General features: G+C 45.5%; 810 protein-coding genes, 4 tRNA genes, 1 other RNA gene, 10 pseudogenes and 2 riboswitches (2 of these 827 running past the window's edge). Of the genes and pseudogenes, 661 read left to right on the top strand and 164 right to left on the bottom strand.

Translation table 11 applies throughout. From position 1 onward, the window contains the following. The 9 genes from OM416_RS13950 to OM416_RS13910 all read left to right on the top strand — a co-directional run. Positions 1 to 997: the 3' portion of a DUF58 domain-containing protein gene (locus OM416_RS13950; RefSeq protein WP_264930139.1), read on the top strand. 119 nt of this gene lie to the left of the window's left edge; the window shows 997 of its 1116 coding nt (coding positions 120-1116); the start codon falls outside the window, past its left edge; its stop codon occupies positions 995 to 997. After that, a complete protein-coding gene (locus tag OM416_RS13945; protein ID WP_264930138.1) occupies positions 994 to 2307 on the top strand; it encodes a hypothetical protein in 1314 nt (437 codons plus the stop codon). The genes OM416_RS13950 and OM416_RS13945 overlap by 4 nt, the downstream gene beginning before the upstream one ends. Before the next feature lie 83 nt (positions 2308 to 2390). Beyond that, positions 2391 to 3347, top strand: a complete 957-nt coding sequence (locus tag OM416_RS13940; RefSeq protein WP_264930136.1) for an aldolase catalytic domain-containing protein — start codon at positions 2391 to 2393, stop codon at positions 3345 to 3347. 411 nt (positions 3348 to 3758) lie between these two features. Further along, positions 3759 to 5885, top strand: coding sequence for an EAL domain-containing protein (locus OM416_RS13935; RefSeq protein ID WP_264930135.1), 2127 nt, complete (start codon positions 3759 to 3761; stop codon positions 5883 to 5885). Positions 5886 to 6047: 162 nt separating this feature from the next. After that, positions 6048 to 6118: transfer RNA gene (locus tag OM416_RS13930), tRNA-Gly, on the top strand. Between the two features lie 452 nt (positions 6119 to 6570). Next, positions 6571 to 8463, top strand: coding sequence for a ribosomal protection-like ABC-F family protein (gene abc-f / locus OM416_RS13925; RefSeq protein ID WP_264930134.1), 1893 nt, complete (start codon positions 6571 to 6573; stop codon positions 8461 to 8463). 414 nt (positions 8464 to 8877) lie between these two features. Next, complete coding sequence (pheS, locus tag OM416_RS13920; protein WP_264930133.1) at positions 8878 to 9912, top strand: phenylalanine--tRNA ligase subunit alpha; 1035 nt, start codon at positions 8878 to 8880, stop codon at positions 9910 to 9912. A gap of 89 nt (positions 9913 to 10001) precedes the next feature. Further along, positions 10002 to 12455, top strand: coding sequence for a phenylalanine--tRNA ligase subunit beta (gene pheT, locus OM416_RS13915; RefSeq protein ID WP_264930132.1), 2454 nt, complete (start codon positions 10002 to 10004; stop codon positions 12453 to 12455). A 138-nt stretch (positions 12456 to 12593) separates the two neighbouring features. Beyond that, the gene (locus OM416_RS13910; RefSeq protein WP_264930129.1) at positions 12594 to 15335 is read left to right on the top strand and encodes a cell division protein ZapA; all 2742 of its coding nucleotides are present in this window, start codon (positions 12594 to 12596) and stop codon (positions 15333 to 15335) included. Between the two features lie 104 nt (positions 15336 to 15439). Here the strand turns inward: OM416_RS13910 and OM416_RS13905 are convergent, their stop codons facing one another. Both OM416_RS13905 and OM416_RS13900 read right to left on the bottom strand, forming a co-directional pair. Next, a complete protein-coding gene (locus tag OM416_RS13905; protein ID WP_062833443.1) occupies positions 15440 to 15826 on the bottom strand; it encodes a cytochrome C oxidase subunit II in 387 nt (128 codons plus the stop codon). 221 nt (positions 15827 to 16047) lie between these two features. Beyond that, positions 16048 to 16407 carry a phage holin family protein gene (locus tag OM416_RS13900; protein ID WP_036610114.1) on the bottom strand — a complete coding sequence of 120 codons (360 nt, stop codon included), beginning with the start codon at positions 16405 to 16407 and terminating at the stop codon, positions 16048 to 16050. Positions 16408 to 16594: 187 nt separating this feature from the next. Between OM416_RS13900 and OM416_RS13895 the strand changes: the two genes are divergently transcribed. From OM416_RS13895 to OM416_RS13880, 4 genes are all read left to right on the top strand, one after another. Continuing rightward, positions 16595 to 18961, top strand: a complete 2367-nt coding sequence (locus OM416_RS13895; protein WP_264930123.1) for an endonuclease MutS2 — start codon at positions 16595 to 16597, stop codon at positions 18959 to 18961. A 113-nt stretch (positions 18962 to 19074) separates the two neighbouring features. Then, a complete protein-coding gene (locus tag OM416_RS13890) occupies positions 19075 to 19452 on the top strand; it encodes a DUF350 domain-containing protein (protein ID WP_248278027.1) in 378 nt (125 codons plus the stop codon). Positions 19453 to 19572: 120 nt separating this feature from the next. Then, positions 19573 to 20139: a hypothetical protein gene (locus OM416_RS13885; RefSeq protein WP_264930117.1), complete on the top strand. Its 567-nt coding sequence runs from the start codon at positions 19573 to 19575 to the stop codon at positions 20137 to 20139. A 129-nt stretch (positions 20140 to 20268) separates the two neighbouring features. Then, on the top strand, positions 20269 to 21483 hold the full coding sequence (locus OM416_RS13880) for an MFS transporter (RefSeq protein WP_264930114.1): 1215 nt from the start codon (positions 20269 to 20271) through the stop codon (positions 21481 to 21483). 127 nt (positions 21484 to 21610) lie between these two features. Here the strand turns inward: OM416_RS13880 and OM416_RS13875 are convergent, their stop codons facing one another. Next, positions 21611 to 22831, bottom strand: coding sequence for an NAD(P)/FAD-dependent oxidoreductase (locus OM416_RS13875; RefSeq protein ID WP_264930112.1), 1221 nt, complete (start codon positions 22829 to 22831; stop codon positions 21611 to 21613). A gap of 97 nt (positions 22832 to 22928) precedes the next feature. On the opposite strand from OM416_RS13875, the gene OM416_RS13870 reads away from it, so the two are divergent. From OM416_RS13870 to OM416_RS13840, 7 genes are all read left to right on the top strand, one after another. Continuing rightward, complete coding sequence (locus tag OM416_RS13870; protein ID WP_062833449.1) at positions 22929 to 23162, top strand: hypothetical protein; 234 nt, start codon at positions 22929 to 22931, stop codon at positions 23160 to 23162. Positions 23163 to 23197: 35 nt separating this feature from the next. Continuing rightward, entirely contained in the window at positions 23198 to 23593 is a 396-nt protein-coding gene (locus OM416_RS13865; RefSeq protein WP_062833450.1) for a spore coat protein, read from the top strand. Between the two features lie 160 nt (positions 23594 to 23753). Beyond that, entirely contained in the window at positions 23754 to 24254 is a 501-nt protein-coding gene (locus tag OM416_RS13860; RefSeq protein WP_024628343.1) for an Lrp/AsnC family transcriptional regulator, read from the top strand. 13 nt (positions 24255 to 24267) lie between these two features. After that, positions 24268 to 25476: an aminotransferase class I/II-fold pyridoxal phosphate-dependent enzyme gene (locus OM416_RS13855; protein ID WP_145146723.1), complete on the top strand. Its 1209-nt coding sequence runs from the start codon at positions 24268 to 24270 to the stop codon at positions 25474 to 25476. Positions 25477 to 25663: 187 nt separating this feature from the next. Continuing rightward, on the top strand, positions 25664 to 25885 hold the full coding sequence (locus OM416_RS13850) for an aspartyl-phosphate phosphatase Spo0E family protein (protein ID WP_176872852.1): 222 nt from the start codon (positions 25664 to 25666) through the stop codon (positions 25883 to 25885). Positions 25886 to 26053: 168 nt separating this feature from the next. After that, on the top strand, positions 26054 to 26605 hold the full coding sequence (locus tag OM416_RS13845; protein WP_264930096.1) for a hypothetical protein: 552 nt from the start codon (positions 26054 to 26056) through the stop codon (positions 26603 to 26605). 37 nt (positions 26606 to 26642) lie between these two features. Beyond that, complete coding sequence (locus OM416_RS13840) at positions 26643 to 27185, top strand: bifunctional adenosylcobinamide kinase/adenosylcobinamide-phosphate guanylyltransferase (RefSeq protein WP_264930093.1); 543 nt, start codon at positions 26643 to 26645, stop codon at positions 27183 to 27185. An 87-nt stretch (positions 27186 to 27272) separates the two neighbouring features. Here the strand turns inward: OM416_RS13840 and OM416_RS13835 are convergent, their stop codons facing one another. Beyond that, the gene (locus OM416_RS13835) at positions 27273 to 27884 is read right to left on the bottom strand and encodes a DedA family protein (RefSeq protein ID WP_145146724.1); all 612 of its coding nucleotides are present in this window, start codon (positions 27882 to 27884) and stop codon (positions 27273 to 27275) included. Between the two features lie 148 nt (positions 27885 to 28032). Here OM416_RS13835 and OM416_RS13830 point away from each other — a divergent pair, with 148 nt between their 5' ends. From OM416_RS13830 to OM416_RS13790, 9 genes and pseudogenes are all read left to right on the top strand, one after another. After that, the gene (locus tag OM416_RS13830; RefSeq protein ID WP_169478806.1) at positions 28033 to 28608 is read left to right on the top strand and encodes a cob(I)yrinic acid a,c-diamide adenosyltransferase; all 576 of its coding nucleotides are present in this window, start codon (positions 28033 to 28035) and stop codon (positions 28606 to 28608) included. Next, the gene (locus tag OM416_RS13825; protein ID WP_264930088.1) at positions 28605 to 29588 is read left to right on the top strand and encodes an RluA family pseudouridine synthase; all 984 of its coding nucleotides are present in this window, start codon (positions 28605 to 28607) and stop codon (positions 29586 to 29588) included. The genes OM416_RS13830 and OM416_RS13825 overlap by 4 nt, the downstream gene beginning before the upstream one ends. 409 nt (positions 29589 to 29997) lie before the next feature. Further along, positions 29998 to 30363 carry an arsenate reductase family protein gene (locus OM416_RS13820; protein ID WP_264930086.1) on the top strand — a complete coding sequence of 122 codons (366 nt, stop codon included), beginning with the start codon at positions 29998 to 30000 and terminating at the stop codon, positions 30361 to 30363. A 193-nt stretch (positions 30364 to 30556) separates the two neighbouring features. Then, positions 30557 to 30799, top strand: a pseudogene (locus OM416_RS13815) (5'-3' exonuclease); the annotation flags it as partial. A gap of 1764 nt (positions 30800 to 32563) precedes the next feature. Further along, entirely contained in the window at positions 32564 to 34441 is a 1878-nt protein-coding gene (locus OM416_RS13810) for a TIR domain-containing protein (protein WP_264930084.1), read from the top strand. 28 nt (positions 34442 to 34469) lie between these two features. Then, positions 34470 to 35150, top strand: coding sequence for a TIR domain-containing protein (locus tag OM416_RS13805; protein ID WP_264930082.1), 681 nt, complete (start codon positions 34470 to 34472; stop codon positions 35148 to 35150). A 30-nt stretch (positions 35151 to 35180) separates the two neighbouring features. Then, a complete protein-coding gene (locus OM416_RS13800; RefSeq protein WP_264930080.1) occupies positions 35181 to 36317 on the top strand; it encodes a toll/interleukin-1 receptor domain-containing protein in 1137 nt (378 codons plus the stop codon). Between the two features lie 30 nt (positions 36318 to 36347). Then, positions 36348 to 37226 carry a toll/interleukin-1 receptor domain-containing protein gene (locus OM416_RS13795; protein ID WP_264930079.1) on the top strand — a complete coding sequence of 293 codons (879 nt, stop codon included), beginning with the start codon at positions 36348 to 36350 and terminating at the stop codon, positions 37224 to 37226. Positions 37227 to 38579: 1353 nt separating this feature from the next. Beyond that, complete coding sequence (locus tag OM416_RS13790) at positions 38580 to 39458, top strand: 5'-3' exonuclease (protein ID WP_264930078.1); 879 nt, start codon at positions 38580 to 38582, stop codon at positions 39456 to 39458. 1047 nt (positions 39459 to 40505) lie between these two features. On the opposite strand, the gene OM416_RS13785 is transcribed toward OM416_RS13790, so the two are convergent. The 4 genes from OM416_RS13785 to OM416_RS13765 all read right to left on the bottom strand — a co-directional run bounded on the left by OM416_RS13785 (position 40506) and on the right by OM416_RS13765 (position 47459). Beyond that, entirely contained in the window at positions 40506 to 41597 is a 1092-nt protein-coding gene (locus tag OM416_RS13785; RefSeq protein WP_264930076.1) for a GerAB/ArcD/ProY family transporter, read from the bottom strand. Positions 41598 to 41615: 18 nt separating this feature from the next. Then, positions 41616 to 42893, bottom strand: a complete 1278-nt coding sequence (locus OM416_RS13780) for a Ger(x)C family spore germination protein (RefSeq protein WP_264930074.1) — start codon at positions 42891 to 42893, stop codon at positions 41616 to 41618. After that, positions 42850 to 44460, bottom strand: a complete 1611-nt coding sequence (locus OM416_RS13775) for a spore germination protein (protein ID WP_413775783.1) — start codon at positions 44458 to 44460, stop codon at positions 42850 to 42852. The genes OM416_RS13780 and OM416_RS13775 overlap by 44 nt, the downstream gene beginning before the upstream one ends. Before the next feature lie 2159 nt (positions 44461 to 46619). Beyond that, positions 46620 to 47459, bottom strand: coding sequence for an oxidoreductase (locus OM416_RS13765; RefSeq protein WP_264930073.1), 840 nt, complete (start codon positions 47457 to 47459; stop codon positions 46620 to 46622). Positions 47460 to 47670: 211 nt separating this feature from the next. Between OM416_RS13765 and OM416_RS13760 the strand changes: the two genes are divergently transcribed. Both OM416_RS13760 and OM416_RS13755 read left to right on the top strand, forming a co-directional pair. Next, positions 47671 to 48057 carry a MerR family transcriptional regulator gene (locus tag OM416_RS13760; RefSeq protein ID WP_264930071.1) on the top strand — a complete coding sequence of 129 codons (387 nt, stop codon included), beginning with the start codon at positions 47671 to 47673 and terminating at the stop codon, positions 48055 to 48057. A gap of 193 nt (positions 48058 to 48250) precedes the next feature. Beyond that, positions 48251 to 49417 (top strand): annotated as a pseudogene (locus tag OM416_RS13755) (IS3 family transposase). Between the two features lie 273 nt (positions 49418 to 49690). Here the strand turns inward: OM416_RS13755 and OM416_RS13750 are convergent. Then, a complete protein-coding gene (locus OM416_RS13750) occupies positions 49691 to 50500 on the bottom strand; it encodes a MerR family transcriptional regulator (RefSeq protein ID WP_264930069.1) in 810 nt (269 codons plus the stop codon). Between the two features lie 426 nt (positions 50501 to 50926). Between OM416_RS13750 and OM416_RS13745 the strand changes: the two genes are divergently transcribed. Then, a complete protein-coding gene (locus OM416_RS13745; RefSeq protein ID WP_264930067.1) occupies positions 50927 to 51787 on the top strand; it encodes an arginase family protein in 861 nt (286 codons plus the stop codon). 96 nt (positions 51788 to 51883) lie between these two features. On the opposite strand, the gene OM416_RS13740 is transcribed toward OM416_RS13745, so the two are convergent. Beyond that, positions 51884 to 52255, bottom strand: coding sequence for a winged helix-turn-helix transcriptional regulator (locus tag OM416_RS13740; protein ID WP_413775782.1), 372 nt, complete (start codon positions 52253 to 52255; stop codon positions 51884 to 51886). Between the two features lie 521 nt (positions 52256 to 52776). Continuing rightward, positions 52777 to 54060 carry an agmatine/peptidylarginine deiminase gene (locus OM416_RS13735; protein ID WP_264930064.1) on the bottom strand — a complete coding sequence of 428 codons (1284 nt, stop codon included), beginning with the start codon at positions 54058 to 54060 and terminating at the stop codon, positions 52777 to 52779. A 199-nt stretch (positions 54061 to 54259) separates the two neighbouring features. Here OM416_RS13735 and OM416_RS13730 point away from each other — a divergent pair, with 199 nt between their 5' ends. Both OM416_RS13730 and OM416_RS13725 read left to right on the top strand, forming a co-directional pair. Next, on the top strand, positions 54260 to 54943 hold the full coding sequence (locus OM416_RS13730) for a response regulator transcription factor (protein ID WP_264930062.1): 684 nt from the start codon (positions 54260 to 54262) through the stop codon (positions 54941 to 54943). Then, positions 54940 to 56694: a sensor histidine kinase gene (locus OM416_RS13725; RefSeq protein WP_264930060.1), complete on the top strand. Its 1755-nt coding sequence runs from the start codon at positions 54940 to 54942 to the stop codon at positions 56692 to 56694. Before OM416_RS13730 ends, OM416_RS13725 begins: the two co-directional genes overlap by 4 nt. An 85-nt stretch (positions 56695 to 56779) precedes the next feature. Here the strand turns inward: OM416_RS13725 and OM416_RS13720 are convergent, their stop codons facing one another. Continuing rightward, positions 56780 to 58927: an amidase gene (locus OM416_RS13720; RefSeq protein WP_264930058.1), complete on the bottom strand. Its 2148-nt coding sequence runs from the start codon at positions 58925 to 58927 to the stop codon at positions 56780 to 56782. A gap of 516 nt (positions 58928 to 59443) precedes the next feature. On the opposite strand from OM416_RS13720, the gene OM416_RS13715 reads away from it, so the two are divergent. The 8 genes from OM416_RS13715 to OM416_RS13680 all read left to right on the top strand — a co-directional run bounded on the left by OM416_RS13715 (position 59444) and on the right by OM416_RS13680 (position 69030). After that, entirely contained in the window at positions 59444 to 61243 is a 1800-nt protein-coding gene (locus tag OM416_RS13715; protein WP_264930056.1) for a M20/M25/M40 family metallo-hydrolase, read from the top strand. Between the two features lie 469 nt (positions 61244 to 61712). After that, positions 61713 to 62966, top strand: a complete 1254-nt coding sequence (locus tag OM416_RS13710; RefSeq protein WP_264930054.1) for an agmatine/peptidylarginine deiminase — start codon at positions 61713 to 61715, stop codon at positions 62964 to 62966. 2 nt (positions 62967 to 62968) lie between these two features. Beyond that, positions 62969 to 63562 (top strand): hypothetical protein, encoded by a 594-nt coding sequence (locus OM416_RS13705; RefSeq protein ID WP_264930051.1) that lies wholly within the window; start codon positions 62969 to 62971, stop codon positions 63560 to 63562. A 129-nt stretch (positions 63563 to 63691) separates the two neighbouring features. Beyond that, positions 63692 to 64903: an MFS transporter gene (locus OM416_RS13700; protein ID WP_264930049.1), complete on the top strand. Its 1212-nt coding sequence runs from the start codon at positions 63692 to 63694 to the stop codon at positions 64901 to 64903. A 44-nt stretch (positions 64904 to 64947) separates the two neighbouring features. Continuing rightward, positions 64948 to 66216, top strand: a complete 1269-nt coding sequence (locus OM416_RS13695; protein WP_264930047.1) for a M20 family metallopeptidase — start codon at positions 64948 to 64950, stop codon at positions 66214 to 66216. 319 nt (positions 66217 to 66535) lie between these two features. Beyond that, the gene (locus OM416_RS13690) at positions 66536 to 67024 is read left to right on the top strand and encodes a DedA family protein (RefSeq protein ID WP_264930045.1); all 489 of its coding nucleotides are present in this window, start codon (positions 66536 to 66538) and stop codon (positions 67022 to 67024) included. 55 nt (positions 67025 to 67079) lie between these two features. After that, a complete protein-coding gene (locus tag OM416_RS13685; RefSeq protein ID WP_264930043.1) occupies positions 67080 to 68219 on the top strand; it encodes an AI-2E family transporter in 1140 nt (379 codons plus the stop codon). A gap of 235 nt (positions 68220 to 68454) precedes the next feature. Next, positions 68455 to 69030: a TetR/AcrR family transcriptional regulator gene (locus OM416_RS13680; protein WP_264930041.1), complete on the top strand. Its 576-nt coding sequence runs from the start codon at positions 68455 to 68457 to the stop codon at positions 69028 to 69030. Between the two features lie 164 nt (positions 69031 to 69194). Here OM416_RS13680 and OM416_RS13675 read toward each other — a convergent pair whose 3' ends face one another. Beyond that, a complete protein-coding gene (locus OM416_RS13675; protein WP_264930039.1) occupies positions 69195 to 70691 on the bottom strand; it encodes an MFS transporter in 1497 nt (498 codons plus the stop codon). A 124-nt stretch (positions 70692 to 70815) separates the two neighbouring features. Here OM416_RS13675 and OM416_RS13670 point away from each other — a divergent pair, with 124 nt between their 5' ends. Beyond that, a complete protein-coding gene (locus OM416_RS13670; RefSeq protein ID WP_264930037.1) occupies positions 70816 to 71637 on the top strand; it encodes a MerR family transcriptional regulator in 822 nt (273 codons plus the stop codon). Positions 71638 to 71732: 95 nt separating this feature from the next. On the opposite strand, the gene OM416_RS13665 is transcribed toward OM416_RS13670, so the two are convergent. Further along, positions 71733 to 72590 (bottom strand): LysR family transcriptional regulator, encoded by an 858-nt coding sequence (locus OM416_RS13665; protein WP_264930034.1) that lies wholly within the window; start codon positions 72588 to 72590, stop codon positions 71733 to 71735. Positions 72591 to 72723: 133 nt separating this feature from the next. Between OM416_RS13665 and OM416_RS13660 the strand changes: the two genes are divergently transcribed. The 3 genes from OM416_RS13660 to OM416_RS13650 all read left to right on the top strand — a co-directional run bounded on the left by OM416_RS13660 (position 72724) and on the right by OM416_RS13650 (position 75941). After that, positions 72724 to 73830: an NADH:flavin oxidoreductase gene (locus tag OM416_RS13660; protein ID WP_264930031.1), complete on the top strand. Its 1107-nt coding sequence runs from the start codon at positions 72724 to 72726 to the stop codon at positions 73828 to 73830. A gap of 309 nt (positions 73831 to 74139) precedes the next feature. Further along, positions 74140 to 75027: an arginase family protein gene (locus OM416_RS13655; protein ID WP_264930030.1), complete on the top strand. Its 888-nt coding sequence runs from the start codon at positions 74140 to 74142 to the stop codon at positions 75025 to 75027. Positions 75028 to 75089: 62 nt separating this feature from the next. Beyond that, a complete protein-coding gene (locus tag OM416_RS13650; RefSeq protein ID WP_264930734.1) occupies positions 75090 to 75941 on the top strand; it encodes an arginase family protein in 852 nt (283 codons plus the stop codon). Between the two features lie 2170 nt (positions 75942 to 78111). Here OM416_RS13650 and OM416_RS13645 read toward each other — a convergent pair. After that, a complete protein-coding gene (locus tag OM416_RS13645) occupies positions 78112 to 78681 on the bottom strand; it encodes a hypothetical protein (protein WP_264930029.1) in 570 nt (189 codons plus the stop codon). Between the two features lie 622 nt (positions 78682 to 79303). Here OM416_RS13645 and OM416_RS13640 point away from each other — a divergent pair. The 6 genes from OM416_RS13640 (at position 79304) to OM416_RS13615 (ending at position 86165) form a co-directional block, all read left to right on the top strand. Then, the gene (locus tag OM416_RS13640; RefSeq protein WP_264930028.1) at positions 79304 to 80059 is read left to right on the top strand and encodes a zeta toxin family protein; all 756 of its coding nucleotides are present in this window, start codon (positions 79304 to 79306) and stop codon (positions 80057 to 80059) included. An 83-nt stretch (positions 80060 to 80142) separates the two neighbouring features. Continuing rightward, a complete protein-coding gene (locus tag OM416_RS13635) occupies positions 80143 to 80298 on the top strand; it encodes a hypothetical protein (RefSeq protein WP_264930027.1) in 156 nt (51 codons plus the stop codon). A gap of 208 nt (positions 80299 to 80506) precedes the next feature. After that, positions 80507 to 81682, top strand: a complete 1176-nt coding sequence (locus OM416_RS13630; protein ID WP_264930025.1) for an AAA family ATPase — start codon at positions 80507 to 80509, stop codon at positions 81680 to 81682. Beyond that, positions 81669 to 84041 carry a S8 family peptidase gene (locus OM416_RS13625; RefSeq protein ID WP_264930022.1) on the top strand — a complete coding sequence of 791 codons (2373 nt, stop codon included), beginning with the start codon at positions 81669 to 81671 and terminating at the stop codon, positions 84039 to 84041. The genes OM416_RS13630 and OM416_RS13625 overlap by 14 nt, the downstream gene beginning before the upstream one ends. Positions 84042 to 84204: 163 nt before the next feature. After that, complete coding sequence (locus OM416_RS13620; protein WP_264930020.1) at positions 84205 to 85932, top strand: ATP-dependent nuclease; 1728 nt, start codon at positions 84205 to 84207, stop codon at positions 85930 to 85932. A gap of 53 nt (positions 85933 to 85985) precedes the next feature. Further along, positions 85986 to 86165 (top strand): hypothetical protein, encoded by a 180-nt coding sequence (locus OM416_RS13615; protein ID WP_264930018.1) that lies wholly within the window; start codon positions 85986 to 85988, stop codon positions 86163 to 86165. Between the two features lie 79 nt (positions 86166 to 86244). On the opposite strand, the gene OM416_RS13610 is transcribed toward OM416_RS13615, so the two are convergent. Next, positions 86245 to 86589 (bottom strand): helix-turn-helix domain-containing protein, encoded by a 345-nt coding sequence (locus tag OM416_RS13610; protein WP_264930016.1) that lies wholly within the window; start codon positions 86587 to 86589, stop codon positions 86245 to 86247. A gap of 135 nt (positions 86590 to 86724) precedes the next feature. On the opposite strand from OM416_RS13610, the gene OM416_RS13605 reads away from it, so the two are divergent. Next, entirely contained in the window at positions 86725 to 87714 is a 990-nt protein-coding gene (locus OM416_RS13605) for a DGQHR domain-containing protein (protein WP_264930014.1), read from the top strand. Positions 87715 to 88161: 447 nt separating this feature from the next. Here the strand turns inward: OM416_RS13605 and OM416_RS13600 are convergent, their stop codons facing one another. The 4 genes from OM416_RS13600 to OM416_RS13585 are packed head-to-tail and all read right to left on the bottom strand — an operon-like array spanning position 88162 to position 94828. After that, entirely contained in the window at positions 88162 to 88974 is an 813-nt protein-coding gene (locus OM416_RS13600) for a cell division protein ZapB (RefSeq protein ID WP_264930012.1), read from the bottom strand. After that, a complete protein-coding gene (locus tag OM416_RS13595) occupies positions 88975 to 90771 on the bottom strand; it encodes a hypothetical protein (RefSeq protein WP_264930010.1) in 1797 nt (598 codons plus the stop codon). Continuing rightward, the gene (locus tag OM416_RS13590; RefSeq protein WP_264930008.1) at positions 90768 to 93545 is read right to left on the bottom strand and encodes a hypothetical protein; all 2778 of its coding nucleotides are present in this window, start codon (positions 93543 to 93545) and stop codon (positions 90768 to 90770) included. Before OM416_RS13590 ends, OM416_RS13595 begins: the two co-directional genes overlap by 4 nt. After that, positions 93545 to 94828 (bottom strand): hypothetical protein, encoded by a 1284-nt coding sequence (locus OM416_RS13585; protein ID WP_264930006.1) that lies wholly within the window; start codon positions 94826 to 94828, stop codon positions 93545 to 93547. The genes OM416_RS13590 and OM416_RS13585 overlap by 1 nt, the downstream gene beginning before the upstream one ends. Before the next feature lie 431 nt (positions 94829 to 95259). On the opposite strand from OM416_RS13585, the pseudogene OM416_RS13580 reads away from it, so the two are divergent. The 5 genes and pseudogenes from OM416_RS13580 to OM416_RS13560 all read left to right on the top strand — a co-directional run. Continuing rightward, positions 95260 to 95937: pseudogene (locus OM416_RS13580) on the top strand (5'-3' exonuclease); the annotation flags it as partial. 5 nt (positions 95938 to 95942) lie between these two features. Next, a complete protein-coding gene (locus OM416_RS13575; RefSeq protein WP_319951906.1) occupies positions 95943 to 97049 on the top strand; it encodes a phosphodiester glycosidase family protein in 1107 nt (368 codons plus the stop codon). Positions 97050 to 97079: 30 nt separating this feature from the next. After that, a pseudogene (locus OM416_RS13570) lies at positions 97080 to 97766 on the top strand (MOSC domain-containing protein). Between the two features lie 72 nt (positions 97767 to 97838). After that, on the top strand, positions 97839 to 98717 hold the full coding sequence (locus OM416_RS13565; RefSeq protein WP_047842269.1) for an ROK family protein: 879 nt from the start codon (positions 97839 to 97841) through the stop codon (positions 98715 to 98717). A gap of 177 nt (positions 98718 to 98894) precedes the next feature. Further along, a complete protein-coding gene (locus tag OM416_RS13560; RefSeq protein ID WP_264930002.1) occupies positions 98895 to 99896 on the top strand; it encodes an HRDC domain-containing protein in 1002 nt (333 codons plus the stop codon). A 71-nt stretch (positions 99897 to 99967) separates the two neighbouring features. Here the strand turns inward: OM416_RS13560 and corA are convergent, their stop codons facing one another. Then, positions 99968 to 100903 carry a magnesium/cobalt transporter CorA gene (gene corA / locus OM416_RS13555; protein WP_062833460.1) on the bottom strand — a complete coding sequence of 312 codons (936 nt, stop codon included), beginning with the start codon at positions 100901 to 100903 and terminating at the stop codon, positions 99968 to 99970. Between the two features lie 451 nt (positions 100904 to 101354). Then, positions 101355 to 101478: riboswitch (SAM riboswitch) on the top strand. A gap of 235 nt (positions 101479 to 101713) precedes the next feature. On the opposite strand from corA, the gene metA reads away from it, so the two are divergent. The 6 genes from metA to OM416_RS13525 all read left to right on the top strand — a co-directional run bounded on the left by metA (position 101714) and on the right by OM416_RS13525 (position 108610). Continuing rightward, positions 101714 to 102631: a homoserine O-acetyltransferase MetA gene (gene metA / locus OM416_RS13550; RefSeq protein ID WP_264930001.1), complete on the top strand. Its 918-nt coding sequence runs from the start codon at positions 101714 to 101716 to the stop codon at positions 102629 to 102631. 24 nt (positions 102632 to 102655) lie between these two features. Next, a complete protein-coding gene (locus OM416_RS13545) occupies positions 102656 to 103843 on the top strand; it encodes a PLP-dependent transferase (protein WP_264930000.1) in 1188 nt (395 codons plus the stop codon). After that, positions 103840 to 105012, top strand: coding sequence for a trans-sulfuration enzyme family protein (locus OM416_RS13540; protein ID WP_264929999.1), 1173 nt, complete (start codon positions 103840 to 103842; stop codon positions 105010 to 105012). The genes OM416_RS13545 and OM416_RS13540 overlap by 4 nt, the downstream gene beginning before the upstream one ends. A 241-nt stretch (positions 105013 to 105253) precedes the next feature. Next, positions 105254 to 106390: a cyclic dehypoxanthinyl futalosine synthase gene (gene mqnC / locus OM416_RS13535; RefSeq protein ID WP_264929998.1), complete on the top strand. Its 1137-nt coding sequence runs from the start codon at positions 105254 to 105256 to the stop codon at positions 106388 to 106390. Between the two features lie 232 nt (positions 106391 to 106622). Next, positions 106623 to 107600 carry an aldo/keto reductase gene (locus OM416_RS13530; protein WP_264929997.1) on the top strand — a complete coding sequence of 326 codons (978 nt, stop codon included), beginning with the start codon at positions 106623 to 106625 and terminating at the stop codon, positions 107598 to 107600. Further along, positions 107597 to 108610, top strand: a complete 1014-nt coding sequence (locus tag OM416_RS13525) for a zinc-binding alcohol dehydrogenase family protein (RefSeq protein ID WP_264929995.1) — start codon at positions 107597 to 107599, stop codon at positions 108608 to 108610. Before OM416_RS13530 ends, OM416_RS13525 begins: the two co-directional genes overlap by 4 nt. A gap of 75 nt (positions 108611 to 108685) precedes the next feature. Here the strand turns inward: OM416_RS13525 and OM416_RS13520 are convergent, their stop codons facing one another. From OM416_RS13520 to OM416_RS13505, 4 genes are all read right to left on the bottom strand, one after another. Next, a complete protein-coding gene (locus OM416_RS13520; protein WP_062833466.1) occupies positions 108686 to 109591 on the bottom strand; it encodes a YitT family protein in 906 nt (301 codons plus the stop codon). Positions 109592 to 109703: 112 nt separating this feature from the next. Further along, positions 109704 to 110942, bottom strand: coding sequence for a cation:proton antiporter (locus OM416_RS13515; RefSeq protein ID WP_264929992.1), 1239 nt, complete (start codon positions 110940 to 110942; stop codon positions 109704 to 109706). A gap of 4 nt (positions 110943 to 110946) precedes the next feature. Beyond that, on the bottom strand, positions 110947 to 111441 hold the full coding sequence (locus OM416_RS13510; RefSeq protein WP_062833468.1) for a cation:proton antiporter regulatory subunit: 495 nt from the start codon (positions 111439 to 111441) through the stop codon (positions 110947 to 110949). A 293-nt stretch (positions 111442 to 111734) separates the two neighbouring features. Then, positions 111735 to 112139, bottom strand: coding sequence for a hypothetical protein (locus OM416_RS13505; protein WP_264929989.1), 405 nt, complete (start codon positions 112137 to 112139; stop codon positions 111735 to 111737). A gap of 171 nt (positions 112140 to 112310) precedes the next feature. Here OM416_RS13505 and OM416_RS13500 point away from each other — a divergent pair, with 171 nt between their 5' ends. The 16 genes from OM416_RS13500 (at position 112311) to OM416_RS13425 (ending at position 130545) form a co-directional block, all read left to right on the top strand. Next, positions 112311 to 113264 (top strand): putative sporulation protein YtxC, encoded by a 954-nt coding sequence (locus tag OM416_RS13500; RefSeq protein ID WP_264929987.1) that lies wholly within the window; start codon positions 112311 to 112313, stop codon positions 113262 to 113264. A 414-nt stretch (positions 113265 to 113678) separates the two neighbouring features. After that, positions 113679 to 115616: a threonine--tRNA ligase gene (gene thrS, locus OM416_RS13495; protein ID WP_264929985.1), complete on the top strand. Its 1938-nt coding sequence runs from the start codon at positions 113679 to 113681 to the stop codon at positions 115614 to 115616. Between the two features lie 176 nt (positions 115617 to 115792). Continuing rightward, a complete protein-coding gene (locus OM416_RS13490; RefSeq protein ID WP_264929983.1) occupies positions 115793 to 116584 on the top strand; it encodes a 3D domain-containing protein in 792 nt (263 codons plus the stop codon). A gap of 111 nt (positions 116585 to 116695) precedes the next feature. After that, positions 116696 to 116905: a hypothetical protein gene (locus OM416_RS13485; protein WP_076330277.1), complete on the top strand. Its 210-nt coding sequence runs from the start codon at positions 116696 to 116698 to the stop codon at positions 116903 to 116905. 198 nt (positions 116906 to 117103) lie between these two features. Beyond that, a complete protein-coding gene (gene liaF, locus OM416_RS13480; RefSeq protein ID WP_264929980.1) occupies positions 117104 to 118132 on the top strand; it encodes a cell wall-active antibiotics response protein LiaF in 1029 nt (342 codons plus the stop codon). 3 nt (positions 118133 to 118135) lie between these two features. Next, positions 118136 to 119161 carry a HAMP domain-containing sensor histidine kinase gene (locus OM416_RS13475; protein WP_264929978.1) on the top strand — a complete coding sequence of 342 codons (1026 nt, stop codon included), beginning with the start codon at positions 118136 to 118138 and terminating at the stop codon, positions 119159 to 119161. 18 nt (positions 119162 to 119179) lie between these two features. Further along, positions 119180 to 119842: a response regulator gene (locus OM416_RS13470; RefSeq protein WP_264929976.1), complete on the top strand. Its 663-nt coding sequence runs from the start codon at positions 119180 to 119182 to the stop codon at positions 119840 to 119842. Positions 119843 to 119990: 148 nt separating this feature from the next. Further along, positions 119991 to 121658: a S1C family serine protease gene (locus tag OM416_RS13465; RefSeq protein WP_264929974.1), complete on the top strand. Its 1668-nt coding sequence runs from the start codon at positions 119991 to 119993 to the stop codon at positions 121656 to 121658. Between the two features lie 172 nt (positions 121659 to 121830). Continuing rightward, positions 121831 to 122520 (top strand): response regulator transcription factor, encoded by a 690-nt coding sequence (locus tag OM416_RS13460; RefSeq protein ID WP_062833477.1) that lies wholly within the window; start codon positions 121831 to 121833, stop codon positions 122518 to 122520. 1 nt (position 122521) lies between these two features. Beyond that, complete coding sequence (locus OM416_RS13455) at positions 122522 to 123982, top strand: sensor histidine kinase (protein ID WP_169478784.1); 1461 nt, start codon at positions 122522 to 122524, stop codon at positions 123980 to 123982. A gap of 67 nt (positions 123983 to 124049) precedes the next feature. After that, positions 124050 to 125003, top strand: a complete 954-nt coding sequence (locus OM416_RS13450) for a 4-hydroxy-3-methylbut-2-enyl diphosphate reductase (RefSeq protein WP_264929970.1) — start codon at positions 124050 to 124052, stop codon at positions 125001 to 125003. Between the two features lie 283 nt (positions 125004 to 125286). Then, positions 125287 to 126351 (top strand): 3-deoxy-7-phosphoheptulonate synthase, encoded by a 1065-nt coding sequence (gene aroF, locus OM416_RS13445; protein ID WP_264929968.1) that lies wholly within the window; start codon positions 125287 to 125289, stop codon positions 126349 to 126351. 413 nt (positions 126352 to 126764) lie between these two features. Beyond that, on the top strand, positions 126765 to 128189 hold the full coding sequence (gene glnA, locus OM416_RS13440) for a type I glutamate--ammonia ligase (RefSeq protein ID WP_169478782.1): 1425 nt from the start codon (positions 126765 to 126767) through the stop codon (positions 128187 to 128189). A 239-nt stretch (positions 128190 to 128428) separates the two neighbouring features. Beyond that, positions 128429 to 129517, top strand: a complete 1089-nt coding sequence (gene serC / locus OM416_RS13435; RefSeq protein ID WP_017689590.1) for a 3-phosphoserine/phosphohydroxythreonine transaminase — start codon at positions 128429 to 128431, stop codon at positions 129515 to 129517. A gap of 138 nt (positions 129518 to 129655) precedes the next feature. Then, positions 129656 to 130123: a tRNA (uridine(34)/cytosine(34)/5-carboxymethylaminomethyluridine(34)-2'-O)-methyltransferase TrmL gene (gene trmL, locus OM416_RS13430; RefSeq protein WP_264929962.1), complete on the top strand. Its 468-nt coding sequence runs from the start codon at positions 129656 to 129658 to the stop codon at positions 130121 to 130123. Positions 130124 to 130290: 167 nt separating this feature from the next. Continuing rightward, complete coding sequence (locus OM416_RS13425) at positions 130291 to 130545, top strand: AbrB/MazE/SpoVT family DNA-binding domain-containing protein (protein ID WP_036610032.1); 255 nt, start codon at positions 130291 to 130293, stop codon at positions 130543 to 130545. Positions 130546 to 130650: 105 nt separating this feature from the next. Here the strand turns inward: OM416_RS13425 and OM416_RS13420 are convergent, their stop codons facing one another. Further along, entirely contained in the window at positions 130651 to 131562 is a 912-nt protein-coding gene (locus OM416_RS13420; protein WP_264929958.1) for a serine hydrolase domain-containing protein, read from the bottom strand. Positions 131563 to 132034: 472 nt separating this feature from the next. On the opposite strand from OM416_RS13420, the gene OM416_RS13415 reads away from it, so the two are divergent. The 6 genes from OM416_RS13415 (at position 132035) to OM416_RS13390 (ending at position 139697) form a co-directional block, all read left to right on the top strand. Continuing rightward, positions 132035 to 132799: an alpha/beta hydrolase gene (locus OM416_RS13415; protein WP_264929956.1), complete on the top strand. Its 765-nt coding sequence runs from the start codon at positions 132035 to 132037 to the stop codon at positions 132797 to 132799. An 11-nt stretch (positions 132800 to 132810) separates the two neighbouring features. After that, entirely contained in the window at positions 132811 to 133770 is a 960-nt protein-coding gene (locus tag OM416_RS13410) for an ABC transporter permease (protein WP_062833485.1), read from the top strand. A gap of 18 nt (positions 133771 to 133788) precedes the next feature. Then, the gene (locus tag OM416_RS13405; protein WP_169478778.1) at positions 133789 to 134691 is read left to right on the top strand and encodes a carbohydrate ABC transporter permease; all 903 of its coding nucleotides are present in this window, start codon (positions 133789 to 133791) and stop codon (positions 134689 to 134691) included. A 53-nt stretch (positions 134692 to 134744) separates the two neighbouring features. Next, positions 134745 to 136343 (top strand): ABC transporter substrate-binding protein, encoded by a 1599-nt coding sequence (locus OM416_RS13400; RefSeq protein WP_264929952.1) that lies wholly within the window; start codon positions 134745 to 134747, stop codon positions 136341 to 136343. A 94-nt stretch (positions 136344 to 136437) separates the two neighbouring features. Beyond that, positions 136438 to 138603, top strand: a complete 2166-nt coding sequence (gene bglX, locus OM416_RS13395) for a beta-glucosidase BglX (protein ID WP_264929949.1) — start codon at positions 136438 to 136440, stop codon at positions 138601 to 138603. Between the two features lie 77 nt (positions 138604 to 138680). Beyond that, positions 138681 to 139697 (top strand): LacI family DNA-binding transcriptional regulator, encoded by a 1017-nt coding sequence (locus OM416_RS13390; protein WP_264929947.1) that lies wholly within the window; start codon positions 138681 to 138683, stop codon positions 139695 to 139697. A gap of 296 nt (positions 139698 to 139993) precedes the next feature. On the opposite strand, the gene OM416_RS13385 is transcribed toward OM416_RS13390, so the two are convergent. Then, positions 139994 to 141058, bottom strand: coding sequence for a phosphodiester glycosidase family protein (locus OM416_RS13385; protein ID WP_264929945.1), 1065 nt, complete (start codon positions 141056 to 141058; stop codon positions 139994 to 139996). After that, the gene (locus OM416_RS13380) at positions 141055 to 141465 is read right to left on the bottom strand and encodes a uroporphyrinogen-III C-methyltransferase (protein WP_062833490.1); all 411 of its coding nucleotides are present in this window, start codon (positions 141463 to 141465) and stop codon (positions 141055 to 141057) included. The genes OM416_RS13385 and OM416_RS13380 overlap by 4 nt, the downstream gene beginning before the upstream one ends. Positions 141466 to 141904: 439 nt before the next feature. Here OM416_RS13380 and OM416_RS13375 point away from each other — a divergent pair, with 439 nt between their 5' ends. The 3 genes from OM416_RS13375 to OM416_RS13365 all read left to right on the top strand — a co-directional run bounded on the left by OM416_RS13375 (position 141905) and on the right by OM416_RS13365 (position 144735). Continuing rightward, positions 141905 to 142561 carry a response regulator transcription factor gene (locus tag OM416_RS13375; protein ID WP_264929941.1) on the top strand — a complete coding sequence of 219 codons (657 nt, stop codon included), beginning with the start codon at positions 141905 to 141907 and terminating at the stop codon, positions 142559 to 142561. Positions 142562 to 142696: 135 nt separating this feature from the next. Beyond that, positions 142697 to 143920, top strand: coding sequence for a PLP-dependent aminotransferase family protein (locus OM416_RS13370; protein ID WP_062833492.1), 1224 nt, complete (start codon positions 142697 to 142699; stop codon positions 143918 to 143920). 188 nt (positions 143921 to 144108) lie between these two features. Further along, positions 144109 to 144735 (top strand): FMN-dependent NADH-azoreductase, encoded by a 627-nt coding sequence (locus OM416_RS13365; RefSeq protein WP_264929939.1) that lies wholly within the window; start codon positions 144109 to 144111, stop codon positions 144733 to 144735. 111 nt (positions 144736 to 144846) lie between these two features. Here OM416_RS13365 and OM416_RS13360 read toward each other — a convergent pair whose 3' ends face one another. Further along, on the bottom strand, positions 144847 to 145692 hold the full coding sequence (locus tag OM416_RS13360; RefSeq protein ID WP_264929937.1) for a DUF2161 domain-containing phosphodiesterase: 846 nt from the start codon (positions 145690 to 145692) through the stop codon (positions 144847 to 144849). Between the two features lie 361 nt (positions 145693 to 146053). On the opposite strand from OM416_RS13360, the gene OM416_RS13355 reads away from it, so the two are divergent. The 5 genes from OM416_RS13355 (at position 146054) to OM416_RS13335 (ending at position 156173) form a co-directional block, all read left to right on the top strand. After that, positions 146054 to 147949 carry a PrkA family serine protein kinase gene (locus OM416_RS13355; protein WP_264929935.1) on the top strand — a complete coding sequence of 632 codons (1896 nt, stop codon included), beginning with the start codon at positions 146054 to 146056 and terminating at the stop codon, positions 147947 to 147949. A gap of 243 nt (positions 147950 to 148192) precedes the next feature. After that, a complete protein-coding gene (locus tag OM416_RS13350; protein ID WP_264929933.1) occupies positions 148193 to 149200 on the top strand; it encodes a globin-coupled sensor protein in 1008 nt (335 codons plus the stop codon). A 129-nt stretch (positions 149201 to 149329) separates the two neighbouring features. Continuing rightward, positions 149330 to 150334 carry a LacI family DNA-binding transcriptional regulator gene (locus tag OM416_RS13345; protein ID WP_264929931.1) on the top strand — a complete coding sequence of 335 codons (1005 nt, stop codon included), beginning with the start codon at positions 149330 to 149332 and terminating at the stop codon, positions 150332 to 150334. A 265-nt stretch (positions 150335 to 150599) separates the two neighbouring features. Then, the gene (locus OM416_RS13340) at positions 150600 to 153425 is read left to right on the top strand and encodes an endo-1,4-beta-xylanase (protein ID WP_264929929.1); all 2826 of its coding nucleotides are present in this window, start codon (positions 150600 to 150602) and stop codon (positions 153423 to 153425) included. Positions 153426 to 153692: 267 nt separating this feature from the next. Continuing rightward, positions 153693 to 156173 carry an EAL domain-containing protein gene (locus tag OM416_RS13335; protein ID WP_264929928.1) on the top strand — a complete coding sequence of 827 codons (2481 nt, stop codon included), beginning with the start codon at positions 153693 to 153695 and terminating at the stop codon, positions 156171 to 156173. 133 nt (positions 156174 to 156306) lie between these two features. On the opposite strand, the gene OM416_RS13330 is transcribed toward OM416_RS13335, so the two are convergent. Together OM416_RS13330 and yhbH are read right to left on the bottom strand one after the other, a co-directional pair. Further along, positions 156307 to 157743, bottom strand: a complete 1437-nt coding sequence (locus OM416_RS13330) for a SpoVR family protein (protein ID WP_264929926.1) — start codon at positions 157741 to 157743, stop codon at positions 156307 to 156309. Further along, positions 157740 to 158909, bottom strand: coding sequence for a sporulation protein YhbH (yhbH, locus tag OM416_RS13325; protein ID WP_062833500.1), 1170 nt, complete (start codon positions 158907 to 158909; stop codon positions 157740 to 157742). Before yhbH ends, OM416_RS13330 begins: the two co-directional genes overlap by 4 nt. Positions 158910 to 159166: 257 nt before the next feature. On the opposite strand from yhbH, the gene OM416_RS13320 reads away from it, so the two are divergent. The 9 genes from OM416_RS13320 to OM416_RS13280 all read left to right on the top strand — a co-directional run bounded on the left by OM416_RS13320 (position 159167) and on the right by OM416_RS13280 (position 169160). Beyond that, positions 159167 to 160504 (top strand): MFS transporter, encoded by a 1338-nt coding sequence (locus tag OM416_RS13320; protein ID WP_264929922.1) that lies wholly within the window; start codon positions 159167 to 159169, stop codon positions 160502 to 160504. Positions 160505 to 160922: 418 nt separating this feature from the next. Beyond that, positions 160923 to 162191 (top strand): sulfotransferase family protein, encoded by a 1269-nt coding sequence (locus OM416_RS13315; RefSeq protein ID WP_264929920.1) that lies wholly within the window; start codon positions 160923 to 160925, stop codon positions 162189 to 162191. Then, positions 162188 to 164119 (top strand): asparagine synthase-related protein, encoded by a 1932-nt coding sequence (locus tag OM416_RS13310; protein ID WP_264929918.1) that lies wholly within the window; start codon positions 162188 to 162190, stop codon positions 164117 to 164119. Before OM416_RS13315 ends, OM416_RS13310 begins: the two co-directional genes overlap by 4 nt. Before the next feature lie 29 nt (positions 164120 to 164148). Next, positions 164149 to 164286: a paeninodin family lasso peptide gene (locus OM416_RS13305; RefSeq protein WP_179132238.1), complete on the top strand. Its 138-nt coding sequence runs from the start codon at positions 164149 to 164151 to the stop codon at positions 164284 to 164286. Between the two features lie 140 nt (positions 164287 to 164426). After that, complete coding sequence (locus OM416_RS13300; protein WP_264929915.1) at positions 164427 to 165374, top strand: aldolase; 948 nt, start codon at positions 164427 to 164429, stop codon at positions 165372 to 165374. After that, positions 165371 to 165670 (top strand): lasso peptide biosynthesis PqqD family chaperone, encoded by a 300-nt coding sequence (locus OM416_RS13295; protein ID WP_264929913.1) that lies wholly within the window; start codon positions 165371 to 165373, stop codon positions 165668 to 165670. The genes OM416_RS13300 and OM416_RS13295 overlap by 4 nt, the downstream gene beginning before the upstream one ends. Before the next feature lie 4 nt (positions 165671 to 165674). Continuing rightward, a complete protein-coding gene (locus OM416_RS13290; RefSeq protein ID WP_264929910.1) occupies positions 165675 to 166157 on the top strand; it encodes a lasso peptide biosynthesis B2 protein in 483 nt (160 codons plus the stop codon). A 52-nt stretch (positions 166158 to 166209) separates the two neighbouring features. Next, entirely contained in the window at positions 166210 to 167343 is a 1134-nt protein-coding gene (locus OM416_RS13285) for a nucleotidyltransferase family protein (RefSeq protein ID WP_264930732.1), read from the top strand. Then, positions 167343 to 169160 (top strand): ABC transporter ATP-binding protein, encoded by a 1818-nt coding sequence (locus OM416_RS13280; protein WP_264930729.1) that lies wholly within the window; start codon positions 167343 to 167345, stop codon positions 169158 to 169160. The genes OM416_RS13285 and OM416_RS13280 overlap by 1 nt, the downstream gene beginning before the upstream one ends. 82 nt (positions 169161 to 169242) lie before the next feature. On the opposite strand, the gene cysC is transcribed toward OM416_RS13280, so the two are convergent. Continuing rightward, on the bottom strand, positions 169243 to 169881 hold the full coding sequence (gene cysC / locus OM416_RS13275) for an adenylyl-sulfate kinase (protein ID WP_264929908.1): 639 nt from the start codon (positions 169879 to 169881) through the stop codon (positions 169243 to 169245). A 149-nt stretch (positions 169882 to 170030) separates the two neighbouring features. On the opposite strand from cysC, the gene OM416_RS13270 reads away from it, so the two are divergent. Together OM416_RS13270 and pdaA are read left to right on the top strand one after the other, a co-directional pair. After that, on the top strand, positions 170031 to 170441 hold the full coding sequence (locus OM416_RS13270; protein WP_062833510.1) for a hypothetical protein: 411 nt from the start codon (positions 170031 to 170033) through the stop codon (positions 170439 to 170441). A gap of 97 nt (positions 170442 to 170538) precedes the next feature. After that, the gene (pdaA, locus tag OM416_RS13265) at positions 170539 to 171318 is read left to right on the top strand and encodes a delta-lactam-biosynthetic de-N-acetylase (RefSeq protein ID WP_264929905.1); all 780 of its coding nucleotides are present in this window, start codon (positions 170539 to 170541) and stop codon (positions 171316 to 171318) included. 196 nt (positions 171319 to 171514) lie between these two features. On the opposite strand, the gene OM416_RS13260 is transcribed toward pdaA, so the two are convergent. Then, positions 171515 to 172363 (bottom strand): DegV family protein, encoded by an 849-nt coding sequence (locus tag OM416_RS13260; RefSeq protein ID WP_264929904.1) that lies wholly within the window; start codon positions 172361 to 172363, stop codon positions 171515 to 171517. Positions 172364 to 172471: 108 nt separating this feature from the next. Then, positions 172472 to 172921, bottom strand: a complete 450-nt coding sequence (locus tag OM416_RS13255; RefSeq protein WP_264929902.1) for a hypothetical protein — start codon at positions 172919 to 172921, stop codon at positions 172472 to 172474. Between the two features lie 281 nt (positions 172922 to 173202). Here OM416_RS13255 and OM416_RS13250 point away from each other — a divergent pair, with 281 nt between their 5' ends. Beyond that, positions 173203 to 173589, top strand: a complete 387-nt coding sequence (locus OM416_RS13250; protein ID WP_017689551.1) for a DUF423 domain-containing protein — start codon at positions 173203 to 173205, stop codon at positions 173587 to 173589. A 115-nt stretch (positions 173590 to 173704) separates the two neighbouring features. On the opposite strand, the gene OM416_RS13245 is transcribed toward OM416_RS13250, so the two are convergent. Beyond that, positions 173705 to 174283, bottom strand: coding sequence for a hypothetical protein (locus tag OM416_RS13245; protein WP_264929898.1), 579 nt, complete (start codon positions 174281 to 174283; stop codon positions 173705 to 173707). A gap of 267 nt (positions 174284 to 174550) precedes the next feature. Here OM416_RS13245 and OM416_RS13240 point away from each other — a divergent pair, with 267 nt between their 5' ends. The 26 genes from OM416_RS13240 to OM416_RS13115 all read left to right on the top strand — a co-directional run bounded on the left by OM416_RS13240 (position 174551) and on the right by OM416_RS13115 (position 211535). Continuing rightward, positions 174551 to 177271, top strand: a complete 2721-nt coding sequence (locus tag OM416_RS13240) for an RNA dependent RNA polymerase (RefSeq protein WP_264929896.1) — start codon at positions 174551 to 174553, stop codon at positions 177269 to 177271. Next, positions 177268 to 178038 (top strand): hypothetical protein, encoded by a 771-nt coding sequence (locus tag OM416_RS13235; protein WP_264929894.1) that lies wholly within the window; start codon positions 177268 to 177270, stop codon positions 178036 to 178038. The genes OM416_RS13240 and OM416_RS13235 overlap by 4 nt, the downstream gene beginning before the upstream one ends. A 300-nt stretch (positions 178039 to 178338) precedes the next feature. Further along, a complete protein-coding gene (locus OM416_RS13230) occupies positions 178339 to 178821 on the top strand; it encodes a hypothetical protein (RefSeq protein ID WP_264929892.1) in 483 nt (160 codons plus the stop codon). Continuing rightward, complete coding sequence (locus OM416_RS13225; protein ID WP_264929890.1) at positions 178821 to 179537, top strand: hypothetical protein; 717 nt, start codon at positions 178821 to 178823, stop codon at positions 179535 to 179537. The genes OM416_RS13230 and OM416_RS13225 overlap by 1 nt, the downstream gene beginning before the upstream one ends. Positions 179538 to 179592: 55 nt before the next feature. Next, the gene (locus OM416_RS13220) at positions 179593 to 180336 is read left to right on the top strand and encodes a hypothetical protein (RefSeq protein WP_169478745.1); all 744 of its coding nucleotides are present in this window, start codon (positions 179593 to 179595) and stop codon (positions 180334 to 180336) included. Positions 180337 to 180591: 255 nt separating this feature from the next. After that, the gene (locus OM416_RS13215; RefSeq protein WP_264929887.1) at positions 180592 to 181074 is read left to right on the top strand and encodes a hypothetical protein; all 483 of its coding nucleotides are present in this window, start codon (positions 180592 to 180594) and stop codon (positions 181072 to 181074) included. Positions 181075 to 181103: 29 nt separating this feature from the next. After that, complete coding sequence (locus tag OM416_RS13210; RefSeq protein WP_264929884.1) at positions 181104 to 181514, top strand: hypothetical protein; 411 nt, start codon at positions 181104 to 181106, stop codon at positions 181512 to 181514. Between the two features lie 50 nt (positions 181515 to 181564). After that, a complete protein-coding gene (locus OM416_RS13205; RefSeq protein ID WP_264929882.1) occupies positions 181565 to 188113 on the top strand; it encodes a phage tail tape measure protein in 6549 nt (2182 codons plus the stop codon). Positions 188114 to 188247: 134 nt separating this feature from the next. After that, on the top strand, positions 188248 to 191616 hold the full coding sequence (locus tag OM416_RS13200) for a phage tail protein (RefSeq protein ID WP_264929880.1): 3369 nt from the start codon (positions 188248 to 188250) through the stop codon (positions 191614 to 191616). Positions 191617 to 191635: 19 nt separating this feature from the next. Beyond that, positions 191636 to 192253 (top strand): distal tail protein Dit, encoded by a 618-nt coding sequence (locus OM416_RS13195; RefSeq protein ID WP_264929877.1) that lies wholly within the window; start codon positions 191636 to 191638, stop codon positions 192251 to 192253. A gap of 19 nt (positions 192254 to 192272) precedes the next feature. After that, a complete protein-coding gene (locus OM416_RS13190; protein WP_264929875.1) occupies positions 192273 to 192908 on the top strand; it encodes a hypothetical protein in 636 nt (211 codons plus the stop codon). Positions 192909 to 192916: 8 nt separating this feature from the next. After that, the gene (locus tag OM416_RS13185) at positions 192917 to 193558 is read left to right on the top strand and encodes a phage tail domain-containing protein (RefSeq protein ID WP_264929872.1); all 642 of its coding nucleotides are present in this window, start codon (positions 192917 to 192919) and stop codon (positions 193556 to 193558) included. 8 nt (positions 193559 to 193566) lie between these two features. Next, positions 193567 to 194013, top strand: a complete 447-nt coding sequence (locus tag OM416_RS13180) for a hypothetical protein (RefSeq protein ID WP_264929871.1) — start codon at positions 193567 to 193569, stop codon at positions 194011 to 194013. 25 nt (positions 194014 to 194038) lie between these two features. Next, positions 194039 to 195193: a hypothetical protein gene (locus OM416_RS13175; protein ID WP_264929870.1), complete on the top strand. Its 1155-nt coding sequence runs from the start codon at positions 194039 to 194041 to the stop codon at positions 195191 to 195193. Between the two features lie 18 nt (positions 195194 to 195211). Next, positions 195212 to 195754: a hypothetical protein gene (locus OM416_RS13170; RefSeq protein ID WP_264929869.1), complete on the top strand. Its 543-nt coding sequence runs from the start codon at positions 195212 to 195214 to the stop codon at positions 195752 to 195754. A gap of 67 nt (positions 195755 to 195821) precedes the next feature. Continuing rightward, positions 195822 to 196442, top strand: a complete 621-nt coding sequence (locus OM416_RS13165) for a hypothetical protein (RefSeq protein ID WP_264929868.1) — start codon at positions 195822 to 195824, stop codon at positions 196440 to 196442. Between the two features lie 33 nt (positions 196443 to 196475). Further along, on the top strand, positions 196476 to 197048 hold the full coding sequence (locus OM416_RS13160) for a hypothetical protein (protein ID WP_264929867.1): 573 nt from the start codon (positions 196476 to 196478) through the stop codon (positions 197046 to 197048). 4 nt (positions 197049 to 197052) lie between these two features. After that, the gene (locus OM416_RS13155) at positions 197053 to 197745 is read left to right on the top strand and encodes a hypothetical protein (RefSeq protein ID WP_264929866.1); all 693 of its coding nucleotides are present in this window, start codon (positions 197053 to 197055) and stop codon (positions 197743 to 197745) included. Between the two features lie 3 nt (positions 197746 to 197748). Next, positions 197749 to 201165, top strand: coding sequence for a hypothetical protein (locus tag OM416_RS13150; protein ID WP_264929865.1), 3417 nt, complete (start codon positions 197749 to 197751; stop codon positions 201163 to 201165). Positions 201166 to 201310: 145 nt separating this feature from the next. Then, positions 201311 to 202267, top strand: a complete 957-nt coding sequence (locus OM416_RS13145) for an IS30 family transposase (protein ID WP_264929864.1) — start codon at positions 201311 to 201313, stop codon at positions 202265 to 202267. 48 nt (positions 202268 to 202315) lie between these two features. After that, a complete protein-coding gene (locus tag OM416_RS13140; RefSeq protein WP_264929863.1) occupies positions 202316 to 203866 on the top strand; it encodes a hypothetical protein in 1551 nt (516 codons plus the stop codon). Positions 203867 to 203925: 59 nt separating this feature from the next. Continuing rightward, complete coding sequence (locus OM416_RS13135) at positions 203926 to 205254, top strand: LamG-like jellyroll fold domain-containing protein (protein WP_264929862.1); 1329 nt, start codon at positions 203926 to 203928, stop codon at positions 205252 to 205254. Between the two features lie 55 nt (positions 205255 to 205309). Continuing rightward, positions 205310 to 206494 carry a hypothetical protein gene (locus tag OM416_RS13130; protein ID WP_264929860.1) on the top strand — a complete coding sequence of 395 codons (1185 nt, stop codon included), beginning with the start codon at positions 205310 to 205312 and terminating at the stop codon, positions 206492 to 206494. Between the two features lie 47 nt (positions 206495 to 206541). Next, positions 206542 to 208650 (top strand): hypothetical protein, encoded by a 2109-nt coding sequence (locus tag OM416_RS13125; protein ID WP_264929859.1) that lies wholly within the window; start codon positions 206542 to 206544, stop codon positions 208648 to 208650. 23 nt (positions 208651 to 208673) lie between these two features. Continuing rightward, positions 208674 to 210620 (top strand): DNRLRE domain-containing protein, encoded by a 1947-nt coding sequence (locus tag OM416_RS13120; protein WP_264929858.1) that lies wholly within the window; start codon positions 208674 to 208676, stop codon positions 210618 to 210620. Between the two features lie 612 nt (positions 210621 to 211232). Beyond that, positions 211233 to 211535, top strand: coding sequence for a YunC family protein (locus tag OM416_RS13115; RefSeq protein WP_017689545.1), 303 nt, complete (start codon positions 211233 to 211235; stop codon positions 211533 to 211535). Positions 211536 to 211667: 132 nt separating this feature from the next. Here OM416_RS13115 and mtnA read toward each other — a convergent pair whose 3' ends face one another. Beyond that, a complete protein-coding gene (gene mtnA / locus OM416_RS13110) occupies positions 211668 to 212741 on the bottom strand; it encodes an S-methyl-5-thioribose-1-phosphate isomerase (protein WP_062833520.1) in 1074 nt (357 codons plus the stop codon). A 23-nt stretch (positions 212742 to 212764) separates the two neighbouring features. Further along, positions 212765 to 213982, bottom strand: a complete 1218-nt coding sequence (mtnK, locus tag OM416_RS13105; RefSeq protein WP_264929857.1) for an S-methyl-5-thioribose kinase — start codon at positions 213980 to 213982, stop codon at positions 212765 to 212767. A gap of 297 nt (positions 213983 to 214279) precedes the next feature. Between mtnK and OM416_RS13100 the strand changes: the two genes are divergently transcribed. The 10 genes from OM416_RS13100 to OM416_RS13055 all read left to right on the top strand — a co-directional run bounded on the left by OM416_RS13100 (position 214280) and on the right by OM416_RS13055 (position 223801). Then, positions 214280 to 214741 (top strand): Dps family protein, encoded by a 462-nt coding sequence (locus OM416_RS13100; RefSeq protein ID WP_264929855.1) that lies wholly within the window; start codon positions 214280 to 214282, stop codon positions 214739 to 214741. Positions 214742 to 214867: 126 nt separating this feature from the next. Further along, positions 214868 to 215443, top strand: coding sequence for a DUF1802 family protein (locus OM416_RS13095; RefSeq protein ID WP_145319637.1), 576 nt, complete (start codon positions 214868 to 214870; stop codon positions 215441 to 215443). 376 nt (positions 215444 to 215819) lie between these two features. Beyond that, positions 215820 to 216602, top strand: a complete 783-nt coding sequence (sufC, locus tag OM416_RS13090; RefSeq protein ID WP_062833524.1) for a Fe-S cluster assembly ATPase SufC — start codon at positions 215820 to 215822, stop codon at positions 216600 to 216602. A 25-nt stretch (positions 216603 to 216627) separates the two neighbouring features. Beyond that, the gene (gene sufD, locus OM416_RS13085) at positions 216628 to 217932 is read left to right on the top strand and encodes a Fe-S cluster assembly protein SufD (protein ID WP_264929854.1); all 1305 of its coding nucleotides are present in this window, start codon (positions 216628 to 216630) and stop codon (positions 217930 to 217932) included. Beyond that, positions 217929 to 219149: a cysteine desulfurase gene (locus OM416_RS13080; protein ID WP_076330320.1), complete on the top strand. Its 1221-nt coding sequence runs from the start codon at positions 217929 to 217931 to the stop codon at positions 219147 to 219149. The genes sufD and OM416_RS13080 overlap by 4 nt, the downstream gene beginning before the upstream one ends. Next, complete coding sequence (sufU, locus tag OM416_RS13075; RefSeq protein ID WP_017689537.1) at positions 219139 to 219570, top strand: Fe-S cluster assembly sulfur transfer protein SufU; 432 nt, start codon at positions 219139 to 219141, stop codon at positions 219568 to 219570. The genes OM416_RS13080 and sufU overlap by 11 nt, the downstream gene beginning before the upstream one ends. A 20-nt stretch (positions 219571 to 219590) precedes the next feature. Continuing rightward, on the top strand, positions 219591 to 220988 hold the full coding sequence (gene sufB / locus OM416_RS13070) for a Fe-S cluster assembly protein SufB (RefSeq protein ID WP_076209130.1): 1398 nt from the start codon (positions 219591 to 219593) through the stop codon (positions 220986 to 220988). 243 nt (positions 220989 to 221231) lie between these two features. Then, complete coding sequence (locus tag OM416_RS13065; RefSeq protein ID WP_264929850.1) at positions 221232 to 222581, top strand: jacalin-like lectin; 1350 nt, start codon at positions 221232 to 221234, stop codon at positions 222579 to 222581. Positions 222582 to 222790: 209 nt separating this feature from the next. Next, positions 222791 to 223510: a M23 family metallopeptidase gene (locus OM416_RS13060; protein WP_264929848.1), complete on the top strand. Its 720-nt coding sequence runs from the start codon at positions 222791 to 222793 to the stop codon at positions 223508 to 223510. Positions 223511 to 223660: 150 nt separating this feature from the next. Beyond that, complete coding sequence (locus tag OM416_RS13055) at positions 223661 to 223801, top strand: hypothetical protein (protein ID WP_017689533.1); 141 nt, start codon at positions 223661 to 223663, stop codon at positions 223799 to 223801. 119 nt (positions 223802 to 223920) lie between these two features. On the opposite strand, the gene OM416_RS13050 is transcribed toward OM416_RS13055, so the two are convergent. Both OM416_RS13050 and OM416_RS13045 read right to left on the bottom strand, forming a co-directional pair. Next, a complete protein-coding gene (locus tag OM416_RS13050) occupies positions 223921 to 224970 on the bottom strand; it encodes an HD-GYP domain-containing protein (protein ID WP_062833529.1) in 1050 nt (349 codons plus the stop codon). 125 nt (positions 224971 to 225095) lie between these two features. Next, complete coding sequence (locus OM416_RS13045; protein ID WP_264929843.1) at positions 225096 to 225842, bottom strand: molybdenum cofactor biosynthesis protein; 747 nt, start codon at positions 225840 to 225842, stop codon at positions 225096 to 225098. Between the two features lie 120 nt (positions 225843 to 225962). Between OM416_RS13045 and OM416_RS13040 the strand changes: the two genes are divergently transcribed. The 7 genes from OM416_RS13040 (at position 225963) to OM416_RS13010 (ending at position 232792) form a co-directional block, all read left to right on the top strand. After that, positions 225963 to 227396, top strand: a complete 1434-nt coding sequence (locus OM416_RS13040) for a bifunctional metallophosphatase/5'-nucleotidase (RefSeq protein ID WP_264929841.1) — start codon at positions 225963 to 225965, stop codon at positions 227394 to 227396. Between the two features lie 67 nt (positions 227397 to 227463). Beyond that, positions 227464 to 228585 (top strand): HD-GYP domain-containing protein, encoded by a 1122-nt coding sequence (locus tag OM416_RS13035; protein ID WP_264929839.1) that lies wholly within the window; start codon positions 227464 to 227466, stop codon positions 228583 to 228585. A gap of 220 nt (positions 228586 to 228805) precedes the next feature. Then, positions 228806 to 229942 carry a radical SAM/CxCxxxxC motif protein YfkAB gene (gene yfkAB, locus OM416_RS13030; protein WP_155985059.1) on the top strand — a complete coding sequence of 379 codons (1137 nt, stop codon included), beginning with the start codon at positions 228806 to 228808 and terminating at the stop codon, positions 229940 to 229942. 46 nt (positions 229943 to 229988) lie between these two features. After that, positions 229989 to 231341, top strand: coding sequence for a hemolysin family protein (locus tag OM416_RS13025; RefSeq protein WP_264929834.1), 1353 nt, complete (start codon positions 229989 to 229991; stop codon positions 231339 to 231341). A gap of 274 nt (positions 231342 to 231615) precedes the next feature. Beyond that, entirely contained in the window at positions 231616 to 231855 is a 240-nt protein-coding gene (locus tag OM416_RS13020) for a spore coat associated protein CotJA (RefSeq protein ID WP_036609912.1), read from the top strand. Then, positions 231845 to 232120: a spore coat protein CotJB gene (locus OM416_RS13015; RefSeq protein WP_264929830.1), complete on the top strand. Its 276-nt coding sequence runs from the start codon at positions 231845 to 231847 to the stop codon at positions 232118 to 232120. The genes OM416_RS13020 and OM416_RS13015 overlap by 11 nt, the downstream gene beginning before the upstream one ends. Positions 232121 to 232222: 102 nt before the next feature. After that, complete coding sequence (locus OM416_RS13010) at positions 232223 to 232792, top strand: manganese catalase family protein (protein ID WP_017689524.1); 570 nt, start codon at positions 232223 to 232225, stop codon at positions 232790 to 232792. 168 nt (positions 232793 to 232960) lie between these two features. Here OM416_RS13010 and OM416_RS13005 read toward each other — a convergent pair whose 3' ends face one another. From OM416_RS13005 to OM416_RS12990, 4 genes are all read right to left on the bottom strand, one after another. Then, entirely contained in the window at positions 232961 to 233953 is a 993-nt protein-coding gene (locus tag OM416_RS13005; protein WP_264929827.1) for a 3-oxoacyl-[acyl-carrier-protein] synthase III C-terminal domain-containing protein, read from the bottom strand. A gap of 54 nt (positions 233954 to 234007) precedes the next feature. After that, on the bottom strand, positions 234008 to 234358 hold the full coding sequence (locus OM416_RS13000; protein ID WP_264929825.1) for a hypothetical protein: 351 nt from the start codon (positions 234356 to 234358) through the stop codon (positions 234008 to 234010). Between the two features lie 188 nt (positions 234359 to 234546). Next, a complete protein-coding gene (locus OM416_RS12995) occupies positions 234547 to 234915 on the bottom strand; it encodes a carboxymuconolactone decarboxylase family protein (protein ID WP_264929824.1) in 369 nt (122 codons plus the stop codon). 12 nt (positions 234916 to 234927) lie between these two features. Beyond that, positions 234928 to 236559 carry a thiamine pyrophosphate-binding protein gene (locus OM416_RS12990; RefSeq protein ID WP_264929822.1) on the bottom strand — a complete coding sequence of 544 codons (1632 nt, stop codon included), beginning with the start codon at positions 236557 to 236559 and terminating at the stop codon, positions 234928 to 234930. Positions 236560 to 236969: 410 nt separating this feature from the next. On the opposite strand from OM416_RS12990, the gene OM416_RS12985 reads away from it, so the two are divergent. Next, positions 236970 to 237941 (top strand): Gfo/Idh/MocA family protein, encoded by a 972-nt coding sequence (locus OM416_RS12985; protein ID WP_264929821.1) that lies wholly within the window; start codon positions 236970 to 236972, stop codon positions 237939 to 237941. A 179-nt stretch (positions 237942 to 238120) separates the two neighbouring features. Here the strand turns inward: OM416_RS12985 and OM416_RS12980 are convergent, their stop codons facing one another. Next, on the bottom strand, positions 238121 to 239839 hold the full coding sequence (locus tag OM416_RS12980; protein ID WP_264929820.1) for a methyl-accepting chemotaxis protein: 1719 nt from the start codon (positions 239837 to 239839) through the stop codon (positions 238121 to 238123). Between the two features lie 292 nt (positions 239840 to 240131). On the opposite strand from OM416_RS12980, the gene OM416_RS12975 reads away from it, so the two are divergent. After that, positions 240132 to 240818: an HAD family hydrolase gene (locus OM416_RS12975; RefSeq protein WP_413775790.1), complete on the top strand. Its 687-nt coding sequence runs from the start codon at positions 240132 to 240134 to the stop codon at positions 240816 to 240818. A gap of 95 nt (positions 240819 to 240913) precedes the next feature. Here the strand turns inward: OM416_RS12975 and OM416_RS12970 are convergent, their stop codons facing one another. Genes OM416_RS12970 through OM416_RS12950 form a run of 5 tightly spaced genes read right to left on the bottom strand, consistent with a single transcriptional unit; the run spans position 240914 to position 247277 of the window. Next, entirely contained in the window at positions 240914 to 242092 is a 1179-nt protein-coding gene (locus tag OM416_RS12970) for a YheC/YheD family protein (RefSeq protein WP_264929817.1), read from the bottom strand. A 36-nt stretch (positions 242093 to 242128) separates the two neighbouring features. Beyond that, positions 242129 to 243235, bottom strand: a complete 1107-nt coding sequence (locus tag OM416_RS12965) for a YheC/YheD family protein (RefSeq protein ID WP_264929816.1) — start codon at positions 243233 to 243235, stop codon at positions 242129 to 242131. Then, a complete protein-coding gene (locus OM416_RS12960) occupies positions 243235 to 244608 on the bottom strand; it encodes a YheC/YheD family protein (protein WP_264929815.1) in 1374 nt (457 codons plus the stop codon). Before OM416_RS12960 ends, OM416_RS12965 begins: the two co-directional genes overlap by 1 nt. A gap of 60 nt (positions 244609 to 244668) precedes the next feature. Next, the gene (locus OM416_RS12955; protein ID WP_264929814.1) at positions 244669 to 245859 is read right to left on the bottom strand and encodes a YheC/YheD family protein; all 1191 of its coding nucleotides are present in this window, start codon (positions 245857 to 245859) and stop codon (positions 244669 to 244671) included. 50 nt (positions 245860 to 245909) lie between these two features. After that, complete coding sequence (locus OM416_RS12950) at positions 245910 to 247277, bottom strand: YheC/YheD family protein (RefSeq protein ID WP_264929813.1); 1368 nt, start codon at positions 247275 to 247277, stop codon at positions 245910 to 245912. A gap of 236 nt (positions 247278 to 247513) precedes the next feature. Here OM416_RS12950 and OM416_RS12945 point away from each other — a divergent pair, with 236 nt between their 5' ends. The 3 genes from OM416_RS12945 to OM416_RS12935 all read left to right on the top strand — a co-directional run bounded on the left by OM416_RS12945 (position 247514) and on the right by OM416_RS12935 (position 249831). Beyond that, on the top strand, positions 247514 to 247861 hold the full coding sequence (locus OM416_RS12945; RefSeq protein WP_036609862.1) for a YlbF family regulator: 348 nt from the start codon (positions 247514 to 247516) through the stop codon (positions 247859 to 247861). A 98-nt stretch (positions 247862 to 247959) separates the two neighbouring features. Next, complete coding sequence (locus tag OM416_RS12940) at positions 247960 to 248244, top strand: hypothetical protein (protein ID WP_139331819.1); 285 nt, start codon at positions 247960 to 247962, stop codon at positions 248242 to 248244. A 252-nt stretch (positions 248245 to 248496) separates the two neighbouring features. Next, the gene (locus OM416_RS12935; protein ID WP_264929812.1) at positions 248497 to 249831 is read left to right on the top strand and encodes a DRTGG domain-containing protein; all 1335 of its coding nucleotides are present in this window, start codon (positions 248497 to 248499) and stop codon (positions 249829 to 249831) included. A gap of 145 nt (positions 249832 to 249976) precedes the next feature. On the opposite strand, the gene OM416_RS12930 is transcribed toward OM416_RS12935, so the two are convergent. The 3 genes from OM416_RS12930 to OM416_RS12920 all read right to left on the bottom strand — a co-directional run bounded on the left by OM416_RS12930 (position 249977) and on the right by OM416_RS12920 (position 251241). Then, the gene (locus OM416_RS12930) at positions 249977 to 250318 is read right to left on the bottom strand and encodes a YtpI family protein (protein ID WP_264929811.1); all 342 of its coding nucleotides are present in this window, start codon (positions 250316 to 250318) and stop codon (positions 249977 to 249979) included. 83 nt (positions 250319 to 250401) lie between these two features. Continuing rightward, positions 250402 to 250890, bottom strand: coding sequence for a hypothetical protein (locus tag OM416_RS12925; protein WP_017689500.1), 489 nt, complete (start codon positions 250888 to 250890; stop codon positions 250402 to 250404). A 21-nt stretch (positions 250891 to 250911) separates the two neighbouring features. Continuing rightward, on the bottom strand, positions 250912 to 251241 hold the full coding sequence (locus OM416_RS12920; protein WP_249911215.1) for a YtrH family sporulation protein: 330 nt from the start codon (positions 251239 to 251241) through the stop codon (positions 250912 to 250914). A gap of 266 nt (positions 251242 to 251507) precedes the next feature. On the opposite strand from OM416_RS12920, the gene OM416_RS12915 reads away from it, so the two are divergent. From OM416_RS12915 to OM416_RS12875, 9 genes are all read left to right on the top strand, one after another. After that, positions 251508 to 255647 (top strand): DNA polymerase III subunit alpha, encoded by a 4140-nt coding sequence (locus OM416_RS12915; RefSeq protein WP_264929810.1) that lies wholly within the window; start codon positions 251508 to 251510, stop codon positions 255645 to 255647. 306 nt (positions 255648 to 255953) lie between these two features. Next, positions 255954 to 256445: a phosphatidylglycerophosphatase A gene (locus OM416_RS12910; RefSeq protein WP_062833545.1), complete on the top strand. Its 492-nt coding sequence runs from the start codon at positions 255954 to 255956 to the stop codon at positions 256443 to 256445. A gap of 282 nt (positions 256446 to 256727) precedes the next feature. Then, complete coding sequence (locus OM416_RS12905; RefSeq protein ID WP_017689496.1) at positions 256728 to 256916, top strand: hypothetical protein; 189 nt, start codon at positions 256728 to 256730, stop codon at positions 256914 to 256916. 87 nt (positions 256917 to 257003) lie between these two features. Further along, complete coding sequence (locus OM416_RS12900) at positions 257004 to 257258, top strand: hypothetical protein (protein WP_264929809.1); 255 nt, start codon at positions 257004 to 257006, stop codon at positions 257256 to 257258. Between the two features lie 63 nt (positions 257259 to 257321). Beyond that, complete coding sequence (gene accD / locus OM416_RS12895; protein WP_036609844.1) at positions 257322 to 258215, top strand: acetyl-CoA carboxylase, carboxyltransferase subunit beta; 894 nt, start codon at positions 257322 to 257324, stop codon at positions 258213 to 258215. Next, a complete protein-coding gene (locus OM416_RS12890; protein ID WP_264929808.1) occupies positions 258216 to 259247 on the top strand; it encodes an acetyl-CoA carboxylase carboxyltransferase subunit alpha in 1032 nt (343 codons plus the stop codon). 105 nt (positions 259248 to 259352) lie between these two features. Beyond that, positions 259353 to 260780, top strand: coding sequence for a pyruvate kinase (pyk, locus tag OM416_RS12885; protein WP_017689492.1), 1428 nt, complete (start codon positions 259353 to 259355; stop codon positions 260778 to 260780). Positions 260781 to 260881: 101 nt separating this feature from the next. After that, complete coding sequence (locus OM416_RS12880) at positions 260882 to 261418, top strand: acyl-CoA thioesterase (RefSeq protein WP_413775781.1); 537 nt, start codon at positions 260882 to 260884, stop codon at positions 261416 to 261418. Between the two features lie 7 nt (positions 261419 to 261425). Next, complete coding sequence (locus OM416_RS12875) at positions 261426 to 261824, top strand: FxsA family protein (RefSeq protein ID WP_062833549.1); 399 nt, start codon at positions 261426 to 261428, stop codon at positions 261822 to 261824. A 100-nt stretch (positions 261825 to 261924) separates the two neighbouring features. On the opposite strand, the gene ytvI is transcribed toward OM416_RS12875, so the two are convergent. Then, positions 261925 to 263043 carry a sporulation integral membrane protein YtvI gene (gene ytvI / locus OM416_RS12870; RefSeq protein WP_264929806.1) on the bottom strand — a complete coding sequence of 373 codons (1119 nt, stop codon included), beginning with the start codon at positions 263041 to 263043 and terminating at the stop codon, positions 261925 to 261927. A gap of 498 nt (positions 263044 to 263541) precedes the next feature. Between ytvI and citZ the strand changes: the two genes are divergently transcribed. From citZ to OM416_RS12850, 4 genes are all read left to right on the top strand, one after another. Then, positions 263542 to 264654: a citrate synthase gene (gene citZ / locus OM416_RS12865; protein WP_264929804.1), complete on the top strand. Its 1113-nt coding sequence runs from the start codon at positions 263542 to 263544 to the stop codon at positions 264652 to 264654. A 147-nt stretch (positions 264655 to 264801) separates the two neighbouring features. Next, positions 264802 to 266094 carry an NADP-dependent isocitrate dehydrogenase gene (gene icd / locus OM416_RS12860; RefSeq protein ID WP_036609828.1) on the top strand — a complete coding sequence of 431 codons (1293 nt, stop codon included), beginning with the start codon at positions 264802 to 264804 and terminating at the stop codon, positions 266092 to 266094. A gap of 15 nt (positions 266095 to 266109) precedes the next feature. Next, entirely contained in the window at positions 266110 to 267051 is a 942-nt protein-coding gene (mdh, locus tag OM416_RS12855; protein WP_211081069.1) for a malate dehydrogenase, read from the top strand. 134 nt (positions 267052 to 267185) lie between these two features. Continuing rightward, positions 267186 to 267611: a hypothetical protein gene (locus OM416_RS12850; RefSeq protein ID WP_264929802.1), complete on the top strand. Its 426-nt coding sequence runs from the start codon at positions 267186 to 267188 to the stop codon at positions 267609 to 267611. Between the two features lie 259 nt (positions 267612 to 267870). Here the strand turns inward: OM416_RS12850 and OM416_RS12845 are convergent, their stop codons facing one another. Next, the gene (locus OM416_RS12845; RefSeq protein WP_264929801.1) at positions 267871 to 269430 is read right to left on the bottom strand and encodes a histidine kinase N-terminal 7TM domain-containing protein; all 1560 of its coding nucleotides are present in this window, start codon (positions 269428 to 269430) and stop codon (positions 267871 to 267873) included. Positions 269431 to 269782: 352 nt separating this feature from the next. Here OM416_RS12845 and OM416_RS12840 point away from each other — a divergent pair, with 352 nt between their 5' ends. The 11 genes from OM416_RS12840 to OM416_RS12790 all read left to right on the top strand — a co-directional run bounded on the left by OM416_RS12840 (position 269783) and on the right by OM416_RS12790 (position 281801). Next, entirely contained in the window at positions 269783 to 270130 is a 348-nt protein-coding gene (locus OM416_RS12840; RefSeq protein ID WP_264929800.1) for a cupin domain-containing protein, read from the top strand. Between the two features lie 44 nt (positions 270131 to 270174). After that, a complete protein-coding gene (gene pnpS, locus OM416_RS12835; protein ID WP_264929799.1) occupies positions 270175 to 271995 on the top strand; it encodes a two-component system histidine kinase PnpS in 1821 nt (606 codons plus the stop codon). 116 nt (positions 271996 to 272111) lie between these two features. Further along, on the top strand, positions 272112 to 272840 hold the full coding sequence (locus tag OM416_RS12830; RefSeq protein ID WP_062833557.1) for a response regulator transcription factor: 729 nt from the start codon (positions 272112 to 272114) through the stop codon (positions 272838 to 272840). A 152-nt stretch (positions 272841 to 272992) separates the two neighbouring features. Further along, positions 272993 to 274174: a methyl-accepting chemotaxis protein gene (locus OM416_RS12825; RefSeq protein ID WP_264929798.1), complete on the top strand. Its 1182-nt coding sequence runs from the start codon at positions 272993 to 272995 to the stop codon at positions 274172 to 274174. A gap of 229 nt (positions 274175 to 274403) precedes the next feature. Beyond that, positions 274404 to 275159 carry a phosphate ABC transporter ATP-binding protein PstB gene (gene pstB, locus OM416_RS12820; protein ID WP_036609821.1) on the top strand — a complete coding sequence of 252 codons (756 nt, stop codon included), beginning with the start codon at positions 274404 to 274406 and terminating at the stop codon, positions 275157 to 275159. A 63-nt stretch (positions 275160 to 275222) separates the two neighbouring features. Continuing rightward, positions 275223 to 275882: a phosphate signaling complex protein PhoU gene (gene phoU / locus OM416_RS12815; RefSeq protein ID WP_264929797.1), complete on the top strand. Its 660-nt coding sequence runs from the start codon at positions 275223 to 275225 to the stop codon at positions 275880 to 275882. Between the two features lie 237 nt (positions 275883 to 276119). Continuing rightward, positions 276120 to 278774 (top strand): DNA polymerase I, encoded by a 2655-nt coding sequence (gene polA / locus OM416_RS12810; protein WP_264929796.1) that lies wholly within the window; start codon positions 276120 to 276122, stop codon positions 278772 to 278774. Between the two features lie 118 nt (positions 278775 to 278892). After that, positions 278893 to 279729 (top strand): DNA-formamidopyrimidine glycosylase, encoded by an 837-nt coding sequence (gene mutM / locus OM416_RS12805; RefSeq protein WP_264929795.1) that lies wholly within the window; start codon positions 278893 to 278895, stop codon positions 279727 to 279729. A 132-nt stretch (positions 279730 to 279861) separates the two neighbouring features. Beyond that, positions 279862 to 280635, top strand: a complete 774-nt coding sequence (locus OM416_RS12800; RefSeq protein WP_413775780.1) for a manganese efflux pump — start codon at positions 279862 to 279864, stop codon at positions 280633 to 280635. Positions 280636 to 280644: 9 nt separating this feature from the next. Next, on the top strand, positions 280645 to 281241 hold the full coding sequence (gene coaE / locus OM416_RS12795) for a dephospho-CoA kinase (RefSeq protein WP_264929794.1): 597 nt from the start codon (positions 280645 to 280647) through the stop codon (positions 281239 to 281241). Continuing rightward, on the top strand, positions 281238 to 281801 hold the full coding sequence (locus OM416_RS12790; RefSeq protein ID WP_169478688.1) for a lytic transglycosylase domain-containing protein: 564 nt from the start codon (positions 281238 to 281240) through the stop codon (positions 281799 to 281801). Before coaE ends, OM416_RS12790 begins: the two co-directional genes overlap by 4 nt. 82 nt (positions 281802 to 281883) lie before the next feature. Here the strand turns inward: OM416_RS12790 and OM416_RS12785 are convergent, their stop codons facing one another. Then, positions 281884 to 282105, bottom strand: coding sequence for an alpha/beta-type small acid-soluble spore protein (locus tag OM416_RS12785; protein ID WP_053783555.1), 222 nt, complete (start codon positions 282103 to 282105; stop codon positions 281884 to 281886). A gap of 116 nt (positions 282106 to 282221) precedes the next feature. Between OM416_RS12785 and nrdR the strand changes: the two genes are divergently transcribed. The 4 genes from nrdR to OM416_RS12765 all read left to right on the top strand — a co-directional run bounded on the left by nrdR (position 282222) and on the right by OM416_RS12765 (position 285833). Next, positions 282222 to 282689, top strand: coding sequence for a transcriptional regulator NrdR (gene nrdR, locus OM416_RS12780; RefSeq protein ID WP_062833564.1), 468 nt, complete (start codon positions 282222 to 282224; stop codon positions 282687 to 282689). A gap of 185 nt (positions 282690 to 282874) precedes the next feature. Further along, a tRNA-Ala gene (locus OM416_RS12775) sits at positions 282875 to 282947 on the top strand. Between the two features lie 505 nt (positions 282948 to 283452). Beyond that, positions 283453 to 284748, top strand: a complete 1296-nt coding sequence (locus tag OM416_RS12770) for a DNA cytosine methyltransferase (RefSeq protein WP_264929792.1) — start codon at positions 283453 to 283455, stop codon at positions 284746 to 284748. Positions 284749 to 284750: 2 nt separating this feature from the next. Continuing rightward, the gene (locus tag OM416_RS12765; RefSeq protein ID WP_264929791.1) at positions 284751 to 285833 is read left to right on the top strand and encodes a hypothetical protein; all 1083 of its coding nucleotides are present in this window, start codon (positions 284751 to 284753) and stop codon (positions 285831 to 285833) included. 568 nt (positions 285834 to 286401) lie between these two features. Here the strand turns inward: OM416_RS12765 and OM416_RS12760 are convergent. Together OM416_RS12760 and OM416_RS12755 are read right to left on the bottom strand one after the other, a co-directional pair. After that, positions 286402 to 287373, bottom strand: a complete 972-nt coding sequence (locus OM416_RS12760) for an FAD:protein FMN transferase (protein ID WP_264929790.1) — start codon at positions 287371 to 287373, stop codon at positions 286402 to 286404. A 9-nt stretch (positions 287374 to 287382) separates the two neighbouring features. After that, a complete protein-coding gene (locus OM416_RS12755) occupies positions 287383 to 288312 on the bottom strand; it encodes a LysR family transcriptional regulator (protein ID WP_264929789.1) in 930 nt (309 codons plus the stop codon). Positions 288313 to 288492: 180 nt separating this feature from the next. Between OM416_RS12755 and OM416_RS12750 the strand changes: the two genes are divergently transcribed. The 7 genes from OM416_RS12750 to OM416_RS12720 all read left to right on the top strand — a co-directional run bounded on the left by OM416_RS12750 (position 288493) and on the right by OM416_RS12720 (position 296926). Then, positions 288493 to 289107, top strand: a complete 615-nt coding sequence (locus OM416_RS12750) for an NADPH-dependent FMN reductase (RefSeq protein WP_264929788.1) — start codon at positions 288493 to 288495, stop codon at positions 289105 to 289107. Between the two features lie 11 nt (positions 289108 to 289118). Then, positions 289119 to 291542 carry a flavocytochrome c gene (locus tag OM416_RS12745; protein ID WP_264929787.1) on the top strand — a complete coding sequence of 808 codons (2424 nt, stop codon included), beginning with the start codon at positions 289119 to 289121 and terminating at the stop codon, positions 291540 to 291542. 248 nt (positions 291543 to 291790) lie between these two features. Continuing rightward, complete coding sequence (locus OM416_RS12740; RefSeq protein ID WP_264929786.1) at positions 291791 to 292600, top strand: alpha/beta hydrolase; 810 nt, start codon at positions 291791 to 291793, stop codon at positions 292598 to 292600. A gap of 46 nt (positions 292601 to 292646) precedes the next feature. Continuing rightward, complete coding sequence (locus tag OM416_RS12735; protein ID WP_264929784.1) at positions 292647 to 293174, top strand: MarR family winged helix-turn-helix transcriptional regulator; 528 nt, start codon at positions 292647 to 292649, stop codon at positions 293172 to 293174. A 189-nt stretch (positions 293175 to 293363) separates the two neighbouring features. Next, entirely contained in the window at positions 293364 to 294713 is a 1350-nt protein-coding gene (locus OM416_RS12730; RefSeq protein ID WP_264929783.1) for an FAD-binding oxidoreductase, read from the top strand. 138 nt (positions 294714 to 294851) lie between these two features. Next, positions 294852 to 295685, top strand: coding sequence for a helix-turn-helix domain-containing protein (locus OM416_RS12725; RefSeq protein ID WP_264929781.1), 834 nt, complete (start codon positions 294852 to 294854; stop codon positions 295683 to 295685). A gap of 191 nt (positions 295686 to 295876) precedes the next feature. Beyond that, complete coding sequence (locus OM416_RS12720; protein ID WP_264929780.1) at positions 295877 to 296926, top strand: NAD(P)/FAD-dependent oxidoreductase; 1050 nt, start codon at positions 295877 to 295879, stop codon at positions 296924 to 296926. A gap of 112 nt (positions 296927 to 297038) precedes the next feature. On the opposite strand, the gene OM416_RS12715 is transcribed toward OM416_RS12720, so the two are convergent. From OM416_RS12715 to OM416_RS12705, 3 genes are all read right to left on the bottom strand, one after another. Further along, complete coding sequence (locus OM416_RS12715) at positions 297039 to 297335, bottom strand: putative quinol monooxygenase (RefSeq protein WP_169478680.1); 297 nt, start codon at positions 297333 to 297335, stop codon at positions 297039 to 297041. A 90-nt stretch (positions 297336 to 297425) separates the two neighbouring features. Beyond that, positions 297426 to 298076, bottom strand: coding sequence for a nitroreductase family protein (locus OM416_RS12710; protein ID WP_264929779.1), 651 nt, complete (start codon positions 298074 to 298076; stop codon positions 297426 to 297428). A gap of 27 nt (positions 298077 to 298103) precedes the next feature. After that, positions 298104 to 298523 (bottom strand): MarR family winged helix-turn-helix transcriptional regulator, encoded by a 420-nt coding sequence (locus tag OM416_RS12705; protein WP_264929776.1) that lies wholly within the window; start codon positions 298521 to 298523, stop codon positions 298104 to 298106. 387 nt (positions 298524 to 298910) lie between these two features. Here OM416_RS12705 and OM416_RS12700 point away from each other — a divergent pair, with 387 nt between their 5' ends. The 4 genes from OM416_RS12700 to OM416_RS12685 all read left to right on the top strand — a co-directional run bounded on the left by OM416_RS12700 (position 298911) and on the right by OM416_RS12685 (position 304520). After that, the gene (locus OM416_RS12700; protein ID WP_319951905.1) at positions 298911 to 300965 is read left to right on the top strand and encodes an AraC family transcriptional regulator; all 2055 of its coding nucleotides are present in this window, start codon (positions 298911 to 298913) and stop codon (positions 300963 to 300965) included. Between the two features lie 51 nt (positions 300966 to 301016). Continuing rightward, positions 301017 to 302618: an AraC family transcriptional regulator gene (locus tag OM416_RS12695; RefSeq protein ID WP_264929774.1), complete on the top strand. Its 1602-nt coding sequence runs from the start codon at positions 301017 to 301019 to the stop codon at positions 302616 to 302618. 108 nt (positions 302619 to 302726) lie between these two features. After that, a complete protein-coding gene (locus OM416_RS12690; protein ID WP_264929772.1) occupies positions 302727 to 303707 on the top strand; it encodes an ABC transporter substrate-binding protein in 981 nt (326 codons plus the stop codon). A 33-nt stretch (positions 303708 to 303740) separates the two neighbouring features. Further along, positions 303741 to 304520: a (2Fe-2S)-binding protein gene (locus OM416_RS12685; protein ID WP_264929769.1), complete on the top strand. Its 780-nt coding sequence runs from the start codon at positions 303741 to 303743 to the stop codon at positions 304518 to 304520. Between the two features lie 61 nt (positions 304521 to 304581). Here the strand turns inward: OM416_RS12685 and OM416_RS12680 are convergent, their stop codons facing one another. After that, positions 304582 to 305076, bottom strand: coding sequence for a hypothetical protein (locus OM416_RS12680; protein ID WP_264929766.1), 495 nt, complete (start codon positions 305074 to 305076; stop codon positions 304582 to 304584). 132 nt (positions 305077 to 305208) lie between these two features. On the opposite strand from OM416_RS12680, the gene OM416_RS12675 reads away from it, so the two are divergent. The 6 genes from OM416_RS12675 to OM416_RS12650 all read left to right on the top strand — a co-directional run bounded on the left by OM416_RS12675 (position 305209) and on the right by OM416_RS12650 (position 316245). Next, positions 305209 to 305730 carry a TetR/AcrR family transcriptional regulator gene (locus tag OM416_RS12675; protein ID WP_264930724.1) on the top strand — a complete coding sequence of 174 codons (522 nt, stop codon included), beginning with the start codon at positions 305209 to 305211 and terminating at the stop codon, positions 305728 to 305730. A 119-nt stretch (positions 305731 to 305849) separates the two neighbouring features. Next, positions 305850 to 306803, top strand: a complete 954-nt coding sequence (locus tag OM416_RS12670; RefSeq protein WP_264929764.1) for an NAD-dependent epimerase/dehydratase family protein — start codon at positions 305850 to 305852, stop codon at positions 306801 to 306803. A gap of 352 nt (positions 306804 to 307155) precedes the next feature. Further along, positions 307156 to 313506, top strand: a complete 6351-nt coding sequence (locus OM416_RS12665) for a beta strand repeat-containing protein (protein WP_264929762.1) — start codon at positions 307156 to 307158, stop codon at positions 313504 to 313506. A gap of 111 nt (positions 313507 to 313617) precedes the next feature. Further along, a complete protein-coding gene (locus OM416_RS12660; protein WP_036670038.1) occupies positions 313618 to 313857 on the top strand; it encodes a DUF896 domain-containing protein in 240 nt (79 codons plus the stop codon). A gap of 335 nt (positions 313858 to 314192) precedes the next feature. Further along, a complete protein-coding gene (locus OM416_RS12655; protein ID WP_264929757.1) occupies positions 314193 to 315620 on the top strand; it encodes an NAD(P)-binding domain-containing protein in 1428 nt (475 codons plus the stop codon). A gap of 139 nt (positions 315621 to 315759) precedes the next feature. Continuing rightward, entirely contained in the window at positions 315760 to 316245 is a 486-nt protein-coding gene (locus tag OM416_RS12650; protein WP_264929755.1) for a hypothetical protein, read from the top strand. A 147-nt stretch (positions 316246 to 316392) separates the two neighbouring features. Here the strand turns inward: OM416_RS12650 and OM416_RS12645 are convergent, their stop codons facing one another. Further along, positions 316393 to 317076: a G1 family glutamic endopeptidase gene (locus OM416_RS12645; RefSeq protein WP_264929753.1), complete on the bottom strand. Its 684-nt coding sequence runs from the start codon at positions 317074 to 317076 to the stop codon at positions 316393 to 316395. 189 nt (positions 317077 to 317265) lie between these two features. On the opposite strand from OM416_RS12645, the gene OM416_RS12640 reads away from it, so the two are divergent. The 4 genes from OM416_RS12640 (at position 317266) to OM416_RS12625 (ending at position 321935) form a co-directional block, all read left to right on the top strand. Further along, the gene (locus OM416_RS12640; RefSeq protein WP_017689448.1) at positions 317266 to 318012 is read left to right on the top strand and encodes a DeoR/GlpR family DNA-binding transcription regulator; all 747 of its coding nucleotides are present in this window, start codon (positions 317266 to 317268) and stop codon (positions 318010 to 318012) included. Positions 318013 to 318014: 2 nt separating this feature from the next. Further along, positions 318015 to 318926 (top strand): 1-phosphofructokinase, encoded by a 912-nt coding sequence (gene pfkB / locus OM416_RS12635; RefSeq protein ID WP_264930721.1) that lies wholly within the window; start codon positions 318015 to 318017, stop codon positions 318924 to 318926. Positions 318927 to 319017: 91 nt separating this feature from the next. After that, positions 319018 to 320985 (top strand): PTS fructose transporter subunit IIABC, encoded by a 1968-nt coding sequence (locus OM416_RS12630; RefSeq protein ID WP_264929749.1) that lies wholly within the window; start codon positions 319018 to 319020, stop codon positions 320983 to 320985. Positions 320986 to 321146: 161 nt separating this feature from the next. Beyond that, positions 321147 to 321935 carry a class I SAM-dependent methyltransferase gene (locus OM416_RS12625; RefSeq protein ID WP_264929746.1) on the top strand — a complete coding sequence of 263 codons (789 nt, stop codon included), beginning with the start codon at positions 321147 to 321149 and terminating at the stop codon, positions 321933 to 321935. A 124-nt stretch (positions 321936 to 322059) separates the two neighbouring features. Here the strand turns inward: OM416_RS12625 and OM416_RS12620 are convergent, their stop codons facing one another. Next, positions 322060 to 323223, bottom strand: a complete 1164-nt coding sequence (locus OM416_RS12620) for an oxalate decarboxylase family bicupin (RefSeq protein WP_264929744.1) — start codon at positions 323221 to 323223, stop codon at positions 322060 to 322062. Positions 323224 to 323396: 173 nt separating this feature from the next. Continuing rightward, the gene (locus OM416_RS12615) at positions 323397 to 324017 is read right to left on the bottom strand and encodes a GntR family transcriptional regulator (RefSeq protein ID WP_264929742.1); all 621 of its coding nucleotides are present in this window, start codon (positions 324015 to 324017) and stop codon (positions 323397 to 323399) included. A 200-nt stretch (positions 324018 to 324217) separates the two neighbouring features. On the opposite strand from OM416_RS12615, the gene garR reads away from it, so the two are divergent. The 3 genes from garR to OM416_RS12600 all read left to right on the top strand — a co-directional run bounded on the left by garR (position 324218) and on the right by OM416_RS12600 (position 328045). Further along, positions 324218 to 325114, top strand: coding sequence for a 2-hydroxy-3-oxopropionate reductase (gene garR, locus OM416_RS12610; RefSeq protein ID WP_076318389.1), 897 nt, complete (start codon positions 324218 to 324220; stop codon positions 325112 to 325114). Between the two features lie 55 nt (positions 325115 to 325169). Further along, entirely contained in the window at positions 325170 to 326594 is a 1425-nt protein-coding gene (locus OM416_RS12605) for a four-carbon acid sugar kinase family protein (protein ID WP_264929738.1), read from the top strand. 92 nt (positions 326595 to 326686) lie between these two features. After that, a complete protein-coding gene (locus tag OM416_RS12600; protein ID WP_264929736.1) occupies positions 326687 to 328045 on the top strand; it encodes a GntP family permease in 1359 nt (452 codons plus the stop codon). 146 nt (positions 328046 to 328191) lie between these two features. Here OM416_RS12600 and OM416_RS12595 read toward each other — a convergent pair whose 3' ends face one another. Beyond that, entirely contained in the window at positions 328192 to 329070 is an 879-nt protein-coding gene (locus OM416_RS12595) for an SDR family NAD(P)-dependent oxidoreductase (RefSeq protein ID WP_264929734.1), read from the bottom strand. Between the two features lie 170 nt (positions 329071 to 329240). On the opposite strand from OM416_RS12595, the gene OM416_RS12590 reads away from it, so the two are divergent. After that, positions 329241 to 329675 (top strand): MerR family transcriptional regulator, encoded by a 435-nt coding sequence (locus tag OM416_RS12590; protein WP_264929732.1) that lies wholly within the window; start codon positions 329241 to 329243, stop codon positions 329673 to 329675. A gap of 63 nt (positions 329676 to 329738) precedes the next feature. Here OM416_RS12590 and OM416_RS12585 read toward each other — a convergent pair whose 3' ends face one another. Next, entirely contained in the window at positions 329739 to 330674 is a 936-nt protein-coding gene (locus OM416_RS12585; protein ID WP_264929730.1) for an AraC family transcriptional regulator, read from the bottom strand. Positions 330675 to 330832: 158 nt separating this feature from the next. Between OM416_RS12585 and OM416_RS12580 the strand changes: the two genes are divergently transcribed. From OM416_RS12580 to OM416_RS12560, 5 genes are all read left to right on the top strand, one after another. Beyond that, positions 330833 to 331108: an Atu4866 domain-containing protein gene (locus tag OM416_RS12580; RefSeq protein ID WP_264929728.1), complete on the top strand. Its 276-nt coding sequence runs from the start codon at positions 330833 to 330835 to the stop codon at positions 331106 to 331108. A 24-nt stretch (positions 331109 to 331132) separates the two neighbouring features. Next, entirely contained in the window at positions 331133 to 331870 is a 738-nt protein-coding gene (locus OM416_RS12575) for an SDR family oxidoreductase (RefSeq protein ID WP_264929726.1), read from the top strand. A 59-nt stretch (positions 331871 to 331929) separates the two neighbouring features. Continuing rightward, positions 331930 to 332832: a LysR family transcriptional regulator gene (locus OM416_RS12570; protein ID WP_062833595.1), complete on the top strand. Its 903-nt coding sequence runs from the start codon at positions 331930 to 331932 to the stop codon at positions 332830 to 332832. Between the two features lie 162 nt (positions 332833 to 332994). Beyond that, positions 332995 to 333738 carry a spermidine synthase gene (locus OM416_RS12565; protein ID WP_264929723.1) on the top strand — a complete coding sequence of 248 codons (744 nt, stop codon included), beginning with the start codon at positions 332995 to 332997 and terminating at the stop codon, positions 333736 to 333738. 160 nt (positions 333739 to 333898) lie between these two features. After that, positions 333899 to 335515, top strand: coding sequence for a sensor domain-containing diguanylate cyclase (locus OM416_RS12560; protein ID WP_264929721.1), 1617 nt, complete (start codon positions 333899 to 333901; stop codon positions 335513 to 335515). 93 nt (positions 335516 to 335608) lie between these two features. Here the strand turns inward: OM416_RS12560 and OM416_RS12555 are convergent, their stop codons facing one another. Continuing rightward, the gene (locus tag OM416_RS12555; RefSeq protein ID WP_264929719.1) at positions 335609 to 336004 is read right to left on the bottom strand and encodes a DoxX family protein; all 396 of its coding nucleotides are present in this window, start codon (positions 336002 to 336004) and stop codon (positions 335609 to 335611) included. A 49-nt stretch (positions 336005 to 336053) separates the two neighbouring features. Next, positions 336054 to 337046, bottom strand: coding sequence for a Gfo/Idh/MocA family protein (locus OM416_RS12550; RefSeq protein ID WP_264929717.1), 993 nt, complete (start codon positions 337044 to 337046; stop codon positions 336054 to 336056). Between the two features lie 221 nt (positions 337047 to 337267). On the opposite strand from OM416_RS12550, the gene OM416_RS12545 reads away from it, so the two are divergent. Continuing rightward, a tRNA-Leu gene (locus tag OM416_RS12545) sits at positions 337268 to 337352 on the top strand. 104 nt (positions 337353 to 337456) lie between these two features. Here the strand turns inward: OM416_RS12545 and OM416_RS12540 are convergent. Beyond that, complete coding sequence (locus OM416_RS12540) at positions 337457 to 337648, bottom strand: hypothetical protein (protein WP_264929715.1); 192 nt, start codon at positions 337646 to 337648, stop codon at positions 337457 to 337459. A 159-nt stretch (positions 337649 to 337807) separates the two neighbouring features. Here OM416_RS12540 and OM416_RS12535 point away from each other — a divergent pair, with 159 nt between their 5' ends. Next, positions 337808 to 338956: a sn-glycerol-1-phosphate dehydrogenase gene (locus OM416_RS12535; protein WP_264929713.1), complete on the top strand. Its 1149-nt coding sequence runs from the start codon at positions 337808 to 337810 to the stop codon at positions 338954 to 338956. 226 nt (positions 338957 to 339182) lie between these two features. On the opposite strand, the gene OM416_RS12530 is transcribed toward OM416_RS12535, so the two are convergent. Then, the gene (locus OM416_RS12530; protein WP_017689431.1) at positions 339183 to 339779 is read right to left on the bottom strand and encodes a helix-turn-helix domain-containing protein; all 597 of its coding nucleotides are present in this window, start codon (positions 339777 to 339779) and stop codon (positions 339183 to 339185) included. Between the two features lie 439 nt (positions 339780 to 340218). Here OM416_RS12530 and OM416_RS12525 point away from each other — a divergent pair. From OM416_RS12525 to OM416_RS12480, 10 genes and pseudogenes are all read left to right on the top strand, one after another. Next, positions 340219 to 340611 (top strand): annotated as a pseudogene (locus OM416_RS12525) (holin family protein); the annotation flags it as partial. Positions 340612 to 340896: 285 nt separating this feature from the next. After that, positions 340897 to 341184, top strand: coding sequence for a Dabb family protein (locus OM416_RS12520; protein WP_264929710.1), 288 nt, complete (start codon positions 340897 to 340899; stop codon positions 341182 to 341184). 173 nt (positions 341185 to 341357) lie between these two features. Next, positions 341358 to 341819: a DUF86 domain-containing protein gene (locus OM416_RS12515; RefSeq protein ID WP_264929708.1), complete on the top strand. Its 462-nt coding sequence runs from the start codon at positions 341358 to 341360 to the stop codon at positions 341817 to 341819. 10 nt (positions 341820 to 341829) lie between these two features. Then, entirely contained in the window at positions 341830 to 342744 is a 915-nt protein-coding gene (locus OM416_RS12510; protein ID WP_264929706.1) for a DUF4261 domain-containing protein, read from the top strand. Positions 342745 to 342924: 180 nt separating this feature from the next. Further along, the gene (locus OM416_RS12505) at positions 342925 to 343302 is read left to right on the top strand and encodes a YtxH domain-containing protein (protein WP_264929704.1); all 378 of its coding nucleotides are present in this window, start codon (positions 342925 to 342927) and stop codon (positions 343300 to 343302) included. Positions 343303 to 343523: 221 nt separating this feature from the next. Further along, entirely contained in the window at positions 343524 to 344333 is an 810-nt protein-coding gene (gene racE / locus OM416_RS12500) for a glutamate racemase (protein WP_062835969.1), read from the top strand. Positions 344334 to 344569: 236 nt separating this feature from the next. Then, the gene (locus tag OM416_RS12495) at positions 344570 to 345778 is read left to right on the top strand and encodes a M14 family metallopeptidase (RefSeq protein ID WP_264929701.1); all 1209 of its coding nucleotides are present in this window, start codon (positions 344570 to 344572) and stop codon (positions 345776 to 345778) included. 202 nt (positions 345779 to 345980) lie between these two features. Continuing rightward, on the top strand, positions 345981 to 346238 hold the full coding sequence (locus OM416_RS12490) for a hypothetical protein (RefSeq protein WP_017689423.1): 258 nt from the start codon (positions 345981 to 345983) through the stop codon (positions 346236 to 346238). Positions 346239 to 346380: 142 nt separating this feature from the next. Further along, on the top strand, positions 346381 to 346683 hold the full coding sequence (locus tag OM416_RS12485) for a heme biosynthesis protein HemY (protein WP_036609727.1): 303 nt from the start codon (positions 346381 to 346383) through the stop codon (positions 346681 to 346683). 21 nt (positions 346684 to 346704) lie between these two features. Beyond that, the gene (locus tag OM416_RS12480) at positions 346705 to 346926 is read left to right on the top strand and encodes a DUF1450 domain-containing protein (protein ID WP_017689421.1); all 222 of its coding nucleotides are present in this window, start codon (positions 346705 to 346707) and stop codon (positions 346924 to 346926) included. A gap of 99 nt (positions 346927 to 347025) precedes the next feature. Here OM416_RS12480 and OM416_RS12475 read toward each other — a convergent pair whose 3' ends face one another. Next, positions 347026 to 347424, bottom strand: a complete 399-nt coding sequence (locus OM416_RS12475; RefSeq protein WP_264929695.1) for a hypothetical protein — start codon at positions 347422 to 347424, stop codon at positions 347026 to 347028. 149 nt (positions 347425 to 347573) lie between these two features. Here OM416_RS12475 and OM416_RS12470 point away from each other — a divergent pair, with 149 nt between their 5' ends. Beyond that, entirely contained in the window at positions 347574 to 347855 is a 282-nt protein-coding gene (locus OM416_RS12470; RefSeq protein WP_076330379.1) for a hypothetical protein, read from the top strand. Between the two features lie 175 nt (positions 347856 to 348030). After that, positions 348031 to 348861, top strand: coding sequence for an aldo/keto reductase (locus OM416_RS12465; RefSeq protein WP_264929692.1), 831 nt, complete (start codon positions 348031 to 348033; stop codon positions 348859 to 348861). A 354-nt stretch (positions 348862 to 349215) separates the two neighbouring features. Here OM416_RS12465 and OM416_RS12460 read toward each other — a convergent pair whose 3' ends face one another. The 4 genes from OM416_RS12460 to OM416_RS12445 form a co-directional block, all read right to left on the bottom strand. Continuing rightward, positions 349216 to 349941, bottom strand: a complete 726-nt coding sequence (locus OM416_RS12460; protein ID WP_264929690.1) for a DsbA family oxidoreductase — start codon at positions 349939 to 349941, stop codon at positions 349216 to 349218. Positions 349942 to 350026: 85 nt separating this feature from the next. After that, positions 350027 to 350452 carry a cytidine deaminase gene (locus tag OM416_RS12455; RefSeq protein WP_264929688.1) on the bottom strand — a complete coding sequence of 142 codons (426 nt, stop codon included), beginning with the start codon at positions 350450 to 350452 and terminating at the stop codon, positions 350027 to 350029. 79 nt (positions 350453 to 350531) lie between these two features. Beyond that, a complete protein-coding gene (locus tag OM416_RS12450) occupies positions 350532 to 352532 on the bottom strand; it encodes an LTA synthase family protein (RefSeq protein WP_264929687.1) in 2001 nt (666 codons plus the stop codon). A gap of 213 nt (positions 352533 to 352745) precedes the next feature. Continuing rightward, a complete protein-coding gene (locus OM416_RS12445) occupies positions 352746 to 353900 on the bottom strand; it encodes a THUMP domain-containing class I SAM-dependent RNA methyltransferase (RefSeq protein ID WP_264930715.1) in 1155 nt (384 codons plus the stop codon). A gap of 239 nt (positions 353901 to 354139) precedes the next feature. On the opposite strand from OM416_RS12445, the gene OM416_RS12440 reads away from it, so the two are divergent. After that, the gene (locus OM416_RS12440) at positions 354140 to 354772 is read left to right on the top strand and encodes an O-methyltransferase (protein WP_264929685.1); all 633 of its coding nucleotides are present in this window, start codon (positions 354140 to 354142) and stop codon (positions 354770 to 354772) included. A 100-nt stretch (positions 354773 to 354872) separates the two neighbouring features. Here the strand turns inward: OM416_RS12440 and OM416_RS12435 are convergent, their stop codons facing one another. Continuing rightward, positions 354873 to 356081, bottom strand: a complete 1209-nt coding sequence (locus OM416_RS12435) for an asparaginase (protein ID WP_264929683.1) — start codon at positions 356079 to 356081, stop codon at positions 354873 to 354875. A 518-nt stretch (positions 356082 to 356599) separates the two neighbouring features. Here OM416_RS12435 and OM416_RS12430 point away from each other — a divergent pair. Further along, the gene (locus OM416_RS12430; RefSeq protein WP_264929681.1) at positions 356600 to 357793 is read left to right on the top strand and encodes a cytochrome P450; all 1194 of its coding nucleotides are present in this window, start codon (positions 356600 to 356602) and stop codon (positions 357791 to 357793) included. A 116-nt stretch (positions 357794 to 357909) separates the two neighbouring features. Here OM416_RS12430 and OM416_RS12425 read toward each other — a convergent pair whose 3' ends face one another. After that, a complete protein-coding gene (locus OM416_RS12425) occupies positions 357910 to 359121 on the bottom strand; it encodes an MFS transporter (protein WP_169478639.1) in 1212 nt (403 codons plus the stop codon). Between the two features lie 204 nt (positions 359122 to 359325). Here OM416_RS12425 and hemE point away from each other — a divergent pair, with 204 nt between their 5' ends. From hemE to OM416_RS12395, 6 genes are all read left to right on the top strand, one after another. Further along, positions 359326 to 360390, top strand: a complete 1065-nt coding sequence (gene hemE, locus OM416_RS12420) for a uroporphyrinogen decarboxylase (protein ID WP_264929678.1) — start codon at positions 359326 to 359328, stop codon at positions 360388 to 360390. Further along, positions 360383 to 361333, top strand: coding sequence for a ferrochelatase (gene hemH, locus OM416_RS12415; RefSeq protein WP_264929676.1), 951 nt, complete (start codon positions 360383 to 360385; stop codon positions 361331 to 361333). Before hemE ends, hemH begins: the two co-directional genes overlap by 8 nt. After that, positions 361333 to 362757: a protoporphyrinogen oxidase gene (gene hemY, locus OM416_RS12410; RefSeq protein ID WP_062833620.1), complete on the top strand. Its 1425-nt coding sequence runs from the start codon at positions 361333 to 361335 to the stop codon at positions 362755 to 362757. Before hemH ends, hemY begins: the two co-directional genes overlap by 1 nt. 185 nt (positions 362758 to 362942) lie before the next feature. Next, on the top strand, positions 362943 to 364364 hold the full coding sequence (locus OM416_RS12405) for a CapA family protein (protein ID WP_264929672.1): 1422 nt from the start codon (positions 362943 to 362945) through the stop codon (positions 364362 to 364364). A 24-nt stretch (positions 364365 to 364388) separates the two neighbouring features. Beyond that, positions 364389 to 365141: a glycerophosphodiester phosphodiesterase gene (locus OM416_RS12400; protein WP_169478634.1), complete on the top strand. Its 753-nt coding sequence runs from the start codon at positions 364389 to 364391 to the stop codon at positions 365139 to 365141. Positions 365142 to 365188: 47 nt separating this feature from the next. Continuing rightward, complete coding sequence (locus OM416_RS12395) at positions 365189 to 365821, top strand: fumarylacetoacetate hydrolase family protein (protein WP_264929669.1); 633 nt, start codon at positions 365189 to 365191, stop codon at positions 365819 to 365821. A gap of 128 nt (positions 365822 to 365949) precedes the next feature. Here OM416_RS12395 and OM416_RS12390 read toward each other — a convergent pair whose 3' ends face one another. Continuing rightward, positions 365950 to 366357, bottom strand: coding sequence for a hypothetical protein (locus OM416_RS12390; RefSeq protein WP_264929666.1), 408 nt, complete (start codon positions 366355 to 366357; stop codon positions 365950 to 365952). A gap of 373 nt (positions 366358 to 366730) precedes the next feature. Between OM416_RS12390 and OM416_RS12385 the strand changes: the two genes are divergently transcribed. The 9 genes from OM416_RS12385 (at position 366731) to OM416_RS12345 (ending at position 376182) form a co-directional block, all read left to right on the top strand. Then, on the top strand, positions 366731 to 367288 hold the full coding sequence (locus tag OM416_RS12385) for a MarR family winged helix-turn-helix transcriptional regulator (RefSeq protein ID WP_264929664.1): 558 nt from the start codon (positions 366731 to 366733) through the stop codon (positions 367286 to 367288). Positions 367289 to 367351: 63 nt separating this feature from the next. Next, entirely contained in the window at positions 367352 to 368800 is a 1449-nt protein-coding gene (locus OM416_RS12380; RefSeq protein WP_264929662.1) for an aryl-sulfate sulfotransferase, read from the top strand. Between the two features lie 12 nt (positions 368801 to 368812). Beyond that, positions 368813 to 369868, top strand: coding sequence for an ABC transporter substrate-binding protein (locus OM416_RS12375; protein WP_264929660.1), 1056 nt, complete (start codon positions 368813 to 368815; stop codon positions 369866 to 369868). A 27-nt stretch (positions 369869 to 369895) separates the two neighbouring features. Beyond that, entirely contained in the window at positions 369896 to 370672 is a 777-nt protein-coding gene (locus OM416_RS12370) for an ABC transporter ATP-binding protein (protein ID WP_074094443.1), read from the top strand. A gap of 17 nt (positions 370673 to 370689) precedes the next feature. Beyond that, the gene (locus OM416_RS12365; protein ID WP_091017536.1) at positions 370690 to 371463 is read left to right on the top strand and encodes an ABC transporter permease; all 774 of its coding nucleotides are present in this window, start codon (positions 370690 to 370692) and stop codon (positions 371461 to 371463) included. Positions 371464 to 371690: 227 nt separating this feature from the next. Then, positions 371691 to 372500, top strand: coding sequence for a DUF92 domain-containing protein (locus tag OM416_RS12360; protein WP_264929651.1), 810 nt, complete (start codon positions 371691 to 371693; stop codon positions 372498 to 372500). 12 nt (positions 372501 to 372512) lie between these two features. Continuing rightward, positions 372513 to 373091, top strand: a complete 579-nt coding sequence (locus OM416_RS12355; RefSeq protein WP_017689402.1) for a TetR/AcrR family transcriptional regulator — start codon at positions 372513 to 372515, stop codon at positions 373089 to 373091. 60 nt (positions 373092 to 373151) lie between these two features. Continuing rightward, positions 373152 to 375083 (top strand): ABC-F family ATP-binding cassette domain-containing protein, encoded by a 1932-nt coding sequence (locus OM416_RS12350; RefSeq protein ID WP_264929647.1) that lies wholly within the window; start codon positions 373152 to 373154, stop codon positions 375081 to 375083. 160 nt (positions 375084 to 375243) lie between these two features. Beyond that, positions 375244 to 376182, top strand: coding sequence for a hypothetical protein (locus tag OM416_RS12345; RefSeq protein ID WP_264929645.1), 939 nt, complete (start codon positions 375244 to 375246; stop codon positions 376180 to 376182). Between the two features lie 124 nt (positions 376183 to 376306). On the opposite strand, the gene OM416_RS12340 is transcribed toward OM416_RS12345, so the two are convergent. The 5 genes from OM416_RS12340 to OM416_RS12320 all read right to left on the bottom strand — a co-directional run bounded on the left by OM416_RS12340 (position 376307) and on the right by OM416_RS12320 (position 380400). After that, on the bottom strand, positions 376307 to 377347 hold the full coding sequence (locus tag OM416_RS12340) for a M42 family metallopeptidase (RefSeq protein ID WP_264929643.1): 1041 nt from the start codon (positions 377345 to 377347) through the stop codon (positions 376307 to 376309). Between the two features lie 112 nt (positions 377348 to 377459). After that, positions 377460 to 377840 carry a lipopolysaccharide assembly LapA domain-containing protein gene (locus OM416_RS12335; protein ID WP_264929641.1) on the bottom strand — a complete coding sequence of 127 codons (381 nt, stop codon included), beginning with the start codon at positions 377838 to 377840 and terminating at the stop codon, positions 377460 to 377462. A gap of 132 nt (positions 377841 to 377972) precedes the next feature. After that, positions 377973 to 379763, bottom strand: a complete 1791-nt coding sequence (pepF, locus tag OM416_RS12330) for an oligoendopeptidase F (RefSeq protein ID WP_264929639.1) — start codon at positions 379761 to 379763, stop codon at positions 377973 to 377975. 214 nt (positions 379764 to 379977) lie between these two features. Next, positions 379978 to 380163, bottom strand: a complete 186-nt coding sequence (locus tag OM416_RS12325) for a hypothetical protein (protein ID WP_062833637.1) — start codon at positions 380161 to 380163, stop codon at positions 379978 to 379980. Between the two features lie 3 nt (positions 380164 to 380166). Continuing rightward, the gene (locus OM416_RS12320) at positions 380167 to 380400 is read right to left on the bottom strand and encodes a hypothetical protein (protein WP_017689395.1); all 234 of its coding nucleotides are present in this window, start codon (positions 380398 to 380400) and stop codon (positions 380167 to 380169) included. A 162-nt stretch (positions 380401 to 380562) separates the two neighbouring features. Here OM416_RS12320 and OM416_RS12315 point away from each other — a divergent pair, with 162 nt between their 5' ends. Beyond that, the gene (locus OM416_RS12315; RefSeq protein WP_017689394.1) at positions 380563 to 380760 is read left to right on the top strand and encodes a cold shock domain-containing protein; all 198 of its coding nucleotides are present in this window, start codon (positions 380563 to 380565) and stop codon (positions 380758 to 380760) included. A 153-nt stretch (positions 380761 to 380913) separates the two neighbouring features. Here OM416_RS12315 and OM416_RS12310 read toward each other — a convergent pair whose 3' ends face one another. Continuing rightward, a complete protein-coding gene (locus OM416_RS12310) occupies positions 380914 to 382086 on the bottom strand; it encodes an MFS transporter (RefSeq protein WP_264929632.1) in 1173 nt (390 codons plus the stop codon). 40 nt (positions 382087 to 382126) lie between these two features. Next, on the bottom strand, positions 382127 to 383467 hold the full coding sequence (locus tag OM416_RS12305; RefSeq protein WP_264929630.1) for a multi antimicrobial extrusion protein MatE: 1341 nt from the start codon (positions 383465 to 383467) through the stop codon (positions 382127 to 382129). A 179-nt stretch (positions 383468 to 383646) separates the two neighbouring features. Here OM416_RS12305 and OM416_RS12300 point away from each other — a divergent pair, with 179 nt between their 5' ends. Then, positions 383647 to 384726 (top strand): tetraprenyl-beta-curcumene synthase family protein, encoded by a 1080-nt coding sequence (locus OM416_RS12300; protein WP_264929628.1) that lies wholly within the window; start codon positions 383647 to 383649, stop codon positions 384724 to 384726. A gap of 53 nt (positions 384727 to 384779) precedes the next feature. Then, positions 384780 to 385751 carry a 6-phosphofructokinase gene (pfkA, locus tag OM416_RS12295; protein ID WP_169478620.1) on the top strand — a complete coding sequence of 324 codons (972 nt, stop codon included), beginning with the start codon at positions 384780 to 384782 and terminating at the stop codon, positions 385749 to 385751. 85 nt (positions 385752 to 385836) lie between these two features. On the opposite strand, the gene OM416_RS12290 is transcribed toward pfkA, so the two are convergent. The 4 genes from OM416_RS12290 to OM416_RS12275 all read right to left on the bottom strand — a co-directional run bounded on the left by OM416_RS12290 (position 385837) and on the right by OM416_RS12275 (position 389934). Continuing rightward, positions 385837 to 387189: an MATE family efflux transporter gene (locus OM416_RS12290; RefSeq protein ID WP_264930713.1), complete on the bottom strand. Its 1353-nt coding sequence runs from the start codon at positions 387187 to 387189 to the stop codon at positions 385837 to 385839. A 217-nt stretch (positions 387190 to 387406) separates the two neighbouring features. Then, complete coding sequence (locus OM416_RS12285) at positions 387407 to 388588, bottom strand: putative glycoside hydrolase (protein ID WP_264929625.1); 1182 nt, start codon at positions 388586 to 388588, stop codon at positions 387407 to 387409. Positions 388589 to 388748: 160 nt separating this feature from the next. Continuing rightward, positions 388749 to 388937 carry a hypothetical protein gene (locus OM416_RS12280; RefSeq protein WP_029880762.1) on the bottom strand — a complete coding sequence of 63 codons (189 nt, stop codon included), beginning with the start codon at positions 388935 to 388937 and terminating at the stop codon, positions 388749 to 388751. 175 nt (positions 388938 to 389112) lie between these two features. Continuing rightward, positions 389113 to 389934, bottom strand: a complete 822-nt coding sequence (locus OM416_RS12275) for a YitT family protein (protein WP_145319319.1) — start codon at positions 389932 to 389934, stop codon at positions 389113 to 389115. A gap of 305 nt (positions 389935 to 390239) precedes the next feature. Here OM416_RS12275 and OM416_RS12270 point away from each other — a divergent pair, with 305 nt between their 5' ends. The 4 genes from OM416_RS12270 (at position 390240) to OM416_RS12255 (ending at position 393677) form a co-directional block, all read left to right on the top strand. Continuing rightward, positions 390240 to 391838 carry a DEAD/DEAH box helicase gene (locus tag OM416_RS12270; RefSeq protein ID WP_264929621.1) on the top strand — a complete coding sequence of 533 codons (1599 nt, stop codon included), beginning with the start codon at positions 390240 to 390242 and terminating at the stop codon, positions 391836 to 391838. A gap of 208 nt (positions 391839 to 392046) precedes the next feature. Beyond that, on the top strand, positions 392047 to 392859 hold the full coding sequence (locus OM416_RS12265; RefSeq protein ID WP_076330474.1) for a YesL family protein: 813 nt from the start codon (positions 392047 to 392049) through the stop codon (positions 392857 to 392859). 51 nt (positions 392860 to 392910) lie between these two features. After that, a non-coding RNA gene (ssrS, locus tag OM416_RS12260) (6S RNA) lies at positions 392911 to 393102 on the top strand. Between the two features lie 182 nt (positions 393103 to 393284). Then, on the top strand, positions 393285 to 393677 hold the full coding sequence (locus OM416_RS12255) for a DUF1499 domain-containing protein (protein WP_017689382.1): 393 nt from the start codon (positions 393285 to 393287) through the stop codon (positions 393675 to 393677). 72 nt (positions 393678 to 393749) lie between these two features. On the opposite strand, the gene tpx is transcribed toward OM416_RS12255, so the two are convergent. Next, positions 393750 to 394268, bottom strand: coding sequence for a thiol peroxidase (gene tpx, locus OM416_RS12250; RefSeq protein ID WP_017689381.1), 519 nt, complete (start codon positions 394266 to 394268; stop codon positions 393750 to 393752). A gap of 148 nt (positions 394269 to 394416) precedes the next feature. Here tpx and OM416_RS12245 point away from each other — a divergent pair, with 148 nt between their 5' ends. Further along, positions 394417 to 395043: a rhomboid family intramembrane serine protease gene (locus OM416_RS12245; protein ID WP_062833646.1), complete on the top strand. Its 627-nt coding sequence runs from the start codon at positions 394417 to 394419 to the stop codon at positions 395041 to 395043. Positions 395044 to 395112: 69 nt separating this feature from the next. After that, positions 395113 to 396024 carry a LysR family transcriptional regulator gene (locus OM416_RS12240; protein ID WP_062833647.1) on the top strand — a complete coding sequence of 304 codons (912 nt, stop codon included), beginning with the start codon at positions 395113 to 395115 and terminating at the stop codon, positions 396022 to 396024. A gap of 36 nt (positions 396025 to 396060) precedes the next feature. On the opposite strand, the gene OM416_RS12235 is transcribed toward OM416_RS12240, so the two are convergent. Both OM416_RS12235 and OM416_RS12230 read right to left on the bottom strand, forming a co-directional pair. Further along, positions 396061 to 396741 (bottom strand): zinc metallopeptidase, encoded by a 681-nt coding sequence (locus tag OM416_RS12235; protein WP_062833648.1) that lies wholly within the window; start codon positions 396739 to 396741, stop codon positions 396061 to 396063. 28 nt (positions 396742 to 396769) lie between these two features. Beyond that, complete coding sequence (locus OM416_RS12230; RefSeq protein ID WP_017689377.1) at positions 396770 to 397198, bottom strand: MerR family transcriptional regulator; 429 nt, start codon at positions 397196 to 397198, stop codon at positions 396770 to 396772. 352 nt (positions 397199 to 397550) lie between these two features. On the opposite strand from OM416_RS12230, the gene OM416_RS12225 reads away from it, so the two are divergent. The 3 genes from OM416_RS12225 to OM416_RS12215 are packed head-to-tail and all read left to right on the top strand — an operon-like array spanning position 397551 to position 400812. Beyond that, positions 397551 to 398951, top strand: a complete 1401-nt coding sequence (locus OM416_RS12225) for an ammonium transporter (protein ID WP_264929613.1) — start codon at positions 397551 to 397553, stop codon at positions 398949 to 398951. Positions 398952 to 398992: 41 nt separating this feature from the next. Next, a complete protein-coding gene (locus tag OM416_RS12220) occupies positions 398993 to 400078 on the top strand; it encodes a DUF294 nucleotidyltransferase-like domain-containing protein (protein WP_413775789.1) in 1086 nt (361 codons plus the stop codon). Then, positions 400075 to 400812: an exonuclease domain-containing protein gene (locus tag OM416_RS12215; RefSeq protein ID WP_264929608.1), complete on the top strand. Its 738-nt coding sequence runs from the start codon at positions 400075 to 400077 to the stop codon at positions 400810 to 400812. Before OM416_RS12220 ends, OM416_RS12215 begins: the two co-directional genes overlap by 4 nt. Here the strand turns inward: OM416_RS12215 and OM416_RS12210 are convergent. Next, a complete protein-coding gene (locus tag OM416_RS12210) occupies positions 400798 to 401289 on the bottom strand; it encodes a M67 family metallopeptidase (protein WP_264929606.1) in 492 nt (163 codons plus the stop codon). The genes OM416_RS12215 and OM416_RS12210 overlap by 15 nt on opposite strands. A 226-nt stretch (positions 401290 to 401515) precedes the next feature. Here OM416_RS12210 and OM416_RS12205 point away from each other — a divergent pair, with 226 nt between their 5' ends. After that, a complete protein-coding gene (locus tag OM416_RS12205; RefSeq protein ID WP_264929604.1) occupies positions 401516 to 402067 on the top strand; it encodes a TlpA family protein disulfide reductase in 552 nt (183 codons plus the stop codon). A gap of 84 nt (positions 402068 to 402151) precedes the next feature. Here OM416_RS12205 and cimA read toward each other — a convergent pair whose 3' ends face one another. Continuing rightward, a complete protein-coding gene (gene cimA / locus OM416_RS12200) occupies positions 402152 to 403771 on the bottom strand; it encodes a citramalate synthase (protein ID WP_264929602.1) in 1620 nt (539 codons plus the stop codon). A gap of 534 nt (positions 403772 to 404305) precedes the next feature. Between cimA and OM416_RS12195 the strand changes: the two genes are divergently transcribed. The 3 genes from OM416_RS12195 to OM416_RS12185 all read left to right on the top strand — a co-directional run bounded on the left by OM416_RS12195 (position 404306) and on the right by OM416_RS12185 (position 407630). Beyond that, a complete protein-coding gene (locus OM416_RS12195) occupies positions 404306 to 405607 on the top strand; it encodes a DNA polymerase IV (RefSeq protein ID WP_264930711.1) in 1302 nt (433 codons plus the stop codon). A 117-nt stretch (positions 405608 to 405724) separates the two neighbouring features. Beyond that, positions 405725 to 405967 (top strand): ferredoxin, encoded by a 243-nt coding sequence (locus OM416_RS12190; RefSeq protein ID WP_017689369.1) that lies wholly within the window; start codon positions 405725 to 405727, stop codon positions 405965 to 405967. A gap of 220 nt (positions 405968 to 406187) precedes the next feature. Further along, the gene (locus tag OM416_RS12185; protein WP_264929596.1) at positions 406188 to 407630 is read left to right on the top strand and encodes a L,D-transpeptidase family protein; all 1443 of its coding nucleotides are present in this window, start codon (positions 406188 to 406190) and stop codon (positions 407628 to 407630) included. Between the two features lie 42 nt (positions 407631 to 407672). Here the strand turns inward: OM416_RS12185 and OM416_RS12180 are convergent, their stop codons facing one another. Next, positions 407673 to 407810 (bottom strand): hypothetical protein, encoded by a 138-nt coding sequence (locus OM416_RS12180; RefSeq protein ID WP_017689367.1) that lies wholly within the window; start codon positions 407808 to 407810, stop codon positions 407673 to 407675. Positions 407811 to 408064: 254 nt separating this feature from the next. On the opposite strand from OM416_RS12180, the gene OM416_RS12175 reads away from it, so the two are divergent. From OM416_RS12175 to OM416_RS12165, 3 genes are all read left to right on the top strand, one after another. Continuing rightward, entirely contained in the window at positions 408065 to 409162 is a 1098-nt protein-coding gene (locus OM416_RS12175) for a quinone-dependent dihydroorotate dehydrogenase (protein ID WP_264929593.1), read from the top strand. Between the two features lie 134 nt (positions 409163 to 409296). Further along, positions 409297 to 410112, top strand: coding sequence for a GTP pyrophosphokinase family protein (locus tag OM416_RS12170; protein ID WP_017689365.1), 816 nt, complete (start codon positions 409297 to 409299; stop codon positions 410110 to 410112). After that, a complete protein-coding gene (locus OM416_RS12165; RefSeq protein WP_264929588.1) occupies positions 410099 to 410581 on the top strand; it encodes a DUF309 domain-containing protein in 483 nt (160 codons plus the stop codon). Before OM416_RS12170 ends, OM416_RS12165 begins: the two co-directional genes overlap by 14 nt. Before the next feature lie 130 nt (positions 410582 to 410711). On the opposite strand, the gene OM416_RS12160 is transcribed toward OM416_RS12165, so the two are convergent. Next, positions 410712 to 411260, bottom strand: a complete 549-nt coding sequence (locus tag OM416_RS12160; protein WP_264929586.1) for a thioredoxin family protein — start codon at positions 411258 to 411260, stop codon at positions 410712 to 410714. Between the two features lie 221 nt (positions 411261 to 411481). Between OM416_RS12160 and OM416_RS12155 the strand changes: the two genes are divergently transcribed. From OM416_RS12155 to OM416_RS12130, 6 genes are all read left to right on the top strand, one after another. Beyond that, positions 411482 to 413179 carry an RsmB/NOP family class I SAM-dependent RNA methyltransferase gene (locus OM416_RS12155; protein WP_264929584.1) on the top strand — a complete coding sequence of 566 codons (1698 nt, stop codon included), beginning with the start codon at positions 411482 to 411484 and terminating at the stop codon, positions 413177 to 413179. Beyond that, complete coding sequence (locus tag OM416_RS12150) at positions 413176 to 413922, top strand: pseudouridine synthase (protein ID WP_264929583.1); 747 nt, start codon at positions 413176 to 413178, stop codon at positions 413920 to 413922. Before OM416_RS12155 ends, OM416_RS12150 begins: the two co-directional genes overlap by 4 nt. A 46-nt stretch (positions 413923 to 413968) precedes the next feature. Next, entirely contained in the window at positions 413969 to 414772 is an 804-nt protein-coding gene (locus tag OM416_RS12145) for a Cof-type HAD-IIB family hydrolase (RefSeq protein ID WP_264929581.1), read from the top strand. Positions 414773 to 414869: 97 nt separating this feature from the next. After that, the gene (locus OM416_RS12140) at positions 414870 to 415910 is read left to right on the top strand and encodes a hypothetical protein (RefSeq protein ID WP_264929579.1); all 1041 of its coding nucleotides are present in this window, start codon (positions 414870 to 414872) and stop codon (positions 415908 to 415910) included. Between the two features lie 107 nt (positions 415911 to 416017). After that, a complete protein-coding gene (locus tag OM416_RS12135; RefSeq protein WP_264929577.1) occupies positions 416018 to 416566 on the top strand; it encodes a GNAT family N-acetyltransferase in 549 nt (182 codons plus the stop codon). Positions 416567 to 416874: 308 nt separating this feature from the next. Next, the gene (locus tag OM416_RS12130; protein ID WP_264929575.1) at positions 416875 to 418005 is read left to right on the top strand and encodes a glycosyltransferase family 4 protein; all 1131 of its coding nucleotides are present in this window, start codon (positions 416875 to 416877) and stop codon (positions 418003 to 418005) included. A gap of 133 nt (positions 418006 to 418138) precedes the next feature. On the opposite strand, the gene OM416_RS12125 is transcribed toward OM416_RS12130, so the two are convergent. Then, entirely contained in the window at positions 418139 to 419194 is a 1056-nt protein-coding gene (locus tag OM416_RS12125) for a hypothetical protein (RefSeq protein WP_062833666.1), read from the bottom strand. 204 nt (positions 419195 to 419398) lie between these two features. Between OM416_RS12125 and OM416_RS12120 the strand changes: the two genes are divergently transcribed. From OM416_RS12120 to OM416_RS12105, 4 genes are all read left to right on the top strand, one after another. Continuing rightward, entirely contained in the window at positions 419399 to 419980 is a 582-nt protein-coding gene (locus tag OM416_RS12120; protein ID WP_062833667.1) for a xanthine phosphoribosyltransferase, read from the top strand. A gap of 97 nt (positions 419981 to 420077) precedes the next feature. Beyond that, positions 420078 to 420407 (top strand): hypothetical protein, encoded by a 330-nt coding sequence (locus tag OM416_RS12115; RefSeq protein WP_024629266.1) that lies wholly within the window; start codon positions 420078 to 420080, stop codon positions 420405 to 420407. 118 nt (positions 420408 to 420525) lie between these two features. Beyond that, positions 420526 to 420744 carry a hypothetical protein gene (locus OM416_RS12110; RefSeq protein ID WP_264929565.1) on the top strand — a complete coding sequence of 73 codons (219 nt, stop codon included), beginning with the start codon at positions 420526 to 420528 and terminating at the stop codon, positions 420742 to 420744. A 142-nt stretch (positions 420745 to 420886) separates the two neighbouring features. Next, positions 420887 to 421216 (top strand): carboxymuconolactone decarboxylase family protein, encoded by a 330-nt coding sequence (locus OM416_RS12105; RefSeq protein WP_017689352.1) that lies wholly within the window; start codon positions 420887 to 420889, stop codon positions 421214 to 421216. Between the two features lie 98 nt (positions 421217 to 421314). Here OM416_RS12105 and OM416_RS12100 read toward each other — a convergent pair whose 3' ends face one another. After that, positions 421315 to 421779 (bottom strand): C40 family peptidase, encoded by a 465-nt coding sequence (locus OM416_RS12100; protein WP_264929563.1) that lies wholly within the window; start codon positions 421777 to 421779, stop codon positions 421315 to 421317. Between the two features lie 5 nt (positions 421780 to 421784). Continuing rightward, positions 421785 to 421916, bottom strand: a riboswitch (cyclic di-AMP (ydaO/yuaA leader). Between the two features lie 428 nt (positions 421917 to 422344). On the opposite strand from OM416_RS12100, the gene pelA reads away from it, so the two are divergent. Together pelA and OM416_RS12090 are read left to right on the top strand one after the other, a co-directional pair. After that, positions 422345 to 423298 carry a pectate lyase gene (pelA, locus tag OM416_RS12095; RefSeq protein WP_413775779.1) on the top strand — a complete coding sequence of 318 codons (954 nt, stop codon included), beginning with the start codon at positions 422345 to 422347 and terminating at the stop codon, positions 423296 to 423298. A 178-nt stretch (positions 423299 to 423476) separates the two neighbouring features. Next, a tRNA-Leu gene (locus OM416_RS12090) sits at positions 423477 to 423561 on the top strand. Between the two features lie 84 nt (positions 423562 to 423645). Here OM416_RS12090 and OM416_RS12085 read toward each other — a convergent pair. Beyond that, positions 423646 to 425334, bottom strand: a complete 1689-nt coding sequence (locus tag OM416_RS12085) for a carbohydrate-binding protein (RefSeq protein WP_413775778.1) — start codon at positions 425332 to 425334, stop codon at positions 423646 to 423648. Positions 425335 to 425702: 368 nt separating this feature from the next. On the opposite strand from OM416_RS12085, the gene OM416_RS12080 reads away from it, so the two are divergent. After that, a complete protein-coding gene (locus OM416_RS12080) occupies positions 425703 to 426542 on the top strand; it encodes a divergent polysaccharide deacetylase family protein (RefSeq protein ID WP_264929557.1) in 840 nt (279 codons plus the stop codon). Here OM416_RS12080 and OM416_RS12075 read toward each other — a convergent pair. Next, on the bottom strand, positions 426517 to 427305 hold the full coding sequence (locus OM416_RS12075; protein WP_264929555.1) for an N-acetylmuramoyl-L-alanine amidase family protein: 789 nt from the start codon (positions 427303 to 427305) through the stop codon (positions 426517 to 426519). The genes OM416_RS12080 and OM416_RS12075 overlap by 26 nt on opposite strands. A gap of 193 nt (positions 427306 to 427498) precedes the next feature. Here OM416_RS12075 and OM416_RS12070 point away from each other — a divergent pair, with 193 nt between their 5' ends. Next, on the top strand, positions 427499 to 427717 hold the full coding sequence (locus OM416_RS12070) for a YqzE family protein (protein WP_264929553.1): 219 nt from the start codon (positions 427499 to 427501) through the stop codon (positions 427715 to 427717). Positions 427718 to 427822: 105 nt separating this feature from the next. On the opposite strand, the gene OM416_RS12065 is transcribed toward OM416_RS12070, so the two are convergent. The 3 genes from OM416_RS12065 to OM416_RS12055 all read right to left on the bottom strand — a co-directional run bounded on the left by OM416_RS12065 (position 427823) and on the right by OM416_RS12055 (position 431950). Beyond that, positions 427823 to 428779: a hypothetical protein gene (locus tag OM416_RS12065; RefSeq protein ID WP_264929551.1), complete on the bottom strand. Its 957-nt coding sequence runs from the start codon at positions 428777 to 428779 to the stop codon at positions 427823 to 427825. Between the two features lie 213 nt (positions 428780 to 428992). Continuing rightward, entirely contained in the window at positions 428993 to 430186 is a 1194-nt protein-coding gene (locus OM416_RS12060) for a YqhG family protein (RefSeq protein ID WP_264929549.1), read from the bottom strand. A gap of 3 nt (positions 430187 to 430189) precedes the next feature. Continuing rightward, positions 430190 to 431950 carry a DEAD/DEAH box helicase gene (locus OM416_RS12055; protein ID WP_264929547.1) on the bottom strand — a complete coding sequence of 587 codons (1761 nt, stop codon included), beginning with the start codon at positions 431948 to 431950 and terminating at the stop codon, positions 430190 to 430192. A 463-nt stretch (positions 431951 to 432413) separates the two neighbouring features. Between OM416_RS12055 and OM416_RS12050 the strand changes: the two are divergent. From OM416_RS12050 to OM416_RS12005, 9 genes and pseudogenes are all read left to right on the top strand, one after another. Next, positions 432414 to 436182, top strand: a pseudogene (locus tag OM416_RS12050) (LAGLIDADG family homing endonuclease). A 601-nt stretch (positions 436183 to 436783) separates the two neighbouring features. Further along, positions 436784 to 438877 (top strand): acyltransferase family protein, encoded by a 2094-nt coding sequence (locus tag OM416_RS12040; protein ID WP_264929541.1) that lies wholly within the window; start codon positions 436784 to 436786, stop codon positions 438875 to 438877. Between the two features lie 258 nt (positions 438878 to 439135). Then, entirely contained in the window at positions 439136 to 440449 is a 1314-nt protein-coding gene (locus tag OM416_RS12035; protein WP_062833682.1) for an extracellular solute-binding protein, read from the top strand. A gap of 102 nt (positions 440450 to 440551) precedes the next feature. After that, entirely contained in the window at positions 440552 to 441433 is an 882-nt protein-coding gene (locus tag OM416_RS12030) for a carbohydrate ABC transporter permease (protein WP_264929537.1), read from the top strand. Positions 441434 to 441448: 15 nt separating this feature from the next. Then, positions 441449 to 442324 (top strand): carbohydrate ABC transporter permease, encoded by an 876-nt coding sequence (locus OM416_RS12025; RefSeq protein WP_413775777.1) that lies wholly within the window; start codon positions 441449 to 441451, stop codon positions 442322 to 442324. Between the two features lie 30 nt (positions 442325 to 442354). Continuing rightward, positions 442355 to 444136, top strand: a complete 1782-nt coding sequence (locus tag OM416_RS12020; protein WP_264929535.1) for a sensor histidine kinase — start codon at positions 442355 to 442357, stop codon at positions 444134 to 444136. Continuing rightward, on the top strand, positions 444133 to 445716 hold the full coding sequence (locus tag OM416_RS12015; protein WP_264929533.1) for a helix-turn-helix domain-containing protein: 1584 nt from the start codon (positions 444133 to 444135) through the stop codon (positions 445714 to 445716). Before OM416_RS12020 ends, OM416_RS12015 begins: the two co-directional genes overlap by 4 nt. A 91-nt stretch (positions 445717 to 445807) precedes the next feature. Continuing rightward, a complete protein-coding gene (locus OM416_RS12010; RefSeq protein ID WP_264930705.1) occupies positions 445808 to 448384 on the top strand; it encodes a beta-mannosidase in 2577 nt (858 codons plus the stop codon). Between the two features lie 222 nt (positions 448385 to 448606). Next, complete coding sequence (locus tag OM416_RS12005) at positions 448607 to 448837, top strand: hypothetical protein (protein WP_264929531.1); 231 nt, start codon at positions 448607 to 448609, stop codon at positions 448835 to 448837. A 148-nt stretch (positions 448838 to 448985) separates the two neighbouring features. On the opposite strand, the gene OM416_RS12000 is transcribed toward OM416_RS12005, so the two are convergent. Then, a complete protein-coding gene (locus tag OM416_RS12000) occupies positions 448986 to 450101 on the bottom strand; it encodes an FAD-dependent monooxygenase (protein WP_264929529.1) in 1116 nt (371 codons plus the stop codon). A gap of 270 nt (positions 450102 to 450371) precedes the next feature. On the opposite strand from OM416_RS12000, the gene OM416_RS11995 reads away from it, so the two are divergent. Continuing rightward, positions 450372 to 450854 carry a MarR family winged helix-turn-helix transcriptional regulator gene (locus OM416_RS11995; protein WP_145319214.1) on the top strand — a complete coding sequence of 161 codons (483 nt, stop codon included), beginning with the start codon at positions 450372 to 450374 and terminating at the stop codon, positions 450852 to 450854. Between the two features lie 97 nt (positions 450855 to 450951). Here the strand turns inward: OM416_RS11995 and OM416_RS11990 are convergent, their stop codons facing one another. Beyond that, positions 450952 to 451251 carry a hypothetical protein gene (locus tag OM416_RS11990; RefSeq protein WP_264929526.1) on the bottom strand — a complete coding sequence of 100 codons (300 nt, stop codon included), beginning with the start codon at positions 451249 to 451251 and terminating at the stop codon, positions 450952 to 450954. A 214-nt stretch (positions 451252 to 451465) separates the two neighbouring features. Here OM416_RS11990 and OM416_RS11985 point away from each other — a divergent pair, with 214 nt between their 5' ends. From OM416_RS11985 to OM416_RS11965, 5 genes are all read left to right on the top strand, one after another. Next, positions 451466 to 453490: a Na+/H+ antiporter gene (locus OM416_RS11985; protein ID WP_264929524.1), complete on the top strand. Its 2025-nt coding sequence runs from the start codon at positions 451466 to 451468 to the stop codon at positions 453488 to 453490. Positions 453491 to 453602: 112 nt separating this feature from the next. Then, entirely contained in the window at positions 453603 to 454541 is a 939-nt protein-coding gene (locus OM416_RS11980; protein ID WP_264929522.1) for an aldo/keto reductase, read from the top strand. A 66-nt stretch (positions 454542 to 454607) separates the two neighbouring features. Further along, positions 454608 to 455396 carry a polysaccharide deacetylase family protein gene (locus OM416_RS11975; RefSeq protein ID WP_264929520.1) on the top strand — a complete coding sequence of 263 codons (789 nt, stop codon included), beginning with the start codon at positions 454608 to 454610 and terminating at the stop codon, positions 455394 to 455396. 211 nt (positions 455397 to 455607) lie between these two features. Beyond that, positions 455608 to 455814 (top strand): YwbE family protein, encoded by a 207-nt coding sequence (locus tag OM416_RS11970; protein ID WP_264930703.1) that lies wholly within the window; start codon positions 455608 to 455610, stop codon positions 455812 to 455814. 2 nt (positions 455815 to 455816) lie between these two features. Next, the gene (locus tag OM416_RS11965) at positions 455817 to 456419 is read left to right on the top strand and encodes a DUF4269 domain-containing protein (RefSeq protein ID WP_264929518.1); all 603 of its coding nucleotides are present in this window, start codon (positions 455817 to 455819) and stop codon (positions 456417 to 456419) included. A gap of 222 nt (positions 456420 to 456641) precedes the next feature. Here OM416_RS11965 and OM416_RS11960 read toward each other — a convergent pair whose 3' ends face one another. Next, positions 456642 to 458051, bottom strand: coding sequence for a hypothetical protein (locus tag OM416_RS11960; RefSeq protein WP_264929516.1), 1410 nt, complete (start codon positions 458049 to 458051; stop codon positions 456642 to 456644). 563 nt (positions 458052 to 458614) lie between these two features. On the opposite strand from OM416_RS11960, the gene OM416_RS11955 reads away from it, so the two are divergent. The 20 genes from OM416_RS11955 to OM416_RS11860 all read left to right on the top strand — a co-directional run bounded on the left by OM416_RS11955 (position 458615) and on the right by OM416_RS11860 (position 487980). Next, positions 458615 to 460414 carry a sensor histidine kinase gene (locus OM416_RS11955; protein WP_264929514.1) on the top strand — a complete coding sequence of 600 codons (1800 nt, stop codon included), beginning with the start codon at positions 458615 to 458617 and terminating at the stop codon, positions 460412 to 460414. Then, positions 460389 to 462002 carry a helix-turn-helix domain-containing protein gene (locus tag OM416_RS11950; protein ID WP_264929512.1) on the top strand — a complete coding sequence of 538 codons (1614 nt, stop codon included), beginning with the start codon at positions 460389 to 460391 and terminating at the stop codon, positions 462000 to 462002. The genes OM416_RS11955 and OM416_RS11950 overlap by 26 nt, the downstream gene beginning before the upstream one ends. Before the next feature lie 185 nt (positions 462003 to 462187). Continuing rightward, on the top strand, positions 462188 to 463174 hold the full coding sequence (locus OM416_RS11945) for an ABC transporter permease (protein WP_264929510.1): 987 nt from the start codon (positions 462188 to 462190) through the stop codon (positions 463172 to 463174). Between the two features lie 17 nt (positions 463175 to 463191). Beyond that, complete coding sequence (locus tag OM416_RS11940; protein ID WP_169478570.1) at positions 463192 to 464100, top strand: carbohydrate ABC transporter permease; 909 nt, start codon at positions 463192 to 463194, stop codon at positions 464098 to 464100. 133 nt (positions 464101 to 464233) lie between these two features. Next, entirely contained in the window at positions 464234 to 465763 is a 1530-nt protein-coding gene (locus OM416_RS11935; RefSeq protein ID WP_264929507.1) for an ABC transporter substrate-binding protein, read from the top strand. Between the two features lie 183 nt (positions 465764 to 465946). Beyond that, the gene (locus OM416_RS11930; protein WP_264929505.1) at positions 465947 to 466645 is read left to right on the top strand and encodes a hypothetical protein; all 699 of its coding nucleotides are present in this window, start codon (positions 465947 to 465949) and stop codon (positions 466643 to 466645) included. 302 nt (positions 466646 to 466947) lie between these two features. Then, a complete protein-coding gene (locus OM416_RS11925; RefSeq protein ID WP_264929503.1) occupies positions 466948 to 468702 on the top strand; it encodes a sensor histidine kinase in 1755 nt (584 codons plus the stop codon). 72 nt (positions 468703 to 468774) lie between these two features. Further along, a complete protein-coding gene (locus OM416_RS11920) occupies positions 468775 to 470403 on the top strand; it encodes a response regulator (protein WP_264929501.1) in 1629 nt (542 codons plus the stop codon). 123 nt (positions 470404 to 470526) lie between these two features. Beyond that, positions 470527 to 472212 carry an extracellular solute-binding protein gene (locus tag OM416_RS11915; protein ID WP_264929499.1) on the top strand — a complete coding sequence of 562 codons (1686 nt, stop codon included), beginning with the start codon at positions 470527 to 470529 and terminating at the stop codon, positions 472210 to 472212. Between the two features lie 190 nt (positions 472213 to 472402). Further along, complete coding sequence (locus OM416_RS11910; RefSeq protein ID WP_062833706.1) at positions 472403 to 473293, top strand: ABC transporter permease; 891 nt, start codon at positions 472403 to 472405, stop codon at positions 473291 to 473293. Between the two features lie 29 nt (positions 473294 to 473322). Then, positions 473323 to 474201, top strand: a complete 879-nt coding sequence (locus OM416_RS11905) for a carbohydrate ABC transporter permease (RefSeq protein ID WP_062833707.1) — start codon at positions 473323 to 473325, stop codon at positions 474199 to 474201. 33 nt (positions 474202 to 474234) lie between these two features. After that, the gene (locus tag OM416_RS11900) at positions 474235 to 475320 is read left to right on the top strand and encodes an arabinogalactan endo-beta-1,4-galactanase (RefSeq protein ID WP_264929494.1); all 1086 of its coding nucleotides are present in this window, start codon (positions 474235 to 474237) and stop codon (positions 475318 to 475320) included. A gap of 46 nt (positions 475321 to 475366) precedes the next feature. Beyond that, positions 475367 to 477439, top strand: a complete 2073-nt coding sequence (locus OM416_RS11895; protein WP_319951904.1) for a beta-galactosidase — start codon at positions 475367 to 475369, stop codon at positions 477437 to 477439. A 211-nt stretch (positions 477440 to 477650) separates the two neighbouring features. Beyond that, positions 477651 to 479090, top strand: coding sequence for an NAD-dependent malic enzyme (locus OM416_RS11890; RefSeq protein WP_264929492.1), 1440 nt, complete (start codon positions 477651 to 477653; stop codon positions 479088 to 479090). A 1-nt stretch (position 479091) separates the two neighbouring features. Further along, entirely contained in the window at positions 479092 to 479817 is a 726-nt protein-coding gene (locus tag OM416_RS11885) for an HD domain-containing protein (protein WP_264929490.1), read from the top strand. A 387-nt stretch (positions 479818 to 480204) separates the two neighbouring features. Next, entirely contained in the window at positions 480205 to 481272 is a 1068-nt protein-coding gene (locus OM416_RS11880) for an FUSC family protein (protein ID WP_264929488.1), read from the top strand. A 135-nt stretch (positions 481273 to 481407) separates the two neighbouring features. Beyond that, the gene (locus tag OM416_RS11875; protein WP_264929486.1) at positions 481408 to 481869 is read left to right on the top strand and encodes a pyridoxamine 5'-phosphate oxidase family protein; all 462 of its coding nucleotides are present in this window, start codon (positions 481408 to 481410) and stop codon (positions 481867 to 481869) included. A gap of 248 nt (positions 481870 to 482117) precedes the next feature. Next, the gene (gene helD, locus OM416_RS11870; RefSeq protein ID WP_264929484.1) at positions 482118 to 484493 is read left to right on the top strand and encodes an RNA polymerase recycling motor HelD; all 2376 of its coding nucleotides are present in this window, start codon (positions 482118 to 482120) and stop codon (positions 484491 to 484493) included. Between the two features lie 313 nt (positions 484494 to 484806). Further along, entirely contained in the window at positions 484807 to 486666 is a 1860-nt protein-coding gene (locus OM416_RS11865) for an adenine deaminase (protein ID WP_264929482.1), read from the top strand. A 393-nt stretch (positions 486667 to 487059) separates the two neighbouring features. After that, positions 487060 to 487980 carry a hypothetical protein gene (locus OM416_RS11860; protein ID WP_264929479.1) on the top strand — a complete coding sequence of 307 codons (921 nt, stop codon included), beginning with the start codon at positions 487060 to 487062 and terminating at the stop codon, positions 487978 to 487980. Positions 487981 to 488145: 165 nt separating this feature from the next. Here OM416_RS11860 and OM416_RS11855 read toward each other — a convergent pair whose 3' ends face one another. Further along, positions 488146 to 489066 (bottom strand): AraC family transcriptional regulator, encoded by a 921-nt coding sequence (locus tag OM416_RS11855; RefSeq protein WP_076330522.1) that lies wholly within the window; start codon positions 489064 to 489066, stop codon positions 488146 to 488148. A 172-nt stretch (positions 489067 to 489238) separates the two neighbouring features. Between OM416_RS11855 and yicI the strand changes: the two genes are divergently transcribed. The 4 genes from yicI to OM416_RS11835 all read left to right on the top strand — a co-directional run bounded on the left by yicI (position 489239) and on the right by OM416_RS11835 (position 497064). Continuing rightward, entirely contained in the window at positions 489239 to 491557 is a 2319-nt protein-coding gene (yicI, locus tag OM416_RS11850) for an alpha-xylosidase (protein ID WP_264929476.1), read from the top strand. Between the two features lie 74 nt (positions 491558 to 491631). Beyond that, positions 491632 to 492642, top strand: coding sequence for a phosphotransferase family protein (locus OM416_RS11845; RefSeq protein WP_264929474.1), 1011 nt, complete (start codon positions 491632 to 491634; stop codon positions 492640 to 492642). Positions 492643 to 492661: 19 nt separating this feature from the next. Continuing rightward, the gene (locus tag OM416_RS11840; protein WP_264929472.1) at positions 492662 to 495604 is read left to right on the top strand and encodes a glycoside hydrolase family 3 C-terminal domain-containing protein; all 2943 of its coding nucleotides are present in this window, start codon (positions 492662 to 492664) and stop codon (positions 495602 to 495604) included. Positions 495605 to 495762: 158 nt separating this feature from the next. Then, positions 495763 to 497064: an MFS transporter gene (locus OM416_RS11835; RefSeq protein ID WP_264929470.1), complete on the top strand. Its 1302-nt coding sequence runs from the start codon at positions 495763 to 495765 to the stop codon at positions 497062 to 497064. 160 nt (positions 497065 to 497224) lie between these two features. Here the strand turns inward: OM416_RS11835 and OM416_RS11830 are convergent, their stop codons facing one another. Continuing rightward, positions 497225 to 498571: an MFS transporter gene (locus OM416_RS11830; protein WP_264929468.1), complete on the bottom strand. Its 1347-nt coding sequence runs from the start codon at positions 498569 to 498571 to the stop codon at positions 497225 to 497227. A gap of 30 nt (positions 498572 to 498601) precedes the next feature. After that, positions 498602 to 499024, bottom strand: a complete 423-nt coding sequence (locus OM416_RS11825; protein ID WP_264929466.1) for a MarR family winged helix-turn-helix transcriptional regulator — start codon at positions 499022 to 499024, stop codon at positions 498602 to 498604. A gap of 256 nt (positions 499025 to 499280) precedes the next feature. Between OM416_RS11825 and OM416_RS11820 the strand changes: the two genes are divergently transcribed. The 3 genes from OM416_RS11820 to OM416_RS11810 all read left to right on the top strand — a co-directional run bounded on the left by OM416_RS11820 (position 499281) and on the right by OM416_RS11810 (position 501217). Then, positions 499281 to 499754, top strand: coding sequence for an RbsD/FucU family protein (locus OM416_RS11820; protein ID WP_264929464.1), 474 nt, complete (start codon positions 499281 to 499283; stop codon positions 499752 to 499754). Between the two features lie 265 nt (positions 499755 to 500019). Then, complete coding sequence (locus tag OM416_RS11815; RefSeq protein WP_264929462.1) at positions 500020 to 500553, top strand: GNAT family N-acetyltransferase; 534 nt, start codon at positions 500020 to 500022, stop codon at positions 500551 to 500553. A 43-nt stretch (positions 500554 to 500596) separates the two neighbouring features. Further along, on the top strand, positions 500597 to 501217 hold the full coding sequence (locus tag OM416_RS11810; RefSeq protein ID WP_264929459.1) for a conjugal transfer protein TraX: 621 nt from the start codon (positions 500597 to 500599) through the stop codon (positions 501215 to 501217). Positions 501218 to 501336: 119 nt separating this feature from the next. On the opposite strand, the gene OM416_RS11805 is transcribed toward OM416_RS11810, so the two are convergent. After that, on the bottom strand, positions 501337 to 505011 hold the full coding sequence (locus OM416_RS11805) for a non-ribosomal peptide synthetase (RefSeq protein ID WP_264930699.1): 3675 nt from the start codon (positions 505009 to 505011) through the stop codon (positions 501337 to 501339). A 79-nt stretch (positions 505012 to 505090) separates the two neighbouring features. Beyond that, complete coding sequence (locus OM416_RS11800; RefSeq protein WP_264930698.1) at positions 505091 to 506833, bottom strand: methyl-accepting chemotaxis protein; 1743 nt, start codon at positions 506831 to 506833, stop codon at positions 505091 to 505093. Positions 506834 to 507345: 512 nt separating this feature from the next. On the opposite strand from OM416_RS11800, the gene rpiA reads away from it, so the two are divergent. The 13 genes and pseudogenes from rpiA to OM416_RS11735 all read left to right on the top strand — a co-directional run bounded on the left by rpiA (position 507346) and on the right by OM416_RS11735 (position 521036). Beyond that, positions 507346 to 508017, top strand: a complete 672-nt coding sequence (gene rpiA, locus OM416_RS11795; RefSeq protein ID WP_264929457.1) for a ribose-5-phosphate isomerase RpiA — start codon at positions 507346 to 507348, stop codon at positions 508015 to 508017. An 11-nt stretch (positions 508018 to 508028) separates the two neighbouring features. Then, positions 508029 to 508225 (top strand): annotated as a pseudogene (locus tag OM416_RS11790) (GNAT family N-acetyltransferase); the annotation flags it as partial. A gap of 15 nt (positions 508226 to 508240) precedes the next feature. Further along, on the top strand, positions 508241 to 508702 hold the full coding sequence (locus OM416_RS11785; RefSeq protein WP_062833727.1) for a MarR family winged helix-turn-helix transcriptional regulator: 462 nt from the start codon (positions 508241 to 508243) through the stop codon (positions 508700 to 508702). Positions 508703 to 508986: 284 nt separating this feature from the next. Then, on the top strand, positions 508987 to 510075 hold the full coding sequence (locus OM416_RS11780) for a B12-binding domain-containing protein (protein ID WP_264929455.1): 1089 nt from the start codon (positions 508987 to 508989) through the stop codon (positions 510073 to 510075). A gap of 15 nt (positions 510076 to 510090) precedes the next feature. Then, positions 510091 to 511803, top strand: a complete 1713-nt coding sequence (locus OM416_RS11775; protein WP_264929452.1) for an ATP-binding protein — start codon at positions 510091 to 510093, stop codon at positions 511801 to 511803. A 37-nt stretch (positions 511804 to 511840) separates the two neighbouring features. Then, positions 511841 to 512818, top strand: a complete 978-nt coding sequence (locus tag OM416_RS11770) for an alpha/beta hydrolase (RefSeq protein ID WP_264929449.1) — start codon at positions 511841 to 511843, stop codon at positions 512816 to 512818. A 125-nt stretch (positions 512819 to 512943) separates the two neighbouring features. Next, positions 512944 to 513657, top strand: a complete 714-nt coding sequence (locus OM416_RS11765) for a class I SAM-dependent methyltransferase (RefSeq protein WP_264929447.1) — start codon at positions 512944 to 512946, stop codon at positions 513655 to 513657. Between the two features lie 67 nt (positions 513658 to 513724). Continuing rightward, entirely contained in the window at positions 513725 to 514711 is a 987-nt protein-coding gene (locus tag OM416_RS11760) for an N-acetylglucosamine kinase (protein WP_264929445.1), read from the top strand. A gap of 63 nt (positions 514712 to 514774) precedes the next feature. Beyond that, positions 514775 to 515212: a GNAT family N-acetyltransferase gene (locus OM416_RS11755; protein ID WP_264929443.1), complete on the top strand. Its 438-nt coding sequence runs from the start codon at positions 514775 to 514777 to the stop codon at positions 515210 to 515212. A gap of 221 nt (positions 515213 to 515433) precedes the next feature. Continuing rightward, positions 515434 to 515892: a MarR family winged helix-turn-helix transcriptional regulator gene (locus OM416_RS11750; RefSeq protein ID WP_145146894.1), complete on the top strand. Its 459-nt coding sequence runs from the start codon at positions 515434 to 515436 to the stop codon at positions 515890 to 515892. After that, positions 515889 to 519056, top strand: a complete 3168-nt coding sequence (locus OM416_RS11745; RefSeq protein ID WP_264929438.1) for an MMPL family transporter — start codon at positions 515889 to 515891, stop codon at positions 519054 to 519056. The genes OM416_RS11750 and OM416_RS11745 overlap by 4 nt, the downstream gene beginning before the upstream one ends. A gap of 199 nt (positions 519057 to 519255) precedes the next feature. Beyond that, positions 519256 to 519882: a GDSL-type esterase/lipase family protein gene (locus OM416_RS11740; RefSeq protein WP_062833735.1), complete on the top strand. Its 627-nt coding sequence runs from the start codon at positions 519256 to 519258 to the stop codon at positions 519880 to 519882. A gap of 92 nt (positions 519883 to 519974) precedes the next feature. Beyond that, positions 519975 to 521036, top strand: coding sequence for a phosphotransferase (locus OM416_RS11735; protein WP_264929434.1), 1062 nt, complete (start codon positions 519975 to 519977; stop codon positions 521034 to 521036). Positions 521037 to 521148: 112 nt separating this feature from the next. On the opposite strand, the gene OM416_RS11730 is transcribed toward OM416_RS11735, so the two are convergent. The 3 genes from OM416_RS11730 to OM416_RS11720 all read right to left on the bottom strand — a co-directional run bounded on the left by OM416_RS11730 (position 521149) and on the right by OM416_RS11720 (position 524888). Further along, positions 521149 to 521826, bottom strand: a complete 678-nt coding sequence (locus OM416_RS11730; RefSeq protein WP_264929431.1) for a tetratricopeptide repeat protein — start codon at positions 521824 to 521826, stop codon at positions 521149 to 521151. Between the two features lie 14 nt (positions 521827 to 521840). After that, positions 521841 to 523829, bottom strand: coding sequence for an elongation factor G (locus OM416_RS11725; protein ID WP_264929429.1), 1989 nt, complete (start codon positions 523827 to 523829; stop codon positions 521841 to 521843). Positions 523830 to 524012: 183 nt separating this feature from the next. Then, complete coding sequence (locus tag OM416_RS11720) at positions 524013 to 524888, bottom strand: AraC family transcriptional regulator (protein WP_264929427.1); 876 nt, start codon at positions 524886 to 524888, stop codon at positions 524013 to 524015. Positions 524889 to 525079: 191 nt separating this feature from the next. Between OM416_RS11720 and OM416_RS11715 the strand changes: the two genes are divergently transcribed. After that, complete coding sequence (locus OM416_RS11715; protein WP_264929425.1) at positions 525080 to 526597, top strand: tagaturonate reductase; 1518 nt, start codon at positions 525080 to 525082, stop codon at positions 526595 to 526597. Further along, complete coding sequence (locus OM416_RS11710; RefSeq protein ID WP_264929423.1) at positions 526594 to 528108, top strand: UxaA family hydrolase; 1515 nt, start codon at positions 526594 to 526596, stop codon at positions 528106 to 528108. Before OM416_RS11715 ends, OM416_RS11710 begins: the two co-directional genes overlap by 4 nt. A 113-nt stretch (positions 528109 to 528221) precedes the next feature. Here the strand turns inward: OM416_RS11710 and OM416_RS11705 are convergent, their stop codons facing one another. The 3 genes from OM416_RS11705 to OM416_RS11695 all read right to left on the bottom strand — a co-directional run bounded on the left by OM416_RS11705 (position 528222) and on the right by OM416_RS11695 (position 532370). After that, a complete protein-coding gene (locus OM416_RS11705) occupies positions 528222 to 528908 on the bottom strand; it encodes a hypothetical protein (RefSeq protein WP_264929421.1) in 687 nt (228 codons plus the stop codon). 38 nt (positions 528909 to 528946) lie between these two features. Continuing rightward, on the bottom strand, positions 528947 to 529900 hold the full coding sequence (locus tag OM416_RS11700; protein ID WP_264929419.1) for a helix-turn-helix transcriptional regulator: 954 nt from the start codon (positions 529898 to 529900) through the stop codon (positions 528947 to 528949). A 442-nt stretch (positions 529901 to 530342) separates the two neighbouring features. Further along, positions 530343 to 532370, bottom strand: a complete 2028-nt coding sequence (locus tag OM416_RS11695) for a beta-galactosidase (RefSeq protein ID WP_264929417.1) — start codon at positions 532368 to 532370, stop codon at positions 530343 to 530345. Positions 532371 to 532498: 128 nt separating this feature from the next. On the opposite strand from OM416_RS11695, the gene OM416_RS11690 reads away from it, so the two are divergent. The 16 genes from OM416_RS11690 to coaD all read left to right on the top strand — a co-directional run bounded on the left by OM416_RS11690 (position 532499) and on the right by coaD (position 552417). After that, positions 532499 to 533332, top strand: a complete 834-nt coding sequence (locus OM416_RS11690; RefSeq protein WP_264929415.1) for an AraC family transcriptional regulator — start codon at positions 532499 to 532501, stop codon at positions 533330 to 533332. Between the two features lie 144 nt (positions 533333 to 533476). Next, positions 533477 to 534265, top strand: coding sequence for an alpha/beta hydrolase (locus OM416_RS11685; protein WP_169478528.1), 789 nt, complete (start codon positions 533477 to 533479; stop codon positions 534263 to 534265). 36 nt (positions 534266 to 534301) lie between these two features. After that, the gene (locus OM416_RS11680) at positions 534302 to 534964 is read left to right on the top strand and encodes an SGNH/GDSL hydrolase family protein (protein ID WP_264929410.1); all 663 of its coding nucleotides are present in this window, start codon (positions 534302 to 534304) and stop codon (positions 534962 to 534964) included. Between the two features lie 15 nt (positions 534965 to 534979). Next, positions 534980 to 535864, top strand: coding sequence for an SMP-30/gluconolactonase/LRE family protein (locus OM416_RS11675; RefSeq protein WP_264929408.1), 885 nt, complete (start codon positions 534980 to 534982; stop codon positions 535862 to 535864). 389 nt (positions 535865 to 536253) lie between these two features. Further along, positions 536254 to 539334 (top strand): X2-like carbohydrate binding domain-containing protein, encoded by a 3081-nt coding sequence (locus tag OM416_RS11670; protein WP_413775776.1) that lies wholly within the window; start codon positions 536254 to 536256, stop codon positions 539332 to 539334. A gap of 273 nt (positions 539335 to 539607) precedes the next feature. Continuing rightward, on the top strand, positions 539608 to 541155 hold the full coding sequence (locus OM416_RS11665; RefSeq protein WP_264929406.1) for a response regulator transcription factor: 1548 nt from the start codon (positions 539608 to 539610) through the stop codon (positions 541153 to 541155). A gap of 18 nt (positions 541156 to 541173) precedes the next feature. Next, positions 541174 to 542943, top strand: a complete 1770-nt coding sequence (locus tag OM416_RS11660; RefSeq protein ID WP_264929404.1) for a sensor histidine kinase — start codon at positions 541174 to 541176, stop codon at positions 542941 to 542943. A gap of 350 nt (positions 542944 to 543293) precedes the next feature. After that, positions 543294 to 544577 (top strand): extracellular solute-binding protein, encoded by a 1284-nt coding sequence (locus OM416_RS11655; protein ID WP_235599472.1) that lies wholly within the window; start codon positions 543294 to 543296, stop codon positions 544575 to 544577. Positions 544578 to 544718: 141 nt separating this feature from the next. After that, the gene (locus tag OM416_RS11650; RefSeq protein WP_062835980.1) at positions 544719 to 545609 is read left to right on the top strand and encodes a carbohydrate ABC transporter permease; all 891 of its coding nucleotides are present in this window, start codon (positions 544719 to 544721) and stop codon (positions 545607 to 545609) included. Then, entirely contained in the window at positions 545602 to 546432 is an 831-nt protein-coding gene (locus tag OM416_RS11645; RefSeq protein WP_076330551.1) for a carbohydrate ABC transporter permease, read from the top strand. Before OM416_RS11650 ends, OM416_RS11645 begins: the two co-directional genes overlap by 8 nt. A gap of 159 nt (positions 546433 to 546591) precedes the next feature. Next, positions 546592 to 549639 (top strand): glycoside hydrolase family 2 TIM barrel-domain containing protein, encoded by a 3048-nt coding sequence (locus OM416_RS11640; RefSeq protein ID WP_264929401.1) that lies wholly within the window; start codon positions 546592 to 546594, stop codon positions 549637 to 549639. Between the two features lie 186 nt (positions 549640 to 549825). Beyond that, the gene (locus tag OM416_RS11635; RefSeq protein WP_017689244.1) at positions 549826 to 550131 is read left to right on the top strand and encodes a hypothetical protein; all 306 of its coding nucleotides are present in this window, start codon (positions 549826 to 549828) and stop codon (positions 550129 to 550131) included. A gap of 108 nt (positions 550132 to 550239) precedes the next feature. Beyond that, a complete protein-coding gene (locus OM416_RS11630; protein WP_264929398.1) occupies positions 550240 to 550521 on the top strand; it encodes a hypothetical protein in 282 nt (93 codons plus the stop codon). Between the two features lie 44 nt (positions 550522 to 550565). Next, positions 550566 to 551000 (top strand): hypothetical protein, encoded by a 435-nt coding sequence (locus OM416_RS11625; RefSeq protein ID WP_264929397.1) that lies wholly within the window; start codon positions 550566 to 550568, stop codon positions 550998 to 551000. A 300-nt stretch (positions 551001 to 551300) separates the two neighbouring features. Further along, the gene (rsmD, locus tag OM416_RS11620) at positions 551301 to 551909 is read left to right on the top strand and encodes a 16S rRNA (guanine(966)-N(2))-methyltransferase RsmD (protein WP_264929395.1); all 609 of its coding nucleotides are present in this window, start codon (positions 551301 to 551303) and stop codon (positions 551907 to 551909) included. Between the two features lies 1 nt (position 551910). After that, complete coding sequence (gene coaD / locus OM416_RS11615) at positions 551911 to 552417, top strand: pantetheine-phosphate adenylyltransferase (RefSeq protein ID WP_085981453.1); 507 nt, start codon at positions 551911 to 551913, stop codon at positions 552415 to 552417. Here coaD and OM416_RS11610 read toward each other — a convergent pair. Next, positions 552395 to 553732 carry a nucleoside recognition domain-containing protein gene (locus OM416_RS11610; protein ID WP_264929393.1) on the bottom strand — a complete coding sequence of 446 codons (1338 nt, stop codon included), beginning with the start codon at positions 553730 to 553732 and terminating at the stop codon, positions 552395 to 552397. The genes coaD and OM416_RS11610 overlap by 23 nt on opposite strands. A gap of 314 nt (positions 553733 to 554046) precedes the next feature. On the opposite strand from OM416_RS11610, the gene OM416_RS11605 reads away from it, so the two are divergent. Beyond that, on the top strand, positions 554047 to 555087 hold the full coding sequence (locus tag OM416_RS11605) for a SepM family pheromone-processing serine protease (protein WP_264929391.1): 1041 nt from the start codon (positions 554047 to 554049) through the stop codon (positions 555085 to 555087). Positions 555088 to 555403: 316 nt separating this feature from the next. On the opposite strand, the gene OM416_RS11600 is transcribed toward OM416_RS11605, so the two are convergent. Beyond that, on the bottom strand, positions 555404 to 556636 hold the full coding sequence (locus OM416_RS11600; RefSeq protein ID WP_264929388.1) for a nucleotidyltransferase: 1233 nt from the start codon (positions 556634 to 556636) through the stop codon (positions 555404 to 555406). Between the two features lie 306 nt (positions 556637 to 556942). Then, positions 556943 to 558177: pseudogene (hmpA, locus tag OM416_RS11595) on the bottom strand (NO-inducible flavohemoprotein). A gap of 463 nt (positions 558178 to 558640) precedes the next feature. On the opposite strand from hmpA, the gene OM416_RS11590 reads away from it, so the two are divergent. The 21 genes from OM416_RS11590 to OM416_RS11490 all read left to right on the top strand — a co-directional run bounded on the left by OM416_RS11590 (position 558641) and on the right by OM416_RS11490 (position 578865). Continuing rightward, positions 558641 to 559147: a YceD family protein gene (locus OM416_RS11590; RefSeq protein ID WP_264929386.1), complete on the top strand. Its 507-nt coding sequence runs from the start codon at positions 558641 to 558643 to the stop codon at positions 559145 to 559147. A gap of 67 nt (positions 559148 to 559214) precedes the next feature. Further along, the gene (gene rpmF / locus OM416_RS11585; RefSeq protein ID WP_017689233.1) at positions 559215 to 559388 is read left to right on the top strand and encodes a 50S ribosomal protein L32; all 174 of its coding nucleotides are present in this window, start codon (positions 559215 to 559217) and stop codon (positions 559386 to 559388) included. 373 nt (positions 559389 to 559761) lie between these two features. Then, positions 559762 to 560310: a transcription factor FapR gene (gene fapR / locus OM416_RS11580; protein WP_264930689.1), complete on the top strand. Its 549-nt coding sequence runs from the start codon at positions 559762 to 559764 to the stop codon at positions 560308 to 560310. Continuing rightward, on the top strand, positions 560307 to 561302 hold the full coding sequence (plsX, locus tag OM416_RS11575; RefSeq protein ID WP_017689231.1) for a phosphate acyltransferase PlsX: 996 nt from the start codon (positions 560307 to 560309) through the stop codon (positions 561300 to 561302). The genes fapR and plsX overlap by 4 nt, the downstream gene beginning before the upstream one ends. Positions 561303 to 561310: 8 nt before the next feature. Then, the gene (locus OM416_RS11570) at positions 561311 to 562300 is read left to right on the top strand and encodes a beta-ketoacyl-ACP synthase III (RefSeq protein ID WP_145319004.1); all 990 of its coding nucleotides are present in this window, start codon (positions 561311 to 561313) and stop codon (positions 562298 to 562300) included. Positions 562301 to 562325: 25 nt separating this feature from the next. Next, positions 562326 to 563267, top strand: a complete 942-nt coding sequence (fabD, locus tag OM416_RS11565) for an ACP S-malonyltransferase (RefSeq protein WP_264929380.1) — start codon at positions 562326 to 562328, stop codon at positions 563265 to 563267. Between the two features lie 249 nt (positions 563268 to 563516). Beyond that, the gene (gene fabG, locus OM416_RS11560; RefSeq protein ID WP_017689228.1) at positions 563517 to 564266 is read left to right on the top strand and encodes a 3-oxoacyl-[acyl-carrier-protein] reductase; all 750 of its coding nucleotides are present in this window, start codon (positions 563517 to 563519) and stop codon (positions 564264 to 564266) included. Positions 564267 to 564418: 152 nt separating this feature from the next. After that, entirely contained in the window at positions 564419 to 564652 is a 234-nt protein-coding gene (acpP, locus tag OM416_RS11555) for an acyl carrier protein (RefSeq protein WP_017689227.1), read from the top strand. Positions 564653 to 564832: 180 nt separating this feature from the next. Next, positions 564833 to 566071 (top strand): beta-ketoacyl-ACP synthase II, encoded by a 1239-nt coding sequence (gene fabF, locus OM416_RS11550; RefSeq protein WP_062833763.1) that lies wholly within the window; start codon positions 564833 to 564835, stop codon positions 566069 to 566071. Between the two features lie 13 nt (positions 566072 to 566084). Next, entirely contained in the window at positions 566085 to 566789 is a 705-nt protein-coding gene (gene rnc / locus OM416_RS11545; protein ID WP_036670338.1) for a ribonuclease III, read from the top strand. Between the two features lie 371 nt (positions 566790 to 567160). Continuing rightward, positions 567161 to 570730, top strand: a complete 3570-nt coding sequence (smc, locus tag OM416_RS11540; RefSeq protein ID WP_264929373.1) for a chromosome segregation protein SMC — start codon at positions 567161 to 567163, stop codon at positions 570728 to 570730. Between the two features lie 108 nt (positions 570731 to 570838). Further along, positions 570839 to 571852, top strand: a complete 1014-nt coding sequence (ftsY, locus tag OM416_RS11535; RefSeq protein WP_264929371.1) for a signal recognition particle-docking protein FtsY — start codon at positions 570839 to 570841, stop codon at positions 571850 to 571852. A gap of 146 nt (positions 571853 to 571998) precedes the next feature. Next, positions 571999 to 572646, top strand: a complete 648-nt coding sequence (gene trhA, locus OM416_RS11530) for a PAQR family membrane homeostasis protein TrhA (protein ID WP_264929369.1) — start codon at positions 571999 to 572001, stop codon at positions 572644 to 572646. A 262-nt stretch (positions 572647 to 572908) separates the two neighbouring features. Further along, positions 572909 to 573259, top strand: a complete 351-nt coding sequence (gene ylxM / locus OM416_RS11525; RefSeq protein WP_017689221.1) for a YlxM family DNA-binding protein — start codon at positions 572909 to 572911, stop codon at positions 573257 to 573259. Between the two features lie 63 nt (positions 573260 to 573322). Next, positions 573323 to 574702: a signal recognition particle protein gene (gene ffh / locus OM416_RS11520; RefSeq protein ID WP_017689220.1), complete on the top strand. Its 1380-nt coding sequence runs from the start codon at positions 573323 to 573325 to the stop codon at positions 574700 to 574702. Positions 574703 to 574754: 52 nt separating this feature from the next. Continuing rightward, complete coding sequence (rpsP, locus tag OM416_RS11515; protein WP_017689219.1) at positions 574755 to 575027, top strand: 30S ribosomal protein S16; 273 nt, start codon at positions 574755 to 574757, stop codon at positions 575025 to 575027. A 23-nt stretch (positions 575028 to 575050) separates the two neighbouring features. Further along, a complete protein-coding gene (locus OM416_RS11510) occupies positions 575051 to 575281 on the top strand; it encodes a KH domain-containing protein (protein ID WP_017689218.1) in 231 nt (76 codons plus the stop codon). A gap of 330 nt (positions 575282 to 575611) precedes the next feature. Continuing rightward, positions 575612 to 576124, top strand: a complete 513-nt coding sequence (gene rimM, locus OM416_RS11505) for a ribosome maturation factor RimM (RefSeq protein ID WP_076208924.1) — start codon at positions 575612 to 575614, stop codon at positions 576122 to 576124. 1 nt (position 576125) lies between these two features. Next, a complete protein-coding gene (gene trmD / locus OM416_RS11500; protein WP_264929362.1) occupies positions 576126 to 576893 on the top strand; it encodes a tRNA (guanosine(37)-N1)-methyltransferase TrmD in 768 nt (255 codons plus the stop codon). A 193-nt stretch (positions 576894 to 577086) separates the two neighbouring features. After that, the gene (locus OM416_RS11495) at positions 577087 to 577461 is read left to right on the top strand and encodes a VOC family protein (protein ID WP_264929360.1); all 375 of its coding nucleotides are present in this window, start codon (positions 577087 to 577089) and stop codon (positions 577459 to 577461) included. Between the two features lie 156 nt (positions 577462 to 577617). Then, positions 577618 to 578865 (top strand): hypothetical protein, encoded by a 1248-nt coding sequence (locus OM416_RS11490; protein ID WP_264929358.1) that lies wholly within the window; start codon positions 577618 to 577620, stop codon positions 578863 to 578865. Positions 578866 to 578868: 3 nt separating this feature from the next. Here the strand turns inward: OM416_RS11490 and OM416_RS11485 are convergent, their stop codons facing one another. Beyond that, positions 578869 to 579834: a polysaccharide deacetylase family protein gene (locus OM416_RS11485; protein WP_264929356.1), complete on the bottom strand. Its 966-nt coding sequence runs from the start codon at positions 579832 to 579834 to the stop codon at positions 578869 to 578871. Positions 579835 to 580183: 349 nt separating this feature from the next. Here OM416_RS11485 and rplS point away from each other — a divergent pair, with 349 nt between their 5' ends. The 10 genes from rplS to OM416_RS11435 all read left to right on the top strand — a co-directional run bounded on the left by rplS (position 580184) and on the right by OM416_RS11435 (position 588907). Then, on the top strand, positions 580184 to 580525 hold the full coding sequence (gene rplS, locus OM416_RS11480; protein ID WP_017689212.1) for a 50S ribosomal protein L19: 342 nt from the start codon (positions 580184 to 580186) through the stop codon (positions 580523 to 580525). A 361-nt stretch (positions 580526 to 580886) separates the two neighbouring features. Further along, the gene (lepB, locus tag OM416_RS11475; RefSeq protein ID WP_062833773.1) at positions 580887 to 581507 is read left to right on the top strand and encodes a signal peptidase I; all 621 of its coding nucleotides are present in this window, start codon (positions 580887 to 580889) and stop codon (positions 581505 to 581507) included. 30 nt (positions 581508 to 581537) lie between these two features. Then, positions 581538 to 582401 (top strand): ribosome biogenesis GTPase YlqF, encoded by an 864-nt coding sequence (gene ylqF / locus OM416_RS11470; protein ID WP_062833774.1) that lies wholly within the window; start codon positions 581538 to 581540, stop codon positions 582399 to 582401. A gap of 463 nt (positions 582402 to 582864) precedes the next feature. Next, positions 582865 to 583566 (top strand): ribonuclease HII, encoded by a 702-nt coding sequence (locus OM416_RS11465; protein WP_264929353.1) that lies wholly within the window; start codon positions 582865 to 582867, stop codon positions 583564 to 583566. Positions 583567 to 583596: 30 nt separating this feature from the next. Continuing rightward, positions 583597 to 585654 carry a DNA ligase gene (locus OM416_RS11460; RefSeq protein WP_264929351.1) on the top strand — a complete coding sequence of 686 codons (2058 nt, stop codon included), beginning with the start codon at positions 583597 to 583599 and terminating at the stop codon, positions 585652 to 585654. After that, positions 585651 to 585962 carry an EscU/YscU/HrcU family type III secretion system export apparatus switch protein gene (locus tag OM416_RS11455; protein WP_169478501.1) on the top strand — a complete coding sequence of 104 codons (312 nt, stop codon included), beginning with the start codon at positions 585651 to 585653 and terminating at the stop codon, positions 585960 to 585962. Before OM416_RS11460 ends, OM416_RS11455 begins: the two co-directional genes overlap by 4 nt. Beyond that, positions 585956 to 586354, top strand: coding sequence for a YraN family protein (locus OM416_RS11450; RefSeq protein ID WP_264929349.1), 399 nt, complete (start codon positions 585956 to 585958; stop codon positions 586352 to 586354). Before OM416_RS11455 ends, OM416_RS11450 begins: the two co-directional genes overlap by 7 nt. Positions 586355 to 586673: 319 nt before the next feature. Further along, complete coding sequence (locus OM416_RS11445; protein ID WP_264929347.1) at positions 586674 to 586835, top strand: paeninodin family lasso peptide; 162 nt, start codon at positions 586674 to 586676, stop codon at positions 586833 to 586835. A 61-nt stretch (positions 586836 to 586896) separates the two neighbouring features. Continuing rightward, positions 586897 to 588069: a carboxypeptidase-like regulatory domain-containing protein gene (locus OM416_RS11440; RefSeq protein WP_264929345.1), complete on the top strand. Its 1173-nt coding sequence runs from the start codon at positions 586897 to 586899 to the stop codon at positions 588067 to 588069. Positions 588070 to 588355: 286 nt separating this feature from the next. Then, entirely contained in the window at positions 588356 to 588907 is a 552-nt protein-coding gene (locus OM416_RS11435; protein WP_264929343.1) for a nitroreductase, read from the top strand. 228 nt (positions 588908 to 589135) lie between these two features. On the opposite strand, the gene OM416_RS11430 is transcribed toward OM416_RS11435, so the two are convergent. Beyond that, complete coding sequence (locus OM416_RS11430; RefSeq protein ID WP_264929341.1) at positions 589136 to 590746, bottom strand: YifB family Mg chelatase-like AAA ATPase; 1611 nt, start codon at positions 590744 to 590746, stop codon at positions 589136 to 589138. A 481-nt stretch (positions 590747 to 591227) separates the two neighbouring features. Between OM416_RS11430 and OM416_RS11425 the strand changes: the two genes are divergently transcribed. The 104 genes from OM416_RS11425 to OM416_RS10910 all read left to right on the top strand — a co-directional run bounded on the left by OM416_RS11425 (position 591228) and on the right by OM416_RS10910 (position 698569). Next, entirely contained in the window at positions 591228 to 591683 is a 456-nt protein-coding gene (locus tag OM416_RS11425; RefSeq protein ID WP_169478495.1) for a MarR family winged helix-turn-helix transcriptional regulator, read from the top strand. 244 nt (positions 591684 to 591927) lie between these two features. Next, positions 591928 to 593088 carry an ADP-forming succinate--CoA ligase subunit beta gene (gene sucC / locus OM416_RS11420; RefSeq protein ID WP_036609384.1) on the top strand — a complete coding sequence of 387 codons (1161 nt, stop codon included), beginning with the start codon at positions 591928 to 591930 and terminating at the stop codon, positions 593086 to 593088. A gap of 63 nt (positions 593089 to 593151) precedes the next feature. Then, positions 593152 to 594081 carry a succinate--CoA ligase subunit alpha gene (sucD, locus tag OM416_RS11415; protein WP_074094556.1) on the top strand — a complete coding sequence of 310 codons (930 nt, stop codon included), beginning with the start codon at positions 593152 to 593154 and terminating at the stop codon, positions 594079 to 594081. A 247-nt stretch (positions 594082 to 594328) separates the two neighbouring features. Beyond that, positions 594329 to 595459 carry a DNA-processing protein DprA gene (gene dprA / locus OM416_RS11410; protein ID WP_264929336.1) on the top strand — a complete coding sequence of 377 codons (1131 nt, stop codon included), beginning with the start codon at positions 594329 to 594331 and terminating at the stop codon, positions 595457 to 595459. A gap of 117 nt (positions 595460 to 595576) precedes the next feature. Then, positions 595577 to 597676 (top strand): type I DNA topoisomerase, encoded by a 2100-nt coding sequence (topA, locus tag OM416_RS11405; RefSeq protein WP_062833784.1) that lies wholly within the window; start codon positions 595577 to 595579, stop codon positions 597674 to 597676. A 15-nt stretch (positions 597677 to 597691) separates the two neighbouring features. After that, a complete protein-coding gene (trmFO, locus tag OM416_RS11400) occupies positions 597692 to 599035 on the top strand; it encodes an FADH(2)-oxidizing methylenetetrahydrofolate--tRNA-(uracil(54)-C(5))-methyltransferase TrmFO (RefSeq protein WP_373428235.1) in 1344 nt (447 codons plus the stop codon). Positions 599036 to 599061: 26 nt separating this feature from the next. Next, a complete protein-coding gene (hslV, locus tag OM416_RS11395) occupies positions 599062 to 599604 on the top strand; it encodes an ATP-dependent protease subunit HslV (protein WP_062833786.1) in 543 nt (180 codons plus the stop codon). Between the two features lie 115 nt (positions 599605 to 599719). Continuing rightward, positions 599720 to 601120, top strand: a complete 1401-nt coding sequence (gene hslU, locus OM416_RS11390) for an ATP-dependent protease ATPase subunit HslU (RefSeq protein WP_264929332.1) — start codon at positions 599720 to 599722, stop codon at positions 601118 to 601120. 982 nt (positions 601121 to 602102) lie between these two features. Next, the gene (gene flgB, locus OM416_RS11385) at positions 602103 to 602510 is read left to right on the top strand and encodes a flagellar basal body rod protein FlgB (protein WP_036670359.1); all 408 of its coding nucleotides are present in this window, start codon (positions 602103 to 602105) and stop codon (positions 602508 to 602510) included. A gap of 6 nt (positions 602511 to 602516) precedes the next feature. Continuing rightward, entirely contained in the window at positions 602517 to 602966 is a 450-nt protein-coding gene (gene flgC / locus OM416_RS11380; RefSeq protein WP_264929328.1) for a flagellar basal body rod protein FlgC, read from the top strand. 58 nt (positions 602967 to 603024) lie between these two features. After that, on the top strand, positions 603025 to 603336 hold the full coding sequence (gene fliE, locus OM416_RS11375; protein WP_264929325.1) for a flagellar hook-basal body complex protein FliE: 312 nt from the start codon (positions 603025 to 603027) through the stop codon (positions 603334 to 603336). Between the two features lie 139 nt (positions 603337 to 603475). After that, positions 603476 to 605059: a flagellar basal-body MS-ring/collar protein FliF gene (fliF, locus tag OM416_RS11370; RefSeq protein ID WP_264929323.1), complete on the top strand. Its 1584-nt coding sequence runs from the start codon at positions 603476 to 603478 to the stop codon at positions 605057 to 605059. An 11-nt stretch (positions 605060 to 605070) separates the two neighbouring features. Beyond that, on the top strand, positions 605071 to 606087 hold the full coding sequence (fliG, locus tag OM416_RS11365) for a flagellar motor switch protein FliG (protein WP_047842476.1): 1017 nt from the start codon (positions 605071 to 605073) through the stop codon (positions 606085 to 606087). Then, a complete protein-coding gene (locus OM416_RS11360) occupies positions 606080 to 606943 on the top strand; it encodes a FliH/SctL family protein (protein ID WP_264929320.1) in 864 nt (287 codons plus the stop codon). Before fliG ends, OM416_RS11360 begins: the two co-directional genes overlap by 8 nt. Continuing rightward, a complete protein-coding gene (gene fliI / locus OM416_RS11355) occupies positions 606930 to 608249 on the top strand; it encodes a flagellar protein export ATPase FliI (RefSeq protein WP_264929318.1) in 1320 nt (439 codons plus the stop codon). Before OM416_RS11360 ends, fliI begins: the two co-directional genes overlap by 14 nt. 11 nt (positions 608250 to 608260) lie before the next feature. Beyond that, positions 608261 to 608713, top strand: a complete 453-nt coding sequence (gene fliJ / locus OM416_RS11350) for a flagellar export protein FliJ (RefSeq protein WP_062833792.1) — start codon at positions 608261 to 608263, stop codon at positions 608711 to 608713. A gap of 43 nt (positions 608714 to 608756) precedes the next feature. After that, complete coding sequence (locus OM416_RS11345) at positions 608757 to 609698, top strand: MotE family protein (RefSeq protein ID WP_264929314.1); 942 nt, start codon at positions 608757 to 608759, stop codon at positions 609696 to 609698. Between the two features lie 39 nt (positions 609699 to 609737). After that, complete coding sequence (locus OM416_RS11340; RefSeq protein WP_264929312.1) at positions 609738 to 611126, top strand: flagellar hook-length control protein FliK; 1389 nt, start codon at positions 609738 to 609740, stop codon at positions 611124 to 611126. A gap of 18 nt (positions 611127 to 611144) precedes the next feature. Next, positions 611145 to 611702, top strand: coding sequence for a flagellar hook capping FlgD N-terminal domain-containing protein (locus OM416_RS11335; protein ID WP_264929310.1), 558 nt, complete (start codon positions 611145 to 611147; stop codon positions 611700 to 611702). 50 nt (positions 611703 to 611752) lie between these two features. Continuing rightward, positions 611753 to 612082 carry a TIGR02530 family flagellar biosynthesis protein gene (locus OM416_RS11330; protein WP_371327926.1) on the top strand — a complete coding sequence of 110 codons (330 nt, stop codon included), beginning with the start codon at positions 611753 to 611755 and terminating at the stop codon, positions 612080 to 612082. Between the two features lie 81 nt (positions 612083 to 612163). Beyond that, the gene (gene flgG, locus OM416_RS11325) at positions 612164 to 612979 is read left to right on the top strand and encodes a flagellar basal body rod protein FlgG (RefSeq protein ID WP_264929307.1); all 816 of its coding nucleotides are present in this window, start codon (positions 612164 to 612166) and stop codon (positions 612977 to 612979) included. A 67-nt stretch (positions 612980 to 613046) separates the two neighbouring features. Further along, positions 613047 to 613268 (top strand): flagellar FlbD family protein, encoded by a 222-nt coding sequence (locus OM416_RS11320; RefSeq protein WP_264929306.1) that lies wholly within the window; start codon positions 613047 to 613049, stop codon positions 613266 to 613268. Further along, on the top strand, positions 613268 to 613726 hold the full coding sequence (locus OM416_RS11315) for a flagellar basal body-associated FliL family protein (RefSeq protein WP_264929305.1): 459 nt from the start codon (positions 613268 to 613270) through the stop codon (positions 613724 to 613726). The genes OM416_RS11320 and OM416_RS11315 overlap by 1 nt, the downstream gene beginning before the upstream one ends. Positions 613727 to 613766: 40 nt before the next feature. Continuing rightward, positions 613767 to 614765 carry a flagellar motor switch protein FliM gene (gene fliM / locus OM416_RS11310; RefSeq protein WP_264929303.1) on the top strand — a complete coding sequence of 333 codons (999 nt, stop codon included), beginning with the start codon at positions 613767 to 613769 and terminating at the stop codon, positions 614763 to 614765. Then, positions 614755 to 616029: a flagellar motor switch phosphatase FliY gene (gene fliY / locus OM416_RS11305; RefSeq protein ID WP_264929301.1), complete on the top strand. Its 1275-nt coding sequence runs from the start codon at positions 614755 to 614757 to the stop codon at positions 616027 to 616029. The genes fliM and fliY overlap by 11 nt, the downstream gene beginning before the upstream one ends. Before the next feature lie 28 nt (positions 616030 to 616057). Continuing rightward, entirely contained in the window at positions 616058 to 616423 is a 366-nt protein-coding gene (locus tag OM416_RS11300) for a response regulator (protein ID WP_017689175.1), read from the top strand. A gap of 11 nt (positions 616424 to 616434) precedes the next feature. Beyond that, positions 616435 to 616971: a flagellar biosynthetic protein FliO gene (locus tag OM416_RS11295; RefSeq protein ID WP_264930687.1), complete on the top strand. Its 537-nt coding sequence runs from the start codon at positions 616435 to 616437 to the stop codon at positions 616969 to 616971. Further along, the gene (gene fliP / locus OM416_RS11290) at positions 616968 to 617723 is read left to right on the top strand and encodes a flagellar type III secretion system pore protein FliP (RefSeq protein WP_062833802.1); all 756 of its coding nucleotides are present in this window, start codon (positions 616968 to 616970) and stop codon (positions 617721 to 617723) included. Before OM416_RS11295 ends, fliP begins: the two co-directional genes overlap by 4 nt. 25 nt (positions 617724 to 617748) lie before the next feature. Further along, complete coding sequence (gene fliQ / locus OM416_RS11285) at positions 617749 to 618018, top strand: flagellar biosynthesis protein FliQ (RefSeq protein WP_169478477.1); 270 nt, start codon at positions 617749 to 617751, stop codon at positions 618016 to 618018. A gap of 10 nt (positions 618019 to 618028) precedes the next feature. Continuing rightward, entirely contained in the window at positions 618029 to 618817 is a 789-nt protein-coding gene (gene fliR / locus OM416_RS11280; RefSeq protein ID WP_169478476.1) for a flagellar biosynthetic protein FliR, read from the top strand. Between the two features lie 23 nt (positions 618818 to 618840). Then, positions 618841 to 619923, top strand: a complete 1083-nt coding sequence (gene flhB, locus OM416_RS11275) for a flagellar biosynthesis protein FlhB (protein WP_264929292.1) — start codon at positions 618841 to 618843, stop codon at positions 619921 to 619923. Between the two features lie 25 nt (positions 619924 to 619948). Further along, on the top strand, positions 619949 to 621982 hold the full coding sequence (gene flhA / locus OM416_RS11270) for a flagellar biosynthesis protein FlhA (protein ID WP_264929289.1): 2034 nt from the start codon (positions 619949 to 619951) through the stop codon (positions 621980 to 621982). Beyond that, complete coding sequence (gene flhF, locus OM416_RS11265) at positions 621979 to 623331, top strand: flagellar biosynthesis protein FlhF (RefSeq protein WP_264929287.1); 1353 nt, start codon at positions 621979 to 621981, stop codon at positions 623329 to 623331. Before flhA ends, flhF begins: the two co-directional genes overlap by 4 nt. Next, the gene (locus tag OM416_RS11260; RefSeq protein WP_264929285.1) at positions 623328 to 624215 is read left to right on the top strand and encodes a MinD/ParA family protein; all 888 of its coding nucleotides are present in this window, start codon (positions 623328 to 623330) and stop codon (positions 624213 to 624215) included. The genes flhF and OM416_RS11260 overlap by 4 nt, the downstream gene beginning before the upstream one ends. Before the next feature lie 32 nt (positions 624216 to 624247). Then, positions 624248 to 625690: a chemotaxis-specific protein-glutamate methyltransferase CheB gene (gene cheB, locus OM416_RS11255; RefSeq protein ID WP_264929283.1), complete on the top strand. Its 1443-nt coding sequence runs from the start codon at positions 624248 to 624250 to the stop codon at positions 625688 to 625690. A gap of 32 nt (positions 625691 to 625722) precedes the next feature. Next, positions 625723 to 627795 (top strand): chemotaxis protein CheA, encoded by a 2073-nt coding sequence (locus OM416_RS11250; RefSeq protein ID WP_264929281.1) that lies wholly within the window; start codon positions 625723 to 625725, stop codon positions 627793 to 627795. A 41-nt stretch (positions 627796 to 627836) separates the two neighbouring features. Then, positions 627837 to 628298 (top strand): chemotaxis protein CheW, encoded by a 462-nt coding sequence (locus tag OM416_RS11245; RefSeq protein WP_062833811.1) that lies wholly within the window; start codon positions 627837 to 627839, stop codon positions 628296 to 628298. 10 nt (positions 628299 to 628308) lie between these two features. After that, positions 628309 to 628929, top strand: a complete 621-nt coding sequence (locus OM416_RS11240; protein ID WP_139331862.1) for a chemotaxis protein CheC — start codon at positions 628309 to 628311, stop codon at positions 628927 to 628929. Then, positions 628922 to 629419 carry a chemotaxis protein CheD gene (locus OM416_RS11235; RefSeq protein ID WP_017689162.1) on the top strand — a complete coding sequence of 166 codons (498 nt, stop codon included), beginning with the start codon at positions 628922 to 628924 and terminating at the stop codon, positions 629417 to 629419. The genes OM416_RS11240 and OM416_RS11235 overlap by 8 nt, the downstream gene beginning before the upstream one ends. Before the next feature lie 4 nt (positions 629420 to 629423). Beyond that, complete coding sequence (locus OM416_RS11230) at positions 629424 to 629867, top strand: hypothetical protein (RefSeq protein WP_264929276.1); 444 nt, start codon at positions 629424 to 629426, stop codon at positions 629865 to 629867. A 15-nt stretch (positions 629868 to 629882) separates the two neighbouring features. After that, the gene (locus OM416_RS11225) at positions 629883 to 630671 is read left to right on the top strand and encodes a FliA/WhiG family RNA polymerase sigma factor (RefSeq protein ID WP_017689160.1); all 789 of its coding nucleotides are present in this window, start codon (positions 629883 to 629885) and stop codon (positions 630669 to 630671) included. A 61-nt stretch (positions 630672 to 630732) separates the two neighbouring features. Then, positions 630733 to 632142, top strand: coding sequence for a DUF342 domain-containing protein (locus OM416_RS11220; RefSeq protein ID WP_264929273.1), 1410 nt, complete (start codon positions 630733 to 630735; stop codon positions 632140 to 632142). A 52-nt stretch (positions 632143 to 632194) separates the two neighbouring features. Further along, positions 632195 to 632509 (top strand): hypothetical protein, encoded by a 315-nt coding sequence (locus OM416_RS11215; RefSeq protein ID WP_264929271.1) that lies wholly within the window; start codon positions 632195 to 632197, stop codon positions 632507 to 632509. Between the two features lie 65 nt (positions 632510 to 632574). Continuing rightward, complete coding sequence (locus tag OM416_RS11210; protein WP_264929269.1) at positions 632575 to 633159, top strand: hypothetical protein; 585 nt, start codon at positions 632575 to 632577, stop codon at positions 633157 to 633159. A gap of 3 nt (positions 633160 to 633162) precedes the next feature. Then, positions 633163 to 633789: a hypothetical protein gene (locus OM416_RS11205; protein ID WP_264929267.1), complete on the top strand. Its 627-nt coding sequence runs from the start codon at positions 633163 to 633165 to the stop codon at positions 633787 to 633789. Between the two features lie 296 nt (positions 633790 to 634085). Then, complete coding sequence (rpsB, locus tag OM416_RS11200; RefSeq protein ID WP_017689155.1) at positions 634086 to 634784, top strand: 30S ribosomal protein S2; 699 nt, start codon at positions 634086 to 634088, stop codon at positions 634782 to 634784. Between the two features lie 115 nt (positions 634785 to 634899). After that, positions 634900 to 635550: a translation elongation factor Ts gene (tsf, locus tag OM416_RS11195; RefSeq protein WP_169478464.1), complete on the top strand. Its 651-nt coding sequence runs from the start codon at positions 634900 to 634902 to the stop codon at positions 635548 to 635550. 231 nt (positions 635551 to 635781) lie between these two features. Continuing rightward, positions 635782 to 636510: a UMP kinase gene (pyrH, locus tag OM416_RS11190; protein ID WP_017689153.1), complete on the top strand. Its 729-nt coding sequence runs from the start codon at positions 635782 to 635784 to the stop codon at positions 636508 to 636510. Then, on the top strand, positions 636510 to 637064 hold the full coding sequence (gene frr / locus OM416_RS11185) for a ribosome recycling factor (RefSeq protein ID WP_017689152.1): 555 nt from the start codon (positions 636510 to 636512) through the stop codon (positions 637062 to 637064). Before pyrH ends, frr begins: the two co-directional genes overlap by 1 nt. 89 nt (positions 637065 to 637153) lie before the next feature. Next, positions 637154 to 637921, top strand: a complete 768-nt coding sequence (locus OM416_RS11180) for an isoprenyl transferase (RefSeq protein WP_017689151.1) — start codon at positions 637154 to 637156, stop codon at positions 637919 to 637921. 16 nt (positions 637922 to 637937) lie between these two features. Beyond that, positions 637938 to 638732 (top strand): phosphatidate cytidylyltransferase, encoded by a 795-nt coding sequence (locus tag OM416_RS11175; protein WP_264929262.1) that lies wholly within the window; start codon positions 637938 to 637940, stop codon positions 638730 to 638732. A gap of 74 nt (positions 638733 to 638806) precedes the next feature. Then, the gene (locus OM416_RS11170) at positions 638807 to 639946 is read left to right on the top strand and encodes a 1-deoxy-D-xylulose-5-phosphate reductoisomerase (RefSeq protein ID WP_264929260.1); all 1140 of its coding nucleotides are present in this window, start codon (positions 638807 to 638809) and stop codon (positions 639944 to 639946) included. Between the two features lie 113 nt (positions 639947 to 640059). After that, positions 640060 to 641331, top strand: coding sequence for an RIP metalloprotease RseP (rseP, locus tag OM416_RS11165; RefSeq protein WP_062833823.1), 1272 nt, complete (start codon positions 640060 to 640062; stop codon positions 641329 to 641331). A 62-nt stretch (positions 641332 to 641393) separates the two neighbouring features. Continuing rightward, positions 641394 to 642848, top strand: coding sequence for a proline--tRNA ligase (proS, locus tag OM416_RS11160; RefSeq protein WP_169478461.1), 1455 nt, complete (start codon positions 641394 to 641396; stop codon positions 642846 to 642848). 153 nt (positions 642849 to 643001) lie between these two features. Continuing rightward, on the top strand, positions 643002 to 647321 hold the full coding sequence (locus OM416_RS11155) for a PolC-type DNA polymerase III (protein WP_264929256.1): 4320 nt from the start codon (positions 643002 to 643004) through the stop codon (positions 647319 to 647321). A 256-nt stretch (positions 647322 to 647577) separates the two neighbouring features. Then, the gene (rimP, locus tag OM416_RS11150) at positions 647578 to 648039 is read left to right on the top strand and encodes a ribosome maturation factor RimP (RefSeq protein WP_091017262.1); all 462 of its coding nucleotides are present in this window, start codon (positions 647578 to 647580) and stop codon (positions 648037 to 648039) included. Between the two features lie 123 nt (positions 648040 to 648162). Next, positions 648163 to 649260, top strand: a complete 1098-nt coding sequence (gene nusA, locus OM416_RS11145; RefSeq protein ID WP_062833827.1) for a transcription termination factor NusA — start codon at positions 648163 to 648165, stop codon at positions 649258 to 649260. Between the two features lie 25 nt (positions 649261 to 649285). Continuing rightward, the gene (rnpM, locus tag OM416_RS11140) at positions 649286 to 649591 is read left to right on the top strand and encodes an RNase P modulator RnpM (RefSeq protein WP_017689143.1); all 306 of its coding nucleotides are present in this window, start codon (positions 649286 to 649288) and stop codon (positions 649589 to 649591) included. Continuing rightward, positions 649584 to 649913 carry a L7Ae/L30e/S12e/Gadd45 family ribosomal protein gene (locus OM416_RS11135; protein WP_017689142.1) on the top strand — a complete coding sequence of 110 codons (330 nt, stop codon included), beginning with the start codon at positions 649584 to 649586 and terminating at the stop codon, positions 649911 to 649913. Before rnpM ends, OM416_RS11135 begins: the two co-directional genes overlap by 8 nt. Next, on the top strand, positions 649906 to 652491 hold the full coding sequence (gene infB / locus OM416_RS11130) for a translation initiation factor IF-2 (protein WP_264929255.1): 2586 nt from the start codon (positions 649906 to 649908) through the stop codon (positions 652489 to 652491). Before OM416_RS11135 ends, infB begins: the two co-directional genes overlap by 8 nt. A 25-nt stretch (positions 652492 to 652516) precedes the next feature. Next, a complete protein-coding gene (gene rbfA, locus OM416_RS11125; protein WP_264929254.1) occupies positions 652517 to 652876 on the top strand; it encodes a 30S ribosome-binding factor RbfA in 360 nt (119 codons plus the stop codon). Positions 652877 to 652895: 19 nt separating this feature from the next. Beyond that, on the top strand, positions 652896 to 653873 hold the full coding sequence (locus OM416_RS11120; protein WP_264929253.1) for a DHH family phosphoesterase: 978 nt from the start codon (positions 652896 to 652898) through the stop codon (positions 653871 to 653873). Continuing rightward, positions 653867 to 654790: a tRNA pseudouridine(55) synthase TruB gene (gene truB / locus OM416_RS11115; protein ID WP_264929252.1), complete on the top strand. Its 924-nt coding sequence runs from the start codon at positions 653867 to 653869 to the stop codon at positions 654788 to 654790. Before OM416_RS11120 ends, truB begins: the two co-directional genes overlap by 7 nt. A 70-nt stretch (positions 654791 to 654860) precedes the next feature. After that, positions 654861 to 655799 carry a bifunctional riboflavin kinase/FAD synthetase gene (locus OM416_RS11110; protein WP_413775775.1) on the top strand — a complete coding sequence of 313 codons (939 nt, stop codon included), beginning with the start codon at positions 654861 to 654863 and terminating at the stop codon, positions 655797 to 655799. Between the two features lie 158 nt (positions 655800 to 655957). Beyond that, a complete protein-coding gene (gene rpsO, locus OM416_RS11105; RefSeq protein WP_056700672.1) occupies positions 655958 to 656227 on the top strand; it encodes a 30S ribosomal protein S15 in 270 nt (89 codons plus the stop codon). A 258-nt stretch (positions 656228 to 656485) separates the two neighbouring features. Then, positions 656486 to 658588, top strand: coding sequence for a polyribonucleotide nucleotidyltransferase (gene pnp / locus OM416_RS11100; RefSeq protein ID WP_264929249.1), 2103 nt, complete (start codon positions 656486 to 656488; stop codon positions 658586 to 658588). 174 nt (positions 658589 to 658762) lie between these two features. Then, positions 658763 to 659758: a polysaccharide deacetylase family protein gene (locus tag OM416_RS11095; RefSeq protein WP_264929248.1), complete on the top strand. Its 996-nt coding sequence runs from the start codon at positions 658763 to 658765 to the stop codon at positions 659756 to 659758. A 99-nt stretch (positions 659759 to 659857) separates the two neighbouring features. Continuing rightward, complete coding sequence (locus tag OM416_RS11090; protein ID WP_264929247.1) at positions 659858 to 661141, top strand: M16 family metallopeptidase; 1284 nt, start codon at positions 659858 to 659860, stop codon at positions 661139 to 661141. Beyond that, entirely contained in the window at positions 661101 to 661547 is a 447-nt protein-coding gene (gene dut, locus OM416_RS11085; RefSeq protein WP_264929246.1) for a dUTP diphosphatase, read from the top strand. The genes OM416_RS11090 and dut overlap by 41 nt, the downstream gene beginning before the upstream one ends. 157 nt (positions 661548 to 661704) lie before the next feature. Further along, positions 661705 to 662604, top strand: coding sequence for a dipicolinate synthase subunit DpsA (gene dpsA, locus OM416_RS11080; RefSeq protein WP_264929245.1), 900 nt, complete (start codon positions 661705 to 661707; stop codon positions 662602 to 662604). Beyond that, complete coding sequence (locus OM416_RS11075; protein WP_062833836.1) at positions 662601 to 663197, top strand: dipicolinate synthase subunit B; 597 nt, start codon at positions 662601 to 662603, stop codon at positions 663195 to 663197. Before dpsA ends, OM416_RS11075 begins: the two co-directional genes overlap by 4 nt. Positions 663198 to 663575: 378 nt before the next feature. Then, positions 663576 to 664793, top strand: coding sequence for an aspartate kinase (dapG, locus tag OM416_RS11070; protein WP_264929244.1), 1218 nt, complete (start codon positions 663576 to 663578; stop codon positions 664791 to 664793). Between the two features lie 47 nt (positions 664794 to 664840). After that, entirely contained in the window at positions 664841 to 665719 is an 879-nt protein-coding gene (gene dapA, locus OM416_RS11065) for a 4-hydroxy-tetrahydrodipicolinate synthase (protein WP_264929243.1), read from the top strand. Positions 665720 to 666196: 477 nt separating this feature from the next. Next, on the top strand, positions 666197 to 667876 hold the full coding sequence (locus OM416_RS11060; RefSeq protein WP_062833839.1) for a ribonuclease J: 1680 nt from the start codon (positions 666197 to 666199) through the stop codon (positions 667874 to 667876). A 213-nt stretch (positions 667877 to 668089) separates the two neighbouring features. Further along, positions 668090 to 668863: a ClpP family protease gene (locus OM416_RS11055; RefSeq protein ID WP_264929242.1), complete on the top strand. Its 774-nt coding sequence runs from the start codon at positions 668090 to 668092 to the stop codon at positions 668861 to 668863. Beyond that, positions 668860 to 669090 (top strand): YlzJ-like family protein, encoded by a 231-nt coding sequence (locus OM416_RS11050; RefSeq protein WP_036609282.1) that lies wholly within the window; start codon positions 668860 to 668862, stop codon positions 669088 to 669090. Before OM416_RS11055 ends, OM416_RS11050 begins: the two co-directional genes overlap by 4 nt. Positions 669091 to 669180: 90 nt before the next feature. Next, entirely contained in the window at positions 669181 to 671919 is a 2739-nt protein-coding gene (locus tag OM416_RS11045; protein WP_264929240.1) for an FtsK/SpoIIIE family DNA translocase, read from the top strand. Positions 671920 to 672117: 198 nt separating this feature from the next. After that, positions 672118 to 672948 carry a spore cortex-lytic enzyme gene (gene sleB / locus OM416_RS11040; protein WP_264929239.1) on the top strand — a complete coding sequence of 277 codons (831 nt, stop codon included), beginning with the start codon at positions 672118 to 672120 and terminating at the stop codon, positions 672946 to 672948. Positions 672949 to 673073: 125 nt separating this feature from the next. Beyond that, positions 673074 to 674354 carry an EF-P 5-aminopentanol modification-associated protein YfmF gene (gene yfmF, locus OM416_RS11035; RefSeq protein WP_264929238.1) on the top strand — a complete coding sequence of 427 codons (1281 nt, stop codon included), beginning with the start codon at positions 673074 to 673076 and terminating at the stop codon, positions 674352 to 674354. A gap of 3 nt (positions 674355 to 674357) precedes the next feature. Continuing rightward, on the top strand, positions 674358 to 675638 hold the full coding sequence (gene yfmH, locus OM416_RS11030; protein ID WP_264929237.1) for an EF-P 5-aminopentanol modification-associated protein YfmH: 1281 nt from the start codon (positions 674358 to 674360) through the stop codon (positions 675636 to 675638). 1 nt (position 675639) lies between these two features. Beyond that, positions 675640 to 676410 carry an elongation factor P 5-aminopentanone reductase gene (gene ymfI / locus OM416_RS11025; RefSeq protein ID WP_062833845.1) on the top strand — a complete coding sequence of 257 codons (771 nt, stop codon included), beginning with the start codon at positions 675640 to 675642 and terminating at the stop codon, positions 676408 to 676410. Between the two features lie 163 nt (positions 676411 to 676573). Continuing rightward, a complete protein-coding gene (locus tag OM416_RS11020; protein WP_062833846.1) occupies positions 676574 to 676837 on the top strand; it encodes a DUF3243 domain-containing protein in 264 nt (87 codons plus the stop codon). Between the two features lie 197 nt (positions 676838 to 677034). Next, the gene (locus OM416_RS11015) at positions 677035 to 677802 is read left to right on the top strand and encodes a DUF3388 domain-containing protein (protein WP_036609270.1); all 768 of its coding nucleotides are present in this window, start codon (positions 677035 to 677037) and stop codon (positions 677800 to 677802) included. A gap of 66 nt (positions 677803 to 677868) precedes the next feature. After that, the gene (locus tag OM416_RS11010) at positions 677869 to 678915 is read left to right on the top strand and encodes a helix-turn-helix domain-containing protein (protein WP_169478449.1); all 1047 of its coding nucleotides are present in this window, start codon (positions 677869 to 677871) and stop codon (positions 678913 to 678915) included. 73 nt (positions 678916 to 678988) lie between these two features. After that, positions 678989 to 679153 carry a hypothetical protein gene (locus OM416_RS11005; RefSeq protein ID WP_167350848.1) on the top strand — a complete coding sequence of 55 codons (165 nt, stop codon included), beginning with the start codon at positions 678989 to 678991 and terminating at the stop codon, positions 679151 to 679153. Between the two features lie 154 nt (positions 679154 to 679307). Next, on the top strand, positions 679308 to 679799 hold the full coding sequence (locus OM416_RS11000; RefSeq protein ID WP_017689115.1) for a YajQ family cyclic di-GMP-binding protein: 492 nt from the start codon (positions 679308 to 679310) through the stop codon (positions 679797 to 679799). A gap of 320 nt (positions 679800 to 680119) precedes the next feature. Then, positions 680120 to 680707, top strand: a complete 588-nt coding sequence (pgsA, locus tag OM416_RS10995) for a CDP-diacylglycerol--glycerol-3-phosphate 3-phosphatidyltransferase (protein WP_017689114.1) — start codon at positions 680120 to 680122, stop codon at positions 680705 to 680707. Positions 680708 to 680815: 108 nt separating this feature from the next. Continuing rightward, positions 680816 to 682072 carry a competence/damage-inducible protein A gene (locus OM416_RS10990; RefSeq protein WP_091017238.1) on the top strand — a complete coding sequence of 419 codons (1257 nt, stop codon included), beginning with the start codon at positions 680816 to 680818 and terminating at the stop codon, positions 682070 to 682072. 243 nt (positions 682073 to 682315) lie between these two features. Then, the gene (gene recA / locus OM416_RS10985; protein ID WP_062833851.1) at positions 682316 to 683380 is read left to right on the top strand and encodes a recombinase RecA; all 1065 of its coding nucleotides are present in this window, start codon (positions 682316 to 682318) and stop codon (positions 683378 to 683380) included. Positions 683381 to 683675: 295 nt separating this feature from the next. Beyond that, on the top strand, positions 683676 to 684413 hold the full coding sequence (locus tag OM416_RS10980) for a regulatory protein RecX (RefSeq protein ID WP_264929235.1): 738 nt from the start codon (positions 683676 to 683678) through the stop codon (positions 684411 to 684413). Positions 684414 to 684723: 310 nt separating this feature from the next. After that, entirely contained in the window at positions 684724 to 686265 is a 1542-nt protein-coding gene (gene rny / locus OM416_RS10975) for a ribonuclease Y (RefSeq protein WP_036609258.1), read from the top strand. Between the two features lie 154 nt (positions 686266 to 686419). Continuing rightward, on the top strand, positions 686420 to 687214 hold the full coding sequence (locus OM416_RS10970) for a TIGR00282 family metallophosphoesterase (RefSeq protein WP_062833853.1): 795 nt from the start codon (positions 686420 to 686422) through the stop codon (positions 687212 to 687214). Between the two features lie 117 nt (positions 687215 to 687331). Continuing rightward, entirely contained in the window at positions 687332 to 687592 is a 261-nt protein-coding gene (locus OM416_RS10965; protein ID WP_007430104.1) for a stage V sporulation protein S, read from the top strand. An 86-nt stretch (positions 687593 to 687678) separates the two neighbouring features. Further along, complete coding sequence (locus OM416_RS10960) at positions 687679 to 688674, top strand: dipeptidase (protein WP_264929231.1); 996 nt, start codon at positions 687679 to 687681, stop codon at positions 688672 to 688674. A gap of 184 nt (positions 688675 to 688858) precedes the next feature. After that, a complete protein-coding gene (gene pduL, locus OM416_RS10955; RefSeq protein WP_062833854.1) occupies positions 688859 to 689431 on the top strand; it encodes a phosphate propanoyltransferase in 573 nt (190 codons plus the stop codon). Positions 689432 to 689744: 313 nt separating this feature from the next. Next, complete coding sequence (gene miaB, locus OM416_RS10950; RefSeq protein ID WP_264929229.1) at positions 689745 to 691301, top strand: tRNA (N6-isopentenyl adenosine(37)-C2)-methylthiotransferase MiaB; 1557 nt, start codon at positions 689745 to 689747, stop codon at positions 691299 to 691301. A gap of 344 nt (positions 691302 to 691645) precedes the next feature. Continuing rightward, complete coding sequence (locus tag OM416_RS10945) at positions 691646 to 692059, top strand: RicAFT regulatory complex protein RicA family protein (protein ID WP_371327927.1); 414 nt, start codon at positions 691646 to 691648, stop codon at positions 692057 to 692059. Between the two features lie 211 nt (positions 692060 to 692270). Continuing rightward, the gene (locus OM416_RS10940; RefSeq protein WP_036609249.1) at positions 692271 to 692675 is read left to right on the top strand and encodes a PaaI family thioesterase; all 405 of its coding nucleotides are present in this window, start codon (positions 692271 to 692273) and stop codon (positions 692673 to 692675) included. A 78-nt stretch (positions 692676 to 692753) separates the two neighbouring features. Further along, positions 692754 to 693557 carry an NUDIX hydrolase gene (locus OM416_RS10935; RefSeq protein ID WP_264929228.1) on the top strand — a complete coding sequence of 268 codons (804 nt, stop codon included), beginning with the start codon at positions 692754 to 692756 and terminating at the stop codon, positions 693555 to 693557. 66 nt (positions 693558 to 693623) lie between these two features. Then, on the top strand, positions 693624 to 694181 hold the full coding sequence (locus tag OM416_RS10930; RefSeq protein WP_264929227.1) for a cysteine hydrolase family protein: 558 nt from the start codon (positions 693624 to 693626) through the stop codon (positions 694179 to 694181). Positions 694182 to 694379: 198 nt separating this feature from the next. Beyond that, positions 694380 to 695834, top strand: coding sequence for a nicotinate phosphoribosyltransferase (locus OM416_RS10925; protein WP_062833859.1), 1455 nt, complete (start codon positions 694380 to 694382; stop codon positions 695832 to 695834). Positions 695835 to 696154: 320 nt separating this feature from the next. After that, on the top strand, positions 696155 to 696802 hold the full coding sequence (locus tag OM416_RS10920; RefSeq protein WP_264929226.1) for a hypothetical protein: 648 nt from the start codon (positions 696155 to 696157) through the stop codon (positions 696800 to 696802). A gap of 118 nt (positions 696803 to 696920) precedes the next feature. Beyond that, a complete protein-coding gene (locus OM416_RS10915; protein WP_264929225.1) occupies positions 696921 to 697940 on the top strand; it encodes an oxidoreductase in 1020 nt (339 codons plus the stop codon). 74 nt (positions 697941 to 698014) lie between these two features. Then, positions 698015 to 698569 carry a hypothetical protein gene (locus OM416_RS10910; RefSeq protein ID WP_264929224.1) on the top strand — a complete coding sequence of 185 codons (555 nt, stop codon included), beginning with the start codon at positions 698015 to 698017 and terminating at the stop codon, positions 698567 to 698569. A 73-nt stretch (positions 698570 to 698642) separates the two neighbouring features. Here OM416_RS10910 and OM416_RS10905 read toward each other — a convergent pair whose 3' ends face one another. Then, a complete protein-coding gene (locus OM416_RS10905; protein ID WP_264929223.1) occupies positions 698643 to 699161 on the bottom strand; it encodes a molybdenum cofactor biosynthesis protein B in 519 nt (172 codons plus the stop codon). A gap of 171 nt (positions 699162 to 699332) precedes the next feature. Between OM416_RS10905 and OM416_RS10900 the strand changes: the two genes are divergently transcribed. The 8 genes from OM416_RS10900 to OM416_RS10865 all read left to right on the top strand — a co-directional run bounded on the left by OM416_RS10900 (position 699333) and on the right by OM416_RS10865 (position 706160). Continuing rightward, positions 699333 to 700451, top strand: a complete 1119-nt coding sequence (locus tag OM416_RS10900) for a CobW family GTP-binding protein (RefSeq protein WP_264929222.1) — start codon at positions 699333 to 699335, stop codon at positions 700449 to 700451. A 73-nt stretch (positions 700452 to 700524) separates the two neighbouring features. Then, on the top strand, positions 700525 to 700860 hold the full coding sequence (locus OM416_RS10895) for a four-helix bundle copper-binding protein (RefSeq protein ID WP_169478435.1): 336 nt from the start codon (positions 700525 to 700527) through the stop codon (positions 700858 to 700860). A gap of 119 nt (positions 700861 to 700979) precedes the next feature. Then, entirely contained in the window at positions 700980 to 701114 is a 135-nt protein-coding gene (locus tag OM416_RS10890; RefSeq protein WP_017689094.1) for a hypothetical protein, read from the top strand. 279 nt (positions 701115 to 701393) lie between these two features. Continuing rightward, entirely contained in the window at positions 701394 to 703124 is a 1731-nt protein-coding gene (gene argS, locus OM416_RS10885) for an arginine--tRNA ligase (RefSeq protein ID WP_264929221.1), read from the top strand. A 5-nt stretch (positions 703125 to 703129) separates the two neighbouring features. Next, entirely contained in the window at positions 703130 to 704185 is a 1056-nt protein-coding gene (locus OM416_RS10880) for an ATP-binding cassette domain-containing protein (RefSeq protein ID WP_264929220.1), read from the top strand. Beyond that, complete coding sequence (locus tag OM416_RS10875; protein ID WP_264929219.1) at positions 704182 to 704892, top strand: hypothetical protein; 711 nt, start codon at positions 704182 to 704184, stop codon at positions 704890 to 704892. Before OM416_RS10880 ends, OM416_RS10875 begins: the two co-directional genes overlap by 4 nt. A gap of 99 nt (positions 704893 to 704991) precedes the next feature. Beyond that, complete coding sequence (locus OM416_RS10870) at positions 704992 to 705537, top strand: hypothetical protein (protein WP_062833868.1); 546 nt, start codon at positions 704992 to 704994, stop codon at positions 705535 to 705537. After that, complete coding sequence (locus tag OM416_RS10865) at positions 705534 to 706160, top strand: YdcF family protein (protein ID WP_264929218.1); 627 nt, start codon at positions 705534 to 705536, stop codon at positions 706158 to 706160. The genes OM416_RS10870 and OM416_RS10865 overlap by 4 nt, the downstream gene beginning before the upstream one ends. A 185-nt stretch (positions 706161 to 706345) precedes the next feature. Here OM416_RS10865 and OM416_RS10860 read toward each other — a convergent pair whose 3' ends face one another. Together OM416_RS10860 and OM416_RS10855 are read right to left on the bottom strand one after the other, a co-directional pair. Beyond that, entirely contained in the window at positions 706346 to 708436 is a 2091-nt protein-coding gene (locus tag OM416_RS10860; protein WP_264929217.1) for an ABC transporter ATP-binding protein, read from the bottom strand. 12 nt (positions 708437 to 708448) lie between these two features. Beyond that, positions 708449 to 710194: an ABC transporter ATP-binding protein gene (locus tag OM416_RS10855; protein ID WP_169478428.1), complete on the bottom strand. Its 1746-nt coding sequence runs from the start codon at positions 710192 to 710194 to the stop codon at positions 708449 to 708451. 485 nt (positions 710195 to 710679) lie between these two features. Between OM416_RS10855 and OM416_RS10850 the strand changes: the two genes are divergently transcribed. Both OM416_RS10850 and OM416_RS10845 read left to right on the top strand, forming a co-directional pair. Further along, complete coding sequence (locus tag OM416_RS10850; protein ID WP_036609218.1) at positions 710680 to 710976, top strand: HesB/YadR/YfhF family protein; 297 nt, start codon at positions 710680 to 710682, stop codon at positions 710974 to 710976. Between the two features lie 76 nt (positions 710977 to 711052). Beyond that, positions 711053 to 711502: an NUDIX domain-containing protein gene (locus OM416_RS10845; protein ID WP_264929216.1), complete on the top strand. Its 450-nt coding sequence runs from the start codon at positions 711053 to 711055 to the stop codon at positions 711500 to 711502. A gap of 97 nt (positions 711503 to 711599) precedes the next feature. On the opposite strand, the gene OM416_RS10840 is transcribed toward OM416_RS10845, so the two are convergent. The 3 genes from OM416_RS10840 to OM416_RS10830 form a co-directional block, all read right to left on the bottom strand. After that, a complete protein-coding gene (locus OM416_RS10840; protein ID WP_062833873.1) occupies positions 711600 to 712112 on the bottom strand; it encodes a hypothetical protein in 513 nt (170 codons plus the stop codon). Positions 712113 to 712488: 376 nt separating this feature from the next. Further along, positions 712489 to 712932, bottom strand: a complete 444-nt coding sequence (locus tag OM416_RS10835) for a DUF441 domain-containing protein (RefSeq protein WP_062835986.1) — start codon at positions 712930 to 712932, stop codon at positions 712489 to 712491. A gap of 5 nt (positions 712933 to 712937) precedes the next feature. Next, positions 712938 to 713936: a YpdA family putative bacillithiol disulfide reductase gene (locus tag OM416_RS10830; RefSeq protein ID WP_264929215.1), complete on the bottom strand. Its 999-nt coding sequence runs from the start codon at positions 713934 to 713936 to the stop codon at positions 712938 to 712940. Between the two features lie 178 nt (positions 713937 to 714114). Between OM416_RS10830 and OM416_RS10825 the strand changes: the two genes are divergently transcribed. From OM416_RS10825 to OM416_RS10800, 6 genes are all read left to right on the top strand, one after another. After that, a complete protein-coding gene (locus OM416_RS10825; RefSeq protein ID WP_264930681.1) occupies positions 714115 to 714708 on the top strand; it encodes a metalloregulator ArsR/SmtB family transcription factor in 594 nt (197 codons plus the stop codon). A 452-nt stretch (positions 714709 to 715160) separates the two neighbouring features. Further along, on the top strand, positions 715161 to 716270 hold the full coding sequence (gene rsgA / locus OM416_RS10820; RefSeq protein WP_264929214.1) for a ribosome small subunit-dependent GTPase A: 1110 nt from the start codon (positions 715161 to 715163) through the stop codon (positions 716268 to 716270). A 56-nt stretch (positions 716271 to 716326) separates the two neighbouring features. Continuing rightward, entirely contained in the window at positions 716327 to 716665 is a 339-nt protein-coding gene (locus tag OM416_RS10815; protein WP_264929213.1) for a L,D-transpeptidase, read from the top strand. Positions 716666 to 716803: 138 nt separating this feature from the next. Beyond that, entirely contained in the window at positions 716804 to 717343 is a 540-nt protein-coding gene (locus OM416_RS10810; RefSeq protein ID WP_264929212.1) for a GNAT family N-acetyltransferase, read from the top strand. A 168-nt stretch (positions 717344 to 717511) separates the two neighbouring features. Beyond that, positions 717512 to 718987 carry an aldehyde dehydrogenase family protein gene (locus OM416_RS10805; RefSeq protein ID WP_264929211.1) on the top strand — a complete coding sequence of 492 codons (1476 nt, stop codon included), beginning with the start codon at positions 717512 to 717514 and terminating at the stop codon, positions 718985 to 718987. Positions 718988 to 719230: 243 nt separating this feature from the next. Next, positions 719231 to 719383, top strand: coding sequence for a hypothetical protein (locus tag OM416_RS10800; protein ID WP_264929210.1), 153 nt, complete (start codon positions 719231 to 719233; stop codon positions 719381 to 719383). A 124-nt stretch (positions 719384 to 719507) separates the two neighbouring features. On the opposite strand, the gene OM416_RS10795 is transcribed toward OM416_RS10800, so the two are convergent. Then, complete coding sequence (locus OM416_RS10795) at positions 719508 to 719747, bottom strand: hypothetical protein (RefSeq protein ID WP_076330720.1); 240 nt, start codon at positions 719745 to 719747, stop codon at positions 719508 to 719510. A 421-nt stretch (positions 719748 to 720168) separates the two neighbouring features. Here OM416_RS10795 and OM416_RS10790 point away from each other — a divergent pair, with 421 nt between their 5' ends. The 11 genes from OM416_RS10790 to OM416_RS10740 all read left to right on the top strand — a co-directional run bounded on the left by OM416_RS10790 (position 720169) and on the right by OM416_RS10740 (position 735490). Beyond that, positions 720169 to 720489, top strand: a complete 321-nt coding sequence (locus OM416_RS10790) for a hypothetical protein (protein ID WP_062833878.1) — start codon at positions 720169 to 720171, stop codon at positions 720487 to 720489. A gap of 52 nt (positions 720490 to 720541) precedes the next feature. Beyond that, positions 720542 to 724546, top strand: coding sequence for a type VII secretion protein EssC (gene essC, locus OM416_RS10785; RefSeq protein WP_264929207.1), 4005 nt, complete (start codon positions 720542 to 720544; stop codon positions 724544 to 724546). Between the two features lie 16 nt (positions 724547 to 724562). After that, positions 724563 to 725393, top strand: coding sequence for a hypothetical protein (locus OM416_RS10780; RefSeq protein ID WP_264929206.1), 831 nt, complete (start codon positions 724563 to 724565; stop codon positions 725391 to 725393). A 6-nt stretch (positions 725394 to 725399) separates the two neighbouring features. Then, positions 725400 to 725948: a WXG100 family type VII secretion target gene (locus OM416_RS10775; protein ID WP_062833881.1), complete on the top strand. Its 549-nt coding sequence runs from the start codon at positions 725400 to 725402 to the stop codon at positions 725946 to 725948. A gap of 186 nt (positions 725949 to 726134) precedes the next feature. After that, positions 726135 to 726410, top strand: coding sequence for a WXG100 family type VII secretion target (locus OM416_RS10770; protein WP_017689071.1), 276 nt, complete (start codon positions 726135 to 726137; stop codon positions 726408 to 726410). 158 nt (positions 726411 to 726568) lie between these two features. Further along, the gene (locus OM416_RS10765; protein ID WP_264929205.1) at positions 726569 to 728647 is read left to right on the top strand and encodes a hypothetical protein; all 2079 of its coding nucleotides are present in this window, start codon (positions 726569 to 726571) and stop codon (positions 728645 to 728647) included. 33 nt (positions 728648 to 728680) lie between these two features. Then, a complete protein-coding gene (locus OM416_RS10760) occupies positions 728681 to 729433 on the top strand; it encodes a vWA domain-containing protein (protein ID WP_017689069.1) in 753 nt (250 codons plus the stop codon). Between the two features lie 10 nt (positions 729434 to 729443). Next, on the top strand, positions 729444 to 730286 hold the full coding sequence (locus OM416_RS10755) for a hypothetical protein (protein ID WP_264929204.1): 843 nt from the start codon (positions 729444 to 729446) through the stop codon (positions 730284 to 730286). Positions 730287 to 730697: 411 nt separating this feature from the next. Beyond that, entirely contained in the window at positions 730698 to 731504 is an 807-nt protein-coding gene (locus OM416_RS10750) for an SDR family oxidoreductase (RefSeq protein ID WP_264929203.1), read from the top strand. Between the two features lie 144 nt (positions 731505 to 731648). After that, on the top strand, positions 731649 to 734168 hold the full coding sequence (hrpB, locus tag OM416_RS10745) for an ATP-dependent helicase HrpB (protein WP_264929202.1): 2520 nt from the start codon (positions 731649 to 731651) through the stop codon (positions 734166 to 734168). A 719-nt stretch (positions 734169 to 734887) separates the two neighbouring features. Beyond that, positions 734888 to 735490: a general stress protein gene (locus OM416_RS10740; protein WP_264929201.1), complete on the top strand. Its 603-nt coding sequence runs from the start codon at positions 734888 to 734890 to the stop codon at positions 735488 to 735490. A gap of 173 nt (positions 735491 to 735663) precedes the next feature. Here the strand turns inward: OM416_RS10740 and OM416_RS10735 are convergent, their stop codons facing one another. Further along, positions 735664 to 736065, bottom strand: a complete 402-nt coding sequence (locus tag OM416_RS10735) for a YidH family protein (RefSeq protein ID WP_145146967.1) — start codon at positions 736063 to 736065, stop codon at positions 735664 to 735666. 64 nt (positions 736066 to 736129) lie between these two features. On the opposite strand from OM416_RS10735, the gene OM416_RS10730 reads away from it, so the two are divergent. The 7 genes from OM416_RS10730 to OM416_RS10700 all read left to right on the top strand — a co-directional run bounded on the left by OM416_RS10730 (position 736130) and on the right by OM416_RS10700 (position 742380). Next, complete coding sequence (locus OM416_RS10730; RefSeq protein ID WP_264929200.1) at positions 736130 to 737278, top strand: acyltransferase; 1149 nt, start codon at positions 736130 to 736132, stop codon at positions 737276 to 737278. A gap of 355 nt (positions 737279 to 737633) precedes the next feature. Then, positions 737634 to 738008 (top strand): helix-turn-helix transcriptional regulator, encoded by a 375-nt coding sequence (locus OM416_RS10725; RefSeq protein ID WP_036609188.1) that lies wholly within the window; start codon positions 737634 to 737636, stop codon positions 738006 to 738008. Positions 738009 to 738010: 2 nt separating this feature from the next. Beyond that, positions 738011 to 739018 carry a Gfo/Idh/MocA family protein gene (locus tag OM416_RS10720; RefSeq protein WP_264929198.1) on the top strand — a complete coding sequence of 336 codons (1008 nt, stop codon included), beginning with the start codon at positions 738011 to 738013 and terminating at the stop codon, positions 739016 to 739018. A 267-nt stretch (positions 739019 to 739285) separates the two neighbouring features. Next, entirely contained in the window at positions 739286 to 739726 is a 441-nt protein-coding gene (locus OM416_RS10715; protein ID WP_264929197.1) for a ribonuclease, read from the top strand. Between the two features lie 14 nt (positions 739727 to 739740). Continuing rightward, on the top strand, positions 739741 to 740016 hold the full coding sequence (locus OM416_RS10710; protein WP_264929196.1) for a barstar family protein: 276 nt from the start codon (positions 739741 to 739743) through the stop codon (positions 740014 to 740016). A gap of 248 nt (positions 740017 to 740264) precedes the next feature. Further along, positions 740265 to 741554 carry an MFS transporter gene (locus OM416_RS10705; protein WP_264929195.1) on the top strand — a complete coding sequence of 430 codons (1290 nt, stop codon included), beginning with the start codon at positions 740265 to 740267 and terminating at the stop codon, positions 741552 to 741554. Positions 741555 to 741687: 133 nt separating this feature from the next. Continuing rightward, positions 741688 to 742380 (top strand): ArsR/SmtB family transcription factor, encoded by a 693-nt coding sequence (locus OM416_RS10700; RefSeq protein ID WP_264929194.1) that lies wholly within the window; start codon positions 741688 to 741690, stop codon positions 742378 to 742380. Positions 742381 to 742567: 187 nt separating this feature from the next. Here OM416_RS10700 and OM416_RS10695 read toward each other — a convergent pair whose 3' ends face one another. Further along, positions 742568 to 743134: a TraR/DksA C4-type zinc finger protein gene (locus OM416_RS10695; protein ID WP_264929193.1), complete on the bottom strand. Its 567-nt coding sequence runs from the start codon at positions 743132 to 743134 to the stop codon at positions 742568 to 742570. A 199-nt stretch (positions 743135 to 743333) separates the two neighbouring features. Between OM416_RS10695 and OM416_RS10690 the strand changes: the two genes are divergently transcribed. The 10 genes from OM416_RS10690 to OM416_RS10645 all read left to right on the top strand — a co-directional run bounded on the left by OM416_RS10690 (position 743334) and on the right by OM416_RS10645 (position 751645). Beyond that, complete coding sequence (locus tag OM416_RS10690; RefSeq protein ID WP_024630343.1) at positions 743334 to 743711, top strand: DivIVA domain-containing protein; 378 nt, start codon at positions 743334 to 743336, stop codon at positions 743709 to 743711. 51 nt (positions 743712 to 743762) lie between these two features. Beyond that, positions 743763 to 744197 carry an Rrf2 family transcriptional regulator gene (locus OM416_RS10685; protein WP_264929191.1) on the top strand — a complete coding sequence of 145 codons (435 nt, stop codon included), beginning with the start codon at positions 743763 to 743765 and terminating at the stop codon, positions 744195 to 744197. A gap of 217 nt (positions 744198 to 744414) precedes the next feature. Next, complete coding sequence (locus OM416_RS10680) at positions 744415 to 744912, top strand: metallophosphoesterase family protein (protein WP_264929190.1); 498 nt, start codon at positions 744415 to 744417, stop codon at positions 744910 to 744912. A 330-nt stretch (positions 744913 to 745242) separates the two neighbouring features. Continuing rightward, positions 745243 to 746157: a sugar phosphate isomerase/epimerase family protein gene (locus tag OM416_RS10675; RefSeq protein WP_264930680.1), complete on the top strand. Its 915-nt coding sequence runs from the start codon at positions 745243 to 745245 to the stop codon at positions 746155 to 746157. Then, positions 746154 to 747326: a Gfo/Idh/MocA family protein gene (locus OM416_RS10670; protein WP_264929189.1), complete on the top strand. Its 1173-nt coding sequence runs from the start codon at positions 746154 to 746156 to the stop codon at positions 747324 to 747326. The genes OM416_RS10675 and OM416_RS10670 overlap by 4 nt, the downstream gene beginning before the upstream one ends. Positions 747327 to 747384: 58 nt before the next feature. Next, positions 747385 to 748482: a Gfo/Idh/MocA family protein gene (locus OM416_RS10665; RefSeq protein ID WP_264929188.1), complete on the top strand. Its 1098-nt coding sequence runs from the start codon at positions 747385 to 747387 to the stop codon at positions 748480 to 748482. Positions 748483 to 748791: 309 nt separating this feature from the next. Then, on the top strand, positions 748792 to 749181 hold the full coding sequence (locus OM416_RS10660; RefSeq protein ID WP_264929187.1) for a DUF6979 family protein: 390 nt from the start codon (positions 748792 to 748794) through the stop codon (positions 749179 to 749181). Positions 749182 to 749375: 194 nt separating this feature from the next. Next, on the top strand, positions 749376 to 749684 hold the full coding sequence (locus OM416_RS10655; protein ID WP_264929186.1) for a hypothetical protein: 309 nt from the start codon (positions 749376 to 749378) through the stop codon (positions 749682 to 749684). 189 nt (positions 749685 to 749873) lie between these two features. Further along, positions 749874 to 750869 (top strand): phosphotransferase enzyme family protein, encoded by a 996-nt coding sequence (locus OM416_RS10650; protein ID WP_264929185.1) that lies wholly within the window; start codon positions 749874 to 749876, stop codon positions 750867 to 750869. 326 nt (positions 750870 to 751195) lie between these two features. Continuing rightward, the gene (locus OM416_RS10645) at positions 751196 to 751645 is read left to right on the top strand and encodes a hypothetical protein (RefSeq protein WP_264929184.1); all 450 of its coding nucleotides are present in this window, start codon (positions 751196 to 751198) and stop codon (positions 751643 to 751645) included. 220 nt (positions 751646 to 751865) lie between these two features. Here the strand turns inward: OM416_RS10645 and OM416_RS10640 are convergent, their stop codons facing one another. Further along, positions 751866 to 752153, bottom strand: a complete 288-nt coding sequence (locus OM416_RS10640) for a hypothetical protein (protein WP_064639839.1) — start codon at positions 752151 to 752153, stop codon at positions 751866 to 751868. Between the two features lie 171 nt (positions 752154 to 752324). Between OM416_RS10640 and OM416_RS10635 the strand changes: the two genes are divergently transcribed. The 27 genes and pseudogenes from OM416_RS10635 (at position 752325) to OM416_RS10505 (ending at position 768361) form a co-directional block, all read left to right on the top strand. Further along, a complete protein-coding gene (locus OM416_RS10635) occupies positions 752325 to 752528 on the top strand; it encodes a helix-turn-helix domain-containing protein (RefSeq protein WP_064639837.1) in 204 nt (67 codons plus the stop codon). A 205-nt stretch (positions 752529 to 752733) separates the two neighbouring features. Further along, positions 752734 to 753135, top strand: a complete 402-nt coding sequence (locus tag OM416_RS10630) for a DUF4279 domain-containing protein (RefSeq protein ID WP_264929183.1) — start codon at positions 752734 to 752736, stop codon at positions 753133 to 753135. A gap of 161 nt (positions 753136 to 753296) precedes the next feature. Further along, positions 753297 to 753896, top strand: a complete 600-nt coding sequence (locus tag OM416_RS10625; RefSeq protein WP_264929182.1) for a hypothetical protein — start codon at positions 753297 to 753299, stop codon at positions 753894 to 753896. A 254-nt stretch (positions 753897 to 754150) separates the two neighbouring features. Then, positions 754151 to 754888, top strand: coding sequence for a barstar family protein (locus OM416_RS10620; RefSeq protein ID WP_264929181.1), 738 nt, complete (start codon positions 754151 to 754153; stop codon positions 754886 to 754888). A 339-nt stretch (positions 754889 to 755227) separates the two neighbouring features. Continuing rightward, on the top strand, positions 755228 to 755653 hold the full coding sequence (locus OM416_RS10615; protein WP_264929180.1) for a hypothetical protein: 426 nt from the start codon (positions 755228 to 755230) through the stop codon (positions 755651 to 755653). Positions 755654 to 755843: 190 nt separating this feature from the next. Next, the gene (locus OM416_RS10610) at positions 755844 to 756470 is read left to right on the top strand and encodes a Type 1 glutamine amidotransferase-like domain-containing protein (protein WP_264929179.1); all 627 of its coding nucleotides are present in this window, start codon (positions 755844 to 755846) and stop codon (positions 756468 to 756470) included. Between the two features lie 57 nt (positions 756471 to 756527). Beyond that, positions 756528 to 757289 (top strand): nucleotidyltransferase domain-containing protein, encoded by a 762-nt coding sequence (locus tag OM416_RS10605; RefSeq protein ID WP_264929178.1) that lies wholly within the window; start codon positions 756528 to 756530, stop codon positions 757287 to 757289. A gap of 441 nt (positions 757290 to 757730) precedes the next feature. After that, positions 757731 to 758081: a hypothetical protein gene (locus tag OM416_RS10600; protein ID WP_264929177.1), complete on the top strand. Its 351-nt coding sequence runs from the start codon at positions 757731 to 757733 to the stop codon at positions 758079 to 758081. A 180-nt stretch (positions 758082 to 758261) separates the two neighbouring features. Beyond that, entirely contained in the window at positions 758262 to 758492 is a 231-nt protein-coding gene (locus tag OM416_RS10595) for an NUDIX domain-containing protein (protein WP_264929176.1), read from the top strand. A gap of 76 nt (positions 758493 to 758568) precedes the next feature. Then, on the top strand, positions 758569 to 759111 hold the full coding sequence (locus tag OM416_RS10590; RefSeq protein WP_413775788.1) for a GrpB family protein: 543 nt from the start codon (positions 758569 to 758571) through the stop codon (positions 759109 to 759111). 208 nt (positions 759112 to 759319) lie between these two features. Then, on the top strand, positions 759320 to 759973 hold the full coding sequence (locus OM416_RS10585; protein ID WP_264929175.1) for a DUF4304 domain-containing protein: 654 nt from the start codon (positions 759320 to 759322) through the stop codon (positions 759971 to 759973). A gap of 188 nt (positions 759974 to 760161) precedes the next feature. Continuing rightward, positions 760162 to 760806 carry a lysozyme inhibitor LprI family protein gene (locus OM416_RS10580; protein WP_264929174.1) on the top strand — a complete coding sequence of 215 codons (645 nt, stop codon included), beginning with the start codon at positions 760162 to 760164 and terminating at the stop codon, positions 760804 to 760806. Positions 760807 to 761011: 205 nt separating this feature from the next. Continuing rightward, entirely contained in the window at positions 761012 to 761479 is a 468-nt protein-coding gene (locus OM416_RS10575) for a hypothetical protein (protein ID WP_264929173.1), read from the top strand. A 67-nt stretch (positions 761480 to 761546) separates the two neighbouring features. Further along, on the top strand, positions 761547 to 762083 hold the full coding sequence (locus OM416_RS10570; RefSeq protein WP_264929172.1) for a hypothetical protein: 537 nt from the start codon (positions 761547 to 761549) through the stop codon (positions 762081 to 762083). Positions 762084 to 762227: 144 nt separating this feature from the next. Beyond that, complete coding sequence (locus OM416_RS10565) at positions 762228 to 762794, top strand: histidine phosphatase family protein (RefSeq protein WP_264929170.1); 567 nt, start codon at positions 762228 to 762230, stop codon at positions 762792 to 762794. Beyond that, a pseudogene (locus OM416_RS10560) lies at positions 762788 to 762961 on the top strand (DUF4180 domain-containing protein); the annotation flags it as partial. The gene OM416_RS10565 and the pseudogene OM416_RS10560, both read left to right, overlap by 7 nt. A gap of 147 nt (positions 762962 to 763108) precedes the next feature. Next, positions 763109 to 763651, top strand: coding sequence for a chloramphenicol phosphotransferase CPT family protein (locus OM416_RS10555; RefSeq protein WP_264929169.1), 543 nt, complete (start codon positions 763109 to 763111; stop codon positions 763649 to 763651). 66 nt (positions 763652 to 763717) lie between these two features. Further along, positions 763718 to 764515, top strand: a complete 798-nt coding sequence (locus OM416_RS10550) for an aminoglycoside N(3)-acetyltransferase (RefSeq protein WP_264929168.1) — start codon at positions 763718 to 763720, stop codon at positions 764513 to 764515. Between the two features lie 42 nt (positions 764516 to 764557). Further along, the gene (locus OM416_RS10545) at positions 764558 to 765037 is read left to right on the top strand and encodes a DinB family protein (protein WP_264929167.1); all 480 of its coding nucleotides are present in this window, start codon (positions 764558 to 764560) and stop codon (positions 765035 to 765037) included. Positions 765038 to 765042: 5 nt separating this feature from the next. Beyond that, positions 765043 to 765318: a hypothetical protein gene (locus OM416_RS10540; protein ID WP_264929166.1), complete on the top strand. Its 276-nt coding sequence runs from the start codon at positions 765043 to 765045 to the stop codon at positions 765316 to 765318. A gap of 114 nt (positions 765319 to 765432) precedes the next feature. Continuing rightward, entirely contained in the window at positions 765433 to 765684 is a 252-nt protein-coding gene (locus OM416_RS10535; RefSeq protein ID WP_264929165.1) for an HAD-IA family hydrolase, read from the top strand. After that, the gene (locus OM416_RS10530; RefSeq protein ID WP_264929164.1) at positions 765681 to 766013 is read left to right on the top strand and encodes a hypothetical protein; all 333 of its coding nucleotides are present in this window, start codon (positions 765681 to 765683) and stop codon (positions 766011 to 766013) included. Before OM416_RS10535 ends, OM416_RS10530 begins: the two co-directional genes overlap by 4 nt. Positions 766014 to 766051: 38 nt before the next feature. Further along, entirely contained in the window at positions 766052 to 766588 is a 537-nt protein-coding gene (locus OM416_RS10525) for a GNAT family N-acetyltransferase (protein WP_264929162.1), read from the top strand. 82 nt (positions 766589 to 766670) lie between these two features. Next, positions 766671 to 767201: an AAA family ATPase gene (locus OM416_RS10520; RefSeq protein WP_264929161.1), complete on the top strand. Its 531-nt coding sequence runs from the start codon at positions 766671 to 766673 to the stop codon at positions 767199 to 767201. 29 nt (positions 767202 to 767230) lie between these two features. Then, positions 767231 to 767584, top strand: a complete 354-nt coding sequence (locus OM416_RS10515; protein ID WP_264929159.1) for a DUF952 domain-containing protein — start codon at positions 767231 to 767233, stop codon at positions 767582 to 767584. 74 nt (positions 767585 to 767658) lie between these two features. After that, positions 767659 to 768144: a GNAT family N-acetyltransferase gene (locus OM416_RS10510; protein WP_264930676.1), complete on the top strand. Its 486-nt coding sequence runs from the start codon at positions 767659 to 767661 to the stop codon at positions 768142 to 768144. Between the two features lie 64 nt (positions 768145 to 768208). Further along, complete coding sequence (locus OM416_RS10505) at positions 768209 to 768361, top strand: hypothetical protein (RefSeq protein ID WP_264929158.1); 153 nt, start codon at positions 768209 to 768211, stop codon at positions 768359 to 768361. A 104-nt stretch (positions 768362 to 768465) separates the two neighbouring features. On the opposite strand, the gene OM416_RS10500 is transcribed toward OM416_RS10505, so the two are convergent. Next, complete coding sequence (locus tag OM416_RS10500; RefSeq protein ID WP_264929156.1) at positions 768466 to 769053, bottom strand: SMI1/KNR4 family protein; 588 nt, start codon at positions 769051 to 769053, stop codon at positions 768466 to 768468. 452 nt (positions 769054 to 769505) lie between these two features. Here OM416_RS10500 and OM416_RS10495 point away from each other — a divergent pair, with 452 nt between their 5' ends. From OM416_RS10495 to OM416_RS10435, 13 genes are all read left to right on the top strand, one after another. After that, complete coding sequence (locus OM416_RS10495; protein WP_264929155.1) at positions 769506 to 769628, top strand: hypothetical protein; 123 nt, start codon at positions 769506 to 769508, stop codon at positions 769626 to 769628. 28 nt (positions 769629 to 769656) lie between these two features. Continuing rightward, on the top strand, positions 769657 to 770154 hold the full coding sequence (locus OM416_RS10490; RefSeq protein ID WP_264929154.1) for a GNAT family N-acetyltransferase: 498 nt from the start codon (positions 769657 to 769659) through the stop codon (positions 770152 to 770154). 2 nt (positions 770155 to 770156) lie between these two features. Next, a complete protein-coding gene (locus OM416_RS10485) occupies positions 770157 to 770714 on the top strand; it encodes a GNAT family N-acetyltransferase (protein WP_264929153.1) in 558 nt (185 codons plus the stop codon). Positions 770715 to 770754: 40 nt separating this feature from the next. After that, entirely contained in the window at positions 770755 to 771291 is a 537-nt protein-coding gene (locus OM416_RS10480) for a hypothetical protein (protein ID WP_264929152.1), read from the top strand. A 27-nt stretch (positions 771292 to 771318) separates the two neighbouring features. Then, entirely contained in the window at positions 771319 to 771588 is a 270-nt protein-coding gene (locus OM416_RS10475) for a GNAT family N-acetyltransferase (RefSeq protein WP_264929151.1), read from the top strand. Positions 771589 to 771935: 347 nt separating this feature from the next. Beyond that, a complete protein-coding gene (locus OM416_RS10470; protein ID WP_264929150.1) occupies positions 771936 to 772469 on the top strand; it encodes a GNAT family N-acetyltransferase in 534 nt (177 codons plus the stop codon). Beyond that, a complete protein-coding gene (locus tag OM416_RS10465) occupies positions 772466 to 773101 on the top strand; it encodes a hypothetical protein (RefSeq protein ID WP_264929149.1) in 636 nt (211 codons plus the stop codon). Before OM416_RS10470 ends, OM416_RS10465 begins: the two co-directional genes overlap by 4 nt. A 50-nt stretch (positions 773102 to 773151) precedes the next feature. Further along, entirely contained in the window at positions 773152 to 774192 is a 1041-nt protein-coding gene (locus tag OM416_RS10460; RefSeq protein ID WP_264929148.1) for an alpha/beta fold hydrolase, read from the top strand. A gap of 17 nt (positions 774193 to 774209) precedes the next feature. Then, positions 774210 to 774626, top strand: coding sequence for a hypothetical protein (locus tag OM416_RS10455; RefSeq protein WP_264929147.1), 417 nt, complete (start codon positions 774210 to 774212; stop codon positions 774624 to 774626). A gap of 206 nt (positions 774627 to 774832) precedes the next feature. After that, positions 774833 to 776020: a glycoside hydrolase family 5 protein gene (locus OM416_RS10450; protein WP_264929146.1), complete on the top strand. Its 1188-nt coding sequence runs from the start codon at positions 774833 to 774835 to the stop codon at positions 776018 to 776020. A 205-nt stretch (positions 776021 to 776225) separates the two neighbouring features. After that, positions 776226 to 776765, top strand: coding sequence for a GNAT family N-acetyltransferase (locus OM416_RS10445; RefSeq protein WP_264929145.1), 540 nt, complete (start codon positions 776226 to 776228; stop codon positions 776763 to 776765). Positions 776766 to 776922: 157 nt separating this feature from the next. Beyond that, positions 776923 to 777723, top strand: coding sequence for a phosphotransferase (locus tag OM416_RS10440; RefSeq protein WP_413775774.1), 801 nt, complete (start codon positions 776923 to 776925; stop codon positions 777721 to 777723). 32 nt (positions 777724 to 777755) lie between these two features. After that, entirely contained in the window at positions 777756 to 778178 is a 423-nt protein-coding gene (locus tag OM416_RS10435; RefSeq protein WP_062833956.1) for a DUF1801 domain-containing protein, read from the top strand. A gap of 263 nt (positions 778179 to 778441) precedes the next feature. Here OM416_RS10435 and OM416_RS10430 read toward each other — a convergent pair whose 3' ends face one another. Beyond that, positions 778442 to 780706 carry an FAD-dependent oxidoreductase gene (locus tag OM416_RS10430; RefSeq protein ID WP_264930674.1) on the bottom strand — a complete coding sequence of 755 codons (2265 nt, stop codon included), beginning with the start codon at positions 780704 to 780706 and terminating at the stop codon, positions 778442 to 778444. A gap of 145 nt (positions 780707 to 780851) precedes the next feature. Here OM416_RS10430 and OM416_RS10425 point away from each other — a divergent pair, with 145 nt between their 5' ends. From OM416_RS10425 to OM416_RS10365, 13 genes are all read left to right on the top strand, one after another. Beyond that, positions 780852 to 781619, top strand: a complete 768-nt coding sequence (locus OM416_RS10425) for a helix-turn-helix domain-containing protein (protein ID WP_264929143.1) — start codon at positions 780852 to 780854, stop codon at positions 781617 to 781619. 204 nt (positions 781620 to 781823) lie between these two features. Further along, positions 781824 to 783644 (top strand): histidine kinase, encoded by a 1821-nt coding sequence (locus tag OM416_RS10420; protein ID WP_062833959.1) that lies wholly within the window; start codon positions 781824 to 781826, stop codon positions 783642 to 783644. Positions 783645 to 783716: 72 nt separating this feature from the next. Further along, complete coding sequence (locus OM416_RS10415; protein ID WP_062833960.1) at positions 783717 to 784568, top strand: response regulator transcription factor; 852 nt, start codon at positions 783717 to 783719, stop codon at positions 784566 to 784568. A 168-nt stretch (positions 784569 to 784736) separates the two neighbouring features. Beyond that, positions 784737 to 786053: an ABC transporter substrate-binding protein gene (locus tag OM416_RS10410; protein WP_264929142.1), complete on the top strand. Its 1317-nt coding sequence runs from the start codon at positions 784737 to 784739 to the stop codon at positions 786051 to 786053. A 309-nt stretch (positions 786054 to 786362) separates the two neighbouring features. Then, on the top strand, positions 786363 to 787244 hold the full coding sequence (locus OM416_RS10405) for a carbohydrate ABC transporter permease (RefSeq protein WP_264929141.1): 882 nt from the start codon (positions 786363 to 786365) through the stop codon (positions 787242 to 787244). Positions 787245 to 787322: 78 nt separating this feature from the next. Further along, complete coding sequence (locus OM416_RS10400; protein ID WP_264930672.1) at positions 787323 to 788153, top strand: carbohydrate ABC transporter permease; 831 nt, start codon at positions 787323 to 787325, stop codon at positions 788151 to 788153. A 94-nt stretch (positions 788154 to 788247) separates the two neighbouring features. After that, the gene (locus OM416_RS10395) at positions 788248 to 788757 is read left to right on the top strand and encodes a GyrI-like domain-containing protein (protein ID WP_264929140.1); all 510 of its coding nucleotides are present in this window, start codon (positions 788248 to 788250) and stop codon (positions 788755 to 788757) included. 173 nt (positions 788758 to 788930) lie between these two features. Then, positions 788931 to 789479, top strand: coding sequence for a glutathione peroxidase (locus OM416_RS10390; RefSeq protein ID WP_264929139.1), 549 nt, complete (start codon positions 788931 to 788933; stop codon positions 789477 to 789479). Between the two features lie 79 nt (positions 789480 to 789558). Beyond that, positions 789559 to 790407, top strand: a complete 849-nt coding sequence (locus OM416_RS10385; RefSeq protein ID WP_264930669.1) for an AraC family transcriptional regulator — start codon at positions 789559 to 789561, stop codon at positions 790405 to 790407. A 137-nt stretch (positions 790408 to 790544) separates the two neighbouring features. After that, positions 790545 to 790799, top strand: a complete 255-nt coding sequence (locus tag OM416_RS10380) for a hypothetical protein (RefSeq protein ID WP_264929138.1) — start codon at positions 790545 to 790547, stop codon at positions 790797 to 790799. A 148-nt stretch (positions 790800 to 790947) separates the two neighbouring features. Continuing rightward, complete coding sequence (locus OM416_RS10375; protein WP_036670536.1) at positions 790948 to 791547, top strand: nitroreductase family protein; 600 nt, start codon at positions 790948 to 790950, stop codon at positions 791545 to 791547. 181 nt (positions 791548 to 791728) lie between these two features. Next, positions 791729 to 793360, top strand: coding sequence for an S-layer homology domain-containing protein (locus OM416_RS10370; RefSeq protein ID WP_264929137.1), 1632 nt, complete (start codon positions 791729 to 791731; stop codon positions 793358 to 793360). Between the two features lie 158 nt (positions 793361 to 793518). After that, a complete protein-coding gene (locus OM416_RS10365) occupies positions 793519 to 794436 on the top strand; it encodes an NAD(P)/FAD-dependent oxidoreductase (protein ID WP_264929136.1) in 918 nt (305 codons plus the stop codon). Positions 794437 to 794556: 120 nt separating this feature from the next. Here OM416_RS10365 and OM416_RS10360 read toward each other — a convergent pair whose 3' ends face one another. Next, the gene (locus OM416_RS10360) at positions 794557 to 794766 is read right to left on the bottom strand and encodes a hypothetical protein (RefSeq protein ID WP_264929135.1); all 210 of its coding nucleotides are present in this window, start codon (positions 794764 to 794766) and stop codon (positions 794557 to 794559) included. Positions 794767 to 795025: 259 nt separating this feature from the next. On the opposite strand from OM416_RS10360, the gene OM416_RS10355 reads away from it, so the two are divergent. From OM416_RS10355 to OM416_RS10340, 4 genes are all read left to right on the top strand, one after another. Further along, the gene (locus OM416_RS10355; protein ID WP_264929134.1) at positions 795026 to 795379 is read left to right on the top strand and encodes a DUF3243 domain-containing protein; all 354 of its coding nucleotides are present in this window, start codon (positions 795026 to 795028) and stop codon (positions 795377 to 795379) included. A 245-nt stretch (positions 795380 to 795624) separates the two neighbouring features. Beyond that, positions 795625 to 796191 (top strand): hypothetical protein, encoded by a 567-nt coding sequence (locus OM416_RS10350; RefSeq protein WP_264929133.1) that lies wholly within the window; start codon positions 795625 to 795627, stop codon positions 796189 to 796191. Between the two features lie 157 nt (positions 796192 to 796348). Then, the gene (gene cyoE, locus OM416_RS10345; protein ID WP_264929132.1) at positions 796349 to 797206 is read left to right on the top strand and encodes a heme o synthase; all 858 of its coding nucleotides are present in this window, start codon (positions 796349 to 796351) and stop codon (positions 797204 to 797206) included. A gap of 293 nt (positions 797207 to 797499) precedes the next feature. Further along, complete coding sequence (locus OM416_RS10340) at positions 797500 to 797982, top strand: tetratricopeptide repeat protein (RefSeq protein ID WP_264929131.1); 483 nt, start codon at positions 797500 to 797502, stop codon at positions 797980 to 797982. A gap of 271 nt (positions 797983 to 798253) precedes the next feature. Here OM416_RS10340 and OM416_RS10335 read toward each other — a convergent pair whose 3' ends face one another. After that, on the bottom strand, positions 798254 to 799129 hold the full coding sequence (locus OM416_RS10335) for a LysR family transcriptional regulator (RefSeq protein ID WP_264929130.1): 876 nt from the start codon (positions 799127 to 799129) through the stop codon (positions 798254 to 798256). A 165-nt stretch (positions 799130 to 799294) separates the two neighbouring features. Between OM416_RS10335 and OM416_RS10330 the strand changes: the two genes are divergently transcribed. The 4 genes from OM416_RS10330 to OM416_RS10315 all read left to right on the top strand — a co-directional run bounded on the left by OM416_RS10330 (position 799295) and on the right by OM416_RS10315 (position 806392). After that, a complete protein-coding gene (locus OM416_RS10330) occupies positions 799295 to 800242 on the top strand; it encodes a DMT family transporter (protein WP_264929129.1) in 948 nt (315 codons plus the stop codon). 199 nt (positions 800243 to 800441) lie between these two features. Continuing rightward, positions 800442 to 801473, top strand: coding sequence for a LacI family DNA-binding transcriptional regulator (locus tag OM416_RS10325; RefSeq protein WP_264929128.1), 1032 nt, complete (start codon positions 800442 to 800444; stop codon positions 801471 to 801473). 247 nt (positions 801474 to 801720) lie between these two features. Next, positions 801721 to 804267, top strand: coding sequence for a beta-mannosidase (locus tag OM416_RS10320; protein WP_264929127.1), 2547 nt, complete (start codon positions 801721 to 801723; stop codon positions 804265 to 804267). Positions 804268 to 804481: 214 nt separating this feature from the next. Beyond that, the gene (locus tag OM416_RS10315) at positions 804482 to 806392 is read left to right on the top strand and encodes an AraC family transcriptional regulator (protein WP_264929126.1); all 1911 of its coding nucleotides are present in this window, start codon (positions 804482 to 804484) and stop codon (positions 806390 to 806392) included. Between the two features lie 109 nt (positions 806393 to 806501). Here OM416_RS10315 and OM416_RS10310 read toward each other — a convergent pair whose 3' ends face one another. Next, the gene (locus OM416_RS10310; RefSeq protein ID WP_264929125.1) at positions 806502 to 808493 is read right to left on the bottom strand and encodes a beta-galactosidase; all 1992 of its coding nucleotides are present in this window, start codon (positions 808491 to 808493) and stop codon (positions 806502 to 806504) included. Positions 808494 to 808663: 170 nt separating this feature from the next. On the opposite strand from OM416_RS10310, the gene OM416_RS10305 reads away from it, so the two are divergent. After that, on the top strand, positions 808664 to 809530 hold the full coding sequence (locus OM416_RS10305; protein ID WP_264929124.1) for a helix-turn-helix transcriptional regulator: 867 nt from the start codon (positions 808664 to 808666) through the stop codon (positions 809528 to 809530). Positions 809531 to 809678: 148 nt separating this feature from the next. On the opposite strand, the gene OM416_RS10300 is transcribed toward OM416_RS10305, so the two are convergent. Continuing rightward, complete coding sequence (locus OM416_RS10300) at positions 809679 to 810350, bottom strand: hypothetical protein (RefSeq protein WP_264929122.1); 672 nt, start codon at positions 810348 to 810350, stop codon at positions 809679 to 809681. A 42-nt stretch (positions 810351 to 810392) separates the two neighbouring features. Then, positions 810393 to 810914, bottom strand: coding sequence for a hypothetical protein (locus OM416_RS10295; protein ID WP_264929121.1), 522 nt, complete (start codon positions 810912 to 810914; stop codon positions 810393 to 810395). Between the two features lie 227 nt (positions 810915 to 811141). On the opposite strand from OM416_RS10295, the gene OM416_RS10290 reads away from it, so the two are divergent. The 5 genes from OM416_RS10290 to OM416_RS10270 all read left to right on the top strand — a co-directional run bounded on the left by OM416_RS10290 (position 811142) and on the right by OM416_RS10270 (position 815172). Further along, positions 811142 to 811819, top strand: a complete 678-nt coding sequence (locus tag OM416_RS10290) for an SOS response-associated peptidase (RefSeq protein WP_264929120.1) — start codon at positions 811142 to 811144, stop codon at positions 811817 to 811819. Positions 811820 to 812008: 189 nt separating this feature from the next. Then, on the top strand, positions 812009 to 813139 hold the full coding sequence (locus OM416_RS10285) for an NADH-dependent flavin oxidoreductase (protein WP_264929119.1): 1131 nt from the start codon (positions 812009 to 812011) through the stop codon (positions 813137 to 813139). A gap of 137 nt (positions 813140 to 813276) precedes the next feature. Next, positions 813277 to 814044, top strand: coding sequence for a DeoR/GlpR family DNA-binding transcription regulator (locus OM416_RS10280; RefSeq protein ID WP_264929118.1), 768 nt, complete (start codon positions 813277 to 813279; stop codon positions 814042 to 814044). Positions 814045 to 814064: 20 nt separating this feature from the next. Then, positions 814065 to 814523: an OsmC family protein gene (locus OM416_RS10275; RefSeq protein ID WP_264929117.1), complete on the top strand. Its 459-nt coding sequence runs from the start codon at positions 814065 to 814067 to the stop codon at positions 814521 to 814523. A 109-nt stretch (positions 814524 to 814632) separates the two neighbouring features. Next, the gene (locus OM416_RS10270) at positions 814633 to 815172 is read left to right on the top strand and encodes a DUF2062 domain-containing protein (RefSeq protein WP_413775787.1); all 540 of its coding nucleotides are present in this window, start codon (positions 814633 to 814635) and stop codon (positions 815170 to 815172) included. On the opposite strand, the gene OM416_RS10265 is transcribed toward OM416_RS10270, so the two are convergent. Beyond that, on the bottom strand, positions 815150 to 816079 hold the full coding sequence (locus tag OM416_RS10265) for an AEC family transporter (RefSeq protein ID WP_264929115.1): 930 nt from the start codon (positions 816077 to 816079) through the stop codon (positions 815150 to 815152). The two genes, OM416_RS10270 and OM416_RS10265, sit on opposite strands and share 23 nt — an antisense overlap. Positions 816080 to 816293: 214 nt before the next feature. On the opposite strand from OM416_RS10265, the gene OM416_RS10260 reads away from it, so the two are divergent. From OM416_RS10260 to OM416_RS10200, 13 genes are all read left to right on the top strand, one after another. Then, positions 816294 to 817376, top strand: coding sequence for a lactonase family protein (locus OM416_RS10260; RefSeq protein WP_264929114.1), 1083 nt, complete (start codon positions 816294 to 816296; stop codon positions 817374 to 817376). 413 nt (positions 817377 to 817789) lie between these two features. Further along, on the top strand, positions 817790 to 818422 hold the full coding sequence (hxlA, locus tag OM416_RS10255; protein ID WP_036670570.1) for a 3-hexulose-6-phosphate synthase: 633 nt from the start codon (positions 817790 to 817792) through the stop codon (positions 818420 to 818422). Positions 818423 to 818426: 4 nt separating this feature from the next. Next, complete coding sequence (hxlB, locus tag OM416_RS10250) at positions 818427 to 818990, top strand: 6-phospho-3-hexuloisomerase (RefSeq protein ID WP_062833988.1); 564 nt, start codon at positions 818427 to 818429, stop codon at positions 818988 to 818990. A 271-nt stretch (positions 818991 to 819261) separates the two neighbouring features. Then, positions 819262 to 819621, top strand: coding sequence for a winged helix-turn-helix transcriptional regulator (locus OM416_RS10245; RefSeq protein ID WP_062833989.1), 360 nt, complete (start codon positions 819262 to 819264; stop codon positions 819619 to 819621). A gap of 370 nt (positions 819622 to 819991) precedes the next feature. After that, positions 819992 to 821794 carry an oligoendopeptidase F gene (gene pepF / locus OM416_RS10240; protein WP_264929113.1) on the top strand — a complete coding sequence of 601 codons (1803 nt, stop codon included), beginning with the start codon at positions 819992 to 819994 and terminating at the stop codon, positions 821792 to 821794. Between the two features lie 108 nt (positions 821795 to 821902). Continuing rightward, the gene (locus OM416_RS10235; RefSeq protein WP_264929112.1) at positions 821903 to 822418 is read left to right on the top strand and encodes a DUF2500 domain-containing protein; all 516 of its coding nucleotides are present in this window, start codon (positions 821903 to 821905) and stop codon (positions 822416 to 822418) included. 235 nt (positions 822419 to 822653) lie between these two features. Beyond that, positions 822654 to 824147: a rhamnulokinase gene (locus OM416_RS10230; protein WP_264929111.1), complete on the top strand. Its 1494-nt coding sequence runs from the start codon at positions 822654 to 822656 to the stop codon at positions 824145 to 824147. Position 824148: 1 nt separating this feature from the next. Beyond that, positions 824149 to 824910 carry a DeoR/GlpR family DNA-binding transcription regulator gene (locus OM416_RS10225; RefSeq protein WP_264929110.1) on the top strand — a complete coding sequence of 254 codons (762 nt, stop codon included), beginning with the start codon at positions 824149 to 824151 and terminating at the stop codon, positions 824908 to 824910. Between the two features lie 113 nt (positions 824911 to 825023). Continuing rightward, positions 825024 to 825752 carry a (Fe-S)-binding protein gene (locus OM416_RS10220; RefSeq protein ID WP_264929109.1) on the top strand — a complete coding sequence of 243 codons (729 nt, stop codon included), beginning with the start codon at positions 825024 to 825026 and terminating at the stop codon, positions 825750 to 825752. Beyond that, on the top strand, positions 825749 to 827266 hold the full coding sequence (locus OM416_RS10215) for a LutB/LldF family L-lactate oxidation iron-sulfur protein (RefSeq protein WP_264929108.1): 1518 nt from the start codon (positions 825749 to 825751) through the stop codon (positions 827264 to 827266). Before OM416_RS10220 ends, OM416_RS10215 begins: the two co-directional genes overlap by 4 nt. Further along, a complete protein-coding gene (locus tag OM416_RS10210) occupies positions 827256 to 827981 on the top strand; it encodes a LutC/YkgG family protein (protein WP_264929107.1) in 726 nt (241 codons plus the stop codon). The genes OM416_RS10215 and OM416_RS10210 overlap by 11 nt, the downstream gene beginning before the upstream one ends. Before the next feature lie 215 nt (positions 827982 to 828196). Beyond that, positions 828197 to 828751 carry a glutathione peroxidase gene (locus tag OM416_RS10205; protein WP_264929106.1) on the top strand — a complete coding sequence of 185 codons (555 nt, stop codon included), beginning with the start codon at positions 828197 to 828199 and terminating at the stop codon, positions 828749 to 828751. A gap of 295 nt (positions 828752 to 829046) precedes the next feature. Beyond that, the gene (locus OM416_RS10200; protein WP_264929105.1) at positions 829047 to 832220 is read left to right on the top strand and encodes a bifunctional cytochrome P450/NADPH--P450 reductase; all 3174 of its coding nucleotides are present in this window, start codon (positions 829047 to 829049) and stop codon (positions 832218 to 832220) included. 199 nt (positions 832221 to 832419) lie between these two features. Here OM416_RS10200 and OM416_RS10195 read toward each other — a convergent pair whose 3' ends face one another. After that, positions 832420 to 832842, bottom strand: a complete 423-nt coding sequence (locus OM416_RS10195) for a hypothetical protein (protein ID WP_169482839.1) — start codon at positions 832840 to 832842, stop codon at positions 832420 to 832422. A 123-nt stretch (positions 832843 to 832965) separates the two neighbouring features. On the opposite strand from OM416_RS10195, the gene OM416_RS10190 reads away from it, so the two are divergent. Continuing rightward, complete coding sequence (locus tag OM416_RS10190; RefSeq protein WP_264929104.1) at positions 832966 to 833310, top strand: hypothetical protein; 345 nt, start codon at positions 832966 to 832968, stop codon at positions 833308 to 833310. Positions 833311 to 833383: 73 nt separating this feature from the next. Here OM416_RS10190 and OM416_RS10185 read toward each other — a convergent pair whose 3' ends face one another. The 7 genes from OM416_RS10185 to OM416_RS10155 form a co-directional block, all read right to left on the bottom strand. After that, positions 833384 to 835030: an MGH1-like glycoside hydrolase domain-containing protein gene (locus OM416_RS10185; RefSeq protein WP_264929103.1), complete on the bottom strand. Its 1647-nt coding sequence runs from the start codon at positions 835028 to 835030 to the stop codon at positions 833384 to 833386. 23 nt (positions 835031 to 835053) lie between these two features. Then, positions 835054 to 836379, bottom strand: a complete 1326-nt coding sequence (locus OM416_RS10180) for an ABC transporter substrate-binding protein (RefSeq protein WP_264929102.1) — start codon at positions 836377 to 836379, stop codon at positions 835054 to 835056. A gap of 39 nt (positions 836380 to 836418) precedes the next feature. Beyond that, complete coding sequence (locus OM416_RS10175) at positions 836419 to 837258, bottom strand: carbohydrate ABC transporter permease (RefSeq protein ID WP_264929101.1); 840 nt, start codon at positions 837256 to 837258, stop codon at positions 836419 to 836421. Positions 837259 to 837263: 5 nt separating this feature from the next. Next, positions 837264 to 838178, bottom strand: coding sequence for a carbohydrate ABC transporter permease (locus tag OM416_RS10170; protein ID WP_264930665.1), 915 nt, complete (start codon positions 838176 to 838178; stop codon positions 837264 to 837266). A gap of 116 nt (positions 838179 to 838294) precedes the next feature. Further along, positions 838295 to 839851 (bottom strand): response regulator, encoded by a 1557-nt coding sequence (locus OM416_RS10165; RefSeq protein ID WP_264929099.1) that lies wholly within the window; start codon positions 839849 to 839851, stop codon positions 838295 to 838297. After that, positions 839826 to 841643 carry a sensor histidine kinase gene (locus OM416_RS10160; protein WP_264929098.1) on the bottom strand — a complete coding sequence of 606 codons (1818 nt, stop codon included), beginning with the start codon at positions 841641 to 841643 and terminating at the stop codon, positions 839826 to 839828. The genes OM416_RS10165 and OM416_RS10160 overlap by 26 nt, the downstream gene beginning before the upstream one ends. Before the next feature lie 119 nt (positions 841644 to 841762). Further along, on the bottom strand, positions 841763 to 843052 hold the full coding sequence (locus OM416_RS10155) for a Gfo/Idh/MocA family oxidoreductase (protein ID WP_036670584.1): 1290 nt from the start codon (positions 843050 to 843052) through the stop codon (positions 841763 to 841765). Positions 843053 to 843179: 127 nt separating this feature from the next. On the opposite strand from OM416_RS10155, the gene OM416_RS10150 reads away from it, so the two are divergent. The 11 genes from OM416_RS10150 to OM416_RS10100 all read left to right on the top strand — a co-directional run bounded on the left by OM416_RS10150 (position 843180) and on the right by OM416_RS10100 (position 853921). Then, a complete protein-coding gene (locus OM416_RS10150) occupies positions 843180 to 844082 on the top strand; it encodes an AraC family transcriptional regulator (protein ID WP_264929096.1) in 903 nt (300 codons plus the stop codon). After that, entirely contained in the window at positions 844079 to 844525 is a 447-nt protein-coding gene (locus tag OM416_RS10145) for a RidA family protein (RefSeq protein WP_047842646.1), read from the top strand. The genes OM416_RS10150 and OM416_RS10145 overlap by 4 nt, the downstream gene beginning before the upstream one ends. Before the next feature lie 8 nt (positions 844526 to 844533). After that, complete coding sequence (locus OM416_RS10140) at positions 844534 to 845124, top strand: GNAT family N-acetyltransferase (RefSeq protein WP_264929095.1); 591 nt, start codon at positions 844534 to 844536, stop codon at positions 845122 to 845124. 13 nt (positions 845125 to 845137) lie between these two features. After that, positions 845138 to 845968, top strand: a complete 831-nt coding sequence (locus OM416_RS10135) for a phosphotransferase family protein (RefSeq protein WP_264929094.1) — start codon at positions 845138 to 845140, stop codon at positions 845966 to 845968. Between the two features lie 29 nt (positions 845969 to 845997). Then, positions 845998 to 848220 (top strand): class I SAM-dependent methyltransferase, encoded by a 2223-nt coding sequence (locus tag OM416_RS10130; protein WP_264929093.1) that lies wholly within the window; start codon positions 845998 to 846000, stop codon positions 848218 to 848220. Then, positions 848217 to 848795, top strand: coding sequence for a histidine phosphatase family protein (locus tag OM416_RS10125; RefSeq protein ID WP_264929092.1), 579 nt, complete (start codon positions 848217 to 848219; stop codon positions 848793 to 848795). The genes OM416_RS10130 and OM416_RS10125 overlap by 4 nt, the downstream gene beginning before the upstream one ends. An 81-nt stretch (positions 848796 to 848876) precedes the next feature. Then, positions 848877 to 849251, top strand: a complete 375-nt coding sequence (locus OM416_RS10120) for a hypothetical protein (RefSeq protein ID WP_264929091.1) — start codon at positions 848877 to 848879, stop codon at positions 849249 to 849251. 178 nt (positions 849252 to 849429) lie between these two features. Then, the gene (locus OM416_RS10115; RefSeq protein WP_264929090.1) at positions 849430 to 850428 is read left to right on the top strand and encodes an ABC transporter substrate-binding protein; all 999 of its coding nucleotides are present in this window, start codon (positions 849430 to 849432) and stop codon (positions 850426 to 850428) included. A gap of 344 nt (positions 850429 to 850772) precedes the next feature. Beyond that, positions 850773 to 852251: an AraC family transcriptional regulator gene (locus OM416_RS10110; RefSeq protein WP_264929089.1), complete on the top strand. Its 1479-nt coding sequence runs from the start codon at positions 850773 to 850775 to the stop codon at positions 852249 to 852251. 69 nt (positions 852252 to 852320) lie between these two features. After that, a complete protein-coding gene (locus tag OM416_RS10105; protein WP_264929087.1) occupies positions 852321 to 852638 on the top strand; it encodes a hypothetical protein in 318 nt (105 codons plus the stop codon). A 188-nt stretch (positions 852639 to 852826) separates the two neighbouring features. Beyond that, positions 852827 to 853921, top strand: a complete 1095-nt coding sequence (locus tag OM416_RS10100) for a fibronectin type III domain-containing protein (RefSeq protein WP_264929086.1) — start codon at positions 852827 to 852829, stop codon at positions 853919 to 853921. Positions 853922 to 853979: 58 nt separating this feature from the next. Here the strand turns inward: OM416_RS10100 and OM416_RS10095 are convergent, their stop codons facing one another. The 7 genes from OM416_RS10095 to OM416_RS10065 form a co-directional block, all read right to left on the bottom strand. Continuing rightward, on the bottom strand, positions 853980 to 855305 hold the full coding sequence (locus OM416_RS10095) for a hypothetical protein (protein WP_264929085.1): 1326 nt from the start codon (positions 855303 to 855305) through the stop codon (positions 853980 to 853982). Position 855306: 1 nt separating this feature from the next. Next, the gene (locus tag OM416_RS10090) at positions 855307 to 856005 is read right to left on the bottom strand and encodes a response regulator transcription factor (protein ID WP_264929084.1); all 699 of its coding nucleotides are present in this window, start codon (positions 856003 to 856005) and stop codon (positions 855307 to 855309) included. 39 nt (positions 856006 to 856044) lie between these two features. Further along, positions 856045 to 856809 carry a sensor histidine kinase gene (locus OM416_RS10085; RefSeq protein WP_264929083.1) on the bottom strand — a complete coding sequence of 255 codons (765 nt, stop codon included), beginning with the start codon at positions 856807 to 856809 and terminating at the stop codon, positions 856045 to 856047. A gap of 178 nt (positions 856810 to 856987) precedes the next feature. Further along, positions 856988 to 858004, bottom strand: coding sequence for a dipeptide ABC transporter ATP-binding protein (locus tag OM416_RS10080; RefSeq protein ID WP_264930664.1), 1017 nt, complete (start codon positions 858002 to 858004; stop codon positions 856988 to 856990). A gap of 11 nt (positions 858005 to 858015) precedes the next feature. Further along, positions 858016 to 859056 (bottom strand): ABC transporter ATP-binding protein, encoded by a 1041-nt coding sequence (locus tag OM416_RS10075; protein ID WP_264930662.1) that lies wholly within the window; start codon positions 859054 to 859056, stop codon positions 858016 to 858018. Positions 859057 to 859077: 21 nt separating this feature from the next. Continuing rightward, complete coding sequence (gene nikB / locus OM416_RS10070; RefSeq protein WP_264929082.1) at positions 859078 to 859998, bottom strand: nickel ABC transporter permease; 921 nt, start codon at positions 859996 to 859998, stop codon at positions 859078 to 859080. Between the two features lie 31 nt (positions 859999 to 860029). Then, positions 860030 to 860914, bottom strand: coding sequence for an ABC transporter permease (locus OM416_RS10065; protein WP_264929081.1), 885 nt, complete (start codon positions 860912 to 860914; stop codon positions 860030 to 860032). Between the two features lie 216 nt (positions 860915 to 861130). On the opposite strand from OM416_RS10065, the gene OM416_RS10060 reads away from it, so the two are divergent. The 12 genes from OM416_RS10060 to infC all read left to right on the top strand — a co-directional run bounded on the left by OM416_RS10060 (position 861131) and on the right by infC (position 876711). Then, positions 861131 to 862402: an amidohydrolase gene (locus tag OM416_RS10060; RefSeq protein ID WP_264930659.1), complete on the top strand. Its 1272-nt coding sequence runs from the start codon at positions 861131 to 861133 to the stop codon at positions 862400 to 862402. A 57-nt stretch (positions 862403 to 862459) separates the two neighbouring features. Continuing rightward, a complete protein-coding gene (locus tag OM416_RS10055; RefSeq protein WP_264929080.1) occupies positions 862460 to 863749 on the top strand; it encodes an amidohydrolase in 1290 nt (429 codons plus the stop codon). Between the two features lie 50 nt (positions 863750 to 863799). Continuing rightward, a complete protein-coding gene (locus tag OM416_RS10050) occupies positions 863800 to 865356 on the top strand; it encodes a glutathione ABC transporter substrate-binding protein (protein ID WP_264929079.1) in 1557 nt (518 codons plus the stop codon). Positions 865357 to 865376: 20 nt separating this feature from the next. Continuing rightward, entirely contained in the window at positions 865377 to 866678 is a 1302-nt protein-coding gene (locus tag OM416_RS10045; RefSeq protein WP_264929078.1) for an amidohydrolase family protein, read from the top strand. Then, a complete protein-coding gene (locus OM416_RS10040; RefSeq protein WP_264929077.1) occupies positions 866659 to 867813 on the top strand; it encodes an amidohydrolase family protein in 1155 nt (384 codons plus the stop codon). Before OM416_RS10045 ends, OM416_RS10040 begins: the two co-directional genes overlap by 20 nt. Before the next feature lie 151 nt (positions 867814 to 867964). Next, complete coding sequence (locus OM416_RS10035; protein WP_264929076.1) at positions 867965 to 870238, top strand: putative PEP-binding protein; 2274 nt, start codon at positions 867965 to 867967, stop codon at positions 870236 to 870238. Between the two features lie 115 nt (positions 870239 to 870353). Beyond that, positions 870354 to 872291 carry an LTA synthase family protein gene (locus OM416_RS10030; protein WP_264929075.1) on the top strand — a complete coding sequence of 646 codons (1938 nt, stop codon included), beginning with the start codon at positions 870354 to 870356 and terminating at the stop codon, positions 872289 to 872291. 231 nt (positions 872292 to 872522) lie between these two features. Next, positions 872523 to 873530: an LLM class flavin-dependent oxidoreductase gene (locus OM416_RS10025; RefSeq protein WP_264929073.1), complete on the top strand. Its 1008-nt coding sequence runs from the start codon at positions 872523 to 872525 to the stop codon at positions 873528 to 873530. A gap of 99 nt (positions 873531 to 873629) precedes the next feature. Next, on the top strand, positions 873630 to 874382 hold the full coding sequence (locus OM416_RS10020; protein ID WP_264929072.1) for a metallophosphoesterase family protein: 753 nt from the start codon (positions 873630 to 873632) through the stop codon (positions 874380 to 874382). Between the two features lie 101 nt (positions 874383 to 874483). Further along, entirely contained in the window at positions 874484 to 874807 is a 324-nt protein-coding gene (locus OM416_RS10015; RefSeq protein ID WP_062834020.1) for a (2Fe-2S) ferredoxin domain-containing protein, read from the top strand. A 360-nt stretch (positions 874808 to 875167) separates the two neighbouring features. Continuing rightward, positions 875168 to 876100: a manganese-dependent inorganic pyrophosphatase gene (locus tag OM416_RS10010; RefSeq protein WP_264929071.1), complete on the top strand. Its 933-nt coding sequence runs from the start codon at positions 875168 to 875170 to the stop codon at positions 876098 to 876100. A 119-nt stretch (positions 876101 to 876219) separates the two neighbouring features. Continuing rightward, positions 876220 to 876711: a translation initiation factor IF-3 gene (infC, locus tag OM416_RS10005; protein ID WP_264929070.1), complete on the top strand. Its 492-nt coding sequence runs from the start codon at positions 876220 to 876222 to the stop codon at positions 876709 to 876711. A 189-nt stretch (positions 876712 to 876900) separates the two neighbouring features. Here the strand turns inward: infC and OM416_RS10000 are convergent, their stop codons facing one another. Continuing rightward, the gene (locus OM416_RS10000; protein ID WP_264929069.1) at positions 876901 to 877725 is read right to left on the bottom strand and encodes a protein-glutamine gamma-glutamyltransferase; all 825 of its coding nucleotides are present in this window, start codon (positions 877723 to 877725) and stop codon (positions 876901 to 876903) included. Between the two features lie 272 nt (positions 877726 to 877997). Here OM416_RS10000 and OM416_RS09995 point away from each other — a divergent pair, with 272 nt between their 5' ends. Continuing rightward, positions 877998 to 880745: a PAS domain S-box protein gene (locus OM416_RS09995; RefSeq protein ID WP_264929068.1), complete on the top strand. Its 2748-nt coding sequence runs from the start codon at positions 877998 to 878000 to the stop codon at positions 880743 to 880745. 84 nt (positions 880746 to 880829) lie between these two features. Here the strand turns inward: OM416_RS09995 and OM416_RS09990 are convergent, their stop codons facing one another. Both OM416_RS09990 and OM416_RS09985 read right to left on the bottom strand, forming a co-directional pair. Beyond that, positions 880830 to 881042 (bottom strand): hypothetical protein, encoded by a 213-nt coding sequence (locus OM416_RS09990; RefSeq protein WP_062834023.1) that lies wholly within the window; start codon positions 881040 to 881042, stop codon positions 880830 to 880832. Between the two features lie 120 nt (positions 881043 to 881162). Next, positions 881163 to 881918, bottom strand: coding sequence for a hypothetical protein (locus OM416_RS09985; RefSeq protein ID WP_264929067.1), 756 nt, complete (start codon positions 881916 to 881918; stop codon positions 881163 to 881165). Between the two features lie 605 nt (positions 881919 to 882523). Between OM416_RS09985 and OM416_RS09980 the strand changes: the two genes are divergently transcribed. The 11 genes from OM416_RS09980 to OM416_RS09930 all read left to right on the top strand — a co-directional run bounded on the left by OM416_RS09980 (position 882524) and on the right by OM416_RS09930 (position 895164). Beyond that, positions 882524 to 884218 (top strand): M3 family oligoendopeptidase, encoded by a 1695-nt coding sequence (locus tag OM416_RS09980; protein WP_264929066.1) that lies wholly within the window; start codon positions 882524 to 882526, stop codon positions 884216 to 884218. A 244-nt stretch (positions 884219 to 884462) separates the two neighbouring features. After that, on the top strand, positions 884463 to 885614 hold the full coding sequence (locus tag OM416_RS09975; protein WP_264929064.1) for an iron-containing alcohol dehydrogenase: 1152 nt from the start codon (positions 884463 to 884465) through the stop codon (positions 885612 to 885614). 210 nt (positions 885615 to 885824) lie between these two features. Next, complete coding sequence (locus tag OM416_RS09970; protein ID WP_264929063.1) at positions 885825 to 887441, top strand: ABC transporter substrate-binding protein; 1617 nt, start codon at positions 885825 to 885827, stop codon at positions 887439 to 887441. Further along, on the top strand, positions 887438 to 888382 hold the full coding sequence (locus tag OM416_RS09965; protein WP_264929062.1) for an ABC transporter permease: 945 nt from the start codon (positions 887438 to 887440) through the stop codon (positions 888380 to 888382). Before OM416_RS09970 ends, OM416_RS09965 begins: the two co-directional genes overlap by 4 nt. 2 nt (positions 888383 to 888384) lie before the next feature. Continuing rightward, positions 888385 to 889245, top strand: coding sequence for an ABC transporter permease (locus OM416_RS09960; RefSeq protein WP_264929061.1), 861 nt, complete (start codon positions 888385 to 888387; stop codon positions 889243 to 889245). Then, positions 889245 to 889997, top strand: coding sequence for an ABC transporter ATP-binding protein (locus OM416_RS09955; RefSeq protein ID WP_264929060.1), 753 nt, complete (start codon positions 889245 to 889247; stop codon positions 889995 to 889997). The genes OM416_RS09960 and OM416_RS09955 overlap by 1 nt, the downstream gene beginning before the upstream one ends. A gap of 2 nt (positions 889998 to 889999) precedes the next feature. Beyond that, the gene (locus OM416_RS09950; RefSeq protein WP_264929059.1) at positions 890000 to 890785 is read left to right on the top strand and encodes an ABC transporter ATP-binding protein; all 786 of its coding nucleotides are present in this window, start codon (positions 890000 to 890002) and stop codon (positions 890783 to 890785) included. Beyond that, positions 890769 to 891827 carry a pyridoxal-phosphate-dependent aminotransferase family protein gene (locus tag OM416_RS09945; protein ID WP_264929058.1) on the top strand — a complete coding sequence of 353 codons (1059 nt, stop codon included), beginning with the start codon at positions 890769 to 890771 and terminating at the stop codon, positions 891825 to 891827. Before OM416_RS09950 ends, OM416_RS09945 begins: the two co-directional genes overlap by 17 nt. 2 nt (positions 891828 to 891829) lie before the next feature. Then, a complete protein-coding gene (locus tag OM416_RS09940; protein WP_264929057.1) occupies positions 891830 to 892972 on the top strand; it encodes an amidohydrolase family protein in 1143 nt (380 codons plus the stop codon). A 141-nt stretch (positions 892973 to 893113) separates the two neighbouring features. Next, positions 893114 to 894052: a tyrosine-type recombinase/integrase gene (locus tag OM416_RS09935; RefSeq protein WP_264929056.1), complete on the top strand. Its 939-nt coding sequence runs from the start codon at positions 893114 to 893116 to the stop codon at positions 894050 to 894052. 44 nt (positions 894053 to 894096) lie between these two features. Then, positions 894097 to 895164 carry a hypothetical protein gene (locus OM416_RS09930; protein WP_264929055.1) on the top strand — a complete coding sequence of 356 codons (1068 nt, stop codon included), beginning with the start codon at positions 894097 to 894099 and terminating at the stop codon, positions 895162 to 895164. Between the two features lie 10 nt (positions 895165 to 895174). On the opposite strand, the gene OM416_RS09925 is transcribed toward OM416_RS09930, so the two are convergent. Then, positions 895175 to 897610, bottom strand: a complete 2436-nt coding sequence (locus OM416_RS09925; protein ID WP_264929054.1) for an ATP-binding protein — start codon at positions 897608 to 897610, stop codon at positions 895175 to 895177. Between the two features lie 622 nt (positions 897611 to 898232). Here OM416_RS09925 and OM416_RS09920 point away from each other — a divergent pair. The 13 genes and pseudogenes from OM416_RS09920 to OM416_RS09860 all read left to right on the top strand — a co-directional run bounded on the left by OM416_RS09920 (position 898233) and on the right by OM416_RS09860 (position 915440). Continuing rightward, the gene (locus tag OM416_RS09920) at positions 898233 to 899402 is read left to right on the top strand and encodes a glucose-1-phosphate adenylyltransferase (RefSeq protein WP_169482872.1); all 1170 of its coding nucleotides are present in this window, start codon (positions 898233 to 898235) and stop codon (positions 899400 to 899402) included. Between the two features lie 26 nt (positions 899403 to 899428). Beyond that, entirely contained in the window at positions 899429 to 900532 is a 1104-nt protein-coding gene (gene glgD, locus OM416_RS09915; RefSeq protein WP_169482801.1) for a glucose-1-phosphate adenylyltransferase subunit GlgD, read from the top strand. Between the two features lie 336 nt (positions 900533 to 900868). Next, entirely contained in the window at positions 900869 to 903301 is a 2433-nt protein-coding gene (locus tag OM416_RS09910) for a glycogen/starch/alpha-glucan phosphorylase (protein WP_264929053.1), read from the top strand. Between the two features lie 121 nt (positions 903302 to 903422). Next, a pseudogene (locus OM416_RS09905) lies at positions 903423 to 903515 on the top strand (AraC family transcriptional regulator); the annotation flags it as partial. Between the two features lie 42 nt (positions 903516 to 903557). Beyond that, entirely contained in the window at positions 903558 to 904016 is a 459-nt protein-coding gene (locus OM416_RS09900; protein ID WP_264929052.1) for a VanZ family protein, read from the top strand. Positions 904017 to 904134: 118 nt separating this feature from the next. After that, on the top strand, positions 904135 to 905847 hold the full coding sequence (locus OM416_RS09895) for a glycoside hydrolase family 13 protein (protein ID WP_413775773.1): 1713 nt from the start codon (positions 904135 to 904137) through the stop codon (positions 905845 to 905847). A gap of 98 nt (positions 905848 to 905945) precedes the next feature. Beyond that, entirely contained in the window at positions 905946 to 906638 is a 693-nt protein-coding gene (locus tag OM416_RS09890; RefSeq protein WP_017688878.1) for a metal-dependent hydrolase, read from the top strand. Between the two features lie 238 nt (positions 906639 to 906876). Continuing rightward, positions 906877 to 908232, top strand: a complete 1356-nt coding sequence (gene dctA, locus OM416_RS09885; RefSeq protein WP_264929051.1) for a C4-dicarboxylate transporter DctA — start codon at positions 906877 to 906879, stop codon at positions 908230 to 908232. Positions 908233 to 908609: 377 nt separating this feature from the next. Beyond that, positions 908610 to 910331, top strand: a complete 1722-nt coding sequence (treC, locus tag OM416_RS09880) for an alpha,alpha-phosphotrehalase (protein WP_264929050.1) — start codon at positions 908610 to 908612, stop codon at positions 910329 to 910331. A gap of 28 nt (positions 910332 to 910359) precedes the next feature. After that, on the top strand, positions 910360 to 912378 hold the full coding sequence (treP, locus tag OM416_RS09875) for a PTS system trehalose-specific EIIBC component (RefSeq protein WP_264929049.1): 2019 nt from the start codon (positions 910360 to 910362) through the stop codon (positions 912376 to 912378). Between the two features lie 212 nt (positions 912379 to 912590). After that, positions 912591 to 914030 carry an alpha-L-fucosidase gene (locus OM416_RS09870; RefSeq protein WP_264929048.1) on the top strand — a complete coding sequence of 480 codons (1440 nt, stop codon included), beginning with the start codon at positions 912591 to 912593 and terminating at the stop codon, positions 914028 to 914030. 227 nt (positions 914031 to 914257) lie between these two features. Continuing rightward, positions 914258 to 915106 (top strand): chemotaxis protein, encoded by an 849-nt coding sequence (locus OM416_RS09865; RefSeq protein ID WP_264929047.1) that lies wholly within the window; start codon positions 914258 to 914260, stop codon positions 915104 to 915106. A gap of 70 nt (positions 915107 to 915176) precedes the next feature. Further along, positions 915177 to 915440, top strand: a complete 264-nt coding sequence (locus OM416_RS09860; protein WP_076217045.1) for a YkgJ family cysteine cluster protein — start codon at positions 915177 to 915179, stop codon at positions 915438 to 915440. Between the two features lie 99 nt (positions 915441 to 915539). Here the strand turns inward: OM416_RS09860 and OM416_RS09855 are convergent, their stop codons facing one another. The 3 genes from OM416_RS09855 to OM416_RS09845 all read right to left on the bottom strand — a co-directional run bounded on the left by OM416_RS09855 (position 915540) and on the right by OM416_RS09845 (position 918887). Next, complete coding sequence (locus OM416_RS09855; RefSeq protein WP_264929046.1) at positions 915540 to 916646, bottom strand: AbrB family transcriptional regulator; 1107 nt, start codon at positions 916644 to 916646, stop codon at positions 915540 to 915542. A 148-nt stretch (positions 916647 to 916794) separates the two neighbouring features. Further along, positions 916795 to 918105, bottom strand: a complete 1311-nt coding sequence (locus OM416_RS09850) for an MFS transporter (protein WP_264929045.1) — start codon at positions 918103 to 918105, stop codon at positions 916795 to 916797. A gap of 77 nt (positions 918106 to 918182) precedes the next feature. Then, positions 918183 to 918887: an O-methyltransferase gene (locus OM416_RS09845; protein ID WP_264929044.1), complete on the bottom strand. Its 705-nt coding sequence runs from the start codon at positions 918885 to 918887 to the stop codon at positions 918183 to 918185. A gap of 139 nt (positions 918888 to 919026) precedes the next feature. Here OM416_RS09845 and OM416_RS09840 point away from each other — a divergent pair, with 139 nt between their 5' ends. Beyond that, positions 919027 to 919923: a LysR family transcriptional regulator gene (locus tag OM416_RS09840; RefSeq protein WP_264929043.1), complete on the top strand. Its 897-nt coding sequence runs from the start codon at positions 919027 to 919029 to the stop codon at positions 919921 to 919923. A 44-nt stretch (positions 919924 to 919967) separates the two neighbouring features. Here the strand turns inward: OM416_RS09840 and OM416_RS09835 are convergent, their stop codons facing one another. Next, entirely contained in the window at positions 919968 to 920684 is a 717-nt protein-coding gene (locus OM416_RS09835; protein ID WP_264929042.1) for a YoaK family protein, read from the bottom strand. An 85-nt stretch (positions 920685 to 920769) separates the two neighbouring features. After that, positions 920770 to 921645 carry an alpha/beta hydrolase family protein gene (locus OM416_RS09830; RefSeq protein WP_264929041.1) on the bottom strand — a complete coding sequence of 292 codons (876 nt, stop codon included), beginning with the start codon at positions 921643 to 921645 and terminating at the stop codon, positions 920770 to 920772. 243 nt (positions 921646 to 921888) lie between these two features. Here OM416_RS09830 and OM416_RS09825 point away from each other — a divergent pair, with 243 nt between their 5' ends. Next, positions 921889 to 922632, top strand: coding sequence for a GTP pyrophosphokinase family protein (locus OM416_RS09825; protein ID WP_062834047.1), 744 nt, complete (start codon positions 921889 to 921891; stop codon positions 922630 to 922632). A 6-nt stretch (positions 922633 to 922638) separates the two neighbouring features. Beyond that, positions 922639 to 922746: the beginning of a multidrug effflux MFS transporter gene (locus tag OM416_RS09820; RefSeq protein WP_264929040.1), read on the top strand. It continues 1128 nt past the right edge of the window; only the first 108 of its 1236 coding nucleotides appear in the window; it begins with the start codon at positions 922639 to 922641; its stop codon lies off the right edge, out of view.

The following is a 922746-nucleotide window of genomic DNA, read 5'->3' as shown; positions in this document are numbered from 1 at the left end:
TTATGCTGGAGATGAACTTGAGATGGTGGAGACGATATCGAATGAAAAACGAGTCTCCGTTCCGTGGCTCAGACTTGAAGCGATGATGCCTGTGTCGTTTGTATTTCGTTCCGGTTCAGGTATGGATATTAGCCAAGGCGAAATCTATCAGAACCATAAGAGCATTTTCACACTAAAACCGTTTACGCGTATTACGCGCAAGCATCCGTTCTCATGTACCCAGCGTGGCATCTATCCACTCAATACAGCAAGCATGACAGGTGGGGACCTCTTTGGCGTGTGGCGTTCCACCAAACCGATTCCGTTGCATATGTCCATGGTCGTATATCCATCACTAGTGAATGCAGAGGATCTTCCTGCCATTTATCAAGTGTGGCAGGGGGAAGTAGAAGTATCGCGATGGATCGTCGAAGATCCGTTCTTGATTCTTGGTGTTCGGCCTTATGGTGCAGGCGACCCGATGAATCGTATTCACTGGAAAGCGAGCGCACGTACGGGTGAATTACAAGTCTACAAGCAGGGGTGGACAGCAGATCCACAATCATGGATTGTAGTTAACATTCAGGAGTCAGCAGATATGTGGAGTGTAGTTACTCGACCAGAAAAGATTGAACGGGCACTTCGTTACGCTGCCACGGCTGCAGTGGATGCCATAAGTAGAGGGTTGCCGGCAGGCTTCGCCCATAATGGTTATCATGTGGGTGGAGGTCGCGATGCAGTTCGGATTGAGCCGGATTATGGAACACCTCATCTGGAAAGGGTACTGGAAGCTATGGCTGAGACCGAGTTGAAATGCATGGTGCCCATGGAGCAATTCCTGAATGATGAAGTACGTCTGAATGAAGAAGCACAGCAAATCCGCAGCTATCTGCTGATTACATCCTATGTATCTGCCGCTATGGAACACGAGATTGCGCGTCTGCACGAACAAGGACATTGCGTGACGGTTCTCCCGGTAGAAGACGTGAAGGGTGCTACGAAGGCGGTGAGTGCATGAGGGACAGACAGGTAGCGACGACTAAGGGACTCATAGCGATGCTTGCCGTCTTGATGGCGGCCATATACCTTTTTCCGATATTTACGCTTGCTTCATTCTACGCCATGGAACATTTGCCGTACACATTATTCATCCTGGTTGTTCTCGCGGGTTGGTTGGGACAATTCATTCAGTATAAAATCCCGGGATTTAGCGAGAAAAGTACATTCATTCGTGGAGTAACGGCACTCGTCATAGGGCTTCTCTTCGGACTCGTTGTTGGAATGAGCCTCATTCTCCCGTTGCCGAATATCATTACATTGGTATTGTGTGGAGTCATCTCCACTTATGCAGGTCTGACCTTCGAGCCAGCCTTTCATTCTGTTTTGTTATGGCGTTTGCAGATTTTGGGGGTAATCAGTGCGATTGTGCTTACGGTTGCTTCAAACCGCTTGGAGTTTATGCAGCCGATACAAGCCTACACCATGTGGATCTATATTGCAGGAGTAATCAGCTTTGCCTTCTGGCTGGTTGGACGATATATATTACAACTGGACCGGGCAATACTCAATGATGGCAAGCGAAAATTAGTATTGCGCGATTTTGCGCGTGCAAATCATCAGCGGTTCATGTGGATGTTTATTGTCATCGTCGCGATCGGTGCTTTCCCAAGTTTGGCTGCGTTGTTGAAGCCGCTACGTGACCGCTTGCTTGCATGGATCAGGGGATGGTTTGGCCCGATTTCCGGCGAAGAGCCACGACTACCAATGGACGCCCCTAATCAGCCGATAAATATACCGAGGGAGTGGAGAGAACCGCCCTCCGAGCCCTCAATCTTATGGAACATTCTTGGATGGGTAGTGATGTCTGCTTTAGCGGGAGCAATCCTGTGGCTGCTTCTGAGGTTCGGACAAAAAACGATAAACAGATTTTTGGAACGATTCAAGGGGATGTTACAACCAGGTGTAAAGAAAGCAGAACCACGGACGGAGTATATGGATGTCAGTGAGACGCTTGAGGCGCCGGAGAAAGTTCGAAAGACTTGGTTTCGGAAGAAAGAAGTGTCACCTGTGCAGGATGCTGAACGTGTCCGATATTATTATCGGACTTGGATTGACAAGGCTGCTCATCGAGGAGTGGGAATACAGGGGACGCACACTCCGCTGGAGGCTGCCCAGACCATTATTCAAAATGGTGTGAAGCAAGAGGAAGATGAGCTGTCTGCGAGACTGCCAGATACGTATAACAGCGTGCGTTATGGAGGAAAAGTTCCGGATCGTTCCGATATGGTTGAGATTGACCGAATCTGGAAATCTTATCGAAGTAAATAAGTCCGGAATCCCTTTACTTTTCTTGTCACGTTCAAGTATCATGAGAGGAATACACAAGTTGGTCAGAAAAGGAGCAGACATTAATGAAGACAAATCATTGCAAAATTGTAGATTGTACGATCCGTGATGGCGGATTGGTGAATAATTGGGACTTTAGCGTGGACTTTGTTCAACAGCTGTATGCTGGATTGAATGAAGCTGGCGTTGATTATATGGAAATTGGATATAAGAACTCTCCGAAGTTGCTGAAAGGTGCGGAGGAAGCAGGACCTTGGCGTTTCCTGAATGATGATTTCTTGCGTAAAGTTATTCCTCAAAAAGGAAATACCAAACTGTCTGCACTGGTTGACGTTGGACGTGTGGATGAGAACGACATCTTGCCTCGCAGTGAGAGCATGCTGGATCTGATCCGGGTTGCCTGCTACAGCAAAGATGTAGACAAGGCACTTGCACTGGTTCAAACATTCCATGATCGTGGATATGAAACAACACTGAATATTATGGCGCTCTCCAATGTTATGGAGAATGAGTTGCTGGAAGCATTTGAATTGATCAAAGAAAGCTCCGTAGATGTGGTTTACATTGTAGATTCCTACGGTAGCCTGGATCATAATGATGTGAAATACCTGGTAGAGAAATTCAAGACTCACTTGCCTAACAAGCGTCTTGGCGTTCACACTCATAACAATATGCAGCTCGCGTTCTCCAACACATTGGTTGCGGCGGAACTGGGAGTTGAGCTGCTTGATGCTTCTGTATATGGTATGGGACGTGCGGCAGGTAACTGCCCAACCGAATTGCTCGTAGCTCATCTGAAAGGTACGAAATACAATCTGCGCCCAGTACTCGGTGTACTGGAACAGCTGATGGTACCTCTTAGAGAAAAAGAAGAATGGGGCTACATTCTGCCTTACATGATCACAGGTGCATTGGACGAGCATCCACGTTCGGCGATGGCGCTTCGTTCATCGGAAGACAAGAACAAGGTTGTTGATTTCTATGATAAACTAACAACACCAGAAGTGAATTTCGACAAGTAATCATTTGGCATGCATCCTTAGAGCGTCTTCCAATTAGCAAAATCTAGACGGAATGATCGTATTCATCTAGATTTTGTACCTGTAAGCGAACTAAATCGAATTATGCAAAATGATGATAATATAGTCTGAAATACAGTTGTAAACTAGGAAAACATGGACTCCACCTGGAGATCCATGTTTTTTTTAGTTCTTAATGCCTTGTTTTTCTCCATATTTATGAATAAATATTCCTAGGAGTAACTATTTTTTAGTTCACGTACACAGAATTAAATGTTATTATGTACCAGATAGCATGTGCCTGCATGTGAATTGAACGTTGGTAAATATGTTTTTTGTCGAATTGTGTAAGCAAGCTTGGAAAGTTTGGTTAATGTAATTCAGGATAGGTGATCCCGGGAAGGAAAACACGGCATGAAGGTTAATCTGCAAGATCAGAGAAAAATAGGTTGGGTCGCTGTATGCGGCTTATTGTGTTTCCTCGCAAGTCAATGGTTTCGTTCTTCTTCAAGCTCTGATCTGATCATATCGGGTTACCCTGTTTTGACACTCTTGGGTGGATTCGCTGCGGCGGCGGCTTGTATCGGCATTTATAATCAAAGCTGGTTGTTTCGGACACAGAAGCTGACCCTTCGGAGGGTGTTATTGACAACACTCTTTTTATTGATTGGTCTGTTTGAACTGGTTCATATCGTTTCATTTGCAGAAGAGATTCCGAACGGAGCGATGATGGAATCGGAATTCTCCTTGATGATGTCAACCATGGGATCTATGGTATGTTCAGTAGGTTTACTGCTCGTGTATACCATAAATGAGAAGGAAATTGCGTTACCGCGCAAATTCTTACTGTTCAGTGGGACATTGGGTACCTTTGTTATTTTATACACATTGGCTATTCAGGAATGGAGCATATTGCCGAATATGCTTGAGGATGAAGTGCTTGGTGGGATTTTCACCCGGGTTCATTTTATGGTCGGATTGTTGTATGGCATTATTGCCGTAATTTTGTTTGTACAATGGAAAAAAACCAAGGATGGTGACTTGCCGTCCATTCTATGCGGTATTCTGTGTTTCTTCTTTGGGGAATGTTATTTTGTTTCGGCTACAGGGGTGAACGATCTCAATCTTCTGTTTGGATTGCTGAGTAACTGTATGGCATATTTTTTCATCCAAAAAGGGTTGTACACGTCCGTTGTGGATACGCCGTTCCTGCAACAGCAGGTTGCTGAAGCCAAGATGAATTATATTGCCCATCATGAGGATGTGACGGGGCTTCCAAACCGTCGTCGCCTTTCGCAGCGGTTGAAAATGATGATGGATGATGCCGTGGTGGAGGAACAGCTTGTCGGGGTGCTCGTCCTGAATATTAATCGGTTCAAGACCATTAATGATTCGCTTGGACAGCAAGCAGCTAACCGGGTTCTGCGCCAAGTAGGTCAACGTCTGAAACATTCGTCACTTCCAGGAGAAGAAGTATTCGGCCTGGGAAGAGATGAGTTTGCATTGACGATGACAGATTTCAGCACAACCGATACAGCGTTGCGGAGAACAAGATCCATTTTGCAACTCTTCGAGAAGCCAGTCCTGGTTGATGGTAATGAGTATCATCTTACACTTGGAATCGGGATGGCCATTTTCCCGCATGATGGGGAGTCACCGCAGGAGATTATTCAGAATGCAGATACGGCTCTGCACAATGCCAAAGAACAGGGCATGGAATTGAACCGTTATGCTCATGCGATGCAGATGAAAGCACAGGAACGTTTGCAGCTTGAGAATGATCTGCGTAAGGCTTTGGATCGAGGTCAGTTCTACCTGGTTTATCAGCCGCAGGTTAATCTGCAAAGTGGGCTAATCGTCGGCATGGAAGCATTGGTGCGTTGGCAGCATCCGCAGCGAGGTTCGGTATCTCCGGCGGAATTTATTCCTCTGGCAGAAGAGAGTGGATTGATTGTACCGCTTGGCGAATGGGTGCTTCGTGAAGCATGTGCACAGAATAAGCAGTGGCAGGAAGCCGGTTATCGTAAACTGTGTGTTTCGGTGAATCTGTCCATGAGACAGTTCAGGCATTCGCATCTATTGGATAATATTAATGGCATTCTCAAGGAGACTGGGCTTGAGCCAGTATGGCTTGAACTGGAGATTACAGAGAGTATGACATTTGATAAAGACCGGGCATTCGAGCAGTTACGTAAAATCAAAGAAATTGGTGTGCATATCAGTATTGATGATTTTGGAACGGGATACAGCTCGTTGCATTATCTGAAGGATCTGCCAATTGATCGGCTCAAGATTGACCGTTCATTCGTTAATGAAGTCATGGAGGACAGCAATAATGCTGCGATCGTCTCCACCATCACTTCAATGGCGCATCATTTACATCTGAAAGTCACGGCTGAGGGCGTGGAGAACGAAGATCAGATGGTCTTTCTTCGCAATCAGCATTGTCACGAGGCTCAAGGGTATTTCTTCAGTAAACCAATTGAAGCCGCTGATTTTGAAAAGCAATTTTTGAGAGATGTGGATAAACCCACAGGATAGGGAACAGCAGGGGCGCGTGAGTGCTCCTGCTTTTTTATAGATGGATGCGTAATGAAAAAAATGGTAAATATGACTTGCATGCTATTGAAGATCATGATATATTATTCTTTGTAAAATCACTGTTAACTTCCGAACGGAACTTAATTATGAATCATCAATCATGCGGGTGTAGTTCAATGGTAGAACTTTAGCCTTCCAAGCTAATAGCGTGGGTTCGATTCCCATCACCCGCTTAACGAAGCAGTACCCAGAGCCCTTGCGATGCAGGGGCTTTTTTCTTTTGCCCTAAAAGAAATATGAGGGTAACCTTTGCTTTTTAACAATGATCTGGTACAATAACGGAGAAATTGATACTACACATGAATGAGAGGTAACCATACGTCCCATGAAGTAAAACACATGAATTGAACCCCAGTTAACTGCAGACGGTTTTATGACGCAGTCAGCCAGAGCGGCTGAGCAATGAGGGGATTCGTGTGTCCAAATTCAGCTATGGGAAAAGGTATGGAGCAAGTAAGCCTTTTGAGGTTTACGTGTACCCTGTATTTGGGGTTTCTTTGTTCATGCCGTAGCTTACCTTAGATCTGTCTTTGAATGCTTGATCCAACCCTGAATTGCCAAACCGCCGGCTGATGCCAGCGGTTTTTTTTGTTCAACAAAAAGGATGCAGGAAGGATGAGGCCTCATGATGACATTGGTACGCTTACATGAAGTATCAAAAGAGTGGAACGGTATTGAATTGTTTACAGGATTAAATTTGGAGATTAATGAGGGCGAGAGACTCGCCATTCTAGGTCGCAACGGATGCGGCAAGACAACGTTGTTACGCATCATTTTGGGTGAAGAGCATGGTGGTGGAAGAATTGAACGTCATATCCCGCAGCAGGAATGGGGATTCATGCGCCAGCGCTCGGAGATTGAGGATGGCATGAATGTACTGGATGCGGTCCGGTGTGAGAGCGGTCAGATCTATGAAGTGAAATGGAAATTGGAAGAACTGGAACAACGTCTGAGCATCAGCACTGAAGCGGATGAAGAGCTGCTTGCAGCCTATACGCAAGTCATGGAGCAATATGAACAGCTGAACGGTTATATGTGGGAGACCGAAGTAGAGAAGGTGCTGACACGCCTTGGATTATCCGCAGAGCATTGGAACAGACCCTATCATTCCTTGAGTGGTGGACAAAAAACAAAGGCCCGTTTGGCTGGCCTGCTTGTCAGCAAACCCAAATTCCTGATCCTGGATGAACCGACAAATCATCTGGATGAGGGAAGCATGCGTTGGCTGGAAGAGTGGTTATCCTCATACGAAGGTACGCTGTTATTTGTATCACACGATCGTACGTTTATTGATCAGGTAGCAACAGGAGTCATCGAGTTCAGTCCAGATGCCCTGACCAAATACAAGGGCGGATACTCCGACTACAAGATCCACAAAGAGCGTGAATTACGCGAACAGGAAACGATCTACCGCAGGCAGGAATTGGAGCGTAAGGCGCTGGAAGAAACGATTCGAAATTATCAGGAATGGTTCCATAAAGCGCATAATTCGGCGACTGATGTGGAGGTGAAGATCACCCAGAGCTTCTACAAGGCCAAAGCTAACAAGAATATTTCACGTTACCATGCCAAACAAAAACAGCTGGAGCGTTTGGAGCGGGAACGGGTGGATAAGCCTCGTGAAGCTGCAAAGTTAAACATGGAACTGCATATGAATACACTGGCTGCACGCCAGCTGCTTGCGCTGGAAGAGGTGAGTTTTTCATATACAGGTAACCAGCTCTTGCTTCGCGACCTTCGAATCGCTGTGGAACGCGGAGATCGTCTTGCCGTACGGGGCCCTAATGGAACGGGCAAGACGACACTGTTGAAGCTGATGATTGGTGAGCTGGAACCTTCGCAAGGCAAGGTCACACGGCATCCGCAGCTGAGAATCGGTTACTTTTCTCAGGAGCTGGAAGGACTTCCCGAGAATCTGACGCTGCTGGACAGCTTGCTTACCCTTCCGTCCATGACACAAAGTGCGGCACGTACCATTCTGGGATGTTTCCTGTTTTCCAGGGATGATGTGTTCAAGCGCATTGGGGATTTGAGCATGGGAGAAAAGTGCAGAGTGGCATTTCTGAGACTGTACTTTGGCGGAGCGAATCTGCTGGTGCTGGATGAGCCGACCAACTATCTGGACATCGATACCCAGGAAGTCATGGAGAATGTATTGAAACAGGCTTCAGGTGCTTTGGTGCTTGTATCTCATGACCGGATGCTAACGAAGTCACTAGCGAATCGCTTGTGCGATCTGGAACCTGGTGGCACAGCAACCCTGTTTGAAGGAAGTGTGCCGGATTGGGAGGAGTCCATTAAACTTCGGGAGCTGGCGCTCGAGACTCGGGAATCCGATGACGAACGGTTGCGATTGCAGATGCGCTTATCCGAGTTACTGTCTCCTGTGAGCGCTGCTGGAAAAGACAGTCTGACACTGCCTGAACACGAGAGTGAACGAGCAGTCGAGGCAACGGAGATTCGCGAAATCCAGCAGCGCCTGAAACAATTGAAAGATAAGGGAGCAAGCATAAATTAGAAGATGGACGACTTGCTATTTCGATCTATTTTGCATATAATTATGAACGATCATCGATGATTACATCGATATGGGTTTAACTTAAAAGCAAACGTGATGATGGAGATAAGTAAGCAGTGCCTCTGGACAGGGAGGAAGCGCCGTAGATTGAGAGCGTTTCTGTAGAACAAGGCTGCCGAAATTCACTCCGAAGCGGTTCCCTGAACCTGTTTGTGTGCAGACACAGAGGCAACAGTAGGGGCAAACGGTTAACGGTCGTTATTCCGTACAAAGTGAGACAGAACGAGTTGCAGGCCAAAGGGGCCGTGCAGCAAGGGATGTCTAACAAGGGTGGTACCACGGTCTTTTCGTCCCTTCAGGGGAGAGAAGGCCTTTTTTTGTTGCAAAAACACCACAAAAAGGGGGCAATTACACATGAAAGAACGTTTAGAGGCATTAAAGATCGAAGCGCTGGAGCAGTTGTCTGGTGTGAATGATCCGCAGACGCTCAGTGATCTGCGTGTGAAGTATTTGGGGAAAAAGGGTGCATTGACTGAAATTTTGCGCGGTATGGGTGCGCTTAGTGCGGAGGAACGTCCAGTTATTGGTCAAGTAGCCAATGATGTTCGGGCTGCCATTGAGGAAGTCATCGACAGCAAGCAGAATCAGTTCCAGAAGGAAGAGACGGCGAAGCGTCTACAATCCGAGAAAATTGATGTGACCCTGCCAGGACGTCGTGGACGTCAAGGCGGACTGCATCCACTTACCAAAGTGGTACAGGAGATCGAAGATATTTTCATCGGTATGGGATACCGCGTAGCGGAAGGTCCTGAAGTCGAAATGGATTATTACAACTTTGAAGCATTGAATCTGCCGAAGAATCACCCGGCGCGCGATATGCAGGATTCCTTCTATGTTACAGAAGACTTGTTGATGCGTACCCATACGTCTCCGGTTCAAGTACGTACCATGCAGAGCATGAAGGGCGAAGTGCCTGTCAAAGTCATCTGCCCAGGTAAAGTATACCGCCGTGATGACGACGATGCGACACACTCTTTCCAATTCAATCAGGTTGAAGGATTGGTCATCAGCGAAAACATTCGTATGAGCGATCTGAAAGGAACCCTGCTGCAATTCGTGCGCGAAATGTTCGGTTCCCATACGGAAATTCGTCTGCGTCCAAGCTTCTTCCCGTTCACGGAGCCAAGTGCGGAAGTGGATGTAACGTGTGTACAATGTGGCGGCAGCGGCTGTCGGGTATGTAAGCAAACAGGCTGGCTCGAAATTTTGGGCGGCGGTATGGTTCACCCGAAAGTGCTTGAAATGGGCGGCTATGATCCGGAGAAATACAGTGGTTTCGCATTTGGTATGGGCGTAGAGCGTATCGCGATGCTGAAGTATGGTGTCGATGATATCCGTCACTTCTACAACAGTGATCTGACCTTCCTGAAGCAATTCGGACGGCTGTAACTTTAAGACAAGAAAGATTAACCATATAGAGCAAGCGGATGAAGAATGAACAGGGAACACCAATTTATAGATGAAGGAAGTGAACGTCCATGAGAGTATCGACAGATTGGCTGTCTGATTATATTTCCCTTGAAGGTGTGACGCCACAGGAATTGGCAGAGAAGATCACCCGTGCGGGAGTTGAGATTGATGTAGTGGAGAACCGCAACAAGGGCGTGAATAAAGTTGTTGTGGGTTATGTGAAGAGCAAGGAGAAACACCCCGATGCCGACAAATTGAATGTATGTGTCATCGATGCTGGCCAGGAAGAAGATCTGCAAATCGTGTGTGGCGCGAAAAATGTGGACGCAGGCCAAAAAGTAGTCGTAGCCCTGGTTGGAGCGAAGCTCCCTGGTGGATTGGATATCAAAAAAGCCAAACTGCGCGGTGTTGTATCCCTTGGCATGATCTGTTCCGCCAAAGAGCTGGGCATGAACGACAAATTGCTGCCGAAAGATCAGCAGGAAGGTATCCTCGTTCTGCCAGAACAAACGGAGGTTGGCACGCCAATCAGCCAGGTTCTTGGTCTCGACGATCATGTGCTTGAACTGGACCTGACACCGAACCGTTCCGACTGTCTCAGCATGCGTGGTGCAGCTTATGAAGTGGGTGCCATTCTGGGTCGTGAAGTGAAGCTGCCAAGTCCCAAAGACCAACTGGTTGAAATTGGTAATGCAGCCGCGAATCATATCTCGGTAGAGATCAAGGCACAGGAGCAATGCATTCACTATGCAGCTCGTTATGTAACTGGCATTAAACTGGGTGCTTCCCCGCTATGGATGCAAAACCGTCTCATGGCGGCAGGTGTTCGCCCAATCAATAACATCGTTGATATCACGAACTATGTCATGCTGGAATACGGTCAACCGCTGCATGCATTTGATGCGGATAAGCTGGAAAAAGGTCATATTGAAGTGCGGATGGCCAACGAAGGCGAAACGATTGTTACGTTGGATGGCCAAGAGCGCAAGCTGGAGCCGCACATGTTGCTCATCACGGATGGCGTGAAACCGGTAGCCATCGCTGGAGTTATGGGTGGCGAGAATTCCGAGGTATCGGAAGGCACGGTGAATCTGTTGCTGGAGTCCGCCAAGTTCGATGGCGGAACTGTTCGGAAAACGTCGCGCCAACTGGGGCTGCGTTCCGAAGCAAGCATGCGTTTTGAGAAGGAAGTAGATCCGGGTGCGGTCATTACGGCTTTGGATCGTGCAGCTGAACTGATTCAGCGTTATGCTGAGGGTGAAGTGCACCAGGGAATCGTGGAAGCTGGAGCGGAAACTGCGGAGAAACGTGTAATTCAATTGTCGCTGGATCGACTGAATCGTTATCTGGGAACAGATCTCTCATTGCTTGAGGTGAAAACCATCTTCGCTCGCTTGCACTTTGCATGTGGTGATGCTGATCAAGGATTGCTGGATGTGGAAGTACCAACACGCAGAGGGGATATTACGCTCGATGTAGACCTGTTTGAAGAGATTGCACGTCTGTACGGATATGACAACATTCCAACCACTTGGATTGAAGGACCGACGACTCCGGGTGCGTATACACGCTCTCAAGCGATGCGTCGCACCATTCGTGGATTGCTCTCAGGCAGTGGCTGGCAGGAAATGATCAGTTACTCCTTTGTACACCCGGATAAAGCGACTCTGTTCCCGGCGCTAACACAAGGCAGTAAAGCCGTGAAGCTCGCGATGCCTATGAGTGAGGACCGCAGTGTGCTTCGTACGAGTATTTTGCCGCAAATGCTGGATGCAGCAGTGTATAACATGAACCGTAAACAGGATTCACTGGCTGTATTTGAAGTGGGCAATGTATTCTTCACTGAAGAAGATCAATTGACCAAGCAACCACATGAGATTCCGGTATTGGGCTTGCTGCTCACCGGGAATCGTGCAAGCCAGCAGTGGAATGTTGGAGCTGAGAAAGTAGATTTCTTCGATCTGAAAGGTGCGCTTGAGCATCTGTTCGCCTATGTAGGTCTGGAACAACGCATTCGCTTGGTAGCAAACAGCCCTGAAGGTTTCCATCCGGGACGTTCTGCATCGGTTTACCTGGAAGGGAAGGATGGCGGAGAAGGCACATTGATCGGTACATTGGGTCAATTGCATCCGGAACTGCAACAGCAGTATGATCTGAATGATGTGTACATCGCAGAGATTGCACTTGAATCGATCTACAATGAAGCAGACGCTGACATTCGTTATCGTGAGCTTCCACGTTTCCCGGCCATGGAACGTGATATCGCGGTTGTTGTGAATGAGGATATTGAAGCTGGAGATATGCTGCGCGCCATTCGTGAATCTGCGGGTGAGTTGCTGCAAACCGTACAGGTATTCGATGTGTTTACTGGCAGTAAACTGGGTGAAAACAAGAAGAGCGTGGCGATGGCACTGGTGTACCGGAATCGTGAACGTACACTCACCGATGAGGAAGTTACTGAAGTTCATGCCCGTGTAGTGGCTCGTCTGGAAGAGCAATTCGGAGCGGAATTGCGCAAATAGGACAAAAGAAGATTTTTTGAACAAAGATTAGCAGGAATTGTTTGAAGTCACATCGAATCCTTAGCATTAGAGGATCGATGTGACTTTTTTGTGATTACAGCTTAGAATCAACATACAGACTTGAAGGAGGGCACAACTGTGACTACACCTGATCGTACACGCGTCACCGTAGATATCTACGGGACTTCCTATAAACTGGTTGGCAGCAGTGCCGACTATATGAAACAAGTAGCTAACCTGGTAGATGAGCGTATGAGCGCGATCTCCAAGCAAAATTCCCGTCTGGATACTCCGCGTATCGCGGTACTGGCGGCTGTACATATGGCTGAACAGTCTCTTCAGACTCAGGAAATCCGTAATGAACTGAAGATGCTCACTGGAGAACGTACAGAACTGAGAAACGAATTGAATCGGTTAAACGCTATACAAAATGAACATCAACAAGAATTGGAACGGCGTGACCAGTCTCTTGCTGAATTGCAGAAGCTGAAGCTTGAAGCAGAGCAGGCGCTGCAGAAGGCCGAAAAGGACAAGCAAGCTGAAATGGCCAAGTTAAATACATTGCTTGAACAGGAGCGTACCCAGGCAACAGAGCGAGTGCAGAAATTGCAGGCTCAAGCTACTGCGCAACTTAAGGAAGCAGAAGCCAAGGCAACGGCACAACTCAAGGAAGCAGAAATCAAGGCAACGAGACAGCTGAAGGAAATGGAAGAAAAAGCGGCTAATCAGCTCAAAACTGCACAGGCACAGGCCGCTTCACAGCTAAAAGAAGCTCAGAACCGTTCTGTATCCGAACTGCAGCAGGCGCAGGCCAAAGCCGCAACGCAATATAAGGAATTGCAGGACAAGACTGCAGCTCAATTAAAAGAAGCTGAACGCCGTGCCGTTACAGAACGTCAACAAATTGAAGCCAAGGCTGCACAGCAGGTTCAGACAGCCAAGGAAGAAGCCGAGTCCACCATTCTGTCCGAGTTGGAGCAGGCAGAGAGCAATTTGAAGAAAGCTCAGGAAGAAGCGGCACTGCAATATAATGAACTTCAGCAACAGATGGAACTTCGCCTCCAGCAGGCTGAAGAAAAAGCGCTGGAACAGACTCAGGCTCTGACGGATCAATCGAATCAAGAGCGCGCTACTTTGCAGGAGCAAGCGGAGCAGAAGCGCCTGACTCAGGTGAATCAATTGAATGCGGAGTTCAAAGCGTTATCCGAGCAGTCGGAACTCGAATGGATGGAGAAAGAGGCAGCCCTCGAGGAACAATTGCAGCAAGCCAAGGAAGCAGCGGCATCTCGCGCAACAGAAGCCGCATCCGCCGCAGAAGCCTTACTGCAAGAAGAACGTGGCAAGCTCAAGCAGCAGCTTGAGGAACAACGTAAACAGGCGGAGACTCGAATATTAGATGTCGAAGAGCAATTGGAAGAAGTGATGACCCAGCTCATCAGTGCACAGGATGTGGTTGCAGAGCAAGAACAGCAGCTTCAGCACGAGCGTGGTCAATTGGAAACATTGCGTCATGAGCATGGGGTCCGTAAACAGGAGCAGGAAGTTCAGACTCGCCGAATCACGGAACTGGAGCAGCAATTGGAACAGTTAAAAGAGGATCGTTCCCAGTTGCAGGAGCTTCTGCGTGAGACGGAGCAAGCTGCCCAGCAATCCCGTGATGCACAGGAACAATGGAAGCAGAAGTATAACGAAACTGTGGATAGAGAAACCTCTCTCACAGCACAGTTGCGCAAACTTCAGGAACAACATACACAGCTTGAACAGGAAGCCCAAAACCTTCGTGAGGCTGAAGTGAAGTCGGAAGAGGAACAGCGCAGGTTGCATAAGGTGCTAGAACAGGCTCATGCTGCGGTGCGTACATTGCAGAATGAGATTGGCACGCTTACGGAACGTGAGCAGTCCTTGAAAGACCTTGCAGAGCAACGGTTGGCTGAGATCGGTGACCTGGAGAATCAGATTCTCGAAGTTGCTGAACAAAATGAAACGATGGAGTCTGGTGTGCAATCCCTTCATGATGAATTGTCCGTGGTGAAGGAAGAGTCTCGTTTCAATCATGAAGAGGCTGTGCATTATCAGAAGGAAGCAGAGCTTTTGGAAGAGAAACGCCAACAGCTTGAAGTTGAGCTAAATGTTGTTCGGGAAGAGTTGAACCGACTTCAGGATAATTATAAACAAATCCGTAACGACTACAGTGATGCATTACAACGGGAAGAGAATTACAGTTCCAGGCTGGATGAATTGAGTACTGAGAAGCAAGAGATTGTAAGAGCGCTTGAAGAAGCAAGACAATCTTCAGCGAAACTGTCCGAGCGCTACTCGGAGCAAGAGAGCCGGTTAGCCCAGACTGAGGAAGAAGCATTGGAGTGGCAGATCAAACACGAAGAATTGTCAGCCAGACAGGCCGAGTTGTCATCCCGTCTGGAGCAGTTGACGAGACGTGAAGAAGAACTCCGCTCCAGCGTTGCACAAGCAGAGCAGAACGACCAGGTGTGGCAACGCCGTGCAGATGAATGGGCGGCTCAGGAACAATCCTGGCAGGAACGCTGGGCTGCGCTTGAGAATGAACTGACGGTATGGAAGAGAGAAAGCGCGGCAAGTAGCGAGTTGCTGGAGGGACTGGAGCAAGAACGACAGCAGCTGGATCAATTACGGGCAGAAGCAACTCAAGAGAAACAGATCATGGAAAATGAACTGCTTGAGATGGGCGAGCGTTATGAACTGGCAGCTAATCAATTACGTTTGTTACAGGTTGAACGCGAAATGGAGCAGGAAAAGGCAGAGCAGCTGAATACGGAATATCGTCAGTTGCATGATGAATATACGAAATTGCAGACGGAATATAACGAATGGATTGAATTGATTGAACAGGACCAGACCTAGCGGAATGATTGTAGCAGAACTGGCTCGTGGGCAACGCACTCTGGTACAATTTGTTATACTAAAGAAGGAGCTCCCGTCGCTGCGGGGGCTCCTTGTCTTGAACACTATTCTTCAACGATAATTTTGGAGATCATGCTGCTGTGTCCCGAACCACAGAATACCGAACAGGACATTTCAAACTCACCGACTTTGTCGGGGGTAATCACTTTGGAACTGTTTCTGGTGTCCAGCATAAGATTCAGCTCAGGCACGAGTATTCCATGATTTCCGTTTACATTTTCATAAACAATGTTAACCGGGACACCTTTTTTAAGATGGTACTCGGGTTGATCGAATTCGTAGTTGCTTGCCTTGATGACCAGTTCTTCGCTTGCTGTAACGCCAGCATCGGACCCATTGCTGCCAGAGTCTGCGGACTGATTCGCTCCTCCGCATGCAGCGAGGACCAGAATTAACATACAGGCAGCGAGCCATGCTATGCCCTTCTTCATCATGTGCCTCCTTAAGCGTGATATGGATAAAATGTGAATGATTGCTTCAGTCATCATACCGCAATATATGGATGCCTGTACACGCTGCGTATGTCGTTTTGTTGAAAATTGTACGCGTTTGGGCGAAGGTTCATTACGACTTCAAAATGAAATAAACCTCTTCCGGCATAGGCCTTCAGAGGTTTAGGAGCATCCATGGTCATGAAAAGGAGAAGCTGAGATTAGCTTTTGGAGCTTCGTCCGGCATCAAAAGGGGTGGATACCGGGATGAAGAGATCGATAATCCCGATAACCAGCGCAGCGAGAATGGCGCCGAGCAGGCTGACCTCAACATGATCTACAACATATTGACCCAGCCAAATCACCAGTGCGCTAACGATGAATCCGACAATACCGCGACCAAACGGATTGACCCTTTTGCCGAAGATACCTTCAACGATCCATCCAAGCAGAGCAATGACAAGAGCAAGCAACAGAGCGCTCCAGAAGCCACCAACGGCGAATCCGGGAACGATCCAGCTGACCACCATTAATACAATTGCGGCGATGACAAATCGCACGACATGTCCCAGAAAATTCATGGTGTTTACCTCCTTTATTCGGATTGAACTGAGCATGGCAACTCCAAGAGGCTCGGAGAGGTTGCACAATCCTGACACCTGTAGTTTGTGGTGCTATGGTTGAAGTTATGTGTGGAAGGATTCGTTAAATAGCGCAAGAAAGTTTCTTTCGTTATAATACAGATATAGTTTGGAAGGAGTTGTACACTTGGACACGAAAATTTTACACACACTGGAATATCGCAAAATTTTAAATACATTGCTTAGCTATGCCCAGACGACGATGGGTAAAAAGAAAGCGGAGCAACTTGAACCGATCAGTGAACTTGAAGAAGTGAACCGGTTGCTTCAGCAAACCGATGAAGCCTTTACATTTGATCGGTTGAAAGGCTCACCGTCTTTTGGGGGGATTGTAGATATTACGGCCTCCATCAAACGTGCTGAAATTGGAGGGACGCTTAACCCTCATGAGCTTTTGGGGATATCCAATACGACTTTTACGGCACGACGATTGAAACGTCTGATTGCCACTCTGCATGAAGATGAGCCCATCGAATCCTTGTTCTATATCAGTGATCAACTGTCAGAGCAAAAGACGCTTGAGGATGCCATTAAAATCTGTATCGACGACAATGCAGAAGTTGCCGACAGTGCAAGCGTTACGCTTGCGCAGATTCGTCGTGAGCTGCGAGGCGGAGAAGCGCGGATTCGTGAGAAGCTGGATTCCATGATTCGATCCTCTACCGTATCCAAGATGCTGCAGGATCAGCTGATCACGATCAGGGGAGACCGTTTTGTTATCCCCGTGAAAGCCGAATATCGTTCGTACTTCGGTGGGATTGTGCATGATCAATCCGGTTCGGGTGCGACATTGTTCATTGAGCCGGAATCTATCGTTGCAATGAACAACAAATTGCGCGAGACCCGGATTCGGGAAGAACGCGAAATAGAAATTATTTTGCAGAAATTGACGGCACTTGTCAGTGAACAGGGAGAATGGCTGCTGTATGATGTCGACTTGCTGGGATCGCTAGATTTTATCTTTGCCAAAGCACGTCTGGCTCGTGAACTGAAAGCAACGCTACCACGCATGAATGACCGCGGATTCCTCAAACTGAAAAAAGGCCGTCATCCGTTGATACCGATCGAAAACGTGGTTCCAATCGACATTGAGCTGGGCAATGATTACACATCCATTATCGTGACAGGTCCGAATACGGGTGGTAAGACGGTAACGCTCAAAACGATTGGCTTGCTGAGCCTGATGGCAATGTCCGGTTTATTTGTTCCGGCAGAAGATGGCAGTCAGCTATGTGTATTTGATGCAATCTATGCAGACATTGGGGACGAGCAGAGTATTGAGCAGAATCTGAGTACTTTCTCCAGCCATATGACGAACATCATTCGCATTCTGAAGAACATGACCCCAAAAAGTCTGGTATTGCTGGATGAACTTGGAGCAGGAACAGACCCGGCTGAAGGGTCCGCACTGGCGATCTCCATGCTGGAGCATATGCACCGGACGGGATGTCGCATGGTAGCAACCACCCACTACAGTGAACTGAAAGCATACGCATATGAGCGTAAAGGTGTTATTAATGCCAGCATGGAATTTGACATTAATACACTGAGTCCAACGTATCGCCTTCTGGTGGGTGTACCTGGACGAAGTAATGCATTTGCCATTGCAGAGCGACTGGGACTCCCGGGTTACATTCTCGATTACGCCCGTGGCGAAGTGAAGGAAGAAGATCAAAGGATCGAGCACATGATTGCTTCTCTTGAAGAGAACCGTCTTACGGCTGAACAAGAGCGTGAGAAGGCAGAGAGCTTGCGCCAGGACATGGAGAAATTACGCAGTCGTCATCAGACGGAACTGGAAAAGCTGGAACAGCAGCGTGATCGTCGGATTGAAAAAGCAGAAGATGATGCACGTAATATTGTGGACAAGGCTCGTGCCGAAGCGGAGAAGATTATCGCAGATCTTCGTCTGCTGGCTATGGAAGAAGGTGCTTCCGTGAAGGAGCACAAACTTATTGCCGCCCGCAAACAGCTGGATGAAGCTGAACCGGAGAAACGCCGGAAGACCGTCAAGAAGACAGCAACAGCACCAAAGACGCGTGCCATCGGTCCTGGTGATGAAGTGCTTGTCTACAGTTTGAATCAAAAAGGCCATGTTGTGGAGATGTCGGGTAGCAAAGACGCCATGGTGCAACTGGGAATTATGAAGATGAAAGTATCCCTGGATGACCTGGAACTGCAGCAATCTGCTCCTTCGGCCAAACCGAAGCAAAAACCGGTAACTGGCATGAAGCGCACGCGTGATGACAACGTGAAGAGTGAACTGGATCTGCGTGGTACCAATCTGGAAGAAGCCCTGATGGAGACAGACCGTTTCATTGATGAAGCTTTCCTCGCCAACCTGGGCCAAGTTTATATTATTCACGGTAAAGGTACAGGAATTTTGCGTTCCGGTATTCAGGATTACCTGCGTAAGCATAAACATATTAAAAGTTACCGGCTGGGCAATTACGGAGAAGGCGGAAACGGTGTGACCGTCGCAGAATTGGAATAGCCGGACCATGAATCAATGATATTCTGCGGCCTTATACATGAAGGTCGCAGATGGGGAGAGGGGAACGGTGCGTGAAAGAAAGCATTGACCAATTGCTGTCGCATCCCTTGGGGATGGTACTCGGTTTTTTCTCGGTAGCGATTATGGAGCTGCTTGTATTTCTGGCTTGCTTCGAACTGGTGACCAAATATAAATGCTGGACGGAGATCAAGAAGGGCAATGTGGCCGTTGCGATGGCCACTGGAGGCAAGATTTTCGGGATCTGTAACGTACTGCGTTTCTGCATACAGGCTAAATCTTCGGTGTATGAAGCCATGACGTGGTCATTTGTCGGATTTATCCTTCTGCTTGTTGCCTATTTTTTGTTCGAATTCCTCACACCCGTGTTCTCCATTGATAAGGAGATCGAAGCGGATAACCGAGCTGTCGGATTGATATCCATGATTATTTCCGTCTCGTTGTCGTTTGTTATTGGCGCGAGCATTATCTAGGGGGACCGGTCATGAAAATATTGATACGGATTCTGTTTGCGGCATCGATTGTTTTTTTTGCCATCGGTGTCATTTATGTAATGAATACATGATTATTTGAAAGAGAAAGGTTGATTAAACATGGAAACAACAGTTTGCCCTTGGTGTCAGACGGAGATTGTATGGGATGAGGAGCTCGGTCCTGAAGAAGAGTGTCCTTATTGCCACAATGAATTAAAAGGATACCGTACGCTCAACATTAACATCGATGATGAAGAGAACGATGAAGCTGAGGACGACATCTATGATATGGACGATGTAACGAACGAGAAACAGACTACTGATCTTTCTGATCTGTGGGGGGATGAAGTCGAACTCAAATTGCCGGAGTTGCGAACGTTAACCAAATACGCGGATGAAGGTAATGATCTGATTCAGTATGAACAAGGTGTACAGCAGCAACTTGATCATCAGGAAGAAGTACCAGAGTGCCCGAATTGCCGGGAATTCATGATTCTCGCAGGTACACAAGCCGCAACACAGGATAACTTCACACCAGTTGCTAACGCTGCTTCAGGTGAAGGGTCACTATTGTCAACACCATTCAAGGTGCTAACCTATGTGTGCTCTGGATGTTTCCAAGTTCAATACAGTCTGTCTGAGGATGACCGTCTACGTCTGATCCAGAATCTAAGTGCGCAGAAATAAGCATTCCGGAGATTAAAACTAATTTCAAAGCAATCCTGAAGATTCATCATGTTTTCCTCTTGCTTGGGGTACGTTAACCCTGAGACCTACCTGTGTAAAGTTCACTTCAGGTGGATTAAGGAGGAGCAGATGAAGATTACTTTAGGCCGACAATCCATTCTGCTTTTGGGCGTGAATGGATTGTTTGCGTTAGCCGGAGCATTGTCAGGAACCTTCTTAAATGTGTTTCTGTGGAAAAGCCGTCCGGATTATGCCATGTTGGGTTGGTTCACCATCAGTCAGCAACTGGCTATTGGACTCACGTTCTGGCTTGCTGGCAAATGGGTCAAGGAACACAATAAAATGAGTGCATTACGTCTAGGTACTGCGCTGTCCGGCCTTTTCTATATGATTGTCCTCTGGGCGGGTTCCAACGCTGTAGACTGGATTTGGCCTCTAGGCATACTACTGGGTTGTTCGCTCGGGCTATTCTGGATCGCGTTTAATGTCGTGTATTTTGAAATAACGGATCGGGCAAACAGGGATCTATTTAATGGCTGGGTTGGGTTACTTGGCTCGATGACAGGAATTATAGGCCCATGGTTCTCTGGTCTGATTATTACCCGTATGACAGACAACACGGGGTATCGGCTCATATTTACGATATCGCTCATCATTTATGTCATAGCGGTAGTCTTTAGTTTTTTTCTCAAGAAAAGAAAGGTGAGCGGTACATACCGGTGGTCGGAGCCTTGGACACAGCTATCCAAACGGGATAGTCCATGGAGAACCTTGGCTTTGGGTTTGTTCGCTCAAGGTGCGCGTGAAGGTGTCTTTGCCTTCCTGATTGCACTGCTTGTCTACGTGGCAACCGCACAGGAGTACAAGTTGGGGCAGTTCTCACTCATCACCTCAGCCGTGGCACTTGTAAGCTATTGGGCAGCGGGGAAATGGTTTAAACCGCAGTATAGATCAAGAGGTATGTTCATCGGAGCCCTGATTCTGCTGCTTGTGCTCCTTCCTCTACTCTGGAAAGTCACCTATGGTACGCTGTTAATCATGGGGATTGGGAGTGCTGTCGCAATGCCGCTATATGTATTGCCAATGATATCAGCGGGATTCGACATGATGGGCACGAGTGGCGAAAATGTGGAGAAAAGGGTTGAACTTGTCGTTTTGAGAGAGTTATGCCTGATGCTCGGCAGGCTTTTTGGATTGGCCATATTTATAGTGACGGTTATGAATGCTCCATCTCTACGCATGTTAACCTGGCTTATTATTGTCCTGGGTGCTTTTCCGTTAATCGGCTGGATCTTTATGCACAAATTATTGAATCGAACGGAAGGGCAAGAGCCTTCGGCTTAGAGGGCCGTTAATATATAGGGTTTCGTAACCAAAAGGGTACAGATTCGGGAAAGAGATAATTTTCCTAGCACTGTACCCTTAATTATTTATAACTCATGCATAGCTTATATACAGCTCAAATCGGATGTTATACGGGAGAGGGTTTACTTGTACGTGTGAGTGAGAATAGATCCATATCAGGGTTCTGCTTGCCAGTTATGGCATCTGCAATCAGGGAAGCAGCAATCATACTGTACACCGTCCCGTTGCCTCCATAGCCTTCCACAAAGTAAGAATGCGGATAATCGGGATGTGTGCCGATCAGTGGCAGACCATCATTCGTATTACCAAACACGGCACCCCAGGCATAATCGACTGCAAGACCATCTAAAGGGAAATAGGAACGGACCTCTTCCAGAAGTGTGTCTCCCCGGTGTTTTGCCCGAATTTCACGTTGATCCTCCCGAGGTATTTCTTCATCCAAACCACCTGCGATGATTCTTCCATCCGGTGTTGTTCGCATATACAAATAGGGGCGTGCGGTCTCCCAAATCATGCTGTGCTCGAACCATTCCTTAAGATCAGGTAGCGGCTTGGTAGCAATGGCATAGGTCGTTTTCAGATAGGCTCCGCGATCCTTTTTGATATCCTGTGTCTCGTAACCGGCAGCAACTATGACTTTGTTGGCACGGATTTTACCGTTGGAAGTGTGGCATACTACACCATCTTCATCGTATTCACAGTGTATCATTTCGGTCTGACCATAGATTCGGGCCCCACGCTTATTGGCAGATTCAAATAAGGCATGAACGAATCGATAGGGGTTCACTTCCGCATCTCCCATCGTATACAGTGCAGCTGGTTTGCTGAAGGGGAAATGTGTTTTGATTTTGTCCGCATTCCACAGTTCAGCTTCAAAGCCGTAGCGCTTCAGCGTTTGATATTCTTCTTCCAATAGGCTCACATCATCTTCACTGCTTGCAAAACAAAGACTTGTTCGTGGAATAAACCAAGGATCCGTATCCAGAGTACCCGCAATCTGAGTAAGTTGTTTCATGGCTTCCCGGCAAAGTTCATAAAAACGTACGCCTTTGGCTTCACCAAAGGTATGAATACATGATGTTAGGGTCTTGTCATTCGTGTATTGCAAGAGACCTGTATTGGCAGAGCTGCTGCCTTGGGCAATATCTCGCTTATCAATAACAACCGTGTTAACACCTTTCTCTGAGAGCAGTTTCGAAGTCAGAGCGCCCCCCATACCACCGCCAATGATGAGGCAGTCACACGAGATGTCTTCTCGAAGAGCGGGATAATTGAACGTTGAATTAAAAGTGGAAGGCCAGAACGGTGTGCCATAGACCAGATCCATTAGAAACATCCCCTTTATGATTTAAATTTGTATACTTTTGTGTGACCGGGCTAACAATAATTGTGCATAAACTTTATGCCGAGGAGGCCACCGAAACATGCAAAATCAAGCTATGCAAGCGTTGAGTCCCAAGGAATTGAACTACATTGCGGACTCGATCACCAATGAAGAACTGCTGATTAAGCAGTGTGCAGCCACAGCTTCCATCACACATAACCCCCAAATTCAACAGGCACTGAATCACTATGTTCGCTCACATGAACAGCATCTGAACACGCTTGTCAATGCGCTGCAGCAACATCAATCTCTTGCACCAGCGCAAGTTCAGTAATTAAAGTCAACTCTAACTGTATAGGAGGAAAACGCATGTATTCTCAATCTTTATCATCTAATGGCGCTTTTATGCAGGAGCAGGATTTGCTGAAGTCGATTCTTGCAGATTTAAGACGAACCTCGCGCGAATATACGACTGCGACAACTGAAGCTTCCTGCCCGATGACACGTCGAATGTTCACAGACTTAACGAACGATACCCTGAGATTACAAGGGGAACTGTTCAATCTGATGCAGCAAAACAACATGTATTCTGTCTCGTCCAAGGCACTTCGTCAGGATGTGGACAAGCAAATCCAGTCTGCACACCAGACGCAACAGAAGTGTCAGCAATTCATACAAGAAAAGAACACGCAGAACAGTTCATATAGCCAAGCCCCCAATGTGCCTCAGCATCAGCCGAATTACGGTAACCCTTATTACATGTAACCTGTGGAAATGAGGTTTGAAGCACTTGGCTAACCAAGACCATACCACCGCTTGCCTGAATTCAGGGCAGGCGGTCTTTTGTCTTTGCATCAACGTTAAATTCATGTAATATAAGTATTAATTCATTTTCAGGAACCTGGATGACGCTGGAGGGAAAACCATGAAAGATTTGAACGATCTGCAATTAAAAGTTCTGGATCTGCTGAAGGAAGACGCGAGAAGGACTCCCGCACTGCTGTCAACGCTGCTGGGGGAGTCGGAAGACAAGATCAAGAACGCCGTGGCACAGCTTGAACAAGACCACGTCATCGTGAAATACGCAACCGTTGTAAACTGGAGCAAAATAGATGATGAGAAAGTAACGGCCCTGATTGAGGTGCAGATCACGCCGGAGCGTGGTCGTGGCTTTGAAGGGATTGCCGAACGCATTTATCTCTATCCGCAAGTGAAATCCGTATATCTCATGTCAGGTGCATACGATCTGCTCGTTGAAGTAGAAGGTGGTAACCTGCGTGAAGTCGCTAACTTTGTGTCGGAGAAATTGTCTCCGATTGACTCTGTACTTTCAACCAAAACGAATTTTATCCTTAAAAAATATAAGCAGGACGGGATCATCTTTGAAGACCATCAGGAAGACAACCGTCTCATGATCTCGCCGTAAAGGAAGATGTGTCATGATAGTGAATGAACAGACAACCGGAAACAACAAGAATATGACGTCTTATCTGGCACCTCTCGTGCAACAGATACCTCCATCCGGAATCCGCAAATTTTTCGATCTGGTTGGAGACAACAAGGATATAATCACTTTGGGTGTGGGTGAACCTGATTTTGTTACCCCTTGGCATATGCGTGAAGCTTGTGTATACTCGCTGGAAAGAGGTATGACCAGCTACACATCCAATGCAGGCATGCCGAAGCTGAGAGAAGCCATCAGCGATTATCTGGATACTCAGTTTGATACCAAATACGATCCCAAGGATGAGATTATTGTTACTGTGGGTGGCAGTGAAGCGATTGACCTGGCTTTGCGTGCATTAATCGTACCTGGCGATGAGATTCTCATTCCTGAACCTTCTTACGTGGCTTATTCACCAATCGCTTCCATCGGTGGAGGTATACCGGTCGGTGTTGAAACTTATGCGAAAGATCAGTTCAAGTTAACGGCTGAAGCACTTGAAGCTGGCATCACACCGAAGTCGAAAGTGGTTATTCTGTGTTATCCGAGTAATCCCACAGGAGCCATCATGACGTATGAAGAGTGGTTGCCTATTGCTGAAGTGATCAAAAAGCATGATCTCATTGTGATCGCTGATGAAATTTACGCTGAATTGACGTATACGCAAAAACATGTCAGCTTTGCAGCTATTCCGGACATGAAGGAGCGGACCATTCTGGTAAGCGGATTTTCCAAGGCTTTTGCAATGACTGGATGGCGAATCGGGTACATGTGTGGTCATCCTGAACTTATTGCAGCGATGCTCAAAATCCATCAGTACACGGTAATGTGTGCTCCGGCCATGGGTCAGGTTGCTGCGCTTGAGGCATTGACGAATGGTTTGGGTGAGAAAGACCGGATGGTAGAATCGTATAATCAGCGCAGACGTTTGATTGTGCAGGGATTCCGGGATATTGGGCTTGATTGTCATGAACCTCAGGGCGCATTCTATGCATTCCCAAGTATTCAAAAGACAGGCATGAGTTCCGACCTGTTTGCTGAGCGATTGTTAACGGAGAATAAAGTCGCTGCTGTTCCCGGCAATGTTTTTGGTCCTCAAGGTGAAGGCTTCTTGCGTTGCTCTTATGCTACTTCTGTAACCCAATTGAATGAAGCTTTGGAACGAATCGGAAACTTTGTTTACAAAGTGCAAAAAGAGGGTTAATAGTAAAGTAGTAGCATGAGACAACTGTGATATTGTATTATTGGAAAAAAATAACTTTCTTTTGCAAAATATTGTGATATAATTTCAATTTGAAATAAGTTTTCATATATTTGGAAACCATTTTTCCAAGGAGGGGTTGGCTTTGTTTTGTGTTGAATATGATTTACCGACTAATCGTGGGCACTATCTGGCAGAAGGCGATCATGGCGACCGATGGTCGGTGAAACCCGATAACGCATCTTTGCATGACATTTCCTTGGAAGATGAGATTCATATGCTTCGTCGCAAGATGGAACAGATCTTCCTCGAAGAGAAATCATTCACATCCGATATTGTAATTGAAATCAGCAGTTTGCTGGATCTCAAGATTAATGAATACATGAAGGCCAACCCGATTAAAGGAAAATAACGTTTTCGTTGAATTGAAACGTTTCATTTTATTGAGTTAGAAAGGAGACCTGCGAGGGTCTTCTTTTTTTGTCTGTAAAGCAAGGGGGATCCCCCGATAAGACAGGTTATTTTTTTGCGTGGAACAATTGTGATATATTGGACATAGGAGACTAAAGGGGGAACTGGAATGAAGAGATTTTGGGGGCTTACTGCGATCATTTCTATCGTTTTTCTGCTTGCGGGTTGTGGCGGTAAAGATGGTTTTTCCATTTTCATCATCGATAACCAAGGAAATCCATCTGTAATCTCAGAGCAGTTACAGGCTAATCTGCAACAGAAACTGGGCGAGGAACCCAAGGTGGAAGTGATCACAAGTGCGATGTATGATGTTCAGAAAATTATGGTGGAGTATGCGGCTGGCGGACATGATATCTTCATTTTGCCTGAATCCGACATGAAACAATACGGAAGCAATGGCTCCAACATTCCGCTGGATGATACCTTTGACCCGAAGAAGTATGAACGGGGTGTATTTGAGGGCGGTGTATTGGTGGAGAAAGGTGAAGGAGATGACGGTTCAGATCTCAAGCAAGAATCACATCTATACGGCATTCCGCTCGAAGACATGAAAATGTTTAAAGATGTAGAATATGCTGCGAGCAATTTGTTCGCCACCATTCCGGTGTCTGCTTCCAATGTCGAAGAATCCAAGAAAGTGCTGAAGGCGCTGACAGAGTAAAGAAAATACAGAATGGCTGTGGAAGGAGGGAAGCGGATTGCTGATTACGGTCACAGGCGGCATAGGTAGTGGTAAAACCAGGTTTGCCCTCAAGTACGCAGCCGGAATTAGCCGGGAGGGCGTATATTTATCCACTGGTGATCATGATCCCGTTATTCCCGAATTGCCATCCGCTCATTATCGTGCCATTCATGCCGGGAACGGTCAGCAACTGACAGAGGTGATCACCCAGATTAATCGGGAATCCAATCTTTTTCTGGCGGATCAGCGAATTGTAATTGTAGACAGTCTGACCTCATGGATGGCTGCCGGTTTCAGGGCAACAGACGATCTGAATCACCAGCGTTCAGAAACTCAGCTTTTGCTTGATGCATTGTTGTCTTATCAGGGGAAGTTGCTTGTGATTACCAATGAAATGCATGGTACATTGCATCCTACCGAGGAAGAACGGATATTTACAGCGAGAATGGCCTCGGTTAACCGGATGCTGCAGATCCATGCTGAAAAGATGTACATGCTGGTATCCGGTCTGGCCATCGATCTGAAGAGTCAGGAAATGCGGTATGAAGACGAACGGTAACGAGATGACATAAACGGGTGATATGAAGAAGCCTCCTCGACCACGAAATGGTTGCAAGGAGGCTTTATTTATGAAGTCTATCCTTTTTTATTTCTGCTTTTTGCTACGTCTGATCCACCAGATGATACATCCGATGACAATGATGGCCAGAATGACGTACACTACAATGGAATAAACGTCCATAAAGTGCAAAATGCTCTCCCATGATGCGCCAAGTGCAGCGCCTACGGAGACAAGAATAACATTCCAGATCAGTGTACCAATGGTTGTAAAGAGAAGGAATAAACCAAATTTCATGTTGGACATGCCCGCAGGAATTGAGATGAGACTGCGGACGAGGGGAACCATTCGACAGAACAATACGGTCCACATGCCATATTTGTCAAACCATGCATCGACACGGTGAATATCCTCTTTTTTGATGCGCAGAACATGTCCCCAGCGTTCCACAATTTTTTCAAGGCGTTCGACGTCAATGAGGAGTCCAATACCATACAGGATAACAGCACCAAGGACGGAGCCGATGGTAGCGGCAATAATTACACCCGGAAGGGTTAGACTGGTATAGGTAGTCATGAATCCGCCAAACGGCAAGATGATTTCGGATGGAATTGGGGGAAATACGTTCTCAAGAGCAATAATGAGCGCAATGCCTATGTAGCCGTATTGTTCCATGAAATCGGTTATCCAGTTTTGCATAATCGTCTCCTTTACTTTTGGTTTCCTTCGATTTGTCGTATACTCGGCAGAGCACACCAATTCTTATATACGTGTAAAGCGATAGACTGGTTTCTGAAAAAATGGCATTCCCGTATTCATTATTATATTAACAATTGGAGGGATAACGATGGGTATATATACACGAACAGGTGACGAAGGACAGACTTCGGTTATTGGTGGACGCGTCATCAAGGATGATGATCGAGTTGAGGCTTATGGCACGATTGACGAATTGAACTGTTTTGTCGGCCAGGCGATCAGCCTGATTGATTCTGCTCAAGGGCAATTCGAAGATCTGCGTGAACATCTGTTGGAAGTTCAGCAGGAATTGTTTGATTGCGGATCCGATCTGGCCTTCGTGAAGATTAGTGAGTCCAAATATAAGGTAAGAGATGAAATGGTCACACGTCTGGAACAATGGATCGACCAGTATGATGCAGAGAATCCAAAAGTGGAACGGTTCATTATTCCTGGTGGCAGTCAGCTGTCTTCTGCTCTTCATGTGTGCCGTACTGTATGTCGTCGCGCAGAGCGTCGCACGGTAACACTGGGACAGCATACGGACATTAACCCGTCTGTACGACGGTATTTAAACCGACTGTCTGATTACTTCTTCGTGGTTGCACGGACGGCCAATGCGAGACAACAGGTGGCCGATATTGAATATGTGCGGAGCAAAAAAGTATTCCGCCGCAAAGAATGAGCCACTACTATTCGCCGATTGTCTACACGGTGACCGAGCAAGAAGATGGCTGGCTGCTGAAGACCGTGCTTCAGCGCCGGCTACTGGTGTCGCGCAAGCTTTTGTCCAAAATCAAGCTGACAGAACAAGGCGTTATGCTAAATGGAGAGCGCGTGTACATTAGCGTCAAGGTAGCTGCGGGTGATGTCGTTGAAGTTCGGATGGAGCAAGAGGAATCGGATGATATTTTGCCTGAGCCTATTCCCTTTACTGTTCTGTATGAAGATGAGCACTTGCTTATTGTCAACAAGGATGCGGGCATCATTGTTCATCCGACACATGGTCATTATACGGGTACTTTGGCAAATGGCGTTGTTCATTACTGGAAATCCAAGGGTGAGCGATTCCGGTTCAGACCGATTCATCGACTTGATCAGGAAACGTCAGGTGTGCTAGCCATAGCCAAGAATCCCTATGTGCATCAGCATGTGTCTGAACAGATGATTGCAGGAACGGTGGATAAGAAATATATTGCGCTTGTGCACGGCAGTCCTGTCCCGGAACAAGGGTCAGTGGATGGCCCGATCGATCGCGATCCTGAAGAGCCACACCGCCGAATCGTAACACCTGATGGTTATGCTGCAAGAACGCTGTACGCAACCGTAACACGTTGGGCAGAAGGTTGCGCCAGTGCAGTAAGTCTTAAGCTGGAAAGTGGCAGAACCCATCAGATCAGGGTACATATGACGTCCATCGGCTGCCCGTTGATCGGTGACCGGATGTACAAGACACTACCTGTGCACGAGATCGATGAGCAGACCATAGCTGTTCGGGATGAACGGGACAGCTGGATCGAACGTCAGGCCTTGCATGCCTGTGAACTGACGTTTGAACATCCCATTCTAAAGGAACGTATAACGTTCCAGGCCCCTTTTCCAGCAGATATGGCTGCGCTGGAGCAGTGTTTGAATGATGAGGCAGCTCCAAGGGAGATGCTCTAGGAGAAAGCGCCAAAGAACTTCCCTAAGAAATGACGGCTTTGCCGTAGCTTTGTGCAAGGCCCGTCCTGTTTGGGGTTCTATGGTGTTTGCTAACCCTTGTGAGGGATGCTTCCTGCACCCGAACAGTATGCCGTAGGCTAATCTATGGTTTAATGTATTGATGTTTACCAATTTCATGTTAATTATTTCAAGAATTCAAATCTCAAAAGCTTTTAAGGATATAAAAGCTGTAAGATTTTGACCCAAAAAAATATAGCGAATGTGTTTTTGATCTCATTCGCAAAAGTCAGTAAAGTTGCATGGCGATGGTATCGATTTGGAGCGACTTTTGGATTTGCGAAGCAAACCAAGGGAAGTGACAAGTCGAGACCGGAGCCACACCGGAGCCGCACACTAGGAGGTACACAAAATGAGCAATTTAAAAGTATATCAATATGCCAAATGCGGCACATGCCGTAAAGCTGTAAAATGGCTTGAAGCGCAAGGCCATGAGCTGGAGCTAATCCCCATTTTCGACACACCGCCGTCAGAATCTGAACTAACAGAACTGATCCAAAAGAGCGGACTGGAAGTGAAGAAATTCTTTAATACGAGTGGGGAAGTGTATAAGGAGCAGCAATTGAAGGACAAGCTTCCGGGCATGTCCGCTGATGAACAGATTCGTTTGTTGGCTTCCAATGGTCGTCTGATCAAACGTCCGATCGTTACGGATGGAGAAAAGGTTACGGTTGGCTTCAAGGAAGAAACGTATGAGCGGGAATGGAATAACCCGTAAAATATGGATTTATGGTGGGATCGGTCATTCGATGATTGTTATGATTGTCGAATGAATAAACACTTAATGGGCTCTGAATGTTCAAAATTCAGGGCTTTTTTGGCTGAACGATGGTTGGCGGAACTATGCTATAATGATAGAATTAGTTTCGATATTTTATATGCTAGATTTGGATAGGAGAGAACAAATTCAAGTGAATCAACGTAATGAACCTACTTTGTTGCTGGTAGACGGTATGGCGGTGTTGTTCCGTGCTTTTTATGCGACATCTGCAAGCGGATATATCAGACGTACAAAGGCAGGATTGCCTACCAACGCAGTCTACGGATTTATCCGTTATTTCTGGGATGCGGTTCAGACTTTTGGGCCAAGTCATGTCGTATGTTGTTGGGATATGGGCGGTAAGACGTTCCGCGGTGAAGAATACTCCTTTTATGTACCTGTTAACTATAGGGATTATTAAAAAATGTTAATTGAACAAAGCTTATTCTTAATAATCCCAATATGAAATGGGATTTAATAAAGTTGAGTGAGAGGCACCTTTTCGAGACATGTACTACTTGAAAGAGAAGAGGGTTTAAGAAGTCGAAGATTTGCTCGAGATTGAGCGGTACAAAGGACGACATCAGGAAGTGAACAACATGCTATTCAAAATTGAGTTCGACGTACTAACAAGGGCTACCGTTGAAAAGGTAATAAGAAAACAGATGCAGCCATCCAACAAAGTGACGAAGTAACAATAAGCGTGTTAAAGGTAAAAGGCAGAGGTGTTTAACGAGAAAGAATTTAACTGTGAACAAGAAGCTTTCCAGTTGTCTTAAAGAGAGTTCTGTCACCAAACAGTCAAAGTCAAACAAATAACGTCGTTCAATTGAAATGACAAGTGAGAGACCAAACAAGCCTATGTTCCTTCAGCGGACAAGTTATCTATAATAAATGTTTAGTTGCTTGAAGATGGTGATGATGAATGAGCGAATTTAATGTCCCGTTAGTTCACTTCAACCGCGGCGAGTTTGTAGAAGCCGATTACCAAGATCCGTTACGAGAAGATTATTGAACGAATGACTTACCCTATTCAATCCGTACATATGCTCCCAGATGCATTTTTGCGTCCTTATACGTCAGTCAAAATGTATCAAATTGAAATTGACTTCAAAGGAAGTGCTTGTAGGTTGATTACAGCTTCAGAAGATGTTGTTGGAACCTGAGCGTGCATTACGTAACTTGAAAACTGGCGAGTTAACATGCTACTTGATGAAGATCAAGCTACACTTTCTTTTCTTCTAACAATCCTCTATTCCTAAGGCGAAGTTACGGGATGTTGCGGATATATTCCGAGAGAAATCTGTTCTCAAGCAAGACCTAAGGCGTGGAAGCATCAAGGTACTGAATATCTCCAATATTGAAAACGGAGATGTAAAACTGGATCAGTTGGAGACGATTGATGAAGAAGAACGGAAGGTCAAGCGTTATGAGACTCTTTCGAGCGATCTTGTTATGGCGTGCCGCGGCACGGTGAATAAAATCACCATCTTTCCAGATACGGAGGGTACGGTGATTGTTTCCGCCAATATACGTCATTCGATTCAAAGCGACCACTATAAATGGATTTGCAAAGATATCTCTGGAGAGTCCTGTAGGAATGACACTGATTCAGAGCTTCCAGCGAGGTGCATTCGTTATGAATTTGAATCCATCAGATGTGGGGGATCGAACTGTCTCTCATCACTCTTGACGAGCAGATCACTCGAGTGGATCGTTATAACGAGGAACAGGAGCGGTTCAAACAATGATTCGTGTGGCAGCGGATCGATGGGAGCAAGTGAAGAACAAACTCTATTGTGAACTCTACTGAGGAGGAACCTCGGAATGGCAACAGCGAACAAGAGTTTTGAATAGAGATTAAATTAAGAATTTAAGCACATCGTGTTAGCCCTGCTATTCCTTAAATATGTTGGTTGCAATTAAAGAGGGATGTGACACTGAATCTGGGTTAAGAGGCTGTTAAAGAAATACAGGAATCCACCTGATCTTTAAAATGGCAATTGTTTGGTGTTCCAACAGGCAGAGTTAATAGTGAAGGCAGAGACAGAAAAATTTAAATACTAACAGACATCAGGAGCAGCTAAAAGACGTTTATTTAGCTGCGCCTTTGTCTCAAATTAAGATAGTTAATTTTGATAAAAGAGAGGTGTTTTAATTGAGAGCATTTATAGTTGATCCATCTATCACACTAGGAAACGACGATCAAGCGTGTAAATTTTATCAGTTCTGTCTCTATGAGTTGTCAAGACACACCGATACAAAGCCAATTCAAAACAAAATGATGCTACATCAATCAATGGCTCAGCCAACAGACAAAGATATTATCATTTTTTTTAATCGAGAGGATAATGATTATTCTGCAGAGTTTGTAACATTCCTTAACGAGGCAGTTCATGCCGGCACGAAATTCTATCCGATTTCGATGACTCCCGCTCATCGTGTACCCCCAAAATGTATACCTGACCCGCAAAGCTATGATGTTAAAGATGCTCTTGAACGAAGAAAATTAACTAATTTGCAACTGGAGACAATTGCAATTGTCGTAGCTAGAGATGCAGTTTCAATCTTACAACCTACGTTAACAAGAAGAAACATGACTCTATTTTTAAGTCACCGTAGATCTGATGGTGAAGTAATAGCAGGTGGATTTTATGATGCATTATGTCTAAGGGCTCAGAACCGTTTTCGAGATTTGAGTGATATTCTTGTTGGTGAGAATGCACAAGAAGTTATTGAAAATAACCTTCGTAAGAGTGATGCTGTCATTTTTCTGGACACGCCACAAAGCGGTGAATCTCCATGGATTGAGTTAGAACTCAAAATGGCATTATCTATGAATTTACCTATTGTATGGGTCAAACTTGGTGAAGAGACAAACAGAGTGAATTTGAAAATAAAGCCAGCTGAGTCACCTCATTTTTCAGAACCCACAGTAGATTTAGGTTTGCGACAAGTCGAACAAAATTTAGTCGACTCTGTTATTCATAAAGCATTTGAAATTTCACGTGACAAGGCTATGAGCATCTTTGGAAACTTGCAAAGAATGCGTGAGTTAGATCGAGAGGGGAAAATAACTCTTGAAATTATCAGTGAGCAATCTTACATGTATCAGGTTAAGATTCCTCGAAACGGGTTTCGCTATTTTCAACGACCAATGACGCATCTAGTTAGCTTCTATGGAAGAATTCCTAAGGATGATGATCGGGCTGTATTTAACAATTCCATTGTTGAACAGGGTTATTCCAAACATCCACGATTAGGACATGTTTATGATGCTGCTATAATGCTTGCTCCGATGGCATCACAAAACAATCAGGATCTAGTTGATGACCCTCATTTTGTAGATTCTTGTGATGAGTATGTATCCAGCTTAGAACTTTACTCTAGAGGCCAACTACCATCATTGGATCAGAAAAAGACGGTGATTGTATCTGGAGCATTTCCAGACTGTGAACCTGAATACCAACAGGCTCTATGGAATGGACTTTGTGCGTTTATACAAGCCATTTTTGATAGAAATGGTACTGTTGTTTTTGGAGCTCATCCAACCTTCCAACAAGTTATATTTGATATTGCCAAGCTAAGAAGGCCTAATGATTTTACCAAAGCAATTCATATGTATATCTCGAAACACTTTGTCACCCAGGCAACTGTAGATGAGTTATCTTCTCATTCAAAGGTAACAGGCGTAGATCCTGTGGAAAATGACCGTGGAAAGAGTTTAACAGCGATGAGAAAAGCAATGATTAATCATGAAAATGCTGCATGTATGATCGTACTAGGGGGGAAAACTCAAAGACCTGGTATTCCACCAGGTATTGATGAGGAAATTGAGTTAGCAAAATCTCGAAATCTTCCAGTATTTCTAATTGGATCCGTCGGGGGAAGAGCAGCAGAAATTGCAACAGAATTTCAAAATTCTGGGTGGAAGAGTAAGCCTAATCATTTAACTGTAGGGTTTAATCAAGAGTTAATGATTAGCCCAGATTATGCTTTGCTCGCAAATAAATTGCTTGATGCCTTAGGCTTTTAATCATTCGATAAAATATTTCATAGGAGTGATGAAGTTGGGAAGAAAAATTTTTATCTCATATAAATATTTGGATAGTAGTGTTTATCCTCTCAATGGTGACTATTTTACAACCGTAAGACATTACGTGGATGAGTTGCAAACCAAGCTAAAAGAAGAAGATCACATTAACAAAGGTGAGGGTGATGGTGAGGATCTAAGTGATTTTAAGGAAGATACAATATGGACAAGCTTGAAGGAAAAGATTTTTGATAGTACCATTACTCTTGTGTTTATTTCAAAAAATATGAAGTCGATTTTTACTAATGAAGAAGACCAGTGGATTCCTTGGGAGATTTCATATTCACTGAAAAAGCTTATGAGAAACGGTAAAATAAGCGGAACTAATGCATTGCTGGCAATTGTTTTACCAGACAAAGACAACAGCTATGAGTATTTCATTCAGGATAATTCTTGTCCCTATTGTAAGTGCACGACGCTGAAAACCAATACCTTATTTACAATATTAAGAGAGAATATGTTTAATATTAAGTCACCAACTTACAATGATTGTAGCAATCACATTGAAGGCAACAAAATATACATAGGAGAGTCCTCTTACATTCGTTCTGTTAAATGGTCTAATTTTATCGATAATATCGATGAATATCTTCAAGTAGCATATAACATTAATGAAAATAAAGACGAATATAACATTCGAAAAAGTGTTTGAATCTACCCTTAATAAGGGAGGGACGAAAGTATGCCTGGTGTTGCCCAAAGAAAGTACGTTGGTGAAACAATGCGAATCAATAAGAATTTAAGTCGAATATTAAGACATATGTCTGATGTGTTACCCTATAGTTACAGTGCTGAAACGCTGTTGGAGTTATTTAAAGATCTGTATCCAATAGAGTGGAGGGAATTAGAACAAAGGTATCACCAATATAAAAAGAAAGATGTATTTTTAGTTAACAAAGGTAAGAAAATTAGATACAAGCCTCATCCACCGAGAAAACATTTTCTAAATTTGCCTAAAGTGAAACACATGTTATCTAAGGGGGCAATTGCCAAGCATCAGGCTAAGTTTGACAAGAATGGTTATCAACAAAAACTCGATACTTACAAAGCCAAAAGGCAAAGTGCTTTTCAAATTAGGAATGAAAAGATTGCTAAAGCCAATGAACTTATTCAAAATATTGAACCGCTTTATATTGATGCGTTTATTGCTGCTTATCATAAAAAAGGCATAAGTATTGACGGAAAGATCGAGATATTTAAAGAACTACAGAAATATAAATCACGAAAAGTTATTGAGTTTTTTTACAAACTTAATGATAGTGAACGGAATAATCAAATTAGGAATATGGCATTTAAGCACCTACAGTCGACAGGAAACTACGTTAAATTAAGAAAACAATACAAAGGTAAGAAGAAAGAATATATGACAGAGAGAAGTCAATTTTACATGACTCCTCTCGATTTACTAAACAGAATTGAAAGTAACAACGTACAGAACAAAAAAGTATATGATGTATTTATATCACATAGTTATAAAGACTCTACAATCATTAAGAAGATAATTAAAGCATTAAACAAGCTTTCTCTTAATGTATATTGTGACTGGACAAGTGACAATGACTTCCTGAAAAGAGAGCTAGGTAGTGAATATACAAAAGTTATTCTAAAAAGGCGATTAGAACAATCCAAGAATGTAGTTTTTGTCAGAACCGATAACTCCCTTGAATCTGAGTGGGTTAGATTTGAATTAGATTATTCTAAAGAAATAGGGAAAAATATATTTTGTATTGATTTTAAAAGTGACGGTACAAAAGAACAAATGAAATATCTTTATTATGATCCTGTAATTGAGACGATCATATGGGGAGAGTCTATTTAATAGTTTCGTTAAGAACAAAGGAGTGAAAAAGTGGCTATATTTATTAGCTTTGCTAAAGAAGATCAATCATTTGCTGAGCGTGTTTCCACTGAACTGGTTAAAAGACAAATTATAGTTTTTTTTGATCAATGGGAACTCAAAGTTGGTAATAAGCTGACAGATAGGCTGACAAGAGAAATAAACGAAGCGGAATATATATGTATAATATTGTCAAAGGCATCCGTTGGAGTTTTGAACTCGGATGAGCAAAGGTGGTTTAAACGTGAGTTTGAATTAGCACTTGAGTTAGAAAAAAAGGTTGGTAGCGATATAATTATACCGATTATTATTGACGATTGTGAAATCCCTGCTGAATTGCAAGATAAGGTCAGGTCTGATTTTAATACTAAAAGTTTTGATGAGGGAGTAAAGGAAATATTGCTTGCCGTATCCAGTTCAATAAAAACAACAACTACTTCTAGGCAAGCACGTGAAGACAGAAACTTTGTATATGACTGGGCTATAGATTGGAATATAAACAAAGAAAAAAAGCTGGAGATTTCATTGGACGTGGTTGAGTTTTCAAGAGAATTTGAGTGGTCAATACTAACAAAAGTCAGTATTACCTCAAATAGTGCTGCATCATATCATTTTAAAGAAAGATCCAAAAAAGGATTAGGTGAAGTTGTAGTATACACAATTCTAGGATTCTTGGCTCAGCATTTAGGTGATGAGTCTTTGTTACTCTCGGATAATAAGCCTTCTAAGAAAAAAGTTGATATAGAAGATCCTCGAATGAATTACAAATTTCACATTGATATTACTTCAAGAAAACTCGGTAAAGATACTGGTAGGGATTTTCTTATTCATACTGGTAATTATTATAAACAGATATTCGGGTATCTAACTAATAACAATGTGACATTGTAATAGATTTTGTAAATAATAAATAGATGAAATAATAAAATTTTTAGATAATGGTTTAGACTCTTTTAAAAAAGGGATTTAAATGTTGCAAAACATCAGTGATTTTAGTGCAGTTGATTATGAATATGAGGTAAAAAATATAATCATTCAACAGAGACGTTATTTAAGTACATCATACAAGGGAAAATACCACTTCTTAACTATGAAGATATTCCATGCTATGGCAAGGCTATAAATGAAGGATACCTAAAGCAAAAATAGGAACGATCAAATTTTTGGATGTCTTTCACAGGTTACAACGATTCATACCCATGTAATCAGCTCGAGGGAAGGTTGGTACTTTACTTACATCAATGAGCTCCGTTTTTGTGGAATAGATGTGTTAGGCTCCTATCATAAAGAAGAGCCAGCGGCTCAAAAAAATGTGGATCTTGCTTCGGATCCGACTCGTATCCAAATAGTATTTGATTTTAAACAAAGAAACATTGATTATATTGTTTGACATAAATGTGGGAAGAGACATTCATGATACGGGTGTCATTTTAATTAGTGAAGTACAGATAATGAATTACGGTTCATGCATATACTGCAGATCAACTTGGATAAACGGATTCCTTTTTTTCTTAAAGATTTTGTGGTTACGGGAATAATGTCGGACAACCTTCAAGGAATTTTTGATGTACATGGGCTTAAAAAATCCAAAGTAATACATAATTATTTAAAAAACTTTCTATCTATACTGAGTAATTCAGAAGCTAAATTCTACTTTGAGCGGTAGCAGGTTGACATCGAGGAGTGGGATGAACTATTTAGTGAAGGCGACACATCGCCTGCATTTATATTAATGAATCAGATTTTCCGGAACTGGTAAAGAAAAGATAGGATTGCTGATATATAATATTAATATTGTGCTTGAGCAAGTTCGTAGAATGGCTAATAAACATAGAAGTATGTTAGTTGACAATGAAATTTGTTGGAGTTAATGGAAGGTGGTCTTATGAAGCTGTAAGAGATTTTCTTCTGGAAAATATTGAGAGTGATGTGGTTGAAAGAAGACATATACTGGGGACTATTTTAAATCAGCGGAGGGTGGTCGACAAGAGAGAAAACTGGCTGCGAGCTATGATAAGCAAGCTTCAGATTTCCAATTTATTTGGCCAAGGAATGCTTCGGTGTTAAGATGAATTTCACAAGGCCACGTACGAGATTCTGCTTGGGAAGATAATAGGTCAGAACTTAGAAATTTTAGTTTATATTAGCACGGGCTATCCGGAGCCTTATATGTTAGTATGATTATATCTATAGAAGTTGAGATAGTTTGAACAAAATTATATTATTTTGGGGTTGAAAATTTTAATGATTGATGACAAAAAAAAGTTTCTTATAGTGGATGGTATGGCACTTCTTTTTCGAGCATATTTCGCAACTTCTTACTCAGGGTACATTCGCAAAACTAGTGCTGGGATGCCTACTAATGCTGTTTACGGTTTTATTCAATACTTTTTCGATGCAATAAGTACGTTCAGCCCAACGCATGTAGTTTGTTGTTGGGACATGGGGGCGAGTACTTTTCGCAACGAGAGTTATAGCTTGTATAAGAAAAATCGTTCGGAGGCCCCGCTTGAACTTATTCCCCAATTTGACTTAGTTAAAAAAGTCGTAGCGGAAATGGGAGTACCGAATGTTGGTGTGATTGGATATGAAGCAGATGATTGCATAGGAACTCTAACAAGACAACTTCAGGATGATTTTGAAGCATTAATTTTAACTGGTGATCACGACATGCTACAGTTAATTACGGAGCAAGTTAAAGTTGTAATTATGAATAAAGGCAGATTAAACTATACTGTTTATGATACAGAAACACTTTTTGCTATAAAGCAACTGACACCGTTACAGATTATTGATTTAAAAGCTTTTATGGGTGATTCCTCGGATAATTATCCTGGTGTAAGAGGTATTGGAGAGAAGATAGCATTTAAGTTGATTAGTGAGTATAAAACAGTTGAAGGATGTCTTGAGAATCTGAATAAATTACCTCAAGGGGTTAGAAGCAAAATAGAAGCAAACTTGGATATGCTCCATCTTTCAAGGGATTTAGCTCGTATTAGGTTAGATGTTCCAATCGAATGGGATATTGAAGGATGTATTTGGCAGTTGCGTCGAGATGAAACAATTAAAATGTTTGATCAGTTGGAGTTTACTGGTCTTGTAAAATTGCTCGATGTTAGCTAATTCTTTACGATCTTAAGTTTAGGAAACTAGAGCTTATATGGGGGCAAACAATACTTAATCGTATTGTTTGGCTTTTTTTATTTAGGATTGACACCTCTCGGTTATTGTAAACGGAAAGGGGAAAGAGAAAAACGCTTTATTTCACCAGGGAGTGCAAAGTTTGGTTGAATAAAGTCTTAAGACTGGCCCGAAGAATCTAGTAAAGCTCGTTTGTAGAGAAACCAATCCAGTGAAACGAATGACTACGTCTATGCTCAAATGGGTATTAAAGCGGTTAGCATCTCGCGGAAGTTGCGGTATATGTGTATCCTCGTCGTTTTCTTGATGCTTATGCATGTCAATTGTTCGACAATGGTATACTATTTAGATCTTATTCGAGCATGCTAGGGGATAAAAGCATCAACTAGAGAAATCTATGCTCTTAACTACGAGGCGAACGACGGAGAGGACCATATTGGCAATCTTTTAGCTATGTTAGCGGCAGATATTACTTAAATGGAGCATAATCAATTATTCGAAGTTTTTATAATGCTTTAGAGAATTTCAGTTAACGGGAAACATAGCCCAATAAAACAAAGGAGTCAGCCGGCCATAGTATTTGGCTGCTTTTGTTCAAAAGAACGGGCAGGTTAGTGTATGGTTCTGCCATTCAGCATTTTAAATTGGATGCAGTGGAGATAAACATGAGGATTGTCTGGCGCTTCGAGTCAACGTGTCAAAAAGAGCCACACGATCAGGGATTCTGGAACGCATGATATCACCTGAAGGAATCACGCGGCAGATCCATATTCAAGGTAAGTTTGATGAGACAGAGTTAACCGAATAACCTAATATCTGAAAAGTGTATATTTCAACAGAGAGTCTGTATCTATCCACCACCATTCTCTAGTTTTGGGACTTAAGGAAGGACAGCTCCAACTGTGCTGAAAGTGATTTGGCGGATCAGTCCATGTGGATAAAGTTATGTCAGTAGATGTTTGAAAGGGACACATAACAGATACATGGTAACGAATGATCCTGGTAGAAGAGTGTTGGCTACGAGCAGATTTAGTAATTCGAGTTACGTTTCTTCTGAACTAACATTACAGCAAAGAGACACACTGGAAAAACGATCTGAAAAAAAAGGAAAATATACGTTATGATGGTTACATGCTTTCCAAACATGAAATCGATATAGTTAGGAAATATAATAGAAATCAGAAAAACAGGCACAATCTGAACATTAATCCATACTTTATATTTGATTTTGGTTATCCGTTGAAGTCCGATCGCTATGGTTATGTAATACAGGTTTATTTTAATAAACAATCCAATAAACAAGATGAGTGTAAAAAAAACATCACTTCGTTCCACGGCGTGCCCTACTTGTATTAGCTGTACAACGGTATATAGAGGGTATGTGGCTAAAGTCGCTAGTTGTGGACCCAGAACAAGGAGAACCACTTGATTAATGATTAGTAGTAGAATAGACACCAGTGTGTAACTCCATAACAGAGTTTTCTTGATTTTATTTTGGTCTGTAGCATATTTAAATAAAGTTAGAAACAATATAGTTTGTCCAAAAGGGAAGGTAAGCAGGTCTGGAAACGCCGTTTGGAGAATGGGGTTGAACCCATTCTCCATGACTGGAAGCATAAATGACAGTTGTGGTAAACCGGATATACAGATTAAAGTAAATACGGTGAAATACGCAAATAGTATCACGTATAAAAATACACCACAGAATCGAAAAAAGACTCTTGGTCCGTAGTGAGCTACAAAAGCAATCACCGTTAAAGTTACAAGCAGAACAACTGAAATAGGTGTTCGATTAAGCAATGTAACACTTACAATTTCTCCTAAATCACGTACAACGCGGATAGATTCATAGAAAAAGTAACCGATGTATAAAAAAGCGATGCTTCCTCCGATAACTTTTCCAAAGGAAGATATATATATATCAAATAGATCTTGTTTCTCATCCATTTTGAATATCTGGAGATGCAAAAGAAGGAGAAAAAAACCAGCCAGTGCAGCCAGAATTATGGAAATCCAGGCATCCTGTTTGGCTGTTCCGCCAAGCAGATACAGCGGGGCACTTCCCAATTGAAACAAAAACAGGGTGATGCCTATCTGTGATGCGCTTGTTTTCGTTGTCATGTCGATACGCTCTCCTTATTACGGCTTTGGCTGGTTGATGGTGTTGAGAATAAGCCCTGGGTGCTTAATATTAACTTTCACTTTAATTTGAAGCTCAATATTTTGAAATTCTTTCTCCCACGATGGTTGAAGTGCCTTCCATTCCTTTGGGTATGTAAGATGAATTTGATCTGAGAACCCTGTTGCATCAGCATTTAACTGTTTGAGCTTGCTCCAGGCTATACGGATGTCATTCAAGATTTGAGCCTCAACACTCCTGTTAAGATTTTCAATGGTTTCGGTATTGTTAAGAGTCTCTGTACAGTTATAATTTTCGAGAATACCTCCCACTTCAATCGTTCCTGTCATTACGAAATGGCTGTCTACTCTGACAGGCTTTAACTTCGTAGAGGAGGAAGTGATACTGAAGGCGTTAATCAACTTGTCCCTGTCAGGACATGTAAAGGATACTTCAGTTTGATTTACTTTATTGGTGAGCCATGAGAGTCCAAGGCTTTCCTTACGATTCAGCCATCCGACAAGCCGATCCTTTTTAAAAACAGCCAATTTCGTTAACTTTACCTTCAAAAGTGGGGAAGTTTCCTTCAAAATATCCATTGATTCTAACTTCTTATCGTTTTCTTCCGTCTTGTCTCCTGAAATAGATATGACCGGAACGCCTATGCTTGACGAGTCGGAGAAAAGCTTAAGTGCAAAATCAAATAAAGAAGTTTTGGCGAATATGGACGTAATCTGGCTTTCATTGTCCAATAATTCTTTGTAACTGTTACCAGGCAATTTCTCAGGTGGGACTAGTTTGCGCAGTAGATCATTTGCTGTACCTTCAGCAATTAACATAAGTACCGTTTCACGTGATTCCGTATTTCGAAGATAACCATCGATTATGGGGAGTATCCCATCTTCCGCTGCCTTTTTGCCAATCACAATAACTTTGTTATGTCCTAAGAAGATTTTCCGAGACAACTCTAACTGGCTTAAGTTTCTGGCTTCCCCCATTGTGGGTGCCTGAACAGCAAATGTGTGAACACCGGGTTGCCCTGAAGCGCCAGATCCGCCGCCCGAGTTAGAAGCTATGGAAGAAGGGATAATGGTCTGAAATGAAATCTGCCATCCGTTATCCAGGAGATCTATGCCTGTTGCAGTGGTAATCCTTAATTCATTTAATTCTGTTTTGTCCCAACAACTCGTCAGTAATGGAAGGAACAACATCAAGATCACAATGAAACGTGATTTGTGAATAAGACTGTCCTTACTAGGATAAGGGATCTGGCTTTTGATCTTTCGCTTGTTCAGCATAGTTGCTTCCTTCCCGGGTACGTTGAGCTGTAATCAAGGTGGGACGTGTTTTCATTTTCCACCAAGGTACACGAACGACGATGTCTTTTAGATTATTCTTGTTTATTGTAGGGTCCAGATAAGGTACACCAAAAGACTGAAGGGACACCAAGTGACCGATAATCGCAGTAATTCCAATTAGAATTCCAAATAAGCCAAGGGTACCCGCCAGAATCATTAAGAAAAACCTAAGTAAACGTGTGGCCGAAGACATGTTAATGGAGGGTAATACAAAATTAGATATGGCTGTAAAGGAAACTACGATGACCATTGCAGCGGATACCAGTCCAGCTTGAACGGCGGCTTGACCCAAAACCAGAGCTCCGACAATGGATATGGCGGGTCCAATCGCACGAGGCATACGTACACCAGCTTCCCGTATAACTTCGAATGTTAATTCCATCAAAAAAGCTTCAATTAACGTTGTAAACGGTGTTGCCTCACGTTGAGCGGCCAACGTAATAAGAAGAGTTGTAGGTAGCATCTCCACATGAAACGTTGTAATCGCAATGAAGAACGATGGGAGAAATAGAGCAATAAAAAATGACGCCAATCTGACTAAACGTAGAAATGACGATATATCATATCTCTGATAATAATCTTCACTGGATGTTAAAAATCTTGAGAAGGTAACCGGAGCCATAAGGACAAACGGAGTACCATCCACAATGATAGCTACAAGTCCTTCAAGCAAGCCTCCAGCTATCGCATCCGGACGTTCCGTATTTAACATAGTCGGAAAGGGAGTTAATATCCCGTCCTGGATAAATTCTTCAATATAGCCACTCTCCAGAATACTATCGGTGTCAATTGATTGAATTCGTTGAAGAATCTCTGAAACAACATAGGGTTCAGCAATGCCTTTCATATATAGAATTGATACTTTGGTTTGAGTGTATCTTCCAACTGAGAGCGTTTTTACATGTAAGTCAGGAGATTTGATTTTACGCCTGACAAGCGCTATGTTTGTCGATATGTCCTCCACGAATCCTTCTTTTGGGCCGCGAATGACTGTTTGGGATGTCGGTTCCTGGATAGATCTACGTTCACCCCCGGGTACTGGTACTGTAAAGGCTTCTGTCATACCATTAATTAAAATAGCAACAGATCCTTCGAACAAATAATTAATTAGTATTTCTTCTTCGACAACCGAGGTAATTTGACCATTAGTTGCCTCTAATAAAATTTTTGGCTCACTGATATACGCATGTTCCTCTAACTTTGAGGTGACTACTTTAATGTTCATTATTTCCTGATGTAGCGCTTGTTGATCCGTTAAACCCTCCAAATAACAGATTCCAATGTAAAATGAATCGTCGTCAACATAGTCCAGTTTTTGTACGATTAAATCTGAGCTTTCACCAAATCGTTCCTGAATCCGTGCCAGTTGCAGGGTTATATTTGGAAGAATAGAGGTCTTGGCTGTAAAAGGTGGAATCGTATTTCTTGCTTTATTTATGGTGGAGAGCTTAATTCTCCGTAGCTTCTTAAACAAATAACTCACCTTTTTCGATGAAATGTGATACATATTTTTTTAAGATGGATTTTTTTATATACGAGCAGGGAGGAAATCGTTGAAGTTCTGCTGGACCTCGCATTATATGGATTGATTTCCTAGGTGCAAATTCATTGATAGGTCAGTGCTAAGTCAAAAATTGTAGGTTTTAGGTTCGTATATCTAATGATTAACAATTATATGTTAAATAATAAGCTGTTTTTGTTTTTCTTGATTGGGAAATAATACATATAAATGCGCAAACAGAAGTTTGTTTAAGGATTGGTGTGGCTAACGGAATCCTATATTCTCCTTATCGCAGTATTCTATTCTCTTTAACTTAATGCATTGACGTAAAGCGGATGGATCTGATTATCAGGTGACGATTATTATCCCTCAATTTATTGGAAAAATGTGGTATAACATTCAAAACAACCAATCTAGCCAGTTAATCAACGCTAATCTGCTTTACCGTAGGAATGTAAATATTACGACAGTCCCGTACCATTTGAAGAAATAGTAAACAAACAGAAGTGAACGTATGTTCCTGCTAAACAAAAGACGTGACCGGGATTGAATCGTCGTATGCTTTAATTGAATTTTGAAGAATGTCCTTAAACAGGATGAAGTAATTTTGCGAATTGTCAGAAAGACAAGTTAGCAACTGATAAATAAAAGATACTTCTTCAGTTTTCGAAAGGGGGAATTCAAACGGTCGTTGACGTTCATTCAGAATTTGAATATCAAAAGATGGGGTTTTATGCTTAATCATAAAGTCTTTAATCAGAGGTCTGGACGTCTCTTTGGATTGATCTCATTAAACCAACGGAGAATTTCAGCTTAATATAGACAGTTGAAAGCAGTCGATCAAAAAAATTGATCGGCTGTTTTTGTTCAACTAATGAGTAGTGCAACCATAGATATTAGTACAACCAGCACAAGCGATAGCAGTTAAAATGTTAAATTATAAGCCACCGTTTTTGGTATATTCCCTTTTAGTAGACCAGAGAAAAGACATCTCTCAAGATGGACTTAATCTTGCTTATGGAGGGGATTTTTCATAGTTTAAGTTGGACAAACTTTTCGGCAATACTCCTCAGAATTAAAATTGGAGGGGGCCCGGATAGTCAACGAAGAACACATGAGCATAGTGAATTCACGAAACGTTTGAATAATAAAAATAAATCTCAGGTACAAGTACGGGCTGCGAAAAAGAAATGCGGAATGAGTTCAGAATCTGCAGCATCTAAACGAGGGACGCCCTAAAACGAAGTTCTCTAGTACGGAAGAAGAAATGGCTCACTTGCGAGCGAGATTGAATATTTCAAAAAAAGCAGTATGCACATCTACACAAGGAGTGACGAGTAAAGCTACCAAATTTCAGATTGTAGTGGGAATTGCCTACCAGAACCGATTCTAGAAAAGACTAAACGACCGTTCCCTGTTCAGTACCGGGAAACGGCCACAGCTTAAACCGTCTTTTTCATTGTCCAATCCATTCATCGATCCATCCGTATAGCCCATAGGCGAAAAATGCTTTTTCATACTAGAGGGACAAGAAGATAGTCCCATTCGAAGTCTCTATTTAGAGGCTTTTTTTATCGGTACAAATTCTTGTCCCAATTGTCGAATAGGTGTATATCTAAACAATGTGCGCATGCACTTACATTAAGTACCAAATGTTATGGAACGACCTCCACTAGTTTAGCGACTGAAACGAGTATGAATCCTTCAAATGAATATTGGATCCTTTATATTAAACAATTAAAAATGCTTACAAGAAACAATCCGTCATTCAGGCTTTTCAATGAGTCTGTTAAAGAATCTCAAAATTTATTCTGAAATTCTCTAAAAACAAACCGGAGAGGGATTTTTTCCATACCAGCGGAAAAAGCCAGACCTTTAAACAATATATTGAAGAAACGAAGATAGAGGCTGTTCGTCTGCGACTGAAAGAAGGTTGGACATACAGTCGGATCGTGGAGAAGCGTGGTGTTAAGAGTAATTGTCCAGCTTCACTGCTTGGAAAAGTTTAGAACTGTGTATCTCTTTAGGAATAATAGAGCTGATCATAATCGTAATGAATAAGGGTGATGGACTGCCTATTGAGCCTGTTCCCTAACCTGCAAGGGGGCCGACAACGCTATCAAGCTGGTGAAGCCGGCCCCTTTATTTACAAATAGAAAGCTGATTCAGCTGAAATCAGTTGCCGTAGCATCGCTTTCCCATGCCTCCAGCTCCTTCTGCACAATGGCGATTTTGTTGCGGGCGACCTCATACGCATCTTTGCCAAGGAACAAATGCAGCGGCGGATTGGGGGAATCGGTGATACGAATAAGAAGGTCCACCGCTTTTTCTGGGTCTCCCGGCTGGTTGTTGTCATAGGCACTCACGGCAGCCTCCTGGGCCTCCCGCTGTGCCTTGTAATCTTCGATGGGATTCGTCGCATTCACACCCATTGAGCCCTTAGATAGAAAGTTTGTTCTAAAATAGCCCGGCTTCACCGCCGTGACATGTATGCCAAAGGGCTGAACATCCTGCGCTAGCGCTTCACTCATTCCATCGACTGCAAATTTGGATGCCGCATAGATTGAACTTCCTCCAAAACCATAAAAGCCTGCCGTCGAGGAGAAATTGATAATATGACCCGATCTCTGCTGTCTCAGTTGAGGCAGGGCTTGACGGACTACATTAAAGGTGCCAAATACATTCACTTCGAAATTTCGGCGTGCATATTCGTCCGATATTTCCTCAAAAATTCCAACCTGCCCATAGCCCGCATTGTTGACGACAACATCAAGACTGCCGAAATGCTCAATAGTAGCGGAAATCGCCTCTTTAACCTCTTGCTCGTCCGAAAGGTCGAGTTGTATAGGAAGCAGGTGCTCATGCCGGCCTGCCGCATGCTCCAATTCGGCCACGGTTCTGGATGTAGCAGCAACTTTAGCGCCCCCAGCCAGAAGTTTTTTAACCAGTGTCAGCCCCATCCCTTTGGAAGCGCCTGTTACAAACCATACCTTAGTTGAAATCATTATTTATTCATCCTCTCAGCTTTAAGTTTTGCTTGCTTTATAAGCATAGAGGTTAGAGCTTTGTCTAAGTCAAATCCATAAAAAAGGGGTTGTAATTAGAGGCACTCAGTTTGTGAACCCTTTATTTCAGGGATTCCCGGATTGAATACACAGTCATTCGGTAGTACAATATATCAAAGTTACTCTAACATTATGGCAAGGGAGATCTGTCATGTCCTATTCGGTTAAGGAAGTATCGCAAAAAACAGGTGTTTCTACCCATACGCTGCGTTTCTATGAGAAACAGGGGGTGCTGCCTTTCGCCGAGCGCAATGAGAATGGGAATCGCCGCTACAATGAGTCCAGCATTGAGTGGATTGAGACAATAGTCGCGCTTCGTTCGACCGGGATGTCTTTGGCCGATCTGAAGCAGTATCTGGATTACTTCCAAGACGGTGATAACACTCTTCTTAAACGCAGGCAGCTGATGGCCGATCATAAGGTCAAGGTGGAGGAACAGCTGATGCAGATCATCAAGACCCTGGAGAAAATCAACTACAAGATGGCACTCTACGATGTTCAACTAAAAGAACTGGAGAACAAGCTGCCTTGTCTCTAATCCGTAAAATAGGCGGACAGCTCGTCAGCCAGAAGTCATAGTATTCTTTTTCTCAAAAATGCATGTCAACAGACGGTTCAACCATAAGATGTTAGACAGAGTCGCTATCTTGGTATTATCCCCTTTTAGTAGACATGAGAAAAAAGACATCTGTTAAGATGAACTTAATCATTTAAACGAAGGGGATTTTTTCATGGCTAAAAAAGGACAAACATTCCCGGTACTCTTTGGATTTGAAATTGGAGGCAGTCCGGCTGGTCAATGAAGAACATATGAGTATACGTGAAGTAGCGACACGTTTAGATATTCAAAATAAATCTCAGGTACAAGTGTGGGCAGCAAAAGCAAAACAGGGAATGAGTCTGGAACTGGAACCTGCTACGCCCAAACGGGGACGCCCTAGAACCAAGTTTTCCAGTATGGAAGAAGAGATGGCGTACTTGCGGGCGGAGATTGAATACTTAAAAAAGCAGTATCCAAATCTACACAAGGAGTGACGAGTAAAGCGGCCAGATTTCAAATCATTGAGGACCTGCGGGCACGCCATGGTCTGGTTTGGCTCTTGAAGTTAGCTGCGGTTTCCCGCTCGGGTTATTACAAGTGGAGAAAAAGCTTAGCAGCGGCAAACGAGCGTAGACACAAGGAACAGGAACAAGAATCCCATTTGCTTGCCATCCATCGCGTGCATCCCTACTTTGGTTATCTTCGAAGGACCGTAGCTTTACGGCGGGAAGACCTCCGAGTCAACCACAAAAAGGTGTACCGATTAATGAAACAATTAGGTATCTGTTCTGTCATTCGAAAAAAACGTCCATTCTTTGGAAAACAAGCCTCTGTGGTGAACCCGAATCGGCTGGAGCGCCAATTCCGGGCGGATACGCCACGAACGAAGCTGGTTACGGACATTACCTATATTCGTGCTGGAGAACACTTTGTGTATCTTTCTGTTATTCAGGATTTATACAATAACGAAATTGTTGCATGGCATCTTTCTGAACGAAATGATCTTGCTTTGGTTCATGAAACACTGGATAGACTCCGTCAGCACGTGGATCTGAGTGGCGTAATCCTACACTCGGATCAAGGATTTCAATATACGTCGAAGCCTTTTAACCGTAAACTGAACCAGCTCGGCATGCTAGGTAGTCATTTCAGGCGTGGAAATTGCTTAGATAATGCCTGTATTGAATCTTTCTTCTCTCATTTGAAGCCTGAGAAAATTTATTTGAAAAAAGCAGCAAACAAAGCGGAGGTTGAACAGCAAGTAAGCGAATACATATTGTTTTACAACCAAAACCGATTTCAGAAAAAACTAAACGACCGTTCCCCGGTAGAATACCGGGAAACGGTCGCAGCTTAAATATCGTCTTTTTAGTACTGTCTACTTGACAGGATTTTAATCATTAAAGTGGCTTTTATATTTTATCTGAACAAGTGCGTGTCACAAGCCGTGGACATGCACTTGTTCAGATTACCTAAATGGAAAAGAACAGGCCCCTTTTAACAATTAGATGAATACCTAAGTGTGGGTAGCGGGTTTCTTTTGAGTAGAAATAAGTGGTCCTATGACCATAAGATTGATTCAAGGTAGCATACTGAAAAAATGTTTAAAATGTTCGCGAGGCACCAGTCTCTATTGTACCGCAATGCTAATTTTCGTGACAAAGTCTTCTTCGTTATTGGTTGACAGTGCAGTCACTAAATATTCTTCATACGCGTTGCCTGAAATTTTTAACCCAAGATTCCTAACCTCATTCAGCAAGAACGGATAAGCTTCCGGAATGTTTTCATAGGTCCCCTTATGATAAAGAATGGCATATAGACCTCCAGGCTTTAACTCTGCATCAGGCAACTCGGTGTGTATAAACAAACGATCAACTCGGTTAAATCGACCTCGCATAAGGTCTTCTTCGCTCGTCACAGAACCAATGAAAGCGGGTCCTTTCATTCCAGTTTGTTCTAGAAAATCAGCATAATCGGCATTCCAATCTTCATGTGAAGTATCACCGGAACGAGGATTTGGTGCACTATACAATACGTATTCCGCCGGCAACTCTGATATCATAACTTTACCGATTACAGCGTTTTCTATTTCTTCAGAAATGAATGTCAACTTGGACAGGAACCATTGAATCTCCTTTAGCTTTTTAATTTCCTCTTCCACCTTGAAGAGTTGATCTTTAGCAAGTTGAGTCAGTTTATCTGGAGAGGGTTCCTTGAAGTAGCTTTTCAGATCTTTAATTGGGAAGTTCAATGCTCTAAGAGACTGAATGGCCCAAAACGTATCTAGCTGTTGCATTGTGTAAAATCGATAACCATTATCACTTATTCCAGCCGGTTGGAATAAGTCGATTTTATCATAATAAAACAAGGTATCTTTTTTAATTCCGAAGTGCTTAGCAAATTCGCCAGTATAAAAAGTGATTACATGTTTTCTATTCATATGGATAATTACCTCTTTACTATGGAGTCAATCTATACTACATACTACCAAATGTACTGATGGCTGTCATAATTCATAAAAGCAACTGGTTTTAGATTCAAAGCGTTGTAGTAGCTCCTCCGGCGTAAAAACGGTCTATTTCTAAAGATTCCTTATATATACATATGACTGGATAGTGCTCAATGATAACAGCCATTCATTCTCTATATAGTTGTTGAAGCAGATTGAGAGGGAATCTACCGGTATAAAGTGGCCTTTAGTTAGAGGACACGATATGGACTTTTATATTTTCACCTATAGTATTCACATTCACTTGGACTTGTAAACACTATCATTATTGATAGTATCTATCATAAAAGAGCGTACTTACATGAAATTTATTGTTGTTGTACAGTATGAGTAGTTCAAAAAAGGAGAGTTTAATATATGAGTAAAACAATTCGTCTTTTAATGCCACAGTGGCAAGGAGGAGTAAACCCTAATTACACTTTGGGAGCTGAGCTACTTGCTTGGCTTGCTCCAGATAATGATGATCAACCTCTTATTAGAGTTCCCGTTCATGCTCACGATGGAACTACTCTTGAAAAAGAGAATGGTATTCCAGGAAGAAAACATCTAATGGATCAATTAAAGTCTGCTGAGCTTATTATTAATGCTCATAAACCGGATCGTATTATCATGTTTGGTGGTGACTGTTTAGTCGAACAAGCCCCATTTGCCTATTTAAATGAACGATACGGTGGGGAATTAGCATTGCTTTATATCGATGCCCACAGTGACCTAGTTGCACCAAATGGATATGACAATGCTCATGCTATCGTTCTAGGTAATTTGATAGGGGAAGGTCATCCGGATTTTGCACAAGAGGTGAAAATCCCTATTAATCCCAATAAAATCTTCTTGGCAGGTTTAGGAGCAACCTCAGATCAAGAAAATGAATTAATCGAAAGACTGGGTATCAGAGCTGCCGGAACAAAAGAATTGGATAAGAGTACTGACTCTATAAAAGAATGGATTAAGGAAAACAACATTAAGCATCTAGCTATTCATCTTGACTTAGATGTACTTGATCCAAAAGCTTTTAGATCTCTGTTATTCGCCAATCCAGAAGCAAAAGAACCAATCGATTTCCCAATGGGAGAAATGCTTTTCCCACAATTAATCAATATAATCAAAGAAATCTCCGGAGAAACGGAAGTAGTTGGGTTAGGTGTAACAGAACATCTACCTTGGGATTCTATAAACTTAAAAAATCTCCTAAGTGAAATACCAATTTTAAATCAGTAGGAACACATTTCTAATGAAATAATATGTATCTGATACTCTTAATCAAAAGTCCCCCTCCTATACTAACTTCATAGGAAGGGGGACTTTTTGATAAACTTAATTCGGTGGAATAACTTTATTATCAGTATGACTTACACGGTTGCTATCTCCCCATGTACACATAGCGTCTAAAATTGGAATTAGGGAAGCTCCTCTACTCGAAAGGTAGTATTCAACTTTAGGCGGAACCTGAGGATATTCCTTTCTGCATATTAATCCACTGGCTTCTAATTCTTTGAGTTGGTCACTGAGTGTCTTGTGCGTAATCCTTCCAATCATTCTCTTTAACTCGTTATAACGAACAATTTGATTCTCCGAAAGAAGGTACATGATAACCATCTTCCATTTCCCACCAACAAGTGAAAGGGTATATCCAAAACTTGTATCATCAACTTTTTCTATTCTTCCGTGGTGATTGTACATACCCACTGTATCACTTTCCTTTATGCTAAATTTAGAACTTGAAGCAATGTATCCTCTTGCTTAATTATATAGTACTTCTAGATGAGCACTACGGTTATTTTGTGGATGACTTATAACACTTATACATAAAATCAATAAAGTAGTCACACATAGTTAAAGAGTGGAACAATATATTAATTACATAAATGTCGAGTGAAATATCGATTTATTTGATATTACTGTGGTCTGAATAATTCACTTGAAATGGTTACCTGAACTTTAATAGAATCAATTAAGTACAGAAAAACAGCGGCGCATGTATTTATTACCAAGCTTGTCGCTGTTTTTCTAATGAACATATAGCTTATTGTTTATTAGAATATATCCATCTTAGGTTAAAGATTCATGTGTTAATTTGTTTTCAAGCTCTAAAAGCTGATATCTTGTATTCATATTTCTGAATGAAATTAGATTCGTTATTTTCTTCTGGTGATTTGAACTTAAAGATTAGCTACGAAACCCCTGCAAATTGTGTTTCTAGTTTTTGCTTAGTATGTCGGCATTTGTTGAGTGATACAGTGCATGCCGCCTCCCATAAAATTAACGGCTAGTGGGTCAATTTGGACAATCTTGTATCCTGGGAAAGAAGACTGCATTAATTTCTTGAATTGATTATCCAAATTCTTGATACTCTCCGGCAACCCTTTCTTCCAATATTTTGGAATAAGAACTACCTGATTAGAGATAAGAAAGTTCATATAGCTGACAGCTGGAACTTGATAAATGGTTTCTCCTGGGTTGATGCCGAACTGCTGATAATAAACATCGTTATTCGGGACCGTACTTTCCTTCCAAAAATGAGCTAAATCAGGATTTTCTACTTGTATAACGGTAAGAGGTTTCCCGTTAGCATCTGTTGCGTTACGCAACGTTTCGGCTACTTCCTCATAAACTTGATAATCAGACTTTGCTAGCGGGTGACTACTTAAGGCAGATTTAGGATACGCAGCAACAAGCACGGTGTTTGGGTTGATAAACCTAGCCACTTCATCTACGTGTCCGTTTGCTCCTGCGCCGAAGTAGTTGTCTATTAATGGTTTGTCATCTGGTGATCTGCGATCCTGTAATGGACTTCTTTCCAGCCAAATCACCTTCTTTTGTCCATACATTCGCAGATATTCCGATTCAATTTCCGCAAGGGTTTTTCCAGGGTTCCGTTGTAAGGCCGTATCTTTGAAGGTGAGAAGAGCTCCCTCTCCATTTACTTCTAGCCCCCCGCCTTCTGCGACAGCACTGGAGGTAATAGTTTTAATTCCTAGTTTTTTAGCCATTAATTTATCGATACCCCCAAGTGAAAGTGCATAGGGGGATCTTGTTGTTTCAATTCCGTAACCATTCCAGTTAAAATCAGCAATTAGAGGTTTTCCATCAGCGGTTTTCAAGAAGAGGGGTCCTGGGTCACGGATAAATATATCCGCCCCTTCATAGATATGAAACTTCACCTTGGATTGATCGATATTATAGGATTTCAACCAAGTAACAGCTTCTTTCTGAGCTGCCTTGTCTTTGATAATGAGGTCGATGCGAACATTCTGATGAAGTGCAGCAATAATCTGAACAGATACTTTATTTGCATCACGTATTCCTGACCATGCCAGCCATACTGATTTCTGCTTTTCCCATTCAGCAGGGTAAGTGTAGCCGAAATTAGATCGTTTTGAAATAGACATTGGCTTATAATCGGCCAGGTTCTCTTGTGCATGAAGTACATTTGGGAAGCATAATGCACTGACTACACCTACAGTTAGCATTGAATGTATAACTCTTTTCATAAGAACCTCCGTATGTTGGATTACCACAACGTGTGATAATGTAGATTATAATTTGCTGTTGTGGCATTTTTGTGGCATGTAAACTGACTTGTATTTCTCATTTAATATAATGTGCTTTTAATTTTATCTTGTTTATTCGAAATTTGTGTAATAAAATGTACCACAACATCCTGAGTCTACCGTTATGGGAGGCAATGAAATGAGAAAGCGAACTTTACTAATTGTTGAAGATGAAGCAAGACTAAGAATGGTCATTACAGATTACTTTTCACAAGCGAATTGGTATGTTGTCGAAGCGGAAAATGGCCGAGATGCCATTGAGCGGTTAGCGGAAAATGAAATCGATTTGGTGATAACTGATATCTTGATGCCTGTTATGGATGGTTGGGATCTATGCCGTACAATAAGACGGGAATCCAACATTCCAATTATTGTGCTGACTTCTAAAGCTGAGGATGAGGACAAGCTCCGAGGATATGAAATGGGCTCTGATGATTATATTGGTAAGCCTTTTAGTCCTAAGGTACTCGTAGCCAAGGCTAACTCTCTCTTAGATCGTATAGATGGTGTCTTTTCTGCAAGCAAAACCGCTATAACAGGAACCCGTCTGGCGATAAATAGCTTGGCACATGAAGTAGAAGTGAACGGGAAGATCGTATCTTTGGGTCCGAAAGAATTTGACATATTATTATATTTCATTAAAAATCGTGGGATTGTACTAAGTCGCGAATCAATACTCAATCAAATCTGGGGTTATAATTTTGATGGCGATATTAGAGTAGTGGACACACAAATTAAACGATTGCGCGCCAAAATCGGTGATGAAGCTGATTTAATTCAAACTGTACCCCGATATGGGTATAAATTTGCGGTGAAGTTATGAAAGGTAGAAGAGTGGTAGTTAAGCTTTTCTTCCTGACTTCCTTTGTTTTTATTGTTCTATTTCTCCTCATGTCAGTAGGGCAGCTTTTGTTCTTCGAAGATTTCTATAAACATAGAGAATTCAAAGCACTTAGGGCGAATACAACAGCATTTGCAGAGGAGTATGAAAGCAAGAAGGATGACGCTGAAAGGATTGGCGTGGTCTCGCATTTTATGAACCAAAATGAGGCGCAGATTGCTGTTTTGGATCGTAACGGAAACTATCTGTTTGATAATCCGTTTAAAATTGATATCACATTAGCGAACGGACAAGTCATTGCAATACCTTTGTATATGTACCCGCATTCTGAGGACTTATTACATGCAGGATTGAAGGTCGGGGATACTATTTCTGTAACCGGCTTGTTTCAGTATGAGGGGAATGAAGAACTGTTCTATTCAACACAAATCACTAAAAATCACGGTGCTGCAATATCCAGGAAAGCAGAACACTCACTCACAAGTATGCAGAAACTTACTGGTAAGATTAGTTATATTGTTTTGCCGCGAGTGGATCAGTGGAATATACGTGAGGGGGTATTAAACTTTGCAATCACAGGCAACTTTCCGTTGACCAATGCAGAGTTGCGAACGCTTGAATCAGGTCATACAATAACGAAGGAATGGGTTGAATTTTGGAGTAACGCTGAAAACCTAATTCTGCTTCACCCTATCATGCAGAACGACACCTTATTAAGCATCGTATTGGTTGTCTCTTCTGTGGCTGAATTAGAAGCTACATATGCGTCACTGAAAATCTATTATCTTTACTTCGGTTTTATAGGGATTATCCTTATAGTTTTTCTTTCCATATTTTATTCGCGAATCGTTGCAAAACCGTTGCTATCCATCAATGATATGGCCATTCGATTAGAGCGTATGGATTTCACAGCCACGAAGCCGTTGCAACGTAAAGATGAATTTGGGGTACTGTCACGAAACCTCAACAGTCTAGCATTGAAGTTAGGTGCAGCTTTATTAAAGCTGCGAGCCATGAACAGCCAGTTACAATCGGACATTGAGCTAAAGGAAGAAGTTGAACGTATACAACAGGCATTCATTTCTGATATTTCCCATGAGCTTAAAACACCACTGTCTATTATTCGAAGTTACGCTGAAGGGCTGAGAGATCGTGTAGCTGAAGAAAGGAGAGAATTGTATACCGAAACGATTATCGATGAGTGCGAACGGATGGAAACACTAATCCTGAACATGCTGATGCTAGTACGGTATGATTCTGCAATGAACTTTTTTCAACCTGATGAATTTCATTTGCTTGAGATTATGGAACGCATATGCAGACTGATGGAAGCTCGTCTATCAGAAACGCATCTCCGCCTTACTTTGCAAATGAAGCGTGACTATATGGTGTATGCCGATCCTTCACTTGTGGAGCGTGTAATGTTAAATCTGTCAAGTAATGCAATCCGGTATGCTTCCCCTGGAAGTATAATTACTATACGAGTTGAAGAGCTTACAATCGGAACCATACGAATCAGCGTACAGAATCAGGGGACTCCAATACCTGAAGAGCATCTAAACCTAATATGGGACCGGTTTTATCAAGTGACAGAGGGTAGAAACCGAAATATAAATGGCTCAGGTCTAGGTCTTGCCATTGTGAAGCAAATTGTGGAAGAGCATGGCCAAACCTACGGTGTATCTAATACGGTTAATGGTGTGTGTTTTTGGTTTACATTAGAAAGAGTATAGGGATAAGAAAGTAATTGAGAGACCTGACAAATGTCAGGTCTCTCAATTACTTTACGCTAAAAGGGATTTCGACCGTACAATTCAGCTAGTGACTCAAACTAACGGTAGTAAACTTAGCTGATGTGTTACCATGAATATCTTTAGCTAAGACTAGGACATACAGATTATCTGCTTTAAATGCACCAACTTGTTTGTATTTGTCTACCGATATTGATGATGACCAAGATGATTGATTATTTTTGATACTAGTACGAATACCATTCACATAGACTCGAAGCTGTGTAATAGGACTTTGATCAGTAACTGATCCGCTTATTGAAAGTTTGTTCTCTTTCAACGTAGTATTTAGCGTGAGTATTGGGATATTTTTTTCCTTACGCTTAGAGGGCAAAAGGGTTCTTTCCGAATTATAAGAAATGGCTTCATCTTCAAATGGAGGGGTACGCGTTGCGATTGGGCGATTTTTGGTCGCTTGCTCATAGGCGTAACCGTATTGTAATAGATCATTGTCACTGTATGCTGCACCAGCCATGGTCAGATTAACCGGCATTCCGGTATCCTTCATTACACCCATGCTTACAGATACACTTGGTATCCCATACTCCCGCAGTAAATAATTTGTATTGGAATAAAAGTTTCCATTCTCCCAAGCTTCTTCATAAGAAGTCTCATTCACATCAGCATCTGCCTTACCAATGTTTGAATTTGCCGGGAATGCAATGAAATCGAGGTTATGCTCTTTCATCCAATCTTCAAAATCAATCTTACGAACTTTCTCTAGTCCCTGGAGTGCTTCGTTAAACTGTGGAATTTGATTATAGGGTGTGACTCCTTTTTTAACCGTCTCAATTAACTCATCATAATCTGCAAGGTCACGGTCCCGTTTGGCGTCTACTGAACCTGGCGGATTTGGAAATACAGTTACAGGATCAATATTAGCCCACGATGGAAAATTCGGATCTCCTACACTTTTGAGAAATTCTTCAGCAGCATAAGGATGAAGCAGTCCAAACTCGTTATCGATCCAGTTCTTAGGCATTAAACCACGCTCTTCAGGAGTTTTAGAGGTTACCCGATCCTGTTCGGCATTTGACTGCAGTGGGAAGTCAACTTCAATGATTTCAGCCCCAAGAGCAGTTAAATCCTTTGCGGCTTCTTCCCACAAAGCTAAAATAGAAGGCCTGACTTTAATGGGGTCCGTGCCGCCATAGTCTTGTCCAATATATATTTTTGGAACGCCGATGCGTTTGCCTCTCAATGCTTGGGTATTTTGTAGTTCTGAATAGGATTTCGGGCGTACGCTTTTGACGGAAGGGAGTTGTACAGCACTCTGATCGCGCCAGAAATCGCCTTTGGTGATTTTATCTTCTACAACGATGATGTCAAGCAAACGAAACATATCCTTCATTGTTCTAGTATGTGGAACAACGACATCACGCACGGGGAATAGGGGCCAATTACCGCGAATAGAAATGAGACCGCGGGAAGGAGTATAGGCAATTAGACCATTGTTAGATGCCGGTGATCTTCCAGAAGATACGGTCTCTTCACCCATTCCGAAGGCGGCAAAGTTGGCTGCTGTTGAGACGCCAGAACCATTTGATGAACCAGAGAACCAAGCTGCAGCCAAATAATCCTTATTATAAGGACTTTCTGCGCGACCATATACGCCCCGTTGCATCCCCCCTGCAGCCATTGGCGGCATATTTGTCTTGCCTATGAGAACCCCTCCGGACTCACGAATCTTTTCTACAGTAAAGGCATCGTACTTTGCCGTCAGGTTTTTAAATGCAGGAGATCCAGATGCAACCGTAAGGCCCTTCACCTGGTAGCTGTCTTTAACCGTGTAGGGGATGCCTTGCAACGCCCCAGTTGTAATGCCATGAACTCTCATCCGATCAGCCTCTGCTGCTTCTTTAAATACATTAGGGTTCAGAACGGGGATAGAATTCAGCTGAATACCGTTGGTATCATAGGCAAAAACCCGGTTTAGATACAAGGCGGTGAGTTCGACACTGGATAACGCTCCTGATTTCATCGCATCTTGCATCTGATCAATCGTGGCCTCTTGTAACTCGAAAGTAAAGAGTGCTGCAGTTTTTTTGCTGGTCACAGGTGAATCAGCATATCCAGTCGAAACTCCCATAAGTGAAAGGATAATACTAGCAGTGACCCATTTAGGAAAACAGCTTTTAACAACCTCTATCTTCTCCGTTAATCTTCGTTTACGCATTTAACTTCACTCCTTTATTAGTAGGCGTAGGATATTATTTCATTATAAGTTGATCTCTTGTAATTTTTGTGTCTTGATGAAAAGGGAACGACATTCAAATCTAATGATAGTTTTGATTGGAATAAAGTTCACACAAGACATACAATGAACGGTTTGTTTTCTTATTTTATAAATCTATATACCGCTCTTAGACTATAGTTCTCAAAGCTTAGTATGATATGGAGCATCAATTTTAGCCGGTTATACAGCAATGCATGTAATAGTATGTAACTCGGAAATTTGCTAATGTGATTCACCAGTTATGTATAATGATTCAATCGGTTTAATTTTAATTAAAACTTTCTCTTTACTATGGGGTTACTCCATACTTTACACTACTTAATGTACAGACAAGCACTTAGGGACAGGATTGTCCTTATAAGTCAGTGTCAGTATGAATATCAAAAAGAAGTAGTGTGGACGCGTTGCAAAGCTTAATATTGTGATTGATCCAGCACACAAAGGAGAAAAATTCAGATGGAGCAAATTCGTGATCAAATTATGAAGTGGGTTGAGCGTGACGAGGAGAAGATCGTCGATTTCTTCTCTCGTCTCGTTCAATGTGAAACACCGAGTCCTCCGGGAGATACCCGTCAGGCGATGGCACTGATTCAGAGCCACCTCGATGCTGAAGGGCTTACGTATAAGGAAGTCAATGCAGAAGAGATCATGCCAAACATCATTTCTTCAGTTCAAATGCCCAAAGAGGGTCGACATCTGATGTTCAACGGGCATCTCGATGTACTGCCCGCTGGCGATGAGCCTGGATGGACAGATGATCCATGGAGTGGAAAGGTCGAAGACGGACGAGTATGGGGACGCGGTACATCTGACATGAAGGCAGGGGTAACAGCCATGCTGTTTGCATATTCCTATCTATCTCAGTTACGTGATCAACTGAAGGGCAAACTATCACTTACCCTCGTCTCAGATGAAGAAACCGGCTACGGGCGCGGCACCGGCTACATGTTTGAACAGATCGAGAGTGAGATGGAAGCAGACTGTGTGCTAACTGGCGAACCATCCGGAACAGATACTATTTCATTTGCTTCGAAAGGCTATATGCAATTTGTTGTTAGGGTTGCGACTCGAGGAGCCATCTCGGGATATCCAAACGAAAGTAAAAGTTCGATCCGGATTGCTACCGACATTATACGTGAACTTGACGAGTTGGAAGGTATCAAGGTAGACGTACCTTCTTCCATCACAGATATTCTCTCCGATCCACAACGTCATGAGCGTTACGATAAGCTAAGAGGCGCTGGGGCTGCTAGTATTCTGCCGTTAATTACGGTTAATGTTGGTACAATTCAGGGAGGCAGTTCACCGAGTGTCATCTCTCCTGAGTGTAATTTCTCGGTATCAGTAGTTCTTCCGGTCGGGGCTGATCCGTACGTAGTTTTCTCGAAAGCAAGAGACATTATCTCTCGTTACCCCGAAGCAGAAATTGAATTGGAAGGCGTGGATTCGGCTGATGTTTCTGATCCGGATAGTGAGATGGCCCAAATCTTACAGGAGACGGTAATGGGTTTAGGATGGGCCAAACCGGAAATGGTACCCGATGTAGCCATTTCGGACTGCCGGTATTGGCGTTACCGAGGAACACCGGCCTTTTGGTATGGTCCGGACGGAAGCGAGTGTAGTGCAGCAAACGAATCAGTAGCAATAGAAGAACTGCTTCACCTTGTCCGTACGCATGCACTAGCGGCAGTGCAGTATCTTAACCAAAGCCCAATAGATGGAATGGATAAAAAAGAAATCAGTTCAGAAGAATCTAATGGATCTGAAACAAAAACGAAAAAAGTTATCCAGAAACCGGAAATCAAATCGCTGCCGTCTCTCCGCGTTGCCCGAATTACGGCAAAGGCAAAAAGTTTCAACGACGTCGATTCTATCATAGGGCCGTTGTTCGATCAGCTATACTATAGCCTTAATGAAGCAGGGGTGAGTGTCGGTGTCGTGCCGCTTGCTACCTTTGAAGAGGATGAGGAAGGTAATGGATATGAACTAATTGTGTCCGCCGCATACCCTGTCGGACCAGAGGTGGTCTCTGGAGAAGGATATGAGGTCATCGAACTTCCTAGTCTTGAATCGGCTGTAACGACGGTCCACCGTGGTTCCGAATCCACCGAAGCAACTTGGAACAAACTTCGTCGATGGATAGGCAGACATGGCTACCGACCGCAGGAGGTATATCGTGAGTATTATATCGTGGCCCATCCTAATCCACGGGAACTTTGGGCTACCGAATTACAGCAACTTATTACACCTAAATAAGCCTATAGACAAGTAAAAGTTTTGAATCATTGATCAATAGGGTATAACCAAATGGCTGTGGTCTTAAAAGAGATCAGCAGTCTTTTGGTTATACCAATCACATTACCTTAAGATGTTATTAAACGCGACTGCTTCGTTATGTAGGAAAGGGAATTACCATTCCTGAAAATTGTTCCATGAAATTGCCACTATAAGATATACCCAATACTAACAGTAATCTAAGGCCGCTTCCCGGCATTTTAACAGGGTGGCGGTTTTTTTGTTTCTTAAAAGTCGATCTTGGAATTAAAAATTTAAATTGTTCTCGAAGCTAGAAATTGCAAAGTATAAAGTATTGAACTGTTTAAGGAATTTAGTGTTTACTGCTCATATTTGAAATCACCTCTTTACTATGGGGTTACTCCATACTTTATACTATCAATTGTAAGCAGAAGTGACATATATACTGCGATAGAAGGAGAGTAAAGATATGGAGATCTTTAGAGCCGTAGGGGAATTTGAGAGTCAAGAATCCGTTCTTCTCATTTGGCCCATAGTTCCCTTTGCGACTCCAGAACTGAATCTAGACCGTTGCAGTGTTGAAGTGGTGCAAGCACTTGAAGGCGAAGTTAAGATCATGATCTGTTGTTATGATGAGGACGTAAAAAGACGGGCAATAGGTGAATTATCTGAGCATAACATTGACGTTGCCTCCATCCAATTTTCATTGTTCCCTAGTATTATTTTCTATCCACGCGATTTTGGAGCTGAGGTTATGGTAGGTAACCAAGGCGGGAGAAAAAGAGTGGATTTCCGTTTTGATATGTATGGCTACTATGCAGAAGAGGATGAACTTTCTCAGCTCTTGCGGGAATTTGGACAGTTTCACGGAAAGCAAGCCCGTATCGATAATACGACCTATTCCACTCTGATAAGCGAGGGTGGCGATCGGGAATTTAATGGAAAGGGCACAATGATGGCTGTGCGTGAAACCGAAATCGACAAACGTAATCCGGATAAAACGTTCCATGAAGTTGAATCAGAACTTAAGAAGATATTCAACCTTGACCAAATCATTTGGTTGCCACAAGGTTCGTATGACGATGAGTATTCTTTTATGGGCCCAATCCCCTCAGATAATGGATCGTTTGGTTCCTACCGCTCTGCGACTGCGAATGGACACATTGATGAGATTTGCCGGTTCACAGATGAGAATACCATTCTGATTGCACACGTGACCGATGAAGAGGCGAGTTTGAGTAAATTACATGCTCTCAACAAAGAGCGGCTAGATCAAGCCTATGAGACGATACACTCAGCTAAAAATCATGAAGGAAAACCATATAGAGTTCTAAAAATGCCAGTACCGGAGCCGATCTACATTGATCTTTTTCCCGAAGATGACGCGTATCAAATGCTTTGGGGCGACGAAAACAAGGATGAGGTAGGCGGAGTACTGATGGACGGCACAGCTTTCCCAGAGGCTCCCATTAATGTACTGCCAGCGATGAGTTATTGTAACTTCTTAATAGCTAACAATGTAGTGGTAGCGCAAAAGTATTACGAGGAAGGGTTGTCCCAGAAAATGAAAGAAAAGGATGAAGTAGCGCTTCAGGTGCTACAGACCGCATTTCCTGGGAAGCGTATTGTGCAAATTAACGCGCTCGCTCTAAACATCTATGGAGGCGGAATTCATTGTCACACTCGAAATATCCCCTCCAAACTAACAATTGAAGGAGAATAAAAATGAAAAATATATTTGTAGTGGAACAAAAAGATATCGATGTTGTGGCTCAAATGGCCTACGAGTTTTGGGGTGATCATTTAGAAGGTGAAACAGAAGAATTTAAGCGTTTTATTACAGAATACAGCATTCGAGTGGATCAAGTGGATTATCAATACTCTTATGGCTATAAAGACCCTGAACCAGCAGCATATCTTCTGGTAGCGAAACCATACGACGAGAATCAAGCAGATATTTGGTATAACGAGCATGTCAAATACTTCTCTGAGCGTGAGCAAAAGATTGCACGAGAGTACCAAGAGTATTTTACAGAATATGCAAAGGCCCTCACGAAGCATGTGCAACCAGGCGATATCAAAATCAGCTTTTTAATTAGCACTCAGAAAGGTAGCGGCAGTATTTTATTGAATCATTTGGAAGAAATCTGTCGCCGTGAAGGAGGGAAGACGCTATACCTTTGGACCGATACCACTTGTAATCACACGTATTATCATATAAAAGGGTTTGAGAAAGTTGAGCAACATGTACACGATTTTTCGGACGGCGAGGTTCTGGGAACAATGATATATCGTAAGGTTATATCTGCTGAAAAGTAAGAAGTTAAGATCTACACGGACAGGAATTTCAGAGTAGAGAGATGAATCGACATTTAAGCAGTATAGATTATTTGTTCTGAAATCATATTATTTTTATCATTCACCATCCAGTAGTCAGAGGTGCAGTAAATGAATTCCCTTCTCAAAAATAAAGTGTTTCTTATTGTTGTAGGAGCTGATCTCCTACAGCAGATGGGTATTTGGATTCGAAATATGGCTTTGCTCTTTTATATTATGGAGCAGACCAATAATAATCCGACTGCTGTATCTATGCTCACAGCATTAGAGTATTTGCCGATATTTGTTTTTTCTCTCATAGGTGGTACATTTGCAGACCGCTGGGAACCTAAAAAAACAGTGATTCTAGGAGATACATTAAGCGCATTATCGATGTTATTAATCCTGCTGTTAATTTCGGTTGGCATGTGGCAGGCTGTTTTTGCAGCAACCGTTATTTCAGCCATTGTCAGCCAGTTTTCTCAACCTTCATCAGCAGTTCTATTTAAAAAACATATCCCAACTGAATCTGTTGGAACTGCCATTGGTATTAACCAAAGTTTACTGGCTATATTTACAATTTTCGGCCCTGTTCTAGGTACATTTGTGTACTCTCAATTTGGTGTGAAATTCTCAATTATCATGTTGTTTATTATCTTTATGGTCGCTGCACTTATCCAGTTATTCCTGCCGTCTTCTTCCGAAGTGAAAAAAGCATCTAAAGGATCAGCAATCAGTGATATCAAGGAAGGCCTTAAGTATGTCATGGGGAATACCAACTTGAAATTGATTGCTGCTATGTTCTTAATATCTGGCCTTGCAATGGGAATAACCCAGCCCCTAGATGTTTTTGTAACCATGGAACGCCTAGGCTTGCCTAAGGAGAATGTCCAGTGGTTTGCTGCTTCAGAAGGCGTTGGAATGTTAGTTGGTGGAACATTGGCAGCAATATTCACGAAATGGATTGACCGCCATAGACGAATTATAATCACCTCTACCCTAATTTCATGGGGGATTATTACTTTAGTAGAGGTGTTGTCGATTTGGCCGATCTTGACTGGTAGTGCCAGAGCTTTATCGGGAATAACCACGGCGTTTTTCCAGGTGGTCTTTAGTGCAATGATGATTAAAGAAGTACAGGCAGAATACATTGGAAGGACCAATGGGATTATTATGCCACTCATGATGGGTGGTATGTTGCTAGGGAGTGCAAGTTCTGGTTTTATCGTGAACCAAATAGATTTAGTGGGTGCTTATTTGATCGCTGCGATTCTGACAATTTCATGCACGATTTTAACCGTACGTCTAAAGCTAGAAACAAGTTTGTACAAAGTTAATCAGTGATCACTTACTTCATTTTCTATCTAACACACAAAGGAGATAAAAATATGGATTATCAACTGGAGCAAATTCGGAATCAGATCATCAAGTGGGTCGAGCGTGATGAAGAGAAAATTGTGAATCTCTTCTCGCGTCTTGTCCAATGCGAGACTCCAAGCCCACCGGGAGATACACGACAGGCGATGGCATTGGTTCAACGTTTTCTTGATTCTGAAGGGCTTACGTACAAGGAAGTTAACGCAGAAGAAACCATGCCTAACATTATTTCTTCGATTCAGTTACCTAGTGAGGGGCGGCATCTGATGTTCAATGGGCATATCGATGTATTGCCGGCTGGCGATGAGCCAGGATGGACTGACGATCCATGGAGTGGAAAGATTGCAGATGGACGGGTATGGGGGCGGGGGACATCCGATATGAAGGCGGGTGTGACAGCCATGCTCTTTGCATACTCCTATCTGTCCCAGTTACGCGACCAGCTGAAGGGTAAGCTATCGATCACTGTTGTCTCTGATGAAGAGACTGGTTATGGACGTGGCACGGGATATATGTTCGAGCAGATCGAGAGCGAAATGGAGGCTGACGTCGTGCTTTCCGCCGAACCATCCGGAACAGATGCAATTTCATTTGCATCGAAAGGATATATGCAATTCACTGTACAGGTAGCGACACGTGGTGCCATCTCGGGGTATTCAAACGAAAGTAAAAGCGCTATCCGGATTGCAACGGATATCATTCATGACCTTGATGAGTTGGAAAAGATCGAGGTCAACGTGTCATCGTCCATCACGGATATACTTGCAGATCCGAAACGGTACAAGCGTTATGACGAGTTACGTGGCGAGGGAGCAGCTGATATATTGCCGTTAATCACGGTTAATGTGGGTACAATTCAAGGTGGAAGTTCCCCAAGTGTCATTTCACCTGATTGCAAGTTTTCAGTAACGGTCGTTCTTCCTGTCGGAGCTGATTCTCAGTTGGTTTACTCGCACGCCCAAGACATTATAGCTCGCTATCCGGAAGCAGAAATCCAATTGGATGGCGATAGTCCAGCAGATATTTCTGATCCAGACAGTGAGATGGCCCATATCTTGCAGGAGACGGTAGAGAATTTAGGATGGATAAGGCCAGAGATGGTTCCCGATGTTGCGATTTCTGATTGTAGTTACTGGCGTTATCGTGGAACACCAGCCTTCTGGTATGGGCCCGACGGGAATGAATGTAGTGCAGCAAACGAGTCTGTAACCATTGAAGAGTTACTGCACATCGTTCGTACACATGCTCTATCAGCTGCACGGTACCTTATCAAAGACTAAGGAAAGGGCACATATATGTTAATTATTATTCTTTTTTCTTTTGTAATTATTAGTGGAATTGTGGGAATTGCTTTATGGGTTAATCATATTTCTAAAGAATAATATAGACTGTATTGGGGTTTTAGAGACTTCAATTTAATGTTAAAAGTATCGAACGAGTACTAGACTAGATAGCTCAATTCTGGTACTCGTTTTTTGTTGGTTGCTTTTTATCATCGTGTCTTATCAACTTGAATTGCGATAGTACATTTTAAAGAATGGGCATCAATCGCATTTCCTTTTCCTTATATCATTAAAGAAATAGTTAAGTGGGGTTTGTATGGTTGATTATATAACTGATTTTCTTAGCCAGTATGGTTACGTAGCGATTACTGTACTATTAGCTGGTGGTATTTTGGGACTTCCGGTCCCAGATGAAGCATTAATGACCTTTGTCGGTTATTTAGTTTCAGTAAAAATAATGAATTTTATGCTCGCGATACTCTTTAGTTTTGTTGGTTCAGTTTTAGGTATGATAATTAGTTATTTAATAGGCAGTAAAGTAGGATTCCACATTGTTGAGAGATATGGTAAATGGGTTGGAATGACACCAAAACGATTTGAAAAAGTACAAAGATGGTTTGTTAAGTATGGAGACTGGGCTATCGTGTTTTCTTACTTTATTCCGGGGGTCAGACATGTGTCCGGATACGTAGCAGGCATAACAAAGATTCCCTTCAAAAAATACGTCTTGTTATGTAGTGTTGTTGCTTTGATTTGGAGTGTATTGTTTATCACAATCGGTTACTTTATTGGCTCCCATATTTAGCGAGAAGAGAAACAGTATTCTATCCAAGGAACCATTAGAGAGGTTGACTGATTCTATGGATCAACAGCGTGTGTGGCCTGAAAGGTTCAAGGTATTTATTTTGAACAACAAGTTCGTCATATGTTTGCTCATCATATTGTTAATCGGATTAAATGTTATGGTTTTGAGTAAAGTTTCTTTTGTACTACATCCATTTGTGGTACTAGTCAAAACAATTGTATTACCGATGATTTTATCTGGCGTACTCTATTACTTACTGAATCCGGTCGTAGATCGAATGGAACGATGGAGAATGGGGCGAGGATGGAGCATCCTGATTTTGTATCTGGCTATTTCAGGCGTGTTAACTGTTATCATCTTGACAGTCATTCCGATAATTGGAGCCCAGATTAGAGGGCTAATGAACAACTTTCCTGTGTACAGTAATAATATACGTGTACAATTCGAGCAGATGGCTGAAACTCAAGTATTCAGCCATCTTCAGAGTATCGTTAATTGGAATTCAGAAGATTTATGGAATACCTTGAATCAGAAGACTACTGAGCTCCTAAACCATAGTTGGAAGGGAATTACGGGATTTCTGGGAGCATTCACGGAGACTGTGTTGTCTATGATTACAGTTCCTTTCGTGTTGTTTTATCTATTAAAGGATGGACAGAAGCTACCAGGGAACATGTTGTCTTTTCTACCTGTTAAGAGTCGTTCCGGTGCCATGAATGTGTTGGAGGATATTAACCATCAAATTAGCTCGTTCATCCGTGGACAAATTATCGTAAGCTTCGCTATCGGCGCGTTGCTGTACATTGGCTACATGGTGATCGGACTGGAATATGCTCTCATCTTGGCCATTATTGCTTCGTTTACAAACGTAGTGCCTTATCTAGGACCGGCCATTGCCATAACACCTGCGTTGATAGTGGCTTTTGTTACATCTCCGACGATGTTGCTGAAGATGGTTGTCGTATGGACGATCGTGCAACTCATTGAAGGGAAGTTTATTTCGCCGCAGATTATGGGCAAAACGCTAAGAATCCATCCAATTACCATCATTTTTGTTATCCTGACTTCAGGGAATCTATTTGGGGTTGTAGGTGTGTTACTTGCAGTGCCAGGATATGCGGTACTCAAGGTTTGTTCGACACATTTGTTTAACTGGATTAAAGACAGTTCCGGCCTGTACAGCACCAAAGAATAACTTACAATATAAGTTTCATTCTATTTAATCAGTATAAAGGGGTGCCTGATATAGGCTATTTCAAATTACCGGCACTGGCGTTTGCGGAACGTCAGTGCACCTAAAGAAAAATAAAATAGAGAGAAATGTTTGAGTTCCTTTAATAGGAAGAAATAAAAATCTGGACGAACAACAAGAAATACATTGCAACGAAAACGTCTGAAACAAATCCTATGACAACAGAGGTGCAAAATAAGTGAGTGAGAAATTGTTTGAAGGTAAAAGAGGATGTATCTTAAACGCAACGATTCAGTTAATTAATGAGAAGGGCTTATCAGAAATTTCGATGTCTAAAATTGCTAAGAAAGCAGGAGTATCTGCTTCAACGATCTACCTCTATTTTGAGAATAAAGAAGATATGCTTAACAAGTTATATCTGAGTTTAAACAAAAAGATGAGTTTGGAAGTGTTTTATAATTTTGACGACACAATACCCCTAAAGTCTGCCTTTCAAGACACACTTAACAAATTTATATATTTTATCGTAAATAATAAGGATTATTTTTTATGTATTGAGCAATTTTCGAACTCACCGATCGTTTATAACTTATCTCCTACTGAAGAAAACGAATTATATGAGCCGCTTGTTGGACTCTTTAAAAGAGGGAAGACTCAAAATGTTTTTAAACAGGTCGATATAAGGTTGCTCTATATCTTTATGTTTTCACCAGCAGTGCAATATGTAAAAGAACATTTTCAGGGTCAAATCGAGCTACACCAGGAAGAATTGGATGAATTAGTTCAAATGAGCTGGAAAGCTATACAAGCTTAAATGAATTTAGAAAGAGCGATATAAAATTAATCAGACACTTGGGGTCTTAATATTAAATAATAATCCAACAATCTTATAATGAGTGAAAGAAAATATAATCTCTCTTCAAAATAAACGAACAAGAAGAGAGATTATTATTTAAGATGGTTTCTCTTGGAGCAAAGTTAGGAAAGCTTCTCTAATCTTCTTTGTCGAGCCCCCGTTATGAACATGGCAATAGAAGTAATAAAAAGTATTACGGTTATGGCAGACACGACAATGAAGAATGAACTGTCAAAAGCAGTACGTGCTGCATTCGTTAAGGACTCTGCTGCTCCTTGTGGTAACGATTCGGCGAACAATTTAGCTTCATCGATACTGTCTCTAACTGAAGCGGGCACTTGCATATTTTCTGGGATTTTCAAGGATAAGGTGTACACTAAGCCTGATAAACTTCCGATGATTGCAATACCAGAAGCGCCACCTAGCTCAAAGGCTACTTCCTCTATGGAGGCTGCCATTCCTGCTTTCTCAGCTGGTGCGTTACTCATTGTTGAATGAGATGCTGTCGTCATGGCAGCACCTAACCCCGCGCCTAAAATTGTCAGTCCTACAATTTGGCCAATAGTTGAGGAATCAAATTGTAGTATATATGTGGCTAGCCCTATTCCTGCTACTAACAGTGCAGTACTTTTTAATCGTAGAGGATCAATCCGATGCATCATCAATCCAGTTAGAGGGCCCACGATGAGGGAAGCTATAGGTATGCATAAGGTGAAGAGTCCAGCTTGAAGAGGAGTCATTCCTTCAACTAACTGTAACCTTTGTGTTAACACATACTGTAACCCCAACTGAGAGAAACTCGCAATAACGGCAGTTATAAATGCGGCAGAGAAACGCTTATTTTTGAATAACATGAGATCAATCAATGGCTCAGATTGTTTCAGTTGTCGACGGATAAATACAATCAGAGCAATGACACCGATGATTGCACACATAATTGCCAAGACCGCTGACCCTTCTCTTCGTGTAATTTCCTTAATGGAAAACACAATTAGAACTAAGGAGACCATGATTTGTAGTGAACTTATCAAATCCCACTTCTTGTCTTTATTCACTTTGTGCATTGGAATATACAAAAAGGTAAGAATGAGAGCAAGAATAACAATTGGTATATTGATAAGGAATACGGAGCCCCACTCAAAGCGCTCGAGAAGTAATCCACCTACAATAGGTCCAAGTCCAGCACCACCAGCTGACACAGAAGCCCATACACCAAGAGCCAGTGCAAGTTCTTTTGGGTCAGAAAAGGTTATTCTAATGATAGATAATGTTGCAGGCATCATCATGGATGCTCCGACAGCAAGTAAAACTCTTGAAATCACCAATATAGCTGGGGTTGGTGAAAATGCAGCGATGAGAGAAGCTATCCCGAATACAACTAAACCCCAAATAAATATTTTTTTATATCCTAATCGATCACCGAGTGTTCCCATCGCAGGAAGCAACCCAGCCATAACAAGTGAATAGCCATTTACGATCCACAATTTTTCTGAAGCTGAAGCAGCAAGATCATGAGTCAGATTGGGTAGGGCAGTATAAAGAATTGTCATGTCCATGACGATAAGTAAGAGCGCGCTGGATACAATCCCTAATATTATCCAGCGTTTAAGATTTGACATGATGTAGTTACCTCCAGTTATGTTGTATAAGACAAATGTAAAGTACAGGGTAACCCTAGAGTCAAGTCCTTATTCAGAATTTCCCGTTGGTAGAAAGTAAAATATACTGGAGATGAACCGTCAGATGGAGAATAACAAAGTTCAGAACAAGCTTCTAACTATTGGAGAGATTGCAAAAACGTGTGGTGTAACTAAACACACACTTTTGCATTACGATGAGATTGGTTTACTGAAGCCTGAATTTGTAAATGAGAAAGGCTATCGATATTATTCACTGAAACAGTGTTATTCGCTTGATATGATTAACATCCTTAAGAAGGCTGGAAGCTCACTCCAAGAAATTTCAGATTTTTTTGCGAATCAGAACAAAACAATGTTTACAAAACTGATTCAGCAAAAAAAGAATGAATTACAATTAGAAATGCTTAAATTGAAGCGTGTTGATCATTTTCTTGAATATGCCTTGGAGTACTTTGGAGATAACAAAGAATATGAGAAAAATACACCTATCATTATGGAATGCGAGGCTGAATATTTCGTGGCTGCACAAGTTAGCAAACAAGATGATCATGAGTACGCAAAATCATTAAGTAGACTTCGTACATTTTGTGAAGATAACCTAATTGCTCATGAGTTTCCATTATGGAGTATTACAAAAAAAGAGAATTTTGAAGTAGGTGATTATTATCCGAACTATGTGGCCAATAAACTTACCTATCCTAACCAAATTGGTATGGTAATTAAACCAAAGGGAAGATACGTAATTATGACACATAAAGGGTTTTACGATACGATGGCTACAGATACATATCCACAAATAAAAAAATATATCGAAGCCAATCATTTAACGATTTGTGGTGATGTATACGAAGAGGAGATTCTTAACTACCTTACAGAACGTAATTCAGATGATTTTGTAATTCGGATATCTGTTGCAGTTCAATAAGGATATATTCTTCACCTGGCATCCGAGTACCAGGTACAAAAAAACAAGCCAACTATTAAAGTTAATAGCTGGCTTGTTTTCTAATCAAAAATGGACTATTCCCAATTGACTGCATGTTTTTGAATTAATTGAATCATCTGTTCCATTGCGGGTGAGATCCATTTATCTTTATGATATGCCAAGTAGGTAGATATTGTGGGACGGTCTGGTCCAACTTCCTCACCTTGAAATTTGTTGGCTTTCAACTCTTCTTTAACGGAAAAGTAAGGGACCATGGAAATACCTAGTCCGTTTTTTACGCATTGCTTAATCGCTTCAATACTTTGAAACTCAATACTGTTTATAACGTCAACTTTTTTGTAATTGATGTAATCCTTGAATACAGATTTGTAACTGCAGCTACGTTCAGTATATAACACAGTCCCTTTTGTATGGTTTTTCTCATGAATGGGACTAATAAGGACCATTTTTTCTCGCATCAAGCGTTCGCAGTGTAGTTCAGGAGCGCCCCATCCCTCTTTTTCTAAGGCTACAAGAAGGTCAATCTCACCATTTTGAACAGCTTGAGAGACATCTTGGTAGTCAAGTGATTTGAGCGAAAGGTTAACTTGAGGATATTTCTCTCCATACTCAACCAATAAAGAAGGGATGCGACAGATCATTAAGGATTCCGAGATACCTAGTATCAAATTTCCCGAGGGCTCATCATTTGAAGTAAGTGCTTGTGTATACAACTCAATAATCTTATGAGCATACGGTAGAAATTGATGCCCGTATTGTGTGAGTACAACTTGTTTACCTAAGCGGTCAAAAATAGGCTTGCCGCACTCTTCCTCCAATTCTTTAATATGTGTCGTGACAGAAGATTGAGCATAACCGAGATGTTCAGCTGCTTTCTTGAACCCTCCTTTTTCAACAATAGTTTTTAATGTAATCAAATGGCGGAGTTCCATAGGTAGCCTCTTTTCTAAAGTCAGTTCATTTTTAATGAACTAAAGATTCGATAACATCAATTTTACTGTTCATTTCATTCGTTTTATAATGTTCATATTCGGAAAGATATATAAACATACTTGGTAAAGGTGGATGGTGAAATTGGAATCCCAAAAAAAATTGTTTGAACGCATCAACGTTGGTGCTATTTTTCTAAAAAACCGTGTAGGGTTAGCTCCAATGACTCGCACTAGTGCTACTCCGGAAGGTCTTGCCACGGAGCAAATGGCTGAATATTATGCATCTTTTGCTCGTGGAGGGTTTGGATTTGTCATTACTGAAGGAACTTACACAGATCAATTATACAGTCAATGTTACTTTAATCAACCTGGCTTGATAAATGAAGAACAAGCTATAGCTTGGAAAAAAGTCGTAGATACTGTACATGAAGCGGATGCTGCCATTATAGTTCAGCTTGAGCATGCAGGAGCACTTTCTCAAGGAAATCGCTTCAGATCCCAGAATCTAGCCCCTTCGGAAGTGCAGCCTAAAGGAGATCCTCTGGCGTTCTATGGTGGAGCTGATAAATTTTCTACGCCGATGTCTGCAACAAAGCAAGATATCGAACAAGTGATTCAGGGATTTGTGGAATCAGCAATCCGGGCAAAAGCAGTAGGGTTTGATGGTGTTGAAATTCATGGAGCCAATGGTTACTTACTTGATCAATTCTTGACCGACTACACGAATGAACGATCAGATGAGTATGGAGGTACGACCGAAAATCGGGTACGACTTTTAATTGAAGTTTCAACAGCAGTCCGTAAAGCCGTTGGACCGAACTTTACAGTAGGTATTCGAATTTCTCAAGCCAAAGTCAATGACTATATCCACAAATGGGGTGGAGGTGAGGCAGATGCTAAAGTCATTTTTGGAGGATTAGGGCAAACCGGCATTGATTACATTCATGTGACTGAATATAAAGCATGGAAGCCTGCTTTTGAAGAGAATGGCCCCTCATTAGTACAACTTGCTAAAAAATACGCAGGTACGATTGTCATTGCCAACGGTCAGCTTGAAGATCCATTAAAAGCATCTGCGATCATCACCGATGATAAGGCTGATCTGGTGACACTAGGAAGGGGAGCTCTAGCTAACCATGATTGGGTTACTAAGGTTAAAGAAGGTAAGCAACTAGCTGAGATGAGGGAAGATAAGATACTGCGACCAGATGCAACGATCAAAGATTTTGAAATCCTCTAATGAGAACAGACAAACGCATTTAATTCAATAATCTCAAACTGAGGAAGTCGTACTATCTGTGTTGAGATCTCAGCCAGTGGTATATATTCTCACACAAAATGGATAAATGGAAATACTCAGTTCAGAGTAATTTCAACACTTGGATTTTCATCTAACAACGGAAAAAATATAAAATGATTGCCGCCTATGATATTCATGCTTAAGTTACACACTATCTTTTTGGAAAGTACCTATCATAAAAGTGCGTACTATTCATAATATCTGGCTCATGTATACTAAATCGTAGCTCGATGTAAAGGAGACAAGTTCATGAATAACAATGAAAATTTGACAACGTTGCGTATGTTAATGCCTCAATGGCAAGGGGGAGATAATCCTAATTACTCCTTCGGAGCTGAACTTCTTGAATGGTTAGCCCCAGAGAATGATAAGCATACAACCGTTAAAGTTCCTGTTTCAGTTAGCGGAGATACCTCCTTGGAAAAAGAGGAAGGCATTATAGGTGGTATTGTAGGCAAAGAGCAATTGTTAAATCAACTGGATGCGGCAACTCATCTAATTAATGCATATCAACCAGACCGAATTGTCATGTTTGGGGGGGACTGTTTAGTGGAGCAAGCCCCATTCGCTTATTTAAACGAACGTTACAATGGGGAGTTAGGTTTACTTTGGATTGATGCCCATCCTGATATAACTACACCAAAAGAATACTACAATGGTCATACTTATGTATTGGGTAATCTATTAGGTGAAGGAGCTCCTGAATTCGCTGCTAAGGTAAATAAGCCTTTTCGTCCAGAGAACGTAATGATCGCGGGAATAGATCAAACAACTAACCAAGAAGCAGAACTCATTTCACGATTATCAATTAAATCAGCGTCCAGTACTCAATTAAAAGAAAGTAGCAAAACTGTGCTGGATTGGATCGAAACGAACGGGATAAAATATTTGGCAATTCATTTGGACCTGGACGTTCTTGATCCGAAAATCTTCAGATCGTTGCTCTTTGCAAATCCGTTATCAGACGTACAGATTGATTTCCCTATGGGCAAGATGCAACTCTTTGAAGTAGCAAAATTAATCAAAGAAGTTAGTGATGTCACTGAAGTAGTCGGTCTCGGGATAACCGAACATCTTCCATGGGATGCAATAAATTTAAAACAACTACTTCAGAAAATGCCTATCCTTAACGATTAAGATACTGTATTAGATAGGAGAATAAACAAGTGACTGACAATAAAGCTCTCAAAACGTTACGCATGCTAATGCCCCAGTGGCAGGGAGGAAACAAACCTAGTTATATTCTTGGAGCTGAGCTCCTAGCATGGTTAGCTCCAGAAAACAAGAATCATACGACAGTTAAAGTACCTGTATCCTATAGTGAAGATATGACACTCCACAAAGAGGAAGGTATTTTAGGAGGAATCGTAGGGAAGAACCAATTATTGAATCAACTGGATGCAGCAACTCATTTAATTGAAGCTTATAAACCTGATCGAATTGTTATGTTTGGCGGGGATTGTTTGGTTGAACAAGCGCCATTCGCCTATTTAAATGAGCGTTATAACGGTGAAGTTGGGCTATTATGGATCGATGCGCATCCTGATGTAGCAACTCCAGAGGTGACGCCAAACGGGCATGCTCATATATTAGGAAATCTGTTAGGTGAGGGAGCGCCAGAATTTTCTCAAAAGGTTAAAAAGCCTTTCTTACCGAAGAACGTTATGTTAGCAGGACTCGTTCAAACAACTGAACATGAATCGGAACTTATTTCTAGGTTATCTATTAGTACAGCAACTAGCGCGGAATTAAAAGATAATAATAAACCAATCGTGGACTGGATTTCAGAAAATCAATTCAAATACCTAGTAATTCATTTGGATTTGGATGTACTTGATCCACAAATTTTCCGGTCATTGTCATTTGCTAATCCGCTGTCTGATAAAATTCATACTCGTATGGGTACGATGCATCTTACTGAGCTGGTAACTTTAGTACAAGAAGTTAGCTTGTTAACTACGGTTGTTGGACTAGGCATCACAGAACATCTTCCATGGGATGCTATAAATTTAAATAATTTACTTAAGGACATGCCAATTTTAAATAATTAGAATAGAGTTTGCTTAAATGAATGCATTATGACTTTAATAGTTTCATTTCAATAGGGTTTTGTTCTCTATTCGATTGCACATTGTAGAATGCGTCGGTATTTGTTATAGAATTTTTATTATTTTACATGGAGCGATCTCTCTGAAGATTATAAGAAATTCGACGAGCATAAATCAGATTTTATGTTATTCAAAGTTTTGCTACGAGAAGAAGAAACTTATGTTCAGATTCAAAGATGATTTATTGAATACGAGGGTTAACATTCTAAAAAAAATAAAATAAAGTTTAGTTTAAGTACTAAAAAAGCCGCTATAGTGGTATTATCCCCATTAGTAGACAAGAGAAAAAAGACATCTGTTAAGATGGACTTAATCTAATCTTGCCTTATAGAGGGGATTTTTTCATTAAATACGATAAGCTTTTCGGAAGTGCTCTCAAAAGTAAAATTGGAGGCGGCCCAGCTGGTCAACAAAGAACAGATGAGCATACGTGAAGTTGCCAAAAGTTCAGATATTCTAAATAAATCTCATGTACAAGTATGGACTGTGAAAATGAAAGCACGGAATGAGCTTAGAAGCTTGCAGCTAACTTGAAAGCTCGCTTCGGTTCATGAAATGCTAAATACTCTGTCAATATACGCATCTGAGTAGCGTAGCTTACACTCGGATCAAGGACTTCAATTCACACTTCTAAGCTATTCAACCGTAAATTGAAACAGCTAGGCACCCTGTGTAATCAATCCAAGCGCGGGAATTTCCTGGACATTGCCTGTACCAGAGTCTTTCTTTTCTCATTTAAAGACCGAAAAAATATACTTTAATGAGGCAGCGAACAAAGCGAAGTTGAGTAGCAAATGAGCAAATATATTATGTAATGCAACCAGGACCGATTTAAGAAAGACTAAACGACCGTTCTCCGGTGGAATACTGGGAAACGGTCTAAGCTTGTCTACTTGAGAGGTCCATAGATAGTGGCCGTGTTAAACAATAATAACAGAAAGTAACTTAAAGATTCAGTATATATAGCATTACATAGTTAAACCACTTCGTAACGTAATGGACATGTTTTCTTTAGAGTTTTTCAAAATTTGAATTGACTATCGTGTGACTCCATACCTTATGTTAAATAAGCTATTGAAATCATTTATAGATGTAGCAGACTAGCATACTTATTTATAGATATTTTTAGATAGGAACTATTAGAGCTAATGATAAGGTAATTCAATCAACAGAATTTTCATGCTTTTTTTGGGATTATTGAAATTATAAAATGAAAATTTAATAAGGTAGGTAAATATAAAGTATGTAATCATTTCCACATACTAGAGTTTTTCCTACTCAAAGAATTAAGTGCTGTATATGAAATACCGGATTGAAGAATTGTGTACATTGAAAGGGGACATTTAATGAAACTTTTTATCTTATTGAGCATAGTGTTTATTACTGTTTTATGCATAGTTATATGGCACGTTCAAAAATTAGGTAAGTAAGTTTAAAGTGATTTTTTTAGATATTTACTGAATAATTCTATTATAAGTGATGTTGAAGAAAATTAAAGAAGATCTGTGTTCTTTGCGATATCCAGATTAAATATGCTAGTCCTTCAAACAGTATCCAAACACAAGTAAATGTTGTGATAAACTTTTGTCCTTTTATCGCCATAAAAAATGCACTCCTAGAATTTCATCCGCTAAACCCAGGGGTTTTCTAAGGGGTGCATTTCACTTTAATTAAGTGTACCTATATTTATTAATTTTGATAACGTCTTTTAAGTAGAATTTTATCGAAGGAAAAGAACATTGTACTTTGCTGATTGCATTGTTATTTGAACAATTTAGTGTACTAACAAGTGGACTGGGATTAGAAGTCATACAAGAGCAAGGTAAGGGAGGCGATTGTTGCTTTAAATGAAAAAGCAAGGTAGGACTGATGGATTAACCAGTCTACCTTGCTTTTTTATAGAGCATCGTTATTACTTCTTTTTAGTAGGCATCTTAATCACAAAGAACAATAAAGATAAGAAGAATAGAGCCTGTGAGATCGTTACTAGTAATCTGATTCCTTCACCAGAATCTTTTATACCAAATAAAATATCGATTATGGATACCAAACCTGTAGATATAAGTATAAACAGTGCGAGTATGTACACGTTTAGTCCTCCCTTAGTTCGATTTTATAGCAGGAAGAAGACAATCGCTCTTGCAGCTGGGTCACTTAACCATGCTGGAACCCCAACAGACTGTAAGGCATTAGAAAGACCATCTTCTGCAGTACCTGAGAAATCTACCTTGATATCCAGAGCTTGCATTAGTACTTGATAGCTTAGGTATGTCTTCAAAGTAGTTTTTGCACCGTCTGTTAGCAGCGGCAATTTATCTACGTAAACTTTAATTTGTTCGTTCCACGCACGCGAACCAACATTTTTTAGTTTGGAGATCAGGTCTTTTGCTACTTCTTTTGCAAGCTTCGTTTTCCAACCAAGCGTACCGACTTCTCCAACAGCAGTAGTCATTCCTAGTTCAGAACCAACAGTTCTAAAAAGAGCGTTGTAATCAACTTGTCTTAATTCTAATTCAATTCTGGCATCTTTGTTAATAGGACCAGTGGGCAATTCAATTTGTGTCCCTGTGTTGACAGGTGAAGTACCATTAGCAACTTGAGCGCTGGTGAAAGCGGGTAGTGTAAATGACGACAGTAAGAGTGCGGAAAGTGATGCGATTCCAAATTGCTTGATTTTTTTCATAGATTCGGACCTTTTTTCATAAAATTTGGTTGTTACAGGAATATTATAGCACTAGCAATCTTTGAATACAAATTATAGGTGTATCACCTTTAATTTTACATTAATTTTACAATGTAATCTCTTGAAATAGTTGACTGATTTATGACCTTACCTGAATGAATAGTGATCGTTCGCTGGGCTTTAGGCGTTATATATGTGTTGTGGTAATCGAGTCAGAATGCAACGCGCAGCTGCAATGGCGGCATATGACTAAGGCGCTCCTCTTCTCGCTTTTTCTACTCTGCTAACTGTATTCAACGTTTCTTTCCCAAAAGCATAAAGAGGGAGACCACAACGAATATCAGAATACCTGAAAGATTGTATATTATTTGAAATATCTCATTTTGAGTTCGTGTAATAAAAAACCTAGCTAGTAATAACGAAGACTAACAGCCCCCATTTAATTTTCATGTTTAAAAAAGCACATCCGTTTGGATAAGAGTTGATCATGCACAGAATAACGATACATTAATCTTGTATCAGATATTTTATTATTATTTTGAAGTAAATACCTTGGAAATAAATCCAAGTGAGATATAATAGTAGTGTGATAAGATTTTTCTTTTTAAAGGAGTGAGAACTTATGCTAATTGATAAAAGTAAGACTACATACTCTAATCAAGATGGTTATACAAATAAACGCAAGAAACTACATGAAGCTATAATTCGAGAGAAGCAACGTTCATACCAATCTCAACAAGAGCCAATAGCTTTTTTGATGGGGGGAGGTTCCGCTTCAGGAAAGACTTGGCTTAGAGGTATCATTATCGAGGAACAAGAGGCCTTAGGTAACGATTTTATGATTATTGATGCTGATGAGATCAAGACAATGCTTCCAGAATATCCTTCATTACTTCAATCTAACCCGAAGTACATGGCAAGAATTTTGCATGATGAGAGTAGTGATATTGCGCTTGTCTTACTTCAAGATTCTGCGGAAAAGAAACTGAATACGATTTACGATGGAACCATGAAGAACTATGAAAAGTATAATGAGATTATTTCTAGACTTAAACGATTGGGTTATCAAGTAAGACTGATCATCGCAGACGTTGACCTTGATGAGGCCAAACGTCGAAATGAAGATCGGTTTCAAAGAACTGGGAGATTTGTACCGGTTGCAGAACTCACACAGAGTCATATAAAAGTGGCTGAAGTATTTCAACAACTCAAAGATGAGTCTGACGAATATGTTCTGTACGACACATTTAATGGTTTAAATGTGTTTGCTTACAAAACTGTTGAAGACGGTGAGTTAGTATTTGACCAAGAACGATTTAATGTATTTCTTCAAAAATCAGGGATAGAGACAGAACCTTTGGAAAGAAAAAGCTCTTAATAAATGGGTGGAATTCCCATGCTTTGTTTGGAAATGTAGCATGATTTATGGTATAATAACAATGATCATAGGAGGCGATACGAATGAGCCTTAAACAAACCATGGAATATATCCAAAATAACAAAGAAGCTTATCTAAAGAAAATGAAAGCTTCAGAGGAAAAAGCAAGAGTATCTACCATGAGTCGTAGGAGTCAATCAAACTCGGGACATGTACTTCAGGCAGCCAAATTAAAATAAATTTCAGAAAAACACGCCGCTGTGCGTGTTTTTTTTTTGTCTTAATTTGTTGTAAACAAATTCTGGTATGAATGTTTAATCACTATACAAATCAATTAATCAACCTTTTGGATGATGTTTTAAAAATATGGAGATAATATAATACATTTTGGATATACCTATTGTTGAATTGGTGGAGATATGAAATAATTGCGATGGAGGGGTTAAGTTGAAAAATTATGCGGAAGTCATAAAGATTATTGATGGAGGTTTAAAAAGTGATCCTAAAAAAGTACATGATTATGCTTTACTATTAGCAGAAAAACTTCGATCTTCAGGTGAAGAAACTAAAGCTGACCGTATTATAAAATTGGTACATAATCTACATTCTATTGAGGATATAAATACCATTTCTTCAAAAAGTACAAATACAAAAACGAAGCAAGTGCCATTTGATCAAGAATCTAAACTTGAAATTGCAGATTATTATGATCCACAACAACTCAATAGTATAACGCTCTATTTATCGTCTTTTAATGATCAACAAATTGATGAATTTATAAAGTCCTACGATTACTCAGATAAACTAGCAGCTCATGGTCTCGATATTGCAACTACTCTTTTGCTCTATGGTCCCCCAGGTTGTGGAAAAACTGAAACTGCGTTTATGATTGCCAAGAAATTATCGTTACCTATTATTGTTGCGCGTTTGGATACTCTAATATCATCTTATTTAGGAAACACTTCAAAGAATATCCGGCTTCTTTTTGAGTATGCAAGTCAAACACCGTGTATTTTATTTTTAGATGAATTTGATGCAGTTGCGAAATTACGAGATGATCACCATGAAATGGGTGAATTGAAAAGGGTAGTTAACTCTTTGCTTCAAAATATTGATCAACTTGGAGACAAGTGTATTTTAATTGGAGCAACTAATCATGAAAAATTGTTAGATCAAGCGATATGGAGACGTTTCTCGACTCGATTACACATAGACTTACCTACCAAAGACATCATAAAGGCAATCATTAAACAATATTTAAATGATTTTGAAGGAGAATTAGATGAAAAGCAGATAGATCTTCTTTCTGATCTATTTGTTGGACAATCTATTTCAGATATTGAACAAATTGTAAAAAGAGGATTTCGAAAATCAATTATCGAAGATAGAGAAGTACACTTAGCAGATATGGTAGATACCTTTTTCTCATTTGTTCGTCTAGACTTTGAATATTCGAATCAAGAAGATGCAAGAAGAATGAAGATTCGTTATCTGCTCAGCAAGCTGAAAAACCCAAGCAGACGTACTTTGGGTGAGTTGCTTCGATGTCACCATAACACAATCAGTAGCGATTTAGAAAAAATCAAAACGAATAAAGGAGATCAATCCGTTGGACAACCATAAATACCCGGCTAAATTCGTAAACTTTAGACCAAGCGACTTTCAAAAAGGAAAAGTCCCTAGTCCTGTTCCAGGTGTCGCAAAATGGGAGTACAATCATCGAAAGGCAATCATTCAGCACATCACGAATCTAAAACATCAATTACAAGAAATTTACGAAAGTTATGTTCCTGTGGTTAGAAAAACGCTAAAACATCACGATTCTTCGTATCCAATCGTGATCTACATGAAAAAGTTGGCCAAGTCTCATAGGCCCGATGGCATTCTTAAATGTTTGGACAGCGAAGTAATAGCTGTCCATGCACTGGGAAAGTTAGTGGTGGGAATGACGGAAGATTCTCTTGCAAAATTTATTCAACTTATCAATGATTTGATTCAGGAAATCCCGATTACACGTGATGAGTGGGTTACGCAAAAGCTGGACAAGTCTGGCACTTGGAGAGATGCTATTGTTCCGGGTAAGGAAAGAGATTTTGAATGGATACACGAGTTAACTTCGATCGATTATGTGAAAGAATATTCACCAAATGAAGTTTTAGAAGCGATGAGTAGTCATGATATGCAAGATTGTAAAACAGATGGTGAATTCAAAATTAGATTTTTTCAGTATGACAACGATACCGATCACATTGTTAGGAATCAATTTAATCAAATATTCAATTTGTATGAATCAGATATACGTCCATTATCCTATGCATCAGGTTTTTCATCGTATGTCGTACCGTTTGTTAACGAAGAAACAATCCACCAAATGGCTGCTTTTCCTGGCGTAGAGTCTATTACAAGCTTTACACGTTTTCGAGTGAATTCAAGTGCAATTGCTGAGAGTAGAACCTTTCTTGAAGCTATACAACCAGAGGTAGGAAAATCGTATCCCAAAGTGGCCATTGTGGATTCGGGTATTGGGAAAGATAATAATCATATATCGCCTTGGGTTGAAGAACGTGATATATATGTTCCCTTTAATCGACAAGATAATTACCATGGTGAATTTGTTGGAGGTCTATTATTATATGCACACCATGCTAATCCTACATTAAAAAATATCGTAGATACAGGTGTGAAAATTTTAGATGTCGTTGTTCTGCCAGCAGAGTCACTAGAATCTATTAGAGAAGACGAACTTATTGATGCACTTGATACAGCATTAGAGAAGTACGCTAAGGAATATAGAGTTTGGAATCTTTCACTAGGTAGTAGCAGATTATGTTCTGGTGTGATAAGTGAATTTACCGCATCTATAGATATACTACAAGATACATATAACGTTAATTTCGTAATTGCAGCGGGCAACTTTGTAGAACTAAGACAAGCTGGACCAGTTACTTCTGAGGATGAAAACGATCGGATTTGTTTACCTGCTGATTCAATTCGAGCAATAACTGTAGGATCAATTGCATTAAATCATGATGATACTAATTTGGTGAAACAAGGAGAAGCAGCCCCGTATTCGCGAAGAGGTCCAGGAATCGGACTCTCCATTAAACCGGATGTAGTTCATTACAGTGGAAACCCTCGGAATTTTCCGATCCAATCTATTAATTCAAATGGGGCGATTGTGGAGGACTATGGGACAAGTTTTTCTGCGCCACTCGTTTCAGCCATTATGGCGGAATACTATGAACAATATCCAGAACAGCTTTCTAAAACAATGGCCAAAGCTTTACTCATTCATGGAAGTAAGCATCCGCTAACAAACAAATGCATCGAACTTGCGAGTGATCATTATTACTACGGTTTTGGTTTGCCTTCAAGAATTCAAGATGTGTTGTATGGGAATGAACATGAAATCACCTTGGTTTTTGAGGGGAAATTGAACGCGAAGCAAAATAGAAATTGGGTACAAATATCGGATTTCCCATTTCCAGAGTCTTTAAAAGTAGGCGAAAATAAAATTAGGGGAGAGATTCTGGTTACGTTGGTATACGAGCCTCATGTAAACCCCCGATTAGGAAGTGAATACTGTAGAGGGAATGTAGACATCAGGTTGCGAACTTTATTCGAAGATGGAAAGTATGGAACCATTAGCAAAGGGAGCTCTGCTGGGGAAATCAATCAAGCAGAGAGATGGGAAAAAAGTCAGATGACGAAAGAATTGAAATGGTCTCCATCCAAACAGTTATCTTTTATAAGTCCTCAAGGGAAAAGAGGAAGTACCGATCTAAGATTAGATTTATTCCCAACGTGGAGAGATATAACGGACAAGCAACCTATTCCTTTTGCAATTATAGTGACTATACGTGATCCAAAGAAAAGTGCTCCGGTGTATACGGATGTATCCAGATCATTACTGAAAGCATTCCAGACGAATGACTTGAATTTACGGTATACGCCTACACGCATTACGAATAAAAGTCGATAAATAAAGAGATTCAAATAGCATAGTTCACTCGAATGTGTAGCCCTCTTTTTGGAGGGCTATACATATTTTTGATGTAGCAAGCGGTCTCCTTTGATCTTTCTCTTAGGCACTAAAAAGCATCATATCCATATGCAGTTCACTACGAAGAAAAGGGAGTCTATATATGACTATTCAGAAAGTAAAGATAAAACATTGGAGATCCATTGGAGGTGATCCAGGAGTTGAACTTGATTTAGGGAGAATTACTGTACTTTCAGGCGAGAATGATTCTGGAAAAACAGCAATATTATTGGGGTTATATGGTGCCATGAGGTCTCTCAACAGTAGTCATGATGAATTTTTAAAAGAGAACTTGCATCTTGCAGGTAGCAAACACCAAAAAAGTAATGGAGAAATCGCTAATCAGAGCTACTTTTCTTTTGTGACTACTTTATCGACTGAGTTAAAAGAACAAATAAAACGTGAATTTGATCAACACATATACTGGAAGAAAAAAGACCCGGTTTTACTAGAAGTCTTAATAACTCTATTTGAAGAGTATATAGAAATAGAATACGAAGTTTTCAATCATAAGCAAGATAATTTCTCTGGAGAAGTAGGCCAATTTATTTTTGATGCCTCCGTCGAAAATAGGTATAAACTTACATTAAGTCAATATGCTCTCAATGTTGATGAAGTTGGAGAATTGTCAGTTGTATCTAATATGTTGTCGTTTAGTTTAAGATCAAAAAAAGGACTAAAGCATAAAAGTTTCTTTATCTCACCTCATCGAAATTATAATCCGCAGGACCAAGGGGAGAAACCTTCAAAAGATACATCCTATTTAGAATATAATGTGTCTGAACTTGTGGGATTTATACAAAAGATTAGAACAGAGGAAATGATGCGAAAAGATAAATACAACAAGTTGCTGCATTATGTAAAAGTGTTGTTCCCTGAAGTTATTTCAATTTCTACCAATATACCGGAAGGGATGGACTATCATGATGTTTTTATCGAGTGGAACAAGAACGGAATAATAAAGAATCAACCTTTGACTCGTAGTGGATCTGGTGTGGTTAGTGCCGTATACTTAGCTGGACGTCTGTTGTCTGGCTCAAATCATCACACGGTAGGTTTCATTGATGAACCTGAAACTGGCATGCATCCTAAACTGCAAGTTCGATTTCTAAAACTACTAAGAGAACTCTCTGAAGACTTCGAAATTCAATGGATTGTATCAACGCATTCTCCATTTATTATGAAGAATCTAAAGGACAGGGATCGCTTGTATCTGATTCAACATGATGGATCGGAAACGACAGCTAGAGCGATTGAACCCCATGACAAATCAACGGTGTTTCAAGTTCTAGGCGCTTATTTGCCAGATACAATCTCATCAAAAGGATTCATTTTTGTTGAAGGGTCGACAGAAAGTACAATATTGCCTTTACTTTTAAAAAAATGTGGGATGGATGTAGATCAAGAAGGACTCGTGATTTTACCCATGGGTGGAGAAAATATATACAGTATAGCCCCGTCAGATCTGATCAAAATACATCCGAAAGCAATGGTTATCCTAGATAGCGATCTAGTCAAACCTTTAAATTCCGGTGGACACCTGACGAAGAAAAAATTGGAATACCAACAAGTGTGTTATCAACATGGAGTGGAATGTTATATTTCAACGGATTATCGTACAATTGAAAATATGTATCCTTTACGTGCTTTATCTAAATTCCTGAAGTTATCTGAAGGAGAAGTGAGTTATAACCCTTTCACAGATCTATCGCCCTGGATAACCAATAAAATTTCTTGTGCCAAAAGTATTGCAGAGGACATGACCGATGATGAAGCGCGTAACTTCCCTTTCATTCAAGCAATTATGCATTGGTGGAAAAAAGATCAATAGAAACGTGAACCTTCAGGTTCTCACTTTGAAAGAGGAATAAGGAGAAGACTGAATTGAATTTTGAAATTACGGATGACATGATGGACATAATTAGGGAATGGGATACATGCACCGCTGTTGATGTAACGGGTGCTAAGTTTGAATATATTTTTATTCCCACAGGACTGGGTCTTGTGACTCAAGTCAAATGTGATGTATGTAAAAGAACATTGAATTTGTCGGATGTACTTTAATATTTAAAAATATCAACACAGCATTGTTTGAATTGTTTCTTTCGATCTTCAACAAGTGCTGTGTTGTGATATAAAATATTTACAATTCTTGCAGTAGGAGGGCATCTTTAATTAAACGATGAATAACCTCAAGTTCTTTATTAGATAAAGATAATAGTGTGGTATCGATTTTATCCATAATATCGGCTTTGAGCTTATTTTTTACATCGTGCTTCTCATCCTCTAGCAATTGCGATGGGGTGATGTGAAGTGAAATTGCGATTTTATCCAACGTCTCTATCGTAATATTGACTTCCCCGCGTTCAATTCTCCCTAAGTAAGACTGATCTATGCGAAGTTGTTCTCCTAATTCTTCTTGAGTTAATTTTCTAGCTTTTCGATATAATCGGATTTTTTTCCCTACTCTTAAATATATATTGGACATTCATGCCACCTCTATTTAAGATTAGGGAACTTATGACCTGGAATGAAGAATAATTAACTACTTAATTCCAATTGATAATAGGTTATATATATCCTAAAATAGAAATAGCATATTCCAATAAGGAGAATAACATCTATGATGCAACAACACGTAATTGAAAATGTGCTTCAGTCTAAAATGCGAGGTAAGGTTATCTATCTAGGTAATGTAACTGCTACATCAGTATTACAACTTACCTATGTAAAACCTTTTGATCATCCTTCTGGAAAGGGATATCAACGACCTGTCGATAGTAAAAGATGCAATGACTTTGCTTTGTATCTCTCGAAGGGAGAAGATGCGCTCTTTGCTCCGATCATGTTAAATGCCGAATCTCATTGGGAGTTCAACGCATATGACAAAGCTAGACCACATTTAGGTCGATTAATTTGCAAAGGTAAGGCATCAATAATGGATGGTCAGCATAGAGTGGGTGGAATAAAGCGATATACACAGGATACGAACTCAGAAATCAATGTTCCATTTCTTGCTTACCACTATCTAGATGAAGACGAAGAGATCCATTTGTTTGACATTATTAATACTATGGCCAAAGGAATAGGAACCTCGCTAAGTAAGTATCTACATCGTAACACAGATGATTTTAGCTGGATTGCAACGCAACTGATAACCCGTGGAGACAGCCCCTTCCACTTTATAGGGACACTGACTGGGAAGAGAAGCTCTGGCCGTCATGTTACTCTTCAAAATTTGTATAAAGTTATTGAACTACTCACAAAGTCAGAAGCTGTAATGCATCTGAATAAAGAAACCAAGCTAACATGGAGTCTGATGTATTTTAACGCCATTAAAGAACAATTTAATACCGAATGGCTTAGCTATAAAGAATATCGTTTAACACATATCGTTTGTCTCAATGCCTTAGCGATTGTAGGTGCGGAGATTCTGAAGGAGGCCACAAGCCGACAAAGGGGAAATATGGGCTATGCCTTTATCGAGAAGAGTGTTAGAAGAATGAAAAATACTGAGTGGTCCGCAGAAGGACCACTCAAGTATCTTAAAGGGGTTAGTGGTTCTCGAATGCTTGCTCAAGATTTAATTTCCGAAATCATCCCTACGAAATGAAACAGCTTGGAAGTGAGATGATGGATCTTATACGATTGAAATTAATCGAACCTAAATTAATGTATAATAACTAATATTTCCAATAAATTAGAGGTGAGTTACGAAATGATATTTCTCCAATTAATTCCAAGGGGGTAAAACAAAAAGTCTCTTAAAAGTTGTGGCCATATCCCAGTAATTCACTTACTGGGATATGGCCACTTTGCTTCTATTGAAGTATCCTTGTAGATTGTTACTGCTTCATTCTAATATATTAAATCAGGTTTTTGTAGAAAGAATCGATAGGTTGGCGTATTTTTAATAATCTAATAGCGACAGTCCGATTGGTTGCAACAATAGAACAATTAAAGAGTTTGAATGGTAGTAGTCGTTATGGGATTATTCGCACGGTTCTTTTAGTTTGAATGCTATTAACTCTCGAACTTATATGATTGAGTTAAAATTAATTTAATCTGATTCAAAGTTATAAACGTCGTGGTATTTTACTACCTTTGCCTCTCTCTTTTCAAGGAATTCTTTTAAGGATGATGTATTTGTTATATCTTGATCAATTGTGTTTCTGTTATTTTCGTATTTTTGATAAAATATATTTGGATTTCCTGAAAATGCTTTTTTTAAAGTTTCATCTACAAGTTTCATTTTACCAATACCTGTATTCATCTGATTTTTAAGTGGAATATCACTCAAGGCACTCAATTCAAAAAAAATGTAAAGAGAGTCTTGTAATGCTTTATTTTGTACTTTTAAATTTCTTTTGTCTTCTTTTAGCGAAGCTATTACTGTTTCGAGTTCACTAATTTTCCCCTCTAATTTGTCAATTAAATCAAGATTCGATTTCAATTGTTGCTCCAAGGGTTTTAATTGGAGTTTTAATTGAGGTAGGTTTGATATATTATCATCAACTAAAAAGTCAGTATTGGGTATTACGGTTTGACGATTGCGTGGTTTACTTGCTGTTTTGGATAATAGATCGTTTGTCTCATCAATTATTTGTCTACCTTGATATTGTGGTTTCCGCCAAAAATCATCGCTGAGTTTAATATATTTATATATTTTTTCAGAGAGATTTCCTGTAGAGCTATCAAGGAGCTGGAAATACATTTTATCAGTAAAAATATAATGTTTATTCTTATACAATTCAAAAGCGAAATCACGGATACTACTATACTGAATTTCACCATCAATCTTATTTTGGTGTAGGTATAAGGAGATGATTTCTTGAATTGCTTCTTTGTTATATACTCTTGTTTTATTAGCCATTTATATCTCCAAACTTCTTTCTGTGTTATAAATCAATGAAGCACGTTTGTGGATTTCATCCCCAATTTTCTTTTGAGTTGAAAGGATTTTCTCAGAAATCTCCGGATTGAGTTCTTCTTCAAATACAAATCTATTTAGATCCTTTAAGAAAGAGAATAAACCAGTAAGGGTATGATCACTTTCAGATATAAAAGCTTTTAATTTTTGTGAATGATTGTTTATATCATCAATACTAAGTCTCCAGTAATCGCAATGATAACAGTGCGTTCTACACTGTTGGTTCGGATCAGTACAGAAACCAAACTTAAGTTCTTTCCTTACTGTTGTAACTGGGGGGCGCAGTATGAATTTTTTCTTCAATGCTGAGTCAAAGCGTGTTGACAATATAAAGCTATCGTTCATATCTACATCACTAGTTTTTATCTGTGAAATTTTCATTCCTAGCTTGAAATGTTGTATCAGTTTGCGCGTTTCAATTTCAATCCAGTATTCTTGATGGTACTGATAATTGGCTTGAGTCTCAAGAAGTAAATGTCCTCCAAATCGAGCTATCTCAGGCTTACTCCAGCCTTGACTTAGCATGTTAATGAATGCAATATGTCGAGTATCAATCACTCTAACCCGTATAAGGTCTGAATCTTTTTCAAAGTGACCTTGTAGCAGTGGTTTTTTTCCAACTGGTGGGAGATTAGTGGAGCTGAACCCATACTGCTTATGAATTATATTATTATAAAATCTTAGAAGTAATACACTAAGATCAGGAGTAAGGAAAGAATCATTTAATCGTTTTCTCGCTATAAATTTACGATCAATGGAAGGTAAAGTTGATTCATATACTTCTCTGGAAATTAAAGTAGTTCTATTCGTATGGTTGAACTTGCTTATTAAATCTTTATATTCTTGAATTAATTTCTCTATTGAAGTAGGTATTAAGATTTTATCAATTAATTGTTTGCCTCTTAAGTTTCTGTTTCGAATGCTATCTCCTTTAAGTCTTGGAAGTTTAAGATAGACTTTATTATCTTCATAAACAAGACAATCAGGAGAAATTGCACAAAATTCAAACGGTCTTAATGGAATAATTGTAGTTATTCTCCACCAAAATAGTAATGGAAAGTAATGTAGGTACTCTTTCTGTTGAACCTCTGTTACCTTGAAATAATCTTCTAAGATACTTGAAAATGTAATAATATCTTTTCCGCTTGGAATAACTCTAGATTTGCTTTTTGGTTTCAAATTATTCAATACTTTGTGTAGTGATTTCGTATATTGTTCAGCCGTAGGGATATAGGGATTAAAAGATAGAAAATTGAGCACAGAAGATATGATTTGATGCTTTGGTCCATCTGCCAGTGTTAAATCATTAAGATACTCAGTATATGATTCAATTTGACTACTAAGAAAAATTTGAGTGCGGATTATAGAATCTTTAACATGGGAAAAGTAAGTCTGTACAGTGGAAGCTCTAAGATTATCTTTAATAAGACGATCAAGAACCCAACATTTAAGCGTGATTTTTAATTCCTCTTTTGTTATAGATTTATTAAAAACTATTTCGGAAGAAAAGGAGAAATCAATATCTTCTAAACAACCTTGAATAGGGTTATACAAGCTCCAGTAGTCATCGTAGAAGTCTATTAATTTATGCAATTTATTTTCTTGAGAAAAACGATTATTTAATTGATCTATCAGCAATATAGCTCCCTTGATTGAATCCTGGTGATTAAATACATCTGATGTTTCAAATTCAATATTAATATCTAAAGTTTGGACAGCAGCAAGTTTAGTTAAATTCATATGTTCACCTCATTAGTTTTTATTGTTTGATAAGCATAAAGATACCCGATCTCTTGTAGTTGTTTATTTAAGCCTGTAGCGAACATTGCGACTTCTTCTTTTCCATATTTAACTTGCGTGTAGACCAGTAACTCCAAATCAAGTTGGAGCCAATTTGCCATACGTGTTAATTCTGCTTCAGGTAATTGTTCGGACATTGAGATCTTAATTGATTGTATTTTTTTAAATATACGTTCAATTAAAGAAGAAATAGCATAGAAATGAGGAATCGAAAGCGGACATTCACCACAATTTCTTCCTGGGAATTTACATAGAGACTCAGAAACGAGGCACTGATAGTGTTCTTCTTTACCTGGTAATTGGCGAGTTAAGATTTTCTGATACATTGATTGGAGTTCGTCATGAGACATTTCTTTAATTATTTTCTCTACAATATCCTTATATTCTGTATTCTCTTCTATAAAACCCCTTGATGCTTGTATATTAAAATCATGTATATTATTCAAGAAGCTAGCCATTTCTTCTAATTTGTAAATGTCTCCGACTTTCTCTTTTATCTCTCTAATACGAATTGTCTGAAGAGATTCTGAATGTGGTTGTCCAAATAACAGCTTTGAAATAACATCAGGAACATGACCAAACATATCTCTGTCAAATAACTGTAATGCTATTATGTCCATACGTTCTTGAGGAATTTGATTATAAATATCAGTAGATTCTATATCTACGTGACTTCGGAGAATTCTGAGATATTCTGTATCGTTGGTGGCACCATAGAATGCTTGGACACATTGAACTAAACTGATCACAGTTCTGTTCATTGCTCTATTAGAAAAAGAAAAAGAGTCTTTATCACAATAATTTTGAAAAAAAGAAATTAAAGATTTGTGTTTGAGCATTTTTCCATTTTTATTACAAATACCGGATATGATCGTCTGGGAGTGTTCGTTGCATATTGCGGTTCTTAATTCACATATTGCTACAGCCGTAGCTAAAGGACGCTCAACTTCGGAGGCACAAAAGAAGTTTCTGTCCATGTGAGTTTTTGAAACAATCATAGAAGAACATTTCAATCGGAAAATAATCTTTTTGACGTCCCCATCGCTCAATTCATTATCAAGGAGCCACTGTAAACTCTTAATTTCAGTACCCTCCAAACTGATTCTCGGTATATTCTGACAATCGCTATGTCTCCATGCATTATTTAGATGTATCAGCATATAAAGCCAAATTGAATCGTAACCATGATATTGTTTTGTATTACTCTTCTCGATAAGTTTGACTGCTGCTGTAGTCGCTAATCTTTTGTGAATATTCAGATTCGTAACATATTTAAAGAAAGATTCATACTCGAAAAAGTTGTAAATTTTCTTTTCTCTTTTTTTACGATGAAGTTTACGTGGATTTATTAAAGCTTCAGGTTTGAAAGGACTTTTTGATTGCTTTAACATTAAAACTTTATGAACGAAGAGGAGGAATTGATAGATTTCTTCACGTGCTCTTCTCCCAATTCGATTATTATTCAGTAGAATCAAGTTCAATTCCTTAGCAGAAAATTTAAAGATTTCTTTATCTAATAGATGTGTTAGTGCCTCTGCAACACGGACTAAGCACCATATTTCACCTATAACATTGTATGCCCGGCCTTGCCGGGAGCGGAGAAACTCAGCTGCATATTCGTTCCATAGTACTTGAGTAACGATACATTGACTAGTGAACGTTATTTTCTTGATTTCCAATCGCCGAGTATACTCACTAAAGGGATCAGTATGAATCGCTTCAGATTGTATTGCACTTTTAGCAGAAAAGAATTCGTGATATTTTCGTACATCATCTTTCAAGTATAAATACTTGCCTAGAGCGAACTGATCGTTTTCTTTTTTGAATATAGTAGAAAGAAGCACAGGCAAATCAATTTTTCTGATTTTCTTTGTAGTAGGCAAGTTGTTAGAATTAAGATTAGGAAACTCCAGTAAAATTTGAGGCAAAGTCATATAATCTTCACTTAAACGATGGTACTCACGTTTCTGTAATGTTATCAAGTTCTGGACTAGCTCTATATCAAAAAATAAGGCGCGACCAATATTTTTGGCAGGAACGAGGGTCTTTTCCTGAAGTAATTTATCAAAGTATGTTTCTGATAATTTTAGAATGAGCCTGGTATCTTTGAATGACATATATCTATTTTTGTCGTACTGTGGTCCAGATATTTTTACTTTAAAAGTTTTGAGTGTTCTTAGGAGGAGGCTTTTTTTAAGGAATTTAGCCCTTCTATTTTTTTTGCTAAAACAAAAGATTTGTAGAGTTGGTCTTCTTTCTAACCAGCTTGAAAAACCAGAATTATCTTTTTGTCCAACTAAATATTGTGCCTGGGGAATAGTTATATAATGTTGTTGTAAATTATTCCAATCATCTTGTTTAAAGAAAAAGCGTTGGGTTGATATCCCATAATAATTTTCCTGTAGTTCATGTATTTTGAAAAAATCATTTTCTTGAGTAAAAAGCTTGTTCAACTCTTTATTATTTTTAAGATATTTATAAAATGACAGATCGGAAAGACCCAATGATTTGAAGACATCTTTACATAGAATATATGTACTTTCAAAACCAGCTTTTTCCTCAATAAAAGCTTCTACCGACTTTTCTGATAAATAGGTATAAAAGGGCCGCTCAGTTGAGCGAGAGACCACTTCAATTTTTCCTAATTCAATCAAGCGATTAGCCTTGCTTTTTTCTATTCCATGTCTTCTATATAGTTCGTTAAGTGAAATCATTACGCATTATCCCTCATTTTATTGTTTTCTATAAACCCTTTTCTAGTTTCAACATTGACTACAGCCTGAGCAAGTTGTCCCAGAGCACGTTCCATTTTTTGTCTGCCAGTTAATTGATCTAAATATGCCGCAACAGTTGTATCACTTGAATCACCACGAGCGTTAGCTGTTTCTCGAATACTCATGTTAAGGTCATCCAAACAGATGTTTGTAAAGACACCTCTCAATGTATGTGTGTTAAAGGGTTTCGAAGTCAAATAAGTATAATCGTCATAACGATCCTGATCTAGTAAAACCTTCAAATATTTGTGCACTATTTTCTTGAACTTTTGCTCGTAGCTCTTACCAGTTAACGCTCTCCCTGAGCAATTGATAAATAATGCATCTTTCACGGGTGGTCTTATTTTTTTTGTATATTCGTTTAACCAAGCCATGTGGTCTATATAAAGTTTGATTAAATACTCACTTGGCAACAAATCTTGCACCCTTTCTTTTTTGACTTGTTCTTTAGTTGTATTTTTCTTGTGTGAAAATAAATGATCTTGCCGATCTTGAACATGTACAACAAGTGATTTACCAATTTTCATCACACTACTAGTTGTTAAATTAACAACTTCGCCTCTTCGTAAACCACCGAATACTTGTATGGCTAAACCTAGAGCAATAGTTTTGCCGACTTTAGTGCTACATGCAGTATCGAGTAACTCAACTATTATCTGTTGTCTATTTTCGCCAAAATCTCGCAGATCTTTTCTTACAGGCTCTCTTTGTGAATTACTTCTTCTCCTTGTAAAAGGAGAAGCATTTACTAACTGTCCCTTTTCGTTTCGATAAGTAGGAATAATTAGATTATGAGAAATAACTTTTCTTTTCTGAAAGAAGCTATAGAAAAGAGTAAGAATGTATTCCTTTCTGTCAACTGTAGATCTTTTAACCCGTCTACCGCGGTTGTTAACTTGTTCATCTTGATAATCCAAGAATCTTGAACCATGAATAAAATTAAGTCCATATATTCCTTGATCAATCAGTTTAGAAAAGTCAGAATCACCTGAGATAGTCTTTTCCCGAACATAATTTAGAAATTGACACACTAAACTAGCGATCTGCCTCTCACGTTCTAAGGACATCGTCTTACTTCGATACTCTTGTAAAAAGTCAGTAACAGGATGGGGGATTTCTACACCAGTAGTATCAATTGTTGCAATGGTATACACTCTTGAATCAACTAAATGCGTTTCTCTATAAATGAAACGGCCTGCTTTGTATGAAGATAGACTCAGCATTCTTTATCTCCCTTTATTAGAATATAGATTGTATAGTTACTGTGAAAAATACATTTAAAATAAAAAACGCATGAGGAAAAAAGACGATCTCATTTAAGAGATACGTTCTAATTTTCTTCATGCGTCGCTTGACCTGAAGTTGTACTGCTAAAGCCTTCCACCTTATAAAAAGACCGTAGCTACTTCTATATGAACTTGAAAAAATTATATCTAGAGTCTTACCAAACAAATTAAGTATCTATCCTCAAAATTAGTAATACGCAACAAAGAGAATAGATTCTTTATTTTATTATATATAATATACCTGCGTTTTCAATACTTTAGTCATTATATTTTCCCAAGACAAGTAATAGTGGGATAAATATATTTAATATTTTCCTTGATGCAGATAGTTATTTTCGATAAAGTATCTTAATGGGGTGAATATTCCCTATACAGGGGTACATAACGCAGCTTACAAAGGCAACCGGGCTGAAGCTCCGGATGACCTGATTCCCCAGTTTGCCCTGATCCGTGAAGTGATGGACAGCCTGGGTATTCCGAATATAGGTGCGCAAGGATTCGAAGCCGACGATTGCATCGGGACGCTTGCTAAGTATTACACCGAAGAGACAGATATGAATGTTATGGTACTGACGGGTGACCACGACATGCTGCAACTGATTAATGACCGCACAAGTATCATTATTATGAAAAAAGGCCATGGCAATTACATGGTGTACAACCCTGAAACGCTCATGGCAGAGAAACAACTGACACCACGTCAAGTGATTGACATGAAGGGTCTGATGGGAGACGCCAGCGACAATTATCCCGGAGTACGGGGAATTGGAGAGAAAACAGCGTTGAAGCTTGTGCAGGAATACGGCTCTATTGAAGGGATTTTGAGCAACATGGATAAGCTGACCCCTTCGGTGCGTAACAAGATTGAGAATGATCTGGACATGCTTCATCTGTCCCGCAAACTGGCAGAGATTCATTGTGCTGTTCCGGTTGCCTGTGCGCTGGATATCTGTGAATTGCGTCTTGATCCGGATATGGTGATGGACAAGTTTGAACAACTTGAGATGAAGAGCCTTGGCTCTTGGATGGGAGTGGCAATAGGGTGAGCAACATGAAGAACGTACGAACAGGTAAAAAGTGGTGGACAGGGGCTATGGCCCTCGTCCTGGCCTTGCCCGTAATTCTTTCGGGAGCAGTAAGTGCGCCACAGACAGCGGATGCCAAAGCAGCAATTAGCACCAAAGTACAGAAAGTAAAAGCAGCAGGACGCAATTTTACCGTACAGACGGTTACGATTCCGAAGGGAACACCGGTTACGGTGGGACTCGCGAAGAAGCAAGTGGGCCAGACGGCAACACTGCCATCGATTGTGAAAGCCTATGGGGCGCAAGCAGCAATAAACGGAGCATTTTTTGAAGCATATAACGGAGCACCAGATCCATACGGCATGTTAATAGCAAATGGTAAGGTCATACATATTGGTAGATATGGAACATCCATCGGATTTAAGGAAGACGGCTCGGCGATCATGGATTCACTTCAGGTGAGCCTGACAGGTAAAGTGACAGATACGAAAGGCAAATCACGCAGTTGGTATGCAACCTTTATTAATCGAACACCTTCAGCGAACGCGAGCATTACGATGCTGTATACACCTGAAAGAGGTGCTACAGTCGGGTTCAAAGGTGGCACTGCGGTTGTCATGGAAAATGGTGTCGTGACCAAAAAAGTACCCAATACGAATGTAGCGATTCCTAAGAATGGCTCGGTATTGGTCTTCACAGGTAATCAGAAGTCTTCTTCGGACCGTTTCACCGTTGGTTCAACCGTAGAAATGAATTATAAGTATACGAACGCAGCAGGCAAAGAGATCCCTTGGCAAGATGTAGTGACTGCTGTTGGAGCAGGACCGCGTCTGGTAAAAGACGGTAAGGTAGCTGTTAATCCGACGAGCGAAGGTTTCAAGGATACCAAGATTCTTACTGCATCTGGTGCCAGAAGTGGTATCGCCATCATGGCGGATGGTTCTGTCATGCTGGCTACCGTTTCCGGAGCGACAGTCAAGGAGTGGGCAGCGGTGATGCAGAAGCTTGGTGCCAAACAGGCCATGAATCTGGATGGCGGTGCATCCTCGGGCATGTATGCCGGGGGCAAAATGCTGACTTCTCCAGGCCGGCTCTTGAGTAATACACTGGTATTTGGTGGATCTGTGCGTTAAAAGAAAGTGATTATGGGAGGTATGATGCAAATGACACTCACATCAGATCGAAAGCCAGGTGGAGGCAACACAGCAGTTCTGGCTGTTAATGTTGGACTGCCGCAGCCGCTCCCTGGGCAGAAGCGTGAAGTGATGAGCGGCATTGTGAAACATCCTGTATCCGACGCGGTTTTCCTGTCATTCACTGGAATGACAGGGGATGCGCAGGCGGATCTGGTGCATCATGGCGGACCTGACAAGGCCGTTTGTGTATACGATTACAGTCGTTATCCAGCGCTGGAACAGTTGATGGATCGCAAGCTGGACTGGGGAGCTTGTGGAGAAAATCTGACGGTTGAAGGCTGTGCTGAAGAAGACGTACGGATTGGTGATGTGTACGAGTTGGGCGAAGCCACGGTGCAAGTCAGTCAGCCCAGACAACCTTGCTTCAAGCTGGGTGTGAGGTATGACTATAAGGAGCTGCCTGTTTATTTTCAGGAGAGTGGATATACCGGCTTTTACTTTCGTGTACTGCAGGAAGGGGAGGTAAAGCCTTCGTCGATTTTTCGACGGATCAGCACCGATCCTTCATCAATGACGGTTTTTGAAGCCAATCGAATTATGCATCAGGGGAAATAGAATGCCGAAGGTATTCGGGCGCTGTTGGCCATTTCTGCGCTGTCAGACAGCTGGAGGCAGACGTTAATGAAACGATTGTCCAAGCTGGAGATGGAGTAGCAGGATAATTATAATGTCATCAAGTAAAGCAATATCAATTCCTTTTTAAACTAACTTGGGAGTGTGACTAACATGACGATCTTAGGCGCAATTGAAGCAGGCGGAACCAAATTTGTATGTGGTATTGGCACGGAAAATGGAGAAGTTCTGGAACGCGTAAGTTTTCCCACGACGACACCGGAAGAGACAATGGCTCAAGTGATTTCGTTTTTTGAAGGCAAAGGCATTGAAGCTCTGGGTGTAGGTTCATTCGGTCCGATTGATCCGATTGAAGGAAGCCCAACGTATGGTTATATCACAACAACACCAAAACCACATTGGGGACAGTATAACGTCATTGGCAAGCTCAAGGAGCATTTTGATGTACCGATGACATTTGATACGGATGTGAATGGTGCAGCACTTGGAGAAGCAACCTGGGGCGCTGCACAAGGTCTTGAGAGCTGTCTGTATATCACTGTGGGTACAGGCATTGGTGCAGGTGCTGTGGTTGGCGGTAAAATGGTCCATGGATTGTCTCATCCAGAGATGGGACATATCATTGTACGCAGACATCCGGAGGATACATACGAAGGTTTCTGTCCATACCATGGTGACTGCCTCGAAGGTCTTGCAGCAGGCCCGGCCATTAACAAACGTTGGGAGCAACCGGCTTATGAACTGCCAGCAGATCATAAAGCATGGGAGATCGAAGCGCATTACCTGGCACATGCACTGATGAATTATGTTCTGATTCTCTCTCCGCAGAAAATCGTCATGGGTGGCGGGGTAATGAAGCAGGAGCACTTGTTCCCGATGGTTCGCAGCAAACTGCAGGAGTTGCTTGCAGGATACGTTCAGCATCCGGCACTTCAATCCGATATTGACCAGTATGTTGTTTCACCAGGACTTGGCGACAATGCAGGGTTGTGCGGTTCACTGGCGCTTGCCAAATTGGCGTTGAACAAGTAGAGCAATAAGGGATTGACGAATTTTACCATTGTGGTATGATATGGGCAACAGCATAGCACGGTTAATGAGGAAGCACCTCTCTTGCATGAATTTTGCAGGAGAGGTGTTTTTTTTGTGCGCCTGTAGGTAGCATAACTAACCCGTATAGGCTGAAATGTTAAAGGGAGGGAACGGAAAATGGAAGTCATTTTCATGAACAGATTGTCCAGAATGTCAGATCAGAATGCAGAGTATGCACAGTTATGGATTGGGGAAGAGGAAGATAGTTGGCAGCTGGGATGGAGTCGCTACGAGGAAGGAGAGCGTGAGGACAGCATCTGGTATGAAGGGACTTCTTGGGAGGAGCTGCTTCATATCTACCGTCATCAGCTTGCCATACAGATGAGTGAGGGGTACCGACCGCAGTTGCAGGGGTTATTTCATGAGAATGATGATTTGAAGTCACGCAGTTATGGTGGACAGCGGCTCCATTGTTACAGTGAATTATACGGCAATGAGCAGTTATATACAGATCTGTGCACATGGCGTAGGAAGAGAGCCGTGTCTGACCGGAAGGCACCGTATTTTATTGCAACAAACCGTCTGCTTCGTTTGATCAGTGCCTTTGTTCCGCAATCGCTAGATGAACTGATGCAACTGCCTGGCGTAGGAGAGAGCAAAGCGACTGAGTATGGTACGGAATGGATGGAGATTACAAACGGGTTGGAACGTTCAACGACTTTCCCGCTGGACTGGGTATACACGGCGCTGAAGGAAGAAGAGTATGAGAGCTGGTTATACAAGCAGAGAGAGCAGAAGTATAAACAGGAACTCGACAAGTTCACTACGCGTAAGCAAGTGCTTGAGGGTATGAAGGAAGGATATACGTTAGAGGAGATTGTTAATCGATCCGGATTATCCCGACGTGAGTTGATTGAGCTGTTAGAGACACTGGATCTCGAAGGTTATGATACCGATTGTCTTCTGGACGTGGAGCTGGCAGTGATGCCAGAGAACGAACAAGAGGCCGTATGGAGTGCGTATGAGGAGCTGGGAGATACGTTCCTAAAGCCAGTGTTACATAAGGTGTATGGAGGAGAGAAGCCCGACGGAGGAAGTCTGGAGCAGGTCTATGAAAGACTGCGCATGATTCGAATCCGCTTTCGTCGGCATGCAGAGACAGAGCAGAATGTAGGTTAGCTGAAGGACATGAAAAAAAGACGAGGCGTTTCTCCCACAGGAGCGCTTCGTCTTTGTTATTTCATTCGAGTTCATACCCAGTCTTTTTTGCGGAAAATGAAGAACATGCTCAGGCCCAGTGTAACCATCAGGCCAATCACAACAAAATAGCTGTATTTCCAGTTAAGCTCTGGCATATTCGTAAAGTTCATGCCGTAGATACCGGTAATGACCGTCAGCGGCATGAAGACCGTGGTAATAGCAGTAAACACACGCATGATCTCATTCGCTCGGTTCGCAATACTGGATTGGTAGGCTTCTCGCAAGTTGCCCATTAGGTCGCGATACGTTTCAAAGGTTTCAGATATTTTTACAGCATTCTCATAGATGTCACTGAAATACTTTTGCAGTTGATCATCAATGAGACGCAGATCTTTTTTGTTCAGTGTGTTGATGACCTCTTTCTGAGGTCCAAGGACTTTTTTCAACCACAGAATCTCACTGCGTAGTCCGATGATTTCATTCAGATGTGACTTTTTGGTGTGCATCAGAATGTCTTCCTCAAGCTTCTCGATCCGAGCTTCAATTCGGTCACCTACGGTGAAATAATTATCAACAATCAAGTCAACCAGCAAATACAGCAGACGATCCGGTGTACTAATTTCCTGTTCCCACAGGATGGGCTTCAGGGTGCGCAATTCGCTGACCTTCTGCTTCGTAACACTAATAATGAAATGTCTGCCGAGGAACAAGTTCACCGCACGTAGAAAAATTTCTTCATCATCAAAACGGATGCTATTAATCACAATAAAGTAATGGTTCTCATAAATTTCAATCTTCGGACGTTGTTCTTCATCACTGAGACAGTCTTCCACTGCCAGATCATGCATCAAGAACAGCGGCTGAAGTACCGCCAAATCGTCTACGTCCGCATCAATCCAGTAAAATCCTTCCGCTGGTGGAGTCAGCGCCTGCTGAATATCGTCCACCGGAATAAATACACCGTTGTTAACCAACCGGATTTTCATTGTTAATCTACTCCTTCTGCACCCGCCAACTTGGCGGATATTATCATTATGGGCGCAAAAAGAACAAATCAGCCGGTCGGCAGCGGAGCCTGGAGATCAGGGCTGCGTTCACTATATAATCAAACGGAAGTCACGTCCCGCTGCCGGCATGCTGATGTCAATTCTCTATGCAGTTTGTCGGAATTCGGCTGCCAGTAAGGCCTCGGGTCGCCATCCATTTAATATGTCACCTCTCACATAAGGGTTTATAACACCTTGTTTAGTATACCGCTGGTCCAAGGTGCTTTCAAGCGCAAAAATGTGTCTATTTCGCGCCCTGAGGCAGTGTATGACAACGGATGATGAACGGTTCCGATCTGGAAAGCAGACAGAGAACTGCAACTTGACGTGAGGGCATTAATGTAATAAAGTAGACGGTGAACCATATTAAATTACAATCTAATACAGCGAAATCTTATCAAGAGTAGGTGGAGGGACTGGCCCGATGAAACCCGGCAACCGGCGGTATACCGCACGGTGCTAATTCTTGCAGCGACCAAGTGTCAAGTGGCACTGTTGTAACTGAGAGATGAGAGAGGCGCATATCTATTTACATATGACCTTTCTCGAAATCCGAGGAAGGTCTCTGTCATATGCCCCGACTTCTCAGCAGTGATTTTCGCTAAGGAACTTGAGATTGTTGTAACTTTGGATGGAACTGCAATCCAATGGTTGTAGACAAGCTCATGGCAGCCTAAAGCGCTATTGATGTCAATACATCAAGCCAGCCTGGCTGCATCTATTTATGCACAAGGAGGAGTTAGACTACCCATGCCAATTAAAATACCCGATACGCTACCAGCAAAAGAAGTACTTGAAGGAGAGAATATCTTCGTCATGGATGAAACATCTGCATACAAGCAGGATATTCGTCCACTCCGTATCGCTATATTAAACCTGATGCCCACAAAGGAAACGACCGAAACACAATTGCTCCGTCTGGTGGGAAACACGCCCATTCAGGTGGATGTCGTATTGGTACATCCCAAATCCCATACGTCGAAGAATACGTCTCAGGAATATTTGGATTTGTTCTATAAAACCTTTGATGAGATTGAGCATCGTCGTTTCGATGGCATGATCATTACGGGTGCCCCAGTGGAACAGATGGATTTCGAAGACGTGAACTATTGGAATGAAATCCAGGAGATCTTCGAATGGACCAAAACCAATGTGACTTCAACACTGCACATATGTTGGGCTTCCCAGGCAGGTTTGTACCATCATTTTGACGTACCCAAGGTTGCGCTTGATGAAAAGTGTTTTGGCGTTTTCCCGCATACGATCAACAAGCCTCATGTTCCGTTGTTGCGTGGATTTGATGAAGTATTCAACGTTCCACATTCCCGTCATACGGAAGTGAGACGCGAAGATATTGAAAAGAATGATAAATTAGAGATTTTGGCGGAATCCGAGGAAGCTGGGATTTTCCTGGTTGCTACTAAAGACGGCAAACAGATTTTTGCTACAGGACATGCCGAATATGACCCTTTCTCACTAAAATGGGAGTATGATCGGGATGCAGCGAAAGGTTTGGATATTGCACTGCCTAGACATTATTATCCGAATGATGATCCTTCCCGTATGCCACCGGCTACTTGGCGCGCTCATGCCAACTTATTATTCTCTAATTGGCTCAATTACTATGTGTATCAAGAAACACCTTACGATATTGGCCCGCAAATCTAATCGAGATTACAGGAGGATGCAGCAATGGAAGACAACAACAAGTTGAAAATCGAAAGCCGCTTAGCACAAATTGGGTCCATCAATGAACCGGTAACAGGCGCCATTAACTTTCCGATCTATCAATCCACTGCGTTTCGCCACCCGAAGCTTGGACAAAGCACGGGGTTTGATTATATTCGTACGACCAACCCAACTCGCAAAGTGTTGGAAGAAGCAGCCGCAGCGCTGGAGTCCGGCGATGCAGGGTTTGCCTGTAGCTCGGGTATGGCCGCACTGCAAACCATCTTTGCCATGTTTGGTCAGGGAGATCATCTGATTGTATCGCTGGATCTGTATGGCGGAACCTATCGTCTGCTTGAACGCATCTTGTCCCGTTTCGGTGTAACAGCAAGTTATGTGGATACAAATGATATTGCAGCACTGGAAAATGTTCGTCAGCCGAATACCAAAGCTGTATTCATCGAGACACCAACGAATCCGCTGATGATGATTACAGATGTGGAAGCTGTTGCTTCCTGGGCGAAAGGTTACAACCTATTGACGATTGTTGACAACACGTTGTTGACTCCATTTTTCCAACGTCCGATTGAATTGGGTGCTGATATCATCATTCATAGTGCTACCAAATATCTGGGCGGACACAATGATGTGCTGGCCGGATTGATCATAACCAAGGGTGAAGCATTATCCACCGAAATGGCTTTCCTGCATAATTCCATTGGAGCCGTATTATCTCCAAGTGACTCCTACCAGTTGATGAAAGGCATGAAAACGCTGGCTCTTCGCATGGAGCGTCATGAGCACAATGCACTTACCATTGCCAAATACTTGCTTGAGCATCCAGCGGTGGTTGAAGTGTATCATCCAGGTCTGTCGGATCATCCAGGGTATGAGATACAGAACAAACAATCTACCGGTAATACAGGCATCTTCTCTTTCAAAGTGAAGGATGCACGGTATGTTGAACCGTTGCTGCGTCATATCAAACTCATTGCTTTTGCCGAAAGTCTCGGCGGAGTTGAATCACTTATGACTTATCCGGCAGTACAAACTCATGCGGACATACCGCTTGAAATTCGTGATGCCATAGGTGTGGATGACCGTCTGCTTCGGTTCTCCGTAGGCATTGAACATGCGGATGATCTGATTGCAGATCTGGGCAATGCTCTGACAGCTGCACAACAGGAAATTGAAGGAGGCGTGCACTCATGAGTGAGTCCAACAACAAGCCCAATTCCGAGTTGAAATTTGATACCAAATTGCTTCATTTCGGTGATGAGATCGACAAAACGACTGGAGCATCCAGTGTACCGATCTATCAAGCTTCAACGTTCCATCATTTTGATATCTTCAATCCGCCTCAACATGATTACAGTCGTTCGGGTAATCCGACACGTCAGGCTTTGGAAGATTACATCACACTGCTAGAAGGTGGAGCACGAGGATTCGCCTATTCATCGGGAATGGCCGCGATATCCAGCGTGTTCATGATGTTCTCCGCAGGGGATCACATGATTGTAACGGAAGATGTATATGGAGGTACGTATCGTTTGCTTACTTCCATATTGAGCCGTATGCAGATCGAGACGACCTTTGTAGACATGACCAATATAGATGAAGTAAAAGCGGCGCTCAAGCCAAACACCAAGGCAGTTTATATGGAAACCCCGTCCAACCCGACACTGCGAATCACGGATATCGCTGCCGTGACTAATTGGTCGAAGGAACATGACCTGATTACGATTCTGGATAACACCTTTATGACACCTTACTATCAGCGTCCAATAGAGCTTGGCGTGGATATCGTCGTACATAGTGCTACCAAGTTTCTTGGGGGTCACAGTGATGTGTTGGCAGGGTTAGCCGTTGCTCGCACGGAATCACTTGGCGTACAACTGAAACAGCTGCAAAATGGACTCGGAACTGTACTTGGAGCACAAGAATCCTGGCTTCTGATGCGCGGGATGAAAACCTTGGGGGCTCGCATGGCTCACAGTGAACAGAGCACAGCCAAATTGGCAGCATGGCTTAATGAACGTAGTGATATTACCGCTGTCTTTTATCCTGGATTGGAGGATCATCCGGGCCGCGATGCGCATGAGAGCCAGTCAACAGGATATGGAGCTGTCGTTTCATTTGACGTCGGTTCAGGGGATCGGGCAAAAGCAGTCCTTAACCGGGTGAAGCTACCCATTGTTGCTGTAAGCTTGGGAGCTGTGGAGAGCATTCTGTCTTACCCAGCGATGATGTCTCATGCGGCAATGCCAGCTGAGGTTCGTCGTGACCGTGGCATTACAGATGGATTGCTGCGTTTCTCGGTAGGTCTGGAAGACATTGATGATCTGATTGCCGATTTGGAACAAGCACTTCAGGAATCCTAGAAAAGTGGGTACCGCGAATACCCCTAAGTGTATCGTTTAATATCGAATAAATTTGATTTCATATGTAAACATTTTTACTTATTTTTAAAGCACCTGTTCATAAGGTGCTTTTTTTCACATGTAACCTGTGTTACGATATGTGGAGTACAGAAATACGATGTTGCCACCAGAACTTGCTTCTCTTGAACAAGTTGGGACGGATCGTTATATAATTTCTCTTCATGAGGGAGGCTTTTTTACGATGAGTACGGTAGACCGTATCTTAGATAAAGCCCTTCGGGGCGAACGTTTGGACTTGGAAGACACGATTCAGCTATTTGAATCCAATGAAGTGGACAAAATCGGGGCAGCTGCTAATGTCATTGTGAAACGCATGCACCCTGAACCATACAGAACATTCGTAATTGGGCGTAACGTCAACTACACGAACGTGTGTGATGTGTACTGCCGTTTTTGTGCTTTCTACCGCAGACCTGGTTCGGATGAAGGTTACGTGCTTCCGGACGAAGTCATTTTCCAGAAGATTCAGGAAACGGAAGATGTGAATGGTACCGAGATTCTGATGCAAGGTGGAACGAATCCAAACCTGCCTTTCAGTTATTACACAGACCTGTTGAAAGCCATCAAGGAGCGTTTCCCGAACATCACGATGCACTCTTTCTCACCAGCTGAGATTATGAAAATGGTTGAAGTATCCGATGGACTTACATTGGAAGAGGTTGTTCGTGCCATTCACGAAGCTGGACTGGATTCCTTGCCTGGTGGTGGTGCTGAAATTCTGGATGACCGCACACGTCGGAAGATCAGCCGCTTGAAAGGTTCATGGCGGGATTGGATGGACGTTATGCAAACTGCACACCGCATCGGTATGAACACCACAGCAACGATGGTTATCGGTCTTGGTGAATCGATGGAAGAACGTGCATTGCACTTGCTCCGTGTACGTGAAGCTCAGGACGAATGTATTGCGAACAAGTATGATTCCGAAGGTTTCCTGGCATTCATTCCTTGGACCTTCCAACCGGATAATACAAACCTCAAGCTGGAGCGTCAGACTCCTGAAGAGTACTTGAAAACTGTAGCCATCAGCCGACTGGTGCTGGATAATATCAAGAACATTCAATCCTCTTGGGTAACCATGGGTCCTGAGATCGGTAAGAAGTCGCTTGAATTTGGCTGTAATGACTTCGGTAGCACGATGATCGAAGAGAACGTTGTATCTGCTGCTGGTGCAACATACAAAGTTAACATTGAATCCATTCTGCGTTTGATTCGCGAGTCTGGTTATATTCCGGCACAACGTAACACGCGATATGACATCGTGCGCATGTTCGATGAAGAGAATTCCGTGCATGAAGATTTCGTAATGCAGAACTAATATTAATTATTTGAAAATACGTTTATAAATGCTAATCGTAGATGAGTGTTTATGAAGCCAAGCCCGCCGACTACTCCGTTTGGAGAGACGGTGGGCTTTTTGATTTTTCCGCAGATCAAGGTCATTAAACAGTACATCTTACGCAATTGCCGATATTTTATATTGAAATTGAACTGTTACAATGAGAAGGAACTTGTGTAGTCAGACATGCTGGGAAGGGGCAAGCCAACCGATGAAGAGAAGAATACTTGGAAAGACGGAATTGGACGTACCTGTATTGAGTTTTGGAGCATCCTCACTCGGTTCCGTATTTCGTGACATTGACCGGGACGAAGGGATTCGCACTGTTCATGCGGCCGTAGATGCGGGGATGAAATACATAGACGTTTCACCATACTACGGACTGACGAAGGCGGAGACTGTACTGGGTGAGGGCATTCGCAGCTTGCCACGCAGTTCGTATATTTTATCAACCAAAGCTGGACGGTATGGGGAAAATGAGTTTGATTTTTCACGTCAGCGGATTCTGAATAGTGTGCAAGAGAGCTTGGATCGACTGCATACAGACTATATCGATATTCTGTTCCTGCATGATATTGAATTTGTACCAGCAGAGATTATTATCGAAGAGGCCTTTCCGACATTGCTTCGTCTGAAAGAGCAGGGAGTTATTCGCCATGCGGGGATATGCGGATTGCCCTTGCCGTTGTTCGAGAAGGTTCTGCCACAGATCGATGCGGATGCCATCATCTCATATTGTCATTATTCGTTGAATGATACTTCATTGTTATCGTTGTTGCCTTTGTTGGAAAAGAAGGAAGTTGGCCTCGTTAATGCTTCGCCTCTTTCTATGGGCTTGTTAAGTACCCGAGGTGCTCCTGCCTGGCATCCGGCAGATGAACGGGTGAAACAACTCTGCCTGAAGGCTGCCCGCTTCTGTGTAGAACAAGGCAGTGATATTGCCAAGCTGGCCGTGCAATTCTCGACGGCGAATGAACGAATTCCCACAACACTGGTGAGCAGTGCCAACCAGCGCAATATCGTCAATAACGCAACGTGGGTAGAAGAACCGATAGATCAGGGCCTACTGGAGGAAGTGTTGCGCATTCTGGCACCATTGCATAATGAGACGTGGCCAAGCGGACGTCCTGAATATAATACAGAGCATAACAACATGACATCAGAAGCATCCAAGGGGGAACAACGATGAGAGCCATTGTATGTGAAGAAATAGACCGTTTAAAGCTCCAAGACCTGCCTCAACCGGAACGTGCAGAAGGTGAGGCACTGGTTGCCATTCGACGGATTGGTATCTGTGGAACGGATCTGCATGCGTACAAAGGCAATCAGCCGTTCTTTACCTATCCTCGCGTACTCGGTCATGAACTGGCGGCTGTTATTGAAGAGATCGGTCCGAACGATGCAGGGCTGCAGCCCGGGGATCAGGTAAGTATTATTCCGTATCTGCATTGCGGTCACTGTATTGCATGTCGCAATGGAAAAACCAATTGCTGTGTGTCCATGCAAGTCATGGGTGTGCACGTTGACGGAGGCATGAGAGAAAGAATCAGCGTGCCTGTCTCACATCTGCTCTCAGCAGAAGGTTTGACGCTGGATGAGACGGCGATGGTAGAACCATTAAGCATTGGTGCCCATGCCGTCAGGAGAGCAGGAATCAAGCCTGGTGAGCATGTGGTTGTGATTGGAGCTGGCCCCATTGGACTTGGTGTCATGGCATTCGCCAAACAGGCGGGGGCACGTGTTATTGCCGTTGATCGTAATCTGGACAGGCTGGAGCTCAGTCGTACTTGGGCTGGGGCGGATGATCTGGTTCAGGCCAATGAACGTACTGTAGAACAAGTGGCTGAAATCACCGGAGGTGACTATGCTACGGCTGTTTTTGACGCAACAGGTAATGTGAATTCCATGAATGAGGCCATTCAATATGTGGCGCATAGTGGTCAGCTCATTTTTGTAGGGCTAGTGAAAGCGGATATTACCTTTCATGATCCCGAGTTTCACAAGCGAGAGATGAGTATCCTGGGCAGTCGGAACGCAACCCATGAAGATTTTGAACATGTCCTGTCCACCTTGCGTCAAAAGAAATTAAGCATGGAAGGGTACATCACACACCGAGTGGAATTTGATGAGCTACCTACGGCAATAGACCAATGGCTTTTGCCAGATTCACATGTAGTCAAAGCCATCGTTGAACTATAATAACAGAAAAAAACGCTCTCTGACCTTGTTGGACAATACTGTCCATCCATAGGGGAAGAGAGCGTTTTAGTTTTTTTATTTTTCCGGATTCGTTACAATGCCCGCATGTGGATCAATGTGACGCACAATGGACTTCAACCAGATCATCTCCAGCACGTGTACCTCATAATAAAGTGCACCCGGGATCTGTTTGATCCATCCTTCCGCCATAGCGAGTTGTGTTGAGTCAGAAGCTGCTTCCAGCGTTCCAGGTTCACGGCGCAGCCGTTTGCGTACAGCTTTTTCAACTTGAGAGCTTTGCGTGGTCAAAATGCATATTTTGCGTTTGGAAGAGAAGCCCCTGAACGCAATGTACACCATTTCATAAGCTATAAGATAGGCGATTACGGAATACATCGCTTGGTCCCAGCCAAAGACAACACCAGCGGCTGTCAGTATCAACAAGTTAAGCAGCATGATTATTTTTTCGATAAGCATCCGTTTCCCGCTAAATACACGTTCAGGTGGACGGGAAGACGGATCACCGATTTCCAGCGTATCCAGTGTCCCACCATACCGCACGACGAGCCCAATTCCAAGTCCGAGGCATAATCCGCCAAACATGGCGGCAGCCAGCGGGTGCTCTACAAGTGGCGGCATGGGATGAAGCACAATGGCACCGATCGAAAAGACAACCAGACCTAGAACAGTTACCAGTACAAATTTCTTCTGCACAATCTTGTAGGACAGAAATATAAACGGAACATTGAATAAAAATAGGAACAATCCAATCCTCATTTCGGTCCAGTGGGCGAACAGTGAGGAAATGCCTGTAATGCCTCCAATAATGATTTTATTGGGGTGTAAGAACAATTCAAGTCCCACGGAGGCCAGAATTCCGCCCGCAATCACAAGCAACAAGTTTAACCAGCGGCGGGTAGACGATATTCTGGTCTTGGCGGTGTTTGGCACCGGATTAGCCGATATCAGAGGTGCTTTCATAGGTCATCCTCCTTTGTGCGGCTTTCGAGCCATTCTCCCTGGGTTAATCACAGAAAGATCGGCGTAGAGCCGCGAAGTACGATAGTATGTCTGTTCTGTACAGACATAGGAATTATCCTTCTTTCTGCAGAACCTTCGGTTCTTCTTTCTTTTTCCGAGTATCTTTGAACTTGAATATTTTATCCAATAAACGGAATACGTGTTTGGACTCTTTGGTCAATAAAGGACCCAGAATGGCCAGAATCAGTACATACAATGCAGCAAACGGTTGAATCATTGGTAACAGTCCACCGGCCTTACCCATGTTCGCCAAGATGATGGAGAATTCACCCCGTGACACAATGGTTAATCCAATATTGGCCGATGCTTTGGGCGATAGTCCGGCACTGCGTCCAGCCAGCATACCTGCGAGGAAGTTACCGAACAATGTAATAACAACTGCAATCAGAGCCAGCCATACGGCTTCGCCACCCAGGGACAACGGATCAATGGACAATCCGAAGCTGAAGAAGAAGATTGCTCCGAAGAAGTCACGGAACGGCAGAATCAAGTGCTCAATCCGTTTCGCATGTTCTGTTTCAGCAAGCACCAGTCCAACCAGCAATGCACCGATCGCTTCGGCAACATGAATGGTTTCAGAGAAACCGGCTACCAGGAACAAGGCTCCGAATACAACGAGAGAGAATAGCTCATTCGATCGAATTTTAAGCAATTTGTTTAGTAACGGTGTTGCTTTGCGTCCAAGGATAATCACGATAAGCATGAATCCTAGGGCAATGAGAGCGGACATGAAGACGCCTCCGATGGAGGATGAATCACTAAGCACAAGTCCGGACAAGATTGAGATATATACAGCGAGGAATACATCTTCGAACATAATGATACCCAGTATCATCTCTGTCTCCGGATTGGCCGTTCGTTTCAAATCGACGAGCACCTTAGCTACGATGGCACTGGAAGAGATGGTGGTTATACCTGCGATAATGAGTGCTTCTGCAGCCGGGAAGCCGGACATAAAACCGAATAATAATCCCAGCGTAAAGTTAATTCCGATGTAGATCGAGCCGCCAACTGCAATAGAGCGGCCCGATTTAATTAAACGACCTACCGAGAATTCAAGTCCAAGGTAGAAGAGAAGGAACAGAATACCGATCCGACCCATAAAATCAATAAAAGGCTGACTTTCAATGAAACGGAAGTCCAGATGCCAGATTTTCATGGCATGTGGGCCAACGGCCATACCGATCAGAATATAAAATGGAACGACCGAAAATCTTAGTTTTGCCGATAAAAGGCCGGCTGCCGCAATGAGCACAAGGGCCAGACCTACTTCGAATATCAGATGATCCATCTATTTACCCCCTTCCAGTCAGGAGGAGGGATTTAAACAGTTTCTGCTGATTGCGTTCGCCAACGGCTACGACCGTGGATTCTGCACTGATAACTACCTCCGGACCTGGGCTGATATGTTTTTTGTGGTTTTTCTCTACAACGGCGATTACCGTTGCCCCAGAGTTTTGACGTACGTCCAATTCACCGATGGATTTACCGATACATCCGAAGGATGCTTCGATTTTGTACCACTCGATAATGAGGTCGTCAAACGTAACTTCAATATTTTCGAGCTGCTTCGGTTTGTAAGTCAATCCGCCAACAATAGCAGCAATCTGTCGTGCTTCGTAATCGTCAAGCGTAATCATCGAGATACTTTGATCGGGATCATCATACTCGAAGTGGTACATTTCCCGGCGACCGTCATCGTGAATAATAATGACAATTTTATCACCGCTGCTTGTTTCAATCTGAAATTTTTTGCCGATTCCCGGCAAGTCTGTTTCGCGTACATCCATGGATTATTGCCTCCTTATGATTAGGGGCTGGCCACAGAAGACAGGCTTATTTCCCGAAAATGAATAATCTGCTGCTCAAAGGAACATCAAATGATGCGGGTAAACAGAGCCAGAAATTCCTGACACAGCCATATGATTTGAATTTGTCGGTGTGGGTACAACAAAAATAGGTACTGTCATAAACATTCGTTCATCTAACGTGTGCTAAAAGGGTTATAAGTTATGCACAAGCACACCGTCTTAAATACAGAGGTGTCTCCATGCAAAAGCAACCTGTAAATACGTCGTAACGGTTAGTGAAGAGCGTTCACGTATTTTGGTGCTGTAGGGGTGAGGGATACATACATGCTGGTAAACTTAATAGGCAGCAAAAATAATCTGCGTTTGAACAGACAATACCACGGTTTAAAGGACAGACCCGTTGTAGGGATTCGCAGCATCAGTAACAATGCGAGGACAAGAAAGACAGGCTTATTATGCGTAACCGCAATTAGCTTGGACATAACTTGTGGATATTTGCGAATAACAGGTTTCTGCTGGGATTCGGGTATTTGTACTAACACTTCCTTGTTGGAAGTTGCGTCAACAGACACCCCAACGGCAGATTCGGACTGCATCGGAATAGGGAAGCACAAGGCTTGGAAAACGCACAAAATGATAATAATGGTGTAGTGGAGTATTCTAGGTTGTTGTCTCATTTTGGCTTCCCTCCTTTTCCGTGAAACATACTGTTATTAAAATAATAACACATTTTTGTCTTAACTCCAAACCTCTTCATAATATACTGAGAAATCATGACACGCTTTCCATCAATCCGCTTCGTATATCCCCATCGGCCTTGCCATATACTTTGAACAGGAAGGAAAGGAGTGATTCTTGTGGAACTGTTCGCTGTATGGACCGATGTATCGGGGCAAGAGGAAGCAGATCAATTTTATCGTTGTGTCAAGGAAAAAACCAAAGGTTTACATATAAGTAAAAGAGGATTTCGGCTCACCTTCAAACATAATGATGGAAGAGCAGCCTGGGTGTGCAGAGGGAATGAGAATCACGAAGACTTCCAGCAATGGCTTCCCCGGATCAGTGATTTGCTCTCCCTTGGACTCGCGGACTTCATTATGGAGACACACGAACGGAACATGGTCGAGGATATGATCGCCAAGGCGTGTTCTGTCATGGATGAGCATGAGGTGGAGAAGGTTAATCGGATATGCATGCCTCTACTATTAAATGGTGATCTGGATCAGCCCGGACTTCGGGAACGCCGCCGTACTACGTTGGCTAGTGGACTAAGGCACGATCTGGAGGATGTTCATTTTTTTCACCTCGAAGGCATTATCAATTTCCGCATACGTCCATATAAGCAGGAGCTTCAGGAATTAGTGGAGTATGCGCTGGATGAGTTCTGGATGGATCGGCAGTATGAAGAGTTTATGGGGCTGTTAAAATATTTTGTATTCTTTCAGGAAGCCAAAGTACCTCTAGTCCATCTTGTTCATAAGGGAATGCATGAATTTCAGGTGCTTGATGCGGGACTTAATCTGTTACCCGTGCAAAAGGATGAACAGGTCGTCGTAGAGATGCCAGGTCTGGAACTGGAGATGGATATTGAAGATATGATTGTAAGTACACTTATTTCGATCTCTCCTGAGAAAGTCATGCTGCATACGCGCACCCCGGATCTGCCGATCATCTCGACCATATGCCAGATCTTTGAAGACAAGGTGCAAATATGTCATCATTGCCCGGAATGTGAAGTGCTGCGTTCGGGATTGTTGACAGGTCTTGACGCAAGTGATCTCGGCAATTATAATAACTGTTGATCCATGATTTTTTCATGTGAACCATTGAACCAAAAGCGTTGACAAAGACAACAACCACACGCAAGATCGGTGCAGAGAGAGGAACCTAGGCTGAAATTTCCTCCGGTTATCACGTATGGTTTACCCCTTTGTAGCTGCAATTTTGAAAGTGGAGTTAGAATGTCGCCTTTATTGGGGATTATCCGCGAGTAAGGATCTGCCGGGTCATGCCCGTTATCGTCATGCCAATGAGGGCTGTACTTCCGAATATGGATGAATCAGCTGAATTAGGGTGGAACCACGAGTATATATCACTCGTCCCTTTGCCGGGACGGGTGTTTTTTGCGTTCCTTTGCATAATGACTGGAATAGCAATAGATAATCAGTCCATAACATCTGGACACGAAGGTTACATTTACAGGAGGAATGAGACAAATGGCAGTTAACATTAAACTACCGGATGGTTCGGTACGTGAGTACGCGGATGGCAGCAGCATTGAGGACGTAGCCGCTTCGATTAGCAGCGGATTGCGCAAAAATGCCGTAGCCGGCAAACTGGATGGCATCGTGGTGGACTTGTCCACAACACTTCATGAAGGAGCATTGGTGGAGATCGTCACTTTGGATTCACCAGAAGGACTTGAAGTGATGCGTCATAGTACTGCTCACTTGATGGCTCAAGCAGTGAAACGTTTATATGGTAACCAAGAGGTACGCCTCGGCATTGGCCCTGTCATTGAAGATGGTTTCTACTATGATATGGATCTTGAACAAGCGCTCAATCCTGAAGATCTGCAAAAGATCGAGAAGGAAATGGAACGTATTGTGAACGAGAACTTGCCAATTGTACGTAAGGAAGTTAGCCGCGAGGACGCGATCAAAACGTTCGAAGAAGTAGGCGATCCGTACAAACTTGAGTTGATTCGTGACTTGCCAGAAGACAGCGTGATCACGATTTATGAGCAAGGTGAATTCTTCGACTTGTGTCGTGGTCCTCACGTACCATCGACTAGTAAAATTAAAGTGTTCAAACTGATGAATGTCGCGGGTGCTTACTGGCGTGGAGATAGCAAAAACAAAATGCTTCAACGTATCTATGGTACGGCTTTTGTGAAAAAAGCACAGCTGGACGAGCATTTGCACTTCCTTGAAGAAGCTCGCAAAAGGGATCACCGCAAGCTGGGTAAAGAGCTCGAAATGTTCACATTCTCCCAACTGGTCGGACAAGGCCTGCCAATCTGGTTGCCTAATGGTGCGAAGCTGCGCCGTACTCTGGAACGTTACATTGTGGATCTGGAAGAAAGTCTTGGATACCAGCATGTATACACACCGGTTCTGGGTAACGTGGAATTGTACAAAACATCCGGACACTGGGAGCACTACCAGGAAGATATGTTCCCGAAAATGGTTATGGATAACGAGGAACTCGTTCTCCGTCCAATGAACTGTCCTCACCATATGATGGTGTACAAGTCCAGCATGCACAGCTACCGTGATCTGCCAATCCGAATTGCCGAGCTTGGCATGATGCACCGTTACGAAATGTCGGGGGCGCTAACAGGTCTGCACCGTGTACGTGCAATGACACTGAACGACTCACACATTTTTGCACGCCCGGATCAGATCAAAGAAGAGTTCGCTCGTGTTATCGAGTTGATTCAAACGGTGTACAAGGATTTCGGTATCAACGAATACCGTTTCCGTCTGTCCTATCGCGATCCGAAGGATACCGAAAAATACTTCCAGAACGACGAGATGTGGGAAATGTCTCAACGCATGCTGCGTGAAGTTGTGGAAGAACTTGACCTTCCATTCTATGAAGCTGAAGGTGAAGCGGCGTTCTACGGTCCGAAGCTGGATGTACAGATCAAAACAGCACTGGGCAAAGAAGAGACATTGTCTACTGTCCAGCTGGACTTCCTGTTGCCTGAACGCTTTGAACTTGAATATGTGGGAGATGACGGACAGAAACATCGTCCAGTCGTTATTCACCGCGGTGTAATTAGTACAATGGAACGTTTCACAGCATTCTTGCTGGAGAACTTTGCAGGAGCTTTCCCGCTGTGGTTGTCTCCGGTTCAGGCGAAAGTGATTCCGGTATCCGGAAACTTCGACGATTATGCGCGTGAAGTGGAAGCGAAGCTGAAACGTGCGGGAATCTCTGCTGAAGCCGATCTGCGGAATGAGAAGCTTGGATATAAAATCCGTGAGGCGCAGCTGGAGAAAATGCCTTATATGTTTGTTGTCGGTGAGAATGAACGGAATGCAGAAGCGGTATCCGTGCGTAAGCGTGGAGAAGGCGATCTGGGCATGAAACCGCTTGATGAGATTATCGCTCAACTGAAAGAGGAAATTGCAACACGTTTGGTGTAAATGAACAAATGATCTATCAGATAACCAGTGCATAAGTTGCGCTGATCAATCAGAAAAACGCTTGAATGACATGGGATTGACCAATGTTATTCAGGCGTTTTTTCGTCGTGTTTGTTGTGAAAAGTATAGATTAATTGCTTTTTGGAAAACCTTTGCAGTGAGGGGGAGGTTATACAATGAAAAAGCAATTCTCAATTCAAAAGAGACATATACGGGGTTTACTGGTTGGCTGTGTGATGTTCGCCGGGATGATGATTAACCTGAATCAGGCGGATGCGTATACATTTGAAGAGGAAAGTGCGGTACTGCATGTCGAGAGTCACAACAGTAGCAGTGAAGGTCCAATTATTGAGACTTCGAGCAAGCCTATTCAGGAATTTCCGGAACAGGTCAACGTTCAATACAGTGATGAGGCCCAGCTGACGACGATGGTGTATATGGCTTTACTATGGTCACCACAACCGATGGTCATTCCAAGGCCAGAGGTTCCCGAGAAACAGGTGGGTGATCCGGCTATGCCTGTGCTTGCTCCACGTTCAGAACAGGTGCTGGGCACACAGAAGGTGACAGCAACAGGATATACGGCAGGTGTGGAGTCTACAGGAAAAGGACCTAAACACCCCCAATACGGAATTACGTATTCCGGTGTAAAAGTACGTCGTGATAAAGAAACAGTTTCCACGATTGCAGCTGATCCAAAGTTGTTCCCAATGGGTTCGATTTTGTATATTCCGGGCTATGGATATGGGATTGTTGCAGATACGGGTTCAGCGATCAAAGGCAATAAAATCGATCTGTATTTCCCGACAACGAAGCAAGTGTACAAGGAATGGGGCAAAAAGGATGTGGAGGTACAGGTAATCAGGCAAGGCGCTGGCAAGTGCACAGAAAAGATGCTCAGCGAATTGGCGGATGCAATTGACGTGTACAAATCCGTACCGGACTCCTGGTTGGACAAGGCCATTTAATTTCACATGTTTACATGAATAACTGAAGTGCTCTCTTCACATAATACTGACTGGGGACGAACCCCGCGGTGCAGCAATGCAGCGTAAATATGAAGAGAGAGGTGATTCGTTGTGGCTAAAAAATCACAAGGGTACCAAACGCCAAACGAGAAGTACAATGCAGAGTTTGGAGAAGAGAATGCAGCAGCTAAAGTGAAGCAATCCGCTCAAAACAAAGTACAAGATAATTTCCAAACACCTGATGAAAAATACAATGCCGAGTTTGGTGTAGAAAACACAGGCCAAACAAGCCAAGGCAAAGCATCAAAATACAAAAAATAATTGAAGATTCATTAACTCAAATGATGATTCAGCACCCTGGAGCCATAGCTCTGGGGTGTTTTACATATACGGATTTCTTACAAAAAAATCCTCCCATCTCAGTCTCGAGACCGAGAAGACTTCCATCTGCCGCCGCTGTTCTCATTGTCCTGTCTGAGTTACACTGGATACATAATACAGACGAAGGAGACATGAGCGATGAAACGATCTACGCGTGACCGCTGGTGGGTAGGCATACCTCTTATTGCTATTGGTGCGATGATCTTGTTCAGACAATTGGGATATGACATTGATGTAGGATATATTTTCAGAACATATTGGCCGTTATTTCTAATCTGGTGGGGGGTCAAAGGAATTTCCGAGATTCGTCGCAATGGAGGTTACGCCTTCATTGGACCGGTAATAGTCCTGGCGATCGGTGGCTACTTTCTTGCCCGCAACCTGGGATGGATCGATTACTCCATGGGGGAGTTCATCCGATATCTGATTCCGGTTATGCTGATTGGTGGAGGATTGTTCGTACTAATTGGGCCACGACGTCGTGATCGGAAACATCATGACAAGATGCAGCCACCTCCAGCACCTGAGCAACCTTATAAACCGTTGTCCCCTGAGGATTTGGAGATGCCATCGTCGTTTGACGAACAATTCGAGAAAACATTTGGCAAACCGAAACAGGAACATAAGAACGATCCTCATGTGCCTCATTTCACAGGATCAACGGATTCATCATCACAAGGGCATCAATATAAGAAGAAATATCAATCGTATAACTCCAGTGATACCGGATATGAAGAACAATATGACGATGGCTACGGAAATGGTTATGGAGATTATGGCAGTGGCAATACCATTAATAAATCAGCATTCATTGGTGATCTGTACATGGGACAGGAAGTATTCTCGTTGAAACCGATGAACATCTCGGCTTTTATCGGAGATACCGTGATTGATTTGACCAAAGCACAGATTCCTTATGGGGAGACGAAGATTGTCATTTCTTCATTTATTGGGGATGTGAAAGTATTTGTTCCAGAAGATATGGACCTGGGTGTGACGGTGACGACGAATTCCTTCATTGGAGACATGTCATTGTTGAACCAGAAACGTGGCGGATTCCTGAGTAGTGCCCAGGCTGAAACGGCCCATTATCGTGAAGCAAGCAAAAAGGTGCGGATTATTGTAAGTGTGTTTATCGGAGACGTCAAAGTCAATAAGGTGGGTTAACGCATGATTCGAACCATTCTCAAGGCCAATAAGTGGGAACTGATGATGTATTTTGCGCTAACCGGTCTGATTACGCTGGGTGGATTCTATCTATTGTATGGAGAGGTATTGATGGGGGCTGGTCGTCAGCGGGCATGGACCTATGTTGCCGTTGTTGTGCTGGCCACCGTTATCACCGGATACATTGCTGCTCTGCGCCTTCAGCGCAAGATTGACCTGCTTGATCTCAACATGTTGAAAGTGTCCAAGGGCAATCTGGCGGTACGCATGCCTGAGGCGGATGACGCTTCGTTCGGTCGTGTCTATCAGGAGTTCAATGTCATGATGGATTCGATTGAGAAAAAGATGAGACTGCTTCAGCGCCTCGGTGAGCAGGAAGTTATTGAGAAGGAGCAAGCCTCGGAGCGGGCTGTGCTTGAAGAACGCAAACGAATGGCAAGAGACCTCCATGACACGGTTAGCCAGCAGCTGTTTGCGATGCATATGTCGGCTTCGTCCTTGCCGCGTCTGCTGGAGATGAATCCGGAACATGGCGGTAAAGTACTGGACCAGTTGATCCAGATGTCACATATTGCACAGCGTCAAATGCGTGGACTCATTGCCCAACTTCGACCAGTGGAGCTGGAAGGACGTGATCTCTCGGCGGCACTGGATAGCTGGTTTCCTGATTATTGCAGGCAGAATGGCCTCAAAGGTGTGAAAGAGCTGGAACTGGATGGCGGAATCTCGGATGCCATTGAGCACCAGCTGTTTCTTGTTATTCAGGAGGCGGTTGCGAATGTCGTGAAGCATGCAGAGGCAGGACTGGTCAGTCTGTCCATACGAGAGAGTGAACATCAGATCAGCATGAGCATCAGCGATGATGGCCAGGGATTTTTACAGCAAGCCGAGCGTCCAGGGTCATACGGATTATCCACCATGCGTGAACGAGCGGAGAAGCTTGGGGGGCAAGTTCAGATTATATCGAAGCCGGGAGCGGGAACAACGGTACGGGTATTCATCCCGAAATTCCCGAACGTACCTGAGTGAACTAGAGGGGGAGACGGAATGAGCGGTAAAGTAAACGTGATGATTGTGGATGACCATGATATGGTGCGAATGGGGTTGAAAACGTATCTGATGCTGGAACCTACTTTTCATGTGATGGGAGAAGCGGGCCATGGACAGGATGCGCTAGATCAGTTACGTAAGTTAAATGATAATGAAATGCCGGACCTGATCCTGATGGATCTGATGATGCCTGTTATGAATGGTGCTGAAGCGACACAGGCCATCATGAATGAATTCCCGAAGATGAAGATTGTGATGCTCACGAGTTTCCTGGAGGATGATCTAGTTGTTCAAGCGATTGAAGCCGGAGCGGTCAGTTATGTGCTGAAGACGGTCTCTGCCGAAGAACTTATCTATGCTCTTCAAGGAGCCTATAGAGGCATGCCTGTGATGACAGGTGATGTGTCGCAGGCCTTAACTCGGGGAATCAGGCAGCGTACGGCGAGAGAGAGTGAATCAGGTCTGACTGAACGGGAGAAGGAAGTGCTGTTGCTTATTGCAGAGGGAAAGACCAACAAAGACATTGGAGAAGAATTACATATCAGTATCAAAACCGTCAAAACACATGTGAGTAATCTACTGATGAAATGTGAGATGGATGATCGTACACAATTGGCTATCTATGCGCATCGTCAGGGCTGGGTGAAAACGAAAGGGTAAAATGCTGTCATGACGGGGAAAATAATCTATTCTTACGTGCTTTTATCTCCTTTTTAATTGTTTTTAAGGTACGGTTAAGGTTTAAAGTACAAAATAAGGACAGTTAAAGAATATCTCTTGGGAATAAGAGATTGGGAGGTAGAGAGGCATGGACGAACGTAATTATAGATCGAACCGTCAAGACGAGGAAAATGAAACCAAACAAACGGAGAACCGCAATTCTTCCGGAACGGACGAATCCTCCTATTATTATTCTTATGGACCTTTTCAGTCCGTGAATCAGGAAGATACAGCAAATCACATGGGAAGCAATAATCAGCGTGAAGAAGGTAATGTAGAGATTACAAAACCTGATCCAGTGAGACCCGTACCTACTTACTATAATAGTGAATCATCCGAGCAAGCGAAAAGATCCTCCGGAGGCGGCGGAAACGGCTCAGGTAACGGTGGAGATCAAGGGAATGGCGGCAAAGGCAACTGGAATTATAATAACCGCAAGCCACGTTCTTCCGTAAGATCACTTCTGTTCTCCTTTATTGCCGGCATGCTGGTCATTACCGTTCTCATGTACACAGCCGACAGAACGAACATGTTCACACCGGAGACTGCACTTACGAACACAGGCAATGAAAGCTCGGGACAGGAAGCGTCCACGAACACAGGCGGAGGCAACAATGTGACAGCGTCGTTACTGCCAACAGGCAAAGAAGACGTTTCTTCCGTAGTAACGAGTACAAGTCCAGCAGTCGTCAAAATCGAAACACTCGCGAAACAGTCCTCACGCACAGGTACTGGTCAGGGTGGATCCAATACAAGCGATCCGTTGTACCAATACTTCTTTGGTAATGGAACGGAAGGCAATCAAGGCCAGAGCCAGCAGCAACAACAGCAAAGCAGTAATCAGTTGGTTCCACTAGGCATTGGTTCTGGATTTATTTTTGACAAAGAAGGATATATCCTGACGAACCAGCACGTGGTTCAGGGTGCAGATGTGATTCAGGTTACGCTGGAGAACAACAGCAAGCCTTATGAAGCGAAACTGCTCGGAAGCAGCTTTGATCTGGATTTAGCGGTATTGAAAATTGAGAAAAACAGTGGTGACGATGCGTTCCCTGTAGCTCCACTGGGCGATTCCAACAGTACTCAAGTCGGTGAATGGCTTGTAGCTATTGGTAACCCTGAAGGCTTCGAACACACCGTTACAGCAGGTGTGCTGAGTGCCAAAGAACGTACGATCAGTATTCCGGATGAAGAAACAGGCAAAACACGTGAATATAGCCACTTGCTGCAAACGGATGCTTCCATTAACCCGGGTAACTCCGGTGGTCCGTTGCTTAACCTGAACGGGGAAGTTATCGGGATGAACGTTGCAGTCAGTGCAGATGCACAAGGAATTGGTTTTGCGATCCCATCAAGCGTCATCTCGGAAGCTGTTAAATATCTTAAAGAGAACAAAGAAGTTCCCAAAGAGCCAGTACCATTTATCGGTGCATCTCTGATGGCTCTTACTCCTGAAGTCGCTAAACAAATGGGAACAGATGTGACCGAAGGTTCTGTCGTAGCCAGCACGATCTTCCAATCACCGGCTTACCAAGCAGATCTTCGTGCATATGACATCATCACAGGCGCCAACGGTACGCCGTACGCCACAAGTCAGGATCTGATTGATTTTATCAAGAAACAGGAAATCGGCAGTGAAGTGACACTGAACGTGGTTCGTGACGGTAAGAAAATGGATCTGACAATTAAAATCGGCAACAAAAATGATTTTGATACTTCACAAACAACGGATACACAACAGCAGCAACAACCATAATATTGGATTAAGGATTGGCAGAACGGAAGGGTTTGAAGGCCCTTCCGTTTTTTTGCCCTGAACTAACGGGATAACAATGGAGCACCCTTGAATGAAGACTTTTACTTGAAGATGCAGATTGTGCTTCTGCCTGTTACAATGGGATAAAACGTTAGGATAAAGGAGAAAGACCATGCGCTCAACTATTTTGATTGTGGATGACGACGAAAAAATTGTGTCCATGCTCCGCCGTGGGCTGGCTTTTGAAGGATATGAGGTACAGACCGCTTCCAATGGAGCTGAAGGTCTTAGCAAACTGATGGACAAAGAGCCGGACATCGTTGTATTGGATGTGATGATGCCGCAGATTGACGGATTTGAGGTATGTCGCAGATTGAGGGAAGCAGGAAGCAAAGTGCCTGTGCTGATGCTTACGGCCAAGGATGAAGTACAGAGTCGAGTGACTGGACTGGATACAGGGGCCGATGACTATCTCGTGAAGCCGTTTGCGTTGGAAGAATTATTGGCACGTGTCCGCGCTTTGCTGCGCCGCAAGTCAGATATCGCGGGTACACCAGACAATCGTCTGATGTATGAGGATATTATTCTGGACAATGACTCACGTGAAGTCGTGCGAGATGGTCAACGTCTGGAACTGACTGCCAAGGAATTCGAACTGTTGAATCTGTTTATGCAAAATCCAAGACGGGTACTGTCCCGCGATCTGATTATGGACAAAATCTGGGGTTACGATTATAGCGGGGAGTCTAACGTGCTTGAAGTGTACATTGCCATGCTTAGACAAAAGACTGAAGAATACGGTGGCAAACGTCTAATCCAGACCATCCGGGGAGCCGGTTATATTCTGAGAGGTGACTCCTGACATGTCCATTCGGTTAAGACTAACCGCATGGTATTCTGGTATCCTGGCCGCCGTGCTTATTTTTTGGGGCGTTGTGATCTATGCCTTTGTTTATTTTAACTCCTACCAGGAAGTTGAACAGCAATTGAAGGTCAAGAGTGCCCGGATTACAGAGCAAATTGGTGTAAATCCACTTTCGCAGTCGCTGGATCTGGACCCATTTACAGAGAGCCAGCTTCAGGAGGCACAAATTTACATTCAACTCTGGGATTATCAGAGCCGTTCGGGCAGAATTTCCGGTAATATGGAGAAATTAGGGATTCAATTTCCGGTATTGAAATCCAATGAAATTCTCAAGGAGCGGGGAATATCCAAGATCTATGTGGATGGGACGCCGTTTCTGGTGAATCAATTGCCTCTGTCTCTTCAGGGAACCAATGAAGTCAGAGGAATTCTTCAGGTAGGTGCCAATGTAAGTTCACAGGAGCGCTTGCTGGAGGCATTGCTTAATATTTTGGTTTTTGGATGGCTCGTGGCGATGGCATTGGCTATAACCTCAGGTCTTGTTCTGGCCCGGAAGTCGATGCGTCCACTCGTGAATGTCATAGATGCTGCGAATCAGATCCAATCCGGTGATGATCTTAGTGTGCGAATTCAATATGCAGGACCGAAGGATGAGATCGGGCGTCTGATTGAAACGGTCAACAATATGCTTGAACGTACAGAATTATCCTTCCGCGGGTTGGAGGAGACGAATGCGGCCCAACGCCGCTTTGTATCCGATGCCTCACATGAACTGCGTACGCCGCTGACCACCATTCGCGGGAACGTGGACTTCCTGAAGAAGCTGTGGGATCAGGAGGGCACCGACCGACCGAATTTGGATGAAGAAACGGTAAGACAGATGTCCGTCGAGGCGTTGGAAGACATGGCCGATGAAGGTAAACGTATGAGCAGATTGATCAGTGACATGTTGTCATTGGCGAGAGCGGATACAGGTCAGAAAATTGAACTGAATCCGGTACCACTACAGATATTGGTGCAGGAAGTCGCGCGAAGATCGCAATTCCTGGATCACCATGCAGACTGGCGCCCGGGTGATCTGTCGATTCTTAATGGTATCTATGTGAACGGCAGCAAGGATTATTTGCAACAGATGCTGTTTATTTTCATCGAAAATGCGTTTAAATACACGCCAGAAGGCTCCGTGACACTGGATGCCGTATTGTACAAAGGTCAGGTAGGACTACGCATCAGCGACACCGGTATTGGGATGGATCGGGACGAAGTGCCGTTCATCTTTGATCGCTTCTATCGGGCAGATGAATCCCGCGGGGCTACACCTGGCATAGGTCTGGGACTTTCGATTGCCAAGTGGATCATTGAGGAACACCATGGATCGGTTGAGGTTGTGACCAGACGTGGAGAAGGAACCACCTTTATTATCTGGTTGCCGGTTGTCTTTGCTCCGCCTATCGAATAAAGGTATAATAGACAGGACTGCAATTACATCGGCAACGTTGCCGAGAAAGAAAGCGGGTGGCAACCAAGTGGAAGTACTGCGAATTTCACCGCGGGGATATTGTTACGGCGTTGTGGATGCGATGGTGCTCGCGCGTCAAGCGGCACGCAATCTGGATTTACCACGACCTATTTATATATTGGGTATGATTGTGCATAACCAACATGTGACGGATTCCTTTGAAGATGAAGGTATTATTACATTGGATGGTCCGAACCGGATGGATATTTTGAGCCAAGTGGAGAGTGGCACGATTATTTTCACAGCTCACGGCGTTTCTCCAGAAGTGCGCAAGCTGGCACGGGATAAAGGTTTGACGACAGTGGATGCAACATGCCCTGATGTAACCAAGACCCATGATCTCATTCGGGAGAAGACGGCAGAAGGTTATCAGATCATCTATATCGGTAAAAAGAATCATCCTGAACCAGAGGGGGCTGTTGGCGTTGCGCCAGACCTCGTTCACCTGATCGAGAAGGAAGAAGAGATCAATGGACTGAACGTTCCTCCAGGCAAAATTCTTATTACGAATCAGACAACGATGAGCCAATGGGATATCAAGCATATTATGAGCCGTCTGTTGGAGAAGTTTCCGGGCGCAGAGATTCACAATGAAATCTGCCTGGCGACTCAAGTCCGTCAGGAAGCTGTCGCTGAACAGGCGGGGCAGTCTGATCTGGTTATTGTTGTAGGTGATCCTCGCAGCAATAACTCTAACCGTCTGGCACAAGTGTCGGAGGAAATCGCGGGGGTTACGGCCTACCGTGTATCCGATGTGGCAGAGATTCAGCAAGAATGGCTGAAAGGTGTAAATAAGGTGGCGGTTACTTCGGGTGCTTCAACACCAACACCGATTACGAAGGAAGTCATCCTTTATCTGGAGCAGTATGAACATGACAAGCCGGAGACGTGGGAAATTAAGCGTACCGTGAACATGAGCAAACTGCTGCCACCAGTTAGAGAAAAAACACGTACACCTTAGGGAACTGTAAAAGTAAGTCTAAGTGTATGTGAATTGCAAACGAGAAGTGAATGAGAAGAATCCTGTTACGCGGAACCGAATTCGGAGCCTGCGGAGCAGGGTTCTTTTTGTATAGGGATAAGGAATGTGTACCTTGACGCAATAGGAGAACTATGGTATATTTACTTTAACGGATAAAAGCTTAAAAGCGAACAAGCGTTTAAGTGCGACAGAGTTTTCAGATTTAATCAGACGCACGTTAAGAAATTATTGTGCTCTCATACAAGGAAGGATGGGAATTAATATGATCGTTATTGCAGGCAAGGCTACTCCGGAGGAACAGATTCAGGATATCGTTGCAGCTATTGAAAAAGAAGGGCTTCAGGTACACATCTCTCGCGGAGAGGATCGTACTATCATTGGTTTGATTGGCAAAGTTGAACCTAAAATGCAGGAGCATCTTCGCCAAATGAAAGGTGTCGAGAATGTCGTTAAAATCTCGAAGTCCTACAAATTGGCAAGCCGTGACTTCCACCCGGAAGATACAGTGATCTCCATCAAAGGTGTAGATATCGGCGGGAAAGAACTTGTTGTCATGGGCGGACCATGTGCGGTTGAATCCGCTGCGCAGATTGATGAGATTGCCGGGCTTGTGAAAGCTGCTGGTGGGCAAGTGTTGCGTGGGGGAGCATTTAAGCCTCGTACGGGTCCTTACAGCTTCCAGGGAACGGGCGTAGAGGGATTGATCATGATGGCGGAAGCAGGCAAGAAACATGATCTGCTGACCATTACAGAAGTCATGACACCTGAGTATGTGGATATTTGCGCCGAGTACGCAGATATTCTGCAAGTAGGTACACGTAACATGCAGAACTTTGACCTGCTCCGCAAATTGGGCGAGTGTGGCAAACCGGTATTGTTGAAACGTGGCTTCAGTGCGACATACGATGAATTGTTGAATGCGGCTGAATACATTCTTGCGGGTGGTAACCCGAATGTCATGCTGTGTGAGCGTGGTATTCGTACGTTTGAATCCTACACACGGAATACGCTTGATCTGTCCGCAATTCCTGTTCTGCAGTCTCTGAGCCATTTACCAGTTATTTCAGACCCGAGCCATGGTACTGGGCGCCGTGAACTGGTGGAACCGATGACGAAAGCTTCTGTTGCTGCGGGTGCTAATGGCCTGATCATTGAGATGCATACCGATCCGGATAACTCTATGACAGGAGATGGTGTGCAGTCCTTGTTCCCTGACCAATTCGCCAACCTGCTGCAGGATCTGGAGAAATTGGCACCAATCGTGGGTAAATCATTCAGTACAGCCAAACAACCGGCAGAATTTTTCCCGGCACGTGTAGGAGTGTAATAAGAATTTCATAGTCAAGGTCTGGATCATCATCCGGGCATCTCCTCTGGTCTCGTTCATTGCAACGGAATCAGATAGATGCTCGGTTTTTTGCATATTTTGCAGTTTTGAACGTATTTATTAATCAATAGTGATAAGAAACATTTATGATGTGAAGTTTTTTCCATGATTTAGGTTAAAATAGGGGTCGCTTTACCGCATTAAACCAGTTAAATATATATAAAAATAGTTGTTATATGAATTTATGTTATTTATAAAGTGTGAGTATATCTAACATCCCTTCAAAAAATACCTTACATAAGTATTGACGATGTCATGTTTTAAAATTTATAATGACGACAGAAAAAAATTCGAATTTAGACATTTTCTTAGTGGGGTTGTTTAATGTTCGGAATATTTGGGAGGACGAATACATGTCGGTTGAAAACGTATTGAAATCAATTCAAGAGAACAACATCGAGTGGGTAGATTTTCGTTTTGTAGATTTAGCTGGTCGTGCACATCACATCTCGTTGCCAGCTTCGGCTGTTGATGCAGACACGTTCGTAAATGGAGTAGCTTTTGACGGTTCTTCTATCCAAGGTTTCCGCGGAATTGAAGAGTCCGATATGGTTATGATGCCAGATCCTGAAGCGACTTATGTCGATCCGTTCACTGCACACCCTACATTGAATGTTATGTGTGATATCTTCACTCCGGATGGCGAGCGTTATGAGCGTGACCCACGTAGCATCGCTGTTAAAGCAGAAGCTTATTTGCAAGAGAGCGGTGTAGGTACAGCGGCATTCTTCGCACCTGAATCCGAGTTCTTCATCTTCGACGATGTACGTTATGAGAGCGGCACGAATAGCTCTTCCTACTTCGTAGATTCCGAAGAAGCTTCTTGGAACACAAACCGCAAAGAAGAAGGCGGAAACCTGGGCTTCAAAGTTCGCACTAAAGGCGGATATGTTCCAGTAGCGCCAGTGGATACACAACAAGACATTCGTAGCGAAATGTGTCGCCTTTTGGAAGAAGCAGGCCTGTCGATCGAGCGTCATCACCATGAAGTGGCGACAGCGGGTCAAGCCGAAATCAACTTCCGTTTTGATACACTGAAGAAAACAGCAGATAACCTGCTTGCATACAAATACATCGTGCACAACACTGCACGTCAATATGGTAAAGTAGCGACATTCATGCCAAAACCATTGTTCGGTGATAATGGTAGCGGAATGCACGTTCACCAATCCATCTTCGATGGCGATTCCCCATTGTTCTATGACAAAACGGGATATGCTAACCTGAGTGAAATGGCTTTGCACTACATCGGAGGTATCTTGTACCATGCTCCGGCACTGATCGCTTTGACTAACCCTAGTACGAACTCGTTCAAACGTCTCGTACCTGGTTACGAAGCACCAGTAAACTTGGTTTACTCCAAAGGTAACCGTTCTGCAGCAGTTCGTATTCCGGTTGCAGCTGTGACACCTAAAGGTTGTCGTATCGAGTTCCGTACACCTGACTCCACAGCTAACCCATACTTGGCATTCTCCGCAATGCTGATGGCTGGTCTGGATGGAATCAAACGTAAAATCAACCCAACTGAGCTTGGATATGGTCCGCTCGACAAAAACATCTATGACCTGTCTGATGCAGATAAAGAAAACATCCGCAGTGTACCAGCTTCCCTCGAAGAAGCACTGGATGCATTGGCAGCTGATAACGAGTTCTTGACTGAAGGCGGCGTATTCACGAAAGAATTCATTGAAAACTACATCAACCTCAAACGTGATGAAGCAAAAGCAGTAGCGATCCGCATTCATCCGCACGAGTACAGCCTATACTTCGACTGCTAATCAGTCGGGGTCGGAACAGCTCTTGTTCCAACTTAAAGCCTCCGGGACACGCTCTCGGAGGCTTTTCCTTGAATTAAACAATGTAGTGCTTTAACTTTGCAGGGTGATAAAGGAATTTGATGACCTGAATTCAACACTTCAGTGCATATTGCCCTTGAAGCAGATAGAGAATACTGATATCATAGCGATAATATTCACTTAGTATGTCAGAGTTACGGATGGAAAGGGCGGGGGATTTTGTGACAAAAAGAGCGTATAACTTTAATGCAGGGCCTGCGGCGTTACCACTTGAGGTACTGGAGCGTGCACAGGCGGAATTTGTAGATTTTCGTAATACAGGCATGTCGATTATGGAGATGTCTCACCGTGGAGCGGTGTACGAGTCTGTACATAATGAAGCTCAGGAGCGCTTGTTGTCGCTTCTAGGCAATCCAAAAGGATACAAGGTTCTCTTTCTGCAGGGCGGTGCAAGCACTCAGTTCGCGATGCTGCCTATGAACCTGCTCGGAGCAGGACAGACAGCAAGTTACGTAATGACTGGCAGCTGGGCCAAGAAGGCTCTGTCTGAGGCGAAGTTGATCGGCGAGACACATGTTGCTGCATCTTCGGAAGCGGAGAAATTCATGAAATTGCCGGATGTTTCGAATCTGAGTTTGCCGGAACGTACGGCTTATGTGCATCTGACTTCCAACGAAACGATTGAAGGTACGCAATTCAAGTCATTCCCGGATACGGGTTCAGTACCTCTGATTGCGGACATGTCGAGTGATATTTTCTGTAAACCATTCGATCTCAATCAATTCGGCATGATCTACGCCGGTGCACAGAAAAACCTGGGTCCATCCGGAATTACGGTTGTAATTGCTCGTGAGGAGCTGGTGAGCGAATCGCCTAAAACGATTCCAACCATGCTTCGTTACAGCACACATGTAGACAACAACTCCCTATACAATACGCCACCTTCCTTCTCCGTATATATGGTGAATGAAGTATTGAAGTGGATTGAAGAACAGGGCGGACTGGCTGGTATTGAGCAAAAAAATACGAAAAAAGCGGAATTGCTCTATAACACAATTGATTCTTCCGGTGATTTCTACCGTGGTTGTGTGGAAGTAGAAGATCGTTCCCTCATGAATGTAACCTTCCGTCTTGCTTCTGAGGAACTGGAGAAAAAGTTCATTAAAGCATCCGAGGAAGAAGGATTCGTAGGTCTGAAAGGACATCGCAGTGTCGGTGGTCTCCGTGCCTCCATTTACAATGCTGCTCCTTATGAGAGTGTTAAGGCACTTACAGACTTCATGAGCCACTTCCAGAAGACAAATGGATAATTAGTATAGGTACTGTGTCATGGACCTTCGTGTCTAATCCTGTGCCTTACCAGAGCCTTCCACATTGACGTGTGGAGGGCTTTTCTTTAAGATTAGAGGGTTGTCGTCAACATGAAATGAAAAGGAGATTGAACACATATGGCTTTACACATCGTTCTGGTTGAACCAGAAATTCCGGCAAACACAGGGAATATTTCGCGTACTTGTGCGGCAACCGGTACCCATCTGCATCTCGTGCGTCCACTTGGATTTCGAACAGATGATGCTACATTGAAACGAGCAGGGCTGGATTACTGGCATGCCGTTCATATTGAATACCACGATTCATTCGAAGAGGTTCAGGAAAAATATTCGGAAGGTCGTTTCTTCTACGCAACTACGAAGGCCAAGAATCGATACAGTGATTTTAAATTTCAAGATGGGGATTTCCTTGTCTTTGGTAAAGAGACTAAAGGCCTGCCGCCTGAATTAATTGCTGCGAATCCTGACACATGTATGAAAATGCCAATGACTGGTGACGTTAGATCATTAAATCTGTCCAATTCGGCAGCAATTATTGTGTATGAAGCATTGCGTCAGCTTGATTTTCCGGGGTTAGAGGGTTAAATTCGGGTTATTAATGACGGCTAGAATTCGGTAAAAAAACATTTTTCAAAAAAAAGGACAAAAAATGTTTATTTCCAGCAGGATTCGACAAAATGTTGGCGAATCTATAAACATAGTACAAATGTACCTAGAAATTTAGAGTAAGATAGGAGAGGTGTGCCGTAGCTATGAAGCCAGCTGGAGTAGTTCGCAAAGTTGACCAATTAGGTAGGATCGTATTGCCTAAATCTTTGCGTAAAAGGTATCAAATGAACGAGGGAGATCCTGTAGAGATCTTAGTACAAGGGGACCATATTATCTTGGAGAGATATCGTCCAAAATGTATTTTCTGCGGCTCCATCGAGGAAGTCAACGAGTTCAAAGAGCGTTACATATGCGCACAATGTTTAGATGAAATGACTCAGCTTCCACAGCACGGGTAAGAAATCACGTCATGGGGTCCATTGACCCCGTGGCGTTTTTTTTGTTTTAATATCCAGCCGATGGTACGGTTCGATATGAACAAAAGGAAAATACGTAAACTTGCGTTAAAAGCATATAGGTAAAATCTCATCCCATACGGCATTCAGGATGCCTTGCATATTTTCTTCCTCACTGTTAATACATATGACAGCTTCCCTTGAGGGAAGGATGATACACAACTGTCCATAGGCGCCATCGGCGCGGTAAGCATCATGGGAACACATCCAGAACTGATACCCATAACCTTTTCCCCAATCACCGTCTCCAGTCGTTTCGATCTGTCTGGACGTAGCTTGTCTAATCCAATCCGCAGGTACAAGCTTTGTGCCTTCCCAGAGGCCCTCCTGCAGCAGTAATTGTGCAAATCGACTTAGTTCCTCATTGCTTATGCAAAGACCAGCACAGCCGAGTGTTACCCCCAGTGGAGAGGTTTCCCACTCTACATCATGAATGCCAAGCGGCTCAAATAACCGTGGAGTCAGGTAATCTTTCACGGTTTGGCCGATAGCAGCCTGCAGCATGGCCGAGATCATAAACGTATCGCCACTGCTGTAAGTAAATTGTTCTCCAGGCATTCGGTCCAGAGGCAGCGACATGTAATATTTCGCCCAATCCTTCTCGGTCAACGAAGCTCGTTCATCCGCCCAAAGAGGCGGCGAGTCATGGCCTGAAGACATTCGGAGAAGGTCGCGTAACTTCAGTTCCCGCGGCGAGGGGAGATAGTGCTGTGCAATGGGTACATGATCATAAGAGAAATAATCACCAAGTGTGGCATCCAGATGTATCAGACCTTCTTCAAGTGCAAGTCCAACAGCCATACAGGTGAAGGATTTGCTAATGGAATGTTGTACCCGGCGCTGATCCTTATCACGATCCCAATGGGCAAACAGATGTCCTTTTTGTAATATGCGAATGGAGAAAACGTTCAATTGCTGCTCAGTAATCGTTTGGATGAAGCCTTCGAGTTTCTCAGACATATTAACCTCCCTAATATCAGGTGAAACCTGAGTAAAATCGGTTGGTGAAACGTTTCCGTAATTCGATTGTAAAATCAGAACCCATGTTAGTATAAACCTGGTTTGGTGTCAATTAAAGTTGTAATAGCACTGACTAAAATTTCATTTTTTCGCAATAATAGTGTCTTTGGGCGCAAATTCAGGCTTTAAAAAGCATGTTTTCGAGAAAATAACGCGAAATTTGTAAAAAGGTTATTGACAGGATTTACTCATCGGGCTTATGATTTATTCGAAACGATTCGAAGAAATCGCTTCCACATCAAAAGTGTTGTAATGAAGTCCATGTGAATCAACGTTGGCTATGTTTTGAAACGATTCGAGAAAATCGTTTCGATAACCCATCGTAATACAAGGGAATCTACAACAGCCTGCAATCCAACGCCAGAGAAACGAATGAGTAAAGACAGCAGGCGATGATGAGAGGGGTTACATTATGGCACATATAACGATCGAAACTGGATCGCCAACCTTATGCATGAATACGAGCATACATGTTGTGTCCAGTGACTCCGGAGAGACTTCAGGCGGTACACTATATCTGTTGCACGGGGCAGGCGATAATGCGAGTACCTGGCAGCGGTTAACCACAATTGAGATGTATGCAGCGCAATACGGCTGTACCGTCATTATGCCAGAAGCGAATCGAAGCTATTACACCGATATGGAATACGGCCTGAATTACTTCCACTACATCACTCAGGAGTTACCTGAAGTATGCAAGCGTCTACTCAATCTGAATCCTGATCCGGAGAAAACGTACGTTGCCGGTTTATCCATGGGTGGATATGGTGCACTGAAATGTGGGCTAACTTATCCAGAGCGATATCGCAAAGTAGTGTCTTTATCCGGCGTTACGGATATCCAGACAAGGCTTCATGATCCCCATATGCCAGCGACCATGATCAAGGAAATGAAAGCGGTTTTTGGAGAACGGTTACAGGTGAAAGCCGATCAGGATATTTACAAACTGTCGGCCAAGCTGCTGGAACAGGGTGTACCTTTACCGGATATCCTCAGTTGCTGCGGCGACAGTGACCCCTTCGTGGAGATGAATCGCGATTATGCGAAATACATGGAGGGGGCGGCCTTTGATTTTCGGTATGTGGAGACGCCGGGGGCTCATGAATGGAGATTTTGGGAGCACCACCTGAGAACGATGTTTGATTTTCTGTACAACGACAAGACCACAGTAGAGTGAGGAGATGCAATGTGAAACCTGCAGCCGAAGGACCTAGCAAAAAGCTGAAGGGAAACGTGAAGGGCAATTCGCTCTGGACTGAAATCTGGAAGCACCGAATGACATACACCCTGCTTATTCCGGGGCTTGTCTGGCTAATCCTGTTTGCCTACATGCCGATGGGCGGCCTGTCTCTGGCATTCAAAGATTACAAGGCCAACCTGGGCATCTGGGGAAGTCCATGGAGCGGATTCGAGAACTTCAAATATGTTTTCCGTGATCCGACCTTTATCGACGCAGTATGGCGTACGCTGTACATCAATATTCTGAAACTGATTATTCAGTTCCCGTTCCCGATCATTTTGGCGTTGTTGCTGAATGAATTGCGGATGCGTAGAGGAAAAAAATTGTTCCAAACCGTTCTTACGTTCCCGCACTTCTTGTCCTGGATCATCGTATCCGGCGTAGTCATCAATGTGCTGGCATATGACGGATTGGTAAACAGCGCGCTTGGACTACTCGGATTGCCAACGATTAACTTCCTGGGATCCGAATCCAACTTTGTACCAATGTTGCTGTTAACTGATATTTGGAAATCAAGTGGATGGGGCGCAATTATATTCTTGGCTGCCATTTCCGGTATTGACCAGGATCAGTATGAATCAGCACAGATTGACGGGGCTTCCCGTATGCAACAGATGTTCAGAATTACTTTACCGAACATCCTTCCAACCATCACGATCATGTTTATTCTGTCCGTTGGTGGCTTGATGTCTTCCGGTTTCGACCAGATCTTCAACTTGGCGAATGCCGCTACCAAAAATGTATCGGAAGTACTCGATGTATACATCTATCGGATTACGTTCCAGTCATCAACCGATTTCTCATTCTCGACAGCGGTCAGCTTGTTCCGTTCCCTGGTGAATATGGCCTTGCTGCTTCTTGCTGACAGATTTGCCAAGTGGCTTGGCGGAGACGGTTTGTTCCGATAAGAGAGGAGGAGAAATGAGATGAGCAAGAAAGCTAACAAAAAGCCTAGAATTGGCACGGAAAGAATGACACTTCTCGATTACTTCATATTTGCGATATTACTTGTGCTTGCCTTGATGATTCTGATTCCATTCTGGAATGTCATAATGATCTCGTTTGCAACACAAAAAGAGTATGCTGACAATCCATTTTTGATGTTCCCTAAAGAATTCACATTGGATTCCTATAGAGCGCTGTTCGCTGATGGAACGATTCTGTCGGGGTACAAAAATACAATTATTTTGCTCGCCATCGGCTTGCCGCTCAGTTTGTTCCTGACAACGAGCATGGCGTATGGCCTTAGTCGCAGCAAATTCCCGTTCAAGAAGTTTCTCTTTTTCCTGGTATTGTTCACCATGATTTTCAATGGTGGTATCGTACCGCTGTACCTGATCATGAAATCACTTCATCTTACAGGTACGCTGTGGTCCGTTATTCTGGCGGGAAGCTTCAGTGCTTTTAACATGATTCTGATGATGAACTACTTCTATACCTTGCCTGAATCGCTGATGGAATCGGCGAGACTGGATGGTGCAGGAGAGTGGAGAATTCTGTTCTCTGTTGTTCTTCCGCTGGCTACACCAATTATGGCTACAATCACATTGTTCTACGGTGTGGCCTACTGGAACAGTTGGTACGATGCGATGATATTCCTGCGAAAAGCGGATCAGCTACCGCTGCAGAACGTACTCCGAAATATTATCGTCACATCTCAGACGAACGCATCCAATGCATCCAGTGTGGATGCTGCCCAAGCGAGCAATTTCTCGATGGGTATGAAAATGGCGGCTGTATTTGTAACGATGGTACCGATTATGTGTTTCTTCCCAATGCTGCAAAAGCACTTTGCAAAAGGGGTATTAACAGGGGCAATCAAGACCTGATATACACATAGGATTTGGACTACAAATTCGACTAAAAACATGGGGGTAAAAGCATGGAAACGAACAGAAAGTTGTCAGTTAAATCTCTTTTTGCCATCACACTCTGTCTGTTGATGTTGGTGGTGACAGCTTGTTCCAGTGGTGGTTCTGAAGGTAGCAACGAGAAGGATGCTGAAGGAAATTATACAGATAACCTCACCATCTCCGTAGCAAACCTGACGGAAATTAAAAACGGGAACTTGGATAATGAGTTCCATAAATTCTGGACAGACAAGTTTAATGTAACATGGGATTACAACTATATCGATTGGGATTCATGGGGCGAGAAGCTTCGTCTGTGGATCAACTCTGGCGACTTGCCGGATGTAGCGGTATGGAACTACGTGCATGGCGATGCCATGAACAGTATTGAACAAGGCTTGTTCTACAAATTCCCGGATGACTGGAAAGAACGCTGGCCTAACGTGGCAGCAGCTTACAATTTGACGGGCCTTGGAGACAAGTTGGAAGAGTTGACGGGTGGAACATATGTCCTGCCTAGACCAATCTATTTCGAGAACAAACCGGCTGACCCATTGACGAACCAAATTGGTGTCATTGCGCTTCGTAAAGACTGGGCTGAAGCGGTTGGTTTTGAACTGAAAGATGCTTATACAACAACCGAATTGAACGAATATGCTGCGCTTGTGAAAGAAAAAGATCCAGGCAAAGTTGGTAACAAACTTGTACCTCTGTCTTACAATGCCGGAGATGCGATGACAAACATGATTATGCCGAACAGTGTGCATGCCATGACTGACTCACCGTTCTACAAAGGTGAAGATGGCCAGTTCCACTGGGGACCTTCGGAGCCTGAGACACTTACAGGCCTGAAATTGATGCAAAAAGCGTATAAAGATGGATTGCTCAATCCTGAGTTCTACACATGGAAAAACAATGAAGGTCAAAACAACTTCAAAGTAACAGGTACAGCTGCTGTAACAAGTCTGGGCGGACTAGCTTCGTACAGACAAGGTCTGGATTCCGATATGAGAAAGAATCTGGGTGTAGATAGTGATGAGCTGGTACACACAGCAATCGTAGTGGGCGATGACGGGAAATACCGTAACATGGAGCAAGCTAACTTCTGGTCTGCATTGATCTTCAATCCGGACATCAGTGACGAGAAATTCGAACGGATCATGGATCTGATCGACTACTCAACGACAAAAGAAGGACAGTTGCTCATTAACATGGGCTTTGAAGGAACGGATTGGAAATATGATGAGAACCAAGAACTGGTTAGCTTGTTGCCAGAAGGAACAGTATTGGAAGATAAATATCCAGCACGTTTCGAAGGTCTCTACCTGCTGGGTGACGACTTCAGTGTTGTAAACCCTGCAATCAAAAAGGATTACCGTGATAGAGCTGTGAAATTGTTCGAAGAAAAAGCAAAACTCGGTACAGAAGGCAAATCGCTTGCAACATACGATTGGGATGTCAACCTGTACGATTCCAAAGCTAAGAGTCAAGCTTCATTCGATTACCAGAATGAATATGCCAACCTGATCCTCAAAAACGGAGATCTGGAAGCGAACTGGAAAGAATGGGTAAACAGCAAAATGTCCCTGGTTCAACCTTATCTGGATGAACTGAACAAAGAATTTAAGTAATCGTTCAGTAATTAATTTTGAACCCGGTGCGCGGTCTCTCCCCGAACGCAGCCGGGTTCTTTATTTCAACAACTTGTAGTGGAGGATATTATCGATGAATAACGAGCAGTTGCTAGACCTGGTAAAACAGATGACGTTGGAGGAAAAAACAGCTCAGCTTCTTCAGTTGACTGCCAACTTTTATGAAGGAACGAATGTTGAAGGTCAGATCACTGGACCGATGGAAGAGATGGGAATCACGGAGCAGTCCGTGGATGCCAGTGGCTCGATCCTGGGGTTGTCCGGTGCGCAGGCCATCATTGATGTGCAGCAAGCTTATATGAAGAAAAGCCGTCTGGGTATTCCTCTATTGTTCATGGCTGACGTGGTACATGGATTCAAAACCATTTTCCCGATTCCGCTAGCGATTGGTTGCTCATGGGATACCGAACTCGCTGAGAAAAGTGCTGAAATTGCAGCACGTGAATCGGCTGTATCCGGGTTGCATGTAACCTTTGCACCGATGGTGGATCTGGTTCGTGACCCGCGCTGGGGCCGTGTGATGGAGACGACAGGAGAAGATCCTTATCTGAACAGCTTGTTCGCAGCTGCGTTCGTAAGAGGATATCAAGGAGATAGTTTAAAAGATGAGCCTGATCGCCTTGCTGCCTGTGTCAAACACTTTGCGGCGTATGGAGCGGCTGAAGGTGGTCGGGATTACAATACGGTGGACATGTCCGAGCGTAACTTGCGCGAGTACTATTTGCCAGCGTACAAAGCAGCGTTGGATGCAGGTGTGGAAATGGTCATGACTTCGTTCAATACGGTTGACGGTATTCCGGCAAGTGGCAATGAGAAGTTAATGCGCGGCATTTTGCGTGAAGAGTGGGGCTTTGATGGCGTATTGATCTCGGATTGGGCTTCCATTCGCGAGATGATTGCACACGGTGCTGCGGAAGATGACCGTGAAGCGGCGTATCGTGCCATTCGGGCTGGGGTAGATATGGAAATGATGACACCTTGTTACGTACATCATTTGCCAGAGCTGATTGAGAGCGGTGAAGTGGAAGAAGAACTCATTGATGAAGCCGTTCTGCGAATTCTGCAACTGAAAGAAAAGCTGGGATTGTTCGACAATCCGCTGCGTGCAGCTGATCCTGAACGTGAGCGCGAGATTGTGTTCTCCAAAGAGCATCGTCAGGTATCGTATGAACTGGCAACCAAATCAGCTGTGCTATTGAAAAATGAAGGCAATGTTCTTCCACTTCAACCGGAAGCTAATGTAGCCCTCATTGGTCCTTTTGCACAGAGTCCAGACATTCTGGGTTGGTGGTCCTGTGAAGGGGTTAAGGAAGATGCGGTCAAGCTGGGAACAGCACTACAAGAACGCCTGACGGGTGGGAAAGTTCAATTTGCCCAAGGTAGTGATGTTCATACGATTACAGCTGAGCAGATTGCCGAAGCCCTGGAAGTGGCAAGCAAAGCAGATCTGATTGTTCTCGCTCTGGGTGAAGACTCCGAGATGAGCGGAGAAGGTGGCTCACGTACGGATATCCGTCTGCCAGAAGCCCAATTGGAATTAATCAAACAGCTTAAAGCAGCCGGCAAACCAATTGCTACCGTTATTTTCAACGGACGTCCATTGGATCTGCATGGTGTAATTGATGAATCGGATGCCCTTCTTGAAGCCTGGTTCCCGGGTAGTGAAGGCGGAGCAGCGATTGCAGATGTTCTGACAGGTGTAGTGAATCCATCGGCACGTCTGACGATGTCCTTCCCGCAGTCTGTAGGTCAGATTCCGGTCTATTACAACCATTTCAATACAGGCCGTCCACTGAACCCGGAGAAGACGGAAGAACGTTATGTTTCCAAATACATTGACAGCCCGAATGAACCGTTGCTACCGTTCGGTTATGGTCTCTCTTACACTTCCTTCACTTATGGTGATCTTGAAGTCTCAAGTAATGAGTTGACTGCTGATGAGTCCCTGAGCATCCAGGTACGTGTAACAAACACGGGTGAGCGTGCAGGTGTGGAGACGGTTCAGTTGTATGTTCGTGATGTAACGGGTGAAGTGGTTCGTCCGATGCGTGAGTTAAAAGGATATGTGAAACTTGCACTTGCGCCAGGCGAGACGGGTACAGCCACATTTACATTAAATGAAGAACAGCTTCGTTATCACCATTCGGACTTAAGTCATCGCAGTGATAAAGGCGAGTTCCATGTTCTTGTTGGTGCAAACAGTCGAGATACCCAGAAGAAATCATTCAGACTCGTTTAATCCGGGGGATGGAAATAGTAATGTGTCAGGCCTTTCGTTATGGAAGGCCTGATAAACATAACAGGGGAGCGAAGAATGTGGTCAGTATCAAGGATATCGCCAAACAGGCGGGAGTTTCCATCTCTACTGTGTCATATGCGCTGAATGGCAGCAACAAAGTGACCGATGAGACGAGTTCCAAAATTTTGGCCATTGCCAAAGAGCTGAACTATGTTCCCAATGCCGCTGCAAGAACACTGAAGAAAAGGGAATCCAAAATTCTGGGTGTATTCTTGACCGATTTTAGCGGAGATGTATATGGAGATTTGCTGAGTGGCATGAAAGCTGTATGTAATGCTCAAGGTTATGACCTGATCGTGTGCAGCGGCAAACAATCCCATCGTATGCTTCCAGAACGGATGATTGATGGTGCGATCATTCTGGATCATACGTTTGCGAGTGAGGAACTGATGCAGTATGCCGATCGAGGGCACAAAATCGTTGTATTGGACCGTGAGATGGATCATCCCAACATTAATCAGGTTCTGCTGGACAACAAAGCCGGGGCTACACTTGCGATGGAGCATCTGATTGAACAGGGACACAAGAAGATCTACGTGGTGACGGGACCGGAAGGTTCGTTTGACTCTGTGCAGCGGTTGAAGGCCGTAAGACAGGTCGCTGAACGTGAAGCCGATGTGGAATGGATTGAGATCACGGGAGATTTTGAGAAGAGTGGTGGAGAACGAGCCGCAGATCAGATTGTACAGGTGTATGATGGACCCGCAGCGGTATTCTGCCTCAATGATGAGATGGCCATTGGCCTGTGTGATCGTCTGGCGGAAAGTGTACTTGGTGTTGGGCAGGAGATTGATGTCATCGGATTCGACAATATTGAACTGAGCAAATACGTACAGCCGAGATTGGCAAGCATTGATTATTCCAAACGCAAGTGGGGATCACTCGCTGCCGAACAATTAATCAAAATTATCGCTGGCGAACCCGTCGACCATGAACGAATTTACGTAACATTGGTTGAAGGTGGGTCGGTGAGTGGACCTATTCATTCTGATTCTGTGATATCCATACGGAATGATCGGGCGGTTAGCTATTGATCCCGGTACACCAAGAGACAAGGCTTAGAAGAATTGTATCATTCTTTTAAGCCTTGTCTCTTGCTATTCGAGGGTGAAGCATTAAAAAAAGCCTCTCGGGAGAGAGGCTTGGCCTTTACAGACCTTTTGTTTTGTCATTGTTGTAGGATGAAGTGAGAATGCCTGTAATGAAGAGAGTCAATACGACTGCAATAATCCAGAATGTCAGTGAAAACGACATACCCTTCGCACCTCCTGCACAAGCTCATTTTCTTCTATTATAACCATTATAGGTAGAAAAGAAATGCTTCACCCTATTATTTGTAAAATAAAAAGTGTGTGGGCACCGGTCTGAGGCTGCCATCTGAGGGGTTATTCACAACCCGATTATTCAGAATAAGCGAGGAAGATCCACCGCCATCCAGATTATAGGCGTCGATGACCCCGAGCTTGTACAACCGTCCTTGTAACTCTTCAAGGGTAGCACCGGAACTTCCGCCCTCATTATACCCATCGACCACAATGATTAATAACTGATCGTCTTTATAATTGCCAATGACCGTACGTGGTGCTCGTTTGGGGGATACCTTCCATTTGGCGGGAATCGCGGTTTTACGCCCGTTCTGTAGTAGCACAGGCACAAACGTAGCTCCAAATTGCGGTTGCAGGCGATCCAGGGAGTTTTTGTCGAAGAACTTGCCTCCGACCAGCTTGCCGGCATCGTTAAGTCCTACAAAGAACAGATCTTTGAAACTGGCCTGAAAACCATTCACGTATTTCCCGTCCATGACGGTTGTGCTGAGAGGATACCTTTTGCCACCACTATCAGCAAATCCGCCTGCGTTGATCCCGGCAATTGCACCGTTACGCTTTACAGCCTGCATGGTCGTCTCAGACCGTCCAGGTTCGCTGTCCAGAGCCATCTGCATGGCCGTAGGATCTTTAAGCTTAATCTTCATGGCATAGCCCTTATAGCTGCCAGGATTCACTCTGTACATTTCAATTGTTAATCGGTCACTGTCTACCCGTTCAAATGGAACGCCCAGCTTGGATGAGATACGCTTGTTATAAATGGTTTCTGGGCGATCCGCCTGAGCAGTAGCCTTCTGCACAAGTGTAGACATCGTACTTGTTGTTTTATTATAGAGCTGCGTTGTTCTTTTAATAGAAGAAGAAGTTTGGACAGCAGTGTCTTTTGCCCCGGCAAGCTCTTGGCTAATTGCTTGGGTCCGGGGTGTAATCGTGTCCTCTGACAGTTCGGCAGGAATCAAACCTCCGGGTTCAAGTGGAGGACGAAGCAGCAGCAGGCATAATATCAATCCAACAAAAGGAGCGAGTGCAAGCATAAAAAAACGATTAACCTGTTTGACGGGTGTAATCATTTGAGCAGGTCCATCTTTTTCTGGAGTGTCTCCAGTTGTTTTTTGACTTCGCTCAGCTGGGTATACAGTTTGTTGCTGTTATCCGTTTTGTCACTTGCATTATCCTTGGTAAAAGTCAGCAATTCATTGAAGGATTGCACCTGTCCTTGCAGGTCTGCTACTTCCTTCGATATCGTTGTTAGCTGCTTTTCGTAGTCGGTTTTTAGCGCTGCAATCTGCTGCTGATTATGGGCCTGAAGCTGGTTAATCATCTGTTGCTGGAGATGGTTACTATAATAGTAGGTTCCAACGACTCCTAGTGCAATGAGAACAATCCACATTACCAGAAACAGCTTGATTGAAGATCCGGCCTTGCCTTTGGCGCTCCGGGTGTGATGGATGTCAGAGGGCGGGGCAGATGGTTTCATATCATCACTCCTGGTCATTTATAGGTACAAAAATTTTTCCAGTCCTCATTCTATCATGCCCCTATTGATTACGCAAAAATGAAATTCTTTACTTAATAGAGTAAAAAGAGATTGCATCGGAAGGAAGTCCTAGGATACAATTTCTTATAGATGCAATAAGTAGGAACTTTGGGCAGGTTTTTCGACTTTTTTAGATAGAAATGCAGGAAATTTATACTATATTTTGACCTTTCCGGGCATGGAAAGAGGAACGTCATGGTGTTTTTATAACAAAATACAGTGAAAATAGAGCTTTTTTTACAGCTATATCCTGTGTTTTTCTGTTTTTCGACATAATCCGACCTATGCTTCTTCTATACTCGGACTGTCGCATAGACGATGGAATCATCATGGCAGAAGGTAGAAGTTATTTGTCCAATACATAACAGGGGGAACAACAATGAAAAAAGTATGGCAGGTGGTCATCGTAGATATCCACCCCACCAGCATGCTCGGTACAAAATTGATTTTGGAAGAGCAGCAGGATCTGACGGTACGTGGCATGACTTCGACCGGAACAGAAGGGCTCGATCTGGTGAACATTCACCAGCCTGATCTGATTCTCATGGATTATCGACTTCCAGAGGGCCAGGCAGATCAATATATTGCCCAGATGAAGAATCTGTCAGCACACAGTCACATCATCATTTTGACAGATGAAGACAATGTGAAGCTGTTTCGTCATCTGATGAGTCTTGGTGCAAGCGGCATGCTATCCAAACAGGCTTCCCCTAGCCAGCTGATTCATCTGATCTCGGGGTTACGTGAGGGCCATGTATCCATTCCATTATCGTGGTTAAATAGTGCGGAGTGGGCGCAACCCGTGGAGTCTCCAACCGAAGAACGTATCATTGAATTAACCGAAACCGAAACTTTTATCATGGAAAGAATTGTTCAGGGTGTAACCTATGATAAAATAGCGAGTGAGATCAACGTTAGCAGGCGCTCGATTGATAATTATTTGCGTAAAATATACGTGAAGCTGGAAGTAAGCAGCAGAGCACAGGCCATTGAACGTTATGCCTTGCATGCAAGGCAGACGAAGACGGTATCCTGACAAGACAGGCTTGTTCTTCCCATCCTCATAACAGGTCAGGTGCACATCCGGTCATATTCGATGGCGAGCAGGAATAGGTTGTAGGGCTGCGAACTACGAGTTCAGTTTCGATAGGGATGAAAGGGGATCGGATCGATGAAATATTTCTTTGCTTCCCGTACCAACAGGCTTTTGTCATCACCGCTGAGGGACATACGTGAGATGTCTGGCAGGGATTATTTCATTTCTCTGGCAGAGGAATTGCCTGCGGAGGAGTTATTTCCTTTCAAATTGCTGGAAGAAGCAGCGGTGTCTGTCTTTAGTTCAGGCCCCTCCGCATTGCAATATGGAGAGCCAGCAGGCTACACACCCTTAAGAGAGTGGTTGAACAAAGACTGGAATGCACGCAAAGGCATACGAACGGTACCCGAGCAGATTCTGTTGACGACTGGTACGCAGCAGGCCATCGATCTGGTGATGCGTCTATTACTTGAGCCAGGGGACTCTGTACTGGTTGAACATCCTACATCTCCAGGTTGCCTTGAGGTTCTGGAGATGCAAGGAGCCAAGATTGTGCCCGTGATGGGTGATCGGGACGGCATACTGCCAGACCTTTTGGAGCAGCACATGCAGCAGGTGAGACCGAAGCTGCTTTTTGCCGCACCCAGCTTCTCGAATCCAACCGGTGCTTTGTGGAGTATGGAGCGGCGGGAGGCTGTCCTTGAGCTGTGTTCGCGCTATGGTGTACTGCTTGTGGAAGATGATTCTTATGGAGAGCTTCATTTCGATGGTCTTGAGCCAGCGGAATTCTATCGTAAATATCCTTCACTCTTTGCACTGGATACTGCCGACCAGGGTGGACATGTTCTCTACATCGGTTCGTTTAGCAAAACGGTAGCGCCCGCTCTTCGGACTGGATGGGCTGCTGGACATCCTGCGCTGATTCAGGCCATGGCTTCAGTTAAACGGATTGCAGATGGTCAGTCCAGTCCGATGAATCAGCGGCTGTTGTATCAACTGCTCGCCCATTCCCCTTTTCGATGGAGTGATCACCTGTCCATGCTGAATAGGGAGTATAAGACAAGACTCAAACTGATGCTTGAACTGTTGAAGAGACCAGGCTGGAAAGGGTGTCAGTACAACATCCCTGAGGGCGGTATGTATCTGTGGGTACAGTTGCCGGAAGGATTGGACAGTGGTGCTCTGCTCAAGGCGGCTCTGCCCAAAGGAGTTTCTTTTCTTCCAGGATCGCTATGCTCCACAGGTGTACAGGATCAACGTTACATTCGATTGAACTTTAGCCATCCGGGACGCGATGAATTGCTGCTCGGCATGAACCTGATCAGTGAAGCGATATCCGAATTTACGGCTCGCAGCTGAGTCGAATCGAAAATAGATTGTAGCAAATTGCAAATTGGTTCATGAACATCGTGATTACGTTATTGCATCCACTAACATTTTTATATATAATATGAATTAATGAGTTGTTGGTTTCTTTATATAAGCTGCAATTGTGGCGAGTTCAGGAAAAGCGCTCATATATTTTATCTAACGGGGGAAAATTCAACATGTCTAATATTTTATTCGTAAAAGCAAATGACCGTCCTGCAGATCAAGCAGTCAGCGTTAAATTGTACGATGCATTCTTGAGCGCATACAAAGAGTCCCACCCAGGTGACACAGTTACTGAGTTGGATCTCTACAATACAGAATTCCCATTCTACGGTAACACTGCAATCACTGGTACTTACAAAGCAGCTAACGGTTTTGAACTGACAGCTGACGAGCAAAAAGCAGCTTCACTTGCAGCACAATTGCAAGATCAATTCCTTGCAGCTGACAAAGTTGTATTTGCATTCCCACTGTGGAACTTCACTGTTCCAGCTCCATTGGTAAACTACATTGCTTACCTGAGCCAAGCTGGTAAAACATTCAAATACACTGCTGAAGGTCCTGTAGGACTTGCTGGCGACAAAAAAGTAGCTTTGCTTAACGCACGTGGTGGCGTATATTCCGAAGGCCCAATGGCAGCTGCTGAAATGTCCCTGAACTTCCTGAAAACAGTTCTCGGCTTGTGGGGCATTCAAAGCCCAGAAGTAGTTATCGTTGAAGGACATAACGCTTCTGCAGATCGTGCTGAAGAAATCGTTACTGCAGGTCTGAAATTGGCTTCCGAAGTAGCAGTAAAATTCTAATAGCATTCTTTTATATAGAACATACAAAAACACCTGTAGTCTCCACTGGAGATTACAGGTGTTTTTTTGTGTTCTCATATTTTCGCATCCTTTACGTCAGATGATTCCGAATTAGATATGGCCTGTATTTTTCAAGTACTGCTCTGCTGCTTCAGCGATGTGTGCAAGGTCGTCCTGGTTGTCAGCAGATCCCGTATACGTTACATCAAGTTCATTAATGGTTCGTTCAATCATATGATTATCCTCAAGCATGTGTGCATGCTCGGTTAACGCCTGTACTCCCTTGATCGTCAGAATATACTTTCCGCGGGAGAGGCGTTCAAACCAGCCATAATAATTTTTTTGCAGAATCGCCGCGGCAGAACCTACACCTGTCTGTCTGGCAAGGTTGGCCGGAGAGGCTTCTCCGTTCGTTCGTAGAGCGGATGCGACACGTAAGGCCTTCTCACGATATGCGGTGACCAGCTGTCTGCGTGTGCTGCCTCCCGTATTGTAGTCTCCGCTGCGTTCGTCGAATTCCTTGAGCAAGCGTTTCCGCCGAACACCGCTTTTGCGGGTAACTTGATTGTGGCTATTGAGGGCCGTCTGGGCAGATGGTTCGCACAGTACATCAATCAGGGGAGCTTTGGTTTTGTAAAATGTGACAGTCAGCAGCCCCAGACCAAGCTGTCTGCATAGTGCGGTCAGTTCGCTCCAGCGTTGGTTCACGGCTCCGCGTTTGCTGCGATTGCGCTCGACGGCCAGATACACGAACGGGCTAAGCTTCAATCGCTGCATACCCTGCAACAATAGGGAGAGGTTAAATGTTTTTTTCATCTCCACAATCAGTGGTTCGTCCTGGTCCGATCTGACCCCTACGAGGTCACAATGTCTGACTTCCGCCTTGACGTCGAAGCCGCGCTGCTCGAAGAAAGCCTTCACAGGCGAATATAATTCAGTTTCGTATTGCACTGCCATCGTCCGTGCTCCTTTCCTGAAGTGGCCTGTCTCTGACCATGTGTTGTCCGGTTTCCTGAATTTAGAACCCTCATTATATCATATTCGTTCTTTTTTTTCTGAAGGCACAAGATGTCTGATAGAACAGGGAAAAGCCAAAATTCGAAGCGGGTGATTGAAAAAAAGAGGTCAACTTATCCGAATTGCCGCATAGGTATGTAATACACTTTTCACAACAAAACAAGACGTTTGGACAGAGGGTGGCGGGACTAAACAGGACCGCGAGATTGGTATTCAAGCAGGAGCCGCAATTCTATTGATTTCTTCATACCATTCGGAATGGTTGACAATCACACTAAAGGAGCCATGGGAGGTACCAAGCATGAATATTTTTGAACGCGTTGCGGAACATCGGGCAGAGAGTGACCGTTTGACATGGAACGGAACATTTGAAGATTATATTGCGATGCTGAGAGAGGACCCGACTCCGGCAATGACGGCTCACGCCAGAGTGTATGAGATGATTGAATCGTTTGGCGTGGAAGAAGTAGGTGGGCATAAGCGGTACAAGTTTTTTGAGCAGGAGATCTTCGGACTGGATCGATCGATTGAAAAGCTGGTCGAAGAATACTTTCACTCGGCAGCACGCCGTCTGGATGTACGTAAACGGATCTTGCTCCTGATGGGTCCCGTAAGCGGAGGTAAATCGACGCTGGTGACGCTGCTCAAGCGGGGGCTTGAACAGTTCTCACGGACAGAGAAAGGTGCCATATACGCCATTGATGGATGCCCGATGCACGAGGAACCGCTGCATCTGATTCCACTGGAGCTTCGTCCTGAAGTGGAAAAGGAAATCGGAGTCCGCATTGAGGGTAACCTTTGCCCATCCTGCCAGATGAGACTGCGTACCGAATATGGTGGTGATATCAGCAAGGTGCCGGTGGAACGGGTCCTTGTTTCCGAAGATAATCGGGTGGGGATAGGAACGTTCAGTCCATCTGATCCGAAATCACAGGACATTGCCGACCTGACCGGTAGTATCGACTTCTCCACCATTACGGAGTTTGGATCCGAGTCCGATCCACGTGCCTATCGTTTTGATGGGGAGTTGAACAAGGCGAATCGTGGATTGATGGAGTTCCAGGAGATGTTGAAATGTGATGAGAAATTCCTGTGGAATCTCTTGTCGCTCACGCAAGAAGGTAATTTCAAAGCAGGACGCTTCGCCTTAATTAGTGCGGATGAAATGATTGTGGCGCATACGAATGAATCGGAGTATAAGTCGTTTATCTCCAATAAGAAGAATGAGGCACTGCAGTCCCGGATGATTGTTATGCCGATTCCTTACAATCTGAAGGTGTCCGAAGAAGAGAAAATCTATGCCAAGCTGATTCAGCAAAGTGACATGAAGCATGTTCATATTGCACCGCATGCACTGCGGACTGCAGCCATTTTTTCCATACTTACCCGCTTGAAGGAAACAAAGAAACAGGGCATGGATCTCGTTAAAAAAATGCGGATGTATGATGGTGAAGAAGTGGAAGGGTACAAAGAAGCTGATCTGCGCGAGATGCAAAATGAGTATCTGGATGAAGGGATGTCTGGCATTGACCCACGGTATGTCATCAACCGGATATCTAGTGCTTTGATCAAGCAAGATCTTCAGTGCATTAACGCGCTGGATATTCTACGGGCCATCAAGGACGGTCTGGACCAGCATGCTTCGATTACGAAGGAAGAGCGGGAGCGTTATCTGAACTTTATCGCTCTTGCACGCAAGGAGTATGATGAACTGGCTAAGAAGGAAGTGCAAAAAGCATTTGTGTACTCGTTCGAAGAGTCGGCCAGAACGTTGTTCGAGAATTATCTCGATAACATTGAAGCATTCTGCAACTGGTCCAAAATTCGTGATCCGCTCACGGATGAAGAGATGGACCCGGATGAGCGTTTGATGCGTTCCATCGAAGAGCAGATCGGGATCTCCGAAAATGCGAAGAAAGCATTCAGGGAAGAGATTCTGATCCGAATCTCGGCATACTCCCGCAAGGAGCGCAAGTTCGAATATAGCAGCCATGATCGTCTGCGTGAAGCGATTGAGAAGAAGTTGTTTACTGACCTGAAAGACATCGTCAAGATCACAACCTCAACCAAAACACCGGATGCCACCCAATTGAAACGTATGAATGAAGTGATCAAACGGTTAATTGAGGAACATGGATATACCGCAGCCAGCGCGAATGAACTGTTACGTTATGTGGGCAGTCTGCTTAATCGCTAATCGGCAACGAACCATTCCGGATCAGGCTCCTGATGCCTGCTGTGAGGCTCCTTCACAGCAGGGTCGGGGCCTTTTTAGTTCGATGAGGATCTTATACATCTAAAAAGCTGACAAATAAGGTTAATTTTAAAGAGAATTAGTTCTAATGGTATATGTATATTTAGGTATTTTAGTCTATAATCGATACATATATTTACAATTTAAAGTAATATAGTGTTTATTAAGGAGCTGACTGAACCAGATATGAGCAGTATTTCCGCAACAAGACAGAAGCAACTTGATTACATGGGATTAACCGCAGGGGATCTAACCCTGCTTGCCGATCATCGGCCTGTTTTTAAAAAAGTCGTTAATGAAGTGGTGGATCATTTCTACAATCATGTGGGGAATTATCCTGAATTGGTTGATCTGATCGCCCGATTCTCTACCATTGATCGTCTCAAAGAAACACAGAAGATGTACTGGTTATCGATGACGGACGGGGTCGTGGACGACGCATATATTGAGCAACGGATCGCGATTGGACTTGTGCATTCCCGTATTGGTCTGTCCGAAGATTATTATCTGGGCTCCTATATGGTCTACCTAGATATCGCAACAAGCATATTCCAACAGGTTATCCCTGATTCCTGGCATCTGGTCATCCAGGCGCTTAGCAAAATGTTCAATCTGGATTCACAGCTTGTCCTTGAGGCCTATGAGAAGAAAGAAAAAGAAAAATTATCTCAGCTTGCCGATGATCAACAACATACATTACAGGCGATCACGCAGATTACGCAAGAACTTACGGGCATGATTAGTGAATTAAATGAAAATGCCCTGGCGATCTCGAGTGTAGCCAAAGAAACAGCGGCTTCTCAGGATCAGGCTCAAGTTCTGCTCACTGAATTGACTGGGGAGATCAATCAGATTGGAAAAATGGGTGAACTCATTCGCGAGATATCGGATCAGAGTCATCTTGTCGGTCTGAATGCAGCGATTGAAGCTGCTCATGCAGGAGAGTTTGGACGAGGGTTTGAAGTGGTCGCCAGTGAGGTGCGCAAGCTTGCGGCCAGTTCCCGGGATGCTCAGGGTAAAATTCAGTCTAATCTGGCACAGATCATGAAGAAACTGAGCAGTGTGCAGCAGGAGTCGGATCATACGTCCCGCGGTGCACGGAGTCAAGCTTCACGCTCAGCTGAACTTGCTGTATTTGCTACAACAATGGAGAAACTGTCTCTGGATTTGAAGAAACTGGAACAGCAGGAATAGACGTTAAAACCATTAGGAAGCTTCCATACCGTTTCAGGCTGTTTTAAGCTATAATGGGTAGACAAACCTGCCGATGTTATAGAAAATGCAGCCGGAGACAGGGGATTTGAAAGAGGTTGAGGTGATCAGATGGCTTCTATCCATGATGTGGCCAAGGAAGCGGGAGTATCTGTTGCAACCGTTTCCAAAGTGATAAACGATTATCCCGATGTAAGTGAAAAAACGCGCAAAAAAGTCAATATAGCCATCGAATTATTGAAATATCAACCCAATGTGGTCGCACGTGGACTTGTCAAACGCCGTTCATGGACGGTGGGCGTATTGTTAACGGTTCCGTTTACGAACCCTTTTGTGTCGGAGTTGCTGGAAGGTATCAAGACTGCGCTGGAGAACAGTGGATATGATCTTGTCCGTTTGTCTACTCGATTCGATGACCCGACATACTCGTTCATCAAACATTGCCGCAGTCGTAATGTGGATGGCGTTGTAGTGTTCGGGGAAGGCAGAGAAAACGCGAGTATTCAGGAACTGGTGGATGCGGAAATTCCGACGATGTTTGTTGATACAGACATGTTAGGCAAGCGTGCCGGATACATTACAACGGATAACGCAAACGGGATCTCCATGAGTGTCAAACATTTGCATGAGCTTGGGCATCACAAAATTGCCTATATTTCAGGCACCCTTGGACCTGCCGTAGCCAATCTGCGATTGGAAGGATATCGGGAAGGGCTGAAAGAATGTGGTATTCCGTATTCTACGGTATATCTGGAAGTCTGCGATTATTCATTCGACGGGGGAAGCAAGGCTGCCCGACGATTGTTGGCACTTCAGGATCAACCAACGGGGATTGTCTGTGCTTCGGATATGTCTGCCTTTGGTGCGATTCATGAGATTGAAAAGCATGGACTGCGTGTACCAGAAGATATCTCGGTTGTTGGATTCGACAACACGTATTATGCCGAGGTGTTCAAACCAGGATTGACCACGGTGAATCAGAATATCTATTCCATTGGCATTAAGTCCATCGAATATCTGATTGCCATGATCGAGAACCCGGCTTATTCTCCTCCCGTCGTTACGGAACCCTCCAATCTGGTGATCCGTCAGACAACAGCACCCTTAAAAACGTAAATAGTAAAGATGTTTACATGAAGCACAGCTAATAAGCTGTGCTTTTTGTCGTTCTATATCTCATATGGAAACATATGGTTTATGGAGTGGTGCAAGTCCTATAGTTTAACGGGTAAACAAAGTTTGCTGGCAATCGTATAATGAAAGTGCTTACAATTTTCTGTCCATTAGCGTCTATCCCATGCTGCACAACGATCTTGTAAAGGGCTGGCACATGGCAGAGCAAAGGTTTTCTTTACAAAAAACGAACCAAGGAGGAGATCAGATGCATTTGAGAAAATGGTGGAGCTTGTGCTTGTCGGCAGTATTGATCTTCAGTCTGTTCCCAAGTATGGGCACAAGAGAGGCGCATGCTCAGGCGGCTGCGGACATTAAGACAGGCGATGATGAACCGCTATTTGAGGCTAATTTTGAGGACGGTCTGTTGGGACAATGGCGTCCACGTGCGAGTGAGAAGCTTGATATCGTGACGGAAGTGGGCCACGACAGTGCACACAGCCTGAGAACCTCATCACGTACCGAAACATTCCACGGACCCTTAATTGAAGTGATAAACCATGTACAGAAGGGCAGCACGGTTCATATTTCATTTTGGGCCATGTACAATGAAGGACCTGACAGTCAGGTCATTAACGGTTCACTGGAGAAAGAGTACAATAATGACGCTTCGAGTCGCGAATATGTTACGTTTGCCTCTGCTACCCTCAACAAAGGGCAATGGAAAAAAATCGAGGCCGATGTGATGATCCCGGGAGAAAATAGCGGTATTACCGGATTCCGAATCTATGCAGAGACTCCATGGAAGACGTCAGCGGAAGTGACGCCGGCAGATACGATTCCTTTTTACGTGGATGATGTTCTGATTACGGCAGCCGAAAAAATTGAAATAGAACCGAACATTCCTAATTTAGTGGATGTCGTGGGACAATATTATGCAATGGGAGCGGCAATTGACCAATCTGCACTTGAATCTGAAGATCCGCATTCCCAGTTGTTGACGAAACATTTTAATAGCATTACAGCCGGTAATTTTATGAAAATGGATGCGATGCAGCCTCGGGAAGGACAATTTGTCTGGTCAGAGGCGGATCGTCTGGTAAACTTCGCCGAAGCAAATGATATGGAGGTCAGAGGACATACGCTGTTATGGCACAGTCAGGTACCGGAGTGGTTCTTTACCGATCCGAATGACGCATCGAAACCTGCCACACGGGAACAGTTGCTTGCGCGGATGAAAACTCATATCCAGACCATCGTGACCCGGTACAAAGGAAAGGTTCATACATGGGATGTCGTTAACGAAGTAATCTCCGATGGAGGCGGCTTGCGGAATGGGGCCAGTAATTCCAAGTGGAGAGATATTATTGGGGATGTGGATGGCGACGGAGATGATAGTGATTACATTGAACTGGCTTTCCGATATGCACGTGAGGCTGACCCCGATGCTGTACTGGTGATTAATGACTATGGAATGGAGGGCAATGGAAACAAGCTGAATGATATGGTGAAGCTTGTAGAGAAACTGCTGGCTAAAGGGACACCGATTGATGCGGTGGGGTTCCAGATGCATGTGTCGATGTACGGACCGGATGTAAAGCTCATTCGTGAGGCTTTTGAGAAAGTGATCGCTCTTGGTGTGAATGTACAGGTGACAGAGCTGGACGTTTCGATATATTCAAGTAATTCTGAACTGGAGATGCCTGTCACAGATGAATTAATGCTGCAACAAGCTTATCGTTATCGTGAACTGTTCGACTTGTTCGAAGATTTGGGCAAACGCGGTGTAATGGACAGTGTGACTGTATGGGGACTTGCGGATGATGGTACATGGCTTGACAACCATCCAGTCAAAGGACGCAAAGATGCACCATTGTTATTTGATCGTAAATTAAAAGCAAAACCGGCCTATTGGGCACTGGTGGATGCTACCACGCTTCCGATCTATCGTAATGAATGGACAGCGCCTAAGGCCAGCCCTTCTCTGCCGGATCGCAAAGGACAGGAAGATATTCTTTGGGGTGCTGTAAGAGGGCTAAATATTAATCATCTGGCAGATGGTACTTCCGGGGTTACCGGTGAAGCTAGAGTGCTATGGGATGCCAAAAAGGTGAATTTGCGGGTAGAAGTTAAGGATACCACACGTCGTAAAGGTGATCAGGTGCAAGTTTTCCTCGCCGAAGAAGTAAAGGGTACGGGCACTGCAACTTCTGAAGTTGATCTAACAGCCAAGAAAAAAAATCCGCCGTCTGCAAATGGTCAATATACGTTCAAACGGGACGGCGGTAAAGGCAAGGATAAAAATGTTTACAACGTACAGGAGACAAAAACGGGTTATGTTGTATACGTATCACTGCCTATGTCAGCTGCTTTACTTACCGAAGGGCAGGTCTTGTCTCTGGATTTCCGGATTACGGATGAACATGCTGCTGGAAAGACAGCTACGATCGTATGGAATGATATTTCCAATCAGCAACCTGATAAACCAGTCAACCGGGGTAAACTGAAGCTGGGTTCTGTCTTGAAACAAACTAAGGTTACTTATGGCAAACCTGTAATTGATGCAAAAAAGGATGACATCTGGAAAAAGGCTGCGTCTATTAAAACGGATGTTTGGGTAATCGGTAACTCTGGTGCAACGGCGACTGCACAACTGTTATGGGATGAGAAATACCTGTACGTATTGGCAGATGTGAAAGATCCTTTGCGCAGCAAATTAAGCTCCAATGCCCATGAGCAGGATTCGATCGAGATTTTTATCGACCCAAGCAAAGATCAGACAACATATTACCAGGAGGATGACGCCCAGTACCGGGTTAATTTTGATAATGAGCGTTCGTTTGGAGGAAATGCACAGAAGGAAAGCTTCAAATCAGCCACTCGACTAACCAGTGGGGGGTACACAGTTGAAGTGGCAATACCACTGGAAAGTGTTCTGGGTGAAGGGGGAAAATGGATCGGATTCGATCTTCAGGTTAATGACGATGGCGCCGGGGATGGCAAGCGAAGCAGTGTCTCCATCTGGAGTGATTCATCAGGTAATTCGTATCAAGATACCTCCGGTTTTGGCAGTCTGTTGCTGACTCGCAAATAGAATATTCAGATCTGTATTTGAATATGAAAATGTCAGCTATTAACCATCCGTATTTCTGGAAATAAGTGTTGATTTTCAAGGCTAGGACGTTTAGACTATATACATTCATATTAAACGGGTTCCGATGTATGACACTGGTTTGAACTAAGTCTGTGTTAACAAGTCAAATGATGCGGAGGGAGTGCCTGTCATCCAGACAGCGCACTCGCTTCTTTTTTACATTTTTGCATACATATGAGGCATTTCCCGGTTGAAAGGACAGAGTGAGTGGAGCACCTACATGGTACGTACAACTTAGAACTTGTTATTTTATCCTATATTATTGCATCGTTAGCTTCGTACGCAGCGCTTGATCTTGCAGGCCGTGTAAGTCAGGCTAGCGGGATGGCACGGAATGTATGGCTTACCTGCGGCGCAGTCTCTATGGGTCTGGGAATCTGGTCCATGCATTTCGTAGGTATGCTTGCTTTTGTCCTGCCTACGCAAGTCTCCTATTCCACCGGTAAGGTTATTCTGTCGGTTCTACTCGCTATCATCGCATCGGGTGTCGCCTTGAACATTGCAGGCAGACAATCCGGCAAGATAAGCAAGCTTATGATTGCTGGCGTACTTATGACAGCAGGGATCAGCTCGATGCATTATGTGGGCATGGCAGCGATGTCGACCCCTGTAACGTATGAGTCAGGCAGAGTGGTGTTGTCCATTCTGATTGCAGCCATTGCTTCATTTGCGGCATTGTGGCTCATGTTTTTCTTCCGTTATCGTCAATCCAGACATACGTGGGTTTACAAGATGGGTAGCGGTCTTATTATGGGGGTGGGGATCTCCGGAATGCACTATACCGGAATGTCAGCCGCACAGTTCCATCATTCACACGGCTCGATGGCAAGTTCAGGGATGCAGATTGAGCCAGGTATTCTCGCCTATTTGATTGCATCGGGCACGTTTATTGCATTGGGCTTGACGTTGTTCGGCATATTTATTAATCAGCGAATGTCTCAGAAGGATCGACGGATTCATGAGAATGAGCAGTGGTACCAGGCCTTGTATCATAACCATTCCGATGCCATTATCTCCGTGGACAAGGAAGGCATTGTCAAAGGTATTAATGCTGCCGTAACAACAATCACCGGATACCCTGAAAAAGAGGTCATGGATCGTTCCATTGATGAGATTGCTCAGCGGATCGATATCGAGTGGATCAGTGAATTTGATTCCATTGACTGGGATGATCATGGGCTGGAGCAGGCGCACTATATGGCCAAGATGAGGGACGTACAGGGTGAACTTCTGGACCTGAGTATTATTGTTGTTCCTGTTGTCATTGATGCTAAACATGTGGGGAGTCACATTCTGATCAAGGACATCACGGAGGAGAAGCAGGCTCAGGAGAGCATTCGTCACCAAGCTTTGCATGATCCGCTGACGGGGCTGCCGAATCGGCGCAAGTTGGATGAAGTGCTGGCTTATACGATCCAAGATTCTGAAGAAAAAGGAAATTCTTTTGCCGTTATGGTCATGGATATAGACCGTTTCAAGATGATTAATGACTCGCTGGGACATTCCATTGGGGATGTATTTCTAAGAGAAGTTAGCAACCGGATCATGACAGCCATAAAAGCTTCTGATCCGATGGCTATGGAGAATGTTATGCTGGCCCGCATGGGCGGGGATGAATTCACATTAGTTGTAACCCATGATCAAGCGACAGAGGTACGAGTGGCAGCACTTGCAAAACAGATTGTGGAAGCCATTCAATTACCTTATCGCTTGAAGGAAAATGACTTTTACGTGACAGCCAGCATCGGAATTGCGATGTATCCCGATCATGGTGCGGGAGTGGATGCTTTGCTGAAACATGCGGACTCCGCCATGTATGAAGTGAAGAAGAACGGCAAGAATGGATTCCAATTCTACACCGCACAACTGGATTCGGAACTCTATGAACGCATTGAGCTGGAAGGTTATCTGCGTAAAGCATTGGAGCGCGATGAGATGGTCCTGTACTATCAACCGCAGATTCGTACCGAGGATAGTCGTATGATTGGTGTGGAGGCTCTTATTCGTTGGAATCATCCACTCAAAGGTCTGCTCGCACCCAATGTGTTCATCCCGCTTGCAGAAGAGACAGGCATGATCTATGAGATTGGCAACTGGACACTGCGGGAAGCATGTAGGCAGATGAAACTCTGGCATGCCAGTGGGGGACCGCTCATTCCGGTATCGGTTAACTTGTCCAGCCAGCAGTTCCATCAATCCAACTTGGTAGAACAGGTCAAGAATGCACTCCATGAGACAGGGCTGGATGCTCGATACCTGGAGCTGGAGATTACAGAGAGCATGATGATGGATGCAACAGTATCCACGGCGATCCTGAACGAACTGACAGCACTGGGTGTCAAGATCAGCCTGGATGATTTCGGTACGGGATACAGTTCACTCAGTTATCTGAAGCACTTCCCGATTCACAAGCTCAAGATTGATCGTTCATTCGTGACGGACATTACAGAGAGTCACAGCGATCAGGCGATTGTGGCGACCATTATATCAATGGCACAGAATCTCAAGATGGAAGTCATTGCCGAAGGCATTGAGACGAAAGGTCAGTTGGATATTCTGATGCAGAATGATTGCCGCGAGATTCAGGGATATTACTTTAGTCGTCCACTGCCGGCAAGTGAAGTGGAGCATGACTTTTTTGTACCGCTGCGGTTGCAGGGTAATGGAACATCACCGGTACAATCCTAATCCTATAAATGCCAAGCGGCAAGTCCCCGTGAATGTCGGGAACTTGCCGCTTTTGTGTTTTTATGATATGTCGTCATCCTTCATGCGTGATACGAAGGTTTTCTTTTTCAAAAGGGAAAGGGCTATTTAAACCTCATAGAAACTTGCGGTGGTGCTTCTTGCCGTCATACGTAAACCAGATCGGTTTATCCTCGACACGTGTTTCCACATGTACGGTACGTCCCCAGAGGCGATACAGATAAGGCAGGGTGCGTTCCATATATTTCAGATCCAGCTCGATGCCTTCATATTGATGCTTCAGCACGAGTTCCCCGGTCCGCAGATAGTCAGCATCTTGCACAACCAGATAAGGGGAGCCCCCGTTGACACGTGAGAATACGAGCTGATCCCGTATGTTCTGCCAGGACTTGTCGGTGATTTTCCAGTCCGGACCTTTTTTCTCAAATACATAGAGGTCGAGGTCTTCGGTTAATTGTTTGGTCATGTAATTGCGGATAAAGGAGGTATCGGAATCGAATTCACGCACCTCGAACATTTTGGCACGACCTTGCCCCGGTTTACGACCCCAACGTTCCTGTTCTTCACGGGTTGGATTATCCCAGCGGCGTTCAATATCCTCGAAAATCTTCAGTCCCAGATAATACGGATTCAGACTTTGCTTGGATGGCTGCACGACGGAGGAGTTGAGCTTGGCGAATTCGATCGTATCCTCACTGTTCAGATCGAGCTCCCGTATAATGCGTTGATGCCAGTAGGATGCCCAGCCTTCGTTCATGATTTTGGTTTCCATCTGTGGCCAGAAATATAACATCTCTTCACGCATCATACTCATGATATCCCGCTGCCAGTCGGTCAACACTTCCGAAAATTCCTGAATAAACCACATAACATCCTTCTCCGGTTCAGGAGGGAAATGATGGACCTGTATGCCTTCGGCTGGTGCTTCTTCGGCCTGCACGACGTCAAGTGACCATAAATCATCATAGCGACCTTCCGGCCGTGGAGCTTTCTCACCGCGCTGCTCCCGCATTTTCATCTCCATGTAACGTTGTTTGTCCAAATGGCGAGGTTTTATCAGCTGTGGGTCCACATGTTCCTGAATCGCGATCACGGCATCGATAAATGCTTCAACCGCTTCCGTTCCGTACTCCATCTCATAATTGCTGATCCGATCGGCTGTAGCTGCCATACTTTCGACCATATTACGATTGGATTTGGAGAAGCGGGCATTGTTTTTGAAAAAATCGCAGTGTGCCAGTACGTGGGCTACGATTAATTTGTTCTGAATCAGGGAATTGCCATCCAGCAGGAAGGCATAACAAGGGTTGGAGTTGATGACAAGCTCATAAATTTTGCTGAGTCCAAAATCGTATTGCATTTTCATCTTATGAAATGTTTTGCCGAAGCTCCAGTGGCTGAATCTGGTCGGCATGCCGTAGGCTCCAAATGTATAAATAATATCCGATGGGCAGATTTCGTACCGCATGGGGTAATAATCCAGGCCAAATCCATCGGCAATCTCCATAATCTCGGCAATGGCGTATTCTAGGTCGCGGATCTCATCTGTCATCTAACGCTGCCTCCTTCCCTTTTCTGGAAAAAGCTGCGCAAAGCTTTGTACACTTCGCCTTTTTCTTTGATCACATAATACATGAACTGATCCATCTTGATATGACGATAAGCCGACATCAGTGTGCTGCTACGGTTGTACTGATTCACCTCGCCGTACCCAAACATGTTGCTGCGCTTCATTAACTCACCAATCAGCTTCACACACCGTTCGTTATCCGAGGTCAGATTATCCCCGTCAGAGAAGTGGAATGGGTAGATATTGTAGCTGGAAGGAGGGTAGCGACTGTCAATAATATCCAGTGCCTTCATATATACAGAGGAGCAGATGGTGCCTCCACTTTCGCCACGGGTAAAGAACTCTTCTTCGGTCACTTCCTTGGCTTCCGTATGATGGGCAAGAAAAACAATCTCGACCTTCTCATACTGGCGGCGTAGAAAACGGGTCATCCAGAAGAAGAAGCTGCGCGCGCAGTATTTCTCAAATGAACCCATGGACCCCGAAGTATCCATCATGGCAATAATAACGGCGTTGGATTGCGGAATGATTTTGTCTTCCCATGTTTTGTAGCGCAGGTCATCCGGACTGATATGATGGATGCCTGGCGTACCGGTCGTTGCATTGCGGCGCAGATTCTCCATAATGGTACGTTTCTTATCAATATTGGACTGCATGCCTTTTTTGCGAATATCGTTGAATACCACCGTATGTGTCTCAATCAGGTCTTTATCTTTCTGCTTCAGATCGGGTAATTCCAGCTCAGCGAAGAGCATATCTTCCAGTTCCTCAATACTAACTTCAGCTTCCACAATATCATGACCAGGCTGATCACCCGCTTTTTCGCCTTTGCCGGGTTTCTGCGAGGCAGCGGGATCACGACCGATGACGTCTCCGACCTGACTGTCACCGTCTCCTTGACCGACATGTTTTTGCTTCTGGTAGTTATACACAAAACGGTACTCATCCAGACTGCGGATCGGTACCTTGATGATTTGTTTTCCATCAGACATGATGATGTTTTCTTCCGTGATCAGATCAGGCAGATTCTGCTTGATGACATCTTTCACCTTTTGCTGATGGCGCTGCTGGTCTTGGTACCCTTTGCGGTGAAGCGACCAATCTTCCTTCGACACGACGAACGAGTAAGGCTGGTGTGAATTTGACATGTAGGCACCCCCCATTGATTACGCGGCACAGTTTGGCCTGTCGGTAATTAAGTATATTCACGGGCGAGGACGATATGTGATGAGAGTGGATATAAAATGATACAATTACGCAAGTTCACCTCGGAGGTAAGATGAGTCTTAAGAACAGAACCTGCTCCATTTTTTACAGAAAGAGTGAACAAGTGTGATATCCTTCCTTTACAATAGGAGAAAGGCATCAATCATTTAATAGAGATGCATGTAAAGGAAGGATTCATGTGAATAAAAAGGCGATCAAGGCTTGGATTATGTATGATTGGGCTAATTCAGCTTATGCAACAACAGTACTGGCAGCGGTATTGCCCGTATTCTATGCTTCGGTGGCTGCAGCAACGCTGGATACGGATACCGCCGCCTCCTACCTGGCCTACACACATTCCATTGGCATGTTGTGCGTAGCGCTGCTAACACCGCTGCTTGGTACATTAGCTGATTTGTCAGGGCGTAAGGGCGACTTCCTGCGTGTATTTGCAATTATAGGCGTTCTTGCCACATTGGGATTCAGCGCAATTGGAGAAGGAGACTGGTTCCTTGCTTCCGCGTTGCTGGTCATATCCACGATTGGTTTCGCGGGTGGTAACACCTTTTACGATGCGATGCTGCCGGATCTGGTACCGGTGGAACGAAGGGACATGATATCCTCCAAAGGGTATGCCTATGGTTATATTGGCGGAGGCTTGCTGCTTGCCGTGAATATGCTGATGATTCAGCAACCGGGCTGGTTCGGAATGAGCAGCACACTGGCAGGTACAAGGCTTGCGTTCATCTCCGTATCGTTGTGGTGGTTGCTGTTCTCAATACCGATCTTTCGCCATGCTCCGAGACGGCCTGCATCACCGGACATGCCTGGATCATGGAAAGGGTACGCCGTCGTGGGCGTTCGCAGACTGCGGCAAACCTTCCGTCAGATGCGGCGTTTTCCCCAGTTAATCCGTATGCTGGTGGCTTTCTGGTTTTTTAATGACGGCATTAATACCATCATTCTGATGGCTACGATTTATGGGACAAGTATTGGTATTGGTACAGCCGACTTGATGCTCGCACTACTGCTGACACAGTTCATCGGATTTCCGTGCACCTTGTTATTGGGAGCATGGGCACAGCGCTGGGGAGCGAAGCAGGTATTGATCGTGAGTTTATCCGTGTACATATGTATTGTGATTCTTGGTTATTTCATGACACAAGCGAGCCACTTTTATATACTCGCTGGGCTGGTTGGTGTCGTGCAGGGTGTGAGTCAATCCACAGCTCGTTCCCTGTTTAGCAATCTGATGCCAGCTGGCAGAACGGGAGAGTATTTTGGTTTTGTGAATATTACAGGCAAATTCTCTTCGATCTTCGGTCCGTTTGTGTTTGGTTATGTTGGGCAGATCACTGGTTCCACGCGTTGGGGCATTCTGTCACTCATCTTCTTTTTTGTCGCGGGAATTGCTGTATTGTTAACCGTGAAGGTACAGAACGGGATGCAGGATGCTACGCTGGCAGATCAGGAAGAAGAGCGAAATGGGCGTATTGGAGCTGCTGGGAAAAGTTCAAATGTAAGGTTTATGGGGTAGTTATTCATCGGTTTAATATAAAACTTCTCATTGGATTACACATAGCTTCAGGCATTGTTCCTCACAGAACATGTCTGGAGCTTTTTCGCGTTTGTGCATACAGATCAAGATTGATCATGAATGAGTGCTTAAACGACAGACAGCAGAATACAGTGAAAGAGTAAGAATTTATGAAAGGTGAAAATAAAAGATTGACATGATACATTTTGTATCATAGAGTAAAACTATGAATACATATTGTATCTGAGAGTTGTCGAAAGAATACATGTGTTTTGCATCACTCTCGGGTAAGGTTTCGAAGGAATGTTGCAAAATGCTGACCTATAGCGTGCGTAGTACTCGTTTTGCCAAACACAAAAGTAGAGTCTGGTCTATCCCGGCTGCATGCTTATTTTAATGAACAGAGGAGAGGCTGCCATTGATCGACACTCAAGGTAACGGACTTGTTTTCTTACTATGTGTTCCCCGCAGTGGTAGTTCGTTATCCACCGTCATGCTGCAAAATCATAGTCGTATATTTGCCACCCAGGAAATGTGGTTTCTGATGAGTCTTGTCGATCTGCCAAAGACCGATTCACGTGCTTATGGTGGCAGCTCCATCATGCGTCAGTTCTACAATGCCATGGTCTCTGAGGATGTCTTCGAAAAGGCGTGCAGAAGTTTTGCTCTTGAGATCTACAATGGATTCCTGGAAGGAAGCGGAGCAGACTTCATTGTTGATAAATCTCCGCGATATTATTACATGCTTGAATGGCTGGATCGTCTGTTCCCGCAGTCCAAGCGTATTCATCTCCAGCGTAATCCACTGTCCATAGCGGCCTCATTCAAAAAGGTAAACCTCCATACAGGAGAAGGATTCAACCTGATTCATAGTCTGCAGAGTTCCAAATTAAATATGAAATCCGTTGATCTCACGCTGGGTATGCTCCGTTTGAATGACTATTTTGCCGAGCCACATGCCAATGCGTATGAGTTGCAATATGAACAAATGGTCGCCAGGCCTCAGGAAGAACTCGAGAAACTATGCGCATTTCTGGGGATTCAATATGAACAGGGTATGGAACAGTATGGACAGTTTCTGGATAGTGCAAAATCTGACATGTTCTACAGTATGGGCGTGGGTGATCCATTCCTTTCTTCGCATCAAGAGGCTCATAAGGGTTCTGTTAACAACTGGAAAAACATATTAGATCCGCAAGAAGTTGAACTGTATTGCCGTGTGATGGGGGCAGATCTGTTCCACCGGATGGGATACAGTGAACAGCTGGCAGAAGCTGAACAATGGACGGGAGTTCATTATGAGGCAAGACCGGATCAAGAGGTCATTGACCGAATCACGCATCAGCTGACGGCAGCGACGGGTTGTCAGTGGCAACAACAATATCGTATGCAGCCGGCAGAAGCTGTCATCCCTGATCCGCTTGTGAATCGTAATGATCCAGTTGTCGAAGAACCGGAAAAAGCAGATCCTACGCTGGCTGCGCTGGCAACGATCAGGCAACTGCAGGCCGCATTACGGGCGGCAGATCATCGACTGGAACGAGGATACAGTGAGCGAGAACGCTTAAAAGTCCAGCTGGCCTCTGCTCAAAGCAAAATACAGCGTATCAAATCATGGGTACCATTTGGTCATCAGATCAGCGCCTGGGCTTCGCAGCGCAAGATTCTACGGGGAGGAAAGTCATGAGCGCCATAGCAGGAATTGTTCACAACGATGGTCAGCAGGCGCTATGGGAAGACAGCTGGCGTTTGTATGCAAGCCTGGGGCACGTCCCAGCGGATACGACAGGGGTATGGAAGGGGAATGAGGCATTTCTGAGCTGTCATGCCCAATGGATTACACCGGAATCGGTGAGTGAGAAACTGCCCTTATATGATGAAGAAAGTGGTCTGACCATCACCGCAGATGCCATTCTGGATAACCGCGAACAACTGGCAGATCAATTACAGATATCCAGATCTGAATTGGCTATTTTATCGGACAGTGAACTGATTTTGCGTGCCTATCAGCGCTGGGGAGACGATGTGGCTGTCCGATTACTAGGGGATTTTGTATTTGCCATCTGGGATGATCGGAATCGTAAACTGTATGCAGCGAGAGACATCACAGGCATGAGATCCTTTTATTACCGACATGACGGTTCACGTTTTGCTTTCTGCACACTCATGAATCCGTTGCTCGGGCTTGAAGGGGTACATAAAGAACTTGATGAGACCTGGTTGTCCGAGTTTCTAGCCATTCCTGACATGCATGATTCGGCAGATATCAACTCGACCGTATATCGGGGAATTAGTCAGCTGCCTTCTGCACATACACTTGTCTTCCGGGACGGGAGGCTGGAACTGAAGCAATACCATCGCTGGGATGAAGTGGAACCGCTAAGGCTCAAATCTGACGGCGAGTATGTAGAAGCGTTTCGAGAGGTATTCGGGCAGGCCGTCGGATCACGATTGCGAACCCACAGGCAGGTGGCAGCTGCATTAAGTGGCGGGCTGGATTCGGGTGCGGTGGTTGGTTTTGCTTCCGGAACACTGAGAAGTCAGGGCAAACGGCTGCATGCCTATAGTTATGTTCCTGTGCCGGATTTCACTGATTATACGTCGAAAACGTTGCTCGCAGACGAGAGGCCCTTCATACGTTCCACCATTAATCACGTCGGCAATATAACAGAGAACTATCTTGATTTTGAAGGCAGAAGTCCACTCAGTGAAGTGGATACCTGGCTCGACATTATGGAAATGCCTTATAAATACTTTGAAAATTCCTTCTGGATACGCGGATTCTATGAAAAAGCCAGCGAGCAAGATGCAGGCATTCTGCTGACAGGCGCACGCGGTAATTTCACCATCTCTTGGGGTCCTGCTCTGGATTATTACGCAAGTCTACTCAAAGGTGGCCACTGGTTCCGCTGGTTCCGAGAGATGCAGCAGTATAGTGAACGGACTGGCATGCCATTCTCCCGTATAGCCAAGATTACAGGGCGAAAGGCATATCCGGACTGGTTCAAGGCTCAGTCCAAAGGAGCAAGTCAGGCCGCATCTGTGCAATTGATCCATCCTGATTTTGCGCAAAGAACAGGTGTGTTGGAACGGCTCAAATCCATCATTGTTCTGCAGGGCGGTGCCCAAGCGGATGCATTGAAAGTCCGTGCCGAGAAATTCAATAACTTGGCCATTGCAAACAAAAACGGTGCTGTCGCAACGAAATGTTCTCTCCGTTACCGGGCTTGGGAACGTGATCCGACAAGTGATGCCAGAGTCATCCGGTTCTGCCTGTCCGTACCGATTGAACAATATGTAAAACAAGGCACGGATCGTTCATTGATTCGCCGGGCTACTTCACCGGAGTTGCCTGACAAGGTTAGATTGAATCAGAGGGTACGGGGTGTCCAACCTGCGGATTGGCTGCATCGCATCATTCCGAATTGGGATGCCTTTACGGCTGAATTGCGCGCCTTGTGTTCTGACAGCAAGGTCGCTGGCATATTAAACACGGAGCGCATCAAGTCTGCCCTGGCCAATTTTCCGAGTCCGAGACCGGAGCTTGCTTCTCATCCAGATCTGCGATTGATGATGCATAGCCTGATCGTCTATCGGTTCATTCGGAAATTCTGAATGGGGATACTTGAAAGGAGGTGAATACGATGCAAATGGAAAAAAAGGAATGGCAAGCACCAGCTCTTGAAGTGTTGGAAGTCAATCAAACGATGGCCGGTATTGGCTACAGACAGATTGACTGGATCACGGTTCACGATGCGGATCTGTACGATCCAACTTCCTAAGTTGCCTAAGTTTCATGCAGAGTCATCATACTTAAAGGGCGGAAATGCAACAAATCCAGCTTTTCGCCTCCGCCCTTATATTGAGCAACATGAATATAAGGGCTTTTTTTTACATTTAAAGACGAAGGAGGCGTCGTTCATTGTTACCTGTGCACTATGAAGCGTATGGTTTGCGCTGGTCGAGCCAAATTCCAATGCCTGAATTGCAGATCGTAACGAAGGATGAAGAGACCGATACAGATGCGGTGGATGTACACATCGAGTCTTCAGATCTCGGCCAATTGTGGGAGAGCTGGGATGTTGGCAACGACAACTTTGTGGCACGAGGAGGCAGCCTTTTTTTCAAAATCGAAGATACAGGTCTGTTTCTAATGGAGCAGGGAAAGCGCATCGTTATATCCCCTCAGCCGCAAGCTGATGAGAAGAAAGTCAGATTATTCATCCTGGGCACTTGTATGGCGGTCATTATGATGCAACGTGGCATTCTTCCACTGCACGGTAGTGCAGTTGTTATTGATGGCTGGGCTTACGCATTTGTCGGAAATTCGGGAGCGGGCAAGTCCACGTTGTCGGCTGCACTCGCGTCACGCGGATATCCGCTTCTCACCGATGATGTTGTTGCACTAACCTGGGACGCCGGTGGAAGAGCCATCGTATCACCTGGTTATCCGCAACAGAAATTATGGCAACCGAGTCTGGATGGCTTCGGCATGAAGGAACAGGATTATGCAACGGTTCACGCGGAGATTACGAAGTATGCGATACCTGTTCAGCACTATTTTCATGAGATGGCCGTGCCACTAGGAGGAGTATTCGAACTTGCCCCACAACCGGAAGAAGACCATACGTCTGTTCAACTGGTTGAAGTAACAGGGCTGGAACGACTGCATCTGTTATGTTCCCATACGTTCCGTGGTGGACTCGTCTCAAGACAGGGGCTGGCACAGTGGCTGTTCGAGACCGCTTCAAGACTTTCGGCAAGTGTGGAAATTGGCAGGCTGACCCGAACTGGTGCGGAATTTACAGCATTTGAGATGGTGGATCGGATCACAGATCATATACGCAAAGGAGTGCATACAGGACAATGACAGCGACTACGCCGATGAATGTGGAAGACCGGGTAACCCGAAAGGAAGGCAATCTGGTTAGTGATATGGGCAGTGAGAAAGTCATGATGAGCATTAGCTCTGGAAAGTACTATAATCTCGGGAGTACGGGTGGGAGAATCTGGGATTTGATCGCAGAGGAACGTACGCTGGGGGAACTGGTTGAGGTACTTGCTGCGGAGTATGAGATTGAGCCGGATGTATGTCGTGATCAGGTAGTGCAATTCCTGGAACATCTGTCCCGTGAAGGATTAATCGACGTTACTCGCGGAGTGTAGAACGATGCTGCGAAAAATTAAGTCTTATTTTTCTCTTCCGCGCACGATGCGCCGACTGGTCTGGGAAGCTTATGTCCACCTGGGTTGGGCGCGAATCCTGAAAGCTATGCCATTTGCCAAAATCGCACCCGGGCTAGGGACGCCCATGGTCGAAACACCGATGACCGGACTTGATCGTAGCGAGGTAATCGCCATACGGAATATTTCCAAAGCGATTCTGCTCGCCAGCAAATATACGTTGTGGGAAAGCCGTTGCCTTGTGATGGCGATTGCCGGGATGAAGATGCTTGAGCGACGCAAGATAGAGAGTACGTTATATATGGGGACTGCACGGAATAAGCAAGGACATATGATGGCTCATGCCTGGCTGCGAAGTGGGAAATTGATCGTGACCGGAGCTGATACTATGGACCAATATACGGTTGTCGGCGTGTTTGGCAAACGGTGTCCGGAGAAGGGATCTGGGGAGATTGTCTATGACACATGAAAGTGAACTCTATTCATCAGGGTTTCCGAAGGAGCTTAAGCTGATTTTGAGTATGATTAGAGGTGATCTGACGGCTCTATCCCCTGAAGAACTCAAGGCGCGTTTGCAGGGAACGGATTGGCAGCTCTTTTTGCGGCTTGTCTATCATCACCGCTTGTACTCTGTCCTTTACCTGAAAATGAAAGAACTGAACTCCACGATCATTCCGGCGGATGTTATGGAGAGTCTGCGACAACAATATACGGCCAATACGTTCCGCATGTTACATCTGACAGCTGAGATGGAACAGGTGTGCGGAGCTTTTCGTGAACGCGGCATCCGCAATATTACACTAAAGGGACCGGCGCTCGCACATGATCTCTATGGCGATGTATCCATGCGTACTTCCAAAGACTTGGATATTCTGATTCCATTCGATGATGTGGAAGCGGCTGAAGGTATTCTTGCTACCCTAGGTTACGTATCCAAGGAAGAGGAGCGAACACATACGGTTCGTAGTTGGAAATGGCGGGAACATCATATCTGTTACACACATCCGGTCAAGAAGACTCAAGTGGAGATTCATTGGCGGCTTAACCCGGATTCGGGCAAAGAAACAGATTTCGAATTGCTGTGGCAACGCAGCCGGTTCAGTTCATACACACAGACACCTGTCCGCATGCTCGAACAAGAAGATCTGTGGGCTTATCTGGTAACTCATGGAGCGCGGCACGGATGGTTCAGACTACGCTGGTTGCTGGATATCGACCAGATGATTCGCAGTATGTCACTCGATGTGAAGAAAGTAGAACGGCGTCTGAAAGCGGAAGGACGGTTATCGATCGGTTCGCAGGCGCTCTGCTTGACCTCGGATTTATTTAACTCGCCGCTGGATGCAGAGTACAGATCTCTGATGTCTTTGAGTGACCGTGCAGGCAAGCGATTAGCGAGTGAAGGCGCACTGTTCATGAATGACATGCTGGAAAGTCCAGCTGATATGAAAAATTATCAATCGTATCTGTTTAAACTTCGAAGTACGAAGCAAAAATGGTTTTTCTTTATTGAACGTTTGTATCCAAGTACATGGGATGTGGATCAATTGCCGCTTCCGCGTTCGTTGTTTTTTTTGTACTTTCCGTTACGTCCGTTTCTCTGGTTCTGGCGGCGAATTAAAAGGTATACGGTGACGGAAAGGGGTAAAGTATGATCTCGGAATTAAAGTATTTCATGCGAAAGCTGCATCATGTCACGGGGCCCATTTTATATTGGAATCTGCTCGGGATGATCTGTATCAGTCTCATGGAAGGGATCGGCATCTACATGCTTGTTCCGATGCTGAGTCTGATCGGCATATTTGATATGGGCTCCACAGGCTTGAACATTCCCTGGATTGGAGAAGTGTTGAATCGTTTTTCTGAGAATAGTCAATTGTTGCTTGTTCTGTTCACTTTTGTATTGATTGTCTCCGGACAGGCCTGGATGCAGCGTCTCCAGACGATCCGTAATACGCGAATTCAGCAGCAATTTGTACGAACGCTGCGCATGGAAACCTATGGTGCCATTATTATGGCGCAATGGTCATTTTTTCTCCAAAAACGAAAATCCGATTTTAACCATATATTAACGACTGAACTTGCACGTGTGAGCCAAGGAACGAGTATTATGCTGCAAATGGCAGCCTCGCTGATCTTTACGGGGATACAGATTGGTCTAGCTTTCTGGTTATCTGCCAAGTTGACGGCACTTGTGCTGGTCTGTGGATTGCTCTTATTTATCGTTTTGAGAAAATTCGTCAAACGGGCCAAGCAGATCGGGGACCAGACTTCTGAATTTTCGCAAAGTTATTATAACGGCATTACCGAGCATTTCAACGGCATTAAGGATATTAAGAGCAACATGCTCGAACGTTCACATATGAACTGGTTTGAGCGCATGTGCAGACAGATTGAACGCAATGTCATTCAGTTTAGCCAATTGAACAGTGGAACACAGCTGATTCACCGGATGTCCGCGGCCATCATTATTGCTGCATTCATCTATCTTTCTCTCCGTGTAATGACGGTACCTCCGGCAAGTCTGCTGCTTATTATCCTTATCTTTTCCCGCTTATGGCCCAGATTTACGGCGATTCAGTCCAATCTGGAGTACATCAGCTCGATGCTGCCTGCATTTCGGGTGGTAAGAGAATTGCAAGCGCAGACGGCAAAAAGTCGTGAAATTAGTGAAGAGATTGCTTCAGCTGGAGATGTTGGAATTGATGGGATTCAACCTATGAAACTGAAGGAATCCATCACGTGTCAGGATGTCTCTTATCGTTATGAGGGAAGTGATACCTACTCATTGATGAATGTGCAAGCCTCTATTCCGGCAAGGGGCATGACTGCAATTGTAGGCAAATCCGGAGCAGGAAAGAGTACGTTGATAGATCTGATTATGGGCCTCGTCAGGCCCGAGACTGGTCGTATTTTGATTGACGGTGTACCTCTGTCAGAGGAACGATTACTGAGCTGGCGAAGTTCCATCGGATATGTCTCTCAGGACCCGTTCCTGTTTCATACGAGTATTCGTGAGAATCTGCGTCTGGTTGATCCGAACGCAAGTGAAGAACAGATGTGGCAGGCTTTGCAGTTTTCATCCTCTGCGGCTTTTGTACGGAAGTTACCTCAGGGTCTGGATACGATTATAGGTGATCGAGGTATTCGGCTGTCTGGAGGGGAACGCCAGCGATTGGTACTTGCCCGGGCCATGCTGCGGAATCCTTCGGTATTGGTACTGGATGAGGCAACGAGTGCGTTGGATAGTGAGAATGAACAGTACATTCATGAGGCGCTGGAACGGTTAAAAGGACATGTGACTATTATTGTGATTGCACACCGATTGTCCACCATTCGAACGGCAGATCGTGTGATTGTGCTGGACGAAGGTCGTGTGATTCAAGAGGGTGGGTATCAGCAGTTATCTACAGATCCGGTAGGCACGTTCAGCAAACTTCTGAACATGCAAGCGGGTGTTGTGGGACAGTAGGTAAGTATGACATAGCGTAAAGAGGCGCGCCACAATGGGCGCGCCTTTCATGTAAGTAGGTAGTTATTATAATGAGCAAGAATTAATGAACCAGTGCTGTATTCGAAGGAAGCGGCAGTTGAAGAGCTCCGATCTCTTCCAAATGCTGTACGATCTCCTGCACGGCGTCTTCAATGGACCATTGCTCCGTATCGATGATAAATGAAGGAGATTTCGGTACATCATAGGGGGCGGAAATGCCTGTGAAATGCGGGATGTCACCGTTGCGAGCTTTTTTGTACAGGCCTTTTGGGTCACGCCGCTCACATTCTTCAATCGAACAGCGCACATAGATTTCAATGAAATCATCCGGTTCAAATAACTGTCTGACCATCTCCCGATCCTCTTCATGAGGAGAGATAAAGGCTGAGAGTACAAACAACCCGGCATCTACCATTAACTTCGATACTTCACCAATTCGCCGCAGATTTTCTTGACGATCCCCAACTGTAAAACCGAGATCCCGGTTCAGTCCATGGCGCACATTATCCCCGTCTAGAACGTAACAACGCACGCCTTGGTCGTAGAGATACTGCTCCAGGGCAAATGCAAGGGATGACTTTCCTGCACCCGATAACCCGGTAAACCAGATGGCCCGACTACGGTGTCCATTATGTTTCTCCCGGTCTTGTCTGTTGATGCTGGATGATTGCCAGGTTATGTTGCGCTCTTCCTTTGACATGAGTATCCCGCCTTTTCCCTACCATGATATGTATAATATTTTAACATATTTACAAGATTATAGCACCTTAGAGATTTCTTCAAAATAAGCGTGAATCGACAAAATATCGGGTATAGATGTAGTACATACATAGCAGGAGGAACAATGTCATGAGTGAAAACATACAAAACATACAGGTTGGATTTAAGTGCCCGGATTGCCAGCAGGATGTCCGAGTGGAATTTATAGATGAACAGGTCAGCACGGTTCGTTGTAAAGGTTGTGACAGAGCGTATACGCTATTGAAGCCAACCATTGGTGATGAGATTCTGCTTGATTGGGAGCAGGAGGCTTTGTATCACAAGCTGAGGGCAGAGCGGTCTGAACTGGATAATCACAATATGTCGGCCTTGATTATCAAAGTCATCGAGCTGCTTACATGGCGTGATCGGGGAGACGGGCAGACCCGTGCCATACAGACGGTGAGGGAGTGGCTCGCTTCCAGTGGTAAACCCCAGACTTTGCTCGAACTGTTTCATCAAACGCCGCCACAACATGAAAATAAACGTTTCGATCGTTAATGATTTACATACATTAGCCGTTCCTGTGGCATATTACCTGAAGGTGTTCGTGTGTGCAAACGACTAACCGAATTTTTCAGGAACAGGAGCGGATAGAATGAAGCGAATGGTTCTATACATACTGTTGGGGCTATTATCCCTCAGTATGGTACCGGTACAGGCTGAAGCATCGCCGGTTACCGGAGCTTATCACTTTGGCTTCAAGAAAAGTCAAAATGGTCAGCTGCCCTCCATTGATCAGGAAGGCTTTAAATCGATCTTACAACATAACGATGCCATTTTCCTGGGGGATACGAAGCAGAAGGAATTGTATCTCACGTTTGATAACGGGTATGAGAATGGGTTCACGCCTGCCATACTGGATGTTTTGCGTGCCAAAAAGGTACCTGCGGCTTTCTTTGTGACAGGTCATTATCTCAAGGATCAACCTGAGTTGGTCAAACGCATGGCGGCTGAAGGTCATATTGTGGGTAATCATTCATGGAGTCATCCAGATATGACCCGCATCTCCAATGAGAAGCTTAGGGTGGAACTCGAGAAGGTTAAGTCGGAGGTAAATCGCCTCACGGGTCAACAAGCTACCTTTTTGCGGCCACCACGCGGAATTTTTAACAATCGTACGCTCGCAGAGAGTCATGCCCAAGGGTATGTGAACGTGTTCTGGTCTGTTGCTTACAAAGACTGGGATACCAATGTACAGCGTGGAACACAGTATGCGTATCAACAAGTGCTGAAACAACTCCATCCGGGCGCTGTCATTTTGCTTCATTCGGTATCCAAAGACAATACGGAAGCCCTGGGTTCTATTATTGATGAGGCGCGTAAGCAAGGATATGCATTTAAAAGTCTGGATGATTTGAGGACCAAAACGTATTGATCCTGTATCATAATGATCAATCGGCTAACTTAAGGTTATTCCTGAATTTAGCAAAATATAAAAGGGCATGCTGAGCGATTAAGCTCGGAATGCCCTTTTAATGTTGTGTTGGTATGCCAGTTGCAAGCATTGGATGTAATTACATACAGATCCAGAACACAGGATGTAGTAATATGATGCGATGTCCCGTGTAATACTATATGACAGTATTATAAATGATTCCAATTGTTTTCGGGCCGCAGTGACTGCATACTACACAACCAGCAGTGGTCAGTTCCACCCGGGCACCAGTCTGTTCCTGCAAAGACTTCTGCAAGTCAAGTGCATCCTCTTCAGCCATGGTATGCACAACGATCAGCAGGTCTGGATCAATCTGTTCCTTTGCGCTGAGCGTGTTTTGCAGCATTTGTTCCAGAGCTTTCTCCCGTTTGCCGCGCACTTTATAGGCAGGTGCCATCTTGCCATCCGTTACCCGGATGACAGGGCGGATCTTCAACAGACTACCAATCAGGTTCTGCATGCCTGAGCAGCGTCCACCTTTGTGCAGATACTCCAGTGTATCAATGACAAACTCCGTCCTCACATTCGGTTTCATCGCCTCAATCAGGTGTGTAATCTGAGGCAGGGTTTGTCCTTTATTGGCGGCATGTACCGCTTTCATCACCATAAGAGCAATTCCGGATGAGAGATTCTGTGAGTCGATGACGGAAATTCGACCTTCCGGGAACTCAGAACTCGCGAGTCGTGCATTCTGGTAAGTAGAGGAAAGTTCAGAGGATAAGCTGATATATAGAATTTCATCCCCTTGTTCTATGTAAGGTTGAAATGCCGTCATGAAATCAGCGGGTGAAGGTGCAGCTGTTTTGGGAAGACGCCCATCTTGGCTAACACGTTCATATAGCTGTTCAGGCTTAATCTCAGCACCGTCTTTCAGTGATTCTTCACCGAACACCACGTACAGGGGGATGATGCCGATATCGTGTTGCTGGATCCATTCGGGAGCCAGATCACTTGTGCTGTCCGCAAAAATTTTGATTCGTGACATGTCAATCTCCTTTGAAATACAAGAATTTTTAGAAAAATAATATAGATTATATCCATGTGTAAACCTATTCATTTTAATTATAAGGAAACATGACGCTGATGCAAACTGTTACATCATGCTGATGCTCACCAAAATAAGACCAATGAATGCCAGAATGATGATCCCATTCAGCAGAGACCCGATAATGGCAAAGACTTTCTTACGATTCTTGAGGACAAGACCAATGATTCCGATGATGCCTCCCACCAGATTGAGAATCAGGCAAACCAGAATAGATAATGAAGCCAGAATTACCGCTGGATGCAAGGCTAGTTCTTCTGCCTGCAACGGGGTAAGAACTCCGATTGAATCGTTCAGGGCCATGGCGGCAATAAAGAATATCAGAATGTAACCCACGATTGCAACCAATCCAATGACAAAGCTGGCGATTCCAAGTCCGGAATGTTTCAGTGGGGCCATTGAATGCCTCTCATGATCTGGCGGATACGGTTCAGTCATATTGTTATTATATTGATCTGCTTGGTTATAACCTGAATTGTAGGAATTGTGATTATCCATAATTGTAATATCCCTCCCTTAATCATCGTACTGAGTGTTATTAACCTAATCGATGAGTATTGATTCTCTCATAATAGAACGATTGCATATCTGTTTACTTTTCCATAATTATCGATAAAAATCAAGGATTTACGCCAGTTTTCTACGATATATAAGGTAGGGATAGGATTAGTAAGTATAAACAGACATATGATCTGTGATGCTCCGACCCGACTGGTAAAGGGGGAGTGGATTCGCTACAATAATAGGAGGGAAGAGTTGAACTAAGGGAGAGAACTTACATGCAACGAAGATGGATGATGCTTGGAGCTGTAATGACCATGCTATCGGTGGCAATCGGTGCGTTTGGTGCACATATGCTCAAGGATACGATTGGACCGGCGGCCATAGCTACATATGAGACGGGTGTGCAATATCACATGATTCATGCATTGGCCTTGCTCATTATCGGCTTGACGGCGGGTCAGCTTGGGGCATCTACGAAACTGAAATGGGCCGCGCGTCTGTTGTTTATCGGAATTATCGTGTTCTCGGGCAGCTTGTATGTGCTCAGTATTTCCGGTATCAAGATTCTGGGTGCCATCACACCAATTGGTGGGGTAGCCTTTATTGCCGGATGGTTGTTATTGGCATTAGATGTATGGCAACGAGGTAAGGATCGCTCATGATCCAGCCGAATCAAACTCGTATGCTCATCAACCATTGAACTAAAAAAGCAACTTGCGTTAGAATGTCACGTCATTCTAACGCAAGTTGCTTTTTGTTTTAATCCGATGAAGTTAGTTACAGAAACTCATCGATTTCATTGGTTCGGAACGTATACACTTGTTTTTCATCTACATGGTAGATGCTCACCACACTGGTATCCCGATCAAAATTCAAAATGCGGCAAGGAATGCTCTGATGTTTACCGTTCTTGTTGTTGACAACAATACGGGTGAGACGATTCTCTTTAATAAGCGTGTCAATCCACGCATCAAACGAATTTCCATCGGAAACATTGGATGTTTGGGGGGCAGGTTTTTTCTCGCTAACCGGTTTTTCTTGCTGATTCTGTGCTTTAGCTGGAGCAGGTGAGGCAGGTGTCTGAGTAGCTGTGGACGCCTTCTGTGCTGCGTTGGCTTGTGATTTTTTACGTTCATTGTGAAGTGTGACGAAGGAGTCCTTTTTGGACTGGAGTGTCGCTTCAATAATTTTGCCTAGCTCTATGCCGGATTGAATCCGAAAGTCCGCAATTTGTTCCTCTTTGTTTATGAACTCCAACAGGGACTGCAGTGCCAATGCATTTGAGCGGCTCTTAATAAGTATATCGACATTAAATAAAAAGCCGATTTCCTCTTGATTGGATAAGGTTTCTTTCATTCATCCCAGCCCCGTTAAAAAGTATGTCAGCTTAAAAAACGCTTCAATACACTATATCATTAAAAATGCAATAATCATAGTGCTTCAGACGCAGAAATATACCGAAACGAAATGAATCAAGCCCAGAAGTGCCCCTTAATTTCTACCCCTATTAGAACAAATATTCTTCCTTTTTCATCCCTTGATCATCCTGTTTGCCTGCGTCAGTCGTGCGGGTCTAATCTATAATTTATTTAATCAGGACAGGAAGCAACGGGGGGATCGGGAATGGGCAATGCATATCAAGATCGATTGAGGTACGTGTATAAAGTTACATCTTCCAGAATTAGAAAAGCGGATTATGATCTGCATCTTACTTATCAAGAAGCTACATTAAATGGAGAATTGGCATCTATTGGGAACCATCAGGTGTTTCGTTTTATTGATCGTATTCGAGGCTTCAAGGGGAGAGAGGCAGATCTGGCTACAATTAAGCTGGAAATAGAGCAATTAAAAGCTTTGAAAACCAATGCTGAGCATAAAAGAACAATAAAGAAATTACATGAAGAACTGAAAAATCTGAAATTTGTCGATGATTACCTGCTGGTGGTCATTGAAAATAATAAAGATTACGATCGGCTGAATTCATCGAAAGCCTTCTCCATCAACGGCAAGAAATACAAGCGTCTTTTGGCTACAACAGGTGGTGCCAAAAGTTCGACGGTCATCTATGTGAGTGAGGATATCCATCCGCTTTTGGAGAAGAGATTGAATAACGGCAGAGATCCGAATAAAGAGCTAGTTCCTGCCAAACTGGAGGCATATAAGGCCCTGGCTTGCAGTACGAGTACGCCTGTGTCACATCCCGAGCGAGTATTGGTTGTTCAGGATTGCATAACCGAATTTGGCGCAGACATCATTCAGATTGATGATACCGAGACAGAGTACCCTCGCATTGAGAGTAGGAAAAATGAGTCTATTCAGATGAACATGAGTGATGGATTCGGTCTTATCTCTCCTACACTTAGTGAACGATGGGCAACCGAGTTGGGGCATGCATATATCCCGAGTGGATTTTGTATTCGTAATAGCTTCTGTAAAGGTATGGTATTTACATTTGATTATCACGCATTTGCTGATCGAGTTGCAGGAAAGCATATGGTGGATGATGCCTGGGGTAACCCTGTAGATATTCGAGAGGTAGATCTAATCATCACAACGTCCATGCTCAAACTCTGGAGCTCGTACAACAGTATCGACGATTATCTGTTATGTTGCGGTTACCATGGCTACACGTTCAGCGTAACAAAAGTTACTCCTGAAGAACTGGAGGACGAGCGTCATTTAAACTACCAGTTCATTCAGTCGCTTCAATTAGATGATAACGAGATTGGTGAACTCATTACTCCCACGGTCGACTCGATTAAAGATGTACTGGGTGAGGACTATCGCAAGGCACTGTTGTTCCTCAAAGGAATTCATATTCATGAGAATGACTACAGAAATAGTCCGGATGATTATATTAAAGGGCTGATGGTAGACCCACGACTTATAGATGATCCTTTTGTGCGGAGCAAAATCCATACATTAATACGCAAACGAATGAATGAAGCCAAGATCGGAGTATTAAGAGTTAAGGGCAATTTCAGCATTATTTCTGGCGATCCCTATACATTGTGTCAGAGCATATTTGCCCTACCTTTAACTGGATTGCTGAGCTCGGGTGAGTTCTACTCCAGATATTGGAATGAGCAGCATGTAGACCGCGTGGCTTGCTTCAGAGCTCCAATGACTTGTCATAACAACATCAAGGTGCTTCGTTTCCAAAACACGGATGAGATGCAGCATTGGTATCGCTATATGAAGACGGTCACGATCTTGAATTCATGGGATACGACGACGCATTCCTTAAATGGTGCAGATATGGATAGTGATCAGGTCTTAACTACAGATAATCCAACGATTCTTGGGGCGATTCAGGAGCTGGATGCGATTGTATGTGTACAGAAAACCTCTGCCCAAAAAGTTCCGGATGAGAAGGATCTGATCCAGGCCAACAAAGACAGTTTCGGTGATCTAATCGGTTTTACAACAAACAAAATCACATCGATGTTCGATGTATTAGCCAATTATGAGGAGCATAGTGCAGAGTATCAGGAAATGATGTATCGAATTCAATGTGGTCAGCATTATCAACAAAATGCCATTGATCAAGCCAAAGGCATTGAATGTAAAAAAATGCCGAAGCACTGGTATGATATTCGCGCTGCGGTAACGGACGAGTCTGCCTTGAAAATGGTAGCGCACAAGAAACCTTATTTTTTCATATACAATGACCCGGAGCAGAAAAAAGAATATACCACCTATGTAGAAAAAACGAGTCAGAAGTGCTTGCAGCTATTTGGCATGACTGTCGATGAATTAGTTTCGAAGAAGGGGTTATCCCCAGAGCAGGAACAGTTCCTGGAACATTATGAACAGAGAATGCCTGTATCCACAGCACCTTCTGTGATGAACCGGTTATGCCATCAAGTGGAAGACGAGTTCAACAAGTTAAAGCTAAAACAGACCGAGCGTCCGTTTGATCATACGATATTGATGAGTACCAAGAAATACTCCCAGGCTCGTTACAAAGAGATTCAACGATTATATCAGATGCATAACGAAGAATTACGTAGTTATATGACTAACTTGCGCAAGAGTAAGGTGAAAAAGGAAGAAAGATCCGCCCGATGGCAGTTATTTGTTTCACGCTTTAAGGAGCAGGCGCTGGAGATCTGTAATAACGAAGAAGATCTGTGCAATATGATTGTGGACATGTGTTATCGAAATGCGGAGAAATCAAAGCAATTTGTATGGGATGTGTCAGGAGATCAGATTATTCGTAATCTATTGCTCAGCAATGATCACATCATCCATTATCCGGTTAGAGACCCGGACGGCGATATTGAGTATGCCGGAAGAACCTTTAAAATGACCCAAATGCATGTGAAGGAGCAACGCCCTTGAAAATCATTCTGAATGAACATCATCATGCCGAGCAAGCAATTGCACATGGGAAAATGGATAAGAAGCCAACCAAAACGTTGGCATGTCTGGTCAAATATGAATTTGAACAAGGGAAGAGCGAGCATGAAGTTCATATGTCATTAGACCAATTTATGGCCCAACACTATCCAGATTATAATACTGTTCAATGGGATATGTATCTAACACGTGTCATCAATCAGACTATGAGCTGGATAAAAAGGAGAAAAGAAGATCAGAAAAGTACAATGATAGAAATTAATAAAATACCGATAACGGTTGCTGAACTCCAAAAGATCAAAGCATTAAAAAGCATACGACTAGAGAAATTAGCCTTTGTAATGCTCGTATATAGCAAAATCAACAACCTTATAAACGAAAATAGTACGTATTGGGTTAATAACGATTTGAAAGAAGTATACAGTGATAGTCAAATGGCAGTTAGTAAAAAGGATCAAGGGCTGCTGGTGTATAAACTGATTCAACAGGGTTATCTCATAGGAAGCAAGCGAGTGGATTCAACAAATGTACAAGTGCAGTTTGCTTGCGAGAATGATAACATTGCTTTTTATTTGGAGCGTTTCGATGATTTTGTATTAGAGTACCTACGATGGAAAGGCGAGAATATTAAGATCTGTACCATCTGTGGTAAACGTATGTTGGCCAAGTCCAATCGAATGAAGTATTGTAAGGACTGCAAGAAAGCTGGATATCATCAAGCGGGTCGTAGTTACCGTTCATTAATCTGAAAGAGCAGTTCCTGAAGGAAATCATGGTCATATTGATCATGGTTTTTTTTTATTTTCAGGTCTGCGATTCGTTAGGAAATACCCTATAGGCCAGTCACACCAAGGGGTTTCACGTTTATTCAAGAGAACGTTTAGTGATAGTCAAGTGAAGAGACTTTTACGAAGGGACCTTTGCTGTTTATTTACCATTTATGTAGAAGGGGGACATCAATTGGAAATGAATCCTAGTTGCTCTGCCAAAAGTTATTTCAAGCAGATACAAGTCAGGGCTGCTCCATTACTCAAAAAAGAAGGTGTTGTATGGTTCGATCCACATTCATTCAATTAAGTAGCACGAGAGAGAAGATTATTGACAAGTTGCTGACGTCAAAGGATCTGATGAAGGCTGTTGCTTATGATACAGCGGACTATCTAGAACAATCCATTGTAGTTGATCCGAAACAATACATATACAAACGGATTTTCCCGCACCGGTGCATTCCCGGTGAAAATGAAGATGTACTGAAAACTGTAGTTTCTATCTCACTTGAGAATATTCAACCTGTTCAGAATCAGTATAAAGCAGGAATTCTGTGTTTTAATGTGTACACTCATCGTCAGCTATGTCAGTCCAATAGTGAACTGTTACGTACGGATTATATTATCAGTACAATTGATAAACTTTTCGCCAGGAATCAGGATTTAGGCTTGGGACGATTGGAGTTTTATAAGATGGATGTTCTGGACATAAACTCGAACTATTATGGGGATAGCATTGCCTATCGCATGCTGGATTTTGCTTGATGAATGTACAATACATCAAATTAAGAACGCTAGCTAACAAACCCATCGTATTTCAGGGTCTTAAAATTTTTCCCAAGTTACTTGATGCAATCGTTGAGGAAGGCTATGAAGACTTTAATGAAAAGCTAAATCTGGTCAGTCTTAGGATAGAGGATCTTTATCCATCCCTTTCACTCAAAGAGTATGATGGTACGTTGGTCGAACTACTATTGTACAGCAGGAACGAAAGCTTGGTTGCTACGTATCTAAACGCCTTTCAATATTTTCTTAATGTTGCCATTCAATTCAATTATTCGGAATCATGTATTACGGCTGGTGACATCAGCTTGTCCTATTCGGATCTGGAACATATCGTCAAAATTATTCAGATTCAACATTGTGTAGTGACTAAGCAGGATGATGATTTCAATCCACTCAATGAAAGAGCAAGTGCATTAAGAGAAAAGATGCTTGCACGAAAACGCAGAGTGCGTGAATTAAAAGAAAGTTCATCGTCGGAGGACGCTTTAACTTTTACCGATTTGATATCCATCTTGAGTTCTAACGCCAATGGAATCAACATTCTCAATGTATTTGATCTGAATTTCTTTCAATTCAATGATCAGTTTAATCGCATGAAGCTGTTAGATGATTATGAAGTTAACATTCAGGCTTTATTACATGGAGCGGATTCCAAAAGTATCAAGTTAAAACATTGGATTTCTCCATTGAATTAACAAGCAGATTTACCAATCAAATTAAACTATATAAAACTATCGGAGGTATTTTTTTATGAGCAGATATGGATCACGTGAAATTTTGGATGTAGTATTGAAAGATGTTAAGACTGGTGAACCGGTCGTTTATTTGGAAAGTTTGACGACATCGTCCATGGAGTTTGCTGGACAGACCGTATATGCACGTGGTGGAAAAGGGCATCCGAAGCTAATTGGTTGGGATTCCGAGAAGGATGTAACCATGACAATGGAAGATGCGTTGATCTCCAAAGAATCCCTCGCTGTTCTTACAGGATCTAAATTTGTAAAAGGAACTAAACCTGTGCATAAAAAAGAGGTTCTTGAAGTGAGTAAGACAGGAGAAATCAAACTTAGTTATACTCCACTTACATCCAAGTTGGCGCATTTCTTCAAAACTTCAAACGGATCATCTATGGATGCCAAACTCACTGCCTCTCCTATTACAGGTACTGCTGTGACATTTACAGAAGCCACTCTCAATGAGGGAGATAAAGTTATTGCCGATTATTACTACGCAGCGCCAGATACCACGCAAAGTATGACGGTTGCTTCGGATGTGTTCCCAGGAACATACCTTCTTGAAGGTACGACGAATTGGAAGAATGAAGATGGCTTCGACGTAGAGGCTGTGTACACTATTCCTAAACTGAAAGTCATGCCTGGATTCTCGATTGGTATGGCATCAACAGGCGATCCGCAACCATTTACATTTACTTGTGAAGTGCTGAAGGATACTCATTCCAAAGCAATGGTTGTTATCGACGTACTGGAAGACTAAAACTTAGATGCAAGGATGGGGCTGGACCAACCATTGGTTCAGCCTTTTTCTGTGATTATCCCAAGTAGCTTGAGCATTTTACAGAATTATATCACCTCGTCATATGCTTGAAATGTTGCGTGTCTTCATTCATGATCATGCGGCTTTTTCTATGTTTCGCCTGATATCATTAATAATTTGCTCAAGTACAGAGCCGTAATATCAGGAAGTTCTTATTTTAATCGGACCCTTAAATCAGAATCAGGAGTGATCATATTGACTACGACAAAAACAAAAAAATTAACGGCAGCAGCTCTAAGTACGCTAGATGCAAAAAACAATCAGCGCAAAACGATTTATGTAACAGACCATCAATATGAAGTCCAGATTCACACCTTTTTTCGGAAATCGCTAATTGATAATGTCAACACCAATTATTTATCTCTAATTGATCAACTTAGACAGAAAACAGATGTTACGGATCAAGTCATCAAAGATACAGTCGGGTTATATAACACACTTCTTCTAAAAGAATTCTCGGATCTTCCGATTCCTAGAAAGCTGGATGTGGAAAAACTCATCAAGGTAACCAACATGTTATTAGATAACGGGATTATGGAAGAAGTACTGACACAGTTCCCGGATGTGGAACTTAGAAAGCTTGAAGAACAGTTCAAGGCATTGCAAGAGAAAATGGCAACAATGGTATCCGAGTTGGCTATGACACGTGCACAACATTCAACAGACGAGACTATTTAACGAAATACATCTATAAAAGGAGAATACTCATGTTAGTGTTTTTGAAAGCAAATTTGGAAAAACACATTGTATTCCTTCACCAGCTCAAGCTGGAAGCCAAGGAAAGCCGTATACGGACTCGGTTTAAAAAACTATTGGTTGAACACTATCAGCAGTTTCATGAAGAAATGGAAGAGCTGAAAGAGCAACACATGTTAAAGAACGAAGACGGCAGTTTTGTCTTGAGAAATGGCAACATGGTGCCACGAGATTCACTAACACTTCAAACAGAGCTGCAGGAGTTACTGGAAGAGCAAGTGATGATCGAGTCCACTGCTGAACGTATGCCAATGTTACAAGCGATGTACCGAATCCTGCAGAGTTGTTCATTGCAGTTGGAGGGAGAAACAGCGGATGTCTACGACCAACTGTGCGAACAGTTCGAACAATACGCAGAATAGGGGCAATTCATTGAATTGCTTCTTTTTGTTATAAGAGGAGTGATTCATGAATGCAGAATGAACTGGATTTAAATATAAATATCAATCAAGTGATTACAGATTTGAATAAGGCTCTTCGAGAACTTTCAAATAAAATGAGCAAACTTGAGGTCAAAGTGGATTTTGATCAAAGTTTTGTACAAGGTATGAACTTATATGCAGAGGGCATGAACAGATTGAACCGTACCATGGTTCAGAATCAGTTATTGATGCAGAGTTCAATAGATGAATATAAACGAATTCAGACAGCTCAAGAACGACAACGTAATATGACAGCTGCTGAAACAGAAGCTTATGACAAACAACGCAAATCCATTAAACGATTAGAACAAGAACTTGAAGGATATACACAGACTAAGAGTAAAGCAAACAAGAATCAATTAGGTGAGATTACAGGATACTCTAAAACATTTAAAAATGACGCAGGCCAGCTACTTACGGTGAACACTAATACTGACGGTGAAGTGAAAAATTACGATAAAGTGATGGAGCATGTAGGGCAACAGCAACGTCTCCTTAATCAACAAAACCGCTTAAACCAGCAACGTGAAATCAATCTTAGTGAAGAACAAGCCACCCGCAAAGCTTTGGAACAGCAAACAAGCCGAAATAACGAGTCCAAAGATCGAGCACATCAGCAAGCACTACAACAGAATGCAAAAATGGATACAAACCTGCGTAATTCCATTAAGGAAACAGAAGAAAGAATCGCTCAGGCAAGTCAAAAATACAGTTTGAATGGAACGGTATCCAATGGGTTAAGATCACTAAGCAATGAAATGCTGACACTTAACTCATCTATGTCTACGGTTGGTTATAAAGCATCTGCGGAGCATTTAGCTAGAGTCAACGAGCAGCTTAAAGCAACTACGCGCTCGTCTTCTGCAGCAGGCGGAGAAATCAAAACCTTGGGTGAGGTTATGCAGGGTGCCTCAACCATGGCTGGGGGATGGATGAGAAATGTAACTTCATTGATTCAGCCCATGGATGTCTTAAGAAAAGCAGTTCAATCCATCATTCAAATGGATGGTCAGATGAATCAGTTAGGACGAACAATAGGGAAGTCATTCAACGAAGAGCGAATGTTGGATGGTAGTATCAATATTGCTCAATCTACGGGACGTAGCATGTCTGAGGTAAACGGGAATTTAATCGGCTTTGCCAATCAGGGATTTAACGAGTCAGATACACTAAGTCTTGGGAAAGCTGCAAGTGTGCTTCAGAATATATCCAACTTGACGCCAGGTGATTCGGTCAATACGCTTACTGGCGCAATGGCTTCATTTAACATCGAAGCTAATAAGAGTATGGGAATTGCAGATAAGCTCAAGGAGGTTAGTGGGAACTACGGTGTTTCAAGTAAGGATCTGGCATTATCCTTAACTTCAGCTGGCGCAGCAGCCAAATCCTTTGGAGTTTCGATTGAGGAGCTACTGGGAAATACAGCAGCTATTAGCAGTATTACTCGGGAAAGTGGGGATGTCGTCGGACGAGGACTGAAGGCGATATATACTAGAGTTGGCTCGGATGAACAATCTGCCGGGGCTCTACAATCCGTAGGGATCTCCAAAGCTGACAAAGATGTGATCACGGTACTGGATGAACTGGCGGGGAAATGGAATCAGTTAACGAAAGCTCAGCAGCAAAATACGGCTTTCAGCTTGGCAGGACAAGATCAGACAACAACGTTTACTGCGTTGATGCAGAATTGGCAAACATCAGTGAATGCATCAGAATCAGCCCTTCATTCGCAAGGAGCGGCAATGAAAGATAATGAGCAATATATGGGTTCACTCGGCGCACGAATTCAAAATATGCAGACCGCTTGGGAGTCACTCACACTTGCACTGGGTAACGCATTGGTATCAGACAGCATTATAACTATTACTTCACTTGTTACAGGATTACTGAACTGGATGGCACAACTAAATAGCAGCTTTGCATTATTTGGTCTCTTAGGCATGGCCGTAGGTTTGTTGAGCGCGTCTTTACGAATTTTGGTAGTGGAGATTGCGAAGGCCGTTCTTGGTTTAATGGGAATTCCTGCTGCAACTATTGCAGCGAGTGCGGGTACCAAAGCGTTGAGCATGAGTCTTACTATATTAAAAAATTCTTTTAAGGCATTACTAGCTAGCACGGGTGTAGGACTTGTGTTTGCGCTGATTGGCACCGGTTTAGAGTGGTTAATGAATAAGTTCTCAAACGCGACTCAAGCCACCGAGGATTTTTCTGATCAAACAGAAGCGTTGAATCAGAAGGTATACGATCTCAATGGTTTGAAATCTTTGTCAGCAGAGTATGAGGAACTTTCAAACCAGGCATCGCTTAATTATGAAGAAAAAACAAGGCTTGCTCAACTTGAAAGCGAATTGTCTACCAGATACGGAATTACAACTCAGTCACTTAATGGTCAGACTAAATCTCTGAGTGAGAATACAGAAGCAATTAAAGGGAAAATCGAACAACTTGAGACAGAAATTGAGAACGAAAGATTCAAGGCTGAATTGGCATATAACAAACAGTCACGGGATATTGAGGGAAGATTAGCTGGTAATAAAGAAAAAATTAACGATAAAGAGAATTTAGTAGAGACAATTGATGTTAATTACAATAAACAACTTAAATTGTTGAATTATTATAATCAAATAGGACCAGAGAATTATAGTAAACCTGATTACGATCAAACGGTGTACAACGTGGAATTTGGTGCCAAAAAATTCGAAAGTGAGAAAGCGAAACTTGATAAATTAAACGAAGATTTCCAAAAAGATATCAATATTAAATCTGATGCAATCAAAGGAGCTTATCAGAGCTACATAGATCTACAAGAAGCAGAAGGGACCGAGGTTAAGGCCTCAACCCGGAAGTTTGTCGATATCTATGTTGAAATGGCAGCACAGAGTGAAGCTACAGCTTTTCAGATTAAAGACGATGCAAAAGAAATATTCAATGCCCTCCAGAATCAAGAATTTAAAACACCCGAAGAAGCAATGACATTTCTACAGCAGTTGCCTAACGTTGGTGATATGACTATAGATACGTTAAATAAAGTTAATCAAGCAATCGCGGAGATTAATTTAGCACCGTTAGAGGAACCTATAAAGGTAAATACCGATTTAAGTAAATTCACCAGTGAGGTCAATAGTGTTACCTCAGAAATTGGCAAATTGAATTCTGTTATTCATGACCTATCCAAAGGGCAGTCTTTGTCTGCAGATGAGATGAATGCATTAATTCTGAAATATCCCGAACTTGCTAAGCATGTGAAACAAACCAAAGATGGCTATACAATTGAGAAATCAGCCTTGGAGAGCTTGAAGAAAACAAAAGTAGATTATATTAAAACGTTAGGCGTGCTTTCACAGCAGGAATTGGTCAATAATAACCAAGCACTCGTGGCTAAATTGAGAGCTTGGGGCATCGAGATTGATGCTCTCACGACACTTGCAAAATTAAATGCTGCCAAAGCTCAGGTAAGGTTAACACTTGCTGCAGACGTTGAAGTTGAAGATTACACAGAAAAGGGAATAGAAAATCAAGCAGTACTAAATCAGTCCGAAAAGGAGCTTCAGAAACTTATAGCTCCTTTTAATGAACTTTTGGAACGTTCTTTTGATGCAAGGGCTAGTATAAATAAGTTAACTGATTCAGTAGATTTATTGGGTATTAGTAATGAGAAAAACGCGGGGTCCTCTGATAAGGCTACAAACTCTGCCAAACAAGCCAATAACACGTATACAGAAACCACGGAGGTTCTGACCGAACTCCAGAAACAAATTCAAGGTGTAGATAAATCCTTGGATGATCTGCACAACAGACAAAAGCACATGGAAACCAGTTCAGCTGCATATCGAAAATCTTTGATGGAGGAAAACTCTCTGATTGAGAAGAAGATAAACCTTCTGAAGAAAGGTGTCCAGAATCCAGATAAGTTGATATCTACCAAGATAAAAACAACTAAGGAATCAGATGATATTGCTTCTGAGAACGTTTCTACTACAATGAAATCATCAGGGAGTTACTCAGGTAAGTATGCAGAGTATATTAACAAATATGCAGAGCAATATAATATTGACCCGAAATTGATAGCAGCTATCATACAAACAGAGAGCAGTTTCAAGCCTAATGCAAAGTCCCCAGTAGGAGCAGCAGGGTTAATGCAATTAATGCCTCCTACGGCTAAGGAACAAGGGGTGAAAGATAGTTTTGATCCCGAGCAGAATATAAAAGGGGGCACCAAGTACTTTAAGTATCTCTTAGACAGATACAAAGGGAACGTCAAGCATGCACTAGCTGCGTATAATGCGGGGCTTGGGAATGTTGACGAATGGCTCAAAAATGGGAATATGGATAAAATTCCATTTGAAGAGACCTATGATTACGTTCCAAAAGTATTAAATAACTATGACACCATTAAGGGGAAGGCACTTAAGGTCGCTGCGCCTTCAACAAAAAAGAGTGGCGGAAGTACTTCTGAAATAATACCAGCAACGTCAGAAGAAAAGAAAAAGGCAGAAGAAGCAGGAAACAAGGAGATTAATGAGCTCCTAAATCTACAAATCGATAACCGGTACAAGCTAATCGATTCCTGGGCTGAATATTACGAATTGGCAATCGATAAAGTACAGACAAAGATCACAAAATCTACAAGTAAACAATCCATGTTATACATTAATTCTGATGAATGGCGCAAAGAAGAACAATCACAAATTAGTTATGTTGGTCAACAAATTAAATTGAGAGAGCAAGAGATAGCCAAGATTAAGCAACTGCTTAAAGATAAGAAAATAACTTCAGAAACGTATAATAAGCAAATTGCAGACCTGGAATCAAATAACGTAGAGGATGAATCTCAAATTTATGCTAAAAGAGAGAAAGTGATAGATTCATATATCGGAAGTTATAATGACAAGCTTTCGGAACAAGATCATCTAGTTTCTCTTTCCAATGCAAAATTGAAGACCATGACCGAAGGATCAGCAGAATATAATAAGGAACTTGCAAGCCAGATTCCTGTTCTACAAGAGAAGAACCGTATCACAGAAGCAGAGATTAAATATGTAGAGCACCTGCTTTCAGGTGGTAAATTAAACGCTGATCAGACTGTTAAATATACCAATACGCTGAAAGATTTAAACATAGCGTTGATAGACAACAATTCAGCTATGAGTGACGTAAATGAGAGATTAAAAGCCTTGCGTGAAAATGCCGCAGACAAAATTATTGAAGATTTCAAAAAAGTCATTGAGCAGCAACGCGACTTTGCTATCGATGCCATTGATGAGCAGCGGAAGGCTGAAGACGAACGTCATAAAGAGCGAAATAAACATCTGGATGATGAGCAGAAGAAGTTCGAAACGCACATTAATGCACGGCTAAAAGCAATGGAACGTGAAAATTCTTCTGTCGATTATGAGGAAGAGTTGACCAAGAAAAAGAACGAACGTCAGAAAATTGTGGACAAACTTAACGTTTTATCTTTGGATAACTCCATGGAGGCTAAGGCAAAACGAAAAGATCTGACAGAGCAACTCTCAACCGTAGATGAAGAAATCGCTAAGTACGAACGTGATCGTGAAAGAGAGCTTGTTAAGCAGGGACTACAGGACCAACTTGATGATCATAAGAACTACACAGATAAGCTAAAAGAAGAAGATAGCGATCTTCATGAGACAACGCTAGCTAATCTGGATGATGAGAAGAAGAAAACAGAACGTTACTACAAGGACATCCTTGAGGACCAAAAGTATTTTTATGATTTGAAGCAAGGATTGATGAGTAACGATGCCGCAGTCGTCAGTGCAAAATTAACCGAAATAGGCGACAGGTATAACGAATTATTTGCTAGCATTAAACAACATGCATTTGAGACTTCTCAAGAAATGCAGAACATGACGTACAATTTTCAGCAATCGATGGAAGGCATAGGGAAATTTAAAGCAGGAGACTATTCATCATCCGATTCAGGATCACAGGGGAACAATAATAGTGGATCAACCAATGAATTTAAAATTCAAGGCACGATGGAAACGAGAAAAGCATGGACACATTATCTGAGTAATAAGGATGAAGCTGAAAAAATCCGAAAAGAAATGTCTTTATATAATACAGACTCTTATAAATATCAGAAACTGGAGAAGGAATTCAAAAAACTGCAAGAGGAGAACCAGGGATACCGGGATAAATATAAATTTCCTGACAATAGCTTCGCGGAACTGGCTAAGCTAAATATCTTCTCTGCGAATACTGGTGGTATGACTCCGTCGTTTGCAGGAGGAAAATTCCTGCTTGCCCATGAGAAAGAGTTGATTCTGAATCAATCGGACACATCCAATCTTCTGAAGATTGTAGATGTTGTTCGGGGGATCACAGATCGAATCAAAACCGGTCTTGATTTCAGTACATTTAAATTTTCTGAGAACAGAGTTGCCGGAAATACGGATAACCGAATCCAGATTGATAAAGTTGAAATTATGGCTAAAGATAACGATACCGGAATGAACTTGCTTGGGAAATTCGAAGAAGCGTTGAATAACAAATTAAAGTGGAGAACCATTTAGGGAAGGGCAGAAGCCCTTCCTTTTTATATTTGCAGAAAGGAGTGAAGTCATTGCCAGGTGTTATAGATTATCTTAGAAAACCTATACAGCCCCAATATTTTTTAGCAAAACCGAATCGGGAGATCATTAGCAAAATGAGTGAGATTTGTCATGACTCCATGAGTATTCGCTTAAATGATGTTAGCGAGTTATCATTCTCTATACCGTACCAGCTGGATATTGCCCATGTCTTGCACAGAAACAAAAATGTAGATCTGATCAAAGAACGATATTTAATAAAAATGGTGCAAGGCACCAAGATAGAGTGGTTTACGGTAAATAGCCTAGGGGATGATCTGGGTGATGCGGACATGTTAAACGTCCGATGTTACTCACTAGCCAGGGAATTGTCAGACAAGCGTATCCATAGTTATCTTGCAGAATCGTATCATGCAGAACAAGTGTTGACGGAACTGCTGGCCAACACGCTTTGGAATATTGATTACCTGGATGCCGATTTTAAATTAAGTTACAGGACATTCGATTTTTCATCTAACAGTGCGCTTGAGGCCGTATTCACGGTAGCAGAGACATATAACGCAATCGTTCATTTTAATACAGAGAAACGACTAATCAGTATGACCAAGCCAGAACTGACTGGAATTAATCGAGGACTTACCGTGGGTTATGGGAAATTGTTAAAAAGCATGAATCGAGAGACAAGTGCTGAGGAAATGGTTACGAGATTATATGCCAGTGGCAGAGATGGTTTAGGAATTCAGAAAGTGAATCCTACAGGACAAAATTATATTGAGAATTTTGGCTACTGGTTGTATCCGTTTGAACGCGATTCTTCTCGTAAAGTCATTACTTCAAGTCTTTGGATGTCTGATGGACTATGCCATGCTTTACTTGATTACAATGACCTAGTTGAGTCTAACAAGGAGAAGTTCAATCAGTATCTGGCTCAGCTTCAACAGTATGAAAAGGATCTGATTCCGTTACAGATTGATCTGAACAAGTTACAAAACGACGAGGCTGTATTGGAGGAAGTAACACTTTCCCAACAGTTTGCTGATAAAATGTTTTTTGAAAAATATACTCATTCGGGCAACTCGTCTCGAACGTTTCAACTTAATTCAGATTATGCATATGCTGTCATGATACGACTTGAGCCTGCTGCTGGAGTATCCATTTCAGTGAATGGAACATGGGTCAATGCTGTATCTGGAAAATGGACGATGCTAACCAGATCTAAGGGAACTGATTCGGTTACGGTAAGTTTAAACGGGGGTGCAGCAAGTTGCTTCATTCAGGTAAACACAATAAGCCTGGTTGAGTACGAAACCTCTTCCAATGAAACTGTCATTGTGGATCGATATAGTTTGGATCAGAAAAAGAACCAGATCTCCCTGAAAGAGGTCGAAATTTCAAACCTGAACAGCAAGATTATAACGGTTAAGCAACAAATTACACAGCTACAGACCTTATTAACGGCAGAGAACAACTTTTCCTCAGAGCAATTACAGGAGCTCAACTACTTTGTTATTGAACGAGAATTTAATGAAGACAAGTACATTGATGAAAAGGATCTGTACGAGGCAGCTCTTGAGAAATTCAGGGAACTACAGGTACCTCAACTATCTGTGGATATAGATATTGTTAACTTTCTGGAGATTGTGGAGGAGCAGCTTAACTGGGATAAACTCAATCTTGGGGATTATGTCAATGTGAAATATGAATCAGTTGGTATTGGGGTGACCGCCCGTATTAGTGAGATTCAATATAACTATGATTCGTCTTCCATCAGTCTAACGTTATCCAACATCAAAAATGTAAATGATGAATCTACCCGAATTGAGAAGTTTCTAAATGAAACCAAGAATACCTCGATCATTGTGGATACCAATAAGACAAAATGGGGTCAAGCGGTTGTTGATTCATCTGACATGAGCAAACTGTTCGACCGATTCTGGAATAAGGTTACGAATGAAATTAATATGTCCATTAACAACACAGTGGATATTAACAACAAGGGGATTACTATTACTGATCCGGATGATCCATTACGTTTTCTACGTTTGACAAATGGTGCACTGGGCCTGACACGATCAGGAGGGCTGAGATATGAAACGGCCATTACGGCAGATGGACTGATTGCTGAAATGGTGTTAGGCAAGATCATTCTGGGTCAGCGGGTTGTGATAGGAGATACAACAGGTGTGTTTACCATTGAAGGGTCCAGATTGATGATCGATGACCGTTGTGGACGTGAAGTTGTGAAGCTCGGATTGCTCTCGGAGCAGCCGGATCGTTTTGGATTTTTCCTGAATCGGTACGGTTCATCTAACTGTAGTGATACGACCAAAGTTAATCGCGTTTCTATGACAGCAGATGAAGGATTCATTATCGAACGTTTTCGTAACGGGATCGCAGATAAAACGTTCGGCACTTCGCTTGATGGTGATCTGTTTGTCAAAGCTGGCGTGGATGATCAGGTCTTTACAATAGATAAAAATGGTTTGGCTCTCGGGTCCAGTGTATGGGCGAGGGCTCCTTTTCATGCGGATTATTACGGTAATGTCTGGATGAATAAACTGTATGCAGATTCAGCAGAGATTCAAAACTCTTTGTTCAAAGATGGCCAGATCGAAGGATCATCATTAACCTTGCGAGATGGGGCCGGTGTGATGAAAATGTTCCCATTGAAAGGATTCTGGGCAGGCGCAGAAGAGTTTGAAGATGCTGTTGCATCCATTGCCATGGACGGTACTGCCAAATTCAAAAAGCTGAAGATAACGGATAATCAAAATACGCTGTTGATTGATTCGGAGCAACGTAAGATATTCATGAATCAATGGGACATTGTAGGTGCGGGAGCGATCGATGCAGAACTGATCGCTGCAACGATGGTTACAGCAGAGGATGGTTTTATAAGTTCAATCGTGTCTGGCAAAGTTTCGACTTTGACGCGCGCGGCAGTACAAGGATGGTCCAACTACATCAAGATTGAAGGGAAAGAGTTATCCTTTCTGACGAGTATGGTTGAGACGGGAACGGGTACGCATAAAGCGTTATCGGATGGGCGTAAGTTATATTGGCGTAATGCCAGTCAATCTGGTGAAATGACAACGGATGTAACCAACTGGCCAGTGATGGTCTATGGAATGACGGACAAGACCAAAATGAAGCTGTATTTTGAAGGAGATGGACAGACAGCCTATCCGATTATCAGTATGGGTGAGGGAGACGCAAGGCAATATGGCAAAGGTCTAATAACCAAACCCAACGGGTCCCTCGAACTGTTATATTCGGCACAATCCAATGGAAGAGGAAGAAGTCTGAAATTCATGGATGACAAAGTGATTATGGAGTCTGAATCGGGACCAGTTGAAGTAAATGGTAAAGAAATTATTTTCAAAACAGAAGCCGGTTCAACCATTCATATGAAAAACGATGGTGATATTGAAATCAAAGCTAATCGCAATATTAAAATTAACGGCCAACGTATAGACCTGAATTAACAGTTGATCTGGAAAGGAGGTGATTACGATAACCATTCGGGATGCACTTTATTTTTCGTATGCAGGCCAAAAATCTGTGGATTTTGGCATCATTAACGTCAATCTTAGCAGTGGTATGTTGGAAGAAAGCTTTGCTCCTACCCGGAGTATTGTAGAAGAGAAAATCAAGGGAAGGGATCAACCTTATTTTATGAGAACTGAGGTTGAACCGCTGCAATTCTCGGTCTCTTTTGCATTTGAAGAGAGTTGGGACTCAGACAAGATCAGGGAAGTGGCGAGATGGTTAACGCAGCATGACTATTATCAGGAATTAACATTTACTACCGAGGAAGGAGTGAACCCTGAAAGGATTTTTTATGCACTCGTAGTAGATGAAGCAACACTTATACACAATGGACTGAGGCAAGGTTACATTACATTGACGTTCAGGTGTGATTCACCGTATGCCTACTCTCCGGTAATGACAACACGAACGTATGAATGGAAAGACCGGATCTATGAGTGGAAACCGACTTTTCACACAGGGATAGATTCCAAATCGGTGATTGTGAATTCAGAAGGTCATCTCACCCTAAATACGAACCGACCTAAATGGAGCGATTACCCCAAATATACAACATGGATTGAACTGAACTGAATTCGGAAAGGAGAGAATTATGTCAACAAATACATCCAAGCTTCAATTAAAAATACCAGCGTTTACAGATGAGATTGAGAACACCATTCGAGATTTGGGTGAAAACTTTCAAAAGTTGGACCAGATATCCGATGACTTTGTAACAGACATCCCTATTCGCGGAGACTATCTGCAAAATGCGACATTACGTAATGCCAACTGCGTATATGGCAGTTATTATGGCTGGGTAAACACACGTGCGGGTAAAGCTGCTCCCAAGTGGGAGAGTGTGCATTCTTACAAAAATGGAGATTACATCGTGCCAACGGTGGATAATGGTCATGTGTATCAATGCATCCAGTCCGGTTACTCCGGTTATCGGGAACCTGTTTTCCCAATATCAGAAGGGTCTGAATTTCAGGATATTCGGGCAACGAGTCAATGGGCTTCAACTACCCTGTATCAGAAAAATGATATGGTGTTGCCTACAATAGATAACGGCAGATACTACATATGCATCCAGGCAGGAGAGTCCGGTGATCAAGAGCCAACATGGACTACGATTGATGGAACAACAACGTATGACAAGAATGCAGTCTGGTCCACACATCGAATCGCAAAATGGAAAGAAATCGGTTCAGCTGCCTGGTTTCGACCTTTTGGGAAGATTGAGTAGGTGTTTATATGGCTAATTGGCTGTCAGTAACACATCAGAAAGGTCATTATGAATCTCGTCCAATTCAGATTCCTATTGAATCAGGAGGCGTGTTAAGTCGGGTGAGTTGGGTTAGTGAAGTTAGTTCGGAGAGTTCCAGAATTACCGTACAGACGAGACATTCAATGGATGGAATGGAATGGAGTTCTTGGGAAACGTGCATCAATGATGGAATTGTACCTGGACTGAATGAAGACACAGCGGTCGATCAGCACCATTTTATGTATCGTGTCTTGTTTGATACAAGTGACTTGAGTAAATCACCGAAATTGAAAGAAATCACTTTTTCGTTTGAACCGGTTCTTGTGCTGTTCAATAAAGGAGATCAGGTCTGTAAGCCTGAAATTTGGATTCACAAGCAAGGAAACGGTGACTTTCAGATTGACAATCAATCCCGACATGCTGAAGAGTTTCGTTTCAAGAATCTGGTGCATGATGAGGAAGTGTATGTGGATAACGAGAGACAACATATAGAATCCTCTCTTCCCGTAACGTATAGGTATAAGGATTTCAACGATCGATTCCTAAGTTTATCGGTAGGGAAAAATATTTTGCGTGTTCGTGGAGATGCACGAATCCAGTTCAGATATCAATTCAAGTTGTTACAGTAGGAGGTTAAATGACTGGAGTAGCTTATAACGGTTCAAGTGTAAGTCAGACAAGTAAAAGTGGGCATGTTACATATGACATCGAAAATTGGGTTCCTACAGAATGGGGAGGCTACTGGACATCAGCTGGTAGTGGAAGCACCAATGCAGTCATAACCTCATCGGGGACAGTATCCAACTCCACGGTGTATGCGAATGGACGGGCGGTAACATGTGTGAACGACCCTTCTCCTGATACATGGACGGCAAGTCCTGCTGTACCAACGAGTAATGGTTCAACAAGATATATTAACATAAGACCCTCCACATCGGGCAGTGGACAGGGAAGAGTTGCATCAGGGAGTACGACCGTATTTGCAGGAGCTAAAGCCATTGGCAGTGTCAATTCGACAGTTACTACATCATTGGGTACTTCGGCTCGAATCACGACTGGAAGCAGCAATGTATATACAAACTGAGTATTAAACGAAAGGAGGTGAACTATTGTCAAATTTACATACACATATGCAGTATAATGATCCTCTCACAATTATTGCCCGCAAGGGGGATGCAGTAGATCCATATGTGGATCGGACAGATTCGTTACCTGTCATTAATAGCATAATCACTTTACTTGAAATCCCTTCATCTACCGATAAGGTTGTTATTAGTGGTTTTGTTGAGATTGACCAACATGTATATGAGAAAAAACAGAAGTTGGCAGAGAATGAGTTTCTCGTTCATTATGGCATGGGTACCATTCAATTTCACCCTTCTCAAGAAGGGCGGGTTCATCTATGTCGGTATAAAGGTAGAGGACTCATTATGTATCCCGCTTCGCGAATCTATGCAATGATTACGCGTAATCCGGATGTTGTCAAAACATTGCAAGATTTTATAGAAGAATCACAGCGTAAGTTGGATGAGACGCAACTGGCGATGGAACGAGTAGAAGAAGTCATTCAGCAGTCCATAGACCAGACAGGGCAAGCGCGGCGTGCTACGGATCATGCCAACCAGGCAGCAGATGAAGCGCTAGAAGCTGCGAATCGAGCCAAAGATGCCTATCAAACCACTCGACTCGTGTATAAAAGTCCGGTATCGGATCTTCGTGAACTGCGGGACACTTACCCTTTTCCTGAGACAGGATGGACGGTTCAAACTTACAAGGATGGCAAAAGATATCGTTATGATGGAAACAACTGGATTGAAATTGATGTGTTTGGCCAGAATTTGCAGGTAGTTAATCCGTATAAGGATGGCTTAATGAGTATAGCTGAGCATCTGAAGTTAAACGAAATTCCACTGGAAGTCCAAGACCGTGTAATTGTATTTTGCAAAGAGTCTTATGTCTTTCAGGAAGTCATAGGGGTAGTAGCTCCTTTCCCATTTCATGGAGAGATCCTGGATGTGAAGGGTTTTTGTGGCGTCTATGGAGAAACAGAAACAGAGATCAGAATTGAGAAATCCAGAGATCTAATCCACTGGGTGGATATTATGGACTCTCCATTGGAGTTTAATGCTCTAGCTCATGTTGACAACAAAAAGGCGAAGTTTAGTAACAAACAAGTTTCGGCAGGGGATTTATTTCGGATTCAAATTATCAAAGCAGGACTTGATATTCAACATCTTACAATTCAATTAACCATAAGAACATAAAAAAGGAGATTGATTATAATGACACAACCAATTATTACATGGATGGACGCAACACATAGCAAGGAGATTGTAGCACCGTTTGATTATGGTGTTATTGATGCAGATACCAAAAGTGAGGTTCGAATTTTTAATGTGTGGAACAACAAAGGTGGTACGACGGATGTGTCCAAAATGGAGGATTGCACCTTTACAACACGGGATATGGATGGGGGCACTGGTGATACAATTAAACACGATATTGAAGCTGTTAAAAACAACTGGTTTCATGTACAAGTGGACTCACTTGGGGAGAACGATCTGGATGAAGAGAGCTCTCGTGTAGGCAAGGATTTTTCGAAGCCTATTGGAACTACGGGCAAAACAACGGTGGATTATTCAGGAACACCTTATGCAACACCGCTAGTACCGGGTGCAAAAGAGATATTGGGAGTTAATAATAATGGAGATCCACAAGACGCGGCAGGTAACTATGTGACGCTGTCTATTCAATGCGAAGTACCCTTGAATGCTCGTAGTGGTAAACAAGAGTTCAAGAAACGTATCTCCTATCGGTACGTTTAAGAAAAGTTAATGATGCAGACAGGCTATTATAGCCTGTCTTTTTATTTATCTATGAGGAGGAAAAACTGTGATTTTAGGTCAGAAACAGTACTCTCGTTCACCTGTATCTCAAGCTTATATATGGATTGCCGATTATTATGATGGAACGTATTTGAGTGAGTATGATCTTCAGACACAACATGCTAACCGCTTTTATGAAATCAACAAAGAGAAGTTGGTGTTATTCGGATTGATGGGCCAAGGATCCCAAGTTTATTACAATGTTGCCAATGGGGTCTTCCACATTAATGCTGATCGTTATTCCATGTCTTATGAATGTGAGGAGCAGGAGTACCCTTTAACCGGGAGAACGTTTGTGTACAATGACATCATCCAATTCAAAAATGGATCCTCAGAAGCGAATATGGCTGGATTTTTAGGGCAAGCGAATTCAGGGGCTTTCAGAAATACGATTGAGTGTTTTAACTTTGGTTACAAAAAAACAATGAACCTGAATGATGCACAAATTAATTTTCAATGCGTATGTTCCCTGCCTCTAAAGGAATCTGTATTCTTTCAAATAAAAATTTCTTCTAACCTGGACTTGCCTGGGCAACTCGTTATTCGTAAAAATGGGTTTGTCGTAGATCGAATCATAGCCCCTCTGAAGGCAAATCATGCTGGGATCATAAACTGGGACATTCGTTAAGCTGGATTTTGATATGAGATAGGTGGTGAAAATATGGCAATTCAAGAAATTCTACTAGATATAGATCTATCTGTAGGTGTTTTTAAAGATACGATAGTTGAGGATCAGAAGTTGAAATTAAGAGAACTGGGTCATGATGCGGACGGGAATTCAATCTATCCTGTTACTGGATCTTGGGAGTCCACTCCCATTCGGATTCAAGATAAGATCGCATCATTTAAAGGTGTGGCTGCAAAGGTAGATGTTGCGGGGGGCGCAGCATACAAGATTTACTGGAGTACATCTGAAGACGGCTTTGAGTGGTTGGAGTATGAGGAAGTCTCATCTAATAGCGCTGTGTCCAAATCTCCTGCAAAGTATGCCAAGGTGAAAATTGAGATTTTTGCAGAAAAGAAATATTCGAACTTTTACATAGACGATTTTAATCAGAAGGATAAATACAGTAATCCTTTTATTGAAAGTGAATCTGGTTCACTAGGCTTAAAGAAACTATATCAATTGAACATAGAACGAGCTTCGGATACTCCAACAGGGATGGTGCTACGTCAGAAGGTTGAAAAAGCGAAATTTAAGAAAGTAGATAGAATCAGAGTGAGTAAGGGGTGATTTTATGGCAGCTCCATCGACTACAGGACAGTTGAGAGAAAAGCTATCTGATATGGAAATCGGAGACTACATTGTTTGGAAATACGATAATACAATAAGTGGATATATTTTTGGGGGAAGTACGACGGGGTATACAGAAATTCCGCTAACAGGAAATCCATTAGCCAGTATGCCTTTGAAATATTTTTGGTATGTCATCAAAGTGGATAGAGGGTTGCTAATAGCAGATAGAGTTGTAAATAACACGATAACATGGGATTGGTTAAATTCCAATAAGTTTGTTGAAGGTTCCCCGCGCATTATAAGTGAAACATCAGGAATTGTCCGTAGTATATCTGGTGGAGTGGGATATGCAGATGCGAATGGGAAACTGAGTATGAAGGATTTAGGATTGGGGGCATTCCCCAATAATAATGAATATGACAAATATATTATGAAGTCCAGTTTGGGTGGCAAGGCTACACCTAATGATGATAATGTTTGGCATCACCATAACGTGTTTTGTTGGGCAAAGGAAACGCCTGTTCTGGGTTTATGGACTACGAACAAAGGAACTGCCTTAACAGCGAGTTCAACAAGCAGAATAGTACGAGGGTTTGAGTCACGAGATGACAATAGAGGTGTTGCTTTTACAGGAAGCTCAGCATCTCAGAATTATATTGGGTTTCGTCCAGTATTTGAATATAGGGAGGTGTAGAATATGGCTACAGTAGGAGACCAACTGGCATTACCAGAATCGGGATGGAGACGATATGATGATACACATGTTGGTTTAAAGTATACAGGGAGTTGGTACAAAGTAACCAGCACAACTTACTATAATGGTAGTGTCAATGTAACAACCAGAGCCGCAGACAACAACTATGTAACATTTAGCTTTTATGGAACGAAAGTTAGGATTATCTCTGATATTGCTCAAGATAGACACTCTGATAACACAATTACTGTAGATGGTGCAACGGAAGCATTTACTACAAATAAAACGGGTACTACTGTGTTAAATGCAATTGTCTATGAGAAAACGAACTTACCTCTTGGATTTCACACAGTTACAATTACGATAGGGCATAATCGTACTAACTTCATCATGGATGCTATTGATATTGATGAGACAGGTTACTTATATGGGTATTCTTTAACAGCGCCTGAAGATGGATGGAAAAGGTATGATGATGCTGAGCCATCTTTTAGCTACACGGGGTTTACCCAAAGGAACCTTGCCGTTGCAGGTGCATATGAGGGCAAATCTTCTTACAATGCAAATGGGTCTGCTGTAGGGGAAGTAGTTTTCTCTTTCGTAGGAACTAAGATAAGGATTATCTCTTCAACTACCTCCACAGTCAGAGCAGAGAGCATATCTGTTTCCATTGATGGTAGTGTTGAGACATTTACAGCTAGAACCGCTCAGAGTCAAGTGCAAACGCTTGTATATGAAAAGAAAAATCTACCTTACGGGACGCATACTGTGAAGATTTTCGACTTCAAGGGTGTGATGACTGGAACTGCCGCCGCCGCTTTCGGTCTAGACGCTATAGACATTGATTCCGATGGTCGCTTAATAAGATCTGTTGGATCTGAAGCAACAGCACCAGAAGATGGATGGAGAAGGTATGATACGGATGACTACGCACAGTTCTTGGGTACAGATTGGAAGACAGTAGCGAATTCCACAGGGCGTGTATTTGAAGGTGGCTCTGTTAAGTATAGTAATGTAATAGGAAATCAAATAAAATTCTCCTTTGCAGGAGACAAGCTTAGACTTATTGCAGAGTATGGTAGCGCATATGATACAAATGTTGAAGTTAGTATTGATGGAGTAATAAAATATATCAATCTATCAACTTCATCTTCTTCTCTTCAATCTCAAAGGATAGTTTTTGAACAATTTGGTTTAACTGATGGGGTTCATGAGGTTATAGTTAAAAAAGTTAGTGGCACAGGTAATTTTCATATTGATGCAATAGACATTAATGTAACTGGACGCATGGTAAGACTTATTGGAACGCAATTAACTACACCAGATGAGGGTTGGAAAAGATATGATGATAATCATCCAACATTAAAATGGGGCGGGTCAGTCACTTTTGTTAACAATAGCACCGTAGACTATAATGGTACACTTCACTATTGGACAGATGCAACTAAAGCGGGTTCTAGTTTAGAATTTACATTTATAGGAACAAAATTGCGGTTAATAGCTGGTACTACCCCTACTCAAGCTAAAGAAATTAGGGTGTTTATAGATGGAAATTTAGAAACATACAATCCATACAATACAACAGACATTAGACAGATTCTTGTTTATGAAAAAACAGGACTTTCAAATACTCCGCACACTGTCAGGTTAGATTCGGTAGGTGCAGGAAATTGGGGAATAGACGCTATAGATATTGATTCCGATGGTCACCTTATTACTAATATTGGATCACAAATACCAACACCAGATGAGGGGTGGAGAAGGTATGACAATAAAGATTCAAGTCTTGCCTATACTGGTACTTGGGGAACATGGACAAGTACATCCTACTATTCGGGTGAAATAACAGCTTCCAATGTTGTAGGTAGTAAAGTAAAGTTTTCTTTTGAAGGGACTAAACTTCGAATCATAGACGAACGAAATATGAATCGGTCTAGAATATCTAGAATTACCATTGACGGAGTTTCGGAAGTGCTGGGAAATAATTATGGAACACAACAAATGCAAACTCTTGTATACGAGAAAACTGGTTTGATAGATAATATTCATTACGTTGAGGTTGAAATTATGGATGCTAATTACATAGGAATAGATGCAATTGATATTGATTCCAATGGTCGTTTATATCATCCAGATGAAGTGACAAATATTACAGAACTTGAGATTGGCAAGCGAATCAGATGTCATTACATTGCGGCTAGGAATAGTGCTGGAGTATTTAGTAGGCTTGGAGAAGAGACTTTTGACTTTATAAGTCCTTCAGGAAGTCCTATCCCAATGGGAGATTTTTATTGGATTATGGTTGAAGACTGGAATAAGAGAAAATTTCTAGTGGCTGATAGAAACATACAGAATGCTGTATCCTGGGATTCAATTAACAAGGAGGGTTATGTTTTTGGGGTTGAATCAACAACTATACTTAATACGCATAACAAGACACCGTATTTAACTTCAGCTTCCGATGTATATAGCGTAACTGGTGTTGGGAATTCCCTGACCAATGAAGATCCTTGGAGAGCCTTTTCGTTAAATGGATCATGGGGTTCCTATGCAGGTACAGGTTTAATATTAGACTGTAAGCGAAAAGTGAAGTTTGGAGAAATAAAGGTAACTGCTTATAGAGGAGCGAACATGGCTTCAGTGATTGATGTGTATGGAAGTGATAATAATGTTGACTATACTCTAATAAAAAGTTGCCAAAAATCTACTTGGATCGACTCAGAACAAGCTACATTTTATTTTGACGAACCCGTAGAATACAGATATTACAAGATTATGAAGACCACACAGGTATCGAATAGTAATGCGGCAAGATTAAACCTTGAGTTAAGTTATTCAGAGAAAATAGACAATAATCATATTTTTAAAGTAAGACTTCTCACAGGCGGCATTAACGCAACAGATAAGGATAATGAATGGGATAAGTGTATTGTTAACTCAACATTAAATGGGAAAATCATTGCTGGTGACAACAATGTATGGAATTATGGTGGTGGAGCTTCGTGGACTTCCACAACTAATGCCGCTGGTTCGGGAAACAGAACTGGACGAGGTGCAAGTGGCAATGCAGGAGCAAGCGGATATAATCCAACCTCTTATGTTGCGGCGGCAACTGCTACGGGCTTTAGACCATTGATGGAAATTGAAATTCTTCCAATGATCAGATCGTTAATTAAACATGAAGGAGCGTATAAAAAATACCAAACTGAAGCTTTAACTTGGAATACAATATCCGCAACTTTACCAGTAGAAGACACTTTTATTAATGACGGAATGGATGATCTATCTGTATTAGATAGAAAAAACGAAGTTTTCATTCGGACTATGACTGCCAATAGATCGTTAGGATCAGGCAAGTTATTTAAAGAAAGAATCGATCTGAATAAGTTTTTCGAAATAACAAATGTAAGTGTGAAGTAGGGTTTGAATGCTCTACTTCTTTTTGTATGTGACGAATTGTAATATGAAGTGCGACACCTACTGGAAATAAATAAAAAATGGCCCATGGCCGGATTCGTGTAGAATGAAGTCACCACAACACCATTCACACAAGGAGAATCCAACCATGAGCTACAGACATCTTAGCATAATCGAACGTAGCAAGCTAGAAGTCCTCCACAGACAAGGTAGAATCTCAAGAGCCATTGCGAAAGAACTGGGTAGGCATCCATCGACGATTTGTCGTGAGTTAGATCGTGTGACTTCATCACATCCGTATCAGGCAGAACAAGCTCAGAATGCTTATGAGGAGCGTCGTAAGGCTTCGGTCTCTCCAGGGAATTGGTCCGATGCCTTGGCTGCTTCACTGGAGGAAAAATTGGAGGCAACGTGGTCTCCGGAACAAATCACCGAACGTTTCCGCATCGAAGGGCGGCATGCCGTCTCTTTCAAAACCATCTATCGCTGGATCTATGCAGGGCGCCTGGTTCGAGGCGTATTACAGGTTCTTCGGCATAAGGGGAAGCGTCAGAAACCCGCAGAAACGCGCGGTAAATTCGCCATTGAAAGGACGATTTCAGATCGCCCAAAAGAAGTCCGTACTCGTGAAACATTTGGACACTGGGAGCTGGATACCGTTGTATCGGGTAGTGGGAAAAGTAAAGGCTGCGTAGCGACGTTGATTGAACGTAAGACACGTCTATATACCGCTGTTCTCATGCCTGATCGCACCGCTTTGTCGATGGAGATTGCGCTCGGTGTAGCGATTTCACAGTATCCCACGGGAACCTTCCTCACAGCCACGGCTGACCGAGGCAAGGAGTTTGCATGCTATGCCAATCTGGAAACCACCCATAACCTACACGTTTATTTTGCTGATCCGTATTCATCCTGGCAACGCGGTTCCAACGAGAATGCGAACGGATTACTTCGAGAGTTTTTCCCTAAAGGTACCAATCTCGCAGGGGTGTATGATGATGAACTCGCCAATTCACTCGATCTAATAAATCACAGACCACGAAAATGCTTGGGTTGGAAGACCGCTCACGAATCTTTCACAGAAGAACTGTCGCACTTGGTTTGACAATCCGTCATGTAAATTAATGATTTCACATAGAAAGGAGATATTTATATGGCAACTTTGGGGGAAAGGCTACCAGAACCAGAACATGGTTGGAGAAGGTATGATAACTTATACTCTGCAATTACCTATACAGGAACTTGGCAAACAGAGACTTTGGCTTCCAATTATAATGGATCAGCTACATTTACGCAAACCAATGGAGCTACCGTTAACTTTAGTTTTCAAGGCACAAAGATAAGAATTATAGGTGCAAGGTTAGCTGGCAGGACAACAACAACACAAGTAATTATTGATGGAACACTTCGCGGCACAATTAATGAGACATCCACAAGCGGTGGATTAACACAAGCTTTAGTTTTTGATATTTCAGGGCTAACAGAGGGTGTACACACAGTACAAATAAAAACGGTGGATACTGCATTATTTATTTTTGACGCGATAGATATTGATTCAGATGGGTATTTGCTTGGTAGAGTATCAACTACTCCAGAATCAGGATGGTCAAGATATGACATTGTGACAGAATTATTAAACGTTACGTTTACAGGTGTTTGGAGCACTAATTACACATATACGAATGGATGGAGAGGTACACTTGTCTCAACCGCAACTAACACTTTCGGTAAAATGGGATTTTGGTTTTATGGTACTAAGCTACGTATTTATGATAATGCTAGTGCAAACAGATCAACAAAAAATAGTGCGACTATAGATGGAGTAAGTAAGATATATAGTGCTTACCGCGCGAGTGCTCTAGACCAAGTTATGGTTTTTGAAATTACTGATTTAGCATTAGAATATCATTATGTAGAAATATCAATTCCATCTAGTGAGACAGGGAAAGTTTTAGCTATCGATTCAATTGAGATTGATTCAACAGGTGAGTTTAGAAATCCACATAGTAAATTCTTACTTTCGTCAGGGGATAAGTATTACTCTCTAATAAACGATGGAATTCAAGAAACAACCTCCATACCTAAAATGACGAGCAATACAACTCCTGAAGGTGAGGTTCTTGTAAGTAATACGCCTAATGGAACTCAAACTTTTGGATGGGAATCATTCGATGGAGGTTTAAGTACTGGATGGGGAAACAACACTCTTCCTACTACTATGCCAAAGTGGATAGGATATAAATTCATAAAACCAAAAGTGATAGTAAAGTACAGGCTTTACGTTACAAACACAACTTATTATCCTCGCAACTATGAATTTCAAGGAAGTAATGATGGCATTAACTATGATATTCTTCACTCAATTGTTGGAGGGGTTAGTGGTGTATTGGATTATGTTATTCCAAATAGAAAATCTTATACTCATTATAGGCTCTATATCACTTCGCTCAGCAATGGTGTGACATTACCAGCCCTATACGAACTTCAAATGTTCGAAATGAAACCATCTTATGTAGTTCAAATGGAATCTGCAACCGAAACAGATTTTTTGAATCGTGGTGTAGGAGATTTAAATGATTTCAATCAAATTTCAAAAACAAAGAAAAATTTTAAAAAAGGAAATACTGTGCTTGGCTCAGGAAAAACTTTTGAGCACACAGTTGATATGTCTAACCGCCGAGTAGATAAAATTATACTAGGCTAAATTTATGAGGAGCACATCTATATGGTGTGTTCTATTTTATTTTGAAAGGAGCTGTTTAAATGATAAGTCATAATCCTGCATATACAAAATATTTGATGGATAAATGTGGAGTTGCATGGTTTAAGATGGATGAAGAATCTGGAAATTTGGTGGATAGTAAAGATTCTTTTATTGGGACTAATAATGGATCAAATGTAGTAACTGGACTCAGTGGAAATGCAAGATCATTCAATGGAACAAATAGCCATGTTATTTTTAATGCTCCAGTAGTACCTGTAGGTAAAAAAAGTATTCGTTTTAAGTTTAAATACTCTGATATCCCAAGTACAGATATTGCTATTATTGATTGTGGAGGAACATCTGCACAACGAGGATTCTTATTCGCAACTAATCCTAGTGGAATAGTGTTTCAAGTATCAAGAGGAACTTCAGGTACATTTAATTTTAGGTGGGCTGGTGGGCACTATAACGATAATTCTTTTCACGATTTTTTGTACACTTATGATGGAACATTATCATCAAATTCAGTGAAGATTTACATTGACAATGTTCTCGTTCATAGTGGGACGGCATTAAGTCTTGAATCTGGAGTTTATTCAAACAATCTTACACTTGGCAGATTCGCTTCAGTAGCGAGTGGATTTGGGAAAGGAGTTTTAGATGAGCTTGAAATTTACAATGAAGTAATTGACCCAGTTCTAAAAAAAATCTTGATTTCATCAGGAGAGACGACATATTCATTATACAAAAAAGTTGGCAAACCCTTGGTTCCATTGATGGATGGATATGATAATGCATTTGGTAGTGTTATTGGATCAGCAAGTTATTCGACAGGTTACACTTGGAAGGCTTTTGATAATGATGATACTACCGCTTATGGCACTAATTTCATACCAGACTCGTCAAAACCAATTTATGTAGGTTTCAGATTCAATGAACCTGTGTGTGTAAAAAGATATTCTTTTTTGGCTGGTCTGAGGACATTTAAATTCATGGCATCTAATAATGGTACTACTTGGGATACCCTTGATACCAAAACGTCACTAGTATCGAATACTTCAACAATACAGACGTTTGATATACAGAATGATAAATTTTATAGCTATTACAAACTAGAAGCGACATTAGCGACTAGTGGAAATGCTTGGGTGAGTATTTTTTCTGTTCAGTTTTATGGGTTGATGCCTTCTATTCTATTAGAATGTCCTTCTAGCGAGGGAAGTTATATTCGTAATGGTATGGACAAAGGATTTCAAATGGATACAGTTGAAGAGTTGAATATTATGCAACAAATTAAGGAGGATTCAATTCCGCTGGGATCAGGCAAACTCTTCAGGCAACCAATCGACAGGTCAAAGCACAAAGCGCACAAGATTATATTAGGCTAAATTTATGAACATATCTATATGGTGTGTTCTATTTATTTTGAAAGGAGATGGTTGAATGGCAACAGTAGGAGATCAACTGCTCAATCCCGAATCTGGGTGGCAAAGAGTTGATGATGCAAATAAGAACATCAAATACAATGGCAACTGGCTTTCTGTTACGGGAGATCCAAATACGTATGCAGGAACAGCTCATTACTTTACTCTGAGTGGAGCAACAACAAATTCAATCGAATTCTATTTCTATGGAACAAAGTTAAGAATAATTGATATGTATTGGTCAAACAGAGTGAATAACGTAACAGTAGAATTGGATGGGGTTATATCTTCATACAATCCAAATAACTCTACAAACAAATACAGGGTAATTGTATTCGAAAGACTAAACTTACAATATGGTTTTCACAAAGTAAAGTTAACAACAACAAGTACAAGCAATAACTTCTCTCTTGATGCCATAGACATCGACTCTGACGGTGAAATTGTTTCAGGTTTGAATAAATTCTTGATTTCATCTAGAGATGAGTATGTATCATTTTCTTCAAAAGTACGCACTGGTGAATACATTATTCCAATAATGACTTCCAATGTTGACAGCGCCAGCGGCATAACCCTTACTGGAGATCCTAAGACTAGCACTACTTGGCATGCTTGGGGTGCGTTTGACAGAAAAACAGCGAGCGGTTCGGGTCTTGCATGGGTTTCAGAGACAAGTGCATTAGAAGCTGGATGGATAGTCATGCACATGCCAAGCAATAAAAAAGTACCCTTTTCTTATGTCATTCAAGGTTTCCTAGCTGGTATGTCAGATATCAATTATGCTCCAAAGGATTGGAATTTCTACGGGAGTCATGATGGTGTTGATTGGAAGGTGTTAGATTCGCAAAGAGGAGTTACGGATTGGGTGTCTGGAGTTTACAAAGAGTACCCTCTATCTACAAATGAATCTCATGATTACTATAAAATTGAAGTCACAGCTAATCCAAATGGAAGAAAGTCTTTAGGTGACTTTAATATCATAGCTAGTATTCCAATGTCTTATGATGTAATAAATAAAAATTCATTAAATGAAAATGACTATATTAATCATGGGCTAAATAAAAATTACGAAATAGACATGAACAGTCAGATCAGAGTGTGGAAGGGAATTGCTCCTAACTCAATAGTGCTTGGTTCGGGAAAAGTCTTCAAGCAAAAAATAGATACATCAAAAACACCAATCAAGAAAGCATCAATCACATAAGCATGTGAAATGATTGTTTGATTTAGAATTTAGAGAGGAGTGAGACAATGGCAACAATAGGACAATTTTTACCATCTCCAGAATCGGGTTGGCAGAGAATTGATGATCGACATGAGCTAATCACCTACGCTGGAAGTAGTTGGTCAAAACCAGCATCTAGCGATTTATATAACAACACAGCGATGTTAGCATCGACTAATGATAGTACTGTTAAGTTTACCTTTAAGGGTACTAAAATTAGGTTAATCGGAGCTCAATATACAACTGGTAGTAGTGATATTAGTGTCATCATAGATGGAGTAGTTGAAAAAACCACTCAGAATGCTGGATTAGTTTATCAAGTTCTTACTTATGAAAAACTAGGTTTGATTAATAAAGTTCACACTGTTGAAATTAAAAATAATCAAAACGCAAATATTTGGATAGATGCTATTGATATTGATAGTTCTGGTGAGTTTGGTGCTACTGGTTCATATAAAACATTAGTCTTCCATGCCGATCAATATAAATATATCAATGGTACGAGCTGGACAACTCTGATTAATGCAATTCCAACGGAAAATGATTATAAAGAATTTGGGATAGATGATATCACTACTATTCCAGAAGACATGTGGGTGAAGTTGGTAGGCGAAATAGAATTGTGTTATTACACAACAGATTCAAGAGTTTCGAATGCATCCTTTAACATCGAAACCGAACCTTTTACTCTCGAAGAAGAGTGGGCAGACAAGGATATTGAAGTACTTTATTATACTGATGATCCAACGGCAACAGAATCAGTAGTCACAATTGAAACCGATCCCTTCACCCTAGCCGAAGAATGGGAAGACAAAGAGATCAAAATCATCGAATACACCGATGACCCAAATCAAACCGAATCAACGATTACAATCGAAACCGAACCATTTACCCTCTACGACGAGTTGGGTGATAGTGTGGATGTTCTATACTACACAGATGATCCATCCAAAACATCAGCGGAACTGAATATCACGGCTAACTACTCCCCATTGGATGAACTTGAGGGAGATTTTGACGTGGTTACGTGGACGAATGATGAAGAGGTAATTGCAGGTAATCGGGACATGATACTAACGTATAACGCGCTACCGTTTGAGCAATTAATTGTGCAACCAACAGACATAGCGTTATATGGAGACGTGAAAAAGGTTGTCGCTACGAAAGTAACGGAGAATAGTCCGGAAGGTGTATTAAGAATGGCTGCTTCGTTCGATTCGGGGCTCACATGGAAGACATACCGTTTCAACAAGTGGCTCGATATGGATATCCAGAATACAACCCTATTCAAAAGAAAAGGAATGAATCTGGACACACTCAACGCCATCCCTGAAAAGGATCTAATAGCTTTAACACGAATCGCCTATTACTTCGATAGCAGTAAGCATTATGAAAACAGCTACTCGCTTGACGAAGTGAAGATGGTCGTTAATGCACCGCGACATGCAGTGGAATTTAGAGATATGTCACTGCAACTGTTAAACACCACAGCCACAATCGACCTGACCTTCTCTGGTAACAAACTTACAGGTGTGGTGGATGATGCAGATCAGGGCAAGGTTAAATACCGCGTCTTGTTGAACGGTAAAACGTATTATCCGGCGGATGGCAATTTTACGCGACTAGCAGCTTCACCATTCAATATTGAACTCAATATTGACGAGAGAAATGTTAATTTTGGCGTAGAGAATACCTTGAAGGTTGAATTTCAGGACTATTGGGGTGCCGTAGATTCCTGGGAAACCAAGTTTATCGGATCGTATTCAGGATTAATGTTTATGGATGAGTCTGGAGACTTTCTGTCAGATACCTTTGGTGGTATTTTGAAACAACTTGATTATGGGGTAATCATTGCCGGACAGACAACGTTAACGAAGAAAGTCAGAATCAAAAACTTGCTTGGATATGCTGTGGATCATGTATACCTGGAGATGGATAAGAAATTCGAAACGGACGGTGTTGACGTCCAATTATCCAGACAGGGCGACCCGTTTCTTCCGATCGATTATCTGACCTATGGTCTGATCCAACCGGAGGACAGCATCGATTTTTATATTCGTATCGCAACGGATATTCATGCCAAGCCGAATCCTAATGGTAATTTTGAAATGAAGGTCACAGCAGACCGGGTGTAGCTCTCAATACAATGAGACAGGAAGTGAGTGGAATTAATAACGGGGAGACTCTATTAGATAGTTATATACATATTAAAAGTCCAGAAAATCGTTTTGCAGCAAAGTATATCCTGTACAATCAAGTGGATGAAGGACTGTCTTCGACCCTAATAGCTGCTACAAGAAAAGTGTCCGAGATCGTCTCCAGTGTATCCATACGTGTCAGGCGGTCACAGGAATTGAGTAATTCGCTATCGGTGATGTATAGATCGCAAGGAGATCTGAGCGCAACCATTCAAGCGGCATCCAAAGTTGATCTTGAAGGCATGCTGTACGTTCGGCCACATAACCGTGCACACGGCAAATATGAATTACTGGAAGCACCTCGTGTAACTGTTAATCTTAAGCCTGTTGCTGATGCAACCACGCGAAGTCAAACTCACTTGCAAACGATCAACTTTGGTGATACACAGCGTATGATGATCGGCAGAGACGAGATGGAGCAATTCGAATCATTTATACATTTCGGTGATCTGGATACCAGAATACCTGATCTGTTATATCTGGAAGAAGCTAAATTGAGGTTATATTACACAGGAACCCTGGCACCTGGAGCACACATTGAGCTGCATCAGCCTGATACATTGTGGCGGGAGTACGGGATTACGTATGCGAACAGACCTCAGTCCATTCAGCTCTTATCGTCAAGTTATATCATTAATAAAACTGAACGTTATGTTGAGTTTGATATGATGGCATTACTTCAAATGTGGAGAGAAGGTATTCTTTCGAATGTTGGAATGATTATTCAGTCTAGCGGTAACACGCCGATATATTTCAACACTCGTGAGTCTTCCAAACCACCTGTTTTGCAGATTAAATATATCACTTCTCAGATCTATTCCATCGGTCGAACCGAAATTGAAAGTGAAGTTTTTATTTATGGTGCAGGTCGCAAGGATATAGCTTCAACGTTAGTTGTACACAGTGATATTGGGCTGGACTGGCTCAAATCTCAGTTGTACGTCCACCGCTATGAGGATCACATGCATCATGATATACCTCAAGTAATCACAGTCAGCCGTCCGGACATGGATGTAGATCTGATAATAGCTAAACGTATAGATGCGGAACTGAATTCGAACATTTCTATTGCTGAAAGTAGGACAGAAGAGAAGGAAACATGGGTTGCTATTTCTAAGCCCGAGCTTCATTCACAGTTCATTACCGCCATACGAACAACTAGAGATACAGACGGCAATCTTGCCGTTAGAAAAGGTCTGGACGACGAAAAAACTGTAGAAATCGCAGTTTCTCATCCTGACCTACCTTCAGTTATTACGGTAGATAGACAAATGTCTCTGGTTAGTACGTTAACGATATCACAGTTGTTCAATGATGGACGGGATACGAGTTTAATTGTATCCATACCTGATCTTCATGCTTCATTGGAAGTCTCCAATTATATAAAAGCAACTTCAACGTTGGGGTCTTTGTTAACGGTCATGTACGACTGTGATTCGACTGTGATTTCGGAGATTATGGTTAATAAGCCTGATCTGAATAGTATCCTTCAAGTCAGAGCATTAGATCATGATGAGAGGGCAGGCACTCTTGAGATTCCTTATTTGGAAGAACAGCCTGGGCAATTATATATCTCCAGACCTGATGTACTTTCCAACATTGAAGTCAAGTATATGGATGTTTTGGATAGCCACATTAGTATCAAGGAAAGAGAATATTTGGATGGCTATCTTCAGGTGCGAGAGTGGAAGGATATGCAGTCTACAGTAGATGTGAGACAGATTGTGGATATGGCTACTGAACTGACAATTTCCAAGCCTGATCTGGCCGCGTATATCCTACCAAGAGTTATTGCGAATGAGGAGCTAGATTCTATCACAAGTATCCGTAAACGGGATGCCAGTGATTTAGTAACCACAGTGATTGTGAAGAGTCCAGGGAATCAAGCGTATTTTTACATTTTATAAAATGAGTTAACTATCAAAGGGGGCATAGGCCCTCTTTTTTTTGCGTTTAGGCTTTGCCCAAATCTAAGCATCTGTACTTTATTGTGTAACAGTCGTCTTCTCGTTATGATACAATGTGTTCATCACATATTAAGGAATGAAGACCATGCGTCAAGAGGACAGTGTATTTGAACAGATTATGAAGCAGAAAAGATTGAAGCCTATCAGGCCTGAAACTACAAAAGTTCCAGTTAAACCAATACATAAAAAGAAACTAGCTCAGGAGCAATTAAGTGATTTGGATGTCCAGTTCAAAAAGTCGGTAGCTGAATCAATAGATCGAAGTGTACTTCATAGACGTGTACTGGGAATCAGAAGAGAGTTAACGGAGATAAGGCGATTAAAGAATGATGAGCATACGTTTTAAGGTAGGCCCACTTGACTCAATTTGGATTAGGAGGGTCTTTTTATTTTCCAACTAAGCATATTTCTAATATCTAAGTCTGCGGAGAGAATTACCAACAATATAGTAAGTACCTACATTTTCTCAAACACGGCAGGTGTCCACACGACAATCCAGAATGAGGCATACAATTATCGTGACCTGTGGAAGAGGAGGTGGATCGGGAAATTATGGTGACGATGGAGCCTATTGTAGTTGGAGAGCATGTATTGGTTGGGGTAGAAGTTAAGCTGCCCAAAACAACGTTGCTGACCATTAACACATCCAAAGGATATATCATGTGCGGAGCACTCGACGTGGGATTACTTAATGAGAAGCTCGGGGATCGCAAAATTATTGCAGCTCGGGCGGTTGGTGTGCGTACACTAGAGCAGTTGCTGCATGCACCTATGGAGTCGGTGACAACAGAAGCCGAGGCCATGGGCATTACGGTTGGCATGACGGGTGTAGAGGCTTTGTTGAAAATGATCTAATCACTAACAAAAGGGCTCCCCATATGGGAAGCCCTTCTTTAGCGTCGTAATTCAGAACTAGTGCACGTCGTATCCACCAACGATATGCACCAACTCTATATACACAAACTTTTTTTAAATACTCTTCATAAGTTAAGCTTCTTCCTTCGCGAACAAGGCAGCCAGATTTTCTTGGAAAGGAGCGCGAACAACGCCTTTTTCCGTGATAATAGCTGTTACATATTCGTTAGGCGTTACGTCAAACGCTGGATTGTATACTTTAACACCTTGCGGTGCGGTACGTTTACCAAATCCTTCAGTCACTTCCTCCGCAGCACGTTCCTCAATCGGAATGAGGTCTCCCGATGGAGTAGACAAGTCGATGGTCGACAATGGGCTCGCTACATAGAACGGAATATTGTGTGCTTTGGCAAGCACGGCTACGCTGTAGGTCCCGATTTTGTTAGCTACATCACCATTCGCAGCAACACGATCTGTTCCGACGATAACAGCTTGAATCCAGCCTTTGGACATGACCATGCCTGCCATGTTATCACAGAGCAACGTAACGTCAATGCCAGCCTGCTGTAGCTCAAATGCAGTCAGGCGTGCACCTTGAAGTACAGGACGAGTCTCGTCTGCAAATACTTTCAGGTGAATGCCACGTTCCTGTGCGAGATACATTGGAGCGGTTGCCGTACCATATTTCGCTGTAGCCAGTCCACCTGCATTACAGTGAGTGAGTACACCCATACCATCTTCGAACAAAGGCAGTGCATTCTCGCCGATCATGCGGCACACTTCTTCGTCTTCCTTCTGAATCAACAGGGCTTCTACTTCAAGAGCAGTATTGCCCTCTTCCAGACTCAGGCCGGATTCAACGACCTCATTTGCTTTTTGCATCATGCGATCCAGTGCCCAGAACAGGTTCACCGCTGTTGGACGGGAAGTAGCCAGATGAGCACATATGGATTTTACGTGATCCAGCCAGCCTTGAATGGTCGTTCCGTCATATGACTTCGCACCCAGTACGACACCAAATGCAGCAGCAATGCCGATCGCTGGAGCACCGCGTACTTTCATGGAGTGGATGGATTCCCATACTTCCTCGGGTGTGTACAATTTCAGCATGAGGATGGTTTCGGGCAGCAGACGCTGGTCAAGCATTTCAAGCTTGTCCTTTTTCCAGATGAGAGAGGACAGAGGCTGATATTCAGGGGTTGTCATGGATGATTCCTCCGTTCCTTATGTTAAGCCTTAGTAGTTGACACAGCTGTAGATACAATATCCAGCACTTCACCGATGGTATTCAAGCGACGATTGTTTTTGATTAAAGCTTTACCAATGGCCAATGATTTACGCTGAGAACGTTCACGTTCGGTCGCATCGGAGATGGTATCTATATCCGCCACGTGAGCGAGGCCCACAATACGACGAACCATTTTGGCACCTGCGAAGCCGATCGAATCTTTGAACAATTGTTGCACATACAGATCCTGGTACCCTGGCGTTTTCGCCATAGGATCGACCAGTTCATTAGCCCAGAGGGCACGGAAACGGGATTCGAACTCAGTCCATACATCACGAACCATATTCAGCAAAAGCGTTTCACGCTCACGCAAAGCGGTCTCATCCTGAATCCATCCTGGCAAGGATGCGTAATTCAAGAGCAGGTTCGCAAGGACTGCACCAACATCGAATCCCATGGGGCCGTAATATGCAAATTCGGGATCAATGACCTTCGTCGATTCAGGTGTAACAAAAATACTGCCTGTATGCAGATCTCCGTGAAGGAGTGCCTGCCCATGTGTCAGGAATTTTTCCCGCAGCAAGGCCACTTCAAGGTGAAGTTCTCCATCTGTGCGAAGGGCTTCAGCTTCATCTTCAATGGAAGCATCATAATTGTTTTTCTCAGCGATCCGGTAAGGTTCATCAAAGATCAGATCCTCCGTTATTTTGCATTGGTCCGGATTAATGAATCTGCCCTGTTGTTCCTTCTTCAATTGCTGATCCATGCCCAAGTCGGATGTGAAGAACAGCGTTCTTGCCATGAATTCCCCAATATGCTGTGCAAAAAGAGGATAGGTAACACCTTCAATCAGGCCTTTGCGCATGATCACATGATCACTTAGATCTTCCATAACCGTTAAAGCAAGGTCATCATCGTAATGATACACTTCAGGTACCATCCCTGGACACAGACGATACTCTTCCTGAAGAATCTCACGTTCGATTCGGGCGCGCACCAGAGACAGTGGCCATGATTCTCCAACCACTTTCGCATAAGGAAGCGCCTGTTTGATAATGATACTTTTATCGGAGTTCTGATCCGTAATGTGGAATACCAAATTCAGATTGCCGTCGCCGATCTCGTGACAATCCAGATTCGCATCTGCCGCAAATGGACCCGGTAATGTTTTGGCCAGTTCAATTGCATCCTGGGGGGTAAAAGGGTGATATTGGGACAAAGGTGCCACCTCCATATATATGAAGAAACAGGAAAACCCACTTCTTTGCTTGGTATATGTCAGTATATCGGAAATAGCGCGGTTTTTGAACTTTTTTTTGAGACAAGCCAAGGCGATCCTGATTCGAACTTCCTGTTCAAGGGTAAAAACAAATAGGCCGGACGGTTGAGAGAAACGCCGCGAACAGGCCTCCCCGCTACCAAGCGGTGACACATTATTAACTCTCTGTTATACAGTGCAGGACAACCTGATTACCGCTGCATGACAGACTAATTTTAAATAAAGGATGGGATTAATATGGCTACAACAAACAAAACAGATCAAGCAAAATCGGTGGAACAAGTACTTAATCGTCAGGTGGCTAACCTGAACGTATTGTATGTCAAAATCCATAACTATCACTGGTACGTTAAAGGACCTAACTTCTTCACATTGCATGTGAAATTCGAAGAGTTCTACAACGAAGTTACGGTGCAAATGGATGAAATCGCTGAGCGTGTTCTTACGCTGAAAGGCAGCCCAGCGGCTACAATGAAAGAATATCTGGAGCTTTCCTCTATCCAGGAAGCAGCAGGCGGCGAAGACGCGAAAACAATGGTGCAAAACCTGATCGAGGACTTCGCTACACTTTCGAATGAATATCAGGAAGGGATCGAAGTTGCAGATGCAGCTGAAGATCAACCGACATCCGATATGCTGACAGGCTTCAAGGCGGATCTGGAGAAACATATGTGGATGCTTCGCTCTTTCCTGGGCTAATACATTTACTATTGTAGCCTAATACAAGTGTGTCTCTTACGTAAGCTTTCTGATCCCCGATCCTGTTGTCAGAAACGCCCTGAGCGTCTATACTGCTGACAAGAACGAGAGGGGAGAGAACCGCTTATGTTAGAACCAACGATACCGGCTTTAAAAGAATGGGCTTCTGCAATCAAAGCACTGGAAACGGGTCGCCAGATTATGGTGATGCGCAAAGGTGGGATTGTAGAGGAAACCCGACATTTTGAGCTGAAAAGTCCAGCGTTTTACCTGTATCCGACTTATGAACATCAGCGTAAAGAACTGATTAAGTCCTCGGATCAATCCTATGTTGAAGAATCATTGGCCGAATGGGTGCCCGAAGCTTCGACAATCCGTATTACTGCATATGCCGAAGTAACGCAGGATCTGGAGATACGAGATCAGGAGATGCTGGATCGACTTCTTGACTTTCATATGTGGACAGCGGATTTTGCCGAAGACCGTTTGAAATGGAAACGGAAAGATCCGCTCCATGTATTGATTTTACGTGTGTACCTTTTGAAAGAACCGATGGAAATCCCCGTACTGCCTGAATATAATGGTTGCCGTTCATGGATTTCTATTCCGAATGGTCCGGTGCCGCGCGAAATGACGCCGGTGGTGGACGTTGCGGATTTTGACGAACAGGTACAGAAGATTAACGAGATGCTCAAAATGTAAATGGTAACGTTATTAACGGAGGGACTTGTCCATAATATGGATGAGTCCTTTTTTAGATTAGTGTACAGCAGATGACATAAAAGCTTGAATTGCTGTGATTTTTCTCACTGTACATTTGTGCGTAAGATGTTTTCTGATTTGATTCAATTTGTCTTTTAATATAGAATCAGAAAGAATAATGTTTCCTGCAAGGGACAAAGGTTCTTAGGAAATGACTTGATTATCATTGAGAATCAGTTTAGAATTATTCTAAAGTGTTCTTGCTTTGAAGATTCGAGTACAGGAGAAATTCAGGGGAAGCCCTGTTCAGATATAATAGGCGCTTTTTCGTTTTCGACAACAACATCAATTTAATCAATGGAGGGAAACAATACACATGGCTACGAATTTCGTCATTGAAGGTCTGAAAGCGACGATCGAAGGTAAGGAAATCCTGAAAGGCATCAACCTGGAAATGAAAGGTGGAGAAATCCACGCAATCATGGGACCAAACGGAACAGGTAAATCCACTCTGGCTTCTGCCTTGATGGGTCACCCTAAATATGAAGTAACAGACGGTACAATTACACTTGATGGTGAAGATGTATTGGATATGGCTGTAGATGAGCGCGCACGTGCAGGTCTCTTCTTGGCTATGCAGTACCCGAGTGAAATTGCAGGTGTTACAAACTCCGACTTCTTGCGTAGTGCAATTAACGCACGTCGTGGCGAAGGTAACGAGATCTCCCTGATCAAGTTCATTCGTCAAATGGAAGGTAAAATGAAAGAACTCGACATGAACCCTGAGTTCGCTCACCGTTACCTAAATGAAGGTTTCTCCGGTGGTGAGAAAAAACGTAACGAAATTCTGCAAATGATGCTGCTTGATCCGAAAATCGTAGTACTTGATGAAATTGACTCCGGTCTGGACATCGATGCTCTGAAAATCGTGGCAAACGGCGTAAACGCAATGAAGAGCGAAGATCGCGGTTTCTTGATCATCACTCACTATCAACGCCTGCTTAACTACATTACTCCTGACTATGTACACGTTATGATGCAAGGTCGTATCGTGAAATCCGGCGGACCTGAACTGGCACACCGTCTGGAAGCTGAAGGATATGACTGGGTTAAGGAAGAGCTGGGAATTACAGACGAAACTGTAGGTCAAGAAGCGTAAAGACAAAACGGAGGAGGATTAATTAATGACTACACAAACAATTCTTCCGGTTGAATCTGAAGCGCTTCGCGCCTTGTCGGAAAGCAACAATGAACCCGGCTGGTTGACCGAACAGCGGCTCGAAGCTTTGCAGCTTGCGAGTGGGCTTGCGCTTCCTAAACTGGAAAAACAAAAAATCGAACGCTGGAATGTCAGCGAGTACGGAACATATAAAGCAAGTGAAGCTATTTCTTCTTTGACAGAAGTACCGGCTTCCATTAAAGATCTGGTTCAGGATCAAGCTGAAGGCAGTCTGGTTATCCAGCGCAATTCCGGTACAGTATACTCTAAGATCTCTGCTGATCTGGCAGCAAAAGGAGTTATCTTCACGGATCTGGCTACAGCGGTTCGCGAACATGGCGATCTGGTAAAACCATATTTGAACACAGCAGTGAAAGCAGATGAGCATTCCCTGGCTGCATTGCATGCGGCACTTTGGAATGGCGGGGTTTTCCTGTATGTTCCGAAAAATGTGGAAATCGAAGTACCACTGCAAGCAGTGTTGCTTACGGATGATGCATCTGCAACGTTTGCACCTCACGTGCTTGTTGTTGCTGAAGCAAACAGCTCTGTAACTTATGTAGATAACTATGTATCTGGCGAATTGTCTGCACCTGTTTTCCATAACGGTGTTGTGGAAGTATTCGCAAAATCCGGTGCTAAAGTGCGTTTCGCATCGGTTCATCAACTGAGTGTGAATGTGACTGACGTTTCCTTCCGTCGTGCAGTGTTGGAGAATGATGCTTCCATCGAGTGGATTGTGGGCGAAATGAATAACGGCGATACAGCGAGCAACACGATGACCGTGCTCAAAGGCAATGGATCAAGTTCTGATTCCAAAGTCATCGCTGTAGGTTCCGGTTCACAGAAAATCAACTACACCACAGAAGCTCGTCACTTCGGCAAGAATACGCCAAGCCAGATGATTACACGTGCAGTTATGCGTGAAGAAGCTTCTGCAATCATTAACGGGATTACGAAGATTGAGAAAGGCGCTACCAAAGCCGATGGACAGCAGACAGAGAAAGTATTGATGCTGAGCCCTAAAGCACGTGGAGACGCCAACCCAATCCTTCTTATTGACGAGGATGATGTAACAGCAGGTCACGCGGCTTCTGTTGGTCAAGTCAATGCCGAGCAGATTCATTATTTGATGTCGCGCGGAATTAACCGTACGGATGCTGAACGCCTGATCATTTACGGCTTCCTGGCTCCGGTGGTGGCGGATATTCCTCTGGAAGCACTGCGCACCCAATTGCAGTCCCTGATTGAGAAGAAGCTGGGACAATGAACCCGTCCATTCGCGAGCAGTTCCCGATCCTCCACCAGGAAATTAACGGACACCCGCTCGTATATTTAGATAGTGCTGCAACTTCACAGAAGCCTCACGCTGTGATTGAAGCAGTCAAACATTATTATGAGTATGAGAACTCCAACGTGCATCGCGGTGTTCATACGCTTGGAAGCCGTGCAACCGACGCTTACGAAGGCGCACGTGAGAAGGTAGCCAAGTTTATCAATGCCCGCCGTACACAGGAGATTATCTTCACCCGCGGGACAACAACAGCCCTGAATTTGGTGGCTTCATCATACGCCCGCGCTAATTGCAAAGAAGGCGATGAAATTGTTATCACGCAAATGGAGCACCATAGTAATCTGATTCCTTGGCAGCAGGTTGCCAAGGAGACAGGTGCAACATTGAAATACATTCCGCTTCAGCCTGACGGTCATATTGAATTGGCTGACGTGGAGAAGACGATTACGAACAATACTAAAATTGTAGCAATCGCTTATGTATCCAATGTTATGGGTCTGATCCATCCTGTGAAACAAATTGCTGAAATTGCACACCGCAATGGTGCTGTCATCGTTGTTGATGGCGCACAAAGCACACCTCACATGAAGGTAGATGTTCAGGATCTGGACTGTGATTTCTATGCATTATCCGGTCATAAAATGTGCGGACCAACTGGAATCGGTGCACTCTACGGCAAAAAGGCGCTGCTGGAGTCCATGGAACCTATTGAGTTCGGCGGTGAAATGATTGATGATGTGGGTCTGTACGAATCCAACTGGAAAGAGCTTCCTTGGAAGTTCGAAGGCGGAACCCCAATTATCGCAGGTGCGGTAGGGTTGGGAGCTGCCATAGATTTTCTGGAGCAGATTGGTATGGATGAGATTGCTCATCATGAAAGTGTGCTGGCAGCTTATGCAACGGAACGACTGTCCGAAATTGATGGGTTAACGATCTATGGCCCAGCCAAGCGGCATGTGGGTGTCGTTACTTTTAACCTGGGTGATGTTCATCCGCATGATGTGGCAACTGTGCTGGATGCGAGTGGCGTAGCCATTCGTGCCGGACACCATTGCTGTCAACCGCTAATGCGTTGGCTTGAAGTTAGCTCAACAGCTCGTGCCAGTTTCTATCTATACAATAACGAACAAGATGTAGATCGGCTTGTCAGCGCCTTAATCCAGACAAAGGAGTATTTTGGCGATGCAACTTGATGATCTGTACCGGCGTGTTATAATGGACCACTACAAAAACCCGCGTAACCGCGGAACATTTGATAATGACGCTGTCACGGTGAATTTGAACAATCCAACGTGCGGCGACCGGATTTCACTGCAAATTTTGCTGAAAGACGGAATCGTTCAGGAAGCCAAATATACGGGTGAAGGCTGCTCCATCAGCATGTCCTCGGCATCGATGATGACAGAGGCTGTCAAAGGCAAAACGATGGAACAGGCACTCGATATCGCTAACCGTTTTTCCTCACTGATGAAAGGTGAAGAAGTCGATTTCGACGATTATGAAGATCTCGAAGCCCTATCCGGTGTGAACAAGTTCCCTGCACGCATCAAATGTGCCACTCTGGCCTGGAATGCATTACGCAAAGGGATTGACGAAGAGAACAAAGTACAATAACGATAGGGAGGTAGAGCAAGATGGCTAAAAAAGCACCAGAAATGGAAGAGTATAAATATGGTTTTCGCGATGAGCACAAATCCATCTTTCAAACCGGTAAAGGTCTGACTGCAGAAGTGGTTACCGAGATTTCCAAGATTAAGAATGAACCGGATTGGATGTTGGAATTCCGTTTGAAATCCTTGAAACAATTCGAAAAGATGCCAATGCCGAAATGGGGCGGAGATCTCGACGGATTGGATTTCAATGAAATTCAGTATTATGTGCGTGCTTCTGAAAAACAAGGTAAAACATGGGAGGAAGTTCCTTCCGAAATCAAGGAAACCTTTGATAAATTGGGTATTCCTGAAGCAGAACAAAAGTTCCTGGCAGGTGTATCGGCTCAGTATGAGTCCGAGGTTGTATACCACAACATGCAAAAGGAATTGGAAGACCAAGGTGTAATCTTCATGGATACGGATACGGCTCTCAGAGAGCATCCGGAAATCCTGCGTGAATATTTTGCAACGGTTATTCCGCCAGCAGATAACAAATTTGCTGCATTGAATAGTGCGGTATGGTCTGGAGGAAGCTTCATCTACGTGCCTAAGGGCGTTAAATGTGAAGTACCTCTGCAAGCCTACTTCCGGATCAACTCCGAGAATATGGGACAATTCGAGCGTACACTCATCATTGCGGACGAAGACAGCTTCGTTCACTATGTAGAGGGCTGTACAGCTCCAATCTACAGCACGAACTCACTGCACAGTGCGGTCGTTGAGATCATTTGTAAGAAAAATGCCCGTGTTCGTTACACTACGATCCAAAACTGGGCACCAAACATCTACAACCTCGTTACAAAACGTGCGGTTGCAGAAGAAAATGCAACGATGGAATGGGTCGATGGTAACATCGGTTCCAAACTGACGATGAAATATCCAGCGGTTGTACTGAAAGGCCGTGGAGCTAAAGGTTCCGTACTTTCCATCGCTGTAGCTGGTAAAAATCAGCATCAGGATGCTGGTGCGAAAATGATCCACTTGGCTCCGGATACAACATCTACGATCGTATCCAAGTCCATCAGTAAACATGGTGGTAAAGTAACGTACCGTGGTTTGGCTTCCTTTGGACGTCAAGCGGAAGGTGCGAAATCCAACATCAAGTGTGATACACTCATTCTCGATAATGAGTCCACGTCTGATACAATTCCTTACAATGAAATCATGAATGATAACATTATGCTGGAGCATGAAGCTACAGTATCCAAAGTGTCCGAGGATCAGCTCTTCTACCTGATGAGCCGCGGTCTGACGGATGCAGAGGCTACACAGATGATTATCATGGGCTTCATTGAGCCGTTCACGAAAGAACTGCCAATGGAATATGCAGTTGAGATGAATAGATTGATTAAATTCGAAATGGAAGGCTCCATTGGTTAATCCAATGCAGCGCCTTTCGAAGCCGTGAAGCTGAACCTGGCTGCTGATGTTAAGCGGCAGATATAGTTTCATGTGATCGAATCGAATACCCTGTAGAGCAGACTTTTCACAAAGTCTCTCTATGGGGTATTTTTATTTTCCTACGAGAAATGATCTATTTATACAAATGAAGCGAGCACATTTATTCTTCTGATAACGAATGTTACATATATTTGAATAGATTCAAATATGAGGAGGTATATGATGCGAAGAAGAATAGTTAAAAAGGGAGCAGCCTTGGTATTGTCTGCGGTTGTTGCCTTTACGAGCTCTCCATTCTTTTCACCAATGGCAAGTGCAGCAGAAGGTGAAACGGTAACCGGTTCATTCAATGTACTTAGTTACAACGTAGGTGGTCTTCCGGATCTGGTATCCAGTTCGAACCCGAAGGAGTACACCGTTCAGATTTCCCCCAAATTAAATGACTATGACATCATTAATGTGCAAGAGGATTTTAATTATCATAATGAGCTGATATCCCAAGTCACTCTGCCGTATTTAACGAAAACGAGCGGAATTGCCGGTTTTGGCAGTGGGTTGAACAGTTTATCCAAATATCCATTCCGCGACTTGAAGCGTATTACCTGGGATAAGAGATCTGGTCTTTTTGACAATGGAAGTGATGAATTGACTCCGAAAGGATTTACAGCAGCTACTTATGAGATTGCACCCCAGGTGAAAGTAGACGTATACAATTTGCACGCGGACGCAGGTGGTGACGATAAGTCGCTTGAGGCCAGACGAGATAATATCAGACAGCTCTCCAACTACATAGAGGAGCACTCGGACGGAAACGCGGTTATCGTATTCGGGGATACCAATACACGGTACACCCGTTCCGCTGACAATATAGAGTTGCTCATGTCTGAAAATGGATTAAGAGATCCGTGGATCGATTTGATTCGAGGTGGGAGCATTCCTGCTGATGGAGATGCCCTTATGGATGAAACCAATTTAAATGGTCCGAACTATGAGATTGTGGACAAAATTTTGTATCGAGGAAGCAAAGCATTGTCACTTAATGCGCAGAGCTACCGTTTGGAAAATCAAACGTTTGTTGATCCGAGTGGAAAGCAACTCTCCGATCATTATCCGATTACAGCGGAATTCGTGTACAGTACATCTCCTCAGTACCAACTTAGTTCAACGATTGGAGGGTCCGGGGGAACTGGTTTTAATGATCTGAATCAGATTCCAGTTGCCAGACCCAGCTCTGTAGTGCTTAACTCGGGCAACCGTGTAGATGGCATTTCAACGTTATATGGGGATGGAACGAACCTGGCACATGGCGGCCAATCGAACATTGCAACACTGAACCTGGCAGACGGAGAGTACTTAACTCAGGCTACAATTGGTCAGGGGACACGTAATGGAGATAAACGGATCTTTTACGTGGAGTTGTCCACCAATCTTGGAAATAAAATTGAAGGCGGACAAAAGACCTCGGATGAAATCAAACTTGAGGCACCAGCTGGTTGGTATATCGCCGGGTTTTATGGAAGAGCAGGACAGGAGTTGGATCAACTAGGTGTCATATACCGACCTCTGAATTAAAGTGAGTAGTGGTTAAAATGAAATAATAATATATACATCTCATAGAGTGTTCATAATGGCATAGCGCGCCGCTTGGAATATGTGTTGGAGAGACCACAAGGTTTTCCCCAATGCTATTCTGAGCGGTGTTTTTTTGTAATAAAATAAGACCAATAGCACAAGCCATTTCATAGATTTAAGCATCTAATGATAGAAAAGGATGTGAGTGTATGAGCGTGAACCCTTTCGAGGGATATCGGATTACAAGTTCATTCGGCTATCGAATTCATCCCATTCATGGTGGACAGACGTTTCACCGCGGAATTGATCTCGTAACAGAGCCATGGAATGGCCCCGTCTATGCCTTTATGGATGGTAGGGTACGTTTGGCTTCCGAGGGAGTTACAGGCTCTGGATTCGGCGGTTACGGGCTTACAGTAGCACTTCAGGATCATCGAGGCTATTTACATTGTTATGCGCACCTTTCGCGTATTGCTGTAACTGTTGGACAACGCGTGAAGCGAGGTCAGCTTATCGGTAATCAGGGAAGCACGGGCCAAAGCACCGGCCCGCATGTACATTATGAGATTCGTAAAACAAGCGCGCCATCTTACGGGTACACAGCCAGTGAAAATGGTGTGACGGAACCTGGAGCATATCTTCAGGCCGAATTCGGAACTGCATCCCAGGAACAGGAGGCTCCGCCGATGACCGCTGAGCAGAAGAGAATGTTTGAAGCCATGCAGAAGACGCTGGAGATCCAGGGGGCATGGATTCAGCAACAGAAGCAACTTTCCAATATGGCTTGCCCCGCATGGGCGCAGGAAGCGCTTGACTATTATCGACCGTATATTATGAACGACACAGGCAGTTATGAATTTTGGCGATTGCTTGTCATCATGTACCGCAAGGAAAAGGGCATCCAGGTTTATTCGGATTCCGACATATAGACCCCAGCAAAGAACAGGGAGCAACCAAATGCTGATCCACTCAGGTAGACGCAGGCAGACAACCATTTCTCGAATGTTGCCTGTTCGCCCGGTTCATTCCACCGGAAGCGTCATATGTTAGGGTATACCTGATGAAGAGGAGGCAATCACATGAGCGAAGTAGGATATGGCTGTGGGGGCAACGTAGGCGGAGTAGGCGGCGTTGGCGGATACAATATGTTCACAAACACTGGTGCGATCTTGGTACTGTTCATTCTGTTGGTTATCATCACAAAAGCATTCTGCGTGTAATCCAACATGAACGAATCGCGATAGACAAAAGGGAAGCCGTTATGGCTTCCCTTTTTACATATGCCAACCTATGAGTTGGTTATTCAAGCTACTTCCTGTTTGTTCCTTCGTATGCATAATTACTGGACATAAATCTCAACGATAGCAATATCTCTTTCCTTCGCTAAATCAATAAAGGCCGTAGAGGTCTGAACGAGTGGTCGGAAATAATCCGCAGGATTATTCATGACAATGAGTCCCGTCTGACCCGTGGTGAGCAGAACCCTTTTACCGATAAAATTAGGAAGCATGTGCTTGATCAGTTCCTGCGTTGCTTCACCATTTAACTGACCGAAGCTGAGGCTGTACAGTTCGCACAGAACAGAGATAAGCTCCTGTTTGGTCTGATACACCCGATTGGTCGTCATGGCGCTGTAAACGTCCGCTACAGCCGTTATACGGGCATATGGATGGATCTCATCGCCTCGCAGTCCATGCGGATAACCACTTCCATCTTCGCGCTCATGATGCTGAAGGGCCACCGTTGCCAGAATTTCATCCTGCGTGGATTCTTTAATAATATCGTATCCATAGAACGTGTGTTTCTTCATTTCATCGAATTCTTCGGTGGTCAATTTACCAGGTTTATGTAACATTTCAGAAGGAATCTTGGACTTGCCGATATCATGAAGATATCCTGCTTTGGCTACCGTTAGACATTCCTCGGGATTGTAGCCCATCCAGCCGGCGATATAAAAAGCGAGCATTCCGACTTGCAATGAATGGTTGTAGGTATAATCACTATCCCCGTCCAGCATAAGCAACAAGGAGACAACATCTTTTTGTTTTTCCAGCTGTCCTGTTAGGGTAATCAAAATCTCATCGACCTGTGTCTCATCAATAAAACCCTTCTCCATCGCTTGTTGAAATAGAGATTCAGTACCTTTGATCGTATCGTTAAACAAGTTAGTTAACAGACGGGTTTGATCGGAAGGTAAGGTTTGTTCATCAGAGTGTAGGTCGGATGTTGTATGTTCTACATCTGCGTAATCGATTCCATGTTGCAGCAGCTTGGATAGGTCATCTTCACTGAGGGTGGAACCTTTCATCAGCATGTGGAGACCCGAACTGTTGTATACATCATTTTTTAACAGGTCACCCGGTTTAAGATCAGTAACATGCACTCTCACGTATAAACCACCTTTTCCTCGACTAATATCGACACATATCATTATAATAACAAGAAAAAAATGGGTTGACAACGACTTATTTACTAATAAGTCACTCCGTCAAAAAAGGTGTAAGGACTCATGGTTTAATTCCCCATGGGGTTCCAGGGTCCTAGTTGATGTCCCTTCCATTCAGATCCATCTTCCCAGATTTCCTTTTTCCAAATCGGAACCGTCTGTTTGAGTCTTTCTATGGCATAGCGGCTTGCATCATAACAGTCGTTGCGATGAGGAGAGGAAACGGCAATGACTACACTGATCTCTGCGACATCCACTTTGCCGATGCGGTGACTGATCGCGCACATTACACCAGGCCAGCGATCAGAGATTTCTGAACCAATGGCTGCCATCTGTGAAAGAGCCATCGGTACATAGGCCTCGTATTCCAGATGAACAGTGCGCTGTTCACCGGTCATTTCACGAGTCGTACCTACAAAAGTAAGGGCTGCGCCGTGATTCGCGGTAATGACTAACGCCGTTGTAGCTTCCACAGACAGAGCGGACTCTGTAATCAAAAATAATCCATCTTCCGTTCGATGTTCAGGAGAGGTGGGAGCATGCTTTTCATCAGGCATATCCGTACCATCCCCTCCAGAGACAGGAGGGATTAAGGCAAGTTCATCTTCTGAACTAAGTATAGTATCGGAAGGAGCGTATTGCTGATTAACTGCCAGAAAGGATGTTCGTATCTGAGAAGCTGCCTCCGGGTAGGCCAGACTCAATTTTTCTTTTATATCGGCAGCAGTCGGAGCATCGCCAATGTACTCGAACTCCAGGAGGGATGTATTTAAACGTTCTGCAATGCCTGCAAATAGTTGAATTGTCAATTTCATAGATAGAAGTCACCTCTTTTTGATCTCTAAACCCTTTAAATATATCATAACGACGCGGAAAATGTTATGCTTATCCATTAGAAGAATGAACGTTTATCGAAGAGCGGGGGAGGCGGTGTGATGAGCACCAGAGAGAAGCAAACATTGAAGATTCTGCACACCAATGACATCCATAGTCACTTCGGCTCCATGAGCACCATCGCCGCTATGATCAATGAGGAACGTGAACAAGGTGGGCACGTGCTTGTACTGGATATTGGCGATCATATGGACCGGATGGCTGTTGAGACAGAAGGCACGCTTGGCACGGCTAACGTCGATGTGATCAATTTGACTGGCTACGATGCCATAACTATCGGGAACAACGAAGGACTGACCTTTACGCCTGATCAGCTCGCGCAGTCCTATGCTGGACTTCTATGTCCAGTGGTATGCGGTAATGTCGTGGAACAGGCCACTGGCCTTCCGCCAGTATGGATGAAACCTTCTCTTATCGTGGAGAAAGGTCCATTTCGCATTGGTTTGCTGGGAGCTACTGCGCCCTTCACTACCTTCTATGAACTGCTGGGATGGGATGTTCTGGACCCGATGGAGACGTTAAAAGCTCAAGTTGAAGCATTACGTCATGAAGTGGATGTGGTGATTATTCTCTCACATCTGGGACTTTCCACGGATCGGAGACTGGCGGAGCAGATTGCTGGAATTGATGTTATTCTCGGTGGGCATACCCATCATGTTCTCGAAGAACCATTAGTCATTGGTCAGACCGTGCTGGGCGCAGCCGGCAAATTCGGCCAATGGCTCGGGAAAGTGGTTCTGGAACGAACAAGCGTGGCAAAACCTCTTGAACTGGTAAGTAGCGGATGTGTTGCTGCCGATAGTATATTACTGGATGATCAAGTCTCTCTGGCAATCGCCACGAATCGCACGGAAGCCGAAAGAGCACTGGATCAGACTGCCGTGATCACGGATCGCATACTGCCCATTCAGTATGACCGGGAGTCACCTTTTGCATCATTGCTTGCGCAAGCCGTACGTCATTTTACAGGAGCACAGTTGTCTCTGGTGAATGCGGGCCAGCTTCTCGGAGATCTGCCACAGGGAAATGTTACAAAAGGAATGTTGCATTCCCTATGTCCATCTCCTATAAATGCTTGTACAATATCCTTGAGTGGAAGTCATATTCGCGAAGCACTTGAGCAGTCCTTGTTGGACGAGTTTTCCGGTAAAGCCATTGTCGGATTTGGTTTTCGTGGTCAGCTTCTCGGCACGCTGTGTATGGATGGAATGGAAGTTCAATACAATCCACATGCCCCAGCCTATGAGAAAATTCAAGCCATTTACATCAATGGGGAGCCTATGGACGATCAATGTGAGTATATCGTTGGAACACTGGACATGTTTACGTTCAATGTGGGGTATCCTTCTCTTGCTCATGGAACCGGTACGCTCTATCATCTTCCGGAATTCATACGCGATTTGCTGGAACTGGAATTAAAACGACCAGGGGCGCTGGACGACAGCCTGCGAGCCCGCTGGCATGAAACTAAATAAAGTACTTGCCTTCTGCTGTAGCGGCGGCTAGTGGTAATTACATCTACGGAGCGGGAGAGGATAGGCTGTGCGTTTAGTACATATAAACTTATTGCAGCCTGGCATGAAGCTGGGGAAACGTATTTATAGTGAAGAAGGCCTGGTATTACTTAGTGAGGATGTTGAGCTGACGAGCCGACTGATTGGGCGTCTCAAGGATCTTGGGGTCGGTTATGTGTATATCAAAGATGCTGCGACCGAGGATATCATTGTTCCAGATATGTTGCAGGAAGAGACCCGAAGGAAGGCACTGGTAGAGATCAAGCAGCAATTTCAGAGCATGTCCGGTATGAAAACGAAGAATCAGATTCCTCATTTCGGCAAAGCGCTTAGTGGTGTGATGAATACCATTTTGGAAGACATCGGCAGTCAGAAGGAAGCCATGATTATGCTGATGGACATGAACTCCAGTGATTTTGACCTGTATAATCATTCGCTGAATGTATGTGTGTATACACTGGTTCTTGGTGTCGCTTCGGGATACACACGCCAGCAATTAATGGAGATTGGTCTGGGTGCCTTATTGCATGATATTGGCAAGACACAGATTGCACCAGAAATCCTGCATAAGCCCTCCAGATTAAGTGACGAGGAATTTAAAATCATTCAGCAGCACACTACATATGGACATCGTATTCTCAAAGACGAACCAGGTATACCGCTTCTATCTGCACATTGTGCATTGCAGCACCATGAGCGAATTGATGGCAGCGGATATCCCTTTGGCCTGAAGGATAAAGAGATTCATGAGTATGCCAAGTGGATTGCGCTTGCTGATTCGTATGATGCCATGACGACGAATCGGGTGTATAAGCAAGCCTTGCTGCCACATCAGGCTGTAGAGGTGCTGTATACGGGCTCAGGAACGCTTTATGAACAACGAATGCTGGAGAGATTCAGGGATTGTGTAGCGATCTACCCCGTGGGTCTATCGGTCACGCTCAGTACAGGAGAGGTTGGGGTGGTCGCAGCGATTCATCCACGTGTTCCTCAACGTCCGCTTATCCGGGTGCTCAAGGATGCGGACGGCCAGAACTTATCTGCGCCCTACGAAATTAACCTATCGACAGCACTGTCTGTGATGATCACAGGTGTAGAGGGTGTGGAGGATACACCTTCATCTGCCCAAAGTGAACGGTTGGAAAGCTGAACAAGCTTGGAAATGATTAGCGCTCATGTCGTAATATCGGGGCCGTTTCGTGATTCGGCCCGGAGTTACCTGAGTGTTTTTTGTCATGTAATGGACAGGGTCTACGTATGCCGAAGCATTCAGAATTGTGCTATGATAAAAGATAACTCCAAAAAGAGAAACACAAGGTATGATGTAAATAAAACTTTTTAGGTTAATAAAAGGAATAAGGTGAAGAACAATGACCATGCTAAACTCAGGATCGGTACAACCGATGCCTTTATCTCCGACGAATGATCCGTGGGATCCGATCGGCTCTCTGCGTACATATGGACGCCATGTGTTGACCAGTGTAGAAATGACTGTGACACATCTGTGCAATATGCGGTGTGAGCACTGTGCCGTAGGAGATATGCTTACGATGCGTGAAGCGCCGGCTCTTCCGTTACCGCTGATGCTGAAACGATTGGATGAAGTGGAGCATCTGCAGACGATTAGTCTGACGGGTGGCGAGCCAAGCTTTAGCCAGAAAACAGTGGATGAGATGATTATCCCACTGCTCAAATATGCCAAGGAACGTGGTATCCGTTCTCAGATCAATTCCAACTTAACGCTGGATATCAGCCGATATGAGCAACTTTTGCCGTATCTGGACGTTATGCATATCTCATTCAACTACCTGAATGCTGATGATTTCCATCAAGTCGGATTTGCGAATAGTGGCAGACCTGTGAAACGTGAAGTAGCGGTGAAGATGTATGAGAAAATGATTGAAAATTCCCGCAAATTAAGTGAAGCAGGCATGTTTATCTCTGCCGAATCCATGATTAACTTCCGTACACACGACAAGCTGGATGGTATTCATCAATTGATTCGTGAGATGGGCTGTGTTCGTCACGAAGTGCATCCAATGTATAATTCGAACTTTGCTTCTTCACTGCCCGTGTTATCACTGGACCATATGAGAGCAGCGATACATCGTTTGCTTGATGCACGTGACAAAGATATGTGGATGCTCTTCGGTACCCTGCCATTCTTCGCGTGCAGTGCGGCAGAGCAGGATCGAGAACTGATCAATCGACTATACAGTGAGCCAAATGTGACGGTACGTAATGATCCGGACGGACGCAACCGCGTTAACGTCAACATGTTTACGGGCAATGTGTATGTGACGGATTTTGCAGACATCCCGGCATTCGGCAACATTCGTGATCGTAAACTGGATGATGTGTTCCATGAATGGTCAGCTGAGCATCCGTTGAATCAAACGGTCAATTGCCATTGTGATATCGCATCCTGTTGCGGACCAAACCTGCTGGTAGCAGACATGTATTACAAAGGTGTGGATTTCAAATCGAGAAAGGCAATCACACGTTGATATTCCAGGTGTATTCCTGAAATAGATAGAAAAGGGGAGTTTCAACTTGGATATTCATACTGAATTTCATCTTGGACAGCTGGTATTTAATCTGGTCTGTGTCTTTTTGCTCGTATTTTTGAATGGCGTATTTGTTGCAGCAGAATTTTCCCTTGTGAAAGTGAGGCAGACACGCTTAACTCAATTGCAGAGTGAAGGAAACCGTATGGCTGGTTACGCCTTGAAGGTGAATAGTAAACTGGATTCCTATCTATCGGCAACTCAGTTCGGGATTACGCTGACATCGCTTGGACTCGGGTGGCTTGGAGAACCGGCCATCTCCGAATTGCTCGTTGAGCCACTTATGTATAAGCTTGGTGTAGGAGATACGGGACTTATATCAACGGTTTCCGTCATTATCGGTTTCTGTATCATTACGTTCCTGCATATTGTGCTGGGTGAACTAGCGCCTAAATCGTTGGCAATTCAAAAAACAGACGGAGTGGCATTGTTTTTATCTGCACCCTTGCTGTTGTTCTATAAAATCTTTTTCCCGTTCATCTGGGTACTGAATGTATCGGCTAATGCATTGCTTCGACTGGCGGGTATCGAACCTGCCAGTGAAGGAGAGGCTCACTCGGAAGATGAACTTCGTATTCTGATGAAGCAGAGTGCCAAGAGTGGTGTTATCGATAAAGATGAGATCAAACTGATGGACAACATCTTTGATTTCTCCGATATGCTGGCACGGGAAGTGATGTTGCCTCGTACAGACATGGATTGTCTGTATACCCATATGTCTTTGGAAGAGAACCTGAAGATTATCAATGCAACCAAACACTCCCGTTACCCTGTGGCAGTTGAAGACAAGGATGAGATCATTGGATTTATCCATATTACCGATCTGCTGCTGGCTGAACCGGAGCAACAACAGGATCTGGCTTCACTTGTACGTCCGATCTTGAACGTTCCTGAATCGATGGAAATCAGCCATGTGCTGCGTCTAATGCAGAAGAAGCATTCCCAGATGACGCTGGTAGTGGATGAATATGGGGGTACAGCTGGATTGCTGACTGCCGAAGAGATTCTGGAAGAGATCGTTGGAGACCTGTATGACGAGTTTGAGGATGAGCGTCCGCATATGGAACGCAGTGGTGATTCGTTTTCCGTTGATGGTCGATCTCTTATTGAAGAGGTTCATAAGTGGACCGGAGCCGTCATTGAGGATGACGAAGTAGATACCATTGGCGGATGGCTGTTTAAAGAGCTTGGAGGCAGTCCATCCAAGGGCAAAACGCAGGAAATGAATGGATACGTCTTTGAAGTGGAAGAATCTACTCGTTTGCGAATAACCCGGGTCCGAGTGTACAAGCAGTCCGTCCCTCAAGATACGAATTCGGAAGAAAAGCCGGCAGAATAGTTCTCTTTGCAGGAGCAAGATGAGATGAACAAGAGCGAGCCATGACACAGATTACGGAAATCTGCAAGGATAGAGACCTTCGGAAGTTACCTGAACGGGTAACGAACCGAGGGTCTTTTTTTTGAAAACAGAGTGTGGAGAAATTCTGCGAGTAGTTCGAACGAATTTCGGATTAACTTCGGGGACAGCGTCATATGCATATAGAGACGGGAAGCGGGAAAGAACTCAGTGTTATTCAATATGCACCAACGATGTAATAAGGAGGTGTTGTTCTGTGAAAGATCCGCAGCTTCGTGCTTACGCCCCTTTTGTGGGGCCGTTTGATCCTTGTCCGCCGGTAGCGATTCGGACGTATCTGGTACCTCCTCAGTTATTTATTCCATTTCAGCCCATGGGCTGGCCGCAGTACAGCCCTGCAGAAGCATTGAGATTGGGAACCTTATGGCCTGCATTATACAGCCCTTATACACCAGCGAGATCGAAGGGAAGGAAGGTGGAAGTGGATGGAACCTGAATTACCGAAACCCTGTGACGCTAAATACTACGAATTGCTTGAAGAACTTCAGGCGCTGGATTTCGTGTTAGTGGAACTGAATCTGTACCTGGACACCCATCCAGGGGACTTCCAAAGTATTGAGCAGTACAACAAGTTCAGCCAGGAGCGAATGCGGGTAGCGCATGAATTTCAGCAGTTATATGGACCGTTGATGAACTTTGGTCATGCGTTCTCCAAGTATCCGTGGGAATGGTCTCAGACACCTTGGCCATGGCAAGTGTGACAACAGCAGCAACTCCGGGTTTCCTTGCAAGACTATAAAGTTCGGGAGGCTCGGGGGACGAAGAAGGGGCTTATTTTGATAATGTAGAGGGAGGCGTCTGGCATGTGGGTGTATGAGAAAAAACTGCAATACCCCGTAAGGGTTAGTAAATGTGATCCTCATATGGCAAAATTGCTGGCGGAGCAATACGGGGGAGCGGATGGGGAACTGGCGGCGGCACTGCGGTATTTGAACCAGCGATATACGATTCCGGACAAAATTATCGGGCTATTGACAGATATAGGCACGGAGGAATTCGCTCATCTCGAAATGATTGCCACCATGATCTATAAGCTGACAAAGGACGCTTCGGTAGAACAGTTGCAAGAAGCGGGACTTGGGCCGAACTATGCGCAGCGTGACTCTGCCTTGTTTTATACGAATTCCTCCGGTGTACCATTTACAGCAGCTTATATTGCCTCAAAGGGTGACCCGATCGCAGATTTGTACGAGGACATTGCAGCAGAAGAGAAAGCCAGGGCTACATATCAATGGTTGATCGACCTGACCGATGACGTGGATCTGCAGGATAGTCTGAAGTTTCTGCGGGAACGGGAGATCGTGCATTCCTTACGTTTCCGGGAGGCAGTAGAGATTCTGAAAGACGATCGGGAGACGAAGAAGATTTTCTGAACAGGTGAAAATAGGAACCTGGCAGTCCGATGAGGGCTGCTTTTTGCTTTGAAGTTATAGAGGCGGAAGAAGTTAAACGTGCTAAAAGTGGATTGCTTTCCAATAAAAAAGACGATCCACTTTGGAAGAAAAGGGATCGTCTTGAGTATTATTTTGGCGAATAAAGACCTAGTATTCAACCACCATGGCAACATTTTGCCACCCGGCCCCAACGGTCCAGAACAGCACTTTGTCACCACGCTGAATCTGACCGGATGTAACCGCTCGATGCAATGCGATGAATGGACTGCTGGTTGAGGTATATCCGAATTCGTCTCCGATGTAGACGGCAATATCATCATCGATGCCAACGTTATCGGAGACAGCCCGAATGTTTCCAATGGATAGTTGAGAGAAGCAGGCGGCTTTGATCTCGTCTGGTTCAATCTCGTTACGTGTCAGCAGAGTACGAATGGATTCCGAAGCGGCATCCACACAGATCGAATCATCAAATGGAATGAATTTCACATGAAAGGCACCTGCATCTACACCCGTTTTGCCCAATTTCGCCAAGCCTTCTGCGGGAAAGAGTGAATTACCGTACACACAAGTATCGGTCTGATAGATTGAATCAATGAAACCGACAGCATGTTCATCACGCTCTACAATAACCGCGGCTGCTGCATCACCGAAGTTGGCGAAGTATACGGGATCATCTGGACTGGCATGAGGAGCCACGTAATCCGAGCCGATGATTAATGCACGGCGAATTCGAGGATTGCCCATCATCTGCCGGCTAACCTGTTCGAAAGCGGCGGTCATGCCTGCGCAGTTGGCGTTGCTGTCAATGCAGATCGTGTGAGATGCACCATTAATCAGACGATGAATCATTAAGGAATTCGTAGGAAAGATGTATTCTGGCGTTTGGCTTGCATAAGCAATCAGATCAATATCTGCACCGGTGAGTCCGGTTTTTTCCAGGAGGTTACTGACTGCCTCAAAGGCCATGCTTAGTGAGTTTTCGTCATCGTTGTCAATTTTATAACGTGTATCACGACCAAGTGCCTTTAACAATCCACGAATATCAACACCTCTCGCATCAAAATGTTCAATATAAAAATCATTGTGCACCTTGGTTGCTGGATGATAGATATCGATATCTACAATACGAATTCCGGCCATCTTCATTCTCCTCTTGAGCGGAAGGGTGAATACACAGCTCGTCCGCCTGGTTTATTAAGTGGTAACGGTAGATATGATTTCGAGATTGTTCAGGCCTACAGACCGACCCAGCCTGGACAATTGCATTTTTAGGATCGCGTTGTTCTCGAGGGTCAACACGATATTTTTGAATTCGTCTTTTTTGAACATCTGAAGGCATCCTTCCAGAAGAGGCACAATCTCCGGAGCAGTAACATTCAACTTTTTGCAATCGATGTTCAGGTCATACTCCTTGGTATTAATAGGAGCGATCGTATCCTGATAGGCCGAGATGGAACGCAAACCGTCTTCTTGAGAGAAAGAACCCTCCAGTTCAATGTTTAACACCTTGTTCGGAACATCAGTCTTCAATATGAAATTTCCCATGCTTGATCTCTCTCCTTTAAATGAGTTAAGGCTATCCTGCTAATGGATACACAGCCCTATAGGACCTCTGCTGAAAGCTTCTAAAGATGTGAGCTGGTTCGAAGGATAATTTAACCATATTATAAAGGTAGGAATGTAAAAAGATCAATAAAAAAGTCGAATCATGTATAAAAATGTAGAAAAGTGAATTACTGTATTTCCTCCAAGGTGGCAAGCAATATATTAAATGCACTTATAATGCGTGGAGCACCTACACATGGTGCCAGATGTAGCAATATTCCCTTGAGCTGATCCACGGTCACTCCCACGCTTAGAGCCATCGTGTAATGCACTCCTAATTGTTCATACTGTCCTTGGGTGATCAACGAAGAGATAACGGCAACTTCTTTCCATTGATCCGTAATCGTGGTGCGCTGAAAAATATCCCCATATGCCGTCCCCATAATAAATTCGGATAATTCGGGAAAATGCTCTTTAATGGGTGCGAGGGCTTTAGCGCCGTACTCACCAGAAAGTTTCGCAAAACGGTCCAGTCCCTGAGTCACATGTTCACTCATGATATGCTCCTCCTAATTCAAAGTTACGGTGCGGTGAGCTGTAGGTGGAATCTCGTCGCGATCGGTCAGAAGCTCAATGACAGTCACCTGATTTAACGTTTGTGCTGTGCTCAATGCAGATGAGAATTCGGCAAGGGTCTCTGTCCGGAACGCAATAGCACCCAGAGATTCGGCAAACTTGGCTGCGTCCATAGGAACTTCAAATAGGGTGCCATCGATTCTGCCTGTTGTTTTTTCCATTCCTTTGAGTGCCATATCCAGTTGTTTGTTGTTGACGACAATAAAAATGACATTCAGATTGTTGCATACTGCGGTATTGATCTCCGTGCCAAGCATCATGAAACATCCATCTCCAGTGATACATACAACGGTCTCTTCAGGTGAAGCGGCCTTCGCACCTATCGCCATACCAATGGCATTACCCATGCATGCAAAGTACGCGTCAAACACAAAGCTGCCGGGTTTCTTGACTTTATATCGCTGAACCGCATGAAATCCATGGCTGCCATCATCAACAAACAGCTTATGATCGTACGGAAGCAGATCGCTCATTCCGTCTAGCACAGAAGCCAGAGACAGTTGGGGGAGATCTGGTAAAGGGACAGTGTAATCCATGGGTGTCGTGTTTCTCACAGGAGTAGGGAGTTCTTCTAATGCGCCCAGCAAATATTGCAGGTTGTCCTTCAAATCACCCGTGATATGTAAGGTTTGAGCGCTCAGAATCTTACCCACAAACGTAGGATCAGCGTCAAATTGAATGAGGTGTGCCGGGTGGTTCTCAGGCTTCAGATTGCAGATGGTCATATCACTCAGACGTGAACCGAGCACGATATAGAGATCACTTTGGTTCAGCATGTCGTCTGCATGCGGGAAACCTCCAACACCACAAGGTCCATGGTACAGAGGATGGTCCCACGCAATCGCTCCTTTTCCACCAGGAGTCGTAATGACGGGAATGTTGAACGATTCAGCCAAATGAAGCAATTCATCATGAGCTCTGGCGCGGCTAACACCTTTACCAGCAATAATTAAGGGACGTTTGGATTGTTCAATTAGAGGAAGAATACGATTCAGGTTAGATACGCTAAGAAGAGGTTCCGGTTCGGGAATGACAATCCGGCATTGAGATAACAATTCAGTCTGTACGTCAAAAGGTAGACAGAGGTGAACAGGGCCTTTATTGGGGCCAAGTGCAATGGAAAGGGCATGATTCAGTAGGGTGCCGAAGTGATCTCCGCGTTCTACCAGTTTACTGAACAGCGTGGCAGGCCTGAACATCTCGGCCAGATCAGCCAGATAGGAAGAGGAATCCTGACACTGGGGAAGCCCCAGTTCCTGAATGGATTGATGACCTGTAATAAACAGTACGGGCAGATTGTTGGACTTCGCATGGGCTGCGGCAGTAAGCAGATTGGTTCCACCCGGACCGGATGTGGCAAAAGCAACGCCAAGCTTGCCCGTCTGAAGGGCATAACCAGATGCGGCAAAACCTGAGCTGGATTCATGACGGCCTGGAATGAATTCTAATCCGTAATCCACCATCTTCAGGACAGCAGGACAGATGGATTTACCAATAATACCAAAGACATGAGTAACGCCTAGATTACGCAGAGTTTCTGCCAAATAGTCCGCAACTGTTCTCATGCGGGACACCTCGCTTCATGAAATAGGTTATTAGAACCATACGCGTATTCCATTATTTGAATGCAAGTCGTTGTCTAATGTTGTCAGAGGAAATATATGCTTGTTATTAGGAAGAGTATCTTTTTTTGTGGTTTTTTGTCAACCTATTTTATAAGTCATATTTCCTAATTCTTAAGTTGGTAACGCTTAAAGTGTTGCTGCGTAAAGCAAAAATAAATGGTTATATATTCCTGCAACAAATTACCCATCCAAGACCTTGATACAAATAATGTAAAATAATGACTGGAAATGGTGATTTTCAGCCTGTGAAATGACATCGCAGCAAGAGGGACATCTTTTTTTCGCATTAGTGTATAGCGTTGGGAATACTTCGCTTTCTGTTATACTGGAAATGGATTGGGGTGAATGGAATGACAGTGATGAAGATGGCTCTGATTGGGCTGGGTAAAATGGGATTACATATGGTTCATCAAGTTGAGAATACGAAGATGGACACGAAGATTGAAATTGTAGCGGTGTGTGATGCGAATGAGGAAGCTTTGGCGGCTTTTGCAGCTTCTCATTTGGGGGTTAGAACGTATACGGATTACCAGCAATTGATGAATGAACATCCGATTGATCTGCTGTATATTGCAGTTCCGCCGAAATTTCACCATCCGGTTGTGATGGAAGCGCTGGAGCGCAAAATTCATGTGTTCTGTGAGAAACCGCTTGCCAATAGTGTGGAAGAAGCGAAAGAGATGCTGGATGCAGCGCGGCAGGCAGGTGTCGTACACACCATCCATTTCTCTATGCCACATGAACCATCCGTACTGAAACTGCAAGAGATGATTGAACAGGGTACGGTGGGAACGATTCGCAAAATAGATCTTATTCTACAATTCCCGCAGTGGCCACGAACATGGCAACAGAATGCATGGATTACGAGCCGTGAACAGGGTGGATTTATTCTTGAAGTGGGAATTCACTGGATTCATATGATTCAAAAAGTGTTTGGTGCAGTCCGGGTAGTAAGTACTCAGGTTCAATATCCTGAAAATGGGGATTGTGAGCTTGAAGTACAGGCTGCTCTGGAACTGGAAGACGGCACCCGAATTCAGCTCAACGGTATTTCTCAATTTGCGGGGGAAGAACGTGTATCCATGGTAGTTTACGGCACAGAAGGTACAATTGCTCTGGAAAATTGGGATGAATTAAAGAGTGGCCTGGTGGGGCAGCCACTATCTCCAGTGGAAGTGCTTGAGTCCGCCAGTGAGCTGCCTGTACTTAAACATGTCATTGCCCGTATACAAGGGAAACCAGCCAAAATATATGATTTTAACGATGGGTATCAGGCGCAATTGGTGCTGGAAGCACTACGGAACACGGAACAATCGAGATAAGAAATGGAGTGCTTAGGTTTTTTTATATGTGGTGCCCGGTGCACCTTTTCCTGATTCAACTCTCCTTAACACAGAGAAGCATCGCAGAGGCTCGTGTGAGCCTGACTGCGATGCTTCTTTGCTTTGATATATGCACATGATAAAGCTACATAGTTACTCGATCAATAGGTTGGGCCGAATTACGCGAGTTTGAATCGTTTAACCAATTGATTAAGCGCGTCGGACATTTCATTCAATTGTTTGGATGTGTCGGACATTTCCTGCAGAGAAGCAAGCTGCTCCTCCGTCATCGCGGATACTTCTTCCGTGGCTGATGCCGTATCTTCCACAACAGCGGATACTTCGCTAATGGATCTCATCACGGCCTCACTGCCGGAAGTTAGCTCCTCCACAACAGCGGATACCTCCAGAACTTCACCACTGAGGTTATGAATATGCTGCGTAATGGTTGAAAAAGCAATGCCTGCATCCTCAATGGTTTGCAACCCTTCATTTACATGAAGAGAGCTTTCATCAACCACGTTCACTGTAGTTTGGACGCCTGCGACCACGGTCTCCAATATACTTGTGATTTCTTTTGCTGATGTTGCGCTCTGATCTGCCAGATTACGGATTTCCGAGGCAACGACTGCGAATCCACGTCCATTTTCTCCCGCGCGAGCAGCTTCAATTCCAGCGTTAAGCGCAAGCAGATTGGTTTGTCTCGCAATCCCTGACATGGATTCTGCAATATTAATTACTTGATCCGACATTTTCGAAATCTCATTAATGGCTTCCTGTACAGAGAGGAAGGATTGCTCAATGGAACTCATTTTGCCTACAGCATTATCAATGCGCTGTTGCCCATCCACGGCAATGGATTCGGTACGTACGGCACGTTCAGCCACATCAGCTGCCGAGGAGGCGACACGATTAAGCCCGGTGAGGGACTGCTGCATCGCAGCAGCCATCGTTTGAGTCAGAGCGACCTGTTCGTCAGCGCCTTCAGCAACGCGTTCCATGGCGGTGGCCACCTCTTTTCCAGCAATATGACTATCGGAGACTCCTTTATCCAATCGATCCGAAGCTGTGCTCAGAATCATGGCATTGCTCTGAACGTCCAGCATCATTTGCTGCAACCCAGCGAGCATCGTATTGGCTGCCTCCGCGAGTTCACGAGTTTCGTCTTTCATTGGCGTAGCGATTCTTAGTGTCAGATCACCATTGGAAGAACCGATGTCATTCAGGGCCTGTTTTACCGTACGGATGTTGCTAACAATGGCTCTTGACAGGATTAACGCAGTGATGAAAGAGATGATGGCGACAACGATAAGTGCTCCATACAGTTCCAAATTCAGAATTGTGTTTTTCTGTTTGAGCGCTTCTGTACGGCTATCGGTCAACGCAAGCTCGTTAGTACGAAACGTATCAAGGGCGGCGCGAATCTGGTCCATGTCTCGTTTACCCGGATCATCGGCAAAGAAATCTAGAATGGCTTGTGTATTATTCGCTTGGCGAAGGGCGACCACAGGTTCACCAGCGATCTGGATCCAGTTCTCCATGTTACTATGTATGTCTTTCAAGAGTGCGGTCTGGGCCGGGTTGTCCGAAATTAATTCCGTAAGTTCATCTTTCAGAGTACCCAATTCTTCTTTTCCTTTGGTGTAGGGATCGAGGTAATTGTCCTCACCAGTAATGACGTAACCACGTTGCCCCGTTTCCATGTCTACCATGTTGCTTTCGAGTTCATAGGTTAGGGCGTGTACTCTCATATCGTGATCGACCAGAAAATCCAGTTCCTCTTGAAGCTTACTTGTACTGCTCTGAATCAGGAGAATGCAACCGGCAAGTACAGCCAGTACAAGCAAATAACCCAATCCAATCTTATAAAAGATTTTGAAAGTCCTGCGCTTATTCATGTTTGTTATTCCTCTCTATGGGGTATATGTAATTGTCGAAAAAACTGGAAAATTGATTTTTGTAGGCCTTTAGATCGGATGTCTAAAGCACTATTTTTTAGTATTATACGTAAAGAAAGTTTGTTTGTACATAGTTTGTTTAACTATCATATAATGTTTGTTGTTTTTGTATAAGGTTAGGGTTGCTGAGGTTTTACAATCGTTGGTTTACACGTTCAGATGTTATGTTTATCATGGAAAGGGAACAATTCAGATGACATATACATATCCCAATCCGAAAGGAACATTGGACATGACCAAAGAGACGGTATTACGCAAACCGGAAGCGATGATTTTTGACATGGATGGTACGCTGTTCCAGACAGAGACCCTGTTGTTGCCAGCGTACCAGCAGTTATTTGATACATTACGTGCTGAAGGACATTTTGAAGGTGAAACCCCACCAGAGGAACGGATGCTGGGAAGTTTGGGCATGTTGCTCGAAGATATATGGAAAGTCGTTATGCCTGAGGCGTCGGAAGCGGCACATCGTCGTGCAGACGAACTACTGCTTCAACTGGAGATTGAGGGGCTCGATGAAGGTAGCTCCCAATTGTATCCTGGAGTGAAAGAAACGCTACAAGCATTGAAAGACCAAGGAATACGGCTGTTTGTTGCCAGTAATGGGCTGGAGGATTATGTGAAGGGGGTAGCGTTCGCACACGAGATTATGCCTTTCTTTGAAGGGGTATACAGTGCAGGCCAGTACAAGACGCCCTCCAAAATCAATTTAGTACAGATTCTGCTGGAGAAACATCGGATTCAGGACGCTTGGATGGTTGGGGATCGCTCTTCTGATGTGGAAGCGGGTAAAATGAATCATCAAACGGTCATTGGCTGTGCCTATGCCGGATTCGGTCGTGATGAGGAGCTTGCAGGTTCGGATGCGCTGATCTCTGATTTTACGGAACTTCTGCGTCTGTATGACGAAGCGGAATAAACCAGTCATCGATTGAATATGTCAGTAATCATACGAGAGCGCCCAACCCACGAATACATTACGGGTTGGGCGCTCTTTTATTCGTGATCCACAGATCATCTCTTCTTGCGTGTCTTTTTTAATGCGGATGTTCTGTTGCTTGCAAGCCGGGTGGTTCTGATTTGTTTGACCGGCCGACTGGCCCTGTTGCGGTATACCCATAAGGCATAGTCCAGCGGCTGGGTAATCGCCTTATAATAGATATCCCGCTCACCTATACGGGCGAAAACTTCACGTGCAGGCTTGGGGTTAACTTCGAGCAGATAGATATGTCCGCTTTTGTCAATCGCCAAATCAAGTGCCAGCTCGCATAAGTCCCCATACGTATCTTCCAAAAACGAAGCGACATCAATGCCGAACTTCTCGGCAGTTGTGTTAATTTCCGCTCGGAGCTCCTCGTCAGCGATCCATTGCTTCATGAGTCGATTCATCGCTACAGCCTGACCGCCGCCATGTAGATTGGAGGTTACACTTTTCTCTGCACCCATGCGTCCTGCGCATCCGGTAAGCTCCCATTTTCCTTCGCCGTTCTTCTGAACCAGCATGCGGTAATCATGCACCCGTCCATTCGGAAGCTGAAGTTGAATGCCCTTTTGTACAAGATACTTGTCTTTCATGTTCCAGTGCTGGAGCAGCGCGCCGAGGCGTGATAGATGGACTTTGCGTGGCGTGATAATACGACGCTTCTGATCCCGTCCCTGAACAAGCACAGTATTCGCCTCGCTACTGCTGCGTTCAACGCGCAGAATACCACGTCCGCCAGTTCCATTAATGGGTTTCAGGTAGACGAGAGAGGATGCTTTGAGCATCCGGTTCACATCAGACATATCCTGAAATAACACTGTTTCCGGCAGATGTTCGCGAAAGTTGGCTTTTTCCGAAAGGGTCTGGTGGATGGTCCACTTGTTGCGTAGTGGTCTGTTCAGAAAGAGCAGATGCCCATATTTCTCCCGAAAAGCAAGCAGTTGCTGAAATCTTCGGTTACGCTGAATCCGGCAACGATCAAAGATCAGATCCGGGAATGATCGCCACTCCCGGGACCAGCCTTTTCCCTCATGAAAAACCATCGCTTCAATCTGTTTGCCTCCGGGGTGTACGTCGGCAGGTGTGAACACATAGATATCGAGTCCCCGCTTGCGCCCTTCAAGAATCATTCTGCGATAGATGCTTCGTTCTTCAAGAGCGCGATGTTCATTCAAGTACAACGTCATGATGCCCAGAACAGGTGAGGACACAAACAATCACCTTCTTTTTTGCAGTATTCCTGTCTATCATCGTTTGGACTGATGGGCAAGATAGGCGCTGTAATGAAATATGCGTTCCAGTGACCGCCGCCTGATCTGTGGTTCATCGAACTTCATGGGCTTCGCATTGGCTTCGAAGAACCAGATTTCCCCCAGGTCATCAATGCCCAGATCCATGGACATTTCTCCGAGTGTGTAACCCGATCCACGTTCGACCTGTCTTGCGATCATCAATGAAGTGGATTTCACACGTTTCATCAGGGTGGTTGACATTTCTTCACCGAAAAGTTCGGTCAACAGCTTCTCGGGGTCTTCTACACTTCCTCCGCGCGGCACATGAGTGGTTATGCTGCGGGAGCCAGCAAGTCTCGCACCTACACCGGTTACGCTCCATTGTCCCTTGCTGTTCTTTTGTACAAGAACACGCAGATCAAAGGGACGTTTACGAGAGGAAGCAAGTTCAATGCCTTGTTGCATGATATAGGGCGTATGCCCGGTTTCTTTGCGAATTCGTGCCCATAACTTGGCGAGTGTAGCCGTCTTATAGGTCGTGCTTTTCCGTGTGGTCTGTATTTTAAGCCGGTAGGGAAGGCGTTCTTTTTCCTGAAACTTAAGCATCATGATTCCTTTGCCAGCTTTACCACTCTCGGGTTTGAGGTACAGATAGGGATGCGTCCGAAGAACTGCACCCAGTGAAGAAGCGCTGCGCATCCGCCGGGTATGTGGAATCAGTGTCTGCGTCGATTTGGATTTCTTGAGCCATTCGAACAGATTCCATTTATTGAAAAAGAATGGGTTATACAGTTCGATTCCCGATTGCATGCATTCGTCAATTTTGCGCTGAACGGAAGGTTTTCCTTCATCTTCACGGTTGGGAATACGGTTGTACAGCACATGGGGAAGGGGGAAAGGTTGTGAAACCCACTTTCCACTCCCCTTGTTGTACGTATATCCTTTCACGGTGGGACCACTCACGTTCAGATCCCGCACAGTTACAATGTACACCACATATCCCATGCTCTCGCCTGTCTGCAGAATATCCTGAAAATTTTGATGATTCCCCCTGAACATTCGCTGATTATCATGCATGGTCAAAACAGCAATGACAGGTTTGAAATCATCATGAAGGCTCATCAAATGTCTTCCTTCTTCCGGAACTTGCTCAAATACAGGCAGTGTTCCAAGATGTGCTCCACCGACGATTTTCCCTCCACCCGGAGTGAAGGGTGACGGAAAATGGAGCGCCCGGGTTTGGCGTTCGCTTCGAACATCCATACATGTTCCTCCTGATCAATGCCCAGATCAAAGCCAATCTCACCAATCAGATGCTGGTGCTGGGTTTCAATCGCCTGGGCCAGTGTAATAGCGACGGATTTGGCCTTTTGAAGAACTTCTCCCGAACGGTCGCCGAAGTTGCGACTGAGGGCCTGTTCAGGAGTCATAAGGGAGCCGCCATTTTTAATGTGCGTTGTGACACTGCCACGCCCTGCCTTCTTGGCGCCAATTCCGACAACAACCCATTGATTGTTACCATTTTTGTGCATGTGAAAACGAAAATCAATCGGACATTCATCAATCTCAATCAGTCGTATTCCCTGCTGAACGACATATCCGCGAAGTTGTTTGCCATGTCTTCCCTGAAGCATGCGCATCAGACTGTTGAAGGACCCGAAGCGCAGGAGTGCATTACCACCTTTTTTGCGATAACGTGCGAAATATCCGCGTTTGGGCGAGTAGGTCAGGCGATAGATCCCGTTCCCCAGACTTCCGGCAGTAGGTTTATAGTAGACAAACTGATGGCGTTCCAGCATTTCTTTCATCTGTTCCACCGACGGATTGGTAATCGATTCAGGGATATACCGTCCTGCTGCCGGTTCATTCTCCAGCAATGTATAGATATCCGACTTGTTGAAGAAGCTCCAGTTGAAGAACGGAATTTTCCGGCGAATAAATCGCTCCCGCAGTTGGTTAATCGCTGGTGAGAAGTCTGAACGGCGGCTCGGCAACCGATTGTAGACAACATCAGGCAGAGGTACCGTTCTGCGGGTGAAGCTTCCGTTATCATTCAGAAAAAAACCGGATACCGTCTCGTTCTGCCAATTAATATCCCGGGGAGTAAAGGCATAAATATAGGATTTCCGGCTGCCTTCACGGAGTAACTGTTTGATGAACCCTGTACGGGAACCGAAAGGATTCGTGCTTGTCGAAGGCCCATCGGAGAGTACGCCGATCAGTGGACCTAACTGGACTTCATCATTTTGCAAGTTCCGGAGATAAATGCTGCCCCGTTTGGGAACGTTCATCAGATTACGGATACCTGAGGCGAGATAGAGATGTTTACCTGCTTTTTTGATTGGTTTGATCGTCGCAGGCACCCGGTCACGCCCGAAGCGAAGGTTCACCGTTTTTTTGCCGGACAGGTTGAGGCTCTTCATTAAAGCGTTGGATACATAAACCACTTTATCCGGTTGCTTGGTGAAATGCAGATTGCAAAAGGTCAAACTCATGATTTATCCTCCTATCCTGAAAAGATCCTTGTGCTCCATGGCAAGCGGGCGCTGCGGGCCTCAGCCGCCGTGAATCGGGATGGGTTTCAGGCCAGCTTTGCTGGATGTATTCGGCATTTTCATTGGACGAATGACGTCCGTGAGAACATGTTGTTGCAACAGATAACGGGCATAGGCAAGCGGCTGGGTATAAGTCAGGGTATGCATGCGTCGGTCGCCCGCTTCTGCGAATGAGGTGCGGCCTGGTTTGGAATTGACTTCGATTAGCCAGAGTTGGCCCTCTGCATCTGCTCCAAAATCAAGCCCCAATTCAGCTAGCCTGCCGAAACGGCTCTCCAGCAGGGTGGGAATAAGAGCAGCAGTCTGCCGGATGCTCTTCAGCAGAGCTTCCGTGGGGACCGTTCCATATCGCTGGAGCAGATAGGCATGGGCAGGGTAGGCTCTACCCCCTCCATGAAGATTGGACGTGAGCGAACCCTCGGGTCCTTCTCGCACCATACATCCTGTCAGCGTCCAGCGACCTTGCCCGTTCTTTTGTAATAGAGCCCGTATATCGAACGCTCTTCCTTGATGGCTAAGCTCCAGATAAGGCTGCACGATCATCTTGCGCTCAGCCTGATGTGATGCCAGCCAGGAAGATACGGCCTGAGTGTGATTGAAGGTGAAACAAAATTTTTCATTGTCCCCGTTACGGCCCTCCACGATCCATGTTGTTGGCGTCGGTCCCCTAGACAGGCGAAAGGTATTTTTACCGTGAGTCCCTGATACCGGTTTGAAGAACAGCCCCATGGGCCAACGTTCCAGCCATGTTTCCCAGGGCATATGCAATCCGATCCGGATGGTCGGTGCAAGTTTTGCCCGCAATTCAGGATTTCGGGACAACACACGGTGCACTTCCCATTTTCCTGGCAAGGAAGCAGACCAATAACGGTGCTGATCTGTGCCATTGGAGGATATCCATTCCTTGAGCAGTTGTCTGACGTTCCTGGGTAAAGGGCGAAGACAACGGTCCATGATGAGGTCGAATTCAGGAACAGGGAGCTTCTTCCACTTCCCTTGATAATAGGTATATCCCCATTGAAGAGCAGTATGGGCTGCATCAACCGATATAGGGATCACAATAACCTGAAGGGCATATCGCATACTCCCTAGACTGAGACGACGGCAGAAAAGTTCATCCGTGAAGGGAGGTGAGCCTTCGGTTGCACGTACCAGAATGGCCAGTGTTTTTATCTGAGCTGATGGAAACATTACGCTGCACCTCTCTTCTATCAGATTTGTTTCCAATAGGGGATGACTTCTCAAAACCCGGCCAGGTACGTGGAGTATTCCAACATGGCTTTGACGGAAGGACGGATCTTGCTCTCGCTCAATGGTGTATTGTCGTTCTTGGATGGTTTCGAGTTGACTTCGAGCAGCCATACGCGTCCAGTGGAATCCAGGGCCAGATCAATACCAAGTTCTCCAAAGTGAGCAGGGATGGCACTCTCGATCCCTTTGGCGATATCCAGTGCTGCCGTGTGCAATCCTGCATATGCGGAAGCTTTGGCCGATCCGGACAACTGTGTTTTGGCAACGGCTTCCTTCACGGTGCTGAGACTTCCACCCCGTGCCAGATTGGATACGTAGTGACTCCCGCCTGCAATCCGGGCAACGATGGAGGTTACACTCCATTTTCCTGTACGGTTTTTTTGCACGAGCGCACGGAAATCCACGGGTCTGCCACTGTGATCAATGAGAGTCAGCCCTTGTTGGATCTGGTAACGCGTTGTTTTCATTTTCCCAGACAGACTGGCATACATTTTATCCAGAGAAGCATACGTTTGTTTCCGGGTACCCCCGACGCCAGTCGCCAGAGTCAAGAAACTTCCGTCCGTCTGACGTGAGACCCGGATGATGCCTTTGCCCAATGAACCGCGAACTGGTTTCAAAAATACAACCGGATGTCGGTTACACATGGTCTTGAGCATGGAGGATGTCTTGAGCAAATGGGACTCGGGAAGAACTCGTTTAAGCGTTGAAATGGACTTGAGTGCGTCAAATACTTCGTTTTTGTCCAGAAACTTTTCATTGAAGGTTTGCGTGCCGTAGAGCGATTTTACTTCTTTCATAAAATGCTGTACGCTAGGTTTGTTCTCAAGCTTGCGGGACGTTAGCCGGTTATTGACGACGTCTGCTACAGGCAGAACAGTCTTTTTCCAGCCGTCATCATACACCCAGCCCTTCATATAACCCGTTACCGCTCCAATATCCTCCGGTGTGAAAAAGGATACATAGGCGCCTTGCTTACGGCAGGCGTTCACCAGTTCTTGACAGAACATCGTGATGGAGCCAAAGGGCCGATCGGGCTGATCGGGATAATCCTGGCTAACCAGTACACTGATGTAGGGTCCAAGGCGAAGCGTACGGCTGGCTGAACGATAGGATACCCTCAGGACCGAACGTGGAACAAGACCGGTCTTGCTGGCAACCGTCTGATTGATGCGCAGTCCGTCATACCTTGGTACCGGAATGACAGTGACTTCTCGGCGGAAAGAGCCAAATTGCAGCTGAAGCGGCCTTCCTGAAGGGATTTTAAGTGCCTTAAGCACACCTTCACCCAGCATGATGACGTCGTCCTGCAGGATGCCCGAGCCGGTAACCTGAATCGTTACTTTTTTAGTGGACATCACGGATCTCCTTCCGGGCGGCAACTTGATGTCTGATCTCGAAGTTGAACGGCATCTGAACATGGCATGTGCTTCATCATATGAGGACATATAACCCTTGGTGATTGACCCATATGGATTAAATACATTTGATTCGGGGTACGTTATCGAAGGCTTGTTTCAGATCGTCCTTGTTTGACAGGAGAGAAAAGCGTGTATTAACACGGATGAACAAACCAATCTGAGGAGGAATAATAGTGAACATTTATGACAAAGCCAATGATTTGGCCAAAGCACTGAGAGAAAGCAGCGAGGTGGAAGAGATTACTTCCGCGATGAAGCTGATTGAAGCAGATCCGGATGCAAAAGCAATGCTGGATAACTTCCGTGATCAACAAATGGAATTGCAACAACGCATGATGAGCGGGGATATGCCAGCTCCGGATGAGATGGAGAAAATGGAAAAGCTGTTTGAAGTACTGAGCTTGAACCTGAACATCCGTCGTTTGTTTGATGCGGAGCGTCGCCTCAGTGTCATCATTGAAGACGTGAACAAAATTATTGCAGACAGCCTGGGTCATCTGTACGGTGGCGCTGAAGCGTAAAAGGTTGTCTTGTTTTTTACCTGAACCTTTCATATTAGCTGCTTATCGTTCATAGACTAGACATATAGAGTCGATCAAGAACGAAGGAGCTGTGAAGGGTGAAGAGGTTGAAAAAAGCAAAACATGTGATCTATCTGCTTATCGCGTTGTCGATGTTGGTCATTGCACTGCCGCGGATTTCCTTTGCCGGAGGAATGGACTGGGTTAATATTTTTGGCATCGTATGGGTGCTGTTCTCTTTATTAATCGTTGGTGCACATCTACATTTTATTCTCGGTGTGGATGAAGAGAAGAAACGTGCACTGGAAGCCGTTCGCCGGGCGAAGCTGCGGCAGTGGGAAATGAAATTGCTGGACAAGCAAGAGCGAAGCAAGTCTGTATAAGGAATAGAATCACATTCAGTATGCCAGGGCAGGGCCGACAGATTCGGTTCTGTCTCTGGAAAAAAGACCGGATTCCCTTTCACATCAGGGGGTCCGGTCTTTTGTGTACATATAAGATTAGGGATCAATCGGATGATTAAATTCAAGCAGTGGATTTCCCTATGAGAATGGGGTAGGAGATGGGGTTATTTTCCTAAGAGCGTGTTATAATAGATACAGTATAGTACAGATGCATCTTCGGGGGTGGTACAGATGGACGGACAAGAAGAGAACGTAACAAAGCACGAGCAGTTACTTCAATATATTGAACAACTGAAGGTTGGCAGTAAAATATCGGTACGTGGACTTGCGCGAGAGCTGGCTGTAAGTGAAGGGACCGCTTATCGTGCGGTGAAAGAGGCTGAGAACTTCGGGCTGGTCGTGACCAAAGAACGAATTGGAACCGTGCGGATCGAGAAGAGACCTCGTGGCATGTCGGAACAGTTGACCTTTGCTGATGTCGTGACCATTGTAGAGGGTCATGTACTGGGTGGTAACGAAGGCCTCACCAAACCGCTGCACAAGTATGTGATCGGTGCGATGAAAGAGCAGGCAATGGCCCGTTATATTGACGCTGGGAGTTTGCTGATTGTAGGTAACCGGGAGGATGCTCATTCCCTTGCCCTCGAACAGGGAGCTGGCGTGTTGATTACGGGTGGCTTCGGGACAAGCCGCGAAGTAAGAATTATGGCTGATGAGCTTGGGCTACCGATTATTTCATCCAGACATGATACATTCACGGTGGCTTCGATGATTAACCGTGCGATCTTCGACCGGCTGATTAAGAAAAAAATTATGCTTGTTGAGGATATCATCGGTCAGAAACCTCGCCTACAGGTGCTGAAGGTCACCAGTTCAGCCGCAGATTTTCATATGCTGGTGTCGGAGACGGGTGAACACCGCTTCCCTGTCGTAGATGAATGGAACCGGGTCATCGGCATTGTGAGTCTGAAGGATGTCAGTGAGCTTACGGCAGATCAGAGTATTGAGAAATGCGTGATACGCCGCCCGATTACGGCCTCATTGCAGACTTCTCTCGCTTCAGCAGCCCAGATTATGACCTGGGAAGGCATCGACTTTCTGCCGATCGTGGATCGGAATCGCAAACTGATTGCGTCCGTCACACGCAAGGAGGTACTGCAGGCCATGCGGGATGCCCAGAAGCAGCCCCAACTTGGGGAGACGTTTGATCATCTGATCTGGAATGGGTTTGCCGAGGAACGCGGAGAACAGAATGAACTGTTATTTCACGGATTCATCATTCCACAGATGGCGACGGACCTGGGCACGATCTCAGAAGGTGTTCTGTTGAATGTGATGACCCAGGCCGGCAGACGTGCAGCTTGGGATGTTACGGGAAATGACCATGTGGTGGATAATGTGACGACTTATTTTGTACGACCGGTACAGATTGAAGATCAGATTCTGGTTCGACCGGTTATTCTGGAAACGAGCCGTCGTACATGCAAGATGGACATTGTAGTTACTCGTGAAGGCAGTGTGGTATGCAAAGCGGTGATGACATTGCAATCCATTGACCATGCCTAGTCGAACGAATGATTCGAATAATAGACCAAGAGAGTACTCCCTGATCGAGAAGCACTTCTGAGTTCCGCTGAAATCGCGGTTCAGGCTTCGCTCGATGTAGGGCAGTACTCTCTTTTTACATACCATACGATAGAACTTCAAGATATCATGCAGATTGTCCTGAGGTTTTGTTTGCTCGCCCCCCGGAACGTTGTTGAAGCCTGGCATAGTAACTGCGGTTACGTATTCCGGCGAATACATTGTACGCACCCATAATCAGAAATAGCGCTTCCACAACCACAGATAAGGTGGAGCCGGTGAAGACAAACATGAGGATCAGCGCAAGCACGATGAGCATGCTACCCATCCAGATATTCGTCCATGAGCGGTAAAGTCCAGCGCTGGCAGCATCCGAGGTTCTGCGTGAACGAATGCTGTTCAGCGCGGCAAAGACCATGGCAACAGCAAAAATAGCGATCAGAGCATATTTGAGTACATCGATGAACACAAAGACGCAGCTCCTTTTCTGGAAAGCATTTACTGTCCTCATTGTACCATGTAGAGAGGAAGACAAGAGCAGTTTTTTTGCTATTACGCAGGAACGTGCATGCGAATCTGTACCCAAACTTGAAGCACGCCTTCCATAACCAGCATCGTTTTAACTTGAACGGTGTACTCCTTTTCCCTAACAGAGTACACTTTCTGATTGAGCATGATTCGTGTCATTTTGCTGTACTCGTCGATGTTGAATACATCTCTGCCCCGAAGTACCTCAAGTTCGTCCCCGAGCTTCTGCAACATCACTTTCAGAGAAGCCTCATCCGGGCCTTTGTCAGATTCTTCTGCACGAACCTTGATTTCCTTGATAACGGTTTGGCGTTTACTGTATTTTTTCAGCGTTTTGATATCCTCCTCATTCTGATGCAGCTGAAGCTGCAACTCCTGATTGTTCAGCCACAACGCATTGTAACTCAAGTGAAATACCCCATTGTAGACGACACATCCTGCGATCATTCCCAGAACAAATACAGCGGTCATTCGCATCAGCGGGCGGTAACGGGAGAATGGTGGAATCCTCATGAACGCTGTTCCTGTCTCATATTAGCTCCGGCCTCCGCCGCACACCCATTTCACCAGCTCGGTTCCCATATGAGCACCCATAAAAGCAGAGATCAGATACAAAATTTGTTTGACTGCCGGAGAAAGGTTACCATCCAGGAAATTGCTTTCGATGACACGCATGGGATCGATGGTGCCGCCGACGGCAGCTGCGAGTGCCCATATCTTTATTTTTCCGGAAATATCGAGCATCGTCTGTGTTGGAGGCTGAAGAGAGATCACAGCTCCTACACCTCCGATCATCGCGCCGCCCAGCACGATTCCAAACGCAATAAAGAAATCAAGAATGGCTTTGGACAAAAATGTGCTCACTCGCAACACCCCTTTCAGACCTAGCAGCACACCTCCTGTCTTCGGTCTGTCACAGGGGGAGCAGCTTGTACTTCTATTGTATGGGCGTGCCCCCGAACGTTATGATAAAATAGAATAATAAAGTCTCCTTTTAAGAGGTTGTCACGAATTTTAATAGGTGATTCCATTTTTTTATTTATTTAATTCATATATATGAGAGAGATAGGGCAGTAGACGGATCAGAAGATCGATGCTGCGACTATCTGCGGCGAAAGGAAGAAAAAAACATGAGTTCTTTTGTGCATTTGCACGTTCACAGCGAATACAGTTTGCTGGACGGCGCTGCGCGTATTCCGGATCTCGTGGGTAAGGCTGCAGATCTCGGAATGACAACACTGGCGCTGACCGACCATGGCGTAATGTATGGTGCAATTCCTTTTTATAAAGCATGTATGGAGCGAGGCATCAAGCCGATCATAGGTTGCGAGGCATACATGACAGCGGGGTCCCGCAAAGAGCGGGGAAGTCGCAAGGATCACCCCATTCATCATTTGATTTTATTGGCCAAAAATATGACCGGTTATCGTAATCTGATGAAATTGTGCTCCATTGGACATCTCGAAGGTTTTCACTATAAACCACGTGTAGATATGGAAAGTCTGGCTGCCCATCATGAAGGCATTATCTGCCTCAGTGCATGTCTGGGCGGTGAAGTACCACAGCATCTGCTGCATGGACGAGAAGAAGAGGCAAGACGTGCGGCGTTACGCTACAAAAATATCTTTGGTGCCGACTTCTATCTGGAACTTCAGGATCATGGGCTTTCCGAGCAAAAAAGGGTAAATCCGCAGTTGATCAAACTGGCTACTGAACTTGAGATTCCACTTGTAGCGACCAATGATGCGCATTACCTGTCGGAAGAGGATGCTGAGCTTCAGGATGTGCTGATCTGTATCGGAACGGGCAAGACCGTGGATGATGAGAGTCGGCTTCGGATCGGAACCAATCAGCTCTATCTGAAAAGTGAAGAAGAGATGGCTCGCTTGTTTCCTCATGTACCGGAAGCTTTGGCGAACACCGTCCGCATTGCGGAGTCCTGTGAATTGGAGCTGGAATTCGGCAAATCGATTTTGCCGGAATACAGACCGCTTCCTGATGGGCTCAGCCCTTCGGCGTATCTGCATCAGCTGTGCGAAGAAGGAATGAAGGAGCGTTACGCGCAGTCCACGCGCTGGACAGATACGGAGCTTCGATCCGAACTTGAACAACGCCTGGCGTATGAACTGGGTGTAATCGACAGCATGGGGTTCTCGGATTATTTCCTGATTGTCTGGGATTTTATCGCCTATGCGCATAAGCAAGGAATTGTTACTGGACCAGGTCGGGGCTCCTCGGCAGGTAGTCTGGTAGCTTACACTTTGCACATTACCGATGTTGATCCGATGAAATACAATCTGCTCTTCGAACGGTTCTTGAATCCCGAGCGGATCTCGATGCCGGATATAGATATTGACTTCAGCGATGAGCGGCGGGATGAGGTCATTGATTATGTGGCGCATAAATATGGAAAAGCCCATGTCGCCCAGATTATTACGTTTGGAACGATGGCTGCCCGAGCGGCTGTACGTGATGTCGGGCGGGCACTGAATGTGCCTTATGGCGAAGTGGACAAGGCTGCGAAGCTGATTCCAGCGCAGCTCGGCATTAACATCGAGCGGGCCATGGAAGCTACACCTGAACTGAAGGCGCTGTATGAGACCAAACCGAAAACGCGTGAACTCCTCGATATGGCCATGAAGGTGGAAGGCATGCCACGTCATGCTTCGACGCATGCAGCGGGAGTGGTTATCTCTCGTGATCCGCTGACCGATGCGGTGCCGCTTCAAGAAGGCAGTGAAGGGACCGCGTTAACTCAGTATTCGATGGAAAACCTGGAGTCGATTGGGTTGCTCAAGATGGACTTTTTGGGTCTGCGTACCCTCTCAATCATTGAGCGTTGTGTGCGTTGGATTGGGGAACATGGAGAAATTCCGGACTTCCGTCTTATTCCTGATGATGATGCGTTAACGTACGAGATGCTTGGGCGAGGCGATACGATGGGCATATTCCAACTGGAATCTGCCGGGGTACGCCGTGTGCTGAAAGAGATGAAGCCGAGTGTATTTGAAGATGTAATCTCTGTACTTGCCTTGTACCGTCCGGGTCCGATGGAGTTCATATCCAAATACATTCAGGGCAAGCATGGACAGATCGAAGTGGATTACCCCCATGTGGATCTGGAGCCTATCCTGAAAGATACGTACGGGATCATCGTGTACCAGGAACAAATTATGCAGATTGCCTCCCGGATGGCGGGTTTCTCGCTGGGTGAAGCAGATTTGCTTCGCAGAGCGGTCTCCAAGAAGAAACGGGAAGTGCTGGATCTGGAGCGTGGACACTTTGTACAGGGCAGTCTGAAACAAGGGTATAGCGAAGAAGAGGCAGACCTGGTCTATGATATGATCGTCAAGTTTGCCAATTATGGCTTCCCGCGTGCTCATGCCGCGGCATATGGTGTGCTCGCGTTCCAGACGGCTTATCTGAAGGCGCATTATCCGGTTCATTTTATGGCATCCATGTTAACAGCTGTGATGGGTAGTCATCGTAAAGTGGCAGAGTACGTGGTGGAATGTCGTCGTATGGATATGGAGGTGCTTCCGCCAGATGTAAATGAGAGCGGTATTTTGTTTACGCCTGTATTTGTGCCGTCCGGCAGTGCAGGAACCGGGAATCAGAGCAGTGTATCCAAGCAGACTGCGGGAGCAGATGCAGAGAGTGATACCGGAAGCCTCGCTGAAGAACATGCTGGGAACAGTAACGGAAGTTCCTTCGACGAACATCCCGTTCATGAGCATAATGGTTATTCGGGACAAGCCGAATATGGTGAAGCACCTCTACCGGATGATCCCGGTCCTGGACCGGAAGAGGACAGTGGCGGATATGAGTGGCAGGCAGCGACATCCATGCCTGAGACATCCGACAACCGGAAGGAACCGGGATTGGTGACGGCTGCTTCAACGGAAAATGCTAATGACCAGGGACAAGAAGTGTCTTCTTCGCAAGCGGAGCAAAGTGAACTGTCCTTAGCAGAGAAGAATGTTGCAGTGTCTGATGAGAATCCGGATGATGCAAAATTAACGGGTGCAATACGGTTCGGCCTGGCCGCTGTGAAAAATGTCGGTACCCAAGCGATGGAGAGCATCATGATCGTAAGGCAGGAGAGACCGTTCGACAGTTTGCTCGATTTTTGTCGTCGCGTGGACTTGCGTGTATGCAACAAACGTGTAATTGAATCTCTGATCCAGGCAGGCGCTTTTGATACTTTGCCTGGACACCGGGCCCAATTGCTCGCAATGCTGGATGAGACAGTAGAGGCGGCGCTGAAATGGCGTAAGGAACGTGAGGATCTGCAGATTCAATTGTTCGATTTCGTAGAGACGCCGAACTGGGAGATCGAATATCCGGAAATCCCCCCTTATTCTTCAGGGCAGCAATTGGAGCTAGAGCGTGAGTTGTTAGGCTTGTATCTTTCCGGGCATCCGCTGGATGACTATGAAGATGTGCTGGAATCGAGTGGGGCTGACCGGATCATGGAGCTGACGGAGGCGGCTGACGACACGATGACCGTCGCCGCGGGTATGGTCGTGTCCGTGAAGTCGATTACGACGAAACAGGGCAAGGCCATGGCGTTCATGGAGCTGGAAGACCAGATTGAACGCTGCGAAGTGGTTCTCTTTCCCGAGGTATGGCGGCGTAGCCAGCAGCATGTCGGGAAAGGTGAACTGCTCGTCGTGCGTGCCAAAGTGCAGCAGCAAGACGAAGGGTTTAAGCTGCTGGCTGAGGAAGTGGCGCCGTTGTCACCGGCGGCATTGGAACAGCAGCTGCGCAGCCGTGACCGGCGCGGCAAGCCCGGCAGCGGCAGCTCTTCTCGCCCGGCGCAGGCGGCTTCGCCGCGGCGGCCAGCGGGCGCAGGAGCCGAAGCGCAGCGCAGCAGCGCAGGCGGGGAGGTTTCCGCTGTGCGTAGCAGCGTGAGCCAAGGCTCGGCAGCGACGCGCAGCGATGCAGCGGGCACGGGCGCAGCCACGGCGGCGCCTTCCCGGGCCGGCGGTGCCGCAGAGGCGGCTGGCAGCCCGGAGCAGAGCCGCGGACCGCGGGCGGTGGAGCAGCGGGTGTTCGTGAAGATCGCCCCGCATGCGGAGAAGCCGGAGCTTCTGGCCCGTCTGAAGCAGCTGCTCCAGGAGCATCCCGGACCTGTTGCGACGGTGCTCTTCTATGAGCAGCAACAGAAGCTGCTTGCCCTGAGTGATGCTTACAGGATCAAGCCATCACCAGCCTTGTTCTCCGATATGGAGAAGATGCTGGGTGAAGGCACGGTCAAAATTAAATAAGAGGCTATCCAGCAAAGAATAGCTCTTATTCCCATATATGAAACCTGTTCGGCTAAATGCTGAACGGGTTTTTTGGTGATTATTTTAGCGCGGTTTATTGACGACAGGGTTTAAACAAACGAATTGCAGACCAGTTATAGGCCAATCAAATGCCAGAGAGGAATGTACAATCTTATTTCATATCCGGGGGTGTTACTCAACTCAACCATCCGCACATTTTATGAACATTTTAACAGGTTGCTGCATACACTTGAGAACACCGAAGGACCTAGCGGTCCTCGGGGGATTGATGCGGGAGGTCGAGATATGTCATATGAAATCGTAGAAGCCATGCTGGCCCGGCGGGGTGTACGGATTGATGCCATCGCAGCAATTGTATACCGTTTGCAAAAAGGGTACCACCCCGAACTGACCTTGGACGACTGTGTAACCAGCGTGAAATCCGTTCTGCAGAAACGAGAGGTGCAATATACGCTCTATACCGGTATTGCTCTTGACGAACTTGCGGAGAAAAAACTCTTACCCCAACCGTTACAGGCTATTATGGAAGCGGATGAATCCCTGTATGGAGTGGACGAGACTCTGGCCCTCGGCATTACTCATGTGTATGGTATGATCGGTTTAACCAGCTTTGGTTATCTGGATAAAGAAAAAATAGGTGTTATTCATGATCTGAACGAACATGCAACAGCCATTCATGTCTTTTTGGATGATCTGGTCGCAGGGGTGGCGGCTGCCGCATCTGCCCGGATTGCACACAAAAATATTAAAGCCAAAAAATACCCCTCAGACCTGTAACCTCCTGCATTACCATGCTTATATGCTGTTGTCACTCCAATGGCTCATATGAAGTCATCAAGGGCGGCTGAGGCTGCCCTGATAGGCTTGATGCTGCTTATCGGAGGGGATGAACAAGAAGATTTCGTCAACCATATGAGTTATTCGTGGGGGACAAACGTCCCTCATGATCCCGAATTCTCCCCAAAGGTCCCGAACCCTTTCTTGCAGAAAAAAAGTGAGGTATGTTATCATTAGTCCAATATACGGGCTCTGAACATTAGCTTAGGGGGCGGACAAGGCATGTGGACGGTGATTTACATTGCGCCGACAGCAAAGGTTGCGGACAAGATCAAGACCAAGCTTTCGGAAGAAGGTTTTCTGGTACAGACCCGTCCCATCAGTTTATCCAAGCAGCAATTTGAGATTCGCGTCCCTTCTGGGGAATTGGAAGAGGTCCAGGAAGTGCTGAATTCCATTCTGCATTCCTGACTCGTTCGACATCGACGTGCCTTGGCAGATGAAGAAGTACCATCGGTACATAAGGGACTAATCGCGTAAGCGGAGAGAGGAATCGACTTGCATGTATTGTATGCTGCTGTCCTTCCTTCTTTTTTTGTTAGGACAAGGACCGAGCTGGTTGCTCCCGGAGACCCTACCAAGATAGATTCAAACATCGGCGCAACAATCTTTCGGTTATTGCAGGTAACATCAATCGTGCTGACAGAAGCCGCTGATCCTTGCCCTGTACCGGCGGATTTTTTTGTTGTGAATGCTGGACAAGGCCCATGGCAGCGTGTGGGTCGTAAGCGGTTTACCGTAGCACGCGGATGAAGCTGCCACAAGCAGCGAACTGCAGGTTGCGGCCATCAAATCAACGGCTGGAGAGGTGTAGTTGTGTTCAAAGATATATTCCAGAAGAAACGGAAGTACGCTACCATACCTTCCGAGCGTGCACTTCCCGGCGAAGGCCAGGAAGTCCTAGAACGCCCAAAACGTGAAATACCTGAAGGGCTTATGAACAAGTGCAGCAAATGCGGCACTATTCAATATAGCAAGGAATTGGAGAAAAATCTGAAAGTATGTCCTGCTTGCGGTTACCATATGCGCCTTAACGCTATGGAGCGCATTGCTATGGTACTTGATGATCAAGGGTTTGTTGAGTTTGACGCTGATATGATATCGGTTGATCCACTTGGCTTTCCTGGATATAGCAACAAACTGGAACAACAGCGCCTGAAATCGGGTCTGAAAGAAGCGGTAATTACGGGGGAAGGAACCATTGATGGCCTGCCTGTAGTTGTCGCTGTCATGAGTTTTGATTTCTTCACAGGCAGCATGGGTTCTGTTGTAGGGGAGAAAATCACCCGTGCCATTGAGCATGCAACAGAGAAACGCCTGCCATTGATCATTTTCTCCACATCAGGTGGTGCCCGGATGCAGGAGAGTATTCTCAGTCTGATGCAAATGGCCAAAACAAGCGCAGCTTTATCCCGTTTGGATGAACAGGGCGGGCTGTATATTTCGGTCATTACGGACCCAACGACAGGTGGAGTCTCGGCAAGTTTTGCTAGCCTGGGCGATATTAACATTGCCGAACCTGGCGCTGTATTTGGTTTTGCCGGCAGAATCGTTATCGAACAGACGATCCGTCAGAAGTTACCTGATGATTTCCAGACGGCTGAATTTAATATGCAACACGGTCAGTTGGACATGGTTGTGCACCGGAAAGAACTTCGGGCCACTCTTGGCAAGCTTCTGGATATGCATAGTGAAAAAGGAGGGGTCTAAATGGCGGGTGAGTTGCCATATGAAGCGCCTCTGGTTGAGATGCGCAAAAAGATTGATGAACTCGTACAGTTTGGACAGGAAAAAGGCATTGACTTCACGGATGAGATTGCCCGCCTGGAAGAACGTTACCATAGACTTGAAGAAGAGATTTACACTGGCATAACGGCAGCTCAGAAGATGCATCTGGCGCGTCATCAGCAGCGCCCAACGGCGCTGGACCTGATCCAGCTGATATTTACAGATTTCATTGAGCTGCATGGTGACCGCATGTTCGGAGACGATCTTGCGGTTGTTGGTGGGCTTGCCAAGTTGAATGGAAAGACAGTAACGGTAATTGGACAACAGCGGGGGAAGGATACCAAGGATAACATCGCCCGCTTTTTCGGGAGCGCTCATCCGGAAGGTTTCCGAAAAGGGCTGCGTCTGATGAAACAAGCGAACAAATTTGGGCGTCCTATTATTACGTTTATTGATACTAAAGGGGCGTATCCGGGTAATACTGCAGAAGAGAGAGGTCAATCGGAAGCTATTGCTCGCAACCTGATGGAAATGGCGAAGCTTTCGGTCCCTGTTATTGTTGTGGTCATCGGCGAAGGTGGAAGCGGCGGTGCCCTCGCTATGGCTGTGGGTAATCGTGTGTTGATGCTGGAACATGCGATCTATTCTGCGATCTCTCCGAACGGGGCTGCTTCGATTCTCTGGAAGGATGCATCCAAGGCAGATCAGGCGGCTGAAGCGATGAAAATAACAGCCAAGGACCTCCTGGAGATGGAAGTCATTGAAGATATCATCCCTGAGCCACGCGGTGGTGCTCACCGGGATTATGAAGCGTCTGCTGCTTTCATCAGTGAAGCTTTGGTCCGTCATCTCGACGAGATGAAGGGTTGGAGCGGGGATCAGCTGAAACAGGATCGTTATGAGAAATTCCGTAAAATTGGATCGGTCACGTTTGAACCTCAAGCACCCATTGAAGCCCCTCAAGAGCCTGTAGAAGTCGATGCGGCGAGTAATTTGTCGGGAAATGCTGAATAATGTGACGAATTTCCTATACAAATGAGTAAAAGTATAGTAAATTTAATAGTTGGAAAAAGAAAAATAGATAAAGAGATATACCTTTAAAATCGGAGGAAACCCAAAATGCGCAAAACGAAAATTGTATGTACCATTGGTCCATCCAGTGAATCTCTGGAGAACACCAAAAAATTGATCATGGCCGGTATGAATGTGGCCCGTCTGAACTTCTCCCACGGTGATTTCGATGAGCACGGCGGACGGATCATTGCGATTCGCCAAGCATGCGAAGAGTTGAACAAAACAGTAGCGATCCTGCTGGACACCAAAGGACCGGAAATTCGGACAGGTAAACTCGAAGTTGAGCCGATTGAATTGGTTCAAGACGAGTACATCACTTTGACAACAGAAGAAATTCTGGGCACCAAAGAACGTCTTTCCATTACGTATACAGATCTTCCGAATGATGTTGAACCGGGATCTACAATTCTGATCGACGACGGTCTGATCGGACTGACTGTGGTGGAAGTGCAAGGCACCGAGATCAAATGCCGTATCGTTAACGGTGGTTCGATCAAAAGTAAAAAAGGTGTTAACGTTCCGGGCGTTGCCATTTCTCTGCCGGGTATCACTGAAAAAGACGCTAACGATATCGTATTCGGTATTGAGCAAGGTGTCGATTTCATCGCGGCTTCTTTTGTTCGTAAAGCGAGTGACGTACTTGAGATTCGTGAATTGCTTGAAAAACACAATGCTGGACATATCCAAATCATCTCCAAAATCGAAAACCAACAAGGTGTCGACAACCTCGATGAAATCCTTGAAGTGTCTGACGGCCTGATGGTTGCTCGTGGAGACCTGGGTGTTGAGATTCCTGCGGAAGAAGTACCATTGGTACAAAAACGCATGATCCAAAAATGTAATGTTGCAGGTAAACCGGTTATCACAGCTACACAAATGCTGGATTCCATGCAACGTAACCCGCGTCCAACACGTGCGGAAGCAAGTGACGTGGCGAATGCGATCTTCGACGGTACGGACGCAATCATGTTGTCCGGTGAGACAGCTGCGGGTAAATACCCAGTTGAATCCGTTCTGACCATGTCCCGTATTGCTGAAAAAGCAGAATCTGCTCTGCCTTACCAAGAATTGTACCTGAAACAACGTGTTGCTCAACAAACAACCGTTACAGAAGCAATCAGCCAATCAGTTGCCCTCCAAGCTCAAGATTTGAACGCGAAAGCGATCATTACTTCGACTGAATCAGGACACACTGCACGCATGATTTCCAAGTATCGTCCAGAATCTCCAATCATCGCTGTGACAACGGAAGACAGAACTTCCCGTCGTTTGGCTCTGGCTTGGGGTGTAACTCCTGTCAAAGGAAGACTGGTTGATTCCACGGATGCTTTGTTCGAAAATGCAATTGAAGGCGGCGTAAAATCCGGACTTGTTAAAGAAGGAGACCTCGTTGTGATCACAGCAGGTGTACCTTTGGGACGTTCCGGTTCTACGAACCTGATTAAAGTAAGCCAAATTCCAAACAACGCTTAATTGCGTTTTGGATGGAGAAGCATCAGGAAAGAAGCAATGGGGCGTTATTGTCCCGTTGCTTTTTTTCCATCTTAATGACACTTTACAGCGATGTAACACGTATGAATGGTAGAGCGAAGGAGGCCGATAACGTGCAAGAACAGATCAACGGTAGCTGGTATGCGGCACGTCTTCGTGTGCGCTATCAAGAAAGTGACCAGATGGGCGTAGTTTATCACGCGAATTATTTGAACTGGTTTGAAATCGGTCGTACTGAGATGATTCGCCAAATGGGGTATACATATCGTAAAATGGAGGAACAGGGGTTACTGCTTCCCGTAACTGGACTGGATGTGAAGTATCATAAACCTGCCCGATATGATGATGAGATTATCATTTTCACCCGTATTGCTGCATTTAGTGGTCTGCGACTGAACTATGAGTACGACATAAGGCGCATGTCTGAAGAACCTGATGAGCATATGGCGATTGGAGAACGGGTATGGTCAGCTGATGAACCACTCCCCGGTGAACGGCTGGTTACAGGTTCTACCCAGCATGTATGGGTGAATGGAGACTGGAAGCCGGTTCGGCTGGATAAGGCAGCCTCTGAGCTATACAGCGCGCTTGAAAAGGTGTGGCTTTCGGGAAAGGGGTAATACGTCAATGCGAAAATGGATGTGGGCTTTACTATTAATCATTCCGGTGATTGAATTATTTGGTTTCATTCTGATGAGTGACTGGATTGGAGCCGGAAAGACATTGCTTCTCATGATCCTCACGTCCTTGATTGGTATAGCAATGTTGCAGTTTGAAGGACGAAAAGTACTTGTGGACGCCAAATCCGAGATGGAGCGCGGCAAGGTACCTGGTAGAAAAATGGTTGATGGTCTTTTTATTTTCGTCGGTGGTTTCTTGCTCTTGATTCCAGGCTTTGTAACGGATCTGATCGGGTTTACACTGGTGTTTCCATTAACACGTCCGGTATACCGTCTGTTCTTCCTGGGTTGGCTGGAGAAGAAAATGAAAAGTGGCAACATCACGTTCTATCGTCGTCCGAAATGAAAAAAACACGAGTTGTTATGCAAAAAGGCTCCGCTCAGCAGATGATTTCTGTTGAACGAAGCCTTTTTTTATTTGTCCTGCGTGCTCATAAGGTCATGCTTCATCGGACACGTCCGTTGATGATATATGTTCTGAGGTCGCGTAATACGTTAGCCCGATTGAACGCATCGAGGATGACCAGACTGACAGGACCAATAATCAAACCCAGTACACCGAACAGCTTCAATCCTACGAACATGCCAACCAGCGTGGCGAGCGGGTCGAGGCCTACACTGCTGGCAAGTACCTTGGGTTCAATAATCTGACGGGCGATCAGCAAAATAAGATAGATAACACTAATGCCAATCCCCAGATACAGATCCCCATTCATAAACAGATATGCTGCCCAAGGCACCATGACCAGACCGACACCCAGATAAGGAAGCAGATCGACCAAACCAATCATCAGAGCGATGGTGAAGGCTGAATTGACTTGCAGTATAAGCAGTCCAATCATGACGAATAGTGCTGTAATCGAGATCATGATCAACTGCGCTCTTGCGTATCCGAACAGTGCCTTCTTAAGGTCAGTCCAAATGTCGGATATCGGCTTGCGAATGGAAGAGGGTACCCAACCTGAGACGGTGATGCTGTGCCTAGTCCAACTTTTGCTAATGAAGAACGTAGACAACAGAACAACGATTAATACCGCGCCCATGTTAGGCAGGGAGGTCAGCAGACTTAGAATCATATTGAAAAATCCGGTGACCAGATCTGTCACGGCTGTACCCACCGTTTCCGTCGTTTTACTAATATTGCTGTTGATGGTTTCCTGATAGTTCGGATTTTCCTTGTAAAACTCATTGATCTGTGCAATCAAACTTTGAATCGTGTCATTCTGAGTCCAGCGCACAAACGTGTCTTTGATCTCATCAACGTGGAGATCGAAGCTTGTCGTCAGTGAAATGACTTCTTTCACCATACGGGTCACTGCTGCGGACAACACCACTGCAATGGCTCCGAAATAAAGGATCAATGAAAGAGTCACAGCCAGCCAGCGGGGGAATCGTGCTCGATGCTGAAGCAGCTTCACCAATGGATTCATGGCGTAGGCAATTATCCAGGCGATCGCAAAAGGGTATAAGAGCGGAAACAGCAAGTATATGGCAACGGCGATCAGAACGGTCGCAATAATCACCCATAAGCCGCGAAGCAGACGTTTCATTATAATTCTATCCAAGCATCAACTCTCCTTAGTTCAATTAAGCCGACCTATGTATCATCCGTGAAACAGTATTAAAAATAGATGGCTATCTTAATTAATATAGAGCATTTACAAGGTTTTGAAACGCCGGGATGTTACACTCTAACAGAATCATTCTTTTGCCTAGAGTATGCCTCAGTATTACAGAATATAGCAATAGAAAGTTCTTCATACGACAGAATTGGTTAAAAAACATTAAATGTCAACCCTGTTTTTGTAAAGGCTTTCAAAAATGCTTTATCAGTCCGATAAAGAAGTTTGATGTGCGAATGATCTCTCATCATGTTCACATAAACGACAAAATCCAGTATGATGTTATAAGTAAATACCGATTGACAGATAGGAAAACCGTATTTTGGATTATTTGGTAATTTTAAAATGAAAATGTTTACAAAAAGAGGATAGGTGCATTTTGGCACTTATATGACACTCTGGAATGGTTCCTGATTTCGCTTATTAAAGGAGAGATGTAATATGACAGCTACCAAAGGTCTGGAAGGCATCGTTGCAACAACCTCTTCGATCAGCTCTATTGTAGACGGTGTGCTTACATACCGTGGTTACGATATCGACGATTTGGCTGAACATGCCAGCTTTGAAGAAGTTGCCTATTTGTTGTGGTTTGGTAAATTGCCGACAACAGATGAACTGAAATCCCTTCGCAAAAGCCTGAGCGATTACGCGCCGATTCCGAGCGAGTTGATTGCACAAATCCAATTGTATCCGAAAAACGTCAGCACCATGGCAGCACTTCGTTCCGCAATCTCTGCACTTGCACTGTACGACGAGCAAGCGGATGAGATGACAACGGAAGCGAATGAGAACAAAGCCGTTAAGTTGCAAGCACAGTTGCCAACGATTGTGGCAGCCATCGCCCGTATTCGTCAGGGCAAAGAACCTGTGGCTCCAAAAGAAGGCGCTTCCATCGCAGAGAACTTTTTATATATGATGACTGGTGAAGAACCGTCCGAGACCGCAGTAAAAGCACTGGACCAAGCGCTTGTCCTACATGCGGATCACGAGTTGAACGCTTCGACATTTGCAGCCCGTGTAACGGTTGCGACACTGTCGGATATCTATTCAGGTGTAACTTCCGCCATCGGCGCACTGAAGGGACCACTGCATGGCGGTGCGAATGAAGCCGTTATGAAAATGTTGAATGAGATCGGTACGCCTGATCGTCTGGAAGCGGCAATTCAGGAAAAACTGAACAACCGTGAAAAGATCATGGGCTTTGGACATCGCGTATACAAAAACGGTGATCCACGTGCCAAACATCTGCAGAAGATGTCCAAGGAACTGGGCGAGCTGAACAATGACACACGTCTGTATGATATGTCTGTGAAGATCGAGGAACTGGTAACAGGACAAAAAGGACTGAAGCCAAACGTAGACTTCTACTCTGCTTCTGTATATACCCAACTGGAGATTCAACAGGAATTGTTTACGCCGATCTTTGCCATCAGCCGGGTATCTGGTTGGACTGCACATATTTTGGAACAGCTTGCGGACAATCGCATCATTCGTCCACGTGCGGAGTACACAGGCCCTACTGAACAGAAATACGTTTCTATTGAACTTCGCTAATAGCCGCAAAACCAGTATAATAATATGGACGAGGTGAAGGGTTGGAAAGCAGGGGCGTTACATGCTTGGGCTCTCAGGACCCTTCCTTCAACAAGACTAGTGGTATGATGAATACTGCATATACAAAACCTAGGAGGAATTTTAACTATGAAATTAGAAAAATTTGCTCACCCAACTGAAGGCGAAAAAATTCAAATTGATAACGGTACACTTCAAGTACCTAGTAACCCAATCATTCCATTTATCGAAGGTGACGGTACAGGCCGTGACATCTGGAAAGCTTCCAAACGTGTATTGGATGCAGCTGTTGAAAAAGCATACGATGGCAACAAAAAAATTGCATGGTATGAAGTGTTTGCTGGACAAAAGGCATTCGATACATACGGTGAGTGGTTGCCGAATGATACGCTTGAAGCCATTCGCGAGTATATCGTAGCAATCAAAGGACCATTGACTACGCCAATCGGTGGCGGTATCCGTTCCCTGAACGTAGCCCTGCGCCAAGAGCTTGACCTGTATACTTGCTTGCGTCCTGTTCGTTATTTTGACGGTGTACCTTCTCCGGTAAAACGTCCTGAGCTGGTAGACATGGTCATTTTCCGTGAGAATACGGAAGATATCTATGCAGGAATCGAGTATGCTGAAGGTTCTGAAGAAGTGAAAAAAGTGATCCAGTTCTTGCAACAAGAGATGGGTGCTAACAAAATTCGTTTCCCTGAAACTTCCGGTATTGGTATCAAACCCGTATCTTCCGAAGGTTCAAAACGTTTGGTACGTGCAGCAGTGCAGTACGCAATTGACCATAACCGTAAGACGGTTACATTGGTACACAAAGGTAATATCATGAAATTCACCGAAGGTGCCTTCAAAAACTGGGGATACGAAGTGGCTGAAGAAGAGTTCGCTGATAAAGTATTCACATGGGCACAATACGACATCATCAAAGAAAACGAAGGTACAGATGCAGCGAATGCAGCACAAAAAGCTGCTGAAGATGCTGGTAAAATCATCGTAAAAGATGCGATTGCCGATATCGCTCTGCAACAAGTATTGACTCGTCCAGGCGAGTTTGATGTAATCGCAACCCTGAACCTGAACGGTGACTATCTGTCCGATGCACTTGCAGCGCAAGTTGGCGGAATTGGTATCGCTCCTGGAGCGAACATCAACTACGTAACAGGACATGCTATCTTCGAAGCAACTCACGGTACTGCACCTAAATACGCGGACAAAGATGTCGTGAACCCTGGTTCCGTTATTCTGTCCGGCGTAATGTTGCTTGAGCACTTGGGATGGCAGGAAGCCGCTAACCTGATCTACAAAGGTATGGAAACATCCATTAACAATAAAACAGTAACGTATGACTTTGCACGTCTGATGGACGGCGCTACTGAAGTGAAATGTTCTGAATTCGCTGATCAAATCATTAAAAACCTGTAAGGGGAGATGTGAATCTTGACTATTCAGCGCAAAAAAATCACAGTAGTCGGCGCCGGGTTTACCGGTGCTACGACCGCATTAATGCTTGCCCAAAAAGAACTCGGGGATGTTGTGCTGGTTGATATTCCTCAACTGGAGAACCCGACGAAGGGGAAAGCACTCGATATGATGGAAGCGAGTCCAGTTCAAGGATTTGACAGCCATATCGTCGGTACTTCCAACTATGAGGATACAGCAGGTTCTGAGATTGTAATCATCACGGCTGGCATCGCCCGTAAACCGGGTATGAGCCGTGATGATCTGGTCAATACGAATGCGGGTATCGTGAAGTCCGTTTGTGAAAATGTGAAAAAATATTGCCCTGATTCCATCGTCATTATTCTAAGCAACCCGGTGGATGCGATGACTTATGCAGCTTATCAGACCCTGGGTTTTCCTAAAAACCGTGTTATCGGTCAGTCAGGTGTCCTTGATACAGCGCGTTATTGTACCTTCATTGCGCAAGAGTTGAATGTATCTGTTGAAGATGTTCGTGGATTCGTTCTTGGCGGCCACGGAGATGATATGGTACCTCTCGTTCGTTATTCGAGCGTAGGTGGCATTCCGATCGATACGCTGATTCCGGCAGACCGCATCGAATCCATCGTTCAGCGCACACGCGTTGGCGGTGGTGAAATTGTGAATCTGCTCGGTAACGGCAGTGCATATTATGCACCAGCAGCTTCACTCGTTCAGATGACCGAAGCGATTTTGAAGGACAAAAAACGCATCATTCCAGTGATCGCTTATCTTGAAGGTGAATATGGCTACAATGATCTGTTCCTCGGTGTACCAACTATTCTGGGTGGTAACGGTATCGAGAAAATATTCGAACTTGAACTGACCACGGAAGAAAAAGCAGGATTGGATAAATCAGCTGATTCGGTTCGTAACGTCATTTCGGTAGTAAACCTGTAAGTTTGAAAACTTTTTGACAGGTATAGAGAGAAAACCTCCGGTAAACCCGGAGGTTTTCTTTTCTTTGGATAAGTTCCCCAGTATAATGGGATGTGATGTATAGCACACCGAAAATGTTGAGGAGGATGAAAATTTTGGGAATGATTATGTATCTGCTCCATATTGTTGGAGCACTGGCGATGGGATTCTATCTGATTCTGCCGTTCGTGGTCGGTAAAATCCGTACTTTGAATGCTGCAGCACAAGAGGGAGCATTTGCGTCGCTACGTTCTTTGAACAAAATCGCGCAGTACGGACTTGTGATTCAACTTCTTACGGGTGGTTACCTGATGACAAAAGGCGAGTATTCTTATGTGTGGATGGCTGTTGTTGTCGTTCTGCTCTTGGCTATTGCGGCTATTGGAGGAATTATGGGTAAACCGTTGCGACTCGCTGCAGAAGGTGTGAAAAACAAGCGGGATGTGGGTGCAGAGCAAAGCAAAATCCGTATGTTCAGTACACTGCTGGCTGTATTCTTGCTAATCATGGTGTACCTGATGGTGAATAACCAAGTGATCTAAGTACGCTGTGCACGGTTAATTAATCATTATGATATGTATTGTTAGCGGTATCTTAAGCGTTTGCATACGTAATGAGGACAAGCACGATGATGTGTAGATGGTCTTTACGTTAACAAATGAAAAACAGACAGCCTTTTGGGCTGTCTGTTTTAGTTGTTGCGATGATGAGGTCGACAGTCAGGGGATGTGAAATCGAGTTACAGCGCTTGGCTATCAAACATATCACTGTACATGTCCTATCATACACGGTCTGTGTTGGTTAGGCTGTACTTACAGCATGTACACGAACTGCATTTCGACCATTACGTTTGGACTCATACAGAGCAGTGTCAGCGTCGCGTAACAAGGACTCGAGCGAATCTACCCCTCCATTGTACTGGGCAACGCCAAAGCTTGAAGTCAACGGGATAGGGACTCCCTGTACATCAAGCGGTTCATTCAGCAAGGCAACTCTCAGTTGCTCTGCAAGTTTCTCGGCTTCCTGGAGTGAGGTATTTGGAAGAGCGATTACGAACTCCTCTCCTCCATAACGAGCGAACAACATCTCTGGATTCAGGTAACGATTGCATACGGAGACAACATGAATGATGGCCTGATCGCCAACATCATGCCCGTACGTATCGTTGATGCGTTTAAAGTAATCAATATCAAATAATATAAATGAGGCAGGTTGCAGATTAAGGTGAGCTTCACTTAGAATTTCCCGACCTTTATGCAAAAATTGAGTGCGGTTGTAAATTTTGGTCAGACCATCGAAATAAGCCAGTTGCTTCAGTTGTTCTTGCAAGAAACGTTGTTCCGTGATATCGATGAGCATAATCAGACTACCCACGGTCTGTGCATCCTTGTTATACACGTAAGATGTCCTGACCTGATAACATACGGTCTCTCCATTTAACTGCCAGTACAGATCCATTTGCAATCCTTCCCTGCCGTATTCAACCGGAAAAGTCTCTCCAGCGAGGTTAAGCCATATGTCATCCAAGGGTCGCCCAATCATGGTGGGATTAATCTCTGGCAACATGTCACGCATAGATCGGTTGTAATCGACCAGACGATTGGAACTATCCAGTACGATAACACCTTCACGCATGCTCTCGAAAATACTGTCCTTGGCGATCGGCACGATGGTCAGGAGACGAGAGGATAGAATCGCCCAGATGTACATGGCAGATGTGATACACATGAGCACTGGTACAGGGTCCATCCCGCCTGGCGTCAGACCAAGCAAATACAGGAAAGCTGCAACCATGGGAATAATCTGCGAAGTAATCAGCGTAAGTAATTGACGACGATACATCTTCTTGGTGTGTTTCCATTGTCCGATGAGAATAAGACAGGCACACAACAAACAGGAGAACGTGAATGCACCGTGCACAACATACCATTGGCCTACTGCGATATCCATCAGAGGTACGGGACTATCTTCTCTTAGCCATACTTTTTTATAAAAAAGATGATGAAAATCATTGGTTGCTACCATACATAGTGTAATGGAAGGGATTACAAACAGCGCGGCAGTTACCTTTTTGGATAACGTTCTTCCTGTATATTTTATCATCAGGATGAGGCCAAGAGATGCAGAGAAGGGCATGCCTATATACTCCACGGTGGTCCAAAACTTCATCTGTTCCAGCGTGTTGCTGGCCAGCTCAATGGCATACCCGAAGGTATATATGGAGAGTGCTGCTGTGTAGAGAATGAACACTTTGGAACTGGGGATCTCGGATCTTCTGAAATAGGTATATAAACACAAAAAGACATTCAGCACGGCTGAAGTGGCTACAAGTGTTATATATGAATTAATGTGCGATTCCATTGTCAGGTCTCCATGTCAGGTTAGAATGATCAAGCCTGTAATGTTAGTCAAAGCATATCTGTATACTGTACATTGTACATCAGCCCAAGCAGCATAGGAATACACTTTGTATCATGAAACAGTCTAATTTCGAATAAATTTCGAATTTTCGGCAAATTGATGAAGATCAAATATCTCAGTCTTCTTTTTACAAAAGTCGGGATCAGTCTTCATACAACCATGATATTTTAGGATTAGCCTTGTCTAAAGTTGACTGTAGTCAAGATCGATATGTTTCCTGATGAATGGGAATGGTCACCATGTCATCTGTGATATGATAGACCGAGCAAGTTTACTTCAGGGGGACAGTCATATGAAAATGAGCAAACAAAATGCAGCGCATTATATATGGGGCGGGCAGTGCGATGGTTGGCACCTCGTTCAAAATGAAACACTCAGCATTATTCATGAACGAATGCCCGCAGGAACGGCTGAAATACGACATTACCATTCGATAAGCCGTCAGTTCTTTTTTATTCTCAGCGGTGAAGCGTGTATGGAACTTAATGGAGAAACGTACGTACTGGAAGCCCATGAAGGGATAGAGATCCCTCCGGGAGAGCCTCATCAGATGATGAACCGGAGCGACGAAGAAGTGGAGTTTCTCGTTATTTCCAATCCTGGTACCCGTGGGGACCGAATTGAACTGGATTCATTTTAGCGTGAGTCAATTAGATATTAATCTGATCAAAAAGGAAGAGATAGATGAGACCGTTCCGAATTCGCCTTGCCATCATTATGATGGTGCTGATCGGCGTATCCGTCATTGTGGCTGGATATACGATGGGCAGAGTGTTTAAGACTACGCATACTACCGCACTGGAGCAAACGATGGTGCGCGAGATTAATTTGCTCAAAGCAACCTTCCCGTTCCATGATGCAAGTGATCCAACCTCGCAAGCTACACGAAAGTATTATTCAGATCGGGCGCTGGAATTGGATCGTCTGACGGATTCGCGGGTAACCTTCATCAATAAAGATGGCACGGTCATCGGAGATTCCGAGAGTGATCCGGCATCGATGGATAACCACTTGAACCGGGAGGAGATCAAGGGTGCCGTTGGGGATGGATACGGGCAGTCCATACGTTACAGCGAAACACTTGGACAGGACATGTTATATGTGGCGCTACCTGTTAATTCCGACCAGAGTGACATGATTGAAATTCCAAGCGGCAAATTCGACGGCTACATTCGTCTTTCGATGAGTCTGCATGCCGTTGATCAGGGTCTTCAGCGTGGATGGATGATTATGTTTGCAGCACTTGGACTGCTGTTTCTCATTGTGGCATTGGTCAGTTATCGGGTTGCACGGGGATTAACCTCTCCGATTGAGCATATTACGAAAGTGGCTCATCGAATTACCAAGCTGGAATACGATGCGAGAGTGGATGTCACGCGCAGAGATGAGATCGGACAGCTGGGACTTGCAATAAACGGAATGGCAGACAGTTTGCAGTCTCAGCTGAAGACGATTCGTGACAATGAAGCGCTACTACAGAGTGTCTTGGCGAACATGACCGGAGGCATTGTCATGATTGATGCAGGGCAATCCATTGCACTGGTCAATCGGGAAGCGGAGCGTATGCTGGGCATACAGGCTGGTAAGGTTACAGGTAAGCCTTATATTGAACTGAAAAGACACTATGAGTTAACCCGTACCATTGAAGAGAGTGTTGCCCTTAAAGAACGGATGCATGAAGAAGTGAGTGTGTTCAATCCCGAGGAAAAACTGATTCGTATTGACGGAGTACCCATGTCCGAAGATGATGGCGGGTACAGAGGCATGCTGTTCCTTTTGCAGGACGTGACAGCGATCCGTCGACTGGAGTCAATGCGCAGTGAGTTTGTCGCGAATGTCTCGCATGAGCTCAAGACGCCTGTTGCCGCGGTCAAAGGGTTTGCCGAAACGTTGCTCAGTGGCGGGGTACAGGATAAGGAGACGGAGCGCTCATTCCTGAAAATCATCTATGATGAGGGAGATCGACTTAACCGATTAATCGGGGATATTCTGGAGTTATCCAAAATTGAGTCCAAACGCGCGCCGTTGCAATGCTCACCTGTTCATGTACACTCTTTCTTCGAAATGGTGTTGGGCACCTTGTCCAAGGTAGCGGAGAAAAAGCAGATTCGTCTGGAAATGCATGTACCGGAGGAACTGTACATTGAAGCCGATGAGGACAAGATGAAGCAGATATTCATCAATCTGTTATCCAACGGGATCAACTATACCCCCGAGGGTGGACGGGTGAAATTGCAGGTGACGATGGATAATGACGATGAAGTCGTGTTTGCCGTATCCGATACAGGAATTGGCATACCGAAAAAAGACTTGCCGCGAATCTTCGAACGGTTCTATCGCGTCGATAAGGGCAGATCCCGTAATTCCGGGGGTACGGGTCTTGGGCTTTCCATCGTGAAACATCTGGTGGAATTGCATCATGGCAAATTGTCTGTAGAGAGTGAACTGGGCATGGGAACAACGTTCCGTGTTATCCTTCCATTCATTCAAGATGAAGAGGTGTAGGCGTCTGGTATCAAAATGTAAAAAGTATGTATTGTTTTACACAGCGTTAACAAATTAGTGCTATGATAGAAAAAGTGTTGTGGCAACAGACAACCTATGAAGAGAGAAGGGGTATCATGGCACAGCGTTTGCTAGTTATTGAAGATGAACCTACATTATCGAGATTACTCACGTATAACCTGACACAAGAAGGTTATGACGTTACAGCTGAGGATCACGGATCTGCAGGATATGACCGCGCCTTGTCTCAGGAATTTGATCTCATTTTGCTGGATCTGATGCTTCCGGGTATGAATGGTCTGGATATACTGAACAAGTTAAGAATTCAGGGTGTCAGTACACCCGTTATCATTCTGACGGCGAAGACCGGTGAAGCCGAGGTTGTACAGGGACTGAAATCGGGTGCGGATGATTATATTACCAAACCATTTGGTGTATCGGAGTTATTAGCCAGAGTAGATGCGGTATTAAGACGTTATTCCAATGGTGAAGATTTACCACAGCCTGAAGACAAAGATGGCTCACGAATTATTTTGGGAGAGCTGGAGATCTATCCTCTGAAGTATGAAGTGACATTGGGTGGACAATCCATCAGTTTGCGTCCGAAAGAGTTTGAAGTACTGCTATATTTGGCCAAAAAGCCGGGTGTGGTGCTGACACGGGATGATCTGATGAACGCGGTGTGGGGCTTCGATTATATCGGAGGACAACGAACCGTAGACGTTCACGTCAGCTCATTACGCAAAAAGCTAGAATTAGACCCGGAATCGGTTCACATTGACTCCATTCGCGGTGTAGGATATAAATTGGTTGTCAAAAGAAAAACTCCCCATCATTCAAGTTAGCAATGATCGGGGAGTTTTATTTTACGTTCGTTTAACACAAAGGAAGATTTTTCTTTACGTAGAGGGAGTAGCATGGACTTATCTGAGTGATACTTTGTACCTACATAATCCACCTCAAGATGGAGCTATTACGTAAAGGAGATTGCGCATTTATGCCCATGTTGCTCGAAGTGAAACCCGACCAGTCTCATGTTGTTTTACATAACGAAGAATTAACTACACCCGAAATGGAGCAAAATACAGTAACAGTTGTTGCTGAAGAACCTGTAATCCATCTGAATGACTACTATCGTCAGGTTCCTGTCGCGGGGGTCCATACGACCTGTGGAGAAGCGGCGACGATGATGAATCAGGATCAGGAGCACCCTTGCATTGTATTGTGCGATGAGCAGATGAAACCGACCGGATTATTAATGCGAGAGACGTTATATCGGATGTTAAATGGTCGTTTTGCCGCAGACCTATTCTACCGCAAGCCTGTCATACAAGTAGCGAATGCATCTCCGGTTATTGCAGATATTCATATGGAAGCCACAACGATTATTGATATCGCCCTTGGACGGAATGAACAGCATTTCTACGACTGTCTACTTGTTACGGAACAAGACAGACTGCTCGGTGTGCTGACGATGCGTGACGTAATGTCCCTCTCTCGCAGACTGCAACAGGCTTCTTCGGCAGAGCGCGTCCGTACCGTTACCGAGAGCAGACAGGAGATATCGAGAATCAACGATGCGGTCACCAAGCTGGTGCAAGCGGCTAATCAGACTGTACATGAAGCCCGTGAGATCATGGCATTATCCAAGCACGGAGAAGAGAGTTTGAAGCACGTCGATGCTTCCTATAACCGCGTACATCAGCATATGGAGAGCCAAGGACAACATGCGGATCACATGCTGGATTCGATCAAAACAGGATCAGGCATGGCCCATTCCATTCGATCTCTGGCAGATCAAAGTGGACTCCTTGCGCTGAATGCTTCCATTGAAGCAGCTCATGCCGGTGAATATGGACGAGGCTTTCAGATTGTTGCAGGTGAGATTCGCGCGCTCGCCAAACAGACCCGTGAAGTTGCAGGCAATATGTCTTCTTTGCTTGAGAATATCGGTGGCTTGACCCTTCAGACGGTAGAGCTGGTTAAGGCAAGTGGAACCGAGATTGACGATAGTTCGGTGCATGTGACCTCCGGAGGAGCTACGTTCCGGCAACTGAACAGTGCGGTAAGAGATCTGTCCCGTATAGCAGAGGAGATCGCCATGGAAGGCGGGAAAGCTGGAGAAGTCGCGGAGCATATTCGCATGAAGCTGGATGAGATGGTTTCGGATAGCGAGTGATATATAAGCAAATCAATAAGGCAGGCATCAGGAATCAGATTGATCCATCAAGCAGATCATGAAGGTTAAGGATGTCTTTTTTACATTCCGTTAACATGAAAGTGATACTGTTTTTACAATGAGAGGGTAGGATATTAAAGATGGCCGAGCAGCGATGAAGGTTTATCAGCATCGGTCTCAACGTAAAGGGAGTTTCAGTGTCCCTGCAGCGAAGGAGAAGTGAACATCCATGAAGGACCTCATTCACATTGAAAATCTTAATTTATATTATGATACGCATCACGCGCTTAAAAATATATCGATGGATCTGCCGGAAAAAACCGTTACTGCGTTCATCGGGCCGTCAGGTTGTGGTAAATCGACATTGCTTCGCACGCTAAACCGGATGAATGACATGATTCCGGGTGTTCGTGTGGAAGGGCAGGTTATGCTGAATGGCTCTGACATTTACAGTAATGAGATTGAAGTGGAGACCCTGCGCAAACGGGTCGGCATGGTGTTTCAACAACCGAATCCTTTCCCGAAATCGATCTACGATAACGTGGCTTATGGACCGCGCTTGCACGGGGTGACTCAAAAGGCTGAACTGGATCAGCTAGTGGAACAGAGTCTTGTTCATGCGGCACTGTGGGATGAAGTGAAGGATGTATTGAAAAAGTCGGCACTTAGTTTGTCCGGTGGACAACAACAGCGTCTTTGTATTGCACGGGCGCTGGCTGTACAGCCTGACGTTCTTCTAATGGATGAAGCAACATCGGCACTCGACCCGATCTCCACATTGAAGATTGAGGAACTGGTGAAGGAATTGCATCACAAGTACACGATCGTTATGGTTACCCACAATATGCACCAAGCGGCACGGGTATCTGGACGTACGGTATTTTTCCTGAATGGTGAAGTGGTGGAGGCAGCTGATACGGAGACGTTATTCTCCACACCGCAAGATTCCCGAACCGAGGATTATATCTCGGGAAGGTTTGGTTAAGCGAGCTGAATTGGAACGATCCCGGCATACCCGGAGATGATGGATAAGGAGGACATGAAATCTATGATTCGCAGAAAAGAATTTGATCAGGAGCTTGAAGAACTACGTACCTTGCTCAAGCAAATGGGTGAACATGTAGGAGCGGCACTGGATGGTGCCATTGAGAGTTTGCAGACGATGAACGCGGAGAAAGCTCAGGTCATCATCAAGAATGATGCGAATCTGAATGCCCTTGAAGACAAGATTATGGAACTTGGCTCCAAACTGATCATCACACAACAGCCGGTGGCGAAGGATCTCAGACGTATTATCGTTGCATTCAAAATTTCCAGTGATCTGGAGCGTATGGGAGATCTCGCGCTCGACGTAGCGAAGGTAACCCTTCGGATGGATGGACAGAAACTGATTAAACCTCTGGTGGATATTCCACAAATGGCAGAAATCGTGAAATCGATGATTGATGAATCCATCGAATCTTTCCTGAAAGAAAATACAGACCTGGCTTATAAAATGGCGCAAACTGACGATCAGGTCGATCAACTGTACAGTCACATGATCAGTGATCTCTACACGTTAATGACGGAGCATCTGAATCAGGCTTCTCAGGCTATGTTGCTGATGATGGTTGGACGTTACATTGAACGTATTGGTGATCATGCAACCAACATTGGTGAGAGTACGGTATACCTGGTGACAGGTAAACGTCCGGATCTGAACCAATAGGAAGAGCATTGTTTTGGAATTGGGGAATCAATGCCTGGCAAGAATAGCAATAATACCGAAATGAAGGACTTTCTCCCGGGTGGCCTGTGCACAGGCTGTCTGCGGAGAAGGTTCTTTTTTTGCGAGTAAAAATGATGTGAAAAGATGGCTAATCTTTTTGATGTGACAGGTGGGTATGGTATCATGAGAATAGACGTAATTTGAAGAGGTTGACCATATGATACGCGAGGTGCTGGAATGGACAAGTTTATTCTCATAGATGGAAATAGCATTATCTACAGGGCGTTTTTTGCAATGCCGCCACTGACCAACTCGAAAGGTCTGCATACCAATGCGGTATACGGCTTCACCACGATGCTGCTGAGACTGCTTGAAGAGCATAAGCCTACACATGTTATGGTTGCATTTGATGCAGGCAAAATCACGTTCCGCCACGAAGGGTATCAGGAATACAAGGGTGGTCGGGAGAAAACACCAGCAGAGTTGTCAGAGCAATTCCCTTTGCTCAAAGAACTGTTGAAAGGACTTGGCATCGCTCAGTTTGAGCTGGCTGGATTCGAAGCGGATGACATCATCGGAACGTTAACCAAACGCGCAGATGAAGCGGGCAGACAGGTGCTCGTTGTATCGGGTGACAAAGATATGCTGCAGCTTGCCTCCGAACATGTACATATCGGGCTGACGCGTAAAGGGGTAACTGATATCGAGCTGTATGATCCTGCTCAGATTAAGGAGCGCTATGGTCTGACGCCGCTGCAAATCATTGATCTCAAGGGTCTGATGGGCGATGCATCCGATAATATTCCGGGGATTCCCGGAGTTGGAGAGAAAACAGCATTGAAGCTTTTGCACCAGTTCGGATCGGTAGAAGATGTGCTGAACGGAACAGGTGAACTGAAAGGCAAAATGAAGGAAAAGATCGAAGCACACGCCGAAGATGCCCGGATGAGCAAACAACTCGCGACAATTCACCGGGAAGTACCGCTGGAGCAGACGTGGGAGGATATGCAATTCGCCGGATTAAAAGAAGAACATGCTGGCCCTGCATTGGCCAAGCTGGAATTCAAATCTCTGCTTGAACGCCTGTCATTCAGTGGCAGCATCGGTTCGGAACAGGAAGCGGTCCCTGCTGCCGAGGTGGAATCCTCCATTGCAACAGAGGACACGATCAGTGAGCTGTTCAGTTCTCTCGATTCCATTGATGTACTCCACGTGGAGACACATGGGGATAACCCGCACCAAGCGAAACTGATTGGACTAGCTGTAGGTTCTGCTGGAACATATACGTTCATATCTCCCGAATTGCTTCATTCCGAGGCAGCGGCTCCAGTGCGGGCATGGCTTGGTAATTCAGAGCAGCCGAAGCGCGGGTATGATCTTCATCGTGTAGACCTGGCTCTGCATGCGCATGGCATTGAATTCGCTGGTGCATCATTCGATGTACAACTTGCAGCGTATTTGCTTGATCCAACGGAATCAAACCAGACGATTAGTGGACTCACGACCAAGTATGGTCTACCTTCGCTCGTAGAGGATGACACGGTTATGGGCAAAGGGGCCAAGTACAAGGTGCCGGAAGTGGAGATCTTGGGCGATTTCCTATGCCGTAAAGCTGCTGCAGTAGCAGCCATTATTCCACTTCAGGAGCAGGTGCTGGAAACGGATGAGATGAATTCGCTGTTCCATGAACTGGAGATGCCGTTGTCACGCATATTGGCAGACATGGAGAAACAGGGCATCAAGGCCAATACAGCCGATCTGCAGGCTTTGGGCAGTGAATTTGAAGAGCAGATCGGCAGGTTGATGGCTGAGATCTACAAGCTGTCAGGAACGGAATTTAATCTGAATTCACCGAAGCAACTGGGTGAGATTTTATTTGATAGACTGGGATTGCCGGTGGTGAAGAAAACAAAAACGGGCTATTCCACAGATGCGGAAGTATTGGAGAAATTGGCTCCTTATAATGATGTGGTCAAGCATATTCTGCAATACCGTCAGCTTGCCAAGCTGCAATCTACTTATGTGGAAGGATTACTCAAAGAGATTTCCGATCGCGATGGCAAGGTGCACACGTATTACCGTCAGACCATCGCTGCAACGGGACGACTTAGCAGTCAGTTCCCGAACTTGCAGAACATTCCGATTCGGATGGAGGAAGGTCGCAAAATCCGGAAGGTATTTGTTCCTTCCGAGCCAGGATGGTCCATTTTGGCAGCAGACTATTCCCAGATTGAACTGCGTGTACTTGCCCACATTTCGGACGATGAGCGCTTGAAGGAAGCGTTTGTCAACGATATGGATATTCATACGAAGACCGCTTCGGATGTATTTGGCGTGAAGCCTGAGGATGTGGATGGAGATATGCGTCGCTCCGCCAAGGCAGTTAACTTTGGTATCGTGTATGGAATAAGTGATTATGGCTTATCACAGAACCTGCACATTACGCGTAAAGAGGCTGCGCAGTTTATTGATCAGTATTTTGAAGTATTCCAGGGTGTACGCCGATATATGGATGACATTGTGAAGGAAGCCCGCCAGGATGGTTACGTCAAAACGTTGTTGGAGCGCCGTCGCTATCTGCCAGAAATTAATGCGAGTAACTTCAATCTGCGTTCCTTCGCAGAGCGTACGGCGATGAATACCCCTATTCAGGGAACAGCGGCGGATATTATCAAGCTGGCCATGGTACAGATGGATGAAGCGCTGCGGGAACGCCAGCTGAAGAGCCGTATGTTGCTTCAGGTGCACGATGAGCTTGTATTCGAAGTGCCTGCGGATGAATTGGAACTGATGAAGGAACTAGTGCCTTCTGTCATGGAAAAAGCATTGGAACTGTCGGTTCCGCTGAAAGCAGAAGTCAGCTTTGGTGATAACTGGTACGAAGCGAAATAAATCAAGCACTGCGCGGTTTTTCCGGTATTTTACAATAGACCTTTCCATGTTTTCAATATAAGAAAAGGGTCCCGCTGAGCGCCATCTTCCGTTATAATATAGGGGAGGTGAGAACATCATGCCGGAATTACCGGAAGTCGAAACAGTCAGAAGAACATTGAATCAACTTATTGTAGGCAAAACGATTGATCATGTTACCGTTAGCTTGCCGCGGATTATTCAGCGGCCGGACGACATAGATGCATTTGCAATGGAACTCGCGGGACATACCGTCATTGGGGTGGAGCGTCGAGGCAAGTTTTTGCGTATTTTGCTGGACGGGCTGGTGCTTGTCTCCCATCTGCGGATGGAAGGAAGGTACGGTGTGTACGAGCAGCATGAAGATGTGGAGAAGCATACCCATGTGATCTTCCATTTTAATGATGGTACGGAATTACGTTATAAGGATGTGCGCCAGTTCGGTACGATGCACCTGTTCAATGCAGGTGAGGAACTGGTATCGAAACCTTTGCTGAAGCTGGGACTGGAGCCGCTTGATCCGGCCTTTACGGTAACTGCATTCCGTGAGGCGGTTGGCAAGCGCACAACCAAAATCAAAGCTGTGCTGTTAAATCAGGCATATGTGGTCGGCATCGGGAATATTTATGTGGACGAGGCTCTATTTCGCGCAGGCATTCATCCTGAGACCATCGCCAAGACACTGACCGAAGCTCAGTTAACGGTGCTGCATGAAGCGATTGTGGCTACGTTGCAGGATGCAGTGAATGCAGGAGGGTCTTCCATCAAATCCTATGTGAATGGACAGGGTGAGATGGGCATGTTCCAGCATCAACTGAAGATCTACGGGCGTAAGTCAGAGCCGTGTGCAACATGTGGTACGTTAATCGAAAAAACGGTGGTTGGTGGCCGTGGTACGCATTTTTGTCCGAACTGCCAGCCGCTGAACATGAACTGAATGAACGAAATGATGAAATCATAGCACCCTTGGATTCCTCCCTCCATATACTGATATGGCAGAAATAAGCGGGCGTATACCCATACTGGCATCTTCAGTTGGCACGAGTACCGCACAGAGGAGGAATCCGGGGTGCTGCATCATTTTATTTCATTGCTGGCGCTTGCTTTGGCGCTTAGTTTAGATGGTTTTGGAGTCGGGATTACATATGGGTTACGGAGGACTAAGATTCCCCTGTTATCTATCGCTGTTATTTCGATCTGTTCGGGATTGGTTATTGCCTTGTCGATGCAAGTAGGTGTGCTGTTGTCCCATGTGGTGTCACCGGATATCGCTTCGATTGTGGGAGCCGTCATATTGATAGGCATTGGTGCATGGTCACTGTTGCAACTTATTCGAAAGCAAGGCAAAGAACAGCTGGAAACAGACACTAGAACGAACGTGGGAACAGAAACAACGGCAACTGGAGTTAGAGAAGCACAAGAGACACTGACGGATTCAAAAGGCAGGAACCAGGTGCTGGCGCTGGATCTGGAGCAGTCGGCTTCAGGGGGATCGTTGGAACGAATGGTATTTACACTGGAGCTGCGTAAGCTGGGGGTCGTCATTCAGATCCTTCGCAGTCCCTCCAAGGCGGATATGGATAACTCGGGGAGTATATCTGCTCAAGAAGCGATGTGGCTTGGTATTGCACTGTCTCTGGATGCGTTTGGAGCAGGATTGGGAGCGGCACTTCTGGGATTTCCTACACTATGGACGGCACTCATTATTGCACTGTTTAGTGGGGCGTTTCTGTCACTCGGCATGAAGGTTGGACTGCGTTTCTCAGCTCTGCGCTGGATGCGAAGACTGTCTGTATTGCCAGCACTATTGTTAATGATTATGGGAATAATGAAGCTGTTATGAGGTGAAACGATGAATATAGGCTTAACCGGCGGGATCGCGACAGGCAAAAGCAGTGTTTCCGCCTATCTCGCCAGTAAGGGAGCGTTGCTCATCGATGCAGACGTGATTGCCCGGGAAGTTATGATGCCCGGGCATCCCGTGTTGGCCGCCGCTGTTGAGCGGTTCGGACAAGCCATACTGAACGAAGATGGAACACTGGATCGGAAAAAGCTTGGAAGCATTGTTTTTCAACAACCAGAGGAACGAAAGGCATTGGAGGCCATCACACACCCGGCGATCCGTAGAGAGATGCGTGAACGGGCTGCCGCATACGCGGTGCAACATCCGGATAAGCTTGTGGTATCTGATATTCCTTTGTTGTACGAATCGGGTCTTGAAGATGGCTTCGAGGAAGTCATGGTTGTATATGTTCCAAGGTCGGTTCAACGAGATCGCTTGATGAGTCGGGATGGAATGACTTCTGCACAGGCTGAGGCTCGAATGGATGTACAGATGGATATTGAGCGCAAAAAGCAGCTTGCAGACATTGTCATCGATAACAGCGGCTTATGGCCTGCGACGGAGCAGCAAATTGACTCATATCTACAGCGTAAGGGTTTGTTATGAAAATATTACGCAAGAAACGTGTACTGCTGTTGATGTTTGTGTCCTTTGTACTCGTGCTATTTCTGAATACAAACTGGATGGCATGGTTCTATCCGATTCATTATAAGGAAGAGATTCGTGCCCAATCTCAGAGCTACGAGGTTGATCCGTTTCTGATTGCTTCCATTATCAAGGTGGAGACCAATTTCAAGACAAGCAAGGAATCCAAACGAGGTGCCATTGGGCTCATGCAACTGATGCCGGACACGGCGAACTGGATATTGGAACAAGCCAAAATTCCTCACACTTCACTGGAGGAATTGAAGCACGAGCCAGAACGAAATATTCAATTAGGTACATGGTATCTGCGGAATCTGTCCGATCAATTCGATGGCAATGAAGCCGTTATGATCGCTGCCTATAATGCGGGTCCAGGTAAAGTGAACAGTTGGCTTAGAGATGGTGTATGGGATGGCTCATTCGATACGGTGAAAGATATTCCGTTTGGTGAGACGCGTCACTATGTACAAAGGGTCATTTACTATTATAATCAGTATGTAAAGATCTATAATACGTTCTGAGTATATAAGTAGAAGCACAGAGCAGGCCGGTTGTTCACCGGCCGCTCCATGCTCCTCTGTGTAGCGTATTACGATGCAGATATTATTGGTATTGACCTGCCAATTGCTGTTCTGCAATTGTTACCAGACGCTTCGTGATGTATCCACCGATCGAACCGTTCTCGTAAGAAGTCATGTTACCTTGGTATCCGTCTTGTGGGATGCTGATTCCGAGTTCTTGAGCAACTTCATATTTCAGTTGTTCGAGGGCTGCGGAAGCTTTAGTTACCACCAAGTTGTTGGAGTTACCGTTGCTTTGTGCCATTGCTGTTCACCTCCTCGCGGGTTGGTAAAAGTATTATGTGTCGGCAATGCGTTTTTCATTACAAAATGAGTACAGGGAATATGTGGTAAAAAGTAAAACGTGGGAAGTGATCTGATTTGAAATGTCCTTATTGCGCTTTTCTGGGCACCAAAGTCCTTGATTCAAGGCCGGCTAATGAATCAAAATCGATTCGTCGCCGTCGTGAATGTGAGCAGTGCGCCAGAAGATTTACAACGTTTGAGATGATTGAAGAAACACCACTGATCGTTATTAAGAAGGATGGCAGCCGGGAAGAGTTTAGCCGGGACAAGATTCTCCGTGGGCTTATTCGTGCCTGTGAGAAACGTCCAGTCTCTGTTGAGACGCTGGAGATGATGGTATCTGAGGTAGAGAAGTCTTTGCGTAATACAGCCGATGCTGAAGTCGAGAGTCGCCAGATTGGTGAGCTATTGATGGAGCAGCTGTTTCCAGTCGATGAAGTGGCGTATGTGCGTTTTGCGTCGGTGTATCGCCAGTTCAAGGATATCAATATGTTCATGAAAGAACTAAAATCCCTGTTGTCCAAAGACAATCTGGAGGATTAGTGAAGTGTGTAAGGGGAGAAGAGCAGTCTGGGGTTCCAGTCCGTATGTGCCAGTGAAATCGGTTGTTCTTCTCCAATCACTTTGGACCATGAAAAAGTGATTGACAGCAAAAGCTGGATTTTATATGATATAGGAGTCGTCTGCGGAACGTAGGAGTGTTGGACAAGGTGTTAATTTTATATCCTGGGGCCTTAGCTCAGCTGGGAGAGCGCATCGCTGGCAGCGATGAGGTCAGGGGTTCGATCCCCCTAGGCTCCATAACTAAAGAACCCGCTAAACACAAGGATTTCCGAGTGTTTGGCGGTTTTTTGCTATCGGATTTGCTTTTATGGTTGTAGTCACCATTTTTGATGATCCAAAACGGTACATGATATTATTCGAATTAACGAATCAATTTAATTTATCTAAATCAAACTATACTTGATTTTGCAAGCTTGGAGGTAAATCTCGAACAGTTCACTTAGCAATTAACTGAAAAGGTGAATAACATATTTTAATGTATAAATCAAAAAATATTAAATTGTGATTAAGTCGTGGGTTATCTAATTATCAAGAAGATACTATAGAATTAGTTGTGTGATATACAGTGTACTGAGTGTAAGAAAGGTTATCTTTTCCTAGCCTCATAAATTCATTCAATTCGTTCAAAAGATTAATTAGATGAAAATGCTTCACTGAATCATATAGTCGTTTTTTATATCCTCATCTGTTATAATTAGTAGAAACGTATGTTCCATGTCAAACGATTTGTAAGGAGAAGCGTATGCCTAGACCAAAAGCAATTGACCTTTTTGCAGGTGCAGGTGGAATGTCACTTGGCTTTGAGCAAGCAGGATTCGATATTGTAACTGCCGTAGAATTAGACCCAATACATGCCGGTATTCATAAATATAATTTCCCGGAAACTCCGGTTTTGTGTGAGGATATTAGTCAATTATCTGGAGAAAAACTTCTTCAGGTCGCAGGATTAAATGAAGGTCAACAATTAGATGTATTATTTGGTGGACCGCCTTGCCAAGGGTTCTCTTTAATGGGAAAGCGTCTAATTGATGACCCAAGAAATTCATTAGTGGGTCATTTTTCTAGACTAGTTATTGAAACCAACCCTAAGTATTTTGTTATGGAAAATGTGTCGGGACTCACAATTGGTGAAGCAAAAACAGTTCTACAACAATTTATCAAGGAATTTGAAGGTACACAATATAATGTTATTCCATATAAAGTATTAAATTCAGCGAACTATGGAGTTCCTCAAAATAGAAAACGGTTGTTTGTTATTGGATATAGAGGAGATATGAGCCCTCCAGAATATCCTGATAAAATTACATCTATCCGTGGGAAGGCAGGAATAGAGGGGATGGAACCGCCTGATTTACCGTGGTGCCCATCTGTACATGAAGCAATCGGTGACTTGCCTAACATAGACAATCACTCTGAATTGCTTTCATCGGATTGTATGCCATTTGAATTTACTCCTCAAAGCGAATATGCTCTTAAGTTGAATGGCAGTATGGATGATACCGATGACCTCTCAATACCAAGGAATTGGAATCATAATATACTTACTAGTTCATTAAGAACTGAGCACACCGCAGTCACAATTGAAAGATTTAGAAACACACCAGGTGGGCAAAATGAACCAGTAAGTAGATTCTTGAAATTGCATAATGATGGAATATGTAATACTTTAAGAGCTGGTACAGATAGTAAGAGAGGTGCTCACACAAGCCCTAGACCTATTCATCCGATTTATAATCGAGTAATTAGTGTACGTGAAGCAGCAAGGTTGCATTCTTTTCCTGATTGGTTTAGATTTCATGTTACTAAATGGCATGGTTTCAGAGAAATTGGAAATTCTGTTCCTCCGTTATTAGCTAGGGCTGTAGGTAAACAGATAGTACAAGCTCTGGGACTTAATTTAGAGAGTCCAAATATTACGATAGAGTTAGGTGACGAAAGTGTTCTCAAAATGGACATGACTGCAGCGGCAAATTACTTTAGTGTTGACAGAAATGTTATAGGTACACGTAGAAGAAAACCTATGTTGCAGGAGGGATGAAAATGCCGTTGAATACGGAAGGGCATGCTGCAGAGCAGCAGGGTTATAATGAAATACTCAGATTAATTTTTTTTGATCATTTTATTCCTGGAGTAGATAGAGATAGTATTGAATTCACTAAGGATGATTTCACTCTAGCTGCTAGCAAATTAGGCATAAATCTCTCCAAAAAATGCGAGGAAATATTAGATGTATATCGTTCGGGGGCAGAGTTACCGGCTTTTATTACTGACACAGCTCTCGAAGGTGCTTCATGGAGTTTAAAAAAAAGAAAGAGTAAGTATGTATTTAAACTTACTCAGCCGAACACCTATAGTCGCATATTAATGAAAATATTTCAGGACAAATATACAAATGGAAAACAGATTATTGAGTTTACGAGAGAAGAGATTATTAGTACAGCCGAGGAGTTAGGAATAAAGATACCCAAAAATGCAGGGGATGTTTTATATAGTTTTCGATACCGTAAAGATATGCCAAGTTTAATTGCAAAGACTGCCCCAGAAGGGGCAGCATGGATTATTATTGGACAAGGAGATGCAAAGTATGCATTTAAGTTAAGCCTAACGCCTTTTGTTGAGCCTAACAGATTGATGCAAAAAATAAAAATACCAGATAATACTCCAGAGATAATGGAAAGATACCGTCTTTCCGATGAACAAGGCTTACTCAGTAAAGTCAGATACAATAGACTTATTGATATTTTTCTTGGGATTACAACATACTCTTTACAAAATCATCTCCGAACTAAAGTAGCTAACATAGGACAGATTGAAATAGATGAAGTTTATGTTGGGATCAATAAGAAGGGACAGCATTATATAATCCCTGTGCAGGCTAAAGGTGGGAAAGATAAACTTGGTGTTGTTCAATTAAGCCAAGATATTGCTTATTGTGAATCTGAGTTTCCAAATTTAATATGTGTCCCAATCGCTGTACAATTCATGGAAGATGATACAATTTGCATGTTCCATCTTGATTGTGAGGATTTTAATGCTCGCATTGTTGAGGAGAGACATTATCAATTAGTATCTTCAAATGAGTTTGATGATACATATGTAAGAAAATTGAAAGACTTACTTTAAGTAAAGAGAGGTTTTTTGAGTAAAAAGTCAAAGGAAACTAATATTATTCTCTTCATTTGAGATGATTAAGTCCATCTTAACATAACTCTATTTTCTCATGCCAACTAAAAAGATATAATCACCCACAAGCCTTTCTTTCTCAAATACCTTTTGAGTCCTATCGCTCCACTGGCAACGATGAGGTCAGGGGTTCGATCCCCCTAGGCTCCACCAAACTTAAAATCGTTGAAACCCTTGTTTAACAAGGGTTTTTTTGTTGTCACAGCTGCAGAGAATGAACATTTTTAGACCGCTCTCAATGGCGGTTTTTCTATGCTTGGCTGATTTCGGCTACTCGAATTTTATAAGTTGAATTATTGATCGAGACACACTTGTAAAAGTAATTGCCGAAGGCACTTACTCAGCAGACTACAAATTGATTAAAGAACATGAAATGCCGTCGAAATAAGCGCTAAAAAAGACACTGATGATGCTCTGTGCATCATTAAATAACAAAGCCCAAACGTTACCACTTCTTGTGGTAGCGTTTTTGACCTTAATGTAGCCATCAACGTATTCAAAACTATTCCTATATATAGATAGCGTCAACAATCTCATTACTGTAGCTTGAGATCGAATGGATTCTTCCTCTAAGATTATCTGTATAGGCCAGATTTCCATCCGTCGTGATTACGGCAGCTTCGATATCCTTCATATTATTAACTTTATGAATAATGGACACAATATCTAACCCAAATAGTTCTGTAGTATATATATCGCAGTCGAGCGATCGATCCGCAATAATCGTTAAAGAAGCGATATTACTTTCGATTGGATAGCCCGTTCTGCTGTTAAATATATGATGGTACTGGCTACCTTCCTTCTCTAAAACTCTCTCGTATATTCCTGATGTAACGACAGATTGCTCCCGTATACTAACGAGTGCTGCTGCATTTCCTCTAGGTAAAAAGGGATTTTGAATTCCAACCTTCCAGTGACTGGACCCGGTGGGAGAATCGCCATGAACCAGAACATTGCCGCCCATATCGACCATAGCTGATGCAGCTCCGTTTTTTTTGAAAAATGCCATAACTTGATCGGCAAAATAGCCTTTAGCAATCGCTCCAAGGTCGATTTCCATGCCTTTTTTGAATAAATGAACCGTTTGCAGCTCATCGTCAAGCTGTATATGCTCCGGATTCAAGAGCTCCAGCATCGCTTTAATCTCGGTATCCTCCGGCACATGTGCCTCGCGGAAACCAATTCTCCACAATTTGATCAAAGGTCCTATCGAAATATTTAAAAATGAATCTTCATTCAGGCTGTGTTCTTTGCCTATCTTAATAAGATCATACAGTTCCTTGTCTACTCTAAGCGGATGTGATGCGGCTTCTTTTTTTAGCATGGCAAGCTGCGAGTGCTCACTGTTGGCACTAAACACTTGTTCATAACGGATGAGCATATTCACGGCTTCCTCGGCAAGCTCTTCAGCATCTGTCCCCTCGATATAGAGGGATATGTTCGTTCCCATGAGCGGTATCGTTCTCGTAAAAGATTTCATGATAGCCTCCTATATTGCACATTGTTGTCCGTGATTGAGAAAAGTATGGATGAGGTCATGATCCACGCTATTCAGCTTTTTTTCTCCATGATGGGCTATAAAATAATCCAGACTCATCTTCTCTACAGGGATTGGATAGATGTTGTATTCCGAAGGGCACTCCTGGATATGGATACTTTCAGGCACAAAGGTCAGACCTAAATTATGCTTTGCCAGCTTCAGTACCGTGTAGATTTCTTTACTTTCCATAACGATATTAGGCTGTATCTTGTAGACACTGAGTAATTGATCAATCTGTTTTCGGATTGCGGAACCCTTGGACGTTAGAATAAGCTGTTGATTCAAAATGGTGCTGATCTCAATCGTGCCCTCCGGGATGATTGCAACATTCTCTTGATATAATTCGCAGCAACGCGGAATGATGGCCTGGTAACTGTGCCTGCCCCAGTTAAACGAGTTCAAGTTAGGAGAGATACTGCTTGAATTTTGCCCGATCCAGAAGTCCAACTCATTATTTTGGAGACGTTTCTCATTTTTTTCAGGTAAATCCTCGACAAGATTAATTTTATAAGCAGGATGAAGCTCCAGAAAAGCTGGTAAAAAAAGGGGCGTTAAGTACGCACCGAGGCTCGGAAGAATGCCGATCCGTAACACTTTATTGTGAATATCCGATACATATGAGATTTCCCTCATAAGCTTGGCGTAGCTATGTTCGAGTGACGTTAGGTATTGATAATATATTTTCCCCTGCTCGGTTAATCGGTACGGAAGTTTGTTGCGAGTGATTAGCTCACAGCCCAACTCACTTTCGATTTTCTTGATAACCTTAGTGAGGTAAGGCTGAGATATGTAAAGGGATTGGGCAGCCCTGCTATAGTTACTGTATTTTAATAGGCTGTCAATGTAACACAAGATATCTTGAGATTCTAACTTAGACATGTTCCTCACCTCTTGTGAAAAAAGTAACAAACTTTGAATTTGAGGTGATTATAACAAATTAGTTATCAAACTGCAATGAATAACTATTAGATCATTTGAGCTTTGATATGTTAGAGTTATGCCGAAAGATCGAGTCTGACATTTACGAACATCATCTCGTATGACAGAAGGGGGATTACAATGAATTATTTAGCTATCGTAGGCACAAATTCGGATGTGTCCACAAACCGGACGCTACTTCAATTTATGCAAAAGCATTTTGCTAGTGAAGCCCAGATTGACTTGTTTGAAATTAAGGATTTGCCTGCTTTTATTGAAACAGATGAAATAGAGGATGCTGAAGTTGATATTCCTGGGAAGGTACAAGACGTATTAGATCAAATCTCTAAAGCGAAAGGTGTCATTATCGCTACTCCTGAGTATGATCATGCGATCCCTGCCGTGTTGAAAAGTGCGCTGGAATGGATCAGTTATACCACTCAAACCTTGAAAGACAAGCCTGTTCTGATTGTGGGTGCTTCACATGGTGCACTCGGTTCTTCCAGGGCACAAGCGCATCTTAGACAAATCCTGGATTCACCTGAGCTTGGTGCGAGAATGATGCCTAGCAGCGAGTTTCTTTTGGGAAAATCACAAAGTGCATTTGATAGCAGTGGTAATCTCATTGACGCTGACAAAGTGGCCGAGCTTGACGAAATCTTCAGGGAGTTTATTTTGTTTACTGAGATGACTACGGAACTGCTGTCAAAACGAACGTTGAAGAAAAAAACGAAAAAATTTTCCTGGCAAGAGTAGGAGGTTAACCAATGAAAATCATAGCGATCGTTGGCACAAATGCAAAGAAATCGTATAATCGCAAGCTGCTTCAGTTCATACAAAAGCATTTTTATTCCAGAGCAGCCATTGAAATCCTCGATATCACAGATGTTCCGATGTTTAATCAGTCCGATAACCAAACAAACAGTGCCATTATACAATCGTTTAATGAAAAAATTATGGCAAGTGATGGTGTCATTATTGCGACTCCAGAATATAACCATTCCATCCCTTCATCCCTTAAAAGCCTGCTGGAATGGTTGAGCTATGAAATCCATCCGCTGGCTGGCAAACCCGTGATGATCATTGGTGCGTCACAGGGAACACAAGGTTCTTCGCGTGCACAGCTGCATCTTCGTCAAATCCTGGATGCACCGGGTGTCGAAGCTAATGTGATGCCAGGGTATGAATTTTTGCTTGGCAGCGCACACAAAGCATTTGACGAATCAGGCAACCTGAACAATGAAGGAACGATTGATTTCCTGGAAACATGTTTCCTGCGTTTCCTTCGGTTTGCCAAAATCTCCAATCAGCTCAACGCAGAAGAAGAATTCACTTATAATCCCGGTGTTTATGAGATCAATGCCATAGGTCACAGTGGCAATCTTCCGATGAAGGTATCCTTTAGTGAAAATAGAATTGAAAGCATCGATATCGATTCGAAGGGTGAAACCGAAGGCATCGCCGATGTTGTTTTTATAAGAATTCCGAATAAAATTATTGAGGGACAGACGCTGAATGTAGATGCTCTCTCAGGTGCTTCTGAAACCAGTAATGCTGTCATCAATGGTGTAGCCAAAGCGGTGAAGCTTGCCGGAGTGAATCCTGACATCCTGAAAAGACGTCCAAAACCTGCTAGCAGCCAGATGAAAGATGACGAAGAATACACTTGCGATGTGGTCGTTGTAGGTGGAGGTGGCGCAGGACTCAGTGCTGCTGCTACAGCTTTACAACAAGGAGCAAGTGCGATTGTACTTGAGAAATATCCTGCTGTTGGGGGAAATACGATCCGCTCAGGTGGTCCTGTCAATGCTGCAGATCCTGTATGGCAACAACAGTTCACTGAGAATCCAGGGGAAAGACAGACGATTGAGAATTTATTAAGTACCGATGAGAGCTTGATCCATCCAGAATATGTAGATGATTTCCATGCACTCAAAGAAGAGTTCACTGCATATCAGGATAAGTTCGGTACACAAAAGGCTTGTTTATTTGATTCCCCGCTGCTTCACAGAATGCAAACGTATTTCGGGGGCAAACGAACGGACCTGAATGGAAACATGATCTATGGACAGTATGATCTGGTTAAAGTACTTACAGACCATGCCTTGGAAAGTGTGCAATGGCTTGAGGATATCGGTGTTGAATACGATAAAAGCATCGTGTTTGCTCCAGTGGGTGCCCTTTGGCGCCGTGGTCATAAACCTGTCAAAAGTTATGGTTCTGCCTTTATCATTGCACTTAGCCAATATGTAGAAGAGCATTCAGGAAAAATTATTACAGATAGCCCGGTCAAACAATTGATCATCAAAGATGGAAAAATTGCAGGTGTCATCGCAACAGGTGTCAATGGTCAGAAAATAACCATTCATGCCAAAGCCGTTGTGCTTGCCAGTGGCGGTTTTGGTGCAAATACTCAGATGCTCAAGGAATATAACACGTACTGGGGCCATATTGACGATGATATCAAAACAACGAATTCCTACGCGATGACGGGTGATGGAATATCTCTTGGTAAGAGTGCAGGAGCAGCACTGACAGGCATGGGCTTCACTCAAATGATGCCGGTAGCCGATCCGGAAACGGGCGAACTCTTCAGTGGACTGCAAGTTCCGCCTGAAAACTTTGTCATTGTTAATAAAAAGGGAGAACGATTTGTTAATGAATTCTCTGGACGAGATGTCTTAACAAAAGCGGCTATCGAGCAGGGAAGTTTATTTTACCTGATTGCGGATGATGAGATCAAGAAAACGGCAGCGAACACAAGCCAGGAAAAGATAGACCGTCAAGTCGAAGCAGGTACCTTGTTCAGAGCCGATACCCTAGAAGAACTGGCAGTGAAAATCAATATGGAACCTGAAATTCTTAGAAATACGATTAATAAATATAACTCATATGTGGATGCGGGCTTTGATCCGGAGTTCCATAAGGATACGTTCAGCTTAAAAGTAGAGAAGTCTCCATTCTACGCTACGCCTAGAAAACCGGCGGTTCACCATACAATGGGTGGTATCAAGATCGATACCCAAACTCGCGTATTGAATGAAAACGGTCAGCCGATTGCACATCTGTATGCTGCTGGGGAAGTTGCAGGTGGTATACATGCAGGCAACCGTTTAGGCGGTAATGCCTTGACTGACATATTTACTTTCGGACGAATCGCTGGTAAGACTGCTGTTGATGAGATGAACTAAAAGCCTCCCACTAAACACAAGGATTCTCGAGTGTTTAGTGGTTTTTTTTATGGTTCATAGCAAGGATATTTAATTGTTTGAAAACGCTTTAAAATTGCTGTAGACAACAGCCATGTCGGATGATATATTGTTTCTGTAAGAAACAATATTATTTCTAAGTGAAATTATAATAAACGTGTCCATGGTAGGACGGAGGAAATGATCTCTCGGAGCTTAAGCTTGGACACCACCAAAAGGACGGGATAAAGATGACCAAAAATGAAACAACGATCAAATCCTTTGACGGTACTCAGCTTTATTTTAGTAAAGATTTGGTTCGTGATGCAAAAGCCGCTGTCGTTATTGTTCACGGACTAGCTGAGCATGCAGGACGCTACGATTATTTGACAGAGAAACTGAATCAGCGCGGGTTTAGCGTGTATCGCTTCGATCATCGTGGTCATGCCAGATCGGAAGGACAGCGAACGTTCTACAGTGATTTCCACCAGATCATAGAGGATGTCAACGTTGTGGTCGAGGCGGCATTGCAAGAGAGCGACAGCACTCCACTGTATATCATCGGGCATAGTATGGGCGGTTTTGCAACCTCATCCTTTGGAACGAAATATCCAGGCAAGGTCAAAGGCATCGTACTATCCGGAGCACTCACTCGTTACAATACAAAAGTTGCCGGAGAACTGCCAATGGATCTTCCTACAGGCACGTATTTTCCGAATGAGCTGGGCAGCGGAGTATGCAGTGATCCTACAGTTGTATCCGCTTACGCGAATGACCCGCTGGTGGAAAAGCAGATCTCTGTAGATTTATTTAACAGTTTGGGAAATGGCATAACCTGGCTGAAGGAGAACGCCAAGCAGTTTACAGATCCCGTGCTTGTACTGCATGGGGACAATGATGGACTGGTCAGCGAAAAGGATTCCCGTGACTTTTACGGCGATATTGCTTCAACAGATAAAACACTCAAAATTTATGCTCATCTAATGCATGAGATATTTAATGAACCGACTCGCGATGATGTTATTGAGGAAGCAATTACATGGATTGAAAAACGGATCTGATTTCAGTAGAGTAAGAGAGAGAATCTGAATATGAAAGGGATTACGCATGAAATTAGATTGGATGGGCGACCATCGGGAACTGATTGAGAAAATTATCAAATACGGTAATGCGTACTCGAACACCTATAAGCTGCAGCGAAGTTATGGTACAGACATGATGTTCTCGGCTTCACAGATTCAGACGCTGGAATACATTCTGGAAGCCGAGGACAAAGAAGAGAAGATGTCGGAAATGGCCGCACGCCTGGGCGTAAGTCGAAGTACATTTTCCAAGAACGTGAAGAATCTGACGGAAAAAGGGCTGCTCGAAAAATTTCATTTAAGCGGTAACCGCAAAGACATATACGTCAAACCTTCGGCGAAAGGTCGCGAGGTATATGCGAAGTATACCGAATTTGTAAGGAAGCTTTGCTTTGATGAGATTTTCAAGTATGCAGATCAGATTTCAGAAGCAGATAAGCAGAACTTTGTCCGCATCATGGATTTGTTTGCCGACGTGCTCGTCTGGTATGGTGAAAAGGAACAGGAAGCGCGCAAGTTAATCAGAATTGATTCCGATTCGAGCAGCGACTAGTTTCGAGATAAAAGGGATTTTCCTCAAGGCTGTTCTGTGCCTGAAAGGGAAATTCCTTTTTGAGTCCTCTGAAACACGAACTTTGAAATTAAGGCATCAGCCCATTCCCTCCGCGAATGCCCTTCATACAGTATAAAGTGCCTTGTGTTGCAATACTGTAGAACATTTGTTCAATAGGGAGTGGGACGTGTGAAATCATCAACAAAGCTTACCGGACGGGTTATTTATAAAGGAGATCCGGGATATGAAGCGGCGCGCAAAAACTGGGACCCGCATACTGACAAATATCCTAAAGTCTTTGTATTTGCCCAAAAAACGAAAGATGTTTCTAATGCCATCAAATGGGCTCTTGAAAACAATGTACCGATCAGGCCGCGTAGTGGCAGACATGCGCTTGAGGTCAATCTTTCACAGGTTAACGGCGGAATTGTGATTGATGTGAGTGATCTGAATTCCATTAAGCTTGATAAGAAAAATGGAACCGTTGTTGTGGGGACGGGTAATCGAGTGGGAAGAATTGCGAATACCCTCGCCAAGCAAGGATTCATAGCTCCTTTTGGTGATAGCCCTACCGTAGGGATCGGTGGAATTACATTAGGTGGGGGAATCGGGCCTCTCCAGCGTACCATCGGTCTTATCAGTGATAACTTGCTTGAGGTAGAGATGGTGGATGCCAACGGAAAAGTGATTCGGGCCAATAAAAATCGTAATGCGGATCTCTTTTGGGCCTCGCGGGGAGGAGGCGGTGGTAACTTCGGAGTATACACTCGTTACAAATTCAAAGTGCGCCGTGCTCCAGCGAAGGCTACTGTATTTAAAATCACCTGGCCATGGTCTCAATTCGAAGAGGTACTTAAAGTATGGCAGAGGTGGGCTCCCTCAGTTGATACGAGACTGGGCAGCGAGTTGTCCATCGGACCGAAAAAGGGTGGCAACGTCCTTATGGAAGGGCTGTTCTTAGGCTCTAAAACAGAGGCTCTCCGTTTATTACGGCCAATTACGAGTGTTGGCACACCGACAAGTTCCATTGTTCGTTTGTTACCTTACACAGAAGTTGTGAAGTTCTTATTACAACCTGATCCGACCGAGACTCAAAGGTATAGCAACCAGTTCTCGTCCGGTTTTGGACGAAAACCATTCCCCGACAAAGCGATTAAATCGATGCGCGCATTTTTGGAGAACTTGGAAGAGGGACCAGGCGGGTTCTATTTCCTCAACTGGGGCGGAGCGGTAAGTCGCAAATCACCTAGATCAACGGCGTTCTTCTGGCGCAAAGAGAAGTTCTATGTGGAATGGACCAGTACGTGGCTCAAACCATCCCATGCCGCCAAAAATATCGCACTCGCTCGTAATACTCGCAAGAAATTGCAACCATACATTGTGGGTTCCTATATCAACGTTCCAGACCAAGGGATCAAGAATTCCGGTCCAGTGTACTATGGAGCCAACTATGCCAGACTGCGGAGAGTCAAAGCCAAGTATGACCCGAAAAATGTGTTTAACAATCCGCAAAGCATCACGCCGGCTCGGAGAGTATAATCCATTGTAACCTGTTCAATTCTGTTCAATGAGTGAAGAAACACGCCTTAATTGGCGTGTTTTTTGCTATGTATGTTAGTATGAATGCCAAAACCATAAATGAAATTAACTCATTGATATAGAAAGCAGGTACACGCCATGATCGATGTAGAGCAGTTAGCCAACACATTTGCAAGCAGTCATTATGAGATACATGAGGTCAACCGATTGGTGATTCAGTCCAGAAGTATCCTGCGTGAATTTAAAACCGAGAAGTACGGGTTTCTTTTTGTGATGCGTGGAGAAGCACGAATGACGGTCAATGGAACGAACTACGAATTACAGTCAGGGTCTGTGTTTCATGCGGCTCCTGGCATGAAGATGGATTCCCGCGTGATCAGCGAAACCGAGTATGAATACTACGCTGTATTCTATGGGGCGGACAAGATGAATGAGGAAAAAAAACAAGACGTCCACAATGCATTGAAGGTCCATTTCAAAATGGATCAGGCAGTCAATCCGAGGATCGTAGAATTATTGGCGATGTTGCAGGAACATGCTTATCATCCGGGGGGGATGGAAAAGCTTCGAGTGAAGCAACTATTTCTCAGTATCATGGTCGAGGTTCTGATGGGGTATAGGCAGCGGGAAAGTGTAACTTCTCCGAGTGAACAAGTCATTGAGGAAGCTCTGTCCTACATTAATGTCAATTACATGAATCCACTGACACTGGACGAGTTGGCAGAGACACATGGCATGAATTCCAAGCAATTTTCCTATTTTTTTCATAAGTATACGGGATTTCGACCGATTGATTATGTCATCCATCATCGGATGGAGAGGGCAAGGGATCTACTGAAGTCTGGGCATTTTCTTATCCGTGATGTTGCAATCAGTGTAGGGTATCCCAATCCGTTATATTTCAGCAGAGTTTTTAAAAATAAATTCGGTGTATCACCCTCAGCATATGTGGATCAGTTAGAAAGCCATTAATACTAATTCCAACATGTACTTGAATTAAATTAGACAATAATACATATGGAATTCGTGATTTGTGTATTCGCATGAGCGCCCATCCTTGCTATCATATTTAATGATAATGAGAATCATTATTAAAATATGTTTCCAATACGTGAACCGGCCCATCATTGGGCAGAACATATTTAGAAATGAGGGCATACAGGATGAACGAGCGTGAAGTATTTGATGTAACCATTATCGGCGGAGGACCCGCTGGTTTATTTTCGGCTTTTTATAGTGGACTGCGTGAGATGAAAACGAAAATTATTGAATTCCAGCCCTATCTGGGCGGAAAGGTACATGTCTATCCTGAAAAGATGATCTGGGATGTAGGAGGATTACAACCTGTTCCCGGTGCCCAGTTGATCGAACAGATCGTCAATCAGGGACTGACATTTCAGCCAGAGGTGGTTCTTGGAGAAAAGGTCACGTCCATATCCAAAGATGAACAGGGGTATTTTGCACTGCACACAGCCTCCACAGAGGTGCATTACTCCAAAACCGTGATCTTGGCCATTGGAGGAGGAATCCTGAAACCAATCAAACTGGAGATTGAAGGAGCAGAACGTTTTGAAGTGTCCAATCTACATTACACCGTCAAATCACTCTCCCGCTTCAAAGATAAAACGGTGCTCATTTCCGGTGGAGGGAATGCGGCGATTGATTGGGCGAATGAACTTGCATTTATTGCCAAACAAGTCTATCTGACATATCGGAAAGATACTTTGAAGGGGCATGAAGCTGAAATATCTCGTCTTGGCAACAGTTCGGTCGAGTGTCTCCTTAATACCACGATCGAGAAATTGGTCGCCACAGACGACCATCAACAGATTGAGACGGTTGTGTTGAAACGCAATGAGGATGGCGCAACGCTTGAGTTGGCAGTGGATGAGGTCATCATTAACTATGGCTATGAGCGCGATAAGGAATTGCTGGTCAACAGTCATATTCAGATCGATATGAAGGATCATTGGATTGCAGGAACTCCGGTCAGCGAGACATCCGTACCGGGCATCTATGCTGCGGGTGATATTTTGCATCATGAAGGAAAGCTTCATCTGATTGCCGGAGCGTTCCAGGACGCAGCCAATGCTGTGAACCGGGCGAAGTTGCATGTGGCACCTGATGCGAATGCACATGGGATGGTATCCTCGCACAATGACTTGTTTACTCAGAAAAATCGCGAATTAATGAAAGATTTGTACACCAAGTAATGCGGATCTGAAGTGAACGTATTTTCAAAAGAAAACTAAAAAAGCCGCCCTCGGTCATATGACCAAGAGCGGCTTCTTCACATGCCAACTACGCATGCCAGTCAATGAGCAATTAAGCTTTAACTTGTTCTCCAGCAAATACTTCAACGTTCATTGGAGCGGCCATGAATGCTGCTGCTTGTTGTACAAAAGCTTGGAAATGCGCGCTTGTGTTGTGGGAAGCTGTAGCAGCTTCATCTTTCCAGAGCTCGATCATCGTGTATTGTTGTTCGCGTTCTGTGCTTTTCGCCAGGTCATAGCTGATGTTACCTTCTTCTTGACGTGTAGCAGCAATCAGTTCTTTCGTAGCTGCGAGGAATGCTTGTTCTTGGTCCGGTTTAACTTGCAGGTGAGCGTGAATGATAATCATAATATAAAACCTCCATATAGTGTTTAATTGTTAAGAATGTATGCTTATTGACCAATTCAATCGTAACTTACAGGGAAACAGTCCCTGATATTATGCCCAAGTTGTGATTGTATCTACTGGCAGACGGTAAGAAGGGTGACCATCTTTGGCCGATTTACCGATCGAGATCAACATAACCGGTTGATAACGCTCTTTGTCCATGCCAAATGCTTCTGCAATTTGATCTTTTTCGTAACCACCGATTGGGTTGGTGTCATAACCATGAGCACGTGCAGCAAGCATCAATTGCATGGAAGCAAGACCTGCATCAATCAGGTTAACGTCGCGAAGATCGGCAGCAGGCATGTTGTCATAGTAAGGTTTAACAAATTGAACTTGTGCGTCTTTAACTTCTTGTGGCATGTAACCATGCTCTACCGCTTTGCTGAAGATCTCTTCCAGGTATTCAGCATTATTCATGTCGATGAATACGCCAACCACAGCTGCCGAAGTCAACACTTGATTTTGATTGAATTTAGCAAGAGGAGCGAGTTTTTCTTTGCCTTCAGCTGTATCTACAACGAGAAAACGCCAAGGTTGCATATTAACGGAAGAAGGTGCACGTGAAGCTTCTGCCAAAATTTCTGTCATTTCTTCACGGCTGATTTTTACCTCAGAATCGTAAAGCTTAACAGAACGGCGGCCGTAAGTAATTTCGTTAAAATCATTTGTCTTTTGGAATTTACTTTCAATTGTACTCATGGATAAATCTCTCCTCTATATATGGGTTTAGAAATTATTCTGCATACGTTCCAGGTAATCGGCGAGAGCCTGAACTTCGTCTTCACTGAAATCCTGCAAAATCTGGTTGATGAAATTGGTCTTCTCTGCTTTGTAGCCTTCAATCTGCTTCCGACCGTGGTCCATCAGACGAACAAAAGTTACCCGATTATCTTCGGGGTTCTTGCGTCTTGTAACCATCAGGTCCGCCTCAAGCTGTTTCAAGTGGCGTGTGATCGCAGCACTATCAATGTTAATGATTTTCTGCAGCATGGATTGGTTAATCTCATCGACCTGATCCAGCTCATGCAGAATTTCAAAGCGAGAGGAACTGATACCCGTACAGCGTTCGAACTTGGGACTGATTTTGTTGCCCAACACGTTCAGCAGGTTGATAATCTGTTCTTCTTTGGAAACAATACGTGTCATGACTAGACCTCCCGGGTGAATCTGAATCATGAACAACGGCGTATGTTAACCAATAATTAAAGTTGCAGTATACAATGCCATTGCCTAATGATTATTTGGATGCTCTCGATCATTGATGTATCAATAGTTGATGCCTCAATCATTGATGGCTCAATTAATATATCATGCCTTTTAATATTTTGCAACAGGTTCAGAAGAAGAGGATGATTATACCTGTATTATCCCGGTACATAAGCATTGTCGTCTGTATAGGATGTCCATCTGCATAAGTTTATATCGATTGCACAAGTTATTGAGAATTATTATCAATTGATTTATAATAAAAGGAAATGTACATAACGAGCGAACGTAACAGGTAGTTCATACAACAGCTGAGAAGGCATGAAGGTGCATCTGGATCGGAGGGTAAGTACGAAGGTTATGAATTTGAATGATCACATCAGGCTGTGGAACCATGTTTTTGTCAAAATACTGGATGTGCGCCAAAACGCTTTGCATCCTGGCGAGAAGTTGAAGAATTATCAACTGCCTGCGAGTGCCTATCTATATATCATCGACGGAAGTGCACGGATACGAATAGATCAACACAGATATATCGTGGATGGATTCCACATTGTTCATGGGGGCAAGCACGCGTACTTAAACATGGAGACGGATTCGGGCGTGGCGTATTATTTGATTTTGTACAAAGCCATTCTGGCGTTGCCCTGTGGTATGGAGATTCAGCATCTGATGGACCATGAACGTCCGTTCCAGGACCAATATGCACTTGTACCCACCCGTCCGCTGGACATGTATCAATGTATGGAGGAATTGAAACGGGAGTGGGAACAGTCCACGAAACTCGCAAAGTTACATGCTAAAACCTTATTTCATCAATGGGTATATTTTTTGTTGGAAGACATACATAGACAATCCATTCAGCCATATAAACCGGATACGGTCACACAGGCGATTGAATATATGAATGCTCATCTGCATGAACCTATAGCTCTTGATGTAATGGCAGAAGCACTGGAATGCAGTGTGGGGCACTTGTCCAGATTGTTCAAACAAAAGTTGAACATCAGTCCCATCCAATATCTTGGACAGATCCGAATGGAGAGAGCTGCACATCTTCTGGTCCATACGAATGCTACGTTGCAACAGATTGCTGAACAGGTAGGCTATCCGGATGCACATTCACTGAGTCGCAGCTTCAAAAAAATCAAAGGACTCTCCCCAATTCGTTACAAAAAAGGACTAAGCCAACGGTTAAGTAAGCCGAAAAAGGCATTGGCATTGAACCATAAGCAAGATTTGCCCAGTGTGATGCAAGAAAATGCCCTTCATCCGCTTCATTCCTCTCTATATAATGATATTGATTATCAATATCAAAAGAATGTTGGAGGGGAATTACTGATGCAAGGAAAATTCAAAATGACAGCACTAAGCATGATGCTGTGTCTTACGCTATTACTCGCGGCCTGTTCCAGTCCGGCACCGTCTGCAAGTGGTGCACAAACAGAAACCAATGCGACTACTGCACAATCGGGTAACCAGGCAGCGGAGGCAGGAAAATCGACTGCACAATCAGAGACGAGAACGGTCTCTACATTGAGAGGAGATATGGTGATCCCGGCCAATCCGCAGCGTGTTGCTTCGGATCAATATATGGGGTACCTGCTGAAACTGGGCATTATACCGGTTGGTGTACGAACATTCATGCTGAACGAAGGATGGATTGAGAAGTCGGGCATTGCTGCTGATATCATAGCGGGTATTGAGGATTTGGGAGGAGAGTTCCCGATGAATTTGGAGAAGTTAGTGTCACTTGAACCGGATCTCATCATCGGTTCCATCGATAAAAATATTGAGGATTACGAAAAGATTGCAACGACCGTCTTTTTACCTTATTGGGAAGGCGATAAAACCTCCGGTCCGCTGGATAAACTGCGGCGAATTGCTGGTGTTTTTGGAAAAGAGAAGGAAGCAGAGCAATGGATCACGACGTATGAAGAGAATATCGAAGAAACTAAGAAACAGATTGATGGAGTAATTAAAGAAGGCGAGACCGTATCAATTATACAAATAGGATACAAAGCGTTGTATGTACTTGGTGCAGAAGGAGGGAACTACGGTAGTTCTACCATCTATGAGATGTTGAAACTGCCTCCTACCCAGCAAGCACTCGATATGAAGGAAGGATTCGAGACGATTTCCCTTGAAGTGCTGCCTGATTACATGGGGGATCATATCTTCTTATACGGTTCGGGCAGCGAAGACGCCAAAGAGATCCTGAATAGTGAGGTGTGGAAACGTCTGCCTGCTGTGCAGAAAGGGCAAGTCTATGCCTATGGTTCCTTGGATGGCACAGAAGATGAGTTCGTCATGGAAGACCCGTATTCCCTGGAGTTGCAGTTGGATGCTATAAAGAATTTACTATTGGAAGGTAAAAAATAGAGTTTAATCAATTTTTAGAGAACCGGATCCAAATAGGGAAGGGACGTCAGCATGGAAGAAAATGATTGCATAAAACGACTGGAGCAACTTTATTTCACTGCTGTCCACGTCTACCATTACTCGAGCAATCCGGGGGCTGTACAGCGCAGGATCTGGAAGAGGTTCGCCATTTGCAGAATTATCGCTGGCAAGGGATCTTTGTCTATGGATAACGTTGTGCATACGGTGTCTCAAGACGAGTGGTTTTTGTTGAAGCCAGGAATGCATGTGGAGTTTCAGACGGATATGGAAGCACCTGTCCGATATCAGATCATTTTATTTTCCTGCGTGGCACTTACCCGGAGTCGGAATGCTTGGCATACCGAGGTGGTCGATTTCCCTGTTACGGGTAAGCTTCATGTTCCTTCTAATGCACGTGATATTCGGGAGATGATGGATGCCCTGGTGGGTGGAAAACACGCTTTTACGAGTCTGGAAAAGACGCGCAGAAAACATCTTTTACATCAGTTGTTGATTCAGTTGATGATTGACGTGAAAGAAGAAACCCCACCTGTAGCAGGTATGGATCGGGCACTTGAATACATGACGCATCAGTATATGAAAGACATTCGAGTCGATCAGATGGCCCGTATGGCAGGGCTTAGTGTGAATCATTTTATAAGAACGTTTAAACGGCAATTAAACATGACCCCGATCGAATATATTCTGAAACAACGTATGGCGAAGGCCAAGCAGCTGTTATTTTCTTCAGATAAAATCAAGGAAATTGCAGAGCAAGTAGGCTATCGGGACGAGCACTATTTTAGCAGAGTCTTTAAGAAGAACGAAGGTGTCGCCCCGACGTTGTATATGAAAAATAAAGTGAGTCGCATTGCCACCTTGTATTATGGATTGGACGATTATGTGATAACACTTGGTATGACGCCAGTGTCCGCATTATCCTATGGTCAGAGAGTGGCTCGACACGTTGCTGTTCCTGCGCTTCAGGCGCACAGTCATCAGGGACTTATCTTGGATAGTTTCAATCAGAACTATGACGGGTTGAGACGAGTCCAACCAGACCTGATCATTACAAGTGATCGTCTGGAGCCGAATGAATTCCTGCATCAGATCGCACCTACGGCTATGCTGGAGCACACCAACCATTTTGGCGAGAGACTTCTGTATATGGCGGACATTATGGGCCGCACTGAACAGGCTGAACAGTGGATTGATCAACATGCTGATCTAAGCCTTGTTCTTCGAGGACGTATTCAATCGAGGTGGGGGAAGCAGAGTGCCATGTTCATCAGGGTGACTTCTCATTTCTACCGAATGTATGGATTGAATAACCAGACAGGGGCTCTGTTATACGATGATCTGGGGTTTCATTTGCCACGTTATTTTCCGGAAAAAAAGTGGGCTGTGGAGACGAAAGTTGGCAATTTTCAGTTATACGATGCGGATCATATATTTGTAATGGTCGATCCCACGGAAGAGGCGCACGCTCAACTACGCCAATTGCAGCAATCCAGTGCATGGTTGGCATTAAAAGCTGTTCAAGAAGGCCGTATCTATAATGCAGGAGATATTTTCTTCAAAACGTTAGGTCCAACTGGACGCATGTGGGCCATGCGATATGTCGCAGAGCAACTCGGTGTTACCGTGCGGTGATATTGTGCAAGTGAAGAGCGTGGAATAATCCATGGCATGCTTGTTCGCTTTTCCCTACTATAATGATAATGATTATTATTATTAAATAGTAGAGGGGATTTACTACAAATGGTAAGACAGAGAGTAGCATCTATATTATTATTGACCCTGCTTGTGCTTATTCTTGCGGCATGTGGCAAGGCTTCGGAAGTAGCGGAAGAAACGCCTCAGCAACAGGATACGCCTGTGGAAGAGAGCGGTACACAAACGATCGAGCATCTTAACGGAACAGCGGTTGTACCACAAAAGATAGAACGCATGGTTGTATTATCCGCCGATTACATCGATCACATGCTAACGATTGGTGAAAAACCAGCAGGCGTTAATGTAGAAGTTCGTTATGGAGGAGATTACCTACCTTATCTTGCAGATCAGCTTGTCGGTGTTCCAACGGTGGGCTCCGCAGATAGTCCTAACCTGGAGGCTATCCTGCAGATCGATCCAGATGTTATCGTTATTGAGAGTCGAACTGCGGAGAGTACATATGAGCAGTTGGAGAAAATCGCTCCGACGATTGTACTTGGTAACGAATGGCTGGATTATGAAGATGACACAACGTATTGGACTCAGGATTTGTTGACCATTGCTGGAATGTACAATAAGGTTGATTTAGCGAAAGAAAAGATTGCAGAGGTAGAGCAACAGGCGGAGCAATTAAAGGCGAAGATCGCACAACTGGATCAGAAAAAGCTGGCTTATCTGCGTGTAAGAGAGAAGACCTTGCAAATATATGCAGCAAAAGGACATCCAACTAACACATTATTGTATCATGATCTTGGGTTTGTACCCACTGCTGTGACGCCAGCCGAACAACGCGAGGACCTGTCCATGGAAAAAATCGCGGATATTGATGCCAATTTCGTCGTTCTTGAGATTGATCCGAATGCCGAGGAGTATTTGAACAACATCAACGCAAGCTCGCTCTGGAAGGCAGTACCGGCTGTTGGTGAAGATCAGGTCTATACGACAGACTCTTTCTGGTTGTTTAAAGGCTGGGGAGCAATCGGTCGCAGCGAAATTATTAATGAAATTGAAGATATGATTCAATAGATGGGACGTTATCCAGGGCATAACCATTCAGAGATGTCGGGAACATTACAGCATTTTTTCGTGACGACGATCCGAGCGAACGGTCATGATTTCAAGTATCCTTTCCATGTGAAGGATCTGCTGGATGAAGAGAAACGAAACTCGATATTACGTGAACAGGCGATACAGCAAGGGCTCCGGCTTGGCGGCAAAGGGAGTGTGGCCGTCGGTACACTTTTTGCCAAGCGTTATTCGGTATTCGTTATGTCTGTGATCTCCGCATTCAGTCTATACGACATTCCACTTAGCATTGCAGACGATGATGTGCGGTTTGAATTGAATGGAGCAGGTGGCATGCGATATGAGACCCGGCTGGAGAAAATCTCTCTGGAGGGTGAAAAATCTGTTCAGCGCAGGTCAGAGAGTACCTTGCTCAAGAAGAAAATGCTGCTACATCTGGAACCTGTCTTGCGAGCGGTAGCTGACGGTACAGGGGCGAGTTATAACGTCATGTGGTCTTTGGTTGCACATAATGTGCAACAATTGTATGTACGTATGGTCAACGATCGGAAAATATGTAAGACGGATCAACGGCTTGCACAGATCCAGGAAGATCAAAGCATATGGCTTGACGAAGAAAATAAAAATGCATTTACGTTTGCCATGAAGCTGCATCGCTTTGATCACCCTGAGTGGCAAGGAACGCCGCTCTTGATACGGCGATATTGTTGTTTGGCTTATCAGGTTGGAGACGGCGGGCACGCACATGGTTATTGCAATAGTTGTCCGAAGCTGGATTCGGAATCCCGATTGCGTAATCTTCTACAGCAGTGAAATGACACTTTTGTAGCGCATCGTACGAATCTGTTTCAGACGATCCATGTTCTCTTCGAAACTAACGCCATTTCCGTTCACTCAAAATGAAATTCATGGCTGGTCCATTCCCGTGGATCATGATATTGCGGAATTCTTCCAATGAATCCTGCTGAACATCGACATGTTCCACAACCTGCAGCGGCTTGAGCCAGCGTCTGCGGGTTTGTTGGTTTTGGACGGGAAAGTTACTGCCTGGTGTACTGACGAGCAATTCCTGACGAACGATGATGGCACCAGGAAACGGCTGGGTCTGGTTCAGTTCGCTCATGAGAGGTGCAGCCAAATCATGATTTTGAAGTTGTATAACGTGTAACATGTTCCATAAGGGAAATTCACCGTGTTTTTCTGTCGTTAATTTGTGAGTGTATATGTTGTATGTTGTGATGGACTCATTCATATTTCGCATATAAACCGGAATCACATGTGTGTTGAGGTATTCATGATATGCTTTAAGCTTTGGCTTGGGGATATGGAAACTCAGTGCGATATAGTAGGTGTTGTCTAGGGATTTCATGATGTCTGCTCCTTATCTAAGGTTAAGTGATGCGTATTGGTTTCAATTTGTTGCGTTTTGCGCTGATTACATGAATCATATATACTTCAGGTTATTGATCAATTCATAACTGTGCGTTGGAAGGGGAAAATGATGGCTAAAGATACAGCAGCGTCGGTTAACCGGCGAAATGATATTATCTCTGCAGCAATTGATGTCTTCGCGGAAATTGGCTATTATCGTGCGACTACAGCCCAAGTGGCTGAACGGGCACAGATTTCACAGCCGTATATCTTTCGTTTTTTCAAAACCAAAGAAGCTTTATTATTAACTGCAATTGAGGTCTCGTGGACTCGGGTGATAGATTCTTTTCGAATTGTGGTGGAGACGGCGACGCCAGATCAGTTGGAGAATGATCTAATTGAAGCCTACGATAAGATTCTCGAATCTCACAAGAGCGAAATTTTGCTTCAGATGCAGGCGCAAACGATTCGGGAAGAAGTCATTCGTCAGGCCATGCAAAAAGGCATTAGTGATGTACGAGGCATGGTACTTGAAGCTTTCACCGTTGCAGGAATTGCTGAACCGCTGAAAAGAACCATGATTTTCTTAGCGATTGGGATGTTGTGTAATTTATCTACTGCATTGGATATGCCGGAGCTGAAGGATCGTTAGAGAGGGAGTTAAAGTCCCTTTTTGTATTTTAGTTATTGATCAATCACTAATTATGTTTTATATTATTTTCAGGTAAGTAATTGATCAATAATTAAATGGATGAAAGAGGTCGGTACAAGATGAAAAGAGCTATTGTGATTGGAGCCACAGGTGGAACGGGTGCGGCAATTATGGAGGAATTGATTAAACGAGGGATTCCTACAATTGCATTTGGGCGCTCCAGTCAAAAACTGGAGCAACTTGCGGTAAAGTTGGGATCTCCAAATCACCTGCAAATCGCAGTGGGAGATGCATTTCGGTCGGATGACATTATCGCTGCTTCCCAGGAAACGGATGTTATATTTCATTGTGCAAACGTCCCGTATAACGAGATGGAGAGCAGGCTGATTCCGCTGGGCGAATCCGTGATGGTGGCGGCAGAACACCTGGGTCTGAACGTGGTTGTAATAGACGGAATCTACCCTTATGGTAGAAGACAAATGAGCGAGGTAACGGAAGAACATCCGAAGCAGCCACATACCCGAAAAGGCAAGACACGACTTGCCTATGAGCAAATGTTATTCAGCAAGAGATGGAGCAAAGCTCAGGTGATGATCGTTCGTTTACCGGACTATTATGGCCCATCGGCTAATCAGGCTTCATATCTGGGTTCAACGCTTGAAGCGATAGCGAAAGGCAAGATGGCTTTTTTTATCGGAAATATGAAGGTTCCCAGAGAGTACATCTATTTACCGGATGCTGCGGTTATGGTGGTGGAGCTGGCAAGCAGGGAGACGACGTATGGACAGAACTGGAACATTCCTGGATCGGGGATCATTTCGGGTCATGAGATTGTGCGTATGGCACAGAAGGCTGCGGGGAGAAGAAAACCTGTGATGGCGTTAGGAAAAGTGGGATTGTCGCTGATTGGACTGGGTGTACCCGTTATGAAAGAAATTGTAGAGATGTTATATCTGACCGAGGAACCCCTGATCTTAAGTAGACGGAAATATGAGGAACAGATTGGCCCAGTTGTGGCAACATCTTTTGAAGAGGGAATTGCGTTGACGATTAAGGAGTTACAGGGTGAGTAGCGGAGAATATATTTTTATAGAGAAAAGTAATTGATTGATCACTAACTATGGTGGTTTCATAGGCATATTGATTAGGGGGCGCACAAAGCTAGTCCCGGGCATAGAGTGTACTATTGTAAAATGCGGAGATTTGACGTGGTGTACAAGGAGGGGGGATTTTCTTGTGAGCAGTATGTCCAAAAAGAAACGCAAAATTTCCTCAATCAGCACAGTTAAACGGAAAGCAAAAAAATTAAAAAAGCACTCTATCCCAAAGAAGAAGAGTAAATCTTGTAAGAAAAACAGATGTTCGTGCAAAAAAAAGAAAAGCCACAGGATTCCTTTCCTTCGCGGCCCACGGGGTTATCGGGGAATGAGAGGATTCACCGGGGCAACGGGAGCTACTGGAGCTACCGGGTTAACCGGAGACCCTGGGTCTCTAGGCAAAAGGGGACTAACCGGTCTAACAGGACGGACTGGAGTAACTGGAGTTACGGGTGTTACGGGTTCAACTGGAATCACGGGCAGCACCGGAATAACTGGGGTCACAGGTTCCATTGGAGTTACCGGACTGATGGGCAACACAGGTGTGACTGGAACTACCGGATTTACAGGTCCAACCGGTCCAACGGGTGATGCGGGAGCAACTGGATCTACAGGAAGCATAGGAGTTACAGGTGCAACTGGCACAGGATCGACTGGAGTCACAGGAACAACCGGCGCAACTGGAATTACCGGATTTGGTGTTACAGGCGTGACCGGTACTACAGGGAATACTGGGATAACTGGCTTTACAGGTTCAACTGGAGTTGCTGGATTAGCTGGGGCCACCGGATTCACTGGAGCAACTGGTCCAACTGGTATTGGTGTGATGGGACTAACTGGAACTACTGGTGAAACAGGAACAACGGGATCAACAGGACCGACTGGTATAACCGGTATTACTGGATTCACAGGGATCACGGGAGCAACAGGAGCAACTGGTGTCACTGGCGAGACGGGGCTAACAGGTCCGACTGGATTAACAGGTATAACGGGAAGTACTGGCGCAACAGGAACCAGAGGAACCACAGGAATTACGGGTACAACAGGAACGACTGGAGTAACCGGGACGACAGGTATTACTGGATTTACCGGCATTACGGGTGCCACTGGGGAAACGGGGATTACAGGTGCGACCGGCCCAACTGGTGAGACAGGTTTGACTGGATCTACTGGAGAAACAGGTATCACCGGAGTCACTGGTGCGACTGGACTAACTGGCGCCACTGGTGAGACGGGTGTAACAGGCGTAACAGGTACGACAGGTGTAACGGGACCAACCGGGGCGACCGGATCTACGGGAGTTACTGGCGTTACGGGCAACACAGGTGTGACTGGATTTACTGGAATTACTGGTGCTACAGGGTTAACAGGACCCACTGGTACAACTGGAGTCACCGGCGTAACCGGCACAACTGGCGTGACAGGAGCCACCGGCGAAACAGGATCGATAGGGGCAACTGGCGTAACAGGTATCACTGGTGTGACGGGAGCTACTGGAAGTACTGGTACTTCAGGGAATACAGGCGCGACTGGTATTACTGGCGAAACAGGAAGCACCGGCACAGCAGGTATTACTGGATTTACAGGAACTTCGGGTGCGACCGGTACAACTGGTGTCACCGGACTGACTGGTACTACTGGGATAACTGGATTCACAGGTGTAACCGGGGGAACCGGTCTAACTGGAGAAACTGGAACCACGGGAGTTACTGGCGTTACGGGTACTACAGGTGCGACCGGTATTACAGGGGAGACGGGTCTAACAGGAATCACAGGTACGACTGGTGTGACAGGAGCCACCGGGGGTACTGGATCAACGGGAAGTACTGGCATTACAGGGGTAATCGGTCTAACTGGAGCAACCGGTACGACAGGTATTACTGGGTTTACCGGCAGTACAGGTGCAATCGGAGCAACTGGTGCCACTGGAGATGCGGGGCTACCAGGGGTCACAGGAACGACAGGTGTGACGGGAACGACCGGCGCTACAGGCGAAACTGGAATTACAGGTACGACCGGCCCGACCGGTGAGACAGGTTTGACTGGATCTACTGGAGAAACAGGTACCGGAGTTACAGGCGTTACGGGTAACACGGGTGTAACCGGATCTACTGGAAGTACTGGTGAGACGGGGCTAACAGGAGTCACAGGACCAACTGGTGTTACCGGCACGACTGGCTTAACTGGTATTACTGGAGAAACAGGTAGCACAGGAACGACCGGATTTACTGGTGCGACCGGAGCCACTGGAGAAACGGGTCTAACAGGTATTACGGGTGAGACTGGGGTTACAGGAAGCACGGGTACTTCTGGAATAACAGGCACTACGGGGGCAACTGGATTAACTGGTGAGACGGGAGCGACAGGAAATACTGGTCTAACGGGACCCATCGGTGTAACCGGCACAAGCGGAGTCACTGGCGAAACAGGAGCAACAGGATTAACTGGCGTTACGGGTACCACTGGTGTGACCGGAGCCACAGGAACTATTGGTGTCACAGGAGTCACAGGTATAACGGGCACCACGGGAGTTACTGGAGCAACGGGCCTAACAGGGGGCACGGGCGTGACTGGTGCTACGGGAATTACTGGAACAACAGGTATTACTGGTGAAACAGGACCAACAGGTACAGCCGGTTTAACTGGCGTTACGGGAATCACTGGTGTGACCGGAGCTACTGGAAGTACAGGTGCTACAGGAACTGGAACTACAGGAGCGACGGGAAATACGGGTACATCCGGCATTACGGGGCCCACCGGCGCAACAGGACCAACCGGCACGACTGGCCAAACTGGAGTTACGGGTATCACGGGTACCACAGGCATTACCGGACTGACTGGCGCCACTGGCCTAACTGGTGTTACAGGGGAAACGGGTCTAACAGGAACTATTGGCCCAACTGGTGTTACAGGATTAACTGGAGTAACAGGACCCACGGGAATCACAGGCGTGACCGGTGCTACAGGAAGTACTGGTGAAACAGGAGTTACCGGCACGACGGGTCTAACGGGACCCACCGGGGTCACAGGCACAACCGGAGTCACTGGTGCGACTGGACTAACTGGCGCCACTGGTGTTACTGGTGAGACGGGTCTAACAGGAATTACTGGTCCAACTGGTGTAACGGGAGTAACTGGTTCTACTGGAGAAACAGGAACCACGGGCATTACAGGTACGACAGGTGTAACGGGATCAACCGGGGCGACTGGTGTGTCAGGAGCAGCGGGAATTACTGGAACAACAGGATCAACCGGCACGACTGGTTTAACTGGCGTTACGGGCACAACAGGTGCGACCGGAGCTACTGGCATCACTGGTCAGATGGGTCTAACAGGGATTACCGGCACGACTGGAGCAACAGGAAGCACGGGTACAACCGGAGTTGCTGGCGTAACTGGTGTCACAGGGGAAACGGGTCTAACAGGAATTACTGGCCCAACTGGTGTTACGGGAACTACGGGCATCACCGGACCGACTGGTGTGTCAGGACCGACTGGTATAACAGGAGCAGCGGGAATTACTGGAACAACAGGACCAACCGGCACGACTGGTTTAACTGGCGTTACGGGTACAACGGGTGCTACAGGGGCAACCGGCCCAACGGGTATTTCTGGTGAAACAGGCGCCACCGGTACTACTGGCCAAACTGGTGAGACGGGAGTAACTGGATTCACTGGGGTTACAGGTACTACAGGATTTACCGGCACGGCAGGACCAACTGGTGTTACGGGTGCAACAGGAAGCACGGGATCCACCGGAGTTACTGGCGTAACGGGTACAACTGGAATTACAGGGGAAACAGGTCTAACAGGAGTTACAGGTACGACTGGTGTTACGGGATCCACCGGGGCTACTGGAGCACCGGGAACTACGGGAGTTACTGGCGTAACTGGCGCGACTGGTGCCACTGGAGCTACAGGAAGTACAGGAACCACTGGTATAAGTGGAACTACAGGTGTTACTGGAGCAACTGGTGCGACTGGCATAACCGGAGTCACAGGTACGACTGGTGTGTCAGGGCTGACTGGGGTAACAGGATCAACCGGCACGACTGGTTTAACTGGAGTTACGGGTACAACAGGTACGACCGGAGCCACTGGGGCAACCGGAACTACGGGAGTTACTGGCGTAACCGGCGCGACTGGAGCAACGGGAAGTACGGGTACTACGGGAGCTACTGGTGTAACGGGCACAACTGGCATCACAGGGGAAACAGGTCTAACAGGAATTACTGGTCCAACTGGTGTTACGGGATTAACTGGAGCCACGGGCATTACAGGAGAGACGGGTGTAACAGGCGTTACCGGCACGACAGGACCAACCGGAGCCACTGGTGCGACTGGCATAACCGGAGTCACAGGTATGACTGGAGTTACAGGAGCAACGGGGAGTACGGGTTCCACAGGAATAGCTGGCGTAACCGGGCCGATTGGTGCTACTGGAATTACTGGTCAAACTGGTGTGACAGGATCAACCGGAGTTACTGGAGCTACGGGAGTAACTGGACTTACTGGATTCACTGGGGAGACGGGGCTAACCGGGATCACAGGTGCGACTGGACTGACTGGTGCTACTGGGATTACTGGCGTAACCGGATTTACAGGGGTTACAGGGGCAACCGGTCCAACGGGTATTACTGGTGAAACAGGAATAATCGGCACGACCGGCGTAACTGGTATTACGGGTGTGACTGGAGCTACTGGAATTACAGGCGCCACCGGCACAACTGGCCAAACTGGTGAGACAGGTGTAACAGGCGCTACCGGTACGACAGGTGTAACGGGACCAACTGGTGTCACAGGGGAAACGGGTATATCTGGGGTCACGGGTACAACAGGTACTACGGGAATTACCGGCATCACGGGAACGACTGGTGCTACTGGAATTACTGGGGTAACTGGATTTACAGGTGTTACAGGGGCAACCGGTCCAACGGGTATTACTGGTGAAACAGGAATAACCGGCATAACCGGAACTACGGGTATCACAGGTGTGACTGGAATAACCGGAGCTACTGGCGTAACGGGCACAACTGGCATCACAGGGGAAACAGGTCTAACAGGAATCACTGGTCCAACTGGTGTTACGGGATTAGCTGGAGCAACAGGAACCACGGGCATTACAGGAGAGACGGGTGTAACAGGCGCTACTGGTACGACAGGTGTAACGGGACCAACCGGAGCCACTGGCATAACCGGCCCGACTGGTTTAACTGGTGTTACCGGTACAACAGGAGCTACTGGAGCCACTGGGGTCACGGGTACTACGGGAGTTACCGGCATAACCGGAATTACGGGTATTACAGGTGTGACTGGAGCAACAGGAACCACGGGCATTACAGGAGAGACAGGTGAAACAGGAGTTACCGGCACGACAGGTGTAACGGGACCGACCGGTGCGACTGGAACCACAGGAATTACTGGTATAAGTGGAACTACAGGAGCCACAGGCACAACAGGAACTACAGGTACAACGGGTACGACTGGAGCAACAGGCGTCACCGGTACTACGGGTGTGACCGGAGCTACTGGAAGTACTGGTACTTCAGGAATTACAGGTCCGACTGGCCCAACTGGGGTTACGGGCTCAACTGGTATTACCGGCACCACGGGTATTGCTGGCGCGACCGGAGCAACTGGGGCTACAGGGATCACAGGTGTATCAGGAGCCACAGGAACAACTGGAGTTACGGGCACTAACGGACTTACTGGAGCCACAGGTACTACGGGTGCAACTGGCCCCACGGGAACAACTGGAGTTGCAGGTACCACAGGAAGCACCGGTTCAACAGGAGTTACAGGTACTAACGGACTTACTGGAGCAACAGGCACCACAGGAACAACCGGAGTTGCAGGAGCGACTGGTCTTACAGGAGCCACAGGAAGTACGGGTTCAACAGGAGTTACGGGAACCACCGGAACAGCAGGCATCACGGGTGCGACTGGTTCTACTGGTGTCACTGGGGTAACTGGGTTTACGGGTGCAACAGGGACAGCCGGAATCACAGGTCCAACAGGCCCGACTGGACCAACTGGACCAACTGGTGCTAACGGACTTACAGGAGCTACTGGCACAACCGGTGTAACTAGTGCAACCGGAGCTACGGGAGCCACAGGAGCGACAGGAATCACAGGAACTACAGGTGCCACTGGGGAAACGGGTTTGACTGGAGCCACGGGCCCAACCGGGCCCAACTTTGCAACACAAGGGTTCTCGGCCTTCCTGGCTACACTTTCGACAGCAACGAGCGCACAGTTGACGAACTGGACAACAACGAGTCCTTATTATGGTAATGCCAACTTCAACGCAACGACAGGAAATTATACCGTACCAGTGACAGGAAGATATTCCATTGTGGCGACGATAAATTATGCAACGACCGCAGCGATTGCCCTATCACTAGGTGCTGGAGTAAACCCTGCCTTTCTTGTCCAGAGGACATCACCTACGGTTACAACACTGGTTAGTGGTTTATTGCCCGTACTGAATGTAGCCGTTACACTACTGACACTGCGGGCAGTGCTGGGAAGCGGTGCAGTTACTTTGGCGGTAGAAGTGGCATTGAATGCGGGAGATGTGATTGGACTGTTCTATGCTGCAAACGGGCTGACGATTACGTTGAATCTGGGCAGTGGTGCTACGAATGGCATTGTGTGGTCTGTGCATGAGATCACCTAAAAACTTCGCAACGGTTGGAGCCTATGGACAAATTCGTAAAATTGTAATAAGTTAGTTTGAAGATATTCGAAATATCTTTTGGAAAGTGGACTAACAAGTGAGGTGGATTTCATGATTCCTATTTTGGGACGCATTAACGAATTAAGTCGAAAGCAACGCAGTAGCGTTGGTTTGACAAAAGCAGAACAAAGCGAGCAGCACGAGCTTAGAAAACAATATTTGCAGGCTATTCGAGGTCAGGTACTGACAACCATGCTGGCAGTATCCGTGGTGGACCCACTGGGTCATGACGTGACCCCTGAGAAATTAACCAATGAAAAATTGCAGCGCCGTGAACAAGCCGGCCAATAGCATTCCTTTAATAAGACAGACCAAGGTTACATCTTGGTCTGTCTTTTTTATTTTTTGCAAAAGCACCCGTCTAGAAGGAAGCGAACAAGAGAGTGAAGGTACCGTCCAGTTAGGTTCGTGCAGATTAACAAGCATGTCAGTTATTTTTAGTTTTGATGACAATAAAGCTGCCGCGAACTTCAAAATATCCCCGATAACTCATATAATAACGCTAATATATTTCAGGAATACAAGGTGAAATCATAATCCCCTCAATATAACTGACAACAAACTCACATCACAAATAATCAAAGAAAAAATAGTTCATATATGTATCTCGAAAGGGTTGATGAATCATGAGCCTGGAAGCTTTGAATGAACGTGTGAAAAATGATCTGGATTATTTGTCTTTTGGTGGCGCGAACTGGGTACGTCCAAGAGAACATGCGGATGGTCATGTCTATGATGTCGTCATTGTGGGTGGAGGCCAGAGTGGATTAGGGGCGGCATTTGGACTTCTTCGTGAACGGATCTCCAATATTATCGTCATTGACGAGAATGCATCGGGGCTTGAAGGGCCTTGGGAGACATATGCGCGTATGGTTACTTTGCGTACACCCAAGCATCTGACTTCCATCGATCTGGGTATTCCCTCGTTAACCTTTCGCTCATGGTGGGAAGCACAGGTTGGACCCGAAGGCTGGGAAGAGATAGACAAAATCCCGCGTGGAGACTGGATGAATTATTTGCGCTGGTATCGGGAAGTATTGAATCTGCCTGTGCTTAATGAGGTGAAATTGACACTGGTTGAGCCAATAGAGGACGGTATACATCGACTTCATGTGAACAAGGCAGGAACTCAGATGGATGTCATACTTGCTCGTAAAGTAGTGTTTGCTACCGGAATACAAGGGGGCGGAGAATGGCATGTACCCTCCATGATTGCTGATAGATTACCTCGGGAGCTGTATGCCCATACGTCTGAAGCGATTGATTTTGAACGGTTAAAAGGTAAAAGGGTTGCAGTGCTTGGCGGCGGCGCTTCTGCTTTTGATAATGCGAGCTATGCGCTTGCCACGGGTGTGGCGGAAGCTCATGTGTTTGTACGCCGGGAACAGCTGCCTAGTGTTAATCCTATCCGTCAGATGGAACAATCTGGTATGATCGAGCGATACCACGCTCTTCCGGTTGCTGATAAATATGAAGTGATCTCTCATTTCTTCAAATTCAATCAACCGCCAACCAACGATACGTTTAATCGTGCGGCAGCCTGGCCTGGATTCGAGCTGCATCTGAACTCGCCTTGGCTGAGTGTAGAAGCGACGGACCAAGGCGCAATCGTGCATACGGCACAGGGAGCATATACGTTTGATTTTCTGATTATTAGCACAGGGCTTCTCAGTGATCCGGCACTCCGCCCTGAATTGAGGCTCGTGGAGCCATATATCGCGCGCTGGGAGGACTGTTATCAGGCTCCGCCAGAGCATCGCAATGCATTGCTGGATGCACATCCGTATCTGAGTTCCGGGTTTGCGATGACCAGCAGAAGTGAGCAGGGTGAGGAACCGTTGCACGGACTGTTTGTATTTAACTACTCTGCACTTGCCAGCTGCGGTCTGTCGGCGTCGGCCATATCTGGGACCAAGAGTGCGGTGCCCAAACTGGTCACTGCCATAGCGGATCAATTGTTTCTCGATAATCGGGAGGTTATTTTGCAACAATTCTACGCGTACGAAGAACAGGAATTTACGGCTACTTGGGTGAAAAGTGGTGCCCTTGGCTGAGTACATGCACTCCATAAGATTGTGAACGTGTGGCATCTGATGCTGCACGTTTTTTTTGTTTTTCACATGATGAAGGTTACACTTGCCTTTAATTTGTTGTAAAATGTCGGTTGGAACATGTTAAAGGCAGGGATAATAGATGAATGAAATGAACTATGAACAATTTAGAGCCCATTTGAAGAAAGCGTCGCGTAAACGAAATGTACCTTTGATTAAGATCGTTGCATTTCAAGAGAAATACATGAAGATTGAAGAAGTGCAATATTTTGATGTGGAACAAAATCATATGAGTGTTCAGGCCTGCAATACGTTGTGGATGCATCTGGAGAATAAATCTTTCCGTAATATGGTGTCCCAACATTTGCAGTTTTATAGAGACATGGAGAACCTGGGTCGGCATTCTTTTGAGAATCTGATCAAAGAACTATATGATACGTCTGTTCCTGTGCTGCTCGACTACAATCCCGCTCATTATTACACCTCGGGGCAGTTAGCTGAGATTCTGGTTATGGACGAGGAAAGGCTGATTGAACAATTGGAGATGGGCCGCTTCAAGGGAGCTTTTATTAATAAGGATGGGAAATGGCTTAAACCCAAACCGGATGCAATGGTTGTAGAGTCATAAACGCCATGAAGCTTCAATGAACAGCAAAATCCTGCAACGCCGCGCATCAAGCGCTGGAGGCTGCAGGATTTTTAATGGAGATACGAAGGGAACAGAATACCAACTTTAAGAACATGAAGTAAGTAACTTCGTTCGATCGTTAAATACTCAAGTGTTGCGACGAACCGTAAATCCATCTTTGCACCGATTAGGGGTGCCAGGGATTGAGACGATACTTCGTCCTTGAATCATGATTCCTTTTTGAGAGGTACGAAAAGCAGGAGACTGCCCGTTCAGGCGGCACATGTTAAAGGTTACGGGGGTAAGCCGTGCCATGGAGGCGATGGAGCTTCCTACAGTGGGTGCTTCAACAATCCACTCCGCAGAGGACTGCGGACCCGAATAATACTGAATGGTGCGGAAGGTCCAGCCTAGGGTTAGATTAGAAAGAGTGATGCACCAGGTTTTGCGCGTTAACTTGGAGATGACTGCCCGAATGCGATGACCAGGGGAAACGGGATGTGGAATGATGGTTTCCGCGTCAGGTAGGATCTCCCACCAGGCATAATAGCTGGGCTTGCCTTGAATCCAGTCGTGACCTGTTCCGGTCTGAATGAGACTGCTGTTCTCGAAGCCATCAATTCCAATCCATGCCGATGAATATGAGTTACGTGTGCCAGGTAGAACATAGGGTACAGTCCATTCCGCTGAAATGCGGCGGTATTGATGCTGTGTTCCTGTGCGAGCATAGCCACTCCAGTTGGAGGAGATCCATCCAAAGCGAGGAGAGGAGTCTTTCTTTTTCTGATGCAGGGCACAGGGTTTTCGCCGTTTGTGTGGACGATCTGTCATCAGGTCACCACCTTCGATAAAATAGGGACTAGATTATCAGATGCATGTTCAGGAGTCAGGGGAAGGGACAATTGGACAAGAAAATAAGTCGAAAGATGCGGGTTTTTGAAGGTTTTTAAATTATTTTGAATGAAAGTGGTTGTTTTTTGAGGAGTTTATGATACTATAGAAGCAGTTGGAGGAATGAAGATGCTGACTGAAGAACGATATGCTGCAATTATAGAGCGCTTACATTTACAGGGAATTGTGAAATTGCAAGAGCTTGTTGATGTGCTAGGTGCTTCTGAATCAACGATTAGACGTGATTTGATTGATCTGGAGAGTCGTCAGATGCTCAAACGCATCCACGGCGGTGCCGCACTGGTGAATGAAAAAACGCTGGAACCGGGAATGGAAGAAAAAACGTTCAAAAACATTCAACAAAAAACGACGATTGCCCGTTTGGCTGCACAGGAGATTGAAAATGGCGAATGCATCTATTTGGATGCAGGAACGACAACGTTAGCCATGATTCCTTTTATTGAAGCAAAGGACGTAACGGTGGTTACCAACGGACTTTCACATGTTGAGGCATTGGTGAGCAAACGTATTCGTAGTTACTTGCTCGGCGGTATGATGAAAATTCATACGAAAGCAGTCATCGGCAGTATTGCATTACAGAACATGGATAACTTCCGTTTTGATAAATGTTTTCTTGGGAGCAATGGAGTGGATCCCGAAATGGGGTATACAACACCTGATCCGGAGGAAGCCTTGATTAAAAGGCGTGCACATCAATTGTCGGGAAAATCTTATGTGCTGGCTGATTCCAGCAAAATAGGGGAAATTACTTTTGCCAAATTGTTTGATTTGGAGGAGGCCGATTTGATTACCGAGCAGATGCCAGAACACTGGCGGCCTGGAATCGCCCAGAAAACTAAAATAATTGAGGGATAATGATGATATATACGATAACACTAAATCCATCCATTGATTACATCGTGGAAGTGGATGAGCTGAAGCTTGGCGGATTGAATCGAATGAATCGGGATTTGAAGCTCCCGGGCGGCAAAGGCATTAATGTTTCTCGCATACTGAATCAACTTGGAGCAGATAACACAGCCATTGGTTTCCTTGGTGGATTCACGGGACGTTTCATTAATGACAAGTTGCAAGAAGATAACATCCGGACAGATTTTGTCACGATTGCAGATGATACTCGCATTAACATTAAGCTGAAGCATGGAGAAGAGACAGAGATTAATGGTCTTGGACCTGCAATCAGTGCAGAAGAGGCAGCGCAGTTGCTACACAAATTGTCTTCATTGCAAAAAGGAGATATTGTCATTCTCTCCGGAAGCGTGCCACCTTCACTTGGAACGGACTTCTATGATCGTCTCATTAAAGTGTGCAAGCAAACGGGTGCCGAATTCGTAATTGACACAACTGGACCTGCACTAATGGAAGCTCTTGTACATGAACCATTGCTGGTGAAGCCGAATCATCATGAACTGGCTGAACTGTTCGGTGTAACCATTGAGACTCGTGAGGAACTGGTGTTATACGGGCGTAAGTTGCTTGAAGCCGGTGCCAAACATGTGTTGATCTCCATGGCAGGCGAAGGTGCACTGTTCATTACCAAAGCGGAAGTTCATCATGCGAGTGTGCCAAAAGGTACTGTGAAAAACTCGGTTGGTGCTGGAGACTCCATGATTGGCGGATTCGTTGGTACCTATGTACAGAGCGGAGATCTGCTGGAGGCTTTCCGCACAGGGGTAGCATCTGGAAGCGCAACTGCGTTCTCGGATGATCTGGCAACACGTGAATTGATTGATGAACTACGCAATCAAGTAACCATTACGACGATCTAGTCTAACGGTCATATAAAAGGTTTTCATTGTAATTGTAATGTAGTGAGGCCTGCACATCGCAGGCCGATAGAACCTAAGGGAGTGTACCAAGATGAGAATAACAGACTTGATGATCCAGGAAACAATGATCATGGACCTGCAAGCTACAACCAAAGCTGAGGCTATTGATGAACTAATTGCAAGCCTGAACCGAAGCGGACGTATTAATGATCCTGTTCTGTTCAAGGAAATGATCTATAAAAGAGAAGCTGAATCCAGCACGGGGATTGGTGGCGGAATTGCGATGCCACATGCCAAAACAACAGCGGTGAACGAACCAACGGTTGTATTTGCCAAGAGTAGAAAAGGACTTGATTTTGAAGCGTTGGATGATCAGCCAGCTCATGTGTTCTTCATGATTGCGGCACCAGAAGGCGCAGGTAATACTCATCTGCGTACGCTTGCAGCTCTCTCCAGGTTGTTGATTGATAGCGATTTCATCTCACAATTGATGAGTACAGATACACCTGCGGAAGTAAGTGCATTGTTTGATGCCAAACAGGCGGAAGCAGCAGAGAAAGAAGCAGCCAAAGAGAAAGCAAAAGCTGAAAAAGCAGCGAATGCCGCATCCGCTTCTACTACTGGTCAGCAACAAAATACTTCTGGTGTGATTGTAGGAAATGCAAATTCGGAAGATTTTGTTGTTGCGGTTACAGCCTGTCCAACAGGTATAGCGCATACGTTTATGGCTGAAGATGCACTTAAAAAGAAAGCTCAGGAAATGGGCATTAATATTCGCGTAGAGACAAATGGCTCTGAGGGTGCACAGAATGTGCTCACTGCTGACGAGATTGCCCGCGCCAAAGGGGTTATCGTTGCCGCAGACAAAAATGTGGAGATGGCACGTTTCGATGGCAAACCGGTATTACAAAGACCGGTGAGCGATGGAATTCGCAAATCCGAAGAGTTGATTCGCAAAGCTGTTAACGGCGATGCACCGATCTATCGCAGTCAAGGTGGAAATGCCAAGGAAGAGGGCGCAAGTGCTGGCAAGATCAGTGTAGGTAGCAAAATCTATAAAGATCTGATGAATGGTATCTCGCACATGCTGCCTTTCGTTGTAGGTGGCGGTATCCTGCTTGCAATCTCCTTCTTGTTCGAACAGATTGCCAGTCCTGAAAATCCGATTGTGCAGTTGCTTCAAACAATTGGTGGCGGAACAGGTGCATTCCACTTCCTGATTCCGGTACTTGCCGGATTTATCGCGATGAGTATTGGTGATCGCCCGGCCCTGATGCCTGGTATGGTTGGTGGATTGATGGCGGTTAACTCTAACGCCGGTTTCCTTGGTGGTTTGGCTGCCGGTTTCCTGGCGGGTTATGTAGTCATTGGGCTCCGTAAGCTGTTCAAAGGTTTGCCAAAAGCGATTGATGGTTTGAAACCAATCTTGCTGTATCCGGTATTCGGCTTGCTGATCGTGGGTGCAATCAGTTTCTATGTCTTTGATCCAATCTTTGGTTTACTGAACACATGGCTTGTAGATGCACTTGGTAATCTGGGTACAGGTAATGCGGTATTGCTGGGCTTGCTGCTTGGCGGTATGATGTCCATCGATATGGGTGGACCGTTCAACAAAGCGGCTTACACATTCGCCATTGGCGTATTCACATCCAGTGGTAACACAGACGGTGCATGGATGGCAGCAGTTATGGCAGGCGGTATGGTGCCTCCTCTGGCGATTGCTCTTGCAACCACGTTCTTCAAATCCAAATTTACAGAGCAAGAACGCAAATCAGGTTTGACTAACTATGTACTTGGATTCTCTTTCATTACTGAAGGTGCAATTCCATTTGCTGCCGCTGATCCATTGCGTGTATTGACTTCTTGTATTCTGGGTTCCGCTGTTGCTGGCGGACTGACACAACTGTGGAGCATTAATGTACCAGCTCCGCACGGCGGGATCTTCGTTGCAGCACTGGCGAACCACGCACTGTTGTTCCTGCTCGCTGTTGCGATTGGTGCTGTAATCTCCGGTCTGATTCTGGGCTTGTGGAAGAAATCACCAACGCTCGTGAAGTAACAAATATAAGAATCATCTCCTGGGTGAATTTCACTTGGGGGATGTTTTTTTATTTCGGCTTGTGTAAAATGCTTATTTAACTTTTATATTAATACGTGGTAAAATAAAATTATATTATGAAACATAGTTTCGTCTGATGAAACTAGTGCGGAGGGATTGGAATGTCTGATGTAATCAAAAGTCAGGTGCAGAAGCAGTTTGCGAAAAATGCAGGGAAATACGTGACGAGTTCGGGGCATGCCAAAGGTGAGGATCTCGCGTTGCTCGTGGCTTCATCTCAAGCCACTCCAGATATGAATGTGCTTGATGTCGCCACTGGGGGAGGGCATGTCGCCAACGCTCTGGCTCCACTTGTTCAGCGGGTAACCGCTCTTGATTTAACGGAGGAAATGCTACAGGTGGCTGAACAATTTATCCAGGGGAATGGACACCGTAATGTAGATTTTGTGGCCGGAGATGCAGAGAAAATCCCTTTCGATGATGATTCCTTTGACCTTGTCACTTGCCGAATCGCTGCTCATCATTTTCCGGATGTATCTTCTTTTGTCTCTGAGGCACTACGCGTCATAAAGCCTGGCGGAAGGTTGTTGTTGATTGACAACGTGGCCCCTGAACGTGATGAGAATGACCAGTTTTACAATGAAGTGGAGAAGTGCCGAGATGCAAGCCATGTTCGGGCATGGCGCAAGACGGAATGGATTCATATGCTGGAGTATGCCGGATTCCGAACGGAAACGATGCTTTCCTTCCAGAAACGCTTTAAGTTTGAAGAGTGGTGTAACCGTGCAGCACTGCCCGAGAAGGAGAGGGAGGAACTTGAAGCAAGCATGCTGAGTGCACCTTCCATCATCCAAAAATTTTTCAACTTCGAAGTGACAGAACACGGGAAGCTTGTCAGCTTTCAAGGAGAAAGTGTGTATATTCAGGCGATTAAACCTACGCATATCTGATAAGGCAAGACAAACTATTTAGCAAAGCAGTTATACATTAGTAAAAGGTTGTACACCGAAAAAATAAAACAGGCAGAGTACCTTGGATAGGTAGATCTGCTTGTTTTATTTTCTACATACTAAATTAAACGACAGGCCATTTTACTTTACGCAAGGCATCGAGCAGCTCAGGCGGTGCATTCAGATTGTCACGGACCAGATCCCGCGGGGTTAACGCCATCCACTGATTCAGTGACACATCCTCAAAGCGATCACTCCGAAATATCTCCAAAAACCATAAGGTATCTGTACCGTTATTCTGTATATAGTGTCCCATTGCCACGGGAACATATCCTACATCTCCAGCCCGATAATCAAAGGTACGAGCAATACCATTGCCTCCGAAGACGGTCATTCTTCCTTGTCCTGTCAGATAGTATTGCCATTCATCCGCATTGGGATGCCAGTGCAGTTCGCGCATGGCGCCAGGTCGGATCTCAACGAGTGCGGCTGCAACGGTAGTTGAGATGGGGAAGTTAGTGGAGTCCACGATCCGCACGCTTCCGCCGGGTGTGATGAGCGGTTCCTGGGCTAACAATCGGTGTTTGAAAGTGAGAGGAACGGTGCCGTATGGAGACTGAACTTCCTGGCTCTCGATGGAACCCGGAACGGTATCTTGGAAAATGTACACCTGTTCCTTCGGCATTGACTGAAAAGCGGATTCGGGCACGCCGAAATTGACAGACAATACCTCGGGTGGTGTATGGGCAAACCAATCGGATATGGATAACGTATTCAGATCGGAGAAGGACCCGTCATCAAACACGAGCAGAAATTCACAACCATCCTCCAGTCCCTGAATGGAATGGGGCAGACCTTTGGGGAAAAACCAGAGATCGCCAGGACCCACATCGGCAATAAAATTACGTCCGTTCTGATCTACCGAGGTGATTCTTGCCGTTCCCCAGATCATATAGGCCCATTCGGATTGCTGATGCCAGTGCAGCTCCCGTACACCACCGGGTGTCAGACTCATGTTCACACCAGCCAGTGTAGTAGCAACAGGGAGATCCCGCACGGTGATTTCACGTGACCACCCGCCATGGTTCAATTGCATATGGGTATCGGAAAAAGACATTCTCAGATTGGGCAATAACCCGTTATCGGTAGCTGGAGGTACCAGCATATCGGGGTTTTGTATATCTCTCATGACGTCTCTGGGTCCCAGATCAGGTCCTCCAGCGCCATCACTGCGAATGGGTTGCGGGATGATGAATGGTTTTTCGTTTGGTTGCTGTCCTTTGCTCATTGAGTGAATCCCTCCAGTTTCAGTAGCATGTTGCACACGACATTGTCTCGTTATGTTTACACCTATGAATCAGGGCCTGGATAATATGAAGGACAAACGACAAAAAAAGACGTGACCGCAAACGGTCACGTCTTTATACGTATGTGAGAAGGTCGAACAATCCACGAATCCGGTTATCGAATCAGATGAAGGCAGAATTCCAAGTCCGATTGAAGGTGCTCCTTCATCAATCGTTCAGCAGTTGGGCCGTCATGTGCCTTGATCGCTTCACAAATCTGATGATGCTCTTCAATGAGGAAGGGGCGCTGATAATATACAACCGTCTGACGGAATAAATAAATGACGGATTGCATTTTATCGAACAGATCAATCATCAATGCATTATTACTCGCCCGCATGATGATTTCGTGAAACGCTTTATTGGCTTCCATAATCTCTTCTTTGCTTCCGGTATGTCCCACTTGCACGCAATGCTCAAGAGCCGCCACTTCCTGAGCGGATAAGAAGGCAGCAGCAGATTGAGCCGCATGTCCCTCCAGTAACTTCCGTAATTCAAACGTATTTCTCAGATCCGTCTCGGTTAGCTTGACGACCCGTTTGTTCACGACTAATCCTTCCTGTTCCAGGCGGCGGATGGATTCTCGGATCGGGGTCCGGCTGACATTCAGATCGGTCGCCAGCTTTTCTTCCACAAGTTTGGTTCCCGGAGAAAGGGTGCCTTGTAAAATCATGTCCCGCAGCACTTCATAAGCTTGCTGATAGGCTGGACGGGACTTGTCCGTACTTGGTTGCATTGTATTTCACCTCTATCTTTACTTTAGCGAAAATGAAGCCAATAAACAACCAGATAAAAAACCGAATTTAAATATTTGGATACATAAATAATAAAATTGTATACAAAAATTAAAATGTTGTGTACAATAACGAATGTGAACAGCAATGATAGCGATTACAAGAATGGAAAGCGAAGAATTTAGGCTGGAGGGATTGCAAGATGAAGAAACGAATTGGATTTATTGGACTCGGTATTATGGGACGTCCTATGTCATTGAACCTGATCCGGGCGGGATATGATGTAAGCGTATACGATATTAATCAAACGGCTGTGATGTCATTGGCTGATGCGGGAGCGCGAGGCGCAGCATCTCCGAAAGAGGTAGCTGAACATAGTGATGTCATCTTCACGATGCTGCCCAATTCAGAACATGTCCGCACCGTTATAACGGGCGAACAAGGTGTGCTGGCAGGAGCCAATACGGGGAGTATTATTATCGATATGAGCTCGATCTCACCGGTCGTTTCCAAAGAGCTGGCTCAGCTTGTATCCAAATCAGGCTTGCATATGTTGGATGCGCCCGTAAGTGGTGGGGAACCCAAAGCTATAGATGGTACACTCGCCATCATGGTGGGCGGCAATGAAATGATTTTTGAATCTGTGAAAGAGGTTCTGCAAGTGGTCGGACAGGATGTAACGCGAGTGGGGGATAATGGTTCAGGTGCAACAGCCAAGCTGGCGAATCAGATTATCGTGAACCTGAATATTGCCGCCATGTCCGAAGCGCTTGTATTTGCAGCCAAGGCTGGCATTGATGTAGAGAAGATGTATCAGGCGATCCGCAGCGGGCTCGCTGGAAGTGCGGTACTGGATGCGAAGGTTCCACTTATTCTGGATCGTAACTTTGTCGCTGGCGGACGCATTGATATTAACCTCAAAGACATGACCAATGTGATGGAAACGGCGCATGATATCGGAGTTCCATTACCGCTCAGCAGTCAGTTGCTGGAGATCTTCCATGCACTGAAGATTGATGGGAAAGCCGCAGATGACCATGGCGGAATCGTTCAATATTTTGAGAAACTCGCAGGTGTAGAAGTGAATCGGGTTCAATAAAAAATTTAAAAAAGAAAAAAGATTTTGAATAGATATAGATATGAGGTGGAGAGACATGACCTATCAGACGTTATCGGATATCCCCGCAGCTCTTCGGACGGAAAACTCTTCTGAAGGATTGCGAGGACAGATTAAACAATTGCAGGATGCGAGGGCTCGCAAAATTATCGTGTTGGATGATGATCCAACCGGTGTTCAGACGGTTCATGATATTGATGTGTTGACGCAGTGGGACAAGCCACTGTTGCAGGAGGCGTTTCGATCCTCTGAATCGTTATTCTATATTCTGACCAATACACGAGGGCTGGATGCAGATACAGCGGAACGTATTAATCGGGAGATTGCCCGCAATGTGCAAGAGGTTGCAGCAGAAGAAGGAACGAGTTTCACCTTTGTGAGTCGTAGTGACTCCATGCTACGTGGTTATTATCCGCTGGAGACGGATGTGCTAGCCGAAGAAGTGGCGCGTGTCAGCGGACGTGCATATGACGGACAACTGATCATTCCGGCCTTTTTCGAGGCAGGACGGGTTACGGTAGGCAACACGCATTATATGGTTGAGGGCGAACAGTTGATTCCAGTTCATGAGACGGAATTTGCCAAGGATAAAGTATTCGGGTATGAGCATGGAGATCTGCCATCGTGGGTCGAGGAGAAGACTTCAGGCCGTATTAAGGCTAGTCGCTGTCTTACCATTTCACTGGAGGAAATCCGTCAAGGAGTCGATGTAGTCAAAGCGATTTTGCTAAAAGCCGAAAGCAATGTACCGATTATCGTGAATGCGCTATCTTATGCAGACATGGATGTACTTTCTCTGGCTTTGCTGCAAGCAGAGGATGAGGGGAAAGCTTTTATTTTCCGGACGGCGGCCTCCTTTGTCAAATCGTATGCGGGTATCTCGGATCAGGCATTTTTGCCAAAAGAACGGCTGATCGCAAGCGGACAGGAACAACATGGTGGTATCGTTGTTGTTGGTTCCTATGTGCAGAAGACGACTCGTCAACTGGAACAACTGCTTACGTTTCCGGGCATCATAAGTCTGGAGATCGATGTGGAACGTGTATTAACGCCAGATGGATATACCGACGAGATTCGACGTGTGATTGGTGAAGCTAATAGGCAACTTGCGGAGGGGAATAATGTTGTTGTATACAGCAGCCGTAAGCTCATCACAGTCGAAGGACATGAGGGTAATTTCAAGATCAGCCAGACGGTATCGTCAGCTTTGGTCGAGATTGTGCAATCCCTTGAAGTCGTACCAAAGTTCATTATTGCCAAAGGCGGCATTACATCCAGTGATGTGGCAACGAAAGGTTTAGCCATACGCAAAGCAAGGGTGCTCGGTCAAGTGGCTGCGGGTATTCCGGTATGGTTGACAGGGGAAGAAGCCAAATTCAGTGGTATCCCATATATCGTGTTTCCAGGGAATGTTGGCGGGGAACGTGCGCTGTTGGAAACGGTAGAGAAGATCGAAGCTTAAGCTTAATACGAAGGCGCGCAGTGTTCAGGTCGTTTGGGCCAGTGTAATACTGCGTGCTGACACAACATAACAACTTGGGGGAGGCTATTCGGATGTATTCCGTATTCGGTCTTAGTCATGATGCAAGTCTGCTGCTCTACGCACTGATATCCATTCTTGGATTGATTCTGTTGATTGCCAAATTTAAAATGAATCCGTTTGTTGCCCTGATCGTGGGTGCTATCTTTATGGGATTGATCTCAGGTATGCCGTTCACGGATATCGTGAAGTCTTATCAGGAAGGTGTTGCAAGCGTTCTCGGATTTATCGCAATTGTTCTGGGACTTGGAACGATGCTCGGGAAACTCATGGCCGAATCTGGTGGGGCCGAACGAATAGCCCAGACACTCGTACGTGTCTTCGGGGAGAAGAACGTACACTGGGCGATGATGGTTGTTGCGCTGATCTGTGGTATTCCGGTATTTATCCAGGTCGGGATCGTGCTGCTGTTCCCGCTGGTATTTGTTATTGCGAAGCATACAGGAACATCGCTGATCAAAATCGGACTTTCACTTGTCGCAGGTCTTGCCGTGGTGCACAGTCTGATTCCGCCTCATCCGGCGGCGATGCTCGCTGTAGGAATCTTCAATGCCGATGTTGGTAAAACGATATTCCTGGCTCTGATTGTATCCCTTCCAGCCGCAGCGATTGCAGGTCCGCTCTATGGAACATGGATTTCCAAGCGGATCAAAGTCGAGACTTCAAGTGAGCTGATGGAACAGTTCACCGAGACCAAAGATCGGGAACTGCCTGGGTTCGGTATCACTCTCTTTACGATTTTGCTTCCAGTGATTCTGATGTTGCTGGCTACGATTGTGGATCTGATGCTGCCAGAGTCGAATGTGTTCCGTCAGGTCGTTGATTTCATCGGTAGTCCGATTATTGCACTGCTGCTCGCTCTGCTCTTTTCCTTCTATTCTTTTGGATATGCACGTGGTTTCAGCAAACAGCAGATATTAAAATATACGAATGATTGCTTGGGCCCAGTTGCCTCCATCATCTTGCTGATCGGTGCAGGCGGCGGATTCAACCGCATCCTGACAGACAGCGGTGTAGGTGATGCGATCGCAGGATTTGCCCAAAGTGCGCATCTGTCGCCACTCGTGCTGGCTTTTGTCATTGCCGGATTGATTCGTGCAGCGGTAGGCTCAGCTACGGTGGCGATGACAACAGCGGCGGGTATTGTGGCTCCAATCGCCATGACAATGCCGGGTGTAAGCCCTGAATTGCTGGTGCTCGCAACGGGAGCAGGTTCGATTATTTTGTCCCATGTGAATGATTCAGGGTTCTGGATTGTCAAAGAGTACTTGAATCTGTCTGTGCCGCAGACACTTAAGACATGGACGGTCATGGAGACCATTCTCGGATTTGCCGCCTTCGGCATGGTGTTATTGTTAAGTATCTTTATTTAACAAGAAAAACGTTACGTGGGCGTTACGAAAATGAAGTAATGCCACAATACCTATAAAGTCCGTCATACCTATAAAGCCCATAAACATAACAAAAACACGCCGCTGTGGCGTGTTTTTGTTATGTTTATGTTTACGATCCATCATGGTTAAGATGGGTTGACTATGGCCTTTCCAGACGGAGTTGTACGGAAATTCTGTTCGTAGATCTCATTTACGCGATGGAGAACGGCAGGACCTTGCTCTGTGAAACGAAGTGCTGTTGCTTTATTTTTAACCAGAAATGTACCCGATTTATGTCTGGTGGGTGATAGAGCCGCACTGTAGAGCAATGAAGCGCCATGACTGGGATGAGGGAAGAACCATTTCATAATGGGTTTGATATAAAAGGGCAGGCCGGATGTTTTGTTGCCACGTAGCGTGTTATTTCCACCAGGATCTACGCTTAGCAGTTGTATGCCATCCGCTTTGCCAGACTTGGCAACCTCGCGTGTCCATAAGGAGAGACCGAGCTTCGAGGTGGCATAGGGACCAAACAGCTTTTTGAACTCAGCTGGACGTTCCAGGATGTTTAAATCAAATTGTTTGATCATATTGAACGCGGTGGTAGAGGTATTGACGACTGTTTTTATCTGTCCTTTGAGCAACAGCTCAACGAATTCCATGTAAATGATGTATGGGACCACAGTTTGAAGTTCAAAGTGCATTTCATGCCCTTGGTCAGAAAAACGAAGTTCGGAAGCACTGCCCCCGGCATTGTTAAACAAAACATCGATGGAATCGGTATCGGACTTGATCTGGTTTAGTGCCGTTCTCAGACTGTCGTAGTTGGTTAGATTAGCCTGAACCAAACGAAGTTGGCCTGAACGTAAGGCGCTCTGTATTTCGGTATCGTCGGCAGGGAACGTGGAACGGTTGAGACCGATTACCTGCCATCCTTCGGCCAGTAATTGGCGAGTCAGTTCAAGGCCAATTCCCGATGTTGAGCCTGTGATGAGAGCGGTGCGAACTTGGTTTCGTATATTCATAAATACCTCCAGAAAGAATGGGATTACAGAACGAATCTGTATGCTGCGCTCATTCTATAACTTGGAGTCGACTCCAAGTCAAGGGGGCAGGGTGGGACGGATCACGCTTGACTTGGAGCTGGCTCCAAGTTGTAATATGAAGAGAGATGAATGCGGAGGAGGGCCATAGGATGAGCCATATTGAAGTGTTCTCCATTAAAGAAACGTCGGAACGGGCCGGATTATCGGAAGATACGATTCGTTATTATGAGAAGATCGGACTGCTTCCCCGAGCTGAACGCAAGGCCAATCGCCATCGGGTATACCGCCCGGAGGATATTCATACGATGAAGTTGATTACTTGCCTGAAAAAAACAGGCATGTCTCTGGAGGAAATGAAGCCTTATCTACAGATGTCCATGGATTCGGATCTGGCAGATTTCCCGGAGGAACGGGAGATGCTGGTGAACCATCGAAAGAAAGTTGAAGCACAGATTGCTTCGCTACAGCAGGTGGTTGATTTTATCGACGAGAAGTTGGATAAACGAAGTATGTATCCTGATGAATGCTCTATTACCGAGGAGAATCAGATGTCTGTGTTTGAGAAAAAGAACCTATTCTCTTGATGGCGCTGCTGCCTATTTGAATCCGAAACCCACGTCATGATGACGCGGGTCTTTTTGCTGTTTCTAGTATTTAATATCGAGTGTATGACGAAGTCGTTTGATATCGCTTTTGGGAGGGAGACCATACATGCGGGCATACTCCCTGCTGAATTGAGACGGACTTTCATAGCCAACCTGGAAGGCAGCGTCGGCGGCATCGGTTGAACCTGCAAGCAGCATTCGCCGGGCTTCATGCAATCGAATTTGTTTCTGGAATTGCAAAGGGCTCATGGCGGTAATGGCTTTGAAATGATGATGTAATGAGGAAGAACTTATGTTGATCATGGCAGCAAGTTTCTCAATCCGAAGTGGCTTAGCGTAATCAGATTGGATGACTTCGATCACCTCGGCGATGTGCTGTGCATGACTGTCCTGAATAGCAAACTGCTTGATGGAATGTCCGTGTTCATCCTGAATAATGCGATATAGAATTTCGCGGATAAACAGAGGGGCGAGGACAGGAATGTCTTCAGGTGTATCCAGCAGCCGAACCAATCGGATCACGGCTTCAAGAAGGGAAGGTTTGGTTGAGCTAACAAACAATCCTCTTCGTGTTGAATGGTCAGGTTTGGGTTGTGCAGAAGGCGTATCCTGAATCAGATCAAAAATCTGCCCTGAATCAAAATCCAGTCGCATACATAGATAGGGATGTTCGGTTGTAGCCTTTACAACCTGCCCTGAAATAGGCAAGTTTACGGAAGCTACCAAATATTGCGACAGGTCGTAGGTGTAGCTCTCGCGGGCGAGTACAACTAATTTGGAACCTTGGGCGACAATGCAGAGGGCAGGCTGATGAACGGAATATATGGGTTGTGAGATCTCGGAGGCACGGATTAAGGCAAGCGAAGGAATTGCTGTTGGATGTATCCCGTCATTTGGGGTGAAGTGCTCAATAAGTTGGGCCAATTGTTGCTGCTGCTCTGTGATGCCCGTATCCGTTTCATTTGTTTTAATGAGCATGAATTGCATCCCCCTTGTAAACCACTATTACTACTATTTTAAACGTGCTGGAGGATTAGGCAAGAATACTGTGGGATTTTTCTATCTTACAACGACTGATCCTCTACATAATGGAGATAAGCAACGGAATCTTCTGAAGCAGAGAGGAGTGAGAAACGATGGAGCGCAATTCAATGGATGACCAACAAGAACCAAAACATCCGTATGTGGGGATGTGGGTCACGAAGGATGGATATATCAGACACGAACTTCTTCCTTGCGGCAGATATGATGAAGCGAGAGGAGATCGGCAAAGTGCATATCAGGGTCGCTATGTTGTTCATGGGAAGCATATAGAATACGTGGATGATACGGGATTTACAGCTGATGGAGACTTCAGGGATGGCGTTTTGTATCATGCAGGCATGGTTTTGTATAGAGAAAATGTACAATAACAACGGAATAAGGAGCGATCTAATATGTCCAATGTAAAAGGGAAAGTTGTTGTCATTACCGGCGCGAGTAGCGGAATTGGTGAGTCAACAGCTCGATTGCTTGCACAGCATGGAGCACATGTAGTTATTGGAGCTAGACGTATGGAACGTTTGGAGGCATTGGCCTCCTCCATTCGTGTGGAAGGCGGATCGGTGGAATATCATTCGCTGGATGTTACCAGATTGGAAGAAGTGCAAACAATCGTTGACCTCGCTCAAACTCGCTATGGACTTGTCGATGTTATTTTAAATAACGCTGGAGTCATGCCGCTATCTCCCCTTGAATCGTTAAAAGTAGATGAGTGGAATCGAATGATAGATGTTAACATTCGTGGGGTTCTGCATGGCATTGCAGCTGGACTACCCGTCATGAAAAAGCAGGGTTTCGGCCAGTTTATTAATATCGCCTCTATTGGAGCCTATAGCGTGTCACCAACGGCAGCGGTGTATTGTGCAACCAAATACGCGGTCCGCGCCATCTCGGAGGGTTTGCGACAGGAAGTAGGCGGAGACATTCGTGTAACCCTTGTATCGCCGGGCGTGACGGAATCGGAACTCGCGGATACGATCTCTGATAAAGAAGCACGTGATCTCATGAAAGAATATCGACGCATATCCATTCCTGCCTCGGCGATTGCGCAAAGTATCTTGTACGCCATTAGCCAGCCGGCAGAGGTGGACGTAAATGAGATTGTAGTGAGACAGACAGCAAGCATGGCTTAAGGTCGGATCCTCTTTTGGTATATAATAGGTTCAATTGATACGAAATGAGGAGTTCAACCTTGACCTTACAACAATTAAAATATGTAATTGAAGTTGCCACGCGTGGCTCGATGAATGAAGCGGCCAAACGGCTATTTATCTCGCAACCCAGCCTGTCGAATGCCATTCGGGATCTGGAGCAGGAGCTGCGTATTACCATTTTTGAGCGTACCAATAAGGGGATATCGCTTTCCAAAGAAGGCGTTGAGTTTCTGAGTTATGCACGTCAGGTGGTGGAACAAGCCGAACTGCTGGAAAACCGGTATCTGAACGCCAAGCCATCTCCGCAGCATTTCTCCGTATCGACACAACATTATGCATTTGCGGTGAATGCCTTTGTTCGTTTGGTACAGCAGTATGGTCAGGATGAATACGAGTTGGCGCTTCGAGAGACGAAGACATATGAGATTATTCAGGATGTGAAAAGCTTGCGCAGTGAAATTGGCATTCTGTATTTGAATGAGTTCAATGCCAAGGTAATTAACAAATTGCTAAAAGACGCGGGGTTGGTTTTCACGAGCCTGTTCACAGCCAAGCCCCATATCTTTATCAGTGTGAAGAACCCGCTGGCGAAGCAGGAGTCGGTTGCGATTGAGCAACTGCAGGATTATCCGTACCTGTCCTTTGACCAGGGGGAGTACAATTCTTTTCATTTTTCCGAAGAAATTCTGAGTACGTTATCTCATCCCAAAAGCATACAGGTCAATGACCGCGCAACGTTGTTTAACCTGTTGATTGGTTTGAATGGTTATACGATCTCTACTGGAGTACTCAGCTCCGACTTGAACGGTAATGAGATTATTCCTGTTCCGTTGGAATGCGAGGAAACCATTAATGTAGGCTGGATAAGTCATAAGAGCACTTCGCTCTCCAATCTGGGCGTAGAGTATGTCCAGGCACTGCATGAGGCAATAGGGTCTTAACACATGTTGAAAGGTGTATACAAAGGCCGTTTCCGAGCAATCAGGAACGGTCTTTTGTTGTTCTTTGACCCGTATTCAAGTATAGGGTGGTGCGTTATCATCCCTTATAATAGAATGATGATAGACAATGAATTGGCAGTCAGTACGAAGGGAGCACGGTTAGTGAGAGTTCTGTATCGAAATAAAAGTGAACAGCATGAGCTGACGGTATATGATACAAAAAGGCTGTATGGAGAGAAAGGGCAGTTTCGTGTATTAGAATTCTCCAACGCAGCTGTGCAGGGCGCAATGGATCTGGACGAGCCTGCCCGGATGGTATTGGAGTATCCCAGAGCGATGGTACATCTAATGGAGCGGAATAATTCTGAGTTTGATGCGGTATTTGTGGTGGGACATGGCATTGGCACATTGCCAACCTACTTGTCTGATCGTCAGGTAAAGGTGGCTGAGCTGGACGCGGAGGTTGTGGAGTTGAGCCAAACCTTTTTTGGATATGAGGGAAGTCCTGTGCTCGTTGGGGATGGTCGCAAATTGTTAGGGCAGGAACCTGCGGGGACATATGATTATATTATTATTGATGCTTTTACGGCAACGGGGACACCAGAGCAGTTTATATCCAGTGATTTTTTTGCCATGGTCAAGGACAAGCTGGACTCGGAAGGGGCTGTGATCCTTAATGTGTTCGGGCGTGCGGGAAATGATCGGCTTGTCAATGCGATCTATACGACACTGCAGGGACAGTTTGCCTATACACGTGCATTCGCATTGCCAGTAGAAACAGCCGATGAAATCCAAAATCGTATTTTGATGGGGAGCCATCACCCGATCGAGTTTCAGGTTCGTCACATGGCCGGGTTTGTTGAACAGGAGCCGGAAGAAGGGTATATCATTGTCGATCCAGGTTGATCCTGAACAGTAATTCTGCCAGAAAAAGTAAAATGTCATTAAATCGTCAATCTTACGATGAAATTGTTAAGACTTCACAAACTCTTTATTTGATCTTAACAACTTTCGTATAAGATAGAGGGAATATGCCTTTTCATGAAAATCCGGGGGAAGTTATAAAATGATCGCACAGAACAGAACATCCAGATTACGAAGAAAAATCAAAAATATTAAGAAGATCAGCCTTACAGCATTGCTCGGCGGGTTGGTCACCATTTCCGTTTTAATGACATTGACCATTATGGTCATTTCATCTTATACCTCTCAGAAACAGTCACTCATTGATAACACCCTGTCGCTAAATTATGCGAGTGCTGTGCAAATGAGCCAAACGCTGGATTCGCTTTTTTATTCCATGCAGGCGAGTTTGAAGTATGCAGCCAAGTATTTCCCGGAGATGGATTATTCTGATACGGATAAATTGGATTCCACCCTGGATTTGATTCGGAACAGCAGCAACTTTTTTAACTCCGTTGCTCTGGTAGATAAAACGGGAGTAGTCAGGGCCATATCACCCTATTCACAGGCAAGCGTAGGTCAGCATGTTAGTTCTGATGCAGCAAAAGCCGCGATTAAAGCGAAGGCTTCATATATCTCCGAAGCGTACCAGACGCCAAGAACGAAGCGCCGAATTGTATTTGTCAGTGAACCGATCTTCGATTCAGCGGGAACGTACCAAGGGACGATAGGCGGAAATATTTTTTTGCAGGAAGATAATATTTTGAGTCTTTCTTTTGGGAGTCAGCTCAAGACAAGCAATGGTTCCTACTTTTTTATTGTAGATAAGAAGGGCACCTTGTTATTTCATCCGAACACGAATCGAATTGGTGAAAATGTCAGTAAGAATGAAGTAGTGCAGAAGCTGCTCCAAGACGAGACGGGGAAAGAACAATACAAAAACCTGGCAGGTGTGGACTCGCTTGCGGGTTATTACAAAGTCCCCTCAACAGACTGGGGCGTCGTGATCGTGTCACCAACCCAAACGGTGTACGATCAATTGAATCATCACATCCGTATGTTGTTGCTGTACACTTCAGTGCCTTTCCTGATTCTGACCCTTATTGTAGTGCGGGTTGCACGCAAACTGGCCAGTCCTTTTGCTATGTTGGCAGATCTGGTGAATCAGGTTGATAAAGGACAAGTGGAGCTGCCTGTAATGAAGCCTCACTGGAACAGAGAGGCGGATCTTCTCACACGAACAGTGGTTGGCGCGATGGCGAACTTTAGGAAACAGACGAACCAGCTGGCCTATGACGCCAGAACAGATGTCTTGACAGGCATGAACAATCGCAGAACCTTCGAAGAGGTCATTCAGGACTGGATTCAGAACGAAGTTCCATTCTCCATTATTGTTCTGGATATTGACCGCTTCAAATCCATTAATGATACATTCGGGCATCATGCAGGGGATGAAGTACTGAAACACATTGCCAATATCATTCAATTGTCTGTTCGACCAGAAGATGTCTGCGCCCGGTTTGGTGGAGAAGAATTTGTAGTCTTGTTAAGGAATTCCGAGTCTAACGTGGCTTTTGAGATTGCTGAACGTATTCGAATAACGGTCGAGGAAAGTATATTGCCTATAGATCGTTCCGTTACCATCTCGGCTGGGATTGCTGAATATCCGAAACATTCCACAACAGCGACAGAACTGTTTCACCTGGCGGATAATGCATTGTATCAAGCAAAAGAAGAGGGACGTAATCGTACGGTTACGATCCAGACGGTTATCAAATAAGCAAAGAAGCTGCTCCCTGGGAACAAGGGACAGCTTCTTTTGTCTTTTATACGTCTTGCGAAACACCGAGGTCCGTAGTGATAAAACGATACATTATAGCAGGGCATCGAGAGAATAAGCCCCGGCACCAGCAAGGGCAACACCAATTAACGATCCAAGCATCACAAGGTTATATTCGAATCCTCCGTTCAGATTCCATAGACCTTTGCCTGCATGGACCTTGACGATCGCTACAATCATCGGAATCATGAGCAGAACGGCCCCAAGGATAATCCATAGACCGGCTCCAAACAGGAATCCACCGATCAATTCAGTAAGTCCGGCACACACGGCCATGGTCCTGGCAGGCTGCAGACCAATCGCCCCGAAGAATTCAGCCGTCCCTGATACACCCTCGCCACCAAACCAGCCAAACAGTTTCTTGCATGCATGTCCGATCATAATGAAACCAATTACAAGACGAATGATGAGTAAGCCTGTGTCTAACATATGATTATTTCCTCTTCTCTGGATGGATAAAATGGTGAACGTATATACGTCACTTCAGTGACGATAGAATAGCGTCGCATAGCGCCATCGTTCCAATATTATCTTTGGCGCTCGAATGGGGGAGAGATTGATTCTGGCAACATTCGATGAAATGAGCCATTTCACCAACGAACCCACGCAGATAAAGGTCCCGATAAGCTCCCGACATGGGGGAGCCGGAAGGGGTATATATGGTATCTTGCTCCTCAAGAGATTTCCAGGGAAGGCTGTCCGAGCTGCGGGATTGATGAACAGTAAGTGTGTTGATCTCATCAGCAGACGCAAATCCATTATCAAAGGTGACGAGCACACTTTCGCTCTCTCTTGACCATGCACTCATGCCTGTAAAGTACGCACTTCCCACGATGTCATTCTCAAATACAAGGGAAATACTCTGATTAATATGTTCCCCGTCTTTCACAGTTGTGCCTGTAACCCGCACGGCTTCTCCGAACAGGAAACGCATCAGATCAACCATATGAATGGCAGCGAGCTTCATGAACTGCTCCTCATCCTTGCAAAATGGGGTACTGTCCACAGCGAACTTCATCTGGAATGAATGAACCTTACCTAGCGAACCACAATCAATGAGTTCCTTGAGTTTCATATATACCGGAGCATAACGTTTCATAAAACCAACCATGACGACGACGCCAGCCTGCTCGGCAGCTTCCGCTACAGTGGCGGCTTCCGCTGCGTTCCATCCGAGCGGCTTATCCACGTATACATTTTGGCCGGCCCGAATACATTCAAGGACAAGAGCAGTCTGATCTACAGGCTGGGCGACCACAACGACTCCGTCACAAGTTTCCTGCTGTAACATAAGCCCAGCGTTGTCATACGCTTTTCCGTTGCTCCCAAATCGCAGCAGAGCTGCTTCAGAACGTTCGGTACTGCGAGTGGCAATGGCCTGAATCTGTGCTCCGGCTTCAACAGCAGAAGGATATATATTCGTGGATGCGTGAAACCCGGCACCGATAAAGCAAAGATTGGCTGTTTTCAAATTGGATATCTCCTTCGTTTTTGAATTCGTATGAGTCTTTTATTTGCTTAATGCTACGATAGGGTGTTTGAAGATGATAAAAAAGGACATATGTCCTATTCGTGAATGGATAAAAAGAAGTTGCATTTTTATTTTGGAGCATGTATACTCTGAATTACGGTAAAACAAGGAATTGCTTCACCGGAACGCTTTTCATCGATGGATGAGGAGATACATATTATGCGGTCGTGGCGGAATTGGCAGACGCGCACGGTTCAGGTCCGTGTGGGCTAACCCCCCGTGGAGGTTCGAGTCCTCTCGACCGCATCTAACAAAAAAGGTTCGTGATTTGCTCTAGGGCAATTCACGAACCTTTTTTATTTTGTGGCTAATTAGTGTGAAGCCTACATTTTGCTACCAGCATTCTAATGCTAATGCTGATGTCGGCGCTGGCGCATAATAACTGCCGTGATGATCCCGGCAATGGCTCCTGCAATACCGAATAGGGTAACACTGGCAACCACTTCAAACGACTGGAGACGAAACAAAAAAGCGATACCACTGCCAAAAGTGGTTCCAGCGAGAAATCCGAGCGAAATTCCTAATTCTTTGGTTAATTTCATCGATTCACCTACTTGGAAATGTGAGATATGGATTTGCAAATATTGGGTACAGGCAGTAAAGTGTGATCAGGAAAATCATCACATTTTATTTCCTTTTTTCATTTTGTGGTTTTAACCAGGTAATTATGCATGATATCTCATATGGGAGGGTAAGAGCGAATGAATATGAACGAACGAATTGCAGCGTGGAATGAGGAAGCACAGGAGTGCAGTTGTGGTCATCAACATCGAGTAGTGGATATGCTGATTCATCTGGAAGCTGGGGCTATGCAGAGGTTACCGGGTTATTTATCTGACAGAGAATACGGCCGGGTGACGGTTGTTTATGATCGACATACATTACGGGCGGCTGGATCTGATGTCCTGAGCAGTATACGGGAAGAGGGAATTCATGTGGATGAGATCGCCCTGCCGGAGAATCGTACGGGTGATATCGTTGCGGATGAAGCAGCTATTGTACAGGTCATGTTGGGTGTGAATCTGGAAAGTCAGGCTGTCATCGCTGTGGGTTCAGGTACCATCCACGATCTGGTGCGATTTGTATGTTCCAAGATGAACAAGCCTTTTCTGTCCATACCTACAGCGGCTTCAGTAGATGGTTTTACCTCTGCGGGTGCACCCTTAATTGTAAGCGGAATCAAACAGACATTTCAGGCTGTTCCTCCTGAAGCTATTTTTGCCGATATGAATATTCTGGAGCAAGCTCCCCAAGTGATGACGGCTGCCGGATTCGGAGATATGCTTGGCAAATATACTTCCCTAGCAGACTGGATTGTTTCTCGTGATCTGGGCGGGGAACCGTTCTGTCCGGTCGCTTATCGGATGACAGAAGAAGCACTGAACAGCTGTATAGACCATGTGCAAGCGATTGCGGAGGGGCGAGCTGAGGGAGTAGCGGTATTAATGGATGCACTGATCGTTTCCGGCATCTCCATGCTGATCATTGACCATTCCCGTCCGGCATCTGGAGGTGAGCACCACTTGTCTCATATCTTGGAGATGGATCTTATGCAAGCGGGTGACAGACCGGTTCTGCATGGTGCCAAAGTTGGCGTAGCCTGTGCATTGCTTACGGTAAAATATAAAGAACTCGCACAAACATCGGGTGAACCCGTATTTGGTATATATGACCATTTGCCCGAAGCTGCTCAGCTCACAGCATGGTTGGAACAAGTAGGTGGACCTGTGACTCCTGAACAACTCGGTGTAACCCCAGAGATGGTAGAACATGCGTTCAAAACCGCGCATACACTTCGTCCTCGATATACCGGATTGAAATATATCAATGAAGTGCTGAACATGAGGTAAGGATGACTTTTCATGAATAACGGTCTTCTTGAGTTGTATAAGCTTGGCTTGTAGAGCGCTGTAAGGGCCCTATTTGGAAGCGGAAGGTAGAGAAGGGTAGATTATCTGACATTGCCGACAGAAGGGCCTGGAGAGTACTTCAGGTTCGGGAGAGAAGGGATACCGTTTATTTAAAAAGGCTCTGGCCTCCTTAAGGGAGAGCAGAGCCTCTTGGCTGTTCGCTTATTTAGTTGTTACGACGATCTTTCAAGATGACATCTGCGAACAGAATAGTTTTCGGGATGCGGAAAAATTGCTCCGCTTGTTCCTGAAACGCAGCAGAAGGCAGCGTTCCCTGATGCAGCCATTTGCGGAAAGTGCCGGGATGAACCCCGATCCAGTGGCTGACATCTGTCACCGACAAATCATGGACCATACACAAGCCTGTCAGAATACGGTTACTAACCGGAGAACGGGTCACTGTACGCTTCATGAAGCGAGATGACTCGGGTTGACATATGACAGGGCTATTGCGGACAACTTCTTCATTGAAGAGAATATGACGCGGGTAGCCGAGTAATTGGCAAGTCTTGTCCAAATTGGTACTGCCGGGTATCCGTCCTTCATACACCCACGCACTGACACTGCGTGAAGAGATGGAGAGGTCTTCAGCGAGCTGGGACAACTTGATATCATTGGCCATCAGCACGGCAAGAAGAACACGATTGCGGATTTGACAGCGTGTCGGTTTTCGGAATCGTTTAACACGGACGCCTTTTCCCAAGTATTTACGGTTGATCAGAGACCACGCCTGGATGGAATGTTGTTCTGGTTGATTAGGCATATTTCCTCCGATTTTTTTTAACCAAATACTACAATAAACAACGGGGTACTTTCAAGTGCCGGGTTTACCGGTTATAAATACGTCAATGCGTCAATTCATGATAAAGAGGGAACTACGAACTAGACCATGCGCAATTCACATCCTAGTATATTCCTAGATTACAATGTTTCACTAAAAATGAGGGAACAAATTGAACAGGAATAAAAATAATATAGTTCTAATTACTCATTAATAGGTCTAAAGAACTTTTATCTATTTTTTGTTGATATGATGCGGTTTATTTCCCTGAATTCCCCAAAAACTTGTGATTATCGTTACCCGAGTACATAGAGGATGTGCACAAATCTGAAATGATAAATCCGCATGTTCAGCATGACAAGTGACCTGTCAAATCTCTCACTCTTACATATATTGTAGGATACTCAAGTGTAAGGGAGAGGTGAGGAACGTGAATCTATCTGTGAATACCTTTGCTGCCATCTCGGGAGCATTTGTTACGTTTGCTTTTGGTGGGTGGGATCAACTGCTGAGCCTGCTCGCGGTCGCGATGGCTGTGGATTATATCACAGGTTTGGCGGCGGCGGTAAGAACGGGTACCGGATTGAATAGCAACATTGGGTTCTGGGGGATTGCTCGCAAAGGGCTGATGCTGACCGTTGTCTTGCTTGCCCACCGAATTGATCTGATTATGGGAACCGATATTATCAAAGGCGGAGCTATCTATTTTTATCTGGTGAATGAACTGATCTCGATTACCGAGAATTATGCCAAAATCGGCCTTCCATTGCCTGCTAAGCTCAGACAGGCCATTGCAGTGTTGAAGAAACAAGAAGATCAGGAGTACCTGACGAATCGGGAATGGTCCAAACCGCAGCAAACCCCGGATAAAATCAAGCAGCAGTCTGAAACAGGACAAACTTCGCAGAATGAATCCGCGAAACAGACGGAGGATGCAGCTCAAGAGAAATCCGAACCGAAAGGAAACGGTTCGGATTAGTTTTTCATCTCAAGAGAACGTTTCCAAGTATCCTTTCGTAATAGAGAACGTTATGATATATTTTGGATACACGAAAATTCATTCTTTTCTACTATTATACTAAATGAGGTGCTTGCTCAGATGATAAAACATATTGTCTTGTTCAAAATGAAAGATCGCTCAGCAGAAAGTATTGAAGCCGCTGCCCAGGTGCTTCGCAATCTGGATGGTAAAATTGATGTCTTGGTTTCACTTGAAATCGGAATTGATGTGCTTCGCTCGGAAAGATCATTCGACATTTCACTCACAGCGGAATTTGCGTCACTGGAGGATCTTCAGGCGTATCAGGTACACCCGCTTCATCAGGAAGTAATCAAGTACATGAACGAAGTCAGAGAACAGTCAATTGCAGTGGACTACGAAATCTAATCTGTCATTCACACTACGTTGAGATAAAGGGGACTCTGCATGAGCGATTTAAGAGACGTTATGGAATTTTTATATATTTTTGTTGTGTTTCTAATCGCTTGTCCTGTGATGATATTCTGGCTTAAGCGAAGAGGGAAACGGAACCGATAATTCACTGAACGGGAAGTGAACGAATGTATTATGTGAACAGAGAACAGATTGCTCGCCGGCTTGATGCTGTACCGGAAGTGGCCGAAGGGCTGCGCCGGTCAGCTCAGGCCTGGGATGGCAGTCTCATGCTGGGGATGGTACAGGAACGTTGTCTTCACCTGGCGATTGAGATTGTTACCGATGTGGGGAGTTATCTGATTGACGGCTTCATCATGAGAGATGCGAGCAGTTATGATGACATTATTCAGATTAATTATGAAGAAAAGGTTTTTGACAATTCGACCTATGAGGCATTGCGTCAGCTTGTCACGTTACGTAAGCCACTGGTGCAGGATTATTACAGTTGGGAGCGGACTGAGCTTCATCCGCTTAGCGTAGCGTTACCGGGTATACTTGAACATTTTACTATTCAGGTTAGCGACTACGTGGAAAAAGAACTTGGTCCTTTCAATGGGGCACAGCCCGAGGGACAGCGTAAGGAATGAGGGAAATCGCATGACAAATGAATCAAAAGAATTCAATGAAGTGAATACTGAAAGTAAAGATGCAAATGAAACACCTTCCGGATTCCATCCGGTATATATGGTTGAACTCTTGTTCCGGGAACGTCCGGAGGTGGATCGCCTGCGATTGCAGGAAGCGATGATTCGTCACACTGGACAAGTCCGACTGGATGTGAAGCAAGGGGGCGCAGAGCAGGACCATGAAATGCTGGTCTTCTATCATCTGAACCACAAGGTATCTTTCCAGGAAGGAGATATTCCTGCACAGACCTGCATGCTTCCTGTCAATGAAATTGCAGATCGTGCACGCTTTGGCGGGGCTTTGCAGCAAGCATGGCATTGGCCGGAAGCGGGACAAGCTGTAGAAGCTGCACGTTACTCCATTCGGATACATGACATGTTCACGGCGGCTATGCCTCGCAAACAGCGCTTGGAGCTTTTTCAGAAAACTGTACTGGCAATCATGGAGAGTTTGACCTGTGATGCGCTGTATTGGTATGGCAGTGATAAGCTGGTTGAACCGGAAGCATATACGCAAGCTCAGGAACGTGAGGAACATCTGTATGCGGCCATGAACGTTCGAATGTATCAGGCCGGAGGTACGGAGGAACAGCGTGAGTTGGTCATGGATACCGTAGGACTGTCTGCGCTGGGTGTGCCTGATGTACAGTGTCACTTCGTAGGTCTTGATCCGGATACGGTGGCCCAGACCTTACTGGGTGCAGCGTATTACATATTTGATCAAGGGGATGTTCTGCAGGATGGACAGACACTGGGTTCTTCCGGCGGACGCCGCTGGCGGTGTGAGCATCAGGCGGCACTGATTGCACCAGGACGCTATGTTGTTGATTTGCACCCTGGGGATGAGCATGCAGCTGCTGAACTGGAGCCTGCTCGTCAGAACTAAGTTTAACCGGTAATGACAGATGCAAAGAGGGCGTTCAGATTATTTTTAACATCTGGAGTGTCAAGTCAAGCCTGTGCTGCTTATAATGCATCAACAGAGTAGGCATTCGCCCGGATGGGTGAGCGACAGGCCGTTGCTTCTGATCCGGTACTTAAACGATACTAAAGGGAGAGATGTGACGTGAAGGATTCTAACAAAAGTTTGTTGTGGGGAGCTCTGATCGGCTCCGTGGTAGGCTCAGTAACGGCATTGTTGCTGGCACCGAAATCAGGACGCGAGCTTCGTCAGGATATTACAGAGGGTGCTCGTCAGGTATCGGAGAAAGGTCAGGAACTGGCTGGCAAAATGGGCGAACAAAGTTCACAGATCGTATCCAAGGTCAAAGAGACCGCAGATGTTGTGATTCAGGATATTCAATCCTGGCGGAACTGCGCTGAAGGCAAAGAAATCCGCATTTCCGCAGTCATTACAGAACCCGATACGGACAAAGCAGCGGATGAGTCCGGAATCGATATTGTAGCGAAGCTTCCTGTGGATGAGTCCAAGGACGACAACTAAGCAAAGCTTGGAATTGCAGGCTTTCCTCGATTTAGAGGAGAGCCTGCTTTGTTGTGTGTCCATATGGAGATGACACAGTGCGCGGGATTTTATTTGAACCCTGTGATGAAATCGGGTAAGATGTAGGTACCTTTTTGCCGTAACGTTCATACGGTAGGAAGAAAGCTTTGGGAAACAATCGTTTTGAGAACCAATTCAATGAAGAAGGAAGCGGTGTGTTCGTGCAGCAAGCAATCGCTATATTAGACTCCGGTGTGGGGGGATTGACCGTCGCCAAGGAAGTGATGCGTCAGCTCCCGCGGGAAAAGATCATTTATTTTGGGGATACTGCCCGGACACCGTACGGACCCCGTTCGTCCGAACAAGTGAAACAATTTACGGAACAAATCGTTGATTTCTTGATCCAATTCGATCCGAAGGTTATCGTTATCGCCTGTAACACAGCGACAGCCGCCGCGCTGGATTATATCCGTGCCAAGGTGAATGTGCCTGTCATCGGTGTTATACATCCGGGAGCGCGGGCAGCCATCACAGCGACACGTACAGGACGCATTGGTGTGATCGGTACCGTGGGTACCATTGGGAGTGGGGCTTATACCTCGGCGCTTAAGCAGTTGTCCCCCTACATCGATGTGGTCAGTCAGGCTTGTCCGGCGCTGGTGCCGTTGGTAGAACAAGGTGAATTTCGTTCCGAGCACACGACACATACGGTGGAGCAATCATTGGATGAGATCAAGCAACAGCCAATTGATTGTCTTATTCTGGGTTGTACACACTATCCTTTTCTCATGGACACCATTCAGGATGTTATGGGACAGGAAGTGAAGTTAATCAGTTCGGCAGATGAAACGGCACGGGAAATCAGTACGATTTTATATGATAAACGAAAGCTGGCAAGTGGGGATGAAACCCCGGTGCATCAATTTTTCTGCACTGGCGACCCTCGTATGTTCCAGAATATCACCCGCCGATGGTTGGGAGAGCAGATCTCAAAGACCCCAGTGGTCTGGCAAGTGACGCAATTACCATAGTTATACGCAAAAGTACGCATGAATAGGACTTATAATTAATGTATATTGGCTGTACGACATCCCGGAACTGTGGAGTTCCGGGATTTTTTGTCATGATTCCGCATGAACAGGGGATGAACATGATTCATGTCACATGACGGACAACCCGGCTTGCATACATATAATACAGACACGAAATTGGTGATAGGTGAGAACCGGACAGGAGAACGATCTTTTCCTGTGGAAAGGAGAACAACATGGAACAGCAGTGGATTATCGTTCAGCGGGGAGATACGCTGCTGCGAATTGCGTCAGCACACTGTATGACCAAAGAGTTACTTGCTGCACTGAACCCGGAAGCGGCTTCCCAGCCTTACCTGCTAGCAGGTCAGATGCTGCGTATTGTCCCCGGGACTGGTCGTAGGTATGCTGTACCATCTGGAGAAAGTGTAGGCGGGATAGCAGCTCGCTTTGGTCTGGACGAAGAGGTGTTGCGCCAGGCCAATCCCGAAATCGCTAATATTGCCGACTGGGTTGGGCGTTGTATTCATATTCCGGCTTCGAATGGAAAAACTATTGTGAAGATTCAGGGAGAGTATGGTTATCGAGAATTAATCAGGGATATAAAAAAGCTGGGAAATCAATACCCGTTTATCGAAACGGGTTCGATTGGAACGAGTGTCATGGGCAAGTCACTACCTTATTTGCGTATCGGCCAAGGAAAGAGGCATATTCATGTTAATGCTTCCGTTCATGCCAATGAGTGGCTGACAACCGCAGTACTGATGAAGTTTATCGAAGAATATGCCCAGGCATATCATACGCATAAAGCATGGCATCAATTCCAGACAGAACGCTGGATGCAAGAGACAACACTCTGGGCAGTGCCGATGGTTAATCCGGACGGCGTCGAACTGGTTCAGGAAGGTGTCGTCAATCAGCATCCGCATGCACAGCAGTTGTTAGCCTGGAATGCCGACAGATCACATTTTACCCATTGGAAGGCCAATATTAGAGGGGTGGATCTGAATGATCAATTTCCCGCCCATTGGGATGAAGAGGCAGCAAGACGAGGGGTGACCTCACCTGGTCCCCGGGATTATGCCGGAACAGCTCCTTTGACAGAGCCGGAGGCACAGGCACTTGCACAGTGGACGCAGGAACACGCATTCGCTGCGGTTGTCTCCCTCCATAGTCAGGGACAGGAAATCTATTGGAACTACCGTGACCTGGAACCCAGAGAGAGCGCGCCACTGTCGCGCAGACTCGCCAAAGCTTCAGGCTACAAGGCGGTGAAGCTCGGCGGAAGTGATGCCGGATACAAAGACTGGTTTATCCAAGCGTTTGGTAAACCAGGCTTCACGGTGGAGGTCGGATTGGGTGTTAACCCGCTTCCCGTAGAACAGTTTGATGATATCTGTATAGAAGTCGGCATGTTGCTGGCTGAACTGTTATCCAATGGGTAATGGGTTTAAGGCTTGGTTATGGTTATGAAGTTGTGAAACTTAACGGTAGATTATTCGTATAACAGGAACGGACGCTATGAGCGACGTTCCGTTTTTATTTTTTTGAAATCACATACTATGTCATTCGTTCTGAATGGTTTTCGAACGGGTAATGATGGATGTGCCGTTTCGGCGACATATATAATGTAACGGAGGGATTCATATGAAGTGGAGAAGACTGCTGTCGTTCAAACGATGGACACAAGTTTTCAAAAGGCTCCCCCGGTTGCTCCGGGCTCCGCAGATTCCTTTGGGAGAGAAGCTGTTGTTTATTATTCCGGCGCTGTTATACTGGGTACTTCCGGACGTAATGCCGTTTATGCCCATCGATGATATCGGGGTGACTTTGATTCTGATGAACTGGTTTGTAAGCCGTGCAGAACGCAAATATCCTGTGCTTCAGGAAGGGGCTCCTTCTTAATTTGTGCCTAAATGGATCAGTTTAACATTGAATTCGCATCAATGTTATTGCGAAGAGCGGTAACTTTCTTTACAATAGATGCTGTAGTTTAAGAATGCTGAAATTGTTGAAACCAGCAATTACAATATAGGAGATGAAGAGAATGAACTGCAAAATTACGCGTAATGCTGCTAAAGTATTGAAGCTTGAATTGGACAAGCCGGAGAACGAAGGAAAAAAACTGCGCGTTGTCATCACCCATGCACATGGTGACCATGCTCACTACGGCCTGGATATCGACACACCAAAAGAAAATGATACGGTTGTATCTACCGATAAAGAGATTGATGTCATTCTCGCGAATGATCAGCCTTTGTTGAACGGTGTTAAAATTGACTACCTCTACTTCCCGGAAGAGGGCTTCGTTATTACGAATCCGTCCCAAGGTAATCACGGCGACCACTAAGGGCGCGAAGAAGGGGAACTCATGGCTAACGATATCCGCGTATGCGAAAAATGTAATCATGTCCGACTGAAATCGATTGTGCCCAAGTTGCAAAAAATGGCTCCAGACACGGAGATCAAGATTGGGTGCAAATCCTATTGCGGTCCTTGCGCGAAACGTGCATTTGTCTTTATTAATGGTCGGTATATCAGTGCGCCGACAGAAGAAGAAGTGCTCGCCAAAGTCGCAAAGTTCGTGAAGTAACAGGATATAACAAGGAAATTGAACGAAGAGTTCAAACATCCGCAAGGAGGGGCGATGTGCCTCTCCTTTTTTGCGTTTGGGTAACAGTGAAAGGCTGCTTTAAAATGCGGCATCCTTCATCATTTCAGTAATTTGAAAAGTATTTTCTTGAATTTCAATGGCGATGACTGTATTATCCTTTTTCAGAAAATGTACATGTCCCATTCGTTTTTCCTTCAATTCGACCCAACCTGTATCCGCTAACTTCTGAAAATAATCCATTGGCGGGTATAGTCCTTGCTCACCCCCAATATGTTTCAGTTCGTAATTAGCGCCTTTTTTAAGGTTAGGATCATCGGAATAAGCTATGCCTTCAATAAGCCTGGCATTGCTTGGAACTGGAATGTCTGGGTTAATGTATGATCCCGTATAGCCTGTTATCTCGTATGTTGCAGGAGCGCAACCTTGTATCCAAATGAGCAAGGGCAACATGCACAGAGTCAATACTTTTTTCTTCAAATGATGTCCTCCTAAACCGGGATGGGTACCTTATAAACGCAGTAAGACAGGTTAAGGTTACGATAAAAATGCAAAAGAGAATAAGGAAGACTTGTGTTATCCATCCTAAAGGGGTAACAGGAACATGATCATCCCAAGGAGGAATACTCATGCCGAAGCGTTATGATTCCAGTTTGCAGGCTGATACTACTGTATCTCAGGCGCAAAATGCGGTGAACAAGCTTCATTATGCTGTATCTCAGGCCATGTCTCATCCGACGGCACAGACCATTGTACAGGCGGAACGTCGTTTGGCACATACGGAGCAGGCGATGCGTCAAGCAGAGCTTTCACTCGGCGGGCAAGGTGTTGAGCTGGCAGAAGAGATGTTCATCGAGGAGAAGAGACGATTGAATTCCATCCAGAGTCAGCACGGTCAAGGGAATCAATAACGTTCCTGTTCACACCAGAACCCGCAGGGCAGCAATGCTTTGCGGGTTTTTCATATCTTTTGCAAAGATTCCCGATCCATGGGTTTACTCTGATAGTATGTCGAATGGTCGCTTAAAATTCTGTGAGAAGGTTAATAGAACAAGAGCAGGCAAAATTCCATACGGGAGGTACAGAATGACAAAACATATTACAGATTGTACGATTCTGAACAACGGAGTAACGATGCCATGGCTAGGATTTGGAACTTATAAAGCAAAAGGTAAGGAAGTACAACAGGCGGTTGAGACCGCTTTGGAGGTTGGATATCGCAGTATTGATACCGCGTCCATCTATGGCAATGAGGAAGAAGTAGGACAAGCTATCGCAAGCAGTGGCGTTGCCCGTAACGAACTGTTTGTGACGACCAAGCTCTGGAACGAGGATCAGGGATTTGATTCAACGTTGAGAGCATTTGAAGCCAGTCAGAAGGCACTTGGACTGAATGTGATTGATCTTTATTTAATTCACTGGCCTGGTAGAGACCAGTACAAGGAGACGTGGAGAGCATTCGAACGTCTATATAGCGAAGGAAGCATCCGTTCGATTGGTGTGAGTAACTTTCAAGTACATCATTTGCAAGATATCATAGATGAAGGCGGAACGGTGCCTGCGGTGAATCAGGTAGAGCTGCATCCGGGTCTGATCCAGCAGGAACTTCAGGATTTTTGCGGGGCGCAGGGAATTCAGTTGGAGGCATGGAGTCCTATTATGAAGGGTAAGCTGAACCAAGAGTCGACACTTAAAGCGTTGGCCCAGAAATATGGGAAAACACCGGCACAGATTATTTTGCGTTGGGACATTCAAAATCAGATTGTGACGATTCCGAAGTCGGTTACACCGGAGCGGATTCGTGAGAATGCGGACATCTTTGACTTTGAATTGTCACCGGATGAGTTGAAACTGATTGATGCACTGGATTCGGATAAGCGGACTGGACCACATCCGGATCAATTATTCTGGGATTAAGTGGGTGGCGCTAATTGAATATAAGTGTTTGATGAACTACTTGTGTTTGTTCCGGTTACGGAATCGTTCTTCGTGGGTTTAAGATGTGAGCATAATCGGTCACACTAAGACACTACTTGTGCAGAATAATCTTTCGATCGCCGTTATCCCCGGATTTTTTTGAAATTCCCTGTATCAAGGGAGAAATCCGGTGATAAATGCGAGCGCTCCGCTTCTCCAGCTTTTTTCTGCCCACTCCGTTATCGTGAAAATTATAAATCCATCTTTAGATTTGGTGGGTAATTAAGAAGCATATAAAAAAGCAGCAGGATCGGGAAATATCCCCTGATCCTGCTGCTTTGTGTGCGAATTGGCTTAATTTTTTTTCGGGACTTCGCGTCCGTCATCTGTGCAGATGCCACTGCCGTCTGTTTCTGTTGTGTTGGATTCAACCATGGTGAAAGGGGAGCGTTCGTCCCATGCTTTTTGGATGGCATCCAGGAATACCTCGTCAGGCTGAGCGCCCGACACGGCGAACTTGCGGTCGAATACGAAGAACGGCACACCGCGGATGCCTAGTTGCTCGCCTTCCGCTTGGTCAGCGCGGACGTTGTCGGTGAATTGATCACTGGACAGTACAGCCGCAGCTGCATTGCGATCCAAGCCGACTTCCTCTGCCAGCTGAGCCAATACTTCAGGGTCTCCTGAGTGTTTTCCTTCAATGAACACAGCTTGGAATATTCGCTCACTTAGTTCAAGCGCTTTGCTTTGTGTATCCGCCCAGTGCGTCAATCGGTGAGCTGAGAAGGAATTGGTAGGGATCATGGCATCAATATTGTATTCCAGTCCTGCCGTGCGAGCATTGGCATTCATCTGAGCATTCATGCCTTGTGCCTGCTCCGCGCTAATATTATATTTGGAAGCCAGGTATTCTGTATTGGTTTTGCCTGGGTTCAATGCAGCGTTCGGATCAAGCTCGAAGCTTTTGAATTGCAGCTTCACTTCATCACGGTGTGGAAACTGTTGTAATACATTCTCTAGGCGGCGTTTGCCGATATAACAGAATGGACACAGAAAATCAGACCATATCTCAATGTTCATTTTCTTAAAACCTCCATCATTCTTTTAGTTGAAACTAATATGGTTACAATTATAAAGCCACTTTCTATAATTCGCAAGGAGTTTGCTATTTATCCCGGTATGCCTTGGACCAATGGTGAGGTTGGATCTCATCCAGTCTTTTGAAAACCAACTGACCAGCAGGGTCGTATACGGCAGCCTTCACTTCTTCACCCCAATAAAACAAGCGTTCCTGGCATACGCCGCAGGGCGTAAGGACCTTGAATTCCGAATGCTCGTCATCACGAGCGATACAGAGGGAGTGGGTGATGCGTTCATTCAATTTGTGAGCTTCCAGATAAGCCCCTGTTTCCATACACAGATGCGTGGCGTCGTTGATGACCTCTGGAGCTACGCTAATCAGCAGGGAACCAGCTTCGGTATAGACTGCACCCGCACCGCCCCATCCTTGAGGATAACGTTGCTGCACAAAATTTGTGGCTGCATCGAACAATTGTTGTTCAATATTAAATGGTCCTGTGTGTGGTGTCATGTAATGAGAGCTCCGCTTTTTTTAATCCAATTCAATTCAATATTTCGTGTATTTGTTTAGTTTGTCATTACGATATTGCTCATTGTGATGTTGCTGCTCCACTGTCTTCCTCTCGAAAGCGCTGAATCAAATCATAGGTAGTGACCGTGTCCGAGACGTGTAATCGCTTGGATGCTTCATCATGAGCGGGACGACATGCATTGATATCCGTTTTGTCGCGTGTGGACAGGTCATAACAAGCACCGCTCTCATAGATATAATCATCCGATGGAATATAGAATACAGAACCATCCGATAACGCGCCATTACGCAGCACAACCGTACGTGCAGACCCGTCATATACGTCGTTACCCATATGATAATAGGACTGGTCGGATACGCCGAGCAGATGCAGCACGGATGGCGTGATGTCCAGTTGTCCCGAAGGTTCGTCGATGGTTCCGGCAGCTGCTCCGTCCGGTAAATGCACGAGCAGAGGCACCTCGTTCATGATCTGTGCCATATCCAGTTCGTTAAGTGAACGTCCCAGGAACTGTTCGTATTGGAATTGTTCCTTAATCGAGTTGTCGTGGTCCCCGTAGAACATAAAGATGGTATTTTCCCATAATCCCCGATTTTTCAGATCCTCCACCATCTTGCCGAGCGCCGAATCCACGTAATGAACCGATTGCAGATAATCACCGAACATTGTTCCCTGGAACTCACCTACATCCAACTGCTGCTTCTCTTTAGGTAAGGCGTATGGGTGGTGACTGCTGAGTGTAATGAGGAACGAATAGAACGGTTCGGTCACCTCACTGCTCATTTTCTCAACGGATTGGCGGAAAAAGGATTCGTCAGACAGGGACCAGCCAAGCGGATCATCCTGTGCAAAATCATTTTTACTATAAAACTTGTCGTACTTCATGTTCTGATACATCGTATACCGATTCCAGAAGCCACTCTCATAAGCGTGAAATACGTTGGTGCTATACCCGTTATCCTTCAGAATGGAAGGGAGGGAATCATACGTATGGTCTGCATAGCGTACAAACGCGGATCCAACCGGAAGCGGATGCAGTGAGATGTTTGCTCCAAAATCGGCATCGGACGTTCTGCCCTGACCTGTCTGGTGGTAAAAGTGACTATAATACTGACTTTCCTTCATCAGTTCATTAAAATGTGGTGTGATCTCCTGACCGCCAATGCTTTGGCCAATCATGAAGTTCATAAAAGCCTCACCCTGGACAATGATGACATTGCTGTCCTTATATTTGCCGAACAAGGCATCGTTCTGCGGTTCAGCTCCTTGCCTTTCAGCGAAGAATGCCTTTGCCTGTTCAACATCTGCGGGTTCAGCCTGCGGCCCGGAGCCAATGTGATCTTTGGCATAGTTGTACAGATCATAACCATGAAAAGCGAGAAGTCCAGTCACATTGTACATGGATACATTCCACCAGTTGTTATCAAACAGGCCCTTGGCCCATGTTTTGCTGTAAAAATAAATCGGGCCGACTGCGAGACCCAGTCCCAGCACAAGGGCAATGCTGCCGGCAGTGAGACGGCGGCGCATCCCCGCCTTGCGATCATTATACGTATAACTACCATAACCTTGAACAGACGCACTGGCGTGCTTCGAACGGTAACGTCTGCTGAACAGTACGATAGCTGCGAATGGAATGACGACAAGCCAATCGGCAAAGAACCAAAGATCGCTTGTGTAGATCAATGTAGCAATACTGTCACCCAATGCGTCAACTTGTCTGGCCTGCAACAATACCGGGATGGTCAAGAAATCCTGGAAATAGCGATAATACACCATATCGGCATAGATTAGTGCGGTAAGCAGCAGGTTAAGCACCGCGAGAGACACGATCATGCCTCTACGTGGCAGCCACCAGGTCCAGAAGGACAGGAGAAGAAGTGATCCAGTAGCAATGACTTTATCCAGCAGTCCCATCGTAATGTTATAGGCGTGCAGATTGTGATGGAGCCACATGAGTTTGAGCAGCATGAGCACAAGAAAAATAAGATATAACGTTAGTGGATGATTCAGAAGCCCGCGTGGCATGGAGCTGCGCGTAGGGCGAGTGACAACCATATGTATGTCCCCCTTGCTTTCGTTGTTTTGTAATCGGAATGTAAAATAGGGCTCCATCCATTATAGCGTGGCCCCATGGGTTTTCAACTATGCCTAAGGATGAATTGATTTCTATCCAAACGAAGGCCGATGACGGCGAATTCATATGAACAGAATAGCGCACAAAAAAGCACTCCAGCCATAGATGGCAGGAGCACTTTATATTCGAAACAGTTATGAAGATTGTGGTGCTTTATTTCGTGGGGGCAGTGGGCCCAAATACTGATAGTACTGGGTTTCAATTCGTCCGTTGAACAATTTGCGACGCTTGTCTGCCTTATGACCGAAATACTCCTCGAAAGCTTTGGTCGATGTGATTGCGAAAAAGGACCATGTTGGCATGTCGAGATAACTGCGCCCTAATGAGCGGAGCAACTTCTGAACCTCTTTCTCTTCACTCAAACGTTCACCATATGGAGGGTTGGTAATGATGACACCGTAATCACCCTGTGGTCTAGCGCGATGAGCGGGCAGGACGCTGACTTCAATATCTTTGGCGAAGCCGGCACTCTTGATTGCTGCCATAGCAACTTCAATCGCTTCGGGATCAATATCGCTACCTGAAATCTGTAACGGGATATCGTCACGTACAGCATCGAATGCTTCTTCGCGCGCCTGTTCCCACAATTCTTCAGGAATGACAGCCCAGTCCTCGGAGTTGAAGGTACGACGAAGTCCTGGTGCAATGTTCCAGCCGATCATAGCGGCTTCAATTAGCATTGTGCCTGATCCACAGCATGGATCATAAAAGGGGCGGGATACATTCCAGCGACTGAGCTGAATAAGAGCTGCAGCAAGTGTTTCTTTCAGTGGTGCTTCGGTGACGAGTTTACGATAACCCCGTTTATGCAGACCTGGTCCCGTTGTATCCAAAGTAAGCAGGGCGCGATCGTTCAGCAGAATGACCTCAATCACATAACGAGACCCATCCTCTGGGAACCACTCCGTGTCATAAGTCAGTTTCAGTTTCTCTACGATTGCTTTCTTCACGATCCCTTGTGATGCAGGTACGCTGCTCAACTGAGATTTTTGGGAGCGACCCTCTACAGGAAATTCGCCGTCAGTAGGAATCCACTCTTCCCATGGAAGTGCTTTGGTGCCTTCAAACAATTCGTCGAATGTTGTAGCAGGGAATTCACCCATTTTGACCAATACCCGATCCGAACTTCTCAGCCACAGATTACACCGGCAAATATCAATATAATCCCCGGTAAAGAAAACCCGTCCATTGTCGATCGTAACATCCTCATACCCCAGTTGCTTTAGTTCCCGGGCAACAACAGCCTCGAGTCCCATCGCCGAGGTCGCAATCAATTGCAATTGAGCCATGTGATTCATTTCAACTCCATTTCAAGCTGGAGAAGGAATATCCTTCTCTCTGCTGTATAGTAACGGTGCGGCCTTGCCGCTTTCCGTGAAAAAACTTACAATGAGAAATGCGGTGAACGTATGCATTCCTCTCTCGAGATGATGCACCAGTCAACCACCTGTGTTGATAACAAACATTTATTATAGAACATTGGCATCCATATGGAAAGCAGTCCAAGTGTCCAAGGAGGATTTTAGTGGTGAATCTGACCCCTGATGAATATGTGAATCAATTATTTCAAGAGGATGACCTTTTGCTGAAAGTGAAAGAGGCCATCCGTTCGAACGGTATGCCGGAAGTTTCGGTTGCTGCGGCGTATGGACGTTTGCTCACGTTTCTAGCCAAGACATCCAAAGCAGAAGCTGCGCTCGAAATCGGCGTGCTGGGCGGTTACAGCGGGATCTGCATTGCACGCGGATTGCGTGAAAATGGGACCCTGACGTCTCTGGAACTGAAAGAGAAATATGCGGCAATGGCGCGTGGTCATCTGGAAGAAGGCGGTTTTGGCGAAAAGGTAGAGTACCGGATTGGCCCGGCGGCAGATAGCCTGGAGCAATTGCAACAGGAAGGTCGTACATTCGATTTCTTCTTTATTGACGCAGACAAGGAAAATTATCCGGTATATCTCGACTATGCTATTAAGCTGGCTCGGCCAGGTGCTGTCATTGTGGGTGATAACTGTTTCCTACGTGGTCGTACGCTGAATCCGGACAAGCAGGGTCCGGCCGTGCTTGCGGTTCGTCGCTTCAATGAACAGATGGCAAGTGACCCACGTCTCGTCACCACCATGTTGCCAGACTACGATGGGCTCGTACTTGCTTGGGTGAAGTGAGAAGAGGTTGAGGTAACAAAAAGAAGAGACGACACACCTTGAATGTCAGGGGCGTGTCGTCTCTTCTTTTTGTCCAGATTTATAAAGGATGAGTGCTTTCTTATACTTCCGGTGTTCCGTACGTTTCGAACCATTTTTTGATGGTGTCAAAATCATCACTGAAGGATAGTCCAAGCATCAATAACACACGAGCTTGTTGTGGACTCAGGTTGTCGCCGGCAATGATACCTTTTCCACCCCCGTATACACTTCCTGAACCCGTCCGAGTGGTGGTCACGAAGATTACACCTTCCTCAATGGCTTTGGTACGAGCTTGTCCCATAGCTCTGGAGATACCGCCAGCTCCTGTACCGGAGGTTACGATGCCTTGTGCGCCGTTGCTCACGAACCCTTCGATGGCTCCGCCTCCAGCTTCTTGATAAGAGATCGCAATTTCCACGTTGGCGAGATCAGCTTTTGTGATTTTACTCAGATCGAATACGGGCTTCGCAGTGCCTTCAGGTTTCAAGGCGCGTGCAGGAGCACGGTAGATTCGAATGTTTTCTTCATCAATATATCCTACGGCACCGAGCATCGGTGTCTCAAACGTATCTGTCCGATAATCATTCGTTTTGCTTACACCGCGTGCGAGTTGGATGGTGTCATTCAACATCAGTACTGTTCCGAATGAAGTGGTACGACCACTGCCTGCAAGTTTAATGGCGTTGTACAGATTGGCTTGAGCGTCAGAGCCGATGACAGTCCATGGACGCATGGAGCCTGTGATCACGACCGGTTTGTCACTCTGAACCGTCATATCGAGGAAATAGGCGATTTCCTCCATTGTATCTGTACCCGTGGTGACCACAACGCTGTCATACAGGGCAAGAGCTTTATCTACCGTCTGCGACAAGTCATAGAGATCAGCCATGCTATAGGAGCCTGAACCTGAATTTCCGAATTGGAGCGTGCTAACATCAGCAATCTTCTGCTTATCCGGTAAGGCGTCTACCATCTCTCCAATGGGAAGCGTACCTGCCTTGTAGTTCTGGAAGCTGGTTGCATCCTCGGATTGACCAGCGATCGTTCCACCAGTTCCAATCACCAATACATTGGGAAGTGCGGATTGTTTGGAGGAGTCCGGTACAGCAGGGATGGAAGTATTGCGAGCCGGAGTAGTAGGTGCTGTCTGAACAGCGCCAGTTGTTCCTTTTACCTCAGTAGCTGCGTGCGCAGCGTAGGTTCCGATGGGGGACAACGAGATCGTTAAAGCTGTTAAAGCTGCGGTACTCCATACGGCCCAGGGACGAAGATTGGATGTTTTTCTCATGAATAGCACTCTCCTTCAAGTAAGTGTGATGTTAAGTTTGTTAAGAAGAATATGTATACCATTTCAAATTGATTGTATTTCATGTTAAGTAATATGACAATTGTAGATATTGATAGAGTAATCGGTTACATTCATAGATATTAGGAGTATACTGATTATTTATAAGGTAAAATGAAAGAAAATTCATTCTGGCAAAGCTAGAATAGAGATGGAATTAGTAGTTTTGAAGAATAATCAGATATTTTTGTGTTAGTTAATATTACATAATAAGGCTTTTGTCCTGATAAAATGAAGCATTTCAAGAGAGGGAATGTTGAATGCGGGTTTATAGCAGAAGTGGACCATTCTACAACTAATATTTATCACACAGGCTAGCATAACGAGAGGTAATTAGTAACGTGTAGTAGGTAATGGGTCTCAATTACGTTCCAAAGATTGGTTTCGTTATGGAGTTTTGTTTATAATAGGGGTGATTAACATATGTAAATAAATATATAATATTGATTGGAGGAGAAACGATGAAACAGGCACCCAGAAAGTATGCAAATTACATTCCGATTCGTGAATTAGAGAGTTTGGAAGAGCGGCTATCTCCCTTCCAGGTGTACGCAGAGCTTCGTGATAACACTCCAGTCCGATATGATGAGCATCGAGAATGTTGGGATGTTTTCGGTTATGAAGATGTGAAGTATGTGTTGAAAAACCCGAAACTGTTCTCTTCTGCACGTGACCGTGCCAATACGAGCATGCTGACAACAGACCCTCCCAAGCACAAACAGCTGCGTGATCTGGTGAATCAGGCGTTTACACCCAAGGCAATTGAAGCGTTGGCTCCGCGTATTCAGGAAATTACAGATGAGTTAATTGCTCCACACCTGTCAGAAGGACATATGGAACTTATTGATGACCTTGCGATGCCATTGCCCGTCATTGTGATTGCTGAATTGATCGGAGTCCCTGCAACGGATCGTCAAAAGTTCAAGGACTGGTCTGATGTGTTGGTGAAAGGTGCGCGTAATGACAGTGAAGAGGCTTTTCAGGAGCTGTTGGAGGAGAAAAAAAGAAATACACAGGAACTGCATACCTATTTCACTGGCATTATGGAAGAACGTCGGTTGCAGCCGAAGGATGATCTGATCTCGTTACTGCTTGCTGCGGAGATTGATGGTCAGCAGTTAACCGCCGAGGAAGTGGTCGGTTTCTGTATTCTCTTGCTTGCTGCTGGTAATGAAACAACAACAAACCTGATTACCAATGCGGTTCGTATATTGTCTGAACAACCCGATCTACAGCAGGAGTTGCGCGAACATCCTGAACGGATTACTACTGCGATTGAAGAGACGTTGCGATATTATCCGCCAATTGTTGCCATTGGGCGGGTCGCCAAGGAAACTGTAGAGCTGAATGGACAGACGATACAGGCTGGAGAACAGGTGATTTCCTGGGTTGGATCAGCCAATCGGGATGGTGCTCAATTCGAACACCCGGAAGATTTCATCTCTGATCGCAAGCCGAACAGGCATATGGGATTTGGATTTGGCATTCATTTTTGTCTGGGTGCGCCGCTCGCTCGTTTGGAGGCAAGGGTCGTTCTGCATACGTTGCTTCAGCACATGGAGCGCATTCAGCTTGTGCCGGGAACGGATCTGCAACCGATACAAAGTGCCTTTGTGTTTGGGGTGAAACATTATCCGATACAATTCAATGAATAAATAAGTGAATGAAATAACATATGAATGACAAAAGCCGCTTTCAGGCCAATTTGGCGCTGGAAGCGGCTTTTTCAGATGGAGCGGTGAGATGCACTAGTTAAATAATGGATAAGGAATCAGGATTCCCGGATTGAAGCAGGTTTGTTATACAATTTGAATCTGACCCAAACCATATTAAGCAGCAGCAGTCCACCAGAGACGATAAACAGACCTTCAATCCCGATGAATCCTGCCATAAAGCCACCAATAATCGCTCCAAGCATGTTGCCTAGCGCCAGGGTGCTCGTATTAAAACTGAATGCCCGGCTAATCATGCTATCTGATGTATAGGAACGGATCAGGGCGTTGACGCTTGGAAGCAGGCCACCCATGAACACACCCATCATGAAACGAACAAGAATGAGCTGCCACACGGTCTGAACAAATGCCTGCGGGATAAGCATGAGTCCTGTTCCTATGAGTGAGAACGTAAGCACCTTGTGAGGGCCGATCCGGTCACTCAGCTTCCCGAGAATCGGAGACATGGCCATATTGGATAGTCCTGTAACTGCACCGACCATACCTGCCCAGAAGGCCACATTTACATCCGAAGCATGCAATTTCTGCACATACAGCGGCAAGAGTGACATGGGGCTAATCATCGCAAACTGTAACAGAAACGTCACAGCAAACAGTGCAGGCAGTTGAGGTGACTTATTCAATTCTTTCAGACCGGACAATACGGATTGTGCCGGCAGTTTGGCTGCTTCTTGACGGTCGAATTTCTCTCTCACCAGGAACATGGCGAGCATGGAAGCGACGAAGATCAGTCCACCTGTAATGTAGAAAATGGGGCGGAAGCCTACCGCATCAGCTAGCAAGCCACCGATGAGCGGACCCAGGATTGTGCCGGCAACCTGCCCGGACTGACTGATTCCCATGGCGAAACCCATGCGGTCCTTCGGTGTGGTACCCGATATCAGCGCAACAGCTGCAGGGTTGAAACCGGAGATGGTACCGTTAAGCAAACGCAATAAGAGAAGCTGCCAAGGGTTCTGTGCCAGACCCATAAGGGCAATGACGATGGCCATCCCGAATCCTGAACGCAGCAGCATAACCTTTCGACCATACTTGTCCGATAACTTGCCCCAGAGCGGTTGGAACAGAAATGAGGTGAGGAAATTGGCTGCAAATATAAATCCGGCCCAGATGCCAATTTCATGTTCGCCAACAACGCCAAGATCTCTTGCGAGATAAAGGGACAAAAATGGGGTAATCATGGTCATGCCCGAATTGACCAAAAATTGTCCGAACCAAAGCACAATGAGGTTTACTTTCCATGTTTTCAAAGTGCTTTCACTTCCTTTCAAAGATATTTCTGTAATTCTCTAAAAAAAACGATTCTTTCATTATAACATAATTGGCATATGGGGGATGGGTGTAAGGAATGTCATAGTATTGTCACGTAGAACGCATCTGCATGTGGTTGTTACGGCAGTTTAAAAAGGGCATAATGGTAATTATGAGTCCAAAAACTATTGGAGGCTTCTTATATGAGCTATAATGATCGACTGATTCGGGCAAGTTTCAAACAACAGGTAGACCGTGTTCCGGTATGGTACATGCGTCAGGCTGGACGTTACGATCCTGAATATCGCAAAATTAAAGAAAAGTACTCCTTGTTAGAGATTTGCCGACAACCCGAGCTGGCGGCTGAAGTTACACTTATGCCGGTACGTAAACTTGGTGTAGATGCGGCTATTTTATATTCCGATATTATGAATCCGGTTGCCTCACTGGGCATTGATTTTGACATTGTAAAAAACATTGGACCGGTCATCGATAATCCGATTCGATCCGCTGCAGATGTGGATCGTTTGCGTCCTATTGACGTAGAAGGAGATCTGTCACATATTCTCGAGACCATTCGAATTCTGGATAAGGAGCTTGATGTGCCTCTCATTACATTTGCGGGCGCACCTTTCACCATTGCAAGTTATCTGATCGAAGGCCGACCTTCGAAAGGGTATATCCGCACCAAAACGATGATGTACAGCGAGCCTGAGGTGTGGCATAAGCTGATGCAGAAGCTTGGTGATATGGTTATTACATATGTCCGTGCGCATATTGCGAATGGCGGTAAGGCATTCCAGTTGTTTGACAGCTGGGTTGGAGCACTTTCTCCCAAAGACTTCAGAACATATGTGTTGCCTACGATTACTCGTATCTTTACCGAATTATCGGATTTGAATGTACCGAAGATCTATTTCCCTGGTGTCGCATCAGGCGAATTGTTGCCAGCGCTGCATAATCTGCAAGCCGATGTGATTGGATTGGACTGGAGAGTCTCGATTTCGGAAGGTCGTGAGCGACTTGGCGGCAAATTCGCCGTGCAGGGTAACTTGGACCCTTATCTGCTGACTGCACCGATGGAACTGATCAAGGAGCAAGCCAAAGTGATCATTGACGAAGGAATCAAGGAGCCGGGGTACATTTTTAACCTGGGACACGGACTATTTCCTGAAGCATCTCTTGATAAGCTTAGAGAACTAACGGCTTATATTCATGAATATTCTGCCGAAGCATTGAAGACTGGGGTGACGGTAACGAATGACTAATACGATAGGTGTACTGGTGATGTCATATGGCACACCAGAAAATATGGAGAGTGTTGAAGCGTATTACACACATATCCGCAGAGGACGGCCGCCTGAACCTGAGCAATTAAAGGAACTGACGGATCGTTATGAAGCCATTGTTGGTGGTGTATTCCCGCTTCGGGAGAACACGGACAATCAGGTCAAGGCTCTGCAGGAGACGTTAAACCGCGATGAGCGTGGCACTGATGTGGAATTCCGTTGTTATCAAGGACTGAAGCATGCCTATCCATTTATTGAGGATGGCGTGGAACAGATGGCGAAGGATGGAATTCAGACAGCCATTGGTATTGTACTTGCGCCTCATTTCTCAACGATGAGTGTAGGTAGTTATATCAAACGTGCGCGTGAAAAAGCAGAAGAGCTGGGCGTTCATATGTCCTTTATTGAAAGCTATCATCTGCATCCGAAGTTAATTCAGGCTTTGTCTACGCGTGTCAGTGCCAAGTTGGATGCGTTCGAGGAAGCAGGAGCAAAACGCGGAGATGTGAAGGTGTTGTTCAGTGCCCACAGTTTGCCAGCACGTATTGTGGAGATGGGTGATCCATACCCGCAACAATTGCTGGAGACTTCGGAAGTGATTGCCTCACGTGTAGGGATTACCAATTGGCAATTTACTTGGCAAAGTGCTGGACGAACAGCTGAACCGTGGCTTGGACCGGATATTCTGGATACGTTACAGGAACTTTCTCGTGAACAGGTAGAGGATGTACTTGTGGCACCAATCGGGTTCGTCTCGGATCATCTGGAAGTGCTCTATGATCTCGATATTGAGGCCAAAGCGATTGCCAAAGAGATCGACATGCGCCTGATGCGTATTGATTCTCTCAATAGCGATCCACTATACATGGAGACATTAAGCGACGTTATTATAAGCCAATGGCAAAAAGGGTCGGATGAGTAATGGGTGACAAGAAACGCCGTGTTGTTGTCGTCGGCGGTGGCCTCACCGGCCTCAGCGCGGCATTTTATATCCGCAAGCATTACCGGGAAGCGGGCGTTGAACCCGTGATTACTTTGGTCGAGAAAAGCTCGTCCATGGGAGGCATGATCGAGACACTACACCGGGATGGATTTGTGATTGAAAAAGGGCCGGATTCTTTCCTGGCCCGCAAAACAGCAATGATTGATCTGGCCAAAGAATTGGAGATCGATCATGAACTGGTAAGTCAGAATCCGGAATCGAAGAAAACGTATATCATGCAGCGTGGCAAGCTTCATCCTATGCCAGCAGGACTCGTTCTGGGTATTCCGACAGAACTAAGACCATTCCTGAGAAGTGGTTTGGTTTCTCCGGCAGGCAAACTGCGGGCGTTGATGGATTTTGTCATCCCGCCGCGTCGTACAACAGAGGATGAATCGCTCGGTTATATGATTGAACGTCGTCTTGGAGCAGAAGTGCTGGAGAACTTGACGGAACCATTGCTCGCGGGAATCTATGCGGGTGACATGCGGCGATTGAGCCTCCAGGCTACTTTCCCGCAGTTCGGAGAAGTTGAGCGCGATTACGGCAGCCTGATTCGGGGCATGATGACTGGCCGCAAACCGGCTGAGACGCATACCGGAACGAAACGAAGCGCATTTCTGAACTTTCGTCAGGGACTGCAGAGCCTTGTTCACGCCCTCGTTCATGAACTGCAGGATGTGGATCAACGTCTGAACACCGCGGTCAAGTCACTGCAACGACTTGATGGAGCGGAGACCAGATACCATGTTGAGCTGGAGAATGGTGAACAACTTGAGGCGGATGATGTAGTGGTTACTGTGCCGACGTATGTCGCGTCGGAGCTGCTGAAGCCTCACGTGGACACAGCGGCACTGGATGCGATTAACTATGTGTCTGTAGCCAATGTGGTGCTTGCTTTTGAGAAAAAAGAGGTCGAGCATGTATTCGATGGATCGGGTTTCCTTGTTCCGCGGAAAGAGGGGCGTAATATTACGGCTTGCACGTGGACATCGACGAAATGGCTGCATACCAGTCCCGATGATAAAGTACTGCTTCGCTGTTATGTTGGTCGCTCCGGTGACGAACAGAACGTAGAGCTGCCGGATGAAGCGCTCACGGATCTGGTTCTCAAGGATCTGAGAGAGACCATGGGCATCGAAGCGGTACCGATCTTCTCGGAGATTACACGGCTCCGCAAATCGATGCCACAGTATCCGGTGGGACACCTCCAACATATTGCCGCTCTTCGTGAGGAACTTGGCAGCAAATTACCGGGCGTGTACATTGCGGGTGCTGGTTATGAGGGTGTAGGTTTGCCTGATTGCATCAGACAAGCGAAGGAAATGTCTGTCCAGGCTACACAAGAACTAGCGACAGATTAAGCACAGCAAGAGAGCTGTCTCGAACGTAGATTTATCTACAGAAGAGACGGCTTTTTTTACATGAATCTCTGGAAGTTAATCGAGTTAATACCCTTCCAATCGATACAGTTCCAAGGAATGATGGAAATCCAGAATATGCCTGATATAATGGTATGTATGGCTGTGAAGAAGAAGAGGAGTTGCTTATGTATCCCCCAAGATCAGAGCGAAGTGTAAAGAAGAAAAAGGGTAGTAAACGCACCCGCAATACAATCACAATCATCTGGACAGTTAATATTGTATTGATCATTGCAATTGGTCTGGTGGGCATTTTTTATGTCATGAATACACGTCAGCAACAGGCAGACCAGCCGGTGAAGCAAGAAATAGTCGATCAGGATCAGCCTTCCATTGGAGACGATGCCAAAGGCGGCGATCAAGTTAGTTCTCCAGACACGGAATCTGATGAGACTTCGGATGAAGGTACTAAAGCAACGGATGGAGAGACAACAAAGGATGCAGAAAAGACATCCGGCGTAGCGACCCCTGACGCTTCAGGCAACTCCAGTGGCGGGAAGACGGATTCCGGAACGAAAAAACCTGCGGCAACTTCGACACCATCCAGCACCAAGGGAAATGCAGGTGCGGATACCGAATCAGGGACGTCGAAACCTTCCAATTCAGCGAAGGATATCACGATTAACTTTGTTGGCGATATCCAGTTCTCAGGTAAAGTTGCTGAACTGCTGGATAAGAACGGTTATGACTATCCCTTTGCCAAGCTCGGCAGATTATTCAAGGATGATGATCTTACCATCGGTAACCTGGAGACACCCATAACCCTGGGTGGTACCAGTGCAGCTGACAAAACGTATGTCTACAAATCATCGCCCAAAGCATTGGCGGCAATGGCCTCTGCGGGTTTTGATGCTGTGAATTTGGCTAATAATCATATTCTGGATCAGGGCGTAGAAGGCTTGGTGGATACGTTAACCTATCTCAAGGAGTATGGCATAGCTCACACTGGAGCAGGGATGAACAGAGATGAAGCTTATGCACCAGCTTACCTGGAACGCAAAGGCATGAAGATCGCACTGCTTGGCTTCTCCCGAGTGGTACCGGAAACGAGTTGGAAGGCGGAAGGCAATCGGGCTGGTGTGGCTGAAGCCTATGATTCCACAGGAGCAGTCAAAGCAATCCAGGAGGCCCGTCAGAAGGCAGATCTGGTCATTGTGGTTGCACACTGGGGAGAGGAACGGGTAAGTACTCCGAATAGTGACCAGACCCGATTGGCTCATGAGTTTGTAGATGCAGGTGCGGATCTGGTCATCGGTGGTCATCCTCATGTGTTGCAAGGGTTGGAGTACTATAAAGGGAAGTGGATTGCATATAGTACGGGGAATTTTATTTTCTCCAGATCAACAACCGAAGAAACGTGGAAAACGGCTGTGTTTCAGGCACGCTGTAGTAGCGACGCGAATTGCAGTATGAAAGTCATCCCTTATGAAGCAGGGCTTGGTCAGGCCATTCCGATGATTGATGAGGCGAACCGACTTCTGCTGGAGCAGATGGCAAAGCTTTCTCCAGGCATTCGGTATGATGCAAGTGGAGTCGCTTCGCCAAATTGAGAACCTTTTTGAGGAGGGAATCGAATGAACAACCTTTGTGTAGCGCACCGTGGATTTTCTTCCATTGCACCAGAGAATACGATGGCTGCATTCCTGATGGCCATGGAACGGCCAGAAGTTCAGTGGATGGAGCTGGATGTGCAGTTGTCGCGTGATGGTGTGCCCGTGATCATTCATGATTTTACAGTGGATCGTACGACGAATGGCAAGGGTCTGGTTCGGGAAACCGATTGGGCTGATCTGCAACGGCTGGATGCCGGAGCATGGAAAAACAAGACCTACAAAGGTGAACGGATTCCGGCTCTAAGTGAACTGCTTGATCGTTCGTGCGGCAGAGTGCGTTTGAACATCGAACTGAAAACGCAGGGGGATATGTACCCTGGCCTGCCTGCCGCAGTTATATATGAAGTGAGAAAAAGACATATGCAGAATGATGTGGTGATCACTTCATTTGAACCTGCTGCTCTGATTGAAGTGAAGAAACTTGCACCGGAGATCCAGACGGGGCTTATTATCGACGCACGACCAGGTGATCTGTTAACTGCACTGCGGCAAATGAATTGCACATTCCTCTCGATTGGATATACCAATGTAGATAAATCCTTAATGAACGAGATGCGGAGTGCAGGCATTCGTGTGATGGCTTGGACGGTGGATGACAAAACGATTATGAAGAGACTGGCGGCAGTAGATCCAGAGCTTATGTTGTGTACAAACCGACCTGACGTATGGGAACATGCATTTCAGGAGACGAGTAGCCGATTCTTCAGACCGTAATTTACTCCATATACACTAATGAATCCGATAAAGGTGGTTATATACCCATGTTGACTAACATTCGCAATGTATACTGTGTAGGACGCAATTATAAACTTCACGCGGAAGAATTGGGCAACGCAGTTCCGGATGAGCCGATGATCTTTATGAAACCTTCTCACGCAGTTGTATCCCTGAATGGTGAAACCCTTGAATTGCCTGCTACGCAAGGTGAAGTTCACTATGAAGCTGAACTGGTCGTGCAAATTGGCCGTAGTTATGAGCCAGGTGTGGCGGTAGATGAGCTGGTGGATGCATATGCATTTGGTATTGATTTTACGTTACGTGATGTACAGACTGTGATTAAGAAAAAGGGTCACCCTTGGACAGCGGCCAAAGGGTTCAAAAATTCTGCACCGGTTACTGCATTTCAGGCATTCCCAGGTGCGGCAACATTGCTGGAGAAAGACTTTACATTGACCAAAAATGGTGAGGAAGTTCAGCGTGGTAACATTCGTAACATGATCTTCAGTTTACAGGATATTGTGAATTATGTAGGTCACCATTACGGCCTGGGGCCGGGCGATGTCATTTTTACAGGAACACCTGAAGGTGTTGGACCAACACAAGCAGGCGATGTGCTCGAACTGGCATGGGACGGCGAATCATTGGGTGCCTGTACGATTGGGGCAGCGCAATAAGGATTACACATCATACCTGCTTGAGGTGAATAGGGTACAAGAAAGGGGCGTGCATACGCTCCTTTTTGCTGTGCTATCGTGGATATTGAATATATGTTTATATCTTCATCGTACGGATACGTGGCTAATTACACTAAGTTATATGCTGTATTTACGCTCTGTGTGACCAACTCTTCCAATTCAGCTTGTTGTGCAGCATGTTGCTTCGAGCTGATACTTCCACTTGCGAGTCGCTCATCTAACTGTTCCCTGAGCTGCCTTACTTGTATAGCTATGACCTCATTCAAGTTCCCATTGTTTTCTTCCGTAATTGTCCTCAGCGATTTGCCGCTGTACAGTTCCTGATACAGATCCGCTTCTGAAGACTGATTCAGAGCGCTGAGCAGCTCGTCACTGTTTCCCTCACGAGTATCCAGATCAACGATGGACCATTTAGCTGTTGGTATGGGGGAGATGGCGGATTGGCCCCATGCTGTTCCGGCGAAGGACATGGTGACAATCATTGTGCCTATAATAATGACTCTTTTCATGTTCATATGGATAATCCTCATTTCTGTAGTTGAGTACGAACTGAATCGTAGCTTTTCATTGATGTTTCGATCTGAGAATAGTGTAAACGGGAAACCTGAAGTGAAACTTAAAACAGGATAAGTAATTTCAAACCGGCGGGGAATGACTGTAAAAGTAGATCTATATTCCAATTCGCACTTGACAGGTTGGGTTAGTTGGTTATATGATGATCTCAATTATTTTAATACTCATTAAATGAACAGTGAAATAATTTGAACTGAAAACTGAAGTGAGCTGATTGGACCACCAAAGGCTCCCGGGACTACTCCTCTAAGGAATGTCCTCGGGGGCCTTTTTTTGTGCGCTGTTGAAGCTTCAGATGAATAAGGAGGATATGGAATGAGCGATAGAGATTGGGAAGCGTTGGAGCGGACGGACTGGTTATTCCGCAAAATGGTCAGACGATTTGTCAAAGAGCGGGATCGCATCTCTGTAGAGGGCATCAGCCTGCCGGGCATGCTTATCCTGCACAAAATCATTCGAGAAGGTGAACAACGGCTTGGGGATTTGGCAGAACAGTTGGACTTTACATCCGGTGCCATTACTGCTCTAACCGATAAGTTGGAGAAAAAAGGACTCACTATCCGCAGACGAAAGGAAGACGATCGGCGGACGGTTTTACTGGACATCACATCCAGCGGGCGGGAGATGTATGCGAGAAACAGCAACATCGGTGCTCGATGTATCACGCTTCTGTTTGAGGGTTTTACAACGGAGGAGCTGGAGCAACAGAGTCAATTCTATGAGCGGGTGGTAGCGAATCTGGAGGGGTTCTCGGACACGGTGCTGGAATTGGCGGAGAACAATGGGATACAAGAACACGAGCAGTCTTCCAAGCGTGACCTTGAGCAGAAGCAGCGAGACAATACCGGGAAGAGTAACTATCTCAGTTATTGAAGTTGAATCAAGTAGTGATATTCGACATTCCATTCTACAAACATTCTAGGGGAGAGATGATCAATGGGACACTCAACAATATATCCAACTGGAGCAACGCTATACAATCCGGATAAGGCTTGGGGCGGTTATACCGTCTATCAGGCAGGTGAGGAAGGCGTAGTGTTGATCGATATGAATGGCAAGGAAGTTCACCTGTGGAAAGGATTGTTAGGGTTTCCGGCCAAAATATTGCCTGGCGGCTACGTGCTGGGCAGCACGGGTCGGAGAGATCCGAAGTTCGGTATTCAGGACAATGTCGATCTGGTCCAAGTGGACTGGGACGGCAACATTGTATGGAAATACAATAGCTACGAACATATCGAAGATCCGGGGTATGAGCCACTGTGGTATGCCCGCCAGCATCATGATTACCAGCGTGAGGGTAATCCGGTAGGTTACTATGCACCTGGGCTTGCGCCGAAGACGAAGAGTGGTAAAACGCTCATCCTGGCTCACAAAAATGTGAGTAATCCTCAAATTTCAGATAAGCCATTGCTTGATGATGCCATTATCGAAGTGGATTGGGAGGGGAAGGTGCTCTGGGAGTGGTTGCCTAACGAGCACTTTGAGGAATTAGGTTTTGATGAAGCTGCTCGAAATGTCCTGTTCCGTGACCCGAATACACGCTCTTTCGGTCATCTTGGCGGTGGTGTAGGTGACTGGTTACATATTAATTCTGCTTCTTATGTCGGACCCAACCGCTTCTATGAAGACGGAGACGAACGGTTCCACCCCGACAATATTATCTGGGATGCCAGAGAAGCCAACATTATCGCCATTACAGATAGACAGAGCGGAAAGATCGTGTGGAGACTAGGGCCGGACTATACTTCAACTGAAGCGAAGCACATCGGCACGATTATCGGGCAGCATCATGCACATATCATTCCTCAGGGTCTGCCGGGAGAAGGGAACTTGCTCGTATTCGACAACGGCGGCTGGGCAGGTTATGGCCTTCCGAATCCGGCTTCCCCATTTGGATTGAAACATGCGATTCGGGATCACTCGCGTGTGCTGGAGATTAACCCAGTCACCCTGGAGATTGTCTGGCAGTATACGTCGGCTGAAGCTGGATTTTCCGTTCCAACGGATTCCTATAAATTTTATAGCCCATACATCAGTTCTGCCCAGCGTTTACCTAATGGCAACACCCTAATAACTGAAGGTTCCAATGGCAGATTATTTGAGGTCACAGCTGAGCATGAGCTGGTCTGGGAGTATGTCTCCCCGTACACGGATGGGCGGAATACCAATATGGTCTATCGCTCATATCGAGTTCCTTATCAGTGGGTTCCGCAGTTGGAAAAACCACAGGAGATTGCCATCGAAGCCATTGATGTCTCCACCTACAGGGTGCCGGGAGCAGCACCCAAAGGTTCTGCATCCATCGTGAGCGTAGAGACAACTCTTCCATTTGTGGAGGGGGCAGCCTGTGTGGCAACGTCGGATGAAGGCAAGTCGGGCGGTTAGGCGTCAAGAATCATGACTAGATCGAATGGGGTGTATATTGTGAGAAAACCATCCATAGTAAACGGCGTATTGATATTATTCCTGGCTACGGCACTCCTATTATCCGGATGCAGTTCAAACGCAGCAGGATCGGGAACCCAAGCCGCTACCGGCAAAAATGCCGATAATGTAAAAATTCGAATCGCAGATACGAGTACCAACCCAACGTTCAGGGTAGCCATTGCCAAAGGTTTCTTTGAAAGCAGGGGCATTGATGCAGAGAGTATTACGTTTGGTTCACCGGCTGAAGGTGTAAATGCACTATTTATCAAACAGGTAGATATTGCGTACGGTGCGGACTTCCCTGTATTAAATGCTTTGTCTAAAGGGGAATATTCAGTAATCGCTTCTGCAGGTCAGACTACGGATGAAGCGGCAGCCGCCTGGAAGCTGTATGCAAGGGAGAATATTCAGAGTGGAGCGGATTTGAAGGGCAAGAAAGTGAGTTTCATTCGAGGCACATTTATTCCGTATCTATGGGATGAATATTTGAAAGATCAGGGGGTGGCGCTGAGTGATGTGACGCAAATTGGTCAGGGGGCTTTTGATGAGGCCTACATCGCACTGAAACAGGGAGACCTTGATGCCACTTGGGTAATCGGTTCCGCGTTAACTGATAAATTTGATGCACTCGAAGGGGTACATCAGCTGACGGATATGTCCCAGACGCCTATACGCCTTGGTATGGGTCTGATATCGAGTAATGAATTCATTCAGGCTAACCCCGAAACGGTAAGTGATTTTCTTGCGGCGCTTGATGAGGCATCCACGTATGCACAAGCGCATCCTGAAGAGGTTGCGGATCTGATGTATAAAGAGACCAAACAGCCTAAAGATGCCACGTTGAAAGACCTTCCAATCAATCCATGGGAAGTTGGATTTACGCAGGCCGCTTATGACAGCTTGGCAGGTCAGAAACAATATATGGTGGACACGGGAATCATTGAACAGGATTTTGATCTAGACACCAAACTCAATCTGACTTCTCTCCAACAGGCGCTGCCGGATAAAGTGACATACCGTAAGTAATTTATATTCAAATGGGAGGTGTCCGTTATGTCCTTACCTGCAACTCAGCATACCATTCATATTGAACAGCTTCGGAAAACATATCATGCCCCGACCAATGGGGATGTGCACTATATCATTAAGGATGTCGATCTGGTCATCAAGGGAGGAGAATTCTTTGTCCTGCTTGGTCCCAGCGGGTGCGGGAAGTCAACGCTGCTGAACATGATCGCGGGTTTTATCTCCAAGTCAGGTGGACAGCTCAAGGTGGATAACAAGGAGATTGACAGACCGGGCAGGGATCGGGCGATGGTATTCCAGCAGGCGGATTCGTCTCTCTTTCCATGGTTAACTGTGAGGGAGAATGTTGAATTCGGGCTTCGAATGTCCAAGGTGCCTAAGACACAGCGGCGTGAGATCTCTGATCGTTACATCCAGCTTGTTGGACTGAGTGCTCATGAGGGCAAATTTCCAAAAGAACTATCAGGTGGCATGAAGCAGCGGGTTCAATTGGCCCGCGTACTTGCGAATGACTCGGCGATCTTGCTGATGGATGAGCCATTCGGTGCGCTGGACGCGATGACGAGACGAACCATGCAGAAAGAACTGGTGAATATTTGGAAAGAAACCCATAAGACCGTTATCTTTGTCACCCACGATATTCAGGAGGCGTTATTGCTTGGTGAGCGCATAGGCATTATGTCAGTTGGTCCATCTTCGAATATAACGGATATTTATCACAATACGTTACCTTACCCGAGGAACATCGCCTCGTCTGAGTTCAACACTCTGTATGACCGAATTCAAGGCCACTTTGAAGAATAACTGAGGTGATATGTAAGATGAAATGGTTGGAGAAAAAATGGGTGTCTATCCCGCTTCTATGGGTAACGGTCATCTTAATCTGGCAGCTCGGTGCCCTCATCTATGGGCCTGACGTAATCCCTGGTCCGTGGCACACGATTCTGGGAGCACGTGAACTGATTGCTGACGGTACGCTGATGGAGTATATCGGAATCAGCTTCACTCGTGTACTGGCGGGCTGGGTACTCGGAAGCATCATTGCTATTCCAGTAGGATTGATTATTGGCAAGGTGCATATCATCCGGCTGTTCGCCGAGCCATTCCTTAACTTTATACGCTTTATCCCACCAATCGCCTTTATTACCTTATTCCTGGTGTGGTTCGGAATTGGAGAGCAGTCCAAGATCGCGCTCATTATGTACGCAACCTTCTTCATTGTTGTATTGAATACACTGACAGGTGTGCTCTCCGTTGAAGAAGATAAAATTCGGTCGGCCCGCAGCATGGGAGCCAATGAACGGCAGATTCTGCTGCATGTGATTGTTCCGGCGACAACCCCGTATATCTTCACGGGTGTGCGACTGGCAATGGGAACTTCTTATATGGCCATAATCGGTGCTGAGATGATTGCCTCAAATGAAGGAGTCGGTTACTTGATCTGGAATTCCAGACTCTTTTTCCGAACAGATTGGATCTTTGTCGGGCTGATTTCCCTGGGATTTATGGGATTCCTGACGGATCGATTGTTCAACTGGTTTGGTCGCAGAGTACTCTACCGATATGGGGTCATTGGCGGAGCGAAGCGGGTCTGAATTAGAATATAGGAACACTGGATTATAAAGGATACGTTAAAGGCAATTTATCTTGTTTTGATGTTTGATCAATAACCTGTTTTGGCACTTCTAAACGAGGCCAAAACAGGTTTTTTTTGTGCTGGCGTAAGGAGTTTCGGCATTGGCATCAAACCGTGGTATAATTGAATTTCAAAAATACAATAAACGTCATGCGGGCTGTACATATGCTGCATGCAGGAGACATTATGGATTGGATTATTGGCGCCGTATGCGCTTCTATGGTGGCAGGTGCTGCCTATGCGAAAAAGTCGCTAACCCTGTCTGGTTGCCTGGCAGCCATCATGATGGGAACGATATATTACGGAGCGGGTAACCTGTTCTGGTTTGGCACGTTATTGTTGTTTTTCATTACTTCAACGTTGCTCTCCAGGTTTCGTAAAGATCGGAAGCAGGAGTTGGAGAAATCCTATGCCAAGTCAGGAAATCGGGATGCCGGACAAGTGATGGCTAATGGTGGGATGGGCATGTTCCTATGTCTGGGATACTGGATATTTCCACATCCGGCATGGGTATATGCTTTCATTGGTGTAATGGCTACCGTTACATCGGATACATGGGCAACCGAAATTGGGAGTCTCAGTCGCAAGCCGCCGCGCTCTGTTCTCACATGGAAGGTACTTACGCCAGGTGCTTCAGGAGGTGTCTCACTTCTCGGCACCGTGGCTGCGGCCGTAGGCGGGGCACTGATTGGTGCGGGAGCATTCTTGTTTTCCTGGATCGCCGGGATAGAAGGGCTTAGTCTGTTTAGTTGGACTTTTGTCGGCCTAGTGGGTGGATTGGCAGGTGCTTTTGCCGATTCCTATCTGGGCGCAACGGTACAGATGATGTATCGTTGTACCGTGTGTGGCCGTGAAGTTGAGGTACATGAACATTGCGGGCATCCGACGGTTCGGGCTCGTGGCTGGGCATGGATGAGTAACGACCTGGTGAACGTGCTTAGCTCGGTGATCGGTGGATGTGTAGCGATTGGTTTAGGTAACATTTTGGCGTTGTAAGGGGGAGTACATTTGAGCACGGTACAGGGAGACAAATCGGAGGCTATTTTGGATGCGGCCTATGGAATTTTTGGCTCGAAAGGTTTTTATGAGACGAAAATGTCTGATATTGCAGACGAAGCCGGCATCGCAAAAGGCACCATTTACTTATATTTCAAAAGCAAGGAACAACTTTTTATCGCAGTATCCAAGCGGGACTGTAACAGCTTTATCAGCCGTCTTGAATATGCTTTGAACTCGCATGAGAACACAGGTGATAAACTTGGAGCAATAGCCAAGACCCACCTTACGTATTATTATGAGCGCCGCAATCATACCAAGCTCTTCTTTATGGCACCCAATAATGATCCGGATCTGATGAAATTCATGAAGGCATTTATGAACCAATACATGAGTATGGTGTGTGAGGTACTGGAAAGTGCAAGTGTACCTGAGCCTGTATTGCTCGCTGAAGCCTACATTGGAATTCTGGACCGGCTGAAGATGGATATTATGTTGAATCCGGAGTTTAATGAGGAACATCTGAACAAACGAATTGCTTTTGCAGCAGCATTGTTTCTGGATGGATGCCGTTCTTTTTTACAAGTGTAAAGTGAGTGTACGGATGTACGTGATATTGAATTTTAATTTACAGAGAAGTGGGTACGAACAATGAACATAATGACGGTAGAGCAAATTGCAAAAAGTTATGGCGAAAAAATATTGTTCAAGGATGCTTCATTTGGCATGGCTGATCAGGACAAGATTGGTGTCGTTGGGGTAAATGGAACCGGAAAATCCACGTTTTTGCGTGTAATATCTGGTATGGAACCTGCAGACGCGGGACAGATCTCGATCGGTAATGACGTACGTATTCAGTTCCTGGCACAGAATCCGGATTTCAACCCGGATAATACGGTACTGCAACAAGTATTCGAAGGTGACAGCATGGAAATGAAAACCGTGCGTGAATATACGGAAACGATGGAATTATTGGAACTGAATTCGTCCGATCCAGCCTTGCAAGAGCGGTTATTACGCTTGAATCAGCAAATGGAGCAGCTTCAGCTCTGGCAGATGGAGAGCGAAGCGAAGAGCATTTTGTCCAAACTGGGTATTCGTCAATTCGATGCACTGATGGGCACATTGTCTGGTGGACAACGCAAGAGGGTAGCGCTTGCTGCTGCGCTGATTCACCCTTGCGAACTGCTCATTCTGGATGAGCCGACGAACCATATTGATAACGATTCGGTCGTTTGGTTGGAGCAGTACTTGCAGAAGCGCCGCGGCGCACTGCTTATGATTACGCATGATCGGTATTTCCTGGATCGTGTGGCGAATGTCATGCTGGAATTGGATCATGGACGTTTGTTCCGATACGAAGCCAACTATACACGTTTTCTGGAACTGAAGGCGGAGCGGGAAGAACGGGAAGCTTCTTCCGAACAGAAGCGTAAGAACTTGCTTCGGACAGAGCTTGCGTGGATTCGTCGCGGTGCCAAGGCACGGACAACGAAACAAAAAGCGAGAATTGATCGCTTCGAACAACTCAAAGATCAACAAGGAATCCAGCGCTCGGGTTCATTGGAAGTATCGGTTGGCTCCACTCGTTTGGGCAAAAAGATTCTGGAGATCGAGCATCTTTCCAAATCTGTGGGTGGCCGCACGCTGATCGAAGATCTGAGTTATATTGCTGTACCTGGAGATCGGGTAGGGATTGTCGGACCGAACGGTAGTGGTAAGTCCACGTTGCTTCAGATGATATCTGGCAAGCTGGAACCCGATGCAGGTGTGGTTGACGTCGGTCCTACGGTCAATCTGGGCTACTTCACACAGGAACATCAGGAGATGGATGAATCCCTTCGTGTGATTGAGTACATCAAGGAAGTGGCCGAGAATGTGAAAACAGCCGATGGCTCTCTGATTACAGCATCCCAGATGCTGGAGCGGTTCCTGTTTACCCCGGCATCCCAGTGGACGCCAATCTCCCGTCTGTCGGGTGGAGAGAAGCGTCGTCTGTATCTGCTGCGTGTGCTGATGGCTGCTCCGAATGTATTGCTGCTGGATGAGCCGACGAATGATCTGGACATCCAGACACTCGCTGTACTGGAAGACTACCTGGATGATTTCCCCGGTGTTGTCTTTGTCGTATCCCATGATCGCTATTTCCTTGATCGTACTGTGGATAAAGTGCTGTCTTTTGAAGGCAACGGTGCTGTACGTGTACACGTTGGCGACTACAGTGAGTATGCGGAATGGATGATGAAAAATGCACCTGGAGCTGCTCAAGAGAGTGACACAGGAGCATCGAAGGTGAAGCAGTCATCGGAGAAAACGACTCCTGCTGTGTCAGCGGCTAAACCGAAGTTGAAATTCAGCTTCAAGGAGCAACGTGAATACGATCAGATTGATGAAAATATTGAGAAGGCTGAAGCCAATCTTGTCCGGATTAACAAAGAGATGGAAGAGTCATTTAGTGATTCTGCCCGTCTGCAGGAGTTAATGGCGGAGCAGGTGGAGGCTGAACGTCATCTGGATGAATTGATGGAACGCTGGACCGTTCTGAATGAACTTGCAGAGCAGATTGAACAGAGCAAGTCTTGATTTATGATTAACCACCGCCCTTTTTTCCTTAGTGACATGATGTTGCATAGGAGGAGAGGGCGTTTTTTGTCTGCGAATTTGCGATTTAATGTGAACGTTTAGTATATTCATTACGTTGTATAAGTAAAGAATTCCATAGAAGGGAGAGAACACCACACATATGTATAAGCAAATGAATGAACAGTTGGCAGTGCTCAAGGAAAAGGGGAGAATTTACGAGAAATGGACCAAGCGTCTAGAGAAGCTTCAAATGGAGGAAAGCGAATGGGAAGCAAAGGTAAAGTGTGGGCTGGAGCATCTCCAGAAGGAACAGAAGGACGTTGATCGACTGAACAGTATGACATTGTCGGCATTTTTCTATCAATTGATTGGCAAGAAGACAGAGCGTCTGGAGAAGGAAGAGCTGGAACTGATGGAGAGTAAGGCTGCATACGACACCGCTTGTCGCATGTTACAAGACGTACAGGAGCAACGAATTCATGTGGAGCAGGAGTTGGAGGGCGGGCGGCAGTATCAGTACTGGCAGAGCGACTACAACGCGCTGTGGGGGAAGAAGGAAGGTCGTCTGCTGGACCAGGATGCAGAATTGCAACACATGGCTGAGAATCGGGAACATCTGGCGAGCGAGCTACAGGAACTGGATGAAGCTTTCCGGGAGGGAGAATACCTGCTCTATGCCCTTGAACGTGCCGAGAAGGCTTTGGCTTCGGCAGGCAATTGGGGCGTATATGACATGATGGGTGGTGGGGTCATCTCCACACATATTAAGCGAGGACGAATGGATGACGCTCAGGTTGCCATCATGGATGCAGGTAAGCGTCTACGTCGCTTTCAGAAGGAACTGGAGGATGTAGAGATGGCAGTACACGCCGATCTGCATCTGGGAGGTCTGCTTTCCTTCGCTGACTATTTCTTCGATAACCTCTTCGTGGATTGGATGGTTCAGGACAAAATTCGCAAAGCCGAACGTCAGGTTAAGGATGGACTGAGTTCGGTTCGGAAGACCATGCATGTGCTAAGAAATGAAATACGTGATCATAAGACAGAGTTAGAGATATTGGATCGTAAATATCATGCATATGTGGAACAGGCAGATTAAGCGACAGACAAAAAAAGGACACTTCCGATTGCACACCGATTTGCTGTGCTTGGAAGTGTCCTTGTTAGTTAGACAAAATATATGGATGTCATCCATGATGATTTCGTAGGTAATTGATTTTGTTTTACTTGGTTGTAATATAGGCAGCGAGCAATCGTGCCGTATTCAGGACAGCATTCTTATGCGTACGCTCCATGGAATGAGACGCGTGAACCCCTGGACCGATCAGTGCTGCTCGGATATTGTTTCCTCCGCGTAATGCTGCACTGCCATCTGAGCCATAGTGGGGATAAATGTCCACGACGTAATCCATTCCATCTTGTTTGGCCAGCTCAATGAGACGGCTAGTCATATCATAGTCATACGGGCCAGAAGAATCTTTGGCACATATAGAAACGTCGGTTTCTTTACAACTGAGGTCATCACCCATGGCTCCCATGTCAACAGCGATCATTTCACTGATTTCCGCAGGGATATACGATGCGCCATGTCCGACTTCTTCATAGTTCGAGATGAGCAGAGAGACGTTATGTAATGGTTTCCAGCCCTCGCGATGTGCAGACTCAAGGATGCCGAACAGGGCAGCTACGCTGGCTTTGTCGTCCAGATGACGTGATTTGATATAACCACTCGGCGTGATGACTGCACGAGCATCAAAGGAGATAAAGTCACCGACAGCGACCCCAAGATTCAACACATCTTCCTTGGAAGAGACGACTTCATCGATTCGAACTTCCATATGGCTCTCGGTCCGTTCAAAGGTGCGTGCATCCGGATAGACGTGTACAGATGGATGAAGGGAGAGAATGGTGCCTGTATATGTCTTTTCATCCCGAGTATGGATGCTGCAATATTCGTTTTCGATACTTTGCATGGAAAATCCACCAACAGAGGTCAGTTTCAATGTGCCGTAAGATGTAATGGAGCGCACCATGGCCCCTAGCGTATCCACGTGGGCGCTCAAAGCAATCGTCTTGGACGAATCCTGCCCTGGCAGTGTAAGCACTGCACCGCCCTTGTTATTCAGCTCACAGGCGATGTCCAGTGATTCTGCTTCCTTGCGGATCATCTCGATAATATGATGTGTGTAACCACTTGGACTTGGTGTGTCCAGCAATTTTTTCAGAAAAGACAGAACATAAGATTCATCAATCGTAAAACTCATTGTTTAATTTCCTCCTTGGAACGTGAGTATGGTGAGAAACAAAATACAGCCTGTCTGGGGGAGCGGATGTGATATTACCATTCCTGACTCGCCAGCAGGCTGACTCTGTTGGTTACAATGTCCCCGTAGGGTTTCCTTTGCGCTGACTCTGGATCGAATCATTTTCCAATAGGCTGTCCGGTTCTTTGGAGTCCAGTGAATCCATCGTTTTGAAAGAATCAAAGGAAGAGTTGCTTGCCGTCGAACTTTCCAATTCAGATACACGCAATTTCAATTGCTTGTTCTCGCGTTGCAGTCGGTATTGGCGATAGATGCCATATGAACCTACAATAATTCCACCGATCAGGGTACAACCGAGAATGAGCAAGATCAGCGGAATTTGTACCGTGTTAAATAACAGGTTAACTTGTACGGAATCCACATTAATGACCGCAAAGATCCCCGTGAGCAGTGCAAAAACAAGACCTGCTATGAGTGCCCATTGCATTTTCATGGTGTTGCCTCCTTGTTGAACAATTGAGAACTAGATATGCATTACCCATATTCGGGTATGTTGCATCTTGCATTGATGATAAAATCCCCTGCCCAAACGGGCAAGGGATGCAGGTCACATGGAAAGACAACCTTATTTGGTTAGCTGCTCCATCTGTTCAATCAATTCCTTGAAGACACTCATAGCTTCACGAATTGGCTGAGGTGTAGACATATCCACACCTGCTTTTTTCAGAATGTTGATGGAGTAATCACTGCCACCACTCTTCAGGAAGCCAAGATAACGGTCGACAGCCGGTTGGCCTTCTTCCAGGATTTGCTTGGAGAAGCTTGTCGCTGCGGAGAAGCCGGTAGCATATTTGTAAACGTAGAAGCTGTTATAGAAGTGGGGAATACGAGCCCATTCCATCTCAATATCTTTGTCGACAACCATGTCTTTACCGTGATATTTAACGTTCAGATCATAATAGATCTCGGATAACAATTGTGGTGTTAATGCGTCACCTTGTTCCGCACGCTCATGAATGATTTTCTCGAATTCAGCAAACATGGTCTGGCGGAATACCGTTGTACGGAATTGATCGGCATAATAGGTCAACAGATACAATTTTTCCTTCGGATCTGTTGATTTATTAAGCAGATAATCCATGAGCAACGCTTCGTTGGTTGTAGATGCAACTTCAGCCAGGAAGATGGTGTACTGAGCATCGCGATACGGAAGTGTTGTATCCGAGTAATGTGAATGCAGAGCGTGACCCATTTCATGTGCCAGTGTGAACATGCTGTTCAGGTTATCTTTGTGATTCAACAAGACATATGGGTGGGTGCCGTAAGCGCCCCAGGCATATGCGCCAGAACGTTTATTTTCATTCTCATATATATCGATCCAACGGTTATCATATCCAGACTGCAATGCGTCTGCATAGTCCTTGCCGAGTGGTGTCAGGCCATCTTTGACGGTTTGTTTTGCTTCCTCATAGGTGATATCCATTTTGTACTCATCCACGAGCGGAGCGAACAGGTCATACATGTGCAACTGATCCACACCCAACAACTTTTTGCGCAGGTCCATATAACGATGCAATAACGGAAGGCTCTCGTGAATGGTGTCTACCAGATTCGTATACACATCCGTTGGGATGTTATCTCCATATAGGGACATTTCCATCACGGAAGGGTACTTCCGAACATTAGCATAGAACATATTTTTGGTTACATTTGCATTCAAGGCAGCCGCAATTGTGTTCTTCTGTTTGGCATAGGTTTCGTATACCGCTTTGAAGGCACGTTCGCGAACTTCACGGTTAGGGTTCTCCAGGAACTGAATGTAGCTGCCGTGTGTCAGCTCAACTTCGTTACCATGTTCATCCTTGATTCTTGGGAACTTGAGATCGGCGTTATTCAGCATGCTAAAGATTGTCTGTGGTGCTTGTGACAGGTTGCCTACCTGAGCAAGCAAAGCCTCCTCGGTTTGGCTAAGAACGTGGGCTTTTTCCCGTTTCATCTCTTCCAGCGTAAATGTATAAGCAGAGAGTTTTTCGTTCGCAATGAACGCGTCCAACTCATCGTCAGGAAGGGAGAGAATCTCCGGTGTGACAAAAGAAAGTGCTTCACCAACCCGTACGCCTAATTTCTGGGCTTTTTGGGACAGGTTTTGATATGTAGGATTCGCTGTGTCTTCATCTTGATGCATACGTGCATACACAAAGAGGCGTTCTATTTTGAGGCTGATCTCATCTTCGAATTCGAAGCAAGATTTGAGTACATCAGGTTGACCCAGTTTGCCTTGAAATTCGGAGGCCTTCTTGGTCAAAGACGATACTTCTTCATATTCCTGATCCCAGGCATTCTGATCGGCAAATAAATCTTCCAGTTTCCAGCTATGCTCGGCTGGCACCTCGGAACGTTTCAATAATTGACTCATGGAAATCCTCCTTTGATGATCTGATGAATGGTTGGACGAAGCTGCCTTCGTCGCGCTCGCTTGTGCGGAGAGAGACGAAGGAATCAGACTAAGTACCAGTATAACAGATAGTGATTTCTGGTATTTCAACGGCCTTCCTCCTTACGATACGAATAATCTCGTATAGTATGACCTTAGGCACGTTGAAATATTTGAACATCAGGGTTCCTTGTGATTAGGTTCCCATGTTATACAAGAAATAAACGATCAGGAAAAAGGCGAAACAAATGAGCAGGGTAGCAATAAGCGCCATTCCCCGTCTTAGTCGATCCGGGATAGAGTTGCGTCCCAGAATAAGCACAATACCGAGGGAAAAGGCAAGGATAATAAAGATGACGACATTGCTTGAGTCAAGCGGCATGGGTTAGACCCCTTTGAAGGCAGCCATCAATTGACGCCATTCATCCTCACGGTTCTCAAAATCTGCTTTTGGAAAACGGCGTTCAGCCCAGTGCATTAACGCAGGACGGCTAAGGAATGTATGGCATTCTTCGCCCCACTCTTCCGAAATTTCTCGCAGTACGAGATATTTGCCCTGAACTTCTACGGTCATCATATTCCACTTGTCTGTTTTGTATATTTCATGTTTTTTTATCATAGGTAGTCTCCAAACTAACGGTTTTGGTAAAATGATACCGTACCCTACGATTCAAAGCAAATTTTTTCGACATTTATGGAAAGATAAATTGCAAAATGGAAGCCCATACAGTATAATAAGGGTATTCGCCATAGATGGCGATATTTTTAGGAGGTTTTTCATTTGAAAGGTACAGTTAAATGGTTTAACGCAGAAAAAGGCTATGGCTTTATTTCAGTTGAAGGCGGCGAGGACGTATTCGTACATTTCTCCGCAATCCAAGGAGACGGCTTCAAAACATTGGAAGAAGGTCAAGCGGTAGAATTCGAAATCACTGATGGAAACCGTGGTCCTCAAGCAGCTAACGTAAACAAACTGTAAGAATTTTTCCGGCTAACGGACTTCTTATACATGATAAATTTATAGCTGAACATTATGAACCCAAGCACAGTCCCCTCAAGGGAGACTGTGCTTTTTTTGATTCTCATTTTTGGTGTGAATATCGGGGGAATACGGTGTGGGTTTCCTGTGTGTTTAAGACGTACGATGGGTCATGCTGGACCATAACTTCAATCCGAAACCGATCAGGGCAGCCAGAGAGAAAGCCATCGCGGTGAGATAGAAGGTTTGTCTGCCTGCATGTTCCAGTATCAGTCCGCCCAACGTTCCACTTAGCAGCCCCGAAGCACTGGACCACACGATAGTGAACAAAGCCATACCCGTAGCTCTGTAGTTGTCTGGAACAAGGCGAATGATGTAGCGGACCGCCGTAACGTAGAAAATACCGAAGGTAACGCTGTGCATCGTCTGAATCGCAACGACAGCTGCAGGTGTATCGGATATGGACATGAGAAGCAAACGAACCGTATACATCAGTGCAGCAAAAGCAATGAGCGGCAGTTCTTTATATCGATTTCCATACTTGCTAAGCAGCAGGAATATCGGGATCTCACTTACGGAAGAGATCAGCAAAGACCAACCGATCAGCCCCTCGCTGGCGCCCAGCTCTTTTAGCGTGATGGTAAGAAAAGCTTCGTTCATTCGATGTCCCATGGCAAGCAAAAATACACAGCCAAAAAAGGTGAGCACATCTCTGCGTTTCAAAATAGCCCATAGCCCCGATAGATCCATTTTGCTACTACTTCCCGAAGGTTGATCCTTCAATTGAAAACTGATAAGCAGTGTTGTGGCGGCGAGACCGACACAAACCCAGATCGTCCATCCTGGACCAAAAGATCCAAGGAAGTACCCGATACTTAATGCGAAGAAGGCATACCCGATCGATCCGAAGACACGTATGGAAGTGAAATTTCGACCGTATTTGCTGGCCGTTGTGATAGCCATCGTATCGGAGAGTGGATAGACTGGATAATAGAAAAAGTAAAACAGGGTCACGAGTACAAATACCTGACCAAAAGTCGTTGCATTAGCGAGCATGATACCTGTGATCAATTGACCACCAAGCAGAATGATCATCACTTTCCGCACAGTCTGGTAACGGTCACTTGCCATGCTCCAGAACATATTGGAGAACACGGAGATGAGGGGGCCAATCCCGTAGAGATAACCGATCTCAGCACGACTGAAGCCCAGATGACTGAAGTACAACTGGAAGTAGGATACCACCAGAACGGTGGAACCGAAGATGGTGAACATGAGAGCCCGCAGCCAGTTCTGATCTGGGCGGGCGTTGTGACTTAATTTCATGATGAGAGACTCCAATCCTGATAACAGTTCAATGATTTTATTACCCTTTCAGGGATGTTGATTTACCGGCTTTCGGCACGGACATGGTAGGTTCTTGCTGCGTGCGCCGGATGACAAGCCAGACAATGATAAGTTCGGCGAGCAGGCCAAGGGATTGGGCAACAGCTCCAATCATGCCATTCCATGCAGGGAAGATACTAACCAGTATAAGCAGCACGATTACTGTGCAGATTGCATTCGCGGTTTGCGAACGAAACATCGTTTTCGTCTGACCGCGAAGCAGAATGAGGCCATTGCTGAAATCCAAAAAAGGGAAGATCAGCGGGAATAAGACGAACGCACGCAGTGTCCACAGACTCTGTTCCAACAGTTCGCCCTGAACGCTCATGACATTTTCGAGTACCCATGGTCCCAAGGGAGTATAGGCAATCGACACCATCATCGCAAACGGAATAAATCCGGTGACAAGTGCGAATTTTCGTACCAGTTTGGCATCCACAAGATAGAAATTAAGCACGATCTGATGGATGTATGTAAAGAAGCTTAGCATCAACTGCATCAGACTGCTTGCTATGGCAAAGGACGAAATGGCTAATGCGATTCCAGTCGTTTTGCCAAGTACGATATTAATGACCGGTCCTATAAACAGCGCTACAAAGCTGGATAGCAGCAGCGGCTTATAAAAGCGAAATACGTCTCCCTTGCTCTCGACGGGATGATCCTCAAGTTTGGCTGGCATCTTACGCTTGATGCTGTTTCCCTCCAGAAAGCTGACCAGCGCTTCAATCATCATGCCAGCAGCAAAAATGATAGCGCCTACACGTCCGCTGTCAATGCTGTCTGTATATATGAAATACAGGGATAGTCCATACATGCCAGCTAAACGGAATACCATACCGATCGTTAACCACTTGGTTCGGTTATTCGTAATGATGATTCCCTGGTAGATGTTGCGGATTACTGAAAAGATACTCACATACATGAGAATTTCATATACGTCAATGACTTTGGTCAGCAAGTCTGGACTTACACCAAACAGGTATTTGAATACCCCGGTACCCACGGGGGAATAAACGATGAGAAAACCGATGAGAAGCACACAGGCAAGAAATATTTTGGTCACAAACGTGAGGGCCTGAAAGGAAAGGCGATCGCGAACCAGTGCGGAACAGGTTTGCCGCAGCAGTGTGGAGGGGCGTTCCGTGAGGGTTAATAAGCTACCGGCGATAGCATAGCTGGCAATAACCGTCTCGGGATGAGCGGAACGTGCTAATGTACTGTTTATAATGACGTGAGAAATGGTGACGAGAGAGGCGGAAATGCCAAGTGGCACAAAAAAAGAAAATAACCGTCTCCACGAAAGTGATTCACTTGACGACATGTCAACGACTCCTTTGATGGATGAAATATGGATAGTATATCACAAAGCTTTGAACGCCGATGCGATTTTTTGTGCGGAATATGCGGCAGATCATTTGTACAATTAAGGGGATCATATTATAATAGGAATGGTTAAAAATCGCTCTAATACGTATTCAACCAAGTGGAGGCACATTTATTTTGAGCCAATCAAATCGAAAACGTCATCAATATCCGCGTGGACCGCTGGCATTGATGAGAGGGGTGTACAAATACACCATTCCGGAAACACGGAAGGCGCTGAATGGATGGCGTGTCCAAGCTGAGGCGATTCCGAATGAGGAATTGCGTACACAGGCACTTGCCAGTCTGAAGGATAAACAGTTTCACTGTGAAGGCGGAACCGTCTACGCTTTAGCTGATTTGCCCAACAGGCACATTCTGATTCCGCTGATCGTTTCATATCAAACTATTAGTGATTATTTGGACAATCTGTGCGACCGCAGCACCTCGATGGACCCGGATGACTTTCGTCTTCTCCATCAATCCATGCTTGATGCGGTAGATCCCGAAGCAATTCCCGTCAATTATTATGCCCTCCGTGAGGAGCAGGATGACGGTGGATATCTGCGGAATCTGGTGACTACATGTCAGGAACTGACCCGTCAGTTACCAGGCTATGCGTCCGCCAAGCCCCGAATTCAGGATCTGGCAGGCCTATACACGGACCTGCAGGTATATAAGCATATCAAGCCGGAACTGAGAGAAACGGCACTGCTCGAATGGTGGTCGGAGCACCGTCATCGCACACCTCAGTTTCGTTGGAACGAATTTGCTGCTGCAACTGGCTCTACACTGGGCGTATTCATGCTGTTTCTGGCTGCGAGTGACGATCAGTTGACTGAAGAGCAAGCGGCCTCGATCCACACGGCCTATTTCCCACATGTATGCGCATTGCACATTATGCTCGATTACTTAATTGATCAGGATGAGGACCGCATCGGGGGAGATCTCAACTTCTGCAACTATTATGAGAATGTAGAGACAATGCTGGACCGAATTGCTTTTATTGTGGAGATGGCACGCAGCGATGTGCAGAAGATTCCGGGAAGCTCCTTTCACCGGATGATCATCGAAGGACTAATTGCCATTTACCTGTCTGATCCCAAAGTCAGCGAACAGCAGGAAGTTCGCGTCGTGTCCAAACGTCTGATGAAGAATAGTCCAATGACAAGAATATTTTTCTTCATTTTCAGTCGCTGGATACGGAAAAATATGTAAGTCAGGTGTGTTGTTGCGGAGCCTGAAGTGAAACTAGAGGAGGAAGAAACATCATGACAGCAGTAAAGAAAATCGCAGTATTAACGAGCGGTGGTGATTCACAGGGGATGAACGCGGCTGTTCGTGCGGTTGTTCGCAGTGGACTGTTTCACGGTCTCGAAGTATACGGAGTCCAACGTGGATACCAGGGTCTTTTGAATAATGACATTTTCCCAATGGATCTGCGTAGTGTAGGGGATATCATCCAACGTGGGGGAACGGTTCTTCAATCGGCACGTTGCAAGGAGTTCTACACCGCTGAAGGTCAACAAAAAGGTGCGGACATTCTGCGTGCACGTGGCATTGACGGTCTGGTTGTTATCGGTGGAGATGGTTCCTACAACGGAGCGAACAAACTGAGCAAGCTGGGCATTAATACAATGGGTCTGCCTGGAACGATTGATAACGATGTTTCATTCACCGACCATACAATCGGATTCGATACGGCTGTAAGCGTAGTGGTTGATGCGGTGAACAAATTGCGTGATACGATGTCTTCACACGAACGTTCTTCCATCGTTGAAGTTATGGGTCGTCACTGCGGGGATATCGCTCTGCATGCCGGACTTGCTTCGGGTGCTGAGACGATCCTTGTACCGGAAGTTCCATTTGACATGGACGAAGTGGCAGATCGTATGAAAGCTAACTTTGCACACGGTAAACGTCACAGTATTATCATTGTTGCTGAAGGCGTGGGCAAGGGTGAGGATGTAGCGAAAGAACTGATGGAACGTTGCCCGACATATGAGCCGCGTGTAACCGTTCTGGGTCACATTCAGCGTGGGGGTACACCAACACCTTTCGACCGTAACCTGGCAAGCCGTCTGGGCGATTTCGCTGTTCGCAGTCTGATTGCAGGCGAGACAGACAAAGGTTGTGGCATTATCAAGGGGGAGCTTACCCTGACGGATATCGATAAAGTGGTTAACACGAAAAAAGATTTCGATATGGAGACTTACGAGCTTGCACAACGTTTGTCCCAGTAATTCGATTCATAAGCAAAGAGCACAATCCCGTATTGAAGAGGATTGTGCTCTTTTTTATTTTCCAAAGTAAGTGAGTGTACCGATGCTACGCCTTACGGAGTGCTGCTTGTTTTTGTACCAGGAAGAGTCTCCAGAGAAGCGCAGTTGCTCCTACAGCAAGGCCGGCAATAAGTCCGATCCAATACCCAAAGGCGCCGAGTGAAGTATACGTAGCTGTAAGATAACCTACAGGCAAACCGATAATCCAATACGCTACAAACGTAATGATTAGTGCCGGATTAACATCTTTGTAGCCACGTAATGCTCCTTGAGTCGGTGTGGCAATCGCATCCGAGATTTGAAAGAAGATCGCGTAGATGAGGAAATGCTGCGTAAGTGCAATGACCTCCCGATCGTTTGAATATACGCCTGCAATCTGTTCGCCGAACACAATCAACACGACGGCTGTCAGCAGTGAAAGCCCGATGGCTCCACCAATTCCGAGCAGGCTGTATTGTTTGGCGTCTTTCAGACGTCCTGCACCTGCCTCAAAGCCCACAAGGATCGTAAGTGCCATACATATGCTTACAGGCAACATGTAGAGCGTAGAAGCGAAATTCAGTGCCGCCTGATGGGCAGCTATTGTTGTAGTATCGAAACGGCTCATCATTAAGGTCACCGCAGCGAAGATGGACGTTTCGAAAAAAGTCGCGAATCCAATCGGAACCCCGATCTTGAGTAATTCTTTCCACTTCGCCAAGGATACACGGGTCCATTGACGGAAAATGCCGTATTGGGCGAAAGGTTCAACCCGATGGACAAAAAAGAGACTAATGAGGAAGATTAGCCAGTACGTACAAGCTGTAGCGACTCCAGCACCAACGCCGCCCAATTGCGGGAAACCCCAACGGCCGAAAATCAGCAGATAATTCAAAAAGATGTTAACGGGAAGGGAGACCAACGTAATGAACATCGTAGTTCGCGTCTGGCCAAGAGCATCCATGAAGCTGCGCAGTACCGTATATCCGAAGAGCGGAATGATGCCAAAAGCAAGTGCACACAAGAAATAGAAAGCAACTTGGGCAACCCGGGGTTCCAGAGGCATCCCGTTCAGTATAGGTCCAAGTAACAACGCCCCAGCTCCTAGAACGAGTAGACTGACAGCAATACCAAGATACAACGCTTGTATGACGTTATACCCGATCTGATCATTTCGTTTGGAACCTAGCAAATGGGAAACGACAGGCGTAATTCCGATCAGAATGCCGCTCAGCCCAGTTTGCACGGGCAACCATAGACTTGTGCCGATGGCCACTCCTGCAAGGTCGGCAGGGGAGAACTTGCCTGACATATTCGTGTCGAAGAACGACATGGCAGAGAGGGCGATTTGAGTGGTGAAGATGGGTAAAAATATAATCAGGAATTGCTTCACTTTTTGTGAAAAGCTTGTTGTGTTCATGTTCACTGGCAGTGCCTCGCTATTCTAAAGAGATGTCATCCAAGTGTCGTATATGGACAGCTATTCATTGTAGTGGATTTTGTCCGTTTTGAATAGGGACAGAAATAGAGTAGGGCGTACCGAGAAAAATGAACACCACAAAATGAACACAAAAAAAACCTCGCTCCGATTCAACGGGACGAGGTTGGATGAATACAGAAATATGAAAGAGGCCGGATTACTTATAATCTACACCTGAAGTGTATCGGTTGGACGCATTCCAGAGCAGATATTCATGCACATCCATGTCTTTCATTGCTCTAATCTGGTCTTCCACTTGTTTCTTGCCATACTTGATGTAATGTCCACTGCCCAGCCAGCTTGCTGTAAAATCCTGAATCCAGGGACGAATGACAGGTTTGAGCTCCTTGGTAGGGTCAAGTTTCTTGTGTGTGTCTTCCATCGAGCCCTTGATGGTCGTGTATGGATCTTTGTCAGGGTCCTTCACCCCATACCAGCCAGTTGAATAGTGACTAGGGTATACCATCGGTGAGATGACATCCACATTTTCGGATATTTTAACAAAGTCCTGTCCAATGCCTTCAGCCGCAGGTACGGAAGCGGCATAACCGAAAATATCAACCGAGACACGAACACCTAGTGGTGCCAATTCTTTGCGTGCATATTGCACGAATTCAGCCACAACATCGACGCGGGACTTGTCAGATTTGGTATATTTCAGTACATCCGCACGAGTTTCGAAACCTTCCGGGAAACGGACGTAGTCAAACTGAATTTCTTTGAATCCAAGTTTGGCTGCTTCCTTGGCAATCTCGATATTATAGTCCCATACTTCCTTGCTGTATGGATTTACGAAGCTGTCGCCTTTGCCATTCGCCCAAACCGAACCATCCTTGTTGCGGAAAGAAAGCTCCGGATTCTTCTTCGCTAGAATGGTGTCTTTGAATACAACGACACGTGCGATCGGGTAGACCTCATGTTTTTGCAATCGTTTCATCAAGGCATCGATATCCCGAATAAAAGGTTGGGATTTGCCCATTTTCTGTAGCGCTTTGTTTTCTGTGGGATAAGTTATGTATCCGAGATCGTCTTTGATATCAATGACCATAGCATTCAGTTCGGTACTGTCTGTCAGGTCCAGCAATTCTTTCATACGTGCGCCGCCGGCGCTATAAGCCGTTACATAAATCCCTTTGACCACGGGGGCGTCAGGTTGAGGGTCGATTTTGGCAGGTGGATTATCGGCATCAATAACGACCTGATCTTTTTGAGATTGGATAATTGCGGTGTTAAAACTGTTGGTTAAAAATTGGAACTGTGGATTTCCCTGGTCCGCCACTGCGGGGGCACCACCAAAGCTTCCAAAGGCCATAGCCAGTAAAGCCCAAAACATATTCATTCATTTCCACTCCCTTATGTGCATTCCATGTATGAATTATACATTAAAGCCTCCGGGCTTTTAACCATATTAATCAAGTAATGAAACACATGGAAAAAATGAAAACCGCTTCCTGCTGAGGAAATCCCCTGCAAGAAGCGGCGCGATCAATCGAAAAAAATTATTGAATGTAAATCTCATTTTGATGCTCACAAATACTGTACTGAATGATTTCCATTGCGTCTCCCTGTTCCAGGATGCCCAGCCCATCCCGTAGGACAATCAGTGAGTCGAGTTCATTCGGTTTCAAGAAAGGGAGCATTTCCGGGCACCATCTGTTGACAATCTCAAACAGTTTTACCGTTTCCATATCCACATTAATCACCCTTTCCTACTCGAATTCCAAAATGGTAAGTCATTCGGCGCGATTCGGGAAAGCATATGGCCTGTGAAAATTGAAGGGTTGAACCTGCTATACAACATATTTAGGAGCCGTACACCGTTATTATACCACAATGTTGTGAATTGTTAACCGTACAGGTGTCTCAACTTCTGCGGAATGAGCCCATAACACCAACCGTTTCCACAATGTTAACAAAGGCGTTTGGATCTGTTTCCTTGATAATACGTTTGATTTCAACCAACTCGTAACGGGTGGTAACGGTCATGAGCATGTCCTTTTCAATATCCGTGTACGCGCCCTGAGTCTTAATTTTGGTAACCCCACGTGGTCGAACAAGTAATTTCTTCAACATGGATTCGGTTTCGTTTGTAATAATGTATAGCGTTACTTTGACGTGACTGATATGAATCAGATCAAGCACTTTGCCTGTAATGTAGATGGATACCATAGAGGCCAAGGCAGTATTCCAGTTGTCACTCAGATATCCCGCGAGCATAATGATGGTACCGTTCATGCCAGCCATTACCGTACCGATCGGAAAGTCTCGTTTACGCGTGAAAATGGAACCGACAATGTCCAGACCGCCTGTGGAGCCGCCGACTCTGAAGGATACGCCAGTACCCAGTCCAATAAGTACACCGCCAAATACAGAGCTTAGCAAAGGGTCTGTAGCCACAGCAAAAACAGGCAGAAGCGCGATGAACCAGGAAGTGGCTGCTACCGAGAGAATACTTAATGTAATGAAGCGTCGTCCAAGAATAAACCAACCTGCAATAAGCAGGGGAATGTTGAGAACAAAATACATTATACTAAGATTCAAAGTCGTGAAATAACCCAGAAGCATGGAAATACCGGATACCCCGCCGCTCAAAAGCTGATGGGGAACCAAAAACCAGTTGAAGCCGCAGGCAATAGCTGCAGCACCCAAAATGATCACTAAAGAGTGCCAAATTATTTTGGGCAATTTAATCACCTCATTTATATTTAAAACCAGATTGCTGGTAATCTTGAATTGTTTTGTGATATAATAATTTGTGGATATTCTTGAGTAGGAAACTTTTCCTAAATGGAGCAATAAAATTTTGAAATGTTTCAAACACATGTATGTAGTTTTAGTCTTATGTTGGGGACCCATTCAATGGAATTATATTCGTAGTGAAAATAATTCGTCCCGTTGGGATACCCTATAAATATTAACGCTACTTAAGAATACAGACAACAAAGTGGATTGTCCACCATGTCCACCATATAAAAGGAGCATGAATAATTTTGACAAATTTAAATTTCACAGATTTCAATCTTGAACCACTGGTGCTGCAAGCCATCACTGAGCTCGGGTTTGAAGAAGCAACACCGATCCAATCCAAAGCGATTCCTTTGGCACTCGAAGGCAGAGATTTGATTGGTCAAGCTCAAACAGGTACGGGTAAAACAGCTGCATTCGGTATTCCGTTGATCAGCAAAATCACGAAAAGTGACGAGAAAATCCGCGCCCTCATTATGGCACCTACACGCGAACTTGCAATTCAAGTTGCTGAAGAGATCGAAAAACTTACTCGCTTCAAAGGTCTGCGCTCCCTGCCAATCTACGGCGGACAAGATATCGTTCGTCAAATCCGTGCACTTAAAAGAAAACCACAGATCATCATTGGTACACCTGGACGTCTCCTTGACCACATCAACCGCAAAACAATCAAACTTGATGATGTACAAACTGTTGTACTGGATGAAGCAGATGAAATGCTCGACATGGGTTTCATGGAGGATATCCAATCCATCCTGAAACAAGTTCCAGACGAGCGCCAAACGATGCTGTTCTCAGCAACAATGCCTCCTAACATTCAAAAATTGGCACAACAATTCTTGAACAATCCTGAGCACATTTCTGTGATTCCGAAACATGTTAGTGCACCATTGATTGACCAATCCTATATCGAAGTACCTGAGCGTCAAAAATTCGAAGCGTTGAGCCGTTTGTTGGATATGGAATCTCCTGAACTGGCGATCGTATTCGGACGTACAAAACGTCGTGTTGACGAATTGGCTGAAGCTTTGCAAAAACGTGGATATTCTGCAGACGGTCTTCATGGTGACTTGTCCCAGAATCAACGTGATGCGGTAATGCGTAAGTTCCGTGACGGCAGCATTGACGTACTCGTTGCAACAGACGTAGCTGCACGTGGTCTCGACGTATCTGGCGTAACTCACGTTGTTAACTTTGACCTTCCGCAAGATCCGGAGAGCTATGTTCACCGTATCGGTCGTACAGGTCGTGCGGGTAAAGAGGGTGCTGCTTGGTCCTTCGTTACACCGCGTGAGATTGATCACTTGCACTTCATCGAGCGTGTAACACGTCACCGTATTCCACGTAAACCACTGCCAACAATGGCAGAAGCGGTTGAAGGAAAACAACGTTTGACAGCAGAGCGTTTGCTGGAAATCGTACAATCGGGCGAACTGAACGAATACAAAGGTATCGCGATTCAAATGCTTGAGCAATATGATTCTGTTCAACTGTTGTCGGCTGCACTGAAGCTCCTGACAGGTGACAAAAAAGATGCTCAAGTTGATCTGACTCCTGAAGATCCGATCCGTGCGAAGCGTCGTAAACCAGATGTTCGCTCAGGCGGACGTAAACCATCGGGTTACAGCGGTAACCGCACAAGTGGTAGCGGCGGCAGTGGTGGTGGTTACAACCGCGATCGCAACAGCAGTGGTGGCGGACGTGGTGGCTACAACCGTGATCGTAACAGCGGCAGCAGCAGCACTAGCGGTGGAAGCAGAGAAGGTGGTTACAACCGTGACCGCAAACCGCGTCCAAGCAGCAACGAAGGACGTCGTCCTGCGAAAGATTCTTCTTTCGAGTAATATAAACGTATGAACTGGAAAATGGAGCAGGCAACTGCTCCATTTTTTTTATTTTCTAATGGCTGTATCGTCTTTTGCTCACTACCAAAAGCACTGGCCAAGGGCCTGGCCGATCTCTTTTCGGGAAGTGCTGGCTTTTCCTATCTATAATAAGGTATATTAATATTAGACTTTAGGTATACGCAAGGCTGCGGAGGAGGAGAAATGTTTGGAATTTAAAGGAGCTATGGGCGGGATCTACCGGCTTACAGAGTGGATTACGAGACTGGCCGCAACCAATCTGTTGTGGGCTATTTGTTCGTCACCGTTCTTGTTTTTCTTGATTATGAAACTGCTCGTGATGCAGCAGAACCTCGCCAACGAATCATTGCAAATGAACTGGGCTATAGCCATTGTGGCACCGCTTACACTGTTCCCGGCGACTTCGGCGCTGTTTACGGTTGTTCGTAAATGGAATATGGGCGACACGGATGTGCCGATCTTCCGTACTTTCTTTGTAGGTTACAAGGAAAACTACAAGCAAAGTTTGATTGGGGGCATTTTTTACACGCTGCTGTTCGCGATTATGTATCTGGATTATACGGTGTACATGACGCAGTTCCGTAACATGCAGCTCGTGGGAATCATTATGCTTGTGCTGCTTCTCTTGTTATTTGTATCACTCTTTAACTTTTTCTCGATGGTTGTACACTACCATATGTCCATCGGGCTCATTATCAAAAATGCGGTATTGCTAACGCTGATCAGACCTTTCCGTGTATTTTCCACATTGCTGGGAAGCGGATTGTTGTTCTACATCGGTTTCCGTTATCCGGTCTTGTTCATCTTCTTCATTATTAGTATCATCGCCTGGTTTGCTTTCTTTAACTTCTACGCAACTTTCAACAAAATGCAGGAGCAGATGGAGAAGATGCAGTTGAAGAAAGAAGAAGAGGAAGCCGCTGCGCTGGCTGAGAAATCAGCAGAGAACGGTGAAGCATCTGAGACATCAGACGACAAAAACATTACACTGCAAAAATAAAACATGATGGATCGCCATTTACTTTTTACACAGTTAGGGATATAATAATTGTACATCCTGCGATGTACGTTTCGGTTATTCGTTGTTTTGAACCAATGATGATGTCTTCGGGAGATCAACACAGAATGTTGCTGAAAAGCCCTGTCTATACGACATGGGGACTTCAAAAAGCATTTTTGCGGTCACCCACCTGCCAAGCAGGTTCATAAGACAATGTAGCCGGACGGCATAGGCGGGTTCCTAAATTTTCATGTACAGCACCCTGACTTTTCCTCTTTTGAAGGAATTTCAGGGTGTTTTTATGTTGTGATGAATGGTTTTGATTGGTTTTGTGATAAATATGATGCTTACCCTTTTGTTACTACTTGAACAATGTTACACTAAGATACATAAATGGAACGGTTACATTCAAAGGAGGAAGGGTCTTGACCTTAAAGAGAACGCTCGTCGGTATCATCCGCAGCATGGAGGGAACCAGCGATCGAGCCAAGGATCCCAAATTAAAAACACGGTACTATAACTTATCCAAAGACAGAGCCTGGGAAGAGGTTTCTTCGACACTCAAAAAGATTCCAGGGTATAAAGTGCTGCACGAAGTGCCTTCTGTTGGAGAAGTTATACTGGAGAAACGGACTACCTTTGGACGGACGATGGACATTACAGTTTCCATTATCTCGGTAAGTCCTGTTCGCAGTGCGGTGGATATGTATTCTGCTTCCCGTGGTTCACTTGGAGACTTGGGCTCTAACTATCGGACGATTATGAACTTATTCTCTGTACTGGATAAAAAGCTGAGCAAGTATAAAGCAAATGATTGAAATAGATGATGAATAACAAAAAGCGAGAGAAGGTTAACCTTCCTCGCTTTTGTTCTGAACGTATGATGACTTCTACAGCAAAGCTTTTACAGCAGCAATTGCTTGCTCGAAGTTAGGGGAGTCTGTCATTTCAGGCAGGTACTCCACATATGTAATCCGGTCTTCAGCATCCACCACAAAAATGGAACGCATGTCCAACTGGAATTCTTTGATCAGAACGCCATAGTCTTCACCGAAAGAACGTGTTTTGTAGTCTGACAATGTTACTACGCGGTCAACGCCAGCTGCTCCGCACCAACGGGCTTGAGCAAACGGAAGGTCAACACTTACTGTCAAGACAACAACATTGTCTCCGAGTTCTCCAGCTTCAACATTGAAACGACGAGTTTGCGCATCGCATACGCCAGTATCCAGGGAAGGAACAACGCTGATTAATTTGATTTTGCCTGCGAAGTCTTTCAGGGATGCATCTTCAACCAGGTTCTTGCTCAGTGTGAAATCGGGTGCTTGATCGCCCACTTTCAGTTCGGGTCCGATCAATGTAATAGGGTTGCCCTTAAATGTGGCTGCGCCTGTACGTTCTTGTGTCATAATAATGTTCCTCCTTATAAATTGGTGATCCGTGCCAAAATCCATTATAATCTTTTATGAAAGGCATTGTCCAATTCGGGCATGTACCATTACGATGGATCAGAGATGTAAGTCCGATCTGAACAGGGTGGAGTGAAAGAAGAAATTTATGATATTTATTCGCTATGAGAACTGGAAAGGTTATCTGAAGTATTTCCCTTTGACGTCGCTTTTTTTAATTGCCAATGTAGTCATGTTTATTGTGTTAACGGTGAACGGTGGATCAACGAACAATATGGTGCTGCTGAAATTCGGGGCACTCACGAATTATGAACTGTTCGCAGATGAGTGGTGGCGTTACATTACATCCATCTTCCTGCATGCGGGCTTCAGTCATTTATTGTTTAACAGTTTTGCGTTAATTGTATTTGCACCACCGATGGAGCGACTGCTTGGGTCGGTAAGGTATGGAGTGTTGTATCTGGGTGGCGGCATATTGGGCAATATTCTTGCTGTTGCTTGGTACAACTCGATTGGGAGCATCACCATCTCGGTAGGTGCTTCAGGAGCGATCTATGCCGTCTATGGTGCATTCCTGTATGTGGCGCTGTTCCAGCGCACCATGATGGATGAGGCTTCGCGTAAAACGATGTACACCCTGCTTGTGTTCGGGATTATATTCTCCTTCGCCATGTCAGGCATCAACTGGATGGCTCATCTAGGCGGATTGCTGGGTGGATTCTTTATTTATGGACTGTTGATCAGATTGTGGAAACCCCGCAGTTTAAAGCGGTAGTCAGAACGTTCTCAAGATGGAATGCAATCAAGGATAAGTAGGGTATAACAGATTGGAGCGATCAGGCGAGTGGAATTAAGACAGTTGCATTACTTTTTGAAAGTGGCACAGAAGGAACATGTAACACAGGCTGCTGAAGAGTTGCATGTGGCGCAGTCGGCGGTGAGTCGTCAGATTCATCAGCTGGAAGAAGAGCTGGGCGTGGATCTTTTTATGCAAAAGGGGCGAAACTTGCAGTTGACTGCAGTGGGACAGCTTTTTTGCAAACGGATTGAAGGCATATTGAAAGATCTGGATAAGGCGGTCGGGGAAGTTCATGAGTTTCTGGACCCTGAGCATGGGGAGATTCGAATTGGATTTCCGCATAGCTTGGGGATTCATCTCATTCCTTCCGTTGTGGCTGCTTTCCGTCAGCGTTATCCTAACGTAAAGTTCAGATTCAAGCAAGGGATGTTTCCTACACTCATTCGTGATGTGTTATCAGGAGAGGTAGACTTGGCATTCATATCTCCTTTTCCGGAGAAGCATGATCAAGTGGATGGGGATATTGTACTCACGGAAGAGTTACATGCCATTCTTCCTCCGAATCATCCGTTAGCTGGTGAGGAGACGATTGCGCTCGAACAGCTCAAGGATGATAAGTTCGTATTATTCAGCAAAGGCTATTCTCTTCGTCCTATTGTGTGGCATGCATGTCTGGAAGCCGGTTTTACACCCAAGATCGCTTTTGAAGGTGAAGAGACCGACACGATCCGTGGATTGGTCGCTGCGGGCATGGGGGTCAGTCTGTTGCCTGAGATGGCGTTATTCCAGACGAACCCGCTGCAGCCGGCACATGTGGCCATCTCTCATCCCAAAGTAACACGCACCATCGGGTTAATTCACCGTGCAGATGACAAACTGCCGCTAGTTGCCCAGTCCTTTCGTTCATTCTTGCTTCATTATTTCGGTTTACAACAAAACAATACCCCATCCGATTAACGGTGGGGTATTGTTTTTGTGTTATGGAGATTGAAATTAATCGCGGTTGTTGAAGATTCCAATGTAACGGATCAATTCAAGCAGTGAGATCAAGGCTGCAGCGACATAAGTCAAAGCTGCGGCATTCAGGACTTTAGCAACACCTTTTTCTTCTTCATTGCGGATATAACCTTCAGATACCATAATTTCTCTTGCGCGATTGCTGGCGTTAAACTCAACCGGCAATGTGATAAGTTGGAACGCGACAGTTACGGAGAAGAAGATGATACCGATACCTACAAGGTTCATGGCATTGAAGAGGAATCCTGCAATCAGCAAGAACGGAGCTAATCCGGATGCAAAGTTCACAATTGGGAAGATCCGGTGACGCAGTGCCAGCATGGGATAACTTTCTTTATGCTGAATGGCGTGACCAACTTCATGACACGCTACCGAAACAGCTGAGATTGAGTTTTCATAATATACTGGTTCCGATAAGCGTACAACCCGATTGATCGGATCGTAGTGATCAGACAGTGTGCCACGTACTGGCTCAATTGGAACATCATGCAGGCCGTTAGCGTCAAGCATCTGGCGAGCTGCATCGTAGCCGGTGATTCCATTCTGGTTCGGTACCTCTGACCAACGTCTGAAAGTACCTTTAACGCGAAATTGCGCCCATAAAGAGAGCAAAAAGGCGATAATGATCAATACGAACATACCGTTATTAAAACTCATATTCATTCCTCCGCTTTCTAATAATAAGCTACATCATGGTGTTCTCAAGCAAGATTTTCAGTGCCTCCATTGTACCGGCACTTTTGGTAAGTAGTCCTGCCATCATCTTGCGTGCTTGTACAGGTTTCATCTCCCCGAGTAGCGGTTTGAGTTCGTTAACCTCTCGCTCAAGTTGTTGCACATGAAGCTCCAATGTTGTCAATTTGCTGGCAACTTGTTCTTCCGTACTAACCAGACGCCACTTCTCAAGAGATTGCTTAATCTCGTCGAGACTATACTTCTCTTGTTTCATCTGTACAATACGTTCAAGCCTGGTTAAAGTTTCATTACTATAGAGACGATAATTTTTTTGTGTACGTTCTTCGGGAGCGATCAGTCCAAGCTTCGTGTAATAATCAATCGTCCGTTCACTAACACCAGCGGTCTTGGCAAGTTCGCCAATCCGAAAAAGTTTCATATCCCCAATGATATTCACCTCGCTTGCAAGTTCAAATGTAGGGAATTGTAGTTTCCGCTTGCGAATTTATATACTACGCCCAATTTTTCTTACTAATAAGTATGATACATGATCTTTAACCGTACAGTCAAACGTTATGCTTTGGTAATCAGCATACTTCATTTCTATATCTATGTGCTCATAGAATGTGATTATGTACTTAAGTGCAAGAAAAAGACGCATGACTTTATTCCCAGAAATAATTTTCAGATTTGATGAAAATACTCTTGTCAACTTTCCTCTCTTCTGCTTATAATGACATTAAGGGTTTCACGATATGTGAAGAAACTTAACATAAGAGGGAGTGGGGTATATGAGAAAGAAATGGTTGGTTTCCGTGTTAGTAATGCTTACTTTATTCGCTTTTCCGGTCAGTGCATTCGCAGCTGCGGAGGGCCCGACTAACATTGAACTTCAAAGTGGTTTGAACTCAGCCTTTACGTTTCTGGCTGTTGTACTAGTGTTCTTGATGCAAGGGGGATTTGCTTTACTCGAAGCGGGTTCAACACGAATGAAGAATGCAGGACACATTGCGGGTAAGACCATCCTGACATTGGGAATTTCAGTTATTGCCTTCTGGGCTTTGGGCTTCGGTCTTGGTTTCGGTAATGGTAACAGCTTCTTTGGAACAACAGGATTCTTCCTGAGCGGTGACAAGATGGCTGCTTCCTTCGAATCACTGGCTTTCTCCGATGTTCCACTGACTGTTAAATTCGTATTCCACCTCGCTTTTGCGGCGGTATCTCTGGCCATTGCCTGCGGTGGTATGGCTGAACGTGCAAAGATGAGCGTATATATTGTTTTCGGTACACTTTATACCATTATCATGTATCCGGTTGTTGCTCACTGGGTATGGGGCGGCGGCTGGTTGGCTGAGCTGGGTATGCAAGACTTTGCAGGATCGACGGTTGTTCACTTGACTGGTGCGACTGCAGCATTGGTAGCGACCATCTTGTTGAAACCACGTATTGGTAAATACAACAAAGACGGCAAACCTAACATCATTCCAGGTCACAACCAAGTGTATTCCGTACTCGGGGTTATTATCCTCTGGATCGGTTGGTTCGGTTTCAACCCAGGTAGTACGTTAACTGCCTTGGACGATGGATTCTTTGGTTATGTTGCATTGACTACTAACGTAGCTGCTGCAGCTGGTGGTGTTGCTGCACTGTTGATTTCCTGGGCAGTTCTTGGCAAGTCCGATATTCCTAGCATGTTGAACGGTGTGCTTGCGGCACTCGTTGCAATTACAGGTGCTTGTGCCTTCGTTGAACCTTGGGCAGCCCTAGTTATCGGTGCTTTGGCTGGTGTTATCACATTCTTCACAGCACAGTACTTCGATCGTAAAGGAATTGACGATCCAATCTACGCTTTCTCCGTACACGGTGTTGCTGGTATGTGGGGAGCAATCTCCACAGGTTTGTTCGCTACACCAGAACTTGCTGAGCATGCGGGTGTAGGTCAAGCGGGTCTGTTCTATGGCGGTGGATTCCACCAATTGGGTGTACAGCTTCTCGGTCTGGTAGGTGCTTTTGCCTTCGTACTGGTCATGTCCTTCATTATTCTGGGCGGAATGAAAGTGATCATGGGCATCCGTGTTACTGAAGAAGAAGAAACAATGGGTCTGGATATCAGTGAGCACGGTACTTACGGATACCCTGAACAAATGAAAAACGTAGATTCTAAATCCAATGGTGGTACGTTCAGCTCCTGAGGTGAATGATGCTGAATCATGCTTCAAGGAGGCTGGACATGATGGAACCCATCTCGTTTACTAACTATTCCTGGTCTTATCAGGGAATCGATGGTGCGGTGTCTTCTCAAGAACTGCGCCAAGCACGTGGGATATTACAGAACGAGCTCCAGGAATTGTTGTCCGCTTCCTTGTCGCCGATCGAGTGGTACCAAACGGTAAATGAACTGCATGACCGGATTGCACGGAAAGCAGTAGAGTTATGCATTCAGGGGATGGTTGAGGAGGGCTTCGGCCAACCTCCCGTCCCCTATGCCTTTATCGTATTTGGCAGTTCCGGCAGGGAAGAAGCAACGTTATGGAGTGATCAGGATAATGGCATGATCATTAGCGATACTCCGCATGAAGGTAAAGATGAATATTTTGCGCAGTTCGGACAGCGAATGTCAAATATGTTGGAAGAGCTGGGCTATGCTAAATGCGAAGGCAAAGTGATGTGCTCAGAGCCACTATGGAGTAAAACGTTGGCGTCATGGAAGCAACAATTAGCAGATTGGAGCTCGGATTTAAATTGGGAGCCCGTTCGTAATCTAATCATTGCTTCAGACATGCGTTTTGTTGCAGGGGAGCAGAGTCTGGCAGACGAATGGATCACGAGTTTTTATGAACAGTTTAGACTCTTTCCTGAACTTTCGGATGCAGTTCTTCGCAATACGGTTAAACATAAAGCTACATTAAATGTACTTGGTCGTGTGGTCACAGAGCGATTTGGTGAACATGCGGGCGGATTTGATGTTAAGTATGGATTGTACATTCCGTTGGTGAACAGTGCCCGTTATTTGGCTTTGCAACACGGGATCAAGGAGTCGTCTACGTTAAAAAGAATGGAGAGACTGACATCACTTGAAGCTGTTCCGTTTACATTACTGGATGCATGCCAGCGGGCCTTTATAGCTGCTCTGAAGTTTCGGAGAAGTACACCAGTTGTCATTCAACGGGACTTGCAACATAGTAGTGGGTTCCTGGATGAGAAGCAGATGAAACAAAAACAAATTCATTATGAGCTCAGGGATACGCTCGGGTTGGTAAGACGAGTGCATCGTGCTTTGCAAAGACAGTTGCGTTTTGCAGAAAGGAGACGTCCATGAGAGAGCCGGTAAGGGGCAATACAGGATTCTGGAATTCGCTGCGTCAGGGAGGGGTTCCTTCCGCCATCGCTTCCATCATGGGAGCCCCTACGGCGCAACACATGGCGTTTATCCGCTCGATGATGCGAGAACAGCGCCGACCTGAGGTTCTGCATACGCCTCTAAATGAACTGGACGCAGTTGTATTTGATCTGGAAACGACGGGATTTTCGCCCCAGCATGGGGATGAGATTATTTCATTTGGTGCAGTCCGTATACATGGTGGTGTAGTGCTGGAAGGAGAGCAGTTCTATACGGTGGTGCAGTCTAAGACTGCGGTTCCGGAACATATAACTGAACTGACGGGCATCACACAGCAGATGACGCTAGACGCACCAACTTTGCTGGAGGGGCTGCATGATTTCATGTCTTTTGTAGGCGGAAATGTTCTGATTGCACATGCAAGTGCACATGACCGAGCCTTTCTGAATGCAGCTCTGTGGCGGACTTCAAAGGTAAGGCTGACGCATCGTTTAATTGATACGATGATGTTGGCCCGCTGGCTTGAACCAAGCAGGGCGGGGTACGGTCTGGATGAATTGCTGGAATCAAGAGGTATTCCGATCTATGGACGTCACCATGCGCTGGAAGATTCGAAAATGACTGCGCAGTTATGGTCCTGTTATCTGGAAGACATGACTCGTAAAAATGTGGAGACCTTGGGGGATCTGTATACCCAGTTAAGTCACGCATAATGGAACGGGAAGCAGATTATATGAAGGAATAACGTGGTGTAACTTATCTTGTTGTACCTTCGAGGATTCAATCTGATAACCGTTTAGATGCATATGAGATCGTAATCCGGTTGTAAGGTCAGGTGAGCCGATGAGATACATCTGGAGTAAACCGGCGAAGGCCGGAAGCGCTTGGATGTCCTCTGCGGATGGAACGGGCCTTGTATGCGGATGAGAATGGAAGATGCCAATGAGCTTAGGTTCGGAGAATACGCACCGAATCCATTCGGCATCGTCCAATGCAAAATGATGCAGCGGGTCAGGTGCTACGTTACGAATGGGCTGAAACCGACTGATTCGTATGCCGCCCGCTGCGGTTTCACCCAGCATAACCCCGCAGGCTTCTTGCGGCAGCGAAAGGAACATGTGCTTTGACATCTCTTGTTCTACGGAGGAAGGGATGTAGAAGACATTTTGCTGCCCGTGAAGTGCTGCCATTTGTATTCACCCCTCTCTCTTTGGCTCCTGCTTAGGCAGGAGTCCTTTTTCATTTTATTTTGTGTGCTTCGGATTGTAAAATTTTAAAGGAAAAGGGTACAATATTAAAGAGAACATTTGGGAATCATGTTTTAATGAACTGTCATAGAGCGTGATCAACATTTAGCATGCACAGAAATTATGGTTTCAGTTTCAATAGGCTAATTATATAAAAGGGTGGCGGGTTATGAAACGAAACATATACATACTCCTCGGTGTTTTCTTGCTGGTTGGTATTGCACTGGCCCAAAATGCGGATGACGGTATTGCTGCTGTATTTAAGCAGGATGAACCTATACCTACAGAGACGGGACCGCGTGCGGGTCTTCTGGCACCTGCTTTTTCTCTGACGGCAATGGATGGGAAGACGTACAGTGTGGGCGGCGCCAAAGATAAGGCCACGTTCGTCAGCTTCTGGGCATCCTGGTGTGAGCCATGTAAACAGGAAGCTCCGGAACTGAATAGAATGGCTGCGAAATACAAGGATAAGCTTGATCTATATGGCGTTAATGTAACATCATACGATAAACTCAAAGATGCTAAATCTTTTGTAGATGAGTACCAACTGACCTTCCCTATTCCCTTGGATGAGAAGGGAACAGTGTATGCTCAATATAACGGAGTGGCTTTTCCGACGAATGTTCTAATTGACTCCAGAGGCGTTATACAGGAGATAATCTTGGGTATTTTGCCTGAAAAAGAGTTGGAACGTAAGATTAAAGAGCTTGTCGCAAACTAATTTTTACTTAAAAAAAGGAAGCCCCCGTTACCCATAATTCATGGATACAGAGGCTTCCTTTTATTTTCCGGGAAATAAGCCTTATTAATGGTTGCTTAACCCGTGAGCAGGAATAGGGAGTGTACCCGGCTCATCCTGCAATTTTTCTTGAAGCAACGCATAGCGGAAACTGTGAACGAGCGCTTCCCAACTTGCTTCAATTACGTTCTCGGATACACCGACAGTGTTCCATGTGTTTTCGGTGTTTTTGGATTCGATCAGTACACGCACTTTGGCAGCTGTGGCATCCTTCTCATCAAGTACACGCACTTTGTAGTCTGACAGGTGCATGTTAGCAAGTGAAGGGAAGTATTGTACCAATGCTTTCCGAAGCGCGTTATCGAGTGCATTAACCGGACCGTTTCCTTCAGCAGCGGTATAGACACTTGTTCCAGCCACATTAAGTTTGACAAAAGCTTCAGAAACAACGGATTTTCCTGCCGTTTTCTCTACAAGCATTTTGAATGATTCGAAAGTGAACAATTCTTTCATGTCACCATTCGCTTCACGAATTAACAATTCGAGCGAGGCATCTGCACCTTCGAACTGGTAACCCTGATGCTCCAGATCTTTGATTTTCTCAATAATCTGACGTGAATTGGCACTGCTTGGATCGAACTCAAGACCCAATTCCTGTGCTTTGGACACAATGTTGCTCTGTCCAGCAAGCTCTGAAACCAGCACACGCTGTTTGTTGCCGACCAGTTCAGGCACGATGTGTTCATAAGTACGGGAATCCCGCAGGATGGCAGAGACGTGGATGCCGCCTTTGTGAGCAAAAGCAGCATTACCAACATAAGGTTGATTAATCGGCATATTCACATTAGCAATTTCACTGACATAACGAGCCACGTTCGTAAGTTGTCTCATTGAATCTTCCGTAACACATTCATAGCCAAGCTTCAGTTGCAAGTTCGGAATGATGGACGCCAGATTGGCGTTACCGCAACGCTCTCCATAACCGTTCATCGTTCCTTGAACCTGACGGGCTCCGGCTTGTACAGCGCTGAGTGTGTTAGCGACAGCCAGTTCACAATCATTATGTGTATGAATGCCGAGATGTGCATGAGGCAGGCTTCTATACAGTGTGGATACGATCTCGTGCACCTCGTTTGGCATCGTCCCGCCGTTGGTATCACACATAACGAGCCAGTCCGCTCCAGCTTCGTGGGCCTTGGTCAAGACCGCTTGAGCATACTCCGGGTTATGTTTGAATCCGTCAAAGAAGTGTTCTGCATCAAAGATCACTTCCATTCCATTCTGTTTCAGATAGGCGATGGAATCATAGATCATGGACAAATTTTCTTCCAATGTAGTCTGCAAAGCGGTATGCACATGGAAGTCCCATGATTTACCAACCAGGGTGGCAGCCTGTGCTCCCGATTCGATCATGCGCTTCAGGTTGGCGTCTTCACTAGCGATGCTGCCTTTACGGCGTGTGCTACCAAAAGCAACGACCTTTGCGTTCAGGTTCAGTTCCTTGACTCTTTTAAAAAACTCAATGTCCTTGGTGTTGCTGCCGGGAATTCCGCCTTCAATATAATGGACACCCAGGTCATCAAGCTTCTTGGCAATTTTGAGTTTGTCGTCTGCCGATAAGCTGACACCCTCCCCTTGTGTGCCGTCACGTAAAGTCGTATCGAAGATGGAAATGGCCTTTGACATGAAGATCCTCCTTTGAGATAAAGCGCTTTTTTTAAAAGTTTGGATTGTAAGTTGGGAAAAGCTGTTAAGTACGTTAGTGGACGAATCCTTCGATTCGGCAACGCTACACTGTGTTAAACTCAATGCGCTGATTTGTCCTAAAGTCGCCAATTTGTATAATTAATTATTATAGCACCATTATAGCCAAATGCTACATAGAAATCGCAGTTTGATGTAACAATTATCGGATTTTAGAGCAAAACGAAGGATGTTATTCATAATCCGGATGTATGTTATAATCTACTATTGAGTTTTAATTGGAATATATGGAAGAAAAGGAGGGTTGATTTTGACTTTTTTATGGGAAAATACGATTATTGCCCTGATCACTTTAATTCTTTTTGTGAGTGTTGGTTGGCTGATTATTCGATCTTTAATCAATTCTCGCAGAAAATAAAAGCCCGTGACTGAATTTACATAACAGGTTTGATATACTATAGAAGAAAGTAAATTACGTTTCATTAATTAGTGTGCATGAAAGGGCGGGGGTTCATGATGTCTTCAGAGGGCAATCCTCCAGCGAATGTAGATCAATATTACCCTACAGCCGGACGGGTGATTCTGCATGTGGATATGAATGCTTTCTACTGCTCTGTACATGAAGCGGAGGAACCGGATCTATATAGAGGAAAAGCAACGGCCGTTGCGGGAAGCAGTGAGTTGCGTAAAGGTGTAATCGTAACCTGTTCATATACCGCTCGTAACCGAGGCATCTCAACAGGTATGGTTGTACACCAAGCTATGAAAAAGTGCCCTGATCTCATTGTGATTCGTCCTGATTTTCATTTATATCGTAAATATTCAAGAAACTTTATGCAAATTGCGTATAGTTACACTCCACTGCTTGAGGCGACGTCCATTGATGAGTGTTATCTTGATATTACAGGTTCAAGGCAATTCGGAAATCCAATGGAGATTGCGGAGAGCATTCAGCGTAGAATCAAGGAGGAGTTAGGGCTTCCTTGTTCCATTGGCATTGCACCCAACAAGTTATTGGCGAAAATGGCTTCAGATCTGAAAAAACCGAACGGTATCTCCATTTTACGGATGAGGGATGTACCCCGGATTCTTTGGCACAGGCCATGTAACGAAATGTTTGGCATTGGCAAAAAGACGGCTGAAAAACTGAAAAAACTGGGCATTGAAACGATTGGCCAATTGGCCAAATCGGATGAGAACATGTTGACCGAACTATTCGGAGTTAATGGAGCATGGCTCAAAAATTCTGCGAATGGTATTAACCATTCCGAGGTTCACGCTGAACGAGAAGCCAATAAATCCATTGGGCATACGACTACTTTACCGGCGGATGTATCGGATATGAATGATATTCATCGGGTTTTCCTCAATATAAGTGACCAGGTAGCCAGAAGATTGCGCAAGCACGAAATGTTTAGCCAGGGTATTCAGATTACGATTCGGACACCGGATATGAAGACGATCACCCGATCACGTTTGATGGAAGTACCAACGGAGGATGCATCAGTCATCTATCGTGAAGCCTGTCAATTATTTGCAAAGCATTGGGGCAGTGGTAAGCCTGTACGTATGCTGGGCGTGACACTTCAAAACCTGATTCCAAGAGAAGAGTCCGCTGTGCAGATGGACCTGTTCGAATATGAGCAGAAGCCCAAAAAGGACAATCTGATTCGCATTATGGATCAGTTACGTGATAAATTTGGTGAGAATGCTGTTGTGACCGCAGGCATGCTTGGGGACGATCCTTCCGTGTTGCTTCGGAATCATAAAGTACGGGGCACTTCCCTGCAAAAAGATAACTTGCAAAGTCTTGATTAAATAAGGGATAATAGAGACTTGTGGTTGGAAAATGATTTGTAATTATTCTTACTTTGTATTAATATGTTTCTAGATAAAAACACTGTACGTTTCGAATTTTAGGAGGAGAGAATGTAAATGAGTAAATATACTTGGGTTGAAAAAGACACATGCATCGCATGTGGCGCTTGTGGAGCAACGGCTCCAGACATCTACGATTACGATGATGAAGGTTTGGCAGAAGTTATCTTTGACGGAGATGCTAACCATGGTGTCAAAGCTATTCCAGACGACTTGTTTGACGATATGCAGGATGCATGCGACGGCTGCCCTACAGATTCCATCAAAGTAGCGGACGAGCCTTTCAATAAAGAAGGCTAAGTATTTCTCCTATGAACACAGAGCACTTTCTTTTGTCTTAACGACAAGGGAGGGTGCTTTTTTTATGACTCCATTAAACTGTGAACATATGATCTATGATCAAGGACGAACATTGTCGAAAACTCATTTTTTCACCGGGTACTGAAGTCCTATGGATTTAACGCCTGATTATGCCGATATATAATGATATACGCAAAAAGGTGAAATAGTGGAGGATCGGATGCAAAATACTCATCTAAGAACATATGTCAAGAAACATCCCGACAACAAAATGGCTTGGTATTTGCTTGGAAAGGAGTACTTGGGCGAAGGGCAGGAGGCAAAAGCCAACTATTGTTTCCAGCAAGCGGGAGAGGTTTACGAGGCATTTGAACGTAGTAAAGCTCCTGCTGACATCTGGGTGGACTATCAGGAGAAACTGGTGGAGATGTCTGAGCAAAAAGAGAAAAAACAACGTAGACGCAAAATGTGGCTTACGTTGTTCATGCTGCTTGTGCTGGCAGGTCTGCCACCTGCGGACGCTCCGGGTTTCAGTCGTGAAGCAGCTGATGCACTGTCAGCAGCACTGGAATCCACAGATGACATCGCAGCGCCTATAGAAGCGGATAAACAGACTGGGACTACATCCATTGCGCCAAGTAATGTGTTCACCGCTGCGGCATTTGGTGGAGGCAACCATGGCGAGACTGCCCTCGCAGCTGCCTGGTCCGGATCAGGCCCGAAAGTAGAGACTTCAGCTGTATTGGGTATGCAAACCTCGGATGACTGGTCTTTATGGAAGCGAAATATGCCTGTGAAATACATAGTACAAACCAATACGAGCGGGAAATTAACGGCACAGAGTTATGATGCCAAGCAATGTAACTGTGAACCTCCTGAAGTCACGCCGAAAATCAAAAAGATGGCCTTGGCGTGGACCGCCAAGCAGGAAGCCGCTGCATCATTATCAAGTGCAATCGTTGCCTACCGCAAAAAAAATAACGCTTGGCCCAAGAGTGTAACGCAAATGGCCCAGCCATTTCCGAATAATATTCTCGGAGAAACTGCGCCAGGTATGACCGAGATGTTTCCGAAGCTGTTAGCTTTGTATCAAGGAAAGGCACAGGAAGGAAAAAACGATTCGAGTGGTCAAGAGAATGGTTCAACGACTTCGAATTCGTCTCAAGGCAACAATGCCGCCTTTGCAGATACGCTGGGAGGTCAGCCTTTTTTGCAGGAACCGCTTGAGATTGTCATTGATAAGGATAAACACAAACTTGCATTAATCAGTGGAGATACCATTGTTCGTATGTATGATGTGGGACTTGGCGGTGATCGAACACCGGAGGGTTCATTTGTTATTACAGATAAAGTGGTCAATCCGAATGGACGCTCGAACGGGGAGTTCGGAAGCAGAGGTATGCAACTCTCGAATACGAATTATGCCATCCATGGAACCAACGAGCCAGACAGCATCGGATTGGATGAGTCTCTTGGATGTGTGAGAATGCGTACAGGAGATGTAGAAGAGTTATTCGCTCTCGCTCCGCAAGGCACTCCGGTACGCATTGGAGAAGATGTGCTGCCAGATCTAACGCTTGTTCCAGAAGCGAAGCAGCGTTATCAGCATACGCTTGTTCCTAAGCAGAATAATCCGAACAAAACGTATCACTGGCTGAATTAATCTGCTGGATATGTAGAATCAGATGGAATCAGCCTGAATCATCTACATGTTGGCAATAATGATAAGAGCACCAATGATGATGATCAAGCCGCCTACACTGGCTGCTGTCCATGCAATGGCTTTGCGATTCACTTCTTCTTTCTTTTGCTGTAATGCAGGTGGTTTACGTTTGGGAGCCATGAGTTATTCCTCCTTATTGGAATAGAACTGGTGTAGAGTAACCATGCTCTCATTGTAAAGAATTCAACTCGTCATTTCCAGTAGGCGGGTAGATTTCTTGTGAGCATTTTGCATCATTCGATTTGTGCTGTCTATGCGCAAACTACTTTCCTTTTTAATAAGAAACAGATAGACTTGTGTGTAGAGTGTTTTTTTACATATGAAAAGACGGAAAACGGCTTTTTGGCGTACCGGACCAGAACGGAGTGAGTGATTTGTTATACAGAAGTCTTGCTAAACCTTTGTTGTTCAAAATGGACCCTGAACAGGCCCATCATCTGATTATTGGCGGCCTTAGTGGCATGGGCAGCATCCGTCCGGTTCCTTCCGGACTTCGAGTGATGTACGGCGTTCGTGAAACGTCTGATCTGGCTGTTGACATGTTTGGGTGTCATTTCCCTACACCTGTCGGTCTGGCTGCGGGTCTGGACAAAAACGGCCAGGCCGTAACGGGCTTTTCTTCCATTGGATTTGGATTCATGGAAGTGGGAACGGTGACGCCACTTGCACAACCAGGTAACGATCAGCCACGGTTGTTCCGTTTACCTCCAGATGAGGCTTTGGTCAACCGAATGGGCTTCAACAATCTCGGTGCGGAAGCTATGGCTGGTGAGTTGGCGCGTCTTCAGGATCGTCGCATTCCAGTGGCTGTTAACATCGGCAAGAATAAGGCAACTTCTAATGAAGAAGCTCACCTGGACTATTCGAAGTGCATTCAGGCGCTATACGATTATGCTGACCTGTTTGTAGTTAATATCAGTTCACCAAATACACCGGATTTGCGTAATCTGCAACATGGGAATGAATTGAAGGAACTGCTCGCTGCGGTCATGAACGAGATGAACGTGCAGCATGCACGAGCGGGTGGAGCGATCAAATCCGTGCTGGTGAAGATCGCACCAGATGTGAATGATCAGGAACTTGAATATATGGTTCGCACGATTGCAGACAGTGGTGTTGCAGGCATTATTGCAACGAACACAACCATCAGTCGCGCAGGACTTTCCCACCAACATGCGAAGGAAACGGGCGGTCTGAGCGGTAAACCTTTACGTGACCGTTCAACGGAGATTATTCGCCAGATCTATCGCCAGACCGAAGGAAAACTTCCGATCATCGGTTCAGGGGGCATTTTCACAAGTGAGGATGCATACGAGAAAATTAAAGCCGGAGCAAGTCTGGTCGAAATATATACAGCATTGATCTATGAAGGTCCTGAGGTGAATCGGCGCATTCATGCCGGACTGCGTGAGTTGCTGCGCAAAGACGGTTATCGTCATATCTCCGAAGCAGTTGGTGCGGAGCATCGTTAAGAAGCAATGTGAATCCCCGGAATGAAAATATAGAAGCATGGAAGAGCGTAAAATGGTTCGGTACTCTTCCCCCCACCAAACATCATGTATAATGGAATAGAACAGGGGACGCTATAGAGACAGGAGGCATAAGCATGGACGGTAGAGACTGGGGTACATTTTTACTTCCTTATGAGCAAGCGGTAGAGGAATTGAAAGTCAAGTTTAAGACAATGCGGGCGGAGCTGAAAAAACGGGAAGAGTATGCCCCGATTGAATTCGTTACCGGTCGTGTCAAAAAAATATCCAGTATTCTGGAGAAATCCAGACGACTGAATGTGTCGCTTGATGACGTGGAAACAGGCATTGAGGATATTGCAGGTATCCGCATTATGTGCCAATTCGTAGATGATATCCGTCGGGTTGCCGAGTATATTCGAGGCCGTAAGGACCTCACGGTACTCATTGAGAAAGATTACATTACGAATTTCAAAGAGAGTGGCTATCGCAGCTTCCATATGATTATTGAGTATCCCGTTCAGACGGCTCTGGGACAAAAGAAAGTATTGGCCGAGATACAGATCCGGACGCTTGCCATGAACTTCTGGGCTACCATTGAACATTCGCTGAGTTACAAGTTTCGGGAAGGGTTACCTGATGAGATGAGAACCAGGCTGAAAAAAACGGCTGAGGCCGCGTTTATACTGGACAACGAGATGTCTGCGATTCGTCTGCAAATTCTGGAGGCACAGAAGGCCTTTGAAGATGATTCGAATATCGTGTCAAGAACATTGAATATCATTCATCAATTGTACTTCTACCACCTTGTCAGTGAAGCGATTGAAGCACAGAAACGTTTTAACGATTACTGGGAACGACATGACATGGAAGGGCTCAAAGACTTGCTGGATGATGTGAAAGAACTTCTGAACAACGCCAGAAAGGGCGAAAACCCGGATGAGCATCTATGAGCCACTGTACGTTGACTATTTAATCTACTTCAATCGGGATCAGGATTATTTCGAGTGCCATGAGGTGCTGGAAGAATTGTGGCTTGAACGTAACCGGGATTCTCTCTATAAAGGGTTGTTGCAAATTGCAGTTGGTTTATACCACTTCAGGAATGGCAATCTCCGCGGGGCTATCATGATGTTACAGAGCTCAGTTGATCTTTTGGAACCTTATCCAGATACAACTCTGGGCATTGAACTTGGGATTTTGGTACAGGAAGTAAAGGAAATCGTGAAGCAACTGTCTGAACCCGACGCCCATTCTGTGACTTATAGGGATTTGTCCATACGTATTGTTGATGAGGCACTGGAACAGGAGATACTTAGGAGATCGCTTGAACTGGAGCCTAATATTCCGCAACGCCGTAGTCCCACTAGAGGACGAATATACGAAGAGAAGATGAAGGCGATGGATCAGGGTGAAAGTTGAACCATAATCAGCATTAACATTCAAATGAGCATCCCATGGATATGAAGTTCCATGTATATGAAACACCCCGACGATTCCTGTAAAGGGAACGATCGGGGTGTTTTTGAATGTTGCGTCATATTTCTATCCGTTAGCTTGCCGAAGGAGCGGCACTGCCTTTATATTTTTGGAAGAATTGTTTGTAATCATCAAGCGTATAGCCTTGGTCACTGCCATTCTCTTGCAGTCCGCCAACCATACGGTCTTTCTCGACACCAGCCTCATAATAGACGAGTGTAGGCGTGAACTCAATGTTGTAATCGGTCCATCCTGCTTCGAATTCACGGAGGTTGAATTGCGGAAGTTCGATACCTTCACTGTCAACCAGTGGCATCAACTGAGGAGTTGTGGCACGGCAGTGTGAGCAGTCGGAAGCGAAGAAATAAACAAAGAAGCTATCTTTGTTATCGATTTTGGCTTTGAGATCAGCTGGAACAATAATTTGTTGATAGTTTGAATCATTAAGCAGCTCCCGTGTAGCTGGATTAAGCTTGGAAGCAGCGATGCCATAAGCATTTTCCACTGAATCCATCTGTTTCTTGGATTGCTGGTCTACGACAACCAGTGCTGCAATCATAATGATTAAAACACCCAGGAATATAAGGATCGCAGCACTTTTCTTTTTCTTCTTGGATTTCATTGGACATCCCCCATCGATCATATCGAAATATAGTTTGGGCAAAAATAGAGGTTGGGATAATATGCATAAACACCCGAATTTTTGCTCAGGAATCAATCTACTTGCCATTATACTACATTACACGCTGTAGTGGAATAGATACGATATGATAGGAAAGCAAAGCTTGGATATGATAAAATAAAACGATAATGCAATCTTACCAAGACAGGATGAGTGGGAATATGGGTGTAAAGCTACCTTTGATATTTGCTGAGCGAATGAAAAGTTTGCTGGGCGATGAGTTTGAACAATTTATGAAATCTTATGATCAGTCTCCACACGCGGGGCTGAGAGTGAATACGTTGAAAATATCGATGGAACAATTCGATGAGATTGCTCCGTTTGATCTAAGACCTATTCCGTGGTGTGAGACAGGATTCTATGTACCTCATGGTGTTAAACCGGGGCTGCACCCTTATTATCATGCAGGTCTGTACTATATACAGGAACCAAGTGCTATGGCTCCAGTTGAATTATTGCAGGTGGAACCTGGAGATCGCGTGCTTGATCTGTGTGCTGCTCCAGGAGGGAAAACGACACAGATTGCAGCAAAGCTGCAAGGCAAGGGCGTGCTTGTCACGAACGACATCCATGCCGAACGCACGAAAGCGCTGGCCAAGAATGTGGAATTGTACGGGGTGCGGAACGCCGTTGTGTTGAATGAGTCGCCCGAGCGGATTGCGAATGCATTTCCTCATTATTTTGATAAAGTATTAATTGATGCGCCTTGCTCAGGTGAAGGCATGTTTCGCAAAGATGAGGACATGGTGAAATCGTGGGAACATCATTCGGTGGAAAAATGTGTGCTCATGCAGCGGGATATCTTGGAGACTGCGGCACGATTGCTGGCCCCGGGAGGAACCATCGTATATTCGACATGTACCTTTGCGCCGGAGGAAAACGAAGCGATGATTGCGGAGTTCCTGAATGTAAACCGTGATTTTGTAGTCAGGGACATTCCTGAAGAGAATGGATTCGCTCCAGGACGTCCGGAATGGGTACGTCAGACGATGCCAGAGAAGGCAGAAGAGACGGAAGCTGTACTGGATCAAACGCGTGGCACCGCAAGATTGTGGCCTCACCTTTTGGAAGGAGAAGGGCATTATGTCGCTGTATTGCAGCATCGTGCAGGTCAAGAATTAGAAACAGATCAATCTGGAGTAGTTAAAGAAGGAGCAATGGAGTATGGACAGGTCGTGGATGTGTCCAATATTGAAGTAGAGGAGAACAAGGATCACTCTATTGCTGCTTCTTCAATTGCTATGACCAAGGCTGATCGTAAAAAGGAACGTTTGTTGCGAATCGAATCCAGAGAGTCTCATGACAGACAGGCTGGTGGTGGCAAGAGTTCGGGCAGACAGGGCAAAAAAGGTAAAGATCACGGTGGACGTAAATCGGAACGGGGGCAGGGACGCGGAGTCGATCAGGCAAGTATTGATCCGATTGCGGTTTATACTCAGTTTATGAAAGAACAATTGGAGGTTGAGTTAGTCGGAGAAACGGTATGTTACGGAGACCGTGTGTATCAATCATTGGTTGGTGCAGCTCGGTTGGAGGGACTGAAAGTCATTCGTCCAGGCTGGTTCATGGGCACGATCAAGAATGGACGATTTGTTCCGTCCCACCCGCTTGCGTGTGCTCTGAATGCATCTGAAGCACGGCGAAGCGTAAATCTGTCATCCGCTGATGGCGAAGCCGTGAGATACCTCAAGGGTGAAACATTAAATATTGAAGAAGAACGAGTGGTGCTCAAGGCGGATACGTTTGCCAAAGGGTACGTTCTTGTATGTGTAGATGGTTATGCCGCTGGCTGGGGGAAATGGCTGGATGGTGTGCTGAAGAATGAATATCCGGCAGGTTGGAGGTGGACATCGGTATGAGTGGAAAAGGCAAACAAACGCTGCGTCTGGACAAAATATTAAGCCATATGGGTGTGGGAACACGAAGTGAACTCAAAAAGATGGTGAAACAAGGCAGAATCCATGTGGACGGCAAAGCGGTGAAAGACAGTGGTATACAGGTGAATCCCGAGGTCAACGTCATTGAAGCCGATGGCGAGCGGATTGTGTATCGGGAGATGATCTATCTGATGTTGCATAAACCTCCGGGTGTCGTGTCTGCTACCGAGGATAACAGAGATAAGACGGTACTGGATCTGTTGCACAAAGAGGATCGGGTGTTCAATCCTTTTCCTGTAGGACGACTGGATAAGGATACGGAGGGACTGCTCATTCTTACGAATGACGGTCCACTTGCCCATGATCTGTTATCTCCACGCAAACATGTACCCAAAACCTATGAAGCCCGTGTGCTGGGAAACGTGGATGAAGCGGATGTGCAACGTTTCAAGGCGGGCATTCAATTGGATGACGGATACGAGACGCTGCCGGCCGAACTGACTATACTTGGTCAGGAAGAAACGGAAGAAGGCATGATCTCGTCGATCTCGCTTATTATTCACGAAGGGAAGTTTCATCAAGTGAAACGTATGTTTCAGGCGGTGGGCAAGCGAGTGATCTATCTAAAACGGGTGGCCATGGGTGAGCTGGAACTGGCTTCGGATCTTGCGATCGGAAGCTATCGTGAACTAACTTTAGACGAGTTGAACCTTCTACGGAAGTGAGGGTTTGGTTGGGTGCGATTACTACAGAGATGAGGATGAAGCTGAAATGACCTATAAATTAATTGCGCTTGATGTAGATGGAACACTGCTGAATGATCATCATGAACTTACCGAATGGACTCAGGAGACCTTGATCCGTGCTTCCCGTCAGGGAGCAGAGATCGTTCTGTGTTCAGGCAGAGGTCCTGCGAACACGATTCCTTTTATGGAGCAAATGGGACTGGATGGATATGTGATTACACATAATGGTGCCGTAACGGCACAAGTGGATACACGTGAAGTGGTTCATCATTTTGCATTAGATGGACAAGGACTGGAACCGATCATCGATTACTGCCGGACTAATGGCGTGCATTTTGATATCAATACGGCTTTTGGTCTGTATGTGGATCAACCGGAAGGTTTGGGGTTGCAGGTGCGTGAGATGTACTACAACTTTTTGGCGGAGCCACTGAAGCTACCCAAGTGGGTTGACATGACAGAGCCACTCGCCAAATTCACTGCATTTGGTCCGATTGAACAGATGGATGCAGTACTGCAAGAGTGGTCTACTTGGAATCTGCCTTATTATATGACGCGGAGTGGTGACTTTTTTATTGATCTGATGCATCCTGAAGCGTCCAAAGGTGCTGCGCTCAAACGGCTTGCCGAATCCAAGGGAATCTTGCCTTCGGAGATCATGGCAATTGGCAACTACTTCAATGATATTACGATGCTGACTTTTGCTGGTAAAGGCATCGCTATGGATAACTCACCGGATGAGGTAAAAGCTGCTTCGGACGAGGTGACACTCTCCAATAACGAACAGGGTGTGGCACACGCAATCCAAAAACATGTGTTATCCGTCTAACCTTACATCTTATATTTGAAATGCACGCTTCCCTCATAATCTACCGTCCTCAGGGGTATCCTAAGAGAATAACGTTAGGAATGGAGGAGGACAGGTAATGAAACATGATGTGGAATTGGTTACTGACCTGCGTACATCAGGTGGAGAAGTGCAGGATGTGATGGTCAATGGTCAATATGCAGGCTCACTGTTCCTTGTATATAGAGAAGGAGATCGCTTATCTGGTAGTCTTCAGATCGAGCAGGAGTCACTGCCAGATGATACAGAAGAACGTATCGTGGAGAAAGTGCATGCCTATGTCCGTTCTCTTGCAGATGCGTTGGAAGCTGCATATTATGAAGTGCTGGTCAGTTGTGGTTCATTACATTCGGTTCTGCACAAGCCTGAGTCAGAGACCGCATGGTCATCCGAAGACATGGTTCATGACAAGGAACGTTATGACGATATAGACAGCAGTGAGGTTAAGGTAATCCCTGGTTCACAAGCCGAATCGTTTACATATGAAGATCGGGACCATGTTCTGGAGATGGAAATGGTAAGTGCAGGACGAAGCATATCAACGTATATATTCAATGATGTCGATGGGCAGGAACTTGCGGAAGCTTCCTTAAAACAATATGGCGCCGATGCTCAAGGTGAAATACACTGGTATGATGAGCCTGAAGAGAATCAATTGGAAGCCGCGGCAGAGTTGCTGGTCAGAGAACTGGATGAGGATATCATTGATACGATTACGATCCGCATGTGGCATCAGGGCAACGAACTCGAGGCGATAGAGTGGATACATCGCGATTTCTCCGAGGAGCTTGAGGATACGAATGAATCAGATATGGATGAGTTGGAGGCTGCCGAAGAAGCGTGTTATGTCATGCTGAAACGTAAGGATCGGGAGTTCCGGGTATATGAGCTGTTTCTTCAGGAACGTGGTGGTCTGCCTGTGGGAACTGCAACTATAGACACTTCTCAATCTGATCTGACGGGATACATCGATTACGATGTTCCTGGAACCAGCATACAGCGAAAGAGTCTGGTCGAAGTGCTGATGCAGGAGTTGGATAAGGAAATGGAGTTTGATACGTTACACCTTACGATGTTATATAGGAATCAGATTATTGATGAAGCCAGAATAGATGGGTAAAAGGCAGCGGCCTTTTACCTTTTTTTTGTTTTCATTTTGACGAAAAATTCATTTCCCGTTATAGTACCATTAGTTTGATAGAGATCAGGAAGCGGAGGAGAACAATCATGCACTCATTCAGGATTAGTAGCGAATATATTAACGATGGTTTTCAAGCCGTTCAGGCGAAGCCTGAGGATACGGAGGATGTGATTTCACTGCTGGTGGAGACAGCCGAATGGCTACAGAGTCAGGGGTCTTCGCAGTGGAACGGCTTGCTTAAAGGAGAAGATTCACATGATACGGCAGGGGCTATTCGGCGTGGGGATGTGTTTGTTTTCAAAAAAGGAGCGGACGTAGCGGGCATGGTCATCCTTATGGTTCAGCCAAGCCCGTGGGATGTTCAACTCTGGGGTTCAAAAGCTCACGCTGAGGATGGCGCAATCTACCTGCATCGGCTGGCGATTCGAAGAAAATATGCTCAGAGCGGTCTGGGGCGATCGATATTGCAATGGTCCAGTAGCGGGATACAGTTTGAAGACAAACATACGGTCCGCTTGGACTGCGGAGCGAGCAACGCAACGTTGAACGCCTTTTATGCGCGGAACGGTTATACATTTTTGGGCGAGAAAGATGGTTTCAGCACATATGAGAAGTTAGTAGACTTGCTGAGCTAAAATACTGGCATAGCTATTCGATAAGTACGTTGCAGACAGCCGTGAGAGATTGACGGAGGCATTGCGGCTTTTGCTTCTGAGGGGCACAGTTCGTGAATATGTTGTATATACGACTTGGATGTTCAGGCTTCCCTATGTCATAATGGACAATAGAGCAGTACTCAGACAAAATAAAGGGATGTGCATTGGACAGAGGATAGGCCAGTTGAGAGGGATTCTCATTTTAAATCTTTACTGAACATATGTTCTGATATATCATGGATGTAGATGCATTGAAAGAACGTAAGCTAGAAAGGGGGAAACTAACGGTGAAATTGCTGCAGGCGCTTTTCTTTCCTCCGGAGCAGCCCGGAGGTGTATCCTCTATGATTCCGTATATGCAGGAGAGGTTTACAACCCCGAGGTGGGAAATGGATCTGTTCTCGTTGCCGAAACGAATTCGCAACAAGGGCAGAGAGGAAGTTCAGTTCCAAACATTTGATTGGACCGAATATCAGGATAGTCCTGTTGTCCAGAAATATATTCAAACCTATCGTGATTATCTATGGTGGACCAAACTGCGCATTCAGAAGCCCTATGATCTGATCCATGCACACCACCCGATTGCAGGACTCGCGATGAAAACGGTTTTCCCGGATACCCCCCTCATTCAGACGATTCACTCCAGTTATGAACGAGAATTAATTCTTAATGGACGTATTGAAACGGATGGACCAGAGCATCGATTCCTGCTTGCGATATACGGTGAGCTGGAGCACCAGGCAGAGCGCCTCTTGACGGTGTCGGATTCGTTCCGTCGTTATCTGGCTCCCCACGTGAAGGAACCTGATGTCATCGGTGTGATCCCCAATGGATTTGATGAGAAGCGGTTTAAGCCGATTCCCCATGATAATGCCATACCACAGCTAGTGACGGTATGTCGGCTTGTTCCGGCGAAAGGACTGGATATTCTTTTCAAAGCCTGTGCGGAACTGAAGGGTCGAGGTCATGATTATGTGTTACACATTATTGGAGACGGACCGATTCGTCCTGATCTGGAAGAATTGGCGCAGCGGTTAGGAATCTATAATGAAACCATCTTCTATGGTTATACACTGCACCCTGAGGAATTCATGCCATTCTTTGATATTTTTGTACTTCCTTCACGGGCAGAAGCATTTGGTTCTGTCTTCGCTGAAGCGGCGCTGAGCTGTCTTGCTCTTGTGGGCACGGATGTAGGTGGTATACCGGAACAGATCGAGAACGGTAGCAATGGGTTGCTCGTACCGGCAGAAGATCCTTCTGCATTGGCTGAAGCGCTTGAAAAGGTGATGCTGGATCCAGCTTACCGTTATGAACTTGCCCGTTCGGCGTGTGAAAAAGCCAAAACACATTACTCGCTCGGCAGATCGGTGAATGAGCTGAAAAAGATGTACCTGCAGTTCCCCAGCCAAGCCTAAAACGGAGAGTAACAAGTGCAAGCCGCTGTGCTATACAGCGGCTTTCTTGTCATTTCTCAGGAAAGACTACGCGCGATAACTTGTGGTCATGAACCAAATGATGCTCATATTCATGAAATACATAACCGTGAAGTTATGTATTGTTGCGTCCACGAAAGGTGCCCCAGCGGTTCAGCACCAATTTGGCAGCCCAGATGAGTGCCATACTTCCGAAGATGGGGTACAGGATGGATAGCAGAGAACTGAATCCAAACTGACTGAGTGAGTAACACAACAGCATAATGGTTAATGTAATGAAACGGGGATGCACACGTATATGTTGTCTGAGTTGCAAGGTCATTCCGTAGATATCGGCTACAAAAGTACTGAATATTTCCATGAAAATAAGGGATACATATACGGATTGCACTGCCCATCCAAGTTGAAAAGCAATGCTGCCCATCGGGATCTCGAATTGGATGATACCGGGCATCTGAGCTGACATGGCAAAATGAGCTGCCATCAGCATGAAGCCTACGCCAATGCCTCCCAGCACGCCGCCCCACTTTAGCACACTTCGACTGCGGATTTGGTTACCCACGGGCACAAGAACGGCTTGGGCCAACACCAGATTGAACGAGGTGTATAGCAATGGAGACAACCACACCTGAATGGGGTTTGAGTCTGTCGTCAGTGTGATGAATCGGGAAGCACCTGGATGATGAATGGTGCTGGTAATCATGAGCAGGGATAACAGGAGCATCATGGGAACGACGATGCTATTCATTTGAAGGATGGCCTGAATCCCCCGACCAAGGAGCAGATAAGTCCCTACAAGTGTGACGATCAGACCCGTCTGATAATGCAAACCCAGATGTTCGACAAAAACGGAACCTGCCCCCGCGAGCATAACACTGTTCACGCCAATGAGAATGAGAAGGGTCACCCAAGTGATCCATTTGCCTGCTTTGTGGCCGAATAAATGTTTGTTTAGATCTTCATAAGAGCGTGAACCGGTATCGTGAGCAATCAGCATCATTTTGGTACCTAACCAGACAAAGAGCATGGTAGATAAGCCTATGGTGATGGTGGCCCATTTGCCATACTGGGTAAAAAACTGCAATATTTCCTGCCCTGTGGCGAAGCCGGCTCCGACAACCGTTCCGATGTATGTAAATGCGATCTGCAGCACCCGAAATGCCTGTTTCATGTGTTTCCCCTCTCAGGCCCCTGTATAGTTTGGACATGCGGGTACCATGGTACAAGGTATGCTTGACCCACGAAAGACATGACAATCGATAGCAAGCTCTGGCCGGAATTACATCTTAAGGACAGCCCTCGGTCAATTTCGCTTGAACTTATAGATAGATATATGATACTTTTACCTCATAGGATAGGCTTGGGAGGTCAAATTATGGAAGTATTGAAACAACGAATTTTGCAAGAAGGTGTTGTCATCTCGGATCAGGTATTGAAGCTGGATGGTCTGTTGAACCACCAGATTGATCCTGCATTGACGATGGAGATGGGACGGGAGTTTGCTGCCCGGTTTCGTGAAAGTGGAGTAACTCGGGTAATTACGGTAGAATCCTCAGGGATTCCGGTTGCTTTTGCTGCAGCCCATGAACTGGGGGTGCCGCTTGTATTCGCCCGTCGCAAAAAAACGCTTCTGGCTGATCCTGATGCCTACTGTGAACGTGTACCGTCCTTTACCAAAGGAATCGTGACAGACATTATGGTATCCCGCGAGTTCATTCATGAGAATGATCGTATTCTGTTCATTGATGATATCATCGCCAATGGAGATGCCGCTCGCGGAGTCATCAAAATTATTGAGCGTTCCGGTGCGGAACTCGTCGGATTCGGCGTTGTGGTCGAAAAAAGTTTCCAGGCAGGGGCACGCACGATTCGTGAACAGGGTATTCCGGTGGAAGCCTTGGTACGTATTCGTTCTCTGAACGATGGAACGGTACAATTTGACGATAACGAAATGTGACATTTTAAAGGAATAGGGCCTATTTTTTGAACTATGCCTTTGCATGACCGCGGATTTCATTTATAATGGGGTTATGTTAGGGAGAGGAGGCAACACCATGGGGAACCAACCGGCAACAGAACAATTTTTTATTGATAAGCTGGCGGAATCGAAAGTTCATTTTGAACGTGCCCTGGATTGTAAACATACGGAATTCGATGACCTTTATCCCTATATGATTGAACATCCTCAATTTTTCTGGTACAAACGCTATGTTGCCTGGTCAGAATTACTGACGATTGTAGGCTTGTGCGAAGAGTTGTCCTTCTCTTGGAAAGAACAATTTACACCGCATCAAGTGGAGTACCTTGAAGAACGTGTGATGTCCGCCAAAGTGCTTGATTTTTGGTTCGAGAAGAACGACAGCAAAGAGCACGCGCAGCGGTAACTCTCAGTCGGGACATAATTTCGAATGACATGACAGTCCAATACAGTCACGTGAGACCTAAATGACATTTCATTTAGGTCTCTTTTTGTAAATAAATTTGGAATATAGGAGCCATGACATGATCAGTGATACAGAATTGGACGCTTTGCGTCTGTCAGGTGAGAAAGTAAGAGTAGTACGGGACGAGCTGGAATCAAACGATGTAACGGGGATTGTGGTTGCCTGGGATGGCGAGCAGGTACTCATCCGTCGTCAGAATCGACGTGTCGTCAAGCTGGATCGCAGTTACCGATATCAGTTGTTCAGCGAGCCGCGCCAGAGTGCACTTAGTGAGTAACTCCTTGTAATTGCGGCAAAACCATGAGCGTTTAAATGTTTGGAATTACCATGATTTCTTGGCATAATTGGCTCACTCGGGAGAGAAGATAGGTACAGTGAGGACGATCTGTAACTATAGCCGAGAGGGTGTGCTACAAGCCATGACATTGATGAATGATAAAGTTCATGCCTACAAGGATCAGATTGGAGCATTAAGCGATGTGTTGCCTGGTGTGGTAAAGTCGTATCATGAGTTTACCGGAGAATGCTTTCAACCGGGTGTGATTGATGCGAAGACGAAACAGCTCATTGCGCTCGGAATTGGATTGTTCGCCAATAATGAGGTATGTACCTTCTACCATGTAGAAGAAGCTCGTGCCAAGGGTGCAACTGATCAGGAGATCATGGAGACCGTTGCCGTTGCCGGAGCTGTAGGGGGCGGACATGCCCTGTCTCAGGGTGCGATGCGAGTGCAGAAGGCGTTGCATTAAGTCTAGGTAAGGGTAGTACTAGGATTAGTCCATAAATGTCTAATCAAACAAAAGAGGAGGTTCCGGGTGATCCGGAGCCTCCTCTTTCTATATCATACTTACATTTTACCCAACATTTTATCGTACATAAATTGTCCAGTTACCCGACGTGCTGTCACATAACGATCATTGAAGTATGGATTCGATAACTTCGTAATACTTACACCTTTACTACTGGAAGCATGTGCAAATTGTCCGCCGCCAATATATACACCTGTATGTGAAATGCCTTTGCCCATCGTATTGAAGAACACCAGATCACCTGTGCGAATGTTGCTTTTCGATATCGGAGTACCTGCTTTGGCTTGCTGCTGTGAAGTACGTGGCAATTCAATGCTGTATTTGTTGAAAATATATCTCATAAACCCGGAACAGTCGAAGCCGGCCAAAGTCGTGCCACCCCACTTGTAAGGTATACCTGTCATGTTGTTCACTACGGAGTTGATACTGCTTGCCTCTGTGCTTGTTGCCCCGGATGTAAATAGTACAGCTGCTCCAAAAATGGAGATTATCAGTTTTTTCAAAATCAATGTTCTCCCTTCGATGCCTACGGAGTTAGCTAAGGGTTCGGTAGAAGGTTCCCTATATTTCCTATGTATAAGAATAATTCACCCAAAATGGTTCCCCCGTTTTCAAACATGAAACTCGGCAATGAATAATTAAGTTTTTGTAACTATTTGAAACTATATTGCATAAATGCGTAATTGTCAAACCCATTTAAACCCCTTCGTAATACCTCAATGTTAGCGGAATTACGGTTTTTATATGAAAGAAGGGATCAAGTCTGGGTATCATTCATGACAAAAACGTCATTATTGATTCGCTTAAGACGATTTTGGATAAATAAATAGGTTTGTCATGAGTTAAAAGAACTATTCCGTAATGTTCAATTTAAGAGATTATATTCATTAAGTTGCATATATTGACAAAAATCGATTTATTGCATATTATCTTCTTATCCAATCCACATATTGGATGAAAATTGATTTTATTGTGTTATAAATTCAAATAAAGGAGGTTAAGGGACTAGTTTTATAAGTAAGGTAGAAGTGGGAGATTTATAAAAACAAACATAGGAGAGTGTTATCTTTGAAAGCAAAAAAAATAGTTACTTTTGTTCTGGCATGTACGATGGTATTCTCAGCAGTTGGAATGGCAGTTCTTCCTGTAACAACGGTATCAGCTGCTGATGCAACAGGTACGACAGCAAGTATTTCTGATATTCTGAAGAACCAGCTGCCAGATGGAGGTTGGAGAAAAGACTATAAGCAAACAAGTGGAGAATGGGCGAAGTCCACCATTGACAACAAGGCTACATACTCAGAAATTAGAAGATTGGCGAAGGAATTTAAAAAGACTAATGATCCGCGTTACTCCACAGCTGCAATCAAAGGAATTAACTTTTTGATCAACATGCAGTATTCAAACGGTGGATGGCCACAAGTCTATCAAAGCTCGGGATATCACAAACACATCACTTACAATGATGATGCGATGATTAATGTAATGATCATGCTGGATGAAGTAGCAACTCGCAAAGGTGACTTCTCGTTTATCGACAGCACACTTGCTAACCGCAGCAAAAATTCAGTTGCCAAAGGTGTGGATGCGATTCTGAATACACAGGTCGTTTCCGGCGGTAAGCTGACAGCATGGGGACAACAACATGATTCCAGTTCCCTTAAACCGGCAAGCGCAAGAATCTATGAAGTACCATCGCTGACGGCTGGAGAGAGTGTAACGATTGTTAAATTCCTGAAAACCAGACCTGCTAATGCTAAAATTACAGCATCCATTAAAGCAGCGGAAGCTTGGTTTAACAAAGTCAAAATTACGGGTTACAAGTATGAAAGAGCAAACGGGGACAGCAAAATTATCGCTGATTCCAAAGCTGCACCGATCTGGGCTCGCTTCTATGAAGTGGGAACAGATAAACCGATCTTTATTGGTCGTGACGGGGTAGTTAGATACAAACTGAGTGATATTGATAAAGAAAGAAGAGGCGGCTATGCATGGTATGGCAACTGGCCTTCCAAGCTGTAATTCGTAACAAGCCTCAGGTTTCATCGAGTTAATTCCTAGTAACGATAAGTAAAGCCCGAATCAGACATGGACGTCTGGCTCGGGCTTTATTGTTATAATTTTCAGTGTTGACATGATAGATTGCACATGATATATTATTTCTTGTCGCCGAGATACATATCACGGATATAGACAATATGCGGTCGTGGCGGAATTGGCAGACGCGCACGGTTCAGGTCCGTGTGGGCTAACCCCCCGTGGAGGTTCGAGTCCTCTCGACCGCATCGAAAAAAAAGGTTCCTCGTTAGGCTAACGCCTTCGAGGAACCTTTTTGTTTTGTACATAAACAACTTGTACCGTAAAATGAGTTACTGAGCGGACACCTGGATACTATCGATATTCGGTCCTTCAGTACCGGTCGTGACTACTTTAATGGTATTGGTTCCCGAATTCATGGGTACTTGAATTGTTTTTTCACCCCAGGTGGACCAGCTACCCGTTGCAGAAAATGGGGTATTGCTGATCACTTTGGTTCCATTCACGAAAACATCGAGGTTACGGGTGCCACTTTCCAACGCATAACGAAACTTTACGTTTTTGGTGCCGCTTATCGTATTGTTGATGTTATTCCATTGAATGCCCGAGTTCGTCAACGCATTGAAATTAACATACCCTGATCCTGTGTAGCCAGGATAGATCGTCTCAATTGCAGCATCGGAGAGCGTCGTTCCTGTCTCTGCTTCATACGTAGTACCACTCCCCGTATTACCGCCACCGCTGCCCGTAATATTAGCGACAAACGTAGTTACACTTTGAGCAGGGAGTTGAGCAGTAAAGGTTGCATTGGAGACCGTAATTGGTGCTCCGCTTGCCAGATTGCGACTGCTATCGGTTACCCATGAGGATACCGTGGAAGCATTACCGTTTTGCAAAACAAATTTCTGACTCGTTGCAGAAGTGCTTCTGTTAATCGCCACAATGACAACCTTGTCATCCCCTTTGTAGGCAGAAACGAATGTGTTCGTATCCGGGTTCTTGGTTGCATCCACTCTGAGATAGCCTGGACGCACAAATTTGGAGAAGTGAGCCATATTATAACCGCGTTTACTAATCGTTCCGTCCTCTTTCATCGGTCCATACTGTCTGCGGATGTACCACCATACATAAGCCTGAAAATCACCCTCAACCATAGCACTGTGCATGTGATAGGAAACGTCAAGCGCTTCAGGCCAGCGGTCTGCGGAGTTACTATCGCTATTCGGATAATAGACTTCGGTCATCCAGAGTTCTTTACCCGCTCCTTTTTGCTTGAAGAGTGGATATGCGAAATCTTTGATCTGTGTCCCGTACGTGTGTGCTCCCAGAATGTCCATATTAGCGAGCGCCTGCGGGTCATTCAGAATTGGGTCAGATATGTTTTTGAGATACTGGAAGGATTCGGGTGCCATGACTTTTGTACCTTGAATGGAGCCTGCATTTTCTTTCATAAAACGAAGAATTTCCTGAGGTGTCCACCAGGTCCAGTCATGTGCATAGTCGGGCTCATTCTGTACCGAAATGGCATACAGGTCCACACCATTATTTTTCATGTAGGTTACAAAGTCATTAAGATGCTGTGCATATGCAGTATACTTGTCGTACTTTAGGCGTTTTGCATTGGTATCTCCATTGTGATTGAACGTTTCAACCATGTCGCTCGGAGGATTCCATGGGGATGCAAATACGATAGCACCTTTTTCGATAGCGCGTTTGGCTGTGGCGATTTCACGAGACCAGTTATTTCGATCTGGATCGATGTAGATTCTGAGTACGGAAAAGCCTAACTGGTTCTGATCATTGCCAAAAGCAGTTTCTCGTTGTGCTGCCGTAAGGTCACCGATCCAAGCAGGGTGGTTAATACCACCAAAACCGCGAATGAGCTGTTTTTCAGAAGATAAATTAATGGTGGCATCACTTGCTGCCGAAACTTGTGTAGGACTAAGCATGAGAGGTAGAGCTGTTAAGCAGGCCAATAAAACGTTAATCGTCTTTTTCAGTTTGAATTTCACTACTTTCATCCTCCTCAAATAGCAAATAGTAGAATAGCTGATGGTCTGGCATTTCATTTATGTAAACCCTTTCAAAACCTCCTTCCTTAAATCATAGGAAAGATATACAGCACTTTAGCTTCTTTCAATTGTTGATTCTACTAAATTATTCCTGAACTGAAAACCTGACAAATTACAGTATTTTTTCTAATTTATTTCTATTATCGATATATTCAATGACGGTTCTTGTCTGAGATAAGAAGGAGGAATGGAATAGCGATACTCATTTGATGTGGAGTTATTCAACGGGGGCTGTCGATATTTAAGGAAGGCTTTGGCTTACATATAACTCCCTTCATTATCAAACAATGAGAACACAGATCTACGGGGAGGGAATCATGATGAGGGAAAAGAGAAAGCATTATCGATTTTTGGCCAGTTGCATGACATTTTTGATTGTGATTTACGTTGGTGTTTCGGCAGAAGGGTCTACAGCCACAGCTTCTGAGTCCCCATCAAATCATAAACGGTTGGCGATCATCATTGATGACGTTGGTAACGATATGAAGGGAACGGCAGAGATCCTGGCGATGCCAGTCAAACTGACGGTAGCGGTAATGCCTTTTTTACCAACAACGAAGAAAGATGCGATCGCTGCACATGAAAAGGGGATGGATGTGATTGTGCACATGCCCATGGAACCCAAGAAAGGAAGACCTGAGTGGCTGGGCCCGGGTGCAATCACATCCAATCTAACCGATGAAGAAGTACGGGAACGCGTGGAGAAAGCGATTGATGATGTGCCCCACGCTATTGGCATGAACAATCACATGGGTTCTAAAATCACTTCCGATAAACGCATCATGTCCATTGTGCTCGATGTATGCAAGGAGCGTGGCCTCTTCTTTGTAGACAGCCGTACGAATTTTCGCTCCGTGGTGGGGGAACTTGCGATATCCAAAAATATGCCACCTGTAGGTAATGACATTTTCCTGGATGATCAAAACTCCAAGCAGCACATTCGCAAGCAATTGGATCTGGCTGCTCAGCATGCGATGGACAAGGATCGTTGTGTTGTCATTGGTCATGTTGGTCATACGGGCTTAAACACATCTGCAGTGGTTCGTGAATCAGTCTCCCGTCTACAGGGTCAGGTTGAGTTTGTAGGTATTGGTGATCTGGTACGCGATGTGTGGCAATGGCAACCTGCACCTATACTACCGACAGGTAATAAATAATACCGTTGGCAATCGACTGGGCGATTCGTTTTTGTTCTGCGGGATCACTCATTCTGGCTCGATCTGCCGCATTGCTCAAAAATCCGGTTTCGACGATGACGGCAGGTTGCTTCACGTAATTCAATAAATAAAAGGGCTTGCCCCACACGACTCCATGTCCAGTCCCGTACAACTCGTTCATAGCGTTCTGAATGGATTGGGCAAGCAAATAACTCCTGCCTTCCTTTTGGTGAAGTACCACCGGGCCTTCTGCAGTCGCTCTGGGACTCCAATTCGCATGGATACTGACCACGATATCGGTACTCACTTCTTCACTGAGGCTTTTACGTTGGGCAAGATCCCTGGTATGACGGGAGCGGCTGTTCAGCCAGCGGTTCTCATCACTAAGTGCATAATCACCAAGTCGGTTGATGATGACAGCATAACCTTTGCTACGAAGCAGGAGGTACACCTTTTGGCTAATGGCGAGGTTGATATCTTTTTCCAGTACACCTTGTGCAGATGTACCACCATCAATCCCGCCATGGCCTACGTCGAGCAGGATAACCGGTGCTGCAAAGGCATGATGGCTGGAACGATAAGCATCTCCATCAGTCACCGGCAACATGGATGGACTGTTTTGGGACGGAATGGAATGATCTGAACTTTGAGATACGGCAAAATCAAGATAGGCTGCTTTTCCATGAGCGACATGGTGGGGCAGGATGGGAAGACAATGGAAGCTAATGAGCAAGGCCACCGAAGTGGTCAGCAGCTTATACATGGAATACACACTCCTTCATGAAATGGTACCGGATGCAGATTAAAGACTGTATGGATACCTTTGGCATTAGACTGTGCATTTTGAGGGTTTTCATACTCGTTTCAATAAAAAAATGTTTAACCATTGCACATCCTGCACACAATAGAACTATCGTAAGCTCCGTGATTGAGCAGGAGCGAAGGAGGTAGTGGTTATGGCCAAAAGTGATGAGTTGGTAAAATACATTACGCAGCGTGTAGTACATTATATCGATACGCCGAAGGATGAGCGCAAAGGTCGAGCCAAAAAGAAAGAGCCGTGGGCAATGAAATGGTTCGGTATGATTCCGTTTGCTGTATCCCTGTGGGTGGGTAAAAAGGAAAAAGAATTCGATACACAGTCTCATAAACGAAGTTCTTCGGGCAAAGGGTGAGTACCGCCAACCTGATTTCGCCAATGTAAAACCAAAAGAAAGACGCAGTCCCTTTGAAACATGGGAAGGCGTCTTATTTGTTGTGTCTCAAGAGGTTGCTGATGATCAAGGCTTCACGATATAGAAATGACCATCTTGTTGCAATGTGCTCAAAGGCACAAAACGTTGAATGGACGTATTGCCGCCAATCGCTACATACGGAATAGACTCTGCTTCCTGATCACTATGCCATAGCTGATAACCGCTAACCGGCAGAGGACCGCCATATATGACATTACGATTATCTGCTGAGAAAACAATCCTTTGATTCTTCCCATGCTTTATCACATCTTGTATCTCATTAGCAGCAACGGGTTTGGATGTAATCCATAACAGGTTGTCAGCCGGATTGAATACAGGTCTCAGATGAAGTGGATCGACTGCTAAAGATGAAGATGTGGATAAATTAGTTATGCTGGCAGAGACCTGTTTGAAGTCAGTCTCCAGCCGATTCAGTAACTCTGACGGTAATAGATCTCCGTTCGTAGCATCAATATAAAGTGCTGGATGATTCCGTTGTTCCACTTTCCAATAAGCCAGCAGGGGAAGAGCATAACGAAGATGAAGCTCTCCTCCGCTAGCAAGTAACGTCTCAAGGTTGACATCTTGTCGATCCAAGGCTTGTCCAAGAAGTTCACTGTTGTACGGTGAGGATTCTCCTTGTCCATATTCACTAAGCAGCATCTGTCCCTGTTCTGTGGCGGTAATAATCATATATCCGATCGGTTTACCTTCAAACTCAGCTTGCACGAGCCAGCTATGTGTACCCGGACCCAGAGGGTAGAAGTCCAGTTCGGCGTTCTTCCAATGTGCTTCGGCGTTAGCCGTACCAAGTGCAACAGCTTGTTGCTCTGCAAACCGTTGTACAGCAGTGGGAGCTAATTTGTCATCCGCAGAGGCAAGATGTTTGGTACTGTCACCTGTTGGTGATGCGAGCACTGGTGAAGACGTTTTTTGTTGTTCAGCATTTGCAATCGACCAAAAGGAGAACAGGGCGACACAACTGAGTACGCCCAAGGTCATACAAGTTGTTCTCCGAACGCTGTTCCATCGCATATGAAAGAATCGTTTCAAGTTAACACCTTCTTTCCATTATCCATTGCCTGATTGGCCCTAATTTCATTCTAGGGGACAGGCTATGCAAAGGTTGCTAGAACCTGTCGGGTGGCTGATCATGAATAAACACTACTTTTGCCAGCATTTGCAGGAAAAGTAGTGTCTTCGTCTATCTTTCGTTTATCTTAAGTGAAACATGCCGCTACTAATCGCAGTCACTTTCACTTTGGGCTCATATTGCCAGATCATCTCGGTTCGGCGTGTCTCATATTGCAGTTTCATGGCTTCACGATCGATAACTGCCTGCTTCGCTTTCTCTTCTTCGGCATCTGTCTCGGTGTCGATCTGTACTGCGGACTCTGCCGCCAGTTCTACATCTGCTCCGATGGGTTCAACGTTAGTTATTCCAATAACGGGTCTCAGTGGTACAGGTGTCGTGCGATCAGAATGTCCGGTCTCTGTGCCGGAGGTTAAGTTCTCCGTGGATTCTACTTCAGGCATATCTTCCCGGAGTACCGCTTCATAATATGTGTCCAACACGTCCAGCTCCAGATCAAGTCGCTCTTGCGCTTTCTCTGCCCAGCTGTAATCGAGTTTCTGCAAGCGGTTCGTCAAATGAGATTCCAAAGCAGCCCCTGCATCGGATAACGAAACTTTCGCTGTCTGCACATGCATGTTCTCCGCGAGCCTCGGACTCAGGTCACGTCGATTGAGCTTGGTGCCGAATTTCTCTATAATTTCACCTGAGCGAAGGGAGATGCCGAGAAAATGCAGTTCCTCCCGTTTCAGGTCACAGGCAAATTCAACTTTGAAACAGACACCGAGCCAAGGTTCATATACAGCTGGCGCTGTAGCACGCAATTGCCGTTTGGCTGCCTGTTCGAACAGATTCACGAAGGCACCGCCTTCACGGGCTGCACCGAAAATCTGTTGTAACCTGCGACTGCCGTACACCACATCTTCACGCAATATACGTCCTGGTCCCAGCTGGGGCAGAGATGGCGTGATGCCGAAGTAACGACCCAGAATGGTATCCTTCGGTGGCTCACTTGGGGTATTCCCGTTGGTTATGCCATTCGTACCTGCAGGGTCAGTTACAACGGGAGGTGATGTTTGCGTTGCTTTGGCTTCTGCTGCTTCAATAGCCTGCTGATAGCTGTCAGGATCGAATATAAATGTGAAAGACATGGTCTCAGCTGGTGCTCCGGTTCGCTCTACAAACCCCCAATAATAGGGGCGATTGGTCAACGCTTTGTCTGCCTCAGGCGAGAGTTTGACCGTCACATGGGCAGGGGAACGCTCCATAATCTGACAATCAAGTGATTCCAGATAAGTGAGAACATAAGCCTGCACTTCGTGGGGAGACATGGTCATGGGTCAGCTACCTCCTTTGCGAAGATCTAACCCGGATACAGCAGGGCCCTCATCCGCGACTTCACGCTGAATGGAGCTCAGCGATTGTCCAAGTGAATCCATTTTACGGCGAATATCTTCTTCATTTTGTGATTCCAGCATGATTTTGTACAAACTTTTCTCAATAGACTCCTTCTTCTCCAGCCGTTCCAAAATGACATCCAGCCCACCGATCACCATCTCGAACATATTGATCTTCTCATGCAGCAGATTCAGAATGTGTTCCTCAATGGTTCCGGTTGTGGAGAGGTTGAAAATGTTCACGTCATTCTGCTGTCCCAGCCGATGTACCCGACCGATTCGCTGCTCTACCCGCATGGGGTTCCATGGCAGATCGAAGTTGATCATATGATGGCAAAATTGCAGATTAATACCCTCGCCACCCGCTTCGGTTGCAATCATGGCCTGCACACGCCCGCGGAAGAGATCCATCATCCAGTCTTTTTTGCTCCGATTCATGCCACCCCGATAAGGAACAGCCGTAAGCCCGTTGTTGCGGAAATAGTTCAGCAGATATTCCTGCGTGGCCCGGTATTCGGTGAAGATAATTACTTTTTCATTCATGTTGCGAACCAGTTCCATCGTTTTCTCGGCTTTGGTATTCTCCTTGATCGCTTTAATATGGGCAACGAGTTCCCAGATCTTATCCCGAAGTGGAGAGTCCAGCGGAAGTTTCTTCGACAGATTAACCAGCGTCACGAATACAGCATCCCGACTGCTGCACACTTCCCGCTGCAATGTGACAAGGGAGAGCATGCTGCTCAAGTTGCCGCCGGCTTCCTGGTACTGGTCTTTAACAAAGGAAGTCACGCCATCATAAAGCGCTTGTTCTTCAGGTGATAGTTGCAGATTCACGTTAGAGACGTTCCGTTTGGTGAATTGGACCGGGCCTTCGCCGCGACGATTACGAATCATGACTTTGGACAACTCGGTCTTGAGCTGCTCCTGATTTTTCGGAACCCGTTTGTCAACGACAAAGTTGGCTGCAAAATCACCCTGACGACCCAGCTGACCCGGCTTCAGCAGGTTGATCAGATTGAACAACTCACTCATATCGTTCTGCACAGGAGTAGCTGTGAGGAGTAGACAATACTTTTTGCGCAATTTCAACATGAATTGATAGTTGGTTGTTTTCTTGTTTTTGAGCTTATGGGCCTCATCAATAATAATCATGTCGTAATCGGTATTCAGCAGCATATCTTTATGCGGATCCCGTTTGGCTGTATCCATGGAAGCAACAACCACTTCATTCTGCCAGGAATAGGCCTTTTTCTGGGCAATGGCAGGGATGCCGAATTTCGAATTCAACTCCCGTACCCATTGCAACACAAGAGAGGCTGGCACAAGAATGAGTACCTTGGATACGAGACCCCGAACCATATATTCTTTCAGAATGAGACCGGCTTCAATGGTTTTGCCCAGACCCACCTCATCGGCGAGAATGGCCCGGCCTGACATTTCAAATAATACTCTGCGTGCAGTGTCCATCTGGTGAGGGAGTGGGGTAAGGCCTTGTAGATGCTTCAGACATTGGATCTCGTCAAAATTGGGAATTAGGTTGGTCTCTTCGGCTTGAATACCGAGTTGAAAGAGTCGGTAATCCCCCCAAGGACCTCCTTTATCCAGTCGTGATTCCAACTGATTGATCCAGCTCCGATCAAATTCCAAAGGAACGGGCAGTTCGGCTACAGGTTGATTCGTGTGGTGCGGGTTTTTCCGGTTCATGGTGCTTCCTCCCCTGCCATACGTGATGACGTTTTATTCGTAGGTAATAGTATGGACGAATGAGAGTCAGTTCATAACTATGTAAGTTCAAATAAGGAATATTTACACTTGTCACTCCGATGACAGAATAACCTTCCGATCGCTGTTATCCCCAGATTTTTTTGATTTCCTTGTCCAAAGGGGGAAAACCCGGGGATAAAGGCGGACGCTTCGCTTCTTCAGATTATTTCTGTCCTCTCCGTTCTTGTGTAAAAAGTTTAGTTGAACCAATGTGAACTACAGTTTATTTACAAGAAGCTTGTCCGAGTATGGGGAGTCTATGAAGATGGACTATGATAAAAGTCGGATGTAAAATCAATATATGGTGTAATATACTGAATTTATATCACTATATGTGGTGTTCTGTCATAATTTACTCTTATAATGAAAATGTAGCTTTATTCCGGGGAGGTTGAACGTAGCGATGAAATCGAACCAACGATCGTACCAATTAGAAGGACTTAGCGAAAAAATATTTCTGGACCGATACGCCTGGAAGGACGCTGATCCGAATCATGCCAAGGTCGGAGATGTGGTATTGGTATTAACCAAGGATGATCCCAAGTTTCCAACCAAGGAAGTGGGCGAAATCATAGAACGTCAGGGCCAGCTTGTACAAGTAAGGACTCGAAGCGGAGAGATCATCGAGACTAACGTGGAGAAACTGACACTTAATATAGAAAAAACACCAGAAGAGATGTGGGACCGTCTTGCCAAAGCCATGGCTTCTGTTGAATCCACAGCGGATCAGCGGGCAACGTGGGAGTCCAAGTTCCGCTCCGTATTGGAAGATTGGAAGTTAGTACCCGGAGGCCGCATCGCTGCGGGCGCGGGAGCAAGCGATGAGCTGACACTCTTCAATTGTTATGTCATTCCGTCTCCGCAGGACAGTCGGGGTGGCATCATGAGGAGCTTGACCGAGATGACGGAAATTATGGCACGTGGTGGGGGTGTTGGTATTAATTTGTCCTCTTTGCGTCCTCGCCGAGCGGTGGTGAAAGGTGTCAACGGATCATCCAGCGGTTCCGTATCGTGGGGCGGCTTGTTCAGTTATACAACTGGACTGATTGAACAGGGCGGAAGCCGCCGGGGTGCGCTCATGTTGATGATGAATGACTGGCATCCGGATGTACTTGATTTTATTACCGTGAAACAAACAATGGGGCAGGTGACGAATGCCAATCTGTCTGTATGTGTGAGCAACGCATTTATGGAGGCTGTCAAGCAGGACGGAGATTGGGATTTGGTTTTCCCTGATACGAGTGATCCAGAATACGACACCGAGTGGAACGGGGATATGCAGCAGTGGAAAGCCGCAGGCCATTCCGTAGTGCATTATCGGACGCTGAAGGCTCGCGAAATCTGGCATACCATTATTGAATCAGCATGGAAATCGGCAGAGCCCGGTGTTGTATTCATGGAGTATTATAACCAGATGTCCAACAGCTGGTACTTTAATCCGATTATCTGTACTAATCCGTGTTTTCATCCAAAGACCAGAATTACAACTGAATACGGCCTTATAACAATAGAAGAACTATATAAACGGACAGCAGGCAAATCATTTCTAGTTGGAACAGATCATCGTCTTGTTGCGCAGGCAAAGGTTGTAGGTGGCAGATCGTATGAAATTCCGGGATTGCATCTGAGAACAGCAAGCGTTTATCCAACCGGAATAAAAGAGACGTTAACAGTTCACCTTCAAAATGGATTGGAAATTAGCGTGACATCTGATCATCAGTTATATACTAATTCAGGTTGGAAACAAGCTAAAGACTTAACTTTGGAGGACTATATTTATATCCAATCAGCCGAAGGAGCTTTTGCCAAGGAAGATCAGCTAGGAGAGGAATGGGGACTTTTCCTGGGATGGTTAACCGGAGATGGTTGGGTCTCTAAGCGTGGTGAAGTTGGTATGGTTTTTGGTGCAGAGGATGAGGAAGTTATTCCGCAGTTGATTGATGCTGGGGAAAAAATATCAGGCGTAAGAGCAAAAGTATATCAAAGAACGAATGGAACAAAACAAGTGTATTGGTGGCGCAAAAAGCTGATTGAAGAAATTGTAAGATTAGGTGTGAAGGCAGTTAAAGGACCTGAGAAGGAAGTTCCAGAAATGATATTTACTTCATCTAAAAAAACCATTACGGCTTTTTTACAGGCTTTATTTAGTGCGGATGGTACTGTATACGAAAGAGATGAGATGCATCGTACCGCAAGATTGACTTCATCTTCCAAAAAACTATTGCAGGGCGTTCAGCTACTTTTGCTGAACTATGGAATCAACAGCTCTATTTACGCACGCCCTAAGTCATCACAAGCTATGTTTAAATACACAACAAAAGATGGAGATCACAGGACATATTCCAGTAATGGTTTCTACGAATTGGTCGTGTCAGGGAACAACTTACTTTTGTTTAAAGAGAAGATTGGTTTTAAATATGTAACAAGAAAACAGGATGCTTTAGAACGAATCGCCAGACCTTCTAGAAAATCAGAAAAGTTTATGTCGAAAGTTAAAAAAATAGAAAATGGAGAGCAAGTAACTGTATATGACATAACTGAGCCTGTGACTCACTCCCTGATCGCTGGTGGAATTGTTGCTCATAACTGCGGGGAACAAGGCCTGCCTGGCTGGGGTGTATGTAATCTGTCAGCGATCAATCTGTCCAAATTCTACGATGAGACGAATCATGATGTGGCATGGGATGAACTGGCGGAAACTACTCGCATCTCGGCTAGATTTTTGGACAATGTCATCGATGCAACACCATATCATTTTGAGGAAAATAGACTGAATCAGCAGCGTGAACGCCGGGTGGGGCTTGGCACCATGGGACTGGCAGAGCTGATGATTAAGCTGCGTATTCGATACGGCAGTCCTGAATCTCTTGCATTTCTGGATAAACTGTATGGATTCATGGCAAAGGAGGCCTATCTGGCATCGGCAGAGATTGCAGCAGAGAAGGGAGCTTTCCCAGCTTTCGAAGCTGAACCGTACTTACAGAGTGGATTCATGAAAAACATGGTTGCGACGTACCCTGAAGTGGGAGAGGCCATTCGTAAACAGGGCATTCGAAATGTCACGCTGATCACTCAGGCGCCAACGGGAAGTACTGGTACGATGGTGGGCACATCCACAGGTATTGAGCCGTATTTCGCCTTCAAGTATTTCCGTCAAAGCCGTCTAGGTTATGATGAACAGTTCGTACCGATTGCACAAGATTGGCTGGATGAACATCCGGGTGAAGCTTTACCAGACTATTATGTGACGGCGATGGATCTGTCGGCTGAGAATCACATCCGGGTACAGGCCGCGATACAGCAATGGGTGGATAGCTCAATCTCGAAGACGGCCAACTGTCCGGCTGATTTTACGGTGGAGGATACGGCTGAGCTGTACGAACTGGCCTTCGACCTTGGATGCAAGGGAGTAACGATATACCGCGACGGCAGCAGGGATGTACAGGTGTTGTCCACTTCGAAGAAGGGAGAGAACAAGACCGAAGATCTGAACACGGCGGAAGCAGGAGAGAAGACTGACGTATCTGCAATAGATAAACCGAATAACATCGGAGGGCAGCCAGGTGTTGGAGCTTTCAATAGCGAGGTTGATGTTGGGACTCTTTCTTCCAATCAAAACTATTCGTCTGCTACAGTGCTGGATAAACAATATAGAAGCCGTCCTCAAGTACTACGCGGTGCGACATACAAAATAAATACGCCATTCGGGATGGCTTACATTACAATTAATGATCTGGAGGGAACCCCCGGGTGAAATTTTCCTGAACGTGGGCAAAGCAGGATCGGATGTGTTCGCGATGGCTGAGGCACTCGGTCGGGTATGCTCACTGTTCCTGCGATACGGAGATCATGGGCATAAGGTTGAACTGTTGATCAAACATCTCAAGGGAATTGGCGGTTCAGGAGCGATTGGTTTCGGAGCCAACCGGGTGGAATCGATTGCAGATGCAGTCGCCAAAGCATTGGAAAGTCATGTACAGAGCAATGTGCAGGAGAACGAAACTGGAGCATTACAAGAACAGAGTCAAGTGGAGAGCGCATATCCACGAGTGGAGGATCAGAGAACCTTTATCGAATCGAGAGATTTATGTCCTTCATGTGGCTCGGCATCTCTGATGAATGTCGAAGGATGCAAAACATGCAGCAACTGTGGGTACAGTAAGTGCAATTAAATATCTCTAGATAAAAGGGAAAAAGAAAAGGCACTCCTGACTCCATCATGAAGTCAGGAATACCTTTTTGTCATTTAGCTAACTAACTTGAGTCCTAGGCAAGAAGAAGCAATTATGAGCAAAACTTTCAATCCGGTCTGACATAGGTTTATAATGGATATTGGCTGCTGAGCAAGTCGGCGGCCTTTTGCTATGAATTCAATTGTTTCAATGGATGTGTGCGTGGGTATGCTGGTTTGCGCAATCGTGTGAGGTAATTTTAGCCAGTCTACGAAAAGCACTATATTAAACGACAAAATTAGAGTATGATTTTACAGCTGTATGAGCTGGCAGAAAAGGTTACATCGGTTTAATCGTTTGTAACTATTACTGTAAAGTATGAAGCTTATTTCGGGCGTATAATGCTAAACGTGAACTCACGAATGAATATAAAGAATATCGTAATGATTAAAACTTAATGGACAGGCAATACGTCTTCTTTATGTTGTAAATGAAAGATGGAAGGTGCAATACGTATGTTAATGACAACCAGAACGATCAGGATTTCCTTTATGCCCCCAACACCAATGTTGTTGACTCACAGTAACAAGGAGGGGCATGCATGTCACAATCTTTAAATAGTAAGAGACATATGAACGGACTTGACGGCTTGCGAGCCATCGCGGTACTTGCGGTAATCGCGTATCATCTGAATTTGGATTTTATTCCGGGCGGACTGCTCGGTGTAGGTATATTTTTTGTTCTATCGGGATATTTGATTACAGATATTCTCGTGTCACAGTGGCAGGAACATGGACGCATTTCTCTCGGTGATTTCTGGGTAAGACGGGTAAGACGTCTGCTTCCAGGCATGCTGACCATGACAGCTGTGGTGATGATCTGGTTGGCCTGTTCAGATCCGTCCCGGCTCGCTGCGCTTCGTGGTGATATCGTTTCGGGTGTATTATACATAAGCAATTGGTGGTATATCTTTCACAACGTTTCCTATTTCGAAAGTTTTGGCCCTCCATCTCCGTTTGGACATTTCTGGTCACTGGCTGTGGAAGAGCAATTTTATCTCTTATGGCCTCTTCTACTGATCGCAGCAATCGTAGTGTTCAAAAGAAAGGGATGGTTGGTCGTCTTCATTGTTGTCGCAGCTGAATTGTCTGCTGGCGCAATGGCCATCATGTATAATCCGGATCTGGACCCGAGCCGTGTATATTATGGAACAGACACGCGGGCATTCGCACTGTTGGCAGGTGCTGCTCTTGCCGTGGTGTGGCCTAGTCGCAAGCTTTCGAGCTCTCTGCCCGGTATGAACCGGCTTGTGCTTGATGTGTCGGGGGTGGCTGCACTCGCATTGTTGATTTACATGATGCTGAATAGCAGTGAATATGATCCGTTTCTATATCAAGGGGGTATGGTCCTTCAGGCTATGGCGACAACGTTACTGGTAGCGGTGTTAGCTCATCCGTCGTCTTTCCTGGCACGTATCATTGGAGCGAAGCCACTACGGTGGATCGGAGAGCGATCCTACGGATTATATCTGTGGCATTATCCTGTTATTATTTTAACGAATCCCGCGGTGGATACGGGAGGAGCGCATCCTGTGCGGATCATTTTACAGGTTGCTGCAACGGTTGTACTGGCCTCATTGTCCCTTAAATATATTGAAAATCCGATTCGGTACAACGGATTCCGCGATTCTTGGTCCCGTTTATGGGGAAGAGGGCGATCATCGATCGGTATACGTAATGTATGGTGGAAGCGGGCGGGTCTGTTGATGACGATTCTGCTGTTGTCTTATACGGTATCTCAGATGATGGTCTCCCATGCAGCGAATTCCGACTCCCATTCGGTATCGATGTCCAACACATTGAATGGAGAGAATTCCGTAGCAGAGGAACAGGGCCAGGATGTTGTACCAGCAATTACAGCGACGTCAGGCTCTGGCCAAAAGAACGATGCTCATAGCCATAAACCGGAAGCGGGAACGAAAGATGATCCGGGGAAAAATGAAAAGCCGACAGGAGAGTCTACTCCAGAATCGAAACCTGGCGACCAGAACGCTTCTGCAAATCCGGGCAAGGACGATCAGTCTGAAGATAAGCCGGCCGATGACTCCGTGACTAACGAGAATGATACTCCAGATGACGCTGGAGCGAATCAATCCGATAATACGGATCATACGGATGATGCACCTGATTCATCTCAGGACAATGAAGAAACGGCTCCTCCTGCCCAGGATGGAAAGGTTCATTATACGGTCATTGGAGATTCCGTGATTTTGGATGCAAAGCCGTATCTGGAGCAAAGCATATCGGGAGTATACGTGGATGGACATGTCGGCCGTCAGATGTGGCAGGCTGCCGATGTATTGGAAGGCTTGAAGCGAAACAACCAAATGGGCAGCAAAGTGGTGCTGGAGCTTGGGACGAATGGCTCTTTTAACTCGAAAAACTTGAATGCTGTGCTTGATTATCTGAAGGATGAGGATCAGGTATATCTGGTTACTGTACGCGTACCTCGTCCATGGGAACGAACGGTGAACAGGGCTTTGAATGAGGCTGCATCCAATTACAGCAATGTCTCGCTGATTGACTGGAACAGTGCAAGTGAAGGACATGACGAATATTTTGAAAAAGATGGCGTGCATCTCACTACGCAAGGGTCTGAAGCTTTTGCAGAACTGGTGAAGAACAGCATCCAATAATCACTAATCCATTTTCAATAAGATTTAGCACTTTTACATTATATATGGCCCTGGGTGTAAGCTACCGATGGCTGCAACAAGAAAGAGCTCTCATGGTGAGAGCTCTTTTTATATGTTATGAACAATAAGTCAGTAAAGTAAGTTCCAAACAGGGGAACCGATATTTTTCACCCCTGCATCCGTGGATCGTCACCTTACGAAATGATAGCGTTACCATTTATAATAAGTGTAATCAAATCGCCAAGGGGGAATATAGAGATGTTGAAAAAATGGCTTTCGGGTTTCCTTGCAATAACATTGTTCTCCATTGTTCTTGCTGGCTGTACTGGCGGGGATACTTCAGAAGGAGGAAGCGGCAATGACAAAGTAACCGTCACTCTCTGGCACAACTGGACTGGACAGGATGCGAAGGCGGTTGCGATGCGCAAAATTATTGAAGATTTTCGCGCGGCACATCCAGATATTGAAGTCGTGGATGAAGGTCTGCCGACAGATGGTCTCAAAACCCGGCTTCGCACGGTGGCGGCTGCCAACGAGATGCCAGATCTGTTCGTGATGTGGCCGGATGCCATGACCAAGGAATTTGTAAAAGGGGATCTGTTACAGCCCATTAATACAGAGCTGGACGCGAAGCCGGAGTGGAAAGATAATTTCATCCCGAATGCACTGGACGGATACACCGTGGACGGGAATATCTACTCCGTGCCCATGAATTTGGCACCGAGTTCCTTCATTTATTACAATGAAGCTCTTTTCAAGCAGTATAACGTGAAAGTGCCTGAGACGTGGGCGGAACTGGAACAAGCGATTGCTACATTTAATCAAAATAAAGTCATTCCCATGGCACTTGGTAACAAGGCCAACTGGGTAGCACAATCGACGATATTCAGTACACTGGCTGACCGGATTACTGGCACAGATTGGTTCCTGAAAGCTGCAGCACAAGAGGGTGCAAGCTTTACCGATCCACAATTTGTTGAAGCCTTGAACAAGATGCAGGAGCTTGGCAACACCAAAGCATTCCAAGATGGATTTAACAGTATCGATGAGACGCAGATGATGCAGCTTTATTTCCAAGGTAAGGCAGCGATGGTCATGAACGGCGGATGGGCCTTGGCGAACTTGGTGAACAATGCACCTGAAGAGGTATTGAACAACACCCATATTACGATTCTTCCTCCAGTGGACGGAGGTCAGGGTGAACCAAGAACAACATCCGGTGTTGTAGGAACCGGGCTGGGTGTAAGTAAAAAGCTGAGTGGTGCACAAAAAGAGGCAGCGATGGAGTTATTCTACGCGCTCGCAGGACCGGACGGTCAGAAGGCCACATTGGATAGCAGCACATTGGTGAGTTACAAGATTGATCTGGACAAAACCAAGGCGCATCCATTGTTCGTTGAGTTATATGATCTGATGCAGGAAGTGAAGATTACGCCAGTATACGATTCCAAGCTGGGATCGGCAACAGTTGAGGTGATTAATAATGCCTTGCAAGAGTTGCTTATGGGAGGTAAGGCCGAAGACATTGCGGCCAAAATACAGGCGGCTCAAGCCAATGCAGTTAGTCAGTAACGATTCGTCAGAACCCCTTCCCGGCAGGGGAGGGGTTTTAAGTATAGATGGAACTAGCTCGTCGCAGGTTGGGAAAGGCATTCATGGAGGGGAAGTGAACAGATGAACGCACTGCGCAGTCGGCGTTTTATTATGCTGGGGCTGGCCCCAGCAGTCATCATTTATGCATTGTTCGTATTTGTACCGGTCGTGTGGTCAGCGTACTACGGGTTCTTCAATTGGTCCGGCATCGGGGCATCCAAATATATTGGTGTGGATAATTACGTAGAAATCTGGCATGATCCTGTATTTTGGCGGGCATTGAAAAATAACGTTATTTTTGTGCTCGCATCTGTATTTGGACAAATTCCGTTAGCACTGATTCTGGCGGTCATCTTACACAAAAGCAATCCATTACAGCGGTTTCTGCGCTCAGCGGTATTTTTGCCGATGGTACTATCCACGGTGGTCATCGGTATGATCTGGCAGTATATCTATCATCCACAGATCGGGATATTGAACTTTTTGCTGGATGCACTGGGGCTGGAGAGTTGGAAGCTGCAATGGCTTTCCGATGACAAGATTGCAATTTTCTCATTGGTACCTCCGCTGCTCTGGAGCTTTGTCGGGTTGTATCTGATTATCTTCATCTCGGCGCTACAGAATATTCCAGGCGAGATTCATGATGCTGCCAAAATAGACGGTGCCTCAGGAACCAGGAAGCTGATATCGGTCTCTTTGCCGATGATCTGGGGAACCGTTCAGGTTGCGATCATTCTATGTATTTCAGGCAGTCTGAAATCATTCGATCTGGTCTACATCATGACCAAGGGTGGCCCGGCCCATGCGACAGAACTGCTCGCTACGTATATGTACAATTCAACCTTTACAACATACCGTTATGGTTTTGGTAGTGCCATCTCGACAACCATCGTACTGATCTCCCTGCTGCTGATCGGAACAAGCCAGTGGGTGACCAGTCGCAAACGAAAAGAGAATCAATAGAGAGGAGGAGTTATCATGCGCGTGACACCTGTATCCATGCCATCACCACGGAGTGGCTCGGGCCATCCGATTCGCCGCCTCCGTAGCGGAATTGTTTGGACGCTGCTGACGGTCTATGGTATTTTAACATTGTATCCGTTCTACTGGCTCGTGATTAGTGCGTTCAAAACGAATGAAGATTTCTATAGCCGGCCCTTTGGACTGCCGGAAAACTGGAATGTTGCCAATTTCAGCAATGCATGGGAAAGCTCCAAGCTGGGAACCGCTTTTGGCAATTCACTAATCGTATCTGTGGGGTCACTTATTCTGACGCTGTTTATTGCAGCGCTGGCTTCATTCATCCTGGCGCGTTTCCAGTTTCGCTGGAAAGGGTTAATCATGACTTTCTTTGTCGTAGGCATGCTCATTCCGATCCATAGTACACTTGTCCCTTTATTTATTCTAATGAAACAAATGTCCCTGCTAAATACGTATTGGGCATTAATCTTACCGTATACGGCCTTTGCCTTGCCTACAGCTATTTTCGTACTTACTGCCTATCTAACAAGTGTTCCACGTGACATTGAAGAGGCGGCTTTTATTGATGGAACGGGACTGTGGGGGCTGTTTACCCGAATCATGCTGCCTATGTCTGTCCCTGCGTTGTCGACGGTTACGATCCTGAGTTTCCTGCATGCGTGGAATGACTTTTCCTTTGCGCTTGTGTTCATCAACAAAACCGGATTGAAAACGCTACCGCTGGCAATTGCAAACTTTGCGGATGGATATCAGACCGATTATGGATTAACGCTTGCTGCCATGACCCTGTCGGTCATTCCAACGATTATCCTGTATCTCATATTCCAGGAACAGGTTATGAAAGGCATGACAGCCGGAGCAGTCAAAGGGTAAACGAAAGCGCATCCAGAGGAGGAGAAACGTTTGGCACGCTGGCTCACATCTTCGTTACAAAGGAAGCTATCGGTCGTCGTGACGGCTTCAATGATTGTGCCATTGCTGGCCTTGGGCCTGTTCGCCTTTCTGATCTCTTCCCGCATCACAGAGCAAAAAACAAAACTGTCTGGTATGGATACGCTGAAGCTGGTGGAAGCGAATCTTCGTTATATGCTGCAGGATGCGGAGAACCTGTCCATTTTCCTGATTGGAGAACGGGAACTCCAGCAGTATCTTAGCCACAATGAAGATCATGAGCTAGACCGGGTGGATATCCTGGGCAGGATGACCAATCTGGCGGCTTCCAAGAAGTATATTGCGAACATCGCCATATATCCAAGCCGATTCGATGCCACATTGTCTACGGCTACCTGGTATGAATCCAATAATTCAAGCTTATCTTATCCACCTGTACCGAGCGGAGAAGCGGTGAAAAAATGGACTGGAGTATATCCGGTTCAGAATTATGCAGGTATACAAAATGTGATCACTTTGGTTCGACCAATCCGTAGTATCCATGATTATCGACCCATCGGATGGCTGGCGATCAGTCTGGATGAGAAGGTCATATCCAAAGGATGGGCTGCTCTGGGATTGGGTAGAGGGCAAGGCAGACTGGAACTCATCGGCAGTTCGGGAGAGATCTTGTCTTCCATGGACAAATCCCGGCTTGGACTTAAACTGGAGGATGTCGAACCAGGGGTCACACCGTTAATTCAGGATGTTGGTAGCGGGACAACCACGTATGGCAGTGGTGAGGATAAACGGACATTGCTCTATTATCCGGAAGAACTGACGGGCTGGACGTTGGTTGGAGCTGTTCCATACGACCAGTATAAGTCCGAGAATCGGTATATCCTTATTCTGACCGGATGCGCCGTTGCCATGTCTGCTGCAATCAGTGCTGGACTGGTCTGGTTTACCGTGCGCCGTGTGACGAGGCCGCTTCGTGTACTTACCCGGCATCTGTCCCGAATTGATCCGGAACGCCCTCTTCCTCTGTTTCGGTCCGAAAGTGATGACGAGATCGGCAGGCTGGGGGAGAGTTACAATCTGCTCGGTGCACATATTCAGTTGTTGAAGGAAGAGATTATTCGCGGTGAAGCTCGCAAAAAAGAAGCGGATCTTCGAGTACTTCAGGCGCAGATTAACCCACATTTTCTATATAACACCCTTTCTTCGATTCACTGGATTGCCCTGATGTCTGAAGAGAAGAGAATCGCGGATATGGTGGAGGGCCTGAGTGATTTTCTGCGCATCAGTTTGAATAATGGTCAGGATTACTGTCCTGTGGAACAGGAGATTGCTCATATCCGTCATTATGTGCGTGTGCAGTCGATTCGTTTCCCGGATCAATTCGTCTTGCATTATATCGTAGATCCAGCGCTTGAGCAGCGAATGATGTTGAAGCTGTTGCTGCAACCGCTCGTTGAGAACGCGATGATTCATGGCATTCAGCCCAAAGCGGGCATGGGCACGATCACCGTTATGATTCGAAAGGATTCGGAGAATGAACACATGAATGTGCTGGTGCTGGATGATGGTGTCGGCATGGAGCCGAACAGGCTGGAGCAATTAAGGATAAGCATTAGGGAATGGAAAGGAAAACAGCCGGAAAGACACCTAAACCAAGGAGGTTATGGACTCTGCAATGTCAATGAGAGACTGTTGCTACATTATGGACCGGATGCACAGCTCGAAGTGGACAGCAGGGTTGGGGGAGGTACCCGGATTTCGTTTTCCATTCCAATCTTGGAGGGATCGCCATGAGACTATTAATTGTTGATGATGAAGTGATTATTCGTACAGGGCTTGCCAGCGTCATCGCTTGGCATGAACTCGGAATTGAACTTCTTCAACCTGCTGCCTCGGCAGAGGAGGCATTAACACGTATGGCGGAGGAACGTCCACATATCCTGATGACGGATATCCGGATGACAGGCAGATCAGGTCTGGAACTGGCAGAAGAGGGACTGCGATTGCTACCTGAACTGGAGGTTATTATTTTATCCGGTTACGATGACTTTTCTTATGCCCAGCAGGCGATTCGCCAAGGTGTTACCGATTATCTGCTCAAAACAAGCAAGCCGGAAGAGATCATCAAGACGGTGTTACAGGCCAAACAGCGAATCACAGAACGGTGGGCAGAGAAATCCAGAGAGGGACAGCTTATGCGGGAGAACCGAGAGCGGCTGTTTGCCGGATGGATCATTGATGGTGATATTGTTTCTGGCCCTTGTCCATCATTCTTGCAGTCTGGTGTACAGAAGGAAGCGGTTAATGGTTTCAATGATGCGCAGATGCTCAGACAAGTAATGGTTCTTCGAGCAGAGGGCTGGGATCGATCCTCGGATGCACTATTACGATTTGCGGTGCAGAATACCCTGGAGGATGTGCTACCTGGTGCCATTGCTCATGTAGAGAAACAGCAAATTATCTGTGTAGTCTCATGGCCACCTGTTGAACAGGAGTTTCCGTTCAGGCTGGAGAGTGCTTTACGCCGAGTGGAGCAATTATTGAAGTGCACCCTGCGCGCAGCGATAGGTCTGCCTGTTCGTGGATCTGCAGATCTGCACGAGAGCTATAGAACTGCTTCAACTGCATTCCGATATCGAGGTTTGATAGACTATAAAATATGGCAGTATGAGCATGTTCAAGATCGCCAAGGTGGTAAAACCATATTAACTCACGAAGAGGAGACCACACTTGGCACCTTGCTGCTGGATAATGATTCGGTCACGTTAACGACATGGACGCGGGAACTTGTGGCTAATCTTATGGCAGAACCGGAAGTCACGCCAGAATCGTTCAGTGCTTATCTGCACTCTGTTGTCATTGCAGGTCATCGTTGGCTGACCCGTACCATGCGAGCGACAGGGCGTGAAGAATCTGCAAGGCTTGAACCCTGGCTGCCGGAACCGGATGCCGAAGCTACGGATCTTGGGGATATGCTGTTCCATCATCTGTATGGTCTGATGCATGCCTATCATAGCCGAATGGGTCAGGGACAGGCTGCACACGTGCAAAAGGCTATAGGCTATATTGAATCTTCATTGGCACAGGATATTAGTCTGCAACAGGTAGCAGGTCAGGTTCATTTGCACCCGGGACATCTCAGTGAACTGTTTAAAAAAGAAATGGGCGTGACCTTCGGTGATTTTGTCACCGATACGCGTATACGAAGAGCGATGGATATGCTCGCGGTGTCTCCAGCTAAGGTCAGTGAAGTCGCTGCCATCAGCGGCTATGAAGACGTGAAGTATTTTAGCAGGCTGTTCAAAAAACATACAGGTAAGACCCCGAGTGAATATCGCGAGGAGGCGTTATCGTTCAAGCCTTCGGGAAGTTAGAAGTGAGCAGATTAAGAAGAGAGTCATGTTCTTTCTGCAAACGTTTTCGATGTGGCATTACTCAGGGCTCTTGGGGAGCGAGGGCGTAATGATGAAGGTGCATAGTTCAAGTCAGGATTTGTCGGGATCATGGAAAATACAGCATTTTGAAGTTGGGGAGAAGCGGGCCATGGATGTGGCAGCTGCTGCGCTGGATGACCGTTTCTGGATCGGAGCTGAAGTACCTGGTGATGTACACGCTGCACTGATTGAGCGTAGCATTATCGACCCGGTTTACTATGGACATAATGATGCAAAAAGTCGCTGGATCGAGCAGAAGGAATGGTGGTATCGCACAACCTTCAATCTGGTGAGAGATGCAGAGACGGAGGAGCATTTTGAACTGGTGTTCGAAGGATTGGATACGTTTGTAACAGTATATGTGAACGGCCATGAAGTTGGGAAAACGGCCAATATGCTCATGTCACATACATTTGATGTAACGGCTCTGGTACGCAGTGGCTGGAATGCGATTGCTGTCAAGTTTGACCCGCTTCACCTGCATCACCGGGACAAAGAAACCTTCGATTGGTCCTCGTATACGAAGGAACGGCCTTGGTTGCGCAAAGCTGCGATGAACTTTGGCTGGGATTGGGGTCCACGCATGGTCACGGTGGGGATCTGGGGTGAAGTGCGGCTGGAAAAACGAACAATCGCCAAGTTGGAAAGTGTGTATGCTCGAACGGAATCAGTCAGTACAGAGCTGGCGGTTTTACGTGTCACGGCGGATGTGAAATCCGTCTTGTCTTTCCGGAGCAGACAGAAACGCGAGCAAGCTGTGGTTGCGTCCTGTGATGTCCGTCTGCTGGATCGCAGCGGAAACGAGGTGGCAGGTGCCACTGAACTGCCTATAGAAGGTGGCAAGGCAGATACCACATTGAACGTTACGTCACCTCAGTTATGGTGGACTCATGATCTGGGTGAGCCTTATCAGTACACGCTGGAGGTTACGTTGTACGCAGATGGGGCGGAGGTGGATCGTTATAGTGAGCCTTATGGGTTACGAACGATTGAGCTTGCCCTGCACAATGAACAGGGTGAAGATGCATTTGCTTTTATCCTGAACGGAGTGAAGATCTACGCGAAGGGTGCCAACTGGATTCCGGCTGACCAACTGATTGGTGCCATCCCGAATTCCCGGTATCGTGAGCTTGTCGAGCTGTCGGTGGAAGGGCATATGAACATGCTGCGTGTCTGGGCCGGAGGCATATATGAGAAGGATGTCTTCTACGATGAATGTGATCGGCAAGGGGTGTTGGTGTGGCAGGACTTTGCATTTGCGAATGCATTATTCCCGGATTTCAATCGTGATTTCATGGACAATGTACGGCAAGAGGTGGAGAACAATGTCCTGCGCCTGCGCAATCGTGCCTCGCTCGCCATCTGGTGTGGCAATAATGAGATTGATTGGCTCTATGATATGAAGTCTGCGAGTGGAGATATTACTAGTCCGTTCTATGGTGAACAGATCTATCATGAGCTGATTCCTGAGGTGCTGGAGCGATTGGATCTGTCCCGTCCATATTGGCCTTCTTCGCCGTTCGGGGACAGTAATGGTCAGGATGCCAATGATCCGGATGTAGGGGATCGCCACAATTGGCAGGTATGGCACGGGTCGGTCTATCCGAGGAAGCATGGAGAGCCACCGCTGCTTGACTACAGTATTGAAGGTGTAACGTTTAAAAATTATAAAAAGGACTATGCACTGTTCAGCAGTGAGTTCGGTATGCATGCCTCGGCCAATCGTTACACGCTGGAGAAAAATATGCCCGCAGGGCAGTTTTACTGGGGCAGTCCCGAGATGGCCTACCGTAACAAGGATACCAATCACCAGAAAGGTATTTTGCTGATGGAGGGCTACACAGGCATTCCGCAAAATATAGAAGAGTACATGAACTATTCCATGCTGACTCAGGCAGAAGGATTGCGCTATGGGATTGAACATTTCCGGCGCATTAATCACCGTAACAGCGGCGCGCTCGTGTGGCAATTGAACGATAGTTGGCCGGGGACAAGCTGGTCCATGATCGACTATGAACTGCTGCCGAAGGCATCCTTTTATTACGGGAAAACATTCTTTCATCCTGTCCTGTTGTCATTGGAGCATGAGCCGGGGGAGCCGCTTGCGTTGTGGGTTGTGAACGATACACGTGACATCTTGAAAGGGCAGCTACTGCTCAATGTCTATGGCTTGCATGGAGAGAAGATCTATTCCAGCACACATGCTGTTGAAGTAAGTTCACAATCCTCACTGTGTATTGCTGAATTAACTGAAGCAGAGGTGCTACAGGGCAGACGTGCGGAGGAAGTGATGATTGAATTGGTATCTGAAGGGTTTGCGGCGCCGAACAATCGGTACTTCTTGCGTGATCCTAAGGATGTGACTTTGCCTGAGTCTCAATTGAGTGTACATGTGAACGAAGAGGAACAGTCTGTAACGGTTACGGCCAGTGGTGCGATAGCACGATTGGTGAAGCTGGAGCTCCCCCTTGGACGTGTCCGATTCAGTGACAACTATTTCGATCTGCTCCCCGGTGAGAGCCGGACAGTGAGACTGCGTCATCCGGAGCAGTCGTCTCTGCCACTGACGGAACTTCGAGTTAGTGCCATAAACGGCAGAGAAGGATGAAATATTGATAATAATAAATTTCGATTTTTATTCGAGGTTTAAGGTGGTATCCCTGATCAGGAATACCACCTTTTTTTCTTTTTGAACAGGTGAGAAGATACTGTTATCGTGTCAGGCTGTTTTTTTCCTACTCCACAAGCGAAACTTCTAGTCGGGTTCACATCCTAGCTCATTCGGGTTAGAATGATAGAAAGAAATCGTTTTCAATAAGGAGGTGGATTCATGTCATTTGTCTTTTATCAGGGGATAATTATATTTTCTTTGATGTTAATCCTGTTGATCATTGGTATTGTATATATCGTTCGTAAAAGCAAACAAGTCCTGCGCCGCTTAAGCAATTTGGAGAAAGCGATATATGAAAAAGATAACATGTCTTCCTATCCGAAGGACGTTGATGGTAATCAAGAAGGGGCATCCCGAGAGGACTCATTTGCTCCACGCAAACGAAAATGAAGAAGGATACGGATTACATATAAAAGAGTTTAAATAAGCCAAACAGCCGATTCTTCTCCACGAGGAAGTGATCGGCTGTTTGGGCATTTGGGAGGTATTTGTATCCCACTTGAAGTTTAACCGGTTATTTTATCTGGTTTAACGGGTTTTAGAGAAATGATTCATACCGCTGCTGGAAAGAGGATTCCATCTCCACTTGCCGTGCAAGTTGCTGTTGTACCTTTGCTCCGCGGATTGCCTGAAGCTCCTGAAGCAATGCAATGGACCCGAATTGATCGGCGGCCATTCGAACAAGCAGTTCTGAGAGCACGTCTGCGTCTTCGAGCGCGGCATTCAGTCCAAACGCACCGGTTGGCGTCATCGTATGAGCGGCATCACCGATGAGCACAACATTGTCCTGTGCCCATGATTGGCAATAGCTGCTTTCAACAGATAACAGAACAAAATCACTCCAGCTCTGAATGTTGGCAGCTACAGAATCAGACAGGCAAGGAAAAGCAGATACAAGTTTATCTACAAAAGGAGCAATCGGTTGCTCTCGCAGCTTGGAGTATGCTCCTTCGGGAATGTTCCATCCGATCTGAACATAACCACCGAATTGGGAGAACAGTGCAAGCTGTTGCCCATCCATACTGGCCATCCGAACAGCTGGTTCCCAACCTACAGGTGCCGGAATACGTGCCCATAACAGGTCATATCCGTGCTTGCGAATCTCGGGAGTCAAACCGGAATGTTTGCGTACAGCAGAGTATCTGCCATCTGCACCCACAATCACGGATGCTTCGATGGAGGCAGGAACGCCGTTCTGCCGAATGTTAATGCCAACGGTCTGGCCGCTCTTGTCTCGTAACAAACCGGTCATGATGGTATTAAACAACACTTGTTCATTTGTACTGTGCTGCTGAGCGTGTGATACGATGGCTTCCAGGAGATGATTTTGGGGTACATGAATCCCGACATGAGATTCTCCATTACCCGGTGATACCGTATGAATAATCTTTCCATTCTCCCAATACTGAATCTCTTCCAAGAGCAGCGCTCCACGTTCCTGGATGAGTGAATAGAGGCCGTGTTTACTTAGGATCGCTTCGCCGTCCACATTGAGTAACTCCCCGCGGAACGACTTGTGCAGGTGTGGTTGTCTCTCAATGAGAATCGTGGAGATTCCTTTTTGATTCAGCAGATAAGATAGCAAAGCACCGCCAGGACCTGCGCCGACGATGCAAACATCCGTTTTTAATGGTGATTGTAAATTCTGATTCATGTGCATAAGTCCCTTGCAATATAATGGTGACGCTTTATTTACTTTATAACAACAGATTTATTAAAATCATTAAGTAACTAAAAGTAACTTGTAGATATAGATTATTATAATCAAACCCAACGCAAGAAAGCAAGAGGTGTATGGCGAAATAAAACACACGTCTTCCCGTCAAGTATAGGATATACCAAACAAGCGCATTTTTCACAAACATAATAGTGTAAATATGTTACAATAAAAGGTAGGTTATGATGAAAGGCAGGAGGAACGTTTATGAGCCCGGATACGGAGCGAAACTCTCAATTGGCAAATGTAGATCAATTGTTGGAGGCCTTCTTCAGATATAAAAATAAAGTATTGGATCAGCAGCAGAAGACCGAAACCAACTGCAAACTGAATCCGACAAAAAGTCATATATTGGGCATGATTTTACGTGAAAAACGCTGCATGGCGGTGGATGTGGCCAGACAACTCAGTTTGTCTTCCGGCGCAACCACCATTGTACTGAATCAACTGGAAACGGAAGGGTTGATCCAGCGGGTGCGTAGTGAAGAAGATCGTAGAATTGTGTGGTTGTCCCTAACGGATGAGGGAACGCAACTCGCCAAGACACTTAATGCGAATCGCGGTCGAATGACGTGGGAATTGTTGCAAGCACTTTCCGAGGAAGAGCAACAGCAGATGTTCGGCATGCTGAAGAAAATTGAGCTGAAACTGCTGGAGAACATGAAGTCGTTTGAGCAGATTCATCGGTAGTCCATATATGACTTGATGGTTCGAAGACGTCAGTCCTCATGAGTTCGTCCCTAATTGCGGGGGGATGAACCTTGAAGACTGGCGTTTTTGAGTTGTTTTACAAATGAAAGCGAACCAAATGGTCGGTCATGCCTTTCTGGATCAAAATCTCCTTTTGCTTGCTGCCCATCAGGTCAAAGTGGGGGAATGGCTGCCGCCGATGAATGTATCGTGGGTCCAGTCCATGATCGTTACACCAAGACTCCAGACGTTCCAGATCTGCGCAGCCGACTTTGGTGACACTGGTGATACCGGGAAATCGATTGTCAATCCAGAAATGAGTAAGGTAGGCAATCTCACCACGAGCCACTTGTTCTTTCCATGTAGTAAGCTCCTGTCGTTTAATTCCAAATGCCATAGATGCAAGTTCCTTTCCAAACGGGTATTGTCCTGAGCATATTGTAACATCTTATATACAGAATCAATTAGAAATCTTCAATTTAAACAAGTCTGAAGCCAGTCGAATGGGTATAAGAATATGACAACATTTTTATAACAAGGACTGGATTATGTTAAAATAAACCTATACAACAAAGGTATCACCACTTCTATAGCGGAAAGGAATTGTCATCATGGAAATATTTATTGCCGTACTTGTCTTACTGGTGCTGATCGGTTTATCGAACATCCTGAACCGGTTTGTACCTTTTATTCCCGTTCCGCTCATTCAAATCGTGCTCGGTGTAGCTATAGCTCTACTTCCTGCGGGGGTACACTTGCCGTTGAATCCGGAATTGTTTTTTGTGCTTTTCATCGCACCTTTGTTATATAACGATGGTAAGCGAACACCAAGGAATGAGTTATGGAATCTGCGTGCACCGATACTTCTGCTTGCGCTAGGGCTTGTATTTGTGACCGTAGTCGTGGCAGGGTATGCCATTCACTGGCTGATTCCTTCGATTCCGTTACCCGCTGCTTTTGCTCTTGCAGCCATACTGTCCCCGACAGATGCGGTGGCCGTTGGCGCCATGGCTGGCCGGGTACATCTGCCCAAAGGCATACATAGGCTTCTTGAGGGTGAAGCATTAATGAATGACGCATCCGGCCTGGTCGCCTTCAAATTCGCGATTGCAGCCACAGTTACAGGTGTATTTTCCTTGGCGAATGCAACCTTCAGTTTTATTCTGATTGCGATTGGCGGACTTCTCGTCGGGGCATTGTTATCTTTTCTGTTAATCAGGCTCGGGGTGTGGATTCGTAGGCTGGGCATGGAGGATGTAACCATTCACATGCTGCTGCAAATTTTGACTCCGTTTGTCATCTATCTGGTGAGTGAAGAGATTGGTGTATCGGGCATTTTGGCGGTCGTAGCAGGTGGGATTATTCACGCCATTGAGCGTGACCGCGCAGAATCGGTTCAGTTGAAGATGCAGGTCGTATCTGCGAGCACATGGTCTGTCATTTTATTTATCCTGAACGGTCTTGTATTCGTTATTTTGGGCGTACAGGTCCCGGATGTGTTGAGTACCATTTTTGAAAATGTTTCGTTTAATAATCTGCAGGTGTTGGGATATGTAAGTTTGATCTCGGTGCTTCTGCTGATTCTGCGCTTTCTCTGGATCTATCTGTTCTGGCAGGGGAATGAATTGCTGCGTACCAAATCTTCTATTGGCAGACCACGATTGAAGGAGATTACGATTATTTCCCTCTCCGGCGTGCGGGGGGCTGTGACATTGGCGGGTGCCTTTTCCATTCCCTACGTGCTTCAGGATGGATCGCCTTTCCCTGAAAGGGACTTGATCATTTTCCTGGCAGCAGGGGTTATTCTCTTCTCCCTAATTGCTGCGAGTGTGTTTCTTCCTGTTCTGGCCAAGGACGATGGGAAAGCGACAGAAGAAACACCGCAGAAGTCAGAACGGAAAGCACATGACATTATGCTGAATGCGGCAATACGAGCTGTGAAATCCGAAATGAACGATGAGAACAAAGCTGCCGCACTCGCGGTCGTCTCCGACCTGTCAAAATACATCAGGCAGGCCGCAGGTCAGCTTACCGCTGGTAAACGCAAAGATATTCAAAAACAAGAAACAGCTATCAACCTGATTGCCACTCGTGCCGAGCGTAAAGAAATCGAAGTGATGCTGGACGAAAATGCCATTGCTTCTGATGCGGCCTTCAAATGTGACAGCTGGCTGGATCGTAAGGAAATGATGCTGGCGAATCGCACCAATACTCAATTTATGACCTCGGTCAGCGAGATTGGGCGTGTGTTAGGACATCTGTTCACCAATCGGTCCCAGAAACCAAGCCAACCTTTCATGCTTGAAAATGCGGAACTGTTCCGTCAGGTGAAGCTGCGCACCTCTGAAGCGGCAATTAAAGCCATCCGTGCCCATATAAATGATGGTAATCGAGTGGTAGCGTTGTCGGTCATCGCCAAGTATGAGCGGGTGATTGCCAAGTTGCGCACCTGGAACCAGGGTGTAACGGAAGATCCGTTCAATCAGGAGAAGCTCGAATTGCAGATGGTGGCGATTCAGGAACAGCGCAATACGGTACAACAACTGTATGAGAACGGCGAAATTAATCGTGATGTGGCTGCGAAATTGCGCCGTTTTATCAACGATGTGGAAGCGACTGCGTTGAAAAACACCTAATCCGATAAACCCGATATTTTAAATGCGCTATACGGTTTGATATAATATGTAACAAGCAACACGCATCATTGCAAAAATGTACTTATATCGATCAGTGAAGGAGAGATGAGACATGGCAGAACAACAAATTCGGTTGGGCAAGACGGATCTGATCGTGAATCCCATTGGACTGGGTGCAAATGCAGTAGGAGGACATAATATCTATCCGGGCATGCTAAATGATGAGACGGGTAAGGAAGTGGTTCGTACAGCCTTGAAACAAGGCATCAACTTTGTGGATACGGCGTACATCTATGGACCGGAGCATTCCGAACGACTGATCGGTGAAGTGTTGAGGGAAACCGGTCAACGTCAGAATACGATTATTGCAACCAAGGCGGCCCATAAATTTGTAGATGGCAAGATTGTCGTGGATAACTCACCTGCTTTCCTGAAAGCGGCTGTAGATGAGGCATTGAAACGTCTGCAAACCGATTACATTGATCTCTTCTACATCCACTTCCCGGATGAGAACACGCCGAAGGATGAAGCAGTAGATACGTTAAAACGGCTGAAAGATGCTGGGAAAATCCGGGCCATAGGCGTATCCAACTTCTCCATCGATCAGTTGCGTGAAGCCAATAAGGACGGGCATGTAGACGTACTGCAATCTGAATATAATTTGTTCAAAAGAGAAGCGGAAAAAGAGCTGTTGCCGTATACGGCTGAGCATGACATATCTTTTGTTCCTTACTTCCCTCTGGCAGCGGGACTGCTAGGCGGTAAATATAATCGTGATACCACTTTCCAGGATGGACGTGCGAAGAACCCGCTGTTCACAGGTGAGGCTTTCATTGAAAATCTGGATAAAGTAGAACAACTGCGCAGCATTGCACAATCCAAGGATGTTGAGGTCGCTCATCTGGTTCTGGCCTGGTACCTGACCCAGCCTTCCATTGATGCATTGATTCCGGGCGCCAAGAAACCGGAGCAGGTTATTAATAATCTGAAAACATTGAATGTAGAGCTAACTGCTGACGAAATCGCCGTTGTGGATCAGATCTTTCGTTAATTAGTTCGGGTGAATCGGGAAATGCTAACAGGGAGTTTACGTATGAAGACAAAGTGAGGACACAACATGAACCTGAAGGCAGCCCGATTCATCGGATTGTTCACGCTGATTATTGTGCTAGGCAGCAGTTCTGCCTATGCGAAGCCTGTACAGAAGAACCGTCAGTACTATGAGGAACGAGGAGAAATCGTGTGGGAGGTTCCCACACAAGATAAACTCATCGCCCTGACGTTTGATGATGGACCAGATCCGATTCAAACCCCGCAGATTCTGGCGTTGCTCCAGCAATATCAAGCTAAAGGAACCTTTTTTGTACTTGGCAAATGGGCAGAGAAATTTCCTGAACTGATTAGGCAGGAGCAGCTCGAAGGACATGAAATCGCCAATCATACGTATGCGCATACGTATGCAGTCCGTTCGACACGTGCTGATAAGTACATGAACGATATGAACGCAGCGGAAAGTTCCATCATTGAAGCTGGTGCGGAGCGTCCCTTGTTGTTCAGGCCACCGGGCGGATACTACAATGACATGGTCATTCAGGCTGCCAAACAAAAAGGGTATACGATTGTACTCTGGTCCTGGCATCAGGATACACGGGACTGGGCTTCTCCAGGTGTAGCGGCCATCGTCAACAAAGTGCTGAAGAACACACGTAATGGGGATATTGTACTTTTTCACGATAAGGTGGAAGGCAAGTCGCATACGGTAGCAGCACTCAAAACGATTCTGCCGAAACTGCAGCAGCAGGGATATCGGTTCGTGACGGTGTCTGAGCTACTTGCTGTGAAGGCACGCGAAGCTGCGAAGGATGGAACTTCACATTCTTCTTCGTTGAAGAATGTGCAACCTTAACATGCCAATTGAATCAAAAGCCGCAGGCCTCGGTATGAGGAAACCTGCGGCTTTTTCTTCCTGTTTTTATATAAATTAAGGAACCAGGAGTAGGGAGGTTGTCCACATAGCTTTCGTTTTGAAACCAAAACGTCTACAATAGATGGAGCTTTGTGATTAAGGGTTATATAGTATACATGATATGAATTACAACATAGAGGGAGTGAATATGATGAATGGACAACAACGAGTAAATATTAAACCGGGTCTTGAGGTGGACATCGTGTTGAAGCAGGATCAAGCTACAGGCAAGCTGACACGTGGTATTGTAAAGGATCTATTAACCAAGTCCCCTACGCATCCACACGGAATCAAAGTACGACTGACGAGCGGCCATGTGGGACGTGTGAAACAGGTCATTGCAGGAGGCTCAAACTAACAGTGGGCAAAAGCGGGGAGATGATCACTACCGCAGATGTAATGGCCCATCTGGCTACAGGTAACGAACGTCAGCAGGACGCAAACCGCGTGTTAAAGACTAGTGGACTGCTAGATATATTAGCTGACTACTACCCATATCCGGCGGGAACGGTACCGATTGATATTGATATTCCGGGCAGTGATCTGGATCTACTGTGTTATGCAGAGGATCTGGATGCCTTTGAAGCTGAGATGCATGATCAGATCGGTGCCGTGGGTGAGTTTCGATGTGTTCGTGGGGGTGGGGATCTTCCAGACCAACGTCCTTATGTGACTTTTAATTTGCAAGTGGGACATTGGCCTGTGGAGATTTTTGCCCAATCTGTGCCAGTCAACAGGCAGAATGCATACCTACATATGATTGTCGAGTGGAGATTGTTACAACTGTGGGGAGACGCGGGACACCGTGAGATCCGCCGACTGAAACGGGCAGGGTGGAAGACGGAGCCTGCATTTGCTTCTGTACTTGGATTAGAGGGAGATCCATATGTGGACATGCTGCATCTGGCAGAGATGAAACGTGAAGATCTCTGGAACTGGGCACGTTCGCGCACGTCTTTGTAAAATGTCTATTTGAGATGAACTAATCATTTACACGATAACGGAGAGGACAGAAAAAACCTGAAAAAGCGAAGCGTTCGCCTAAAAGCTTTCTGAAAGAAAGCTGCATCGGAAGCATACGCTATTACCGGATTTTCCCTTGAGAAAGGGGATCAAAAAAATCTGGGAATAACAGCGATTGGAAGGTTCTTCTGTCATCGTAGTGTCAGTGTAAATAACCTTTGGTCAGATCAAAAAAATGGCTACAATCGTCGTTACCGCGAGTCCCAGCAATACAGGCTTCAGGTTGCGTCTTGCAAGTTCAAAAGGACTGACTCCGCAGATCGCAGCAGCAGGAATCAAGGCCCATGGAATCAAGGTTCCACCACCTACCCATATGGCTGCGACCTGACCGAGTGCGGTCAGCACAGGCGCGGAATCTGCCGAACCTGCGAACATGGACGCAATCGAGCCAACCAAGGAGATCCCCGAGAATCCCGATCCATCCATCCCCGTGACCGCTCCGGTCACCGTCATCGTAATGGCTCCCACCGTACCATTCAGAGGCACCAGTCCAGCAAGTGCAACCCCGAGATCATTCACAATCCCATGTGAACCTTCAGGAAGAGGATTGTGGAACAATTCCGTAATCGCAGCATCCCCCAGATAAAAGAACGCAGCTATCGGAATAACCGGGCCGAATACCTTGAAACCGAACTGAAATCCTTCTATTAAATAGTTAGTCGTTTCCTCTGGTCCCGCATGTCGATGTGCAGCAAGGGTGACGGCGATCAGTATGACCACAGCAGTTCCGCCAATCAGAGCTGTTGCGTCACCACCTTGCAGCTTCAATACAAACATCAAAATCACATCAACTGCGAATAACAGAGGGATAAGAAGAGCGAAGACCTTTTGCAAACGGGGTGACAGTGCTTGACGTTCAACAGGCAGATTGCCAGGTAAAGAAGTAGACACAGCCTCTGACGAGGAGGAAGGATCCGTTGTCACTGTACCTGATTTCATCTCTTGGCGCAGCATCCAGAAAGCTGTAAGTGTAGATACCGTTCCCATGACAATGACCAGAGGTATGCTAGCCGTCATGACGGAAGTAACCGGTATACCCGCCGCATCAGCTGTAAGTTTGGGAGCCCCTTGAATAATGTAATCCCCTGACAGTGCAATCCCATGTCCGAACAGGTTCATCGCAATGGCAGCTCCGATCGGAGGAAGCCCTACACGTACCGCTACAGGAAGCAGTACAGCACCAACCAGTGCTACCGCCGGGGAGGGCCAGAAAAAGAGCGATACAACCATCATGATCAGTCCAATTCCCCAATATGCCACCTGAGGTGAACGGATAAATCGGGTGACAGGTGTCACCATGACCTCATTAATGCCAGTTCTGATCAGAACACGGCTCATCGCCACAATAATCGAGATGATGAAGATCGTACTAAGCAATTCTTTTGTGGCATAGATAAAACTGCTGAAGATTCCAGCGACCGAACCGCTTAAGGTTTCCGTTGCCAGAAGTCCAATGGTCATAATACCCGCGACACAGATAATGGTGGTGTCTCTGCGCCGGATCATTACGGCAATGATCAAGATGATAAATGCCAGATAGACATAGTGTAACGCAGTGAGTTGAATATTCATCGAACAGGCCTCCCTACATCCTGGTGACAAACCCGAGGAGTGATATATCGTATGCATGTCAAGATCGGGCGTTCGTGGAGTTCGGGGCTTGCTGCAGCATTTATTTTTAGGGAGAGTGTGCTGAGCAATAAATGAAGGATTTATTTTACAACTGGAGAATTTATTACAATATGAAGTGTGTTATCCAAACTTGGAGCGAATAGAAGTCACCAGAATTGACATGTGCAGGTCACGGGACCGCATAGACAATGGCAAGCAGGGGTGATTACAATAAACATGCCATCATAAGGAAGAAAATAGAAAAAAACTATGTTGAAATAAAGTGTGTGTTCAAAAAGTCTGGTTTTCAGTACCGAGAAGATGGAATGGAGATAGAAATGGAGTAGCGGAGCGTAGGCAAACTACGTGAGCAACCACAATGTTTCCAAAGGAAACATACTTCGTAAGCCTCCCGCTTATTTCGGCTGAATTTCATATTCGAAGCTGATGATGCGGCTAGGCATAATTCGTAATCAAAAGCGGACTTTTTGAACTACCTCTAAAAGGGCGGGAATCCATAATCCATGAATTTGATCCGTTCACTTCGTTTTAAGTTTATTGTGGGACTTACATTGATCATGCTGCCACTGTTCATGCTGCTCTATTACAACAACGTCTACGCCATGAAAGTCGTACGTGACAAGGTATCTCTCACCAATATGAATCATCTTGCCAAGAGTGTGGAGCAGAATGAACGTGTATTACAGGAGACGAATCGATATTTATATAGTCTGGGCGAGCGGGACCCAGATATTATCTCCCTGTTTTTTCTGGAATACGGCAGTGGCGATTATATCATTGCGAAGCAACGCATTATGAATAAATTCATGACAGATATCGGTTTCTATAATCTGATCGATTCCTTTTTTCTATATGATGCCGTCAATGATGATCTGCTGCTCGCCACTTCGGGCAATTACGATGTCAAAAAGTCGGTTGTGCAGGAGAGTATGCCGGTCCAGATGCAGCAATTGGAAGGTGATATCCAGAAGCCGGAATGGAGCATCGTGCGTGGGGGATCGTGGAATGCGCTGGTGAAAACGGTGCGGATCAATCAGCAGTTCTATGCGGGTGCGCTTGTCGATATGAATGCATTGAACCACACGCAGCAATTCACAGAATCCGGAGATAGGGGAGGCGCCGTCATTGTTGGAACCGATGGTGGGGCATTATCGGATTCCACATTGAATGCTGGACAGATCAAGCTTGCTGCTGCACATCTTTCGGGCCTAAAGAATCCATATCAGGTGATTTCTGAAGTTATGAATAAGGGAGAGGCACGTCAATATCTGATGTTGGGTATTGCCTCAGCCATGTCACAAATGAATTATATCGTGCTACTGCCTGAGGAAGACATGATGCGTAACCTCCCGTTCTTCCAGCAGATCATTCGTCTTCTCCCTATTGGGGCGGCAGTAATTCTGGTTACTGCACTGATCTTTTTGCGGCAACTGTTATTCCGTCCCATGAATTCATTGATCCGAGGCATGAGAAGGGTTAGTCGCGGAGATCTCGATGTGAAGCTGGAGCCCCCATCCTCCTCGGAACTTGAATTTATGACACGAAGCTTCAATCAGATGACCAGCGAGATCCGGCATCTCAAGATTGATGTGTACGAGGAACAATTGCGGACGCGCGAGGCGGAGTTCAAACAATTACAGATGCAAATCAATCCTCACTTTTACCTGAATTCACTCAATATAATTCATAGTCTGGCTTCCTTGAAAAAGCATGAGCTGGTGCAGCAAATGGCTGGCCATCTGGCTGATTATTTCCGATTCAGTCTGCGTGCAGGCAAACGTGTTATTCGTCTGGATGAAGAGCTGGAGCACATTCGTCATTATTTAGAAATTCAGAAGCTGAGGTTTCCAAGCCGATTGGATTTTGAATTGCATATTGAACCGGATCTCGGTAAGTATGTGATCCCGCCATTAACGATTCAGCCCTTTGTGGAGAATGCCATTATTCACGGATTTCAGCGGCGAACGCAGCCATTTGTCATTCGAATCGTGGCATGCCATGGGAAGATGTTATCTGGTCAAATCGATGAGACGGTGCTTCAACTGATGATTGTGGATAATGGTGTCGGATTTGAAGAGGAATTGCTGGAACGTCTGCAGCAGGGGCAATACGCTGAAGACCCGGGTGGACAGCATATCGGTATATGGAACGTGGCTCATCGGCTGTTAGTGAAGTATGGTGATCAAGCCAGTTTGCAGTTTAGAAATGAGGCGGATAACGGCGCTGCAGTCATCATTGATTTACCCGCTCAGACCGAAGAGGAAGAAGGGGGAGCCCATGCGGAACCTGTTGATCGTGGATGATGAAGTGTATGCACTACAAGCGATGGTGGAAGGTGTTGACTGGCATGCGGCCGGCATTGACCAGGTGTTCAGTGCTTGTGATGCAGAAGAGGCGAGAAAGGTCCTGAAGGCAAGTGCCATCGATATCATGATCTGTGATATTGAGATGCCTGGCGAAACAGGGCTTGATCTGCAGAGCTGGGTGTTGAAACATGATCCAGGCATGCTGACCATTTTCCTGACAGGGCATGCATTGTTCGATTATGCTCAGACGGCAATTAAGCTGAACAGCTTTGATTATGTATTGAAGCCGGCTCCAGCGGATCAATTGATCAAGGTGGTAAGCCAGGCGGTGGAGAAGATCAAGGATGGGGAGCAGCGTACCCGTACCAGCGAAGTTTATGAGACCGTATACAAACGCTGGAAGACCCATAAACCGCTCCTGACAGAACGTTTCTGGAAAGATGCCATCTCTCAGCGGATCACGTTAACTGAGCAACGGCTGCAAGAGCTCGCAGAATTGTATGGTGCTGAGATCGATCCACAGGCTCGTGTATTACCCATTGTGATCTCGGTAGAGGAGTGGGTGCGTGAATTCGATTTGCGTGATGAAGAGGTATTAGAATATGCCCTTCGTAATGCAGGAAGAGAGATGTTGCTTGGCGACAAGCCGGGTGAGGTGTTTCAGGATCATAGTGGATTGAATATTGTGCTTGCTTACGAACAAGATGGCATCATACCGAGTGCGAGCGAAGTGGCAGAACGTTGTCAGGGGTACATTCAGGAATGTGGTACGTATTTCTACTGCCGATTGTCCTGTTATGTTGGTGTCCCGGTCGCTGTAACGGAGCTGCAAGGCATGTTGAATGAACTAATGGATATGGAGCGGCGCAATATTAAGGAGCTTGAAGAAGTCTTTGTCTACGATGAGCGGGGCAGAGATCAGGAAGATCGCTTTTTGCCGATTCCGTGGTTTTCGGAGTTATCCATTTTGTTTGAGACGGGTAAAGTTGGGGATTTGCGCGAACGTGTGGATGAGATTTTCGAGTTGCTTGCAGCCCAGGAGGGATTGTCTCCTGAAATACTGCGTCTCTACTATCATGCGATGCTGCATGTGGTCTACCCGTTACTTCATCAGAAAAACGTATCCATACGCAGTCTGTATCCGGGGGAACGGGAGCCGGAAGAGAGTGTAGTCACAAGGTCGTTGCCACAGTTGAAGCTGTGGACGTCTGATCTGATTGATCGTGTCATCCCCGTGTTGTACCCGGACGATCACAGTCCAATGACTATTGTGGATCAGTTATGTATTTATATCGAAACACATATTGGCGAAGAACTCATGCGAGAGGAACTTGCAGCTTTTGCCGGTTTCAATCCTGCTTATCTATCCCGTTTGTTTCGAAAAGAGAAGGGGATGTCCTTGTCCGAGTTTATCCTTCAGGGGAGAGTAGCCAAAGCGAAGACCTTGCTGTCCCAGTCCACCGTCAAGGTGACGGATATCGCTGGCAAGGTGGGGTACTACAATTACTCGCATTTCACCAAAATGTTCAAAAAGTGCACAGGTATCACACCACAGGAGTTCCGCAAACAGTCACGTACCGTATAACTCATGGCGCAGTATGCTGCGCCTTTTGTTTTGTTTATTTTGGTACTAAAGTCATAATTTGATAAGTCAACAGGTCACCACAGCAGATAGAGGTCTTCCTCGTCTCGCCGTATACTTGAACCACAGGAGCCACAACGGAGCTTCATCCTGAGGAAGAATTCAAGAGGAGTGAGGGAGAACAAGTTATGAAGACACAACCCCAGGCGGGTAAGGGAGTACGGATATCGGAAATACCGGGAGAAACAGTCCGAAAGCGCAAGTCTGTGTGGCACAATCTTGGCAAATTCAAGGTGCTGTATCTCATGTTCTTGCCAGGCGTACTGTTTCTGCTGGTGAACAACTATATGCCGATGTTCGGCGTTCTGATCGCATTCAAAAATGTAAACTATGCTGATGGTATTTGGGGGAGCCCTTGGAGTGGATGGGACAATTTCAAGTATTTGTTCTCCACCAGTGATGCATGGGAAATTACCCGGAATACAATCGCGTACAACACTGTGTTTATTGCACTCAATCTCTTTGTAGGTGTCGGGCTTGCTATTCTGCTCAATGAAGTGAAGAACAAGGCGATGTCCAAGTTGTATCAATCGCTTATGTTATTGCCGTATTTCCTGTCCATGATTGTGGTCAGTTATCTGGTATTGGCTTTCCTGGGTAAGGATTCGGGATTCATGAACTCTACTATTCTGCCGATGTTTGGCGGTCAGCCGGTCGACTGGTATTCCGAGCCGAAGTATTGGCCTTATATTTTGCCGCTGGTGAACACGTGGAAGAATATCGGATATTATGCCGTCATCTATCTGGCAGCTGTCGTGGGGATTGATGAAGAATATTATGAAGCTGCTGTGCTCGATGGAGCAACCAAGTGGCACCAGATACGCTTCATCACCGTTCCATTTCTCGTACCATTGATCGTGATTATGACGTTATTGCAAATAGGCCGTATTTTCTATGCAGACTTCAGTCTGTTCTATCAGGTTCCACTGGAGTCGGGAGCACTCTTCCCTGTAACGAATGTACTGGATACCTATGTATATCGAACGTTCCTTATCGGTGGAGATATCGGGATGTCATCCGCAGCGGGTCTGTATCAAGCAATCGTTGGATTCGTGCTGGTTCTTGTATCCAATACCATCGTTAGGCGGATGGATAAAGATAATGCATTATTTTGAGAGGAGGCAAGTCAGCTGTGAAATCACGTGATCCACTAGCCGTATCGAAGCGTTCCGCATCCGTTATTCATGCGATGTTTCTATTCTACGCCATTGCCTGTGTCGTGCCGATCCTGCTTGTCTTCGCTATCTCATTCTCGGACGAGACAACAGTTATTGCAAATGGGTATAAGCTTATTCCAGAGAAGTTCAGCCTAACGGCCTATGAATTTTTGTTCAGAGATATGGATCAGATCCTCCATTCATATGGTATCTCCTTTATCGTTACCGTCGTAGGTACCATTACAAGTGTGGCGCTGACTGCACTGTATGCGTATCCGCTCTCGCGGAGAGATTTGCCATATCGTGGCTGGTTTGCCTTTTTCATCTTCTTCACGATGTTATTCAATGGGGGTCTGGTACCTTGGTACCTAGTCTATGTCAACGTATTGGATCTGAAAAACTCCATACTGGCACTCATTATGCCGCTACTGCTATCCCCATTCTTCGTACTGGTCATGCGTACATTCTTCGCGAACTCCATACCGGTATCCATTCTGGAATCGGCTCGAATTGATGGTGCAGGAGAATTGAGAACGTTTACACGTATCGTGCTCCCGCTCTCCCTTCCGGTAATGGCAACCGTCGCGTTGTTCAGTACACTGAATTACTGGAATGACTGGTACCTTAGCATGATTTTTATATCGGATAACCGGACGATCAGCCTTCAGTACCTTATGTACCGGACGCTGCTCGATATTCAATATCTAACAACCAACTCCAACGTCTCTTCACAGATTTCGTCGCAGGGTGGATTGCTGAATCTGCCGAACAAAACACTGCAAATGGCGATGGCTGTAGTCGGTATTGGTCCAATTGTACTGGCATATCCATTCTTCCAGCGGTATTTCATCAAAGGTCTTACGGTTGGCGCTGTGAAGGGATAACTCTGGCCGGTTAGCGGAGTGGGCAAGGTAAATGAAGATGGACTGAAAGGGCATATATAGAAGCTGCTATGGGTTTATTTTGTGAATTGGGGCAATTGGCTGTACGGTTCAACACATGACAGGAGGGGTTCAATTGGTTAGATCATTAAAGGTATGGTCACGCATGATGGCAACGGTTATGGCGCTGAGCCTGGTGCTGGCAGCTTGCTCATCAGACAAAGGTGGAACAACAACACCTGCAGCCGAAGGCGGAGGAGCAAGTGAGGGCGGAGGCAAGCCCTATGAAGTGACGCTGTTCTACCCAGGGACACCACAGAAGGATGTCGCTCTGGTGGAAGCCGAGATCAACAAGAAGATGGAACCGAAGATCGGGGCTACGCTCAAAATCAATGCGATTGACTGGGGACAGTGGGATAACAAGCTGAATCTCATGATCTCCTCGGGCGAAAAATCAGACATTATCTTCACAGCGGCTTGGCAGAACTACACAGTGAATGTAGCTAAAGGCGCATTCTTGCCACTGAATGATCTGCTTGATGCACATGGTCAGGATATCAAGAAAAACCTGGACCCTGCCTTTCTGGAAGGTTCCCAGGTGGATGGCGTGAACTACGGTGTTCCTACAAATAAGGAACTCGCTGCCACACGTGGTGTGTTGGTACGGAAAGATCTGGCTGACAAGTATAAGCTGGACCTGACAGCTGTAAAGACTTGGGCTGATCTGGAGCCGCTGCTCAAAACAATCAAGGAAAACGAGCCAGCGATTACACCATTCTATATGTCCAATACCAATGGTAACGGGCTGTTGGAGAATCTGGATTGGGATTATCTCGGGGATGCTTCCGTACCTGGAGTCATCTCCAAAACAGCAGGCGGAACAACGGTGCTGAATGAAGTGGAGACCCCTGAATTCAAAGAAGCGGCTGAACTCGCTCGCAAATGGTATCAAGCGGGATATATCAACAGTGATGCTGCGACTTCCAATGTGTTCCCGAAAGACCAAGCGAAGGCTGGAAAAGCATTCCTCTGGACGGATGGCATGAAGCCAGGCAAGGATAAAGAAGAAGAAGGGTATGTGGGTTTCCCACTGACTCAGATTGAGATGACACAGCCGACCATTACGACGGGTGATGCTTCTGGAGCGATGCTCGCGATCTCCCGTTCTTCCGAGCAACCGGAGAAAGCGATGCAGGTCATTAACCTGTTGCATTCCGACAAGGAAATTAACAACTTGCTGAACTTCGGTATTGAAGGTACACATTATGTAAAAAAAGACGGACAGGATAATATCATTGCTCTTCCTGACGGCGTTGATGCCAACAGTCGTACCTACAATCCAGGTGCACAGTGGCAACTGGGTAACCAGTTCCTGAACTTCCTATGGGATAATGAAGATCCGCAGAAATGGGAAAAGTTCAAAGAGTTTAACGCCAAAGGTGTGAAGTCTCCAGCACTGGGCTTTACATTCAATAGCCAATCTGTCAAAAATGAAATTGCGGCGGTCAACAACGTGAACAAACAGTTCAAGCCGGGTATGACATCGGGCGCCGTTGATCCAAATGAGATGATCCCGAAATATTTGGAAAAATTGAAAGCAGCGGGCATTGATAAAATTATTGCTGCCAAACAAGAACAACTCGATGCATTCTTGGCTAAGCAATAAATGATCGTCAGCCATGACAGAGAGACTTGTGTTACTACAAGCTCTTGTCAGCGGTAAATATGGAGGACGTTTTCGGTGAACAACCGATGACGTTCTTTTTTTATTGTTATTTTTTTGATTTGGATTGTTAATCATAATTAGGAAAAATATGATATAATCAGGTGGTTGATTGGGGGTGTTCGTGTGTCGAGAACCAGACTTGTGTTCTCTGGGGCTTTATTGCTTTTTGCAATCATCTTTACATTTAACCACCATCTTGGTTTTTCTGTTGGAGATACCATGCTGTCAGCAATAGGTATATCACCGTATACTACATCTTACTTGAGTGGTGTTCATATCACACTTTTCCTCGGATTGGGGATCTTCGCGTGTGGATTCTACCTTACTCGCAAAGAGATTGGGAAGTCGTTCCCGGGTCTTGCGAAAGGGTTAGCCATCGTAGTTCTCGCTATCGTTCTCAGTTATTCGTACATGACGGATAAATTCATGTATATAGCCAAGTGGGGAGCTAGCGGCATTGAAGGTGTATCCTATGTACAGAACACAAGCTCCTGTTCTTATAATGTGCTGAAAACGGGTGAGACTAGAGCAAGCTGTGATCTGACGCTCAAAAATTACGGCAGGGATGCCGTATCCGCTGTGCTATTGCCTGATCTCGGGCGCAGTTATAAGTTTAAGGACGACCCACTATTGGAAGCCTTGCAGTCTGTACAGTTAAGGCCAGTACATATTGAGATCGAAAGCCATGGAACATTTACAGGCAAGTTGGAGTTTTACGGGAAAGCAGAATCGCCTCTGCTCGTCAGTGGAAAACTTATGGATATTGTGCTGGATGTAGGCGTGGATGGAGTGAATACAGTATTTGATTACGATATTCCATAGTTGATTGATGAATAGAAGAAACAGAATGATTACATAAACAGAAGTAGAATAAGGTTTATTTTGAATAGAAAGATCAAAGATATGTGTTGAAATCTGATCGAGAGCGGGCTAATCGTCCGCTCTTTTTGTGCGTGGAAGTTGTAATTAGTGCAGAAATATTGGTTTTGTCTCCTTCCCCCTACAATTGGTAACGCTTACGCTAGATAATGGGAATCAGTTTGTCTCAAAAAAATAGTTTGTCTTTACCGCTTACATCATTACAATTAATGTCACGACAAATAAAGACAAGGTGAGATGAAAAGATGTCATATCGGACAAACCTGTTTTCCAAAATGGTCATTCTAATTCTGATTATGCTAATTCCAGTTGTGCTTCTGTACTGGTACTCCAATCACAAAACGACAGCTGTTCTCAGAGATGAGTTGAATCGATCCAATAGCAACCAGCTTGAATTTTTCCAGAATCAGGTGAACACACACATTGAGCTGTTATCCTCATGGCCGAATCTGCTCATCCATGATCCTGATATTGCGAGCTTCCGGAGAATTTATGCGGATAGTAAATATTTTGATCTAGATGCTATTAATTTGGTTAAGCGTATTCAGAATAAGCTGAGTATTCAGGAGAGTTCATCCAATTGGGCGACAAAGTTATATCTGTATTCCCCTTCGCTGGGCAGGGTGGTTTCCGAAAGGGACGCACGTTCTTACGATAAAGAAGCGCTAAGGGAAAATATCAGTTCCGGCTGGGATGTACGCAAAATTCAGGATGGGGAAGATGATCGGTTCATGTTTAGCTGGATTACGGTATCTCCATACGGTATTAAAGACCCGGCTAATAATGCGGAAACGATTATTAAACTGGAGTTTGATAGTGACAATATTCGGGATATGCTCGACAAATTCAAGGACGATGGCAGGCATGATCCCTTCTATTTCCGTGAAGAATCGGGGGTTATCTATAACCGGACTTCAGATCGTTCATTAACGAATCAGTTGATGGAAGAACTATCCATCCATAAACTTCAGGATGTGGATAACCGTACGGTGGTGATCGGGGATGAGCCCTACATGGTCAACACTGTGAAATCCAGCACAACAGGCTGGTATTTGGTGGACTATATGCCTCTATCAGATATTTTGAAGCCTATTCATCAATCGAACATGTTGTTTTATTCTTCCATGATTTGTTTGTTGCTGATGAGTTTCGGTGTGGCGTACTTGTTATATGTTCAGGTGCAGGTGCCAGTGAAACAACTCATTCGTGGGTTCCAGCGATTGAAGCAGGAAGATTATTCCGTGAGGATTAAGCCAAAGGGCCGCAATGAATTCAGTTTCCTGTCTGAACGGTTCAACTTGATGGTGGAGCAGATCCAGCAGTTGTTTGAACACGTTTATCTGGAACAGATTCATGTGCGTGAAGCCCGATTGAAGCAGCTGCAATCGCAGATTAACCCGCACTTCTTCTATAATTGTTTCTCTTTCATTACGAGTATGGCGAAGCTGAAGCGCATGGACGCCGTTGTAGCGATGTCGCATAATCTCTCGCGATATTATCGGTATACAACAAGACAGGAACGGGACGTGGTGCCGTTGACAGAGGAGATTGAATTTGTCAGCTGTTATCTGGAGATCCAACGGATGCGTATGGACCGCATTCATTACAAGCTTGATCTGTCCGAAGAGATGCTGAGACAGGAAGTACCGCCGCTGATCGTGCAGCCACTGGTGGAGAATGCGGTGATTCACGGTATTGAAGCAGATGCAGAAGCTGGAGAAATAAGAGTATCCGGGGAAAAACAGGGCGGTGTCATGGTTCTTGTCGTAGAAGATGATGGGCAAGGCATGACGCAGGAGGCGCGTGAGGCACTCCTGAGTAAGCTCAGGGGAACAATGGATCAGGAGATGGGCTGTGGCCTGTGGAATGTGAATCAGAGACTCCAGCTTCGATATGGGGAGCAAGCAGGGCTTGATATAACGGAATCGGAACTTGGTGGATTACGCGTTACACTGACGTGGCCTGCCGAGCAGGAGTATCTTCTAGAGAACGAAGAGTAAACATCTGGAACGTGTAGAGCATGTTGAAAAATAGAATCCAATGTAGAACGAACGAGATAGGGAGTGACGAGCTTGATAGATATACTGCTGGTAGATGATGAAACGTATGTAACAGAAAGTCTGGAACTCACGATCCCCTGGGGAGAACTTGGGGTAACGACCGTGCTGCGTGCAGCTTCCGGTAAGGAAGCATTAGAGATTATGGAGGAAAATGCAGTAGACATCGTAGTCACGGATATTCGAATGCCTGGTATGTCGGGACTGGATCTGATTGCAGAGGTGAGTAAGCGCTGGTCTCATATTCGCTGTATCTTGCTGACGGGTCACAGTGATTTTGCTTATGCGAAGAAAGCCATTCAATTGCAGGCAGCGGATTATATCCTCAAACCCGTTAACGATGATGAGTTTATGGGATCGGTCTCAGCAGCCATCACATCTCTTCGCGATGAGTGGGATGAATTCGATAAATATCACCGGCTCTTATACAGCCGGAAGTCTGACTATAAGATTTTACGGGAAAATCTCATGCATGATCTGCTGCTTGGTCGTGAGATAACGGCGCGGGCACTCCGGGAACAACTGCAACAATATGAGATCCATATTGATCCCGAACAATCGGCAGTGATGATGCTGATTCGCCTTACGGGACGCTTCTCGTCAATGGACCAGCAATCCCTTGATCTAATGGATTTTGCTGTAGGTAATATAGCGGAGGAAGTGCTCGGAGAGCAATTTAACGTGTGGTTTGGTCGCGGACCCCACGAGTGTCTGGTTATGTTTTTACAGAGTCAGGGACAGATTGAAGCTCCACAGATGAACTTGGAAACGTTGAGGATCTCTGCTGAAACCTTCCGTGAGCATGTTATTCGATATCTGCAGGGAGATCTGTCCATGGTGGTTACACCATCATTTCCCTTTAATGAGTTGACAGCAGCGTATAGAAAAAGTCTGGGTTCCCTTGTCCTTTCCGGACCGGAAGAACACCAGATTATATACATGGACATGGATCAGGCACTTAGTAAACGACCCGACAATGATGCGACGCAGGCGCTCGAAGAGCTGTACAAGCCGCCTGTACTTCCGCAATTGCTTGAGACCAAGCAATGGGAAGCGGCAGCACGCAAGCTGAACACGGTCTTTGATGCAGCGGAACAAGTACGTTTGTCGAGAGAACATGTGTATGAGATGTATCTGTCCGTAACCAATGCATTTATGTACATCGCCCATAAACAGGGACATCTGGTACATGAGATTGATCATGCGGGATTCGATCTGCTCCTTGCTCATCAGTTAATTCAGTCTCCTGAGAAGCTGCGGCGATGGGCAACCGAGATGCTGGCGAAACTTCAGGAAGAATTGTCTGATCAGGAAGGTGTGCAGAGCCGCAGACATGTGATCAAGCAGGTTCAGGAACTGGTGACTAGAGATACTGGACAGGATCTGTCGGTGAAGATGATTGCGGACAAGGTATATTTGCACCCTGTATATCTATCGAAGATTTACAAGGCAGAGACGGGGGAAGGTCTTGGGGATTATATGATTCGTATGCGCATGGAGCGGGCTCTATATCTGCTTAAGAATAGCAACAAAAAAATATACGAGATTACGAGTGAGCTCGGCTATCAAAATCCGCAATATTTCAGCAAAATGTTCAAAAAGCATTATGGCATGACACCCAATGAATTTCGGGATCAGGCATAATTTCAACAACATTCCAGAATATAGGTTGGCAAAGGTGCAGAAATCTTGATTTCGTATCATAGGCTCAAAGGCCTGGTCAGCCTATAATGAAAGGGTAACCAAAACGATTTAAGGGGGAACAACATGAGAGCGCAATCAACGAAAAAGAGATTCTTGACGCTTCTCGCTACAACGCTGTGTCTAACTGTCGTTCTTGCAGGATGTTCAGGAGGCAGTGGGGGCGGAGATAGTGCCACACCAAGTACATCTGGAGCCCAAAACGAATACAAAGAAAAATATGATCCGGAAGTAACCATTACGACTGCATGGGGAATTGACCCTGAGCTGAAGTTTAAAAATGGTGAATCCATGGAAAATAACGTGGCAACCAAGTGGGCCAAGGATCAATTCGGTATTAATATCAGTTCATTGTGGTCTGTAACGGATACGAATGGGGCATTTGCAACCAAACTTCGCCTGGCAATGTCTTCTGGTCAAGATATGCCTGATATCGTAACCGTGGGTGATAACCTGCTTGCACAGGATCTGATAGATTCCGGTATGTATCAGGAAGTTGGTCCACTGTTCGACAAATATGCTTCGGACACTTGGAAGAAAGCAATGGAGCAAGACCCTAACGTATGGAACCAATATAGTCGTGATGGCAAAAGAATGGGTATCCCTGTTCTGGACTATGCATACAACAATGATTACTTGCTCTGGATTCGCCAGGATTGGCTGGATAAGCTGAAGCTGGAAGCTCCAAAAACAATCGATGAGCTTGAAACCGTAATGGATGCATTCAAAAACCAAAACCCGGATGGATTGTCTCCCGATAAGGTCATCCCGCTCAGCATTGGTTTCAAAACATCCATGAACACTTGGATGGGAGACCCATCCTGGATCTTCGGAGCATACGGAACCTTGCCGTTCCAATGGAATCTGGCTGCGGATGGCAAGCTGGAGTATGGTTCTATCAATCCGGGCATGAAGCAAGGTTTGACCAAATTGAGCGAATGGCTCACAAAAGGTTATATCCCGCAAGAAGCAGCTCTATGGGATGAAAACAAAACGGCAGAGCCAGCAGTTGCAGGTACAGCCGGCATTATTCCAGGTCCTTACTGGATGAGCGGATGGCCGCTTCTGGATACTGCGAAAAATGTACCAAGTGCTGTTTGGAAACCAATTGAGATTCCAACTGGTCCTGAAGGTAAAGCAATGCGTCACGGAACACAGTTCGTTAATGGTGTTACGTTGATCAAAAAAGATATGGCACACCCTGAAGCATTCTTTACGTATCAGAACTATCTGTTCGATAATTATGCAGATCCAGCACCAGGAAGCCAGTATGATAACGGTTTGTTTGAGAAATATGACTATCAACTGGATGCTAATGGAAAACAAATGCCGATTGACGAGATCGAAGGCGGATACGTGAACGTTGTACGTTATTTGCTTGTTCGTGACGGTGCTCGTATTCCAGATGCACAGATGAAAGCACTCTTGAATTTGGCGGACGGCAAAGAGCCGGAAACGAAGCTGGAGAAAGATGTTGCAGTAAACTATGGTAAAGAAACGCCAGCGGCAGCGAAAGTGTTGCTGAGTCAAGAAGAAATTTCATTCAAAAACATGTTCACAGGTCCGACAACGCAGACGATGAAATCCAAGCTGGACTACCTGAACAAAATCGAGAATCAGGCATTTAACGAAATTATCTATGGTAAAAATCCGGCTGATGCGTTTGATACCTTTGTACAAACGTGGAAATCCGGTGGCGGTGACCAGATCACGCAAGAGGTCAACGAATGGTATGACGGTGTGAAAAAATAGTTTTAAGCAGCGCCCAGACGATCGTCGTCTGGGCGCTTTTTTTGGTTTATTCAAGCTGAAGCAAAGTGGTTGAATTTGTGCCATTTATATTGCTTTTATGTGCTGTTTGGACCCCGTAAAAGGTTGATATAATCGCATTATAAGCCACTCAGGGAGTACTTGAGTAGGAAGAAATACAGGGGGAGCAATCATGAGAACTTTGAAACGCACTTGGCCATTCCACGTTATGCTGTTGCCAGCCATTATCTTTCTGATCATCTTCAGTTATGTGCCTATGGGCGGGATCATTATGGCATTCCAGAATTACAAGCCATGGCTTGGGATTAGCGGCTCTGAATGGGTCGGGCTGGACAACTTTAGATATTTGTTTGAACGTGAAGACAGCTTACAGGTCATCTGGAACACATTGATTATTGCTGTACTTAAACTGATCTTCAACTTATTTATCCCATTTGTTTTTGCTATTCTTTTGAATGAGGTTCGCAAGATGGCTGTACAGCGAACCATTCAGACACTTGTTTATTTACCTCACTTCTTGTCCTGGGTCATTCTGGGCGGGATTTTGATAGATCTGCTGTCAACTGGAGGGTTGGTGAACCGGGTTCTGGGAACTTTCGGACTCGGACCATATTTCTTCCTCGGAGACAACAGTTGGTTCCGATCTACAGTCATTCTGACAGATGTGTGGAAGGAATTTGGCTATAACATGATTGTCTTTCTGGCTGCCCTTGCCGGAATTAATCCAGCATTGTACGAAGCAGCGGAAATTGACGGAGCAGGACGCTGGAAACAGACACTGCACATTACAATTCCTTCGCTCGTGCCGATGCTGATGGTTGTAGGAACACTGGCTCTTGGTAACGTACTGAATGCCGGATTTGATCAGATTTTCAACCTGTATAACCCGCTCGTATATCAAACGGGTGACATCATTGACACATTCGTATATCGTTCTGCGATGCAAAATGGTGAGATGGGCTTCGCAACAGCGATCGGATTGTTCAAATCAGTCATTAGTATGATCTTGATTCTCGTATCTTACAGCTTAGCCAAAAAGTACGCTGGATATCGCATATTCTAAACGAATGAACAGAGAAAGAAGGGACCACGATGTATCATAAATCATTGCCTTATCGCGTGTTTAATATAGTCAACACCTGCTTTCTGATTCTGATCGCCATCATGTGTATCGTACCGATGATTCATGTACTGGCAGTATCCTTTAGTACAAAGGCTGCTGCTGATGCCAATCTGGTCAACCTTTGGCCTGTAGGTTTCTCACTTGAAGCTTACAAAAAGACGATGAACAATCCAATTTTCTTGAACTCACTCTGGATTTCACTCCTACGTACAGTAATTGGTACAGCGATTACCTTGCTAATTACCTTCTTGGCGGCATATCCATTGTCCAAAGAAAATAGTGAGTTCAAAGGCAGAACGATCTACTCCTGGATTTTCGTATTCAGCATGATTTTCAATGGTGGACTGGTTCCATTCTACATGGTTATTCAGAAAATCGGGCTGATGGACTCCTTCTGGGTACTGGTACTGCCAGGCGCAGTTAACACATTCCTTGTCATCCTGATGCTGAACTTCTTCCGCGGTATTCCGAAAGAGCTGGAGGAAGCGGCGCTGATGGATGGAGCTAACCATTTCAGAACATTGTTCAGTATCTTCCTGCCGATCTCCTTGCCGTCGATTGCAACCATTGCATTGTTCAGCATGGTGTTTCACTGGAATTCATGGTTTGATGGATTGCTCTATATGAATAATGCAAAGGATTATCCACTTGCTACATTTATGCAAACGGTCATTATCGGACGTGACATGAGTAGTATGAGCATGAATCCCAAAGAGATGGAGTCTCTCTCTCAAACGACGGTAAGAGCAGCTCAGATCTTCATCGGCAGTGCACCAATCTTAATTGTGTATCCGTTCCTGCAACGTTTCTTTGTTAAAGGTATGACGTTGGGCTCAGTTAAAGGCTGAGCCTGTATCCCAAATTAAATGGAGGATGATACAGTGAGCAACTTGGAGGAAAAGACATTCGTTCTGGGAATGGATGTATCTTTTATGGACGAGATTGAACAACATGGTGGAACCTACAGTGATGTGGACGGCAAGGAACAAGACTTGCTGTCCATCTTGAAGCTCAATGATGCTAACGCGATTCGGCTGCGGATCTGGAATGATCCTGTAGGTGGGTTCTGCAATCTGGAGCGGACGGTGGCAGTAGCCAAACGGATTAAGGAGCAGGGCTTGCAGTTTTTGCTGGATTTACATTATTCCGATCGGTGGGCCGATCCAGCTAATCAGTGGAAACCAAAAGCATGGGAAAATTTCTCCTATGAGGAGCTTCAACGTGCGGTATGCACGTATACCGCTGATGTCCTGAGAACGTTGAAGGAACATGATGCTCTTCCAGACATGGTACAGGTCGGCAACGAGATTACACCAGGCATGTTATGGAATGAGGGACGTGTCGGTGGAGAAGAGCACGATACGGATGAACAGTGGGAGCGCTTTGCAGGCCTTGTGAAGTACGGAATTGCTGCGGTCAAATCCGTTGACGCGGATATTCAGATTATGATACATATTGATCGTGGTGGAGATAACGCCGAGAGCCGCAAGTTCTACGATCGCTTTGAAGCACTGGGTGTGGAGTTCGATATCATTGGACTCTCGTATTATCCGTGGTGGCATGGCACACTTGACGCGTTACGTGACAATCTGCATGATCTGGCAGAGCGTTATGGTAAACCTGTCAATGTCGTTGAAACCGCTTATCCGTGGACGCTGGAACAGCCGGAAGGCATCGAATGGATTTTGAATCAGGAAGAATTGTTGTTGCCAGGGTACCCTGCAAGTGTAGAGGGGCAGACCAAGTATCTGAAGGATCTGTTGCAGATTATTCGCGAAGTTCCTAGTGGTTTGGGTCATGGATTCTATTATTGGGAACCTGCCTGGATACCAAGTAAGGAAGAATGGTCCGTGGGACATCCGAATAACTGGGGTAACCTCACGATGTTTGATTTTAAAGGCCGTAAGTTGGAATCGTTTACAGCGCTCGCTGCTGTAGAAGAATCAGATGCAGAGACATACGTGTAATATCTTTCAATAAAAATTGTAATTCAAAAGCAAGGGAGTTGTCCTTATGACATACAAATTTCCACCTGTAAGTTCCAAAGCCCCGCACATGTTGCATGGTGCAGACTATAACCCGGAGCAGTGGCTCCGCTATCCTGAAGTTCTGGAAGAAGATATTCGCTTGATGAAGCTTGCCAAGTGTAACGTGATGTCCATTGGTATTTTCTCTTGGGTATCCCTTGAGCCGGAAGAAGGCGTATATACGTTTGAATGGCTGGATCAGGTGTTGGATCGTTTTGCAGCCAATGGCATCTATGCCTTCCTGGCTACACCAAGTGGTGCGAGACCAGCATGGATGTCCGCCAAGTATCCAGAAGTACTCCGTGTATCTGAGAAGCGTGTACGCAATCTCCACGGTTTCCGTCATAACCATTGTTATACTTCCCCGGTATACCGTGAGAAGGTTACTGCGATCAATACAAAACTGGCAGAACGTTATTCGGATCATCCGGCTATTATCGGCTGGCATATCTCCAACGAGTTCGGTGGAGACTGTCATTGTGATTACTGTCAGGAAGCTTTCCGTGGCTGGGTTCAGAAAAAGTATAAGACACTCGATGAACTGAATCATTCGTGGTGGACCACATTCTGGAGTCACACGGTTACAGACTGGAGTCAAGTGGAATCTCCGGCTCCACATGGTGAGACACAAGTACACGCGATGAATCTGGATTGGCGTCGCTTCGTTACCGATCAAACAGCTGATTTTATCGTGCATGAAACGAAACCATTGAAAGCTCAGAATCCGGATCTGCCCGTCACAACGAACTTGATGGAATTTTACGGGGGTCTGAACTATTGGAAGTTCGCCGATATTCTGGATTTCCTGTCTTGGGACAGCTATCCAACGTGGCATGATGCAGATGACGATGCAAAACAGGCCTCCCGCATCGCAATGATGCATGACATCGTTCGTTCCATCAAAGGTGGACAGCCGTTCTTGCTGATGGAAAGTACGCCAAGTTCAACCAACTGGCAAGAGGTTAGCAAGCTGAAAAAACCTGGCATGCATCTGCTCTCTTCTCTCCAGGCTGTGGCACACGGTTCCGATAGTGTACAGTACTTCCAGTGGAGAAAAAGTCGGGGGTCCAGCGAGAAGCTCCATGGCGCAGTGGTAGACCATGTTGGCACGGAACACACTCGCGTGTTTCAGGATGTGACGGACGTAGGTACGGCTCTTGAAGGTATGGAAGCTATCGTAGGAACAGCGGTTCCGGCAGAAGTGGCGATCATATTCGACTGGGAAAACCGCTGGGCTGTTAATGATTCACAGGGTCCGCGCAATATCGGTGTGAAGTATGAGCAGACGGTGGAAGAGCATTACGAAGCGTTTTGGAAAAAGGGAGTTGCTGTAGACGTTATCGACATGGATGCAGATCTGTCCAAGTATAAGTTATTGATTGCTCCAATGCTCTATCTGGTACGTGAAGGTGTCGGCGAACGTATTGAGAAGTTTGTGGAGCAAGGTGGTACGTTTGTAGCGACCTACTGGTCAGGAATTGTCAACGAAAACGATCTGTGCTTCCTGGGTGGATTCCCAGGTCCACTACGCAAGACGCTTGGCATCTGGTCTGAAGAAATTGACGGACTGCATGACCGTGATCTGAACGGAATCATTCCTGAGCAGGGCAATGAGCTTCAGCTCACTACAGCGTATGATGCAATTGAACTGTGTGATCTGATTCATCTGGAAGGCGCAAAGTCATTGGCTAAGTACCGTTCTGACTTCTATGCCGGACGTCCGGCATTGACGGTTAACCAGTTGGGTTCAGGAAAAGCGTATTACGTGGCGACGCGTCTGAAAGCGCCATTCTATGATGATTTCTATGCGCAACTCATTGCTGATCTGAACATTGAGCGTGGACTTGAAACTGAGCTACCTTCCGGCACAACAGCACATACGCGTACAGATGGTACGGCTGATTATGTGTTTGTACAGAACTATACACCAGATGAGAAACTGGTTGAATTAGATGGACAGACCTATACGGATCTGCTCAGTGGTGATGCTGTGGGAGCCAATCTCAGCTTGCAGCCATACGACATTCGTGTCCTGCGCAGATCGGTTGCCCGGAAATAATATACAATCCATTTATTATTGAATAAACGATAGTAGTATAAGAAGAGATTGCCTTGAGCACCTGTTATCGGTGTTTGGGGCGTCTTTTTTTATTTTATGTTTTTGGCTGTTGAACCATTTTTTCTGGACAAGATAAAGGATAAACGTGTCCGCGCAGCGAAGACAAACAGGTAACTTGTAACTCAAGACTTTCAGTCTGGGAGGAATTGAAATGAATCAGAGAAATCTGGACGGCAACAGCATTATTATTCGGCTGGAAATGACAACTAAAGATATCAAGTTTGGCGAAGTGGCTTCGGCCATCTCGGAAGCTGGTGGAGACATCATTGCCATTGACGTCATTTCGACCAATCAGGATGTCAGTGTGCGCGACTTGACCGTCGCGGTAACAGATGCACAGGATAACAGCAAAATTATAGAAGGCGTACGCCAGCTCAAAGGTATATCCATCATTAACGTATCAGATCGAACATTCCTGCTGCATTTGGGCGGCAAGATCGAAGTGACACCGAAAACCCCGATTCAGAATCGGGAAGACCTGTCGCGTGTGTATACTCCGGATGTGGCTCGGGTATGTTCGGCCATTGTGGAAGAACCGGGGAAAGCTTTCTCGCTGACGATCAAGCGGAACACGGTGGCCGTGGTATCCGATGGCAGTGCGGTACTTGGACTGGGCAACATTGGTCCCCGTGCTGCGATGCCGGTCATGGAAGGTAAGGCCATGTTGTTCAAACAGTTTGCAGGTGTGGATGCCTTCCCAATCTGTTTGGATACGCAGGATACCGAGGAAATCATTCGTACTGTGAAAGCGATATCACCTGGTTTTGGCGGCATTAATCTGGAGGATATTTCGTCACCGCGTTGTTTCGAGATTGAACGTCGTCTGAACGAGGAATTAGACATTCCGGTATTTCATGATGACCAGCATGGCACGGCGGTTGTGTTATATGCCGGTCTGATCAATGCGCTCAAACTGGTAGGCAAGTCCATTACGGATGTGAAGATCGTGGTCTGCGGTATTGGTGCAGCAGGTGTAGCATGCAGTAATATTTTGCTGTCTGCAGGAGCCAGTCGACTTATTGGTGTCGATCGTGAGGGTGCGATTGTACGGACACAAACCTATGAGAATGAAGTCTGGAGTGATTATGCGGCTCGCACCAACCCGGAATTGGAAACCGGTTCGCTGCGTGATGTCATTCGTGGAGCGGACGTGTTTATTGGTTTATCACGCGGCAATCTGTTAACTCGTGAAGATGTGCAGACCATGGCAGAAGATCCAATTGTGTTTGCGATGGCCAATCCGGTACCTGAGATTATGCCTGCTTTGGTGGAGGATATTGTGGCTGTTATGGCGACAGGACGATCGGATTATCCGAATCAGATCAACAATGTGTTGTGTTTCCCGGGCATCTTCCGGGCAGTTCTGGATTGCCGGGCTACCGAGATTAATGAAGAAATGAAGCTGGCAGCCGCTCAAGCGATTGCCTCGGCCATTACGGACGAAGAGCGTACACGCTATTACATTATTCCGAGTGTGTTCAATGATAAAGTGGTCAAATCAATGCGTAATCGCGTCATTGAAGCAGCTGTTAAGACAGGTGTGGCGCGGCGTATTCCGCGTAAACAGGCTCGTGAAGGTGGGGAATCGTAAGATGCCAGAGAACCCTCTTCAACCATCTAGCCAGAGTGTAAAAGGACCAGAGCACCTGGGCAATGTAGATGGAACAGCCGAAGGAGAGGCTGTACTGCGTGCTGCCCGATCTTTTGTACAAGGGGACTCGTCCAAGCATACGGATGGTCATGACTGGCCGCATATTGAACGGGTAACTGCACTTGCGGTCGAACTCGCTCACCGCATGGGTGCAGATCCATTTGTCTGTGAACTGGCCGCATTATTACATGATGTACCGGATGAGAAGCTGAATGAGAGCTTGGAGGCCGGGATGGCAAAATTGAATGCCTGGCTGGATACCCAGCCGCTTGATTCGGATACACGCGCAGCGGTTGTGGGTATTATTAGTACCATCTCGTATGCGGGAGGCCAGCGTCCTGCGGTCAGTTCACTAGAAGCACAGGTAGTGCAGGATGCGGATCGTCTGGATGCACTGGGGGCGATTGGAATCGCGCGCACCTTTGCCTTCTCAGGAGCGAGGGGGCGTGAGATGTATGATCCATCCCTTCCCCCACGGGAGAACATGACCCGTGAGGAATATCGCAATGGGCGCAGCACAACGATAAATCACTTTTACGAGAAGCTGTTCAAGCTCAAAGATCTGATGAATACCTCCTATGGCAAGGAGCTGGCGGAGCAGCGTCATCATTATATGGTGCAGTTCGTGGACCAGTTCAAAAGGGAATGGGAGGGCACGGACCGTTAAGCAGGCATGATCAGCATGACGATACACAGAGGTTGAATAAGTAACAAAGGCGAATCTTTGAAGTGGCGAAATCCATTTTGAAGATTTGCCTTCTTTTTAGGTTCATCATTTTGGGTTAATAATGTGTATTAACATACATAAATGAATTAATGATCTATTTTTAGTGAGTGATGAAATGAATCAAGACAAGGTTTGCATAGCTTTTCGTTATGTTCTGTCCTTGCGAATGAGCACTTTCTGACTTATGACATGGCAACGGAAGGTCTTCCATGGTACAATAAATCGTTCTCCTGAATGAATTCAGGCAAAAAAAGAAATATGGGGTAATAATGAACATGATCATCAAATGTAAAATTTCAGGTTCGGTAAAGAGGAGGGGTCACCACCATGTCGTTTGGTGCACGTGTACTTAAGACTGGGATCGCGGTTACGCTTGCCTTGTACCTTAGCAGCCTGTTCTTGAACCCGCAATCTCCCGTGCCTGCCGCAATCGCGGCTATATTCGCCATGCAGCCTTCCATCTATCGTTCCTGGAAATACTTCCTGGATCAGCTGCAAACGACCACACTCGGAGCCATTGTAGCCTTGGTGGGTGGTATGGTGTTATCCAATGAGCCAATTGCTGTTGGATTAATTATTGTATTAGTAATCATGATCTGTCTTAAATTGAATATGGGTGAGACGGTTGGACTGACGCTGGTCACAGTTGTATCCATTATGGAAGCCTCAGGTGACTGGCACTTTGCACTCAATCGCTTTCTGCTGACACTGGTGGGTATTGTATCGGCTTTTCTCATTAACATTACGGTATTTCCTCCGAAACCGAAGGTTCAGTTCGTGAAGCAGATCCAGAGTGTTTTCAGTGGCATGTCGTTGCTTCTGCGAACCTCGATTTCGGATGAGATTAAGGAAGTTGTATTCCGGGAGGAGAAAAACAACCTGGGCGGTTCCATTAAGTCTCTGTCCGACAAGTATAACTTGTTCGAAGAGGAACAGAAGAAGATGAAGCGTTCGAAATTCAGCGAAACCCGGCAGATGGTGGTCTACAAACAGATGCTACTGAGTCTGCAAAAAGGGTATGAGGTACTGGATTCGGTGGAACGCCACTATTTCCAGGCACCGCGGACACCGGCCATGGATCAATTTTTTGACTCCCATCTGGAACTGGTTATCAAATTTCATGAGCATGCACTGCTCAAGTTCGAGGATAAGCTGAAACCGAACGGCGAAGAGGCCGCACAGTTTGTATTGGACAATGATCGTTTCATGGAGCAGGCGATCACGGAGTTTGATATCGACAAGGACGGGATGTTACGATTATCCATCGTGGCCGCTGCCATCTATGATTACGGTTATCAGCTAGAACGTCTGAATAGACTTGCCGAACATGTGCATAGCTCCAGTGAAGACAAAGAATCACAGGACAAAATTTTAAACTGGCTTAAGTGGCCTTAATAACAAATTGCACATCGGCTTCGCGATCATATACAATGGAACTACAACATAGCCCGGACAACCGTGTCCGGGTTGTTTTGTCATACATACGGCTGAATGGCATGAATGAATTTTAATGAACTGAGGGATAGAAACATGATTATAGAGCAGTTGGACGCTGAATTAATGGAATGGTTGAGTGGGACAAATCTGGAGCATAAACAGCATGAAGCCATGCAATTGCTGACCGTATCTGAGGATCAGTGGCCGCATCAGGCGATGATCAGTATGGGGGAAGTCATTGCGATAAGTCCGCATCAGCTTAGACTGGCTCTATGGCAAGGTACACAAACCAGTATGAACATGAGCAAAACAGGCAAGGCTACCTTGATTGCGGTTCAAGGACATCGATTGCTGCATATCCGTATAGAAGTAGAACTGCTGCCTGAGATGAAGGGGGCTATTCATCCAAGAGATCGTTTTGAAGCCAAAGTGCTTCATGTACGTGTGGATCACGCGCCATATGCGGAGATCACTTCAGGCATTACTTTTCAATTAAAAGATGAACTTGGAGCGATTACCCGCTGGAAAGAGACGATTGAAGAATTACGAAAGTAGAAATGGAGTTGCTAAGTCAGTTGAGGACCCGGTGATTGGGTAATAATGAAGAATAAGAAAAAAACAAAAAACGCCTCCGCTTGCATCGGGACGTTGTCACTGGTAGAATAAAAAATGGTTTTCAGAAAATTAGAACTAATTAACATAAAATTAAAATGTTTACTTTCTAATAATTATACCATTGCCTTTTCGGGCTTGTCAAATGGGATTTTGAGGACACAATCCGGGGAAAGAGGGGCTATTAACATATGAGTACAGATCAGCAGTGGAGTGAGGAACAACAACGGGTCAACACGGTGACCGATCAGATTGAGCGCAAGATCACAACGTTAGAAGATGAAGTAGGTTCCTTCCGGGACGAAGTGGTTGGCATGAGAAAAGATTTCTGGGACGAAGTCACAATGAACTTTAGTGAAGCGGACGATGTCGGGGAGACTTCAACCAGCATGCGGCAGCAGTCACAGGTACTGTCTGATCGGGAGCGTAGCCATCTGAATACAGCGGCTGCGTTGGACAAAATGAAACGACTGCATCATTCACCGTATTTTGGCCGCATTGATTTCAAAGAAGACGGATATCCAAATGCAGAACGCATTTATCTGGGCATTGCATCGTTGCTGGATGAAAAAGAAGAATCCTTTCTGGTCTACGACTGGCGTGCGCCAATCTCCAACCTGTATTATGACGGGGCGCCGGGTCAGATCACGTATCATACACCAAGCGGCGAGATTAGCGGTGATATAGAGATGAAGCGGCAGTTTGTCATTCGGGACGGACGTATCCGCTTTATGTTCGACACGGGGGTTACGATTGGCGATGAGTTGTTGCAGGCCGTGCTCAGTCGAACTTCGGATGCGCAGATGAAGAGTATTGTAGCGACCATTCAGAAGGAGCAGAATCGGATTATCCGCAATGACCGGACACGCATGCTCATTGTTCAAGGCGCAGCCGGCAGTGGCAAAACATCCGCGGCGCTCCAGCGTGTGGCATATCTTCTCTATAAATACCGCGAGCATCTGCAAGCGGATCAGATGGTTCTTTTTTCGCCGAATCCGATGTTCAACAGCTATGTCTCTACGGTACTGCCTGAGCTTGGGGAGGAGAATATGTTGCAAACGACCTTCCAGGAGTATCTGGAACGCCGTTTGGGTCGGGAATATCAACTGGAAGATCCGTTTATTCAACTCGAATATGTACTTACGGGGACGGAAGATCCCGATTACGATGTTCGCATGTCCAGCATTCGATTCAAGTCATCCGAATCTTTCTTGAAAGTCATTACACGTTATAAGGAAAGCATGCTGTCAGGTGGCATGAAGTTCAAGCCGGTTCGCTTCCAGGGCCGAGCAATTGTCACATCGGAGGCTATGGCTGAGAAGTTCTACAGTTTTGAGTCGTCAGTGAAGCTGGTGAGCCGACTGGAGATGTTGCGGGACTGGATGCTGAAAGAACTGTCGGCCTTTGGTAAAAGTGAACTGGATGCGCCTTGGGTCGATCAACAGCTGGATCTGATGGAGCCGGAGGATCTGCAACGTGCCTATCAGCGCTTGAAGCGCAAGCAAAAAGGAAAGACCCATACGTTCAATGACTTTGAGCAGGAAAGAGAAATTCTGGCACGTATGGTGGTCAGTGATCGACTCAAACCGTTGCGAAAATGGATCAAGTCATTGCGATTCGTTGATGTACGACAGTTATATGCGCATCTGTTCAATGATGAGGCTCAGATGGTCCGCTTGCTCGGGGATGAAGCATTGCCTGCCCAATGGGATGAAATCTGTAAAATGACTTTACGCAGATTGAAGCTTCAGGAGTTGGCCTATGAAGATATTACGCCGTACTTGTACCTGCGTGAGCTTATGCTTGGATTTCATATTAACTCCAATATTCGTCATGTCATTATTGATGAGGCACAGGATTATTCTGCGTTTCAGCTGGCCTTTATGAAGAGATTGTTCCCACGGGCGAAAATAACAGCACTCGGTGACTTCAATCAGGCAATCTATGCCCACTCTTCAGTGCTAAGTGGAACAGGACCCTTGACTAATCTGTACGGACCAGACAATACGGAAGTGATTGAGCTGACCAGGAGTTATCGATCTACCCGGGAGATCGTGGAGTTTACCCGTGGTATGGTACCTGGCGGGGAAGAGATTATTCCATTTAACCGCAGTGGCGAGAAGCCCAAAGTTATCGTTTCTTCTGATCCGGAGCGTCATATGAATGTCATCACGACAGACCTGAAGCATTTGATTGAGGAAGGGTACGAATCAGTTGCAGTTATCTGCAAGACCGCCGAAGAGAGCAGAGATGTTCATGCTGCATTGAGCAAGGTACTGCCCACAGCACCGAAGTTAATCAAGAAAACGACGCTGGCTTTTGAGCAGGGTGTTCATGTCATCCCGGCATATTTGGCCAAAGGTGTGGAATTTGATGCTGTCCTGATCTATGACGGTTCTGCAGAGCAGTATGCCCAGGAGCATGAACGCAAGTTGTTCTACACGGCTTGTACGCGAGCGATGCATCTGCTTCACGTCTATTGTGTGGGCACACCGAGTCCGTTCATTACCGCCCAGTCTGAAGAATGGTATGACCTTGGCAAAGTGTCTGCTGCGCAAGTGGACTGACATAGCACGTTCATATGCATGAAGAAGGCTTCCGTTCAATGGAACGGGAGTCTTTTTGTATATGATACATAGATCAGGAAAAAGCTAGCTTAGCGAGGGAAGTATACGTGATGAGGTTACATTCAGGTATCGGTGATCGGATTGAACAAAAAACTTGACTTGAATTCGTAAGGATTGGGTTCCGTGGATAAATATGACTTCATAATTTGTATTGCGGCACAATGGATGTGATTTTTCTTTACACATGAGGTCCAGACTCATATAATCGTAACAATATATTTTTTTGGGATCGTTTATTAAAGGAGGCAACCATATGAACAAACTATCTTTTGAACGGCCGCTTATGGCCGATTGTGTACCGGATCTGGTCGCTACAGCCCGGGGAGATTTGCCAGCGACTTTGGTCATTCGGGGAGGTACGCTGGTGAACGTGATATCGGGTGAGATTTTGCCTGAGATGTCCATAGCAGTACAGGGAGCTCGTATCGCTTATGTCGGCAAAGATGTAAGCCACACCATCGGAGAACATACCCGGATTATTGAAGCGAACGGTAAGTATATCGCTCCTGGTTTGCTGGATGGGCACTGCCATATCGAAAGTACACAGATGAAAGTAACCGAGTTTGCGAGAGCAGTTTTGCCTTCAGGCACGACCGGAGGTTTCTTTGACCCACATGAGATTTCCAACGTACTTGGTCTCAAAGGTTTGAGATTGATGCTGGATGAAGCACGCACCACACCGCTGGCTGCTTATATGCAGGTGGCTTCCTGTGTGCCTTCCACCCATCCGGGATTGGAGACAACGGGTGCCTATATAGGGCCTGAAGAGGTGGCTGAGGCTCTTTCCTGGGGTCCGGACATGATTGGCCTTGGGGAAGTGATGAACTTCCCAGGGGTCGTCTATGGGGACGAGACGATGATCGGTGAGATACAGGCGACCCTCCGAGCAGGCAAAGTGGCAGACGGTCACTTTACCTGGGCAGCAGATGACTGGCGTCTGCCAGCTTACGCAGCGAGTGGCGTAACAGGGGATCATGAATGTGTGACCAAGGAAGATGTGGTCGAACGTCTGCGCCTCGGGATGTATGCGAAAATGCGCCAGGGATCGGCATGGCATGACGTGGCCGAGACGATCAAAGCCTGTACCGAGCTTGGACTGGATACACGCCGGATGATGCTGGTGACCGATGACCGAAGCTCTGAATCGCTGCTCAAAGAAGGACATATGGACTTTGTTGTTCGTCTCGCGATATCCCAAGGCGTGAAGCCGGTCACGGCTTTCCAGATGGCAACCATTAACACGGCTGAGCGCTTCGGGGTTGCTCGCGACATCGGTGCGGTTATTCCCGGCAATATAGCTGATATTATTCTGCTGGACGGCCGTCTGGCGGATGTACGTGTGGGGATGACGATTGCTGCCGGGCAAGTTGTGGCCGAGAGTGGGAAAATGACGGCGGTCTGGGACAGCTTCACGTATCCGGAAGAAGCACTGAACACGGTGAAGTTGGAAGCTAATATTCAGCCAGAGGATCTGGAGCTGGCTGCACCGATTACAGAGGGTACGATTGGTGCCAAAATCATTCATGTGACAGAGAACCATGTGGATACGAAGGAGAAACACCTGCCTGTTACAGTGCAGAACGGCAAGGTTGTGGTTTCAACTTCAGGGGAAGTGTGCAAAATCGCGGTATTGGAGCGTCACAAACAAACCGGGAATCGAGCGGTTGCGCTGGTTGGAGGCATTGGCTTCACATCGCCAGCTGCGATTGCGATGACGGTTGCTCATGACAGTCATAACCTGTTGATTATCGGTAATGATGATGCTTTGATGGCCGAAGCTGGTAATCGTGTTATTCGTATGCAAGGTGGGGTAGCCGTGGTAACGGCTACAGGTGTAACTGAATTCCCGCTGCGGATTGCAGGTCTGATGTCAACGGAGTCTTTCGAAGTGGTTGCAGCCCAATCAGCAGCAGTCAGTGAAGCCTTACAGTCCGCAGGATGTACGTTGAATAATGCATTTATGACACTTTCCTTGTTGGCGCTAGTTGTGATTCCAGAATTGCGTTTGTCTGACAAGGGGCTTGTGCGGATCTCTGCAGAAGGCATTGAACTGGTGTCTCTTTTCGATGAAGTGGTGGACGGTACACCGGTAACTCCATCGGGTAATGAATGAACGGAAATGTCTATTAGAGCAAGAGCATCATTAAGTTAAGATACATGCAAAGCCGCCTTAGGGCGGTTTTTTTGTGCGTTTCTGGAGAAAACGCTTTCTAGGTCTTCTGGAGCTTGGTTTTCATATGGCAATAATGACTGAAGTCATGAAGAAAGTAGGGTGAATTTAGAAAATAGCTTATAATTGTGACTTTAGAACTATACATACAGAACTACGAATTCCCGAAATATAGTTATATGATTCTTTCGTCGTAAGTCTTAGAGATGATATTGCATATAGAAGCAATCCAAATTCGTCGTACTGAAATAAGTCTCCATAAAATGAATATGAAACGACACAATTTCATCCGGATTTACACGTCAGAGCTGATAACTTCAGAGGGAGTGTACAAATATGAAAAGCAAAAGGGGTTACCGTTTTATCTTATTACTCAGTTGTTTGATCCTGTGTGCGAGTACAGCCTATACTTCGAAAGCCGTTGCCATTGGTTCTGTGGATAGTTATGAAACAATTCATGGAGACCTTGATGTGCCGGCGAGAGCGACGTGGGTGTGGGACACGACCCAAATTCGAAGTAATCCTCACGAGGTATTGAATTTTGCGACAACGAACAAGATTAATACGATTTATCTGCAAATGAACCGGGATGTGAAAATTCCGGATTATAAAAGCTTTATCCGTCAGGCGAGAGCCAAGAATATTGCGGTTGACGTTATGGATGGAAGATCAGCCTGGGGGCTGACGGAAAGTCGGGAACAGATTGCTTCTTTCCTGGACTGGATCGAAGCGTATCAGGCAGAGGCTCTGCCTAATGAGAAATTTGCAGGTATTCATCTGGATATTGAGCCACATGTGCATCCGCAATGGAAAATCAATCAGGCTAGTGTAATTACGCAGTGGCAAGGCAATGTGGAATACATTGTAGGGCGAGCATCACGGATGAAGATGCCGGTAGCCGCTGATCTGCCTTTCTGGCTGGATAACTACAAAATTCCGGGTTCAACGATGGCAGTTAGCAGCTGGATGATCCGCAAATTTGACTCCATCACCATCATGGCTTACCGCGATACAGCTGCTGCGATCTATAGTGTAGCGAAGGATGAGCTTGCGGAAGCGGCTCTGCTGGGCAAGACGATTTCCATAGCCGTGGAAACGAAGCAAAGTAAGGAAGGCGACTTCATTACTTTTTATGAAGAGGGATCTGCTTATATGGAAGCACAATTGAAATTGGTCGAAAAAATGGCTTCAGCCCATGCATCTTTTAACGGCTTCTCCGTGCATGAATACACTTCATGGAAGACGTTGAAAAAGTGAAAACTGTTAAACTTCAAAGTGTATTTCTGATAGCAGCCAATGAAATGAGTCCTAACTGAGCCAATGTGGCCCAGATCAGTGCGTTAGCTCACTCGTTCGCAGGAAAGTTGATAAACAAGAAGAAGAAGGTGCTTGCAGCTGATAAGCTGTGAGCACCTTCTTCTTCTATACCTGAACCAGTGCAGATTCCATGGCTACGTTCTCATAGAACATTTTGCGATACTGTGAAGGTGTTGTGGCTTTATGTTTTTTAAATGTAGTGATGAAGTAGCTTAGATGCTCAAAACCCACATCCATCGCGATATCGACAATTTTGTGATCCGTATTCTCAAGCTGAACGCAGGCCTGTTGAACGCGGTAATAGTTAATATAATCTACAGGAGTTTTCTGCACCATCTGTTTGAAGAAACGGCAGAAGTGTCCTTCGCTCATATTGGCCTCATCGGCCAGCTCTTTCAGCTTCAATGGTTCGGGATAACGCTTGTGGATATAGCCGAGCACGGATTTTAGCCGCTCTACCTTGTCATGACTCCCTGTAGCCACAGTACCTTTGAGCGGAGCAGGTCTCATATGTTCGAACATTCGGGCAAATACAAGGTACAGGTATGCTTTCGTTGACATTTCACACGTTTCTGTTCCAGCAGCATGGTCGGCAAATATGCGTTTCAGGTGATCGAGAATTTCTTGTCCCCAATCCTCATCTGCCTTGATATGAAAAGGGGGAATCACCGTTTTGCGTACCAGTGGGCCGATGAATTTCTCCTGTACCGTATCGAAGGTGCGGCTGCCGAGCAGCTCCGGATTAAACACAATGGAAGAGAAAACGCAGGGAACATCGCCCTTGAGATAACCCGCGTGAATCTCACCTCGATTGATGAAAATGGCTTCTCCAGCTTGAACCTCAACGGTGTTCATATCAATCTGAAAGACGGCACATCCTTCGGTAACCATAGTGAACTCCATCTCATCATGCCAATGGCAATCGAGAATGCTATCTCCATTGAGTTGTTGGATATCCGGATACACACTGACCGGATACATGGCATTGCCGTGAATCCGGTCTTCCCGTAATCGTTCACGTTCCATATCAACGCCTCCTTTCACTGCATTATTAATGTAATCGTTTCCAAAGTTTGGTGTTGATGTTCAAGAATCGGATGGTTAATATCAAAATCGTGATATATTTGGTCAAAATAAGAGAAGAAATTCATTATTAATATCAATATTATTATAGTATAACCGAAGGGGGAAAGAAAACATGAAATTTACTGATGGATTCTGGATGACTCGTGAAGGGTACCAAATTCAAAACCCGACTGACATTCGTGATATTGTGCAAAAAGATAATTCTTTGACCGTATATGCGGCAACTAAATATATTCGCAGTAAAGGCGACACGTTGAACGGTACATTGCTGAAAGCAACATACAGCTCACCTATGCCTAACGTTATTCGTGTAACTTTGAATCATCATAAAGGCGGAGTGAAAAAAGGGCCTGTATTTGAGCTTAACACGCAAGATGCAAACGTTGACATCTCGAAAAATGAACAAGGTGCTGTTTTGAAAAGCGGCAACCTGGAAGTTCAAATCGACAAAACAAATGGTTGGGACGTCAGCTTCCTGTATGAAGGAAAACGCATTACAGGTAGCGGTCAAAGAGCAGCTGGTTATATTACAGGACCGAGCAAGGAAGCGTACTTCCGTGAACAGCTGGATCTTGGTATTGGTGAATACGTTTATGGACTTGGTGAGCGCTTCACGCCGTTTGTTAAGAATGGCCAAATCGTCGATACCTGGAATGAGGACGGCGGTACAAGCAGTGAGCAGTCCTATAAGAACATTCCGTTCTACTTGTCCAATAAAGGATATGGCGTTTTTGTAAATCATCCTGAACGCGTATCGTATGAGATTGCATCCGAGAATGTATCTAAAGTGCAGTTCAGCGTAGAAGGCGAGACGTTGGAATACTTCATTATCGGCGGTGACAATCCTAAGGATGTACTTAATAATTATACGAAATTGACAGGTAAACCAGCGCTTCCACCAGCATGGACATTTGGTCTCTGGCTGACAACATCATTCACAACGGATTATGATGAAGCAACGGTTAACCATTTCGTAGATGGCATGGCTGAACGTGATCTTCCGCTGTCTGTATTCCATTTTGACTGCTTCTGGATGAAGGAATACCAATGGTCTGATTTCGTATGGGATGAAGCGATGTTCCCTGATCCGGAAGGCATGCTTGCACGTCTGAAAGAAAAGGGTCTTAAAATCTGTGCTTGGATCAATCCATATATTGCAGAAAAATCCTACTTGTTCGATGAAGGTATGGAGAACGGTTATCTGGTGAAAACAGCGGATGGCAGCGTATGGCAATGGGATATGTGGCAAGCAGGTATGGCTCTGGTTGACTTCACGAATCCGGATGCTGTGAATTGGTATAAGAGTAAGCTGGAAGTCCTGCTTGATCAAGGTGTAGATTCCTTCAAGACAGACTTCGGCGAAAGAATTCCGACAGATGTCGTGTACTTCGATGGCTCTGATCCGGTTAAAATGCACAACTATTATACACAGCTCTATAACAAAGCTGTATTTGAATTGCTCGAAGAGAAAATTGGCAAAAACGAAGCTGCCCTGTTTGCACGTTCTGCAACAGCAGGTGGTCAACAGTTCCCGGTTCACTGGGGCGGCGACTGCTCTTCAACGTATGAATCCATGGCTGAATCACTTCGAGGCGGCCTCTCGCTCGGACTTTCCGGTTTCGGATTCTGGAGTCATGATATCAGCGGATTTGAAAGCACAGCGAGCCCTGACGTCTACAAACGCTGGGTACAATTCGGACTGTTATCTTCTCACAGCCGCCTGCACGGAAGTACGTCGTATCGTGTGCCTTGGCTGTTTGACGAGGAATCCGTGGACGTTGTTCGTGACTTTACCAAACTCAAAATCAGCCTGATGCCGTACTTGTACAATTCTGCGGTGGAGTCGACGGTAAAAGGTATTCCGATGATGCGTGCTATGCTGTTGGACTTCCCGGATGACCCAACAACATACAGCCTGGATACGCAATACATGTTCGGCGATTCGATCCTGGTAGCTCCAATCTTTAACAAGGAAGGCGATGTGCGTTACTACTTGCCTGAAGGAACTTGGACGAACTATCTGACAGGAGCGAAAGTACAAGGTGGACGCTGGATCAGTGAAAACCATGACTTCAAAACACTGCCAATGATGGTTAAGCCAAACAGTCTGATCGCTGTCGGTGCTGTAGATAGCAAACCGGATTATGACTTTGCCAATGATGTGTCCCTGCACTTGTTCGAACTGGCTGACGGTCAAACGGCTCAAGCTGTCGTTGTGAACCAAGCTGCTGAACAGGAGCTGACTGTAAACGTTACACGTAATGGATCAGTGCTGGAAGTTCGTGCTGAAGGCGCAGGCAAACCATGGAACATCGTGCTTCGCGGCATTGAGAGTGTCTCCAGTGTTGAAGGTGGTTCCCAAGTGTCTGGTGCAAATGGTGTTGTCGTTACGGCAGCAACAGGCGCAACCTCGCTTACAATTCAACTGTAAAATGATATAGTAGAAGAAAGGACGGTGCCGCAAGGTGCCGTCTGTTTGTCTACGATGATAGGAGATTGAATGAAATGAGCACAACAAATTCCGGTTTGCACTGCACGATATCAGCAGAGGTGCTGCACCACTTGGTGGAGAATAATTTTGGAAGCGGTACCAAAGTAAAAGAGTTTGTTCTTTTGCAAGGTGGACTTTTTAATACAACCTATCGGATTCAGCTTGAAAACGCATCAGTTACGGATGTAATTTTACGTTTGGCTCCAGAGCGGGCAGAGATGGCGGCCGGTTCTGCGAGTGATCCGCTTTTTTCGTTCGAACGCACGATGATGGCGGCTGAACCGATCGTGTATGAATATTACTGCAAGGCAGGCATCCCTGCTCCAAACATTATTACCTGTGATGACAGTGGATCAATTATTCCGAGAACCTACATGTTTATGGAGTTTATCCCTAGTAAACAGCTGGACCATATATCGATTTCGGAGACAGATAAAGAGCGATTGTACCATCAGCTTGGCGCCTATACCGCCACCATGCATCAGATCGAGGGTGCATCGTTTGGCTGGCCGCAGGGGGATGGTTCAATTAAAGGCTCGGATCAATGGTCCGAGGTGTTGCACTCTTTTGCAGAAGAAACGGCACTTAAAGCGAAACAAGCCGAGTATATGCCAGGTGTGGGGGAAGAAATCACAGCTATCTTCATCAAAAATAAAGACTTATTCGATCAGGTGACCCGTCCGGTACTTGTTCATAATGACCTTTGGGAAGCCAACGTGCTTGTTCATGTGGAAAACGGTGAGCTAAATATTGCGGCCATCATCGACGGAGATCGTTCCATGTTTGCCGACAGGGAGTTTGAAGCCATATTGTCAACAGAATCGATGGCTTTTCATGAAGGATATGATCGTCCACTCGATCCCTCTGCTGATGGAAAGGCACGCAGGCTTGCGTACCGAATACTGTCTTCGTATTTTAATGCCTACGTTCATGAACATCAGGTCAATCAACCCGAAGATGGTCAGAAGTATCGCCAGCGTACACTGGATTTACTGGATCAATGGAAGCAACTTGAACACAACTAATTTGTAGGAGGAATGAAGGATGAAGGAGTATCATCAATACCCGATGTGGGACGCGTCACTTTTACTTGAGGAACGGTTGGATGATCTGATTGCACGATTGACAACGGAGGAGAAAATTCGACTAATTCCTACGCGCGAAGCAGCTGTACCAAGACTTGGCATTCCAGCCTACAATGTTGGGGGCGAAGCTGCCCACGGGGTGGCGTGGAAAGGGGAGGCGACGGTGTTTCCGCAACCTCTCGGTCTATCAAGTACCTGGAATACGCGGCTCATGCGGGAGATTGGTTCCGTTATTGGCGATGAAGCGAGGGCATACCATCACCGTGATCCTGAGGTTCACGGGTTAACATTATGGGCACCTACAGTTGACCTGGAACGTGATCCACGCTGGGGCAGAACGGAGGAGGGATACGGGGAAGATCCGGTCCTCACTGGAGAGATGTCGGCAGCACTCGTCAAAGGCATGCAGGGAAATGATCCTTTTTATCTGAAAATGGTCGCTACATTGAAACACTTTTTTGCCAATAATAATGAGAAAGATCGGCTAAATTGTTCATCCAGCATCGATCCGCGCAATCTGCGTGAATATTATTTAAAAGCATTTGAGACGCCATTTGTGGAAGGCGGAGCCTTGTCCATGATGACAGCTTACAATTCCATTAATGGTACACCTGCCATTGAAAGTCCATATGTGAATGATGTGGTTAAAGGTGAGTGGTCGATGCCTGGTTTTATTGTATGTGACGGTGGGGACCTGTCCCAGACGGTCGATTATCACGGTTACCATACCAGCCATGCCGAGTCAGCAGCAGGTGCGTTGAAGGCAGGGGTGGACTGTCTCACAGATGAAGTTGATCTTGTCGTATCTGCTCTGGAGGAAGCTCTGGGCCGGGATCTGTTGGAGGTAGCTGATCTGGACCGAGCGATTCGCAACATCTTCGGTGTTCGGATGCGACTTGGACAACTGGATCAGTCGGGACGGAACCCTTATGCCTCCATACCTGAGTCGGTATTATGTGCACCAGAACATGCCAAACTCAGTTATCGTGCTGCTGCCGAATCGATTGTTTTGCTAAAAAATGATGGCTTGCTTCCTTTGCAACCAGAAGCATTGCAGAAAATCAGTGTGATTGGACCACTTGCAGATGTTGTCTATACCGATTGGTATAGCGGGACACTACCCTATCATGTATCCGTCCTCGATGGACTGCGTAATCGTTTACCTGAAGCAGACGTGACCTATGTCGATGGGAATGATCGTATTGGTCTGAAGACAGTAGACAGACAGGTTATTACCCTTGGTGCCGAAGGTACACTGGTGGCTGTACCAGAGCGCAGTGCACTTGCAGCCGAGTTCGTACATCAGGATTGGGGCTGGGGAAGTCATACGTTGAGAAGTGTGAAAAATTATCGATATGTAAGTTTAACCGAGCATGGCATCTATCAGGCGAACGCACCAGAGATCGGTGGCTGGTTCGTGAAGGAAGTTGTACAATTCGACCCCCAGACGGACGGGAGCAACACCTTGCGGACGTGGAATAGTATTCCCGTTGGACTGAGTGAATATCAGGGACGTTCTACTTTATCACCGGTACCACCGCAGACAGAACAAGCGACTGGTGCAACTCCGGATGAAAACGATGACACTGGACGCACAAGTCAATCACCAAGCAACACACCAAAATCTGTGGCCTTCGAGATCGATATCGTGACACGCGGAATAGAACAAGCCGTAGAAGCGGCACGTAGCAGTCAGGCATCTGTCGTTGTTGTGGGCAATAGCCCATACATCAACGGCAAAGAGGAAATTGACCGACCAAGTCTGTTGCTTCCGCCGAATCAGGTCGAGCTTGTTAAAGCTGTGTGCGAGGCTAATCCTAATACAGTGGTTGTCATTATGGGCAGTTATCCATTTGTCTTGCAGGAGTTGAAAGGTATTGCCCGGGCAATCGTATATATGACACATGCAGGTCAGGAATTGGGGAACGCGCTTGCAGATGTGTTGTTAGGTCACTATGCCCCGGCAGGCAGATTAAATATGACATGGTATGAAGATGAATCACAGCTCCCTGACATGATGGACTATGACATCATTCAGAATGGCATGACCTATATGTATCATGAAGGGCCGGTTCAATATGCATTTGGACATGGTCTGACCTATTCGGAATTCGAATACGAGGCGATTCGTGTAAGTCGTGATACTACAGCGAAATCCAACAGCACAGATCAATTGAAGATTGAAGTAGGGGTATACAATAAGGGTAAACGTGACAGTGATGAAGTCGTTCAGATCTATGGATCTGCACATACCTCACGTGTGAAACGCGCTCAGAAGCAATTGCTTGCTTTCCGTCGTGTTCATGTCAAAGCAGGGTCGCGTGTTACGGTACGTTTCGAGGTTCCTGTTCAGAAGCTGGAGCTATGGGATGTTACCCGAGATCGATACTGCCTGGAGACAGCGACCTGGGCCATCCTTGCAGGGCGTTCTTCTGCAGGTATACGCCAGTCGGCTGATATTGAGATTGAGGGTGAGACGATTCCTGATCGTCCTCTAGACGTGCTAACCTTGGCAGAGAATTACGATGCATGTGCAGGTGTTCTGTTGGATGAATGTCTGGAAGGACGTTCGGCAGTTCGGGCAATCACTCGGGAAGAACCCTTATATCGAGATGGTCAGTCATCTTGGATCTCTTACAACCATAATGCTGTTCAGGAACTGCACGGATTTGAAGCCAGAGTTGCAGCCTTTGGGGAAGGGGGCAGACTGGAGATTCGTTCAGGAGGACCGGAGGGCGAACTGCTCGGTGTGTGTGAGGTTTCCGGTCCTGGAGGCAGTGTGAATGGGAAAGATATGAAGTGGACAACGGTCCAGTGTTCGCTTGAGGCGTCACATAAGGTGAATGAGCTGTATATTATTTTCAAAGGTGGAGCAGCGTTACGGCACTTTAGGTTGTTGTAGTTGTAAATATTGAACCAAAGGAGCTGTCTTGCACGAATGCGTGCATGACAGCTTCTTTGTGTGAACAAGCGGTAACATCCAACATGTCCTGCATAATCAACCTCCGAAACAAGCACAATAATGCTGTTGTGTGTAGAATCTGTAAAGGTGGTTGTGGTATGAACGATAAAAAGTGGGACCTTGTCGCACTTGCTTCCATCCCTTTAATAATGACCTTGGGTAACTCCATGCTTATACCGATCCTGCCACAGATTGAACGTGAATTGAAGGTATCTGCATTTAAGGTCAGTATGCTCATTACAGTCTACGCCGTCGTTGCCATCCTGCTTATTCCTCTCGCAGGTTATTTGTCGGATCGTTTCGGCAGAAAAGCAGTGATCATTCCCAGTCTTGTCATTGCAGCCGTCGGAGGTGCTGTGGCTGGTGTGGCAGCATGGATGCTGAACGGAAACATAGCCTACTGGACCATTCTGGGTGGCAGGTTCTTGCAAGGAATAGGCGCAGCCGGCGCATTTCCTATTGTCATTCCATTGGTTGGAGATATGTTTAAAGATGAGAACGAGGTAAGTAAAAGCCTAGGAATCATTGAGACCTCGAATACGTTTGGTAAAGTCATAAGTCCGATTCTGGGTGCAGCGCTGGCGGTGTGGTTGTGGTATGCGCCATTTATGGCTATCCCTGTACTTTGTGTGCTTTCGTTGATCCTGGTTATTTTCTTGGTGAAAACACCCAAGAAAAAAGAAAAACCGCCTACCTTTACGGAATTTGTGGCTTCCATTCGTGACGTACTGAAAGAAAAGGGACGCTGGTTGTATGCGCTGTTTGCAATCGGCGGTATTTGCATGTTTGTCATTTTTGGCGTGCTTTATTACCTATCCGAGACGCTCGAGAGCGAATTTGCCTTGAAAGGTGTTCTTAAAGGGCTTGTTCTTGCTATTCCGCTGGCAGCACTATGCCTGTCTTCATTTCTGGCAGGGAAGTGGATTGGCAAGAACAAAACACGAATGAAATGGCTTGGTTTCACAGGGCTTGCGCTTTTGACAGTTTCCCTTGGCGTTATAGGTTTATTCGATAATATCTATGTTGTAGTAGGTCTCTTCACATTGGGAAGTGCCGGAATAGGCGCAACGTTGCCGTGTCTGGATGCCCTGATTACAGAGGGAGTGGACAAAGAACAGCGGGGCACGATCACAGCTCTATTCAGCAGTATGCGCTTCATTGGCGTATCTCTCGGTCCACCGGTGGTGTCTTTGCTGATTGGATCTCATCATTTTCTGCTTTTTGGTGTGCTCGCCGCTTCTGGTGCAGTGGGCGGATTGCTCACGTTGTTCGCAGTCAAGCCGGATCACGGCGACCAACCTACTTCAGGGAGCGCGCGGAAACAGGATGAAGGATCTATGGATGTGATTGAGGCGAGTAGAGGGTATGCTCCAATTGGTCGCAAAAAAAGCCCATTCTAGATAGACGTCTGCTGTACGCCACGTTCATTCCAATGCTGCCTTAAGTTTAACATCCGAATCTGTTTCGATAAGAAAACGCGTTTACGCCTAAGAAAGCAGATGAGATTGCTTTCTCGATGTAAACGCGTTTCTCGTTTCTGTGAGCAGAATGATTAACCAATCATTCATGTCTGCTTTTAGTCGACTGGCTCGCTTCGGTGTTGTTGGTTCCAGATTGTGTATTCTTGGATTGATCTTGATCTGATTCTGATTCCGTTGCAGGGATATGAGTATGAGCGAGCAGTGCATGAGGTTCAATGGAGAAGCTACCACTCCGTTTTCCCTGAACCAGATATATTAGCAAGAACAGAATCATGAACATCACGGAATAACGGTACATATCCGTATAACTGGTCATGGACGCAATGGCACCGAGCAGAAGTGCGCCGGTCGCAATACCCAGATCCAGCGAGTTCAAAAACATGCCGTTAGCCATCCCCCGCTGAGAAGGAGATACAACCTGAATCATCCAGGTCTGCAGAGACGACTGCATGGAACCATAGCCAATCCCGTAGATAAAAGCAGCAATGAACAGGGTGGACATGGAAGTTGCGTATGAGAGCAGAATGAGCCCGATAGCAATAAATATGGCCCCTGGTATGAGCAACGCTTTTGGACCTTTGTTGTCATAGATCCGTCCTGCAAATGGTCTAACCAGTAACACGGCGAGTGCATTGAACAAAAAGAACAGCGCAGGGTTCGCCAGGTTAGCTTCTTTGCCATACAAGACGATAAATCCGACAAGCCCACCATACGTGATGGATAACAGGCAATTCAGTACACTGGGCAGAATCAGCTTGCGGTTGAAAGGTGTCTTCTGCTTCGATTGCGTACCTGAAGCGGTAGCTGTAGCCTGTGGCATAATGTTCGCACTGTTATCGGTTCTGGCAGCTTTTTTGCGTGTCAGCGAATAACTCAGTGGATAGATGACAACGAGGACACCCGCAGTACATAACATCAGGGTTACGAATCCTGCACCTTGGAGTAGAGAGACCCCTATAATTGGACCCATAGACATAGCCAGGCTAGTCGATAACCCGAAGTAACCCATACCTTCACCCATTCGTTTGACGGGCACAATGTCCGAGGCCATCGTTGGAAAAGCGGTGCTACTCATACCGAACCCGATACCAAATAACATTCTCAGCAACAAGAGCACAGCTATACCTGCGGCAAAATAATAGCCGAGCGTTGCCAGCAGGGCTACGGACAGGCCGATATAAATCATGGCGTTACGAAGGCCCTTCTCCAGTGCTTTCGCTGAATAGAGACGGGCGGCAATGGCACTTAGTGCAAACAAACAGGTGAAGAGACTGACCTCAAACGCATTTGCGTGAAATCGTTCCTGAACATAGGACGGAAGTGGAGAGACGATCATGTGCAGCTGCAAGAACAGCAAAAAGTTGCATAGCATGAGCAGAATAAAATCGGTGGTCCAGAGCCGAACTTGTGTGGATTGTTCTTTCATGATGATGTATTCCCCCTGAGTTGTGATTCATTACAGATTGCGGTTAATGAGGGAAAGAGTATGTTTAAATGCTTCCATCTGGTCTTCAGATATACCTTCAGCAAGTTCTTTATTCATTTCTCTTTCAATCGGAACCAGGATATCAATTAACGCTTTGCCTTCCTTGGTGAGATATAACAGATAGGCTCTGCGATCCTGTTCGCTGGTCCGGCGTTCTACCCAGCCTTTCTTTTCAAGCAGATCAATAATCCGGGCAGTGGTTGGTTGGTCTTTGAAGACACGTGAGGCCAACTCTTTCTGATTCACACCTTCACCTCGGTCAACATTAAAAAGGACAGAAAATTGCTCTGTCGTAATATCATAAGGTTTGAACCGCGTTGCAAGTAAAGCTACTGCTTTACGATGTGTGAAACCCAGCATGAATCCAACAGATTGTTCCAGTGTATAGTCCATGTGATTGCGAGACCTCGCTTTCCGTCATAAAAATGTTCCAATCAATTAGTTGTTATAACAACTATATGCCAAACAAGTATTTTTGTCAAAATGGAATATTCTCATATCGAACATACGCGTACACAATGCAATGATCCAAAAATACTGTTAGAATGGAAATGAAACCGCTTCTATGGAGTCATGCCTAGAGTGTTTGAAGAACGGATAAAACCAATTCGCTCTAACCGATGTTGGAGAAGACCAAGGAGTGCTGTGTATGCTGAAGAATATTCCCGCAATAATCCCTCCGGAATTACTCAAAATCATGTCTGAAATGGGGCATGGAGACGAGCTGGTCCTGGCGGATGGTAATTTCCCGGCAGCCAGTCATGCCAAACGACTGGTACGCTGTGATGCACTGGGAGTCGTTGAACTGCTGGATGCCATCCTACAATTATATCCACTGGATACCTATGCTGAGCGTCCCGCTGCTGTCATGCAGGTTGTGAAAGGGGATCAGGTGATCCCGATCATATGGGAAGACTACCGTCGTTTGATTGAAGAATACGAAGGCATTACCGATGCTTTCGATCATGAAGAGCGATTTGACTTTTATGAACGTGCTTCGCGTGCCTATGTAATTGTTGCAACCGGGGAGCGTGCACAATATGCCAATCTGATTCTCAAGAAAGGCGTCATTTTCCCTGATGCTGATCCTGGTCAACATCAGCAGAATGCTAAAAGAAACTGAAAATTACGGCGACGGAGCAGCAGATGCTTTGGTCGCCTTTTTATTTTTTCCAATTCGAAGTCAATATAACAAAACACACAGAATTGCCATGGACTGATAAGCAAGATGCAAACTGGAAGCGCGTATGAACGAATAGCGAGTCCATGTCCAAGATACTACAAACTTTGATGCAGATGATGAATGGAGAAAGGGAAGGGTTTGTTTTACAATAGAAAGACACACAAACGATGAGGCGATGGTCTCCATCCCAAAGGAGTTGAATGGAATGCAGCACCGAATCAGACTAGCAGGCCTCCCTGATTGTAATGAAGTGGGGCGATTGTTCAATGAATACCGGATATTCTACAAACAAAATACAGATGTTGAGGCAGCATATCGTTATATTAAAGAACGAATGGAAAGCCATGAATCGGTGATTTTGGTAGCAGAAACCGATGTGGAAAGTGATCAGGGAACAGCTGAAAGCGACGGTACGCCACTCTCGAAGGGCATGAATTGTACCGGATTCGTTCAGCTGTATCCCAGTTTCAGCTCGGTATCGATGGGGCCCATCTGGGTGCTTAATGATCTGTATGTTCAATCTGATTATCGTCAGCAAGGTATAGCAAGGAAGTTGCTGCAAGCGGCCAAGCGATTGGCATCTGAGCGTGGAGTTCTTCGTATATCGCTCTCGACTGAATTAAGTAACAAGCAAGCTCAAGCTTTATATGAATCCGAAGGATATGCACTGGATACCAAATTCATGTATTATGAACTTAGTCTATTAGAGGCTGCTCAAAAAGACGCATTATATAAATGATGGCAAGCCCGTGAAGTCGGGAAAGAGGGAGGGGAGTCGCAACATGATGCAGTGGATTGCCATGATCACGATGTTGATTGATCATATAGGGGCTGTCTTTTTTCCGCATATTATAGAGTTGAGGATCATAGGTCGTATCGCTTTTCCAATCTATGCTTTTGCAGTGTATATCGGGTATAAACATACACGAGACGTACAAAAATACATATGGCGGCTGTTCTGGATTGCAATTATATCGCAAGTACCGTTCATGGCCGCGTTTAATCATTACTCTTTGAATGTGGTATGGACCCTGTGGTCAGCTCTTTTGGTCCTGTTCGTTATCGATAAACTGCCATCCCGCCTACTGGGCATTCCGATTGTAATTTTAGCAGGTTGGTTCATGGAAATTAGCCAGATGGATTACGGGATGTATGGGTTGTTATTGGTCCTGTTATTCCGTTATTTCCAGGGTCCTGTACTTGTCGTGGCGCATGTTGTGTTAAATGCACTATATCTTCTGTTGCATAACAGCTCTGTGCAAATGTATAGTGTGCTCGCAACCGCCGGGATTGCCATTGCTCAATATTACCAAGCAGGGTTCCGTATGAAGGGACCACGTTGGATTTGGCGCTATTTCTATCCAGCCCATCTCGCCATTATTGCTATAATCCGCTGGATGTAAAAGAATGATCAGGTAATGAAGACAAATACAAAGAAGCCACCTTATTGTCAGTGAATGACGATGAAGGTGGCTTCTCTTCGTGTAACCTATATTAATTAAATGCTAATGATAAAGTGAATTTACTCCATTGCTGTAGATGTGCCATTATGGCGCCGGATTGCAGACGGGAAATATCCAATCTGAACGGCGTAGTCTAACATGGCGGAGATGAAGCGATCATCTGTTTTCGCACATGAGATTCCGGCAGGTTCCACATAAGCAGTTGTGACAGGGCAGGCATAGACGTAGGCTGAATCCTTCGCACCGTCACCTTCAAGCTGCGCAATGGCTAACTGTAGAGCTTCAGGCTCCTTGCTGATGCTGGAATCGAATAACCAATGTGTGTAATCTGCGAAAGGTAGCGTTTCGACTTCATAGCCAGCCCGATTCACTGAACGGATCAGTTCATCATAACGGATTGGCTCCGGATTACAGATGTGGAATACACGACCGGCTGTATCCTGACGCAAGGCCAGATGAACAATGGCTTCACTCGCATAATCGATAGGTGTAAAATCAACCATCCAGTCTGCAGCAGGAGCTTTGCCAAGCAATAACATCGCTTTGATCATACGATAGAAGGCGTTGCTATCAATATTGGACTGGAAGCGTCCAGTTTCAGAGTGGCAAGTGAGATTACCAGCACGATAGATACTGACAGGTACACCTTGCTCAGCTGCAATCATGAGCACTTTCTCGGCTTCAAGCTTGCTGTCGGAATACAGGTTGTCCACATGCAAGTCGGCCGGGAAGCGATCATATTGCAATGAGGATTCCCACTGTCCGCTGAGTGCCAGATCTTCCGGAATACCCATCGTGGATACATGGTGGAAGGAAGCCCCAGGTTTGCTGCGAATCAGATCCAGCAATGCGACCGTGCCTTCTACGTTTGTTTTGGCGAACTGCTCGGCATCCCCGAAATGACGTACATCTGCAGCACAGTGGATGACACGGTCAATTCGTTCCTTAACATAGGCGGTTTGTTCAGCGGAAAGACCGAGATTAGGTTGTTCGAGATCTCCCTCAATAATCTCCACGCGAGCTGTGAGTTGATCAGTCAGTTGTTTGCCGAAATAACCTTCCAGCACTTTAGTCAAACGTTCCATTGCAGTTATACCATTGGATGGTCGACGTACCAGAGTGTAGATTCGTGTACTGGAATTCAAGATTAACTGTTGCAGCACATGAGAGCCTAGATAACCGGTCGCACCAGTCAGTAACACATGCTCAGGTTCACGAATGACCGGATACCCCAACTGGGAAGAAAGTTCCACAGGATGTTCGGATAATTGTGTAATCATGCCATCCGTCACCGCTGAATGTGTAACTTCTGCTGCACTCTGGGACAGTACTTCCACGCGACGAGCGAGAGCACGGACTGTTTTCTCGGCAAAGAAGTCGGCAATTTTCAGCTGTGGATAATGTGGCTTCAGAATAACCAGTACATGAATGACCCGGAGTGAATCACCACCGACATTGAAGAAGCTGTCTTCGATACCGAAGTCATCGTGCTGAAGAATTTCTTTCCATGCGTCCAAGATAATGGATTCCGTTTCCGTCTCAGGCATAACCCGGTCGGGGCGATCTTCATGTCGTTCCACATGAGGCAGGGATACCATCGCTTTGCGATTGATTTTCCCAGTCGGAGCAATCGGCATTTCATCCAGCTGACAGATCCACTTTGGTACAAAATAAGAAGGCAGTTTTTCCGTCAGTTCTGCCTTGATATCCGCAACAGAAAGGGTGCTGCCATCTTTGGATGTAAAGTAACCCACCAGCATATTTTGTCCATCGGATTCTTTCTTCGGAATGACGGCAACGTTCTGGATCTGATCCAGGCGCGCAAAGTGATCTTCAATCTCCCCGATCTCAATCCGGTGACCACGAATTTTTAGCTGCGAGTCACTGCGACCGACATATTCCAGTAGTCCGGTATCGAGCAATTTGGCAATATCGCCAGACTTGTAGATTTTCTCACCTATCGCAAACGGATTCTCAATGAATGCTTGTTCTGTGCGTTCTGGCTGATTCAGATAACCTTTGGCCAATGCAGGGGTAGAAATATATACCTCACCAGGTACACCTACAGGACAGAGCTGATGTTCTTCATTCACAATGTATACTTTGTAGTTATGAATCGGTTTACCGATCGGGATGTTCACCACATGGTCTGGAACTTGCTCACTGATGCGGTGAGTGGCTGTGGCTACTGTACATTCGGTAGGTCCGTACACATTAACAATATCAATCTGGTTCCCGAATTTGCGCTGGAAGGCACGAACCTGTTCACCATAGAGAGCTTCTCCGGCTACAGTAATGATTCTGACTTTGGCCAACTTGTGGAAACCTTCTTCAGATAAGTAGGAAGCAAGCTGATTGAAGAAAATCGTAGGCAGTATCGTAATAATGGTTGTTCCTGTCCGTTCAATTGCACTTGCGAATTCTTCAACAGATACACGTTCTTCCGCAGACAACAGATACAATTCTGCTCCATAGAACAAGGCGCCAATGGTATCCCACACGGATGCATCGAAGCTGTATGTAGCAAACTGGGTTAATACATCCCCTGGTTGAATGTCACAATCACGCTGAACGACACTGCCAAGATTGGTTACACCCCGATGGGCAATCAGCGCACCTTTGGGCTTACCAGTAGACCCTGAAGTATAGATAATATACGCAAGATCATCTGGCTGAATATCGAGATTAGGGTTGCTGGCTGCAAATCCGGCTAGGCGACCATCCACAGCGAGAATCTGGCGGACAGTAGCTATACTGGAGAACAAGCTGGAAGCTTGGTCATAAGAAGCCTCCGTTGTCAGAACGAATGATGACGCCGTATCTTCCACAATATAGCTGTTACGTTCTTGTGGATGTTCAGGGTCGATCGGAACATATGCACCACCTGCCTTTAGAATACCGAGCAGGGAGATGATGGTTTCCAGACTTCGATCCATAAAGATACTGACGAATTCACCTTTCTGCAATCCATTGGATAACAGAACACGTGCAACCTGATTAGCTCGTTCATTCAATTCTCTGTACGTATAACTTGTGGATGGCGATGTAATCGCGGGCGAATCCGGATATGCTGCTGCCGTTGCTTCGAACCAGCCATGAACCGTCTGATTCGCTGGTTCGAGAACGGAAGTATCATTCATTTCACGGTACAGCAATCGATCTGAGGCGGAAAGTATATCCACCGCACCGATGGATTTGTCACTGTCACGCACGAGGGCGAGTAGAAGAGTCTGATAGTATTCTGCATATCTCAACACGGTAGACTCTTTCAACAGTGAACTGTCATAGAACAGATCGAGAATGAGCAAGTTCTGGTCATCTCGAACGTTCCAATTCAATATTTGTGGAGCTTGAGGCAACTGTACGCTATTCAGCATAAACAACGTTTCAGGATATCCACCGGTTTGCAGCGTGTAGTCAATCTTGAGCTGCTCTGAAACCTGATGACATAGTTCGCCAAAGGTCAATTTGCCCTGAATCTGTAATGAAAGATAGGAAGCTGCCTGATCGGGAGCAAGTACACCTATGGCAAGTTCCTGTTCAGCTGACAATCGGAATAACAAGGCTGCATAAGCTGAGAGGAGTACCGGGTACACCATCTGTTCTCCAAACTTCTGTTTAAGTTCACGACTCAGAGAATCATGTAATGTAATTTGAGCAGACTGATAAGAGAATGATTGTTGACGTCGCCCAAAATCCAGTGGAATCTGCAGAACCGGCAAGCTAGATTCCATGGAATGGGAAGATGATGATTGGTTTTCAATCACTTCAGTTATTCCTCCTTGGTTCAAACCGAATGTTTGTGGATTTGAATTATTGTTTACTTACATTGAAATGAGAGATCAATTCCTGAAGTTCCTCAGACATGCTGTTAAGGCGTGTGGAGGAGTCTACCAGTGTAATCAAAGATGCTTTTTGCTCATCAACCGATGAGGAGATTTGTTCACTACTGTTAGCTGTCTTACTTACGCTTGAAGACAAGTCATCTGCTGTAGCGGTCATTTCCTCCGTACCCGCAGAGATTTCTTCTGTCGCGCTTGAAACTTCCTGAATCTGATTAGACACTTTTTTCGCTGCTTCTAAAATATCTTCGAACAATTGTCCTGTTTGATCGGCTACGCTGAGCCCTGTATCTACTTCTGACGTACCTTGTTCCATAGCACGTACAGCTTGTTTAATTCCAGCTTGAATCTCTTGGATCAATACGCCAACCTGGCTGGTTGCTTGTTCTGACTGCTCGGCAAGTTTGCGTACTTCACCTGCAACAACTGCAAATCCTCTTCCTTCTTCACCGACACGTGCTGCTTCAATGGATGCATTCAGGGCAAGCAAGTTCGTCTGACTGGAGATTCCCGAGATAATATTGAGAATATCGCCGATTTCCTGTGAACGACTCTCCAGAACCTCAATGGCAGAGGCGGTATTCTTAACCGATTCCGTAATCAAATTCATCTGCTCAGATACCTGACGGACAACGCTGTTACCTTGTTGTGAACGACGTTCCATCTCATAGGCTTCATCCGCTACACTTGCGGAGCTGCTGGCAATCGTCTGGATTACAGTAGCCATCTCGGACATTGCACGTGCACTATCCCGTGTTGCCTGTTCCTGTGAACGAATGTTGGACGTGATTTGAGTAACATTGTTGTTGATAGAATCCGCATTTTCACTGTTTCGTTCGGATACTTCATATAGTTCTTTGGCAGATTGATTCACTTCTTGTGAAGTAATTTGCACTTTTACGATAGTATCGTTGATTTTACGAACCATGGTGTTGAACTTCTCATTAACGAGTCCCAGATCGTCTTTTCCTGTTGGAATGTTGACATTCAAATTACCCCGACTTACGTCATCAATTCCTTTGATTAAGTGACGGATAGGGGAAAGTGTGTTTTTAACCACAAGATATTGAATAATCAGGAATAATAGCAAGAAGGCAACCAAGATAATAATTCCGTTCTTAAGCAAGGAGTTCAGTCCTGCTGGTACGGCTGATGCATCTGCATCAATAGCAAAATAGGAGAAAATCTTACCGTTGCTGTCTTTAATTGGATAAGCAATGGTTGTCCAAGTTCCGAAATCATCGGAGTAGAACGTTGTGAACGTTGGGCGATCCGTATTGAGCATTTCTTTCAGTGCATTGGCTACAACGACCGGCTGTTCATACATGTCACCGATATTTACGTTCTCACTTTGAAAAGCCTCTCTTAGGTTGGTCGGCATCGCTACAAGTGAAGTTAATCTCTTGTTATCGCCACCGAGCTCAACACCGAAGATGTAGGCTTGTGCAATGTTAGGATAATATTCTTGCATTTCATCGAAATACGCTCGTAATTTCGTTTGTGTTGCTCCATCATAGCTGCCTTCCGCAATAGCAGCTTGTACTTCGGTGGGATTGATATCTTCAGCCCACTTTTTGGTAATTTGTTCCACCTGTCCATGTAGCTGATCAACCAGAACTGTTTTTTGAAAATAGTAACTGCTTGCAATCAGTGCTACCCCGATGATAATGATATTGGTAAATGAGAGTAACAAGTTTTTGGAGAAAAACGACATGCTTTTCCAACTTAATGATTTCACAAAATCCCACTCCTGATCTTCTTTAAATTAAGAAACTTTAGGTTTGCTTTGGTACAGTGAACTAGATCATTTCGTGATCCCCTCCAAAGGAAATTTATGCGACAATGGTCTTGGTTTTTTAGTCGCTTTCGTAGAGACTTATGTACCGTATGAACCATAGGTGTCTAAATATTAAAACACATCTATAATTAATATGTCGTATAAAATGTCGTTAAATTGAATAGTATCGTTAAATTTTTTTTAATATTTTACGTATTTATGGACATATCAGACGAATTATAGGTATTTAGAACTGTTTATTTTAAAATTTCCCATTTTTTAGCTTCATTCTGTATTCTATAACATGGTGGGTAAAAATACATCATTAAACATTGGAAAAAATAAGATGACAAAGATGCAACAGAAGGCACGGATATACATCGGAAGCGGTTTTATCTATAATAACTACATATGCATTTCTCAAATTATGAGCAGGCGGGGGTTTATAGATGAATCTTAAACAGATAGCAGCGGAGCGTGCGGCAGAATATGTTGAAGACGGGATGAAGGTTGGATTAGGTACAGGTTCAACAGCTTATTATGCCATCTGTCGAATTGGTGAGCGGGTACGCGATGGCTTGAATATTCAAGCGGTTGCCACTTCGGAAGCTTCGGACAAGCTTGCTCGGGAATGGGGTATTCCCATCGTTCCATTTGACCAGATTGGACGTCTGGATCTGACCATTGATGGCGCAGATGAAGTAGATTCCGAATTTAACTTGATTAAAGGTGGCGGCGGGGCTCTTTTGCGCGAGAAAATCGTGGCGGCCAATAGTGACAAGTTGATTATTGTAGCGGATGGCAGCAAAGCCGTGCAAAAGTTGGGTAAATTCCCGTTGCCAGTTGAGGTTGTTCCATTTGCTTCAGAGTGGACCTTCCAGGCGCTGGAAAAACTAGGTTGTCAACCACAGTGGCGGATGGATGGAGAGCAGCGTTACCTGACAGACAACGGAAACCTGATCGCGGATTGCCACTTGGAAGCGATTGATCACGCTGCGGACCTGAATGTTCAACTGAACATGTTACCGGGTGTTGTTGATAACGGACTATTTGTGGATATGGCTAGTACAGTCATTCTTGCCAATGCGGATGGAAGTATCGAAGAGCTTCATCGTTCTTAGGGAAGAAGGTTCGGGTTGGATTGACTACTTGGTCCGGTAATGAACGAATGATGCGTTCGGCTGCAAAAGCCGGATTACAGGTGGAGGGGCGAATGCGGAAGTGTCGTATCGTTCGCGGGAGTACTATGATTCAATTCGTATGGGAATGCTTCGCGAGGAGTGGGAGCAGAAGCTGTCCTCTAATGCGAGCCGAAATGTAAACAACTGATGGAGGATTATTGAAATGTTGAACACGGAGGACAACCGGGAACTGTCTTTACAATTATTCGTGGTTCTTGTTCGGGCCTACAATTCTGTGACCTCACGTTCCAATCGGGACATCCAGAGTCACGGACTGAATACGACAGAATTTGGTGTGCTTGATTTGTTATATCATAAGGGACCACAGGCTTTGCAAAAGATTGGTGAAAAGGTGTTAATGTCCAGTGGTAATATTACGTATGTTGTAGATAAGTTACAAAATAAAAATCTGCTGTTTCGTCGGCCGTCCAAGGAAGATCGTCGTGTCATTTACGCTGAATTAACCGAGGAAGGAAGACAGCTGTTTACAGAGATATTTCCTCAACATCATCAGGTTATCATTGATGCTTTGGAAGGGCTTGATCCTTCCGAGAAAGTGGATGCGATTAAGATGTTGAAGAAACTGGGACTGGCTGCAGAAGGGAAAACTGACTTGCGTTCATAACGCAGGTCAGTTTTTTTGTGTAACTCGAAAAGTACAGGCATATACTGGCTGAGTGACTTGCACGGTTCTCCATAATATAGGAAGATTATTCTATACATTCATAGCGTAAATACATGCTCATCGAAAGTTCATGTATAATGGAATATAACTATTAAGGGCGGAATGGATGGATAATATCAAGTAGAGGAGCCTATCCCGATTGGAAGTTAGCTAACATCAATCTCATTCCAGATAAGTCACGAATGATGAATGAGGTGTGAAGCGGGTAGAGGAGGGGTGCATCTATGAGTCATCAAGAAGCAGGAGAACGTTTACTTCATGAAGCAGGTAATTTGGCTGATAAAATAACGGAGAAGCAGTATCTCAGACAGCCCGATTTACTTGAGCGATTTGGCGAGAATGGGAAAATGCGAACCAAACAGGATTCTCAGTATAGCTTGAACTATTTGGCTGAAAGTGCGCTCGTACAAAGTCCCGAACTGTTTACGCATTATATTGCGTGGCTGAAAGTTCTACTTGAGGGTTACAAGGTATCTTCAGAAGATCTGGCGATGAATCTCAATCTGATTAAAGAGACATTGGAAGAGGAATTTGACCATCCGTCAAAGGCGCTTCTGCTCGATTATTTGGAGATGGGAATATATAGAACAACACAAACGGAATCACAGGCAGGTTACATCAACGAATCCATGCCGTATGGAGAGGCCGCGCAATTGTACTTACAGTGTTTACTTGAGAATAAACGAAAAGAAGCCTTCGAGATCATAGAAGTTCAGTTAGAATCCGGGGCGACGATTCGTGATATTTATCGATATATTTTTCAGCCCACTCAATACGAAATTGGCCGATTGTGGCAATGCAATCGGATCAGTGTGGGGCAGGAGCACTTTTGTACAGCAGCGACCCAGTCATTCATATCACGTCTCTATTCTCGCTGGTTGATTCATACGAGCCAGGAGAAAAAGCTGGTTGCCACCTGTGTAGGTAGTGAACAGCATGAGATCGGACTGCGTATGCTCACAGATGTGTTCGAGATGGAAGGTTGGGATACGCACTATCTGGGAGCCAATGTTCCCAATGGAAGTGTAGTAGAGGCCATAGAACGCCATCAGGGCGATGTGGTTGCGATCTCAGTTACGATGACGTATCATCTTCATCTCGCCAAAGAGCTGATTCATCTGATTCGTCATCATCCGGCAACGGCACATGTGAAGATTATGGTTGGGGGATATCCCTTTAATATTGATCAGGAGTTGTGGAAAACGATAGGAGCCGACGGTTATGCTCCGGGAGCCGATGAGGCAGTTGCGGTTGCAGAACAATTGCTGGCTCAGACAGATACATGTAATCATCTTGATATGGTTAGGGATTAGGAGAGGGATGATGTGATGGCTAATGAGAACGGAGAGATACAGAGGCTACGCAGAACGATTGAGCAGTTATCGGATCAGATGATCCGTAGTAAAGAGCAAGAGGAACGGACGCTTGCGGAATTCTCGGATATGAATAATGAACTGGTCACACTCCAGCGTCTACTTGTGAAGAACAATATCAGCCTTGAAGCTGCACGTCAGCAAGCAGTAGATGCAGGGGAATCCAAAAGCGCATTTATTGCAGGCATCAGTCATGATTTTCGTACGCCATTAAATGGCATATTAGGGATGGCTGAGATGCTTAAGCTGTCTCCGTTGTCTGAAGAACAGGAGAATTCGGTTTCCGTTATACAGAATGCTGCCAGACTACTGCTTAAGCTGATTCAGGATCTTCTGGATGTGTCCAAACTTGAGGCAGGTCAGATGCAACTTGAACTTGGAGAAGTGCATCTGCAAGAGACGATCAATTATATTGTTCGTTTGCTCGACCCCCAAGTCAGAAAAAACGGAAATCAGTTATCGGTAGATTGTGACCCCAGAATCTCTTCTACTCTTGAAGGGGATTCAACGAGAATTACACAGATTTTGATCAATCTAATTCAGAATGCAAACAAATTCACATCAGAAGGCTCTGTAGGGATACGAGTGGCTTTTGTTAAAGATGATGAGAGTACACAAACGATTCGGTTTGAAGTTGAAGACACGGGCATTGGTATTTCGGAAGAAGATCAGACCCGATTATTTCAACCCTACATGCAGACAGAACGAGGACGTTCGAGAGAGTATGAAGGAACGGGTCTTGGACTAGCGATCTGCAGATCGCTCGTTATCCTAATGGAAGGTCAGATTGGAGTAGACAGTATAGAGGGTGAAGGATCAACATTCTGGTTCGAACTTGCACTGGGCAAGAAACACGTTAACCAGTCCGTTCACGAGTCCAGCACATCTTCGTCTCAGGAGATTCAGGGTCAATCTGTACGTGATGAAGCCCCTTCCGTATCTGTCTTGCTGGCCGATGATAATGTCATTAACCGGCAGCTTGTGATGTTGCAACTCAAAAAACTAGGAATAACCCAAGTGCACACCGTCTCGAATGGGGAAGAGGCAGTAGCCGCTTTTCTTAGCACAAAATACAGTTTGATTCTCATGGACTATATGATGCCATTATTGGACGGCTTGGAAGCAACACGCAAAATCCGTTCGATAGAAATGGATGAAATGCGTCATACCACGCCAATCATTGCGATGACTGGCAATGTCATGCAAGGAGAGCAAGACAAGTGTATGGAAGCCGGGATGAATGATTTCATCGGCAAACCATTCACGCTCGATATCCTGAGTACGATGATTCAGAAGTGGCAGCAATCGTCTGAACCGACAGAGGTACTGAATATGAGCATCGTGCATGAGATCGCGGAATTGAACACAGATGGTGATCGTACACTCCTCAGTATGTTATTGGACATGTATCGGACTGACACACCTGGCAAGATCGAAGTGCTGCGCAGACATATTGTCTCGGGGGACCATTTAGCAGCAACCGAGGTAGCCCATGATTTGAAATCAGGGAGTTTGAGTCTGGGGATTCGTTATCTATCGACTTTGTTCGCCCAGATAGAGCAGTTCGCGAAGGAAGAGCAGTCACGTAAAGCAGAACCGTTGCTTGACGCTTTGCTCCCCGCCTATCAAGCGGCATGTGCTGCGCTGCAACGAGTAAGTAAAGATTGATTACATCTTAATTAGGAAAGAAAGGTAGGACACGTTCATGTTATTCTACGTATTTGGGGCTCTAGTCCTGATCGTTCTTGCTCTTCTATGGGCAGGTGGGCTCTACTTTTTCAAAACTGCCATTCGGCGTACGCCCAAAACATTTTTGGTAGACAACCCGAATCTGATGCCTGAGCAAGACAATGAAATTATCAGCAGTGCTGCTGACCTGAAGTGGCTGGATGCTCAGCCTACAGAAGAGATATCTGTACAATCACATGATGGATTAAAACTGCACGGTACATGGCTTAGTTCCAATAGCGGGTCAGATCAGACCGTTATTCTGGCACATGGCTATTCTGGGAAGGGCCGAGAAATGGCCGGATTCGCCCGATTCTATGCGGAGAAGCATGGATATAACGTGTTAATGCCGGATGATCGGGGTCATGGACAGAGTGAAGGTGACATCATTGGTTTTGGCTGGTTAGATCGGAAGGATTATGTCCAGTGGACCAACTGGGTGCTTGAAAAAGTGGGTACACAGGGAGAAATCATATTGCACGGCATATCCATGGGAGGAGCAACTGTACTGATGACAGGTGGTGAAGCACTGCCGACTCAGGTGAAAGCGATTGTCTCTGATTGTGCGTATACATCCGTGGAGGAAGAACTGACGTTTCAGTTGAAACAATTATACAAGCTACCTGCATTTCCATTTATACCTGTCACCAGTTTGATCTCCAGGTGGAAAGCAGGATATTCCTTCAGGGAGGCATCCGCTCTCAAACAGCTTGCCAATGTCAACGTGCCTGTGTTGTTCATCCATGGTGAGGCGGATACGTTCGTACCAACGGAAATGGTGTACAGGCTGTATGAAGCTTGCCCAACCGAAAAGGAATTGTTGACCGTTCCCCGTGCGGGTCATGGTACAGCGTTTCAAGTGGATCGTACCGGATATGAAGCGGTGCTGGAATCCTTTTTGCACAAGAACCTGTCGCCTTCGAGCTTCGTATCCGAAAGTTCAGACGCCAAGTGAAACCGTGAGCTTGAGCCGTGCACATCTCCCATGAAAAGGTATTCGGGAATGAATTGATTCCTGTGTGGCATTTCGGGTATTAAGTGTAAAGTGCAATTGATTTTCTAAACTATGGGGGTGTCTTGATGGGCAATGAAAAATTTGAGGCAGCGCGAAAAGCAGAGGCAGGTTATCATTCCAACTTCTATCAGAATAATGAATTATTCGCCTCCGGCACCTGGATGTCGAGGCCCATGCCTATGGTTATGAATATGCTGGAGCGTCTACTTGCTCACAAGGAGGAACTACGTGTTCTCGATCTGGGATGCGGAGTAGGAAGGCATACGATACCCATTGCACAGCGTCTTGCCCGAACCAACAGTGAAGTCATCGGTGTGGATTTGTTGGACGAGGCTGTAGATGGTCTTCGCAAGTATGCGAAAGAATATCAGGTCGATCATATCGTGCAGGCCGTAAAAGCAGACGTTGAGCATTATGCTATTGAGAAGGATTATTTTGATTATATTGCTGCTTGTTCTTGTCTGGAACATGTGTCGAATAAGCAAGCTTTCATGGAAACGCTTGAACGATTACAAGCGGGAACTCGAATCGGTGGCATTCATTGTATTACGATGAGTACGAATGTGGAAGAAACAGAAATCAATACAGGCCGCGAGATTGAGCCGTTAATTGAACTGAACCTGCCCACAGCTGAGGCGATTGATTTGCTGGAGAAGGCATACAAAGGTTGGAACATTCTGCTTCAGGAACATGTCACACAGACAATTGAAGAGGAAAAGTATGATGAACCGACACAGTTTCGATGTGAACTTCTTCGTTTTGCAGTACAAAAGCAATAACTCTCTGCCGGGATCTGACTATGGACCCGGCACTCTTAATGTGTGATCTGAAGGGAGATAGTTAAGGATGAATACATACGTAATAGGGATGGATGGAGGAGGGAGCCACACCCGTGTGGCTGTCGCCGATCAGAGCGGAAAGCTCTTGTCCTATGTGCAAAAGAGTGGTTGCAATCGCTATCACGATACCCATGCCGAGCAAAATGTGCTGGAAGCTATCGCAGAAGCGATAACTCAAGCTGGGCTCAAGCCGAGTCAGATCGCCTCCATTCAGGCAGGGATGGCAGGCTTGAATGAGCCTGAAGATACAGTTTGGGCGGAGGCATTACTCGCTCGTACAGGGATTACAGGCAGAATCAGTGCAGTAAACGATACGCTTATCGCACATACAGCGGCCTTTGATGGTGAGCCAGGTATTATCGCCATTGGAGGTACAGGCTCTCTGATCCTTGGCAGAACGGAACAGGGAGCTTGGCTCCGCAACGATCAGTTCGGTCATTATGCGCCGACAGCAGCACGTTTTCTGGCTTACGACACGGTTCATTCCATACTGGCAGGACGTTATGAGTCGCAGGATCAAGAATGGATTGAGCAGGTGTTAACGTATTGGCATGTAAGCTCTATTCGAGAGCTTGCTAAACTGGGAGTGTCTGGTTTTGCTGAAAATAAACAGGCTACCAATCGGAGATTTGGTCAAATGGCACCTTTGGTGACTGAAGCAGCTGTCCGGAATATTCCCCTCGCGGTTAGGGTATGTGATTCGGCTGCCGATACTGCTGTTATGGGTATCCTCATGCTGGCATCCTGTTTCGATCAGCCAACAGTGTCCATGACGCTTACCGGAAGCTGTCTGAGTTCACCGTACATGGTGGAAGCTGTTCAGAAAGGACTGGATGCTGCCTATAGGCCCGAAGGGAAAAGAATTCAATACATAACCAGCAACTTGCCGGCAGTTGGGGGTGCATTGCTAGATGCCTATCATTTGGCGCAAATCAAGGTATCGGATAACATCCCGACTATGCTTCAATGCGAGCTGAATCGTTATACGACTTGAACTTTGAGAGGCTAACGACTACAATACGATAACGGAAACAAGCAAGGTATAGGAGGAATAAAGGTGTTAATTAATTTGAAATCACGCATAGAAGAGCCGGTAGTACAGGAGCTGTTATCTTACTCGGTCTTTCCTGATCCGGATCACTTGAACCGTGCGTTGCAACAATATGTACAGAATGACGAACTGTATCTGGCCGGATACGAAGCAGAGGAGCAATTGATCGGTCTGATCGGTTATGAGCATACTGGCTCAAACGAGATCACCATCCACCATATAGCCATTCTGCCGGAGAACCGCTTCAAAAATTATGGTCGGGGCATGATTTCACAATTGCTGGAGAAATACAATCCTGACACTTTGATTGCTGAGACGGATCTGGAGGCCGTGGAGTTTTACCGAAATACGGGATTCGTCGTATATAGTCTGGGCGAACTGTATCCAGGTGTGGAGCGGTTCCGTTGTGTGCTTGAAAAAGAGGAAGATACAGACGAAGAGTAACGCGAACGCAGTCTCTACTGTCTGCCATAGAAAACCGATTATAATTAAAGCAGGATGTTGGATTTGGCAATGAGCTGAGTCGGACGTCCTGTTTTTTTTGTCGTTTTCATCAAAAAAGCAGGAAAAAAGTATTGCTTTAAGATATTGTTTCATTATAGAATAGTTTCACAGAAGAATAGTTCGTCAAGTGAACTATATGTATTTGGAAAGGAGAATGAAGAATGAGCACACCCGATGCAAAAAGTTTGGTGAACCGCTATTTGGATGCTTCGTTTATGGTAAACAAGCGGTTTGATACGCGAATACGCGAACAAGTGGGGCAGACCATAACGACCGATCAGTTCTGCGCACTTCGTCTGATTAAGGAGAAACCTTCCTGCACACCCTCCGATCTGGCAGAGCTTCTGTGCATAGGCAAGAGCAGCATTACCGCTTTGGTCAACAAGCTGGTGGATCGCGATCTGGTCCATCGTGCCGGAGATGAACGTGACCGCAGGGTCGTGTATTTGACGCTGACGGAGACTGGAAGAGAAGTGTACAGGGAAACAGAACAGGAAATACAGCAGATTCTGGAGCCATATCTGGTTCATTTTAAACCGGAAGAGGTTCGTAATTTCATTGAATCTTTTGAGAAGCTTGCAGCTTTGCTAACGCATGAAGGAGGACAGGAGAACGAATGAGAGCGATATTGAAAGCACGATGGTGGTTAATGGGGCTATGGGTTGTTGTAGCTGCCGTATTAATGTTTACCGCCCCTAACATGAGTGAACTGATTCGGGAAAAGGGACAGTTTTCGGTTCCGGAAGGATACTCTTCCACCCAGGCAGCGGCGATATTGGATGAAGCTGCAGCGCAAAAAGGAGAACAGCAAGGCAGCCAGATCGCTCTTGTATTTTATAATCCGGATGGTCTGGGTACCACGGGAAAACAAGAGGCAGAGAAGGCTATTAAGAACTTGGAAGCCGACAAGCAGAAGCTGGGCATTCTATCCATTCTGGAACCTTTCTCTCAGCCTGAATTGTCCGAGAAGATGATCTCGGCTGACGGCAAAACCATTCTAACGTCGCTATCCATTGATCAGGGAGATCGCACGGTCAAGGAAATGCGGGAAGACCTGAATGAAGCATTGAAGTCTGTCAATGTGGAGCACTACATAACCGGTAAAGGTCTGATCGACGAAGATACCATTGAAAGTTCCCAAGAGGGGCTTAAGAAATCAGAATATATTACCGTTGTCTTTATTTTACTCATTCTGTTCCTGGTGTTCCGTTCGTTTGTAGCTCCGTTTGTACCGCTGCTGACGGTGGGGATCAGCTACATTGTATCGCAACAGATTGTCGCATTCCTGGTGGATGGGCTCGACTTCCCGATATCCACATTTACACAGATCTTTATGGTCGCAGTCATGTTCGGGATTGGTACGGATTACTGCATTCTGTTGATCAGTCGGTTCAAGGAAGAACTGGCTCATCATGAGAATACGTGGGATGCCATCATTGCTACCTATCGTACTGCCGGTAAAACGGTACTCTTCTCCGCACTTGCCGTGCTGGTTGGGTTTATTGCGATCGGCTTTGCCCAGTTTATGTTGTACCGCTCTGCGGTTGCTGTAGCTGTGGGTATTGCTGTGATGATGCTTGCCTTGGTGACCATCGTACCATTCTTCATGGCGGTGCTGGGCAAGAAGCTATTCTGGCCGTCGAAGGGTTCACTGGATCATGCCGAGAGCAAGATCTACGGTGCAGCTGGCCGCTTCTCGCTGAAACGTCCATGGGCTGCGCTGCTCATTGTAGCAGCTGTCTGTGTGCCTCTTCTGGCAACGTACGATGGCAAACTGTCGTTCAACAGTCTCGATGAGATTGGTGAGAAGTATGATTCAGTAAAAGCATTCAACATTATCTCCGACAGCTTCGGTCCGGGTGAATCATTGCCGGGTCAGATCGTTATTCAGAACGATGAAGCGATGGATAATGCGAAATATATGGCCGTTGCTGAGAAAATCAGCCGGGAAGTAGAAAAAGTACCCGGGATCTCCGGTGTCCGCAGTATGACACGACCTACGGGTGATGAGATCAAAGATTTTGAAGTTACACAGCAAGTGGGAACATTATCGGATGGACTGGGTGAAGGCAAGACGGGTCTGGACAAAATCCGTGATGGTCTGAGTGAAGCTAGCAGTCAGTTAAGTAAAAATGAACCACAGTTAAAAGAAGCTGCCGATGGGGCAGGTGAACTTACCAAAGGAACCACCCAGTTGCAATCGGGTATCACGCAACTCAGTGAGGGACTTGGGCGGATTGAAAAAGGTATTCGAGATGGTTCCGCAGGTGCGGGTGATCTGAAAGCAGGACTTCAGCAAGCCAAAACGAGCGCAGATCAACTCGCGCAGGCGAACAATCAGTTGCTTGAAGCCTATCGTCAGGCGGGAGCAGGAGTCGCTGCATTGGGCGATGGAACCCGTGAACTGGAGCAACAGCTTAATGGGGTTTCAACGGCTTTAACCAGTCTGTCTGAATCCTTCACAGCACTCGAAGAACGTTATCCTGAATTGCAACAAGATGCGGACTACCAGCGTATCAAAGGCACGATTGGTGAAACTGGTTCGGGTACAGCGCAGCTCGCTCAAGGTTTGGGTCAGATTAAGACCAAGCTGGGAGAAGCCGCTGCTGGAATTAATGAGGCGAATGAAGGCTTTGCCTCCGCAGCAGCCGGACAGAAGGCTCTTGCCGATGGTCTAAGCCAGATTGTAACGGGAATCAGTCAGCTTGAGACAGGTCTGAAACAGGCCGCTGATGGTCAAGGAAAAGTCATTAAGGAGATACCTTCCATTCAGAACGGGCTTGGTCAGCTTCAAGGTGGACAGGAGAAAATCCAGCAAGGCTTCTCGGATCTGAGTGGTCAGCTGACACAATTGACAGATGGTCTGAATCAAAGTGTCGACGGTATTAAACAGGTATCCGGGGGACTGGATTCAGCGCAGGACTACCTGACGCAATTACAAAATTCACCGGATTCCGATCTGGCAGGCTGGTACGTTCCTGAAGAAGCACTGAACAGCAAAGACTTCACACAGGTATTTGATACGTATCTATCCCAAGATCGGAAGACGATGACGATTGATGTTATTTTCGCCGAAAATCCATACGGAACAGAAGCCATTGATCGTGTTCCTGACATTGAGGCGGCTGTACATCGTGCGGTACAAGGAAGTACGCTTGAAAAAGCCGATATTGCCGTAGGTGGAGTTACCAGTACGTTTGCAGATCTGCAGGAGATCTCGAATAACGACTATACACGTACTGTAATGCTGATGCTGGCGGGCACATTTATTATTCTGGTCGTGCTGCTCCGCTCGGTCATTATGCCGCTGTATCTGATTGTCTCCTTATTACTGGCTTATTTCACATCGATGGCGTTAACTGAAGTGATCTTTGTTAATATCCTCGGATTCGCAGGCATCAGCTGGGTTACTCCGTTCTTCGGATTTGTCATGCTGATTGCACTCGGTGTGGATTACAGCATCTTCCTGATGGACCGTTTCAATGAGAACAAAGGCATGAAAGTACAGGATGCGATGTTGTACGCGATGAAGAACATGGGGACTGTTATCCTCTCTGCAGCAGTCATTCTGAGCGGTACATTTGCTGCCATGTATCCATCCGGTGTTCTCTCGATGATGCAGATTGCCACAGTAGTCCTTAGCGGATTGATCTTGTACTCTCTGTTGTTCCTGCCATTCTTCGTCCCAGTAATGGTGAAGATGTTTGGCCGGGCCAACTGGTGGCCGTTCCCGAACAAGGAACAGGCGGATTCCGCTGAGTCGGATCGGACCATAGGCATGTAATGCATTGCAATGGATTAGGCTCTGCCGCGTTATGCGTCAGGGCTTTTTCTTTTTTTACCTCAACAGAAGAAGCACGGTCTTGTGCAAAAGAAAGGTGCATGCCTAAGGACACCATCCCGCGCCTTGTCTTGCCGCTCATCATAAGATATAGAGCAGTTCATTATTGTTCAGACAAATCACAGCAGAGAGGGGCGACGGGATGGTATATCGATATGTGGCTATAGGAGATTCATTAACGGTAGGTACAGGAGCGTTGCTGGGCACCGGCTTTGTTCCTTTATATCGGCGAATGGCGGAAATGAATGTTCGTACGTTTGTATCCATGGAAAATATGGGCGTGAATGGACTGACGTCGGGGGAAATGTTGCAGATGATCTCTTCGCATCCCCGAGTGCGGCAATCGCTCCGTGAAGCGGATATCATCACCATATCCATTGGCGGGAATGATCTGATTCGTACGTTTAAAGCAAGTAACGGCATTCCAAATGCCAGTAAAATGACACAGGTGCTCGGAGAAACACGCAGCAATGTATCCCAGATCATGCGGCACATTCGGCAGTTAAAGGGCAACAGTGAGTATATGGTCCGATCCATCGGATTGTACAACCCGTATCCACAAGCTACGGAAGCTGCGTACTGGGTGCGCCAATATAATTCGTTTTTGAATGGAGCGGGATCAGGCAACTATGCGTGTGCTCAGGTCTATGACAGGTTTGAAGGCCGTGAACGTGAACTGTTGTTCTGGGACAGAGTGCATCCCAATGCAAGAGGGTATCGTGTCATTGCAGAGCAGCTTAATCGGACCGGATACTATCCATTCTCTTGATCACTTTGGAACAGAACTAGACCGAGCGATGGACTTCCTTTAAGATAAATAGAAGACAGTTCCATTTTGTGAGATAAAGGGGTTAATTTTTGGTGCAAAACATCGATTCCGGTTCCCTCCATCATTCAGAGCAGCAACGTATATCCGGAGTGTTGGCCTTATATGGTTTCACATCGGACTGGAAAGGTGAGCGTGGAAAGGGTGGGATGAATAATTCTACCTACATGCTCCATGTAGACGGGACTAATTACGTCATGAGACAATATGAAACACATAATGATCCGATGAAAATCGCCTTTGAACACGAGGTGCTGGAAGCCCTCCAACGTTCGAACTTTAAGCTTGATACACCTTCACCTGTAAGACGATCAACTGGTGAGGGAGGTACATTCCTTGCTGTAAAAGATCCCCTCACAGGTCACAACAAAATCGTGACGCTGTTTCATTATCGGGAAGGCGTCAATCCCATCTGGCATACACCAGATCAATTGATAGGGCTCGGTAAAGCGGCGGGGGCCCTGTCTTCTGTTATGGCTACGCTGGATATACCACTTGAACCTGTGTATCCACCATACTATCGAATTCAGGATGCGTATCCGCTCTGTTCACCAGAACGATTATTACAGCTATGCACATCACCACCGGAGCAATTGGTCGCATGCTCGAATGAACTGAAGCAGTTGAGGCATGTGCTGCCAGAACTGTTTGAAGCCCTGCGGGGTATGGAACAGTTGCCGCATCAATTGGTTCATGGGGATGTGAATGCCTCGAATGTGTTGGCAGATCAGCAGGATGGTGAAATCTGTGCCATTTTGGATTTTGAATTTGCGACATGGGATTTGCGGGTAATGGAGCTGGCTGTTCCGATGTCTGACCTCCTTACCATGGACAAGAGTGAAGATTGGATGTGGCAGGTACAGGAGGGACTGATCAGGGGATTTCGGGAACATGTCAGCCTGAAACCGGAAGAGTTGCTGGCCATACCTCAATTGATTTTGCTGCGCAGTCTGGATGTGGTCATGCATTTCATCAGTCGCATGTTCGAGGGTACAGATGAGCCGGAAGTGGCTGTGGATCAGATTGTGAAGCTCAAACAGCGGATCGACTGGATGCGTCATCATGAAGAACGACTGCGTGAGATATTGGTGTATTAATATCGTTGCTATAAATAAAGTGCACTGTTTCTGCTCAAACAAGGGCAGAGATCAGTGCACTTTATTGGTTAGAAGAGTGATAAACGCGTGTTATTGCGTGAATCAAACGAGGTTACAATCCACGCTTACGGAACCAACTTCGGACAGCCCAACGGCGCTCCTGACGTTTCTTGTATTTGGGCAATGAACGGTACACGTTCAAGGATTGCTCGTAAGCCTGCTTCGCATCTGCATTGCGTCCGAGGGAACGATGAACTGAGCCGAGCAGATAATAAGCTTCACTGGATGAGGAATGAATTTCCTGAAACTGATGCACATAATCCAGCGCTTTGTCCTCATGCGTATCTTTAAAGGCTCCAGCAAGGGTGAGATACGGACGTCCATACTTGACTCTGGGGTTGATCTCGAGGGCTTTTAAAATGTGTCGTTCGCCTTTTTCGATATTACCCAGATGAAGCTCAGTCGTCCCCAGTGCCTCCCAGTACTCAGCTGATTGTTCGTATGGGCGCTCCAGTTCAAGCAATAAGGCATGTGCCTCACTATACCGCTTGCGCTCAATTAACAGACGAGCCAGTTCCAGCTTGGAAGAAACTTCATTGGGACTCATGGCAATCTGCTGCCGAAGCCGGGAGATGTTACGCATACGCTTGAGGGGTTTCGTGAAGCTTGGGAACACCCCAACGTAACGACGATCCAGGAAATACAGTATAACGAGTAAAATGAGGATGGCAATGAACGGATTACCTACAATCCGCCATAGAAGGCCAAAGATAAGAAATTTAATAAGCACAAGTTCAACTCCATTTATGATGTAATCGCGTTTCGTACACTTAAAATATACTTCGATTGATCCAGCGGGTTAACCCCTCTGCGTTTGCGAGTATGAGTCACATCTGCAGGACAATCCTGATATCCGGCAAATGAAGTCGTGAGCACCCCGCGGCCACTTGTCTCGGAACGCAGTTTCACCGGATAATCCATTGAGGTGGCAAGAGGCATAACTCCTTCAATAATACAACGTCCGTTACCAATGACGGGTGCTTCGAAGGTTGCACGCATATATACCAGATCGCTGAGGGCTTTTCCGCCATATTCCTCCGGGACCGTAAGTCTGAACTGAAGGAGAGGTTCCAACAACGTGGTACCTGTTCTCGCCAATCCATCCATGATTCCCATAGGCGTGGCTACGACAAAATCAAGCGGATGAGTATGCCAGACATGATGTTCCCCTTCGATCAGCGTGATGCGCAGATCGGTTACTTCCCAACCGAGCATGCCTTGAGACAGCGCTTCGGGAATTCGCCGTTCAACTTCATTCTGATAACGTAGCAACAGATCATCTGTCCTTACGGTTGAGGCATAGATCAGACCACTTCCGCGAGGCAAAGGTTCAATCCTGAAACGCAGGATGGCCCAGCAAGGCTTCGGCATCGTATAGGCGATGTAACCTTCTCCGGCTATACGGGGCGTCTCCTTATAGATGACGGATGGCGGATCGAATATGACATCCAGTCTAAAACGACTCATTAACAGACTGGATAAAATTTCAAGCTGAATGGTCCCCATGACCTTGAGATGCAGTTCGCGTTCCTCCGGCAACCATTGCAGATCAAGCAAGGGGTCTTCGTCCGTCAACTCCTGCAATGCAGCCACAAGATCGGGGTAACGTGCCGGGTCCTTGCCATGTACTTGTACGGTCAGCAAAGGCACAGCCATCTGTGGCAGAGGAGGTACACCCTCAGGATTGCCGATAATATCACCCACATGGGTGTCACTCAGTCCGTACAGCGTAGCAATCTGCCCTGCGTGAACGGCACCGGTATCTGCCCATTTCCGTCCATCCATGCGGCGAATCTGCGTTATTTTCTCTTCAAGCTCCCGCGTTGAATTATGGATAGTATCCCGGTTGTGGAGACTACCACCATACATGCGGACGTAGGCCGTGCGTCCCATCGTGCGGTCACGTTCAATCTTGAACACAACACCCGATACGGGAGAATCCACTGGCTGTGCAGGTGGAGGCAGAAATGCAAGGACTGCGTCCAGCAATGCCGTGACGCCGATTCCTTTACCGGAAGCACCGTAACACACTGGGAACATCTCACCCTGATGCACATACCGCAGGAATGCTTCATTTAGATCCCTTTGGGATAACGCAGTCTCCTGAATGTAGGCTTCCATGACCTCTTCATCCAGTTCGGCAAGTATCTCGAGCAGACCTGGAATGGAAGGTGTGCCACCGGACAGAGTATCTTGATTCTCATTCCATAGGGAGTTGATGCCATGAAATGACTCTTCATGGAGTTGATACGTTTGAATTTCGCATGCGAAGGGGGAAAGGGTGGAACGAATCTGCTCCATTACCGCTGGGGCAGACGCACCAATCCGATCCATTTTATTAATATAGATGATGGTAGGGATGCGAAGTGAACGAAGGGCATGCCAGATGGCTTCACTCTGGGACTGAATTCCCTCCACTGCGGATAGAATCAGAATAGCGCCATCCATCACCCGCAGTGTTCGCTCTACTTCGGAGCTGAAATCAATATGCCCAGGCGTATCAATGAGGTCAATGATGGTGTTCTTCCAGATCAGAGAGGTCATGGCTGCTTGGACGGATATGCCACGTTCTTTCTCAATGTCCAGCGAGTCTGTGGCTGTTGTTCCGTCATCCACGCGTCCCGGACTGCGGACGACACCACTCTCATATAACATATGCTCGGTGGTAGTTGTTTTGCCCGCATCCACATGGGCGAAGATGCCGATATTCCTGCGATTTAATTCGTTTAACATGGAATGTTAAGCTCCTCTGACAACGGAATGAAATGTTTCCGACAAGTAATAATCCAGATTATCATACCACATCTTCCATATGGAAGAATATGTGGATATATATGATTAGGGCATGTCTTCAAACTCGCTGAGTTTTCAGACACGCCCTAGACCCCGGCACCTATGTTCCGGGCTATTTCTATTTTAACGTGAACTGTTCATGGTTCTGCGGTAAGCTGCAGGTGTTGTGCCAGTTAATTTTTTGAATTGACGGTAAAAGTGGGGCAGGCTGTCAAACCCGCAAGCATCAGCTACGGCTGCCATTGTCTCATCACCTTGCACCAGATGCTCTTTTGCCATAATGACCCTTCGAGCTAATGCGTAATCCGTCAGAGTCATTCCCGTGTATCGTTTGAAGGCACGACTGAAATGAGCAGGGGATACTGCGGCATACTGAGCCAGTTCATGCAGGGAAAGGCCATTCCGAAGGTTACCGTCAATATGAGAGATCGTAGAAGACAGCCATGAGGGACCCGGAGTGGATTTACTCGGATTCGCAGGTCCCGAGGCTTCCAGACGTTCCAGAAAAATAAGCAATAGTTGCAGCCTTAACAAGGCCGCATGTGCACTCAGATGATGTCCGAGCTGAAATTCGGTCTGAATATCATCAATAAGGGCGGCGACCTGTGATTGCTCATCTGTATCCAGACGTCTCTTATACACCCGTTGTCTGCGGCAACGTTCAAACAGACTCAGCAAGGAAGAAGCAGCTCCCCCGGCGGTCGATGCCAGCAATCCCGGGCTGAAGAACAATGCGGAAGATGTGACAGGGTTGCCTGCATCCGGCAAGGCGCGGTGAACCGTACTGCCTGGAATAATAAACAGATCTCCTTCCTGCATATCCTCAAGTCCCGTATCAATAAAGATGCTTCCCTGACCACGATATACATAGATGATTTCATGCCAATCGTGAAGGTGATCCGGCAATTCGTTCTGAGGGGATTTGGTGTCGCTATACACCAGGCGGAACGGAATACCGGATTCTGCCTGAATAGTCGTACGAACAGGTGAACGCTCCATAAAGACTCCTTTCCAAACCAGCGTCTTCAACGAGATGTCATAGCTAGTCATGAGAGAGTATATTTACCGCAATATAAGCAATTTAATTTCCTTTTATTGATGATACAATGAATTTAAAGCGTTTACAATAAAAGGGTGCTAAGCCTTGAGCTGCATTCCGATAGTACAAATAATCGATGAGGTGAGTGTCCATGTCGGCAAGCACGAAACGACCAAGGTTGAAGCTGAATTTGCTTGGGAGCGATGGTCAGCGCAAGTGCAAGGAGATTATGGAGCGTCCCGTGAAGGTTTTGCAGATCGGAGAAGGTAATTTCTTACGGGGATTTGCGGACTGGATGCTTCATGAGAGTGCCAGACAAGGCAAATTCCATGGAAGTGTAGCTGTCACCCAGCCACGACCGGGAGGCAAAGTTAAGCTGGAACAGATTCGCGATCAGGATGGATTATACACCATGATCACGCGTGGGCTGTCTCAAGGGAAGCCGGTTGAGCGGACAGAGTTGATCTCCATCTTCTCACAGTGTATCAATCCGTATGAGGAATGGGATGCCTTTCTGAACTTGGCGGAGCTGCCTTCACTTGAGTTCGTTATTTCCAATACAACTGAATCAGGATTGAAATATATGCAGGCAGACTATATCGAGGGTGAACCTGTTCAATCATTTCCGGGGAAATTAACAGTTTTTCTGCATCAGCGATATTTGAAATTTGATGGTGATCCATCCAGAGGTTTGATTCATCTGCCATGCGAGCTGCTCGAAGGCAATGGTGATGTGCTGCGCAGTTGTGTCCTCCGTCATAGTGAAGATTATGGGTATTCGGATGGCTTCCGTTCATGGATCGAGAACCATAATCACTTCCTGAACAATCTGGTAGATCGAATCGTAACAGGTGCGCCGACCCAGGAGGAAGCCGATTCCCTGACGAATCGCTGGGGTTATGAGGACCAGTTGATTAATACGGCAGAGCCATATCATTTCTGGGCCATTCAGGGTGATGAATCATTGGACAAAAAGCTACCACTCAAGCAAGCGGGCCTCAATGTACATTGGGTGAAAGATCTGAAGCCGTTTCAGATACGCAAGGTTCGGATTTTGAATGGAGCACATACCCTAATGTCATCACTCGGAATTCTGCAAGGCAAGCAACATGTGAGAGAGACGATGGAAGATTCGCACTTTGGCCCGTGGATTCGGGAAGCTGTACATCAGGAAATCATACCTGCTCTGGATATGCCAGATCATCAGCTGGATCAGTATGCGGAAGAAATATTCGAACGGTTCCTTAACCCATATATTGATCACAAATTGCAGGATATTGCATTAAATACGATCGGAAAATTTAAGGTTCGTGTGCTGCCTACACTGTTATCCTATGAGCAAAATCAGGGAAGCTGGCCAGAACGTTTACTTCAGGGGTTTGCGGGATTATTGTGCCTCTATCGTCCTGTAAATACGCCAGAAGGTTACAAGGCACAACGACTGAATGGGGAAGACATTCTGCTGCGGGATGACCCGGATGTCCTGGCTGCTTTGTCTTCACACTGGGATGGTTATGACACGCTTAACAGGAATCAGAACCAACTGGATAACCGGGTAGCGGCTGTGTTGTCGGATACCCTGATCTGGGGCGAAAATCTGGATGCAAGAGAGGGGCTGCGTGCAGCACTTGTTCGCGAAATCGGTTTGTTGGAAGGTGAAGGGAAATGAACACCACAAGTACAATTAATGACTGGATTGCCATTCAACCACAGGATGATGTCATTATAGCCCTTCGGGATTATGCCAAAGGAGAACGCATTACCTTGCCAGACGGAGTCTCTTTTACCTTGCTGGATGACGTGCCCAAAGGGCATAAGATTGCTGTGCATACCCTCGCACCGGGTGATGATGTGATGAAATATGGTTTCTCCATCGGGATTGCCAAAGAGCAGATTGAGCAGGGAAGCTGGATTCATAGTCACAACCTGAAGACGGGTCTGCACGGATTGCTTGAATATGAGTACCAACCGGGAGTCCAGGTTCAGACGGACATGCCTCGGGAACATCTACGCTCATTCGATGGATATTTGCGCCCCAATGGTGAAGCAGGTATTCGTAATGAAATCTGGATTGTGAATACGGTTGGATGTATCAACAAAGTGTGTGAAGCTTTGGCACGTATGGGTCAGTCCCAGTTTGGAAGCCGGGTAGATGGTGTATTTCACTTTCCACATCCATTCGGGTGTTCACAGCTTGGTGATGATCTGAAGTATACACAACAGTTGCTGGCCTCCTTGGTGGAGCATCCGAATGCAGGAGGCGTGCTCGTCATCGGTCTGGGCTGTGAGAACAACCAAGTAGACGAGTTCCGTGAATGTATTGCTCCGGAATACCGCGGCAAAGTACGGTTTCTCAAAGCACAGGAAACGGATGACGAGCTTGAGGAAGGGCTTCGACTAATGGAAGAACTTGTGGAGATCGCTGAACATGAACAACGGCAGCCGCTTCCGCTCAGCAAACTCAAAATTGGTTTGAAGTGTGGTGGTTCCGATGGTTTATCCGGCATTACAGCCAATCCGCTGGTCGGTGCGGTTGCGGATATGCTGGTTACTGCCGGGGGTACGGCTATTCTGACGGAAGTGCCGGAGATGTTTGGTGCGGAGACGATATTAATGAACCGGGCTGCCAATGAGCAGGTATTTCACGATTTGGTGGACCTCGTGAACGGCTTCAAGCAATATTTTGTGAACCATGGCCAGAACATCTATGAGAATCCTTCTCCTGGTAATAAGGCTGGCGGCATCACGACGCTGGAGGAAAAGTCACTTGGATGTACGCAAAAGGGAGGACGTTCTTCCGTAGTCGATGTGCTGCGCTATGGCAAACGTGTAACTCAAACCGGTCTGAACATTGTAGAAGCACCGGGTAATGATCTGGTGTCTGTTACGGCACTGTCTGCGGCCGGTGCACATATTGTGCTCTTCACAACAGGGCGGGGGACTCCTTTCGGAGGTCCGGTACCTACCGTCAAGATTGCGACCCAATCCGATCTTGCGAATCGCAAAAAACACTGGATTGACTTCAACGCAGGCCAGCTGTTGGAGGGTCGCACAATGGATGAGGTAAAAGTACAGTTGTTCAGCCAGCTGATTGACATTGCTTCAGGGCGGTCACACACACTCAGTGAACAGCATGGATTCCGGGAGATTGCCATATTCAAGGATGGCGTAATTCTCTGAACCCATTCTGGCTGAATTTTGTTTATCGTCTGCAATATCGTTTGCGATATATTATATGGTGAACCACAGCCAATCCCGGTTGAAATGTGCATTACAACCGGGATTGGCTTTATTTAGATTCCACGGATGCCAAGGGCTTTGGCGATGCTTGATAATGAGGCTGGTGAAGCATGTTGTTGCAGTTGAGCAACTAGCAGTTCACGTGCCTCTTCTACACTACCTTCAAACGGCTTAATGCCGTGACGTTGCATCCAGTGACCAGCAGTCTCGTATGCAGAGCTGTTCCAGGCGACTTTGCCTTCTGCGAGCCCTTCTTTTTCTTTGGTGCCACTGATCACAAGGGCTGTACAGCCCTGAAGGTCGAGAAGTCCACGGTCAAATGCTTTTTTGTCTTCTTTTGCTCCGAATCCTGCTTGAGCACGAAGAGCACGTCCATCGATGCCTTCCTGTTCTACAACTATCGCATGGAGTTTGAACGCTTCACGGGACAGTAAACCCGCCTCATACTGTTCCTCGATGGTTCTGGAGTCGGCAAGTAGTCGGTGTACCCAAGGGAAGTATTCACTTGAGACAAGAAGCGCTTTCTTTTTGACGAACTTTCCATATGCAGCAATGCCCTCTTCGGCCAGGCGTGAACGCCATAACCAGGGATCCAATTCATCATCCTTGTGCCAATGTTCTTTGGGGGTTAACGATGACAGTGAAGGGTATTCGGTAAATAGGGGAGCAAGAGGCAGCAGTCCTATAGACTGGATACGCTGTACTGCTTCCTCGTACGTTACAACGGGTTCATATGTCATGATATCAGCAGGCTCCTTTAAGCAGTATGGTGAAGCGATTATTTGGTTGAAGCAAGGTATATCCGGCTTACTTCCTCAGCATGCTGACGAATCTCGCTGCGAAGTTGGAGAGGTTCGATCACTTCAGCTTCACGTCCCAATCGGTAAAAGAATCGTACGGCCCAGTCCCACTCTCCTGGTGGACAAAGGAATGACAATTCCCAGAGATCCGGGGCAATTTCAATCATCTTCTCGCCGATATGCTCGTCCTGTTCGGCTTCAATCATCCCCCGATAACTCAGTCGCACCGTCACCCGAGTTGGCGGCTGTTCTGGAGGGATCGGCTTGTTCTGCTGTTGCTGTGCCTGTTCGTTCAGCACCTGTGTATCCTGTGGTTCGATCGCCTTGACATCGATAATTCGGTCGACCCGGAACAGACGCTGTTCACCATGTTCCATGGAATATGCTTCACAGTACCAGAAGCCGGAGGAAGCATATACACGTGTGGGACAGATATGCAACCATCGCTGACGTGATACGGAGCGATACAGCACATTCAGCCACCCATGTTCGGGTATACATGCCAGCAGAGCGTCCAGATGAGGAAGGATGTAATTGCGGTCTGGAATATGATGATGCAGCTGTTGGAGCATGGGATCCATTCGCGACATGATATCATCCGGAATGATGGCCTTAACTTTGTTCATCAGAGTCCAGCGTTTCTCATGAAAGGGCGTGTCGGCGTATCGACTTAGACCTTCAAGAGCGAAGATGAGCGTCGCTGCCTCAACCGGGTCCAGCTGTAATGGAGGCAATACGTAACCCTCCATAAGGCTGAAACCGCCTCCCGGACCGGAAATGGCAATAATGGGCACATTCATCTCGGAGAGGGACTGAATATCCCGGAGAATGGTGCGACGGGAAACTTCAAATTTCTCGCCCAATGAGTGTGCCGTTTCGTGACCATGCTGTAATGCCATAACGATGGCGGCAAGCCGATTTGTTCTGTTCATGTCAGCCACTCCGTTTCGATCTTTGCGCCGCCGGAAAGTGATGTCGGAGTTATATTTCTATTGTAACAGCTTATAAGTGACACCATGAGTGTCACCAATATTTCAGCTGCATCATTATTTTCCAATGGATCAGCTACATGGTTCACACAATCAAGTTCCGGCGGGCTTCATTAAAATGTGTGTCTCGTCCAATTCGCTTTGCATACTGATATTTCCTTCTATCAAAAATACCACAGATAATGCCAAAAACCCGTATCCGATGTAGACGGATACGGGAAGTAGCAGCTTTTGGCTTACAGAAGACGATAAAGGTCTAAAATCTATACCAATATCCTCACTAAAGACAAAAATAAGCTTAAAAGGGATGAACATGTGACACTTTGTATCACGTGCATTTCCTTTGCATTATAGGCTTTCAATATGACCCATATAGCGAAATACCTTATTTCATTTCAAGCAATTGTACCCCACGGGCTTCAATCTCAACACTTCCCGATAGCTCCCGATTGGTAAGCAGATCAAGTACGTTGGCTGTACCGAGATCATAGGATTGCGTGGAAGCATTATGGTTCATGACGAACAGGTAGGGTTTGCCATCTTTGGTACGTGCGCTTACTTCAACACCTTCCGGTGTCTCCAGCAAGGACTCTACGTTCTTGGCTGCTGCAAGCTGTCCCAGCAAACCATCGAGGAAACGTTCATCCGGGTCGGATGCAACGTACCAGGCTTCACCTTGACCATAGGTGTTACGTGTTACAACAGGCATGCCTTTATAAAAATCGTCTCCATACTCCGCGATGACTTCGGCTCCTTCACTGTGCAGCAGGTCACACAGCATGCCGCAGCCATACTCTCCTTCAAGATCGCCGTAGGCTTCTTTGAGGACTATGCTGTTCTTTTGATCAGGCAGCAGGGCATCAATCTCTTCCACCCAGATTCCGAGCAGCTTACGTAACTCTCCCGGATATCCACCTGTGGTCACGAGATCGTTCTCGTTGACAATGCCGCTGAAGAAGGTCGTCAGGAATGTTCCACCTGCTTCAACATACTTCTCCAGTTTGGCGGCGAAACCTGGTTTAACCATGTAAAGGACAGGCGCGAGAACGATGTCGTATTTGCTAATATCCGTATCCACACTGACGATATCTACCTGTATGTTTCGGCGGAAGAAAGCGGCGTAATATTTGTGAATCTGATCTACATAATTCAGGGCAATCGTAGGTCCGCTTGATTTTTCAATGGCCCACCAGTTATCCCAATCGAACACAATGGCTACTTTGGATTCAACAGATGCATCCAGGGTGGTGTCACCGAGTACCTGCAATTCCTTGCCCAGTTCAGCGACTTCGCGGAATACACGTGTATTCTCGTGTCCGGCATGCTCAATAACTGCACCATGATACTTCTCACAGGCACCGATGGAGCGGCGAAGCTGGAAGAACATAATGGTATCAGCCCCGTGCGCAACAGACTGGTAACTCCACAGGCGCATAACACCAGGACGTTTCAATGAGTTATAAGGCTGCCAGTTCTGCTGACTTGGTGTTTGCTCCATCAGCATGAACGGTTGACCATCTTTCAGTCCGCGCATCAGGTCATGAGCCATTGCTGTGAAACTGACGGGTGTTGCGAGACCAGGATAGCTGTCCCAAGAGACGATATCCATATATTTTGCCCATTTGAAATAGTCCAGCTGCTTGAAAAATCCCATCAGATTGGTAGTCACGACGGAGTCGGGAATGTGATTCTTGATAGCATCGTATTCCAACCGATAACAATCCAGCATGCTGTCGGAGTTAAATCGGGAGTAGTCCAGCGAGATTCCCTGGAACGTGGAGTTATTGTTACCCCAGTGTTCGCTCAGGTTGCTCGGTAGAACAATCTCATCCCAATCGTAGAAGGTATGCCCCCAGAAATTCGTGTTCCATGCTTTGTTGACCTGTTCCAGGGTCTGATAGCGTTCTTTCAGATACACCCGGAATGCTTTCTCACAGTTGTCACAGTAACAGTCACCGCCATATTCATTGGAGATGTGCCATACGAGAACTGCGGGGTGATCCTTGTATCGTTCAGCCAGTTTATCTGCAATCTTCTCGGAATATTTGCGATAGGTCGGGCTGTTGGGACAGGAATTATGGCGCCCACCGAATTTGCGTTTGCGTCCATCGGCATCTACACGAAGTACGTCTGGATATTTCTTCGCCATCCAAGCCGGATGGGCAGCAGTGCTCGTTGCCAGGCATATATAGACACCATTTTCATGTAGACGATTAATGAGTTTGTCGAGTTCTTCAAAATGATAAGTAACTTCATCAGGCTGAATCAATGCCCATGAAAATACGTTGATTGTGGCAATATCAATGCCTGCCAATTGGAACATGCGCAGGTCTTCAAGGTGGGTTTCGTGATCCCACTGTTCCGGGTTATAATCGCCCCCGTAGAACATTTTGGGCAGTTTGCTGCTAATCAATGTGTTCACCTCTTGTATAAGAATAATCCTATACTATATGATACATATGACTTTTAAAATATAATAAAAGTAATGAACTATATAAGAATACGGAAGTATATTTCGGCTTATATCCAAGGAGGCATCGCATGTTTATCTCACCCCGACATCAACGATATTTCATGACATCACGTGATCAGCCGCTGCCCCTATATATTGAGAGCCTTGGCTATAACGGCAATCAGGAGAAGGTGTCCAGACCTGTGGGGTATCCATGTTACCACTGGCTTCAGACCGTGAAGGGAGCGGGGGAATTCAGATTTGCCGGGTCCACGGTCATACTGGGGGAAGCATCGGGTATTTTGTTGCCGCCGAATGAGCCACATGAATATGTGCGCGCTCAGGGAGAGTGGGAGACACTTTACATTACATTTGGCGGTTCGCAGTGTCCGGGAATTATGGAGTCGCTGGGTTTGGGTGAAGCGGCGTTCCATCAGTGGGAGCAGCGCAGCCCGTTCAACGATTATGGCCAGGAAGTGCTGGATTCGATCAGCAGTGATCAGGATTTGTCAGGACTCGAAGCGTCAGCGGATATATACCGGTTTCTGATTTTGCTCAAAAAACATGGCATGACGGGCAATCGTTCTTCGATCTCACATGCCGTGGAGAGACTCGCTCCACTCATTGCATTCATGGAACAGCACTATGCGAATCCCGAGATTGGTCTCGAACATATGGCTGACGTCACCGGGATCTCATCCAGACATCTCAACACCTTGTTCAAACAATCCTTTGGCATGACCGCTTATAGTTATTTCATTTTGCTTCGTATTCGCAAAGCCAAGGAAATCATGACTGGGGATACTGCTCTGACAATCCGGGAAACCGCAGTTCGGGTGGGCTTTCGGGATTCAAGCCATTTTGTTGCTACTTTTCGCAGGATTGAGGGAGTCACTCCTGAACAGTTTCGTAATTTGTACTAACTTGTACTCAAATGATTAAAAAGTGATGCCAGGAAGGTATTGATGCATGAGGGTCATTGCCGTTATGATGGTATCGATTCCTGAGATTCGAAAACGTTTAAACGGACACCTTGTATCCGTTCTACTTAGAGAGGATGATTGAAGTTGACAACAACGATACCCTTATGGGACCATGCTGCACCGTATGCAGCCCAAGGCCATGAAGACGAAATGCCACATTTGATTCCATTTATTCAGCCCGGTTCCGAGAGCGCTGTCATTGTATGTCCTGGTGGTGGCTATGGATTTTTGGCGGATCACGAAGGTGCTCCAATAGCCGAGCTGTTGAACCGTGCGGGCATCAGCGCATTTGTCCTGAAATATCGCGTAGCGCCTCACCAGCATCCTGCACCGATAACAGATGGTCAGCGTGCCATACGTTATGTTCGTGCGCATGCCGAGCAGTATGGCATCAATCCTGCAAAGATTGCCGTACTTGGTTTCTCCGCAGGCGGGCATCTTACAGCAACACTAGGAACGTTGTATGACGAGGGCCAACCGGATCATGAGGACCGGATTGAACGCCAAAGTTCACGCCCGGATCGGGTTATCCTCTGTTATCCGGTCATTACGATGGAGTCTTACGGACATGCTGGATCTCGTGAAAATTTGCTTGGGCCGAATGCGTCTGCTGAGCAGATCAAGGCATTCAGTGCGGAACAACAGGTGAGAGCGGATGCTCCAGAAGCGTTCATCTGGCATACTAGCGATGACCAGGCAGTACCTGTGGAGAATAGCTTGCGTTACGCACTTGCACTAGGTGCGCATGGCATTCCCTATGACTTGCACGTTTTTGAGAAAGGTTCACATGGTCTCGGATTGGCTGAAGACAACCACGCGGTGCGGGCTTGGTCTGATCTATGCTTGACGTGGCTTAAAAATCAAGGCTGGTAATCATATTAGTGCTCTTGAGCGAAGGAGAAAATGACGATGAAATTGCAGAAAAATGACAAGCTTCTGTTTATCGGAGATTCGATTACGGATTGTGGTCGGGAACATCCTGTAGGCGAGGGCAGTTCAGGCCTGGGCCATGGTTATGTTGCGCAAGTCCATGCACTGTTGCGGTCCATCTATCCGGAATTGATGTTGCGTATCCAGAATGTGGGTAATGGTGGGAATACGATTCGTGATCTGAAACAGCGCTGGGATCGTGATGTGCTGGACCTAAAACCGGATTGGTTGACGATCATGATCGGCATTAACGATGTGTGGCGTCAGTTTGACAACCCACTGTCAGCAGAATCACATGTGTTCCTGGAAGAATACGAATCCACATTGCGTGAACTGGTGGCTTCGGTTCGTCCCAATCTGAAGGGTCTGGTACTGATGTCTCCTTATTATCTTGAGGCCAATCCGGAAGACCCGATGCGGGCAACGATGGATATTTACGGAGAAGCGGTACGCAGGGTAGCCAGCGAGTATGATGCGGTGTATGTGGATACACAGGCTGCATTTGCTCCATTTTGGAGTCATTTCTATACGGCTGTGCTGACTTATGACCGAGTACATCCGGATGCAACAGGCCATATGGTACTGTCCAAAGCATTCTTGGATGCCATCGGATTCGAATGGTCAGGCGGCGTCAAATCTTAAAAAGGACGTGATGGCATGAGCAACGTAACTGTAGCAGTGCAAACCCCGGCATTGCTGGGGGAAGGCCCGAGCTGGGATGCGGAGAACAATCGATTATTGTGGGTAGATATTGAAAGCTTCAAGGTGCATGTGTATGATCCGGTTACAGGGCAGGATCAGGCTTATGATGTCGGTGAACATGTCGGCGCGGTTGTTCCGTATCGTGGTGACGAGGTTGTGGTTGCTTTACGCAGTGGATTCCATACGTATAATCTGCTTACGGGTGAGCTGCATGCCATTGAGGACGACCCTGAACAAGATAAGGATACCAATCGTTTTAATGATGGAAAATGTGATGCACAGGGACGCTTCTGGGCAGGCACGATGAGCTTGAATAATGAGAGCAAAGCCGGATCGCTGTATTGTTTGGAGCAAGGACAACCTGTGCGAACAATGGTACAAGACGTGTCTACATCCAACGGTTTGGGCTGGAGTCCGGATCGGCAGACCATGTATTACATTGATACCCCGACACGTGCTATTGACCGGTTTGATTTTGATCTGGCAGCAGGTACGATACAGAATCGGACAAGCGTCATTCACATACCCGAGGAATTTGGTTTTCCAGACGGGATGACAGTCGATGCTGAGGGTATGCTGTGGGTAGCGCACTGGGGCGGAGGAAGAGTGACTCGCTGGAACCCGGAGACATCAGAACTGTTACAGCAGATTGAAGTGCCTGCAGATCAAGTAACATCCTGCTGTTTTGGTGGGCCGGAGCTTGAAGATTTGTACATTACAACAGCACGTAACGGGATTAAGGAAGAACGTCTGAAGGAGACACCGAATGCTGGCTCACTTTTTGTCATCAGACCAGGGGTTAAAGGCCAGAAGACTCACGCTTATGGTAGCCAGAAATAAACGGTTGCCAGTCAAGCAGTGTACTTCTGTCTGTTTTTCCAGGAAAGTAACGATACAACTTTTTAAACTTTTATATAAAATGTCGAAAGATGCTGCTAAAACAGCATCTTTTTTGTTGTGTAAACAAGATAAAACACTGAAAATATTTCACAAAAATAGGATTTGGGATAGAGGTGTTTGTCTTTTGCTATCGAATGTTAATTATTGAAAGAATTATCCATATAACAACGAATGCAGAGTAGTTTTGTAAGCGCTTAAAAATGACTGGAAGGGGGTGATATTTCTTGTAATCTGAATGCATGAATTCGTCTGACACGCCATCATCAGCACGATGAGACAGCGGGAAGACCGGAATGCAGTGACCAAGTTGAAGAGGAGGCTGTGTAAAAATGAGAACGTTTATGGGGAAATTACGGGTCATGAGTCTGACGGTTGCCGTGGTAACGGCTTCGCTGGGAGGGCTCGCTGGAACTACAGCAGCGGCACCGAGTGAAGCCTATGAGTGGAAAAATGTAGTGACCGGCGCAGGGGGCGGATTTGTACCAGGTATTATTTTCAACGAGTCGGAAAAGGATCTGATTTATGCCCGTACCGATATCGGGGGAGCTTATCGCTGGAATGCGGCTAACGAGAGCTGGATCCCGTTAACGGATTTTGTCGGCTGGGATGACTGGAACAAAAACGGTGTAGACGCACTGGCTACGGACCCGGTTGATCCGGATCGGGTGTATATGGCAGTCGGGACGTATACGAATTCATGGGACAAAAATAATGGCTCCATCTTGCGCTCTACGGACCGGGGAGATACATGGCAGACCACAACACTTCCGTTCAAAGTTGGCGGTAATATGCCCGGGCGTTCGATGGGAGAACGCTTGACCGTGGACCCGAACGATAACAGTATCCTGTATTTTGGTGCACGAAGTGGTCACGGACTTTGGAAAAGTACCGATTACGGTGTGACCTGGAATGAAGTAACAAGCTTCCCGAATCCGGGGAATTATGTGCAAGATCCTTCGAATGAATATACCAGTGACATCGTAGGTCTGGCATGGATTACGTTTGACAAAACAACAGGTTCGGCAGGACAGGCAACCCAGACAATCTATGTGGGTGTTGCGGATAAAGCTCAAAGCGTATATCGCAGCACGAATGGTGGCCTGACCTGGTCAGCTGTTGCTGGTCAACCTACAGGTTATATTCCGCATCATGGTGTGCTTGATTCCAATGGAAGCCTTTATATTACGTATAGCGATGGTGTTGGACCCTATGATGGGGAGGAAGGTGACGTTTGGAAACTGAATACGTCGACAGGTGTCTGGACCAACATCAGCCCTGTGCCAAGCAGCAGCACGGATAATTATTTTGGATATGGCGGGTTGGCTGTGGATGCACAGAATCCCGGTACATTGATGGTTGCGACATTGAATTCCTGGTGGCCGGATGCCACCTTGTTCCGAAGTACAGATAGTGGAGCGACGTGGACGCGCATATGGGAATTCGACGGATATCCGAACCGGAAATTGCGATATACACAGGATATTTCGGCAGCGCCATGGCTCACCTTTGGTATTACGCCTGCCCCGCCTGAACCATCTCCGAAACTGGGCTGGATGATCGGCGATCTGGAGATCGATCCATTTGATTCGGATCGCATGATGTATGGAACAGGTGCTACGATCTATGGAACGAAGAACCTGACGGACTGGGATGATGATAAAAAAATCAATATTTCAGTGATGGCGAAGGGTGTTGAGGAGATTGCTGTACTGGATCTAATCAGCCCGCCAAGTGGTGCGCATTTATTAAGTGGAGTGGGGGATGTCTCAGGATTCCGTCATAACAATCTGGATCAGGCTCCAGCTACCATATTTACGAGCCCGAACTATTCATCCACAGAAAGTCTGGATTTTGCAGAGTTAAGTCCAAATACGATGGTTCGCGTAGGTAAAGCAGATTATGCTGCTGATCCAAATGCGAAATCCATTGGTTTATCCAGTGATGGGGGCACTACATGGTATAAAGCCAATGCAGAACCTGCTGGCACAACTGGAGGGGGAACGGTAGCCATCTCTGCGAATGGTAACCGGTTGGTATGGAGCACGTCAGACAAAGGCGTGCATTATTCGACTGGCGGCAATTCCTGGACGGCAAGTACGGGCATACCTGCACAGGCGAAAGTGATTTCGGATCGCGTAAATCCAAACAAATTCTATGGATTTGCAGCAGGTAAAATCTATGTGAGTGTGAATGGTGGTGCTTCCTTCACAGCATCGCTTGCGACTGGACTTCCGATTGAAGGAAATGCAGATCTGGATGCCGTTCCGGGTGTGGAAGGAGAACTGTGGTTTGCTGGCGGTAGTGAGGAAGAAGGTCCTTACGGATTGTGGCATTCCACGGATTCAGGAGCGACATTCACGAAGCTTGCCAATGTAGAGGAAGCAGATAGTATCGGATTTGGTAAAGCTGCCCCTGGGCAAAGCGTTGTCGCGTTATACACGGTTGCACAGATCGATGGAACACGTGGATTCTTCCGCTCCGATGACGGTGGGGCCAACTGGGTCCGAATCAACGATGATCAGCATCAGTATGCTCGTGTAACCACGATCACGGGTGATCCGCGTCTGTATGGAAGAGTATATCTCGGAACGAATGGCCGTGGAATCTTTTATGCTGACCGTGTTGGAGGTAACAATGGAGGAGGAGACGGCGGGGGTACACCAGTGACCAACTCTGTGATTACACCGGTTACGGCTGAATTTGATCGTAAAGCAGGCAATCAGGTTAATATTCCAGTCACGTTAACGCTGAACGGCAATACACTTGTATCCATTCGTAACGGGAATGCAACGCTGGTTTCAGGTACAGATTACACGTTGACAGGCAATGAGGTCGTATTGAGTAAAAACTACTTGGCTTCACTGCCGAACGGCGCAGCTGCATTAACCTTTCAATTCAGCGCAGGTAGTCATGCGACCTTGAATCTGCTCATTAAAGACACGACAGCTGCACCAGCTGGAACCATACGCATTGAGATGTTTAATAGCAACACTCAGGCGACGGGCAGCTCCATTAGTCCCAAATTCAAACTGACGAATACGGGCACTACCGCATTGAATCTGTTCGATGTGAAAATCAGATACTATTACACGATTAACGGGGAGCAGTCTCAGAACTTCTTCGCTGACTGGGCGACTGCTGGCAGTGCGAATGTAACAGGCACGTTCAGTGCACTCAATCCAGTACGGACAGGTGCTGACCACGTGCTTGAGATCGGCTTCACGGCTTCGGCTGGAACACTGAATGCGGGACAAAGCACGGAAATTCACACTCGCATCTCCAAGAGCAATTGGACCAACTATACACAAACCGATGATTACTCCTTTGCAGGTAGTCAGACTTCTTATACGGACTGGACCAAAGTTACCGGTTATATCGCAGGAAGTCTTCAATGGGGAATCGAACCTTAAAGTGCGCAAGTTAATGAAATGAAGGGTTGAAAATAGGAGTCCTGATTCGCCAAATGATCGAAAGGCGATTCAGGGCTTCTTATTTTGTCGAAATATAGTGTAAACTATAGAGAGTTACCATTGCTTAAACAATCGTTTTAGGATATAAAAAGATGTACAATCATTTTAAAATTAATGTAACCGCTAACACTGGAAGGCGTTTATAACCGATATATAATAGTTGGTATAACCTGTACAGATATAGAGGAAAGATTAGACAAGGGGGTCGCGATCATGAACCGGTTGTGCAAGGTGCTGATTGTTGACGATGAGTTTCTGGTAAGACAAGGTATAAAGCACCATATGAACTGGGAAGCTGAAGGATTTATCATTGTGGGTGAAGCTTCCAACGGTGAAGAAGGATTACAGCAGGTGAGCCTGTTAAAACCGGATATTGTGATTACCGACATTGTCATGCCTGTCATGGATGGTGAGACTTTTGTCCGTACATTAAAAGCCAGTAATCCACAGATCGAAGTGATTGTACTTAGCAGCTTCAGTGAGTTTGAATATGTACGTTCAACGCTTCAGCACGGGGCAGCAGATTATATTCTGAAACCGAAGCTGGATACGAATGAATTATTGCAGGTCCTTCAACGCACAGCAGGTAAAATTCCGGAGTTACAGTTTGAGCCGTCGCACGATGGTTGGAGACTCGGTCAACTGATGGAGAAGATGCTCTCCGGATTTACACTGGACGAAGATAGCGAGATGCCGATGATTCGAGACACCTTTCCACACGAATCCTTTCGCTTGCTAGTGTACAACCCGATAGATGCAGAAGGGAATCCGCTGAAGCTGGATCAGGAACAGATCGAAATCAGGCTTCGCAGTGAACTGCCTGAAGTGGAATGTGCAATGGTTCCGGCAGAGAGCGCATTACCTGTTATGCTTCTTAATGTCGATCCTGCGAAAGATGAATGGATGGTTGAACGCATTAGACAGCTGGCTAGTGAAAATGCAGGGGGACAAGGCAACCCTGGATGGGTGCTTAGTGACAGCTTTACTTCATTTGAACAGATGGGTATCGTATACCGTGAACGCCTGATCAAGCTAATGGAATATCGTTTCTATTATAAGGATCGACCAATTCTCGTGTATGGTGAACTTCCGCCGATGCATCCGGCAGGTTACCAGTTCAATGTGAATATGTTTTTGCAACATGTGAAGCGTAACCGGGTCGAAGCGGCAAGAGAGTACTTGCAGGATCATGCGACAACACTTGGACGGGATTATATTGCCGATGTGTTTGAGATCAAGTCCTTTCTCGGTAACCTGATTTTCAACGTAACGATCACTCTCGCAGATATGGATGTTCAGTCTGCAGGGCTGGAAGAGAGCAAATACACGTATTTTAAAAATGTGGATGGGGCTACGAGCCTAAATGAAGTTATGTCTGTGCTTGATCAGTTCATGATGGAAGTTCAGGAGTGCACCGTCGGTGCGGGTGGAAAACGAAGTGATCCGAACATGAAGATGCTGCTGGATTACATGCATGAGCACTTTGATCAGCCGCTTGGGCTTGCTGAAGTAGCCAAGCACTTTCATTTTAATCCATCGTACTTATCCAGTTACTTCTCATCTCACAAAAAAGAAGGATTCAATGAATACCTGAATAAAATTCGGATTGAAAAAGCGGAGGAACTGCTCCGATCGGATGATGTAACGATCTCGGAGATTAGCAGTATGGTTGGTTACTCCGATCATAGTTACTTTTGCAAAGTGTTCAAAAAATTCACCGGACTATCACCAAGCCGATACCGGCGCAAATTCTGGGCATAAAGTCAGAAGGATAAGATCATGAAGAAATGGATGAACCAATTATCTCGTCTCGGATTATTTCCCAAGTTGTTTCTGGTTATGGTCGTCAGTATTGTTCTCGTCTCTGCACTCATCTTATGGACGACCATTCACATGTCTACCAATCTGTTTACCGAGACGTTTAGCATCACGAACTCTAAAGTGCTTAATCAGATTAAGACGAATTTTGAATCCTTTAATGACGCCATTGCTGCCGTATCCAACAATGTGACGCAAAGTGGAGCGATTCGAGGGTTTCTGTCCGAAGGAGATGCCGATTCCCTCACCATGGCAAAATCCTTCTATAATATGAGGGAAACGATGGACCGGATTCAATCCATAACAGAATCCTACGAAGTAGGCATAACGATTATCGGGATTAATGGACGCAGCTATTCCACCAATCGTGCCCACCTTCAGATGTCAGTGGATGAATTGAAACAGGAGCCGATCACAATGGAAGCCGCTGAGACGCCCAGTCGTCTTATCTTTGATGATTACCAAAACGATGAAACTGTCGGAAGTCAGCAGATGATTTCTGCCACGAAGGCGTTGACAGATCGAACTCGCAGCCGAATATATGGTACGCTCTATGTCACTATGAGAGAGGATGCGTTTCGGCAGTTCTATGCCAGCTTTACAAGTCGAGGCAATGACGTAGTCATTATGAACGAAAAAGGTGAGATTGTATCTTCGAATCGTGAAGACTGGATCGGGACAACCCAGTTGGATTTGTTATCGTATGCCCGAGAAATGAACAAAAACTCTCCCAGAAGCATCAATGCTCGTGTCATGGATCAGGATAGCGTCGTTCTATCCGAGTATTTACCGTTCTATCGGTTTTACATTGTCAATGTAGTGGATAAGGATCTGGCGATGGGTCAACTCATCGACATGAAGACAGTTGCCCTGATCTGTGCGGCTATTGTTGTGGGGGCACTTATTCTCGTGTTTCTCATCACCAGCCAGATTACCAAGTCATTGCGCAGACTTGTGAAGCAGATGTCCAACATCACAAAAAGTGATCTGGACAACTATATTCCGGTGAGTGGAAGCTACGAGAGCAGGCAGCTGGGTCATGCTTATAATTACATGCTTGATGAACTACATGATTATGTGGATCAGCTAGTACAGACCCAACGTGAACAACGTAACGCAGAGCTTGCGGCATTACAGAGTCAGATTAATCCTCACTTCTTGTACAATACCCTTGCCTCTGTCAAAGTTCTGGTACAACAAGGTAACAAGGACAGGGCAGCAGAGACCATTAATGCATTGATTGGACTGCTGCAAAATACGATCAGTGATGTGAGTCAGACTGTTACAGTGGAACAAGAAGTCGAGAATTTGAAAAATTATGTCTTCATTAATCACGTCAGATATGGTGGTCGGATTAAAGCAGCCTTCTACGTCGCTCCGGATTGTACTCACTACCATGTACCGAAGCTGGTGATTCAGCCGTTTATCGAGAATGCTTTTTTCCATGGATTTATCAAGAAAGAAACGGGTACGATTCATGTCATGGTTTCCAGAGCGGGAGAATCCCTCATCTGTGAGATTATGGACAATGGTGATGGAATTGAAGGGCTTGTGATGGGAGAAACGTTGCCAAATCCAAAGAACAATCGACAACTGTTCAGCGGTATCGGCATTCGTAATGTGCATGATCGCATTGAGCTATTATATGGTTCACCTTACGGTGTCACCATTATGAGCAATGTCGGTGAAGGAACGAGAGTGACCGTTACACTGCCTTTAATCACGAGTTGAGTTGAAATCTAATCCAACTAAATACACCCGAAAATGCGATCCCTCGCTTCTGTATTTATACAGAGGCGGGGGATTTTCACGTGTCAGAAGTAAAGCGAAATACATATTTGTACTATTTCAAGATCAAGAAATTACAAAATCAAAAGAAATTACAAAAAACCAAATTTAATGCAAACGGTTTCTGTAAAGGTTTTCATTGTGGCAATAAGATGACAAATCCGTACAAAATTATTACTAACGAATGGAGATATGGGAATGATAAGATGAATACATCGAAAGCAACCGCTTTCAGAAAACGCAAACAAATTACACACAAAGAGGTTGAAGGGGAGTTGAATGTTTTGAAAAAAATGTGGGTATTGATGCTCGTTACAGTATTGCTGTTGTCTGCATGTTCATCCGGTGGTGGAGGTAATTCCGCTAGTGGTGGTGATGAAAAAACAAATGAAATTACGGTCTGGGCTTGGGACAAAGCTTTTAACGTTGCTGCAATGGAAACAGCAAAAGAAGCATACCAAAAAGCAAATCCTGATGTAAAAATTAACATCATTGAATACGCTCAAGCTGATATCATTCAGAAACTGAACACAGGTCTTAACTCCGGAACTGCCAGCGGTCTTCCAAACGTAGTTCTGATTGAAGACTATCGTTCACAAAGCTTCCTGAATGCATATCCTGATGCGTTCAAAGATCTGTCTTCCAGTATCACGGCTTCCGATTTTGCAGATTACAAACTCGGACCAACAGCGTTTGATGGCAAACAATACGGAGTACCATTTGACTCCGGCGTTGCTGGCTTGTACTACAGAACTGACTTGCTCGAAGAAGCAGGCTACAAAGCTGCTGACCTGCAAGACATCACTTGGGATGACTACATCCAAATTGGTAAAGACGTAAAAGCTAAAACAGGTAAAGAGCTTCTTTCTCTTGACCCGAATGACCTTGGTTTGATTCGTATGATGATCCAAACTGCAGGTAAATGGTATTCCGCAGAAGATGGTAAAACACCTGACATTGCTACTAACGCTGCACTGAAAGAAGCTTTCATCACATACAAAGCGATGATGGATGCCAACATTGTTAAATTGCACTCTGACTGGAGTCAATTCGTTGCCAACGCCAATAACGGTAGCGTAGCAACAATTCCTACAGGTAACTGGTTCTCACCATCTGTACGTCAAGAAGCTTCCCAATCCGGTAAATGGGCTGTGGCTCCAATTCCGAAAATGGCTGGTCAATCAAACTCTGTTCACGCATCCAACTTGGGTGGTAGCTCTTGGTATGTGATGAACAACGTTCCTGGTGCAGATCAAGCAGCTGATTTTGTAGCAAAAACATTTGGTTCTGACAAACAATTGTATCAAGATCTGTTGAACAACATCGGTGCAATTGGTACGTACAAACCAGCAGTTGATGGTGACGCTTATGCCAAAGCAGACGAGTACTTCGGCGGACAAAAAATCTTCACAGACTTTGCGAATTGGACAAAAGAAATTCCAAGCGTAAACTATGGTATCAACACATATGCCATTGAAGATATTCTGGTTGTAGAAATGCAAGCATTCCTGAACGGTAAATCAATCGATGACGTTCTGGCTGATGCACAAAAACAAGCTGAAGCACAATTAAACTAAGATACCCAAGGTAACTTATAGAACCCTAGGAAACATCGGAGCCGTCTCCCATGTCCGGCGCAAGTCGAACCGGATATGGCGAGAGGCTCCGTGGGTTCTACCCATGTTCCATGGAGAGAGAGGAGCCATACTGTGAAAGCCATGAATACAGGAGACAGTCTCCAAAAGAAAAATAATTTGACTGGATGGGCTTTTGTTTTGCTGGCTGTTGTCGGGATTGTTGCATTTTACTTCTACCCGATGATTCAAGCGCTGCTCTTATCGTTCAAGTCTGGTGTAGGAGCCAATCTTGAATTTACGGGCCTTTCTAACTACAAAAGATTGTTAGTTGATACAACGTTCCGTACAGCATTATCGAATACATTTATCTACTTGATTATTCAAGTGCCTGTAATGATTATTCTTGGTTTGTTTATTTCCGTATTGCTGAATGACAGCACACTACGCTTCCGGAGCTTCTTCCGTACAGCGATTTTCTTGCCTTGTGTAACTTCATTGGTAGCGTACTCTGTTGTATTCAAATATTTGTTCGCACCAGATGGAATGGTGAATCAATTCCTGATGGGCTTGCACATTATTGGCGATCCAATTCAATGGATCACAGACCCGTTCTGGGCTAAAATTACGATCATAATCGCCGTTACTTGGCGTTGGACCGGATATAACATGATTTTCTATCTGTCATCCCTGCAAAACATCGATCAATCGATCTATGAAGCTGCAAGAATTGACGGAGCGAATGCTTTTACACAATTCTTTAAAATCACAGTACCTTTGCTGAAACCGATTATCCTCTTCACGTCGATAACATCAACGATTGGTACATTGCAAATCTTCGATGAGATCATGAATATTACCAAAGGTGGTCCAGGTAATGCGACCATGTCGATTTCACAATACATCTACAACCTTTCGTTCAAATATTCACCGGACTTCGGTTATGCAGCAACAGTGTCGTATTCCATCGTAATCTTGATTATTGTATTGTCCATCATCCAGTTTAAAGTGGCAGGTGATAATAAAAATGGCTAAAGCTAAAGCAAAACGGATTTTCACTTATGTGTTCCTATCCATCGTCGCCTTTGTATCCATTTTCCCTTTCTTCTGGATGCTGGTCAGTTCAACAAATGCATCAGTCGATGTAACCAAGGGTAGACTGCTGCCCGGTTCAGCTTTCATTGATAACTTCAACAAACTGATTGATTCGACAAATCTGGTACAGGCTCTCGGAAACTCGGCGATTATCTCTGTAATCTCCACTGTCTTGGCACTGTTTATTGGTTCCATGGCAGGTTATGGCTTCGAGGTATATCGCACGAAGTCCCGTGATATCGTGTTTAATATCCTGTTGTTATCCATGATGATCCCGTTTGCAGCGATCATGGTACCACTGTATCGTATGTTCGCAACCATCTCGGGAGTAGCACCAGTTATCGGAATCAACACGATGGCAGCGGTTATCCTGCCAACCATCGCAACAGCGTTCCTGATCTTCTTCTTCCGTCAGAACACCAAAATGTTCCCGAAAGACTTGCTGGAAGCTGGACGTATTGATGGGTTGAGTGAACTCGGCATCTTCTTGAAGATCTATATGCCAACCATGAAAACAACATATGCAGCGGCAGCAATCATTACATTCATGAGTAGCTGGAACAACTATCTGTGGCCACTCATTGTATTGCAAACGCCTGACCAACAAACGATTCCATTGTTGATCTCGAATCTTGGTGCTGGTTATTCTCCGGATTACGGAGTGATAATGACAGCGATCGTGATTGCAACACTACCTACAGCAATCGTATTCTTCATCATGCAGAAACATTTTGTTGCAGGTATGGTAGGTTCCGTGAAGTAATGAAAACAGCATAATCCGTGCGAATGACGGGTGCAGGAAAGAAGAGAGGACGCCAGTTATGGCGTACCTCTGTCTTTTTTGTTTATGTAAAGCAAAAAGGAAATCCAGATGAAACCTTGAATAAGTCAAACTATAACGTTTTAAAGGGAGAGAGAGCCGATGAAAGCAACAAAGGCAGATATCAACTGGTTGGGAGACGTAAGTGTATTTGAGGTGAACCGTCTTCATGCCTATTCCGATCACCGTTATTACCAAACGATGGACGAGGCTGTAGGTTCAGGCGCGATGTCCATGCGTTATGATCTGAATGGTACGTGGAAATTCAACTATGCGATTCGTCCAGATAGCCGTTCTGAGTTTTTCTATACATCCGATTTCTCCAGTGAAGGCTGGGATGATATTGAAGTTCCAGGGCATATCCAACTGCAAGGATACGGACAGATTCAATATGTAAATACACAATATCCTTGGGATGGCTTGAATGAGATTCGCCCGCCAGCACTGCCACAGGATAAAAATCCGGTTGGAAGTTACATTCGCACATTCCACCTGCCAACAGGCTGGGAGTCGAACCCGGTATATATTTCTTTCCAAGGTGTAGAGTCTGCATTCTATGTATGGCTTAACGGACAATTCGTAGGATACGGAGAAGATAGCTTTACACCATCTGACTTTGACCTGACGCCATTCCTTCAGGATGGAGAGAATAAACTCGCGGTTGAGGTGTACCAACGCAGCACAGGCAGCTGGCTGGAAGATCAGGATTTCTGGCGTTTCTCCGGCATTTTCAGAGATGTGTATCTGTACACCGTCCCAACTGCACACGTTCGTGATGTCCATGTTCGTACAGATCTGGACAAGTCCTACACGAACGGTACATTGCAATTGGATCTGAAGCTGGAAGGAAAAGCCGTTGCTGGAGCGCGGGTAGAGGCTGAACTTCGTGATCGTGAAGGCAATACCGTTAAGACGTTTGAATCCAAAGTTAACGATGGACAAGTAAGTCTTCGTGAAGACATTGGTACAGTGAACCTATGGAGCGCAGAGATTCCATACTTGTACCGTCTCTATATTCGTGTATATGATGCTGCGGGTGCACTGGTTGAGGTTGTACCTCAAGCCGTTGGTTTCCGTACATTTGAAATGATTGACAAAGTGATGCACATCAACGGTAAACGTATCGTATTCAAAGGTGTCAATCGTCATGAGTTCAACCCGCGTCGTGGACGTGCAGTTACGAAGGAAGACATGCTGTGGGATGTTCGTACGATCAAACAGAACAATATGAATGCCGTGCGTACGTCACACTATCCAAACCAAAGTCTGTGGTATGAGCTGTGTGATGAATACGGATTGTACGTCATTGACGAGATGAATCTGGAGACACACGGATCTTGGCAGAAACTTGGCGCCGTTGAGCCTTCTTGGGTTATTCCAGGGGACAAACCGGAATGGCATGATATTGTTATGGACCGCGCTGTATCCATGGTGGAACGTGACAAAAACCATCCGTCCATTCTGATCTGGTCTTGTGGTAACGAGTCCCATGGTGGTGAAGTGATTTATAAAGTATCCCAGTACTTCAAATCAGCTGATCCAACACGTTTGGTGCATTATGAAGGTGTATTCCATGATCGCCGTTTTGATGAGACAAGTGATATGGAGACCCGCATGTATGCCAAACCGGCTGACATTGAGGAATTCCTGAATGCGAATCCTACCAAGCCTTATATTAGCTGTGAGTATATGCACGCTATGGGTAACTCTATTGGTGGTATGCACAAATATACGGAGCTGGAAGACAAATACCCGATGTATCAAGGTGGATTCATCTGGGATTACATCGACCAATCCATTTACAAAAAAGATCGTTACGGCAAAGAGTTCCTCGCTTATGGCGGAGATTTCGGTGATCGTCCATCAGACTATTCGTTCTGTGGTAACGGTATCGTTCATGCTGATCGTAAAGTAACTGCGAAAATGCAGGAGGTCAAATTCCTGTATCAGAACATCAAGCTGTTCCCGGACCGTGAAGGCGTTAAGATCGTGAACGGTAATCTGTTCGCAGATACATCTGCGCTGGAACTGGTATACAGCCTGGAGCGCGAGGGGCATGAAGTGCTGTGTGGAACATTGGAAGTCAACGTGGATGCGCAAAGCGAGACGGTTGTGAAACTTCCTTTGGATGTGGCCTCTTTGGTTGGCGGCGAGTATGCTGTGAACACTGCACTTGTGTTGAAAGCTGCTACATTGTGGGCTGACAAAGGCGAAGAAGTGGCATTCGGACAGTTTATTTTCACACAGGATCAGGTAAATGATGCAGTTGAAGTGGACTCGAACCTTGTAAGTGATGTACAAGTTATCGAAGGTGACGTTAACATTGGTGTTCGTGCTGGCAAGACGCATGCGCTATTCTCCAAACAGTTCGGTACACTGGTTTCCCTGAAATTGTCCGGTCGTGAGACCATTGCGGTACCACCTGCACCGCTCTTCTGGCGTGCAATGACGGATAATGACAAAGGCATGGCGATGGGCTACGAACTGGGTGCCTGGTATGCAGCGAGCCTGATGCCACGTTCTGTAGAGTGGAAGGCAGAACAGAAACCGGATCAATACCGGATCGAGTTCACGTATAAGCTCAATATTTCGGCGGATGTACAAGTAAAAGTGGTCTATACTGTACATGCAGACGGAAGCGTACGTGTGCATAATACGTACAAAGGTACATCTGGATTGCCGAACCTGCCAATCCATGCATTGTCCTTCAGAACGTCACCTGACTTCGAAAACGTGGAATGGCTCGCGATGGGTCCCGAAGAAAACTATGCAGACCGCGCATTTGGCGCACGTCTAGGAATCCATGGAAGCAAGGTAGCTGATACTGTAGCTCCATATCTGGTACCACAGGAATCAGGCAACCGTACGGGCGTACGTTGGGCCAAATTGACAGACAACGCGGGACGTGGCTTCAAAATTGAAGCATCCGTAACTCCAGTCGAGCTGAATGTATCACCATATACGGCATTTGAGCTGGAGAACGCACAACATGCGTACGAATTGCCACCTGTGCACTATACGGTCGTGACTGTAGCGGGTAAACAAATGGGTGTCGGCGGTGATGATAGCTGGGGTGCTCCAGTTCATCCGGAATACCTGATCCCTTCAGACGGCGAACTGACATTTGAATTTGTTATTCGTGCACTGTAAATAAAAGAATCGTACAGAATAAAGAATATATTGATTATAGAACAGAGGTCTTCGCTTATCGGAGGCCTCTGTTTTTTTGTATCAATGAGCGAGTGGGTTGTTAATACCTTTGGGTGTGATCTATGAAACCGTTCTCTCTCCGGTGTCGTAATGTACAAGACAGGAAACATAAGAGGGGGGTTCAAGGTGAGTAAAAAAGCAAAGACAGGTATATGGGTGACGGTATTAGTCTTCTTGGGCATCATTGTTGGATGTTTCATATGGTATTTCAATACCGCTTCAGGTGAACGAGCACTCAAAACAATGAGGTCCAATAACTCGGGTGGCCTGGAGCGGGTTGTTAAAGTGTACAGTAATAATGGTGAATTGATTCAGACCTATGATGGCAAAATTGACGTGGAAGATACGGAATACGGCAATAAAGTATTATTCGATCTCAATGGGAAACGTGTCGTGATCTATAATGCAACGATTGTTGTTGAAGAGAAGTAAAGCGTAATTCGCCAGTCTTGAAGAAGTACTGGTTTGGAATTAGGAATGACACCCTATTGCTTATATGGTAAAATTAAGGAAATGATATAAGGGTCGGGTGAGATTTTTATGGTGGATATGTACCTCATAATCACTGTTGCAATTTTGGGAATGATTCTGTTCTATAGCTTGATCGCTTATTTCTTGATTCGTTTCATTTCGAGAAAAGCATTCAAGCTTACACTAACCAAATATGAAATGACGGAGATTATGACTTGGCTCGCCGTGCTGTTTATTGCCTTCATGATGATTAAGAATGGTTCAATAAATCTTCTCTTGCCGGTTATTGTACTTATCATTCCATTGATCAATTTGCGAAGATCTAATCGGAAGCATCGAGAGATGAATTAGTATAGCTTCTTGAGTTGGGGTAATGAACAAGGAGGAGTTTAGTGATGATTCTGGGCCGATCAACTGACACTTCAGGTTTAACGCAGGTTGCCAATCTTTCGGATGAGTTGCAGTCTGTTTTTGATCAAGTAGAAAGTAAATATCAAGTAGTTGATATTGAACTATTCTTTGTTTTCAGGTGTCTCCCTGGGGAATATGAGAGAAGGTCCACGGTCAGGCATGTGAAGAAGGAGAATGTCATCTATTTTGATCTGGTGGTCAGCGAGGACCAGTATAAGACATTAAGCAAAAGCAAACAACGGTATGTGTTAAGCCATGAGTTTTATTCTTTTTTGAGTGAGAAGCTTCAGAAATACAAGATTGAACATCTAAACGTGAATGAATTTATCGCAGATATGGGCATGTGGCTGAGGGAGATTGGATGGTTGCAGACCGAAGAGGAAGCCGAAATAAGTGAATTTGAAGAAAAATATAATTAACATAATAAATAAAACATAAACAACAAAAAGAAGCCCTCTTTCGAGAGCTTCTTTTTCATGGGAGAGGAGAAACCGGACGAAGAGCTTATGGGGAAACGTAAGTCTTCTCCGCGGTTGTCTACGACACTTGTGATGTCGATAATTATAGAATCGCCTGATTGTTTCCTTTTTATACATATGCGTCAACAATTCGTCAACAATTTTCCAAGGGAAATGAAGACCGAACATTTTTCAAACTGAACCCGAGTGTGGTACGATAGCTTTATCATTAAACTTACATAAAGAAAAGGTGACTCGTCAGTGAGAGTGGTATCTGGGAGTGCAAAAGGCAGGCCGCTGAAGGCTGTTCCTGGCACAGGTACGCGGCCAACCACCGACAAGGTGAAGGAAGCGTTATTTAGCATGGTTGGTCCTTATTTTGAGGGCGGCACAGCATTGGATCTGTTTGCAGGCAGTGGAGGTCTCGGTATTGAGGCGCTGAGCCGCGGCATGGACAAGGCTGTTTTTGTTGATTTGGAATCGAAAAGTATTGAAGTCATCCGCATGAATCTGAAGGCAACCAAGCTGGAAGACCAGGCGGCCGTATATCGTAATGATGCAGGTCGAGCATTGAAGGCACTCGCCAAGCGAGGCACAACGTTTGATCTGGTGTTTCTGGACCCGCCATATCGCATGAAGAACGGGCACGAGTTGATGTTAACCATGCACGAACTGGAACTTCTGGAACCCGAAGCAACCATCGTGCTTGAATATGAATCCAAACATGATTACCCTGAGCAATTCGGCCCGTTTGAACAAACGCGCAAGGCTTTGTATGGGGAGACGGCAGTATCCATCTATTATTATGCGCCTGAAACAGTTGAAGATGGAGAATCCATTACACCGGAAGAGGAGGCTCCTCATGACTGAAATGATACATCGACAGGAACGGATCGCCGTATATCCTGGAAGTTTTGATCCCGTAACGATGGGGCATCTCGATATTATCGCCAGAGCGTCGAAGCAATTTGATCGCGTCATTGTGGCTGTGTTGAACAATATGAGCAAAAATCCGCTGTTTACGGTGGAGGAACGCAAGGAACTGATCACGGAAGTAACCCGCCATCTACCAAATGTGGAGGTGGACAGTTTCCGTGATCTGACGGCCAATTATGTCCGGCAAAAGGAAGCACAGGTTATCGTTCGCGGTATACGCTCAGTAACTGATTTTGAATACGAGCTGCAATTGGCATCGACCAACAGCAAGTTGAATCCGGATGCGGAAACGATATTTATGATGACGAATCCAAAGTATTCCTATTTAAGTTCCAGCATCGTCAAAGAAATCGCTCATTATCATGGAGATGTAACAGATCTTGTATCACCTGAAGTGGAAGCTGCGCTCCGTCAGAAAATCAGCGAGAAAACCGGCGGTTAAACCAGAAGGTAAGACCTGATAGACTAATCATAATTGCAAGAAGTAACGCTAGACCCATGCAGGCAGCAGGGAAGGCGCTCCATATGGCGTTAATCGTGTATGTGTTGCCTGGATTATGTATGAAGAGCCAACTGAATGGTGTTGACAGGTCCTGGTCTGCATTCGTCTGTAATGTGGTCCAGGCTTGTGTGCTATATTGGCTGAACGGCATCCAGAGGAACAGACTGATAATAAAGGCGATGATCCCATGAGTCAGGCGAACTCCGGCAAAATACAACATGGATTTGCTGTCGGGTCCAGTTCCTTTCAGGACAGCAGAGACTTGCAGATGGGAGCATAGACCGCCCCATCCCAAAACAGCTGCAAGCAGGGACATCAGCAGGGCAGGTGTAAGCGAAGTTTGGCTCAAATGGTAGGTGCCCAAATGAAGCTCCAAAAAGGCCGGCCACAGCGCAGCAGAAGAACCAGGAGTCACATAAAGGGAGAGTAGCCGGATAAATACGGCAAAACCGATCATGTATCCTCCGGTCATCATCAAGGTCTGCACAGCCTGGGATACGGTGTCACCTAACAGTTTGCCAAACCCTCTTCCATCACGACTATGGGCTTCCCTGGCTGCAATCATCATATCAGACCATATGCTGCGTCGTTTGATCTTAGAGTGGTGGGGGACAGATGAGCGACTTGTGGAACTTGCAGGACTTGCAGTCTGCGAACCACGAGAACTGTTATCCGCTTGGAGGGCTGTCGAACCAACCCGATCTTTCTGGTTACCCGGTGCAGGCAGGAGACGCACGGCAAAAATGGCAGCAATCCAGCCGCTGATCCAGTGAACCACTAAGAGGAAATATCCGGCAGCAGGCTGGTGAAGAAAAGCAGCACCAACGACCAGGATAATCATCATTGGATTGGCAAAATGAGCTGCTGCTGCAAGGACAACCGCCTGCTTGGCGGTAATTTGTCTATCCTGAAATAAACGGGATACTGCATCTGCTCCTGCGGGGAATCCGCCGCACATGCCAACAGCGATAGCGAGCCCAGCGCTGCCTGGAAGTCTGAACCAGCGTTGCATTAGTGGTCCGAGCAAGGCACCCATCGCGTGGGTGAAGCCAAACGCAGTGAGCATTTGGGATAACATCAGGAACGGAAGCATGGCAGGGAAGATGATTTTCCACCATATATCCAGACCTTGAATAGAGGCATCAAACGCTTCTTTGGGGGAAGCAACTACTGCAATGACCAGTGCTAAAGCGCCGGTACTTAGAAGTATCGTTCGTAACGGGCCAGAGTCTCTAACCTCGCTCTGTATTGTCATCGTTTCACCTCATATCAAATAACGCCGATTCGGCATCTGAATCGTTATGGACGGCCGAATGACGCCTCAAGGGCGGTTCGGCCTTGACCGGACAGGCTATGGTATACAGTGGCCTATCCGGCCTGTACCATTGTATGCACAGGGACCAGAGTGTTAGACTTGAAATAAATATTAAACAAGATGAGCTGAGTATCTGCATGACAAAGAGAGCCAAACCTAACCGGAGAATGGAAGTATTCAAAAGGTGGCATTGCGATCACTAATTAGTGTAGAGTTCAGCTTATATAGAGATACAAAGAACGGAGGCTCATGCGATGAATCGGATTCGTAAATCTGGCGGATTCAGAGCTTCGATCTTTGTGATCGTGGTGGCTCTGGTCGTCTATGTTGCCGTGTACATGCCAACGCCGTATATCATATATATGCCTGGCAGTGCAGATGAAGTAAAACCAATGGTAACCGTTAAGGGTGGGGACCAGGATGAACGCGGTGTATTTATGATGACGACTGTGTCGGCAACGTATGCCAATGTGTTTTTGCTAGGAACCTCTCTGTTCAATCAAAATGCTCAAGTGGATAAAAAGGAAGACCGACTGCGCGGCAAAAGCGAAGCGGAATACTCTGCCGAACAAGTATGGTTCATGAGTGACTCGCAATCCTCCGCAATGGAGGCTGCGTATGAGCAGGCTGGCGTTGCGTACTCCATTGTACCTGAACATATCTTTGTATTTGGACTGTCCGAAGACCCAAAACCGGAAGGAGACATTGCTCCGGGCGATATTATTCTGGGAGTGAACGGAACAGCTACGCCGGATAATACGGTGCTTTCGGCCCAGTTAAAAGATAAAAAGGTCGGAGATACGGTCGAAATGCAACTGGAACGTGGTGGAGAGACCATTAGTCGGGACGTGAAGCTGATTCAGGTAAAAGACAGTAAAACGGGTGAAACCCGACCGGGACTCGGCGTAATGATTGGTGCGGTTCAGAAGGTGAAAGCGGAAGATCCGGACAAACAGATCTCCTTCACCGATACCCAGGTTGGTGGTCCGTCTGCCGGATTGATGTTTACTTTGGAGATTTATAACCAGTTAACACCTGGAGATCTGACCAAGGGGCATCGAATTGCGGGTACAGGTACCATAACCAAGGACGGTGTGGTGGGTGCCATTGGTGGTGTAGTGCACAAAATTGTAGCCGCTGATCGAAAAGAAGCGGAGTTCTTCTTCGTGCCGAAGGATAATTATAAGGAAGCAGCAGCGAAGGCTAAACAGATCGGCACCAAAATGAAACTTGTGCCTGTGAGCACGGTGGATGATGCGCTGGCTTATCTGAAAACCTTGTCCGTGAAATCATAGGACTATGACCGGGCGGGAAAGAGATAGAGTTGAGATGAAACGGATCGTTGAGAAGAATGGCTGAAATCGAAAGTATGGATTGCAATGAAATGAAGTGTGATCAAGAGAAATGAGCGTATCAGCAGATTCAAAGGGTGTAAGTGAACCCAAAGAATCAAGATAAGAGAATCCCCTTGTTGTGATGTGCCTGAGCGGCGCGCAGCAAGGGGATTTTTTTACTTGTACAGTTGAGTGTCGAATATTTAAGAATCAATGATCCCTAAATGATGGAAATTAAAAGCTCTAAATGAGATGAAGCCTTTTGGTCAAAAGCGGATTACAGTCTCACCGGAGACTCATAGTAATCACTAAACATCTTGCGTGTATCCCTATGCTCGCAAGCGAGCCCATACGCAACCTGAGCTTGGATATCCAGTTCAAGTTGATTGTGTGTGAACGTCGACGGTTTCAGCACAACAGGAAGCGACGCGGTCTTCTTCATTTGTTTAAGCAGACTCTGCCCTTGAGCATTAAATCCAAGTACACGGAGATATCCGGGTCCGGCAGCCAATTGCTCTGGTGAACACTCGGCTTTGGTGTGATTCAGGAGCAGGTGGGCGAGCATACGCTGGAGCTTTGTGCGTGTGTAACGTTTGGTCTTCAGTGCATTTAGGAGTGCTTCAACTGAAGGCTCCGGGAGCTGAGCCAGTGTACGGATCAGCCGGTGTTCCAGGCCTTCCGTGACTTCGGCGATGCGTTCCAGCTCGGAGGCACGGCGGGTGGCCGCAAGGTGCAACAGCGGCTGTGCAAAGCGCTCCCAGTGTATGGGAGCGCGCCCTTCCTGCCATTCGCGATGCAGAATGGCAAGGGTTGCCGCTGGCACGTATGGCGCGGCGGCATTGGGTCCGTCCGCCATCAGCAGGCGGCGGACGGCTGTGGCACTTGCGATCGCCCCCGGCCCGGGCGTCGCCTCATGATACGCGGCACCGGTACGCGCCGCCGTAAAGGGCTGGATCGCGCTGCCAAGTCGTTGCAGCGCGATCAGGTAGTGCAGCCCAAGCGAATTGTTGGGCTGCTCCAGCAGTGCAGCGGCGTCGTGAGCATCGACGCCGCCGGGCGCCAGCGCTGCCGCCGCGCCTGCGTACGCGGCGGGGTAGCTGGCGCCTTCCCGCAGGCGGCGCGCGATGTCCTCGCGCATCCCTGCGGGCTCCACAGCCAGCACGCGCGCAATGCGCTGCAGGCTGTCCAGGTCGCCGGACTCGCTGCCGAAGCAGAGCGAGTCCACAATGCCGGTGCGGTGCAGCAGCGATACCGCACCGAAGGCAAACCACTCGGCCGGTTGTACTGCGTACGCCACCGGCAGTTCAAGCACCAGATCAGCGCCTGCGTGCAGCGCCATCTCGGTGCGTGCCCTTTTACCCACGATGGCGGGTTCGCCACGCTGGAGAAAAGGGCCGCTCATAACCGCAACAACGGCGTCTGCGCCGCTTAGCCGCCGAGCTTCTTGCAAATGATAAACATGCCCATTGTGCAAGGGGTTATATTCAACAATGACGCCTACGGCTTTCATGATTAGACGTACTCCTTTCAATTGGATAACCGAGTATGTATAACATCCATTCCATCATAGGGGATGTCATGTATTAGATCAAATCATGCACCTATTCAGACAAGAAAAAGGCACAAATCCAACATCAACAGATGTCAGACTGTGCCTTCAAATCTATTGTATATTACACATTTTCGATAATTGGAGAACAACTTCTTCATCTTTAATAAGTCATATTAATAAATCATCCATAATAGGACGCTTACCCATACACTTATATACATTAGGAAGTTAACCCAATAATCACATCTCACAATCTCAGAACACCTAGACACTCTTGGGTGCGGGAGAAAGACTAGCTTTCGGCCCAAAAAATTCATAATGAATGTTGTCTGCCGCAACTCCAAGCGCCAGAAGCTCCGTATACACTGACCGCATGAACGAAACGGGTCCGCACAGATAATAGGTGGCATCCAGTTCCTCAATCACTTGGCGAAGCCAGACCGCATCCATGTAACCTTCCTTATGAAAATGACTGCTCGTATGATCAGCAACCTCAGGTTGTGTATAACAATAATAAGCTTTAACGCTCTCATTAAGTTCGGCCAGACTGTTCACGTGATCACGGAACGCGTGAGATTGACCATTCGGACTTGCATGTAAAAAGTAATTGCACGGTTTTCGTTCAAATGAACCAGCGTATTTAACATACTGATCATGGGCGTTAAGCCAACACCGCCACTAAGCAGCACAACAGGACGTTTATCCTCTGCATCCAGCGTGAAGTCGCCAGCAGGAGCGGATAGTTCCACTTGACTACCTTCTTCAATGTGATCGTGGAGATACGTGGATATGACTCCATTAGGGCGCTCTAATCCACCTAGCTCACGCTTAACGGAAATGCGATAGTAGGGTTTACCCGGGGTGTCTGAAAGGCTATACTGACGAATCTGGGTAAATGACTGTGCCTCTGGCTGGATTTTGATACTAATGTATTGTCCAGGTTTATAGCTGGCGATAGGCTGACCGTCGTCTGGAACGAGGTAAAAGGACGTGATGATTTCACTTTCCTGGACTTTCTTGGCAACTTTGAAGGTACGAAATCCTTCCCAGCCACCCGTCTGGTTTTCCGCTTCCGTATACATGTCCTGTTCGATTCCGATAAAGGCGTCTGCAATGACATTGTAGGCTTCGCCCCACGCCGTGATGATTTCATCCGTTGCCGCGTCTCCAAGCACATCTTTGATGGCTTGCAGCAGATAGGTGCCGACAATCGCATATTGCTCAGGAACGATACCTAGGCTGCGATGTTTATGTGCAACTTGCCGGACGGTAGGTAGGATGGAGGACAGATTATCGATATGCAGGGCAGCGGTGTATACCATATTGGCGAGGGCGGCTTGCTGTCGTCCCTGTTTCTGATTTGCGTGATTAAAAATGTTTAGTAGTTCCGGATGAGCCGTAAACATCGTTTCATAGAAATGGCGTGTGATCGCTTCGCCGTGGACTTCAAGTACGGGTACTGTAGATTTAATGACTCTAATTGTGTGCTCGCTTAACATACATTTTCCCTCCCAATATAATATGATATAGTTGGATAAACAATCGGTCATGGAGCTGATCGTGCTTCGGTTTATAGCAAGTATAGATAGGGGACAAGTGGGTCTGTGTGACATAGATCACACTAAACGTTAACGAAATGTGACCGCTATTTGCAAGGAACTACAATTAAAATGACGACTTGTAGTTTATCTTGAAGTGAGTCTATAATAGACCAGATGGAGTAAATGGTTCTGAGCCATTGGTTTTAAAATAGGGTGTAAAGTTAAAAGTGTTGACAAACGTCTTGAAAAATCGGTATAATGATTTTTGTTTGTTAAGTCAATTTCATAATACTTTTAACGAAGATTCGTCAGAATACATACAGTCAGGATTTATTGCTTTACAAAAGCAGGCTTGACCTGTATAACTGTCGTGATACGTTTGATACGAATTATGAAATTGGTTTCGTTTGGAGTGATGGAAATGTTAATGCCATTTCGCAAAGTGGCTACCAGTGATGGTCCCCTGAAGTTTGACGAACAGTGGGATATCAAGGAACTGGTTTCTAACCGACAAGATATCACAGCCGTTACCCCGCTGACTGCGGACTTATCTGCAGAATTCAGAGAAGGTGACGTTGTGGATGTTCATGGCAAGCTGACCGTAGGAGTGGACATGTTGTGCTCCCGTTGTCTTAAGCCAATTAATGAACATTTTCATATTGATTTTCATGAGCAATTCAAGCAGGGAAAACAGCCAGAGGATTTACACGAAGACGATGATACGCTCTATGTGGATGGAGATAGCGTTGATCTGAAGGGTTATGCCGAGGAAGCTTTTCTGCTGGATCTTCCGTTTATACCGCTATGTAGCGATACATGCAAAGGGTTATGCCCCAAGTGTGGCCATGAGCTGAACGAAGGTGACTGCGGTTGTGATAACCAGGTTATCGATCCGCGGCTTGCAGGGCTCAAGGATTTTTTTAAATGAGCATGATTGAAAATCGAACATTTTAAGACTACCTGCAAAGGTTGATTTTGATAAGGAGGTGGGAATAATGGCAGTACCTCAACGGAGAACGTCCAAGACGCGTCGCGACAAACGTCGCACTCACTTTAAATTGGCTGTACCGGGCATGGTGAAATGTGAACAATGTGGCGAACTTAAACTTAGTCACCACGTGTGCAAAGTGTGCGGAACGTACAAAGCAAGAGAGATCATCTCTCAATAATAGCTGGACATTAAGTAGCACTTCATTTCGATGAGGTGCTACTTTTTTTGGGGTTAGAGGGTATCGGTAGAGTGAGTTAACAGGCATGAAATCCGTGTGCCACAAGGGTGGATTGTTTTTGTTAGGCCAGCCTTTCTTTTTGACACGGGATGAGATATACTATAGTTTAGTACCAGGTTCTAAGATTTGGCGTTACATATAGATGAACCATGATCCGTTTGAGAACGACCCTGGTGACCAGGGATGCAACTATAGAAGCAACAGGAACGAATGGTTGAACTGGCCGTATGGGACGGTTCCGTAAACGATACAGCGGGGGGTGTCAGGCATCGAACGTGTACCGAAGAGACAGAGGCAACAGCAGTTAACCAAAATGATAGAAGAAAACCCGTTTGTGACGGATCAGGAACTTACGCGCCAATTGAAGGTGAGTATTCAGACGATTCGTCTCGACAGGTTGGAACTTGGAATACCCGAACTTCGAGAGCGGATGAAACTGATGGCAGAGCGCTCGTATGATCAGGTACGCTCGCTGCCCCTGCATGAGATTATCGGTGATATTGTGGATTTGCAGCTGGACAAGAGCGGGATTTCCTTGTTTGAGATTAAGGAAGAACACGTATTTTCCAGAACAGGTATTGCACGTGGACACTATGTCTTTGCGCAGGCCAACTCCTTGGCTGTAGCAATTATTAATGACGAGATTGCGTTGACTGCATCAGCAGATATTCGCTTTGTCCGTTCGGTTCATTTGGGGGAAAAATGTATTGCAAAGGCTTATGTGCGATCGATCCCAGGTCAAAAGGGCAAAGCCAAAGTGGAAGTGTTCACTTATGTAGGTGAAGAAATGGTGTTTCAAGGCAACTTTGTAATCTACCATTCAGGTGGAGAAGACAGCGAAGAAGGAGGTCATTTGGAATGAAAATCGTCATTGATGCCATGGGAGGCGACAATGCACCTGCATCAACGGTAGAAGGTGCGATTGCCGCAGCCACGGAATGGGCGGATACACAGATCGTCCTGATCGGCGATGAAGCCAAGCTGGAGCCTCTTTTGAGTCAGTCAGGTGTGAGACCTGCCAATCTGACGGTTCGGCATGCTTCCGAAGTTATTGGTTCGGATGATGAACCCGTTAAAGCAGTACGTCGCAAGAAGGATGCCTCCATGGTGGTAGCTGGCCGCATGTTGAAAGAGGGCGAAGCGGACGCGATGATTTCGGCGGGTAATACCGGAGCGCTCATGACAGCGGGTTTGCTTGTTGTAGGTCGCATGGAAGGCATTGAACGCCCAGCGCTTGCACCCATGATTCCAACGATTGATGATGTGGGTGTACTTGCCCTTGATCTCGGAGCGAATATGGATGCCAAACCGGAGCATCTTGCACAATATGGCCTGATGGGCAGTTTGTATCGGCAGAAAGTACAGGGCATAGAATCCCCAAGAGTGGGATTGCTCAATGTAGGAACAGAACCAGGCAAGGGAAATGAGTTGACCAAACATGCATATCCCTTACTGGAGCAACTCCCAATTCGCTTTGTTGGTAATGTAGAGGCACGTGATGTGCTGACCGGTGCTTGTGATGTGCTTGTATGTGACGGTTTTGCAGGAAATATACTGCTGAAATCGCTGGAAGGCACAGCAGGTGCCATTTTCGCCTTGCTTAAGGAACAATTCTCCTCTTCACTCAAAAGTAAACTGGCTGCGGCTGTACTGATGCCTGAGCTACGTGGGTTGAAACGGAAGCTGGATTATACGGAGCATGGCGGAGCGCCGCTCCTCGGTTTGAGTAGACTGGTTGTGAAAAGTCATGGATCTGCTGATGGCAATGCCATCAAAAATGCTGTACGCCAAGCTCGGATTGCTGTGCAGAATCAGCTGGTAGAGAGCATATCTAAGGAAATTAGCGGGAAGTGAGTGACGACATGAATAATTTGCGCCCAGTAGGGATTATTGGTACAGGGAAATATGTGCCTGAGAAAATTTTGACGAATAGCGACCTGGAGAAAATGGTCGATACCAATGACGAGTGGATCGTCAGTCGTACAGGAATCAAAGAGCGTCATATTGCTGCACCCGATCAGGCAACTTCCGATCTGGCATATGAAGCGGCTATTAAAGCCCTTGAATCTGCAGGCATGACAGGCAGTGATCTTGATCTGATTATTGTTGCAACCATTACTCCGGATTCTTCGTTCCCATCGACAGCCTGCATCTTGCAGGACAAACTGGGTGCAAAAGGTGCGGCGGCATTTGATTTGTCGGCTGCATGTTCCGGATTTGTATATGGTTTGGCGAGTGCTACGAGCTTCATCCAAAGCGGCATGTACAACAATGCACTTGTTATTGGTGCGGACTGCTTGTCTCGTATTACGGATTATACAGACCGCAACACATGTGTCCTCTTTGGTGATGGAGCAGGCGCAGTGGTCGTTGGTGAAGTTCCGGAAGGCCGTGGATTCAAAGCATTTGATCTTGGCGCCGAAGGTGCTGGCGGTAGTCTTCTTCAGATGGAAGGCGGCGGTTCCCGTTTGCCTGCGACTGCAGAGACCGTTGAAAATAAAAAGCATTACATCTACATGAATGGTCGTGAAGTATTCAAGTTTGCAGTACGTGTCATGGGTACGGCTACCATTGAGGTATTGCGTAAAGCTGGTATGGAGCGCACGGATGTGGATCTGTTTGTTCCTCACCAAGCAAATATTCGGATTATCCAATCTGCGATGCAACGACTTGAACTTCCTGAAGAGAAGGTTGTAGTCAATGTGGATAAGTATGCAAACACATCGGCTGCTTCCATTCCACTAGCTTTGGTAGAAGCAGCCGAGGAAGGTCGCATGAAAGCCGGAGATACCGTTCTGATGGTTGGATTTGGTGGCGGTTTGACATGGGGCGCATCCGTACTCGTTTGGTAAACTAGAGAGCTGGGAGATGAATGGGATGGGTAAAATAGCATTTGTATTTCCCGGTCAGGGATCACAGGCTGTAGGTATGGCGAAGGACGCGTATGAGTCCGTGCCTGCGGCAACCGAAATTTTTCGTACAGCGGATGAAACATTAGGTTTCTCGCTGAGCAATCTTGTATTTGAAGGACCGGAGACCGAGTTGAAACAGACATCAAATACACAACCGGCTCTGTTGACAGCAAGTATTGCCTTGCTTGAAGCTTTCAAAGAAAAAGGAATTCAGCCTGACTATACGGCTGGACACAGTCTGGGAGAATACAGTGCACTGGTGGCAGCAGGCGTTCTTTCGTTTGCTGATGCAGTGAGCATTGTACGGGCGCGTGGTCAGTATATGGAACAGGCAGTACCGGGTGGACAAGGAGCGATGGCTGCTGTGTTGGGTGCGGATCGGGAAGCGCTGGGGGTGCTTTGCCGTGACGTATCTGAGAGTGGTCATGCGGTTGAACTTGCCAATATCAATTGTCCTGGACAAATCGTCGTTTCTGGTGTGAAGGAAGGCGTAGCTGCGGTCGCGGAGCGAGTGAAAGAAGCTGGCGGCAAACGCGCCATTCTACTTGAAGTAAGCGGCCCGTTCCACTCTTCATTGATGAAGGGTGCAGCTGAGAAGCTGGAAGAGAAACTGAAAACCGTCACGTTCTCACCGGCAACGGTCCCTGTAGTCGCTAATGTGACTGCAAGACCTGCAGAGAATGGACAAGTTCAGGATTTGTTAACAGCTCAGGTCTATTCTCCTGTATTATGGGAAGACAGTGTGACATGGCTTATTGAGCAAGGTGTGGATACGTTCATCGAGATTGGATCTGGCAGTGTATTGACCGGTTTGATTAAAAAAACAGATAAAACCGTTAAACTCTACAATGTGAACAGTCTTGAAACGCTCGAAGCAACGGCAAGTGAATTAGAAGGAGTTATATGAGTTAAACTAAACTTTTTACACGAGAACGGAGAGGACAGAAAAAAACTGAAGAAGCGGAGCGTTCGCCTAAAAGCTTTCTGAAAGAAAGCTACATCGGAAGCATACGCTATCACTGGATTTTCCCTTTAGAAAAGGGAATCAAAAAAATCTGGGGATAACAGCGATCGGAAGTTTATTCTGTAATCGGAGTGGCAAGTGTAAACATTCTTTGGTTGAACTGATATAGATTTGGGGAAAGGAGGAATGATTATGTCTAAACCATTAGAAGGTAAAAATGCACTCGTTACCGGGGCATCCCGGGGCATTGGGCGCAGTATTGCACTGGCACTGGCTGAGGCTGGAGCGAACGTAGCCGTGAATTATGCGGGTAGTCAAGCGGCAGCTGAGGAAGTGGCGGAAGCGATTCGTGCCAAAGGAGTCAAGGCAATTACACTTCAAGCCAATGTTGGCCTGATGGATGAAGCTGAACAAATGGTCAAAGCTACACTTGAAGCATGGGGCAACGTTGATATTCTGGTGAACAATGCCGGTATTACCCGTGATAATCTGATCATGCGTATGAAAGAGGAAGAATTCGATCAGGTTATTGAAACCAATCTCAAAGGTGTGTTTAACTGCCTTAAGGCGGTTACACGTCCAATGATGAAACAACGGTCGGGAAGAATTATCAATATCTCCTCGGTTGTAGGTGTGCTCGGTAATGCTGGACAAGCGAACTATGTTGCTGCCAAAGCAGGAGTCATTGGTCTAACGAAGGCATCCGCTCGTGAACTGGCTTCACGTGGAATCACAGTCAACTGTGTTGCACCAGGTTTCATTGAGACAGATATGACAAAAGAGTTGTCCCAGGAGCTGGTGGACGGTATGCTGAGTGGTATTCCGTTATCTCGTTTGGGTCAGCCGGATGAAATCGCCGGTGTAGTCACTTTCCTGGCTTCACAGGCTTCGTCTTATATGACAGGGCAGACACTGCATGTTGATGGTGGCATGTACATGTAATTCTTCCCGGACTTGAACAATAGTCGGGGAACAGGCGCTGGACGATCCGAAATGCCGGAAAAAGGCCGGGTTCCCCGGCCGGGAGCCGCATATGTCTTCTATGGCATTTTGCCTGCGATTCTCGTATAATACCAAAGAAGGAGGTGAACCGGATGTCCGATGTATTGGAGCGTGTAAAACGCATCGTCGTCGACCGCTTAGGCGCAGACGAAGCTGAAGTTACACTTGAAGCATCTTTCAAAGAAGATTTGGGTGCTGATTCTTTGGATGTAGTGGAATTGGTCATGGAATTGGAAGATGAATTTGATTTGGAAATCTCTGATGAAGATGCAGAAAAAATCACGACCGTAGGTGAAGTTGTTAAGTACATACAATCTCATACCTAAAGTCATTTTAGTCCCGCACATGTTTTCGAACAGGCGGGACTTCTCATCATTCATTGGTTTTTCTCATTCCGCAAGCAGCTCTACTCAAGCAGGTCTTCCGATCTTGGTTGAATAGATGCCTGTTTGCGGATATTCCCACAAAATACTTGCGTAATGCAGTCGATATAGAGGTGAGTCGGTTTGAAACAAAGAGTAGTAATTACCGGAATGGGCGTAATGACATCGCTCGGAAAAGATTTGGAAACGTTCTGGGGCAGTTTAATGGCAGGAAAGTCCGGAATCTCTCAGATTGAGGCGTTTGATGTAAGTGAATACACGACGCAGATTGCAGCCGAAATCAAGGATTTCAACCCGGAAGAATACATGGATCGCAAAGATGCTCGCAAAATGGACCGTTTTGTTCAGTTCGCTGTAGCAGCCGGCTTCAAAGCCGTTGAAGATAGTGGTCTGAAAATTAACGAGAACATTGATGCAGAGCGTTTCGGTGTATCCATTGGATCAGGTATTGGTGGATTGGGTACTTGGGAGGACCAACATAATGCATTGCTGCAAAAAGGTCCAAAACGGGTAAGTCCATTCTTCATTCCCATGATGATCTCGAACATGGCTTCTGGCCAAATGTCCATTTCTCTTGGTGCCAAAGGGCCTAACATTAACGTTGTTACCGCTTGTGCAACAGGTACACACTCCATCGGAGATTCCTTCAAGCTGATTGCCAATGGTGATGCAGATGCCATGATCTGTGGTGGTGCGGAAGCAACAATCAGACCAACGGGTCTTGCAGGGTTCTGTGCGATGCGCGCAATGTCAACACGTAATGACGATCCTGCGAAATCAAGCCGTCCTTTTGATACAGAACGTGATGGTTTTGTAATGGGCGAAGGCGCGGGCGTTCTGATTCTGGAATCTCTGGAACATGCTCAAAAACGTGGTGCACGTATTTATGGCGAAGTGATCGGTTACGGTCTGACTGGCGATGCACATCACATGACAGAACCAGATCCGGATGGAGCAGCACGTTGCATGAAGATGGCACTTCGCAATGCGGGTATTGAGCCTGAAGAAGTGGATTACATCAATGCACACGGAACTTCGACGCCTGTAGGCGACAGATCCGAAACGCTTGCGATCAAAAAGGCGTTTGGTGACCATGCGTACAAGCTCGCAGTGAGTTCTACTAAATCCATGACGGGCCACATGCTTGGCGCTGCTGGTGGTGTAGAAGCGGTTATCTGTGGATTGTCGCTGACACATCAGACACTGGCTCCAACAATCAACCTGGAAAATCAGGACCCAGAATGTGATCTGGATTATGTACCAAATGTTCCACGTCAAACCAAAGTCAATATTGCCATGTCCAATTCATTTGGATTCGGCGGTCACAATGCCACCATTATTCTCAAAAAATTTGAAGCATAAGGGGCTAGTTCGTTTGAGTGAAGATCTGAAGCAGTTACAACACAAACTTCAAATCAAATTTGACAACAGGCAGCTTTTAAAACAAGCGTTTACCCATGCTTCTTATGTAAACGAACACCGGTTCAGTCAGCATCAGGACAACGAGCGTTTGGAGTTTCTGGGCGATGCCGTGCTGGAACTGACTGTATCGGAATACTTGTATCATTTGTATCCTAACCGTCCGGAAGGTGAATTAACTAAGCTGCGGGCATCTATTGTCTGTGAGCCTTCCCTCGTCAAATTTGCTGAAGCGTTGGGTTTTGGGCAGTATGTACTTCTTGGTAAAGGTGAGGAACTGACTGGAGGACGGACACGGCCGGCACTGCTGGCAGATGTGTTTGAATCTTTCATTGGTGCATTATATCTGGATCAGGGGCTTGCGCCTGTTCGGACATTTCTTGACCAGCATGTCTTCCCATTAATCGTTCTGGGCAGCAAGCTGCAAATGAGTGATTACAAAACGGAACTGCAGGAACTTACTCAGCATCACAATATGGGAGCTTTGGAATACCGTATCGTTGAGGAACGGGGACCTGCCCATGAACGTGAGTTTGTCTCGGAGGTCCATATGGGTCAAGAACGGCTTGGCAGAGGTACAGGGCGTTCCAAAAAGGAAGCGGAACAACAGGCTGCATCTGCAGCACTTGATCGACTGAAGCTTCCGGAAGCCGGAGCTTAACCGATAGCGCATAGACAAACGAAGAGCAAAGAGCAGCCCGCGGGTCCGCCCCGGCGGAAGTAATCGGCCGGACTGCTTTTTGCTCTTTTTTTTGTAAAGAGGTTCAGGAGAAGGTTACCTGATCGTTAACTAAATAAGTGAACTTTATTTTACACAAAACGAAGAGTGCAGAACCAATCTGAAGAAGCGAAGCGTGCGCATTTATCAACGGATTTTTCCCTTGGATAAGGGAATCAAGAAAATCTGGGGATAAGAGTGATCGGAGGATGGTACTGCAATTGGAGTGATCATGTGTAATGACAATTGTTCAATTTAATTAGGCGCTTGAATGCAGTACTTGAAATTTGCAAGAGGAGGTGACGAGATACCCTATGTTTTTAAAACGGATTGAATTGGGTGGATTCAAGTCATTCGCCGACAAAACGGAGATGGAATTCGTTCGTGGCATTACGGCTGTTGTAGGTCCGAACGGAAGTGGTAAGAGTAATATTTCGGACGGAATCCGCTGGGTTCTGGGGGAACAAAGTGCCAAGTCGCTGCGTGGTGGCAAGATGGAAGATATCATCTTTGCAGGTAGTGACGCACGGAAGGCTGTTAATTTCGGCGAAGTTTCGCTAACGCTCGATAACGAGGATCACGCACTTGCATTGGATTTCGGTGAAGTGACGGTGACTCGTCGTGTACATCGCAGTGGAGATAGTGAGTATTTTATCAACAAACAATCTTGTCGTTTGAAGGATATCACGGAGTTGTTTATGGATACCGGCATTGGTAAAGAAGCCTACTCGATTATTGGACAGGGGCGAATCGAAGAGATTCTGAGTACCCGTTCAGAGGATCGCAGGGGCATTTTTGAAGAGGCTTCAGGTATTGTTAAATATAAATCCCGCAAGCGGGATGCTACGCGCAAACTGGATGAGACAGAGCAGAATTTGCTGCGGATTCATGATCTCGTGACCGAGTTGGAAGATCAGATTGGTCCGCTTAAGGAACAGTCGGAGAAAGCGATCCACTATAAGGAACTTCGTTCACAGCTCAAATCGCAGGAAATTTCCATGTATGTGTACCAGATTGAACAGATTCATGCTTCCTGGAGTAAGGCGAATGAGCGACTGCAATCGCTAAAACAGGAAGAGGTTGGACTCGCAGCGATTGTCTCTACGCATGATGCCAAGCTGGAAAATGATCGGAATGCGCTGCGTATCCTGGAAACAGAGACAGAGCAACTGCAATCCGCATTATTGCAATTCAGTGAAGCGACGGAGAAAAGTGAAGGGCTTGGGGAACTGCTCAAGGAGCGCTCACACCATTTGCAAACGAATCAGGAGCAACTCAAAGTAACGCTTGCCGCTAGTGAAGAGAGACATCGCGAACGGGAAACCGAGCTGCTTGCACTGCGTGAGAAGTTTGGCAAGCTTGAGCATGAACTGAGTGATGTGAGAAATCAGTTGTCCCAAGAAGAAGCCAAACTCATCGGTGTGACAGGTGGCATTAGCCAGCAGCAAGAGGAAAGCCTCAAAGGCAACTTGCTGGAACTGATGAATCAGATGGCCCAGACACGAAATGAAATTCGTTACGTGGACCAGCAGAAAGAAACGCTGGAGCGCAGAATGAATCGAGCGGCTGAGGAATCGGGCAAATGGGAAGATCAGAAGGAAACACTGGAAAGTCGTAAAGCGGACATTGAGAAAAAGGTTGTTCGTTTGGGCAAAGAAATCAGTGATCTACGTGGTGGTTATATTACGGAAAGTGAACGACTCCAGTCGCTGCAGAAGCTGCTCGAAGAAAGCCGGGGCACAGTCCGTAAATGGGAACAGAAGCGTGAAGCTCAGGTCTCCCGTCGCGATACGATGAAAGAGATGCAGGATGATTTTGACGGATTCATGCTCGGTGTCAAGGAGGTTCTCAAGGCTTCACGCAAAGGCACACTAAACGGTGTTCATGGAGCTGTGGCTGAACTCGTTAAAGTTCCCGAGAAGATTGAACTTGCAGTAGAGACAGCGATGGGCGCATCCTTGCAGCATGTGGTCATGGAAAATGAGTCAGTTTCCAGACAAGCGATTGCTTTTCTGAAACAACGTCAATTGGGCCGGGCAACGTTCCTTCCTCTGGATGTCATTCGTCCACGTGCCATTGGGGCTGCTGAACGTTCCATGATTGAAGGCATGGAGGGCTTTGTCGGGATCGGTGCTGATCTCGTACAATTCGAATCCAAGTATGCTTCAATCATTGGAAGCTTGCTCGGTAATGTTATTATTGCCGAAACGCTGGAGGTCGCGAATAAAATTGCGGCTCGCTGCCAGTATCGTTTCCGGGTCGTGACGCTTGAAGGCGACGTGGTTAATGCGGGTGGTTCCATGACCGGTGGTAGCCAGCATAAGAAAAATGTGAGTCTGCTCAGTCGTAAACGGCAGCTGGATCAGCTCGACCAGGATATTTTGGATACGGAAAATCAGATCGTGAAGCTGCATTCCAGCGTGGAAGATGTAAAAGTTCAACTGGAGCAGTGTCAGGACAAGCTGGACGAACTTCGTCAGTCTGGTGACGATACCCGAAATGCAGAACAGCAGGCTTCGATGGAAATGAAGCAGGTAGAGCATGAGCTTCGCCATGTGCTAGAACAGGTTGCCGTTGCCGGGCAGGAGAAGAGCGGATTCACCGAAGAGATCAAAGAGCTGGATACGGCTCGCATCGTCGCTGTGAAGAAGCTGGAGCAGCTTGAAGAGGAAGAAAAAGCGACTCATCGTGCCATTCATGCAGCCGAGTTTGCTCGGAAAGCCAATGAATCCGCGAAGGAAGAATTGCAGAGTCAACTCACCGAATTGAAAGTACGCGAAGGTAAGCTCGATCAGGAGCGATTCTCCAATGGCGAACAATTGCGGCGTCTGGAGCGGGAAGTGGAGTCGTTGGTGAAAGATCTTCGTCAGAATCGCACGTTGCTGGCTTCGATGGAGGCAGATCTCAAGAAAACACAGACCGAGAGTGTCAAGCAGATTGAAGATCTGAATCAGTACAAGCTGAAAAAAGCAGAGGCTTCCCAGGAGCTGGACTTCAAACGTGCTGCCCGAACTGAGTTATCGAAGAAGCTTGAGCTTGCCGAGAGCGAAACGAAAGAACAGCGCACGCAGTTGAAAGCGGTGGAAGAGCAGATGCGGCAGACTGAAATTTCCGTGAACCGCTTGGATGTTGAACTGGAGAATATACTGCGAAAACTGACGGATGAATACGAACTGGGCTATGAACTGGCCAAAGAGCGTTATCCTGTGCCGGAAGATGTGGAACATACACAATCAGAGGTACAGAAGCTGAAGCGAAGCATATCTGCTCTGGGTGAGGTTAACCTGGGAGCGATTGAGGAGTTCCAGCGGGTCAATGAGCGATATGAGTTCCTGAGTGAACAGAAGAATGACCTAGTGGAAGCCAAAACAACATTGTATCAGGTCATTCGGGAAATGGAAGACGAGATGGCGAAGCGATTCAAGATCACGTTTGATGCGATCCGCCGTGAGTTCGGTACCGTGTTTACCAAGCTGTTTGGCGGGGGACGTGCTGACCTTGTTCTGATGGACCCGGAGCGCTTGCTTGAAACGGGAATAGATATTGTGGCCCAGCCACCAGGCAAAAAACTGCAAAACCTGCAACTGTTATCAGGTGGGGAGCGGGCTTTGACGGCAATGGCTCTGTTATTTGCCATTCTGCATGTCAAACCTGTACCATTCTGCGTGCTGGATGAAGTTGAGGCAGCATTGGACGAAGCCAACGTGGTACGTTTTGCCCAGTACTTGCGTGAGTTCTCCGAACAAACACAGTTCATCGTCGTTACCCATCGTAAAGGTACAATGGAAGAAGCGGATGTGCTGTACGGTGTTACCATGGAAGAGGGCGGCGTATCCAAGCTTGTTTCGGTTAAACTGGAAGATGAGGAAGCTGTAATTGCCTGATCTGATCCAAACCTGCGAGACACATGAACTCATTGTAATCATTAAAATTTGATTTAGATCGAGCATCTTTGCAAAACGTTCAGATTATGTACACGATGGAGGGGCTTTATGAGTTTTTTTAAGAAGCTGAGAGACAGCATTGCAAGCAAAACGGAGTCGGTCACCAAACAGTTCAAGGATGGATTGGAAAAGACACGTAAAGGGCTTGTGGAAAAAGTGTCGGATCTCGTTATCCGCCGCAAGAAAATTGATGAAGAGTTCTATGAAGAATTGGAAGAGATTCTGATTGGAGCAGACGTTGGCGTGAATACGGTCATGAACCTGATCGAAGATCTGCGCGTTGAGGTGAAAAAACGTAAAATTGAGGACGCGGCTGAACTGCAGCCTGTATTGTCCGAGAAACTGACGGATCTTCTTCGCGGTGAACAGAATAATGAATTGAAAATGAACCCGGATGGCATTACTGTCATTTTGTTCGTTGGCGTTAACGGTGTTGGTAAAACAACAACGATTGGCAAGCTGGCGCATCGCTTTAAACAACAAGGTAAAAAAGTCATCATGGCAGCCGGAGATACGTTCCGTGCGGGAGCTATCGAACAGCTGGAAGTATGGGGACAACGTGCCGGTGTCGATGTTATCAAGCAGCAGTCCGGTTCTGATCCAGCAGCGGTTATGTATGATGCGGTGCAGGCAGCAAAACAACGGGGCGCAGATGTTCTCCTCTGTGATACAGCAGGCCGTCTGCAAAATAAATCTAACCTGATGGACGAGCTTAACAAGATCTATCGTGTCATTCAGCGTGAAATTCCGGAAGCTCCGCATGAAGTACTGATGGTACTGGATGCAACAACAGGTCAAAATGCCTTGAATCAGGCTAAACTTTTCGGTGAGAAAAGCGGCGTGACTGGTCTGGTACTGACGAAACTGGATGGAACAGCTAAGGGTGGGATCGTTGTTGCGATCCGTCAGGAACTAGACCTGCCAGTGAAACTCGTGGGACTAGGTGAGAAGATTGACGATCTGCAGCCGTTTGACTCGGAGCAATTTGTGCATGCTTTGTTCGCCGGATTGATCCAAGAACAGCCAGCGGAAAGTGCTGAAGAAGAGGAAGCTAATTCCTAGAATCATTAATAATAGAATGAATTAATAATGTTAACCGCATTGCCAGTGATATACGTGATAAGTGTCACGTGTAATGTCACTGGCAATACGTGTATAATGGAGGAATAAAGCAGGCAATGTTAAAGGGTTAGAAAGGACGGTTGAAAATGGCCAATACGTATACCTATTCTCGCCGTGAAGAAGTCGCCAATGCGGTGACACATGGAATCGGCGCTGCACTCAGTGTAGCTGCACTGGTGATATTGATTGTATTCTCAAGTATGAAAGGCACGGCTTGGCATGTGGTCAGTTTCACGATCTACGGGATCACCATGTTACTGCTCTATACGAGTTCCACACTCGTGCATGCATGGAAAGATGGAAAAGTGAAAGATTTATTTGAGATTTTCGACCATTCTTCCATTTATTTGTTTATTGCGGGATCGTACACTCCGCTTTTGTTTATTGCTGTTCGCGGTACACTTGGATGGACCCTGTTCGGTATAATCTGGGGAATCGCATTATTCGGCGTGATCTTTAAGGCATTTTTCACGAAAAGATTTCTATTCATGTCCACCATTTTCTATATCGCGATGGGCTGGCTCATCGTTATTGCCTGGCAACCGCTTATGGCTGCCATTCCTACAGGCGGTATCGTTTTGCTGGTTGCTGGAGGTCTGATGTATACACTGGGGACGATTTTTTATGTGTGGCGTGGATTTCCATACCACCATGCGATTTGGCATCTCTTTGTGTTAGCAGGCAGTATTCTTCATTTCTTCATGGTACTGCTGTACCTGACACCACTTCGCTAGAACACCATAAACGGATGCATCTCCACTGGCTGAGATGCATTCGTTTTTCTTCTACATAGAGGTGGAGTGTAGAGATATAGATCGGAGTTTTCTTGTTATGAAAAAGGGCAGAAATCACCTGTTTAGTATCCAAATGGGACGTCATCTTAGCTGTTTTTATTGTGACAAGTATTTTTGCTTGACAACCTGATTTGTTTTAGGTATTATTAGGAACGTTGCAAGAGTGTAAAGTGTTTTTCCTTGACGAAGGGAGTGCCCCGATGTGAGTCAAGAAAACCGGCTTGAGAAGACAAACCGGATTAACTTGCTGTTTGCTTTTTATGAATTGTTACTTACCGAGAAACAGCAGACTTTTCTAAAGTATTACTTTCATGACGATTTTTCACTTGGTGAAATTGCAGCCGAGTTTGAGATCAGCCGCCAGGCGGTATACGAGCATATCAAGCGTGCCGAACAAGTGCTGGAAAATTACGAAAGCAAGCTAGGCTTGCTGGAAAAGCATGAACGGCGTAATCGCAATCTTGAAGATTTGCAAAATGCATTGGAACGCGCAGGCGTCTCCATTGATAACAACAAACAAATACACGATATCGTTGCCCAGCTTAGTGAATGAAAAGTTGACTGAGCGGAACGTATCGGTCTTGAAAACAGTATTAAAGCTTAAGGAGGTGGGATCATGGCATTTGAAGGATTAACGACCCGATTACAGAATGTGTTCAGCAAGCTGCGCGGCAAAGGCAAGGTATCTGATGAAGATGTAGCCGAGGCTATGCGCGAGGTACGTCTGGCATTGCTCGAAGCGGATGTAAACTTCAAAGTGGTCAAGGAATTCATCGCCAAGGTGAAAGAGAAGGCTGTCGGCAAAGAAGTGATGGAGAGCTTCACGCCAGGAATGGTCATCATCGACATCGTTAACAAGGAATTGACGGATTTGATGGGCGGAAGCCAAGCAAAATTGGCTAAAGCAAACAAACCGCCTACGGTGCTGATGATGGTTGGTTTGCAGGGTGCTGGTAAAACAACCACATCGGGTAAACTGGCTAAAATGCTGCAAAAGCAAAACAGCAGACCATTGCTTGTTGCAGGCGATATTTATCGTCCGGCAGCGATCAAACAGTTGCAAGTACTTGGCGAGCAGATCAAAGCGCCGGTATTTACACTGGGAGATCAGACAAGCCCTGTTGAGATTGCACGTCAAGGTCTTCAACATGCCAAAGATAACGGTAATGACTATGTCATTATCGATACGGCTGGACGTCTGCATGTCGATGAAGAGCTGATGGAAGAACTTCGCCAGATTCACAGCGTAGTGAATCCGGATGAAGTACTGCTTGTCGTAGACAGCATGACAGGTCAGGATGCGGTTAACGTAGCAGAACACTTTAACCAGCAACTGAATCTGACCGGGGTTGTCCTGACTAAGCTGGATGGCGACACTCGTGGTGGTGCCGCACTTTCCGTCAAAGCAGTTACGGGTTGTCCAATCAAGTTTGCTTCCCTTGGAGAGAAACTTGACGCTTTGGAGCCATTCCACCCGGAACGTATGGCTTCACGGATTCTCGGTATGGGTGATATGTTATCCCTGATTGAGAAGGCACAATTAAACATTGATACCGATAAAGCCAAGGAAATGGAACGGAAGATGCGTAATGCAGAGTTCACGTTTGAAGATTTCCTGGAGCAAATGGATCAGGTGAAAAAGCTGGGACCAATCGATCAGATCATGGATATGATCCCCGGCATGGGCAAGATGAAACAAGCCAAAGATCTGAAGGTTGATGATAAACAGATGGGCCGGATTGAAGCGATCGTCTACTCTATGACGACCGAAGAGAAACGGAACCCGGACATGATCAACCATAGCCGCCGGAAGCGTATTGCTACGGGTAGCGGAACATCTCTGGCTGAAGTAAATCGTCTGATCAAGCAGTTTGATGAGATGCGTCGCATGATGAAACAGTTCTCGGATATGATGGGACCTAAAGGCGGCGGTAAAAATAAAGCTATGAAGCAGCTTAAAGGTATGGGTAAAGGAATGAAGTTTCCTTTTCGTTGATTAAGCGAAGCTAAATCATATACAGATTTCATTGAAGGAGGTGAATTTTCAAATGGCAGTTCGTATTCGTCTGAAACGTATGGGTGCTCACAAAGCTCCTTTCTACCGCGTAGTGGTATCGGATTCCCGTTCCCCACGTGACGGTCGTTTTATCGAGGAGATCGGTTACTACAACCCGGTTGAACAACCGGCTGTTGTTAAGATCGATGAAGATAAAGCATTGGCATGGCTTCAAAACGGTGCACAAGCATCTGACACTGTCCGCAACTTGCTTAGCAAAGCGGGCGTGATGAAGAAGTTCCACGAGTCTAAATTATCTAAATAAAGTGCTGATTCGGAGGGTCATCTATGGAAGAATTAGTAAGCATAATTGCTAAGGCTTTGGTCGATCATCCGGAAGATGTGACGGTTCGGACGGTTGAGAAAGACCGGCTTGTCGTTTATGAGTTAACTGTTCATCCTGACGATGTTGGGAAGGTAATTGGTAAACAGGGACGAATCGCAAAATCTCTTCGCACGGTCGTCACATCAGCAGCAGTTAAGATGGATAAACGGGTAACCGTTGATATCATATCTTAAAGATATACGAAAGGGGGTTAGGATGCATGTCCTAGCCCCTTTTCGTGCATGCTGAAACTTAATTAATATGATTGAGATAGCTCGTCAAGTATGATTATTTGCGGAAGTAGTGAAGGGTACGGAATCGATTCTGAAGAAGCGTCAGCGCTCGCCTTAAAGCTTTCTGAAAGAAAGCTACATCGGAAGCATACGCTATCACCGGATTTTCACCTTTAAAAATAATTAAAAAAATTAGGGGATAACAGCGATCCGAAGAACGATCCGTAACCGGAACGGTCGCATGGAGATCATCAAATATGAGTACCATATGAATGGATTTTAGGAGGATTTATGGCAGAGTTTATGAATGTAGGTAAAATCGTCAATACGCATGGAATTCGCGGCGAGGTAAGAATCATGCCTTTAACTGATTTCCCGGAAGTGCGATTTGCTAAAAATGCGGAGTTGTTTTTCTTTACACCAGATAATCATCCAGTTATGGTTAACGTGGAATCTTCACGTTTGCATAAGAATATGTATATTCTTCGTCTGAAAGAGTATGGCAATATTAATGAAGTTGAGAAGTTTAAAGGCGGCATGGCCAAAGTGTTAAAAGAGAATTTGGCTGAGCTGGACGAAGGTGAATACTACTTCCATCAAATCGTTGGGTGTTCCGTCATCACCGAAGAGGGTGAAACGCTTGGAACCATCTCTGAAATTTTGACTCCGGGTGCCAATGATGTATGGGTTGTCAAAACGCCAGCAGGCAAAGAAGTACTGATTCCCGTTATTGATGATGTAGTACTTGATGTGGACATCGAACAGCAGCAAGTAAAGATTCACCTGATGGAAGGGCTGCTGTAACATGAAAGTAGATGTATTAACACTATTCCCGGAGATGTTTGACGGTGTATTTGGAGCAAGCATTCTGGGTAAAGCCCAAACGAAGGGGCTGGTGTCCCTCGGTGCAACCAACTTCCGTAATTATGCGACCAATAAGCACAATACGGTCGATGATGCTCCTTACGGTGGAGGTGGAGGCATGGTGCTAAAACCAGATCCGATCTTTGCTGCTGTTGAAGATGTGCTGGAGCAACGCGGAGAAGCCGCGGCAACGATGAAAGCTCCACGTATCATTTTAATGTGTCCGCAAGGTGAGACGTTTACACAGAAAAAAGCAGAAGAACTTGTACAGGAAGATCATCTGATTTTTATATGTGGACATTATGAAGGTTACGATGAGCGAATCCGCGAATTTCTCGTGACGGATGAACTATCCATTGGTGATTACGTACTCACGGGTGGGGAGTTGCCTGCTATGGTTGCCATTGACAGCATCGTACGTCTTATCCCCGGTGTGCTTGGCAATGAGACAAGCGCAGTAACCGATTCATTCAGCACCGGACTCCTGGAATATCCACATTACACACGCCCACCCGAGTTTAGGGGCATGAAAGTGCCGGATATGCTGTTGTCAGGACATCACCTGAACATTGAGGCGTGGCGTAGAGAACAATCTTTGCTTCGTACGTTAGAGCGTAGACCAGAGATGTTGGAAACGGCGGACTTGACGGACAAAGAACGTATTTGGTTGAAAAAGATACGCTCAAACCGTAAAAATAGTACAGATTAAATATATGCATCGTATAAATACGTAAGTATATTTTTTTTCATAGAGTTCGAAAAGCAAGCTAACCTTGATACCACAGGTTGGCTTTTTTGTTTTTATTGTAAGAAGAAAGCTGGATTTCGATTGGTCCATCCTATAAAATGGAAATATAATTTAAAACATAGTTTCATCAAATGAAACAAAAGGCGGTGTATGAATGACTTACAATATTATTGGTCTTGATCATATTCAGCTAGCAGCACCAGAAGGTTGTGAGGCGGAGGCGCGTCATTTTTTCAATAAAGTACTGGGCTGGACGGAGATTCCCAAACCTGAAATTCTGAGAAAACGGGGTGGTGTATGGTTTGAGTGTGGCAGACACCAAGTGCATATTGGCGTACAAAAAAATTTCATTCCCGCTACAAAAGCTCATCCGGCATTTCATGTACAGCATTTGGATCAGTTGCGTGATCATCTGAATTATAACCATATTCATATTGTCGATGACGAAGCAAGGGTAGATGAAGGTGTACGACGTTTCTATATAAATGATCCTTTTGGCAATCGTCTTGAGTTCTTAGAGTGGGTATAAATCATTCGTTTTAATGGGTTATTGTTGACCGAGGTACTTTTTTGCAGCTTTGAACATTTTTGCATGAGCACATAATAGGGTTGTAAAAATAAGGGGTTTTCTTTATGGTGAACTCAGCTGGATTTGAATAATAACGATACGCTGAGGAGGAAGGTTATGAATCATCAGCCTTATGAAATCGCCAGAGTAGATATTAGCCAGGCCGGAGAACGGTGCAAAATGCTTTTGGGAGATCTGAATGGGGACGGCAGACTTGAGATGTTGCTGGTACAGGCAGATGGGGGCATAGACGATCGGTATGTTCCGCATCAAGTATGCTGTTTGACTGCGTTTGATCTGGAAGGAACATTACTATGGCAGGTGGGAACGCCTGATCCCGATGCAGGGGGTCCGGGCTCAGACTATCCCGCTCAGATCGCAGATTGGGATGGTGACGGAAATAATGAAGTATTGTGTGTCATGGATAAACGATTCCTCGTGCTGGATGGCGAGACTGGAGAGATTAAAGAAACACGTGATCTGCCAGATGATGAAGCACATGACTGCATTATTCTCGCCAATCTGACGGGTAACCAGCAGAAAATGGACATTATACTGAAAGACCGTTATAAGACGTTATGGGCACTTGACCATGATTTTAATTTGTTATGGAAGCATGAAGGGAATCCGGGACATTTTCCATGGGTATATGATATCGATGGAGATGGTAAGGATGAAGTGATGGCCGGATATGACATGCTGGATCATGATGGGACGTTGTTATGGTCTTGTCAGAATCTTGATGATCATGCCGATTGTATATGGTTTGGAGATGTTGACGGCGATGGGCAAATCGAGGTTGTCATTGGTGGCAGTGTCACGGTCATGATGGACCGCTATGGTAATGAGAAATGGCGTTATGAAGATTCGATTGAATCACAGCATATTGCGCTGGGCCATTTTTGTACTGGAATGGAAGGTTTACAGGTTGCAGGTTTGGACCGGATTGTCCGGGGGGATGAGAACGGTAAGGATGGAATGTTCATGCTGGATAGTGAAGGAAAAGAAATATGGAAAGAAAATCGCACGACTCGTGGATGGTTAACGATTATAGAGTCTGTATGTAACTGGGATGAAGGTGGACTTGATTATATTTTGGCGTATCGCCGAGGTGGAGATGTGTTGCCTTCTTTGGTAGATGGAGATATGAAAACGGTTACTCAATTCACGAAAGAGGGATATGCAGTGCATGCAGACCTGGTTCAGACGGGGAAAGAACAGATCATTATCTATGATGCACAGGAAGCGGTGGTTTACGCCAATTCTCCGATGACATTATCACTACTAGATGCAAAAAGAGCCAAGCCACAGCTTAAAAGGCTGTATAGCTCGACTCTGTATCCAGGCGGTGAAGTTAAACTCTAGGTTTCACTGGTCATTCTCCGATGCAGGGAATTCATTCTGCGGACTGGATTCGGGCTGAAGCAAGGACGCCAGGTCGGTACCTGTCGTGACCGTCAAGCGAGGTAGTTTCATGGGTTGATCTCCTGGATGCACAAATCCGGACTTTACGGTAAATGCCATACGATAACCATGTTGCTGTAACTTGTAGATCATCTGTGTACTGGTATAACCAAAAGGATAAGCCAGGTAAGGTGTGTCTATCCCAGATTGCTTCATTTGCTGGATATCATCATCCAGAAGACTAATGTCCAGACCGACAGGCACACTGTTACCACAGCGCATGAATCCCTTGTGATGCAGGTTATAGGTATGGCTGTTGAATTCAAATACGTCAGTTGCCGCCTGCATCTCTGGCTTGGAGATGAAACTGTTAATGGCGGGATCAAATACCGAAGGTTGATCCTGAATTTTACTGCCTATGACAAATAGCGAGGCGTGGAAATTATATTTCTGGAGCACAGGGTAAGCTAACGTATAATTGTTCTGGTATCCATCATCAAAGGTAATTACAATGGACTTTTGTGGCAGGGAGATCTTCCCGTTAACATACTGTTCGAGCTGATCCAGTGTAATCGTACGATAACCTTCATCGTGCAGGTATTTCATATTTTGCTCGAAATCCTCCAGATTAATGATGGATTTATTACCTGTCTCGTGATTGTTCAGTTTGGGCTCTATGTAATGATACATCAGTACAGGCACTTCGGTAGCTGTACCTTGTTCAATCTTAAAGGTAGAACGATCCAGCGTAGATTGGCTAGAGAAGTCAGTGTGTGATAGTTGGAATGCTTTACCTTTGACCATATTCCAGGAGGTACAGGCTTTGTGTGACATGGCATTCGTCGGATGAGTTACGGCATAGGCATATAGTGTAATGGAGCATGTGAGCATGGCGAGTACAGCAAGCGTGATCTTTTTCCAATATTTCATGAGTCTTGGGGTTCTCCTTTAAAGTGGTCATTAAGTTATATCATAGACGATATTTCTATACGGGAGGTTACAGTATCTTTTCCTGTATTCGGTTGACTTGCCCAAGAGAGTGTTCATAAATTGCCAGGTGGGAGAAGGTATTTTAGAATGAAGTCTACATTGTGATGGATGAGTTTCAAAGCAGCAGATTGAACAATAGGCATTTTGTTTAATTTCTCTTGTGTTTTGATATGCTGCGTGATACAATAAGTCTGTTATGTGGAATACGGCGGTCCTCTATGGATAATGAAGGAGACAAGGTGATCTCTGGAAGAAGTATGAACGCCTGTACGGAAGGAGGGAGTCATAGATGAATATCGTTCAAGCGATTACACAAGAACAACTTCGCAAGGATCTTCCGAGTTTTCGTCCTGGTGACACTTTGAAAGTGCACGTTAAGGTAATCGAGGGAACTCGCGAGCGTATCCAATTGTTCGAAGGTGTTGTGATTAAACGCCGTGGTGGTGGAATCAGTGAGACTTTTACAGTTCGTAAAATTTCTTACGGTGTAGGTGTGGAAAGAGCTTTCCCGCTTCATTCCCCAAAAATCGATAGAATCGAAGTGGCTCGCCGTGGTAAAGTGCGTCGTGCGAAGCTTTATTATCTTCGTGAACTACGCGGTAAAGCAGCGAGAATTAAAGAAATTCGTTAATATAACGGATACCGGGAAGGGCTTGGAGACAAGCCCTTTTCGTTTTTGTCCGGGAAAAGTTGAACCGGAGGTACACTTCCGAGTAAAATGGTATGGCAACACATGCGTTGAATAGTCCGGGAGGCTTGTAAAATCAGTTATTGAAGTGTGTGTTCAAAAGACCGGTTTCAGTACCGACTTTTTGAACAACCTCTTGAAGGCATTTGAATTGTGGATTAAATGTACTGTAATGCTTGGAGAAAGATTACATAACTGATGTGAATATTTTGTATCCATCCCATGAGAGATTGGTTGGATCGATGCAGAATGCTGGATGTGTGTACTGCTATAAACATGTACTGTGAAGAGAGGAAGATCTTGAATGGAACAAGAAGTTCAACATGACCGGGGCAATCCTGCCGAAGAGAAAGACAGTCGATCCAAAAAAGCTAAAAATGAAATTGTTGAATGGCTTAAAGCCATCGTTATCGCATTAGTTCTCGTTATTCTGATTCGGTGGTTGCTCTTCAAACCGTTTGTTGTGGACGGACCGTCCATGCAGCCGAACTTTGAAACAGGTGAACGTGTGATCGTCAACGAAATCTTATATGATATCAGAGAACCGAAACGCGGTGAGGTTATCGTCTTCCACGTACCAACCGAAGGTCGAGATTTCATTAAACGTGTAATTGCTGTAGAAGGCGATACGGTGGAGGTTCAGGACGATACCGTGATGGTTAACGGTAAAAAGGTTGATGAAACGTATATTCAAGGAGCCATTGATGCAGCTGAAGCAAATGGTGGAACATATAACGTGAAGGATTTCCCGAATGAGCAGTTCCCTGATGGCAAAGTGCCGGCAGGTCATGTGTTTGTTATGGGAGACAACCGTCCAAATAGTACAGACAGCCGTATGATCGGTTATGTTTCGTTAGAAGATATTATTGGTCGTGCAGATGTTATTTTCTGGCCGATCGGTGAGATCAAGTGGATCAACCACTGAAATTGAAGTAAATAATGAGGTGAAGACAAGGTGACGATACAATGGTTTCCAGGTCATATGACTCGAGCCAGACGCCAGATTCAGGATAAGTTAAAGCTCATCGACGTGGTCATCGAACTGTTGGATGCCCGTCTGCCTGTCTCCAGCCGTAATCCGATGATTGACGAAATATTGCTGGATAAACCCCGGATGATTTTGTTGAACAAGTCGGATTTGGCAGATGCCAAAGTGACGCAAGAGTGGATTGAATATTTCAAAAAAGAGGGAATTACCGCCTTTCCTGTGGATGCCTCGACAGGCACCAATGTTAAAGACATTCCGGTACAGGCGAAGCTTCTTCTGAAAGAAAAAATTGATCGTCAAATTGCCAAAGGAATTAACCCTCGTGCAGTTCGCGGATTGATTGTGGGTATTCCGAATGTTGGTAAATCAACACTGATTAACCGACTGGCTGGACGGAGTATTGCGTTAACAGGAGATCGTCCTGGTGTGACGAAGGGGCAGCAGTGGATTAAGGTAGGCAAAGAAATGGAGCTGTTGGATACTCCAGGTATTCTTTGGCCCAAGTTCGAAGATCAAAATGTAGGTTATCGTCTTGCCGTAACAGGTGCGATTAAAGAGGAAATTCTGAATGCAGAGGATATCGCCTTTTTTGGAATCAGCTACCTGATGCGTTATTACTGGGACGCCCTGGAAGAGAGATACGGACTTCAGGAGTTCTCCAAGGATGCAGATGATTCAGACAGTGTTATTGCGATTATGGAACAAGTTGGCCGTGTCCGTGGTTGTGTTGTAAGCGGTGGACGCATTGATCTGGAAAAGGCATCGCGAGCATTTCTGCGAGAACTGCGAGCGGGTAAAATGGGACGTTTCTCCATGGAAGCTCCTTATTAAAAAAATGGACTCTACACGATGAAGATCACCATCCTCATCTGTTCATTTCATATATACAAGTGCCGAAAGAAGCGGCCGTTACCGGATTACCGGGAGCGGTCGTTTTTTGTGTATAAAAATGCGGAAGTAGAACCGCAATATGCGTTGAAAACGATAAAAATGGAAGAGGATTGAAGAACAGTACGCTTAATGGAATTGGCTGACCTATATATCAGGTGTGTCAAAATCGTGCTATGATAAATGGTGGTGCAATTTAGATTAGACGAGGTCTGATATATTCAATTTTAACCATCAAATACCGATAAATGAAGACATCACTATCTTTATTATTGTAAACCTCAAGGAAAGTATTTGCTGAGAGACACAGGTTGTACAGAACAAAGACAGAAGATCTACGTCTATATTATAAAAAGTTGTAAGTGATACGCATGCTGAAGAAGCGTGGGTAGAGGAGATGAGCGTTATGGTTGAAAATAATGAAGAGATCGGGTTAAATCTACTGGATACCCCGGTTGGATCGAAGAAGAAAAAAGAAGCCAGTGAACCTCGAGACCTTTTACTCTACGAGCGGGAGTATTGGGACAGTGGATTTGAACGTATTGCTGGTATTGATGAGGTAGGACGGGGATGTCTGTTTGGGGATGTTGTTGCGGCGGCGGTTATTTTACCGAAGGATCTCATTCTGGAAGGTGTGAATGACTCCAAAAAATTAACGGAGAAAAAACGTGATGCACTTTATGACGTCATTATGGAAAAAGCGCTGGCGGTAGGTATCGGGTATGCGGATGCAGAGACGATTGACCGGCTTAATATTAAACAGGCTGCGAGACTCGCGATGAAACGTGCGGTTGAAGCATTGGGAGAAGCTCCTGATTATATGCTGGTGGATGCTGAGAAGGTGGATGTGAATGTACCTCAACTGTCCATTATTAAAGGTGACGCCAATAGTCAATCGATCGCAGCGGCATCTATTATTGCCAAGGTAACACGAGATCGGCTGTGTAAGGAAGAATGGGATACGTTATATCCGGAATATGGTCTGTCGATACATAAAGGATATGCAACAAAAGTTCATCGGGAGCAAATTATGGCGTTGGGGGCAACCCCGATGCATCGGCGCAGTTTTCTGGGCAATCTGCTTGGAGAGCAGCAATCTTTGTTCTAACAGAGGCTTGAAGGAAGGAGGGGGAGAGATTTGAATATCGGTTCCATGATTAAGGGGTTAATGGGGGATAGTAAGCCCGGCAATGCCAAACCGCTTGAATTAAAGGAGGGTCAGGTGGTTCGTGGCTCCGTCGTTAGTGTATCCGATGATGGGGGAGAAGCAGTTCTGCAGATTCAAGGTGTGCAGGTGCGCGCCAAGTTGGAGACTCCACTCCGTCCGGGTGAGACCACGTTGCTTCAAGTACAGCCTCCAGGTGAAAATGGCATAACGGTAATGAAACCTATGGCGGGAACACTTGCTGAGCTGCCACAAGCTTCGCTGAACAACCTGCTTAAGGATGTAGGACTGCCGGATACGAAAGGGAATCGGGAACTGTTACTTGCCATGCAGCGTAGCGGATTGCCGCTAACGAAGGATAATGTGGCTATGGTCCAAAATATGATGACAGCTAAACCTGCACAGGTACCTGTGGAAGAATGGGTGCAGGCGACGGGAATTGCTTTTCAGCGTGGTCTCCCGGTTACGGCGGAAACGGTAAAAGGATTACATCAGACGGTGTTTGGCCCCCCTCTGCATCAGTTGTTAAGCGGGTTGGCTGATCAGTTGGAAACGATGTTGACTCAAACAACGGGTAAACCGGCATTGCCTGGAGAACAATCGGCTGCTATGAAACCAGCTGTTGTGGCTGGTGTGCCTGTATTGCCGAATACAGCGCAGATGGAAGAAGGGTTGGCTACATCGGGTAATGGCCGTCAGGTGGCTGGAACAGGAACTCCTGTTTTGTCGACGCAACAAGGACAAGCGGCATTGGCAGGAGCTGTATCTATGACGGATGTCGGGGCAGAGGATGCAGCTAATGCGGTGAAAGGAAACCTGCAGGCCGGCGGAGGAACAGGAAATGCTGAAGCCGGGGCAAAGGCAGTTGCCAGCAACGTTGAAACGGCTGGCAAAGGGGGCGCAGGTATTCCGTCTGGAACCGGAATATCTGGAGAGAGCCCGCGCGGGGCTGACGCGGGCCAAGCCGGGAGCCGCCCGGGTACACCAGGGGCGGCGGCAGAATCAGTGGCTGGCCGTGTAAGTGCGGGCCAGCCTGAAGCAGGCGCGGCCGGTCGGACTGACGGCCGCGCTGAAACGCCTGCTGCTGCGGGGACTCCGTCCGCAGCAGGCCAGGCGGCGCCAGCAGCGCCTACGGCAGCGCAGCTGGCGCCCAAGCTGCTGGCGCTGCTGGACGCCTTGCGCAGCGCGTCCACTGCCGCACCGGCACAGCCTGGTGCGGCAGCACAGGCCGCCCCTGCATCGCAGGGCGGCCAGGCGGCTACGGCTGCCGGAGGCGCGCCGCAGCCGTTGCCAGCCGGCGCTGATGCGCCGCCGGCTGGCGGTAGTGCCGCAGCACCTGCGGGAGCTGCGGCAGTGCACGCGCCTGTCACCCACGAGGGGGACCCGTGGGTGGGGCGCGTGCTGAAGCTGCTCGGTGCGGAGCACGAGCAGCAGGCCGTTCACGGCGCGGCAGCGCAGCCGCGCGTGGGGGATGTGGCGAGTCCGGCGAATGCGGACACGCTGAAGGGCTTGCTGCTGCAGCTTGCCAGCAGCGACGGTGCACCGGCGGCGCTCAAGGATGCCGCCGGACAAGCGGTGCAATTTCTGACAGGTCAGCAGTTATTGCTGACGACAGATCGCAGTGCTACGTTTGCACAGATGCACTGGTTTATTCCGATCACTGGACCGGACGGGGAAGAGACAGCTTCCGTTCAGATTCAATCACGTCGTGGACCTCGTGGAGAGCTGGATGCGTCCAACTGCCGTCTATGGTTCGATCTGGATATGAAAAGTCTTGGGCCTACACTGGTAGATGTACATGTGGTTAACAATATTGTCAGTCTGCGTGTATTGAATGATCGCGAAGGAATGGGACCGCTCCTGGAGAGCGGAAGAGAGGTAATCCATCAGGCATTGGACAAGCTGGGCTATCAATTGCTAACCTTCAAGGCGGAACCGTGGCCTGTGGGCCAGGAACCGGGTGCAGAGCGGAAAATGACGGCATCGGACTATAGTCCTGAACGATATAAAGGGGTGGACTTGAAGGTATGAAAGACGAGTCGTCACAACCGGACCTGCTTTCCAAAAAAGCGGTTGCCCTAAAATATGTTCCTGGAGAGAGCGAAGCACCTGTTGTGGTAGCCAAGGGCCGCGGCAAAGTGGCAGAAGCCATTCTGGATAAAGCCAAGGAAAATGGCGTGGCTGTTCAGGAGGACGCAGCACTTGTGGAAGTGCTCTCCAAGTTGGATCTGGATGAACAGATTCCGGCAGAACTGTATCAGCTGGTCGCAGAGGTGCTAACATACGTCTACCGTGCAGATCGACTGGCCTCGGGACGTGAGGAAGATGAGTCATGGTAGAGCGTAGATTAGGCCATGAGCCGGGAATGAAGCTTACACGGCAGCAGAAGGGCCGATTAGGCGAAGAAGCCGCCTGTCAATGGTTGCGAGATAACAACTATCGGATCATCAGACAGAACTGGCGTTGCCGTAGCGGTGAGATTGACATCATTGCTTCCAGCGAGGGCCTGATTGTATTTGTGGAAGTTAGAAGCAGAAGTGGAGCCGCTCAGTACGGTACACCTCAGGAATCGGTCGATATGCGTAAAATGCAGCAGGTACGTTCAACCGCATCCGTTTATTTGCAGATGACGGGAGAGACAGATCTTCAGATCCGTTTTGATGTAATTGCCGTAATGCTAGATCAAGCAGGAGAGGTTGTCTCTGTGAATCATATTGTTAATGCTTTTTAAGAATTACACACAAAGTATTGCTGTATTCAAAGTTACGAAATGTATCTTTTTCTGATGTGATTCTATAGCTCTTATCAAAGTACAAGTTTAATTATGTCTTATCTTTTTCATTCGATTTAGTTTTGAAATTAGTATTATCTAAAGCCGTAGGTCCTCTTCATACAGGATCTGCGGCTTTTTTTGATTTAAATATGAAATCGAAAAACACAGGATAGAGCATCAATAATAAAATCATTTATTTCAGAAATTTATAGATACAAAATGTATCATTTGTAATAAACTAAGAAAGTTGAAATTTAAAGAGAGGTTGGTGGGATGTATGGAAGAGCTTCAGAACGCTTCGAGCAACATAGTAAAAAGAGTATGGGAGTGCCCTCGGATGGAAGTGCTGGATATCAGCGAGACCATGAACGGTGGACAGGGGATTTGGCAATATGTTTGGGACGGAGAATTCTGGAAGCTTGAACTTATGCTCAGTTAATTAAAGAGGTTAAAGAGGAATGTTTGATCCATAAAAATAAATGGTGAGGTGTAGTGAGGAGATGCAGACAAGTATCAAATGGATAATTCGACTAAGTACACTATCTTTATGTTTCATTTTGTTTGGAATCATGTATTCCGGAGTTTCTTATGCCGATCCTTCAACCCAGGCAAGTGTATCAGGTAAAGTTACTGATCTTGAAGGGTTTCCTATCCAGGATGCCACAATCAAGTATTCCCTTAGATATCAAGGGGAAGAGACTGAAAAAAGCGTGAAGACAGATGGAAATGGAAGTTATTCTATACTTGAGTCTGTCCAGGACTATACGGAAATTAGCTTTATAATTGAAGCAGAGGGCTATGTGACAGACAGGCACCGTAATACCTACTCTTTATCAGAGGGAGAACAGATTCTGGTTAATTTTGAGCTATATGAACCTTCTACGATTGTAGGGTCTGTAACCGATCAAACAGGCAGACCGGTTCTCAATGCTCTTGTCAAAGTAACAGGTGCCTTGGATCGTCCGGTGAAGACAGACCAGCAAGGTCGGTATACTGTTACTGGCCTTGATTACGACTACAATCCAAACATTGCAATCTGGGTCGATTCTGCCGATTATATGCTTTATGAGCAGGATCGTTTGAATGTACAGGCGGGAAAAACCTTAATCGTCAATGTTGTTTTGACAGAAGCAGCACACGTGCGGGGAAAAGTTGTAGATGAGGCGGGTAATCCAGTAAGTGGAGCTAAAGTTAATGCTGGAAGTGCGGCAACAACGGATGCCCAAGGCAATTATTTTATAAAGCGCGTGCCAACAGGGGCCAGAACAATAACGGTGGAAGCAGCAGGATACTTAAAATCTAGCCAGAACGTTACCCTCGTACAAGGAGATCATAATACGTTTAATATCGTACTTAAGAAAGATGCAGATATTACACCCCCTGTAACCAAGTACCGATTAGTTCCGATTACAGATACAGTAAATGGAAAGATATACATCAAAGGGTTTACGTTCAGGCTCCAGGCAACAGACGAAGTCAAAGGTTCGGGTGTAAAAACAACGCAGTATCGAATCAATGGGGGAGCCTGGAAGAACTATGAAGGACCCGTCAAATTCTATGCCCCTGATGTCAAGGTGGTAGAATACTTTAGCACAGATGTTGCAGGTAACCAGGAGAAGTACAACAAAATGGATTTCGTTAAAGGTACATTTGAAGGTGCAGGTTCATATTGATTCATCAATGATGTGATATCGTGAATGTTATAAAATGCTTATCTAATTAGACGGCTCCGACGTGATGATCGCCATTGGTCGATCAGGATTCGGAGTCGTCTTTACTGTTTTTAAAGCCTATAGCCGTAGCAGTCGAAGCCTTTCCTTTGAATCTCGTGAACAGTAGGGTGTATAATCAAGAATGTAATCTGCGTTTTAATCTTTTGATTTGTCATAACGAATTGTTCAAGACCGTAAGCCATCGTTACGGTTACAGATCATAATTATAAACAGGGAGGTACGGCCGATGAGTAAAACTGCGAAAACAACAAATGAAGTCAGAAATGCGATTCAAAACCGTCGTACGGTGAAAAAATTTAAAAAGGAAGCTGTTCCTACACAACAAATCATAGAGTTGCTGGATACGGCAGTCTGGGCTCCTAACCATAAATTGCGTGAACCTTGGAGATTTTTGTTGTTTACCGGGAATGGGCGCAAAAAGCTGGCTGAGGCCATCGATGCAGAAATGGGAGAAGACAACAAATTCTCAGCCAATATTACGCAAGTCCCAGCCGTTATGCTTGTCGTACTTGAGGAAGATCCAAGACAGAACATCTGGGATGAAGATTTTGCAGCCGTAAGTGCGTTAGTACAGAACTTTATGCTTGCAGCTTGGAGTGAAGACATTGGTACATTCTGGGTGACCAAGCCATTCCTGTACGCTCCGAAATTCCGTAAACCTCTTGGAATAGAGGCGGGTGAGAAGATTATAGGCATGATCTATATGGGATATCCTGATGTTATTCCTTCTGCCAAAGAACGCACACCAGCCAAGGACAAACTGACTCTTTTTGAATAATAAACTATTGTAATATGTAGCTACACATGCCCCTATCAATCTCAGGGAAATTGACGTACAAGTACCTTTCTTCATGAAAAAGAAGGACTTGTACGTTTTTTGTCATGTCGACTTAGCCGTATGGTAGGACCCACGTTATACACCCTTCTCGATCATACTCTGTTGTCCAAGATGATGTAGATTTCACTGCCTTTTGATAGGCGAACCCGTTCTTCTTCCATAAGTTTCTCAAAATAAATTAAGATCCAGTTGACGATACTGTATGGCTTCAGCCACATGAGCTGTCATAATTTCACCATCATGGTCTAGATCGGCAATCGTCTGTGCCATTTTGATAATCCGATCATGTGCACGCATGCTCAAGTTTAGCGTTTGCAAGGTTTGTTCTAACAATTGTTCTGCCTCTTGAGGGAGATGGATCGTTCGTCGCAAAAGTGTGCCCGAAAGCTGGCTATTCCAACGGACTGAACTTTGGGCATAGCGTGCAGCCTGAATTTGATGAGCATGGATGACTTTTGCCTGCATTTCTGCAGAGGAAGGTGAGGCAGCTGATTTACGCCACTCGCCTGGTGGAGGGACCTCGACCTGAAGATCGATACGATCTAGCAATGGTCCTGAAATTTTGGCTCGGTACGCGGCAACACGGGCGGGGCTGCATATACAGCGCTGCTCCTCCGAATGAGCGGACAAATATCCGCAGGGGCAGGGATTCATGGAACATGCGAGCATGAACTGGGCGGGAAAGGTGAATGCTGCCCGCGCCCGGCTAATTGTCACTGTGCGATCCTCTAACGGCTGCCTTAATACCTCCAGCACCTGGCGCTGGAACTCAGGTAATTCATCCAGAAACAATATACCCCGGTGGGCAAGGCTCACTTCACCCGGTTTCGGAATACCACCGCCTCCAATTAGACCAGAGGTGGATATCGTGTGATGTGGGGAGCGAAAAGGTCTGTCTGCAATCAGGCCTTGAGGCGCTTCTTTCAACTTGCCTGCGGCACTTAACACTTTGGTGACTTCCAGTGCTTCATCTTCTGACAAAGGAGGAAGGATGGAAGGCAGACGTTTGATTAACATCGTTTTGCCCGTGCCTGGCGGTCCAACGAGCAGTATGTTATGCATGCCTGCTGCAGCAATCATAAGCGCGCGTTTTACATGATGCTGCCCTAGAACATCACTATAATCATCCGCACATAATGACGTTTGTCCCTGCCTTCTATCCGCCACCCTTTGAGTCTTATCTGTTATAGGAACAGCGAGGTGAGCATAATTTTTCAACACGACCGGTCCTGCATTAGTTTTATTTGGCACACCAACCGAACTAGAGGGTTGATCTGGGTTTTCCGGAGCAATATCTTGCAAATGACGAATGCCAAACACTTGAATACCTCGAATCAACGACGCTTCCTCCACGTTATCCAAAGGAAGAAGCACGGACGTAAAGCCTTGCCGTTTGGCCAGATCGACCATGGATAAAATGCCGGGCACTGACCTGATCGAACCGTCCAATGCCAGTTCGCCAACAACTAATGTACGTTCCTGAGGAGGGAGTACTAGTTGACCGCTTGTCATAAGTAAACCAATAGCGATGGCAAGATCAAAGGAAGACCCTTCCTTGCGCAGATCAGCGGGGGCCAGATTGATTGTAATCCGCTGTAATGGATACTGATATCCACAATTTTTAATCGCTGCACGAACACGTTCAACGGCCTCTCGAATGGCTGAATCTGGTAACCCGATGATGGACGTCTGTGGCAGACCATTGGATAGATCGGTTTCCACCTCGATCAGAACACCATCAATTCCGTACAAACACGCACTATGTAATTTTCCGTACATAACAAAGAAACACCTCACTCGATTCTTGACTCCGCATAACACGGGCCAGTCTACGAATTAAGGTGCTTCCTCAGCTTCTACTAAGCATTTTATATAAAAGGAATCATGGAGTCAACCTGTCATTATCATCGCTGTAGTCATTGTTCCTGATCCCTGAATTTTATTTCTGGATAGAAATTATTACATAGCATTGGTGAAAATGCCTTAAGTATGAACTTGCATTAGAGTTATCAAATTGGGCCAATAAAGCGTGAATCTGTTTGCTGGACTTATCTATTATTGTTGTTAAATCATGAGTGTATGTACTGTTGGTCATCTATCTATATTTATATTTTACACAATCTAATTTAACATAATTAAATTGAAAGGTAAAATCATTTGTGCTCAATTATTCTGTTTTTTTTCTAATTTGTGATAAGATAGATTTGTAGTTCCTTTCTTATGAGGAATAGAATGCACAATAGGCAGGTGAGAAAGACATATGCAGACGGACAGTTTGAAGCTGGATAACCAATTATGCTTTGCCATATATGCTTGTTCACGTGAGATTACGAAGATGTACCAACCCTATCTGGAGGTGCTCGGCGTAACGTATTCACAGTATCTGGTTCTAATGGTGTTGTGGGAACGTGAAGAATGCACGGTTAAGGAGATCGGGGAGGCGCTATACCTTGATTCGGGAACATTGACACCACTTCTCAAACGTTTGCAGTCGGCAGGACTTATTAATCGCGAACGCTCGGCTCAGGATGAACGGAAAGTATTAATTACACTAACCGATTCCGGCCGTGAGCTTCGGAATAAGGCATTGTCGGTACCTGCATCCATTCAGGGAGACGCTTGTTTGAACAGCACGGAGTTTGAAGCATTACTGGGTCAGTTCAAAGGATTACTGGAAAAAGTGCACGAAACCAACACGAACGCAGCCAAAAAATAAAATGTAGCATTGAATCGAGGAAACCTTAGCTTTTAGCTGAGGTTTTTTTCCATATATACCCAAACATTCACAATATGGGATCATACTCATATCAAAATACTGTCTATTAATCATTACTTTTTTAAGGAAAGCGTTTTAAAAACGTGTTACAATGAATTGGGTTTAAGTGAAAATAGTCAACATTTGTCTTTTGTTAGTCTACCAACCCGCCTTGTTGCAGTCACGTTGATAGGAGGATTCGAGAATGAATATCCATGAATATCAAGGAAAAGAAGTACTGAAACAGTATGGAGTTACCGTTCCAAACGGAAAGGTTGCTTATACAGTCGATGAAGCGGTTGCGGCCGCAGAGGCATTGGGCAGTCCGGTGACTGTTGTTAAAGCGCAAATTCACGCAGGTGGCCGGGGTAAAGCTGGCGGCGTAAAAGTAGCGAAGAGCACGGATGAAGTTCGTGCCTATGCTTCCGAAATTCTGGGTAAAGTATTGGTGACACACCAGACTGGACCAGAAGGTAAAGAAGTAAAACGTCTTCTGATTGAAGAAGGATGCGATATCCGCAAAGAGTATTATGTGGGTGTTGTTGTGGACCGTGCCACAGGCCGTGTAGTTATGATGGCTTCCGAAGAAGGCGGTACTGAGATTGAAGAAGTAGCTGAAGCTACACCTGAGAAAATTTTCAAAGAAATTATTGACCCAGCTATTGGGTTGCAAGTGTTCCAGGCGCGTAAACTGGCTTACAGCATCAAGATTCCGAATGAACTGGTGAACAAAGCTGTTAAGTTCATGCTCGCGTTGTACACAGCTTTTGTCGAAAAAGATTGCTCTATTGCCGAGATCAATCCTCTCGTTGTTACCGGAGATGGAAACGTTATCGCGCTGGATGCGAAATTAAACTTTGACTCCAACGCTCTGTTCCGTCACAAAGATATTTTGGAACTGCGTGACCTGGATGAAGAGGATGAAAAGGAAATCGAAGCTTCCAAATACGACCTCAGCTACATAGCACTTGATGGCAACATCGGCTGTATGGTCAATGGTGCGGGACTTGCGATGGCGACGATGGACATTATCAAATACTACGGTGGAGACCCCGCCAACTTCCTTGACGTTGGGGGCGGTGCAACAACGGAGAAAGTGACTGAAGCATTTAAGATCATTTTGTCCGATGCCAAAGTAGCAGGAATCTTTGTTAACATCTTCGGTGGCATCATGCGCTGTGATGTTATCGCCAACGGTGTTGTTGAAGCTGCGAAGCAACTTGGCCTGACCAAACCGCTGGTTGTTCGTCTTGAAGGAACTAACGTGGAGCTTGGCAAACGTATTCTGGGCGAATCTGGCCTGAATATTGTTCCTGCCGATTCCATGGCCGATGGTGCACAGAAAATTGTTGCCCTCGTAAAATAAGTTCATTCCTTAGTACCGGAGCTGTCCGGGAATTGAAAAATAACCGTAAGGATGTGAAGCAACGTGAGTATTTTGATCGATAAAAATACAAAAGTCATTACGCAAGGCATTACGGGTTCAACGGGAATGTTCCACACGAAGGGCGCATTGGACTACGGAACCCAGATGGTAGGCGGAGTTACACCGGGTAAAGGCGGAACGAATGTGGATATCACGCTGGAAGACGGTACAGTAGCCAGTCTGCCGGTGTTCAACACTGTGCAGGAAGCGAAGGAAGCTACAGGCGCAACAGCGAGCGTCATTTACGTTCCTCCGGCATTTGCGGCAGATTCCATTATGGAAGCTGTTGATGCAGAGCTGGATCTTGTGATCTGTATTACGGAAGGTATTCCGGTTCTTGACATGATCAAGGTTGACCGTTTCATGGAAGGTAAAGATACCGTCCTGATCGGACCGAACTGTCCAGGTGTCATTACACCGGGCGAATGTAAAATCGGGATCATGCCTGGTTATATCCACATGGCGGGGCACGTTGGCGTTGTTTCCCGTAGTGGAACACTTACGTATGAAGCCGTTCATCAACTGACGACTCGTGGCATTGGACAATCTTCTGCTGTAGGAATCGGGGGAGACCCTGTAAAAGGCTCCGAGTTCATTGATATCCTGAAACGGTTCAATGAAGATCCACAGACTCATGCGGTCATCATGATTGGTGAGATTGGTGGTACGGCTGAAGAGGATGCTGCAGATTGGGTACGTGAGAACATGACCAAACCGGTTGTTGGCTTTATCGGTGGCGTAACAGCGCCTCCAGGCAAACGGATGGGTCATGCTGGCGCTATTATCTCTGGCGGTAAAGGTACAGCCAAAGAGAAGATTGCGAAGTTGGAATCTTGCGGTATCAAAGTAGCACCAACGCCTGCTGAGATGGGCTCGACTTTGGTGAGTGTACTTGAAGAGCGCGGTATTTTGAATTTGTGCACGACACATTAATTCTTTTTCGTTATAATAGAAGAAACGGTTCGGAAATGATTTGTTTCTGCTAGACCGACTATTATGGTTACGGAAAAGGTAAGCAACCTTTTGCCCTTAAACAGGGCGAAGGGTTGCTTTTTTGCGTTTTTTTTTAACGTGAAAAGGGAGAGGAATTGTTTCTCATCTGCGTAAACGCTTGCATTCCGTGATCACTTAACACACAATATGAGGGAAGATACTCTTCCCGCTCTGGGAGGTTTATGGTATGGAAGAACGATGGATCTTGTTTGGGTTGCATGAGATGGAGGGTATTGGCAAGAAAACAATCTCAAAACTGGTTCTGGGACAACATCAATGGTCCGATCTTTTGAATTATGAAGAAGGTGACTGGACTGCGGCAGGTTTGCGCAAAGATCAGGCTGCCCGTTTAGCGAGTCAATTTACGCTCAACTGGATCGAACGTAAAAGAGAACACGTTTACAATCAGGGGATAGAGGTTATTACTTATCTGGATCAGAATTATCCCATATTAATGAAGGAAACCGTTCAGCCTCCCTGGGTAATGTATGGTCGAGGGGATATAAGTTTGCTACACAAACCGTCCATTGCGATGGTGGGAACTCGTATGCCAACCGTGTATGGGCGCAAAGTTGGTGAGAAGCTGGCAGAACAATTATGCAGTGCAGGGCTTACGATCGTAAGCGGGCTTGCCCGCGGTATTGATAGCGTGTGTCATGAGGCAGTATTACGTGCCAAAGGAAAAACGATTGCAGTATTCGGAACAGGGATTGATAATATATACCCACCCGAAAATACAAGCCTTGCTGAGCGAATCGCGGAGACGGGTCTGCTTTTGTCGGAATATCCACCAGGTACGAGAGCACGTCAAGGATTATTTCCGGAACGGAATCGAATCATTGCCGGTCTTACGCTGGGGACATTGGTCGTTGAGGCTGACATTCGCAGTGGTTCACTGATCACAGCAGATGCTGCTCTTGAAGCAGGCAGGGATGTATTTGCAGTTCCTGGACCCATCACATCGCCGAAGAGTCGGGGCGCTCACAATCTAATCCGTCAAGGGGCCAAATTGGTCACATGTGCAGCAGATGTTTTGGAAGAGTATCGTTTGGACTTGCCAAATGCAGAACAACTTCCTTACAATAGAGGACGTTCGGCAGAAACACCTGAGCCTTCCGGGCAAGGGATATTCGCTGAGGTTAAGCTCTCTCCGGATGAACAACGTGTGATTTATCTGTTGGAACAGGAGGAGCAATCGTTGGATCAACTGGTTGAACAGCTAGGTTGGGATTTTGGACATTTGCATTCAGTTCTGTTATCTTTAATCATAAAAAAGCAGATTAGCCAATTACCAGGCACCAAATATGCGAGGGTATGACGATGCTACAACCTATGTAGCGTGTGGAAATATATAATTAGCTGAAGTTATTAACCTATGCATAAGCTTACAGAAACAGTTACATGACAGTTTCATGACTGAGAGGAGGATGAACCTATGGCGGATGCACTCGTAATCGTGGAGTCGCCCTCAAAGGCGAAGACGATAGGCAAATATTTAGGCAGCAAGTTCATCGTGAAAGCTTCGATGGGACATGTTCGCGATTTGCCAAAGAGTCAGATCGGCGTTGAGGTGGAGAATGATTTTAATCCGAAATATATTACGATCCGCGGCAAAGGTTCAATTTTGAAAGAACTGAAGGATGCACGGAAGAAAGTGAAAAAAGTGTATCTCGCAGCTGACCCGGATCGCGAAGGCGAGGCTATCGCATGGCATTTAGCCCATGCCCTTGAACTGGACGATACGGCAGATTGCCGGGTTGTATTTAATGAAATTACAAAACAGGCGGTCAAAGATGCGTTCAAAACGCCGCGGAAAATCAATATGGATTTGGTTAACGCGCAGCAGGCAAGACGTATTCTGGATCGACTCGTTGGATATAAAATTAGTCCATTATTATGGAAAAAAGTTAAAAAAGGTTTGTCCGCAGGCCGGGTTCAGTCCGTGGCTGTTAAAATCATTTTAGATCGTGAAAATGAAATTGATGATTTTGAGCCGGAAGAATACTGGAGCATTACCGCCAAACTGACAGCAGACGGCAATCCGTTTGAAGCCAAGTTTCATAAACTGAACGGGGCTAAAACAGAGCTGGGCAGTGAAGCGGAAGTGCAAGCCATCCTGAAACAGATCGAAGGTGCAGACTTTACGATCAAGGAAGTTAAAGAGAAGGAACGGAGTCGGAACCCTTCCGCCCCGTTTACCACGAGTTCTTTGCAACAGGAAGCAGCACGTAAATTGAATTTCAGAGCTTCCAAGACGATGTCGGTGGCCCAACAACTATATGAAGGTGTAGACCTTGGAAAAGAAGGCACAGTAGGTCTCATCACGTATATGCGTACGGACTCCACGCGGATTGCGGCATCTGCACAAGAAGAAGCCAAAGAATATATCGTTGGTAAGTATGGAGAGCCATTTGCACCAGAAACACCACGAAATTATTCCAAAAAAGCAGCTAATGCTCAGGATGCGCATGAAGCAATTCGTCCAACTTCAATTCTGCGTGATCCCGATTCAATCAAGTCATTTATGAGTCGTGATCAGTTCCGGTTGTATAAACTGGTTTGGGAACGTTTTGTAGCGAGCCAGATGTCCTCGGCTATCCTGGATACACTCTCTGTAGATATTGCGGCGGGGGATACGATTTTCCGTGCAGCAGGTTCGAAGGTTCGATTCCAGGGCTTCATGAAGGTATATGTTGAAGGAAACGACGATGGTACAACCGAAGAAGATCGTCTGCTACCTCCGCTGAAAAGTGGAGATGTGCTTGAGAAGCAGGAGATTGAGCCAAAACAGCATTTTACACAACCGCCACCACGATATACGGAGGCAAGGTTGGTTAAGACGCTTGAGGAATTGGGTATAGGGCGTCCGAGTACATATGCGCCAACACTGGAGACCATTCAGAAGCGCGGATATGTTGCGATTGAGGAAAAGAAATTCATGCCAACGGAGCTTGGCGAACTGGTCATCGAACAGATGGAAGAGTTTTTCCCGGAAATCCTGAATGTAGAGTTTACCGCGAACATGGAAGGTGATCTTGACCATGTGGAGGAAGGTTCCGAGGATTGGGTCAAAGTACTCGCTGAATTCTACGAATCTTTCGAGAAACGGCTTGAGTTTGCGGAAGAAGAAATGAAAGAAATCGAGATCGAAGACGAAGTATCGGATGAGATCTGTGAGAAGTGCGGCAAACCACTTGTTTATAAACTCGGACGTTTTGGCAAGTTTCTTGCTTGCTCTGGCTTCCCTGATTGCCGGAATACCAAACCGATTATCAAGGATATTGGCGTAACTTGTCCGAAGTGTAAGGAAGGCCATGTTGTTGAGCGTCGTAGCAAAAAGGGACGTATCTTCTACGGTTGTGACAAGTATCCTGAATGTGATTTTGTCTCATGGGACAGACCTTCAGCCAAACCATGTCCAAGTTGTGGATCGCTAATGATTGAAAAGCGGAACAAAAAGGGAGCCCGATTGCAGTGTACATCATGTGATCATCAGGAGCCGGTGGATGAACCGGATGACGAATCAGCGGATTAGTATATATGGGGGTAAATGATTTTGACGAATGAACAACAAGTAACCGTAATTGGTGCCGGGCTGGCAGGAACAGAAGCTGCCTGGCAGATCGCAAGTCGCGGCGTGCGCGTGAAATTATACGAGATGAGACCTGTGGTGAAAACGCCAGCTCATCATACAGATAAATTTGCAGAACTGGTGTGCAGTAACTCGCTGCGTGCCAATGGATTGACGAATGCAGTGGGTGTATTAAAAGAAGAAATGAGAATGCTCAATTCTCTCGTACTGTCTGCGGCAGACAAGCACGCCGTTCCAGCAGGTGGAGCACTTGCTGTGGACCGGGACGGCTTCTCAGGTGAGATTACGTCTACGCTGCACCAGCATCCGCTCATCGAAGTGGTGAACGAAGAACTAACTTCCCTGCCGGAAGACGGCATCGTTGTTGTTGCAACGGGTCCCTTGACTTCACCGGCATTGTCTGAGCAAATCAAGGCACTAATGGGTGAAGAATATTTCTACTTCTATGATGCAGCAGCACCGATCATCGAAAAAGATTCAATTGATATGAACAAGGTGTACTTGGCCTCCCGTTATGATAAGGGCGAAGCGGCATATCTGAACTGTCCGATGACAGAAGAAGAGTTTGATGTCTTCTATGAAGCTCTCATTACTGCTGAGGTCGCTCAATTGAAAGAGTTTGAGAAAGAAATCTACTTTGAAGGCTGTATGCCAATCGAAGTGATGATGAAACGCGGAAAACAGACGGCTCTGTTTGGTCCTATGAAACCAGTAGGTTTGGTTAACCCGCATACAGGAGAGTTGCCACATGCGGTTGTTCAGCTTAGACAGGACAATGCTGCGGGAACGTTGTATAACCTGGTAGGCTTCCAGACGCATCTGAAATGGGGAGAACAAAAACGTGTCTTCTCTCTCATACCTGGACTTGAAAATGCAGAGTTCGTACGTTATGGCGTAATGCACCGCAATACATTTATTAATTCTCCTAAACTGCTTCGTCCGACGTATCAGTTTAAAGAGCGTCCAAACCTGTTCTTTGCAGGTCAGATGACCGGTGTAGAAGGATATGTAGAATCTGCTGCTTCTGGACTTATTGCCGGAATGAACGCAGCCAAGGCAGCTCTTGGACAGGAACTGGTGGTATTGCCGGTAGAAACAACGCTTGGCAGTATGGCTCAGTATATTACAACAGCTGACTTCAAACACTTCCAGCCAATGAATGCAAACTTTGGATTGTTGCCGAAGCTGGAAACGAAAATCCGTAACAAAAAAGAAAAAAATGAAGCTCTTGCACAGCGTGCCCTGGATGGTATCACCAGTTTTGCTGCGGCAGAAGGTCTAACCGTTCCGGAACGCGTATAAATTATTCGTGGGAGGAGGCTGATATCATGGATATGTCATTTCATGCTACAACGATCTGTGCCGTTCGTCATAATGGTAAGGCAGCAATTGCTGGTGATGGTCAGGTGACCATGGGCCAAAGCGTTGTGATGAAGAATACAGCCAAGAAGGTAAGACGATTATACCGCGGACAGGTTGTTGCCGGGTTTGCCGGTTCTGTGGCGGATGCCATCACCCTGTTTGAGAAATTCGAAGGAAAGCTGGAGGAGCACCATGGTAACCTGCAGCGTGCTGCCGTAGAGCTTGCCAAGGATTGGCGTCAAGATCGAATCCTGCGTAAGCTTGAGGCATTGTTGATTGTAATGGACAAAACAGGTATGTTGTTGATTTCAGGCGGCGGCGAAATCATTGAGCCCGATGATGACGTTATTGCTATCGGATCAGGTGGGAACTTTGCCTTATCTGCTGCACGTGCGTTGAAACGTCATGCTGTGAACCTGGAAGCGAAGGACATTGCGCGCGAATCGCTTCAGATTGCCTCGGAGCTTTGTGTGTATACGAACAGTAATATTATTGTAGAAGAGTTATAGCCAAAGAAATCTCCCGTAGTGGAGCATGATTTTGTAATCTGCTCCAGGACGTCTAGGGGATTCTTTGTCCTTGTTAGGTAAAATAAATTCAGCATACTGGTAGGAGGGAAGCAATATGAATACTCAAGCGCTAACACCGAGACAGATTGTTGCAGAGCTTGACAAGTATATTGTAGGTCAAAAGAAAGCCAAAAAATCGGTAGCGGTAGCCCTTCGTAATCGTTATCGGCGTAGCCTTTTGCCTGAGCATACTCAGGACGACATTGTGCCTAAAAATATCCTGATGATTGGACCTACCGGTGTGGGTAAAACGGAAATCGCCCGTCGCCTTGCTAAACTGGTGGGTGCACCATTTGTAAAAGTGGAAGCTACCAAGTTCACCGAAGTGGGTTACGTTGGCCGTGACGTTGAATCAATGGTGCGTGATTTGATTGAAACATCACTGCGGATGGTGAAGCTGGAGCGGACTGAAAAAGTGAAGGACAAAGCTGAAGAAGCTGCCAATGAACGAATTGTACATATTCTGGCTCCCTCACAGTCCAAGTCCAAGAATCAGCGTAATCCGTTTGAGATGATCTTTGGTAATAATGGCAACAACGTTCAGGAACAGGATGAGCCAGAACCGGATACAGGGGTTGCGGAGCGTCGACGCAAGATCAAGTTTGATCTGTTATCCGGCAAGCTGGAGGATGACATCATTGAAATTGATGTGGAAGACACTGCTCCTAACATGATGGACATGTTTGCTGGTCAAGGTAATGATCAGATGGGCATGAACATGCAGGAGATGTTTGGCAGCTTGTTGCCTCGTCGTACGAAAAAACGTAAGCTCACCATTAAAGAAGCGCGCAAAGTGTTGATCCAGGAAGAAGCAGGAAAATTGATCGATATGGATGATGTTACTCAGGAGTCCATTCGCCGGGCAGAGCAGACAGGTATCATTTTCATTGATGAAATCGACAAGGTTGCCAGCCAAGGACGCGGTAGCGGTCCGGATGTATCCCGTGAGGGTGTACAACGGGACATTCTGCCTATCGTCGAAGGTTCTACGGTTATGACGAAGTATGGCCCTGTCAAAACGGATTATATTCTGTTTATGGCAGCAGGCGCATTCCACGTCGCTAAACCCTCTGATCTGATTCCCGAGCTTCAGGGACGCTTCCCAATTCGTGTGGAGCTGAGCAGTTTGACACTGGAGGAGTTTGTATCCATTCTGACTGAGCCTCAGAATGCACTGACCAAGCAGTATGTTGATTTGCTGCGCACCGAAAATATTGAGATTGAATTCTCGGATGATGCCATTCGTGAAATTGCCAAACTGGCTGAATCCGTCAATCAAAATACAGAAAATATAGGTGCACGCCGATTGCATACGATTCTTGAAAAGCTGTTGGAGGATTTGTCCTTTGAGGCACCTGAGCTTACATTGGAACGTATGGTGATTACTCCGGAGTATGTCCGTGAGAAATTGAATGATATTGCACTGGATCGTGATTTAAGTCAGTATATCCTGTAACATGGGGATAGCAATGTAGTTGTTACAAGGATGGTATAAATGAACGGCATGCACTGGAGAGTAGAGAGCACTTGCGAGATCGACGAAGGGGCGTCACTCCTTTACCGAATCTCAAGGGTCATCTTACCGCAGGCATGTCGTTTATTTTTGTTTTTATCTACAGAATTACGATGGCATAACCGATAAAAGATGTGGGGTTGTTATACGGATCGACAAAACTAGGACTTGTGCCGCATGTATACTAAGTTAAAACCTATCGGAGTGGTGGTTATTCCCCGTTTTTATATCCAGTGATTCCCATTACAAGAAGTTTCCTTATTCCAAGTCTGGTCATCGGTTTAGTTGACAGGTTGGTAAATGTTGCGTAAATGCGCAAAAACAGAAATTGTAGAAAAGGTTGAAGCAAGCAATTGTTTTCTGGAGATTAAAATATAAAGACCCTACTTAATTGTTAAGAAAGTGTTAGGCAGGAAAGGTGATAAATCTCAATTCTTGAAAGATAACTTGTCAATTGATTAATATACAGCTTCGTATGTATACCTATCATATAGTCAATAAACCCTTAGTATAACGGTAAAAAATTCTAACATTATCAAGTATGAAATATTCGGAAATGTACATAATTACGGGCGTTATACTGTCATGTAGAGATGGGAAAGGTTTTTTTTATTTTAAGAATGTTTAAGAAGTATCAGGGATAGTATTAACATACTTTTGATTTGGGCCTGAACATTTACGAAAAAATTCATAATTTGCAGAAAATACACAAAAAGCCCTGTCTTTCAGAAAAGATAGGGCTTTTTTCTTATTGTAATATATCCCAAACTCGAAGAAACTTATGTTATACGACAACATCAGAGTTAATTCTACTTAAGTCCTAGAAAACCGTGTAAAAGCGAATGTTTTTGTCGAAAAAACATAAGAATTTTCAAGGGAAAAGATTCAATCTTTTTCCATAACTTCTAAAGAGAGGAGGGAGATTGTGAATCTTTTAAATGATATTAGCTTTAAAAGATTGCAAGGTGCACTCGATGCGTCCAACATCAGACAACGAACGATTGCTGACAACATCGCGAATGCCGATACCCCGTATTTCAAGCGCTCGGACGTTTCTTTTGAAGAAATGTTGCAGGGGCAAATGAATGGAGATATGCCTGTTCTTAAAGGTAAAGTAACTGATGCAAGGCATTTTGTCATAGGTCCTTCCTCTTCCGTACCAACGCCAGTAGTTAATATGGACCAGTCAACGTCCATGAATAACAACGAAAACAATGTCGATATAGACAGAGAAATGAGTCTTCTGGCGGAGAATCAGTTGCGTTACAACGCTTATATCCAGCAAGTGAACGAACAAATTAAAATCATGCGTGTTGGCGTGGAAGGGAGATAACCTAAATTGAACATTAGTAATAGTTTTAGTATCAGTGCATCAGCGCTGACGGCTCAACGTTTGCGGATGGACGTTATATCTTCCAACATTGCGAACGCAGAAACGACGCGCGCGAGCGTATCCAATGGTGAGGCGGTCCCTTACAAACGCAAAATGGTGGTGCTTGAACCGAATAAAACGTCTTTTGGTACCATGCTACAAAATCAGATGCGCGAGGGCAGTTCGGGAGATGGCGTCAGAGTCACTGAGATTCGCGAAGATCAGTCACCACTCAAGCCTGTCTACGATCCTTCTCATCCAGATGCCAACGCAGAAGGATATGTATTTATGCCTAACGTGGATATTGCGAAAGAAATGGTCGACATGATCTCAGCTACTCGTTCCTATGAGGCTAACGTAACAGCATTGAATTCAACCAAAGCAATGATTTCGAAAGCTTTGGAGATTGGAAGATAATCTGCTTTGAACTAAAAACAAGAAATATTTAAACCAGTGATGAAGGGGAGGGACATTAATGATTCAGAACAACATGTTTAGCACGCAGGGGATACAACCGCTACAGATGAAGAGTGCAACCGAAAGCAAGCCTTCTACACCAGCCGAAACCATCCAGAGCTTCGGTACATACTTACAGAATGCATTGGGATCTGTCGCTGCACAGGAGACTCAATCACATGAAATGTCCAATCAATTTTTGGTCGGCAAAGCGAACGTGGATCAGGTGATGATCGCTTCCGAACAGGCCTTGTTAAGCCTACAACTCACAACTCAAGTCCGAAACAAAGTGGTAGAAGCATACCAGGAAATTATGCGAACGCAGTTATAAAATAATCTACTTGCGCTCGGGCAGTAGCGCTGATCATTGCAACAAGCAGCTGCGATGCTGCTCCTGATCGTTGACCTGTGAAACGGGTAGGGTTGCGTAAGGACAGACTAAGCAAAGTTTCGGATGATGGGGTGACAGAGTGAATGAGAGAATCGCCCAGTACAGGGACAAGGGGTCCCAGTATTGGAATAGTTTCAGCAAAAAGCAAAAAGTATTATTTATATCCACCTTCCTGTTTCTGATTTTGGCTGCAGTTGTACTCACGATGCAATTGTCCAAGACAGAATATGAAGTTGCGTTCACGGATTTGAATGCGAGTGACTCAGCAGGTGTTATCAGTTATCTCGATTCATCTAGTATTCCATACAAATTAAGTTCAGATGGCAAGACGATATCCGTACCAAGCACGAGTGTGGCCATTGCAAAAGTGAATGTCGGATCTCAAGGGATCATTCAGAATGGTTCATTAGGATATAAGTCATTCGAGGAATCATCATCCCCCATCGGGATGACAGACAAAGAGTTTGATGTAAAGTACAACAATGCGTTAAACGGAGAAGTTGAACAGTTGCTTCAGCGGATGCAAGGGATACAGGACGCTAAAGTGCTGGTCAATATGCCGAAAGATAACATCTTTGCTGGTTTAGAAGAGCAGGATAAAGCATCAGCATCGGTAGCTCTCCAATTTAAACCGGGTTATCACCCAAATCAGGCAGCGGTAGATGGATACTTTAACTTGGTTAAGACCGCAATTCCTAATCTGCCTATTGAGAACATCACGATTACCAATACGGATGAAGCAGAACTGATTCCAACTGCCCGAGGTGGTAGTGGCGGGTTGTCTTCTGAAGTTCAAGAAAACATGGCTTTACAGAAGAAGTTTGAAAACGATGTTCGTAATAACGTGAAGCAATTTCTTTCTCAAATTGTAGGCGAAGACAAGGTCAATGTTTTGGTAGCCTCCAAGCTTAATTTTGACAAAGAAACACGTAAAGAAAATCTGGTTCAACCTGTAGATGTAGAGAATATGAAAGGCATCGAGATCAGTGTGCAGGAGATTCAGAAGAGTTACACTGGGGCAAGCAACCCGACAGGTGGTGTTGCTGGCACAGGGCAAGAGGAAGTCCCGGGTTATCCATCATCTGATGCAACAGGGAACTCCACCTCTGAAGAATCATCTAGCACTATAAACTACGATGTTAATCGAATTGCCAAGGATATTATTTCCAGTCCGTATACTGTAAAAGATTTAACCATTAACGTAGCAGTTGAACCACCGGCTGGAGAAACAGAATTGCAAGGACCTGTTCAAGATGCGATCGAGAATATTTTGGTTAACATCGTTCGTGCTTCATTGGCAGACTCAGGCACCGTAATAAGTGACGCCGATCTGACAAAGAAAGTTTCAGTCATGTCACAAGGATTCCAGGCTGCATCGACAGCGAATACAGGCTTCCAGTTGTCCTCAACCATGATGTGGGGTGGAGGCGCACTTATAGCGGCATTGATCGCAGCGGTTGTCATTTTGTTGGTACGCCGTCGCCGCAAACAAAACGAAGTAGAAGAAGAAGAGATTCCTCTTCCAATAGCAACAGAGTTCCCGTCCATTACGCTGGACAGTGTAACGAACGAAAGTCAGGTGCGCAAACAATTGGAGAGTTTGGCCAAGAAAAAGCCAGACGAATTCGTCAATCTGCTGCGTACATGGCTGGCTGACGAATAGAGGTGAACGCATTGGCGAAGGCAAGCAGTCAAGGTTTGACTGGCAGACAAAAAGCAGCAATATTGTTGATTACATTAGGTCCGGAAGTATCGGCACAGATATTCAAACATCTGCGTGACGAGGAGATTGAACAACTCACATTGGAGATTGCCAACGTTCGCAAAGTTGATTCTTCCGAAAAGGACATGATCATGGCCGAGTTTCACCAGATCTGTCTGGCGCAGGAATATATCTCTCAGGGCGGTATCAATTATGCGAGAGAGATCCTGGAGAAAGCTTTGGGTTCTTCCAAAGCACTTGAAGTTATTAATCGTTTGACAGCTACGTTGCAGGTCAGACCGTTTGACTTTGCACGCAAAGCGGATCCAAATCAAATTTTGAACTTTATTCAGAATGAAAGTCCGCAAACGATAGCCCTGGTTCTGTCTTATCTCCAGTTCGAACAGGCTGCAGCGATTCTGTCATCCTTGCCACAAGAGAAACAGGCAGATGTCGCTCGCCGGGTAGCAGTCATGGATAGTACTTCGCCAGAAGTTATCTCTCAAGTGGAGCGGGTTCTGGAACAGAAGCTATCTTCTACTGTAACGCAGGATTACACAAATGCGGGTGGTATCGAATCGATTGTTCAGATTCTGAATGGAGTCGATCGTGGTACAGAGCGTACCATTTTGGACTCTCTCGAAATTCAGGATCCGGAGCTTGCAGAGGAAATCAAAAAACGCATGTTTGTATTCGAAGATATCGTCAATGTGGATGATCGTTCGATTCAGCGTATTATTCGGGATATCGACAACGCAGATCTGCAACTCGCACTCAAAGTGGCAAGCGAAGAAGTTCGGGATGCCGTGTTCCGGAACATGTCGAAACGGATGTCCGAGACATTCAAAGAAGAGATGGAGTTCATGGGACCTGTGCGGTTGCGTGATGTTGAGGAAGCTCAGACACGCATTGTAGGAACGATACGCAGATTGGAAGAAGCCGGTGAGATCATTATCGCACGCGGTGGAGGAGATGATATCATTGTCTAATTTGATTAAATCTTTCCAGTATGTACCTGTTGATGACCGTAAAAGGCTTGAAAATCATCATCATTATGGTGGTGCTGGGGAGTCTGAATCGGAATTAAATGGTGAGAGTGCTGAAGGTTCTGAAGCAGAAACACTTCAGGCACGCGTGGACGAGGAAACACAACGTCTTACCGCAGAGATGCTGGAAGATGCCAAGGAGTTTGCAGAAAAGCAAGTACGTGAAGCTTCAGAAGAAGCAGAGCGCATGCTTCAAGAAGCCCGTGAACAGATCGATACCTGGTGGCAGGAACAAAGACAACAGGATGAACATCTGACCGAAGCACTTCGTTCACAAGGTTTCCAACAGGGCTTTGAAGAAGGCAAAGTACAAGCTGAACTGGATCTCCAGGTGCAGATCGAAAAGATGATGAATGAAGCCCAGGAAGTGCTTCAGGAGGCTTATGTAGCAAAAGATCAGATTATTCAGGAAGCCGAACCGTTCCTTGTTGATCTTGCTTGTGGGATCGCTGAGAAAGTCATTGATAAGCAACTTACCATTGAACCCGATCACACCTTGGAACTGATTCGTCAGAGTTTGTCACGTAAACGGGAGCAAGGTTTGATCACACTGTGTGTGGCTCCTGAGCAATTTACATTTGTACAAGCAGCTCGTGAAGAATTGTCTCTGTCCATCGACTCTCAGGCAGAATTACAGATTTTGCCTGATTCAACGGTCAAAGATAAGGGATGTGTGATTCGTTCTTCGTTCGGAAGTGTAGATGCGAGAATTGACACACAGCTTGCTGAGATAAAAAAAGAACTGGTCCGCATAGCACTTGAGGATGAGGAGCGAAGAAATCAACATGAAGGTTCTTAGTTCACAGCGATATATGGAACATTTGCGGCAATTTGATCCCGTGCGCATTAACGGCAAAGTTACTCAGGTCATTGGTCTTATGGTTGAGTCCGAAGGGCCGGATGCAAGTATCGGTGATGTATGTTACATCTACCCTGGTAAGTCGGCCAAGCCTCTTCAGGCTGAAGTCGTTGGGTTTCGAGATAACAAAGTGCTGCTTATGCCACTGGGTGAACTGCAATCCATTGGTCCTGGTTGCGATGTAGTCGGTACGGGTAAACCACTCGGCGTTCAGGTAGGCTCTGAATTGCTCGGTAAAGTGCTGGACGGACTAGGACAACCGCTGGACGGTTCGCTCCTTCCATCCAGAATGCCGATGTACTCTACGTCCAATACACCAGTCAATCCAATGGATCGTCCGCGTGTACTTGAAACTATGGGTGTCGGTGTAAGAGCTATTGACGGATTGTTGACCGTAGGCAAGGGACAGCGTGTAGGTATTTTTGCCGGTTCAGGTGTTGGTAAGAGTACATTGATGGGCATGATTGCGCGTAATACAGCGGCGGATGTCAATGTAATCGCGCTTGTGGGTGAGCGTGGACGTGAGGTTCGCGACTTTATTGAACGGGATCTGGGTCCGGAAGGGCTGGAACGCTCCGTAGTTATTGTTGCAACATCAGATCAGCCTGCTCTGATTCGGATCAAGGGAGCGGTTATTGCAACCACCATTGCAGAGTATTTCCGGGACCGTGGAATGAACGTGATGCTGATGATGGACTCGGTTACCCGATATGCGATGGCTCAAAGGGAAGTTGGTTTGGCAGTAGGTGAACCTCCGGCAATGAGAGGATATACTCCATCGGTATTTGCGAGTTTGCCCAAACTGCTTGAACGGGCGGGTACAGGGCCTACGGGCTCGATTACAGCCTTTTACACCGTTCTGGTTGATGGGGATGACATGAATGAACCGATCGCGGATGCGGTAAGGGGTATACTGGATGGCCACATTGTGTTAAACCGGTCCATCGCGAATAAAGGTCATTTTCCGGCGATCGATGTGTTAGCCAGTATAAGTCGTGTCATGAAGGATATTGCTCCGGAAGAGCAACTGGAAGCCGTCAATAATATGAAACGTTTGATGGCTGTCTATAAAGAGTCGGAAGATTTGATCAATATTGGGGCTTACCAGCGGGGATCAAATGCAGCGATAGATGAATCAATAGATCAGATTGATAGCATTTGGAACTTTACAAAGCAGAAAGTCGACGAGAAAATCACCTTAAGTGAAGTGCAGGAACGTTTGATTCTTGAATTTGCAAGGAGATGAATGGGTAAACGATGAAATTTCGATATCATTTCCAGAAAGTTGTTGACCTGAAGAGTAATGAGAAAACACAGGCAGAGTGGATGTTATCCACAGCGATCGGTAAACTTCAGACGGAGGAAGAGCATCTGATACAACTTCTGAACGACAGAAGTAATCTGGTGGGCATCATCCAATCTGCTACGGAAAATACAGCGTCTGTAAACAGTCTGCAAGAGATGCAGCGTTATGTACATCACCTTGACGAGTGCATTTCACGCAAAAACAGTGATGTTAAACATGCTCAGGTCAATGTGCAACGGAATCAGACCTTTCTAAACGGTAAGATGATTGACGAAAAAGTATGGCTTGGAGCGAGAGACAAGGCGAAAATCAAATTTCAGCAGGAGATGCTCCTCCGGGAACAGAACGATCTGGACGAGATGGCTACTGTACGCTTCGCTGCCAAAGCCGGACGCGCGAATTGATGTGAGCCGGACGCGAAGTTGTCTCGCGAAGGAGGAATGAACGATGGCTGTTAAAGACGATAGTGACATGGAAAAAGAGTCGGGAGGCGGATGGGAAAAATTTCTCATGATTTCAATCCCGATTGTATTCACCGTAGTATTGCTGGGCGTACTGCTTACGCTTTTTAATGTAGATATTCGTAACAATTTGTTTGAATTTGCCAACAAGATTCCGGTAGTTAAGGAATGGGTACCTGATCCTGTGCTGGACCCTGAAAAAGAGAAGCTGGAGAAGAGCGAGCAGCAGGTTGAAAGTGCTGAAGCGACAATCGAAAAGCTGAAGTCTCAAGTAACCGCCAAAGAGACAGAACTCAAGGCAGCACAAGAAGCGACAACAACTGAAGCGAAGAAGGCGACGGACCTTCAGAAGAAGTTGGATGATGCAGAAAAAGCTGCTGAAACCGCTACGGCGGCAACGCCGGAAACGGAATCTGATTATCAAAAGCAAATAAAAGATTTGGCTAAAATGTATGCTGACATGAGCCCGAGCAAAGCTGCACCGATTTTGCAAAATATGACGAATGAAGAAATGGTACTGTTATTGAATGCCATGCAATCATCTGCTCGGACCAAAGTGCTTGAAAAGATGGACCCGAAAACAGCAGCCGACGTCACCATGATGATGAAGGATGCCAAACCGTCAGGGGATCTGGCACTGGATGCACTACAATCCAGATTGAAGAAAGAAACCGCTGCAACTTCAAGTGCAGCAACAACGACGAGCAAAAACCTGGATAAAAACCAGCTAAGTCAAACATTTGCTTCGATGTCTGCTTCAAGTGGTGCCAAGTTATTGTTGGAAACATACAAGTTAAGTCCTGACAAAACATTGACCATCCTGAATTCAGTAGATGATGCCACACGCTCTCAATTGCTTGAGAACATGTCTTCTGAGGACTCGGTTGAAACTGCAAAAATTTTGAACAGATTAATGGGCAACAAGTAGATCGGATTAAACTGTGATAACCGAGAGGAGGTGAAATAAATGTCGATCGTATATCAAATGACATCCACAGCATCTGCAAAAACCGCTGGAACTGGTCAGACAACTGGAGCACAATCGAAAGGTTCAGCTACAGGTGCTGGCGGTGAATTTTTGCAAACTCTTGCACAGTCATTATCTGGAGGATCCACTGAAGGTGAGAGTTCAAGCGCTACTGGAAGCTTAACTGCTAATCCGCTGGTGTTTTCCTTTGCTACAAGTGAAGAAGGGGAAGCGACATCTATCACGGATATACTGAATTCGTTGTTCACAGACTTGGATTCTCTTGATGAAGCTTTGGAAAATGATCCATCTCTACTCGCAGGCTTGCAGACTCTGATTCAACAGATGTATACACAGCTAAATGATGCTTCTGGTACTAGCGCAGAAGGTTCCGACGAGTCTTCGGATGGAGCTGGAAGTGCCAATACAGTACCTGCAATTGAACTCTCGCAGCATCCGGCAGCAATTCGTTTTGTTTTGCAGGATATGCTTACACAGTTAGTAGCTGCGATGAATGAACCAGAGAGTACTGTTGCGAAGAACGCACCCGAATTCAAAAATCTGCTGCAATCTCTGCAGAGTCAGCTTCAAGAGGCTGGAGTGGATACCACTAGTAACAAAGGATGGACTGAACTGAAATCCATATTGGATACATTGACTACAGTTAAGGATCAGGCTGTACAAGTTGCTCCAGCTACTTCGCTGCAAGCTTCCAAACAGGATTCAGTCGTACCACAAGTTCTTGTTGCAACAGCAGCAAATGCTGGAATCCAGGTGAAAGGTGATACGGAGGTGACATCTGATTCAAATGCAGGTGGAGAAGTGGATCACTCAACCATTATTACTGCAGGAGAGCTGTCCTTGCGTACATCAGGTACAACAGCAGGTAAACCGGCTGAACCTGTAATGCAAACATCACATTTTGCCAAAGAAATGACACAGTTTGTTGTCAGCAAGCTGGATATTGTACAGCAAAAAGGATTTTCCGAGGCGACCATCTCACTTCGTCCTGAGCATCTAGGGAAGTTGGATGTACAAATTACTTTGCAGAATGGGCAATTGGTTGCACGCTTTATGACAGAGCATACGATGGCCAAAGACATGCTTGAACAGCAAATGATGCAGCTGCGTTCTTCACTTCAAGCTCAGGGGATTCAAGTGGAACGACTTGAGGTTACGCAGAACAGTTCAATCGGATCACAGATGTATCAGGATGGAGGCCGTCAGCCGGGAAGTAACTCTCAGCAGCAGCGTCGTTCACGTGAGCGTGAGGAACAATCGGATGATGCTATAGCTACAGCAGGCATTCAAGAAGAATTGCGTAATTGGCGTAGCGAGCAAGTTGAAGGAAATGAATTACAGAGAGATACGTTTAGTGCAAAGGCTTAACAGAAATGAGGTGAGCAAATGGCTAATGAAATTGTTTCAACGAATAATACCTGGCCGAACTATTCGGCAGCTAATAAGGCAACGACAAGCGCTGCAACAAAAGAATTGGGGAAAGACCAGTTTCTAAAAATCTTGATTACCCAGCTACAGAACCAAGATCCGATGCAGCCGATGGAGGATAAGGAATTTATCGCTCAAATGGCACAGTTCAGCTCAGTGGAACAACTGGTCAATATTTCGACTCAACTTAAAACGTTGAATCAGTCACTTGGTGCTGTATCCGGCATGATCGGCATGGAGGTAAGTTGGCTTTCTTCTAATAAAACGGACAACGGAACTCTTCGTCAGGGTATTGTAGATTCCATCATTGTAAGAGATAGCGTTCAATACGCGAAAGTGGGCAATGACGAGATTAAGCTGGATGAGATCATTCAGGTGAATTATCCAAAACAGGCAGAAGAGAATCAAACTCCGGTAGAGAACGTTCAGAATGTAACGCCTGAATCGAGTGAAAGCCAGGAAGCTGAATCAGCCGCTGAAACGGGTGGTACAGAAGATAGCGAGAAAACGATATGAGTGATCGCATAACGGTTGGACAATTATATGCGGGCCCGATTACTCCCAATATGCTTCAAAGACCCAAAACGGGAGAAGCCTCAGCTGTACCCGAAAAGCCTTTTGCGAAGGTGCTGGAAGATAATCTTCTGAAATTGAGCAATCATGCTGCCAAGCGATTGGAACAGCGTGGTATTGAACTCAAAACGGAGCAAATGGAACAGATTGGTTCTGCTTTGGACAAAGCTGCTGCCAAGGGAGCCAAAGAGTCATTGATTTTGATGCAGGATATGGCTTTTATCGTCAATGTCAAAAATCGTACAGTGGTTACAGCTATGGATAGTGAAAGCATGAAGGATAATGTGTTCACTCAGATTGATAGTGCCGTAATCATTTCTTGACCGGTTGGCCCTTCTCGGGAGCCGGAATGCCGCTGACCGACTGATGCGGTAACCAAATGAAGACTGGGAGGATTTTTTAAAATGTTGAAATCAATGTACTCAGGCGTTTCCGGGATGCGGGGTTTTCAAACAAAACTCGACGTAATTGGTAACAATATTGCGAACGTGAACACGGTTGGCTTTAAAGGCAGTCGGGTTATGTTCAAGGATATTATGAGCCAAACTACGGCAGGGGTAACTGCCCCTGGCGATGCATCTGGTGGTGTCAATGCGAAGCAAATCGGTCTTGGTGTATCCGTAGGTTCAATTGATACGCTGCATCTGGCAGGTAGCCCCATGACAACAAATAATCCAACAGATCTTCGGATTAATGGAGATGGATTCTTCCTTGTACGTTTGAGTGAAGATCAGGAAGTACCTTACCTGACTCGGGCGGGGGATTTCCATGTGGATGCTGCACGTAACCTTTTGACATCGGATGGGTTGTTTGTTCTGGATAACGGTGGTGGAAATATTACCATTCCAGACGACGTCGTATCCTTCACTATTGGTCAGGATGGAACGATTAACCAGACCATGGCAGATGGAACCATTGAAGCGGGCCCACAGATTGGAATAGGTAAAGTTGTCAATCCGGAAGGCCTTGAGAAAATCGGGGGCAACTTGTACCGAATGACAGCGAACGCGAATCCAGATGGAGTACTTGAACCATTGACAGCGAACAGTGCTGAGGACGGAACAGGAGCAATTATTGCTGGACAGCTAGAAATGTCTAATGTGGATTTGACTGGAGAGTTTACTGAGATGATCGTAGCTCAACGTGGATTCCAGGCAAACTCACGGATCATTACAACGTCGGATGAAATACTTCAGGAAGTTGTTAACCTGAAACGTTAATAGCTAATTGGTGATTTTTAAAATGTGGAGGAGCTTGCTCCTCCCACTCTGATCGAGGGGGCTTAGCATGATTTCGGTTACGCGGTTAAATGGTTCTCCCATGTGGTTAAATGCGCTGATGGTTGAGATTGTGGAAGAGACGCCGGACACGTATATTACTCTGGTAACTGGAAAGAGACTGATTGTGCTTGAGAAAGCCAATGAAGTTATTTCCAAAATTAAAGATTACAACCGTGAAATCGGGGTTCAGGCAGCCACTATCAAAGTGCAGCAAACGGAGGAATCCTGATGAAAAAGATGATGCCCTGGCTTGCAACAATGTTGCTGGCAATAACACTCATTGTGGTGGTTGTGTTTGTATTTATGCAAGGACAGAATTCCAAGAATGATACACATACTGCTGCAGCTTCTGAACCCAAGAAGATGACTGCGGATGAGATTGTAGAAGTTTCCTCAGAGCTTGGAGAAATTAAAACCAACTTGGCTGATACAGATCATGTTATTGTCGTTAGCTTCTCATTCAAGTTGGCTGACGTAAAAGCTAAGGAAGATTTTGAGAAGATTAAAGAAATTGTGGTGAAACCGATCATCATTCAGACGCTTGCAGATACGAAGTCTGATGAACTGGCTACAGCAAAGGGTCGGATACTATTTAACGAGAAATTAACCGGTCTTATTAATGAAGCTTTACCAGAGAGTAATTTGAGTAGTACGAGCTTTTCATCCATTGTGATAGCAACGATGTAAATGAACAGAACATGCTGTAGACCTGTAAGGGGGTGAGAACATGGTGGATGTATTATCACAAAATGAGATTGACGCCCTATTGGCAGCCCTTTCTTCTGGTGAAATGGATGCAGAAGAATTGAAGAAGGAAGATACTCAGAAGAAAATTAGATCGTACGATTTTAAGCGGGCAGTTCGTTTTTCAAAAGACCATATTCGAAGCTTGACCCGTATTCACGAAAACTTTGCACGCTTTCTCACCACTTATTTTTCAGCCCAACTGCGGACGTTCGTTCAGATCAATGTCGTTCAGGTCGAACAGTTGCCTTATGATGAGTTTATCCGTTCTATTCCTAAAATGACGATATTGAACATTTTTGAAGCGGAGCCACTACAGGGACGAATGGTGATGGAAGTCCATCCGAACGTGGGATATGCAATGCTGGATCGTCTGCTTGGTGGAACGGGAAGTGCTCCGACGAAGATTGTATCGATGACGGAGATTGAGACGACCATCATGGAGCGGATATTCAGCCGTGCGTTTGAAAGTTTGCAGGAAGCATGGAAGACAGTCTTGGATATTTCTCCAAGGATGGAAGCACTGGAGACCAATCCGCAATTTATGCAGATTGTATCCCCCAATGAGACCATTGCTCTGATCTCGCTCAGTACCAAAATTGGTGACACGACAGGCATGATCAATCTATGTATCCCGCATGTCGTTCTCGAACCTATTATGTCCCGGTTATCTACCCATCAGTGGTTTGTTTCGGAGAAAAAAACGAGAGCTCCGGAAGAATATGAAGCATTAAAAGAGCGTGTGAACAAAGCCAAATTACCGGTTGTTGCGGAATTGGGAGAATCCAAGATTTCAATTGCTGAATTTTTGGGTCTGTCCGTTGGTGATGTCATTACGTTGAACAAACCAGTTAATGAGGGACTTTCCATTAAAGTGGGTGACAGACTGAAGTATATGGGCAGTCCGGGAACAATCAAGGACCGTGTGGCTGTGCAAATAGACGAGATTGTGACCGAAGGAGTTGAAGAATTTGACGAGTAAGGATTATTTATCTCAGGAAGAAATCGATGCTTTGCTTAGGCAATCGGAATCGATGAACAGTTCAGAACCAGCTGAGAAAACGGTTGATGATTTTTTGACCGAGCTGGAACAGGATGCCTTGGGGGAGATTGGTAACATTACATTTGGTAGCGCGGCGACAGCCTTGTCCACGCTATTGGGCCTAAAAGTAGATATTACAACCCCTAAGGTTTCCATCATTAGTCGAATACAATTTGAAGAAGCTTTTCCCAAGCCACACGTTGCGGTTCATGTGAATTACGTGGATGGGTTCGAAGGAATTAACTCACTTGTCATCAAGAAGAGAGATGCTCAAGTTATCGCGGATCTTATGCTGGGTGGCGAAGGTAATCCGGCTGATGAAGAACTAAATGAAATCCACATTAGTGCAGTACAGGAAGCGATGAACCAGATGATGGGTTCTTCTGCAACTTCCATGTCCACGATCTTCAACCGTTTCGTGAATATCTCCCCTCCGGGAATTGATATTCTCAATTTGGAGAGTGGTGAGGGTGTCAGTAATCTTCCAGAAGATGAGACGCTGATTCAAGTTTCATTTCGTCTGTTAATTGGAGATCTCATCGATTCCAATCTGATGCAGTTGCTCCCAGTGCATTTTGCCAAAAATATGGTAGACATGTTGATTGGAGGCGCTCAGGAGTCAACTGCAAGCGCACCAGTGGCATCAACACCTGAACCTGCATCAGCAACTGTACCAGCAACGCCACCACCGGTTGTGGAACAACCACCTGTTCAGCACCAACAGCCTCCACAGGCTCCACAACAGCCTGCTCAGGACTACATCGGGTATGGACAGGCTCCAATGGGTATGCCCCAAGGAATGCCGCCACAGCAGCCGTATGGCATGCCACCGCAGCAACCTTATGGTGCACCTCAACATTACGGTGGAATGCCAAATAGGAATGTTAACGTACAGCCAGTTCAATTCGCCAATTTGCAAAATGGAGCGTATGGTCAGGTTGACGAAAACAATTTGAATTTATTGATGGACATTCCCCTTAAAGTCACCGTAGAATTAGGAAGGACCCAGAAGCAAATTAAAGATATTTTGGAACTGTCACAGGGTTCGATTGTCGAACTGGATAAGTTAGCCGGTGAACCTGTCGATATTTTGGTGAATAACAAACTGATCGCCAAGGGAGAAGTTGTCGTTATTGACGAGAACTTTGGTGTTCGTGTTATAGATATCGTTAGCCAATGGGACCGAATTCAGAAATTACAATAAGCACAATTTAGGGAGGACTTGAATCAAGATGGCAAACCGAATTTTAGTCGTAGACGACGCTGCATTTATGAGAATGATGATCCGGGACATTTTGTCCAAAAATGGATATGAGGTTGTTGGTGAGGCACAGGATGGCTCACAAGCAATTGAGAAATTTAAAGAGCTTCGTCCGGATCTGATCACAATGGATATCACGATGCCCGAGATGGATGGCATTGCAGCTTTGAAAGAAATCAAGAAGATCGATGCTAACGCAAAAGTGATTATGTGCTCTGCAATGGGTCAACAAGCGATGGTAATTGATGCTATTCAAGCAGGTGCTAAAGATTTCATCGTTAAACCTTTCCAATCTGACCGGGTTATCGAAGCAATTAGTAAGACACTGGGCGTTTAAGAGACATGATGATGGCTCAGGGTGATTTTCCAGAAGGAGCTGGCGCGGGAGCCAATTATTATTTACAGCTTGTATGGGTGATTGTTGTCCTGGCCGTCATCCTGGTCCTTATTGTTTATCTGATCCGTTTTTTAAACAAACGGAATCAGCAAATGTTCCGGCACGGCACAATTCGTACCCTTGGCGGGGTCGGACTGGGACAAAACAAGTCGCTGCAAATTATAGAAATTGGTGGAAGTGTATATCTGCTTGGTGTAGGTGAAGACATCCAGTTGATAGATAAGGTTTCGGATCTGGAAGAGGCGCAAAGAATCATTGACTCATTCGAACGAGATGCTGCTGCACAACAAGGTAATCTGTCGCCTCTCATTGCCAAGCTCACAAAACGCTTCCGTAAAGATGAGCCGCCGCGCGAAATGGAACTGGAGGACACAACTTCTTTTCACGAAATGTTTGAATCCAAACTTCGGCAGATGCCTAACCGTAAAGAGAAGATGGAGAAGCTCCTGGATAAAGACAATACTACAGATCGGTCGAGGGATTCATGAAGAAAAAGATTTGGTTAGCGTGTTGTTTAATGGGACTTATCAGTCTGGCATCTGTAACGGTTGCCTTTGCCGAACCGATTCCGAATATTGATATTCAAATCGGAAATGGTGACGGAGGCACACCAAGCACGAGTTCACTGTCCATTATTTTGTTAATTACGGTGCTTAGCATTGCACCAGCAATGCTTGTACTGATGACCAGTTTTACTCGAATTGTGATTGTGCTGGGTTTTGTACGTACATCTTTGGGTACACAACAAATGCCACCCAATCAGGTGCTGGTAGGTTTGGCGCTATTTCTGACACTTTTCATTATGTCGCCGACGTTGTCTTCCATAAATCAGGTAGCGCTTCAGCCCTACCTCCAGGGAGAACTTACGCAAACCGAGGCGCTGGAAAAAGCAGCAGATCCCATAAAGAAATTTATGTTTACTCACACCAGAGAAAAAGATCTTCTGCTGTTTATGAAGTACAATCAGACTGAACAGCCAAATACCTACCAGGATATTCCGATTACTGTTATGGTGCCTGCATATGTAATCAGTGAGTTGAAGACAGCATTCCAGATGGGCTTTATGATTTTTATTCCGTTTCTGGTGATAGACATTGTTGTCGCGAGTACACTCATGGCAATGGGGATGATGATGCTTCCGCCAGTCATGATCTCATTACCTTTCAAAATACTGCTCTTTGTCCTTGTGGACGGGTGGTATCTGGTAGTCAAGTCACTGTTGCTGAGTTTTAATACTTGAACCGGAAGGTTAAAGGAGGACGGTCATGACTTCGGAATTTATTATCGGTCTGGCCGGGAAAGCGGTATATACGTCATTGCTGGCCAGCGCACCCATGCTTATACTTGCTCTGGTTGTAGGACTTGCAATCAGTATTTTCCAAGCGACAACTCAGATTCAGGAACAAACATTGGCTTTTGTACCCAAAATTATTGCTGTGCTTCTGGCAATACTTGTGTTCGGACCTTGGATCTTGAATATATTGCTTGATTTCACGTATAACATTCTTGACAATCTCTACAGATACATAGGGTAGGCTTTAGCAGATGGAGACATTATTGCAAAGTTTCCCTGTCGCTCTGCTTATGTTTTGTCGAATCACATCATTTTTTGTAACTGCGCCGGTCTTTTCAGCTCGAAATGTGCCGACTTCAGTTAAAATTGGTATCTCTGCATTTGTCACATTGTCTGTCTATCTGATTTATGGAATAGATCAGACCGTACCCACAGACATGAGCTACGTTCTATTGATCATCAGAGAGATTCTCATTGGCCTGCTTCTAGGTTTTGTGGCTTATCTGTTAATGACGGCTGTACAGACTGCGGGAACTTTTATCGATCTTCAAATCGGATTTGGTATGGCTAATGTATTTGATCCAATGACAGGGGCTTCAGCACCGCTTACGGGTAACTTGAAGTATGCATTTGCTATGCTTCTGTTTCTGACGATGAATGGCCACCATTATTTACTGGATGCGATAGTTTACAGTTACCGATGGGTTCCGTTATCAAATGTATTTTTCCTACGGTTGGCAGACGGAAGCATTGCTGAGTTTTTGATTCGGACATTAGGTCAATCATTCATGTTGGCTTTTCAGATGTCAGCTCCAATTGTAGTGGCATTGTTTTTGACGGATGTAGGTTTGGGGTTTTTGGCCAAAACCGCTCCTCAATTTAATGTGTTTGCAGTCGGATTGCCACTTAAGTTACTTGTTGGTCTTGCTATTTTGCTTTTGCTGGTTCCCAGTTTCTCCTTTATATTTAGTCAATTGTTCGAAGCGATCTTCAGATCCATGGAAAAATTGCTTGGAACCATTGGACAAAGGCCGGGCTGAGTGAAACGGAGGATAAGACTCGGATGAAACTTCAACTCGACCTCCAGTTGTTTTCAGGGGAGAAGACGGAGAAAGCTACCCCGAAAAAGAGACAGGATGCACGTAAAAAAGGACAGGTTGTCAAAAGTCCGGAGATATCCGGTGCTTCGATTCTCCTGTTCTCGTTTTTGATCTTGACAGTCTTCGGTGATTTTTACAAGGAACGTACAGTTCGACTGTTTACAGATATTTTTATCAACCGGCTGAACATGAATATCAACAGTGAAAATGTAATGATACTTATGATGCGCTATGGCATTGAAGTGATGTTACTGCTTGCTCCGGTATTGTTGGGTGCGGTTCTAGTTGCTTTAATCGTTAACTACATGCAGGTTGGTTTTCTGCTCGTGGGCGAAGGATTAAAGCCGAAACTGGAGAAGTTGGATCCGATTAAAGGATTCAAAAATATTTTCTCTATGCGCTCTGTGGTCGAATTTGCGAAGTCCATTTTGAAAATGTCCATCATCGGTTATCTTGTTTATAGCACAATTATAAGCTACCAATCCGATATTGCCTCACTTTCTCACTTTTCATTGGATGCTATTTTACACTTTGCTGCATCCATCACGTTAAGTCTGGGTGTTAAGATTGCTGTTGCACTTATGGTACTTGCAATATTCGATTACATGTACCAAAAGTATGATAATGAGAAAAAACTCCGTATGTCCAAGCAAGACATCAAAGACGAGTACAAGAAAATGGAAGGCGATCCGCTGATCAAAGGTAAAATTCGGGAACGTCAGCGTCGTATGGCTATGCAGCGTATGATGCAGGAAGTACCGAATGCGGATGTAATCATCACGAATCCGACTCACTTTGCGGTTGCGCTAAAGTACGAGGGATCTGAGATGGAGGCTCCGCAGATTATTGCCAAAGGTCAGGACTATGTCGCCTTACGTATTAAGGAAATAGCCAAAGAGCACGGTGTTATTACAATGGAAAACAAGCCGCTGGCACGGGCATTATTCCAGAGAGCCGAGATTGGTGATGCCATACCGGCCGATTTGTTTCAAGCGGTAGCTGAAGTGCTGGCTTATGTATATAAACTAAAGGGCAGAACGAAATAAAAGGGGATCGGAGGCCGTACATTCATTGAAAACAAAAGATTTAGCTGTCCTTGCGGGTATTATCGGCATTGTGTTGATGATGATTCTCCCGATCCCAATCTGGCTATTGGATATGCTGCTCGTCGTCAATATTTCAATTGCACTGATGATACTCCTTGTTGCTATGAACAGCAAAGAAGCATTGCAGTTTTCTATTTTTCCAGCTTTACTGCTAATTACTACTCTATTCCGACTGGCATTGAACATTTCGACAACCAAGCTAATCCTTGGTGAAGGGGATGCTGGAGCCGTTGTTGCTACCTTTGGTAGCTGGATTGCCGGAGGGCAAATTGCGATTGGTTTTGTTGTGTTCCTGATCCTCGTTGTCGTTCAGTTTATCGTTATTACCAAGGGTTCGGAGCGTGTAGCTGAAGTTGCTGCCCGATTCACCCTCGATGCGATGCCAGGTAAACAAATGAGTATTGATGCAGATCTGAATGCGGGTCTGATCAACGAGCAACAAGCTCGTGAACGGCGTTCCAAAATTGAACGCGAAGCCGACTTTTATGGAGCCATGGATGGAGCAAGTAAGTTCGTAAAAGGAGATGCAATTGCAAGTATTATCATCCTCTTGATCAATCTGATTGGTGGATTCATCATCGGAATGACTGTACATGGTCTTGATTTTGCTGAGTCACTTGCCACGTATTCCGTTTTAACTATAGGAGATGGATTGGTTAGCCAGATTCCTGCTCTTCTTATTTCAACGGCAGCAGGCCTTATCGTTACAAGAGCATCATCCGAAGGAAACTTGGCAGAGGATATTACGGGGCAACTGTTTACATATCCAATACTCATTTATATTGTAGCTTTCGTTATTGCCATGCTGGGTTTTTTCACACCTATTCATGTTATTACTACGCTTCCGTTGGCAGGCATGCTGGCATTTGCCGCATGGCGCATGCAGAATAATCTGAATTTGAAACAGGAAGCCGAAGAACAGCTGGAAGAAGAACAGCAGATTGAAGAGGTCAGAAGTCCTGAAAGTGTAATTAATCTGCTTCAGGTTGACCCTATTGAGTTTGAATTTGGTTATGGTTTAATCCCTCTTGCTGATAATCAGCAAGGTGGGGACTTATTGGATCGGATCATCATGATTCGGAGACAGTGTGCTCTTGAACTGGGATTGGTCGTTCCGGTCATAAGGATACGAGATAATATCCAGCTCAGACCCAATGAGTATGTTATCAAAATCAAGGGTAACGTGGTTGGCGGCGGAGAACTGTTGTTGAATCACTACCTTGCCATGAGTCCTGGCTATGATGAGGAGTCCGTGACAGGTATTGAAACGACAGAGCCTGCTTTTGGACTTCCGGCACTGTGGATTGATGAAGTAACCAAAGACAGAGCGGAACTTGCTGGGTATACGGTCGTAGATCCGCCATCTGTTGTGGCGACACATCTGACGGAACTGATTAAGAAACATGCGCATGAGTTACTTGGAAGACAAGAGACGAAAGCACTTGTGGATAATCTCAGAGAGAATTATTCTGCACTGGTGGATGAATTGATTCCTTCCCTACTTTCCATTGGTGATGTGCAGAAAGTGCTTGCCAAGTTATTGCGTGAGAAAATATCTATTCGTGATATGGTTACCATCTTCGAGACACTGGCTGACTATGGTACGTATACGAAGGATCCTGATGTTCTGACTGAATACGTCAGACAATCCCTCTCACGTCAGATTACTCAGCAGTTCTCACAAAAAGGTGAGACACTTCGAGTGATCACGGTTGGACCTGGTCTTGAGAAGAAAATTGCAGAAAGTGTGCAACAATCGGATCAAGGGAGTTATCTTGCGCTAGACCCTGTATCTACACAGAGTGTGTATCAGAAACTTAGTGAACAAGTCAACCGATTGATTCAATCAGGTCAACAACCTGTTGTATTAACTTCTCCAACCATTCGGATGTATCTGCGTCAGGTTATTGAACGTACTATGCAGGACATTCCTGTACTTTCCTACAGCGAGTTGGAGCCGAATGTTGAAATTCAAAGTATCGGGGTGGTGAACTTATGAGAGTAAAACAATACGTTGTTGAGACCATGCCCGAAGCTATGCTTCAAATTCGCAAAGACCTGGGAAGTGATGCCGTCATCCTGTCCACCAAAGAGATTAAGGTGGGCGGTGTGATGGGAATGTTCCGCAAAAAACGGATCGAAGTTGTAGCTGCAGTGGATAAGGAAGAAAACAAGCAAACGACGAAGCCAGTGCAAAATCAATTCACACCTGTACCTCGTGCATTTGTACCTGAGGCCTATCGGCAAACAGCTCGTTCGTTTGTTGCGGCTTCGGATGAGTCGGCTACAACGAATACAGCTGATCAAAGTGCACAGGAAAAATCTGCGGCTGCGCCGTCTATGTTTGAATCGAGCAAGATCGGTTTAGACATAGACAGCGGCTCAGGTTCTTCGAGCACGGATCATAAACCGCGACCGCAAGGGGCGGATTTTTCGGGTTTAACAACTGCCGCTAAGCAATCGGGCTCAGACCTACAGCAGGATAAGTTGATGAATGAATTGCAGGATCTTAAACAGATGGTGACCAAGCTTTCTAAGCAAGGTACTTCTGTGGACCCTGTGCCAGAGGAACTGCATACGATCCGAGAACGTTTGACAGAACAAGATGTTTGGCCTGAAGTATGGGAATCCTGGTTCGATTCCATACAAGCAAAATGGTCTGAGGATGGATTAAATGAACAGGATGTAGAACAAGCGGTTAAGCTTGAGGTCATGCACTTTTTGGAAGAACGAATTGAAGAAGGCATTCTTCCTACCACTCGAATCGTTTATGTAGCTGGACCAACCGGTGTAGGAAAAACCACGACAATTGCGAAATTGGCGGCTGAACAAATGTTCAAAAAACAGAGAAAAGTTGGATTCATTACATCAGATACCTATCGGATCTCTGCTGTAGAACAGCTTAGAACGTATGCATCTATTCTGAATGTTCCACTTGAGGTGGTCCAATCGCCCGGTGATACACAACGTGCAATTTCTCGATTAGAGAATTGTGACTTGATCTTTATGGACACAGCAGGTAGAAACTACAGAAATGAATTACTTGTCTCAGAACTGCAAAGTTTGCTTGCTCCTGTCGAGAATAGCGAAACTTTTCTGGTCATGAGCATGACTTCCAAAAGCAATGACATGGTTCAGATTACGGAACATTTCAGCAAATATGGCCTGGATAAGGTGATTTTCACCAAAATGGATGAGACTGGGAGCTGCGGTCCGCTATTTAACCTGTTGCATCGTTTTCCACTTAAGCTTGCATATGTAGCAAACGGACAAAATGTTCCAGATGATTTGTTGAAGCCGGATGCAGATTCGTTGTCTACACAGTTGCTGGGAGAATGGACACAATGAAGGATCAGGCAGCTTCACTTCGAAGTATGGTCTCTGCGCCATTGGAAATGGAAGGTGTCGATCGAGATATTCGTTCCTCCAAAATCATCACTGTGGCCAGTGGTAAAGGAGGTGTTGGGAAATCCAATTTCACACTGAACTTTGCACTGGCATTACAGGGTTTGGGGAAAAAAGTACTTGTGTTTGATGCTGATATTGGAATGGCTAATATCGATGTTCTTATGGGTACGTCTTCATCCTATAACCTTTACCACCTGTTGTACCGACAAAAATCCATAAGGGAGATCATACAACTGGGTGCCAGCGGCTTGCCTTACATTGCTGGAGGATCGGGCATGAAAGAGTTATTCTCATTGTCTGATCGTGATCTGGAGTTCTTCGCTAGTCAAGTGGAGGATATTGCCCAGGAAATGGATTACGTCATTTTTGATACAGGGGCAGGGCTTTCCAGAGAGAATATGACGTTTATCGGTGCTGCCGATGAATGCCTGATTATAACCACACCTGAACCGACTTCAATAACCGATGCTTATGCTTTAGTCAAAGTTATGCACGGCCAGGAAAATGCTACACCCTTTCGGATGATCGTTAACCGGGTGGAAGACGAACGGGAGGCGGAACGGGTGGCAGATAAAATAGCGGGAGTGGCAAGAAGGTTTTTGCAGACGGATATTCCATTGCTTGGGTATATTTCAGAAGACGCCCAGGTGGTTAAGGCGGTTAAAAGACAAATGCCCTATAGTCTGGCGTATCCCAATGCCAAAGCCTCCAAAGATATAGAGAAACTTGCTCTTCGTTATTTGGCTGTACCTGCAACTCCGGAATCCGGAACCTTGACAGGAATCAGGGGATTTATGAATAAGTGGCTTAAACGGACAACATGATTTCTGAATAAAGGAAACAGGGGTGACACAACATGGCGGTGTATCAAGTATTGGTTGTCGATGATTCCGCTTTTATGCGTAAGATTGTTACGGATTTGATCGAAGCGGACTCGGAATTCAAGGTAACGGCAACGGCATCAAACGGTAGGGAAGCTATTCAAAAATCACTAGAATTGAAACCTGACATTATCACAATGGACGTTGAGATGCCCGAAATGAATGGGTTGGATGCATTAAAAACAATTATGAAGGAATCCTTCGTTCCTGTGATTATGTTATCTGGTATCAATGAACAAGGTATGAAAGAAACCATTATGGCGCTTGAAGCTGGGGCATTTGACTTCATTCGCAAACCATCCATTGTATATGACCAAGACATCGCTCAAGTCGGTAAAGCCTTGGTTGAGCGCATGCGTGCTGCGATGAATGAGATCAAACGAAAAGCTGATCGTGATTTATCCATGAAAAATAGAGACATGTTGCGAGGAACGGTTGCTCCCTCAAATCCGCCAGTGCAGAAAGAAATACCGGCCAGGGATCGAACGGAGCCTGTGAAAAAAACGATCGAACCTGTCCAGACGGATCAACGCTCTATACGAGAGCGGACTGAAGTCTTTCAGGCCAAATCAAAGAAATCCATTGCGCCAGTATCACCTTCGAAACCAGGCCGCGTAGAAAATAAAACGGAGCCTTTGCCGAAGACAGAGCGTAATTCGGGGACAAATGCAGAAAAAGCAGTGAGGTCAGCTAATCCAGTACAGACTCCTAAGGAAATTCGACTACCTAATGCAGCTCGAGTGGCAGCTAATCAAGTAGCAGCAACTTTTGCCTCTGCAAAAACCAAGGATTTAACCAAGTCTAATCCTGTTCCAAAAGGTGCAGGGAGCCCGGAAGGGCCCTTCAACAAGCTTGTGGCAATAGGTTGTTCTACGGGTGGGCCTAGGGCTCTCAAGACATTGCTCGAGCAGTTGCCTGCTGATTTGCCAGCACCGGTCATTATTGTGCAGCATATGCCGCCCAATTTCACCCGTTCTCTGGCTCAACGATTGAATACGTTCAGTCCCCTGCATGTGGTTGAAGCTGAAGAGGGCATGGTTCTGAAAAAAGGGACTGCCTATATAGCACCCGGCGGATTCCATGTGAAAGTTAACAAAACAGCGGACGGGAAGTTTATCGTGAAGCTGACTGAAGATCAACCAGTGAATGGACATAGACCTTCAGTGGATACGATGTTTGAGTCGCTTCTGCCGTTTACATCTTTACAAAGGCATCTTGTTTTGCTGACGGGAATGGGAAGTGATGGAGCACGTATGATGAAGAGATTATACGAAGCTGGAGTTACATCAACCTTTGCCGAGAATGAAGAAACTTGTGTTGTATATGGTATGCCGCGTTCTGCTGTAGAGCTGCAATGCGTTCGTCATCTTCTGCCACTGCAGGAGATTGCGTCTAAACTTGTTCAAGCAGTGAAATAACAGAGTGTAACTCACGGAGGAGGTGCCTCACAATGGACATGAACCAATATTTATCCATGTTTATTGATGAGTCTAATGATCATCTGCAATCCCTTAACGAAAACATGCTTCAACTTGAAGGCAATCCGGAAGATCTGGGAATAGTTCAGGTCATTTTCCGCTCTGCTCATACCCTGAAGGGTATGGCGGCAACAATGGGCTTCGAAGATTTGGCATCACTGACACATAAAATGGAAAATGTACTGGACCTGGTGCGTAATGAGAAGTTGAAAATGCAGGATTACATTTTTGATACCATGTTCAAGAGTCTGGATGCTTTGGAAACTATGGTTCAGGATATTACCGAAGGTGGACAAGGTAAAGCGGATGTGTCCGCTATTGTAGCTTCGCTTCAGGCAATTGAAAATGGTGAAATGACAAGCGGAAATGCTTCTGCAACTGAAAAAAACAAACCGGCTAACGCTTCAATTGCTTCGGCTGTTGAGCTGGATGAATTCCAATATTCGGTGCTGGATCAGTCAATTGCTGAAGGCCACCGTGTATTTTATGTAGATGTGCTTGTTAGTGAGCATAGCCAGTTAAAAGGTGTTCGGGCTTATATGGTCTTTGATATGCTCGAGCGTTCAGGTGAAGTCGTAAAGGCTTACCCATCCGTTCAGGATATTGAGCAGGAGAAGTTTGAGCGCAGTTTCTCGTTGTATTACATAACAACTAAAGAGGCGCACGAACTGGAAGAAGGCATCATGAGTATTTCTGAGATTGAAAGTGCGAAGCTGATCCAATTGGATCAGGAGACTCTTCAGCAGATGGCCAATCAGGTCGCAGCGACAGCTGAAGCGCCAACCGTACCGACTATTGTAGCTGAGGTTGCTTCACCGGATAAGAATTCTGCATCCAAAGAAGAAGCCAAGACGGCACCAGCCAAAGCAGCTGCGCCGAAACAAGCTGCGGCACCTTCACGTACCATTCGTGTGGATATTGAACGCCTCGATGTATTGATGAACTTGTTCAGTGAATTGTTGATTGACCGTTCACGTCTGGAGCAACTGGCCAGTGAGACAGGCAACAATGATTTATCCGATACGGTAGCACATTTAAGTAGAGTTAGCACAGATTTGCAAAACATTGTATTGAAATTGCGGATGGTTCCGGTAGATACCGTATTTAATCGATTCCCGCGCATGATCCGTGATTTGGCTAAGACACTTGATAAAAAAATCGATCTTGTGATTACAGGTGCTGAGACGGAACTGGATCGTACGGTAATTGATGAGATTGGTGATCCGCTAGTGCATTTGCTGCGTAACGCGGTTGACCATGGTGTGGAATCCATTGCAGAGCGTGTAGCTGCAGGTAAACCAGAGATGGGTACAGTAAATCTGCGCGCTTTCCACAGTGGAAATCACGTATTTATCGAGATTGAAGATGATGGTAAAGGAATTTATCGTGACAAGCTTCTGAAAACCGCGATCAAACGTGGAGTTGTAACTGAAGAACAAGGTGCCAAGATGAGCGACGATGAAGTGAATCAACTGTTGTTCGCACCTGGTTTTAGCACTGCGGATATTATCTCGGATATCTCTGGCCGTGGCGTTGGTTTGGATGTAGTAAAATCGAAAATCACTTCGCTTGGCGGTAATGTAACGATTCATTCGACTCCAGGCAAAGGCACGAACTTCTCTGTTCAGCTTCCGCTGACTCTTTCCATTATCGCTGCAATGCTTGTACGACTTGGTTCAGAGAAATATGCTGTTCCATTGTCCTCCATTGTAGAGACAGCTATTGTACAGCGTGAGCAGGTTCGCAATATTCACGGCAATAAAATGATTACGTTCCGTGAGTCACTGATTCCATACTTGTCCTTGAGCGAAGTGTTCTCCGTACCGGATTTCAATGATGCCGATGAACAGGAAACAGAAATTGTCGTAATTCGCAAAGGTGACCGTCTTGCAGCTGTAGCTGTTGAGGAATTTATTGGACAGAGTGAGATTGTTCTCAAATCAATGGGGACCTATCTGCCTGCTATTGAAGGAATCTCTGGAGCAACCATACTCGGAGATGGACAAGTAGCCCTGATTCTGGATCCTAATGCATTTATTAAATAAGCATATAGCTAAGTCTTACATTTAATAGGGAGGTTTTTTACATGGAAGAAGAGTTGAAAGTCATCGTCTTTAAATTGGGTACCGAAGAGTATGGTATTGAGGTAGATAAGGTTCAGACGATTGAGCGCATGATGCCAATTACCCGTGTTCCCAAGACACTTTCCTTTGTCAAAGGAGTAATTAATCTACGTGGTGTTGTAATTCCGGTCATTGATCTACGCGGTCGTTTCTCCCTTCCGGAATCGGAGTATACAGATCAGACTCGTATTGTTATCGTTGGTGTAGACGACATGCAAGTTGGCTTTATCGTAGATTCTGCCAATGATGTTATTGATATCAAGAGCAGTGCGATCGATAGCCCACCAGAAGTGGTTGGCGGCGTCAAAGCGAGATATCTTCGTGGTGTTGCCAAGTTGGAGGATTCACGCTTGCTGATTATGCTTAACCTGAACGAAGTATTAAATAAAAGCGAGATTGTACAGCTGGAAAGTGTTGAGGGCTAGTACCGTGGAGATGTTCAACCGATTTGAGGTATTCCAGATGGATGTGCTCAAAGAGGTCGGTAACATTGGAGCAGGCAACGCCGCAACGGCGTTGTCTCAACTCCTCAACAGACCGATTGACATGGGTGTACCTACAGTACAAATGCTCCCTTTTGAAGAAGTTGCCGAAAAAGTGGGCGGAGATGAACGCATCGTTGTTACCGTATTTCTTCGTGTAGAAGGGGAAGCGCCAGGAAATCTTTTCTTTATGATGACACCAGAGGCTGCTAAAATGTTGTTGAATAGGCTTGCCGGGTTTGATTTGAAAGAAGGACTCGCTTTCACAGATATGGAGCAATCAGCCCTTTCCGAAATAGGAAATATTTTGGCTGGATCATATCTTTCTTCTTTGGCAGATTTCACAAAGTTGTCGATGTATCCAACCGTTCCTGGACTTGCCATTGACATGGCGGGTGCCATTCTGAGCTATGGCTTGCTACAGTTCGGCGAGATGGGTGACGATGCATTATTGATTGACACCTCTTTCTTTGAAGGTGAAGATCAGGTTGAGGGGCAGTTTTTCCTGATTCCGGATCCGCCATCATTTGCAAAGATATTTGAATCGCTAGGGGTGCCACTGAGCCATGATTGAGGACAAAAGCGTCGTTAAAGTCGGTATGGCGGATTTAAACATCGCTCATCTTCCTGGCGTAATCCGTACGACTGGCCTGGGCTCGTGTGTGGGATTAACAATGTATGACCCGCATTTGAAGCTGGCTGGAATGGCGCATGTCATGCTTCCTACTTCCGAGATCGCCCGTGAAGGGAAACTGAACACAGCCAAATATGCGGATACGGCGTTGCCTGAGCTTTTGGAAAAAATGATAAAACTAGGCGCTTCTCACTCACGTATTGTTTCTAAAATGGCCGGAGGCTCCCAGATGTTTGCCTTTGCTGGTGCTGGGGATACGATGCGAATTGGACCACGGAATGCAGATTCTTGTCGAGAGTGGCTGCAAAAACTCAACATCCCCCTTCTTGCAGAAGATACGGGTGGCAATTATGGACGAACGATTGAAATGGATTGTGAAACTGGCCTTTTGACTATTCGAAGTGTACAAATGGGTGTAAAGGAACTATAAGACTATGATAGGAAACTACCGCATTAATCTTGGAGCAGGCATCGTTGGATTTATTCTTACTTTTTTTGTAGCATACAGCAGCAATGTGTTGATGACCAGTTTAATTCGCGGATTGATCGGATTCGTAGCCTGGTTTGTCCTTGCATATGGTTTACGCTGGGGATTGGGATTGTTGCTGAACCCTCAGGCAGAGGGAAATGGATATGGTTATGATTCACCAAGTGCTCAAGATCAAAGAGGTTCACAGGTGGACATCAAACTCGAAGACGATGGACAAGAGCTGAATGACTTGCTCAAGAGTGGACAGAACGCTTCATCTGGGGACGATCTTCCGCCATCTGAGACGAAAGCTCCAACGGGATTCGCCCCTTTGGATCCGCCTAAACTTGTCCGGACCAAGGATCCGGAGGAATTGGCGCAGGCCGTTCGTCACCTGACAGACAAATAAGGAGGGTGAAAGCAATTGAACGAGCGTAAAGCTTCACATTTGAACCATTCTGATCTGTGGGAAAAATGGAAAGAACATGGAGATCTTGAAGCCAAGAAAACTTTGATTGAAAAGTATCTTCATATTGTAAATTATGTTTCCGGTCGCCTGGCAGTCGGGTTGCCAAAAAATGTTCCCAAAGATGATTTGGAGAGTAATGGCGTTATGGGATTGATTGATGCATTGGAGAAGTTCGACTATGAACGTGGTCTGCAATTTGAAACCTATGCATCATGGAGGGTCCGCGGAGCCATACTTGACGGTCTGCGTCAAGGTGATTGGGTTCCGCGTTCTGTGCGGGAGAAGGCCAAGCGGATTGAAGATGCCTACCAACAGCTGGAACAAAGCTATCTCAGGTCCGTTAGTGATGAGGAAATGAGCGAGTATCTGGACGTGTCGACTAAAGATTTTCAACACATGCTTCAGGAAGTGGCGGTCATGTCACTTTGCTCGCTGGAGGACCCGATTCGTGAAGAAGAGTCTGAGACACGTCTGTCTTTAATGGTGGATGAGAAAGCCAAAAATCCGGATTATAAAGTGAATGAGTTTTATTTGAAGGAAGCTTTAGTGCAAGGGTTGGACAAGTTGACGGTAAAAGAGCGGACAGTTGTTTCACTCTTGTATTACGAAGATCTTTCTCTTAGTGAAATCGCAGAGGTTATGTCTCTTTCTCCGTCTCGTATATCCCAGTTACATTCCAAGGCAATATTACGATTACGCGGCACGTTGGACAAACAGAAAGATTTGTTGATGCGTAAAGATTAATAGAGAGAAGTAATATATTGGAGTTTGGGGAGTGGAAAGTCTAAAAGGGGGAAGAACTGGAGTGACACAGCGGACTGCTTTGGAACAATGTTTAAACATTGTTTTATCGGACGACAAATGCACAGCCTACCTTGAATTTTCCAAAGAGGAAGAAGGCTTTGCCTGCACGATCGATGAACTTGAACAACTTGTGGCGAACAAGGGCATCAAACAAGGTGTATTGCGAGAGGCATTATTACTTTTTGTGAGTAACCCTGAAAACTATTTAAAAGATAAATATAAGATTGCCGAAGGTATCGCTCCTATTCAGGGAACAGATGGATTCATCAAGATCCTGGTAGGGATGGACGATACGAACGAACGACGACCGCTCGAATCGGAAGATGGAACCGTCGATTACAAAGAAGTGACCCGGCTAAACAATGTTCGTAGTGGTCAGATCATTGCGGAGCGAATTGCTCCTGGCGAGGGTATACCAGGCAGGGCAGTAACGGGTGAGGAAATTCCTTATCGTCCCGGAAAAGAAGTTCGATTTAAAGTCGGGAAAAACGTTGTGATTAACCCGGATGGTTCTGCCATGTATGCTGCACTGGATGGGCTCGTCACGAAAACAGATGGTAACAAACTAAATGTATTTCCCGTTTATGAGGTTAATGGAGACGTTGACTACAATAACGGTAATATTGACTTTGTAGGCACAGTTGTCATACGAGGCAACGTACTTACTGGATTCAAAGTAAAAGCAGCAGGTGATATTCGTGTCGTCGGAGGTGTCGAAGGAGCGGACCTGGAAGCAGGTGGTTCAATCGAAATTACCGGTGGCATTATTGGTTATAACAAAGGACTGGTACAAGCCGGTCATAATGTTAAATGTACTTTCATTCAAGAAGGCAACGTGGATGCCGGTGAAGATGTTCTGGTTTCCCAAAGCATTATGCACTCCAATATTCGTGCTGGCCACGGTGTCATCTGTGCAGGAACCAAAGGTCTTATCGTTGGCGGCTCGATCCAGGCTGGTCAGAACGTCTCAGCGCGTGTTGTAGGCAATAGCATGTCTACGGTCACTTCCATTGAAGTTGGTGTGCTGCCGAAGCTGCGTAACGAACTGAATGATTTACGCAAGGAAGCTAGAGAGCAGATGGATTCCTTGGACAAAACGAAGAAGGCTTTGACATTGTTGGATCAGTTAGCTGCCGCTGGACAATTAAGTCCAGATAAGATGTCAATGCGAATCAAGCTGAATGCTACGCAGAAATCTGCTCTTCGTGTAAGTGAAGAAACGAAGATGCGTATCTTTGAAATTGAAAAGGCACTTGAAGATACAAGCAGAGCTCGTGTCGATATTTTGAAGATGGTTTACGGAGGCTCTAAAATAGTTATCGGCAGATACACGAAATTTATTAAAGATCCAGTGAGTCGAATTTCATTTTATTATCACGATGGCGATATTACGATGGTTCCATACGTTTAAGTACAGCATTCAGGCACATGAAGAAATCCATTCGAAACCGTGAGGTGAGCGTATGAGTTTCAAAGCAGTGGAGTTGCAGATTGCGGTACCACGAACAAGCGAAGCGGGACGTTATCAAAGTGAAGCCCAGCAGAGACCGGTTACAGATCAGAATCTCTTGGCAGAGCAAACGGCAAAAGAAGCAAATGAAGCAAGGCAACGAAGTGAAGCAATGGACGAAACTTCACAGACTTCGGTGCGTGATGGTCATACCAATGATGGGAATCAGCAGAGTGGTTCCGATGGACATGAAACTGCTCAGGTTCAGGAAACCGTCAAACCTGCAGAGCACCCTTACAAAGGAAAACACATTGATCTGTCTCTATAATAGATAATTGTGATGGACATGCAGTCTTGCGCACCGATGGTTGAATCAGAAGGAGAGAACCCAATTTGTCACCATGGATCATTATTGTCATCTTAGGAGCCTGCGCTATTGCCTACGCATATATCATGCCCCGGAAAAACAAGGCGCAGGAGCCGGGGCATCAACTGGTGCAGGAGATGGAATCTACGCTTGAACATTACATGACCGAGATTGAAAATGATAATGATGCTCTCATTCAACGTGTGGCTGAAATGAAAGGAGAAGCGACAGCAGCTGATCAACGTATGCAATCGCAACTTCAGGAATTACAGCAGCGGTTGGATCAGCTGGAACAGAGCAAAAAGAACGAACCGGTTCCATCACCAGTTCCATACTCGGGTAATATACCCGTACAAGCTTCCGAAGGTTTGCAAGCACAAGCGCTTGTGAAAAGTGTGCAAGCAGAGGCGGCCCAGCAGGCGTTAGAAGCAGATCTGCCGACCAGCAAAGTCGAATCTTTGCCCGGGCGTGAATCGATTAAAGACCGATATGCAGAACTTTTCAATTTACATGCAGAGGGTAAGTCGATGGATGCCATATCCAAGCAGACAGGCATTCAGCGTGGTGAGGTACAGTTAATACTGCAACTGGCAGAACGGGAGGAAAGCTAAGTCATGGACAAGCGATCCTTATGGATTGGTCTGGGAAGCGGTATGATTATTGGTGCAGTTTTGCTTCAACTGGCTACAGTCGGACAAAATGCATTATCTGATAGTAACCTTGACCCTGAGCAGACCGCCAATATGACGAAAGAAGAGCTGGAAACAGTCGCGAAAAGCCTTGATATGAAGTTGGTTGGTTCTGAAGAGGAATTATACACAGAAGCAGAGTGGGTGCAGAAAAAAAAGCAGGAGAGCAGTGAGCTGCAGGGGGACACAGCAACACCGCCTGAGACAGTAACCTCTACGGAGACACCTGCCGAGCCTGAGAAGCCCGAAGAGCCTGCTACAAGTGAAGTTGAAGAGCAAAAAGAGATAACTGAACCGAAGACAACAGAACCTGCAACGCCAAGCAATCCGAAAGGTGCAACTGTATCATTCAAAGTACGTTCAGGCAATAGTCTGGCGATCGTTGCAGCGAACCTAAAAACCGCTGGAATTGTTGATGATGCGCAAGCTTTCATAAAGGCTGGAAAAGCTGAGCGAATCAACACCAAAATCCAAGTGGGTACGTATTCGCTTGAAAAAGGCGAGAGTTTCAAATCCATTATCTCAAAAATCACGAAAGAACCGTCAAGCTGAGCATGCTCGGACCGGACGGTTTTTTGCGTATTTAATCGTATGATTTGAAAACTAAATAGTAAGTATTGTTGATTTCCGGATGAAGTATGGATTGCTAGTTTAGATGCAATAAGTATAGAAGAAGATTTAGTTTCAAAGACTGTTGCATCAGGCAGTTGGTTGTGCTATATTAGATAACGGTGTTAAAACACACGCATGTGCTAATTTTGTTGAGGGTGCTTTCCTGATGGAGAGTCTTGGCGAAAAATGATGCCGGCGGAGGACACAATAAAAACCATATTAGGAGGTGTGTGAAGATGGCAGTAATCTCCATGAAGCAGCTTCTCGAAGCTGGGGTACACTTCGGTCACCAGACTCGTCGTTGGAACCCAAAAATGGATCGTTATATCTTCACTGAAAGAAACGGAATTTACATCATCGATTTGCAAAAAACGGTGAAAAAAGTCGAAGAGGCTTACAACTTCGTTAAAGGAATCGCAGGAGAGAATGGTAAAATTCTTTTCGTGGGTACTAAGAAACAAGCTCAAGATTCCGTTAAAGAAGAAGCTGAACGTGCTGGTCAATTCTATATTAACCAACGCTGGCTCGGCGGTACCCTGACTAACTTCCAAACTATTCAAAAACGTATTGATCGTTTGAAACAGTTGGAAGCTTGGGAAGAAGACGGTACATTCGCTGTATTGCCTAAAAAAGAAGTAATCTTGCTTCGCAAAGAAAAAGATCGTCTGGAGAAATTCTTGGGCGGTATTAAAAATATGAAAGGCCTGCCAAGCGCCCTGTTCATCATCGATCCACGCAAAGAGCGTATTGCTGTTGCGGAAGCTCGCAAATTGGGTATCCCAATTGTAGGTATCGTTGATACTAACTGCGATCCGGACGAGATCGATTATGTTATCCCAGGTAATGACGACGCGATTCGCGCTGTTAAATTGCTGACAGGTAAAATGGCTGACGCTGTAATCGAAGCTAACCAAGGCGAAGAAACTTCCGCTTAATAGATTCGAACATATGCAATAAACTAAATGAAAAGGGTGGTTGGCAGGTGTATAACCTCTCACTGCCCTTTTTTTAGAGTGTACGTACAATACTTAATTTTGGAGGGAATTTATAATGGCAGTTAATGCGAGTGCAGTAAAAGAACTTCGCGAAAGAACGGGCGCTGGTATGCTCGATTGTAAGAAAGCACTGGAAGAAGCAAACGGTGATGTAACGAAAGCAGCTGAATTGTTGCGTGAGAAAGGTCTTTCTGCAGCAGCAAGCAAAGCGGGCCGTGCAGCAACTGAAGGCGTTGTAGAATCTTACATCCACGCTGGTGGACGTATTGGTGTCTTGGTTGAAGTTAACTGTGAAACAGACTTCGTAGGTAAAACGGATCAATTTAAGGATTTCGTTAAAGATGTAGCTATGCAAATCGCTGCAGCTAATCCTAAATTTGTTACACGCGAAGAAGTTCCTACAGAAGAGCTGGAAAAAGAAAAAGAAATTCTGAAAGCTCAAGCTCTTAACGAAGGCAAACCAGAGAAAATCATTGAAAAAATGGTTGAAGGCCGTATCGGTAAATACTACGAAGAGTATTGCCTGCTGGAACAAACTTTCGTTAAAGATCCAGACAAAACGATTTCCCAATTGCTGAACGAAAAAATCAGCCAAATTGGTGAAAACATCTCCATCCGTCGTTTCGTTCGTTACGAACTGGGTGAAGGTCTTGAGAAAAAAGTAGACAACTTCGTAGAAGAAGTAATGTCCCAAGTAAACAAATAAGACGGTTTTTAAAACCGGCAAGCAGGATTGATTTTCGAAGATATAAGAATGATGAAACTTCGAAGCGTAAACTCCCTTATATCCCAGGAAAACAGTGCCTCACCGGTTAAACGTTTTTCCTAAAAGAGCGGAACACAACTGTGTTCCTTTCTTTTTAAGCAGGAGGCCATGCGCGAGAAGTTTTGTTGGTTGAACACCGAGCGTGTTCAATTCAAAGTGGAGGGTGAATAATTGGAACAGCCAGTATTTAAACGTGTTGTCTTAAAGGTCAGCGGAGAGTCCCTTTCCGGTCAAAACGGCTACGGTATTGATGCAGACACGATCTCATCGATTGCGCAACAGGTAAAAGAGGTTGTTGCACTTGGTGTTCAAGTTGCTATTGTATGTGGCGGCGGAAACATCTGGCGTGGAATTGCCGGTAGCGAAAACGGCATCGATCGTGCAACTGCAGATTATATGGGTATGCTGGCGACAGTAATGAACTCGTTAGCACTCCAGGATGCATTGGAACAGATTGAAGTACCAACGCGTGTACAGACATCTATTGCAATGCAACAGATTGCAGAGCCTTATATTCGTCGTAGAGCTATTCGTCATCTGGAGAAAGGCCGGGTCGTTATTTTTGCAGCAGGTACAGGTAACCCGTTCTTTTCCACGGATACAACAGCAGCACTGCGCGCAGCGGAGATTGAAGCAGAAGTTATCTTGATGGCCAAAAACAAAGTCGATGGTGTATACTCAGCAGATCCGTTTAAGGACAGTACAGCTGTGAAATTTGATCAGTTGACTTACATGGATATTCTTAACAAAGACCTTGGTGTGATGGATTCGACGGCATCCTCGCTTTGTAAGGACAACAACATCCCGTTGATCGTATTTGCCATTACGGAACAAGGTAACATCAAACGTGTTGTTCTGGGTGAACGTATCGGAACAATCGTTAAAGGGAGTGTAGATTAATGCCACAAGCGGTTAAACAACATGCCGAAGAGCGTATGGAAAAAGCAATTCAAGCATTGCGTCGTGACCTAGCTACTTTGCGTGCAGGCCGTGCAACTCCAGCTCTTCTGGACCGAATTCAGGTAGAGTATTATGGGGCTATGACGCCATTGAATCAACTCGCTAATATCAGTACTCCGGATTCCCGTACTCTGATGATTCAACCTTGGGACAAATCTTCCATGGGTGATATCGAGCGTGCCATCATGAAATCGGATCTGGGTCTTACTCCAGCCAATGATGGTAGCATGATTCGTTTGTCTATTCCGGCATTGACGGAAGAACGCAGAGCGGAACTTGTGAAGCTGACGAAGAAGTTCGGTGAAGAAGGTAAAGTAGCGATTCGTAACATTCGCCGTGATGCGAATGATGACATTAAGAAAATGGAGAAGTCAGACATTTCCGAGGATGAATCCCGGAGACATCAGGACGATATCCAAAAATCGACCGACAAGTTTATTGCTGAAGTCGATAAGGTACTCGCTGCCAAAGAAAAAGAAATCATGGAAGTGTAAGACAAGCGCAGCCCCTCCAATACGGTGGGGTTTTGTCTCTTTTTCCAAGCTTCAGATGAAGAAACTTCAGGGATTTTGGAGGAACAGGAATGATCAAACGGGTTCGGTCGTGGTGGAATGGGGCTGACAAGCAGGAAACGCTGACTATATCCGAGGACAATATCCCGCAGCACGTCGCCATCATCATGGACGGCAATGGACGATGGGCCAAACGTTTGGGACTCCCGCGTATAGCAGGGCACCAAAATGGCATGAAGGCGGTCAAACGTGCGACCATCGCGGCGGATGAACTGGGCATCAAATATCTGACGATGTACGCTTTTTCGACAGAAAACTGGACGCGTCCAAAAGAAGAAGTGGATTTTCTGATGCGACTTCCGCAAGAATTTCTGGCTATAGAGCTGGATGAACTTATAGAAAAAAATGTGCGCATCCGCATGATGGGCCAAGAGGAACATTTACCTTCTCATACCATCAATGCCTTGCGGGAAGCTATTCGTCTTACGGAACATAATACAGGTCTCGTTTTGAACTTTGCAATGAACTATGGAAGTCGTCGCGAAATGACGGACTGTGTTAAACAGATCGCTCTGCAGGTGAAATCGGGAGAACTATCGGCAGAGGACATAACACCTGAACTCATTGATAGACATATGCTGACGGTTGATATGCCCGATCCGGATCTGCTGATCCGGACGAGCGGAGAGTTGAGATTGAGCAACTTTATGCTTTGGCAGCTTGCATATAGTGAATTATGGTTTACGGATATATACTGGCCCGAATTTGGCAAAAAGCATTTGCTTGAAGCAGTAGCCGAATATCAGCGCAGAACAAGGCGTTACGGCGGTTTGAAATAGATGGAGGATGAAGCCGTTGAAACAGCGATTAACGACAGGAATCATAGCAGGTGTGTTGTTTTTAGGTTTTTGCATGCTGGGCGGACCCTGGTACCATGGTTTGGTATTGCTTATGGCTCTCATCGGTTATTATGAATTTGTTAAAATGACCGGGGTGATGCCTTTTTCAGGTGTGGCCCTGATTGGATATGCTGGTGTGTTTGCCATTGTGTTTCCTTGGGAGATGCTTTGGGAGGCAAGACCGCTATCCTTATTTCAGGTCATCTGGATTGTAATGCTTGTACTGATGACAGCTTCGGTTGTCACCAAGAATAAGGTTCCCGTGAATACAGTAGCCATGCTTTTCCTCGCCGTGCTGTATATAGGGATCGGTTTCTATTACATTGCAGAATCCAGACATCTGCATCATGGGTTGTTCTGGACGTTCCTGTTGCTGGGCTCCATATGGGCCAGTGATGCAGGGGCTTATTTTGTAGGGAAACTAATCGGCAAAAACAAACTGTGGCCTTCCATCAGTCCAAACAAGACTGTAGAGGGTGCACTGGGAGGCATCGTGATTGCAATTATCACTTCTGTTGTTTTTGCATTAGTCTCAGATGGGTTGCTTTCCTGGCAGAGAGCGATTGTGATCGGAATTGCCTGTGCAGTCGTAGGTCAAATGGGCGACTTGATCCAGTCGGCATACAAACGTGTATATAATATCAAGGATTCAGGCAGTCTTCTCCCAGGGCATGGAGGCATTCTTGATCGGTGCGACAGCTGGATTGTTGTTTTTCCATTCGTACATATACTAATGCTACTGCCCTACTAAAGAAGAACATGAGTCTGAGGTATCATCATTGTTCGTCCGTCGTAGGCATTGGATAATTAAAGATGAGGTGCAGCATGAAAAAAATTGCGATTCTCGGGTCGACCGGTTCCATTGGAACCCAGACACTAGATGTAGTAGACATGCATCCGGAACTCTTTCAAGTGGAGGGTCTGGCTGCCGGAGGCAATACAGACTTGCTGATCGAACAAACCAAACGTTACCGACCGAAGAAAGTTTCAGTGGGGTCCAAAGAATTGGCCGAGAAGGTAGCTCCATATTTGCCAGCAGGAACGCAACTGTTTTACGGCAACGAAGGACTCGTAGAAGTTGCAGCAGGAACCGATGCACATACGGTTGTTACAGCGGTAGTGGGGAGTGTTGGATTGGAGTCAACACTTGCTGCCATAGACGCGGGTAAACAGATCGGACTGGCTAATAAGGAGACATTGGTTACAGCGGGGCATATTGTCACGACAAGAGCGGCTGCCAAAGGTGTTTCTTTATTGCCCGTTGATAGTGAGCACTCTGCTATATTCCAATGCTTGAATGGTGAAAACAGAGAACGCCTGACAGGAATCACGCTCACCGCTTCAGGCGGATCATTCCGTGATCTTACCCGTGAACAGTTGAAGAACGTGACTATAGAGGATGCGCTTAAACATCCGAATTGGTCAATGGGTTCCAAAATTACGATAGACTCGGCAACGATGGTAAACAAGGGACTTGAGGTCATTGAAGCACATTGGTTATTTGGTCTTCGATATGATCAGATTAATGTATTGCTTCACCCGGAGAGCGTTATTCATTCCTATGTGGAATTTGATGACACCAGCATCATCGCTCAACTGGGTAATCCGGATATGCGAGTTCCCATTCAATATGCACTGACTTATCCTGACCGCTTGCCATCGCCAGCACAGCGGCTGTCTCTTGCTCAAGCTGGGAAATTACATTTCCGTGAGATGGATATGGAACGGTTCCCATGTTTAAGAATGGCGTATGAGTGTGGTAAAATGGGAGGAACCGCAACAACGGCGTTTAATGCAGCCAACGAGGTTGCTGTAGCCCGTTTCTTGCGTAAAGAGATTTCATTCCTTAAAATAGAAGATATTATTGCTTCTGTGCTGGAAGCACACCACAATGTGGACTCTCCTGATCTGCAGGAGATCGCCCGATGTGATCAGGAGAGTCGCAAGCTTGCGTCCAGTCTGTAATCTCTTTTTTCATAACAAAATGGAAGAAGTGATTCTCTTGTGCGGCATCAGAGAATAATGATAATCTAGAGGGACAGACTGCGGTATGTGCCGTGAAGGAGGATGGATAGGGATTGGAAACCATACAAGTGGTATTTCTAACGGTGCTCATGTTCTTTGTCATCGTGACGGTTCATGAATGGGGGCATTATTACTTTGCCAAACGCGCCGGTATTCTTGTACGGGAATTTGCGATCGGTTTTGGTCCCAAATTGTTCTCATATAAAAGAAACGAGACCCAGTTTACATTGCGTTTGTTGCCTTTTGGTGGGTATGCACGGATGGCAGGGGAAGATCCGGAACTGGTAGAGATCCAGGAAGGACAGACCATTGCGGTAAGATCTGCAGATGACCAGGTGAAGATGATCTATCTGGACCAACTGGATAACCGAAAAAATGTAATACGTGGTGAAGTCATCTCCATTGATATGGAGAGAGCCCTTAAGCTTCAACTCGATGTAGATGGAGAGATTCAGGAGTACCGAATACATCCTCAAGCGATGTTGGTGAGTCGTGGTAAACAAACGCAGATTGCACCGAAAGATCGTCAATTCGGCAGCAAAACCGTTGGACAGCGTGCATTGGCTATTTTTGCGGGACCCCTGATGAACTTTATCTTGGCCTTTGTGCTGTTTGCTGTATATGCACAGATGGCAGGAGTTCCAGTGGAGAATCCGAAAAATCTTGAAATTGGTGAAGTTCTTGAAGGTGGGGCAGCCGATCAGGCGAACCTGCAAAAGGGCGATATTATTGAGACCATCAATGGTACTGCTATTGGCACGGATTCACAAAAAATGGTGACGATGATTGCCGATTCCAAAGACAAGCCGATGGAATGGACGCTGCGTCGGGGGAATGAAACGTTTAATATAACGATTACTCCACGTGCTGTAGAAGGACAAGAGGGCGGAAAAGTGGGAATCGTTCCTACGTTACCTACTCGATCCGTTGGATTTGTAGAGACCTTTACGGTATCAGGGGTAGCCATGGTTGACACAACCAAAGTGATATTTGAAGGTTTCAAACATCTGATCAATCAATTCAACATGGATGATATTGGTGGCCCGGTTCGTACATTTGAAGTGACAGGGCAAATTGCTAAACAAGGAATTGAGCAGTTAACGAGATGGGCAGCCATTTTGAGTCTGTACCTTGGGATTTTCAACCTGTTACCAATACCTGCATTGGACGGTAGCCGTCTGGTATTTTTGGGAATTGAAGCGCTGCGCGGCAGACCTGTTGATCCAAACCGCGAAGGTATGGTGCATTTCATCGGATTTGCGATGTTGTTTGTGTTGATGCTGGCAGTAACTTACAATGATATATTACGTTTAATTAACGGATAATTACGGTTGGACTACGCTCTGGTTATTCAGAGATAGTCGTTATGGGAGGACGCTGGAGTCTTATGTCAAAGGAAAATGATAAACAGTTCGTGACTGAAATCACACCACAGGGTGAGGATTTCTCACGCTGGTATATTGATGTTATCAAAAAAGCTGATCTCATGGACTATGCACCGGTACGCGGTTGTATTGTGTTTAAACCAGACGGTTTTGAAATCTGGGAACACATCAAGGATGAGTTGGATCGTCGTTTCCGGGAAACGGGTCATCGCAATGCGTATTTCCCGATGTTTATTCCTGAGAGCTTCTTCCAAAAGGAAAAAGAGCATGTGGAAGGCTTTAACCCTGAATTACCGTGGGTTACGGAAGCTGGAGGAGAGAAGCTGGAAGAACGTCTGGCGATCCGTCCTACATCCGAAACAATTATTGGTCACATGTATTCCAAGTGGATTCAGTCTTATCGGGACCTTCCGGTATTGATCAACCAGTGGGCTAACGTAGTTCGTTGGGAAAAAAGAACATTGCCTTTCCTTCGCACAAGTGAGTTCCTGTGGCAGGAAGGTCACACTGCGCATGAGACCGAAGAAGAAGCACGTGAAGAAACGATGAAAATGCTTGAAATCTATCGTGAAGTGGTTGAGGAGTACTTGGCTATTCCTGTAATTGTGGGTCAGAAAACCAAATCCGAGAAGTTTGCGGGTGCGGTGGATACGTACTCGATCGAAGCCATGATGAAGGATGGACGTGCTGTACAAGCAGGTACATCACACTACATGGGAACGAACTTTGCAAAAGCATTTGAAATTCAGTATCTTAGCCGGAACAATGTGCTGGAACTGGCTTACACCACTTCATGGGGAGTAAGCACACGATTGATCGGCGCGTTGATTATGGTTCATGGAGATGACCGTGGTCTCGTACTGCCTCCTAAAGTAGCACCTACGCAAGTGGTCATGATTCCAATTGGACCTCCGAAAACGCGTGATGCTGTTGTAGGACGTGCAGATGAGTTGTTCACTGAGTTGAAACAAGCTGGAGTCCGTGTGAAAATGGATGATCGCAGCGATGTTCGCCCAGGTTGGAAATTCAATGAATACGAGATGCGCGGTGTTCCGATTCGTCTGGAGATTGGTCCACGTGATATGGAAAATGGCGTTTGTGTACTCGTATCACGCATCACAGGTGAGAAAAAAGTGGTAGAACAGGCGAACTTGGTAGAAGAAATCCAGTCTATGTTGACACAAATCCAGGTAGATATGTTGGAACGTGCCCGCACATTTATGTCTGATAACTTCTACTCCGTGGATACACTCGATGAGATGAAAGAACTGATGGAGAATAAACGCGGGTTTACACTGGCTGGCTGGTGCGGTTCAGAAGCTTGCGAAGATAAAGTAAGAGAAGTTACAGGCGCAACAAGCCGGAACATTCCGTTCCAGCCTGCGGAAGAAAAGCATACGTGCCTGGCTTGTGGTGAACAGGCAGAACACACGGTTGTGTTTGCAAGAGCATACTAAGTCAGGTTAACTTGACGAAAAGCACTTATTCACCGGTTAAGTAATGAATGGAGAGCTTCTGTCGGATAAAATGAGTCGGTGCGAGTTCGGATCGGTGACATTTTTGAATGCAGGGGCTTTTCATGCTTTAAAGGGGGTACAAGGAGGAACACGATGAGCGGATTCGAGGAGAAAAGAAAACGGTTTGAGTTGTTGATGAAACAGGCAGAGCTTCCGGCTGGTCTGTTAGAGCCCTATTTTTTGGATGGATGGATTGAACAAGTTGAGACCAACCGGAGTAATCGGGAATGGAATATTCTGATTGCAAAGGATACGTTGGTACCCGCTCCAATTTATCGCACATTTTGCCTGCATATTCAGGAGAAGATGAATCATATCGCCAAAATTTCATTTGGCTTCAAATATACGGACAAGGTACCGAATGGCGATATCGTCAGTGAATATTGGAATCTATTTTTAGAATGGGTTACACGTGAGATTCCATCTGTGAATGGTTGGATGAACCGGACTACGTTTGAATGTGAAGCGGATCTCCTGCAACTGACGATGAGCGACGCAACATCAATGGAATTGGCTCGAAAAAAACAGATTGACCAGGCGATCACGACGTTCTATGACAAGTACTTTAATCTACCGCTTCGTATCAAGATGCAAGTGGGCGAAGTGGCCAACAATAAAGAGGCGATGGAGCAGTTCCAGGCCAAAAAACGTGTTGAGGAACTTGAGGTCATCGAGAAGATGATGAGTGAAGTAGACACAGAAATCCCGGTCGATGAGGAACAGGGCGATGTGCGTTTGCAAATGGGCTATGATATTAAAGAGCCAGCAGTGCCTATGCAGGAAATCCAGGATGAGGAGAAAAAGGTCACGCTTCAAGGTTCGGTGTTTGGTCTGGATCGTAAAGAACTACGAAACGGAAATACACTGTTTACATTCTATCTGACCGACTTCACGGACTCCATGCAAATGAAGATGTTTGCCAAAACAAAAGAGGATGTTAAAATTCTCAGTTTGCTGGCTAACGGTAAATGGGTGAAAGTGCGTGGACGTGTCGAGTATGACCGGTTTATGCAAATTCCTGAACTCGCCATGATTCCCTCGGATCTGGTTGAAGTCAAAGCACCGCCATCTCGCAAAGATAATGCACCAGAGAAACGGGTGGAGTTCCATTTACACTCTACGATGAGTACGATGGATGCTGTAACTTCGATCGACAAATACGTGAAAATGGCAGCTGAGTGGGGACATAAGGCGATTGCTGTCAGTGATCATGGTGGGGTACAAGTATATCCTGAGGCTTCCAAGGCTGCTAAGAAAAATGGGATTAAAATGATCTACGGCCTTGAGGCCAATGTAGTGAATGACTCCGTTGCGGTCGTAATGGCTCCACAGCCGTTGGATCTGCAAACAGCGACATACATTGTATTTGATATCGAGACCACGGGTCTTTCGGTTACGCAGAACAAAATTATTGAGATTGCCGCTGTGAAGATGCAAGATGGTAAAGAAATCGACCGGTATGCGACGTTTGTAAATCCACATGAACGCATTCCTTACAACATTCAGCAATTGACAAATATTAATGATGAAATGGTGAAAGATGCACCTGAGCTGGAGCCTGTTATCCGAGAGTTTGTACAGTTTGCCGGAGATGGTGTACTTGTTGCGCATAATGCACGTTTTGATATGGGCTTTATTCAGGCTTCCCTGAAACAAATTGGAATGCCAGAGCTTCCTAACCCTGTCCTTGACACGTTGGAACTGGCGCGATTGTTATTCCCAAAAAATAAGAACCACCGTCTGAATACGATGGCGGATAAATATAAGGTTGGACTGGAAAGCCATCACCGGGCTATTGACGATACCGTTGCGCTCGCAGGTATACTGATCGGATTATTAAATGATGCTGCCCAGATGAAAGGGTTGACGAGGCTCGATCGACTGAACGATTATGTCGGTGTCGACTTGTCGAATACAAGACCTTTCCATTGCGGAATCTATGCACTGAATGAAGTCGGTAAGAAAAACTTATATAAACTGGTATCTCTTTCTCATACGGAACATTTCAAGCGGGTACCGTGCATTCCCAAATCGAAACTGATTAATTTGCGTGAAGGCCTCTTTATTTTATCGGGCTGTGAAAAAGGTGAATTCTTCGAAGCGGTGCTTAACAAATCGCTCGAAGAAGCGGAAGAGATCGCCGAGTTTTATGACATACTGGAGATCCAGCCACTTACAATGTATATGCATTTGGTGGATAAAGGCTTGGTGGCTACTCCTGAAGAGATCAAAACAGCAATTCGTAAAGTCATTGATATCGGGACGAAGCTGTCCAAACCCGTTATTGCCACAGGTAATGTTCATTACTTGGAACCTCGTGACAAACTATATCGGGATATCACCATTCACGGAATTACAGGATTTAGTCCACTGAAAGATCAACGTAAGCCGGATGCACATTTTAGAACGACGGAGGAAATGCTGGAAGAATTCAAGTTCCTCGGCCAAGACAAAGCTTATGAAGTTGTCGTTACCAATACAATTGAATTGTCTGACCGATTTGAGGAGATTAAGTTATTCCCGGACAAACTGTTTACTCCGATTCTGGAAGGTGCGGACGAAGAAATCCGTAATACCTGCTATGACACTGCCAAGTCCATCTATGGCGAGGAATTACCGGAAGTAATCGTGGCGAGACTGGAAAAAGAACTGATTCCAATTATAAAATACGGTTTCTCTGCCAACTATTTAATCTCGGAACGATTGGTTAAAAAATCGAATCAGGATGGTTATCTCGTAGGTTCCCGGGGGTCGGTTGGTTCCTCTGTCGTTGCGACATTCCTGGGTATATCCGAAGTTAATCCATTACCTGCTCATTATATTTGTGTGAATTCGGAATGCAAACACAGCGAATGGTTCCTTGATGGTAGTGTTCGGAGCGGATTTGACCTTCCCGAGAAAGAATGTCCGGATTGTGGTAAGACACTTAAAGGAGAAGGCCAGGATATCCCGTTTGAGACCTTCCTTGGATTTAAAGGAGATAAAGTTCCCGATATTGACTTGAACTTCTCGGGTGATTACCAGCCTCATGCTCATAACTATACGAAAGTATTGTTTAGTGAAAAGAGCGTTTTCCGTGCAGGGACGATTGGTACGGTGGCTGAGAAAACAGCATTTGGTTTTGCCAAAAAGTATGAGGAAGAACATCACAAGAAATGGCGCGGAGCTGAATTAAATCGTTTGGCTTCTGGCTGTACCGGGGTAAAACGGAGTACTGGACAGCATCCCGGCGGTATTGTCGTTGTGCCTGATTACATTGAGGTCGAAGATGTTACACCTGTTCAGTTCCCGGCTGACGACGTTAATGCGGAGTGGAAAACAACACACTTTGATTATCATGCTTTTGAAGAAAACTTGCTGAAACTTGATATTCTGGGGCACGATGATCCGACTATGATGCGGATGTTACAGGATTTGACAGGAATTGACCCAACTAGCATTCCGATGAATGATCCAAAAGTTATGAGCATGTTTAACTCAACCGAAGCTTTGGGCGTTACACCGGAACAGATTCGGTCACCAGTAGCAACATTTGGCGTGCCGGAGATGGGAACGAAATTCGTACGTCAGATGCTTGTCGAATCCCAGCCGACGTCTTTTGCCGATTTACTGCAAATTTCCGGTTTGTCCCATGGTACAGGGGTATGGCTTGGAAACGCTCAGGACCTGATTAAGAACGGAACGTGCAACATTAAGACGGTAATCGGTTGTCGGGATGACATCATGTTGTTCCTGATCTATAAAACGGGAATGGACGCAAGTCTGGCCTTTAAGATTACCGAGAGTGTTCGTAAGGGACGTGGTCTGCCACAAGAATGGATTGACGAGATGAAGAATTGCAAGGTGCCTCAATGGTACATTGATTCTTGTCTCAAAATCCAATACATGTTCCCGAAGGCTCACGCGGCCGCTTATGTTATTTCGGCAGTTCGTACGGCATTCTTCAAGCTATATCACCCGATTGAATATTACGCAACTTACTTTACGGTTCGGGCGGATGAGATCGATATCGAACTGATGTGTCAGGGATATGACGCAATATATCGAAAAATTACAGAGATCGAGCAATTAGGTTTCCAGGCACCGCCGAAAGAGAAAAACATGCTGCCTGTTCTTGAAATGGGTCTGGAGATGGCGGCACGTGGATTCTCGCTGAAACCTATTGACTTATATCGTTCGGAAGCGACGAAGTTCATCGTTGACGGAAAAACACTAATCCCTCCATTTTCAGCTTTGGCAGGAATAGGGGATAATGCAGCGCGCAACATCGCTGCAGCAAGAGATCATGGTGAATTCCTGTCGGTGGAAGATTTCCAGCAGAAATCGAAAGCGAGTAAGACAATTGTTGAACTCCTGTCGAATATGGGATGTTTCCGTGGCTTGCCAGAGAGCAACCAGCTTTCCCTGTTCTAGGATTAGATTTGAATCAGGGAACAGAGATTAATCGGGATACGTAATTTTTTCTTCATTAGTAAGTAATCTGCCTGAATGATCGCTTACTTGTCACTATTACCAGACTATGTTATAATTTTTGAAGTGAACGAGATAGTACGAATTTCTAAAGAGTGGGGAAACCCACTCTTTAGTCTTTGGTATACAAGAATCTTGGGTATTTAATAATCTGCCAGTGCTATTTTGCTGGTGTAACCTAAGTTGGAGGTTATTGGTTTTGAGCACAACGAACATTAAATCTACCGTGGAAGAAATGATCCAACCCTACTTGAACGAACAAGGCTTCGAGCTGGTTGACATCGAATACGTCAAAGAAGGCAGCAACTGGTTTTTACGGGTGTATGTCGACAAAGAGGGTGGCATCGACATCGACGATTGCGTCTTGATCAGCGAAAAGCTGAGCGCCAAGCTGGATGAGAACGATCCGATTCCAACCATCTATTTCCTTGAAGTGTCTTCTCCCGGTGCGGAGCGTCCACTGAAAAAACCTGAGGACGTTACCAAATCTGTAGGCAAAAATGTTTTTGTTACAACCTACGAGCCGGTGAACGGATTGAAGGAATTTGAAGGCAAGCTGTTATCCTTTGATGACGGGGAACTCGTGATCGAAGCAGGTAAGAAACAGCATGCTATTTCTTATGATAAGGTTGCCAGTGCGCGCCTAGCTATTTTGTTTTAAGTGCCTTGTTCACTTTATTAATGAAAAAGACACATCTCACGATAACGGCAAGGTGCTCATGAGTTCAGAGCCTTTCGCCGTTTTACGTATGAGATGCCATGTTTGAAAGGGGGATCAACATTCATGAGTATGGATTTTATTGAAGCAATGAATGAATTGGAACGGGAAAAAGGGATCAGCAAGGATGTGCTGTTTGAAGCGATCGAGGCTGCACTAATTTCCAGCTACAAGCGAAATTTCAACACGGCCCAGAATGTGCGTGTTGACATGAACCGCAATACGGGAGTTATTCGGGTGTATGCCCGTAAATTGATCGTGGAAGAAGTGCTGGATTCACGTACCGAAATTTCATTGCCTGCTGCACGAGAAATCAACCCACACTTCCAGCTGGAAGATATTGCGGAGATTGAAGTTACGCCGCGTGATTTCGGACGTATCGCCGCTCAGACTGCCAAACAGGTAGTGACCCAGCGGATTCGTGAAGCCGAACGCGGCCTGATCTACAACGCTTTCGTAGATAAGGAAGAAGATATCGTTACGGGAGTGGTGCAGCGTCAGGATTTGCGCAATATCTACATCGATCTGGGCAAAATCGAAGCGGCTTTACCGCTAACCGAATTGATGCCGAACGAGAAGTTTGTTCATGGTGACCGTATTAAGGCGTATATCACCAAGGTCGAAAATACGACCAAAGGGCCGCAAATCATTTTGTCCCGTACCCATCCGGGCCTCTTGAAACGTCTCTTTGAACTGGAAGTGCCTGAGATCTTTGACGGCGTAGTTGAGATTCGCTCCGTCGCTCGCGAAGCAGGGTTCCGCTCCAAGATTGCCGTACATTCCCGCAATGAGGAAGTTGATCCAGTTGGATCTTGTGTAGGTCCTAAGGGAATGCGCGTGCAGACCATTGTGGGTGAGCTGCGCGGTGAAAAAATCGACATCGTTCGTTTCTCCGATCAGGTAGACGAATATGTAGCTAATGCACTGAGTCCTTCCAAAGTATTGGAAGTTCATGTATTTGAGGAAGAAAAGATGGCTCGGGTTATCGTTCCGGACTATCAACTTTCGCTCGCTATTGGTATTAAAGGCCAAAATGCCAGATTGGCAGCCAAATTAACCGGCTGGAAGATCGACATTAAGAGCGAGAGCCAGGCGGAACAGGAATTCGGCAGAGAAAAAGATTCTTCTTCTGAAATGCATCAGGATTCCGTCTCCGTCGACTAAAGTAAAGTACGGGGGGCGCTGACGTATGAAACCAAAAAAAGTGCCGCTGCGCAAATGTGTGGCATGCCAAGAAATGATGCCCAAAAAGCAGCTGATCCGCATCGTTAAAACGCCAGAGGATGAAGTGCTGATCGATTTGACTGGCAAAAAATCCGGACGTGGTGCCTATTTATGCGGCAAAGAGTCCTGTTTTAAGCTCGCACTCAAAAACCGGGCTTTGGATCGGGCGTTAAAAGGCAAAGTTTCACCTGAAATTTACGAGCAATTAGCAGCTGACTTCATTGCGGTTGAGGATGAATTCAAAGCAGCACAGGAGCGTGAACATGACTAATATTAAAACGCTGTCTTATCTGGGACTCTCTATGCGTGCAGGTAAACTTGTAACAGGTGAAGAAATTGTACTTAAAGCGATCCGTTCTTCCGAAGCTAAAATGGTTATTGTTGCGGGTGACGCCTCAGCCAATACACAAAAGAAATTTCGCGATAAATGTGGAACTTATAAGGTTCCTCTGTTGATCGGATTTGACCGGGATAGTTTGGGTTCAAGTATCGGTAAAGACACGCGTGTTGTTCTTGCAGTAACGGATCGAGGGTTTGCAAAAATGATCTCCAAGCAAGTCGGTATAATGTCGGAGGTGGAGTATATTGAGTAAACAAGAAAACAAGGATAAATTGCGAGTTTATGAATATGCGAAGTCCCTTAATATGAGTAGTAAAGAAATTATAACCATTCTTAAAAAGCTGGAAATTCCCGTAAACAATCATATGAGTGTCATGGAGAATGGTTCAGTCGGTAAGGTGGAACAATTTTTTAAAGATATAAAATCCACTGCTGCTTCGAAACAAGGCAACGATGCAAAACCAGTTGCAACTTCGGCAGTACGCAGTGACAAACCAGTGGACAGCAACAAGCCGGCCGGCGGAGTGAACACGCCGAAGAGCATTAACCCATCCGGTAGTCCCGTACAAACAAAAATACAACAGGAAAAGCAGGTAGGTATGAACAATAGACCAAATTCCAACAATAACAATGGCACCCAAAGACCCAGCGGCCAAGACAGCCGCAACAGAACGAACTCTTCCCAAGGCTCAAGCCAAGGAGGACAATCAACTAACCGTCCAAGACCAGCTCAAGGTGGACAAAGCAGTACTGCATCCCGTCCGCAAGGATCGGGTCAACGTCCGAATAACAGCGGTGGCGGTCAAGTAAGAACTTCAGGACCTAACAGCGGTGGTAATGCAGGTACTGGCGGCAACCGTAGTGGTGGCCAAGGTCAGAGCCAAGGACAAGGCCAACGTAGAAGCGGCCCAGGTGGTACTACTGGCAGCAACAACAATAGTGGTAACCGTTCGAACAGCGGTGGCGGTGGACGTCGTTATGATGACAACCGTGGCGGCAACTTCCGTGGTAACCGTGGTGGCAAAAACAACCGCAACAGAAATCAACAACAGTACCAACAACGTGAGAAAATTGATAACACACCTAAGAAAATCATCGTTCGTGGTGATATGACCGTTGGTGAAACAGCGAAGTTGCTCCATAAGGATGCTTCCGAAGTTATCAAAAAACTTATCGCTATGGGCGTTATGGCAACAATCAACCAAGAGCTTGATATCGAAACGATCCTTCTGCTTTCAGGTGAATTCGGTGTTGAGGTTGAAGTGAAGATTGTGCTTGAGGATGATCGTTTCGAGACATTGGAAGAGAATGATGATGCTGCTGACTTGCAGGCTCGTCCACCAGTAGTTACGATCATGGGTCACGTTGACCATGGTAAAACAACATTGCTGGATGCCATTCGTTCCACGAATGTAACCGGTGGCGAAGCAGGCGGAATCACGCAACATATCGGTGCATACCAAGTTGAAATCAACAATAAAAAGATCACGTTCCTGGATACTCCGGGTCACGAAGCGTTTACAGCGATGCGTGCACGTGGTGCACAGGTTACGGATATGACGATTATTGTTGTAGCAGCAGATGACGGTGTTATGCCACAAACAATTGAAGCCATTAACCATGCTAAAGCAGCTGGGCTTCCAATTATCGTTGCTGTCAATAAAATTGACAAACCGGGCGCTGATCCGGATAAAGTGAAACAAGAATTAACCAGCTATGAACTCGTTCCGGAAGAGTGGGGCGGAGATACCATCTTTGTTAATGTTTCAGCAAAACAAAGAATGGGTCTGGAAGGTCTGCTTGAAATGATTCTGCTCGTTGCAGAAGTGAACGAATACAAAGCGAACCCGGACAAACGTGCTCGTGGTACAGTGATTGAAGCCGAGCTGGATAAAGGACGTGGCCCAGTTGCCCGTATTCTCGTACAGCACGGTACATTGAAAGTCGGAGATGCTTTCGTAGCAGGTAACTGCTTCGGTCGTGTACGTGCGATGGTCAATGACAAAGGTCGCAAATTGAAAGAAGCTGGACCTTCGACACCTGTAGAAATCACAGGTTTGACTGAAGTTCCAGGTGCGGGAGATCCATTCATGGTGTTTGAAGATGAGCGCAAAGCGCGTTCCATCGCTGACAAACGTGCGATCACGCAACGTGAATCCGATCTGGGTACACATACTCGCGTAACGTTGGATGATTTGTTCCAGCACATCAAAGATGGCGAGATCAAAGATCTGAACGTAATCATCAAAGGTGACGTACAAGGTTCGGTTGAAGCATTGAAAGGTTCCCTTGCGAAGATCGAAGTTGAAGGTGTACGCGTGAAAATCATTCATAGCGGCGCTGGTGCAATCACCGAGTCCGACATCATTTTGGCTGCAGCATCCAATGCCATCGTGATTGGTTTCAACGTTCGTCCTGAAAACCAGGCGAAAGCAACTGCAGATCAAGAGCAAGTAGACATTCGTCTGCATCGCGTAATCTACAGTGTTATTGAAGAAATTGAACAAGCGATGAAAGGAATGCTTGATCCGATCTACAAAGAAAAAGTTATCGGTCATGCTGAAGTTCGTAGCACGTTCTCCATCAGTAAAGTGGGTACCATCGCTGGTTGTATGGTTACCTCGGGTAAAATTACGCGTTCTGCGGAAGCACGCCTGATTCGTGATGGTATCGTCCTTTACGAAGGTAAGCTGGATTCTCTGAAACGTTATAAAGATGATGCCAAAGAAGTAGCCCAAGGCTACGAGTGCGGTATCACACTGGATAAATACAATGATCTCAAAGAGGGCGACGTTATCGAAGCCTTCATTATGGAGACAGTACAACGATAAGCAAGGAAGCATGAGGTGAACAACAATGGCTAAGATTCGTACAGGTAGAGTGGGCGAGCAGATCAAGAAAGAATTGAGTGTGCTCATCCAGTCTGAACTGAAAGATCCACGTATCGGCTTTATTACCGTAACTGGAGTCGAAGTGACAGGAGACTTGTCGCAAGCCAAAGTTTATCTGAGTGTCTTCGGTGAACAGGAACAAAAAGATAATTCGCTCAAAGCACTGGCAAAAGCAAATGGATTTTTGCGTTCCGAGCTGGGCAAACGTATTCGATTCCGTCATGTTCCCGAGTTGATATTCAAGATCGACGAATCAATCGCCTATGGTAGCCGAATTGAGAAGCTGCTTGGCGATATTGGTTCTGACAAGAACGAATCCCAGTAACAGAATAGAGGAGACGGCAATGCACACTTATGAACAGGCGCTCCAGGCCGGAAAGCAATTTCTGCTGGAGCATGATGATTACCTGGTCGTGTCGCATGTACAGCCGGACGGTGACGCAGTCAGCTCGACGGTAACGGTGGGCTGGCTGCTGTCATGTCTGGGCAAGACATTCACGATGATTAATGAAGGCGAAATTCCACAACGGATGCAATTTTTGTGGGAAGCCGGAAACATTGTGAACATGACCGAACAACCACCGCAGCGCAAATATAAGGCTGTTATCTGTGTGGATTGTGCAGACTTTGCCAGAGTAGGCTTAACGCGTCATTATTTCGAAGAAGATGCTGTTATTTTGAATATTGATCATCACCCTACGAATGACGCTTATGGTACAGTCAACATCATTAAGTCCGATGCTGCTGCAACGGCTGAAATTTTGTTCGATTTTCTTAATCTGTTCCAAGTAGCATGGGATAAGGATGTTGCGACGGCAGTCTATACAGGATTGCTTACGGACACAGGTGGGTTCCGCTATGCCAATACGAGTCCAAATGTAATGACAACGGCCTCCAAATTGCTTGAACATGGCGTGGATGGACCATATCTCGCCCAGACCTTGTTGGAGCAGGTGACTCTTCCACAAGTTCGGATTTTGAATCAAGCACTATCGAGCCTGAAGATGACTGATGATGGCAAGATAGCCTGGGTTGTTATAACACCAGATGATATGGCAGCTTGCGGAGCAGCTAATGAAGATCTTGAAGGGGTAGTGAACTATCCGCGCAACATTCAGGGCGTGGAAGTTGGTATCTTTTTCAAAGTCATCAACGAGAATGCCGTCAAGGTTTCTCTGCGTTCGGCTGGCAAGATTGATGTTGCTGCATTAGCACAGACCTTTGGCGGAGGCGGGCATGTACTCGCAGCCGGATGTCGTCTGGAAGGCAGACTTGAAGATATTGTCGCAAAAGTACTGAAGCAGGTGAATTCACAATGGTAAAGCCATTTGAAGGTGTACTTCCGGTATATAAACCGGCGGGATTTACTTCTCATGATGTTGTAGCCAAAATGCGTCGCATTCTCAAGATGAAGCGCATTGGGCATACTGGCACACTGGATCCACAAGTTACAGGCGTTTTGCCGCTCTGTCTTGGACGGGCGACACGCGTGGTGGAGTATATGCAGGAGCTTCCAAAGGAATATCTGGCTACGCTTAGATTGGGACTGTCTACTGACACAGAGGATATGACCGGGGAAGTCATTGAGCGGGCTGAAACGACTGTGGAAGTAACACAGGAACAGGTTCAACAGGTGCTTGAGCAGTTCCTGGGCACGATCTCTCAGGTGCCACCTATGTATTCTGCTGTAAAGGTAGACGGTAAACGTCTCTATGAGCTTGCTCGTGAAGGAAAAACGGTAGAGCGTAAGAGCCGTGAGGTAACAATCTATGAGCTTGAGCTTACAGGGATTGAGACTCAGGGTGAGACCACCGATATATCCTTCCGGGCCTTGTGTTCAAAAGGTACCTATATTCGGACGTTGTGTGTAGACATCGGCCGACAACTCGGATATCCATCGACCATGGTTCGATTGGAACGTACAATATCAGCAGGCATCTCTGCAGATCATTGTCTTCGTATTGAAGAAGTGGAACAACTTATGGCCGATGGGACTTTGGCGGAGGCGCTGATTCCTGTTGATGAGGCTATTGCTTCGATTCCAGCTCACAAGGTTGGAGAAGAACAGGCCAAAGGAGCACTTCAAGGTCAGAAACTGTCTGCACGTCTTCTGGAACCGCCTGTGGAGCAACCTGGTCTACTTCGGTTGTATGCTCAGGATGGTACGTTTCTGGGGATATTTGAACGGGATGAATTAAAACCAACGGTAAGGGCAGTTAAAGTCTTTTTGCCGGAATAAAGAGGTCTCGGGCTTGGAGCTGTGGTGATGCTCAAGCTTGGCCTATCAAGTGAAATGCAGGTGAATGATTGTGAAAACCGTAATGCTAACCTATCCGCAGACGTTACATTCGACTGAGCTGAGCACACTTCCCCAAGTGCTCGCGATTGGTCAATTCGACGGACTGCATCTCGGACATGCAAGTGTCATTTTATCAGCTGTCCGCATTGCGCGGGAAACGGGCATGCAGGCAGCGGTCATGACCTTTCATCCACATCCGAAGGAAGTTATGCGCAAAGGGGATTACGAGGGTTATCTAACTCCCTTGAGAGATAAAGAAGACATCTTGGCAGGAATGGGCGTTGATGTGCTCTATGTGGTGGAGTTCAATGAAGACTTCTCACGGTTGACGCCACAACAATTCGTGCATGATCTGTTGATCCCTCTTCACACACGAACAGCGGTGGTTGGTTTTGACTTCCGTTTCGGTCACAAGGGTGCAGGAGATGAGCAGCTTCTTCGTACATTGGGAGAAGGAGAAATGACGGTGGAGACCGTTCCTCCTTTCCTGTTAAATGGTGAAAAAGTGAGCAGTTCTCTCATTCGTGGCCTTTTGAAGCGTGGGGAGATGGATGAGGCCAGTCAATGGCTTGGCCGACCTTACAGCATCAGAGGAACTGTCATTCACGGTGAGAAGCGTGGACGAACCATTGGATTTCCGACAGCCAACCTTGAACTCATGGATCATTACGTTACACCGTCGAAGGGTGTTTACGCTGTTCGTGTGCAGCATGGCGAACAGGAACTGCATGGCGTAATGAATCTCGGTGTGAAACCTACGTTTCACGAAAGCGGGATGAAACCTACGTTTGAAGTGCACCTTCTTGATTTTGATGGACAATTGTATGACCAGGAACTAAAGGTTGAGCTCGTTCACTACATTCGTGCAGAGCGCAAGTTTGACTCGATTGATGCATTAATTAGCCAGATTCGTGAAGATGCATTGACTGCCGGCCGCCTGTTATCTTAAGGTTCAGTATTAAATGCATGTTTACATTTACTTTGACTGGGCAATTATGATATACTGTACTACGTTGTCGATTGAGACAACAATAACCTTGGCTTGGTTGCTTGCTCTCACCGGCGGTGACGAGGCTAATGGCGATTATATTGAAGGAGGTGAACAGGATGGCATTGACTCAAGAACGTAAACAACAACTGATCGACGAGCACAAAACTCACGAGTCCGATACAGGATCTCCAGAGGTGCAAGTTGCTATCCTTACGGAAAACATCAGAAGTTTGACAGACCACTTGCGTACGCATAAGAAAGACCACCACTCACGTCGTGGACTTTTGAAAATGGTAGGTCAACGTCGTAAGCTTTTGGCTTACGTGAAAAACAAAGATGTTAAACGTTACAGCGCACTGATCGAAAAACTCGGATTGCGTCGTTAATTATCGTACATGTTTTCAAAACCAACCTGGCTGTTATCCGTCATTCTTTTGTCTAAAAGGACAAGCGGAACCTACAGCCGGGTTGTTTTGTAGATGAACATGTTGCCATATATTTGTAGATGGGGCTCCGTGAGGAGCTTTTGTTGTGCAGATTAGCATGTTGCAAGATGATACATAGCTAATGAATGCAGGACAAGCAGGAAATACTGTGAATATGCAGAATCCATTGAATTAGGAACGAATAAAAGGAGGGGTTTCATGGAACAGCGTGTTGAAATGCAGCTTGGTGGAAGAAAGCTTACGCTTGAGACCGGGCGTTTGGCCAAGCAGGCTAATGCTGCCGTTAAGGTAACATACGGGGATACCGTTGTATTGTGTACCGTGACAGCATCAAGTGAACCGAAAGATCTGGACTTTTTCCCATTAACGGTGAACTATGAAGAAAGATTGTACGCCGTAGGTAAAATCCCGGGTGGATTTATTAAACGTGAAGGCAGACCGAGTGAGAAAGCCATTCTTTCAAGTCGTCTGACAGACCGTCCAATTCGTCCATTGTTCCCGGAAGGCTTCCGGAATGATGTACAAGTTCTGAATATCGTTATGAGTGTGGACCAAGACTGTGAACCACAAATTGCTGCAATGATCGGTACATCAGCTGCACTGAGCATCTCGGATGTCCCATTCAGCGGACCGATTGGTGGCGTGAAGGTTGGACGTATTAATGGTGAGTTCATCATTAATCCAACGATTGCACAGCTTGAAGTTAGTGATATTGAACTGGTCGTTGCAGGAACCAAGGATGCCATCATGATGGTTGAGGCCGAAGCAAACGAAGTGCCGGAAGAAGTGATGCTCGAAGCAATCATGTTTGGACATGATGAGATCCAAAATATTATTGCTGTAATCGAACAACTCGTTCAAGTTGCCGGTAAAGAAAAAATGGCTGTTAAGTTGCGTACCGTTAATGCTGAAGTTAACAGCAGTGTGCGTGAATTCGCCAGCGCTCGTCTGGTCGAAGCGGTTAAAATCGCCGAGAAGCATGCTCGTCAAGATGCAATCGATGTAGTGAATGACGAAACCGTTGCTCACTTTGAAGAGAAATATATTGAAAGTCCGGAATTGTTCAAAGACGTGAAGGAAGTTCTTCACGATATCGTCAAAGAAGAAGTGCGCCGTTTGATTACGCATGATAAAGTTCGTCCGGATGGACGTGGACTTGATGAAATTCGCCCAATTGAATGTGATACATCTCTGCTGCCACGTGCACATGGTACAGGACTGTTTACGCGCGGTCAAACGCAAGCTCTAAGCGTTTGTACACTTGGTGCACTGGGTGATGTTCAGATTTTGGACGGAATCAGTCTTGAAGAAACGAAACGATTCATGCATCACTATAACTTCCCACCATTCAGCGTAGGTGAAGCTCGTCCATTGCGTGCTCCAGGCCGTCGTGAAATCGGACATGGTGCTTTGGGTGAACGTGCTCTTTCCAAAGTAATCCCTTCCGAAACGGATTTCCCATACACGATTCGTTTGGTATCTGAAGTTCTGGAATCCAACGGATCATCATCTCAGGCAAGTATATGTGCCAGCACTTTGGCGATGATGGATGCAGGTGTTCCAATCAAAGCTCCGGTTGCAGGTGTGGCTATGGGTCTGATCAAAGATGGTGATCATGTATCGATTCTGAGTGATATTCAGGGTATGGAAGATCACCTGGGTGACATGGACTTCAAGGTAGCAGGAACACCAGAAGGCGTAACCGCGATTCAAATGGACATCAAAATTGCTGGTATTAATCGTCAAATTTTGTCTGATGCATTGGCGCAAGCCAAAGAAGGTCGTATGCACATTTTGGGCAAAATGAACGAGATTTTGAAAACTCCACGTGAGCAGTTATCACAATATGCGCCTAAAATTACAACGATGCATATCAATCCGGACAAAATCCGTGATGTGATCGGTGCAGGCGGTAAAATCATCAATAAAATCATCGAAGAAACCGGTGTTAAAATTGATATTGAACAGGATGGACGTGTCTTTATCGCTTCTTCCAACCAGGAGATGAATGATAAAGCTAAATCGATCATCGAAGGTATTGTGCGTGAAGTACTGGTCGGCGAGATTTATGTCGGCAAAGTAAAACGTGTTGAGAAATTCGGTGCATTCGTTGAAGTACTTCCGAACAAAGAAGGTCTGGTACACATTTCACAACTTTCAACAGAACGTGTTGCTAAAGTGGAAGATGTTGTAGCCATTGGTGATTCCATTACGGTAAAAGTAACGGAAATTGACCCACAAGGTCGAATCAACTTGTCCCGCAAAGCAGTTTTGACTGCTGAAGCTCCGGCTCAATCCTAGGATACCGAAGCGACAGGTTATAAATGGATAGATTGAATGAAGAGACAGAATGTGAATTTCTGGCTCTTTTTTTAACGTTTAAATATAATAAGCATGAATGGAACCATGGCTTCTATTCATATTTTCGCCCTTGTCCTCATATGATGGGGACAAAGACGGCGGGAGGATGGAGCTGTGGGAAACCAATCCAAAAAACTGGCGGCTGTTCTGGCGGGTGTGACTGCGGTCATATTGATCGGACAAGTTGGCAGTGTACGTACATACATTACGGAGATCCGTGATGGGCCAGGTACGCAGAATGCTTTTGACATGTTCAAGGAGGCGACTGGCGAGGATGCGCTGTTGTCGGCGATTCGGGATAAAGCGAATGAAACAAAAATTGCTCCGGTGAATGCCCGAGTGGATCGGGTATGGAAAGCCATTCCTGGCTATAATGGCATGGAGATTGATGTGGAAGCAACATACCGTAAGGCACTGAGTGGAACGTTGAACACCAAGATAGCGTATGTCTACCGTCAGATTCAGCCGGAGATCCAGCTTAAGGATTTGGGTGCACATCCGATCTATCGGGGGAATGCGAACAAACCGATGGTTTCTTTTATGATCAATGTGGCCTGGGGGAACGAATATATTATACCGATGCTTGATACGCTGGATGCCGAGAAAGTGAAGGCCACTTTTTTTCTGGATGGAAGCTGGTTAAGTAAAAACGTTGAGCTTGCCAAGGAAATTCAGAAACGTGGGCATGAGTTGTCCAATCATGCGTATTCTCACCCTAATATGAGTCGATTGAGCGCAGAGCGGGCCAAGCTGGAAATTAGCAAAACTCAAGATCTGCTCCATAAAACACTCGGTGTGGAAAATCGTTGGTTTGCTCCGCCTTCCGGTGACTTTAATCAGAAGACTGTAGACATTGCTTCATCCATGGGACTGCAAACCGTGTTATGGACAGTAGATACTGTGGATTGGCGTAAGCCAAGCTCAGATGCCGTTGTTGCCAAAATTGCGAAAAATACCGAGGCAGGCACGTTGATTCTAATGCACCCTACAGCTGCTTCTTCAGGAGCTTTGAAGGGTATGATTCAATCCATACGGGCCAAAGGCCTCGGGCTCGGAACCGTAAGTGAAACGTTGTCTTCGGAACGTGTAAATGCGTCTGCGGTTGAGTGAACGTGTTTTTTTTGTTAATATCAAAAAGTTGGAACCAAATGTCGATTTCAATTTCAAGGTTGAGATCAAGGCAATTATAGAGATGTAGGAGGGCCAACCATGAAAAAAATTCAGCTGGGCAATGGCCTCAGAGTTGTCATGGAACAGATACCGACCTGCCGTTCTGTGTCTTTCGGAATATGGGTCAAGACAGGTTCGCGCAATGAGCAACCTGCGAGTAACGGAGTATCACATTTTATTGAGCACATGCTGTTCAAGGGAACAGATCGTTATGATGCGAAGGCGATTGCGGAGCAGTTCGATGCGATCGGTGGTAACGTGAATGCGTTCACTTCCAAAGAATACACATGTTATTATGCTAAAGTGTTGGATGAACATTTGCCGATTGCGGTAGATGTGTTGTCCGATATGTTTTTCCGCTCCAAAATGGATGATGGTGAATTGATCAAGGAGAAAAACGTCATTCTGGAAGAAATCTCGATGTATGAAGATACGCCTGATGATATGGTTCATGATCTGATGGCCTTGGCCGCCTATGGTGAGCATCCACTCGCATACCCAATCCTGGGTACGGAAGAACGTCTCAAAGCGATGGATTCCAGCCATCTGCGTGCATATATGAAGGAGCACTACACGATTGAGAACACGGTTATTAGTATCGCAGGTAATATTGATGACAGTGTAATCGATCTGATGGAGAAGCATTTTGGTGCTTTTGATGTAAATGGAGTAACTGAAGCCGTCACGATGCCGGCATTCCAAAGCGGACAGCTCTTTCACAAAAAGAAAACAGAACAGAATCATATCTGTATCTCGTTCCCGGGCTGTAAAATCGGAGATCCGCTTCAGTTTGCCATGGTTGTTCTGAATAACGCCATTGGTGGAGGCATGAGCTCCAGACTGTTTCAGGAAATTCGTGAGAAACGGGGTCTTGCGTACTCCGTGTACTCCTATCATAGCTCTCATGCGGATAGTGGACTTTTCACGATATACGCGGGTACAGCTCCGAAACAGACAAAAGAAGTGCTTGACCTGACTAAAGAGGTTATGCGCGACCTGGCTGTAAACGGCCTGTCTGAAGATGAACTTCGTAAAGGAAAAGAACAGCTGAAGGGCAGCCTGATTCTGAGCTTGGAGAGCACAGGCAGTCGCATGAATCGTTTGGGCAAAAACGAGCTGATGCTGGGCAGACACCATACGCTGGACGAGATGATCACCAAGATTGAGCAAGTGACGATGAACGATATTAACGCGGTACTTGATCTGATGTTTGCTGAGCCGTTTGCCCTTGCTATGGTTGGCGCTTCAGATAAGACGATCGCTGGATTGAGAAGGGATGATTTTGTTGCATTACGTTCAAATACAGAAACTGCCGGGCAATGAAGATATTAAGTTGCCACAAAAAATGTCGGAGCTGGCATCCGGCTTTGATGTAGTAGCTGCACTTCAGGAAGATGTTGTCCTGCAACCGGGACAGCGCACGCTGATTCCAACCGGACTTGCGATGGCAATGCCAGCTGGATTGGAAGCACAGATCCGTCCTCGGAGCGGACTGGCTTTCAAACATGGGATTACCTGCCTCAACACACCGGGTACTATCGATGCGGATTATCGCGGAGAAGTTAAAGTGCTGTTGATTAATCAGGGTCAGGAACCGTTCACGATTGTACGGGGAGAGCGCATCGCACAGATCGTCTTCCAGACCGTGCCTGCGGTTGAATTGACGGAAGTGAATGAACTTTCGGAAACGGTACGTGGCGAAGGCGGATTCGGTCATACCGGGAAATAATCAGCGTAAATATACCGATTCTTTAGAGTCGTCCCTGACAGGGGCGGCTCTTTTTTGCATTCGAGAAAGAGACGGTAGAATGCAATTATTGTTTTCACCCCCCTGTGGGCCCCTGCATACGATAAGGCATACATGTGGTGAAAGGAGTGACGTCCCGATGCTGACCGGAGTCCGGATTGTAGTCCTGGGCGGAGATGCGCGGCAGCTTGAAGTCATTCAAAAGTGCGCTGAGCTGGATGCAACGGTAAGTGTAGTGGGTTTCGATAAAATGGAGCGTTCCATTCCGGGTATTGAACACCAGGAACTGGAGGACGAAGTGTTTGCTTCGGCAGATGTACTGGTACTGCCTGTCGTCGGTTGCGATGATCAGGGTAAAGTTAGTACTTCGTTCAGTGACACGCCAATCTATTTGAAAAAGGAACATGTTGCAGCATTGCCGGAGCATTGCATTGTGTTCACAGGTATGGCGAAGCCGTTCCTGCGTGAACTTTGTCTAGATAACGGGCTGAGACTTGTTGAAGTACTTGATCGTGATGATATTGCACTTTACAACTCTATTCCAACAGCTGAGGGAGCCATCGCCATAGCTATTCGGGAGACGGACTTCACAATCCATGGTTCGAAATGCATCGTGCTTGGCATCGGTCGAACAGGGTTCACCATGGCCAAAACATTGCAGGGACTTGGAGCCAATGTACGGGTAGGGATCAGGCGGGAAGAGGATGTTGCTCGCGCGACTATAATGGGCTGGAAGCCTTTTATGACAACGGATTTGGCCGCTCAAACCGGGGAAGTTGACTTGCTTTTTAATACGATACCGACTATGATAATCACAGCACAAATCCTGTCCAGAATGCCGCAAAAGGCTGTCATTATCGACCTCGCATCCGCTCCTGGCGGCTGTGATTTCAGGTATGCCGACAAACGCGGTATCAAAGCGCTACTTGCGCCTGGCCTCCCCGGCATTGTTGCTCCCAAAACGGCTGGCGGCATAATTGCCGACGCGTTGATCCGTTTGCTTTTGGAAGAACAGAACGCTCGGGAGGTTAAATCATGAACTGGCAGGGAAAAACGGTAGGTTATGCAATTACGGGTTCTCATTGTACGTTTGAAGAGGTTATGCCGGTAATTAGCCGCTTCGTGGCTGAAGGTGCCAACGTCATTCCGATTATTTCCAATTCGGTACTGACGACGGATACACGCTTCGGTACAGCGCAAAATTGGCAAAAACAGTTGAAAGATATAACAGGTAATGATATCATTTCTACAATTGTTGAAGCGGAGCCATTAGGGCCTTCCAAGCTGCTTGATGTGCTGGTTATAGCTCCATGCACAGGGAATACCACAAGCAAGCTGGCTAATGCGATGACCGACAGTCCAGTGCTAATGGCAGCCAAAGCGCAGATGCGCAATCAGCGTCCGCTCGTGCTCGCCATTTCCACGAATGACGGTCTGGGCTTGAATGCTGCGAATATCGCCAAATTGCTCGTGGCCAAATACTTGTATTTTGTGCCATTTGGGCAGGACGATCCAGTGAAAAAACCAAACTCGTTAGTCGCCAAAATGGAATTGATTCCAGAGGCTTGCTGGAGTGCTCTTGAGGGCAAACAGCTGCAGCCGATGATTGTGGAGCGTTCTTCACAGGCTTGATGGAACAATGATTCGGTGACAACGTTTATGCGCTTGGAGAAATGAAGAAGGGTTCGAAAGACAAAGAAAATCATGGGGGACGATATGCTGGCTTAAACAGCTGATTGTGTCCACGTTTCTGTCTATAAGGGCATTCCTGCTTGCCAACAGTAAAGGTTAAGCAAGCGGGAGAGGTCTAATGTGAATGTATGCGTCATGATCTCGATAACAACCGCGACCTTTGATTTGCGATTGTCCCAGACAATCACAAAAACAAGGAGCGGCATGGAATGCCGTATAAATTGCTGAAATTATCGCATCAGAACGCTCCCTAGGGTGATCCATTTGTTGATTTGACCCGTGTCCAGTCTTCTTGCGTACACAAATGGAGGAATAAAGATGCGTATCATGGTACAGAAATTCGGAGGCACGTCTCTCTCCACTGTTCAGGCGAGAGAGCATGTGCTCCGTCACGTTAAACGTGAACTTGAGGCAGGATTGAGTCTGGTCATCGTGGTGTCTGCGATGGGGCGCCGCGGCGAGCCATATGCGACTGATACGTTGCTGGACTGGGCTGCACAGAACGGAAACGCACTATCCGCACGCGAAAAGGATTTACTGCTGTGCTGTGGTGAAATCATATCTGCGACGACTTTGAGCAGTTTGCTCGAACATGAAGGCATTCCAACTACAGTGCTGACCGGTGCACAAGCAGGTTTTGTGACGGACGACAATTTCGGGAATGCCCGGATATTGGATGTCCGTCCTGTTCGTGTGTTGGAGCAGCTTCAGCTTGGCCGGGTTGTTATTGTAACCGGATTCCAAGGTCAGACGGAGAACGGAGACTTCACGACACTGGGTCGTGGGGGAAGTGATACGTCTGCAACAGCTCTCGGTGCAGCATTACGTGCCGAAATGGTGGATATCTACACGGATGTGAACGGAATTCTCACTGCAGATCCACGGATTGTTGAGGATGCACGTCCACTGACTGTTGTGAGTTATGCAGAGATCTGTAACATGGCCCACCACGGGGCCAAGGTAATTCATCCACGTGCGGTTGAGATTGCCATGCAATCCCAGATACCTGTACGGGTAAGATCTACTTTTGCAGACACGGAAGGAACGCTCGTTACGCATCCGGAAGGATTTCATGATGTGCAGACAGGCATTGTTGACCGTTATGTAACAGGTATCGCCTATGTGAGCAATGTAACGCAAATTACGGTGGATGTACCTGGTGGTGCAGATCGATTGCAACTAAAAGTATTTAAAACCATGGCTGAGAATTCGATCAGCGTTGATTTTATTAATGTTACCCCCTCGGGAGTTGTCTATACGGTTTTTGACAGTGATTCCGAGAAAGCCATACATGTATTACAGGAGATAGGCCTCAAGCCACAAAGCCTGTCCGGTTGTGCCAAAGTTTCCGTCATTGGCGGAGGCATTAATGGTGTACCTGGAATTATGGCTCGCATCGTCGAGTCCTTGACCCTGGCAGACATTCAGATCCTGCAATCGGCAGATTCGAATACAACGATCTGGGTACTCGTAAAAAAAGAAGATATGGTTCAGGCCCTGAGGGCACTTCACGCCTCATTCGAACTTCATTTGTAAGCAACTGAAGTTAGAGGAGCCAAACCTGTTTTGAAGGAGGAATCGAATTGGACTTTGGAAGATTGATTACAGCAATGGTCACTCCGTTCAATGAACAAGGAGAGATTCATTGGGAGGAAACGGCACGTCTAATCGACTATCTGATTATAGATCAAAAGTCGGAGACACTCGTGGTTTCCGGAACAACAGGGGAGTCTCCAACACTTAGTGATACTGAGAAAGTTCAATTATTCGAATTTGCAGTGAAACATGCGGCCGGTCGGTGCAAGATTATAGCCGGAACGGGAAGCAACAACACGGCACATTCCATCCATTTGACACAGGAAGCTGAACGTGCCGGAGTGGATGGCATATTGCTGGTTGTTCCGTATTACAACAAACCGAGTCAAGAAGGTTTGTTCAAACATTTTGAAGCTATTGCGGGCTCAACCAAGCTGCCTGTTATGCTCTACAACGTGCCTGGGCGTACAGTAACCAGTCTGTCAGCCGCTACAACACTTCGTCTGGCTCAGATTCCTAACATCGTAGCCACGAAGGAATGTGCGTCTATGGAGCAGGTTACGCTGATTGCAGCAAGTGCTCCGGAGAATTTCAGAGTCTATTCCGGTGATGATGCTTCAGGCTTGCCAGCGATTGCAGTTGGTGCTCATGGGATCGTCAGCGTGGCGAGTCATGTCGTAGGGGCAGAAATGAAGAAAATGATCGATGCCTTCTATGGCGGCGCGCCTGTTCAAGCTGCTCAGATTCATCAGCAGCTCTTCCCGGTGTTTAAAGGTCTGTTTGAGTGTCCACAGCCTCTACCAAACCCGGTAGCGGTGAAATATGCGCTGACATTGCGTGGTTTGAACGTTGGCTCTGTGCGCTTGCCCCTTATTCCGCCAACGGAAGAGGAGCAGGTCTACATCAAAGGTCTGCTTAATTTGTAATCATTTAGGTTGCATATGGAACTATTTTATTAATCATGAGAATTTCCATCAGATCAGCAAAAGAACCGCTCCTCTTCTTCGAGGTTGCGGTTCTTTTTTTGACGAGTAATGTGAGGTTTCTTTTTCATTGCTAAGGGGAAACCTACAGGTTAACGAGAGAGTGACTTGTTTTTTTTGTTTTTAATCATGTATAATGATGTCAAGTGACTGGGTGCGGTATTTTTTTGAAATTGAAAGCGACATCGTTTCGTGGTGTAGCTTTGCGGTGAAAAAGGAAGGAACGGCTAAGAGGAGATTTCAAATCCAACTTGTTGGTGTAAGGGATTAACTTCGAAGAACTTCTTCCAGATATCGTGAATAAAGGTGTTCTTTTGCATTCATCCCGATAGATGGGTATGTAATGTATGGACTACTTTTCTTAACTTACAATAAATAATAAGGTACGACGTCCAACTACCATAGGAGGTTTAGATTCATTTGTCTAAGAAAAATAATAACGATAAACTGATGATTTTTGCATTGGGCGGCGTAGGCGAGATTGGTAAAAATATGTACGTCATCCAATACGCTAACGACATTGTAGTCGTAGATGCTGGTCTTAAATTCCCTGAAGAAGATATGCTTGGTATTGATATTGTCATCCCTGACATTTCTTACCTGACTGAGAACCGTGACAAAGTAAGAGGAATTATCCTTACTCACGGACATGAGGATCACATTGGTGGTTTGCCTTATGTTCTCAAACATCTGAATGTTCCTGTATACGGAACAAGACTTACGCTTGGACTTGTAGAAAACAAGTTGAAAGAAGCAAACTTGCTGGGTGAAACAAAACGTATTCTGATTGATGCAGACTCCGAGATTCAACTTGGAACTGCATTGAAAGCATCGTTCTTCGCTACTAACCATAGTATTCCGGATTCCGTTGGTGTATGTGTCGAAACACCGGAAGGTGCAGTTGTTCACACAGGTGACTTCAAATTTGACCACACTCCAGTCAATGGTCAATATGCAGATCTTCAGCGTATGGCACAGATCGGAACGAATGGCGTACTTGCTTTGTTGTCCGACAGTACGAATGCTGAGAAACCTGGATTCACACCATCGGAGAAAAATGTGGGTATCGTTTTGGAAGATATCTTCCGTAAAGCAAGCCAACGCGTTGTTGTAGCTACATTTGCTTCCAACGTACACCGTATCCAACAGGTGATCAACGCAGCAGAAGTAACTGGACGTAAAGTTGCAGTTATCGGACGTAGCATGGTCAACGTGGTCGGTATTGCTTCGGAACTGGGTTACCTTGAGATTCCGGATGGCATGATCATTGAACCCGAAGAAGTAGGCAAGATGGCTGCTGATCGTGTCGTGATTCTCTGCACAGGAAGCCAAGGCGAGCCAATGTCAGCACTGACACGTATGGCTCGTTCCACGCACCGTAAAGTGGACATCCTGCCAGGAGACACCGTTATTATCGCAGCAACACCGGTTCCAGGTAATGAAAAATATGTAGGCCGTACGATTGATGAACTGTTCCGTCTGGGCGCTAACGTGCATTACAGCGGTGCTAACAGTGGTGTTCACGTATCTGGTCACGGTAGCCAGGAAGAGCTCAAACTGATGCTCAACCTGATGAAACCGAAATTCTTCTTACCGATTCACGGTGAATTCCGTATGCAGCGTCGCCACGCGGTTCTTGCTGAATCTGTAGGGGTAGAACCTGAAAACATTTTCATCACGGATATCGGTGAAGTGATTGAAATTCAAGGTGGAGCAGCACGTAGAGCTGGTAAAGTTACTGCAGGTAACGTGTTGATCGACGGCTTGGGTGTAGGCGATGTGGGTAATATTGTACTTCGTGACCGCAAATTGCTGTCACAAGATGGTATCCTTGTTGTTGTGGTAACACTGAGCAAACAGGATGGAAAAATTGTTTCCGGTCCTGACATCATCTCTCGCGGATTTGTGTATGTACGCGAATCGGAAGGGCTACTGGATGAGGCCAACCGGATTGTTAGCAGCACATTGCAGAAGTTGATGAGTGAGAACGTTAACGAGTGGGCTTCACTCAAAACGAATGTTAAAGATGCACTGGGACGCTTCCTGTATGAGCAAACTCGTCGTAGACCGATGATTTTGCCAATCATTATGGAAGTTTAAAATAGCTAAAACAAAAACATATATTTAGGCACACAGTCGCCCCTTCTCTACGAGTAATATTGGACGGTTCCTCGTAGAGAAGGGGCTTTTTTTGCGTTTTTCTGGGAGAACGTCAATATGTGAATCAATTTGATGTGTCGGGTATAAGGCGGTTGGAAAAATCCCCATACTAAGGAAATACATTAAATGTTTCTGGGGAAGGGGATTAATGAAATGAATGAACGTATGAATGGCAAGCAGGCGTCAAAATCCAATCAGCCTGAGGTTGAAGCACCGGAGATCCCGATACAAGAGGACAAGGATATCTCTCCTGTTACGGAGACTATTCAGCAATTTGGGCAGACACAGTCGCCAGCAGGTGAATCGAACATTTTCTGTATGACCATTATCGGACAGGTGGAAGGGCATTTAATTTTGCCACCACAAAATAAAACAACAAAGTATGAGCATATCATTCCACAGCTAGTAGCCGCAGAACAGAATCAGCGTATTGAAGGTATTCTGATCATTTTGAACACGGTAGGTGGCGATGTAGAAGCGGGTCTGGCCATTGCAGAGATGATTGCTTCCCTGAGCAAACCTACGGTGACTGTGGTCATTGGTGGAGGGCATAGCATTGGAGTACCGATTGCGGTAGCTTCAACGTATTCCTTGATTGCCGGAAGTGCAACGATGACGATCCATCCCATCCGTATGAACGGCCTTGTCATTGGTGTACCTCAGACGTTTGAGTATATGGAGAAAATGCAGGAACGGGTTGTACGATTCGTGACTTCTCATTCGAATATCTCTGAAGAGATGTTCAAAGAACTGATGTTTAAGACCGGTGAGTTGAATCGGGATATTGGTACAGCTGTAGGAAGCGCAGATGCAGTGAAACATGGATTAATGGATGCAGTAGGCGGGATTGGACAGGCTATTGCTCAGTTAAATCAGCTCATAGGAGACAAGAGACAGACCCTGCAGGCGGGAGGTTATACCCAATGACACTATACACCGTGATGCCTCCTGAACAACTCTGGTCGGGAATGTGGAAAGAGGGCGAAGATACGAGGGAGATCAAAATGAATGGTTTGTTAATGCAGGTGAGGCCTGTGAATGACAATGAAGCCGTTATTGTTCGTTTACTGGATTGTCCGCTTGAAGCCTATCTCAATCCTGCCAATATGCCGGGTTCGACCATTCCGCTTTCAGGTAACTTGGGATCAGCATAACGCGACGAATTCAGACAAATTGAGCAGAAAAAGAACATATGTACGGAATATATTTGTATGGTATAATATTCTTCTGGGGGTGACCTGATTTTGGCCAGAAGAAAAAAGAGGAAAAAAAAGGGCGCTGGTTTTAGTGGCGTTTTAAAATATGAAATTTACGGGATTGTGCTGATTACCCTTGCTGTCATTGCATTATCGGGTGAAGCCACCGTTGGACGTTCGCTTTCCAAGATGTTCGGACTGATGCTTGGTAAGTTTTATTTTGCGATTCCACTTGTTGGTATTTATTATGGTTTGATGGTGATGATTCACCGGAAATGGCCGAGTGGCTGGACCACGCGCAAGACAGGACTGGTATTGTTGGTTTTTGCCTTAACCCTGATGAGTACCGTCTCTGCAATGCACCAGAAGCTCATTCCGGTGGGTGCGCTTGAGCCTGGTGCTGTGATTACACAGGTACATAATGATATGCAAACCGAGTTGCTAACCCCTGCTGCGCCAGGTGAGAGGGACTCCATGCTTAACAAGGATATCAGCGGTGGTTATCTCGGAGCTGGGCAATTTGCCCTGTTCCTGTGGCTGTTCGGTAGCCTTGGGGCAAGACTTATCATGATCGTCATGTTTGTTATCAGTTTTATGCTGATTACGAATCTTTCTTATGTGGATCTAATTCGAATATTTCGAACGAAGGTCTGGGATGCCGGGAGTTCAATGTACAAGAAGCTGGAGTCGAGGTCCTCTGCACGTTCTGCTTCAGCTCCTGATGCCAGGAAGAAAGGGAACGCTCGTAAAGTGGTACCTGTCCCTGTTGAAGATGATGAAGACGAGTATGAGGATGAATTAGAGGAACAGCATCTGCCTAAACGAAAAGCGCCAATATTCTTCCAACTGTTTGGAAAATGGGGAGCTGATCGGGAACAGGCGAAAGCAGGACGTGAGATCAATCAGGTGGATTCGGTAGAAACAGAACAGATTGTATACCGCGCCGAACAAGATCACCGTCCAGATGCTTGGCAGGATGCAACCGAAGACGTTGCGAATAAATCCGCTTCATCACACGTTCCCGTTCAGGCTAAACCTAACTCTGCGCCAATTATTCGAGACTTTTTCGAGCATGTCAGAGCAGAAGATGCAAGTATCGAAGATGATCTGGACGATGCTTATCCTTTCCCAGATGATCTCACCGATACCAACGCTGTTCAAGAGGGCGAGAATGCCATTAAAATAACGGATGAACTGGTAGAGACAGAGTGGTCTGCATCCGATACGGGAACGGGCTTGCCCAATGCTGTGGATGACATTCAGAGTGGAGAAGAAGTGCCGAATGATGCAACGCCGGGAACAGGTAGTTCAACTCCCGGTGGGCAGGACGCACAACCAATCAAACCACCGCCTCCGCCACCGAAGCCGTACAAGTTGCCTTCATTCCGTCTCCTTGCCAAGCCAAACAATGGGGGCAAAGCGGGTGACCAGAAGGATTACATGCAGACAGCGCGCAAACTGGAAGCCACACTGGAAAGCTTCGGTGTTCGCGCCAAAGTACTTGAAGTGGTTCGGGGACCTGCTGTTACAAGGTATGAAATTCAGCCTGATATTGGTGTCAAAGTCAGCAGGATTGTCAGTCTAACGGATGATATCGCGTTGGCTCTGGCGGCAAAAGATATCCGGATGGAAGCGCCGATTCCCGGGAAATCTGCAATAGGTATCGAGGTACCTAATGGTGAGGTGTCGGTTGTAACGATGCGTGAAGTAATGGAGACAGCAACGTTCAAGGATGCAGAATCCAAAGTGACTATTGCATTCGGCCGAGATATCTCCGGACAGACGATCATTGGTAACTTGGCTCGTATGCCCCATTTGCTGGTGGCAGGTGCTACAGGTTCCGGTAAGTCGGTATGTATTAACGGAATTATTACAAGCATATTGTACAAAGCGAAGCCGGATGAAGTGAAGTTCTTGATGGTCGATCCCAAGATGGTTGAGTTGAACGTATATAACGGAATTCCCCACTTGATGGCACCGGTAGTAACCGATCCAAAACGAGCGTCACTTGCGCTTAAAAAGATCGTGGTTGAGATGGAGAAAAGGTATGAACTGTTCTCCAAATCCGGTACTCGGAACGTTGAAGGCTACAACAATCTGATGAAAGATAATCCTGCGGCTGTTCTACCGTATATCGTTGTTATTGTGGACGAGCTTGCAGATCTCATGATGGTTGCAGCCGGAGATGTGGAAGATGCGATTGCGCGGCTTGCCCAGATGGCTCGTGCAGCCGGCATCCACTTGATTATCGCCACACAACGTCCTTCCGTTGACGTTATTACCGGGGTAATCAAGGCTAATATTCCTTCCCGGATTGCCTTCGGGGTATCCTCACAAGTGGATTCCCGAACGATTCTGGATATGGGTGGGGCTGAGAAACTGTTGGGCCGTGGAGACATGCTGTTCATGCCTATGGGCGCATCGAAACCGGTTCGTGTACAAGGCGCCTTTATGAGCGATGAAGAAGTCGAAAATATTGTTAATTATGTACGCGGTCAAGGCGAAGCGCAATATGATGAGTCCATTGTACCTGAGGTGGATGACTCCATTCAGGCAGCTGATGAAGTACAGGATGAGTTATATGAGCAAGCTGTACAGATTATTTTGGAGGCGAAACAAGCCTCAGTCTCCCTGTTACAACGTCGTATGCGGGTTGGTTACACGCGTGCAGCACGTTTAATTGACTCCATGGAAGCTCGGGGTGTAATTGGTCCTTACGAGGGCAGTAAACCACGGGAAGTGCTGGTTTCGCTTGAACAGTATCAACAGAATAAAATAAGCTCGTAGTGTAACATGTATCATGATTATTACGAATCGTTTAAGCCCTCAATCTTATTGGTTGGGGGCTTTTTACTTGCCCATCGAACTGAAGTTTTGCCATCTACTCCAAAGTTCGGATGTTTTGGTGCATAGGAAGCAAGCAGGCTTGTCATAATAACCTTAGCGATTCTGTTAATCCCACAAGAGAAAGGTAGAGCACAGTCGATGCGAAAAATGAACCTATGGCTTTTCACTGCTATTTTGCTGATATCCGCATTGGGAATCCGTTATTTGCTTCCTGGGAATACAGCAACTGAAAGTCCGAATCAAAGCACAACACAGGTTGAAGAGAAAGCCTTGCCTACTTTCAGCAGCAACGCTGTGAAATATGGAAGTTACGGTCAGGATGTGTATGAGCTTCAAGGCCGACTCAAGTATCTGGGATTTTACAATGGTAAAATCGATAGTAATTTTGGCAGCAGTACACTGAAATCCGTCAAATGGTTTCAATCGGAATTTGGTATGAAAGCCGATGGTGTCGTTGGAGCTGAAACCAAACTGAAGCTGTATAATGCTTCAACCAAATGGTCGCCAACCGAACCACCATTGCACAAGGAGAAAGCTTCCGGTGGAAGTGACAGCAGTAACAATGCTGCAGACAAAGAGCAAGACAATATGGGGTCGGCAAACTCCATGGGGCTATCCGAGAATGAACTCAAAATTATGGCAAATGCGGTATATGGGGAATCTCGCGGTGAGCCATTTGAAGGTCAAGTTGCAGTAGCAGCAGTGATACTGAATCGCGTTAAATCACCAAGCTTTCCTAATACACCGTCGGGTGTAATCTTTCAACCAGGGGCATTTACCGCTGTTGCAGATGGACAGATCTATCTGGAACCCAATGCACAAGCGAAAAAAGCCGTTGAACAGGCCATGAATGGATGGGACCCATCAGGTGGATGCCTTTACTATTTTAATCCCAAGACAGCAACATCCAAATGGATTTGGACCCGTCCTCAGGTGAAAACAATCGGGCAACATATATTTTGTATGTGATGATGTTGGAAGCAACCAGAAGGCGTGACTTCGGTTGCTTCTTGCCTTTTGATTGGGTTAAAATGGTTGTTACGTTTAAGCTTCACGATTGCATGATAAATGACGCCGTAAAGGGGTTTTGACATTTGAATACATCAGGATTTGAACGAGGTAGCAAGAGAGAGTTTCGTATACATGTGCTTCCGACCAAACGTTTCAAAACGTTCGCTATATCGTTATACGCAGGAGTTCCTTTGCGGGAAGATACGGTGACCAAAGTAGCACTGACACCTTTTGTTCTGCGGCGCGGCACAGAGTCCTATCCGGAAACAACGCAATTTCGTGAACAACTGGAGCATCTGTATGGTGCGGGGTTTGGTTTTGACGTGTATAAACGTGGGGATTACCAGATTGTGCAGTTCCGGATGGATACCATTAATGATTCCTTTGTTGGAGGGGATGAGCAGTTACTGGATCGTTCATTTGCCTTCCTTGGAGAGGTTCTTACCCGACCTGCACAGGAGGATGGACATTTTAGGACTACGTATGTACAAGCAGAACGAGAGACTGTTCGGAAAAAACTGGAGTCGATCGTAAATGATAAAATGCGCTATGCCGCTGAACGCAGTATTGAGGAAATGTGCAAGAACGAGCCGTACCGTCTTCACCCATTGGGTGAGCGCAAGGATCTCCCCGGAATTGAGCCTGACACACTGACTGAGTCTTATCAGGAGTGGCTACAGCAGGCGAGTATGGATCTGTATGTGGTGGGGGATACGACACTGGAAGAGGTTGAGAACCTCGTTCAGCGTCATTTCAATGTGGATCGTACGTCCTCCTCCGATTACCAGACACAGGCAGCGGTTCGAGGGGATAAGGAAGTCGAGACCGTTGTGGAGCGACTGAATGTGAGTCAGGGAAAACTCAATATGGGACTTCGCACATCAATCACTTATGGAGATCCTCAGTATGCAGCAGCACTAATGTACAACGGGATCCTCGGCGGATATCCTCATTCCAAGCTGTTTGTGAATGTACGTGAAAAAGAAAGCCTGGCGTATTACGCGTCTTCTCGCTATGACGGACATAAAGGCATTGCGACGATTCAATCTGGGATTGAAATCCCCAATTATGAGAAGGCTGTCACCATCATCAAGCAACAGCTGGAAGAAATGAAAAGCGGTACAATCAGTGATCTGGAAATGTCCCAGACCAAAGCGATGATCCGTAATCTGCTTAAGGAAATGCAGGATTCTGCTTTTGAGATGATCGCTTATGACTTCAATCGGCAGTTGTCTGGCAAAGAGAGAACGGCTGAAGAACTGTTGGCTCAAATAGAACACATTAGCAAGGAAGATGTTCGTGAGGCGGCAGAACAATTCCGTCTGGATACGATTTATTTCTTGCGGGACGAGAAGGAGGAATAATCGGTGGAGAGCATTCGGTATGAGCATTTGCAGGAGACACTATATTACGAAGTGATGGATAACGGACTGCATGTCTATATTTTGCCTAAACCGGGATTCCAGAAAACGTATGCGACGTTTGCAACCAAGTATGGATCGGTGGATAATCATTTTCAGGTTGAAGGACAGGAAGAAGTGAAGGTTCCGGATGGGATTGCCCATTTTCTGGAGCATAAAATGTTCGAAGAACCAACGGGTGATATTTTTGCAACATTTGCGTCTCATGGTGCTTCAGCTAATGCGTTTACGAGCTTTGATCAGACGGTTTATTTGTTTTCAGCGACCGAATATGTAAATGAAAATATACAAACATTAGTCGACTTTGTGCAAAATCCTTACTTTACAGATCAAAATGTGGAAAAGGAAAAAGGTATTATTGGACAGGAAATTAACATGTATGCAGATAATCCGGATTGGCGTGTTTATTTTGGACTGATCGAAGCCATGTATCAGAAACATCCGGTGCATATCGATATCGCAGGAACGGTGGAATCCATCAGTACGATCACGAAGGAAACGCTGTATTCCTGCTATAACTCCTTTTATCACCCAAGCAATATGCTCTTGTTCGTGGTGGGTGGTGTAGATCCCCAGCAAGTCATTGATATGGTTCGTTTGAACCAGGAACAGAAGGATTATAAACCACAGGGGAGTATTCAACGCTTCTTTGAACAGGAGCCTGAGCACGTAGGAGAAGCTAGACGGGAATCAAAACTGGCGGTTTCCCTGCCCAAATGTCTATTTGGATTCAAAGAGACAGACGTTGGACTCACTGGAGAAAAACTGTTACGGCGAGATACGACAACGCAGTTGATGATGGATCTTTTGTTCGGCTCAAGCACGCGGTTATTTCAAAAGCTATACGATGAAGACCTGATCTCGGACAGCTTTGGACATGAGTATAACAGTTCGCCGCAATACGCGTTTTCAGCCATTGGTGGTGATACGAAAGACCCGGATCAACTGCTGGCGCGTGTACGTGAAGAAGTGGATGCTATTGTGCAAAAAGGGTTTGATTCTACGGATTTTGAACGTTCACGCAAAAAGAAAATAGGCGGATATTTGCGTATGCTCAATTCTCCGGAGAACATTGCACATGAATTTACACGTCAGCAATTCCGTGGCGGTGATTTCTTCAATATGCTTCCGCTCTATGAATCGATTACACTGGAAGATGTGAATCTCAGACTGAGAGAGCATATTCGTTGGGATCAACTGGCTGTATCGCTAGTCGTGAGTCCTTGATATGGAGAGGGGAACAGGACAATTGAAGGCAATCGGGGAAATGACTGTACTGGTTACTGGAGCAAGTGGTGGCATTGGAGCGGCTATCGCAGAACGTTTCGCCAGAGTCGGAATGAATGTCGTAATACACTATATGAAATCGCATGAAGCAGCAAATGAAGCGGCCCGACGATGCATGGAACAGGGCAGTGGCAAGATCATGACCGTGTCTGCGGATCTCCGCAGCCGGGAACAGATTGAGCGTATGCGTGAGAAGCTGGAGTCACACAATCTCATGCCAGATATCCTTGTGAACAACGCAGGAATCTCGCACTATGGACTGTTGTCTGATGTTACCGAGGAAATCTGGGACGAAGTGATGGCAATTAACTTGAAAGGCACGTTTATGTGCACACAGGAAATGATGCCTCACATGATCTCCCAAAGGTATGGCCGAATCATAAATGTGTCGTCGATCTGGGGCCTGTCTGGTGCCTCTTGTGAGGTGTTGTACTCAACAACAAAGGGCGGGGTAAATGCATTCACCAAGGCCCTTGCCAAAGAACTCGCACCTTCTGGAGTAACGGTGAATGCTGTGGCTCCTGGCGCAGTTCAGACATCTATGTTGAACCATCTGGATCAGAGTGAACTGAAGATGCTGGAAGAGGAGATTCCGGCAGGAAGACTTGCTCAACCTGATGAAATCTCATCACTGGTTTATTTTCTGGCCCTCCCTGAATCGGGTTATATCAATGGCCAGATTATTAGTCCAAATGGTGGATGGTTAACGTAAACTAGCAAGAGAACTTGGCTGGCAATGAACGGAACAGGTGAAGATTGCGGAGAAGCAGCCGTCTTCCGGATTATTTTCAAAATGCTCGTATATAAAATGTCTCGAAAGCACATATTACAACTGTTGATTTTAAATCTCATGCGACAGCTAAGGAGGATTTATCATGTCAACAGAAAAAACAGTGCTCTCCAGTTTTGACACATGGAAGAAGTTCCTGGGTGACCGCGTACTGCAAGCGGAGAAGATGGGGATGAGTGAAGATACCATCAACAAACTTGCGTATGAAATCGGTGACTTCCTCGATGAGAAAGTCGATCCGGCGAACCATTCCAACCGGGCATTGAAAGAATTATGGGATGTCGGCGATGCAGATGAGCGTCGTACGATTGCGTGCCTGATGGTCAAATTGGCCAAACAAAACGCATAAGATTACAGATGAAGAGCTCCCGCAAGGGGGCTTTTCTCTAATGATTACAAACGGATTACAGAGCTGTTCTTGTAATTCATTTTCATTTTATATATCATTAACGTGACCCATTTTTAGAAGATGTCTCAGATTGTTGTCCAGTGGACACGTTCTGTTGCTGTCGAATAATGTGGAATAATGCATTACGGGGTGTTGAAATGGAATCTAAACAATGGTACATGGAATATAAAATACATAAGAACAGACCCGGTTTGTTAGGCGATATTGCCTCTATGCTGGGGATGCTTGAAGTGAATATATTGACCATTAACGGTGTTGAAGGCAAAACTCGAGGCATGCTGCTTGAATCGGATGATGATGAAAAAATCCGTTTGCTTGGTGAAATGCTTGGTAAAGTAAACAGCATCACCGTATCGGCTTTGCGTCAACCTAAATTGGTGGATATTTTGGCCGTGCGTCATGGCAGATACATTGACCGTGACTCAGATGATCGCAAGACATTTCGTTTTACACGAGATGAACTTGGGTTACTTGTGGACTTTTTGGGTGAAGTATTTAAGAGGGAAGGCAATCAGGTCATCGGTTTGCGCGGAATGCCTCGTGTTGGCAAAACGGAGTCTATTATTGCGGGCAGCGTATGTGCAATGAAGCGATGGACGTTTGTTTCCTCCACACTTCTTCGTCAGACGATAAGGAGTCAAATGTCCGAAGACGAATTGAACCCGAACAATGTGTTCATTATCGACGGAATTGTGAGTACGATTCGTTCCAGTGAGCGGCATTACAACCTGTTGCAGGATATTATGTCCATGCCTAGCACCAAAGTTATTGAACATCCGGATATTTTTGTACAGGAATCCGAATATGATTTTAATGATTTTGATATTATTATTGAATTGCGTAACATTCCGAATGAAGAAATTATTTATGATACGTTTACGGCTAGCTACACCGACGAATTGTAAGGAACCGTACGGAATCATGGAATAGATTAGTAACAACTCAAGAGATAAACATAAGGAGGAGATGGCATGTCTGAACTGGGTCAGCAGTTAAGAGAGGCCCGGCTGCAAAAAGGGATGAGTCTTGACGATGTACAGGAAATGACAAAAATTCGCAAGAGGTATCTGGAGGCCATAGAAGCAGGAGACTACAAAGTGCTGCCGGGCAGCTTCTATGTGCGTGCATTCATTAAAACCTATGCGGAGACCGTGGGACTGAACCCTGATGAGCTGCTGGAGGGACACAAAAAAGACGTACCGGCAGAAGAGGCGGAAGCAACGATGGAACCGGTTATTCAGAAGCGTTCCAGCCGTCCGGTTGAACGTAGTAATCGATGGATGTCTGTCGCACTGATGTGGACCTTCCCGATTCTGATTGTCGTTTTATTGTATGCATACGTTGTGTTGAACAAGGATGATCCTGCAGATAATCCGGGGCTGGATTCGGTCAAAATTACTGACAGTCAGGAACAGCCTGAGGATAAACCGGATCAACCTGCCGACAACGGACAGGCGTCTAACCCTCCTGCGACGGATTCAGGCACTGAAGGTACTGGTGAAGGTGACGCTGGTGGTAACGGTGGCGGTACGGACACAGAAGGACAGACAGACGGTCAAACGGATGGACAGACAGATGGAACTGAGGAAGAACCAGAACCACCTGTCGATAATTCATCTTCTACTGTAACGGTTGCAGAAGATGGGAAATCAGGAAATATTACGAACTTTAAAGTTAACGGAAGTGCAGGTCAGCCCGTAACGGTTACGATTAAAGCAACAGGCCATAGCTGGCTGGAAGTTTACAAAGGTGAAAACTCTAGCGGAGAGAAACTGGAGTATGGTAATACTGCCGAAGGCGACAGCTTTACCTTTGAGCTGGATAGTGCAGGCATGTACATTAAGTCCGGTTACGCTGCTGCGACCACGATTGAGGTGGGTGGGCAAGTTGTAACGGATGGCAAAGCGACCAATCGGATCCGTCTGCAGCTTGGTGAAGACAGTGGCAGTACTGCTTCATCCACAGGCGTTGAAAATGGATCAACGGACAGTACAGAAGGTAACACTGGTAGCGAATAACCGGGTCAACCGCAGGAGACAATAACGTTGTCTTAACTTGCAGTTAACTTTTGGTGAAGTGAGGTGGATGGCTATGACAGTCAGCTGGATCGTAACCGGTTTAGGGATCATTGTCAGCCTCCTGGGTTATTACCTGACTCCAAGTGCTTGGGGTTACGGAATATTGGGTTTTGGACTTGCACATGTGCTTCTGGGTGTGCTCGATATGTTCAGACAGCCCAACCGCAGCCGCTACTAGTTGGAAGCTGGACCAGCAAGCATTTTTGGCAGCCACTTCATGTGGAGGTCAAAAATGCTTTTTTCTTTGTAAAACATGTCTTGAAATTAGACTTTTGCTTAAGGTATCCTCTATAATGTTACAGAACATACGATTAACTGAAAGGGTGACTGGTTTGAGTTCAGAAAATTCATTTGATATCGTGTCCAAAATGGACTTGCAAGAACTGACAAATGCCGTTACACAAACCGAGAAGGAAATTGGCACTCGTTATGACTTCAAGGGCAGCAAGAGCAGTCTGAAACTGGATAAGGATGCGTTGACGATCGTATCTGATGATGAGACCAAACTCAAGGCTGTCATTGATGTGCTGCAATCCAAAATGGCGAAGCGTGGTCTACCATTGAAAAACATTGATTATGCCAAAGTAGAGCCAGCGTCTTCTGGTACAGTCCGCCAGCGTTTGAATTTTAAACAAGGCATTGATCAGGACATCGCCAAGAAAATCAATATCCTGATTCGGGACTCCAAGATGAAAGTGAAGAGTCAGATTCAGGGAGACCAGCTGCGGGTAACTGGTAAGAGTAAAAATGATTTGCAAGCAGTAATGCAGCTGCTAAATGGTGCTAACCTGCCTCTGGATTTGCAATATACAAATTTCAAGTAATATGGCCTTTTTGTAGCAAAAGTGTTTTTTGACACGTTATTGGGCGTATATTATACTAAGTGTGCATTGCTGGCAGTCATGCATCAAGTCCAGTCCTCATCGTTTGCTGACTTTGTGAAAAGCAGTACATCTTTTGGAAGTCACCGGAACGTTTAAAGCGGTTTTGCTTTTGAGCGGTTGACTTTATTTTTTGCGTTTCTACATAGTGGGATCATGTTAATTTGGATTGACATTGAAACTGTACATTTCATGTTCCGGATGATGATAACGGGATTATGATGAATGTTTGGAGTAATGGAGGATATGAGGGAGGGCGTCTTGTGAATTTACCCAACCGGATTACGCTTGCACGAATTTGCTTAATCCCTTTTTTGATGGTGTTCCTGCTCGTGGATTTTCCATTTTATCCTGAGCCGCTTCAGCTTGGAAGCTTATCGCTTCCGTATAATCAACTGATTGCTGCTGTTATTTTTATCATCGCCGCAAGCACAGATGGAATTGACGGATACCTTGCGCGGAAAAATAACATGGTTACCAATCTGGGAAAACTGCTCGACCCACTCGCAGACAAGCTGTTGGTTACTGCAGTGTTGATCTCGCTTGTGGAGATGGGCAAGCTGGATTCCTGGATTGCAGTTGTTATTATTAGTCGTGAGTTTGCAGTTACTGGCTTGCGTCAAATCGCATTGCTAGATGGTTCGGTTGTCGCCGCCAGTGCTTGGGGCAAGCTGAAAACGGTAGTGCAGATTGTGGCGATTGTACTGTTGCTGTTGAACAATTTCCCGTTTTCATACACGGGTATTCACGTCGATATTATCGCGGTATGGGCAGCAGCGCTTATTACCATCTGGTCGGGTATCGATTACTTTATCAAAAACAAAAACCTGCTTCATTTAACAAAAGCATAATGGTTTGCTCTTAAAATGGGTAATCATGAAGGAAGCATTGGGTCAGGGGCAATAGGAAATTATCCTATTGCCCTTTGATCACTCACCACGTGTACAGGAGGATGCTCAATGAAGGCAGAAATCATTGCAGTTGGCACAGAGCTACTGCTTGGACAAATCGTCAATACCAATGCCAGATACCTATCCCGTGAATTGGCTGCGATGGGGATCGATGTATATTTCCAAACGGTGGTTGGGGATAACCTGAATCGACTCAGTGAAGCCATTCGCATTGCGCAGGGCCGTGCAGACGTTATTTTATTCTCCGGTGGCATCGGACCTACCCAAGATGATCTGACCAAGGATGCGCTGGCAGCTGTTCTTAACCGGAAATTGCATACAGATCGAATGGCTATGGACAAAATCGAGAGCTTTTTCAGAGATCGTAATGTGGACATGACAGAGAATAACCGACGTCAGGCGATCGTTATTGATGGCGGAACACCTCTGGCCAATGAAACAGGCCTTGCGGCAGGAAATGCGATCTCTGACAATGATAAATATTATGTTGTGATGCCTGGGCCACCTAAAGAGCTGATTCCAATGTTTGAACAGGAAGTCAAGCCTTGGCTGTTCCAGCATGTACTCACAGAAGAGATGCCGATCTATTCCCGAATGCTCAAATTCGCTGGTATTGGTGAATCTGCTCTGGAAGATCGGCTTCTGGATCTGATTGATGCGCAGACAGACCCTACGATTGCTCCTTACGCGAGCGAAGGTGAAGTTACAGTGCGTGTCTCCACCAAGGCCGCCAGTGAGGGAGAGGCGAAGCTGAAGCTGGATGCGATGGAGGTCCAGATTCGGGAACGTTTGACAGAACATCTCTACGCGAACGAGGATGTGCCTATTGAGTACACCATTGTAACTATGATGTCTGACATGGGTCTGACGCTTAGCGCTGCTGAGAGCTGTACAGGAGGGCTTGTCATGCAAAGTCTGACTTCTGTACCCGGAAGTGCGTCGATGCTTAAAGGCGGAATTGTGTGTTACTCCAATGAAATTAAAGAAAAGCTACTGAATGTGCCTCATGATTATCTGGAAGGTGAAGATGCACCTGGGGCGGTAAGTCCGGAGGTTGCAAAAGTGCTTGCTGAACAGATCCGCATGATTGGCGATGCTGATTTTGGCCTGGCCGTTACCGGTGTAGCTGGACCGGGATATTCGGAACGCAAGCCACCTGGACTTGTCTTCATTGCTCTTGCTGAACGTGGAAAAGAAACGGAAATTCATGAGCTGCGCATCAATGGTAATCGTGAGACTGTTCGCATTCGTTCAGCTAAAGCAATTCTCTATCGCTTATGGCAAAAACTTGTGGCAATGGATTGATTAGTTAACCACACGGATTGCATTTGCAGTTCCAAGCAAGTATAATTAAGGAAGACGGAAGAACCGTAGAATTAGGCTATGCAGCCTTGTTTACGGTTCTTTTTTCTGTTTAATGGAAAGTTTCATAGAGGAAGAGGCGCCTCGGCCTTTACAAAAAAAACGAATGTATGTTCGAAAAAAAGCTTGGCAAACGTGTTAAAACAAGGTATCATTATCTTATAAACAGTAAAGGGTGTGAGCTTATTGTCAGACCGTCGTGCCGCGCTTGATATGGCGCTCCGTCAAATAGAGAAGCAATTTGGTAAAGGATCCATCATGAAACTGGGTGAGTCCACTCATATGAATGTGGAAATTATTCCCAGTGGTTCCTTGGCTTTGGATATTGCATTAGGAACAGGCGGCTTGCCTAAAGGCCGTATTGTTGAAATATATGGACCTGAATCTTCAGGTAAAACAACTGTTGCATTGCATGCGATTGCTGAAGTACAACGCGTTGGTGGACAAGCAGCATTTATCGATGCCGAGCATGCTCTTGATCCTCAATATGCAAGCAAATTGGGTGTTAACATTGACGAATTGCTTCTATCTCAGCCAGATACGGGTGAGCAAGGGCTGGAAATTGCAGAAGCTCTTGTGCGCAGTGGTGCAGTAGATATCGTCGTTATTGACTCTGTAGCTGCATTGGTACCAAAAGCAGAGATTGAAGGCGAAATGGGTGATTCACACGTAGGTTTGCAAGCGCGTTTGATGTCTCAGGCGCTGCGTAAATTGTCTGGTGCAATCAGCAAATCCAAAACAATCGCAATCTTTATCAACCAGCTTCGTGAGAAAGTCGGCGTTATGTTTGGTAACCCTGAAACGACACCTGGTGGTCGTGCGCTGAAGTTTTATTCCACAGTACGTCTGGATGTGCGTCGTATTGAGAGTATTAAATCAGGTAATGACATGATTGGTAACCGTACTCGTATTAAAGTCGTGAAAAACAAAGTAGCACCTCCGTTTAAACAAGCGGAAGTGGATATCATGTACGGTGAGGGTATCTCGAGAGAAGGCAGTATCATTGACATTGGTACAGAGCTGGACATCGTTAATAAAAGTGGTGCATGGTACTCATACGAAGGCGAGCGTTTAGGACAAGGCCGTGAGAATGCGAAGCAGTTCATGAAAGAGCATAAAGACATTGCTGAAATCATTGAACAAAAAATTCGTGTAGCAAGTAACTTGACTACTGCAGTTCCTGCGCCGACTAGTGAAGAGCAACAAAAAGAAGCAGAAGAAGAACAAGAATTGTTTGAAATCAACGAGTAATCCTCCCAAAACCCTCCCTTGTGGGAGGGAACGGAGGGAGTTGCCCTCTGGACTCCGTAAACTTGCCTGATTGAGCCTGGCTCGATTTGGATAAGGAATTATGGTGGGAGTGCTCTCGCTGTCCAACAGCCCCTGTCCCAATGGACAGGGGCTGTTGGCACGCTGACTGTCAGAGGTAACTGTGGAGGTTAAGGCCGGGCTGAGTTCCCGGCCTTTTGTATTAGCGTTCGCTGTCTTATGTGAAGATGCTCTTAGTGTAATCAGAATGAAAATGTGTATGAAAGGGGAGACCTGAATGGATCAACATGACGAGGATTTATATGAAGAAGCAGAAGGGGATGGCCTCTCCCAATTTCCGGATAACGAAGAACTTACCATTACACGGGTAGAACGAACGAAGAGCAGACAAGCTCGTTATCGAATTACTTTTGGCATTCACTCCATTACGGTTCTTGAAGATGTAATGATTAAATACAGGATGACGCAAGGCAATACGTTCATGAAAAAGGATCTGGAAGAAATCATTTTAGCTGACGAGCGGCAGCGGACGTATGCACAGTCTCTGCGCTTTTTGGAGCATAAACCGCGTACGCGTCATGAGTTAAGTCAGAAACTTCGTCAGAAGGAGTTTGCTGCACCTTTGATTGAAGAGACGCTAGATCGGCTTGAGCAGGAGAACCTGGTGGATGATGATCTATTTGCGAAGGAATGGACAAGACAGCGTATGGAGGGCAAGAGGAAGGGAAAACTGTGGATAAGGCAAGAGCTGCGTCAAAAGGGCATTGCCAATGATCTCATTGTTGAGGCACTAGAAGGTATCAGTACAGATGCGGAATTTGAGACTGCTCTGAGCGCCGGACGCAAAAAGTGGAATCAGGTCAAAGGGGACGTCAAAGAGAAGAAACATAAAACGCTTCCCTTCCTAATGAGACGTGGTTTTTCAATGGATATGGTGCGCCGGGTCGTGAATTGTTTAATTGAAGAAGATGAGGCTGGAGACCCTGAAGATGACGAAGCGTTGTTATGGGATTAGCAGAGTAGAGTCTCTATACTGCATTCTCTTGACAATTTCTTTCGTCAAATACTAAAATGGACATGAGTCTGTAAGAAATGGACAACCCTTTTTCCTTCCAAAAAAGCGGTTTCGGTTTCTTAAGATTTATACCATTCTTAATTATGGGTTCGCTGGAAACAGTGAATGGTACGTGGAAACATGTACATGTGAAATGAAAATCGGCGGGGGATCGCCGTGAGTATTCGTTATTCCCAAAAATATGTAAGGTTTGAAAACTGCAAATTAACCCAAGGAATGCCTTGGAGGAACCAACGAGGAGGTGAACAGTATGAATCCTGCAATCACGATCGCTCTCGTTGTGGCCGCGCTAATCATTGGGTTCGGAGTAGGATATTTTATTCGCAAATCTCTTGCAGAGGCTAAAATCTCTAGTGCGGAACAAGCTGCCGTACAAATCGTGGAGAACGCGAAGAAAGAGGCAGAAGCACTGAAGAAAGAAACGGTGCTGGAAGCGAAGGATGAAATCCATCGCATTCGTGCTGAGGCTGAAAAAGACACTCGTGAACGTCGGAACGAAATTCAACGACAAGAAAGACGATTGTTGCAAAAAGAAGAGTCGCTGGATAAAAAATTGGAATCACTCGAACGTAAAGAAGAGCAAGTGGCTAACAAAGAGAAACGAATTGATGAGACACAGCAGCAGATCGAAATGATCTACAAAAACCAGGTGACGGAGCTGGAACGTATATCCAACCTAACTATGGAAGACGCACGCAGTATCATACTGTCCAACGTAGAACAGGAAGTTCGTCATGAGACGGCTCAAATGATCAAGGACATTGAACAACAGGCGAAGGAAGAAGCGGACAAAAAGTCCCGCGAGATTATTACACTCGCCATCCAACGTTGTGCGGCTGACCACGTAGCGGAAACAACGGTATCTGTTGTTACCCTGCCAAATGAAGAAATGAAAGGCCGGATTATCGGTCGTGAAGGACGTAACATCCGTGCGCTTGAAACCCTTACAGGGATTGACCTCATTATCGATGATACGCCAGAAGCTGTTATTCTGTCGGGCTTTGACCCGATTCGCCGTGAGATCGCCCGTACTGCCCTAGAGAAACTGGTGGCTGATGGACGTATTCACCCGGCACGGATTGAAGAGATGGTTGAGAAATCCCGCAAAGAAGTGGATGAGCGCATCCGTGAATACGGTGAGCAAGCTACCTTTGAAGTGGGCGTGCATGGTCTGCATCCGGATCTGATCAAAATTTTGGGCCGGTTGAAGTTCCGTACAAGTTACGGTCAGAACGTCTTGAAGCATTCGATGGAAGTCGCTTATCTGGCTGGACTGATGGCTGGTGAACTCGGAGAAGACGTAACTCTGGCAAGACGTGCAGGTCTATTGCATGACATCGGTAAAGCGCTGGATCACGAAGTGGAAGGATCACACGTCGAAATTGGCGTGGAACTGGCGAAGAAATACAAAGAACATCCGGTTGTAATCAACAGTATCGCGTCCCATCACGGAGATTGCGAAGCGACTTCGGTCATTGCCATGTTGGTTGGCGCAGCAGATGCGCTCTCCGCAGCAAGACCAGGCGCACGCCGCGAAACGCTGGAAACGTATATCAAACGACTGGAGAAGCTGGAAGAGATCTCAGAATCCTTCGAAGGTGTCGAGAAATCGTATGCCATTCAGGCCGGACGCGAAGTTCGCGTTATGGTACAGCCTGAGAAGATCGATGATGCTGAAGCCTTCCGCTTAGCCCGTGACATCACGAAGATGATTGAGAATGAACTCGACTATCCGGGTCACATCAAAGTCACCGTCATCCGGGAAACCCGTGCGGTTGAATACGCAAAATAGAGCATTACGGAAAAGTGGCCGCAGTAGTGGGCCACTTTTCCTGTTGATAGCCTGTTAAAAGGCAACTACACATCATGGAGCATGAGATAGAGTCCTGCAGAGGTTCAACAATCGAAGTAAGAGGACTTTGCAGGAATTGAGGAGGCAGTAATCAATGAAAGTTTTGTTTATTGGTGACATTGTAGGCAACGTGGGACGTAAGGCACTAAAAGAAAATTTACCGTACCTGAAATCGAAGTATAAACCACATGTGGTCATTGTAAATGGTGAAAATGCGGCAGCAGGTCGCGGAATTACTGGCGCAATCGCGAATGAGTTTTTCAACTGGGGTGTACATGGTATTACACTTGGTAATCATACCTGGGACAATAAGGATATTTTTGATTTTATAGATGATGAACCGCGCATGATTCGCCCAGCGAACTTTCCACCAGGAACACCAGGACGAGGATACACGGTAGTCAAAGGTGAAGGCAAAGAGCTGGCAATTGTCAATCTGCAAGGAAGAACGTTCCTGCCTGCTCTGGATTGTCCTTTCCGTGTGGCTGATGAGATTGTTGATGAGTTGCGTCAGGACTATAAATGTATTTTGGTTGATATGCATGCGGAAGCGACGTCAGAGAAGATTGCTATGGGATGGCATCTGGATGGACGTGCGTCTCTCGTTGTAGGTACACATACTCATGTTCAGAGTAACGATGATCGGATTTTGCCTGGAGGAACGGCCTACTTGACGGATGCGGGCATGGTAGGGCCGCGTGACGGCATATTGGGCATGGAGCGTGAGGCCGTGCTACGTAAGTTCTACACCCAGCTCCCTGTACGTTTCGTTGTGGATGACGGCAAATGGCATTTCCACGGTGTCCTTGTAGAGATTGATGAGGCTACAGGCGCGGCAACACGCATCGAAAAAATTCGTCTGATGGAGGACGAGTGGCGCATGGAATAGGGGTATTGTCCCATTTTGCAGGGAAACCCGTCTAAAAAGAAGGAATTTTTTTGCCTCCCGCGAATAACATCTAGTAAGTGGAAACAAACTTTCAACATTCCCAGGGAGGTACTTACCATGGATGTATTAAAAGTTTCAGCAAAGTCCAATCCTAATTCTGTAGCCGGCGCTCTTGCAGGGGTTCTTCGTGAACGTGGAAATGCTGAACTGCAGGCAATTGGAGCGGGAGCACTGAACCAAGCCATTAAAGCGGTAGCGATAGCCCGGGGATTTGTAGCACCAAGCGGAGTTGACCTGATTTGTATTCCAGCTTTTACAGACATTGTGATTGACGGCGAGGACCGAACGGCCATTAAGCTGATTGTGGAGCCCAGATAATACATGCAGTATGCATTGAACCTGTTTACGATGATGTAGACAGGTTTTTTTGCGTTTTGCAACAAAATATAGTGGGAGGGTTAACGATGTCCATGTCGGATTGGCGTGTAGCTGATTTTCACTGTGATGCACTGAGCAAAATATTGATGCAGCCAGCTCTTTCGTTCGAAGATGCTCCACAACTGGATGTGAATTTGAAACGCTTGAAAGAGGGGAGAGTCGGATTACAGGCATTCGCCATCTATTTACCTGAAGTACTTGGCAGAGGCAAGTTTGAACACGTGATGGGGCAGTTGGAGATCTATCGTAAGCGCGTAGAGAGGAGTCAGAAGCTGCCTGACGGCACACAGACGTTGTTATGGCGCGAACAGGTGGCTCAGGTGGGGCAAACAGAGGATCCGTGGGGATTAATCACACTGGAGGGCGTGGACGGTCTGGAGGGCAACCTGTTCTATCTGGAGTTATGTTATCAGATGGGTGTTCGAATCATTGGACTTACGTGGAATTATGCCAATTGGGCGGCTGACGGAGTAATGGAGAAGCGTGGAGCAGGTCTGACCGAGAAGGGGAAGGAACTGGTGCGCCGGTGTAATGAAATCGGGATGCTGTTAGATGTGTCACATCTGACGGAGAAAGGTTTTTGGGAACTGACTGACTTGAGTGAACGTCCGTTTATCGCCTCCCATTCCAACAGCTATAGCGTATGTCCCCATGTGCGTAATCTGAAAGATGATCAGATTCAGGCCATCATTGCCCGCGAAGGGCGGATCGGACTGACGTTTGTCCCTTGGTTTGTTAAACAGGAGGGGGAAGTGCTTATAGAAAACCTGCTGCCTCATATCGAGCAGATCTGTTCTCTGGGCGGGCAGCATCATCTGATGATGGGGTCTGATTTTGATGGAATTTCAACGTATATTCAGAGACTTGAACACTCAGGACACTATCCGAGACTGACGGAAATTCTACTCAAGCATTATGATGAACAACTGGTACGGGGCTGGTTGTGGGGGAATGCGATGAGTTATCTGGGGGAACACTTGCCAGAGAGCGATGCGCAGATGAAGGGGACTTCCTTGAAGTAGCGGTGTGACTGAAAGAGGTGTAATTAAGTTTTTCCAAAATAAAGGCGGAAAATGATGGTGAAATATGTGTATTTCATGAATTTTCACCAGTTCGTTTTCATTTCACTCCAAAAAGGGGTATAATACCATTGGATTGTTAAGAGCCTGAGTACAGGCCATAGATAAACAAGGAGTGAAATTTACGATGAGTAAAACTGTACCTGTGGGCGTATCTGCCCGTCACATTCATGTATCCCAAGAGCACGTTGAAATTTTGTTTGGTAAAGGTTATGAACTGACTGAATTTAAAGCTCTGTCCCAGCCTGGCCAATACGCTGCTAACGAAACTGTAGCGGTAATTGGTTCGAAAGGACAGTTTGATAAAGTGCGTATTCTTGGACCTGTTCGTCCTGAAACGCAACTCGAGATCTCCATGACAGATTCATTTGCCATTGGTGTTAAAGCACCTGTACGTGAATCCGGAAGCATTGAAGGCACACCGGGAATCACGATTAAAGGCCCTGCTGGCGAAGTAACAATTGATAAAGGTGTTATCGTTGCTGCTCGTCACATCCACTTCCATACTTCTGATGCTGCTAAATGGGGTATCGAGGACAAACAATTGTTGAAAGTTCGCTTGAGTGGAGATCGTGGTCTGGTACTGGAAAATGTACTGGCTCGTGTATCCGATTCTTTCGCGCTGGACATGCATATTGATACAGATGAAGCTAACGCTGCTGGCGCTCGTAATGGCGACACTGCTGAAATCATCGACTAATAACATGAACAGCCTTCAGCCGCGAATTACGCGGTCTGAATAACGTATAAACCTGAGCACAGCCAAGAGGGTCGGTTAGTTCCAACCCTGATGGCAAGGCTCAGGTTTTTTATTTGTTTTTGGAGAGTTCTTCTGACCCTTGCATGTTTCGGATTAGACGAAGGCGCATGTGGTTTGGATGTGGAACTACAGCCCAATTCATGCTATAATTTGCTGTAATGCTCTTTTGCTGTTCCAAGCGACAAATTCATGTGGAACAGGGATGAATGAACGATTTTTTATTAATAGAGGCTGTAAGGAGTGACCGAAGGAAATGGCTAAAGACTCAAAAAAGGATTACTCCCAATATTTTGATTTCTCCGATGCCAAAGTAATTTCGCAAGATGAATTCAGCAAAAAGATAAGAATCCGGGGCCGTGAGATTAACATCAAATCGGAACCCAATCATCGTCAGGAGAAACAGCGGGGCAAGGAAGATGTTCAGGTGCTTTACGAAAATGCCGTTCCCGATGAACTGAAAAACATAGGAAAAGGCAAACATTATATTGTATATACGTATGGATGTCAGATGAACGAGCATGATTCCGAGACCATCAAAGGTCTGCTTGAGTCGATGGGATATCAGGCCACAGAGGATCGCAAAGATGCTGATATTATTCTGCTCAATACGTGTGCCATACGGGAAAATGCGGAAGATAAGGTGTTTGGTGAGCTTGGTCACCTGAAGACGCTGAAACTCGAACGTCCGGGATTGTTACTTGGCGTATGCGGATGTATGTCCCAGGAGGAAGGCGTCGTTAACCGGATCATGCAGAAGCATGGCTTTGTGGATATGATCTTTGGTACACATAATGTGCACCGGTTGCCACATCTGATCCAGGAAGCGCTATTCAACAAAGAAATGGTTGTTGAGGTATGGTCCAAGGAAGGCGACATCATTGAGAACCTGCCGAAGAAACGTGAGGGTATGCGCGGTTGGGTGAACATCATGTATGGTTGCGACAAGTTCTGTACATATTGCATCGTTCCGTTCACACGGGGCAAAGAACGCAGCCGTCGTCCGGAAGATGTCATTGCCGAAGTACGGGATTTGGCACGCCAGGGCTTCAAGGAGATCACCCTGCTTGGTCAAAATGTGAATGCGTACGGAAAAGACTTCACCGACCTGAACTACAGCTTTGGCGACTTGATGGATGCCATTCGCCAAATCGATATTCCGCGTGTGCGCTTTACAACCAGTCACCCACGTGACTTTGATGATCGCTTAATTGAAGTGCTGGCCAAGGGCGGAAACCTGGTGGAGCATATCCATCTTCCGGTGCAGTCTGGCAGTTCGGAAGTACTCAAGCGTATGAGCCGCAAGTATAGTCGGGAACACTATCTGAACCTGGCTGGCAAAATTAAAACGGCCATTCCGGAAGTCGTGTTGACAACGGACATTATTGTTGGTTTCCCTGGGGAAACGGAAGAACAATTTGAAGATACACTTTCCCTTGTCCGTGAAGTAGGGTATGATTTTGCCTATACCTTTATCTATTCCCCGCGTGAGGGTACGCCTGCTGCGGTGATGGAGGATAACGTACCGATGGAAGTGAAGAAGGAACGTTTGAAACGTTTGAATGAAACCATCAGCGAATACAGCCACCGAAGCAATGAAGAGCAACGCGGCAAAATCGTTGAAGTGCTCGTTGAAGGCGAGAGCAAACGGAATTCCGAAGTTCTGGCAGGACGTACGCGCAGCAACAAGCTGGTGCATTTTGAAGGACCCAAAGAATTGATCGGTACTTTCGTACAAGTGGAAATCACCGATCCGATGACTTTTTATATTCGGGGCAACCTGCTCTCTGAGCCGGTAGCTGCCAATCAGTAATACACACACACCAATAAGATGAGAATTTTGGGGTTCAATATCAGGTTCGGACATTTGCGCAAGTAGCGGAGGGGACGGAATCGGTCTGTAGAAGCGAAGCTAAAGGCTTTCTGAAGAAAGCCGCATCGGAAGCATATGCTGCGCCTTTGTCTCCGGATTTTAACCTTGAACAGTTTTAATCAGAAAAATCCGGAGACAACAGCGATCAAAAGATCGATCCGTATCCGTAGCGGTCATGGAGCATACGTTTGAACTCATTTGAGCCCAGATTCTCATCTTATATCATCTCATAGAATGGAGCGATTTCAGTGGCGCAGGAAGAAGTGCAGTACAACCATTATGGAATGCCAACCTACGATACGCGCAATCTGGTCATACGCGACGACATTATGGGAAAAGCCAAAGAATTGGCTGATATGCTCGGAACGAGTGAGGAAGTTAGACAGTTTCAACAGGCTGAAACCAAAATTCGTGATCATGAGCGCATCCAGCAGTTAATTGCAACCATCAAGAAGAAACAAAAAGAGATCGTTGCTTTTGAAAGCTTCAAAAATGTGGAGATGGTCAGCAAAATTGAACAGGAAATTGAAGATCTGCAAGGCGAACTGGACAGTATTCCATTGGTTACGGAATTCCAGCAGAGCCAAAGCGATATCAACTACTTGCTTCAGCTTGTGATCTCTGTAATCCGGGATACGGTTTCCGAAAAAGTGAACGTGGAGGCTGGAACGGATTCACCTCCGACCAGTTGCGGTTAAATGACGGAAGGGTGCGGACACAGTCCGCGCCTTTTTTGACATTCATTACATCATCGTTAACATGGGGTGGCTATCGCCAAGTACTCGGAATATACTTCCAAGCAAAGCTCCACGCTGTGGGGTTATTTTGTGTGGCGTGCTGATTTTTAATAATAAAGGCACATGACATCAAGAGCTTGATACTGACAGTGCAATAAAGGAGAAATGAATAATGAGTATTTTGGACAAAATGGTGGAAGACGGAGACGGACGTTTCTGGGGATTTCTCGGCTGTCGTTATATTAAAGGAGACGGCAAAGAAGTACAGATCGCGCTGACAGCAGGCGAACATCATACGAACTCCATGGGGATTATTCATGGGGGGGTATTGACTTCACTGATGGACCAGGCGATGGGTATGGTCGCAACAGCAGCAATGGAAGTAGATGGCTGTGTGACAACGAATCTGAACGTTCATTTTCTCGCACCCATGAAACAAGGGGAATTAACGGTGACAGCTACGGTACTACATCAGGCTGGACGCAGTGTTACAACTCAATCGGAAGTACGTGATGCGTCGGGCACGTTGGGATGCATGGCTACGGCGACATTCCGTATAGCACGTCCAAGAACATAACGCTGGAATCCCGCAGTTGACAAAAGATATTATTATGTCATAATGAAATTATCAAAATGAAAATAGTCGGTGGTGCCCATGAGCGAAAACTATGAACACTTCAATGCAGAGAGCGACGAACAGGCAGCACGTGCCTATAGTTCCAAGAAATATCGTACCCCCGATGGTGTTCCTGCGGATATCGTTATGTTCACCTTGACCAAGCGGGAGCGCAAGACGGTGACGAAGACACTTCCTATTCGGGAACTGAAAGTGATGCTGATCAAGCGCAAAGGCTGGCCTTTTGCCGGTAGATGGGCGTTACCGGGTGGATTCTGTCAGGAGAACGAGTCCATCTATGGTGCAGCAAAGCGTGAACTGATGGAAGAGACAGGTGTGGACGGTGGGCATCTGGAGTACTTGAATGTATACAGTCAGCCGGGTCGTGACCCGAGGGGCTGGATTATCTCTCATGCATTTTTCGCGCTTGTAGAAGAATGGATGCTGGATCAACGCCAAGCGGCAGATGATGCTGAGGATGTTGGATTGTTCACCATTCAGGAGGCCCTGCAAGAACTAGAGCTGGCCTTCGATCACAGAACAATTATCGAAGATGCTTATCGACGTATTCAACAGCAGATGCTGGAAACGACGATTGCTCGTCAGTTCCTGCCACGTGATTTTACATTAAGTGAATTATATCAGGTTATTCAAAGTGTTGTACCGGATTTTGAAGAACCAAACTTCATTCGCAAGATTACGTCTACCCGCAGTCGCAAAGGTATTGTGGAGGAAGTAAGGGATGAAGAGGGAAACTTGTTGAGTTCGAACCAGTACTCGCAGCGTCCGGCGCAGCTATATCGTTTTACAGAACTCGTCCCACGCCTGTCCATCTACACGTAATAATGTGTTGGTTTGTCAATCTGATTGAATCAGGATCAACCTATTCTGTCCAAGGGAGTGTTGACGATGAAAGCACTGATTGTCATTGATTTTACGCAGGATTTTGTGACAGGTTCTTTGCCTGTAGGTCAGCCAGCAGTTGAGATCGAAGAGACTATCGCGGCTGTAACGGAAGCTTACTGTAATAACAAACATGAAGTGATTATGGCTGTGGATCTGCATGAAGAAAATGACCCGTATCACCCGGAGACTGCACTTTTCCCACCTCATAACATCCGAAATTCAGAGGGAAGACAGTTATATGGTCGTCTTGCTCAAGTGATGGAGGAACGGAAAACGGATATTCGGTGGATGGATAAGACGAGATACAGCGCATTCTGTGGGACAGATCTGGAACTCAGACTGCGTGCACGTGGCATTACAGATATTGCACTCATTGGGGTATGCACGGATATTTGTGTATTGCATACTGCAGTCGATGCTTACAATAAAGGTTTTCACATTACGATATATGAAGATGCCGTTGCCAGCTTCAATCCGGCAGGGCATGAGTGGGCACTTGGACATTTTCGTTCCAGCCTTGGTGCTTCGGTGGTTAAGGCGAGCGAGACGGTCCTGGCGTGATTTAATCCATAATCATGTCTGGTTGACCTAATGTTAGGAATCAGATGAATGTGGTGAATGGTGTATAGAGTTTTTTTACGGGAGACTTGTTTGTTTAATACGGATGAACAGAATCATGAAGAATGAGTCTCCATATGTTAACCGGTGTTCACAGATGAAATCTGGGAGCACGAGCGGAAGTCAGAGAGGATGAGACAAATGCAGACGACTAGCCTGGCTTTACATACGGATAAATATCAGATCAATATGATGTACGCCCATTGGGTGAATGGTACACATAAGCGGAAGGCGGTATTTGAAGCCTATTTCCGTAAGCTTCCGTTTGGCAACGGATATGCGGTATTTGCCGGATTGGAACGAATTGTGAACTATATCAGTCAGCTTCGGTTTACGATGGACGACATCAAATTTTTATCCAAACAAGAGGAAAATTACGATCCGGTCTTTCTGGAAGAGTTGCTCCAGTTTTCATTTCAGGGGACAATTCATTCGATGAAGGAAGGTGCAATTGTTTTCCCTGACGAACCGCTCATTCGGGTAGAAGGCTCCATTATGGAGACACAATTGGTGGAGACGGCGATACTTAACTTCATGAATTATCAGACGTTGATTGCAACCAAGGCTTCGCGGATCAAACAGGTAGCACAGCAGGATACCTTACTCGAATTCGGTACACGGCGTGCACAGGAAGCGGATGCTGCCATCTGGGGCGCACGTGCGTCATATGTGGCAGGATTCCATGCAACGTCCAATATGCTGGCCGGAGAGCGCTTCGGGATACCAACAGCAGGTACACATGCCCATTCCTGGGTACAGAGCTTTATGAGCGAGCAGGAAGCGTTTGATGTGTATGCCAAAGTGTTGCCTGATCAGGTTACACTGCTGGTCGATACCTTTGACACGTTGAACAGTGGTGTACCTCACGCCATCAAGACAGCCAAGAAGTTGGAGAGCCAAGGCAAAAAGATGAATGCGATTCGTCTGGACAGTGGTGACCTTGCGTACTTGTCGATCCAGGCACGTCAGATGCTGGATGAGGCTGGCTTGGATTATGTGAAAATTGTAGCATCCAATGATTTGGATGAGAATACGATTTTCAACCTGAAGGCTCAAGGAGCGCGGATTGATACATGGGGTGTCGGCACACAGTTGATTACTGCTTCTGACCAACCATCTTTGGGTGGAGTATACAAATTGGTGGAGCGTGAAGTGGACGGTGCCATGCTGCCTACGATTAAAATATCTGCCAATCCTGAAAAAGTGTCCACGCCAGGTAAAAAGGAAGTGTTCCGGATCATTGATCCGAAGCATGGCAAGGCGATTGCAGATTATATCTGCTATCCAGAGGAAGAACAGCCGCTACAGGGCGGACCGCTCAAGTTGTTCAACCCGCTACACCCTTATCTAAAAAAGACCGTTACCCGCTACGAAGCGGTAAATATGCTGGAGCCGATCTTTGTGAACGGACGCAAAGTGTATGAGCTGCCTAATTTGGATGAGATTCGGGCGTACCATAAGGAACAGATGAACCTCTTCTGGCCTGAATACCAACGGAAGCTCAACCCGGAGATCTATCGTGTGAACATCAGCCCTGCGGCATGGAATATGAAGCAGAAGCTCATTGCGGAACATGTGAAATCCACAGAGGAATAATTCACACATAAGATATGCAGAGAGGCATAACCAGTGAGGTATACTGGCTTATGCCTTTTTAATATGATTCGATGAGATAAAAAGGGATGTAAGAAATCTCATGGACAGACAGCCTAGTTAGCAGGCTATACTGGAATTTGGCTTGCTCAGCTTTAAGGGAAATGCAGTAATTATTTCTCGGGAAAGCGCAGGAAGCGTCAAATACTGCGTGATCCTGAGACGGGTTTGATTCTCAGGATTATCCTTATGCAATGGTCGGAGTGTCCAACATTGTTTCAATCCCATAGTTGCCGGGGATGAAAGTAAGAGGAGGTGCAGACATGAGATGGACATTAGGACTGGTCTGGATGGCTTTTATTGCCTATGCAGTGTTGTTGGCACCAGGGCAGTCACCTGGAAGTGATCCAATATTCAAAGAACTGATCACACTGCAAAGCAAGGAGCCTTGGTTGCTTACTGTATTTTCGTGGTTAGGTATTTTCCCGGCAGTGTATGCCTGTATGCTGTTAAGAACATCTGTAAAAGAACGAAGTGGCCGTGTACCCGTTTGGCCGTTTGTCTTGCTTTCTTTTGGACTCGGTGCATTTGCCTTGCTTCCTTATTATGCGTGGGCATCATCTGCACATAGAGCTTCGGGTTACACAAGCTTACATTTTGGTCGTCAGCGGGAGTCGGGAATTGGACGGGTAGCAGCCCACAAGCTGACGCATGTAGTCCTTCTGCTGTTGACGCTTGGGACGGCCTTCTATGCCGTGACGCAAGGTCATCCGGATGTATTTATGGATGCGTTCAATCAATCTGCCTTTGTACATATCATGACGATTGATTTTGTACTGCTGACCTTACTTTCCATGATTGCGATATACAGGGATGCTAAAGCGAGTCGACGTTCACCCGCTTGGGCAGCGGCGGGGATCATCCCTATTGTGGGTCCACTAATCTATCTGTTGACGCTCAGGAGAGACTGAGCCTGATCATTAACATCAGGAAGAATCCAAAGGTAAAAGGTAGCCGTTAAGCCTGAATGCGAACAATTCACGTGCTTAATGGAAAAATATATACAAGTCGAAGAAGGAGTGGCTATCGATGAAAAACCATTTTAACGCATATGTTGTCCGTAAAGAAGAACAGGGCGGAGTGAAAGCTGCTATAGAGCAACTGAAGAAGGAAGATCTGCCAAATGGAGATGTAACGATACAGGTGCAGTATTCCAGTGTCAATTATAAAGACGGACTCGCTACCCTTGAGAAAGGCGGTGTCGTTCGTGAATACCCGATGGTACCGGGAATTGATCTGGCCGGAACGGTAGAGGAGTCGGTCAGTGGACGTTTTGCACCAGGAGATCGGGTGATTAGTACAGGGTTTGAACCTGGCGTATCCCATTACGGAGGGTACAGCGAGTATGCTCGGCTACGCAGCGAATGGCTGGTGCCTCTGCCACCGGGTCTTAGTGAGAAAGAAGCCATGGCGATTGGAACCGCAGGATTTACCGCTGCACTTTCGGTAGATGCGCTGTTACAGGCTGGAGTGACACCGGAGATGGGCAAGATTCTGGTTACGGGTGCAACAGGTGGCGTTGGCAGTATGGCGGTTGCCATTCTGGCGAAGCTTGGCTTCGAAGTAACAGCCAGCACAGGCAAGAAGGAGCAGGAAGAGCCATTGCTTCGAAACTTGGGGGCATCAGAGGTTATCACTCGTGAAGAAGCCGATGCTCCAGCTAAAGGAGCCATGGGGAAACAGCTATGGGCGGGAGTAGTTGATCCAACAGGAGGCCCGGCTCTCGCGGAGCGATTGAAACAGATCCAATACGGAGGTGCAGTTGCGGTATCTGGTTTAACTGGAGGCACAGCTTTTGAATCGACGGTACTTCCATTTATTTTGCGTGGTATCCAGCTTATTGGTATAGATTCTGTATATTGTCCAATGGAACGTCGGGAACGATTGTGGAAACTGCTTGGCGGAGAATGGAAACCGGAGCGCGCGCTGGAACTGGGAATCCGTGGAATTTCCTTAGACCAATTGCCTCATACGCTGGAGACGATACTCCAAGGTGGTGCAGTAGGTCGTACCGTGGTCCATACGATATCAGATCTGCCAGCCGAATAAGATTCTTGGTCCCTAGACATGCTAATTCTACCTGATAGGGTCACAGTACCTGTGGCTGGAAAGGAAGGATTGGCATGTGGTTTGGTAGACAGCTGCGAAGTCTGGTTGGAAGAACAATCAAGTCGGTACTAGTAAGTGCAATGTTGATCACGAGTATCTGGTCCCTGGTGGCTTGTTCAGCATCATCCATTGAACAGGAGCGAAAGGTCTATACGCGCGAAGCGACGAATGAAGGAAATGTGCGGGCACAGAGTCAAGGACATGGATTAAACGGTGCATTGGTGAATGAGATCAGTAAGAGTTTTGAAGCAAAGGGCATCCAGCTGATGAATAACATGTCTGCCGATGACGATCATGGTGGGATCTCTTATATGTATTTGTTGAATGGAAGTGGCAGACACATCGTGAAAATCCATATTTTCAGTGATAAGGCAGCTCGGGTTGCCGGCATGAAACAAATGTATAGTGAGAATGGTGATGAGGCTGTTTTAGAGAATGTGCTTGGCCGGACAACGATTCGCAGTAAAGGCTACGTCTCACTGGTGTATACGGCTTCTGGTGGGGAAAAGGACGAGTATGAGCAGGACGTTATGCAGGTGTTCCAACATGTGCTGGAGCAACTTAGGTAAGAGGAGAGGGAGTATCAACCTTTCAATTCGTACAGTACAGCTGAAAATAAATTCGAAAAACCCGTCTGATTTTTCAGACGGGTTTATATATTTCACGCATGACATGCCGTAGCTCAGGCAAAATGAGTTTTTCCATGGCCAATTTGACAGCTCCTTTGGAGCCTGGCATGGAGAATACGGCTGTGCGTCCAATCGTTCCGGCGACGGCTCTGCTCAGGATGGCAGCGGAACCGATATCCTCGGTGTAACTCAGAAAACGGAAGATTTCACCGAAGCCCGGCAGTTCCTTGTCGAGCAGTGAGGACACCGCTTCGTAGGTTGTGTCTCGGGGTGCAATCCCTGTTCCTCCGCTAAGCAGCACGGCTTCGACATCATCACGAACGGCTGCATCCTGCAGGATGCTTCGAATGTTCTCCGTTTCATCTGGTGTGATGATGTATTCAACAATTTGATAACCCGCTTCATTCAGAAGCTGATGCATGAGCTGTCCGCTCGTATCGGTGTCTTTGGTGCGCGTGTCCGACACCGTTACAATCATGCACGATACCGTGTCTGGAGCCTCCTGGCGATGTTGTTCCACTGAATTAGTCATGAAACTTCCTCCTTCAATCAACATGTCCTCATAGCATAGACCATCCGTAAGAATCAGGCAATGTACTGGGGAAGAGTTGAACCTTATTGCACAACGAATACAGGATGGTGTACACTCGCTAGATATAGATAGACTAGGATACAAGAAGTACAATCAGAGAGGTGTTTAAGCATGAACGAAATCATTTTAAAAGAACAATTCATACCTGTATATATATTGTCAGGCTTTTTGGGAAGTGGCAAAACAACACTGCTTGTTCAATTGATCGAACATTGGCAACAGCAGGGTTTGCGTCCCGCAGTAGTGATGAATGAGTTAGGTGAAGTTAATCTGGATGGTCAGATTGTGGATTCCACCGTTCCGATGACGGAGATGTTAGGGGGATGTATCTGTTGTACCGTACGTGGTGACTTGGGATTGCAGCTTGCTGAACTTGTTCAGGAGGAATCCCCTGATGTGATCATCATAGAAGCAACGGGTGCGGCAAATCCAATGGAGATTCTGGATGCGGTCACCGAGACTTCACTCTACATGCGATTGGAACTGAAAAGCCTCATTACCGTTGTGGATGCAGCGCATCTATCTGGGTTGTACCAGGAGCAGAAGGGGCAGACCTTCAAATTGATGCAGGAGCAGATTCGTTGTGCGTCTGTGCTTCTCTTGAACAAAACAGATCGGGTGAGTGCACAGGAACTGCAAGATTTGGAGCAGCTTTTGGCAAAATGGAATGGCTTCGCACCTGTAATACCTACGGTCAAATGTGCGGTGGAGATGGATCTGTTGCTTCGCAGCGGGGCAGACGTGCACGTCCATGATTCAGCTTCTGAAGCAGGTAAGCATGCTAACCAAGAGCATCATGTTCATACGGAAGCCTGTGGCGTACATGGATGCAGTCATGGACATGAACATACACATCATACAGTCCAAGGTGATGCTACTGATACTGACGCATCTCATAGCCACGTCCATGAACATGCTCATGAGCATTCCGCTCCTCATGCCTCACACGAACATGTCATGGTATATACGCATTATTTCAGTCATTCGGTGAATAGCGAAGCATTTGAACAGTTTGTATCAGCTTTGCCACGAGACGTGTATCGAGCGAAAGGTATTCTATCGTTTAGCGACACGGCGAGCCGCTTCTGGTTCCAGTATGCTTACCGTGAATCGGACTACATGAAGATTACACCTCAGGGAGATGTCCCTAATGTTGCTGTGTTTATAGGTGAACATTTTGACCAAACTGTCATTCGTGACCAATTATTGGAATTGGAAGCGATAAAGTAGGCTAGATGATTCAATGTTCCTCCGTACTGGTTATTAAGAAGCATAGCAAACTTTGCCTGGGAGGTAACTTTAAATGACACAACAACAATATCAACAATGTATCGATGCTTGCCTAGAGTGCATGAATGCTTGCAACGTATGTTACATATCGAGTCTGAAAGAATATGATCTGGCGATGCTGCGTGATTGCATTCGATTGAATCGGGAATGTGCGGAGATTTGCAGTTTTGCTGCACAAGCGATGACGCGTGGAAGTGATTTCATTGCCGAAATATGCGAATTGTGTGTGAAAGCTTGTGAAGCTTGCGCCGCAGAGTGTGGTAAACACCAGCATAGTCATTGCCAAGCATGTGCAGAGGCGTGCCGCAGATGTGCAGAAGCTTGCCGGTTGATGGCAGTCGTAGCGTAAATATCATTTCTTTGGAATATATAATTAAAACGGATAATATGTTGGTCCCCTAAGGAAAGCAGCGAACACAGGCATCTGAGACGATGTGCCTATGTGTTGCCTTCAGTAGGGGATTTTTAATGCAGGTTGCCAAGTCTGATCATGGTATGTATAATGATGGCAATGAATTGAAACGAAGAATATCAATGATCGGGAGAGTAGCCAGATCCATACATGACAGCGAGCCGGGAGAGGTGGAAGCCGGTATGACATGACCTGAGTGAACCGCACCCGTGAGATGGTTATCCGAAAAGATATATGTATTCTGATGGAGGAATGTACGATATCTGGCTGAGGGTAATTCGGTTTGCGACCGTTATACGCATCGAGCGGAGCAGGTTCTACTGGCATGCATGTTGATGCACAACAGGAGTAACTGTTCACTTAGAGTGGTACCGCGGGAACTGTTAAGTCAGCTCTCGTCTCTTATTTAGAGACGAGAGCTTTTTTGTGTTTATTTTCAACCAATAATGAATGGATAAGGAGTGTTCGAGATGTTGATGAAGCAGGCTGCGGCCGATATTGCCCCTTTAACGGGATTGAATGAAAAAGAGGTTATAAGATTACTGGAGGTCCCACCGCAGGCGGAGATGGGTGATGCAGCATTCCCTTGTTTTGTATTGGCGAAGTCATTAAAAAAAGCACCCGCAGTCATTGCGACCGAGCTCGCAACTGGATTGCAGGCCTCTGGCATTGAAGCGACTCCCGCCGGGCCGTATGTAAATATCCGTTTCAATCGGGAGAAGCTCGCGCCGAATCTGCTAAAAGAACTGGGGAATGCCGCATTTGGTAAGCGTCAGCTTGGTCAAGGTTCACGTGTTGTGATTGATATGTCTTCCCCTAACATCGCTAAACCCTTCGGAATTGGACATTTGCGTTCTACTGTAATCGGTGCAGCATTGTATCGGTTGTACAACGAAGCAGGTTATACCTCCGTAAGTGTGAATCATCTGGGAGACTGGGGAACCCAGTTTGGCAAGCAGATCGCAGCGTACAAACGGTGGGGCAAAGAGGAAGCGTTGCAGGCAGACCCGATCCGTACGTCGCTTGAGCTGTATGTGCGTTTCCATGATGAGGCGGAGAACGATGCTTCTCTGGAGATTGAGGCACGGGAGTGGTTCCGCAAGCTGGAGCAAGGGGATGAAGAAGCACAGCGGTTATGGGCGTTCTTTGTGGAAGTGAGCATGAAGGAATTCAACCGGATGTATGAACGTCTGAACGTACAATTTGACCATACGCTGGGGGAAAGCTTTTACAATGACAAGATGGGCGCGGTGGTCGAAGAACTCAAGGCGAAAGGTTTACTTGAAGAGAGTGATGGAGCACTCGTGGTACGTCTGGAGGATGAGAACATGCCCCCGTGCCTGATTATCAAAAAAGACGGAACAACGATCTACCCTACACGGGATTTGGCTACGGCGGTTTATCGTCATGAGGTGATGAAGGCAGATCGGCTGTTATACGTGGTCGGAGGCGAGCAGAAGTTACATTTCCGGCAGGTATTTGCGGTCCTATCCCGGATGGGACATGAGTGGTCTGCAAAGTGTGAACATATCCCGTTTGGATTAATGCGTTTTGAGGGACGGAAAATGTCTACCCGCCGCGGTAAAGTTGTCTTTTTGCAGGAAGTGTTGGATGAGGCAGTCACTCGTGCACTACAGATTATTCAGGAGAAAAACCCGAATCTGGAGAACCCCCAGAAGGTGGCTGAGGCGGTCGGTGTCGGTGCCATTGTCTTCGGTGATTTGCGTAATAATAGGCTTAATGATGTGGACTTCTCACTGGAAGATGCGGTGAGTTTTGAAGGGGAGACCGGACCTTATGTGCAATACACGCATGCTCGGATTCAAAGTGTACTGGCCAAGGCAGAAGAGGCGATCCGTATGGAAAATGAAAACCATCTGACTAACGGCACGATTGCAGATGATGTAAATGAAACAGGGACCACCTCATCCAGTATCGGAGATACCTCATGGGCATTGCTGAAACTGCTCGGTGAATATCCCGAGTATCTGGAAAAAGCAATTCATCGGAATGAGCCTTCGGTCATTGCCAAATATACGATAGATGTCGCTCAAGCGTTCAACCGCTTCTATCACGCTGAACGGATTGCGGATGCGCCATCTAATGTAAGATCTTTCCGGGTAGCCTTGGCCGAACGGACTGCCGAACGCCTTGCATACAGTCTGTATTTGCTTGGTGTGCAGGCTCCGGAACGGATGTGATCCCAATGACATGGAGTACACGTGGTCTTTTCAGGAAGTCCGATCAAGCTACACCAGACTCATCAGGTCGAGGTATATTGCTTCAACAAGTGAGCAAGCGATTAGGTACTGCTCAGGTGCTGAATCAAATTAATCTGGAAGTGAAGCAGGGCGAATGTGCTGTACTTGTGGGCAGAAACGGTTCTGGCAAAAGCACGTTGCTACGTATATTGGCGGGCAGTTTGTTACCTGATACAGGATCGATCCAGCGCACAATGAAGGGTTCTGATGGGTATGCAGTAGATGGCCTGCCACGGTTACCTTTCACCTCTGGAGAGTACTTGTGGGACATGGGACGGATTCGGGGCATTCGCCCCGAAATACTGCGTGAGCGGATTAGAGAACTTAGTGAACTTCTATATCTGGATACCGCGATCGATCAGAAGTTACCCTTATTATCCAAGGGCACACTGCAAAAAGTAAATCTGATTCAGGCCCTGTTACCTGGACCGGGTGGTCTTTTACTGCTGGATGAACCGTTGTCAGGCTTGGATATTCCAGCTCAAGAGGCAGTTGTATCCTTACTGGGACAATGGAAGGTTGAAGGAACGTCCATCGTTACAGCTTGTCATGAACCGTTGCTTATTGAACGTTTGGCAGACCAAGTGGTTGTGTTGCAGAAAGGTCGTGTACTCCGCTACTGGAGTCGTGAGGATGTATTACAAGCTGGCGAACCAGTTGTACATATTCAAAGTCTGACGGAAACTGAAGAGGATTTGGCTAACGATCCATCCATTTTAAAACAACCTGGAGTGCTGTCTTTAGTTCGTAATATAAGCTCGGAAAAATCAAATTCATGGATGTGGGATTGGAAAGTGGTTCAGAAATCAATAGATGATGTTCTTAGAATGATTCTGGCATCCGGAGGTTCGGTTGTGTCTGTACAACAGGAAGAAAGTCAATTACATATGGAAAGTCTGCTGGAAGGACAACATCCAGCTGTATATTCGAGTCGTGGGGTCGACCCAGAATCTATGGGGTTAAGCCCTTCTATGGACGCTGAGGGGAGAGAGGTCCAATGATCTATCTAACCCGATATTTGTTAAGGCATCACATCCGCTCACAGAAATATTTTGCACCAGTTATCTTTTATATCATCACCATGCTGCTGATCTATTCCTACAAACCTAATCCTATTGCGGACAGTTACAGTGTCACGGCTATGCTGTTATTTCTGGCATCTGCTTGGCTCGGAGTAATGGTGATGAATACGGAACCTGCGAGGCAGTATCAACTGCTTGTCCTTCATGCAGGAAGCAGGCGTAAGGTTGTAAAAAGTCAATTAATCTGTGCCTGGATAATGCAATTCATGCTCACCGCAACCACTGTGCTGTATCCCGTGTTCGCGGGAATGTTCGATAGACAGCCCACAGGTGAGGAGTGGATGATGACTTGGTTAGGACATCTTGGCCTATCACTGCTGGGATTGGGCATCGGTGTATTTTTTCAAAAATCATACATTCCCTTACTTAATCGTAGTATGCCGGCCCTCATTATTGTACTATTACTATCATTTATCCAGGGTTCCTTAAGTGAACGTCTGCCTGAATCGTTACAATGGCTTGGTCGCATTCTGCCACCAGCCTTTTATCAGGTTCGTGAGATGATGTTATTCGATGAATTAAAAATGAGCTCCTTTGTTTTGGTTACGATATGGACTGTGCTCTATGCATCGGGGTTATTAATCATCCATGTGTGGCTGTCCGGTAGAAGAGATCTACGGAGTTAGAAGCCGCGCTTCCCAATAACTTGAATGTTGCTCTTGGTTTGGTTAGGATAGAGGGACATGAAATGGATAACATTGTACGGTTGAAGGGGGCGCTCGCATATGCAAAATACAGACATCCAGAATGGTGACATGCTGGACAGCGAACACTCCAGGGAATTGTTTGCCTATTACGGATTGGCCGTGTACTACGGTCAGGCGCTTGAACAGCAGCTGGTCAATCTGATTTTATTAATGAAAATGTCTCAGGGCAAGGCCGTGTCAGAAGAGGATCTGGAAGATTTGTACGAACGAAAAATGAGCAGTTCACTAGGGCAACTCATTCATGAGGTCCGCCATCATTTCACCTTTTCCGAGGAAGAAACTCATCAATTGAATGAATTGTGGCAGCAACGTAATCGTATCGTTCATCACTACTTCAAGGAACGAATCCATGAGACATTCAGTCCGGAAGGACGATCACGCATGATTAAGGAATTGGAGGATTTCAAAGACCGTGCACAGGAGCTGGAGATCAGTCTTCAGCAATATACAGGCGCCTGGATCGCAGAGCTTGGTCTGGATGCCGAATCCGCAGCAGCTCTGCAGACGCTGGAACGTATGCATGCGGAGAGCATGCACGCAAGGGCTTTGGAAGAGAATGAATGAAAAGCAAACGCAAAACGAAACATTGGATTGTAATCACGGCTCTGGCTATAGTATTGGTTGGAATTCTATGGACTGTGGTTACGGTGGTACGTATATTAGCCTATACGGATGAGGATTCGTCCAGGATATCGGATGCAGCGATCATTCTGGGTGCAGCCGTGGAGGAGGATAACCCCTCACCTGTATTTCGTCAACGTATTGAACATGGGATTGAATTATACCGTCAGGGCACCGTTCATAATCTGATTTTTACAGGCGGGTCAAGTGGTGATGGAGAACATACGGAAGCTGAAGTAGGTCAGAAGTATGCTATTGCACAAGGAGTAGATCCAGCGGACATTCGCGTAGAGACCGAATCTCGAATCACCGAGGAGAATCTGATCAATTCAATTCCAATAGGTGAACAGGCCGGCTATCAAACGTATACGATTGTGAGTGATCCTTTACATATGAAACGGGCCATGAAGCTGGCTACCGGACTGGGTATGGATGCCGTACCTTCTCCAACACGAACTACGGCTTATCGAACCTGGCGCAGCAAGTTTCCTTTTCTCGCAAGAGAGACCGTGATGTACATGGGTTATACGATCAAAGGATGGATAAACAATCCGCAGCAGCCGTGAGGTTGTGCGCGGATTTTTTTTGTCTGAGCGAAATAAACAGCATCGGAGCATGCCTCCAGATAAAAATAAAAAAACCGATCTACACCGCAAACCTCTAAGGTATCCGTGTAGATCGGTTTTTGTGGTGCCTGTTGAGCGCACATCATTTCTGATTAGTTAGTACAAGAATTTCTGTATTAACTATATTATGCATTGCCTCCGACAAAGGAGGTTGAGGTTGGAATAATCTCGCCCGACGGATTCTCGATGGTTGCACCCGCTGCTGCTTGTGCACCTTGCTGGAGCTGATACATCTTATAGTAGCGGCCTTTAAGCTCCATCAGTTCATCATGTGCACCTTGCTCAACGATACGCCCGCGATGCAGAACCAGAATTTGATCTGCCGAACGAATGGTGGAGAGACGGTGAGCAATGATGAAGGTGGTACGTCCTTTTTTGAGGACTTCGAGTGCGTTCTGAATTAATGCTTCCGTTTCCGTATCAATATTGGCAGTCGCTTCATCCAAAATGAGGATGGCCGGATCAAACGCCAGTGCACGAGCAAAGGAGATCAACTGACGCTGTCCAGCAGACAATGTACTTCCTTTTTCGATGACAGGTTCGTCAAAGCCTTGAGGCAAATGAGCCAGGATACGTTCAGCGCCTACATCACGCAGCGCCTGTTCAATTCGTTCACGGGAGATCTTCTCATCGCCAAGACTGACGTTAGAAGCAATGGTGCCTGTGAACAGATATGGGTCCTGCAATACAATTCCCATATGTTCGCGAATCCACTGTTTGGGCAGATCCTTGACGTTCTGACCGTCGATCGTGATCTTGCCTTTTTGCGGATCATAGAACCGGAACAGCAGGTTGATGATTGAGCTTTTACCCGAACCGGTATGACCGACCAGAGCGACCGTCTGACCTTGGGATGCTTTAAACGAGATATTGTTAAGCACGTAATCTTTTTTATAGGCAAAGGATACATCGTCAAATACGACATTTCCCTTGTATCTTGGCATAGAGCCATCGGTTACGGCTTCTCCCTTTTCATCCATCAGCTCAAAGACGCGACCAGCGGATACGAGGGAGGAGTCCAGGTTGGCGAGCTGATTCACCATGCCGGTAATCGGCTGGAACAAGCGGCCCAGGACATCGACGAAGGCATACAGGACACCCAGTGAGATAATACTTGTGCCATCCAACACGCTGGAACCGAAGTACCACAGGACAACCGCAAAGGCGATATTCCGTAATACGTTAACCAGGTTGTGTGAGGTGAAGGCATTCAGGTTGAGCATTTTGTTCTGGTGTTTCATATAGTCATCATTCAGATCTTCGAATTCCTGTTTGGTTTGTTTCTGATGGCGGAATACGCGGATAATGGACATCCCCTGAATGGACTCGTTAATGATTGCATTGATCTCACTCAGTCGTGACCGAATGATCGTATTGTAACGAGTGGCGAATTTGCGATAGAGCACAATCCACGCAATGAGCATCGGCACGACGAATAATGAGATCAGGCCGAGGCGAACATCGAGCAGGAAGAGCGCAACATACACACCTGTAATCGTGATGATACCTGAGAAAAAGTTCGAAAGAACGGCAACGAACAGATCCTTGACGGCTTCTGTATCGTTCGTGACCCGGGATACAACTTTACCTGCGGGCAGGTTATCAAAAAAGTGCACCGGCAGTCGCTGAATATGGGCATACACATCGTTACGCAGTCTTTGAATAACTTTATTGGCTGAGGACTGCAGCCAGAATGTTTTACCGAACTCCATAATGACCGAGATCACGAGGAAGATCATGTAGTACATAATTAATTGATAGATGCTGGGCATCTCCGGTTTGTAAAAAGCAAACAGTTCACCAGCGGACAGGGGTGCTGCCGCATATTGGCCTGTCACTTCGCCTGCGCGTGTAACCGTGAGGGTTCCATCCGTATATGTGCGGTCCCCGTCAGGTGCGCTTACCGGTTCGTTTACAAAATAAAAACTTCTGCCGGCTTGTAATACCCGCACTTCGGAACCTTTGTTTTCATCCGGTTCGAACAAGCCTTCGCGTTTGTAATTCTTACCGTTGTAGACTGCGGCTTCATCTGAAGCTGTTGTCTCATAGAACGGCTGCTCAATCGCGAGCAAGTGATTGTCGATCATGGATTTGGCGATGAACGGCCCGGCAAGTTCGGCCGCAACACCAATAGTAAGCATAATTAATGCAGCGATAAATGTTCCTTTGGCTTTCAAGGCGTAATCAAGCAACCTTTTGCCTGTATTAGACTTCAATGAATTGACCTCCTACGTGGACAGATTGGACTCGACCTGTTGCCGTTCATACTGTTCACGGTACCAGCCGTTCATGGCTAACAGTTCCTGGTGAGTGCCTTCTTCCGTAATTTTCCCGTGCTCCAGTACGATGATTCGGTCAGCGTGTTCAATAGCAGACAGGCGATGAGTCGAGATCAGCGTGGTTTTGCCCGAGCGTTTGTTGCGTATATTTTCAATGATTTTGGCTTCAGTACGTGCATCGACAGCAGATAAGGCATCATCAAGGATCAGAATATCAGGGTTAGCGATAAAGGCACGCGCCAGCGATACCCGCTGTTTCTGTCCACCGGACAGAGAGATTCCTTTTTCACCAACAAGTGTATCCAGTCCATCGGACAGGGTTCCCAGATCTCCGTCAAAAGCGGCGGTACGAATGGCCTCCATGATCACTTCATCACTGGCACCATGCTTACCGAATTGAATGTTCTGACGAACGGATTTGGAGAACAGGACTTGTTCCTGTGGTACGTACCCGATCCAGCTGTGCAAGTCATCTTTGGCGATATCCTGAATGGGATGACCCGAGATGCTTAATGTGCCCGAACCGGCAGGGTATTCGTGAAGCAGTTGTTTGAGCAAAGTAGACTTGCCGCTACCCGTGCGACCGACAACACCCAATGTTTGACCACGTCGCAGCGAAAAGCTGATATGACTGAGATTGTCGACAGTGGAACTAGGGTAACGGAAGGTAACATCCTGCATCGCAATTTCTTCAGGATTCGTAACATGAGCAGGTTGCTCCACATCTTGTACTGCAGGTTCTACCGATAAAGTTTCGTTGACCCGATCAAGTGAAGCGCTACCGCGTTGCATCAGGTTGATCAATTCGCCGATGGCGAACATGGGCCAGATCATCATCCCCAGGTACATATTAAACGATACGAGATCCCCCAGGGTAATTTCATTATGAAATACAAGATATATGCCGTAGGCAAGTGCAATCACATAACTGAGTCCAACGAAGAGTCGGATGGTTGGTTCGAACAGGGCATCCATTCTGGCAACAGCCAGGTTTTTGCGATACACATCTTCGGTCACATCGGCGAACCGTTTTTCGTCCAGACGTTCCTGCACATAGGCACGCACAACGCGAATACCGGCGATGGATTCCAGCACCTGGTCATTCATATCTCCGAATGCATCCTGTGCCAGAGTGTAACGTTGATGTACAGCTTTACCATAGATCATCATGGCAATGGCGATAAAAGGCAAAGGCAGGATTGCCGCCAGGGTCAGTTTCCAGCTGACCAGGAAGCCCATCGCGAACAATACGGTGGCCAGAAAGGCCGTAGAGTCTGTTAATGTCAGCATGCCGAAGCCTGCGGTGGTGGCAATGGAACGAAGATCATTGGTGGCCCGAGCCATCAAATCTCCTGTTCTGTTTTTCTCAAAAAAGGGCGGAGTCATCCGCAACAAGTGGTCCATGAAGCGTGAACGAAGCAACCGCTCCACCAGATTGGCACCACCGAACAGTTTGTGCATCCAAACGTATGTAACCAGATAGATAATGATGACTGTTCCCAGAATAAGCAAGATATAACGGGTGAGTGAGGCGCCTGTAATGGAACCGCGCACAATCTCGTCGATGGCATTGCCAAGAAGACGGGGAGGCAGCAGTTCGGCAACGCCCACCAGAATAAGCAAGATGACACCGGTCAGGTATCGTTTGCGTTCCAGCCGGAAGAACCAGGCCAGGTTTTTAAGTACAGAGAACAAGTGTTATCCCTTCCTTTCAATGTCCGTGAAATGCAGATTCCGTTCATGTATGCCGAAATGTACCCACAAAAAAAGACATACCGCACGCAGGCGGTATGTCTTCATATATCATACGGCAGCATGGCTCCGAGAACAGAGCCGCAACCATACATAAGTTCGATTGTGAGTAAACATCACAGAGGTTCTAATGAAAGAACGCCTTGTCATGCCGACTTATGAACAGAATAATGATTTCGGGTGTGCTCCGGTATTTAATTGTGTGCTGAATTGACCTATCATATGTTTGTTAAACACCGTAATCACCCTTTCTTTTTTTGGAAATAAATACAATGTAGACCTCGTATGTTTGCATCTTAACACCGGCTTTTACAATCTGTCAAACATTTTTCACAACTTATTTTGACTTTATATGGTCACTCGGGTTTGTATTCAAGTCCCTGTCGAGATATGATGGAACATATATATACAGAAGGAGCTGACACCAAATGAGTACCATACATGTATCCGATCAAGCTGCTCGCTGGTACAAGGAAGAACTGAATTTGAACGAGGGAGATAGCATCCGATTTTTTGCCCGTTATAGCTCTGGCGGAGGTCTTCATCCTGGATTTTCGCTCGGCATTGCCGTGGAGAAACCAAGACATCCTGCGGATCAAACCGAAGTGTCGGGAATTCAATTCTTTATGGAAGATCACGATTATTGGTATCTGAAAGGGCACCAACTGCATGTGGATATCGTTGATGAAGGTCAGGATATCGAATATCGTTATACCGAAGTATGATCTTTTAAGTATTTTGTTAAGCAATAGATGAATGACAGGTCGCCACCGGCTTCCGAGTAGGAGGAGGGGATAAGCAGTGAATCTGCCAGCCCGAGATTTGGCCCAGTATATCGCAAAACGCTCTCACATTGTTGTAAAAGCGGCGGTGCGGGCTGAGAACGAACAAGGTGAACTGCTGCTGATTCAGCACGCTGAGCATGGTCATTGGCGGTTGCCAGCCGGTGAGATGCGTCCGGGTGAAGCCATTGAGGATGCTGCACATCGGGAGTTATGGGAAGAGACAGGTTGGACTACCAATATCATGACACTGGAAGGTCTGTATTCGGGGCCTGATCTTCGGTATCAGCATGCGAGTGGAGATGAGGAGTATTATGTCATTGCCTTGTTCCGGACACAGATCATTCAGGATGACCTTGTCGAATCTCGTGTAAATAGTGATGCGGGTCTGAAGTTTTTTTCGCTGGAGTCGTTACCACCTCTGAATGAGATTAGCCGAATCCTGTTAGCGCGGGATATTGCGGAATAAAATAAGTGTTGACGCAAAAATGACCTCGGTAACCACGATAATGTGGGTACCGAGGTCATTTTTTTGTTTTTGGATTTCTGTGCACTCCGTGAATGAATTACACCTGATCCAGTGGTTCATCATCCATCGCAAAATCAAAATCATCAATATCAAATACCTGTACAGGTGATTCCGATTCAATAATACGTGCGATCAGTTCAACCTGATCGGTGAGAATCGGAATACTCAGGCGCTGAGATGTGAGGAGCAGTTCAGTCTCAATGGGATCGAAATACTCTCCGTACTGCGCCGTATCTACAGCATTGATAATGGCAATGGATACTTGGTCACCAAATAGAATGGAGGGGCTTTTTGCCCATGGAACAAGTAATGCACGCTCTATTTTTTTCTTATTCAGCGGTTCCTCGAAATAAGAAATCATTTCATTGATTTTGGATTTCACATGCTGGTCATCTGCCGGGTTATCCATCATGGGATCAGGACTGGTCTGGAATTCATATAGCTCAAGGATGGTGGTATAAGGAACAATATATTCAACAGGCGCGGGCGGCGCTAGCAATTGACCGTAAATGGCCACCATCACGGCTTCTGTAATAAACTGACGTGACATGGTTCCTTAATCCTCCTGCGCCATTAATAGTTGCAAAGTGAATCTATAATTTCATGCAACAGCATAACCATAGTAGTACATGTTCAAATAGGACGGTTTTCAGTACCGAGAAGATGGGATGAAGCTAGAAATGGAGTAGCGGAGCGTAGGGAAAACTACGTGAGCAACGGACATTTCGGCTGAATTCCATATTCGATGCTGATGATGCCTCTAGGCATCCTTCGTAATCAAAAGCGGACTTTTTGAACAACCTCTAATATGGATTATTCTGTTGTAGACTCGTGTACATGATTTGCATGAATAGAAGTATATCACACAACGGTGGGAAATACAGCCAATCTGCAGAGCATGTCAGGTCACACCCTCACAACCCGGATCAGGATTTGCCCAGTAACAACGACAATATTCCCGCCGCAATCAATGGCCCCACAGGCACACCTTTGAACAGGGCAACGCCGAGAACCGTTCCAATTAACAGCCCAGCAACGACAGTTGGCTGTGTGCCCATCAGCGTAGCACCGCGCCCACCAAGATAAGCCACCAATAATCCTACGCCAATGGCAAGCAGTGATTTCCAGTGCAGGAAAGACTCGCCGATCGTCTGCAGACTCATCTTGCCACTGGCAAGAGGTGCCATCACGCCAATGGTCAGAATGATAATGCCCAGTGTAAGTCCGTATTTTTCAAGCCATGGAAATGCCTGATTCAGGTTCAGGACTCGTAGCAACAACAGAAATACCATCGCTACGGTCACAGGTGTGTTGCTGCTGATAATGCCGAGGGCTGCAAATCCGAGCAACAGCAGGGAAGTCATGTCCATGGTCTTCATTTCCCTTCAGTCTGACCACGTTGTCTGCTAACGATATGTTCCGCAATGTATCTACCATGCCAGCGTCCGGATTCAATAAAGACTTCATTGGCATTACGCCCTGAAGCGATGACTCCGCCCACGTATATACCAGGTACGCTGCTTTCCATCGTTTGCGCATCATACACGGGTTTATCCATATCATCGGACATCTCTACACCTACGGAAGCGAGCAGATGGCGATCCGGGCGGAAACCGGTCATAGCCAGAACAAAGTCGTTATCCAGTTCATTAGTAGAACCATCCGTGTGTATCAGACGAATCGAATCATCCAATATTTCATTCACGCGTGATTCCAGATGCAGTGTAATACGGCCTTTTGTCACCATGCTCTCGAATAGCGGACGTACCCATGGTTTGATGTGTTCTGACAGACCACTGCCGCGATAAACCATATCAATATGTGCTCCGACACGAACCAGTTCCATGGCCGCGTCCACTGCGGAGTTGCTTCCGCCGATAATGGCAACACGCGTACGGGTATAAGGGTGGGCTTCCCGGAAGTAGTGGGTTACTTTATCTTTGTCTTCTCCAGGGATGCCCAGATAGTTAGGATGGTCAAAATAACCGGTAGCTACAACTACATTGCGTCCTTCATGTACGATGGCCTCCCCGCGTCGATTGAGCGTATGTACCTCAAACGTGCCATCATCCTTGTTTTTGATCTCACGGGCTTCCTCATAGTTATGAACACGCAGGCCAAAATGTTCGGCTACCCTACGATAATAGGCGAGTGCTTCATAACGAAACGGTTTATCATTAGGTGTGCTGAACGGAACGTTTCCGATCTCAAGCAGCTCGGCTGTGCTGAAAAACTGCATATGGGTTGGATACAGATAAATAGATTGGACGATATTGTATTTCTCAACAATCACAGCGGACAGTCCCAGCCGCTCGCATTCAATTGCAGCAGACAGACCGCATGGGCCTCCGCCGATAATAATGACATCTTCCATGTTCTTAATCCTCCTTATTTCAAGCAATATAATCCTACCGTAAATAACGGGCTAATGCCAGTTCAAGCGTGAGTTTGACTCAGAAATTCTTACTTGAATCCAAAGGAGTTGACGTGGAGAAAAGAAAAGACTACTATCAAATTAGATGTTTATCTAAATGAAAGTGAGATGAACGATGATGCAGCTGGAAAAAATCGTGGCTTATCATAAAGCCTTGGCTGACCCTACCCGGATTCGCATGCTGCTGCTGTTGGCACAAGGTGAACTGCACGGACAGGCCCTTGCCGAGCGGCTCAATCTGTCACAGCCAACCGTGACACATCATGCTTCCAAGCTGAGAGAGGCGGCGCTGATCAAGGAACGACGGGAGAAAAATACCGTGTATTTCACACTCAATCCTTCGTTTATCCGCGAAAATGCACAGGCTTCGGTTGATTTTATCTTCAAGCGAGAGGAGGTTACGGATATGAGTGATGTGAACGAAACATTGAAAGCGTCGGTCATGAGAAATTTTTTCTCCAAAGATGGACGACTGCGTCAGATTCCGGCTCAATACAAGAAAAAGTTGATTGTACTTGGTCATTTGGTAGAGCAACTTGAATTTGGTCGTAAGTACACAGAGAAAGAAATCAATACATTTATACAGAAGTATCATGAAGATTTCGCCACCATTCGGCGGGAATTTATCATGCATCAGTTCATGTATCGGGAAGAGGAGATCTATGAATTGAATCCGAAGGAAATGTGGACGCGTTGGGATCAGGTCCAATAGAGTAGGCTGGTAAAAATAGTTTGGGCTTGACAACTGAGAAGCACAGTGTGTAACATAATGGATAATTCTACAAGGGAGGCGATTGTTTATGACAAACTTAAATGCTGTATACGTTAATTTGAATATGAACAGCGTCTCCGGAACGGATCAATGCATGTAATTTTGCGTTAGGTGGGTAGCAGTATCCATCGTAACGTGAAGTGTCGTAACATGCTCAGATGAAGCCACGGGTGACGCACCCGTGGCTTTTTTGTTTGCCGATAAAAGGGTGTTCCTGAATTGTTTATAGCGGATGGTTAAGTATTCTATCCGGTATATCTAAGACATGGGAAGCTTTTTGATTCGGCTAACTACTTATTGCCGCGGGTGTATTTATACCCGTGTTTTTTTTGTATTGATCTGAACACCGGAGATGATGGTTCACTCGGCTTGAGCGATGTAAACAACTTATTTTGGGAGGAATTTTTATTTTAGATAACCATATTGAGAAGTACGGCTGGTCTGCAAAGTGGCAGGAACTGTGGCAAGAGACAGGAATGGAAGAGCAGGAGAGAAAGCCAGCCAGAATTATCGCAGACCATGGACATCTGCAACGTTTGATCACAGAAGAGGGCGAATGCTGGGGAAGAATTTCGGGCCGAATGCGTCATGATAGTCTGGAGAACAGCTTGGTACCAGCGGTTGGGGATTGGGTGGCAATTACGGGTCAACCAGGCGAAGAAGCGATTATTCACCATCTGGTACCACGTCAGAGCAGGGTATCGAGACAGGCTGCAGGTCCGGTAACTAAGGAACAATTAATTGCCGCCAACGTCGATACACTGCTGATTGTGGCTGCACTTAATCATGATTTCAACCTTAGACGGCTCGAAAGGTACGTGATGATGGCTTGGAATGGTGGCGTAAGGCCGGTCATTGTCCTGAGCAAAAGTGATCTGTGCCTGAATGTGGAAGAGCAGATTCGAAGTGTAGAGGGAATTGCTCCAGGTGTCGAAGTGTTTGCGATATCCGCTGTGGAGGACCAAGGAAAATCGTTACTGGAAAAGTATTTGCAGCCAGGGTTGACTGTTGCGCTGACGGGTTCTTCTGGTAGTGGTAAGTCTACGCTGGTGAATTGGATGATGGGCGAGGATGTACAACTTACCCAATCCGTCCGTGAGGGAGACAGCCGTGGTAGACATACTACAACACATCGGGAAATGTTTGTGCTTCCACAGGGAGCGGTATTGATTGATACTCCGGGAATGCGTGAGCTTAATCTCTGGGATGAAGGCAATGATGGATTGTCGCATGCGTTTGGAGAAATTGAAGAGCTTGCTACCACGTGCAGATTTCTGGATTGCAGTCATACACGGGAAGCTGGATGTGCAGTGAAAGAGGCCATAGAGGAAGGGTCATTGGATGAAAAACGGCTGAGCAATTATCTGAAAATGCAGAAGGAATTGCAATATCAGCAACGCAAGGAAGAAGTGGCAACGAGAAGGCGTACAGCCTCCAGCAAACCAGCCAGTAGTAGCAAACCCAAGCACTCCCGTAGTGTGAAAGAGTGGGAGGAAGCCTGAAATCAGGCGGGCATCATCCGGCACCTTGCATAAGATAGGTCAGGAGGGATGTCATTATGCCAGATTACAGGATTATTGTAGATCTGTCTGACCACATGTTATATCTTCTGGATGGCAATCAGGTGATTAAGGGCTATCCCGTGGGCACTGGCAAGATGCTCACACAGACTCCAAACGGGGAGTTCACTATCATTAACAAACAAGCCAATCCAGGTGGGCCATTTGGCGTGTTGTGGATGGGACTGTCTGCTCCCCATTATGGCATACACGGTACCAATGAGCCTTGGTCTATTGGCAAATCCGTCTCCCATGGTTGTATACGCATGTACAACTCGGATGTACTGGATCTGTCTTCCAAGGTTTCTGTAGGCACGAGGGTAACGATCCGGCCGTAGGGCCGGATTTTACTTTATAAGAGGTAGTTCAAAAAGTCTGCTTCATCAGGACTGAAGTGGATGAATTTGGAATAATAGAAAGAAGAACATATAATATGGTAAAGCTACGGCAGTTACGAAAGAAAGCGAGTGATAGCCATGCAGATCAGGCAGGCGCGTGAAGGGGATGCGCAAGGAATAGCCCATGTACATACGGAGAGTTGGAAAACAACATATCGCGGAATTGTGCCCGACGATTTTTTGGATCATTTGACTACAGAATCAAGATTGTCCCAGTGGGAAAAGAATATTCGCTCTGGCGAAAAGGATCAGATCCTGGTAGTCGCTGAACAGCCTGATGGGAACATTGTCGGATTTGCTTGTGGGGGTAAGGAGCGTGAAGGCAAATTATCTTACGATGGAGAGTTGTACGCGATATATTTGCTGAAGGATGTGCAACAAACGGGGATAGGTCAGCAACTGGCTACACATGTCGTTCATCATTTGCGAACCCTTAATATGAAAAGTTTAATCCTATGGGCTCTGGAGCGTAATTCAGCTTGTCGCTTCTATGAAAAGATGGGAGGCGTTCCAGTTCATACCCAGTCCATCCGTATCGGTGGTCAAGATTTGATTGAAGTTGGCTACGGATGGGAAGATATGAGCCTCTTTGGAGAGAAGAGCCTGCCTGACAGATGAATGACGTGCAGGAGGTTGCAGAATAGTATGGATGGTGTTGTTTCCTTAATTTCAAAGAATGGAAGGTTAATTCAGGTCCACACGTTTGCGTAATTCTGAACAAGGTTAATGATGTATTACACTGTTATGCAGGTGTGACATTTAATCTTGAGCAGGAGGCGTATTCCGATGACTTTAATGGACACCGAACATACAACATGGACGAAACAATATATTAATGGCCAATGGGTAGAGGGCTCCGGCGAGAAAACCATGGAGAATATCAACCCTTATACGGGAGAAGTTATTGCCACGTGGCGCTCTTCCAATAAGAAAGACATAGATAAAGCTTATGAGTCAGCTCAAGAAAATTCGATAGAATGGGCGAAGTCTTTGCCCTCAGAGAAGGAAGAAGTATTACGTAAAGTTTCTTCCCTGATGGCAGAGCGGAAAGAGGAAATCATTCAGCTTTTGATTACGGAATCCGGGAGTACCCGCATCAAATCGGAAGCGGAGTTCGCAGCTGCCAAACGCATTGTGGACGAAGCAGCCTCGTTTCCCTATCGGATGAAGGGTGAGATTATCCCGTCCAATACTCGTGGCAAAGAGAACCGTGTGGTTCGTGAACCCAAGGGAGTGATTGGTGTCATCGGGCCATGGAATTTCCCTTTGCATCTATGCCTGCGATCCGTAGCTCCGGCGATTGCTCTTGGTAATGGTGTGGTTATTAAACCAGCATCGGACACTCCGATTACGGCAGGCTGGCTTATTGCCGATTTGTTTGAACAGGCGGGACTGCCTGAGGGCGTGCTGAATGTGGTTGCTGGAAGTGGCAGCGAGATTGGGGATTACTTTGTCGCTCATCCGATTCCGAAAGTGATTTCATTTACGGGTTCCACAGAAGTTGGACAGGGAATTGGCAAACTGGCTGGTGAACATTTGAAAGAAACGGCACTGGAACTGGGCGGTAATAACGCGATGGTAGTGCTGGAAGATGCGGACATTGAACGTGCTGCTGAAGCGGCGGTCTTTGGCAAGTTTCTGCATCAGGGACAGATCTGCATGGCTCTGAATCGAATCATTGTACATGCCGATATTTACGACAAATTCGTTGATTCATTTGTTGCCAAAACGAAGAATGTTCAGGCAGGTGATCCGGCGGATGCCAAAACACTGGTGGGTCCTCTCATTCGGGAAAAAGAGGTAGAACGATTACTGGAGCTTGTGAACAAAGCCAAAGCTGAAGGAGCGCGGTTATTGCTCGGAGGGACCAGTAAAGGCAGTGTGCTTTCTCCTACTGTACTTGCCGATGTCAAACCTGAACAGGATATCGTGCAGCAGGAACTGTTTGGTCCAGTGGCAGTAATCATGAAAGCGCAGGATGAACAGGAAGCTGTACGTTTGGCGAATGATACCCCGTATGGACTTAGTGGTTCCGTATTCACCACAGATCTGAATCGAGGATATCAGGTTGCCCAGCGTATTGAGTCTGGTATGGTGCATGTGAATGATCAGTCTGTGAACGATGAAGCGCATGTGATGTTTGGCGGTGAGAAAGCTTCGGGAATTGGACGCTTCGGTGGCGATTGGGCGACTGAGAAGTTCACACGTACGCGTTGGATCAGTATTCAGCACCAGTATCGGGATTATCCGGGAGTATTATAAGTCGAAAAAGAGTGAATTAACAGGGTCACTTTTGGATGATTGCAACGGGTTACCGATAGATCGACAAATCATGCGAAAGTCCGTCTCCAGCTTGGTGGGACGGGCTTTTGCACAATTGTACACCCCACAAAAATACGGTTTCACATCAGAGTGAAAAAGCTGTTTGGGGCTGTCTCTATCTGGTTATTTATGGATACACGGAAGAACGATCCGTAAATCCAATGGCAAAGGGGCCTGAAATTCATGTCCATTGACCGCTTTATTCTGAGGAAGCTGAATACCTGTCAGAAAGAACATACACGTGCCAATTTGGTTCGGCTGTTTGTCATTCGTATTCGTAAAGCCGAGATTGCGGAAGAACATGATGCCGCTTATGTCCTTAGCAAACTGAATTGAGTGATAACCGATATTGATCCGCGATCCGCTGTTTCACGTGTGCACACGTCAAAAAAGGAAGCTTGTCTATAACGACAGCTTCCTTTTTCATGTTTTGTAATGAACACGGCTTGATGGACTTCTTTTAATATAACGATAGAGCAAGGGAGTCATTTTCACTGCGACTGTGGAGAATAGCTTCTCCATTGACAATCTCAATACTAATTAAAGAATGCAGACATTTTTGGAGAGCGCGTTTACCGTTGCTAATTTTATGCTCTAGAGCACTGCTAAGCAATCTTAATGTCTTCTGCATAGGTTGTTTGTTTTCTTGATTAAAATATACAGGGATTGATTTGTTTTGAAAGGTTATTAGGGTTCTCACTTGAAATCACCTCACGGTTGTTATTTCATACAGGTAATATTAAATACCAATGCTTAAAATTACCTTAAAATCAGCTTATGAAAACATAAAGGTGGGCAATGTTTGAAAAGTGTTCACAATTCAATTGTGGGCGAAGGAATAAAAGTCCTGAAAAACGGAACTTAATTACCATTTAAATGGAACAAAAACAAAAAGTTTCGCATCCTCGCAAGTTTTAAATGCATAACTGCCACGAAAGTTCTGAGTCGAATGTACGATATTTTAATATATACGTGGGTCATATGTAACAAAATTACAGGTGGCACATTGCAAACAGGGTGTTTATGTAAGAAAATAGGGTTGATATAACGATTCATTCTCTTTTTTTTGATTTAATCTGACATTAGGACAATTTACATATGAGACCATGGGAGGGATTCAGATGATTCTAACCGTGTATTCCGGCCGCGAGGAAGGCGAATGGTTCGACATCGAGGTTCCGGACGAATGTACCATTGAACATTTGAAGACATTACTCGGCGTTCGCATTTTTGGACAGGCACCGGGAGACGGCATTCAGTACATCTTGGAGGCCAAGTTTCCGGAAGGCCTGTGGTTCTCGCCGCAGAACGCTCAGCAGTTAATGGAAACGGGACTGCGACAAGGCAGTTGCGTACGTGTCCAGCGGGCTTTTTCAACGACTTCGGAAGAAGCGCCTGTATATGGAAGACGTTCATTGTTTCAGCAGGACAGCAACGAATAGGGCTTTTGAACGTATACATTCTATTGAACGAACTAAAGGAGGTCTTCTCTTCGTGAATGTGTTATATCAGCGTTCTCCAAGAATGACACCGGTTCTCAAGGAAGAGAGACTGGAAATACTCAGGCCTCCAACAGAACCGAGCAAACCCACGTTTTCCATGATATCCATTATTGTGCCGATCATGATGACCATGGTCAGCATTGGTTTCTACGTATATATCAACATGACCGGCAAAATGAACAACAGCAGTTATATGATGTTTCAGATGATGACGGTCATGATGATGCTTACTTCTTATACCATTCCATTCTTCGTATATCTGAGCAACAAGAAATCATATCGTAAAAAATTGGAAGAACGCAAAACCATGTACCTTGCCCAACTGGACAAACACCGGGAAGAACTCAAGGATGCGCAGGCGGAGCAAGTGAAGAGCCTATACGAAATTCATGGTGATCCGGGTGTATGTCTTCAGGTGGTGAAGAACCGGAACAGTTCCTTGTGGGAACGTTCACCAGAGGATGATGATTTCCTTCAGGTACGTATTGGTACGGGAGAGATTCCATTCCGAATCAAACTTCAGGTTCCGCGGATTGATGGCTATGAGAAGGATGAGCTGATTGAAGCGGCCCATGAACTTGCGGCTGAATTCCAGACAGTACCGGATGCTTCCATTACATTACCTTTGTTCCAATCGAAGGTTATGGGACTGGTCGGAGATCGGGAGGAAGTGCTCGCTTCCCTGCGAGTCATCATCTCACAGTTGACAGTACGCCATTCACCGGATGAACTGAAGCTTGCTGCATTTTATGAAGAGAAGGACAGCAAGGAATGGGACTGGCTTCGCTGGATGCCCCATATCTGGGATGAAGACCAGGGACAACGCTATATGGCCGACAGGCACAGCGGTGCGCATCAATTGGCGGACAGCTTGTTTTCCGTGTTGAACCGGCGCCGTAACAATAAGGAAGACCGTTACAAGAAAAGCGTGAAAACGCCGTGTTACGTTGTGATTCTCTCCGATACGCAATTAATTGAAGAAGAACCGTTGCTTCCGCTGCTGCTGGAGTCGGCTCACGAGATTGATGTATGCACCATCATACTGGCTAATCGCAAGGAGTCTCTACCGATGCATTGTCAGTTGATTATGGATGCCTCCAAAGGCAAAGGTGTGTATATCAAAAAAACGGAAGATGCAGATGTTATTCAACAAACGTACAAGCCTGATGTGATCTCGAAAGAGATGGCAGAGGCGCTTTCCCGTTATATGTCACCGATCCGGTTGAAGCGTTCATCTGCTTCGGATATCCCGCAAGTGCTCCCGTTATTCGATATGCTGAGCACATCACGCGTGGAAGATCTGGATGTGGTGTCCAGGTGGGGACAGACGAGATATCCTGACACGCTGCCTGTACCAATGGGTGTAAGAGCTGGAGGCAAGAAAATTGCGATTAACCTGCATGATAAAATTGAACGTCAAGGTCATGGTCCTCACGGTCTGATTGCAGGTACAACCGGTTCAGGTAAAAGTGAGGTCATCCAGTCTATCGTAGCTTCACTGGCTGCCGAATTCCATCCACATGATCTGGCCTTCATGCTGATTGACTATAAAGGTGGCGGGATGTCCAACACATTTGTCGATCTGCCTCATGTGGTCGGTACAATCACCAACCTGGATGGAAATCTGATTGAGCGTGCGAATATCTCACTTCGTGCTGAACTGGTCAGAAGGCAAAAGATATTAAATGATGCGGGAAACCTCCAGCACATTGATGAATATTACAAAATTCTGCGTTCCAGACATGAACAGCCGCTGCCACATCTGGTTATTATCATTGATGAATTTGCTCAATTGAAGCGGGACCAACCGGAGTTCATGGATGAATTGATCAGTATCGCGGCCATTGGCCGGACACTTGGGGTTCATCTAATTCTGGCAACTCAGAAGCCAGCCGGCGTTGTAGACGATAAAATATGGAGTAATTCCCGCTTTAGGATCTGCCTTCGCGTACAGAGTGAGGGAGACAGCAGGGACATGATCAAAATTCCGAATGCTGCCTGGATTACGAAGCCTGGACGTGGATATTTTCAGGTCGGCAGTGATGAGGTATTTGAAGAAATGCAATTCGCCTGGAGTGGTGCTCCTTATAACCAGCAGGAGGATGCAACGACTGTATTACCTGTTATGGAAGTGCGCTTGAACGGTAAGCGGGAGCCTCTGTTAACCGGAGAGCGCCGAGCTGTTCTCAAAGGTGAAGATGTTCCGAAACAGCTTCAGGTATTTATTGACTATGTTGCGAATGCTGCAGCGGATGCGGGTATCCGACGTTTGCCAGGACCGTGGTTGCCACCTTTACCAGAGACACTGGAATGGCAAGGTCTCCAGGACTGGCAGGAAGAAGAGAATCGGGAGCTGCTGCTTGATGGCGGGGCGAGTGGTCTGAAACCACTGGTTGGTTTGTTGGATGATCTCCCTAATCAGCGTCAGCAGCCACTTGCATTGCCTATGGATCAAGGCCATCTGGTCGTGTACGGGATGCCGGGACTCGGAAAAACAACATTTGTCCAGACCTTGCTCATGTCCCTGGCCCGTTCACACAGAACTGAGCCTTGGCATGGTTACATTATCGATATGGGTCGTATGATGAAGGACTTTGCAGCACTTCCTCAGATTGGTGGCGTGATGATGGCTGAAGAGGAAGACCGGATCAAGCGGTTATTCCGCTATATTCTCAAGCTGTCGGCACAACGCAAAGATATCATTTCGGAGGCGGGGGTTAAAACGATTTCTGCCTACCGCCGGACAGCTCATGCGGCAGTTCCGCAGGTTGTGGTGGTTATCGATGGTTATCTTTCGTTCCGCAATGCCTATCCGGAAGAAAATGAACTTTTGGAGACGATCTTGCGTGAAGGTGGAAGTCTAGGCATCACCTTCGTGCTTACTGCCAATCGAGTAACGGATGTATTTGAGAAATTCAGAAGTAATATTCCTAATGCAGTTTCATTTGAATTATCCGATCCAAGTGATTATTATTATGCCGTGGGAAGACCTTCCAAGGCACCAAGCCAGCTTCCACCAGGAAGAGGTCTGGTCAAAGGACAGGTACCTCCGTTGATATTCCAGGCGGCATTACCTTCTTCCGGGGCAGATGAGGGCAAGCGTTCATCAGCACTGCGCCGTACGATCGCTGAGATTCGCCAAGGCTGGACAGGGGAAGAAGCGCCGCAGATTGCTCCGCTTCCGGAAGAGATCAAACTCAAGGATCTACTCATTCGGACAGGATCATATGGTCAGGCTTGGGATACATCGTCTGTAACGGTGCCTGTGGGATTGCTTACGGATGATCTGGAACCATTCCAGCTTAATCTGCGTGAAGGTCCACATTTCATGGTAACGAGTCCGATGGAAGGTGGCAAAACGACATTTTTGCTGACCTGGATGTTATCACTGGCTTATCATGCTTCTCCGGAAAATGTGCAAATATACACGGTAGATATGCGTTACGGCTCAGGTGGACTGGGGGAAATCAGTAGTTTGCCCCATGTCCGTGGACACGTATCGCGAGAAGAACAGCTTGCACCTGTGATTCAACAGTTGTACGATGAAGTTCTGAAAAGAGGCGAGATTTCCGGTGGACCGGAACTTGTGCTCGTCATTGATGATGCGGACACATTGTCCAAGCAGCTAAACGATTTTAATGTAAAAGATCAATTGGGAGCGATTGTTCGTCAAGGAAGGGATCGTGGTGTACACGTGATTCTGTCCGGGGTTCCGGCTGACTTTCCGACCTTCGGTTCCGACTGGGTAACGGATGTGAAGGCTTCCCAGAGTGGAATGCTGTTCGGGACTTTAGACCCTAACGATCTCTCGTTCTTCCGTATACCTTATTCGGAATCCGGGAGTAGTACAGGTGGGCTGAAGGTACTGCCTCCGGGTCAAGGTTATTATGTAAAACGTAAATATTCCAGGGTTAAAGGTGCAGTTCCATGTGATGACAGCTGGAAAATGACCGATTGGATTTTTGAAATTCGTGACCGATGGCATGTTGTAGTTTGAGGGGAGGTGGCTCATAATGTTGACGGTTCATGATTCTAAGCAAAAGGTAGTCACGTTACAAACAAAAGAACTTTTTTTCCTGGCCGGTATTCTCGGTTCAGACCGACTGCTTGGTGTGGAAGATCCGTTTCGCGGCTATATGGCGGAGGATATCGCGATGGAGTGGGAGCGCGTCAAGGCCTCCCTGCTTGACAAAGGGTATCTGATTCAGGATCAGGAGACGGATGAGCTGATCATGACACCGACCGTTTTCTCCAGGGTAGCCATTGCCGGACTGTCCGACAGAGCTTGTTGGATTCGCTACACGATCAACGGCAAGTCGTATGAGAGTTATATACACTGCACGGATGAGCGGGTCGTTGAAGTTTCCCGTGTTGCCGACGTACCGGACTCGTTCCGGCTCAGCGATCTGGGAAGTGTTCGTGAAGCTATTAATGTTCTGATCGAGCGGATGAAATGGAGCGGCCATTCTCCTGCAGAGAAACCGGCATTAATGTGCTCCAAGAAAAAATTCTATGATGTTATGAATGAGCTGGAAAACAGCGAGGTACAGACGGTAGCTGATGAACTCGCTCAGGAGACAAGTGATCCTGAGGGTTCACTTGCGCTGGCACGCTGTCTGGTGGGTAAGGAGTCAGATGGGGAGCTTCGGTTGCTTGTGTGGAATGAAGAGGGGTGGAAGTCGCAGTCAGCAGCATTTGCTGCAAGTGCGGTATCCAACTGGCTATTCCGGATGAGCACTGCCGCTTCAGATGATTGGCTTGTTGCAGCACTGACGACTAGAGAACAGTTTCACGAGATGCTGCTGGACTGGCTTAAACAGCCTGCAGGGGAAGAGGAAAGGTGATGGTAAATGCGCATTCGTGTGGAACCGGATGTGCTTCGGGCACTGAGCAGGCAGATTCAGTATGCAGCGGAGCAAATACAGCAAAAGATGACAGTGTTGGATCAGGCGATTCATTCGCTGGAGTGGGAGGTTGAATCCCGCGCAGCGGTGATGAATGAATGGAATCACAGTAAACGTCTGGGCGAGGATGCGCTTCGTCGATTGATGGACTTAAGCGTACAGCTGGGACGCAAAGCGTTGTTATTCCAGCAGGCAGACATGGAGTATCGTTCCGTGCTGAGTCATGTGAACACAGCCTATGGTAATGCGGTCAATATGCTGAATGTTCTTCAGAACAACCGTACAGGAGAAATCATGCCTGCACATTCTGCAACTGTAGCTGTAGTATCCGATCCCCTTTCCGCAATGGCGGCCGTATATCGTGTACAGGATGCCGCTCCGCCTGATGGCTCCCCGGCTACACTGGTACAGGCCATGCAGCCTGAGCCTGTAGCATGGAGATTCACAGATCCTTCCTTTCGGGGAAGAAGAGGAACCGAGCCTGTGGTTTCCTGAACAGGGTGAATAAAAAGGACAGCAGAAAGTGAATATTTTTTTGTAAATAGGCTGTTAGGGGAAGTTTCAAGTGCTGAAAATGGGGTAAATAGGATTAGGTCCTTCGGCTTTTGTCCGATCGATCCTGGTATAGTACAATTTGAACAAGTTAAAATTTAATTGCACAAACCAAGGAGGAATTTACCAATGGCAGGACGCATTTTAGTTACCCCAGAGCAGCTTGATCAGGTTTCCAACCAATTTAAACAAAGCGGTGAGCAAAGTCAGCAAATCGTATCTACATTGACTCAATCCATCACAAGCATGGAAGGACAATGGGAAGGTATGACGAAGCAACGCTTCTTCCAGGAGTTCCAAGAAGCTAGCAAACAAATGCAATCGTTCGTTCAAACGCTGAACAGCATCAGCGCTGAACTTACAGCTATTGCTAACAAATTCCGTACAGCTGACCAAGCTCGTTAATCTGCTTTACATAGATCAGGCCGATGTGAAGTCTGAATTCGTCCTGAGTTATAGGTGGGTAGCAAGCTGAAGATGTACAACTACAGCAAAAACCGGGCGTTTTCACAACACCCGGTTTTTGCTGCAACTATGACACTAGGACAGAGAGAGGGATAAGCATGTCTTTTCAACCAAATCCCGGGGATGAAGTGGTGATTAACGACATTGCCTATACGATTGGGCAACATCCGGCTGCGCCGGGTCTGGCGTATGCCCAAGCCGGAAGGCAGGGGATTGTTTATCAGTTAATACCCCGAAATGGTTCCATTCATGGGGCCAAAGCACTAAAAGTGTTTTTTCCTAAATTCCGTATTCCGGCTATGGTATATCAGTCTGAGCATATGGAGTCCTATAGTGAACTGCCAGGTTTGCAGGTATGCAAGCGTGATGTGCTCACTCCGGAAAGAAACGGAGCGCTCATTGGAAAACATTCCGATCTGTTATATGCGGTGTTGATGCCATGGGTGCAAGGTCAGACCTGGTTCGATGTGATTAGCGATCAGAGACAGCTGACAGCAGAAGAGAGCTTGAAGCTGGCCAGAGCGCTTGCCGGAACAGGTTCGGCTATGGAGCAACGTGGACTGGCTCATTGCGATATGTCCGCTCCCAATGTAATGATTCCGTTTTTTTCCGAAGTGGAGAACTTGGGGAAGACGTCTGCGGTTGAACTGGTGGATGTCGAGCAAATGTACGGTTCCAAGATGGATCGTCCGGATGCCCTGCTTGCCGGGTCACCCGGTTATGCGGCCCATCGAACAGTGCACAGTGGTTTGTGGAGTCCATATGCCGACCGATTTGCCGGAGCCGTTATTATTGCTGAAATGTTAAGCTGGTCGGACCCTGTGATTGTAGAGAAAGCGTGGGGCGAAAGTTATTTTGACCAACATGAAATGCAAACGGTCAGTGAACGGTATTATGCGATGCGGGAGTCCCTTGAGAAGCGTTGGGGTCCTAAATTGTCTGAGCTGTTTATTCGCGCTTGGGAAAGTCACGATCTGAGCAGTTGTCCGACGTTTGGGGAGTGGTATGTTGCGCTGGCTGCGGTAGATGTGCATCAGGCCAATGTGGCATCTGCTGCGGCATCGGAAGAAGAAGGCGCTAATCAGCAGGAAGCTGTTAATGCGAATCTGAATAAGAACTCAGAACCTGCAAGTGAAACGTTGAATGCTCAAAACGGGAACAATCCCCAAACGCAGCACTCTCCCGATCAGGAAGCGGTTGTGAACCGCCTGTTCCTGCAAGCAAGAGCCCTGGAGGACGAAGATAAACCAGCGGCTGCACTGGAAGTGTACCGCTCGTTGTATCACTTCATTCCTCACAACAGTGCGATGCAGATGGAAGTAGAAGCTGCAATCAAGGAACTGGATGCGAAGCTCAATCCGAAAGAAGACACAGATAAACCAGTACCTGTGCCATTCTACAGATCCAAAAAGTTCATGATCTCCTCTGCTGTGCTTATTGTATTGCTGGCAGGTGGTGTGCCAACGGTCAAAATACTCGCCGATCAGGCAGAGGTTAAGCAGCAAGAACAGCAGGAAGCCATACGACTGGCAGAGGTCAAGGCTGCGGAAGAGGCGGAAGCTGCGAAGGCGGCTGCACTCAAGCAACAGGAAGAGCAAGAGAAGCAAAAGGCTGCGGAGGCCGCAAAACTGGACGCAGAGGAAAAGAAAAAACTCGCTGAAGCCAAGCAAAAGGAAGCTGAAGCGAAGAAAAAAGAAGAAGAACGCAAGGCATTACAGGCCAAGTACGACAAACAGGCAAAATATGAGGCTTATCTGGTGAAGCAGGAGCAGCAGAAGAAAGAAGCTGCCAAGAAAGCGGAGCAGGAAAAATACGATAAACAGGCAAAATATGAAGCTTATCTGGTCTGGAAAAAAGAGAATGATGCCAAGCTTGCCAAACAGGAAGCGGATCGTAAAGCGGCAGCTGAAGTTAAACGTCAGCAGCAGATCGCTCAGAAAGCCGCGCTCAAGAAAAAGCGTGCACAAAATGTGGTCACGTTGATTGCTCATTACAATAAAACGTATAACGCGCAAAAAGGCAGAAAAATTGAAAATGCGGAATCGTATGCCCGTGATTTCAAAAATCTATATAATACCGATGCTGCCTATTTCAAAGGTGTCGGCAAAGTGGCCGCTCGAATGAGTGCCATTAATAAATTCCTGAGCAACACCAGTTATACGTTGCCCAACTTATAAAATAACTTGAACGATGGAGGTGACTCACCTTAGATGAACTACACGATTCAAGCTTCGCAGCGTACACCTGCACTTATTATCTATTTAATTGATATTAGCGCCTCCATGAATATGGTATTGGAAAATCGTCGGCGGATTGATGTCGTCTATGATGCTTTATCTCTCGCGATCCGCCAAATGGTATTTCGGTCCACCAAGGGAAATCGACTGACACCTCGCTATCGGATAGCCATATTAGCTTATAGCGATGATGTATATGACTTGTTGAACGGAATCAAAGGGATTGACGAGATCGCTGCAGTTGGTTCTTTGCCTGACCTGACGCCGAGACGGTTTTCGGATTCTGCGAAGGCTTTCCTACAGGCTGAGAAGATACTACAGGCCGAAATTCCGAATATGCAGGATTGTCCTGCGCCACTCGTATGCCACATGACGGATGGGGTAGCCACAGGTGAAGATCCTGAGCCTATTGCGAAAAGAATCATGGGCATGAGTGTGCCGGACGGCAATGTACTGGTGGAGAATATTTTTATATCCGATCATCTATTGGAAGGACCGATTGCTGAACCTAGAAGATGGAAGGGAATCTCTTCAGAAACGAATCTTCAGGATGAGCATGGAGAGAAGCTGCGCAATATGTCATCCGTCCTGCCCGAGAGTTATCGGGAAATGCTTGTTGAAGCTGATTATTTGCTCGCACCCGGTGCACTCATGATGCTGCCAGGTACCTGTGCAGAATTGGTATCGATCGGGTTCCAGATGTCCGCTGCTACGCCTGTGAGATAGGAGGGGAATCATGAGAGCAATACGTTTGGCAACAATGTCTGCTGGAGATAAGGGGGGCCATGCCGAGCAACGGCATGGCAACTTTCGCTATGTGAGTGTACAGACCGATGAACAGCCACTAACCCGCTATCAGGGCAAATTCAAGTGCAGGTATGGTTATGGCAGAGCCGCAGAGACGGTTAATCAGGGAGATACCGGACAGGACTTTGCTGCAGTCCGTATGAATGGGAATGTCTGCAATTTTGTATTATGTGATGGTGTAGGCATGAGTTATCTGGGAGACTTTGCAGCACGTTTTCTGGGGAATGCTTTGTTAGACTGGCTGGAAACGACCCAACACCCGACGCAAGAGGGCGTTGAGCGTCTTCTGCATGATCTTACCCTCCCTGCATCTGAGCAACTGGAGAAATTACAGCCACTTGATAGTTCTCCTCTGTTGCTGCGTGAAGTGTTGATGGAGAAGCGAAGCCGGGGCAGTCAGGCCATGTATGTGTGTGGACGGATTGAGCTTACGGGAGGAGGCCGCAAAAGCCGTGTGTGGCTTGCGTGGCAAGGAGATTCACGTATTCGCCTCTGGCGTAATAACCAGGAACAGTCTGACATGTTCCAGGCACATTGCAAGACGAATGAGCGTTGGTCCACACTTGAAGGACCTATCGGTGGTAAGCCGCACATCTGCGAGATGAAAGGGTCCGTAGGCGATTCACTGCGTCTTCAGTTATACACGGATGGATTAAATGATCTGGATGCCATCCAAGCTTATGTGCCCGATGAACACATTCAGGTACTGCTGGATGCTACACATACCGGCGGTCTTGAAGATGATGCCGCTTTCATTGAGCTGGAATGGTGAGTGCCAGTTATAAATTTATGGACCGATCCTGATGTTGCTGTCACATTGGCGTAGATCAACGGTGAAAAAACTTGCTGGTGTTGATTTAAAAGACACTCTTTTTGGGTAATCTTGTGAAGAATTGACTTTAAGTACGTGTTCAAAAAGGTCGCTTTTCAGTACCAAGAAGATGGGATAAAGCTAGAAATGGAGTAGCGGAGCGTAGATAGAGCTACGTGAGCAACCGCAATGTTTCCGAAGGAAACAACCTTCGTAAGCCCACACTTATTTCGGCTGAATTCCATATTCGATGCTGATGGTGCCGTTAGGCACCTTTCGTAATCAAAAGCGGACTTTTTGAACAACCTCTTTAACGATGAGCTTGAACGTACATTCTTACATAATTGCTAAAATGAAGGAGTGGAATGGATAATGACACAACATAACAGCAAGTCACGTTTCCAAGGCAAGGTTGCGATTATTACCGGAGCAGGCTCCGGAATTGGGAAGGCTACTGCGGTCAAGCTGGCAAAAGAGGGTGCCAAAGTTGCACTGTTTGATCTGGTGAATGATCGAATCTCGGAAACGGAAGCTGAGATTAATGCGCTGCAGCCTGGTGCGGCAAGAGCATTCGATGTAGATATCTCCGACCCGGCACGTGTGGAAAAGGCAGTGCTCGAAACCGTGGAATTATTCGGCGGTTTGGATATTGTTTTTGCCAATGCGGGGATTAACGGAGTATCGGCACCCATTGAGGAAATTCAGGTTGAAGAGTGGCAACAGATTATAACAACGAACCTGAATGGTACATTTTTTACCGTTAAATATGCATTGCCTCACTTGAAAAAACGGGGCGGCGGCAGCATTATCATCACGAGTTCCATCAATGGCAATCAACGTTTCTCAAGCTTTGGCATGTCGGGGTACAGCACGTCCAAGGCAGGGCAGGTTGCATTTGCGAAGATGGCTGCGCTTGAGCTGGCGAAGTTCAAGATACGTGTAAACGTGATCTGCCCAGGAGCGATAGCGACCAATATCGATCAAAGTACGGTCAAAACGGATGATTTGCAGCAAATCATTATTCCAATGGAGTTCCCGGAAGGACAGCAGCCACTTGCGGACGGGCCGGGTCAGCCGGAACATGTTGCGGATCTGGTAAGCTTCCTCGCATCGTCCGAATCCAGACATATCACCGGAGCAGAGATCGTGATTGATGGTGCCGAGTCATTGCTGAGCTAAGTGAGCATTCTGGATAAATTCATTTTTGCTGAAATAAGTGTGTCTGCGATAGTCGTTCCTCTGGAACGGCTTTTTTTGTTATAATGCTAACATTCGAATAGTGATGCCGAAGAGCAGTAGGGTACATTTATTAGGAGCGATCATATGCATATAGAGTTACCGATACGAGAGATTATTTCGGAGTTAAAACAATTATTTCGGGATCAAGATACAGGTGTGTTAATTGCAGAGCCGGGGGCGGGAAAAACAACTGTTGTACCGCTGGCTTTGTTGGAGGAGCCGTGGGTTGCGGGACGGAAAATCATTATGCTGGAACCCCGAAGGCTGGCCGCACGTTCGGCTGCGTCGAGATTGGCGGCTACACTAGGGGAAAAAGCTGGGCAAACCGTAGGGTATCGTGTACGCATGGATACACGGGTGAGTCAGGCAACACGCATTGAAGTTGTGACGGAAGGGGTATTGACCCGAATGTTGCAGCAGGATCAGGGCCTTGAAGACACGGCGATGATTATCTTCGACGAATTCCATGAGCGTCACCTACATGGGGACTTGGGCTTGGCCCTGGCATTGGAATCGCGAGCGATGTTACGTCCGGATCTGAAACTGCTGGTGATGTCGGCAACCCTTGACCCTGTTCCAGTGTGTACACTGTTGGGAGAAGGAACGAGATCAATTCACTGTCCGGGCCGCACGTTTCCGGTGGAAACACGATATGTGCCAAGACCGGCAGCTATGCAGCTGGAACAATTCACGGCTCAGACGGTGACCAAGGCATTGGCCGAACAGGAGGGGGATGTGCTTGTTTTTCTTCCTGGGGCAAGAGAAATACACCGTACAGAGCGGGAGTTATTAAACGGTTCTCTTCCTGTACATGTGAAGGTTCATTCCCTGTATGGGAGTATGCCGGTGCAACAACAGGATGAGGTCATACGCCCGGCGGCTGAGGGCTGGCGGAAAGTGGTATTGTCTACGTCCATTGCGGAATCCAGTCTTACGCTGGCTGGCGTTAAAGTTGTGGTGGACGCGGGGCTGAGCCGAGCATCGGCATTCTCGCCGCGTACGGGCATGAGCCGGCTTGTTACCCTGCCGGTGTCCAAGGCGTCAGCCGATCAACGGCGGGGGCGTGCGGGGCGAATCGCCCCGGGGGTGTGTTACCGGCTATGGAGCGAAGAGGTTCATGGGGGACTGCCTGAGGCAGCTCGCCCGGAGATCACTTCCGCGGATCTTGCGCCGCTGGCGCTGGAGCTTGCCGTCTGGGGTGTCCAGTCCCCAGCAGAGCTGCAATGGCTGGACACCCCGCCTGACGCCGCCTACGGCCAGGCACAGGCGCTGCTGCGCCAGCTGGGCGGCCTGGACGACGCAGGCCGCATCACGCCCTTCGGGCGGCGGATGAACACGCTGGGCGTGCATCCGCGACTGGCCAGCATGTTGCTCCGCGCGGCGGAGCTTGGGCTGGCCAGCTACGCCAGCATGCTGGCGGCACTGCTGCAGGAGCCTGCCGGCCTCCGCAGCAGTGGCAGTGCAGGCGCGGGCACGGACCTCCGCCCGCGCGTGGAAGCGCTGCTGACCGCGGACAGCAGCGGCATGCCGCAAGCGGCAGCGGCTGCCCTAGACGGCGCGGCCGTGAGGCGCATGCTCCAGGAGAGCCGCCAGCTACGCTCGGCGCTCGGCCCGGCGGCCGATCCGGTGCGGCCGGATGAGGACAGCTGCGGATTGCTGCTGTCCTTCGCCTATCCGGACCGGATCGGGCAACGCCGGGAGGACGGCCGCTATCTGCTGAGCAGCGGCCGCGGTGTACGGCTCGCAGCGACAGAATCGCTGAGCCGTTCAGCGTATCTGGTCGCAGCCGAGGCAGACGACCAGGGCGCAGATGCGCGCATCCTGCTGGCTGCGCCGTTGCAGGAGCAGACATTGTTGCAGGCAGGTCAGCACCTGATGAACAATGAAGTGCAAGTGGCCTGGGATTCTAATACACGCAGTGTGCGGGCACACAAGAGACTGCGTATCGGAGCCCTTGTCATCAAGTATAGCAGTATTGCACAGCCGCCTGAAGATCAGGTGCTGGCAGCACTGTTAACAGGAATACGAATGGAAGGGCTGGATTGTCTGCCCTGGACAAAAACATCCAGACAACTTGCGGACAGGCTTCGGTTCTTGCATCTTCATCTACCCGAGTGGCCCGACCTGATCGAAGATGATCTGACTGAAGAGTTGGCAGAACATCTTACGCCTTATCTGACAGGCATGCGATCGGCAGCCGATCTGAAGAGATTATCGATGCATGATGTATTACTAGGCGGATTAAGCTGGACGCAGCGACAACAACTGGACGATGAAGCACCGACGCATATACAGGTGCCAAGTGGTTCACGTATTCCCGTGGACTACAGCCGACCGGAGGACCCTGCGCTGGCGGTGAGACTACAGGAGATGTTTGGACAACAGGAGACACCACGTATTGGTGGTGGGCGAGTTCCGTTGACCATCCACTTGTTATCACCGGCCCAGCGACCTGTACAGGTCACACGAGACTTGGCCAATTTCTGGAGAGAGACGTACTTTGACGTCAAAAAAGATCTGAAAGGTCGATATCCGAAGCATTACTGGCCGGACAATCCACTTGAAGCAGTCGCCACAAATCGGGCCAAACCACGGGGTAAATAGATGAATTACTTCGTTTTTCGATATCAACGATTGGGTTCCCAAAAAGCGCGCATCATTAGGCTCAGACTCTCCTGAAAAACCTTCAGTTTTGAAGCTGATCGATAATTCACTACCTTGAAAGAATCACTCTCTAACCAGGGCGTGTCTCAAAACTCGCTGAAGTACATCTCTTATCGCCTTATCGTCCCATGCTGCGTCACCTTCCCCTTGACGTGCCCTGGCACGCCTGCCGAAAGCCGGAGCGTAACTGAACGTGTCTGGAGCAGAACATGGAGCGGGAGCGCTAACGAACCTGTGACGTCTTATTCAGCGATTTGAAGCACCTGCAGCAATCTAAGGAATCTGAAACACGCTATATTCGAAAAATCAGCCGTTTACAGCGTGTTCATCAGGTGATTTTGGTAAATAACGTGTCTCAGGTTCCTTACAAAATAAAATGAGGACCTGAAGGTTAAATAAGACGTCCTCAGTTCCTTAGAAAATCGCCTGAACAATTCGCCAGAATCGGCCAGCCTGGACTTCATGATGTTTTGGACCCTGACATCCCTCAACGTATTACATGCCTGAATTGAAGGCACATCCTGATGAGGCATGAAAAGGAATGAACCTCAGCAATTACTTGCTAGCAACACATATTATATTGACTTGCAAGCGTTTGAAAGAAAACAAGGCGGGTAATAACATAGCGAACCACTCAATAAGATGAGGAGGGATTCACTATGCAGAAGAAAATCGTAGGTGTGTTTAATACAGAACGTGAAGCATCTCAGGCTATCGAGGGTCTGAAAGCACAAGGATTCACTTCAGACGAAATCTCCGTTGTTACGCAGGATCGGGATGAATTGAAGGCGATTCGGGAAGAGACGGGTACCAAAGCCCCTGAAGGCGTGGCTGCGGGTGCAGCAACAGGTGGTGTACTCGGTGGCGTAGCCGGCCTGCTCGCAGGTATCGGTGCACTGGCCATACCCGGCATAGGACCAATTCTGGCCGCAGGCCCTATCGCAGCAGCATTTACCGGTGCAGCTGTGGGTGCAGGAGCTGGCGGATTGGTGGGTGGACTGGTTGGTCTCGGTATTCCGGAAGAGGATGCCAAACAGTATGAGGAGTATGTACAGAATGGCAAAATCCTGTTGCTCGTAGACTCTACGGATCGGGACACGGATGTGTATGATGTGTTCAGCAGCAACAGCCAGTATAATCGGGACAGAGACCAAGTACATGGTGGAGATGTGGCTGCCGAACGTCCGGACCTGGATATGGAAGAACGCAGATTGGAAGCCCAAACCAAGGCAGCGCGATTTGGTAACAATACATTTCTCTAATCGTTCTACAGATTCGGTTGATATGTAATAGAACTCAATGACATAATACCTGCAAATGGAATGACATATATGATCCACCAGATGGTCATTAGCCGGTTTCCTTAAGGGAAGCCGGCTTTTGTCCCTGTTTGTGACATTGGGCATCAATAATGGCGGATGGTGTTTTTACCCAGTCAGGCAGGGAATAACAATACATAGAGCAATACAGCCAAAGCGAGTCCAATCACCAGTAGCATCATGGTCAGAAAACGAATTAATCCGGTTGACGCCTGATACGTTTGCTCATTGATTTGTGTACGCTTCCGATGATAGGCTGCTGCCGAATACACAATGATGGATATACCGCCAACCAGTGAAGTGATACCGGTAATAATGGCGGCAATATGTGCAAGACGATCATACGCCGAGGAGTTAAAACCAAATCCGGCAGCAAGAAAGCCGATGCCCGCCATGGCAATGCCGGTGCGAACCCAGGCTAGAAAGGTTCGTTCGTTAGCCAGATGCTGCTGAACATATTTGGAGTCGATCGTGGCGATGTCCTTGTCAGCTAAAGAAATATGAATCCCCCCGTTCATCAGATATACGGCTTCATTTTCATTATATCTCTTATCGTAAAACCTAGAAAGGACGGCTGAATGTATGTCTCGCAGAGAACGAATTACAGAAATCGAGAGCTTAAGGGGACTGGCCTTTGCAGCGGTGGTTCTTCAGCATTCCATCGCACACTACTCTCTGGTACCGGAAACGAAACTGGAGGATGGCGTGTTATTGGCTATACTGCTGATGCTCTCCAAATTTGCAGTTCCTTTGTTCATCTTCATAACAGGGATGGTACTTTTTTATAACACGGGAGACAAGCTGCATTACGGCAAGTTTATGAGAAAAAGAGTAACCGACGTCATCGTGCCTTATCTCATCTGGTCACTTATTTACTTTACACTAGCACCGCGGGGCTGGACCGGATTTGGATGGAATGACATTCCAGACTTAGGCTTGAAGCTGATTACTGGCAAAACAACTTCACACTTTTGGTACATTATTATGCTGATTCAGTTTTATCTTTTATTTCCGCTCTTCTTGCGAGCCATTCGTTATGTATATAACCGCTACGAGGCCAAGGGGCGTATGATCGCTCTGCTTATTTCGGGCTTAGTGTATCTAGTGCTCGCAGATCAATTAGGCAACATTGCCAAATTCATGGGCTGGCTGAATATTCCGGTACTGACAGATGCGTTTACAACGTATGCAGACCGCAATTTCCTCTATTTCTTTATTTATTTTGTGCTTGGTGCAGCCGCGGGCTTATCCGTCCAGCATTGGAATGAATGGATTCATCGATTGCGCTGGATATACTGGACAGTGTTTATTGTTCTGGGTCTGCGGTTTACTTATTTATTAATGCTGGAGTTTCAGAAGCCGGAGGGAATCAAAATTACGTTCTACACGGTCAGCTTGATCCGCCCTGATATGGCACTCTTTCTGATCGCTTCCATTATGGTCATGTACCAGTTGGCCGGAAAACTTCATAACCTCAGGGCTACACGATTGCTGGGATGGATTGGTGGTGTATCGTATGGCGGTTATCTGATGCATATGTTGATGCTGCGGTATAGCTACATTCCGGATGAGTTGTTTTACGTTGCTATGGGCTGGAACCCTGTCGTTCGAATGATCATCACCTGGTTGTTGGCTCTTACATTATCCTGTGTAGTGACATGGCTTATCTCGCGTGTAAGCTGGGGCAAATGGATTGTGGGAACCGTACCGAAGTCTGTCCGTGATAAATGAATCCATCAACATATGAAAAATTCATAATAGATGACCACAGCCGCACAGGAGTGTACGGGCGTTCGGAAGTATAGACAAATTGAACCGTTTCGATCTATAGCCAGCCTTGCTTGAAGCAGCTAAAGGTATTATGAATTTGATTCTTTTGAATGAAAATTAAAATTTCATTACATGAAAAATTCATAATAGAAAATCATTTTCCGTGCTTCCCTCAGGTTAACGCGTATTCACACGATTTCTTGCTCGCCCTCCTTGAAGATGGATAAAGGGGAGGCAAAGCGGAGAAAGATGGCAGAACCCGAACATAAGTTTTATAATACTAGATATATAGGTTCTGACAGGAGGGGGAATGAACGTGGCTTTTATGATTGCACAGCGGGCATTTATTAAGCTGTATCTGATTACGATGGTTGAACAGCACAGGGGATATGGTTACGAGATGCTGGAGGCGATGAAGCAGGAATTCAAAGACTACGGTTATGTACCACCCCAGAGCGAGGTATATCGGGCATTACATGAATTGGTACAACAAGGTGTATTTTATCGCACGAAGAAGCTGAAGGGTAACGATCCGAAGGTCGATTTTCAGGAAATCGTTTTATATCATTTTACGGATGATGGTGCGGAGAAAGCCGAATTATACAAGAAACAGGTCAAAACAGATCTGGATCGTTGTCTAGGCATGTTACACAAGGCAGAAGAGGACAATTACGGTACGAAAGGAAGATGAGCATGAATAGACAGTTACAGTGGGGTGTACTCGGTACGTCAACCATTGCCAAAAATGCAGTCATTCCGGCGATCCAGCAGTCCGAACGTGGTGAGGTGCTGGCGATTGCCAGCCGTAGCAAGGAAAAGGCGGAAACCCTTGCCGAAGAACTCGGCATTGCCAGATCGTATGGCAGTTACGAAGAACTCATCGCTGATCCAGACATCGAAGCCGTCTATATTCCTTTACCTAACCATATGCACAAAGAATGGACCATCAAAGCTGCGCAGGCTGGCAAACACGTGTTGTGCGAGAAGCCTGCTGCCCTGAATGCAGATGAATCGGCAGAAATGATAGAGGCATGTCAGCAGCATGGCGTTCTTTTTGCAGAAGCGATAATGTATCGATATCATCCCAAGCACAGACGTGTGCAAGAGATTATAGCCAGTGGAGAGATTGGTATCGTCAGAGCTATCCATGGCAACTTTACTTGTAATACTGCTGATGATAAGGAGAATGTAAGGTTCAAAAGAGAGATGGGCGGCGGATCATTATTCGATCTAGGCGTTTATCCGATCTCGGCCGCCCGGATGTATCTGGGACAGGAGCCGGAAGCGGTGACGGTACACGCGCTATTCTCGGACGAGCATGATGGCGTCGATATGATGGCATCCGGACTAATAGAATTTCCGAATGCGGTAGCCTTAACTTTTGACTGTGGCATGTGGGCTTCAGGACGAGCGGAGATGGAGATTCTCGGTACAGAAGGGAGAATTGAACTGCCAAAAGTGTTTGGTTGGGAGAACAGTGATATTCCACCTCAAATTATTGTGCACACGGATTCTGTCAGCCGTGAGGAGCGTGTATCCGTGTCGAATTCCTATGTGCTTCAGGTAGAGACGTTCGCAGCGGCTGCACTTGAAGGAGAGGCTTTGCCTTTCAGTCCGGAAAATACCATTCAGAACATGCGTGTCATTGATGCGTGCCTGGAATCGGCGCGAACTCGTCAACGTGTGCAGCTGATCGATTAGACCAATTCAAACCAGACCAAACATACTAGAAAATGCAGACTCCATCTTTAGGATGAGAGTCTTTTTTTCTATCTTAAAATGTTAGAATTATAATATTTTACAATTAAATCGTCTTCATTTGATATTTATACCAAAATCATGTGATATAAATAGTCATGGGATGACTTGTTTACTATAATCTAGCAGAACGTACAACTAGACAGTTACAGCTTGCACAATGCATATGTGGCAACGTTCATCTACTATGAGGATCGGGAGGCAGGATTGATGAAAAAACTACTATCAACCGCTTTACTGGCATTGTTGTTAACGTTCGTTTTCTTCACAGGCTCACAGTTCACCCCAGCCCCACAGCAGAAGGCATCTGCTGCAACATGTACCATCATCAATACGTTTACGGGTGTAGCAAACTATTTGAGTGCAAACGGAACGTTACCATGTAACTTTATTACCAAATCACAGGCAACAGGACTCGGCTGGGTAGCTTCACAAGGAAACTTGGCTGTGGTCGCTCCTGGGAAAAGCATCGGTGGAGACACATTCGGCAATCGCGAGGGGCTTCTGCCAGCAGCGAGCGGACGTACATGGCGCGAAGCGGATATCAACTATACTTCCGGCTTCCGTAATTCGGATCGCATTGTGTATTCCAATGATGGGCTCATCTACAAAACGACAGATCACTATGCATCATTTACACGTTTAAAATAGAGGAAGGGGCAGTCATGAATATCGTGATTCTGGATGGAGAAGACTTTGCGAGTAGTGCTGAGCTTCATCAGCAATTAAAGGACAAGCTGGCTCTGCCGGATTTTTATGGCGGTAATCTCGATGCATTGTGGGATTGCCTGACGGGTACGATTGAACTTCCACTTGAGTTGAAATGGACCAACTACCGAATCAGCGAAGAACGCCTGGGAAATGAAGCAGACCAGGTACGTGATTTAATGTTGGAGGTACAGGCTGAGCAGTCTGGATTTCAATTGCGTGTTGAGAAGTAGGCAGAAAATGAAGGCAGTTCAAATACGATCAGCCCAACCTAACAGACCACATATGGTCTGTTTTTTTGTGTTATAGGGGATTGTTCAGAAAGTCTGTTGTTGATTACGAATCAACTGAAAGAAGAGCGAGTGTTTTACTTTGCTTACTTGACGTTAAAATTATTTTCACGGAGGTATTGATTTCTGCATAATGTGCGTTAAAATAAAATTAACATGAAAAATATTTTAACGTTAGGGAGTGGAAAGCCATGAATGATAGCACAGCAGTTGGCAAGCAAGGCATAGGTGAATTAATACGAATCAGGCCATATATGCAATTTATGCTCAGTAGAGTTGTATCGAGATTTGGTGATTCCATTGATTCGATTGCATACAGCTGGATGGTGTACATTCTGACCGGTTCGAAAGTGTTGATGGGTACGTTGCTGGCTGTGAATTTCTTACCTAATATCCTCCTGGGTCTGTTCGCCGGTGCTTTGGTTGATCGCATGTCTCCAAAAAAAGTGATTGTGATTACCAATACCGGTCGCGGATTATTCGTTGGGATTACAGCTCTGTTGTTCGGATTGGGGCAACTCGAAGTGTGGCATCTGTTTGTCATCACGATTCTGAATTCTTTGCTGGAATGCTTCACTACTCCTGCGGAAGTGTCCAGTGTGCCCAGATTGCTTCCCCAATCGATGCTGCTCTCCGGTAATGCCATGTCGTCTTCCGCAACCAGAGTGGCAGAACTCGCAGGACTTGCAGTGGCTGGTGCACTCATTGCATCAATAGGCATTGCCTGGACGATCTTGATTGATGCTGGGTTGTTTGCGCTAAGTGCTTTAATTATGAGTCGAGTAGACTATCCTGAAGGTTCAACATCTGCTAACAATGAAAATAAAACATCTACTGAAATAGATTCTCTTCCATCCGAAAAAAGGAGTATATTCTCCGAGATGGCGGAAGCCTTTCATTTTCTCCGTAAACAGGCCTTATTGCTAATCGTCTCCATCCTGTTTGCTTTCGTTAATTTCTGCCTGATGCCGTTCAATGTTCTTCGTACACCGTATGTCATTGAAACGCTGCATGCTGGCGCTTGGGGATTAAGTCTGCTCAGTGGGCTGATGGTGGGAGGCATGTTGCTGAGCGGTGTGTGGTTGACACAAAGGGGAGCAAATTATCGTAAAAGTGTGCTGGTCATCAGCGGTATTGTTATGTTGGGTCTCAGTTATGCGATGACGGCACTCCCGGCTTATATGACGTCCTTCCAACTGCCGGTTGCAGCGACCTTTTGTCTACTGATGGGTATGGGGATTCCAATGGCTACGACACCGCTGGCTACCTATCTTATGGAAGTAACCCCTTCAGAGATGCTAGGCAGAGTGTATGCCCTCCAGAGTATGCTTGTCTTGAGTGTTGCACCACTTGGAAGTCTGGTTTCGGGAGCACTTGCAGATTGGATGACCATGCCTGTTCTGTTTATCGTCTTCGGTATTATGCTTGCCATGTCAGCAGGTATGCTGCTATTTAGCAAAAGTTTTCGAACTGCGTTGTGAAGTACATTCAGAAGCGATCATTATCCGATTTTATGTAGCATGTCATCTCCGTCTTGTTTTGACCGAAGCCCTGACACAGCGGTATAATAGAGACATCGATGGGCAACAGGTACCCCGGAAATGAGGAACAGGGATGCAGCACAAAGTTCTTTCCACAATTGAAGAAATTAAAATTTACTCCGATCCGTATCGGATACAGATTATGAATATGTTTAACAAGCAAGGCAGACCATCTACTGTCAAAGAGATCGCCGATCAGATGGGTGAGGTACCAGCCAAAGTGCACTATCATGTGAAAAAGTTGGAGAAAATTGGTCTGCTCACCATCGTTTCCACGCGGGAGATTAATGGGATTATTGCGAAGTACTACGAACCATTTACTGGAGAGATCCATCTTCGACATGAAGATGAAGACAAGGAAAACTCACCATTAAAACAGGTGTTTCGGTCCGAAACGCTCAAATTATTAAATGAAATGTTCGAACAAAGTCGTCAGCGATTCATGCATCAGGCGGAAAACGAAGACCGGATGTTTCTCTCGGATATCACGTTGTATGCAACTCGTGAGGAAGTAGAGCAATTGTATAAGAACATCATAAAACTCTGTGAGCCCTATACAACGAAAGAGAATCAACAAGGGGAACATGAGGTCTTTCAGTTATTCTCTGCCCTCTCTAAACCTATAGTGAAAATACCTGTGTCTAAGACAGATGCAAAAGAGAAAAAGAAAGCTACCTCCGGTAAGGACAAATCAACTTCGAAAACGTCCCGATCTGTTTCTAAACGGCAGGATTCTGCATCATCGGGTAGTGAGTCGGAAGAATAACGGTCGGAATAAGTGTTCAGCGTTATCGCTGGAAACAAGCAACGGCAAACGTGGCAGACCACATTCGAGAAAACTAGAAAAAGCCGCCATTGGCGGCTTTTAATGCGTGATAAGACAGGATAACGGTGGTAAATCCTATTGAATCAGCTTTAATTTTGACGCATAACCGTTACAGTCTATAACCACGTTACATGTTCTCATTGTAGTCCTTCACATCACGTTTGGCTGCAGTGGCGGGGGAGTTGGATGTGCCATATTCTTCGACCGCTTCCCAAGCATCTGCATTGTCGAACTTGCCGGCGTTACGCTGTCTTCCTTCTCCAGCACCACTTGGAGGCATGGTCATTACTTCTTCTTCAACGGGCCGATCGTTGCTGATCTCCCGGTTAGGCGTGTCATCAATACAGTATGCGGTATAGGGGATAGCCTCAAGTCGTTCGAATGGAATATCTTCTCCGCACGTTACACAAGTTCCGTATGTACCTTGTTCCATACGTTCCAATGCGTCGTTCACTTGATTGAATTCGTCTGTTAATGTATCGTCGATCGCCAGATCACGGCTGCGTTCAAATGTTTCGGTACCGGCATCTGCCGGGTGGTTATCGTATGAGGACAGCTCACCGGTTGAATCTTTCAGCGACTGGGCCGGAGCACCGTCTTCCATGCTGGATTCAAAATGACGCTGCAAGTTTTCGCGTTGCTCCAAAAGGGCGTTTTTCAGTTCTTGACGTTGATCTTTGGTTAAAGTACTCATAAGGACATGCTCCTTTCCCGTTGTGGGGTGTATGTGTCCTTACCCGAATCGGATGAAAAGCAATCATTTTCGTGAGGAATAGGGTCGTATCATTTTATATCTGACGGATTATGTGTTATAAAAAATAGAGAGAGAAAATGCCGTACGTTTTTCACTGGAAAAATGAACCATGGCTTGGCTTATAATGGAGGTTGTCAATATGGATGAACATATGAAACGAAGATTGGATAAACAAAGACAATTGTTCAAACAATTGGGTGTACAGCTAGATGCATTATCGATTCATGAAAAACAATTCAATTATAAACTTCGTGGTTATGATCCGGATGAGGTGGACGCCTATCTTGACCTGGTCATCAAAGATTACGAACGTTTCTATGCCAATATTGCAGATCTGATGGACAAATGGCAAGAGCAGCAGTTAACGATCCGCGATCTTAAGTCATCCGCGAAACCGGTGGAAGATCCGACCAAGATTGATCGCAAACAGCTGGATGATATTGTGAAACAACTGGAATACAGTGTGCGACAACTCAAGATCAGAGCACGTCCCGAACAGGATCTGTTCTCTGAATGATGTCAGCATGTCTAGGATGATCTTTAAAATGTTTAAAAAAGGTGGTTAATCATGAGTACTCATTTTTCGGTCAGTGTGCATTGTTTGTTGTTATTGTCACTCAGCGCGCCTGAACGAATCACGTCTGCACATATTGCAGGTAGCGTGAATACCAACCCTGTGGTCGTGAGACGGATTCTGGGCGGGCTGAAAAAGGCAGGATTGGTGAATTCCTCTCCTGGAACAAGAGGCTTCTATCTGGCGAAGCCATCAAGTGAGATTACATTAGCGATGATCTATCAGGCAGCCAAGGATGAAGGTCCACTGTTCCCGATTCACGGCAATTGTAACCCTGATTGTGAGGTGGGCTTGCATATAGACAGCCTCTTGACCAATCTGTATCAGGTTGCAGAGTCCAAGGTGGAGCAGTTCTTCGCATCCATTACCCTTGAAGATATGGAACGTTCCAGTTCCCAGATGTTAGCTGTCCCATCGCAGGCAGAGTAGATTGCAACAAAGACAAAAGTGAATGTTCAAAAAGGGTGGTTTTCAGTACCAAGAAGATGGGATGAAGCTAGAAATGGAGTAGCGGAGCGTAGGAAACTACGTGAGCAACGGACATTTCGGCTGAATTCCATATTCGATGCTGCGATGCCGTTAGGTATCCTTCGTAATCAAAAGCGGACTTTTTGAACGACCTCTTAAAGGAAAGGTGGGTTGTTATATGAGAATTGTAGTAATCTCCGACACGCATTGTTCACGAAAATCACGCAAGTTACCAACTCAACTCCTTGATGTATTGCCGAGCGCAGATCTCATTCTTCATGCCGGTGACTGGTCGGATTGGAGTGTACATCCATTGCTTAGTGAGTATGCACCTGTTGAAGGGGTAGCTGGTAATACGGACCCGTCCGAAATCGCTGAAAAACTGGGATATTCCCGCATAGTTGAAGTGGAGGGGCTTCGTCTGGGTCTTGTGCACGGTCATCTAGGGTCAAAGGGTACAGAGCAGAATGCAATTCATACCTTTGCAGGCCAGCATGTGGATGCTGTGATCTACGGACACTCACACATCCCGGTTATGCATACCGTGGACAACACACTGGTATTTAATCCGGGGTCGCCTACGGATCGGCGTTTTCAGAAGCAATATTCATTTGGCATCATGACGATAGATCAGGGAAAAATACAGGCTGAACACGTGTTCTTTGACCGGGATTAGAGAGAGAGGCACGGGTTGCAAATTGGACGAGTACAAGAACCAGCTACTGAAATTGCGCCTGGATAACTGATAGGGAACCTTTTCCTCAAACATCCTATATATAATTATTGTACAAGGCATCTTTGAACAGAATTGAATCTGTTCCAAGGATGTCCTTTTTGATTTGAGAACATATCATCCTCTTGGGAAGTTATCTCTGAATGGGGAATGTGCCCTGTTCGTTATCTGTCATTCATCTGTTGGTGTTTTCCCCTATGGTGACGTTCAGTGGAGTGATACAATGCCTTTACGACATAAAATGAATGCGTTTACATAAGGAGATGAATCATGATGAAACTGTCTGTATTCACCGTGGCTACCCCTGATCTGAATGCAGAAGAATTGGCATCGGCTGCTGCAGCAGCAGGGATCGATGGAATCGAGTGGAGATTCCGCGGAATTCCTGAAGATGCGATATCCGAGGAGCCTTCTTATTGGAGAAATAATCGATGTTCGGTAGATCCGAGCCGCTGGCAGGAACAGATTCCAGTTTTTCGTGAAGCGGCGGAAGGGCAAGGCAGAAAATCCATCGCACTGGTGCCGTATCTGAACTGTGGAGATTTGTCTGCAACCGAGCAGGCGTTTCAGGCTGCGGCTGGGCTGGGAGCATCAATGATGCGTGTGGGTGTTCCGGGATATGATCGCAAGACCAGCTATCCTGAATTGTATCGTAAAGCCGTTCAATACCTGAGTGAAGTACAGGAGCTGGCTAAACAGTACAACATCAAGGCCCTCGTAGAAACGCATCATCAGACCATTGCACCAACGGCATCACTGGCCTATCGACTTGTGCAATCGCTGGACCCGCAGCATGTGGGTGTATTGTACGATCCAGGTAATATGGTGCATGAAGGATATGAGAATCATCGGATGGGACTTGAGTTGTTAGGACCTTTTCTGGCTCATGTACATGTAAAAAATGCCGGGTGGTTTGAAGCAGAAGGGAAAGAATCACAAAAGGCTAATGTGACTGGGAAGAGCAGCGGAGTGAATCTGAATACAGCCTGGAAATGTCACTGGACGCCGCTGACTGAAGGCATGGTCGATTGGGTACAGATGGTGCGGGATCTTCGTGCCGTCGGGTATGACGGATACTACGGAATTGAGGATTTTAGTGGTGCCTTGGAATCCAAGGCGATGTTACAGCATTTTGCAGACGTTTTCGCCGAAATTGAGCGTCGTGTGGACGAGGAGGAGCAGTCATGAGTATCGTAAGAGTAGCGGTTATTGGTATAGGAAACATGGGAGCAGCACATGCCAGAACGTTGGTGGCTGGAGAAGTACCCGGTGCAGAGCTGGTCGCCGTATGTGATGTAAGAAGAGAGATGGAGAGCTGGGTATCCAGTCATCTTCCGGCAACGGTAACCTATTGGCAGGATGCTGAGCAGATGATGGCTTCGAGTACGATTGATGCAGTCATTATTGCAACGCCGCATTACGATCATCCGGAACAGGCCATTCAGGCTTTCCAGCATGGCTTGCATGTCATGATCGAGAAGCCGGCCGGTGTATATACGAAACAGGTACGCAAGATGAATGAAGCGGCCGCAGCCAGCGGTAAAGTCTTTTCCATGATGTACAACCAGCGGACCAACCCACTCTACATTAAACTGAGAGACTTGATTGCTTCGGGAGAACTGGGCGAGGTACGGCGTACTAACTGGATTATTACGAACTGGTATCGATCCCAAAGTTACTATGATTCCGGCGGCTGGCGGGCAACTTGGGCAGGAGAAGGTGGCGGTGTACTGATTAACCAGGACCCGCATCAACTGGATCTGTGGCAGTGGACCATTGGTATGATGCCGGTACGAATGCGTGCTTTCTGTTCGTTTGGCAAGTATCGGAACATTGAAGTGGAAGATGATGTAACGGCTTATGTGGAGTATGAAAATGGAGCAACTGGTGTTTTCGTAACGACTACTGGTGAAGCACCAGGTACGAACCGATTTGAGGTCAACGGAGACCGAGGTAAAATCGTGATCGAAGACGGAAAACTTACGTTCTGGCGACTTCGGGAATCTGAGCCTGAATTCAATCAGCGGTTTACCGGAGGTTTTGGACAGCCAGAATGCTGGAAATGCGAAATTCCGATTACAGGTGTGGAAACGGGGCATCCGGGTCTGATTCGCAACTGGGTTGACTCGATTCGTACAGGCGCACCACTCATTGCTCCCGGTGAAGATGGTATACACGGATTAACATTATCCAACGCTATGCTGCTGTCTACTTGGACGGATAACTGGGTGGATCTGCCGATCGACGAGGATCTGTTCTATGAGCATTTGCAAGAACGCATTGCTGGTTCCACGACAAAGAAAGACAAGGCATTCAGTGGCAGTCAACCTGCTGATTTGAGTCAGACGTTTAAATAAAGACGATTTGTTAGACGAATTCATTTTATTAAAAATTTTATAATGGGGATGGGATGACATGGCTAAAGACGGGATGTTCTATGCACCGAAAAGTGTCACAAAAGAGGTCGTATGTGGTCCGGGTGAGTTCACCATTGCAGCTGTAGCCTTGGATCATGGGCATGTCTACGGCATGGTTGGGGGATTGTTGGAGGCCGGGGCTACCCTCAAATGGGTGTATGATCCAGACCCGGCGAAAGTAGAGGCATTTCGAAAGCAGTTCCCACAGGCTCAAGTCGCAGCATCGGAAGCTGAAGTGCTTGCAGATGATGAGGTGTTGCTGGTGGCAAGTGCAGCGATCACTTCAGATCGTGCACCGCTTGGCATGAGAGTATTGGCCGCAGGCAAGGATTATTTTACAGACAAAGCCCCGTTCACCACGCTGGAGCAATTAAAGCTTGCACGAGAAGAAGTGAAGCGAACAGGCAAGAAGTATATGGTATATTACAGTGAACGACTGCATGTAGAAAGTGCGATCTATGCGGGGCAGCTCATTGAACAAGGGGCAATCGGCAAAGTAGTGCAAGTTATGGGCACAGGCCCGCATCGCTTAAATGCTGGAGGAAGACCTGACTGGTTCTTCAAGCATGAGCAGTATGGCGGCATTCTCTGTGATATTGGGAGTCACCAGATCGAACAATTTCTGACGTTTGCATCATGTAAAGACGCTGAGGTAGGCTTCAGCCGGGTGCATAACTTCAATCACCCACAGTTCCCTGAACTGGAAGACTTCGGCGAAGCTTCTCTGATTGGTGATAATGGAGCTTCCGGTTACTTCCGAGTGGACTGGTTCACACCGGATGGTCTGGGCACATGGGGCGATGGGCGTACCGTTATTCTGGGAACGGACGGTTATATCGAGTTGCGGAAGTATATCGATGTAGCGAGAGAACCGGAAGGTGATCAGGTCTATCTGGTAAACCATGAAGGCGAGTTTCGCTACAGCGTGAAGGGCAAGGTCGGTTATCCGTTTTTCGGTCAGCTGATTCGCGATTGTCTGGATCGAACCGAGACAGCCATGACGCAGGAACATGCATTCAAAGCGGCAGAACTTTGTCTGATTGCACAGCATAAAGCGATGAGCGAGCGTGTTGTGTGGAGTAGCGGGGCGAAGTAAATGTTTTAGGTGAAGGGGAGCAAGGGGAGAAAAGTTTGATCACTGAAGGTTATAGGCGATTCTTCTATTGTTGAGTGTGGAAAGAGCAGCCCAGGTGTGAACTGCATCCTACGTGTTAGTTATATAGCTAACATATAGGACAGTTTACTCGGGCTGCTTTTTTGAGTACGTTCGTGACTTCGCAGATGGATTAATATGGGTTATATTATATGTAGTTCGGATATTCGTTAAAAAGAGAGGTATTTACGAAGTTCGTAGATATGATGTTAGCCAAAATTATTGTGAATGTAAAAAGAAAGAAGGATTAGTATGGGGAAATATGGTGAGGCAGCTGTAAGAACCGTCAAATATCTTATTGAACATAAACAAGATAGTCCAAAGAAGGCTTGGGAAGAAGTAACAATACAAATATTTGGTGAAGGTAGCTCTTCACAGAAAAAAGGATGCCCGGAAAACACCTTTTTAGGATTATGCGAAGAAGGTTTACTCGAAGGCATTCCAAGTGGAATTTACACAAATTCAAAAAAGAATAAAGGATACGGGTTAAAGGCAGTAAAAATATTGGGTGAGATTGATAATGATAAGGACATAAATCAAAGAGCATTATGGAAAGAAGTAATTGGAGATCAAGACATTAAGTACAATTCACAAATGGATGTCGTTCTGGCTTTATGGAGAGAAGGGATGATAAGGCTTTGAGTGGTTAACTCGAGGAAGACAATAACTTCGGCTAACATAATATTCAAGCCATGGCTCCGTTGGAGCCTTGGTCTGCGGGGATGGATTTCGGAGAGGGATTTCAGCAGACAACCCCTTCGGGGTTCATGAATACAGGAACGTTATATGACATGGGCTTAGAGAGTATAAAAAAATAAACAAAAGGAACTGATTACATGCCAAGGTTGTACTGTCCATGCGGAGATTTTATACATAACTTAAGTAATATACCTGACGATGGTTTTCTGACTGTAAGAGATAGAGACTACGAAGAATTATTGGAAACAGAAAATAATAGGAGTATTTTAAGTGAATTACAACCAAATAGTGAAACAAAAGAATGGAAAGAATTAATTATTTCTGATGAAAGAATTATTAATTTAACTGAAAGAATTTATGAATGTCCTGAATGCAATAGACTTATGTGGATGAAGAAGAATGGAATGGTCAATATATATGAACAAACCAATAGAATAAAATATTAAATAAGAACCAAATGTTTGAAAGCTATTCATTGAAGAGCCCACGTCATATAACATAATATTCATGCTGTGGCTCCTTCGGAACCTTGGTCTGCGGATGGATTTCGAGGAGGAATTTCAGCAGACAACCCCTAGGGGGTTCATGAATACAGGAACGTTAGGCGAAATTGCGAAGAGAAAGGAAGAAACTTTATGGAAAAGCATGTTAAAGAGCTTTTTACCTGGAAAGTGCTTAATGAGGCGGCTCAAAAGTTTAATATTGTTGAATCAAGTCTTCAAGATTTAGAAGGATTTCAAAACTTTGTTTATTTTGGGAAGTCAAATGAAACAAGTGTTGTTCTCCGGGTAACACATAAATCACATCGAAGTGAAGAAGAGATTTTATCTGAAATTGATTTTATTAATTACTTGTCTAAAAATAATGTATCTGTTTCAAAAGCTGTGAACTCTATTGATGGGGGATTTGTAGAGAAAATAGATAATGGGGAATTTTATGCAACTTCTTTTGAGTTTTCTAGTGGACGAAAGGCTAGAATTGCTGAAGAAAGCAATTTGTTCTATCAAAGAGTTGGTAATTATACAGGAAGAATGCATAATCTTTCAAAGAAATTAAATCCAATTGATGATTTAAACAGGAGACAATGGCATGAAAAAGAGTTCCTTATCAATATGAAAAAGTATTTACCCGCGGAACTATCTTATGTAATTGACAAATACGAAATTCTGAAAAATGAACTCAGCCGGCTTCCCAAGAATACTGATTCATATGGAATTATCCATGGAGATTTAAATCATGGGAATTATTTGAACATAGACGATGATGTATTCTTTATTGATTTTGATGAAGCCGAATACAGTTGGTTTGTTAGTGATATTGCTATTCCTTTATTCTATGAAATTCCGATCCCTTGGGTAGTAGATGGAAAACAAAGGTTAGAGATAACCAAGAGGTATTATTATAATTTCATGGATGGGTATGTAAAAGAAAATACAATTGATAATGCATGTTTGAAATTAATACCTTATTTTATTAATCTTAGACAGTTTGGAGTAGTTTCAGCGATTTATAGAAGTTATAATTTTCATAATTATAACAACTGGAGTGATTGGGACAAGGAAGCATTGAAATTTTATTTGAATAATATCGAGAAGGATATCCCTTATATTGAAATGGATTTTTGTAAGTAGTTCAATGCGGCATCGCCTAACATTATATTCACGCTTCGGGGCTTACGCCCTTTGGTCGTCCAGATGTATAATCATAGGAGATAACCCGACCCGGACGACACACGAGCCGACCTAAGATAAGAGTTATCTAAGGTCGGCTCGCGTCGTGAATACAGGAACGTTATACGACAATTCGGGAAAGTTGGTGAAGAACCATTTATCAGATATTTCAAAAGGAGTTTCAAAATGCGATATTTGAAGATGACGTTTATCTTCGTCCAGTCATCACAAAAGAGACCGGTGAAGACTTAATCGTTGAGTTCCATGTTTTTTTATATTTTACCGATTTGTTCATTCAAAAATGGGAAGTTGAATTTAAACAAGTTAGAGATTATAAAATTACTTTAGATTTTATTGAAGATATAGAACTGGAGACTAATCATCCATTATTACTCGAATATCTTGAACCAACGAATGAATTATATTTCAAAGGGGTATCAAATGAAGTTTTTAAAGTCATTGGAGAACTATTAATTGAACATCAAAAAGTGACAGACAAATGGATTGAATTTCAACATTTTATGAATGGATCACTTGAATGGCTCCTAAACCAACAACAGGGACTTCTGGCCAAAGGACCAGAGACAATTATTAAAACATACAAGGAAGTGCTAGAAAGGAATCATCTTAATCCAAACATAATACAACTCAAATCAGATCATGAAGAATTAAAAGTAGCAATATTAGGAAAGTCATTTGTCATATGTAAGGACTTAGGATTCAAGAAAATTTTGTAGTGTAATCGTGGTAGTCCGAATCGTCGTATAACAACATATTCACGCAGTGTGGCATTCGCCCCCTTGGTCTGACTGGAGATTTAGCAGGAAGCGCATGCAGTCAGACAACCCTGCAAGCCTAAGTCTTCGACCCACTCCCTACCGTCGTTTAAGGCTTTCGGGTTCGTGAATACAAGAACGTTATACGACAGAATCAAATGAAAAAAGAGCCGTTTGGCGCTCAATTAGAGGTTACATTTAATTCATTATGTAATTGAAGAGCATCCTTAAAACCTTGTAAGTAGATTTCACGTTCTAGGATTGTTTGAACAGAAAGATCTGCATCATCGTAAAGAAATAGAGTTTTATGCATATCCTGAGGTAGAAGTTCATGTAACTGTTTGAAGTAAAGATTCCGATCGGATGAGAATTGATTATAGATGGAGTTGTTCTTGAGAAGATCGCTATATAAGGCTTCAATTCGATTACGAATCAACGAATCAAGTAAGACTTCTAAAGAATTGTGCATGAATGATCACCGTCCGTTATATTTTATTTTACGAATAAAAATTTAACTTGTTGAACATTATTTTATCATAATGAAATTCTTAGTCAAGACATATCAAAGATATTTTTGATTAAGAAAATATACTTTCATATAATTAAAGAAAAATTCAATTCGGATATGAAGGGATACCAGATGATAAGTTATAAACCATTTCAAAAATTACTGATTGACAGGGATATTAAGAAACAAGATTTATTAAAAATGACGGGGATTTCATCGGCAACGATGGCAAAACTTAATACGAATGAGTATGTATCGTTAGAAGTAATTGATAAATTATGTACGGCATTGGGATGTCAGCCTGGAGATCTATTGGAACATAAAGCAGATCAATGATGGGATGAGATATCTGCTGGTTACTCAAAGATGGGATTCCGTCGTATAACATAATATTCAAGCTGCGGCTCCTTACGGAGCCTTGGTCTGCTGGAAGTATTTCATGGGAGCGCTTCAGCAGACACATTCAACTACGTTGAATGTCATGAATACGGGAACGTTAGGTGAAATCCTGCGGAACATATAAATTGAGGAGAATTTCAAGATGGAAAGAACAAATGTAAAAGTCGAATTCAGTATATTTGGCGATCAATTTGACCCCAATATCATTACAAACACATTATTAATTAATCCTACAAGAGCATGGTTTAAAGGCGATCCAATACGAAGAGATCTAGTTCGTAAGGAAACTTGTTGGGAAATATCCACAGACTATGAAGAGTCTTTTGATATCAATGATCAAATCAATAAGGTTAAAGCTTTAATTCAGGATCAAAAAGATCAAGTCGTAAAGTTAATTGAACAGAACAATCTTGAATGTAAGTTCGAAGTTGTAATTAATATTGAGAACAACGTAAAGCCTGCCATGTATCTAAATAAAGACACAATAAAGTTTATTTATGATCTAGGGGCAGAAATTGATTTTGACTTATACATTTATAGCTAAGACCTTATGCGAGAAGACTCAAAGAAGAGCAGTACATCACCTAACATAATATTCACGCTGCGGGCATACGCCCTTGGCCCGTCATACGCCGGACACCCGACATGCGTCGGGTCGTTAATACAGGAACGTTAGGTGAAATTTCTGAAAATGGAGGAACTAATTTGTGGGATAAATTAATACAGCTCGATGGTGAAACATTAAAATCAGTAATTTCGCTTTTCGCGTTATTTTTTTCATTACTAGCTATAGTAATTACTTTTTGGAATGTAAATAGACAACGAGTTGCTAATCTAAAGAATGACACTGAAAAATTTAAAAGAGAATTAAATCTAAAAACATGTGATGAGTTAATTGAAAAGATATTTAGTGCTAAACAACTGCTGCAAAGGACGCGAAGTCTTGAGGGACAATTAAGGTGGATGATATTTGGAGCTAAGTCGCAAGAAGAATTTAATGAAGATTTATGGGGGATTATTGAAGATAAGAGCATAGAGGATTTATGGCTGTACATTCTGAAGAGAGAAATAATTCTTAAAAAGTACAAGGTAGATTGTGAAAAACTGTATAAGGAATGGGATAGATCTACACAAGAAATTTGGAAATTTAAGAACTTTTGGATTCCAGGGAGAACAGATCAAGAACTTTTTGAAGAAATCATAAAACCTAATGAGGTAGCTGAACCTTTAATTGAACTAACTGAAAAATTACAGAGACAGATTCAGAATGATTTTTTAGGTCATATTTATCAAAATAAGATTTGAAATATAGACCAGTTATGTTTATGAATGAAGTCAGAAACATCACCTAACATAACATTCCTGCATCGTCGCTGACGCTCCTTGGTCGCCAAGGGGGATTTCGAAGTAGTGATTTCATGCGACACATTCAACCAGCTAAGTCTGACGACCCGGACCTACGGTCCTTAAGCTGCTTGAACGCCAGGAATGCACAAACGTTATAAGAAATCGGCGTAAAGAGTAAATCATAATTAATGAAAATACATAGGAGTAAATCTATGAATTACAAATATAGTCTATTCGACGAGGATGGCAGTTTAATTATCGGACATTGCGATAATATTGCTGGATTATTAGAAACGAACATTAGTGAAACTGCGGATGGGGATTACTACGATCTCAGTTTTATTAATTTTCATTTCAGCGCTGACTTTAAACAGATTTGCTCAAACCGAAAGTATCCCATAAGTAATTTATACATACTTATTTTAGATCATTGTGGTAATAAGATAGGTAATTATTATTTTGTATTGAATACTCAGAAAGTATTTACTTCTTCAGATTTAAAAGATGGGCGAGATGTTAATATTGCTGGTTATCTTCCAATTGCTCTTTCTATGGAAATTCTAAGACTCTGGGATCTTGGTAGAGAGTTAAAACAAAACAATATTTGGTCTCAATTTACTAACCACCAGCGCGAGATCTGGATGGGGATAATCAGAAATCGCAATAATTGTTGTAAAATCTCCAGTAATATTCAGGACATTAATCAAACGTATTATGTTGATGGTCGAAATATCACAGATAAGATTTCTTTTTATTTTGCGCTGGGTGAATCCATCAATGGCCCCGGGGGGTATTTCGGCGGATGTCTGGACAGCTTGTCAGATTGCTTGTGCGGAGGCTTTGGTGTGAAACCACCTTTTACGATTGAAATCAATGGATTTGCTGAATGCGAAATAATTGAGAATATTTTAGAAGTGCTTATCGAACATAATGTTACAATCAAACTTTAAAACTAAAAATGATTTTTTGAAAGTTAATCGAAGAAGACACCCACATCTTATAACATAATATTCACGCTGCGGCTCCGATGGAGCCATGGTCTGCGGGAAGGATATCAAAGAGGGATTTCAGCAGACAACCCCTTTGGGGTTTATGAATACAGGAACGTTAGCTGAAATTAATGAAGAAACTTAATAAACCTTTACTAACTTCCAGAAAGGATAAACATGTATAAGTTAATAACTTTATTGATTTTAGTAGTTCTGTTGGGCTGTTCGGATAATACGCGAAGGAGCTCCGAACAAAATGATGCAATAAATGATAGTACTTTGAAGGAGGAACTTAATGAAATGTATACCTATAAAGCTATGACTGAAGAAGATGAAACATTAGGATCCTCAAAATTTCTGGATACAAGCATTATTGCGGGTGAAGAAAGTGCGAAGTTTAGAGGATCGCTTCTTACTTTGTTTGGTGAACCGTTATATAAGTCAGATAATGCTGAAGATGCGTACTATTATTTAATTGAAGTAAGCGATGATACAAGTAAGTGGTACTTTACTGTTTATGAAGGTCCTTCAGGACCTGCGATTGGTTATGATGAAAAGGAAAACCAAGCAACCGCAAGGGAAGCCTCCAAAGCTTTGCTAGAGAAAATTAAAGAAACCACACCTTCTGATTTTAATGAAGTCATATATTACGAAGACTTTGACTCGAAAATTACATATGGATGTAAGAATGGAGAATGTTTTTATAATGAAGAAGAAGGTCGTTAGAACTCGAAGGTATTTCATAGGAGTCATTAACTCCAGCTAACATAATATTCACGCTGCGGGCATACGCCCTTGGTCCGACGGACACCCGACATGCGTCGGGTCGCTAATATACAAAGTTAGTAGAAATCAGGTGAATGCTTAATTAAATCATAAAGATTAGATAAACTATTAGTTAAGGGCGGGGATTTCAATGAGTAGATTGTTACTAACCTCTTGTGGTTTTTATACTGAAGATATTAAAAATCAATTTCTGGAGTTTATTGATGGAGATATTTCTAAATTAAAAGTCTCAATTATTACAACAGCATCCCCTTCAAAAGAAACGAATAGATATGCACAAAGAGCATTGCAAGAGTTTAAGGACATGGGATTTCAGCATATCAATTTTGTAGATATAGAATTTGATGATCCGCAAATTCTCTTACATAGAGATGTTATATATATCAATGGTGGGAATCCATGTACATTATTGTATTATGCTAAGAAAAGTGGTGCTGATGGAATTATCAGAACGCTGGCCGCACAGAATGTAATTATCGTTGGAGTAAGTGCAGGAACGTTATTACTGGGGCCGAGTATTAACATTGTCGATTTCTTTACTCCACAGATGAACACCATGAATTTAACGGATTTTAAAGCATTAGGTGTAACCGACAAACTTATTTTTCCTCACTATGATCGAGAGGACATATTTAAAGATAGTACTAATAAAACAATTGAAGAGAGAATAGTAGAATTTGAATGCAATGAGAACTGTAAAGTGACAAGGCTTAAAGATGAAGAATATATCTCAATCTTAATAAACCAAGCACATTGAAAGTTGTAAATTCATTGAAAATAACTCGAAGAAGCTCATAGTTTAGGAGGAGTCTATATGATATTAGAAAAAGTTATAAATAGAATTGCAATACAAAGTGAATATAAGGATTTGGTTGATAAGTATATAGGTCATATACTTAACGAATTTAAAGGTAAGATTCATAGTATTTATATGTGTGGCTCGATTCCAAAAGGAACAGCTAAACCTTATAAGTCAGATGCAGACTTTACTATTGTATGTGCAAATCCCGAAGATATTGATTACGAAAGATTGTCAATGATTAAAGACAGGCTTTTGGAAGAATATCCATTCGTCACTAAGATGGATACGATCATTTGCTCGATTGATGATGTATTAAGTAGACCGAATGATTGGGGTTTTTGGATTAAGATCATTTGTGTTTGCATACATGGGGAGGACATTGGTGAAAAAGTACCCCCGATCATAATTTCTCCAGAATTCATTTTAGACTTAAATACAGATACCAAGGAGGAAGTAGATCGTGTACATCGTTCACTTTCTAATGTTAGTGATCACTCAATGAAAACTAGATATATTAAAGGGTACTCTAAGAGATTAATTCGTGCATTATACTCTTTGATTTTAGAAGATACAGGGGTATGGGAAGATGAAATCATTAAGATGAAGAATGCCATATTAAACTATTGTGAGATTAACTCCGCTTTAGTTGAGTATCTATATGCTTGTTACCTGGATAGTAGCAATGTACTTGTTGAAGAGTTTTTGAGAATTGCAGATGAAGTATATCACTATTTTGAGAACGCCTTACATACAATGGCTGCCTCAAGAAATTAATTTGGCTAAAAATATATTGACGATACTGATGACTCGGAGAAGCGAGTGACCACATCCAGCCCCCTAAGCCCGTCGGGACGTCACTGAATTTAGGTGTTCCGCAAGCCTCACAACTATAAGGAGCAACTCTAAGGGGTCAGGACGTCGTCAATACAAAACGATGTCCATGGCTTGGGCATGACCCGTCTCCTAGAATTCAGTATTTTGATGATTACGCCTTAGTATGGTCAGATGATCCGGTAAGCATTAAGTTTACCTATAATGAACTGGTAGAAAGCCTTAAGAAATGCAAAAAGGACTTATTAGATTTATAGAAGAACCATTATATAAATGGATTAAGGTAAGAATAGGAAATCAACAAAACCTATGTAAAATCGAAGAAACAGTAAGCCAGAAACAATTCAATCTATTTAAAGGTATAAACGAAGAGGTGACGATAAGATGTCTGATTTTCTTTTATATGACTTTTTACAAATATATTCCGATGAGAATTATATCAAGAAAATAAAAACCATTGATATTGAACAATTCGTCACTCAATCGTTGGGGTTTAAGAAAATAAGTAACTTAAAGTTCTCCAAAATCATTTATGGTGAGTCAGTAGTAGCTACAGGGATTTTGGTTAATACTAATGGCGGCTATGCTTTTGATACGTTAGAGGGCGTAGAGGAGATTAACTTAATCGAAATCGATATACCGTTAATGATTGATATTAAAATAGAAAAAGCGATCTTAGAGATTGCAAATACGATAGCAAGTAAATACTCATGGATAATAGAAGAGCGTAGATAATAAATGAATTTTTGAGTGACTTAATCAGAGAAGATGTTCACATGCTATAACATAATATTCACGCTACGGACATTCGTCATGGGCCCGGCATAAGCTGGACACTCAGCGTTCGCTGGGTCGTGAATACGGGAACGTTCTGAGAAAGTGATGTAGACATTGTATGGAGGGAGACTATTCTAGATGATTCGAAATACAGTACGAGCATTGATTATCCAGAATGACAATCTTTTATTAATAAAGAAAAGAAGAGCAAATATAGGTATTTATTATGTACTGCCTGGAGGAGCTCAAGAAGAGAACGAAACATTGGAACAGGCTTTAAGTCGCGAGTGTATGGAAGAGCTGGGTATTGAAATATCGAGTAGTGGGTTAGTTTGTGTAAGAGAATACATATCGCCCTTCACTGGCTAAGTCCGTCGTACCTGCGCTTACGCGCTTAAGCCAGTGAGGGTTCGTAAATACTTTATTTTTTGGGGGCATCTCAAGGATAAGTAAAAAAACAATAATTATTGAAGATTACAACAATCAATGGCCTGAAATGTTTTCTGATCTGAAATCCATCATAGAACATATACTCGGAGAACTAGTACTAAGAATTGAGCACGTTGGTAGTACCGCAGTACCTGGACTAGCGGCAAAACCTATTTTAGATATTGATGTAGTAATTGATTCTATGGACTTGCTTCCAGATGTAATTCAAGGATTAGAAAGTTTAGGTTACTATCATGAAGGTAATTTGAGTGTTGAGAACAGAGAAGCTTTTGCAAGAAAAGATGCAAATGTTCCTTATAGCACAGTAAAAATACAGAAACCTGAACATCATTTATATGTTTGTAATAAAGAGAGCAAAGAGTTATTAAGACATATATCCTTCAGAGATGCATTAATTGGCAATCCCGAATATGTAGTCAAATATGCCAATCTAAAGAAAGAACTTGCTATTAAATATATAGAAAATCGTCAGTCTTATACGGATGGGAAGACCGAATTTGTAAATAAAGTACTTAATGAATATGGAAAGAACTTGTAGGTTGCTCAATGGGACTAAAACATCCGATAACTAATATTAACGCTGCGGAGCTAACGCCCCTTGGTCTGCCAGAGATATTTCGAGGAATTCGTATCAAACAGACAACTCCTACGATGCTAGGTCTTCGACCCAGTCGCTTGTGTTCTTTAAGCTCTCGGGTTTGTGAATAAAACAACGTTATCGGAAATCTCACAAAGGATATGAAAACGTGAATACTAAAGATTTTAGAAAGCTAATTAGGGTGTATTTTGCTCCAAAACTACATGAGGTTGGGTTTATGGGAACCGATCATCATTTTGTTAAGACAACTGATCATCACTTTATTTATACTCTGGTGATTCAGGCAGATAAATCCGGTGGATCTTGTGTTATGGAGATGGGGGTGCATCTAGATTTTCTCCCTAATTCTATTGGTGAATTTAAGTCTTCAAATGAAATCACGACCTATGATTGTGAGTTCAGAAAACGTCTTAATAAAAATCCAAATTGGTTTAAGAGATTTTTTTCAGTGGAACGTGAAAGATGGTTTCAATACGGAGAAACAGACGATGATGCAATAGTTACTATAAATGAAATGAAACAGTTATTTTTGGATCAAGGAATGAGTTATTATTCTCAATTCAATGATTTCCCTAGGATGATTACATCAATTTCATTAGCCGAGATAATATCTGGATCTAAGAAAATTGAAGATTTTGGAGCTCCACTTGATTTAAGGTTGGTTTTGTTAATTGCACGAACGCATAAATTTCTAGGTAATGATAGGGACGCGAAAGAATATGCTCAATGGGGATTAAATAATATTGGGAAAGCAACAGGACTCATTAAGGACTTTGAGGGCATAGTTCGAGGGAGTTTGTGAGACATCATATCCGTGCGTGCTTCGGAGCCTTAAGGCTCCTCAGTCCGCCGAAGGGGAATGGCAGGGAAGTGTATTCAGCGGATACATCCGTACAGACTAACCGCATCTCGGCCGCTCCCATTGGTTGCTTAAGTCAGTGGGACGTTGTGGATACAGTAACTTTATGCGCCATTAAAGGAGATTAATTTATGAAAGGTAAGATACTCTTATTATTTTTTATTACGATAGTGTTTTCATCCTGCCAAAATAGTAGTCAATTGACTACCTTGAACAGCGAAACTAAATCAATAATGAATTCTGAACTGCCTCCTGATGTAGTGAGTACACGTAATGGAACGGAATTGAAAGAAATAACTGAAGGTCGATCAGATGCTTCTAACAATGAAGTGTTATCCATGAGCATTGGGAACTATGAATTGAAAGGAGAATTTTATGATGAAATGCTTCGAAATCCTATAGATCATGATTATGAAGTGGAATTTAATGAGGCTCAAAATTCAAATGAGATTATTACAACAATGGGATGGGGGGCGTTGGAAAGCAAATATACAGAGATTTGGAATAAAGAGTTGAATCAAATATATAAAAAGCTTCTTTCTAAGTTGGATGAAGAACCAAGAGAAGCACTAATTGAATCGCAGAAAGAATGGTTACAGTATCACTTAAAGGAAACAAAATTTGTAGAGAAGACATTTAGTTACCTTGGATCAAAAGGATCGGTAAGCCTAGGCACGGTTATACGGGAGAGAATTAGGGAAAGAACGATGCAATTATTTGAATATCGATATTTGTTAGATGGTGAAGTTGAGTTTTTATACCAAAGTAAAAAATAGAGTTGAAATCTTAATCACAAGTTTTAGGTGATGCTTCGAAGAGAGTAACGGCGCATAACATGTATTCAAGCTGTGGGATGGATTAGGAAGAGGGAATTCAGCAGACACCCCTTCGGGTTTATGAACACAGGAACGTTATCGTGAATCAGCAACCATATAAAAAGGATCTATTTGGGTGCATATAATTTTGTCAGGAAGTGATTGGGTGAATAAAGAAATTCTACTTGAATGGGATAAGCAGTATAATGCGATGAAACGTACGAAAGATCAATATTGGAAGACTTATAGGAAATGGCGTGATGAAAACAAAGACGACTATCACAATACTTTTATGGGCAAATTATATGATGAATATATAACTATTCAAGAGCGTGCTATATATCTGAAATATAGTTTTAACACAACAGAAACTGTGGTATTTTGTTCGGTTAATATATTTTACGTAGAAGAACATATAGGAACCTATGACATAGAGTTCTTTTTGAATGGTGAGATTGCTGATGATTATCTGGATTTTGGGGACATGTTACTTAAAGATAGGATTACTAAGGTGAAGCATAACTTGAAGGTTGCAAGAAGGGCTCTGAAACTAGGATTTGAAATATCAGACATTTCTAAAATTACGGAAGTCCCACTTGAGTATTTAGAAATATTAAAAAAGAAATATAGTTGAACGTTAGACGAAACTCTTGAAATTGGAAAAAAACATCCAGTGATTTACTCCAGGAGGCTGAGGAACAATGGGAATTAAAAAGCCTAAGATCATTGCTATTGCAGCAGTATCAGGGGGAGGGAAAACCACTATTACGTCACGTCTAACCCAAGTGCTAAATAATTCGACGATCTTATATTTCGATGAGTATGATTTAAAAGGACCCGACGATGTTGTTAACTGGGTTGAGCGAGGCGCTGATTGTAATGAGTGGAACCTAGAGCCACTAATTTCTGATTTGAGAAATCTTATTTCTTCAGAAGGAACGGAATTCATATTGTTGGATTATCCATTTGCAAGGTTACACGACAAATTGAAAAATATTGATCTGACTATTTTCATAGATACACCTCTTGATATAGCAATGGCAAGAAGAATATTAAGAGATTTTAGTAACAAGAATGCAGAAGCTATTTTAGATGATTTAAGTCTTTATTTATCTGGCGGGAGAAGTGGATATGAAAGTATGTTGAAGACAATAAAACCAAATTCAGATCTGATTATTGATGGTCTATTACCTACTGAGGAAATAGTTAACATCATATGTGATAGGATAAAGAGCTGATATCAAGTATATTCGAGCCTGCCAAAGAATCGCCTCACAACCTATCTATGCAGCGTCGCTAACGCTCTTTAGTTTGTTCATGGATAGGGAAAGAGCGAAATTAGACAGGGTAACGTAATACAGCAGCATTTCAAGGAGGATTATATGAAGACGACCATCTATATGGTTAGGCATGCTGAATCACCATACGATGAAGGAAGCGAAATTACTAGAGGACTCACTACGAAGGGCAAGAGGGATATTGAAAAAGTTACTGAAATACTTAAAGTAGAAGGAATAGATGTTATTATATCCAGCCCATATAACCGAGCAATCCTTAGTGTTGAGGGGTTGGCACAATACTTTGAATTAGATATCAAAACATATGAAGATCTAAGGGAAAGGTTTTTTGCTGAAGAAACTATTGATAACACTGAGTTAATGTCAGTTATTAGAGATAAATTTAATGATTTTGATTATTCTTTACCAGGTGGGGAGTCTAATGCTGATTGTCAGAATAGATCGATATCAGTGATTAAAAACATATTAAAAGAACACGCTGGGAAGAAAATAGCTATTGGAACACATGGAGTTGTAATGACTTTGCTGATGAATTATTTTGATTCAAGTTATGGTTTAAATTTTTTAGATCAATTAAAGAAGCCAGATATTTATAAATTACGTTTTGAAAATGTTGAATTAATAGATGTAATAAGACTGTGGAAGGGATAGTCCTTCAAAAGTTCATTAACTACCAAACCAAGATCGCAATCATTGGTGATTTTTCGAGTTATTCGAGTAAGAGCCTTAAGGATTTTATATATGAGTGCAATAATGGAAAAGATATATTCTTCCTGCCGAATGAAGATCAGGCTATTGAGAAACTAAGCAAGGCTTAAGCGAATTCACTCGGTGTATTCTGAAAGCGTTCTATAATGACATTCCTTCCTATTTCGATGCTCATTGGTATGGAGCAGTATCAAATCTATGTCTTCCACAGTAATACTTTTATTAAACATACTCTATGTAAAAGGAAGATGATTACGATGGAAAAAGGCAAAATTATATTTTTGAATGGTGTAACCAGTTCTGGTAAAACTTCAATCGTAGAAGCAATGCAAGACTACTCTGAACCATTTTTCTACGTTGTGGCTAATGATCTTTTTGAAAATACAATCGGAGATAAACATCTCCAGACGGATTACTGGAAGTACCTTAGTGAAGCCATCATTATGATGTATCACACGGCAAAGTTATTTTCGGATAGCGGGAAGCATGTTCTGATCGATGGCATACTTGTCGAAAGACCTGAGCTCACGCCACATTATGAACAAGTCAAAAACATTTTTGACGGGTACCCATTGGATATCGTTGAGTTATATTGTCCTTTGGACATTTGTCGTCAGCGGAATATCGAACGTGGGGATCGAAGAGAAGATCAATCAGATGAGCAAAATAAAATCATGGCACCCAACATTCACTATAGTTATTCGGTTGATACGAGTGTGAATACACCGGAAGAGTGTGCAGAAATGATTATTACTTCCCTATTCAAACCACGTCATGGAACATTGGAAACTAACAAATAATACACAACGAAGCTGGGGCATCCAATAACATGGTATTCCAGCTTTTTGATTATCTAGGGGGATGAAATGAGCGCTACATTTGCGATACAAACAAGAAAAAGTATTGTTGATGATTTAAGACGAATAGGAATCAGTGAGGGCATGACGTTAATTGTCCACTCCTCCTTGAAATCCATAGGGAAAGTTGTAGGCGGGCCTGTAAGTATCATTCTAGCTTTAGAAGAAGCCGTGGGAGAGAACGGAAATATTGTGATGCCGACTCAAACTGAACATTTATGTGAGCCCGCAATACATGATGGTAGTGGCTTAACCGTAGAGGAAATCAAGATCATAAAAGAAAACATGCCTATCTATTATCCCGATCTAACGCCCACTTCGTATATGGGGATTATTCCAGAGGTGTTCAGAAAGCAAAATAATGTGTTCCGAAGCTCACATCCTCATATGTCATTTGCTGCTTGGGGTAAAGAAGCTGAACAAATAACAGCAGATCATAAGCTGGATTATGCATTGAGCGTAACTTCCCCATTAGGCAAGGTCTACGAGCTAGGCGGGTATATTCTATTACTTGGTGCTCCAACGAATAGTAATACATCCTTACATTTGGCTGAGTATAGACAGCAGAATACATTTGTTAAGCCAAAAGTGTGGGGAGTGAAAATGCTGATCGAGGAGCATGAACAATGGGTTACGTATAATGATATTAATAATGAATCGGATGATTTTGATCAGATTTTTGATGAGTTTAACATGAATACTAATATTGTAACAGAGGGCCTGGTAGGAGAAGCTGTGAGTTATCTGATACCACATAGAGAGATGGTAGATTATGCTGTGGGCTGGATGAATCGGAGTAGGAGCTAATTAAATGAGGTGCACTATTTCACGAGAAGGGAATGTCTAATAATGACCAACGAAATGGAACAACGAATTCAATCTTTCGAAGAGTGGGGTTTGTTTGTAAAGACGATGATAAATCTCGATGAGAAGATATGGAATGCCAGCATGGAAGAAGGGAAGTGGACGATAAAATCAATTGTAAGTCATATGATGTTATGGGATCAATATTTTTACGAGGAGGCTATTAGAAAGATCGCCTTGAAAAAACAGGTTACTGTGAAGCACTTGGATTTTGATGAGTTTAATCGCAAAGCCATTGCGTATGGAAACAGCACTGAAACGAGAGAAATTGTTGAAAAGGCTATATCTTATCGCCAAAAAATTATTAATGACATTAGTGTATTATCGGAAGAACAGATACATCAAACGTATTTGGACGCCGAAGGTAACATATTTTACATTCCTCAATACCTTGAAGATTTTATATGGCATGACCAACATCATATGACACCGTTAAAAGAATATATTAGTAGCCTAAGAGCATAAAGGGTATGAAAGAGGAACAGTTTAATCGTTTTAATCCGGGTGATGACAAAATGAAAGGCAGACCACAGCTTGTTTTAGATATTGCAGGTGTTTTGTTAAGTAATATGTCAGCTAATTGTTGGGACGATATGGCTCAGGAATATAATCTATCCTCAGATACATTGAAAGAGCATTTCAAAGGCATTAAAAGAGCGCTTTGGATGGGAAGCATGAAAGAAGAACAATTTTTGGAATGGTTAATCGAGACGTATCCTACAGTACCATTAAACAGAGCTAAGTAAATAATATTAAATGCAATAGTTCCTTTACCGGCTACTCAATATCTTGAAGGCTGGAGTAAACTTGCTGATATTCATCTACTAAGCAATCATTGCAAGGAATGGATAGAGCCGAATATGAGCAGTATTAACAAATTTGCGAAAAGTGTAACGATCTCTAATCAAGTTGGTTTATGCAAACCTGATATTGAGATATACAAACGGGGTGACTCCTTTTTGCCTATTGGAGAAGAGGTTTTATTTATAGAGGATCAAGAGAAAAATTTAAAATCTGCGAAAGCTCTTGGGTGGGAGACATTACTTGCAGATGAGCACTGTAATTGGGTTACCAAAGTTGAGCCATTAATTAGAGGGACAGAAGGAGGTTGATTGTTCTGAAACATTTACACAGTATTTTCTCATTATTATTTATCATGTTAGGAGTTGTTATTATTACGATCTCGAACATAATTGAAGAGGTGATTCCAAAATTAGGCTATGCGGCATTTCAGTCAGCGGCAGCTGGCAGTTATACTCCGAGTGATTATCAAGTGGATTTTGCACTGAATTATTGGATTGGGGCGATATGTATTCTAGGTGGCATCATCTGCTTAATTAGTACAATGAATGTTGTCCGAAACTACATTCGTGAAATGAATTTAAGAAACAGAGCGTTTGATGAAGCTCATAATTATGATGATACAAGAGGACAGAAGTAGTATATGATATAACATAAAAAAGGAAGGGGCAGATATACATGATTACATTCCAATACTTTGAACCGGAAGATTTTGATCAACTGATCGAATGGAGTGGGGATGAAGCGTTTCTGCTCCAGTGGGCCGGGCCTCAGTTTCATTATCCACTTTCCAGGGAACAACTATCTGATTATTTGGATGGTGCGAATGATAAGAACACTTCGAATAAGTTCATATATAAAGTGGTGGATGAATTCACTCAGGAGATTGTCGGCCATATTGCTCTGGGTGGTATCGATCGATATAATCGTTCAGGGCGCATTGGTAAGGTGCTCCTTGGCAAGCCATATCAGGGTAAAGGATATGGGAAGCAAATGATCGATGAGGCACTACGAATTGGATTTGAAGAGGAAGGATTGCATCGGATCAGTCTGGGCGTTTTTGATTTTAATGCATCAGCCATCCGATGTTATGAGAAAGCGGGCTTTGTACAAGAAGGACTTATTCGCGATGCTAGAAGATATGAAGATACATTCTGGAATCTAATCGAGATGAGCATTTTAGAAGATGAATGGAGAAGAATAAACGCCACTTAATGCAGAAGGAGCATACCCTTGCGAGTAAAATCTCGACTCCATGGTTGTGCTCTTTTGTAACATTTAGATTGGGAGTGATGAAATGATCATCATAATTAACGGAGCATTTGGTTCCGGAAAAACTTCGACAGCAGAAGCACTTCAGCCTTTGATTGCAAACAGCATGATCTATGATCCTGAAGAAATTGGTTATATGCTCAGAAAACTTCTCCCGGAGAATTGTAGAGAGGAGAGGGAACGGACGGATGATTTTCAAGATATCGAACTATGGAGAATTCTAACCGTAAAGACAGCTAAAGAAGTAAAGCAAAAATACAACAAACACTTAATCATCCCCATGACCATCTATAAAGAGGAAAACTTTCATTACATTTATAACGGGTTAAAAGAGATCGATCAGGACATTCATCATTTTTGCCTAACGGCCACAGAAGAGACGATTTATCATCGTTTGGCTAAACGCGGAGATGAATATGGAGGCTGGCAGTATCAACAAGCACCAAAGTGTGTTGAGGCTTTCAAGGATGAACAATTTCAAACCCACATCGCTACAGACCATCTGGAGACCAGTGAAATCATAGAACTCATATTGAAGAAGGTCCTATCCAAATAATCACCATTCGTTTTTAATAGGAGGGGTTTATGATGATGATTGTACATGTACTCTTAAGAAAAGAATGGGAAGCCGCGTTGATCAATGGGGTATACAGAGCAGCATCCTTAGAAAAAGAAGGTTTCATTCATTGCTCACCTGTAGATAAGATTGTAGCTGTGGCTAATTATAATTACCTTGGGACAAAGGGGTTAGTATTACTCGGCTTGAATGCATCTAAAATAAAATCCAAAGTTGTATGGGAAGATCTGTATAATGAAGGCAGGGAATATCCTCATATTTACGGTGAGTTAAATCTAGACGCGGTAGTTCATACATATGATTTTGAGCCTAATGAAGAAGGGAGATTTTCGCTACCTCCTGATTTAGAGAGAATGCAGTGAGTTCGGATCTCTTAGAGAGACGCTGATACATTTGAAGAAAATGAACAGAAGAGGATGGATGGTAATTGACGATAGTGACTTTTGAAGAAGTAACCGAGCAGCACCTCCCTGAAATTAGAGCTATTTATAACTACTATGTATTGAATACAACGATTTCGTTTCATACTGAGGAATTAGATCTTGATCAGATTAAAAACTCTGTGATGAACAAGGATACGCGTTATAAAACTTACGTAATTCTTGAAAACAATCTAATGATGGGCTATGTACTGATCACCCAATATAAGAGTAAACAGGCATATGACATTTGCGGAGAAGTCACCATATATCTGAAGCCCGACATTTTGGGAAAAGGCTTGGGGAAACAAGCATTACGTTTTATTGAGAAGGTTGCAAAAGAACAAGGATTCCATACCTTAATTGCGACGATTTGTATGGAGAATACGAGAAGTAAATCATTATTTGAGAGAAACGGTTATGAACAATGTGCTCTATTTAAAGAGATCGGATATAAATTTGATAGAAAACTGGATATTGGAAGTTTCCAAAAGATATTGTAGGGAGAATAGGAAATGAGTAAAAACCATTATTCGTAGAGACCGTCTAAGAGCGGAAGAATATCAAATGAAAGAAAGAAGTGTAATTCTGCTTGATGAGTTTGAAAGTAATTTGGATTTGAAAGTAGATAATAAACTGTATACTAATCATTTCACAGAAGAACAGCTACCTGAAATAATAAGTGAAATTATAAATAACGAGAAATATCGATTGAAATAACTGCTATGTTATTATGCTACGAATTGTAAAAGAGACAGCAAAAAAGCTGCCCCTTTTATTCATTTAAACCAATCTATATTTAACTTTATACAAACCTACCGAAGTTACTCTTCTTCGTTTAGAAAAACAAAACCACTGTCAATAAGCCCTCGTAAATACTCGTCAAAGCTGTTTGCAATCACTACGTATTCGTCAGGGTCGTGTAAAAAGCGAACGATTTGACCACGTACACCTTCATCAGTAGGGTTAAAATCAATATAAAGTCTGGATGTTCCACCATTATTCATACAGTCTGAAAAGTGGATGTATTTCCCTGGAAGAAGCCCCTCACGATTGATCTTAGAGTCAACGGCATCCTCTTCATCTTCGTATTCTAAAAGATAAGAGACGTCTTCTTCATTTTTTGAACTTTCGAGCATTTGTTGGGCAGACAGTAAATAATATGGATATCTACCTTCTCCAACATCTGAGCCAAGAATACAAACCGTAATTTCTTTTTCTCCGTACTTCCTCCAATATGTACCATCAATATTTTCAAGTAAACCGATGAGTGATTCTGGACAATTTGGATATTTTGATCTTAATGTAGTTATATCTTCTTTTGTAGCACCGCTCGCTGTATTCAGTTCCTCAAGTTCTTCTGTTGATAATGCTGCTCTTAATCCATTTAAAAATTTGTTTACCAAATCCATTATACTGTCCTCCCAACCATAAAATATAAAGCAAATATACGCAGATAAAGTAAAGGTACTGAGTTGGTATGAAAAATCTTTCACCCTACAATATGTTCTGTATCCTAAGATCAGTTTATCACTTTTCTCTTGTTTATTGATAACTACAAGTATTAAATATAGATCTGGTGATAAAGGCGCATGGGATTAACTGCTAAGGTTGGATAGACCCTCCCATGCTTTCGTAGTACAATTATGTAAGTAATTGGAATGCTTAGTTTTATAGTAACGATATAGAGGAGCGGAATACATTGTCATTACATATGCTGCACGGTAATTTTAATAAATATGATAGGCATTTTATGAGGGTTCTGCTCACTAGCTCAACAACCAGGGTGTGAGTGAATGAAAATCTTCTATAATATTTGAATATTTATGAATACGATTACATTGCATGAGGGAGGGATTTCACTTTGTCTGATTACTATTGGGATGACCAAATCGAATATCTGAAGAATACGTGGTGGCTTACCGAAAAGATTAAACAAGCGTTTTTCACATCAACAGTAGAGCGTGAACAAACGATCTTGAAGTGAAATGAATGAAGAAGGAGTTGAGGGAAAGATGGAGACAGAACGACTTATGTTTCGGAAATATAACAAAAATGATTTTGATTTACTTTTTGAGATGACAAGTGAGCCGAATATGATGAAGTTTATAAGACATGGAGGACCCTGGACGAAGGAAGAAACCATGCAAAGTCTGGAAAAGTTCATTAACTGGAATAAAGACGATAAGGGGCTGTTCCTCGCATTCAATAAAGAGAATAACAAGCTGATTGGAACCTCTGGACTCATTCCTCAAATCATTGAAGGCACGGATGAGCTTGAAGTTGGTTACTGGGTTGTAGAGCAACACTGGGGAATGGGTTACGGATACGAACAAGCAAAAGCATGGAAAGAACACGGTATGGATCACTTCAAACAGAGACGATTAATATCGTTAATTCAACATGGCAATGTGGGCTCTATGAAAGTCGCGCAAAAGAATGGCATGAAACACGAGAAGGATGTAGACATCATAGGGAAAAATGTAGCAGTATACTCGATTGAGGTGAAGTGAATATGACTCCATTTCCTGAATTAGAAACCAAAAGATTGCTGTTAAGAGAGATTAAACAGAGTGATTCCCAAGACATATTTCAATATTTTTCTTCAGATGAAGTTACAAGATTCTACGATGTAGAAAGTTTTACGAATACAAAACAAGCAGAAGAACTCATACAAAGATGGAAAAAACGATTCGAAAATGGTCAGGTCATTCGCTGGGGAATCGCTTTGAAGTCGGACGGTAGAGTTATTGGAACATGCGGATTTCATGGTTTGTTGAAACAACATCATAAAGCTGTGCTGGGATATGAGTTAGCACCTGAGTTTTGGCGGCAGGGTTATATGACCGAGGTTGCTCAGAAAATCGTTGAATACGGATTTAACAACCTTGAATTAAACAGGATTGAAGCCTTTGTAGAGCCGGAGAACACGGGATCAAGAGAATTGCTTAAGAAAATTGGTTTTAGTGAAGAAGGCATATTAAAAGAAAATTATTATTGGAAAGATCGATTTGTTGATAATGTCCTCTATGCATTTTTGAAGAAAGATTATAAGCCCAACGGATTAAGCTAACAGACTGAAGAATGAAGATAACAGTTTGCCAGGAGAGTGTATGAGAATTCGAATTATTGGATCTTGCGGGAGTGGGAAATCAACATTAGCCAAAGAATTGTCTGATAAATACGGCATTCCTTACTATGAATTAGACAATCTCATCTGGGACAGAAGCGCTGAAAATCTGAGATATCCTGAAAGTGTTAGGGATGAGTCCGTCCTATCTATTGTTCATTCAGATGCCTGGATCATAGAAGGAGTGCAGTACAAAGATTGGACTTTAAAATCCATACAAGAAGCGGATTTGATTTTTGTATTAGATCCAAATGTTTTCATCAGAGATTATCGAATTATCAAGAGGTTTGTATTGTCGAGATTGGGTATGCAAGCGTGGAATTATAAGCAGTCATTCAAGAACTTATGCCAGATGATTGTGAAGTGGAACCATCAATATAATATAGTTGCAGCTATAGATGTGATTAACGAAAACAGCAAAACAGCAATGATCACTAGAAATAAAAAACAAGTTATACAGATGATTGAACATCATTTGAAAGTGGTTGCGAGTGAGAGTGAAAAAGAACGATACAGGTAATCAAGGATTGTCGAAAGAGGAGATACCGTGGGAAATATAAAAATTCAACCAGTCACACGAGAGAATTGGGAAGAGGCGCAGATAGTACCGCTACTTACTTACTGGAAAGGATACGGGAAATCTTTAATTATGCAAGCAGAAAGCATGGCTTCTCAATTAGGATGCAAGCTTTCACACACAAGTACATTTTCTTATCAATCTCCGGAATTCTATCAGAATATGGGCTATAACGTGTTTGGAGTCATTGATGAATATCCTGATGGAATCATTCAATATTTTTTGAAGAAAAGATTATAGGACGAGTACCATATTTGTTTATTGGAGATGAAAAGAACTGGTGAATAAGAAGAAGGGACTCATCAAGTTACTATTACTTTTATTGCTTTTAGTTTTGTTGTGGAATTCCTTTCGAACTTCAATTTTTGAAGCAGTTACTGTTCAAAAAATTAGTGAGAATGAGATGACTGTAATTAATTTTGATAACATTGAAAGAACAATAACCGTTCCAATGGATATGTCAAAATTAATTGAAGAGAACAAGGAATACACTATTTTGTACGATAAAAGAGTTTTTGATAAATACAGACTTCGATCCATAAAACCATAGAATTTTAGATGTATTGGGAAGGAAGGAGAGCAGCACCATGATAACGTATAGAACGTTGACCCTTGAAGATGTGAACCAGTTGCAGGAAATAGATCGTTCGGAACATATTGATCTCATTTATGAAATGAGAGAGAACGGATTGGTTGAGCTAAAACAAGATCATCAGTGCTCAAACTGGGATGCAAAGCTGTTGGAGGAAATTCAGAATCGATATGTCTATGAACTAGAACAAGGCGGCATGGCGTATGGCGCTTTTGCTGAGGGTCAATTAATTGGGTTCGGGGTGCTGGCACATCAATACAGAGGCAGAGAACGTGATCAATTACAAATTGACCTAATGTATGTCTCTCAGGCGTACAGAAGACAAGGTATTGGAAAACGTATTCTGAGCCAGTTAAGTGAAGAGGCCAAGAAACGTGGAGCGAGGTATCTGTATATATCCTCCACAGAGACGAGATCGGCGGTATCCTTTTACAGAAGCCAGGGCAGTCAGATTGCAAGTGAGATTGATCAAGAACTCTATGACAAAGAGCCGAAAGACATACACATGATAAAGGAGCTGGGCACATGACAACGGTTGGCATACTCGGAACCATTCATAATCCAGAACTCAGGGAGCGATATCATTGTTACCTTTCCCTTTACAAGGATGTGATTCATGAGTTTAAGCCAGATATTATTTGCGGTGAAGTCCATCCACAGAGCTGGTTGAGGTATCTGAAGGACAAAAATGATAGAGGATACTGGGGAGAGCCGGCCAGTGAGTATTGGGATTTGATATTCCCGTTGTGCGAGGCGCAGAACATCACATTTGTCCCTATTGATTGGTTTGAATTGGATGTGTGGAATGCTTTTGATCCATTCAACGGCTATTCAAGCGAGGAACGCAAAGAACTTGAACAACGGGATGATCACTGGTTTGCGGAACAAATGGAGACGTGTAGGTTCGGCGAGATTCCTTTTAATTCAAATGAGTTCGATAGCGCAACCAAACAAAAATATGAATGGTTGTATCAGGTAAACCCGAAGGCCCAGAACTTTCGCTGGGTTGTGCGTAATCAGATTATGGTTCAAAGAGTCAAGAATACAATTGAAGCTCATCCAGGAAAACGAATCCTCTGTATCGTAGGAGCCGATCATAATTATATTTTCCAAAATGAGTTGATGAAAGAACCTGTTGAATTGCTGTATCCGTTACGATAAAGGAACGTTGGTAGAAGTGCAAATGAAACTTAATATTTAAGGAGCGTCACATGCGCAAAAAATTACGTAAGATACTCAAGTACAGCATATTTAGTATTATTTTAATGGTTGTAGTAGCTCTGATATTTCCTACATGGACACCCAAAATTAAAGGTGAAAACAGCATCAGCATGTTAGAGCAGGTCGAAATTAACGGAGCAGGACATGAAGTCATGATCAGGGGTGCTGATCGGAGTAACCCTATCCTGATTTTTGTGCATGGTGGGCCTGGATGCTCTGAGATTCCTTATGTTAGGAAGTATCAACAGGACCTTGAGCAACACTTTACTGTGGTGCATTATGATCAACGTGGCAGTGGAAAGTCATATCACTTTTCTGAAGATTACTCGGAACTGACGACTGATGTGTTAGTAGATGATTTGTTAGCGTTAAGGAATTATGTAACTGAGGAGTTAGGTCAAGAGAAGGTTATACTAATCGGTCATTCATTTGGTACATACATCGGGATGAAAGCTGCGGCTAAAGCACCCACTCAGTTTCACGCTTATATAGGCATTGGACAGATGGCGAATACACTTCAGAGCGAACTGGAAAGTTTGGAGTACACGTACGAGCAAGCGAAACAAGCCCGTAATGCAGAGGACGTTAAAAAACTGGAGCTAATTCGTAGCTCGGTCGAGCAAGGAAAGGAACTTACGCCTAGAATTTTGTTGCAAAAGTACGGTGGTGCAGCCAGGCTCATCCATGAGAATAGAGATTATATCTTAGGATTCCTGTTTAATACCGAATACAATGGGATGGATATGATTCGCTTTTATTCAGGGATGTTCAGTTCACAAGACATCTTACTGAAGGAAGCATTTGATCAAAATTTACCTGATATTGTTGATCATCTGGATATTCCTACCTATTTTGTAACGGGTAAATATGATTATATGACCACTGCGAATGCTGCACGTGATTATTTTGACGTGTTGGATGCACCGATCAAAGATTTCATTGTATTCAATGAGTCTGCGCATTACCCACAGTTTGAGGAGAAAGAAAAATTCGTACACTGGTTACAAGAGTTATTCTTAAAAGATGCCTAGAGAGGAGCAAGACCCTATTGTTAAGCCCATTCATTGAGCTTGAAGAAGAGAGTGATGAGAGTTACCGATGCTATGTTCTGCAAAATGCAGTGCAAATATTTAAACATTCCATACAGGAGGAGGATTTAAACGATGTCCGAATATATGTGTCCACGAATACACAATTAGATTTGATTGCTAATAAAATAGAAGACTATGTTAAATGGTTTTCAACTTGTGAGATTGTCTTTCGAGAATACTATGAGAACGAACTTCATCAAAAGGTACATAAGGGCTGGTTTAATGAGATTGAAGTGTACCGTTTAGATATAACATTTAACAGCATAGCGGATTACGGCGCAACAATATCGTGCGGAGACAATATCTTGCAAGATCACATCATGATTGTTGATTTTAATAGAGAACAAATTCAAGCAATCCACTTAAATGGATAGATGGAGTAATTTGTAATAAAAAGCGAAAATAAACACGAAATATATCGCTTTATTTTCCATATATGTGTTATTATGTTGATGGTAGACGAAAAATTCATTTGTTTGATCGATAGGAAGGGAGGCACGGGTCTCGAATCATTCAATCTGTATTGATAGATTAACTGTACTGCTTGTTAAAAAATAATAGAATAAGCGGAGGTATGGGTATGTTCAAAAAATGGAAGAAGTTTGGCATCAGCAGCTTGGCGCTAGTATTACTGGCTGCGGCGGCCTTTACTGGATGGAGCACTAAAGCATCAGCAGCGGACGCTTCACAAATCGTGTCTGAGATGGGTGCAGGATGGAATCTGGGCAACCAGTTGGAAGCAGCGGTGAACGGTACACCGAATGAGACAGCTTGGGGTAATCCTACGGTAACTCCAGAGTTGATCAAAAAAGTGAAAGCTGCTGGCTTCAAGTCCATTCGTATTCCCGTTTCCTATTTGAATAACATTGGAAGCGCTCCCAACTATACAATCAATGCGGCATGGCTGAATCGAATTCAGCAAGTCGTAGATTATGCGTACAATGAAGGTCTGTATGTCATCATCAATATTCATGGCGATGGATACAATTCCGTCCAAGGTGGATGGCTGCTCGTGAATGGTGGCAATCAGACTGCCATCAAGGAAAAGTATAAAAAGGTGTGGCAGCAGATTGCTACCAAGTTCAGCAACTACAATGACCGTCTGATTTTTGAATCCATGAACGAAGTATTCGATGGCAACTATGGCAATCCGAACTCGGCGTATTACGCCAACCTGAATGCCTACAATCAGATTTTTGTAGATACAGTGCGTCAAACTGGAGGAAACAACAATGCCAGATGGTTGCTGATTCCGGGCTGGAATACCAATATTGACTTCACCGTTGGTAATTATGGCTTTGTTCTCCCAACAGATAATTTCAGATCCTCGGCAATTCCTAGTTCGCAGAAGAGAATCATGATCTCGGCGCACTATTACTCTCCGTGGGATTTCGCAGGTGAGGAAAACGGAAATATCACACAATGGGGTGCAACAGCTACAAATCCTGCCAAAAAGTCTACTTGGGGACAAGAGGATTATCTGGAATCACAGTTCAAGTCCATGTACGATAAATTTGTGACTCAAGGCTATCCTGTGGTGATTGGTGAATTCGGTTCGATTGATAAAACGTCTTACGATTCAACCAACAATGTATATCGCGCTGCCTACGCCAAAGCAGTTACAGCAAAAGCCAAGAAATACAAAATGGTTCCTGTGTATTGGGACAACGGGCATAACGGTCAACATGGATTCGCTTTGTTTAACCGTTCAAACAATACCGTGACGCAGCAAAACATCATTAATGCGATCATGCAAGGCATTCAATAATTTCCTATCTATCTGTATCCGTGTAAACGGCGTGTTCCTGCAAAAGGAACATGCCGTTTTTTTGTGCTACCCGAAGATGAAGATGAGCAATATTTACCAATGCATTTTACATAAGCCATATACAGAATTCATTAAATCCCACACTACCTTTTATATACTTAATTTGCTTGATATAGCGGACTAAAAGGACTAGGTGGTAGACAGAATGTTAAAAAAACGTGATTTGCAGGAATGCCATTCACTGTACAGCTTAATGATGGACCCCGCAGTTTCTCCTTACGTTCGTTATGCATGCCAATCGTATGAAGAATATCTATTCCTGACCAAACAATTGATGGCCGAAGAAGAACAAAAGACGGTGATTTCCCGCACGATTTTGAATGAAACTGGCCAGCCTATTGGTACCATTGATCTGTATCATATCGAGCATCAAACGGGTTTCTTAGCCACATGGATTGGATCACCGTATTTTGGGAATGGGTACAGCCAGAGAGCGAAATCAACCTTTTTCGTTGAGTTGTTTTTGGAACATAACATTGAAACGGTATTTATGAAGATTCGTAAGCAAAATATAAGGTCCAGAAAAGCGGTAGAAAAACTGCCATATGTGAAATTAGCCAATGATGTGTATCCAGATGTATATCAATTCATCAATGCCAAGGAGCAGATCTATGATCTGTACAATGTAGAACGGTCAGCCTTTTTCGAAAATAGTATGGATCTGCACCATGTAGTAGCTACGTAACCTGTTCAGAGAGCGTACAACAGCGCCGTCAGTGATGACGACGCTATTTGCTATGATAAAATGGGATAGATTCGGATTCGTTGATGTAAATGCAGGAATATGGAATAGAGAACCGAAAGACATTAAGTAGATAGAGCTGATGCAACATTGTGGAGGGATGAGATTGTCCGAACAGGAGGAAACGTTCACAGGAGGTAATGTGAATCAGGTGGTCAGAATAGGCGAGACGGTTCGCCGGCATGCCAAACCAAATCCATATGTGCATGGACTACTTTTACATCTCAAAAAAGTTGGTTATCACCATGCTCCTCGATTTCTGGGAATAGACGAACAGGGGAGAGAAGTACTTTCTTACCTTGAAGGAATCGTTCCAGGCAATGACTACCCTGAGATCGAAGAGTATATGTGGTCAGACGCATCTTTGATCGAAATCGCTAAACTGTTGAGAAGTTACCATGATGCGACCGTTGGATTCACAACAACATCAGAGTCAATGAACAGATATCCAGGCATAACAGAAGATGAAGTTGTATGTCATAACGATTTTGCGCCGTATAATATGGTGTACAAGGGTGAACGTCCTCAAGGAATTATTGATTTTGATATGGCAGGTCCGGGTCCGCGAATGTGGGATATCGCCTATGCCTTGTATACATCCGTTCCGCTCGCAGATTTTTCACCAAAGATGGATGGAAAAGGTGTTGTAACTTACACTAGCCAGGCGCACGGAACTGTTCGAAAAGAACGCATTGCATTATTCATGACTACGTACGGGTTGAGTGTGCCAGCAGATTTGAAGGAATGGGTCATATCCCGTATCCGTTTTATGTGTAAAACACTGACTGATCGTGCGGCTGCGGGGGAACTCGCTTTTATAAAAATGATAGAAGAAGGTCATCTTGCACACTATGAGAAAGAGCTTATCTTTCTGGGAAAGTATTTCGATGACTGGATCTGATGACTGGATCTAATGAAGGAGTGATTGGTTCAATGTACAAACTCAAAACAACCATAACAGACCAAAGTGTCATAGAATTTATTGAGCTGATCGAGAATCCAAAGAAACGTGAGGACGCCTATCAATTACTAGATATTTTCACGGAGACGACAGGTTATGATGCAAAAATGTGGGGACCGAGTATTATCGGATTGGGTGCATATCATTACAAATATGAATCGGGTCACGAAGGGGATGCACCTCTAGTGGGCTTCTCGCCACGAAAGGCAAAGATTAGTTTATATTTTGCCACAGGGGATAGCGAGCGAGAAGATCTATTAAAGGACTTTGGAAAACATACAACAGGCAAAGCATGTGTATACATCAACAAGATAGCAGACATCGATTTGGATGTGTTGAAAGCGCTAATTGTGCAGTCTGTCCGGTTTCTCAAAGAAACCTATCCGGATCAATAGAATAACTCGACAAACTATCTACACACACTGAATTACTTGAGTAAAGAGACCGCGTCTCTCTCCGCCAGCACATATGTGATTAATGTTCAAACAGGCTGTCTTGCAGGTTAAGACAACCTGTTTTCTTTGCTTTTGGATCTCATCCATAAGTGGGGAGTTATTATTTCCATATAACCTGTGTGTTCCGTACTGAAAACATCTATTGTATATGTTGACCAGTACCCAGGATCAGCTATCAAAAAAAGGATACGCTAAGATTCCTCCTACCGTGTAGATTTCCCGTACGCTCGAATCTCGATCAACTCCGCGTACCTGCTGCCATTGGTGGCATCAATGCTTACCCTAAGCGCCTGTGCATCCACAGGTGTGTTCAGGGAATGAATGATTTTTCTTCTGCGGTTTTCCGTTACACGTAAAATCTCGATCCATTCCCCAGACCCACTCAATACTTCCACCCGATAATCGCGCACAAGTTCAGGCATGACGCGGAATGTTGTGCGATGGTGATGCAAATTAACCAGGTCCTCGTTCACATCATCGTTGAACGTCAAGTGCAGCTCAGCCAAGGTCTGTGGCTCTGCCCATGTCAGTTGCACCCATTCTGGCTTGCCAGACTGCATCGGCTGCGACATCCACTGCTGCGGCCCTCCGAACGGGCGATGGTAACCGTTGACTGTGTTGTCCACTGAATAGGCCATGGTCTCAGAGAGGGTACGAGAGCAGAACGGCTGACGCGCCAACCCTTGCATGGACCATAATACGACAGGCTGATCCGTGGCGTGGTCTTCCAAATTTTTGGACACATGGTTATCTTCCGTTCTGAAGAAGATCAGCACCCCGCTGTGTGCTTCCGTGGAATGGTAGAGGGTGACGGATGCATTCGCCTTGATGATGATAAAAGCATTCTGCGGTTCTTCCGGTCGCCATTCGAGCGGAAGCTTCACCCACTGGGCGGTTCCCGCCGTCACGTTAACGGTCGCCGTAACTTGTAACGAATGCGGGACGTAGTTCTCCTTACGCCCCGTATCCCACAGCTCTACCGTCAGCACGGTATCGCTGGATGCATCCAGCAGCAGCTCCAGACCGCTGAGCACTGGATGCACAGGCAGCAGCAGGGCAACATCCGTAACCAACGGGTACGTCTCGCCAGGCTGCTCAAGAGCGATGCCCGTCAGCGTGCTGGAGGCTGTAGCCTTGGCACGCCGGGCCAGATCCAGCTCATCGTGGCTGCGCACCCCGATGATGGAAGCGTCCTGCCGCAGCAACGTCTGCTGCAGCACCGCAAGATGCCTCGCGTGCAGCTCGCGCGGCGACACCCCCATGGACGCGCAGAGCGCCGCGCCCGTACCCGCGGCTTCGCCGATGACCGCGCATGTGGCCATGACGCGCGTCGTGCCGAAGGCAACATGCGAAGCGCTGATGTCGCGTCCGGCCATGAGCATATTCCGCACATTCGCGGAATATAACGAGCGGAACGGCACGTGATATATGCCATCGGCATGCATATGCTTCGAGCCGCTCGCTTCGGCGTACATGCCCTGCGGGGGATGCAGGTCAATGGACCAGCCGCCAAAGGCAACGGCATCCGGGAACTCCCGCTGCCTGATAATATCGTTCTGGGTGAGCACATAGTCACCCTTGAAGCGGCGGTACTCCCTTTTGCCAGGTAGCGAACCGATCCACTCCAAAGTCATATGGTCTGCATCGAACTTGCCGGAGTTCTTGATATAGTCCCAGATCCCGTAGATCACGGACCACAGCTCATCACGGATCAGCTCATTGTCATGAACGGTGTCATGTTCACCGCCCCATTCGATCCACCAGTAATGACAACCGGAATCCCCGCTGCGAATGACCCGGCGAATCGGAATGCTCGTCTGCGTGATATCCTTGGCAAAAGAAGGCGGGATATAACGGACAGGTGCACCCGTATCCTTGGTATAAAAGAGGAGCGTACTGCCCAGCGTGATCTGATCAGCCACCTCTGGCGCCCATTCTTCACCAAATTCGCTGCGGGCTTCCCGGCCGAGTGTGAACTTAGCTCCAGCCAGGAAGCCCACCAGTCCATCGCCCGTACAGTCCAGATAGATCTGACTCTCGAATCGGATTTTGCGCTCAGAGCCCATCATCCATCCGGTAACGGAGGTGATCATGCGTTCCTCGCCATCCCCAGTGGCCTCGACTTCATGTACATCGGTATTTAGATACAGAGTAATGTTGGGTTCAGCTCGAACGGCTTCCAGAATAACCAAGTCCCATAGATAAGGATTGCCCTCCGGATTACGATACTGATTCTCTACAAACAGTTCCCCCATGATGCCTGTCTCGCGGGCATAACGGTTAATCCCGTGGGCGGTAGCGCCGCATACCCACACGCGTACTTCGCTGCTGGAATTGCCGCCGAGAACGGGTCGATTTTGCACCAACGCGACTTGTTGGCCCAGTCGTGCCGCAGATATAGCCGCGCATACGCCAGCAAGCCCACCCCCGATGACGGTGATATCCGGTTTAACGAGTTCGTGTTTCATAAGAACACCTCTCTCATTGAATGTAAAGGAGCCTAAGCTCATATTTCATATCTATAATTTCATATTAGTTCTATATATTTACTTTTCAAATACACTATATTATCATCGAGCATATACTTTATTTCACAGCAAAGGCAGGTGTGTCATGGACCTCCTTAATCACATCTACTGGAAGAAGAAAGCTGCATTTGCGTTGGCAGAAGATATCTACGACGCTTGGGTGGTCTTTGCCGTTGAAGAGGGCGTATTCCGTTACGAGATTGGGGGGCAGACCGGAGAGGCGGGTTTTGCTGATCTGGTGTTGTGTCCACCTCACGTGCCTTTTCGCAGAGAGACGATAACCCCGCTGACGTTTCACTATATGCAGTTCAGTTGTGACGCCGCAGAGGATGAGTGCCTTCTACCGCCAATCGGAAAATCGCAGATTAATGATACGAAGCGGCTAGCTTCAACGTATGCGTATCTGCGTCAGGCGAGCGAGGAGAACGATGCAGTTACAACAGGATGGAAGACCCATTTGATGATGGATTTGTGGCAATTGTATCAATGGGAGCAGAGACAGAGCAGTCTGATGGAACGAAAGTTCACGGAAGATGCTCTCATGGCTGAAGCGGCAGTTTTGTTGGAGGAGTGGGCAGGAGAGGCGGTCAGTCTCCGAGCATTGGCCGAGCGTCTGGCTTTGAGTCCAGTTCAGTTCACCCGAAGGTTCCGGGAGGCCTTTCAAGAAACACCATCCGATTATCTGAAAGCGATCCGTCTCAAAAAGGCAAAAGCCTTGCTGGCAGATAGCCGTCTCACCCTAACGCAGATAGCCGAGAGATGTGGGTATGAGAACGGATTTTATCTGAGCCGTGTATTTTCGTCCACCATAGGAATCAGTCCCTCGGAGTATCGGAGAAGACATCAAGTATGAGGTGAAGCGTCTCGTCTATCTAGCCATCCATCCACTCATTTCATCCATTTATTTCTTTTTTACACCAATAGAACATATCTGTGCATTTCACACGAAAGCAGGCAACGAATATCACAAATCCATGCAAATCATTCGCCCCCGGCTGTAAATGGCAGGCAGGTGCTATAATGGGGTCATTAATTGTAGGGGAGCGAGCGCAAAGGAATGAAGAAGCCAAACTGGAAGAGTTGGTTGCCACAGCGGCTCAGGTACCGTCTGTTCGGTGCATTTGTGTTGTTAATTCTCTTGCCGTTCAGTGCATTGAATGTCTACAATTATCAGCAGATTGAATCCTTGGTCGAGCAGAAAATCAGTGAACAGAGTCATGAACAGCTGGTGCAGATGTACCGCTCTCTGGAGGATCAGATGAGTATCGCCTTCAAAACGCTCATTTTTCTGGAACAGGATTCTGCGGTAAGAAGTGTGCTCACCTCCCCGGACAATCGTACTCCGCTTGAGAACAAGGCGCTGGTGGAAGAGAAGTTCAAGATGATCAATAACAGTTTCTTTCTATATAATCCTTCGGTGTACTTTACCTTGCTGGATTTTCATGATAGCGTTTACACTTCGTATTTGCCGAAAAAAGCACTGGCGTATGGCCCCTATCTGGAGCAATTCCGCGAGCGTCTTGGAGAAATAACGATCCCAAAAGGGGGTGCAGATGCGCCCCCGCTTCAACCGGAAGAACTTTTCTATCGCTGGGATGCACGGGATACCAACCATGTGCTCAAGGAGTTATCCTCCAGCCCGTACCTGTTGTCGCTGTATGCCTACATGAAAGATAGCGGCGGCAAGCGCTACGGACTGGCTCGGATCAGCATTGATTACTCTTACTGGTTCCAAACGATGCTGAAGGATTCACAGAGTAACCGGGAGTACTTTCTGATTACAGGTAGCGGGGAGACCATCGCCCGTTCATCCAAAACAGCTACGCTTTCCCCGGAAGTTACGCGTGAAATAGCTCTTCATCCGGCACAGGCGTATCTAACTGATCCAGCTTCGGATACGCTGATTAACTACGTGTACATTGAATCACTGGATTGGTATATGGTGAATCGCATTCCACTTTCCATTTTGTTTACAGAGATATCTGAGCTTAAGCAACGTTACTTTCTGACCTTTTTTGGCTTCACAGGCGCATTTGTGCTGATGGCTTTTATGATTTCGGCAACGTTCACACGCCCTTTGTCGCATCTGCAGAAACAGATGAAGGAGGTTGTCCGCAAAAACCTCAAGATTCGTATTCCTGAGGGCCACAGCCGTGGAGAAGTACTGGAACTGACACGTACGTTTAATACGATGCTGGATGATGCCAATCAGATGATCAATAGGCTCAAGACGGAGGAACGCCAGAAGGAAGCGGTACATTTTCATATGCTCCTGGCTCAGATGAATCCGCACTTTCTCCTGAACACATTGAATACAATGAAATGGAGTGCGATCCGCAGCGGGAATGAAGAAATCTCAGAGATGTGTGTTTCCCTGGGAAAATTGCTGGAGGTCAGCTTGAATTCACAGGTCGAATTGGTTTACCTGAAGGATGAGATCGAACTGGTTCAAGCCTACCTTCATATCCAGCGGATTCGTTACCGCGATAGCTTCGAGGTGACTTGTGAATTTGACGATAAGCTGGAGTACGCACTGGTGCCCAAGCTGAGCTTGCAGCCACTGGTCGAGAACGCCATTCACCACGGTGTTGGACCACAGGAGCAGCTTGGTCAGATCCGTATCAGCATATATAGGCAAGACACAGGAACACTGATGCTGGAGGTGGCAGACAACGGAATCGGAATGGAGGAATCCCGGCGTCAGCAGGTCACCCGGACGCGTCCGGGGATCGGACTATCCAATCTCAGGGAACGATTGCGGTTATTGTTCAAAGGCCAAAGTAAACTTGAAATAATGGATAATCAACCAGGGACATTAGTGAGGTTCAGCATTCCTTTTTTGTTGTCGACGCCTTACGTACAGAAGCGGTCTGACTAGAGACGTGTCTGAAAACTCGCGCTTCGGAGGTTTCAGACACGTCCCGGACGACTAGAGAGGGGAATCCTGAACATGTGGAAGGTATTGCTTGTAGAAGATGAGGTATTTGTACGGGAGTCGGTGCGAGAGATTATTTCCTGGGAAGAGCTGGGCTTCACGGTCATCGGAGAATCCGGTAATGGGACCGAAGCGCTGGCGATGATCATACAGGACACACCGGATTTGGTGCTGACCGATATTGTCATGCCGGGTATGGATGGTCTGGAATTACTCAAACAGACCCGTCAGGCCGGGTTAAAGACCAAGTTTGTGATGCTCACCTGTATGGGGGAGTTCGAATATGTGCGCCGTGCGATGGAATATGGGGCTTCGAATTATATTCTGAAGCTGTCCATGAGTGTGAATTCGCTGCGTGATACACTCCGTAAAGTTAGTGCGGAACTGGGAGCTTCGGCGGAAGTACGAACGGAGGCAGACCATCATGAAGTGCCATCTCCATCTCCGTTAATTACATCATCGCCTGCTTCGCCTAATTCTCTGACGGTCTCTTCAGCGCCCCCGCCTGAGACGGACCTTCCGTTCACACCTGTTCGTGAGCCGAATGTGAAGCATCCGGAGATTAGTAAAATTATTGAGTACATTGGACAGCATTACGACCAGGACATTACCGTCAAATCCATGTCACGATATGTGATGATGGGCGAGAATTATGTGAGTGCTTTGTTCAAAAAGAAAACCGGTCATACCCTCATTCACTACTTACACGGGGTACGGATGGAGAAAGCGGCTGAATACTTGCGCGAGACGGATCTTCCTGTACAGGAGATTGGTTACCGGGTAGGGTTCGGAAGTGATAATTATTTCATCAAAATATTCAAGCGTTGGACCGGTTGCACGCCCAGCCAGTATCGCCATCGCTCGTGACTCACAGGATGAGTAGAAGGAATATGTGTATTGAGTGCTCAGTCAAGCACAAGTAAATCCGTATTTTTGTTCAATTCGAATCATGGATATGTATCTTATGAACCCAGCAAGGTCCCTGCTACGATGTAACGGAAGGTACACTTCAATTCAGGGAGGTCATGTGACCAGATGAGAATCAAAAAAGGATTAACGGGATTAATCGTAGGTGCGCTGATGCTGGGCTTGCTTGCCGGCTGTGTAGGTAAAAATGAAACGAACGGTGGAGATAACGGAGGTGGAGCGGCAGGGGGGAAAGTGAAGCTCACCATGTGGGGCGCGGTACCGCCCGAGAATGGTCCACAGGAAGTGGTGGATACCTGGAATGCGGAGCATCCTGATATTCAGGTGGAATATGTGCGGTTTGTGAATGACGATGATGGCAACCTGAAGCTGGATACGGCGCTGTCCACGGGGCAGAACGTTGATCTATATGTCAACTACACCCTCACGAATCTGGATAAACGTATCAAGGGTGGAACAGCACTGGATCTGGGCGAGTTCACCGACTACAACATTGATGAGAAAATGGGGGAAGATGCGGCTTCCTGGAAAGTGGACGGCAAATATTACGGGATGCCGACCAAGAAAAATGCTGCCTTCTTCGCTTTAAATATGAAAGCGCTTGATCAGGCCGGACTGAGTGTACCAACAGCCTGGACATGGGATGAAGCCCGTGAATATGCACTCAAGCTGAAGGCTGCTGGCTTCAAATACGGATTGGTGCAGCATACCGCTTCCTATGTAGATCCGCTTGATTCCGTTCTGGTGAAGAACGGCTATGTTAAGGCAGACGGTACTTCCAACCTCGATGATCCACTCGTTACCAAATGGCTGGAGACATTGAACGGAATGATGAAAGAGGATGCAACCACGCCACCACTTGGCGAACAGCTGACATCCAAAATGCCGGTGGAAAACATGTTCCTTGGCGGTGAGTCTGCCATGATTAATATCGGCGAATGGCTGATCCGCACATCGAACAATATGGCCGAGTTCCCGCGGGATTGGAAAATCGCTTTTGCCCCTGTACCGAGGCTGGCTGCACAGGAAGCAGATATGGTGAAGAGCGGAGGACTGGGTGACTTTATCGCGATTAATTCCAAGTCGAAAAATAAAGAAGCCGCATGGGAGTTCCTGAAATGGTACGCCGATGGGGGTATGATGCCAATGGCTGCGGGTGGACGTCTGCCTTCCTCGAATGCGGTCGATCAACAGACTGCTATTGATCATCTGCTCGGTGATTATGCCGATTCCTATGATAAAGAGTCACTGGAATTTGTGTTGTATGGTGACGAGACACCTACGTTTGTCCGCAGCATTGCACAAGAGGTGGTCGATCTGCGTGCACAGGAGTATGAAAAGTTCTTCCTTGGTAACCAGACTGCAGAAATTACGGTACAGAACATGGTCAAACGTCATAATGATTGGCTCAAGCAGAATCAATAGAATGCGAATGCACTGAGTCCAAAGACCGTCCCCATTGGGACGGTTTTTTCTATATAAGCAACAGATCAATAGAGCATTAGAGATATGACATTGTCAGGCTTTCCGGGCAGCCCGGTCTATAATTTATCTGTATGATTCTACTCTCTCGGGACTAAAGGGAATAGAACAATTCCATGTTGTCTCCCTCCCGAAAGGCACTGCCGAAATACATATATCTGTGATATCAGGTACAGGGTTATGTTCCTTAAATGTTAGAGGACATCTTGTTATGCTTAATTCCAGAACAGATGTTAAGGAGTGGGGGAGCATATGCATAAATCCTGGATGAAACGGCAGAGCAGGCTCGGGTATCTGTTTATTGGGCCCAATATGATTGGCGTGCTGTTGTTTTTTATTATACCGGCTGTCTATTCGTTCTATCTCATGTTCACCGATTACAAATTCATGAGCCCCGAGACGAATTTCGTCGGGTTGGATAACATTCGCCGAATGATGAATGATGATCTGTTTGGGGTGGCGCTGCGAAATACATTTGTCTTTCTGTTAGCGGTTCCTGTATCGATGGGGTTGGCATTTATCGTCGCTGTAGCGCTGAACAAGTCCGTGTACTGGCAAAAAACGCTGCGTGCCCTCTATTTCATGCCCTATATCACCAGCGGTGTTGCCATCGCCTTTGTCTGGATGCTGCTGTTCCAGCCAACGTCGGGACCGATTAACGGTTTCTTGCGCGGGATCGGTATTACAAATCCACCCGGCTGGTTATCGACAACGGAGTGGTCCATGTATGCGATTGATATCATCTGGATCTGGTTCATGCTGGGTTACAACATGATTATTTATCTGGCCGCCTTGCAGGAAATCCCGGAGGAATTGGCTGAGGCAGCACGGATTGATGGAGCCCGCCCCTGGCAGACGATACGCCAAGTAATCTGGCCGCTTGTAAGCCCGACTACCTTTTTGCTGCTGATTACAGGGCTGATTATGACCATCAAGAACTTTGGTATCATTCAGGCGATTACCCAGGGTGGGCCAGGGAACAGCACAACCGTGCTGTCGCTCTTTATCTACCAGAATGCCTTCCGATATTACGAGATGGGATACGCTGCTGCCATTAGCTGGGCGCTTTTTGCCATCATCATGATCTTCACTGTATTGCAGTGGCTCGGTCAGAAACGTTGGGTTCACTATTAATGAGGGGAGGGAATCGTTATGGAGAAACGAATTGCCACGAACGCGAAGCCCACAGTTCCGCAATCACCTAAAGTCCGCATGGAGTCCTTGACGCAGATTCGGAGAATCATACTGACACTTCTGATGGCCGGTTTTGCCTTACTGATGATTATGCCGTTCATCTGGATGATCAGCACGTCGTTCAAATCTCCTGCAGACGTATTCACCTATCCCATCCAGTGGATACCCTCTAGCCTGAACTGGGAGCACCACATTAAGGTCTGGAGCGGAGTGGATACCTTTGCGACGTATTATCTGAACTCGTTAAAAATATCGCTAATTAGCACGGTCGGAGCTGTGTTTCTCTCGGCTTTTGCAGCGTATGGCTTCGCACGGATTCAATTCAAAGGCCGGGAGACACTGTTCCTGATCTATCTCTCGATGATGATGGTGCCACCTCAGGTGCTCTTTGTACCGAAGTTCCTGATGTTTGAATGGGCTGGCATATATAATACGCATTGGGCATTGATCCTGCCTGGAATGTTCACGATCTTCGGGGTGTTTATGCTGCGACAGTTCTTCCTGTCGGTGCCTTCGGAAATCTCGGAAGCTGCGTTCATCGACGGTGCTGGACACTTGCGTATATTCTTCAGGCTGATTCTGCCCTTGGCGAAACCTGCGCTGGCTACGCTGGCGATCATCGATTTCTCTTGGCACTGGAATGATTATGAGAACGCGCTCGTGTTCCTGATCGACAAAGACCTGTACACCGTGCCACTAGGACTACAGAACTTTATTCTGGAGAACAATGTGGACTACAATGGCATGATGGCCGCTGCCACGGCAGGCATTATACCAATGATTATCGTTTTCCTGGTGGGCCAGCATTACATTATCCAGGGCGTGGCCGGAAGTGCCGTGAAGGGTTAAAGCTGCTATCACTGTGATCCCGTAATATTACCCTTTTGCTAACGAGGAAATTTTCGCGGCAGAAGGGTTTTCTGTTGAAAGGGAGAATTAATCCATGATCAGAGTTTATCCATCGGAGGAGATTCTTATGGAAATGAAAGTCATCACTTTGCCCGCTTTTCGCGTTGTAGGATACTTAATCGAAGCGACTATAGAAGAGTTCGAATCGGGTCTGAGCAAGAGCCACTATCATAAGCTTGTTGAGAGAAAAGATGAAATTCAATATCGAAAAAATGATAACGTCATGTTGATGCAGATGTATCCGATGAAAGAGGATTTCAACGCAAAGGTTGATAAATTTACACATCTAATAGGATATGAAGTAACTAGTTTGGAGAATGTTCCATCCGAGATGATAAGTCATCAGGTCCCTGACAGCAAATATGTGACTTGCACACATCGAGGGATTGAGTCAGAGATTGGTGATACATACGATTATGTCTATGGACAGTGGATCTGTGAGAACGGACATAAACCCAAAGATTATGATTTTGAAATATGGGATGAGCGTTATCAACCGGAAAGTCCCAATAATGAGATTGATATATATGTAGCTTTGCAGTGATTTTATGGGGATTCATGGGACACATTTAAATGAAGGAAGAGGATGTTGTTGAAGCTGAGTATAATCTGAACCATCAATATCTTTCGCGATACAATAGTTCAAACTTCGTATATAATTATCAATGATATATGATTCCATATGACTACATAACTATCGCGAGGTGCACTAGACTTATGCCAACCATCTACGACTTTACCGTAACCAGAACCAGTGGAGAGCGTTTCCCGCTCTATCAATATGAAGGAAAACCTGTGCTCATCGTAAATACGGCAAGTAAATGTAAATATACGCACCAGTTCGATGACATGCAGAAGCTGTATGACCAGTACAAGGATCAAGGGCTTCAGATTATTGGTTTCCCGTGCAACCAGTTTGCAGAGCAGGAGCCTGGAAGCAGTTCGGAAGCAGAATCCTTCTGTCAGATTAACTATGGTGTGAAATTCCTTATCTTTTCCAAACTGGATGTGAATGGAGAAGCGGCGCACCCGCTCTACGACTTTTTGAAAAGATCAGGCCCTTTTGCTGGCTTTGATGAAACAGATATACAGGCAAAACTATTAAAATTGATGGTGGCCGATAAAGCACCAGAATGGTTACATGGCGATGCGATCAAATGGAATTTCACGAAATTCCTGATTGATGCAGAGGGCCGTGTGGTCAGACGTTTCGAACCGATCGACTCCATCGAAGAGATTCAAGAAAGTATTAAACAGCTTTTATAATTCACTTTCATATATCCTATAGGGGCATGACCGGAGTCATTTCCCTCTCCCGAACAGGAGGTGCATGAATGTGCCGAGTATGATGCAATTTAGTGCTCCACTGGAGTACAGTTACCGTTCCACCAGTACGTTTAACCCGGGCAAGTCAGATGGATTCCATTCACATCCACACTATGAGATTTATTATTTTCATGCTGGAGAATGTACCTATATCATAGGAGATCGGGTATACAATCTGGAGCCGGGTGATCTGGTGCTGATGCATGGCTTGACTCTTCATCGACCGCATCCGACACCCGGCAGTGCTTATGAGCGAAGCACACTGCATTTTGATCCGTCTGCCATTCGCAGCAGCCTGCATCCGGACCGCATGGTTGAGGTGCTCAAGCCATTTGAAGAACTCAGAAATTGCCGAGTCAATTTGACAAAAGAGACCCGCACTGAATTCGAAGCGCTATTGCATGATCTTCATCGACTGTCTCAAAGTCAGACCAGTTACAGGCAGGAGCGCATGAATGTGCGACTATGTGATCTGTTGTATTTTGTAGCAGAGATCTGCCAGGGAGATGTAGAAGAACACCTTCCTTCATCGGAGAGGGAGCGGCATGTGCAACATATTATCCGTTATGTGGATACACACTATATGAAGGATATTGGTCTGGATGATTTGGCACTGGAATTACATCTGTCCAAGCCATATCTGGCAGGCATGTTCAAGGAAATGACAGGTCTGACGATATTCAAATACCTGTATGATCGTCGCATCAATCAGGCGAAGCTGTTGTTTCAGTTCCAGCCGGAAATCACCGTGACAGAAGCGAGTCGATTGTCCGGTTTCAAACGCCTTTCGCATTTTAGCCGGATGTTCAAACAAAGTGTGGGATGTTCGCCTGATCTGTATCGTTCCCAATTGCATCGCCAAACATAGAAGTCTTCTGTGAGCTGACCAGCTTGTCTGGTTGGCTTTTTTTGTTGATTTTCTTTCAGGAAATGCACATCACCTTGTTTAGAGGACAGGCAGAACAGGTAAAGAAAGGGTAATGAAACCAGAGGAGGCGATCATGAATGAAAGAGCGCACACCGGATCAGAATAACAGCGATACCCGTCAGGAACGATCCCATGACAGTCCCGAACAATATAAGACGGAGCAAGAAAGTTTGCTTGACCGACATGAAGAAGAACAGACTGTAGATCCAATTCCGATGGAAGATCTGAATATGGAGGCTCAGGAAGAGAAGAATAAAGATCAGACGAAAAGCAACTCGTCTACCGAAGAGAAATACCGGGCAGATTACCGCAAAAAGGCGAGCGAAGGGTAATTACAATTGCTGTTTGAGCAAAGAGGTTGAAGTGTTTTTGGTGAATGTATATTTAGTGAAAATAAATTAGTTTGTTGACTAATGTATGTTACTATATTATAGTTACTATGTTGGCAATGAAAAACACCATTTTGGGAGGCGAATAAGAATGACTACTTTTTTTGATGCGTTGAAAAACAGAAGATCTTATTATGGAATCAGCAAGGAATCTACAATTTCGGATGCTAAAATCCAGGAAATCGTAGAAGAAGCGGTGAAATATACACCAACTTCCTTCAACTCACAAACATCCCGTGCCGTTGTATTGCTCGGTGAACAACATGATAAATTGTGGAATCACACAGAAGAAATTTTGCGTGAAGTGGTAGGTAATGAAGAAGCTTTCAAATCCACTGCTGAGAAAATGACTGGATTCCGCAGCGGATATGGTACGGTTCTCTTCTTCGAAGACAACAATGCGATCGCACAGCTTCAACAGAATTTTGCAGCTTATGCAGATAACTTCCCGATCTGGGCGAACCAATCCAACGGTATGTTGCAACTGGTAATCTGGACTGCTTTGGAACAAGAAGGTCTGGGTGCATCTTTGCAGCACTACAATCCGTTGATTGACGAGAAAGTGAAGCAAGAATGGAATATTCCTGAGAACTGGAGATTGATCGCTCAAATGCCATTTGGTAAACCAACAGCAGCACCGGGTGAGAAAGAATTCCAACCGATTGAAGAGCGCGTAAAAGTACACAAGTAAATCAATTTCATAATACCTTTAGCTGCTTCAATCAAGGCTATAATTACACAAATTCATTGTAATAAGTTATGAAATTGATTTAAGTAAGCTTCGCATTTCCCAACATTTAACCACATACGGCCTCGCTTCAATTTGATACGATGATAGTTGATCGTAATTCAATGAAGCGAGGCTTTTTAATGTGAATAATAGATTAAAAGACATAACGAACCAACGTCTATGGAAAATGGCTTTATGCGGGATATTAACACTTGGATCGGTGGTTGGATATAGCAATACTGTTCAAGCTGCAACAGTCCAGCAACAGTTTCAGGATACGCGTACCAGTTATGCCAAGGATGCCATTACACATCTAGTGGACAAAGGCATTGCTGCCGGTACGTCAGAGACTACGTTTGAACCGAAGAAAGCCGTTACTCGTGCAGAATTTGCAACGTTTGCGGTGAGATTGCTAGGTTTGAAGCCGGTTAAAAATAATATTAATCCCTATCAGGATATAAGCATGAATGCTTGGTATTATGGTAACGTTGCCGCCATGACGAATCTTTTTATTTTGGAGGGCAAGGGTCAGGGCACGTTCCAGCCGGATGCTTCCATTACGCGCGAAGAAGCGGCAGCCCTACTTGTTCGGATGTTAAAACAACAACCCGTAGAGACATCACTCTTATCTTCAACCTATTTTGACGCAGATGATATCTCGGACTGGGCACGCCCTTATGTGCAAACGGTATATCAGCTTGGACTGATGAAGGGAAGCGGAGGCGTGTTCCGACCACATGATCAGGTAACGCGCGAAGAAGCAGCCGTCATGCTCGATGCCATTTTACAAAAGAAAACATGGTCTGAGCAGTTACAACGTGGAGATGAACTCGGGGTTCAGCTGGGGTGGCAGTATAACTCCACTACAGCTGAATTCAAGAAGCAGGTGGAACAGTCTGAAGTGAATACGCTCGTCCCGCGCTGGTTTTTCCTGAACAGCAGTATGAAAGTAACAGATCACGCGGACCCTGCATTGATCTCCTGGGCATCCGCCACAGACAGGCAGCTATGGCCGTTGCTTGGTAATCGTTCAGATCCGGCACTCACCCATCAGATGTTATCCAGTTCGGTCAACCGAGCGGCAGTGATCTCACAGGTAGCCGCCTATGTCAAAACCTATAAATTGGACGGCATCAACGTCGACTTCGAGAATGTCGATCCTGCGGATCGTGAAGGGTTAACCGCATTTGTCACCTCCTTGACGGCTACGTTACACGCATTGGGAGCAGTAGTGTCTGTGGATGTATCACCAGACCTCGGTACAGATTGGACGGATGCATTTGATTATGCCAAACTGGGAGCTGTATCGGATTATATGGTGCTGATGGGATACGAGGAACACTGGAACGGTGATCCGAAAGCAGGATCAGTGGCATCTCTTCCGTGGGTGGAAAAGGCATTGGATACCATGCTCTCTGAGGTGGTACATGCCAAAACGATTTTGGCCCTTCCGCTATATACACGGGATTGGTCTTCAGTGAATCCGGCAGCTAGTTCTTGGGACATTACACTGGCAGAACAGGGAACACGTGCACATACCTCGGGATCTGTAAGACGATGGGATGCGATTCTGGTTCAATATATTATTGGATACAATAGTAACGGTATGCCAAGATATATATGGGCAGAGGATAGCCGTTCGTTATCAGCCAAAGTGTTGATGAGTGAGCAACGGCAAATTGCTGGACTGGCATACTGGTATATGGGCGGCGAAACAGCCGATGTATGGAACGCCATTTCGAATGCATCACGATTTGAATCATATAACTTCTAAATATTCATGAATCTGATAGACTCAAACGAACTGTGATTCTGGCGGATGGTTTGGGTCTGTTTGTTTTGGTATAAGATAAGCAATAAGAGGACGCGTTAAGTTTGACTGAACGGTTTAATGTATAGAAGGACAAATATATGTTCAGGAGGAGAAGGAGCATGCGAGAGGTTGATTGCATAATCGTAGGTGGAGGGCTCGCAGGGCTTCAGGCAGCCATTCAGCTTGGACGTTATTCGGCCCATCAGGTCTTGGTGATTGATGCGGGAGAGGGCAGATCGACGTTATGTCGGACGTATCATAATATTCTCGGTTTCCCCGATGGGGTGTCTGGCGAAGAACTCCGTGCCCGAGGCAGGTTGCAGGCAGAGCAGACTGGTGTATCTTTTGAGAAAGATCGTATTGTTAAAGCAGGTCGTCAGGGGGAGAAGATCCAATTGTTCGGTACTTCCGGATCTGAATATAGGAGCAAAACCGTGCTACTGGCAACAGGGCTCTCGGATAGAGTTCCCGACATTCCGGGATTAACTCCGACGCTGGGGCGTACAGTCTATGTCTGCCCTGATTGCGATGGTTATGAGATTCAGAATCAACGTACGGTGCTGTTGGGATCTGGTGAAGCAGGTGCCAATATGGCCATGATTTTAATTCAACGTACAAATGATCTGTTATATATCAATCATGAGCAGGCCCCCATATCAGCAGAGCTTCATCGCAGTATGAAAGAGGCGGGCGTTCGTTATCTGGAAGCGGCGATCCAGGAAGTACAGCAGATCGAGGATGGCCATATCACCGGTGTTCTGACCGAAGATGGACAGATTTTTGAGTCGGAGCGCGGGTTTATCGCTTTTGGAGGCAATCGGGTGCACTATGAATTGGCAGAGCAGCTGGGAGCTGTAATCGCAGATAATAAACATGTAGAAGCTGATCCGCGCAGCTTGCAGGCAGCGACGAATGTATGGATTGCCGGAGATCTGGGTTTACATGCAGAGCAAGCAACGGTTGCGATGGGTGAAGGTTCCATTGCCGCCATCTGGATTCATAAGGCGCTGCAACAAATGACAAAGGATTCACTTTGAAATTCACCTCCTGATTAGAGGTTGAATTTCAATTTTGCGTTACCAAAAAGTCCTCCCAAGCCATGCATGTGGCAGGAGGACTTTTTGAGCTATCTTTGGCTATGGAGAAAAGAATCACGCTTATTTACTCGATGAATCCGTTGACTTGGAAGAAAACTTCTCGTCCTTTGAGTCATGTGAGAAATCTTTGCGAATGTTTTCCGCGATATCACCTACCACACCTTCAATCATATCCGTTGGCCCGGGATTTTTCTTATCAGGGTGGATAACTGTGTTCACGCCGGGTTCAAGTTCGTCGTTTGTTTTCTCATGTTTGGTTTTGTCGCTCATGTGATATCCCTCCTTGTTCCGTAAGGTATAAGGTGTTCCTTATCATATCCAAACACCACTACGTATATGTAAACGATTAACCGCTGTAGCCTTTTTGAATCGTGTTGCTTGAAGAATAAAGACGTATACAGGTAAGACACATACAGGATAGAAATGGACTGATTAATCTTGGGCAAGCCGTTTATATTATAGATAACCGGTTATTGTTACGCATGTTTCATAAATCCAATGAACGATTACTTTCAAGGAGGTTATTTCGATGAGTGAACAAAATCATGTCATCCATAAAGATGGCCAAGTTTCTACTGACAAGGTGGACAATGCAATTGAGAAGATTGCGCCAGAAGAAAGAGAACAGATTTTACAGAACTTTGATGCATTCAAAGAATACCTGGGTAAGCGAATTGCGATGGGGGAATCCATTGGACTAAGCGAGGAACAGATGGCTAAGATTGCTGAGAAAGTAGCTGATTATCTGGCAGCTCGGGAAGAACCTCGTAATCGTGAAGAAAAACTGCTTCAGGAGTTGTGGAATGTCGGTAAGGAAGATGAACGCCACATGCTGGCTCATATGCTCGTTCGTTTGGCGCAAAGCTCCACACCCAATCATTAAGAGTAGCAAGTAAAGAACCCTTGAAGGCATCGCCATTCAGGGTTCTTTGCCGTTTACGAAGACGATAGACAGAACTGATGACGCGCGTTGTAACTATTTTTAATCTGGCTGATACTTTTAGAATCCTTGTTCCAAGTATGATAGGAAAAGAAGGAACGTTGGAATGGATAGTTCACATGAGCGTTTGAGAAGCAAGACTTCCGGTTAAGGAATAGTAACGTTCATATTAAGGAGAGATGTTACCTATGAAGAACGCGACAAAACAATGGAAACTACGAATGATCGGTGCAGTTGTTGCTTTACTTGGTATGATTGTGCTGACTACATATTTGCTTACCCCTGCGAATGCTCAAGGTAGTACAGAAGCTTCACAACCTTCAGCGAAAGAATCTCAGGTTGCCAACTCTGAGATGTTTACTGCCTATGTGGAAGGTTTGCACCAAGAGAATGGCAAGTTGGTTATGACAGTGGACAAGATTGGCTGGTATCAAGGTGAAGAAGCCGATGCGGTTTTTGCACAGCGTAATCCAGAAGCCGGTATAGATGGTGCTCCAGATGGTTACTATATTGTTAATGACAGTAAAGAGCAGGAACAGGTTGAGATTAGTGCCAATGCTGAAGTATTGATGCAGTTGTATGATCGGGATGGTACGATGCAGGGTGCAGACATTCAGTGGAATGAACCTGTGACATTATCCAAGTTTGAATCGTTGTATGAGAATACCCGTATCCTTGATCTATCCGTATTCCCCTATCATCTGACGGTGCAGGACGGAAAAGTCACTAAAATTGTACAACAATACATCCCATAAAAATGAGATGAAATTGATCAGTCAAGCATTCCTCCCGTTCATGGAACGGTGAGGGATGCTTTTTGGTTATGACAAATTCATGAAAGCGATTGTAATTAATGGTAGGTACATGTATCATTATTGGAATGGTGTTTTTACATAGTTCAGGAGGAGCCTCATGCTTAAAGACATGATTGCATTAACCAAACCCGGACTTCTAAGGCTGAATGTGTTTGCGGTGGCAGTAGGATTCTGGGTAGCTTCAAAATGGGATATCAACTGGTTATCTCTGCTCTTGGTCGTGATTGGATCAACTTTGGTTATTGCTTCAGCTTGTGTTATCAACAATTATTGGGATCGTGAATTGGACCAAAAGATGGAGCGCACCAAAAAAAGGATGGATTACATTAATCATCTGAAGCCGGGGTTTGTACTTGGCTATGGCATTATCCTTGGTGTTGTGGGACTAGCAGTACTGTATCTTCTGGTGAATCCGTTATCAGGTTGGATGGCACTGCTCGGATGGTTCGCTTACATCGTGATATACACGATGTGGTTGAAACGTAACTCGACATGGAGCACATCGCTGGGTGGAATTGCAGGAGCGATGCCGCCTGTCATCGGTTATACAGCTGTAACGAATGAAATTGATGCAGGTGCCTGGTTGCTGTTTGCATTATTGTTCCTGTGGCAACCACCACACTTCTGGTCATTGGGTATTCGCCGGGTGGAGGAGTATCGTGCTGCCGGTTTCCCGTTGTTACCTGTGGTTAAAGGCGTGAAACGCACCAAGCTTCAGATGATTCCTTATGTTTTTCTGCTGCTTCCTGCTGTATTCCTGTTGTACTACTACAACTACGTTGGTCTGGTATTTCTAATTGTATCTCTGATCGGTGGACTCATCTGGTTCGTGCATACACTTAGCGGACTGAAGACACAGGATGATGAGAAGTGGGCAAAAGTGAACTTTCTAATCTCGGTGAACTATCTCATGCTCGTATTTATTGTCATGGTAGCGAACACGGTATGGTCTTAATAAGGTGATGAACAGATTGTTTTCAGAGAGATTTCAGCTTAGCTATATAATTTGAACTAAACATTTACACAAAACGGAGAGGACAGAAGGTTGTTCTGTCATCGAAATGTCCAGTGGAAATATGCTTTAGTCCATTTTTTATAACAGGCTGCATCGAATGAAAAAGCACACGATGGAATAGCGTTTGGACAACCTTGGGTTGTTACAACATATTCTCTGGGGTGCTTTTTTGGTATAATAAAACAATTGAATCATATATGTGGGAATTATAATGCAGGATGGGAAGTGACAGCATGAGTAATTTGGAACAGGCTGTGCGATGGAGACAAGAAGGTAAGATGCAGGAAGCAATTGAGCTTCTGCAAGAAATAACGATGCAGGAACCCGAGAATGCGGATGTTTGGTATCAGCTGGCTTGGGCACATGATTCGCTTGGATTGGAGCGGGAAGCTGTTCCGTATTATGAGAGGGCACTAAGTCTTGGGCTTTCTGGGGAGGACAGAGCAGGTGCAATACTCGGATTAGGCAGTACATACAGAACGCTTGGACAGTACGAGCAGGCGAAAGTTTGGTTTGAAAAAGGGATGAAAGAATTCCCGGCGTACCGGGAATTTGAAGTTTTCTATGCCATGGTGCTCTATAATCTGGGTGAACATGCAGAAGCGATGCAACGACTGCTCGTACAACTCGCGGATACATCAAGTGACAAGAGAATCAATGATTATAACCGAGCGATCCGTTTCTACGCAGATCAGCTGGATCGGGTGTGGGAATAGACCGATTATACAGGAAAGGGGAGATGGATGAATGAACTCCAATCCAGATCTGAAGCAGGTAAATGAAAGATTGGATCAAATTGAGCGGAAATTGGATAACCTGGGAGGCAGTGAGTAGAACAAACGCTCACCTGGCATGCGCTTTCTGATTGGTTTTGGCATCGCGATTGTGATTGTATCTGTACTGCTGCTGACGCTCGGTGTTATTCAATTTGTGAGTAACGGATAGGAGAAATCGATCATAACGACACAAGTAGTGAGTTCTACCAAGTTACATGGCTAGGGCAAGCCACTGTTGTACCTCTTCAATGAAACGACGTGTAGCTGGCGATAGATTGCCTAAAGACGGACAGGCCATGCCAATCGTACGATAAGGATCTCCAGAGAGCGGCACGAGCGCAAGCGCATCGGTATGATTTTGAAGAACCATCTCCGGCAGTAGACTGATGCCGAGGCCGTTACGGACCATCGCCATGATGGCTTGATCTTCTGCGACTTCATAGACAACATTGAGTTTGGCTGCATGCTGCCGGATCAGTCGTTCAATCTCGTTATCTCCGCCCCACTTGGGCAAAATAAAGGGTTGCTCCAGCAGAACATCAAATGAAACAGATTCCTCTGAGGCGAGAGGATGATCTAGAGGCAGGATGCACATCATCCTGTCTTTTTGCAATGGAATCGTCTCGAAAGGCGATGAATCGCCGAGGGACAGAAATCCGAGATCGATGGCGCCTCCAGCCAGCCAGCCCTCAATCTCAGCATAATCGCCCTCCCACAGCTTAATCTCAATTCCGGGGTGACGCAGGCGAAATTGTTTCAGGATACCAGGCAGCCACTGTGTGGAGACACTGGCGAATGTACCAATACGCACGGTACCAATCTCCGCACCGCGAATGAGTGAGATTTCCTGGTTCATTAGTTCCGTCCAGCGCAGAATCTCACGGGTGTATCCCAGAATGCGTTCACCTTCAGCGGTAACACGCACACCGGAGCGGCCGCGATGGAGCAGGGAGAAACCACATTCCGTCTCCAGACTGGCGATGGCATGGCTGACTGCGGATTGGGTGATGTTCAATGCTTCTGCTGCTTTGGTAAGACTGCCATATTCCACAACGGTATTCAAAATTTCGTATTTGATCAGTGACATAAATGATTCCGTTCCTTCCCATTTTGGATACATGAATTCGTTTCATATAATCCATTATAAATATTCATTTTTATAATGCAAAGAGATCGTTTATACTTGCCAAGGCGAGTTAGTTTGACGCACGATCACACAGATCAAAATACATAGAATGAAGGTTGAAGCAAGATGAATGGTGTACAGGTTAATCAAGGTCAGGCAACGAGAAGAGCGGACATACAGATGCTGCTCGCAACGGTCATATGGGGATCATCCTATCTGTTTATGAAATCGGGCCTAGAGTCCATGCAAGAATTGAATCTGGTCGCATTTCGTTTCGGAATTGCTTTTATTGCGGCAGGGCTTCTTTTTCATCGGCGGTTGTTTAACATGAATCGCAGAACACTTGTGGCAGGCGCCATTATGGGGACAGCTTTATTCGCTGCATTTGTATTTATCACCTATGGTGTGCAACGAACAACGACATCCCAAGCGGGATTCCTGATAAGTTTGGCCGTTATTTTTGTACCCATCCTGACGACGATCCAGCATCGTCGTATGCCGGACAAACGATTGACGCTAAGTATCTTGGTTGCAGTTACGGGGCTTGGCTTGCTGACGCTTCAACATGAGCTGAGTCTGCACACGGGAGATATTCTGTGCATTCTTGCAGCACTCGTGTATGCAATCTATATAATGATTGCTGGCAAGTACACACCGAAGTATGATCCGCTAACACTGGGCACGGTGCAATTAGGTGTTGCAGCGATGTGGGGAATAGCGGCTACATTTTTGCTGGAAACGCCACGTATGCCCGATACGGCTGAATCCTGGGCAGCAATTCTAGGGTTAGGTGTGTTGTGTAGCGGATTGGGATATATTTTGCAGACGCTCGCGCAGCGTCATGCTTCTCCCACAAGAACAAGTCTGATTTTTTCACTCGAACCACTGTTTGCAGCGGCCTTTGCTTTTACGTTTCAAGGAGAGTCATTAACTGTGCAAGGATATGCAGGTGCAGCTTTGATGTTGATTGGTGTTCTGATTACAGAGATCAAACTTCCACAGCCTATCTTCTGGCGCAGAAAACGTCCGGCTTTACAGTCGGAACTTGGCGATCAGGGAGCACCAGGCGTATAAGTAAGGGACAAAGGTCCTTTCGTCATCTTCTATGGAAGGTGGGGAGAGGGCCTTTTTTTGGTTATGTTGAATTATGTTGAAGCACTTATATAACAGATGAATAAATACCTAACAAAAAAATAATAACATAACCTTGTTTTGTTGAATTTTGTTTTTTATGCTAAACTGAATGGAAAATCAGAAAAAACGGGTGAGTAGGATGGCCAAAAGAGTAACGATGCAGCAAATTGCGGATGCTGCGGGGGTGTCCAAATTCGCAGTTTCCCGTGCGCTGACGGGCAAGCCTGGTGTAAGTGAGCATACACGCGAGATGATTGTCAGAACGGCGGGGCAGCTCGGTTATTTCAGAACCGAACCGAAGCGTTATCCGGGGGAGATACAGATGTCATCCGAGATGAAGCCAGAAGCGGAGCGACAAGGTACTGTATTGATTTTGTTTCCTAACATTCGTTCTCAGAATCGATCATCCTTGTATTGGGGGCCAGTGTTCGATGGCATTTCGGAGAGGCTTAATGAGAAGGGTTTAGATATTTTAACGTTAACGGAACCCTCTTCAGATCGGATGTTCTCGGTCCTTAATCCGGAAGCAATCAGTGGAGTCATTACCGTGGGTACCATCTCGACATCGGTATTGCTGGAGATATACAGGTTGGGTATTCCGCTTGTGATGGTGGACCATGAAGACCCGGCCGTATACGCAGATTCGATTTTTACGGACAATATGAAATGTATGAAAGAATTGGTTCTCATGCTCGTTGGTAAAGGCTACAAAAGGTTCCAGTTTGCCGGGCAACTGCCCGATGCGGCAAGTTTTCGAGAACGCTGGCTTGGATATCGTATGATGCTAGAAGAGAAGCAATTGGAGGGGGAACAGCAAGCAGGCCTGTTGGAAACGGAGTATGATCAGATGCGGAAATCGATTGCCGAAATGAAGCTGGAGGACATCCCCGAAGTCATCGTATGTGCGAATGATCATACGGCTGTTATTGTCCTTGAAGCACTTCGAAGTCGAGGTATTCAGGTACCTGAACGCTGTGCCGTAACCGGGTTTGATAATACGCAGACGGATGAACCCATTCTTGCTTCCGTACATATTAACAAAGAGAATCTGGGCACGAGAGCGGTAGATCAACTTTTGTGGCGGATTAAACATCTGGATGAACCTTATGAACGCAAGCTGATCTATTCGGAATTAATTATTCGCGATGAATATAACGCCAGTATAGAATAATAGGATATGAACTTATGGGATCATTTTAACATTGAACATACGGGTAAATGAAATCAGGTAAAAGACATGGAGAGGTTAGAGCTTCATGTCTTTTTGGTATGCAGAAACCATTTAACAAATTAAATTACAAAACAGATTGACTACGAGAAGCATATCGTGTTAATTTTGTTTTGTAAGTTATTTGTTTTTACAATAACAAAACCTAACAAAATAATGTTTACCAACTCTAACAACAATGGAGGCTGTCATGAGCACAATACAATCACAGGTTTTTCAGAATTGGACGTTCAAGGCTTGCGAAGATCAAGAGTGGATGCCGGCTCAGGTGCCCGGCTGTGTGCATACAGATTTGCTGAAACTGGGCAAGATTCCGGATCCTTTTTATGGAACGAACGAGAAGGAAGTACAATGGATTGATAAGATAGATTGGGAATATCAGACGGAATTTGACGTTGCCGAAGCGCTGTTCTCTCAGGAACATCTGGAACTGGTGTTTGATGGCTTGGATACATATGCTGAAGTGTATGTGAATGATGTGCATGTGTTATCAGCAGATAACATGTTCCGGGTATGGAAGGCGGATGTGAAGGCCGTATTAAAGGGGAACGGCAACATTCTCCGAATACGTTTTCGGTCTCCGATTCAGGAAGACCTGCCGAAGCTGGAGAAGCTCGGATATGCATTGCCGGCATCCAATGATCAGTCCGATGTTGGCGGACTTGGCGATAAGAGAGTAAGTATCTTTGCACGTAAAGCTCCATATCACTATGGCTGGGACTGGGGTCCACGTTTTGTAACCAGTGGTATCTGGCGTGAAGCACGTCTTGAAGGTTGGACACAGGTGCGAATCAATGATGTGTACATCCAGCAAAATGAAGTGAGCGCAAACTCGGCTTCATTAACGGCTGTTGTAGAAGTAGAGACATCACAAGCGGTAGATACGGTCATTCGTATTGGCGCAGATGGTCAAAGATGGGAAAGAGCAGTATCGCTGCAGCCGGGAGCTCAGACGGTGGAGATTGCAATCTCCATTAATGAACCGAAACTGTGGTGGAGCCGAGGGCTTGGTGACCCACATCTGTATACTTTCCTTGCCGAAGTGCTTCAAGGTGAACGGGCTGTGGCTGAATCTACAGTGAAGACAGGACTTCGTTCCATTCGCTTGGTACGTGACAAAGATGAAGCGGGAGCATCCTTTTATTTTGAACTAAACGGCGTTGCGGTCTTTGCCAAAGGGGCCAACCACATTCCGAACGATAGCTTCATCACTGAAATAACTCGTGAACGTTATCGACATGAGATTGTATCTGCTGCCGAGTCCAATATGAACATGCTTCGTGTGTGGGGTGGCGGGATCTATGAGCAGGATGTGTTCTACGAACTGTGTGATGAATACGGAATTCTGGTATGGCAAGACTTCATGTTTGCATGTAGCATGTACCCGGGAGACGAAGCGTTCCTGAACAGTGTGAGACATGAAGCCATCGATAATGTGAAACGTCTGCGCAATCATCCAAGTATTGCACTCTGGTGTGGGAACAACGAGATTGATTCGGCTTGGGCTCACTATGTTGAAAATGGTGGCTGGGGCTGGAAGAAGGAATTTACTTTCGAGCAGCGTGAAAGCATCTGGGCCGATTACGAAGCCATCTTCCATGATCTGCTGCCAGAAGTGGTTGAAGCGTATGCTCCAGGTGTGGATTACTGGCCTTCTTCACCACTTGTATCACTGACAGGGGATGAGAAGCAGCATGCACACCCGTCCACAGCCGAAGGCGACATCCACTACTGGGGTGTGTGGCACAATGTAGAACCGTTTGAAAATTACAACGTGCATGTCGGTCGTTTCATGAGTGAATACGGCTTCCAGTCTTTCCCGGAGTACAAGTCAGTCCGGACTTACGCGGAAGAAGAGGATCTGGCTCTGGAATCGGAAGTCATGCTTGCGCATCAGAAGAACGGGGCAGGTAATCGTCTGATCAAGCAGTACATGGATATGTACATGCATGAATCGAAGGACTTCCCATCGTTCCTGTATATGAGTCAGGTGCTTCAGGCGGAAGCGATGAAGACAGCGATTGAAGCGCACCGTCGCCGCAAACCATTCTGTATGGGTACGCTTTACTGGCAAATGAATGACTGTTGGCCGGTGGCTTCATGGGCCGGTATGGACTACCTTGGTCGTTGGAAAGCATTGCAATATTATGCGAAACGCAGCTTCAGCGATGTACTCGTATCCGTAGACGGAACCAAGGGCGATGCAACAGATATTTATGTCATCTCCGATCAGCTTGAGCCGGTGAAAGGTCAATTGCAGGTTCGTCTGATTGGATTCGATGGCACGGTGTATCGTGAAGAAGAGCGTGAAGTAACAGTGGCTTCCAACTCGGGTCAACAGGTGTTGTCACTCAGCCAGGCTGAATGGCTTGAAGGACATGATGCAGCATCAACGCTGCTGCGAATTGATCTCAAGCAGAATGGAGCAGCGGACATTGTGCAGGAGCATTATTTTGCACCATCCAAAGATCTTGCATTGCAGCTTGCACAAATTAAAGTAACTGAACTTACCCAAAATGATGGCAAATATCTTCAACTGGAAAGTGATGTGCTTGCCAAACAAGTATGGATTTCCTCTGAAGCGGAAGGCGTATTCTCGGACAACTTCTTCGATCTCATTCCGGGCATTCCGGTGAAGGTACGGTTCACTTCCAGAGAAGGGCTGCAATCTGCCGATGCGGTTTCCAATACAGGACTCATTCAGGTTCGTTCCATGGCTGACTTTATCAAACTGTAATAAGGCTTAACATCACAACGGTTGAGATCTCTCGATGAGGGATTTCGACCGTTTTTATTTTGGACATCCATCCAAACAAATTAAAGCAAAACAGAAGCGGACTTCAAAGATAGCTTCATCATTGCTATAATTGATAATCATTATCAATTATAGGTGGTTTTTTTCGCAATGTAGGATATTGTGTGTGTTGGATTGCTTAGGAAAGGGAGTCTATATGGGAATTCAGAATGACATCAAGCTGTGGGATCAGGTTCAGGTTCGCGTGCTTGATGTGCGTCTTATATCACTGGCAACAAATGAGTTCATACGTAATTATGTGTTACCGACAAGTGCATTTGTGTACGTTCAAGGCAGAGGGCAGGTGTGGATGGATGAAGAGGTGTGGTCTACAAGCCAGTTCTTGCTGCTGCACGGGGGAAAAGGAAGACGTCTGACACTTGAAGCGACCGGGGCTACGGAGGTACATCTGATTTTGTACAAATCAACCTTGCCCTCCAATGTGCTGGTAGAGTACCGAATGATGCTGAACCAGCGTAATCCGTTTGAAGAGTCCTGGGCGACAGCGCCGGATCATGCACTTGAGCTACGTGAGCTTGTGCGGGATATACATGAATGCTGGTCAGGGCAGGAGCAAGTGGGCAAAATTCAGGTCAAAGTGTACTTCTTTCAACTGGTACAGCTTGTATTGTTACAGCGGAGTCGCATGCTTAACGAAGTTCAGCAGCCTTCGCTTACCGATCAGGTTTTGCGATATATCAAAGCTCATTACCGGGAAGCGATCTCGCTGGATTCACTTGCCCAGTCCTTGAGTTACAGTCCACAATATCTATCACGCAAATTCAAGGAACAGACGGGATGTACACCGACAGAATATGTGATTCGGTTACGAATGGGTGAGGCAAGGAGTCTGCTTACATCCACGGAAGCTTCATTACAGGAGATTGCTGCGTATGTGGGCTATATGGACCCGTTCTATTTCAATCGTATATTTAAAAAAGAGACCGGGATCACACCGGGACAATATCGGTTGAAGCAGCAAGCAAACTCGAAATCAGTTTCGAAAAGTACATTAAATGCAACAAATGAATCCATTGTAACAGAGGGAGAGGAACGTTATCCTTTAATTGATGATGATAATCATTATCAATATATGGGAGATGAGGAAATCAACATGTTTAACCATTTTAAATCAGCGATCATGTCGCTTGCGCTTGTACTCACATTGAGTGCTTGTGGAACAGCCCAGCAGGGGGCAGAAACATCCGAAGTTGTGGTTGAACCCGAACAACCGGCAGTCGTAGAAACCCAAATGGTGAATACAACCTTTGGTGAAGTAGAAATTCCTGCACATCCGGAGCGAGTTGCTGCCATAGATTATCTGGGAACGGTGCTTGCCCTTGGTGTCAAACCGATTGGTGGAGGGCAATTTCTAATGAACAGTCCTTATCTGGAAGGTCACATGGATGGTCTTGAAACGATAGGGGATTCCGTTGAACAATTGATGGAACTGGAACCGGATCTCATTATTACATTGAATCCAGACAAGGCCGCTTATGAGAAATACAGCAAGATTGCGCCAACCGTTTCGATCGCATCCATCACTTTCCCAGCCCTGAAGGACGAAGTGAACTATTTCGGGAAAGTCCTTGGCAAAGAAGCGGAAGCAGAGAAGTGGCTGTCTGATTTCGATCAGGAGATTGCCAAAATCAAGCAGGAGGTGCAAAGCGTTGTTCCAGCTGACGCTACATTCTCCGTTATGCAGGAATATGATCGCCAAGTCTTCATTTTTGGCAATCAGTCGGGCCGGGGAGGACGTAACATCTATGAATTGCTTGGATTGCAAGCACCAAAGAACATTCCAGCCGAGTTGATGCAGGGCGCCTATCATGAATTCTCCATAGAACTACTTTCGAAGTATGCCGGAGATTACATCGTGCTGACCAGTAACTCTCAACTAAAAGACCTTCAGGCAGATCCGGTCTGGGGTTCATTGCCTGCTATTAAAAGTGGCAAAGTGTACATATGGACAGAAGAACAATCCTGGTTCCGTGACCCCATCGCCTTGTTGAAACAGACACAGGATCTGGCTGAATGGATTATTGAACTTAATACACCGTCTAAATAAGGAATGGCGGTTCCCGCCCACAGTTAAAGGCCCGAATGCATTTCAAATGCACAACGGGCCTTTTTCCTTTTTTTGAAACCATATATCCTGATTGGAATGCTTTTCGTTATTAAACCTCTAAAATTTCAATTGAATAACCGTCCAGTTTCAGCTGAGGGCCTTTAGGTTTCCCGTCCAGTGCACTGGTGTATGAAGCATCTAATTCAATGAATGCAGGTTCTGGGCTCAGATTCAGAATAAAACGGAACGTTCCATTTGGTCCCGAGCGGGTCGTCACCTGTACACCATCTGGCAAAGACTGAATTCCGGAAAGGTTGCAGCCTTCTGCGATGTCTTGCAATAACTGGCTCAAATACGCTTCTTCCGGCTGGGTTGCCACATAATAGACCACACCTTTACCCCAGTCATTTCTAGTGACAGCAGCGCTTTCAGCAAAAAAGTGATCCGCATATACAGCGACCGGCTGCGCCGTGTCCAGTTCCAATACATCCACCCATTGGGAAGCGGTATAGAGACGGCCTTGTTCATCACGAATCTGAACGGTATCACCGCCAACAGGATCATACTCAGTAACCCGCACACCACTACAGGCAGACAACAGACCTGGGAGCGGAGCCATAACACAGACATTATTGTCGTTCTTGACACCAGTGCGATGGGTTAAGATCAAGATGCCCCCGGCCGCTGCAAAAGCTTGCAGACGCTCTGCTGTAATCTCATCCAGCAGGTACAGATGCGGAGCAATGATGATTTTATAGCCATCCAGTGGCTCCAAAGTGTGTATAACATCCGTGCTGATGCCCAATTTGGTCAAGGCGCGATGCCATACCTTCATATTTTCGTAGTATTCCAGTCCTTCGGCTTGCGGCTGAATTCGAAGGGCGTTCAATTGATCATGCGAATGCAGGATCGCGACTTCATTATGCAATGTAGAGCCCTGTAGGCGCTCACTGAGCAGGTTCACTTCGGTACATAGCTGTTGAAACTCCTTGAAGCGTCGCCCCGGAACATTGCTGTGATCAATCAGTCCATGCCAGAACTGTTCTGCGCCTACAGTAGCGCTCCGCCAGCGGAAATGCACAACCGCATCAGCCCCACGAGCAATCGTCTGCCAAGCGTAAGCGCGCAGGAAGCCGGGCTGCGGCGTACGCCACATCGGGAACCAGCATCCCGGAGGGCCGCTCAGCTGCTCCATGATCCAGAAATTACGGCGCTTAATACCGCGTGTCAGATCCAAAGAGAGTGCGCCGCTGTATGGCGCTGTATCGGTTTTGTTCGGTGAAGGGTTCGGATAGTAATCAAAGGAAGCGAAATCCAGCTCCTGACCGACTTTATACTGATCCGCCCTTTGCGGATAGCTGTGAAAATTATGTGTGACAACATGCTTAGGACAATTGCGGCGGATGATTTCGACCTGAATATGTTGAAAATCCACAATGGAATCCGACTGAAAGCGGGAGTAGTCCAGCAGGAATGAAGGATTCTGGAACGAAGAGCCCCCATACGGCGGCGTAACCTGTTCCCAATCGCTATATTCGCCACTCCAGACCACGGTCCCCCAAGCTTGGTTTATCTGCTCCAGGGTGTTATAGCGGGCACGAACCCATTCGCGAAAAGCATCCGCACAAGCATCACACTGACAATCCGTGAAGCTGAATTCATTGTCTGTCTGCCAGCCGATAATTGCCGGATGTTGAGCATAACGCTCGGTCAGTTTCTGGACAATTCTTGCGCTGTACGTTCGCATGCTGGGACTGTTATAACAACGATGCCCCCGAACGCCTTCATGATACGGTTGACCATGTGGTAGCACAGGCAGGACATCAGGACATTTTTCCGTCAGCCAGCGCGGCGGTGTCATGGTTGGTGTACCGATCACAATTTGCAGCCCATGACGGTGCAAGGTTTCGATCGCTTGATCGAGCCATCCCCACTCAAATTGTCCATCTGTGGGCTCCATCCGGCTCCAGGCGAATTCACCCACTCGTACAATGCGGACTCCGCTGTCAGCCATTAAACGGGCATCCTGTTCCCATAGAGAAGGGTCCCAGTGTTCTGGATAATAATCGACGCCCATTTGAACAGGACGATTTGTGTTCATATCGGTTGATCTCCTTTATTATCAGCATCATGATCTTGTGAATTATGTATGAATCTATTTCATTGTATACTGGATAATAACAAGGGAATATAACAACATGTTGCGATAGGATATCATGATCTTGCTATTTGATAAACCCATTCCTTATGCGTGTAAAGGAGGTTGAACATATGCGAACCCATTGGTTTATGCCTGAGCCGGGATTCGCCGGGTACACCTGTTATCCAGTGGCCTACGGAAGATATATCGATCCAGAGCACGGGGAGCATCGCCCAGACGGGATACGGGAATACAATCTACATCTGATCTTCAGTGGACAGGGATATGTCCGAACAGAACAGGGAAACGTTCGTTTGATGGCTGGACAAGGTTTTCTATATGCACCAGGACAGGCCCAGCATTACTATGCTGATCCCTCCCACCCGTGGGATGTCAGATGGATTCATCTGCAAGCCTATGATCTGGAGCGATTGCTGAACCTCCGTAGTCCGGACAAGGTTTGGCTGTTTTCATTTTCGGGATTCGAACGTTTCGAGGTGTTGCATGAACAATTATGCCAGCTCGGTAGAACTTATGAGAGTGTACATGAACCGAGATTGTCTGCTGTGCTGTATGAGTTACTGGTAGAACTTACGAGGAATTCGGAGTCACTGGCGGGGACGTCTCTACTAAGCCATCAGGATACGATTCGTTCAACGGCCGATTATATCCGTCGTCATTGTAAGCAGCCGTTAAGTCTTGCCGACATGGCAAATACAGCGGGGTACAGTGTGTATTATTTTAACCGTATGTTTAAGAGCATCATGGGGGTCCCCCCAGGCAGATATCTGCTGGATTGCCGCATGTTGGCGGCAAAGAAGATTCTGGCGGATTCAGATCTGACTGTGAAGCAGATTGCTTCCCAATGCGGATTCACGCATAGCAGTTATTTTATTCGCATGTTTCGGACTTACATCGGAATGACCCCGCAGCAATTCAGGCTTCTCTATAACTCAGGTAGTGGAGAAAAGGGAGATGCTATAGCGACGGAGGATTGAATCCACATTAAACTCCAAAAAAACCGTGTCGCCCAGTTTGCTGAGCAGCACGGTTTTTCATATTCTTATGTATGACTGAACAGTAGAAGGGGATATGCAGCCTGTACGGAAATGAATAATGGTGTGATTGCAATATAAGAATTACTGGTTATTGATCCTTTTGTTCTTTCTGGATTTCCTGCAGATCCTCTAGTTGGAGTGTGAGGTCATTCTCGGGGTTTGCGCTCACAATGACTTCTGACGGTGATTGTTGCTGACCTGGCTGGTTCGATTTGGCGGCAGGTTTGATCACGTAGAGACTTTGAACGGAGTTGAGCAGGCTGGCAGGGGTGTCTTCATACGTTTCCAGGAAGAGTACATAGTCTTTGGTAGGAATCAGCTTGAGGTTGTCATCATTAATAATCTCGGTGTTGCCTAGTTGTCCGCCAAGTTGCTTCACTTCAAGTTTTTCCCCGGCAGTGTAACCGCCTTTATAGGATTCAGCGACCTGAATTGTGTGGATCGTATAGATTTTGTCAAAAGAAGATGGATCTCCGCCCGGATCGGACGCTGGGTTTAACTCGTTTTCATTCGCAGCATCAGTAGCTTGTACGATATCATTTAAAGCTTCTACACGAGTCTCAATCACACTGCCTTTCACAATGGTATTGGCTCTCTCGGACAGGTCGCCAATGCTGGCATAACTCGGGTAATCTTCAGAAGCAATGATGGTCATGGGTGCATCAGACGGGGACGCGGTAGGTGTAAGAGAAGAACATCCAGCAGCAGATAGAATGAAAATGGAAGAGAGAAGTAGCGTTAATACTCGTTTTTTGTTCATGAAAGGAATCCTCCTTGGATTTGGGAATGAGTTCGTAGCGTATTAGTACTTGGATCTTACGTTGTTGATATCAAAGGTTTGGGGTTGGGTCATGGAATTGCGGTTGCGGGAGTAAGACATAATGGAAGGACTTGTCGTGGTCGGGTTGTCACCAAGCCATACGGAGTGTCCGAGTTCGTGGACAAACACGCTTTGAATGAAGTTGGATAAGTTGGTCGCGTCAGGGGTGATCGTGGATGCATTGAGTTCGATGCGGAAGCTTACGACTTGACTGCCGGATACGGAGGCGTAATTGACACCATATGCTGTGTTATTGAAGTTACCTGCGGTGATGGTGTTCGGAGAGTTACTTGTTTTGGTGAATTGAACTTTGGCACCGGCATTGTTCCAGTTGGTAAGGGAAGCATCCATAGGGGTCTGCCATGCGGAGGCGTAATTATACGTGCGAATGGGGATGGTGGTGCTGGGATAACCGTAGGTTAGAAAGGTTGCTGCATAGATGGTACTGCCGAACATGGCAATCGCCGAGAACAACATGATGCTCATCAATAACTTCCTTTTCATACTTAAAACCTCCAATAAATGTATTTTATTCTCTATTATAGTAACAAGTAATAGTTGGATTGAAATGAGTCCGAGGTCGTTGTTTTTGTCGTGAAAAACATGAAATATATCTTGATCCGACTACATTGGTGTCAAAATAAGTCATTTTCTGTTCGATATTCATGCATAATTTCCCTGAAATAACAAACAATACGTTAAACTTACACAGGGAAAGGTAGTGCTTGAGCATGTGCAACCGTTTTTCATTGGCAGCCGATCTGGACGAAGTCAGAGATCATTTCAAAGTTCAGCGAGTGATGTATTATTACAAAAACCGATACAATATCAGTCCAACCCAGCATACGCCGATTATTTTGCATCAGGATGGTGAGCGTGTATTGGATGAGTTCCGGTGGGGGTTCATACCATTCTGGGGCCGCGATGCGGTTAACGCGAATCTCATGACGGTGCATGAGAATCCATCCTATTACAAACTGGTAGAGACCAAGCGCTGCGTCATTCCTTGCAACGGATTGTATTACTGGCGGCAAGAGGGCAAGAAAAGTTATGCGGTTCGTGTAGTCATGCCGGATCGTGGTCTGTTTGGCATTGCTGGTTTATATGAAGTATGGAAAGATACACGGAAGGAGCCGCTTCGGACCTGCACGATGCTAATGACAGGCGCGAACATGATTACACGCGAGTTTGGTAGCAAAATGCCAGCCATTCTCTCTGAAGAAGAGATCAACACCTGGCTTGATCCTGCCAATACACGAGTGACTCAGTTGCTTCCGCTGATCAAATCCTATAACAGTACAGAGATGAATCTGTATCCGGTAACACCAATGGTTGCCAATGACGAACACGACTGTTTCGAATGCGTGGAAGAGATGGATCAGAAGCTGGCCTACATTCGGAGTTTCTGATGAGTGTCTTTGGATGAAGTGAAGATGATTGATAGGGGCCGAGAGTCTGAGGACACTCTGCTCTTTTTTCCTTTCTGAAAATGAAAAGTTGCAATTACATTCAAACGTAACTATAATCATTACAGTAAGCGAACGCATATATTCATATATCTATTAAAAGAGATATTTATAATCAGGAGGGAACCACGAATGAATCCAAAGTTTAACCAGATGTTCGAACAAGTTTCACTACCGACTGGCATTACACTGAAAAACCGTATCGTGCTTGCTCCGATGACTCATATGTCCTCTAATGCTGACGGTACGATTTCCGACGCTGAACTTGCTTATTATGCACGTCGCACCGGTGGTGCTGGTATGTCAATTACGGCTGTAGGGCATGTAACCGAGACTGGGATTGGTTTCCCGGCTCAGTTTGGCGTTTATGATGACCGCTTCATTCCTGGTCTGAAGAAACTGGCTGATACCATTAAACAACAGGGCTCCGTAGCCGTTTTGCAAATTTTCCATGCGGGCCGTCTGACACCAGAACAAGCCGTACCTGCGGGTCAAGTGGTTGCTCCTAGTGCAGTTGCAAGTGAGCGTCCAGGATCTCCTGAACCAAGAGAATTGACGGATGCCGAGATTACTTCCATTATCAAAGACTTTGGTGAAGCGACACGTCGTGCAATTGAAGCCGGATTTGATGGTGTTGAGATTCATGGTGCTAACGGTTATCTGATCCAACAATTCTTCTCCCCGCATTCCAACCGACGTGAAGATCGCTATGGCGGAAGTGCCGAGAAACGCCTGACATTCCCGCTTGCTGTAGTGGACGAGGTCCAGAAAGTGGTTGCCGAACATACCAAACTGCCATTCATCATTGGTTATCGTTTCTCCCCGGAAGAACCGGAAACACCGGGACTTACGATGGAAGAAACATACCTACTAGTGGATGCGCTGAAAGATAAAAACCTGGATTACCTTCATGTCTCTGTGAACGAGTTCTGGTCCAAACCAAGACGTGGCGAAGCAGATACGCGTTCAAGAATCGAATTTATTCTGGATCGTGTGAACGGCAAATTGCCTGTGATCGGTGTGGGTGCGATTCATACAGCTGCTGAGGCTGCTGAAGCGCTTCAAACAGGAGTACCATTGCTTGCAATTGGACGTGAGCTGATTATTGAACCGGATTGGGTTGAGAAAATCGAGAGTGGACGGGAAGAAGATATCGAGACTATTCTGACCAAATCGGATCAGGAGCGCTTAGTTATTCCTGACGGATTGTGGAATGCAATCATCCACACGCCGGGCTGGTTCCCTATGGCAGAAGATAAATAAGATACACTTCAGGACTGGAATGGAGGGGGCGAAAGCTCCCTCTTTTTGCACGTGGTCCAAATTCTACTTGTCATCACACTGTGGTATGATGGAGGAACAGGATCAACTGGATAATCAACGGTTTGGAGTGAAGGAATATGCTCGTAGCTGAACGGTATGAGAAAATAGTGGAATGGGTGGATACGCGAGGTAGCATGCGTGTCACCGAACTAAGTGAGCGCTGCGGGGTGACGGAAGAGACGATTCGTCGTGATCTGGACAAGCTCGAACAGGCGGGCAGGCTCAGGCGGTCCCATGGCGGGGCGGTCAGCGTGAAATACAAAGAAGAGTTACAGTCAGAGATTCCGTATCCGGAACGGGCTGTAGCCCATGTAGAAGAGAAGCGCAGAATTGCAATCGAAGCGGTGAAAATGGTGGAATCCGGCGACCGGATCGCTCTAGATGCAAGTACAACGGCCTGGTATATGGCGGCAGGATTGCCGAACATTCCACTGACGGTATTAACCAACTCGATTAAGGTTGCTGCAGAGCTGAGTAACAAGGAGCAGATTCGTGTGATTGCCACAGGTGGGCAATTGGCTTCAAAATCACTGTCTTTTGTAGGACCGCTGGCGGAACGTTCGCTGGATGCTTACCATGTGGATAAAGTGTTTCTGTCTTGCAAAGGTGTGCATCTGACCAAAGGCATCAGTGAATCCAATGAATTGCAGGCCTTGGTGAAGCAAAAGATGATCCATATTGCGGATGAGGTCATTTTACTTGCAGATTCCAGCAAGTTTAACATACAGGCGTTTACCAGAGTCGCTGAGATGAGCAGCGTGGGGAAAGTGATTACAGATCAGGGTGTAGACGAAGAGCAGGTTAGCGCATTGATCGAACAAAATATTACGTGTATACGTGTGTAAATCAGAAAGGAATGAATGTCATGAAACATCCTTTTCATCTGAAAGCGGTATGGAATGGTGGACGTAACAGTGAGGGAACCATTGATGCAGGTGGATTAAAAACAGTCATATCGATTCCGCAGGAGATGGGCGGACCCGGTACAGGAACCAACCCGGACGAGATGCTGCTGGGTGCAGCCTCCACCTGTTACCTGATCACGCTGGCAGCGATGCTGGAGCGTTCAGATATTACGCCGGATGAGTTGACGCTGGAGTCGGAAGCGACGGTAGATGTTACGAATAACGTGTTTACGTACGAACGGATCGTACATAGACCCCGGATTGTGCTCAGTGCAGATGCCTCGGAGGCGGATCTAACCAAAGCCGAGCGCTTAGCGCACAAGGCTGAATCATCCTGCATGATCTCCCGAGCGGTGGCAGGTAATGTCGAGATAGAGACACAGCCAGTCATTGTTATCACTGGAGCTAACGCGGTGTGATATACTGAAGAATAGACGATTCAAGTCGTCATTTGTACAAAATAAGGAGAAATTCGGTATGAACACACAGAAGCGCAAGAATAACCGCTGGGTACGTTTAACACGTGCTATGAAGCTGAATTTCCTCAAATTGTTACGTGCTCCCGGAGGTGCTCATAAAGTATCCACCGGATTTGCCATAGGGTTCGGACTGGAACTGATCGTGATCTCGACAGCATCCCTGATATATCTCATATTCTACCCAATTGTGCGACTGTCTGGGGGCTCGATGCCAGCAGCGATTGTTGGTAACGTGATTGGAAAACTTACGTTTTTGCCTATCATTCTGATGCCGCTCGCGAAGCAGATTGGTTCCTGGATTCTACCTGCTCACAGCATGGGACAAGGACCGGTACACGAGAGTGCATTAATGGAACTGTTTCGTGGAAACTGGTCGGCCGTGAGTGAACTGTTACTTGGTGGGTTGGATATCCTGGCAGGCATGTCTATGTTTGGTGTCATTTTAGGTGTGATTTCGTACTTTGTCGTGAAATTCTTCTACGTCAGAGCACTCAACCGGCGTTATGAACGCCGGTTGGAGAAACGCCGACAAGCGGATCTAGCATCGGTGTCGCCTCCGGTACTAATCAGGAAGCCATCACAATCATAATCGGCAGCATCAACATGGATGCAGCGGTTGTCCACAGGATGCAACGGGATACAAACTGCGGAGAAGCATTGAACTGTTCAGCCAAAATAACGGCGTTCACTGCGGTCGGCATCGATGCGAGGATCAGCAGCACACTGAACAACGTACCCTCGACCTGAAGCGCGGTTAGAATTAGCCATGAGAGGATCGGTGCAGCTGCGAGACGGACCACAAGTCCGGTCCAGAAGGCTCGGCGTACATTGGGCAGCCAAGGCACTGTAGCACCTTTTGGTCTGAGCATCTGTGCTCCCAGAATGGCGAGAACGACAGGAGAGTAACCCGCGGCCAGCATGGAGATGCCTCCATCGAGTGCGTCAGGCAGGCTCAGATTGGACGCACGTAGCGTAATGGCGATGCCAGCAGCATAGATGGATGGCATGCGGAAAACGGACAGAATCGCATCTTTTACCGTGAATTGGGATCTTGCGGCAAAAAAGATACCTACTGTATTGACAATGATCATCTGCCCAATGACATAGACGGAAGCCTTGTCCAGTCCAAGTTGACCAAAGGCAAGTAGTACAAGCGGGAGCCCGTAATTCACGCAATTGGTAAACGTGGAGACGAGGGTGAGACCCGCTTTTTCGCTTGCACCCAGACGGAAAACCCGGCTTAACAGCTCGGCGAGTGCCCACAGGGCAATCAGATTAATGATGGAGAACCAGAATGTGCTGGTGACGTCCGTCCAGGTAATCTCTGCATGCAGCAATGTATTGAAGATGAGCGCAGGGCTCAAAATATAAAGGGAAAAGGTCGAGAGTGACCGGGTATCCCAGTTCTTGAAGCGTTTTAACAGAATTCCTCCAATCACGGGAAGTGATATCGGCAGGAATACATGGTATAACGTGAGTAAAAATGAGTGAAGCAATGCAGTTCAGTCCCTTCTGGATGAAAAACCTATCTTATCATAGCAGAAGATGCACCTCATATGAATGGATTTCAGTATGATCGTGTGCATTCCACCCGTTGTTTAACCGATGATTTTACGGATGTGCAGCGACAGCGGATTGCTATTTTGATATGGCAGATTTATTATAGAAGAGGTGCAACAAGATTACATACACATAGAGGAGGAAACTGTAATGAGTGAATCAAAACGCTTGCTCGTACTTGCTGGCTCTTATGCCGAAACGGAAAATGAGGGCATTTATGCATATGAATTGAATGAGGATACAGGCAGCTTGTCCAAGCTTGACGGCATCGCTGGTGTGAAAAACCCAACGTTTGTCAACGTGGATACTGAGGGTAACAAACTGTATGCGATTGGTGAAACAGCGTCAGCTGAAGGCAATAAAATGTCTGAAGCTGTAGCTCTGAGCATTGATCCTTCTACAGGAAAATTAACATTGCTGAACCGGAATGACTCCATTTCAGCTCCACCATGTCATATCCAGCGTGATCCATCCGGAAAATACTTGATCCTCTCCAGCTACCACGGTGGTCTGGTAGGTCTGCAAGCCTTGACGGATAACGGTGAAGTTGGAGCGCTTCTGGACGAGAAGAAACATGAAGGCCAAGGTGCGCATCCTGAACGTCAGGACAAGCCACATGTGCACTCCGCATTCTTCAGCCCGGATGGCAAATACATGATGGTACAGGATCTGGGTGCGGATAAAATTGCGATCTATTCCATTGATGCAGACAAGAATGAACTTGTATTGCACAGTGAAACCAAAACGCATGCGGGTGCAGGTCCACGTCACCTGGCGTTCCACCCGAATGGTCAATTCGCTTATGTCATCAACGAAGTGGATTCTTCCATTACTTCGTTCCAATATGATGCAGCAGCCGGTACGTTGACTGAATTGTCTACCGTATCCACATTGCCAGATGGTTATGATGGCAAAGAAAATACAACAGCGGAAATCACCGTTTCCAATGATGGACGTTATGTGTATGGTTCGAACCGTGGACATGACAGCATCGTTGTATTTGCAGTAGATGCAGACAAAGGTCACCTGACACTGGTTGAGCATGTATCTGCTGAAGGTGAGCACCCGCGTCACTTTGCTCTGACACCTAACGGCAAATTGCTCATTGCAGCTAACCGCGATACCAACAACCTCGTGACATTCACGGTAGATCAGGAGAGCGGACGTCTGAAATACACAGGTCACAGCACAGGCGTATCCAAGCCGGTATGCGTGAAACCTGTATATCTGTGAATCAATTTCATAATACCTTTTAGTGAGTTATGAAAATGATTCCTGTAAAATGATAAATTTCTAAAACCAGCGCTGCTGGGATTGAAAATGATAAGGACCCTGCCTATGTGGCAGGGTCTTTTATATTGAACACCTAATGAAATGATTAGATTGCTGTTCTGCTGCAACGGTTGGAACAGAGGAAAATCCATCATAAGATTCTCCTAACAACGAATAATTATCAATAGTATCGTGCAAGTAACTACCCCACTTCAAAGTGCGTACTTCCTGAATGGATAGTCAGGGTCTACAATGAGTGAGTAGCCAAAATAAACACTGCATGCATCTGAACAGACAAATTGGTGCAGGCTAAATATCTGATTATTATTTTTACAGGAACGACTCATACTTGAACAACAAAGGAGAAATAAATGATGAAATTGCAATTGGCGCTCGACTTGGTAAACATCCCTGAAGGTATCGCACTGGTTAAAGAGGTTGAACAATATATTGATATCGTTGAGATTGGTACACCAATCGTTATTAATGAAGGTTTGCACGCGGTAAAAGCGATGAAAGAAGCATTCCCTAATCTGCAAGTTCTTGCAGACCTTAAAATCATGGACGCTGGTGGTTATGAAATCATGAAAGCAGCTGAAGCTGGTGCGGATCTGATCACTGTGCTTGGAGCAACCAATGACAGTACAATCAAAGGCGCAGTAGCAGAAGCGAAGAAACAAAACAAACAAGTTCTTGTGGACATGATCAACGTGCCTAACCTTGAACAACGTGCTCGTGAAATTGATGCACTTGGCGTAGATTACATCTGTGTACACACAGGTTATGACCTGCAAGCTGAAGGACAAAGCCCGTTTGAAGATCTGCAAACGATCAAAGCTGCTGTGAAAAATGCCAAAACGGCTGTCGCTGGTGGAATCAAGCTGGAAACATTGCCAGAAGTAATCAAAGCACAACCGGATCTGGTTATTGTAGGCGGCGGTATCACAGGACAAGCAGACAAAGCCGCAGTTGCAGCTGAAATGCAACGTCTTGTTAAACAAGGGTAAGCAGATGAGCAAAACACAGTACGCAGCTGACATCTTGAAGGAGCTGGAACGTACGCTTAGCCAGATCGACGATGCAGAGATGCAAGCGATGGCTGAACACATTTTGGCTGCGGAACAGATTTTTGTGGCTGGAGCAGGTCGGTCAGGTCTTATGGGAAAGGCTTTTGCCATGAGATTGATGCAGATGGGGCTTCGTGTATATGTGGTAGGCGAGACCGTTACACCTGGGATCAGCTCGAAGGACTTTCTCTTGTTATGCTCAGGCTCAGGAGAAACAGGTAGTCTCGTAGCGATGGCTCAGAAAGCTAGTTCGGCAGGTGCACCTGTCGGTCTGATTACGATCAAGCCAGAGTCCACAATTGGGCAATTGGCGACTACGGTCGTGCGCCTTCCGGCTTCAGCCAAAGAGGACACAGCAACTTCCGGAGCGGATGTAACTATTCAGCCGATGGGCTCGTTGTTCGAACAGGGACTGTTGATTGGGATGGATGCACTCATCCTTACGATGATGGAAATGAAGGGGATGACCGGAGCGGATATGTTTGGCCGCCACGCGAACCTGGAATAGCGATTAGATGAAAGAAAGACCGGAATCCTTTGATTGTGAAGGGTTCTGGTCTTTTCTGCGATGCACAGTCATTTATCTGTATAGGTTTTATCCGTAATTTTCAGTTAAACTTTGCATCCCGACCAGGCTGTAGTAGAATTAATAGATAGCTGTATCGAATGAATGTACTTATTACATAATGCATGGAGCGGAAAGCTTATCTCGTGTGAAGTGTCCCCGTGATATGCGTGATATACGCGATATAAGATTGAAGATGAGGGGGCTCGGAGCCATGGCAGCCGAAGTGAAGGAACGGATTAATTTGAAAGAAATCAATTGTGAGAAGGAATTGACCCTTGCGGTGATCGGTGGCAAATGGAAACTGATTATTTTGTGGCATTTGGGTCTGGAAGGCACCAAACGTTTCAGTGAGCTGAAACGCCTAATCCCTCATATTACCCAGAAGATGCTGACCAACCAGTTACGTGAGCTGGAGGAAGACAAACTGATTGAGCGTAAAGTGTATGCAGAAGTCCCTCCACGGGTGGAATATACGTTGACAGATCACGGTCAAAGCCTGATGCCTGTCCTGCACGCAATGTATAACTGGGGTAAAAACTATGGCGAAAATGTAATCTGGAAAGAAAGCTAAATAAGTAAGATCTATAATGAACCGCAGGGCAAATGGATTCTTCCATTACCCGGCGGTTTTTTCGTTGCTTTTAAATTTTGGTCAGTGGATCAATAGTTTACTCCAAACGCAGCGGGCAGAAATAGACTTAAGAAGCGAAGCGTTCGCCTTTATCACCGGATTTTCACCTTTGAAAAAGTGAATCAAAAAATCCGGGGATAACAGCGATCGAAAGGCTATTCTGCCAGCGGAGTAATATGGAGTAACCCGTTTGTCTGCTCTACCATAAATCCATACCAAAAGTCTCATTGTTCGCAGATGTCATGTATAGATGCGCGGAATATGATACGATGAGAGATATTGGAAAATGCAAGGAGGATGACAACTAAAGATGGAAAAAATACGTACACGTGCTGAGGTAGACCAGGAAACGACTTGGGATCTGAGAGACTTATTTGTAACGGATGAAGAGTGGGAGCAGGAGCTTCGATTACTTCCTGAGGCTGCTGCACAGATTGAAACGTTCAAAGGGCGTCTGGGCGAAGGCGCTGAGCAATTGCTGGCTTGTCTGGATGCGCGTGAAGCTTTGCAAGAGCGGATCGGCAAGACGGCTTCCTATGCCCGTTTGAAGCAATCAGAGGACAGCACCAATCCAGTGAATATTGAGAATTCAGCCAAGGCAGGAGATATCCTATCGAATCTGTCGTCGTCCTTGTCTTTTGTCAATTCGGAGATCGTTGATCTGCCGGACGGAACAGTGGAGCGTTACCTTGAAGAACTTCCGGGATTGGAACCGTACGCCAGCAGTTTGAAACGTTTGATTCAAGAAAAAGCACATCGGCTCACACCGGAGACCGAGAAGGTACTCGCTTCACTCGGAGAGGTACTGGATTCGCCATATCGAATCTATCTGCGCGGTAAACTGGCAGACATGACGTTTGACGATGCCCTCGATGGAGAGGACAATAATCGTCCGTTATCTTGGTCATTCTATGAAAATAATTATGAGATGTCGTCCGATACGAAGCTGCGCCGTTCTGCTTATGCTGCGTTCAGCTCGACATTGAATGAGTACAAAAATATGTTCGCAGAAGGTTATGCAACCGAAGTGAAGAAGCAGGTTGTTTTATCCAGACTGCGTGGTTACGACGATGTTACAGATATGCTTCTCAGCCCACAGCAAGTGAGCAAAGAGATGTACAATAATGTGCTCGATATTATCCAGCAGGAACTCGCACCTCATATGCGCAGACTGGCAGCTCTCAAGAAACGCGAGCTGGGTCTGGACAAGCTAATGTTCTGTGATCTGAAGGCCCCGCTTGATCCTGAATTTAGCCCAGCCATTACATATGATGAGGCGTGCACACTCATTCGTGAAGCACTTGATGTGCTTGGGCCGGAGTATGGCGAGATCGTAGAGCGCGCATTCAGTGATCGTTGGGTGGATTACGCAGATAATGCAGGCAAATCCACAGGGGCATTTTGCTCTTCTATATATGGTTCGCACTCCTATATTCTAATTTCATGGGCGAACAATATGCGTGGGGCATTTACGCTTGCGCATGAAGTAGGACATGCAGGCCACTTTATGCTCGCGGGACGTTACCAAAAGCTCACGAATACACGCCCATCTCTTTATTTTATCGAGGCACCGTCGACCATGAATGAAATGCTGCTGGCAGATCATCTATTGAAGCGTTCCGATAATCCGAGAATGCGTCGTTGGGTCATTTTGCAACTGTTGAATACGTATTACCATAACTTCGTTACCCATCTGCTGGAAGGGGAATTACAGCGCAGGGTGTATGCACTCGCAACCAATGATGAGCCCATTACGGCGAAGACATTAAGTCAGCTCAAAGGAGACATCCTCTCCGAATTTTGGGGACCTGATCTGGTTATTGATGAAGGGGCCAAACTCACGTGGATGAGACAACCTCATTATTATATGGGACTATATCCATATACCTATGCGGCAGGCTTGACGGCTTCCACAGCGGCTGCACAGCAGATCCGGGAAGAAGGACAGCCAGCTATAGATCGCTGGCTTGAAGCACTCAAAGCCGGTGGAAGTCTCACGCCGCAGGAGTTAATGAAGCTCGCGGGTGTGGATATGTCCGGACCTGAGCCGATTCGTTCTGCAGTTGCTTATGTCGGCAGTCTGGTCGACGAACTTGAACGTCTGTATTCTTGATCTGGTTCATATAGTATACGGACAAGGCAGAACGGGTTGTCTGCATGCACCGCCTTCCTTGCGTGGGGCGGTGCATCTTATTTTGCAAGGGGAAAGGAACGATGATGAATGGCGTTAACAAGCGTGTCCTCATCGATCGGCCGATTAAGCGTAGATGGCTTCGGTGTGTTTGACGACATGAATGGAGTACCGGGTTTTGAGGGCAATCAGGGTGGCTTTTTTTCGGGATTCAATGAGTTTGCTGCAATGAATGCATTTGCTTCGATTTTCATTGGCGCCATATTTCTCATCATTGCGGGAGTTATTGTTTTTGTTATTATTTCAGGCATACGCTCAGGGGGATCAAATAACGCGGCAGCTTTGTTAACCCTTCATTCTACGGTGGTGGCTAAACGAACGGAAGTCTCAGGTGGAAGCGGGGATAGCAGTGCGACTACTCGTTATTATGCTACATTTGAATTCGACAATGGGGAGCGGACTGAACTATTTGTTGGCGGAAACCATTATGGCATGATGGTGGAAAATGATCGAGGGATGCTGACGTATCAGGGCACACGGTTCAAGCATTTTGAGAGAGATGTACAGCCCCAGTCGGGGGTAAGCAAAGGTCAATTTTATACGTAAAAAAAGAACTGCGGCTCCTCCCAGGTGGGAGAGAGTCGTTTTTGGTATGCCTAAAAGAAAGAAAAACCGAAGGGTATTCAAACGCTTACAATGGTGATATACTCGTAAAATAAAGTAAAACAGTATTAAACAAAAACAAACAAACAATAAATACAGAATAAAGTACAGCGTTACGGACTGAATCAAGAGATACCGTTTGGAAAATAGGATGGGTTCGAAAGGTTGGTGAAGCGCGGTGAGTGTGCTGGCTTATGATTTGGGCGCCGGGAGCGGGAGAGCGCTACTGGGACATCTGAATGATCGAGGGATCGAAACGAGCGAAATTCATCGGTTCAAGAATGAACCGGTGAAGGTTGGCGAGCGGATGCACTGGGATATTCTGCGATTGCATCATGAATTGTTGCAAGGGCTTACGCTTGTGAAGCAGCAGGGGGAACAGCCGGAGAGTCTGGGGATCGATTCCTGGGGCGTTGATTTCGGTCTGCTCGGCAGTAACGGGGAGTTGCTGGGTAATCCGTATCATTACCGTGATACACAGTTTAACGGCATGATGGATCAGGTACGGCAAGAGCTGACCTCTCAGCGAATCTTCCAACGTACAGGGATTCAGTTTCTTAGCTTTAATACCCTGTATCAATTGGCAACGCTTCAACGTAGTGGCTCCCCGTTGCTTCATGAAGCAGAGCGTTTTCTCATGATTCCGGATTTGCTACGTTATTTCCTGACCGGAGAAGCGGTGAATGAGTTCACGAATGCAACGACAACGCAATTATACAATCCATCGGTGGGGCAGTGGGACAGTGAGTTGCTGGCGCATATTCGCATTTCGGAAAAACTGTTCGGTGAAGCGGTGATGCCCGGCACCCGTGTTGGACAGTTGCGCAGCAGTATCTGTAATGATCTGAGTCTTTCACCGATACCGGTGATCGCGGTTGCAGAGCATGATACCGGTTCGGCCGTTGTGGCTGTTCCTGCAACGGAACGTTCATTTGCTTATCTGAGCTGTGGGACCTGGTCACTGATGGGAACGGAGATAGATCATCCTGCGATAAGTAGCCAGAGTCTGGCCTTGAACTTCACGAATGAAGGCGGGGCGGGCGGAACATTCCGTCTGCTCAAGAACATCATGGGACTGTGGATTTTGCAGGAAAGCATGCGGGAGTGGGAGCGCCAGGGGCAGGGAATTAGCTATGATACGTTATTGGCGAAGGCGGAACAGGCACCTCCATTTGCCAGTTTGTTTGATCCGGATGATGAACTGTTCATGCCAGCAGGAGATATGACGACCCGTATACGCCAGTATTGTCGTGATACAGGGCAAGTGGTGCCAGAGGATCAAGGTGCTATTGCCCGGGCAATTCTGGAGAGTCTGGCATTGAAGTATAGAAGAGTGCTGGAATGGACGGAACAATTGTCGGGACAGACGTTCAACGGATTGCATATGGTCGGTGGAGGTATCCAGAACCGCCTGTTATGTCAGTGGACTGCAAATTCCATTGGCAAACCGGTATGGGCGGGACCGGCAGAGGGAAGTGCAATCGGGAATATGGCTGTGCAATGGATGGCAAGCGGAGCTTTTAAGGATATCTGGGAAGCCCGTAAGGCCATTCGTGATTCATTTCCGGTAACTGCATATGAGCCGCAGGACAGGTCAGTTTGGGAAGATGCTTACGGCAAATTTCTGCATGTGACGGCTTCATCTAATTCACAAGCGGGGAGTGAGGTGTAACATGCTGGCAGCCGAGCGGTATGACCGGATTGTGGAGATGGTGAATGTAAAGGGCAGTATGCGTGTATCCGAGCTTAGTGAGCGCTGCCGGGTGACGGAGGAAACCATCCGGCGCGATCTGGATCGGCTGGAACAGTCAGGACGACTGCGCCGCTCTCACGGTGGTGCAGTGAGTGTGAAGGAAGATCAACCGGAGATCCCTTACCGGATCAGGGAGACAACTCATGCGGAAGAGAAGAAGCGGATTGCACAAGCGGCTCTGGCGATGATCAATCCGGGTGATCGCATTCTGTTGGATGCCAGTACAACGGCAGGCTATATGGCTGCGAATATGCCAGATTTTCCGCTGACGGTCTTAACCAATTCGATTCAGGTAGCCACGGAACTGAGCAGTCGTGACGAGGTTGAGGTCATCTCAACGGGGGGCCAGCTGGCATCTCGCTCGTTGTCCTTTGTCGGACCGCTCGCGGAGCGTTCTTTGGAGACGTATCATGTGGATAAATTGTTCTTGTCTTGCAAAGGCGTACATCTTGAAGGCGGCGGAATCAGTGAATCTAACGAGCTTCAGGCAAGGCTGAAGCAGAAGATGGTTGGCATATCCGATCAAGTCATCTTGCTTGCAGATGCCAGTAAATTTGGTGTTCGTGCTTTTGCCCGGGTGTCCGGGTTAAATGCAGTCCATACGATTGTTACCGATCAGCCATTGGAGGCTGAACAGACAGACCGTTTGAGCGGATACGATATAGGGATTATTACGGTTTAAGCTTTTACAATCTGCGGATAACAGCGATCGGAAGGGTATTCTGTCATCGGAGTGTCCAGTGTAAATATTCTTAGTCAATTTATCTACTAATCAGTTAATAGGAGCGTGTAATTATGAAGGTCTCCTTATTCATTACCTGCCTCAGTGATGCCATCTATCCTCGAGTAGGGGAGGCCATGGTCAGATTGCTCGCCGCTCATGGCGTTCGGCTGGATTTTCCGCCGGTTCAGACCTGCTGCGGTCAGCCTTCCTACAATAGCGGGTACTGGGATGAGACTCGGGTAGCGGCCAAGACAATTCTTGAAGCGTTTGACGAAAGTGATTTTGTAGTCTGTCCATCCGGATCGTGTACGTATATGATTCATCATTATCCCGAACTGTTCGCGGACGAACCGGTATGGCTGGAGAAGGCAAAACGATTGGAAGCCAAAGCCTATGAGTTTACTCAGTTCCTTGTTCAGGTACTCGGGATAACCGATCTGGGCGCACATTTTCCGCACAAAGTAACCTATCATCCATCCTGCCACGGCAGCCGTCTGCTTGGTGTAAAGGATGAGCCGATGGCGCTGCTCTCTCAAGTAAAAGGTCTGGAATTGGTTCCACTTCCATTCGCTGAGGATTGCTGTGGGTTCGGGGGTACGTTTGCTATTAAAATGTCCGATATTTCAGGAGCGATGGTAACGGAGAAGGTCGATCATGTCAAAGAGACACAAGCCGAAGTACTGGTTGGGCTGGATATGGCCTGTCTGATGAATATCGCAGGTAATCTGCGTTATCGGAATGAACCGGTGCGTGTGATGCATTTGGCGGAACTACTGTATGAGGGGGTGCGAACAGGATGAGCCAACCGGGAGTTATGGATACTACGGTCAAAGAACGTGCCGGACTGGCCTTGAATGATGATTTTCTGCGTAAAGCGGTCAAATTCACGACAGAACGATTGCGTAACGGGAAGAAGTCTGCCTCAGAAGAACATGGAAACTGGGATGAGTGGCGGGAGCGTGGCCGACAGATTCGTCTGCATACGATTGCGTACCTTGATTATTATCTGAATGAATTTGTGAATAACGCCCGTGCGAATGGGGTTCATATTCATTTTGCAGATACATCGGTGGAAGCAGCCGCAATTGCGCTGGATATTGCAGCGCATAACCAAGCTTCTACGGTGGTGAAATCCAAATCGATGGTGTCGGAAGAAGTACATCTGAATCATGTGCTGGAGTCGGCGGGCATTGAAGCCATCGAGACCGATCTGGGTGAATACATCATTCAACTGGCAGGCGAAGCCCCTTCTCATATTGTCATTCCAGCCATCCATAAGAACCGCTATCAGATCGCAGAGTTGTTATCCAAGGAAGCGGGCGAAATTCTGGAGCCGGACACGACGGTACTTGCCGGATTTGTTCGCAAAAAGCTGCGCGAGAAGTTCCTCGAAGCGGATATCGGCATGACCGGTTGCAATTTTGCGATTGCAGAGACAGGTTCCATGGTTTTGTTCGAAAATGAAGGCAATGCCCGTATGGTATCCACTGTTCCCAAAACGCAGATTACACTCATGGGCATGGAGCGGATCATCCCGTCGTGGACGGATCTGGAGGTCATGGCAACCTTGTTGCCGCGCTCTGCAACAGGTCAAAAACTCACGATGTACATGTCAGGCATCACAGGTCCTCGTCGTACAGCGGATGCGGATGGGCCGGATGAAATGCACATTATTATCGTGGATAACGGTCGATCCCTTCAGCTCGGTGATCCCGAATTCCAAGAACTGCTGAATTGTATTCGCTGCGGCGCGTGTCTGAATGCTTGCCCGGTATATCGCCATATTGGAGGTCATGCTTATGGTGGAACCTATAGTGGACCGATTGGAGCGGTACTGACACCTGCACTCAATGGCAACATTGATGAATGGAACGACATTGCTGGTGCCTCTAGTCTTTGCGGAGCCTGCTATGAAGCATGTCCGGTCAAAATTCCGCTGCATGATATGCTCGTTTATTTACGCAGACGCAAGGTAGAGGATGGTCATGGAAACAAAATGGAAAGCATGGGCATGAAGGGGTTTGCCGCCGTGGTGTCCAATTCGAAACGCTTCAGTGCGGCCATACGTCTGGGACAGATCGGGCAGAAGGCAGTTGTACGCAACAACGGCATTTCTCTCAAGCTGGGACCACTCAAAGGCTGGAATAATTATCGGGTTGCCCCAAGTCTCGCCAAGAAATCCTTCCGGCAGCAATGGAACAAGCTGGATCAAGAATTGAACCAGGAGCAACCAACCATGAATTCTTCCGTTCGCAGCCGCATGGAGCAGATTATTCGTGAACGAGAGGAAGGGGAGGATAAGCATGGTCACTGAACATCAGCAATGGCTCGCGCAATTGGAGAAGAAGTCCATGGAGCAACAGGAGCAGTTCATGAATGACATTGCTTCGAAATTGAGAAGACCAAGGCAACGGCATGCGCCGACCCAACCCTTTCGGGGAGCACCCGACTTTTGGACTGAGCTGGAATGGGATGAAGAGGAGCGTATTCAAGCATTTACGGATAACTTTGTGAGTGTAGGCGCCCACATTGCCCGGGTTCAGAACATGGAAGAAGTATCTCAATTCATTGCCAACAAATCTCATGAGCTGAGTACCAAATATATCATTCGCCAAAATGAACAGGCGCTAAAGGATCTCGGATTGGAAGAGAAGTTACCGGATGTGCAGATCTCAGTCTGGAATAGTCAAGCAGATGAGAACTGGAGGGCACGTGCAGCTGAGGCTGATATCGGTGTGGTCATGGCGGATTATGCAACAGCATACACAGGTTCGGTCACTGTACTTTCTTCACCGGAAAAAGGTCGGTCAGTGAGTCTGTTGCCTACGGTACTTATCATCATTATTCCAGTGGATCGACTGTACACCAGACTGGGTGAGACGCTGGATCGATTTGACGAAGCGGGAAGAGAGAATCTTCCGGCAGGCATTCACTTTATTTCAGGGCCAAGCCGCTCTTCCGATATTGAAAATGATTTAACCATTGGCGTACACGGACCAGGTATTGTATATGGTTTGATTATGGGCTAACCATGTGTTGAGCGTGATGGCCAATCATGATTTTCATAACTGTCCTAGATGCAGAATTCGTCTGCTAAGGGCAGTTTTTTTGTTTGCATTTTTATAGTTAAAAACTATTAATATTATACTGATTATATATTTCACCTATTAATAATGACGGTGTATAATTCATCTCAAGAGAGAATTTATATGGGATACGAAAAAGAAGAGGAGGAGAAATACATATGAGTATATTTTCTTATCAGGTTCCGTTCATGGACGGCCACGAGGGTGATTTTTCTGCGTTGAAAGGCAAAGTACTGCTTATTGTGAACACAGCCAGCCAGTGTAGCTACTCCCGCCAGTTCAGTGAACTTCAGCAAATATATGACAAATATCGTGATCAGGGGCTGGAAATTCTGGCATTCCCGTGCAACCAATTTAACGACAAAGAACCTGGCAGTAGCGCAGAGGTAGCCGAATATTGCAGAAGTCAGTTTCAGATATCCTTTCCGATTTTGGAGAAGGTTGAGGTCGTTGGGCAATCGGCGCATCCAGTGTTTCGTTATCTGATTGAAGAAGCACCATTTCAAGGCTATGATCTGGCCACGAAGGAAGGAAAGTGGATGGACACTTTTGTGAAGGAGAAGCATCCAGAATTGTATCAAGGAGACGGGATCAAATGGAATTTCACCAAATTTCTGATTGACCGTAGTGGGGACGTCCATGGACGTTATGAAACGACAGTTGCTCCAATAGAGATGGAGTCGGTTATTCAGAATCTGTTGAAGAAATCATAGGTATACCGCAATCCCTGTCCTGAGGTCCTATGACTTTGGGACTGTTGAAGATTAGAACTGGAAATGTTAGGGTAAAAGAAGATAACCAATGCATACATTTTTTTTATTCAAAAATGACCAATATACCATTTTGGTCAGTTAGTTCTCTCGTGGTTTTATAGTTATCTGGATGAAATATGAAAACGTGCAAAAAATAACTTGAATGTGTTGTTCTGAAGAAGTGTAATCGCTTCTGTAGTCACGTCATTATTTTTTAGTTGTAGAACTCTTAACTTGGAAAGAAGGAGTGAGTGTCATGCCACCAATTTCAGTGCCTCAACCGAAAACATTTGGCCCGCTGGGCAATTTGCCGCAATTGAACTTTGAAGAACCGGTGCAATCCTTGGTGAAACTGGCTGAAGAATATGGACCGATCTTTCGTATGGAGTACCCCGGGCGAAGTGAATTGTATATTTCCGGTCACGAACTGGTCGCCGAGGTAACAGATGAATCCAAATTCGACAAACGGGTGTGGGCACCCCTTGCGAAGGTTCGTGCTTTTGCAGGAGATGGACTATTTACGAGTTGGACCGAAGAACCGAATTGGAAAAAAGCCCATAACGTACTGCTGCCAAGCTTCAGTCAACGTGCCATGCAGGGATATCACAACAAAATGATTGATCTGGCTGTGCAGCTGGTTCAGAAATGGTCACGCTTGAACCCGGATGAGACGGTTAACGTTCCGGATGATATGACACGGCTTACGCTCGATACGATTGGCCTATGTGGGTTCAACTATCGGTTTAACAGCTTCTATCGGGAAGAACCTCATCCATTCATTACAAGTATGGTTCGTGCGTTGGATGAATCCATGAGTTCATTGCAGCGACTGCGTCTGCAAGACAAGCTGATGATCACCAAAAAGAAACAGTTTGAACAGGATATCCGTTCCATGTTCTCCTTGGTGGATCACATTATTGCTGAGCGTAAAGAGAAACCTCAGGAAGGGGCAGACGATCTGTTGTCCCATATGCTCAGCGGCAAGGACCCGGAAACGGGAGAAACACTGGATGATGAGAACATCCGTTATCAGATTATTACATTCCTGATTGCTGGACATGAGACCACAAGTGGACTGTTATCCTTCGCCGTCTATTATCTGATGAAGAATCCGGAGACGCTAGCTAAAGCTCAAGCTGAAGTGGATCAGATTCTGAAAGATCCAGTTCCAACGTACAACCAGGTTCGCAATCTGAAGTACGTTCGTATGGTTTTGAATGAAGCATTGCGATTATGGCCTACAGCTCCAGCATTTTCCCTGTATGCAAAAGAGGACACGGTACTTGCGGGTCAATATCCTTTGCAAAAAGGAGACAGCGTCAGTGTACTTATTCCCAAGCTGCATCGTGACCGCGAAGCCTGGGGAGACGACGTAGAGGAATTCCGCCCGGAACGGTTCGAAGATCCGAGCAAAGTGCCGCATGATGCCTATAAACCTTTTGGTAACGGTCAACGGGCATGTATTGGTCAGCAATTTGCACTTCAGGAAGCAACGCTGGTACTGGGCATGGTGTTGAAGCATTTTGACTTCATAGATCATTCTGATTATCAGTTAAAGGTAAAAGAAACCCTGACGCTCAAACCGGATAACTTCACAATTCGTGTACGTGCGCGTGGGGGGCAGCCAGTCATGGCTGTTCCGGGTTTAGCGGTCGAAGAACCGACGCCAGTTGCCAAAAGAACAGAGCCGGATGCGGCGAATGCCCATCACACACCAATGCTTGTTCTGTACGGTTCTAATCTGGGTACCGCGGAAGGTATCGCGCGTGAAATTGCCGATACTGCCAGATATCAGGGATTCCGCAGTGAGGTTGCTGCGCTGGATGATCGCGTTGGTAAACTGCCGAAAGATGGTGCCGTTATTATTGTCAGTGCATCCTATAACGGTCAGCCGCCAAGTAATGCCAAGATGTTCGTTGAGTGGATTGAACATGCGGACGCCAATGAATTTAAAGGTGTGCGTTTCGCCGTTCTCGGATGCGGTGACCACAACTGGGCGAGCACCTATCAGCGTATTCCGCGTTTAATAGATGAACAATTGTCTTCCAGAGGAGCAGAGCGGTTATCACCGCTGGGTGAGTCAGATGCCAGCGGAGATTTCGAGAAACAGGTGGGGGACTGGACAGAGCAATTATGGCCGGATCTCGCACGAACGATGGGATTGAAGTTAAATACAAGCTCCAATAGCGAACGCAGCTCCCTATCTGTACAGTTTGTCAGTGGGCTCGCCGTAACCCCGCTTGCGGATACGTATGATGCTCATGTGGCAGAAGTACTCGAGAACAGGGAGCTTCACGACGCGGGCAGTGAACGCAGCACACGTCACCTGGAGATCAAATTGCCTGAAGGCATAACCTACAAGGAAGGGGATCACCTGGGCATTCTGCCTCAGAACCCACCGGAGCTGGTGGAACGTGTATTGCGTCGTTATGGATTCACCGGAACGGAGCATCTCGTTCTGGATGCATCCGGTCGGAGTGCCGCGCATCTGCCGCTGCATCAACCGGTTAACCTGTATGATCTGCTCAGTCATAGCGTTGAGCTTCAGGAGGCGGCAACTCGTGCGCAACTGAGAGAAATGGCAGCATACACCGTATGTCCACCGCATAAGAAGGAACTTGAAGCGCTGCTTGATGAATCTGTGTATATGGATGAAGTTCGGAATAAACGGATCTCCATGCTGGATTATCTGGTGAAATATGAGGCATGTGAACTGCCGTTTGAGCGCTTCCTTGAATTATTGCCTTCACTGAAAGCCAGATATTACTCGATCTCCAGTTCACCGCGTGTTCAGCCCGATCAAGCGAGTATTACGGTCAGTGTTGTGCGTGCCCCGGCATGGAGTGGGCAGGGAGAATACAAAGGCATTGCGTCCAACTATCTGGCTAACCTGAAAGCGGGTGACGAGATCGTCATGTTCACGCGGACACCGGAATCGGGTTTCCAACTGCCGGAGGATCCACAGGTTCCTGTCATTATGGTAGGGCCGGGTACGGGTGTTGCTCCATTCCGTGGTTTCCTGCAGGCAAGACATGTATTGAAGGAACAGGGTCAAGAGGTTGGCGAAGCCCATCTGTACTTTGGATGCCGGAATCCCGAGCATGATTATTTGTACAAAAATGAATTGGAAGCAGCCCAGCAAGAAGGGCTTGTAAAACTTCATACGGCCTTCTCCCGTGTAGACGGGGAGGATAAATGTTATGTACAGCATCTGATGAGAGACGATGCCCGTCATCTGATTCCTTTGCTTGAAGAAGGTGCGCATCTGTATATCTGCGGTGATGGTAGCAAGATGGCACCTGATGTAGAAGCTACACTCCAGCAGGCATACGCTGATATTCACGGCAACTCCGCGAAGGAAGCAGAAGATTGGCTTATTCAGCTTCAGCAGGAAGGTCGTTATGCCAAGGACGTATGGACAGGCATCTGAACTAAACATGTGAAGGATCAGCTTGATCCGTAATTGGCTGAGCGGTGAGATACAGAAGCAGTTCTGTTCTCACCGCTTTTTGACATAAACTGATTCTTCAGCAGAAGAGTGGGCGCATGGGTTATAATTATATATTGGAAGGGAGCACCCGTATGCAGACATTCGGGAACCAGTATAAGGTTTGCGATAAGAACCAGCTTTACTTCCGGCTACAAGGCCGTTTCAGGCTCTTTCTTCCGGCGGTTGGCCGATAGATCGACTCAACGCTGGAGAGAGGAAAGAGAATACGGGAAGGGACTCTGCCTTTTCCCTGGAGTTCAAGATAATCCAGTCCCACGCCAACAAGTCTGATATTGTTAAATGCATTCCAGGAAGGGAACGTCGTTCGGATTCCGACTCTGATACCTCGCCGTGTTCGAGGAATATCGAATACCCGAATGGAATTCAGACTAAGTGGAATGAATAACTGACGGTTTACTTTGATAAACTGCTTTGAATAGACACGACGAATACGTCCCGGTTCCAACCCGGAGAGTGGAGTATTCAGTTCTGCAAGGTGCCCCTGGAGTTCTGCCAGACGCTGCTGAAGTGTTTTTCCAGTATGGAGATGCTGCCAGCTCATAAGTATTCCTCCGTTCGCCATTTGTACCTAGTATATGAAGGAACGGGGTCGGAAGGTGTACGTTTGACAGCCCATGTTCGTTAAGGCCAACGGGGTTTCTTTTATAATAGAGGAGTGATTCACATGATCGTAGAAATGTATAAAGACCTCATTAAGGATGAGCGTGGCAACTATTATATGGCAGTGCAGATCGAGGGCAATGAGCTTACGCTTGTTAACGCATTCGTCGAAGCGGCATTCACGCCTGAACTGATTTACAATGAAGAGTTTCGTACCAAGCATAAGGAGATGGAAGGCGGGTTTGTAGGCAAAATAGCGATGGACCTGCTTCGCCATGATGTGGTTATGGGTATGAAGCAAATCGACCGCAAACTGTTGAATCTGTCAGATGTGGAGCAGCAGTTCGCGGTAAATTATATTGATACGATTGAATTTTATCGTCATCCGGCTTGGCAACGGAAGGTGTAGAAATAAAGAAATGTAAAAGCGCAAGTGCAGGGGCAGTGAGCCTCCGCAACTTGCGCTTTTTGCGTACAAACAATTAACGATACGTAGGATGGATGATGCCAATATCGCGCTCAGTTCTCAAATTTCCATCAGCGTAACGCTGCATTTCATTTCCTTTTATCCGAATCGGAATGCGCTCTCCTTGATAGAAAAGCTCTCCCTCGACGGTGCGGACGCTCATTCCAATAATGCCTTCCAGATGTCCACTATGATTCGTCACCAGCCGAATCCCTGACGGGCCGTCCAGATGAACCTTGCCTTCCAGATAAACCGTCATGCGATCAGGGGTGTTGACCAATTCATATCTTAGTCCATGGACCTTCCGGCTATAAGCGGTGTTGCCAGATACGATCTCACCATGATCCATGTCGATGGGCAGCAGTCCGGTAAACCAGAGCTGATTCGATCCAACAGGCATAATTCCGCATAATCGCTCCACATAATCGAGAAGACAAAGGATAGTAGGAGAGTAAGTCTCGGTAAAACCTTGTTTTCCGGTCCATGGGCTTAGTACCTGACCAAATTGCTTATCTTTGGATAGCGCAGACAAGATAGGCTGCATTACCCAGGTTAGCTCCACATATCGATGATGATACTCGAATGCGTGTGGTGCACGAATCAGACTCAGGAAATTGGATGCCCCTCCCCAGCTGTTATAGGAGGAAAAGGGATCGAATCTGGGATCATCCATTGAAATCGATGTAAACGGGTATTTAGCGAAAAACTTGCTTGTATTCAACAGGTACCGACGCAGTAGGTTATCGAATAATTCACGGTCGCCCACCTCGCAAGCCATTACGCGGAGCAACACATCAGATTGGACTTTGACCAATTCGTCATTGCGATCCCGATCATAGAAGAACATATCCTGTTCGTCGTAACAATAACGGAAGAGACTTTCCAGGCTGGACTCGGCTTTTGCTTTCCAATCCGTCCCTGATTCCCCCAGCTCCTCAGCTATGCGGGACAGATACATGCGCTGACAATAGATATTGGCAGTCAGATCAGGTGCCAGAAAAGGCAGAATCGGAGAATCCGGGTGATAGGCAGAAGCATCATTCATGTATGGTGTATCCGGAACATGCCAGAATCGGGGAGATAAGTCATGTCCGGTGTCAAACGTACTGAAGGCTTCTACACAGCCGGTTCCTCGAGTATTACGGTTACGTGCAATCCACTCATCGTAACGAACCATGGCCTTGTACATGGTACTCAGGAAAGAAGAGTGCTTGCCATGAAGCTGATAGTGGTTCCACACACTGCGTGCCAGTGGAGTGACCAACTGGATTTGCCGGAAAGAGGGTCCGTTTGCCGTCAGTTTATACGGAAGCAATCCATCATCTCTTTGCTGCTTGGCAAATGCGAGGTACGTTGTTTCGGACACGGAAGGAAGCAGGCGAGACAGCAGCTCCGCATTGATGGTACCTGTGCTCTCTAACCAACATCCCAGATAGATGCCACCTTCTTGTAAAATGGGATCGTTGTCTCCCATGGGCAGGATACAAGCAAGCAATTTCTCCACTGCTGCATAATACGTAGCTTCCATTCGTCCGCCCGATGCCACAAACCGGATACCCAACGCATGCCATTCCTGTAATAACTGCTGATCTTCCGGTTTAACTGGTTGAACTTGATCCATAATCGAAATGTTGCGCAGCCGATTCAGTATCTCTTCTGTCATATGTTCCTCCTCACAGCGTCTGCTTATTGATTCGATTCAAAGATACGAACGGTACCGTTATAGAAGTCGGAGACAGCTTGCTCCACACTTTTTCGTCCAAATCCGATCTCCTGATTCGTCGTCTGAGCTAACTTGGAGAACTCTGCAAATCCCGGAGGATTGTAACTTACGTCAAAAGGTTCAGTCTTCGTAGCTTCCGAGACAAGGCTCGTATAGTTATAGACAATCTCCTCCACAGGGCCTGCACCTTCCTGAAGAAGATTTCGATTGGCTTCCGTAACGGGCACCCCGCGGTCATTACCGAGGATTTTGGCTGCTTCAGGATCATGAATCCAGAAATCCATTAACGTTGCCACTTCCTTCGGATGTTTGGTATTGGCATAACCCGATAATCCCTGACTCGACTCAAATACAACACCCGTTCCCTTAGGGCCTCGTGGTACAGGGAGAAGAACTAGCGGGTCTTCCGTCAAGCTCTGGAATGCAGCCAGCTGGTTGGATGGCAGGAGGGTCATGGCTGCTTTACCTGTGATTAACAGGGACTTACTGGTGTCATCATGCGGGTTGGATACCTGCAATTCCGGTGTAACTACACCGCCGGATGCCGAAGTCTTTTCCCAATACTGGAACCATTCCAGAATGTCTTCCTTGGCGAATCCGAGTGTGCCGTTTTTCATGTCATACAGCTGTTTACCCCGTTGTTTCAGAAAAATATCCATTCCGTCGACGGTAAAATTGTACGTTCCATAGAAGCCGTCTCCGAGCTTGTCGGACAACTCCTTGCTAATGGCGGCATAGTCCGCCCAGTCCCAATCTGAAGCTGGCAAAGGCACGCCGGCTTTCTCAAAGAGTGCCTGATTCACAACAATTCCCCGTGCGTTCGCACCGGCAGAGATATGTTGCAGCTTCCCGTCGAGACGTCCGTATTCGATCATGGTTTCATCCATATCGTCCAGATTCAGTTCGTTGCCTACATACGGGTCCAGATTGAGCAGGACATCTTTTTTGGCATAGTCCACGACATTTCCCCCAAGGAAAAAGATATCTGGAGCTGTACCTGATGCCAACTGGGTATTCAGTTTGTCGAAATATCCGGAGGAGGGCGCAAATTCACCTACAATTTTAATATCCGGATGTTTTGCCTGAAAGATCTTCAAGGCTTCATTCGTAATATCTGCCCTTTTCTGGTCACCCCACCACATGATGCGCAGTTCGACCTGTCCGCCCTCGGTAGTTCCATTGTCATTACCATTGCTTGCATCATTAGCACCCGTATGGTCGGTTCCGGAGCAAGCTGTTACAAATAACAAAAGTGAAGTGATCATACCGATCATGAAGCGTTTGAACATGGTAAATCCCCCTGTCTATGGATAATGAGAAACGTGTTGTTACTTCAGACCTGTGGTCGCAATGCCCTCAAGGAAATATCGCTGAAACAGTAAAAAGATGATGGTCACGGGAAGCAGTGACAGGGTGGACATGGCGAGCAAAGCGCCCCAATCGGATTGTCCTGATGGATCGAAGAGAGACCGAATGCCCAGCTGCACGGTGAACAGATCAATTTTGCTCAGATAGATCATCTGGCTGAAAAAATCATCCCAGCTCCACAGGAAGGTGAAGATCGCTGTTGTAATCAGTGCTGGAACGAGCAGTGGCACTACGATCCGGAAAAAGATCTGTGATTGCCCGCAACCGTCAATGGTTGCACTCTCGTCCAGCTCCCGCGGAATACCGCGTATGAATTGAACCATAAGCAAGATGAAGAAGGAATCCTGCGCAAGCCACTTAGGCAGAATCAGCGGGAAATACGTATTAATCCATTGAAGCTCATTATAGAGAATGTACTGAGGCACAAGGGTAACATGGTAAGGCAACATAATTGTGACCAACATCATACTGAACCACAGGCCTTTGAATCGAAATTTCAATCTGGAGAAGGCGAAGGCTGCAAGGGAACAGGAGATCACATTGCCCAGCACACTCATGACCGAGATCAGCACGGAGTTGCTGAAGAAACGGCCGAAGGAGATGCCCTGCAGACCTTTCCAGCCATTAATATAGTGCTCCAGCGTGAAGCTGGTTGGAAAAAGACTGCCGCTAGTGAAGATGAGATGATTCGGTTTAAACGAACTGAGAATTAACCATAGTACTGGATATAACATCAGTAGACCGAGGAGTATAATGGCGGCATGCCTCCCAGCCTGAACCAGTTGTCGTTTGATTGGCATATGCATTACCTCCCCTCTTGATTGTCACCGTAGAACACCCAAAATCGGGATGTGACAAAGACGATTGCGGTAAATACTCCGATAATGATCAACATGATCCAAGCCAAAGCCGAAGCGTAACCCATATCAAAGAACGAGAAACCTTTCAGATACAGATACAACGTATAGAACATCGTTGCGTCGAGTGGACCCCCGCGGCCATCCCCGATCACGTAAGCTGGTGTAAACGCCTGGAATGAATTGATCATGCTCATGATCAGGTTAAAAAAGATAACAGGTGAGAGCATGGGCAGGGTAATTCCGAAAAATTGACGTATCTTTCCCGCCCCATCGACATCGGAAGCTTCATATAAGTCTGCCGGGATCTGTTTCAGACCAGCAAGGAAGATGACCATGGCAGACCCGAATTGCCACACGGATAGCGTGATGATGGTGTAGACCACATAATCCGGGTGCGCAATCCAGGATGGTCCCGAGATTCCAAACCAGCCTAAGAACTGATTGACCAGTCCATTTCCCTCAAAAAGTTGACGCCAGACGATTGCGATCGCTACGCTGCCGCCCAAGAGGGAAGGGATGTAATATACGGTCCGGTAGATGCCAAGGGCTCGAATTCCCTTGTTCAGCGCCATCGCCACCAGTAAAGCAAAGGCAAGCCGTAGTGGAACAGATAGAAAGACATAATAAAACGTTAGCCCCAGGGACCTACGGAAGGTATCGTCCTCGGTAAAAATGTGAACATAGTTGCTAAGTCCAGTCCAAGTCGGTGATGACAGTAGATTGAATTTGGTCATGGATAAGTATAGGGACGCAACCATCGGTCCCAGTGTCAGACAGAAGAGTCCGATCAGCCAGGGCAGAAGAAACAAGTAGGCTGTAGTATTGTGCTGACCGTATAAGGGCTTGGTCTGTTTTTTCATCATGTACCTCCCTTCTGAATGGGTAAGAATAATAGTCACCAGTTGTGAATCCGTTTACAACATACGGCGTTCTCTTGGTAACCACATCATACCGGGGAAGGGCAGAAGCTTGAATCTCATTTCTTCGGATCATGGCTATCGATTTTTTCGGAATGCAGCAAGCGATAATCTGATGGACTCATGTTGAACATTCTTTTGAATTTCGAGCTGAAATAACTTGGTGAACTGAAGCCGGTCAGTTCTGTAATATCCCATACGGTTAATTGGGTTTCCTTCAGCAGTTGCAAAGCGTGTTTCATCCGAACGCCCGTCACATACTGAATAAAAGAGGTACCTGCCCCTTCCTTAAACAGTTCGGAGAAATAGGTAGGATAATAGTTGAATCGTTCAGCGAGTAACGTCAACGTTAGCTCCTGCATGTAGTTCTCCTCGATATATCGCTTGGCTAACTCTATAATCGTCCCATCTCCGTCTTCCGAGGGAAGTTGTCGATCCAGAAAGTCTTGAAACCATTGCATTAATAAGCGTTCTGCCTGATCTGGCGTCTTAAGCCACAGTATCCATTCAGGCGTCATAGGAAAATCCATCAACAGTGAAATCTGAAAAATGCTTCGTGTCATTCGGGAGGGAGAGAGCTGGAATGCTTCATGAAGTTCCTTGCGGATCAGGCTGCGGAAGGAGTCCAGTTCCCCTCGGATGAGGCAACGATGCAGCGTTCGGGTAGTTTCCTCAGGCAGTAATGGACTATAATCTGTTCCTGCCATTGGGTTTGGATCCCCGCCCGCCCGTTCAGCTGAATTCCAAGCCAGAAGGGAATGGATATAACCTTCTTTCCAGTGCTCAAGTCCAGAACCGGAAAGTCCCACCCCAATCTTGAGTTTCATGGAAAAAACAGATACCGTATGTCCCGTGAGCTGTTGGATGAATTCGTACTGCATACCGTCTTGTACCATAAAATGCATGATGCCTTCGTGTGCCGAATCATGAAAAACCTGGACATTGTCTGAATCAGACTGGGCGATTTCATAACAAACCAGCTCGAAAGGAAGATGCATCTGCTCGTGTGAGCGATCTTTTCGAATATTCTGCTTGTCCGATTGACTTATACTGGCGGTGATGAAACATATCTTCTGATCCTGCCATGATTCGAGATGGAACAATCGGAGTCGTTCTGGCAGTGAGGAAGGCGGAAGACGATTGCCTCTGACGAGATCAAGAAGGAAACGTCCCTTCATTTCCCGGTAATACTGAGATAGGCGCCATTGCAGTAATTCGGAATCACCTCGTACTTTACGTTGATCATCCAGATCCGCTTTGATTTTGCCTAATGTCGCTTTCAGTTCATCCCGGGTTACAGGCTTCAGTAAATAATCCATGACCTGACTGCGGACACCTGCTCTGGCATATTGAAAATCTTCATAACCGGTGATTATGACAATCTGGATAGAAGGATTATAACTGCGGCAGACATCCAGTAATCGGACACCGTCCATGACAGGCATGTTCATATCGGTAATCAGCAAGTCAAAATGTTCAGATTTCAAAAGTTCATCCGCTTCGATCCCGTTAGATGCTTCCCCTGTTATGACAAAGCCCATGCCATGCCAATCGACTTTCAATTTTAATCCTTCGCGAACTTCGATCTCGTCATCTGCGATTAATACGTTGTACATCATATTCCTCCTGTACGGGTAGAATCAGTTCAATACATGCGCCTCCGTTTTCATCGTTCTCCATGTGTACAGTGAACAAGGCACCGTAATGCAGACGGCAACGAGCAATGACATTGCCTAGTCCAATATGCCAGCCTTCATTATGCAATATGGATTCCAATGAGGAGGGAGCTACGGGATGTTGCAACTTGTGGATGATTTCTGATGGAATACCTGGTCCATTGTCTGAAACACTGATATGCAGACGATCATGCATCCGGTTGATCCGTATCTGGACCCGGGCTGTCGTCTGATGCTTGAAACTGTATTTCACTGCATTTTCAATAAGCGGCTGAAGAATAAACTTGATGATGACCAAGGCGTTCAGTGTGCCTTCCTTCGTAATCGAAATGTTGAGCTTATGACCAAAACGAGTCTGCAAAATCGAGATATAACGTTGTACATAATCTAGTTCTTCGGTTAGGCGAACACGGTCGTCATTAGTGTTGATGGAAAAGCGCATCATTTTACCCAAATCCTCAATGACCTGAACCGTATCATCCGTTCTACGCTGAATGGCAAGGCTGCTTACCAGCTCCAGGGTATTAAACATAAAATGTGGATTAATTTGTATGAGAAGTGCTTTATACTCTGCTTGCTGGCGGAACAGCTTCAGCTCGAATTCATTCTGGATATGCTGTCGCAACTGACTGATCATATAACGGAAAGTGAAGATTACATAACTGATCTCGCTCTTTACATTTTTATCTGGAGGCAGAAGTGAATCCGCTTGGTCAAAAGCACCTCGTTGAACCTGTCTCATCGCCAGCACCAGTCTGGTCAATGGCTTGGTCACACCGTGAGATAGCCATGCAGCAGCCAAGAGGGAGACTAGAATCAGGGCAATCGTCACCACCACAATCGTGCTTTGGAGCTTATGGAGAGAGCGGTACATTTCCTTTTCCGGTGCCAGACCCGCCAACATCCAGCCCGTACGTCCCAGTTTCTTGAATACAAGGATGTCTCGCTGTCCTTCATGGTTTGTGAGATATGCGACACCGGATTTGAGCGGGCTATTACGAATACGATCGATCTCTGCGGTAGCTACAGCACCCAACGTGTCTACCTGCTGTGAGAGAATAGGATTTCCTTGCTCACCGAGCAGAAAAATAGTGCTACTCTCCGCAAGATGTATGCGACGGAGCGGCTCCAGAAAATAGGATTCACTGACATTTACCTTCATGACACTCTGCGCTGTAGCATGATGAAAGGTGCCAATGGGCATCAGCAGACTGACCACCGGATTGCCATGATCTCTCACACGTTCATGTTGGTCGGTGTGTGCAGGTAACCAGCGTTCCCCCAACGTGTAGAAATTCGTATACCATGATTCTTGTTGAAAGGCAGGATCATACGCTACCTGATTCTCACTGCCAATTCGCAGTCCATTCCGTCGATAGATGGATACATCCGAGATACTGGTGTAACTGTTAGTTGCCTGAGTGAGAAAACGGCTCATCGCGAGGTTGGCCAGCATCTTTTCTCCTTCCGAAAGATTCGGATCTCCGATCGCATTATCCCAGTTCTTGCCCATATCACTATTGAAAACAAGAGAGGCGACATCATAGATTTGCATCTGCACCATGTCTACGTATGAACCGTATTCCTCCATTTTCTCAAGAGCAGAGGATTCGATGTATGAACGGATGACCATGCGTGATTCCTTGAAGAGCAGGTAGGAGAGAGTACCAAAAGCGAGGACAAACAGGACGACGATAAAGGCAATCAGGCGGTTTTTTAAAGAGAAGAACATGAATTTCCTCCTTCTACCGAGTCAACTTGCGTGCAGGTTAATTATAAAAATATAAAAAAAGACTGCGTGATATGCGCAGCCTTTAAATGAAATTAATAATGTAGTGCAGACTTGGAGCCTTAGAAACGAACCAGATTGTTGACGTTGACAGGCAGGCCCGTGGCGATGGCGCGATTGGCCGCAATCCCAGTCAGAATGGATCTGGCACCGTCCACGTGATTCGCAGCACGATGGAACGGATCTTCTACAGGCTCTCCGAACAGATCATTCAGCAGAACCGGGTCACCTCCGCCATGTCCACCTGCTTTCTCTTCCACTTCAACCTCATATGGTGCATCAAACATTGGAAGAACCCGCAACGTTTTACCGATTAATGCACCTTCCTTACTTTTGTCACCCAATGAATTGACATAGGATTGCTCCACAATGTTCATCTCAATCCGGCCTTTGGTGCCATTAATGGCAATGCGGTAACCTTCCCATGGCTGGTAGGCAACGAGAGAGTAGGTAAGAATGGCTTTGTTCCGATACTTCACAAGAACACCCATCGTATCCTCAATGTTGATGCCATCCCCAAATACACTCTGATCCCTCTGGTAACCATCTTCCGATTCAGCATCCAGATACATGGACTTCATATGAGCATCTGAATCCAAATGCAGTGCAAAAGGATCATCCTTTGCGATCGGGTTGCCGGTTGCACGGTTGTAGAATTGCGTTACACCGCGTTCTTCTGCGTTTTCTCTGCCGTAATACATCAGATCACCAAATGCAAACACGGTATCCGGTTGCGAACCAATCCAGAAATTCACCAAGTCGAAGTGGTGGGTGGATTTGTGCACAAGCAGTCCGCCGCTATTACGCTTGTCCCGATGCCAACGGCGGAAATAATCTGCCCCGTGGCGGGTATTCAGCAGCCATTCGAAGTGAACGGAAGTGACTTTCCCGATGGTATCATTCAGAATAAGTTCCCGAATCTTAGTATGGTGCGGTGCATAACGGTAGTTAAAGGTGACTCTTACGTTCTGGCCAGTCCGCTTGACAGCATCCAGAATCTCCTGACATTTCTCCTCATCGATGGTCATCGGTTTTTCGGTGACAACGTCACAACCCAGTTCCATCGCACGAATGATGTACTTGTGATGGGTGCGGTCAACGCTCGTTACGATGACATAGTCAGGTTTCTCGTTCTCAATCATCTGATCAAACTGATCTGCAGGATAAGTGGGTACCTCAGGATACTCGTACTTTTCCTTCAACAGTTGATTCGCGTAGTTCATGCGGACTTGATTTATATCGCAAAAGCCGACAAGCTCGGATGTATCCCTGTAATCCCGGGTCAAAGCACCATAAAAAAATTCGGCGCGGCCGCCGGTTCCAACTAACACATAACGTTTCTTGTTACTCATGTCTATCGCCTCCTTGAATATAGCTTTAGACTATAACAAGGGAGCACTTCTTTCGCCGCATTTTATGCGTAACCGCTTTCAAATGCCGCATATTTTGCTATAATTTATGAAAAGGAGAGAGGGCAACATGACAGAACCTTTCAGTGCAGATTTTCATGATCCCTCGGATTTACTGCACATCGAATATGATCGTCGCATTGGATATTTCTCGATGACGGATGACCATCTGCATGATCATTATGAGTTATATTACCTGTTGTCTGGTGAGCGTATCTATTTCATTAAGGACCGGACCTACCGGGTAAAGGCTGGTGATCTGGTGTTTGTTGACCGAAATACGGTTCATAAAACATTGGAGAGTGGCATGCCTGACCATGAGCGGATGGTGCTGTATTTGAAGCCTGATCTTTTTGCAGCCATAGCTATTTCCGCGGAGTTAGTTGAAGGCTTGAAGGAACCCTTCTGCTGGGAGATTCCTATTGTAAGGTTTCCATCTCAAGTCACTGAAGTTCTAGAACGGATGGTTAGCGAAATGGTGGATGAAATGCTTCGTCCCCAACCTGGAAGCAACCTGTTGCTCCGTCACCGGGCTATTGAATTGTTGCTGCATGCCTATCGAAATCAACACCTGGGCAGGTTCAGCTCCGATGATCGTGAGCCGGTTCTTCATCCCAAGACACAGGCAGCTGTACGTTACCTGAATGAGAACTATCAGAAACCACTGACATTACCGGAGGTGGCGGGCATATTTCGCATTAGTCCGCATTATCTAAGTCGATTGTTCAAACAAACGACGGGGTTTACGTTCAGTGATTATCTGAATCTGTTACGGGTGAAGGAAGCACAGCGTTTGCTGCGGGAAAGTGAGGAATCCATTACGGATATCGCCTGGCTTGCGGGGTTCAGTAACTTCTCTCATTTTGGCAAGATGTTCAAACGTACCGTTCAGGTATCACCAAGAGTCTACCGACAGGAATACAAGGAATCGGGTTCCGTGAGGACCGTAAAAGAGGGAGAGAATATACGATGATTGAAGCAAGATTAAATGAACTGGGGATCATTTTGCCACAGGCCAGTGCCCCTGCAGCGAAATACGCCAATGCCGTTATTGTGAATGGAATTATGTATGTATCCGGGAAAGGACCGGATACCTCCGAACGCGGCAAATTGGGATCAGACTTCACAACAGAGCAGGGGTATGATTTTGCCCGGAATGCTGGACTGGAGGTGCTTGCTGTAGTTCGAGACGTGTTGGGTTCACTGGATCGGGTGAAGAGAGTGGTTAAAGTGCAGGGCTTCATCAATGCGTCCGCTTCGTATCAGGAGCATCATAAGGTGCTGAATGGATTCTCGGATCTGATGATGGAGGTATTTGGAGATCAGGGGGTACACGCTCGTTCAGTGTTCGGTGCAGTGTCCGTAAGGGATAATTTGCCGCTGATCATTGATTCTATCTTTCAGGTAGAGGAGTAGGTGTAACGATGACAGAATCGTCTTCATTTAATCCAATTATGTTAACGATACCCGAGAGCTTCCATACGGAACGCCTCACAATTCGAGCACCACAGTGGGGGGATGGCGCAGCCGTTAATGGAGCCGTCCGTGAGAGTGCGGAGCAGCTGCGGTTGTGGTTGCCTTTTGTCGAGAAAATCCCTTCATTGGAAGAGTCAGAAGTGACTGTTCGCAAAGCAAGGCTGCAATATCTGGAGCGTACCGACCTGATGCTACATTTGCGTGATAGACATACAGACGATTTCGTAGGCAGCAGCGGGTTACATCGCATCGACTGGAATGCACGCTGTTTCGAGATCGGTTACTGGATTCGAACATCGCGAGCTGGTGAGGGTTTGATGACGGAAGCGGTGAAAGGGATAGAGCAATTTGCCATTACGCATCTGGAGGCGAATCGGCTGGAGATCCGCTGTGATGCCCGCAATGTGCGGAGTGCCAAAGTAGCCGAACGAGCGGGTTATACGCTGGAAGGTATATTGCGCAAGATGCGGCGTGACAGCACAGGTACGCTAGTGGATTGTATGGTTTTCTCCAAAGTTAGAGGCATTGAGTTCGAGTAAGGGGAGGACAGGTATGGAGCGAATTGGTCAGGGAAGAACTGCGGAAATCTATGCGTATTCGAACGAGCACATTATGAAGTTATATCGAATGGATTTTCCACTCGAAGCAGTCCAGAATGAATTCAGAATAAGTGAGTTTGCATTCAAAAAAGGACTCCCCGTCCCACAAGCAGTATCCTTGATAGAACATACGCTGCGTACAGGCATCGTTTTTGAGCGAATCCAGGGGATTACCCTGTTATCACTTATCATTCAGCAACCGGAGTTACTAGAGCAGCTGGCGTTTAAAATGGCTGACTGCCAATACAGACTTCATTGCGAGCGAGATGATAAAGGAACACTTCCCTCCCAGAAGCAGATTCTATCTGGAGCGATTCGCAATGTTCGATTATTGTCGGAGGACGATCAAGTGCGAGTCCTTTCTTACTTAACAACATTGCCTGATCGGCAGCAGATCTGTCATGGCGATTTTCACCCAGATAACGTTATGCTGAGTGAAGCTGGCGATCAATACTGGGTCATCGATTGGATGACTGGCATGTCGGGTGATCCTGCGGGTGATGTGGCTCGAAGCTGGGTAATATTAATGAGCGGCACTCTGCCGGAAGATACGGAGCCTGCTATACGAATGGGTTTTGAAATGGCTCGTGAATCACTGGTCGAATATTACGTTAATCACTATATACAGCTTTCCGGTATTTCCCGGGAAACGATTGAATCTTGGATGCTGCCCGTTGCTGCAGCACGTCTTGACGAGGATTTGCCCGCTCAAGAAGCGGAACAGCTGCTTAAGTTTGTTCAAGAACGAATTCGTCTGTTAGACGAATCTGATCATTTTATATAAAAGGGTAGAGAAAGAGAGGGGACGTATTCATGTTGCATTCATTAAAGGCCATACAATCATACAAGTCAGGTAACATGCCGGAAGCCCAGCAGCTATGGCTGCAACTGCTGGCAGCAGCGGAGAAGCCCCGTATTAACCTCGAACGCATTCATTCCATTGCCGAACTTGAGGGAACAAATCCGGTGCTGGACTACACTGAGCGTACACTTCACGTATTGGAGAAACTTCCGGTTTCTTTTTGGGTGCGAGAAATTCTGGAGGACGTATTAATCTGGTCAGAGACGGCGAAGGCCGGATCATTAGAGCAGCGGCGGGTATGGCAAAAGCAAGGCGTTAACCTGTTTGTACACAATGTGGGGTCCGCTCAGTTATATGATCTGTACGCAGGGGCAGGCCACCTGGATAATGACATCAGTAAGACCAAGGAGACGAGTATATATCAACCTGCTTCTCCGGGCGATGCCCTAAGTAAGAATGAGGATTTAAGCGAGCATACTACACCTTCTTCACACACGCCAAGGCATGAGATTATTCGTACTCTAATTGCTACGCATGGACTTATCGGCCAATACATACGCGGCGAGATTCCATTTGCCGAGAATGCGCCGCTTCACGCCTTGATCGTTAAAGGATGGCTGTCTACAGATGAATTGCACAACCTACTGATGGCATTAAATGAGTGCATTATTGCAGGCGTTGACCCAGCGCTATGGAATCAGGTTCAGGCTGAGGTAGAGCGAATTGTAGGCTGGATTATAGCTGGACCGGATCATGAGGACTGGAGCGTCAAGGAACGGTTATCCCGCTTAAGAAGCTCATCTATTCGACAAGGAGAAGCTATGGACGAGGCTTATGCCAAACTCCAAACGGAAATGGATGTGGAACCCATTCTGGCTCCGCTGGCTCATCGCACATTATGGTATGTGGAGTCGGCCATGCAGGATTTTTCGTTGCAGGAGATGGTAAAAGTGTTCCTGTTGACGCTTCGCAGCGAGAGTATGAATCCCACTTCTATGGAAAGTCGATCTGATGTAGTCCGTCATATCAGCTTCGAACCATTGATGAATACGATGTATTACGACTACAAAGGCGTCAAGAAGCTGAATATTTACAAGAAACGAATGATTGAAAAGTATTTGGAACAGTATTCATGGGAACAGATTGCTTCCGGGGAGCAGATCGTCTATCCCCATCTAACCCATCGCATTGAACGTCATACGGATCTGCCGGATACATTATTCGTGACCTTCGAATTTTCCCCAGCGGCGGAGAAATTGATCGCATTCTGTATTGAAGCGGAAAAGTCGCCGTTATATGAGAAGGCTGTGCTGCTATTATTCGATCTGTTTGGGTTGCGTCGTGATGCCTATGATCGTTTCCATAACGAAGAGACGTATTTGTCCGATATGAACAGTTCTGGCGATTACAAAAAAGTGCTGCTGGACTATATCGTTGGTAAACGGGTACTTGATATTGGTCCAGGTGGAGGGATTCTGCTGGATCTGATTGAGCAGGAAAAACCGGAAGTGGAGCCGATTGGTATCGATATCTCAGCCAATGTCATTGAAGCGTTGGAACGCAAAAAACAGCGCGAGGGACATCGCTGGCAAGTGATGAAGGGCGATGCCCTGCAACTGGAGCAATATGTGGAGCCGGGCACTGTGGATACGGTTATTTTTTCATCCATTCTGCATGAATTATATTCATATATTGAACTGGACGGTCGAAGATTTAATTCGGATACGGTTGTAGCCGCGCTTAGAAGTTCATTTCGTGTGCTGTCACCTGGAGGAAGAATTCTGATTCGTGATGGTATCATGAGTGAACCGGAAGCACAGAAGCGCCGGATTCGTTTTCTGGAACCGGATGGGATGCGCTGGCTGGAGCGGTATGCAGAGGATTTTCAGGGACGTGCAATTGAATATGAGCGGGTCTCAGACAACGAGGTTGTACTGCCGATTAACGATGCGATGGAATTTCTATACACGTATACGTGGGGTGAAGAGGCATACGTCCATGAAATTCAGGAGCAGTTCGGTATATTTACGCCAACAGACTATGAGAACTGTATTCGAGAAGTGCTGGGTGAACAAGCCGAGATTATCACCTTCGAACATTTTCTTCAGGAAGGGTACACAGAAGCACTTGGAGAACGAATGATCTTCATGAACGAGGATGGCGAACCTGCGCCTTTGCCAGACAGTACCTGCCTGATTGTCATTGAGAAGAAGAAAGGGTTGGCGGACGGATGATGAGCGAGGCCAGCACGGTTTTGTATTTTGTTAGACATGCGGAGTCACGGTATGTTGAAGAACAGGAACGCGAGCGTGGACTAACAGAGCAAGGTCATCAAGATGCGGGAACGGTTGCCAGTCTGCTCCAAGGGGAGCAGATTCAACTGTTCTATTCCAGCCCTTACAGGCGAGCGGTGGATACAATTCAGATTCTGGCAGATCGGTCAGGTGGAATTGTGGTGACAGAGGAAGATCTGCGTGAACGCCAGTTGTCGAGTTCGGATGTGAGGCATGATCATTTTCGTGAAGCCAAGCAACGGTTGTACCGTGATCCTACGTATGCGTATTCAGGTGGGGAGTCTGGTGAACAGGCTTGCTCAAGGGCAATAGCGGTGATCGAGAAAATTTTGGATAAACATGCGGGTCACAGAGTAGTCATCGGAACCCATGGAGATGTAATGACGCTTATTTTACAACATTATGATACTTCCTACGGTTATGATTTCTGGGAGAGTAGTACGATGCCGGACATTTATAAGTTAGAATTTGATGGAACGCACAAGTTGGTTCAGGTCACTCGATTGTGGAAGTAATAGAGTTGTATCTGAGAATTGTATCTGAGAATTGTATCTGAGAATTGTATTTGACATGATGAGGAACTGGAGGGGAGATCAATGAGCAAAACGGATGTGGAGAAGCTACTGTTGGATCTCAACGAAGGACAGATTTTGACCCAGCAGACATTCGAAGGATTGGATGTGGAAGTTTACCTGGATGAGAGGGATGCCTCCGCATTTGCTGACAAATGGATGCAAGCCTTTGAACGATGGGCTCAAGATACCGTGGTGGCTGAAGAAGAGGTGTTGCGCGCATGCAGGGAACAGGCGTTCAAACAAACATTAGCTCTCACTGGTGAACCTGAGTTAGCGGGATATGTGAGTGATGATATAGGTTTAATTGGCGCTGCGCTGTTACAGAATATGATGCAAGATTCCTTTGTGAATCAGCTATTGGAGAGTTATCGTCAAGGTCGGTTGCCCCTGCGATAAGCGGGGAGCGATCAATATGGTTGTTTTCGTTTGTATAAAAAAATAGCATCAAATGTACATTGTGAGTCGGCTGAAGCATGAGTTACAATTCACCTAGGCAATAGATGAGAATGATAATCATTATATGTATAACATTCTCACGGTTACATCAACAGATCACATAGGGGTGAAGGGTAACATGGTAGGTTTTATTAAAGGTTTCAAAGGGTGGGCGATCACATTATTGCTCATGGGTCTAGTTATTTCAGGATGTAGTACAAATACCGCTACGAATGCGGAACAGACTCCTGCAACTGAAAGTGCAGCTTCTGGAGAAAATACTACTGAAACCGAGACAGAGCCTGCTACACGGGTTGTACAGGATGAATTTGGAGATGTGACGATTCCGGTTCAACCACAGCGGATTGCTGGAATATATGTGGAGGATTATCTGAAGGCGCTCGATATTACACCTGTCGTGCAGTGGTATCATCCTTTGTGGGGTGTACAGGATTATTTAGAACTGGATGTTCCGCAATTTGACACCACAGGGAGCATTGAAGCTTTGTTGGCATATGATCCGGATCTCATCATTGTAGATGGTGGAGTGGATATGGAGAAATATGAGATGTATTCCAAGGTGGCACCAACGTATCGCTTGCCTGAGAGCGTATTGCAGGATTCGAATCAAATTTTGAAAACCATTGCCGATGTTGTGGGTAAACCGGAAAAGGGTGAAGAAGTTGCTACGGCATTCGGAGCTAAGGTTGCAGATGCTAAGGCGAAGTTGCAGGAAGCGGTTGGAGACGAGACCGTCGCAGTTGTCCGGTTGAATGTTAACGATGATACACTGGCGTTGTTCGGTGTGAAGAATCGATTTACCGGATTTATTTATTCGGAGCTTGGTCTAACACCTCATCCTCTGGTTAGCAAGATGGAAGAATATCAGGAAATCTTGTCTGAGGAGGCCATCCCGCAACTTGATGCGGATCATCTTATTATTTTCCCTTCCAATGGTGAATGGTCTTCCCCCGAGAACAAGGAAGCTTTGAAGGTACTTGACAGCAAGTTGTGGCAGTCTCTTCCGGCGGTTAAGAACAATCAGGTGTATATCATGGAAAGAGCACATTGGCAATCAGGTGCGATTACAGCAAATTCCATGAAAATTGATGATCTGTTGGCAAAAATGACTCCATAAGTGAATCAATTTCATAAGACCTTAATCCATTTTTAGTGAGTTATGAAATTGATTCGAGCATAATCCCATAAGAAAGTTCTTCAGCCAGGGTTGAAGAGCTTTCTTTTTTCGTATACACTGTTTTAAATGATAATAATTCTCAGTTAAGGAAGATGAACATGTGCCCCACGATAATACAATGGATTCCCATGCCCTGGCTATGCACGCTTCAACATATGGAATACGTAGATCACAACACATCACATATTGATAAACGTTTGCTATACAGAATATCGTCTTCCCACTCTCTATTCGTTGTAACGTCTGGGAAGGGTTCAATGCTTTGCTCAGATCGGGAAGTTCATTTGGAAAAAGGAATGATTATGTTTGTTCCCGCTGAAACATCCATTAAAATAGAAGGTTCTACTTCAATAGAAAGTGATTTGCAATACTATAAGCTTGATCTAATGGTGGCTGAATTGAAAGAAGAGAATTCGAACGCTTTGTCTAGAAGAAACACGGAAGAGCAGCAAGAACTTCCCGAAAGTACAGATTCTCCGACAATACTACCTCTTATGCAGCTCAGTTACAGTCCGTGGAGTTCCTGTCTCGAAGCCTTGGAACAAATACTGCGTCAACAGTTCACCTGCGATTGGCTAGAGCAATGGGAGGTACAGCTTCGTTTCCAGGAGTGGTTCCGTGCTTTGCTTCGCCAGAGTAATCCTGAAACAGAAGCACCCGATGAGCGTGCACGTCTTCAAAATTCAATTCGCTATATTGGCGACCACTATGATCAGACCATAACCGTGGATGAGCTCGCTGCAGATATTGGTCTTACCAGAGCAAGCTATACTCGGCAATTCAAAAAAATTACAGGCAAGCTTCCGCTTGATTATGTGAATACGGTTCGGTTGGAGCGCTCGAAACAACTATTGCAGCTGACGGATGACCGTATCCATGAAATTGCACAGAATGTGGGATTTAGCAGCGAGTATTATTTTGGTCGCCGTTTCAAGCAATATGCTGGTATTTCACCTGGATTGTACCGCCGTCATCACCGTCAAGAGGTTCGTGTCTTTGCTCCATATCTGGAAGACTTTGTGTTGGCTCTAGGTGTAAAACCCGTATTGCAATGTTCACATCATTCCTGGGGCAGACAGCAATATTTGGGGTTGGATGATGTACCTGAATTTGATGTGAGCCAGCAGGATGCGCAATTTAATCTGGGCCATGTACCTGATTTTATCATGCTGGATAAGGGATATGATCGATGGAATTTGGACCGCTTTGAGCATGTGGCACCCACATTTTACGTCGATCATCTGGGAGAAGATTGGCGCTCCATTTTGAAATCGACAGCCGATGTATTGGGGAAGGTAAATCGGGTTCAAGATGTAATTGGTGCGTATGAGGACAAGGCATTAGAGGCTAAGGGTCGTTTAGCACGTTATATGCGTGGTCAGACGGTAGCTTTCTTGCGTATATCTTCCTCAGATATTACTCTCTATGGGGATCAGCAGGGTTACGTGGGCCCTGTAATTTATCAGGATCTTGGACTGACTCCGCACTCCCGTGTGCAGCAATGGACAAGACACGAGCGGAGGATTTTCATTGGGTTGAAGCAGTTAAGTCAGCTTAATGCGGATCATTTGTTGATTACATTTGACACTGGAAATTCTGCCAAACCTGGAGATGAGCGCGAACTGCTCGAAAGGGATGAATGGAAACGCCTGCCTGCGGTGAAGAGTGGCAATGTGTATGAAGTGGATTTTATGAGCTGGATGAACTACGGTGTAATCTCTCATGGGAAGAAGATCGAGGATATATTGCGTTTTATGGCTTGAGGGAAAATATTATAACATTCCATTTTAATGTATAATATAGGAAAATGGAATTGAAGAAAGGAACTTCCTATGCGGAAAAAAATCTGGGCCTCACTTTTAGTAGTAGCTGTTATTGGGATGATTCTTGTTACAGCAATATCGACAACTGCGGTCGCCGAATCGCATGAAATTTTGGGTGAAGATCTTCCTGAAAGCTTAAGATATGATTCTAACCATCCTGATGTAATTTATGTGAAGGATTGCGGGGTCTTCGAGAAAGTGGATTCTAGTTTAATAGATTACGGTGAAGAAGAAGTTGTGGTCGATGATGTACAAAAGGTAACAGATCAAACGAATGTAATTGTTGCTTATGATGCAACTTATATCAAAAAAGGTGAATGGGAATAGCTCATGCAATAGATTTATAATATGGAGCGCAAGGAGAGATTTATTCTTCTTGAGCTTTTTTATATCCAATAAAAAAATAAAATTTCAAGAATTTAGCTGAATTTTATAGATGAGCAAGTTTATGTTTAGACACATAAACATATATACACTAAAGTGTGCTTGTACATAAACACTTTAGGAGGATTCATGTGAAAACAACATTTTTTAAGAAAGTCGGATTATTTATTGGAGCATTTATTTTTACAATTGGTTTTGCATCTAATTCAGGGGTACATGCTGCGGTAGATTATAGCGGCGGGCTCATGGATAAGATGGTAATGACACTTAGCGATACTGAAAGCAAGGGGAGTAAATCTACATATGCATTAACAGATAATAATGAAGCTACAAGCGCGATTATAGAAAAATGGAACACGCCATCTACAGCGGTGGATCATGCAGTTGGAATCTTTAATGGAACAGTTACAGCGAATGCTATCCGTGTAAAAGCAGATTTTGATGTTTCAATTGGATTATTCGATTCCACTGGAAAGGCGATTTTACCGACGTATTGGTACACAGTAAAAGCAAATCAGGCTGATGGAAGATTAATTTATCTTCCTACAACGTACAAAGGAATAGCAAAAGTTAACTTGTTTAATTACTCCAATACACGGACAGTCAGTGTATCCGAGTTTCAGCTGTATAATATCACACCTCCAGCTAATCCATTAGATCTCGAAGCATCTGCAGATGAATCATCCATTGGATTGACATGGAATGAAGTAGAAACAGCAACCAGTTACACAATTAAAAGATCAACTACAGCAAATGGGCCGTATACAACAGTGGCAACTGGCGTAAACAAGGCCAATTATACAGATTCAGATGTAACCTCAGGTACAACCTATTATTACATAGTGACTGCTGTTAATCCTATTGGTGAAAGTGTTAACTCAAACGAAGCATCAGCAATTATTGAGAGCAACGGTCAGGTTGATCCGGAACCAGAGCAACCAACCACACCAGAACCTGAAGAACCTACAACTCCGGAACAACCAGAGCAACCATCCACCAACCGTGCCATCTTTGTCGTCACCATGACAACGGGTTTGGAGAAAGAATTCGACCTAAGCATGAAAGAAGTAAATGATTTCATCAACTGGTATGAAGCCAAGCAAGCGGGAAGCGGAAAAGCTTCGTATGCCATCGATAAACACGACAACAACAAAGGGCCATTTAAGAGTCGGAAGGATTATATCCTGTTTGATCGGGTGCTGACGTTTGAGGTAAGTGAATACTAAAAATGTGAAGTTCCTTCAGCTTAGCTGAAGGGGCTTCTTTTTTGTTCACTACGATGAATTAGCGATCTAAATCCATTGACATGTGTTGAGTGTGGCGACGAAGACCTAGCGTTACGAGTAGATAAATACAGGTTAGGACAGCCGATACGGCACTGCTGATCCAGATTCGTTCAAGCCCCGAAAAAGAGGAAAGCAGCTGCAGCAAAAATTGAGCGATCCATCCCCCTAGTGTGATAAGGGGCAGTGCAATGCCGTGTGTACGCTTGTGAATTAAAGTCAGGAGTAGCATGGGACCAAGCATGCAACCATGCAATGATCCGAACAAATACAGGATTTGAATCGGCGTCATCGACACGGAAAGGGAAATGATGGTTACTATAAACATGGCCACCCAAATGATGATGTTCCGGGTATGCTTTTCACCGGAGTTGGCAAGGTTGAATTGTTCCATACATAATTTCAGAACGGCTTGAAACCGGCTCATATAGGACACCGTGAACATCAGGATAAGACATATAATCAACATCCCAAACAAAACGGGTGAATGGGTTATGGACAATAGCGGATAGATCAGAGAAGGTATATTTGCCAGCCCACCAGAATGGATGGATACCATCACAAGCAGTAGAAAAGCCATTAGCACCGTCGCATACATCATGCCGGACATCATAAATGCTGGTACAATTTTGGATCGTTCGATGTGAAATAGACGCTGCCAGGTAGCTGGATCAGCGATAACTTGTCCCAGTCCCACCAATACACCAGTTGCTATAAAAAGCAGGGCAGAATGGTTGTCGATCACAAGCATATAAGGATGATAGAGGCGAATTCCAGAGTAAACTGGGTCGACACCTTGCCGGATAAAATAAAACAAAGGAAACATGATGGCAACGCTGAAAGTCAGAATGACTTGGGGAATAGCCAATGCATAAAGTGTCTGTAATCCAATAAAACCTGCAAGCAAAGAGCAGATGACGATAAAAGCCGTTCGCCCAGCAACTTCGGGAAGACCAAATAATTGATGGAAGAAGAATCCAGACACCATTCCTTGCAGGAGCACCGTTTCCAGAAGCAGTATCGCAAACAATCCTGTCATCAAACGAGCCCCTGATGGTGTCAGTTTGGCTGTCAGCCATTGACTCAGTGTTAATGCATCACCGGAGTGGCTTCTCACATATTTACCCAACCACCCAAATAACATCAGCGCCAGGGCTGTCGCGAGAGAGTACCCCAAAGTGCCGTACAAGCCATAACGCATTAATGCTTCAGGTGAATCTACAATGTTAAGCCCAGTGAGCCATCGTCCAAGCAGTGCAATGGCTCCAAGTCCAATACCCAGTTTGAAAGGCGTCGCCAAATTGTCGTGGAAATGATTGTAACGCATCTTAATTCCTCTTCTCACGGAACTTTTTGGGTGGCATCCCTACATGTTTATGGAATTGTGTGCAGAAGTAGTGCTGGCTGTTAAAGCCACATCGCTCAGCAACGTCAGCAATATTCAAATCTGAATGGCGGTGAAGAAGCTGTTTGGCGTACTCCATTCGCAATTGATTCAGATATTCAGAGAAAGAGATGCCTACTTCTTCATGGAAGAGTCGGCTTAGATAGGTTGGATTCATGTGAACAGCAGAGGCGAGCCCGGAGAGATTGATTTTTCCTGAAAACTGTTTTTGCATAATTTGGAGTGCTTCCTGAATGACTTTGGACTGCACGGCTGGCGAGTCATTATGATCGAACTCATGCAATACTTCGAGCAATTCCTGTTCAATGACGGGTTTGGTGATGTAATCCATAACTTTCAGCTTGATTGATTGACGAGCGTATTGAAAGTTGTGGTGTGCAGAGATCATGATAATATGAATTTCGGGGTGAAGACGGCGCAGGTCTTCGGCAACGAGCAGACCGGATTTACCAGGGAGATTAATATCGAGCAGGGCGAGTTGAATCTGTACTTCTTGTCCAATCGAAGTGGCTTGTGTTCCATAGGCAGCTTTGTAGAGACGCCAGAAAGGAAATTGAGGCTGAATTAGAAATTCCAGCTGTTCCAGTTCCAGAGGCTCGTCATCAACCAGCAATACATTCATGATGAAGTCCCCCTATTCGTGATGTATCGTTCTCCATAATTAATGAGCTTTCAATACCTCTTCTTGGGTATAGGGCCAACGGACCTCAACGACAGCTCCTTCTTGTGGTCCCGCTGATAAGCTTAGAGAACTCTCCTCACCAAAAAAGATATGCAGTCGCTTTCTGATATTTTCCAGCCCATGTCCTTGAATCACTTCATCTGAGGATGTTGGTGTGAGACCCACACCATTATCGATTACGGTAAGCAACACTTGCTTCCGACTTCGAAAACAACGGATGGTTAACTCGACAGGGCCCATTTTTGGTTCAAGTCCATGTTTGAACGCATTTTCTACAATCGTTTGAAGCACAAAGGGAGGGATGAAAGCATCAAGCACATTCTCATCGTATTCCGTGACAAGTCGCAAGCGTTCACCAAAGCGCAGATGCTGAATCTCCAGATAATGCCCGGTATAACGAATCTCTTCTTCCAGACGAATCATGGGCTCATCGGTATTGTATTTGAATTTGAGGAATTTGGAGAAAACCTCAAGTGCACCAACAACCTGTTCGGTACGACGTAGTCTGGCCAGACTGAGAATGACGTTGAGGGTGTTAAACATAAAGTGAGGCTGGATCTGTTGACTGAGCTGTACATACAGTGATTTTTGAAATTCTTTCTCCAGCTCGATCTGCTTTGTTTGCATCCGAAGCAAGTCCAACTGTTTCTCGAAAAAAAACAAAATTAATAGCGCAATCGCCCCCACGATGGGAGCGATAATAAATATTAAAACGATGAGAGTAAATTGCTCCAGATTAATCATGATGGTCCTCCATACTAGCAGCGGGTGTATATTGAATCGGATAGAGCCATCCGTAAATCATAAAATGATTAAAATATGAGGTTGAAAGAGAAATGTAGTGTCATCTTAATTTATTTTGGTAAGTGATTCAATAGAGGGAAAGCATTTTGTAAATGGTGCCCAAAAAGCTTTCATGATTTTAGGAAATCAGATGGCAGGCAGCCTGATGTCCCTCATGAATGGTGCGCAGTTCGGGAATTTCAGAAGAGCAGCGATCCACTGCAAATGGACAACGTGTATGAAACCGGCATCCACTAGGTGGGTGGATGGGAGAAGGGATATCACCGGTTAACTGAACACGTTCTTTTGGTTGATTACGTTTCGTCGATGGAATGGAACTCAGCAGTGCACGTGTATATGGATGTTGCGGGTGATCAAACAGCGATTTTTTATCAGCGATCTCGACGATTGTGCCCAAGTACATCACGATTACACGATCAGAGATGTGACGGACCACACCAAGATCATGGGAAATAAACAGGTAGGTCAGTTGATGTTGTTTCTGAAGTTTTTTGAGCAAATTAATAATCTGAGCCTGAATGGATACATCCAGTGCGGAGACGGCTTCGTCACAGATAATCAATCGGGGCTCCAAGGCAAGTGCCCGAGCGATACCAATCCGCTGGCGCTGCCCACCGCTAAATTCATGAGGCAAACGATCGACATGCTCCGGACGCAAACCAACATTGTCCATTAGTTCACGGATCCGTTCATCCTGTTTGCTGCGGGGGACGACTTTCTGGATATCCAGTGCTTCCTTCAGAATCTGCCGTACGGTCTGGCGTGGGTTTAAAGAGGCGAAGGGGTCTTGAAAAATAATCTGCATATCCTTGCGCATTCGCTTTAGCTCAGCTTTATTTAACGCTAGAATGTTCTTACCCTGAAAATAAATCTCTCCACTCGTTGGGTCATCGAGTCGCAGGATGGAACGGCCTGTCGTTGATTTGCCACAACCGGACTCCCCTACAATGCTAAGCGTTTCACCTGCATGAATCTGAAAGCTGATATCATCCACAGCTTTGACATGGTGAACCACTCTGCCGAGCAGGCCTCCTCGAATCGGAAAGTATTGTTTCAAATGCCTGATGTCAGCAAGAACATCAGAACCTGAAAGTGCCGAAGATTTTATGTCCGTTGCGGATAATTGGCTGTTCATATGGATGTTTGTCATATCACTTTGCTCCCTTCCTGATTCGAGATGTGTGGTTGGCCGCTTGCATCAGAGCCGCTCCAGTTATCGTCATACATCCAACAGCGTACCGATTCTCCATCCGAATTCTTCAACAGCTCAGGCTGAGCCGTAGAACAAATATCTCTGCGGAAAGTACATCTGGGGGCGAATCGGCAACCTGAGGGCAGATTATAAGGACTTGGAACAGTCCCCGGGATGGCTAACAACTCGTCTTGGTCCTCATCGATCCGTGGCAGTGACTGAAGCAGTCCTTGGGTGTATGGATGTTTGGGTTTATCGAATATGGAATCCACAGAGGCGTATTCAACAATCTGTCCTGCATATAGAACAGCCACGCGGTCACAGGTCTCTGCAACAACACCCAGATCATGTGTGATCAGGATGATGGACATGCCCATACGCTGCTGTAGTTGCTTCATCAGATCAAGAATTTGAGATTGTACGGTTACATCGAGCGCTGTCGTGGGTTCGTCTGCGATTAACAGATCAGGTTGACAAGCCATGGCCATTGCAATCATGACACGTTGACGCATGCCGCCACTAAGCCGGAAGGGTTCCTGATGCGCGCGTTCTTCAGGGGAGGGTATTCCCACCATGCGCAACAGTTCAACGGCCTTTGCCCAAGCTTCTTTCCGTCCCAGATTCTCATGCAGCCTGAACACCTCAGCAACCTGTTCTCCAACTGTATAGACAGGATTTAGCGAGGTCATCGGCTCTTGAAAAATCATGGATATCTCTTTGCCACGAATGCGTCGCATCTGTTCTTCAGACTTGGTCAACAGATTCTCATTCTTGAACAAAATCCGACCTCCAACCGTTCGTCCCGGACGACTTAGAAGCTGCATGATGGAGAGAGATGTCATGCTTTTTCCACAACCGGATTCTCCAACCAGACCTAGTGTTTCTCCGCGATATACACTGAAATCAATGCCATCAACGGCTTTGCTAATTCCTTCGTCCGTAAAAAAGTATGTTTGTAGTCCTTGTACTTCCAGCAACTTCTCCTGCGTTACCATAGCCATGCGATCTCCTCCTCCTTAATCCATCTCAATTCTTTTGTTGAAGTACCGGTATAACAGATCCACACCCAGATTCACGAATACAAAAATGACAGAAGCAACAAGTACGCCTCCTTGAACGACAGGGAGGTCTCTCATACGGATGGCATCGACGATCAATCGCCCCAGACCATTGATGGCAAAAACGGATTCGACCAGAACCGTCCCACCAAGTAGTGTTCCAAATTGCAATCCAATGACAGTGATCACGGGAATAAGCGCGTTTTTGAGGGCGTGTTTGTACACAATGAGTCTATTTTTCAGACCCTTTGCCCGTGCGGTACGGATGTAATCCTGATGAATGACATCCAGCATACTGGAACGGGTCATGCGGGCAACGATAGCGGCTCCCGAAGCACCGAGCGTGACGGCAGGTAAGATGACGTGTTCCAGACTTCCCCAGCCGGTAACGGGCAAGAGATGATATTTGACGGAGAAAAAAGAGATTAACATCATGCCCAGCCAGAAGCTGGGGAGCGAGATGCCCAGCAGGGCAACCAGCATAATCAGGCGATCTGCTGTACTATGCTGGCGAGTTGCGGATACAATTCCCGCTATCATACCGAGTACAATCGTGATCACAATACTCGCCAATGCCAATTGAATGGTGGTGGGCAAGCGAAGCATAATTTCGTCCATTACCGGATGGTCTGAGCGATACGAGGTTCCCAGATCTCCGCGAAACACATCGAGTACATACTGGATGTATTGCAGCGGAAGAGGCCGATCGAGTCCCAGATCATGGCGGATTGCTTGTACCGTTTCTTCAGATGCTCCATCTCCGGCGATGAGAACGGCAGGGTCTCCGGGGACCATCTGCATAATGAGAAAGACGACTAGAATGACGCCGAATATAACGGGAACGGTCTGAATAAGACGTCGCACAATGTAGGTCAGCATATAGGATGTTCTCTTCCTTCCGTGAGCAAAGTTATTTTAATTTGGGGTCAAGTGCATCCCGAAGACCATCACCAAACAGATTGAAGCCGATCACAAGTGTGGAGATGGCAAGGCCGGGGAAAAGAGCCAAATATGCGGCACTGAACATGTAATCACGTCCACTGCTTAACAGGGCGCCCCATTCTGCGGAAGGAGGCTGAGCACCCAGACCTAGAAAGGAAAGGCCTGCTGCGGACAGAATGGCAGTTGCGAGTCGCAACGTAATCTGCACGATAATAGGTGACATAATATTGGGCAAGATGTGCACAAGAATGATTCGCAGATCACTTCCGCCAAGCGTGCGTATGGAATCAATGTATTCAAGCTTACGGACGGTCAGTGTTGAGCCTCTTACAATTCGTGCGAACATGGGAATGGAGAAGACACCGACAGCAATCATGACATTAATCAGGCTTGCTCCCAGAGCACTGACGATAGCCAATGCGAGCAAAATACCCGGGAAGGCTAGAAGGATATCCATGATCCTCATAATAATGGCATCCAGCCAGCCGCCGTAGTAACCAGCTACTAGTCCCAGAAGCACGCCGAAGATTGCACCAATACTTACAGCAGCAACACCGATTAATAGGGATAAACGTGTTCCGTAGATGATGCGGCTAAGCAGGTCGCGACCTTTATCATCCGTACCCATCCAATGATCCCAGGAGGGGAGAAGTAGTTTGTCAGGCAGGTGAATGTTATAAGGATCGTATGGAGCAATCCATGGGGCAAAAAGAGCAATAATAATATAGAAGAGAACAATGAGACCTCCGGCAGAGGCTAGTTTGTTTGCTGCCATACGGGTAAGAAACTTACGCAGTTGACCAGGTCTTATGACCGTGTGTGGAGCAGCAGGTGTGATCACAGATTGATTCATAGAAGCCTCCTTCAACGTTTAATATGTTAATAAAACTAACACACAATAATGAAAAATAAAGGATTTTTACTCATGAAGTAAAAATAACGAAAATTTAAGTAAAGATCATGTAAATAAACATGACAAATAATAGCTAGAATGGAATTCAAGGCAGGTTTGACAGCCTCCAACTCCAAAACAAAGAAGCTAAGAAGGGGGAGATGCGAATTGGACAACATGAATTCAACAGACTATTGGCTGCTTAATGTGCAGATTGAACGTCGCTATGTGTATGACGGGGATGCTGTACGGGGTACAGAAAACGAACTTAGTCATGTACAGATTAGAGAAGGGGTGATTGTGCAAGTCATTGCAGCTGACAGGATGAATTCGGTCAACATGGACGGAGAACAGATTCTGGCGGAGCCTGCGTACGATGGCAGAGGAATGTTGATGTTACCTTCATTTACCGAGAAGCATGTTCATCTGGATAAAACGTTGCTGGGGGAACCGTGGCAAGCGGTTATACCCGCCAGCGGGGTGGCGGGCAGATGTGAAATCGAAAAAAGGCTTCTTCCGCAGCTTGCCACACCGCCGTTGCAAAGGGCTGAACTTCTGCTTCAACGTCTGATTGAAGCAGGTTCCACCCATATACGTACACATATCGATGTGTATCCTGAAGCAGGAACGAAACAACTGGAACCCGTTCTGAACTTGTTCCATTCTTATCGTCATCAGATTGCACATGAGGTTGTGGCGTTTCCGCAGCATGGTCTATTGCGCTCGCGCAGTAAAGCATTGGTTCGTGAAGCGCTTCAACAAGGAGCTCATCTGGTTGGTGGGGTTGATCCTGCAACAATGGACACAGATCTGGAGGCGAGTTTGCAGTTAATGGTGGAGCTTGCAGTTGAAGCGGGTGCCGGTATTGACCTGCATCTCCATGATCCGGATTATTTGGGCACCTATACAATGAAGAGATTGGCAAGGTTGACTGTGGAAGCAGGACTGCAGGGCAACGTATCGATCAGTCATGCATTTGCGCTTGGCGAAGTCAGTGAGGCAGAAGCTCGATCTACAGCAGACCTGTTGGCAGAGTCGGGAATAACTATCATAACCAGTGCACCTCATGGTCGAACACTTCCGCCTGTACCTTTGCTGTGGGAGCATGGAGTGAACGTGGAAGCAGGGTGTGACAACATATATGATACGTGGCAACCCTTCGGAAACGGAGACATTCTGGAACGTGCTTCGAGACTCGCAGAACGGTTTGCCTGGATTGACGAACGTTCTTTAGCCCAGTCGCTGAGACTGATCACGGGAGGCAGAGAGACATTGGATGCTCAAGGTGAACGGGTGTGGCCTGTTCCTGGCGATTCGGCAGATTTGATATTGGTAGATGCGAGCTGTGCAGCGGAGGCAGTAGCCCGAAGAGCACCCAGAAAAGCGGTTTTCTCCAAAGGACATCTCCTCTGGGATGATCAGAAGGGACACCGAAAGGTGCATGATTAAGCATGTTGGACTTACCTACGGAAGTTTATTGGATTCGAATCTTTGAACAAAAAGGGGATGAGGAGCATTTTACAGCATCAGCATACACCGTATTGGTTACGCAATGTCCGTCTGGAACAAGGGTATCATTATGAGAATGATCATATAACTCGGACCATAAGTGAATTGTTTGATCTATGGATCGAACATGGAAAAATCATGCGAATCGTTAAAACGGAAAATCGTAATATTTCAGATTCGTTAACGGTTACTACAGAATTGATGAATGAAGGAGAAGCAGAGTTGGCCATGCCAAGCTCAGATCGGGATGCGGGGGGAATGCTGCTTTTGCCCGGGTTCCGCGAAATGCATATTCACATTGATAAAACATATTACGGTGGACCTTGGATCGCGCCGACGCCACCTGAAGGGATTTTCAAAAGAATTGCAGAGGAGCGTGAACTGTTGCCACGGCAATTGCCGCATGCGCAGGAAAGGGCTGTGAAAGTATTGTCTCTTCTGCAATCCAGCGGGGTTACGCATGTGCAAACTCACTGTAATATTGATCCTCAGATTGGGCTTGCCAACCTTGAAGCAACCGTGACAGCCGCGGCTCAGTTTAGCCAGAGTCTCACATGCGAGATCGTGGCGTTTCCACAACATGGTCTTCTACGCAGTGGCGTCGTTGCAGAAATGAAAGAGGCACTGCGACGCGGTGCGCGCTGGGTAGGCGGGGTGGACCCGGCAACGGTGGATAATGATATCGAAAAATCACTCTTTACCATCATGGACATGGCGGTGGAAGCCGATGCAGGAGTGGATATTCATATTCATGATCCGGGTCATTTGGGCACATTTACGATGAATCGTCTTGCGGCGATGACGGAGCAGGCCGGTTGGCAGGGACGAGTGAATGTAAGTCATGCACTGGGTTTTGCAGATGTTACAGAAGCGATGCAGGTGCAATTGGCCGAAAGGTTTGCGGAACTGGATATCTCGATAACGTCGACTGTACCGCTTAACCGTTGGATGCCCTATTCTCTTCTGAAGAAATACGGAGTTCGAGTTGAACTAGGTGAAGATACCATCACGGATCACTGGGGACCTTTCGGCCGTGGTGACATATTGGAACGAGCCGGACGGTTGGCCGAGCGTGAGCGATGGAGTTCAGAACGAGGATTAGCCGAGACACTGGGATATATTACAGGGGGAATCACCCCGTTAGATGATCAGGGCAATGTTCAATGGCCTCTCATTGGTGATACGGCTACAGCGGTTCTTGTACAGGCTTCCTGCTCGGCTGAGGCGGTTGCAAGGCGATCAGCACGAGGTGCATTTATATATCAAGGCAATCTGGTTAACGGGTAACATTCAGAGATATTACATCATACAATTCGTAGCGGAAGTGGGAGATTATTATGAAAAAAAGAGGGTTTGTCGGAAGCATGCTGGCATTGTCCATGACACTTGTAATCAGTGCATGTTCATCGGGAGGAACATCTACTGCAGGTGGTGAAGCGGTCTCTCCGGGAGAACGACAATCGGGCGGTACACTGGTCATAGCAAGACAGAGTGATGCAAATAATCTGGACCCTCAGTACAGTTCCCAGATTAATTCGATGGCGGTATACCATCATAAAATAACAGAAGGGCTTGTCTTGATGGACAAGAATAGCAAGTACCAACCATTGCTGGCTACGGAGTGGACGCAACTGAATGATACAACATGGGAGTTCAAATTGCGCGAGGGAGTGTCTTTCCATGATGGGACACCTTTTAATGCAGAGGCTGTGCAAAAAACGTTTGAACGTATTCCGACTACACCCAAAGCAGGCATGTTCTCCATGATCAAGGAAGTGAAGGCGGTGGACGAGCATACGATTCAGTTTATCCTGAATTATCCTTACGCTCCAATCATGTCGCTGCTTGCCAGTGCGGAAGGAAATATACTCAGCCCGGCTTCCATAGAATCGGCGGGAACAGATATGGTGAAGGAACCTGTCGGGACAGGACCGTTTGTATTTGAATCATGGACGCCAGGAGACAAAATTGTGCTTGCTAAAAATGAAAATTATTGGGGCGACAAACCGAACATCGATAAAGTGGAATTTAAAACCGTCCCGGAAGATACGACCCGCTTAGCGATGGTTGAGACAGGAGAGGCTCAGGTAGCAGAACAGGTTCCCTCCACGGAGATTGCACGGATTGAAGCATCATCAACCATGAAACTGGGGCGTTACGAAGCTTTTTCTACGGATCATATAGGGTTTAATACAAGCAAAGAGCCATTTAACAACCCGTTGGTTCGCCAGGCTGTAGCGTACGCGGTGGACAAGGAATCTATCGTCAGCGGCGTGTACAATAATATTGGCAAGGTAACGGACTCCACACTCGGAACCACGATGATCGGATACAGTTCCAATGTGAAGGGATACAGTTATGATCTGAACAAAGCGAAGTCCTTGCTCGCTGAGGCTGGCTATCCGGAGGGGTTCTCGGCCACGCTATATACCAGTGATAACAAAACAAGAGTGAACGTAGCAGAAGTATTACAGTCTCAGTTGAAAGGTATCGGAATTAATCTTGAGGTGAAAGTACTGGAGTTCGGAGCTTATATTGATGCAGCAGCCAAAGGGGAAACCGAAATGTTCCTGAGCGGATGGGGGAATGCAACAGGCGATGCAGATTATAATCAGTTTAACCTGTTTCACAGCACCTCCAAAGGAGTCCCTGGCAATCATTCCTTCTATAATAATCCGGAAGTGGATCAATTCATTGAAGATGCTCGGAAAGAAACGGACCCAGATAAACGCACAGCCATTTATGAAAAAGCCATTCAACTTGAGCTGAACGATGTTCCCATTCTACCGTTCCGTAATGGCGAGAATCTGGCAGCCCTCTCCAAAGATGTAGATGGGGTATGGATTAGTCCATCCGGTTTTGTTGAGATCAACAGCGCAAGCTTTCTGAAATAACGGACGGAGGAGTGGTCAACATGACCCGCCAACTCATTCAAAATTGCCGGATTCCCGGGAGTCATGGACTACATGATATCGTATTGCATGGTACAACCATTGAGCAGATCCTGCCGTCTTCGGACGGTGGGGATTCATCCATAAGTGACATGACAGGCATGATCCATGGAGAACTTGAAGAAGATCATGGGCGGTATGGATTTATATTTGATGCTAAGGGTGGTCTCGTACTGCCGGGGTTAATTGAGCCACACATCCATCTGGAAAAGGCGTTTTTGCTTGATCGCATGCCTGGTGATGCTGCCTCATTGCAGGAAGCGATCTCGATGACAGCTGAGCTTAAGGCGGGGTTCACGGAGTCCGATATGATTCAAAGATCCATAGAAGTGATCCGAAAACTGTCCAGTTACGGCGTAACCAGACTCCGTTGTCATGTTGAAGTGGACCCCTTGCTGGGACTACGGGCTATGAACAGTGCATTGACTGTGAAAGAGAAAATGGAGGACATGATGGAGATCCAGATTGTGGTCTTTCCGCAAGAAGGGATTATTAGTGCCCCAGGTACCGCAGATCTGATGGAAGAGGCAGTACGGATGGGAGCCGACGTAATTGGTGGAATCACTTATGTTGATCCCATACTGGATGACCATCTGAATTTTGCGTTTAAACTAGCTGCGCGCTACAATCGCCCCCTTGATTTCCATGCTGATTTCTCATTGAATCCTAATGATGAAGCTATACTTCACATTGCGAATAAGACCTTGGAATATGACTTCCAGGGCAGAGTTTCGGCTGGCCATGTAACATCGCTTTCGGCTATGCCTCGGGAAAAGGTGAAATTATGCGCCAGAAAGATTGCAGAAGCGGATCTTCATCTCATGACACTTCCTGCAACAGATCTGTATCTTAATGGTCGAGCGGATAACTTTAACACCCGCAGAGGCATAACGCCGGTTAGTTTGTTGCGGGACGAAGGGGTGAACGTAATTTACGGCGCCAACAATATTCAAAATGCTTTTACACCTTTTGGTAATGGTAATCCGCTCGATATCGCTTGGTTGCTTGCTCATACGGCCTATATGGGGAGTGAAGCGGATGCAGATACTTTGGTGGAGATGGCAACATTTGGTGCAGCACGGGCGATGGGGATAGAAAATTATGGTCTTCGAGCGGGGGTACAAGCCGATCTGGTCATATTTCCAGTGCAATCAAGACGTGAACTGATTATTGAACGACCGCGACCTGTTGGTGTATGGAAGAATGGTCGCCTTCTGACTACGAGAGTGGAGGATGGAGAATGTCATGAAATTAGTTATCGATAATGTACTTTTGCCTACGGGAATACACACTTTGGTTATTGAAGAGGGGAAGATTACACAGGTCGTAGCAAAATCCACTGATCAGGATCAAATACAGGCTCCCCAGAGTGATGCCGATTCATGGAACGCTGCGGGGCTTGTGTACCTTCCCGCACTTGCAGACATGCATTGCCATCTGGATAAACATCATATCGGGGAACGTTGGATTCCCTTGGAGCCGTTCCAGACACTGGAGTCACATCTTGCTTATGAAAAAAAGCTGCTGGGTGGATTGACCCAAACGGTAGGAGAACGGGCGAAAGTTCTTGCGGAACAAATGATTGATTACGGTACGACACGCATTCGTACACATGTTGATGTGTATCCTGAGGTGGGGCTCCGAAATCTGGAGGCCATACTGCGCGTACGAGATGAGCTCCGTGATTACATGGACATTGAGATTGTAGCATTTCCACAGCAAGGGCTCATTCGTTCATCATCTGAACAGATCGTGAAGGAGGCGCTGGCAATAGGTGCCGATCTGGTTGGTGGTGTCGACCCGGCAGGTCTGGATCAGGATATGGAACGCAGTTTACAGATGATGTTCGATTTGGCTACGGCTACAGATAAGGGGATCGACCTTCATCTTCATGATGGAGGTGAACCCGGTTTAGCTACCTTACGGCGATTTGCTGAATTAACAATGGAGTCAGGACTTCAGCATCGAACAGCGGTTAGCCATGCCTATTGCTTGGGGGAGCAGACTGAATCCGACGTACAGCCATCCCTTGATATGTTAAAACATGCCGGAGTAACACTTGTATCCAGTGTACCTATTGATCGTCCAATGCCACGAGGAAGCCAGGTCCTCGATACAGGTGTTAACTTCATGCTTGGCTCCGATAACATCCGTGATGCCTGGTCACCATTCGGCAATGGGGACATGTTGCAGCGAGCTTCCCGAATGGCTGAACGCGAAAATTGGGTCAGTGATGAGAGGTTGCTTGGCACCTATGCGTGGGTGAGTAATGGCAAGTTAACCCCAAGCGTTGGTGATCCGGCTGACTTCATGTTAGTACGGGCATTGAACGCCCAGCACGCTCTAGCTTCTGTACCCACGCGCTCGGCGGTATTCAAAAAGGGCAAACGTATACGTTAAGATAAAAAAATACGTTTTACATTCCGAACACAAATTGCTGAAGCAAATGTCCTTGACTGCCTCATTGCAACATACCATTAACTAAAGGACAATTCGAAAGGTTGGATTGCCTTTGAAGCATAGCCATGTAATGGCAGATGGGAGCGCTGGAATGACGAAACGGGTAGTTCTGTTGGAAGAAGGTACGGCAGAGATGAAAGGGCTGATGGGTAGTAAAGGGGCTGGACTTGCAGTGTTGCTTCAGGCAGGTTGGCCCGTCCCGGCCGGGTTCATTGTAACAAGGGAAGGCTGTCGCGCGTTCTGTACCCGTCTTGGACATCTTTCCACAGAAGAAGTTCAAGAGATTGGCAGCGCAGTTCGGCATTTGGAGGAGCAAACAGGCAAATTCTTCGGCAATTCTATAGCACCGTTGCTGCTTGCCGTGAGGTCAAGTGAAGTGAGTTCCCATGATCTGGATTCCCTTGCTTTGCTTCATGTGGGACTGAATGATGTGACGGTGGAGGGTCTCGCCAGGCAAACCAATGATCGACGGTATGCGCTTAATTGTTATCGAATTTTATTGCAGGATTATGGTCAGCTAGTACATGGCATCCCGTATTCCCTATTTGAAGAGAAATTGGGAGACCTCTCGATACTCGATGAAGCGAAGCTGGAATTCGCGATCACAGAATATAAGCAATTAATAGAAGATATAGGGCTTCATCCATTCCCTCAAGATGTTCAATTACAATTAAAAGAAGCCATGCGTGCGGTTTCTCATATACGACGTGCACCACGTTTCAACTCCCAACAAGAACTTCTTCTCCAATCCACTCCATTCTCAGGAGATCATCAAGGAGCGGCAGCTCTAATTCAGGTGATGGTTAATGGTGAGCAAGGTGAACGCAGCGGTATAGGCACGGTGTATTCCCATCATCCGGCTACGGGGGAAAGAGGCTTGACGGGCGAGTATATGGCATCTGCTGTTTCCCAATCTCAGGAAGAAGGCCTGGGTCGTTTGCGGAGAGAAGAACCGGAATTATATGGTCTTCTGTTGGATGCTTGCAGCTATCTGGAGAATTGTATGGGAGAAGTTCAAAAAATCCACTTCATTATCGATTCAGGGGAGCTGTATCTTCTGCATGTCAGTCCAGCGTACTTGAGTGCCAAGGCCGCTTTGCGGAGTACGATTGATTTCGTGCATGAAGGGGTAATCACCAAAGCGGATGCGCTATTGCGTATCGAGCCGTGGCATGTGACGGAAATGTTGAAAGGGTTCTCAAGTTACACACCGGAGCTACAGCTTCTGCTCGAATGGGCGGATGAAATAAAGGAACTGACGATACTGTCCAATGTAGATCATCCACAAGACGCGATTACAGCTAGGGCACTTGGCTCGGAAGGTATTGGTCTGTGCCGTACGGAACATATGCTCATGTCTGCTTCAAGGCTTCCTTTTGTACAAAAAATGATCCTGGCTGACAGTGAATCTGAGCGCAGGCGTGGGTTGGAGCGTCTGTTACCGATGCAGCAGTCTGATTTTGAACAGATATTCGAAGCGATGGATGGATACCCGGTAACCATTCGATTGCTCGACTCACCGTTACATGAACTGCTACCGGATCAGGGAGTGTTGGAGAAACGGCGCGAGTGGTTACAAGCAGAGGAGCAGCAGGAACCAAAAGACCATCAGAATGAACTGGAGGAACTGGAGCGTGTAATTCGCAGAGTCAGTGAACTGCATGAACGTAATCCGACACTGGGGCAACAGGCTTGTCGTCTGAGTACGGTGTTCCCGGAAATCGTTGATATGCAGCTGGAAGCAATATTCCGCGCAGCGGTGAAAGGCATCCGTCAAGGTTGGTGGGTACGTCCGGAGATTATGATTCCGCAGATTGGTCATGTGCATGAACTTCAGGAGATGAGAGATCTGGTAGATCATGTGGCTGACCAAGTGCTTGGTGAGGAGAAGCGGCATTGTCACTATAAAGTGGGGGCGATGATAGAAGCTCCGAGAGCTGCGCTGACGGCGACTCACATTGCTCGGCAGGCAGACTTTTTCTCGTTTGGCGCGGATGAGCTGACAGAGAAGACGTTTGGATATAGCCGCCAAGAAGCCGAGAAGCGATTCCTTCAACGTGATAAAGACTCTCGTACGGTAACGAATAATCCATTCCATGTGCTGGACACTGAGGGCGTTGGACAACTGGTGGAGATGGCGGTTGTTCAGGGTCGGATTCGTAAACCTCATCTGAAGACAGGGATCTGTGGAGAAAATATTGTGGATTTGGAGTCCATTACGTTCTGCCACCGAATTGGGTTGGATTACGTAAGCTGTTTGCCTGAACAGAGCCCTCATGCACGAATTGCAGCTGCACAAGCAGCCATTAAGGGGCAGAGAGATGGCGCGAACACACAGAATGCAGATATATCCACCATTGCGTAACGCTCACCCTGTCCTACACGGAACTTCCATGGAATAGCAACCAGAAAACTGTTATACTGAAATATGCGTTTTGTAAAATGAACGTAAAATTTCAGTGTAAGGGTTGAAAGCGACCATGTATAATTCCAAAAATGAACGGACTTCATCACGGACCTTATTTGCCGTGTTATTCATTCTGATGCTGCTGAAGTTATCACTGCTGCGGTATTTCTTTTTCCAGGGTCTGTCCGGCATCGGTCTGTTGACTGACGCATTAGGCGCACTAACTGTGGTATGTCTGCTGGATCTGATCGTTCCCAAAGGCTGGAAGCGAGCAGTATACGGAGGATTCAATGTTCTGTTTTCTCTGGTCCTGTTCGCGGCCACGCTGTATAACGTTCATTTCAGTTCGGTACCCACCTATACCGCACTTAGTGAGCTGGGGCAAGTTGCGCAAGTGCGAGGCAGTATCGGACCTCTGGTACGAACGGAGCACTTTCTGTTTTTTGCAGACATCGTACTGGCATTGCCAATATGGTTGATCATGCGCAGACGTTCCGGCGGACGTAACCGCAGCAGCTACCGCGATAGCGGTCTGACGTTTGGCAAAATTCGGAGACGTTACTGGGGCAAGCTCGGCGTTGCGCTCACCGCTGCATTCTGCATCGTGCTGTCTGGCAGTTTTATTGTTAAAGGTGAAACGATTGATAACGAGCTGGTTCGAGCCGAGAATCTCGGTTTCCTGAACTATCAGGTATCGTCCGCCATTCTGACGAGCAAAGAGAATGAGGCCATTGCGAATGGCAACATTAACGAAACGATCGCCAAGATCAATGAGCTGGTTAGCAAGTATCCGTATAAGGATACACCAAGTGACGGCACAGCCGTGAAAGCCAAATATTTTGGTCAGGCCAAAGGCAGTAATCTGATTGTACTGCAACTGGAGTCCTTTCAGAATTTCCCGATTAATGCTTCAGTGGACGGTCAGGAGTTAACACCGGTATTGAATGAACTGGCCAAAGAAAGCTATTATTTCTCTCATTTTTTCCAACAGATCGGACAGGGAAACACATCAGACGCGGAGTTCATGTCGAACACGTCGATCTATCCAACTGGAGTTGTTCCCATGTCAGCAGGGTATAGTGACCGTGAACTGCCGAGTCTTCCCAAGTTATTAGGAAAAGAGGGATATGAGTCCGAGACTTACCACGTCAATGACGTCACCTTCTGGAACCGGAACAAAATGTATCCGGCACTTGGATTCACTCGTTACTTCGACAAGCCCAGCTTCGAGAACGACAGATTCAATGACTTTGGACCATCGGATGAAGAGTTATATCGTGTAGGTGTGGAAAAAATGACTGCGCATCAGGCTGCGAATCAGCCGTTCTATGCTCAGTTCATTACGGCATCGAGCCACTCGCCGTTTACGGTTCCCGCTGATCGTGCACGGATCACGATTCCAGCGACGATCACGAACAAACTGCTTCACGACTATCTGCAAGCAATCAACTATACGGACTATGCCATCGGTCAACTTATTAATGAGTTGAAAGCAAACGGGTTGTGGGATAACACAACACTAGTGCTCTACGGAGACCACTTCGGTCTGCCTGCTGACGAAGAGATTACACAGCAGATTCAGGCCAATCTGGGCGTCCCTTATGACGGTAAAGTAAGTCGATTCAACATCCCGTTAATGATCCACACGCCCAAGCAGACCAAAGGGCAAGTGATTGAGCAGCCAGGCGGGCAGTTGGATATGCTGCCAACGATTATGAATCTGATGGGCGTTTCGCTCCATGATGAGAAGTTCACTGCCTTCGGACATGATCTGCTCAACATGGACCATAATGCCTTCGGTATCCGGTATTACTTACCGACGGGTTCATTTGTCAACAATGACATCATGTTTATTCCGGGTGCAGGGTTTGACGATGGAACAGCCTACTCCCTCAAAACCTATGAACCGGTAACCGATTTGGAACCCTATCGTGCCGATTATGAACATGTGCTCAGCCTGATGAAACTGTCTGACGAGTATGTGAAGTTGTTACCGAAACGTGCGCCATAAGTTAATATTTCTCCAAAAGAAGTAGTAAAACGTCACCGGTCTAAGAACTGGTGGCGTTTTTTTGCATGTTTATTGCAGAGTGTGGTAATAAAGAGGATAACTAAAGTTTGAAACTGTAATAATTAATGTTACAATGGAACAAGCAAGAACGAAGTGAGCAATAGCGCGTATTATTCGCAGAACTCATATCACAGAACGTATGAACCTAACAGACGAGAGGATTGAATATATATGAAACTGAGTGTACTCGAACATGGACATATCAATGAAGGAAGAAGTGTACAGGATACGTTGCAGGAAACGGTGAAACTCGCGCAACATGCGGATCAATTAGGGTATTCCCGTTTCTGGATGTCGGAGCATCATGGTAGTGGTGCACTGTCTTTCTCCAGTCCAGAAGTTATGATTGCACATGTCGCGGCACATACGGATCGGATTCGTGTAGGTTCCGGCGGTGTCATGCTGCCTCATTATAGTGCCTATAAGGTTGCGGAAAATTTCCGTCTGCTGGAAGCTCTGCATCCGGGACGGATTGACCTTGGGATTGGCAGAGCACCGGGCGGCATGCCGATTGCCAGCAGAGCGCTGAATGAAGGCAAATCATCGAATGTACATTTCTTCCCACAGCAGATTGCGGATCTGGGTGGATACTTCCACGAGCAATTGCCCGAGGATCATCGGTTCGCATCACTGGTAGCCGGACCATCGGTTCCAACCGTTCCGGAAGTATGGTTGCTGGGTTCCAGTTCCGAAGGTGCGAGAATTGCTGCGGCGCAAGGGACATCGTATGCGTTTGCCCAATTCTTCGGAACACCAGGCGGCGAAGAAGCGATGAAGCATTACCGCAGACATTTCAAGCCATCCATCCTGAATGACAAACCACATTCAATGATTGCTGTCTCGGCATTCTGTGCGGAGACAGAGGAAGAAGCTGCTGAACTTGCACGCAGCAATGAACTTTTCTTCCTGCGCCTTGGAAGAGGTCTTGAACAAAGTTCCTTCCCATCCCTGGAGACGGTGAACAACTATCCATTCACAGCGATGGAGATGGAACAGATCCGTCAACGCCGTTCTTTTTCCATCGTGGGTACACCGGATCAGGTCAAAGACAAAATTACCGCTATGGCTGAACGTCATGAAGCGGATGAAGTCATTATCGCGTCAGCGGTCCATTCGTTTGAAGCACGTCTGCGCTCATTCGGCTTGATTGCAGAAGCCTTTGGACTCAAGCAGGACTAAGGGTGAGCAAGCGGGAATAACTACTCTGAACAGACTGGAATCTTGCTCATGCAAGGTTCCGGTTATACTCTTGCGTGATCAGGGAGAGGAGAGATTCACATGCGCAGATGTGTCATTAGTGATATTCATGGCTGCTACGATGAGTTTAACGCACTTCTTAAGCTTGTAGATTATAATCCGCAGCAGGATGAATTGATTTTGCTGGGTGATTATGTGGATCGAGGTCCATACAGTAAGCAGGTCATCGAACAGATTATGCAGCTTCAGCAACAGCACCATATTAATGTGATCAAAGGCAATCACGATGCCATGATGGTCAAGGCATTGACTCATGATGTTGAGGAATATGACCAACACTGGATCCGTAATGGTGGATTACAGACGATGGCAAGTTATCTGGATCTGGAGCTTACTTATGATGAGCAACAGATAGATTGGGAATCTTATGCTGAAGCCAAAAAGTGGATACGTACACATTATGAACACCATCTTCGTTTCCTGGAACAGCTTCCGCTGGTGTACGAGATTCCGGGTTATATTTTTGTGCATGCCGGGATCAACCCGGACATTGAGGATTGGAGAAGCCAGTCCGAGCGGGACTTTATTTGGATTCGTGAATCATTCTATTCTAGACCAACGTCGATTAGAGAGACCGTTGTATTTGGACATACACCCGTGAAGCATTTGCATGATGAGACAGGCATCTGGTTTGACCCGAGCGGAGACAAAATTGGCATTGACGGTGGTTGTGCCTACGGAGCGCAATTGAACTTGCTGGAGATTAGCGAGGACGGCAGTCTACAGACCTTTTTTGTACGGCAAGGACAGAGTGCGGAAGAGCCTGAGATTTAATATTTTCGTTGCGTATGAGAGTTTCGTATGCTAATTTATAAGGTTGTACGATGGAATAAATACGATACATATCATATCGACTTGAGGGGAATGAACCAAGTTTGGCTATCTATAATCTGGATCAACTGCAACATCACATTTTACTCTGCAATGGTGGAACCTGCATGCGTAATGATGGGGAAGAAGTAACTCAGGCGGTGCGGGACGAGATTCTCAAGCAGCAGGCGGGAGGATTCATCCACACAACGCGTACCAAATGTAATGGTCGGTGTGACGATGCATGCGTAACGATTGTGTATCCACAGGGTGACTGGTATGGCCAAATGACACCGGATTCAGGCAGAGCGCTCGTTCAGGCCTTGTGTGAAGGGGAGAAATTGGAGAAACATCTGATTGCTAATGTAGCTAAGACCTCTGTAAATTAGGATTACAGCGAGGCTATTATTTTTTTTTCTAGAATGACTTACCTGAGAATGATTGGCAATTAATTCGCTGTAATGGGATTGGAATTAAGCCTTATTAGCGCTATAATTAGTAGGGTATGTTTAAAATATGACTATATTTTCTATATAAGTTCTACTAAACTTTTTACACGAGAACGGAGAGGACAGAAAAAAGCTGGAGAAGCGGAGCGTTCGCCTTTATCAACGGATTTTCCCTTTAAAAAGGGAGTCAAAAAATCTGGGGATAACAGCGATCGGAAGGTTATTCTGTCATCGGAGTGGCAAGTGTAAACATTCTTTGGTTAAACTTATATAAATCAGAATTGACGGAGGGCTATAAATATGGAAAAAGCGTTAATCTTCGGTCACAAAAATCCCGACACGGATACGATCTGTTCGGCAATCGCCTATGCGGATCTGAAAACAAAATTGGGTCAGGACGTTGAAGCTGTGCGTCTCGGCGAAGTCAATGGTGAAACCCAGTTCGCACTGGATCAATTCAAAATCGCAGCACCTCGTCTGATTAAAACAGCTGCAAATGAAGTAAATAAAGTCATTCTGGTTGACCACAACGAGCGTCAGCAAAGTGTAAGCGATATTGAAGAGGTGACTGTCGTTGAAGTTATCGACCATCACCGTATTGCTAACTTTGAGACAAGCGGACCTCTGTATTTCCGTGCAGAGCCTGTAGGTTGTACAGCAACCATTTTGAATAAAATGTACAAAGAAAATGGTATCGAAGTAAGTGCGCCGATTGCTGGTCTGATGCTGTCTGCCATTATCTCCGATTCCCTGTTGTTCAAATCCCCGACTTGCACAGAGCAGGACGTAGCCGCTGCGCGTGAACTGGCTATTATTGCAGGTGTAGATGCTGACACTTATGGTCTGGACATGCTGAAAGCCGGCGCGGATCTGAGTCAAAAAACAATTGCTGAACTGATTTCCCTGGATGCCAAAGAATTCGTAATGGGTCAATCCAAAGTGGAAATTGCACAGGTTAATGCCGTTGACGTGAATGATGTTCTCGTGAAGCAACCTGAGCTTGAAGCAGCTATTGAAGCGATTATTTCGAGTAAAGGTCTCGACCTGTTCGTATTTGTCGTAACAGACATTCTGAACAACGATTCCGTTGCTCTGGCATATGGTGCATCCACCAAAGCGGTGGAGAAAGCCTACAATGTGACGCTGTCTGATAGCAGAGCTATCTTGAAAGGCGTAGTATCACGCAAATCACAAATTGTACCGGTTCTGACTGAAGCATTCAACACGCTGTAAATCGGACGAATTGGCGTATTCGTACGCTGATATGTTTTGTAAATAGTAGCAATACCATCCTAGCCTGCTCTGATCCGTAAATGGTCAGGACAGGCTTTTGATGTGGAGGAGGAAGAATTATGATCAAAAATGAAAAAATCAAAGCAACCGAAGTACAACTCACCGGATTAAACGGTGAAGATTTAGGTGTGATGTCCACACAGGAAGCTCTTCTACTTGCGAAGCAGTATAAAGTAGATCTGGTGTGCTTGTCCTTGATGACGAGTCCGCCACCATGCAAGCTGATTGGCGCAGGAGCAGCCAAAGCGGAAGCGCAGCAGGCGAAGAAAAAAGCGAGTAAATCCCCTGATAAACGTAAAGTAAAGGAAATTCGATTGAACCTTGCGATGGAAGATCATGACCGGGAGACGAAGCAGTCTCAGGCGGAGCGCATTCTGAAGAAGGGTGATTCGGTAAAACTCGTCATTCAGGTGCATGGAGCCAAAGAAGGGGCTGCAGGCAAGGAGTGGGCTGAGCAACTGAGCAAGTCATTGGCTGATTTCGGTAGCAAAACGACGGGTGTTCAGGTAAGTGGTAAACAGGTTGTGGTACAACTGGACCCGAATGCGTAAGTTGTCAGAAGTGATCATCTAAGTTGCACAAAGATAAGGCAAATGTTGATAACGCAATTAGTAAAAGAATGTGAGGAAAGCCCAATGAGATGGCAGGGTGACTGCTGCATCATTGGGCTTGTTTGTCGTCACTCGGATTTAGATATCGTGCGTGCGATTCAATGCGCAAGCCGTTAACGTTCCAGTAGTTCAGCTTCGTAAATAACGACTGCCCCCAAGGCGTACATATAACTGTCCAGGTAATACAGGCGTAGAACTAGCGGCCATATTATTCTGGCCGTTTTTGGCGAATCGGGATAAATAAAAGAAGTCCGGGTAGATCACCATATCCATTAAGTAGGCGGAGACCAGGCTACCTGGAAAGCGGAACTGATTCAGGGTACGGATAATGTCTTCGCCACGTGCAATGCCAATGCCATGTCCATAATACCAGTTCTCGCGCAGCATTATCGTATTCTCTCCCTGCCATTCGGGGGTTTCCGGAGAGACATCCGGATTTTTGAAATACAGTACATCTCCTGGAAGGGCAGTTTCACTACCGTTTTTTTCTGTCAATCGCAGATCGCTGTCATAATGCCAGTCAAAGAGTAACAGATTTCGAAACAGCGAATTAAAGGCGTCTTCGCGAATGCTTCCCAGCACACCACCATACAGCACAATAACGGTAGCGGTTGCACATTCAAAGGCATATAGGTGTCCATTCCTCCAGATATCCCGGATGCCGTCAGCGGGGGTTACATTCGGTCTCAGTTCAAATCCACCCTCTGCATTACGATTCCAGTAGGCAGGATTACATCTGGATTTTTCAAAGGATGCAAAACTCACTCCGCTTCGATCCAGCCCTTCCGCTGCATCCACGAGCGAGCCTCTCAAGTCCCATTCAAATCGAAGATGATCCATGGATTGGTAAACATATCTCGTTGGACGATTCTGGAGTTGCTGTAACCAATACCATTCAAAATCAGACCATTCTGAGCGGTTCAGTTCGACAGGTTGATTTGCGACAATGATCATGATCCATAACCTCCATTCCTATTCGAATATTCAACATTGTATAATCAGGAGAGCACGGGTATTGTGTAGTATATGACGTGATGTGTTCGAATTGGTATGTACACAATGAAAGTCGTCAGTATCCAAGATTAAAAATGTCGATTCATGCGGGGATTTTGTCCAATCTCGTTTATCAATCATGGCATTTGGGGTAGTACTCTATAGATGAAGTTATGTTCAGGTCGATCTGTTCATACGGAATACATTCAGATTCTCATAAAGGAGGACATGTGGTGTCGAAATCCATTACAGAGAGCCGGTCTCTGTTTGAACAATTATATACGCACGCACCGATAGGCATTGCTGTCGCTTCGCATGTGAATGGACGTTGGTTGCAGCTTAATCCGGCATTTTGCGAGATGCTCGCATACAGTGAAGATGAACTAATCGATATGTCGGTCATACATATGATCTATGAAGAAGATCTGCACATGGAGGAATTCCGCAGCAAGTTCTGGGAAATGACCCATGAAACACGTCCGATGTACGAGACGGAGGTTCGTCTGAAACGAAAGGACGGCTTGCTATTATGGGCAACGATTAGAGCTTGCATTGTGAGGGATGAAACGAATGGTGAGCCCTTGTATCTGTTGGTACAGGCTGCTGATATTACGAAGCAAAAGGATGCAGAGGAACGCCTTATTGTGAAGCGTAAGCAACTGGAAGAGAGCAGCCGCATCTCACGTCTGCTGGCAGAGTCTTCCCTTGACCTGATTGTCATACATCAAGCTGATCCTGATCGTACATTCAAATATGTATCAAATGCATGTAAAAGCATGTTGGGCTATGAGCCGGAGGAAATTATAGGTAAGCCAGGAATACTCGTTATCCATCCGGATGATGTACCTATGGTCGATGCCTACGTGGAAGAGCAGAGGCAGGGTCTGGCTCCTAAACGGATCAGTTATCGTCTTTTGCATAAGGATGGATCTACGGTGTGGGCAGATACCATTACACATTATGTGTATGACGATGCAGGTGAACTGATAGAGATCGTCGCCGTAACCCGTGATATTTCAGCCAGTCAGCAACAACAGTTAAGCTTGCAGGAGTACAGATCGTTATTTGACTGTAACCCGCTAGGAGTTGCTTCTCTGGATTTGGAAGGCAATCTGTTAAAGGCCAATGTGGGTCAGGAACAATTGACAGGACACACCAAGGACGAACTGCTGAGTCGGCCTTTTGATCACCTCGTCGATCCTATGGATCTGGAGAAGACTCGTCATCATTTTGAGGAAACGGTGAAGGGCACTGCACAGAGCTACGAGATCGGTTTGATTCACAAAAATGGGCAGCGAATTGAGACGAGCGTGATTAATGTACCCATTATCCTTGAGGACAAAGTCGTTGGGGTCTACGGGATAACCAGTGACATCACAGAGTCCAAACGTTACGTCGAGGAAATTGAAAATCTCAGTTATGAACGGGCACTGATTCTGAATGGCATGTCTGAGGGTGTGATTGGACTGGACCTGAATGGGAATCTGAACTTTGCCAATCCGGCCGCCGCGGAGATCATCAACTTCTGCCCAAGTGAAATGAATGGAAAAGCGCTCGAACAGTTGATGATCCAGATGCAAAGCGAAGGCATCCCTTATCCATCCAAGGATACACCGATTCTACAGGCTGTACGTGAGGGACGAAGTCTGCCGCGTACTGAATCTCTTTTCTGGAGACCAGATGGGTCTAGTTTCCTGGCTGAGTTCCAATTGAAGCCGATTATGGATCAGGGGAGAACCCGTGGAGCCGTTCTGGTTTTCCGTGATATGACATCCGTGAAGGATATTATTCGTGCAAAGGAAGCAGCAGAGCATGCGGACCGTGCGAAGTCTGAGTTTCTCGCCATTATGAGTCATGAGCTTCGTACGCCATTGAACGGTATTATGGGCATGGCTCATCTGTTGATGGAAACTGAGCTGGATGAGGAACAGAAAGGGTTTGCGGAAATCATCATTGACAGCGGTGAGTCTCTTTTGTACATTTTGAATGAAATTCTGGATTTCAGCAAAATCGAGGCAGGCAAAATGGATCTGGAGCGCACACCAGTAGATATTAAGGCGATGCTGGGTGGCGTGATTGAGCTGTTTGCACTGAAAGCCTCCGAGAAAAATATTGAACTCTACTGTGAAATGTCAGATCACATTCCTGAACGTGTTCGAGGGGATGAGACGCGGATCCGTCAGGTATTGATTAATCTGGTGGGTAACGCCGTTAAATTCACAGAGCAGGGTCGTATTACGGTGAAGGTAGGCGTTGATTTCTCAGAGGAGCATGGTCAGGATCACCTGATGTTGATTTTTAAGGTCCAAGATACAGGAATCGGGATTCCAATGGAAAAGCAGCATCAGCTGTTCCAATCCTTCTCACAGCTTGATCCGGCCATCAATCGCAAGTTTGGCGGGACAGGTCTGGGACTAGCAATTAGCAAGAAACTGGTGGAGTTAATGGGTGGAGCAATTGGCGTCCAGAGTGAAATTGGTGAGGGAGCAGAATTTCAGTTCACCCTGGTGCTTGAACGATGGCGCGATGAAAGTAGTGACTCGATCGAAGTCGCCGGGAATGATGAACTGCAATTGGATCGAGCAAGTCTTGCGCATGACATCAAAATTTTGATTGCTGAAGATCAGGCGGTCAATAGTCATCTGCTGGAGGAAATGCTGCGTAAATTTGGCGGGGTATGTGATATTGTTGAAAATGGTGCGCAAGCCGTAGAATCATTGAAAAATGTACAATATGACCTGGTGTTCATGGATATTCAAATGCCGATTATGGATGGCATTGAAGCGACCTGCAAAATCAGGCAGACCCATCCGGAGATCCCGGTCATCGCAGCGATTACAGCCTTTGCAGGCGCCAGTGACCGTGAGGAGTGTCTGAAATGCGGAATGCAGGACTTTATCAGCAAACCGTTCCATTCTACAGAGATTAGCCGTGTACTGAATACATGGGTCCCATACATCCGCTCTCAAAGGGTAGAGTAACAGGAAAAATAACCTGCGCCTTGAAAATCAAGGTGCAGGTTATTCTGTCATTCAGTCCAATTAATGAGCTCCTGATAACAAGTATCAGGACCATCCTCCGATTAACCCGGAGAGGGTTACGCATTCGTCATCTTCCAATTCTGCAATCAGAGTGAGTTCTTCGTTGTCTTGTGGATCAACGGAGAATAATTCACGGCGTCCGTCTTCGTGTACAATAATGACTAACTGATTGCCGCCCTTTGTATCAAACTGGTACTTAACTCCGATACCAGGTAGTGGGCATTCCCGGATATTCATGAAACCTGTCACCTCTTTAGCTTTTGCTTAATTAAAAATCTAACCGTTCACACAGTACGGATGTATTCTACTATCCATAACACCGTTTGGCAAGTCACAAATAAAATTGTTTTGATGGAATTAACGTTTTGCGCGATGTGGTCGTGCACTTTGGCGCTGTCTGGCCCGTCTACGGCGAACGAAAATCCAGATGAGCAGGGCAACGATTAACAATAAGCCAAGGACTGCCACAATGATGATATTCCGGATATTGGGAACCTGTACAGTCAGATCTAGCTTATTCATCTGGAGTGGTGAAACGTGCCAAATGAGCGTTTTTCCACCATCCTCCACCTGGTCCGCGTTGGAATCGGCTGCCTTGATGGGCAAAGACAACTTGAAGTCAAAGTTAACATCTTTTAACAAGAGATTCTTTAGAAAGCTAGGCACCTTGTTAATCTGATTTTTGATCTCACCATCCGGCATGGACTCCATCAGATCGGCCTCTGCTGTGATATGCATTTTGGAAGTCAAGAAGCCGGCTGTAGTGGATTGTTCGACCTGAATGCCTTGCGGTAACTTGGACGTATCAAAGCTGGTCGTATTGTTTTTTTCATAATGGGTTGTCGCTGTGAGTTGCTTCTGATCTCCCTGTTCCGAAACCTCTGCCTGGAAATTATTTCGATTCAATGCATCTGCGATTAGAGGCATGAGATTGTCTTGTCCGATCTTTCCAAGGGCAGAGTTGGTTACATTAAGATTGAGATCCAGATCCGTTGATCCATCCATATTCACCGTTAGATGCGCTTCTCCATCCGCACAGGCGGATAAAACAGATAACATAAGGACTAGTAAAACAGTAAGCATTAGCTGACGTAAAGGGATGCGAGTCGACATGTCTTTCAACCTTTCTGTGTAAATATCCAAATTCCAATTCATAGAAGTATAGTATACACTGTAAGCATGGCGGATGAAACTTTGAACCGTGCAATGAGATAAACATGATACAATGTGAATGTGGGAATAATTGATTTATTAAAATTAAAGATTTCGTATTTTTGTCAATGTTCGGACAATTCAAATGGGGCTTCACCGTGTACACTAGTAGTAGTGTGATGAATATACGGAAGCAGGGAGGTTACATTCATGACATATATCATTATTATGGCTGTTATTATGGTCGTGGGCATGGTCGGAATGGGCTGGTTCTATCAGATTATGGATAAAGACCAAAGCTAGTATTCATTAATTGTGGAAATGAAGAGACAAGCCTATAAGCTGGCTTCGCTAATGCGAGGCGGGCTTATTTGTGTGGCAAAGCATTTTAAAGTATGACCTTACATTGGCACGTAATATATATAACCAGTCATGTTGCACAATTTGACCGGTGGACAAATATTTTTCGTAAAGATGGGATTTTTTAGCTGCTCTTTTGTATAATAGGGGATAGTTTAACTCGGGATATTCCCGAAATTCTGCCAAACAGGAAAGGGTGTACATAAATGAAATTTGGTGAGTATACGTATACACGTCCCGATCTGGAACACATCAAGACATCTTTCCGTGAGCTGCTGAGCGGTTTCGAAGCTGCGGCAACGGTTGAAGAACAAAGCGGATTCATGGATCAGATTAACGCGCTGCGCAGTGATTTTGAAACGCAAGCCCAATTGGTCTACATCCGTCATTCCATTGATACGAATGATGAGTTTTACAAGGCGGAGAACGAATTTCTGGATGAGAACGCACCAATTGTGCAGGAATACATTACGGATTTTTACCGCGCACTGGTTAACTCCAAATTCCGCAATGAGTTGGAACAAAAATGGGGTTCACAGCTGTTCCAGCTGGCGGATCTTTCATTGAAAACGTTCAGCCCGGAAATTATCGAAGAACTCCAGAAGGAGAACAAACTTTCCACAGAATACAACCAGTTGATCGCTTCGGCCAAAATTCCGTTTGAAGGTGAAGAGCGCACATTGCCACAGCTTCATCCATTTGAACTGTCCACGGATCGCTCCATGCGTGAGCGTGCTTCGGAAGCCAGATATACGTTCATGGCTGAGCATGAGGCTGAATTCGATCGTATTTACGACGAACTGGTTAAAGTACGTACACAGATCGCGCAGAAACTGGGATATCCAAGCTATGTGGAACTCGGCTATGATCGCATGAACCGTACGGATTACAATGCCGAGATGGTAGCCAACTTCCGTGCACAAGTTCGCGATTATATCGTGCCTGTAGCGACCAAGCTTAGAGAGCGCCAGCGTAATCGGATTGATGTGGAGACCTTGTATTTTTATGATCAGGGCTTCAGCTTCAAGACGGGTAACCCGACTCCGAAGGGTGACGCGGACTGGATTATTGATAATGGTAAAAAGATGTATGCTGAATTATCGCCAGAGACGGATGCCTTTTTCCAAATGATGACCGAAAATGAGCTAATGGATCTGGTAAGCAAAAAAGGTAAACAGGGCGGCGGATATTGTACGTTCCTGAACGATTACAAAGTGCCGTTTATCTTCTCCAACTTCAACGGTACATCGGGAGATATTGATGTATTGACGCATGAAGCAGGTCATGCTTTCCAGGTCTATGAGAGCCGTGATTTTGCAGTGCCTGAATACAATTGGCCGACGTATGAATCAGCTGAGATTCATTCCATGAGCATGGAGTTCTTCACATGGCCATGGATGAACCTGTTCTTCAAGGAAGATACGGACAAGTACAAGTTTGATCACCTGTCTTCCGGTCTGTTATTCATTCCGTATGGCGTTGCCGTGGATGAATTCCAGCATTTTGTATATGCGAATCCGGAAGCTACACCAGCGGAACGCAAACAGGCATGGCGCAACATTGAGAAGACCTATCTGCCACATATCAATTACAAAGATAATGCGTATCTGGAGCAGGGTGGTTTCTGGCATAAGCAGGGTCATATTTTCTCATCGCCGTTCTACTACATTGACTATACGCTGGCACAAATCTGTGCATTCCAGTTCTGGAAACGCAGCAACGAAGATATGAAGTCCGCATGGGCCGACTATCTGACATTGTGCAAAGCCGGAGGGAGCCTATCCTTCACTGGATTGGTTGAACTGGCTGGATTGAATTCTCCATTCGAGGATGGTTGTGTATCCTCCGTAATTGGGGATATTGAGGCATGGCTTGACGGCGTGAACGATAAGGCGCTGTAAGCCTTTGAACGTATGCTTTTAGTGAAAGCATCTTCCATTATAGAATGAGTAGTGGGGGAGTTTTGAAATGGATAAGAAAGACGGCTTGGAGACCTGCGGGTGTCTAAGTCGTCTTTTTCATTATGGATTAATTCAACCTCAGTGTAACATTTATCGGACTCATTGTGATTTATTTCACTATATCTGAAAACGGATTCAGTTACAATGTAGATAGTAAATCAGGGGTTACAGGAGGCTGGTTCAAATGGCAACACATGCATATTATGTTCCGCCCGTGAACTTGATGGGTAGAGGATGTTTACAGGAAGCAGGCCAGATGATAGAACAGATGGGTATCCGCAAAGCGCTGGTTGTAAGTGATCGTCAATTGATTGCTTCAGGCGTTGCAGAGCAGGTACTGTCTATATTAAGAAAATCAGGGTTAGACTATGTCGTATATGATGAGGTTCAGCCTAATCCAACATGTCAGAATGTACATGACGGACTTCGAGTATTCCAGGATCATGGCTGTGACGCCATTATATCGATAGGCGGAGGTTCCCCGCAGGATGCTGCCAAAGGCATTGGCATTGTAGCTACCAATGGTGGCCATATCCGTGAATATGAAGGATTGCATCAATCGAAACATAAGTCCGTGCCACTGGTGGCTTTTAATACAACGGCTGGCACATCGAGCGAGGTGACAATTAACTACGTGATTACAGATGAGGAACGTAAAGTGAAGATGGTGATGGTGGACCGCAACAGTCTCGTCTCCCTGTCGGTTAATGATCCGGAGCTGATGCTCAGCAAACCTGCAAGTCTCACAGCGGCGACAGGAATGGACGCACTGACACATGCCGTTGAAGCGATGGTTACACCGGGTGGATTTACAGTGACAAGTGCGACAGCTGCAGCAGCTGTTGAACTGATCTTTGAATATTTGCCAAGAGCCGTGAGGGACGGCAGTGATCTGGAAGCGCGGGAACATATGACGTACGCATGTTTCCTGGGTGGAATCGCTTTTAATAATGCGGGCCTTGGTTATGTGCATGCGATGGCGCATCAACTGGGTGGCGTATATGATCTGCCGCATGGTGTGTGCAACGCAATGTTACTCCCTTATGTGGAAGAATTGAACGCAAAACATGTACCTGGAAAATTTCGTCATATTGCCAAAGCAATTGGTATGGATGTGAAGGGTAGAAGTGATGAGGAATGTTCGGATTACGTCATTGAAGCCATTCGACAGCTATCGAAGGAAGTGGGTATCCCTGAGAAACTGTCTGAACTCGGCGTGAAAGATCCTGATGTTGAACTGCTTGCTGATAACGCAATGAAAGATGCATGTGCACCAGGCAATCCATATCAACCGTCCAAGGATGAAGTGATGGATCTGTTCCGCAAAATTATATAGATTTGAGCACAAAGAGAGCCAGAGTATATTCTGGCTTTTTTAGTATTGTGTGAACTTCAGCGTCTGTTGAATACGGAACCATTTCCTGTAATGGATATATTAGTTTTAATCCTGCTGTAAGCAATATTTTTTGTTTGACAGAGGGATTTCTTTGATCCATAATCAATCCATACTAATCAGATATGAATTATTGGAAGGGGATATTCAGACATGTCACAGTTTAAATTATCAGCCAGAAAGTCATTATGGGTAGGAGCTTTAGCGGTCCTATTATTAGTGATCGTTAGCGGATGCTCCGGGTCCAAGAATGACCCCGCTCCCAATACAGCAGCTCAGCCAGGTTCTAGTCAAGGTACGGATGATAAATCAACAGACGAGACTGCGGCGGGAGGCACCTTTGTCTACGGCAGGCCAGCTTCTGTAACCTCGTTTGATTTGCATAATCAAATTACGTCGAACAATGCTTTTGCGATTGATAAAGTATTTGAATCTTTGGTTGCTTTTGACAGCAAGGGAGAAATTGTGGATTGGCTTGCCAAGTCGCATAACATCAGTGATGACGGCTTGACGTATACGTTTGTATTGCGTGATGGATTGAAATTCTCTGACGGCAGTGATGTTACTGCTGAGGATGCTGTATTCTCGCTTGAGCGGCATTTGAAGGTTGGCGGCCCGCTGGCTATATCCGCCAAAGTGGATACGGTTAAAGCAACGGATAACCAAACGCTGGTTATTACTCTTAAAGAGCCGTATACACCGTTTATCTCAGAGTTGTCCAACTTCTCGAATGGGATTATCCCGAACAATTTTGGTGGAGTTACGGAGGAAGAATTTTTCAAGAAACCGGTAGGTACGGGACCGTTCGTGGTTGAGCAGTGGGACCCGGCAGGCGATGTAACCTTTACTAAGAACACTCATTATTGGCAAGAAGGGAAACCTTCAGTGGATAAACTGGTGTACAAGCTGATTGAAGACGATAGTCAAGCCATTAACCAGCTGAAGGCAGGAGAAGTAAATGCGATTGAATCGTTGGCCCTGCAAAATGCCGATGAAATAAAGAATGGTGCAGATACAACCGTGGTAACGAACGGCAGTTGGGTAACAGAGCAAGTATTCTTCAATACGCTGGACAAGCATTTTTCGGATGTGCATGTTCGTCGTGCCCTGGCTCTGGCACTTGATCGTGACGGTCTGACTAAGGCGCTTACCTTCGGGTATGCACAGACCGCTAATTCATTGTTGCCTACGACGATTCCATATAATGCGAATGACACAATTAAGGCGTTGAACTTTGATGTAACTGCGGCGAAGGCAGAACTGGCAAAATCGGCTTTCCCGGATGGATTCACTACCAAATTGCTTGTAGCCTCAGGCAACAGCACCAGAGCGCAAGAAGCGCAAATCATTCAGGCAGCGGGAAAACAAATCGGCATCAACATCGAGATTGAATCGATTGAGCTGGCAACCTTCCGTGAACGATTCTTTGCATATGATTTTGCAGTAATGCTGAATAGTGGACAGGCGGATTCTCCTGAAGCAAACTCCATTATTGCTTTCCAGACCGATCCGGACGGATTCAGTAAATCGTACTGGACACATTACACCAATGATGAAGTAACCAAGCTTCTGTATCAAGGTCAAAAAACGGCAGACGGCGATGGTCGTGCGGAAATCTACTCCAAGCTGCTTCAGACGCTTGCCGATGAAGTGCCATATCTCCCGCTTTACTATCCCGACATTCTGATCGGCGCTCGTTCTTCCGTAGATGGACTCGTGGTGTTGCCTAACGGCAGCGTACGGTTCGAAGACGTTCATATTCAGAAATGAAGAAGTTCTGGTTGTTCAGCGTTGTAGGAAGAGCATTGGTTGTAATCTTTTGTGTGATAACAGCAGTCTTTTTTCTCATCCGTATGGTACCAGGAGATCCCGCTAAAATGATTCTGGGCGAATATAGCACGCCAGAGGCGCTTGAGAGCATGCATCATGCTCTCGGGCTGGATCTTCCGGTGGGAGAACAGTACGTTCGGTTTGTCCAAACGCTGTTCACGCAGGGAGATACAGGCAACTCAATTATCAATGGAACCTCTACCCGAGAGTTGATTGCTGACCGGGCGCCCGTCACGTTGTTGCTCATCGGCATGGCTTGTGCTTTGGCCATTGTAATTGCCCTTGTACTCGCCACGCTGGCAGCTACGCATAAGGATAAGCTGCTGGATCATGTCATACGTATTTTTCCTACCGTAACGCTAGGTATGCCAATCTTCTGGGTTGGCATCCTTTTGATTCTGCTGCTGAGTGTGCATCTTCAATGGTTTCCCGTTGGTGGAGTCGGCGAAGGATGGTGGGGCACCTTGTACAGTTTGACGCTTCCTGCCATTACCGTAGCTTTGTCACAGATTCCGACATTGGTTCGTTCATTGAGAGCCCAGATGCTTGAAGTACTGGAATCTGATTTTGTCGTTACTTTGAAGGCGGCGAGATTGCCAAGTCGGGTTATTTTGTTCAAACATGTCCTGCGCAACGCGGCGCTACCAACGCTTATCCTTCTCGGTGTTAACATTTCTTATCTGATTGGTGGGACATTGGTCGTTGAACAAGTATTTGGCATTAAGGGAATCGGCAGTTTGCTGTTTAGTTCTATTTCTAAACGGGATTTCCCGGTCATTCAAGGCATAGCCCTTTACTGTGCTGTATCTGTGGTGATTATTAGTCTCCTGATCGAGATCCTTACCAGGTGGCTTGATCCCAGAACGAAAGGAAACCCATGAAAATGATAGGAACAGAACCACGATTATATGAAGAGCACCTGAACCCGCCCCTAGTGAACCGTATCTTAAAAATCCCTTCCCTGCTTGTGGGAGGTGTTATGTTTGCTGTGCTGATTATCTTGGCTGTGAGCATCCCGTTTATTAGTCCGTATGACCCTTCTGAGCAGAATTTGAGTGCCTTTTTGCAGCCACCGTCTGCCGAACATTGGCTGGGTACAGACCAACTGGGGCGTGATTTGTTTACCAGACTGATCTATGCTGCGCGAACTGACCTGAGTATTATGGTGTTGGCGGAAATTGTACCTTTTTGCATGGGGATATTTCTGGGGATGCTTGCAGGGTATTACGGAAAATGGGTAGATAAAATTATATCGTTAATCACGGATACATTTATCGCGTTCCCTTTTTATCTAATTGTCATTATCGTGGCTTTTGCCAGCGGAGCAGGCGAGCGGGGAATTTATATTACGTTTATGCTCGTTGGCTGGATTGTATTTGCCCGTGTAGTCAGAGGCATAAGTACATCTTATCGTAAACAGGAATGGGTGGCTTCCGCACAGACGTTGGGACTACCGGGAATACGAATTATCCTTCGTCATCTCCTGCCCAATGTACTGCCTCAGGCAGTTGTTGTGCTAATGACGGATATGGTCGGCCTGCTAGTGGCAATTGTTACGCTCGGATATCTGGGCATTGGCATCGCACCGCCTACCCCGGACTGGGGCACAATGATCTCGGATGGTCAATCCTTTATCACAACAGCTTGGTGGCTTTCGGCAGTTCCGGGATTCGCAGTGGTATACACTGGAATTGCTTTGTCCCTTGTTGGTGATGGGTTGGCCGATCTATGGAGGAAAAAATAATGTCCACAAGTCCGATTTTGGAAGTCGAGGCATTGTCACTGTCGACCAAGTCGAATCAAAGATTAGTCCAAGATGTTCATTTCTCACTCGGCAGAGGGGAGAGTCTGGGATTAGTAGGTGAATCCGGTTCCGGAAAATCACTTACATTGCGTTCCATTCTGGGACTCCTGCCAAGCGGTGTGGAGCAGACTGGAGGTACCATTCGGAGTGACGTGAGCAGCGCAATGGTGTTTCAAGACCCTAGAGGTGCGCTCGATCCGCTCTGTACGGTTGTTAAACAACTGGCCGAAGTTGTCTATTACAGGCAAAAGTTAAGCAGGAAGGCTTCAAGGGTAGCCGCACTGGAGTTGCTTGAACTGTTGGGTCTTCCCGACTCGCTAAAACGTGAGGACCGATACCCTAGCCAGCTATCAGGTGGGCAGTGTCAGCGGGTAGTCATTGCACTGGCTCTGGCGTGCAAGCCTGGCATTCTACTCTGTGATGAGCCAACAACAGCGCTGGACGTTACGGTGCAGCAGCAAATTATAGAGACGATCACCCGATTGCAGCGTGAACTGGGCTTCGCCATGGTATTTGTAACACATAATCTTGCTATTGCAGCGACCTTATGCTCGAAGTTGTGTGTGATGAAACAGGGGCGAATTGTAGAGCATGGAGATTCGCTTGCCATTTTGCAAAATCCACAAAATCCATACACACAGATGCTCATCAACTCGGTGCTTCCTTTGCCGGAGCTTGAAGGGAGCGAATAACGATGGAACCAGCTTTGCAAATACAAAATGTATCGGTTCGTTATGGTGACTTTACTGCACTCGACCACATTGAATTGAAACTCCAGCATCATACGACACTTGGTCTTGTCGGTGAGTCTGGTTCGGGGAAATCTACTCTTGCGAGGGTTATTGCCGGCTTGATCACGCCCGATGAGGGGCAAATTCTGCTGGGAGATCAAACATTGAAAAAGAAGAGAAGTCGTGAGCAATATAAAAACATACAGATGATCTTCCAAAATCCGGATGCCTCACTGAATCCCAAGCATTCCATCCGGCAGATTCTTGCTGAAGCGCTGTTGTTTCATCGGATTGTGGACCGTTCACAGGTGGAGAAAAGATCGAGAGAGCTCCTGGCCCGTGTTCAGTTAGAGAGTAAAGCACTGGACAAGTATCCCCACGAATTCTCCGGCGGACAACGCCAACGGATTGCGATCGCACGAGCAATAAGCGTGGAGCCGAGCCTGCTGATTGCGGATGAACCGACGAGTGCACTGGATGTCTCTGTGCAGCTGAGTGTGCTTGAACTGTTCAATTTGCTAAAGCGTGAGCTTAATCTTACATTGTTGTTCATCTCTCACGATCTGGGAGTCATCCATGCTATTAGTGATACGGTAGCCGTTATGAGGCAGGGTCAGCTTGTGGAAATCAGTCCCAAGGAGCAATTCTTCATTCGTCCTGAAACGGCATATAGTCGAGAGTTGCTGTCCGCCGTTCCAAAAATGCCAAAATCAATTTCATCAGGAGGTTTATATGAGCCAACCTTATAAAGGATTTGTACCGCTTACGCGGAGTGAATACGAGACACTTACACAATTGCTCTCCAGGCTCTTGTCTACGGAGCATGCCCCGGTGATCATCCCTGGAGAGGCGATCTTGGGCATAGAGGCCGTGGCAGCCGGAATATCCGCGCCAGGTCGCACCATTGTCAATGTCGTGACAGGGCCATACGGCAGTTTATTTGGTCAATGGCTTGAACGCGGCGGGGCAACGGTTATTGAAGTCAAAGTCCCTTTTGATGAAGTTGTACCTGCGGAGCAGGTTGCTGCCGCGATTGAACGGTATAAACCGTCCGCTGTATCCTTTGTTCAAGCTGAGGTGGTTACAGGTGGATCCAATCCAGCGGAGGAAATCATAAAGATTGCCCGTGCCCACAAACTGATTACGGTGAGCGACTCCGTCTCGGCAGTTGGGGGAGAGGCTCTTCCTGTTGATGAATGGGGCGTGGATTTTGTAGCTATCGGTGCCCAAAAAGCTCTCGCTGGGCCTAATGGCATCAGCGCTGTAAGCATTTCGCCGCGCGGCTGGAAATTTCTTGAGTCCAATGCGTATGCACCGCGTAATTCCATTCTCTCTTTGCTCGATCTGAAGCCATCTGGGAAGGGGACTGCACCGGTACGTGTTCCTCCCAACATTCCAACGCTGGAAGCCAGAGCGCTAATCTCGGCATTGACAGCGATCGAGTCAGAAGGGTTGGAGCAAGTGATCAAGCGTCATGAACGGGCTGCTGCATCAGCCATTGCCGGTATTCAGGCTTTAGGTCTGGAGCCTTGGCAAAAAGATAGCAAAACGTATTCTACACTGACTACGACGGTTCGAATATCCGGGGAAGAGAAGTTGCATATCGATCACCCGATCGGCATTGTTGCTCCGGGGGACGGAGAACTTTTGGGACAGTTGCTGCGAATTAATCATTTTGGGGCCAATGCATCCTTGTCGGGTGTAGAGGAAGCTGTTGCGACTATTGCGGCATTATTGAATCAGGACCATGAGCAGGCAGTCCAGGCTGTTCGCCTCGTTTGGGGGAAATGAATATGACTCAGGTAAAATCAGAAGATCAAAACTTCAAACATATTTTTATAGCAGGTATTGAAGGCAAACGCTTCGATATCTTGATTCAGAATGGCCGGTTTGCATCAGTCGTAGAAATTTTGTCACCGTATGATGATCAGGTTCGTCCAGATGCTGATTTGTGGATTAGTCCGGGCATAATTGACCTTCATACACATCTGGCATGGACAGACTTCGACCACTCGGATCAATTGAAGCGTGATAAGCAAGAAATCGAAGTCATGCAGGCGCAAGCTTTTGCAGCCACGCTTAGGACTGGTGTAACCACCGCTCGTGATGCAGGTGGATTGTTGCCAAGCACGGCTCAGCATCTTGTTGAACATTATGGACATCCTCTGAAGGTTGAAACCAGCAGTGAAATGTTGGGTGCGGCAGATGCGCGTGGTGTGAAGCATCTGGAACAACGGTTGAACGATATATTTGATACAGGCGCAGGGTGGGTTAAAATCATGGCAACAGGTGGACTTGGAGCACCTACAGAACACGTGTTAGATCCCGTATTTTCGGAGGAAGAGTTTGCATTCATCGTTCGTCATGCACATGCTCATCATAAAAAGGTGCTTGTTCATACCTGGGGAGGCGTGACGATCGACTGGTCCATCCAGGCAGGGGTGGAATCAGTGGAACATGGAATGTTCTTAACCGAGGATCAGGCTGGCAGACTTGCCGAGTCCCGAACTGCCTTTGTGCCGACCACATCGATCTATAGGATTGCCGCAGATCCAAAAGGTGTACTGGCGCTGCCTGCTATCATTAGTGATCGTGCAGCGCGTGCTGCTGAAGCCCATTCCACAGCCATCGGATATGCCAAAAGAGCAGGAGTTCGTTTCGGATTCGGTACCGATTATGCCACACCTGCGCTCCATGGCTACAACCTGCAGGAGCTGGACACGCTGATAGACTACGGCTTGACCCGGACAGAAGCGTGGCAGTCTGCGACGACTCACGCTGCCGAGATTCTGGGTCGTGGCGACGAATTGGGGCAGGTTGCAGAAGGTTATCTTGCGGACGCCGTAATTTTCAATGCCGATCCGTATCAAACGAAAAATGCAGATCAGTTGCGGGAGAGTATTGTTTCCGTCATTACCGGAGCGCAGAAACCATAAATTGGTTTCTGCGTTTTTTTCTTTGCAAGAAAATCAGTATTGGTCAGTCTATAGCACTTTGGACATCTTCACAAATAAGCTGGCATGCGCAATAATGTAGGTCGAGCGATGCGACATATCATATATACATCAGGAGGCACTATGAAACTCGGCAATCATGATTTAAATACATATATCAAGCAATACGAAATCTATTTAAGCGTAGAACGGAATTTATCCGACAAATCAATAAAAGCCTATCGATCTGACCTCAACCGACTGGTAGAATGGCTCAATGACAATCATTTACATGATGTGAACAGAGACAATTTAAGAAAGTACCTGGAACAATTAACAAGTAAACACACATTGAAAGACTCAACGATCAAAAGAAAATACATATGCTTTAAAGCATTTTTTAATTATTTGGTGCAAGAAGGGGACATTGCCGAATCGCCTATTTCTGGTTTTGGAAGAAATTTCAAAACAGCAAGACGTATTCCGAAGACTCTCTCAGTGACCGAGGTTGAAAGGTTGTTAAACGCACCACAAGAACATATGAAGCATTTACGTACGATCTTTAGAAAACGGATCAACCAGCGCAATGATGCTATTATCGAATTGCTTTACGTAATCGGCATTCGTATCGGCGAATTAGTGAATATTGATATGGAGCATATTGATCTCGAAGAAAAGACAGTGTTGATCTTTGGGAAAGGCCGTAAAGAGCGCTTATTGTATATTTCGAGCAACGAGGTAATTCTTAAGATTAAAACTTGGCTGCATGCTCGCGAGCATTTCGACTCCAAGTCTAATGCGCTGTTTCTCAACAAATATGGTGATCGACTTTCGATTTATTCCATTGAAGATATTTACTCCAAATACAGGGACATGTCTAAGGTCAGCAAAAAATCAACACCTCACTATCTAAGGCACAGCTTTGCTACACATCTTCTAAACAACGGGGCAGATTTGCGCTCAGTGCAGGAGATTCTTGGGCATACGAACGTTAGTACAACCCAAATTTATACAGAGGTGTCAGTTGAGCGGAAGAAGGATGTGCTGTCGAGGTTCAATCCGAGAAACAACTTGAAAGTGTAGAGCAAAACCTCCAAATAACTATAAATTATTTGGAGGTCTTGTGGATGAATGAAATTGAGAATCTGATAAAAAACTTTAGATCTGTTGCTGCACAGTTAAAAAAGGAGTACCATATCTCTTTATTAACTAACACACGCTCTAATACAAGAGAATTAAACAATACTCTTATAAGCTATTCCGATAACAACGAATTTTTCAACGACAAAGAATTTGATGAAGTTTTTGAAGGTATCAAAAGGGCTGATTTCTTTGTTGAGACTTTTTTCAACGAGATTGAATTTATACTTGAAGTTCTCAAACAGTCCTATTTCAAGAATAAAAGGTTTGTATATAATCTATCTAGAAACGGTCAGCACATTGGGAAGAAATCTCTTATTCCTTCCTTTTGTGATCTAATGTCTATACCTTATACAGGCTCAGATGCACTTGTTATATCATTAAGTAGAGCGAAATATGTTTATACCAAATATTTAGAGATTCATAATGTGAAAGTTCCTGATAGTTGGGTTTACCATCCATCAAATGGATGGTTATCTGGTAATAAACCCCAATTAGATACAAAGATTATTATAAAGCCTATGCACGAATCAGCTAGCATAGGTTTATCAGAAACATCGATTAAATTGTTTGATTCCAATACTGAACTAAAAATCATTAATGATAGCAAAGAGAAAAATTCTCCTATTTTAGTACAACAATTCATAGAAGGATATGAGTGTGAAGTTCCTTTACTTATTTCTAGTAGACCTCACGCTTTAAATCCAATAGGCATTTCAATAAATGGTGAAAATAATCTAAAACAGAGTATTTTGACTTATGAGCACTCTTTCAATGACGGTTATAACTTTTACTCCCTAGATAAAGAGCTATCATGTTCAATAAGCGAAAAAGTTAAAGCAACAGCGATTGACATCGCTCAACTTGTAGGGTTAAGGAGTTATGGAAGAGTAGATTTTAGAATTGATAATCAGGGTGTTGCTTACTTAATGGATATAGCTGCTTCGCCTTATACAACCAAGCATAGCTCATTTGCTTATGCTTTTAACCAATTGGGTTTAGAGTATCACGATATATATAGTACAATAATTGGATTATCTACGAAAATAGATTAGTGATAACTGACTATAACGATGAGAATTGCAGGTCAGAAAAAAGAAATAATCTGCAATGAAAAGAACTAGACTCATCTTTGGGATTGGAGTTTTCGTATACCCATTGATCAAGCTCAGCGGGTTCGAGTATCAACTTATTTTTAATCAATTTATCTAAGGCTACCAGCCTATTTTTTAATTTATCTTCATTTTTTGTATGAAAATTAGGAAGATTATCTTTAGAGTCACCGAGTATATTTTCTGCGTCAAGCCAATTGCATTGGAGTATATTTTTAGCCAGTTCTAAGTTGGTCAAGTGGTATTCATAGAAACTATCAACAGTGTTTGCAAGAATTTTATGTTTTAAAATATTTATAGTTGAATCGTAATCTTGATAATTTCTATTTATCAAATACAAATTTGCAAGATTAATTAACATTACAGCATCCTTTTCGGTTGGAACATAATGAATTTTAGCTTTGAAATTCATTATGCTCTCATCGAGGATTTGTTTAGTTACTGATTCTCCACCTCTAAAAACAGACAAAAATTTAGCTAAAAATAGATTATTATAATTCTTTTCTATTGAAGGGAATTTAATATAATCATGTTCTTCAATAAGACGTAATGCTGCTTCTATTTGTGCTGACGCTTCTTCAAATTGGTTTAAAACAATTAAAATCCCTCCATAGTTGCACAGTGCAAAATAGTATTGTAAGTAGTCACCGGTTGCTTTGAAATATACAACACTATCTCTCATAGGCGCTATTGATATTTCTGCCGAATCAAATAAGAAACTTTTTCTGTCCAAGACTCTACCTAGGTACTCAAAAAAGGGTCTGTTATTTTGTTTTCTTATAAAACTCTGTAACTTGTCTACAATTTGTTTACCTCTTTCAAATTGACCGAGTTTGTTCGTATAAGTCGAGAAGAGAGCAAAGTTACATTGAGCCCACTGTTCTGCCTCTTCTTGTCCAATATCGTCTAAAACTGCACACAATGCTTGAGTATCTCGTTCTATTCTTGATGTGTCCAAATCTAACATTAGTGAAACTAAAAGTTTCATTCTTAATACCTCAGAACGAAATAGTAGTGAATGAGACGTTGATATTTGATTCAACTTTTGATAGGATTCCTTATAGTTTTGAGACAAATAATATTCACACGCCCTGGATAAGTGATCAAAGTCAGTTTTCAAAAAAACAGACTTGTCATTATTATTAATGTAATGATTGAGCATCATATTAATGCGAACTTGATGTCCCTCATCAGCTGAAATATCCATGTTTCTACAGTAAGCTAAAGCAAATAATCCAAATATTTCTTTAGTTTCTAGTCCTTCGTCATCTGCTAAGGAAAGGTGCAGTGCACGCGAAAAATAGTTTTCTGGTTTATTTTTTTGTAAGTACTTTGAGTACTGAAAATGAAATCTGGCTTGAGTACCTGTGACTTTCTCATAGAAAAAATCTCTAATTTTACTGTTAGAAAAAGCGAATTTACGTCCTTTTTTTAAGAATAAATGAGTATAGGATTCATGCAACAGATTATCAACATCATTATTTTCACTGCAAAGAAACCTGATCTCATTAGTATTAAATTCACCATTAATAATAGATGACGCTTTAAGTACATCCTTAGCATCAGCTTCTCTTGAACCAAATATTTTCAGACGATGTTCAAGTATACTGTTTAGATTTAAATCAGATCCGTCTTTATTAATTTCCAAAATTCCATCGGTATACAAAGCTTCAATAACTATTCTAATAAAATCTATATTAGCTCCGCTTAAGGACATAATTGTTTCAATTTCTTCATTGGTTAGCACTAAATTATACCCAAGCAGTTTAATAATTTCTTCTATTTCATCAGAATTAGGAAGCGATAGCCTTAAGTTCTTCACTGAATTAAAAAGCGTTCTAGAATTTAAATTCATCACTTTTGAATTGTCATCTTCGTTTGCGATAATGAGTAATTTAACCTTTTTGTGATCTAAAATTTTTTTGTGATTTATAATAGCCATTATCAGAGTCTTCGAAGATTCATCCCAGAACTCAAAACTATCTGCGATAATTAAAATATTACTTTCGGTTGTTTTTCTTAGCATCGTGATGAAAAAATCGATTTTGGAATCAAAGATTTCTTTTATTCGTGAGGTACTACTTAGACCAATATTGAAGATTTCCAGTATGCGGAAGCCTAAACTCAAACCTCTACCTGTAACTTCTGTTTTGGGAGAATTAACGCTTTCAGATTGAATAATTGTTGAGTATGCACTGACATCACCACTTTTACCCTCTATATAATAAGTTTTCCAATCTTCGTAATTATCAATTTCCTTCAGATAATTATCTACCAAAAATGTTTTACCACTTCCAGTTGCTCCACTTAAATAAACTATATTGACTTGATCCCCGTTGAAGAAATCTTTGATTTTCTTCTTTATTTCTTCTTGTGCACTAGACAACATCACAAGACCTCCAAATAATTTATAGTTATTAGTATGTAACTCTTCGATAGATTGCTCAATGCAATTCTAAGTGCTACTTTTATACCATATCTATTATTCGACACATTTCTATGTATTCCTCTAAAAATTTACAATAAATATTATAATTCCTGATACTAAAGCCCTTTTTATACAATTTTGTAGGTATATAGATCCACGAACCACATGTTTTTACCATGAATTTTCCAAAAGGAGTTTCATTCCTTTTTATCGAATACATTATGATAGCAACGACACGAGAAAGGGTGATTTGAACCTAAACTCGATGTCGATGTTTTCCAGTAAGATTCCCCAGTCCGTTTCGTGTTTAATGTTAAATAGGAGTAGTCTATTACATTGTCCACGAGCTACACCTTAAGCTCTACATCTAACATTCACCTCAGTAAGTCAGTCAAGGCAATTCTACACCGCATTATCTCTATTTCAGGCTTCACAATCAAACAAGTTCAACAGCAAGTTGATTCATCCAGCTACACATCTGTACAGCAAGCTCCTAATCAAGACAACAGTGTCCACACAACAGAATATCGATTATGGGCTCTGAAATGAATCAGAACGAATGCACGTGGAGGAGGCTGTAATGATGGCGAAAAAAGAAGTTGTAGCGATGCTACTTGCCGGAGGGCAAGGTAAGAGGTTAAAAGGATTAACGAAATCACTGGCTAAGCCAGCTGTATATTTTGGCGGCACGTACCGAATCATTGATTTTCCGCTGAGTAACTGCTCTAATTCAGGTATTGATACAGTGGGCGTATTGACTCAGTATGAACCACTTGTCCTACACTCCTATATAGGCATTGGTAGTGACTGGGATCTGGACCGTAAAAACGGCGGGGTATACGTACTGCCTCCACATGAACGTGAAGACGGTAGCAACTGGTACCGGGGGACAGCGGATGCGATTTTCCGTAACCTGAACTTTATTGAACAATTCGATCCTGAGCATGTGCTCATTCTGTCAGGGGATCATATCTATAAAATGGATTACGAAAAGATGCTCCAGTATCACAAAGAAAAAGATGCAGACTGCACCATATCGGTTATTGATGTCTCATTGGAAGAAGCCAGCCGTTTCGGGGTGCTGAACACCAACGATGACTATAGCATCTATGAATTTGAAGAAAAACCTCCTGAGCCCAAGAGCACACTCGCTTCCATGGGTATCTATCTCTTCAAGTGGGATGTACTGAAACGTTTTCTGATCCAGGATGAACAACAGGCATCCACCTCCTATGATTTTGGTAAAGATATCATTCCTTTGTTGCTTGAAAATGAAAAATCCTTATATGCGTATCCGTTCGAAGGTTACTGGAAAGACGTAGGTACCATTCGCAGTCTGTGGGAATCCAATATGGACCTGTTGGACGAAGACACACCGTTTAATCTGAATGATCCGGACTGGCGTATCTTTACACGTAATCCAAATCAACCTGCACAATACATCTCTCCATCGGCCAAGGTGCGGAATTGTATCATTAGTGAAGGCAGTGTTGTGCATGGTGAGGTCAATCATTCCGTTCTGTTCTATGGCATTGAAGTTGGGGAGAACAGCGCCGTTATCGATTCGGTCATCATGCCAAGGGTGAAAATCGGGCAAAATGTGCGCATTTACCGAGCGATTATCTCAGAAGGATTGGTTATTCCGGATGGAACACAGATTTCGCCTGCACCGGGAGATGAAAGTGATATATTGCTCGTGGATCAGGAAGAACTGGAACGTCAGCTTCGCCAAGGAATAACCAGCAAGGCCTAATTGAAGCCAAAAGGACGGTGCATGCGATGAAACCATTGATCGGAGTTATTAACCTTGACCATGAACTTGAGGAATTGAAGGAATTGACGTACTTTCGCTGCGGAGCCGCGGTGCCTTATGCCGGGCGTTACCGTCTGATCGATTTTGTTCTATCCAATATGATGAATGCAGGCATTGAGAGTATAGGTGTGTTTGTACGTCGTAAGTATCGCTCCCTGATGGACCATCTCGGTGACGGCAAGCCTTGGGATCTGGATCGCAAGCATGGAGGTATGTTTATTTTGCCACCGGACTGGAACGATCCAACAGATACGTCACAGGGGGATTTGCAGCATTTCCATAACAATTTGGACTTTTTCCACAGAGGTGCAGGGCAATATGTTGTGCATGCGGGCAGTCGCCATGTGACCAAAGCAGACCTCCAGGATGTCTATAGGTATCACATCAGCAAAGGAGCGGACGTTACACTGGTATGCAAAAAAGTGGATCAACTGCTGCCTGAGCATGACGCCTGTGTCAAAGTTGACCATGACGGGGACGGCAACGTGGTGGACATTCACCAAAGCGCTAACCACCCGAATATATATACAGAAATTTTTATCATGGAAAAGGAATTGTTCTTGCGCCAGGTGCAGCGCTGCATCGATCATGGCGAGAGCCATTTCTTCCGAGATGTCATTCAAAAAAATCCGGATGGATTGAACATCGCTGCGTATGCATATGATGGCTATCACGCAGTTATCAATTCGATCGACAGTTATTATCGCAACAGTATGGATCTGTTGAATACAGGGCAGTATGAACAACTGTTCAAGGAAGATCCGGTTCAGACCAAAATCAAATATGAAGCCCCTGCCAAATACCTGGATACCGCTGATGTTAAACATTCACTCCTTGCCAATGGCTGCATCGTTGGTGGCGAGGTGGAGGACAGCATTTTGTTCCGCGGCGTACAGGTGGCGAAGGGTGCCAAAATTAAAGGTTCCATCATCATGCAGAAATGTTACATTGGTGAGGGGACGGTACTTGAGAATGTCATTCTCGATAAAGACGTGAAGCTGACCGGGGGACAGACGCTGATCGGCGACCCGTCGAATCCATACATTTTAGCTAAAAGTACTATTATCTAATCCCCACACGTAACCGATATCTTCTATAAATATATATAAAATAAAAATCCTGTAGGATGGATTTAAGGTTCATACATTTTTTGACGCATGAAATGCAGCACAAAAGTTCTCACCAACATGCAAACGTAGTGGAGGGGACGAAATCGATTCTGAAGAAGCGAAGCGCTCGCCTTTATCACTGTATTTTCACATCTAATTAATAAATTCAAGAAAATACAGGGGTAACAGCGATCATAAGAACGATTCGTCACCGGAACGGCCACTTTGCACAATGTTGAGCAACAGAGTGTATGAACCGCCACCGTCCTGCAGGATTTCCCCGGGAGGAACCTACTTTTGTTTGACAACAAGGAAACGTTCAAGAGTATCTTTACACGGAATCTGGTCAGCAAATTGGGCAAACCGATTGAAGAAGCAACACAGGAAGACGTGTACCATGTACTGGGAAGCATGATTCGTGAATATGCAGGCCAGGATTGGGCAGCGTCGAATCAGGGGTTTAAGCAGCGCCAGGATAAACAGGTCTATTACTTCTCGCTGGAATTCCTGATTGGACGTCTGCTCGGCAACAATCTGTTGAATGTGAATGAATTGGAATTGGTGCGCGACAGTCTGGCTGAACTGGGTTTCTCCTTGGAAGAGGTGGAAGAACAGGAGGCGGATGCAGGACTCGGTAACGGAGGTCTCGGACGACTCGCTGCCTGTTTCCTGGATTCACTTGCATCCCTTGGATATGCGGGACATGGCTGCGGCATTCGCTATAAATACGGATTGTTTGAGCAAAAAATCATCAATGGCAATCAGGTCGAATTACCTGACAATTGGCTGGATAAAGGCAACGAATGGGAAGTCCGTCGTCCAGACAAAAAGGTGGAAGTACAGTTCTGGGGCCGGGTAGAAGCTCACGAACAGGATGGAGAATATCAGTTTGTTACAAAAGATGCCGAATCGGTTGTCGCCATTCCCTATGACGTGCCTGTCATCGGTTATGGTCAAACCCATGTGAACACATTGCGTCTATGGAGTGCCGAGCCGAAGCGCGAGACTTCACTCGACACCCCTTCGAACTACTACGGTTATCTGGATTATAGCCGTTCGGTTGAATCGATCTCGGAATTCTTGTATCCGGATGATTCCCAGTACGAAGGAAAGCTGCTGCGATTGAAGCAGCAATACTTCATGTGTTCGGCAGGCGTGCAAAGTGCCTTGCGTACATTCAACAAGCTGGAGCTTTCGTATGACCGATTGCCGGATAAGGTAGCTTTCCACATCAACGACACGCATCCAACCTTGGTTATTCCAGAACTGATGCGCATCCTGATTGATGTGAAAGGTTATGGTTGGGATGAAGCATGGGATATCACAACTCGCACTGTATCATATACCAATCACACAACGCTAAGCGAAGCGCTTGAAAAATGGCCTGTATCCATGATCAGCAAGCTGCTGCCACGGATTTACATGATCATTGAAGAGATCAACAAACGCTTTTGTGGCATGCTGCTGGACCGGTATCCGGGAGATCAGGATCGCATAGGGCACCTGGCGATCATTGCGAACGATCAGGTGCGGATGGCGCATCTGGCGATTGTAGGCAGTCATAGCGTCAATGGTGTCGCTGCATTGCATACCGAGATTTTGAAGGAGCGCGAGATGGCTCCGTTCTATGCACTGTATCCAGAGCGTTTCAATAACAAAACGAATGGTATTACCCATCGCCGCTGGCTGATGCATGCCAATCCGAAACTGTCGGATCTCATCACGGATACAATTGGTAACGAATGGATAACAGAGCCGGGCAAGTTGGACCAGCTGGCAGGCTTTGCGGATAATACCTCATTCCAAGAGCAGTTCCGTTCGATTAAGCGGGATAACAAGGAACGACTTGCTGCTTATATTCTGGATCATACTGGAACGACAGTGAATCCGGATTCCATTTTTGATGTGCAGGTGAAGAGGCTGCATGGGTACAAACGGCAACTGTTGAACATCCTGCATGTGATGCATCTGTATAACCGGCTTAAGAATGATGCTTCGTTTGATATGGTGCCACGTACGTTCATCTTTGGAGCCAAGGCAGCACCGAGTTATTATTTTGCCAAGAAAATCATCAAGCTGATCAATACGGTATCTGACACGGTGAATCGGGATGCAGCGGTGAATGACCGCTTGAAGGTATTTTTCCTCGAAAACTATTCCGTCTCTCTTGCAGAGAAGATTATTCCGGCTGCGGATGTTAGTGAACAGATCTCAACCGCAGGCAAGGAAGCTTCAGGTACGGGCAATATGAAGTTTATGATGAACGGCGCCTTAACGATTGGCACGATGGATGGAGCCAATGTGGAGATGGCAGAGCAGGTCGGAGAAGAAAATATGTTCATCTATGGTCTGCGTGCAGACGAAGTGCTTGAGTATTATCGTTCCGGCAGCTACCGGCCGAATGAGATTGTTCAGCACGATGATCGGATTCGCGAGGTCGTTGAGCAATTGGTGCATCCAGGTGCATTCTGTTATCGTGATGGGGAGTTCTGGGATATCTATGATTCGCTGCTGGCTCATGGTGACGAATACTTTGTATTGCGTGATTTTGCTGCTTATGCAGACGCGCATGCTGCCATTGACCAGGCGTACCGGGATATTCCAGGCTGGACTCAGAAAGCAATATTAAACACGGCTCATTCTGGTATATTCTCTAGTGATCGTACCATTAGTGAGTATGCGACAGATATCTGGGGTATTCATCCCGTGTCCGGGAACTGGAAAGGCTAAGAATAAATTGTTAGGGCAAAAAAATCCCCTTGTTCACAAGAGCTATCTCTACGGGTTAATCAATCAGCGTAGAGAGCATCTCCTTGTAGATCAAGGGGATTTTGGCATACAGTGAATTAATGAACGGAGGGAAGGGCCGGACTTTGAAGTGACGGATGTTTGGAAATCGACTCCTGAACAACTGGACATGAAGATCTATATCCCTTTAAAATAGACCTACCGCCTCGCGGAAATTAAGGTCGGAGGCATAAAATAAATGAGCGAAAAGTCATGGCTCCACTCTAAGTGGATGCTCGCAATTGTTGCTTGCATGGCAGTGCTTTACATACTGATTATGGGCAATTTACTGTTTGTCAGTGGACGAACACCTGGCATGTATTATCAATATAATCTCGTACCCTTCGAGACCATTCGGCCACTTCTTTTGGAGAGGGAGAGGTACAATACAGATACCTGGGTCAAAAACCTGTTTGGCAATATCGTATTGTTCATTCCGTTGGGCATCTGGATTCCGTGGTTGTTTCGGAGGTGCCGTTCGTTCCTGACCTTTTCATCGACAGTTGTTTTGCTTCTGCTAGGTGTTGAAGTCACACAATTGATTACACGTGTAGGTTCGTTTGATGTGGATGACATTATTCTGAACACGATCGGTGCCTGGATAGGTTACGCCGTATTTAAGTTGTTTTTATGTTCACCAAGAAGGACTCGGAATTGAGCCGCAGATCGCGGCCGTGACCGGGTCTTTTTGCATAAGATACCTTTCAAATGTTTACAAGGGAATCATTTCGGATAAAACATATTAACGGCTTAATACAGCGAGCAGAGATTATATAGTGAACAATGATGAGAGCGAGGTGGGCGATATCGTTTGGTGGAAAGAGAGTGTGGTATACCAGATCTACCCGAGTAGCTTCAAGGATTCGGACGGGGATGGACAGGGCGACTTGCAGGGAATCTATGAGAAGCTGGATTATCTAGAGAATTTGGGTGTAGATGTAATCTGGCTCTGTCCCATCTACGATTCACCGGGACATGATAACGGATATGATATCCGGGATTACTACGCCATTTTGCGTAAATACGGCACGATGGAGGATTTTGATCGATTACTGGCAGAGGCACACAAGCGTGGGCTCAAGATCATGATGGATCTGGTGCTGAATCATACGTCGGATGAGCATGCATGGTTTGCCGAGTCTCGTTCATCGAAGATGAATCCGAAGCGGGATTATTATATTTGGCGTTCAGGTAAAAATGGACAGGTGCCGAATAATTGGGAGTCCTATTTTGGCGGCTCAGTATGGAAGCATGACCCCGAGACGAATGAGTATTATTTACATCTATATTCGGAACAACAACCGGATCTCAACTGGAACAATGAAAAGATGGCAGAAGAGATGTATGAGATGGTGCATTGGTGGCTGGAAAAAGGGGTAGACGGATTCCGTTTCGATGCAGTAGCGCATATTGCCAAGGCGGAAGGTCTGCCAAGCGTCCACAATCCGCATAATCTGCCGGTGGTTCCAGCGTATCAGCTCTTTTCCAACCTGGAACAGGTACACTCCATCCTGAAAAAACTGAATAACATGATCCTGAAACCATACGGACCCATGACGGTTGGCGAGACTTCCGGACTTGGGCCTGAACAGGCGCTGGCTTATGTAGGTACGGATCGTGATGAACTTAATATGGTATTCCAGTTTGAGCATATGTTTATCGATGCCAAATCTTCTGGAATTGGTAAATGGAACTATAAGGAATGGAAGCTGACCGAACTCAAAGAAATCATGAGCCGGTGGCAAACGGTTTTACATGACAGAGGTTGGAACGCCAATTACATGGGCAACCATGATCAGCCGCGTCCGGTTTCGCGTTTTGGAGATGACGGTAAGTATCGGGTGCGTTCTGCTCAGATGCTGGCGACGTGGATGCTTACACTCGAAGGGACACCCTACATCTATCAAGGAGAAGAGATCGGTATGACCAATGTCGCTTTCCCGAATATCGAACAATATCGGGACATCGAGACCAAAAATTATTTCAATCATTACATTGGTCAAGGTAAGTCGAAGCATGAAGTCATGCAGGCAATCTGGCTGAAGAGTCGCGATAATGCCCGCACGCCGATGCAATGGGATGAGACGGAACACGCAGGTTTTACCCAGGGTCAGCCGTGGATTCAGGTGAATGATAATTATCCTGAGATTAATGTGGCTGATGCCGAAAGTGATCCGCAATCCATTTTGCATTATTACCGTAAGTTAATTGCGCTTCGCAAACAACATAAAGTGCTGATCTATGGGGCGTATGAACTGCTTCTGCCGGATGATCCGGATATCTATGCCTATACACGAACGCTGGATGATGAGCAGATGTTGGTCATTCTGAATTTCCGTGGACATGAACCCGAGATGCACTGGCCGGGAGGCTGGAATTCCGAGCATGCCAAGCTGATCATCGGCAATGTTAACAGACGTTATTCTACCGATGAGGGTGCCATTCAGCTTCAACCATACGAAGCAAGAGTGTATCGTAAGCAGCGGTGAGACGAATGATCGCGAATTTTGCGTTGGTGAAGAGCAATGATTTATAATAAATAAAGTGGTTATCAAATAATCAAAACATATGTCGGGAGGAACCCAAGTTGTTGAATATTACGTTCCACGGTCACTCCAGTGTACAGCTGGGCACAGAAGAAAAGTCTCTGATCATTGATCCTTTCCTGCGTGGCAACGAGCTTGCTGTTACGAAGCCGGAAGATATCAAGACCGATGTTGTGTTGCTGACACATGCACATATGGATCACATCCTCGATGCTGAACCGATTGCCAAAGCGAATAACGCCAAAGTTGTGGCTATTGTAGAGCTGGCTACATATATGTCCTGGAAAGGTCTGGACACGCTCGGGATGAACATGGGCGGAACGGTAGATCTTGATTTTGCTCAAGCCAAAATGATTCAGGCGTTCCATACTTCAGGTATCGTGCTGGAAGAAGAACAACGGATCATGTATGCAGGTTTGCCTGCTGGATATATCATTAATATTGGTGGCAAAACCATTTTGCATGCCGGAGACACAAGTCTCTTCGGGGATATGAAAATGATCGGTGATCGCCATGATATCGATGTAGCTTTCTTGCCGATTGGTGGACATTTCACCATGGGACCTGAGGATGCGCTACAAGCAGCCGAATGGTTTAATGCCAAATTGACCATCCCGGTGCATTATGATACATTCCCGGTGATTCGTCAGGATGCGGAACACTTCGTGCAGCAGCTGGCTGCAAAAGGGTTGGAAGGACGTGTGCTGGCCCCGGGAGAATCTATTACCCTGTGATGCACAGTTAACCCCTGTTCAATAATAAATGGATTTATAGATAAAGACGAATATCACGTCAAGATAACTGACGCGATATTCGTCTTTTTTCGGTTTCAGGTTCAATTTTCACAGACAGAGTTGGTATAAATGACAAAAACATTGAAATTCCATTGTTGAACTCCGTTTCAGAATGATATAAAAAGTTACACGGAAACCAACCGGAAATCCGAATTGACCGCAAACAGGGGGAGCGTTCATGTCATTTGTAAAATCATTATTTTTTCAAATTATTGTAGCGGTAATCATCGGGATTGGCGTAGGCATCCTGTGGCCCGATCTGGGCAGTTTGCTACAACCGCTCGGAACAGGCTTCATTAAATTAATTAAGATGATCATCGCACCACTCATATTCATGGTGATTGTGACAGGCATTGCCAAGATTGGTGATCTGAAGTCCGTCGGACGCATTGGACTGAAAGCCATCGTGTGGTTCGAAATTGCAACTACAGTAGCGCTGTTACTCGGATTGGGAACAGCCAATCTGCTTCGCCCAGGTGCGGGAATGAACGTGGACCCTTCAACCATAGATGCAAGTGGCATTGAAGCGAAAACGAATGGTTCCGAATTGCCACATACGGTAGACTTTATCATGAATATTATTCCGACGAGTGTTGTGGACGCTTTTGCACAGAATGCGCTACTGCAAGTACTGCTCGTGGCCTGTCTGTTCGGGGTTGCACTGGCAGCAACAGAGAGTAAAGCGAAAGAAAATGTACTGACGCTGATTGAGAACCTGCTCGGAATTGTGTTCCGCATCATTGGTTATATCATGAAACTCGCACCGATTGGTGCATTTGGAGCCATGGCCTATACGGTTGGTGCTTATGGAGCTTCCACATTATCGTCCTTCGGACTGCTTATTCTGGCTTGTTACGGCGCAGCGCTGCTGTTTCTTGTTATGTTGGCACTCGCTGCCTGGTGGATCACCGGGCTGAATTTTCTGCAATTTGTGAAGTATACCCGTTCTGAAGTGATGCTGGTGATTGGAACGGGATCATCGGAAGTGGTGATGCCACGCATGATGGACAAGCTCACTAGGGCGGGTTGTGATCGTGCTGTTGTGGGGCTTGTGGTGCCGACGGGGTACTCGTTCAATCTGGATGGTGCTTCAATCTATCTATCGCTAGCGACAGTTTTTGTGGCTCAGGCCGTAGGTATTGAACTGACGTTTGTACAGCAGATTACAATTTTGCTAGTGTTGATGTTAAGTTCCAAAGGTATGGCAGGTGTACCTGGCTCCGCATTCTTGGCTCTGTCCGCGACGGCAGTAGCCGTCAATGCCTTCCCGGTAGCAGCGGTTGCTCTGCTGCTTGGTGCAGATCGCTTTATGGATACAATGCGTGTCTTTACAAACCTGATGGGAAACTGTGTCGCAGCGTTCGTAGTCGCAAAATGGGAAGGTCTGCTGGATCAGAAGCGAATGCGTGCCGTACTCTCTGGTGAGATCAGTGCTGCTGAACTGGAAAGAGAAGAGCAAGCTGCACTATCTCTATTGAAGTTGAATATGCAGGAAAAACAAGGGAAAGCCGTAGTTTCACCGGAGATGTCGTAAGAAGCGCGTCCTTGCTGTGGTGATTTATTAGTCAAATGACAGCTACTTTATAATAACAATCCATTACAACAGTAAAAACAGTAGAATACATTTAAAAAGCTCAACCAAGTTCAACCAAATTAGACCGTCTGTTGCCACTCCAATCGTGGGAAGAACAGACGGTTTCTTGTTTTCCCAATACAGATATCATTGGGTTTACGAACGCAGGTTCCAAAATAAATGTTACAGAGGAAAGATTTATGGGGAATGTGTAGAAGAGGCGAAGAATATACATATTATAGTTTCAACTTGTATATACATGTTTACTTATGTAATATAGATATGAAGTTAGCCGAGAACATCACATGAGAGCATTACAATTTATTGGAGGCGTTAACATGAGTTCTAATAACACAACTCCGTCATCTTGGTGGAAGACATCAACGGTGTATCAGGTATATCCGAAGAGCTTTAATGATACAACCGGATCGGGTACGGGAGATATTCGTGGATTAACCGAGAAGCTTGATTATTTGCAGCATCTGGGTATCGATATTGTGTGGTTGCAGCCGGTATATGTATCTCCGCAGCATGATAATGGGTATGACGTAGCGGACTATTATCGGATTAATCCGGATTATGGGACGATGAAGGATTTTGACGAACTACTGAAAGGTCTGAAGGCTCGTGATATGAAACTGATGATTGATATCGTGGTGAATCACTCCTCGACAGATCATGAGTGGTTCCAGCAATCCCGTTCTTCCAAGGATAATCCGTACAGGGATTATTATATTTGGAAAGATCCTGCTCCGGACGGCGGTGTGCCTAACAACTGGCAATCCAAGTTCGGTGGACCTGCATGGCAGTATGATGAACAGACGGGACAATATTTCCTGACTTTATTTGATAAAACGCAGGCAGATCTAAATTGGGAGAATGAAGAAGTACGCAAAGCTGTACGGGATATGATCAAGTTCTGGGCCGAAAAAGGTGTAGATGGTTTCCGTATGGACGTGATCAACCTGATCTCGAAAGACCAGCGTTTCCCGGATGACGATGGCAGCGTATCACCTGGTGATGGGCGCAAGTACTACACGGATGGACCCCGTGTACATGAATATATCACCGAGATGTACGACGAAGTATTCGGGCCTCACAACATGGTGACGGTAGGCGAGATGTCCTCCACAACACTGGAACACTGCATCCAATATTCGAACCCGGCTTCCCGGGAGTTCTCAATGACGTTCAACTTCCACCACCTGAAAGTGGATTATCCGAATGGTCAGAAATGGGAACTGATGCCGTATGATTTCGAAGCGATGAAACAGCTCTTCAGTGAGTGGCAGACAGGCATGCAAGCCGGTGGAGGCTGGAACGCGCTGTTCCTTAATAACCATGATCAGCCCAGGGCGCTGTCCCGATTCGCCGATGATGGTGACTACCGTGCCGAGAGTGCCAAGATGCTTGCAACAACGATACACGGAATGCAAGGTACACCTTATGTCTACCAGGGAGAAGAGATTGGCATGCCGAATCCAGTCTGGAATGACGTTAGTGAGTTCCGCGATATCGAATCGACGAACATGTACCGCCTGCTTCAGGAAGAACGAGGCAAATCCGCTGAAGAAGCTTTCAACATTGTAAAAGAGCGTTCCCGGGACAACTCCCGAACACCGATGCAGTGGAATGGAAGTAAGAACGCCGGATTTACTACCGGAACACCTTGGCTGAAGGTGGATGAAAGGTATCCGTCCATTCACGTGGAGCAGCAGCTGGCTGACCCGGATTCAATCTACTACCACTACCGCAAATTGATTGCCCTGCGTAAACAGGTTAACGTGCTGACTGACGGTCTCTATGAACGCCTGGACGATGCACACCCGGATGTATTCGCGTACGCACGGACCAATGGCAGTGAAACTCTAATTGTTGTATCAAACTTCAGTAAACGGGACGTCACGTTCTCGCTTCCGGAAGCGGTGTGGAATGATCATATTACAAATAAATCAGTAGAGTTACTCATTGGAAATACAGAGGTAGCGCCTGTACTGACACAGGAAATCTCCCTCAGTCCGTATGCATCCTATATGTGGCTTGTGCCACAACAGGACTAATCACATTTTATAAATAGGAAGTGACACTATGGCAATCGATAAAAAACAGGTTGAGGAGATCGTCCGGGCAGTCGGCGGCAAAGAGAATATTGAAGCTGCAACACACTGTGTTACACGACTCCGGTTTGCCTTGTACGATGAGAGTAAAGTGGATACTGAAAGTCTGGATCAGAATGATCTGGTTAAAGGACAATTCTCTTCCCAAGGACAATTCCAGGTCGTTATTGGGCCTGGTCTGGTAGATAAAGTCTATGATGAGATGATTCAGATTACCGGGGGAGATCGTTCTTCCAAGGATGATGTGAAAGCAGTTGCTGGTAAAAAGCAAAACCCAATCCAGCGAGCGATTAAAACACTCTCGGATATTTTCATTCCAATCTTGCCAGCGATCATCACGGCAGGTCTATTGCTCGGGATTAACAATATTCTGACAGGTCCAGGCATTTTCTTTGATGGAAAATCACTGGTGGATGTCTATCCAGCCTGGAAGGATCTTGCGTCCATTATTAATACAATCGCAAGTACAGCCTTTACGTTCCTGCCGGCTCTAATTGGTTGGGCAGCTGTAAAAAGGTTCGGCGGCAGTCCGCTGCTCGGGATCGTGCTGGGTCTCATTCTGGTACATCCCGATCTGCTGAGTGCATATGGTTACGCTGATGCTGTGAATAATGGCACGGTGCCAACATGGAATCTGTTCGGTTGGGAGATTGAGAAGATCGGTTATCAAGGGCAGGTTCTGCCAGTACTGGTATCGGCCTATCTGCTTGCGAAGATGGAAATTTTCCTGAACAAAAGGGTACATGATTCGATCAAACTGCTGGTCGTTGCACCAGTTACATTGCTGATTACCGGATTCCTGGCATTTACGATTATTGGACCGGTTACATTCGCCATTGCGAATGCAATCACATCTGGCTTGATCTATGTTTACGATTCCTACGCGGCGCTGGGCGGTCTGATCTACGGTGGTCTATACGCTTTGCTTGTTATCACCGGTATGCATCACACGTTCCTCGCGGTGGATGTTCAGCTCATTGGTAGTCAGGGCGGTACGTTCCTGTGGCCGATGCTGGCATTGTCCAATATCGCACAGGGTTCAGCGGCACTTGCGATGATGCTTGTCCTGCGTGAAAAGAAAATGAGAGGACTTGCTGCAACGTCCTCGGTGTCGGCCTTCCTCGGTGTAACCGAGCCGGCAATCTTCGGAGTGAATATCCGTTACCGTTATCCATTTATCTTCGGTATGATCGGTTCCGCGATTGGTGGTGTGCTGCTGACGATGAATAATGTTCAGGCAACCTCCATCGGTGTAGGTGGCGTACCTGGATTCCTATCGATTTTCCCTAACAAGTGGGGCGTCTTCTTCATCGGCATGGCGATTGTCCTGGTTGTACCGTTTGTACTGACCGTTATTTTTGGTAGAGCCAAAATGAGAAAAGAAGATCGCAATGAAAGTAATGAAAACGTTGCTGAGCCTAAAGCGGCTACATCGCAGTCTGCTTCGGGCGTTACCTCTGCGACTACAAATACAGATCCGAACCAGCGCACTCGTAGTGCGGCTCAAGTAGGGGATGAAGCCGTGAATACGCTGGAAATCATGGCGCCATTAACAGGCCAGGCCGTTTCACTGGAGCAAGTGCCTGATCCGGCGTTTGCCGAGAAACAAATGGGTGAAGGTGTAGCGATTGAGCCTTCCGGCAACGTGGTAGTTGCCCCGTTTGATGCTCAGGTCGCTCATGTAATCAAAAGCAAACATGCGATAATTCTTGAACATGCGAGTGGTTTACAGGTACTGATCCATGTCGGGATTAATACGGTATCCCTCAAGGGTGAAGGTTTCAATATGCATGTCGAAGCTGGCGAGCATGTAAAAGCAGGGCAAAAGCTGTTGGAATTCGATCGTAAGGTGATTGAAGATGCGGGCTACCCGCTGATTACACCGATTATCATTCCAGATGGTCAGGATATGGTTGAACGGGTGGAAGTCACGACAGGTGATGTTACATCCAATCAAAATGGTGTGCTGAAGGTTCATCTGAAAGGTTAATCAAATATAACAACAGGATGGGGGCTGCGTGATGCGCAGCTCCTTTTTTATGCTTTTTTGGTACGTTGAATAGAAATTTGATAGTTATAAAAGTGGTTTTACTGCCTTAAAAAGAGGTTTTACTATCTTGCCGGAATCCTGAAAAATCGATAGCATTTCAATAGTATACTATTGGTTTCACTCTAATTTGAATCACATAAAGGGGTAAGCACATGACAACTAACATGGCAAAAATAGCTGCACTTGTAACACCTTCGGAGAGACAGATCTCCTGGAATGAAATGGAGTTCTATGGATTTATTCATTTTACGGTGAATACATTCACTAACCAAGAGTGGGGTGACGGGAGCGAGTCTCCAGCGATTTTTAACCCCACCGCTTTTGATGCACATCAATGGGTAGATACTTGTAAGCTGGCCGGGATGAGTGGACTCATATTAACTTGTAAACACCATGATGGATTTAACCTGTGGCCGACTCAATTGACAGAACATTCTGTTAAAAACAGCCCATGGCGTGATGGACGGGGGGATATGGTCAAAGAAGTGGCGGATGCCTGTCGTGAAGGCGGAATCAAGTTTGGAGTGTATCTTTCACCTTGGGATCGTCATGAACCGTCCTATGGAGATTCAGAGGTATACAATGAATTTTTCGTAGGGCAATTGAAAGAGCTGCTTACAGGATATGGGGAAATCTTCTGTGTCTGGTTCGATGGAGCCTGCGGTGAGGGACCGAATGGCAAAAAACAGGTATATGACTGGGATCGCTATTATGAGGTAATCCGTGAACTTCAGCCAAATGCAGTCATTTCGGTATGTGGACCCGATGTGCGGTGGTGTGGTAATGAAGCAGGTCACACGAGAACTTCTGAATGGAGTGTCGTTCCAGCTTCCATGCTGGATAATGAGAAAATTCAGGAGAATTCGCAACAGGTGGATGATGGTATGTTTGCCAAGCGAGTTCCCTCCCAAGATGAGGATCTGGGAAGCCGTGGGGTTGTAGAAGCGGCCGATGGACTTGCCTGGTATCCTGCTGAAGTGAATACCTCGATCCGCCCGGGCTGGTTCTACCATCCCCAGGAAGATGATCAGGTACGTTCCACGGATGAGCTGCTGGACATTTATTATGGCTCCGTAGGAGGTAATGGAACATTTTTGTTGAATCTTCCACCGACTCCGAGCGGACGCATTCATGAACATGATGTACAGCGCATGAAGGAGCTTGGGGACGTGCTGAGACACACTTTTGCAACAGATCTGGCAGTAGATGTAAAAGCTTCCTGCTCTTCGATGTTGGACGAGCATCATCATGCTAACCGGGTGGTGGACGAGCGAACTGATACATGGTGGAGTGCGCCAGAAGGGATGGAGGAGGCCTGGATTGAACTGGACTTGGGCGAGGAACACTCTATTGACCACGCTGTGTTAATGGAACATATTCGTAGTGGACAGCGGATTGAACGTTTTCGTTTGGAATGCCGGGGAGAAGAGGAAGAATGGACAGAAATTTCAAGCGGCACAGTAGTGGGGTACAAAAAAATACTTCGATTCCCTGCTGTTCATGCAAGATTTATTCGTTTGATGATTGAAGAGTCCAGGTGGTGTCCTACTTTGCAAAAATTTGGCGTGTATTATGCAGGGAAGAACTGCTAATAAAATATGAAAGTTGCTCTTTAACGAACCTAGACAGGATGGAGTTCTGTACAGGTTCGTTTTTATTATTTGTCTCGTGGTAAACTGTACATAGGATGAATTAACGGAAGGTCATGCTAACCATGAGTGAAAGGTATCGTCCGATAAAGCAAGCTACAGGCATGTTCGGGTAGTGGTATTCATATGGTGGAGAAAGAGATTCTAGGCGATTGATGAGGAGGAGAGCCATGACACGTGTTGCGGTGATGGTTATTCATGGGCTGGGTATGCGAAAGGAAGGCTACGCGGACAAGCTGATTGCTTGTTTGCATAAGGAATTGGATCAGGTGATGGTCCTGCCTGGAGCCGCCAAACAGATGCTGGATATCGAACCTGTATATTGGGCCGACGTATTTGAGGAGCGGGAAGAGGCGCTGTTTCAGCAGCTCGTCAGCTCTCCGGGTTTGAACTACCAGACACTACGCCGATTTGTCATCCATTATCTCGCTGATGCGGTTGCTTATCAACCGGTGGAAAATCAAGGCCATAACTATGATGCCGTACATCGAACGTTGAACCAGGCGCTGCATACCCTTGCACAGCGTAACGGCCCGGAGGCTCCGCTCTGTGTGGTTGCACATAGTTTGGGTGCAGTAATCGCAAGTAACTTCTTCTACGATCTGCAATATCCGTCCAGTCGTGTTCCTGAGATTTTGGATGTGAACTCGGCTTTGGAGCGGGGGGACACGTTGACCAATTTTTACTCGTTTGGTACAACCCTGCCCTTATGGAGTTTGCGTTACCATGACTTTAGCTGCCCGATTCAGGTGCCCTCCTCCCATGTGAATCACTATTATGCCGGGCTGGAAGGGGAATGGGTGAACTTCTATGATCGGGATGATATTCTGGGTTATCCGCTGCGTCCCATTGATCCGGCTTATGAGAAAGCTGTCAAAGAAGACATTGAAGTGAACTCGGGTGGCCTAGCCTTGAGCTGGAATCCACTAAGTCATGGAGGATATTTCACCAATGCAAGCATGAATCGCAGAATCGCGCAGGGGCTGGCTCGAACCTGGACCTGGATAAATCGTTCATAATTAAGAGGTACTGAAAACCGGTCTTTTTGAACACGTATTGTAAGTGTATTGAAATTAGGAGGGAATATGTATGGAATGCAGGACAGGCTGTGCCGCATGTTGTATCGCGATTTCCATATCATCACCGATACCGGGCATGGCTCATGGCAAGCCGGCAGGTGTACGCTGTGTGCAGCTTACCGATGATAATCGCTGCGGAATTTTTGGCCAAAAAGAGCGTCCTGCTGTATGCAGTGGATTGCAGGCTGAGGAAGAGATGTGTGGTAGCACCGATCAGGAAGCCTTTGATATTCTAACCTGGTTGGAGCAAGAAACCGCACCAAAGGTAATCTGAGTATTGCTGAAGATGAGTCTGTACAAGTAAAAGAGAGTATCCGCAGGATGTGATATCAAGTGGATACTCTCTTTGTCATGGAATCGGAGCGAAAAATGATCATTGAAAGGAAGACTTTTTTCTCAACATATGTACGAGAATTATCTTCAGTACGGAAGAGACAACGAAGAAAATAAACAGGATGCGGAACAATTGATATCCGGATACAACCGAAAGGTCAGCATTCACTTCATGTGCCATGATACTCATCTGATCCATGCCGCCAGGGGCCATACTGAGTAGTGAGGTTGCCGCTGAGAGAGAGAACACATTCATTAACAGATAACTTAATCCAAGCGCACCAGCAATGAGCAGTACACTGCTAATCACCGCTAGGGTCACTGTCTGTGTCTTACGTTGCAACTGTTCCGGCTTGAGCATCAGTCCAACGTGACTGCCTATCATCAATTGCGATACGTTCAGCAGGGAGTTTGGCAGACTGGGCGTGTGCATGGCTGTACTTAATTGAATGACACACATAACGATCATGGGACCCAGCATAAACGCAGTCGGAAACCGGAGTTTGCGTGCAACCCACGCACCCGCTACACAGAGCGGGGCATAGAGGAGGATCTCGGGGAAAAGGGCTCCCCACGTTGCTATGTCAATGAGCGGCTGACCTGAACCGCCACCTGCGGTACCTCCAATCCATGGACTAAACAGCAGGAACGGAACACAGAAGACAATCATGATCAGCCGAGTCACTTGCAAAAAGGTAACCAGCGTCAGATTGATGGATTTCATCTCTTCTGCGAGGGACACCATCTGGGATAGTCCTCCTGGAATACTCCCAACCAGCAGGGAGGGAAAGTCAAAATCAGTCACCTTCGAAGCGATGTAGGCTGTAAGGACACACAACCCGATTAACAACAAGGTCATCAGCAGCATCATGGGAAGTTGTTGCAAAATGCCATGCAGTGCCTCTTCTGTTAAGGTGAGTCCAATCGAATAGCCAACAATGAGAATGCCATAGTCCCGGATGGAGGCAGGCCACATGAGTGGCCATTTGGCGACTTGGGAACCAAGCAGCATGAATACCATTGGCCCGAGCAACCACGGGATCGGTGTATGAATGACTGTGAACAACAATCCGCCAAGAACAGAGACACCCAGACTAAGAAAAAACCGAAAGACAACGTAGGAACCAAGCTTGCGCATCAGTTCCATCCGTTTAGCCTACCGGTTGAATGAGGTGATATGAAATTCAGGTATGCATTCAGGTTCAATGAAAGATTCATGTTCATATATGATCACTCCTGATGATGAGATACGTTGCGTTATCTGCGGAACAACCAGACTGCTTCTGTTCAACTTATCAAGATCCTGCAAGAGCCGTAGCGGAAGGCTTGGGTTCTCTGAACATTACATAGTACATCAGTGATGAAATGACATATAAACTGCCTGTGATGCTGAATGTGATCGCGTAACCCCAATACGTTCCGTACGTGGTTACCAGATAGGATTGGACAGGTCCCATGGTCGCCCAACCTATCATGAACGCGGTCTGCATCAGTGAATTAGCTATGCCGCGGCGTTTGTCCGAGATTCGATCCACCAGTATGGCTGAATGAATGGGATTGGCTGCATTCATCAATGCTTGTCTGAATAAGAAACTCAGCGAAGCGATGAACAACAGATTGGTAAAGCCTGTTAATAGAAGGAAGGGCAGCGACATGACCTGGAAAATAACAACGGCTCGTACGCTCCCGACTTTTGCTGCCAGGGTAGGACCAATCAGCATCGATACAATCGTCATAATCTGGCCGAGTGCAATCAGCAGACTCATGCCACTCAAAGAAACGGAGAAGCGATTGGTGAAATACAGATTCAGATACGGTACAACCAGTCCGGAACCTAATCCGATTAATAACTGGGTCACTACAAACTGACCAATCAGTCGGGAATCTTTTTTCTTGGTGATCGAATCATTCGTACTTGAGGTATTCGTCAAACTTTCTTTCAGATCCGCATTGGGTTGAGGATCAGATTGCGCCGGAATTGGTGTCTGCGGAGCAGCCTTGCCTTCGGTTACAAATAACAGTGGAATAAATGCAGCCAGTGTTGCTGCACCACCGACAAATAAAACCGTCTGCAATCCGGTGACTTTGGCGAGTCCTGCCGTATGTAACAAATCTGCGAATACACCGCCACCCAGGCTACCAAGCACCTGGGAAGCGAGCACAAGGGATGAATAATAACTGAACATCTTCAGCCGCTGGCTTTTCTTGACGTTTTCCGCCAGATAAGGAATGGCCAGTACTTGGAATACTCCAGCGAAAAGGCCAGAGAGAACCGCGAACCAGATCAGTCCTGTAGCCGAATAATCGAAGGAGCGTCCGATCAGAAATATGCCGCTGAATAACGCCCCGGTAATGAGTAATCGCTTGCGGCTGAACAGATCACCGCATAGACCGATAGGAACAAACATAATGGCTGTTGCGAGTGATTGAATACTTACAATCTGGCCGTTCATTGTATCATTATAGCCCAGACCCTGAATGTACAGATTGTACAAGACAGAGAACATGCCATTTCCGATCTGATACAGAATGCTAGCCAGGAAAAACAGTTGAATATTGCGGGACCAGCCGCGAATTTCATCATGAATCTGTCGTAAAACTCTCAAGTGGTTCCCTCCAGTCTGCCTGTGCAGTGATTCCAGTTTAACAGGAAAGGAGAATTTGCGGAAGAATTGACCACTGTTTATTTTGGTATAGGGGTATCAATCACACGAGCGATGACGAAACCGTCGTAACCTTTGCTACCGACGGTTTGCAGAGCTGTGGCTTCAAGCCGGGGGTTACTGGCAATCAACTGCAGGAAGGACCGAACGCCTAGAACTCTGGGGTCCGTGCTGTCCGCGCGAATCACTTCACCGTCCCTGACAATATTATCACCAATAATAAGACTCCCCGGCTGAGTCAGTCGCAGGGCCCATCTCAGATAATCGGGATTACTCGGTTTGTCCGCATCGATGAAGATCATATCAAACGGTTCCCGGTATTCTTCCTGAACATCGGGAAGAGTGGTCAGGGCAGGACCAATTCTCAGGTCAACCTTGTGTAGGAGTCCCGCACGTGTGAGATTGGCTTGCGCCAATTCTGCATGACGTGGTTCGGATTCCAGTGAGACGATGCGTCCGTGTTCAGGCAGTGCTCTTGCCATCCATATGGTACTGTATCCACCCAGTGTGCCGATTTCAAGCACACGGGATGCGCCTTGGATTTGAAGCAGAAGTTGGAGTAACTTTCCTTGATTCGGTGTTACGTCATGAGCGGGCAGACCAGCTTTGGCATTGGTTTGCAGTGTTTGCTCCAACAAGGTATCCGAGGGAACCAGCAGATCATTCATGTAGTCGTCAACTTGGGTCCAGGTATGCTGTGGGTCGGTCGTATTTATATTTTTCATCTTCAGATGTTCCTTTCTTTGTTTCTTGTATTGGATTTCATAACTCAACTATAAATGGAGTCGATATATAAATAAAATATATAATATGTATATTAATATAACTTTAGATTATGTATTTGACGTGGAAGAGGTGTAGCAAATGAATCTGCATGGATTACGATTATTTCATGCCATTGTGAGATATGGTGGGGTCACTCGTGCCGCAGAGGAATTGAATATTAGTCAGCCTGCGGTATCTTCCCAAGTGAAGAAGTTTGAACGTGAGCTGGGTATCCGACTTTTTGCTTCGGAGGGAAGAAGATTGGTGCTTACGGATGCCGGGATGCAGTTAACAGGTTATGCCGAGCGTCTGTTCATGCTGGAGCAGGATGTCGAGAATTTTGTGCAGGATTTTCGGGAGGGTAAGAAAGGAATGATACGTCTTACGGCAACCTACTTGCCTTCGAATTTTCTGTTGCCGGGCTGGATTGCGCGGTTTAAGCAATTGCACGAGGATGTGGAGATTGTTGTGAGCACAACCAACACCCGGATGGCTTTTGACCAATTGCTTCGTTATGAGGCAGAGATTGCAGTGTATGGTGGAAGTGGCATTACACATGCAGGTGTGCAATGGGATGAATTGTTTGACGATGAGATGTGGTTTGTTGTGCACCCTGACCATCCGTACGTGGGAAAAGAAATCGAGCTGCATGAGATGATGGCAGAACCGTTCATCATGCGCGAAGAAGGCAGTGCTACGCGTGAGCGACTCGTTTCCCTTTGCACCACAAATAACCTGGCCGCTCCCCGCATTGCGCTTCAGTTCAACGGGCTGAATGAAACGATTAGTGCGGTGAAGGCAGGTTATGGGGCCAACTTTATATCTTCTTTGGTTGTGAACGAAGATGTGCATCAAGGCAGGCTGGCACGTGTGTACGTTCGAGGTGTACAACTGAGAAATACGATTGCCGTATGTACAAGAGCAGGGGAAGTGTTGTCGCCTGCTGCACAGCAACTGGTCAAGTTTATCCGCCAAGAGGCTGCTTTGATGAAATAAAAAGTGCGTTGTATTTAAAAATGAATAGGTTGCTTATTCGGCTATTAACTTTCGCTTTGTTGTGAAGTTCCCCAAGCATGTAATCGGGCGTAAAGGGTTACGCCGCCAATGATCAGGACAGGAATCCAGACTGCGATCATGGGCACACGGTGGAACAGCAATGCGGCTGCAATGACGCCGACCAAATAGATAACAACAGCACCCGCACGAAGGTAGGAGTCTGTAGATAAGGCTTTGACCAGTGATCGGATATTGGCATGTCGCAGCCTCTTAAGGATGCTTACGGTGTCCTCAACCACAGCGGCGAGATTATTGGTGAGCACGGTTGTTGAGATGCCGGCAATTCCAATTCGGCGTGCCGCAGTCGTTTGCATCCCCATTGCAACGGCTAGTATGACAATTAACAGATAAGACAGTTGTTCTGAAAATGGACTAATCATGGCGATCGCGAACAGCAGGAGCAATATGCTTTCAACAGTAAATACGGCTGTGACCTTAGAGGACCAGCCATTTTTGGTCTGCACATGTCCAATCATATGTGCTGCAATGGCATTTCCGGCAATAAAACCGATGAGGGCTAGCAGTGACCGCAACACGACAAATTCCTGCGCACGGGCGATGGCAATACCGAGCAGTACAATATTTCCCGTCATATTGGCTGTGAGCACATGCCCTAGTCCCAGATATCCGATCAGATCCACCATTCCGGCAGACATGCAGAGAAGGAGCATGGCGTATTTTTGGAGGGTGCTTTGATTCATCAGATTCATCCTTTCAAAAAAACGTAACCCCTCCAGTATACAGCCATAACGCATGATTCTTCAAAATGAAATTCATGGTGCGGGACTACGGTGCCGTAAGCCAATCAAACATATTGTTCACCGCTGCCTCATGTATCCTCTCGTGAAAATGATGATCCTGCCCGCCATAGGCGTGAAACGTAACGTTCGCACCTCCGCGCTTAAGCCAGTGATACATTCGGGTTCCGTGACTATAATTCACCTGTGTATCTGATGTACCATGCATGATTAGCACAGGACAAGAGAGTTTGTTTGCATTCGACAAGGGAGATCGGGCGAGATAAGCTTCTGGAACTGCGCGTGGGGAACCACCCAGCACCCGTTTCAATGTGCGTCTTAGGTCGATACGCTCATGGTAAGTGCGTTCCACATCGGTGACACCACTCCAAAGAACTAACTTATGTGCTTGATCAGGTCCCTCATTGTAGACAGTTGCAGTATGTACGGCATTAATAGCTCCACGAGAGAAGCCCATTAACGATATGCGAGTTGAGTCGGCAAAAGGCAAACGCTGAACCAACCGGTAAGCCGCATGCACATCTTCGGCATCTTTCCCGCCATACTCGTCACGACCTTCACCTCCTTCGTTGCCACGATAGGATGGAGCGAACACGATATAACCTTTCTGTACAAATTGCTCAAGCCAAACGGTATTAACACCGCCATAGCTGCCAAGTCCGCCGCGACAATAGATCAGTACCGGCCACTGTTCCGGTATGTTATCCGTATCATGCATTGTTGTAGCAGGGTAGTGGCTGGCGAGCGGCTGTAGATGTAGAGACTTATGTATGGAAGCGAGGTCCAAAAAGGCAGAGGAGTCAGAGAATGGATGAGAAGTTTCATCTGTGAGAGCAGATAACGAACAACCGTGTGGCAGAAATAAATAAGCTTTAACCCGAAGCGTATCGGACGAATACGTCACTTGATAGAGCAGGGAGATCCACCTCCTTTATTAGTAATAACGGGCCAAATGACAGGGATGCTTCTATATGATGCACGTAAAATAAGATCCCATACCTTCCGGCCGAATCGCCAGCCCGAATGTGAGAAATTCGTTTATTGGCTCCATATGATTTATAATGGTTCAGGAGACATGTGGATTGACCGCTGTCCTCATATTTATAAAACTAACTTTAGTGTGCAGAAAGAAAGGGAGAAAGCTATGATGAACGCTCCACATCCAATTGATCAATTCAAGAAATTTAAATATGAAATTACCAGATTTATGATGATCTATAAATTTGCTCTGGATCAAATGGAGACCAAGATTGAAGTCCTGAAGGAAGAGTTCCAGTCTCTGCATGATTACAGTCCAATTGAGCATACGAAGTCCAGACTGAAGTCACCTGAGAGCATTATGAACAAGATGTTCCGCAAAAATCATGAGTTAACGTTTGAGAGCATCAAGCAAAATATCAAGGATATCGCCGGGGTGCGGATTACATGTTCCTTTATCTCGGACATCTATCGCATTAAGGATATGCTGTGCAATCAGAGTGACTTGCGTGTGCTGGAGGTCAAAGACTACATCGAAAATCCGAAGCCAAATGGCTACCAAAGTCTTCACTTGCTAGTCGAAGTGCCTGTGTACATGTCCAATGGTGAGGAACGAGCTTGTGTGGAGATCCAGATCCGTACAATCGCGATGGATTTCTGGGCGAGTCTGGAGCATAAGATTTTTTATAAATACAATAAAGATGTTCCCGAGCATTTGACCAGAGAACTGAAAAGTGCGGCAGACTCTGCGAATGCGCTGGATCAGCAGATGGAACGACTTCACCGGGAAATTCAAGAGATCAAAGACGCCGAGAACGAGCGGGATGAAGAAGAACTACGCCGTATTATTATTAACAATCAACAGTTCACACTGCCGTCTAACTTGCTCAAGCTGCTGGGTAGCGGGGAGTAGTACTCGATGAAAAGTACAACAGCCTCATTGAACACGAATTCCACATCGCGTGTGCGAATGGCATTAATTCTGGGGACGCTGTCGGCCTTCGGGCCGTTGTCCCTGGATATGTAT

The sequence above is a fragment of the Paenibacillus sp. LS1 genome (genome assembly GCF_026013365.1).
In the GTDB taxonomy this organism is placed as follows: Bacteria; Bacillota; Bacilli; order Paenibacillales; family Paenibacillaceae; genus Paenibacillus.
This window is presented reverse-complemented; position numbering and strand designations above follow the sequence as displayed.

Excerpts from the sequence above, each read along its gene's own strand:
- OM416_RS13945 (WP_264930138.1), top strand. The coding sequence starts at position 994 with ATGAGGGACAGACAGGTAGCGACGACTAAGGGACTCATAGCGATGCTT.
- OM416_RS13940 (WP_264930136.1), top strand. The coding sequence starts at position 2,391 with ATGAAGACAAATCATTGCAAAATTGTAGATTGTACGATCCGTGATGGC.
- OM416_RS13935 (WP_264930135.1), top strand. The coding sequence starts at position 3,759 with ATGAAGGTTAATCTGCAAGATCAGAGAAAAATAGGTTGGGTCGCTGTA.
- abc-f (WP_264930134.1), top strand. The coding sequence starts at position 6,571 with ATGATGACATTGGTACGCTTACATGAAGTATCAAAAGAGTGGAACGGT.
- pheS (WP_264930133.1), top strand. The coding sequence starts at position 8,878 with ATGAAAGAACGTTTAGAGGCATTAAAGATCGAAGCGCTGGAGCAGTTG.
- pheT (WP_264930132.1), top strand. The coding sequence starts at position 10,002 with ATGAGAGTATCGACAGATTGGCTGTCTGATTATATTTCCCTTGAAGGT.
- OM416_RS13905 (WP_062833443.1), bottom strand. The coding sequence starts at position 15,826 with ATGAAGAAGGGCATAGCATGGCTCGCTGCCTGTATGTTAATTCTGGTC.
- OM416_RS13900 (WP_036610114.1), bottom strand. The coding sequence starts at position 16,407 with ATGAATTTTCTGGGACATGTCGTGCGATTTGTCATCGCCGCAATTGTA.
- OM416_RS13890 (WP_248278027.1), top strand. The coding sequence starts at position 19,075 with ATGGTACTCGGTTTTTTCTCGGTAGCGATTATGGAGCTGCTTGTATTT.
- OM416_RS13885 (WP_264930117.1), top strand. The coding sequence starts at position 19,573 with ATGGAAACAACAGTTTGCCCTTGGTGTCAGACGGAGATTGTATGGGAT.
- OM416_RS13880 (WP_264930114.1), top strand. The coding sequence starts at position 20,269 with ATGAAGATTACTTTAGGCCGACAATCCATTCTGCTTTTGGGCGTGAAT.
- OM416_RS13875 (WP_264930112.1), bottom strand. The coding sequence starts at position 22,831 with ATGGATCTGGTCTATGGCACACCGTTCTGGCCTTCCACTTTTAATTCA.
- OM416_RS13870 (WP_062833449.1), top strand. The coding sequence starts at position 22,929 with ATGCAAAATCAAGCTATGCAAGCGTTGAGTCCCAAGGAATTGAACTAC.
- OM416_RS13865 (WP_062833450.1), top strand. The coding sequence starts at position 23,198 with ATGTATTCTCAATCTTTATCATCTAATGGCGCTTTTATGCAGGAGCAG.
- OM416_RS13860 (WP_024628343.1), top strand. The coding sequence starts at position 23,754 with ATGAAAGATTTGAACGATCTGCAATTAAAAGTTCTGGATCTGCTGAAG.
- OM416_RS13855 (WP_145146723.1), top strand. The coding sequence starts at position 24,268 with ATGATAGTGAATGAACAGACAACCGGAAACAACAAGAATATGACGTCT.
- OM416_RS13845 (WP_264930096.1), top strand. The coding sequence starts at position 26,054 with ATGAAGAGATTTTGGGGGCTTACTGCGATCATTTCTATCGTTTTTCTG.
- OM416_RS13835 (WP_145146724.1), bottom strand. The coding sequence starts at position 27,884 with ATGCAAAACTGGATAACCGATTTCATGGAACAATACGGCTACATAGGC.
- OM416_RS13830 (WP_169478806.1), top strand. The coding sequence starts at position 28,033 with ATGGGTATATATACACGAACAGGTGACGAAGGACAGACTTCGGTTATT.
- OM416_RS13825 (WP_264930088.1), top strand. The coding sequence starts at position 28,605 with ATGAGCCACTACTATTCGCCGATTGTCTACACGGTGACCGAGCAAGAA.
- OM416_RS13820 (WP_264930086.1), top strand. The coding sequence starts at position 29,998 with ATGAGCAATTTAAAAGTATATCAATATGCCAAATGCGGCACATGCCGT.
- OM416_RS13805 (WP_264930082.1), top strand. The coding sequence starts at position 34,470 with ATGAAGTTGGGAAGAAAAATTTTTATCTCATATAAATATTTGGATAGT.
- OM416_RS13800 (WP_264930080.1), top strand. The coding sequence starts at position 35,181 with ATGCCTGGTGTTGCCCAAAGAAAGTACGTTGGTGAAACAATGCGAATC.
- OM416_RS13790 (WP_264930078.1), top strand. The coding sequence starts at position 38,580 with ATGATTGATGACAAAAAAAAGTTTCTTATAGTGGATGGTATGGCACTT.
- OM416_RS13785 (WP_264930076.1), bottom strand. The coding sequence starts at position 41,597 with ATGACAACGAAAACAAGCGCATCACAGATAGGCATCACCCTGTTTTTG.
- OM416_RS13780 (WP_264930074.1), bottom strand. The coding sequence starts at position 42,893 with ATGCTGAACAAGCGAAAGATCAAAAGCCAGATCCCTTATCCTAGTAAG.
- OM416_RS13775 (WP_413775783.1), bottom strand. The coding sequence starts at position 44,460 with ATGTATCACATTTCATCGAAAAAGGTGAGTTATTTGTTTAAGAAGCTA.
- OM416_RS13765 (WP_264930073.1), bottom strand. The coding sequence starts at position 47,459 with ATGATTTCAACTAAGGTATGGTTTGTAACAGGCGCTTCCAAAGGGATG.
- OM416_RS13760 (WP_264930071.1), top strand. The coding sequence starts at position 47,671 with ATGTCCTATTCGGTTAAGGAAGTATCGCAAAAAACAGGTGTTTCTACC.
- OM416_RS13750 (WP_264930069.1), bottom strand. The coding sequence starts at position 50,500 with ATGAATAGAAAACATGTAATCACTTTTTATACTGGCGAATTTGCTAAG.
- OM416_RS13745 (WP_264930067.1), top strand. The coding sequence starts at position 50,927 with ATGAGTAAAACAATTCGTCTTTTAATGCCACAGTGGCAAGGAGGAGTA.
- OM416_RS13735 (WP_264930064.1), bottom strand. The coding sequence starts at position 54,060 with ATGAAAAGAGTTATACATTCAATGCTAACTGTAGGTGTAGTCAGTGCA.
- OM416_RS13730 (WP_264930062.1), top strand. The coding sequence starts at position 54,260 with ATGAGAAAGCGAACTTTACTAATTGTTGAAGATGAAGCAAGACTAAGA.
- OM416_RS13725 (WP_264930060.1), top strand. The coding sequence starts at position 54,940 with ATGAAAGGTAGAAGAGTGGTAGTTAAGCTTTTCTTCCTGACTTCCTTT.
- OM416_RS13720 (WP_264930058.1), bottom strand. The coding sequence starts at position 58,927 with ATGCGTAAACGAAGATTAACGGAGAAGATAGAGGTTGTTAAAAGCTGT.
- OM416_RS13715 (WP_264930056.1), top strand. The coding sequence starts at position 59,444 with ATGGAGCAAATTCGTGATCAAATTATGAAGTGGGTTGAGCGTGACGAG.
- OM416_RS13710 (WP_264930054.1), top strand. The coding sequence starts at position 61,713 with ATGGAGATCTTTAGAGCCGTAGGGGAATTTGAGAGTCAAGAATCCGTT.
- OM416_RS13705 (WP_264930051.1), top strand. The coding sequence starts at position 62,969 with ATGAAAAATATATTTGTAGTGGAACAAAAAGATATCGATGTTGTGGCT.
- OM416_RS13700 (WP_264930049.1), top strand. The coding sequence starts at position 63,692 with ATGAATTCCCTTCTCAAAAATAAAGTGTTTCTTATTGTTGTAGGAGCT.
- OM416_RS13695 (WP_264930047.1), top strand. The coding sequence starts at position 64,948 with ATGGATTATCAACTGGAGCAAATTCGGAATCAGATCATCAAGTGGGTC.
- OM416_RS13690 (WP_264930045.1), top strand. The coding sequence starts at position 66,536 with ATGGTTGATTATATAACTGATTTTCTTAGCCAGTATGGTTACGTAGCG.
- OM416_RS13685 (WP_264930043.1), top strand. The coding sequence starts at position 67,080 with ATGGATCAACAGCGTGTGTGGCCTGAAAGGTTCAAGGTATTTATTTTG.
- OM416_RS13675 (WP_264930039.1), bottom strand. The coding sequence starts at position 70,691 with ATGTCAAATCTTAAACGCTGGATAATATTAGGGATTGTATCCAGCGCG.
- OM416_RS13670 (WP_264930037.1), top strand. The coding sequence starts at position 70,816 with ATGGAGAATAACAAAGTTCAGAACAAGCTTCTAACTATTGGAGAGATT.
- OM416_RS13665 (WP_264930034.1), bottom strand. The coding sequence starts at position 72,590 with ATGGAACTCCGCCATTTGATTACATTAAAAACTATTGTTGAAAAAGGA.
- OM416_RS13660 (WP_264930031.1), top strand. The coding sequence starts at position 72,724 with ATGGTGAAATTGGAATCCCAAAAAAAATTGTTTGAACGCATCAACGTT.
- OM416_RS13655 (WP_264930030.1), top strand. The coding sequence starts at position 74,140 with ATGAATAACAATGAAAATTTGACAACGTTGCGTATGTTAATGCCTCAA.
- OM416_RS13650 (WP_264930734.1), top strand. The coding sequence starts at position 75,090 with ATGCTAATGCCCCAGTGGCAGGGAGGAAACAAACCTAGTTATATTCTT.
- OM416_RS13645 (WP_264930029.1), bottom strand. The coding sequence starts at position 78,681 with ATGAAAAAAATCAAGCAATTTGGAATCGCATCACTTTCCGCACTCTTA.
- OM416_RS13640 (WP_264930028.1), top strand. The coding sequence starts at position 79,304 with ATGCTAATTGATAAAAGTAAGACTACATACTCTAATCAAGATGGTTAT.
- OM416_RS13635 (WP_264930027.1), top strand. The coding sequence starts at position 80,143 with ATGAGCCTTAAACAAACCATGGAATATATCCAAAATAACAAAGAAGCT.
- OM416_RS13620 (WP_264930020.1), top strand. The coding sequence starts at position 84,205 with ATGACTATTCAGAAAGTAAAGATAAAACATTGGAGATCCATTGGAGGT.
- OM416_RS13610 (WP_264930016.1), bottom strand. The coding sequence starts at position 86,589 with ATGTCCAATATATATTTAAGAGTAGGGAAAAAAATCCGATTATATCGA.
- OM416_RS13605 (WP_264930014.1), top strand. The coding sequence starts at position 86,725 with ATGATGCAACAACACGTAATTGAAAATGTGCTTCAGTCTAAAATGCGA.
- OM416_RS13600 (WP_264930012.1), bottom strand. The coding sequence starts at position 88,974 with ATGGCTAATAAAACAAGAGTATATAACAAAGAAGCAATTCAAGAAATC.
- OM416_RS13595 (WP_264930010.1), bottom strand. The coding sequence starts at position 90,771 with ATGAATTTAACTAAACTTGCTGCTGTCCAAACTTTAGATATTAATATT.
- OM416_RS13590 (WP_264930008.1), bottom strand. The coding sequence starts at position 93,545 with ATGATTTCACTTAACGAACTATATAGAAGACATGGAATAGAAAAAAGC.
- OM416_RS13585 (WP_264930006.1), bottom strand. The coding sequence starts at position 94,828 with ATGCTGAGTCTATCTTCATACAAAGCAGGCCGTTTCATTTATAGAGAA.
- OM416_RS13575 (WP_319951906.1), top strand. The coding sequence starts at position 95,943 with ATGAAGAACGTACGAACAGGTAAAAAGTGGTGGACAGGGGCTATGGCC.
- OM416_RS13565 (WP_047842269.1), top strand. The coding sequence starts at position 97,839 with ATGACGATCTTAGGCGCAATTGAAGCAGGCGGAACCAAATTTGTATGT.
- OM416_RS13560 (WP_264930002.1), top strand. The coding sequence starts at position 98,895 with ATGGAAGTCATTTTCATGAACAGATTGTCCAGAATGTCAGATCAGAAT.
- corA (WP_062833460.1), bottom strand. The coding sequence starts at position 100,903 with ATGAAAATCCGGTTGGTTAACAACGGTGTATTTATTCCGGTGGACGAT.
- metA (WP_264930001.1), top strand. The coding sequence starts at position 101,714 with ATGCCAATTAAAATACCCGATACGCTACCAGCAAAAGAAGTACTTGAA.
- OM416_RS13545 (WP_264930000.1), top strand. The coding sequence starts at position 102,656 with ATGGAAGACAACAACAAGTTGAAAATCGAAAGCCGCTTAGCACAAATT.
- OM416_RS13540 (WP_264929999.1), top strand. The coding sequence starts at position 103,840 with ATGAGTGAGTCCAACAACAAGCCCAATTCCGAGTTGAAATTTGATACC.
- mqnC (WP_264929998.1), top strand. The coding sequence starts at position 105,254 with ATGAGTACGGTAGACCGTATCTTAGATAAAGCCCTTCGGGGCGAACGT.
- OM416_RS13530 (WP_264929997.1), top strand. The coding sequence starts at position 106,623 with ATGAAGAGAAGAATACTTGGAAAGACGGAATTGGACGTACCTGTATTG.
- OM416_RS13525 (WP_264929995.1), top strand. The coding sequence starts at position 107,597 with ATGAGAGCCATTGTATGTGAAGAAATAGACCGTTTAAAGCTCCAAGAC.
- OM416_RS13520 (WP_062833466.1), bottom strand. The coding sequence starts at position 109,591 with ATGAAAGCACCTCTGATATCGGCTAATCCGGTGCCAAACACCGCCAAG.
- OM416_RS13515 (WP_264929992.1), bottom strand. The coding sequence starts at position 110,942 with ATGGATCATCTGATATTCGAAGTAGGTCTGGCCCTTGTGCTCATTGCG.
- OM416_RS13510 (WP_062833468.1), bottom strand. The coding sequence starts at position 111,441 with ATGGATGTACGCGAAACAGACTTGCCGGGAATCGGCAAAAAATTTCAG.
- OM416_RS13505 (WP_264929989.1), bottom strand. The coding sequence starts at position 112,139 with ATGAGACAACAACCTAGAATACTCCACTACACCATTATTATCATTTTG.
- thrS (WP_264929985.1), top strand. The coding sequence starts at position 113,679 with ATGGCAGTTAACATTAAACTACCGGATGGTTCGGTACGTGAGTACGCG.
- OM416_RS13490 (WP_264929983.1), top strand. The coding sequence starts at position 115,793 with ATGAAAAAGCAATTCTCAATTCAAAAGAGACATATACGGGGTTTACTG.
- liaF (WP_264929980.1), top strand. The coding sequence starts at position 117,104 with ATGAAACGATCTACGCGTGACCGCTGGTGGGTAGGCATACCTCTTATT.
- OM416_RS13475 (WP_264929978.1), top strand. The coding sequence starts at position 118,136 with ATGATTCGAACCATTCTCAAGGCCAATAAGTGGGAACTGATGATGTAT.
- OM416_RS13470 (WP_264929976.1), top strand. The coding sequence starts at position 119,180 with ATGAGCGGTAAAGTAAACGTGATGATTGTGGATGACCATGATATGGTG.
- OM416_RS13465 (WP_264929974.1), top strand. The coding sequence starts at position 119,991 with ATGGACGAACGTAATTATAGATCGAACCGTCAAGACGAGGAAAATGAA.
- OM416_RS13460 (WP_062833477.1), top strand. The coding sequence starts at position 121,831 with ATGCGCTCAACTATTTTGATTGTGGATGACGACGAAAAAATTGTGTCC.
- OM416_RS13455 (WP_169478784.1), top strand. The coding sequence starts at position 122,522 with ATGTCCATTCGGTTAAGACTAACCGCATGGTATTCTGGTATCCTGGCC.
- aroF (WP_264929968.1), top strand. The coding sequence starts at position 125,287 with ATGATCGTTATTGCAGGCAAGGCTACTCCGGAGGAACAGATTCAGGAT.
- glnA (WP_169478782.1), top strand. The coding sequence starts at position 126,765 with ATGTCGGTTGAAAACGTATTGAAATCAATTCAAGAGAACAACATCGAG.
- trmL (WP_264929962.1), top strand. The coding sequence starts at position 129,656 with ATGGCTTTACACATCGTTCTGGTTGAACCAGAAATTCCGGCAAACACA.
- OM416_RS13425 (WP_036610032.1), top strand. The coding sequence starts at position 130,291 with ATGAAGCCAGCTGGAGTAGTTCGCAAAGTTGACCAATTAGGTAGGATC.
- OM416_RS13420 (WP_264929958.1), bottom strand. The coding sequence starts at position 131,562 with ATGTCTGAGAAACTCGAAGGCTTCATCCAAACGATTACTGAGCAGCAA.
- OM416_RS13415 (WP_264929956.1), top strand. The coding sequence starts at position 132,035 with ATGGCACATATAACGATCGAAACTGGATCGCCAACCTTATGCATGAAT.
- OM416_RS13405 (WP_169478778.1), top strand. The coding sequence starts at position 133,789 with ATGAGCAAGAAAGCTAACAAAAAGCCTAGAATTGGCACGGAAAGAATG.
- OM416_RS13400 (WP_264929952.1), top strand. The coding sequence starts at position 134,745 with ATGGAAACGAACAGAAAGTTGTCAGTTAAATCTCTTTTTGCCATCACA.
- bglX (WP_264929949.1), top strand. The coding sequence starts at position 136,438 with ATGAATAACGAGCAGTTGCTAGACCTGGTAAAACAGATGACGTTGGAG.
- OM416_RS13385 (WP_264929945.1), bottom strand. The coding sequence starts at position 141,058 with ATGATTACACCCGTCAAACAGGTTAATCGTTTTTTTATGCTTGCACTC.
- OM416_RS13380 (WP_062833490.1), bottom strand. The coding sequence starts at position 141,465 with ATGAAACCATCTGCCCCGCCCTCTGACATCCATCACACCCGGAGCGCC.
- OM416_RS13375 (WP_264929941.1), top strand. The coding sequence starts at position 141,905 with ATGAAAAAAGTATGGCAGGTGGTCATCGTAGATATCCACCCCACCAGC.
- OM416_RS13370 (WP_062833492.1), top strand. The coding sequence starts at position 142,697 with ATGAAATATTTCTTTGCTTCCCGTACCAACAGGCTTTTGTCATCACCG.
- OM416_RS13365 (WP_264929939.1), top strand. The coding sequence starts at position 144,109 with ATGTCTAATATTTTATTCGTAAAAGCAAATGACCGTCCTGCAGATCAA.
- OM416_RS13360 (WP_264929937.1), bottom strand. The coding sequence starts at position 145,692 with ATGGCAGTGCAATACGAAACTGAATTATATTCGCCTGTGAAGGCTTTC.
- OM416_RS13355 (WP_264929935.1), top strand. The coding sequence starts at position 146,054 with ATGAATATTTTTGAACGCGTTGCGGAACATCGGGCAGAGAGTGACCGT.
- OM416_RS13350 (WP_264929933.1), top strand. The coding sequence starts at position 148,193 with ATGAGCAGTATTTCCGCAACAAGACAGAAGCAACTTGATTACATGGGA.
- OM416_RS13345 (WP_264929931.1), top strand. The coding sequence starts at position 149,330 with ATGGCTTCTATCCATGATGTGGCCAAGGAAGCGGGAGTATCTGTTGCA.
- OM416_RS13340 (WP_264929929.1), top strand. The coding sequence starts at position 150,600 with ATGCATTTGAGAAAATGGTGGAGCTTGTGCTTGTCGGCAGTATTGATC.
- OM416_RS13330 (WP_264929926.1), bottom strand. The coding sequence starts at position 157,743 with ATGACAGATGAGATCCGCGACCTAGAATACGCCATTGCCGAGATTATG.
- yhbH (WP_062833500.1), bottom strand. The coding sequence starts at position 158,909 with ATGTCAAATTCACACCAGCCTTACTCGTTCGTCGTGTCGAAGGAAGAT.
- OM416_RS13310 (WP_264929918.1), top strand. The coding sequence starts at position 162,188 with ATGAGCGCCATAGCAGGAATTGTTCACAACGATGGTCAGCAGGCGCTA.
- OM416_RS13305 (WP_179132238.1), top strand. The coding sequence starts at position 164,149 with ATGCAAATGGAAAAAAAGGAATGGCAAGCACCAGCTCTTGAAGTGTTG.
- OM416_RS13295 (WP_264929913.1), top strand. The coding sequence starts at position 165,371 with ATGACAGCGACTACGCCGATGAATGTGGAAGACCGGGTAACCCGAAAG.
- OM416_RS13290 (WP_264929910.1), top strand. The coding sequence starts at position 165,675 with ATGCTGCGAAAAATTAAGTCTTATTTTTCTCTTCCGCGCACGATGCGC.
- OM416_RS13285 (WP_264930732.1), top strand. The coding sequence starts at position 166,210 with ATGATTAGAGGTGATCTGACGGCTCTATCCCCTGAAGAACTCAAGGCG.
- cysC (WP_264929908.1), bottom strand. The coding sequence starts at position 169,881 with ATGTCAAAGGAAGAGCGCAACATAACCTGGCAATCATCCAGCATCAAC.
- OM416_RS13270 (WP_062833510.1), top strand. The coding sequence starts at position 170,031 with ATGAGTGAAAACATACAAAACATACAGGTTGGATTTAAGTGCCCGGAT.
- pdaA (WP_264929905.1), top strand. The coding sequence starts at position 170,539 with ATGAAGCGAATGGTTCTATACATACTGTTGGGGCTATTATCCCTCAGT.
- OM416_RS13260 (WP_264929904.1), bottom strand. The coding sequence starts at position 172,363 with ATGTCACGAATCAAAATTTTTGCGGACAGCACAAGTGATCTGGCTCCC.
- OM416_RS13255 (WP_264929902.1), bottom strand. The coding sequence starts at position 172,921 with ATGGATAATCACAATTCCTACAATTCAGGTTATAACCAAGCAGATCAA.
- OM416_RS13250 (WP_017689551.1), top strand. The coding sequence starts at position 173,203 with ATGCAACGAAGATGGATGATGCTTGGAGCTGTAATGACCATGCTATCG.
- OM416_RS13245 (WP_264929898.1), bottom strand. The coding sequence starts at position 174,283 with ATGAAAGAAACCTTATCCAATCAAGAGGAAATCGGCTTTTTATTTAAT.
- OM416_RS13240 (WP_264929896.1), top strand. The coding sequence starts at position 174,551 with ATGGGCAATGCATATCAAGATCGATTGAGGTACGTGTATAAAGTTACA.
- OM416_RS13230 (WP_264929892.1), top strand. The coding sequence starts at position 178,339 with ATGGTTCGATCCACATTCATTCAATTAAGTAGCACGAGAGAGAAGATT.
- OM416_RS13225 (WP_264929890.1), top strand. The coding sequence starts at position 178,821 with ATGAATGTACAATACATCAAATTAAGAACGCTAGCTAACAAACCCATC.
- OM416_RS13220 (WP_169478745.1), top strand. The coding sequence starts at position 179,593 with ATGAGCAGATATGGATCACGTGAAATTTTGGATGTAGTATTGAAAGAT.
- OM416_RS13210 (WP_264929884.1), top strand. The coding sequence starts at position 181,104 with ATGTTAGTGTTTTTGAAAGCAAATTTGGAAAAACACATTGTATTCCTT.
- OM416_RS13205 (WP_264929882.1), top strand. The coding sequence starts at position 181,565 with ATGCAGAATGAACTGGATTTAAATATAAATATCAATCAAGTGATTACA.
- OM416_RS13200 (WP_264929880.1), top strand. The coding sequence starts at position 188,248 with ATGAGTGAGATTTGTCATGACTCCATGAGTATTCGCTTAAATGATGTT.
- OM416_RS13190 (WP_264929875.1), top strand. The coding sequence starts at position 192,273 with ATGTCAACAAATACATCCAAGCTTCAATTAAAAATACCAGCGTTTACA.
- OM416_RS13185 (WP_264929872.1), top strand. The coding sequence starts at position 192,917 with ATGGCTAATTGGCTGTCAGTAACACATCAGAAAGGTCATTATGAATCT.
- OM416_RS13180 (WP_264929871.1), top strand. The coding sequence starts at position 193,567 with ATGACTGGAGTAGCTTATAACGGTTCAAGTGTAAGTCAGACAAGTAAA.
- OM416_RS13170 (WP_264929869.1), top strand. The coding sequence starts at position 195,212 with ATGACACAACCAATTATTACATGGATGGACGCAACACATAGCAAGGAG.
- OM416_RS13160 (WP_264929867.1), top strand. The coding sequence starts at position 196,476 with ATGGCAATTCAAGAAATTCTACTAGATATAGATCTATCTGTAGGTGTT.
- OM416_RS13155 (WP_264929866.1), top strand. The coding sequence starts at position 197,053 with ATGGCAGCTCCATCGACTACAGGACAGTTGAGAGAAAAGCTATCTGAT.
- OM416_RS13150 (WP_264929865.1), top strand. The coding sequence starts at position 197,749 with ATGGCTACAGTAGGAGACCAACTGGCATTACCAGAATCGGGATGGAGA.
- OM416_RS13145 (WP_264929864.1), top strand. The coding sequence starts at position 201,311 with ATGAGCTACAGACATCTTAGCATAATCGAACGTAGCAAGCTAGAAGTC.
- OM416_RS13140 (WP_264929863.1), top strand. The coding sequence starts at position 202,316 with ATGGCAACTTTGGGGGAAAGGCTACCAGAACCAGAACATGGTTGGAGA.
- OM416_RS13135 (WP_264929862.1), top strand. The coding sequence starts at position 203,926 with ATGATAAGTCATAATCCTGCATATACAAAATATTTGATGGATAAATGT.
- OM416_RS13130 (WP_264929860.1), top strand. The coding sequence starts at position 205,310 with ATGGCAACAGTAGGAGATCAACTGCTCAATCCCGAATCTGGGTGGCAA.
- OM416_RS13125 (WP_264929859.1), top strand. The coding sequence starts at position 206,542 with ATGGCAACAATAGGACAATTTTTACCATCTCCAGAATCGGGTTGGCAG.
- OM416_RS13115 (WP_017689545.1), top strand. The coding sequence starts at position 211,233 with ATGGTGACGATGGAGCCTATTGTAGTTGGAGAGCATGTATTGGTTGGG.
- mtnA (WP_062833520.1), bottom strand. The coding sequence starts at position 212,741 with ATGACAACCCCTGAATATCAGCCTCTGTCCTCTCTCATCTGGAAAAAG.
- OM416_RS13100 (WP_264929855.1), top strand. The coding sequence starts at position 214,280 with ATGGCTACAACAAACAAAACAGATCAAGCAAAATCGGTGGAACAAGTA.
- OM416_RS13095 (WP_145319637.1), top strand. The coding sequence starts at position 214,868 with ATGTTAGAACCAACGATACCGGCTTTAAAAGAATGGGCTTCTGCAATC.
- sufC (WP_062833524.1), top strand. The coding sequence starts at position 215,820 with ATGGCTACGAATTTCGTCATTGAAGGTCTGAAAGCGACGATCGAAGGT.
- sufD (WP_264929854.1), top strand. The coding sequence starts at position 216,628 with ATGACTACACAAACAATTCTTCCGGTTGAATCTGAAGCGCTTCGCGCC.
- OM416_RS13080 (WP_076330320.1), top strand. The coding sequence starts at position 217,929 with ATGAACCCGTCCATTCGCGAGCAGTTCCCGATCCTCCACCAGGAAATT.
- sufU (WP_017689537.1), top strand. The coding sequence starts at position 219,139 with ATGCAACTTGATGATCTGTACCGGCGTGTTATAATGGACCACTACAAA.
- sufB (WP_076209130.1), top strand. The coding sequence starts at position 219,591 with ATGGCTAAAAAAGCACCAGAAATGGAAGAGTATAAATATGGTTTTCGC.
- OM416_RS13065 (WP_264929850.1), top strand. The coding sequence starts at position 221,232 with ATGCGAAGAAGAATAGTTAAAAAGGGAGCAGCCTTGGTATTGTCTGCG.
- OM416_RS13060 (WP_264929848.1), top strand. The coding sequence starts at position 222,791 with ATGAGCGTGAACCCTTTCGAGGGATATCGGATTACAAGTTCATTCGGC.
- OM416_RS13055 (WP_017689533.1), top strand. The coding sequence starts at position 223,661 with ATGAGCGAAGTAGGATATGGCTGTGGGGGCAACGTAGGCGGAGTAGGC.
- OM416_RS13045 (WP_264929843.1), bottom strand. The coding sequence starts at position 225,842 with ATGAAATTGACAATTCAACTATTTGCAGGCATTGCAGAACGTTTAAAT.
- OM416_RS13040 (WP_264929841.1), top strand. The coding sequence starts at position 225,963 with ATGAGCACCAGAGAGAAGCAAACATTGAAGATTCTGCACACCAATGAC.
- yfkAB (WP_155985059.1), top strand. The coding sequence starts at position 228,806 with ATGACCATGCTAAACTCAGGATCGGTACAACCGATGCCTTTATCTCCG.
- OM416_RS13015 (WP_264929830.1), top strand. The coding sequence starts at position 231,845 with ATGGAACCTGAATTACCGAAACCCTGTGACGCTAAATACTACGAATTG.
- OM416_RS13010 (WP_017689524.1), top strand. The coding sequence starts at position 232,223 with ATGTGGGTGTATGAGAAAAAACTGCAATACCCCGTAAGGGTTAGTAAA.
- OM416_RS13005 (WP_264929827.1), bottom strand. The coding sequence starts at position 233,953 with ATGGCCGGAATTCGTATTGTAGATATCGATATCTATCATCCAGCAACC.
- OM416_RS13000 (WP_264929825.1), bottom strand. The coding sequence starts at position 234,358 with ATGGGAAATTTCATATTGAAGACTGATGTTCCGAACAAGGTGTTAAAC.
- OM416_RS12995 (WP_264929824.1), bottom strand. The coding sequence starts at position 234,915 with ATGAGTGAACATGTGACTCAGGGACTGGACCGTTTTGCGAAACTTTCT.
- OM416_RS12990 (WP_264929822.1), bottom strand. The coding sequence starts at position 236,559 with ATGAGAACAGTTGCGGACTATTTGGCAGAAACTCTGCGTAATCTAGGC.
- OM416_RS12985 (WP_264929821.1), top strand. The coding sequence starts at position 236,970 with ATGACAGTGATGAAGATGGCTCTGATTGGGCTGGGTAAAATGGGATTA.
- OM416_RS12980 (WP_264929820.1), bottom strand. The coding sequence starts at position 239,839 with ATGAATAAGCGCAGGACTTTCAAAATCTTTTATAAGATTGGATTGGGT.
- OM416_RS12975 (WP_413775790.1), top strand. The coding sequence starts at position 240,132 with ATGACCAAAGAGACGGTATTACGCAAACCGGAAGCGATGATTTTTGAC.
- OM416_RS12965 (WP_264929816.1), bottom strand. The coding sequence starts at position 243,235 with ATGAGCCTTCATGATGATTTCAAACCTGTCATTGCTGTTTTGACCATG.
- OM416_RS12960 (WP_264929815.1), bottom strand. The coding sequence starts at position 244,608 with ATGAGTTTGACCTTTTGCAATCTGCATTTCACCAAGCAACCGGATAAA.
- OM416_RS12955 (WP_264929814.1), bottom strand. The coding sequence starts at position 245,859 with ATGTTTCCATCAGCTCAGATAAAAACACTGGCCATTCTGGTACGTGCA.
- OM416_RS12950 (WP_264929813.1), bottom strand. The coding sequence starts at position 247,277 with ATGTCCACTAAAAAAGTAACGATTCAGGTTACCGGCTCGGGCATCCTG.
- OM416_RS12935 (WP_264929812.1), top strand. The coding sequence starts at position 248,497 with ATGGACGGACAAGAAGAGAACGTAACAAAGCACGAGCAGTTACTTCAA.
- OM416_RS12925 (WP_017689500.1), bottom strand. The coding sequence starts at position 250,890 with ATGAGGATTCCACCATTCTCCCGTTACCGCCCGCTGATGCGAATGACC.
- OM416_RS12915 (WP_264929810.1), top strand. The coding sequence starts at position 251,508 with ATGAGTTCTTTTGTGCATTTGCACGTTCACAGCGAATACAGTTTGCTG.
- OM416_RS12910 (WP_062833545.1), top strand. The coding sequence starts at position 255,954 with ATGTCATATGAAATCGTAGAAGCCATGCTGGCCCGGCGGGGTGTACGG.
- OM416_RS12905 (WP_017689496.1), top strand. The coding sequence starts at position 256,728 with ATGTGGACGGTGATTTACATTGCGCCGACAGCAAAGGTTGCGGACAAG.
- OM416_RS12890 (WP_264929808.1), top strand. The coding sequence starts at position 258,216 with ATGGCGGGTGAGTTGCCATATGAAGCGCCTCTGGTTGAGATGCGCAAA.
- pyk (WP_017689492.1), top strand. The coding sequence starts at position 259,353 with ATGCGCAAAACGAAAATTGTATGTACCATTGGTCCATCCAGTGAATCT.
- OM416_RS12880 (WP_413775781.1), top strand. The coding sequence starts at position 260,882 with ATGAATGGTAGAGCGAAGGAGGCCGATAACGTGCAAGAACAGATCAAC.
- OM416_RS12875 (WP_062833549.1), top strand. The coding sequence starts at position 261,426 with ATGCGAAAATGGATGTGGGCTTTACTATTAATCATTCCGGTGATTGAA.
- citZ (WP_264929804.1), top strand. The coding sequence starts at position 263,542 with ATGACAGCTACCAAAGGTCTGGAAGGCATCGTTGCAACAACCTCTTCG.
- icd (WP_036609828.1), top strand. The coding sequence starts at position 264,802 with ATGAAATTAGAAAAATTTGCTCACCCAACTGAAGGCGAAAAAATTCAA.
- OM416_RS12845 (WP_264929801.1), bottom strand. The coding sequence starts at position 269,430 with ATGGAATCGCACATTAATTCATATATAACACTTGTAGCCACTTCAGCC.
- OM416_RS12840 (WP_264929800.1), top strand. The coding sequence starts at position 269,783 with ATGAAAATGAGCAAACAAAATGCAGCGCATTATATATGGGGCGGGCAG.
- pnpS (WP_264929799.1), top strand. The coding sequence starts at position 270,175 with ATGAGACCGTTCCGAATTCGCCTTGCCATCATTATGATGGTGCTGATC.
- OM416_RS12830 (WP_062833557.1), top strand. The coding sequence starts at position 272,112 with ATGGCACAGCGTTTGCTAGTTATTGAAGATGAACCTACATTATCGAGA.
- OM416_RS12825 (WP_264929798.1), top strand. The coding sequence starts at position 272,993 with ATGCCCATGTTGCTCGAAGTGAAACCCGACCAGTCTCATGTTGTTTTA.
- pstB (WP_036609821.1), top strand. The coding sequence starts at position 274,404 with ATGAAGGACCTCATTCACATTGAAAATCTTAATTTATATTATGATACG.
- phoU (WP_264929797.1), top strand. The coding sequence starts at position 275,223 with ATGATTCGCAGAAAAGAATTTGATCAGGAGCTTGAAGAACTACGTACC.
- polA (WP_264929796.1), top strand. The coding sequence starts at position 276,120 with ATGGACAAGTTTATTCTCATAGATGGAAATAGCATTATCTACAGGGCG.
- mutM (WP_264929795.1), top strand. The coding sequence starts at position 278,893 with ATGCCGGAATTACCGGAAGTCGAAACAGTCAGAAGAACATTGAATCAA.
- coaE (WP_264929794.1), top strand. The coding sequence starts at position 280,645 with ATGAATATAGGCTTAACCGGCGGGATCGCGACAGGCAAAAGCAGTGTT.
- OM416_RS12790 (WP_169478688.1), top strand. The coding sequence starts at position 281,238 with ATGAAAATATTACGCAAGAAACGTGTACTGCTGTTGATGTTTGTGTCC.
- OM416_RS12785 (WP_053783555.1), bottom strand. The coding sequence starts at position 282,105 with ATGGCACAAAGCAACGGTAACTCCAACAACTTGGTGGTAACTAAAGCT.
- OM416_RS12770 (WP_264929792.1), top strand. The coding sequence starts at position 283,453 with ATGCCTAGACCAAAAGCAATTGACCTTTTTGCAGGTGCAGGTGGAATG.
- OM416_RS12765 (WP_264929791.1), top strand. The coding sequence starts at position 284,751 with ATGCCGTTGAATACGGAAGGGCATGCTGCAGAGCAGCAGGGTTATAAT.
- OM416_RS12760 (WP_264929790.1), bottom strand. The coding sequence starts at position 287,373 with ATGAAATCTTTTACGAGAACGATACCGCTCATGGGAACGAACATATCC.
- OM416_RS12755 (WP_264929789.1), bottom strand. The coding sequence starts at position 288,312 with ATGTCTAAGTTAGAATCTCAAGATATCTTGTGTTACATTGACAGCCTA.
- OM416_RS12750 (WP_264929788.1), top strand. The coding sequence starts at position 288,493 with ATGAATTATTTAGCTATCGTAGGCACAAATTCGGATGTGTCCACAAAC.
- OM416_RS12745 (WP_264929787.1), top strand. The coding sequence starts at position 289,119 with ATGAAAATCATAGCGATCGTTGGCACAAATGCAAAGAAATCGTATAAT.
- OM416_RS12740 (WP_264929786.1), top strand. The coding sequence starts at position 291,791 with ATGACCAAAAATGAAACAACGATCAAATCCTTTGACGGTACTCAGCTT.
- OM416_RS12735 (WP_264929784.1), top strand. The coding sequence starts at position 292,647 with ATGAAATTAGATTGGATGGGCGACCATCGGGAACTGATTGAGAAAATT.
- OM416_RS12725 (WP_264929781.1), top strand. The coding sequence starts at position 294,852 with ATGATCGATGTAGAGCAGTTAGCCAACACATTTGCAAGCAGTCATTAT.
- OM416_RS12720 (WP_264929780.1), top strand. The coding sequence starts at position 295,877 with ATGAACGAGCGTGAAGTATTTGATGTAACCATTATCGGCGGAGGACCC.
- OM416_RS12715 (WP_169478680.1), bottom strand. The coding sequence starts at position 297,335 with ATGATTATCATTCACGCTCACCTGCAAGTTAAACCGGACCAAGAACAA.
- OM416_RS12710 (WP_264929779.1), bottom strand. The coding sequence starts at position 298,076 with ATGAGTACAATTGAAAGTAAATTCCAAAAGACAAATGATTTTAACGAA.
- OM416_RS12705 (WP_264929776.1), bottom strand. The coding sequence starts at position 298,523 with ATGACACGTATTGTTTCCAAAGAAGAACAGATTATCAACCTGCTGAAC.
- OM416_RS12695 (WP_264929774.1), top strand. The coding sequence starts at position 301,017 with ATGGAAGAAAATGATTGCATAAAACGACTGGAGCAACTTTATTTCACT.
- OM416_RS12690 (WP_264929772.1), top strand. The coding sequence starts at position 302,727 with ATGGTAAGACAGAGAGTAGCATCTATATTATTATTGACCCTGCTTGTG.
- OM416_RS12685 (WP_264929769.1), top strand. The coding sequence starts at position 303,741 with ATGTCGGGAACATTACAGCATTTTTTCGTGACGACGATCCGAGCGAAC.
- OM416_RS12680 (WP_264929766.1), bottom strand. The coding sequence starts at position 305,076 with ATGAAATCCCTAGACAACACCTACTATATCGCACTGAGTTTCCATATC.
- OM416_RS12675 (WP_264930724.1), top strand. The coding sequence starts at position 305,209 with ATGGCTAAAGATACAGCAGCGTCGGTTAACCGGCGAAATGATATTATC.
- OM416_RS12670 (WP_264929764.1), top strand. The coding sequence starts at position 305,850 with ATGAAAAGAGCTATTGTGATTGGAGCCACAGGTGGAACGGGTGCGGCA.
- OM416_RS12665 (WP_264929762.1), top strand. The coding sequence starts at position 307,156 with ATGAGAGGATTCACCGGGGCAACGGGAGCTACTGGAGCTACCGGGTTA.
- OM416_RS12660 (WP_036670038.1), top strand. The coding sequence starts at position 313,618 with ATGATTCCTATTTTGGGACGCATTAACGAATTAAGTCGAAAGCAACGC.
- OM416_RS12655 (WP_264929757.1), top strand. The coding sequence starts at position 314,193 with ATGAGCCTGGAAGCTTTGAATGAACGTGTGAAAAATGATCTGGATTAT.
- OM416_RS12650 (WP_264929755.1), top strand. The coding sequence starts at position 315,760 with ATGAATGAAATGAACTATGAACAATTTAGAGCCCATTTGAAGAAAGCG.
- OM416_RS12645 (WP_264929753.1), bottom strand. The coding sequence starts at position 317,076 with ATGACAGATCGTCCACACAAACGGCGAAAACCCTGTGCCCTGCATCAG.
- OM416_RS12640 (WP_017689448.1), top strand. The coding sequence starts at position 317,266 with ATGCTGACTGAAGAACGATATGCTGCAATTATAGAGCGCTTACATTTA.
- pfkB (WP_264930721.1), top strand. The coding sequence starts at position 318,015 with ATGATATATACGATAACACTAAATCCATCCATTGATTACATCGTGGAA.
- OM416_RS12630 (WP_264929749.1), top strand. The coding sequence starts at position 319,018 with ATGAGAATAACAGACTTGATGATCCAGGAAACAATGATCATGGACCTG.
- OM416_RS12625 (WP_264929746.1), top strand. The coding sequence starts at position 321,147 with ATGTCTGATGTAATCAAAAGTCAGGTGCAGAAGCAGTTTGCGAAAAAT.
- OM416_RS12620 (WP_264929744.1), bottom strand. The coding sequence starts at position 323,223 with ATGAGCAAAGGACAGCAACCAAACGAAAAACCATTCATCATCCCGCAA.
- OM416_RS12615 (WP_264929742.1), bottom strand. The coding sequence starts at position 324,017 with ATGCAACCAAGTACGGACAAGTCCCGTCCAGCCTATCAGCAAGCTTAT.
- garR (WP_076318389.1), top strand. The coding sequence starts at position 324,218 with ATGAAGAAACGAATTGGATTTATTGGACTCGGTATTATGGGACGTCCT.
- OM416_RS12605 (WP_264929738.1), top strand. The coding sequence starts at position 325,170 with ATGACCTATCAGACGTTATCGGATATCCCCGCAGCTCTTCGGACGGAA.
- OM416_RS12600 (WP_264929736.1), top strand. The coding sequence starts at position 326,687 with ATGTATTCCGTATTCGGTCTTAGTCATGATGCAAGTCTGCTGCTCTAC.
- OM416_RS12595 (WP_264929734.1), bottom strand. The coding sequence starts at position 329,070 with ATGAATATACGAAACCAAGTTCGCACCGCTCTCATCACAGGCTCAACA.
- OM416_RS12590 (WP_264929732.1), top strand. The coding sequence starts at position 329,241 with ATGAGCCATATTGAAGTGTTCTCCATTAAAGAAACGTCGGAACGGGCC.
- OM416_RS12585 (WP_264929730.1), bottom strand. The coding sequence starts at position 330,674 with ATGCTCATTAAAACAAATGAAACGGATACGGGCATCACAGAGCAGCAG.
- OM416_RS12580 (WP_264929728.1), top strand. The coding sequence starts at position 330,833 with ATGGAGCGCAATTCAATGGATGACCAACAAGAACCAAAACATCCGTAT.
- OM416_RS12575 (WP_264929726.1), top strand. The coding sequence starts at position 331,133 with ATGTCCAATGTAAAAGGGAAAGTTGTTGTCATTACCGGCGCGAGTAGC.
- OM416_RS12560 (WP_264929721.1), top strand. The coding sequence starts at position 333,899 with ATGATCGCACAGAACAGAACATCCAGATTACGAAGAAAAATCAAAAAT.
- OM416_RS12555 (WP_264929719.1), bottom strand. The coding sequence starts at position 336,004 with ATGTTAGACACAGGCTTACTCATCATTCGTCTTGTAATTGGTTTCATT.
- OM416_RS12540 (WP_264929715.1), bottom strand. The coding sequence starts at position 337,648 with ATGAAATTAACCAAAGAATTAGGAATTTCGCTCGGATTTCTCGCTGGA.
- OM416_RS12535 (WP_264929713.1), top strand. The coding sequence starts at position 337,808 with ATGAATATGAACGAACGAATTGCAGCGTGGAATGAGGAAGCACAGGAG.
- OM416_RS12530 (WP_017689431.1), bottom strand. The coding sequence starts at position 339,779 with ATGCCTAATCAACCAGAACAACATTCCATCCAGGCGTGGTCTCTGATC.
- OM416_RS12520 (WP_264929710.1), top strand. The coding sequence starts at position 340,897 with ATGATAAAACATATTGTCTTGTTCAAAATGAAAGATCGCTCAGCAGAA.
- OM416_RS12515 (WP_264929708.1), top strand. The coding sequence starts at position 341,358 with ATGTATTATGTGAACAGAGAACAGATTGCTCGCCGGCTTGATGCTGTA.
- OM416_RS12510 (WP_264929706.1), top strand. The coding sequence starts at position 341,830 with ATGACAAATGAATCAAAAGAATTCAATGAAGTGAATACTGAAAGTAAA.
- OM416_RS12495 (WP_264929701.1), top strand. The coding sequence starts at position 344,570 with ATGGAACAGCAGTGGATTATCGTTCAGCGGGGAGATACGCTGCTGCGA.
- OM416_RS12490 (WP_017689423.1), top strand. The coding sequence starts at position 345,981 with ATGAAGTGGAGAAGACTGCTGTCGTTCAAACGATGGACACAAGTTTTC.
- OM416_RS12485 (WP_036609727.1), top strand. The coding sequence starts at position 346,381 with ATGAACTGCAAAATTACGCGTAATGCTGCTAAAGTATTGAAGCTTGAA.
- OM416_RS12480 (WP_017689421.1), top strand. The coding sequence starts at position 346,705 with ATGGCTAACGATATCCGCGTATGCGAAAAATGTAATCATGTCCGACTG.
- OM416_RS12470 (WP_076330379.1), top strand. The coding sequence starts at position 347,574 with ATGCCGAAGCGTTATGATTCCAGTTTGCAGGCTGATACTACTGTATCT.
- OM416_RS12465 (WP_264929692.1), top strand. The coding sequence starts at position 348,031 with ATGACAAAACATATTACAGATTGTACGATTCTGAACAACGGAGTAACG.
- OM416_RS12460 (WP_264929690.1), bottom strand. The coding sequence starts at position 349,941 with ATGAACATTGAGATATGGTCTGATTTTCTGTGTCCATTCTGTTATATC.
- OM416_RS12455 (WP_264929688.1), bottom strand. The coding sequence starts at position 350,452 with ATGACACCACACACAGGACCATTTAATATTGAACAACAATTGTTCGAT.
- OM416_RS12450 (WP_264929687.1), bottom strand. The coding sequence starts at position 352,532 with ATGGTTGTCACTCGCCCTACGCGCAGCTCCATGCCACGCGGGCTTCTG.
- OM416_RS12445 (WP_264930715.1), bottom strand. The coding sequence starts at position 353,900 with ATGGCTCAATTGCAATTGATTGCGACCTCGGCGATGGGACTCGAGGCT.
- OM416_RS12435 (WP_264929683.1), bottom strand. The coding sequence starts at position 356,081 with ATGAGAAAAACATCCAATCTTCGTCCCTGGGCCGTATGGAGTACCGCA.
- OM416_RS12430 (WP_264929681.1), top strand. The coding sequence starts at position 356,600 with ATGAAACAGGCACCCAGAAAGTATGCAAATTACATTCCGATTCGTGAA.
- hemE (WP_264929678.1), top strand. The coding sequence starts at position 359,326 with ATGAGCTATAATGATCGACTGATTCGGGCAAGTTTCAAACAACAGGTA.
- hemH (WP_264929676.1), top strand. The coding sequence starts at position 360,383 with ATGACTAATACGATAGGTGTACTGGTGATGTCATATGGCACACCAGAA.
- hemY (WP_062833620.1), top strand. The coding sequence starts at position 361,333 with ATGGGTGACAAGAAACGCCGTGTTGTTGTCGTCGGCGGTGGCCTCACC.
- OM416_RS12405 (WP_264929672.1), top strand. The coding sequence starts at position 362,943 with ATGTATCCCCCAAGATCAGAGCGAAGTGTAAAGAAGAAAAAGGGTAGT.
- OM416_RS12400 (WP_169478634.1), top strand. The coding sequence starts at position 364,389 with ATGAACAACCTTTGTGTAGCGCACCGTGGATTTTCTTCCATTGCACCA.
- OM416_RS12395 (WP_264929669.1), top strand. The coding sequence starts at position 365,189 with ATGTTGACTAACATTCGCAATGTATACTGTGTAGGACGCAATTATAAA.
- OM416_RS12390 (WP_264929666.1), bottom strand. The coding sequence starts at position 366,357 with ATGAACATGAAAAGAGTCATTATTATAGGCACAATGATTGTCACCATG.
- OM416_RS12385 (WP_264929664.1), top strand. The coding sequence starts at position 366,731 with ATGAGCGATAGAGATTGGGAAGCGTTGGAGCGGACGGACTGGTTATTC.
- OM416_RS12380 (WP_264929662.1), top strand. The coding sequence starts at position 367,352 with ATGGGACACTCAACAATATATCCAACTGGAGCAACGCTATACAATCCG.
- OM416_RS12375 (WP_264929660.1), top strand. The coding sequence starts at position 368,813 with ATGACTAGATCGAATGGGGTGTATATTGTGAGAAAACCATCCATAGTA.
- OM416_RS12370 (WP_074094443.1), top strand. The coding sequence starts at position 369,896 with ATGTCCTTACCTGCAACTCAGCATACCATTCATATTGAACAGCTTCGG.
- OM416_RS12365 (WP_091017536.1), top strand. The coding sequence starts at position 370,690 with ATGAAATGGTTGGAGAAAAAATGGGTGTCTATCCCGCTTCTATGGGTA.
- OM416_RS12360 (WP_264929651.1), top strand. The coding sequence starts at position 371,691 with ATGGATTGGATTATTGGCGCCGTATGCGCTTCTATGGTGGCAGGTGCT.
- OM416_RS12350 (WP_264929647.1), top strand. The coding sequence starts at position 373,152 with ATGAACATAATGACGGTAGAGCAAATTGCAAAAAGTTATGGCGAAAAA.
- OM416_RS12345 (WP_264929645.1), top strand. The coding sequence starts at position 375,244 with ATGTATAAGCAAATGAATGAACAGTTGGCAGTGCTCAAGGAAAAGGGG.
- OM416_RS12340 (WP_264929643.1), bottom strand. The coding sequence starts at position 377,347 with ATGAGTTTTACGATTGATGAATCTTATGTTCTGTCTTTTCTGAAAAAA.
- OM416_RS12335 (WP_264929641.1), bottom strand. The coding sequence starts at position 377,840 with ATGAAAATGCAATGGGCACTCATAGCAGGTCTTGTTTTTGCACTGCTC.
- pepF (WP_264929639.1), bottom strand. The coding sequence starts at position 379,763 with ATGAGTCAATTATTGAAACGTTCCGAGGTGCCAGCCGAGCATAGCTGG.
- OM416_RS12325 (WP_062833637.1), bottom strand. The coding sequence starts at position 380,163 with ATGCCGCTTGACTCAAGCAATGTCGTCATCTTTATTATCCTTGCCTTT.
- OM416_RS12320 (WP_017689395.1), bottom strand. The coding sequence starts at position 380,400 with ATGATAAAAAAACATGAAATATACAAAACAGACAAGTGGAATATGATG.
- OM416_RS12310 (WP_264929632.1), bottom strand. The coding sequence starts at position 382,086 with ATGAAATTAAGTCACAACGCCCGCCCAGATCAGAACTGGCTGCGGGCT.
- OM416_RS12305 (WP_264929630.1), bottom strand. The coding sequence starts at position 383,467 with ATGTCGTCAAGTGAATCACTTTCGTGGAGACGGTTATTTTCTTTTTTT.
- pfkA (WP_169478620.1), top strand. The coding sequence starts at position 384,780 with ATGACAGCAGTAAAGAAAATCGCAGTATTAACGAGCGGTGGTGATTCA.
- OM416_RS12290 (WP_264930713.1), bottom strand. The coding sequence starts at position 387,189 with ATGAACACAACAAGCTTTTCACAAAAAGTGAAGCAATTCCTGATTATA.
- OM416_RS12285 (WP_264929625.1), bottom strand. The coding sequence starts at position 388,588 with ATGAATATGTTTTGGGCTTTACTGGCTATGGCCTTTGGAAGCTTTGGT.
- OM416_RS12280 (WP_029880762.1), bottom strand. The coding sequence starts at position 388,937 with ATGGAAACGGTAAAACTGTTTGAGATTGTCAACAGATGGTGCCCGGAA.
- tpx (WP_017689381.1), bottom strand. The coding sequence starts at position 394,268 with ATGACACAAGAACGTACAGGCGCAGCCACATTTAAGGGCAACCCTATT.
- OM416_RS12245 (WP_062833646.1), top strand. The coding sequence starts at position 394,417 with ATGATATTTATTCGCTATGAGAACTGGAAAGGTTATCTGAAGTATTTC.
- OM416_RS12235 (WP_062833648.1), bottom strand. The coding sequence starts at position 396,741 with ATGAGTTTTAATAACGGTATGTTCGTATTGATCATTATCGCCTTTTTG.
- OM416_RS12230 (WP_017689377.1), bottom strand. The coding sequence starts at position 397,198 with ATGAAACTTTTTCGGATTGGCGAACTTGCCAAGACCGCTGGTGTTAGT.
- OM416_RS12225 (WP_264929613.1), top strand. The coding sequence starts at position 397,551 with ATGAGAAAGAAATGGTTGGTTTCCGTGTTAGTAATGCTTACTTTATTC.
- OM416_RS12220 (WP_413775789.1), top strand. The coding sequence starts at position 398,993 with ATGGAACCCATCTCGTTTACTAACTATTCCTGGTCTTATCAGGGAATC.
- OM416_RS12215 (WP_264929608.1), top strand. The coding sequence starts at position 400,075 with ATGAGAGAGCCGGTAAGGGGCAATACAGGATTCTGGAATTCGCTGCGT.
- OM416_RS12210 (WP_264929606.1), bottom strand. The coding sequence starts at position 401,289 with ATGGCAGCACTTCACGGGCAGCAAAATGTCTTCTACATCCCTTCCTCC.
- OM416_RS12205 (WP_264929604.1), top strand. The coding sequence starts at position 401,516 with ATGAAACGAAACATATACATACTCCTCGGTGTTTTCTTGCTGGTTGGT.
- cimA (WP_264929602.1), bottom strand. The coding sequence starts at position 403,771 with ATGTCAAAGGCCATTTCCATCTTCGATACGACTTTACGTGACGGCACA.
- OM416_RS12195 (WP_264930711.1), top strand. The coding sequence starts at position 404,306 with ATGTCTTCAGAGGGCAATCCTCCAGCGAATGTAGATCAATATTACCCT.
- OM416_RS12190 (WP_017689369.1), top strand. The coding sequence starts at position 405,725 with ATGAGTAAATATACTTGGGTTGAAAAAGACACATGCATCGCATGTGGC.
- OM416_RS12185 (WP_264929596.1), top strand. The coding sequence starts at position 406,188 with ATGCAAAATACTCATCTAAGAACATATGTCAAGAAACATCCCGACAAC.
- OM416_RS12180 (WP_017689367.1), bottom strand. The coding sequence starts at position 407,810 with ATGGCTCCCAAACGTAAACCACCTGCATTACAGCAAAAGAAAGAAGAA.
- OM416_RS12170 (WP_017689365.1), top strand. The coding sequence starts at position 409,297 with ATGGACGGTAGAGACTGGGGTACATTTTTACTTCCTTATGAGCAAGCG.
- OM416_RS12165 (WP_264929588.1), top strand. The coding sequence starts at position 410,099 with ATGAGCATCTATGAGCCACTGTACGTTGACTATTTAATCTACTTCAAT.
- OM416_RS12160 (WP_264929586.1), bottom strand. The coding sequence starts at position 411,260 with ATGAAATCCAAGAAGAAAAAGAAAAGTGCTGCGATCCTTATATTCCTG.
- OM416_RS12155 (WP_264929584.1), top strand. The coding sequence starts at position 411,482 with ATGGGTGTAAAGCTACCTTTGATATTTGCTGAGCGAATGAAAAGTTTG.
- OM416_RS12150 (WP_264929583.1), top strand. The coding sequence starts at position 413,176 with ATGAGTGGAAAAGGCAAACAAACGCTGCGTCTGGACAAAATATTAAGC.
- OM416_RS12145 (WP_264929581.1), top strand. The coding sequence starts at position 413,969 with ATGACCTATAAATTAATTGCGCTTGATGTAGATGGAACACTGCTGAAT.
- OM416_RS12140 (WP_264929579.1), top strand. The coding sequence starts at position 414,870 with ATGAAACATGATGTGGAATTGGTTACTGACCTGCGTACATCAGGTGGA.
- OM416_RS12135 (WP_264929577.1), top strand. The coding sequence starts at position 416,018 with ATGCACTCATTCAGGATTAGTAGCGAATATATTAACGATGGTTTTCAA.
- OM416_RS12125 (WP_062833666.1), bottom strand. The coding sequence starts at position 419,194 with ATGAAACAGGCATTTCGGGTGCTGCAGATCGCATTTACATACATCGGA.
- OM416_RS12120 (WP_062833667.1), top strand. The coding sequence starts at position 419,399 with ATGGAAGTATTGAAACAACGAATTTTGCAAGAAGGTGTTGTCATCTCG.
- OM416_RS12115 (WP_024629266.1), top strand. The coding sequence starts at position 420,078 with ATGGGGAACCAACCGGCAACAGAACAATTTTTTATTGATAAGCTGGCG.
- OM416_RS12110 (WP_264929565.1), top strand. The coding sequence starts at position 420,526 with ATGATCAGTGATACAGAATTGGACGCTTTGCGTCTGTCAGGTGAGAAA.
- OM416_RS12105 (WP_017689352.1), top strand. The coding sequence starts at position 420,887 with ATGACATTGATGAATGATAAAGTTCATGCCTACAAGGATCAGATTGGA.
- OM416_RS12085 (WP_413775778.1), bottom strand. The coding sequence starts at position 425,334 with ATGAAAGTAGTGAAATTCAAACTGAAAAAGACGATTAACGTTTTATTG.
- OM416_RS12080 (WP_264929557.1), top strand. The coding sequence starts at position 425,703 with ATGATGAGGGAAAAGAGAAAGCATTATCGATTTTTGGCCAGTTGCATG.
- OM416_RS12075 (WP_264929555.1), bottom strand. The coding sequence starts at position 427,305 with ATGTATAAGCTGCTGACCACTTCGGTGGCCTTGCTCATTAGCTTCCAT.
- OM416_RS12070 (WP_264929553.1), top strand. The coding sequence starts at position 427,499 with ATGGCCAAAAGTGATGAGTTGGTAAAATACATTACGCAGCGTGTAGTA.
- OM416_RS12065 (WP_264929551.1), bottom strand. The coding sequence starts at position 428,779 with ATGACCTTGGGCGTACTCAGTTGTGTCGCCCTGTTCTCCTTTTGGTCG.
- OM416_RS12060 (WP_264929549.1), bottom strand. The coding sequence starts at position 430,186 with ATGACCATGTCTCCCCACGAAGTGCAGGCTTATGTTCTCACTTATCTG.
- OM416_RS12055 (WP_264929547.1), bottom strand. The coding sequence starts at position 431,950 with ATGAACCGGAAAAACCCGCACCACACGAATCAACCTGTAGCCGAACTG.
- OM416_RS12040 (WP_264929541.1), top strand. The coding sequence starts at position 436,784 with ATGTCACAATCTTTAAATAGTAAGAGACATATGAACGGACTTGACGGC.
- OM416_RS12035 (WP_062833682.1), top strand. The coding sequence starts at position 439,136 with ATGTTGAAAAAATGGCTTTCGGGTTTCCTTGCAATAACATTGTTCTCC.
- OM416_RS12030 (WP_264929537.1), top strand. The coding sequence starts at position 440,552 with ATGAACGCACTGCGCAGTCGGCGTTTTATTATGCTGGGGCTGGCCCCA.
- OM416_RS12025 (WP_413775777.1), top strand. The coding sequence starts at position 441,449 with ATGCGCGTGACACCTGTATCCATGCCATCACCACGGAGTGGCTCGGGC.
- OM416_RS12015 (WP_264929533.1), top strand. The coding sequence starts at position 444,133 with ATGAGACTATTAATTGTTGATGATGAAGTGATTATTCGTACAGGGCTT.
- OM416_RS12010 (WP_264930705.1), top strand. The coding sequence starts at position 445,808 with ATGAAGGTGCATAGTTCAAGTCAGGATTTGTCGGGATCATGGAAAATA.
- OM416_RS12005 (WP_264929531.1), top strand. The coding sequence starts at position 448,607 with ATGTCATTTGTCTTTTATCAGGGGATAATTATATTTTCTTTGATGTTA.
- OM416_RS12000 (WP_264929529.1), bottom strand. The coding sequence starts at position 450,101 with ATGAATCAGAATTTACAATCACCATTAAAAACGGATGTTTGCATCGTC.
- OM416_RS11995 (WP_145319214.1), top strand. The coding sequence starts at position 450,372 with ATGAGCCCGGATACGGAGCGAAACTCTCAATTGGCAAATGTAGATCAA.
- OM416_RS11990 (WP_264929526.1), bottom strand. The coding sequence starts at position 451,251 with ATGGCATTTGGAATTAAACGACAGGAGCTTACTACATGGAAAGAACAA.
- OM416_RS11985 (WP_264929524.1), top strand. The coding sequence starts at position 451,466 with ATGGAAATATTTATTGCCGTACTTGTCTTACTGGTGCTGATCGGTTTA.
- OM416_RS11980 (WP_264929522.1), top strand. The coding sequence starts at position 453,603 with ATGGCAGAACAACAAATTCGGTTGGGCAAGACGGATCTGATCGTGAAT.
- OM416_RS11975 (WP_264929520.1), top strand. The coding sequence starts at position 454,608 with ATGAACCTGAAGGCAGCCCGATTCATCGGATTGTTCACGCTGATTATT.
- OM416_RS11970 (WP_264930703.1), top strand. The coding sequence starts at position 455,608 with ATGAATGGACAACAACGAGTAAATATTAAACCGGGTCTTGAGGTGGAC.
- OM416_RS11960 (WP_264929516.1), bottom strand. The coding sequence starts at position 458,051 with ATGAATATTCAACTCACTGCGTTACACTATGTCTATCTGGCATTTATC.
- OM416_RS11955 (WP_264929514.1), top strand. The coding sequence starts at position 458,615 with ATGAATTTGATCCGTTCACTTCGTTTTAAGTTTATTGTGGGACTTACA.
- OM416_RS11950 (WP_264929512.1), top strand. The coding sequence starts at position 460,389 with ATGCGGAACCTGTTGATCGTGGATGATGAAGTGTATGCACTACAAGCG.
- OM416_RS11945 (WP_264929510.1), top strand. The coding sequence starts at position 462,188 with ATGAAGACACAACCCCAGGCGGGTAAGGGAGTACGGATATCGGAAATA.
- OM416_RS11925 (WP_264929503.1), top strand. The coding sequence starts at position 466,948 with ATGTCATATCGGACAAACCTGTTTTCCAAAATGGTCATTCTAATTCTG.
- OM416_RS11915 (WP_264929499.1), top strand. The coding sequence starts at position 470,527 with ATGAGAGCGCAATCAACGAAAAAGAGATTCTTGACGCTTCTCGCTACA.
- OM416_RS11910 (WP_062833706.1), top strand. The coding sequence starts at position 472,403 with ATGAGAACTTTGAAACGCACTTGGCCATTCCACGTTATGCTGTTGCCA.
- OM416_RS11905 (WP_062833707.1), top strand. The coding sequence starts at position 473,323 with ATGTATCATAAATCATTGCCTTATCGCGTGTTTAATATAGTCAACACC.
- OM416_RS11895 (WP_319951904.1), top strand. The coding sequence starts at position 475,367 with ATGACATACAAATTTCCACCTGTAAGTTCCAAAGCCCCGCACATGTTG.
- OM416_RS11890 (WP_264929492.1), top strand. The coding sequence starts at position 477,651 with ATGAATCAGAGAAATCTGGACGGCAACAGCATTATTATTCGGCTGGAA.
- OM416_RS11885 (WP_264929490.1), top strand. The coding sequence starts at position 479,092 with ATGCCAGAGAACCCTCTTCAACCATCTAGCCAGAGTGTAAAAGGACCA.
- OM416_RS11880 (WP_264929488.1), top strand. The coding sequence starts at position 480,205 with ATGTCGTTTGGTGCACGTGTACTTAAGACTGGGATCGCGGTTACGCTT.
- OM416_RS11875 (WP_264929486.1), top strand. The coding sequence starts at position 481,408 with ATGATTATAGAGCAGTTGGACGCTGAATTAATGGAATGGTTGAGTGGG.
- helD (WP_264929484.1), top strand. The coding sequence starts at position 482,118 with ATGAGTACAGATCAGCAGTGGAGTGAGGAACAACAACGGGTCAACACG.
- OM416_RS11865 (WP_264929482.1), top strand. The coding sequence starts at position 484,807 with ATGAACAAACTATCTTTTGAACGGCCGCTTATGGCCGATTGTGTACCG.
- OM416_RS11860 (WP_264929479.1), top strand. The coding sequence starts at position 487,060 with ATGAAAAGCAAAAGGGGTTACCGTTTTATCTTATTACTCAGTTGTTTG.
- OM416_RS11855 (WP_076330522.1), bottom strand. The coding sequence starts at position 489,066 with ATGGAACGTGAACGATTACGGGAAGACCGGATTCACGGCAATGCCATG.
- yicI (WP_264929476.1), top strand. The coding sequence starts at position 489,239 with ATGAAATTTACTGATGGATTCTGGATGACTCGTGAAGGGTACCAAATT.
- OM416_RS11845 (WP_264929474.1), top strand. The coding sequence starts at position 491,632 with ATGAGCACAACAAATTCCGGTTTGCACTGCACGATATCAGCAGAGGTG.
- OM416_RS11840 (WP_264929472.1), top strand. The coding sequence starts at position 492,662 with ATGAAGGAGTATCATCAATACCCGATGTGGGACGCGTCACTTTTACTT.
- OM416_RS11835 (WP_264929470.1), top strand. The coding sequence starts at position 495,763 with ATGAACGATAAAAAGTGGGACCTTGTCGCACTTGCTTCCATCCCTTTA.
- OM416_RS11830 (WP_264929468.1), bottom strand. The coding sequence starts at position 498,571 with ATGAAAGAACAATCCACACAAGTTCGGCTCTGGACCACCGATTTTATT.
- OM416_RS11825 (WP_264929466.1), bottom strand. The coding sequence starts at position 499,024 with ATGGACTATACACTGGAACAATCTGTTGGATTCATGCTGGGTTTCACA.
- OM416_RS11820 (WP_264929464.1), top strand. The coding sequence starts at position 499,281 with ATGCTGAAGAATATTCCCGCAATAATCCCTCCGGAATTACTCAAAATC.
- OM416_RS11815 (WP_264929462.1), top strand. The coding sequence starts at position 500,020 with ATGCAGCACCGAATCAGACTAGCAGGCCTCCCTGATTGTAATGAAGTG.
- OM416_RS11810 (WP_264929459.1), top strand. The coding sequence starts at position 500,597 with ATGATGCAGTGGATTGCCATGATCACGATGTTGATTGATCATATAGGG.
- OM416_RS11805 (WP_264930699.1), bottom strand. The coding sequence starts at position 505,011 with ATGGAATCTAGCTTGCCGGTTCTGCAGATTCCACTGGATTTTGGGCGA.
- OM416_RS11800 (WP_264930698.1), bottom strand. The coding sequence starts at position 506,833 with ATGTCGTTTTTCTCCAAAAACTTGTTACTCTCATTTACCAATATCATT.
- rpiA (WP_264929457.1), top strand. The coding sequence starts at position 507,346 with ATGAATCTTAAACAGATAGCAGCGGAGCGTGCGGCAGAATATGTTGAA.
- OM416_RS11785 (WP_062833727.1), top strand. The coding sequence starts at position 508,241 with ATGTTGAACACGGAGGACAACCGGGAACTGTCTTTACAATTATTCGTG.
- OM416_RS11780 (WP_264929455.1), top strand. The coding sequence starts at position 508,987 with ATGAGTCATCAAGAAGCAGGAGAACGTTTACTTCATGAAGCAGGTAAT.
- OM416_RS11775 (WP_264929452.1), top strand. The coding sequence starts at position 510,091 with ATGGCTAATGAGAACGGAGAGATACAGAGGCTACGCAGAACGATTGAG.
- OM416_RS11770 (WP_264929449.1), top strand. The coding sequence starts at position 511,841 with ATGTTATTCTACGTATTTGGGGCTCTAGTCCTGATCGTTCTTGCTCTT.
- OM416_RS11765 (WP_264929447.1), top strand. The coding sequence starts at position 512,944 with ATGGGCAATGAAAAATTTGAGGCAGCGCGAAAAGCAGAGGCAGGTTAT.
- OM416_RS11760 (WP_264929445.1), top strand. The coding sequence starts at position 513,725 with ATGAATACATACGTAATAGGGATGGATGGAGGAGGGAGCCACACCCGT.
- OM416_RS11750 (WP_145146894.1), top strand. The coding sequence starts at position 515,434 with ATGAGCACACCCGATGCAAAAAGTTTGGTGAACCGCTATTTGGATGCT.
- OM416_RS11745 (WP_264929438.1), top strand. The coding sequence starts at position 515,889 with ATGAGAGCGATATTGAAAGCACGATGGTGGTTAATGGGGCTATGGGTT.
- OM416_RS11740 (WP_062833735.1), top strand. The coding sequence starts at position 519,256 with ATGGTATATCGATATGTGGCTATAGGAGATTCATTAACGGTAGGTACA.
- OM416_RS11725 (WP_264929429.1), bottom strand. The coding sequence starts at position 523,829 with ATGTTAAACGAATTAAATCGCAGGAATATCGGCATCTTCGCCCATGTG.
- OM416_RS11720 (WP_264929427.1), bottom strand. The coding sequence starts at position 524,888 with ATGGAGCGTTCACCTGTTCGTACGACTATTCAGGCAGAATCCGGTATT.
- OM416_RS11715 (WP_264929425.1), top strand. The coding sequence starts at position 525,080 with ATGTCGGCAAGCACGAAACGACCAAGGTTGAAGCTGAATTTGCTTGGG.
- OM416_RS11710 (WP_264929423.1), top strand. The coding sequence starts at position 526,594 with ATGAACACCACAAGTACAATTAATGACTGGATTGCCATTCAACCACAG.
- OM416_RS11705 (WP_264929421.1), bottom strand. The coding sequence starts at position 528,908 with ATGACATATGAACCCGTTGTAACGTACGAGGAAGCAGTACAGCGTATC.
- OM416_RS11700 (WP_264929419.1), bottom strand. The coding sequence starts at position 529,900 with ATGAACAGAACAAATCGGCTTGCCGCCATCGTTATGGCATTACAGCAT.
- OM416_RS11690 (WP_264929415.1), top strand. The coding sequence starts at position 532,499 with ATGTTTATCTCACCCCGACATCAACGATATTTCATGACATCACGTGAT.
- OM416_RS11680 (WP_264929410.1), top strand. The coding sequence starts at position 534,302 with ATGAAATTGCAGAAAAATGACAAGCTTCTGTTTATCGGAGATTCGATT.
- OM416_RS11675 (WP_264929408.1), top strand. The coding sequence starts at position 534,980 with ATGAGCAACGTAACTGTAGCAGTGCAAACCCCGGCATTGCTGGGGGAA.
- OM416_RS11670 (WP_413775776.1), top strand. The coding sequence starts at position 536,254 with ATGAGAACGTTTATGGGGAAATTACGGGTCATGAGTCTGACGGTTGCC.
- OM416_RS11665 (WP_264929406.1), top strand. The coding sequence starts at position 539,608 with ATGAACCGGTTGTGCAAGGTGCTGATTGTTGACGATGAGTTTCTGGTA.
- OM416_RS11660 (WP_264929404.1), top strand. The coding sequence starts at position 541,174 with ATGAAGAAATGGATGAACCAATTATCTCGTCTCGGATTATTTCCCAAG.
- OM416_RS11655 (WP_235599472.1), top strand. The coding sequence starts at position 543,294 with ATGTGGGTATTGATGCTCGTTACAGTATTGCTGTTGTCTGCATGTTCA.
- OM416_RS11650 (WP_062835980.1), top strand. The coding sequence starts at position 544,719 with ATGAATACAGGAGACAGTCTCCAAAAGAAAAATAATTTGACTGGATGG.
- OM416_RS11645 (WP_076330551.1), top strand. The coding sequence starts at position 545,602 with ATGGCTAAAGCTAAAGCAAAACGGATTTTCACTTATGTGTTCCTATCC.
- OM416_RS11640 (WP_264929401.1), top strand. The coding sequence starts at position 546,592 with ATGAAAGCAACAAAGGCAGATATCAACTGGTTGGGAGACGTAAGTGTA.
- OM416_RS11630 (WP_264929398.1), top strand. The coding sequence starts at position 550,240 with ATGGTGGATATGTACCTCATAATCACTGTTGCAATTTTGGGAATGATT.
- OM416_RS11625 (WP_264929397.1), top strand. The coding sequence starts at position 550,566 with ATGATTCTGGGCCGATCAACTGACACTTCAGGTTTAACGCAGGTTGCC.
- coaD (WP_085981453.1), top strand. The coding sequence starts at position 551,911 with ATGATACATCGACAGGAACGGATCGCCGTATATCCTGGAAGTTTTGAT.
- OM416_RS11610 (WP_264929393.1), bottom strand. The coding sequence starts at position 553,732 with ATGACAATACAGAGCGAGGTTAGAGACTCTGGCCCGTTACGAACGATA.
- OM416_RS11605 (WP_264929391.1), top strand. The coding sequence starts at position 554,047 with ATGAATCGGATTCGTAAATCTGGCGGATTCAGAGCTTCGATCTTTGTG.
- OM416_RS11600 (WP_264929388.1), bottom strand. The coding sequence starts at position 556,636 with ATGAAAGCCGTAGGCGTCATTGTTGAATATAACCCCTTGCACAATGGG.
- OM416_RS11590 (WP_264929386.1), top strand. The coding sequence starts at position 558,641 with ATGTTAATGCCATTTCGCAAAGTGGCTACCAGTGATGGTCCCCTGAAG.
- rpmF (WP_017689233.1), top strand. The coding sequence starts at position 559,215 with ATGGCAGTACCTCAACGGAGAACGTCCAAGACGCGTCGCGACAAACGT.
- fapR (WP_264930689.1), top strand. The coding sequence starts at position 559,762 with ATGATAGAAGAAAACCCGTTTGTGACGGATCAGGAACTTACGCGCCAA.
- plsX (WP_017689231.1), top strand. The coding sequence starts at position 560,307 with ATGAAAATCGTCATTGATGCCATGGGAGGCGACAATGCACCTGCATCA.
- OM416_RS11570 (WP_145319004.1), top strand. The coding sequence starts at position 561,311 with ATGAATAATTTGCGCCCAGTAGGGATTATTGGTACAGGGAAATATGTG.
- fabD (WP_264929380.1), top strand. The coding sequence starts at position 562,326 with ATGGGTAAAATAGCATTTGTATTTCCCGGTCAGGGATCACAGGCTGTA.
- fabG (WP_017689228.1), top strand. The coding sequence starts at position 563,517 with ATGTCTAAACCATTAGAAGGTAAAAATGCACTCGTTACCGGGGCATCC.
- acpP (WP_017689227.1), top strand. The coding sequence starts at position 564,419 with ATGTCCGATGTATTGGAGCGTGTAAAACGCATCGTCGTCGACCGCTTA.
- smc (WP_264929373.1), top strand. The coding sequence starts at position 567,161 with ATGTTTTTAAAACGGATTGAATTGGGTGGATTCAAGTCATTCGCCGAC.
- ftsY (WP_264929371.1), top strand. The coding sequence starts at position 570,839 with ATGAGTTTTTTTAAGAAGCTGAGAGACAGCATTGCAAGCAAAACGGAG.
- trhA (WP_264929369.1), top strand. The coding sequence starts at position 571,999 with ATGGCCAATACGTATACCTATTCTCGCCGTGAAGAAGTCGCCAATGCG.
- ffh (WP_017689220.1), top strand. The coding sequence starts at position 573,323 with ATGGCATTTGAAGGATTAACGACCCGATTACAGAATGTGTTCAGCAAG.
- rpsP (WP_017689219.1), top strand. The coding sequence starts at position 574,755 with ATGGCAGTTCGTATTCGTCTGAAACGTATGGGTGCTCACAAAGCTCCT.
- OM416_RS11510 (WP_017689218.1), top strand. The coding sequence starts at position 575,051 with ATGGAAGAATTAGTAAGCATAATTGCTAAGGCTTTGGTCGATCATCCG.
- rimM (WP_076208924.1), top strand. The coding sequence starts at position 575,612 with ATGGCAGAGTTTATGAATGTAGGTAAAATCGTCAATACGCATGGAATT.
- trmD (WP_264929362.1), top strand. The coding sequence starts at position 576,126 with ATGAAAGTAGATGTATTAACACTATTCCCGGAGATGTTTGACGGTGTA.
- OM416_RS11495 (WP_264929360.1), top strand. The coding sequence starts at position 577,087 with ATGACTTACAATATTATTGGTCTTGATCATATTCAGCTAGCAGCACCA.
- OM416_RS11490 (WP_264929358.1), top strand. The coding sequence starts at position 577,618 with ATGAATCATCAGCCTTATGAAATCGCCAGAGTAGATATTAGCCAGGCC.
- OM416_RS11485 (WP_264929356.1), bottom strand. The coding sequence starts at position 579,834 with ATGAAATATTGGAAAAAGATCACGCTTGCTGTACTCGCCATGCTCACA.
- rplS (WP_017689212.1), top strand. The coding sequence starts at position 580,184 with ATGAATATCGTTCAAGCGATTACACAAGAACAACTTCGCAAGGATCTT.
- lepB (WP_062833773.1), top strand. The coding sequence starts at position 580,887 with ATGGAACAAGAAGTTCAACATGACCGGGGCAATCCTGCCGAAGAGAAA.
- OM416_RS11465 (WP_264929353.1), top strand. The coding sequence starts at position 582,865 with ATGGTTGAAAATAATGAAGAGATCGGGTTAAATCTACTGGATACCCCG.
- OM416_RS11455 (WP_169478501.1), top strand. The coding sequence starts at position 585,651 with ATGAAAGACGAGTCGTCACAACCGGACCTGCTTTCCAAAAAAGCGGTT.
- OM416_RS11450 (WP_264929349.1), top strand. The coding sequence starts at position 585,956 with ATGGTAGAGCGTAGATTAGGCCATGAGCCGGGAATGAAGCTTACACGG.
- OM416_RS11445 (WP_264929347.1), top strand. The coding sequence starts at position 586,674 with ATGGAAGAGCTTCAGAACGCTTCGAGCAACATAGTAAAAAGAGTATGG.
- OM416_RS11440 (WP_264929345.1), top strand. The coding sequence starts at position 586,897 with ATGCAGACAAGTATCAAATGGATAATTCGACTAAGTACACTATCTTTA.
- OM416_RS11435 (WP_264929343.1), top strand. The coding sequence starts at position 588,356 with ATGAGTAAAACTGCGAAAACAACAAATGAAGTCAGAAATGCGATTCAA.
- OM416_RS11430 (WP_264929341.1), bottom strand. The coding sequence starts at position 590,746 with ATGTACGGAAAATTACATAGTGCGTGTTTGTACGGAATTGATGGTGTT.
- OM416_RS11425 (WP_169478495.1), top strand. The coding sequence starts at position 591,228 with ATGCAGACGGACAGTTTGAAGCTGGATAACCAATTATGCTTTGCCATA.
- sucC (WP_036609384.1), top strand. The coding sequence starts at position 591,928 with ATGAATATCCATGAATATCAAGGAAAAGAAGTACTGAAACAGTATGGA.
- dprA (WP_264929336.1), top strand. The coding sequence starts at position 594,329 with ATGGAAGAACGATGGATCTTGTTTGGGTTGCATGAGATGGAGGGTATT.
- topA (WP_062833784.1), top strand. The coding sequence starts at position 595,577 with ATGGCGGATGCACTCGTAATCGTGGAGTCGCCCTCAAAGGCGAAGACG.
- trmFO (WP_373428235.1), top strand. The coding sequence starts at position 597,692 with ATGATTTTGACGAATGAACAACAAGTAACCGTAATTGGTGCCGGGCTG.
- hslV (WP_062833786.1), top strand. The coding sequence starts at position 599,062 with ATGGATATGTCATTTCATGCTACAACGATCTGTGCCGTTCGTCATAAT.
- hslU (WP_264929332.1), top strand. The coding sequence starts at position 599,720 with ATGAATACTCAAGCGCTAACACCGAGACAGATTGTTGCAGAGCTTGAC.
- fliE (WP_264929325.1), top strand. The coding sequence starts at position 603,025 with ATGATTCAGAACAACATGTTTAGCACGCAGGGGATACAACCGCTACAG.
- fliI (WP_264929318.1), top strand. The coding sequence starts at position 606,930 with ATGAAGGTTCTTAGTTCACAGCGATATATGGAACATTTGCGGCAATTT.
- fliJ (WP_062833792.1), top strand. The coding sequence starts at position 608,261 with ATGAAATTTCGATATCATTTCCAGAAAGTTGTTGACCTGAAGAGTAAT.
- OM416_RS11345 (WP_264929314.1), top strand. The coding sequence starts at position 608,757 with ATGGCTGTTAAAGACGATAGTGACATGGAAAAAGAGTCGGGAGGCGGA.
- OM416_RS11340 (WP_264929312.1), top strand. The coding sequence starts at position 609,738 with ATGTCGATCGTATATCAAATGACATCCACAGCATCTGCAAAAACCGCT.
- OM416_RS11335 (WP_264929310.1), top strand. The coding sequence starts at position 611,145 with ATGGCTAATGAAATTGTTTCAACGAATAATACCTGGCCGAACTATTCG.
- OM416_RS11330 (WP_371327926.1), top strand. The coding sequence starts at position 611,753 with ATGCTTCAAAGACCCAAAACGGGAGAAGCCTCAGCTGTACCCGAAAAG.
- flgG (WP_264929307.1), top strand. The coding sequence starts at position 612,164 with ATGTTGAAATCAATGTACTCAGGCGTTTCCGGGATGCGGGGTTTTCAA.
- OM416_RS11320 (WP_264929306.1), top strand. The coding sequence starts at position 613,047 with ATGATTTCGGTTACGCGGTTAAATGGTTCTCCCATGTGGTTAAATGCG.
- OM416_RS11315 (WP_264929305.1), top strand. The coding sequence starts at position 613,268 with ATGAAAAAGATGATGCCCTGGCTTGCAACAATGTTGCTGGCAATAACA.
- fliM (WP_264929303.1), top strand. The coding sequence starts at position 613,767 with ATGGTGGATGTATTATCACAAAATGAGATTGACGCCCTATTGGCAGCC.
- OM416_RS11300 (WP_017689175.1), top strand. The coding sequence starts at position 616,058 with ATGGCAAACCGAATTTTAGTCGTAGACGACGCTGCATTTATGAGAATG.
- OM416_RS11295 (WP_264930687.1), top strand. The coding sequence starts at position 616,435 with ATGGCTCAGGGTGATTTTCCAGAAGGAGCTGGCGCGGGAGCCAATTAT.
- fliP (WP_062833802.1), top strand. The coding sequence starts at position 616,968 with ATGAAGAAAAAGATTTGGTTAGCGTGTTGTTTAATGGGACTTATCAGT.
- fliQ (WP_169478477.1), top strand. The coding sequence starts at position 617,749 with ATGACTTCGGAATTTATTATCGGTCTGGCCGGGAAAGCGGTATATACG.
- fliR (WP_169478476.1), top strand. The coding sequence starts at position 618,029 with ATGGAGACATTATTGCAAAGTTTCCCTGTCGCTCTGCTTATGTTTTGT.
- flhB (WP_264929292.1), top strand. The coding sequence starts at position 618,841 with ATGAAACTTCAACTCGACCTCCAGTTGTTTTCAGGGGAGAAGACGGAG.
- flhF (WP_264929287.1), top strand. The coding sequence starts at position 621,979 with ATGAGAGTAAAACAATACGTTGTTGAGACCATGCCCGAAGCTATGCTT.
- OM416_RS11260 (WP_264929285.1), top strand. The coding sequence starts at position 623,328 with ATGAAGGATCAGGCAGCTTCACTTCGAAGTATGGTCTCTGCGCCATTG.
- cheB (WP_264929283.1), top strand. The coding sequence starts at position 624,248 with ATGGCGGTGTATCAAGTATTGGTTGTCGATGATTCCGCTTTTATGCGT.
- OM416_RS11250 (WP_264929281.1), top strand. The coding sequence starts at position 625,723 with ATGGACATGAACCAATATTTATCCATGTTTATTGATGAGTCTAATGAT.
- OM416_RS11245 (WP_062833811.1), top strand. The coding sequence starts at position 627,837 with ATGGAAGAAGAGTTGAAAGTCATCGTCTTTAAATTGGGTACCGAAGAG.
- OM416_RS11240 (WP_139331862.1), top strand. The coding sequence starts at position 628,309 with ATGTTCAACCGATTTGAGGTATTCCAGATGGATGTGCTCAAAGAGGTC.
- OM416_RS11235 (WP_017689162.1), top strand. The coding sequence starts at position 628,922 with ATGATTGAGGACAAAAGCGTCGTTAAAGTCGGTATGGCGGATTTAAAC.
- OM416_RS11230 (WP_264929276.1), top strand. The coding sequence starts at position 629,424 with ATGATAGGAAACTACCGCATTAATCTTGGAGCAGGCATCGTTGGATTT.
- OM416_RS11215 (WP_264929271.1), top strand. The coding sequence starts at position 632,195 with ATGAGTTTCAAAGCAGTGGAGTTGCAGATTGCGGTACCACGAACAAGC.
- OM416_RS11205 (WP_264929267.1), top strand. The coding sequence starts at position 633,163 with ATGGACAAGCGATCCTTATGGATTGGTCTGGGAAGCGGTATGATTATT.
- rpsB (WP_017689155.1), top strand. The coding sequence starts at position 634,086 with ATGGCAGTAATCTCCATGAAGCAGCTTCTCGAAGCTGGGGTACACTTC.
- tsf (WP_169478464.1), top strand. The coding sequence starts at position 634,900 with ATGGCAGTTAATGCGAGTGCAGTAAAAGAACTTCGCGAAAGAACGGGC.
- frr (WP_017689152.1), top strand. The coding sequence starts at position 636,510 with ATGCCACAAGCGGTTAAACAACATGCCGAAGAGCGTATGGAAAAAGCA.
- OM416_RS11180 (WP_017689151.1), top strand. The coding sequence starts at position 637,154 with ATGATCAAACGGGTTCGGTCGTGGTGGAATGGGGCTGACAAGCAGGAA.
- OM416_RS11170 (WP_264929260.1), top strand. The coding sequence starts at position 638,807 with ATGAAAAAAATTGCGATTCTCGGGTCGACCGGTTCCATTGGAACCCAG.
- proS (WP_169478461.1), top strand. The coding sequence starts at position 641,394 with ATGTCAAAGGAAAATGATAAACAGTTCGTGACTGAAATCACACCACAG.
- OM416_RS11155 (WP_264929256.1), top strand. The coding sequence starts at position 643,002 with ATGAGCGGATTCGAGGAGAAAAGAAAACGGTTTGAGTTGTTGATGAAA.
- nusA (WP_062833827.1), top strand. The coding sequence starts at position 648,163 with ATGAGTATGGATTTTATTGAAGCAATGAATGAATTGGAACGGGAAAAA.
- rnpM (WP_017689143.1), top strand. The coding sequence starts at position 649,286 with ATGAAACCAAAAAAAGTGCCGCTGCGCAAATGTGTGGCATGCCAAGAA.
- OM416_RS11135 (WP_017689142.1), top strand. The coding sequence starts at position 649,584 with ATGACTAATATTAAAACGCTGTCTTATCTGGGACTCTCTATGCGTGCA.
- rbfA (WP_264929254.1), top strand. The coding sequence starts at position 652,517 with ATGGCTAAGATTCGTACAGGTAGAGTGGGCGAGCAGATCAAGAAAGAA.
- OM416_RS11120 (WP_264929253.1), top strand. The coding sequence starts at position 652,896 with ATGCACACTTATGAACAGGCGCTCCAGGCCGGAAAGCAATTTCTGCTG.
- truB (WP_264929252.1), top strand. The coding sequence starts at position 653,867 with ATGGTAAAGCCATTTGAAGGTGTACTTCCGGTATATAAACCGGCGGGA.
- rpsO (WP_056700672.1), top strand. The coding sequence starts at position 655,958 with ATGGCATTGACTCAAGAACGTAAACAACAACTGATCGACGAGCACAAA.
- pnp (WP_264929249.1), top strand. The coding sequence starts at position 656,486 with ATGGAACAGCGTGTTGAAATGCAGCTTGGTGGAAGAAAGCTTACGCTT.
- OM416_RS11090 (WP_264929247.1), top strand. The coding sequence starts at position 659,858 with ATGAAAAAAATTCAGCTGGGCAATGGCCTCAGAGTTGTCATGGAACAG.
- dpsA (WP_264929245.1), top strand. The coding sequence starts at position 661,705 with ATGCTGACCGGAGTCCGGATTGTAGTCCTGGGCGGAGATGCGCGGCAG.
- OM416_RS11075 (WP_062833836.1), top strand. The coding sequence starts at position 662,601 with ATGAACTGGCAGGGAAAAACGGTAGGTTATGCAATTACGGGTTCTCAT.
- dapG (WP_264929244.1), top strand. The coding sequence starts at position 663,576 with ATGCGTATCATGGTACAGAAATTCGGAGGCACGTCTCTCTCCACTGTT.
- OM416_RS11055 (WP_264929242.1), top strand. The coding sequence starts at position 668,090 with ATGAATGAACGTATGAATGGCAAGCAGGCGTCAAAATCCAATCAGCCT.
- OM416_RS11050 (WP_036609282.1), top strand. The coding sequence starts at position 668,860 with ATGACACTATACACCGTGATGCCTCCTGAACAACTCTGGTCGGGAATG.
- sleB (WP_264929239.1), top strand. The coding sequence starts at position 672,118 with ATGCGAAAAATGAACCTATGGCTTTTCACTGCTATTTTGCTGATATCC.
- ymfI (WP_062833845.1), top strand. The coding sequence starts at position 675,640 with ATGGAGAGGGGAACAGGACAATTGAAGGCAATCGGGGAAATGACTGTA.
- OM416_RS11020 (WP_062833846.1), top strand. The coding sequence starts at position 676,574 with ATGTCAACAGAAAAAACAGTGCTCTCCAGTTTTGACACATGGAAGAAG.
- OM416_RS11015 (WP_036609270.1), top strand. The coding sequence starts at position 677,035 with ATGGAATCTAAACAATGGTACATGGAATATAAAATACATAAGAACAGA.
- OM416_RS11010 (WP_169478449.1), top strand. The coding sequence starts at position 677,869 with ATGTCTGAACTGGGTCAGCAGTTAAGAGAGGCCCGGCTGCAAAAAGGG.
- OM416_RS11005 (WP_167350848.1), top strand. The coding sequence starts at position 678,989 with ATGACAGTCAGCTGGATCGTAACCGGTTTAGGGATCATTGTCAGCCTC.
- OM416_RS10990 (WP_091017238.1), top strand. The coding sequence starts at position 680,816 with ATGAAGGCAGAAATCATTGCAGTTGGCACAGAGCTACTGCTTGGACAA.
- OM416_RS10980 (WP_264929235.1), top strand. The coding sequence starts at position 683,676 with ATGGATCAACATGACGAGGATTTATATGAAGAAGCAGAAGGGGATGGC.
- rny (WP_036609258.1), top strand. The coding sequence starts at position 684,724 with ATGAATCCTGCAATCACGATCGCTCTCGTTGTGGCCGCGCTAATCATT.
- OM416_RS10970 (WP_062833853.1), top strand. The coding sequence starts at position 686,420 with ATGAAAGTTTTGTTTATTGGTGACATTGTAGGCAACGTGGGACGTAAG.
- OM416_RS10965 (WP_007430104.1), top strand. The coding sequence starts at position 687,332 with ATGGATGTATTAAAAGTTTCAGCAAAGTCCAATCCTAATTCTGTAGCC.
- OM416_RS10960 (WP_264929231.1), top strand. The coding sequence starts at position 687,679 with ATGTCCATGTCGGATTGGCGTGTAGCTGATTTTCACTGTGATGCACTG.
- pduL (WP_062833854.1), top strand. The coding sequence starts at position 688,859 with ATGAGTAAAACTGTACCTGTGGGCGTATCTGCCCGTCACATTCATGTA.
- miaB (WP_264929229.1), top strand. The coding sequence starts at position 689,745 with ATGGCTAAAGACTCAAAAAAGGATTACTCCCAATATTTTGATTTCTCC.
- OM416_RS10945 (WP_371327927.1), top strand. The coding sequence starts at position 691,646 with ATGCCAACCTACGATACGCGCAATCTGGTCATACGCGACGACATTATG.
- OM416_RS10940 (WP_036609249.1), top strand. The coding sequence starts at position 692,271 with ATGAGTATTTTGGACAAAATGGTGGAAGACGGAGACGGACGTTTCTGG.
- OM416_RS10935 (WP_264929228.1), top strand. The coding sequence starts at position 692,754 with ATGAGCGAAAACTATGAACACTTCAATGCAGAGAGCGACGAACAGGCA.
- OM416_RS10930 (WP_264929227.1), top strand. The coding sequence starts at position 693,624 with ATGAAAGCACTGATTGTCATTGATTTTACGCAGGATTTTGTGACAGGT.
- OM416_RS10925 (WP_062833859.1), top strand. The coding sequence starts at position 694,380 with ATGCAGACGACTAGCCTGGCTTTACATACGGATAAATATCAGATCAAT.
- OM416_RS10920 (WP_264929226.1), top strand. The coding sequence starts at position 696,155 with ATGAGATGGACATTAGGACTGGTCTGGATGGCTTTTATTGCCTATGCA.
- OM416_RS10915 (WP_264929225.1), top strand. The coding sequence starts at position 696,921 with ATGAAAAACCATTTTAACGCATATGTTGTCCGTAAAGAAGAACAGGGC.
- OM416_RS10910 (WP_264929224.1), top strand. The coding sequence starts at position 698,015 with ATGTGGTTTGGTAGACAGCTGCGAAGTCTGGTTGGAAGAACAATCAAG.
- OM416_RS10905 (WP_264929223.1), bottom strand. The coding sequence starts at position 699,161 with ATGACTAATTCAGTGGAACAACATCGCCAGGAGGCTCCAGACACGGTA.
- OM416_RS10900 (WP_264929222.1), top strand. The coding sequence starts at position 699,333 with ATGAACGAAATCATTTTAAAAGAACAATTCATACCTGTATATATATTG.
- OM416_RS10895 (WP_169478435.1), top strand. The coding sequence starts at position 700,525 with ATGACACAACAACAATATCAACAATGTATCGATGCTTGCCTAGAGTGC.
- OM416_RS10890 (WP_017689094.1), top strand. The coding sequence starts at position 700,980 with ATGCAGGTTGCCAAGTCTGATCATGGTATGTATAATGATGGCAATGAA.
- argS (WP_264929221.1), top strand. The coding sequence starts at position 701,394 with ATGTTGATGAAGCAGGCTGCGGCCGATATTGCCCCTTTAACGGGATTG.
- OM416_RS10880 (WP_264929220.1), top strand. The coding sequence starts at position 703,130 with ATGACATGGAGTACACGTGGTCTTTTCAGGAAGTCCGATCAAGCTACA.
- OM416_RS10875 (WP_264929219.1), top strand. The coding sequence starts at position 704,182 with ATGATCTATCTAACCCGATATTTGTTAAGGCATCACATCCGCTCACAG.
- OM416_RS10870 (WP_062833868.1), top strand. The coding sequence starts at position 704,992 with ATGCAAAATACAGACATCCAGAATGGTGACATGCTGGACAGCGAACAC.
- OM416_RS10865 (WP_264929218.1), top strand. The coding sequence starts at position 705,534 with ATGAAAAGCAAACGCAAAACGAAACATTGGATTGTAATCACGGCTCTG.
- OM416_RS10850 (WP_036609218.1), top strand. The coding sequence starts at position 710,680 with ATGAGTACCATACATGTATCCGATCAAGCTGCTCGCTGGTACAAGGAA.
- OM416_RS10840 (WP_062833873.1), bottom strand. The coding sequence starts at position 712,112 with ATGTCACGTCAGTTTATTACAGAAGCCGTGATGGTGGCCATTTACGGT.
- OM416_RS10835 (WP_062835986.1), bottom strand. The coding sequence starts at position 712,932 with ATGGACATGACTTCCCTGCTGTTGCTCGGATTTGCAGCCCTCGGCATT.
- OM416_RS10830 (WP_264929215.1), bottom strand. The coding sequence starts at position 713,936 with ATGGAAGATGTCATTATTATCGGCGGAGGCCCATGCGGTCTGTCTGCT.
- OM416_RS10825 (WP_264930681.1), top strand. The coding sequence starts at position 714,115 with ATGCAGCTGGAAAAAATCGTGGCTTATCATAAAGCCTTGGCTGACCCT.
- OM416_RS10815 (WP_264929213.1), top strand. The coding sequence starts at position 716,327 with ATGCCAGATTACAGGATTATTGTAGATCTGTCTGACCACATGTTATAT.
- OM416_RS10810 (WP_264929212.1), top strand. The coding sequence starts at position 716,804 with ATGCAGATCAGGCAGGCGCGTGAAGGGGATGCGCAAGGAATAGCCCAT.
- OM416_RS10805 (WP_264929211.1), top strand. The coding sequence starts at position 717,512 with ATGACTTTAATGGACACCGAACATACAACATGGACGAAACAATATATT.
- OM416_RS10800 (WP_264929210.1), top strand. The coding sequence starts at position 719,231 with ATGTCCATTGACCGCTTTATTCTGAGGAAGCTGAATACCTGTCAGAAA.
- OM416_RS10790 (WP_062833878.1), top strand. The coding sequence starts at position 720,169 with ATGATTCTAACCGTGTATTCCGGCCGCGAGGAAGGCGAATGGTTCGAC.
- OM416_RS10780 (WP_264929206.1), top strand. The coding sequence starts at position 724,563 with ATGTTGACGGTTCATGATTCTAAGCAAAAGGTAGTCACGTTACAAACA.
- OM416_RS10775 (WP_062833881.1), top strand. The coding sequence starts at position 725,400 with ATGCGCATTCGTGTGGAACCGGATGTGCTTCGGGCACTGAGCAGGCAG.
- OM416_RS10770 (WP_017689071.1), top strand. The coding sequence starts at position 726,135 with ATGGCAGGACGCATTTTAGTTACCCCAGAGCAGCTTGATCAGGTTTCC.
- OM416_RS10765 (WP_264929205.1), top strand. The coding sequence starts at position 726,569 with ATGTCTTTTCAACCAAATCCCGGGGATGAAGTGGTGATTAACGACATT.
- OM416_RS10760 (WP_017689069.1), top strand. The coding sequence starts at position 728,681 with ATGAACTACACGATTCAAGCTTCGCAGCGTACACCTGCACTTATTATC.
- OM416_RS10755 (WP_264929204.1), top strand. The coding sequence starts at position 729,444 with ATGAGAGCAATACGTTTGGCAACAATGTCTGCTGGAGATAAGGGGGGC.
- OM416_RS10750 (WP_264929203.1), top strand. The coding sequence starts at position 730,698 with ATGACACAACATAACAGCAAGTCACGTTTCCAAGGCAAGGTTGCGATT.
- hrpB (WP_264929202.1), top strand. The coding sequence starts at position 731,649 with ATGCATATAGAGTTACCGATACGAGAGATTATTTCGGAGTTAAAACAA.
- OM416_RS10740 (WP_264929201.1), top strand. The coding sequence starts at position 734,888 with ATGCAGAAGAAAATCGTAGGTGTGTTTAATACAGAACGTGAAGCATCT.
- OM416_RS10735 (WP_145146967.1), bottom strand. The coding sequence starts at position 736,065 with ATGAACGGGGGGATTCATATTTCTTTAGCTGACAAGGACATCGCCACG.
- OM416_RS10730 (WP_264929200.1), top strand. The coding sequence starts at position 736,130 with ATGTCTCGCAGAGAACGAATTACAGAAATCGAGAGCTTAAGGGGACTG.
- OM416_RS10720 (WP_264929198.1), top strand. The coding sequence starts at position 738,011 with ATGAATAGACAGTTACAGTGGGGTGTACTCGGTACGTCAACCATTGCC.
- OM416_RS10715 (WP_264929197.1), top strand. The coding sequence starts at position 739,286 with ATGAAAAAACTACTATCAACCGCTTTACTGGCATTGTTGTTAACGTTC.
- OM416_RS10710 (WP_264929196.1), top strand. The coding sequence starts at position 739,741 with ATGAATATCGTGATTCTGGATGGAGAAGACTTTGCGAGTAGTGCTGAG.
- OM416_RS10705 (WP_264929195.1), top strand. The coding sequence starts at position 740,265 with ATGAATGATAGCACAGCAGTTGGCAAGCAAGGCATAGGTGAATTAATA.
- OM416_RS10700 (WP_264929194.1), top strand. The coding sequence starts at position 741,688 with ATGCAGCACAAAGTTCTTTCCACAATTGAAGAAATTAAAATTTACTCC.
- OM416_RS10695 (WP_264929193.1), bottom strand. The coding sequence starts at position 743,134 with ATGAGTACTTTAACCAAAGATCAACGTCAAGAACTGAAAAACGCCCTT.
- OM416_RS10690 (WP_024630343.1), top strand. The coding sequence starts at position 743,334 with ATGGATGAACATATGAAACGAAGATTGGATAAACAAAGACAATTGTTC.
- OM416_RS10685 (WP_264929191.1), top strand. The coding sequence starts at position 743,763 with ATGAGTACTCATTTTTCGGTCAGTGTGCATTGTTTGTTGTTATTGTCA.
- OM416_RS10680 (WP_264929190.1), top strand. The coding sequence starts at position 744,415 with ATGAGAATTGTAGTAATCTCCGACACGCATTGTTCACGAAAATCACGC.
- OM416_RS10675 (WP_264930680.1), top strand. The coding sequence starts at position 745,243 with ATGAAACTGTCTGTATTCACCGTGGCTACCCCTGATCTGAATGCAGAA.
- OM416_RS10670 (WP_264929189.1), top strand. The coding sequence starts at position 746,154 with ATGAGTATCGTAAGAGTAGCGGTTATTGGTATAGGAAACATGGGAGCA.
- OM416_RS10665 (WP_264929188.1), top strand. The coding sequence starts at position 747,385 with ATGGCTAAAGACGGGATGTTCTATGCACCGAAAAGTGTCACAAAAGAG.
- OM416_RS10660 (WP_264929187.1), top strand. The coding sequence starts at position 748,792 with ATGGGGAAATATGGTGAGGCAGCTGTAAGAACCGTCAAATATCTTATT.
- OM416_RS10655 (WP_264929186.1), top strand. The coding sequence starts at position 749,376 with ATGCCAAGGTTGTACTGTCCATGCGGAGATTTTATACATAACTTAAGT.
- OM416_RS10650 (WP_264929185.1), top strand. The coding sequence starts at position 749,874 with ATGGAAAAGCATGTTAAAGAGCTTTTTACCTGGAAAGTGCTTAATGAG.
- OM416_RS10640 (WP_064639839.1), bottom strand. The coding sequence starts at position 752,153 with ATGCACAATTCTTTAGAAGTCTTACTTGATTCGTTGATTCGTAATCGA.
- OM416_RS10635 (WP_064639837.1), top strand. The coding sequence starts at position 752,325 with ATGATAAGTTATAAACCATTTCAAAAATTACTGATTGACAGGGATATT.
- OM416_RS10630 (WP_264929183.1), top strand. The coding sequence starts at position 752,734 with ATGGAAAGAACAAATGTAAAAGTCGAATTCAGTATATTTGGCGATCAA.
- OM416_RS10620 (WP_264929181.1), top strand. The coding sequence starts at position 754,151 with ATGAATTACAAATATAGTCTATTCGACGAGGATGGCAGTTTAATTATC.
- OM416_RS10615 (WP_264929180.1), top strand. The coding sequence starts at position 755,228 with ATGTATACCTATAAAGCTATGACTGAAGAAGATGAAACATTAGGATCC.
- OM416_RS10610 (WP_264929179.1), top strand. The coding sequence starts at position 755,844 with ATGAGTAGATTGTTACTAACCTCTTGTGGTTTTTATACTGAAGATATT.
- OM416_RS10605 (WP_264929178.1), top strand. The coding sequence starts at position 756,528 with ATGATATTAGAAAAAGTTATAAATAGAATTGCAATACAAAGTGAATAT.
- OM416_RS10600 (WP_264929177.1), top strand. The coding sequence starts at position 757,731 with ATGTCTGATTTTCTTTTATATGACTTTTTACAAATATATTCCGATGAG.
- OM416_RS10595 (WP_264929176.1), top strand. The coding sequence starts at position 758,262 with ATGATTCGAAATACAGTACGAGCATTGATTATCCAGAATGACAATCTT.
- OM416_RS10580 (WP_264929174.1), top strand. The coding sequence starts at position 760,162 with ATGAAAGGTAAGATACTCTTATTATTTTTTATTACGATAGTGTTTTCA.
- OM416_RS10570 (WP_264929172.1), top strand. The coding sequence starts at position 761,547 with ATGGGAATTAAAAAGCCTAAGATCATTGCTATTGCAGCAGTATCAGGG.
- OM416_RS10565 (WP_264929170.1), top strand. The coding sequence starts at position 762,228 with ATGAAGACGACCATCTATATGGTTAGGCATGCTGAATCACCATACGAT.
- OM416_RS10555 (WP_264929169.1), top strand. The coding sequence starts at position 763,109 with ATGGAAAAAGGCAAAATTATATTTTTGAATGGTGTAACCAGTTCTGGT.
- OM416_RS10550 (WP_264929168.1), top strand. The coding sequence starts at position 763,718 with ATGAGCGCTACATTTGCGATACAAACAAGAAAAAGTATTGTTGATGAT.
- OM416_RS10545 (WP_264929167.1), top strand. The coding sequence starts at position 764,558 with ATGACCAACGAAATGGAACAACGAATTCAATCTTTCGAAGAGTGGGGT.
- OM416_RS10540 (WP_264929166.1), top strand. The coding sequence starts at position 765,043 with ATGAAAGAGGAACAGTTTAATCGTTTTAATCCGGGTGATGACAAAATG.
- OM416_RS10535 (WP_264929165.1), top strand. The coding sequence starts at position 765,433 with ATGAGCAGTATTAACAAATTTGCGAAAAGTGTAACGATCTCTAATCAA.
- OM416_RS10525 (WP_264929162.1), top strand. The coding sequence starts at position 766,052 with ATGATTACATTCCAATACTTTGAACCGGAAGATTTTGATCAACTGATC.
- OM416_RS10520 (WP_264929161.1), top strand. The coding sequence starts at position 766,671 with ATGATCATCATAATTAACGGAGCATTTGGTTCCGGAAAAACTTCGACA.
- OM416_RS10515 (WP_264929159.1), top strand. The coding sequence starts at position 767,231 with ATGATGATGATTGTACATGTACTCTTAAGAAAAGAATGGGAAGCCGCG.
- OM416_RS10505 (WP_264929158.1), top strand. The coding sequence starts at position 768,209 with ATGAAAGAAAGAAGTGTAATTCTGCTTGATGAGTTTGAAAGTAATTTG.
- OM416_RS10500 (WP_264929156.1), bottom strand. The coding sequence starts at position 769,053 with ATGGATTTGGTAAACAAATTTTTAAATGGATTAAGAGCAGCATTATCA.
- OM416_RS10490 (WP_264929154.1), top strand. The coding sequence starts at position 769,657 with ATGGAGACAGAACGACTTATGTTTCGGAAATATAACAAAAATGATTTT.
- OM416_RS10485 (WP_264929153.1), top strand. The coding sequence starts at position 770,157 with ATGACTCCATTTCCTGAATTAGAAACCAAAAGATTGCTGTTAAGAGAG.
- OM416_RS10480 (WP_264929152.1), top strand. The coding sequence starts at position 770,755 with ATGAGAATTCGAATTATTGGATCTTGCGGGAGTGGGAAATCAACATTA.
- OM416_RS10470 (WP_264929150.1), top strand. The coding sequence starts at position 771,936 with ATGATAACGTATAGAACGTTGACCCTTGAAGATGTGAACCAGTTGCAG.
- OM416_RS10465 (WP_264929149.1), top strand. The coding sequence starts at position 772,466 with ATGACAACGGTTGGCATACTCGGAACCATTCATAATCCAGAACTCAGG.
- OM416_RS10460 (WP_264929148.1), top strand. The coding sequence starts at position 773,152 with ATGCGCAAAAAATTACGTAAGATACTCAAGTACAGCATATTTAGTATT.
- OM416_RS10450 (WP_264929146.1), top strand. The coding sequence starts at position 774,833 with ATGTTCAAAAAATGGAAGAAGTTTGGCATCAGCAGCTTGGCGCTAGTA.
- OM416_RS10445 (WP_264929145.1), top strand. The coding sequence starts at position 776,226 with ATGTTAAAAAAACGTGATTTGCAGGAATGCCATTCACTGTACAGCTTA.
- OM416_RS10440 (WP_413775774.1), top strand. The coding sequence starts at position 776,923 with ATGAGATTGTCCGAACAGGAGGAAACGTTCACAGGAGGTAATGTGAAT.
- OM416_RS10435 (WP_062833956.1), top strand. The coding sequence starts at position 777,756 with ATGTACAAACTCAAAACAACCATAACAGACCAAAGTGTCATAGAATTT.
- OM416_RS10430 (WP_264930674.1), bottom strand. The coding sequence starts at position 780,706 with ATGAAACACGAACTCGTTAAACCGGATATCACCGTCATCGGGGGTGGG.
- OM416_RS10425 (WP_264929143.1), top strand. The coding sequence starts at position 780,852 with ATGGACCTCCTTAATCACATCTACTGGAAGAAGAAAGCTGCATTTGCG.
- OM416_RS10420 (WP_062833959.1), top strand. The coding sequence starts at position 781,824 with ATGAAGAAGCCAAACTGGAAGAGTTGGTTGCCACAGCGGCTCAGGTAC.
- OM416_RS10415 (WP_062833960.1), top strand. The coding sequence starts at position 783,717 with ATGTGGAAGGTATTGCTTGTAGAAGATGAGGTATTTGTACGGGAGTCG.
- OM416_RS10410 (WP_264929142.1), top strand. The coding sequence starts at position 784,737 with ATGAGAATCAAAAAAGGATTAACGGGATTAATCGTAGGTGCGCTGATG.
- OM416_RS10405 (WP_264929141.1), top strand. The coding sequence starts at position 786,363 with ATGCATAAATCCTGGATGAAACGGCAGAGCAGGCTCGGGTATCTGTTT.
- OM416_RS10400 (WP_264930672.1), top strand. The coding sequence starts at position 787,323 with ATGGAGTCCTTGACGCAGATTCGGAGAATCATACTGACACTTCTGATG.
- OM416_RS10395 (WP_264929140.1), top strand. The coding sequence starts at position 788,248 with ATGATCAGAGTTTATCCATCGGAGGAGATTCTTATGGAAATGAAAGTC.
- OM416_RS10390 (WP_264929139.1), top strand. The coding sequence starts at position 788,931 with ATGCCAACCATCTACGACTTTACCGTAACCAGAACCAGTGGAGAGCGT.
- OM416_RS10385 (WP_264930669.1), top strand. The coding sequence starts at position 789,559 with ATGATGCAATTTAGTGCTCCACTGGAGTACAGTTACCGTTCCACCAGT.
- OM416_RS10380 (WP_264929138.1), top strand. The coding sequence starts at position 790,545 with ATGAAAGAGCGCACACCGGATCAGAATAACAGCGATACCCGTCAGGAA.
- OM416_RS10375 (WP_036670536.1), top strand. The coding sequence starts at position 790,948 with ATGACTACTTTTTTTGATGCGTTGAAAAACAGAAGATCTTATTATGGA.
- OM416_RS10365 (WP_264929136.1), top strand. The coding sequence starts at position 793,519 with ATGCGAGAGGTTGATTGCATAATCGTAGGTGGAGGGCTCGCAGGGCTT.
- OM416_RS10360 (WP_264929135.1), bottom strand. The coding sequence starts at position 794,766 with ATGAGCGACAAAACCAAACATGAGAAAACAAACGACGAACTTGAACCC.
- OM416_RS10355 (WP_264929134.1), top strand. The coding sequence starts at position 795,026 with ATGAGTGAACAAAATCATGTCATCCATAAAGATGGCCAAGTTTCTACT.
- OM416_RS10350 (WP_264929133.1), top strand. The coding sequence starts at position 795,625 with ATGAAGAACGCGACAAAACAATGGAAACTACGAATGATCGGTGCAGTT.
- cyoE (WP_264929132.1), top strand. The coding sequence starts at position 796,349 with ATGCTTAAAGACATGATTGCATTAACCAAACCCGGACTTCTAAGGCTG.
- OM416_RS10340 (WP_264929131.1), top strand. The coding sequence starts at position 797,500 with ATGAGTAATTTGGAACAGGCTGTGCGATGGAGACAAGAAGGTAAGATG.
- OM416_RS10335 (WP_264929130.1), bottom strand. The coding sequence starts at position 799,129 with ATGTCACTGATCAAATACGAAATTTTGAATACCGTTGTGGAATATGGC.
- OM416_RS10330 (WP_264929129.1), top strand. The coding sequence starts at position 799,295 with ATGAATGGTGTACAGGTTAATCAAGGTCAGGCAACGAGAAGAGCGGAC.
- OM416_RS10325 (WP_264929128.1), top strand. The coding sequence starts at position 800,442 with ATGGCCAAAAGAGTAACGATGCAGCAAATTGCGGATGCTGCGGGGGTG.
- OM416_RS10320 (WP_264929127.1), top strand. The coding sequence starts at position 801,721 with ATGAGCACAATACAATCACAGGTTTTTCAGAATTGGACGTTCAAGGCT.
- OM416_RS10315 (WP_264929126.1), top strand. The coding sequence starts at position 804,482 with ATGGGAATTCAGAATGACATCAAGCTGTGGGATCAGGTTCAGGTTCGC.
- OM416_RS10310 (WP_264929125.1), bottom strand. The coding sequence starts at position 808,493 with ATGAACACAAATCGTCCTGTTCAAATGGGCGTCGATTATTATCCAGAA.
- OM416_RS10305 (WP_264929124.1), top strand. The coding sequence starts at position 808,664 with ATGCGAACCCATTGGTTTATGCCTGAGCCGGGATTCGCCGGGTACACC.
- OM416_RS10300 (WP_264929122.1), bottom strand. The coding sequence starts at position 810,350 with ATGAACAAAAAACGAGTATTAACGCTACTTCTCTCTTCCATTTTCATT.
- OM416_RS10295 (WP_264929121.1), bottom strand. The coding sequence starts at position 810,914 with ATGAAAAGGAAGTTATTGATGAGCATCATGTTGTTCTCGGCGATTGCC.
- OM416_RS10290 (WP_264929120.1), top strand. The coding sequence starts at position 811,142 with ATGTGCAACCGTTTTTCATTGGCAGCCGATCTGGACGAAGTCAGAGAT.
- OM416_RS10285 (WP_264929119.1), top strand. The coding sequence starts at position 812,009 with ATGAATCCAAAGTTTAACCAGATGTTCGAACAAGTTTCACTACCGACT.
- OM416_RS10280 (WP_264929118.1), top strand. The coding sequence starts at position 813,277 with ATGCTCGTAGCTGAACGGTATGAGAAAATAGTGGAATGGGTGGATACG.
- OM416_RS10275 (WP_264929117.1), top strand. The coding sequence starts at position 814,065 with ATGAAACATCCTTTTCATCTGAAAGCGGTATGGAATGGTGGACGTAAC.
- OM416_RS10270 (WP_413775787.1), top strand. The coding sequence starts at position 814,633 with ATGAAGCTGAATTTCCTCAAATTGTTACGTGCTCCCGGAGGTGCTCAT.
- OM416_RS10260 (WP_264929114.1), top strand. The coding sequence starts at position 816,294 with ATGAGTGAATCAAAACGCTTGCTCGTACTTGCTGGCTCTTATGCCGAA.
- hxlA (WP_036670570.1), top strand. The coding sequence starts at position 817,790 with ATGAAATTGCAATTGGCGCTCGACTTGGTAAACATCCCTGAAGGTATC.
- hxlB (WP_062833988.1), top strand. The coding sequence starts at position 818,427 with ATGAGCAAAACACAGTACGCAGCTGACATCTTGAAGGAGCTGGAACGT.
- OM416_RS10245 (WP_062833989.1), top strand. The coding sequence starts at position 819,262 with ATGGCAGCCGAAGTGAAGGAACGGATTAATTTGAAAGAAATCAATTGT.
- pepF (WP_264929113.1), top strand. The coding sequence starts at position 819,992 with ATGGAAAAAATACGTACACGTGCTGAGGTAGACCAGGAAACGACTTGG.
- OM416_RS10235 (WP_264929112.1), top strand. The coding sequence starts at position 821,903 with ATGGCGTTAACAAGCGTGTCCTCATCGATCGGCCGATTAAGCGTAGAT.
- OM416_RS10225 (WP_264929110.1), top strand. The coding sequence starts at position 824,149 with ATGCTGGCAGCCGAGCGGTATGACCGGATTGTGGAGATGGTGAATGTA.
- OM416_RS10220 (WP_264929109.1), top strand. The coding sequence starts at position 825,024 with ATGAAGGTCTCCTTATTCATTACCTGCCTCAGTGATGCCATCTATCCT.
- OM416_RS10215 (WP_264929108.1), top strand. The coding sequence starts at position 825,749 with ATGAGCCAACCGGGAGTTATGGATACTACGGTCAAAGAACGTGCCGGA.
- OM416_RS10210 (WP_264929107.1), top strand. The coding sequence starts at position 827,256 with ATGGTCACTGAACATCAGCAATGGCTCGCGCAATTGGAGAAGAAGTCC.
- OM416_RS10205 (WP_264929106.1), top strand. The coding sequence starts at position 828,197 with ATGAGTATATTTTCTTATCAGGTTCCGTTCATGGACGGCCACGAGGGT.
- OM416_RS10200 (WP_264929105.1), top strand. The coding sequence starts at position 829,047 with ATGCCACCAATTTCAGTGCCTCAACCGAAAACATTTGGCCCGCTGGGC.
- OM416_RS10195 (WP_169482839.1), bottom strand. The coding sequence starts at position 832,842 with ATGAGCTGGCAGCATCTCCATACTGGAAAAACACTTCAGCAGCGTCTG.
- OM416_RS10190 (WP_264929104.1), top strand. The coding sequence starts at position 832,966 with ATGATCGTAGAAATGTATAAAGACCTCATTAAGGATGAGCGTGGCAAC.
- OM416_RS10185 (WP_264929103.1), bottom strand. The coding sequence starts at position 835,030 with ATGACAGAAGAGATACTGAATCGGCTGCGCAACATTTCGATTATGGAT.
- OM416_RS10180 (WP_264929102.1), bottom strand. The coding sequence starts at position 836,379 with ATGTTCAAACGCTTCATGATCGGTATGATCACTTCACTTTTGTTATTT.
- OM416_RS10175 (WP_264929101.1), bottom strand. The coding sequence starts at position 837,258 with ATGCCAATCAAACGACAACTGGTTCAGGCTGGGAGGCATGCCGCCATT.
- OM416_RS10170 (WP_264930665.1), bottom strand. The coding sequence starts at position 838,178 with ATGAAAAAACAGACCAAGCCCTTATACGGTCAGCACAATACTACAGCC.
- OM416_RS10165 (WP_264929099.1), bottom strand. The coding sequence starts at position 839,851 with ATGTACAACGTATTAATCGCAGATGACGAGATCGAAGTTCGCGAAGGA.
- OM416_RS10160 (WP_264929098.1), bottom strand. The coding sequence starts at position 841,643 with ATGTTCTTCTCTTTAAAAAACCGCCTGATTGCCTTTATCGTCGTCCTG.
- OM416_RS10155 (WP_036670584.1), bottom strand. The coding sequence starts at position 843,052 with ATGAGTAACAAGAAACGTTATGTGTTAGTTGGAACCGGCGGCCGCGCC.
- OM416_RS10150 (WP_264929096.1), top strand. The coding sequence starts at position 843,180 with ATGACAGAACCTTTCAGTGCAGATTTTCATGATCCCTCGGATTTACTG.
- OM416_RS10145 (WP_047842646.1), top strand. The coding sequence starts at position 844,079 with ATGATTGAAGCAAGATTAAATGAACTGGGGATCATTTTGCCACAGGCC.
- OM416_RS10140 (WP_264929095.1), top strand. The coding sequence starts at position 844,534 with ATGACAGAATCGTCTTCATTTAATCCAATTATGTTAACGATACCCGAG.
- OM416_RS10135 (WP_264929094.1), top strand. The coding sequence starts at position 845,138 with ATGGAGCGAATTGGTCAGGGAAGAACTGCGGAAATCTATGCGTATTCG.
- OM416_RS10130 (WP_264929093.1), top strand. The coding sequence starts at position 845,998 with ATGTTGCATTCATTAAAGGCCATACAATCATACAAGTCAGGTAACATG.
- OM416_RS10125 (WP_264929092.1), top strand. The coding sequence starts at position 848,217 with ATGATGAGCGAGGCCAGCACGGTTTTGTATTTTGTTAGACATGCGGAG.
- OM416_RS10120 (WP_264929091.1), top strand. The coding sequence starts at position 848,877 with ATGAGCAAAACGGATGTGGAGAAGCTACTGTTGGATCTCAACGAAGGA.
- OM416_RS10115 (WP_264929090.1), top strand. The coding sequence starts at position 849,430 with ATGGTAGGTTTTATTAAAGGTTTCAAAGGGTGGGCGATCACATTATTG.
- OM416_RS10105 (WP_264929087.1), top strand. The coding sequence starts at position 852,321 with ATGCGGAAAAAAATCTGGGCCTCACTTTTAGTAGTAGCTGTTATTGGG.
- OM416_RS10095 (WP_264929085.1), bottom strand. The coding sequence starts at position 855,305 with ATGCGTTACAATCATTTCCACGACAATTTGGCGACGCCTTTCAAACTG.
- OM416_RS10090 (WP_264929084.1), bottom strand. The coding sequence starts at position 856,005 with ATGAATGTATTGCTGGTTGATGACGAGCCTCTGGAACTGGAACAGCTG.
- OM416_RS10085 (WP_264929083.1), bottom strand. The coding sequence starts at position 856,809 with ATGATTAATCTGGAGCAATTTACTCTCATCGTTTTAATATTTATTATC.
- OM416_RS10080 (WP_264930664.1), bottom strand. The coding sequence starts at position 858,004 with ATGAACAGCCAATTATCCGCAACGGACATAAAATCTTCGGCACTTTCA.
- OM416_RS10075 (WP_264930662.1), bottom strand. The coding sequence starts at position 859,056 with ATGGTAACGCAGGAGAAGTTGCTGGAAGTACAAGGACTACAAACATAC.
- nikB (WP_264929082.1), bottom strand. The coding sequence starts at position 859,998 with ATGCTGACCTACATTGTGCGACGTCTTATTCAGACCGTTCCCGTTATA.
- OM416_RS10065 (WP_264929081.1), bottom strand. The coding sequence starts at position 860,914 with ATGAATCAATCTGTGATCACACCTGCTGCTCCACACACGGTCATAAGA.
- OM416_RS10060 (WP_264930659.1), top strand. The coding sequence starts at position 861,131 with ATGAATTCAACAGACTATTGGCTGCTTAATGTGCAGATTGAACGTCGC.
- OM416_RS10055 (WP_264929080.1), top strand. The coding sequence starts at position 862,460 with ATGAGGAGCATTTTACAGCATCAGCATACACCGTATTGGTTACGCAAT.
- OM416_RS10050 (WP_264929079.1), top strand. The coding sequence starts at position 863,800 with ATGAAAAAAAGAGGGTTTGTCGGAAGCATGCTGGCATTGTCCATGACA.
- OM416_RS10045 (WP_264929078.1), top strand. The coding sequence starts at position 865,377 with ATGACCCGCCAACTCATTCAAAATTGCCGGATTCCCGGGAGTCATGGA.
- OM416_RS10040 (WP_264929077.1), top strand. The coding sequence starts at position 866,659 with ATGAAATTAGTTATCGATAATGTACTTTTGCCTACGGGAATACACACT.
- OM416_RS10035 (WP_264929076.1), top strand. The coding sequence starts at position 867,965 with ATGACGAAACGGGTAGTTCTGTTGGAAGAAGGTACGGCAGAGATGAAA.
- OM416_RS10030 (WP_264929075.1), top strand. The coding sequence starts at position 870,354 with ATGTATAATTCCAAAAATGAACGGACTTCATCACGGACCTTATTTGCC.
- OM416_RS10025 (WP_264929073.1), top strand. The coding sequence starts at position 872,523 with ATGAAACTGAGTGTACTCGAACATGGACATATCAATGAAGGAAGAAGT.
- OM416_RS10020 (WP_264929072.1), top strand. The coding sequence starts at position 873,630 with ATGCGCAGATGTGTCATTAGTGATATTCATGGCTGCTACGATGAGTTT.
- OM416_RS10010 (WP_264929071.1), top strand. The coding sequence starts at position 875,168 with ATGGAAAAAGCGTTAATCTTCGGTCACAAAAATCCCGACACGGATACG.
- infC (WP_264929070.1), top strand. The coding sequence starts at position 876,220 with ATGATCAAAAATGAAAAAATCAAAGCAACCGAAGTACAACTCACCGGA.
- OM416_RS10000 (WP_264929069.1), bottom strand. The coding sequence starts at position 877,725 with ATGATCATTGTCGCAAATCAACCTGTCGAACTGAACCGCTCAGAATGG.
- OM416_RS09990 (WP_062834023.1), bottom strand. The coding sequence starts at position 881,042 with ATGAATATCCGGGAATGCCCACTACCTGGTATCGGAGTTAAGTACCAG.
- OM416_RS09985 (WP_264929067.1), bottom strand. The coding sequence starts at position 881,918 with ATGTCGACTCGCATCCCTTTACGTCAGCTAATGCTTACTGTTTTACTA.
- OM416_RS09980 (WP_264929066.1), top strand. The coding sequence starts at position 882,524 with ATGAAATTTGGTGAGTATACGTATACACGTCCCGATCTGGAACACATC.
- OM416_RS09975 (WP_264929064.1), top strand. The coding sequence starts at position 884,463 with ATGGCAACACATGCATATTATGTTCCGCCCGTGAACTTGATGGGTAGA.
- OM416_RS09970 (WP_264929063.1), top strand. The coding sequence starts at position 885,825 with ATGTCACAGTTTAAATTATCAGCCAGAAAGTCATTATGGGTAGGAGCT.
- OM416_RS09965 (WP_264929062.1), top strand. The coding sequence starts at position 887,438 with ATGAAGAAGTTCTGGTTGTTCAGCGTTGTAGGAAGAGCATTGGTTGTA.
- OM416_RS09960 (WP_264929061.1), top strand. The coding sequence starts at position 888,385 with ATGATAGGAACAGAACCACGATTATATGAAGAGCACCTGAACCCGCCC.
- OM416_RS09955 (WP_264929060.1), top strand. The coding sequence starts at position 889,245 with ATGTCCACAAGTCCGATTTTGGAAGTCGAGGCATTGTCACTGTCGACC.
- OM416_RS09950 (WP_264929059.1), top strand. The coding sequence starts at position 890,000 with ATGGAACCAGCTTTGCAAATACAAAATGTATCGGTTCGTTATGGTGAC.
- OM416_RS09945 (WP_264929058.1), top strand. The coding sequence starts at position 890,769 with ATGAGCCAACCTTATAAAGGATTTGTACCGCTTACGCGGAGTGAATAC.
- OM416_RS09940 (WP_264929057.1), top strand. The coding sequence starts at position 891,830 with ATGACTCAGGTAAAATCAGAAGATCAAAACTTCAAACATATTTTTATA.
- OM416_RS09935 (WP_264929056.1), top strand. The coding sequence starts at position 893,114 with ATGAAACTCGGCAATCATGATTTAAATACATATATCAAGCAATACGAA.
- OM416_RS09930 (WP_264929055.1), top strand. The coding sequence starts at position 894,097 with ATGAATGAAATTGAGAATCTGATAAAAAACTTTAGATCTGTTGCTGCA.
- OM416_RS09925 (WP_264929054.1), bottom strand. The coding sequence starts at position 897,610 with ATGTTGTCTAGTGCACAAGAAGAAATAAAGAAGAAAATCAAAGATTTC.
- OM416_RS09920 (WP_169482872.1), top strand. The coding sequence starts at position 898,233 with ATGGCGAAAAAAGAAGTTGTAGCGATGCTACTTGCCGGAGGGCAAGGT.
- glgD (WP_169482801.1), top strand. The coding sequence starts at position 899,429 with ATGAAACCATTGATCGGAGTTATTAACCTTGACCATGAACTTGAGGAA.
- OM416_RS09900 (WP_264929052.1), top strand. The coding sequence starts at position 903,558 with ATGAGCGAAAAGTCATGGCTCCACTCTAAGTGGATGCTCGCAATTGTT.
- dctA (WP_264929051.1), top strand. The coding sequence starts at position 906,877 with ATGTCATTTGTAAAATCATTATTTTTTCAAATTATTGTAGCGGTAATC.
- treC (WP_264929050.1), top strand. The coding sequence starts at position 908,610 with ATGAGTTCTAATAACACAACTCCGTCATCTTGGTGGAAGACATCAACG.
- treP (WP_264929049.1), top strand. The coding sequence starts at position 910,360 with ATGGCAATCGATAAAAAACAGGTTGAGGAGATCGTCCGGGCAGTCGGC.
- OM416_RS09870 (WP_264929048.1), top strand. The coding sequence starts at position 912,591 with ATGACAACTAACATGGCAAAAATAGCTGCACTTGTAACACCTTCGGAG.
- OM416_RS09865 (WP_264929047.1), top strand. The coding sequence starts at position 914,258 with ATGACACGTGTTGCGGTGATGGTTATTCATGGGCTGGGTATGCGAAAG.
- OM416_RS09860 (WP_076217045.1), top strand. The coding sequence starts at position 915,177 with ATGGAATGCAGGACAGGCTGTGCCGCATGTTGTATCGCGATTTCCATA.
- OM416_RS09855 (WP_264929046.1), bottom strand. The coding sequence starts at position 916,646 with ATGGAACTGATGCGCAAGCTTGGTTCCTACGTTGTCTTTCGGTTTTTT.
- OM416_RS09845 (WP_264929044.1), bottom strand. The coding sequence starts at position 918,887 with ATGAAAAATATAAATACGACCGACCCACAGCATACCTGGACCCAAGTT.
- OM416_RS09840 (WP_264929043.1), top strand. The coding sequence starts at position 919,027 with ATGAATCTGCATGGATTACGATTATTTCATGCCATTGTGAGATATGGT.
- OM416_RS09835 (WP_264929042.1), bottom strand. The coding sequence starts at position 920,684 with ATGAATCAAAGCACCCTCCAAAAATACGCCATGCTCCTTCTCTGCATG.
- OM416_RS09825 (WP_062834047.1), top strand. The coding sequence starts at position 921,889 with ATGAACGCTCCACATCCAATTGATCAATTCAAGAAATTTAAATATGAA.